Annotated in this window: 743 protein-coding genes, 7 tRNA genes and 7 pseudogenes; 428 read left to right on the top strand and 329 right to left on the bottom strand. The window is 62.0% G+C overall.

What is annotated here, in order from left to right; all coding sequences use genetic code 11:
* The 6 genes from AC1DXU_RS16710 to AC1DXU_RS16685 form a co-directional block, all read left to right on the top strand.
* A partial coding sequence (locus AC1DXU_RS16710) for a corrinoid protein (protein ID WP_477370331.1) occupies window positions 1-568 on the top strand: 568 nt, incomplete at its 5' end.
* A gap of 84 nt (window positions 569-652) precedes the next feature.
* Window positions 653-1,762 carry a mandelate racemase/muconate lactonizing enzyme family protein gene (locus AC1DXU_RS16705; protein ID WP_477370328.1) on the top strand — a complete coding sequence of 370 codons (1,110 nt, stop codon included), beginning with the start codon at window positions 653-655 and terminating at the stop codon, window positions 1,760-1,762.
* 184 nt (window positions 1,763-1,946) lie between these two features.
* Complete coding sequence (locus AC1DXU_RS16700; RefSeq protein ID WP_477370325.1) at window positions 1,947-2,426, top strand: DUF3828 domain-containing protein; 480 nt, start codon at window positions 1,947-1,949, stop codon at window positions 2,424-2,426.
* Window positions 2,427-2,430: 4 nt separating this feature from the next.
* Window positions 2,431-2,988 (top strand): hypothetical protein, encoded by a 558-nt coding sequence (locus AC1DXU_RS16695; RefSeq protein ID WP_477370322.1) that lies wholly within the window; start codon window positions 2,431-2,433, stop codon window positions 2,986-2,988.
* A 7-nt stretch (window positions 2,989-2,995) separates the two neighbouring features.
* Window positions 2,996-4,180 (top strand): mandelate racemase/muconate lactonizing enzyme family protein, encoded by a 1,185-nt coding sequence (locus AC1DXU_RS16690; RefSeq protein ID WP_477370319.1) that lies wholly within the window; start codon window positions 2,996-2,998, stop codon window positions 4,178-4,180.
* A 166-nt stretch (window positions 4,181-4,346) separates the two neighbouring features.
* Complete coding sequence (locus tag AC1DXU_RS16685; protein ID WP_477370316.1) at window positions 4,347-5,084, top strand: alpha/beta hydrolase; 738 nt, start codon at window positions 4,347-4,349, stop codon at window positions 5,082-5,084.
* A gap of 14 nt (window positions 5,085-5,098) precedes the next feature.
* Here AC1DXU_RS16685 and queF read toward each other — a convergent pair whose 3' ends face one another.
* Complete coding sequence (gene queF, locus AC1DXU_RS16680) at window positions 5,099-5,560, bottom strand: preQ(1) synthase (protein ID WP_477370313.1); 462 nt, start codon at window positions 5,558-5,560, stop codon at window positions 5,099-5,101.
* Between the two features lie 137 nt (window positions 5,561-5,697).
* Between queF and AC1DXU_RS16675 the strand changes: the two genes are divergently transcribed.
* Both AC1DXU_RS16675 and AC1DXU_RS16670 read left to right on the top strand, forming a co-directional pair.
* Window positions 5,698-7,743, top strand: a complete 2,046-nt coding sequence (locus AC1DXU_RS16675; RefSeq protein ID WP_477370310.1) for an oxidoreductase — start codon at window positions 5,698-5,700, stop codon at window positions 7,741-7,743.
* A 178-nt stretch (window positions 7,744-7,921) separates the two neighbouring features.
* Window positions 7,922-8,659 carry a hypothetical protein gene (locus AC1DXU_RS16670; protein ID WP_477370307.1) on the top strand — a complete coding sequence of 246 codons (738 nt, stop codon included), beginning with the start codon at window positions 7,922-7,924 and terminating at the stop codon, window positions 8,657-8,659.
* A 187-nt stretch (window positions 8,660-8,846) separates the two neighbouring features.
* Here AC1DXU_RS16670 and AC1DXU_RS16665 read toward each other — a convergent pair whose 3' ends face one another.
* Window positions 8,847-9,254 carry a hypothetical protein gene (locus AC1DXU_RS16665; RefSeq protein ID WP_477320257.1) on the bottom strand — a complete coding sequence of 136 codons (408 nt, stop codon included), beginning with the start codon at window positions 9,252-9,254 and terminating at the stop codon, window positions 8,847-8,849.
* A 116-nt stretch (window positions 9,255-9,370) separates the two neighbouring features.
* Between AC1DXU_RS16665 and AC1DXU_RS16660 the strand changes: the two genes are divergently transcribed.
* Window positions 9,371-9,805 (top strand): MarR family winged helix-turn-helix transcriptional regulator, encoded by a 435-nt coding sequence (locus tag AC1DXU_RS16660; protein WP_477320259.1) that lies wholly within the window; start codon window positions 9,371-9,373, stop codon window positions 9,803-9,805.
* A 155-nt stretch (window positions 9,806-9,960) separates the two neighbouring features.
* On the opposite strand, the gene AC1DXU_RS16655 is transcribed toward AC1DXU_RS16660, so the two are convergent.
* Window positions 9,961-12,036: a putative bifunctional diguanylate cyclase/phosphodiesterase gene (locus tag AC1DXU_RS16655; RefSeq protein ID WP_477320261.1), complete on the bottom strand. Its 2,076-nt coding sequence runs from the start codon at window positions 12,034-12,036 to the stop codon at window positions 9,961-9,963.
* Between the two features lie 311 nt (window positions 12,037-12,347).
* On the opposite strand from AC1DXU_RS16655, the gene AC1DXU_RS16650 reads away from it, so the two are divergent.
* Genes AC1DXU_RS16650 through AC1DXU_RS16640 form a run of 3 tightly spaced genes read left to right on the top strand, consistent with a single transcriptional unit; the run spans window position 12,348 to window position 14,983 of the window.
* On the top strand, window positions 12,348-13,535 hold the full coding sequence (locus AC1DXU_RS16650) for a glycine C-acetyltransferase (protein WP_477370304.1): 1,188 nt from the start codon (window positions 12,348-12,350) through the stop codon (window positions 13,533-13,535).
* Between the two features lie 52 nt (window positions 13,536-13,587).
* Window positions 13,588-14,622 (top strand): L-threonine 3-dehydrogenase, encoded by a 1,035-nt coding sequence (gene tdh / locus AC1DXU_RS16645; protein WP_477320265.1) that lies wholly within the window; start codon window positions 13,588-13,590, stop codon window positions 14,620-14,622.
* A 46-nt stretch (window positions 14,623-14,668) separates the two neighbouring features.
* Window positions 14,669-14,983 (top strand): hypothetical protein, encoded by a 315-nt coding sequence (locus AC1DXU_RS16640; protein WP_477370301.1) that lies wholly within the window; start codon window positions 14,669-14,671, stop codon window positions 14,981-14,983.
* Here the strand turns inward: AC1DXU_RS16640 and AC1DXU_RS16635 are convergent.
* A complete protein-coding gene (locus AC1DXU_RS16635) occupies window positions 14,980-15,447 on the bottom strand; it encodes a MarR family winged helix-turn-helix transcriptional regulator (RefSeq protein WP_477370298.1) in 468 nt (155 codons plus the stop codon). The genes AC1DXU_RS16640 and AC1DXU_RS16635 overlap by 4 nt on opposite strands.
* Before the next feature lie 76 nt (window positions 15,448-15,523).
* Here AC1DXU_RS16635 and hmgA (AC1DXU_RS16630) point away from each other — a divergent pair, with 76 nt between their 5' ends.
* The 5 genes from hmgA (AC1DXU_RS16630) to AC1DXU_RS16610 are packed head-to-tail and all read left to right on the top strand — an operon-like array spanning window position 15,524 to window position 19,580.
* Complete coding sequence (gene hmgA / locus AC1DXU_RS16630; protein WP_477370295.1) at window positions 15,524-16,837, top strand: homogentisate 1,2-dioxygenase; 1,314 nt, start codon at window positions 15,524-15,526, stop codon at window positions 16,835-16,837.
* 11 nt (window positions 16,838-16,848) lie between these two features.
* Window positions 16,849-17,736, top strand: coding sequence for an MBL fold metallo-hydrolase (locus AC1DXU_RS16625; RefSeq protein ID WP_477370396.1), 888 nt, complete (start codon window positions 16,849-16,851; stop codon window positions 17,734-17,736).
* Entirely contained in the window at window positions 17,733-18,746 is a 1,014-nt protein-coding gene (locus AC1DXU_RS16620) for a fumarylacetoacetate hydrolase family protein (protein WP_477370292.1), read from the top strand. The genes AC1DXU_RS16625 and AC1DXU_RS16620 overlap by 4 nt, the downstream gene beginning before the upstream one ends.
* 4 nt (window positions 18,747-18,750) lie before the next feature.
* The gene (locus tag AC1DXU_RS16615; RefSeq protein ID WP_477370289.1) at window positions 18,751-19,047 is read left to right on the top strand and encodes a hypothetical protein; all 297 of its coding nucleotides are present in this window, start codon (window positions 18,751-18,753) and stop codon (window positions 19,045-19,047) included.
* Window positions 19,044-19,580, top strand: coding sequence for a DinB family protein (locus AC1DXU_RS16610; RefSeq protein WP_477370286.1), 537 nt, complete (start codon window positions 19,044-19,046; stop codon window positions 19,578-19,580). The genes AC1DXU_RS16615 and AC1DXU_RS16610 overlap by 4 nt, the downstream gene beginning before the upstream one ends.
* Before the next feature lie 83 nt (window positions 19,581-19,663).
* On the opposite strand, the gene hppD is transcribed toward AC1DXU_RS16610, so the two are convergent.
* Window positions 19,664-20,779 carry a 4-hydroxyphenylpyruvate dioxygenase gene (hppD, locus tag AC1DXU_RS16605; RefSeq protein WP_477370284.1) on the bottom strand — a complete coding sequence of 372 codons (1,116 nt, stop codon included), beginning with the start codon at window positions 20,777-20,779 and terminating at the stop codon, window positions 19,664-19,666.
* A gap of 140 nt (window positions 20,780-20,919) precedes the next feature.
* On the opposite strand from hppD, the gene AC1DXU_RS16600 reads away from it, so the two are divergent.
* A complete protein-coding gene (locus tag AC1DXU_RS16600; protein WP_477242734.1) occupies window positions 20,920-21,387 on the top strand; it encodes an Lrp/AsnC family transcriptional regulator in 468 nt (155 codons plus the stop codon).
* A gap of 236 nt (window positions 21,388-21,623) precedes the next feature.
* Here the strand turns inward: AC1DXU_RS16600 and AC1DXU_RS16595 are convergent, their stop codons facing one another.
* The 4 genes from AC1DXU_RS16595 to aztA all read right to left on the bottom strand — a co-directional run bounded on the left by AC1DXU_RS16595 (window position 21,624) and on the right by aztA (window position 24,777).
* Window positions 21,624-21,962: a protein tyrosine phosphatase family protein gene (locus AC1DXU_RS16595; protein WP_477370281.1), complete on the bottom strand. Its 339-nt coding sequence runs from the start codon at window positions 21,960-21,962 to the stop codon at window positions 21,624-21,626.
* A 146-nt stretch (window positions 21,963-22,108) separates the two neighbouring features.
* Complete coding sequence (gene aztC / locus AC1DXU_RS16590) at window positions 22,109-23,050, bottom strand: zinc ABC transporter substrate-binding protein AztC (RefSeq protein ID WP_477370278.1); 942 nt, start codon at window positions 23,048-23,050, stop codon at window positions 22,109-22,111.
* A 27-nt stretch (window positions 23,051-23,077) separates the two neighbouring features.
* The gene (gene aztB, locus AC1DXU_RS16585; protein WP_477370275.1) at window positions 23,078-23,953 is read right to left on the bottom strand and encodes a zinc ABC transporter permease AztB; all 876 of its coding nucleotides are present in this window, start codon (window positions 23,951-23,953) and stop codon (window positions 23,078-23,080) included.
* A complete protein-coding gene (gene aztA, locus AC1DXU_RS16580) occupies window positions 23,953-24,777 on the bottom strand; it encodes a zinc ABC transporter ATP-binding protein AztA (RefSeq protein ID WP_477370272.1) in 825 nt (274 codons plus the stop codon). The genes aztB and aztA overlap by 1 nt, the downstream gene beginning before the upstream one ends.
* A 228-nt stretch (window positions 24,778-25,005) precedes the next feature.
* Between aztA and AC1DXU_RS16575 the strand changes: the two genes are divergently transcribed.
* A complete protein-coding gene (locus AC1DXU_RS16575; protein WP_112392605.1) occupies window positions 25,006-25,350 on the top strand; it encodes a RidA family protein in 345 nt (114 codons plus the stop codon).
* 193 nt (window positions 25,351-25,543) lie between these two features.
* On the opposite strand, the gene hutC is transcribed toward AC1DXU_RS16575, so the two are convergent.
* Together hutC and AC1DXU_RS16565 are read right to left on the bottom strand one after the other, a co-directional pair.
* The gene (gene hutC / locus AC1DXU_RS16570) at window positions 25,544-26,284 is read right to left on the bottom strand and encodes a histidine utilization repressor (protein WP_477370269.1); all 741 of its coding nucleotides are present in this window, start codon (window positions 26,282-26,284) and stop codon (window positions 25,544-25,546) included.
* Window positions 26,281-27,633, bottom strand: coding sequence for a formimidoylglutamate deiminase (locus AC1DXU_RS16565; protein WP_477370266.1), 1,353 nt, complete (start codon window positions 27,631-27,633; stop codon window positions 26,281-26,283). Before AC1DXU_RS16565 ends, hutC begins: the two co-directional genes overlap by 4 nt.
* 98 nt (window positions 27,634-27,731) lie before the next feature.
* Here AC1DXU_RS16565 and hutI point away from each other — a divergent pair, with 98 nt between their 5' ends.
* From hutI to AC1DXU_RS16520, 9 genes are all read left to right on the top strand, one after another.
* On the top strand, window positions 27,732-28,967 hold the full coding sequence (hutI, locus tag AC1DXU_RS16560; protein ID WP_477370263.1) for an imidazolonepropionase: 1,236 nt from the start codon (window positions 27,732-27,734) through the stop codon (window positions 28,965-28,967).
* Window positions 28,964-30,508: a histidine ammonia-lyase gene (gene hutH / locus AC1DXU_RS16555; protein ID WP_477370260.1), complete on the top strand. Its 1,545-nt coding sequence runs from the start codon at window positions 28,964-28,966 to the stop codon at window positions 30,506-30,508. The genes hutI and hutH overlap by 4 nt, the downstream gene beginning before the upstream one ends.
* Window positions 30,502-31,317: an N-formylglutamate deformylase gene (hutG, locus tag AC1DXU_RS16550; protein WP_477370393.1), complete on the top strand. Its 816-nt coding sequence runs from the start codon at window positions 30,502-30,504 to the stop codon at window positions 31,315-31,317. Before hutH ends, hutG begins: the two co-directional genes overlap by 7 nt.
* Before the next feature lie 24 nt (window positions 31,318-31,341).
* Window positions 31,342-31,719 (top strand): hypothetical protein, encoded by a 378-nt coding sequence (locus tag AC1DXU_RS16545; RefSeq protein WP_477370257.1) that lies wholly within the window; start codon window positions 31,342-31,344, stop codon window positions 31,717-31,719.
* Between the two features lie 4 nt (window positions 31,720-31,723).
* Window positions 31,724-33,394, top strand: coding sequence for a urocanate hydratase (gene hutU / locus AC1DXU_RS16540; protein WP_477320159.1), 1,671 nt, complete (start codon window positions 31,724-31,726; stop codon window positions 33,392-33,394).
* A 12-nt stretch (window positions 33,395-33,406) separates the two neighbouring features.
* A complete protein-coding gene (locus tag AC1DXU_RS16535; protein WP_477370254.1) occupies window positions 33,407-33,994 on the top strand; it encodes a HutD/Ves family protein in 588 nt (195 codons plus the stop codon).
* 267 nt (window positions 33,995-34,261) lie between these two features.
* Window positions 34,262-42,838 carry a glycoside hydrolase family 94 protein gene (locus tag AC1DXU_RS16530; RefSeq protein WP_477370251.1) on the top strand — a complete coding sequence of 2,859 codons (8,577 nt, stop codon included), beginning with the start codon at window positions 34,262-34,264 and terminating at the stop codon, window positions 42,836-42,838.
* Window positions 42,839-43,296: 458 nt separating this feature from the next.
* Entirely contained in the window at window positions 43,297-45,078 is a 1,782-nt protein-coding gene (locus AC1DXU_RS16525) for a glucan ABC transporter ATP-binding protein/ permease (RefSeq protein ID WP_477370248.1), read from the top strand.
* 104 nt (window positions 45,079-45,182) lie between these two features.
* Window positions 45,183-45,938 (top strand): heme ABC transporter permease, encoded by a 756-nt coding sequence (locus tag AC1DXU_RS16520; RefSeq protein ID WP_477370245.1) that lies wholly within the window; start codon window positions 45,183-45,185, stop codon window positions 45,936-45,938.
* Between the two features lie 65 nt (window positions 45,939-46,003).
* Here the strand turns inward: AC1DXU_RS16520 and AC1DXU_RS16515 are convergent, their stop codons facing one another.
* Window positions 46,004-46,294, bottom strand: coding sequence for a hypothetical protein (locus AC1DXU_RS16515; RefSeq protein WP_477370242.1), 291 nt, complete (start codon window positions 46,292-46,294; stop codon window positions 46,004-46,006).
* Between the two features lie 145 nt (window positions 46,295-46,439).
* Window positions 46,440-47,498, bottom strand: a complete 1,059-nt coding sequence (locus tag AC1DXU_RS16510; RefSeq protein WP_477370239.1) for a D-TA family PLP-dependent enzyme — start codon at window positions 47,496-47,498, stop codon at window positions 46,440-46,442.
* A gap of 139 nt (window positions 47,499-47,637) precedes the next feature.
* Here AC1DXU_RS16510 and AC1DXU_RS16505 point away from each other — a divergent pair, with 139 nt between their 5' ends.
* Window positions 47,638-48,324, top strand: a complete 687-nt coding sequence (locus AC1DXU_RS16505) for a D-lyxose/D-mannose family sugar isomerase (protein ID WP_477320237.1) — start codon at window positions 47,638-47,640, stop codon at window positions 48,322-48,324.
* A 21-nt stretch (window positions 48,325-48,345) separates the two neighbouring features.
* Here the strand turns inward: AC1DXU_RS16505 and AC1DXU_RS16500 are convergent, their stop codons facing one another.
* Genes AC1DXU_RS16500 through AC1DXU_RS16470 form a run of 7 tightly spaced genes read right to left on the bottom strand, consistent with a single transcriptional unit; the run spans window position 48,346 to window position 54,592 of the window.
* Complete coding sequence (locus AC1DXU_RS16500; protein ID WP_477370236.1) at window positions 48,346-48,615, bottom strand: hypothetical protein; 270 nt, start codon at window positions 48,613-48,615, stop codon at window positions 48,346-48,348.
* A 23-nt stretch (window positions 48,616-48,638) separates the two neighbouring features.
* Window positions 48,639-49,505 carry an RDD family protein gene (locus tag AC1DXU_RS16495; RefSeq protein ID WP_477370233.1) on the bottom strand — a complete coding sequence of 289 codons (867 nt, stop codon included), beginning with the start codon at window positions 49,503-49,505 and terminating at the stop codon, window positions 48,639-48,641.
* On the bottom strand, window positions 49,492-50,511 hold the full coding sequence (locus AC1DXU_RS16490; RefSeq protein WP_477370230.1) for a stage II sporulation protein M: 1,020 nt from the start codon (window positions 50,509-50,511) through the stop codon (window positions 49,492-49,494). The genes AC1DXU_RS16495 and AC1DXU_RS16490 overlap by 14 nt, the downstream gene beginning before the upstream one ends.
* The gene (locus AC1DXU_RS16485; protein WP_477320175.1) at window positions 50,508-51,818 is read right to left on the bottom strand and encodes a DUF58 domain-containing protein; all 1,311 of its coding nucleotides are present in this window, start codon (window positions 51,816-51,818) and stop codon (window positions 50,508-50,510) included. The genes AC1DXU_RS16490 and AC1DXU_RS16485 overlap by 4 nt, the downstream gene beginning before the upstream one ends.
* Window positions 51,815-52,771 (bottom strand): AAA family ATPase, encoded by a 957-nt coding sequence (locus AC1DXU_RS16480; protein WP_477370228.1) that lies wholly within the window; start codon window positions 52,769-52,771, stop codon window positions 51,815-51,817. The genes AC1DXU_RS16485 and AC1DXU_RS16480 overlap by 4 nt, the downstream gene beginning before the upstream one ends.
* Entirely contained in the window at window positions 52,758-53,963 is a 1,206-nt protein-coding gene (locus AC1DXU_RS16475; protein ID WP_477370226.1) for a DUF4350 domain-containing protein, read from the bottom strand. Before AC1DXU_RS16475 ends, AC1DXU_RS16480 begins: the two co-directional genes overlap by 14 nt.
* Entirely contained in the window at window positions 53,960-54,592 is a 633-nt protein-coding gene (locus AC1DXU_RS16470; RefSeq protein WP_477370223.1) for a DUF4129 domain-containing protein, read from the bottom strand. The genes AC1DXU_RS16475 and AC1DXU_RS16470 overlap by 4 nt, the downstream gene beginning before the upstream one ends.
* A 128-nt stretch (window positions 54,593-54,720) precedes the next feature.
* Here AC1DXU_RS16470 and AC1DXU_RS16465 point away from each other — a divergent pair, with 128 nt between their 5' ends.
* On the top strand, window positions 54,721-55,578 hold the full coding sequence (locus tag AC1DXU_RS16465; RefSeq protein WP_477320183.1) for a hypothetical protein: 858 nt from the start codon (window positions 54,721-54,723) through the stop codon (window positions 55,576-55,578).
* A 106-nt stretch (window positions 55,579-55,684) separates the two neighbouring features.
* Here AC1DXU_RS16465 and AC1DXU_RS16460 read toward each other — a convergent pair whose 3' ends face one another.
* The 6 genes from AC1DXU_RS16460 to AC1DXU_RS16435 all read right to left on the bottom strand — a co-directional run bounded on the left by AC1DXU_RS16460 (window position 55,685) and on the right by AC1DXU_RS16435 (window position 64,005).
* Entirely contained in the window at window positions 55,685-57,370 is a 1,686-nt protein-coding gene (locus AC1DXU_RS16460) for a hypothetical protein (protein ID WP_477370220.1), read from the bottom strand.
* Between the two features lie 134 nt (window positions 57,371-57,504).
* A complete protein-coding gene (locus AC1DXU_RS16455; RefSeq protein WP_477370217.1) occupies window positions 57,505-59,145 on the bottom strand; it encodes an ABC transporter substrate-binding protein in 1,641 nt (546 codons plus the stop codon).
* A gap of 361 nt (window positions 59,146-59,506) precedes the next feature.
* The gene (locus AC1DXU_RS16450; protein WP_477370214.1) at window positions 59,507-60,460 is read right to left on the bottom strand and encodes an alpha/beta hydrolase; all 954 of its coding nucleotides are present in this window, start codon (window positions 60,458-60,460) and stop codon (window positions 59,507-59,509) included.
* A gap of 36 nt (window positions 60,461-60,496) precedes the next feature.
* Complete coding sequence (locus tag AC1DXU_RS16445; protein WP_477370211.1) at window positions 60,497-61,174, bottom strand: isochorismatase family protein; 678 nt, start codon at window positions 61,172-61,174, stop codon at window positions 60,497-60,499.
* 310 nt (window positions 61,175-61,484) lie between these two features.
* The gene (locus AC1DXU_RS16440; RefSeq protein WP_477370208.1) at window positions 61,485-62,789 is read right to left on the bottom strand and encodes a M24 family metallopeptidase; all 1,305 of its coding nucleotides are present in this window, start codon (window positions 62,787-62,789) and stop codon (window positions 61,485-61,487) included.
* Window positions 62,790-63,108: 319 nt separating this feature from the next.
* Complete coding sequence (locus tag AC1DXU_RS16435; RefSeq protein WP_477320239.1) at window positions 63,109-64,005, bottom strand: GlxA family transcriptional regulator; 897 nt, start codon at window positions 64,003-64,005, stop codon at window positions 63,109-63,111.
* A 291-nt stretch (window positions 64,006-64,296) separates the two neighbouring features.
* Between AC1DXU_RS16435 and AC1DXU_RS16430 the strand changes: the two genes are divergently transcribed.
* Entirely contained in the window at window positions 64,297-64,899 is a 603-nt protein-coding gene (locus AC1DXU_RS16430) for a hypothetical protein (protein WP_477370205.1), read from the top strand.
* Between the two features lie 146 nt (window positions 64,900-65,045).
* On the top strand, window positions 65,046-65,543 hold the full coding sequence (locus tag AC1DXU_RS16425; protein WP_477370202.1) for a GAF domain-containing protein: 498 nt from the start codon (window positions 65,046-65,048) through the stop codon (window positions 65,541-65,543).
* A gap of 6 nt (window positions 65,544-65,549) precedes the next feature.
* Here the strand turns inward: AC1DXU_RS16425 and AC1DXU_RS16420 are convergent, their stop codons facing one another.
* Entirely contained in the window at window positions 65,550-66,614 is a 1,065-nt protein-coding gene (locus tag AC1DXU_RS16420) for a YeiH family protein (RefSeq protein ID WP_477370200.1), read from the bottom strand.
* A gap of 331 nt (window positions 66,615-66,945) precedes the next feature.
* Here AC1DXU_RS16420 and AC1DXU_RS16415 point away from each other — a divergent pair, with 331 nt between their 5' ends.
* The 13 genes from AC1DXU_RS16415 (at window position 66,946) to AC1DXU_RS16355 (ending at window position 82,310) form a co-directional block, all read left to right on the top strand.
* Window positions 66,946-67,329 (top strand): ACT domain-containing protein, encoded by a 384-nt coding sequence (locus tag AC1DXU_RS16415; protein WP_477370197.1) that lies wholly within the window; start codon window positions 66,946-66,948, stop codon window positions 67,327-67,329.
* A gap of 122 nt (window positions 67,330-67,451) precedes the next feature.
* Complete coding sequence (locus AC1DXU_RS16410; protein WP_477370194.1) at window positions 67,452-68,885, top strand: aldehyde dehydrogenase family protein; 1,434 nt, start codon at window positions 67,452-67,454, stop codon at window positions 68,883-68,885.
* A gap of 149 nt (window positions 68,886-69,034) precedes the next feature.
* Entirely contained in the window at window positions 69,035-69,358 is a 324-nt protein-coding gene (locus AC1DXU_RS16405) for a hypothetical protein (protein WP_477370191.1), read from the top strand.
* Window positions 69,359-69,472: 114 nt separating this feature from the next.
* Window positions 69,473-70,075: an ANTAR domain-containing response regulator gene (locus tag AC1DXU_RS16400; protein ID WP_477320208.1), complete on the top strand. Its 603-nt coding sequence runs from the start codon at window positions 69,473-69,475 to the stop codon at window positions 70,073-70,075.
* Entirely contained in the window at window positions 70,072-71,310 is a 1,239-nt protein-coding gene (locus AC1DXU_RS16395) for a CmpA/NrtA family ABC transporter substrate-binding protein (RefSeq protein WP_477370188.1), read from the top strand. Before AC1DXU_RS16400 ends, AC1DXU_RS16395 begins: the two co-directional genes overlap by 4 nt.
* 357 nt (window positions 71,311-71,667) lie before the next feature.
* Complete coding sequence (locus AC1DXU_RS16390; protein WP_477370185.1) at window positions 71,668-72,984, top strand: CmpA/NrtA family ABC transporter substrate-binding protein; 1,317 nt, start codon at window positions 71,668-71,670, stop codon at window positions 72,982-72,984.
* 133 nt (window positions 72,985-73,117) lie between these two features.
* Entirely contained in the window at window positions 73,118-74,014 is an 897-nt protein-coding gene (gene ntrB, locus AC1DXU_RS16385; RefSeq protein ID WP_477370182.1) for a nitrate ABC transporter permease, read from the top strand.
* 11 nt (window positions 74,015-74,025) lie between these two features.
* Window positions 74,026-74,823, top strand: a complete 798-nt coding sequence (locus AC1DXU_RS16380) for an ABC transporter ATP-binding protein (protein WP_477370179.1) — start codon at window positions 74,026-74,028, stop codon at window positions 74,821-74,823.
* A 254-nt stretch (window positions 74,824-75,077) separates the two neighbouring features.
* Entirely contained in the window at window positions 75,078-75,413 is a 336-nt protein-coding gene (locus tag AC1DXU_RS16375) for a hypothetical protein (protein ID WP_477370176.1), read from the top strand.
* A gap of 115 nt (window positions 75,414-75,528) precedes the next feature.
* Window positions 75,529-76,770: an MFS transporter gene (locus AC1DXU_RS16370; RefSeq protein ID WP_477370390.1), complete on the top strand. Its 1,242-nt coding sequence runs from the start codon at window positions 75,529-75,531 to the stop codon at window positions 76,768-76,770.
* Between the two features lie 19 nt (window positions 76,771-76,789).
* Window positions 76,790-79,240 (top strand): nitrite reductase large subunit NirB, encoded by a 2,451-nt coding sequence (gene nirB / locus AC1DXU_RS16365; RefSeq protein ID WP_477370173.1) that lies wholly within the window; start codon window positions 76,790-76,792, stop codon window positions 79,238-79,240.
* Window positions 79,241-79,306: 66 nt separating this feature from the next.
* Complete coding sequence (gene nirD / locus AC1DXU_RS16360) at window positions 79,307-79,636, top strand: nitrite reductase small subunit NirD (protein ID WP_477370170.1); 330 nt, start codon at window positions 79,307-79,309, stop codon at window positions 79,634-79,636.
* Between the two features lie 4 nt (window positions 79,637-79,640).
* Window positions 79,641-82,310 (top strand): nitrate reductase, encoded by a 2,670-nt coding sequence (locus AC1DXU_RS16355; RefSeq protein WP_477370167.1) that lies wholly within the window; start codon window positions 79,641-79,643, stop codon window positions 82,308-82,310.
* Window positions 82,311-82,361: 51 nt separating this feature from the next.
* Here AC1DXU_RS16355 and AC1DXU_RS16350 read toward each other — a convergent pair whose 3' ends face one another.
* A complete protein-coding gene (locus tag AC1DXU_RS16350) occupies window positions 82,362-82,667 on the bottom strand; it encodes a hypothetical protein (RefSeq protein ID WP_477370164.1) in 306 nt (101 codons plus the stop codon).
* Window positions 82,668-82,817: 150 nt separating this feature from the next.
* Here AC1DXU_RS16350 and AC1DXU_RS16345 point away from each other — a divergent pair.
* Window positions 82,818-82,955, top strand: a pseudogene (locus AC1DXU_RS16345) ((2Fe-2S)-binding protein); the annotation flags it as partial.
* 107 nt (window positions 82,956-83,062) lie between these two features.
* Here the strand turns inward: AC1DXU_RS16345 and AC1DXU_RS16340 are convergent.
* Entirely contained in the window at window positions 83,063-83,515 is a 453-nt protein-coding gene (locus tag AC1DXU_RS16340) for a cupin domain-containing protein (RefSeq protein WP_477370161.1), read from the bottom strand.
* 269 nt (window positions 83,516-83,784) lie between these two features.
* Here AC1DXU_RS16340 and AC1DXU_RS16335 point away from each other — a divergent pair, with 269 nt between their 5' ends.
* A complete protein-coding gene (locus AC1DXU_RS16335) occupies window positions 83,785-84,051 on the top strand; it encodes a hypothetical protein (RefSeq protein ID WP_477370158.1) in 267 nt (88 codons plus the stop codon).
* A 32-nt stretch (window positions 84,052-84,083) separates the two neighbouring features.
* Here AC1DXU_RS16335 and AC1DXU_RS16330 read toward each other — a convergent pair.
* The 3 genes and pseudogenes from AC1DXU_RS16330 to AC1DXU_RS16320 all read right to left on the bottom strand — a co-directional run bounded on the left by AC1DXU_RS16330 (window position 84,084) and on the right by AC1DXU_RS16320 (window position 86,007).
* Window positions 84,084-84,711: pseudogene (locus AC1DXU_RS16330) on the bottom strand (hypothetical protein).
* 145 nt (window positions 84,712-84,856) lie between these two features.
* Window positions 84,857-84,930: transfer RNA gene (locus AC1DXU_RS16325), tRNA-Gln, on the bottom strand.
* 147 nt (window positions 84,931-85,077) lie between these two features.
* The gene (locus AC1DXU_RS16320) at window positions 85,078-86,007 is read right to left on the bottom strand and encodes a lysylphosphatidylglycerol synthase domain-containing protein (protein WP_477370387.1); all 930 of its coding nucleotides are present in this window, start codon (window positions 86,005-86,007) and stop codon (window positions 85,078-85,080) included.
* Between the two features lie 271 nt (window positions 86,008-86,278).
* Between AC1DXU_RS16320 and AC1DXU_RS16315 the strand changes: the two genes are divergently transcribed.
* Together AC1DXU_RS16315 and AC1DXU_RS16310 are read left to right on the top strand one after the other, a co-directional pair.
* The gene (locus tag AC1DXU_RS16315; protein ID WP_477370155.1) at window positions 86,279-87,628 is read left to right on the top strand and encodes a Ppx/GppA phosphatase family protein; all 1,350 of its coding nucleotides are present in this window, start codon (window positions 86,279-86,281) and stop codon (window positions 87,626-87,628) included.
* A gap of 79 nt (window positions 87,629-87,707) precedes the next feature.
* Window positions 87,708-88,505, top strand: a complete 798-nt coding sequence (locus tag AC1DXU_RS16310) for an RlmE family RNA methyltransferase (protein ID WP_477370152.1) — start codon at window positions 87,708-87,710, stop codon at window positions 88,503-88,505.
* Between the two features lie 10 nt (window positions 88,506-88,515).
* Here AC1DXU_RS16310 and AC1DXU_RS16305 read toward each other — a convergent pair whose 3' ends face one another.
* Entirely contained in the window at window positions 88,516-89,937 is a 1,422-nt protein-coding gene (locus AC1DXU_RS16305; RefSeq protein ID WP_477370149.1) for an MFS transporter, read from the bottom strand.
* Between the two features lie 111 nt (window positions 89,938-90,048).
* Window positions 90,049-90,264, bottom strand: coding sequence for a hypothetical protein (locus tag AC1DXU_RS16300; RefSeq protein WP_477317175.1), 216 nt, complete (start codon window positions 90,262-90,264; stop codon window positions 90,049-90,051).
* Between AC1DXU_RS16300 and guaB the strand changes: the two genes are divergently transcribed.
* From guaB to AC1DXU_RS16285, 3 genes are read left to right on the top strand one after another with little or no spacing between them, the layout of a single operon-like run.
* A complete protein-coding gene (gene guaB, locus AC1DXU_RS16295) occupies window positions 90,251-91,753 on the top strand; it encodes an IMP dehydrogenase (RefSeq protein WP_477317177.1) in 1,503 nt (500 codons plus the stop codon). The genes AC1DXU_RS16300 and guaB overlap by 14 nt on opposite strands.
* Window positions 91,704-92,333 (top strand): hypothetical protein, encoded by a 630-nt coding sequence (locus AC1DXU_RS16290; protein ID WP_477370146.1) that lies wholly within the window; start codon window positions 91,704-91,706, stop codon window positions 92,331-92,333. Before guaB ends, AC1DXU_RS16290 begins: the two co-directional genes overlap by 50 nt.
* Window positions 92,334-92,362: 29 nt before the next feature.
* Window positions 92,363-92,782: an MAPEG family protein gene (locus tag AC1DXU_RS16285; RefSeq protein ID WP_477370143.1), complete on the top strand. Its 420-nt coding sequence runs from the start codon at window positions 92,363-92,365 to the stop codon at window positions 92,780-92,782.
* A 49-nt stretch (window positions 92,783-92,831) separates the two neighbouring features.
* Here AC1DXU_RS16285 and rnd read toward each other — a convergent pair whose 3' ends face one another.
* The 3 genes from rnd to AC1DXU_RS16270 form a co-directional block, all read right to left on the bottom strand.
* Complete coding sequence (gene rnd / locus AC1DXU_RS16280) at window positions 92,832-93,983, bottom strand: ribonuclease D (RefSeq protein WP_477370384.1); 1,152 nt, start codon at window positions 93,981-93,983, stop codon at window positions 92,832-92,834.
* A gap of 75 nt (window positions 93,984-94,058) precedes the next feature.
* Entirely contained in the window at window positions 94,059-95,303 is a 1,245-nt protein-coding gene (locus AC1DXU_RS16275; RefSeq protein WP_477370140.1) for an MFS transporter, read from the bottom strand.
* A gap of 134 nt (window positions 95,304-95,437) precedes the next feature.
* The gene (locus AC1DXU_RS16270) at window positions 95,438-96,694 is read right to left on the bottom strand and encodes an MFS transporter (RefSeq protein ID WP_477370137.1); all 1,257 of its coding nucleotides are present in this window, start codon (window positions 96,692-96,694) and stop codon (window positions 95,438-95,440) included.
* Between the two features lie 74 nt (window positions 96,695-96,768).
* Between AC1DXU_RS16270 and AC1DXU_RS16265 the strand changes: the two genes are divergently transcribed.
* Window positions 96,769-97,527, top strand: a complete 759-nt coding sequence (locus tag AC1DXU_RS16265) for a DeoR/GlpR family DNA-binding transcription regulator (RefSeq protein WP_477370134.1) — start codon at window positions 96,769-96,771, stop codon at window positions 97,525-97,527.
* A 119-nt stretch (window positions 97,528-97,646) separates the two neighbouring features.
* Window positions 97,647-99,437: an aspartate--tRNA ligase gene (aspS, locus tag AC1DXU_RS16260; RefSeq protein WP_477370381.1), complete on the top strand. Its 1,791-nt coding sequence runs from the start codon at window positions 97,647-97,649 to the stop codon at window positions 99,435-99,437.
* 103 nt (window positions 99,438-99,540) lie between these two features.
* Here the strand turns inward: aspS and AC1DXU_RS16255 are convergent, their stop codons facing one another.
* On the bottom strand, window positions 99,541-100,728 hold the full coding sequence (locus tag AC1DXU_RS16255) for a hypothetical protein (protein ID WP_477370130.1): 1,188 nt from the start codon (window positions 100,726-100,728) through the stop codon (window positions 99,541-99,543).
* Window positions 100,729-101,168: 440 nt separating this feature from the next.
* Between AC1DXU_RS16255 and parC the strand changes: the two genes are divergently transcribed.
* Both parC and AC1DXU_RS16245 read left to right on the top strand, forming a co-directional pair.
* Window positions 101,169-103,421, top strand: coding sequence for a DNA topoisomerase IV subunit A (gene parC, locus AC1DXU_RS16250; RefSeq protein WP_477370127.1), 2,253 nt, complete (start codon window positions 101,169-101,171; stop codon window positions 103,419-103,421).
* Window positions 103,422-103,702: 281 nt separating this feature from the next.
* A complete protein-coding gene (locus tag AC1DXU_RS16245) occupies window positions 103,703-104,911 on the top strand; it encodes an AI-2E family transporter (RefSeq protein ID WP_477370124.1) in 1,209 nt (402 codons plus the stop codon).
* Here the strand turns inward: AC1DXU_RS16245 and AC1DXU_RS16240 are convergent.
* The 3 genes from AC1DXU_RS16240 to AC1DXU_RS16230 all read right to left on the bottom strand — a co-directional run bounded on the left by AC1DXU_RS16240 (window position 104,899) and on the right by AC1DXU_RS16230 (window position 107,301).
* Window positions 104,899-105,795: a DMT family transporter gene (locus tag AC1DXU_RS16240; RefSeq protein ID WP_477370121.1), complete on the bottom strand. Its 897-nt coding sequence runs from the start codon at window positions 105,793-105,795 to the stop codon at window positions 104,899-104,901. The genes AC1DXU_RS16245 and AC1DXU_RS16240 overlap by 13 nt on opposite strands.
* 131 nt (window positions 105,796-105,926) lie before the next feature.
* Window positions 105,927-106,691 carry an arginyltransferase gene (locus AC1DXU_RS16235; RefSeq protein ID WP_107647332.1) on the bottom strand — a complete coding sequence of 255 codons (765 nt, stop codon included), beginning with the start codon at window positions 106,689-106,691 and terminating at the stop codon, window positions 105,927-105,929.
* Between the two features lie 139 nt (window positions 106,692-106,830).
* Window positions 106,831-107,301, bottom strand: a complete 471-nt coding sequence (locus AC1DXU_RS16230; RefSeq protein WP_477317197.1) for an RDD family protein — start codon at window positions 107,299-107,301, stop codon at window positions 106,831-106,833.
* Between the two features lie 218 nt (window positions 107,302-107,519).
* Here AC1DXU_RS16230 and sthA point away from each other — a divergent pair, with 218 nt between their 5' ends.
* The 4 genes from sthA (at window position 107,520) to AC1DXU_RS16210 (ending at window position 111,140) form a co-directional block, all read left to right on the top strand.
* Window positions 107,520-108,908 carry a Si-specific NAD(P)(+) transhydrogenase gene (gene sthA / locus AC1DXU_RS16225; protein ID WP_477370119.1) on the top strand — a complete coding sequence of 463 codons (1,389 nt, stop codon included), beginning with the start codon at window positions 107,520-107,522 and terminating at the stop codon, window positions 108,906-108,908.
* A 240-nt stretch (window positions 108,909-109,148) separates the two neighbouring features.
* The gene (locus AC1DXU_RS16220) at window positions 109,149-109,790 is read left to right on the top strand and encodes a DUF47 family protein (protein ID WP_477370378.1); all 642 of its coding nucleotides are present in this window, start codon (window positions 109,149-109,151) and stop codon (window positions 109,788-109,790) included.
* A gap of 3 nt (window positions 109,791-109,793) precedes the next feature.
* On the top strand, window positions 109,794-110,798 hold the full coding sequence (locus AC1DXU_RS16215; RefSeq protein ID WP_477370116.1) for an inorganic phosphate transporter: 1,005 nt from the start codon (window positions 109,794-109,796) through the stop codon (window positions 110,796-110,798).
* 141 nt (window positions 110,799-110,939) lie between these two features.
* A complete protein-coding gene (locus AC1DXU_RS16210) occupies window positions 110,940-111,140 on the top strand; it encodes a hypothetical protein (RefSeq protein ID WP_477370113.1) in 201 nt (66 codons plus the stop codon).
* A gap of 130 nt (window positions 111,141-111,270) precedes the next feature.
* Here the strand turns inward: AC1DXU_RS16210 and AC1DXU_RS16205 are convergent, their stop codons facing one another.
* Window positions 111,271-111,942 (bottom strand): alpha/beta hydrolase, encoded by a 672-nt coding sequence (locus AC1DXU_RS16205; protein WP_477370110.1) that lies wholly within the window; start codon window positions 111,940-111,942, stop codon window positions 111,271-111,273.
* A gap of 202 nt (window positions 111,943-112,144) precedes the next feature.
* On the opposite strand from AC1DXU_RS16205, the gene AC1DXU_RS16200 reads away from it, so the two are divergent.
* Window positions 112,145-113,323: an OpgC family protein gene (locus AC1DXU_RS16200; protein WP_477370107.1), complete on the top strand. Its 1,179-nt coding sequence runs from the start codon at window positions 112,145-112,147 to the stop codon at window positions 113,321-113,323.
* 7 nt (window positions 113,324-113,330) lie between these two features.
* On the opposite strand, the gene AC1DXU_RS16195 is transcribed toward AC1DXU_RS16200, so the two are convergent.
* Complete coding sequence (locus AC1DXU_RS16195) at window positions 113,331-114,410, bottom strand: LacI family DNA-binding transcriptional regulator (RefSeq protein ID WP_477370104.1); 1,080 nt, start codon at window positions 114,408-114,410, stop codon at window positions 113,331-113,333.
* A 164-nt stretch (window positions 114,411-114,574) separates the two neighbouring features.
* Between AC1DXU_RS16195 and AC1DXU_RS16190 the strand changes: the two genes are divergently transcribed.
* Together AC1DXU_RS16190 and AC1DXU_RS16185 are read left to right on the top strand one after the other, a co-directional pair.
* Window positions 114,575-114,718 (top strand): hypothetical protein, encoded by a 144-nt coding sequence (locus tag AC1DXU_RS16190; RefSeq protein ID WP_477370101.1) that lies wholly within the window; start codon window positions 114,575-114,577, stop codon window positions 114,716-114,718.
* Window positions 114,719-114,780: 62 nt separating this feature from the next.
* Window positions 114,781-114,930, top strand: coding sequence for a hypothetical protein (locus tag AC1DXU_RS16185; RefSeq protein ID WP_477370098.1), 150 nt, complete (start codon window positions 114,781-114,783; stop codon window positions 114,928-114,930).
* Between the two features lie 20 nt (window positions 114,931-114,950).
* Here AC1DXU_RS16185 and AC1DXU_RS16180 read toward each other — a convergent pair whose 3' ends face one another.
* The gene (locus AC1DXU_RS16180) at window positions 114,951-115,319 is read right to left on the bottom strand and encodes a DUF423 domain-containing protein (RefSeq protein WP_477370095.1); all 369 of its coding nucleotides are present in this window, start codon (window positions 115,317-115,319) and stop codon (window positions 114,951-114,953) included.
* Between the two features lie 36 nt (window positions 115,320-115,355).
* Entirely contained in the window at window positions 115,356-116,603 is a 1,248-nt protein-coding gene (locus tag AC1DXU_RS16175) for a multidrug efflux MFS transporter (RefSeq protein ID WP_477370092.1), read from the bottom strand.
* Between the two features lie 154 nt (window positions 116,604-116,757).
* Here AC1DXU_RS16175 and AC1DXU_RS16170 point away from each other — a divergent pair, with 154 nt between their 5' ends.
* Both AC1DXU_RS16170 and AC1DXU_RS16165 read left to right on the top strand, forming a co-directional pair.
* The gene (locus AC1DXU_RS16170) at window positions 116,758-117,423 is read left to right on the top strand and encodes a GntR family transcriptional regulator (RefSeq protein ID WP_477370089.1); all 666 of its coding nucleotides are present in this window, start codon (window positions 116,758-116,760) and stop codon (window positions 117,421-117,423) included.
* Window positions 117,424-117,534: 111 nt separating this feature from the next.
* Window positions 117,535-117,768, top strand: a complete 234-nt coding sequence (locus tag AC1DXU_RS16165; RefSeq protein WP_477370086.1) for a DUF982 domain-containing protein — start codon at window positions 117,535-117,537, stop codon at window positions 117,766-117,768.
* Window positions 117,769-117,871: 103 nt separating this feature from the next.
* Here AC1DXU_RS16165 and AC1DXU_RS16160 read toward each other — a convergent pair whose 3' ends face one another.
* Complete coding sequence (locus tag AC1DXU_RS16160; protein WP_477317220.1) at window positions 117,872-118,030, bottom strand: hypothetical protein; 159 nt, start codon at window positions 118,028-118,030, stop codon at window positions 117,872-117,874.
* Window positions 118,031-118,234: 204 nt separating this feature from the next.
* Between AC1DXU_RS16160 and AC1DXU_RS16155 the strand changes: the two genes are divergently transcribed.
* Window positions 118,235-119,203 carry a glycosyl transferase family 90 gene (locus tag AC1DXU_RS16155; protein ID WP_477370083.1) on the top strand — a complete coding sequence of 323 codons (969 nt, stop codon included), beginning with the start codon at window positions 118,235-118,237 and terminating at the stop codon, window positions 119,201-119,203.
* Between the two features lie 21 nt (window positions 119,204-119,224).
* Here the strand turns inward: AC1DXU_RS16155 and AC1DXU_RS16150 are convergent, their stop codons facing one another.
* Window positions 119,225-120,268, bottom strand: a complete 1,044-nt coding sequence (locus AC1DXU_RS16150; protein WP_477370080.1) for an aldo/keto reductase — start codon at window positions 120,266-120,268, stop codon at window positions 119,225-119,227.
* Window positions 120,269-120,481: 213 nt separating this feature from the next.
* Here AC1DXU_RS16150 and ppk2 point away from each other — a divergent pair, with 213 nt between their 5' ends.
* Window positions 120,482-121,402, top strand: coding sequence for a polyphosphate kinase 2 (gene ppk2 / locus AC1DXU_RS16145; RefSeq protein ID WP_477317228.1), 921 nt, complete (start codon window positions 120,482-120,484; stop codon window positions 121,400-121,402).
* A gap of 231 nt (window positions 121,403-121,633) precedes the next feature.
* On the opposite strand, the gene AC1DXU_RS16140 is transcribed toward ppk2, so the two are convergent.
* Together AC1DXU_RS16140 and AC1DXU_RS16135 are read right to left on the bottom strand one after the other, a co-directional pair.
* On the bottom strand, window positions 121,634-122,278 hold the full coding sequence (locus tag AC1DXU_RS16140) for a dihydrofolate reductase family protein (RefSeq protein WP_477317230.1): 645 nt from the start codon (window positions 122,276-122,278) through the stop codon (window positions 121,634-121,636).
* Between the two features lie 118 nt (window positions 122,279-122,396).
* Window positions 122,397-123,092, bottom strand: coding sequence for a winged helix-turn-helix transcriptional regulator (locus AC1DXU_RS16135; RefSeq protein WP_477317232.1), 696 nt, complete (start codon window positions 123,090-123,092; stop codon window positions 122,397-122,399).
* A gap of 175 nt (window positions 123,093-123,267) precedes the next feature.
* On the opposite strand from AC1DXU_RS16135, the gene AC1DXU_RS16130 reads away from it, so the two are divergent.
* Window positions 123,268-123,594 (top strand): DUF1330 domain-containing protein, encoded by a 327-nt coding sequence (locus AC1DXU_RS16130; RefSeq protein ID WP_477242814.1) that lies wholly within the window; start codon window positions 123,268-123,270, stop codon window positions 123,592-123,594.
* A gap of 70 nt (window positions 123,595-123,664) precedes the next feature.
* Here AC1DXU_RS16130 and AC1DXU_RS16125 read toward each other — a convergent pair whose 3' ends face one another.
* The gene (locus AC1DXU_RS16125; RefSeq protein ID WP_477370077.1) at window positions 123,665-124,873 is read right to left on the bottom strand and encodes a polyhydroxyalkanoate depolymerase; all 1,209 of its coding nucleotides are present in this window, start codon (window positions 124,871-124,873) and stop codon (window positions 123,665-123,667) included.
* Between the two features lie 113 nt (window positions 124,874-124,986).
* Between AC1DXU_RS16125 and AC1DXU_RS16120 the strand changes: the two genes are divergently transcribed.
* Window positions 124,987-125,643 (top strand): glutathione S-transferase, encoded by a 657-nt coding sequence (locus tag AC1DXU_RS16120; protein WP_477370074.1) that lies wholly within the window; start codon window positions 124,987-124,989, stop codon window positions 125,641-125,643.
* Window positions 125,644-125,670: 27 nt separating this feature from the next.
* Here AC1DXU_RS16120 and hemB read toward each other — a convergent pair whose 3' ends face one another.
* The 3 genes from hemB to AC1DXU_RS16105 all read right to left on the bottom strand — a co-directional run bounded on the left by hemB (window position 125,671) and on the right by AC1DXU_RS16105 (window position 128,403).
* A complete protein-coding gene (hemB, locus tag AC1DXU_RS16115; protein ID WP_477370071.1) occupies window positions 125,671-126,702 on the bottom strand; it encodes a porphobilinogen synthase in 1,032 nt (343 codons plus the stop codon).
* Between the two features lie 135 nt (window positions 126,703-126,837).
* On the bottom strand, window positions 126,838-127,659 hold the full coding sequence (locus AC1DXU_RS16110; protein ID WP_477370068.1) for a DUF2066 domain-containing protein: 822 nt from the start codon (window positions 127,657-127,659) through the stop codon (window positions 126,838-126,840).
* A gap of 114 nt (window positions 127,660-127,773) precedes the next feature.
* Window positions 127,774-128,403, bottom strand: coding sequence for a pyridoxamine 5'-phosphate oxidase family protein (locus AC1DXU_RS16105; protein WP_477370065.1), 630 nt, complete (start codon window positions 128,401-128,403; stop codon window positions 127,774-127,776).
* 46 nt (window positions 128,404-128,449) lie between these two features.
* Here AC1DXU_RS16105 and AC1DXU_RS16100 point away from each other — a divergent pair, with 46 nt between their 5' ends.
* The 20 genes from AC1DXU_RS16100 (at window position 128,450) to AC1DXU_RS16005 (ending at window position 148,118) form a co-directional block, all read left to right on the top strand.
* Window positions 128,450-129,490: an enoyl-CoA hydratase/isomerase family protein gene (locus AC1DXU_RS16100; RefSeq protein WP_477370062.1), complete on the top strand. Its 1,041-nt coding sequence runs from the start codon at window positions 128,450-128,452 to the stop codon at window positions 129,488-129,490.
* The gene (locus AC1DXU_RS16095) at window positions 129,487-129,909 is read left to right on the top strand and encodes a DUF6163 family protein (protein WP_477317248.1); all 423 of its coding nucleotides are present in this window, start codon (window positions 129,487-129,489) and stop codon (window positions 129,907-129,909) included. Before AC1DXU_RS16100 ends, AC1DXU_RS16095 begins: the two co-directional genes overlap by 4 nt.
* Window positions 129,910-130,115: 206 nt before the next feature.
* The gene (ldtR, locus tag AC1DXU_RS16090) at window positions 130,116-130,631 is read left to right on the top strand and encodes a transcriptional regulator LdtR (protein ID WP_477317250.1); all 516 of its coding nucleotides are present in this window, start codon (window positions 130,116-130,118) and stop codon (window positions 130,629-130,631) included.
* A 205-nt stretch (window positions 130,632-130,836) separates the two neighbouring features.
* Window positions 130,837-131,229, top strand: coding sequence for a hypothetical protein (locus tag AC1DXU_RS16085; protein WP_477370059.1), 393 nt, complete (start codon window positions 130,837-130,839; stop codon window positions 131,227-131,229).
* 299 nt (window positions 131,230-131,528) lie between these two features.
* Window positions 131,529-132,782 (top strand): L,D-transpeptidase family protein, encoded by a 1,254-nt coding sequence (locus tag AC1DXU_RS16080; protein WP_477370056.1) that lies wholly within the window; start codon window positions 131,529-131,531, stop codon window positions 132,780-132,782.
* A gap of 143 nt (window positions 132,783-132,925) precedes the next feature.
* Window positions 132,926-134,566: a Na+/H+ antiporter gene (locus AC1DXU_RS16075; RefSeq protein WP_477370053.1), complete on the top strand. Its 1,641-nt coding sequence runs from the start codon at window positions 132,926-132,928 to the stop codon at window positions 134,564-134,566.
* A 173-nt stretch (window positions 134,567-134,739) separates the two neighbouring features.
* Entirely contained in the window at window positions 134,740-136,053 is a 1,314-nt protein-coding gene (gene glyA, locus AC1DXU_RS16070; RefSeq protein WP_477370051.1) for a serine hydroxymethyltransferase, read from the top strand.
* A gap of 80 nt (window positions 136,054-136,133) precedes the next feature.
* Window positions 136,134-136,718: a hypothetical protein gene (locus AC1DXU_RS16065; protein WP_477370375.1), complete on the top strand. Its 585-nt coding sequence runs from the start codon at window positions 136,134-136,136 to the stop codon at window positions 136,716-136,718.
* Between the two features lie 103 nt (window positions 136,719-136,821).
* Complete coding sequence (gene nrdR, locus AC1DXU_RS16060) at window positions 136,822-137,301, top strand: transcriptional regulator NrdR (protein WP_477370048.1); 480 nt, start codon at window positions 136,822-136,824, stop codon at window positions 137,299-137,301.
* A 2-nt stretch (window positions 137,302-137,303) separates the two neighbouring features.
* Complete coding sequence (gene ribD, locus AC1DXU_RS16055; RefSeq protein WP_477370045.1) at window positions 137,304-138,428, top strand: bifunctional diaminohydroxyphosphoribosylaminopyrimidine deaminase/5-amino-6-(5-phosphoribosylamino)uracil reductase RibD; 1,125 nt, start codon at window positions 137,304-137,306, stop codon at window positions 138,426-138,428.
* 11 nt (window positions 138,429-138,439) lie between these two features.
* Entirely contained in the window at window positions 138,440-139,057 is a 618-nt protein-coding gene (locus AC1DXU_RS16050) for a riboflavin synthase (protein WP_477370041.1), read from the top strand.
* On the top strand, window positions 139,057-139,272 hold the full coding sequence (locus tag AC1DXU_RS16045) for a type II toxin -antitoxin system TacA 1-like antitoxin (RefSeq protein ID WP_477370038.1): 216 nt from the start codon (window positions 139,057-139,059) through the stop codon (window positions 139,270-139,272). The genes AC1DXU_RS16050 and AC1DXU_RS16045 overlap by 1 nt, the downstream gene beginning before the upstream one ends.
* 94 nt (window positions 139,273-139,366) lie before the next feature.
* Window positions 139,367-139,861 carry a 6,7-dimethyl-8-ribityllumazine synthase gene (ribH, locus tag AC1DXU_RS16040; RefSeq protein ID WP_477370035.1) on the top strand — a complete coding sequence of 165 codons (495 nt, stop codon included), beginning with the start codon at window positions 139,367-139,369 and terminating at the stop codon, window positions 139,859-139,861.
* The gene (gene nusB / locus AC1DXU_RS16035; protein WP_477370033.1) at window positions 139,858-140,358 is read left to right on the top strand and encodes a transcription antitermination factor NusB; all 501 of its coding nucleotides are present in this window, start codon (window positions 139,858-139,860) and stop codon (window positions 140,356-140,358) included. The genes ribH and nusB overlap by 4 nt, the downstream gene beginning before the upstream one ends.
* Window positions 140,355-141,566, top strand: coding sequence for an MFS transporter (locus AC1DXU_RS16030; RefSeq protein ID WP_477370030.1), 1,212 nt, complete (start codon window positions 140,355-140,357; stop codon window positions 141,564-141,566). Before nusB ends, AC1DXU_RS16030 begins: the two co-directional genes overlap by 4 nt.
* 157 nt (window positions 141,567-141,723) lie before the next feature.
* Window positions 141,724-142,635, top strand: a complete 912-nt coding sequence (osmF, locus tag AC1DXU_RS16025) for a glycine betaine ABC transporter substrate-binding protein OsmF (protein WP_477370027.1) — start codon at window positions 141,724-141,726, stop codon at window positions 142,633-142,635.
* 258 nt (window positions 142,636-142,893) lie between these two features.
* Window positions 142,894-144,057, top strand: coding sequence for an ABC transporter permease (locus tag AC1DXU_RS16020; protein WP_477370024.1), 1,164 nt, complete (start codon window positions 142,894-142,896; stop codon window positions 144,055-144,057).
* Window positions 144,054-144,992, top strand: coding sequence for an ABC transporter ATP-binding protein (locus AC1DXU_RS16015; protein WP_477370021.1), 939 nt, complete (start codon window positions 144,054-144,056; stop codon window positions 144,990-144,992). The genes AC1DXU_RS16020 and AC1DXU_RS16015 overlap by 4 nt, the downstream gene beginning before the upstream one ends.
* The gene (locus tag AC1DXU_RS16010; protein ID WP_477370017.1) at window positions 144,989-145,738 is read left to right on the top strand and encodes an ABC transporter permease; all 750 of its coding nucleotides are present in this window, start codon (window positions 144,989-144,991) and stop codon (window positions 145,736-145,738) included. Before AC1DXU_RS16015 ends, AC1DXU_RS16010 begins: the two co-directional genes overlap by 4 nt.
* Window positions 145,739-145,976: 238 nt before the next feature.
* Entirely contained in the window at window positions 145,977-148,118 is a 2,142-nt protein-coding gene (locus AC1DXU_RS16005; protein WP_477370014.1) for a sodium-translocating pyrophosphatase, read from the top strand.
* Window positions 148,119-148,356: 238 nt separating this feature from the next.
* Here AC1DXU_RS16005 and AC1DXU_RS16000 read toward each other — a convergent pair whose 3' ends face one another.
* Entirely contained in the window at window positions 148,357-148,872 is a 516-nt protein-coding gene (locus AC1DXU_RS16000) for an outer membrane protein assembly factor BamE (protein ID WP_477370011.1), read from the bottom strand.
* A gap of 115 nt (window positions 148,873-148,987) precedes the next feature.
* Here AC1DXU_RS16000 and AC1DXU_RS15995 point away from each other — a divergent pair, with 115 nt between their 5' ends.
* The 7 genes from AC1DXU_RS15995 to AC1DXU_RS15965 all read left to right on the top strand — a co-directional run bounded on the left by AC1DXU_RS15995 (window position 148,988) and on the right by AC1DXU_RS15965 (window position 153,763).
* Window positions 148,988-149,545, top strand: coding sequence for a ubiquinol-cytochrome C chaperone family protein (locus AC1DXU_RS15995; protein WP_477370008.1), 558 nt, complete (start codon window positions 148,988-148,990; stop codon window positions 149,543-149,545).
* Window positions 149,542-150,090, top strand: a complete 549-nt coding sequence (locus AC1DXU_RS15990; protein ID WP_477370005.1) for a YceD family protein — start codon at window positions 149,542-149,544, stop codon at window positions 150,088-150,090. Before AC1DXU_RS15995 ends, AC1DXU_RS15990 begins: the two co-directional genes overlap by 4 nt.
* Before the next feature lie 121 nt (window positions 150,091-150,211).
* On the top strand, window positions 150,212-151,282 hold the full coding sequence (plsX, locus tag AC1DXU_RS15985) for a phosphate acyltransferase PlsX (protein WP_477317287.1): 1,071 nt from the start codon (window positions 150,212-150,214) through the stop codon (window positions 151,280-151,282).
* A 9-nt stretch (window positions 151,283-151,291) separates the two neighbouring features.
* Window positions 151,292-152,263 carry a beta-ketoacyl-ACP synthase III gene (locus tag AC1DXU_RS15980; protein ID WP_477370003.1) on the top strand — a complete coding sequence of 324 codons (972 nt, stop codon included), beginning with the start codon at window positions 151,292-151,294 and terminating at the stop codon, window positions 152,261-152,263.
* Between the two features lie 102 nt (window positions 152,264-152,365).
* Window positions 152,366-152,689 (top strand): integration host factor subunit alpha, encoded by a 324-nt coding sequence (locus AC1DXU_RS15975; RefSeq protein WP_477242842.1) that lies wholly within the window; start codon window positions 152,366-152,368, stop codon window positions 152,687-152,689.
* A gap of 132 nt (window positions 152,690-152,821) precedes the next feature.
* A complete protein-coding gene (locus tag AC1DXU_RS15970; RefSeq protein WP_477317291.1) occupies window positions 152,822-153,361 on the top strand; it encodes a MerR family transcriptional regulator in 540 nt (179 codons plus the stop codon).
* A gap of 99 nt (window positions 153,362-153,460) precedes the next feature.
* Window positions 153,461-153,763 (top strand): hypothetical protein, encoded by a 303-nt coding sequence (locus tag AC1DXU_RS15965; protein ID WP_477370000.1) that lies wholly within the window; start codon window positions 153,461-153,463, stop codon window positions 153,761-153,763.
* A 75-nt stretch (window positions 153,764-153,838) separates the two neighbouring features.
* Here the strand turns inward: AC1DXU_RS15965 and AC1DXU_RS15960 are convergent, their stop codons facing one another.
* The 4 genes from AC1DXU_RS15960 to AC1DXU_RS15945 all read right to left on the bottom strand — a co-directional run bounded on the left by AC1DXU_RS15960 (window position 153,839) and on the right by AC1DXU_RS15945 (window position 156,448).
* Window positions 153,839-154,117, bottom strand: coding sequence for a hypothetical protein (locus AC1DXU_RS15960; protein WP_477369997.1), 279 nt, complete (start codon window positions 154,115-154,117; stop codon window positions 153,839-153,841).
* Between the two features lie 170 nt (window positions 154,118-154,287).
* On the bottom strand, window positions 154,288-155,286 hold the full coding sequence (locus tag AC1DXU_RS15955) for an ATP-grasp fold amidoligase family protein (protein WP_477369994.1): 999 nt from the start codon (window positions 155,284-155,286) through the stop codon (window positions 154,288-154,290).
* A gap of 193 nt (window positions 155,287-155,479) precedes the next feature.
* On the bottom strand, window positions 155,480-155,689 hold the full coding sequence (locus tag AC1DXU_RS15950) for a hypothetical protein (protein ID WP_477317299.1): 210 nt from the start codon (window positions 155,687-155,689) through the stop codon (window positions 155,480-155,482).
* 144 nt (window positions 155,690-155,833) lie between these two features.
* A complete protein-coding gene (locus tag AC1DXU_RS15945) occupies window positions 155,834-156,448 on the bottom strand; it encodes a hypothetical protein (protein WP_477369991.1) in 615 nt (204 codons plus the stop codon).
* Window positions 156,449-156,735: 287 nt separating this feature from the next.
* On the opposite strand from AC1DXU_RS15945, the gene AC1DXU_RS15940 reads away from it, so the two are divergent.
* The 4 genes from AC1DXU_RS15940 to AC1DXU_RS15925 all read left to right on the top strand — a co-directional run bounded on the left by AC1DXU_RS15940 (window position 156,736) and on the right by AC1DXU_RS15925 (window position 159,469).
* Window positions 156,736-157,017 (top strand): helix-turn-helix domain-containing protein, encoded by a 282-nt coding sequence (locus AC1DXU_RS15940; RefSeq protein ID WP_477369988.1) that lies wholly within the window; start codon window positions 156,736-156,738, stop codon window positions 157,015-157,017.
* Between the two features lie 176 nt (window positions 157,018-157,193).
* On the top strand, window positions 157,194-157,652 hold the full coding sequence (locus AC1DXU_RS15935; RefSeq protein WP_477369985.1) for a YbaK/EbsC family protein: 459 nt from the start codon (window positions 157,194-157,196) through the stop codon (window positions 157,650-157,652).
* A gap of 579 nt (window positions 157,653-158,231) precedes the next feature.
* On the top strand, window positions 158,232-158,435 hold the full coding sequence (locus AC1DXU_RS15930; RefSeq protein ID WP_477369983.1) for a hypothetical protein: 204 nt from the start codon (window positions 158,232-158,234) through the stop codon (window positions 158,433-158,435).
* Between the two features lie 536 nt (window positions 158,436-158,971).
* A complete protein-coding gene (locus AC1DXU_RS15925; protein ID WP_477317309.1) occupies window positions 158,972-159,469 on the top strand; it encodes a hypothetical protein in 498 nt (165 codons plus the stop codon).
* A 598-nt stretch (window positions 159,470-160,067) separates the two neighbouring features.
* Here AC1DXU_RS15925 and AC1DXU_RS15920 read toward each other — a convergent pair.
* From AC1DXU_RS15920 to AC1DXU_RS15900, 5 genes are all read right to left on the bottom strand, one after another.
* A tRNA-Pro gene (locus AC1DXU_RS15920) sits at window positions 160,068-160,144 on the bottom strand.
* A 36-nt stretch (window positions 160,145-160,180) separates the two neighbouring features.
* Complete coding sequence (locus tag AC1DXU_RS15915) at window positions 160,181-161,485, bottom strand: O-antigen ligase family protein (protein ID WP_477369980.1); 1,305 nt, start codon at window positions 161,483-161,485, stop codon at window positions 160,181-160,183.
* A complete protein-coding gene (locus AC1DXU_RS15910) occupies window positions 161,482-163,017 on the bottom strand; it encodes an undecaprenyl-phosphate glucose phosphotransferase (RefSeq protein ID WP_477369977.1) in 1,536 nt (511 codons plus the stop codon). Before AC1DXU_RS15910 ends, AC1DXU_RS15915 begins: the two co-directional genes overlap by 4 nt.
* Before the next feature lie 111 nt (window positions 163,018-163,128).
* Window positions 163,129-164,259, bottom strand: coding sequence for a glycosyltransferase family 4 protein (locus AC1DXU_RS15905; protein WP_477369974.1), 1,131 nt, complete (start codon window positions 164,257-164,259; stop codon window positions 163,129-163,131).
* A 5-nt stretch (window positions 164,260-164,264) separates the two neighbouring features.
* On the bottom strand, window positions 164,265-164,828 hold the full coding sequence (locus AC1DXU_RS15900; RefSeq protein WP_477369971.1) for a polysaccharide biosynthesis/export family protein: 564 nt from the start codon (window positions 164,826-164,828) through the stop codon (window positions 164,265-164,267).
* A gap of 265 nt (window positions 164,829-165,093) precedes the next feature.
* Here AC1DXU_RS15900 and AC1DXU_RS15895 point away from each other — a divergent pair, with 265 nt between their 5' ends.
* A complete protein-coding gene (locus tag AC1DXU_RS15895) occupies window positions 165,094-167,301 on the top strand; it encodes a GumC family protein (RefSeq protein ID WP_477369968.1) in 2,208 nt (735 codons plus the stop codon).
* Here the strand turns inward: AC1DXU_RS15895 and AC1DXU_RS15890 are convergent.
* The gene (locus tag AC1DXU_RS15890) at window positions 167,298-168,527 is read right to left on the bottom strand and encodes a GNAT family N-acetyltransferase (RefSeq protein WP_477369965.1); all 1,230 of its coding nucleotides are present in this window, start codon (window positions 168,525-168,527) and stop codon (window positions 167,298-167,300) included. The genes AC1DXU_RS15895 and AC1DXU_RS15890 overlap by 4 nt on opposite strands.
* 91 nt (window positions 168,528-168,618) lie before the next feature.
* Between AC1DXU_RS15890 and AC1DXU_RS15885 the strand changes: the two genes are divergently transcribed.
* Window positions 168,619-169,677, top strand: coding sequence for a polysaccharide deacetylase family protein (locus AC1DXU_RS15885; protein ID WP_477369962.1), 1,059 nt, complete (start codon window positions 168,619-168,621; stop codon window positions 169,675-169,677).
* A gap of 6 nt (window positions 169,678-169,683) precedes the next feature.
* Here the strand turns inward: AC1DXU_RS15885 and AC1DXU_RS15880 are convergent, their stop codons facing one another.
* Complete coding sequence (locus AC1DXU_RS15880) at window positions 169,684-169,899, bottom strand: DUF2842 domain-containing protein (protein ID WP_477317325.1); 216 nt, start codon at window positions 169,897-169,899, stop codon at window positions 169,684-169,686.
* Between the two features lie 152 nt (window positions 169,900-170,051).
* Between AC1DXU_RS15880 and AC1DXU_RS15875 the strand changes: the two genes are divergently transcribed.
* Complete coding sequence (locus AC1DXU_RS15875) at window positions 170,052-171,143, top strand: COX15/CtaA family protein (RefSeq protein ID WP_477369959.1); 1,092 nt, start codon at window positions 170,052-170,054, stop codon at window positions 171,141-171,143.
* A 36-nt stretch (window positions 171,144-171,179) separates the two neighbouring features.
* Here the strand turns inward: AC1DXU_RS15875 and AC1DXU_RS15870 are convergent, their stop codons facing one another.
* Genes AC1DXU_RS15870 through speB form a run of 3 tightly spaced genes read right to left on the bottom strand, consistent with a single transcriptional unit; the run spans window position 171,180 to window position 173,977 of the window.
* Window positions 171,180-172,022 (bottom strand): aminoglycoside phosphotransferase family protein, encoded by an 843-nt coding sequence (locus AC1DXU_RS15870; RefSeq protein WP_477369956.1) that lies wholly within the window; start codon window positions 172,020-172,022, stop codon window positions 171,180-171,182.
* Window positions 172,019-172,945, bottom strand: coding sequence for an N-acetyl-gamma-glutamyl-phosphate reductase (gene argC, locus AC1DXU_RS15865; protein ID WP_477369953.1), 927 nt, complete (start codon window positions 172,943-172,945; stop codon window positions 172,019-172,021). Before argC ends, AC1DXU_RS15870 begins: the two co-directional genes overlap by 4 nt.
* 30 nt (window positions 172,946-172,975) lie before the next feature.
* Entirely contained in the window at window positions 172,976-173,977 is a 1,002-nt protein-coding gene (speB, locus tag AC1DXU_RS15860; protein ID WP_477369951.1) for an agmatinase, read from the bottom strand.
* 258 nt (window positions 173,978-174,235) lie between these two features.
* On the opposite strand from speB, the gene AC1DXU_RS15855 reads away from it, so the two are divergent.
* Both AC1DXU_RS15855 and AC1DXU_RS15850 read left to right on the top strand, forming a co-directional pair.
* Window positions 174,236-175,456, top strand: coding sequence for an acyltransferase family protein (locus AC1DXU_RS15855; RefSeq protein WP_477369949.1), 1,221 nt, complete (start codon window positions 174,236-174,238; stop codon window positions 175,454-175,456).
* Between the two features lie 90 nt (window positions 175,457-175,546).
* The gene (locus AC1DXU_RS15850) at window positions 175,547-176,596 is read left to right on the top strand and encodes a glycerophosphodiester phosphodiesterase family protein (RefSeq protein ID WP_477369946.1); all 1,050 of its coding nucleotides are present in this window, start codon (window positions 175,547-175,549) and stop codon (window positions 176,594-176,596) included.
* 51 nt (window positions 176,597-176,647) lie between these two features.
* Here AC1DXU_RS15850 and AC1DXU_RS15845 read toward each other — a convergent pair whose 3' ends face one another.
* Window positions 176,648-177,517, bottom strand: coding sequence for an aldo/keto reductase family oxidoreductase (locus tag AC1DXU_RS15845; protein ID WP_477369943.1), 870 nt, complete (start codon window positions 177,515-177,517; stop codon window positions 176,648-176,650).
* A 91-nt stretch (window positions 177,518-177,608) separates the two neighbouring features.
* On the opposite strand from AC1DXU_RS15845, the gene AC1DXU_RS15840 reads away from it, so the two are divergent.
* Window positions 177,609-178,508, top strand: a complete 900-nt coding sequence (locus tag AC1DXU_RS15840; RefSeq protein ID WP_477369941.1) for a LysR family transcriptional regulator — start codon at window positions 177,609-177,611, stop codon at window positions 178,506-178,508.
* Window positions 178,509-178,784: 276 nt separating this feature from the next.
* Here AC1DXU_RS15840 and rpsI read toward each other — a convergent pair whose 3' ends face one another.
* From rpsI to AC1DXU_RS15825, 3 genes are all read right to left on the bottom strand, one after another.
* Window positions 178,785-179,267 carry a 30S ribosomal protein S9 gene (gene rpsI, locus AC1DXU_RS15835; protein ID WP_023810272.1) on the bottom strand — a complete coding sequence of 161 codons (483 nt, stop codon included), beginning with the start codon at window positions 179,265-179,267 and terminating at the stop codon, window positions 178,785-178,787.
* A gap of 1 nt (window position 179,268) precedes the next feature.
* Window positions 179,269-179,733 carry a 50S ribosomal protein L13 gene (rplM, locus tag AC1DXU_RS15830; protein WP_477242871.1) on the bottom strand — a complete coding sequence of 155 codons (465 nt, stop codon included), beginning with the start codon at window positions 179,731-179,733 and terminating at the stop codon, window positions 179,269-179,271.
* Window positions 179,734-179,952: 219 nt separating this feature from the next.
* On the bottom strand, window positions 179,953-180,399 hold the full coding sequence (locus tag AC1DXU_RS15825) for a PaaI family thioesterase (protein ID WP_477369938.1): 447 nt from the start codon (window positions 180,397-180,399) through the stop codon (window positions 179,953-179,955).
* A gap of 144 nt (window positions 180,400-180,543) precedes the next feature.
* Here AC1DXU_RS15825 and AC1DXU_RS15820 point away from each other — a divergent pair, with 144 nt between their 5' ends.
* From AC1DXU_RS15820 to AC1DXU_RS15795, 6 genes are all read left to right on the top strand, one after another.
* Window positions 180,544-181,365: an enoyl-CoA hydratase gene (locus AC1DXU_RS15820; protein WP_477369935.1), complete on the top strand. Its 822-nt coding sequence runs from the start codon at window positions 180,544-180,546 to the stop codon at window positions 181,363-181,365.
* 2 nt (window positions 181,366-181,367) lie between these two features.
* Complete coding sequence (locus tag AC1DXU_RS15815; RefSeq protein ID WP_477369932.1) at window positions 181,368-181,790, top strand: VOC family protein; 423 nt, start codon at window positions 181,368-181,370, stop codon at window positions 181,788-181,790.
* 9 nt (window positions 181,791-181,799) lie between these two features.
* A complete protein-coding gene (locus AC1DXU_RS15810) occupies window positions 181,800-182,582 on the top strand; it encodes an AAA family ATPase (RefSeq protein WP_477369929.1) in 783 nt (260 codons plus the stop codon).
* Window positions 182,579-183,100, top strand: coding sequence for a CoA-binding protein (locus AC1DXU_RS15805; protein ID WP_477369926.1), 522 nt, complete (start codon window positions 182,579-182,581; stop codon window positions 183,098-183,100). Before AC1DXU_RS15810 ends, AC1DXU_RS15805 begins: the two co-directional genes overlap by 4 nt.
* A 170-nt stretch (window positions 183,101-183,270) precedes the next feature.
* Complete coding sequence (locus tag AC1DXU_RS15800) at window positions 183,271-184,551, top strand: O-acetylhomoserine aminocarboxypropyltransferase (protein ID WP_477369923.1); 1,281 nt, start codon at window positions 183,271-183,273, stop codon at window positions 184,549-184,551.
* A gap of 23 nt (window positions 184,552-184,574) precedes the next feature.
* Window positions 184,575-184,925: a cupin domain-containing protein gene (locus AC1DXU_RS15795; protein WP_477317351.1), complete on the top strand. Its 351-nt coding sequence runs from the start codon at window positions 184,575-184,577 to the stop codon at window positions 184,923-184,925.
* Window positions 184,926-184,991: 66 nt separating this feature from the next.
* Here AC1DXU_RS15795 and AC1DXU_RS15790 read toward each other — a convergent pair whose 3' ends face one another.
* Complete coding sequence (locus AC1DXU_RS15790; protein ID WP_477369920.1) at window positions 184,992-185,618, bottom strand: hypothetical protein; 627 nt, start codon at window positions 185,616-185,618, stop codon at window positions 184,992-184,994.
* Window positions 185,619-185,641: 23 nt separating this feature from the next.
* Entirely contained in the window at window positions 185,642-186,892 is a 1,251-nt protein-coding gene (locus AC1DXU_RS15785) for a cytochrome P450 (protein WP_477369918.1), read from the bottom strand.
* Between the two features lie 105 nt (window positions 186,893-186,997).
* On the opposite strand from AC1DXU_RS15785, the gene AC1DXU_RS15780 reads away from it, so the two are divergent.
* Entirely contained in the window at window positions 186,998-188,101 is a 1,104-nt protein-coding gene (locus AC1DXU_RS15780; RefSeq protein WP_477369914.1) for an NAD(P)/FAD-dependent oxidoreductase, read from the top strand.
* A 6-nt stretch (window positions 188,102-188,107) separates the two neighbouring features.
* Here AC1DXU_RS15780 and AC1DXU_RS15775 read toward each other — a convergent pair whose 3' ends face one another.
* Window positions 188,108-188,698, bottom strand: coding sequence for a hypothetical protein (locus AC1DXU_RS15775; protein WP_477369911.1), 591 nt, complete (start codon window positions 188,696-188,698; stop codon window positions 188,108-188,110).
* Window positions 188,699-189,039: 341 nt separating this feature from the next.
* Here AC1DXU_RS15775 and clpP point away from each other — a divergent pair, with 341 nt between their 5' ends.
* The 4 genes from clpP to AC1DXU_RS15755 all read left to right on the top strand — a co-directional run bounded on the left by clpP (window position 189,040) and on the right by AC1DXU_RS15755 (window position 194,381).
* A complete protein-coding gene (clpP, locus tag AC1DXU_RS15770; RefSeq protein WP_477369908.1) occupies window positions 189,040-189,669 on the top strand; it encodes an ATP-dependent Clp endopeptidase proteolytic subunit ClpP in 630 nt (209 codons plus the stop codon).
* 295 nt (window positions 189,670-189,964) lie between these two features.
* Complete coding sequence (clpX, locus tag AC1DXU_RS15765; RefSeq protein ID WP_023759839.1) at window positions 189,965-191,239, top strand: ATP-dependent Clp protease ATP-binding subunit ClpX; 1,275 nt, start codon at window positions 189,965-189,967, stop codon at window positions 191,237-191,239.
* 259 nt (window positions 191,240-191,498) lie between these two features.
* Entirely contained in the window at window positions 191,499-193,910 is a 2,412-nt protein-coding gene (gene lon / locus AC1DXU_RS15760; protein ID WP_477317364.1) for an endopeptidase La, read from the top strand.
* A 198-nt stretch (window positions 193,911-194,108) separates the two neighbouring features.
* The gene (locus AC1DXU_RS15755) at window positions 194,109-194,381 is read left to right on the top strand and encodes an HU family DNA-binding protein (RefSeq protein WP_112392385.1); all 273 of its coding nucleotides are present in this window, start codon (window positions 194,109-194,111) and stop codon (window positions 194,379-194,381) included.
* A gap of 81 nt (window positions 194,382-194,462) precedes the next feature.
* On the opposite strand, the gene AC1DXU_RS15750 is transcribed toward AC1DXU_RS15755, so the two are convergent.
* The gene (locus AC1DXU_RS15750) at window positions 194,463-195,485 is read right to left on the bottom strand and encodes an aldo/keto reductase (protein WP_477369905.1); all 1,023 of its coding nucleotides are present in this window, start codon (window positions 195,483-195,485) and stop codon (window positions 194,463-194,465) included.
* A gap of 184 nt (window positions 195,486-195,669) precedes the next feature.
* Between AC1DXU_RS15750 and AC1DXU_RS15745 the strand changes: the two genes are divergently transcribed.
* Both AC1DXU_RS15745 and AC1DXU_RS15740 read left to right on the top strand, forming a co-directional pair.
* On the top strand, window positions 195,670-196,236 hold the full coding sequence (locus AC1DXU_RS15745) for an SIS domain-containing protein (RefSeq protein WP_477369902.1): 567 nt from the start codon (window positions 195,670-195,672) through the stop codon (window positions 196,234-196,236).
* A gap of 3 nt (window positions 196,237-196,239) precedes the next feature.
* Entirely contained in the window at window positions 196,240-196,983 is a 744-nt protein-coding gene (locus AC1DXU_RS15740) for a creatininase family protein (RefSeq protein WP_477369899.1), read from the top strand.
* Here the strand turns inward: AC1DXU_RS15740 and AC1DXU_RS15735 are convergent.
* The 4 genes from AC1DXU_RS15735 to AC1DXU_RS15720 form a co-directional block, all read right to left on the bottom strand.
* Window positions 196,980-197,294 carry a hypothetical protein gene (locus AC1DXU_RS15735; RefSeq protein WP_477369896.1) on the bottom strand — a complete coding sequence of 105 codons (315 nt, stop codon included), beginning with the start codon at window positions 197,292-197,294 and terminating at the stop codon, window positions 196,980-196,982. The two genes, AC1DXU_RS15740 and AC1DXU_RS15735, sit on opposite strands and share 4 nt — an antisense overlap.
* A gap of 3 nt (window positions 197,295-197,297) precedes the next feature.
* Entirely contained in the window at window positions 197,298-198,215 is a 918-nt protein-coding gene (locus tag AC1DXU_RS15730) for a carbohydrate ABC transporter permease (RefSeq protein WP_477369893.1), read from the bottom strand.
* A gap of 14 nt (window positions 198,216-198,229) precedes the next feature.
* The gene (locus AC1DXU_RS15725; RefSeq protein WP_477369890.1) at window positions 198,230-199,351 is read right to left on the bottom strand and encodes a carbohydrate ABC transporter permease; all 1,122 of its coding nucleotides are present in this window, start codon (window positions 199,349-199,351) and stop codon (window positions 198,230-198,232) included.
* A 94-nt stretch (window positions 199,352-199,445) separates the two neighbouring features.
* Window positions 199,446-201,110: an ABC transporter substrate-binding protein gene (locus AC1DXU_RS15720; protein WP_477369887.1), complete on the bottom strand. Its 1,665-nt coding sequence runs from the start codon at window positions 201,108-201,110 to the stop codon at window positions 199,446-199,448.
* A gap of 290 nt (window positions 201,111-201,400) precedes the next feature.
* Between AC1DXU_RS15720 and AC1DXU_RS15715 the strand changes: the two genes are divergently transcribed.
* Genes AC1DXU_RS15715 through rbsK form a run of 3 tightly spaced genes read left to right on the top strand, consistent with a single transcriptional unit; the run spans window position 201,401 to window position 203,880 of the window.
* Complete coding sequence (locus AC1DXU_RS15715) at window positions 201,401-202,459, top strand: ABC transporter ATP-binding protein (protein WP_477317379.1); 1,059 nt, start codon at window positions 201,401-201,403, stop codon at window positions 202,457-202,459.
* A gap of 34 nt (window positions 202,460-202,493) precedes the next feature.
* Entirely contained in the window at window positions 202,494-202,946 is a 453-nt protein-coding gene (locus tag AC1DXU_RS15710) for an RbsD/FucU family protein (RefSeq protein WP_477317381.1), read from the top strand.
* A gap of 4 nt (window positions 202,947-202,950) precedes the next feature.
* On the top strand, window positions 202,951-203,880 hold the full coding sequence (gene rbsK / locus AC1DXU_RS15705; protein WP_477369884.1) for a ribokinase: 930 nt from the start codon (window positions 202,951-202,953) through the stop codon (window positions 203,878-203,880).
* Window positions 203,881-203,905: 25 nt separating this feature from the next.
* Here rbsK and AC1DXU_RS15700 read toward each other — a convergent pair whose 3' ends face one another.
* From AC1DXU_RS15700 to AC1DXU_RS15685, 4 genes are all read right to left on the bottom strand, one after another.
* Window positions 203,906-204,289 carry a hypothetical protein gene (locus AC1DXU_RS15700; RefSeq protein WP_477369881.1) on the bottom strand — a complete coding sequence of 128 codons (384 nt, stop codon included), beginning with the start codon at window positions 204,287-204,289 and terminating at the stop codon, window positions 203,906-203,908.
* Window positions 204,290-204,479: 190 nt separating this feature from the next.
* On the bottom strand, window positions 204,480-204,767 hold the full coding sequence (locus AC1DXU_RS15695; protein WP_477369878.1) for a hypothetical protein: 288 nt from the start codon (window positions 204,765-204,767) through the stop codon (window positions 204,480-204,482).
* Window positions 204,749-204,816, bottom strand: a tRNA-Asp gene (locus tag AC1DXU_RS15690). Before AC1DXU_RS15690 ends, AC1DXU_RS15695 begins: the two co-directional genes overlap by 19 nt.
* 121 nt (window positions 204,817-204,937) lie before the next feature.
* Window positions 204,938-205,014, bottom strand: a tRNA-Asp gene (locus tag AC1DXU_RS15685).
* Window positions 205,015-205,231: 217 nt separating this feature from the next.
* Here AC1DXU_RS15685 and AC1DXU_RS15680 point away from each other — a divergent pair.
* The 4 genes from AC1DXU_RS15680 to AC1DXU_RS15665 all read left to right on the top strand — a co-directional run bounded on the left by AC1DXU_RS15680 (window position 205,232) and on the right by AC1DXU_RS15665 (window position 207,719).
* A tRNA-Val gene (locus tag AC1DXU_RS15680) sits at window positions 205,232-205,307 on the top strand.
* Window positions 205,308-205,817: 510 nt separating this feature from the next.
* Window positions 205,818-205,982 (top strand): DUF3309 family protein, encoded by a 165-nt coding sequence (locus tag AC1DXU_RS15675; protein WP_477369875.1) that lies wholly within the window; start codon window positions 205,818-205,820, stop codon window positions 205,980-205,982.
* Window positions 205,983-206,072: 90 nt separating this feature from the next.
* Complete coding sequence (locus AC1DXU_RS15670; RefSeq protein WP_477369873.1) at window positions 206,073-207,284, top strand: NAD(P)/FAD-dependent oxidoreductase; 1,212 nt, start codon at window positions 206,073-206,075, stop codon at window positions 207,282-207,284.
* Between the two features lie 159 nt (window positions 207,285-207,443).
* Window positions 207,444-207,719 carry a hypothetical protein gene (locus AC1DXU_RS15665; protein ID WP_477369870.1) on the top strand — a complete coding sequence of 92 codons (276 nt, stop codon included), beginning with the start codon at window positions 207,444-207,446 and terminating at the stop codon, window positions 207,717-207,719.
* A 68-nt stretch (window positions 207,720-207,787) separates the two neighbouring features.
* Here AC1DXU_RS15665 and ligD (AC1DXU_RS15660) read toward each other — a convergent pair whose 3' ends face one another.
* Together ligD (AC1DXU_RS15660) and ku are read right to left on the bottom strand one after the other, a co-directional pair.
* Complete coding sequence (gene ligD / locus AC1DXU_RS15660) at window positions 207,788-210,289, bottom strand: DNA ligase D (RefSeq protein WP_477369867.1); 2,502 nt, start codon at window positions 210,287-210,289, stop codon at window positions 207,788-207,790.
* An 11-nt stretch (window positions 210,290-210,300) separates the two neighbouring features.
* Window positions 210,301-211,173: a non-homologous end joining protein Ku gene (gene ku / locus AC1DXU_RS15655; protein WP_477369864.1), complete on the bottom strand. Its 873-nt coding sequence runs from the start codon at window positions 211,171-211,173 to the stop codon at window positions 210,301-210,303.
* Between the two features lie 405 nt (window positions 211,174-211,578).
* Here ku and AC1DXU_RS15650 point away from each other — a divergent pair, with 405 nt between their 5' ends.
* The gene (locus AC1DXU_RS15650; protein WP_477369861.1) at window positions 211,579-212,979 is read left to right on the top strand and encodes a phospholipase D family protein; all 1,401 of its coding nucleotides are present in this window, start codon (window positions 211,579-211,581) and stop codon (window positions 212,977-212,979) included.
* Window positions 212,980-213,160: 181 nt separating this feature from the next.
* A pseudogene (locus AC1DXU_RS15645) lies at window positions 213,161-213,442 on the top strand (adenylate/guanylate cyclase domain-containing protein); the annotation flags it as partial.
* Between the two features lie 14 nt (window positions 213,443-213,456).
* Here the strand turns inward: AC1DXU_RS15645 and AC1DXU_RS15640 are convergent.
* Window positions 213,457-213,939 carry a pyridoxamine 5'-phosphate oxidase family protein gene (locus AC1DXU_RS15640; protein WP_477369858.1) on the bottom strand — a complete coding sequence of 161 codons (483 nt, stop codon included), beginning with the start codon at window positions 213,937-213,939 and terminating at the stop codon, window positions 213,457-213,459.
* A gap of 226 nt (window positions 213,940-214,165) precedes the next feature.
* Here AC1DXU_RS15640 and AC1DXU_RS15635 point away from each other — a divergent pair, with 226 nt between their 5' ends.
* Window positions 214,166-214,435 carry a hypothetical protein gene (locus AC1DXU_RS15635; protein ID WP_477369855.1) on the top strand — a complete coding sequence of 90 codons (270 nt, stop codon included), beginning with the start codon at window positions 214,166-214,168 and terminating at the stop codon, window positions 214,433-214,435.
* Between the two features lie 308 nt (window positions 214,436-214,743).
* Here the strand turns inward: AC1DXU_RS15635 and katE are convergent, their stop codons facing one another.
* Both katE and AC1DXU_RS15625 read right to left on the bottom strand, forming a co-directional pair.
* Complete coding sequence (gene katE, locus AC1DXU_RS15630) at window positions 214,744-216,858, bottom strand: catalase (protein WP_477369852.1); 2,115 nt, start codon at window positions 216,856-216,858, stop codon at window positions 214,744-214,746.
* Window positions 216,859-217,050: 192 nt separating this feature from the next.
* Window positions 217,051-217,341: a DUF982 domain-containing protein gene (locus tag AC1DXU_RS15625; RefSeq protein ID WP_477315214.1), complete on the bottom strand. Its 291-nt coding sequence runs from the start codon at window positions 217,339-217,341 to the stop codon at window positions 217,051-217,053.
* A 250-nt stretch (window positions 217,342-217,591) separates the two neighbouring features.
* On the opposite strand from AC1DXU_RS15625, the gene AC1DXU_RS15620 reads away from it, so the two are divergent.
* Window positions 217,592-217,837: a CsbD family protein gene (locus AC1DXU_RS15620; protein WP_477369849.1), complete on the top strand. Its 246-nt coding sequence runs from the start codon at window positions 217,592-217,594 to the stop codon at window positions 217,835-217,837.
* 53 nt (window positions 217,838-217,890) lie between these two features.
* On the opposite strand, the gene AC1DXU_RS15615 is transcribed toward AC1DXU_RS15620, so the two are convergent.
* Complete coding sequence (locus AC1DXU_RS15615) at window positions 217,891-218,616, bottom strand: hypothetical protein (RefSeq protein ID WP_477369846.1); 726 nt, start codon at window positions 218,614-218,616, stop codon at window positions 217,891-217,893.
* A 170-nt stretch (window positions 218,617-218,786) separates the two neighbouring features.
* Between AC1DXU_RS15615 and AC1DXU_RS15610 the strand changes: the two genes are divergently transcribed.
* Window positions 218,787-220,772: an ABC transporter ATP-binding protein/permease gene (locus AC1DXU_RS15610; protein WP_477369843.1), complete on the top strand. Its 1,986-nt coding sequence runs from the start codon at window positions 218,787-218,789 to the stop codon at window positions 220,770-220,772.
* A 233-nt stretch (window positions 220,773-221,005) separates the two neighbouring features.
* On the opposite strand, the gene AC1DXU_RS15605 is transcribed toward AC1DXU_RS15610, so the two are convergent.
* The 5 genes from AC1DXU_RS15605 to AC1DXU_RS15585 form a co-directional block, all read right to left on the bottom strand.
* Window positions 221,006-221,359, bottom strand: coding sequence for a hypothetical protein (locus tag AC1DXU_RS15605; RefSeq protein ID WP_477369840.1), 354 nt, complete (start codon window positions 221,357-221,359; stop codon window positions 221,006-221,008).
* 235 nt (window positions 221,360-221,594) lie between these two features.
* Window positions 221,595-223,619, bottom strand: coding sequence for a sensor histidine kinase (locus tag AC1DXU_RS15600; protein ID WP_477369837.1), 2,025 nt, complete (start codon window positions 223,617-223,619; stop codon window positions 221,595-221,597).
* A 28-nt stretch (window positions 223,620-223,647) separates the two neighbouring features.
* Complete coding sequence (locus AC1DXU_RS15595) at window positions 223,648-223,989, bottom strand: response regulator (protein ID WP_477369835.1); 342 nt, start codon at window positions 223,987-223,989, stop codon at window positions 223,648-223,650.
* A gap of 295 nt (window positions 223,990-224,284) precedes the next feature.
* On the bottom strand, window positions 224,285-224,887 hold the full coding sequence (locus AC1DXU_RS15590; protein WP_477369832.1) for a general stress protein: 603 nt from the start codon (window positions 224,885-224,887) through the stop codon (window positions 224,285-224,287).
* Window positions 224,888-224,906: 19 nt separating this feature from the next.
* On the bottom strand, window positions 224,907-225,665 hold the full coding sequence (locus AC1DXU_RS15585; protein ID WP_477369829.1) for a DUF4142 domain-containing protein: 759 nt from the start codon (window positions 225,663-225,665) through the stop codon (window positions 224,907-224,909).
* Window positions 225,666-226,022: 357 nt separating this feature from the next.
* On the opposite strand from AC1DXU_RS15585, the gene AC1DXU_RS15580 reads away from it, so the two are divergent.
* Window positions 226,023-226,316 (top strand): hypothetical protein, encoded by a 294-nt coding sequence (locus tag AC1DXU_RS15580; RefSeq protein ID WP_477369826.1) that lies wholly within the window; start codon window positions 226,023-226,025, stop codon window positions 226,314-226,316.
* A gap of 120 nt (window positions 226,317-226,436) precedes the next feature.
* Here AC1DXU_RS15580 and AC1DXU_RS15575 read toward each other — a convergent pair whose 3' ends face one another.
* The 4 genes from AC1DXU_RS15575 to AC1DXU_RS15560 all read right to left on the bottom strand — a co-directional run bounded on the left by AC1DXU_RS15575 (window position 226,437) and on the right by AC1DXU_RS15560 (window position 227,802).
* The gene (locus AC1DXU_RS15575; RefSeq protein WP_477369823.1) at window positions 226,437-226,841 is read right to left on the bottom strand and encodes a hypothetical protein; all 405 of its coding nucleotides are present in this window, start codon (window positions 226,839-226,841) and stop codon (window positions 226,437-226,439) included.
* Between the two features lie 63 nt (window positions 226,842-226,904).
* Window positions 226,905-227,318, bottom strand: coding sequence for a response regulator (locus AC1DXU_RS15570; protein ID WP_477369820.1), 414 nt, complete (start codon window positions 227,316-227,318; stop codon window positions 226,905-226,907).
* Window positions 227,315-227,515 (bottom strand): hypothetical protein, encoded by a 201-nt coding sequence (locus AC1DXU_RS15565; protein ID WP_477369817.1) that lies wholly within the window; start codon window positions 227,513-227,515, stop codon window positions 227,315-227,317. Before AC1DXU_RS15565 ends, AC1DXU_RS15570 begins: the two co-directional genes overlap by 4 nt.
* Window positions 227,512-227,802: a hypothetical protein gene (locus tag AC1DXU_RS15560; RefSeq protein ID WP_477369814.1), complete on the bottom strand. Its 291-nt coding sequence runs from the start codon at window positions 227,800-227,802 to the stop codon at window positions 227,512-227,514. The genes AC1DXU_RS15565 and AC1DXU_RS15560 overlap by 4 nt, the downstream gene beginning before the upstream one ends.
* A gap of 261 nt (window positions 227,803-228,063) precedes the next feature.
* On the opposite strand from AC1DXU_RS15560, the gene AC1DXU_RS15555 reads away from it, so the two are divergent.
* Window positions 228,064-228,270: a hypothetical protein gene (locus AC1DXU_RS15555; RefSeq protein ID WP_477369811.1), complete on the top strand. Its 207-nt coding sequence runs from the start codon at window positions 228,064-228,066 to the stop codon at window positions 228,268-228,270.
* Between the two features lie 318 nt (window positions 228,271-228,588).
* Here AC1DXU_RS15555 and AC1DXU_RS15550 read toward each other — a convergent pair whose 3' ends face one another.
* On the bottom strand, window positions 228,589-229,110 hold the full coding sequence (locus tag AC1DXU_RS15550; protein WP_477369808.1) for a DUF982 domain-containing protein: 522 nt from the start codon (window positions 229,108-229,110) through the stop codon (window positions 228,589-228,591).
* A 269-nt stretch (window positions 229,111-229,379) separates the two neighbouring features.
* Between AC1DXU_RS15550 and AC1DXU_RS15545 the strand changes: the two genes are divergently transcribed.
* From AC1DXU_RS15545 to AC1DXU_RS15535, 3 genes are all read left to right on the top strand, one after another.
* Window positions 229,380-229,598: a hypothetical protein gene (locus AC1DXU_RS15545; RefSeq protein WP_477315242.1), complete on the top strand. Its 219-nt coding sequence runs from the start codon at window positions 229,380-229,382 to the stop codon at window positions 229,596-229,598.
* 435 nt (window positions 229,599-230,033) lie between these two features.
* Window positions 230,034-230,264, top strand: a complete 231-nt coding sequence (locus tag AC1DXU_RS15540) for a hypothetical protein (protein WP_477369805.1) — start codon at window positions 230,034-230,036, stop codon at window positions 230,262-230,264.
* A gap of 355 nt (window positions 230,265-230,619) precedes the next feature.
* Window positions 230,620-231,705 carry a sensor histidine kinase gene (locus tag AC1DXU_RS15535; RefSeq protein WP_477315246.1) on the top strand — a complete coding sequence of 362 codons (1,086 nt, stop codon included), beginning with the start codon at window positions 230,620-230,622 and terminating at the stop codon, window positions 231,703-231,705.
* A 333-nt stretch (window positions 231,706-232,038) separates the two neighbouring features.
* Here AC1DXU_RS15535 and AC1DXU_RS15530 read toward each other — a convergent pair whose 3' ends face one another.
* From AC1DXU_RS15530 to AC1DXU_RS15520, 3 genes are all read right to left on the bottom strand, one after another.
* On the bottom strand, window positions 232,039-232,680 hold the full coding sequence (locus tag AC1DXU_RS15530; protein WP_477369802.1) for an outer-membrane lipoprotein carrier protein LolA: 642 nt from the start codon (window positions 232,678-232,680) through the stop codon (window positions 232,039-232,041).
* Between the two features lie 54 nt (window positions 232,681-232,734).
* Complete coding sequence (locus tag AC1DXU_RS15525; protein WP_477369799.1) at window positions 232,735-232,998, bottom strand: YMGG-like glycine zipper-containing protein; 264 nt, start codon at window positions 232,996-232,998, stop codon at window positions 232,735-232,737.
* Window positions 232,999-233,371: 373 nt separating this feature from the next.
* Window positions 233,372-233,623 (bottom strand): GlsB/YeaQ/YmgE family stress response membrane protein, encoded by a 252-nt coding sequence (locus AC1DXU_RS15520; RefSeq protein WP_477369796.1) that lies wholly within the window; start codon window positions 233,621-233,623, stop codon window positions 233,372-233,374.
* 253 nt (window positions 233,624-233,876) lie between these two features.
* Between AC1DXU_RS15520 and AC1DXU_RS15515 the strand changes: the two genes are divergently transcribed.
* From AC1DXU_RS15515 to AC1DXU_RS15500, 4 genes are all read left to right on the top strand, one after another.
* A complete protein-coding gene (locus AC1DXU_RS15515) occupies window positions 233,877-234,743 on the top strand; it encodes a PRC-barrel domain-containing protein (protein WP_477369793.1) in 867 nt (288 codons plus the stop codon).
* A gap of 67 nt (window positions 234,744-234,810) precedes the next feature.
* Window positions 234,811-235,011, top strand: a complete 201-nt coding sequence (locus AC1DXU_RS15510) for a hypothetical protein (RefSeq protein ID WP_477369790.1) — start codon at window positions 234,811-234,813, stop codon at window positions 235,009-235,011.
* Window positions 235,012-235,117: 106 nt separating this feature from the next.
* Complete coding sequence (locus AC1DXU_RS15505; protein ID WP_477370372.1) at window positions 235,118-236,152, top strand: YihY/virulence factor BrkB family protein; 1,035 nt, start codon at window positions 235,118-235,120, stop codon at window positions 236,150-236,152.
* 107 nt (window positions 236,153-236,259) lie between these two features.
* Window positions 236,260-236,736: a YciE/YciF ferroxidase family protein gene (locus tag AC1DXU_RS15500; protein ID WP_477369787.1), complete on the top strand. Its 477-nt coding sequence runs from the start codon at window positions 236,260-236,262 to the stop codon at window positions 236,734-236,736.
* Window positions 236,737-236,797: 61 nt separating this feature from the next.
* Here AC1DXU_RS15500 and AC1DXU_RS15495 read toward each other — a convergent pair whose 3' ends face one another.
* The 6 genes from AC1DXU_RS15495 to AC1DXU_RS15470 all read right to left on the bottom strand — a co-directional run bounded on the left by AC1DXU_RS15495 (window position 236,798) and on the right by AC1DXU_RS15470 (window position 241,315).
* Entirely contained in the window at window positions 236,798-237,418 is a 621-nt protein-coding gene (locus AC1DXU_RS15495) for a hypothetical protein (RefSeq protein WP_477369784.1), read from the bottom strand.
* An 834-nt stretch (window positions 237,419-238,252) separates the two neighbouring features.
* Window positions 238,253-238,414 (bottom strand): DUF982 domain-containing protein, encoded by a 162-nt coding sequence (locus tag AC1DXU_RS15490; protein ID WP_477370369.1) that lies wholly within the window; start codon window positions 238,412-238,414, stop codon window positions 238,253-238,255.
* 173 nt (window positions 238,415-238,587) lie between these two features.
* Window positions 238,588-238,890: a DUF982 domain-containing protein gene (locus tag AC1DXU_RS15485; RefSeq protein ID WP_477369781.1), complete on the bottom strand. Its 303-nt coding sequence runs from the start codon at window positions 238,888-238,890 to the stop codon at window positions 238,588-238,590.
* Window positions 238,891-239,025: 135 nt separating this feature from the next.
* Window positions 239,026-239,256 (bottom strand): hypothetical protein, encoded by a 231-nt coding sequence (locus AC1DXU_RS15480; RefSeq protein WP_477369778.1) that lies wholly within the window; start codon window positions 239,254-239,256, stop codon window positions 239,026-239,028.
* Window positions 239,257-239,314: 58 nt separating this feature from the next.
* Window positions 239,315-240,943, bottom strand: a complete 1,629-nt coding sequence (gene groL, locus AC1DXU_RS15475; protein ID WP_477369776.1) for a chaperonin GroEL — start codon at window positions 240,941-240,943, stop codon at window positions 239,315-239,317.
* A 57-nt stretch (window positions 240,944-241,000) separates the two neighbouring features.
* A complete protein-coding gene (locus AC1DXU_RS15470; protein WP_477369773.1) occupies window positions 241,001-241,315 on the bottom strand; it encodes a co-chaperone GroES in 315 nt (104 codons plus the stop codon).
* 336 nt (window positions 241,316-241,651) lie between these two features.
* On the opposite strand from AC1DXU_RS15470, the gene AC1DXU_RS15465 reads away from it, so the two are divergent.
* The 12 genes from AC1DXU_RS15465 (at window position 241,652) to AC1DXU_RS15410 (ending at window position 253,321) form a co-directional block, all read left to right on the top strand.
* Window positions 241,652-241,999 (top strand): hypothetical protein, encoded by a 348-nt coding sequence (locus tag AC1DXU_RS15465; RefSeq protein WP_477369770.1) that lies wholly within the window; start codon window positions 241,652-241,654, stop codon window positions 241,997-241,999.
* Window positions 242,000-242,021: 22 nt separating this feature from the next.
* On the top strand, window positions 242,022-242,291 hold the full coding sequence (locus AC1DXU_RS15460) for an usg protein (protein WP_477369767.1): 270 nt from the start codon (window positions 242,022-242,024) through the stop codon (window positions 242,289-242,291).
* Window positions 242,292-242,534: 243 nt separating this feature from the next.
* Window positions 242,535-242,849, top strand: coding sequence for a DUF982 domain-containing protein (locus tag AC1DXU_RS15455; RefSeq protein ID WP_477369764.1), 315 nt, complete (start codon window positions 242,535-242,537; stop codon window positions 242,847-242,849).
* A 546-nt stretch (window positions 242,850-243,395) separates the two neighbouring features.
* Window positions 243,396-243,863, top strand: coding sequence for an Hsp20 family protein (locus AC1DXU_RS15450; protein WP_477370367.1), 468 nt, complete (start codon window positions 243,396-243,398; stop codon window positions 243,861-243,863).
* A gap of 86 nt (window positions 243,864-243,949) precedes the next feature.
* The gene (locus AC1DXU_RS15445; protein ID WP_477369761.1) at window positions 243,950-244,459 is read left to right on the top strand and encodes an Hsp20/alpha crystallin family protein; all 510 of its coding nucleotides are present in this window, start codon (window positions 243,950-243,952) and stop codon (window positions 244,457-244,459) included.
* A 404-nt stretch (window positions 244,460-244,863) separates the two neighbouring features.
* The gene (locus AC1DXU_RS15440; RefSeq protein WP_477369758.1) at window positions 244,864-245,163 is read left to right on the top strand and encodes a DUF982 domain-containing protein; all 300 of its coding nucleotides are present in this window, start codon (window positions 244,864-244,866) and stop codon (window positions 245,161-245,163) included.
* A gap of 1,469 nt (window positions 245,164-246,632) precedes the next feature.
* Window positions 246,633-246,998, top strand: coding sequence for a low affinity iron permease family protein (locus tag AC1DXU_RS15435; protein WP_477369755.1), 366 nt, complete (start codon window positions 246,633-246,635; stop codon window positions 246,996-246,998).
* A 218-nt stretch (window positions 246,999-247,216) separates the two neighbouring features.
* Complete coding sequence (locus AC1DXU_RS15430; protein WP_477369752.1) at window positions 247,217-248,992, top strand: OmpA family protein; 1,776 nt, start codon at window positions 247,217-247,219, stop codon at window positions 248,990-248,992.
* A 766-nt stretch (window positions 248,993-249,758) separates the two neighbouring features.
* Window positions 249,759-250,067, top strand: a complete 309-nt coding sequence (locus tag AC1DXU_RS15425; RefSeq protein ID WP_477369749.1) for a hypothetical protein — start codon at window positions 249,759-249,761, stop codon at window positions 250,065-250,067.
* Window positions 250,068-250,181: 114 nt separating this feature from the next.
* A complete protein-coding gene (locus tag AC1DXU_RS15420; RefSeq protein ID WP_477369747.1) occupies window positions 250,182-250,490 on the top strand; it encodes a DUF1236 domain-containing protein in 309 nt (102 codons plus the stop codon).
* Between the two features lie 1,732 nt (window positions 250,491-252,222).
* Window positions 252,223-253,098, top strand: a complete 876-nt coding sequence (locus AC1DXU_RS15415; RefSeq protein ID WP_477370364.1) for an ATP-dependent DNA ligase — start codon at window positions 252,223-252,225, stop codon at window positions 253,096-253,098.
* On the top strand, window positions 253,085-253,321 hold the full coding sequence (locus tag AC1DXU_RS15410; RefSeq protein ID WP_477369745.1) for a hypothetical protein: 237 nt from the start codon (window positions 253,085-253,087) through the stop codon (window positions 253,319-253,321). Before AC1DXU_RS15415 ends, AC1DXU_RS15410 begins: the two co-directional genes overlap by 14 nt.
* A gap of 17 nt (window positions 253,322-253,338) precedes the next feature.
* On the opposite strand, the gene AC1DXU_RS15405 is transcribed toward AC1DXU_RS15410, so the two are convergent.
* Both AC1DXU_RS15405 and AC1DXU_RS15400 read right to left on the bottom strand, forming a co-directional pair.
* On the bottom strand, window positions 253,339-253,719 hold the full coding sequence (locus tag AC1DXU_RS15405) for a cupin domain-containing protein (protein WP_477369743.1): 381 nt from the start codon (window positions 253,717-253,719) through the stop codon (window positions 253,339-253,341).
* A 553-nt stretch (window positions 253,720-254,272) separates the two neighbouring features.
* Entirely contained in the window at window positions 254,273-254,491 is a 219-nt protein-coding gene (locus tag AC1DXU_RS15400) for a hypothetical protein (RefSeq protein ID WP_477369741.1), read from the bottom strand.
* 275 nt (window positions 254,492-254,766) lie between these two features.
* On the opposite strand from AC1DXU_RS15400, the gene AC1DXU_RS15395 reads away from it, so the two are divergent.
* Both AC1DXU_RS15395 and AC1DXU_RS15390 read left to right on the top strand, forming a co-directional pair.
* Window positions 254,767-255,171, top strand: a complete 405-nt coding sequence (locus AC1DXU_RS15395; RefSeq protein ID WP_477369739.1) for an MAPEG family protein — start codon at window positions 254,767-254,769, stop codon at window positions 255,169-255,171.
* Between the two features lie 190 nt (window positions 255,172-255,361).
* Complete coding sequence (locus tag AC1DXU_RS15390) at window positions 255,362-255,865, top strand: thermonuclease family protein (RefSeq protein ID WP_477369737.1); 504 nt, start codon at window positions 255,362-255,364, stop codon at window positions 255,863-255,865.
* Between the two features lie 8 nt (window positions 255,866-255,873).
* Here AC1DXU_RS15390 and AC1DXU_RS15385 read toward each other — a convergent pair whose 3' ends face one another.
* The 6 genes from AC1DXU_RS15385 to AC1DXU_RS15360 form a co-directional block, all read right to left on the bottom strand.
* Complete coding sequence (locus tag AC1DXU_RS15385) at window positions 255,874-256,179, bottom strand: HGGxSTG domain-containing protein (protein ID WP_477370361.1); 306 nt, start codon at window positions 256,177-256,179, stop codon at window positions 255,874-255,876.
* 684 nt (window positions 256,180-256,863) lie between these two features.
* The gene (locus tag AC1DXU_RS15380; protein WP_477369735.1) at window positions 256,864-257,262 is read right to left on the bottom strand and encodes a hypothetical protein; all 399 of its coding nucleotides are present in this window, start codon (window positions 257,260-257,262) and stop codon (window positions 256,864-256,866) included.
* Window positions 257,263-257,272: 10 nt separating this feature from the next.
* Window positions 257,273-257,797: a YdaU family protein gene (locus AC1DXU_RS15375; RefSeq protein ID WP_477369733.1), complete on the bottom strand. Its 525-nt coding sequence runs from the start codon at window positions 257,795-257,797 to the stop codon at window positions 257,273-257,275.
* Between the two features lie 569 nt (window positions 257,798-258,366).
* Window positions 258,367-259,044 (bottom strand): hypothetical protein, encoded by a 678-nt coding sequence (locus AC1DXU_RS15370; RefSeq protein WP_477369731.1) that lies wholly within the window; start codon window positions 259,042-259,044, stop codon window positions 258,367-258,369.
* A 73-nt stretch (window positions 259,045-259,117) separates the two neighbouring features.
* Window positions 259,118-260,428 (bottom strand): tyrosine-type recombinase/integrase, encoded by a 1,311-nt coding sequence (locus AC1DXU_RS15365; protein WP_477369729.1) that lies wholly within the window; start codon window positions 260,426-260,428, stop codon window positions 259,118-259,120.
* A gap of 262 nt (window positions 260,429-260,690) precedes the next feature.
* Entirely contained in the window at window positions 260,691-261,476 is a 786-nt protein-coding gene (locus tag AC1DXU_RS15360; protein ID WP_477369727.1) for an SDR family NAD(P)-dependent oxidoreductase, read from the bottom strand.
* Between the two features lie 98 nt (window positions 261,477-261,574).
* On the opposite strand from AC1DXU_RS15360, the gene uxuA reads away from it, so the two are divergent.
* Window positions 261,575-262,759, top strand: coding sequence for a mannonate dehydratase (gene uxuA / locus AC1DXU_RS15355; RefSeq protein ID WP_477369724.1), 1,185 nt, complete (start codon window positions 261,575-261,577; stop codon window positions 262,757-262,759).
* A 4-nt stretch (window positions 262,760-262,763) separates the two neighbouring features.
* Here the strand turns inward: uxuA and AC1DXU_RS15350 are convergent, their stop codons facing one another.
* The 9 genes from AC1DXU_RS15350 to AC1DXU_RS15310 form a co-directional block, all read right to left on the bottom strand.
* On the bottom strand, window positions 262,764-263,519 hold the full coding sequence (locus AC1DXU_RS15350; RefSeq protein WP_477369722.1) for an ABC transporter permease: 756 nt from the start codon (window positions 263,517-263,519) through the stop codon (window positions 262,764-262,766).
* Window positions 263,516-264,289: an ABC transporter ATP-binding protein gene (locus AC1DXU_RS15345; protein WP_477369720.1), complete on the bottom strand. Its 774-nt coding sequence runs from the start codon at window positions 264,287-264,289 to the stop codon at window positions 263,516-263,518. Before AC1DXU_RS15345 ends, AC1DXU_RS15350 begins: the two co-directional genes overlap by 4 nt.
* Window positions 264,289-265,341 (bottom strand): ABC transporter substrate-binding protein, encoded by a 1,053-nt coding sequence (locus AC1DXU_RS15340; protein WP_477369718.1) that lies wholly within the window; start codon window positions 265,339-265,341, stop codon window positions 264,289-264,291. Before AC1DXU_RS15340 ends, AC1DXU_RS15345 begins: the two co-directional genes overlap by 1 nt.
* A 64-nt stretch (window positions 265,342-265,405) precedes the next feature.
* Complete coding sequence (locus tag AC1DXU_RS15335) at window positions 265,406-265,843, bottom strand: VOC family protein (protein ID WP_477369716.1); 438 nt, start codon at window positions 265,841-265,843, stop codon at window positions 265,406-265,408.
* 2 nt (window positions 265,844-265,845) lie between these two features.
* A complete protein-coding gene (locus AC1DXU_RS15330) occupies window positions 265,846-266,589 on the bottom strand; it encodes a FadR/GntR family transcriptional regulator (protein ID WP_477269318.1) in 744 nt (247 codons plus the stop codon).
* On the bottom strand, window positions 266,586-268,022 hold the full coding sequence (locus AC1DXU_RS15325; RefSeq protein ID WP_477369714.1) for an FAD-binding oxidoreductase: 1,437 nt from the start codon (window positions 268,020-268,022) through the stop codon (window positions 266,586-266,588). The genes AC1DXU_RS15330 and AC1DXU_RS15325 overlap by 4 nt, the downstream gene beginning before the upstream one ends.
* A 218-nt stretch (window positions 268,023-268,240) precedes the next feature.
* Window positions 268,241-269,011, bottom strand: coding sequence for an SDR family NAD(P)-dependent oxidoreductase (locus AC1DXU_RS15320; protein ID WP_477369712.1), 771 nt, complete (start codon window positions 269,009-269,011; stop codon window positions 268,241-268,243).
* Between the two features lie 71 nt (window positions 269,012-269,082).
* Window positions 269,083-270,369 (bottom strand): peptidoglycan DD-metalloendopeptidase family protein, encoded by a 1,287-nt coding sequence (locus tag AC1DXU_RS15315; RefSeq protein WP_477317405.1) that lies wholly within the window; start codon window positions 270,367-270,369, stop codon window positions 269,083-269,085.
* A gap of 189 nt (window positions 270,370-270,558) precedes the next feature.
* Entirely contained in the window at window positions 270,559-271,026 is a 468-nt protein-coding gene (locus tag AC1DXU_RS15310; RefSeq protein WP_477317407.1) for a peroxiredoxin, read from the bottom strand.
* Between the two features lie 95 nt (window positions 271,027-271,121).
* Between AC1DXU_RS15310 and AC1DXU_RS15305 the strand changes: the two genes are divergently transcribed.
* Window positions 271,122-274,499 (top strand): hypothetical protein, encoded by a 3,378-nt coding sequence (locus tag AC1DXU_RS15305; RefSeq protein ID WP_477369710.1) that lies wholly within the window; start codon window positions 271,122-271,124, stop codon window positions 274,497-274,499.
* A gap of 19 nt (window positions 274,500-274,518) precedes the next feature.
* On the opposite strand, the gene tyrS is transcribed toward AC1DXU_RS15305, so the two are convergent.
* Window positions 274,519-275,772 carry a tyrosine--tRNA ligase gene (gene tyrS, locus AC1DXU_RS15300; protein WP_477369708.1) on the bottom strand — a complete coding sequence of 418 codons (1,254 nt, stop codon included), beginning with the start codon at window positions 275,770-275,772 and terminating at the stop codon, window positions 274,519-274,521.
* A 265-nt stretch (window positions 275,773-276,037) separates the two neighbouring features.
* Between tyrS and AC1DXU_RS15295 the strand changes: the two genes are divergently transcribed.
* The 4 genes from AC1DXU_RS15295 to AC1DXU_RS15280 are packed head-to-tail and all read left to right on the top strand — an operon-like array spanning window position 276,038 to window position 279,647.
* On the top strand, window positions 276,038-276,772 hold the full coding sequence (locus AC1DXU_RS15295) for a glycosyltransferase family 2 protein (RefSeq protein WP_477369706.1): 735 nt from the start codon (window positions 276,038-276,040) through the stop codon (window positions 276,770-276,772).
* Entirely contained in the window at window positions 276,765-277,100 is a 336-nt protein-coding gene (locus tag AC1DXU_RS15290) for a lipid-A-disaccharide synthase N-terminal domain-containing protein (protein ID WP_477317415.1), read from the top strand. Before AC1DXU_RS15295 ends, AC1DXU_RS15290 begins: the two co-directional genes overlap by 8 nt.
* A gap of 35 nt (window positions 277,101-277,135) precedes the next feature.
* A complete protein-coding gene (locus AC1DXU_RS15285; RefSeq protein WP_477369704.1) occupies window positions 277,136-278,785 on the top strand; it encodes an ArnT family glycosyltransferase in 1,650 nt (549 codons plus the stop codon).
* A 22-nt stretch (window positions 278,786-278,807) separates the two neighbouring features.
* Window positions 278,808-279,647, top strand: coding sequence for a phosphatase PAP2 family protein (locus tag AC1DXU_RS15280; RefSeq protein ID WP_477317419.1), 840 nt, complete (start codon window positions 278,808-278,810; stop codon window positions 279,645-279,647).
* A 3-nt stretch (window positions 279,648-279,650) separates the two neighbouring features.
* Here the strand turns inward: AC1DXU_RS15280 and AC1DXU_RS15275 are convergent, their stop codons facing one another.
* Both AC1DXU_RS15275 and AC1DXU_RS15270 read right to left on the bottom strand, forming a co-directional pair.
* On the bottom strand, window positions 279,651-280,319 hold the full coding sequence (locus AC1DXU_RS15275; RefSeq protein ID WP_477369702.1) for an FMN-binding negative transcriptional regulator: 669 nt from the start codon (window positions 280,317-280,319) through the stop codon (window positions 279,651-279,653).
* An 18-nt stretch (window positions 280,320-280,337) separates the two neighbouring features.
* A complete protein-coding gene (locus tag AC1DXU_RS15270; RefSeq protein ID WP_013532163.1) occupies window positions 280,338-281,012 on the bottom strand; it encodes an alpha/beta hydrolase in 675 nt (224 codons plus the stop codon).
* A 241-nt stretch (window positions 281,013-281,253) separates the two neighbouring features.
* Here AC1DXU_RS15270 and AC1DXU_RS15265 point away from each other — a divergent pair, with 241 nt between their 5' ends.
* From AC1DXU_RS15265 to sufA, 8 genes are all read left to right on the top strand, one after another.
* Window positions 281,254-282,417 (top strand): cysteine desulfurase family protein, encoded by a 1,164-nt coding sequence (locus AC1DXU_RS15265; RefSeq protein ID WP_477369700.1) that lies wholly within the window; start codon window positions 281,254-281,256, stop codon window positions 282,415-282,417.
* Between the two features lie 188 nt (window positions 282,418-282,605).
* Entirely contained in the window at window positions 282,606-284,123 is a 1,518-nt protein-coding gene (sufB, locus tag AC1DXU_RS15260; protein WP_477369698.1) for a Fe-S cluster assembly protein SufB, read from the top strand.
* A gap of 27 nt (window positions 284,124-284,150) precedes the next feature.
* Window positions 284,151-284,906, top strand: coding sequence for a Fe-S cluster assembly ATPase SufC (sufC, locus tag AC1DXU_RS15255; protein WP_477369696.1), 756 nt, complete (start codon window positions 284,151-284,153; stop codon window positions 284,904-284,906).
* 19 nt (window positions 284,907-284,925) lie between these two features.
* A complete protein-coding gene (gene sufD / locus AC1DXU_RS15250) occupies window positions 284,926-286,194 on the top strand; it encodes a Fe-S cluster assembly protein SufD (protein WP_477369694.1) in 1,269 nt (422 codons plus the stop codon).
* Window positions 286,195-286,198: 4 nt separating this feature from the next.
* A complete protein-coding gene (locus AC1DXU_RS15245) occupies window positions 286,199-287,443 on the top strand; it encodes a cysteine desulfurase (RefSeq protein ID WP_477369692.1) in 1,245 nt (414 codons plus the stop codon).
* 5 nt (window positions 287,444-287,448) lie between these two features.
* Entirely contained in the window at window positions 287,449-287,841 is a 393-nt protein-coding gene (locus tag AC1DXU_RS15240; RefSeq protein ID WP_477369690.1) for an SUF system Fe-S cluster assembly protein, read from the top strand.
* Between the two features lie 64 nt (window positions 287,842-287,905).
* Window positions 287,906-288,337 carry a DMP19 family protein gene (locus tag AC1DXU_RS15235; RefSeq protein ID WP_477369688.1) on the top strand — a complete coding sequence of 144 codons (432 nt, stop codon included), beginning with the start codon at window positions 287,906-287,908 and terminating at the stop codon, window positions 288,335-288,337.
* 96 nt (window positions 288,338-288,433) lie between these two features.
* Window positions 288,434-288,814, top strand: coding sequence for a Fe-S cluster assembly scaffold SufA (gene sufA / locus AC1DXU_RS15230; RefSeq protein WP_477317435.1), 381 nt, complete (start codon window positions 288,434-288,436; stop codon window positions 288,812-288,814).
* Window positions 288,815-289,003: 189 nt separating this feature from the next.
* Here the strand turns inward: sufA and AC1DXU_RS15225 are convergent, their stop codons facing one another.
* Window positions 289,004-289,501, bottom strand: a complete 498-nt coding sequence (locus tag AC1DXU_RS15225) for a GFA family protein (protein WP_477369686.1) — start codon at window positions 289,499-289,501, stop codon at window positions 289,004-289,006.
* A gap of 91 nt (window positions 289,502-289,592) precedes the next feature.
* On the opposite strand from AC1DXU_RS15225, the gene AC1DXU_RS15220 reads away from it, so the two are divergent.
* Entirely contained in the window at window positions 289,593-289,916 is a 324-nt protein-coding gene (locus tag AC1DXU_RS15220) for a TfoX/Sxy family protein (RefSeq protein WP_477369684.1), read from the top strand.
* Between the two features lie 4 nt (window positions 289,917-289,920).
* Here AC1DXU_RS15220 and AC1DXU_RS15215 read toward each other — a convergent pair whose 3' ends face one another.
* Both AC1DXU_RS15215 and AC1DXU_RS15210 read right to left on the bottom strand, forming a co-directional pair.
* On the bottom strand, window positions 289,921-290,838 hold the full coding sequence (locus tag AC1DXU_RS15215; RefSeq protein WP_477369682.1) for a pseudouridine-5'-phosphate glycosidase: 918 nt from the start codon (window positions 290,836-290,838) through the stop codon (window positions 289,921-289,923).
* A gap of 70 nt (window positions 290,839-290,908) precedes the next feature.
* The gene (locus tag AC1DXU_RS15210) at window positions 290,909-291,853 is read right to left on the bottom strand and encodes a carbohydrate kinase family protein (RefSeq protein ID WP_477369680.1); all 945 of its coding nucleotides are present in this window, start codon (window positions 291,851-291,853) and stop codon (window positions 290,909-290,911) included.
* 283 nt (window positions 291,854-292,136) lie between these two features.
* Between AC1DXU_RS15210 and recA the strand changes: the two genes are divergently transcribed.
* Window positions 292,137-293,237, top strand: coding sequence for a recombinase RecA (gene recA / locus AC1DXU_RS15205; RefSeq protein ID WP_112561417.1), 1,101 nt, complete (start codon window positions 292,137-292,139; stop codon window positions 293,235-293,237).
* A gap of 382 nt (window positions 293,238-293,619) precedes the next feature.
* Complete coding sequence (gene alaS / locus AC1DXU_RS15200) at window positions 293,620-296,286, top strand: alanine--tRNA ligase (RefSeq protein ID WP_477369678.1); 2,667 nt, start codon at window positions 293,620-293,622, stop codon at window positions 296,284-296,286.
* A gap of 6 nt (window positions 296,287-296,292) precedes the next feature.
* Here the strand turns inward: alaS and AC1DXU_RS15195 are convergent, their stop codons facing one another.
* From AC1DXU_RS15195 to AC1DXU_RS15185, 3 genes are read right to left on the bottom strand one after another with little or no spacing between them, the layout of a single operon-like run.
* The gene (locus AC1DXU_RS15195) at window positions 296,293-296,856 is read right to left on the bottom strand and encodes a demethoxyubiquinone hydroxylase family protein (protein ID WP_477369676.1); all 564 of its coding nucleotides are present in this window, start codon (window positions 296,854-296,856) and stop codon (window positions 296,293-296,295) included.
* Window positions 296,857-296,889: 33 nt separating this feature from the next.
* Window positions 296,890-297,510, bottom strand: coding sequence for a glutathione S-transferase family protein (locus tag AC1DXU_RS15190; RefSeq protein ID WP_477369674.1), 621 nt, complete (start codon window positions 297,508-297,510; stop codon window positions 296,890-296,892).
* A gap of 12 nt (window positions 297,511-297,522) precedes the next feature.
* A complete protein-coding gene (locus AC1DXU_RS15185; RefSeq protein WP_477369672.1) occupies window positions 297,523-298,734 on the bottom strand; it encodes an NADP-dependent isocitrate dehydrogenase in 1,212 nt (403 codons plus the stop codon).
* A gap of 220 nt (window positions 298,735-298,954) precedes the next feature.
* Between AC1DXU_RS15185 and AC1DXU_RS15180 the strand changes: the two genes are divergently transcribed.
* The 3 genes from AC1DXU_RS15180 to murI all read left to right on the top strand — a co-directional run bounded on the left by AC1DXU_RS15180 (window position 298,955) and on the right by murI (window position 301,399).
* Window positions 298,955-299,806: an RNA methyltransferase gene (locus tag AC1DXU_RS15180; RefSeq protein ID WP_477369670.1), complete on the top strand. Its 852-nt coding sequence runs from the start codon at window positions 298,955-298,957 to the stop codon at window positions 299,804-299,806.
* Window positions 299,745-300,497 (top strand): hypothetical protein, encoded by a 753-nt coding sequence (locus AC1DXU_RS15175; protein WP_477369668.1) that lies wholly within the window; start codon window positions 299,745-299,747, stop codon window positions 300,495-300,497. Before AC1DXU_RS15180 ends, AC1DXU_RS15175 begins: the two co-directional genes overlap by 62 nt.
* Before the next feature lie 101 nt (window positions 300,498-300,598).
* Window positions 300,599-301,399: a glutamate racemase gene (murI, locus tag AC1DXU_RS15170; RefSeq protein ID WP_477369666.1), complete on the top strand. Its 801-nt coding sequence runs from the start codon at window positions 300,599-300,601 to the stop codon at window positions 301,397-301,399.
* On the opposite strand, the gene AC1DXU_RS15165 is transcribed toward murI, so the two are convergent.
* Entirely contained in the window at window positions 301,396-302,778 is a 1,383-nt protein-coding gene (locus AC1DXU_RS15165; RefSeq protein WP_477369664.1) for an RNB domain-containing ribonuclease, read from the bottom strand. The genes murI and AC1DXU_RS15165 overlap by 4 nt on opposite strands.
* Before the next feature lie 135 nt (window positions 302,779-302,913).
* On the opposite strand from AC1DXU_RS15165, the gene AC1DXU_RS15160 reads away from it, so the two are divergent.
* The gene (locus AC1DXU_RS15160) at window positions 302,914-303,102 is read left to right on the top strand and encodes a DUF3008 family protein (RefSeq protein WP_477317461.1); all 189 of its coding nucleotides are present in this window, start codon (window positions 302,914-302,916) and stop codon (window positions 303,100-303,102) included.
* Between the two features lie 111 nt (window positions 303,103-303,213).
* Here the strand turns inward: AC1DXU_RS15160 and AC1DXU_RS15155 are convergent, their stop codons facing one another.
* Window positions 303,214-303,423 (bottom strand): hypothetical protein, encoded by a 210-nt coding sequence (locus AC1DXU_RS15155; protein ID WP_477317463.1) that lies wholly within the window; start codon window positions 303,421-303,423, stop codon window positions 303,214-303,216.
* 387 nt (window positions 303,424-303,810) lie between these two features.
* Here AC1DXU_RS15155 and rpsD point away from each other — a divergent pair, with 387 nt between their 5' ends.
* The 3 genes from rpsD to AC1DXU_RS15140 all read left to right on the top strand — a co-directional run bounded on the left by rpsD (window position 303,811) and on the right by AC1DXU_RS15140 (window position 306,242).
* A complete protein-coding gene (gene rpsD, locus AC1DXU_RS15150; RefSeq protein ID WP_006332867.1) occupies window positions 303,811-304,428 on the top strand; it encodes a 30S ribosomal protein S4 in 618 nt (205 codons plus the stop codon).
* 109 nt (window positions 304,429-304,537) lie between these two features.
* A complete protein-coding gene (gene ttcA, locus AC1DXU_RS15145; RefSeq protein ID WP_477369662.1) occupies window positions 304,538-305,425 on the top strand; it encodes a tRNA 2-thiocytidine(32) synthetase TtcA in 888 nt (295 codons plus the stop codon).
* Window positions 305,415-306,242: an inositol monophosphatase family protein gene (locus tag AC1DXU_RS15140; protein WP_477369660.1), complete on the top strand. Its 828-nt coding sequence runs from the start codon at window positions 305,415-305,417 to the stop codon at window positions 306,240-306,242. Before ttcA ends, AC1DXU_RS15140 begins: the two co-directional genes overlap by 11 nt.
* 37 nt (window positions 306,243-306,279) lie before the next feature.
* Here the strand turns inward: AC1DXU_RS15140 and AC1DXU_RS15135 are convergent, their stop codons facing one another.
* A complete protein-coding gene (locus AC1DXU_RS15135; protein WP_477369658.1) occupies window positions 306,280-307,524 on the bottom strand; it encodes a multidrug effflux MFS transporter in 1,245 nt (414 codons plus the stop codon).
* 174 nt (window positions 307,525-307,698) lie between these two features.
* Window positions 307,699-308,034: a Grx4 family monothiol glutaredoxin gene (gene grxD, locus AC1DXU_RS15130; protein WP_477369656.1), complete on the bottom strand. Its 336-nt coding sequence runs from the start codon at window positions 308,032-308,034 to the stop codon at window positions 307,699-307,701.
* 154 nt (window positions 308,035-308,188) lie between these two features.
* Between grxD and AC1DXU_RS15125 the strand changes: the two genes are divergently transcribed.
* Window positions 308,189-308,983, top strand: coding sequence for a phosphodiester glycosidase family protein (locus AC1DXU_RS15125; RefSeq protein ID WP_477369654.1), 795 nt, complete (start codon window positions 308,189-308,191; stop codon window positions 308,981-308,983).
* A gap of 24 nt (window positions 308,984-309,007) precedes the next feature.
* On the opposite strand, the gene AC1DXU_RS15120 is transcribed toward AC1DXU_RS15125, so the two are convergent.
* The 4 genes from AC1DXU_RS15120 to AC1DXU_RS15105 form a co-directional block, all read right to left on the bottom strand.
* On the bottom strand, window positions 309,008-309,241 hold the full coding sequence (locus AC1DXU_RS15120) for a BolA/IbaG family iron-sulfur metabolism protein (RefSeq protein WP_023798252.1): 234 nt from the start codon (window positions 309,239-309,241) through the stop codon (window positions 309,008-309,010).
* A 111-nt stretch (window positions 309,242-309,352) separates the two neighbouring features.
* Window positions 309,353-309,877, bottom strand: coding sequence for a hypothetical protein (locus tag AC1DXU_RS15115; protein WP_477369652.1), 525 nt, complete (start codon window positions 309,875-309,877; stop codon window positions 309,353-309,355).
* Window positions 309,874-312,105, bottom strand: coding sequence for a phosphoribosylformylglycinamidine synthase subunit PurL (gene purL, locus AC1DXU_RS15110; protein WP_477369650.1), 2,232 nt, complete (start codon window positions 312,103-312,105; stop codon window positions 309,874-309,876). The genes AC1DXU_RS15115 and purL overlap by 4 nt, the downstream gene beginning before the upstream one ends.
* Window positions 312,106-312,246: 141 nt before the next feature.
* Window positions 312,247-313,659, bottom strand: a complete 1,413-nt coding sequence (locus AC1DXU_RS15105; RefSeq protein WP_477369648.1) for an aminotransferase-like domain-containing protein — start codon at window positions 313,657-313,659, stop codon at window positions 312,247-312,249.
* A 92-nt stretch (window positions 313,660-313,751) separates the two neighbouring features.
* Between AC1DXU_RS15105 and AC1DXU_RS15100 the strand changes: the two genes are divergently transcribed.
* Window positions 313,752-313,988 carry a DUF1127 domain-containing protein gene (locus tag AC1DXU_RS15100; protein ID WP_477369646.1) on the top strand — a complete coding sequence of 79 codons (237 nt, stop codon included), beginning with the start codon at window positions 313,752-313,754 and terminating at the stop codon, window positions 313,986-313,988.
* Between the two features lie 3 nt (window positions 313,989-313,991).
* Here the strand turns inward: AC1DXU_RS15100 and AC1DXU_RS15095 are convergent, their stop codons facing one another.
* The 6 genes from AC1DXU_RS15095 to purC form a co-directional block, all read right to left on the bottom strand.
* Complete coding sequence (locus tag AC1DXU_RS15095) at window positions 313,992-314,633, bottom strand: Pr6Pr family membrane protein (RefSeq protein WP_477369644.1); 642 nt, start codon at window positions 314,631-314,633, stop codon at window positions 313,992-313,994.
* 4 nt (window positions 314,634-314,637) lie between these two features.
* Window positions 314,638-315,048, bottom strand: a complete 411-nt coding sequence (locus tag AC1DXU_RS15090) for a hypothetical protein (RefSeq protein ID WP_477317483.1) — start codon at window positions 315,046-315,048, stop codon at window positions 314,638-314,640.
* A 2-nt stretch (window positions 315,049-315,050) separates the two neighbouring features.
* A complete protein-coding gene (locus tag AC1DXU_RS15085) occupies window positions 315,051-315,716 on the bottom strand; it encodes a glutathione S-transferase family protein (protein ID WP_477369642.1) in 666 nt (221 codons plus the stop codon).
* Between the two features lie 61 nt (window positions 315,717-315,777).
* Window positions 315,778-316,446: a phosphoribosylformylglycinamidine synthase subunit PurQ gene (gene purQ / locus AC1DXU_RS15080; protein WP_477369640.1), complete on the bottom strand. Its 669-nt coding sequence runs from the start codon at window positions 316,444-316,446 to the stop codon at window positions 315,778-315,780.
* 1 nt (window position 316,447) lies between these two features.
* On the bottom strand, window positions 316,448-316,690 hold the full coding sequence (purS, locus tag AC1DXU_RS15075; RefSeq protein WP_477370359.1) for a phosphoribosylformylglycinamidine synthase subunit PurS: 243 nt from the start codon (window positions 316,688-316,690) through the stop codon (window positions 316,448-316,450).
* A 39-nt stretch (window positions 316,691-316,729) separates the two neighbouring features.
* Window positions 316,730-317,524, bottom strand: coding sequence for a phosphoribosylaminoimidazolesuccinocarboxamide synthase (gene purC, locus AC1DXU_RS15070; protein WP_477317489.1), 795 nt, complete (start codon window positions 317,522-317,524; stop codon window positions 316,730-316,732).
* A 272-nt stretch (window positions 317,525-317,796) separates the two neighbouring features.
* Between purC and AC1DXU_RS15065 the strand changes: the two genes are divergently transcribed.
* Together AC1DXU_RS15065 and AC1DXU_RS15060 are read left to right on the top strand one after the other, a co-directional pair.
* The gene (locus AC1DXU_RS15065) at window positions 317,797-318,117 is read left to right on the top strand and encodes a DUF1476 domain-containing protein (protein ID WP_477369638.1); all 321 of its coding nucleotides are present in this window, start codon (window positions 317,797-317,799) and stop codon (window positions 318,115-318,117) included.
* Between the two features lie 166 nt (window positions 318,118-318,283).
* On the top strand, window positions 318,284-319,057 hold the full coding sequence (locus AC1DXU_RS15060) for an HpcH/HpaI aldolase family protein (protein WP_477369636.1): 774 nt from the start codon (window positions 318,284-318,286) through the stop codon (window positions 319,055-319,057).
* Window positions 319,058-319,083: 26 nt separating this feature from the next.
* On the opposite strand, the gene AC1DXU_RS15055 is transcribed toward AC1DXU_RS15060, so the two are convergent.
* A complete protein-coding gene (locus AC1DXU_RS15055) occupies window positions 319,084-319,638 on the bottom strand; it encodes an RBBP9/YdeN family alpha/beta hydrolase (RefSeq protein ID WP_477369634.1) in 555 nt (184 codons plus the stop codon).
* Between the two features lie 213 nt (window positions 319,639-319,851).
* On the opposite strand from AC1DXU_RS15055, the gene AC1DXU_RS15050 reads away from it, so the two are divergent.
* A complete protein-coding gene (locus tag AC1DXU_RS15050) occupies window positions 319,852-320,664 on the top strand; it encodes a VOC family protein (protein ID WP_477369632.1) in 813 nt (270 codons plus the stop codon).
* A 185-nt stretch (window positions 320,665-320,849) separates the two neighbouring features.
* Here AC1DXU_RS15050 and purB read toward each other — a convergent pair whose 3' ends face one another.
* From purB to AC1DXU_RS15035, 3 genes are read right to left on the bottom strand one after another with little or no spacing between them, the layout of a single operon-like run.
* Window positions 320,850-322,151, bottom strand: coding sequence for an adenylosuccinate lyase (purB, locus tag AC1DXU_RS15045; RefSeq protein WP_477369630.1), 1,302 nt, complete (start codon window positions 322,149-322,151; stop codon window positions 320,850-320,852).
* A 60-nt stretch (window positions 322,152-322,211) separates the two neighbouring features.
* Window positions 322,212-322,724 carry a hypothetical protein gene (locus AC1DXU_RS15040; protein WP_477369628.1) on the bottom strand — a complete coding sequence of 171 codons (513 nt, stop codon included), beginning with the start codon at window positions 322,722-322,724 and terminating at the stop codon, window positions 322,212-322,214.
* On the bottom strand, window positions 322,721-323,446 hold the full coding sequence (locus AC1DXU_RS15035) for a DUF2259 domain-containing protein (RefSeq protein ID WP_477369626.1): 726 nt from the start codon (window positions 323,444-323,446) through the stop codon (window positions 322,721-322,723). Before AC1DXU_RS15035 ends, AC1DXU_RS15040 begins: the two co-directional genes overlap by 4 nt.
* A gap of 132 nt (window positions 323,447-323,578) precedes the next feature.
* Here AC1DXU_RS15035 and AC1DXU_RS15030 point away from each other — a divergent pair, with 132 nt between their 5' ends.
* On the top strand, window positions 323,579-323,833 hold the full coding sequence (locus tag AC1DXU_RS15030) for a DUF2171 domain-containing protein (RefSeq protein WP_477369624.1): 255 nt from the start codon (window positions 323,579-323,581) through the stop codon (window positions 323,831-323,833).
* A 17-nt stretch (window positions 323,834-323,850) separates the two neighbouring features.
* On the opposite strand, the gene AC1DXU_RS15025 is transcribed toward AC1DXU_RS15030, so the two are convergent.
* Both AC1DXU_RS15025 and AC1DXU_RS15020 read right to left on the bottom strand, forming a co-directional pair.
* On the bottom strand, window positions 323,851-324,864 hold the full coding sequence (locus tag AC1DXU_RS15025) for a P1 family peptidase (protein ID WP_477369622.1): 1,014 nt from the start codon (window positions 324,862-324,864) through the stop codon (window positions 323,851-323,853).
* Complete coding sequence (locus AC1DXU_RS15020; RefSeq protein ID WP_477369620.1) at window positions 324,864-325,937, bottom strand: branched-chain amino acid ABC transporter substrate-binding protein; 1,074 nt, start codon at window positions 325,935-325,937, stop codon at window positions 324,864-324,866. Before AC1DXU_RS15020 ends, AC1DXU_RS15025 begins: the two co-directional genes overlap by 1 nt.
* A gap of 181 nt (window positions 325,938-326,118) precedes the next feature.
* On the opposite strand from AC1DXU_RS15020, the gene AC1DXU_RS15015 reads away from it, so the two are divergent.
* From AC1DXU_RS15015 to AC1DXU_RS14980, 8 genes are all read left to right on the top strand, one after another.
* Window positions 326,119-326,613 (top strand): flavin reductase, encoded by a 495-nt coding sequence (locus tag AC1DXU_RS15015; RefSeq protein WP_477317511.1) that lies wholly within the window; start codon window positions 326,119-326,121, stop codon window positions 326,611-326,613.
* Between the two features lie 29 nt (window positions 326,614-326,642).
* Entirely contained in the window at window positions 326,643-327,572 is a 930-nt protein-coding gene (locus AC1DXU_RS15010; protein ID WP_477242965.1) for an AAA family ATPase, read from the top strand.
* A gap of 5 nt (window positions 327,573-327,577) precedes the next feature.
* Complete coding sequence (locus AC1DXU_RS15005) at window positions 327,578-328,822, top strand: vWA domain-containing protein (RefSeq protein WP_477369618.1); 1,245 nt, start codon at window positions 327,578-327,580, stop codon at window positions 328,820-328,822.
* A 105-nt stretch (window positions 328,823-328,927) separates the two neighbouring features.
* Window positions 328,928-329,287, top strand: a complete 360-nt coding sequence (locus AC1DXU_RS15000) for a RidA family protein (RefSeq protein ID WP_477369616.1) — start codon at window positions 328,928-328,930, stop codon at window positions 329,285-329,287.
* Window positions 329,288-329,351: 64 nt separating this feature from the next.
* Window positions 329,352-329,690, top strand: coding sequence for an XdhC family protein (locus tag AC1DXU_RS14995; RefSeq protein WP_477369614.1), 339 nt, complete (start codon window positions 329,352-329,354; stop codon window positions 329,688-329,690).
* Between the two features lie 2 nt (window positions 329,691-329,692).
* A complete protein-coding gene (locus AC1DXU_RS14990; RefSeq protein WP_477369612.1) occupies window positions 329,693-330,397 on the top strand; it encodes an XdhC family protein in 705 nt (234 codons plus the stop codon).
* The gene (locus tag AC1DXU_RS14985; RefSeq protein ID WP_477369610.1) at window positions 330,394-332,004 is read left to right on the top strand and encodes an NTP transferase domain-containing protein; all 1,611 of its coding nucleotides are present in this window, start codon (window positions 330,394-330,396) and stop codon (window positions 332,002-332,004) included. The genes AC1DXU_RS14990 and AC1DXU_RS14985 overlap by 4 nt, the downstream gene beginning before the upstream one ends.
* A gap of 32 nt (window positions 332,005-332,036) precedes the next feature.
* Window positions 332,037-332,930 carry an alpha/beta hydrolase family protein gene (locus tag AC1DXU_RS14980; RefSeq protein ID WP_477369608.1) on the top strand — a complete coding sequence of 298 codons (894 nt, stop codon included), beginning with the start codon at window positions 332,037-332,039 and terminating at the stop codon, window positions 332,928-332,930.
* A 19-nt stretch (window positions 332,931-332,949) separates the two neighbouring features.
* Here AC1DXU_RS14980 and AC1DXU_RS14975 read toward each other — a convergent pair whose 3' ends face one another.
* Window positions 332,950-333,990: a DUF1176 domain-containing protein gene (locus AC1DXU_RS14975; protein ID WP_477369606.1), complete on the bottom strand. Its 1,041-nt coding sequence runs from the start codon at window positions 333,988-333,990 to the stop codon at window positions 332,950-332,952.
* A 124-nt stretch (window positions 333,991-334,114) separates the two neighbouring features.
* Between AC1DXU_RS14975 and AC1DXU_RS14970 the strand changes: the two genes are divergently transcribed.
* On the top strand, window positions 334,115-334,618 hold the full coding sequence (locus tag AC1DXU_RS14970) for a DUF1993 domain-containing protein (protein ID WP_477317525.1): 504 nt from the start codon (window positions 334,115-334,117) through the stop codon (window positions 334,616-334,618).
* A gap of 50 nt (window positions 334,619-334,668) precedes the next feature.
* Here the strand turns inward: AC1DXU_RS14970 and AC1DXU_RS14965 are convergent, their stop codons facing one another.
* A complete protein-coding gene (locus AC1DXU_RS14965; RefSeq protein WP_477370401.1) occupies window positions 334,669-334,926 on the bottom strand; it encodes a hypothetical protein in 258 nt (85 codons plus the stop codon).
* Window positions 334,927-335,234: 308 nt separating this feature from the next.
* Here AC1DXU_RS14965 and AC1DXU_RS14960 point away from each other — a divergent pair, with 308 nt between their 5' ends.
* The 3 genes from AC1DXU_RS14960 to AC1DXU_RS14950 all read left to right on the top strand — a co-directional run bounded on the left by AC1DXU_RS14960 (window position 335,235) and on the right by AC1DXU_RS14950 (window position 338,226).
* A complete protein-coding gene (locus tag AC1DXU_RS14960) occupies window positions 335,235-335,690 on the top strand; it encodes a hypothetical protein (protein WP_477369604.1) in 456 nt (151 codons plus the stop codon).
* A gap of 159 nt (window positions 335,691-335,849) precedes the next feature.
* Window positions 335,850-336,917: an aldo/keto reductase gene (locus tag AC1DXU_RS14955; protein WP_477369602.1), complete on the top strand. Its 1,068-nt coding sequence runs from the start codon at window positions 335,850-335,852 to the stop codon at window positions 336,915-336,917.
* Window positions 336,918-336,960: 43 nt separating this feature from the next.
* A complete protein-coding gene (locus tag AC1DXU_RS14950; protein WP_477369600.1) occupies window positions 336,961-338,226 on the top strand; it encodes a cysteine desulfurase-like protein in 1,266 nt (421 codons plus the stop codon).
* A gap of 10 nt (window positions 338,227-338,236) precedes the next feature.
* Here the strand turns inward: AC1DXU_RS14950 and AC1DXU_RS14945 are convergent, their stop codons facing one another.
* The 6 genes and pseudogenes from AC1DXU_RS14945 to AC1DXU_RS14920 all read right to left on the bottom strand — a co-directional run bounded on the left by AC1DXU_RS14945 (window position 338,237) and on the right by AC1DXU_RS14920 (window position 344,404).
* Window positions 338,237-339,265 carry a histone deacetylase family protein gene (locus AC1DXU_RS14945; RefSeq protein ID WP_477369599.1) on the bottom strand — a complete coding sequence of 343 codons (1,029 nt, stop codon included), beginning with the start codon at window positions 339,263-339,265 and terminating at the stop codon, window positions 338,237-338,239.
* Window positions 339,266-339,289: 24 nt separating this feature from the next.
* Window positions 339,290-339,787 (bottom strand): N-acetyltransferase family protein, encoded by a 498-nt coding sequence (locus AC1DXU_RS14940; protein WP_477369597.1) that lies wholly within the window; start codon window positions 339,785-339,787, stop codon window positions 339,290-339,292.
* Between the two features lie 21 nt (window positions 339,788-339,808).
* Window positions 339,809-340,312: a 2-thiouracil desulfurase family protein gene (locus tag AC1DXU_RS14935; protein WP_477369595.1), complete on the bottom strand. Its 504-nt coding sequence runs from the start codon at window positions 340,310-340,312 to the stop codon at window positions 339,809-339,811.
* A 139-nt stretch (window positions 340,313-340,451) separates the two neighbouring features.
* Complete coding sequence (gene kce / locus AC1DXU_RS14930; protein ID WP_477369593.1) at window positions 340,452-341,381, bottom strand: 3,5-dioxohexanoate:acetyl-CoA acetone transferase; 930 nt, start codon at window positions 341,379-341,381, stop codon at window positions 340,452-340,454.
* A gap of 10 nt (window positions 341,382-341,391) precedes the next feature.
* Window positions 341,392-342,765 (bottom strand): annotated as a pseudogene (locus AC1DXU_RS14925) (aminotransferase family protein).
* Between the two features lies 1 nt (window position 342,766).
* Window positions 342,767-344,404 carry a N,N-dimethylformamidase beta subunit family domain-containing protein gene (locus AC1DXU_RS14920; protein WP_477369591.1) on the bottom strand — a complete coding sequence of 546 codons (1,638 nt, stop codon included), beginning with the start codon at window positions 344,402-344,404 and terminating at the stop codon, window positions 342,767-342,769.
* Window positions 344,405-344,558: 154 nt separating this feature from the next.
* Here AC1DXU_RS14920 and AC1DXU_RS14915 point away from each other — a divergent pair, with 154 nt between their 5' ends.
* The 3 genes from AC1DXU_RS14915 (at window position 344,559) to AC1DXU_RS14905 (ending at window position 346,380) form a co-directional block, all read left to right on the top strand.
* Window positions 344,559-344,807: a ParB N-terminal domain-containing protein gene (locus AC1DXU_RS14915; RefSeq protein ID WP_023669061.1), complete on the top strand. Its 249-nt coding sequence runs from the start codon at window positions 344,559-344,561 to the stop codon at window positions 344,805-344,807.
* A 110-nt stretch (window positions 344,808-344,917) separates the two neighbouring features.
* The gene (locus tag AC1DXU_RS14910; RefSeq protein ID WP_477369589.1) at window positions 344,918-345,403 is read left to right on the top strand and encodes an SRPBCC family protein; all 486 of its coding nucleotides are present in this window, start codon (window positions 344,918-344,920) and stop codon (window positions 345,401-345,403) included.
* 26 nt (window positions 345,404-345,429) lie between these two features.
* The gene (locus tag AC1DXU_RS14905) at window positions 345,430-346,380 is read left to right on the top strand and encodes an alpha/beta fold hydrolase (RefSeq protein ID WP_477369588.1); all 951 of its coding nucleotides are present in this window, start codon (window positions 345,430-345,432) and stop codon (window positions 346,378-346,380) included.
* 53 nt (window positions 346,381-346,433) lie between these two features.
* Here the strand turns inward: AC1DXU_RS14905 and AC1DXU_RS14900 are convergent, their stop codons facing one another.
* Window positions 346,434-347,465, bottom strand: a complete 1,032-nt coding sequence (locus tag AC1DXU_RS14900) for an isopenicillin N synthase family dioxygenase (protein ID WP_477369586.1) — start codon at window positions 347,463-347,465, stop codon at window positions 346,434-346,436.
* Window positions 347,466-347,656: 191 nt separating this feature from the next.
* Here AC1DXU_RS14900 and AC1DXU_RS14895 point away from each other — a divergent pair, with 191 nt between their 5' ends.
* Both AC1DXU_RS14895 and AC1DXU_RS14890 read left to right on the top strand, forming a co-directional pair.
* On the top strand, window positions 347,657-348,055 hold the full coding sequence (locus AC1DXU_RS14895) for a GFA family protein (protein WP_477369584.1): 399 nt from the start codon (window positions 347,657-347,659) through the stop codon (window positions 348,053-348,055).
* Window positions 348,056-348,171: 116 nt separating this feature from the next.
* Window positions 348,172-348,369, top strand: a complete 198-nt coding sequence (locus AC1DXU_RS14890; RefSeq protein WP_477369582.1) for a hypothetical protein — start codon at window positions 348,172-348,174, stop codon at window positions 348,367-348,369.
* A 1-nt stretch (window position 348,370) separates the two neighbouring features.
* Here AC1DXU_RS14890 and AC1DXU_RS14885 read toward each other — a convergent pair whose 3' ends face one another.
* Complete coding sequence (locus tag AC1DXU_RS14885; RefSeq protein ID WP_477369580.1) at window positions 348,371-349,285, bottom strand: hypothetical protein; 915 nt, start codon at window positions 349,283-349,285, stop codon at window positions 348,371-348,373.
* Between the two features lie 307 nt (window positions 349,286-349,592).
* Between AC1DXU_RS14885 and AC1DXU_RS14880 the strand changes: the two genes are divergently transcribed.
* Complete coding sequence (locus tag AC1DXU_RS14880) at window positions 349,593-350,651, top strand: glycoside hydrolase family 25 protein (protein ID WP_477369578.1); 1,059 nt, start codon at window positions 349,593-349,595, stop codon at window positions 350,649-350,651.
* Between the two features lie 165 nt (window positions 350,652-350,816).
* The gene (locus tag AC1DXU_RS14875) at window positions 350,817-351,320 is read left to right on the top strand and encodes a DUF2314 domain-containing protein (RefSeq protein ID WP_477369576.1); all 504 of its coding nucleotides are present in this window, start codon (window positions 350,817-350,819) and stop codon (window positions 351,318-351,320) included.
* A 27-nt stretch (window positions 351,321-351,347) separates the two neighbouring features.
* Here the strand turns inward: AC1DXU_RS14875 and AC1DXU_RS14870 are convergent, their stop codons facing one another.
* On the bottom strand, window positions 351,348-352,262 hold the full coding sequence (locus AC1DXU_RS14870) for a LysR substrate-binding domain-containing protein (protein WP_477369574.1): 915 nt from the start codon (window positions 352,260-352,262) through the stop codon (window positions 351,348-351,350).
* A 105-nt stretch (window positions 352,263-352,367) separates the two neighbouring features.
* Here AC1DXU_RS14870 and AC1DXU_RS14865 point away from each other — a divergent pair, with 105 nt between their 5' ends.
* The 4 genes from AC1DXU_RS14865 to AC1DXU_RS14850 all read left to right on the top strand — a co-directional run bounded on the left by AC1DXU_RS14865 (window position 352,368) and on the right by AC1DXU_RS14850 (window position 354,831).
* Window positions 352,368-352,538, top strand: a complete 171-nt coding sequence (locus AC1DXU_RS14865; RefSeq protein ID WP_477369572.1) for a hypothetical protein — start codon at window positions 352,368-352,370, stop codon at window positions 352,536-352,538.
* 42 nt (window positions 352,539-352,580) lie between these two features.
* Window positions 352,581-353,183, top strand: a complete 603-nt coding sequence (locus tag AC1DXU_RS14860) for a class I SAM-dependent DNA methyltransferase (protein ID WP_477369570.1) — start codon at window positions 352,581-352,583, stop codon at window positions 353,181-353,183.
* Between the two features lie 99 nt (window positions 353,184-353,282).
* A complete protein-coding gene (locus tag AC1DXU_RS14855) occupies window positions 353,283-353,720 on the top strand; it encodes a VOC family protein (RefSeq protein ID WP_477369568.1) in 438 nt (145 codons plus the stop codon).
* Between the two features lie 145 nt (window positions 353,721-353,865).
* Window positions 353,866-354,831, top strand: coding sequence for a DUF3592 domain-containing protein (locus AC1DXU_RS14850; protein WP_477369566.1), 966 nt, complete (start codon window positions 353,866-353,868; stop codon window positions 354,829-354,831).
* A gap of 177 nt (window positions 354,832-355,008) precedes the next feature.
* Here the strand turns inward: AC1DXU_RS14850 and AC1DXU_RS14845 are convergent, their stop codons facing one another.
* The 3 genes from AC1DXU_RS14845 to AC1DXU_RS14835 all read right to left on the bottom strand — a co-directional run bounded on the left by AC1DXU_RS14845 (window position 355,009) and on the right by AC1DXU_RS14835 (window position 360,050).
* Entirely contained in the window at window positions 355,009-355,548 is a 540-nt protein-coding gene (locus AC1DXU_RS14845) for a hypothetical protein (RefSeq protein WP_477369564.1), read from the bottom strand.
* Between the two features lie 204 nt (window positions 355,549-355,752).
* Entirely contained in the window at window positions 355,753-355,953 is a 201-nt protein-coding gene (locus tag AC1DXU_RS14840) for a DUF4062 domain-containing protein (RefSeq protein WP_477369562.1), read from the bottom strand.
* Window positions 355,954-356,231: 278 nt separating this feature from the next.
* Window positions 356,232-360,050 carry a vitamin B12-dependent ribonucleotide reductase gene (locus AC1DXU_RS14835; protein WP_477369560.1) on the bottom strand — a complete coding sequence of 1,273 codons (3,819 nt, stop codon included), beginning with the start codon at window positions 360,048-360,050 and terminating at the stop codon, window positions 356,232-356,234.
* Between the two features lie 734 nt (window positions 360,051-360,784).
* Between AC1DXU_RS14835 and gltX (AC1DXU_RS14830) the strand changes: the two genes are divergently transcribed.
* The gene (gltX, locus tag AC1DXU_RS14830; protein WP_477369558.1) at window positions 360,785-362,158 is read left to right on the top strand and encodes a glutamate--tRNA ligase; all 1,374 of its coding nucleotides are present in this window, start codon (window positions 360,785-360,787) and stop codon (window positions 362,156-362,158) included.
* Here the strand turns inward: gltX (AC1DXU_RS14830) and AC1DXU_RS14825 are convergent.
* A complete protein-coding gene (locus tag AC1DXU_RS14825; protein WP_477369556.1) occupies window positions 362,076-363,296 on the bottom strand; it encodes a DUF2865 domain-containing protein in 1,221 nt (406 codons plus the stop codon). The genes gltX (AC1DXU_RS14830) and AC1DXU_RS14825 overlap by 83 nt on opposite strands.
* Before the next feature lie 166 nt (window positions 363,297-363,462).
* On the opposite strand from AC1DXU_RS14825, the gene AC1DXU_RS14820 reads away from it, so the two are divergent.
* Window positions 363,463-364,080 (top strand): DUF1287 domain-containing protein, encoded by a 618-nt coding sequence (locus tag AC1DXU_RS14820; protein ID WP_477369554.1) that lies wholly within the window; start codon window positions 363,463-363,465, stop codon window positions 364,078-364,080.
* Window positions 364,081-364,086: 6 nt separating this feature from the next.
* Here AC1DXU_RS14820 and AC1DXU_RS14815 read toward each other — a convergent pair whose 3' ends face one another.
* Entirely contained in the window at window positions 364,087-366,411 is a 2,325-nt protein-coding gene (locus AC1DXU_RS14815) for an NADP-dependent malic enzyme (protein ID WP_477369552.1), read from the bottom strand.
* A gap of 173 nt (window positions 366,412-366,584) precedes the next feature.
* Window positions 366,585-367,364 carry an SDR family oxidoreductase gene (locus AC1DXU_RS14810; protein WP_477369550.1) on the bottom strand — a complete coding sequence of 260 codons (780 nt, stop codon included), beginning with the start codon at window positions 367,362-367,364 and terminating at the stop codon, window positions 366,585-366,587.
* A gap of 119 nt (window positions 367,365-367,483) precedes the next feature.
* Between AC1DXU_RS14810 and AC1DXU_RS14805 the strand changes: the two genes are divergently transcribed.
* Window positions 367,484-368,299: a UDP-2,3-diacylglucosamine diphosphatase gene (locus AC1DXU_RS14805; RefSeq protein WP_477369548.1), complete on the top strand. Its 816-nt coding sequence runs from the start codon at window positions 367,484-367,486 to the stop codon at window positions 368,297-368,299.
* A gap of 127 nt (window positions 368,300-368,426) precedes the next feature.
* Window positions 368,427-369,641: an MFS transporter gene (locus AC1DXU_RS14800; protein ID WP_477369546.1), complete on the top strand. Its 1,215-nt coding sequence runs from the start codon at window positions 368,427-368,429 to the stop codon at window positions 369,639-369,641.
* Here AC1DXU_RS14800 and dgcA read toward each other — a convergent pair.
* Window positions 369,612-370,595 carry an N-acetyl-D-Glu racemase DgcA gene (dgcA, locus tag AC1DXU_RS14795; RefSeq protein WP_477369544.1) on the bottom strand — a complete coding sequence of 328 codons (984 nt, stop codon included), beginning with the start codon at window positions 370,593-370,595 and terminating at the stop codon, window positions 369,612-369,614. The two genes, AC1DXU_RS14800 and dgcA, sit on opposite strands and share 30 nt — an antisense overlap.
* A 76-nt stretch (window positions 370,596-370,671) precedes the next feature.
* Between dgcA and AC1DXU_RS14790 the strand changes: the two genes are divergently transcribed.
* The 4 genes from AC1DXU_RS14790 to AC1DXU_RS14775 all read left to right on the top strand — a co-directional run bounded on the left by AC1DXU_RS14790 (window position 370,672) and on the right by AC1DXU_RS14775 (window position 374,758).
* Window positions 370,672-371,859: an MlaE family ABC transporter permease gene (locus AC1DXU_RS14790; protein WP_477369542.1), complete on the top strand. Its 1,188-nt coding sequence runs from the start codon at window positions 370,672-370,674 to the stop codon at window positions 371,857-371,859.
* 1 nt (window position 371,860) lies between these two features.
* A complete protein-coding gene (locus tag AC1DXU_RS14785; protein ID WP_477369540.1) occupies window positions 371,861-372,682 on the top strand; it encodes an ABC transporter ATP-binding protein in 822 nt (273 codons plus the stop codon).
* 14 nt (window positions 372,683-372,696) lie between these two features.
* Window positions 372,697-374,070: an MlaD family protein gene (locus tag AC1DXU_RS14780; protein ID WP_477369538.1), complete on the top strand. Its 1,374-nt coding sequence runs from the start codon at window positions 372,697-372,699 to the stop codon at window positions 374,068-374,070.
* Window positions 374,071-374,149: 79 nt separating this feature from the next.
* Window positions 374,150-374,758, top strand: coding sequence for an ABC-type transport auxiliary lipoprotein family protein (locus AC1DXU_RS14775; protein WP_477369536.1), 609 nt, complete (start codon window positions 374,150-374,152; stop codon window positions 374,756-374,758).
* Between the two features lie 123 nt (window positions 374,759-374,881).
* Here the strand turns inward: AC1DXU_RS14775 and AC1DXU_RS14770 are convergent, their stop codons facing one another.
* Window positions 374,882-380,860 (bottom strand): kinesin, encoded by a 5,979-nt coding sequence (locus AC1DXU_RS14770; RefSeq protein ID WP_477369534.1) that lies wholly within the window; start codon window positions 380,858-380,860, stop codon window positions 374,882-374,884.
* Between the two features lie 331 nt (window positions 380,861-381,191).
* Between AC1DXU_RS14770 and AC1DXU_RS14765 the strand changes: the two genes are divergently transcribed.
* The 3 genes from AC1DXU_RS14765 to AC1DXU_RS14755 all read left to right on the top strand — a co-directional run bounded on the left by AC1DXU_RS14765 (window position 381,192) and on the right by AC1DXU_RS14755 (window position 383,063).
* Window positions 381,192-381,530: an Hpt domain-containing protein gene (locus tag AC1DXU_RS14765; RefSeq protein ID WP_477317749.1), complete on the top strand. Its 339-nt coding sequence runs from the start codon at window positions 381,192-381,194 to the stop codon at window positions 381,528-381,530.
* A 102-nt stretch (window positions 381,531-381,632) separates the two neighbouring features.
* Entirely contained in the window at window positions 381,633-381,953 is a 321-nt protein-coding gene (locus tag AC1DXU_RS14760; RefSeq protein ID WP_477243009.1) for a 2Fe-2S iron-sulfur cluster-binding protein, read from the top strand.
* Between the two features lie 81 nt (window positions 381,954-382,034).
* Window positions 382,035-383,063, top strand: coding sequence for an NAD(P)/FAD-dependent oxidoreductase (locus AC1DXU_RS14755; RefSeq protein ID WP_477369532.1), 1,029 nt, complete (start codon window positions 382,035-382,037; stop codon window positions 383,061-383,063).
* 10 nt (window positions 383,064-383,073) lie between these two features.
* Here the strand turns inward: AC1DXU_RS14755 and AC1DXU_RS14750 are convergent, their stop codons facing one another.
* Together AC1DXU_RS14750 and AC1DXU_RS14745 are read right to left on the bottom strand one after the other, a co-directional pair.
* Window positions 383,074-384,555 (bottom strand): MDR family MFS transporter, encoded by a 1,482-nt coding sequence (locus AC1DXU_RS14750; RefSeq protein WP_477369530.1) that lies wholly within the window; start codon window positions 384,553-384,555, stop codon window positions 383,074-383,076.
* A gap of 235 nt (window positions 384,556-384,790) precedes the next feature.
* Window positions 384,791-385,411, bottom strand: coding sequence for a DUF922 domain-containing Zn-dependent protease (locus AC1DXU_RS14745; RefSeq protein ID WP_477369528.1), 621 nt, complete (start codon window positions 385,409-385,411; stop codon window positions 384,791-384,793).
* An 84-nt stretch (window positions 385,412-385,495) separates the two neighbouring features.
* On the opposite strand from AC1DXU_RS14745, the gene folP reads away from it, so the two are divergent.
* The 3 genes from folP to folK are packed head-to-tail and all read left to right on the top strand — an operon-like array spanning window position 385,496 to window position 387,206.
* On the top strand, window positions 385,496-386,347 hold the full coding sequence (gene folP, locus AC1DXU_RS14740) for a dihydropteroate synthase (protein WP_477369527.1): 852 nt from the start codon (window positions 385,496-385,498) through the stop codon (window positions 386,345-386,347).
* A gap of 3 nt (window positions 386,348-386,350) precedes the next feature.
* Window positions 386,351-386,710 carry a dihydroneopterin aldolase gene (folB, locus tag AC1DXU_RS14735; RefSeq protein ID WP_477243014.1) on the top strand — a complete coding sequence of 120 codons (360 nt, stop codon included), beginning with the start codon at window positions 386,351-386,353 and terminating at the stop codon, window positions 386,708-386,710.
* Entirely contained in the window at window positions 386,694-387,206 is a 513-nt protein-coding gene (folK, locus tag AC1DXU_RS14730; RefSeq protein ID WP_477369525.1) for a 2-amino-4-hydroxy-6-hydroxymethyldihydropteridine diphosphokinase, read from the top strand. Before folB ends, folK begins: the two co-directional genes overlap by 17 nt.
* Before the next feature lie 18 nt (window positions 387,207-387,224).
* Here folK and AC1DXU_RS14725 read toward each other — a convergent pair whose 3' ends face one another.
* Window positions 387,225-387,773 (bottom strand): DUF924 family protein, encoded by a 549-nt coding sequence (locus AC1DXU_RS14725; RefSeq protein WP_477369523.1) that lies wholly within the window; start codon window positions 387,771-387,773, stop codon window positions 387,225-387,227.
* A gap of 4 nt (window positions 387,774-387,777) precedes the next feature.
* Window positions 387,778-389,616 (bottom strand): monovalent cation:proton antiporter-2 (CPA2) family protein, encoded by a 1,839-nt coding sequence (locus tag AC1DXU_RS14720; RefSeq protein WP_477369521.1) that lies wholly within the window; start codon window positions 389,614-389,616, stop codon window positions 387,778-387,780.
* A 161-nt stretch (window positions 389,617-389,777) separates the two neighbouring features.
* Between AC1DXU_RS14720 and AC1DXU_RS14715 the strand changes: the two genes are divergently transcribed.
* The 3 genes from AC1DXU_RS14715 (at window position 389,778) to AC1DXU_RS14705 (ending at window position 392,589) form a co-directional block, all read left to right on the top strand.
* Window positions 389,778-390,767 (top strand): AraC family transcriptional regulator, encoded by a 990-nt coding sequence (locus tag AC1DXU_RS14715; RefSeq protein WP_477369519.1) that lies wholly within the window; start codon window positions 389,778-389,780, stop codon window positions 390,765-390,767.
* A 60-nt stretch (window positions 390,768-390,827) separates the two neighbouring features.
* The gene (locus tag AC1DXU_RS14710) at window positions 390,828-392,036 is read left to right on the top strand and encodes an MFS transporter (RefSeq protein WP_477369517.1); all 1,209 of its coding nucleotides are present in this window, start codon (window positions 390,828-390,830) and stop codon (window positions 392,034-392,036) included.
* A 286-nt stretch (window positions 392,037-392,322) separates the two neighbouring features.
* On the top strand, window positions 392,323-392,589 hold the full coding sequence (locus tag AC1DXU_RS14705; protein WP_477243021.1) for a hypothetical protein: 267 nt from the start codon (window positions 392,323-392,325) through the stop codon (window positions 392,587-392,589).
* A gap of 78 nt (window positions 392,590-392,667) precedes the next feature.
* On the opposite strand, the gene AC1DXU_RS14700 is transcribed toward AC1DXU_RS14705, so the two are convergent.
* The 4 genes from AC1DXU_RS14700 to AC1DXU_RS14685 form a co-directional block, all read right to left on the bottom strand.
* Window positions 392,668-393,222, bottom strand: a complete 555-nt coding sequence (locus AC1DXU_RS14700; RefSeq protein WP_477369515.1) for a hypothetical protein — start codon at window positions 393,220-393,222, stop codon at window positions 392,668-392,670.
* Between the two features lie 77 nt (window positions 393,223-393,299).
* Window positions 393,300-394,394, bottom strand: a complete 1,095-nt coding sequence (locus tag AC1DXU_RS14695) for a YcjF family protein (protein ID WP_477369513.1) — start codon at window positions 394,392-394,394, stop codon at window positions 393,300-393,302.
* Window positions 394,391-395,869, bottom strand: coding sequence for a YcjX family GTP-binding protein (locus AC1DXU_RS14690; protein WP_477369511.1), 1,479 nt, complete (start codon window positions 395,867-395,869; stop codon window positions 394,391-394,393). Before AC1DXU_RS14690 ends, AC1DXU_RS14695 begins: the two co-directional genes overlap by 4 nt.
* 64 nt (window positions 395,870-395,933) lie before the next feature.
* Window positions 395,934-396,437 (bottom strand): SixA phosphatase family protein, encoded by a 504-nt coding sequence (locus AC1DXU_RS14685; RefSeq protein WP_477369509.1) that lies wholly within the window; start codon window positions 396,435-396,437, stop codon window positions 395,934-395,936.
* A gap of 256 nt (window positions 396,438-396,693) precedes the next feature.
* Between AC1DXU_RS14685 and dksA the strand changes: the two genes are divergently transcribed.
* Window positions 396,694-397,110, top strand: a complete 417-nt coding sequence (gene dksA / locus AC1DXU_RS14680; protein WP_006202025.1) for an RNA polymerase-binding protein DksA — start codon at window positions 396,694-396,696, stop codon at window positions 397,108-397,110.
* A 190-nt stretch (window positions 397,111-397,300) separates the two neighbouring features.
* Here the strand turns inward: dksA and AC1DXU_RS14675 are convergent, their stop codons facing one another.
* Window positions 397,301-398,020 carry a hypothetical protein gene (locus AC1DXU_RS14675; RefSeq protein WP_477369507.1) on the bottom strand — a complete coding sequence of 240 codons (720 nt, stop codon included), beginning with the start codon at window positions 398,018-398,020 and terminating at the stop codon, window positions 397,301-397,303.
* 217 nt (window positions 398,021-398,237) lie between these two features.
* On the opposite strand from AC1DXU_RS14675, the gene cckA reads away from it, so the two are divergent.
* Together cckA and AC1DXU_RS14665 are read left to right on the top strand one after the other, a co-directional pair.
* Window positions 398,238-400,811, top strand: a complete 2,574-nt coding sequence (gene cckA / locus AC1DXU_RS14670; protein ID WP_477369505.1) for a cell cycle histidine kinase CckA — start codon at window positions 398,238-398,240, stop codon at window positions 400,809-400,811.
* 213 nt (window positions 400,812-401,024) lie between these two features.
* Window positions 401,025-401,741, top strand: coding sequence for a purine-nucleoside phosphorylase (locus tag AC1DXU_RS14665; protein ID WP_477369503.1), 717 nt, complete (start codon window positions 401,025-401,027; stop codon window positions 401,739-401,741).
* Between the two features lie 46 nt (window positions 401,742-401,787).
* Here the strand turns inward: AC1DXU_RS14665 and AC1DXU_RS14660 are convergent, their stop codons facing one another.
* Both AC1DXU_RS14660 and AC1DXU_RS14655 read right to left on the bottom strand, forming a co-directional pair.
* Complete coding sequence (locus AC1DXU_RS14660; RefSeq protein ID WP_477369501.1) at window positions 401,788-403,701, bottom strand: PhoX family protein; 1,914 nt, start codon at window positions 403,699-403,701, stop codon at window positions 401,788-401,790.
* Between the two features lie 116 nt (window positions 403,702-403,817).
* Window positions 403,818-404,213 carry a hypothetical protein gene (locus tag AC1DXU_RS14655; RefSeq protein ID WP_477369499.1) on the bottom strand — a complete coding sequence of 132 codons (396 nt, stop codon included), beginning with the start codon at window positions 404,211-404,213 and terminating at the stop codon, window positions 403,818-403,820.
* A gap of 318 nt (window positions 404,214-404,531) precedes the next feature.
* Between AC1DXU_RS14655 and urtA the strand changes: the two genes are divergently transcribed.
* The 6 genes from urtA to AC1DXU_RS14625 all read left to right on the top strand — a co-directional run bounded on the left by urtA (window position 404,532) and on the right by AC1DXU_RS14625 (window position 410,743).
* Complete coding sequence (gene urtA / locus AC1DXU_RS14650; RefSeq protein ID WP_477369497.1) at window positions 404,532-405,842, top strand: urea ABC transporter substrate-binding protein; 1,311 nt, start codon at window positions 404,532-404,534, stop codon at window positions 405,840-405,842.
* Window positions 405,843-405,964: 122 nt separating this feature from the next.
* On the top strand, window positions 405,965-407,581 hold the full coding sequence (gene urtB, locus AC1DXU_RS14645) for an urea ABC transporter permease subunit UrtB (RefSeq protein ID WP_477369495.1): 1,617 nt from the start codon (window positions 405,965-405,967) through the stop codon (window positions 407,579-407,581).
* Complete coding sequence (urtC, locus tag AC1DXU_RS14640) at window positions 407,578-408,810, top strand: urea ABC transporter permease subunit UrtC (protein ID WP_477369493.1); 1,233 nt, start codon at window positions 407,578-407,580, stop codon at window positions 408,808-408,810. The genes urtB and urtC overlap by 4 nt, the downstream gene beginning before the upstream one ends.
* Window positions 408,811-408,816: 6 nt before the next feature.
* Window positions 408,817-409,563, top strand: coding sequence for an urea ABC transporter ATP-binding protein UrtD (gene urtD, locus AC1DXU_RS14635; RefSeq protein ID WP_477369491.1), 747 nt, complete (start codon window positions 408,817-408,819; stop codon window positions 409,561-409,563).
* Window positions 409,564-409,633: 70 nt separating this feature from the next.
* On the top strand, window positions 409,634-410,329 hold the full coding sequence (gene urtE / locus AC1DXU_RS14630; protein ID WP_477243034.1) for an urea ABC transporter ATP-binding subunit UrtE: 696 nt from the start codon (window positions 409,634-409,636) through the stop codon (window positions 410,327-410,329).
* A gap of 237 nt (window positions 410,330-410,566) precedes the next feature.
* Window positions 410,567-410,743, top strand: a complete 177-nt coding sequence (locus AC1DXU_RS14625; protein WP_477317640.1) for a hypothetical protein — start codon at window positions 410,567-410,569, stop codon at window positions 410,741-410,743.
* A 23-nt stretch (window positions 410,744-410,766) separates the two neighbouring features.
* On the opposite strand, the gene AC1DXU_RS14620 is transcribed toward AC1DXU_RS14625, so the two are convergent.
* The 9 genes from AC1DXU_RS14620 to AC1DXU_RS14580 all read right to left on the bottom strand — a co-directional run bounded on the left by AC1DXU_RS14620 (window position 410,767) and on the right by AC1DXU_RS14580 (window position 419,333).
* Window positions 410,767-411,918 carry a GGDEF domain-containing protein gene (locus AC1DXU_RS14620; protein ID WP_477369489.1) on the bottom strand — a complete coding sequence of 384 codons (1,152 nt, stop codon included), beginning with the start codon at window positions 411,916-411,918 and terminating at the stop codon, window positions 410,767-410,769.
* Window positions 411,919-412,056: 138 nt separating this feature from the next.
* Window positions 412,057-412,863 carry a DUF72 domain-containing protein gene (locus AC1DXU_RS14615; protein ID WP_477369487.1) on the bottom strand — a complete coding sequence of 269 codons (807 nt, stop codon included), beginning with the start codon at window positions 412,861-412,863 and terminating at the stop codon, window positions 412,057-412,059.
* A 27-nt stretch (window positions 412,864-412,890) separates the two neighbouring features.
* Window positions 412,891-413,349: a GNAT family N-acetyltransferase gene (locus AC1DXU_RS14610; protein ID WP_477369485.1), complete on the bottom strand. Its 459-nt coding sequence runs from the start codon at window positions 413,347-413,349 to the stop codon at window positions 412,891-412,893.
* Between the two features lie 34 nt (window positions 413,350-413,383).
* On the bottom strand, window positions 413,384-416,305 hold the full coding sequence (gene uvrA / locus AC1DXU_RS14605) for an excinuclease ABC subunit UvrA (protein ID WP_477317648.1): 2,922 nt from the start codon (window positions 416,303-416,305) through the stop codon (window positions 413,384-413,386).
* A 797-nt stretch (window positions 416,306-417,102) separates the two neighbouring features.
* Complete coding sequence (locus AC1DXU_RS14600) at window positions 417,103-417,384, bottom strand: hypothetical protein (protein ID WP_477369483.1); 282 nt, start codon at window positions 417,382-417,384, stop codon at window positions 417,103-417,105.
* Between the two features lie 100 nt (window positions 417,385-417,484).
* On the bottom strand, window positions 417,485-418,090 hold the full coding sequence (locus tag AC1DXU_RS14595) for an ATP-dependent Clp protease proteolytic subunit (protein WP_477317652.1): 606 nt from the start codon (window positions 418,088-418,090) through the stop codon (window positions 417,485-417,487).
* A 24-nt stretch (window positions 418,091-418,114) separates the two neighbouring features.
* Entirely contained in the window at window positions 418,115-418,588 is a 474-nt protein-coding gene (locus AC1DXU_RS14590) for an SRPBCC family protein (RefSeq protein WP_477369481.1), read from the bottom strand.
* Entirely contained in the window at window positions 418,585-418,899 is a 315-nt protein-coding gene (locus AC1DXU_RS14585) for an ArsR/SmtB family transcription factor (RefSeq protein ID WP_477317656.1), read from the bottom strand. The genes AC1DXU_RS14590 and AC1DXU_RS14585 overlap by 4 nt, the downstream gene beginning before the upstream one ends.
* A 44-nt stretch (window positions 418,900-418,943) precedes the next feature.
* Window positions 418,944-419,333 (bottom strand): cupin domain-containing protein, encoded by a 390-nt coding sequence (locus AC1DXU_RS14580; RefSeq protein WP_477369479.1) that lies wholly within the window; start codon window positions 419,331-419,333, stop codon window positions 418,944-418,946.
* A gap of 318 nt (window positions 419,334-419,651) precedes the next feature.
* Here AC1DXU_RS14580 and AC1DXU_RS14575 point away from each other — a divergent pair, with 318 nt between their 5' ends.
* The 4 genes from AC1DXU_RS14575 (at window position 419,652) to AC1DXU_RS14560 (ending at window position 421,663) form a co-directional block, all read left to right on the top strand.
* The gene (locus tag AC1DXU_RS14575) at window positions 419,652-419,981 is read left to right on the top strand and encodes a c-type cytochrome (RefSeq protein ID WP_477369477.1); all 330 of its coding nucleotides are present in this window, start codon (window positions 419,652-419,654) and stop codon (window positions 419,979-419,981) included.
* A gap of 283 nt (window positions 419,982-420,264) precedes the next feature.
* On the top strand, window positions 420,265-420,786 hold the full coding sequence (locus tag AC1DXU_RS14570) for a single-stranded DNA-binding protein (RefSeq protein ID WP_477317664.1): 522 nt from the start codon (window positions 420,265-420,267) through the stop codon (window positions 420,784-420,786).
* Window positions 420,787-420,807: 21 nt separating this feature from the next.
* Complete coding sequence (locus AC1DXU_RS14565) at window positions 420,808-421,206, top strand: DUF2306 domain-containing protein (protein WP_477369475.1); 399 nt, start codon at window positions 420,808-420,810, stop codon at window positions 421,204-421,206.
* Window positions 421,207-421,237: 31 nt separating this feature from the next.
* A complete protein-coding gene (locus AC1DXU_RS14560) occupies window positions 421,238-421,663 on the top strand; it encodes an OsmC family protein (RefSeq protein WP_477369473.1) in 426 nt (141 codons plus the stop codon).
* Between the two features lie 17 nt (window positions 421,664-421,680).
* Here the strand turns inward: AC1DXU_RS14560 and AC1DXU_RS14555 are convergent, their stop codons facing one another.
* From AC1DXU_RS14555 to AC1DXU_RS14545, 3 genes are all read right to left on the bottom strand, one after another.
* A complete protein-coding gene (locus AC1DXU_RS14555) occupies window positions 421,681-422,310 on the bottom strand; it encodes a MarC family protein (protein ID WP_477317670.1) in 630 nt (209 codons plus the stop codon).
* Window positions 422,311-422,405: 95 nt separating this feature from the next.
* Window positions 422,406-422,783: a VOC family protein gene (locus AC1DXU_RS14550; protein ID WP_477369471.1), complete on the bottom strand. Its 378-nt coding sequence runs from the start codon at window positions 422,781-422,783 to the stop codon at window positions 422,406-422,408.
* A gap of 38 nt (window positions 422,784-422,821) precedes the next feature.
* Complete coding sequence (locus AC1DXU_RS14545; RefSeq protein ID WP_477369469.1) at window positions 422,822-423,352, bottom strand: hypothetical protein; 531 nt, start codon at window positions 423,350-423,352, stop codon at window positions 422,822-422,824.
* Between the two features lie 87 nt (window positions 423,353-423,439).
* On the opposite strand from AC1DXU_RS14545, the gene AC1DXU_RS14540 reads away from it, so the two are divergent.
* Window positions 423,440-424,288: a helix-turn-helix transcriptional regulator gene (locus AC1DXU_RS14540; RefSeq protein WP_477369467.1), complete on the top strand. Its 849-nt coding sequence runs from the start codon at window positions 423,440-423,442 to the stop codon at window positions 424,286-424,288.
* Between the two features lie 2 nt (window positions 424,289-424,290).
* On the opposite strand, the gene AC1DXU_RS14535 is transcribed toward AC1DXU_RS14540, so the two are convergent.
* The gene (locus AC1DXU_RS14535; RefSeq protein ID WP_477369465.1) at window positions 424,291-424,914 is read right to left on the bottom strand and encodes a ParB-like protein; all 624 of its coding nucleotides are present in this window, start codon (window positions 424,912-424,914) and stop codon (window positions 424,291-424,293) included.
* Window positions 424,911-426,599: a SulP family inorganic anion transporter gene (locus AC1DXU_RS14530; RefSeq protein ID WP_477369463.1), complete on the bottom strand. Its 1,689-nt coding sequence runs from the start codon at window positions 426,597-426,599 to the stop codon at window positions 424,911-424,913. The genes AC1DXU_RS14535 and AC1DXU_RS14530 overlap by 4 nt, the downstream gene beginning before the upstream one ends.
* A gap of 210 nt (window positions 426,600-426,809) precedes the next feature.
* Here AC1DXU_RS14530 and gyrA point away from each other — a divergent pair, with 210 nt between their 5' ends.
* Window positions 426,810-429,608, top strand: a complete 2,799-nt coding sequence (gyrA, locus tag AC1DXU_RS14525) for a DNA gyrase subunit A (RefSeq protein WP_477369461.1) — start codon at window positions 426,810-426,812, stop codon at window positions 429,606-429,608.
* A gap of 63 nt (window positions 429,609-429,671) precedes the next feature.
* Here the strand turns inward: gyrA and AC1DXU_RS14520 are convergent, their stop codons facing one another.
* Window positions 429,672-429,818, bottom strand: a complete 147-nt coding sequence (locus AC1DXU_RS14520; RefSeq protein WP_477369460.1) for a hypothetical protein — start codon at window positions 429,816-429,818, stop codon at window positions 429,672-429,674.
* A gap of 180 nt (window positions 429,819-429,998) precedes the next feature.
* On the opposite strand from AC1DXU_RS14520, the gene coaD reads away from it, so the two are divergent.
* The 7 genes from coaD to tgt all read left to right on the top strand — a co-directional run bounded on the left by coaD (window position 429,999) and on the right by tgt (window position 434,572).
* Window positions 429,999-430,499 (top strand): pantetheine-phosphate adenylyltransferase, encoded by a 501-nt coding sequence (gene coaD / locus AC1DXU_RS14515; RefSeq protein ID WP_477369458.1) that lies wholly within the window; start codon window positions 429,999-430,001, stop codon window positions 430,497-430,499.
* Window positions 430,500-430,608: 109 nt separating this feature from the next.
* Complete coding sequence (locus AC1DXU_RS14510; protein WP_477370357.1) at window positions 430,609-431,103, top strand: peptidylprolyl isomerase; 495 nt, start codon at window positions 430,609-430,611, stop codon at window positions 431,101-431,103.
* Window positions 431,104-431,130: 27 nt separating this feature from the next.
* Entirely contained in the window at window positions 431,131-431,643 is a 513-nt protein-coding gene (locus AC1DXU_RS14505) for a peptidylprolyl isomerase (protein ID WP_477243054.1), read from the top strand.
* A 12-nt stretch (window positions 431,644-431,655) separates the two neighbouring features.
* The gene (locus tag AC1DXU_RS14500) at window positions 431,656-432,105 is read left to right on the top strand and encodes a DMT family transporter (RefSeq protein ID WP_477369456.1); all 450 of its coding nucleotides are present in this window, start codon (window positions 431,656-431,658) and stop codon (window positions 432,103-432,105) included.
* Window positions 432,105-433,190 carry a tRNA preQ1(34) S-adenosylmethionine ribosyltransferase-isomerase QueA gene (gene queA, locus AC1DXU_RS14495; RefSeq protein ID WP_477369454.1) on the top strand — a complete coding sequence of 362 codons (1,086 nt, stop codon included), beginning with the start codon at window positions 432,105-432,107 and terminating at the stop codon, window positions 433,188-433,190. Before AC1DXU_RS14500 ends, queA begins: the two co-directional genes overlap by 1 nt.
* Window positions 433,180-433,449 carry a hypothetical protein gene (locus AC1DXU_RS14490; RefSeq protein ID WP_477369452.1) on the top strand — a complete coding sequence of 90 codons (270 nt, stop codon included), beginning with the start codon at window positions 433,180-433,182 and terminating at the stop codon, window positions 433,447-433,449. Before queA ends, AC1DXU_RS14490 begins: the two co-directional genes overlap by 11 nt.
* Window positions 433,442-434,572 (top strand): tRNA guanosine(34) transglycosylase Tgt, encoded by a 1,131-nt coding sequence (gene tgt / locus AC1DXU_RS14485; protein WP_477369450.1) that lies wholly within the window; start codon window positions 433,442-433,444, stop codon window positions 434,570-434,572. Before AC1DXU_RS14490 ends, tgt begins: the two co-directional genes overlap by 8 nt.
* A gap of 3 nt (window positions 434,573-434,575) precedes the next feature.
* Here the strand turns inward: tgt and AC1DXU_RS14480 are convergent, their stop codons facing one another.
* Entirely contained in the window at window positions 434,576-435,010 is a 435-nt protein-coding gene (locus AC1DXU_RS14480) for a DUF4864 domain-containing protein (protein ID WP_477317696.1), read from the bottom strand.
* Between the two features lie 210 nt (window positions 435,011-435,220).
* Here AC1DXU_RS14480 and AC1DXU_RS14475 point away from each other — a divergent pair, with 210 nt between their 5' ends.
* From AC1DXU_RS14475 to glpK, 17 genes are all read left to right on the top strand, one after another.
* Entirely contained in the window at window positions 435,221-435,832 is a 612-nt protein-coding gene (locus AC1DXU_RS14475; protein ID WP_477369448.1) for a DsbA family protein, read from the top strand.
* Window positions 435,833-435,913: 81 nt separating this feature from the next.
* Window positions 435,914-436,150 carry an Lrp/AsnC ligand binding domain-containing protein gene (locus AC1DXU_RS14470; protein ID WP_477369446.1) on the top strand — a complete coding sequence of 79 codons (237 nt, stop codon included), beginning with the start codon at window positions 435,914-435,916 and terminating at the stop codon, window positions 436,148-436,150.
* A 172-nt stretch (window positions 436,151-436,322) separates the two neighbouring features.
* A complete protein-coding gene (locus tag AC1DXU_RS14465) occupies window positions 436,323-437,735 on the top strand; it encodes a circularly permuted type 2 ATP-grasp protein (protein ID WP_477269558.1) in 1,413 nt (470 codons plus the stop codon).
* 21 nt (window positions 437,736-437,756) lie between these two features.
* Window positions 437,757-438,698: an alpha-E domain-containing protein gene (locus tag AC1DXU_RS14460; protein ID WP_477317700.1), complete on the top strand. Its 942-nt coding sequence runs from the start codon at window positions 437,757-437,759 to the stop codon at window positions 438,696-438,698.
* 1 nt (window position 438,699) lies between these two features.
* On the top strand, window positions 438,700-439,494 hold the full coding sequence (locus AC1DXU_RS14455; protein ID WP_477369444.1) for a transglutaminase family protein: 795 nt from the start codon (window positions 438,700-438,702) through the stop codon (window positions 439,492-439,494).
* Between the two features lie 31 nt (window positions 439,495-439,525).
* Window positions 439,526-440,257: a proteasome-type protease gene (locus AC1DXU_RS14450; RefSeq protein WP_477369442.1), complete on the top strand. Its 732-nt coding sequence runs from the start codon at window positions 439,526-439,528 to the stop codon at window positions 440,255-440,257.
* Window positions 440,258-440,373: 116 nt separating this feature from the next.
* Window positions 440,374-441,786: a pyridoxal phosphate-dependent decarboxylase family protein gene (locus tag AC1DXU_RS14445; protein WP_477369440.1), complete on the top strand. Its 1,413-nt coding sequence runs from the start codon at window positions 440,374-440,376 to the stop codon at window positions 441,784-441,786.
* A 128-nt stretch (window positions 441,787-441,914) separates the two neighbouring features.
* Window positions 441,915-442,682 (top strand): DeoR/GlpR family DNA-binding transcription regulator, encoded by a 768-nt coding sequence (locus AC1DXU_RS14440; RefSeq protein ID WP_477317705.1) that lies wholly within the window; start codon window positions 441,915-441,917, stop codon window positions 442,680-442,682.
* A 128-nt stretch (window positions 442,683-442,810) separates the two neighbouring features.
* The gene (gene glpD / locus AC1DXU_RS14435; protein ID WP_477369438.1) at window positions 442,811-444,337 is read left to right on the top strand and encodes a glycerol-3-phosphate dehydrogenase; all 1,527 of its coding nucleotides are present in this window, start codon (window positions 442,811-442,813) and stop codon (window positions 444,335-444,337) included.
* Between the two features lie 39 nt (window positions 444,338-444,376).
* A complete protein-coding gene (locus tag AC1DXU_RS14430; protein WP_477369436.1) occupies window positions 444,377-445,456 on the top strand; it encodes an ABC transporter ATP-binding protein in 1,080 nt (359 codons plus the stop codon).
* 10 nt (window positions 445,457-445,466) lie between these two features.
* Window positions 445,467-446,534 carry an ABC transporter ATP-binding protein gene (locus AC1DXU_RS14425; protein WP_477369434.1) on the top strand — a complete coding sequence of 356 codons (1,068 nt, stop codon included), beginning with the start codon at window positions 445,467-445,469 and terminating at the stop codon, window positions 446,532-446,534.
* Window positions 446,535-447,401, top strand: coding sequence for a carbohydrate ABC transporter permease (locus AC1DXU_RS14420; protein ID WP_477243070.1), 867 nt, complete (start codon window positions 446,535-446,537; stop codon window positions 447,399-447,401).
* Window position 447,402: 1 nt separating this feature from the next.
* Entirely contained in the window at window positions 447,403-448,326 is a 924-nt protein-coding gene (locus AC1DXU_RS14415) for a carbohydrate ABC transporter permease (RefSeq protein ID WP_477317713.1), read from the top strand.
* A gap of 2 nt (window positions 448,327-448,328) precedes the next feature.
* Window positions 448,329-448,616, top strand: coding sequence for a DUF2160 domain-containing protein (locus AC1DXU_RS14410; protein ID WP_477369432.1), 288 nt, complete (start codon window positions 448,329-448,331; stop codon window positions 448,614-448,616).
* 79 nt (window positions 448,617-448,695) lie between these two features.
* Window positions 448,696-450,423 carry an ABC transporter substrate-binding protein gene (locus AC1DXU_RS14405; protein WP_477369430.1) on the top strand — a complete coding sequence of 576 codons (1,728 nt, stop codon included), beginning with the start codon at window positions 448,696-448,698 and terminating at the stop codon, window positions 450,421-450,423.
* Between the two features lie 59 nt (window positions 450,424-450,482).
* Entirely contained in the window at window positions 450,483-451,007 is a 525-nt protein-coding gene (locus AC1DXU_RS14400; protein ID WP_477369428.1) for a hypothetical protein, read from the top strand.
* An 11-nt stretch (window positions 451,008-451,018) separates the two neighbouring features.
* Window positions 451,019-452,512, top strand: coding sequence for a glycerol kinase GlpK (glpK, locus tag AC1DXU_RS14395; protein ID WP_477369426.1), 1,494 nt, complete (start codon window positions 451,019-451,021; stop codon window positions 452,510-452,512).
* A 57-nt stretch (window positions 452,513-452,569) separates the two neighbouring features.
* Here the strand turns inward: glpK and AC1DXU_RS14390 are convergent, their stop codons facing one another.
* Window positions 452,570-453,031 (bottom strand): BA14K family protein, encoded by a 462-nt coding sequence (locus AC1DXU_RS14390; RefSeq protein ID WP_477369424.1) that lies wholly within the window; start codon window positions 453,029-453,031, stop codon window positions 452,570-452,572.
* Between the two features lie 300 nt (window positions 453,032-453,331).
* Between AC1DXU_RS14390 and AC1DXU_RS14385 the strand changes: the two genes are divergently transcribed.
* Window positions 453,332-453,407, top strand: a tRNA-Lys gene (locus tag AC1DXU_RS14385).
* A gap of 379 nt (window positions 453,408-453,786) precedes the next feature.
* Window positions 453,787-454,164: a DUF2934 domain-containing protein gene (locus tag AC1DXU_RS14380; RefSeq protein WP_477369422.1), complete on the top strand. Its 378-nt coding sequence runs from the start codon at window positions 453,787-453,789 to the stop codon at window positions 454,162-454,164.
* 251 nt (window positions 454,165-454,415) lie between these two features.
* On the opposite strand, the gene AC1DXU_RS14375 is transcribed toward AC1DXU_RS14380, so the two are convergent.
* Together AC1DXU_RS14375 and AC1DXU_RS14370 are read right to left on the bottom strand one after the other, a co-directional pair.
* Window positions 454,416-454,880, bottom strand: a complete 465-nt coding sequence (locus AC1DXU_RS14375; protein WP_477369420.1) for a BA14K family protein — start codon at window positions 454,878-454,880, stop codon at window positions 454,416-454,418.
* A 124-nt stretch (window positions 454,881-455,004) separates the two neighbouring features.
* A complete protein-coding gene (locus AC1DXU_RS14370) occupies window positions 455,005-455,268 on the bottom strand; it encodes a hypothetical protein (RefSeq protein ID WP_477369418.1) in 264 nt (87 codons plus the stop codon).
* Window positions 455,269-456,070: 802 nt separating this feature from the next.
* On the opposite strand from AC1DXU_RS14370, the gene AC1DXU_RS14365 reads away from it, so the two are divergent.
* The 3 genes from AC1DXU_RS14365 (at window position 456,071) to AC1DXU_RS14355 (ending at window position 457,799) form a co-directional block, all read left to right on the top strand.
* Window positions 456,071-456,238, top strand: coding sequence for a hypothetical protein (locus tag AC1DXU_RS14365; RefSeq protein ID WP_477369416.1), 168 nt, complete (start codon window positions 456,071-456,073; stop codon window positions 456,236-456,238).
* Window positions 456,239-456,330: 92 nt separating this feature from the next.
* Entirely contained in the window at window positions 456,331-456,777 is a 447-nt protein-coding gene (locus tag AC1DXU_RS14360; RefSeq protein ID WP_477369414.1) for a Ros/MucR family transcriptional regulator, read from the top strand.
* A gap of 719 nt (window positions 456,778-457,496) precedes the next feature.
* Window positions 457,497-457,799 (top strand): hypothetical protein, encoded by a 303-nt coding sequence (locus AC1DXU_RS14355; RefSeq protein ID WP_477369412.1) that lies wholly within the window; start codon window positions 457,497-457,499, stop codon window positions 457,797-457,799.
* A 12-nt stretch (window positions 457,800-457,811) separates the two neighbouring features.
* Here AC1DXU_RS14355 and AC1DXU_RS14350 read toward each other — a convergent pair whose 3' ends face one another.
* The 4 genes from AC1DXU_RS14350 to AC1DXU_RS14335 form a co-directional block, all read right to left on the bottom strand.
* The gene (locus tag AC1DXU_RS14350; RefSeq protein WP_477369410.1) at window positions 457,812-458,072 is read right to left on the bottom strand and encodes a hypothetical protein; all 261 of its coding nucleotides are present in this window, start codon (window positions 458,070-458,072) and stop codon (window positions 457,812-457,814) included.
* A gap of 166 nt (window positions 458,073-458,238) precedes the next feature.
* A complete protein-coding gene (locus tag AC1DXU_RS14345; protein ID WP_477369408.1) occupies window positions 458,239-458,529 on the bottom strand; it encodes a hypothetical protein in 291 nt (96 codons plus the stop codon).
* Window positions 458,530-459,073: 544 nt separating this feature from the next.
* Window positions 459,074-459,337, bottom strand: coding sequence for a hypothetical protein (locus AC1DXU_RS14340; protein ID WP_477369406.1), 264 nt, complete (start codon window positions 459,335-459,337; stop codon window positions 459,074-459,076).
* A gap of 405 nt (window positions 459,338-459,742) precedes the next feature.
* The gene (locus AC1DXU_RS14335; RefSeq protein WP_477369404.1) at window positions 459,743-460,399 is read right to left on the bottom strand and encodes a LamG-like jellyroll fold domain-containing protein; all 657 of its coding nucleotides are present in this window, start codon (window positions 460,397-460,399) and stop codon (window positions 459,743-459,745) included.
* A gap of 155 nt (window positions 460,400-460,554) precedes the next feature.
* Here AC1DXU_RS14335 and AC1DXU_RS14330 point away from each other — a divergent pair, with 155 nt between their 5' ends.
* The gene (locus tag AC1DXU_RS14330) at window positions 460,555-461,172 is read left to right on the top strand and encodes a hypothetical protein (RefSeq protein ID WP_477369402.1); all 618 of its coding nucleotides are present in this window, start codon (window positions 460,555-460,557) and stop codon (window positions 461,170-461,172) included.
* A 353-nt stretch (window positions 461,173-461,525) separates the two neighbouring features.
* Here AC1DXU_RS14330 and AC1DXU_RS14325 read toward each other — a convergent pair whose 3' ends face one another.
* The 10 genes from AC1DXU_RS14325 to AC1DXU_RS14280 form a co-directional block, all read right to left on the bottom strand.
* Window positions 461,526-461,906, bottom strand: coding sequence for a hypothetical protein (locus tag AC1DXU_RS14325; protein WP_477369400.1), 381 nt, complete (start codon window positions 461,904-461,906; stop codon window positions 461,526-461,528).
* A 301-nt stretch (window positions 461,907-462,207) separates the two neighbouring features.
* Window positions 462,208-462,678 carry an HK97 family phage prohead protease gene (locus AC1DXU_RS14320; protein WP_477369398.1) on the bottom strand — a complete coding sequence of 157 codons (471 nt, stop codon included), beginning with the start codon at window positions 462,676-462,678 and terminating at the stop codon, window positions 462,208-462,210.
* A gap of 198 nt (window positions 462,679-462,876) precedes the next feature.
* A complete protein-coding gene (locus AC1DXU_RS14315) occupies window positions 462,877-463,512 on the bottom strand; it encodes a hypothetical protein (RefSeq protein WP_477369396.1) in 636 nt (211 codons plus the stop codon).
* Between the two features lie 9 nt (window positions 463,513-463,521).
* Window positions 463,522-464,070 (bottom strand): hypothetical protein, encoded by a 549-nt coding sequence (locus tag AC1DXU_RS14310; RefSeq protein WP_477369394.1) that lies wholly within the window; start codon window positions 464,068-464,070, stop codon window positions 463,522-463,524.
* 263 nt (window positions 464,071-464,333) lie between these two features.
* Window positions 464,334-465,314, bottom strand: a complete 981-nt coding sequence (locus AC1DXU_RS14305; RefSeq protein WP_477369392.1) for a hypothetical protein — start codon at window positions 465,312-465,314, stop codon at window positions 464,334-464,336.
* 267 nt (window positions 465,315-465,581) lie between these two features.
* Window positions 465,582-465,761: a hypothetical protein gene (locus tag AC1DXU_RS14300; protein ID WP_477369390.1), complete on the bottom strand. Its 180-nt coding sequence runs from the start codon at window positions 465,759-465,761 to the stop codon at window positions 465,582-465,584.
* Between the two features lie 178 nt (window positions 465,762-465,939).
* Window positions 465,940-466,146, bottom strand: a complete 207-nt coding sequence (locus AC1DXU_RS14295; RefSeq protein ID WP_477369388.1) for a hypothetical protein — start codon at window positions 466,144-466,146, stop codon at window positions 465,940-465,942.
* A 261-nt stretch (window positions 466,147-466,407) separates the two neighbouring features.
* Entirely contained in the window at window positions 466,408-467,871 is a 1,464-nt protein-coding gene (locus AC1DXU_RS14290; protein WP_477369386.1) for a DUF3987 domain-containing protein, read from the bottom strand.
* A 262-nt stretch (window positions 467,872-468,133) separates the two neighbouring features.
* Complete coding sequence (locus tag AC1DXU_RS14285; protein ID WP_477369384.1) at window positions 468,134-468,304, bottom strand: hypothetical protein; 171 nt, start codon at window positions 468,302-468,304, stop codon at window positions 468,134-468,136.
* Between the two features lie 153 nt (window positions 468,305-468,457).
* Window positions 468,458-468,658: a helix-turn-helix domain-containing protein gene (locus AC1DXU_RS14280; RefSeq protein WP_477369382.1), complete on the bottom strand. Its 201-nt coding sequence runs from the start codon at window positions 468,656-468,658 to the stop codon at window positions 468,458-468,460.
* A 198-nt stretch (window positions 468,659-468,856) separates the two neighbouring features.
* Here AC1DXU_RS14280 and AC1DXU_RS14275 point away from each other — a divergent pair, with 198 nt between their 5' ends.
* A complete protein-coding gene (locus AC1DXU_RS14275) occupies window positions 468,857-470,038 on the top strand; it encodes a tyrosine-type recombinase/integrase (RefSeq protein ID WP_477369380.1) in 1,182 nt (393 codons plus the stop codon).
* Window positions 470,039-470,346: 308 nt separating this feature from the next.
* Here the strand turns inward: AC1DXU_RS14275 and AC1DXU_RS14270 are convergent, their stop codons facing one another.
* The gene (locus AC1DXU_RS14270) at window positions 470,347-470,436 is read right to left on the bottom strand and encodes a putative RiPP precursor (protein ID WP_477369378.1); all 90 of its coding nucleotides are present in this window, start codon (window positions 470,434-470,436) and stop codon (window positions 470,347-470,349) included.
* Between the two features lie 210 nt (window positions 470,437-470,646).
* Window positions 470,647-470,910: a hypothetical protein gene (locus tag AC1DXU_RS14265; RefSeq protein WP_477369376.1), complete on the bottom strand. Its 264-nt coding sequence runs from the start codon at window positions 470,908-470,910 to the stop codon at window positions 470,647-470,649.
* A 106-nt stretch (window positions 470,911-471,016) separates the two neighbouring features.
* Here AC1DXU_RS14265 and AC1DXU_RS14260 point away from each other — a divergent pair, with 106 nt between their 5' ends.
* From AC1DXU_RS14260 to AC1DXU_RS14250, 3 genes are all read left to right on the top strand, one after another.
* Window positions 471,017-471,172, top strand: a complete 156-nt coding sequence (locus tag AC1DXU_RS14260; protein WP_477369374.1) for a hypothetical protein — start codon at window positions 471,017-471,019, stop codon at window positions 471,170-471,172.
* Window positions 471,173-471,628: 456 nt separating this feature from the next.
* Entirely contained in the window at window positions 471,629-472,168 is a 540-nt protein-coding gene (locus AC1DXU_RS14255) for a DnaJ domain-containing protein (protein ID WP_477369372.1), read from the top strand.
* Between the two features lie 126 nt (window positions 472,169-472,294).
* Complete coding sequence (locus tag AC1DXU_RS14250; protein ID WP_477369370.1) at window positions 472,295-473,431, top strand: hypothetical protein; 1,137 nt, start codon at window positions 472,295-472,297, stop codon at window positions 473,429-473,431.
* A gap of 81 nt (window positions 473,432-473,512) precedes the next feature.
* Here AC1DXU_RS14250 and AC1DXU_RS14245 read toward each other — a convergent pair whose 3' ends face one another.
* The 3 genes and pseudogenes from AC1DXU_RS14245 to AC1DXU_RS14235 form a co-directional block, all read right to left on the bottom strand.
* Window positions 473,513-473,995: a Stf0 family sulfotransferase gene (locus AC1DXU_RS14245; RefSeq protein ID WP_477369368.1), complete on the bottom strand. Its 483-nt coding sequence runs from the start codon at window positions 473,993-473,995 to the stop codon at window positions 473,513-473,515.
* A 1-nt stretch (window position 473,996) separates the two neighbouring features.
* Window positions 473,997-474,236: pseudogene (locus tag AC1DXU_RS14240) on the bottom strand (Stf0 family sulfotransferase); the annotation flags it as partial.
* A 2-nt stretch (window positions 474,237-474,238) separates the two neighbouring features.
* Entirely contained in the window at window positions 474,239-475,513 is a 1,275-nt protein-coding gene (locus tag AC1DXU_RS14235) for a glycosyltransferase (RefSeq protein ID WP_477369366.1), read from the bottom strand.
* 201 nt (window positions 475,514-475,714) lie between these two features.
* Here AC1DXU_RS14235 and AC1DXU_RS14230 point away from each other — a divergent pair, with 201 nt between their 5' ends.
* The gene (locus AC1DXU_RS14230; protein ID WP_477369364.1) at window positions 475,715-476,476 is read left to right on the top strand and encodes a hypothetical protein; all 762 of its coding nucleotides are present in this window, start codon (window positions 475,715-475,717) and stop codon (window positions 476,474-476,476) included.
* On the opposite strand, the gene dprA is transcribed toward AC1DXU_RS14230, so the two are convergent.
* The 4 genes from dprA to AC1DXU_RS14210 are packed head-to-tail and all read right to left on the bottom strand — an operon-like array spanning window position 476,473 to window position 480,470.
* Window positions 476,473-477,597 (bottom strand): DNA-processing protein DprA, encoded by a 1,125-nt coding sequence (gene dprA / locus AC1DXU_RS14225; RefSeq protein ID WP_477369362.1) that lies wholly within the window; start codon window positions 477,595-477,597, stop codon window positions 476,473-476,475. The two genes, AC1DXU_RS14230 and dprA, sit on opposite strands and share 4 nt — an antisense overlap.
* Window positions 477,594-478,175, bottom strand: a complete 582-nt coding sequence (gene plsY, locus AC1DXU_RS14220; RefSeq protein WP_477369360.1) for a glycerol-3-phosphate 1-O-acyltransferase PlsY — start codon at window positions 478,173-478,175, stop codon at window positions 477,594-477,596. Before plsY ends, dprA begins: the two co-directional genes overlap by 4 nt.
* A 46-nt stretch (window positions 478,176-478,221) precedes the next feature.
* Entirely contained in the window at window positions 478,222-479,508 is a 1,287-nt protein-coding gene (locus tag AC1DXU_RS14215) for a dihydroorotase (RefSeq protein WP_477369358.1), read from the bottom strand.
* A complete protein-coding gene (locus AC1DXU_RS14210) occupies window positions 479,505-480,470 on the bottom strand; it encodes an aspartate carbamoyltransferase catalytic subunit (protein WP_477369356.1) in 966 nt (321 codons plus the stop codon). The genes AC1DXU_RS14215 and AC1DXU_RS14210 overlap by 4 nt, the downstream gene beginning before the upstream one ends.
* Window positions 480,471-480,628: 158 nt before the next feature.
* Between AC1DXU_RS14210 and AC1DXU_RS14205 the strand changes: the two genes are divergently transcribed.
* From AC1DXU_RS14205 to AC1DXU_RS14195, 3 genes are all read left to right on the top strand, one after another.
* Complete coding sequence (locus tag AC1DXU_RS14205; RefSeq protein WP_477369354.1) at window positions 480,629-482,257, top strand: DNA alkylation response protein; 1,629 nt, start codon at window positions 480,629-480,631, stop codon at window positions 482,255-482,257.
* 143 nt (window positions 482,258-482,400) lie between these two features.
* Entirely contained in the window at window positions 482,401-482,961 is a 561-nt protein-coding gene (locus AC1DXU_RS14200; protein ID WP_477369352.1) for a hypothetical protein, read from the top strand.
* The gene (locus AC1DXU_RS14195; protein ID WP_477369350.1) at window positions 482,961-483,302 is read left to right on the top strand and encodes a DUF6105 family protein; all 342 of its coding nucleotides are present in this window, start codon (window positions 482,961-482,963) and stop codon (window positions 483,300-483,302) included. The genes AC1DXU_RS14200 and AC1DXU_RS14195 overlap by 1 nt, the downstream gene beginning before the upstream one ends.
* Here the strand turns inward: AC1DXU_RS14195 and ruvX are convergent.
* Complete coding sequence (gene ruvX / locus AC1DXU_RS14190; RefSeq protein ID WP_477369348.1) at window positions 483,220-483,726, bottom strand: Holliday junction resolvase RuvX; 507 nt, start codon at window positions 483,724-483,726, stop codon at window positions 483,220-483,222. The two genes, AC1DXU_RS14195 and ruvX, sit on opposite strands and share 83 nt — an antisense overlap.
* Before the next feature lie 123 nt (window positions 483,727-483,849).
* Between ruvX and AC1DXU_RS14185 the strand changes: the two genes are divergently transcribed.
* The 8 genes from AC1DXU_RS14185 to AC1DXU_RS14150 all read left to right on the top strand — a co-directional run bounded on the left by AC1DXU_RS14185 (window position 483,850) and on the right by AC1DXU_RS14150 (window position 489,651).
* Window positions 483,850-484,557 (top strand): metal-dependent hydrolase, encoded by a 708-nt coding sequence (locus AC1DXU_RS14185; protein ID WP_477369346.1) that lies wholly within the window; start codon window positions 483,850-483,852, stop codon window positions 484,555-484,557.
* 34 nt (window positions 484,558-484,591) lie between these two features.
* Window positions 484,592-485,008 (top strand): hypothetical protein, encoded by a 417-nt coding sequence (locus AC1DXU_RS14180; protein ID WP_477369344.1) that lies wholly within the window; start codon window positions 484,592-484,594, stop codon window positions 485,006-485,008.
* 56 nt (window positions 485,009-485,064) lie between these two features.
* Complete coding sequence (locus AC1DXU_RS14175; protein WP_477369342.1) at window positions 485,065-485,922, top strand: radical SAM protein; 858 nt, start codon at window positions 485,065-485,067, stop codon at window positions 485,920-485,922.
* Window positions 485,923-485,997: 75 nt separating this feature from the next.
* Window positions 485,998-486,285 carry an Asp-tRNA(Asn)/Glu-tRNA(Gln) amidotransferase subunit GatC gene (gene gatC / locus AC1DXU_RS14170; protein WP_095793007.1) on the top strand — a complete coding sequence of 96 codons (288 nt, stop codon included), beginning with the start codon at window positions 485,998-486,000 and terminating at the stop codon, window positions 486,283-486,285.
* Between the two features lie 7 nt (window positions 486,286-486,292).
* Window positions 486,293-486,748 carry a GNAT family N-acetyltransferase gene (locus AC1DXU_RS14165; RefSeq protein WP_477369340.1) on the top strand — a complete coding sequence of 152 codons (456 nt, stop codon included), beginning with the start codon at window positions 486,293-486,295 and terminating at the stop codon, window positions 486,746-486,748.
* The gene (locus AC1DXU_RS14160; RefSeq protein ID WP_477369338.1) at window positions 486,748-488,313 is read left to right on the top strand and encodes an amidase; all 1,566 of its coding nucleotides are present in this window, start codon (window positions 486,748-486,750) and stop codon (window positions 488,311-488,313) included. The genes AC1DXU_RS14165 and AC1DXU_RS14160 overlap by 1 nt, the downstream gene beginning before the upstream one ends.
* Window position 488,314: 1 nt before the next feature.
* The gene (locus AC1DXU_RS14155) at window positions 488,315-488,854 is read left to right on the top strand and encodes a hypothetical protein (RefSeq protein ID WP_477369336.1); all 540 of its coding nucleotides are present in this window, start codon (window positions 488,315-488,317) and stop codon (window positions 488,852-488,854) included.
* Window positions 488,854-489,651, top strand: a complete 798-nt coding sequence (locus AC1DXU_RS14150; protein WP_477369334.1) for a YdcF family protein — start codon at window positions 488,854-488,856, stop codon at window positions 489,649-489,651. Before AC1DXU_RS14155 ends, AC1DXU_RS14150 begins: the two co-directional genes overlap by 1 nt.
* On the opposite strand, the gene AC1DXU_RS14145 is transcribed toward AC1DXU_RS14150, so the two are convergent.
* Together AC1DXU_RS14145 and AC1DXU_RS14140 are read right to left on the bottom strand one after the other, a co-directional pair.
* Window positions 489,624-490,343 carry a DUF599 domain-containing protein gene (locus tag AC1DXU_RS14145; RefSeq protein WP_477315051.1) on the bottom strand — a complete coding sequence of 240 codons (720 nt, stop codon included), beginning with the start codon at window positions 490,341-490,343 and terminating at the stop codon, window positions 489,624-489,626. The two genes, AC1DXU_RS14150 and AC1DXU_RS14145, sit on opposite strands and share 28 nt — an antisense overlap.
* Before the next feature lie 71 nt (window positions 490,344-490,414).
* A complete protein-coding gene (locus AC1DXU_RS14140) occupies window positions 490,415-491,110 on the bottom strand; it encodes a cysteine hydrolase family protein (protein WP_477370354.1) in 696 nt (231 codons plus the stop codon).
* Between the two features lie 213 nt (window positions 491,111-491,323).
* Between AC1DXU_RS14140 and AC1DXU_RS14135 the strand changes: the two genes are divergently transcribed.
* The 4 genes from AC1DXU_RS14135 (at window position 491,324) to AC1DXU_RS14120 (ending at window position 494,755) form a co-directional block, all read left to right on the top strand.
* The gene (locus AC1DXU_RS14135; RefSeq protein WP_477315049.1) at window positions 491,324-492,727 is read left to right on the top strand and encodes an L-serine ammonia-lyase; all 1,404 of its coding nucleotides are present in this window, start codon (window positions 491,324-491,326) and stop codon (window positions 492,725-492,727) included.
* Window positions 492,728-492,805: 78 nt separating this feature from the next.
* Window positions 492,806-493,243, top strand: a complete 438-nt coding sequence (locus tag AC1DXU_RS14130) for a DUF1489 family protein (RefSeq protein ID WP_477315047.1) — start codon at window positions 492,806-492,808, stop codon at window positions 493,241-493,243.
* Window positions 493,244-493,325: 82 nt separating this feature from the next.
* Window positions 493,326-494,057 (top strand): vWA domain-containing protein, encoded by a 732-nt coding sequence (locus tag AC1DXU_RS14125; protein ID WP_477369332.1) that lies wholly within the window; start codon window positions 493,326-493,328, stop codon window positions 494,055-494,057.
* Window positions 494,057-494,755 carry a DnaJ domain-containing protein gene (locus tag AC1DXU_RS14120; protein WP_477315043.1) on the top strand — a complete coding sequence of 233 codons (699 nt, stop codon included), beginning with the start codon at window positions 494,057-494,059 and terminating at the stop codon, window positions 494,753-494,755. The genes AC1DXU_RS14125 and AC1DXU_RS14120 overlap by 1 nt, the downstream gene beginning before the upstream one ends.
* Before the next feature lie 47 nt (window positions 494,756-494,802).
* On the opposite strand, the gene AC1DXU_RS14115 is transcribed toward AC1DXU_RS14120, so the two are convergent.
* The gene (locus AC1DXU_RS14115) at window positions 494,803-496,251 is read right to left on the bottom strand and encodes a D-alanyl-D-alanine carboxypeptidase (RefSeq protein ID WP_477369330.1); all 1,449 of its coding nucleotides are present in this window, start codon (window positions 496,249-496,251) and stop codon (window positions 494,803-494,805) included.
* On the opposite strand from AC1DXU_RS14115, the gene AC1DXU_RS14110 reads away from it, so the two are divergent.
* The 4 genes from AC1DXU_RS14110 to clpA all read left to right on the top strand — a co-directional run bounded on the left by AC1DXU_RS14110 (window position 496,133) and on the right by clpA (window position 499,948).
* Complete coding sequence (locus AC1DXU_RS14110) at window positions 496,133-496,384, top strand: hypothetical protein (protein WP_477370398.1); 252 nt, start codon at window positions 496,133-496,135, stop codon at window positions 496,382-496,384. The two genes, AC1DXU_RS14115 and AC1DXU_RS14110, sit on opposite strands and share 119 nt — an antisense overlap.
* 150 nt (window positions 496,385-496,534) lie before the next feature.
* On the top strand, window positions 496,535-496,864 hold the full coding sequence (locus AC1DXU_RS14105) for a phasin family protein (RefSeq protein WP_477315039.1): 330 nt from the start codon (window positions 496,535-496,537) through the stop codon (window positions 496,862-496,864).
* Window positions 496,865-497,140: 276 nt separating this feature from the next.
* Window positions 497,141-497,470 (top strand): ATP-dependent Clp protease adapter ClpS, encoded by a 330-nt coding sequence (gene clpS, locus AC1DXU_RS14100; protein ID WP_167364898.1) that lies wholly within the window; start codon window positions 497,141-497,143, stop codon window positions 497,468-497,470.
* A 6-nt stretch (window positions 497,471-497,476) separates the two neighbouring features.
* On the top strand, window positions 497,477-499,948 hold the full coding sequence (gene clpA / locus AC1DXU_RS14095; RefSeq protein ID WP_477315037.1) for an ATP-dependent Clp protease ATP-binding subunit ClpA: 2,472 nt from the start codon (window positions 497,477-497,479) through the stop codon (window positions 499,946-499,948).
* Window positions 499,949-500,033: 85 nt separating this feature from the next.
* Here clpA and AC1DXU_RS14090 read toward each other — a convergent pair whose 3' ends face one another.
* From AC1DXU_RS14090 to AC1DXU_RS14065, 6 genes are all read right to left on the bottom strand, one after another.
* Window positions 500,034-501,131 carry a phosphatase PAP2 family protein gene (locus AC1DXU_RS14090; RefSeq protein ID WP_477369328.1) on the bottom strand — a complete coding sequence of 366 codons (1,098 nt, stop codon included), beginning with the start codon at window positions 501,129-501,131 and terminating at the stop codon, window positions 500,034-500,036.
* A gap of 186 nt (window positions 501,132-501,317) precedes the next feature.
* Window positions 501,318-501,749, bottom strand: coding sequence for an HIT family protein (locus tag AC1DXU_RS14085; protein WP_477369326.1), 432 nt, complete (start codon window positions 501,747-501,749; stop codon window positions 501,318-501,320).
* 63 nt (window positions 501,750-501,812) lie between these two features.
* Window positions 501,813-503,480 (bottom strand): sulfatase-like hydrolase/transferase, encoded by a 1,668-nt coding sequence (locus AC1DXU_RS14080; protein ID WP_477369324.1) that lies wholly within the window; start codon window positions 503,478-503,480, stop codon window positions 501,813-501,815.
* Window positions 503,481-503,640: 160 nt separating this feature from the next.
* On the bottom strand, window positions 503,641-504,855 hold the full coding sequence (locus AC1DXU_RS14075; RefSeq protein WP_477369322.1) for a GNAT family N-acetyltransferase: 1,215 nt from the start codon (window positions 504,853-504,855) through the stop codon (window positions 503,641-503,643).
* Between the two features lie 42 nt (window positions 504,856-504,897).
* Window positions 504,898-505,626, bottom strand: a complete 729-nt coding sequence (locus AC1DXU_RS14070; RefSeq protein ID WP_477369320.1) for a glycerophosphodiester phosphodiesterase — start codon at window positions 505,624-505,626, stop codon at window positions 504,898-504,900.
* 7 nt (window positions 505,627-505,633) lie between these two features.
* Window positions 505,634-506,098, bottom strand: a complete 465-nt coding sequence (locus AC1DXU_RS14065) for a RidA family protein (protein WP_477269637.1) — start codon at window positions 506,096-506,098, stop codon at window positions 505,634-505,636.
* Window positions 506,099-506,236: 138 nt separating this feature from the next.
* Here AC1DXU_RS14065 and AC1DXU_RS14060 point away from each other — a divergent pair, with 138 nt between their 5' ends.
* The 5 genes from AC1DXU_RS14060 (at window position 506,237) to tsf (ending at window position 509,956) form a co-directional block, all read left to right on the top strand.
* A complete protein-coding gene (locus tag AC1DXU_RS14060; RefSeq protein ID WP_477369318.1) occupies window positions 506,237-507,064 on the top strand; it encodes a cell envelope integrity EipB family protein in 828 nt (275 codons plus the stop codon).
* Window positions 507,065-507,079: 15 nt separating this feature from the next.
* Window positions 507,080-507,358, top strand: coding sequence for a DUF4031 domain-containing protein (locus AC1DXU_RS14055; protein ID WP_477369316.1), 279 nt, complete (start codon window positions 507,080-507,082; stop codon window positions 507,356-507,358).
* Complete coding sequence (locus AC1DXU_RS14050) at window positions 507,355-507,966, top strand: LysE family translocator (RefSeq protein WP_477369314.1); 612 nt, start codon at window positions 507,355-507,357, stop codon at window positions 507,964-507,966. The genes AC1DXU_RS14055 and AC1DXU_RS14050 overlap by 4 nt, the downstream gene beginning before the upstream one ends.
* A gap of 178 nt (window positions 507,967-508,144) precedes the next feature.
* Window positions 508,145-508,927 carry a 30S ribosomal protein S2 gene (gene rpsB / locus AC1DXU_RS14045; protein WP_477315018.1) on the top strand — a complete coding sequence of 261 codons (783 nt, stop codon included), beginning with the start codon at window positions 508,145-508,147 and terminating at the stop codon, window positions 508,925-508,927.
* Between the two features lie 108 nt (window positions 508,928-509,035).
* Complete coding sequence (tsf, locus tag AC1DXU_RS14040; RefSeq protein ID WP_477369312.1) at window positions 509,036-509,956, top strand: translation elongation factor Ts; 921 nt, start codon at window positions 509,036-509,038, stop codon at window positions 509,954-509,956.
* A 37-nt stretch (window positions 509,957-509,993) separates the two neighbouring features.
* Here the strand turns inward: tsf and AC1DXU_RS14035 are convergent, their stop codons facing one another.
* Entirely contained in the window at window positions 509,994-510,920 is a 927-nt protein-coding gene (locus tag AC1DXU_RS14035; RefSeq protein ID WP_477369310.1) for a LysR family transcriptional regulator, read from the bottom strand.
* Window positions 510,921-511,035: 115 nt separating this feature from the next.
* Here AC1DXU_RS14035 and AC1DXU_RS14030 point away from each other — a divergent pair, with 115 nt between their 5' ends.
* The 13 genes from AC1DXU_RS14030 to lpxB all read left to right on the top strand — a co-directional run bounded on the left by AC1DXU_RS14030 (window position 511,036) and on the right by lpxB (window position 524,138).
* Entirely contained in the window at window positions 511,036-511,572 is a 537-nt protein-coding gene (locus tag AC1DXU_RS14030) for a nuclear transport factor 2 family protein (protein ID WP_477369308.1), read from the top strand.
* 27 nt (window positions 511,573-511,599) lie between these two features.
* Window positions 511,600-512,709, top strand: coding sequence for an aldo/keto reductase (locus AC1DXU_RS14025; protein WP_477369306.1), 1,110 nt, complete (start codon window positions 511,600-511,602; stop codon window positions 512,707-512,709).
* A 158-nt stretch (window positions 512,710-512,867) separates the two neighbouring features.
* Window positions 512,868-513,590, top strand: coding sequence for a UMP kinase (gene pyrH / locus AC1DXU_RS14020; RefSeq protein WP_477247113.1), 723 nt, complete (start codon window positions 512,868-512,870; stop codon window positions 513,588-513,590).
* Window positions 513,591-513,678: 88 nt separating this feature from the next.
* The gene (frr, locus tag AC1DXU_RS14015; protein WP_477315008.1) at window positions 513,679-514,233 is read left to right on the top strand and encodes a ribosome recycling factor; all 555 of its coding nucleotides are present in this window, start codon (window positions 513,679-513,681) and stop codon (window positions 514,231-514,233) included.
* 33 nt (window positions 514,234-514,266) lie between these two features.
* Window positions 514,267-514,986 carry an isoprenyl transferase gene (locus AC1DXU_RS14010; protein ID WP_477369304.1) on the top strand — a complete coding sequence of 240 codons (720 nt, stop codon included), beginning with the start codon at window positions 514,267-514,269 and terminating at the stop codon, window positions 514,984-514,986.
* An 11-nt stretch (window positions 514,987-514,997) separates the two neighbouring features.
* Window positions 514,998-515,813, top strand: coding sequence for a phosphatidate cytidylyltransferase (locus tag AC1DXU_RS14005; RefSeq protein ID WP_477369302.1), 816 nt, complete (start codon window positions 514,998-515,000; stop codon window positions 515,811-515,813).
* Between the two features lie 102 nt (window positions 515,814-515,915).
* Window positions 515,916-517,058, top strand: a complete 1,143-nt coding sequence (gene rseP, locus AC1DXU_RS14000) for an RIP metalloprotease RseP (protein WP_477315002.1) — start codon at window positions 515,916-515,918, stop codon at window positions 517,056-517,058.
* 217 nt (window positions 517,059-517,275) lie between these two features.
* The gene (bamA, locus tag AC1DXU_RS13995; RefSeq protein WP_477369300.1) at window positions 517,276-519,639 is read left to right on the top strand and encodes an outer membrane protein assembly factor BamA; all 2,364 of its coding nucleotides are present in this window, start codon (window positions 517,276-517,278) and stop codon (window positions 519,637-519,639) included.
* A gap of 76 nt (window positions 519,640-519,715) precedes the next feature.
* Window positions 519,716-520,774 carry a UDP-3-O-(3-hydroxymyristoyl)glucosamine N-acyltransferase gene (lpxD, locus tag AC1DXU_RS13990; RefSeq protein WP_477369298.1) on the top strand — a complete coding sequence of 353 codons (1,059 nt, stop codon included), beginning with the start codon at window positions 519,716-519,718 and terminating at the stop codon, window positions 520,772-520,774.
* Window positions 520,767-521,234, top strand: coding sequence for a 3-hydroxyacyl-ACP dehydratase FabZ (gene fabZ, locus AC1DXU_RS13985; protein ID WP_477369296.1), 468 nt, complete (start codon window positions 520,767-520,769; stop codon window positions 521,232-521,234). The genes lpxD and fabZ overlap by 8 nt, the downstream gene beginning before the upstream one ends.
* Window positions 521,235-521,247: 13 nt before the next feature.
* Window positions 521,248-522,078: an acyl-ACP--UDP-N-acetylglucosamine O-acyltransferase gene (gene lpxA, locus AC1DXU_RS13980; protein WP_477369294.1), complete on the top strand. Its 831-nt coding sequence runs from the start codon at window positions 521,248-521,250 to the stop codon at window positions 522,076-522,078.
* Window positions 522,065-522,967 carry an LpxI family protein gene (locus tag AC1DXU_RS13975; RefSeq protein ID WP_477369292.1) on the top strand — a complete coding sequence of 301 codons (903 nt, stop codon included), beginning with the start codon at window positions 522,065-522,067 and terminating at the stop codon, window positions 522,965-522,967. Before lpxA ends, AC1DXU_RS13975 begins: the two co-directional genes overlap by 14 nt.
* Window positions 522,957-524,138, top strand: coding sequence for a lipid-A-disaccharide synthase (gene lpxB, locus AC1DXU_RS13970; RefSeq protein WP_477369290.1), 1,182 nt, complete (start codon window positions 522,957-522,959; stop codon window positions 524,136-524,138). Before AC1DXU_RS13975 ends, lpxB begins: the two co-directional genes overlap by 11 nt.
* A gap of 44 nt (window positions 524,139-524,182) precedes the next feature.
* Here lpxB and gltA read toward each other — a convergent pair whose 3' ends face one another.
* Both gltA and gltX (AC1DXU_RS13960) read right to left on the bottom strand, forming a co-directional pair.
* The gene (gene gltA / locus AC1DXU_RS13965; RefSeq protein ID WP_477247095.1) at window positions 524,183-525,511 is read right to left on the bottom strand and encodes a citrate synthase; all 1,329 of its coding nucleotides are present in this window, start codon (window positions 525,509-525,511) and stop codon (window positions 524,183-524,185) included.
* Between the two features lie 179 nt (window positions 525,512-525,690).
* Window positions 525,691-527,115 (bottom strand): glutamate--tRNA ligase, encoded by a 1,425-nt coding sequence (gltX, locus tag AC1DXU_RS13960; RefSeq protein WP_477369288.1) that lies wholly within the window; start codon window positions 527,113-527,115, stop codon window positions 525,691-525,693.
* A gap of 101 nt (window positions 527,116-527,216) precedes the next feature.
* Between gltX (AC1DXU_RS13960) and AC1DXU_RS13955 the strand changes: the two genes are divergently transcribed.
* Window positions 527,217-529,676 (top strand): ComEC/Rec2 family competence protein, encoded by a 2,460-nt coding sequence (locus AC1DXU_RS13955; RefSeq protein WP_477369286.1) that lies wholly within the window; start codon window positions 527,217-527,219, stop codon window positions 529,674-529,676.
* On the opposite strand, the gene lexA is transcribed toward AC1DXU_RS13955, so the two are convergent.
* Window positions 529,670-530,407 carry a transcriptional repressor LexA gene (lexA, locus tag AC1DXU_RS13950; protein ID WP_477369284.1) on the bottom strand — a complete coding sequence of 246 codons (738 nt, stop codon included), beginning with the start codon at window positions 530,405-530,407 and terminating at the stop codon, window positions 529,670-529,672. The two genes, AC1DXU_RS13955 and lexA, sit on opposite strands and share 7 nt — an antisense overlap.
* 478 nt (window positions 530,408-530,885) lie before the next feature.
* On the opposite strand from lexA, the gene kynU reads away from it, so the two are divergent.
* Window positions 530,886-532,133 carry a kynureninase gene (gene kynU, locus AC1DXU_RS13945; protein WP_477369282.1) on the top strand — a complete coding sequence of 416 codons (1,248 nt, stop codon included), beginning with the start codon at window positions 530,886-530,888 and terminating at the stop codon, window positions 532,131-532,133.
* Window positions 532,134-532,151: 18 nt separating this feature from the next.
* On the opposite strand, the gene AC1DXU_RS13940 is transcribed toward kynU, so the two are convergent.
* Entirely contained in the window at window positions 532,152-533,777 is a 1,626-nt protein-coding gene (locus AC1DXU_RS13940; RefSeq protein WP_477369280.1) for an AMP-binding protein, read from the bottom strand.
* Between the two features lie 180 nt (window positions 533,778-533,957).
* Between AC1DXU_RS13940 and AC1DXU_RS13935 the strand changes: the two genes are divergently transcribed.
* Window positions 533,958-534,788: an alpha/beta hydrolase gene (locus AC1DXU_RS13935; protein WP_477369278.1), complete on the top strand. Its 831-nt coding sequence runs from the start codon at window positions 533,958-533,960 to the stop codon at window positions 534,786-534,788.
* Window positions 534,789-534,795: 7 nt separating this feature from the next.
* Here the strand turns inward: AC1DXU_RS13935 and AC1DXU_RS13930 are convergent, their stop codons facing one another.
* Genes AC1DXU_RS13930 through AC1DXU_RS13910 form a run of 5 tightly spaced genes read right to left on the bottom strand, consistent with a single transcriptional unit; the run spans window position 534,796 to window position 540,205 of the window.
* Entirely contained in the window at window positions 534,796-536,001 is a 1,206-nt protein-coding gene (locus AC1DXU_RS13930) for a molybdopterin molybdotransferase MoeA (RefSeq protein ID WP_477369276.1), read from the bottom strand.
* Window positions 536,001-536,483 carry a cyclic pyranopterin monophosphate synthase MoaC gene (gene moaC / locus AC1DXU_RS13925; protein WP_477369274.1) on the bottom strand — a complete coding sequence of 161 codons (483 nt, stop codon included), beginning with the start codon at window positions 536,481-536,483 and terminating at the stop codon, window positions 536,001-536,003. Before moaC ends, AC1DXU_RS13930 begins: the two co-directional genes overlap by 1 nt.
* A gap of 2 nt (window positions 536,484-536,485) precedes the next feature.
* On the bottom strand, window positions 536,486-537,298 hold the full coding sequence (trpC, locus tag AC1DXU_RS13920; RefSeq protein ID WP_477369272.1) for an indole-3-glycerol phosphate synthase TrpC: 813 nt from the start codon (window positions 537,296-537,298) through the stop codon (window positions 536,486-536,488).
* A 4-nt stretch (window positions 537,299-537,302) separates the two neighbouring features.
* Complete coding sequence (trpD, locus tag AC1DXU_RS13915) at window positions 537,303-538,313, bottom strand: anthranilate phosphoribosyltransferase (protein ID WP_477369270.1); 1,011 nt, start codon at window positions 538,311-538,313, stop codon at window positions 537,303-537,305.
* On the bottom strand, window positions 538,310-540,205 hold the full coding sequence (locus AC1DXU_RS13910) for a peptidyl-prolyl cis-trans isomerase (RefSeq protein WP_477369268.1): 1,896 nt from the start codon (window positions 540,203-540,205) through the stop codon (window positions 538,310-538,312). The genes trpD and AC1DXU_RS13910 overlap by 4 nt, the downstream gene beginning before the upstream one ends.
* A 154-nt stretch (window positions 540,206-540,359) precedes the next feature.
* Between AC1DXU_RS13910 and tpiA the strand changes: the two genes are divergently transcribed.
* The 5 genes from tpiA to AC1DXU_RS13885 all read left to right on the top strand — a co-directional run bounded on the left by tpiA (window position 540,360) and on the right by AC1DXU_RS13885 (window position 545,433).
* A complete protein-coding gene (gene tpiA / locus AC1DXU_RS13905) occupies window positions 540,360-541,130 on the top strand; it encodes a triose-phosphate isomerase (protein ID WP_477369266.1) in 771 nt (256 codons plus the stop codon).
* A gap of 177 nt (window positions 541,131-541,307) precedes the next feature.
* Window positions 541,308-541,784, top strand: a complete 477-nt coding sequence (gene secG / locus AC1DXU_RS13900) for a preprotein translocase subunit SecG (protein ID WP_477369264.1) — start codon at window positions 541,308-541,310, stop codon at window positions 541,782-541,784.
* Window positions 541,785-541,986: 202 nt separating this feature from the next.
* Window positions 541,987-543,099: a L,D-transpeptidase gene (locus AC1DXU_RS13895; protein ID WP_477369262.1), complete on the top strand. Its 1,113-nt coding sequence runs from the start codon at window positions 541,987-541,989 to the stop codon at window positions 543,097-543,099.
* Window positions 543,100-543,237: 138 nt separating this feature from the next.
* Entirely contained in the window at window positions 543,238-544,875 is a 1,638-nt protein-coding gene (locus AC1DXU_RS13890) for a CTP synthase (protein ID WP_477314960.1), read from the top strand.
* 12 nt (window positions 544,876-544,887) lie between these two features.
* On the top strand, window positions 544,888-545,433 hold the full coding sequence (locus tag AC1DXU_RS13885; protein WP_477369260.1) for a DUF1697 domain-containing protein: 546 nt from the start codon (window positions 544,888-544,890) through the stop codon (window positions 545,431-545,433).
* 198 nt (window positions 545,434-545,631) lie between these two features.
* Here AC1DXU_RS13885 and AC1DXU_RS13880 read toward each other — a convergent pair whose 3' ends face one another.
* Window positions 545,632-547,089 (bottom strand): NCS1 family nucleobase:cation symporter-1, encoded by a 1,458-nt coding sequence (locus tag AC1DXU_RS13880; protein ID WP_477369258.1) that lies wholly within the window; start codon window positions 547,087-547,089, stop codon window positions 545,632-545,634.
* 307 nt (window positions 547,090-547,396) lie between these two features.
* Here AC1DXU_RS13880 and AC1DXU_RS13875 point away from each other — a divergent pair, with 307 nt between their 5' ends.
* The 7 genes from AC1DXU_RS13875 to AC1DXU_RS13845 all read left to right on the top strand — a co-directional run bounded on the left by AC1DXU_RS13875 (window position 547,397) and on the right by AC1DXU_RS13845 (window position 560,338).
* Complete coding sequence (locus AC1DXU_RS13875; RefSeq protein ID WP_477315135.1) at window positions 547,397-547,699, top strand: DUF982 domain-containing protein; 303 nt, start codon at window positions 547,397-547,399, stop codon at window positions 547,697-547,699.
* 176 nt (window positions 547,700-547,875) lie between these two features.
* Window positions 547,876-548,043 (top strand): hypothetical protein, encoded by a 168-nt coding sequence (locus AC1DXU_RS13870; protein ID WP_477369256.1) that lies wholly within the window; start codon window positions 547,876-547,878, stop codon window positions 548,041-548,043.
* Window positions 548,044-548,069: 26 nt separating this feature from the next.
* Window positions 548,070-548,420 (top strand): phage tail sheath C-terminal domain-containing protein, encoded by a 351-nt coding sequence (locus tag AC1DXU_RS13865; RefSeq protein ID WP_477369254.1) that lies wholly within the window; start codon window positions 548,070-548,072, stop codon window positions 548,418-548,420.
* Window positions 548,421-548,799: 379 nt separating this feature from the next.
* Entirely contained in the window at window positions 548,800-555,681 is a 6,882-nt protein-coding gene (locus AC1DXU_RS13860; protein ID WP_477369252.1) for a hypothetical protein, read from the top strand.
* A 337-nt stretch (window positions 555,682-556,018) separates the two neighbouring features.
* The gene (locus AC1DXU_RS13855; RefSeq protein ID WP_477314948.1) at window positions 556,019-558,079 is read left to right on the top strand and encodes an SPFH domain-containing protein; all 2,061 of its coding nucleotides are present in this window, start codon (window positions 556,019-556,021) and stop codon (window positions 558,077-558,079) included.
* A gap of 198 nt (window positions 558,080-558,277) precedes the next feature.
* On the top strand, window positions 558,278-558,649 hold the full coding sequence (locus tag AC1DXU_RS13850; protein WP_477269715.1) for a hypothetical protein: 372 nt from the start codon (window positions 558,278-558,280) through the stop codon (window positions 558,647-558,649).
* A gap of 186 nt (window positions 558,650-558,835) precedes the next feature.
* Complete coding sequence (locus AC1DXU_RS13845; RefSeq protein ID WP_477369250.1) at window positions 558,836-560,338, top strand: winged helix-turn-helix domain-containing tetratricopeptide repeat protein; 1,503 nt, start codon at window positions 558,836-558,838, stop codon at window positions 560,336-560,338.
* Between the two features lie 816 nt (window positions 560,339-561,154).
* On the opposite strand, the gene AC1DXU_RS13840 is transcribed toward AC1DXU_RS13845, so the two are convergent.
* The 5 genes from AC1DXU_RS13840 to AC1DXU_RS13820 all read right to left on the bottom strand — a co-directional run bounded on the left by AC1DXU_RS13840 (window position 561,155) and on the right by AC1DXU_RS13820 (window position 570,578).
* Window positions 561,155-563,110: an acetoacetate--CoA ligase gene (locus AC1DXU_RS13840; RefSeq protein ID WP_477369248.1), complete on the bottom strand. Its 1,956-nt coding sequence runs from the start codon at window positions 563,108-563,110 to the stop codon at window positions 561,155-561,157.
* A gap of 168 nt (window positions 563,111-563,278) precedes the next feature.
* Window positions 563,279-565,336: an oxidoreductase gene (locus AC1DXU_RS13835; protein WP_477369246.1), complete on the bottom strand. Its 2,058-nt coding sequence runs from the start codon at window positions 565,334-565,336 to the stop codon at window positions 563,279-563,281.
* A complete protein-coding gene (locus tag AC1DXU_RS13830) occupies window positions 565,333-566,583 on the bottom strand; it encodes a Tm-1-like ATP-binding domain-containing protein (protein ID WP_126070449.1) in 1,251 nt (416 codons plus the stop codon). Before AC1DXU_RS13830 ends, AC1DXU_RS13835 begins: the two co-directional genes overlap by 4 nt.
* A 36-nt stretch (window positions 566,584-566,619) precedes the next feature.
* On the bottom strand, window positions 566,620-569,094 hold the full coding sequence (locus tag AC1DXU_RS13825; RefSeq protein WP_477369244.1) for an FAD-dependent oxidoreductase: 2,475 nt from the start codon (window positions 569,092-569,094) through the stop codon (window positions 566,620-566,622).
* Window positions 569,094-570,578 (bottom strand): aldehyde dehydrogenase, encoded by a 1,485-nt coding sequence (locus AC1DXU_RS13820; RefSeq protein ID WP_477369242.1) that lies wholly within the window; start codon window positions 570,576-570,578, stop codon window positions 569,094-569,096. The genes AC1DXU_RS13825 and AC1DXU_RS13820 overlap by 1 nt, the downstream gene beginning before the upstream one ends.
* Window positions 570,579-570,853: 275 nt before the next feature.
* Between AC1DXU_RS13820 and AC1DXU_RS13815 the strand changes: the two genes are divergently transcribed.
* From AC1DXU_RS13815 to folD, 7 genes are all read left to right on the top strand, one after another.
* A complete protein-coding gene (locus tag AC1DXU_RS13815; protein WP_477369240.1) occupies window positions 570,854-571,648 on the top strand; it encodes an IclR family transcriptional regulator in 795 nt (264 codons plus the stop codon).
* Window positions 571,641-572,294, top strand: a complete 654-nt coding sequence (locus AC1DXU_RS13810; RefSeq protein ID WP_477369238.1) for an HAD-IA family hydrolase — start codon at window positions 571,641-571,643, stop codon at window positions 572,292-572,294. Before AC1DXU_RS13815 ends, AC1DXU_RS13810 begins: the two co-directional genes overlap by 8 nt.
* 12 nt (window positions 572,295-572,306) lie before the next feature.
* A complete protein-coding gene (locus tag AC1DXU_RS13805; RefSeq protein WP_477369236.1) occupies window positions 572,307-573,662 on the top strand; it encodes an aminotransferase class III-fold pyridoxal phosphate-dependent enzyme in 1,356 nt (451 codons plus the stop codon).
* Window positions 573,663-573,740: 78 nt separating this feature from the next.
* On the top strand, window positions 573,741-574,490 hold the full coding sequence (locus AC1DXU_RS13800) for an electron transfer flavoprotein subunit beta/FixA family protein (RefSeq protein WP_477369234.1): 750 nt from the start codon (window positions 573,741-573,743) through the stop codon (window positions 574,488-574,490).
* A 23-nt stretch (window positions 574,491-574,513) separates the two neighbouring features.
* Window positions 574,514-575,440, top strand: coding sequence for an electron transfer flavoprotein subunit alpha/FixB family protein (locus AC1DXU_RS13795; protein ID WP_477369232.1), 927 nt, complete (start codon window positions 574,514-574,516; stop codon window positions 575,438-575,440).
* Between the two features lie 18 nt (window positions 575,441-575,458).
* Window positions 575,459-576,310, top strand: a complete 852-nt coding sequence (gene purU, locus AC1DXU_RS13790; RefSeq protein ID WP_477369230.1) for a formyltetrahydrofolate deformylase — start codon at window positions 575,459-575,461, stop codon at window positions 576,308-576,310.
* Between the two features lie 10 nt (window positions 576,311-576,320).
* Window positions 576,321-577,202: a bifunctional methylenetetrahydrofolate dehydrogenase/methenyltetrahydrofolate cyclohydrolase FolD gene (folD, locus tag AC1DXU_RS13785; RefSeq protein ID WP_477307813.1), complete on the top strand. Its 882-nt coding sequence runs from the start codon at window positions 576,321-576,323 to the stop codon at window positions 577,200-577,202.
* Window positions 577,203-577,232: 30 nt separating this feature from the next.
* Here folD and AC1DXU_RS13780 read toward each other — a convergent pair whose 3' ends face one another.
* From AC1DXU_RS13780 to AC1DXU_RS13770, 3 genes are read right to left on the bottom strand one after another with little or no spacing between them, the layout of a single operon-like run.
* Window positions 577,233-578,024: an SDR family NAD(P)-dependent oxidoreductase gene (locus AC1DXU_RS13780; RefSeq protein ID WP_477369228.1), complete on the bottom strand. Its 792-nt coding sequence runs from the start codon at window positions 578,022-578,024 to the stop codon at window positions 577,233-577,235.
* A 53-nt stretch (window positions 578,025-578,077) separates the two neighbouring features.
* Entirely contained in the window at window positions 578,078-579,085 is a 1,008-nt protein-coding gene (locus tag AC1DXU_RS13775; RefSeq protein WP_477322511.1) for a phosphotransferase enzyme family protein, read from the bottom strand.
* Window positions 579,086-579,096: 11 nt separating this feature from the next.
* Complete coding sequence (locus tag AC1DXU_RS13770; RefSeq protein WP_477370351.1) at window positions 579,097-580,380, bottom strand: aspartate aminotransferase family protein; 1,284 nt, start codon at window positions 580,378-580,380, stop codon at window positions 579,097-579,099.
* A 212-nt stretch (window positions 580,381-580,592) separates the two neighbouring features.
* Between AC1DXU_RS13770 and AC1DXU_RS13765 the strand changes: the two genes are divergently transcribed.
* The 7 genes from AC1DXU_RS13765 to maiA all read left to right on the top strand — a co-directional run bounded on the left by AC1DXU_RS13765 (window position 580,593) and on the right by maiA (window position 588,110).
* Complete coding sequence (locus AC1DXU_RS13765; RefSeq protein ID WP_126070438.1) at window positions 580,593-582,032, top strand: APC family permease; 1,440 nt, start codon at window positions 580,593-580,595, stop codon at window positions 582,030-582,032.
* A gap of 161 nt (window positions 582,033-582,193) precedes the next feature.
* Complete coding sequence (hmgA, locus tag AC1DXU_RS13760) at window positions 582,194-583,534, top strand: homogentisate 1,2-dioxygenase (RefSeq protein WP_477369226.1); 1,341 nt, start codon at window positions 582,194-582,196, stop codon at window positions 583,532-583,534.
* Window positions 583,535-583,599: 65 nt separating this feature from the next.
* A complete protein-coding gene (locus AC1DXU_RS13755) occupies window positions 583,600-584,616 on the top strand; it encodes a fumarylacetoacetate hydrolase family protein (RefSeq protein ID WP_477369224.1) in 1,017 nt (338 codons plus the stop codon).
* Between the two features lie 59 nt (window positions 584,617-584,675).
* Window positions 584,676-585,626 (top strand): MBL fold metallo-hydrolase, encoded by a 951-nt coding sequence (locus AC1DXU_RS13750; RefSeq protein WP_126070435.1) that lies wholly within the window; start codon window positions 584,676-584,678, stop codon window positions 585,624-585,626.
* Window positions 585,627-585,658: 32 nt separating this feature from the next.
* The gene (locus AC1DXU_RS13745; protein WP_477370348.1) at window positions 585,659-587,278 is read left to right on the top strand and encodes an FAD-dependent oxidoreductase; all 1,620 of its coding nucleotides are present in this window, start codon (window positions 585,659-585,661) and stop codon (window positions 587,276-587,278) included.
* Window positions 587,275-587,478, top strand: coding sequence for a DUF2783 domain-containing protein (locus AC1DXU_RS13740; RefSeq protein WP_126070434.1), 204 nt, complete (start codon window positions 587,275-587,277; stop codon window positions 587,476-587,478). Before AC1DXU_RS13745 ends, AC1DXU_RS13740 begins: the two co-directional genes overlap by 4 nt.
* Complete coding sequence (maiA, locus tag AC1DXU_RS13735) at window positions 587,475-588,110, top strand: maleylacetoacetate isomerase (protein WP_477369222.1); 636 nt, start codon at window positions 587,475-587,477, stop codon at window positions 588,108-588,110. The genes AC1DXU_RS13740 and maiA overlap by 4 nt, the downstream gene beginning before the upstream one ends.
* 349 nt (window positions 588,111-588,459) lie before the next feature.
* Here maiA and AC1DXU_RS13730 read toward each other — a convergent pair whose 3' ends face one another.
* A complete protein-coding gene (locus AC1DXU_RS13730; protein WP_477369220.1) occupies window positions 588,460-588,732 on the bottom strand; it encodes a hypothetical protein in 273 nt (90 codons plus the stop codon).
* On the opposite strand from AC1DXU_RS13730, the gene AC1DXU_RS13725 reads away from it, so the two are divergent.
* From AC1DXU_RS13725 to AC1DXU_RS13705, 5 genes are all read left to right on the top strand, one after another.
* Entirely contained in the window at window positions 588,725-591,172 is a 2,448-nt protein-coding gene (locus AC1DXU_RS13725) for an FAD-dependent oxidoreductase (protein WP_477369218.1), read from the top strand. The genes AC1DXU_RS13730 and AC1DXU_RS13725 overlap by 8 nt on opposite strands.
* A complete protein-coding gene (locus tag AC1DXU_RS13720) occupies window positions 591,169-592,230 on the top strand; it encodes an NAD(P)-dependent oxidoreductase (RefSeq protein ID WP_477369216.1) in 1,062 nt (353 codons plus the stop codon). The genes AC1DXU_RS13725 and AC1DXU_RS13720 overlap by 4 nt, the downstream gene beginning before the upstream one ends.
* A gap of 4 nt (window positions 592,231-592,234) precedes the next feature.
* Window positions 592,235-593,521, top strand: coding sequence for an aminotransferase class III-fold pyridoxal phosphate-dependent enzyme (locus AC1DXU_RS13715; protein WP_477307793.1), 1,287 nt, complete (start codon window positions 592,235-592,237; stop codon window positions 593,519-593,521).
* Window positions 593,521-594,540, top strand: a complete 1,020-nt coding sequence (locus AC1DXU_RS13710) for a phosphotransferase enzyme family protein (RefSeq protein ID WP_477322523.1) — start codon at window positions 593,521-593,523, stop codon at window positions 594,538-594,540. The genes AC1DXU_RS13715 and AC1DXU_RS13710 overlap by 1 nt, the downstream gene beginning before the upstream one ends.
* Window positions 594,541-594,718: 178 nt before the next feature.
* A complete protein-coding gene (locus AC1DXU_RS13705; protein ID WP_477322525.1) occupies window positions 594,719-595,498 on the top strand; it encodes an IclR family transcriptional regulator in 780 nt (259 codons plus the stop codon).
* A gap of 10 nt (window positions 595,499-595,508) precedes the next feature.
* On the opposite strand, the gene AC1DXU_RS13700 is transcribed toward AC1DXU_RS13705, so the two are convergent.
* Window positions 595,509-596,300 carry an SDR family NAD(P)-dependent oxidoreductase gene (locus AC1DXU_RS13700; RefSeq protein WP_477369214.1) on the bottom strand — a complete coding sequence of 264 codons (792 nt, stop codon included), beginning with the start codon at window positions 596,298-596,300 and terminating at the stop codon, window positions 595,509-595,511.
* Window positions 596,301-596,724: 424 nt separating this feature from the next.
* Here AC1DXU_RS13700 and AC1DXU_RS13695 point away from each other — a divergent pair, with 424 nt between their 5' ends.
* Genes AC1DXU_RS13695 through AC1DXU_RS13655 form a run of 9 tightly spaced genes read left to right on the top strand, consistent with a single transcriptional unit; the run spans window position 596,725 to window position 608,792 of the window.
* A complete protein-coding gene (locus AC1DXU_RS13695) occupies window positions 596,725-598,110 on the top strand; it encodes an aminotransferase class III-fold pyridoxal phosphate-dependent enzyme (protein WP_457154909.1) in 1,386 nt (461 codons plus the stop codon).
* Complete coding sequence (locus tag AC1DXU_RS13690; RefSeq protein WP_477369212.1) at window positions 598,110-599,639, top strand: aldehyde dehydrogenase family protein; 1,530 nt, start codon at window positions 598,110-598,112, stop codon at window positions 599,637-599,639. The genes AC1DXU_RS13695 and AC1DXU_RS13690 overlap by 1 nt, the downstream gene beginning before the upstream one ends.
* On the top strand, window positions 599,636-601,321 hold the full coding sequence (locus AC1DXU_RS13685) for a thiamine pyrophosphate-requiring protein (RefSeq protein ID WP_457154291.1): 1,686 nt from the start codon (window positions 599,636-599,638) through the stop codon (window positions 601,319-601,321). Before AC1DXU_RS13690 ends, AC1DXU_RS13685 begins: the two co-directional genes overlap by 4 nt.
* A gap of 43 nt (window positions 601,322-601,364) precedes the next feature.
* Window positions 601,365-602,414 (top strand): ABC transporter substrate-binding protein, encoded by a 1,050-nt coding sequence (locus AC1DXU_RS13680; RefSeq protein WP_126070422.1) that lies wholly within the window; start codon window positions 601,365-601,367, stop codon window positions 602,412-602,414.
* A gap of 60 nt (window positions 602,415-602,474) precedes the next feature.
* Window positions 602,475-603,686 carry an ABC transporter permease gene (locus tag AC1DXU_RS13675; protein ID WP_477322531.1) on the top strand — a complete coding sequence of 404 codons (1,212 nt, stop codon included), beginning with the start codon at window positions 602,475-602,477 and terminating at the stop codon, window positions 603,684-603,686.
* Window positions 603,581-604,516 carry an ABC transporter permease gene (locus AC1DXU_RS13670; RefSeq protein WP_477369210.1) on the top strand — a complete coding sequence of 312 codons (936 nt, stop codon included), beginning with the start codon at window positions 603,581-603,583 and terminating at the stop codon, window positions 604,514-604,516. The genes AC1DXU_RS13675 and AC1DXU_RS13670 overlap by 106 nt, the downstream gene beginning before the upstream one ends.
* A 30-nt stretch (window positions 604,517-604,546) precedes the next feature.
* On the top strand, window positions 604,547-606,211 hold the full coding sequence (locus AC1DXU_RS13665) for an FAD-dependent oxidoreductase (RefSeq protein ID WP_457154753.1): 1,665 nt from the start codon (window positions 604,547-604,549) through the stop codon (window positions 606,209-606,211).
* Window positions 606,208-607,674 carry an NAD-dependent succinate-semialdehyde dehydrogenase gene (locus tag AC1DXU_RS13660; RefSeq protein ID WP_477307776.1) on the top strand — a complete coding sequence of 489 codons (1,467 nt, stop codon included), beginning with the start codon at window positions 606,208-606,210 and terminating at the stop codon, window positions 607,672-607,674. Before AC1DXU_RS13665 ends, AC1DXU_RS13660 begins: the two co-directional genes overlap by 4 nt.
* On the top strand, window positions 607,671-608,792 hold the full coding sequence (locus AC1DXU_RS13655) for an ABC transporter ATP-binding protein (RefSeq protein ID WP_457152784.1): 1,122 nt from the start codon (window positions 607,671-607,673) through the stop codon (window positions 608,790-608,792). Before AC1DXU_RS13660 ends, AC1DXU_RS13655 begins: the two co-directional genes overlap by 4 nt.
* Window positions 608,793-609,458: 666 nt before the next feature.
* Here AC1DXU_RS13655 and hpaH read toward each other — a convergent pair.
* The 5 genes from hpaH to AC1DXU_RS13630 are packed head-to-tail and all read right to left on the bottom strand — an operon-like array spanning window position 609,459 to window position 614,117.
* Window positions 609,459-610,262, bottom strand: a complete 804-nt coding sequence (gene hpaH, locus AC1DXU_RS13650; protein WP_477369208.1) for a 2-oxo-hept-4-ene-1,7-dioate hydratase — start codon at window positions 610,260-610,262, stop codon at window positions 609,459-609,461.
* Window positions 610,259-611,137, bottom strand: a complete 879-nt coding sequence (locus tag AC1DXU_RS13645; protein ID WP_477322537.1) for a fumarylacetoacetate hydrolase family protein — start codon at window positions 611,135-611,137, stop codon at window positions 610,259-610,261. Before AC1DXU_RS13645 ends, hpaH begins: the two co-directional genes overlap by 4 nt.
* Before the next feature lie 34 nt (window positions 611,138-611,171).
* Window positions 611,172-612,152: a 3,4-dihydroxyphenylacetate 2,3-dioxygenase gene (hpaD, locus tag AC1DXU_RS13640; RefSeq protein WP_477369206.1), complete on the bottom strand. Its 981-nt coding sequence runs from the start codon at window positions 612,150-612,152 to the stop codon at window positions 611,172-611,174.
* A 12-nt stretch (window positions 612,153-612,164) separates the two neighbouring features.
* Window positions 612,165-613,679 carry a 5-carboxymethyl-2-hydroxymuconate semialdehyde dehydrogenase gene (gene hpaE / locus AC1DXU_RS13635; protein ID WP_477369204.1) on the bottom strand — a complete coding sequence of 505 codons (1,515 nt, stop codon included), beginning with the start codon at window positions 613,677-613,679 and terminating at the stop codon, window positions 612,165-612,167.
* A gap of 30 nt (window positions 613,680-613,709) precedes the next feature.
* Complete coding sequence (locus AC1DXU_RS13630) at window positions 613,710-614,117, bottom strand: 5-carboxymethyl-2-hydroxymuconate isomerase (RefSeq protein WP_477369202.1); 408 nt, start codon at window positions 614,115-614,117, stop codon at window positions 613,710-613,712.
* 138 nt (window positions 614,118-614,255) lie between these two features.
* Here AC1DXU_RS13630 and hpaR point away from each other — a divergent pair, with 138 nt between their 5' ends.
* From hpaR to AC1DXU_RS13565, 13 genes are all read left to right on the top strand, one after another.
* Window positions 614,256-614,711 (top strand): homoprotocatechuate degradation operon regulator HpaR, encoded by a 456-nt coding sequence (gene hpaR, locus AC1DXU_RS13625; RefSeq protein ID WP_126070414.1) that lies wholly within the window; start codon window positions 614,256-614,258, stop codon window positions 614,709-614,711.
* Window positions 614,712-614,928: 217 nt separating this feature from the next.
* On the top strand, window positions 614,929-615,390 hold the full coding sequence (locus tag AC1DXU_RS13620) for a hypothetical protein (protein ID WP_126070413.1): 462 nt from the start codon (window positions 614,929-614,931) through the stop codon (window positions 615,388-615,390).
* 425 nt (window positions 615,391-615,815) lie between these two features.
* Window positions 615,816-617,759, top strand: a complete 1,944-nt coding sequence (gene ligD, locus AC1DXU_RS13615; RefSeq protein WP_477370344.1) for a DNA ligase D — start codon at window positions 615,816-615,818, stop codon at window positions 617,757-617,759.
* Between the two features lie 162 nt (window positions 617,760-617,921).
* The gene (locus AC1DXU_RS13610; protein ID WP_477369200.1) at window positions 617,922-618,893 is read left to right on the top strand and encodes an ArdC family protein; all 972 of its coding nucleotides are present in this window, start codon (window positions 617,922-617,924) and stop codon (window positions 618,891-618,893) included.
* Window positions 618,890-619,261: a DUF2958 domain-containing protein gene (locus AC1DXU_RS13605; RefSeq protein WP_477369198.1), complete on the top strand. Its 372-nt coding sequence runs from the start codon at window positions 618,890-618,892 to the stop codon at window positions 619,259-619,261. Before AC1DXU_RS13610 ends, AC1DXU_RS13605 begins: the two co-directional genes overlap by 4 nt.
* Window positions 619,262-619,431: 170 nt before the next feature.
* Entirely contained in the window at window positions 619,432-620,979 is a 1,548-nt protein-coding gene (locus AC1DXU_RS13600; protein WP_477369196.1) for a LysR substrate-binding domain-containing protein, read from the top strand.
* Window positions 620,980-621,626: 647 nt separating this feature from the next.
* Window positions 621,627-623,093, top strand: a complete 1,467-nt coding sequence (locus AC1DXU_RS13595; RefSeq protein WP_477369194.1) for an FAD/NAD(P)-binding protein — start codon at window positions 621,627-621,629, stop codon at window positions 623,091-623,093.
* A gap of 99 nt (window positions 623,094-623,192) precedes the next feature.
* A complete protein-coding gene (locus AC1DXU_RS13590) occupies window positions 623,193-624,086 on the top strand; it encodes an FAD binding domain-containing protein (protein ID WP_477369192.1) in 894 nt (297 codons plus the stop codon).
* Window positions 624,079-624,570: a (2Fe-2S)-binding protein gene (locus AC1DXU_RS13585; protein WP_477369190.1), complete on the top strand. Its 492-nt coding sequence runs from the start codon at window positions 624,079-624,081 to the stop codon at window positions 624,568-624,570. Before AC1DXU_RS13590 ends, AC1DXU_RS13585 begins: the two co-directional genes overlap by 8 nt.
* 8 nt (window positions 624,571-624,578) lie before the next feature.
* The gene (locus AC1DXU_RS13580; protein WP_477369188.1) at window positions 624,579-625,121 is read left to right on the top strand and encodes a CoxG family protein; all 543 of its coding nucleotides are present in this window, start codon (window positions 624,579-624,581) and stop codon (window positions 625,119-625,121) included.
* Window positions 625,118-627,562, top strand: a complete 2,445-nt coding sequence (locus AC1DXU_RS13575; RefSeq protein WP_477369186.1) for a xanthine dehydrogenase family protein molybdopterin-binding subunit — start codon at window positions 625,118-625,120, stop codon at window positions 627,560-627,562. The genes AC1DXU_RS13580 and AC1DXU_RS13575 overlap by 4 nt, the downstream gene beginning before the upstream one ends.
* Before the next feature lie 49 nt (window positions 627,563-627,611).
* Window positions 627,612-628,556: a LysR family transcriptional regulator gene (locus AC1DXU_RS13570; protein ID WP_477369184.1), complete on the top strand. Its 945-nt coding sequence runs from the start codon at window positions 627,612-627,614 to the stop codon at window positions 628,554-628,556.
* Between the two features lie 242 nt (window positions 628,557-628,798).
* Entirely contained in the window at window positions 628,799-629,563 is a 765-nt protein-coding gene (locus AC1DXU_RS13565; protein ID WP_477369182.1) for a GntR family transcriptional regulator, read from the top strand.
* Between the two features lie 92 nt (window positions 629,564-629,655).
* Here AC1DXU_RS13565 and AC1DXU_RS13560 read toward each other — a convergent pair whose 3' ends face one another.
* Both AC1DXU_RS13560 and AC1DXU_RS13555 read right to left on the bottom strand, forming a co-directional pair.
* Window positions 629,656-630,606, bottom strand: a complete 951-nt coding sequence (locus tag AC1DXU_RS13560; protein ID WP_477369180.1) for an amidohydrolase family protein — start codon at window positions 630,604-630,606, stop codon at window positions 629,656-629,658.
* 6 nt (window positions 630,607-630,612) lie between these two features.
* Window positions 630,613-632,187, bottom strand: a complete 1,575-nt coding sequence (locus tag AC1DXU_RS13555) for an FAD-dependent monooxygenase (protein WP_477369178.1) — start codon at window positions 632,185-632,187, stop codon at window positions 630,613-630,615.
* Window positions 632,188-632,401: 214 nt separating this feature from the next.
* Between AC1DXU_RS13555 and AC1DXU_RS13550 the strand changes: the two genes are divergently transcribed.
* From AC1DXU_RS13550 to AC1DXU_RS13510, 9 genes are all read left to right on the top strand, one after another.
* Window positions 632,402-634,864, top strand: coding sequence for a xanthine dehydrogenase family protein molybdopterin-binding subunit (locus tag AC1DXU_RS13550; RefSeq protein WP_477369176.1), 2,463 nt, complete (start codon window positions 632,402-632,404; stop codon window positions 634,862-634,864).
* A complete protein-coding gene (locus AC1DXU_RS13545) occupies window positions 634,861-635,544 on the top strand; it encodes a GntR family transcriptional regulator (RefSeq protein ID WP_477369174.1) in 684 nt (227 codons plus the stop codon). The genes AC1DXU_RS13550 and AC1DXU_RS13545 overlap by 4 nt, the downstream gene beginning before the upstream one ends.
* A gap of 402 nt (window positions 635,545-635,946) precedes the next feature.
* Window positions 635,947-637,518: a phytoene desaturase family protein gene (locus AC1DXU_RS13540; protein ID WP_477369172.1), complete on the top strand. Its 1,572-nt coding sequence runs from the start codon at window positions 635,947-635,949 to the stop codon at window positions 637,516-637,518.
* Window positions 637,519-637,716: 198 nt separating this feature from the next.
* Window positions 637,717-639,249 (top strand): ABC transporter substrate-binding protein, encoded by a 1,533-nt coding sequence (locus tag AC1DXU_RS13535; RefSeq protein ID WP_477369170.1) that lies wholly within the window; start codon window positions 637,717-637,719, stop codon window positions 639,247-639,249.
* A 129-nt stretch (window positions 639,250-639,378) separates the two neighbouring features.
* Window positions 639,379-640,386, top strand: coding sequence for an ABC transporter permease (locus AC1DXU_RS13530; RefSeq protein WP_477369168.1), 1,008 nt, complete (start codon window positions 639,379-639,381; stop codon window positions 640,384-640,386).
* Window positions 640,379-641,227, top strand: a complete 849-nt coding sequence (locus AC1DXU_RS13525) for an ABC transporter permease (RefSeq protein WP_477369166.1) — start codon at window positions 640,379-640,381, stop codon at window positions 641,225-641,227. The genes AC1DXU_RS13530 and AC1DXU_RS13525 overlap by 8 nt, the downstream gene beginning before the upstream one ends.
* Entirely contained in the window at window positions 641,224-642,114 is an 891-nt protein-coding gene (locus AC1DXU_RS13520; RefSeq protein ID WP_477369164.1) for an ABC transporter ATP-binding protein, read from the top strand. The genes AC1DXU_RS13525 and AC1DXU_RS13520 overlap by 4 nt, the downstream gene beginning before the upstream one ends.
* Entirely contained in the window at window positions 642,107-642,937 is an 831-nt protein-coding gene (locus AC1DXU_RS13515) for an ATP-binding cassette domain-containing protein (RefSeq protein ID WP_477369162.1), read from the top strand. The genes AC1DXU_RS13520 and AC1DXU_RS13515 overlap by 8 nt, the downstream gene beginning before the upstream one ends.
* Window positions 642,938-643,008: 71 nt before the next feature.
* Entirely contained in the window at window positions 643,009-643,608 is a 600-nt protein-coding gene (locus AC1DXU_RS13510) for a VOC family protein (RefSeq protein ID WP_477369160.1), read from the top strand.
* A 631-nt stretch (window positions 643,609-644,239) separates the two neighbouring features.
* Here AC1DXU_RS13510 and AC1DXU_RS13505 read toward each other — a convergent pair.
* The 4 genes from AC1DXU_RS13505 to AC1DXU_RS13490 all read right to left on the bottom strand — a co-directional run bounded on the left by AC1DXU_RS13505 (window position 644,240) and on the right by AC1DXU_RS13490 (window position 647,174).
* Window positions 644,240-645,118: a LysR substrate-binding domain-containing protein gene (locus AC1DXU_RS13505; protein ID WP_477370341.1), complete on the bottom strand. Its 879-nt coding sequence runs from the start codon at window positions 645,116-645,118 to the stop codon at window positions 644,240-644,242.
* A gap of 130 nt (window positions 645,119-645,248) precedes the next feature.
* Window positions 645,249-645,782, bottom strand: coding sequence for a CoxG family protein (locus AC1DXU_RS13500; RefSeq protein WP_477369158.1), 534 nt, complete (start codon window positions 645,780-645,782; stop codon window positions 645,249-645,251).
* A 2-nt stretch (window positions 645,783-645,784) separates the two neighbouring features.
* A complete protein-coding gene (locus tag AC1DXU_RS13495) occupies window positions 645,785-646,267 on the bottom strand; it encodes a (2Fe-2S)-binding protein (RefSeq protein ID WP_477369156.1) in 483 nt (160 codons plus the stop codon).
* 10 nt (window positions 646,268-646,277) lie between these two features.
* Window positions 646,278-647,174, bottom strand: a complete 897-nt coding sequence (locus tag AC1DXU_RS13490) for an FAD binding domain-containing protein (RefSeq protein ID WP_477369154.1) — start codon at window positions 647,172-647,174, stop codon at window positions 646,278-646,280.
* Between the two features lie 225 nt (window positions 647,175-647,399).
* Here AC1DXU_RS13490 and AC1DXU_RS13485 point away from each other — a divergent pair, with 225 nt between their 5' ends.
* The 6 genes from AC1DXU_RS13485 to AC1DXU_RS13460 are packed head-to-tail and all read left to right on the top strand — an operon-like array spanning window position 647,400 to window position 652,199.
* Window positions 647,400-647,729: a cupin domain-containing protein gene (locus tag AC1DXU_RS13485; protein ID WP_477369152.1), complete on the top strand. Its 330-nt coding sequence runs from the start codon at window positions 647,400-647,402 to the stop codon at window positions 647,727-647,729.
* Window positions 647,730-647,766: 37 nt separating this feature from the next.
* Window positions 647,767-648,189 (top strand): cupin domain-containing protein, encoded by a 423-nt coding sequence (locus tag AC1DXU_RS13480; RefSeq protein ID WP_206532350.1) that lies wholly within the window; start codon window positions 647,767-647,769, stop codon window positions 648,187-648,189.
* The gene (locus AC1DXU_RS13475; protein ID WP_477369150.1) at window positions 648,186-649,241 is read left to right on the top strand and encodes an Ldh family oxidoreductase; all 1,056 of its coding nucleotides are present in this window, start codon (window positions 648,186-648,188) and stop codon (window positions 649,239-649,241) included. Before AC1DXU_RS13480 ends, AC1DXU_RS13475 begins: the two co-directional genes overlap by 4 nt.
* Before the next feature lie 10 nt (window positions 649,242-649,251).
* Window positions 649,252-649,647: a RidA family protein gene (locus AC1DXU_RS13470; protein ID WP_127262684.1), complete on the top strand. Its 396-nt coding sequence runs from the start codon at window positions 649,252-649,254 to the stop codon at window positions 649,645-649,647.
* A gap of 16 nt (window positions 649,648-649,663) precedes the next feature.
* Window positions 649,664-650,563 carry a fumarylacetoacetate hydrolase family protein gene (locus AC1DXU_RS13465; RefSeq protein ID WP_477369148.1) on the top strand — a complete coding sequence of 300 codons (900 nt, stop codon included), beginning with the start codon at window positions 649,664-649,666 and terminating at the stop codon, window positions 650,561-650,563.
* Between the two features lie 55 nt (window positions 650,564-650,618).
* A complete protein-coding gene (locus AC1DXU_RS13460; RefSeq protein ID WP_477369146.1) occupies window positions 650,619-652,199 on the top strand; it encodes a phytoene desaturase family protein in 1,581 nt (526 codons plus the stop codon).
* A gap of 9 nt (window positions 652,200-652,208) precedes the next feature.
* Here the strand turns inward: AC1DXU_RS13460 and AC1DXU_RS13455 are convergent.
* Both AC1DXU_RS13455 and AC1DXU_RS13450 read right to left on the bottom strand, forming a co-directional pair.
* Window positions 652,209-652,456 (bottom strand): annotated as a pseudogene (locus AC1DXU_RS13455) (sugar ABC transporter ATP-binding protein); the annotation flags it as partial.
* A gap of 260 nt (window positions 652,457-652,716) precedes the next feature.
* Entirely contained in the window at window positions 652,717-653,778 is a 1,062-nt protein-coding gene (locus AC1DXU_RS13450; RefSeq protein WP_477369144.1) for a site-specific integrase, read from the bottom strand.
* A 114-nt stretch (window positions 653,779-653,892) separates the two neighbouring features.
* Here AC1DXU_RS13450 and dusA point away from each other — a divergent pair, with 114 nt between their 5' ends.
* The gene (gene dusA, locus AC1DXU_RS13445) at window positions 653,893-654,888 is read left to right on the top strand and encodes a tRNA dihydrouridine(20/20a) synthase DusA (protein ID WP_477369142.1); all 996 of its coding nucleotides are present in this window, start codon (window positions 653,893-653,895) and stop codon (window positions 654,886-654,888) included.
* Between the two features lie 6 nt (window positions 654,889-654,894).
* Here the strand turns inward: dusA and AC1DXU_RS13440 are convergent, their stop codons facing one another.
* Both AC1DXU_RS13440 and AC1DXU_RS13435 read right to left on the bottom strand, forming a co-directional pair.
* A complete protein-coding gene (locus AC1DXU_RS13440) occupies window positions 654,895-655,599 on the bottom strand; it encodes a TIGR02281 family clan AA aspartic protease (RefSeq protein ID WP_477369141.1) in 705 nt (234 codons plus the stop codon).
* A gap of 13 nt (window positions 655,600-655,612) precedes the next feature.
* On the bottom strand, window positions 655,613-655,846 hold the full coding sequence (locus tag AC1DXU_RS13435) for a DUF1289 domain-containing protein (protein WP_477314940.1): 234 nt from the start codon (window positions 655,844-655,846) through the stop codon (window positions 655,613-655,615).
* Between the two features lie 187 nt (window positions 655,847-656,033).
* Here AC1DXU_RS13435 and AC1DXU_RS13430 point away from each other — a divergent pair, with 187 nt between their 5' ends.
* Window positions 656,034-657,032: a nicotinate-nucleotide--dimethylbenzimidazole phosphoribosyltransferase gene (locus tag AC1DXU_RS13430; RefSeq protein ID WP_477370339.1), complete on the top strand. Its 999-nt coding sequence runs from the start codon at window positions 656,034-656,036 to the stop codon at window positions 657,030-657,032.
* A 5-nt stretch (window positions 657,033-657,037) separates the two neighbouring features.
* On the opposite strand, the gene AC1DXU_RS13425 is transcribed toward AC1DXU_RS13430, so the two are convergent.
* Complete coding sequence (locus tag AC1DXU_RS13425; protein WP_477369139.1) at window positions 657,038-658,561, bottom strand: sensor histidine kinase; 1,524 nt, start codon at window positions 658,559-658,561, stop codon at window positions 657,038-657,040.
* A gap of 75 nt (window positions 658,562-658,636) precedes the next feature.
* Here AC1DXU_RS13425 and AC1DXU_RS13420 point away from each other — a divergent pair, with 75 nt between their 5' ends.
* The 4 genes from AC1DXU_RS13420 (at window position 658,637) to AC1DXU_RS13405 (ending at window position 661,146) form a co-directional block, all read left to right on the top strand.
* Entirely contained in the window at window positions 658,637-659,260 is a 624-nt protein-coding gene (locus AC1DXU_RS13420) for a thermonuclease family protein (protein ID WP_477369137.1), read from the top strand.
* 56 nt (window positions 659,261-659,316) lie between these two features.
* Window positions 659,317-659,928: a glutathione S-transferase gene (locus AC1DXU_RS13415; protein ID WP_477369135.1), complete on the top strand. Its 612-nt coding sequence runs from the start codon at window positions 659,317-659,319 to the stop codon at window positions 659,926-659,928.
* A 1-nt stretch (window position 659,929) separates the two neighbouring features.
* Window positions 659,930-660,547: a uracil-DNA glycosylase family protein gene (locus AC1DXU_RS13410; RefSeq protein WP_477369133.1), complete on the top strand. Its 618-nt coding sequence runs from the start codon at window positions 659,930-659,932 to the stop codon at window positions 660,545-660,547.
* Window positions 660,548-660,654: 107 nt separating this feature from the next.
* Window positions 660,655-661,146, top strand: coding sequence for an Lrp/AsnC family transcriptional regulator (locus AC1DXU_RS13405; protein ID WP_477247033.1), 492 nt, complete (start codon window positions 660,655-660,657; stop codon window positions 661,144-661,146).
* A gap of 407 nt (window positions 661,147-661,553) precedes the next feature.
* Here the strand turns inward: AC1DXU_RS13405 and AC1DXU_RS13400 are convergent, their stop codons facing one another.
* From AC1DXU_RS13400 to moaA, 13 genes are all read right to left on the bottom strand, one after another.
* A complete protein-coding gene (locus AC1DXU_RS13400) occupies window positions 661,554-662,126 on the bottom strand; it encodes a DUF3299 domain-containing protein (protein WP_477314928.1) in 573 nt (190 codons plus the stop codon).
* A gap of 46 nt (window positions 662,127-662,172) precedes the next feature.
* Window positions 662,173-662,613 carry an N-acetyltransferase family protein gene (locus AC1DXU_RS13395; RefSeq protein ID WP_477369131.1) on the bottom strand — a complete coding sequence of 147 codons (441 nt, stop codon included), beginning with the start codon at window positions 662,611-662,613 and terminating at the stop codon, window positions 662,173-662,175.
* A 97-nt stretch (window positions 662,614-662,710) separates the two neighbouring features.
* Entirely contained in the window at window positions 662,711-663,412 is a 702-nt protein-coding gene (locus tag AC1DXU_RS13390; RefSeq protein WP_477369129.1) for a DNA alkylation repair protein, read from the bottom strand.
* An 8-nt stretch (window positions 663,413-663,420) separates the two neighbouring features.
* Window positions 663,421-664,290, bottom strand: coding sequence for an NAD(P)-dependent oxidoreductase (locus tag AC1DXU_RS13385; protein ID WP_477369127.1), 870 nt, complete (start codon window positions 664,288-664,290; stop codon window positions 663,421-663,423).
* A 110-nt stretch (window positions 664,291-664,400) separates the two neighbouring features.
* Window positions 664,401-665,219, bottom strand: coding sequence for an ABC transporter permease (locus AC1DXU_RS13380; RefSeq protein WP_477369125.1), 819 nt, complete (start codon window positions 665,217-665,219; stop codon window positions 664,401-664,403).
* Window positions 665,216-665,929 carry an ABC transporter permease gene (locus AC1DXU_RS13375; protein WP_477314918.1) on the bottom strand — a complete coding sequence of 238 codons (714 nt, stop codon included), beginning with the start codon at window positions 665,927-665,929 and terminating at the stop codon, window positions 665,216-665,218. The genes AC1DXU_RS13380 and AC1DXU_RS13375 overlap by 4 nt, the downstream gene beginning before the upstream one ends.
* Window positions 665,930-666,051: 122 nt before the next feature.
* The gene (locus AC1DXU_RS13370) at window positions 666,052-666,834 is read right to left on the bottom strand and encodes an ABC transporter substrate-binding protein (protein ID WP_477314916.1); all 783 of its coding nucleotides are present in this window, start codon (window positions 666,832-666,834) and stop codon (window positions 666,052-666,054) included.
* Window positions 666,835-666,992: 158 nt separating this feature from the next.
* A complete protein-coding gene (mobB, locus tag AC1DXU_RS13365) occupies window positions 666,993-667,502 on the bottom strand; it encodes a molybdopterin-guanine dinucleotide biosynthesis protein B (protein WP_477369123.1) in 510 nt (169 codons plus the stop codon).
* The gene (gene mobA, locus AC1DXU_RS13360) at window positions 667,499-668,131 is read right to left on the bottom strand and encodes a molybdenum cofactor guanylyltransferase MobA (protein ID WP_477369121.1); all 633 of its coding nucleotides are present in this window, start codon (window positions 668,129-668,131) and stop codon (window positions 667,499-667,501) included. Before mobA ends, mobB begins: the two co-directional genes overlap by 4 nt.
* Window positions 668,132-668,189: 58 nt before the next feature.
* Entirely contained in the window at window positions 668,190-669,110 is a 921-nt protein-coding gene (locus tag AC1DXU_RS13355) for a DMT family transporter (RefSeq protein ID WP_477369119.1), read from the bottom strand.
* Between the two features lie 149 nt (window positions 669,111-669,259).
* Window positions 669,260-669,619, bottom strand: a complete 360-nt coding sequence (locus tag AC1DXU_RS13350) for a hypothetical protein (RefSeq protein WP_477369117.1) — start codon at window positions 669,617-669,619, stop codon at window positions 669,260-669,262.
* A gap of 116 nt (window positions 669,620-669,735) precedes the next feature.
* Entirely contained in the window at window positions 669,736-670,209 is a 474-nt protein-coding gene (locus AC1DXU_RS13345; protein WP_477369114.1) for a hypothetical protein, read from the bottom strand.
* 53 nt (window positions 670,210-670,262) lie between these two features.
* A complete protein-coding gene (moaA, locus tag AC1DXU_RS13340; RefSeq protein WP_477369112.1) occupies window positions 670,263-671,258 on the bottom strand; it encodes a GTP 3',8-cyclase MoaA in 996 nt (331 codons plus the stop codon).
* A gap of 198 nt (window positions 671,259-671,456) precedes the next feature.
* Here moaA and AC1DXU_RS13335 point away from each other — a divergent pair, with 198 nt between their 5' ends.
* Window positions 671,457-671,810: a gamma-butyrobetaine hydroxylase family protein gene (locus AC1DXU_RS13335; protein WP_477369110.1), complete on the top strand. Its 354-nt coding sequence runs from the start codon at window positions 671,457-671,459 to the stop codon at window positions 671,808-671,810.
* A gap of 71 nt (window positions 671,811-671,881) precedes the next feature.
* On the top strand, window positions 671,882-672,493 hold the full coding sequence (locus AC1DXU_RS13330; protein ID WP_477369108.1) for a pyridoxamine 5'-phosphate oxidase family protein: 612 nt from the start codon (window positions 671,882-671,884) through the stop codon (window positions 672,491-672,493).
* A gap of 39 nt (window positions 672,494-672,532) precedes the next feature.
* On the opposite strand, the gene AC1DXU_RS13325 is transcribed toward AC1DXU_RS13330, so the two are convergent.
* Both AC1DXU_RS13325 and AC1DXU_RS13320 read right to left on the bottom strand, forming a co-directional pair.
* The gene (locus AC1DXU_RS13325) at window positions 672,533-673,522 is read right to left on the bottom strand and encodes a TolB family protein (protein ID WP_477369106.1); all 990 of its coding nucleotides are present in this window, start codon (window positions 673,520-673,522) and stop codon (window positions 672,533-672,535) included.
* 255 nt (window positions 673,523-673,777) lie between these two features.
* Window positions 673,778-674,230 (bottom strand): MarR family winged helix-turn-helix transcriptional regulator, encoded by a 453-nt coding sequence (locus AC1DXU_RS13320; RefSeq protein ID WP_477369104.1) that lies wholly within the window; start codon window positions 674,228-674,230, stop codon window positions 673,778-673,780.
* A gap of 48 nt (window positions 674,231-674,278) precedes the next feature.
* Here AC1DXU_RS13320 and AC1DXU_RS13315 point away from each other — a divergent pair, with 48 nt between their 5' ends.
* Window positions 674,279-675,190: an alpha/beta hydrolase gene (locus tag AC1DXU_RS13315; protein ID WP_477369102.1), complete on the top strand. Its 912-nt coding sequence runs from the start codon at window positions 674,279-674,281 to the stop codon at window positions 675,188-675,190.
* 6 nt (window positions 675,191-675,196) lie between these two features.
* Here the strand turns inward: AC1DXU_RS13315 and AC1DXU_RS13310 are convergent, their stop codons facing one another.
* Window positions 675,197-675,601 carry a rhodanese-like domain-containing protein gene (locus AC1DXU_RS13310; RefSeq protein WP_477314896.1) on the bottom strand — a complete coding sequence of 135 codons (405 nt, stop codon included), beginning with the start codon at window positions 675,599-675,601 and terminating at the stop codon, window positions 675,197-675,199.
* Between the two features lie 79 nt (window positions 675,602-675,680).
* Here AC1DXU_RS13310 and AC1DXU_RS13305 point away from each other — a divergent pair.
* Both AC1DXU_RS13305 and AC1DXU_RS13300 read left to right on the top strand, forming a co-directional pair.
* A pseudogene (locus AC1DXU_RS13305) lies at window positions 675,681-675,827 on the top strand (SDR family oxidoreductase); the annotation flags it as partial.
* A 224-nt stretch (window positions 675,828-676,051) separates the two neighbouring features.
* Window positions 676,052-677,932, top strand: a complete 1,881-nt coding sequence (locus AC1DXU_RS13300; RefSeq protein ID WP_477369101.1) for a L,D-transpeptidase family protein — start codon at window positions 676,052-676,054, stop codon at window positions 677,930-677,932.
* 76 nt (window positions 677,933-678,008) lie between these two features.
* Here AC1DXU_RS13300 and AC1DXU_RS13295 read toward each other — a convergent pair whose 3' ends face one another.
* The 3 genes from AC1DXU_RS13295 to AC1DXU_RS13285 form a co-directional block, all read right to left on the bottom strand.
* The gene (locus AC1DXU_RS13295) at window positions 678,009-678,455 is read right to left on the bottom strand and encodes a hypothetical protein (protein WP_477370336.1); all 447 of its coding nucleotides are present in this window, start codon (window positions 678,453-678,455) and stop codon (window positions 678,009-678,011) included.
* A gap of 164 nt (window positions 678,456-678,619) precedes the next feature.
* Window positions 678,620-679,363, bottom strand: a complete 744-nt coding sequence (locus AC1DXU_RS13290; RefSeq protein ID WP_477369099.1) for a lysozyme inhibitor LprI family protein — start codon at window positions 679,361-679,363, stop codon at window positions 678,620-678,622.
* A gap of 212 nt (window positions 679,364-679,575) precedes the next feature.
* Entirely contained in the window at window positions 679,576-679,833 is a 258-nt protein-coding gene (locus tag AC1DXU_RS13285; RefSeq protein ID WP_477314890.1) for a PepSY domain-containing protein, read from the bottom strand.
* Window positions 679,834-680,261: 428 nt separating this feature from the next.
* On the opposite strand from AC1DXU_RS13285, the gene AC1DXU_RS13280 reads away from it, so the two are divergent.
* Entirely contained in the window at window positions 680,262-682,034 is a 1,773-nt protein-coding gene (locus AC1DXU_RS13280; RefSeq protein WP_477369097.1) for an adenylate/guanylate cyclase domain-containing protein, read from the top strand.
* Between the two features lie 127 nt (window positions 682,035-682,161).
* Window positions 682,162-686,481 (top strand): cytochrome P450, encoded by a 4,320-nt coding sequence (locus AC1DXU_RS13275; RefSeq protein ID WP_477369095.1) that lies wholly within the window; start codon window positions 682,162-682,164, stop codon window positions 686,479-686,481.
* Window positions 686,482-686,497: 16 nt separating this feature from the next.
* On the opposite strand, the gene AC1DXU_RS13270 is transcribed toward AC1DXU_RS13275, so the two are convergent.
* Together AC1DXU_RS13270 and AC1DXU_RS13265 are read right to left on the bottom strand one after the other, a co-directional pair.
* The gene (locus AC1DXU_RS13270; RefSeq protein WP_477369093.1) at window positions 686,498-687,184 is read right to left on the bottom strand and encodes a Crp/Fnr family transcriptional regulator; all 687 of its coding nucleotides are present in this window, start codon (window positions 687,182-687,184) and stop codon (window positions 686,498-686,500) included.
* 159 nt (window positions 687,185-687,343) lie between these two features.
* Window positions 687,344-687,646, bottom strand: a complete 303-nt coding sequence (locus AC1DXU_RS13265) for a hypothetical protein (protein WP_477369091.1) — start codon at window positions 687,644-687,646, stop codon at window positions 687,344-687,346.
* Between the two features lie 240 nt (window positions 687,647-687,886).
* Between AC1DXU_RS13265 and AC1DXU_RS13260 the strand changes: the two genes are divergently transcribed.
* The 3 genes from AC1DXU_RS13260 (at window position 687,887) to AC1DXU_RS13250 (ending at window position 693,468) form a co-directional block, all read left to right on the top strand.
* Entirely contained in the window at window positions 687,887-691,552 is a 3,666-nt protein-coding gene (locus AC1DXU_RS13260) for a S8 family serine peptidase (RefSeq protein WP_477369089.1), read from the top strand.
* Window positions 691,545-693,068, top strand: coding sequence for an MBL fold metallo-hydrolase (locus AC1DXU_RS13255; protein WP_477369087.1), 1,524 nt, complete (start codon window positions 691,545-691,547; stop codon window positions 693,066-693,068). Before AC1DXU_RS13260 ends, AC1DXU_RS13255 begins: the two co-directional genes overlap by 8 nt.
* Before the next feature lie 127 nt (window positions 693,069-693,195).
* A complete protein-coding gene (locus AC1DXU_RS13250; RefSeq protein ID WP_477369085.1) occupies window positions 693,196-693,468 on the top strand; it encodes a hypothetical protein in 273 nt (90 codons plus the stop codon).
* 162 nt (window positions 693,469-693,630) lie between these two features.
* On the opposite strand, the gene AC1DXU_RS13245 is transcribed toward AC1DXU_RS13250, so the two are convergent.
* From AC1DXU_RS13245 to AC1DXU_RS13235, 3 genes are all read right to left on the bottom strand, one after another.
* Window positions 693,631-694,437, bottom strand: a complete 807-nt coding sequence (locus AC1DXU_RS13245) for a hypothetical protein (protein WP_477369083.1) — start codon at window positions 694,435-694,437, stop codon at window positions 693,631-693,633.
* A 651-nt stretch (window positions 694,438-695,088) separates the two neighbouring features.
* Window positions 695,089-695,163, bottom strand: a tRNA-Val gene (locus AC1DXU_RS13240).
* A 140-nt stretch (window positions 695,164-695,303) separates the two neighbouring features.
* A complete protein-coding gene (locus AC1DXU_RS13235) occupies window positions 695,304-695,990 on the bottom strand; it encodes a phosphoglycolate phosphatase (protein ID WP_477369081.1) in 687 nt (228 codons plus the stop codon).
* Window positions 695,991-696,139: 149 nt separating this feature from the next.
* Here AC1DXU_RS13235 and rpiA point away from each other — a divergent pair, with 149 nt between their 5' ends.
* The 3 genes from rpiA to gor all read left to right on the top strand — a co-directional run bounded on the left by rpiA (window position 696,140) and on the right by gor (window position 698,981).
* The gene (rpiA, locus tag AC1DXU_RS13230; RefSeq protein ID WP_477369079.1) at window positions 696,140-696,871 is read left to right on the top strand and encodes a ribose-5-phosphate isomerase RpiA; all 732 of its coding nucleotides are present in this window, start codon (window positions 696,140-696,142) and stop codon (window positions 696,869-696,871) included.
* Window positions 696,858-697,466: a DUF2059 domain-containing protein gene (locus AC1DXU_RS13225; RefSeq protein ID WP_477369077.1), complete on the top strand. Its 609-nt coding sequence runs from the start codon at window positions 696,858-696,860 to the stop codon at window positions 697,464-697,466. The genes rpiA and AC1DXU_RS13225 overlap by 14 nt, the downstream gene beginning before the upstream one ends.
* A 123-nt stretch (window positions 697,467-697,589) precedes the next feature.
* On the top strand, window positions 697,590-698,981 hold the full coding sequence (gor, locus tag AC1DXU_RS13220; RefSeq protein ID WP_477369075.1) for a glutathione-disulfide reductase: 1,392 nt from the start codon (window positions 697,590-697,592) through the stop codon (window positions 698,979-698,981).
* A 219-nt stretch (window positions 698,982-699,200) separates the two neighbouring features.
* Here the strand turns inward: gor and mgtE are convergent, their stop codons facing one another.
* Both mgtE and AC1DXU_RS13210 read right to left on the bottom strand, forming a co-directional pair.
* Window positions 699,201-700,565, bottom strand: a complete 1,365-nt coding sequence (gene mgtE, locus AC1DXU_RS13215; RefSeq protein WP_477369073.1) for a magnesium transporter — start codon at window positions 700,563-700,565, stop codon at window positions 699,201-699,203.
* Window positions 700,566-700,855: 290 nt separating this feature from the next.
* Window positions 700,856-702,742 carry an ABC transporter ATP-binding protein/permease gene (locus AC1DXU_RS13210; protein WP_477369070.1) on the bottom strand — a complete coding sequence of 629 codons (1,887 nt, stop codon included), beginning with the start codon at window positions 702,740-702,742 and terminating at the stop codon, window positions 700,856-700,858.
* 594 nt (window positions 702,743-703,336) lie between these two features.
* Between AC1DXU_RS13210 and AC1DXU_RS13205 the strand changes: the two genes are divergently transcribed.
* Both AC1DXU_RS13205 and AC1DXU_RS13200 read left to right on the top strand, forming a co-directional pair.
* Window positions 703,337-703,600, top strand: a complete 264-nt coding sequence (locus AC1DXU_RS13205; RefSeq protein WP_477369068.1) for a hypothetical protein — start codon at window positions 703,337-703,339, stop codon at window positions 703,598-703,600.
* Window positions 703,597-703,770: a hypothetical protein gene (locus AC1DXU_RS13200; RefSeq protein ID WP_477369066.1), complete on the top strand. Its 174-nt coding sequence runs from the start codon at window positions 703,597-703,599 to the stop codon at window positions 703,768-703,770. The genes AC1DXU_RS13205 and AC1DXU_RS13200 overlap by 4 nt, the downstream gene beginning before the upstream one ends.
* Before the next feature lie 124 nt (window positions 703,771-703,894).
* Here AC1DXU_RS13200 and AC1DXU_RS13195 read toward each other — a convergent pair whose 3' ends face one another.
* A complete protein-coding gene (locus tag AC1DXU_RS13195) occupies window positions 703,895-704,575 on the bottom strand; it encodes a DsbA family oxidoreductase (protein WP_477369064.1) in 681 nt (226 codons plus the stop codon).
* Between the two features lie 24 nt (window positions 704,576-704,599).
* Entirely contained in the window at window positions 704,600-706,420 is a 1,821-nt protein-coding gene (locus AC1DXU_RS13190; protein WP_477369062.1) for an extracellular solute-binding protein, read from the bottom strand.
* A 244-nt stretch (window positions 706,421-706,664) separates the two neighbouring features.
* On the opposite strand from AC1DXU_RS13190, the gene AC1DXU_RS13185 reads away from it, so the two are divergent.
* The gene (locus tag AC1DXU_RS13185; protein WP_477314848.1) at window positions 706,665-707,291 is read left to right on the top strand and encodes an invasion associated locus B family protein; all 627 of its coding nucleotides are present in this window, start codon (window positions 706,665-706,667) and stop codon (window positions 707,289-707,291) included.
* A 79-nt stretch (window positions 707,292-707,370) separates the two neighbouring features.
* Here the strand turns inward: AC1DXU_RS13185 and hspQ are convergent, their stop codons facing one another.
* Window positions 707,371-707,694, bottom strand: coding sequence for a heat shock protein HspQ (gene hspQ / locus AC1DXU_RS13180; RefSeq protein ID WP_477246952.1), 324 nt, complete (start codon window positions 707,692-707,694; stop codon window positions 707,371-707,373).
* Between the two features lie 221 nt (window positions 707,695-707,915).
* Window positions 707,916-709,127, bottom strand: a complete 1,212-nt coding sequence (locus tag AC1DXU_RS13175) for a UbiH/UbiF family hydroxylase (RefSeq protein ID WP_477370333.1) — start codon at window positions 709,125-709,127, stop codon at window positions 707,916-707,918.
* Window positions 709,128-709,187: 60 nt separating this feature from the next.
* Between AC1DXU_RS13175 and AC1DXU_RS13170 the strand changes: the two genes are divergently transcribed.
* The 8 genes from AC1DXU_RS13170 (at window position 709,188) to AC1DXU_RS13135 (ending at window position 717,452) form a co-directional block, all read left to right on the top strand.
* Complete coding sequence (locus tag AC1DXU_RS13170) at window positions 709,188-710,126, top strand: DUF2182 domain-containing protein (protein ID WP_477369060.1); 939 nt, start codon at window positions 709,188-709,190, stop codon at window positions 710,124-710,126.
* A gap of 14 nt (window positions 710,127-710,140) precedes the next feature.
* The gene (locus tag AC1DXU_RS13165; RefSeq protein WP_477369058.1) at window positions 710,141-710,755 is read left to right on the top strand and encodes a DUF1326 domain-containing protein; all 615 of its coding nucleotides are present in this window, start codon (window positions 710,141-710,143) and stop codon (window positions 710,753-710,755) included.
* Complete coding sequence (gene pcsA, locus AC1DXU_RS13160) at window positions 710,752-711,585, top strand: phosphatidylcholine synthase (RefSeq protein ID WP_477369056.1); 834 nt, start codon at window positions 710,752-710,754, stop codon at window positions 711,583-711,585. The genes AC1DXU_RS13165 and pcsA overlap by 4 nt, the downstream gene beginning before the upstream one ends.
* A gap of 32 nt (window positions 711,586-711,617) precedes the next feature.
* Complete coding sequence (locus tag AC1DXU_RS13155; protein ID WP_477369054.1) at window positions 711,618-712,595, top strand: quinone oxidoreductase family protein; 978 nt, start codon at window positions 711,618-711,620, stop codon at window positions 712,593-712,595.
* Between the two features lie 133 nt (window positions 712,596-712,728).
* The gene (locus tag AC1DXU_RS13150; protein WP_477369052.1) at window positions 712,729-714,306 is read left to right on the top strand and encodes an ABC transporter ATP-binding protein; all 1,578 of its coding nucleotides are present in this window, start codon (window positions 712,729-712,731) and stop codon (window positions 714,304-714,306) included.
* A complete protein-coding gene (locus AC1DXU_RS13145) occupies window positions 714,303-715,415 on the top strand; it encodes an ABC transporter permease (RefSeq protein WP_477369050.1) in 1,113 nt (370 codons plus the stop codon). Before AC1DXU_RS13150 ends, AC1DXU_RS13145 begins: the two co-directional genes overlap by 4 nt.
* Window positions 715,415-716,335, top strand: a complete 921-nt coding sequence (locus AC1DXU_RS13140) for an ABC transporter permease (RefSeq protein WP_477369048.1) — start codon at window positions 715,415-715,417, stop codon at window positions 716,333-716,335. The genes AC1DXU_RS13145 and AC1DXU_RS13140 overlap by 1 nt, the downstream gene beginning before the upstream one ends.
* 49 nt (window positions 716,336-716,384) lie before the next feature.
* Entirely contained in the window at window positions 716,385-717,452 is a 1,068-nt protein-coding gene (locus AC1DXU_RS13135; RefSeq protein ID WP_477314832.1) for a BMP family ABC transporter substrate-binding protein, read from the top strand.
* Window positions 717,453-717,499: 47 nt separating this feature from the next.
* On the opposite strand, the gene AC1DXU_RS13130 is transcribed toward AC1DXU_RS13135, so the two are convergent.
* Entirely contained in the window at window positions 717,500-718,606 is a 1,107-nt protein-coding gene (locus tag AC1DXU_RS13130) for an acyltransferase family protein (protein ID WP_477369046.1), read from the bottom strand.
* A 238-nt stretch (window positions 718,607-718,844) separates the two neighbouring features.
* Here AC1DXU_RS13130 and AC1DXU_RS13125 point away from each other — a divergent pair, with 238 nt between their 5' ends.
* Window positions 718,845-719,288 carry a hypothetical protein gene (locus AC1DXU_RS13125; RefSeq protein ID WP_477369044.1) on the top strand — a complete coding sequence of 148 codons (444 nt, stop codon included), beginning with the start codon at window positions 718,845-718,847 and terminating at the stop codon, window positions 719,286-719,288.
* An 84-nt stretch (window positions 719,289-719,372) separates the two neighbouring features.
* Here the strand turns inward: AC1DXU_RS13125 and rimO are convergent, their stop codons facing one another.
* The 5 genes from rimO to AC1DXU_RS13100 all read right to left on the bottom strand — a co-directional run bounded on the left by rimO (window position 719,373) and on the right by AC1DXU_RS13100 (window position 724,404).
* Complete coding sequence (gene rimO / locus AC1DXU_RS13120; RefSeq protein WP_477369043.1) at window positions 719,373-720,686, bottom strand: 30S ribosomal protein S12 methylthiotransferase RimO; 1,314 nt, start codon at window positions 720,684-720,686, stop codon at window positions 719,373-719,375.
* A gap of 150 nt (window positions 720,687-720,836) precedes the next feature.
* On the bottom strand, window positions 720,837-721,496 hold the full coding sequence (locus tag AC1DXU_RS13115) for a TerC family protein (protein WP_477369041.1): 660 nt from the start codon (window positions 721,494-721,496) through the stop codon (window positions 720,837-720,839).
* Window positions 721,497-721,704: 208 nt separating this feature from the next.
* The gene (locus AC1DXU_RS13110; protein WP_477369039.1) at window positions 721,705-722,112 is read right to left on the bottom strand and encodes a DUF930 domain-containing protein; all 408 of its coding nucleotides are present in this window, start codon (window positions 722,110-722,112) and stop codon (window positions 721,705-721,707) included.
* Window positions 722,113-722,220: 108 nt separating this feature from the next.
* A complete protein-coding gene (locus tag AC1DXU_RS13105) occupies window positions 722,221-722,580 on the bottom strand; it encodes a hypothetical protein (protein ID WP_477369037.1) in 360 nt (119 codons plus the stop codon).
* Window positions 722,581-722,610: 30 nt separating this feature from the next.
* Window positions 722,611-724,404 (bottom strand): Rcat domain-containing protein, encoded by a 1,794-nt coding sequence (locus tag AC1DXU_RS13100; RefSeq protein WP_477369035.1) that lies wholly within the window; start codon window positions 724,402-724,404, stop codon window positions 722,611-722,613.
* A 185-nt stretch (window positions 724,405-724,589) separates the two neighbouring features.
* On the opposite strand from AC1DXU_RS13100, the gene AC1DXU_RS13095 reads away from it, so the two are divergent.
* The 4 genes from AC1DXU_RS13095 (at window position 724,590) to AC1DXU_RS13080 (ending at window position 727,879) form a co-directional block, all read left to right on the top strand.
* Window positions 724,590-725,453, top strand: coding sequence for a bile acid:sodium symporter family protein (locus AC1DXU_RS13095; protein WP_477369033.1), 864 nt, complete (start codon window positions 724,590-724,592; stop codon window positions 725,451-725,453).
* Between the two features lie 345 nt (window positions 725,454-725,798).
* On the top strand, window positions 725,799-727,034 hold the full coding sequence (locus AC1DXU_RS13090; RefSeq protein ID WP_477369031.1) for a pilus assembly protein TadG-related protein: 1,236 nt from the start codon (window positions 725,799-725,801) through the stop codon (window positions 727,032-727,034).
* A 4-nt stretch (window positions 727,035-727,038) separates the two neighbouring features.
* The gene (locus AC1DXU_RS13085; protein WP_477369029.1) at window positions 727,039-727,479 is read left to right on the top strand and encodes a TadE/TadG family type IV pilus assembly protein; all 441 of its coding nucleotides are present in this window, start codon (window positions 727,039-727,041) and stop codon (window positions 727,477-727,479) included.
* Window positions 727,469-727,879, top strand: a complete 411-nt coding sequence (locus AC1DXU_RS13080; RefSeq protein WP_477369027.1) for a TadE/TadG family type IV pilus assembly protein — start codon at window positions 727,469-727,471, stop codon at window positions 727,877-727,879. Before AC1DXU_RS13085 ends, AC1DXU_RS13080 begins: the two co-directional genes overlap by 11 nt.
* Before the next feature lie 65 nt (window positions 727,880-727,944).
* Here the strand turns inward: AC1DXU_RS13080 and AC1DXU_RS13075 are convergent, their stop codons facing one another.
* Window positions 727,945-728,397: a pyridoxamine 5'-phosphate oxidase family protein gene (locus AC1DXU_RS13075; protein ID WP_477369025.1), complete on the bottom strand. Its 453-nt coding sequence runs from the start codon at window positions 728,395-728,397 to the stop codon at window positions 727,945-727,947.
* Window positions 728,398-728,869: 472 nt separating this feature from the next.
* Between AC1DXU_RS13075 and AC1DXU_RS13070 the strand changes: the two genes are divergently transcribed.
* The 4 genes from AC1DXU_RS13070 (at window position 728,870) to AC1DXU_RS13055 (ending at window position 735,075) form a co-directional block, all read left to right on the top strand.
* Window positions 728,870-729,706, top strand: a complete 837-nt coding sequence (locus AC1DXU_RS13070; protein ID WP_477369023.1) for a universal stress protein — start codon at window positions 728,870-728,872, stop codon at window positions 729,704-729,706.
* A gap of 11 nt (window positions 729,707-729,717) precedes the next feature.
* The gene (locus AC1DXU_RS13065) at window positions 729,718-731,319 is read left to right on the top strand and encodes an MBL fold metallo-hydrolase (protein ID WP_477369021.1); all 1,602 of its coding nucleotides are present in this window, start codon (window positions 729,718-729,720) and stop codon (window positions 731,317-731,319) included.
* A 114-nt stretch (window positions 731,320-731,433) separates the two neighbouring features.
* Window positions 731,434-733,857, top strand: a complete 2,424-nt coding sequence (locus AC1DXU_RS13060) for a phosphoketolase family protein (RefSeq protein WP_477314802.1) — start codon at window positions 731,434-731,436, stop codon at window positions 733,855-733,857.
* Between the two features lie 51 nt (window positions 733,858-733,908).
* Entirely contained in the window at window positions 733,909-735,075 is a 1,167-nt protein-coding gene (locus AC1DXU_RS13055; RefSeq protein WP_477369019.1) for an acetate/propionate family kinase, read from the top strand.
* Between the two features lie 379 nt (window positions 735,076-735,454).
* Here the strand turns inward: AC1DXU_RS13055 and AC1DXU_RS13050 are convergent, their stop codons facing one another.
* Window positions 735,455-735,970 (bottom strand): N-acetyltransferase family protein, encoded by a 516-nt coding sequence (locus AC1DXU_RS13050; RefSeq protein ID WP_477369017.1) that lies wholly within the window; start codon window positions 735,968-735,970, stop codon window positions 735,455-735,457.
* A gap of 66 nt (window positions 735,971-736,036) precedes the next feature.
* Complete coding sequence (locus tag AC1DXU_RS13045; RefSeq protein ID WP_477369015.1) at window positions 736,037-736,684, bottom strand: helix-turn-helix domain-containing protein; 648 nt, start codon at window positions 736,682-736,684, stop codon at window positions 736,037-736,039.
* A gap of 215 nt (window positions 736,685-736,899) precedes the next feature.
* Here AC1DXU_RS13045 and AC1DXU_RS13040 point away from each other — a divergent pair, with 215 nt between their 5' ends.
* From AC1DXU_RS13040 to AC1DXU_RS13030, 3 genes are all read left to right on the top strand, one after another.
* Complete coding sequence (locus tag AC1DXU_RS13040) at window positions 736,900-737,151, top strand: hypothetical protein (RefSeq protein ID WP_477369013.1); 252 nt, start codon at window positions 736,900-736,902, stop codon at window positions 737,149-737,151.
* An 87-nt stretch (window positions 737,152-737,238) separates the two neighbouring features.
* A complete protein-coding gene (locus AC1DXU_RS13035) occupies window positions 737,239-737,982 on the top strand; it encodes a metallophosphoesterase family protein (protein WP_477369011.1) in 744 nt (247 codons plus the stop codon).
* A 20-nt stretch (window positions 737,983-738,002) separates the two neighbouring features.
* Entirely contained in the window at window positions 738,003-739,412 is a 1,410-nt protein-coding gene (locus AC1DXU_RS13030) for a protein kinase domain-containing protein (protein WP_477369009.1), read from the top strand.
* Between the two features lie 196 nt (window positions 739,413-739,608).
* Here AC1DXU_RS13030 and AC1DXU_RS13025 read toward each other — a convergent pair whose 3' ends face one another.
* The 4 genes from AC1DXU_RS13025 to AC1DXU_RS13010 form a co-directional block, all read right to left on the bottom strand.
* Window positions 739,609-740,103: a hypothetical protein gene (locus AC1DXU_RS13025; RefSeq protein ID WP_477369007.1), complete on the bottom strand. Its 495-nt coding sequence runs from the start codon at window positions 740,101-740,103 to the stop codon at window positions 739,609-739,611.
* A 20-nt stretch (window positions 740,104-740,123) separates the two neighbouring features.
* Window positions 740,124-740,402 (bottom strand): DUF5676 family membrane protein, encoded by a 279-nt coding sequence (locus AC1DXU_RS13020; RefSeq protein WP_477369005.1) that lies wholly within the window; start codon window positions 740,400-740,402, stop codon window positions 740,124-740,126.
* Window positions 740,403-740,414: 12 nt separating this feature from the next.
* Window positions 740,415-740,846 (bottom strand): CopM family metallochaperone, encoded by a 432-nt coding sequence (gene copM, locus AC1DXU_RS13015; protein WP_477369003.1) that lies wholly within the window; start codon window positions 740,844-740,846, stop codon window positions 740,415-740,417.
* A gap of 348 nt (window positions 740,847-741,194) precedes the next feature.
* Window positions 741,195-741,575 (bottom strand): hypothetical protein, encoded by a 381-nt coding sequence (locus AC1DXU_RS13010; protein ID WP_477369001.1) that lies wholly within the window; start codon window positions 741,573-741,575, stop codon window positions 741,195-741,197.
* Between the two features lie 163 nt (window positions 741,576-741,738).
* Here AC1DXU_RS13010 and AC1DXU_RS13005 point away from each other — a divergent pair, with 163 nt between their 5' ends.
* Both AC1DXU_RS13005 and AC1DXU_RS13000 read left to right on the top strand, forming a co-directional pair.
* Window positions 741,739-742,251: an SRPBCC family protein gene (locus tag AC1DXU_RS13005; protein WP_477368999.1), complete on the top strand. Its 513-nt coding sequence runs from the start codon at window positions 741,739-741,741 to the stop codon at window positions 742,249-742,251.
* A 372-nt stretch (window positions 742,252-742,623) separates the two neighbouring features.
* Window positions 742,624-743,121, top strand: coding sequence for a plastocyanin/azurin family copper-binding protein (locus tag AC1DXU_RS13000; RefSeq protein ID WP_477368997.1), 498 nt, complete (start codon window positions 742,624-742,626; stop codon window positions 743,119-743,121).
* A gap of 69 nt (window positions 743,122-743,190) precedes the next feature.
* Here AC1DXU_RS13000 and AC1DXU_RS12995 read toward each other — a convergent pair whose 3' ends face one another.
* The 6 genes from AC1DXU_RS12995 to AC1DXU_RS12970 form a co-directional block, all read right to left on the bottom strand.
* Window positions 743,191-743,781, bottom strand: coding sequence for an NAD(P)H-dependent oxidoreductase (locus AC1DXU_RS12995; RefSeq protein ID WP_477368995.1), 591 nt, complete (start codon window positions 743,779-743,781; stop codon window positions 743,191-743,193).
* 32 nt (window positions 743,782-743,813) lie between these two features.
* On the bottom strand, window positions 743,814-744,200 hold the full coding sequence (locus AC1DXU_RS12990; RefSeq protein ID WP_477368993.1) for a hypothetical protein: 387 nt from the start codon (window positions 744,198-744,200) through the stop codon (window positions 743,814-743,816).
* An 83-nt stretch (window positions 744,201-744,283) separates the two neighbouring features.
* The gene (locus AC1DXU_RS12985; RefSeq protein WP_477368991.1) at window positions 744,284-745,537 is read right to left on the bottom strand and encodes an MgtC/SapB family protein; all 1,254 of its coding nucleotides are present in this window, start codon (window positions 745,535-745,537) and stop codon (window positions 744,284-744,286) included.
* A gap of 10 nt (window positions 745,538-745,547) precedes the next feature.
* A complete protein-coding gene (gene trxC / locus AC1DXU_RS12980; RefSeq protein ID WP_477368989.1) occupies window positions 745,548-745,997 on the bottom strand; it encodes a thioredoxin TrxC in 450 nt (149 codons plus the stop codon).
* Window positions 745,998-746,024: 27 nt separating this feature from the next.
* Complete coding sequence (locus tag AC1DXU_RS12975; protein WP_477368987.1) at window positions 746,025-747,878, bottom strand: heavy metal translocating P-type ATPase; 1,854 nt, start codon at window positions 747,876-747,878, stop codon at window positions 746,025-746,027.
* Window positions 747,879-747,913: 35 nt separating this feature from the next.
* The gene (locus AC1DXU_RS12970; RefSeq protein WP_477368985.1) at window positions 747,914-748,300 is read right to left on the bottom strand and encodes a DUF302 domain-containing protein; all 387 of its coding nucleotides are present in this window, start codon (window positions 748,298-748,300) and stop codon (window positions 747,914-747,916) included.
* A gap of 153 nt (window positions 748,301-748,453) precedes the next feature.
* Between AC1DXU_RS12970 and AC1DXU_RS12965 the strand changes: the two genes are divergently transcribed.
* On the top strand, window positions 748,454-751,135 hold the full coding sequence (locus AC1DXU_RS12965) for a bifunctional acetate--CoA ligase family protein/GNAT family N-acetyltransferase (protein WP_477368983.1): 2,682 nt from the start codon (window positions 748,454-748,456) through the stop codon (window positions 751,133-751,135).
* A gap of 22 nt (window positions 751,136-751,157) precedes the next feature.
* Here the strand turns inward: AC1DXU_RS12965 and AC1DXU_RS12960 are convergent, their stop codons facing one another.
* Together AC1DXU_RS12960 and AC1DXU_RS12955 are read right to left on the bottom strand one after the other, a co-directional pair.
* Complete coding sequence (locus AC1DXU_RS12960) at window positions 751,158-752,711, bottom strand: bifunctional aminoglycoside phosphotransferase/ATP-binding protein (RefSeq protein WP_477314775.1); 1,554 nt, start codon at window positions 752,709-752,711, stop codon at window positions 751,158-751,160.
* A gap of 48 nt (window positions 752,712-752,759) precedes the next feature.
* A complete protein-coding gene (locus AC1DXU_RS12955; RefSeq protein WP_477314773.1) occupies window positions 752,760-753,158 on the bottom strand; it encodes a c-type cytochrome in 399 nt (132 codons plus the stop codon).
* A 175-nt stretch (window positions 753,159-753,333) separates the two neighbouring features.
* Here AC1DXU_RS12955 and AC1DXU_RS12950 point away from each other — a divergent pair, with 175 nt between their 5' ends.
* Entirely contained in the window at window positions 753,334-754,170 is an 837-nt protein-coding gene (locus tag AC1DXU_RS12950) for a universal stress protein (protein ID WP_477368981.1), read from the top strand.
* Between the two features lie 72 nt (window positions 754,171-754,242).
* Here AC1DXU_RS12950 and AC1DXU_RS12945 read toward each other — a convergent pair whose 3' ends face one another.
* The 4 genes from AC1DXU_RS12945 to AC1DXU_RS12930 all read right to left on the bottom strand — a co-directional run.
* Window positions 754,243-754,689, bottom strand: a complete 447-nt coding sequence (locus AC1DXU_RS12945) for a pyridoxamine 5'-phosphate oxidase family protein (protein ID WP_477314769.1) — start codon at window positions 754,687-754,689, stop codon at window positions 754,243-754,245.
* Between the two features lie 11 nt (window positions 754,690-754,700).
* Window positions 754,701-755,432, bottom strand: coding sequence for a phosphoribosyltransferase (locus tag AC1DXU_RS12940; RefSeq protein ID WP_477368980.1), 732 nt, complete (start codon window positions 755,430-755,432; stop codon window positions 754,701-754,703).
* Window positions 755,433-755,435: 3 nt separating this feature from the next.
* Complete coding sequence (locus AC1DXU_RS12935; RefSeq protein WP_477368978.1) at window positions 755,436-755,870, bottom strand: DUF2267 domain-containing protein; 435 nt, start codon at window positions 755,868-755,870, stop codon at window positions 755,436-755,438.
* A 197-nt stretch (window positions 755,871-756,067) separates the two neighbouring features.
* Window positions 756,068-756,620: aminotransferase class I/II-fold pyridoxal phosphate-dependent enzyme (locus tag AC1DXU_RS12930; protein ID WP_477368976.1), on the bottom strand; the 553-nt coding region annotated here is incomplete at its 5' end.

Genomic DNA, 756,620 nt, shown 5'->3' with positions numbered 1-756,620 from the left:
CGGCTGGGTGCCTTACAAGGTGCTGACCGAGGCGCTGGTCGAAGGCATGCGCATCGTCGGCGAGGATTTTCGAGACGGCATCCTGTTCGTTCCCGAAGTGCTTTTGTCCGCCAACGCGATGAAGGCCGGCATGTTCATCCTGCGGCCGCTGCTCGCCGCCACCGGCGCACCCAAGCAGGGCAAGATGGTGATCGGCACCGTCAAGGGCGACATCCACGACATCGGCAAGAACCTCGTCGGCATGATGATGGAGGGCGCCGGCTTCGACGTCATCGACCTCGGCATCAACAATGCGGTCGAGAAGTATCTCGACGCCATCGAACAGCATCAGCCCGACATCATCGGCATGTCGGCGCTGCTGACCACCACCATGCCCTACATGAAGGTCGTCATCGACACGATGAAGGAAAAGGGCATTCGCGACGACTATGTCGTGCTGGTTGGCGGCGCGCCGCTCAACGAGGAATTCGGCAAGGCCGTCGGCGCCGATGCCTATTGCCGCGATGCGGCCGTGGCGGTCGAAACCGCCAAGGACTTCATGAAGCGCAAGCACAATGTGCGGGTTTGAGCATAGCAGTTCGATCCAACGCCGTCATGCGCGAGGATGGCAAGAAGGCCGGAATCGCTTGGCTCGGAGGGGGCTGAGGTCTGTATGCGTATCGAGTCGATCAAAGTCTATCAGGTGCTTCTGCCTGTCAAAGGCGGTGCCTACAGCATGGCCAGCGATACCGTGCAGGATCTGGACAGCACGCTCGTTGAAGTGACCACCGAGGACGGACTGTCTGGTTGGGGTGAGACTTGCCCGGTCGGCCCTGTCTATCAGCCCCAACATGCTCTGGGTGCGAGGGCGGCAATTGCAGAAATGGCGCCCGGCCTCGTCGGCGAGGACACCACATCCATGCGCCGCCTCGCGAAAAGAATGGACGAGCGGCTGAATGGTCACAACTATGCCAAGGCGGCCTTGGACATAGCTCTCTTCGACCTCGCTGGGCAGCGGCTGGGCGTTCCGGTTTCAACCCTTCTGGGCGGAGCGCTCACCGATCGTGTGCCCTCATACTACTCGACCATTGTCGGAGCACCGGACGAGACGGCGCGTATTGCCGTCGACAAGGTCAAGGCCGGCTACCCTCGGCTTCAGATCAAGATAGGCGGACGGGATCTCGAACGGGACGTCGCCACCGTGCACAAGGTATGGGAAGCGGTTGGCTTCAAGGCCCGGATAGCGGTCGACGCCAATCGCGGCCTCACCACCGTGGCGGCGCTGCACATCGACCGGCTTTGCCAGGCAATCCCGTTCGTGTTTGAACAGCCCTGCAACACCATGGAGGAAGTCGCGAGCCTCAAGGGACGCGTTACCCATCCGGTCTATCTCGATGAGAATACCGAGGATTTGAATGCTGTCCTGCGGGCAGTGTCTTCAGGTATCGCGGACGGATTCGGATTGAAGGTCACCCGGCTTGGCGGCCTCACCAAGATGGCAACGGTCCGTGACCTGTGTGCGATACGATCGCTTCCGCACAGCTGCGACGATACCTGGGGAGGGGACGTCATCGCCGCGGCATGCGTGCACCTCGCCGCGACCGTCGAGCCGAGACGTTTTGAGGGTGCCTGGATCGCGCAGGAGTACATTGAAGGGCATACCGATCCCGTAAATCCCATCGTCATCGAAAACGGGCATATACGCGTCCCGCAGATGCCAGGGCTCGGTGTCAAGCCCGAGCGCTCCCAACTCAAAGCGCCTGTCGCGGCTTTCGGCGGCTGAGGATCCTGTGATGTTCGCGGCGATTGTACCTGGCCAGTATCGTCGGCGATTGCCAACCTCCAGAACGTTTGGCAGGGCATCTGAGGCTGGCTCTCCGGGGCTTCATGAGCCGCAAAAAAGTCGATATGCAAGCTGCGTGGTGTCGACCTTGCCATTTTTGCTGCTGAACGCCCGGAGATCCTCGATGAGACCGATAGTGCTGGCCGCTGTCTTTTCCCTTGCCGTGCCCGCCGTCGCCCTGGCGGGCCCGGCGTCCAACGTCGTGAAATTCTTCTATGTGCCCGAAGTGAAATTCGAGGCCGATGCCAAGTATCGCGACCGCTTCACCGAACCGGTGACGAAACTCTTCGATCTCAACGACCAGGCGCAGATGAACAAGCCTGACGAGGTCGCCTGCATCGATTTCGATCCAGGCCTCGACGCACAGGACTTCGACCAGAAGACCGTGGCGAAGACGCTGAAGCTCGCCGAGGCCGTCAGCGGCGATACCGCCGAAGTCACCGCAACGTTCAGCCTTTTCGCGGAAGGCGACGATTCCAAGCGCGAAATGCTGTGGTCTCTGAAGAAAGTCGACGGCAAGTGGAAGGTCGCCGACATCACCTCGAAGACCAGCAACTGGACGCTGAGCGCGCTGGAATGCATGCCCGACAAGGCACCGGAGTGACGTCATGCTTCGTTGCCGTCTTCTGGTCCTTGCGACTGTGTGCCTGCCGATGGTGAGCGCCGCCGCTGCTCAGGGCCTGCTTGGGGCACCCCCGGCCAACGCGCCAGGCGGTGCGTCGGAACCAGCAACGCCACCGCTCGCAGCCCCTCCAGCCGACAGTGCGCCAGTGCCGATCCAGCCGGGATCGCCGACGGCGGTGGTCAGGCCATTTTACGATCAGGTCGGGCTGGAGATCGATCCGGCACAGCGCAGCCACTTCGTCGACCCGGCGAAGACCGTGCTCGACAAGAGCGACGCGCTGCGCAAATCGGGGCAGGGCGAGTGCCTCGACCCCAACATGGCGCTCGACAATGCGGACTACGACAAGGCCGCGATCGACAAGAGCCTGAGGACGATTGAAGCGGTCAATGGCGACCAGGCCAAGGTAATCGTCGCCTTCGTTGTGTCAGGCAATCCGCATCGGCTGGAATGGAAGTTCAAGAAGGTCGACGGCGACTGGAAGATATCAGACCTTTTGTCGGTGACCGGCGAATGGGCGCTCAGCCAATATCAGTGCGAATAGGGAACCCATGAAGATCACCAACATCCGCGTCACCCATGTCAATGTCCCGCTCGACGCGCCGTTCTGGTGGACGGCCGGCCTCTATGGCGGCGCCTCGAAGTCGATCATCGAGGTCGAGACCGACGAAGGCGTGGTTGGCCTCGGCGAGGCGCCGTGGTGGCACTTCGGCGAGGTGATCAAGGCCGAGATCGCGCCGGCGCTGATTGGTGCCGATCCGCTCGACATCGCCGATTGCGAGGCACGCTGCGTGCCGCCCTGGCAGATCACCGCCAACACTGGCGAGAATGCCGCCTCCGTGGCGTTCGGTTCCGTCGAACTGGCGCTGTGGGACATCAGGGGCAAGGTCTTCGGCATGCCGCTCTACAAGCTGCTTGGCGGCGCGGTACGCAAGGACATTCCGTTCTCGGAATATTTCGCCTTTCGCCCCGAGCAGGACGGGGCCGGCGGCCAGATGACGCCGGAAGCCATCGTCGACTATTGCCTCAAGATGCGCGAGGAGCATGGCTCGACGATCTTCGAGGGCAAGCTGATCATGGGCGATCCCCAGCTCGAAATCAGGGCCGTGCGCATGCTGCGTGAGGCGCTGGGCGAAAAGGCGCAGATCAAGCTCGATTCCAACATGCAATGGTCGCTGACCACGGCGCGCTGGGTGCTGCGTGAAATCGAGCCGTTCAACATCCGCAACTATGAGGATCCGGTCGCCACCTTCGAGGAGATGGCCGCACTTCGCCAGCACTCGCGCATTCCGTTTTCGACGCACACTCCCGATCTCAGGCGGGCCGTTGCGCTGGGTGCGCCGGACTATTTCGTCTGCAATTTCGCCGCCCTCGGCGGCCTGTCCAAAACCCTGAAATTCATCGCCGCCTGCGAGGCGATGGGCAAGGGGTTCTGGTGCTACTCGAACGATCTCGGCATCATGACGTCAGCCTATCTGCATGTCGTGGCGGCGACGCAGTGGATTACCGAGGCATCGCAGTCGCTGTTTGCTTGGCAGATCGGCGACGTCATCAAGGATGGTCCGTTCCGGCAGGCCAACAACACGGTGCGCGTGCCGGACGGCCACGGGCTGGGCGTCGAACTCGACCCCGCGGCGATGAAACGCTGGGCCGCGCATTTCGCCGAGCACGGCCCGATGCACCATTTCAGCGATCCGAACCACCCCGGCCGCTACAAGCGGCTGCCGCTCAACTGATGCAACGCGCCGGGCAGGATATGACCGAGCGATGAGACGAGGTGTTCTGCTCGCGGCGGCCCTGGCGGGAGTTTGCGTCGCCGCTTGCGCTGTCATCTGGGAGGCTGGAAGCCATGCGGTCGCCCGCGGCCCTCGGCAAAGTCTCGTATTGCCTGCCGGGTTGCCCGTGGAGCGCGTTGTCCTCAAGCAGGAGGACGCGCCCAACCTTGCCGGCTGGGTGGCCTATCGAAAGGGCAGTTGCGGCACGATAGTGCTGTTGCACGGGCGCGGCTCCAACAAGGCCGCCATGGTGCCAAGAGCGAAACTGCTTTTTGAAACAGGCTATTCCGTTGTACTGTTCGATCTGTCGGGACATGGCGAGAGCGACGGCGATGTCCGTGGCTTCGGCTATGCCGAACGACGGGACGCCAGCCGTATCCTGACCTTCGCGCGGCAACGCTTCGCCGGCTCCAAGATCGCGGCTGTCGGCTCGTCACTCGGTGCGGCGGCCTTTGTGTTTGCCGCGCAGCAGGAGCGTGCCGACACCTATGTGCTGGAGCAGCTTTACGCGACCTTGCGCGAAACCACGGCGTTGCGGGCGCCGTTGCCGATATTGCGCGAGGCGCAGGCGGCCGTTTTGCTGGCGCAGATGCCGCTGCGCCTTGGCTTTGGTGGGGACAATGTCAGGCCGGTCGACCGCATCGGCGCGATTGATCGGCCGATATTGCTGCTGGACGGCAGTGCGGATCCCTTTGTCGATCGCGGCCAGACCCTGGCGTTGAAGGATGCTGCCGGCGCTGACGCTGAACTGGTCTGGTTCGATGGCGCGCGGCATGTCGATCTCTATCGCTACAACGAGCAGCTTTACCGCGACACGGTGGTGCCTTTCCTGGCGAAAAACCTGTGTCTGACCGAGGCTAAATGAGCCGCACCGCCCAATCAGCCGCGCCCGCGATAAGGCGCGACACCGGTGTCGGGCAGCCAGGCGCCTTCCGGCGGCGCGCCGGTCTGCCAGAACACGTCGATCGGAATGCCGCCGCGCGGATACCAATAGCCGCCTATGCGCAACCACAAGGGCTTGGTAGCTGCCACTATGCGGCGGCCGATCATGACGGTGCATTCTTCATGGAAGGCGCCATGGTTGCGGAATGAGGTCATGAACAGCTTGAGCGACTTCGATTCCACCAGCAGCGTATCGGGTGCGTAGTCGATGACGATATGGGCGAAATCCGGCTGGCCGGTGACCGGGCACAGCGAGGTGAATTCCGGGCAGACGAAGCGCACGATGGCCGGCGGGCCATCGCCACGCGAAAACGGCACGGTCTCCAGGACCGCTGTTTCTGGGCTCTGTGGCGGCTCGACATGGGCGCCGAGCTGGGTGAGGGTTTTGGTATCAATCATCGGCGGGGTTCCTTGGATTTTGCCGCTCATTAGCATCGGACCGAAAAGTGCGCAGCGGTTTTCGGAAAAATCCGATGCGTGAAATAGAAGCGGGAGCAGGACGCTGCTTCCGCACAATTTGAAACGACAGGAAGACGATGGCCAGCAACGATCCGCTTCTCCAGCCCTATCAGCTCAAACATCTGACGCTGAAGAACCGGGTGATGTCGACCAGCCACGAGCCGGCCTATTCCGAGGACGGCATGCCGAAAGAGCGCTACCGACTTTATCACACCGAAAAGGCCAAAGGTGGCATGGCGCTGACCATGACCGCCGGTTCGGCCATCGTCTCGCGCGACAGCCCGGCGGCCTTCGGCAATCTGCATGTCTATGATGACCGCATCGTGCCGTGGCTCGCCGAGCTGGCGGATGCCTGCCACGAGCATGATTGCAAGGTGATGATCCAGATCACCCATCTCGGCCGCCGCACCGGCTGGAACAAAGCCGACTGGCTGCCGGTGCTGTCGGCGTCGCCGGTGCGCGAACCGGCGCATCGCGCCTTCCCGAAGACCATCGAAGACTGGGACATCGAACGCATCGTCGCCGACTACGCTTCGGCTGCCCAGCGCTGCCAGGCGGCCGGCCTCGACGGCATTGAGTTCGAGGCCTACGGCCATCTGATGGACGGCTTCTGGTCGCCGGCCACCAACCAGCGCGACGATGATTTCGGTGGCTCGCTCGACAACCGGCTGCGTTTCACCAACATGGTGCTCGATGCGGTACGGGCGGCGGTCGGCGACAAATTCGTCGTCGGCATCCGCATGGTCGCCGACGAGGATTTTGAGAAGGGCCTGTCGAAAGAGGAAGGCGTAGGCATCGCCAAGCGTCTGGCCGGCTCCGGCAAGGTCGATTTCCTCAACATCATTCGCGGCTCGATCGAGACTGATGCAGCGCTGACCAGGGTTATCCCGGTGACCGGCATGCGCTCCTCGCCGCATCTCGATTTTGCCGGCGAGGTGAGGGCGGCGACGAAGTTCCCGACCTTCCATGCGGCGCGCATTTCCGACGTCGCCACCGCACGCCATGCCATCGCCACCGGCAAGCTTGACATGGTCGGCATGACCCGCGCCCATATCGCCGATCCGCATATCATCAAAAAGGTGATGGAGGGCCGCGAGCACGAGATCCGCCCCTGTGTCGGCGCCACCTATTGCCTCGACCGCATCTATGAGGGCGGCGAGGCGCTGTGCATCCACAATGCTGCGACCGGGCGCGAGGCCGAGATTCCGCACATCATCGCCAAGACCCAAGGACCAAAACGCAAGGTGATCGTTGTCGGTGCCGGTGCCGGCGGGCTGGAGGCGGCGCGTGTCGCGGCAGAGCGCGGGCATCAGGTCACGGTGCTGGAAGCGTCGAGCCAGGCCGGTGGCCAGGTTCGACTGGCGACGCAGAACCCGCGCCGCAAGGAGCTGATCGGCATCATCGACTGGCGGCTGGCGGAGCTCGAGCGGCTCGGCGTCGAGATCCGCTATGACACCTGGGCCGAGAAGGACGAAGTGCTGGCGCTGTCGCCCGACGTGGTGGTGGTTGCCACCGGCGGCTTGCCGCAGAACCCGCCGCTGGCGGCGGGCGACAATCTCGTCACGTCGAGTTGGGACATCATGGCCGGCAGCGTCAAGCCGGCCGAGAACGTGCTGCTCTATGACGACAATGGCGGCCATCAGGGCATGGGCGCGGCCGAACTGATCGCCAACAGCGGCGCCAAGCTGGAACTGGTTTCGCCCGAGCGTTTCTTTGCGCCGGAAATGGGCGGCATGAACCATGTGCCCTATATGCGCGCGTTCCAGGAAAAGGGCGTCACCGTCACCATCAACACGCGGCTGCGTTCGGTGCGGCGCGAGGGCAACCAGCTGGTGGCGGAGCTGGCCTCCGACTTCGCCGATGGCTGGCGCGGCGAGCGGCGGGTCGACCAGGTGGTGGTCGAGCACGGCACGCTGCCGCTCGACGATCTTTATCTGACGCTGAAGCCGCTGTCGAAGAACGCCGGCGCCGTGGACTACGAGCGGCTGGTCAATGGCGGCGACATTTTTCCGGCGCGCAATGCGGAAGGCGGTTTTGTGCTTTTCCGCATCGGCGACGCGGTCGCCTCGCGCAACATCCACGCCGCGATCTATGACGGCATCAGGTTCGGTCTCAGGATCTGAGCGTCCGCTCGCGGGCAACGCCCCGCTTGGACTGGACTTGTCCGGTCATATTGGTAACTTTCCGCGATCCGGCTGATCCAGGCGGGAAGAGCAGACACAATTCTGTACAGGAATCCCGACGCCGATCGCTTCCGCAGCGAGAAGTTGACGGCACGTCAAACGAAGTCGGGGGGCCAATTTGACCAAAGAAGAACTGTTCGTTCCGCGCCAGACCAACACGGCGCTCTATATGCAGCTTTACGAGCTTGGGCACCCGGTCGCCGATATCCTCCGCGTCCAGAACGCTTACCGTGTCGGTTGCGCCATGTTCAACGGCCGCTACCGCAAGACGGCGCGGCCTTTCATCTGCCATGCGGTGGGTGCTGCTTCATCGGTCGCGCATTTCGATAGAAACCTCGATCTTGTCATCGCGGGGATGTTTCACGCCGCCTATGACAGCGCACAATATCCGGACGGCAGATCCAGCCGGCGCAGCGATACGCACCGGAAGTGGCTGCAGCAAAAGCTCGGACCGACAGTGGAAAATCTTGTGGCACGGGTTGACGCAATGAAGTTCGACACCGGAGACCCAGAGCGCCTTGTGACGGAAGGTGTGCCGGCGGGTGACGAGGACATTCTGTTTCTGCGGCTTGCGCACGAGGTCGATGACATGGCGGACGGGGGAATGGCATTTGCTCCCAAATACGGCCAATCGATAGAGGCGCGGATCGAGGCCTGTGCCATACTGGCCAGGCGCTTGGGTCGTGAGAGTCTGGCCACGACGATAGAAACCTATGGCAGCCTTTACCAGACGCAGGCGTGGGCGGCCGCGCTGCAGGACGCCAAGCTGAAAGGTTTTCGAATCGCGCCGAACTTGCGCACATATATCAAGCTGCGCTGGGAACATTGGCGCGGCGGTTCGGTCGAGGTGCTTTAGGGCACGTTGCCAATGCCTCGTGCGACACAACGAATTCGTGTCCTTTGCCGTCCGAATTTGGTGGCGCGCAGCCGAACCGCCGTACGGAGAGCCATCAGGCACGTCGGTCCGGTCTGCGCGCCGCGCACGTCGCCGACGTGTCGCCGGCAGCGTACGACCCTTTGAGCTGCGACTGCGGCAGCGCCGCTCAAAACATTCTGGCCACGGCCATGCAGAGCACGGTGATGGCCAGCAGCCCGGCGGCAATGCGTTCGCCCCTGGCCATTCTCGTGCGCAGCTGCGCTTCGGTCGCCGCATCCGCGCCGGCAAGCTGTCGGCTGGCGGGGCGAACCAGGGCGCTGAGAACGCCGGCGGCCGCAAAGGCGGTGACGATGCCCAGCGCCAGCACCCGCTCCATCGAGCCGAAATAAGCGCCGTGGAAGAAATACCAAAGCAGCGCGCCGGTCAGGAAAACCATGCCGGCCGCGCCCATTTGCGGCTGGATGAAGCGCTCCGCCCTTATGTCGGGGTCGCGGGCCAGCGTGATGGTCGTGCCGGCCCAGAACACGCCGGCCATGACATGAAGACCGAGAACGACGATATAGACATATTGCATGACCGCATTCCTCTTTTACCTGCTGCAGACCACAAAGTTAGATATCTAATGATTAGATGTCAATGTTTGTGACCGGGCCAGTTCCATCCGCATATCCATTGTTCTAGTGTCTGCTCATGACGCCTTTTGACCGCCCGCCAGTCGGCATGAATCTCGGCCGCACCGCCAAGCTTGTCGCCCAGGCCTTCGACGCTGCCTTGGTCGAGGCCGGCGGCACGCTGCCGGTCTGGCTCACTCTGCTTTCGGTCAAGTCGCGGGAACTGGCCAACCAGCGCGAGCTGGCCGGCATGATCGGCATCCAGGGCGCCACACTGACCCACCATCTCAACGCGATGGAGACGCAAGGCCTGCTGCTACGGCGCCGCGATCCTGCGAACCGACGGGTTCATCTGGTCGAACTGACCGCGGCCGGAGAGGCGATGTTCGAGAGGCTGCGGACGGCCGCGCTCGCTTTCGACAAGCGACTGCGGGCGGGATTGCCGGAGGACCGGCTGGCGGAATTCGCCGAGATGCTGGCAGCACTTCGGGCCAACGTCGCGCAGGCGAAATGACCCGCGCTATGCTCCAGGGTGTGTTGAGATTCAGGTCAGGCCGAGCCGAAATGGCCGATGCCGAGAACCGGAGCGGAGCGTACTGCAGTACGTGAGCACCGGAAGCGCAGGTGTCGGCTATTTGCAGGCCGGCCTCACCTGATTATCAATACACCCTAAGCCAGGCTGCCCTGCAGCACCTTCAGCTTGGCCTTTTTTTTCGGGGCGCGGGCCACCAGCCATTCGCGCGCCTTGTCCTGCGGCATCGGGAAGGCGATGGAATAGCCCTGCACCTGGTCGCAGCCGATCGCCATCAGCGAATCGAGCTCGGCTTCGGTTTCCGCACCCTCGGCGACAATCGAGATGCCGAGGCCGCGCGCAAGTTCGGTGATGGCGCGCACGATCTTGGTGTTGTCGCCGTTCTCGTTGATGTTCTGGACGAAGCGGCGGTCGATCTTCAGCCGGTCGATCTCGTTCGGGTTGACGTGGCTGAGCGAGGCGTAGCCGGTGCCGAAATCGTCGAGTTCGAGGTGGACGCCGGCCGCACGGATGTGCCGCAGCTTCGCCGCGATCCCGGTCTTCTCGTCGTCGAGAATGACGGATTCGACGATTTCGAGCGACAGTTTCTGCGGTGCCAGCCCTGCCTTCTCCAGCGTGGCGAACAGGAACCGGTCGAAATCGGGCTCACGCAGTTCGGTGCCGGAGACGTTGACGGCAAGACGCCCGAAAGCAATGCCGGCACGGTCCCATTCGGCTGCCTCGTTGATCGCCTTGGCGATGACGATGCGGCCTATCTCCGGCATGAAGCCGCATTTTTCGGCGACCGGAATGAATTCGCCCGGTGCGATCATGCCGCGTTCGGCATGCTTCCAGCGCACCAGCGCCTCGATGCCGCTGATCGTGCCGTCGGTCAGCGAAACCTGTGGCTGGAAATAGACCTGGAAGGCACTCTCCGAAATGGCGACCTTGATGTCGTGCTCGAGCTGCTTGCGATAGTCGAGCTCGCGCCGCAATTCCTCGGAGAAGAAAGAGAAGCTGCCACCACCGAGCTTCTTGGCCGAATAAAGCGCTAGATCGGCGTGGACGAGCAGATCCTGCGCATTGTCGGCGTCGATCGGATAGACGGCAATGCCGGCGCTGGCGCCCGGAAGGATGGTCGTGCCCTGGAAGGTGATCGGCTCGTTGATCTGTTCCAGGATGCGCCTGGCGACCATGTTGATGTCTTCGGTGCCGCCGGCGCCATTGAGGATCATCACGAACTCGTCGCCGCCGAGACGCGCGCACAGATCCGAAGCCCGACAGGCGTCTCGCATGCGTTGCGCGGTGACGACCAGCACATAGTCGCCGGCTGCGTGGCCGAGCGTGTCGTTGATCTGCTTGAACCGGTCGAGGTCGAGCTGGATCACCGCCAGGCGCTCGCGCCGTCGATGCGCGCCCTTGATCAGTGTCTCGAAATGATCGGTCAGGAAGGTACGGTTGTGCAGGCCGGTCAGCCCGTCATGCACGGCGATGAAGGCCATCGAATTGCGCGCATCGACCAGTTCATGCGTCTTGCGCAAAATAGCTTTCGACATCGGCCGGAAGATGAACAGCGCCACCAGCACGATGACGCCGATGGTGGAGTAGAACAGCGTGCGGTGGAGATCGAGGAGCTTTTCCGACCGCTCGTCGGCATAGGCGCTGATGCGCTGGCCGAGGGCCGCATAGCCGGACAGCGTCGCGTTGGCGACGGAGGCGTCGAGATTGACGCGCTCGCCGCCGCCCTTGTAGCCGCCATTGCTGGCCAAGGTGAGCTGGGATTCAAACGACGAGATCAGCCGTTGGCTATTGGCGATGAGCCCGACCGAGAAATAATCGAGGTGAAACGGCTTGGTGTAGAGCACGTTCTCGATCGATTTTGGATCGGACCGTGCCGGCGACAGCGGATCGGCCCCCGTCTGTTCGAGCAGGAGATCGTAATTCGTCTCGAATTCCACGGTCGCCTGCTTGAGCGCGCTAACCAGCGCCGGCTGCTTGTCGCGTGAGGCGGCGCCTGTTGCGCTGGCAAGGAAGACGATGCGCTGCGACAGCGCTTTCTCGGTGCTGACGATATCGAGCAGCGTATGATTGTGCTGCTGGGCCGCCATCATCTGCTGCAGCAGGATGAAGGAGGCCATCACCATGGCCGCGATGATAATCAGCGCCAGCCAGTAGCCGCTCTTGATCACCATAATCAGCTTGCGCGAAACGCTATGCACTGGCTGCTGCGACATTTCTGGGTGACCCTCCGGTCAACGGATTCCTGCCATAGGTTCCGGGCGAGAAAACCATTGGCGTGAAAGGGTTAACAGGTACGGAAGCCGCCGCGCTGGCCAGCGAAGCTGTCGAGGAAAGCTGCGGAAATGGTTATCATGTGCTTTCACGGCTGCGCTGCATTTGGCCCTATGCTACCCCAGAATGCTGGCCATGTGGTTGCTTCGCGTTGCGGTTGAGCTTTGGCCGTGCCACCGAAGCGGTCGCTTTTGCGATGGATTTTTCGCACCGGCGGGGCGACAGTCCTGCGCACTCTCAAAAGGGCCCGATCATGACCGCTTCATTCCTCTCCCATATCGACAGCGAGCTCGCTGGGCTGAAATCGGCCGGGCTCTACAAATCCGAGCGGGTGATCACCTCGACACAGTCAGCCGAGATCGAGGTCGGCGGCGACAAGGTGCTGAACTTCTGCGCCAACAACTATCTCGGCCTCGCCGACAGCGCCGATTTGCGCAATGCCGCCAAGCAAGCGCTCGACCGCTACGGCTACGGCATGGCGTCGGTGCGCTTCATCTGCGGCACGCAGGAGGAGCACAAGCAGCTCGAATCGACGATTTCTTCGTTCCTCGGCATGGATGACACCATCCTCTACGGCTCCTGCTTCGACGCCAATGGCGGACTGTTCGAAACGCTGCTCGGCGAAGAGGATGCGATCATCTCCGATGCGCTGAATCACGCTTCGATCATCGACGGCGTGCGGCTATCGAAGGCAAAACGCTTTCGCTACGCCAACAACGACATGGCCGATCTGGAAGCGCGGCTGAAGGAGGCGAAGGACTGCCGCTTCCGGTTGATCGCCACCGACGGCGTGTTTTCCATGGACGGCATCATCGCCAATCTGAAGGGCGTGTGCGATCTCGCCGACAAATACGGTGCGATGGTGATGGTCGATGACAGCCACGCTGTCGGCTTCGTCGGCGCAAACGGCCGCGGCTCGGCCGAGCATTGCGGCGTCGAGGGCAGGGTCGACATCATCACCGGCACGCTTGGCAAGGCGCTCGGCGGCGCGTCCGGCGGCTACACATCGGGCAAAAGCCAGGTGGTCGACTGGCTGCGCCAGCGCTCGCGGCCGTATCTGTTCTCCAACACGCTGATGCCGGCGATCGCCGGCGCCTCGATCAAGGTGTTCGAACTGGTCAAGGACGGTGATGGTTTGCGCAAGAAGCTCTACGACAATGCCGCGCGGTTTCGGTCAGAGATGGGGAAGCTCGGCTTTACGCTGGCTGGCGCCGATCATCCGATCATCCCGGTGATGCTGGGTGACGCGACGCTGGCGCAGGAGATGGCGACGCGCATGCTGAAGCGCGGCATCTATGTCATCGGCTTTTCCTTCCCGGTGGTGCCGAAAGGCCAGGCGCGCATCCGCACGCAGATGTCGGCAGCGCACTCCAGCGCCGACATTGACCGCGCGGTCGAGGCGTTTGCCGCCGTCGGCCGCGAACTCGGGGTCATTTCCTGAAAGGCCGAAATCGAAAAGCGATTCCGGATCAAGAGATTCAAGGGACAAAAGCATGTCGAACATGATGAAGGCGCTGGTCAAGGCCAAGGCCGAACCGGGCATCTGGATGGAGGAGGTGCCGGTGCCGGAAATCGGCCCCAACGACGTGCTGATCAAGGTGAAGAAAACCGCGATCTGTGGCACCGACGTCCACATCTACAATTGGGACCAGTGGGCGCAGAAGACGGTGCCGGTGCCGATGGTGACCGGCCATGAATTCGTCGGCACGGTCGCGGATTTCGGCGCGGCGGTGACCGAGTACAAGGTCGGCCAGCGCGTTTCCGGCGAAGGCCACATCGTCTGCGGCCATTGCCGCAACTGCCGCGCTGGGCGAGGGCATCTCTGCCGCAACACGCTCGGCGTCGGCGTCAACCGTCCCGGCGCCTTTGGCGAGTATCTGGCGATCCCGCAGCACAATGTCGTGCCGATCCCCGACAATGTGCCGGACGAGATCGCCGCGATCTTCGATCCCCTGGGCAATGCCGTCCACACGGCATTGTCCTTCGATCTGGTCGGCGAGGACGTACTGGTCACCGGCGCCGGGCCGATCGGCATCATGGGCGCGCTGGTGGCGCAGTGTGTCGGCGCCAGAAAAGTGGTCATCACCGACATCAATCCGGTGCGGCTGGCACTGGCCAAGAAGCTCGGCGTCCAGCATGTCGTCGATGCCTCCAAGGAAAGGCTTAGGGATGTCATGCCGGCGCTCGGCATGACCGAGGGTTTTGACGTCGGCCTGGAAATGTCGGGCGCCGCGCCCGCCTTCCGCGACATGATCGACACCATGAACAATGGCGGCAAGATCGCCATTTTAGGCATCGCGCCGACCGGCTTCGAGATCGACTGGAACAAGGTCATCTTCAAGATGCTGCATCTCAAGGGCATTTACGGGCGCGAGATGTTCGAGACCTGGTACAAGATGATCGCCCTGGTGCAAGGCCCGCTCGACGTGACCGGCCTGATCACGCACCGCATCGGCATCGACGATTTCCAGACCGGCTTCGACGCGATGCGGAGCGGCAGTTCGGGCAAGGTGGTGATGGACTGGTAGGCGCCGAGGCACTGTTGTGAGGCGTCACCAACTACTTGAGCCACTCGTGGTCGCACTGGAACGGCTGGATGGCCGGTCACACGACGACATGAGGGCGATATTCATGGAAGTTGCCCAACGCCGGCCGGATTTGCTGGAACGATCGCTGTTTTCTGAACGCAGTCGCCGAACGACAGAAATCGAGAAGGTGCTGATTAAGACCATCGTTGAAATAGACACGATGGTCAGCAGTGGCACATTGCCGAATGGACTGGCCGCACCATTCTTAAGCCACTTGCGATATAATCATTCGAGCGGTCGTTTGCACATTGGCGTCGGTAGCCGATCCACGTTGCTGTTTTCGGAAGACTCAGGGACCTAACCCTTGTTCAGCACCGATTCCAGCGCGGTCACCCCGCCGGCGATTGCGGCGCGCTCGTTGGTGCTTAGCCTAGCCAGCAATTCCCGCTCGAACGCCTTCGCCAGCGGCACCATCTCGCGATAGGCGGCCAGTCCCGCTTTGGTCAGCGTCAAATGTTCGACGCGGCGGTCGTTCTCATCAGGCCTGCGCGTCAGCCAGCGCCGCCGTTCAAGCTCGGCGACGGCGCGCGAGACCTTGGTCTTGTGCATGGCCGACTGCTCGCCGAGAGCCGTCGCGGTCATGGTGCCGCGCTGGCCGAGTCCGGAAAGGGTGCGCCATTCGGGCCGGGTCAGGCCGTGGCGCTCCTTGTAGACGCGCGAGAATTCGCGGCTGACGGCGTCAGCAAGCCGATAGAGCCTGTAGGGCAGGAAGTTCTCCAGATTGAGAATGTCAGGCTCGTCGGAAGCTTCGCCCATGGTTGCCATTTTTCAAAGTCGCCATTGATGGTTACATTTTCGATGGTTACAAATGAAACCAGTTTGGTCAATCCGGGAGGATACCGTGGCCTTTTCCTACATGCCGGGCTTCGGCAATGACTTCGAAACCGAAACGCTGCCGGGTTCGCTGCCGCAGGGGCGGAACTCGCCGCAACGGCCGGCCTACGGGCTTTATGCCGAACAGCTTTCTGGCTCGCCCTTCACCGCGCCGCGCGGCACCAATGAGCGCTCCTGGCTCTACCGGATCCGGCCGAGCGTAAAACACACCGGCCGTTTCAAGGCTGCCAATTATCCGCTGTGGAAGACCGCCCCCAATGTCGGCGACCACGAACTGGCGCTCGGCCAATACCGCTGGAACCCGGTGCCGATGCCGAGCGAGCCGACCGACTTCATCGCCGGCATGCGCTCGATCACCACCGCTGGTGACGTATTGGGGCAGAGCGGCATGGCGGCCCATGTCTATGTCGCCAACCGCTCGATGGTCGACGATCATTTCTTCAACGCCGATGGCGAGTTGCTGATCGTGCCGCAGGTCGGCGCCTTGCGCTTTGTCACCGAGATGGGCGTCATTGAGCTCAGGCCCGGCGAGATCGCCGTGCTGCCGCGCGGCCTCGTCTTCAAGGTCGAACTGTTCGATGCCGAAGTGCGCGGCTATGTCTGCGAAAACTACGGCGCCAAGCTGACGCTGCCCGACCGTGGTCCGATCGGCGCCAATTGCCTCGCCAATCCACGCGATTTCAAGACCCCTTGCGCCTGGTTCGAGGAAAAGGAAACGTCGTGCCGGCTGATCGTGAAATGGTGCGGCAATTTCCATGTCACCGAGATCGGCCATTCGCCGTTGGACGTGGTGGCCTGGCACGGCAATTACGCGCCCTACAAATATAATCTGGCGACGTTTTCGCCGGTCGGCGCATTGCTGTTCGACCATCCCGATCCGTCGATCTTCACCGTGCTGACTGCGCCGAGCGGCGAGGAGGGCACGGCCAACATCGATTTCGTCATCTTCCCACCGCGTTGGCTGGTGGCCGAGGACACGTTCCGGCCGCCCTGGTACCACCGCAACATCATGAGCGAGTTCATGGGCCTGATCCATGGCCAGTACGATGCCAAGGAGGAGGGCTTCGTGCCTGGCGGCATCAGCCTGCACAATCTGATGCTGGCGCATGGGCCTGATGCCTCAGGCTTCGAAAAAGCCTCGAAAGTCGAGCTGAAACCGGTCAAGCTCGACAACACCATGGCCTTCATGTTCGAGACCCGCTACCCGCAGATGCTGACCCGCTACGGCGCCGAGCTGGAAACCCGCCAGGACAATTACATCGACTGCTGGGCCGATTTGAAGAAGCGTTTCAACGGCACGCCCGAGGGCGACTGGTCTTGAGCGCCCATTTGGTGGGAAACCGGCTGGTGCTTCTCGGCTCCAAGGGCGGCCCGGCGATCCGGCCGGGCGGGCCGTGGCCGAGTTCGTCGCTGCTGGAATTCGGCGGCCGCAGCATCGTCGTCGATTGCGGACTGGGCGTGACGCGCGGGCTGGCCGATACCGGCGTCAGCCTGAAGGCGCTCGACCTGATCTTCATCACCCACCTGCATTCAGACCACGTTCTGGAACTGGGGCCGCTGATCCACACCGCCTGGACGGCGGGGCTGGCGACGCCGGTGACGGTGTTCGGGCCGCCCGGCACCTGGCACTACTGGCAGCGCTTTGCCCAAACGATGGAATTCGACATCGACACCCGCATCGTCGACGAAGGCCGGCCTGACATCAGGGACATGGTTTCGATCGTCGAACTCGGCGAAGGCAAGGTGATCGAGGAGGGTGGGTTGAAGGTTTCGGCGCTGCGCGTCGACCATCCGCCGGTGACCGACTGCTTTGCCTTGCGCTTCGACCATGCGGGCAAAAGCGTCGTCTTCTCCGCCGACACCGCGTTCTTTCCGCCGCTGTCCGATTTCGCTAGGGGCGCCGACATCCTCGTCCACGAGGCCATGCTCGAACAAGGCATCGAGCGCCTGGTCGCCAAGACCGGCAATGGCGCGCGGCTGAAAGAACATCTGCTCGCCAGCCACAGTTTTGCCGCGGAAGCCGGTCGCATCGCCAGCGATGCCGGCGTGAAGAGATTGGTGCTCAATCACCTCATCCCGGCCGACGATGCCGAGATCGGCGAAGCCGACTGGACCACCGCTGTCAGGAAAACATGGGCCGGCGACTTGACGATCGCCCGCGACGGCCTTGTTGTGGAGTTAAGCAGCGCCAAAGCTGCACGAGGAGAGGAAACCGCATGAAGCTTGCCACATTGAAGGACGGGACGCGCGACGGAAAACTCGCCGTCGTCTCGCGCGACCTGACGCGCTTCACCGACGCCTCGTTCCTGGCGCGAACGCTGCAGGCGGCACTCGACGACTGGCGCAGGATTTCGCCGCATCTGGCGACGATCGCGGAGTCGCTGGAAAACAATGCGGTGCCCTCGGCCCGCTTTCACGAGCATGACGCCCATTCCCCACTGCCGCGCGCCTATCAATGGGCCGATGGCTCGGCCTATGTGAACCATGTCGAGCTGGTGCGAAAAGCGCGTGGCGTCGAAATGCCGGCGAGCTTCTGGACCGACCCGTTGATCTACCAGGGCGGTTCCGACTCCTTCATTGCGCCGCGCGATCCCATCCGCATGGCCGACGAGGCCTATGGCATCGACATGGAGGCAGAGGTCGCCGCTATCGTCGATGACGTGCCGATGGGCGCCAGTATCGAACAGGCACGCGCCGCGATCCGGCTGCTGATGTTGGTCAATGACGTCACATTGCGCGCGTTGACCGGGCCGGAACTGGCGAAAGGCTTCGGCTTCTTCCAGTCAAAGCCTTCCTCGGCCTTTTCTCCGGTCGCGGTGACGCCGGATGAACTCGGCGACGCCTGGGATGGCGGCAAGATCAGCCTGCCGCTGCTCGCCGATCTCAACGGCAAGCCGTTCGGTCGCGCCAATGCCGGCGTCGACATGACCTTCGATTTTCCGGTGCTGATCGTGCATGCCGCCCGGACACGACCGCTGGCTGCCGGTACCATCATCGGCTCGGGCACCGTCTCCAACAAGCTCGATGGCGGACCGGGAAAACTGGTCTCGGCAGGCGGCGCCGGCTATTCCTGCATCGCCGAACTGCGCATGATCGAGACCATTGAATCAGGCGAACCCAAAACGCCGTTCCTTCACTTTGGCGATACGGTGCGCATCGAGATGAAGAACAGAAGCGGAAACTCGATCTTCGGCGCCATCGAACAGAAGGTCGAAAAATACGAGGGGTAAGCCAATGACAGGCGAGACGTTCTATCTTCTGTGCGGTGTCTGGGCGCTTGGGATTCTGCTGGTCTTCATCCTGGCGATCCGGCTGAGCTACCGCATCGAGGCGCGCTCGCCTGATCTGACCAACCGAAGCGGCTTCCCGCGCAAGGCGATGATGTTCCACACCATCACCAACACGAATGTGGCACGGGATGAGGAAACACAAGCGCTGCGCCAGCGCATGAACAGGCTCTTGCTGATCGTTCTTGCCGGCTTCGCGGTCATGGCGGCCGGCATTGGCCTCGTCAGACGAATGAATTCGTGACCCTGCTCGATCATCTGCGCCGCATGGCCGGCAACAATCTCTGGTCGAACGACCGGCTTTACCGCGCCGTGCTCCAGCTCAAGCCCGGTGAATTCGAAGCCGAACGCACGAGCTTCTTCCCGTCGATCAAGGCAACGCTCAATCACATCCTGGCGGTCGATCATCTCTATCTGGATTTTCTCGAAGAGGGCGGCATCGGCGCGGCCGCCTATGACGACTACGTGCCATTCGATGAGCGTGAGGCGCTGTTTGCCGCCCAGGTCGCGGCCGACCGGCGCCTGATTGCCTTTTGCGAAAAGCTGTCGGAGGCCGATCTCGACCGCCGCGTCATCACCGACCGCCGCCAGGACGGCATGATCCCCGAAAAGATCGGCGACATCCTCGCCCACGTCTTCCTGCACGACATTCATCATCGCGGCCAGGTGCACGCGATGCTGTCGGGCACCTCGGTCGCGCCGCCGCAGTTGGACGAGTTCCTGCTCGATTATGATTTGAAGGTGAGGCGGGAAGAGGTCGCGCGGCTGGGATTGTGATCGACCAATCCCGATATTGGCGCCGCCCCTCATTGCCCGGCAGGCAGGTGAGGGGCAGCTCGACGTTGGTAATTTGGGCGGTGTTAAGCCGCCTTGCCGTCCACCTTGATCACGCCACGCTTAATCTGGTCCTGCTCGATCGATTCGAACAGCGCGCGGAAATTGCCTTCGCCAAAGCCTTCGTCGCCCTTCCTCTGGATGAACTCGAAGAAGATCGGGCCGATCACGGTTTTGGAAAATATCTGCAGCAGGATCTTGGTCATGCCGCCGTCGACCACGCCTTCGCCGTCGATGAGGATGCCGTGCTTCTTCATCCGCTCGATCGGCTCGTCATGGCCGTTCACCCTGGCATACGACATGTCGTAGTAGGTTTCGGGCGGGCCGGGCATGAACTTCAGCCCGTTGGTCGCCAGCCGGTCGGTGGCGGCGTAGATTTCGTCGGTGCCGACGGCGATGTGCTGGATGCCTTCGCCATTGTACTTCTTCAGATATTCGGCGATCTGGCTGGTCTCGTCCTTGGATTCGTTGAGCGGAATGCGGATCTTGCCGCAAGGCGAGGTGATGGCGCGGCTGACCAGGCCGGTGATCTTGCCGTCAATATCGAAGAAATGAATCTGCTTGAAGCCGAACAGCTCGCGGTAGAACGCCCACCATTTGTCCATCTGGCCGCGGTAGACATTGTGGGTGAGGTGGTCGAGATAATAGAAGCCGACACCTTCCGGCCGCGGGTCGCGCGCGCCGAGCCAGTCGAATTCGGCATCATAGGCCGAACCCTTCTTGCCGTAGCTCTCGACGAAATAGAGCAGCGAGCCGCCGATCCCGACGATAGCCGGCACATCCAGCGCCTTGTCGGCGCCTTCATAGGGCACAGCGCCCTTGGCGACGGCATGGTCGAAGGCATGCTTGGCATCGACCACCCGCCAGGCCATCGAGGCCGCGCAAGGCCCGTGCTTGTCGACGAACTTCATCGCATGCGAGCCCGGCTCGGCATTGACGACATAGTTGATGTCGCCCTGGCGCCAGATGGTGATGGCCTTGCTGCGGTGCTTGGCCACCGCGACATAGCCCATGCGGGTGAACAGGTCGGCGAGCTTATCCGGCTCCGGATGCGCGAACTCGACGAATTCGAAACCGTCGGTACCGGCCGGGTTGGCGGCGCTGATCTTTGCGGGCGGTGCGTCGTGTGGGAAGGGACCCATGGCATTGCTCCAAAAGCTGGCGGTGGCCGCGGTGGACCACGCATGAGCAATCATAGCGCGAAGCGGCTGCACAGTGCTTGCATTCAAGCGCTTGAAATGATCAGATCATGCGTGATTTGTGCACCGATGGATCAAAAACCATGGATGAGACGCGCATCGACCAGTTCGACCGCAAGATAATGGCGCTTCTACAGGGCGACGCGCGGCTGACCAACAACGACCTGTCGGAGCGGGTGAACCTGTCGGCCTCGCAATGCTCACGCCGCCGCCAGCGGCTCGAGGAAGACGGCTACATCAAAGGCTACCGGGCGGTGCTCGACCGCGACAAGCTCGGCTTTTCGCTGGTCAATGTCATCTCGGTGACATTGGCCACCCACAACCGCGACAATGCCAGGCGCTTCGGCGAATTGCTGGCGCGGCTGCCGGAGGTGCAGGAAGCGCACGCGCTGACCGGTGAGATGGACTATATCCTGAAAGTGGTGACGCCCGACCTGAAGTCGCTGTCGGAATTCGTCAACGGCGTGCTCTTGCCGCACGAATCCGTGCAGCATGTGAAGACGGCGATCGTGCTGGAGACGCTCAAGGAAACCGGCGCGCTGCCGATTTAGTTTCAACAGATTTGCAGGATACGCTGGCGGGACAGCACCCCCTCTGGCCCGCCGGCCATCTCCCCCGCAAGGAGGGAGATTGCCAGTTCTGGCCGCACCGCCCGGTCTGCGACGATGGAGATTGGCGAAAGTCGCGACAGCATCCGATCTCCCCCCTTGCGGGGGAGATGTCCGGTAGGACAGAGGGGGTGCGAAGGATCACCAACCTGCGGACTGCCCCAGGTCGGGCAGTGCGCTCACCCCTTCGACTGCTGGATCAACCCGTAAAGATTGGTGCAGCGCGCGCCGGAACGACAATAAGCGAACACCGGCCCATCGAGCTCTTCGAGCGCCTCGGCCTGGTCCTCGACATTCTCGGCGGTGATCTGGCCGCTGATGACGGGGATGAAGCGAAAGGCGAGGCCGGCGGCTTCCACCGCTGCCTTGAGCGTGTCGGCCGAGGGCTGACCAGGCTGCTCGTTGTCGGGCCGGTTGCAGATGACGCTCTTGAAGCCGGCTTCCTTGATGGCGGCGACGTCTTCGGGCTGGATCTGGCCCGAGACAGAATAGTCCTCGCTGATCTCACGATATTCCATGGCGGCATCCTCGCAATCTGGTTTGGCGGGAGTCTTGCCACTCCCTGACGGGATCGGCAACCGCGCAGAAAGAAATCCCACCTTGCAGATAGACATTTCCGCCGGAAAATCCAGCCGGGCTGGCCCGGCTGGATGGCTAGTATCAATCAGCTGCCGAGGATGGCGCCTTTGATCTGGGCGATGTTGTTGTGCATCATGTCGATATAGGTCGCGGCCGGGCCGTCGGGCTGCGACAGCGCATCCGAATACAGCGTGCCGCCGACCTTGATGCCGGTCTCGCTGGCGATCTGCTCGATCAGCCGCGGGTTGGTGATGTTCTCGACGAAGATCGCCGCGGCCTTGTCCTGTTTGACCTGGTTGACCAGCTTGGCGACGTCGGCGGCCGAAGGCTCGGAGTCGGTCGACACGCCTTGCGGGGCAAGGAAGGTCAGGCCGTATGCGTGCTCGAAATAGCCGAAGGCGTCGTGCGAGGTGATGACGACGCGCTTTTCCTCAGGGATCGAGGCGATCGCCGCTTTCACTTCGCCTTCGACCGCATCGAGCTTCTTGGTGTAGGCGGCGGCATTGGTCTGGTAACTGACGCAGCCTGCGGAATCGGCGGCGCAAAAGGCCTCGGCGATGTTCTTCACATAGATCTTCGCATTGGCGATCGACTGGAAGGCATGCGGATCGGTGACCGTCTTGCCACCGCCGGTGCCGGCACCTTCGCCTGCGTCGGCATCGGCGAATTCGGGTTTGAAGTCGATCGGCGTCACGCCCTTGGTCAAGGTGACAATCGAGGCCTTGGTGGCGCTGGCATCGACCAGGCGCTGCAGAAAGCCTTCGAAATGCAGGCCGTTGACCAGCACCAGATCGGCTCCGGCCATCGCCACCGCGTCGGCCGGGCTCGGTTCGTAGACATGGGCGTCGCCATCTGGCCCGACGATGGTGGTGATGTTGACCCGGTCGCCGCCGACATTTTTGGCGAAATCGGCAATGACGGTGAAGCTGGCCACCACTTTGAGCGGTGCCGCAAAGGCTGACGAGGCGCCAAAGGCAGTTAATGTTATAACGCTCATCGCCAAAGCAGCACGGATCGATTTCAGCATGGACAATTCTCCTAAGGGGCGGGGGGATCAGGCCGTTCTGTGACGGTGGTGGACGATGCGGGCGCGCAAAATGCCGCGCGCGCCAAACAGGATCGAGGCGAAATAGACGACGCCGGCGGACAGGATGATCGCCGGGCCGGATGGCAGCGAGGCGTGATAGGACAAAAGCAGCCCGGCAATGCAGGAGGCAAAGCCGATCAGCACCGCCAGCACGCACATCGGCTCGACGCGTGTCGTCCAGAAGCGGGCGGCGGCGGCCGGCAGCATCATCAGCCCGACCGAGAGAAGCGTGCCGAGCGCCTGAAAGCCGCCGACGAGGTTGAGCACGACGAGGCCGAGGAAGATGAAATGCACCGGGCTGCCGAGCCGGCTGACCGAGCGCAGGAACAGCGGGTCGAGGCATTCGGCGACCAGAGCGCGCCAGAAGATGGCGAGGCTGACCAGCGTGAGCAGCACGATGCCGCCGATCAGCGTCAGCGCTTCATTGTTGAGCGCTAGAACGGTGCCGAACAGCACATGCATGAGATCGACGCTGGAGCCGCGGACTGACACCATCAGCACGCCGATGGCCAACGAGATCAGGTAGAAGGCCGCCATCGAGGCGTCTTCGCGCTGGATGGTAAAACGCGAGACCGCACCCGCGCCGAGCGCGACGATGATGCCGGCAATCAGGCCGCCAATGGTCATCGGCAGGATTTCCAGGCCATAGAGCAGAAAGCCGGCGGCAGCACCGGGCAGGATGGCATGGGCCATCGCATCGCCGGACAGGCTCATGCGCCGCAGCATCAGGAACACGCCAACTGGGCAGGCGCCGAGCGACAGCATCAGTGAACCGAACAGCGCCCGCTGCATGAAGCCGAAATCGGCGAAGGGCGCGATGAAAAATCCGTAGAGCATGTCCATCAGGCAGCCCTCGGCCCGGAGCCGTGATGATGGTCATGGTCGTGCCCATGGGCATGATCGTGGCCGCTGTGATCATGCGCGTGGTCATGGCCGTCCGGCTCGCACCACGGCGCGTTTTCCTCCCAGGCTTCATGGAAGCGGCGGGCGCGCAGCAGGTTTTCCGGCCGCAGCGTTTCCCTTGTTTCGCCCCAGGCGATAGGCTGGCGCGCCAAAAGCAGCGTTTCCGGGAAATTCTGCCGCACAAGGTCGAGGTCGTGCACGACGACCATGATGGTGCGTTCCTCGCCATGCCACCGCTTGATCAGGGCGATCAGGTCGCCGACGGTCTTGCTGTCGACGGCGTTGAACGGTTCGTCGAGCAGGATCAGGTCGGCATCCTGCAACAGCACGCGGGCAAACAGCGTACGCTGCAGCTGACCGCCCGACAGCGTGTCGATCGGGCGCTTTTCGAAGCCGCCGAGGCCAACAGCCATCAGCGCCTGGCTGACCGAGTCGCGATCTTCCTTGGTGTAGCGGCCGAGCAGGCCGCGTCGTGGCCACAGGCCCAGCGAAACCAGATCGACGACGCGGGCAGGGAAGGAGCGGTCGAGCTCCGACTGCTGCGGCAGATAGGCGGCGCGGACGCCGGGCGCGCGAACCACGCTGCCCGCCATCGGCTTCAGCACGCCGACAATGCCCTTCATCAGGGTCGACTTTCCCGAGCCATTGGCGCCGACGACAGCCGTCAGCGATCCCTTGCGGATGGTGCCGTCGAGATGATGGATCGCCGGGTGGCTGCCATAGCCAAGCGTCAGGTCGCGGAATGTCAGGCAGTTTGTTGTCATTCGACGATCCGTGGGGGCGATACGGGCGGCTTGGGCAGCGGCCGATTGGATATGTGATGTTATTACATTAGTCAACAAGCCAATCCGGCGGAATTGCGGCGTAGCGGTCAACTTGCCGTGTGGCTCTTTTGAAGACGCGTTGGCTCAAAAGGATTCGCGTGGGCGACCTTGCCCGAAACCGGCGGCGACTCTAAAGAGGCGCAACCGACAAAAGGAAGGAAACATCCCATGAGCATTCGTCGCATCGATGTTGGCCCGCGCATGAGCCAGATCGTCATCCACGGCAACACCGTCTATCTCGCCGGTCAGGTCGGCACGCCCGGCGCAAGCGTTGGCGAGCAGACCAAGTCGATCCTGGCTTCCATCGACGAATTGCTGGCCAAGGCCGGCACCGACAAGACCAAGATCCTGCAGGCGATCATCTGGCTGGCCGACATGGGCACCTTCGCCGAGATGAACAAGGAATGGGACAAGTGGGTGCCGCAGGGCAACACGCCCGCCCGCGCCACCGGCGAAGCCAAGCTCGCCGGCCCGGAATACACCGTCGAGATTATCGTTACGGCGGCGATCTGAGGCGTTGAAACTGCCAATCTCCCCCCTCGTGGGGGAGATGCCTGGCAAGGCAGAGGGGGGCGCTGTCCCGCCAGCCTTGCAGCCAACCGGCGCCATGTCAGAAAATTCCAAGGAAGGCAAAATCAAGAGGCGGCGCTCTACGGCACCCCCTCTGTCCTGCCGGACATCTCCCCCACGAGAGGGGGGAGATCAGTCATCCCTGCGAGGGCGTGAACCTTGCCACCAGCGTGTGGCTCTCGGCAGCGTAGGTGAAGCGGACATGGGTCACCGGGTGCTCGGCGCTCCATGTCCTGCGCTCGACCACCAGGCACGGCGCGCCGGCTTCTATATCCAGTGCCGCCGCAATGTGCCTGTCGGCGGCAATGGCGCGGATGCGGTGTTCGGCGGCGCTCCATGGCACGCGGCCAATCAGCCATGGGCCGGGGGCGGTGGTGAGAAACTCTTCGCCCACTGCTTCAGGCACCGCTGCCAGATTGATCAGCCGCTGTTCGTGGGCGAACGGCCGCTTGCCGGCGAAATGCCGGCATTCCAGCGCCAGCACCGGCCCTGCGGCGCCGAGTTCCAGCAAGCCTCGATCATCGGTGCTGCTGCGCCGTTTCAGCCGCGCCACCCGCTCATAGCGGTAGGGCAGGCCGAGCGCCTCGACTTCGATCCGGATGTCGTGGATTTCCAGCACCGCGGCCTGCGACTGCGGCTGGCGGACAAAACTGCCAGAGCGACGCCGCCGCTCGATCAGCCCGGCCTTGGCCAGTTGCGACAGCGCCTTGTTCACCGTCATGCGTGAGCAATTGTACTCCGCCGTCAGCTCATGCTCGAACGGGATGCGGTGGCCGGGCGCCCAGGCGCCGGACAGGATTTTTTCGCTGATGTCGGACAGGATGCGCTGGTGCAGCGAGCCGCCGCCCTCCGCATCCACTGTCGCGATCATGCTCATGCCGCCAGGTCCGTCATCACCTTGCGAAAACGCGCGGCAACGGCATCGCGCCTTGCATGCCTGCCGCCGCTGACCTGTTTTTTCCCATGCACCCAAACGCAATCGACCTTGCTGCCATTGGCAAAAATCCAGGCGTCGAGCACGGCATCGCCGCTCTTGCCGGTCAGCGAGGGATGGTTGCCATCCAGCGATACAAAATCGGCCGAAGCACTGACAGCGATCTGCGACGGACCGGCGCCCAGCGCCGCACTACCGCCATCGAGTGCCGCATCGAACAGCGCGCGCCCGGTCGAGCCGCCGGCCACCGCCAGCACGTTGCGGGCTCGATGGGCGAGACGCTGCGAATATTCGAGCTGCCGCAATTCGTCGGGCAGGCCGATCAGCACGTTGGAATCGGAGCCGATACCGAAGCGGCCGCCATGCTGCGTGAACAAAGGTGCCGCAAAGGTGCCGTCGCCGAGATTGGCCTCGGTGATCGGGCAGAGGCCGGCGATGGCGCCGCTTTTGGCTATGCCAGTCGTTTCCGCGTCGGTCATATGGGTGGCGTGGATCAGGCACCAGCGCTGGTCGATTTTGGCGTTGGCGAGCAGCCATTCGACCGGTCGTGCGCCGGACCAGGCCAGGCAATCTTCGACTTCCTTGACCTGCTCGGCGACGTGGATATGGATCGGCCCATCGGGCGCCATCGCGGTCACAGCGGCGAGTTCATCCGGCGTTGCGGCGCGCAAACTGTGCGGGGCAACGCCGACGACAGCGTGATTCAACGCGCGAACCGATTCGCGGGCTTTCTCAAGCAGTCGTCCGAAGCGATTCACATCGTTGATGAATCGCCGCTGGCCTTCATTTGGGGCAGCACCGCCAAAGGACGAATGCGCGTAAAACACCGGCAGCAGCGTCAGGCCAACGCCGGTTTCGGATGCGGCAGCGGCAATGCGCTCGGCCATCTCGGCGATGTTGGCGTAGGGTTTTCCATCGCGGTCGTGATGGAGATAGTGAAATTCGCCGACGCGCGAAAAACCGGCCTCCAGCATCTCGACATAGAGTTGGGCGGCAACTGCCTCCACCTGGTCCGGCGTCATCGACAGCGCGAAACGGTACATCACCTCGCGCCAGCTCCAGAAACTGTCAGCGGAAGGGCCGCGCAATTCGGCAAGGCCGGCCATGCCGCGCTGGAAGGCGTGGCTGTGCAGGTTCGGCATGCCGGGGAGAAGAATGGCGTGCCGCTCATCGCCCGCCTGCGGCGAGGAGCCCGGCTCGACCGCGGTGACCCCACCATCGGTGACGACGATCCGCACCTTGTCATGCCAACCGTCAGGCAAGAACGCCTGTTCCGCAAAGATCGCCGTCACTTTTCTCTCCGGTTCTCTGTGTCTCATGCGATGATAGCACTTGCAGTGCGTTTTAATATGTATATACATAATCGTCATCCAATCAAACGGAAAAGATGATGGCTGCAGAAATCAAAGGCCGGGCAGGGGCGGTTTGCATCTGGCGCAATGCGCGCCTGGCAACCATGGCCGAAAATGCTGCCGGCCTCGGCATCGTCGAAAAGGGCGCGATCGCCGCCCGCGACGGCGTGATCGTCTATGCCGGTTCGGAAGCCGACATGCCGGCAGAACTTGGCAAGGGCGCCGCGACAGTCGATTGCGAAGGCCGCTGGATCACGCCTGGCCTCATCGACTGCCACACCCATCTCGTCCATGCCGGCAACCGCGCCAATGAATTCGAGATGCGGTTGGCCGGTGCCACCTATGAAGAGGTCGCCAGGGCCGGCGGCGGTATCGTCTCCTCGGTCAAGGCGCTGCGCGCCGCCAGCGAGGACGAACTGGTCGCCCAGTCGCTGCCGCGCCTCGATGCACTGATGGCCGAAGGCGTCACCACAGTCGAAATAAAGTCGGGTTACGGGCTTGATCTCGACAACGAGACAAAATCGCTGCGTGCCGCGCGGCAGCTGGGCAAAGGGCGCCCGGTAACGATCCGCACGACCTTCCTTGGCGCCCACGCGTTGCCGCCCGAAGCCAAAGGCGACAAGGACGCTTTTATCGATCTGGTCGCAAAGACGATTCTTCCGGCGGTCGCCGCTGATGGTCTGGCCGACGCCGTCGACGGTTTTTGCGAAGGCATCGCCTTTTCGCCGGAGCAGATGGCGCGCGTCTTCGATGCGGCGAAGGCGGCGGGCCTTCCGGTCAAGCTTCATGCCGACCAACTCTCCAACCTGCACGGCGCCGAACTTGCCGCGCGCTATGGTGCGCTGTCGGCCGACCATCTCGAATACACCGACGAGGCGGGAGCGGCGGCGATGGCCAAGGCCGGAACCGTGGCGACGATCCTGCCCGGCGCTTATTACTTCATCCGCGAGACCAAGAAGCCGCCTGTCGGCCTGTTCCGCCAGCACGGCGTTAATATGGCGGTCGCCACCGACAACAATCCCGGCACCTCGCCGCTGACGTCGCTGCTTTTGACCATGAACATGGCGGCGACCTTGTTTGGCCTGACCGTCGACGAATGCCTGGCTGGCGTTACCCGCGAGGCCGCGCGCGCACTCGGCCTGTTGGAGGAAACCGGCACGCTCGAGGCTGGAAAATCCGCCGACCTGGCGATCTGGAACATCGAGCGCCCGGCCGAACTCGTCTACCGCATGGGCTTCAACCCGCTGCATGCCCGCATCTGGAGAGGACAATGACAGAACTGACGCTCAAGCCCGGCAACGCAACGCTGGCCGAATGGCGCGCCATCTATCGTGGTGCCGTACCGAAGCTGGACGACGCGTGCCGTCCCAAGATCAAGGCCAGTGCCGAAGCAGTGGCGCGCATCGTCGCCAAGGGTGAGCCGGTCTATGGCATCAACACCGGCTTCGGCAAATTGGCCAGCGTCCGCATTCCCGCCGCCGACCTCGAAACCCTGCAGCGCAACATCGTGCTGTCGCATGCCGCCGGTGTCGGCGAGCCGATGCCGGTCGCTGTTTGCCGCTTGATGATGGCGCTGAAGCTGGCCAGCCTGGCGCAGGGCGCTTCAGGCGTGCGGCCGCAGACCATCGAACTTCTGGAAGCGATGCTGGCCAACGACGTCATCCCGGTGGTGCCGGCGCAAGGCTCGGTCGGCGCCTCCGGCGACCTCGCGCCGCTGTCGCACATGACGGCGGTGATGATCGGTGTCGGCGAATGCTTTACCCCGCATGGCCGCTTCCCGGCCAAGGTCGCCTTCGTCTCGCACGGGCTCGAGCCGGTGACGCTTGGCGCCAAGGAAGGCCTGGCGCTGCTCAATGGCACGCAGTTTTCGACCGCCTATGCGCTGGCTGCCCTGTTTGAGGCCGAAGTGCTCTACCAGTCAGCATTGGTCGCCGGCGCGCTGTCGACCGATGCCGCGAAAGGCTCGGACGCGCCCTTCGATCCGCGCATCCATCTCTTGAGGAAACACCCCGGCCAGATCGAAACGGCGGCAGCGCTGCGCAATCTCATGGCCGGCAGCGCCATCCGTGAATCGCATCGCGTCGGCGACGAGCGCGTGCAGGATCCTTACTGCTTGCGTTGCCAGCCGCAGGTGATGGGCGCCGCACTCAGCGTGCTGCGCCAGGCCGCCGACACGCTCGGCACCGAGGCCAACGGCGTCACCGACAATCCGCTGATCTTCGCCGAGGACGACACAGCACTTTCCGGGGGCAATTTCCACGCCGAGCCGGTGGCCTTCGCCGCCGACATGATCGCGCTCGCCGTCTGCGAGATCGGCTCGCTGTCGGAGCGCCGCATTGCCATGCTGGTTGATCCGGCGCTCTCAGGTATGCCGGCCTTCCTGACGCCGAAGCCCGGCTTGAATTCCGGCTTCATGATCCCGCAGGTGACGGCGGCGGCCCTCGTCTCCGAGAACAAGCAAAAAGCCTATCCGGCCAGCGTCGATTCCATCCCGACCTCGGCCAACCAGGAGGACCATGTCTCGATGGCCGCGCACGGCGCGCGCCGGCTGATCGGCATGGTCGAAAACGCAACGGCCGTCATCGGCATCGAACTCTTGGCCGCAGCGCAAGGTTGCGATTTCCACGCACCTTTGGCATCGAGTGCAGCCCTTGAGGCGGTGCGCAAGCTGGTGCGGGCGGAAGTGCCGCATCTCGACAATGACCGGCATTTCCATCCCGACATGGAAAAAGCCATCGCCATGGTGCGCAGTGGCGCGGCGGTGAACGCTGCCGGCACGATCGCGCTTCCATCCATTTCGGGAGCGGCATTGTGACCAGCTGGCTCACGGTGACGCGCGGCACGGCGCCCTTGCTGGTGTCGATCCCGCACACCGGCATCGATCTCGCCGGCCTCGAAAACCGGCTGGTGTCGCCGTGGCTCGGTCGTCGCGACTGCGACTGGTGGATCGACAATCTCTATGATTTCGCCAAGGACCTGGGCGCGACGGTGGTGCATACGGCGATCTCGCGCACCGTCATCGACGTCAATCGCGACCCATCCGGCGCTTCGCTCTATCCCGGCCAGGCGACGACTGGGCTTTGCCCGACCGAGACTTTCGACGGCGACCCGCTTTACCGCGAGGGCGAAGAGCCAGGACCGTCGGAGGTCGATGAGCGGCGCCAAAAGTACTTCATGCCCTATCACGCTGCCCTGCAGGCCGAGATCGACCGGCTGCGTAGCCTGCACGAAAAGATCGTCGTCTATGATTGCCACTCGATCCGCTCGGTGCTGCCTCGACTGTTCGAGGGCACGCTGCCGGTGTTCAATCTCGGCACCAATGACGGCAAGAGCGCCGACTCCGTGCTGCAAGCGATGGTCGGCCAGATCATGGCCGAGACCGGCGAGACGTCTGTCGTCAACGGCCGTTTCAAGGGCGGCTGGATCACGCGCCATTTCGGCCAGCCGCAGAACGGCGTCCATGCGCTGCAGATGGAGCTCTCCAACCGCGGCTATATGCGGGAGCCGGAAGGCAAGGGCGCGCCCGACAATTGGCCGGTGCCGTATGACGCCGAGTTTGCAGCACCCATTCGCGGGACGCTGAAGACAATTCTCGAAACCGCGATCGACTGGGCTGGGCGCTGATCAGCGGACTTTGGGAGGGACACAATGACCGGACGTGCCAGGACATTTCTTCTCGCCGTTGGACTGCTCGGTTCGGCTGTGGTCGTTCCGGCGGCGGCCACCGAAGTGGCCATGAAGGGCGCTGACATTCTCGCCACCTTGAAGGGCGCGCACGTCGAAGGCACGGACTGGTCACAGAGTTTCGATGATGGCGGCGCCACGCTCTACGTCAAGGGCAGCAACCAGTCGCCCGGCCGATGGGACGTTCGCGGCGACCAGTACTGTTCGCTGTGGCCGCCCTCCGACGTCTGGGCCTGCTACGCCATGACCATCGATACCTCCAATCCTGCCAATGAGCAGGTCACCTGGATCAGCGCCGACGGCCACCGCAGTGCCGCGCATCTCATTCGAAAGGGAAAGTGACGCCATGAACGATCCTCGCCACAACATCCGTGAAGTCCGCAGCCCTCGCGGCGACAAGCTCAACGCCAAATACTGGACCACAGAAGCGCCGCTGCGCATGCTGATGAACAATCTCGACCCAGAGGTCGCCGAAAACCCCAACGAGCTGGTCGTCTATGGCGGCATCGGCCGTGCCGCGCGCACCTGGAACGATTTCGACAGCATCGTAGCCTCGCTGAAGACCCTCAATGAGGACGAGACGCTGCTGGTGCAGTCCGGCAAGCCGGTTGGCGTGTTCCGTACGCACACCGATGCGCCGCGTGTGCTGATCGCCAACTCCAACATCGTACCCCACTGGGCAACCTGGGATAAATTCAACGAGCTCGATAAGAAGGGCCTGATGATGTACGGCCAGATGACGGCCGGATCCTGGATCTATATCGGCACGCAAGGCATCGTGCAGGGCACTTACGAGACCTTCGTCGAGGCCGGCCGCCAACACTACAACGGCAACCTCAAGGGCAAATGGATCCTGACCGGCGGTCTCGGCGGCATGGGAGGCGCCCAGCCCCTGGCCGCTGTCATGGCCGGCGCTTGCTGCCTCGCCATTGAGTGCAATCCGGACTCGATCGATTTCCGCCTGCGCACCCGCTATGTCGACGAGAAGGCCGAGACGCTGGACGAAGCGATGGAAATGATCGAGCGCTGGACCAAGGCCGGCGAGGCGAAGTCGGTCGGCCTGCTCGGCAATGCGGCCGAGATCGTGCCGGAAATGTTCCGGCGCGGCATCCGCCCCGATATGGTCACCGACCAGACTTCGGCCCACGACCCCATTAACGGTTATCTGCCGAAGGGCTGGACGATGGCTGAATGGCGCGAGAAGCGCGTATCCGATCCAAAGGCGGTCGAAAAGGCGGCGCGTGCCTCGATGCGCGAGCATGTCGAGGCGATGGTCGCATTCTGGAACGCCGGCGTGCCGACGCTCGATTACGGCAACAACATCCGCCAGGTGGCCAAGGACGAGGGTTTCGAAAACGCCTTTGCCTTCCCGGGCTTCGTGCCGGCCTATATCCGGCCGCTGTTCTGCCGCGGCATCGGTCCGTTCCGCTGGGCCGCGCTCTCGGGCGACCCGGAAGACATCTACAAGACCGACGCCAAGGTGCGCGAACTGACGCCGGGCAACACGCATTTGCACAACTGGCTCGACATGGCGCGCGAGCGCATCGCCTTCCAGGGCCTGCCGGCGCGCATCTGCTGGGTCGGTCTCGGCGACCGCCACAGGCTTGGCCTCGCCTTCAACGAGATGGTGGCCAAGGGTGAGCTCAAGGCGCCGGTGGTCATCGGCCGCGATCACCTCGATTCCGGCTCTGTCGCCTCGCCGAACCGCGAGACGGAATCGATGAAGGACGGCTCTGATGCGGTGTCCGACTGGCCGCTGCTCAACGCGCTGCTGAACACGGCGTCGGGCGCCACCTGGGTGTCGCTGCACCATGGCGGCGGCGTCGGCATGGGCTTTTCGCAGCATTCTGGCATGGTCATCGTTGCCGACGGCACGCCGGATGCCGCAAGGCGCCTGGAGCGTGTGCTGTGGAACGACCCTGCGACCGGCGTCATGCGCCACGCCGACGCCGGCTACGACATCGCCATTGCCTGCGCCAAGGAGCACCAGCTCAATCTGCCCGGCATTCTCGGCTGATTGGCAGAAACGATGCGCATCCTTCGTGCCGCCTCCTACCGCGTCATGCCGTGGAAGAATGGGGGCGGCACGACGACCGAGATCATTGTCTCACCTGACGGCGCCGGGCTCGACGATTTCGACTGGCGCGTGTCGATGGCGCGCGTCGCCAGTAGCGGCCCGTTCTCCGGTTTTGCCGGCGTCGACCGCACGCTGGCGGTGCTGGAAGGCGAGGGCATTGTCCTCGATATCGCCGGCCAGCCGGCGGCTGAACTGACCAAAGCGTCCGCCCCGCTTGCCTTTCCGGCCGATGTGCCGACGTCAGCCGCGCTGATCGGAGGTCCGATCACCGATCTCAACGTCATGACCCGCCGCGGGCGGATGACCCACACGGTCGAACGCCTGATGATTTCCGCCGCAACCGGGGTTCTGCCGGCGGCCGGTACGACCCTTGTCCTGTCTCTGGACAGTGACGTAACAGTGGCTGGCGCAGAAGCCGTCCGCATCGGGCCGCTCGACGCGCTGCTGCTCGAGCCCGGCGCCGGGAAATTGCGCCTGGAGCCGGCGGGGGAGACGACCCTGTTCGTCATCCGCATCGAGCGTGTTTCCGGCAACGATTAACGCCTGTTGCCAAACATGATCGCGACGCTGGCAAAATATAGCGTAAGCTGTTGGCCGGATCACGAAAAAGCCTGAATCCTTCCGTCGATCAAACGCGGACGGGAGCGTGGGGCGCTCGTCCTAGAGTTGTCGAGAGATGACGCCCTGTCGTGGTGCGGAGACAAACTTTCGGCCAAGTGTTGCGATGCAACCAATTGCATTTGAAACGGTTTTAGGGACATTGCCGTGGCGGTGACGCCGCACTGCGTCCCTCATGCGGAATTTTCAATGAATATTCAGACGAATCCGGCCCAGATCGAAAAGACGAGCGCCAAGTTCCCGGCCATCACCGAAGAGCCGATCCGCTCCAATTTCCTGCCGGAGGATCGTCTGCGCACGCTGGGCGTCAGCCTTGCCAAGGGCGACCTTACGGATCTGTTCGGCCTGACGCCGTTCGACTTCCAGGCCCGCATCCGCGACAGCGCCAAGAAGATTCTTGAGGTCTACCGCTCGACCAACGCAGCGCAGGCGCGCGGCGAAACCATCACGCCGGCAGCGCAATGGCTGCTCGACAACAATTATCTGGTCGAGGAAACCATTTTCCAGGTCAAGCGCGACCTGCCGCGCCGTTTCTACCGGCAGTTGCCGACCCTGAAACTGTCAGAAACCACTGTCGTGCCGCGCGCGCTGGCGCTGGCCTGGACCTATGTCGCACATTCCGACAGTTCGGTCTCGGCGACAATGTTCAAGTCGATCGTCGAGGGTTTCCAGTCCATCGAGCCGCTGAAGATTGGCGAGCTCTGGGCGCTGCCGTCGCTGCTGCGCTTCGTGCTCATCGAAAACCTTCGCCGCATCGCGGTGCGCGTCAATCGCACCCGGCAGATGCGCCAGATCGCCAATGAGGTCGCCGACCGCGTGCTGGCGACCGATGACAGCGCCGACCGCCAGGCGATCCTTGCGAACTACGGCGCCCATGCGCAGGACACCACTTTCGCCACCCAGTTGCTCTACCGCCTGCGCGACGGATCGCAGAATGCCGGCCGGGCGCTGGAATGGCTGGAAGGGGAACTCGAGAAGACCGGCTCCGACGCCGAGGAAATCATCATCGGCGAGCATCACACGCTGTCCAGCGGCAATGTCACCACCGGCAACATCATCCGCGGCCTACGGCTCATCAACGACGTCGACTGGACGGTGTGGTTCGAAGGCGTCAGCCGTATCGACACGATCTTGCGCGAGCGCACCGATTTCGCCGCGCTCGATTTCTTCTCGCGCGACCAGTACCGGACCTCGATCGAGCAACTGGCGCGCCACTCGGACCTGTCCGAGTTTCGTGTCGCCGAACGGGCGATCGAACTCGCCGGCCATGCTGCGCCAAGCGAGGCAGCCAGCGTTGATGCGGTCCAACCCGATGCCATCGCACAGGCTGACGTCGGCTTCTTCCTCGTCGGCCCGCGCCGGTTGGAGCTGGAAAGGTCGATCGGCTACCGGCCGACCATCAGTGAGAAGATCAAGCGGGCGTTCCGCAAGACCGGCTGGCTCGGCATCGTCGTGCCGGTGTTCGCGCTGACGGCCCTGCTTCTGGTCCTTTCCGGCAATGCGCTGGCCAATCTCGGCCTGTCGGTGCCGTCGATCGTCCTCATGCTGGTGCTGTTTGCCGTGCCGGCGAGCGAAGGCGCGCTCGCCTTCTTCAACACTGTCGTGTCGCTGTTCCTGAAGCCGACGCGGCTCATCGGCTATGACTACAAGCATGGCGTGCCGGCCGAAGCGCGCACGATGGTGGTGGTGCCGTCGCTGATCGGCTCTCGCGACGATGTCGAGGAAAGCATCCGCAACATCGAAGTGCATCATCTCGCCAACACGGCGGACGAAATCCATTTCGCGCTGCTTTCGGACTGGCCGGACTCGAAGACCGAGATCGATGCGGCCGACGTCGAGATCCTGCAATTTGCCCGCGACGAGATTGCCCGGCTGAACGCCCGCTATCCCACAGAGGGCGCGCCGCGCTTCTACGTCCTGCACCGCCGCCGGCTCTACAATGCCGCTCAAGGGTGCTGGATGGGCTGGGAGCGCAAGCGCGGCAAGCTGCACGAACTGGACCTGCTGCTGCGCGGCGACAGCGACACGACATTCCTGCCGCCCGGCGTGCCGTTGCCGGAGAACGTCGTCCACGTCATGACGCTGGACGCCGATACCCGCACCACCCGTGACGCCGTCGCTACGCTGGTCGGCAAGCTTTGCCACCCGCTCAACCGTCCGCATTTCGATGCCGCCAAACGGGTCGTGACCGCCGGCTACACCATCTTGCAGCCGCGCATCACCGCCTCACTGACCAGCGGCGACGACGCCTCGTTCTTCCAGCGTGTCTTCTCGGCCAATCGCGGTCTCGACCCTTACGTCTTTGCGGTGTCGGATCTCTACCAGGACGTCTTCGGCGACGGCTCCTTCACCGGCAAGGGCCTCTATCACATCGACGCCTTCGAGGCGGCGCTGAAAGGCCGCATCGAGGAAAACACCATCCTCAGCCACGATCTGCTCGAAGGCGCGCTGGCGCGCTCGGCGCTGGTTACCGACGTCGAACTGGTCGAGGATTATCCGACCCGCTATTCGGTCGACGCGTCGCGTCACCATCGCTGGGCGCGGGGCGACTGGCAGCTTCTCGGCTTCATCCTCGACCCGCGCTCGGACGTGCCGGCGCTGTCGCGCTGGAAGATGGTCGACAATCTGCGCCGCTCGCTGACGCCGATCTTCTGGGTGATGGCGGCGATCGCCGGCTGGACACTGCTGCCGTTCACGCAGGCCGCGCAATGGCAAGCACTGCTGATCCTCAGCCTGTTCATGGCGCCGACCTTCGACATCGTCAACGCCATCCTGCCCAAGAGCGGCGACCAGACGGCGCGCGGTCACTTCTCCGCTCTGGCGCGCGATGTCGCCTTCGGCACCGCCATGGTGGCGCTGAAGATCGTGCTGATGGCACACAACGCCTGGATGATGGGCGATGCCATCATCCGCACGCTCTACCGCCTGTTCGTCAGCCGTCAGAACTTGCTTGAATGGCGCACGGCGTCGCAGGCGCACAAGAGCGGCGACAACGATATCGGCTCCTACTACGGCATGATGTATGGCGCCGTGATCATCGGCTTCGTCGGGCTCGCCATACCGGTGCTGGCCGATTCCACCGGCGCCTTCGTCGCCTTTTTCTTCGCCCTGTTCTGGATCGGCTCGCCGGCCATTGCCGCCTGGATCAGCCGTTCGGCCGAAACCGAGGACCAGCTGCGCATATCGGCGGCCGACGTCCATACGCTGCGCACCGTTGCGCGGCGCACCTGGCACTATTTCGAAACCTTCGTAACGGCCGAACACCACAATCTGCCGCCCGACAATTTCCAGGAAAGCCCGGCGCCGGTCGTGGCGCCACGCACGTCGCCGACCAACATCGGCGTCTACCTGCTTTCCGTGGTCTCGGCGCGCGATTTCGGCTGGATCAGCCTGTCCGACGCCATCACCCGTATCGATGCGACGATGACGACCATCGAGAGCATGCCGCGCAACCGCGGCCATCTCTTCAACTGGTACGACACGACGACGCTGAAGCCGCTCTATCCGCTCTATATCTCGGCCGTCGACAGCGGCAATCTCGCCGGACATCTGGTGGCGGTGGCCGCCGCTTGCGCCGAATGGGCCGAAGCGCCGTCCGTGCATCTGCAGGGCGATTTCGAGGGCGTCCTCGACACGGTGACGATCCTCGACGAGAGCCTCGAGGAACTGCCCGACGACCGCCGCCAGCTCAGGCCGTTGCGCCAGCGGCTCGCCGACCGCCTCGAGGGCATGCGGCGCGCGGTGATGACGATCAAGGCGCAGCCGGAAATGGCGTCGATCCGCACCATCAACCTGGCGGTGCTGGCCGGCGAGATACGCAAGCTCGCCACCGCCATCCACACCGAGGCCGCATCGCCGCGCAGCGACGTCATCGCCGACTGGGCGGCGAGGCTGGAGGCGACCTGCGAGGCGCACGTCCACGATTCGCACAGCGACGAAAACGCCGTCGAAGCCTTGCGCGCCAAGCTGCTGGCTTTGCGCGAGCGCACGCGCCGCTTCGCCTTCGAGATGGAGTTCGCCTTCCTGATGCGGCAGGAGCGCAAGTTGCTGTCGATCGGCTACCGCGTCGAGGAACACCAGCTCGACGAAAGCTGCTACGACCTGCTCGCCTCCGAGGCACGGCTGACCAGCCTGTTCGCCATCGCCAAGGGCGACCTGCCGACCGAGCATTGGTTCCGGCTTGGCCGGCCGATCGTCGAGATCGGTTTCCAGGGCGCGCTGATGTCCTGGTCCGGCTCGATGTTCGAGTATCTGATGCCGCCGCTGGTGATGAAGGAGCCGCAAGGCTCGATCCTCAACCAGACCAGCAAGCTGATCATCAAGCGCCAGATCCAGTATGCGCGCTCGAAGAACGTGCCGTGGGGCATCTCGGAAGCGGCCTACAACGCCCGCGATCGCGAGCTGACCTACCAGTACACCAATTTCGGCGTTCCCGGCCTCGGGCTGAAACGCGGCCTTGGCCAGAACACGGTGATCGCGCCTTACGCGACTGTGCTGGCGGCGCAGTTTACGCCGCGCGAATCCGTGCAGAACCTGGCCAGGCTGAAGGCGATCGGCGCCCTTGGCCGGCACGGTTATTACGACGCGGTCGATTTCACGCCGCAGCGCGTGCCCGAGGGCACCGACCATGCCGTCGTCTTGAACTACATGGCCCACCACTCCGGCATGTCGATCGCCGCCGTTGCCAACGCCATTTTCGAAGGCCGCCTGCGCGACCGCTTCCACAGCGATCCGGTGATCGAGTCCGCCGAATTGCTGCTGCAGGAGAGGGCGCCACGCGACATCCCGACCGCCACCGTCAGGACCGAGGCCGACGAGCGCTCGAAGGACGAAACCGAGCTCGAAAGCCCGGATTCCCGCATCATCCTCGATCCGGCCAAGGCGCTGCGTTCAACCAGCGTCATGTCCAATGGCCGCTATTCGGTCATGGTCACCGCCACCGGCTCCGGCTACAGCCGCTGGGGCGAACTCGCCGTCACCCGCTGGCAGCCGGACCCGACCGAGGATCGGCTTGGCTCCTATATCTTCTTGCGCGATGCCGGCACCGGCGACTGGTGGTCGGCCACTTCGGAGCCGAAGCAGGCAACCGACGAGAAGGTGCAGACGCTGTTCTCCGACGACAAGGCGAGTTTCGTCAAATCGGTGGGATCGCTGCGTTCCGAAGTCGAATGTATCGTCATTTCGGAAGGCAATGGCGAGGGACGGCGGGTCACGCTCTTCAATGACGGCCCGACCGACCGGCATATCGAGGTGACCTCCTTTGCCGAGCTGGTGCTGGGCTCCGACACGTCGGACAACGCGCATCCGGCCTTTTCGAAGATGTTCATCGAAACCGAGATCGCGGCCAACAACGCGGCGATCTTCGCCACCCGGCGCAAGCGCGACAAGAACGAGCCCGATGTCACCGCGGTGCATTTCGTCACCGATCCGTCCGGGTCGGCGCGCGATGCCGAGGCGGAAACCGACCGCCGCGCCTTCATCGGCCGCGGCCGCACCATCGCCGAGGCGGCAGCCTTCGACCCGGGCGCCAAGCTCGGCGGCCATTCCGGCTTCACGCTGGATCCGGTCGCTTCGCTGCGCCGGCAAGTGCGCGTCCCCGCCAACAAGAAGATCTCGCTGACCTTCTGGACCGTCGTCGGCGCCAACCGTGCCGAGCTCGACGAAGCCGTGGCGCGGCTCGATCATCCCGAAAGCTTCGCCCGCCAGGCGATGCTCGCCTGGACGCGCAGCCAGGTGCAGACACGCCACCTCGGTCTCAGCCTGACCGACGCCGCCAATGTGCAGAAGCTGGCGCGCTACCTGATCTATCCCGATCCGTTCTTGCGCCTTCCCGCTGAATCCATCGCCTCGGGGCTCGGCAAGCAGTCAAGCCTGTGGCCGACCAGCATCTCCGGCGACTTTCCGATCTTCCTGGTCAGGATCGGCGACGTCGCCGATCTGGAGATCGTCGCCCAGGCGCTTCGCTTCCAGGAGTATATGCGCGCCCGCGGCATGATGATCGACTTCGTCGTCGTCAACGAGCAGGCTTCGTCCTACGTTCAGGACCTGCAGCGTGCCGTCGAGACGCTGTGCGAAAACAGCCGCCTTCGCGGCAAGGAACTCGGGCCGCGCCAGCACATCTTCGCCGTGCGCCGCGACCTGATGGACGAGGCGACCTACAAGACCTTGCTCGCCGTCGCCCGCGTCGTGCTGCACACCCGCAACGGCACCATCTTCGACCAGATCGAGCGCGCCGAGGCGGCAGCGCTGCAGGCGCGCGACGCCCTGCAGCCGCCGGCTACGGCAGCCCTTCGCGAACCGTCCTTGCCGGTGCCGAGCGCGACGGCGTTTCATGCTCCGGTCGAAAGCAGCGCCGACGGCAGTGGCCTCAGCCTGTGGAACGGGTTTGGCGGCTTCGAAGGCGACGGACGTCACTATGTCACGCGCCTTGCCGGCCGGCGCACGACGCCGCAGCCATGGATCAACGTCGTTTCCAACGCCTCGTTCGGGTTCCATGTTTCGGCCGAGGGCGCCGCCTTCACCTGGAGCCGCAACAGCCGCGACTATCAATTGACGCCGTGGTCGAACGACCCGGTCTCAAACCGGCCGGGCGAGGGCATCTACATCTACGACCACGCCAGCGGCCGGGCGTTCTCGCCGACGGCCGCCGTGGTGCGCGATCCGGCCATGACCTATGAAACATGGCACGGCCAGGGCTTTTCGACCTTCCGCTCCAGGCGCGGGCCGCTGTCGATGGACCTGACCCATGTCGTGGATCCGCTCGATCCGGTGAAAATCACGCGGTTGCGCATCCAGAATTCCGGTTCGGTGCCGGCGCGGCTGCGCATCTATGCCTATGCGGAATGGGTGCTTGGCGGCCATCGGTCGCGCACGGCGGCGACCATCGTTTCGTCAAGGGATGCCGCCACCGGCGCGCTGCTGGCGCAAAATCCCTATGGACTCGATTTTGCCGAACGGGTGGCTTTCCTGGCCGCCGATGGCGCCGTGCAGTCAGTGACATCCGACCGTGGCGAGTTCATCGGCCGGCAAGGCACCGCCGAACTTCCGCACGCCGTGCTAAGCGGCGCTGCCCTGTCGGGCCGGGTCGAGGCTGGCGACGATCCTTGTGCCGCCATCGCACGTGACGTCGACATCCCCGCTGGCGGCGACGTCACATTGGTTTGGCTGCTCGGCGACGCTGCTTCTCCCGAGGAGGCCAGCGCCCTGGTGCAGACCCATCGCGGCAAGGATTTCGATCAGCGGCTGGCCGACAACGAGCGCGAGTGGCGTGGCTTCCTCGACACCATTCAGGTCGAGACGCCGGACAAGGCGCTCGATGCCATGGTCAACCACTGGCTGCCCTACCAGAGCCTTGCCTGCCGCATCCGCGCCCGCTCCGCCTTCTACCAGGCGAGTGGCGCCTTCGGCTTCCGCGACCAGCTGCAAGACACGCTGGCCCTGCTGGCGCACGATCCGAAACTGGCGCGCGACCAGATCCTCAACGCAGCGCGCCGGCAATTCCCGGAAGGCGATGTGCAGCATTGGTGGCTGCCGCGCACCGACGCGGGCGTCCGCACCATGATCTCGGACGATGTGGTCTGGCTGGCGCACGCCACCGCACGCTATCTGCTGGTGACCGGCGACACCGCGATCCTGAAGGAGCAATTGCCTTTCATCGACGGGCAGGTGCTGGGTGAAGGCGAGCACGATGCGTTCTTCACTCCGGAAATCTCCAAAACCACCGCCACGCTCTATGACCATTGCGCGCGTGCGCTCGACCTTGCCGTCAAGCGCAGCAGCCCTGCCGGGCTGCCGCTGATCCTTGGCGGCGACTGGAACGACGGCATGAACCGCGTCGGCGAACAGGGCAAGGGCGAGAGCGTCTGGCTGGGCTGGTTCTTGCTGAAGACGCTGGGCGACTTTGCCGCTGTCGCCAAGACGCAAGGCGATAGCAAGCGGGGGCAGGCCTGGACCAGGCATGCCGACGTGCTGAAGCGGGCGCTGGAAAGCACCGCCTGGGACGGGCAATGGTATCGCCGCGGCAGCTTCGACGACGGCACGCCGCTGGGGTCGCACGATTCCGACGAGTGCAAGATCGACTCGATCGCCCAGTCGTGGAGCGTGCTTTCGGGCGAGGGCGATCCGGCACGCTCGACCAAAGCCATGCAGCAGGCGACAAAGATGCTCGTCGATGACGAGCTCAAGATCGTCAAGCTGTTCACTCCGCCCTTCTCCAAGACCGAGAAGGACCCGGGCTACATCAAGAGCTATCCGCCGGGTGTCCGCGAGAATGGCGGCCAGTACACCCACGCGGCGACATGGTTCGTCATCGCGCTCGCCGAAATGGGGCGCACCGACGACGCCTATCGCTGTTTCTCGATGCTCAACCCGGTCAACCATGCCCTGGATGAGGGCACGGCCGAGCACTATCGGGTCGAGCCCTATGTCGTCGCCGCCGACATCTATGCCGGCGAAGGCAAGGGCGGCCGTGGCGGCTGGACCTGGTACACCGGCTCTGCCGGCTGGCTGTACCGGGCTGCGGTCGAAAGCATCCTCGGCATCGAACGGCGCGGTCAGAGCATCCAGTTCAGGCCGAAACTGCCGGGGCATTGGGATGGCTATTCGGCGACGCTGAAGATGTTGGGCGCCGAAATCAAGCTTCGCGTCGTCCGCGACAAAAAAGCCAAGGCTATCTCGCTCGAAGTGAACGGGGTGAAGACAAAAACCTCGTCTTTCGAGCCCAAGGCCGGTGACAAGGCCGAGGTGGTCGTCAGGATTCCGGCCTAAAGCGCCGCATTCCAGAGCGCCGCGCGCCCCTTTTTGGGGCGCGCCATAGTATCCATTCGAAATCGGCACCGACTTTTCCCCATCTGACCTTCGTCGGGGAAGCCATGGCGTGTAGTTTCAATGGCTTGAAGTATCCCGGGGCGGTGCGGCATTCATCGCTTTTACTTGGCCCACGACAATCCTCGGCAAGCCGCCCGAGGCCTTCGGGGACCCGCGCAATCGCTTGCTGATTAAAATTGTGGCAGGGCCAGTCCGCTGCCATGATTTTGCCGCAAGGCTGGCATTTCACCTTTTATCTCAAACCGTTAGGTGATCACGCGAGATTTCGCACCGTAGCCATCTTTTGTTCGCGAATTGGGAACGGAAGGGGTAGAGGGGCATTGTTTTGCGACGCGTTAACCGATACGTGTCAAGAAATGGTGCAGTGCACAATGAATGTTTGGGCGGAGTAAGCTGAAGTGTCCCTTCTGCAAATCTACTGGAGAGCGCTGGGTTATCTCGCTGCCGACAGGAAGCGCGTCGCGCTGATCTGCGGTGCGAATGTCGCTCTCGCAGCCATCGCCATCCTTGAGCCGATCATGTTCGGACGGGTGATCGGTGCCATCTCGGAACGCGGCTCCGTCTTCCAGACGCTGGCGATGTGGGCCGGCCTCGGCGCCTTCAACATCGTCGCCTTCGTGCTGGTGGCGCGTGGCGCCGACCGCTTTGCCCACAAGCGCCGCAGCGAGGTGCTTTGCCAGTCGTTCGAGCGCGTGATCACCATGCCGCTTGCCTGGCATCATCAGCGCGGCACCTCCAACGCGCTGCACACGCTGCTGCGCGCGGTCGAGACCCTGTTCAGCCTGTGGCTCGAATTCATGCGCCAGCATCTCTCCACCGCCGTCGCCCTGGTTCTGCTGGTGCCGACCGCGATCAGCATGGATCTGCGCATGTCGCTGGTGCTCTTGGGCCTCGGCGTACTCTATGTCGGCATCGGCCGGCTGGTCATGCGGCGCACCAAGGAAGGCCAGGCGGCCGTCGAGCGGCACTACCATCAGGTGTTCGCGCATGTCACCGATTCCGTCAGCAACGTCGCCGTGCTGCAGAGCTACAACCGCATCGGCCACGAGACCGAAGCGCTGAAGCTTTATGTCAAGAACCTGCTCGATGCCCAGAACCCGGTACTCGACTGGTGGGCGATGGCCAACGCGCTGCATCGCCTGTCGTCGACTATTTCGATGATGATCGTGCTGTTGATCGGCTCCTATCTGGTGATGAATGGCCAGCTACGCATCGGCGACGTCATTGCCTTTACCGGCTTTGCCACGCTGCTGATCGCCCGCCTCGACCAGATGTCGGCTTTTGCCAACCAGATTTCCGAAGCCAGGGCCAAGCTCGAGGAGTTCTATCAGCTTGAGGACTCCGCGGCCGAATCCGCCGAGCCCGATGGCTTGCGCGATCTCGCCAATGTCACCGGTCACGTCCGGTTCGAAGATGTCGGTTTCGAATTCGCCAATTCGGGGCAGGGCGTCGTGGACGTGTCGTTCGAGGTCCAGGCTGGACAGACCGTCGCCATCGTCGGCCCGACCGGCGCCGGCAAGACCACGCTCATCAATCTTTTGCAGCGCGTCTTCACGCCGTCCAGTGGCCGCATCCTGATCGACGGCGTCGACACCCGCACGGTGACCCGCAAGTCGCTGCGCCATTCGATCGCCACCGTGTTCCAGGATGCCGGCCTGCTCAACCGCTCGATCGAGGACAACATCCGCGTCGGCCGCGCCGAAGCCACCTATGACGAGGTTCACGCCGCCGCCAATGCCGCCGCCGCGCAGGATTTCATCCTGTCGAAGAGCGCCGGCTACGACACGGTCGTCGGCGAGCGCGGCGGGCAGCTTTCGGGCGGCGAGCGCCAGCGCATCGCCATTGCCCGCGCCGTGCTCAAGGACGCGCCGATCCTGGTGCTCGACGAAGCCACCAGCGCGCTCGACGTCGAGACCGAAGACCGCGTCAAGGAAGCGATCGACGAACTGCGCCGCGGCCGCACCACCTTCATCATCGCCCACCGCCTGACCACCGTTCGCGACGCCGATCTTGTCGTGTTCATGGACAAGGGCCGGGTGATCGAGATGGGCGGTTTCGCCGAACTGTCGATCCGCAACGGCCGCTTTGCCAGCCTGCTGCGCGCCGGCGGCCTGCTCAACGACGAGGAGGTTCGCCGCCTCAGCCGCACCGTGCAGCAACAGCAGGAACAGGCCGCGTAAGCGGGAGCGCCTCTTCCTTCTCCCCCGGGGGAGAAGGGAACTCCCGCGCCTGCGACACCACCACTCGATTGCCCCTCATGCGCCGCCGGTCTATGTAGAGCCGCATGAGCGACACGACTTCACGCCTTGCAGGCTGGATGGATCTTGCCAACCCGACGCGCTTTGTCGGACTGGCCGACAGGGTCGTGCCATGGCTGGCGTCCATCGCCGCCATTGTGCTTGCCATCGGGCTTTATATGAGCTTCACCGCGCCGGAAGATTTCCAGCAAGGCATCACCGTGCGCATCATGTACATCCACGTGCCTTTCGCCTGGCTCGCCATGATGTGTTACACGGTGATGGCGATCTCGGCTCTCGGCACGCTGGTCTGGCGCCATCCGCTGGCTGACGTCGCGCTGAAATCCGCCGCCCCCATCGGCGCCGTCTTCACCGCCCTGGCGCTGATCACCGGTTCGATCTGGGGCAAGCCGATGTGGGGCACCTGGTGGGTGTGGGACGCCCGCCTGACCTCGGTCTTCATCCTGTTCCTGATGTATCTCGGCATCATTGCGCTGACCCGAGCGCTCGACGACGCCAGCCGCGCCGCCTGGGCCGCCGCCATCATCACTCTGGTCGGCTTCATCAACATCCCGATCATCAAATTCTCGGTCGACTGGTGGAACACGCTGCATCAGCCGGCTTCGGTGTTCCGCCTCGGCGGGCCAACCATCGACCCCAGCCTGCTGTGGCCCTTGCTGGTGATGGCTGTCGGCTTCACCATGCTGTTCTTCGCCCTGCATTTGATGGCGATGCGCACGGAAATCCGCCGTCGCCGCGTCATTGCCATGCGCCGTGTCGCGGCGAGGCAGGCGGAGCGGTAGTCGATTTAAGGCCCGCTGCGTCGGCGCACCGACAAATCAAGCGTCTGCCGTCTCTGAACGGCCTGTCATTTCTGCAGATTGTGAACCTCGAACGAAGTCTCCTGAGGCGGTGAGGTGAACCCACCCTTGATGCCCTTTTTCATTTGAGGCATCAGGACATCGTCCCGGAACTGCTCCCAATTCTTCTTGGATTCGTGAACCGCAACAATTGACCAGCCACCGGTCGACGGACCGGCAACATGGAAGACCTGGCCTTTTGGCAGGCTTTTTCCGTCTGCTGGATGCACCGCGGCGATTGACGCCTCGTATTGCTCCTTCGTGCCGCCAGGAAAATAATGCATGATTGCGTAAGCCATTTTGGTTCCTCCCGAGCAAAGCCGGACTCCATCCAATAGCCAGCTTGCTGAAGCCAGATTGACGTGGGGGATCGCAGGGGACAAGCCGGACCTTAGACAGGGGACGACCAGCGCCAAGCCCCGGACACGGGTCTGAATGTTCGCGTCAGCCGGTCCGCCCCCGCGCTGCTACCGGCAGCGTCTCCAGCACCTGTTCGCCCGCAATCAGATGCACCTGGTCGAACAGATTGGTCACCACGCAGCAATGGTCGGGCACGACGCGCACGCGCTCGCCGATGCGCAGTTTTGCCTCGCCCGAAAGCGTGACGTTGCCATGCTCTTCGCTGAGGCCGGTGACCCTGGCGCCGGGAACGCCCAGCAACTCGCCGAAATCGGCAAGCCCCAGCGTGTCGCTGGTCAGCGCCTTGCTGCCGGCATCGAGGATGGCGCGCGTCGGCGTCGGGTGGCTGACCACCGTCGACAGCACCGTCAGCGCGCAATCGTCAAGACTGCCGACGCCTTTGGCCACCTGATAGCGGTCGAGATAGATGTAGGTGCCGGGGCGGTATTCGGTGACGACGCTGTCCTCGCCGGAGCGCCACATATCCGGCGTGCCGCCGCTGGAGATGCGCTCGCAGGCTAGGCCCGACGCGGCCAGTGCCTGCTTGGCCTGAGCAAGCCAGGCCTCGGCCTCCGCGGCGCGGCCCGCTGCCGGGTAGGTCATCAGCCCGCCGAAGCTAAGCCCCTTGGCCTTGTCGATCTCTCTCGCCAGCGCGACCGCCTCGCTGGCCGACTGGACGCCGCAGCGCCCCATGCCGGTGTCGCATTCCACCAGCACCGGCAGCTTGTGGCCGGCATCGGTGAAGGTAGCAGCCAGCCCCTCGAGCGTCTCCTTGCTGTCGGTCGTCACCGAAAGCGTCACACGACCATGCAGCGCCAGCAAGCGCTCCAGCTTGGCGCGCCCGAGAATGTTGTAGGGCAGAAAAATATCAGCAAGGCCGGCATCGGCCATCACTTCGGCCTCGCCGATCTTCTGGCAAGTGATCCCGACGGCGCCGGCGGCGACCTGCTTCCTGGCCCAGTAAGGCAGCTTGTGCGTCTTGATGTGCGGCCTGAGTTTCAGCCCATGGCGGTCGGCATGGGCCTGCGCCCGCGCGATGTTGGCTTCGGCGCGGCCGGCATCGATCAGGATCGCCGGCGTATCGAGGTCGTCTATGCTGAGCATGAATGTCACCCTGGGAATTTGCCCAGACTTATGGCCTCGATCGCAGCCGATGTCATGGGGCCAGCATGCAGTTTACGTCGACACCGGAACGGTGTTCGGTTATGCGCTACAGGCACCGCCTGAAGAAGGGATCATGATCATGAAACGCTCCACCATCAACGACATCATCCGCGACGCCGACGCCTTCATCCGCTCCTTCGGCTACATCATGCCGCCCTTCGCCTACTGGAGCCCCGAAGAGATGAAGGCGCGCAAGGTGGACTCCGCGGCCGTCTTCAGCTCGCGGCTCGGCTGGGACATTACCGACTACGGCCAGGAGAAGTTCGACGAGCTCGGCCTGTTCCTGTTCACCGTGCGCAACGGCGTCTACGCCGACATGAAGAAGGGCATGGGCATGCTCTATGCCGAAAAGATCATGATCTCACGCAAGGATCAGCTGTCGCCGATGCATCGCCACAACATCAAGGCCGAGGACATCATCAACCGCGGCGGCGGCAAGCTGGTGCTCGAACTGTTCATGCATGATCGCGATGGCGGGATCGATCCGAAGGCCGAGGTCTCGGTGCCGGTCGACGGCACCATCCACAGACTGCCGGCGGGCGGGCTGCTGAAGCTCGATCCGGGCCAGAGCGTCACCTTGATGCCCGGGGTCTGGCATGCCTTCTGGGCAGAGGGCAAGGACGTGCTGATCGGCGAGGTCTCGACCGTCAATGACGATCTCACCGACAATGTCTTCCGCGAGCCGATCGGCCGCTTCTCCAACATCGACGAGGATGTGGCGCCGCTGCACCTGCTGGTGTCGGACTATGAGAAGTGGGTGGGTTAGGAGAGGCGAGCTCGCTGCCTTCTATCGATCGAGGAGCGCGCGTAGCCTGCGCACCTCGGCGATCAGGCGAGGGATATCCTGACGCGCGGCGGCCATGAAATCCTGATCCGCGATAGTCGCGCCGGTCATCTCGATGTCTTCGCCTCGATCCGATCCTTGGCCGGTTTGGATGAAATTCGATCCGCCAAGGAAATCCCGGCCCTCGACCCATGATTTCCACGGACCACCTTGGGCCATCACCACTCGGCCTTCCATCTCTTGAAGTTCAAGCTCGGATAGAGATGTGTTCATGGCGGCTTCGTTACCTGGGGTTGCTACCGCTGGTGCTTGTCGGCCTTGCGGGTGCCAAGCAGCAGCTTTCGTTCGAGATGCGCGCGTAGCTCTGCGTAATATGCCGTTAGGAACGCGCGGGCATCATGCGCTTGCGGCGTCGCCCCGATCTTGCGTCCGATCGTCTCGGCCACCGTCTTCAGTGCGAAATAATCGTCGCGGCGCAGAACCTCCTCCAGCTTATGCAGTTCGGCGATGCCATAGGCGTCGAGCTGGGCCTGGCTGAAGCGGAATGTTCCGGCGCCGGGATCCTTTCTTGTCGACAGGTCCTCGACCAGCGCCACCTTCGGCGCCTCGACCACCCAGGTTCCGGCCAAAAGGTCGCCGATGCGCATGCGGTCGCGGTTGAACAGCGGGAACAGCGCAAACAGCAGCGCCCAGACCAGTCCGAAGATCGTCGACAGCGTGTCGGCCAGCCCCATCTCGCTGCGGCCGAGGATGATCGACAGCGGCAGGAAGATCTCGATCTCGCGCATCAGATTGCGGGCGATGACCTGATCGACCGACAGGCCGGCGCCGCTGCGTGACGCCACCCGGATGCCGACCATCCGTTTGCCGGGCGTGGCCGCGCGCCGGCCGGCTTCGAAGGCGATGAAATAAGCGTTGCGCAGGAAGAAGATCAGGATGATCCAGACGATGAACAGCGGTTGAGCGCCTTCGCCGTTGAGGCCGGCCAGCCCGAACAGCGCGACGATCGAGATCACGATTGCGGTGACGATGATGATCACAAAGTCGAGCAGGAAGGCGGCGCCGCGTGTGCCGGCATCAGCGAGCTTAATCCTGAGATCGACGCCTTCGGGCGTGATCAGCGGCCGTATTGTCGAGACGGCAGCGCGCCTAGCTGTCGCCATGCCGCACCACCCTGAACAAATAGAAATAGCAAAGCCATAGCGTCAGCATGCCGCCGCCAATGGCGTAGCGTGTACCGTCGCTGGTGATCACCTGCCTGCCGATGCCTTCGAGCAGCCCGGCAAACAAAAGCATGATCGTCACCCCGACCATGGTGGTGGCGGCCACGCGCCCGGCATCGGCCGCAGCCGTCATCCGGGTCAGTTCGCCGGGGAAGGCGATGCGCGTGCCGATGCGCATGCCGGCAGCGCCCGCCAGCGCGATCGCGAACATCTCGGTGGTGCCGTGGATAGACAGCCATCCGCCGAGCTCCAGCCCGAGCCCCTTGGCGACATAGATCTGGAACATCGCGCCGAGCAGGCAGCCATTCATCAGGATCAACAGCACGCTCGGCACCGCGAAGGCAAAGCCGAGCGCGAAGGCTAGGATCGCCACCTGGACATTGTGCGTGAACAGATAGGCGGCGAAGCCCGACAGGAAGTTGCTGTCGGCGCCATCGTAGAGCACCTGGCGCAGCACTTCGACTGAGGCGTCCGGGTTGCGCCCGCCGGCAAGACTCGGCGGAATGATGGCATCGAACCAGCCCTTGTCTTTCGTCACCAGCCAGTAGCCGGCGGCGAAGCCGACAAAGGTCAGGACGACCGACAGCATGGTTTCGCGCCACAAATCGCGAATGGCATGCGGCCAGTCATGCAGGAAGAAATCGCCGATGCGCTGCCTGAGGCTCCGACGTGCGCCATAGAGGTAAAAATAGCCGCGCAGGCAAAGCGCCTCGAGATAGCTGACCAGCGCGTTGTCGAGCGAGGTCGCCCGCGCCACCGAAAGCGACGACAGCGCCGAGCGGTAGAGCAGGGGCAGCGACAAAAGCTCGTCTTCCGACAGCGTGCGCGGCGCGCGTTTCTCGACCCGGGCGAGCAGCGCCTCGAATGCTTTCCAGTCGGCCTCGCGCTCCGAACGGAAGCTCGCCAGCGACTGGCGCACGGCATCCTTGCCGACCAGCGCGTTCACAACAGATCCTCCCGCTTGAGCTCGAGATAGCGCTCGACCAGCGCCGGCCCGAGTCTCTGGTGGTCGGCCTCGATGACATGGGCGCCGAGCAGCCGCAGCCGCCCGATGACGACCTGCCTTTCGCGCAGCAATCCGCCGGCGACGACCGAGCGCGCCACGTCCTCCGGAGTGTCCGGCGGCATGTCGGCCAGCGTTTCCAGCTCGACGTCCTTCATCATCATGAACAGCACCAGATGCCGCTCGGTCAGCCGCCCCACGGTGCGCAGCATCAGCTCGGCGCTGATCGGATCGACGAAGTCGGTGAAGATGATCACCAGTGAGCGCCGGTCGAGCCGCGCTGCCAGCGTCGTCAGCGCCAGGGTGAAGTTGGTCTCTTCGGTGGAATAGTCGATCTCCGCCGCCCGCTTCTGGATCATGGCGAAGCTAGCCGAGCCGCGTACCGCGCCGCTGGAAACGCGAGGGCGCGCATCGAAGCCGAACAGGCTGACCATGTCGCCGCCCTTCAGCGCAATGAACGCCGATAGCAAGGCGGCGGTGACGGCGCGGTCGACCTTCGGCACGCCGTCGACGGGCTCGCACATCAACCGGCCGCTATCGATGGCCAGCACGATGTTGTTGTTCTCTTCGATGCGGAACTCGCGCGCCAGAAGCCTGCCGTGGCGGGCGGTGCGCTTCCAGTCGATCATGCGCCGGCCCATGCCGGGCTGGTAGTCCTTCAGCGCCTCGAATTCGCGGCCCTGGCCGGCGCGGCGTTGCGCATGGCCGTCGGGCAGCGCCTGGCGCTGCAAAAGCGTGATCGCCTCATCACGGGCGCTGCTGACGTCGGGCAGCACCGCCACCTTGCTGTCCATCGGCAGCACGACCTGGTTCCAGACCAGCCCGAACGGCCCGCGCCAGCGCACCCACAAGCGGTCGAACCTGGCCATGCCGCGCCGCAGCGCCTGAAATTTGAGGTCGAGCGAGGCGCTGCCGGCCTCAGCTGTCAACGCGCCGCCGGTGCCGCCGAGCGGCGCCAGCCGCTCATCATGGCCGAGACGCGCCTGCACCGCGCGCGGGCGTCCGCCAAGCCTGGCGGTGACATGGACGGTGAACTGGCCGCCGACGCTGACCTGCGGCGGGGCATGGATGCTGGCCTCCAGCGACGAGCGCCCGCGCCCCGCGGCCGCGTCCACCGCCAGGAAGGCGAGCAGCGCGCAGATCCACAGCAGACCGAGATACCACAGCGACGGCAGTGCAAGCGCGATCAGGAAGGCCGGTATTGCACCTGCCGCACCTGCCCAGATTGCCCGGCCGCTCGGATAGATCAACGTGGCGCTTCCGTCTGGTCGACAAGGTCGGTGACGATCTGCTCGACCAGGCGGCCGTCGATCTGCGCCGCCGGCGACAGGATCACCCGATGGCGCAACGCCGGCACCGCAAGCGCCTTAACGTCGTCGGGGATGACATAGGCGCGCCCGTCGAGCGCTGCCCGGGCACGTGCGGCCCTCGCCAGCATGGCGCCGGCACGTGGGCTGGCGCCAACCTCCAGATCGGGGCTGGCGCGCGTCGCCCGCACCAGCCTTGCGATATAGTCGACGACATCGTCGACAAGCGTGACCTCGCCGACCGTCGCCAGCGCCTTTTCCAGCGCCTTGCGGTCGGTTTGGGCGGTGATGCCGTATTGCTTGATATCGTGCGAGGCGGTGCCGCCGCCATGGTGGATGATGATCGCCTTTTCCTCTTCGGGGCCGGGGTAGCTCACCCGGTGCTTGAACAGGAAGCGGTCGAGCTGGGCCTCGGGCAGGGGATAGACGCCCTGGTGTTCGATCGGGTTCTGCGTCGCCACCACCATAAAATTCTGGCCGAGCGAATGGGTGGTGCCGTCAAAGGTGACGGCATGCTCCTGCATCGCCTCCAATAGAGCGGCCTGGGTCTTGGGCGGCGTGCGGTTGATTTCATCGGCGAGCAACAGATCGCAGAAGATCGGGCCGCGCGTCAGCGTGAATTGCCCGGTCTGGAAATTGTAGATGTTGGAGCCGACGATATCGCCAGGCATCAGATCGGGCGTGAACTGGATGCGGCCATAGGCGACGCCCAGCGCCTGGGCGAAGCAGCGCGCCGTCATCGTCTTGGCCGTGCCCGGTGGTCCCTCGAGCAATATATGCCCGCCGGCGAACAAGGCCGTCAGCATCAGATCGACCGTATCGTGTTGCCCGGTGATGGCCTTGGCCACCTCTTCCCTGATCTGTGTCGCCAGGGCCTTTACATCATCGACGTTCACCGAGCCTCCTTGCCGTCCAGTCGTGCAGCTGTTCGGCTGCCTCATGCATTTGTGTCAGGGTCTTTGCCGCGTCGGCGGCCTGCAGGCGGGTCGTGAATCCGCCGGGTTCGCCCTTATCGCGGGAATCGAGCCAGCGGTCGAGCGCTTCGCCCTGCAAACCGTGCGGTGCGCCGAGCAGCGCGCCGGCGCGCACCCGCGCCAGCGCGCCATAGCGATCCCCCAGTTCCTCCAGCCGGCCGGCACGGCGCAGCAGCGTCGCCGTGGTGTCGACCAGTGCCCGCTTGCCGAAGGCGATGGCGCGCTGATCGGCCCGCGGCGGTCCGAACCGGCCAAGGCCATGCAGGAACGCAAGTGCCGCCGCCGCCAGGATCGTCAGCGTCAGCGCCAGGAATGGCGGCTCGACCAGAAGCTTGGCCAGATCGTATTTCCGTCCCATGCCATGCAGCGTCAGGTCAAACATCACCGGACCTTCTTCGGGCTGCAGGAATTCGATCAGCTTGAGCGCCGCCGCCGCCTTATCAGGATCCTTGAGCCCGGCATTGTTGATCAGGTCGGGGTCGGTCAGAACATAGAATCGCTCATCCTCGACTTCGGTCAGCACGGCCTTGCCGTCGCCGGCTGCAATGAGGGGATGTTTGTCGGCAACCCATTGCAGTTGATCGGGAACGCTGACCGTCTGTCCCGCAATGTTGAGCTGCGAGGCAGCGGTTCCACCTTCGCCGACTTTTGCCTTGGCGATGCGGCCGAGCCAGTCGTCCACCATGACATTGGGCAGCCGCAGGATCTTCATCTCCCAGCCTTCGTGGCCGGCCAGCGGCATGGTTGCCCATTTGGGCAGCACGAACAGCGTATCGAGGCCCTTGCGGAGTTTGATGATGTTGGCAAGCGCATCGGGGTCGCTGTCGGGCGAAATGGTGACGATGAGGAGCATCTCGGTGCCGAGATCGCTGTCGGAACGCGCCATATCGGGCGCTTCGCCGGTCAGCTTCAGCCATTCCGCGAGGCCCGCATAGCCGATGCCGCTCTTCGACAGCGGCGTCGCGCCACCGACATTCGGCTGGCGGAAGTCGGGGGCATAGGTGGACAACAGGAAAAACCCTGCCGCGGCGAGCAGGCTGGCAAGGATGCCCCAGAACAGCGTCCTTCGGCTGAACGGTTCCTGTTGGGCGATGTCGTCTGTCGCAGCGCTCACACCCAGGCATCCCTGAAGACGAATCGCTCATAGGCGCCGCGCGCTTCCTGCCAGCCTTCCGGGCCGACCGGCCGGCGCGCGAACAGCGCCGCCTCGACGATGCGCGCGATCTGGGTGAAGGCACTGCGCGCCCGCGCCGGGAGCGAAGCAGCATTGGCGATGTCGCGCGCGGTCAGCGACGGGCGCAGGAAGTCGGGCAGGCGGCCGGCAATGTCGGCGACACTGCGGCGCAGCAGAAGATGCACCGCCTCGTCGTAATTGCCCTGCGCCGCCAGCTCATCGGCTTCCGACAACAGGATCTGCGCCGCAACGGTGTCCGGACGCCAGGTTGCTTCCGCCTCGGCCACACTCTTTTTGCGGCCCCAGGGCAGGCGCCAGGCGACGCCCTTTACTTCAAGGATAATCAGCAGCAGGACGATGGCGGCTGCTATGATCACCGCGCCCCAGAACAGGTAGATCATGTAGGGGCCAAGCTTGCCCAGGAACTCGACCAGCGGTTTCAGCCAGTCGGGTGTCTTGGGCGGGACATAGGCGGGCAGGCCGAACTGGATCGAATCGTCCGACAGCAACTGCTTGTGCAGCTTGGCCAGCCATTCGGCTTGCGCAGCGTCCGGCTGTGCAGCTGTCACCTCTTCGCCCCCCATGCAACCTGCGGTCGACACTGGCAATACGCCAAGACAATTGCAAGCACCTCCAACCGCAAGTATCAATATCCGACAGTTTGGGATTTTGTTCCATAAGCAGGGGGGAATATAGCATGGCGTCGATTGCCGAAGTCCGACCGGAAAAATTCCGCATCGGCAGCGCTTTCAGCAATACGTTTTCGGTTATCGGGCGTAGCTTCGTCCCACTTGCCGCCATCGTCGGCCTTTTTTCGACGCTGCCTGCGCTGCTGTACAACATCTGGAGCTTTGGACGGATTGCCAGGATGGTAGTACCCGGCGAGGGGTTCGAGCAATCGGCGATGGCAGGCTACGGTGCCGTTTCGATGATTGCCGGCCTGGTGCTTCTGATGTTGGCCTTTCTGGCGCAGGCGGCGCTTGTGCGAGCGACAATAGAAGATTTGAACGGCAAGCGCCCATCGATTGGCGATTGCATTCAAATAGCCCTGCGCAGCTTCCTCTCCACGCTCGGAATTGGCCTTGTGATCATCGTGGCAATTTTTCTGGTGGCGATGATTTTAACGATCATCACCATGGCTATCCCCATTGTCGGCGGCGTGATTGCACTTCTGTCGCTGATCCCCATAGCCATGTGGTTGATCAGCATATCGGTGGCCGTGCCCGTCGCCGTTCAGGAAAGGCCTGGCGTCTTCGCCTCGATTTCGCGAAGCAGAGCACTAACGAAGGGAAGCCGCTGGCGGATATTCGCGCTGTTTCTGGTCCTCGGCATTGTTGCGATAGGGCTACAAGTGGTTTTCACCTTGCTGTTTCAGGCTGCAATTGTAAGCGGCGGTATCAGCACCACCGGACTCATTGCCGCCGCCATCGGAAGCAGCTTGCTGTCGACAATCGTTTCGGCAGTGATTTCCGTGGCGATCGCCGTCACCTACGTCGAACTGCGTCAGGTCAAGGAAGGCACCAGCGTCGAAGAACTGGCGGAAGTCTTCTCGTAGGAAAGACGCCGCCGCGCAGAGGATCGGCCTGAGACATCAGGCCGATCCCGGCAGGTCGTAGCCATGGCACCAGGCATCCCCGGCACAGGGCGGACTGCGCACGGCTTCAATGACAGCAGCTATGCTCCGATTGCACGCTCGTCCTGCACAGGCATGATGAGGTGATTGCCACATCAGCCTTGGCCAGCGCCACATCGAGTCTGGCCTGCAGCCCCGGCAGCTCCACGGTCTCGCCGCGCCTTTTCAGGCACTCCACCACCCCATGCAGCGCCCAGACATTGTTAGGGTGCTGGGCGCAGCGCTGCACCTTGCCGCTCAGGCCGAGATCGTCACGGTAGACCTGCTCGGCCTCCTCAGTGTGGCCTTGGTCGAGCAGCAGCGCTGCCAGCGCATGGCGCGGCGGGTGCATCCACGCCCATGGCTCGGTGTAGGACAGGTTGTCGTCAAGCTCGACCGCCTGTCGCAGATGGCGATAGGCCTCATCGTGCCGCCCCTGGTGATAGGCAAGCTCGCCATCGAGCAGAGCAGCACCGACGGCGAGCGAGGCCCGCGTTGGATTGCTGACGAAACGCCGTTCCGGCGGGATGCGCGACAGGTGCTGATGGAACCGCTCGCGCTCCTGTTCACCTTCTGCGAAATTTCGTAGCGTCGTATGCGCAACACCCTTGGCGTAGTGCTGCATGGCAGCCGTCAGCACATAGAGTTGAGGCTCCTCGACCATCGGCTCGTCGATGATTTCCTGCCAGCGGCCGAAGCGCACCTGCACATGCGCGCGCATGGCGTCATAGCCCTCCACGGTCTGCGTCAGCTTCGGCCGGTCGGGGATGCTGACGACATCGCGGGTGACCAGGCTGCGCACCTTGTCGGCGGCCCATAGTGCCGGCTGGTATTGGCCAAGGAACATGCAGGTGAACATCATCAGATGCAGGTCGTGGCAGCAGCCGAGCAAATAGTAGGTCGGCTCATCCGCATAGGCGAGATAGAGGTCGTTGGCGCGCACCGCCTTTTCGCTGGCCAGCTTCGCCTTCTCATAGTCGCCGCACAGCACATAGATGTGGCCCGGCATATGGTTCATGTGCCCGGCATCGGGGCACATTTCACCGAGCAGATCCGCCGAGCGCATGCCGCGTTCCGGCATGGTCGACATTTCCAGCAGATGGATGTGCAGGTGCACGATCGCCGGATGCTGCGCCACGCCGGCCTCGTCGGCGAACCGGATTGAGCGCTCGCAAACCTCAAGCGCCTCGACGACATCGGAATTCGGCGCCGGCTTGCCGGTCTTGAGATCCCACAGACGCCGCACGGTGCGCATCATCAGCGCCTCGACAAACAGCGCCATCACATCGTGGTCGTCGGGAAAGCTTTGGTAGACGCGCCGCATCTCAGCGGCATAGGCATTGTCCCATTGCTCGAATTCCGGTGGCGTCACCGCGTGCGGTTTCTGGAAGCGCGAGGCCAGCGCCTCGATCAACCGCTTCTCCACCGCGCTGGCCGTTGCCGCGTTGGCACGCGCAAGCTGGACATGCTCAAAGCAGCGTTTGGTCGCCGCATGGGCTTCCGCCTCGCCGTGTTCCTTCCAGGTCAGATTGTAGAAAGGGCCGGCGGCATAGGCGATGCCCCAATGCACGAAGGCGCAATCAGGGTCCGTTTCCAGCGCCTTCTCAAAACACTTGATGCCTTCCTCGTGGTTGAAGCCGTAGCACCAGTTCAGCCCGATATCGAACCAGCGCTGCGTCTCGGCCGAGGCGGTGGAGATGGGGCGGCGATAGGTGCCGAGATCGAAATGATCCATGCCTGGTTGGTTCTCGCTCTGAGCCAAAGGTCGGTCAGGCGCAATCTGTGCCAAAATTCACCCACATGGCAAATAGCATTCGGCCGGCGCTGCCTGAGAGTTGCAGCGCCGGCCAGGTCGCCATCCTGGGAGGATCAGGCGTCCAGCCAGACCTTCTCAAAGTGTTGCTCGAGCGACTGGTGCTGCTCGCAGCCATGCACGCCCTTGCGATAGGTGCGGTAGACCGAACGCCAGTAGGGCTGGATGATGATGCCGCTATCGCGCAAATTCTGCTCGATCTTGGCCATGATCTCCTTGCGCGCCTTGGCGTCAGGCATCGCCAGCGCCTTGTCGAGCAGCGTGTCGAACTCGGGATTGGCATAGGCGCTCTCGTTCCACGCGGCACCCGATTTGTAGGCCAGCGCCAGCACCTGGACGCCGAGCGGGCGTCCCAGCCACTCGGTGGTGGAGAAGGGGTATTTGCTCCAGTCGTTCCAGAAGGTGGCGGCCGGCAGCACGGTGCGTTTGATCTTCAGCCCGGCCTCGCGCATCTGCGCGGCGATCGCGTCACCGGTGCTCTTCTGCCATTCGACATCAACGGAGATGAGGTCGAATTCGTGATCGGCCTTGCCGGCCTCGGCAAGCAGTTTCTTCGACTGGTCCATGTCACGCTTGGCCGGGCCGATATCGGCATATTCGGGGTGCATCGGGCCGACATGGTGATTGTCGGCGGGCTTGCCGCGACCACCGAGACCGAGCGCCAGCACGGCGGAATTGTCGACGGCGAGCTGGGCAGCGCGGCGCACCTTGACGTCGTCATAGGGCGCATTGCCGACATTGAAGCGCGCCACGATGGTTGAGCCGGTGGCGATCTCGGAATTTTGCAGGCCCATCTGCTCGGTCTGCGAGACGGCGTCCGAAGCGGTTTCGTGGTCGGTATCGATCTCGCCGGATTCGAAGGCCGACAGCATGGCGTTGGGATCGGAGCCGTAGTCGACCCATTTGATGCCGTCGAGATGGAACTCGCCCTTCCACCATGGCTTGTCCTTGCGCTTCACCTCGGCGCCGGTCTCGGCATCCCACTTTACCAGCTCGCACGGTCCGGTGGTGATCGCCAGCGCCTTCATCGGGTCGCCGTCGCCCTCATAGGAGCGGTGCATGATCAGCGCTGGATAGTCGGCCATGCCGGCGATCAGCGAAATATCGGGCTTCGGCAAATTGAGTTTGATGGTGAAGTCGTCGACCTTCTCGATGCCGCCATCGACCGCTTTCTTGGTGTCGGCATTGACCAGCGCGCCCATGCGCGCGGCGACCGAATTGCCTGCTACCGAGGCGTCGCACCAGCGGGTGAGGTTGTGGACGACGTCATCGGCGTTGAAGGCGTCACCGTTCGACCAGGAAATGCCCTTGCGCACATGCAGCGTCAGGGTCTTGGCGTCGTCGCTCGCCTCCCAGCTTTCGAGCAGCCAGGGTTCAAAAGTGAAGTCGGTGTTCCAGCGCACCAGATATTCGTTGCAATGGCGGGCGACGTTGGACATTTCGACACCGTCGAAGGTGCGCGGATCCTTGAAACCCTTGACGTTCATGGCGACGCGCAAGGTGCCGCCGCGTTTCGGTTCCTCGGCTTGGGCCGGAGAGGGAGCAAGGCCGCCCAGCGCCAGCGCGCCGGCGGCGCTGACTCCGAACGCGGCCATCATGGCGAGATATTCGCGCCGGTTCAGGCCGCCCTTTTTGAAATCGTCGGCGACGGGTTTTGCCTGCGGGTGCAGTTTTCTGTCGGTCAGCATGAACTTCATCGTCGTTCCCTCTTGTTGGGCGCCCCGCCGCAACGCCGATGCGGGGGCGGATGCGTTTCGCCGGGACGCCATTGCCTTGGGGCGATGATAGGGCGGGGTGACGCAGCGGAGTGTTCGGGTTTCCGCAGTTCTTGTGCGCTGTTCCGCAGTTGGGATGACAGCCAATCTCCCCCCATGTGGGGGAGATGTCCGGCAGGACAGAGGGGGGCGCTGTCCCGCCGACCTCTCAGCCAAGTTCAACTGAGCCCTCAAAGGATTTCGGATAGTCAGAGGATCGAAGGCTGCCGATCCTTCGCGCCCCCCTCTGGCCTGCCGGCCATCTCCCCCACATGGGCGGAGATTGGCGCTCCGCCGTTGGCTCTCAATAAGGCCACTCGCCTTTACCCAGCGCCGCAACCGCCGCGATGATGCGCACAAAGGCCTCGGCGGCACGCGGCACGGTCGTGCGGGCGCGCAGAAAGCTGTGCACCAGTCGCGGTTCCTCATGCCACCATGCCTTGCCGCCAGCGGTAACAATCCGGTCGCGATAGGCCTCGCCATCCGAGGACAGCGGATCGCACTCAGCGGTGATGATGACCGTCGGCGGCAGGCCGGAGAAATCGCTGTCGCGCAGTGGCGAGAATGTCGGATCATCCGGCGACTGGGCCGGGCCTGAGCGGATGGTGCGGTAGAATGCGATGTCGCATGTGGCCAGCAGCGGCGCCTCGCTGTGCTCGATGTAGGAGCCGGTGTTCTCGTCGCCGCCAAGGACGGGGTAGATCAGCACCTGACCGGCCACGGGGCGGCGGGCGTGCCCGCGCGTGGCATGAGCGACCGCGGCGGCGAGATTGCCCCCGGCGCTCTCGCCACAAAGCACGATCGGCAGATCGCTCGTTGCCGCGGCCCATTCGAACACGGCCAGTGCATCGTCAAAGGCGGCGGGATGCAGATGCTCGGGCGCCAGCCGGTAGTCGGCGGAATGCACGGCAAAGCCGGTGCCGGCTGAGATTTCGGCGCAGATGTCATCATGGCTATCGAGCCCGCCCAGCACGAAGCCGCCGCCGTGGTAGCAGACCACCATCGCACGCGGCGCCTTGCCGGCAGGCTGGTAGCGCCGGACTGGAATGCTGTGATCGCCGGCGACGATCAGGCCGTCACTGACGGATACTCCTGGCGGAGTGCCCTGGTGGAAGGCCCGGCACATCGCGTCATAGACATCGCGTTGCCTGTCGATAGGCAGTTCGGCAATCTCGGGTGGGTACCAGTCGTTGACCCGATCGATATAGGCCCACAAAGCCGGGTCGAGCCGCCGGGTATACTTCCCGCGCTTCGTCATCTGGTGGATCGTGCCCATCGCAATCCGCTTCCGGCGTCAGAGCTCGTCGTAGAGCCGCGCCGCGTTCTCATAGGTGAAGCGCAAAGGCACCGAGCCCTCGACCTGCCACGTGGTGACCGTGTCGCCTGCCATCAACCTGCAGGCATCAAGCGTATTGGTGACGGCGCCGCCATAGAGCCGGTTGGCGAGGTTGAGGATGGCGGTCTGGTGCATGGCGCTGCTCGCGCTGCCGCAGGCGTCCTTGACCAGCAGCACGCGAAAGCCGGATGCCACCGCATCCCTGACGGTGGCGTCGATGCAGGCCTCGGTCCACACGCCAGCCACGACGAGCCACTCGATGCCGCCGGATTTGAGGTCGCGCGCCGCCGGTCCCGAACGGAAGGCACTGGCCTCCGCCTTGATCAGAAACGCCTCGCCATTGGCGGGCGCCACCTCGTGGCAGATTTCCGTCAGGGGATCGCTCTTGTCGGAAAAGGCTGACTTGCCGTCGGCATCGAGCGGATGGAACGGCCGCGCCTTGGCGGTATCGACGATATAGGCCCAGTGATAGAGTGGCACGAAGTTGCGCCGCGCCGCCGCCTGCAGGCGCTGGACGTTGGCGAGGATGTCGTCAAAACCTTCGACCAGATAGCGCTTGTCCTGCCGATGCTCCTCCTGGAGGTCGATGAACACGGCGGCCACAGTGCCGCGTTTGATGGAGATGGGGTTTTTCATGCTGCGCCTCGGTCGGTGGTCGACACCATCCCGTTCGCCAAGCTGGCGCAAACGGTGGTGAATGGCCGGCGCCTCCACAGCTTCGTCATCCACGGGCGAAGCAGGAGCGAAGCTCCGTCGCGGAGACCCGAGGATCCATGCCGTGACGCTGGCCAGGGAACACAGCGGTGCAGAGTTTGCACCGTTGCGGCGCTCGGGAGTCCCGGCATGGATCCTAGGGTCTGCGCCGCGTCGCTGCGCTCCTTGCTCCGCCCTAGGATGACGACGGGATGGGCGTTCACGATGGTTGCCGAAGGATGCGAAACGACTCTCAAACCTGCTTCTCCAAAAACTCATCCTCATAAGGAAAGCGCGACAAAAGCTCCGTCCCGGTCTCGGTGATCAGTATCTCGTCCTCCAGCTTGACGCCTTCGCGGCCGCCTTTCTCGCCGATATAGCTCTCCACGCTCACGACCATGCCGGGCACGACAAAACCGTCGCGGCCATAGGTCTCGTAATCCATGGCATGTGCGATGAACGGTGTCTCGCCATGCATGCCGACACCGTGCATGACCGAGGTATAGCGCTGGTCGACGAAGCGGTCCGGTATCTTCCAGGCCTTTTCGGCGATCTCGCGAAACGCCATGCCGGGCCTGACGATCGAGATGTTGTGCTGAACCTGGTCGTGCGCCATGCGGTAGAGCGATTTCTGATAGTCGGTCGGCTTGCCAGGCCCGCAGCGAAAGGTGCGGGAGAAATCGGAATAATAGCCGTAGCAGCCGATCGTGTCGGTATCGAGCGCCAAAAGTTCGCCCGGCCGGATCTTGCGGCCGCTCGCCTCGTTGAACCATGGATTGGTGCGCTGGCCCGAGGTGAGCAGCCGCGTCTCGATGAACTCGCCGCCTTGGCGGATCACCTCGCCATACATGATGGCGAACAGCTCGTTTTCGGAGACGCCGGGCTTGATCGCCTCGCGCACGGCGTAAACGGCGGCTTCCGCGCCGGCCATCGACACCTGCAGGCATTTGACCTCCTCAGGCGTCTTGACCGCGCGCACCGCCAGGATCTCGCCCTGGCAATCCCGGACCTCGCAGCCGCGTTTTTCCAGGGCCAGAGCCTGCAGATGGCTGCAGCGGTCGAGGCCGAGCTTCATCGAGCCGCCGCCCTGCTTCTTCAGCAGCTCGGCAATCTCGTCGGCGAAGGGTCCGGCGGTCTCGTCGTCGCGTCCCGATACGGAAGACCAGACGAGCTTGGAAGGCCGCGCCTCGTCGATCGTGTCGAGCACCATCGAGACATGGTAGCTCTGCGGATATTCGAACAGCACGATCGGCCCGACGGTGGGGATAAAGAAATAACGGGTCGAATTGCGCAGGAAATAGCCGAACATGTTGCGCGAGCCGGTGGCGTAGCGCTGGTTGTAAGGGTCGAACAGCACAACGCCGCCATAGCCGGCCTCGCGCATCCAGCCGCGCAGTTTGGCGAGCCGGCCTTTGCGCAACGCATCCGCATCGATGAAGGACGGCTCGGTGTCGGACAGCCACATGCCGCCGGCCGGGTCCGCGGTGGCGGGGTGGCGCATGCGGTCCTTGAAGTCCACATCCTCGGTGCTGTCGGGGTCGAATACGACGATGCTCATGAGTGCCTCCTGAAGCCTCGACCATAGCGGGGCAGGGCGTCAATCTTGTGCGGCATTCCGCAAATGTCGTGCTGGATGCCGCAGGGTGGCTTAGCTAGAAGCGAGCAACGCCGCGATCCTTCACGCCCCCCTCTGTCCTGCCGGACATCTCCCCCACGAGGGGGGAGATTGGCCGTCGTTGCTGCTTCCGCCAACCACCAAAGTTGAAGAGGAGGCGCGGCCAGTGAAACTGCCGATCTCCCCCCAAGTGGGGGAGATGTCCGGCAGGACAGAGGGGGGCGCTGTCCYGCCAACGTTGCGCTGTGATAGCGCTAGACGCCTAATGCCGTCGCATCGCCTTCGGCGCATGCCCATGCTCTTCGCGAAACGCCCGCGCAAAACTCGACATCGAGGCGAAGCCGCAGGCAAGCGCCACGTCGCGCACCATCAGCGTTGAATGCGCCAAAAGGTCGGCGGCGCGCTTCAGCCTGAGCCGCCGGTAATAGCCGTTGGGCGAGATGCTGAGTTCTGAGCGAAAATTGCGCTCCAGCTTGTCGGAGGAGACGCCGAGCCGTTCCGCCAGTTCCGTCATGGCGAGCCGCTCCTCCACCGCGTCCTCCATGATGGCGATGGCCGACAGCACCAGTTCGTTCTGGACGCCGGTGCGCAGCCTGAGCGGCATCAGCTTGCGATCGACGCTGGAGCGCAAAGGGCTGTGCACGAACCATTCGGCGACGCCGGCCGCAAGCTCGGCGCCATAGTCGTTGGTGATGATCTCGAGCATCATGTCGAGGCTGCCGACTCCACCGGCCGAAGTGAAGCGCTTGCGGTCGATGACATAGAGATCGCGCCGCAGCTCAATATCAGGAAACGCCTCGGTGAAGGCGGCCTGGCTGGTCCAGTGCAAGGTGCAGGCATGGCCGTCGAGCAGGCCGGCTCGCGCCAGGAAGAAGGCGGCATCCGCCACCGCGCCGATATGGGCGCCACCCCGCAGGCTCTTGCGGATCCAGTGCATCGCGTCATCAGCCACGACATGGTCGGCATTGCCGCCCGAGCAGACGACGATGCGATCGACCTTCGGCGCATCGCCGGCGAAAAAGCCCGGCTGGATGACGACGCCGTTCGAGGCTTCGACCGGTCCTTCGGCGGCGCCGACGATCACCCAGCGGTAGCAGTCTTTCTTCGCCAGCACGTTGGCCGCGCGCAGCGGCTCGATGACCGAACTGAACGCCATCATCGGAAAGCCGGGAAACACCAGCACGGCGAAGGTGAGGGGCCCTGCGCTTGCCGTCGGCTGCGCGCGGTCGCGTTTTCCGCTGGTGGCATTCACGATGGTGATTTTCCCGGACGCGTCATGGCTGGCTGTCGCAAACTGTAGCGGGCAGTTGGGCGCGCTGGCAACGGAGACGACAAGCGATACCTGCGCCCGCCCGCTCGGCCAGCGAACCAACCGTTCACCAAACGGGATAGGAAAACCTTAAGCGGAAACAGCGAGACTGACAGCGGTCATGGCGATGGAACGCTGGCGGTGGAACTCAACTACGACTTCGAACTGCAATCGATTTTTCCGAAGGCCGTCTGGCTCGTCCCCGAGTGCAAGGATCTGCTGATCCAGGTCGGCATCGCCCACAACATGAAGGGCAATTACGTCGCGGCCTTTGTCGATCCTGCAACTTCCGTTGCGCTGTGGCGAGGGCCGGCCGAACTCAGGTCTACATTGATAAAGTCTGGCTGGAGCACGCTGCCATACGAAGGCGAGGCAGCGCCCGATAAGGCGCAATTCCTGATCCCGCAATTGATGGACATGCATGCCAAGCACAAAAGCGGCGCCTATGACGCACAGGCCGTCAAATATGCCGTTTGGGATATTTACCGCTTCACCAACCAGCTGACCGTGGGGGAGATTCTGGGCGCCGACGGCCAACCGACCTGTTCGCCGCTGACCCAGCAGAGAATGAAGAACGCCCGACCAACCTCCGCCTTCGACGCCAACAAAGCGGTCATGGCAATGGTGTCCGACACGCGAAACCATCCTTCAGCCGACAATGCAGCGCAACCAGCCCCATCAACCAGTGCCGGCTCCGGCCTGCTTGGGCGCGCTGCTCGCATCTTTGGCCGCCGGCCGAACTGAGCGCCGACCCGGTTCAGGGCGAGTGAACGGCTGAGCGCGGCCGCGCTTTCCGCCGGCAGCATCGCGATTGTGTATTTCCCAACCGCTGCATTGGTGGCAGACAGGCAGCCGGCGTTTCGGCACGCCGGCAACGGAGACCAGGCATCATGTTTGCGGCCAAGGCCATCGACAGCACCGACAAGGCAGCGTTCTACCGCGACCTCGCCGCTCAGTTGAAAGCGCTGCTCGACGGCGAACGTGACTCGATCGCCAACGCGGCCAACACGTCAGCGCTGATTTTCCAGATGGTGCCGGATCTCAACTGGGCCGGCTTCTATTTCATGGCATCAGAGGAAGAATTGGTGCTTGGACCCTTCCAGGGCAAGCCGGCTTGCGTGCGCATCGCGGTCGGCCAGGGTGTGTGCGGTACCGCGATCGATCTCGAAATGTCGATGCTGGTCAAGGATGTGCACGACTTTGCCGGCCATATCGCCTGCGACGCCGCCTCGCGCTCGGAGCTGGTCGTGCTGCTCAGGGACAATGACGGCGTCTTCGGCCTGATCGATCTCGACAGCCCGACGCCCGGCCGCTTCGACAAGGAAGACCAGACCGGCATAGAGCAACTGGCGGCGATCTATGTCGCGGCAAGCTCGTTCGAGGATTGAACGGCTTTAAGCGAACTTCACCAGCATCAGGCTGAAGCAGCCGATGAACAGAAACGCCGAGAAGGCGAGCACCAGGGGCCGCAGGCCGCGCGAGCGCAGCTGCGAAATGTCGGCCTGCAGGCCCATGGCGGCCAGTCCCATGGTCAGCATGATGGTGGTGCCGAGCGCCATGGCCGACTTCACTTCGGCCGGCACGGTGACCAGGCTGTTCAGCGCCACGACGGCGATGAAGGCGGCAACGAACCACGGCATCGGCGGTCGGGCAGCCGAGCGATCGTCGCTCGTCTTGCGGCGCGCCATCAGGCCAAGCGCGATGACCATCGGCGCCAGCATGGCAACGCGCGTTAATTTGGCCACCGTGGCGATCTCACCGGATTGGGCGCCGTTCTGGAACCCGGCGCCGATGACCTGCGCCACCTCATGGATCGAGGCGCCAGCCCACAGGCCGAACGCATGCTGGTCGAGACCAAACACCGGCGCCAGCAGCGGGAAGCCAAGCATGGCGACGGTGCCGAACAGGGTGATCGAGGCGACGGCATAGGTGACGTCCTCGTCGCGCGCATCGGTGACGATGTTGGTGGCAACAATGGCCGAAGCGCCGCAGATCGAGGTGCCAGCGGCAATCAGCTGCGCCAGCTTGCGGTCGACGCCGAGCAACCGGCCGAGCATAATGGTGAAGACGAAGGTCGCGCCAAGCGTGGCCGCGACAATGCCGACGCCGCCGGCGCCGATGGAGACGACCTGGCCGAGCGTCAGCTGGAAGCCGAGCAGCACGATGGCAAAGCGCAGCAGGCGCTTCTGCGAGAAGGCGATGCCGGCCTTGGCGTGGGCGGGCGTGCCGAGCACATTGGAATAGATCATACCGGCGACGACGGCGAGGATCATCGGGCTGAACAGCGCGAAGCCGGAGACATTGTGGGCCGAGAAAGCCGCGGCGGTGATCATCGCCACCAGCACGATGCCGGGGATAACGCCATTCCACACCGAATCGAGCCGCTTGCGGCCCGCCACCAGATCGGCAGAAATCGTGCTTTTCGGAATATCGTTCGCAATGTGGGTGGCGGCAGACAATGCAATTCTCCAGTCGACTACGCCGGAGGAATGCCATTCCTAAACCAATCTTCCAACGAATTGTTTTGGTTAGAATGATCGATTTTTACGAACGATCAGGTTAGGGCGCGGGGGCGCAGGCGCAGGGCAAGGGGATCGGCCGGCTGTTGCTGGAGCGCGCCGAGCAGAAGGCACGTGAGGCCGGCCGCCGCGAATTGCGCCTTCGAGGCCAATGTATCGCTCTACAGGCGGCACGGTTACGCGATCGACCGCGAAAGAGCCGTTCATGAACGGCACAACGGTCTATATGAGCAAGAAGCTGGCGTGATCGCCAACAAACAGGGAGGGTCGGATGGCAGTCAGGGTGCGGTTGAAGCCACTCTCGGGGCGGTATGCGGTTTCGCGCCTCGAAGCAAAAGAAAGCATTCCCGGCTGGGCGGACGGGCCGGGCTTCGTCAGCATCACCAGGAACGAGGACGAGCTTTCGATCGTCTGCCTGCAGGAGCGGGTGCCAGACGGGGTGAAGCACGACAGGGACTGGGTGGCCCTGAAACTCCAGGGTCCCTTTGCCTTTGACGAAACAGGCATCGTGCTGTCGGTAATAAAGCCATTGTCGGAAAACGAGCTCGGCATTTTCCTGGTATCCACTTTCGATGGCGACCATCTGCTGGTCAAGGCCACGGATGAAGCCGCGGCAAGGGGGCTTCTGGTGGCGGCCGGGCACATGCTTCTGTAGCCGTCTGGCTCAATTGCCCGCCCTTGCGTTTGACATCGGTCTTGCCGCATCGTTATCTCTGAACCGATACGACGATCCGCCGATCGCTCCCCAAACAGATCAGAAATCTCCCGAGGAGAACCATGTCTCACAATCTGCAGTTCTATATCGATGGCGCCTGGTTGGATCCGGTCGTGCCGAGGGTTCTCGACGTCATCGATCCGTCGAACGAGGACGCCTTCGCGCAGATCTCGATCGGCTCCAAGGCCGATGTCGACAAGGCGGTCGCCGCCGCCAGGCGCGCCTTCAACACGTTCGGCTTCACCGAAGTCGCCGAGCGGCTCGACCTGTTGAACCGCATCATCGAAGTCTACAAGGAGCGTAGCGCCGATCTGGCGGTGGCGGTGTCGCGCGAGATGGGCGCGCCGCGCCAGATGGCGATCGACAGCCAGGTCGGCATCGGCCTCGCGCATCTGACCAAGATGGCCGAGACGCTGAAGACTTTCCAGTTCCGCCACGTCAAGGGCAACCATCTCGTGGTCAAGGAGCCGATCGGCGTCGTTGGCCTGATCACGCCGTGGAACTGGCCGCTGAACCAGATCACCTGCAAGGTCGGTCCCGCGCTTGCGGCCGGCTGCACCATGGTGCTGAAGCCAAGCGAAATCGCCCCGCTCGACGCCATCATTTTTGCCGAAATCCTCGACGAGGCCGGCGTTCCCAAGGGCGTCTTCAACCTCGTCAATGGCGATGGGCCGGGCGTTGGTCAGGCGCTGTCCAGCCATCCCGATGTCGACATGATGTCGTTCACCGGCTCGACCCGCGCCGGCATTCTGGTGGCCAAGGCCGCTGCCGACACGGTCAAGCGCGTGCATCAGGAACTGGGCGGCAAGTCGGCCAACATCCTGTTCCCGGATGTCGACCTCGCCAACGCCGTCAGCAAGGGCGTCGCCGGCTGCTTCAGCAACAGCGGCCAGTCCTGCAACGCGCCGACCCGCATGTTCGTGCCGCGCGACCGCCATGACGAGGCGGCGGGCTACGCCAAAGTGGCGGCGGAAAAGTTCACCGTCGGCCCGGCCGATGCGGCCGGCACGAAGCTCGGGCCCGTGGTCAGCCAGATCCAGTACGACAAGATCCAGGAGCTGATCCAGAGCGGCATCGAGGAGGGTGCTACGCTGGTTGCCGGCGGCCCCGGCCGTCCCGCCGAACTCAACCGCGGCTACTATGTCCGGCCGACCGTGTTCGCCGATGTGACCTCGGACATGCGCATAGCCCGCGAAGAAATCTTTGGGCCGGTGCTGACGATCCTGCCCTATGACAGCGTCGAAGAGGCGATCGGCACCGCCAACGACACCGTCTATGGCTTGGCCTCCTACATCCAGGCCAAGGACATGAACAAGGCCCGCGAAGTCGCCGCCCGCATGCGCACCGGCAACGTCTACATCAACTACCCCACCTGGGACGCCGGCCTGCCGTTCGGCGGCTACAAGCAATCGGGCAACGGCCGCGAATATGCTGAATACGGGCTCGAGGATTTCCTCGAGATCAAGGGCATTGCGGGCTACGAGGCGGCCGAGTAGGGTTGACCCGCTTGAGGCCGGCGATGGGTGCCGGCCTCCGGCAAGGACGGCGGGCCGGCGGACCACTATCGCTGCCAAAAACCCACCTCCTTGTCTCAGCCGCAATGGAGGAGCTAAGGTCCCAGGGAATTTTGCCGGGGGGCAACTGGTTGTCGCAAATCGTTCAATACCAGGTCTTTGTCGATGACCACTTTCATTACCGGGATGAGAGCGAACGCTACCTGGACGCAACATTTCCGACTTACGATGAGGCCGTGGAGCGATGTCGAGCCATAGTCGACGCTGATCTCGAACACGCACTCAAGCCGGGCATGACCGCCGAGAAGCTGTTCGAGCTATACAGCCTGTTTGGCCCGGATCCGTTCGTCTTGGCAGAACCTCGGCAGAAGATCGATCCACCGTTCTCCGCCTGGGAGTATGCGCAGGCGCGAAGCAAAGTCTTGGCGAGCGCCTCAGCCGCCCCGCTGGGCTAGTCCGCCAGCTAGGCTCGGGAGTCGACTGCGCGTGAGGTCCGCCTGTCGCCTAGACTCCGATCCCAACCCTCCATGCCGCATTGCACAATCCGCCGGCTTCGACATATTGGAGCCATGGTCCGCTCCTCACTCGCCGTTCTGGTGATCGACGAAAACCGCATCCGTGCCTCGATCATCGAGGCCGGTTTGCGTGAGGCAGGGCATGAGCGGGTCACCGTCATCCATGATGTGTCGGGCATTGCGCGGCGCATCGCCGAGATCGAGCCCGACGTCATCGTCATCGATCTGGAAAATCCCAACCGTGACATGCTGGAAAACATGTTCCAGCTGTCGCGTGCGGTAAAACGGCCGATCGCCATGTTCGTCGACCGCTCCGACCAGGCTTCTATTGAGGCGGCGGTCGATGCCGGCGTGTCCGCCTATGTCGTCGACGGCCTGCGGCAGGAGCGCGTCAAGCCGATCCTCGACATGGCGGTCAGCCGCTTCAACGCTTTTTCACGCATGGCGCGCGAACTGGAAGAGGTTCGCGGCGAGCTCGAGAGCCGCAAGGTCATCGACCGCGCCAAGGGCATTCTGATGAAGTCGCGCGGCCTCTCCGAGGAGGCCGCCTACACGCTGCTGCGCAAGACGGCGATGAACCAGAACCGCAAGATCAGCGACATCGCCCAGAGCCTGGTGACCGCCGCCGGGCTGCTCGGGCCGTCGGAGGACGAATGAGCGCGACACATCAGATCACCGCCGGTTTCATGCCGCTCTTCGACAGCGCCGTGCTGGTCGCGGCGAGCGAACTGGGGTTTGCCGCGCGCGAAGGCGTTGATCTCACGCTGCACCGCGAGACCTCATGGGCCAACATTCGTGACCGCATCGCCATCGGCCACTTCCATCTCGCCCATATGCTGGGGCCGATGCCGCTCGCCTGCAATCTCGGGCTGACGCCGCTCGCTTCCGAGACCATCGTGCCGTTCTCGCTGGGGTTGGGCGGCAATTGCGTCACCATCTCCAACGCCGTCTGGGAAGGCATGGCGGCGCATGGTGCCGTGGCCGATCTCCAGCCTGCGCGGGCCGGCGCAGCCCTCGGTGCACTCATCCGCGAGCGCGCCGCCGCCGGCCGCGAGCCGCTGCGCTTCGCCGTCGTGCACCCGCATTCCGGGCACAATTACGAACTGCGCTACTGGCTTGCTGCCTGCGGCATCGATCCCGCGCACGAGATCGAGATCGTCATCGTGCCGCCGCCCTTCATGGCTGACGCACTGGCCGCTGGCCGCATCGATGGCTATTGCGTCGGTGAGCCCTGGAACAGCGCTGCGGTCGCCGCCGGCACCGGCCACATCGTCACCGTCAAGGCGCTGCTGTGGAAGAACAGCCCGGAAAAGGTGATCGGCGTGCGCAAGGCGTGGGCCGACGAAAACCCGGAGGCGCTGGCGGCATTGCTGCGCGCGCTGCATCATTCCGCCCGCTGGTGCCAGGATCCGGTCAACCATGGCGAACTGGCCGCGGTGATGGCGCAGCCTGGCTTCCTCGGCCTGCCGCCAGCCGTGCAGATGCCGATCCTGACCGGGCACCTCAGGCTGGGCGAGGGCGCGGAACTTGATATCGCCGACTTCTTCCTGCCCTTCGACAAGGCGGCGAACTTTCCCTGGAAGAGCCATGCGCTATGGTTCTACACGCAGATGGTGCGCTGGGGGCATGTCGCGCACACGCCGGAAAACCTCGCCATTGCCCGCGACTGCTACCGTCCCGACCTCTACCGCTCGGCGCTGAAGCCGCTTGGCGTCGCGCTGCCCGGCGCCAATGCCAAGGTCGAGGGCGCGCTGAAGGCCGCGACCCCGGTCGGTTCGGCAGGGGCAAGCCTCGTGCTCGGTCCCGACGGCTTCTTCGACGGCCAGATCTTCGATCCCGATGAGATCGACGCCTACATTACCGGCCAGAAATTGACCCGCGCTGAGGCCTGATCATTTCCGCGCCATTCTTGTGCATTGCACAAAAATTGTGCGTGCAACTGCGCTAATGAACAATCTTTGGCTCGCTCGCCCAGCGAGCCGGCGCACCGACGATTGTATCATATCATTGATTTAATTGATATTTATCATCCGTCCCGAAACTGGCACGGTTCCTGCTTTGCAATAGGCAGGCCCTTCTCGGGGTCACGCAACAGGCGTCCAATGGCGGGCGCTACAGGCAAAGCTGCCGCTCAGGTCAACACGCGATCCCGGATGGACGGACGCGCGCGGCCTGGCCGGCGGCTTTTTTGTTTTGATCGAAACGCAATCGATGGCGCGGACCCAAGCTGCGCCCAACCGGAGACGACGATGACGAAACGCATCAAGACTGAAGCCCCTCTCGAGGGCATGACTCGCCGCAACTTCCTGATGGCAAGTGCTGCCACCGCGGCAACCCTGGCGGCCGCGCGTGCGCTGCTGCCGTCTGGAGCCTATGCGGCGACCGCCGCTCCGGAAGTCACCGGCGCCAAGCTCGGCTTCATCGCGCTGACCGATGCGGCACCGCTGATGATCGCCAAGGAGAAAGGGTTTTTCGAGAAATTCGGCATGCCCGATGTCGAGGTGCTCAAGCAGGCCTCCTGGGGCGCGACGCGCGACAATCTGATGCTCGGCGGCGAGGCCAACGGCATTGACGGCGCCCATATACTAACGCCGCTGCCTTACCTCATGCACACCGGCAAGGTGACGCAGAACAAGCAGCCGATGCCGATGGCGATCGTGGCGCGGCTCAATTACGACTGCCAGGGCATTTCGGTCGCGCAGGAATATGCCGCCACCGGCGTCGGCCTCGACGCCTCCAAGCTGAAGGATGCCTTCGCCGCCAAGAAGGCCGAGGGCAAGGAGGTCAAGGCCGCCATGACCTTCCCGGGCGGCACGCATGACCTGTGGCTGCGCTACTGGCTGGCCGCCGGCGGCATCGATCCCGACAAGGACGTCTCGACCATCGTTGTGCCGCCGCCGCAGATGGTCGCCAACATGAAGGTCGGCAACATGGACGTCTTCTGCGTCGGCGAGCCGTGGAACGAACAGCTTGTCCACCAGGGCGTCGGCTTCACCGCCGCCACGACTGGTGAGCTTTGGAAGGGTCATCCCGAAAAGGCGCTCGGCCTGCGCGCCGAATTCATCGACAAGAACCCGAACGCCACCAAGGCGATCGTGATGGCCGTCATGGCGGCCCAGCAATGGTGCGAGGCCAAGGAAAACAAGGACGAGATGGCCGCCATCATCGGCAAGCGGCAGTGGATGAACGTGCCTGTCGCCGACATCATCGGCCGCCTCAAGGGCGACATCAACTACGGCAATGGCCGTGTCGCCGCCGGCACCGATCTTTACATGAAGTTCTGGAACGGCGGCGTGTCCTATCCCTTCAAGAGCCACGATACGTGGTTCCTCGCCGAAAACATCCGCTGGGGCAAATTCGCGCCGACCACCGACATCAAGGCGCTGGTCGACCAGGTCAACCGCGAGGATATCTGGCGCGAGGCGGCCAGGGACCTCGGCGTCGCGGCAACCGACATACCGGCCTCGTCGTCGCGCGGTGTCGAGACCTTCTTCGACGGCAAGACTTTCGATCCGGCCAACCCGTCGGCCTATCTCGACAGCCTGAAGATCAAGGCATCGGCCTAGGCCGGCGCAAACGGCGCGAAAGCGCCGTTTGTCGCGCGCAACCGCGCTTGCGCGGTTGTCGCCCAGCGCGATCAAAGCGCAAACGGCGCAAAGCGCCGTTTGTCGCCCAACGACCCAGGAGCCTTTCGAAAACATGTCCATCCAAACCATCGAGGACACCAAGGTGAAGACGTTCCCCGCGCCGGCAAAGCCCGCCGAGGTGATCACCTTCACCGCCAAGGCGAGACGCCGCTTCGACCTGGCGGCGATCGCCGGCAGACTGGCGAGCGCGCTGGTGCCACCGGTCATCGTCATCGCCCTGATGCTGGTCGTCTGGCAGATTGCCTGTTCGTCGCCCACCGCAAGCCTGCCGCCGCCGAGCCAGGTTTGGAACGAGGCCTACGATCTGATCGCGCATCCGTTCTTCAACAACGGTCCGCAGGATATCGGGCTGGCTTGGCGGGTGCTGATCTCGCTGCAGCGCGTCGCCATCGGCTTTGGCCTGGCGGCCATCGTCGGCGTTGCGCTCGGCGCGCTGGTCGGCCAGTCGATCTGGGCGATGCGTGGCCTCGATCCGGTGTTCCAGATCCTGCGCACCGTGCCGCCGCTGGCCTGGCTGCCGCTGTCGCTGGCGGCGTTCCGCGATTCCAGCCCGTCGGCGATCTTCGTTATCTTCATCACCTCGATCTGGCCGATCATCATCAACACTGCCGTCGGCGTGCGCAACATCCCCGAGGACTACCGTAACGTCTCGCGCATCCTGAGGCTCAACCAGCTCGAATTCTTCGTGAAGATCATGGTGCCGGCGGCGGCCCCTTACATCTTCACCGGCTTGCGCATCGGCATCGGCCTGTCCTGGCTCGCCATCGTCGCCGCTGAAATGCTGACCGGCGGCGTCGGCATCGGCTTCTTCATCTGGGACGCCTGGAACTCGTCGCGGCTGCCCGACATCATCGTCGCGCTCGCCTATATCGGCGTCACCGGCTTTTGCCTCGACCGCCTGGTCGCAGGCGTCGGCGCCTTCGTCACCCGCGGCACAACGGCAAAGTGAGGAGAGGGGCGATGACGGCCTATCTGAGACTCGACCATATCGACAAATCCTTTGCCCGTGGCGGCCAGGTCAGCGAGGTGCTGAAAGACATCAGGCTGGCCATCAACAAGGGCGAATTCGTCTCCATCATCGGCCATTCCGGCTGCGGCAAGTCGACCTTGCTCAATTTGATCGCCGGGTTGACCAAGGTCTCCGCTGGCGCCGTGCTGCTCGAAGACAAGGAAGTGGACAGCCCGGGACCAGAACGCGCCGTGGTGTTCCAGAACCACAGCCTTTTGCCGTGGCTCACCGTCTACGAAAACATCAATCTGGCGGTGTCCAAGGTCTTTGGCCGCAGCAAGAGCCGGGCCGAGCGGCATGAATGGATCATGCGCAATCTCGACCTCGTGCAGATGGCGCATGCCAAGGACAAGCGCCCGGCGGAGATATCAGGCGGCATGAAGCAGCGCGTCGGCATTGCCCGGGCGCTGGCCATGGAGCCGAAGATCCTGCTGCTCGACGAACCCTTCGGCGCGCTCGACGCACTGACCCGCGCCCATCTGCAGGACGCGGTGATGGACATCCATTCCAGGCTCGGATCGACGACGATCATGATCACCCACGATGTCGACGAGGCGGTGCTCCTATCCGACCGCATCGTCATGATGACCAACGGTCCGGCGGCGACCATCGGCGAGGTGCTTGCTGTGCCGCTGGCCCGGCCGCGCCGGCGTGTCGAGCTCTCGTCCGACCGCACCTTTCTGCGGTGCCGCGAGGCGGTGCTGAAGTTCCTCTACGAACGCCACCGCTTCGTCGAAGCCGCGGAGTAAGGCCATGACCGAAAAGCGTGCCATCATCGGCAATTGTGATCTGCATCAGCAATGGGCAGTCTACCGCATTGCACAAATATTATGCTGCTGTGCAAGGCATTCTGACTAATCTTTGATCCGCTGCCGGGCGCGGTCAAAAGTTGTTCGGCTGCGATTCGCATTGATTTCATTCGATAATCCAGAGTGAAATCGAACTGGCACGCTTCCTGCTTTTCGGAATACAGGTCCGCAAGGGCCACGTGACACGGCGTCCAATGACGGGCGCCACAGGCAAAGCTGCCGCTCAGGTCAATACGCGATCCCGGATGGACGGGCGCGGGGAGATCTGGCCGGCGGCTTTTTTTGTTTTGACGCAATCGACGGCGCTGATCCCAGGCGGCGCCCAACCGGAGACGACGATGACGAAACGGATCGGAACTGGCGCGTCCCTCGCGGATTTCACGCGCCGTGATTTTCTGGCCAGCAGCGCGCTGACGGCGGCGCTGTTCACCGCGGCACTCCTTTTGTTTCCCGTCGGCGCCAAGACCGAAAGCAAGGACCTGACCGTGGCCGGCCCGGTCTCGTTGCACGCACCGATGCCGCGCCGCTGATCATTCACCCACAAACACCCGCGGTGCCTCCCACGCCGCAAACCGGAGCCAGACATTGACCGCAAATCTCCCAGCCGCGCCCAGCCAGGACAGTGCTCCCCGGCAGGCGCTTGTGATGTCCACCATCGCCTTCACCGTCTGCTTCGCGGTGTGGACGATCTTTTCAATCATCGGCGTGCGCATAAAGCAGGAGCTTGGGCTGAACGAGACGCAGTTCGGCCTGCTGGTCGGCACGCCGATCCTCACCGGTTCGCTCGTGCGCATGGTGCTTGGCGTCTGGACCGACCGCTTTGGTGGGCGACTGGTCTACACCGCGACCATGCTTGCGGCGGCGGTCGCGACCTTCCTGCTGGCTTTTGCGCACACCTACGGACAGATGCTGGTCGCCGCGCTCGGCGTCGGGCTTGCCGGTGGTTCCTTCGCCGTCGGCGTCGCCTATGTCTCGCGCTTCTTCCCCGCCGGCAAGCAGGGCACGGCGCTTGGCATTTTCGGTGTCGGCAATGTCGGCGCCGCGGTCACCAAGTTCCTGGCACCGTTCGTGCTTCTCTCCTGGGGCTGGCAGTCGGTCGCGCTGATCTGGGCGGCAGCGCTCGTCGTCATGGCCGCCATCTTCTGGTTCACGACCGGCGACGATCCGGTCATCCGCGAGCGCCGCGCCGGCAAGGCAGCGCCCGCGAGAAGCTTCTTGCAGGAATTCGCGCCCCTCAAGAACCTGCAGGTCTGGCGCTTCGCCTTCTATTATTTCTTCGCCTTCGGTGCATTCGTGGCGCTGTCGCTGTGGCTGCCGCGCTACCTGATCGGCGTCTACGGCTTCGGGCTCGCGACCGCCGGCATGATCGGCGCGGCCTATTCAATTCCCGCGAGCATCTTTCGCGCCTATGGCGGCGTGCTTTCCGACCGGATCGGCGCCCGCACCGTGCTCTACTCGACCTTCTCTGTCAGTGCCGTTGCGACTCTCGTTCTGTCTCTCCCCTCGGCAGACTACGTCGTGCGCGGCATTAGCGGGCCGATCGCCTTCCATTTCGAGATCGGCCCGCTCGCCTTCATCGCCGTCGCCTGTGTGCTTGGCTTCTTCATGAGCCTTGGCAAGGCCGCCGTCTACAAGTACATCCCGGCCTACTACCCGCTGAGTGTCGGCGCGGTCGGCGGCGTGGTCGGCATGATTGGCGGGCTCGGCGGCTTCATCCTGCCGATCGCCTTCGGCGCCCTCAACGACCTCACCGGCGTCTGGTCGAGCTGCTTCATGCTGCTCTTCGTCATTGTCGTCACCTGCTTTGCCTGGATGCATTTTTCCATCCGGCGGATGGAGCGCACGGCGTCTGCCGAAACCTCAGGCCTTTCCTACGCGGCTGAGTGAGACCGGAGTGAATCAAGACATGACCGAGAAACTCGTCATCATCGGCAACGGCATGGCCCCCGGGCGCATGCTGGAGCATCTCCTGGAAAAGGCGCCTGGGCGCTACCAGGTCACCATCTTCAACGCCGAGCCGCGCGTGAACTACGACCGCATCATGCTGTCGCCGGTTCTGTCGGGCGAAAAGGCCTATGAAGAGATCATCATCCATGGCGACGGCTGGTACATCAAGCACGACATCACCCTCTACAAGGGCCACAAGATCGTCGCCATCGACCGGCAGGCAAAGACCGTCACCTCCGATCATGGCGTGACCGAGCCCTACGACAAGCTGGTCATCGCCACCGGCTCGGTGCCGTTCATCATCCCGGTGCCGGGCCACAATCTGCCCGGCGTGCTGACCTATCGCGATCTGGACGACGTCCGCGCAATGATGCTTGCTGCCCAGTCCAGGGCCAAGGCGGTGGTCATCGGCGGCGGCCTGCTCGGACTGGAGGCCGCGGCTGGCCTCAACGCGCAAGGCATGGACGTGACCGTGCTGCATGTCATGCCGACGCTGATGGAGCGCCAGCTCGATCCCGCCGCCGGCTACCTCCTGCAGCGCGCCGTTGAAGAACGCGGCATCAAGGTCATCACCAAGGCCAACACCCAGGCGATCACGGGCAACGGCAAGGTCGAGCAGGTGGAACTTGCCGACGGAACCATCATCCCGGCGACGCTGGTGGTCATGGCGGTCGGCATCCGGCCGAACGCCGCAATCGCCAAGGAGGCCGGCATTGCTGTCAATCGCGGCATCGTTGTCGATGCCGGCATGCGCAGCAACGATCCTGATATCTTCGCGCTCGGCGAATGCGCCGAGGTCAACGGTATGGTCTACGGCCTTGTCGCGCCGCTCTATGAGATGGCGCGCGTCACTGCCAGCCAACTGGCCGGCGACGAGGCTGCCGCCTTCGTCCATTCCGACACGCCGACCAAGCTCAAGGTCACCGGCATCGAGCTGTTCTCGCTCGGCGATTTCGCCGATGGCGACGACCGCCAGGAAATCGTGCTGCGCGACGCTTCGGCCGGTGTCTACAAGCGGTTGGTGCTGAAGGACGACCGCATCATCGGCACCGTGCTCTACGGCGAGACGGCCGACGGCGCCTGGTTCAACGACCTCAAGAAAAAGCAGACCGACATATCGGAGATGCGCGACACGCTTATCTTCGGCCAGTCATACCAGGGGGGTGCCCCCCTGGACCCTATGGCGGCCGTTGCAGCCTTGCCGGATGATGCGGAAATCTGCGGCTGTAACGGCGTTTGCAAGGGAAAGATCACTGGCACGATTACCGGGAAGGGCCTGACGTCGCTGGACGATGTGCGCGCCCACACCAAGGCGTCCGCCTCCTGCGGCTCCTGCACAGGGCTGGTCGAGAAGCTGATGGTGCTGACCCTCGGCGACACGTACAACCCCGCCGCCGTGCAACCGATGTGCTCTTGCACCACGCTCGGCCATGACGAGGTGCGCCGGCTGATCAAGGCGAAGCACCTGAAGACCATTCCCGCCGTCATGCAGGAGCTGGAATGGAAGACCTCCTGCGGCTGCGCCAAATGCCGGCCGGCGCTCAACTACTACCTCGTCTGCGACTGGCCGAACGACTACGCCGACGACTACCAGTCGCGTTTCATCAACGAGCGCGTCCACGCCAACATCCAGAAGGACGGCACCTATTCGGTGGTGCCCAGGATGTGGGGCGGGGTGACCAATGCCGCGGAACTGCGAGCCATCGCCGATGTCGTCGACAAGTTCGAAATCCCGATGGTCAAGGTCACCGGGGGACAGCGCATCGACATGTTGGGCATCCGCAAGGAAGACCTGCCGGCGGTGTGGGCCGATCTCGGCCAGGCCGGCTTCGTCTCCGGTCATGCCTACGCCAAGGGCCTGCGCACGGTGAAGACCTGCGTCGGCTCGGACTGGTGCCGCTTCGGTACGCAGGATTCGACCGGCTTTGGCGTCCGCATCGAGAAATTCATGTGGGGCTCGTGGACGCCGGCCAAGGTCAAGATGGCGGTGTCGGGCTGCCCGCGAAACTGCGCCGAGGCGACCTGCAAGGATGTCGGCGTCATCTGCGTCGACAGTGGTTACGAGATCCACTTCGCCGGTGCCGCCGGCCTCGACATCAAGGGCACCGAGGTGCTCGGACTGGTGAAGACCGAAGACGAGGCGCTGGAACATATCGTGGCGCTGACGCAGATGTACCGCGAGCAGGGCCGCTATCTCGAGCGCATCTACAAATGGGCCAAGCGCATCGGCATCCCCGAGATCAAGCGCCAGATCATGGACGATGCCGACAAGCGCAAGGCCTACTACGAGCGCTTCGTCTTCAGCCAGAAATTCGCCCAGGTCGATCCGTGGTCGGAACGCGTTTCCGGCAAGGACAAGCACGAATTCCGGCCGATGGCTTCGGTCGGTTTTGCGCAGGCGGCGGAGTAGTCGCGTGTTCCCGAAAAGTGGAAACCGGTTTTCGGCCAAGAACACGCGCAAAGAAGGATGGAGCACATGAACTGGATCGCCATCGGCTCCATCTCGGACATTCCGCGCCGCGGCGCCCGTTGCGTCGCCACGCCCGAAGGAAAAATCGCCGTCTTCCGTACGCAGGACGATCAGGTCTATGCCATTGACGACCATTGCCCACACAGAGGCGGGCCGCTCAGCCAGGGCATCGTCCACGGCACGGCGGTGACCTGTCCCTTGCACAATTGGGTCATCTCACTGGAAACGGGCAAGGCGCTCGGCGCCGACGAGGGCGCGGTGCGCACCATTCCGGTCAGGATCGAAGGCGAGCATCTGTTCATTGCGCTGGAAGCGCTGGCCAGCCGCGCGGCCTGAACTCATGGAAATCGACGCAGCACGCGAGGTGAGGACCACTTGCCCCTATTGCGGGGTGGGCTGCGGCGTGCTGGCGAAGGTCGCCGCGGACGGGCAGGTGTCCGTCCGCGGCGATCCTGACCATCCGGCCAATTTCGGCCGGCTCTGCTCCAAGGGGTCCGCACTTGCCGAGACCATCGACCTCGACGGCCGGCTACTCTATCCCGAAATCCGTGGACGCCGCGCCGGCTGGGACGAGGCGCTCGACCGCGTCGCCTCGACCTTCTCGCAAACCATCGCCGAGCACGGTCCGGATGCGGTCGCCTTCTATGTTTCGGGACAGCTGCTGACCGAGGATTATTACGTCGCCAACAAGCTGATGAAGGGTTTTATCGGCTCGGGCAACATCGACACCAATTCGCGGCTCTGCATGGCCTCTTCGGTTGCCGGCCACCGCCGCGCCTTCGGCTCCGACACCGTGCCGGGAAATTACGAGGATCTGGAGCTTGCTGACCTGATCGTACTGGTCGGCTCCAATCTCGCCTGGTGCCATCCCGTGCTCTACCAGCGCATCGCAGCAGCGCGGGAAAAGCGGCCTGAGATGAAGATCGTGCTGGTCGATCCGCGGCGCACCATGACCGCCGATATCGCCGACATGCATCTGGCGATCGCGCCGGATGGCGACGTCGCTTTGTTCACCGGCCTGCTCGCCTGGCTCGGCCAGCACAACGCGCTCGACCGCGCCTATTTCACGGAGCACACGACCGGCTTCGGGCAAGCGCTTTTTGCCGCATCCGTGCTCGATCTTGCCGGAATCGCCGCCGCCACGGGCCTGAGCGAGGAGGAACTCACCCGCTTCTACAGCCTGTTTGCCGCCACCGCGAAAACCGCCACCGTCTATAGCCAGGGCGTAAACCAATCGTCGTCGGGCACCGACAAGGTCAACGCCATCATCAACTGCCATCTCGCCACCGGGCGCATCGGCAAGCCCGGGGCAGGGCCGTTTTCGGTGACCGGCCAGCCCAATGCCATGGGCGGCCGCGAAGTCGGCGGCATGGCCAATATGCTGGCCGCGCATATGGAGATCGAAAACCCCGACCATCGCGAGCGCGTGCAGCGCTTCTGGAACGCGCCTGCGGTCGCGCAAAAGCCCGGCCTGAAGGCGGTCGACATGTTCCAAGCGGTGGCCGACGGGCGCATCAAGGCGCTGTGGATCATGGCCACCAACCCGGTCGATTCGATGCCGGACGCCGACGCCGTCGAAGCGGCAATCAAGGCCTGCCCCTTCGTCGTGGTGTCGGACGTGCTGGCAAACACCGACACCGTTCGTCATGCCCATATCAGGCTGCCCGCCGCAGCCTGGGGCGAGAAGGATGGCACGGTCACCAATTCCGAGCGCCGCATCTCGCGCCAGCGCGCGTTCCTCGACCTTCCCGGCGAGGCGCGGCCCGACTGGCAGATCATCGCCGAGGTCGGCAAGCGGATGGGCTTTGCCGAGGCGTTTGCGCATGAGACGCCGGCGGAGATTTTTACCGAACACGCCGCGCTGTCGGGTTTCGAGAATGACGGCGCGCGGGATTTCGATATTGGTGCTTATGCCGGTGTCGATAGGGAGGCCTATGCAGCGCTTGAGCCGTTCCAGTGGCCAGCGCCGAGCCAAGGCACCCCCTCCAGCACCCGCTTCTTCGCCAACGGCAATTTTTACACCTCCGACCGCAAGGCGCGTTTCATCGCCGTCCGCCCGACAGTGGAAACCCGCACGGACGAAAAATTCCCGCTGATCCTCAACACCGGCCGGGTCCGCGACCACTGGCACACAATGACGCGCACCGGCAAAAGCCCGCGGCTGTCCCAGCACATCGCCGAGCCCTTCGTCGAAATCCACCCGGTGGACGCGCAGCACTACGGCATCGGCGATGCCGACATCGTGCGCGTCTCCAGCCCGCGCGGCGAGGTGCTGGTCCGCGCGCTGGTCACGTCCCGCCAGCGCCAGGGCAGCCTTTTCGCGCCGATGCACTGGACCGACCAGTTTGCGGCCAAAGGCCGGCTCGACACGTTGACCGCGCCGCTGACCGATCCGATTTCCGGCCAGCCGGCGCTCAAACACGTGGCGGCCGGAGTCGAGAAGTTCGCTGCCAAGGCTTTCGGCTTCGCGGTGATGCAACGACTGCCGGTGGCGGTTGCCGCAAGCTACTGGGCCGTGGCCAAATGCCGGGGCGGCTGGCGCGTCGAGCTGGCCTTTGCCGATGACGACATCGATTGGGCGGCGTTCGCCGGCTCGTTGTTCGGCACGGCGTCGGGTGCCGATATCCTCGCCTATCACGACCGCGACGCCGGCCAGCACCGCATCGCCGCCTTCGACGGCGAACGCCTGTCGGGCGCCTTGTTCGTCGCACCCGGCCCGGTCGCCGTGTCGCGTGGTTGGGCGGCGGAACAGCTTGAGGCGGTCCATGCCGGCCAGCGCGAGCGCTTCCGCATCGTCGCCGGCCGCGCCGGCACCGAGCGGCCGGATGCCGGCGCCATCGTCTGCTCCTGCTTCAGCGTCGGCGCCAACCAGATCGCGGCGGCGGTAAGGACGGGCTGTGCGACCGTCGAGGCCATCGGGAGTGCCCTGAAGGCCGGCACCAATTGCGGCTCCTGCCGCGCCGAAATCCGCGGGATCATCCAGGCCAACCGGGTGCAGGCGGCGGAGTGAGGGCGCAGAGTCCGGGCTGCTAGAGCATGATCCCGAAAACCAGCGACCATCCTACTGCGATCGCCCAGGCCGCCAAACTGTCGAACCCTCGCCCAGCGACCAATTGGCGCTTCGCCGCGCCTCTAATTCGCGGCCTAGCTCAATGATCCCAACCATCGCGCGCGTAAATTCAACCATACTGTTTGCCGTGACAGCTGCCTTGTCGGGACTTTGTCCAATCTGTTCGGCGGCTCCGCAGCATGACAGGCGGATGAGATCGTAGTGCGGATCTCTCTCGTCGTCTGGCAACGCCGCTATTTTCAGGGCGCGACGGTGAATCATCCGCAGCACCTGTGCCAATGTTGTTCCGACACTCATGCGTTTTGCTCCGCATCGGTCGAACGTCCAGGCATTGATAGGCGCTGGAACGTCGATCGGAGGTTGTTTCTCGTCCCCGATGCGGAAAGGCTGCTCCCTACCAGTTAACATATCGTTGATTGCTAATATATGTGCATCACACCAGCTTGGCTTGCCGCAGCGGCGGCGGCGGGCTGCGCGACCGTCAAGGCCATTGGCGAGGCGCTGAAGGCCGGCACCAATTGCGGCTCCTGCCGAGCCGAAATCCGCGGGATCATTCAGGCTAACCGGGAGGAGGCGGCGGAGTAAGTTCCAGAAAAAGAACCCCGGCACCGGGCCGGGGTTAAGATCTGGCTATCCCGGCAGATCAGAACGGCATTCGGCCGCTCGACTGTTCAAAGCCAGACAGCGAACCGTCACTTTTTGCTCGGATCGTCCGCCGGGTTGACGTAGGTGATGGCGAAGGGTCCTTCGCCGTGAACCTGGACGATCGTATCGCTCGTCGTCCACGCGTAGTGGTTCATACCCTGGGGGGCAACGCCGAAGCCGCCGGCAGTCAGTTCGATGCCTTTCGCCTCGTCGAGCTTGTCGCCCATGCCGATATGAAAGTTGCCGGAAATCACCGTCACATATTCCGACGTCGGGTGATTGTGCGCGGGAATCTTGTAGCCTGCGGGCAGCTTCAGCCGCAGCACATAGATGCCGTCCTTCGAAGGATCTCCGGCGATAACAGCCATGTCGGCGCCGGCGGGAAGGACAGCAGGAGCGGGGCCCCATTTGATGTTGTCGGCGTTCATCGGCATGTCGTCGGCAAACAGGGGCGCCGTGCCGAGAAGCAGCAGCGCCAGCGTCGAGGCAAATCTAAGCATGAAAATCTCTCCATATTCCATTAGGCGTGGCACCAAGCATCAAGGCTGAGCCACGAACCGCCGGGGCCTACCAAGGCGGATGCCTGAACACATCCCCCGCGCGGGGGACGTGGTGGCGCCGAGTGCTTCCAACGGAGTGGGGAAGGCGGGGATTAGCGCGGAACGCAAATTAGTGCTGTGCTAAGACCGCGCAGAACCTTTGGAGTGCTGCACCGATGAAGCGGACTATGATAATCTTCAGCGCGGCATTCTTGTGCGGATGCGGACCCATGTGGAACGCCCATATGCGACCACCAGAAGGTTATCGAGACGCGTATTTTATCAAGGGCGAAGGACCTGTGCTTTTCGTCAGGGACTACGGCAGAAATAACTGCATCGGTGAAGTCACTGATACGGCAGCCACGACGATAGAATTTGCGGTCAAGTGCTCGAATGCATTGACAGGCACCGTCTTGCTGAAGCGCATCTCTGGGGGGCGGCGTTTGGAAGGAACGATGAAGCTGAGCAACGGCGAATCCCAGAACATATCGATGTAAGCGGATCGTGCTTCACCGAGCGGGCCGCCTCCCTAGTTGATCGCTTCGGGCGGCGCTCTATTTTTGCCAGCCGGCCAGCTCTGGTAGATCATCAAGCCAGCTTTTCTCCGTCATCAAGGCATCACCGGCCTGCGGCTCGCTGGCGTTGTGAATGAGCCAGTCCATCCACTTCCGATAGGCAATCGGGTCCAGTTGGGGCGGCAGCACCTTGGCCTTGGCGAGCATGCGTTTGCGGAAACTGACTTGCCGGCGCAGTTTGGTCGTCGTGAACTTGATTGCCTTGCCCTGGTATTCAACCGTCCAGCGCCCATCCCCGTGGCTGGTGAGCCTGTCGATAGCGAAACCGGCATCGACCGGCCTGTCCCGCCAGGGAAGCTCGATGGCATTCTTCCTCAGATCGAGTGCCCATCGCCTGTAGTCCGCACCGGTACGCTGGGGCGGGAGCACGCCAGCCTGTTCGAGCATTTTCCGACGGAAAGTCGGCTGCTTCTTGAGCTGGCCGGTCGTCAGTTCGATGCGATGCCCGCGGAATTCGACGTGCCAGCGGATCCTGCCATTGCCGAAATACTTCACCAGCCTGTCGACGACGAACTCGTAATCGGCGAGCATCACGCATCCTTGCCTGATGCTGTCGAGAATGTACTGGCTATCGGTGGGCATGAAACGGCCTCGTGCTGGAATCTGTCACGAGCTTAGCACGCACCAGCGGCCACCGATCTTTTTCGCTCTGGGGGAGCGCGCCGACGCAAGAAACGAAACGGGGTCAAGATTCCCCATTAAATCATTGTTTTTCTGATATAAATTTTGGCTGGGGAACCTGGATTCGAACCAGGACTAACGGAGTCAGAGTCCGTGGGTCTACCGTTAACCTATTCCCCAGCAGGCGCTGTCGCGCTGGTGGGCCGCCGAAGCAGCTGCGCGTGCCTTGTAGCCGCCGCCGGAAAATAGTCAAGCCTGACCTGTGTTTCAATCTCTGTGTTTTGTCGGGGCAATCGCGCCAGGCGCCGCCGGCGTCAGACGCGATCCTCAACTCTCCGCCCGCCCAAATTGCGAGCGTTCGAAGAACAGCACGATGCCCAGCGCGATCAGCAGCGGGATGATCAGGTAGAACAGCCGGAACACCAGCAATGCCGCCAGCACGCCGACCGGATCCATATGAGACAGGCCTGCCAGGAAGACGACCTCGAACACGCCAAGCCCGCCCGGCGCATGCGAGATCTGCGCGATAGAGAACGACACCAGGAAGACGCCGAGCACGACGAAATAGCCGGGATTGCCTGATGGCAGGGCAAAGAAGATGATCGCCGCTGCGGCCAAAAGCTCGATCGGGCCGATCAGCAATTGCCGCGCTACGATCGGCAGCGCCGGGTAGTGCAGCTGAAAACGGCCGATCGTCAGCGGCTTGAGATGCAGCCAGCTGCCGAAGATATAGGCGCCGACCAGGATCAGCATGGCGAGGCCGGCGGCGATCGCCAGCCCATGGTGTGGGGCGCCGGAAAAGCGGTCGATGATCTCAGGCTCCAGCACCAGTACGATGCCGGAGACGAAGATCGTCGACAGCATGAAGGTGATCCAGCAGATCGCCACCAGAATGCCGACATCCTGTCCCGTCAGGCCCCTGGTGCCGTAAGCGCGGTAGCGGATCACCGCGCCTGAAAACACCGAGCCGCCGATATTGTGCGACAGCGCATAGGTGGTGAACGAACAGAAGGTGACGAACAGCCACGAGACCTTTTTGCCGAGGTGCAGAAGCGCGATGTGGTCGTAGCCGGCGAGCGAGGCATAGGCGACCACCGAACTCAAGGCTGCCAGCACCCAGCCACGGGTGGGGATGGCGACGATGCCGGCCCAGACATCGTCGAGCGAGATGCCGCGCAATTCGTGCCAGAGCAGCAGCAGCGAAAAAATCACCGCCGCAATGCCGATGGCCGGCCAGAGATAGCGCCTCCAATTCATGGCCCTCATGGCAGTGTCGTCATGCGTTGCAGCTCGGTTTCGGGTCGGGGCGCAAAGACGTGATCAGTTATTCACCCCTTCACTTGAGAAATGCCTTATTGAAGCCGGCTATTCAACCGGCAACACCTTGCTGCTGCCTGACGCCGGCAAAATTCGCCCCTTGCACTCTTGGTGATCCGGCCCGGCGCTGTTACTCTGGCGGCAACTTAAAACACATGAAAGCGCCTGCTGCGTCCGCCCCCCGGTTCGCGCGGTGCCGGAAGGAACTGAAGTGGAAGACCACGACACCGGCGTTGGCGCGCCGGAAGTGGGCGTGTCCAGGGCTTCGCCGCCGTCAGGCCAGGTAAGCCCATCCGCCGGGCGGCATCACGACCGCCGGGCGGGTCCCCAGTCCGGAGACGGGCAGGCAGGAGACGCCCAACATCAGAAGGGCAAGGCGAGAAAGCGGCGCAAGCGCCGGCGCGGGCGCAAGGTTTTTGCGCGCGACGAGAATCAACCCGCAGGCTTCTCGGCGCCAGCCGCTATTATCGTTCCAGCCATCCAGACGCCCGTGGCGGCCCCATTGCCTGCAACCCCGCCGGCAAGGCAGGAGCAGCGCGACTACCGGCCGCCGATGCAGGAACTGCCGGTGTTTGCCGCGCTCGATCTCGGCACCAACAATTGCCGGCTGCTGGTCGCGGTGCCGACGCGCCATGGCCAGTTCCGCGTCATTGACGCCTTCTCGCGCATCGTCAGGCTGGGCGAGGGGCTCACCGCCAATGGCCGGCTCGGCCAGCCGGCGATGGATCGTGCCGTCGAGGCGCTGAAAATCTGCGGCGACAAATTGCGCAACCGCAAGATCAGGAAGGCCAGGCTGATCGCCACCGAGGCCTGCCGCACCGCCGAAAACGGCGTCGAGTTCCTCGACCGCGTCGAACGCGAGGCCGGGCTGAAGCTTGAGATCATTGATCGCCAGACCGAGGCGCGGCTGGCGGTGTCGGGCTGCGGCTCGCTGGTCGAACGCGACACGCAAGGCGTCGTGCTGTTCGACATTGGCGGCGGCTCGTCGGAAATCGCGCTGATCGATCTCACCGGCCATCGCTCACCGCGGCTTGCCAACCACATCGTGTCGTGGACGTCGCTGCCGGTCGGCGTCGTCTCGCTGGCCGAACGTTTTGGCGGCCGCACAGTAACGCGCGAGATCTTTGCCGCCATGGTCGAGGATGTCGCGGTGCGCCTGCGCGCCTTCGACGGCCGCGATCGGCTGGCGCACGTTCTGTCCAGCCCGAAATTCCATCTGCTCGGCACGTCCGGAACGGTGACGACGCTGGCCGGCGTTCACCTTGACCTCGAACGCTACGATCGTCGCCGCGTCGACGGCCTGTGGATGGACCGTGACAGCGTCGACCGCATGGTCGAAAAACTGGTCGGCTGGGATTTCCAGCAGCGCGTCGCCAACCCGTGCATCGGCGCCGACCGCGCCGATCTGGTGCTGGCCGGCTGCGCCATACTGGAAGCGATCCGCGCGGTGTGGCCGTCCGAGCGGCTGCGTGTCGCTGACCGAGGCTTGCGCGAAGGCATATTGAGCGAATTGATGGCCGACGACGGTGTCTGGCGCAACAGCGGGCGGGGCAGAGCATGATCCCGAAAAGTGAGAAGCGGTTTTCCCGGACAAACGGTTTCGTTTGTCCAGAGATCATGCTCAAAAAAGAAATCAACCAATGACCAAGAAACCGGAAAAACCAGGCTCTGCAAGCATCCGCGTGCTGAAAACGCGGATCAAGAAGAAGAGCGGCCTGAAGGAATCGTCGCGCCGCTGGCTGCAGCGCCACATCAACGATCCCTACGTGCAGCGCTCCAAGGCCGACGGATACCGCTCGCGCGCGGCCTACAAGCTGATCGAGATCGACGACAAGCACCATCTCTTGAAGCCCGGCATGAAGGTCATCGACCTCGGTGCCGCTCCCGGCGGCTGGTGCCAGGTGGCTGCCGCGCGGACAAAATCGACGGCGGAGAACCCGCATGTCGTCGGCATCGACTATCTCGAAATGGCTGCGGTGCCCGGCGCGCCCGTGCTGTTGATGGATTTTCTCGACCCTGAGGCGCCGCAAAAGCTTGCCGAGACGCTGGGCGGCCCACCCGACATCGTGCTCTCCGACATGGCGGCCCCGACCACCGGCCACAAAAGGACCGACCACATCCGCACCATGTATCTGTGCGAAGTGGCCGCCGATTTCGCGCTGGCCGTGCTGAAGCCGGGCGGCCATTTCCTCGCCAAGACCTTTCAGGGCGGCGCCGAAAACGAGCTGCTTTCCCTGCTCAAGCAGAATTTCCGCTCGGTCCATCACGTCAAACCGCCAGCGTCGCGGGATGAGTCGGTGGAGCTGTATTTGTTGGCGAAAGATTTTAAGGGGCGAGAAGCTGGTGCGCCGCCAGGCGGATCGGAACGTCCAGTGGACGTTTCGAAAGCTTCGAGCGCCCGGAGCGATAGCGAAGGGCTGGGAGAGCTCGAAGCCTAAGCCAGCCGCATCAGTTTCCGGGCGGGCTCACCGGCTCCAGTTCCGTGGGCGCCGTCAGTCTGCCATGCCCGGACACGGCGTTGCCCGCGTCGGGTGCCAGCCGCATGAACGACAGCGATGCCGCCGCGGATACCACCGCCACGACGAAGAAGGCGGTGTGGAAGTCGCTCAGCGTCAGCGGCCCGCCATGGACGGTCTGCGACACTTCCAGAATGCCGCCGGCCAGCGCCACGCCGAGCGCGATCGACAGTTGCTGGAAGACGGCGGCGATCGGCGTCGCCTTGCTGGTGTCGGCGGTGGAAATCTCGGCATAGGCGAGCGCGTTGACGCCGGTGAAGAACATCGAGCGGATGAAGCCGCCGGCCAGCAGCATGGCCAGGATCAGCGCATAGGGTGTGTCCGGCGTGAACAGGCCGTTGACGGCGATCGACGCCGCCGCGACCAGCGAACCGACAACAAGCACGCGGCGGAACCCTGCGACCCGGAAGATCAGCGCGGTGACGAATTTCATGCCGATGGCGCCGATCGCCGAGACGAAGGTGATCATGCCCGACTGGAATGGCGTCAGCCCAAAGCCGATCTGGAACATCAGCGGCAACAGGAAGGGCACAGCACCGATACCGATGCGGAACAGCCCGCCGCCGAGCACCGAGGAGCGGAACACCTGGTGGCGGAACAGCTCGAGCGCCAGCAGCGGGTTTTTCGCATGGCGCGCATGCAGCAGGTAAAGGGCGCCGGAGGCCAATCCGACGGCGACGGTGATGAAGCCGGCCATCGGAGGCAAGGCCGGCAAGCTGACCACGGACAGGCCGAACACCACGCCTGAGGCGGCGAGCCCACTCAGTACGAAGCCGATGAAATCGAGCGGCGGCGTCTCGGTCGCTTCGGTTTGCGGCAGGAAGCGGGTGGCCAGCCACATGCCGACCAGCCCGATCGGCACATTGATCAGAAAAATCCAGTGCCAGGTGAAATAGGTGGTGATGAAGCCGCCGATTGGCGGCCCGACCAGCGGCCCGACCAGCGCCGGGACAGTCAGCCACGACATGGCGGCGACCAGCTCGCTTTTCGGTGTCGCGCGCACCAGCACCAGGCGCCCGACCGGGGTCATCATCGCGCCGCCAATGCCTTGCAGGAAGCGCGAGACCACGAAGGCCGGCAGCGAATCGGAAATGGCGCAAGCGACCGAACCGACGATGAACACCGCAATTGCGGCGCGAAACACATTCTTGGCGCCGAAGCGGTCGGCCATCCAGCCGCTGATTGGAATGAAGATCGCCAGCGACACCAGATAGGCGGTCAGCGCCAGCTTGAGCGCGATCGGGCTGGTATGGATGTCGATGGCGATCGCCGGCAGCGACGTCGCGATGACGGTCGAATCCATGTTTTCCATGAATAGGGCGACCGCCAGGATGAGCGGAATGGTGCGGTTCACAAAACGCGTCCGGACTTGATTCTTTGTGTCGTCGAACTTGATTCTTCGTGCCGTCGACTGGGGGCAAGCCGATATGAGGGGCGGTTATCATGGCTTAGCCCAGATGTCGCATTAAATTGCTGTCACGTTTGTGCGACCGGCAACCAGAGGTGGTGCATTTTTCGGCAAAATGTCACCTTTCCGGGAGCGTGCAATCATCGGCTTTTCATCGGCGCCGCGACGTGTTACCAGCCAGCGCCAATCCTGAAAGGGAAGAAACGAGTCGGCGCTGTCCATTGCGGTCCAGCGCTTTTTTGTATTCGAAGGACTGGCCATGGCAAAAATCATCGAAACGTCCACCGGCGCGCTGGCGCTGACCTTTGACGACGTGCTGCTGCAGCCCGGTCATTCCGAGGTCATGCCCGGCGAGACCGATATCCGCACCCGCATTGCCGGCGACATCGACCTCAACGTGCCGATCCTGTCGGCCGCCATGGACACCGTCACCGAGGCGCGGCTGGCCATCGCCATGGCCCAGGCCGGCGGTATCGGCGTCATCCACCGCAATTTCTCGCCGGCCGAACAGGCCGAGCAGGTGCGGCAGGTCAAGAAATTCGAATCCGGCATGGTGGTCAATCCGGTCACCATCGGCCCCGACGCCACGCTTGCCGACGCGCTCGGCCTGATGCGCACCTATTCGATTTCAGGCATTCCGGTGGTTGAGAATGGCGGCACAGGCGGCCAGAAAGTCGGCCGGCTGATCGGCATCCTGACCAACCGCGACGTCCGCTTTGCTTCCGACCCGGCGCAAAAAGTCTACGAGCTGATGACCCGTGAGAATTTGATCACGGTGAAGGAGAATGTCGACCAGGACGAGGCCAAGCGGCTCTTGCACCAGCACCGCATCGAAAAGCTGGTCGTGGTCGACAAATCAGGCAATTGCGTCGGCCTGATCACCGTCAAGGACATCGAGAAGTCGCAGCTCAACCCGCACGCCACCAAGGACGCGCAGGGACGCCTGCGCGCTGCCGCCGCCACCAGCGTCGGCGATGACGGTTTCGAGCGCGCCGAGCGCCTGATCGATGCCGGCGTCGACCTTCTGGTCATCGACACCGCGCATGGCCATTCGCAGCGCGTGCTCGACGCGGTGACGCGGGCGAAAAAACTGTCCAATTCGGTGCGCATCCTGGCCGGCAACGTCGCCACCGCGGAAGGCACGCTGGCGCTGATCGATGCCGGCGCCGACGCCGTCAAGGTCGGCATCGGACCCGGCTCCATCTGCACCACCCGCATCGTCGCCGGTGTCGGCGTGCCGCAGCTGTCGGCGATCATGTCGGCGGTCGAGACCGCGCATCGGTCGGGTGTCTCGGTCATCGCCGATGGCGGCATCAAATATTCCGGCGATCTCGCCAAGGCGCTCGCCGCCGGCGCCAGCGCTGCCATGATCGGCTCGCTGCTGGCCGGAACCGATGAAAGCCCGGGCGAGGTCTACCTGCATCAGGGCCGCTCCTTCAAGGCCTACCGTGGCATGGGCTCGGTCGGGGCCATGGCCCGCGGCTCGGCCGATCGCTACTTTCAGGCCGAGGTGCGCGACACGCTGAAGCTGGTTCCGGAAGGCATTGAAGGGCAGGTTCCCTACAAAGGACCTGTGTCTGGCGTGCTGCACCAGCTTGCAGGCGGCCTGAAAGCCGCTATGGGTTATGTCGGCGGCCGCGACCTTGCAGACTTTCGCGAACGCGCCACCTTTGTGCGCATATCCAATGCCGGACTTCGTGAAAGCCACGCCCATGACGTCACGATTACCCGCGAAAGCCCGAACTATCCCGGCGGAGCCTGATCAGCCGGAAGCGCTTTGGCGCGGCCTGACGGCCACGATCCTGCGGCTGTCGCGCCATGCCGGCGCACTCTGTGTGGTTTCAGCGGCGGTCTTCATCGTCATGACGGTCATGGAGTTCTTCTATTTTCGCCGGTTGAGCGGCGGGCTGTCGTCGCTCGACCTGCGCTTTGGCGGCTTCACCCCGGACGAAGGCATGGCCTGGCTGACGGCGCTCGGCCGGCGCGGCAGCGAGATCATCCTGGTCTGGCACTATCTGACTTTCGACCTTTTGTTCCCGGCGCTGCTGTCGCTGACCATGGTCAGCCTGATCCTGGCCACCGGGCGGCGGCTGAAGAATTTTCGCGCCTTGCCGTCGCAACTGCAATCGCTGGTCGCGCTGGTTCTGGTGCTGCCCTACACGCTTGCCGACTATGCGCAGAACATAGCAGTAGCCAGGCTTTTGTCCGATTTCCTGTCGGCCAATCCGGATTCGCTGTCTTTCGCCTCGTCGCTGATCGTCACCAAATTCGCGCTTCTGGCGGTGCCGATGATCGTCATTGCCGCTTTGACCCTGGCCGGCCAGCGGCGGCGTCAGGCGTGAGCCAGATCTAACAGGGCAGGGAATATTTCATGAACCAGACCGCGATCTTCTGGCCGATGCTGGCGCAGGTTCTGCTGGTCTATCTCGTCTATCTTGTGATGGCCCGGCGGCGCTACGGCGCGGTCAAATCAGGCGAGGCCAAGGTTGGTCAATACAAGGCGCGCACGACCGAGCCGGCGTCCAGCGTCACCGTCGCCAACAACCTCATCAACCAGTTCGAACTGCCGGTGCTTTTCTACGTGCTATGCCTGACGCTGCATGTGACCAATGGCGTCAATTACCTGACGCTGGCGCTGGTGTGGATTTTCGTGATTTCGCGCTATGCCCATGCCTGGGTGCACCTCACCAGCAACAATCTGCGCTTTCGCAGCCGCGCCTTCTATGTGGGCGCGGTGGTTCTGTTGCTGGCATGGATCTGGTTCGCGCTGCACCTGCTCGGAGCGGTTTGAGCCGGCGCCGGCTCCCCTTCTCCCACAGGGGGAGAAGGGGAGGCAGACGCTACAGGTCGAACACCGCAATCTTGCGCTTATCGAACTTGATGGCGATCTCGCCGCGCACCAGCTTCAGTGCGCTCTCGCCGAACACCGCGCGCCGCCAGCCCTGCAGCGCGGGCACGTCGGCAGCCTCGCCCTCGGCGGCGATGCGGTCGATATCGTCGCTGGAGGCCAGCACCTTCGAGGCGACGCCTTCCTTTTCGGCGACGATGCGCAGCAGCACTTTCAGCAGTTCGGCCGCAGCGCTTGAGCCTTCCGGCGGCTGAAAACTCTTGGGCAGCTTCGGCATCTCTTCCCTGGGCAAAGCAAGCGCCGTGGCGGTCACGCCAAGCAGCGCCGTTGCCGTCGACGAGCGTTCCCAGCCTTTCGGCGTGGTGCGCAGCTTGCCAAGTGCGGCCGCATCGCGCGGCGCCTGCTGGGCGATCTCGTAGATGGCGTCGTCCTTGAGCACCCGGCCGCGCGGCACATCGCGCTCGCGCGCCTCGCGCTCGCGCCAGGCGGCTACCGCCTGCACGATCGCCAGCTCCTGCGGCTTGCGCAACCGCATCTTCAGCCGCTTCCAGGCATCCTCGGGATGCGGATCGTAGGTTTCGCGAGAGGTCAGCACCTCCATCTCTTCGTTCAGCCAATGGGCGCGGTTTTCGCGCACCAGTTCGGCGCTGAGGTGCTGGTAGACATCGATCAAATGGGTGACGTCGGCCAGCGCGTAGTCGAGCTGCTTGTCGGACAGCGGCCGGTGGCGCCAGTCGGTGAAACGCGAAGACTTGTCGAGCCTGGCACCGGTGATCCGCTGCACCAGCTGGTCGTAGGAGACGCTGTCGCCGAAGCCGCAGACCATCGCCGCCACCTGGGTGTCGAACACCGGATGCGGAACCAGATCGCCGAGATGGACGATGATTTCAATGTCCTGGCGCGCCGCATGGAAGACTTTGACCACCGCCTCATTGGCCATCAGCTTGAAGAAAGGCTTCAGGTCGATGTCGGGCGACAAGGGATCGATCAGCGCCGTCACGCCCGGCGCCGCCATCTGGATCAGGCACAGGATCGGCCAGAAGGTCGTTTCGCGAATGAACTCGGTGTCGACGGTGACGAAATCCGCCTTTTCGAAGGCGGCGAGAACGGTCTCGAGTTCATTCTGGGTGGTGATGACGTGCATCAAATCGCTTTTGGCAAGGGTACGGTCTCTTTCAATTTCAGCCGCGCGGGCTTTCGTCAAGCCGCAGCCCCTTGATCAGGGGTCCGCGGAGCCGTCGGAATCGCCGCTGCGCCTCGCCAGCCGGGCGAAAACCGTCGATGTGCGCAAAAGCGCGATGAAACGGCTGCGATGGCTTGCCGGCACGCCGGAGCGCACCTGCATACGGTAGAGGATGACGACGACGAAGATCGCGTAGACGGTGGCGCTGAATACAAACAGCGCGCTTGGCCCGAAATACTGCATCGCCGTCGAGGCGGCGAACGGGCCGCCAATAGCGCCGAAGGAATAGAACAGCATCAAGGCCGCGTTGATCAGCACGAACTCGCCCTTGTCGGCGCGGTCGTTGGAATGCGCCGCCGACAGCGAATAGAGCGGCATGGCAAAACAGCCGAAGATGAAGATGATGATGAAGTTCAGCGTCGGGTTGGTGCCCGCCACGAACACCAGTGCCAAAGCCGCAAACATGGCGCAGCAGGTGGTGATCAGCAGCACCCGGCGCCGGTCCCAGCGGTCGGAGAGATAGCCGAGGGGATACTGGATGATGGCGCCGCCGAAAATGCCGACGCTGACGAAGGTGACGACGTCGGCGACCGACATGCCGATCTGTTCGGCATAGACCGGCGACAGCGTCCGAAAAGCGCTGTTGGTGACGCCGACGGCGATGCAGCCAAAGCAGCCGAGCGGCGAAATCCGCCAGACCCGCGCCAGATCGAGCTTGACCTCTTCGGGTGGCGCCGGGTTGGAGCGGTCGCCAAGCGAGACCGGCACCAACGACAGCGTGATCATGATCGACATGATGGCGAAGATGGCAAAACCGCCGGCGCCAAAAATCGGGATCAGGAACTGGGCGCCGGTCACCGACCCGATGTCGACCATGCGGTAGATGGCGAGCACCCGTGCGCGATCCTTGTTGGCCACCCCGGAATTAAGCCACGCCTCCATGATGGTGAACAGGCCGGCGAAGCAGAAGCCGCCGGCAAAGCGCACCGCGCACCACATCACCGGATCGATGACCAGGACCAGCAGCAGCGTACCGGCGGAGGCGATCGCCGCCAGCGCCGCGAAGGCGCGCACATGGCCGACGGCCTTCATGATGCGGGTGACGGCGAGGCAACCGAGCAGAAAACCGGCGAAATAGAAGGTGCCCATCAGGCCGATGGACGAGGCCGGAAACCCTTCCTGCGCGCCGCGCAGCGCGATCAAGGTGCTCTGCAGCCCATTACCGCCAAGCAGGATGCCGGCGGCGAGAAGGAGCGGGATCAGCGGGCGGATCGAGGACATGAAGGACCGCGGTTGGATGGCTATGCTTTTCTGAACCATCGGTGCGGCCATTGCCAGCGGCTTATCCGCCAACAGGGCGTCTTGTTGCGACGCCGTCTGCCTCTACCCTCGAGAGCCGTTCATACCTCGCCGGCCTACGCTGGTATTTTCCGCCGGGCGGGGCCGGACGCCTCGCTCGCTGCGGGCTTGTCGGACGGCGCCCGTCGGCCAAGCGATCCGGCGGTCAGCAGGCTGAGGAGGATGAACGGGATGCCGATGGCAAAGGCCGAGCGGATGCCCCAATGCTCCGAGACGAAGCCGAGCAGCGGCGGACCGAGCAGGAAAGCGACGAAGGAGATTTGCGACAGCGCCGCGACATTGATTGCCGCCGGGCGATCTGTCCTTTGGGCGGCCGCGGAGATCGCCAGCGGGAAGAGCGCGCTGCTGCCGATGCCCAGAAGGGCAAAGCCCAGCATCGACAGGAACGGGGCAGGCGACAGGAAGACCAGCAATACGCCCGCCGCCATGCTCGCCAACAGCACGCGCGCCACGCCGCTTGGCGAGTGACGTTCGACGAAGCTGTCGGCGAAGAAGCGCGTGGTCGCCTGCGAGAATGCAAACAGCGCCACTGTGAAGCCGGCGACGAACGGGCCCGATTCGAAGACGGTGCGCATATAGATCGCCGACCAGTCCATGCTGGCGCCTTCCAGCAGCATCGCCGACAGCGTCACCGCGACGAGGACGAGGATCGGCAATGTCGGGCGCGCCAGCATCGGCGCCTTGTCGCCATTGCAGGCAAAGCGGCTTGGCGCAGGCTGGTAACCACCGAGAAACAGCGCCATCGATATCGCCACCATCGGCACGACCATCGCCAGGTGCAATTGCGGCGACACGCCGAGATGCGCCAGCGCCGCGCCGAACAGGCCGGCGCCGAAGAAGCCTATGCTCCAGAATGAATGCGCCCGGTTCATGATCCGACGCTTCAGCAGGAATTCGGTTCTGTCGGCCTCGACATTGAGCATGATCTCGATGCTGCCGATCATCAGCCCGACCGGGAACAGCATGAGGAACAGGGAGACCGGCCCCGGCGCATGCACCGCGATGGCGTAGGCCACCGTCAGCAGCGGAACCAGACCTAGCAGCGCGCGGCGGAAGCCGATGCGCTCCAGTATCGGCGTCGCCAGCGTCAGCGCGGTCAAAGTGCCGATCGGCGTGCCGATCAGGCTGAGCCCCAGCGTGCCATCCTGGATGTCCATGGCGTGCTTGATGTCGGGCAGCCGCGGAAAAATGTTGCCCATGCCAAACGAATAGATCGCAAACCCGGCATAGACCCGGTGTTGGGGGGCGAGGCTGAGGCCAAAAATCATCGCGATGCTTTCAATGAAGGAGAGGCTGCCGGCTGGCTTGTCCAACCGCAGGCGCGCCTCGCTTCTTGCATAAACATGCAAAACATGCAAGAACGTGTATAAAGAAACAGGATCATGCAATGCTCACCGATGAACGGCATCAGCTTATCCGCGACCGGCTTGCGGCGCAGGGCAGGGTATTGGCCGGCGAGCTAGCAACCCGCTTCGGCGTTTCGGAGGATACGGTCCGCCGCGACCTGAGGGAGCTGGCAAAGGCCGGGCAGTGCCGCCGCGTCTATGGCGGCGCGGTCGCTCCGGCACCCTTCGCCGCGGCGCCTGTCGGCCTGCGCGGTGGCCATGCGGTCGAGGAGAAGATGCGGTTGGCGAGCGCGGCGGTGACGCTGCTCTCCAGCGGGCAGAGCCTGTTCATCGATGGCGGCACCACCAACGCCGCGATCGCCAGGGCCATTCCGCGCGACCTCGAACTGACCATAGCCACCAATTCGCTTGGTGTCGCTTCGGTTCTCTCCGACCATCCCTTGGTTGAACTGATTGTGCTGGGCGGCAGATTCGACCGCGAGCTTGGAACTTGCGTCGGCGGCGATACGTTGGCCGCCATCGCGCAGCTTGGCGCCGACCTGTTTTTCCTCGGCTCCTGCGGTCTCGACGCCGCACGCGGCGTGACGGCTTTCGATTCGGCGGAGGCCGAAGTGAAGCGGGCCATGGCCAGGAACAGCGCCGGCATCGTCATCGCCGTCACCAACGACAAGCTGGCCACCGCCGCACCCTACCGGGTCACTGGGCCCGAAGCGATCCGCCATCTGGTGGTCGAAAAGACCGCGCCGGCCGCGATCCTCGCCGATTTCGAACGGCAGGGCGCCGAAATCCACTTCGCCTGAACAGGCGGCGCCCCAGCCCGCTTGCCTTGACAAAGCTGGCCTCTCATGCGCTTTTCGCGCAAATTTCGAGCCGGGCCGTCGGCCCGCAACCCCAGCATCCGGACTTAATCCCTATGACAATGCATCGTTACCGCAGCCATACCTGTGCCCAATTGCGAAAGAGCGACGTCGGCGCTTCCGTTCGCCTGTCGGGCTGGGTGCATCGCGTGCGCGACCATGGCGGCCTGCTGTTCATCGATCTGCGCGACCATTACGGCCTGACCCAGATCGTCGCCGACCCGGATTCGCCGGCTTTCAAGATCGCCGAGACCGTGCGCGGCGAGTGGGTCATCCGCGTCGACGGCGAGGTCAAGGCGCGTTTGCCCGAGACCACCAATGCCAATTTGCCGACCGGTGAGATCGAGATTTTCGCCCGCGAGATCGAAGTGCTGTCGGCGGCCAAGGAACTGCCGCTGCCGGTGTTCGGCGAACCGGATTATCCGGAAGACATTCGCCTGAAGTATCGCTTCCTCGATCTGCGCCGCGAGACGCTGCACAAGAACATCGTGGCGCGCACCAAGATCATCGCAGAGATGCGCAAGCGCATGGGCGAGGTCGGCTTCACCGAATTCTCGACACCGATCCTGACCGCGTCCTCGCCCGAAGGCGCGCGCGACTTCCTGGTGCCGTCGCGCATCCATCCCGGCACCTTCTACGCGCTGCCGCAGGCGCCGCAGCAGTACAAGCAATTGATCATGGTGTCGGGTTTCGACCGCTACTTCCAGATCGCGCCGTGTTTCCGCGACGAGGACCCGCGCGCCGACCGTCTGCCCGGCGAATTCTACCAGCTCGATCTGGAGATGAGCTTCGTCGAGCAGGACGATGTGCTGTCGACAATGGAACCGGTGATGCGCGGCGTCTTCGAGACCTTCGCCAACGGCAAGCCGGTGACGCAGAACTTCCAGCGCATTCCCTATGACGTGGCGATGCGCAAATACGGTTCCGACAAGCCGGACCTGCGCAACCCGATCGAAATGCAGGCCGTCTCCGATCATTTCCGCGAGTCCGGCTTCAAGGTGTTCGCCAACATCCTGGCCAACGACCCGAAGGCCGAGATCTGGGCCATTCCGGCCAAGACCGGTGGTTCACGCGCCTTCTGCGACCGCATGAATTCGTGGGCGCAAGGCGAGGGCCAGCCGGGTCTTGGCTACATCTTCTGGCGCAAGGAGGGCGAAAAGCTCGAAGGCGCCGGGCCGCTGGCCAAGAACATCGGCGAGGAACGCACCGAAGCGATCCGTCTCCAACTCGGCCTGGCCGACGGCGACGCCGCCTTCTTCGTCGCCGGCGACCCGAAGAAGTTCGTGTCCTTCGCCGGTGCCGCGCGCACGCGCGCCGGCGAGGAACTGAACCTTGTCGACCGCGAGCGTTTTGAACTGTGCTGGATAGTCGAATTCCCGTTCTTCGAATGGAATGAGGACGAGAAGAAGATCGATTTCGCCCACAATCCGTTCTCCATGCCGCAGGGCGGCATCGACGCGCTCAATGGCGACGACCTGCTCGGCATCAAGGCATTCCAGTACGACATGGTCTGCAACGGCTTCGAGATCGCCTCCGGCGGTATTCGCAACCATCTGCCAGAGACCATGGTCAAGGCGTTCGAGACGGTCGGGCTGGACCGCGCAACGGTCGAGGAGCGTTTTGGCGGCCTCTACCGCGCCTTCCAGTACGGCGCGCCGCCGCATGGCGGCATGGCTGCGGGTGTCGACCGCGTCGTCATGCTGCTGGTCGGGGCCAAGAACCTGCGCGAAATCACTATGTTCCCGATGAACCAGCAGGCTTACGATTTGCTGATGAACGCGCCCTCGGAAGCGAGCCCGCAGCAGCTTCGCGACTTGTCGCTGCGCGTCTCGGTGGCAAAGAAAGAGGTTTAAATACCTCGCGCAAGCGATTCTATTGATTCGCAAAAGCAGTATTCGATCCACAAAAAAGCCCGGCATCGCTGCCGGGCTTTTTGTATTTGAAAGCGCGCGTCTATCAGTCTTCGTTCGCCTTGACGTGGACGCCGAGCGTCTTCGGCAGGTCGTACGGGTTGGACATGGCGCCCGCCATGATCAGCGCGAACGGCACCGATGCCGGCGGCTCGGCCGAAATCTCGATGCTCTGCGGATCGTCGAGATATTTGTTCACGGCGGCCGACACCTCAGCCGTCAGCTCGGGATTGTTGAGCTGCGCCATGCCGAAGGGCACGATCGCCTTGGCCTGGTTGGCGATGTCCTTGCCGGACATGCCTTGCTGCTTGCCGAAATAATCCAACAGCTTGCCGGTCAGCGAATCGTCGTCGAAGCGGATCGATGTGCTGTTGAACGAAAGCTGCTGCAACAGGCCGAGCATGGCCATGCCTTGCGCCGAATTGTCGGCGCCTTCGGGCTGTGCCGCCATCTTCTTCTGCATTTCCTGCATCGACTTGACGAAATCGAGCGTGTAGCCGCCGAGATCGAAGGTGAAGCCGAACGTGCCGGCATTGTCGACGGAGATGTCGGATTTCGACAGTTCCATCTTGCCGTCCGCAGGCTGCCAGGTACCGGCCATTTCGATATTGCCTGAAATATTCTGGTAGCCCAGCGCTTCGATCGCTGCCTTGGACTGGGCATCGTCGACGAGGGAGAGGTCGCCGTTGAATTTTTCCGTAGTCATGGAAAATTCCATCGCCTTGCCGTCGGCCGGTGGGGTCATTTCGATGGCGAGCCCGTCCATCGAGAAGGCGGTCTTGTCAGCGACTTTCACCGTCATGTTGGCAAGTTCGGCCGATTTGTACATCATCAGCGAACCCAGCGGGCCGGTGGCGCCGTCGGCCGGAATCGACAGATCATGCACGACGAAGGGGCTGAGATTGAGGGCGACGCCATCTTCGCTGTGCGTGAAAGGCGAGGTGGTAAGGGTGGCGATGTCATAACCGCCATTGGCTTCGGTCACGCCTTCGAGCTTCACGTCGCCGATGGCCAGCGCCTCTTTCTCGGACGCCGGTTTGAAGGCCACGCCTTGCAGCACCAAATTGGAGTCGTCGCCGGTCACGCCGGTCCAGGAGATGTCGACGCCCTGGGCGGCAGCCAACGCTTTCAGCCGGTCGGCGACCGCCGTGTTCTGTGCAAGGGCCGCGTTCAGAGGCAGCGTCAGCAGGAAGGTCGAAAGAGCGAGTTTGTAAAATGAGCGTTGGATTGTCATTGCAAGTCCCCTGAGATGTCCTGGAAAGAATGGTTTCATTCGTTGCGCCGTCACCATTCCGTGACGAACTGGACCGGATAAAGGCATTTGTCCATTAGAATGGCCGAAAATCACGGCGAAACGCAAACCCGATCCTCAGCCTTTGCGTGATGCGGTGAATTTGTCATGAAGATCGGGCTCCGCGTCATCGCATCATGCCTTAGCCAGCGCGTGTAACAGATTGATGTTGGCCGGCGCCCGCACCGCTTCCGATGCTGTTGCACATCGTCGGCAAATTGGAGTGCCTACGCCGGCAAATCAGTGAAATCCATCACACTGGGTGGTCAATGGCGGTGCTGTCGCTGTCGGAATGTGACCTTATGGGCTGTCCATGGTCGCGCCCATGCGGATTCCCACACCGGCGCCTTGCCGCGAATCACCCGCTCGGCTAGTTCCAGCCCATGGGAAAAAGGCTTTTGCCGCCTCAAGATGGCGGCGGCGATCACATTGAACCGGTCGATCTGAAGAAGGCGCTGGAAGAGCGCTATCTCGCCTATGCGCTGTCGACCATCATGCATCGCGCGCTGCCGGATGTCCGTGACGGGCTGAAGCCGGTGCATCGCCGCATCATGCATGCCATGCGGCTGCTGCGGCTCAATCCCGACCAGGGCTTTGCCAAATGCGCCCGCATCGTCGGCGAGGTGATGGGCAAGTTCCACCCGCATGGCGACCAGTCGATCTACGACGCGCTGGTGCGGCTGGCGCAGGATTTTTCGATGCGCTATCCGCTCGTCGACGGGCAGGGCAATTTCGGCAATATCGACGGCGATAACGCCGCCGCCATGCGCTACACCGAAGCGCGCATGACCGATGTGGCGACCGAGCTTTTGTCCGGCATCACCGAGGATGCCGTCGATTTCCGCGCCACCTACAATGAGGAGGACGAGGAGCCGGTCGTCCTGCCGGGCGCCTTCCCGAACCTGCTCGCCAACGGCTCGTCCGGCATTGCCGTTGGCATGGCGACGTCGATCCCCCCGCACAACGCCGCCGAACTCTGCGACGCTGCCTTGCATCTGATCGAGCATCCCGATGCGCCGGTGACCAAGCTGATGGATTTCGTCCAGGGACCGGACTTTCCGACCGGCGGCATCATCGTCGACAGCCGCGCCTCGATCCTCGAAGCCTATGAAACCGGCCGCGGCGGTTTTCGCGTCAGGTCGAAGTGGAGCCAGGAGGACCAGGGCAGGGGCACCTGGAGCATCGTCGTCACCGAAATCCCCTATGGCGTGCAGAAGGCCAGGCTGATCGAGAAGATCGCCGAGCTGTTGATAGCGCGCAAACTGCCGCTGCTCGAAGACATCCGCGACGAGAGTGCTGAAGACATCCGCGTCGTGCTGGTGCCGAAGAGCCGCTCGGTCGATCCCGGCATATTGATGGAATCGCTGTTCAAGCTGACCGAGCTTGAAAGCCGCTTCCCGCTCAACATGAACGTGCTGTCGCGCGGCAAGGTGCCCAACGTCCTGTCGCTGAAGGGCGTGCTCAGGGAATGGCTGGAGCATCGCCGCGAGGTGCTGGTCCGCCGCTCGAAGCATCGCCTCGGCGAGATCGAACGACGCCTGGAAATCCTCGGCGGCTATCTGATCGCCTACCTCAACATCGACGAGGTGATCAGGATCATCCGCGAGGAGGACGAGCCCAAGCAAGTGATGATGGCGCGCTGGTCGCTCACCGACACCCAGGCCGAAGCTATCCTCAACATGCGGCTGCGCGCCTTGCGCAAGCTGGAAGAATTCGAGATCCGCAAGGAATTCGACGGCCTCTCCACCGAGAAGAAGCAGATCGAGGCGCTGCTCGCCTCCGACGCCAAGCAGTGGTCGACGATCAAGTGGGAAGTCACCAGCATCCGCGATAAATTCGGACCGGAGACCGAGCTCGGCAAGCGCCGCACCCAGTTCGCCGATGCGCCCGAACACGACCTGACCGACATTGCGCATGCCATGATCGAGCGCGAGCCGGTCACCGTGGTGGTCTCGGAAAAGGGTTGGCTCCGGGCAATGAAAGGTCACCTGACCGATTATTCCACCTTGGCCTTCAAGGAAGGCGACAGCCTCAAGCTCGCCTTCCATGCCCAGACCACGGACAAGGTGCTGGTGTTTACCACCGGCGGCAAGTTCTACACCATCGGCGCCGACCGGCTGCCGGGCGGTCGCGGCCATGGCGAGCCGATCCGTATCATCGTCGATATGGACAACGACCAGGACATCGTCACCGCCTTTATCCATGATCCGAAGCGCAAATTGCTCCTGGTGTCACACGACGCCAACGGCTTTGTCGTGCCGGAAGAAGAGGTCGTCGCCAACACCCGCAAGGGCAAGCAGGTGATGAACGTCAAGACGCCCGATGAGGCCAAGCGCTGCGTGCCGGTGACCGGCGATCATCTCGCCATCGTCGGCGAGAACCGCAAGATGCTGGTCTTCGCGCTCTCCGAGATTCCGGAAATGGGCCGCGGCAAGGGTGTTCGCCTGCAAAAGTACAAGGATGGCGGCGTGCTCGACCTGAAGACCTTCACGCTGGAGGCCGGCCTGTCCTGGCAGGATTCCGCCGACCGCACCTTCATCAAGTCACGCGACGAACTCGCCGAATGGATCGGCGCCCGCGCGTCGGCGGGGCGGATGGTGCCGAAGGGATTCCCGAGGACGGGGAAATTTGGATGAAGCTGCTGATCTCCCCCCAAGTGGGGGAGATAGCCGGCAGGCCAGAGGGGGGCGCTGCCCTGCCGACGTATCGACCAATCAACCATCGCGCACTTGTCCATTTTTGGGTCGTCGCAGTTCAACCGAAAGTTTGCGATCCTTCGCGCCCCCCTCTGTCCTGCCGGACATCTCCCCCACGAGAGGGGAGATTGGCAGCTTCACCACCACCGTTTGGACTATCGTCACGATTGCGGCACTATAACAGTGCATAAACGCTGGATGGGTCGGGGAGAGATGGGCGTTTGAAGGAAGCAAGAATCCAGAAACCGGAACGCCATCAGCGCCTGTTCGGCCTGTCGACGCCGGTGAGGTCCGCCGTCATTCCGCCGCTGTCGGCGGCGCGCTGGTTGCTGGTGCTGATCGTTGCCGCCGGCGTCTACTTCTTCCATGGCTTCCTGTTCCCGGTATTGGCTGCTCTCGTCATCGCCTTCGCCAGCTGGCCGCTCTACCGGCGGCTGCTCGCCGGCGTCGGCGGCAACCGCACCATCGCCGCCACCTTGGCGATCCTGTTCATCCTCACTTTCTTGGTGGTGCCCATCGCGCTCGCCGGCACCTATGCCATCAACGAGGTGCGCGAATGGGTCGGCTGGGCGATCGAGACCAACCGGCACGGCGCGGTGACGCCGCACTGGATCGCGACGCTGCCGGCGGTGGGTGAGTGGCTGAACGATCAGTGGACGACCAATATCGGTCATCCCGGTGGCATCGGCGAACTGATCCAGCTGGTCAGCGGCGCCAACATCGGCAGCATCTATCGCGGCGTGCTGGCCGCCGGCGGCAGCGCCTTCGGCCTGCTGCTGACGCTGCTGTTCATGATGATCGCGCTGTTCTTCGCCTATCGCGACGGCGAGCATTTCGCCGGCCAGGTCGACCGCCTCGGCGAACGCATCTTGCCGACGCGGTGGGAGCGGATTTCTCGCGTGGTGCCGGCAACGATCTCCTCGACCGTGACCGGCATGACCGTCATCGCCATCGGCGAGGGGCTGGTGCTGGGCATCGCCTATTGGCTGGCCGGCGTGCCGTCGCCGGTGACGCTCGGCGCACTGACCGGCGTCATGGCGCTGATCCCTGGCGGTGCGCCGCTGTCGTTTACCCTGGTGTCGATCTACCTCGCCGCCAGCGGTTCGCCAATGTCCGGGCTGGCGCTGTTCCTATGGGGCGCGGTCGAACTGTTCATCGTCGACAAGACATTGCGTCCGAAGCTGGTCGGCGGGCCGATCAAGCTGCCCTTCCTGCCGACCTTTTTCGGCCTGATCGGCGGCGTCAAGACGATGGGCTTTCTCGGCCTGTTCATCGGCCCGGTGCTGATGGCGCTGCTGGTCGCCATCTGGCGCGAATGGTTGCGCGAGGTGGAATTGGTGGACGAACTTGCCGCCGCGGCGCCCGAGGAACTGGCGGGTGGCCCACCGCAGATCGAAATTGTCGCCGAGAAGAAAACTCAGGCCGGGTGACTGACGGCCAGCGTGGCGCGGCGCTTGCGCCCCTCGTGCAATTGCCACAGCGAATGGGCGACCAGCGTGACGATCAGGATCGCACCGCCGATCAGGCTGTTGCGCGATGGCGTTTCGGCAAAGATCGCCCACACCCAGACCGGCGCCAGCACGGTTTCGAGCAGATAGAACATCGCCACTTCCGGGCCGGAAATGTATTTCGGGCCGTTGGCGAGGCAGAAGAACGAAATCGGCATGATGACGGCGCCGTTGAAGATGATCCACCACGGCGCGTTCACCTGAAAGCCGGTTCTCGAGACCATGAACGCGGCGACCGCACAGGGCAGGATGACGCCGATCAGCGCGGTAAAACCCATGTCCTTGCCGCTGGCGCGTGAGATGGTGATGGCGGCGGCGATCATGAACGCCGCGCACAGCGCCATCAGGTCGCCGAACAGATGCCCGGTGCCGATCGAATCGCCGACGATGATGGCGACGCCGACGATCATCAAAGCGAGTGCGGCGAGCGTGATCGGCCGCGGTCTCTCCTTCAGGAATAGCCATGACAGCAGGGCTGAAAACATGGTGGTGAAGGCCAGGATGAAGACAAGGTTGGCGGTCGAGGTGTTGAAGACGCCGGTGACGAAGCAGATCGAGCCCAGCCCGTAGAGCGCGGCGACAATCAGCCCAGACCAGCCGGGGATGAGCTGCGGCGCGTCCTTGCTCAACGAGCGCCAGACGGCCCAGATCACCAGCGCTGCGAGGAAAGTGGTGCCGGTGCGCAGCAACAGGATCGTCCAGGCGCCGCCGTCGGCGAGCCGGATCAGCGGAATGTCGAAGGTCAGCGCCAGCCCGCCTATGGCGGTGATGAGAAGGCCTTTCTGGTGGTCGTGGTGGGCCGACATGCGGGCAGTTCTCGCAATGAATTTGAGGCGGCCGTAGACTCAGGCCCGGCGCCTGTCTTTCCAGCCGATCGAGCGGAAGACCAGCGGCATCCCCCTTGAAACAGTCTAAGGATGAACAGCGAAAGAAAAAATCAGCGCGAAACCGCTTCGTGGTCGTAGCGCTCCCAGCCTTTCGGGCCGAGATGCTCCTGCGGCATGAAGCGCATCTTATAGTTCATCTTGCGCGAGCCGTTGACCCAGTAGCCGAGATAGACATGGGGCAGGCCCATGGCTCTGGCGCGGGCGATGTGGTCGAGGATCATGAAGGTGCCGAGCGAACGGTCCTCGAAGTCGGGATTGAAGTAGGAATAGACCATCGACAGGCCGTCGGCCATCTTGTCGGTCAGCGCCACGGCGATCAACTCGCCCTGGCCCTTGCCGGTGATGAAGGTGTCGGGGCCGCGTCGGCGATATTCGATGACCTTGGTGTCGACATGGGTGTCCTCGACCATCATGGCGTAGTCGAGCACCGTCATGTCGGACATGCCGCCACGGCGGTGGCGGGCATCGAGATAGGAGCGGAACAGCGAGTACTGCTCGGTCGACGGTTGCGCGTCATGCATGGCGCCGACGAGATCGGAATTGTGCTGGATCACCCGCTTCATGTTGCGGCTGGCGGTGAATTCCTGAGCCAGGATGCGCACTGAGACGCAGGCGCGGCAGGTCTCGCAGGCCGGCCGGTAGGCGATGTTCTGCGAACGCCGGAAGCCGCCTTGCGTCAGAAGGTCGTTCATCTCCGGCGCCTTGTCGCCGACCAGATGCGTGAACACCTTGCGCTCGAACTGGCCCTCAAGATACGGGCACGGCGACGGCGCGGTCAGGAAGAACTGCGGCGACTGGGTCGGATGCTGCGTCATCGAGTCTTGGAAACACTCCTGCGAATCGTCCTACCTTTGGCGCGGACGGCGAAAAATTCAACAGGATTATAGACGCTTGGTTGACCGGACGCCTTCACATTTATGCAAAAGCGGCTCCCGGGACTCGCAAAAAGCCGTTTCAACGGTCGCTGCGGCTGACCACCGTGCCGAGCAGCAGATCGTGCAGCGTGCGCTTGCGATCGGAAAACAGGGTCACCAGAAGCACCAGCGGCGTCAGGATGACGTTGCCGGCCCAAAACAGCACCGAATGCACCACGGCGGTAAGCCCGTCGATGCGGGTGCCGTCAAGGCGGTCAAGCCGGATGCCCATCATCTTCATACCCGTCGTGGCCTGGTCGATGCTGCCCAGCGTGTTCCAGATGTAGAGGATGGCGACAGCCGGCACGAGGACGGAAAACAGCATCCAGCCGAGGCCGAGCGTCAACAGACCGAGCAGGAACACCAGGATCGCGAACGGAATGGTCAGCAGCGCGACGATGCAATAGTCGATGATGAAGGCAAAGATGCGCCGCGAGCGCACACCCTCATAGGCGCGGACATCCTCGAGCCTGCTGGTGATGATTTCGCCGTCAAGTACGCGCGCGTTCATGTCATATCCTCGTAATCGGGGCCGCAATAGGGTGCGGACCTGGCTGGTGATGAAATGGTGAAGGCCTGCCGCATAATCAAGATAGGGCCTTTCATCCGCATCGATGGACGAAGCTGCGCCGGCGCGGTGCGAATCGGTTGAATTCACCGCACGGATGGCGTTAGCTTGCTGCGGCGCAACAAAGGCTGTCAGGCGCCAGGGGCGAGGGACGGGGCAATATGGATTATGACATGCTGGTCATCGGCAGCGGCCCTTCCGGGCGCCGCGCCGCGGTGCAGTCGGCCAAGCTCGGCAAATCGGTGCTGGTGGTCGACAGGGGGCGGCGCCTCGGCGGCGTGTCCGTGCATACCGGCACCATTCCGTCAAAAACGTTGCGCGAGACGGTGCTCAATCTTTCCGGCTGGCGCGAGCGTGGCTTTTACGGACGCGGCTACCGGGTCAAGCAGGACATTTCTGTTGGCGATCTGGTCGAACGCCTGCACAAGACGCTCGACCACGAGGTCGAGGTCCTGCAGCACCAGTTCATGCGCAACACGGTCAAGAGCGCGCGCGCCGCGGTAAAGTTCCTCGGTCCCAACAAGGTCAGCCTGACCACCGACACCGGCGACTACAGCGAAGTCGGTTTCGCGCATGCGCTGATCGCGGTCGGCACAAGGCCACATCGGCCGCGCGACGTTCCCTTCGACAAGACCCGCGTCTTCGACAGCGACGAGATGCTGGAACTCGGCCAGTTGCCGCGCACGCTGACGGTGATCGGCGGCGGTGTCATCGGCGTCGAATATGCGACGATCTTTTCGGCCCTCGACGTACCGGTGACGCTGGTCGAGCCGCGCAACACCATCCTCGATTTCGTCGACCGCGAGATCGTCGACGATTTCATCCACCAGATGCGTGATCGCGGCATGACGATCCGGCTGGGCAGCGCGGTGAAAGAGATCCGCTCCAAGCCGGAGGCGGCCGAAGTGGAACTCGCCGACGGCCGCACCATCCGTTCGGATGTCGTGCTCTACGCCGCCGGTCGCACCGGCAATGTCGGAACCCTGGGCCTCGACGTGGTCGGCATTGACGCCGACTCCAGGGGCCGCATCAAGGTCGACCCGCAGACCTTCCAGACGAGTGCACCCAACATCTATGCCGCCGGCGACGTCATCGGCTTTCCGAGCCTCGCTTCCACCTCGATGGAGCAGGGCAGGGTGGCCGCCTGCCATGCTTTTGGCGTGCCCTTGCCGCCGCCGCCGGAAACCTTTCCCTATGGCATCTACGCCGTGCCGGAAATCTCCACCGTCGGCCAGTCGGAGGAGCAGGTGCGCGAGAGCGGTGCTGCCTATGAGGTCGGCGTGGCGCGCTTCCGCGAGACCTCGCGCGGCCACATCATGGGCGTCAACACCGGCTTCCTGAAGCTGCTGTTCTCGATCGAAACCCGCCGCCTGCTCGGCGCGCACATTGTCGGCGAGGGCGCCACGGAACTCATTCACATCGGCCAGGCGGTGATCAATCTCAGTGGCACCGTCGATTTCTTCGTCAACAACACCTTCAACTATCCCACGCTCGCCGAGGCCTACAAGATCGCCGGGCTCGATGCCTGGAACCGGATGGGGCGAGGGTAGCTGGACGGGTAATCTGCTCAGCCTTCCATCTGGGCGAGCAGCGCCAGCATGACGTCGGCCGAAGGCATCGGCAGCACCGGCTCGATTTCCGCCGGCGGCACGCCCGAGATCTTCATCGCAGATATGCGTCTCAAGCCGCGTCTTCCGCATCCACATCTTTCAGCCGGCTTACTGTTTCCAGTGGCTCGCTGGGGCGCTATGTGAATGGACAGGGTCGTGGAAGCGCGACGGGAGGTCGACATGCTGGGCTGGTTCCGCAAGCTGCTACCGCGCGAAGATCGCTTCTTCGACCTGTTCGAGCGGCATTCCCGCACCGTGGTCGGCGGCGCCGAGGCGCTGGAGCAGCTTTTGCAGGGCAAGGACATCGATCGCTGGTGTCAGAAGATCATCGATCTCGAGGATGAGGCCGATCACATCACCGCCGAAGTCCTGCTGGCAGTGCGGCGCTCCTTCATCACGCCTTTCGATCGCGGCGATATCAAGGATCTGATCCAGTCGATGGATGATGCCATCGACATGATGCATAAGACCGTCAAGACGGTGAAGCTGTTCGAAAAGAAGGAATTCGACCCGCTGATGCAGGAAATGGGCGGCGTCATCGTCGCTGCCGCCAAGCTGGTCGCCGAAGCAATCCCGTTGCTGAGCAAAGTCGGCACGCACTCCGTGCGCCTCAACGCCATCGCGGAAGAGGTCATGCGCGTCGAAAGCCGCGCCGACGATCTGCACGAGCAAGGGCTGAAGGATCTATTCAAGCGACATGGCCGCAGCGACGCGATGGCCTACCTGATCGGCTCGGAGATTTATGGCCAGCTGGAAAAGGTGGTCGACCGCTTCGAGGACGTCGCGAACGAGATCAGCGGCATCGTCATCGAGAATGTTTAGGTGATGGAAGCCACCATTGCCTTTCCCGTGCTGATCGGCCTTGTCGCCGTGGCGCTGTTCTTCGATTTTCTCAACGGCCTGCACGATGCCGCCAATTCCATCGCCACCATCGTCTCCACCCGCGTTCTGAGGCCGCAATATGCGGTTCTGTGGGCGGCTTTCTTCAATTTCATCGCCTTCATGTTCTTCGGCCTCCATGTCGCCGAGACGGTGGGAAAGGGCATCGTCGACGTCAGCATCGTCACGCCGGCGGTGATCTTTTCAGCCCTTGTCGGCGCCATTGTCTGGAACATCGTCACTTGGATTGCCGGCATCCCGTCCAGCAGCTCGCATGCGCTGATCGGCGGGCTGGTCGGCGCCGGCGTTGCCAAGGCGGGCGTCGGCGCCATCGTCTGGACGGGGCTCGGCAAGACGGTCGCCGCGATCGTCCTGTCACCGGCGACCGGATTTGTTCTGGCGCTTGTCCTGATCCTTGTTGTTTCCTGGCTGTTCCTGCGCCAGACGCCGTTCGCCGTCGACAGCACATTCCGCGTCCTGCAGTTCTTTTCCGCTTCGCTCTATTCGCTGGGACACGGCGGCAACGATGCGCAGAAAACCATGGGCATCATCGCTGTGCTGCTCTATTCGCAAGGTATGCTTGGCGAGAAATTCTATGTGCCGCTCTGGGTCGTCCTCACCTGCCAGTCTGCACTGGCGCTGGGCACCTTGTTCGGCGGCTGGCGCATCGTTCACACCATGGGGTCGAAGATCACCCGGCTCAACCCGATGCAGGGCTTCTGCGCCGAGACCGGCGGCGCCATCACCTTGTTCGCCGCCACCTGGCTTGGCGTTCCAGTGTCGACTACGCATACCATCACCGGCGCCATCATCGGCGTCGGCGCGGCCCGCCGCGTCTCGGCCGTGCGCTGGGGCATCGCCGGCAACATCGTCATCGCCTGGATCGTCACTTTGCCGGCGACGGCCGCCATTTCGGCCCTCACCTATTTTGTCACGCGCCTCGGCGGCTGACGCGGAGCGGGCGCGTGCCGTATATCTTGACCAGCATGGCGTAGCCGATCTCGCCGCCGCTTCAAGGTATGCCCTTTGGCGGTAGTGTCTCAGTTTAAGCAGCCTTAGGCATGAGTATTCAGCCAACCCCGGCAATGTGCTATGATTCGCATCATGGGGAAGAAGGCGAAACGGAAAGCAAATCAGGCGATTGAAGCGCCACTAGAAGGCGCACTTGAAGCGGAAGCTGCCTACTATGCCCGCAAGGTCGGCATCACTAGAGACGAAGCCGCCAAGATCATCCGGGAAGCCCACGCACCGAAGCTCACAATCGTCGGCAAGGACGGCGTGAAGGGCAGATAGCCTCTACGCAATCTTCTTCTTGTATGGACCGCGCTTGCCCGGCTTCGGCGCAACCGCGTCCATCTTCTCGCAAAGGTCTTCCATCGACAGAGCGTCTTGGACACGCCGGCGGCCATTGGCAGCGTCATTTTCAGCGTCTTGTGCATTCTCCAGCCGTTTCGCCCGCCAGCCACTGCCGCACAATTGCAGCGTCCGGGTCGCCAAACTCGTGGCCCGAAGCAACAATGCGCGCATCGACCGCGGCGCCGTGCTGACTGAGCAGCGTCACCAGCGCCGGCGCGAAGGGCGCGTAGGTCAGGTCGGCGCTGCCGGCGATGATCAGCACGCGCGCCTTCGACAGATCGGCCGGCGGCACGTTGTCCAACACCGGCATGGCGCGCAACAGCGCTGCCCGTTCGATCATGCCCGGATGCAGCAGCATGACGCTGGAGACCAGATTGGCGCCGTTCGAATAACCCAGAAATGTCGAACGGGAGAGATCGAGGTTTTGGCGCTTGGCGACCTCGGCAATGAAATCAGCAAAGGCGTCCGCCTCGGCGCGGATGCTGTCCTGCTCGAATCGCGTCGGCGTGATGCGGGCAAACCAGCGGAACCCGTCCTCCTGGGGGATGCGGCCACGCACCGCCACCAGCACCGTGCGTGGTGCGATCTGCCTCGCCAGCGGAACCAGGGTGGTCTCGTCGACGCCGGATCCGTGCAGCAGAAAAAGCACATCGCCGGTTGCATCGGCAGGCGTGTAGAGGCGGTAGGGAAAGTTCAGGTCACGCCTCAGAAGTCCGTCTACGGCGGCCTCTTCAGTCACGATCACATCCTTTTGATTTTACGTCGCTATTGTTCATTTGCCGGCTTCAAAACGGAATATTTTCATGCTCCGTGAAAGTTGATTGAACCAGGCTAACTTCAGTCCGTTTCTGCGCCGATACACTCTCTCACGGGAGGAATCGAAGCGGTGCGTCGGGGGTCGCATTGCCCCAATGAACGACCAGCTTTGAGGCCTTTTGTCGATGTCCATGCCAGTTTCGTCCGAACGCGACACGCGTATCGATGTGTTTCGCGCACTCGCGCTGATCACAATATTCATCGACCACGTGCCGGGCACCGCTTTTGAAACCCTGACATACAAGAATTTCGGTTTTTCGGACGCGGCGGAGGCCTTCGTGCTGATCTCCGGCATGTCCGTCGCGCTCGCCTACGGCGGCAGGTTCCAGCCGGGAGGCCGGCTACTCGCGACACTAAAGATGTGGCGGCGGGCGGGTGTGCTCTATGCCGCCCACATCGTCACCACGATGGCGGTGATGGCCATGTTCTGCGCCGCGGCGGTGTTCGCCCAGCGACCGGAGATGCTGAAACTGATCAACATCGAGCCGCTGATGAAAAACACCCCGGAGGTGCTGATCGGCATCGTCACGCTTGGTCATCAGCTCGGCTACAACAACATCCTGCCGGTTTATGCGGCGCTGCTGCTGGTGGCGCCGGCCTTCCTGCTGTTCGTCAGCTACCGGCCACTGCTGGCGCTCGCCGTGTCCGGAGCGCTGTGGCTGGTGGCCGGGATCTACCAGATCGCCCCGCCCAATTATCCCGAGCCGGGCTTCTGGTTTCTCAATCCGCTATCGTGGCAGTTCCTGTTCAATATCGGCCTGGCCGGCGCGCTGCATGTCAGGCGCGGCGGCACCATTCCGGTCAATCGTTGGCTGGTCGGCGCGGCGGCGACCTATGTCGCGGGCGCGCTTGTCTGGGTGCACAGCCCGCTCTGGGGTCACGTGTCGTGGCTGGATCTGCCGGTGGTGCTGACCGGCTTCGACAAGACGTTCCTGTCGCTGCCGCGGCTGCTGCACATCCTGGCGGTCAGCTATTTGATCGTCGCCTTGCCGGCCGTCTCGAACCTGTTCCGCACCTCCCGCGATCATCCGCTGGCGATACTCGGCAAGCGCTCGCTGCCGGTTTTCATCGCCGGCACGGTGCTCGCCATGGCGGCGCAGGTGCTGAAGCTGATCAATCCGGGCGGCCTTGCCTATGACAGTCTGCTGATCGCTGCCGGCATCGCCATGCAGTTCGCGCTCGCCTTCTATCTCGAATGGTTTTCGAGCGTCGGTGCATCCGGCAAGCGGCCGACGCGCAGCGAAGCAGCCTCCGGGCGAGCCTCCTTCAGCGCGCAGCCGGCCGCGGCAGGCGCCAACCGATAGACCGGGCTCAGGCTTTTTTGGGCGGCCCGGCCGAAGCCCGGACGATCAGTTCGACGTCCAGCGTTTCGCGCAGCACCTTGCCGTCGAAATCAAGGATCGCGCGTGCTGCCCGCCGGCCGATCTCGGCAATCGGCTGGGCGACCGTGGTCAGCGCAGGATCGCAAAGAGCTGCGCCAGGCACGCCGTCGAAGCCGACGATGGAGACATCGCCCGGCACCGCTATACCGCGCGCAGCCAACCAGTCGATGGCGATCATGGCCATCCGGTCCGACATCGCCAGGATGGCGGTGGGCTTTTCGCTGCCGGCGAAGATGGTTTCGAGACCCGCTCTCGTGCTGGCTTCGTCGTTTTCGGTCTCGTAGACCGGCACCTTGGCGGTGTCGACGCCGAAGCGGGAGAGCACCTCGAAATAGCCGGCCAGGCGGTCACGCGTGCCGGTGTAGACCGCCGCCGCAACTTGGCCTGGCGAAACAAGGCCGGTGCTGCCGTCGGCGAACTGCAGCGACAGCACAGCAAAGCGGCGATGGCCAAGCTCGGCGAGATGGCGTGCCGCCATGCGGGCGCCGGCGGCATTGTCGACGCCGATCGCCGAAACCGTTTTGTCCTCGAAGCCGAGCTCGAGTGCCACGAAAGGCAGCTTGCGCTCGCGTGTCAGCTCGACAAGGCGCGAGCCGCCCTCGATGCAAAACAGGATGAAGCCGTCGACCAGCGCGCTCTGGATGTTCCAGGCAAGCTTTTCCTCATTGCCGGCCGACACAAGTGCTATGCCGGCGCCGGTGGCGTCGCATGCCGTGGAAATGCTGGCCATGATGGCGCGGGCATAGGGATCGTCGAAGAAATAGGCGAGGGGCTGGCTGGTGGCGACGCCGATCGCGTTGACCTTGCCGGCGCGCAACAGGCGGCCCTTGGGGTCAGGCCCGGCATAGCCCATCGCCTCCGCCGCCGCCTTGACCCGCTCGCGCACTTCCTCGCGCACGATCTCGGGACGGCTGAAGACGTTGGAGGCGGTGCCGTGCGAAACCCCGGCGGCCTTGGCGATGTCTGCCAGTCGGATGGGTCTTGTGGTGCCTTCGCCGCGTAACGCCATTGTTGCTTGCCTCCAGCTCCCATCTAGCACGTTCGCTGAGCGCTTCTAGCACTTTCGTTGGATCGATTCAAATTTTTGCTTGACATCGGCCCGGCAAGATCTATCTTTGAATCGATCCAAGTGTCATGCCAATTGTGGCTGGATCCCGTGAAGAGGAGGGTGCCATGCATCCCGTCAACTATCTGTTCGAAGACATCTACGGCAACGACTGGGGTATCGTCCCGGTGGCCGCAACTGAGAAGCGCCGTGTCAGGACCGGGCCGTGGAAGCGTGATCCGCACCTTCTGGCGGGGCGTAAGCGGAGCTGATCGGCAAGGCATCTTTTTTGCCAGTCGATTGGATCGATTCAATTTTTTGAGGAGGCCAAGCCATGCATCCCGTCAACCAAGTGTTCGAAGACATCTTTCGCCACTATTGGGGAATCCCGCTGGCCACCGAAAGGCCCGAGCGGCAGCGTTTGGCCAAGCCGGTCACGCGCAATTGGAAGCTGCTGGTCGGGCTTGAACGCCGGCAGGACTGAGCCTTGCCGGCTGGCGGGCGTCAGGAACGCTGTCGCACCAGCGCCGAACCGGCAATCACCAGCCAGCCGGCGATGAGCAAGGTGCCGCCGATCGGCGCCGACATCGGAAACAGCCTTGAGCCAAGGAAGTCTCGGGCGAGGAGATCGCCGCAGAACAGCAGCAGCCCGGCGAGAAGGATGAAGCCTCCGCATCGCAGCATCCGGTTTGCGCCCAAAAGGCCGACGGCGAGAAACACCGGCGCGTGCATGATCAGGAAGGATGCTGCCGTGCTTACAAATGCGCCGCCCAGATGCGCCGCCGCGGCGGACAACGCCACGCCCGCCGCGCCGATGAGGCCGCCGGCAAAAACAAGGATACGACCGCTGTTGCCCGCAAGTTGCTCGGCCATATCAATGTCTCCGTGATCTCAATGAAATAGGCTGTGTCAGGATTTGCCTGATACCGCCAGCATGTCACGTTCCCGGCGTGACTGGACCAGCCAGTTATACACCGCGCCGCCCGCCATCAGCACCGATGTGCCGAGAAACACCGCCCGCATGCCGAAATGACCGCCGACGAAGCCGCCAAGCAGCGGGCCGGCGACCTGTCCGACATATTGCGCCGAGATCGACAGGCCAAGCACATTGCCGCCGACGCCGTCGGGAACATTGTGGCGGATGACGCTGGTGATGCAGGGCAACAGACCGCCGAGCGCCAGGCCCATCAGGAAACGCAAGCCCACCAGCTGCCAGCCCTCGGTGACGAAAGCCTGCGGGACGAGCAGCAGCGCCGAGACGGCGAGCGCGCCGACGACAACGTTCCAATGGCCGATGCGGTCGGCGAGCTTGCCGAGCCTAGAGGCCGACAGGATGGCGCCGAGCGCAGCCGCCGACATGACGACGCCGGAGATCAGCGTGACCCGGCTCTGATCCTCGATGAGCTGCTGCACATAGACGGTGATGATCGGCTCGATCGACATGGTGGCGAAACTCAACAGCATGCCGGTCGCCAGCATGGCGACGACGGGGCGCTTGTCGGGAATCTGTGCCCAGCCACCTCTGAGTTTCTCCTTCGTCCTGGCGTCTGTTGCGACAGGGCGAGGGTTCTCCTTGATGAGAAAGGTCGTCGCCAGGAACGCCAGGAAAATCACGCCGCCGGAGATGAGGAAGGTGGTGCGGATGCCGATCAAGGGCGGCAGCACGCCGCCAAGCAGGGGGCCTACCAGCGCGCCGGCGGTGATGCCGGCCGACATCACGCCTAGCGCCCAGCCGGAGCGTTCCTTAGGAGTCTGCATGGCGACAAGGATGGTCGAGCCCGAGGAATAGCCGCCAGCAAAACCGATCAGCAGGCGCAGTAGCACCAATTGCCAGACGGTCTGCACCATGCCGGTCAGCGACATGCAGATGGCCATGCCGAAACTGGCGCGCACCAGCATCAGCTTGCGGCCGTAGCGGTCGCCCAGTCGTCCCCACAGCGGCGCGACCAGCGCCGCGGCAAAGAAGGTCGCGCCATAGGCGATGCCGGACCATTGCACGATCGCCGCATGGCCCTTGGCGCCGAGTTGCTCGACATAGAGCGGCAGGAACGGCAGCAGCAGCGTCATCGCAATAAGCGTGCTGAACGAGCCGGCAACGCAGACGAACAGATTGCGCCGCCAATGGGCGTTGTATGTGCCTGCGCTCACTTGCGGCATGTCATTTGTCCTGTCCCGGCAGCCGATGTTGATGGCTTGCTCAGGATACCATTTTGGGATACCAAGCTGGTATCTGTCATGGACGCAAGTCTGGCTGCTGTCAATGCGGCCTCTTCAAACGGTCGGCCGAGTCACAAAGGGCAACGGAACAAAAATGTCGCAGATGCAGAATGTCGAAAAACAGCTTCGCGAGATGATCCTCGGCCTCGAGATCGGTCCGGGCGAGCGGCTGACGGAGCGCTGGATCGAAAGCCGCTTCGGCGCGTCGCGCACGCCAGTCAGGGCGGCTTTGCTGCGGCTGGAGACGGAAGGGCTGATCTGCCGCGACGGGCGCGGCTGGACGGTGTCGCCGATCAACCTTGCCGAGCTCCAGCAGATCGCGGTCTATCGCGAGGCGGTCGAAGTCGCGGCGCTGCGCCTGACCTGCGCCCTAGAGGACAGGAGCGCCATCGATGTCATCGAAGCGATGCTCGACTCCTGCGATGCCGGCACTCCGCGCGAGGAATGGCATCGCGTCGGCATGGATTTCCACATCGAGCTGGCGCGCCTTTCCGGCAACGAGTTCCTGTTCAGGGCGGTGCGCGATGCGATGACCCGCCTGTCGCGCGCCCGCTGGCTCGAGGTCCGCGACGAGGCAGCCCTTGGCCGTGCGTGGGCCGAGCACCACGCCATTCTGGCCGCAGTGCGGGCTGGCGACGCCGACGGCGCGGCAGGCCGGCTTTCAGCCCACATCGTCGGCAGCCGCGACCGGCTGGTGATGTCGCTGCACAATGACCGGCGCGGCCTGCGCGCCAGGGGATTTGCCGTCGTCGCCGCCTGAGACGCGTCGTCACGAAAAAGGCAGAACGGACAGTGCAATCACTTTCGGCCTCGCTTCGCGAACGCCGATGGCGTAAGAGCGGCCATGGAAAACAACCGATTTGAAACACCCGTGACCGTCAAGTCGGCCACGGAGGGAAGCACTCAGCTCTTGCGTACGGCGCGCGAGGCTTCCGATTATCTGCTCAACAGCTGGCCCGGCAAGCGCAGCATGAAGCACCGCGAAGCGCTGCAGGCCTGTCATGACGCGCTGGCCGGCGACAAGCCGGCGATGAATGCAAGGCGCGCCTTCATCGCCGCCGCGCGCGAAGTCAACGTCTTCATCAGCGACAAGGCGCCGGCCTGAGCACGGGCCAACCTGAGCTCGGCAAGGGCCGGCTCGAGCACGGCGCATCCCTTGGTGTAACCGGGTGACGTAACCCGGTCTGCCCTACGGGTCGGATGCCGTTCTATTCTGCCGTTTCGGTCTCGGTTTCAGCGTTGGTTTCGTTCTCGGGCGTCGAACGATCCTTGGCCGCGACCTTGGCCGCCAGCTTCTCCGCCTTCTTGGCAGCCTTCTGCCGGTCACGCTCCTTGCGTTCCTGTCCGTAGTTCGGTGGTCGTGCCATATCGTATCCTTTCTCTAAGACTTGCCCCTGCCTAGGAGCATTGGGCCGCAAACACAACACCGCAGGGGACGATCGGCATCCATAGATGCTCGGTGGTGAGCTTCCCGGTGGTTCCGGGCTTGCAAGATAGGCGGCACAATGGTGTAGGAAAGACTTGAGGCGCCGAAATGCTGGGGCCGCCAGTCTGTTTTGATCAAGTGACCGATGGCCACAGTCCTACGCAACGCAGTCAAGGTGTTCTACTACGCACGCAACGTCGTGCGCGATTTGGCGCCGCAGGCATTGTTCCGCAGCAGGTTGGCCGGCCGGCTTCGCCAGGCAAGCCTTTCCGACGCGTCGGTTCGCGAACGGCTGGACTACTACAACAAGTTGCAGCACGCCTTCGTGCCGAGCCCGGATGCGGTGCCTGTCCGCCGGATACCGTTCAGGCCGAGCATGTATTATTACGACCTGAAGGAATTCGCCCGCTATTTCGATCCCGGCCTGCTGATCGACCTGGAATTCGGCGACGTCATTGACGTGCCGAAGGTACCTTCGATCGTCAAGGATCGGCCAATCCGGGACGACAACAGCAATGCCGTGCTGATGAAGCTCGACAAGTTCCGCCATTTCAACATGCCCGCCGACACCATGCGTTTTGTCGACAAGCGTCCGGCCGTGGTCTGGCGCGGCGAACTCAACAATCCGATCCGCACGCTGTTCCTGGAGGCCGTGCGCGATCTGCCGTTCTGCGATGTCGGCTCACCCAAGTCGACCGCTGCGGCGTACCGCAAGCCATATCTCAGCATCGAACAGCAGCGGCACTACCGCTACATCGTTTCGCTCGAAGGTAATGATGTGGCGACCAACCTCAAATGGATCATGAGCTCGAATTCGCTCTGCCTGATGCCGCCGCCGACATACGAGACCTGGTTCGCTGAAAAGCAGATAGAAGCTGATATCCACTATGTGCCGCTCGCCCCAGATTTCTCCGATCTTGCCGAAAAAATGCGGTATTTCGAGCAGCATCCGGCGGAGGCCGAACGCATCATTGCAGCCGCCAACGCCTATTGCCGAAAGTTCTGCTACGAGCAGGCCGAGCAGGCGATCTCGCTGCTCGTGCTCTACAAATATTTCGTGCTCAGCGGCCAGGTGGAGCCCGACGCCGAGATCTGGCGCTATATCTCGGGCTAGCGCCGTTGCCCCCTAGACCGCTCAGACACAGCTCCGGTCGATAACAAGATCAGCCGGACCGAAGCGGTCCTTGGCTGTCAGTTGCTGGTGCCAGTAGGGATAGAGCAGTGGCGGCCTGCTGACCGCGTCGAGGCGGCTGCGCTCGTCCTCGGAAAGCACCAGGCTTGCCGCGGCGATGTTGTCCTTGAAGTGGGCTTCGGTCCTGCCGCCAATCACTAGCGAACTGACTGCCGGACGGCCGAGCAGCCAGGCCAGCGCCACCTGCGCGGCAGACACGCCGCGCGCCTTGCCGATCTCGACCAGCACGTCGACGATCCGCCACAGCCGATCCTCGTCGCGGATCGGCGGCTCCGACCAGCCGCTGAGCTGGCGGGCCGTGGGGCTGTCGCGATTGTACTTGCCAGATAACAATCCGCCGGCGAGCGGGCTCCACACCAGCACGCCGAGCCCTTGGTCGACCGAGATCGGCAGCAGTTCGTATTCGGCTTCGCGCGCCTCCAGCGTGTAGTGGATCTGCTGGGTGACGAAACGCGGCTGGTGATTTCTGTCACTGATGCCCAGCGCCTTCATCACCTGCCAGCCGGAATAGTTGGAGCAGCCGACATAGCGGATCTTGCCCTGCGCAACCAAGGTGTCGAGCGCGGCGATGGTTTCCTCGAGCGGCGTCACACCGTCCCATTCGTGCAGGAAATAGATGTCGATGACATCGGTGCGAAGCCGCTTCAGGCTCTTCTCGCACTCGCGGATCAGATGATAGCGCGACAGGCCTTCGTCGTTTGGCCCCTTGCCGATCCGCATGCGCGCCTTAGAGGCGATCAGCACATCGCCCTTGCGCTTGCCGCCGAGCGCCTCGCCGATGATCTCCTCGGAAATGCCGTTCGAATAGACATTGGCGGTGTCGATGAGATTGATGCCGGCATCGATGCAGCTGTCGATAATACGCCTCGCTTCCGAGAGATCGGAATTGCCGACGGCGGCGAACGGCCCGGCGCCGCCGAAGGTCATGGTGCCGAGCGTCAGCGTCGAAACTTTCAGGCCGGAACGGCCAAGCGTGCGGTATTCCATGTCAAATCCTCGCAATTTCGGTGGGGAGGGCAGGGCAGCCCGAGGGGTTCGGCATTTGTAGGACAATTCGAGCGGCTTGTCGCCATGCCACGGCGGCGGATCGACCATGCCTCGCGGATTTGCGGCGTCCGGTGGCTGCAATAAAACCGTCATTGCCGGCCTATATCAAGTCGGCTCAGGGTTTCACTTCAGCCGGCAAGCGGAGCAGCGCAAATGACCGAGTTAAAACAGAATTCTCCGGCCAGGGATTGGCTTGAAGCGGAGCTGGCCGACACGCTCGACGAAGACTACGAGCTGGAAATGTCGGAACCGGCGCTGTCGATGGAGATCGCCAAGATCTACAAGAACGCGCATCCGCCTTCGATCGATCGCATGCAGTATTTTCGCGACCTCATCACCTTGCAGTCCGAGTTGATCAAGCTGCAGTCCTGGGTCGCCTATCACCAGAAGAAGCTGGTGGTCATTTTCGAGGGCCGCGACTCCGCCGGCAAGGGCGGCGTCATCAAGCGCATCACCCAGCGGCTCAATCCGCGCATCTGCCGCGTCGTCGCACTGCCGGCGCCGACCGAGCGCGAGAAGTCGCAATGGTATTTCCAGCGCTACGTGCCGCATCTGCCGGCCGGTGGCGAGATCGTCCTGTTCGACCGCTCCTGGTACAACCGCTCCGGCGTCGAGCGGGTGATGGGCTTTGCCGAACCCGATCAGGTCGAGGAATTCTTCCGCGACGTGCCGGAATTCGAGCGCATGCTGGTCCGCTCCGGCGTCACGGTTGTCAAATACTGGTTCTCCATCACCGACGAGGAGCAGCAGATGCGCTTCCTGATGCGCATCCACGATCCGATGAAGCAGTGGAAGCTGTCGCCGATGGACCTTCAGTCGCGCGTGCGCTGGGAGCAGTACACCAAGGCCAAGGAAGAGACCTTCGCGCGCACCAACATTCCTGAGGCGCCGTGGTACATCGTCGAGGGCAACGACAAGAAACGGGCGCGGCTGAACTGCATCGATCATCTGCTCAAGCAGATGCCCTATGAGGAGGTGCCGCATGAGGAGATCACGCTGCCCGAGCGCGTCTTCAACCCCGAATATGAGCGCCAGACCCTGCCGCGCGAACTTTACGTGCCGGAGAAGTATTGAGCGTCTGCGCTGAAGACATGAGGGGACGGCATTCTTTCGCGCCCCCCTCTGTCCTGCCGGACATCTCCCCCACTTGGGGGGAGATCAGACGACACGTTGGTCTTCGCCAATCACCGACGTTGCAGGAATAGCGCCTTCCACGAAGCTGCCAATCTCCCCCCTCGTGGGGGAGATGTCCGGCAGGACAGAGGGGGGCGCGACGGATCGCTGCTTTCCCGACTGTGATGAGGCCTACCCCCGCTTGATCGTAACATGCGTGGCAAGCGCCGTCGCCACCTGCTCGGTGCACTGATAGCCGAGCTCAAGCATATCCAGGCCGGCAAACAGGTTCTCACCCTTGCCCAGCAGCATCGGCGACACCGCCAGATGCAACTCGTCGATAAGCTTCTCCTGCAGATATTGCCGGATGGTGGAGACGCCGCCGCCGACGCGGACATCCTTGCCACCGGCCGCGGCTTTCGCCTGGTCGAGCGCATCATGGATGCCGCCGGTGACGAAGTGGAAAATGGTGCCGCCTTCCATTTCGATCGGATCACGCTTGTAGTGGGTCAGCACGAAGACCGGCACATGATAGGGCGGATTGGTGCCCCACCAGCCTTTCCAATTGTCGTCCGGCCATTCCCCGCGGATCGGTCCGAACATGTTGCGGCCGAGGATCCAGGCGCCGACATTGTCGAAGCTGCGGACCGTGAAGCGGTCGTCCACATCGGTGGTGCCGCCATCCTTGCCGACCATTTCGTGGAAGGTGCGGGTGCCGATCATCCATTTGTGCAGCTCTTCGCCACCAACGCCGAGCGGGTTTTGCAGGGTCTGGTCAGGACCGGCGCCGAAACCGTCGAGCGACAGGGTGAATGCATTGACGCGCAGCTTGGACATGAAGGGTTCTCCTCGATAACTGGTTGTATTCTGCAATCAGTTAGCCAATCTGCTTGCATTTGGCAAGTAGATTTTCGAAGGGTAGACCAAAGTCTGCGGAATCCGTGAGTTTGACGGCCTAGGCCGCGGCACGCTTCGGCATCACCGCAAAGGGGCTCAGGCCAAGCCAGATCTGCATTTTGGCGGCGATATCGAGGTCGCCGGTCAAGCTGATCTTGTCGCGTTCCTTGTGCACGGTCGTCAGCCCCATCCAGATCGACGTCATGGTGCACAGGTCCGTCGACACGTAGAGATCGACGTCAAATCCCGGATCGTACCAGCACAGATCGACATCGCCCTGCTTCTCGACGATCAGCCACCAGGACCGCTTTGTCGCCGGCAGGTCATGGTACAGGAACTGTATCACGGTGCGTCCGTCCGGCAGCGGACTGGGGTTCAGATTGCGGCGCATGTCCCACATCAGCAGCGATGGATCGAGGTTTTTCAGCGACAGCCTGGCCTCCACCCATTTCTGCCCCCAGAAGCCCATCGCTTCGACCACCGGGCGCAAATCCCTGCCGGCTTCGGTCAGCCGGTATTCGAACACGCCCTTCTCGGATTTGACCTCCGTGCGCTCGACGATGCCGCCGGCTTCGAGGTCCTTCAGCCGTTGCGACAGAAGGGTTGGCGACATTTTCGGCACACCGCGGCGCAGGTCGTTGAAGCGGGTCGATCCCGCCACCAGTTCGCGCAGCAGCACCATGGTCCAGCGAGTGCAGAGCAGTTCGGCGGCCATGGAGAGCGGGCAGAATTGTTTGTATCCGGCCTGTGTCATGTGGTGGTCTCCAACAAAAGATGGCCGACCTTACCCAGAAACCGATCGTCGGGCCAGTACAGAACCTGTACTGGGCCCCCTGGTACAGTTCGGTGACTGGAGGGATGCGCCATCGCCGTGGGAAGCAGCGGTCACGTCACCGGGCAGTCCGGTGCCGATCAATGAGGAGCAGACAATGACCGCTTATGTGATCGCAGACATCAAGGTGAAGGACGACAAATGGGTGCCGGCATATGCCGCTTCGGTGCACGATCTCGTGCACAAGCATGGCGGCAGATATCTGGCGCGCAGCGGCAATGTGAAGACGCTTGAGGGCAAGCCGCTGGACACCAGCCTCATCGCCATCATGGCATTTCCGTCGGCTCAGGCCGCCGAGGCCTTCACCACCGATCCGCAGTACGCTCCGTTCGTGGCGGCGCGTCAGGCCGGCAGCGACAGCCGCTTCCAGATGATCGACAACACCGATCTCGCAGGAACGATTCCCTACCTGCCCAAGGCGTAAGGAACAGCCGGAACCCGGCGTTTCCGGGTTCCGGCCATCTCTTCAGCGTCTCTGTCCCAGTGGGGCAAAACTATTCCATCGACAAGATGAGATTGCGCACGGCCGGATAGATTTCGCGCTCCCAGCGCTTGCCGTTGAAGACGCCGTAGTGGCCGACATTGGCCTGCAGATGATGGCGCTTCAGATGCGGGCGCAGCGACCGGCACAATTCATGCGCGGCCGAGGTCTGGCCAAGCGCGCAGATGTCGTCACGCCCGCCCTCGACGGTCAGCAGCGCCGTGTTGCGGATCGCGCCCGGGTCGACCGGGCTGCCACGGTACGTGAACGTGCCGGTAGCGAGCTCCGCCTTCTGGAACACGCGGTCGATGGTTTCGAGATAGAACTCTTCGGTCAGGTCGAGCACCGCCAGATACTCGTCGTAGAAGGTCTTGATTTTCTCGGCCTCGGCTGTCTCGCCGGCCGACAGATGGTCATGCAGCTTTTGGTGGGCCTTGTTGTGGCGGTCCATGTTCATGGCCATGAACGCGGCAAGCTGGAGAAAGCCCGGATAGACCCGGCGTCCGCCGCCGGCATGCCGCCACGGCACGCGCGAGATGACGGAGCTCTGGAACCAGGCCAGTGACTTGCTGACGGCGAACTCGTTGACCTTGGTCGGGCTTTCGCGCGGATCGATCGGCCCCGCCATCAGCGTCATCGAGCGCGGTGTCGCGGGATGCCTGTCCTCGGACATCACGGCGACGGCGGCGAGCGCCTGGACGCAGGGCTGGCAGACCGCCAGTATGTGCGCGCCCGGGCCGATCGCCTCCAGGAAGCGGATGATGTAGTCGACATAGTCGTCCACGCCGAAACGGCCGGCGGAAAGCGGCACGTCGCGCGCATTGGCCCAGTCGGTGATATAGACCTCGTGGTCGGCCAGCAGCGTTTCCACCGTGCCGCGCAGCAGCGTCGAGAAATGACCCGACAACGGGGCGATCACCATCACCTTGGGCTGGCGCGTATCCATGTCCTTGGCAAAGCGCAGCAGCGTCCCGAACGGCAGCTCGAGCGCCGTCTCGACGGTGACCGGCACGTCGCGCTTGCCGACCTTTACCGATTTGATGTCGAAATCCGGCCGCGCATAGGTGAGCTTGAAGCGGCCGACCATCTCCAGCCCGGCGGCAAGGCGCTGCTTCACGCTGTCGCCTGAAACCATGCTGCTCATCGCCGAGCGCAAGAGATCGGCGAAAAAACGCGACGGGGCGATCAGGTCGTCCTGAAGCTGGTAGGCCTGGTACAGCATCGAGATGCATCCCGTTCCAAAGCGGCCATGTGGCAGTGCAAAAAAATCTAGTGCAAAATTTTGTGCATTGCGAGAGGATTGTTGCCGGCAAAGGGGCTCGGGGGGCCGACGGTATGACCAAGGCGACATTGACGATCTCGTCGAAGAACTATTCTTCCTGGTCCTTGCGTGGCTGGTTGCTCTGCCGCATGGGGGGGCTGGAGTTCGAGGAGAAGCGCATCGACATCGATGACCCTGAGCAGCGGCAGGAATTGCTGCTTTTGTCGCCATCGGTGCTGGTGCCGCGGCTGACCCATGACGGGGTGACGGTGTGGGACACGCTGGCGATCGCCGAATATCTGGCCGAGACTATGCCGGATGCCAGCCTGCTGCCGGCCGACCGCGTGGCGCGCGCCCATTGCCGCGCGGTATCCGGCGAGATGCATTCAGGCTTTCACAATTTGCGCTCGGCGCTGCCGATGAGCCTGAAAGCCAGGCACAAGAGCTTCAAGATCTTTTCCGGCGCGCGCCCGGATGTGGAGCGGATCAAGACGATCTGGTCGGAATGCCTGGCGACCTATGGCGGTCCGTTTCTGTTCGGTGCGTCACCGACAGTGGCCGACGCGATGTATGCGCCGGTCTGCACCCGTTTTCGCACCTATGCGGTTGAACTCGAACCACCGCTCGCAGCGTATTGCGAGACGATCCTGACCTGGCCGTTGCTGGAGGAATGGACGCATGACGCGCTGGCCGAACCCGAGGACATCATCGAACTCGACGTGGAGTTTTAAGGCTGGAGCAGGGCGGCCGCGGCTGCCCTATCCCTTCAGCATCGCCGCCACCTCGGGCGCGAAGTAAGTAAGAATGCCGTCGCAGCCGGCGCGCTTGAAGGCGAGCAGCGATTCCAGCATCGCCTTCTCGCCATCGATCCAGCCATTGGCAGCGGCGGCCTTGATCATCGAATATTCGCCCGACACCTGGTAGGCGAAGGTCGGCATCTGGAACTCGTCCTTCAGCCTGCGGATGATGTCGAGATAGGGCAGGCCGGGCTTGACCATCAGCATGTCGGCGCCCTCGGCGATATCCTGCTCGGCCTCGCGCACCGCTTCGTCGGAGTTGGCGTGGTCGATGTAATAGGTCTTCTTGTCGCCCTTGAGCAGGCCGGCGGTGCCGACCGCCTCGCGATAGGGGCCGTAGAAGGCCGAGGCGAACTTGGTCGCATAGGACATGATCGCCACATCGTGAAAACCATTGGCGTCGAGCGCGTCGCGGATGGCGCCGATGCGGCCGTCCATCATGTCGGAGGGGGCAATGATGTCGGCGCCCGCCGCTGCCTGGATGACGGCTGCCGCCGCTACCTGCTCCACCGTCTCGTCATTGACGATGATGCCGTCGCGCAAAATGCCGTCATGGCCGTGCGAGGTGAACGGATCGAGTGCGGCATCGGTGATGATGCCGATCTCCGGCACGGCGTGTTTGATGGCGCGCGTGGTGCGGTTGATGATGTTTTCCGGGTCGAGAATGTGCGAGCCGGTCTGGTCGCGCAGGCCCAGTTCGACATTGGGGAAGGTGGCGATGGCCGGAATGCCGAGCTTTGCCGCGCGCTCGGCCTCTCTCACGGCAAGGTCGATCGACAGGCGGAAGACGCCAGGCATGGCGGCGATCGGCTCACGGGTGTTCTTGCCGTCAATGACGAAGATCGGCCAGATCAGATCGTCGACCGAAAGCCGGTTCTCCTGAACGAGGCGCCGCGACCAGTCGGCCTTGCGCATGCGGCGCAGCCGGCGGCTGCCGGTGATCTCGTCGACGCTGCGGGCGCCGGCAGCTTTTGCAGGGGTGAATTTGTTCATCGCCAGAACTCCGGATCGGCGGCTTTTACCACGAGCCCTTGCCGCTGACCAATGCGACACGATTGTGCCAGGTTCCCTTCTCCCCGTTCACGGGGAGAAGGTGCCGGCAGGCGGATGAGGGGCGGCGCCGACCTCTCAAGGCTGTCCATTGCCCGACAGCACCTGTGCCGCGCCCCGCATGGCTACACGAAACGCCTCGTCGAAGCTGACGCCGCGCACCTGCCATGTGTAGGTCTTGCCGACCATGGCCAGCCGCCAGTCGGCGATCCAGCCCAGATCCTTGTCGCTCCAGACGATGCTGCCGGCGAGCGCCTGGTCGGCGCCGGCTTTCTTTGCCAACTGGTCCAGCGTCGCCAAATCGGCATGGCGCAGCGTCTCGTCGTCGAGACCGGCACCAGAGAGCAGCGATGCCGAGGGAAATGCGATCCGCATCACCAGCGGGCCGGTGGCATTGGCGAAGGATTCGCGCATGGCTTGGCCATGCGCCTCGTCGGCGGTCAGCGCGAAATGCCTTGTGCCTTGCTCGGCCGTCAGAAACACCGCCAGGCGCGGCCGTTCGCCAAGCCATGGCTTGCTGCCGAGCGCCGCCAGCACCGGATCGATCGCGGCCGGTTTGTAGAGGCAGGTGAGGTCGTGCGGCCGGTCATGGGTGCCTTGCTCGTCATGGACCGGAATGCCTTCCAGCCGGTCATGGTAACGGAAGGTGTCGACGAAACTGCCGGCGTTTTCGCGCAGCGCCGCCATTTCCGGCTTTTTCGGCAGGCGCTGATCCCCGGAAACCCGCACCAGAACCGAGTCCAGGCAGGCCTTGAAGCCGATCTGGCGGTTCACCTCGCCCTGCCCGGTGACGATGGTCTGCGCCTGATAAAGCTCATCGACGGTCGCCGCGACAGCGGGACAAAGGATCGAACCGAGCAGGCCGATCATCATCAGAGCGAGCCGCGAAAATCCAGGCATGGCTTAGCGTCCCCCGAAGCCCGTCATCGCCATGGGTTCGATGCCGCGACGGTCGGCGGCTTTGTAGCATCGCGTGGCGGCGGTGGCCAAGGCGGGAAGCGGAGGCGAATGTGGCTACGGATTCGGCGGCCAGGCCAGATCAGGGCCGGTTTTGAAGAACGACACGTTGTTGGTGAAGATGTTGACCGGGGCAAGCCGGATCATGCGGCCGTCCGGATGGTCGATCTGCGCCACATTGTCGATGAACCACGCGTTCCAGTCTGCTTGCGGGCCGAGATATTTGTCCAGTAGCCGTTTGAAGCGGTCCGGCGCCATCGGTTCGATCGTGGCGACGCCGCGCAGTCCCAGATGCAGCAGGATGCCGGCATTGCTGTCGAAGTGGACGATTTCCACCGCGCAGCGCGGGTCTCTTTCAAGATGCTTGACCGCACTTGCCTCCGATGAGCCGAGCAGCCAGATCGCACCGTCCTCCCAGATAAACCACATCGGTGCGTTGCGTGGCGCGCCGTCCGCGGTGACGGTCGCCAGATTCGCCATCAGCGGGCGACTTAAAACATCGTCCGGGTCGAAACTTCGCGGCATCGGAAAATCACGTCCTGATGCTTCGGTCACCATGCGTTCGCCTTTGAGTTCACTGCTGGATAGATGGAGTGTTTGGCATTCGCTGACAACGTTGCGCCGACGCAGGACATGGCCTCTTTCCACCCCGGATTGGCCACCGGCATTGACGCACCCATGCGCCACGCTTTAGCACTTCAGTCCCGCAGGCGCGGGGAGGGATTCTTTCACGATGGATTTTGGCGGAGGCGACGAGATTCGCTTCGAACGGTTGGGCAGGGCTGGCGTCGTCACGCTGACGCGGCCGCAGGCCCTCAATGCCGTCACCCATCGCATGGTCCAGGCGCTCGACAAGGCGCTGCGCGCCTGGGAGCGCGATGACGGCGTCGATGTCGTCGTTGTCAAGGCCGAGGGCAGGGCATTTTCGGCCGGCGGAGACATCCTCCACATCTACGAGGCCGGCCGGGCAGGAAAGCTGCCGGTAGAGTTTTTCGCCGACGAATACCGCCTGAACGCCCGCATTAAGCGGTTCAAAAAACCCTATGTCGCGCTGATCGACGGCATCGTCATGGGTGGCGGCGTCGGCATCTCGTTCCACGGCTCGCAGCGGGTGATGACCGAGAACGCTCAGTTCGCCATGCCGGAAGTCGGCATCGGCTTTTTCCCCGATGTCGGCGCCAGCCATCTGTTGCCGGATCTTGGCGGCAGCTTTGGCATGTATCTGGCCCTGACCGGAACCCGCATCCGCTATGGCGACGCGTTGTGGTCGGGTCTCGCCACGCACACCATCAAGGCCGAGGACCAGGCCGGCTTTCTCGACCGGCTGGCAGCGACTGGCGATCCGGAATCGGTGCTGCGCGGTTTTTTTGTCTCCGCCCGACGCGAGACCGATAGGCCTACGCTGGCGGCGATCGCCCAGCATTTTGCGCAAGCCTCGCTCCTTGATATCATCGACAGCCTGGAGCGGGCGGCGGGTGACGACGAATTCGCCGCTAAGACGCTGGCAACGATCCGCACTCGCTCGCCGACCAGCCTGCATGTCGCCTGGCGCCAGATCAGCGCCGGCCTGACGCTGTCGATGGACGAATGCATGAAGATGGAATTCCGCATCCTCAACCGCATGCTTGCCGGCCGCGATTTCTATGAAGGCATCCGCGCCGCCATCATCGACAAGGGCTCGAAGCCGCATTGGCAGCCGGCCAGCATCGATGCAGTCGGCACTGCCGACATCGATGCCTATTTCGCCCCGCTCGAACGGGAGCTCGAACTGTGAGCGAGGCCGCGTCGAGACGCATCGTGCTGCAGCCCTCCGGCGTCGAAATCATATTCGCCTGGTTCCAGCGCGTCATTGCCGGCTACTGCCTGCTGTTCGGCATTCTCTACTGGATCCGCCTGATCGGCTTCTATCCAGGCCCGCTGTGGCGCTTCGACCTGATGCCGGTGCACTGGCAGGTGGCGGCCGTCGTGCTCGCCGTGTTCTTTCCCTTTGCCGCCGCCGGCCTGTGGATGCTGGCGTCCTGGGGGCCGGTGATCTGGTTCATCTGCGCGGTCACCGAGACCATCATGTATGCAGGATTCCCCGATCTGTTCGGCCACCGGCCGCTGATCATCCTCTCGCACGTTGCGGTGGCGCTGTTCTATGTCGTCTTCCGCGTAGTGATCTGGATGCGCAAGCGCCCGGCGCGGGCCTAAGCTCTGGTTGGCCCGAAACCATTGGCTAAATCTTTAGGTTAATTATCCTTGCTCGGGTGACCGTTCGTTAAGCCTCTTGCGAAACCTATTACCGGTAAGCTCTTGTTAGCCCTAGCGTTTAAGTCGAATTTTATGAGTATTCGATAGTGTCGCGATCAAGGTGAAAAACAAAAAATCACCAGGGCGACAAACGAGAGGCAAAGACAATGATCAATTCGCGTCCGGCGGCGAAGACCGCCAACGTATCCGACGACCGCCGCGAGGCGATCCGTTCGCTGTACATGGAATCGCTGCAGCTGGTGGAGCGTCTGCACCGCCGTCTGCTTGATGTGATCAAGGACGAATTCGACCGCAACGGCCGCTCCGACATCAATGCCATCCAGGCGCTGCTGCTGTTCAACATCGGCAATTCCGAGCTGACCGCCGGCGAACTGCGCTCGCGTGGCTATTATCTCGGCTCGAACGTCTCCTACAATCTGAAGAAGCTCGTCGATCTCGGCTTCATCAACCACCAGCGCTCGCGCATCGACCGTCGTTCGGTCCGCGTTTCACTGACGCCGAAAGGCAATGAGGTGGCGGAAGTCGTCGCCGGTCTCTATGAGCGCCATGTCGGCTCGATCGAGCAGGTCGGCGGCATCAACAGCGAAGAGTTCCAGCAGATGAACCGCGCTTTGCAGCGGCTCGACCGCTTCTGGAACGACACCATCGCCTATCGGATGTAAGGCGCATCCCTGGCATCAGGATCGGAGCCGCGCCAAAAAGAAGCGCGGCCGGGGAAGAAGGAAATCAAGGACCGGCGCCGGGGGGCACCGGTCCTTTTTCTTTTCGTGGTCTGGAAACCTCGCCCAAAGCTCAGCCGCCTCGTCGGCAGCATCCTTGGCAGTTTTGCGGCAACGGTGCTTAATTGTCTCGGCCTGGAGGGAACGCATGATGGACCTGGGAAAACGCTCGACGATTTGCTCGCTTGCCGCGGCACTTTTGTTGGTCTCGCAAGCAGCGTTCGCTGAGGAGTGGTGGAAGGATTCCTTTGCCGCGCAAGGCAGCGCCCCATGCGACAACAACGACTCGATCGTCACATTCACCGACAAGGCAGTGGAGATGTGGGAAGTCCGCTGCACATTGCACAAAGTTCAGAAGATCAACCGCATGGACGCGATCATTCTGGACATGAGTTGCACGGACGGCGAGGGCAGCCCCGACACGAGACGGGAGCTGCTGCTCAAACTGGAGGATAACAAGGTCCTGCGCTATCCCCAGAATGAGGTGTTGCAGCGATGCTCGGACTTGAAGGCGCCGCCAGGTCAGGACCCGAAGGGTTAGGCTTCGGGCTGAAGGTGCCGAAAAGCACCGGTGATCGCTTTTCGCCGCTCGGGCCAATCCAAATTCGGGCAACAGCCACGTTGCCGCCATATTCCCGGTGAAAGCGAAGATGCGGGTGATGCTGCAGTGAAGGCCAAGATTTCACAAGGCAGAGTGCTCATCCGGAACTGGCATCGCACCCGTGCGTTTCACGCCTAAGTGATGCAAGCCATGGTTGGCTAATTGTTAAGATTGCCAATCTTAAAGTGCGGGCGAGATCGCCCGGTGATCCGATTGCTACAAGAATGTCTGGAACGTCCATGAGAACCAGCCGCCGTTTCTTCCTTTCCGGAGCCTCCGCGCTCGCCGTCGCAATGGTTGCAAACAGCGCCAGCGCGCAGGACGTGATCGGTGATATCCTGAAATCCTCGGCCCGCGGCAATTGGGACGACCAGTTCGATGCCCGCGCCTCGGAGGGCGGCAAGGTTGCCTCGACGCTGCCGATCTTCAGCCTGCAGACTGTTGCCTTCACCGAGCAGGCCGTCGCGCAGTATCAGAACATCGTCGCCCAGGGTGGCTGGGTCGAGGTTCCCGCGACCAAGAAGCTGGAGCTCGGCGTCGATGATCCCGACGTGGTGCCGCTGCGCAAGCGGCTGATGATGTCGGGCGACCTGGCGCAGAGCGCCGGCATTTCGACGTCCTTCGATTCCTATGTCGACGCGGCCGTAAAGCGCTTCCAGGCGCGCCACGGCCTGCCTTCCGACGGCTCGATGGGCAAATACACCTACGCGGCAATGAATGTTTCGGCGCAAATCCGGCTTGGCCAGTTGCAGACCAATCTGCAGCGGCTGCGCGAAAAGGCCGGCACGCTGGGCAGCCGCTATGTGCTGGTCGACATTCCGGGCGCCCAGATCGAGGCGGTCGAGAACGACCGCGTTGTGCTGCGCCATACCGCGATCGTAGGCAAGATCGATCGCCAGACGCCGATCGTCAATTCCAAGATCAACGAGATCATCGTCAACCCCTACTGGAATGCGCCGGTCTCGATCGTGCGCAAGGACATCATTCCGCTGATGCGGAAGAACCCCGACTATCTCAAGGACAGCCATATCCGCCTGTTCGCGCCGGATGGCAGCGAAGTCGATCCGATGACGGTCGACTGGTCGACCGATGATGCAGAAAAGTACCGCTTCCGCCAGGATCCGGGTTCCGGCAACGCCATGGCCTCGGTCAAGATCAACTTCCCGAGCCCGGATGGCGTCTATATGCACGACACGCCGCAGCAGAGCCTGTTCGGCAAGATGATGCGTTTCGATTCCTCGGGCTGCGTGCGCGTGCAGAATGTGCGCGACCTCGTCACCTGGATCCTGCGCGACACTCCAGGCTGGGACCGCCAGCATTTCGAGGCGGCGATCAAGACCGGCGAGAACACACCGGTGCAGGTCACCAATCCGGTGCCGGTGCATTTTCTCTATCTCTCGGCCTGGTCGACAGGGCCAGGTGTCGTGCAGCTGCGCGACGACATCTACGGCCTCGATGGGGCCAGCGAACTGCAGATCACCTCAGCGCTCTAAGCGACTGATATTATTTCTGAAAAGGCCGCCGGTATGGCGGCCTTTTGTTTTTCGAATTCCCGGTCGGCGCGTCTGCTTTTTGCCGACTGGACGGATCGGCCTTCTTTGCGCATGGTCGGCAACAACGCGTCTGGAAACGCAGCATGGAAGTCGCCGTCTTCATCCTTGTCGTGCTCGTCTTCGTCGCCGTGTCCGGCGCGCTGGTGCGGCTGGTGCGGGTGCCGCTGCCGGTGCTGCAGATTGCCATCGGCGCCGCGCTTGCCTGGCCGATGCGCGGCCTGCATGTCGAGATCGACCCCGAACTGTTCCTGCTGGTGTTCATTCCACCGTTGCTGTTCAGCGACGCCGCTACCGCGCCGAAGCGCGAACTGGTGGCTCTGCGCGGGCCGATCCTCGACCTTGCCATCGGGCTGGTGTTCTTCACCATCGTCGGTTTCGGCTACGCCTTGCACTGGCTGGTGCCGAGCATCCCGCTTGTCGTCGCTTTCGCGCTCGCCGCGGTGCTGTCGCCGACCGATGCCGTGGCGGTGTCCTCGATCGTCGACAGGAATGTGGTGCCGGCGCGGCTGATGCACATTCTGGAAGGCGAGTCGCTGCTCAACGACGCGTCGGGCCTGGTCATGTTCCGCTTCGCCGTGGCGGCAGTGCTCACCGGCAGTTTTTCTTTCGCCGCCGCATCGCTGAGCTTCTTCTATGCCGTGGCGGCCGGCATCCTGGTTGGCGTCGCGGCGTTGTTCGTCGCCGCCAAGACGCTTCAGCTCCTGAACCGCATCGGCGGCGTGCCGGCCGAGGCGCAGGTGCTGGTCATGATTCTGATCCCCTTCATCGCCTATCTCGGCGCCGAACGTGCCGGCGCCTCCGGCATTCTGGCGGCTGTCACCGCTGGTCTGCTCACCGGCGGCTCCGGCATTTTCCGTTACCTCGGCGTCTCGGCGCGCATGCAGACGATGTCGCTGTGGACGACACTGTCCTTCGTCTTTAATGGCGCGCTCTTCATCCTGCTCGGCTTGCAGCTGCCTGATATCATCCGAAAAGTGCCGCCCGAACTCTCGACCCGGCATTGGCTGGTCGAGCCTGTCGCCACGGTACTGATCCTGACGCTGTGCCTGATCGCGTTGCGCTTCCTGTGGATCTGGGTCGGCGATATCGCAGCCGGCATCGCGGCGCGCCTGGGCAAGCGCAAGGCCGAGCCGTTCGGGCTGCGCGTGCGGCTGGCCGGTTCCGTGGCCGGCGTGCGTGGCGCCATTACGCTCGCCGGCATCCTGTCGCTGCCGCTCGCCATGCCGGACGGTTCGCCCTTTCCGGCGCGCGACCTGGTGATCTTCCTCGCCGCCGGCGTCATTATCTGCTGGCTTGTCATCGCCAGCCTGGCCTTGCCGAAGATCGCCCGCGGCCTGGTCGAACCGGGCGAGGATCCGGGCGCCGCCGAGGAGCGCCTGGCTCGCGTTGGCGCGGCCAACGCCGCAATCGCCCGCATCGAGAGCGTCGCCAATGACGGAAGCGAAGGGGAGGAGGCCGGCGCCCGCCTTGCTGTGGCTGACAGCATCGTTGCCGGCTACCGCCGCCGCATCGCCGCCTCCGACGAAGCCGATGAAGCCCGAGCCGAGGCTCGCGAAGCCGGGCGGCTGGAGCTGGAGCTCCGGTTCTCAGCCATCGAGGCCGAGCGCACCGCCGTGCGCGCCATGTTGCGCAGCGGCGAAATCAACGACCATACGGCACAGGCGCTGTTTGCCGAGATCACGCTTACCGAAGCTCTGTTGAAGGGCCGGCAGTCCAGGAAATAGCGACTGCCCGGCTTTGCTGGCGCAAACCGGCCAGCAAATTTCGCGCCGCAAACGTGGCGAGGCCAAAACAACTGTGTTAATGGCGCGGCAATGCATGTCGCCCAAAGGTGCGAAGCGGTTTTGGGCCAATGATATGCAGAGGTAAATTGCCCCGAACCGGAGGATTTCAGGCCATGGCAACAGCAGCGGCAGTGTCGAACAAATTCGAATCCTTCTTCGAAACCACGCTGGAAGATGCCGATCCGGAAATTTTCGGCGCCATCCGCAACGAACTCGGCCGCCAGCGCCACGAGATCGAGCTGATCGCCTCGGAAAACATCGTCTCGCGCGCCGTGCTCGAGGCGCAAGGCTCGATCATGACCAACAAATATGCCGAGGGCTATCCGGGCAAGCGCTACTATGGTGGCTGCCAGTTTGTCGACGTCGCCGAGGAACTCGCCATCGAGCGCGCCAAAAAACTCTTCGGCTGCAACTTCGCCAACGTCCAGCCGAATTCCGGCAGCCAGATGAACCAGGCGGTGTTCCTGGCGCTGCTGCAGCCCGGCGACACTTTCATGGGCCTCGACCTCAATTCCGGTGGGCATCTGACTCACGGGTCGCCGGTCAATATGAGCGGCAAATGGTTCAAGGTCGTTTCCTACGGCGTGCGCAAGGAAGATCACCTGCTCGATATGGACGCGATCGAGAAGACCGCGCATGAGACCAAGCCGAAACTGATCCTGGCCGGCGGCACCGCCTATTCGCGCGTCTGGGACTGGAAGCGTTTCCGCGAGATCGCCGATGCGGTCGGCGCCTATCTGATGGTCGACATGGCCCACATTGCCGGCCTGGTCGCCGGCGGCGTGCATCCGTCGCCGCTGCCGCATGCCCATGTCGTGACCACCACGACCCACAAGTCGCTGCGCGGCCCGCGCGGTGGCATGATCCTGTGCAATGACGAGGATATCGCCAAGAAGATGAACTCGGCCGTTTTCCCCGGCCTGCAGGGCGGCCCGCTGATGCATGTCATCGCCGCCAAGGCGGTGGCCTTCGGCGAGGCGCTGAAGCCGAGCTTCAAGCTCTATGCCGAGAGCGTCGCCGCCAACGCCAAGGCACTGGCTTCGAGCCTCCAGGAAACCGGTCTCGACATCGTCTCCGGCGGCACCGACAACCATCTGATGCTGGTCGATTTGCGCCCCAAGAACGCCACCGGCAAGCGCGCCGAGGCAGCCCTTGGCCGCGCCAACATCACCTGCAACAAGAACGGCATTCCCTTCGATCCGGAAAAGCCCTTCGTCACCTCGGGCGTGCGTCTCGGCACGCCGGCCGGTACGACGCGCGGTTTTGGCCAGGCCGAGTTCCGCGAGATCGGCAAGCTGATCGCCGAAGTGCTGGACGGGCTGAAAGTCGCCAATTCCGACGAGGGCAACGCTGCCGTCGAGGCCGCGGTGAAGGCCAAGGTCGTGGCCTTGACGGATCGTTTCCCGCTCTACCCCTATCTCGGTTGACCTGACGCCGGGCGTCATCTCTTATCCTGCACTCTGCGCCGCTCCTTGATCGGGCGGCGCGGCTTACCGGAGACTTGATGATGCGAACTTACCGTCTAGCCATTCTGGCCCTTTCCGGCGCGCTTGCCGCCCTGTCAGGCGCGGTTGCCCAGGAGCAGGCCCAGCCGAGCACGGATGGTCCGGCCACCAACACCTTTGGCAGGTGGACCACCATCATCGATGCGCTCGACACCGGCCAGGATTCGCACAAGACCTGTGCCGCCTCCACGGCCTTTGTCGATGGCAGCGGCAATGCGGGCACGCTGACGCTTTCGATCTCGACCGGTGATGCGCTGCCGCCCGATGCCTACCCGGCCATCGTGATAACCGTCGGCAACAAGGACCTGCCGACCGGCAAGAAGATCGCGGCGACCTTCGGCGACCCCGGCGTCAAGGTCTCCGCGACGGTCTATTCCAATGACGCCGTCAACGGCCGCCCGAGCTGGACGGTCGACAATCAAGCCAAGACCAGCCTCGCTTTGTTGCGCGCCATGCGCAAAGTCGTCTCGCTCGATGTCGTTTTCGGCAAACAGGCTGTCACCAGTATCCCGATGGACGGCTTCACCAAGGCCTATCGCAATCTCGGCACATCCTGCGGCTTCCCGACCAAGGACGTCGCGCCCTGACGCATCTGGCGGCGCTGGCAATCTTCCTCGCGCCTCGCTATCTCTGAGGCGCGGAAGGCTTTAAGCCTTTCGCCCATCAAGAATCTCGAACCGAAGGCTTTCCATGCGCTGTCCCTACTGCCAGTCCGAAGATACGCAGGTGAAGGATTCGCGCCCCGCCGAGGATGGCGCGGCGATCCGCCGGCGGCGCGTCTGCCCCGATTGCGGCGGCCGCTTCACCACTTTCGAGCGCGTCCAGCTGCGCGACCTCGTGGTGGTCAAGAAGTCGGGACGCAAAGTGCCGTTCGACCGCGACAAGTTGCTGCGCTCGGTCGAGATCGCCGTGCGCAAGCGCAATGTCGATCCCGAGCGCATCGACCGCGCCGTGACCGGCATCGTGCGCCAGCTCGAAAGCTCGGGCGAGACCGAAGTCGCCTCGGGTGAGGTCGGCCGGCTGGTCATGGAGGCGCTGAAGTCACTCGACGACGTCGCCTATGTGCGCTTCGCCTCGGTCTACCGCAATTTCCGCGAGGCGAAGGATTTCCATGACGTGCTGGGCGAGCTCAAGGGCGACGAAGCCAAGGGCGACGAGGACGCCGGCTGAGCATGGCAAGGCCTGACAAAGCCGCGCAAGAGGTTCTTGATCGCCGCTTCATGGCGGCAGCACTCCGGCTGTCGCGCAAAAATGCCGGGCGGACCTCGACCAACCCGTCCGTCGGCACTCTGGTCGTACGCGACGATGGCGCCGGGCCGATGATCGTCGGCACCGGCGTCACCGCTGTCGGCGGCCGGCCGCACGCCGAGACCGAGGCGCTGGCCGAGGCCGGTGAACTGGCGCGTGGCGCCACCGCCTATGTCACGCTGGAACCTTGCGCCCATCACGGCCGCACGCCGCCTTGCGCCAACGCGCTGGTCAATGCCGGCGTGGCGCGGGTGGTCGGGGCGGCGAGCGACCCCGATCCGCGCGTCTCCGGCCAGGGTTATGCCATCCTGCGCGCCGCCGGCGTCGAGGTGGTTGAAAAGGTGCTGGCGGTGGAAGCCGCCGAGCAGATGGCCGGCTACCTGATTCGATCACTCAAGAAACGGCCAGAAGTGATTCTGAAGCTTGCGCTTTCCAGCGACGGCAAGATTGGCGTGGCAGGCGAGGGGCAGGTGTCGATCACCGGCGATATCGCCCGGCGCGAAGTCTATCTGATGCGAGCGGAGGCCGACGGCATATTGGTCGGCATCGGCACGGCTCTGGAGGACGATCCGGCGCTGACCGTGCGGTTGCCGGGACTGGAGAACCGCTCGCCGGCGCGCATCGTGCTCGACCGCCAGATCCGGTTGCCGGAAACGTCGAAGCTGGTCTCCGGCATCGACCGGGTTCCGCTCTATGTCGCCGCGTGCCTGGAGGCCGATCCGCAGCGGCGGGCAACACTCGAACGCTCCGGCGTGCGCTTCATCGGCACCGAAACGCATGAGGGCGGCGTCGCGCTGCCGGAACTGCTCGAGGATCTGGCCGCACTCGGTATGGCCAGTGTCCTGGTTGAGGGCGGTGCCAAGGTTGCCAAGGCTTTCCTCGCCGACGGGCTGGTCGACCGCATCATCCTGTTCCAGGGGCCGGAAGCGATCGGCAAGGGCGGCATTGCATCGCCAATCGACGCCAACCATATCCCGGCAGGATTTCGCAAATTGCGCGACATGCAGTTCGGCGAAGACAGCTATGCCGAGTGGATACGAAACTTCTAGGATCAGCATCGATGTTTACCGGAATTGTCACCGATGTCGGCACCGTCGCTGCCGTGAGGCCGCTGCGGGAAGGGGTCGGCTTGCGCATCGACACCGCTTACGACCCGGACACCATCGCTATCGGCGCCTCGATTTCCTGTGGCGGCGTCTGCCTGACGGTGACGGCACTGCCTGAAAGGGGCGCCAATGCGCGCTGGTTCGAGGTCGAGGCCTGGGAAGAGGCGCTCCGGCTGACGACGGCGATGGGCTGGAAATCCGGCACAAGGATCAATCTGGAGCGGGCGCTGAAGATTGGCGACGAGCTCGGCGGCCACATCGTATCGGGGCATGTTGACGGCATGGCCGAGATCGCGGCGCGCAAGGAGGAGGGCGACGCCGTGCGTTTCACCTTGGACGCGCCGCGTGAGCTGGCAAAGTTCATCGCGCCAAAAGGTTCCGTCGCGCTCGACGGCACCTCGCTCACCGTAAACAAGGTCGAAGGCACGCGCTTCGACGTGCTGTTGATCCACCACTCGCTGACCGTGACCACCTGGGGCGAGCGCAACGTCGGCGACCGCGTCAACCTCGAGATCGACACCATGGCCCGCTACGCGGCGCGGCTGGTCGAGGCGGCGAAAGAGGGGCTTTGATGGCCAAGGACAGGGTAGATTCTGGTTGGAAAGGCAAGCTGACTCACGAGCCAGTGGCTGATGGGGACATCGGCTCGACTATTGAGGAGCGCCAGCATATCGATTTGTCGGCCAGCGACGCTCGCGTCTTCGTTGAGGCCTTGACCGCACCGAGCCCGGTGAACGATCGTCTGCGCGATACCGTGCAACGGTATCGTCAAGCCACCGGCGAATGAGCTGAGTTCGGCAGGTCTCCGGCACCTCCAGCAATCTTCCGCTTGCGATCAAACCGGCTTCGGCCTAAGTCACCGGCTACCCCCGGAGACATCTATGGCTGGCACATCCCAACACGGCAAAGCGTTCATCCGTCCAAAACGGAAGGCGCATCTTCTGATCATCGAGGCGCGTTTTCACGACGATCTCGCCGACGCGCTGCTCGACGGCGCGACAAGCGCGCTCAAGGACGCGGGCGCGACCTATGACGTCGTCACTGTTCCCGGTTCGCTCGAAATCCCCGCCGTGATTTCCTTCGCGCTCGACGGCATGGCCGAAGGCGGCACGAACTATGATGGCTTTGTCGCACTCGGCGCCATCATCCGCGGCGATACCTATCATTTCGACATCGTTGCCAATGAATCCAGCCGGGCGCTGATGGATATCTCCGTGCAAGACTCGGTCTGCATAGGCAACGGCATCCTGACCACCGAGAACGACGAACAGGCCTGGACGCGGGCGAAGCGTTCGGAAGGCGACAAGGGCGGCTTTGCCGCACGCGCCGCGCTCACCATGATTGCGCTCAAACAGCAGCTGGGAGCCGGATCGTGAGCGAGCCCGCTGCGCCCGGCCAGCCCGCGGTCCGCCACGCCAACAAGCGTGGCGCCGCCCGTCTTGCCGCCGTTCAGGCGCTCTATCAGATGGACGTTGCCGGCAGCGGTGTGATCGAAATCACAGCCGAGTACGAGGCCTTCCGGCTCGGCAAGGAAGTCGACGGCGCGCTCTACCGCGAGGCCGACGCGCAGTGGTTTCGCGCCATCCTCGCCGGCGTCGTCGAGAACCAGAAAAGCATCGATCCGATCATCCGCCAGGCGCTGACCGAGGACTGGCCGCTGTCCAGGCTCGACTCGACGCTGCGCGCCATCTTGCGCGCCGGGGTCTACGAACTGATGAAGCGCGAGGATGTGCCGGTGGCCGTCATCGTTTCGGAATATGTCGATATCGCCAAGGCGTTTTACGAAGACGACGAGCCGAAGCTGGTCAATGCCGTGCTCGATCGCGTGTCGCGCCGGGTGCGCGGCGAGGGGCGCGGCAAGGACGCGGTATGACTGTCGCCGCCGGGGTCGCAAGGGAAGCGCGCCGCACGGCGATCATTCTCGCCACATCGCAGGCGATCATCGGTTCGGCTGCGCCGATCGCCATTTCGATGGGCGGCTTGGCCGGCCAATATCTGCTTGCCGCCGACAAGTCGCTGGCGACCGCGCCGATCACCGGCTTCAATGTCGGCGTGGCGGTCGGTGCGCTGCCGGCAGCAGCCATCATCCGCCAGCTTGGCCAGCGCGGCGGCTTTATGACCGGCACCATCATCACCGCGCTCGGCGGCCTGATCGCCACGCTGGCGCTGTTTCAGGCCAGCTTCTGGCTGTTCGCGTTCAGTCTGGCCGTGATCGGCGTCGGCGGCGCCTTCGTCCAGCAATTCCGCTTTGCGGCCGCCGACAATGCGCCGCCCGAATTCAAGGCGCGCGCCATCTCCTTCGTCCTGGCCGGCGGCATCATCACCGCCATCCTCGGGCCGCAGATCGTCATCTTCACCCGCGAATTGTTTGCGCCGGTGATGTTTGCCGGCTCGTTCGCCGCCATTCTGCCGCTGGCCGCGGTCGGCGCCATCATCCTGTCGTTCCTGCGCATTCCTGCCAAGGCTGCCGGCAAGACGAAGATCGCCGACAGCGACGCGCGGCCGCTGTCCGAGATCGTCACCCGGCCGCGCTTCGTCGCGGCGCTGTTCTGCGCCGTCGGCAGCTACGCGCTGATGAGCTTCGTCATGACCGGCGCGCCGCTGGCCATGGTCGGCTGCGGCCTGTCGACGGACGACGCCACGCTCGGCATTTCCTGGCATGTCATGGCGATGTTCGCGCCAAGTTTCTTCACTGGCTCGCTGATCCATCGCTTCGGCGCCGAACGGATCGTTGCCAGCGGCCTGATGCTTTTGATCGGCTGCGCTGCGGTGGCTTTGTCGGGCCTGCATCTGTGGCAGTTCTGGACGGCGCTGATCCTGCTCGGCCTCGGCTGGAATTTCGCTTTCATCGGCGCAACCGCCATGGTTGCCGACAGCTACCACCCTTCCGAAAAGAGCAAGGTCCAGGGCTTTCACGACTTCGTCCTGTTCGGCTCCGTCGCCTTCGCGTCGCTGATGTCGGGCATGATCTACAATGCCTGGGGCTGGGAGATGCTGAACTGGATCATCTTCCCGGTGACGGCGCTGTGTTTCGTCGCGCTGGGAACACTGAAGATCACTGGCTTGCGCCAACCCAGCTGACATCACGCTGTCGGGACTGGCCAAGCCGGATACGCCACTTCCGAACAAAATTATTGCGCTGATCGCTGATCTTATGAAACCGTGTGCCCCGACTGGGCGTTGAAGCCATGCTCATATGCGGCCACCGGATTTCGGTTCACAGCAAGGGATTTTCATAATGTTTTCAATCAAGGCTCTCGCCGGCGCAGCCCTTGCGCTCGGCATCACCGCCGCCTCCGCCAGCGCCCAGGTGGTTGTATCCTCGAAGATCGACACCGAGGGCGGCGTGCTCGGCAACATCATCCAGCTGGTGCTGAACGCCAACAACATAAAGACCACAGACCGCATCCAGCTCGGTGGCACGCCGGTGGTGCGCAAGGCGATCACCGCTGGCGAGATCGACATCTATCCGGAATACACCGGCAATGCCGCCTTCTTCTTCGAAAAGGCCGACGATCCGGTCTGGAAGGATGCCGCGAAAGCCTATGACGCCGCGAAGAAGCTCGACTATGACGCCAACAAGATTGTCTGGCTGTCGCCGTCGCCGGCCAACAACACCTGGGCGATCGCGCTGCGCAAGGAGGTTGCAGACGGCAACAAGCTGGCGACGCTGTCCGATTTCGGCAAATACGTCGCGGGCGGCGGCACGGTCGTGCTGGCGGCCTCGGCCGAGTTCGTCAATTCAGCGGCAGCCTTGCCGGCGTTCCAGACCACCTATGGCTTCGCGCTGAAGCCGGAACAGCTGATCACGCTGTCGGGCGGCGACACGGCGGCGACCATTGGCGCGGCGGCAAACCAGACCAATGGCGCCAACGCCGCCATGGTCTACGGCACAGACGGCGGCATCGCGCCGTCCGGTCTGGTCGTGCTCGACGACGACAAGGGCGTGCAGCCGGTCTACCAGCCGGCGCCGATCATCCGCGAGGCGGTGCTGAAGGAGCATCCGGAAATCGAGACGCTGCTGAAGCCGGTCTTCGCCAAGCTCGACCTCGTCACGCTGCAGGAACTCAATGGCCGCGTGCAGGTCGGCGGCGAGCCGGTCAAGGGTGTCGCCGAGGACTTTTTGAAGAAGAACGGGTTTTTGAAGTAGTCAGCTTCAAAAAGTGACGTTGGTGCGAAGCACCCCCCTCTGTCCTGCCGGACATCTCCCCCTCAAGGGGGGAGATTGGCGGTTTCTGCGTCCAGCTTCCTTCTCCAGCTTTGGCGATTGGCGAAAGCGCCCGCGACATCCGATCTCCCCCCTTGAGCGGGAGATGGCCGGCAGGCCAGAGGGGGGCGCCTCGCGCAGAATTCTCAGTACTGCAATTGCATCCCGCTCAGAGCACGCCGCTCTGCATGGGCGTACCGCATGACTCTTCGCTTCGACAAGCTCGGCGTGGTCATCGCCGCGATCGTTGCCTATGCGGCGTTCGTCGCCCCGTTCGCTACCTTTCGCGCCAACCGCATCGTTCCGGGCCAGGCGCGCTCCATCCTCGAAGCGCTGCCGGCAACGACCGGATCGCTGCTGCTGGCGCTCGTCGTCGTCGCTGCGCTCATCGCGCTGTTGAAAACGCCGCTCGTCCTGCGTCTTGTCGCCAGCATGGTGGCACTCGCCGCTCTGACGTTTTTGATCGGCGCCGCCGGCACATTCCTGACGCCGGCCGGCAACACCTTCGCCCGCATCTCGCCGGCCTCGGGCTTCTGGTTGCTGATTTTCGCCTTCACTCTCTTGCTCGCCGATGTGCTGACACGGCTGAGCCTGTCGCCTTGGGGACGGGTCGGTGTGCTCGTCGTCGCGGCTTTGGCCATCGGCCTGCTTCTGGTATCGGGAAGCTGGGACAGTCTCTCGATCCTCAAGGAGTATGCCAATCGCGCCGACAGTTTCTGGGCCGAAGGCTCCAAGCATGTGACGCTGGCGCTGGGTTCGCTGGCGGCTGCGGTGATCGTTGGCCTGCCGCTGGGCATCCTCTGTCACCGCGTCGAACGGTTGCGCGCCGGCGTTCTCAATGTGCTGAACATCATCCAGACGATTCCCTCGATCGCGCTGTTTGGCCTCTTGATCGCGCCGCTCGGCTGGGTCGCCACGCACGTGCCCGGAGCCGCCGCTCTCGGCATTCGCGGTATCGGTACTGCGCCCGCCTTCGTCGCGCTGTTTCTCTACTCGCTGCTGCCGGTGGTGGCCAACACGGTGGTCGGGCTTGCTGGTGTACCCCGCGCGGCCAACGACGCCGCCCGCGGCATGGGCATGACCGACCGCCAACGCCTGTTCGGTGTCGAGTTTCCGCTGGCTTTCCCGGTGATCCTCACCGGCATCCGCATCGTGCTGGTGCAGAACATCGGCCTTGCCACCATTGCGGCGCTGATCGGCGGCGGCGGTTTCGGCGTGTTTGTGTTCCAGGGCGTCGGCCAGACGGCGATGGACCTGGTGCTGCTCGGCGTCGTGCCGACGGTGGCGCTGGCCTTTGCCGCCGCCATCATCCTCGACGCGGTGATCGAAATGACGACGACCAAACGCAGGGTTGAAACGGCATGATCGAGATCGAAGGCATTACCAAGCGCTACGATGCGACGACGGTGGTCGACGACGTGTCGATGGTTATCGAACCGCGCACGGTCTGCGTCATTGTCGGCACCTCCGGCTCCGGCAAGACGACGCTGCTGCGCATGATCAACCGGCTGGTCGAGCCGACCGCGGGCATGATCAAGCTCGATGGCGCCGACAACCGTTCGCTGCCAGGCTATCAGCTGCGCCGCAGCATCGGCTATGCCATCCAGGGCCACGGCCTCTTTCCGCACCATACAGTGGCGCAGAACATCGCCACGGTGCCGGTGCTGCTCGGCTGGGACGCGGACCGCATCAAGGCTCGCGTCGATGAGCTGATGACGCTCTACCAGCTCGATCCCGAAGCCTTCGGGCCACGCTATCCGCACGAACTGTCGGGCGGCCAGCAGCAGCGCGTCGGCGTCGCCCGCGCTCTGGCCGCCGAACCCAACGTGCTATTGATGGACGAACCCTTCGGCGCTCTTGACCCGATCATCCGCACCAAAGCGCAGGAGGATTTGCTGGCGATCCAGAAACGCTTCGGTACCACCATCATTCTCGTCACCCATGACATGGAAGAGGCCGTGCATATGGGCGACAAGATCGCCGTCATGGATGCCGGCAAGCTGGTGCAATATGCCAAACCGGAAGAGATCCTGGCGCGGCCGGCTAGCGCCTTTGTCGAAACCCTGGTCGGCGCCAGCGAAAAACCGTTCCGGCTTTTGTCGCTCGGCCGCGTGCGCGATGCGGTGGAAAAGGGCACCGCCGAGGGCGAAGCTATTCCCGGTGATGCCAGCCAGCGTGATGCGCTGGCAGAACTCCTGTGGTCGGGCCGTCCGGCGCTGCCGGTCAAAGGCGCCGACGGCAAGCCGCTTGGCCGCGTCACGGTGGACGGGCTGGTCAAGCGCGCGGCGAGGCCGGCATGAAAGCCTGGCTTCCGTCACTGCTGAGGCTTGCTTTGGTGGTGCTGCTCGTCGCCTTCGTCACCAATCCCGGCTGGTTCGAGCCGCTGCTGAAGCCGTTGACCGAAAACAACGCGCCGGCGATCTACAATCAGGGCAGCCTGCTGTCGCTGACGCTGCTGCATCTGAGGACCGTGCTGATCGCCACCGTGGCCGCCACCATAGTCGCGGTGGCGCTCGCCATCCTGGTCACCAGGCCGGCCGGCGTCGAGTTCCTGCCGCTGTCGCGCAGCCTGGTCAATATCGGCCAGACTTTTCCGCCGGTGGCGGTGCTGGCGCTGGCAGTGCCGGCCGTCGGTTTCGGCGAGAAGCCGACCTTGATCGCGCTGTTCCTCTATGGCCTGCTGCCGATCTTCGAAAACGCGCTGACTGGCCTGACGACATTGCCCGGGAATGTGGTCGAGGCGGCGCGCGGCGCCGGCATGACCGGCTGGCAGCGGCTGGTCAAGGTCGAACTGCCGCTCAGCGCGCCGATCATTTTGGGCGGGATCAGGCTGTCGGTGGTGATCAGCCTGGCCACCGCCACGATCGGCTCGACCGTGGCGGCGAAGACTTTGGGCGAGGTGATCATCGCCGGCCTGTTGTCGAATAATCTTGCCTTCGTGCTGCAGGGTGGCCTGATCGTCGCGGCGCTAGCGGTGCTTATTTATGACGGGCTGTCGGCGATCGAGCGTTACACAGCGCGCCGGATGGGGCGTGAGGCGGAGTAGTTCCGTACGGCGCCGGAGCCAATTTCAATCGATCTAATAAGACGGCGGCGCCCACAGGCGCGCTGGCTCATACGCCTTTTCGGTGAAAGCCGGGCAAAAACCGAACAATATCTTGACGTTCCGAGCCCTGTTTCGCATACACCGCTGCGAAGGGACGGATTCCGCGTGGCGGACCGCTCCCCGTCTCAACGGCCCAGGGAGGGGTTCTTTTGGGCCACCAATCGAGGAAAATTCGGCAATGACCATAATTTCCGCTGTCATCGCCTGCGGCCTGCTTTCGATCCTTTACGCCATCTGGGCGACGCGTTCGGTCCTCGCGGCCGATCAGGGCAATGCACGCATGCAGGAAATCTCCGCGGCCATCCGCGAAGGCGCGCAGGCCTATCTGGCGCGCCAGTACACCACCATCGCCATGGTTGGCGTGGTCGTGCTCGTTCTCGCCTGGTGGCTGCTTTCGATTACCGCTGCGATCGGCTTCCTGATCGGCGCGGTGCTGTCGGGCGCCGCCGGCTTCATCGGCATGCACGTCTCGGTGCGCGCCAATGTGCGCACCGCGCAGGCGGCGTCGAACAGCCTCGCCGCCGGCCTGGATATCGCCTTCAAATCGGGCGCCATCACCGGCATGCTGGTGGCCGGCCTCGCCCTGCTCGGCGTTTCGATCTACTACCTCATCCTGACCCACTTCATGGGCCTCGAGCCCAACGACCGCATCGTCATCGACGCGCTGGTCTCGCTCGGCTTCGGCGCCTCGCTGATCTCGATCTTCGCCCGTCTCGGCGGCGGCATCTTCACCAAGGGCGCCGATGTCGGCGGCGATCTCGTCGGCAAGGTTGAAGCCGGCATTCCGGAAGACGATCCGCGCAATCCGGCCACCATCGCCGACAATGTCGGTGACAATGTCGGCGACTGCGCCGGCATGGCCGCCGACCTGTTCGAGACCTATGCGGTGACCGTCGTTGCCACCATGGTTCTGGCTGCCATCTTCTTCGGCGGCACCGCGGCTCTGGGCGCGGCGATGCTCTATCCGCTCGCCATCTGCGGCGCCTGCATCCTGACTTCGATCGTTGGCACCTTCTTCGTCAAGCTCGGTTCCAACGGCTCGATCATGGGCGCCCTCTACAAAGGCCTGATCGTCACCGGCCTGCTGTCGATCGTCGGCCTCGGTGTCGCCACCTCGGCAACCGTCGGCTGGGGCGAGGTCGGCACCGTCGCCGGCATGGTCATTATCGGCAAGAACCTGTTCATCTGCGGCCTGATCGGCTTGGTGGTGACCGGTTTGATCGTGGTGATCACCGAATACTACACCGGCACCAACAAACGCCCGGTCAACTCCATCGCCCAGGCTTCGGTGACCGGCCACGGCACCAACGTCATCCAGGGCCTCGCGGTCTCGCTGGAATCGACGGCGCTTCCGGCCATCGTCATCGTCGGCGGCATCATCTCGACCTACCAGCTCGCCGGCCTGTTCGGCACGGCGATCGCGGTCACCACCATGCTCGGCCTCGCCGGCATGATCGTCGCCCTCGACGCCTTCGGCCCGGTCACCGACAATGCCGGCGGCATTGCTGAAATGGCCGGCCTGCCCAAGGAAGTGCGCCACTCCACCGACGCGCTCGACGCGGTCGGCAACACCACCAAGGCGGTGACCAAGGGCTATGCCATCGGTTCGGCCGGTCTCGGCGCGCTGGTGCTGTTTGCCGCCTATTCGAACGACCTCAAGTTCTTTGCCGCCAATGGCGACAAATATCCCTACTTCCAGGGCATGGGCGATGTCTCCTTCGACCTCTCCAACCCTTACGTCGTCGCCGGCCTGATCTTTGGCGGCCTGATCCCGTATCTGTTCGGCGGCATCGCCATGACGGCCGTCGGCCGCGCGGCGGGAGCCATCGTCGAGGAGGTGCGCAAGCAGTTCCGAGAGGATCCGGGCATCATGGCCGGCACCTCCAAGCCGAACTATGCGCGCGCCGTCGACCTGCTGACCAAGGCGGCAATCCGCGAAATGATCATCCCGTCGCTGCTGCCGGTGCTGGCGCCGCTCGTCGTCTATTTCGGCGTGCTGTTGATCTCGGGTTCGAAGGCGTCCGCCTTTGCCGCCCTCGGCGCTTCGTTGCTCGGCGTCATCGTCAACGGCCTGTTCGTCGCCATCTCGATGACTTCGGGCGGCGGCGCCTGGGACAACGCCAAGAAGTCCTTCGAGGACGGTTTTGTCGACAAGGACGGCGTCAAGCACCTGAAGGGCTCCGAGGCGCACAAGGCCTCGGTGACCGGCGATACGGTCGGCGATCCCTACAAGGACACCGCCGGTCCGGCGGTCAACCCGGCGATCAAGATCACCAACATCGTAGCACTTCTGCTGCTGGCCGTGCTCGCGCACGGCTGATCCAGCGCCCAACGCTGAAAGACAAAACCCGCGGGAGCGATCCCGCGGGTTTTTCTTTGCGGATGTCGGGACGTTGATGTCCGCAACGAGCCCCAGGGTCGCATGGAAGCCGTCTAGGGCTCGGAACCCGCGACCATAGCTTGCCGTCCCAAAACAAAAACCCGTGGGATTGCTCCCACGGGTTTTTGGTCGCCTGAGATGGTGCTGCTTTCCCTTGGGGGAAGGCAGAATCGGATGATCAGGGCGTGCCGCCGCCGGGCAGGCCGGGCGCCAGCTTGCTGGCGCCGTTGATGATCTGGCTGAGGAAGTTCTGGTCCTTGCCGCCGGTCGGCGTGGTGCGCGAGATGAAGTCGAATACCTTGCCGTCCTTCAGGCCGTAATTGGCGATCTGGGTGACACGGCTGTCAGGGCCGAAATAGACCGCCAGCACTTTCTGATCGACCAGATGCGGCTTGTCGAAGGCGACGTAACGCTTGCGCGTCTGCGAAATGTAATAAAAGGCCTCATTGTCGAAGGTCGCCGTCGTCGACGGCGTGCCAAGCGCCAGAAGCACTTGTTCGCGGCTGGAACCGACCGGAACCGAGTCGACCGCCTGCTGATCGATGACGTAACCCTGCGTCAGCGTCTCACTCGGATTGAGATCGCCGATCATCTTGGACGAGTTGCAGGCGGAGAGCGCCGAAGCGATCACCAGCAGCGAGATCATGCCAGCAGGCCTGGGCAAAAAAGTCGACTTGAATTTCAGCGCGCGCAACTACAACTCCATAAGCCGGCCGCAACTTGCGCTGGGCCGCAAAACCGGTAAACCAGCTTGCTTGCCGATGCAACAAGGCCCATTCAACATACGGTCCCCAGGAGACCAACCCTCAATGTTCCAGCGCCTTTTTGGCCGCGAACGTCACGCCAACCGCGCTATCACCGAGGCGCTTTACGCACAAATCGTGGCAGCGGCGCGGCAGACTTTGTTTTATTCCGACTGGAATGTGCCGGACACGCCGCTCGGCCGTTTCGAGATGCTGTCGCTGCATATGTTCCTGTTTCAACACCGGCTACGCGGTGAGAGCGGTGTGGCCACGGAGGTTGCGCAGGTGCTGATCGACGAATTTTTCCTGGATGTCGAGCATTCGCTGCGCGAACTCGGCATTGGCGACGTCGGCGTGCCGAAGCGCATGAAGAAACTGGCGAAAATGTTCTTTGGCCGCACCGCCGCCTATGACGGCGCGCTGGAGCGCGACGACCGCGACGCGCTGGCCGCCGCGCTTGCCCGCAATGTCAGGCCCGACGCCGGCGCCTGGCCGCAAGCAGCGCTGCTGGCCGGCTATGTTGTTGATGTCGACCGGCGCCTGGCGGCACAGCCGACCGAATCGATCGTTTCCGGCAAGGTGGTGTTTCCAGTCCCAGGCCAGACTGAAGGAGGAACCCAATGAATCCTGCGGATCTCCCAAGCCCTGTGTCTTTCAAGGCAAATGTCGCCCGCCTGCCGCACAAGGGCCTGATGGTGGTGATCGACGCCGATGCCGCGCAGCGTATCGCTCTGGCCGAAGAGCACGATCTGCTTTCGGTCGAACGCTACCGCGCCGAACTGCTGGTGGCGCCATGGAAGCGCAACGGCGTCAAGGTCAGCGGCCATGTCGTGGCCGACATCACGCAGGCCTGCATCGTTACCCTCGAACCGGTCGCAGCACATATCGACGAGCCGGTCGATGCGCTGTTGCTACCGGAGCAGTCCAAGCTTGGCCGGCAGGGTTTTGACGGCGGCGGCGAAATCCTGCTCGATGCCGAAGGTCCGGACAGCCCGGAGACATTTTCCGGCGACACGATCGATGTCGGGGCGCTCGCCGAGCAGTTCTTCGGACTGGCCATCGACCCGTATCCGCGCAAGCAAGGTGTGTCGCTGGACTCCGTTGGCGATACGGAACCGGAAGAGAGCGATTTCCAGAAAAAGCTGCGATCCTTGTTGGGAAAATCCTAAAAGCCGATCCAATATTAGAAAAGTCGGTTGTGCGGCAGCCCAAAACCGCTATTTTCGCCGAACCTTCGCGACCCCGTATTTCGCGAGGCCGCCGGCCCCAAGCAAGTGAGATAAGCACCGCGTGATCAGGATTTCCATCGATGCCATGGGCGGCGATCACGGACCAGCCGTGGTCATCCCGGCGCTCATGACGGTCGCTACAAGGCGTCCTGACATCCGCTTCATCATCTACGGACGCGAGGACGTGGTCCGCCCCGAACTCGCCAAATTTCCCAAGCTGGCTGATGTCAGCGAGTTCGTCCATTGCGAGATATCCGTCAGGATGGACGACAAGCCGAGCCAGGCGCTGCGCCACGGCCGCTGGAAATCGTCGATGTGGAAAGCAGTCGAGGCGGTCAAATCCGGCACGGCGCAGGCCTGCATCTCCGCTGGCAACACCGGCGCGCTGATGGCGATGTCGAAATTCTGCCTGCGCACCATGGCGACCATCGATCGTCCGGCGATCGCGGCAATCTGGCCGACGATGCGCGGCGAGAGCGTGGTGCTGGACGTCGGCGCCACCATCGGCGCCGATGCCCACCAGCTCATCGATTTCGCCATTCTCGGCACCGGTATGGCGCGTTCGGTTTTCGGCATCGACCGGCCGAAGGTTGGCCTGCTCAATGTCGGCGTCGAGGAGATCAAGGGCCAGGAAGAGGTCAAGGAAGCCGGGCGCATGCTGCGCGAGGCCAATCTGGCCTCGATGAACTATCACGGTTTCGTCGAGGGCGACGACATCGGCAAGGGTACGGTCGACGTGGTCGTCACCGAGGGATTTGCCGGCAATATCGCGCTCAAGACTGCGGAAGGCACGGTGAGGCAGGTCGCCGGCTATTTGCGCGCGGCGATGAGCCGGACGCTGATGGCCAGGATCGGCTATGTCTTCGCCAAGGGCGCTTTCGACCGCTTGCGCGAAAAGCTGGATCCCGGCCGCTCCAATGGCGGCGTGTTCCTCGGGCTGAACGGCATCGTGGTGAAAAGCCATGGCGGCGCCGATTCGAATGGCTTCGCGGCGGCGATCGAGCTTGGCTACGACATGGTGCGCAACAATCTGCTTGACCGCATCGAGGCCGATCTCGATCTGTTCCATGCGCGCAATCCGCATGCCCAGGCAAACAGGAAATCCGACGTCGTTGTCGACGCGAAGGAATAGGAACGAGCTTTGATCAGATCAGTCGTGCGCGGCACCGGTGCCGCGCTACCCCGCCGCATCATGAAGAATGCCGATTTCGAAGGCATGGTCGAGACCTCCGACGAGTGGATTGCCCAGCGCACCGGCATCCGCCAGCGCCATATCGCGGCCGATGACGAGACGACGGCTTCGCTGGGCGAGGCGGCGGCGCGCGCCGCCCTCGACAGCGCCGGCCTGACGCCGGCCGATATCGACCTGATCGTGCTGGCGACGTCGACGCCCAACAACACCTTTCCGGCGACCGCCGTCGAGATCCAGAACCGGCTCGGCATGCATCATGGCTTTGCCTTCGACATGCAGGCGGTTTGCTCGGGATTCGTCTACGCGGTGACCACCGCCGACCTCTATATCCGCGGCGGCCAGGCCAAGCGGGTTCTGGTGATCGGCGCGGAAACCTTCTCGCGCATCCTCGACTGGAGCGATCGCTCGACCTGCGTTCTGTTCGGCGACGGCGCCGGCGCGATCGTCCTGGAAGCCGGCGAGGGGGAGGGCAGCATTGCCGACCGTGGCGTGCTGGCGATGAGCCTGCGTTCCGACGGCGTCCACAAGGAGAAGCTTTTTGTCGATGGCGGACCATCGACAACCGGGACGGTCGGCCATCTCAGGATGGAAGGCCGCGAAGTGTTCAAGCACGCCGTCGGCATGATCACCGACGTCATCGAGGCGACGTTCTCCCAAGCCGGCATCACCGCCGCCGACCTCGACTGGTTCGTGCCGCATCAGGCCAATAAACGGATTATTGACGCTTCGGCCAAAAAGCTCGGGATAGAAGAGCGAAAGGTGGTGGTCACCGTCGATTTGCACGGTAACACCTCGGCTGCTTCCGTGCCGCTGGCTCTCTCAGTGGCGGTCGCCGACGGCCGCATCAAGAAGGGCGATCTGGTGCTGCTCGAGGCGATGGGCGGGGGCTTCACCTGGGGCGCGGTTCTCGTCCGCTGGTAAGTGCCGAACTGACGGGTTCGGTCCTTGACCTTGCCGGATCAATTACTTAGGCTCTGCCTTTGCTTGTATCGATTTATGTTTTTGAGCTGATGGGACGGTCGCATGGGGGGAAAGACACTTACGCGCGCCGACCTTGCCGAAGCTGTTTACCGCAAGGTCGGTTTGTCGCGCACGGAATCGGCTGAGCTTGTCGAAGCGGTTCTGGATGAGATTTGCGAAGCGATCGTTCGCGGCGAGACGGTAAAGTTATCGTCCTTTGCGACGTTCCACGTCCGCTCCAAGAATGAGCGCATCGGGCGCAATCCGAAGACCGGCGAGGAAGTGCCGATCCTGCCGCGCCGGGTGATGACCTTCAAGTCGTCGAACGTGTTGAAGAGTCGCATCTTGCGCTCTCACCAGAACAGCAAGGCCAAGGGCAGCAAATAGCCTCCGCGTCGAAGCTGGTTGAAAACGGTGGTCGGCTTTGACGCCGGGCTTGAATATTGTTTCATAAACCGCTGAAATAAAGCTCGATTCGGCACAATGAGCCGGATCGCCGTCCAGCGTGAGGATTCGCCCATGGACAAGAGCCCCGATGCTTTCCGCACCATCAGTGAGGTCGCCGAGGATCTCGACCTGCCGCAGCACGTGCTGCGCTTCTGGGAAACGCGTTTCAACCAGATCAAGCCGATGAAGCGCGGCGGCGGCCGCCGCTATTACCGGCCGCAGGATGTCGAACTGATCAAGGGCATCCGCCATATGCTCTACGACCAGGGCTATACGATCAAGGGCGTGCAGAAGCTGCTGCGCGAGAACGGCAATCATTTCCTGGTCGCCATCGGCAATGGCGACATGGCGGCGGTGGAAGCGATCTCGCAGCGCCGGCAGGCCGACGCGGTGCCGCTGACGCCCGCGGCCCAGCCGCGCGGCATGGACGACGAACTGGTCGGCCAGCCCAAGGTGAAGCCCAGCCGCCGCTTCTTCGGCCTCGGCAAGACCGACGACGAAGGCCCCGTCCAGCCGGATGCGTCGAAACTGTCGCGCGACAATCGCGCCTTGCTGCAGGAGGCGCTGTTCGACCTTCTGGAGTGCAAGCGCCTGCTCGATCAGGTGCGCTGACCGCAGGTCGATCGCTGCGTCGGCGCCCTGTTCTTCCAAAGCCGGAACCGGCTTTGCAGCCATGCGTTACCTGTCCTTCTGCAATGAAGGAAACACATCATGGCATCGCTTTCGAATCTCACCGACATCGACCTGGACAAGCAGGTCGCTGTCCTTTCCAAGGAACTGGCTGCGCTGCGCAAGGTCGTGGCCAAGCGGGGCGGCGCCTATTACGAAGACGGGCGTGACGCCGCGTCGGACTATTACGCGCAACTCGCCGATCGCATCGGTGACGCCTTGCCTGCGATCAGGAAGCAGGGCAGGGCGATCGAAAGGACGGCGCGCGGTCATCCGGCGACCGCCGCTGCCGTAGGCCTGGTGGTGGTCGGGCTTGTCGCCAGCCTGCTCTTCAGCCGCAGGTAGCGGCGTTCTGTTCCGGACATAAGAAAATGGCGGCCGTCCCGCGGACGACCGCCATTTCCTTGATCGGCGAATGATTTACTTCGCGAGCTTGATCTTGCCCTGCGGCGAAACCTGCGCCGTCTGGCTGCACTTACCATAGACGGTGCCGTTCTTGTCGGTGGCGTCGGTGTAGGTGCCCTTGCACTCGATCTCGAGCACCAGACAATGGCCTGCGCCCTTGCAAACCGCGCCACCGTCGCCGGTGGGATGCGTGCCATTGGCGAAAGCCGAGCCCGGCATGGAGACCGAGCCGATCGCCGAAATGGCGATGGCAGCGGCAAGGGACAGGCGCTTGAAGTTCGAATAGTTGGTCATTTGAGCATTTCCTTCTCTGGATCGTGGATCGCCGTTCTGGCGTCCTTCTGATTGGGATCGCCTTCTTGGCGTCCATGCCGACTTGGTGCGGCCCAGAGGGGAAAGGTTCACGCTACGGTTTCAAATTTTCGAGCCCGCAGGCAGCGAAGCGTTTTCGCCGACGTCGATCTTCAGGCTTCGCAATCCGCCAGTATCGGCTGCAAATGGCCAGGGTCGATCATGCATTTGGCGAGCAGCGCGCTGGCATAGACGCGCGCCAAGCCGGTGTGCTGCCTGCGCAGATAGTGCGATTGATCGAGCCGCCACAGCCGCTCGATTTCGCCGGCGAACGCCGGATTGGTGGTGGTGCCATAGCCAGCGCCGGGATAGACGACGATCTCGCCGGCGTAGAGACGATGATCGGTGACCAGGAAGTCGATGCGGATGTAGTCGAGGTTGCCGGCGAGAGCAGGGGAGATCGATACCGCCTGACGGACATAGTCGAGGAGCCGCGCATTGACGGGCACCGCCTGATCCTCGCGGGGATAGTCCGGATCGCGCCCGGGCAATGGATTGGCGTCCCGATCCAAAAGCAGCGAACGCCCCGCAGCCTTATCCTCGACCCAGGCATGCGTTACCACGCCGCCGCAAACATGCACCTTGATGTCGGTTGCGATCCTCGCGCCGGCGAGCGCCAGCCGCTCTTCCACGAAGACGGTGCGAACAATCGGCCAATAGGCCCATTCGCCATCACGGCGGCCATAGCGTTTTCTCAGCCAGCGCCTCGCTTTGGCGACGATGAAGCCGCGATCGGGGTCGCCGCCGGCAACGAAAATGTTCATCGCGCAGCCGTGGTTTGTCTTGACGACGACATCGCCGGCCAGCAGGTCGAGAGGAATGTCCAGGGGATCGCATCCGGACCAGAGCGTCCGTGGCAAGGCAAGTTCGGGGCAGGTGGCGCGGATATGATCTTTGGCCGCGAGCTTGTCGGTCAGTGTTACGAACAAAGGATTGCGGTCGATGGTTTTTCGCCAGAGCAACAGCTCGTGATAGGTCTCAGGCGCAGCCGGATTGGGCAGATAGCCCAATTTCCAGACGAACCGCACGACAAGGGCCGGGTGGCGAAGCGTCAGCAGCAGGCGCGTGGCAGCCAGAACGAGACGGTGTCTGGCCGAGATGTTGGCCTTCATAGGGATACCTCTCAGGAAAGTCCCTGTCAGGCCGGCAAGCGGGCCGATCGACCCGATATCATCCCCGTAGCATACATCACCCAGGCCGCATCAAGTCCTGCTTTGGCGAGGCGAGCATGGCGCACAAAAAACCAGCAGAAAGGCAGCCTGGGTGGAGGTCCAAAGCCAGCCTTCCTGCTGGACAAGACGGATACTAAATCTTCTTCGCAACCACCTTCTTGTGATGATGATGATGGTGGTGATGATGGCTGTGATGCCAGTGATGCCAGCGGTGATGATGATGGTGGTGGTGGTGATGCTTCTTGTGCAGTGGTGCCGCATCGGCGCTGCTGGCGCCGATGACCGGCAGCGAGACAGCCAGGGCGAAAGCCAGGCCGAGGGCCGACAGGAGAGACTTCTTCATGACTTCGGTTCCTTTTCAGCGCGGACGCTTTTGAGGACTTGAGCGCCGCAATTGGAACTATCCTCCTGGATTTTTTCGACAGTTTTTCCCGACTGTAGAATTTTGTTTCTGGATCGTGTCCGCGGGACTCCGGGGTTCGACACCTCACATCGGCGGCACGATGCCGTTGTTTCCGACGACGACCCTGGCAGAGGTGAGCGTGCCGTCGCTGCCGCGCTCGGCGGTGAGGAACACCGTCGCACCGGGCTTAAGGTCTCCAGGCGCGGCCGGCGCGAACGTGACGATCGGCGTGGTTTGCGGAATGGCGATCTGCTTCTTCTGGCCATTGTCATAGGTAAGCGTCACCATCCGACCGTCGATGTCGGTGACATCGGCGACGGTGCCGTTGGTCATCCGGCTGTTGGGCTGCAGATCCCACGGGCGGTCGCCTTCGCCGGCGCCTTTCAAGGCGGCGGGAAAAACCACGACCTCCAGCGCGCCGCTGCCGCCATCGGCTTTCGAGACCGACGCGATGCCGAGGAAATCGCCCTGCTTGATGTCCTGGGCGGATGCCTTGGCGACGCCGGAGATTCTCCACCCCTGTGCCAGCGTGATCGCGTCCATGTTGCCCTCGCGGGTCTTCACCGTCAGCGTCGATCCGGCAAGACCGACCACCGTGCCGCGCACGCGCATGGTGTCCGCCGCCTGCGCCGCAACAAGGCTGGTGCCGGCGAGGCTTGAAATCGTGCCGAGCACGATCGCGAATGTCTTCAAATTCATGGGTTCGGTCCTTTTGCGAAGGGCTGGCCAGGATGGTTGGCTTGCCAGCCACAGCAGTTCAACGAACGAGAGGCTCAAAACCGTCGAACAATTCGACGCGCGGCCCTTCAAAAGAACTTGATCGGCAGAAGACCGGCCCGTGCGCAAAACGGCCATTCCCATGTTGGTTCACGATGCCGTGACGCCTCCATTGCCCCTTGGCAAATAGTTAATGAGCAGGCATTCTCCCGCCTCTCAGGCAACACCCATGATTTGATCCAAAACTCTTTCAGCCCACGGAGTTGCCAATGCCCCAAAGTGCAAAACGCGAAGCCCTCTCCGAACTGGTAGCGACAGACATTGCGCCCGACCACAGCGCGCTGCGAGCCATACGGGAAAGTCGGGGATACAGCCTTGAAGCGCTGTCCCTGACGTGTGGCCTGTCGACCCACGAGATTGCCAACATCGAGAACGGCAAGGATCATGATCCGTCGAGGCTTCGGCGCATTGCGACCGCGCTTCGACTGCCGGAAAGCGCGCTGATCGATCCAGCAGTGCTGGCGCAACCCTTGGAAAGGCGAGCCGTCTGACAGCAGCGACGGCAAGCGTCTGCAAAACAAGCCCGCCATGGTTTGACCTGGCGGGCTCTTTTGTGTTCGAGCGGCGTATTTCTCGCTTCAGGTGTTGAAAGGCGGAAGGTTGCCGGCGGTTGGTGGGGAAGCTATCCAGTGAGCCCCAGCCATATTTCGAAGGAAACAACGGCGACATGAGTCTTGAATCGGTCCGTGCCTTTCTCGCTGCCCGTGCCCCCGATGTTGAGGTCGTGGTGACGCAGGCCAGTTCGGCAACGGTGGCTCTGGCGGCTGAGGCGCATGGCGTGGAGCCGGCGCAGATCGCCAAGACGATCTGCTTGCGCGTCGGCGATCAAACGATGCTCGTCGTCGCCAGTGGGATTTCACGGCTGGACAACCGCAAATTCAAGGACCGTTTCGGCGGCAAGGCGCGCATGCTGGACGCCGAGCAGGTCTTCGCGGCCACAAGCCATCCTGTCGGAGGCGTCTGCCCGTTTGGTCTGCCGGCGCCGCTTCCAGTCTATTGCGACGTGTCGCTGCGCGACTTCGACGAGGTTGTGCCGGCTGCAGGTGCAACCAACGCCGCCGTGCGGCTCAACCCGCAGCGCATGGCGCAAATCGTCGACGCCGAGTGGGTCGATGTCTGCCAGTAAATGCTATGCGTTGGATGGATGTTTCGTCCGCGCGTTAGAATCCGGTGCATAACATCCACGCGTCATCCATTAGTCCTTGCTGATGTATATCTCCCGGAGCTAGCGTCTTTCGGGGCTTTCAGAAGGCGAAATGCTAAAGCGGATCGTAGCGCCGACCAAAACCAGTTCGCGCCAATTCAACTTTCTTGTTCCTGACGATGTCATCGACGCTGTCGCGCGGTACATCGAATGCTCTGCTCCCGGACGCATCATCTCAACGTTTTCGGCAGTTCAGTCAGTGCGGGATAACGTCTGCGATTGCGAGCTATCGGACGATCAGATCGAGCGCTACGCGGTACTGTTCGCAGCAGACCAGGGCCTTGCGGTGCATTTCGATCGGAGAGGAAGCCAACGGGATCTGTTTTCGAGCCTGGCCAGGAGCCACTGGCGCCTCGTGCCGATCTGGAAAATCAAAAGCGCGGCGGCGTCGACGCACCTGTTTCACAGGTCGCCGTCAGGCGGTTTGAGCGCCTTTCGTTCCGAAAACAACAGGGTGCCTGCGGGTGTCACCTTGATCCCCGCTATTGGGAGATCGCAACGATGCCTGCCCAGGACGACGACTATCGAACCAACAGAGCCGACTATCTGATAGCGGCGGACGGCCGAGCGATCCCGGATGGCGATCGCGATGAGCACCTGGCAAGAAAAAAGAAGTCCCTGTGGCTAAGCGATCTTCGATCCGCCAAATTGGCTGCAAATCCTTCGGACAGCTCGCCCGAGCCGAAATCCAGACCGCGCGTCTAGCGACATGGCGCCAGCCAGTTCCACTCTTTTAATTTCCTTTGTTTGCAACGCGCTCCTTGCATCGCAACGACAAAACCCCGCACGTCGCGGGTTTCAAGGGTCGTGACGGCGGAAGGCTTGGGGAGCGCAGGATCCGGGACTGGAAGCCGACTTTCGAACGCAAAAAGTGATCGCGGAAGCATTTCGCAGCCCGCGCCTCCTACCTCAAACTGATAGGGACCAAGGTCTTAGATCTCCTAGGTGCAAAGTCTGATCGAACCTGTTCGGTTCTGGCAATGTCCATTGCACGTTCCGTAGTTTAGCGACTGCGCATAATGGTCATCGCCTCGGGGACCTCCAATCTACCTCATTGGGCCATCTTGCATTCCGGATTCGGCCTTGCACTCCATCGGCTGCGGCCCGCTTCGGGGAAACGCTCAAAGCCCATGGTTGACCAGAGGAGAGGTGACCAGGATTGTTCAAGAAACAAGTGTGTTTCCGCCGTGAAGAGGCTCGCCACCGGTAGGCGGCGGGCCAAATACGAGAGGAGAACGAACTTGGACACCTTGATAGCGCTTGCCGCTCTGGCCGTATCTCTGGTTGCTCTTGGCATGTCCGTCTACTTTTGGAGGCGCCAGTTTCGCCCGATCGTAACGGCTACGGTCAAAACTCACAGCGCAGGGAACAATGGGATCGCCTACAAGCTCGTGGTGCTGAACTCTGGATCAATTCCCGCGACAAATATCCGCCTGATCGTACACGACCAGGCTGGGCTCAAAGCGGCGCTCGGACTGGGTGCCAATGAGGATGACAAAAGGCGATGGCTGGCGTGCTTCAATCAGTCGACGGAAATTCCGCTCCTCCAAAACGGCGACCAGACGTCATGCTCATTTGGGATGACGCACACAGATCCGCGGCAAAGCTTTTGGAAACCGCAGGCGGTGTTTCCAATCCGCATTGAGTATCAGGACTGGTTCGGCGCCAAGTATGACTCGGACCCGCTTAACATGTTGCAGATCGCCGACTCTGACCGCTTCACCGCTGCTCGCCGGTGAAAAAGGAGCCGCCATCAACCCTCGCCACAGCAAAGGAGATCGGCGACAAGGTCCGGATCGAAGAGATCACCCCAACCTTGAAGCGCTGATCGCTATTCTGGATCGCGGAAAGCGCCCGGCGCCCTCCTTTTGACACTGAACAAACCAGAGGGGCGCCGAGCTTTTTACCGACGACGCTTTGAGGGAAGCGCGCCGAGTGGTAAGTGTACCGTTCTCGCTGGAGTTGTGGGAATACAGCCTTTTGGACGATGGTCCGCAGCGAACGCTGGCGAAGATGGCCGGCGCCGCGAGGGCGCTTGTTGGGGTGCCTTAGGTGGGGGGCGCCGGCCAGGCGGAAAATGGGGTCCGCCGCCAAGATAGGCTAACAGACGGGCCGCAGCTGCATATGGTGTGATCGCGGAAGTCAGGGCCTCGCCGGCAGTGCCAACACCACAACCGCGAGAATAGTCAGCGCAGAAATCGAGCGACGGGCCTGAACCGCCGTCACCACGCCGCCTACGATAGAAACCCGCTTCGGCGGGGTTCTTCATGTACTGGCTACAGGGTGGCTAAATTTTCATAGCCACCTCTGGGGAAATGACTAAGCCTTTGTTCTAAATGGTCGGAGTGGCCGGATTCGAACCGACGACCCCTTGACCCCCAGTCAAGTGCGCTACCGGGCTGCGCTACACTCCGGACCGGTCGCGATGTATCGTGATAAGCCGTGTCGGGTCAACCGAATTCGGCGGTTTTTCTGCCGGATGGAATTGCCACCGATTGTGCAGACAGCGCCGCCGGCCGCAACAGCCGCTGGTGACGGTATTCGAGCGCGATGGCGCCCCAGATCAGGCCGAGCAGCAGATAGACGTGGCGCCAGTGGTCGATGTCGATGAAGGTGCCGAGCCCGATATTGCCGATGAAGGCGACATAGGCGCACAAGAGATAGGGCTGCCATGGCCTGTCGCGCAGCAGGATGCGGAAGCCGGCAGCGATCGTCCACAAGGTCAGCGACAGGAACGAGACGAAGCCGAGCCAGCCATAGTCCATCAGCGTCTTCAGCCAGATGTCGTGCGTGTCTTCGCCAAAGATCGTGCCGAAGACCAGCGGGCCGATGCCGAACGGATGTTCCAGCGCCATCTGGAAGCCGATCGTGTAGCGGGCGAAGCGGCCGAGACGCGCGGTGTCATAGCTCTGTTCCAGCTGGGCGCGGCTGGAAAACATCTCCGAGACGCCCGGCAGCTGGAGGATGACGATCATCGCGATCACCAGCAGCGCAAGTGCGGCGATGGTCATGACGACGACACGCAGCCGGAACCTGCCGCTGTTGCTTTGCAGGAACAGGCAGCCGGTGAGCAGGACCGCCGAGACGGCGAACATGCCCCAGGCGCCGCGCGAGAACGAGAAGAAGATACCGGCGGTGATGATCAGCAGCGGCACCGCCAAGAGCGGCATGCGCGCGATCGATCCGGTCAAAATGAGATAGAGCAGATAGATGCCGGGTAGCACCAGGAACGGCCCGAACACGTTTGGATCCTGGAAGGCGCCCTGGGCGCGGTCATATCTGGTGAAGATATCGGCGCCGGGGAAAGCGTGGAAATAGCCGGCAATACCGAGCAGCGAGGTCACTACCGCGGAGACGACATAGGCAATGAAGATCAGCCGGTAGAGGCCGGGCTGCACCGCGGTCACCGAGGCGAAGAACACGGCGGTAAAGGCGAGGAACAGCGACACCGCGAGATAGAGCGGCGTGTTGGCGAGATCCGACATCTGCGTCATCGCGATCATGCCGCCGATGTTCATCGTTAGCAGCAGCACCAGCAGCGGCACTGCCGCGCGCGAGATGCGCAGGCCGAAAAGCGCCCAGACGCCGATCAGCCCGACCATGTAGAGATCGTAGGGCGCCGGCTCGTCGATGACGAAACCGGACAGAAACACGCCGAGGAAAACCGCGCCCGACGCAATCAGCGCGATCAGCTTGGCGTTGACCGCCGCAGGCGGCAACGTGTTGGCCGGCGACACATGCGTGATGGCGCTCAATACGCGTTTTCCGTGTTGAGCAGCCGCACCGGCGTTAACAGCAGGATGCGCAGATCGAACAGCAGCGACCAGTTCTCGATGTAGTAGAGGTCGTACTCCGTGCGCATGCGGATCTTTTCGTTGGTGTCCATCTCGCCGCGCCAGCCATTGATCTGCGCCCAGCCGGTGACGCCGGGCTTGACCTTGTGGCGGGCGAAGTAGCCGTCGACCACCTCATTGTAGAGAAGGTTGTGCGACTGGGCGGCAATGGCGTGCGGGCGCGGACCGACCAGTGACAGCGATCCCAACAGCGAGTTGAAGAACTGCGGCAGTTCGTCGATCGAGCTTTTGCGGATGAAGCGGCCGACGCGGGTGACGCGTGGATCGTTCTTGGTCACCGTCTGCTTGGCGGTCGGGTCCGAGCGGTCGGTATACATCGAGCGGAATTTGTAGACCTCGATGATCTCGTTGTTGAAGCCATGCCGCTTCTGCCGGAACAGCACCGGTCCCTTGCTGTCGAGCTTGATGGCGATGGCCGTGGCTAGCATGACCGGCGAGAACAGGATTATGCCGATGATCGAGAAGATGATGTCGAAGGCGCGCTTGGCCACCGAATCCCAGTCGTTGATAGGTCTGTCGAAAATGTCGAGCATCGGCACCGAGCCGATATAAGAGTAGGCGCGCGGACGAAACTGCAGCGCATTCGAATGCGCCGACAGCCGGATATCGACCGGCAGCACCCACAGCTTCTTCAACAGCTGCAACACGCGTGATTCGGCGGTCAGCGGCAGCGACACGATCAGCATGTCGATGCGTGCGATGCGGGCGAACTCGATCAGCTCGGAAATGTTGCCGAGCTTGGGATAGCCGGCAACGATGGGCGGTGAGCGCTTGTCGTCGCGGTCGTCGAAGATGCCGCAGATGCGGATGTCGTTGTAGGGCTGCTTTTCGACCGAGCGGATCAGCTGCTCAGCTGCCTTGCCGCCACCGACGATGACGGCGCGGCGCTCCATGCGCCCGTTGCGCGCCCAGCTGCGGATCAGCTTCGACATCACCAGCCTGAGGCCGAAGATCAGCACGAAACCGGCGACGAACCAGGCGCCGAAGAGCAGGCGCGAATAGTCCTCCGACATCTTGAAGGTGAACGCCGTCAGCGCCATCAGCGCATAGGTGCCGGCCCAGACCACCAGGATGCGGCCGAAATTGGCGACCGGCCGCATCAAGGCGACGATCTGGTAGCAGTCGCTGACATCGAGCAGCACCACGGCGAGGAACGAGGCAGCGGCGATAGTCAGCGGATATTGCCAGGCGAGATAGTTGAAGAAGCCGACATAGTGGAAATAGAGCAAGAGTCCGGACGCGAACAGCAGCGCGAATTCGACCAGGCGCAAGACGCCGCTGACCATGATCGGCGACATCGTATCGCGCCGGTACTGCGAAGCGACCTGGCGGGCGACGTCGTTAAGGCTGCCGGGCGCATCACCTTCAGCAGGACTGTCGAATTTGCGCACCGCGTCGGAAGAAAAGCGGCGCGTGGGGTCGATCTCGTTCATGGAACTTCCCGCGGGATTCACTCAACTGCATAGCAAAAGAGAGCTAAGAAAGCCTTGAAGCAACAGGTGGCTTTGGAAAGGGTTTGGCGCCCGAGGGCCGCGAAGCAGAGCTTAGCGCCCGAGGGCGGCGAAGTAGGCTTTTTCGATTTCGGCCGCCATGACGTCGGCGCCGAAGCGCGCCTTGAGGTCGATGGTGCCGGGCATCAGGCTGATGTAGGCGTCGAGGTCGGCCAGCGCCTCGCTCACTCTGTCGCCAAGCTCGCGCGGATCGGGCCGGATCAGGGCAGGTGAGTCGGCGCCGAAGATTTCCGGTATGCCGCCGACGGCGGTGGCGATCATCGGCATGCCGGCGGCCAGCGTCTCCAGCACGATATAGGGCATGGCTTCCGCGCGGGATGGCACGACGACCAAATCGGCCAGCGCAAAGGCATCCCTTGCCGGCATCGGCGGCAGGAAGCGCACATCGCCGTCGAGCCCGAGCCGTTTCACCTGTGCATGATAGCGCGGCAGGTCGTCGCCATCGCCGACCATCACGGCGTTCAAGCGACGGCCAAGCCGGGTTGCGGCCAGCACCAGCGCATCGATGAAAATGTCGGGTCCTTTGAGGTCGCGCATCATGCCGATGTAAAGCAGGTCGGCGGCGTCCGGTGTCGTGCCGACCGGCTCGAACTCGGCGGCGCGCAGGCCGTTATAGACCAGCCTGTTGGGGATCGGCGGCTCGCCGACTTTCCGGCGATAGGTCCGCCTCTCATAGTCGGAGACAAACAGCAGGCAGTCGGTGAAGCGGCCCATGAAGCGTTCGAGGGCGAAGAACAGCTTTCCCGTGGCCGTGGTTTCGTCATAGTGGAGAGAGCCACCATGCGGCGAATAAAGGCGGGCTACGCGAGACCTTGATACCCGCAACAATGAGCCGAACAAACGGGCATAGGCGCCACCCTTGGCGCCGTGCCCGTGAAGCACGTCCGGCCGCAATTCCTTGATGATCCTGTAAGTGCGCCAGGCCGAGGCGAGGTCGCCCGGCCCGACATGGCGCTGCATCGGCGTGCGATGGATGCCGAGCGCCAGGCTGCCTTTCATTTGGTCGAACAGGTGTTCCTCGAAATCGCCGCCCGTCGTCGAATCGCAGACGATACCGACGGAATGACCGGCGGCGACCTGCGCCTCGGTCAGATCGCGCACATGCCGGAAAATCCCTCCGACGGGTGAGCGAAAACAGTGGACGATCCTGAGCGTGTCCGCCACGTGGTCTAGAACAGGCGTTCGCGGACGTAGACGGTGTCGCCGGGCAGCAGCGGGTCGGAGGTGACCACGCGCCCGGTCATCACCTTGCCGTTGATGTCGCGGGTGATGTCGACGCTCTCCTGATTGGCGCGCGGCGAGAAGCCGCCGGCAATGGCGATTGCCTTCTGCACGGTCAGGCCCGGCACGTAGGAATACTGACCCGCGGCACTCACTTCGCCCATGACGAAGATCGGCCGGTAGCGGTCGATCTCGACCGACACATCGGGGTCGCGCAGATAGCCCTGGCGCAATTTGTCGGCGATCTCTTTCTCCAGTTGCACGGCCGTGTGGCCACGTGCAGGCACGGCGCCGACCAGCGGGAAGGAGAGGTAGCCGGACTGGTCGACGCTATAGGTGTTGGTCAAGCCCTCCTGCTCGAACACGGTGACGCGGATACGGTCGCCGGCGCCGAGGCGATAAGGCTGTTCGAGCACTTCGTGGAACGCCGCCGGCGTCGGCCTGTAGCTGGAGCAGCCGGCAAGCATCGACACGGCAAGCAGAGCGCGAAAGAGGGAAGCAGTGCTTTTCATGACCGGACACGAACCTTCATCACTCTGGCCGCCAGGACATCGCGGCAAACCTTAAGGGATCCGGGTTCGTTATCATCCCGTTAGGGTTAATGGCCGGTAAAGGGGTGCGGCCGACGGGGCGGCAATCGATAGAAACCGCCTCGTTTTCCAGTCTTTGTTTGCCGCCTACGAGCCAAACCCCAATAGCTGCTTACAGCGTTCTTAACGGCTGAGTTACCATAGTTGTTTACGGTGCAATCTAGACTCAGTACCGGAGCAGGAATGCATGTCCGTTCAGTCCGCGGCCGCAGATGTCGATGTCGATCTCAGGCAGCTCTTCGCAAGTCTTGCGAGGAACTGGCTGCGCATCTTTGTCGTTGCGCTGGTGGTGACAGGGCTGGCGTTCGCCTTTGCATGGCTTGCCACGCCGCATTACAAGGCGACGACGCAGCTTAAGATCCAGCCGAGCGAATCGACCTATACGCGGCCTGCCGGCACCAATGAAGACGACAAACCTGTGCTCGACCCGGAAGGCGTGGCAACCGAGGTTCAGGTCATTTCCTCGTCCGACATTCTCAATAAGGTGGCTGAGGATCTGAATCTGGGCGATCGGCCCGAGTTCAACGATGCGCTCGACATGTCGCCTGTGAGCCAGCTTCTGGTCATTGCCGGGCTGAAGAGTGATCCGGCAGAAATTCCGCTCAAAGAGCGCGTGCTGAAGAAGATGCGCGACAAGCTCAATGTTTATGGCGTGGAAAAGACGCGTGCCATCGCCGTTGAATTTTCCTCCGAAGATCGCAAGCTTGCCGCCGACATTCCGAACGCCATCGCAGCCGCCTACATCGCCTACCAGGCGAAGGTGAAGACCGCTTCGAATTCCGCCGCCACCGCTTTCCTGGGGCCGCAAATCGATGAGCTGCAGAGACAGGTGAGGGATGCCGAGGCCAAGGTCGCGGCCTTCCGGGGCCAGTCGGACCTCTTGATGGGGGGCAACAATTCGGTGCTGGCGACACAGCAATTGTCCGAACTGTCGAGTGAATTGATGCGCGTGCGCGCCAACCGCGCCTCGGCCGAGGCGACTGCAGAAAGGGTACGCCAGGCCTTGCAGAACGGCAGTTCGCTGGACGCCGTGCCAGAGGTGCTGTCTTCCGAGTTGATCCAGCGGCTGCGTGAGCGCCAGATCGAGCTGAGGACCAACATTGCCGATCTGTCCACCACTCTGCTCGACAACCATCCGCGCATCCGGGCGCTGAAGTCGCAACTTGCCGATCTCGACGGCCAGATCCGCAACGAGACGCAAAAAGTGATGCGCGGATTGCTGGCCCGGGCGCAGACAGCCCAAGCCAGCGAAAGCCAGCTGATATCGGACGTCAATGTGCTGAAGGCCGCATCGATCCGCGCCGGCGAGGAACAGGTCCAGCTGGATGCCCTGCAGCGCGAAGCGAACGCCCGGCGCCAGCAGCTCGAATCCTATATGGCCAGCTTCCGCGAAGTGTCCTCGCGCAAGAACTATCTGCCCGTCGATGCCAGTGTGTTTTCCCCAGCGCAAATCCCGTCCGAACCCTACTTTCCGAAGGTCGTCCCGATCGTCGGCGCGGCCTTTGTCGGTTCGCTGCTGCTGATGGCGATCGTGACGCTGCTCCAGGAATTGTTCTCGGGTCGCGCCATGCGCCCGGCCCCAGGCGCCCCTTTTGAGAACATCGAGCAGGTTGCGATGCCGGCTGCCCGCCGGGAGCCGGCGATTGTCGAGATGGCGGAACAGGACGAGCAACCGGTTTTGGCTGAAACCGCTGCGGAGCCGGCAGCGGCTGTCGCGGCGGAAACGACCGCCGGGAAGGCCGAACCTGTGCGCTCGAGCCTCGGCGAGGTCGACGTCGAGAAGGCAGCCGAAAAGCTGATCGCCAGCGGCGCGGCCCGCGCCATATTCGTGTCGCCCGAGGGCGACGAAGCGGCTGCCTCGGCGGTGCTGGTGGCGCGCGAAGTCTCCGATGCCGGGCTGCGCGTGCTGCTGCTCGATCTCACCGCATCGGGTGCTGCCTCGCGGCCGATGCTCGACAGCGGGCTCTTCCCGGGCATCACCAATCTGCTCGCCTCCGAGGCGCAGTTCAGCGACGTCATCCATCCCGATCTCTATTCGGACTGCCACGTCATTCCCATCGGCACCGCCGACCCGGTTCGCGCCATGCGCGCCGCCGACCGGCTGCCGATCATCATGCAGTCGCTGACCACCGCCTACGATCTGGTCATCGTCGAATGCGGCCCCACCGACGCACAAGGCATTAGCCGCCTGGTGGGCGAGGGCACCGAGGTCTTCCTCTCCATGCTGGAGCCCGCTGACGAGGTGGCGCAGGCCGCGGTCAAGCTGATCGAGAACGGTTATCCCGAACTCACGCTGGTGACGCCGATTGGCCACGAGACGCCGGGGACCCGGGTGCCGGGCGGCGGCGGTCGTCGGCCTGAGGCCGACATGCTGAGGCAGATGGCAATCGGCTAGTTGTCGTCTTCGCTGGCAACAGGCGCAGCCTGTCCGGCCGCCTTGCGGCGCAGCATCTTGGTCAGCCTCCAGATCGTCGGGCTGTTCTTGATGAAGGTTTTCAACCGCGCGCCCTGCTGCAGGACCAGCGCCAGCGCACGGCCTTTCAAGGTCAGGGGGACCAGCACCTCGAAATGCTGGGTCTCGATATCGCACCACAGCCGCTTGTAGGGTTCGTCGCCGACCGAGAAATCATAGGCGCCGAAGCCTGTCTCGCAGGCCTCCTGGATGTTGTCGAAGAACAGGAAGTCGCCGGGGCTGGTGTGACCGAGATCGTCCTCGGCGATCGCCCCGAATTCGCAGATCAGCCGTTTGCCCGAACGGCTCGATCCGGTGACCGCGCGCAGCTTGTCTGCGACTTCGAGCCCATGCAGGACGAAGGCTGGGTCCTTCTCTTGAAGCGCTTCCACGAACAGCGCCCGGAAGAAAGAACGCACTGGCGGATCGCCAAAGACATTGGCGATACCCATCTTGCGGAAGCGGAATTCCTTCATCTCGAAGAAGGCGTCGAGCAGCCGGTTCACCTCGTTCGCCGTGCCGGCCTCGACGCGGCGGTAGCCGCCGACGGCTTCGAACTTGCGCGTCTGCGAACGGTGCTTCTTGCGCTTGCGCTTGCCGCTCGCGCGCGACAGCAAGGCATCGAAACCGCCTGCAAGGTCGACGGCGAGCGACAGATTCGGGCTCGGAAAATGCGGGAAGCTGGCAAGCGGATTGGTAACGCCGTCGAGGTTCGGCAACAGCCGTTCCAGCGCGATCAGGTCGATATCGGGCCGGCTCTTGCCGATTGCCGCCAGCATCGAGCGGATAGCCGAACCGTCCGGCTTGGCCAGCCAGCGCGGATCGGCGGCGGCGAAATTGCCATTGGCGTGGCGGCCGGCCATGAAGCGGGCGACACGAAACGGGCCTGCGCGGGTAACCTCCAGCGCCAGCGCAAAAACCGGCCTGCCTTCGATGCTCAGTATTGCCACGACAGCGTCCGGGCCGGTCTGTGCTGTCCAATTCCGGATCCACGACGCGCTCTGCGCCGGGGCGAACAAGGCCGAACGGTTGAATTCGCTATAGGCCGCAAGGGCTGCGCCGTCGGCGACCGAGACCGACAGGCCGGCCTGGTCGACCGGCACCGCGCGCGGCGAGGCCTCTGCTGCCGCAAGCCGATTGCCGTCAAATGACGCGGTGGCGTCAACCATACCTCAATCCTTAGGGCGTATTCATCGCGATTTGGGGGTTCGCATAGGCGCGTTCCGTGCTTGGATGAGCCTAGGCGTAAAAGGTGAATGAATGATCGACGGAGGCGAGGCAATCCGGAAACTGGCGCTCAATGTCGCCCGCTATACCGGCCTTGCACCGCTGGCCAAGCCATTCGTCGGCGGCATCGGCGCCATCCTCATGCTGCACCGGGTGACCGCGACTCCGGAGAAGCCGAACGGCGTCAACCGGCATCTCAACATCGCGCCCGACTTCCTCGACGCCGTGATCGCCGACATGAAGGCGAGAGGCTACGCGTTCGTCACGCTTGACGAGGCGATCGAGCGCATCAAGGCTGGCGGCAAAGGCGGCCAGTTTGCCACCATCACCGCCGACGACGCCTATCGCGACAACATGACCGAGGCGCTGCCGGTGCTGGAAAAGCATGGCGCGCCGATCACCATCTATGTCGCTCCGGGGCTGATCAACGGCGCCGCCGACCTGTGGTGGGACGTGGTCGAGGACATCGTCAACGCGCGCGATYGCTTGACGCTGCCGACGCCGGCCGGCCCGGTGATCATCGACTGCTCGACCGCGGGCAAGAAGCTCCAGGCCAATGCTAGCCTGCACAACTATCTGACGCTGGAGATCCGCGAGGAGGACCAGCGCGCGGTGTTGCGCGATCTTGCGGGCGCCAACGGCATAGAACTCGACGGGCTGCGCTCAAGCACGCTGATGAACTGGGATGATATCCGCACCATGGCGGCGCATCCGCTGGTGACGATCGGCGCGCATACGGTCAACCACCGCAATCTGAAGCGGCTTTCCGAAGCCGATGCCCGCCATGAGATCGGCGACGTCAGGCGTATTTTGCAGGCGGAACTGGGCGAGGAGCCGCGCCATCTCGCCTATCCCTATGGCTATGCCAGCGCCGTCGGCTGCCGCGAAGTGGGTTTTGCCCGCGATGCCGGCTATGCCTCGGCGGTGACGACCCGGCACGGCGTGCTGCGCGCCGAGCATTCAGGCTTCCTGCAGGCGTTGCCGCGTATTTCGGTCAATGGCCGCTATCAGCGCGTCGCCCATATCCGCACCATGCTGTCGGGTGTAACGACGCCGCTGGCCAACGCCGGCAAAATGGTGGTGACCGTCTAAGCCGCTTCAGCCTTTCGGCCGCGGCTCCAGGATCAGCCATTTGATGATGCCCATTGCCGGCAGTATCCAGAGCAGGCCGCTCAGCAGGAAGAACAGGAAATGCGCCAGCGGTCCCGACTGCGACAGCTGCGCCACCGCCACGATCGACGCGACCAACGCGTAGATGATGACCAGCGCCACCAGCAGAAACGTTCCGATCAGCTTTTTCAGGCGAATGGGCATTGTCCGGCCTCTTGCAAGCGCTTCGAATAAGCCCTGGGACGGTGACACGCAACCCGAGACAGGCGGCGCGACGGCGTGCCGCGCCGTCCGGTCTTGTCAGCCGGGTTGCGATGGTTCACCAATCCGCGACTTCAAACCGTTGGAACAAGCCCATGGCTGCCATACCAGATGCCGCGCCTTACGTGGCCCGTGACCGCGACTTGCACAACCGGGCGCAGGTGCGCGGCTGGCTCTATGTCGTGCTTTTGGTGCTGGTCGCGCTGGTGCTGGTGGGCGGCGCCACCAGGCTCACCGAATCCGGCCTCTCGATCACGGAGTGGCAGCCGATCCACGGCGTCATCCCACCGCTCAACGACGCCGAGTGGCAGGAGGAATTCCAGCGCTATCAGCAGATCCCGCAATATGCCGAGCTCAACAAGGGCATGAGCATCGAGGCGTTCAAGACGATCTTCTGGTGGGAATGGGCACACCGCATCCTGGCGCGCAGCGTCGGCCTGGTCTTTGCCTTGCCGCTGCTGTTCTTCTGGGCGACGCGCCGTATCGAGCGCGGCCTTGGCCCGAAATTGCTAGGCATTCTCTCGCTCGGCGGCCTGCAGGGCGCCATCGGCTGGTGGATGGTGGCGTCCGGGCTGGTCGACCGTGTCTCCGTCAGCCAGTACCGGCTGGCGACGCATTTGACGCTTGCGGCATTGATCTTCACCGCAACCATGGTGGTCGCGCGAGGTCTCGCCCCGCATTCCGAGCCCGCCGCCGACCGGTCGACGCAGCGCCTGGCCGGCTTCCTGGTTCTGCTGGCGCTGATCCAGATCTATCTCGGCGGTCTCGTCGCCGGCCTCGATGCCGGCCTGAGCTACAACACCTGGCCGTTGATGGACGGCAAGGTCATCCCCGCAGATCTGCTGCTGCTCGAACCGGCATGGCGCAACTTTTTCGAGAATCCGAAGACCGTGCAGTTCGTCCACCGGCTCGGCGCCTACACGCTTTTCGCCGTGGCGCTCTGGCACATGATCGCGACGCGCTGGCGTTTGCCTGGGTCGACCCATGCCCGTCGCGCCACCGTGCTGTTCCTGCTGGTGCTGGTGCAAGCCTCGATCGGCATCGGCACGTTGCTGATGCATGTGCCTCTGCACATGGCGCTGACGCATCAGGGCTTTGCGCTGGTCGTGCTCGGCTTTGCCGCCGCACACTGGCGCGGCACCAAGGGCGCCTATCCCTTGCCCAGCCAGATTGCCGTCAGAGGCTGACGCCGGCCATTCGGGCTGGCTGGCGCGCCGGCCGCTTTAGAAGCTGCGCCGCACCTTTCGGATCGCTTCGGCAACCGAGAGCTCGCGGTTCTCGTCGGTCGCGTTGCCGTCCTCATGATGCCAGGCGGCCGACAGGCAGCCATAGCCGATGGCATGGTCGAGTATGGCAGCCGGCGTCTGGCCGAGCGTCACGGCAAAGACGTCCGCCATATGCGCAATCCGCTTCGGGTCCAGGCAGAGATCGTCGCGCTCGAGCGGGTTGTAGAGCATGTTCGCCGCGTCGAAGCCTGGGTCGCCGAGGACGCCTTTGGGGTCTATCGCCAACCAACCGCGCGCACCATGCAGGATGTTGTCGTGATGCAGGTCGCCATGCAGCGGCTTGAGCGAATGCGGAGCATCGAGCAGCCGGTCTGCTATTCCAGCGGCCTCGACATAGAGGGTCGGCGCCCCGGCGTCGCGATCAGTCTTGGCCTTTCTAAACAGGCTGGCAAACCGCGTCCGCAGCGGTTGCAGGTCCGGCGGGGCAGGGTGTTTTGATGGTGAGAACAGCCGCGCCATCACCTCGGCCGCGATTGCTGTGGCGGCGTTGTCGCCTTCTTTGTCGAGCACCTGGGCGAGCAGCGTGTCGCCGGCATATTCCAGCAGCATGCGGTGGCCATCGCGGCCGAGCAATCGGACCGCGCCTACACCGCGCCGCCAGGCGAGAAAATGCTCGCTGCGCAACTCGTCCTCGACATCGTCGAAGGGCTTTAGCGCCTTGACGATCGCCGGCGAGCCGTCTTCGCGCAGCACTTTCCAGATGCGGCTGGAAAAGGTTTCGGTAATGAGTTCGGGCGCGCTGACCTGCCAGCGTTTTGGAAATGCCGGCGCGTTTATCAAAGGCCGAGCATCAGGTCCATATTCTGCACGGCCGCACCCGAGGCGCCCTTGCCGAGATTGTCGTAGACGGCAATCAGCAGCGCCTGCGCCCTCTCGTCATTGGCGAAGACATGGACCTTCATGCGGTTGGTGCCGTTGTAGATCTCGGGATTGATCTCGGCTAGGCGCTCCATATGCGCGTAGGGCGCGACCTCGACGACGCCGCCTTTGATAGCCGCGAAATGGTCGGCGATCGCTGCATGCAGCTCGGCGCCGGTCGGCACATGATCGAGGCCGCCGAGTTGCAGCGGCACCACCGTGATCATGCCTTGCGCGAAATTGCCGACCGCGGGCTGCATGATCGGATCATGCGAGAGTTTCGCATAGGTCCTCAGCTCCGGCACATGCTTGTGCTGCAGGGTCAGCCCGTAGGGCAGGAACTCCGAGGCGTCCTCGCCCTTGGCGACATACTCTTCGATCATCGGCCGGCCGCCGCCCGAATAGCCCGAAATGCCGTTGACGGTGATTGGGAAATCCGGCGGCAAGAGTCCGGCCGCCACCAGCGGGCGCAGCGTTGCGATCGGCCCTTGCGGCCAACAGCCGGGATTGGCGACACGCTTCGCGGTGGCGATCTTCTTCGCCTGGTCCTTGTCCATTTCGGCAAAGCCGTATGCCCAGCCTTCGGCGACGCGATACGCCGTCGAGGCGTCGATCACCTTGGTGGTGTCGTTGGTGATCAGCGAAACACTCTCTTTGGAGGCTGCGTCCGGAAGGCACAGGATTGCGACATCGGCGGCATTGAGAAACTCGGCGCGCGCCGCGGTTTCCTTGCGGCGCTCGGTCGGGATCGAGATGATCTCGAGGTCGCCGCGCTCGGCAAGCAGCGCCCTGATCTGCAGACCGGTGGTGCCGTGCTCGCCGTCGATGAAGATTTTCGGTTTCATTGCCTGTCCAAATTCCCTGCTACTTCAAAACTATATGCCGCTTGCCTGATTTACTGCAGCATGATTGCCGTTGCCCATCTCTCCGAGCCGGGCCTTTCGCTCGGCCAGCAGGCCGAGATACTGCATGGCCACCATCGAACCGGCGATCGCCGTTATATCGGCATGGTCATAGGCCGGTGCAACCTCGACGACGTCGGCACCGACAATGTCGACCTGACCGAGCTGGCGCAATGTCGACAGGATCTTCGCCGACGACGGTCCGCCGGCGACCGGCGTGCCGGTGCCCGGCGCGAAGGCCGGGTCAAGGCAGTCGATGTCGAAGGTGAGATAGGTCTTCTTGCCGCCGGTGCGATCGACAATGGCATAGGCGATGTCGGACGCCCGCATCTCCTCGATTTCATGGCCATAGAGGATCTTGATGCCGAACGTATCGGGCGCGTGCGTGCGGATGCCGATCTGGATCGAACGGTCGGGGTCGATAATGCCTTCGTTGACGGCGCGGCCGACGAACGAACCATGGTCGATGCGCTTGCCGTCGTCCGGCCAGGTGTCCTGGTGGGCGTCGAACTGCACCAGCGCCAGCGGCCCGTGGATGGCGGCATGCGCCTTGAGCAGCGGCCAGGTGACGAAATGGTCGCCGCCGAGCGTCAGCAAGAAAGCGCCGGATTTCAGGATTTTTGCCGCCTCGCGCTCGATGGTCCCTGGCGTCTTCTGGTGATTGCCTGAGTCGAGCAGGCAGTCGCCGTAGTCGACCACCGCAAGCTGTTCGAACAGATCGCGCGAAAACGGATATTGCGGGTCGTTGTCGAGGATGGCGGATGCGCGGCGGATCGCCTGCGGCCCGAAACGCGCGCCCGGTCGGTTGGTGACGGCGGCGTCGAAGGGAATGCCCCACACCACGGCGTCCGCGCCCTTCACGTCCTTCGTGTATTTGCGCCGCATGAACGACAGCGCGCCGGCATAGGTCGGCTCGAAGGCAGCGCCCGTTTTGGAACGGGCGGTGAAGGCGTGGTCGATGTTCTGGTTGGCCATGAAGCGATCTCCTATGCGTCGACGCGGATCTTATTGGACATAATTTTCAGAAATGCGACCCCTTCTACAGCCCATGGCCGCCCGAGCCGGTCACAAATTCTTGCGTGCCAGGCGAACTGCAGTGCTGGCACGCAAATTGCGGTAACAAGCGTGAAGACAGCCGAAAGCAAGCATCCGTCCCGTCGTGGGACGGAATCGGCGGGGAACGGAACAGCTATGGGCGCGCCAGCGTTGCGGACTTCCGCCCGATCACCGGATGTGGCGCGAGCTGCACCAATCCGGTTCGAAGCGCTGGACAGCTGGCGCGGCCTCGCCGCAATCATGGTTGTGCTGTTCCACGCCCAGATCGTCAGCAACATTCGCCTGATCGGCATCGTCCGCTCGGGCGAGGCCTTCGTCGACCTGTTCTTCGTGCTGTCTGGCTTCGTCATCGCCCATGCCTATCTCGACAGGCTTTCCACCCCTCGGGACATGGGCCGGTTTTTTCTCTTGCGGCTGGGCAGGCTTTATCCGCTGCACATGTTCATGCTCGCGCTCTTCCTGCTGTTCGAGATCGGTAAAAGCTTCCTGCCGGGACTGGTCAACGCGTCCGATCCCTCGTTCTCCGGCACCAACGACCTCTCCTATCTCGCCAGCAACGCGCTGCTGCTTCAGGCTTTCTGGCCCGCGGATTCGCTGAGCTGGAACACGCCGTCATGGAGCATTTCGGCCGAATATCTGGCCTATGTCCTGTTTGCGGTCGCGGTCCTGACACAGCGCAAGCGAGTCGTTTTGTGGCTTGTCCTCGCCATGATCGCTGCACCACTCTTGCTTTGGCAGGCCTCGGCGCAAGGCATGGCCTCGGCATCGGGAACCGGCTTCCTGCGCGCCATCTACGGCTTTTCCATCGGCGCGCTTTTGTACGTGCTCTCCTTCCGCCAGATGCTGTTGCAGCATGCCGCGTCTTCAGGCAGCCGGACCGGCTCCTTGCGCTGGACCGCGATCGAGCTGGCGGTGACGGTATTGGCGGTTGTGGTCGCCTGGAAGACGCATGCGACCCCGCTGAGCTACGGCTTGCCCTTTGTTTTCGCCCTGCTCGTTTGGGTTTTCGCCCGGGAGAGGGGGATGGTCAGTCGCCTGCTGCGCCTGCGCCCCTTCCTTTTGGTCGGCACGCTGTCTTATTCGATCTACATGATCCACCTGTTCATCCAGTTGCGGCTGCTGAACGTGGCCCGGCTGGTGGATATCGTTGCCGGAATGTCCTTCATCCGCCAGGTCGGCCACACCGACCGTTATGGCGACGGCATCGATCTCGGCAGCCTGTTTGCCGGCGATCTGCTGGTTGTCGCCATGGTGGCGGTTACCATCGCGGCCAGCTACATCACCTATCGGCTGATCGAGCAGCCCGGCCAGCGCCTCTTCCGTCATCTCGCCGATCGTCTGTTTGGGCCGGTCGGCCATCAGGTCGACAAACGGCCCCTCCAGCCAGCATTGACCTGACCTTCCCCCGCTTTTCGAAGCCGGCTTCGTTCACCCGCCTGTCACGGGCATCGCCTATCCCCGGTTCGATCCGGCAAGGAGCGATTCTCGATGCGGACCATTTGGCTAAGCCTTTTGCTTTCAACCGCGCTGGCGGTCTCCGTCGGCCAGGCCTTGGCGGGCGAAACCCGCGCAAGGCAAATCCTCGACCGCTTCGAGCACGCCAACCAGTGGCGCGACCATGTGTTGGTGGCCGCGCATCGCGCTGGCGGCATGCAGGCAGGCAAGACGCTCTATCCGGAAAATTCGATCGCCGCTGTCGAGGCATCGATCACCATGGGCGCCGAAATCGTCGAGGTCGACATAAGGCGCTCGAAGGACGGCCAGCTCGTCGTCATGCATGACAGCTGGCTCGACCGCACGACGACCTGCAAGGGCGAGGTGGTCCAGCATACGCTGGCCGAGCTCAAAACATGCCGGCTGGTGATTGAAGGCACCGGCGTTGCCACCAATGAGACGGTTTCGACGCTGCGCGACATGCTGATGGCGACCAGGGACAGAATCCTCATCAACCTCGACAACAAGCTCGCTGTCGGCGACCTCTCGGACATGATCACGGTTGCCCGCGACCTCGGCATGGCCGAACAGGTGATCGTCAAGGAGAACCTGTGGAACCAAGAGAGGATCGCCACGGTCAAAGCGGCCATGGATGCGATCGGCGGCGGCTTCCAGTTCATGCCTATCATCGCCGACGATGCCGTTCACGACGCCGCTTTTGCCGAGACCGTCAGCCACGCCTTCCAGTTACACGCCATCGAGCTGATCAACTGGCGCGCCGGCGCGGAAACACTGACCGAGACCGGTGGGCCGCTGTTCAGCCCGCATATGCGGGCGGAGGCTGCGCGGGGCGATTGGCACATCTGGGCCGACACCTACGCCATCGTCAACAAGCCGGGCGGCTTCCTGGCCGGCGGCCGCGGCGACGAACTGGCGGTGCTGGCCAGCCTACCGCGCGAAACCTGGGGCTTCTGGGTCGAGCGCGGCGCCACCATCATCCAGACCGACGAGCCGAAAGCGGCGATCGGCTGGTTGGCGGAGAATGGGTTTCGGGTGCCTTATGCCAGCGAAGTGGAGCCGGCACACACGGCGAGTATCAACTAGAGCGGGTGCTGACGCTGCCAATCTCCCCCACGAGGGGGAGATTGGCTGGTCTCACGCAGCCATCGCCACGCCATCCAGCTCATTGAGCACGTCCGCCGACAGCTCCAGCTCTGCCGCCGCCAGGTTCTCCCGCAAATGCTCGACCGACGAGGTGCCGGGAATCAAAAGGATGTTGGGTGCGCGGCGCAGCAGCCAGGCCAGCGCCACCTGCAACGGCGTGGCGCCGAGGCGCGCGGCGACGCCCGACAAGGTCGACGATTGCAGCGGGCTGAAGCCACCCAGCGGGAAGAACGGCGTGTAGGCGATCCCGTCGCGCCCCAACTGGTCGATCAACGCGTCATCCTGCCTGTGCGCCAGATTGTAGTGGTTCTGCACGCAGACGATCTCGGCGATGCGGCGACCCTCCTCGACCTGCGCGGGGGTGACGTTGCTCAGGCCGATATGGCGCACGAGGCCCTTGCGCTGCAGTTCGGCAAGCGCGGTCAGCTGTGCTTCGATAGAGCCCTCGGTCGGGTCCATCCCGAACATGATGCGCAGGTTGACGACGTCCAGCACCTCAAGTCCGAGATTTCTGAGATTGTCGTGCACGGCCCGCTCAAGGTCCTTGGCCGAATGGGCCGGCAGCCAGGAGGCGTCGCTGCCGCGCCGTGCGCCGATCTTGGTGACGATGACGAGGTCCTTGGGATAGGGTGCCAGCGCTTCGCGGATCAGCAGGTTGGTGACATGCGGACCATAATAGTCTGAGGTGTCGATGTGGTTGACCCCGGACGCCACCGCCTCGCGCAACACGGCAATGGCTGCGTCATGGTCCTTCGGCGGACCGAAAACGTGGGGGCCCGCAAGTTGCATGGCGCCATAGCCGAGCCGCTTCACGGTGTGGCTGCCGAGGGTGAATGTGCCGGATTTTTGGACAGTGGACATGGTCGATCTCCTTTGAGGAGGCGAAGATAGACGCTGCTCAACCTCGGGATAATCAGGTACAATCCACACAGCCTGTGCGGAATCGCGAACAATGATAGACCTTGGTGATCTGAACGCCTTCGTGGCGGTGGCGCGCGCCGGCGGCTTTCGCGATGGCGCCCGAGCCAGTGGCGCCAGCGCCTCCGGCTTGAGTGAGGCGGTACGTCGCCTCGAGGCGAAGCTCGGTGTCAGGCTGTTCAACCGCACGACGCGCAGCGTTGTCCCGACCGAGGCGGGCCTCAGCCTGCTGGGGCGGCTCGGCCCGGCGCTGACGGAGGTGGAGGCGGCCCTCGACGTGGTCAACGGCTTTCGCGACCGGCCGGCTGGCTCGTTGCGTCTCAACGTGCCGGTCAGCGCCGCGCGGCTGATATTGCCCGACATCATTCCGGGCTTCCTCGCCGCTTATCCCGGTATCCGGCTCGAGGTGATCGCCGATGAGAACTTCGTCGACGTTCTGGCGGCCGGCTGCGATGCCGGCATCCGCTACGACGAGCGCCTGGAACAGGACATGATCGCGGTGCCGATCGGACCGCGCGTGCAGCATTTCGCCACTGCCGCCAGCCCTGCCTATCTGGATCTCCATGGGCGGCCCGAGCATCCGAGCGACCTGCTTGGCCATGCTTGCCTGCGCGGCCGCTTTGCCAGCGGTGCAATGCTGCCGTGGGAGTTTGAGCGCGACGGCGAAGTGGTGCGGGTCGACACGACGGGGCCGTTGATCGTGCGGATCGGCGGCGCGAGCGATCTTGCCGTCCATGCGGCGATCGCCGGCAGCGGCATCATCGCTCTTTTCGAGGGTTGGCTTCGCCCTCACTTCGACAGCGGCGCCCTGGAGCCGGTGCTCGAACCCTGGTGGCAGAGCTTTCCCGGACCGTTCCTCTATTATCCCGGCCGGCGTCTGGTGCCGGCGCCGCTGCGCGCCTTCATCGATTACATCAAGGCCGGCAAGTCCTGATCTGCTTGCCAGACATGACCTACGTTGGCGCGCCATCACCCCACCCGGCGCTGCGCGCCGACCTCCCCATCGAGGGGAGGTAGGGCGCCGCGCCCTTCAATCGGGCGATGGCTTTTGCTGGACCACTGTCGATTATCCGGGCGGCAAAACTGCCGCGACCTCCTACCACCCCTCGATGGGGAGGTCGCGCCGAAGGCGCGGGTGGGGTGACTGCCGAGACCTAAAAGAAAAGGCCGCCCGAAGGCGGCCTTTTCGATATCCAAAACCGCGAGGCGCTTAGCGCTTCGAGAACTGGAACGAGCGGCGGGCCTTCGCCTTGCCGTACTTCTTGCGCTCGACGACGCGGCTGTCGCGGGTCAGGAAGCCGCCCTTCTTGAGCACGGCGCGCAGCGTCGGCTCGTAATAGGTCAGCGCCTTGGAGATGCCGTGACGCACGGCGCCCGCCTGGCCGGAGAGGCCGCCGCCGACAACGGTGGCGACGATGTCGTACTGGCCGGCGCGGTTGGAAGCGATGATCGGCTGGTTGAGGATCATCTGCAGAACCGGACGCGCGAAGTAGGTCGCGAATTCCTTGTCGTTGACAATGATCTTGCCCGAACCCGGCTTCACCCAGACGCGGGCGATGGCGTTCTTGCGCTTGCCAGTGGCATAGGCGCGGCCCGACTTGTCGAGCTTCTGGACATGGACGGGTGCTGCCGGCTGGGTGTTGGTGTTGCCGGTGGCGGCGCCCAATTCTGCGAGCGAGGAAAGCTCAGCCATCTTATGCAACCTTCTTGTTCTTGGCGTTCAGCGCGCCGACGTCGAGGGTGACGGGCTGCTGGGCGACATGCGGATGTTCCGTGCCTGCATAGACGCGGAGGTTCTTCATCTGGCGACGGCCGAGCGGGCCGCGCGGGATCATGCGTTCGACGGCCTTCTCGACGACACGCTCGGGGAAACGGCCCTCGAGCAGCTGGCGCGCGGTGCGCTCCTTGATGCCGCCGGGGTGTCCGGTGTGCCAGTAATAGACCTTGTCGGTGAATTTCTTGCCGGTGAACACCACCTTGTCGGCATTGATGACGATGACATTGTCACCATCGTCGACATGCGGGGTGAAGGTGGGCTTGTGCTTGCCGCGAAGATGATTGGCGATGACAGTGGCGAGACGACCAACGACGAGACCCTCGGCGTCGATCAACACCCACTTCTTCACCACATCCGCAGGCTTCTGCGAAAAGGTTGTCATGGATTCTGCTTTCGGTTCGGACCTTCCGGAGAAGGCGTTTCTTGTTGCTTGGATTGGCGACTACCGCCAATAACAAAACGGCGGCCTTTGCGGGCCGCTGCTTCGTGAGGGCTTATAGGCGAGGGCGGAGACCGCGTCAAGGCGCGAGAAAAGCCACGTAGCGCGTAAAACGAAGCAAAAACAATGCCTTGGGTAAAAGGTATTATTTTACCACATCAGCTAGCGCTTCGGTGGGATCGAATAGGTGCCGGTGGCGTGCGCCACCGTCTGTCCTTCCGGCCCGGCGACAATGTCGATGTCGAACACCATCAGGTTCTTGCCGAGCTTTAGGATGCGGCAATGGCCGTCGATCGGCCCGGCCTCGGCCTTGCGGACAAAGTTGATGTTGAGGTTGGTGGTCACCGAAAGCGCATCCGGCCCAGCATGCGAGAGCACGCAGACATAGCCGCCTATGTCGGCCAGCGTGAACAGGGAAGGGCCTGATACGGTGCCGCCGGGACGCAGATGCCGCCCGTCGGCATTGAGCCGCACGGTGCAGCCGCCGGGAAACACCTCCAGCGCCTGATAGAAGGCGAAGTGATCGTTGAGCTGCGGATAGACAGTTGCCATCAGCGCATTGACCTGCGCCGCATTCAGCACCGGCTTGAGATTGCTTTGGGCGGGCATGTCTGTCTCCGTTTGCGCCATGCCTGTATGAACGCAGCGCGGCATTTCTGGCAACACCTCGTCTGTCACCGCGGAGGGTGTTGGACGAAGCGGGACGGCATACTAGATTAATCCGACCCAACTTGAATCGCGGAGAAGCGACCCATGGCCGAAATCGTCGCCATCAAGCCGGCTATTGCCGAAGGTCCTGTGGTCACCAGGCTGGAAAAGGGCGTGCTGCGCCTCACGCTCGCCAATCCGCCGGCCAATGCTCTGTCGTTGGCGGTGATGGCAGCGCTGACGGCGGAGCTTGATCGCGCCAAGGCCGACAAATCCGTGCGCGTCATCATCCTGTCGGCAGCCGGAAAAGTGTTCTGCGCCGGGCATGATCTCAAGGAAATGACGGCGCGCCGCGCCGACGCGGATAAGGGCAAGGCCTTCTTCGAAACGACCTTTTCTGCTTGCGCGGCTCTGATGCAGGCGATCGTGCGCCATCCCCTGCCGGTGATCGCCGAGGTCGACGGCCTGGCCACCGCCGCCGGGCTGCAATTGGTCGCCAGCTGCGATCTGGCGATTGCCTCGCATGAGGCGACCTTCTGCACGCCGGGCGTCAACATCGGCCTGTTCTGCTCGACGCCGATGGTGGCGCTGTCACGCAACGTCTCGCGCAAGCACGCGATGGAGATGCTCTTGACCGGCGAGACGATCGATGCGGCAACGTCCAAGGAGTTCGGCCTGGTCAACCGCGTCGTGCCGCGAGAATACCTGAATCAGATCGTCACCAAATACGCGCAAACCATTGCTTCCAAATCATCTTTGGTGGTCAAGACCGGCAAGGAAGCATTCTATGCCCAGGCCGAAATGGGGCTGGCTGACGCCTATGCCTATACCGGCCGTGTGATGGTCGAGAACATGCTGGCGCGCGATGCCCAAGAAGGCATCGGTGCCTTCATCGGCAAGCGCAAGCCGGAATGGTCTGAGGAATAGCCGTGGAACCGCGCATCTCCATTATCACCGTCGCCACCGACGATCTCGACCGTGCCGTACGCTTCTACGAGGCGATGGGATTGACCCGCCATGCCGGCATCACCGATGGCGTCGCCTTCTTTCAGATGGGCGGCGCCATCCTCGGCCTGTTTCCGCGCCAGAGCGCCGAAGAGGATTCGGGGGTCACCTTCGGCAAGGGGCCGTCGGCGGTTTACCTCGCCTACAACACCCGCTCCGACGCCGAAGTCGATGAGGTGCTTGCGATGGCCGAAAAGGCCGGCGGTCGCATCGTCAAGCCGGCCGGCCGCGCCTTCTGGGGCGGCTGGTACGGCTATTTCGCCGATGCGGACGGGCATGTCTGGGAAGTGGCGCACAATCCGGCTTTTCCGATCGCGGAAGACGGATCCATTTCCCTGCCGGATTGACGCTCGCCAGTGGCCTATCGCAAGCAACTGACACGGCTGAAGGCGCCCTATCTCAAGCGCATCCTGATTGACCCCGCGCGCGTCGAGGATTGGGAAAAATATCCCTGGAACCTGCCGCTCTTCCGCGGCCGTGAATTCGAACTGGAATTCACCACGCCGATCACCATCATTGTCGGTGAAAACGGCACCGGCAAATCGACATTGCTCGAAGCGATCGGTGCGCTGGCCGGCTATGACGAGGCAGGGGGCGGCAAGGGCTACCGGCCGGTCGATCATTCCGCCGCCATCGACAAGAGCGGCGCGGCGCTTGCCAACACGCTGCGCGGTCACTGGCTGCCAAAAGTCACCGCCGGCTGGTTCTTTCGCGCCGAATCCTTTTACTCGGTCGCCCGTTACCTCGATCAGGCGGCGCTTGAAGACCCGTTCAAGCCACCGCCGCCGGATTTCCTGTCGTGGTCACATGGCGAGGGGTTTATCCGCTTCTTCGAGGAGCGCTGCCGCCGGCAAGGCATTTACATCCTCGACGAGCCCGAAAGCGCGCTTTCGCCGACGCGGCAGATCGAACTGCTGAAAATGCTGCGGCGCATGGACCGGTCGGGCACGGCGCAAGTGATCATGGCCACGCATTCGCCGCTGCTGATGGCCTGTCCCGGCGCGCGCCTGTTCCGCATCAGCCGCTTCGGGCTCGATCCGACCGATTTCAGCGATACCGATCATTTTCGCATGATGCGCGACTTCTGCGCGGACCCGCAGTCCTTTATGGAGGAAGCGCTGAGGGAGACCGACGAGTGAATCACGACGCCTACGACAACGCCTATATCGGCGGCATCCTCAATTCGGTGAAGACCGTGGCCATGGTCGGCGCGTCGCCCAATGACGTACGGCCGAGCTACTTCGTGCTGAAGTACCTTTTGGCCAAGGGATTTTCGGTGTTTCCGATCAATCCGGGCCATGCCGGCAAGGAAATCCTCGGCCGCACTGTTTATGCCAGCCTCGCCGACCTGCCGCAGCCCGTCGACATGGTCGACATCTTTCGCGGCTCGGCGGCGGTGCCCGGCATTGTCGACCAGATCCTGCGGCTCGATCCGCTGCCGAAAGTCATCTGGATGCAGCTTGGTGTGCGCCATGACGAGGCGGCCGCGCGCGCCGAAGCCGCCGGCATCAAGGTGGTGATGAACCGCTGTCCCAAAATCGAATATGGCAAGCTGTCCGGCGAGATCGGCTGGACCGGGGTCAACTCCGGCGTGCTGTCGTCGAAGAAGCCGCTAATGCGCCCGGGATTCCAGAGTTTCGGAGTGCGCCAGAAGTGACGCATGTCGCCGAAGCGCCGTAGGCGCAAAATTATTCCGGGAAGAAATGGATTTCCTCGCGCGTTGATCGTAGATCGTCCGCCGAAAGGTATTTTCTTCTTTGCTTTCGCGCCCGGGCTTCGCCAAGAATGCCCGGCGATTTTAGACGTTTTCAGAAAGGGAGGTTTTCGATGACCCGCACGCCCGGTTTCAACACGCTCGCCGTCCATGCCGGCTCCAAGCCGGATCCGGCGACCGGCGCGCGCGCCACGCCGATTTACCAGACGACCTCCTTCGTCTTCGACGATGCCGACCATGCGGCGTCGCTGTTCGGGCTAAAAGCCTTCGGCAACATCTACACCCGCATCATGAACCCGACACAGGCGGTGCTGGAAGAGCGTATCGCGGCCCTTGAAGGCGGGACGGCGGCACTGGCCGTCGCCTCGGGCCATGCCGCGCAGGTTCTGGTGTTCCACAATCTGATGCAGCCCGGTGACAATTTCGTTGCCGCGACAAGGCTTTACGGTGGCTCGATCAACCAGTTCGGCCACGCCTTCAAGAATTTCGGCTGGGAAGTGCGCTGGGCCGACACCAACGACGTCTCCACCTTCGAAAGCCAGATCGACGGCAAGACCAAGGCGATCTTCATCGAGAGCCTGGCCAATCCCGGCGGTGTCTTCGTCGACATTGAGAAGATCGGCGACATCGCCCGCAAGCACGGCCTGCCGCTGATCGTCGACAACACGCTGGCCTCGCCTTATCTGGTGCGGCCGATCGAGCATGGCGCCGACATCGTCGTCCATTCTCTGACCAAGTTCATTGGCGGCCACGGCAATTCGATCGGCGGCGCCATTGTCGACGGCGGCACCTTCGACTGGTCGAAGTCGGGCAAATATCCGATGCTGTCGGAGCCGCGCCCCGAATATGGCGGCATCGTCCTGCACGAGACCTTCGGCAATTTCGCTTTCGCCATTGCCGCTCGTGTGCTCGGCTTGCGTGACATCGGTCCGGCAATTTCGCCCTTCAATGCCTTCCTCATCCTCACCGGTCTCGAGACCTTGCCGCTGCGCATGCAGCGCCACTGCGACAATGCGGTGACCGTCGCCGGCTGGCTGTCCAATCATCCCAAGGTTGCCTGGGTGAACTATCCCGGCCTGCCCAGCGACAAGAACAACGCGCTGCAGAAGAAATACTCGCCGCTTGGCGCGGGTGCGGTGTTCACCTTCGGCCTCAAGGGCGGTTATGCGGCCGGCATCAAGTTCGTCGAGGCGCTGGAATTGTTCTCGCACCTCGCCAATGTCGGCGACACCAAGTCGCTGGTCATCCACCCGGCATCGACCACGCACCGCCAGCTTTCCGACGAGCAGAAGGTCAAGGCCGGCGCTGGGCCGGATACGGTCCGGCTTTCGGTCGGCATCGAGGATGTCAACGACATCGTCGCCGATCTGGAACAGGCCCTCGCCAAGGTTTGATCCCCGGCAAACAAGGAGCGTCCATGACCGCGCCAAATTTCCTCTCCGTCGGCATCGGCAGCGTCGAAGCCGAGCATGGCGCGCCGGCGCCGGATCGCCTGATTGCGGGCGATCCGAAATTCCGCACCTGGAACGTCGAGGAACGTGATGGCGGGCTCTATGCCGGCATCTGGGAAGCGACGCCGGGCAAATGGCGTATCGAATATGACGAGTGGGAGTTCTGCCACATTCTGTCAGGCGTCTCGGTGATATCGGAGACGGGTGGCGAAGCGCGCACCGTCAGGGCCGGCGACAGCTTTGTGCTCAGGCCCGGCTTCAGGGGTAGCTGGGAAGTGCTTGAAACGACCCGTAAGGAGTATGTGATCAAGCTTTGATCACCGTATCACGCTGGCCCTACCGAAGCCGATCGATGTCGGTATCGGAAAATCCGTATCCGCTCATCATCGCCCTGTGCCAGGGACTGCCCAGCAAATGGCCTGAAACCGGTTGACCTGGCACTGGCATTCGCTGGCGACCTGTTCGGCCTCGCCTTCCTCAGGCTGTTCGCTCGATTTGCTCTTCTGGCAGGCGGCGATGAAGGCGGTACCGTCGAGCGACGTGGCGGGGAAGGTCGAGACGTCAGCATAGCGATCGGCGGTCCAGCCAAACAGTTTTTGGTCGAGTTGCAGGTCGATGAAGCCGTTGCGCTTGAAGGCACCGAGCGCGACCCTGTCAGTGGCCGTCAGCCTGGCGCCTGGAATGTCGCCCAGAACCTCGCGGTAGCTGTCGCCTTCGAGCACGAACAAGAACAGCCCGCACTTCACCCCGTCGCAAGCGGGATCCGCGACATAGACATAGAGTTCGGAAAACCCGTCGAGATTGAAATCGACCTCATAGGCCCAGAACTTGTCCGCGGGCACGGCCGCACCCGTCTGGCGTTCGAGCAGTCTGGCAGCCAGTGCCCGGGCTATGGCGTCGCTGTTTTCCTGCGGGATGTTTTCAGGCTGTTGCTGGGCGAATGCGCCGGCGACGCCTGCACACAACAGCGCCAGGGCGAATGCCGTCGCCCGCGTCAAAGACAGTCTCATGTCGCGACCCCCGGCTCGCGACATCAAAAACTGACGGCAAGCCTTTCCAACCCATGGAAATGATAAGTGTCGCGGAAGCGTGGCTGTTCGGCAAGATGCAAGCGCGGTTGCCGGTCGAACAAGGTTTTCAGCGACACCTGCAATTCCAGCCTGGCGAGCGGCGCGCCGATGCAGAAATGGATACCGGCCCCGAACGAGACGTTCTTCTGGTCGGCGCGGCCGGGCCTGAAGGCAGAAGGCTCGGCAAAGGCACCCGGATCATGATTGGCCATGCCGAGCAGCAGCGCGATCTTGTCGCCGGGCTTCAGCACGATGCCGGGTCCGACCTCGATCTCCTCATAGGCATAGCGCAGGAACATGTGCAGCGGCGCGTCGAAGCGCAGGCATTCCTCGACGGTTGCCGCGGTCGCCTCCGGCGAAGTGAAGAAGCGGCGGGGATCGCCGCCTTGCGCCATGATCGAGCGCACGGCATTGCCGGTCTGATGAACGGTCGCCTCATGGCCGGCGTTGAGCAGCAGGATGGCCGAGGACACCAGTTCGTCCTCCGAGAGTTTTTGACCGTCTTCCTGGGCCGAGATCAGCAGGGACAAAAGGTCGTCGCCCGGCTTTTTGCGCCGCTCGGCAACATAGCCACGCAGGAAATCGGAAAAATCGCGTGCGGCGCGATTGGCCGTCTCCTCCGTCTCGCGGGTGCGGCCATGCATGTACATGGCCACCATCTGGTGCGACCAGTCGAGCAGTTGCGGCCCCATCTCGACCGGCACGCCGAGCATTTCGGCGATGATCGTGATCGGCAAGGGTGCGGCGAAGGCAGGCAGCAGGTCGACCTGGTCCGGTCCGAAACGGTCGATCAATTCGTTGGCGAGCGCCTCGACACGCGGCCTCAGCCGCTCGACCTGGCGCGAGACGAAGGCGCGGTTGACCAGCGTTCTCAGCCGCGTGTGCACCGGCGGCTCCAGTTCCAGCATCGAATTGGCCTCGATGCCGTCGAAGGCGGCGAGATGCGTGCGGTCCTGGCCGACGCCGCGGCTGTCGGGAATGCCGGCCGGATTCTGGCGGCCAAAACGGCGGTCGCGCAACAGCCGGTTGACGTCGTCGAAGCCGCCAAAGCACCAGATGCCGTAGTCTTCCCAGAAGAAGGCGTTCGATGCGCCGTGCAAAAAGGCATAGGCCTCGTAAGGGTTCTGGAAAAATTCCGGCTCGTGTGGATCCAGTTGCACATGGCGGCTGGCTGGATCAAAGGCCAGGTAAGGTAGTGGCATCAAATCGGTCATTCCAGATCATTAGCGCGGCTTGCCAGACAGGCGCCAGACCGTATGTTGGCGCCCGACTGCCCAATGCGTTGAGCCAGCCCATGCTGCTGCGGAAAGACGGTTTTGATGAATGTGATCGTGGTCGGCGCGGGTATTGCGGGGCTCTCGACGGCGTGGTCGCTGGTCAAGGCCAGCCACAGCGTTTCCATAGTCGAGCAAGGGCCGATCCCCAATCCGCTGGCCGCGTCCGGCGATCATCACCGCATCATCCGCCGCGCCTACCGCGCCGGAACCGGGTATGGCCGGCTGATCACCGAAGCCTATGCGGCCTGGGACGAGATGTGGGCCGATCTTGGCCAAAGCCATCTCGATCCGCGCGGCTTCCTGTGCATCTCGCGCGAGCCGGGCGACGAGGCCGAGGAGTATCGCGAAGGCCTGGAAGAGGGGAACTATCCTTTCGACCTTTACGAACCGGACGCAGCCGTCGAGCGCTGGCCGTTCCTTGAGGCCGGTTCGTTCCGCTATGCCTATTTTTCGACCGAGGGCGGCGCGCTGCATTGCCGCAAGATCGCGGCAGGGCTGGCAGAATGGCTGCGTGGCAACGGCGCCAATGTCTACGAAAACGCCAAGGTGGTCGCGGTTGACGCGGAGGCCGGCCGCGTCGTGCTCGAGAGCGGCGAGACGATGCAGGCGGACCGCATCGTCGTCACCGCCGGCGCCTGGGTTCTGAAGCTGTTTCCGGAACTGGGCGGCGAACTGACGACGTGGCGTACCGCGCTCGCCTATGTCGAGCCGCCGGCGGACCTGAAGGCCGCCTGGCAGGCGGCCCCGGTGGTTCTCGATATCGGTGGCGCCGTTGACGGCTATGTAATCCCGCCGACCGGCGGCGCCGGCATGAAATTCGGCTCAGGCCTGCACCGGGTGCCGACCAGCGACGCCGACTGGAACCGCCAGCCGGTGCCGGGCGAGGGCGAGGCGATCCGCAACGTCTTTTCACCGCCGATCGCCCGTATCGCCGAATACAGTGTCACCGAGGTCGCCACCTGCGCCTACACCTTCACCGCCGACGAAAAGTTCATGGCGCATGAAAAGGCCAAGTGCCTGATCGTCTCGGCCTGCTCCGGCCATGGCTACAAGTTCGGCGCCGCCGTGGGCAGGCGCGTGGCAGCGGCCGTCGGCGACGGCAATGTTGCCGGTCTCAAGAAATGGTTGCGGGCCGAGGTGGCCTGAGAGGCCCTAACCCTGGCAGTGGTGCGGAATATGCACGCGGCGCCAGCTGGTCGAGCCTTCCTGCACCACCACCCGCCGCGCCACCCTCTGGTATGACGGCGCAACCTCGGTGACGTGCCGCCGCTCCGGTCGCACCAGCACTTCATGGGCAACGCTCTCATATTCGGCTGGCAGGACAACGCGCCGGGTGCGTGCAGGTTCAACCACCACCGTTTCGGCGACACGCGCGTAGCGAGCCTTGCGCCAGACCTTGCACAGCACTTTGCGGCCGTGGATCACGCGCCATTCCCAGGCATAGCCGCCATTGTCGACCTTGACCGTGTTGTAAACGGTGCGGGTGATGGCCGGCACCTCCTCATAGCTGACGCGGGGCGGCGCGATCTGCTCGACGCGCTCGAGCGTGCCATAGATCGGCGGGTCGTAGTCGACCAACTGCCCGCCCGGGCTGACCATTACGTCTTCATAGACGGTATCGTAGACAGCCGGACGGTGGACCGGTTCGTAGCACTCGACGGCGCGGCCGCCGGCCGCCGTGCTGGAGATGGTGCCGAGAACAGCCAGTCCGGCGATACTGAAGGAAGCGGTTTTCCTGAACATCGTACTCCCCCTGTTTGAACTCCAGACGCAAGCTCAACGTTGAATTGTAGGGGAAGCCGGGCCGGCGAAAAGTGGTTTCGCCCGGTTTCGTTAAGCGATGCGGTTAAGGAATTGCTACCTGGCGGTGGTTTCGCCGGCTCGACGAGATGGCAGCGACGATGATAAGGCCATCGGTAGATCCTGCTTGGCAACCTTAATTCGACTTAACCGGATGGCTAGGCCGGTCGGCCTTGCGCAAGGGTGAGCCGACATCCTATTTACATCTCAACGATCCAGAACCGATTCTGCCCGACTTGCTCATCCCCCGGCGCCGGAATCCCACCTTCAAAAAGGGATAGTCCATGAAGAACCCCGTCGAAACCTATATGAACCTCGTTCCGATGGTGGTCGAACAGACCAATCGCGGCGAGCGGGCCTACGACATTTTCTCGCGACTGCTGAAAGAGCGCATCATTTTCATCACCGGCCCGGTCGAAGACGGCATGGCGACGCTGGTTTGTGCACAGCTTTTGTTCCTCGAGGCGGAAAATCCGAAGAAGGAAATCAACCTCTACATCAATTCGCCGGGTGGCGTCGTCACCTCCGGCATGGCGATCTACGACACCATGCAGTTCATCAAGCCGGCAGTGTCGACGCTGTGCATCGGCCAGGCGGCCTCGATGGGCTCGTTGCTTCTCACTGCGGGCGAGAAGGGCATGCGCTTTGCCACGCCGAATGCCCGCATCATGGTTCACCAGCCTTCCGGCGGCTTCCAGGGCCAGGCTTCCGATATCGAGCGCCACGCCCAGGACATCATCAAGCTGAAGCGCCGCCTCAACGAGGTTTATGTCAAGCACACCGGCAAGACCTACGAGGAAATCGAGAAAACCCTCGATCGCGACCACTTCATGACCGCCGACGAAGCCAGGGATTTCGGCCTCATCGACAAGGTGATTTCGTCGCGCGAGCCGGCCGAAGGTGTTGCCGCATAAGTGATCCGTGGCAGTTGGATGGCGGTATCAAGCGCTTTTGGCGCGGCTTGCGGCATTTCGGCCACAATTGGCTGTTCCCTCGACGGGTAGGATTGCCTACGTTAAGGCTATGTTGAGTTTCGACGGCTTAGCTTTGCGTGGGGTCGTTGCGAATCATTGCCACGTTTTCTGATTTGTGTTTCGTACTGAATACGTTGCGGGAGCCGGGACACTGGCGGCGGCGAATTCCCGCGATAGATTGAATATGCGCCCTTTCAGCCAGACCATCGGCGGGCGGCCATGAAAGGACATGAAAATGAGCAAGGTCGGCAACAACAGCGGTGATTCCAAGAACACGCTTTATTGCTCGTTTTGCGGCAAAAGCCAGCACGAAGTGCGCAAGCTGATCGCCGGTCCGACGGTCTTCATCTGCGACGAATGCGTCGAGCTTTGCATGGACATCATCCGCGAGGAGAACAAGACCTCGATGGTGAAGTCGCGCGAGGGCGTGCCGACACCGCAGGAGATCCTCAAGGTCCTCGACGACTATGTCATCGGCCAGCCCTACGCCAAGCGCGTGCTGTCGGTGGCCGTGCACAACCACTACAAGCGCCTCGCGCATGCCGGCAAGAACAACGACGTCGAGCTGGCGAAGTCGAACATCCTGCTGATCGGCCCGACCGGGTGCGGCAAGACGCTGCTTGCCCAGACACTAGCCCGCATCATCGATGTGCCCTTCACCATGGCCGACGCCACGACGCTGACCGAGGCCGGTTATGTCGGCGAGGACGTTGAGAACATCATCCTGAAGCTGCTGCAGTCGGCCGACTACAATGTCGAGCGCGCCCAGCGCGGTATCGTCTACATCGACGAGATAGACAAGATTTCGCGCAAGTCCGACAACCCCTCGATCACCCGCGACGTGTCGGGCGAGGGCGTGCAGCAGGCTTTGCTGAAGATCATGGAAGGCACCGTCGCCTCCGTGCCGCCGCAAGGCGGCAGGAAGCATCCGCAGCAGGAATTCCTGCAGGTCGACACCGCCAACATCCTGTTCATCTGCGGCGGCGCCTTCGCCGGGCTGGACAAGATCATCTCCGATCGCGGCCGAAAGACCTCGATCGGCTTCGGCGCCATCGTCGCTTCGCCGGAGGATCGCCGCACCGGTGACGTGTTCCGCCTGGTCGAACCTGAGGATCTGCTGAAATTCGGTCTCATCCCCGAGTTCGTCGGCCGTCTGCCTGTTCTGGCGACGCTGGAGGATCTCGACGAGCCGGCGCTGATCCAGATCCTGACCGAGCCGAAGAACGCACTGGTCAAGCAGTACCAGCGGCTGTTCGAGATGGAGAACGTCGACCTGACCTTCCACGAGAATGCGCTGTCGGCGATCGCCAAGCGCGCCATCGAGCGCAAGACCGGTGCGCGCGGCCTACGCTCGATCATGGAAGCGATCCTGCTCGACACCATGTTTGAGCTGCCCGCACTCGAAGGCGTTCGCGAAGTGGTTATTTCGGAGGAGGTGGTTACCGGCAGCGCCCGGCCGCTCTACATCTACTCCGAGCAGAAGGAAAAGAAGGGCAACGTCAGCGCCTGACGTGAGCCCGCAGTCGAAGTTTTGAAACGGCGCCGCGAGGCGCCGTTTTGCTGCTGCGGACGTGCCGCGTTGTGACGAACGGATTGTGCAGGCCCTTGATCTTTGCCCCTCGTGCATCCAACTAACAAAAGAAGGCTGTGGGGCCGAGTTCTGTGCTGTAAAACTCCCGTCACAAACGGTGGTAGGCGGAACGACCCTCGGTCGTTAATATGAGATTCGCGGTTGGCCGATTGGTGGCCGCGACATGAAAGGTTGGACAATGGCCAAAGTATCCAAGGCACCCAGCGACGGCGTCTTCGCAGTCCTCCCACTGCGCGACATCGTGGTGTTCCCGCACATGATCGTTCCGCTCTTCGTCGGGCGTGAGAAATCGATCAAGGCGCTGGAAGAGGTGATGGGTCAGGAAAAGCAGATCCTGCTTGCCACCCAGATGAATGCCGCCGATGACGATCCCGAGCCCGGTGCCATTTTTGACATCGGCACGCTCGCCAATGTGCTGCAATTGCTGAAACTGCCGGACGGCACCGTCAAGGTGCTGGTCGAAGGCGCTTCGCGCGCCAAAATCGTCTCGTTCACCGACCGTCCCGACTTCCACGAGGCTCACGCAGCGGCGCTGGTCGAGCCGGAAGAGGAAGAGGTCGAGGTTGAGGCGCTGGCGCGTTCGGTCGTCACCGACTTCGAGAATTACGTCAAGCTGAACAAGAAGATCTCGCCCGAAGTGGTTGGTGCCGCCAGCCAGATCGACGACTATTCCAAGCTCGCCGACACGGTCGCCTCGCATCTTGCCATCAAGATCCCTGAGAAGCAGGAGATGCTGGCCACGCTTTCCGTAAAGGAGCGGCTGGAAAAGGCGATGGGCTTCATGGAAGCCGAAATCTCCGTCCTGCAGGTGGAGAAGCGCATCCGCTCGCGCGTCAAGCGCCAGATGGAGAAGACGCAGCGCGAATACTACCTCAACGAGCAGATGAAGGCGATCCAGAAGGAGCTCGGCGAAGGCGAGGACGGCCGCGACGAGGCCGCCGAGATCGAGGCGCGCATCAAGAAGACCAAGCTCTCCAAGGAGGCCCGCGAAAAGGCGGAAGCCGAACTGAAGAAGCTGCGGACGATGTCGCCGATGTCGGCTGAATCGACCGTCGTGCGCAACTATCTCGATTGGATCCTGTCGATACCGTGGGGCAAGAACTCCAAGGTCAAGCAGGACCTGGCCTTTGCGCAGAACGTGCTCGACACCGACCATTTCGGCCTCGACAAGGTCAAGGACCGCATCGTCGAGTATCTCGCCGTGCAGAGCCGCCAGAAGAAGCTGAAGGGGCCGATCCTGTGCCTCGTCGGACCTCCCGGCGTCGGCAAGACCTCGCTCGGCAAGTCGATCGCCAAGGCGACCGGCCGTGAGTTCATCCGCATGGCGCTGGGCGGCGTGCGCGACGAGGCCGAGATTCGTGGCCATCGGCGCACCTATATCGGCTCGATGCCCGGCAAGGTCATCCAGTCGATGAAGAAGGCAAAGAAGTCCAACCCGCTGTTCCTGCTCGATGAGATCGACAAGATGGGCCAGGATTTCCGCGGCGATCCGTCGTCGGCCTTGCTCGAGGTGCTCGATCCAGAGCAGAACTCGACGTTCATGGACCATTACCTCGAGGTCGAATACGACCTGTCGAGCGTGATGTTCGTGACGACGGCGAACACGCTGAACATCCCTGCGCCCTTGATGGACCGCATGGAGATCATCCGTATCGCCGGCTACACCGAGGACGAGAAGATCGAGATCGCCAAGCGTCACCTGATGCCCAAGGTGATCCGCGATCACGCGCTGCAGCCGAAGGAATTCTCCGTCGGCGAGGACGCGATCCGCGGCATCATCCAGACCTACACCCGTGAAGCGGGCGTCAGAAGCCTGGAGCGCGAGCTGATGAAGCTTGGCCGCAAGGCGGTGACCGAGATCCTGAAGACCAAGAAGAAGACGGTGAGCATCACGGCGGCGAACCTCGCCGATTACCTCGGTGTCCAGCGCTTCCGCTTCGGCCAGGTCGAGGCTGACGATCAGGTCGGTGTCGTCACCGGTCTCGCCTGGACGGAAGTCGGCGGCGAACTGCTGACGGTCGAAGGCGTCATGATGCCCGGCAAGGGCCGCATGACGGTGACCGGCAATCTGCGCGATGTGATGAAGGAATCGATTTCGGCGGCGGCCTCCTATGTCCGCTCGCGCGCCATCGATTTCGGCATCGAGCCGCCGCTGTTCGACAAGCGTGACATTCACGTGCACTTGCCGGAAGGCGCCACGCCGAAGGACGGTCCATCTGCAGGTGCTGCCATGGCGACAGCCATAGTGTCTGTGATGACAGGTATTCCGGTCCGGGCCGATGTGGCGATGACTGGCGAGATAACGCTTCGCGGCCGCATCTTGCCGATCGGTGGCCTGAAGGAGAAGCTGCTCGCCGCACTGCGCGGCGGCATCAAGAAGGTGCTGATCCCGGAAGACAACGCCAAGGATCTGGCGGAGATTCCGGACAACGTGAAGAACGGCATGGAAATCATTCCGGTCTCACGCGTCGGTGAGGTTCTGAGGCACGCGCTGGTGCGTATGCCGGAGCCGATCGAATGGGTCGAGCCGGTGAACGCGCCGGCTGCGACCGACACGGCGGACGATGCCGGAAAGTCGCTTGCACATTAGTTTTTACTAATGGTGCGGTGCACAAAGAGAGAGCCGGGCTTCGCGCCCGGCTTTTTCATGTGAAAAACCCACCTTTTCCGGGCTTTTTCCAACTTTTTTCAAGCTTTTTGACTTGGTTGCTGGAACGCTTCTTTCTAAAGTCCCTTTCCTGCCGGATGAGTCGAAGAGTTCCGGTTTTTCTCATGGAAGGGAATTTTTATGAACAAGAACGAACTGGTTTCCGCTGTCGCTGAATCCGCGAGCATTTCGAAGGGTGACGCACAGTCGGCGGTCGATGCGGTGTTTTCCGTGATCACTGGCGAACTGAAGAAGGGCGGCGATGTACGGCTCGTCGGCTTCGGAAATTTCACCGTCTCCAAGCGCGCGGCGTCGACTGGCCGCAACCCGCAGACTGGCGCGGAAGTGAAGATTCCGGCGCGCACCGTGCCGAAATTCTCGGCCGGCAAGGGCCTCAAGGACGCGGTCAACTAAGACCATTTTTTCTTTTCAGAGAACATGAAAAGCCGGGCTTGCCCCGGCTTTTCTTTTTGTGCGCAGGGAGGGCGCGTCGGCCTACGCCGTCGGCGCGTCCGCCCGCATCAGCCCCTCCTGCTTGAGATCGGCCCACAGGGCCGCAGGCAGCTTTGCATCGAGCAGCGAGCGGTTGCTTTCGACCTCGCTCGGCCGCTGGCCGCCGGGGATCACCGAGACGACGGAGGGGTGCAGCAGCGGGAACTGCAGCGCTGCCTCGATCAGCCGCACGCCATGGCGTTTGCAGACGGCTTCGATGCGGGTGACACGGTCGAGTATGTCCTGCGGCGCTTCCGAATAATTGTAGTAGGCGCCAGGCTTGGGTCCGGTTGCCAGGATGCCGGAATTGTAGGGTCCGCCGAGAACGATGCCGATGCCGCGCTTCTGGCAGAGCGGCAGGAAGGTGGCAAGCGCCTCCTGTTCCAGCAGCGTATAGCGGCCGGCAAGCAGGAAGAGGTCGAAGTCGCCGCGCTGGGCCAGCATCTGGCAGACCTGCCATTCGTTGATGCCGCCGCCGAACGCCTTGATCACGCCCTGGTCGCGCAACGAAAGCAGCCCGTAATAGCCGGAGGCCATGAACTCGTTGATGCGCTGGTCCGAGGCTTCCTTGCTGCCATGGGTGAAGATGTCGACGTCATGCACGAATAGAATGTCGATGCGGTCGACGCCGAGCCGTTCCAGCGAGGCCTCGAACGAGCGCATGACGCCGTCATAGCTGTAGTCGTAGACCTCGCTGCGCGATGGCGTGTCGAAGAACTTGCCGATGCCGGTGCGCTGCTCCGGCGGGCAGGCGCGCATGATGCGGCCGACCTTGCTCGACAGCACATAGTCGTCGCGCTTTTTCGAGCGCAGGAACGGATTGAGGCGCGATTCCGACAGGCCGAGCCCGTAGAGCGGCGCGGTGTCGAAGTAGCGGCAGCCGGTCGTCCATGCGGCCTCCAGCGTCGCATTGGCGTCCTCGTTGGAGACGGCGCGGTAGAGGTTGCCGAGCGGCGCCGTGCCGAAGCCAAGTTCCGTGAACGCGATGCCGCCATTGCCGATGCGGTCGAAATGCCGTGTCTTCATGTCCTGCAGAGATCCTGGATTGATTTGTCTGACATGACACTATCACGCCGGAGGCACAGCAAAAGCCGCCACGGCGGTTGGACAGGCATTTTCGCGGTGATAGCATGAACAAAAACAAGCCTTTCCCCGGAAGAGCGCAACCAGGAATCTCCAGCCACAGCCTTGGCAGACAGATGGGACCCTCATGACGAATACCGGCTCGGATATGTTTGCGAATGCGCTACAAGAGCTCGGCGCCGTGCTGGCGCGGGTCAACGAAGGCCGCATGGACGCCGCCTGCGCCATGCTGGCCGGCGCCAGGCAGATCGTGACCTACGGCTGCGGCCGCGAGGCGTTGCAGGTCAAGGGTTTTGCCATGCGGCTCTATCATCTCGGCCTGCCGGTGTCGGTGGTCGGCGACATGAACACGCCACCGCTAGGCAGCGGCGATGTCTTCCTGGTCAGTTCCGGCCCGGGTGAAACCTCCACCGTGCTGACCTTCATACAGGTCGCGCGCGAAGCCGGCGCGACCGTTCTGTTGCTCACCGCCGAGGCCGGCAGCAGCGCGGCGAGAGGTGCCGACTTCACCTTGCTTATTCCGGCGCAGACCATGGCCCGCGACCAGGGGCCGGAAAAGACGTCTGTCCTGCCGATGGGCTCGGTGTTCGAAGGCGCGCTGTTCCTGCTGTTCGAAGTGATGGTGCTGAAGCTGAAGGCAATCACCGGCGCAACGCCCGAAGCGATGCGGGCCCGCCACACCAATATGGAATAGACCATGCGCTACGAATTGATGCTGCCGCACCAGATCCGCAAGGCGATATCCGAGAACTGGCCGGTGGTGCTGCCGCTCGGCGTGCTCGAATACCATGGCGAGCACATGGCGGTCGGGATGGACACGCTGGCGGTCGTCAAGATGCTGGACCTGTTCGAAAAGGAGGCCGACATCGTTATCCTGCCGCCTTTCTACTATGGCGCGGCGAGCTACGCGGTGGCGCCGCCCGAAGGCAGCGGCTCGGTGCAGATCGGCGGCAATGCGCTGGCGCCGTTCGCCGAGGATCTGTTCTACGGCCTGCTGCGCATCGGCTTTCGCAACATTCACGCCATCATCCACCACCAGACCGAGAATTTCGCAGCCGGCATGCCGACCGATCTCGCCTTCAAGACCGCCGGCCGCCAGGCGATCTTCCGCTTCCTCGAAAAGGAGCGCGGCGAGGGCTGGTGGGGCTCGCAGGCGATGGCCGACTATTATTCCGGGCACGCCGCGGGCGAAAACTTCTTCAACTGGGTGCAGGTGCACCCGCTGATGCCGGCGGTGATGAACGGAAAATACCCGTTCGACCATGCCGGCATCGGCGAGACATCGCTGATGCTGGCACTATGCCCGGAAGCCGTCGATGCCGGCCACTTCGCCGACAACAAAAGTTGGTACACGGCGAGCGCCCCAGAGGCCTCGGCGGAACTGGGGCAAATGGGCGTGGCGATGATCATGGATCACCTGCGCCTGATCTTAAGGCGCTAGCCCGTATTTTTCTGCCGTTCCGCGCTGTATTCAGCGATCGACTTGTTCGGGTCGCTTTTGGTCGCCACGGCCCAGATGAACGTCCCGCCGCCGGCGATTGCCAGGATGGCGAAGAGCGCGATGCCGAGCGGAAACGACTTGGTGTAGAGCACGGTCAGCAGCATGGACAGGCCGCCACCCACCATCGCCACCACAAAGCCGGCGATCACCGCGCGGCCCTGCCAGGCGATCGGCATGACGCCTTTGCCGTAGCGGTCGTAACCCTTGTGGCCAACACGGATGTTGCGCGCGAACCAGTACGGGCCGGCCATTGCCTATTTCACGGCTCCCGCCGTCATGCCCATGATCAGATAGCGCTCCAGCGCGATGCCGATGACGGCAAGCGGCGCGATTGCGGCGGTGGCGAGTGCCGCCATCGACCACCAGTTGATGCCTTGCGAGCCCGTCTGGCTCGCCACCATGACCGGAATGGTCTTGGCATCGGTGGAGGTCAGAAGGGCGGCAAAGAAATACTCGTTCCAGCACAGCACCATCGCCAGGATGAAGGCGGCGACCATGCCCGGCAGTGCGATCGGCATGACGATGCGGAAAAAGGCGCCCCAGATCGATAGGCCGTCAACCAAGGCTGCCTCCTCCAGTTCGACCGGAATGGAGTTGAACTGGTCGCGCATGATCCAGATGACGATCGGCAGCACCATCAGCGTGTAGAGCAGGATCAGCCCGATGCGCGTGTCGAGCAGGCCGACTTCGCGGTAGAGCACGAGGAAGGGCAGAGCGAGCACCACGGGCGGCAGGATCAGCTGCGACAGGAAGAAGAAGGAGATGTCTTCGTTCTTGAACCAGGCGAAGTGATAGCGGTAGCGGGTCAGGCCGTAGGCGGCGAGGCTGCCGATGATGATGGCCAGGCTCGACGCGCCGACCGAGGTGATGACCGAATTCATGAAGCGCTTGAGGAACTCGTCGCGCACCGTCGAGGTCCGGAAGATCGAGTCCGGCGACAGGCCAAGCGAGCGCCAGCCCTTCCAGTCCGGTTGGAAATCGACGAACGGGATGAGATGCCCTTGCGTGACGTCGACGGCGGTCTTGAACGAGGTGGTGATCGTCCAGTAGATCGGGAACAGGCAAATGAAGGCCCAGAAGGCGAGCGCGCCGTAGATGAAGACGCGGTTGGCGATGAAGCTCATCGGCGAGCGGATTTCGGAAGTGGAATAGTCGGTGGTCTGGACGCTCATGGTAGCCGCCGGCCCTAATTGACGTTGCGCACGAAGCGGTTGGCGAATTTCAACAGCCACGTCACGAACACGACGATGATCACGAGATAGGCCATCGCCAGCATGGTGCCGTAGCCGACATTCGAGCGGTCGCGGTACTCGCGGTAGATGAAGCTCGACACGGAATCGGTCGCCCCGCCAGGGCCGCCCGAGGTGACGGTGATGATGATGTCGGCCAGCTTCAGCTTGAAGATGATGCGCAGGATGACCGCCGTCACCGACACCGGCAACATCAGCGGAAACGTCACCTGCCAGAAGGTCTGCCAGGCGGTGGCGCCGTCAACGCGCGCCGCCTCGAGCACCTCGCGCGACATCGCCTGCAGGCCGGCAAGCAGCATGATCATCATGAACGGGATGAAGGTCCAGGCATCAAGCACCATGATCGAGATGCGGGCGGTGATCGGGTCGGAGAAGAAGGCCGGGTTTTCCCAGCCGAGATAGCGCGCCAGCGTCGCAGCCGGCCCGAAGCGGTATTCCATGATCGATTTGCCGACCATCCATGACACTGCCACCGGCGACAGCATCAACGGCATCAGGAAGACGACGCGGAAGAATTTTCGCGCGCGGATCTGGGCGTTGAGCAGCAGGGCCAGGCCGAAGGCGATGACATATTCGACAAGCACCGCCAGCACATAGAGCACCATGTTGAGCAGCGCGTTGCGGTAATAGGGGTCGCCCAGCATCTGCCAGAAATTGTCGAGCCCGTTGAACTTGCGGCCGGCGAAGGAACTGAGATTCCAGTCGGTCACCGCGATGTAGAAGCCAAACAGCGTCGGAAAGATCACCATGGCGATGGTGAACAGCAGCGCCGGCAGCAGGAACAGCGCGCGCTGGCCGTCCTCGCCGCGCGTCAGCACCTGGCCGATGCCGATTGCCGCGCCCCACAGCACATAGGCATAGACGATCGGCCGCCAGGTTTCGAAACCGATGGTGTCGACTTCGGTCTTGTAGAGGATCTGCAACGCGATCGTTGCCAAAAGGCCCAGCGTCGCGACGGCCATCAATGCCCGGCCGAACCGCTTGCGGCCCGGCGCTATCAGATCGGATGGGACGGCGTTTGCCGGCCACGTATTCGTGGGCGATGTCTGTTCAGCCACGCATCTCTTCCGTTCACAACAAGGCTCCGCGACCGGCCCGGCCGGTCAAGAGGGTTCCGGCGGTTTTGCCGCCGGAACCCGTTCACAAAGACGATCAGGCCACGCCGAGCGAGGCCTTGTACAGCTTGATCTGCTTCTCGCGGCCGATCTGGTCGGTAAGCTTCTCCCAGGCGGCGGCGATGGCGTCGGCGCCTTCCTGTGCCTTCATCTTGCCGGCGAAGGTGTTGGCCAAAATGTCCTCGGCGGCGCTGTAGTACTGGAAGATGCCGGGGATGCGTGGCTCGATCGCCGCGTTCGGGTGGTTGTAGCTGTCGGCTTCCGACTTGAGATACGAGGTGATGAAGGCCTCGTCATAGCCGGCGGCCACCCATTCCGGAATGTTGAAATGGGAATTGCGGTAGGGCTGGAAGCCCGACGGATACGCCGCGCACCACAGCGACAGGTCCTTGCCGCCAAGATGGGCAGCAGCCGACCAGGCCGCCTTCTTCTTCTTTTCGTCGCTGTCGACGCGAGCCATGACGTAGACGCCCCAGCCGAGATAGGCGCAGTTCGGCGAGAAGTTCGGGCCGCTGGCCAGCGTGTCCCACTTGCCGGTCTTGGAGTTGTAGACATCGTCCGAGCCGGGCAGGATCGAGAAGCCGACCGTGTCGCCGATGACCGAGGAATCGTTGGTCTTGGCGTTGGAGCCGATGTCGCCCCACCACGGGATCATCGAGCCGGTACCGGCGAGGAACTGGCTGAAGCCTGTGGTGTTCGGATCGGCGTTGATCTGGTCGGCCGGTTCGAAAGGCAGCGCGTCGATCACATCCTGGATGGCACGCACCCAGGCCGGATTGTTGATGCGCGGCTTCATCGTGTCGGCGTCGAACAGCCAGGCCTTGTCGTCGGGATGCTTGGCATAGGCGGTGGCGCGGCTGCCAAGGAAGTAGAAGCCGAAACCGCCCCAGGCCTTGGGCGCGTCGAGATAGCCGTAGACGTCCTGGCCCTTGAACTTCTGGCCCTTGAGGAACTTGGTCACGGCCTGCACCTGCTGCCAGGTGGTCGGCACGCCCCACGGCGTCGTATTGCCGGCGGCTTTCCAGGCGTCGCCGAGATCCTTGTCAGAGAAGACATCGGTGCGATAGTTGAAATTGTGGCAGTCGCCATCCACCGTCACGCGGTATTGCTTGCCATCCCAGGTACCGACAGGCGGCTTGAGATAGCTGACCAGGTCGTCCATATCGATCTGCTTCTTGACCCAGTCCGGCATCTCGGAGGCCAGCCCCTTGCCGCAGACATCGCCTTCGAACGGCGCACCCATTTCGATGACGTCGAAGTCAACGGTGCCGGTGGCGATCGACTGCTGCAGGCGCGCGCCGTAGTCGGCCTGCGCCAGATCGATCCAGGTGAACTTGGCACCCGTGTAGTCTTCCCACGCCTTCAGGAAGCCGCGGTACAGCACATTGTGCAGGTTCTGGTTGTTGAGACCCATGAAGGTGAGTTCGACACCGGCGAACTCGCCTGGCTTGACGCTGGCCTTGGTGGCGCCAAGGCACATCTCACCGACCTTCTGGAAGTCGGCGTCGGTCGGTTGACCCTTGCCGACGCCCGGAACCTGCAGGATCTGCGCGCGCAGATCATCGGCGAAAGCCGGACGCGTCAATGCGCCGAGGCCGGCACCCGATGCCGCCGAGAGCGCGGCCATGCTGGCCGCTCCCTTGAGTATGTCGCGTCGGGTCGCCCCCGCGCGGAGCAATTTTTCGTAAAGACCGACTCTCATCTACCATTCCTCCCAGAACAACAGTCGTGACTTGACCAAACTTGAATTTGATATGCCAATCTCAGACGCCGAAACGTCTGCGGTTCTCCTATATCATATGGGGACTTGGGACCCCACCCTGCGTCGCCAGGAGTTCCGTTGACCGGATAAAGGGCCGGCTGTCGGATTGGCACTCGCACTATTCGCGTAATCGATTACCTTGTCAACAAGGGCGGATTTTTATCTATAAGATACTGGCTTGCCCTAACCGTTGGCAATGGCTAGCTTCACCGAAAACGATAGGGGGAGTGATGGCTCAAGTCGCGATCAGCAATGTGGCCAAGGCGTTCGGAACCGTCAAGGTGCTGCACGGTGTCAGCGTCGATATCGCCGACGGGCAGTTCGTGGTGCTGGTCGGGCCGTCCGGCTGCGGCAAGTCCACGCTGCTGAGGATGGTGGCCGGGCTGGAAACCATATCCGGCGGCACGATCGCCATCGGCGATCGTGTCGTCAACCATTTGCCGCCGGCCAAGCGCGACATCGCCATGGTGTTCCAGAACTATGCGCTCTATCCGCACAAGACGGTCGAGCAGAACATGGCTTTTGCCCTCAAACTGCGCAAAACCGACCCGGCCGTGGTTGCCGAACGGGTCAAGCGTGCCGCCGACATCCTCGACCTCAATCCCTATCTCAAGCGCTATCCGCGCCAGCTCTCGGGCGGCCAGCGCCAGCGCGTCGCGATGGGCCGCGCCATCGTGCGCAACCCGCAAGTGTTCCTGTTCGACGAGCCGCTCTCCAATCTCGACGCCAAGCTGCGCGTGCAGATGCGCACCGAGATCAAGGAATTGCACCAGCGACTGAAGACCACCACCATCTATGTCACCCACGACCAGATCGAGGCCATGACCATGGCCGACAAGATCGTGGTCATGCGCGATGGCCGCATCGAGCAGGTCGGCGCGCCGCTGGAATTGTTTGACCGGCCGGCCAATCTGTTCGTTGCCGGCTTCATCGGCTCGCCGTCGATGAACCTGCTCAAGGGCGTCGTGAAGAAGGGCGACAAGCCCGTCGTGGAGATCGCCGGCACGCAATTCCCGATCGCCGCCAACAGCAAGGTCGAGGACGGGCGCAGCGTCGTCTATGGCGTGCGACCCGAGCATCTCGAAATCCACCCTGACGGTGTTGCCGCCAAGATCTCGGTGGTCGAGCCGACCGGTTCCGAAACGCTGGTCTTCCTGCGCTTCGGCGAGGGCGAGATGGTGGCGCTGTTTCGCGAGCGCCACGATTTCAAGCCGGGCGACACGCTGCATCTGAAGCCGCGGCTTGACCAGGTGCATCTCTTCGACGCAGAGACCGGCAACCGGCTCTGATTTCACACCCCAATATCCGTTCGGGAGGAATTAAATGCTCAAAGGGATCAACCCGTTGCTCAATGCCGATGTGCTGCAGGCGCTGCGGGCGATGGGACACGGCGACGATTTGATCATCGCCGACACCAATTTCCCCGCCGATTCGGTGGCGCGCCAGACCGTGCTCGGCAAGCTGCTGCGCATCGACGCGTCGGCGGCGGATGTGGTCAAGGCGGTGCTGTCGCTCTACCCGCTGGATACGTTCGTCGACGATGCGGCCGCTCGCATGGAGATCGTCGGAAAGCCGGATGAAATTCCGCCCGTCCAAAAGGAAGTGCAAAGAGAGATCGACGCCGCCGAGGGCAAGGCCTGGCCGATGATCTCTGTCGAGCGCTATGCCTTCTATGAGCGCGCCAAGAAAGCCTATTGTGTCATCCAGACCGGCGAGCGCCGCTTCTATGGCTGCTTTGCCTTCCGCAAGGGCGTTGTCCCGCCGGACGCGGAGTAACACCATGGCCGCCGGCAAACCTGTGATCATATTGGGCGTCTTTGTCGCCGATACCGCTTATCGCGCCGATCGCCAGCCACGCATGGGCGAAACGATACTCGGCAACTCCTTCAAGCTCGGTCCTGGCGGCAAGGGGTCGAACCAGGCGGTGGCAGCCGGCAGACTGGGCGCCGACGTTACCTTCCTGACGCGGCTCGGCGTCGATGCCTTCGCCGATATGGCGAGGCAGACCTGGGCGCAGGCCGGTGTGAAGAGCGCCGTCATCGAGACGCCGCAAAGCTACACCGGCGCGGCCTACATTTTCGTCGAGGAGGCGAGCGGCAACAACGCCATCATCGTCAGCCCCGGTGCGGCGATGCTGATTTCACCCGCCGATATCGACGCCCATGCCGGCCTGATCGGCTCGGCCGGTGTCTTCGTCACCCAGCTCGAGCAGCCGATCGAGGCAGCAACGCGGGCGCTGGAGATCGCACGCGGGGCAGGGGTGACCACCATCCTTAACCCGGCGCCGGCGGCGAAGCTGCCGGATCGCATCTACACGCTTTGCGACTATGTCACGCCCAATGAGACCGAGGCCGAGGAGCTGACCGGCATCAAGGTCTCCTCCATTGACGACGCCCGCCGCGCCGCCGACAGCCTGCTCGAAAAGGGCGTCGGCGCCGTCATCGTCACGCTGGGCGAAAAAGGCGCGCTGCTGCACACCAAAGATCGTTCCGACCATGTCGGCGCAGTCAATGCCGGCCCGGTGGTCGAGACGACAGGTGCGGGCGATGCTTTCAATGGTGGCCTGGCCGCGGCGCTGTCGCGAGGCGTGGAACCGTTGCAAGCCATGCGCTTCGCCTGCGCCGTCGCCGGTATTTCGGTGACCCGGCCGGGCACGGCGCCGTCGATGCCGACGCTGGAGGAGGTCGAGGCGCTACTGGCGAAGCTTTGATCTCGACCATGTCCCATATGCGGCCTTACCAGTCTGGATCGTCGTCGAGCCAATAGGCATCAAGGCAGCCGAACTGGCGCGGGATGCCAAGCCGTCGTTTGGCGTCAAATGCCATCTCCGAAAGATGCCACCGCGAGTCGTTCTCAGTCGTATTGGGCACGATTGTGTACCCATCCGCGATCAACTGCAGCCTCATTTCCTCGAGGTGCCTTTTGAAGCCATTCTCGATTCGGCTTTGCTTGTAGCGCCGTCCGTGCGCGCATTCCTGGCTCAGAACGCCAGAATACATCTGGGCGCTGATCATTCTCAGTGCGTCTTCGGAGATTTGCTTAGCGGTGTCGTTGGAAAAGCATCGGCCTGCCGACGCCACCAGCATCGCGGCCAACAAGCCTGCCAGAAACCTCGCCACCTTAGTCCCTTCCGACCAAGGTGGCATATTAGCCACAGGTAATGTTAATCGGCAATCCGGTCTTGCGCCATTGGCACAAGTGTCCGGTAATGGGTCACCTTGTTTGGCACCGCAATTGCAGTGTCAGCAATGCCGGGGGCATCCATCGCCGCCGGGCAATCGGGGGGCAATCTGGGGGCCCCGCCGCTTCTCAAAAATGAAGCGGCGGGCTCTTTGCCGATTTGAAAGCCGCCTGAACCGCCGAAACATTGGGTGCTGGGCCATTATGTATTTTCCGCAATTTCTGGTGGGCATGTTCGCAACGTCGTTCGTCGTTGCGATCTGGGCCGGCATGGAAACTGGCTCCGTCTGGACGGCGCTCGGTTGGGCTGTTCTTGCAATGGCTATTCTTCAGCTTGGATACATCGGCCTCGTCGTCCGCCTGATCTACAGACGGAAAGCGGAAGGCATCGAGGGAAATGGTGCGAGCGGGGTCCAAGCCCGCGACCTCCGGCGTGACAGGCCGGCACTCTGACCGATTGAGCTACAATCCGGCGCTGTCATTGATCGCTGCAAGCGATCGATCTGAACTAACGCATTCAAGAAGGCATTCTTGACATCAACGTCGACATTTCTCCGGCACCAAGGATCGTGACCCTTGAAGAGAAATGGCGCGAGTGACGGGGCTCGAACCCGCGACCTCCGGCGTGACAGGCCGGCACTCTAACCAACTGAGCTACACCCGCGCATTGACGAGCACGTGTCAGCCGTGTTCGTCGTTGGGGCGGTGGATAAGGGGTTCGCCACCGGGTGTCAAGCGCACCTGGACAGCATAACAGCAAACAAGAGAAGGTTTTTTGACAAGCGGGATTTTGGTGTCAAAACCATCCGATGGCGAGGGGGCCGCCTGTTCATTTGGCCTTGCGAAGCCTGTCCCGACCGCTTAAAGGTCCGCGCCGGAGCGGGCGATTAGCTCAGTTGGTAGAGCGCTTCGTTTACACCGAAGATGTCGGCGGTTCGAGCCCGTCATCGCCCACCATATAACTGATTGAATATGTTGCGAAAGGTCTAATTTTCTTTCTGACTCAGATTGAGACGCGCTCTCCCAACAGGTAAATAGCAGGCAAGTCAGCCACGGTCGCACGAGTAGGCTCAGCACAAACTGGGCCGACAGCACGATTTCGAGCGCCTGTCGAAACCTCGTGTCTTTACCCCGATTGAGCCGATTTGCAGATCCCGGACGCCCGCAGATGGGCAGCTAGCACTCGTCCGTTGTGGGTTGCGGGCATCAGCCGAAGGACATGCAGGGCAGGTCGGCGTGTCACCCGATGGTGACCTTCATTGTCCGCGTTGCAAACAGCAGCTTTGCGCCCCATGTCGGACGTAGAGTCAGCCGTTGCCTCTGCCCGAAAGCAGACACCACCGGTCATAGAATCACGCTGTTCACCGGGGTCGGAACAGGAACGCGTCTTGCGAGTTCATATGCTGATTAACAGCGGAAAAATGCGCTGTTGCAACGCGCGATAGCGCCCGCTCGTGGAGGAAAACTATGGGTCTGGGTACCATTCTCATCATCGTTCTGATCATTGCCTTGCTAGGCGGCTTAAGCGGCTTGGGAGGCGGGCCGTTCTACGGGACCGGCTACTATGGCGGTGGTGGCCTCGGTTTGGTGCTGCTGATCGTCATCATTCTCGTTGTTCTCGGGCGCATCTAGCGCCACTTGAAGCCTGTATTCGAACCCGGCGCGGCCCAGGGAGCAGCGGGTTTTTAGTCGGAAGTCGAAACCGCATTCCCAGAGATACCGATGGCCCGCAAGCTTGATCTAAGAACTGGCCGGCCGGTCTGGTTCGCTTATCGCTCGCCTACGGTGCCGGCAACAAAACTCGCGCGCGACGTGAAGACCGACGTGCTGATTGTCGGCCTGGGCATCAGCGGCGCCATGATGGCGGAGGCATTGACGCGCGACGGCCACTCGGTGATCTCGATCGACCGGCGCGGCCCGCTGAAGGGTTCGACCCCGGCAACGACAGCGCTCGTGCAGTTCGAGATCGACCAGCCGCTGACAAAACTTTCGAGCATGATCGGCCAAGCGTCTGCGCAACAGGCGTGGCGCCGCTCGCGGCTTGCCGTGCTCAACCTTCGCGGGCGGATCGCCGAACTAGGCATCGACTGCGGAGCCGCCAGCATCCAGTCGCTCTATCTCGCCGGCAACGCGCTCGGACCCGCGCAATTGCACTATGAAGCGGAGGCCCGCAGGCAGGCGGGCATCGGCGCGACCTACCTGAGCCATGAACCATTGGCAGAAAAATTCGGCATCGACCGCGCCGCCGCCATTCTAAGCCACGACAACCTCGCACTCGATCCGCGCAAGCTCACCGCCGGCCTGCTGCTCAAGGCGCTGGCACGCAAGGCACGGTTTCATGCACCGGTCGAGGCGACAACCATCGAGGATAATCGGGACGAGGTTGTTGTCGGTACCAGCCTCGGCCCGACCATCACGGCCAAGCATGTGGTGCTGGCAACAGGCTTCGAACTAACCGACATCGTGCCGGCGACAGCGCACCGCATCATCTCGACATGGGCAATCGCCACCCATCAGCAGCCGCGCAACATCTGGCCGGGCGCCGCGTTCATCTGGGAAGCATCTGAACCCTATCTCTACATGCGTGCGACGGCGGACGGTCGCGCTATCTGCGGCGGCGAGGACGAGGATTTCATCGACGAGGACCTTCGCGATTCATTGACGGCGGACAAGTCTGCACGCATAGCCGAAAAACTCGGGCGACTGTTTCCGCATCTCGACACCAGGCCCGAATTCGCCTGGGCCGGCTCCTTCGGCACCACGACCACCGGTCTGCCCTATCTCGGCGCGCTCCCCCGGCATCCGCGCATTCATGCGGTGATGGGCTATGGCGGCAATGGCATCACCTTCTCGCAGATCGCCTCCGAGATCGTCTCCTCCGCGATTGGCGGCGCCGATGACATCGATGCAGAGCTGTTCGCATTCGGTCGTTAGGCTGGCAGCCCCACCCATTTCCGCGTCAGCGCTTCCAGAAATCGCGGTGAGAGCGAGGAGCCCGTCTTCAATCTCGAATACGGGTCCAACGACCTTGATTGGCTTCTGGCCGGAGCCGAGGACCGTCCGCGACGCGAGGCTCATGGTCGGGCTCTCGGCGTGGTCGCCAGTCTCCGCGAGGACCTTCGCTTCCTTGAAACCATAGACCAAGCGGCCGATATTAGCCCGATAGAGCGCCCTGAAAGCCAGGCGCAATCGAAGAAGGTGATGAACTCTGTCATCGACAAAGTCGCCGAGCGGTTGGGCAACACACGCGCCGTCTTCGGTAAGTGCTACATTCACCCACAAGTCTTCAACGCCTGGTCCGAAGGGCGTCTGCTGGGCAAATTGACGGATGCGAATAAGCGCAAGCGATCAAATACAAGGCCTCGATGACGAGGAAGCCCTCGTCTTGAGACGGTTGAAGGCTCAGCAGGGCTGATGCAAGGCGCACGAGTCGTTCGCTAGCCCCTCCTGAGCGCCTTACCCACTTTGAAGAAATCCGCCCAGGGATCGGCTTTGGCCAGCTGCTTCAGCGTCGTGGCATCGCCGATCGGAAAGGCGTTCGGCGCCAGCCCGGCTTCGATCTCCTCCCAGGTCACCGGCATCGACACGGTGGCGCCTTTCTTGGCGCGCGACGAATAGGGCGCGACCGTGGTCGAGCCGCGGCCGTTGCGCAGATAGTCGACAAAGATCTTGCCGGTGCGCGCCTTCTTCGACAGCGTCGCGGTATAGCGATCCGGTGCCGCCTGTTCCAAAGCGCGGGCGAAATCATGGGAGAAGGTTTTTGCCTCTTCCCAATCCGCCGACGGTATTAACGGCACGACGACATGGTAGCCCTTGCCGCCCGATGTCTTGACCAGGTTGGGCAAGGACAATTCATCAAGCCTCGCGCGGATGTCGAGTGCGGCTTCACGCACCGCCTTGGCGTCGATACCTTCGTCCGGGTCGAGATCGAAAACGATCTGGTCGGGCTTTTCCAGCTCGTCGATGGTGCAGCCCCAGATGTGGACCTCGACCACGCCGTTCTGAACCAAAGCGGCAAGGCCATCGAAGTCGCGGATGAACAAGATCTCCTCGCCATCCGTCGGGTCCTTCATCCTGGCGATCTTCTCATGCATGCCGGCCGATGCGTGCTTCTGGAAAAAGCGCGGGCCGCCAATACCGTCCGGCGCCCGCACCAGGCTGAGCGGCCGGTTGACGACGAATTGCTGCATGCGCGGCCAGACCAGCGCGTAGTGCTCGAGCAGATCCTGCTTGGAGATCTTTTCCTCGGGCCACAAAAGCTTCTCCGGATGGGAGAGCTTGACGACGGTTTGCGCCGTCCCGGCGGATTTCGTCGAAGCCGGCTTTGCCTTGCTCGCGACCGTCGGAGCATTCGGTTTTTCCTGCACGACTTCCTCCGCCGGCTTGTCTTCGCGCAATCCCTGGAACGATGCGTGGCGTATTATACGGTCGGAGGTCCAGCTGCGAAACTCCACTTCGCCGACCAATTCGGGCTTGACCCAGACCAGTCCCTTGCCCTTCGGCACAGCGGCGGCGAAGGGTGAAGCGTCTGCTTTCAAAGCGTCGAGTTTTTTCTTCAGATCGGTAGCCATCCTGGCCGAAAAGCCGGTGCCGACGCGGCCGGCATAGTGCAGCTTGCCGGCCTCGAAATAGCCGACCAGCAGCGAGCGCAGCCCGCGCCCGGTCTTTTCCGACGGCAGATAGCCGCCGATGACGAATTCCTGGCGCGCCGTGCATTTCGACTTCACCCAGGCCGGACCACGGCCGCTGCGATAAGGCGCATCGGCGCGCTTGGAGACGATGCCTTCCAGCCCCATGCGACAGGCGTGCTGCAGCATGACCTTGCCGGGTTCGGCAAAGTGGTCGCTGAAGCGGACTGCCGAATCGTCCGACGGTTTGCCGAGCAGGTCCTGCAGCGCCTGTTTGCGCTCGACCAGCGGCTCGCTGCGCAGATCTTGCCCGTCGAGACGCATCAGGTCGAAGACATAGTAGATGAAGCGATTGGTCCGGTTCGCCGACAGGTCCTGTTGCAGCAGCGAAAAGGACGAGACGCCATTGTCGGCCAGCACGACGATCTCGCCATCGATGATGGCATCGGTGCATTTCAACCGCCCGAGTTCGGCAACGATCTCGCCCCCGAATTTCTCCGTCCAGTCGAGGCCGGTGCGCGTCAGCAGCCGCACCTCGGTGCCGGCAAGCTGCGCCTGCATGCGGTAGCCGTCGAATTTGACTTCGTGCAGCCAGTCCTTTCCGGCCGGCGCATCCCTTTCCAACGTCGCCAGCGCCGGCTCGATGAAGTCGAGCCGCTTCGCCGCAACAAGCTTCGCCTTGCCGGCGGCTGGCTTGTTGGAATGCCAGACTTTCGACGCCTTGCCCTTGGCGGTCTTGCCTGCGCCGACCTCCTCGATCGTCAGGCCCGACTTCACAGATTGCGGGGCTTCCTCGAGGATGTCTTCGCCGGGGCGGGCGGCGGCATCGTCGGACTTGATCAACAGCCAGTTGTCGCGCTTCTCGCCCGCGCGGGGTTTCAATCTCACGAGATGCCAGAGGCCGTGGAGCTTGTGGCCGTCCAGCTCGAAGCTGATATGGCCTTTCTGCATCGCCTTGGCGGGATCGATCTCAGGCGTCCAGGTGCCCTCGTCCCAGACGATGACCGTGCCGCCGCCATACTCACCCTTGGGGATGGTGCCTTCGAACGGTGCATAGTCGATCGGATGGTCCTCGACATGCACGGCCAGCCGCTTCTCGTGCGGGTCGAGGCTTGGGCCGCGCGTCACCGCCCAGCTCCACAGCACGCCATCATGCTCGAGGCGAAGATCGTAGTGCAGCCTTGTCGCGTCATGCTTGTGGATGACGAAGATGCCGCCGGCCTTGCCCTTGCCGCTGCGCGAGACCTTGCCGGCCGGCTCGGCGGTCTTCTTGAAATCACGCTTGGAATGATACTGTTCGAGGTCGGCCATCTCCCCAATCCTCAGGCCGATTTACGTTTGGCGGGAGCGGCTTTCGGCTTCGCACCTTTCGCCGGCGACTTGGCTTTTGCCGACGAGGAGGCCTTTGATGAACCGCCATCCGAAGACAGGCTCTGCTTCAGCGCGTCGAACAGATTGACGACGTTGGAGGGTTTTGGCGCGGCCTGCGCCGCCGGCGCCTTCTTGCCGGCTTTCTTGGCGCGGATCAGTTCGAGCAGGGCATCCTCGTATTTGTCGTCGAATTTCGACGGATCGAACGTGGCTTTCTTCTTGTCGATGATGAGCTCGGCAAGATCGGTCATCTCCTGATCGGTCTTCACCGCCTTGATGTCGCCGAAGACGGTATCAGGCTGGCGCACGGTGTTGTCGTAGCGCAGCGTGGTCAGCACCATGCCCTTGCCCAGCGGCTCGATCACAACAGGACGTTCGCGGCTGTAAAGAACGATGCGGGCGAGCCCCGCCATTTTCTTGCCCGCCATGGCATCGCGGATGACGGCAAAGGCCTCCTCCGACACCTTGTCGGCCGGCGCCACATAATAGGGCGTATCGAGATAGAACTGCTGGATCGAGGATTTGTCGACGAAGCCGTCGAGGCTCATCGTGTGCGAGGATTCGATCTGCACCGCTTCGATCTCGTCCTCCTCGATGTGGACGAAGTCGCCGTCGCTGACCTCATAGCCCTTGATCTCGTCGCCATCGCCCAGCGGCTTGCCGGTTTGGGCGTCGACATAGATGCGTTTGACCGTATTGCCGGTCTTGCGGTTGAGCACCCGGAACGAGACCTTTTCGGTGTGCGTGACGACATTGGTCAGTTCGATGGCGCAGGTGACCAGCGACAGCTTCAGATAGCCTTTCCAGGCTGGACGAGGTGCCATGACAAACTCCCTGCGTGGTGCGGTTGAACCGAGAACGGGCAAGGTCATTCCCGGTTCCGTTCGTGCAAATAATGGCTGGCATCTTTCCCGCCGGCTTTTTGCAGATTCGCTGCCGGCGTCTTCAGGTCGATCCTGCTTTTCGGCTATTGGGTGCTTGCTCGTCCTTCCCGCGCAGCCTTCCCGGCGTCACATGGCACTCCGAACAACTCGAGATACCAGTGGCAGGTTCTGCATGGTGCTGGATAGTTTGCTTAGCGTTCTTCACATAGCACATGGGATTCCGATTAGGCCGTTGAACCACGAAGGGATTAGACAGCTGCAGATGCAACCAGATGACGGTTGAGAGGTTCTTGCTATGATTTTGAGTAAGGCTCGTGTCGTTCGCCAGCCAAAGGTGGTCACTTAATGGACGTATCCGTTTCGCGAATTGCAGACGACAATATCGCGGCGGGGAGGAGTGGTTTGCTGCTCATCCCTGACAATTATGACGCGTTCGCCGTGCGCGTGCTGGCGGCAAGAAGCTCAGTTCGCACCCTCGACCTAATGTATTACCTTTGGCACGATGACCACACCGGGCGCTTGCTTCTGCAGGAGGTTTTCCGGGCCGCTGAGCGCGGCGTGCGGGTGCGCATGCTCCTTGACGACGTCAACCCGTGCAGAAACGATTCCACCTATTTGGCGTTGAGCAATCATCCCAACATCGAAGTGAAGTTGTTCAATCCGAGTGGCATCAGACAAAGCAGCATCGTGCGGGGTGTGGAAGTTCTCTTGCGACTTTTTGCATTGACGAGGCGAATGCACAACAAGGCGTGGATCGCGGACGAAACGATCGCCATTGTCGGGGGACGCAATATAGGCGACGCCTATTTCGACGCGGCGGAAACCAATTTCCGGGATCTCGACGTTCTGCTCCTCGGTCCTGCGGTGCAGCAAACCGCTCAAATCTTTGAGGCCTTTTGGGTTTGCAACGAAGCAACACCGATTGGTGTACTCGGTTCAGTCGCCGAAACCACGCATGCTAGTCTGTTTGAAAGAAGCGATGCCGACAGCGAGTCAAAGCTCTTGAATGGGATCGGTGACCGCGGGTCCATCGCAGAGTTCATCGCGGCCAAGAACGATGTGCACTGGGTGGAACGAGTGCGGGTGATCTCCGATCCACCAGAGAAAGTGCGCGGTTGGAGGCGTCGTAGCTGGCTCATGAAGGAGCTACGCCCCATCATTCAATCGGCGCGCGAATGTCTGGAAATTGTATCCCCCTACTTCATCCCTGGCAAAAGGGGTTCGGCGATATTGTTGGACCTGATCAGCGAGGGGGTCGACGTTTCCGTTTTGACCAATTCCTTGGCCGCTACAGACGTCGCAGCGGTCCATGGGGCTTATGCAAACTATCGGAAGCGGTTGCTGAGAAATGGCGTCAAACTTTTCGAGCTTCAGCCCTTCAGCCGGCAGCCGGCGATCTCGGTATTTGGTTCCAAGGGCGCCAGTCTGCATACGAAAGCTTTCACAGTGGACGACAAGACCGGTTTCGTCGGTTCCTTCAATTTCGACCCTCGATCAGTGTCTTTGAATTCGGAAATGGGAGTGCTCTTTGAGGATGAGAAACTAGTCGCAGAAGTGCGGCACCGGTTTCAAACGGAAATCGCACCGGAAGCGAGCTATAGGCTCGAATTGAAAAACAATGTTCTGCATTGGCACGGCTGCGACGAAGGCAAGCTTCAGGACTATACCCATGAACCTGAAGCCGGAATTTCTCGCCGGGTCCTGGCGGCATTGGTCCGCCACCTTCCGATCGAGTCCCAGCTGTAGCCAGCAAGATTGCACCACCGATCCCCTCGCCAATCCTGGAAGCTGCGTCGCCTTGCCGCGATTTTGGTCTCCCGCGCTCACCGACTGATGGGCACGTCAAGCCGGCGTCCCCAATGCGCTTTTCCCAAGCTTGTGGTACCATCAGTCGCGCATTGTGATGACTATCCAATTGGGGGCGGTCATGGAGCGAAAGCTCGCTGCCATTCTTGCCGCGGACGTGGTCGGCTACTCCGCTTTGATGGAGCAGGACGAACAGGGCACGTTCGAGCGTCTCAAGGCCGGCCGCAAGGAACTCTTCGAACCCGAAATTGCCTGCCACCATGGCCATACCTTCAAGCTCATGGGCGACGGCCTGCTGGCAGAGTTCTCCAGCGTCGTGGACGCCGTCGAATGCGCCGTGGCGCTGCAAAAAGGCCTCGCGGAGCGCAACGCGGCCGTTCCAAAGGATCAGCGGTTCCAGATACCCCACGTTGAGGACTAGAGGTCGACTTTGGTGACGTGATCCTTGTAGCTTTGCTTGGGGTCGAACCCGAGCAGCATTTTGATGCCGGCCATCACACTCGATCCATCCAGCCAAATCACTGCCTCTTGCGGATCGAACCGCAGCAACGCAAGCTTGGTGTCCTCTTTCCCGCCTTCAAACCAGGCGGCCACAAAGCGGTTCCAAAGGCGGTCGATCGTCGCGCTATCGTTGTGCAGCCGAAGCTCGCCTTGAACCGTCGCGAACAGATTGTGGCCCTTCGAGGTGAAGGTAGCGGTCGCCTTTCTGGCGGCTGTCAGCCCCTGAACAAGTTCAGTATCCTTCGCAGTGAAGAACCATATCGGGCCGTTTTGGTCATCCTCAAGCTGTGCTGTCATCGGACGAGGGATGACCTTCGACCCATCAATGCCAATCATCATTGTCATGTCGGATTTCAGCGACTTCCAGAATTTGGCTTCAAGCTCGGCAGGAGTCGGCATCTGTACTTCCCTTCACGATTGCGAAAAAAGGCAAACGACCGCGGGCGATCTCCGTTCCAACCAGCAAGCAAAGATCCACTGGAGGCGGAAGGCGCGGGCCGGCTGAGTGGACCGCTGGCTTAGGTCGGCCAAGACTGACCTCCTCCTCAGCTGGCTTCGCGTATGGGCTATGGCACGCCACCCTAGACGACCAGCGATGACGGCTTGGGCAGGGCATGGGCCGTTCATGCTGGAGGTCGGGATTTCCTCGACACGCCAGATAGCTCGCTTCTGGAATCTCGCGAAGCCAGCTGCACGGCGCGCGGCGACTAAGGAGACCGTGTTGGCGATATCCGCTTCCACCACTGCCTTGAAAACTTACAACGTCGCTGAAAAGCCGCGCGCTGTGCGCATCGATCCCGCCGCAGAAGCGTGGCCTGGTGAGGCGCGCCCTTCAGCCACTGGCGTCACCAAGGTCATCGAGGATGCCCTTCGCGCCGCAGGCTTGATGCGCTAGCCATCCGCGCGGTCATTGGAACTCGCCGCAACGGCGGGAGTTGTCCCCCAGCAGTGGAGGACAAAAATGGCGAAAGCGCCCAAACGAACGATTTGACCAATACGCAGACGCTGCACGGCAAAGCGTTCCAGGTGAACGAAAACACCGTCGAGGACGGAGAGCCAATCGCGTCAACGTCGCCCAAACGCGTTTGAAGCTGCGTCGTTGCAACAATCTAACAGGGTTGGCTTATTTTGATAAAAGGGGCAGGTCCAATGCGGACCTACCCTTTTTTGCGACTGAATCTGAACTCGCGAGAGCGGCTCGACTTACGACATTTTCACCTTCGGCTCCCGATCCCACAGGCGCAGTGCGCCCAGCTCGCCAAGAAAGCCGGCGACGTCTTTTGGGCCGGTCAATGCGATGACACCCTTGTCGAGACTGTCCGCGATGCCGGCCTTCTCGAAAAGCGCCGTCGCCGCTTCGACGTAACCGATGAATTTGCAATGCGCGAAAGCGTCGGCAACAAAATCACGGGCGGTCGATTCCCTCACCAGACTGGCGACGGCCGCCTGCGAGGGCAGCAGCGCCACCGCGTCGTAGAGGACGGATGGAGCGCCGGCGAGCATCTGGTCCGCTTCGATCAAACTGCCGTCGCTGGCCTTCGCACCGCCAACCTTCGGAGCGATGATCTCGAAACTTGCGCCGGCCTTCGCCAAGGCCGAAGTCAGGGCCTTGAGCAGTACCGCGTCGGAGCCGTCGGTGACGAGGATTCCGAGCTTGCGGCCTTTGAACTGCTGAGGGCCGTTTTCCAGGATGCTGAGTGAGGGCGCGGCGCCAAGATCCTGGCGGGTGGCAACAGCCGCATCGGCCGGTTTCGGCATCACCTTCAATCCGAGATCAGCGGCAACCTTCTTGGCGAGCCCATCATCGATGTTGAGAAGGTGCGACACCATCCGTTCGCGAATGACCGGCGTCTTCACCTTGCTCAGTTCGAAGGTCAAAGCAGCCGCGATATGTCCTTGCTCCGTCGGTGTCTGGCTGGTGTAGAACTGCCGGGCCTGGCTGTAGTGATCGGCAAAGCTCTCGGCGCGAATGCGCTGCTTGGGACCTTCTTCCGTCTCGGCAAACGGCCGGAAACCGCGTTCCGGAGACTCTCTTGGACCTTCGCCGAACGAATTCGGCTGGTAGTTCACGCGTCCGACCGGATTGCGCATGGCCATGTGGCCATCCTGCTGGAAATGATGGAACGGGCACTTTGGCGCGTTGATTGGAATATGCGTGAAATTGGGTCCGCCGAGCCGCTTTATCTGCGTATCGAGGTAGGAAAAATTCCGTCCTTGCAGCAGCGGGTCGTTGGAGAAATCGATGCCGGGCGGAACATTCTGCGTCATGAACGCGACCTGCTCGGTCTCGGCGAAGAAATTGTCGGGCATGCGGTCGAGCACCAGACGACCGACCGGCATCGGCGCCAGGATTTCTTCGGGGATCAGCTTGGTGGCGTCGAGCACGTCGAAATCAAAACTGTCGGCAAACGCCTGGTCGAACAGTTGCAACTGCAGCTCCCACTCCGGAAAATTACCGGCCTGGATCGACTCCCACAGGTCGCGGCGATGGAAATCCGGATCGGCGCCATTGATCTTCACCGCCTCGTTCCAGGCCACCGATTGCATGCCGAGCTTCGGCTTCCAGTGAAACTTGACGAAGGTGGATTCGTCCTTGGCATTGACCATCCTGAAGGTGTGGACACCGAAGCCCTCCATGAAGCGCAAGGAGCGCGGGATGGCCCGATCCGACATGACCCACATGATCATGTGCATGCTTTCAGGCGTCAGCGAAATGAAGTCCCAGAAATTGTCATGCGCCGACTGGGCCTGCGGGAAGCCGCGATCGGGCTCTTCCTTGACCGAATGGACGAGATCCGGAAACTTGATGGCGTCCTGGATGAAGAACACCGGGATGTTGTTGCCGACAATGTCCCAGTTGCCTTCCTGGGTGTAGAGCTTGACGGCGAACCCGCGCACGTCGCGCGCCAGATCGGCCGATCCCTTGCTGCCGGCGACAGTGGAGAAACGCACGAAGGCCGGAGTCTTTTCACCGGCGCGCTGGAAGATATCGGCTCGGGTGTATTTGGCCAGCGATTCATAGGTTTCGAAATAGCCGTGGGCACCGTAGCCGCGCGCATGGACGACGCGCTCCGGGATGCGCTCGTGGTCGAAATGAAAGATCTTCTCGCGGAAATGGAAGTCTTCGAGAACCGTGGGGCCGCGCGCGCCGATCTTCAGCGAATTCTGGTCATCCGACACCGGGCCACCTTGTGCCGTGGTCAGCAACGGCACATCGCCTTCGGCCGTCTGGTGAAGTTCGCCGCCTTCGCCGCGCATCAGCTTCTGATCGTGGATGGCAGCAAGGGTGCCGTTCGGGTTGCGCGACGACTTGGCCATGGCATGTTCCTTGTGAGCGGTGCGGGATTGTACCTCTTCACAATGCTGCGTCCTGCAAGCGGTTCCGCCCGTTTGGCGAATAACTGGGCGATACTGGTGATCTCTTCAGGTCATCTGCAGAGGTCGCTTCGTGTGCCCGTTTCCCGGTAGAAGGCAGATGGCGAACGCCGCTGACGCTCCCACCATCGGCTGTCACCTGGCTACCGGCAACGTCAAATCATCGAGCATACCGAGTGCCGTGCTGGGTTTGGTCGGCTGGAGAAGTCCCTGTTTGGAAGCCGCGTTTCTGAATGCATCGAAGGCCACTGCTGGCTTGCAAATCCCGTCTTTCGCAGCTGCCAGCAGACGAGCGGCTTCGTGATATGTTGCGGCCTCTTTGTTCCGCCATTGGCACGCCAGCGCTTTCTGTGCATCCGGGATGGATGAAACCACCATCGTGGTTCCGTCTACAAAACGGATTTTGAGAGGAAGAAATCTACTCATGACCTGGTTCCCTGGATGCGTCTGGGCGTGGTTTTCATTTGAACGGGCAATAACGCCGAAGGACCAACCTGGTTGCATCGTCGAAACGAAAGCCGACTGGGGAACGAGTCGCGCCAGACGGCCGCCAATCTTGCGAAGCCGTCCACCAGACATGAAGCCGGCTAGACCACTCAGGTTCCGAGGCGCTTCAATCGCTCACACAATCTGAGCTTTGGAGGAACCTCCCCGATTCCGCAGCGTTCTGAATGAGTTGATCACCCCCAAAGGAGCGCGTATCGTCATGGGAAGCACAAGCGACAAAGCGGCCGGCCTTGCAAACCAGGCAGCCGGCAACGTGAAGCAGGGCGTCGGCAAGGCCGTTGGCAATGACAGGCTGAGAGCTGAGGGCGTAGCGCAGGAAGCGAAAGGCAAAGTCCAGAAGGCTGTTGGCGACGCGAAGTCCGCAGTCAAGGACGCTACAACCAAAACAGCGGCAGCGATCAATAAGAAGCTGTGAGTTTCAAGAAGGGTCAGCGCGTCTACGCTGGCCCTTTTTCCGACGAATCCAAGTCAACCCTCCAACTCAGCTGCAACCCTTTCGAGCACCCTCCGCGGTTCGTCGACAATCACGTCACCGTGGCTGACGATGACGCGTGCGAGGCCTGGCTCGTTTGCCCATTTGCGGAAAGCACCGGCGAGCGCTTCCCGGTCCTGCACAAACAGCCATGTAACAACTCGAGGTATCCGCGGCTGATTGACACCGAAGCCTAGCACGCGTGCCATAATGTGAGCGCCAATCCCATGCGGATGACGCACATTGGCGAGTATGTCGTTGATAACGAGGGTCGTGCCACCCTCACGGCGCACAAGCATCGAGGCTTCCTTCTCTGCAACGCCTGGCACTGACTCCATGCGGACGGCGGGATCATTCAAGATATCTCCCGTGCCATCGACCTTGACGACTTTCTCAACGGCGTCCACCGCACCAGGAGCGCAGATAACCTTTGCCTTGGGATAGCGCAGCTTCCAAGGTTTGATGTCGAGCCGGTGAGCAATGCCCGGCACGATAAGGAAGGTGGGGTCGCCAAGGGTTTCGATTTGTCGCATTTCAGGCTCGGCGAGCGGGATGGCGCTCCAGATAGCGGTGCGCCGTCCCCTGAGTCTGACCACCGTCATCCGCCGAGGAAAGTTACCAAACGGCATTTGGATTTCGCCCGCGACAGTTAGCAGGCCGTCGTCGAGTTTCTCCAGCCGACCGTGCGACCCGACCTTCCACTCGTCATTGAATTTTGGCATGCGAACATTCTCGATTGGTTCGCCTTCAACAATAGTTCAGCTCCAATTTCGTTCCGCAATGCTGCCTGTGGTCGAGGCTCGTGCCAAGCACCAGAGGAGCCTTAGGTCTGTGAGAGTGAATCTCGAGCGGACATCATGAAACCTTTTGATTCTAAAGCCGTTATCACCTGATGTCGGGGGCTAAGCTCAAATCGGTCGACGGCGCCAAACGAGGCGGCGCTGAAAAGTCGCGCCAGGAAAAGACATCGACTGTAGAAGCCGCGCCTGAGGTGGACGGCCAGGCCGCACCGCCGCCGGATGCCGTCGAACCCGATCCGCAGCTGACGCCCGAGGAGGCTGAGCAGGCGCGCAAGAAATACCTGCTGACGCGTTTCTGGATCAGCGCACGCGGTTATTGGGGCCGCGGCGCTGACAGGCTCGCCTGGCCGTTCACAGTCGGGGTGTTGGTGCTGATCTGCATCAACATCGGCTTTCAGTATGGGATCAATGTCTGGCACCGCTCGATTTTCGACGCCATTGAGCAGCGCAATGCCCGCACAGTCTATTTCCTGAGCGCCGTATTCGTGCCGCTCGTGCTCGGCAGCGGCAGCCTTGTCGTTGCACAAGTCTACCTGCGCATGACGATCCAGCGCCGCTGGCGTTCCTGGCTGACCACCGCGGTTATCGCGCGCTGGCTGGCAAACGGCCGCTACTACCAGCTGAACCTCGTCGGCGGCGACCACCAGAACCCCGAGGCCCGCATGACCGAGGATCTGCGCATCGCCACCGAGTCGCCCGTCGATTTCATCGCCGGTGTCCTCAACGCATTCCTGGTGGCCTCGACCTTCATCGTGGTGCTGTGGACGATCGGCGGCGCGCTCACCCTGCCGATCGGAGGGTCGAGCGTCACCGTTCCCGGCTTCCTGGTCATCACGGCGATCATCTATGCCGCCATCACTTCCACCTCGATGGTGGTCGTCGGCCGCAATTTCGTCCGCCTTTCCGAGCGGAAGAACCAGGCGGAGGCCGAACTGCGCTACACGCTGACGCGCGTGCGCGAAAACGGCGAGAGCATCGCCTTGCTGGGCGGCGAGGAGGAGGAGCGCAGCGGCATCGACAGGAATTTCGGCCATGTGCTGAGGCAATGGGCGCTGCTGACCGGCCAGCACATGCGCACCGCGCTGGTGTCGCAGGGGTCGAGCCTGTTTGCACCGGTCGTGCCGATCTTGCTTTGCGCGCCAAAATTTCTAGAAGGCTCGATGTCGCTCGGCCAGGTCATGCAGGCAGCGTCTGCCTTTGGCATCGTGCAAGGCGCGTTCGGATGGCTGGTCGACAACTACCCGCGTCTTGCCGACTGGAACGCCTCCGCGCGGCGTATCGCCTCGCTGATGATGTCGCTCGACGGGCTCGAGCGCGCCGAGCAGAGCGATGCGCTCGGACGCATCAATCGAGGCGAAACTGAAGACGGGGCGATGCTCAGCCTGGACAATCTCTCCGTGACGCTCGACGACGGCACCGCCGTGGTCAAGGAAACCGGGGTCGCGATCGACCCAGGCGAGCGCGTGCTCGTGGCCGGCGAATCCGGCTCGGGCAAGTCGACGCTGGTGCGGGCCATCGCGGGCCTGTGGCCATGGGGCGACGGCAGCGTAAACTTCCATGCCGACAGGCGGCTGTTCATGCTGCCGCAGCGCCCATACATTCCCTCAGGCACGCTTCGCCGCGCCGTCGCCTATCCCGCTGCCGCCGACAACTGGTCGATCAAAGAGATGAGGGGTGCCCTCGACAAGGTGGGCCTCGCCTATCTCGCCGCCAAGATCGAGGAAGACGCACCATGGGACCAGACCTTGTCGGGCGGCGAAAAGCAGCGGCTCGCCTTCGCGCGTCTCCTCCTGCACGCCCCCGATATCGTCGTGCTGGATGAAGCAACCTCGGCACTCGACGAGAAGAGCCAGGACGAGATGATGGAGACTGTCATCCGCGAACTGCCTGATGTCACCATCATCAGCGTGGCGCATCGCGCCGAGTTGGAAGCCTTCCACAGCCGCAAGATCACACTGGAGCGGCGCAAGGGCGGCGCCAAGCTTGTCAGCGATATCGAGCTTGTGCCGCTCAAAAGCAAACGGAACCTGCTCACACGCGCCTTGTGGGGCTCTGGTTCTCGGCGTGAGATGAAGTAGGCCGTGATGGCCGGGACAGAAAATTGAAAAGCAAGTCCACGGGAACATGTGCTCTATCCGGAGCAGAATGTTCAACGATCGCTTCGAGAAGCAAGGCAGTCAAGCGCGCCTTCACCTGGGAAGTCCGCACTTAGGGTACAAAAGCGAAAGTTCAATTATGACCCGCTTGACCTCCAGGGCAGGCTTGGACCTTCCGTAAGCCCGGTCGGCCTGCCTGCGCCAACTCACGCCAATCAGCCCTGCATCATGGAGTGCAAGATGGCCTGCATGTGCTCTTCCAGGTCGAGTTCGCCCCGTGCCTCGACAGTCAACAGGTAGTGGGCTTTGGTCCGGCGATCGCCTCTGCTGGTCGCGGGATAGGAGCAGATGGCCAGCAATGCTTGTTCTTCAAATCGGTCTGCTGTCTTGCGGTCGTACCAGCTGCTGCCAGCTCGATGGACCCTATGGAGCTCGGCATAGCCCGTCTCATGGGTTGCGATCAGCGCCTGCAATTGGCGTGAGGTATTTTCTCCCTCAGCAAACGCCGGTTCAGCGACAGACGCAACGGCGGTGAACGCTAGAAATGTACGGCGGGTGACTGCGGCCATGCCTCATATCCTTGCCGGCTGACGACTGCCGGTGCACCATAACACCAGCGCAGTGGCTCGTGGAGGTGGTCTGCGACCCGATCGCATCGTCTGCTGACAAAACCTCGCTGCTCCCCCGGTTGCGCTTGGAGGCCCAAAGGCCGCGGCCAGAAGCGGCACTGAGCCTGCCCTGGGAGCTACGGGAGCACCGCCGGCGCTCGATCCTCCGAGGGGGGGGGACATTTTCGCCCCGAGCTCAGGAAGCAGCGGCTGTCCCTCTGGTTTCTTCAAGGGCAACGTCAAAAGCGCACACCAGCCCGGTCGGGTCGAACGTGATGGTGACGTTGCCTGCAGACTCGGGCCCAAGAAGCCTTTCAAGCATGCGTGTGCCGAACCCTTTCCGCTCAATAGCCGGAACCGGCGGACCGCCCAGCTCGCGCCATTCTATTCGAACACGCCTTTGCCCGGCTTGCCCGCTTACGGTCCAGTATATCGAGACGGTTCCGTCCTTGTCCGAGAGAGCCCCGTATTTGATTGCATTGGTAGTCAGCTCGTGGAAACCCAATGACAGCGACAGCGCCAGCGTGGGGGAAAGCCACACCGAGTCTCCTGAGAGTTGGAACCGGTCTGCATCTGCATGCGGTGAAAGCGCCGCTGTGACGACCTCCCTGAGGTCGGCGCCGCTCCAGTTCTCCTGCGTCAGGATATCGTGCGCCTTGGCGAGCGACACGAGCCTGCTTGCGAGCGCCTGTCCTGCTTCAGGCAAACTCGTCGCATTGCGAAGGGTTTGGCTCGCAATCGACTGGACGACTGCCAAGGTGTTTTTGACTCGGTGGTTGAGCTCATTGACGAGAAGGTTGCGCTGTTCTTCACCGCGCTTGCGCTCACTTATGTCGAGGCTGACCTGCACCGCACCGATAACCTTGCCAGAGGTACCTCGGATTGGCCGCGCACTTGACAGAAGTGTGCGCTGAACGCCATTCGGAAGGATGTAGGCGAATTCCTGGTTGTCAGTCTGTTCCCCGCGCATTGCTCTGCTGAGCGGCCGATCTTCTCGGCTCACGGTGTGCCCATCCTGCAAAGCGATCGTGTCGATGACCAAGTCGGTAGCGCCGAAGGTTTTGCGTGTGTCGGTAGGCAATCCCATGAGCTCGGCCGCAAAACGATTGCGTATTACCTGGCGCGCTTGCGGATCATATGTGAACCAGACTGCCGCTGGGGCTGTCTCCAGAACGGCTTGCAGTTCGAACTCGCGTTCGGCCAGTGCGCGCTCGGCGGCGAGAAGCGCGTCAGCGATCACTGCAAACTCGGAGATCGCGGTAGACATGGCCTTGACCGGTCGGCTGTGCCCCAAGGCATCGGCGCGGTTCGCCAGATCGCGGGCCGCCTTGGCGAACCCCTTGCCGACGACATAGGCGAGTGCGGAAGAGATTAGCATCGCGACAAGGGCGAGGGCGGCAATCGCTGCCAGAGATCGCCAGAAGGGTGCCTGGACGACCGAGAGCGGCACGTTTGCAGTGTAGAACCAGTTGGAGGCACCGGACCGGTAATAGCCGGCGAGCAGCGTTACGCCCTGAAAGTTGCGCGAGGTGAACGTGCCAGAGCGGCCTGCAACCTTCTTCAGATATTCTGGCAAACCCGGCTTGCCTGTCATTTCCTCGTGCAGCGAGGATCGTGCCACATAGGCGCCCTCGCGGTCGCCGACGCCAATCGTCCAGCCTTCAGGCACAGCCGGCATCATGACGTCGCGAATGTCGGCCGTCGGGACCGATATGGCGAGAAGCCAGTCTTCGCCTTTCGGGCCGCGCACGGGAACTGCGACTGCGATCCGATATTCGCCCGAGACGGCATAGACGCCGCTGACGATCGGCAGATTGGATTTGAGCTTGGCTAGATCCGGCGTCGACAGTGGAGAGACGGGCGGCAGCTCCGTTCCATACGGTATCCGGGTGTTGACCAGTTGCTGCCGGCCCAGGTCGCGCAGAAAGATTATGCGATGCGTGCCCTGTACCAAGCGAGCTGCTTCCGCATGCAAGGCCATGAGGTCGCCGCCAGCCATAGAGGAGGATTTGGACAGGCCTTGAACTACTGTAGCGAGGTTGGTGATTTCGCCTTCGACCACCAATGACATTTGACGAGCTACCTGCAGAGCCTCGCTCTCGAACCGTGCCCGTTCGTTGAAAGCATATTGGGCAAGGAGATAGGCAGCAAACAGCCAGACTGGAACGACAACGGCGGTAATCAAGCCCAGCAGATACAATCGAGCTGACAGACGAGGCAACTTCTACCCCCACACTGTTGTGAGCGTTCTACTCGGAGGCAAGGACATGATAAATTGCATCCGCAAGCTGGTGCGACTCGAATGGCTTTTGAAGCGTCACGACTTGCTTGTAACGCTCATCCAGCCCTCGCAGACCATAGCCAGTGGCGAAAAGGAATGGGATGCCTCGGCCCTGGAGCACTTTTGCTACGGGAAAGGATTGTTCATTTGCCAAATTTACGTCCAGGACGGCGAGATCGAAACTCTCGTCTGTTGCCATTTTTAGCGCGCTCTCAAGGCGCATCGCCGGGCCGAGAACCTCAAATCCCAACTCCATCAACATGTCTTCGATGAGCATCGCGACGAGCGCTTCGTCCTCGACAACAAGCACTCTAAGGGGCCTTTCATCTGCCAATTGCGATCGCCCTCAATCCAGTGGTGATCCTAGCGAGCGAAAAGCATGATGAGAATGATGATTGAAATTGGAGTTCCAAGAAGCCAAGCAAGATCCCACGGCCCATTGGGGCCTCCCTGAAGTTGGTCAGCGCACGCCAACAATTCGCAGAAGGATTATTCGTTCCCCTGACGGCGGCTGGCTTTGATGCGATTTGCGCAGCGAAGAGCCTGTTTGCTCAATATCTTAGGGTACAAATGCCCCGCCGCCTTAAGACAGCGGGGCATATGTATCAAAGCCGGCTGGCGGCTCGCGCACGCTCGGTGTCGACCTCGTCTTGGGTGTAGTTGCCCGCGACTGCGTCGAACCCGGTCCATCCTTCAGCCTCGTAGTCCCGGCGGCGGTCGGCCACGTCCACCGAAGTGGATTGTCCAAGAATTCGTTCGGCGTCCAGTACAAGTTCTTCATCGACTCTTGCGGTGACAAGAGTTCCACCGCGACGTACGCCTTCGGCATAGACATGAGCATCCGTTTCAGGAACGCCCGAATCCGTTAGTGCACCGACAATGCCGCCGGCGGCACCACCAACGGCGGCACCAGCCACCGCGCCAGCGGCAGTTGCCGCCAGCCAACCAGCAGCCACGACCGGCCCGAGGCCCGGGATGGCCATAATGCCCAACCCAGTGAGCAACCCCCCGGCACCGCCAACCAGCGCGCCGAGCCCCGCCCCACCAGCGGCGTCCTCAGAAGCCTTGGAAGTGTCACTGTCGTACCAGTCCTTCGAATTGTTGGCGACAATGCTGATGTCGGAATGGGGGATGCCCGTCGCCTCCAGTTCGCTCACCGCATCCTTGGCATCGTCATAGTTGTCGAACAGCCCTGTTAACGTTTTCATATTTGTTATCCTTCTTGTTTCAGTTTGTGCCGGCAACGACGTTGCCCTGGTAATCGAGGGCAACTGCTGCGCTCTTGCCATCCTTGCTGGCCTTGCCGCGCCAGATGCCCTGGTCGTCCTTGGTCAGCGCCGATACGTCGGAATAGCCGGCGTCCTGGATGCGGCTTTTCGCCTGTTCTTCGGTGAAGCTGTTGGCACCGGGGATGGGAGCTGACGGATTGGTTGTCTCGCTGGTCGTGACGGCGGGTGTTGCCGAAGTGGTGTCCGTCGACTTCGTCGTGCCCGTCGAGGTCGCGATCTTCTCGATCATGTCCTTGTGCATCTTGAGGGTCGGCAACGTCTCCTGTGCGAAAGACTTGAGCGTGGCGTTGTCGCCGTCCTTGGCATACGCCTCGAACAAGCTGACCGCGTCAGTATGGGCATTGCGCTGCGCCTCGACATAAGGCTGATCGAGCGGTGCCTCGGCTTGCTGAAGCTTGTCCAATTCGGCCTTGTGCTGAGGATCGAGCTCGCTGGGGACCTTCAGCTTCTGTTCACCGGCAATCGACTCCAGCTTGGCGTTGGCCGCGCCATGATCAACGATCATCTTTTGCGCGAAGTCCTTGACGCTCTGGTCAGAGATTTTGTCTTGAGCGATTTTGCTCGATTCCACCTCGAACATTCCGCCGGCTGCGGCCTTGTTGACGAAGTCCTGCGCATTTTCAGCGGTGAAGGCCGGCGTGGAAAAAGCCAAAGCGGTAACAGCGGCCAAGCAGGCCATTAAATGACGTGTTTTCATGAGTTTGTCCTCGTTGTTGCACGACTGTGCGATGAACGAGTAACCACGCTGCGCAGGCTTTGTTCCGGCGGAAAAGCGATATAGCGGTTTGGCAATGCGGCTGCCTGAGTCGCCAAAGACGACGACGGTTTTTCGCTGGAGGCGCCTGGCGCGGATCGTAAGAATGCCCGCGACCTACCTCCGCGGGCGTCGCCACCAACTGCGCCAAATAGGGTGTTCTGTCCGGCAATGCGGGCAAGATCATGGTAGAGGGGCAACGCTTCGCCAAACTCACCTGGAGCGAACCAGCCAGCCCCAACGTTCAATCCGTCGCCAAAGGGACCGTGGTGTTGAAACGCTCCATTCCACAGGCTTTGAGTGGAACAGGCGATCTCAAATACAGCGACCACGGTGTCGTTTGTGGCGCCGCTGAACGTTGTACACGCAAGTTTGGACGAGCCCGTGTGTGACCGCCATGGCGGCCAAATCGCTCACTTCTTCTTCGCTGCAGCCGCTGGATTATTTCCCGTGGGGGAGGTCGATTTGGCATCCTTTGAGTGTGCGGCTATGGCAGGTCCAGCTCCTGTCGCCTTCCTCATGTCGCCGGTTTTGCTGTCGGCCGCTTTTTTGCCCGCCGACCCTGAAAACAACTTTCCGAAAAAACCCATTTGAACCTCCCGATAACGGTTATCGACCAGTTGTCGACGCCTGTTCTAAATTGCGGGTCAGGGATTTTGTTCCTCAAGCAACCGAATTGTCTGTCGCACAGTTTGTTGGGAACCGAAGGGGACGTCAGCATCGACCGTTGACTTTTTTGGCAGGATTTTTCTCTAGGCCGCCTGGTTTTGCGGCGAAGGTTAAATACAGCCAAGCGTGTCGCTGCTTCGCAGCCCGAACCACCTGCGGCATGCGATAGATCAGTTCGGCGACAATCACGGGCAGCGTCACCCCAAGGCACTGCGCCAGATGAATGTAATCGAAGAAATCGGGAACTTGATGGGCGCCGAAGACTTTTGTCTGTGATGGGAGTGCAGTCCTGATGGCCGAAGAGACGAAGCCGCCCGAAATGACGACCGAGGGCGTTAGGGCGCTGGCGCGGGAGTCAGGGGCTACTGAGGAACAGATTCGCGAAATTGTATCTTTGATCGGGCTCGATCGCGCGTCGATCTTGCGCGAAGCGCGACAGTTGCTGCGCAAACGCTAGGCCAACGTTGGTGAAAGACCCAGCTGAGATCGCCAGAGCCTCATCTCGAGATGGCCTCAGAGGCGATTGAAAACGATCGACTGAACGATTTCCACGATGTCGAGTGCATTGGCAGGTTTGTAGATCACATGTCGCGGCTGCAGGGCTGCGTGATCGCCTTCCAGTGTGTCGCCCGTATAAAGAGCGAAGGGTATGCCGCTTGCGGTCAAAGTCTCCGCAATGCCAACACAGTCCCCGTCCCTCAGTTGCACATCCAGAATAGCAGCTTCCGGGCGATGAGCTGACAACCACGCCGCCGCGTCCGTGCATGAATGCACAAGCGTGACGTCAAAACCTCCCTCTGCCAACGCTGCTTCGAGTTCAATGCCTATGAACACCTCGTCCTCGAGCACAAGGACGACGGGCATTGTCTTCTCGACCTCTTCCGGCTGCTCGACAAAAATGTCGTGCCGCTCTTGGTGCTTGTTCATTTCATCTCGCCTTTTTGGCGCGTCGCAATGGCGATCAGGAATGCTTTTGCCGCCGCATCGCAGGCGATACGCGAGGGGCCGTTGGCACTAAGAATGACGCGGGCTGCCTGCAGGGTTAAGCCATGTTTATGGGCGAATAATTCGGCATCGTATCCAGGGTCTTCGGCAAGGGGGACTTTGCCGCAGCGCGATTTCATAGCTCGTCCTCCGAGTTTTCGTCGAAATCGCCTTCCACTATCTCAATAAGCAGACCCCCGGCGTAAGTGGTTTTATCGGATGGCGTTCGGTCGAATTCAATGGCTGCGGAATGGAGTTCAGCCAAACCAAGCACCAGTCGCTCGGCGTCGTGTGGGCTTAATTTTTCACATTGGTGTCGTCCCAGAATTTCGGCCGCGGTTACCGAAATGTTGACAATCCCGGTCTTGGATATCGATCGGAGGACAGATCTGTTGGCGTCTTCGCAAAGGCTGCTGGAATAACTCACGGTCAACTCCTGTCCTGGAACGGGCTTTCCCCCCTCGGCGCAATGTATGCGCTTGAAGATCGGCAAAAGCAAATCAAATTCACGAATTATGTAATTTTTTCAATTAGTTAGCAGAATGGCTAATATGATCATCTGACTGTGGTTGACCCAATTGAGTTGATGCAGCGCGCCAAGCTATTGCAGTCGAAGACGGAAATAGCTACTTGTTAGCGACTTGCACTACTTACTCATTTTGCTCAGGGCAAAAAGCAGGGGTTGAAAATGGCGGACCTGGAGAGAGAAGAGCGTCTTCAAGTGATGCTGACCGCTGAAGAGTTGGCGGCGTTGGACACTTGGCGGTTCGAAAAGCGAATGCCAAGTCGCGCTGCAGCTGTGAGGGAACTGCTCCGCAGGGGCCTGGCCGCCGACGGCTTTGTGACTGCGGAGCAGGGGAGTCATTCCGCTGAATTTGGAGTGGTTCGAAAGTAACTCTGCATGCCGACACGTCGGGTCGTCGATAAGATTAGCTGACGCTGGCGACCAACTGAAGCAGCGCACCTGACGTCAGCAGCAACGGACCGCACTGTGGTGCGCCGACGGCTGTGAAAAGCGTAGGCGGCTCGGAAATACGAAACATAATCGCGCCGCGACGGAACCTGAGAGAACCAACAAGATCGTTCCTCGCCCGCTTCCCCAGCGCCGGCTTACTCTTGCTTCTCCACATCCAACTCGCCCGCCCACTCGGCGGCCCTTTTCGTTGTTGGCATCGGAAAGCTTGGTGATGTGTCGGATCTTTGCGCCTGCGGCTCAGGCTCGCGACTCTAGAATTCCGGCATGCTCGGCGAGAGCGACAAAAGCCTCCCGCGCCTGGGAAGGCAATGACTTACCGTCGATCGCGGCTTCGACGATCTCTCTCGCTGATTGGTAGAAAGGCCCCCGCTTTGAGTGCGGCCAATCAACGAGCACCTCGCTCGCACCCTGAACGGATTTCACCTCGCGCACAGACGAGCTGCCATAAGGCCGGATTTTTACGCTGCTTTCGAAATGGATGCGCTTCGCTTTGCGGTCATCGTCGTCGTCGCTTTCCACAAATATGCCGGCTTCACGAGCGGCCTCTTCGAATCGAGTGCGGCTGTCGATCGTGGAGCGGCTCCCTTCCAGCACCTTCTCCGTGGTTTCGAATGCGTCACGATGGAGTTCGGTCCGCTGACCTGGCCAGTCAGTGCTGGCAAGCAACGCGGACGCCTGGTGGGCGGATCTTACGGTTAGCGGCTTCGCGCTCTCGGAGAGGCGAACCTTGACCGGCCTGTCAAACTGTTTGTCGTCCATGTAGCCCTCCTGTCCGACTGTGATAACGTTCAAACCGGGACGAGGTTGCAGTTGGCTTTGTGGTCCTTCGCGAGGCCGCGACCATGCCTTGCGAAAATTTAAGCGGCACGGGTCTGGGTGAACGTGAAACTGCATCGCCGCCAGTCTTCCGCGCCGCGAGTCCGACCAGGAGGAATTCAGATCGCGTCCGGGGCCAATGGTGCATGCGCCCGAGGAACCACTGGGGCGAGCGGAAGTTAATCACCAACCTTTGAACCGGAGTGCAAAAAATGGCTGACAGCGAAAACCGCAGGGAAATCGGTGCGACGAAATATCCCGCGAGAACTGGCTCTGATCCCTCCGACCAGTTTTCTCAAGATGCGGCCGGAAACAAAAAACCTAAAGACGGGATCGGATTGACCAGGCGACGGGGCGAAGTGGAAGAAAAGACGCATCAATCCGACGGCCAAAACGTTCCCACGCGGCCGGGTGGCCCAACCGAGGATTGACCAGATGAGCGTGGCAAACCTGCCGCTCGAAGGCCCCTTATGGCGATCGCCTCCGTCGATCGACGACATCGACATTGCCCTGCGGAAGGCTTGAAGCATAGTTGGTTGGGGATGAGCGCATCCGTGAGGACATGGCCCCGTCAAACCGGGATGCAATCTGCTTTCCGATAAGCCTGCTGCAGCTTGCAAACAACGCGCAGTCGGAATCTAACGTGCCGCCATTTTCCGAGTTGGCGAAAATGGTTGGCCTCACCAAAAGCCATATAACGACCAGATGTAGTCAGAGGCGGACTTTTGCGCCGGCCTGCCGGGTTTGACGGCCGGACAGAATGACCCTTCAGAGCCAGGCTGCGCAGCATCGGCCACGCTGGCCCAGCATTCGCGATCAATTATTGCGGATGTCGGAACCTTTGGTTCGCGGGAGGCTTCCATTTGATGTCCCAAACCGTAGAACCACCGATTTTGCCAGAGGGTAGCCCAGACAGGGAAGTCAACTGCGAAGTTGCGCTTGAGGCCGCGTTCAAAGCCTTGGTGGCCGCCTCGGAGGCGCAGGGTTGGACGCATCGTGAAACGATTGCAATTCTCTTGAAAATCGCGACGGAAGATGCCCAGACGCTAGAGGCAGTCGTTGCAACTGAAGCTGCAAAACCGACTCGCAAAGCTTGAGACATCTCCATTCGCCCGTTGCCGTCCCGTCGCCCGATGCAGCAAGCGGAACGAACACGCACACTGGACGTTTTGATGGGTCGCCGAGCTATGCTCAGCGGAATGGGAGAGCGTGATGAACAACATTGTCTGGTTGGTCGGCGCTGTTGTCATTGTCATAGCGGTGCTAAGCTTTTTTTGGGCTTCGATAGCATGAACATTCTGGAAGCCGGGTGGCTGCTGGCGTTGCCTGTTTCGTTCGTGCCTACGGTCTTTCTTGCCGAATTTATTCTCTCTTGCATTAGGTGATGGGCAGCGCGTCGGTGTCGGGGCACGCAGTACAATTATGGCACCCGCGCATAGCTAGGCTGGTCAGATGACATCGGATTCCGAGAAGGCCGAGGCGATCGAGCAATTGCTCGATACGCCTGATCTTGCGACCGCGCTGGAGAGCGAGCAGTTCAAGAAATTCCTTGATCAGGTGCCGATCGCCATTGCTGTTTCCGATCTTGGGGCGATGGAGCGCGTCGTATACGCCAACCCGGAATTCGAGAAATTGTCAGGCCTAAAGGCGGCACGGCTTGCCCGGGAAAACTGGGCAGCACTGCCCGGCATCGGAATTCACCAGCAGGAGGACCGCCCACTTGCCGAGGCGGTGGCGAATGAAACCGATTTCGTCGGCACTTTCCGGCTGGAGCGCGGCGAGGAAAAGCCGGCGATCGTCGACGTTTATTCCAACGTTATCGAGGACGACAACGGCAAGATCTGCTTCCGGCTGGTTGCGCTGGTCGACGTGTCGTCACATGGTGGGGCGGCGGATGCGCGCTCGGGCGAGGAACGCGTCCGTGAGAAAGACACTCTACTGCGCGAACTGCAGCACCGGGTCAAAAACAATTTGCAAATGATCACTGCATTGATCCGTCTGGAAACCCGGAACGCCACCGAACCGGACCAGAAGCGTTTCGAGAGGCTCGCGGGACGTGTTGATGCTCTGGCGATCCTCTACCAGACGCTTTCGGCTGACGAGCAGAAGGATGAGGTCGATCTCGGTGTCTATCTCAGCCAGATCGCGTCAGCGGTGATGAGCTCACATGCGGTCGAAGGTATCCGCCTTGATATGAAGGTGGACACCTATCCGGTCTCGATCAACGTCGCCATGCCGACCGGGCTGGTTGTGAACGAGTTGCTGACAAATGCGCTCAAGCACGCCTTTCAGGGCCGCGAGGGTGGCACGATAACACTGCACAGCATCGTCAATGGCGACGGCTGCCGGGTCACCGTCGCCGATGATGGAGTCGGCTTGCCGGAAGGCGAGACATGGCCAAAACCCGGCAAGCTCGGCGCACTAATAGCGCGCTCGCTGACCGAGAACGCCAAGGCGGAATTCAACGTCACTTCAAGCCCCGGCGAGGGAACAAAGGTCACCATCGTTTTCAGACGATCGGCTGCCGCCGCCAGCTAATAAATCGGTATGGCAAGGGCCTAGGTAGGCGGGCTTTTTTTGTCTGCGGCTGGGAACTTCGCCAACCAAGGTTGTTGAGCTGCAGCAGCGGTTCGTACCGGTTCGGGCTGCTGGCCAAGGCGGCAAATTTGGTCGGCCCGCGTCTTCGCCAAACGGCGCGGGCCAACCCATGATCCGCCCTTTTCTAGAAGCAAGGGCTTGCTAAATACCATGGGGAGATGGGTGTGGTGATGCAGACGAAGGCGACCAACAACAAGCTGACGAACCTCGCGGTCACGTCGATCAACAAGCGAAATTGACTACTCCGCTCTGACCGCAGGGGGTATGTCCAGTTCAACGTGATTTCGTTGTGGTGTTGTATTCACGGTTCGCCGCATAATCGATCTTGAATGTTTCATCGGCAACGCGAACGCCCTGCTTCACGCTTGAGATAGTTATCGTCGTCGTCAGTCCTCTCTCGTCGGTGAGGCTCCATTTGCGCAAATCGAGCGATTTTCGGTCGAACGTCATGGTGATATCTGAATTGCCGAAGGCTGACTTGTCGGCGAGCCTGACAGTTACCTGGTTTCCGTCTTCCTTAATGCTTTTGAAGCGCCTGCCAGAGAAGTCGACTTTGTTGTCGAGGAGCAACTTGAGCGGCGTCTTCGCGAGCGCATAGAGCCGCGATGTCTTGAGCTTCTTGTTGTAAACGACCAACGACTTGCCATCAGCAATTACGCTGACCCCTGAGTGGCCCGCATAGTTGAATCGTATTCTGCCTGGGCGTTGGAAAAAGAACCTGCCGCTTGTCTTTTCCGCCTTCGGCCCCGACTGAACAAAGTCGCCGGACATCGATTTTACTGATGAGAAATGATCGGCGATCTGCTGCGGCTCAACAGGTGCGGCTGAGACCGCATGCGCGAGTTCCATGTTGATAGTGGCAGCGCCGCCCAGGATAAATCCAAAACCAATCAGCGTCTTCGTGATACGGCGCATATAATTATCCTAACCAGAGCAGGCGCGTGATCGCAACCGATCACGCGCCCTATTTCAATAGCCGTCAGGGCAACGTGCAATGTAGACGCGGCCGTGGCGATCGCGATATCGACATTGGCCGGCCTCGCTGGCGTGGCCGATTACCGCGCCGGCGATCGCACCGACCGCGCCGCCAACAACGGCTCCCTGTACGGGATCGTTGGCCACAGCGGCACCAATCGCAGCGCCACCCAGGCCGCCAACTGCAGCGCCTTGCTCGGTACGGGAGCATGCTCCCAGCGGAATGAGCAGGCTCAACAAAAGTAGTGTCTTTTTCATTCGTACTCTCCTGGGCTTTAATTAGCCGGAGATAAAATGCGCCAGTGAGTTTTTCGATCCATCGATGGCAATGGTTGCCAAGTGTGATTGGAACCAGTCGACGTTGGTGAGACCAACAGAGTCCCGCAGGACCGAGTGCTATTCGCCGTTGTGCCGCCGCATGGCGCGCGATTCAAGGCCATGACCATCGCATCGAAGACGGTTCGGGATGGCGCGATGCGAGGTACTGCGCATTAAAGTCGCGCTTGATTGTTCTCGCCCAATCTCTCAGCCTACTCGCGGCATCGCCACTAAATGAGGGCTGGGAAATCCGAGAAGATGCACCTCATGTGAGAGGACCTCCCGAGAGGGAGGTCCTCCAAGAAAAGCTGGCTCAGCGTTTGATCATCCTGGCCACTGCGATCAAGATGCAAGCGCCGATGAAGCCAGCAACCAGGTAACCAAGCCAGCCGGCTAGTGAGACGCCGAGCGCCCCTAGGAGGACGTTGGCAACAACGGCGCCCACGATCCCTAAAATGATGTTCATGAGCACGCCCATATTGCTTTTCATGAACATCTCGGCGAGCCAGCCGGCAAGGCCGCCTATGATGATCGCCGCAATCCAGCCGACGCCAGGATTCTGCATTGTGTTCCCCTTTCCTTGAACCGCAATTGGTTCGGGCCGGAAACGCTTGGTGGGCCGACTAGTTCCGCCCGAAGGGCGATGATTTGGCAGCGCTGCGAGCCGAATGCGAGCCAACTAATTTGGCTCGCACAATGATGGAACTTCGGTCCGTAAGGCTCGTTGTGCAGTCGCAAACAGTGCCGCGTTCAGCCACCGGGTGCAATGGTTAAGCCGAACGCGGCGTGCATCAACATAACGCACAAGGAAACGTATCATGATCCGCAAACTTTTGGCTACCACAGCCGTCGCAACGCTTCTCACCGCCGGAGTCTGGGCCACAGGGGCCTCAGCCGAAGATGCAGCAAAGCCTGCCAGCACAACGCAGACAACTACGGCCGTACCGGCGACAATGGCCGAGGGGAGCCTGGCGACCAAGATCATCGGCGCTGACGTCTACGACAGCGCTGCGGACGATGCCGCCAAGATCGGCGACGTAAAAGACATCGTCCTCTCCAAGGACGGCAAAGCCAAATATATTGTTATCGGCGTCGGCGGCTTTCTGGGCATTGGCGAAAAGAACGTCGCCTATGATTTCAGCAAGGCTGAATGGGTCGAAAAAAAGGGCGAACGCTGGCTAGTCGCCAAGACCACCAAGGAAGACCTTCAGGCGCAGCCCGATTTCGACCTCGAGGTCTATGATCCGGCGACAGCTGCGAACGGTGCCGCTGCCACCACCGCCAACAACGAACCGGCTCCTGCGACCACGACGGACAACACAAAAACGGCTGCCATCGACAAGGCGTCGCTGACCGAGCTGCCGATGGATAAGATCAGCACCAAGGACTTCATCGGCACGACCGTCTACGGCGCCGACGATGCAAAAGTTGGCGAGATCGGCGACGTCGTTCTCAGCGGCGACAAGAAGGTGGATGCCGTAGTCGTCGACGTCGGCGGCTTCCTCGGTATGGGGGAAAAGGAAGTTGCCGTGGGCCTGGAGAAATTGAAGTTCATGTCCGACAAGGACGGAAACCGCTATCTCTACACCAATTTCACCAAAGCCCAGCTGGAAGCGCAGACCGCTTATGACAAGGGCACCTACGCCCAGAACCGCGACAAGCAGCGGATCGTCATCAGCCAGTAACCGAATGGCCCGCGCCGACCCGTCGGTGCGGGCCACACTCCCATGAAAAGATGGCGAAGAGGGCACAATGGTTGACAAAGCAGTGCCAGAAAGCGGTGCAAGATTCGATCTTGGACGGATGACCCGCTTATCCGTGCCGCGGCACGAATTGGATTTCATCGGCAAGCTCGGCCGCATAGATCACCAGGAAGCATTGGCTCTCTTGCAGAAACACAAGGGAGACCGAGAAGCGGTCTTTTCGGAGCTCGTGTCTCGACAGAAGCGGTGAGGCGGAGGCGTTCCCGAAAGGGCATCGCGTCTGTCAAGAACTGAAACACCAGGTTCTCGAACGCGTCGCTCGCAAGCGGAACATCAGCAGGGCTGATGCATTGCTGGTGAACGCCAATGGAATTGCCGACGGTCTCGAAATGCGACGCGCGATCAAGATTGCATGGGATCTGCTGCGAGAAAGCGTACTTGGCTTTGTGAACGACAATGCGCTTAGCCACGGAGCTGCAATGGCTTTTTACGCCACCACATCGCTGGCGCCAATTCTGCTCATCGTAGTCGCAATCGCCGGGCTCGCATTCGGTCATGAAGCCGCGCAATTGGCTTTGTCTGCCCAGATATCAGGACTTATGGGTCCAGAAAGCGCAAGTCTCCTTCAAACCGCGCTAGAGAGCGCGTCCGGTAAGTCATCCGGCACCTGGGCGGCGGTCGTTGGCATCTTTACCTTGCTCCTGACCGCATCCGGGGTCTTTGGCGAAATGCAGCAGTCGTTGAACACAATATGGAAGGTTGAGCCCAGGGGCAGTTCTTTGTCGCGCCTGGTGCGCGCTCGTGCTGCAAGTTTGGGACTGGTCGCCGCACTTGGCTTCATGTTGCTCGTCTCTCTCGTCGCGAGCGCGGCGATTTCGGCACTGGGCAACGTCATCAACGCTCATTTGCCGTTCGGCACAATCGTCCTCAGCGTGATCAATGCGGTGGTTTCGTTTGTCCTGATCTCAGCGATGTTCGCTGCCATCTACAAGATCTTGCCTGATCGATCTCTGGAATGGCGCGATGTCGGGATAGGGGCTGTTGTGACCGCTGCCCTTTTCACGTTCGGGAAATCGCTTATCGGTTGGTATATCGGCTCCAGCGCGATCGCGTCCTCATATGGGGCCGCCGGTGGGCTGCTCGTCATACTGCTTTGGGTTTACTACTCATCGGAAATTTTTCTTCTCGGGGCGGAATTCACTCGCGCCTATTCCGTTCGACACGGCAGCAGGTCCGATCTGGGCGCGCTGGTTCGTAATGATCTGCCTGCAAGACGCGTCGTCGCCTCTCGCACCGAGAAACAGTCCAACGCTGCCGGCGTTGTCGTTCTGTTTGCAGTGGCATGCGCGAGTGCAACGCTGACAACGTTGATGCTGGGTCTTCGTCGCTGACCATGCGGCAGTTAGCGCAATGCCGGCGCAAAACCCAGGCAGAAGCACGGAACCATTCGCTTCGCCCGCTCTTTCTCCCAAAGCCAATTCAGGCAAGGAGCATTGTAATGAAAACGCTGGCCGATATTTTCGAGCATACCCTTCAGGACATGTATTATGCGGAGAACGCGATTACCAAGGCTTTGCCGAAAGTGGCCGCGGCGGTGAAGGACGCCAAGCTAAAGAAGGCGGCCGAAGACCACCTTGAGGAAACGAAGGGGCAGATCAGGAAGTTGGATCAGGTGTTCAAGTCGATAGGCAAGAAGGCGTCTGGTGAGAAGTGCGACGCTATCGAGGGGCTCCTCAAGGAAGCCGACGGACTGATGAAAGAAGCGTCGGGGACGGCTCTCGATTCCGGCTTGCTGGCGGCTTGCCAAGCAGTTGAACACTACGAAATTTCCCGGTACGGCTCGCTGCGGGAATGGGCAAAGGACCTCGGGCACGACGAGGCGCATAAGCTGCTTAGCGAAATCCTCGACCAGGAGAAAGCCACCAACAACAAGCTGAYGAACCTTGCAGTTACGTCGATCAACAGGACAAATTGATAGACCGGGCTTGGCGTTGAGACGGTCAGGGCGCAACGCATAGGGTTGATAACCCCGACGGTTAGCGCAGCAGGCCTTCGTCCTCGAACTCGTCCCATCCCTCCAGTCTTGGCGATGGGGCACCTGCTCGAAAGTTACTCTTGGCGAGGCGGGCTTTCGCGTTGCCCTTTCCCGCGCGCGTCAGCGCCGCCTTGCCGGCGCCGCGCCGCCTGTTTTCGGCAACTTCCCGCGCATCCTCTTCCCGCCAGACGGTAGGCAAGTCGCGATCCAGGACGTCCTCGATGTGGCGGGGATCGAAAACGTGGAAGGTGACTTTCTTTGATCGGCCGTGCATCTTCACGGTACGCGTGCCGATGCTTTGCAGCCTACCGTCCTTGACCCACTTGTGTCGTTCGCGCGACGAGATCGTCAGGACATCTTCGACCTCGCGAGGCAACACGGGCAGCTCGTCGATCCCCTCAAGCGTTTTGGTGATGGCGGCCGAGGCGGTCTCAAACTCGCTCGCCTCGACCTCCGGGATTTGCAATTCAATGCGCCCAGTCTCAGCCTTGACGTGCTTGCGCATCGCCCATGGCAGGCGCGCCCGCACTTCGCGTTCGATCCCCTTGGCGCGCACTGACGACCCGAGCGTCGCGGATGTCCGCAAAGGCCATTCAGCGATCAAGGACAGGGATGTCGTCATGCTTGGCTCGGACGCCGTCCCATTCGCTTTGCGACGGCGGATCGTGCTTATCAACTTGGCTCCAAATTTCTTGAGCGCTGATGAATGAAGATTTCCGGCCATTTTGGACCGACGCGGTTGCGATTTCGTCTTATGCTTGTCCAATGAACAGCTGCAGGCTGGCTCAGTGGGAACTTCAAAGCGCTCGCGAAGTTCCGCGTGCGGATCAGACCGACACGTTCGATCGTGGCCATTGACTACCTTGGGCCGATTGCCGACAGGCCGCTTTAGGCTGGGATCCACGAAGAGCCGACATTCAGATCGTCGTGACCATAGTCGCGACCTGACCTTTTACGTTGAGTCCGAGGCGCCTCTCTGGCGCGTGCGCAAGATGCTGGGTGCTCGTTGCAGACACGAGATTTCAAACTGGCAGCCACGGCAGGTTTGATCTCATCCTATGATGAATTCGCAGGGGAGCGAATATGCGAACAATCAATCTTTGCGCGGCCGTCGCTCTCTGCATCGTGCCATACAGCCAGCTGGCGGTCGAGAGGTTTCCGTCGAACGCGTTTTGTATATATTTCGACCATCGGTATCTCTGCCATACGCAAGGATACCGTGAGGCCGAGGGGAAATCGGGTTCGGCCAAGGCGCTCAAGGGTCCCCCCATTGGCTGCCTAGGGCATCGACCTATGCAGTAAATCTAAGGGAAAATGCACCCGTGTTTACGGACACGGATGATTGGGTCGAGCACCAGAAGATCAATGTCTCCGTGCCGGCGATGACTCTCCATAGCGCGCTGGTATTCCGGTTTCTTACTTGGCGCACACGCATCGTCAATAGTTGGCAAGAGAGCTAGCTCTGGCACTGTCGATGGTTAGACGCGATCACCCCCGCTAAGCGCGCTGCCTTGATGAAGGCTTTGCGCGCAGCCTGTGGAGAGCGGCAGCCATCGAGAGCGTCCCGACACGCACGACTGTCTGCGCGGTAAGCTGGCCCCGGGCACAGTCGGGCCATTGCTCGCTCATGCATTCGATTGTCTCCCACGAACTCAAACGACACGCTCGCCGTTGCGTCTTAAGGCCATTTTGATCAGATCAGGAAAACCGACGTCGTTCATCGTAAAACTCACAATCTTTGCCCCGGAAAATGCGCCGACTGTTTAGACCGGATGACGAACAAATCTCCGTTTAGTTCGAAGCGGACGCACCAAACGGGCCGACGGTCTCCGCCGCGACAACTTCGTCCAGGCGGGGAGCAAGAAGATCATTCCTGTGCGCGAAGGCGAAGAACATGCCGCGAGCGGTCTCTGCCTCTATCTCCCCAGCGAGAGCTGCCCTGCAGGCTTTGAGAGCCATGGCATGGGCCGCATTTCTGTTTGACGGCGGCCACTCGTTGAGGATGGCATAGGCTTCCAAGACGGTGTTGACCTCTCGTGGCAAACCAAGGCCAACGATGATGGTGACCGGATGTTCGAAGACGTTGTGTTCCACGGGCTTCCTCCTTTCTTGTGTGGGTCGGGCAGGCCCGGCAATCTGCAATGTGTCGGCAGCGGGCCAGCACCTCGGGGCGGACGTTGTCGACCGTCTATCAGCCATGCCCTCACATCGCTTATGATGCGCCGGGCATCAGCTGCCTGAAGGTGCGATTTCTGGCCTCGGTTTGTTGTCTGAGAGTTTTCTGGCGGCCAGAAACATTAGCGTATACGCGGCTTTTCGCCGGTCCCAGCCCGCAGCCTCGGTTCTGTCGAGCAAATCTTCCAGCACCACATCGAGCGCAACCTTCAGCTCCGCCTCGTAGTTCAGATCGGTGGCCGCGCGCGAGGGCGGCGGGATCACGTTCAAGTTCATCACGTTCATGGCTCTACCCATTTGTCAGGGTGTCCGCGCCCACCGAGCGCGGACACCGTTGCGTTCATCAGAAGTCCATGCCGCCGCCCGGCATTGCCGGAACTGCGGGTTCCTTCTTCGGCTTCTCTGCAACCATCGCTTCCGTCGTTACCAGCAGGCCGGCAACCGATGCCGCATCCTGGAGCGCGGTCCGCACCACCTTTACCGGATCGATGACGCCCTCGTTGTAGAGGTCGCCGAACGCGTTGGTCTGCGCATTCCAGCCCCAGCCGAATTCCGGCTTCTCGCGTAGTTTGCCGACGATGATTGAGCCTTCCGCGCCGGCGTTCTCGGCGATCTGGCGCACGGGCGCTTCGATCGCGCGGCGTACGATCTCGATACCGTGCTTTTGGTCCTCATTCTCGGCCTGCACGCTGTCCAGTGCCTTGGCCGCACGCAAAAGCGCCACGCCGCCACCCGGCAACACACCTTCCTCTACCGCAGCGCGCGTCGCATGCATGGCATCGTCGACACGGTCCTTGCGTTCCTTGACCTCGACCTCCGTCGAGCCGCCGACCCGGATGACGGCGACGCCGCCGGCCAGCTTGGCCAGCCTCTCCTGCAGCTTCTCGCGATCGTAATCGGAGGTTGTCTCGTCGATTTGCGCCCTGATCTGACTGACGCGCCCCTGGATCTCGCTCTTTGAGCCGGCGCCGTCCACGATGGTGGTGCTCTCCTTCTCGATCACAACCTTCTTGGCGCGGCCCAGCATGTTGAGAGTGACATTCTCTAGCCTGATGCCGAGATCTTCCGAGATCGCGGTGCCCCCGGTGAGGATTGCAATATCCTCCAGCATAGCCTTGCGGCGGTCGCCGAAGCCCGGCGCCTTGACGGCGGCGACTTTGAGGCCCCCGCGCAGCTTGTTGACGACCAGCGTCGCCAACGCTTCGCCCTCGACATCCTCGGCGATGATCAGCAGCGGTTTGGACGACTGCACGACAGCTTCCAGCACCGGAAGCAGCGCCTGCAGATTGGACAGTTTCTTCTCGTGAATCAGAACATAAGGCTCTTCCAGCTCGACGCGCATCTTGTCCTGATTGGTGATGAAATACGGGCTGAGATAGCCGCGGTCGAACTGCATGCCTTCGACGACTTCGAGTTCGGTCTCGGCGGTTTTCGCTTCCTCGACGGTGATGACGCCTTCGTTGCCGACCTTTTCCATCGCCTCGGCGAGGAAGCGACCGATCTCGGCGTCCCCATTGGCCGAAATGGTGCCGACCTGGGCGATCTCGTCATTCCTGGTCACCTTGCGGGCGTTGATCTTCAGCTCGCCGACGATCGCCTCGACCGCCTTGTCGATGCCGCGCTTCAAGTCCATCGGGTTCATGCCCGATGCAACCGCCTTCGCGCCTTCGCGAACGATCGCCTGGGCAAGTACGGTCGCAGTCGTGGTGCCGTCGCCGGCAAGGTCGCTGGTCTTCGAGGCGACCTCGCGCACCATCTGGGCGCCCATGTTCTCGAACTTGTCCTCGAGCTCGATCTCCTTGGCGACGGTCACGCCATCCTTGGTGATGCGCGGCGCGCCGAATGATTTGTCGATCACGACGTTGCGGCCCTTGGGGCCGAGCGTCACCTTCACCGCATTGGCGAGGATGTCGACGCCGCGCAGCATCTTCTCGCGTGCTTCGGTATTAAATTTCACTTCCTTGGCAGCCATTGGATCACTCCTTTATCTAGGCAGCATTCGTTGACTGGTTGGATTTCGAAGAAGCCATCACGCGGCCTTCTTCACTTGGGCGGTCTGCTCGATCACTCCCATCACGTCGCTTTCCTTCATTATCAGCAGGTCCTCGCCGTTGAGCTTGATCTCAGTGCCAGACCATTTGCCGAACAGGATGCGGTCGCCGATTTTGAGGTCGAGCGGCGTGAGCTTGCCGCTCTCGTCACGGGCGCCTGGGCCTACGGCAACCACCTCGCCCTCCTGCGGCTTCTCCTTGGCGGTGTCGGGGATGATGATGCCGCCGGCGGTCTTTTCCTCGGCTTCGATGCGGCGGACCAGGACACGGTCATGCAATGGACGGAACGTCATATCGTTCTCCTTCGGGATAAACAGATCTTTGAGGTTCCTCCACACCGGACCGGCAATATCGGCCAGTGCGGGGCGCTGCGACCCCTTTTCAGGCATCGCGCGAATATCGAGCTAGTTTGGAATTTTCTAGTTTCAAGGGGTCGCTTCAAAAATTTTGGCACTCGGCAGTTCGGAGTGCTAGGGGCATGAATGCATGGAGCTATTTTCGCTAGGGCAAGCGATTCTCAGGTCTTGAAATTCGCTCTGCACTCCACGAATTTTTTGTCGTTGGAGTCCCGACAAGGGGTCCTACAACACAACGATGCCAAGGAGATTGTTAGGAAACGGAGACTGTCGATGGAACGGACCTCGTCAAAAAACATCCCCTCGATCGCCCCTGAACCCTCTGATCCTTCGCTTGACCGCCTGCTGTTCCCGGCGCGGCACTTTAATCACCCCGATGAGGTGGCGGGGGACCGCACGCTCGACATTCAGGAAAAGCGCGCCATTCTTGCCTCATGGGCATCGGATGCTTGCGCCGTCGAGTCCATGCCTGCGCTGCGAAGCCCACCAGGTGCTGCGAGTCCGGTGACATTTGACGCCGTCATGGATGCACTTCGCCGACTGGACGATAGTCGCGCTGAGGTAGGCAATGACCTTGAGGAACGGCGGGACCGAGAACGCCCGCAAAGACTTGATGCCTGAACGCGCGCGATAGGAGAGATGCATGGGCAGCAGGGAATTCCGGCTGCAGATGGAGGGCTATGGTCTCACAACTGCGGAGATCCACTACCATCTTCCCGATCATCCAAGCCTTTTGCAGCTCTACGTTTGGCAGGAATACGATCTCGCACCGGAATTCCCGACCCTCAAAGGCTTTCTGGATTACTGGGAGCGCGAACTCGAAGGCGCGCTGCATTCCGTGCGCGTCGCCCACCACCGCTTGATCCGGCCCGCCGAATGGCATGCGGTAGACGGCATCTTCACAATTCAATAGCCGGCCCAAGATCCGCTCCCCTTGAACTGAAAAGAGGCGTTTCCAATGTTCTTATGTGTCCAGCGCGGCTGCCGGATGTCGAGTTGAGCAGGACGGAAGGATCGCATGGAAACGATCCTCTTTGAGAATCCCGTTTCCGCCATGGTTTGCCGTGGCGTTGGCCAAGCTCGTCGGCATCGTTTGCAGGAGGCCGCGCACGGTGAGGGAGGCTTCAGTTGCCCAATGGTTTGAAGGGAGGTCACTATGGAAAGCGCGACGTTCAAACAGCCGGTTTTCGTGAGAGACGACGGCAGCGGTGTCCAAAAGATCGGCTGTGTCATGGATGCGATAGAGTTTCTGGAAGAATGGCCGGTTGAAAGGCGCGGTCTCCTCCACGCGGCGGCGTCCGATGCATGCTACTCCGCTTACGATGGTCGGAAGTCTGTCGAGGCGGCGAACAAGGCCTTTACAACTTGGGCACGCAGGGTCGGTGTCATTGAGGACGTGCCCGTAGCGCCACAGTGGATGACAGGGCCGAAGATCAGCACAGCAGACCTTCTTATGGAAAGTGACGGCTAAATTCACTGCGGCGGTAATCTACCGCCGCAGCATCAGAGCGGCGCGTCACCGGGGCAACGGGCGCAGGAAGGTCAAACATTTCGGATGGCTTCTTCGGCACACACAACTTACCAAGCGGAGCGCACGAATGAGCGCGTCTGCCTGAATGGAAGCCGTTGACGGCATCCTCACCATTAATAGCCGGCGCCCGGGCCCCTTTTGGCCGGATCCCCCAAGTCGGCTTTCGTCGTCGGGCTCGACTAGGTCGATTAGGTCCCCGCAATTGTTACGTCGTTTATAGGCCCGAGGACCGAGACAACGCCTTGGAGTGTCATGGTTATCCTTTCCCTGCCGTTCGAAGTACCCGCGAGTAGATGGACATTCATTGGAGCGCTTCTCAGCCATTCGAAGGCGATCGCGAAACTGCTTTAGCGGTCGCTCTTGACTCAGCAGAAATCGATCCCCAACTCATCTTCGTCGGTCGCCGCGCAAGGGGCCGATCTGTCAGGGAGCGCCAGGCTTCTTGGCGTTCCCTCGTGCCTATGTTGCTCCAAGGAGGATGTAGTTATGAGAACGAACCTGGACTTTTCCCCCTTCTATCGGTCGAGCATCGGCTTTGACCGCATCTTCAACCTGCTCGAAAACGCCAGCCCCCCACAGAACGCGGACAACTGGCCGCCCTATGACATAGCCAAGCTCGGCGAAGACACCTACCGCATTGTCCTTGCGGTCGCCGGTTTCGGTGAGGACGAGCTTACGATCACACAGGAGCCAAATATGCTCGTGATCGAGGGCGCCAAGACAGAGAACGACGAGGTTATGTACCTCCATCATGGCTTGGCCCTGAGGTCGTTCGCGCGCCGGTTCGAACTGGCTGACCATGTGACCATTGTCGGGGCAAAGCTCGAAAACGGTCTGCTGATCATCGACCTCAAGAAGGAAATTCCCGAGGAGATGAAGCCGCGCCGCATCGCGATTAATGCCGAGACAGACAAGAAGGCGGCCTCCAAGCGCATTGAAAGCGCGGCGGCCTGATCTCTGACGGTCGGCCTGCACCCGCACCCGTCCTATCGTGGATGGGGTCCGGGTGCGTCCCAAAAACACGCAAAGGAGAAGGACAAATGAGCGTACGTGACTTGATTCCCTGGAACCGTGGTGGCAGCCAGGCACCGAGTACTTATCGCGGTGACGACATGGATCCGTTCCTGTCGCTGCACCGCAATGTCAACCGGCTATTCGACGAGGTGTTCCGCGGTTTTGACACCCCTTCGGTATTGAGCCGCATGGCACCTCTCAACGGCACTTGGCCAAGCGTGGAGTTCTCGGAAACCGACAAGGAAATCCGGGTGACGGCCGAAATCCCTGGCCTCGATGAAAACGGCGTCGAGGTCATGTTGGACGATGGTGTTCTAACGCTTCGCGGCGAGAAGAAAGCAGAGACCGAGGACAAGGACCGCCAGTTCAGCGAACGCTATTATGGGAGTTTTGAACGGCGTTTCAGTCTCGGTCGTGAGGTTGAAGCCGACAAGGTGGCGGCGACCTTCAAGAACGGTGTGCTCACCGTGACACTGCCGAAGACCAAAAAGGCGCAGGCAAACGCCAAGCGGATCGCAATCAACGGCAACAAATGACGGTCGAGAAAAGGCCGGGGCTCGAATGAGCCCCGGTCCTCGCAGATAGCGAGGAACATCAAATGACGGAGCTACTCACAGGAGCCAAACAATCGAGCCGCATCACCTCAAGGTCCCGGGAGGGAGAGGAACTCCAACTGTTTGATGGCTGTCTCAACACCCCGGCGCCAGTGGCGCACCAATCGGCACAGATCTTTCGGCCTAGCCGCCCGGTCACGACATCGGTGCGGGTCAAGTGCCGGCCTTGGCGTGTTCGAACGCCGAACCCGGCCCGTCATTGATCATCCGATCCACCTGAGCGGCCTCTACGAAACGTTCGAACGTTTTTCCTTGAACGGCTACCCGTCCGACAGACTCAGACGAAAGAGCCGCGTCATGGGAGCTGCAATCACAGGGAGGTAACAATGACAAGTCTGTCTTTCTTTGCTCCCGTCCAGGTTAAAACCAACGAGGTGATCCACGATATCAACTCGGTGCGGGAGGCGCTCGTATTCTTGAATCAATGGCCAAAGGCCCGTCGGGGACCGGTATACAGCTGCGCAGTGAGAAGCTGCAACGCCGCGATCGCCGGGCAGATGCCAACCGAACAGGCGCGGCAGGCATTTGTCAGCTTTGCCAGGATTGCCGGCGTCTTGGCCAAATCCGATTTCTCGCCATTTGCCGACGTGCAAAAAGCAGCACAAAAGTCGCCGAGGCGCCTTTAATCACTAATGGGAAGACGCCAAGGGCTTTTTAGACGGTCGATCATTTGGTTCAACAGTCGGTCTTCGGTGGACTCGTCCGTTAGGGTCTCGTACCAACTCCATGGGCTGCCAGAACTCGCGGCTATGCTCCGACTATCAAGCAGTTTGCCCCGATCGTTCGCCTGCAAGAAGTGCCTCGAAGTAATCGCCAACGCCCCAGGGGCTTGGCCCTAATTCTGGTTTGCGACGACGTTTCTTCATGCCGATATCTATGCCTCTGGGTTCTTTGATTGCTGCTCCTCATTTTTGCCAAAAACGATGATCTCGCAGCAGGGTTCCCCGCCACCTTGAGCCAATCATTCAACTCTTATTTAAAACGATGCAAAAGTATGAATGGGGATGCCCAGACATGCATTGCCGTTCGCCAAAATAGTCGGGATTAATCCACCTTAACATGCAGATCGTCAGCCTCCGGACAATGCGCTTCCCGAGAACCGCGAGCCCGTGCAGGCCGCACCTTACGCATCGGGCCTAACCAATCTTGGAAGGCGTTTTTGGGCGTTCAATCGTGGATTTCCGGTCCTCTGGCGTCTGGCCGCTTTGGCGCTCACCACGGCCCTTAGCGCAGTCTCCTGCGACGTCAGCTTTCAGGAAATGGCAAGGCCGAACTATACGGCCGAGATGAGGCGCAAAGCTGCCGTTCGCGTCGTGGAAGCCGCCCCGTCGGCTTCGCGTCAAAAGCCGACATTCGACCGGCGGTCTCCTCTTGCTGACATTGTGGCCAATTAGCGGGCGCGCCATGATCGAGGGCGCGGAAAGGCCACTAGGCCAGATCGATGGTGCACAAATTGCGCCAGGACTGCCCTCCAATGAAAATGGCCGAAATTCACCGATGCAAACTGGCCGCTTCAAGGCTCCAATGGAAAAGGCGGACGATCAAACCTGTGCATCGAAGTCTCGGATCAGGCCAAGGCCATCAACCGGTCATAGGACCTAAGTCGTATTCCCCTCAAGACTGAAGCCCCTGGTGGGAACTAACCCGTGGAGCAGTCGTTTCCTCAACACTTTCAATATCAAAAGCAGGAACTCATGGCAGACGGATCTACCGTTGTGAACTCCGGCGGCGGGGAACTGCTGTCGCAGTTGTTCTTGCCATAGTGGCGATGGTGATCCTGCTTCTCTTCACCGGTATGATTCATCTCGGGAGTAGTGGTGGGACCAAAGACATCAACGTCAAGGTGGATGTGCCGAAAGTTGAAGCCCCAGCGCCCGCCGCCCCAGTGGCTGCACCGGCCGCTCCCGCTAGTGGCGGCTGAGCATTGTGCATGGCACCAGCGCGAGAGGTTGAGCGCTGGAGCCGCTTTGTGAATGTCGCGATCAAGGAGCAAGGCTATGGATGAGCGGCACGACAGCCTTATCGGGGCAGGGTGGTTGTCGGCGGTGCCCGCGTCACTTGCGTTGACGCTGCTTTTCGCAGGCTTCTTTCTGTCATGAACCGATTTCTATTTCTCGCCGCTGACTTTCTGTCGCGTCCGCCCGGCTTCTATATGTTGGTCGTGGCAATGGTTCTCTGCACGTTATTGGTGCCGTTCGGTCTTACAAATGCTGTCACCTACGCGCTGTCGGTTGCGGCAATTATCATCACCGGCGTTGTGCTGATTCAGGGCTATCGTGACACGGCCGCCATACATGCAAAGCTGGACGAGCTAATTATTGCGTTGTCAGAAGCGCGGAACGACGTGGTTGGGCTGGAACATGCCGAGCCGCACGTGATCAAAACGAAACTGACCAAGCTTGAACAGGAAGCGGTAGCGGATCTGTCGGTCCAGGCTCCGCAAGAGCAGGCTGACACCTGAGAAATTGAATGAAAGCCCGTCGCCCACCAAGAGGAGACGAGCTTGCGAGGTACCATCGAAAACGTCCGCTTTGCCGGTCAAGGCAGGGAACTCGTCGTCACCCGACAACTGCCTAGCAGCCATAAACCGTCCTTGGCAGCGCTTCATTTCAAGTGGTCTGGAACGAATGCGGCAGCGTTTAGTTTGAATAGCGACGGGACACGCACGGAGAAATTGAAATGACAAGCCGACCAAATATTTTGGCCAGCACCGCTCTCGGTTTGCTGATCGCCTCAACGCCGTTCGGGGCGCCGCTCAGCAGCATAGCGTTTGGTGCTGCACGGTTCATAGCATCTGAACCGCCAATTCTTATCAAGCTAAAGTGCAAGGAGGGCGAGTCTGCCGAAGCCTGCGCACTGAGGCAGCAGGCTCCGGCCGAAACCGCTGCTCCGCTTCCAACGACCGAACCGCAGCCTGCTCAGCCTGAGGCAGCCCCAGCGCCTGAGGCAGCCCCAGCGCCTGAGGCAGGTCCAGTTCCAGAATCTGCTCCCCAGATCGACCCGTCCGCGAAGGAACAGCCTGCCCTGCCGGCCGTGACCACACCACAATCCCAGCCTGCGCCGGCTTCCACCGACCAACAGGCGCCGGCGGTCGACAAATCGGCACCGCCCAAGCAAGTCGAGCCTGCAGGTCAGGCGCCCGCGGTCAACCCGCCTGCCTCGGCCCCTGCCGCGGTCGACGAGCCTGCCCCGGCGGCCGAGCCTGCATCGAAGCAGCCCGTGACTGGAGAGCAACCTTCAACCGATCAGCAACCCTCAACCTCCGAGAAGCCAGCCAGTGGCGAGTCGGCGAAGCCCGCTCAAAACGAAAAGCCAGTCCAGGGCGAGGCGCCAGCAAATTCGAACGCCGCGCCCATCCTCGACAGTGAAAAGGATGCAAAACGTCCGGGCAAGGACGGCAAACCGGCTGCTCAGCAAAGCGATGGCGGTCAGACGTCCGCGCCTGCGGCTGCCCCAGCAGAGGCCGGACCACCGCCTGCTGACGACAAGGCGGCGCAGCAGGAGATCAAGCCGGAGAAGATCGTTCCGGTGACGGACGAAAAGGGGACCCGCCGTGACAAGGCGCCAGAAAGCCAGGCGCCGGATCGCCCAAAAGGCGCTGATGTCCTCACGGAAATTGGCGGCCGGATTATTATCCAGTTCAACAACCAAACGATAGTTGAGAGCAACGAAGCTCCGCGAATGAACCGTGGTGCCAAGGACGTGTACTACGAAGATTTGCCGGGCGGCCGCACCCGCGAGACGATTATTCGCGACAACGGCAACCAAATCGTCACCATCCGCAACCGCTATGGTGACGTCATTCAGCGCTCGCGCATCACGCCGGACGGCCACGAGTATGTGTTGAGCTATGTCGACGAGCGGTATTACCAGGATTTGCACGATTGGCGCGACCCTGGGGATGACCTGCCAGCGATGCGCCTCTCCATCCCGCGCAACCAATATATCCTGGACTCCGAATTGGTCGAAGATCCCGGTGACTACTACACCTTCCTCGAACAACCCCCGGTGGAAAAGGTCCAGCGCCTCTATTCGGTCGACGAGGTCAAGCGCTCCGCGCGTGTGCGCGACATCGCCCGGCGCGTTGATCTCGACACGTTGAATTTCGAGTCCGGATCGGCAACGATCTCGGACAGCGAAGTCAAAAAGCTGCAAGGTGTCGCGGACGCAATGGAGCGGTTGCTGAAGAAGAACCCGGCGGAAACTTTTTTGATCGAGGGCCACACCGATGCGGTTGGTAGCGACAACGCAAACCTGGCCTTGTCCGACCGTCGAGCCGAGGCAGTTGCCGAGGCTCTTACCAACGCCTTTGGCATCGCGCCAGAGAACCTGACGACCCAAGGCTACGGCGAGCGCTATCTTAAGGTGAACACGACAGGGCCGGAACGCCAAAACCGCCGTGTCGCTATTCGCCGCATCACGCCGCTTGTCGCGCCCGTCGCCAGTTCCAACTGAACGGCACGTCTCGCGATTCGGCCAGCTTGCCGATTCGCGAGACGCTTGCCGCGCCGTAGCAGCGCGATGCCAATCGTTCTGCGTCCGACTGCCATCCGCTGGCTTGGGTTGGAGCAAATCCGCGCAACCCATCCGGTCTTCCATCTATTCGATGGGGAAGGAAGGTGCGGGCTAGATGCCTAGTGAAGGCATGATCATCAGAGCCTGAGCAGTAGTACGCGGCAAGATCGTCGACCCTGATACTGTAGAGGCTGGCCCTCAGAGCCAATTGGTCGAGCGCATCTTTGCGAGCGAGGTCTCGGCGAGCCGCGACTTGCTGACACCGCGAACGAGCCAAAATTCGTTCACGGCCGCTGGGTGAGCTTCGCAGAAACTGACGGGCGCAGTCGGCAATGACGTCGGCGTCCCGCCAGGCATATACGGCTGGCGGACAATGGGCTTGGCTCCGCCACCGGACTTAAGTCTTATCAAATAGCGCAAAGGTCCTAGCCGTCACTTGAATTGGAACACGCTAGAGCCAAGGTCGTTGTTTCCCTCGAATAGTTGGGAGAAATCAGATGGATAGAAGTGTGCGTCAAGCGCGCTGGTTGCTCGCTCCGATCTTCGCAACGGCGATGGCCGTTCTTGTAATCGGCATCGCTCTTTCCTGACAACCGCAGATTGGCGCAGTCTCGTCCCGTCCTGCGCCGATAGGGTTCGCCGTCTACAGCGACTGCCGAGCGAACCCTCGTTTTTTCAATTTTCGTAATCATCAAGGAGAGAAGTCATGGCTGACGGTCCAACCGTTATTAACTCAGGCGGCGGCGGAGGCGGCGGCACTGCCATCGCGGTCGTTCTTGCGATTGTCGCAGTAGTAGTGCTGCTGCTGTTCACCGGTGTAATCAACCTCCATAGCGGCGGCAACGGACAGGACATCAACGTCAAGGTGGAAGCGCCAAAGGTCGTGGCGCCGGCAGCGACTGCTCCTGCGAAACCAGCCGAACCTGCACCGGCAGCGCCGGCTCCAGCAGCGACTGCTCCTGCAAAGCCGGCCGAACCTGCCCCAGCCGCGCCCGCGCCCTCCAGCGGCGGTTAAGTAGCGCGCGTTCTACTATAAAAGATAAAGATCTGGAACAATATATATTTGGAAGAGTTGTGTTTTAGCAGTGAAAATGCTGCTCAATTGAACATAGTAAAGGAAGGTTCAGCCATGAAGAAGTATCTTGTCGCTACCGCTGCAGGTTTTGTGATGACCGCGGGAATTGGCGCCGCTTTTGCGGAAGACGTCATCATCCTCAAGCCCGAGCAGCAGACGGTCGTTCGCGAATACGTCCACTCGCACAAGCTTGCTTCCGTGAGCCTGCTCGGGGTCGAGCTTGGCGTCGGCACCGCGCTGCCGGACACCGTCGAACTGCACGCCATCGATGTTCCTGACGTGAAGTACAAGTATACGGTCGTCGGAGACCATGCGGTCTTGGTCGACCCGGACACGCGCAAGGTCGTGCAGATCATCGAATAATCTGCTTCGATCAAGGAAGGCCCGCCGCTGCCGTTGATGGAGCGGCGGGTTTTCCATTTTTGCTCGGACCGCCCCATTCGGAGGCTCCATCCCCGAACCTGCCTCCCGAGTATTCGTTATGCTATGAGCAGTGGGTGGGGCCGCTGTGAGCCCGCGCTTTCCAGTGTCGCAGGCCGAAGCCCGTCGTTAGGGGTGGCGGCGGGCTTTTTCGTTGCGGCTCGGAACCTCACTCATCACGGCCTGTTAATCTGCAGCAGCCGGTTCTTGCCGGTTCTGGCTGCTGACTGAGAGTCCCTCCTCGGTCGGCCCGCGTCCTGCTATCGGGCGCGGGCCACTCCGCAATCCGCCTACGCCATACGGAGTTTTTGAGTTTCGGAACCATTTTAGCGCATGCTAATTGTATCGCCGGGCGTGAGGTTCAATGCATGCGTTTGAGCGAATAGATATTGAGGTCGAAGACGCGCTCGACGCCTCTTGGCGTTTCTTCGCCAGCGGTCGGCCTGATCGGCACCTTGATGCGCTGGACTTTGCCCGCGCCCCTTCTCCCCGAATGCGAGGCTGCGACCGTTTTGTTGAATCCAGAAAGCGGCTAAACGATAAACCGCCTGGCATGTCGGAACATTAGCTGTTTCGACTAGTTTTGGTTCATGCTTCGGACGTTGTCACTGGCATCCGGTGCAAAGGCTGGTGGGAGCCGGCCCGCGTCATTGGTCCCTCCATGACGCGGGCTTTTGCAAGCTCTATCAGCTATATGAGCAACTCCTGAAACAAAATTCGGTCTGAACGTTATGGATTTCGCCAGAGCTCACTCTGGCTGCTTCAGAACCCTCCCGCTGGCTTCGGCAGGCGGGTTTTTTCGTTTCGCTAGGAACTTCGCTCGTTGCGGCATGTTGATCAACGGCGGCTGGTTTTCTTCCGCACCGGCTGCTGACTAAGAGACCCTCATTTCTTGGTCGGCCCGCGTCCGCTGCAAATGGGCGCGGGCCAATCTCTGCGCAACCGCAGGGGGGCGTCACCGGTGCCCAACGGAACATTAGGGCCATCTAATAGTTATAGCTGAGCGGTAAGACTTTATGACATCGGGTGACGGATGAAAATGACAGCAAGGCGGATTGCAATCCAGGAAGGGTATGCAAACAACGAGAGCCCAAAGGCTATCGCCACACGACTTAACTGTAGCGTGGCTTCTGTCAAAGCTACGGCCAGTCAGCTAGGCATCACCCGCAGCCAGAAAGCTGCGTCAGACTTTCGGCGTGGCTTCGCAGTCCCGGCAGAGATGCTGGTGCACTACAAGAAACTGATGGCCAACAGATTCAACTCGAAGGAAAGTGGAGAGCTTCTGGGGCTGGTGTGATGACACTGATGAGCGAACGTTGCGAGAAACGTTCCGTTAACCATTCGGGCTCACCCTCATTAAGCGGCTTCAAGCACCGCGTTACAGGCAACCGACAAAAGGCCCGTCGCTCCCGTACCCCTCGGAGCGGCGGGTTTTTGCAAAGTGGCGCGGCAAGGAATGCAACCAGGAGTGAACGTGAAGAAGACCTACGCACGACCGACGCTCATCAAGGCTGCCAAACTGGCGGCGATTGTGGCCGTTGCGGTTTCTAAAGGCGCATAGCCAGCAGTAGCGCAGATCATTGCTGACGCCCAAAAGCCACGCTAGATGCGGGGTTTTTCTTTTGAGGAACCATTTTAGCGCATGCTAATTGAATCGCCGTGTAGCGGGTGGTTCATGAGTTTGAAGTTTATTGAGCCGTTGATGCCGACCCTGGTGGAGAAGCCTCCCGAGGGCGAAGGCTGGCTGCATGAGGTGAAATTCGACGGGTATCGTTCCCAGATGATTTTAGGGGACGAGGGGACACGGATCTTCACGAGACGTGGGCTGGACTGGACTTCCAAGTATCGCGACCTCGCCGCGGCCGGCGCTGCGCTTGGTGTCGAAAGCGCCATCATTGACGGCGAGATCATCGTTCTCAACGACAATGGCCTGTCGGACTTCGGCGAGTTGCGTAAGGCGATCACGCGCCGGCAGCACGATCTGTATTTCGTCGCCTTCGATCTGCTGCACTTGAATGGCCAAGACTTGCGCGACATGCCGTTGGAGGACCGCCGCGAGATCCTGCCCGAGATGATACCGGACGGCGGCCGCATCCAGTTCAGCCAGGCGCTACCGGGCGACGCCAAAGCGATCTTCCATCTCGTCGATAATGCCGGGCTCGAGGGAATGGTCTCGAAGCGCAAAGACAGCAAATATCGAAGCGGCCCGTCAACCAACTGGCTGAAGGCCAAATGCTATGCGATCGGCGAGTTCGATCTGCTAGGCGTCGAACGCGAGGCCGGTAAGCCAGCCTTCGCTCTCATGGCAGAGCGCGGCACAGGGCGCTATGTCGGCAGCGCTTTCATCACCTTGAACCGGGAATTGCGCGAACGGCTCTGGAAGCGCGTCCAGGACCATGCGGGGACGGCGCCCAAGGGCATGAAGCGGCCGGCCACGCAATGGGTTAAGCCGGGGCTCGTCGCGACTGTGAAGCACTTGCGGGGCGAGGAAGACCTGCGGCATGCCTCGCTGCAGGATTTCAGGGAGGACGACCAAAATGGTGGTGAGTAAAAAGGACCATGAGCGTTTTGCATATGCGTGGATGTACGGCGTCCAAGCCCGTAAGGACGGCAAGGCGCGAGACGTGCCCCAGTACTGGGACGAATATGCGGACGCGTGGCTGAAGGGCTTCGACGGCGAACCGATTGCCGACACGCCCAAGTCTGTCACCGGTCATCTGGAAGCGGAACTTGACGAAGCTGCGGTCAGCAAGCCGCCTCCGGGATTGCGCTAGCGGGATTTGCGTGGGGCTCAACTCGCCGGCAGTCCGATTGCGAGTACGATTGTATCGCCCGCACTGATATTCTTGGTCATATGGCCAGAACCGGTCGCGTCTTCAATGAGGAGCACGCTTCCGACAGGGAACTTCCGTGTTTCGCCATTGGTCGTCGTTATCTGATATTCGCCCTGCACGGTCACGAAAGCCATACGGCGCGGTGCTGGATGAGGGACATCGCCTTTCCATGTTGGCACTGTACCTAGCCAGAAGGCATCCACTGCGGGCGAAAACTTAGCTGTATAGAGCGGTTCGGCGGGCGGCGCTGCAAATCCAACCTCTAGCTCCGCCTGCTGATCATCGAAGCATGAGGCCCCCTCTGAATCAGCAAAGACCCTCGAATATCGCATCCGCATAGGCGTATCTCCCCGCCGAACATTGCGGAATTATAGTGGAAGCCCCAAGCCGACGCGAGGCGGTCTGCGCGCTTTTCATAGGGCTATTGGCAACCGACAAGCGCAAGGATTATATTCCTCCCGTTGCGGCGATCCCCCTCAAACGGAGTTCGCTACCATGGCCAGGACCAAACTTTCCAAGCAACTTTCAGAGACTGAGATCGAACGCTTTCTGGCGGCGGCGGAAGCGCTGCACAAGAGCGTTGTGCAACCGCTGCTCTCGCCTAGCTGCGATCACTTCCGAGCGCTTCAGGAAGCCCATGGGGCCATGCTGAAGACGGTGCGGGATATTACAGGCAAGGATGCGCCGTTCATTCGGTGGAACGGGACAGGGCCAGTGCGGCCTCCTACGGCAGGGTAGCCCGATAGGCTTAATTGCGCGATTGCTAATATGCCTTTAATTTCATCAACGCGGGATGTCCCAAAGTACCCGCAAGTGGCCGGTGCGGTCTGCCCCCACCTAGGAAGCCCAACCCGCATCGGCCATCAAATCGATGGCTGGGTAGCCGCGCGCTTAGATGCCTTGGCGCCAAGCCGCCGCGCGACATGAATCCAAAGCCCTCGTGATCTCTTGCAGGTCATCGATGCCGGATTCAAAAAGGCTCATGATGCGCAGCGCCAAGGCGTCTCTGGCGTCCCTGTCGTTTTGGAGGCCGGCCTTCTGGCAATAGTCATCAAGGATTTTGGTGAGTTCGGCAAGCTGTGCCGAGTTAGCCGTGGTTCTGGTTTTCATCGCGCTTTTCCCTTGTCGGGCGAAAGCGTGATCTACTCTTTCAAGCGCTCGTTGCCGTGCAGATCGAGCGACTAGGGGATTGTACGCCCTCCTAGTGGATTAGCGAGTCAATTAGCAGATCAACCGGCAGGGATCGGCGGCCGGTGTTCTTCACTGTGGTTCCTGACTATGAAGGCATCAATGCGAAGCGCAACCGCGACTAGAAGCCGACACCTTCGCCCTCGTCGGCCCAAGGCAGATCAGCTAAAAGGACGGGAGGCAAACGGGGGGACGCAATGTCTGCGACTGCTTACAGTTTGGTCGGGTTTATCTCATGGGCACTGATCTTGCTGATCGTGATGGAAGTGATCCGCACCTATCTCGTCGTTTCCGGAAGGGTGCCCGCCAATGGGTTTGCGCCTGATAACGGCGGCCTCTCTCCCTTCATGCAGAGATTGGCGCGCGCTCACGCGAACTGCATCGAAGGGCTTCCGATCTTCGGCGGTTTGCTCGGCGTTGCAATAATGACATCGAGAACAGCGCTTACCGACCCTCTAGCTTATACGCTATTGGGGGCGCGCATTGTCCAGTCGGTAATCCATCTCGTTTCGACTAGCCAAATTGCAGTGAGCCTGCGGTTCACGGCATTTGCCATTCAGATGGCAATTGGCGCGTACTGGGTGTGGGCGCTCCTCTCGTAAGCGCAACGATGATGGCGAAAGCGAACGCCAGGCGCCGGAAGGCTAATGCTTGCCGGGTAGGAGCAGCGCTATCACGCCGAGCGCGGCCATCAGGAGGCAAGCGGCCAGGCCGAGCATGTCACACCCTGCCGGTAGCGCCAGACCGCGCCAGCGACATCGAATTGGCCGGCCAGCTTCATAGGCGTATAGTGTGATCGCGGAAAGGGAAAATTATCGAAACGGTCCATCGGCCATGTTCAGGTTGACCCTCGCTCTCGTCTTCGTGCTGACCTGTGGCCCAGTGTCGGCAGTAGAGCATTGGTTTGCTGAAGATGGCGACACGCTGTGGCATGACAAGAAGCAAGTTCAGCTGCTCGGTATCGATGCTCCCGAACTTTTGCAGCCGTGTTTTGATGCTGCTGACAAGATCTGGCCTTGCGGCAGGTATGCGCGTGACCACATTCGCCATCTCATTGCCTCTGGGGATGTATCCTGCACCATCGAAGGCAGGGACCGCTATGACAACGATGTCGGTGTCTGTTTCGTTGGAAGCATTGATCTCGGACGCGACCTGGTGAAGCACGGATTGGCGGTCGCCGACAAACAAGCGCCTCGATACCTTGCCGAAGAGCGCGAAGCCCGCATTGCCAAGCGGAACTTGTGGTCAGGGAACTTTATGGATCCCGGCGAATATAGGCGGGGCGGACGCCCATAGCTGGGCCATCAGTCGATGACTCGCGCGGCCCAGCGTCGCCGTTGCCCCTCGGCTATGCGCTCCCGTCCCTCGAGCGTTTTTGGACCGGTGGACATGCCCCCATGGAGCCGGCACCGATGTTTCCCAGGCACCACCCGCATTTGGCAAGGGCTTTTCGCTCTTGTGCTCGCGCCGCAGGTGGGACGTTGATCTTTGGGGAGCGGATTGCCGCTTCCGAATAGGCCTTTGTCGTTGAGTGCTCGGCATCGTGAACCAAGATGACAATCCGGGTCTTGGCAGAGGTATTTCTTGCTTCCGCTCGGGCAAGCGAACACCTTGTACCTGCACCATAATTCCCACTGTGATTGTTCGACCCGACGGTCTTGAGGGCCAGCGGCAATAAGGGCAGCAAAAGCCTCCGCTCTCTGGCGGTCTTCGAGGACCCGTTGGGCCAAGATTTCTGCATAGAATTTTTTCAACCACCTTCCTCCGCAGAAAATAACTCAACATTCCTCAACATGCGCACTAACACCCCATGACGAGCGACTAAAAGCGAGTGGGTCCAACGCGACTTCGACAAATTGCGACGCTCGTCCGAGCGAGTGCGGTGGCCCGGGAAACGCTGAACGGGGCACTGCCCCGGGGCCTCGAGATGACGATACTTCCACTCCTGGGCAGCCCTCCAGAGGCATTGTGCAGTCTATGCCGCTGGGCTTGGCCGTTTGGTCCGAGCTGCTCAAAGGCGCCTTCTCGTGTACGGCAAGAGATCACGGTCCTCTTGCTGTTAGAAGCGGGCTTGGGCCGGCAACCAAGAGGCAACCCTAGCGGTTGGTCCGGCGAAGGCAGTCCGAATGTCGGCAAATGTTGCTCGATAGATTCCTGCAACCAGTTACCTCGTGGAGTGGGCAAGCTCCCGGGTCTAAAATCACTAGCCTTTTAGCGCAATTCGCTAACAGGAAATGCTGGAGAACAATCGGCTTTCCAAACCATGTTCCCAAGGTTGGAGAGCACTTTCCACGTCAAAAGGGCATTTTGGCAAGGGTATTGAGAGCATCCAAGCCCGTGTAGCGATAGTTGCCCTTACCAAGTGGGGGGATAAGGCCGGCCTTCAGTTTGCGATGAAATGCGGTCACATATGAAGTCGTCTTTGACCACACCACGGCCCGGTGACGCTCTTTATGCTCCCGCCTATCCCTTTGGACCTCAGTCTCGACAGAGAGCTGGGGTGCTGACGGGGCAAATTTTGTGCTCGCGCCTGCGACCTTGCCGGTGTTGAACGCGTCGATCGCGTTGAGAATGTCTCGAACGTCAGAATCCTTCACCCGCGCACAGTAGACTTTCAAGCAGGCGTTGTTCTCTGACCGCGTGGGTCCTGCGAATCCCTGGAACATTTCTTCCAACGCGGCCAATACTATCACTGTGTCGCTCCTATTCACCATGTATCTCCATAGCTATCTTGATGAAAGTGTCAGTGTTGCTCGGCTTCTGCTCAGGTGATCTTCTCAGATTATGAGGATTCTGAAAGGGATAGATTTTATGTTTGGATATGGGATCTGGATTATGGAGGCTTCGATCCTGGTTGTCCCAGGCAGAACCGGTTGCTTCTGCTATGCGGTTGTTAATATTGCGGGGACGGCCTCCTTTTTTGCCATTTTCTGTATTTTTTTTGCTGCGAGCGCTCACATATTCCCATTCGATTTTGAGCCGCTTTTGCGTAAGAAACGTCTCTTCGACCAAGAGGAAAGGGAGCAAGCGCACCTTCATTTTGCGCCACTTTGCGAGCGTGAGATTTACAGTGCGGGCAAGATCTGGATCGTAGTTGGAGACCTTGCCGCCACGTCGCCACATACCTATCAGGAGCAAGACGTATGCGCCTTGCTCCTCGGTCGTCAGGTGCGTTGTGTCCGCCAGGTGAGCGTCGACAAAAAACGGCATATAGGGGGCGGCGCTCATCGCTGCGGGCCTTTCACGATCCATGTAGAGATGGAACAGGTGTCGCAAACCGGTAGCTGGCCTGAGAGCGATTTGACCGAGAGCGAAGCAGATACGGGTCGGTGGGCATTGCGGGGAATGCCGCGTCGCGTTATTGTGATCACGCAATAAACTTTCTTGAAGGCTCACCCCTGGCCGGGGGTGAGCTTTTCTATTTCAGGGCTTGAATTTGCGTGCGCGCATGCATCGCCTAGTCTCCGCGGTTGCGGGGGAACACTGGGGCCTCGGACGTTGAGCGGCGAGGGTCGCTGATGCGGGCTGCCGCCCAGAAATTCAGATCAACTGGGGCATAGATTGGGAAACGGCCCGCCATGCGAAACGTCGGTCCGCCGCCAACACACGCAAGCTTTGCCAGCCAGTTGGTCGAGCACGGAATGCCCCATGTATCGCGGACATGTTGCGCGGCATCCTCGCGACGAAGGTAACGTTTAGCATCAGTCATCAATTCGACTCCTCACCGGAATGATTCCGGTCAAGTCGAGAAATGACGGGCAAAAAAAACGAAAAAAGCCCGCGAGGAAATTCAATCATCATTCCGGGTTGAATTTTTTCAAAGCTTCGTACATCTCATCAAAATTCTTCGGATAGGATTCCACGAGCTCGGGATTCTCGGCGACCCATTTGTCGAAATCCTGCCTAGATTGTCCGAGGAATAGCCATTGAACGGGTGGAGGTTGAGGAAAGTGGTTCCTGCGAGCGGCGGAGCTTTTCTCAATGGGTAAAGACGTCCTGGGTTGCGTGAGTAGGAGGAACCGTTTGACCTCGTGAAACCTGAGTGCCGCAAATCGAGCGCTTAGCTTCTTCGATTTCCATGCGTCATCTTTGGCAAGTCGGGCGCAAACTTTCGGAATAGACTCCTTGCCAGATACGTAGGAAGCAAGGATCTCGCGGTACAGGTCCAGATAGTCCTTGCGAGGTCTACCTGGCCCGCGAGGCTCCTCGTAGAGGATACGAAAACCCTCCACATGAGTGTTGGCAAGCGCTCGCGCAAGAACCTCCCATCTTATTTTTCCGTCGCTGAACGCATCATGGTGCTGTGCCAATAGCTCGAGCTTACGATCTAGAGTCTCCTTGTCCCTGTTTCTCGCTTGTTTGAAACGCTCCGCACCAAGCTTGGTAATTCCGCTGATGTTTGGCGCCGACATAACCATCGGTTTTCCGAGCTCTCCTGGATATGTGTAGACGGCGGCCAGCTCTTGCTTTTCCATTTTGCTCCTAAGAATTGCCAGCTAGATGTCGGGCGGCTAGTCACAACACTCGCTGCTTTACGGGTTGGGTCTATTAACTAGATGTGACGTTTAGATTCTGTCGTATCGCCTCCGATACGTCGTTGGCTGCAGCTATCAACACTGCGTCGATGCGACGAATGTAATGCCGCTCGGTCACACCCTGGCGCGCATGCCCGAGCATGTCGCCGATGGTACCCCCGGAAAAACCCATATCGCCGGCAGTGCTCGCGAAGGTGCTGCGCAAAACTTTCGGTGTCGCCGCAATTTTCGCGCGCATCAACAATTGGTTTAGCGGCTTCTTGAAGCTGGAATTCCGATCCCCGCGCGCAGCAGGGAAAAGCCATTCGTCGGATAGTTTTGGAAGGCCTTCGATCAATTGAGCCGCAGCTTTTCCGATTGGACGCGTACTTCTACCGGTCTTGCTGTCGCCAAGGGCAATCGTTTGAGCTGCAAGATCAATCTCGGCCCATCGCAACGATGCAGCCTCACCAGGACGCAAGCCTGTCATCGCTAGAAGCCTGCAGACAACAATGGCGGTTGGAGAAATGAGGCCCTTGGGCGCCACCGGTCCGCGCCTACCGATACTGTGAGCCGATTTGCGAGCTGCTTCGAATTCAATCCACGCACACTCGGCTTCGCCCAGCACAACGCCTAGGGCTCGGAGCTCCTCGACAGACAGGCGGCGGTTTGTTGGATCACCTTTGATGCGGTCAGTTCCTGCCGAGGGACTTGGTCCCGAGACATGCCCCCTTTTTTCTGCCCATCGCCAAATTCCCCCAAATAATTCTGCAGTGCGTGTTGCGATGCCCGTTCCCCCTGTCACCCGTGCGCGCCCTCTGGGCTTGGTGGACTCAGTCACGGCCGTCTTACCAGACGCAATGCTGTCGATCATTTTCTGCACATCTGCGCGACTTACTCGGTCTGTGCGGACGTCGCCTATCAATGGTTTTATGTGACGCTTTATCATTCCGCGGTCGATCGCGAGAGTGCTCGCCTTTTTTGGCTTCTTAAAGCGAGTGGATACCAGTCCGGCTTCTGCGGCCTCCATGTAAAGATCACAAATTTTCTCAACAGTTGGGATGTCGGATAGGGTACGCTTCTCAGCCGTTGGATCGCGACCCTCTGCCACTTCGGTCAAACGATCGTTCGCAATCTTCCTGGCCATATCGAGCGTGAGCGGTCCGTAACGACCCAGGGTCAACCGGCGGGTCTTGTTGGCAATGCGCACGTCGACAAAAAAGACCTTGCGGCCCGTTGGAAGAACCTTGACGCCAAAGCCGGGAAGCCGACCGCGATCCCACAATATGTATGCCCCGACACCTGGTTTGAGAGCATCGAGCTTTGACTTGCTGAGTTCGGCCACACGTCTCTCCCTTCGCGCTACAGCAGGCAAATAGCAGGCGCGTGTTGGTAAGTCGAGGACCAGAGCGGAAAACTCCAGAAATAGATCATAGAGAAAATGAAAGTGATATCAGTTATTTAGGTCGATAAGGAAATCTAAGCCCAATGGAGGTAACCTCAGAGCCCTTCGTTTACACCGAAGATGTCGGCGGTTCGAGCCCGTCATCGCCCACCATTTACAGGTCCTGTTGGATTGAATGATCGGATCGCTGCGATCCGGCCTCCTACTTGACCCCGAGGCCGGCGGTCAGGCCGCCGTCGATCTTGTAGTCGGCGCCGGTGCAGAAGCCCGCCTTGGACGAACACAGGAAGGCGATCAGCTCCGCCACCTCTTCCGGCTCGCCGATACGGCCAAGCGGATGGGCTTCGCCAAAGCGTTTAAACGCGGCTTGGATGTCAGCGTCGCTCCCGCTGTCGCCGCGCGCCGCTTTTTCCAGGATCGGCGTACGGATCGATCCCGGGCTCACCGAATTCACGCGGATTCCCTGACGCGCATAGTCGAGCGCCAGCGAGCGCGTCAGCGTATGGATCGCTCCCTTTGTCGTCGCATAGGCGGCGACGTTCTGCTGGCAGGCGTGGCCCTGCACCGAAGCCAGGTTGACGATGGCGCCGCCGCCACGCTTGATCATTTCGGGAATGCCGAAATGAGCGGTGAGGTAGATGGAGCCGACATTGACGGACATCGCCCGGTTCCAGGTCTCGAAATCCGTGCTCGTTGCCGTGCCATAAGGGTGCACGGCGGCAGAATTGACGATGACGTCCAGTCCGCCGAAGCGCGCGACGCCGGCAGCGATCGCCCGGGCCACCTGATCGGGCACGGAAACGTCCGCCGTCACCACCAGCGCCTTTGCGCCGGAACCATCCAATTCCCTTTGCATCGCCGCGTTCGCGCTGCCGTCGATGCCGCAGGCGATGATCGCCGCCCCGCCGGCCGCCAGGCGCTTAGCGCTTGCCAGGCCGATACCGGTGGTTCCGGTCACCAGCGCAACCTTGCCGTCGAAATCCTTCATGGCTCAAGCTCCGTCATCGCGTCGTTGGGATTGCCGAAGTTTCGAGTCCGGCTATGGTCCAACAATACGGCTTTGGCTTCGCTGCGGAAGGGACCTTTATGGAACAATGTTGGCGCTGGTACGGGCCGGACGATCCGGTCACGCTCGATCATGTCAGGCAGGCAGCGGCGACAGGTGTCGTGTCGGCCTTGCACAACATCTATGACGGCCGCGCCTGGCCGTTGGCCGACATCCTGGAACGCAAGCGCGTCATCGAGGCGGCGGGGCTGACCTGGTCGGTGGTCGAGAGCATCCCCGTCCACAACTCGATCAAGATCGGCTCGGCGGAGCGGCAGCGCTACGCGGATTTTTACAAAGACACCATTCGCGCCCTGGCCAAGGCCGGCATTTCGACCATCTGCTACAATTTCATGCCCGTGGTCGACTGGACCCGCACCGATCTCATGTATCGGTTGCCGACCACCGGCTACGCCTTGCGCTTCGATGCGATCGACTTCGCCGCCTATGATCTGTTCGTGCTGAAACGCAGCAATGCGGAGGCCAGCTACAGCCCGGCGCGCATCGCGGAGGCGCAAGCGCGGCTGAAGACACTAAGCGACGAGCAGATCGACAGAATAGAGCGCAATCTCATTGCCGGGCTGCCCGCCACCGAGCGCAGCTACAACAGGCAGACGATGCGCGATGCGCTCGCCGACTATGCGGCAATCGGCCCGGTGGAACTGCGCGCCAACCTTGCCTGGTTCCTGAAAGAGATCATTCCGGTCGCGGAAGAAGTCGGCGCGCGCATGTGCATCCATCCCGACGATCCGCCGTTTTCGCTCTACGGATTGCCACGCATCGTCTCGACCGCCGATGATGCGCGCTTCATTGTGAATACGGTCGACAGTCCCGCCAACGGACTGACGCTGTGCACCGGCTCCTACGGCACGCGCGCTGACAATGACATCGTCGCCATGATCGAAGAATTCGGATCGAAAATCCACTTCGCCCATCTGCGCAACGTCACCCGCGAAGACGATGGCTCGTTCTTCGAGGCCGAACACCTGGAGGGCTCTACCGACATGGCGTCGGTGATCCTGGCGCTGATGCGGGAAGAGGGGCGCCGGCGCGAGGAGGGCAGGGCGGACTGGCGCATCCCGATGCGCCCCGACCACGGCCATCTGCTTGCCGACGACATCGGCAAGACCAGGATCAACCCCGGCTATTCACTGATCGGCCGTCTCAAGGGCCTCGCCGAACTGCGCGGCATCATGCGGGCGGTGGACCGCTTCGGGCTGGCTTGATCTGTCAGTATCGTATGACACGGCGCTCGACGAGAACCACGATAGCGAACAGCGCGATCGACAGCGAGGACGACAGCACGATCGCCGCGTAAAGCCGGTCCGACTGGTAGTTGAAGCTCGCCTGGATGATCAGTGCGCCCAAACCCTTGTCCGAGCCGATCCATTCGCCGACGATGGCGCCAATGACGGCGGTGGCCGACGCGATCCGCAGCGAGGAAAACAGCATCGGCAGCGCGCGCGGCAGGCGCAGGCTCCAGAAAATCTCTGAGCGCGTCGCCGACAGCACCCGGAACAGCTCATGCTCATTGTCTGAGGCCGAATCCAGGCCGCGGATCATGTTCACCAGTGTCGGGAAGAAGCAGATCACCGCCGCGATGACGATCTTCGGCGTCATACCGAGCCCGAAAATCAGGGTGATGATCGGCGCCAGCGCCAGGATGGGGATGGTGTTGAAGAACAGCACGATCGGAAAATAGGCGGCCTGCAGGATGCGGCTGTGCACGAACAAGACGGCAAGCAGCACGCCGGCAAGATTGCCGATGATGAAACCGGCCAGCGCCTCGATCAGCGTCGGCTTGAGATTGGCGAGCAGCAGCGTCAGGTTCTTCTGGAATACGCCGAATATGGCCGTCGGCGTCGGCACGATATAGGCGGGTACACCCAACCATGGGAAAAGGACCTGCCAGGCGAAGAGGATCGACGCGGCACCAAACACGGGCAGGGCGATGGCAAGCGTCGGCGATAGAGGAGCCGGCTTCATGACGCTCGCTCCAGCGCGCCGCGCAATTCGGCCATGGCGTTGACGATCGCCGGATCCTCGCGCGCGCAGCGGTTGCCGTCCTGTTTGAACGGCCGCATGTCGAGATCCTTGACCAGGCGCCCTGGATTGGCCGCAAGCACGATGACGCGTTCGCCGAGATAGGCGGCTTCGGCGATCGAGTGGGTGACGAAGAGGATGGTGGTGCCGGTGCGGCGCCACAGGTTCAGAAGCTCGTCATTGAGGCGGTCGCGGGTGATCTCGTCCAGCGCCCCAAATGGTTCGTCCATCAACAGAAGCCTGGGTTGTCCGAGCAGCGCGCGGGCGATGGCCACGCGCTGGCGCTGGCCGCCGGAAAGTTGGTGCGGCAGACGCTCGCCGAAGCCGGCGAGCCCCATCAGGTCGAGCAGGTCGTCGGTGCGATCCTCGATCTTGCGGGTCACGCTGCCTTGTCCGACTTCGAGCGGCAGGCGGATGTTGTCGCGCACCGTGCGCCACGGCAGCAAGGTCGAATCCTGGAAGACGAAACCGACATCCCTGCGCGAGCGCACCGCATGCGGCGTGTCGCCAAGCACGCTGATGGTGCCGCCGAGCGGATCGAGCAGGTCGGCGACGACGCGCAGCAAAGTCGACTTGCCGCAGCCGGACGGCCCGAGGATCGACAGGAAAGATCCGGCCTCAACGGAAAGGTCGAGGCCGGAGAGCACTTTCACCGCCGTCTGCCGGCCGCCATAGCCGACGTCCAGTTCGCGGGCTTCTATTGCGTTCGCCATCAGGCGGCGGGCGCGTCGAGCTTAGGCCGGTCGGCGGCCGACAATTCGAGGATCTTGGTGGTGTAGACGTCCGCTGCGGCAGGCCTTCCGTTCGGGTATTGGCCGACCTTGTCCAGCAACGCCAGCTGGCTTTCGATGGAGGCGGGGTCGAATGTTCCCCAGCCATCTTTGGCGGTCGCGGCGTCGAAAGACAGCTTCAGCACGAGATCGATGGTTTTCTGCTCCCAGCCGAGGTCCATTTCCGGATAGGCCGCGACCATCTTGCTTACCGCTTCCTTGGGGTTTGCATGAACCCAGCCCCAACCCTTGGCCACGGCGCCGATGAATTTGGCCAGCGTCTGCGGATCCTGTTCTATCGCGGTGTCAGTGGCGAAGTAGACATCGGCATAGGAGTCCAGCCCGAGATCGCGCACCAGAAGGTCGACCCGGTCATCTCCGACGACGCTGAGCGCCTGCGTGTTGGTGATCCAGCCGCCGATGGCGTCGACGTCGCCACGTATCAGCGGCGCCTTGTCGAAGCCGACATTGACGACGGTGACATCGGAGGCGCTCAAGCCGTTCTTCGACAGGATTTCGTCGATCACAAAACGAGCCGTCGGCTGGATGCCGATCTTCTTGCCCTTGAGATCGGCCACGCCGCGGATCGGATTCGATCCCTTGGAGGTGAAGGCATAGGGGCCGGTGCGGAAGCCGCAGGCGATGATTTTCACCGGCACGCCGCTGGCGCGCGCGGCATAGAGCTGTGGCGTTTCGGAGAACTGGCCAAGCTGGGCGGAACCTGAAATCACCGGCGGCACGGTCGCGGAATTGGGGCCGCCGGGGCTGAACTCGACTTCGAGCCCGGCCTCCTTGAAATAGCCGTTGGCAACGGCCGCGATGTCGCCGATCTGGCCGTTCGACATCAGCCAGTCATACTGGATGACGACCTTTCCGGCCGCCTTCGCGCCGGGCGTAAGCAAAAGCTGCATGCCCGAGGATGCGGCCGCAAAGCCGATCAGGCCGGTCTTGATGAAGGACCGGCGGTTTGTCTGGTAGCGTTGGTTCCCACTCATTTTTCGCTCCTGTTGGATGTTGCGTTCGCTAGATTCCGCGCCACTCCCGCTGGCTCGGCGTCACCTACGGCCTTTCGTCGTGATAATCGCCGGGGCCGCCGTCGAGCCAGGCGTATAGTTCCCAGAGCGTGTCGTCCGGGTCGGTGAAATAGGCGCAGCGCGCATTCCAGACGTAATCCTGGGGTGGGCTGTAGAAGGGCACACCCTTGGCTGTCAGATCGGCGTAGAGCCGGTCGATCTCGGCGGGCGCGTCGAGCTGGACCGCCACGCAGACCTTGTGCGCATGCCGTGGTGAGCGGACATTCGAGACGCCGGTGTGGCTGTTGATGTGGTCGAGCTCCCAGGCGGCGAGGGTCACGCCCTCACCATGGAAATCGGCAAAACCCTCGGCGCGCCGGCGCAGCCGGAAGCCAAGCTTGTCGACATAGAATTCCACGGTCCGCTCGATGTCCGCGACGAGCAGGCAGACGTCTGTAATCCGATCCAGGCCCCCGATCGCCATGGCTACTTGCCCTCGCCAATGCGTTCAGGGCGCGAGGCTGGCAGTTTGACGCCAACACGGTGCGCGGCGCCGACAATGTGGGCGCGCATTGCCGCTTCGGCCGCCGCCGGATCGCCCGCGACCAGCGCCTCGTAGATGCGCACATGCTCGCCGACATTGACCTCGACGAGGTCGTGCAGCGGGTTGGTAAGACGGGCGTAGTGGATCGAGCGGCGGATCTGCTCGCAGACGAAGGAAATGAAGGTGTGGATGTAGCTGTTGCCGGTGGCCCTCGCGATCTCGCGATGAAACAGGAGATCGGCGTCGATACTTCCTTCCTCCCAGCGCTCCTCGCCGCTCATGCGGTCGAGCGCCGCCTTGATGGCATCGAGATGCTCCTGGTCGCGGCGCTCGGCGGCAAGGGCCGCCGATTCGGCCTCGAGGATGCAGCGCAGCTCGAACAGCCGCTGCATGTTCTGGCCTTCATTGAGCGTCTCACGGTCGATGCGGATCGCTGCGCGCTGTTCGGGCGCCAGCACAAACGAACCGATACCTTGTCGCGCCTCCACCATGCCGTCGGCGCGCAATTGCGCGATCGCCTCGCGCACGACATTGCGGCTGACGCCGAACTTCTCCGAAAGCTGTTGCTCCGTCGGCAGCAGACTGCCCGGATTGAGGTCGCCGGACTCAATCTCGCGGCTGAGGAACGCGGCAACGCGATGTGGCAACGCTTCCACGGTGCCGATGGCGGCCAGTCGTGTCTTCATGAAGAACTCTCCGTCGAGGGCAGAAGGCAACCGGGGTTCATCAGCCCGTTGGGGTCGAGCGCCTGTTTCAGCGCGGCGACGAGCCGTCGGTGTGTTGGTGACAGCCCGGTCCAGAATGCGCGCTGGCGGGTGCGTCCGATGCCATGCTCGGCGCTGATCGAGCCGCCAAGCGCGGTGGTGATGGCGTAGAGCCCGGTTGCAATATCGGCACCTCTGGCACGGGCAGCGGCCTCGGCAAGACCGGGCGGTGGCAGCACGTTGAAATGGATGTTGCCGTCGCCGGCGTGCCCGTAGGCTTGCGCAATCCAGCCGGGGTGGCGCAAGGCGACAAAGCCGCGAGCCCGCTCGACCAGGTCCGGAATGTCCGAGAGGCGCACCGAAAGATCGGTGCGTACATGATAGCCGCGCTTTCCCTGGCCTTCGACCAGCCCTTCGCGAATTGCCCAGAACGACTTTGTCTGCGCGCTGCTTGCCGCGAGGACCGCCTCGGTGACGAGACCTTTTTCCATGGCGCCGCCAAGGAAGTCGACCAGCATGGTGCTGATGTCGATAGGAGCGCTGGTCGACAATTCGATCAGTACATGGACAGGGGCGGTGACCGGTGCAACGAGGTTGGCGTCGATCAGGCGGGCAAGCTCGATACATTCCGAGCCGATGATCTCAAAAGCGGAGATCAGATCGGCACAGCCACGGCGTGCCGCGCGAAAAAGGGCGATGGCCGCTTCGAACGAGGCAACGCCGAGATAGGCGGTCTCGACACGGCTGGGCCTGGGAAACAGCTTGACCTCGACGCCGGTGATGATGCCCAGCGTGCCTTCGCTGCCAATGAAGAGCTGCTTCAGATCATAGCCGCGATTGTCCTTGCGCAGGCCGGAAAAGCCGCTCCACAATTCGCCGTCCGGCAGCACGACCTCGAGACCAAGGATGAGGTCGCGCGCCATGCCATAGCGGAGCACGTTGACGCCACCGGCATTGCTGGCGGCGTTGCCGCCGATCTGGCAACTGCCCTGGGCGCCGAGCGCCAGCGGAAACAGGCAATCTTGCGCCTCGCTGGCATCCTTGATGTGCTGCAGGATGCAGCCGGCGTCGGCCTGCAGGATGAAGTTGTCGGCGTCGACAAGCCGAATGGCGTTCAACCGCTCCAGACTGACGATCACCGCGTCGCCAGTCCCGATGTCGATTGCGCCGGCGACCAGTCCGGTGTTGCCGCCTTGCGGGATGACGCCGAGCCCGAGCGCGCTGCAAAGCCGCACCAGCGCCTGCACCTCGGCGACCGAGCCAGGTTTCAGGACGGCAAACGCTTTGCCGCTGTGATCGCCGGCCCAATCACCGAGATATTTCGCCATGCCGGCGGCGTCAGTGATCACGCCGCTGTTTCCGACCACGCTCTGCAGCGCGTCGAGAACTGGTGAGGCAATGCCGTGCGCTGTCATCCCGGACCAAGCTGGATCAGTAGGAAGGTGTATGGATATACATATCATCCTACAACTAGTTTATGTCAACGGTAATATGCCGCGGGGAGACGGTGCGCAGCGAAGCTGGGAAGGGGATGCATGGCGCCTTTGGCGGCGACGAATCAGTCGGCGCATCTCGGCGCGGTGGCAGTCGCTTGGGCCGCGAGGCGATTGGCGGCAATTTTAGATGTGGATGATCACGGCGGCAGCAGCCGGAAGTCGTTGCCCTCGGGCAGCAACTGTCCGCCGTCGACAACGATCGTCGTGCCGGTGATGTAGCTGGCGTCGTCCGAGGCGAGGAAGAGGAAGGCATTGGCGACGTCGCGCGGGCTGCCCAGCCGGGCGAGCGGGATGGAGTCTTCCATGCTCTTGATGTAGGCGGCGCTGCGATGCAGCTCGATCGCTTCAGTGAGAATGTTGCCCGGCTCGACGCCGTTGACGGTAATGCCGTAGCTGGAGAATTCGAGTGCCGCCGAACGGATGAAGCCGTTGATGCCGGCCTTGCTGGCTGCGTAGTGGCCGTGACCGGGGCTGGTGACATGCGGGCCGGTGATCGATGAGGTGTAGAGCATGCGCCCGTAATGCTGTGCCTTCATCGGCACAAGCGCTGCACGGGTGGCGTTGAAGGTGCCGCGCAGATTGACCGCCATCACCCGATCCCAGTCGTCCGGGCTGGTGTTTTCAATCAGCTGCCAGGGATAGATGCCGGCATTCTGGACGATGATGTCGAGGCGGCCGTGGCGTTTCAATGCCAACGCTACCGCGGCCTCGGCGTCAGTCATCTGCGAGATGTCGGTGCGGATGAAGGCAGCGTTCAGCTCGTCCGCGGTCGCTTGCCCGGCCTCGACCTCGGTGTCAGCGAGCACGAGCCTTGCTCCCTCTTCGGCAAAGCGCAGCGCGATGCCCTTGCCGATGCCGCGGGCGCTGCCGACGATCAGCGCCACCTTGTCTTTGAGCCGGTTGGTCATGCGAGCCTCTGGCTGGCAGCGGAATGCGCGGGTGGTTTGCCGATGAGCAGGCCGACGAAAGGATCGCCGGCTTAGAGGTACTGCGCGACCTTCTTGCCGACCGAGAGGAAGCGCAGCGGGTCGATGGCCTCGCCATTGTGGCGCACCTCATAGTGCAGATGCGGGCCGGTAGAGCGGCCGCTGCTGCCGGTCTTGCCGATGATGGCGCCGGCGTCGAGCTTGTCGCCGACGCTTACGTCGATTTCGCTGAGATGCCCGTAGCGCGTTGAAAAGCCATTGCCATGGTCGACCTCGACCATGCGGCCATAGCCGCCGTTCCAGCCGGCCTTGACGACGACGCCGGGCGCCGTGACCTTGGCAGACATGCCGATCGGCGCCCGGAAATCCATCCCCGAATGCAGCGCCGCGGTACCCAGGATCGGGTCGGTGCGTACGCCGAACGGGCTGGTTACAGAGCGGCCGGGGGCGGGATTTGCAAGCGGCAGCCGTCGCGCCTCGGTTTTCAGATGGTCGAGCGCATCCAGCGCCTCGTCGAGTTCCTTGACCTTGCTGTCGAACATCATCGAGGAGTCGAGCGGGATCAGCGGGCCACCGACATCGCTCTCGTTCTTGCCGAAGTCGTTGTCGACCGGCAGGCCGGCCGCCTGCAGCGCCTGTGTGATCGCATCGGCGCTCTTATAGGCATTGTCGGCAAGCGTGGCGATGCGGGTGAGCTGCTGGCTCTCGATGGTCTTGAGCGATTCGTTGATCGACACGAACAGCTTGTCGGCACGGTCGGCCGCCGTCTCGCTGGGCAGCGGATCGGAGCGGGTCGACCACAGCGAGAACGGCCTGGTGTCGCCGGCGCCGAGACTGGCTACGGAATAGGCCATTGGCTGCGAGATGCTGCCGGTCGCGTCGGCATGGTCGTCAGGCTTTGTGGTAGCATCGGCCGCGGCAGGCGGCGTGCCGACTTCGTTTTCGGCGCGTTCTAGGATCGGGCCGAGGCGGCCATGGCGCTGGCTGAGCTGCGACTGCCGTTCCAGCAATTCGCTCACCTTGGTTTCCATGAGCTGCTGGTCGAGAAGCTGGCGGCTGGTGATCCGGTCGACCTGGGCGCGCAGTGCCGAAATGCGGTCCTCATAGGCCTGCTGCATGCGTGCCTGCCGCGCCGTGGCGGCGCCGATGAGATCGTCGCGCAGCACGAGATAGGACGTCGCCAGCAGATAGCCTATGGCAATCGCCGCCAGCGCCGAGCCGATGAAGGCGGCAAGCCAGGGGCGTATGGTGAAATGCCTTATCTGATTGCCCCGGGCGATGATGACCGTGTGGGGCTCTCTGCGTCTGCCGAATACCGCTGACTGACCGGTTACGTTCACGGGACCAAGCTTTCGTTACGATACCAACGACGAGCCTGATTACACATTATTAGGGTTAACAAAGCTTTGCCGGACCCGAACGGTCGGTAAGGATTGTCCGCACAACGGGCACAAATTCACCAGGCAGATGCCGGGACCGGTGCCGAGGTCAGGCAAACCCTGTCGCTCCAGCGAGCGACGGGCGAGCCGTCAAAGCGCGCGCACCGCCGCCAGTACCTCTTCGGCATGGCCCTTGACGCGGACTTTCCGCCAGATCCTGGCTATTTTCCCGTCCTTGCCGATCAGGAAGGTCGCACGCTCGACGCCCATGTAGTTGCGGCCATACATCGACTTTTCGACCCACAGGTTGTAGGCCTCGATCACTTTTCGCTCCTCGTCGGCGACCAGATCGATGGTGAGATCGTATTTGGTTTTGAACTTGTCGTGCTTCTTCACACTGTCGGGCGACAGGCCGATCACGACGGCGCCGGCCTTTTCGAATTCCGGCTTCAGCTGCGAAAAGCCGATCGCCTCGGTGGTACAACTTGTGGTGTCGTCCTGCGGATAGAAATAGAGCACGACCGGCTTGCCCGAATATGCCGTCAGGCCAAGCGACCCGCCACCGTCGCGCGGAAGGTCGAATTGCGGCGCAAGATCGCCCACGTTGAGGTCAGCCATATCGATGCCCTTGTTTGAGGTTACGCGCCAAGCTGCATCGATATAGTGTCGAACGCGGATTCGTCCACGATCGAGTTCGTACAACGGAAAATTGCGTGGATCAGGAAGAACCGCAGCACGAGAAGATCAAGTTCAGGCGTGATGAGATCACCGACCTGGGCAAGTTCCCGTCTGCGTGCAATGTGCCGCCGCTCGGTCAGGCACGCATCGGTCGCGGCTTTCGCATTCTTGCGCGGCTGGTCGCAGGGTTTTCGGCGCTGGTGCTGTTGGCCGCTGTCGCCGTCTACGTGATCGGCGCGTCCGGCTTCGGCACCGAACGGCTGCGGGCGGAAGCCGAAACAGCCATCGAGAAACTGGCCGGTGTCGACGTCGACGTTGCGGTCGGGCCGGCCCGCCTCACGCTCGACGGATCGAGCTTCATCGCGCTGCAGGTGAGCGACGTCAGCCTGAAGACGGCCGACGGCAAGCCGATGGCCGATGCCGGGCGCGTCCGCTTCGGCATCCGGCTGATCCCTTTGCTTTCGGGCGAAGTGCGGCTCACCAGCGCCAGAATTTCCGACGCCCATATCGTGACCGCGGCGATGCCGGCCGGTGGCGACTGGACGGCCGGGTTGCGCAACCAGGACGGCCTCATCGATCCGGAAAAACTGGCCACCGCGGTCTTCGCCGGCGTCAACCATGGGCTTGATGCCGTGCGCGAGGATTCGATGCGCCAGATCGATCTGCGCAATGTCGAATTTGTGCTGCCCGAAGCAGGCACGGTCAAACTGGTCAGGATCAACACTGCCAGCGTGCTGCAGTCGGGGGCGGGCAGCATGGTATTTTCGGCCGATGCCGATGTCGATGGCCGCGCGCTCACCATCGCCGCCTCGGCCAGTCGCGATATGACGACGCGGCGCGTCACCGCGCTCGACGCCAGCGTTAAAGTCGCCGGCGATGCCACCGCAGCGGCGGCTGGCAAACTGGGCGCGGTTGCGCTGAAGTTGACCGGTTCGGAAGGATCCGGCGAGAACAATTCGCAGCTGACCGCAGCGTTGTCGCTCACCGGCTCGGTGCTCGATCTCGGCACGCGGGGCCTGCTTCCGGCCGATGTCGATGTCGATGCCACGCTTGCCGCCGGCACCAACAAGATCCAGGTCGACAGACTGCTGCTCAAGACCGGCCGCTCGACCTTCGATTTCGCCGGGTCGATCGGGCCCAAGCCGGCAACCGGCGCGGCAGGCGAGGAGCCCTCCTATCGCTACGACCTGACCAGCGACGGGTCGAAGCTGGCACCTTCGGAATCGCCCGAGCCGGCACTCAACTTCTTCGCCCGCATCGCCGGTGTCTACCAGACCAACAGCCACAAACTGGTCGCCGAGCAGATCGGCATCAGATCCGGGCCGACCGGCGAGGCGCTGGGCACCGCTTCGGTCACGTTCGTCGAGGGAAAGGCGCCGGGAATATCGGTTGCCTTCAACGTCCACGACATGCCGGTCTCGCATGTCAAGCAATTGTGGCCCTGGTTTTCCGCTAAGAACGCCCGCCTGTGGGTGCTGCAGAACCTGTTCGGCGGCCGCGTCATCGATGCCAATCTGCAGTTCCAGGTCGTGCCGGGGCGTCTTGGCAACGGCGTGCCGCTTTCCGCCGATGAGGTGTTCGGCCGTTTCCAGATCGAAGGCTCGCGCTTCGACACGGCCGGCCGCATTCCGCCGATACGCGACGCCGTGGGCGTTGTCGGCTTCCACGGCAACGACGTCGATATTTCCCTGACCTCCGGCAGCGTCTATATGCCAAGCGGCCGTACCGTCGCGGCGAGCAACGGCACGCTGACGGTGAAGGCGGCGAACCATCCGCCGGTGATCGGTGCGCTCGACATCGATGTCGCCGGTGAGGCGCCGGCAATCGCCGAGCTCGCCTCCTACGAGCCGATCAACGCCATGCGCCATGTCGGCCTTTTGCCGGAAGACCTGTCCGGCACGATGACCGGCCACGTCAAGGCGGACATTCCGCTGCAATCCGGCGTCGACACCTCGAAACTCGATTGGCTGGTGACGCTGGACTACAAGGACCTGGCGCTGGACAAGCCGTTTGAAGACCAGACGGTAACCGACGCCGACGGTTCGATCAGCGTTGGACCCGATCAGGCGGTAATTTCCGCCAAGGCGTTGCTGAACGGCATTCCGGCTGAACTCGATCTGGTCGAGCCGCTGAGGGACGGTGGACCGCCACGCAGCCGCAAGGTCGCGCTGGTGCTCGACGACAAGATACGCGATGCCGCCATGCCTGGCCTGTCGCCGCTGCTTTCCGGAACCATAAAGGTGGCGATCGACAAGAGCGGCGACGGCGACCAGAACGTCTCGGCCGACCTGACCGATGCCAGGCTGGACATCCCCTGGGCAGGCTGGAGCAAGGGGCCGGGCATTCCCGCCAACGTCTCCTTCGTCATGGCGAAGTCCGGCGGCACCACCACGCTGTCCGATTTCAACCTCGACGGAAAGACCTTCTCCATCGAGGGCGACGTGGTGCTGGTCAACGGCGCCCTGTCGACGGCCCGCTTCAGCAAGGTCACCTTGAACCGGGGCGACGATGTCGCGGTGTCGGTCAAGCGATCCGGCAAGGGCTATGCGGTCGAGGTCAACGGCGACGCACTGGACGCCCGTTCGCTGATCAAGCAGTTCACCTCCGACGTCGACACCGCCACCAAGACCACCGGTTCCAGCGCGATTTCCGTCAGCGCTGATGTCAATTCCCTGACTGGTTTCCACGACGAGGTCCTGTCCAACCTGAAGCTCGACTACAGCGCCGCCGGCTCAAGGGTGAACGGTCTCAAGGTGAGCGCTGTTGCCAGTTCGGGTGCAGCCATAACCATCAGTAACACCACCGGCGACGGCAGGCGCGCGCTCGCCATGAAGTCGGCCGATGCCGGCGCCATCCTGCGCTTCCTAAACATCTACGAACACATGGAAGGCGGATCGATCACGCTGGCATTGGCTGGCGCTGGCGACGGGCCGATGAAGGGCCAGGTCGACTCGAGCAACTTCTTTATCGTCGACGAACCGAAACTCGCCTCGATCGTATCGACCACACCGGCTGGCGACAACCGTAGCCTGAACGAAGCGGTCAAGGGCAAGCTCGACACCTCGCGGGTGCAGTTCGAGCGCGGCTATTCCGAGATCGAAAAGGGCGCCGGCTATCTGAAGCTCGCCAATGGCGTGCTGCGCGGTCCGCGCATCGGCACGACGTTCCAGGGCACGCTCTACGACCAGGACAACAATATGGACATGACCGGCACGTTCATGCCGGCCTATGGCCTCAACCGCATCTTCGGCGAATTGCCGCTGGTCGGTGCGCTGCTCGGCAACGGCCGCGACCGCGGCCTGATCGGCGTCACCTACCGGCTCAAGGGCAATGCCAACAAGCCGGTGCTGGACGTCAATCCGCTGTCGGTGATCGCGCCGGGAATCTTCCGCTCGATCTTCGAGTATCGCTAAGACGACCGATTGGACCCGACTAGACCGGCCGCACCAGAACGTGTTTTTTCTTGCCGAGCGACAGCTTTACGACGTTTTCCGGACTCAGATCCTGAAGTGTTACCACTCGGCGATCGTCGGACACCGGCTGGTCGTTCAGGCGCACCGCGCCGCCCTGTATGTGCCGCCGTGCCTCGCCGTTGGAGCCTGCGAGCCCTGCGGTGACAAACAGCGACAGGATGCCGATGCCGGCTTCAAGTGCTGCCTTGCCCACCTCGACGGTTGGCAGCGTTTCGGCAGTCACGCCTTCCTCGAAGGTCTTGCGCGCCGTTTCGCTGGCCTGCTCCGCCGTCTCGCGGCCGTGCAGCATGGCGGTGATCTCGGTGGCGAGCACCTTCTTGGCGTCGTTGATCTCGGAACCGCCCAACGCTGCCAGGCGCGCGACCTCGTCCAGGGCCAGCGTCGTGTAGAGTTTCAGGAAGCGGCCGACATCGGCGTCCTCGGTGTTGCGCCAGTACTGCCAGAATTCGTAGGGGCTCAGCATCTCGGCATCAAGCCACACCGCGCCCGACGCCGACTTGCCCATCTTGGCGCCCGACGAGGTGGTGAGCAGCGGCGTGGTCAGCGCATAGAGCTGCGCATTTTCCATGCGATGGCCAAGATCGATGCCGTTGACGATGTTGCCCCATTGGTCGGAGCCGCCCATCTGCAGCCGGCAGCCCTGACGCTTGTAGAGCTCGACGAAATCGTAGGCTTGCAGGATCATGTAGTTGAATTCGAGGAACGACAGCGACTGCTCGCGGTCGAGCCTGAGCTTGACCGAATCGAAGGCGAGCATGCGGTTGACCGAAAAATGCCGGCCGACATCGCGCAGGAAGTTGACGTAGTTGATCTCCATCAGCCAGTCGGCATTGTTGACCATGATGGCGTCGTTCGGGCCGCTGCCGAATTTGAGGTAAGGCATGAAATTGCGGCGGATGCCCGCCAGATTGTCCTCGATATCCTCGGGCGTCAAAAGCTTGCGCGCCTCGTCCTTGAAGGACGGATCGCCGATCATCGAGGTGCCGCCGCCCATCAGGGCGATCGGCCGATGGCCGGTCTGCTGCAACCAGTGCAGCATCATGATCTGGATCAGCGACCCGGCGTGCAGGCTCTTGGCGGTTGCGTCGAAGCCGATATAGGCGCTCACCGTCTCCTTGGCGAAAAGCTGGTCGAGGCCGGCATCATCCGACGTCTGATGGATGAAACCGCGCTCGCTCATCGTGCGCAGGAAATCGGATTTGAAGGCGGACATTTTTTCTTCCTGAAAGCGCCCGGCTTGAACGGCCAGGCTTGATATGAACGCGGGCGTTTAGCATCCGCGCGCGTTTAGCAAAAGTGGTTTCCGGTTTTCCGATGCCGGTGGCGACCGCGACCACTGCCGCGCGAGCTTGCTTCATCGTTTCGGCTGGCGTAATGAGGCGCCGCGCCAACGGGTTCTTGCAGCCTTCGATCCGCTGGAACGGCACCGCACGGCATCCCTCAAATGCCATATCCTGTGACAGAGCCCGACGCGACATATGCCGGACGCATTGATATCCATCGTCATTCCATGTCGCAACGAAGCGGCGAACCTGCCGCTGCTGATCGACGAGATCGAAGCCGCCATGACCGGGCGCGATTTCGAAATCATCATCGTCAATGACGGCTCGACCGACGATACCGCTGCCGTACTTGCCGCCGAGGCGGCGAAACGCCCGTTTCCGCTGCGCGAGCTGCGGCACGCGAAATCCGCAGGCCAGAGCCTTTCCGTGCGTTCGGGCGCCTGGGCGGCGCGCGGCGCCATCGTCGCCACCATAGACGGCGATGGCCAGAACGATCCAAAGTACATTCCGGTGCTGATCGATGCCTTGCGGCAGGCCGGCCCCGATTTTGGTGCGGCGCAAGGCCAGCGGCTGAAGCGCCGCGACAGCAAGATCAAGCAGCTGGCATCGCGTTTCGCCAACTGGCTGCGAGGCGCCATCCTGCACGACGAGACCCGCGACACCGGTTGCGGCCTGAAGGCCATCCACACCGACATTCTCAGGAAATTGCCGTTCTTCGACGGCACCCATCGGTTTGTTCCGGCGCTGGTCATCCAGGAAGGGTATCGCGTCGTTCACTGCGACGTCGTCGACCGCTCTCGCCGCCACGGCAAGTCGAATTACGGGATTTTCGATCGCGGCCTGCAAGGCGCGCTCGATCTCGGCGGTGTCTGGTGGCTGCGCCGCCGGCGCCGCAGAATGCCAAAAACAGAGGAAATCAGGCATGGCTAACGTGCTTCAGGAACTGGCGACCTGGCTCCACCAGGTTTTCATCAAACAGTTCGATGCCTGGATTCTGCTTGGCTTCGTCGCCCAGTTCTTCTTCACCATGCGCTTCGTCGTGCAGTGGCTCGCCTCGGAAAAGGCAAAGCGCAGCGTCGTCCCGGTCGCCTTCTGGTTCTTTTCGCTGTTCGGCGGCGGCCTGCTGTTGATCTACGCCATCGTGCGCCAGGATCCGGTGTTCATCGCCGGCCAGGCCATGGGCATGCTGATCTATGTCAGAAATCTCTGGCTGATCGCCAATGAGCGCAAGGCGGCAGCAATGACCAAGGTCGATTGAGTCACATCAAGAGCAATGACCGGAGAGGCTGAGATATGGCGTTGAACAGGAATTATATCCTTCTCTTCCTGTTCAGCCTGGTGATGTCTCTTTCGGGGCTGGTGTCGATGCCGCCGATCGATCGCGACGAGCCGCGTTTCGTCCAGGCCACCAAGCAGATGGTCGAGACCGGCGACTATGTCGACATCCGCTTCCAGGACGCCTCGCGCTACCAGAAGCCGATCGGCATCTACTGGCTGCAATCGGCGGCCGTCGCACTGAGCGGCGAGGGGGCGGCCGCACCGATCTGGGTGTATCGCCTGGTCTCGGCACTGGGCATTGCCATCGCCGTTGTCGGCATCGCCTGGACCGGTGCCAATCTTTTCGGAGCCAATGCCGGCATCGCCGCCGGGCTGATGATGGCGGCGATTTTCGCCACGGCCTTCGAGGGCCGTGACGCCAAGACCGACGCCATGCTGCTGGCCTGCTGCGTTCTGGCGCAAGGCGCGCTGGCGCAGATTTATTTGGGCTCGCGCCGCAACGAAGCCGTCGGCGACCATTTGCCGTGGATTTTCTGGATGGCCCAAGGTGCGGCGATCCTGATCAAGGGGCCGATCGCGCCACTGTTGTCGGCACTGACCATCGTCACACTCGTCGCCTTCGAGCGCGACTGGCGCTGGCTGTCAAAGCTGAAGGCCGCGCGAGGTCTGGCTCTGGTGGTTCTCATCGTGCTGCCCTGGATCGCGCTCATCACCTGGAAAAGCAATGGCGCTTTCCTGCAGCAGGCGGTCGGCAAGGACATGATCGGCAAGGTCGCATCGGGCGAGGAATCGCATGGGCTGCCGCCCGGCTTCTACATGCTGACCTATTCGCTGTTCATGTGGCCCTTCGGCCTGATCGCGGTCGGCGCCGGGCTGCAGGCGCTCAATCGCCTGCGCGACGACCCGCGCCTGCGCTTCTGCCTCGCCTGGTACATTCCGTTCTGGCTGGTGTTCGAGCTGATCCCGACAAAACTGCCGCACTACGTCATGCCGGCCTATCCCGGTATGGCGCTGCTGATCGGCTGGCTTCTGACCTTGCAGCCGCAGGACGCGAACGCCCCGCTCAAACGCTGGCAGAATTGGCTGTGGTGGTCGACCGCCTTCGGCCTTGCCGTGGTCAGCCTCGGTTTGGCGGCGGTCTGCGTCGGTGCGCCGATCTATCTCACACAAACCTTCTCATGGTGGAGCATTCCGGCTGCCGCGGCGGCACTTGCTGCCGGCTACTTCGGCTTTTCGCGGCAATTGCAGGTGCCGCTCAGCCGCATCGGTGTGACAGCGGCTTGCGCCGGCATCACCTATGGACTGTTGTTTGGCGTCATCGCGCCTTCGCTGAAACCGATCTGGCTGAGCCCGGCGATCGAAGCGGCGGTTCGCGCCAACCGTCCCTGCGACACGACGGTGCTCGCCGCGGCGGAGTATCACGAGCCGAGCCTGGTGTTCCTGGTGGGCACGAAGACTGTGCTGACCGACGTCGACGGCGTCGCCAAACATCTGCTTGCCGATCCTGCCTGCGCGCTGGCGCTGGCGCCGATCGGCGACGAGCAGAAGCTGAACGGATTGCTGGCGGGGCAAGGCAAATCGGCGAACCGCGTCGCCCTGATCGACGGCCTCAACTTTTCGTCGGGAGACAAACTGTCGCTCGGCCTCTATCGTGTGGTCCAATGACGGCTGCAGGGTCGAATTCCCAATGCTGGTGAAATCGCGCTCTTCCGTGTCCGCCGCACTGCTTGCGGTGCCCGGACGATCCCTTGGCAATTTTCGCGATACCTTGCAGATCGCCAGAAGGCGCTTTGCCGTTCGTCCGGCCAGGTATCCGAACATCCTCTGGTCGGTCTGGCTCCTGGTCTGGATCTTTCTGACGGCTGCGGCCTTTGTTCGCCTCGACACGCCAGCAGGCGTGCTGCGGGACCAGTGGTCACCCGGCTTCGTTCAGGTCGCAGACTTCTTCACCCAGTTCGGCCTCGGTGGCTGGTATCTCATTCCCGCTGCGCTTTTGCTCGTCGCCGCCAACCTGACCGATTGGCGAAGCCTTTCCCGGCAATGGCTGATGCTTGCCTATAACTGGACCTGCCTGGCCTTTCTGGTGCTGAGCGCGGTCGGCCTGTCCGGCCTGACCGTCAATGCGCTGAAATATGCGATCGGCCGGGCCCGGCCGATGTATTTCCACGATTTCGGGGTGCTGTCGCTGCATCCCTTTGCCTTTGATGCGCGTTTCGCAGGCTTCCCGTCGGGCCATGCCACGACGATGGGCGCCGTGTTCGGGATCGCGCTGCTGTTGTTTCCGAAACGCTGGTACATCGCACTGGCGATCACCGCATGCATCGCGTCGACCAGGGTTTTCGTCGGCGCGCACTATCCGAGCGACACCGTCGCCGGCTTCGGTCTCGGCTGCGCCTTTGCGCTTGGCTCGGCACTGGTTTTTGCCCGGCTGGGGTTCGTCTTCCGCGTGATGCCGTCGGGATTGCCGGTCCGCAAGGACACATTCAGACTGACACGGTTTGGCCAGGCAAAGCGGGCCAACAGCTAGAGGCTAGTTGCCGTCCAATCCGCCGTAGGATCTCACGAGTTTCGCCATGTCGGGCGAATGGGGGTCTTCGCTTTCGAGCCCCTCGGCGACGCCGGCGCGGTCGGCGACCGGTCGGTTCTGGCTGACCTTCCACTTGCCGTGGATCTCGCTGATTTCGATTTCCAGTCCGATGATGCCCTTGATCTGCGACTGGATGAAGGGCGCCGGCGCATCGGTCACCGCCCAGGGCGCGTCGCGCCTACCTTCCTGCGACGCCGTCAGCTCGGCAATCTGCTGCGCCAGCCAGGCCTGGTCGTCGATCACCTTGACGGTGCCGCGCACCTGGACGATCGCATAATTCCAGGTCGGCACCACCTTGCCGGTCTCGCGCTTGGTCTCGTACCAGGACGGCGTCACATAGGCGTCGCTGCCCTGGAACACGACCAGCACCGGCGATGCCGGATTGTCGGCCAGCAGGCGCCATTGTGGATTGGCCCTCGCCAGATGCGCGCGCAGCCGGCCGTTCGGCGGCAGGTCTTCATTAAGCCCAGAGGGGGCATCGAGCAGGAACGGAATGGCGTTGGCGACCGGCCCCTCGGCCCCGTTGGAAATCAACAGCCCCAGCGGATGCGCCCGGATCAGTCCGTGCAGGACTTCCGGCCGCGTTTCCACGAAATGAGGAGGTTGGTACATCGCCGTCCGTTGAACCTTCTATCTCAAACGCTTCGGCCGCGGATCGGACAACTCGCCGGCGAGCCGGCGGTCGAGATAATCCGCACATTCTTCCAGCAGCAGGTCGGCATCATTGGAGAAGAAATGGTTAGCGCCGGGCAAGGTCTTCTGGGTGATGGTGATGCCCTTTTGCGTGTGCAGCTTGTCGACGAGGCCCTGAACGTCTTTTGGCGGCGCCACCTTATCGGCATCGCCATGGATGATAAGGCCGGACGACGGGCAGGGCGCCAGGAACGAAAAGTCATAGGTGTTGGGCTGCGGCGCGATCGAGATGAAGCCTTCGATCTCCGGCCGACGCATCAGAAGCTGCATGCCGATCCACGAACCGAACGAGTAACCGGCGACCCAGCAGCTTTTGGAATCCGGATGCAGCGACTGCACCCAATCGAGTGCGGCGGCCGCATCCGACAGCTCGCCGGTGCCGTGGTCGAATTCGCCCTGGCTGCGGCCGATGCCGCGGAAATTGAAGCGAAGCGTGGTGAAATCCCGCTTCTGGAACATGTAGAAGAGGTCGTAGACGATCTTGTTGTTCATCGTGCCGCCGAACTGGGGGTGCGGATGCAGGACGATGGCAATCGGCGCGCTCTTTTCCTTGGAAGGCTGGTAGCGACCCTCCAGGCGACCGGCCGGACCGGTGAAAATGACCTCAGGCATAATATACTCCACTTGGCATACGAATGCGCGGCGCCCGGAACAACTCTTTCCTCTGGCCTTGACGCAGGGCGAGCGTCTTCTTAGAAGCTAGTTTAGAATTGTTCAAAACTGGGTGGCCAAAACGTAGTGGCTCGGCCGCCCGCGCCGCAAGCCGCGTAAATAGGACGGCTTGCCTTGCAATTTCAAGGAAATAACGCGCTATCCTCGCTGAATGGCTTTTGACGGGACCGATTGAACGAAAATGGCCGCAACACGCGCCTATCTCGACTACAATGCCAGTGCGCCGCTGCTTGCCGCGGCACGCGAGGCTATGGTCGCGGCGCTAGACATTGCCGCCAACCCGTCATCGGTCCATGCCGAGGGCCGCGCGGCGCGCCGCCTGATCGAGAATGCCAGGCGCGAGGTCGCGGCGTTGGTCGGTGCCAAACCCGAGCATGTCGTGTTCACCTCCGGGGCGACGGAAGCCGCCTCGACGCTGCTGACGCCGGACTGGCAGATGGGACGTGGCGCTATCCGCATGAGCCATCTCTATGTCTGCGCGGCCGACCATCCTTGCCTGCTGAATGGCGGGCGCTTCCCGGCAACCGGGGTGACGCGGATCGGCGTCGATGCCAACGGCATCGCTGATCTCGACGCTTTGGCCGCGGCTCTCTCGGCGCATGACAAGGCCGACGGTCTGCCGCTGGTGGCGATCCATGCCGCCAACAACGAGACCGGCGTCATCCAGCCGGTCGGGCGGATCGCTGAAATCGTCAAGGCGGCGGGCGGCATCCTGATCGTCGACGCGGTGCAGGCGGCGGGCCGCATTCCGCTCGATATGTCAGCGGGTTACGCCGATTACCTGATTGTCTCTTCGCACAAGATCGGCGGTCCCAAGGGCGTCGGCGCCATCGTCGCCGACGCGGATCTGATGATGCCAAAGCCGCTGATCAATGGCGGCGGCCAGGAAAAGGGCCATCGCGGCGGCACTGAAAACCTCGCCGGCATCGTCGGTTTTGGCGCGGCGGCGCGTGAGGCGCTTGCCGGATTGCAGAGCATCGATGCGGTCGGCCGCCGCCGCGACGAGGTCGAGACCATCCTGAAAATGCTGGTGCCGGATGCGGAAATCTTCGGAACCGGCGCGCCGAGGCTTGCCAATACGACATTCTTCGCTATTGCGGGCATCAAGGCTGAAACGGCGCAGATCGCCTTCGATCTGGCCGGCGTGGCGCTGTCGGCGGGATCGGCCTGTTCGTCGGGCAAGGTTGGGCCGAGCCATGTGCTGAAGGCGATGGGCTACGGCGACAGCCTTGGCGCTTTGCGCGTGTCCATCGGCCACGCAACCAGCGCCGACGACATTGAGATGTTTCGCACCGCGCTGGCAGCGATCGCCGCGCGCCGGGCGAACCGGGAAGAAGCCGCCTGAGCGTGGCAAAAACGAATTCAGGCCTTTCGGCCTGGTAGAGCCGTGCGTTTCAGGGTGGCCGGGTGAATTTCCGGTCGAAACGCACTATATGGAACTTACGCCGCCTCGGAGCCCCAATGGGTGCTCGTTGCCGGTGCCATAGTTTGAAAACTGTCGGGCCTTGACCCCGGCGTGGATGGAGAACGCTTATGCCTGCTGTGCAGGACACGATCGATCGGGTTCGAAAGATCGACGTCGACCAGTATAAATACGGATTCCAGACCGAAATCGCGATGGACAAGGCCCCCAAGGGCCTGAGCGAAGACATCATTCGTTTCATTTCGGCCAAGAAGGACGAGCCGTCCTGGATGCTGGAATGGCGTCTGGAAGCCTATCGCCGCTGGCTGACGCTGGATGAGCCGACCTGGGCGCGCGTCCACTATCCGAAGATCGATTTCCAGGACATCTATTTCTATGCGGCGCCCAAAAGCACGCCCGGCCCGACCTCGCTCAGCGACGTCGATCCCGAACTGCTGAAGGTCTATGAGAAACTCGGCATTCCGCTGCGGGAACAGGAAATCCTCGCTGGCGTGCAGAAGACCGACGTGTCGGAATTCGAAGAGGCTAGCGACAATGTCTACAAGTCGGGCCGCGTCGCCGTCGACGCGGTGTTCGATTCCGTCTCCGTCGTCACCACCTTCAAGAAGGAATTGGCGCAGGCCGGCGTTATCTTCTGCTCGATCTCGGAAGCCATCCGCGAACACCCGGAGCTGGTGAAGAAATATCTCGGCTCGGTTGTGCCGACCTCCGACAATTACTATGCCACGCTGAACTCCGCCGTGTTCACTGACGGCTCCTTCGTCTTCGTGCCCAAGGGCGTGCGTTGCCCGATGGAACTGTCGACCTATTTCCGCATGAACGAGAAGAACACCGGCCAGTTCGAGCGCACGCTGATCATCGCCGAGGAGGGGGCATACGTCTCCTATCTCGAAGGCTGCACGGCGCCGCAGCGCGACGAGAACCAGCTGCACGCCGCGGTCGTCGAACTGGTGGCGCTCGACGATGCCGAGATTAAGTATTCGACGGTGCAGAACTGGTACCCCGGCGACGCCGACGGCAAGGGCGGCATCTACAATTTCGTCACCAAGCGCGGCGACTGCCGTGGCGACCGTTCGAAGATTTCGTGGACGCAGGTCGAGACCGGCTCTGCCATCACCTGGAAGTATCCGAGCTGCATCCTGCGCGGCGACGATTCCTCCGGCGAGTTCTATTCGATTGCCGTGTCGAACGGCTACCAGCAGGTCGACTCGGGCACCAAGATGATCCATCTCGGCAAGAACACGTCGAGCCGCATCATCTCCAAGGGCATCGCCGCCGGCTTCTCGCAGAACACCTATCGCGGCCAGGTCTCGGCGCACCGCAAGGCGACCAACGCCCGCAACTTCACCAATTGCGACAGTCTGCTGATCGGCGACCAGTGTGGCGCGCACACAGTGCCCTACATGGAAGCCAAGAACTCGACCGCGCAGTTCGAGCATGAGGCGACGACGTCGAAGATTTCCGAGGACCAGAAATTCTATGTCATGCAGCGCGGCATTCCGGAAGAAGAGGCGATCGCGCTGATCGTCAACGGCTTCGTCAAGGATGTCATCCAGCAGCTGCCGATGGAGTTCGCTGTCGAGGCGCAGAAGCTGATCGGTATTAGCCTCGAGGGCTCGGTCGGCTGACCGGAAAGATATTCAGGAAAGAAAAGAATGCTTGAGATCAAGAACCTGCATGCCCGCATCGTCGATGACGGCACGGAAATCATTCGCGGCCTGAACCTGACGGTGAAAGCTGGCGAGGTCGCCGCCATCATGGGCCCGAACGGTTCGGGAAAATCGACGCTGTCCTACATCCTCGCCGGCCGCGAGGACTATGAGGTCACCGAAGGCGATATCCTCTACAACGGCCATTCGATCCTCGAAATGGATCCGGCCGAACGCGCCACCGCCGGCATCTTCCTCGCCTTCCAGTACCCGATGGAGATACCGGGCGTGGCGACCATGGAATTCCTCAAAGTGGCGATGAACGAGCAGCGCAAGGCGCGCGGCGAGGACCCGCTGAAGATCCCGGAATTCTTGAAGCGCGTGAAGGAAGCGGCGGCTTCGCTCAGCATGGACATGGCGATGCTGAAGCGGCCGCTCAATGTCGGCTTCTCCGGCGGCGAGAAGAAGCGCGCCGAGATCCTGCAGATGAAGCTGCTGGAGCCAAAGCTCTGCGTGCTCGACGAGACCGATTCCGGCCTCGACATCGATGCGCTGAAGATCGTCTCGGACGGCGTTAATGCGTTGCGCTCGCCGGACCGCGCCATCGTCGTCATCACCCACTACCAGCGCCTGCTCGAACACATTGTGCCGGACAGCGTGCACGTCCTTTACAAGGGGCAGGTCATCAAGTCGGGAGACAAATCGCTGGCGCTCGACCTCGAAGCCAATGGCTACGCCGGTGTGATCGGCGAAGCCGCGTGAGATGCCAGAGGCGAAGCTGATGAACATGCATTCGACACCCCAGCGCACGCAGGCCGAAACGGCGCTGATCGACGCCTTCGGCGAGCGGCTGTCGCTGCTGCCCGGCGACGGCGCGGTGATGCTGAAGCGCGATGACGCCATCGAGGCGATCAAGCATGGCCTGCCGACGCGGCGCGTGGAATCCTGGCACTACACGGATTTGCGCCGCCTGCTGACGTCGGTGCCGGCTTTCGATCCCGCGGCCAGCGCCAAGGCCATTGCGCCGATCGTCGACGGTTCTGCCGTATTGGCGATCCTCAATGGCGTCTCGGGCACCAAGCTGCCTGTCGTCGACGGCGTCACCGTGCAGCGCCTGTCGGAAAAACTGACCGACGGCAGCGTCGCACCCGGGCTCGATCCCTATGGCAGCGATGACGCCATCGGCGCGCTGAACACCGCCTTTGTCGCTGACGGCTATTTTGTTGACATCGCCGACGGTGCCCAGCTCGACAAGCCGATCGAACTGCAGAATCTGCAGGCCGGCGGCCAGACCCATGTGCGCCTGGCCGTCCGCGTCGGCGCTGGGGCCAAGGCAAGCGTCGTCGAGCGCCAGACCGGCGATGGTGCGGCATTGGTGAGCTCGGTCAGTCAGCTTGTGCTGGGCGAGGGCGCCGACGTCACCTGGCTGATCGTCCAGGAGCAGCCGGAAACGGCCACGCATCTGGCCCAGTTCAAGGCGCATCTCGGCAAGAATTCGAAGCTGACAGTGTTTTTCATGAATGCCGGCGGCAAGCTGGTGCGCCAGGAGATCGTGGTCAAGACGACAGGCGAAGGCGCCGACTTCACCTTGCGTGGCATCAATCTTCTGGCCGGCGACACGCATACCGACGTGACCATGGTGCTCGACCACGCCGTGCCGCACACCACCTCGACGGAAGTGATCCGCAATGTGGTGACCGGCAAGGCGCGCGGCGTGTTCCAGGGCCGCATCAACGTCCACCAATACGCGCAGAAGACCAACGCCAAGATGGCCTGCAACACGCTGCTTCTGTCGGATGATGGCGAGTTCTCGACCAAGCCGGAACTCGAAATCTTCGCCGACGACGTCGTCTGCGGTCATGGCGCGACGGTCACCGAGATCGACCACAACCATCTGTTCTATCTGATGGCGCGCGGCGTCGACGAGAAGTCGGCCCGTGGACTGTTGGTCAAGGCGTTCGTCGCCGAGGTGATCGAGGAACTGAAGGACGAGACCATTGTCGACGCGCTGGAGGCACGGCTCGGCGACTGGTTCCTGGCACACGGGTGAAGCGATGAACGCACCGGGCAAGATTGGAGATTTCTACGACGTCGAGGCGATCCGCCGCGACTTTCCGATCCTGTCGCGGGAAGTCTACGGCAAGCCGCTGGTCTATCTCGACAATGGAGCCTCGGCGCAGAAGCCGCAAGCGGTGCTCGACGCCATTCAGCACGCCTATTCCCAGGAATATGCCAACGTCCATCGCGGCCTGCATTTCCTCTCCAATGCCGCAACCGACGCCTATGAGAAGGCACGTGAGACGGTGCGCCGTTTCCTCAACGCGCCGAGCACCGACAACATCGTCTTCACCTCGAACACGACCGCGGCCATCAACACCGTTGCTTACGGTTATGGCATGCCCAACATCGGCGCGGGCGACGAGATCGTGCTGTCGATCATGGAGCACCATTCCAACATCGTGCCGTGGCATTTCATCCGCGAACGCCAGGGCGCCAAGCTGGTCTGGGTGCCGGTCGATGATCTCGGCGTCTTCCACATCGAGGAATTCGAGAAGCGCCTGACCGACCGCACCAAGCTGGTCGCCATCACCCAGATGTCGAATGCGCTGGGCACGGTGACGCCGATCAAGGAGATCGTTCGCATCGCGCATGCGCGTGGAATTCCCGTACTCGTCGACGGCAGCCAGAGCGCCGTGCATATGCCGATCGACGTGCAGGATCTCGACTGCGATTTCTTCGTCTTCACCGGCCACAAGGTTTACGGCCCCTCGGGCATCGGCGTGCTCTACGGCAAGAAGGATAGTCTCGCCGGCATGCGGCCCTTCATGGGCGGCGGCGAGATGATCGAGGAGGTGACGGAAGATATCGTCACCTACAACGAGCCGCCGCACCGTTTTGAAGCCGGCACGCCGCCGATCGTGCAGGCGATCGGGCTGGGCGCTGCACTCGACTATATGGAAAAGATCGGCCGCGAGCGCATCGCCGCCCACGAGGCCGATCTGAAGGACTATGCGCATGAGCGGCTGCGCGCCATCAACTCGCTGCGCATCTTTGGCGACGCGCCGGGCAAAGGCGCCATCATCTCTTTCGAGCTTCAGGGCATTCACGCCCATGACGTGTCGATGGTGATCGATCGGCAGGGTGTTGCGGTGCGTGCCGGCACCCATTGCGCCCAGCCGCTGTTGAAACGCTTCGGCGTAACCTCCACATGCAGGGCATCGTTCGGCATGTATAATACCAGGGCTGAAGTCGATGCTTTGGCCGAAGCGCTCGAAAAGGCGCGAAAGTTTTTCGGGTGACGATCATGGATGACGCTAGCCACACCACAGAGACTGTGCCGGAAACGGCGATCAACCCGCTGGTTTCCGCCTCGGCCATTCCCGCCGACGAGCTGGCGCGGCTGACCGACGACATCGTCTCGGCGCTGAAGACGGTCTATGACCCGGAAATCCCGGCCGATATCTACGAGCTCGGCCTGATCTACAAGATCGACATCGAGGACAACCGCGCCGTCAAGATCGACATGACGCTGACCGCACCCGGCTGCCCGGTGGCCGGCGAAATGCCCGGCTGGGTGGAAAATGCCGTCGGCGCCGTCGAAGGCGTTTCCGGCGTCGAGGTCAACATGACCTTCGACCCGCCCTGGTCCCCCGACCGCATGTCGGAAGAGGCGCAGGTCGCGGTGGGCTGGTATTGAGGCTCAAATGGAAGATTGGGAGATCGACCTTCCCGAATTCGTGCCGCCCTCGACGATGAAGCTGATGCAGCAATGGGGCGGCGATGGCTTTCTCGACAGCTTGAACAAACCGGCCGCATTTGATGCCTTTTTGGACGAGATTCCGTCAGGCGTCGCCGACGTGCTTTGCGCTGATATTCTGCTTGGTGATGTGCTGAATGGCACCTTTGATCAGTACTTCCACAATTCGTGTGGAATAACGATCGATCGAGCCATTGGCGCGATGCGGCGGCTCGGCCTGTCCGAGCATGCGGCTGCGGCGGAAAGCGCGTTGGCGGTGTTCGGCTCGAACTTTCCACGCGACCGCCTGCAGAGAATGGACAGGATGGATGAATTGCCAGAGACCGCATTCGATCTGGCCACCAACCAGTTCTATGCCGCTGAAGAGCGTCATCCGACGACGATGCATGAGGTTCTGGAGCGCGCGGCCAATCAGTTGCTCGCAACGGTACAGTAACAGGGCCGGGGTTGCGCCGGCCAACAATCTTCACCATTTTAGGTGAGGAATCATTCAGCAGGCCTTGAACCTGCATGGAATGGAAGAGGAAAAAGAATGGGACGCTTCGCTGTCATCACGATGACCGAAAAGGCTGCCGACCGGGTGCGCGAGATCGTTGCCACCCGCGACAACGCGCATGGCATTCGGCTCGGCATCAAGAAGGGCGGCTGTGCCGGCATGGAATATACGGTCGATCTGGTGACCGAGCCCAACACCAAGGACGACCATATCGAGCGCGATGGCGCCCACGTCTATGTCGCGCCGGAGGCAGCACTATTCCTGTTCGGTACGCAGATGGATTTCGAGCAGACGACGCTGCGCACCGGCTTCACCTTCCACAACCCGAACCAGAGCTCGGCCTGCGGCTGCGGCGAATCCGTCGAACTGAAGCCGGCCGACCTGAAGGCTTTGGCCGAGGCACGCGAGTCGGCCTGATCTTCCTTCGCCCCGTTTACGGGGAGAAGGTGGCCTGAAGGGCCGGATGAGGGGCAGCGCCTACCTCTCCAAAGCTAGTGCCGCCCCTCATCTGCCTGCCGGCGTTCGTCATTCGAAAAGCCAAGCAATTGGCTTTTCGTCCGCTGTGCGGACCACTCCTCACCTCCCCGTAGAACGGGGAGAAGCACCCTACTTCACCCACATCCCGGTTCGCCTGTGCCAGTCGGCAATCGATTCCTCGGGGTAGACGTCGAAAACCTTGTCACCCTTGCCAATCACCGGCTCGACCCAGGTCGCCTTGTACTTCAGCATGATGTGCACTTTTTCAGGCGGTTTGGGCAGGTCGCTGTCGATCGCCGACGCAAAGGGATGGACCAGTTCCGGCCAGGTCGGATCGTAGAGCCAGAGTGCCGATCCGCATTTTTTGCAGAAATTCCGCTCGCCTGACGAGACGTCGCGCTGCGGATGCTCGTCGTCCTCGATCTCGGCCCGATAGACTCCGAGACTGCGCTTGCCCTCGATTTTCAGCGTCTCGTAGACGGCGCCAAGATTGATGGCAAAGCCGCCGCCGCCTTGCTGTTTGCGGCAGATAGAGCAGTAGCACAGCATGAAAGGGGCCGGCGTGTGGCTCTCCACCTCGAAGCGCACGGCGTTGCAGCGGCAGGATCCTTTGAGCAGAAGCGGCATGAAAAAACTCCGACGAATTTCGTGTTCAACCTGTCAGCATGGTTTTGGTTGCGGCGATGACAAGGCCAAATCCCGGTGACATGATCGCGGCATGGACAATGAACGCATAGAAGAACTTTTCGAGAGCCTCGGCCCGGTCAGCATCCGAAAACTGTTCGGCGGCAAGGGCATCTATTGCGACGGCGTCATCATCGCCATCGTGGTGCGCGGCGAGCTGAAACTGAAGGCAGACGAGCAAAGCGCGCCCGACTTCGAGGCCGCCGGCTGCCAGCAATGGACCTATACCGGCTCGCGACACGGCAAGCTGGTCTCCATGCCCTATTGGAGCATTCCCGACAGCGCTTTCGACGATCCCGACGAGATGACGGTCTGGGCGCGGCGGGCTTATGAGGCCGGGCGACGGGCGGGGAAGTAATCGCCTAGAGGGCTTTCGCGATCTTGGCCGCCAGCCGCGCATTGTTTTCGACCAGCGCGATGTTGGTCTTCAGGCTCCTGCCGCCGGTGAGCTCGAGGATTTTGCCCAGCAGGAACGGCGTCACCGCCTTGCCGGTTACGTTCAAAGCCTCGGCGGCCTTCTGCGCGGCCTCGATGTAGCCGGCCATTTCGTCGGCCGGGATTTCGTCATCCTGCGGCACCGGATTGGCGATCAGCATGCCGCCGCTCAAGCCCAGCGCGGCCCGAGTCTTGTAGAAATGCGCGATCTCGTCTGCGCCATGCAAGGTCAGCGGCGCGCGGAACGGCGAATGCCGCGACCAGAAGGCCGGCATCGTCTCGGAGCCATGGCCGACCACCGGCACGCCGCGCGTCTCAAGCACTTCCAGCGTCTTTTCGATGTCGAGGATCGCCTTGGCGCCGGCCGAGACAACGATGACTGGCGTGCGCGCCAGCTCATCGAGATCGGCGGAGATGTCGAAGCTCTTTTCGGCGCCCTTGTGCACGCCGCCGATGCCGCCGGTGGCGAACACTTTTATGCCGACCATATGCGCCGCGATCATCGTGGCGGCGACCGTGGTGCCGCCGGTGCGCCCTTGCGCCACGGCGAAGCCGAGGTCGGCGCGCGACAGCTTCATGGCGTCCCCGGTCATGGCGAGAGACTCGCGCTCGCCGTCGGAGAGGCCGATCTTGATGCGGCCGCCAACCACGGCGATCGTCGCCGGCACCGCGCCGCCATCGAAAATGATTTTTTCGACATTGGCCGCCATGGCGCCATTGTCGGGGTAGGGCATGCCGTGGGTGATGATGGTGCTTTCCAGTGCCACCACCGGGCGCCCAGTGGCCAGCGCCTGCGCCACCGGCGGATGGATGTCGATGAAGGGGCGAGCGGTTTCCGGGGTCATGATGGTCTCCGATCCGGAGCGTCGCGCGTCCACCTGGACTGCGCGCTCCAGCAACAACAATTCGCCGGTCTCATGCCATTTCCTGTGCATCCGGCACAAGGGCCAGCGCTTCGGCAAAACTCGCCGCCGTGAAGGCAGGCACTGCGTCGGCGCTTTCGATGGCAAGCGTCGCGGCCGCGACGCCCTCGCGTAGCGCTTCACGCAAGGGCAGGCCGCGCAGCAGGGCGGCGACCGTAGCGCCGGCCAGCGCGTCGCCGGCGCCGGTGACGTCGGCGATTCTTCTCGGGGCAGGGGGCACGATTGTGAAAAGGCCGCTTTCGTCAAAACCCAGCACCGGGCCATCGCCCGCCGTCACCACGCCGTTCTTGAGGCCGACACGCCTCAGGCCGTCGACGAGGTCTTGCTCTTCAGTGTCGACGCTTTCACTGGCCAACGCTATCGCCTCGCGTCGATTCATAAACAACAGCGCCAGCCCGCCGAGTACCGGCGTCAGCCGCACCACCTTGGCCGGCGAGATGGCGATGGCGAACACCGGCTTGCCGTCAGCGAGCCCCACCAGTCGCTCAAGTGCTGTCGACGGAAGATTGGCGTCACATAGGATCGCATCGGCTGAGCCGATTACCTCGCGCACCTTGGAGCGGCGGATCTGCTTGGGGAACGCCAGGTCGTACAGCGCCATGTCGGCAAAGCCGACGATCAGCTCGCCGTCGCGGTCGAGCAAGGCGGTGTAGCTCGGCGTCGTGCGGTCGAGGAACACCGCCGACAGATCGGCAATGCCGGCCTGGGCGATTGCCGAAGACACCGTGTCGGCGGCCGCATCGCCGCCGCGCACCGAAAGCAGCGAAGCCGAGACGCCGCGCCGCACGATGCTGCGCAGCGCGTTGAAGACGCCGCCGCCGACATCCTCGCGCATCGTGCCCGGGTTGGACGCTGCCGGCACATAAGGGCCGGAAACCTGGCCGCGCCGGTCGATATGGGCGCCGCCCACGGCCAATATTTTTGCCGATTTCACCATGCGGGCGATATGACCTTTGTTATTCCAGCCGCACAAGCGCTAGGCTGTGCGACGGAGCTTCGCAGGCAAGCCAGCGATTCGGTGGATCGGAACAACCGGACCGCCTGGCCCAATGCAGGATGCATCTGGAAACGAAACCCTGAGACAAAAATAGAACAAATCCAGATATCGTTTGTTTTTCAGATATTTGACACCCCTTGCCAAACGAGAACAAAAAAGGTACAAACTGAAGCAGGGATCACGGATTGTCCGGCCTTCATTGACGACCAAGGGGTGATGTATCATGGCTCAGAATTCTTTGCGGCTTGTAGAGGACAAAGCGGTGGACAAATCAAAGGCTCTGGATGCGGCGCTGTCGCAAATCGAGCGTGCCTTCGGCAAGGGCTCGATCATGCGGCTCGGCGCCAACGAGCAGGTCGTCGAGATCGAGACTGTGCCGACCGGCTCGCTTGGCCTCGACATTGCGCTTGGCGTCGGTGGCCTGCCGCGCGGCCGCATCGTCGAGATTTACGGGCCGGAAAGCTCGGGCAAGACGACGCTGGCCCTGCACACGGTGGCCGAAGCCCAGAAGAAGGGCGGCATCTGCGCCTTCGTCGATGCCGAGCACGCGCTCGATCCGGTCTATGCCCGCAAGCTGGGCGTCGATCTCGAAAATCTGCTGATCTCACAGCCGGACACCGGCGAGCAGGCGCTGGAGATTTGCGACACGCTGGTGCGCTCCGGCGCCATCGACGTGCTGGTGGTCGATTCGGTGGCGGCGCTGACGCCGCGCGCTGAAATCGAGGGTGAGATGGGCGATTCGCTGCCCGGCCTGCAGGCCCGCCTGATGAGCCAGGCGCTGCGCAAGCTGACCGCTTCGATCTCGCGCTCCAACACCATGGTCATCTTCATCAACCAGATCCGCATGAAGATCGGCGTCATGTTCGGTTCGCCCGAGACTACGACCGGCGGCAACGCGCTGAAATTCTATGCTTCGGTGCGCCTCGACATCCGCCGCATCGGTTCGGTCAAGGACCGCGACGAGGTCGTCGGCAACCAGACCCGCGTCAAGGTGGTCAAGAACAAGCTGGCGCCGCCCTTCAAGGTGGTCGAATTCGACATCATGTATGGCGAAGGCGTGTCGAAGACTGGCGAGCTGGTCGATCTCGGCGTCAAGGCCGGCGTGGTCGAAAAGTCGGGCGCCTGGTTCTCCTACAATTCGCAGCGTCTCGGCCAGGGCCGCGAAAATGCAAAACTGTTCCTGCGCGACAATCCCGACACGGCGCGCGAGATCGAGCTGGCGCTGCGGCAGAATGCCGGACTGATCGCCGAGAAGTTCCTCGAAAATGGTGGTCCTGAGCGTGGCGAAGACGACGGCTTCGAGGAAGAATCCGGCGCCATGTAGGATGCGAGCAATCGCCGCCTGGGTTTTTCTTGAGTTCGCGTATCCCGATTGAGTTTGCGTATCGATGGGTTTCAAACCGCCGGCCTTGAGCCGGCGGTTTTGTGTTTTGGCGGCGCCGCAGGGCTGGGTTCGACTGGCCCGCAAAGCCGCGATTTGGACCAATCCCGTGTTTCTGGACAGGCTGCGGTGCGACCGCTAAAAGGCCAAGTCCGTCTTCCTATGCATGTCGCCCAAAAGTGGGCAGCGGTTTTGGGAAAACGACATGCATAAACACAGACTTAAAGCGCGGCGACTGAATCCGTTTCAACGCGACGCGCTTTAAGAAGCAAAAGTCTATTTACCGCCGGGCTGACCGGCGGCTCTCTCGAAAAAGGCAGCATTCATGAGTGGCGTGAACGAGATCCGGTCGACATTTCTCGACTACTTCCGCAAGGAGGGTCACGAGGTCGTCGCGTCGAGCCCGCTGGTGCCGCGCAACGATCCGACGCTGATGTTCACCAATGCCGGCATGGTGCAGTTCAAGAACGTCTTCACCGGTCTCGAAAAGCGGCCCTATTCGCGCGCCTCGACCGCCCAGAAGAGCGTTCGCGCCGGCGGCAAGCACAACGACCTCGACAATGTCGGCTACACCGCGCGCCACCTGACCTTCTTCGAGATGCTCGGCAATTTCTCCTTTGGCGACTATTTCAAGGAGCGCGCCATCGAGCTTGCCTGGAACTTGATCACCAAGGAATTCGGGCTGGACAAGGACAAGCTGCTGGTCACCGTCTATCATACGGACGACGAGGCGGCCGGCTTCTGGAAGAAGATCGCCGGCTTCTCCGACGACCGCATCATTCGCATCGCAACCTCGGACAATTTCTGGGCGATGGGCGACACCGGACCGTGCGGGCCGTGCTCGGAGATCTTCATCGACCGTGGCGAGCACATCTGGGGCGGCCCTCCCGGCAGCCCGGAAGAGGATGGCGATCGGTTCCTCGAATTCTGGAACCTGGTCTTCATGCAGTATGAGCAGGTGACGAAGCAGGAGCGCATCGACCTGCCGCGCCCGTCGATCGACACCGGCATGGGCCTGGAGCGCATGGCGTCGATCCTGCAAGGGGTGGAAAGCGTTTTTGAGACCGATCTGTTCCGCCATCTGATCGATGCGGCCTCGTCCGCCATCGGCCGTGGTCCCGACAAGGAGACGGTCGCGTCGTTCCGCGTCATTGCCGATCATCTGCGTTCGTCCTCCTTCCTGGTGGCCGATGGCGTGCTGCCGTCGAACGAAGGCCGTGGCTACGTTCTGCGCCGCATCATGCGCCGCGCCATGCGCCATGCGCAGTTGCTCGGTGCCCATGAACCGCTGATGTGGAAGCTGGTGCCGGCGCTGGTGCGCGAGATGGGTCAGGCCTATCCGGAACTGGTGCGCGGCGAACAGTTGATCACCGAAACGCTGAAGCTCGAGGAAACCAGGTTTCGCAAGACGCTGGTGCGCGGCCTCGGCCTGCTTTCGGAGGCGACGGAAACGCTCGGTGCCGGCGACATGCTGGACGGCGAGACCGCTTTCAAGCTCTACGACACCTATGGCTTCCCGCTTGATCTGACGCAGGATGCGCTGCGCCAGCGCAACATCTCGGTCAATCTTGCCGGTTTCACCGCAGCGATGGAGCGGCAGAGGGCCGAGGCACGTAAGCATTGGGCCGGTTCCGGCGACGCGGCCACCGAGACAGTCTGGTTCTCTGTACGCGAACAGACCGGCGCCACCGAGTTCCTCGGCTACGAGACCGAACAGGCGGAAGGGCTCATCCAGGCGCTTGTCAGGGATGGCAAGACCATCGACAGCGCCGGCAAGGGCGAGGCGGTTGCCGTCGTCGTCAACCAGACGCCGTTCTATGCCGAGTCCGGTGGCCAGATGGGCGACACCGGAATTATCTCGGGCGAAGGGTTCTCGATCGAGATCTCCGATACGCAGAAGAAGGCCGATGGGCTGTTCGTCCATCTCGGCAAGGTGGCCAGCGGCACCGTCAAGACGGGCGCGACCGTCGAGCTGAAGGTCGACCATGCGCGCCGCTCCAGGCTGCGCGCCAACCATTCCGCGACGCACCTAATCCACGAGGCGCTGCGCGAGGTGCTGGGCACTCACGTCGCGCAGAAGGGCTCGCTGGTGGCGCCCGAGCGGCTGCGCTTCGACATCTCGCACAACAAGCCGATTTCGCCGGAGGATCTCGAAGAGGTCGAGCGCATGGCCAATGAGATCGTCGTCCAGAACTGCCCGGTGACGACGCGCCTGATGTCGGTCGACGACGCCATCGCCGAAGGCGCCATGGCGCTGTTCGGCGAAAAATACGGTGACGAGGTGCGCGTCGTGTCGATGGGCACCGGCGTGCACGGCGCCAAGGCCAACCGGCCCTATTCGGTCGAGCTTTGCGGCGGCACGCATGTCAGGGCGACCGGCGATATCGGTCTGGTGCGTGTCGTCTCCGACAGCGCGGTCGCCGCCGGCGTGCGCCGCATCGAGGCGCTGACAGGCGAAGCGGCGCGAAAATATCTCGATGAGCAGGATCGCCGGTTGAAGGCGGCGGCCGCGACGCTGAAGATTTCGCCGGCCGACGTACCGGCGCGCGTCGAGGCGCTGCTCGACGAGCGCAAGAAACTCGAGAAGGAACTGACCGAGGCGCGCAAGAAGCTGGCGCTGGGTGGGGGTGCTGCAGCCGGAGCGCCGGTCGAAAACGAGACCGTTGCCGGTGTCGGATTCCTTGGCAAGGCGGTTTCGGGCGTCTCGCCGAAGGATTTGAAGCCGCTGGCCGACGCCGGCAAGACGTCTCTCGGCTCCGGCGTGGTGGTTTTCGTCGGCGCCGGCGAAGACAACAAGGCGAGCGTCGTGGTCGCGGTCACCGATGACCTCCTCGGCCGCTTCAGCGCCGTCGACCTGGTGCGCGTGGCCTCCGCCGCCTTGGGCGGGCAGGGCGGCGGTGGCCGCCCTGATATGGCCCAGGCTGGCGGTCCGGACGCCTCCAAGGCCGCCGATGCGATTGCCGCGGTAAAGGCTGCGCTGGAAGCAGCCTAGCGTCCACTAGGGGCGCTTCGCAGCCTTTAGCGCGCGCGTCATTCTGACGGAGTCGCCCCATGTGGACAGCCAGATCAGGATGTCGGTAGCGATTGAAATCGTCGCCCGTAGAAGGTTCAGCGCTGGGCCGGGCGATTTCAGCTGCTCCTCGGCGTGATGGAGATGGGCGAGTTCTTCCTCGCGGATCGCCAAGATGATGTCGTGCAGCTCACGATCGCGGCCGACGAGGAAAAACAGCTGATCGTCGAGATGGCGATGCACCGCCGCTTCGACCGCCGCGGTGCAGGCCCAGATGCCTTGCGGTCCGAGCAGGGCGGTCACGAAGCCCAGCAGCCAGCCGCCCCAGCCCCAGAACTGCATCACCCGGCACGGTCGCGAATGTCGTGATGGCATGGCTGTACGGAAGGCGGCGCAATGAGTGCGCTCGTGCCCAAGCATCTCCGACAAAGACGGCACGCAATCGGGCCAAAAGCGCTTGGCGACGAGAATCTGAGCCGAATAGATTCGGATCGCGCCGAACTCGCCGGCGTGGTTGACCCTGACTATTCTGGCCACTGTGAGTGCGTCCATGGTGAGTAAGGTCAGCCATGGACGCGCCCACACCTATGTCAGCCGGTTGGCAAAGCCTGGCCGCTTTGCAATGCGTGTCCGCCATGCCTGGATATCGGGGAACTCGGCCAGCAGGTTCTGCCCCTCCGCGACCTTGGCGAAATAGCCGATGATCGGCGCGGCATGCAGGTCGGCCAGCGTCAGCTGGTCTCCCAGCAACCACAGTCCCTGGGGCTTGAGTGACGTCAACACCCGCAGCACTGTTTCGGCCTGCCGCAGCCCGTTGGCGATCAACGCCTCGTCGGGTGGCTCTTTCTCCAGCCGCTCGACGGCGACGTCCCAGACCATCGACCGGTAGCCATAGGCGTCGAGCATGCCGATGATCTGGTTCATCGTTGCGCGGCTACGCGGCTCCTCGGGCTGCAACGCCGGACCGTCAAAAGCCTCGTCGACATAGCGGGCAATCGCGCTCGCCTCGAACAGGCGAAAGCCATCATGCTCGAAGGCCGGGATGCGGCCGAATGGATGATGCTCGACATACCAACCGGGAATGCCCTCCGCGGCAAAGACATCGACCGGCACAAGCTCGTAGTCGATGCCCTTTTCCTCGAGCGCGAGGCGGACGATGCGCACATAGACGCTGTAGTCCGCCCCGTAGACGATGGGCTTGCCCATGTCGCTTGCCCGTCAGGCCATCGCCTTCTGCAGGTTCTCGTCGATCTTGTCGAGGAAACCGGTGGTCGACAGCCAGGGCTGGTCGGGGCCGATCAGCAGCGACAGATCCTTGGTCATGAAGCCGGACTCGACTGTCTGGATGCAGACCTTTTCCAGTGTTTCGGAAAAACGCTTCAGTTCGGCATTGTCGTCGAGCTTGGCGCGGTGGGCGAGGCCACGCGTCCAGGCGAAGATCGAGGCGATCGAATTGGTCGAGGTCTCCTCGCCCTTCTGGTGCTGGCGATAGTGGCGGGTGACGGTGCCGTGCGCGGCTTCGGCTTCCACCGTCTTGCCGTCCGGCGTCATCAGCACTGAGGTCATCAGGCCGAGCGAGCCAAACCCTTGCGCCACCGTGTCGGACTGCACGTCGCCGTCATAGTTCTTGCAGGCCCAGACATAGCCGCCCGACCATTTCAGGCTGGAGGCCACCATGTCGTCGATCAGCCGGTGCTCGTACCACAGTTTCTTCGACTTGAACTCGGCCTCGAACTCGGCCTCGTAGACTTCCTGGAAAATGTCCTTGAAGCGGCCGTCATAGGCTTTGAGGATGGTGTTCTTGGTCGAGAGATAGACCGGGTAGTTGCGCAGCAGGCCGTAGTTCAGCGAGGCGCGCGCGAACTCGCGGATCGATTCATCCAGATTGTACATCGCCATGGCGACGCCGGCGCCTGGTGCGTCATACACATCATGCTCAATCACCTTGCCGTCCTCGCCGACGAACTTGATCGTCAGCTTGCCTTTGCCGGGGAAGCGGAAGTCGGTGGCGCGGTATTGGTCGCCGAAAGCGTGACGGCCGACGATGATCGGCTTGGTCCAGCCGGGCACCAGGCGGGGCACGTTCTTCATGATGATCGGTTCGCGGAAGATGGTGCCGCCGAGGATGTTGCGGATGGTGCCGTTCGGCGACTTCCACATCTTCTTGAGCTTGAATTCCTCGACGCGCTGCTCGTCGGGGGTAATCGTCGCGCATTTCACGCCGACGCCGTACTTGTTGATGGCGTTGGCCGAATCGATGGTCACCTGGTCGTTCGTGGCGTCGCGGTGTTCGATGCCGAGGTCGTAGTATTCAAGCTTGAGGTCGAGATAGGGGTGGATCAGCTTGTCCTTGATGAACTGCCAGATGATGCGGGTCATCTCGTCGCCGTCGAGTTCGACGACCGGGTTCGCCACCTTGATCTTCGCCATGGAAAGAATGCCTCGTTGCTTGGGGATCGGAACGGCCTTGCCCGCATGGCTTTCGACCGGGGATGCGGCCCGTATATCAAAGCATTTTTGACCGCGCAAACGGCGATCCGCCCTGTAGGGCCTGACCGTCACCGCCGATCGTTCCTTGCGAAAGCTTCATTTTCGCGGCCGAATGTGGCAGGGGACGCTGAAATGCCGCAAACCGCAGTTCATTGACACCATGACAGCCGACCAAGAGCCAGACAAAATTCCTGCCGTAGGGCCGGCGATCATCCTGGTCGAGCCGCAGCTCGGCGAGAATATCGGCATGGTCGCGCGCGCAATGGCCAATTTCGGCCTGTCTGAATTGCGCCTGGTCAATCCGCGCGACGGCTGGCCCAGCGTGAAGGCACGCGCCGCCGCGAGCCGCGCCGACCATGTCATCGATGCCGTGACGGTCTTCGACGACCTGGCCTCGGCGATCGCCGACCTCAACTTTGTCGTCGCCACCACGGCCAGGCAGCGCGACGGCTTCAAATCCGTACGCGGCCCGGTGGAGGCGGGCAGGGTACTGCGCGCCCGTCACGGCATGGGGCAGCGCACCGGCATCCTGTTCGGCCGCGAGCGCTTCGGGCTGTACAATGACGAGGTCGGCCTTGCCGACGAGATCGTCACCTTTCCGGTGGATCCTGATTTCTCCTCGCTCAACATAGCCCAAGCGGCTTTGCTGATGTCCTACGAGTGGATGAAGTCCGGCCTCGAAGACGAGACCAAAACCAACTTTGCCGGCCCTGAGATGAAGCCGGCAAGCAAGGAAGAGCTGCACGGCCTGTTCGCCTATCTGGAAGGCGCGCTCGAAGCGCGCGGCTATTTTCGCCCGGCGCCGAAGAAGCCGAAGATGGTCGACAATCTGCGCGCGGTGCTGACGCGCGCCGGCTTTGCCGAGCCGGAGCTCAAGGTGTTGCGCGGCATCATCTCGTCGCTGGACCGGTTTTCACCGGCAATGCCGCGCGGCGACGGTTCTCCGGGAGATGATCCAAGGCGGCTCCCGGCAGCGGCTGCGCGTGCCAGGAAAGCTGCGGACAAAGACTAGGCATTCCCCTGCGTCACCGGTAACCGAATTTTATCCGGTTGGGCTCATTGTCATGAAAACGATGGGCTCTGAGATGTTTGCTTCAAATATCGGCCGTCTGCGCTTCTTCGCTTATTCTGCGGCCCTGCTGGTCGCCGAAATAGTGGCGGTGGTGTTGTCCATTTCGTTGACCATCGGCTTTGACGGACTGGCCAACTCGAAACCTGGCCCGGGCCGCGAAGGGGTGGCGGGAGCGATCCTGGTGGTTTCGCTGGTGGTTGTGCTGTTTCGCGCCAATTTCGCCTGGCGCCGCAGCCGCGACGCGCAAGGATCGAAGTGGATCCTGTGGGGCTATATCGTGTTTTCGGCCCTCTTTGCGTTTCTGCAGGCCGGCACTGTCCTGGTTTATGATTTCGGTGCCGAAGATTTCAACTCCGGTCTGAACCTGCTCGGGCTCTCGATTTTTGGTCTGTGGTGCACAATTCTGATGGCCAAGCCTGCAGGTGTCGACCTCAACGAGCTGGCGTCGGTTTTTGATTTTGACGAACCGGCCGCGCCGCTCGGCAACATGAATTCGAAATTGTATTCCTCGCCGGCCGCCGCCACCGCTTCACAGGTTTCCACCTCCGTAACGCGACCGGCGCCGTCACGACCGACAGGTCCAAACGCTCGTCCTCGGCCCACCGGCTTCGGCAAACGCGGTCTTGTCTGAGCACATTCGCCACTTCAAGGCCATGATCGTTCCAGATAGAAGCGCACAGGCCGCAGCCGGCCTCTTCGCCTGATCCCAGCTCTTCTCGTGATTCAAGCACAATGACCGTTCCATCAGACGCCCGCCCGATCCTGATGTTCGATTCCGGCATCGGTGGCCTCACCGTGCTGCGCGAAGCCCGCGTGCTGATGCCCGACCGCCGCTTCATCTATGTCGCCGACGACGCCGCCTTTCCTTACGGCGCCTGGGAGGAACCGGCGCTCAACGCCCACATCCTCGGCCTGTTCGGCAAGCTGCTGGACAAATTCCAGCCGGAGATCTCGGTCATTCCCTGTAACACCGCCTCGACGCTGGTGATCGATGCGCTGCGCGAGAAATTTCCCGGACATCCCTTTGTCGGCACGGTGCCGGCGATCAAGCCGGCGGCCGAGCGCACGCGCTCGGGTCTGGTTTCCGTGCTGGCGACGCCCGGCACCGTGAAGCGCCAATACACGCGCGATTTGATCGGCAAATGGGCGCAGAAGTGCCATGTGCGGCTGGTCGGTTCAGACCGACTTGCCCCGCTGGCCGAAATCTACATGCGCCAAGGATTTGTCGACGAGGAGATCGTGCGCCAGGAAATCGCGCCGTGCTTTGTCGAAAAGGACGGCGCCCGCACCGACATCGTCGTGCTGGGCTGCACGCACTACCCCTTCCTGGCCAACCGCATGCGCAAGACGGCGCCCTGGCCGGTGGACTGGATCGATCCGGCTGAAGCGATCGCACGACGCGCCATGTCGCTGCTCGCGCCTGTCGACGGCCCGCTGCCGGACGGCGAGCCCGACATCGCGGTTTTCACCTCCGGCAAGGTGGATTTCGCCACCCGCCGGCTGATGCAGGGTTTTGGCCTGAGCGTGTGTTAGGCAGGTGCGAAGACGACGCTGCGTTGATCCGGATCGGCCGAAACGAGCCTTAGCGTAACGCCATCGCCCTGTCCGGACCCGGGGGCCTTTACGTTGGCAACGACAGGCATGTCTGACAGCTGCACGCGCACACGCTGATCGGTGACGTCGGTGACCACGGCCTTGAACGTTTCACCTTCGCGTCCCTTCAGCATGACTGCCTCGGCAAGGTCGATGGCTGCATGGTTGATCTGCGAGGCGCGGGCATCCGCGCGCCCCATAATTTTGGGCAGCCTGGCGAACGCGTCGGTAACGGTCTGCGGTACCGGCTGCCCATTGGCGATGGCCAGGGTGCAGCGCACGACGTAACGGTCGGCCAGCCGCCTCAACGGCGCCGTGGCGTGGGCATAGGTCGCAGCCATCGCCTCGTGCCAGGGCACAACGCCTTCTTCATAGGGTTGGTAGGACGCACCAGAGCCGGCGCGGCGGATTTCCAGCATCAGCGCGGCCTGTTGCTTGTTGGTAGGATCGAGGGTTCGTTGGTAGTCGGGCAGACTGGTCGACGCCGGCCAGGACAGGCCGAGAGCCTGTGCCGCGTTGCGCAATCTTTGCACCTTGGAAGCATCCGGCGGCGCCATCACCCGAAACAACCCGGTCCGGTGTGCCAGCATGGCGTCGGCAATCGCCATGTTGGCGGCCAGCGAAAGTGCTGCATTGTCCTGCTCGGATTGCAGCAGCGGCCTGAAAGCAAGCTGGAACCGGCCATCGGCAAGCTGTTCCACCTCCTGCTCGGGCGGGTCGACGCGGGAAGCGCCACGACGCTCTTCGGCTGCTGCCATGCGCCGCGCAATTTCGGCGAAGCCGGTCGGAACGTCGGAGGCTTGGACGCTGTCATAGGCGAGCTTGGCGCGGCTTTGAATGATTGCCCGCTCTGCGCCGTCCAGCTTTACCGCTCCGTCCTCGGCGATCCAAACCGTGAAGATAACGGCCGGGCGCGGTCCGCTGGGCAATAAGCTCGCCGCACCCTCGGCAATCACCGGGGGATAGAGCCCGGCCTTGCCGTCCGGCAAATACAGGGTCTCGCCCCGCGCCCAGGCTTCGATATCCACCGCGTCGCCGTCCTCGACGAACCAGGCCACGTCGGCGATCGCATAGTGCAGCAGAAGGTCGCTGCCGCTGGCCTCAATCGAAAACGCCTGATCAAGATCTGTGGAAGTCGCCGGATCGAGTGTCACGAAGGGCATCGTCGTGCGGTCGGCATGCTGGTCGGGCACGCGCTTGGCCGCAGACTGTGCCAGGGCCATTACATCAGCGGGAAATCCGACCGGCACATGGAACTCGCTGCGGATTTTCGCGAGGCCGGTAGCGAGTGCTTGCGAGGGATCGGTCAACGATTTCATCACGCCGTCCTACACTGGCGTTCCGGACACGGGAAGGCCGCTCTGCTGGCGGGGTAGACACGAAATCGAACCGCTGGCGCTGGAACCGTCGCCGAAGCGAGACGTTTCTTCTGGTAGCAAGAAGAGGAGCCGATCATGCCAGCCACATCGAAAGCCCAGCAGATGGCCGCCGGCGCGGCATTGTCCGCCAAACGCGGCGAGACAAAAAAGAGCGAACTCCAAGGCGCGTCGAAGGAAATGTACGAGTCCATGAGCGAAAAGCAGCTCGAGGATTTTGCCGAGACCAAGCGCAAGGGCCTGCCCGAGAAGAAGTCGAAGCATTGAAGGAAATCAGACAAAAGAACGCCGCGCCCGCGATGTTCCATCAAAAAGCCCGCGGCTAAACCGCGGGCTTCAATTGATGGGGCTGTCAGCCTTCGGAGGCCGAGGCCGGACTTACCAGCGCCACCAGCAGCGCCGCACCGTGTAGCGGATCACGCGCTTGTGGCCATGCCGCCACACCACCTTCTTCTTGACCACGATGCGGCATACCTCATGATGCCGATGGCCATGCCAATGCCGGGCCATTGCCGGCTCCGGCACCGCAACGGACATCGATGCTGCCAGTACCGCCGCACCTGCCAACGAAAGGAAGAATTTCTTCATCAGAATCGGGCTCCTCTAGCTCCAGTCCCTTCCTGATGCCGTTGGCGCAACAACCTCCCGCCACAGCCGGCACCGTATTCAACACGGAAAATGCTATACGGTCGCGACGCCTGGCGCCATTCACAAGCTTGACACCGGTTAAATGTCCGTTTAACCACCGCGCCAACACCGGGCCGCAATGTCCGGTGGTTTCTTTGTATGCGCAAGACCTCTTGGGAAACCGGTTGGTAGTCTCCCGGTCTTGTTTGAACTGACGTGTCCCGTGGGTTTTCCGCCGCGTTGCGTGGGAAGACCCTGTCAGGCCTCGAAAACGGAGGCCAGAGGAGGGCGCGTTTCCTTCACCCGGACCATGAGGTTCCGGGTGTGTTTGTTTTGAAAGGGAATGCGATGAGCAAGCGCGAATCCGCAAAGTACAAGATCGACCGCCGTCTCGGCGAAAATATCTGGGGCCGCCCGAAGTCCCCGGTTAACAAGCGTGAATACGGCCCCGGCCAGCACGGCCAGCGCCGCAAGGGCAAGCTTTCCGACTTCGGCCTGCAGCTGCGCGCCAAGCAGAAGCTGAAGGGTCACTATGGCGACGTTTCGGAAAAGCAGTTCCGCAAGGTCTATGAAGAGGCCGATCGCCGCAAGGGCGACACCTCGGAGAACCTGATCGGCCTGCTCGAGTCGCGTCTCGACGCGGTCGTCTACCGCGCCAAGTTCGTGCCGACCATTTTCGCCGCCCGTCAGTTCGTCAACCACGGCCACGTCAATGTGAACGGCAAGCGCGTCAACATCGGCTCGTACCGCTGCAAGCCGGGCGACGTCGTCGAAGTGCGCGAGAAGTCGAAGCAGCTGGTCATCGTCCTGGAATCGGTCGGTCTCGCAGAACGCGACGTGCCGGATTACATCGATGCCGATCACAACAAGATGGTCGCCACCTTCGCGCGTATCCCCGGCCTGGCCGACGTTCCCTTCGCCGTGCAGATGGAACCGAACCTGGTCGTCGAATTCTATTCGCGCTGATCGACTCCATTTTACGACACCATCGAAGGCCGCCCGTCGAGGCGGCCTTTTCTTTGTCCGCCACCTCCGCTAATCCGGACGGCAACAGAGACTTCGAGGCCGACGCGCCATGAACATGCTGCCAGACGTCGAATCATTGTCGCCGATCGCCGACATCGAAGGCGGCTTTCATCCGTTGTTTGCCGATGTGCCGTCTTCCGTCGAGTTCAACAAGCTGCGCAAGCGGCTGCTGCGTCTTACCCGTCAGGCAATCGAGGATTTCGCGATGGTGAGGCCCGGCGACCGCTGGCTGGTGGCCTTGTCCGGCGGCAAGGATTCTTACGCCCTACTCGCCGTGCTGCTCGATCTCAAATGGCGCGGTCTGCTGCCGGTCGAATTGCTGGCCTGCAATCTCGACCAGGGCCAGCCGAACTTTCCAAAGCACATCCTGCCCGACTATCTCGACAGATATGGCATTGCCCACCGCATCGAGTACCAGGACACCTATTCGGTGGTCACCGACAAGCTGCCGCAGGGCAGCACCTATTGTTCGCTGTGCTCGCGGCTGAGGCGCGGCCATCTCTACCGTATTGCGCGCGAGGAAGGCTGTTCGGCGCTGGTGCTCGGCCACCATCGCGAGGACATTCTGGAAACCTTCTTCATGAACCTGTTCCATGGCGGCCGGCTTGCCGCCATGCCGCCAAAACTGCTCAACGACGAAGGCGACGTCATGGTGCTCAGGCCGCTCAGCTTTTGCGCTGAGCCCGATCTCGAAAAATTCGCCGGCGCCATGAAGTTTCCGATCATCCCGTGCGACCTCTGCGGCAGCCAGGAGGGCTTGCAGCGCAATGCCATGAAGGCGATGCTCGACGACATGGAAAAGCGCATGCCCGGTCGCAAGGACACGATGATCCGGGCCATGAGCAATGTGCGGCCTTCGCATCTCATGGACCGAAAGCTGTTCGATTTCGCCGCTCTCAACGAAACGCTCACCGCACGGCAAGCCGATGACCTTTGACGACAGCGCCATCGACTGGCTCGCCGATCTTCTCTTGGACGCGGCAAAAGCCGAGATCATGCCGCGCTTTCGCCGGCTGGATGAGGGCGACATCCGCCAGAAGACTTCGGCCGCCGATCTGGTGACCGAGGCCGACGTCAATGCCGAGCGGCTGATCACCGCCAGGCTGCGTCAGCGCTACCCCAAGGCGATGATCGTTGGCGAGGAAGCCTGCTCGGACGATCCGGCGCTGCTGCACGGCCTTGGCGACGCCGAACTCGCCTTCGTCATCGACCCGGTCGACGGCACCTTCAACTTCGCGTCCGGCGTGCCGCTGTTCGGCGTCATGCTGGGCGTCGTGGTCAAGGGCGAGACCGTTGCCGGCATCATTCACGATCCGGTCGGCAAGGATTGGCTGATTGGCGCCAAGGGGGCCGGCAGCCACATCAAGCATGCGCATGGCAGGCTGGAGAAGGTGCGTGTCACCGCACCGGTGCCAATGTCGGAAATGACCGGCGCGGTCTCCTGGCAATATATGCCGGAGCCGGAACGCTCTCGGCTGGCGCGCAACCAGACCAAGACGCTGTCGCAAATCGGCTATCGCTGCGCAGCGCACGAATACCGCCTGCTGGCCAGTGGCCACGCTCATTTCGTCGTCTACAACAAGCTGATGCCGTGGGACCATCTGGCCGGCGTGCTGATCCATGCCGAGGCCGGCGGGTATACCCGGCGCTTCGACGGCAGCGCCTATCTGCCGTCGCATCTCGACGGCGGCATTCTCGTCGCGCCGGACAAGGAAAGCTGGCGCGAAATCCGCCGCGAACTCTGGGCGCAATAGCCGGCTTTCCTCGCTTCACCGCAGCGAGTGAGGCGCATTAGACTGGCTTGTTGTGCGGCTGGAACATCTTGCCGCGCTCGGCAATGAAGATCATCAACAATGCCGCAACCGACACGCTGCAGAAGCCGGCGGCCAGCGGCGTCACCGTGCCATTGAAAGCCTGACCGATCAGCGTGCCGAGAATGCCGCCCAAAAAGGTCTGCATGAAGCCGAGGATCGACGACGCCGTGCCGGCCAGCTGCCCGAGCGGTTCCATGGCGAGGGCGTTGAAATTGGCGCCGAGCGCGCCGAACGGCACCATCGCGCAGGCGAAGAAGGTAACGAACAGCCAGAGCGGCATCTTCATCTCCAGTGAGACGACCAGCCAGGCAAGGCTGATGACCAGAAACAACAGCAGCGCGCCTTGCGAGAGGCGGCGCATGCCGATGCGGCCGACCAGGCGCGAGTTCAAATAGTTGGAGAAGGCGAGCACGCCCGCGACCCCGGCGAAGATGACGGGGAATAGTTCGCCGACATTGAACACGTCGACATAGATCTGCTGCGCCGACGCGATGAAGCCGAACATCGCCCCGAAGACGAAGGTGCTGGCGAAGGCATAGCAGAGCGCGATGCGGTTGGTGAGCACGATGCGGAAACCGCCGATGACGGACGAGACCGTCAGCGGCCGGCGATATTCGGGATGCAGCGTCTCGGGCAGGCGCAGCAGCGACCACGCCGACACGATCAGCGCACCGACCGCCATAGTGACGAAGATCCAGTGCCAGGTGGCAAACAGCATGATGAACTGGCCGATCCCAGGGGCAACGACCGGGATGGCCATGAACACCATGAAGATCAGCGACATCACCTCGGCCATGCGCCGGCCGTCAAAGGTATCGCGCACAATCGACACCGCAATGACGCGCGTCGCGGCGGCGCCAAGGCCCTGCACGGCCCGGCACATGAGAAGCGTTTCAAAGCTTGGTGAAATGGCGGCGGCGGCAGCCGCCGCCACGTAAATGATCAGGCCGGCGACAAGCGGCGCACGGCGGCCAAAACGGTCGGAGATCGGTCCGAAGAAAAGCTGGCCGCCGCCAAAGCCCAGAATGTAGGCGGTGATCACATACTGGCGGTGATTTTCATTTTCGACGCCGAGCGACGCGCCGATCTGCTGCAGCGCCGGCAACATGATGTCGATGGCAAGCGAGTTCAGCGCCATCAGCGCCGCGCACAACGCGATAAATTCCCAGCGCGGAATGGGCAGGTTGAATGCCCGTTGCGGCGCGTCTGTCTGGTTGTCCACGGCAAGTCCGATCTTTCAAACGAATATGCGCCGGAAGGCCGGCGCATGAATTCGTCTTTTGCCCGCTAACGGGGAGCGACAGTCTGCCGAGGTGGGGGCACCCCCGACGTTTTCAGTGCATGTCGCCCAAAAGTGTACAGCGGTTTTGGGACAACGACATGCACAAAACGGAAGTCAGGCGGCGCCTTTGACGCTGACGCCCTTTTCGACGAGGAAAGTCTGCAGTTCGCCCGCCTGGAACATTTCGCGGATGATGTCGCAGCCGCCGACGAACTCACCCTTGACGTAGAGCTGCGGGATCGTCGGCCAGTTGGAATATTCCTTGATGCCCTGGCGGAGTTCGGCAGAGGTCAGCACGTCGACGCCCTTATAGTCGGCGCCGATGTAATCGAGAATCTGCACGACCTGACCGGAAAATCCGCATTGCGGGAAACCGGGCGTGCCCTTCATGAAAAGGACGACGTCGTTGCCCTTCACTTCGTTGTCGATGTAGTTGTTGATACCGCTCATGGACGATCCTTTCACGCCTGTGGGAGTCAGGCTGGAAACATAGCCATCAAATAAACCCATAGGTTGCCCGAAACAAGATGTTTGCCGCGCCGCCATGCAAATGGCGCAAAACATCGCGTGATGTTGGGCCAAACGCATCGGCCCTCAGGACGTGATGAAAAGACGATATTTTGCGGCAATCCCGATAGGTATTCTGGTCGCCGCGCTGGCCTCGATCTGGTGGTTCAGGCAGCCGGAGCGCCCGCCCATCGTCGTCGGCGGCGACCTGCCGGCGCCATGCCGGGATTTCAGTTTCGAAGCGGTTCCCTACATCGTCTGCGAGATTGATCTTCGCAGCCATGACATCGCCGTCGTCCACGCCGGTGCCGACGGCAAACCCTTCGGCTCGCTGGATAAATTCGACAAGGCGATGACAGGCGAGGGCAGGCCGCTGCTGCTCGCCATGAACGCCGGCATGTATCATGAGGATCTGACGCCGGTTGGGCTTCTGGTCGAGGACGGGCGCGAAAAGGCGCCGCTCAACCTTGCCGACGCCGAAGGCAATTTCTTCCTCAAGCCGAACGGCGTGTTCCTGATCGGCAAGGACGGCAAGGCGGCGATCATCGAGACGAATGCATTTGCCGCGGCAAAGCCGGACGTGGCGTACGCCACCCAGTCGGGGCCGATGCTGGTGATCGATGGCCGGCTGCATCCTCGATTCGAGGCGAACGGCAGCTCGCGCTACATCCGCAACGGCGTTGGCGTGCGTGACGATAATATGGTGGTGCTGGCGATCTCGCGTTCGGAGGTCAGCCTGGGCAGCTTCGCGCGCCTGTTCCGCGACGCGCTCAACTGCCCCAACGCGCTGTTTTTCGACGGCGCGGTTTCGGCATTGTCGAATGGCGAGAGGATGATCGTCGGTGGGAATTATCCGGCAGGGCCGATCGTTGCGGTGACGGCAAAGCGATGAAGCTGCTTTAACGCCGGCGCAAGCTCACTCCGGCACGCTGGTCTGCAGCGCGAGTGCGTGCAGCACGCCACCCATATTGCCCTTCAGTGCGTCATAGACCATCTGGTGTTGCTGGACGCGGCTTTTGCCGCGAAAGCTTTCGGCCACCACCTCAGCCGCATAATGGTCGCCGTCGCCGGCCAGGTCGCGAATCGTCACCTTGGCGTCCGGAATGCCTTCCTTGATCAGCCGTTCGATGTCGTGCGCGTCCATTGCCATGGCAAAATCCTGTTTCAAGCGGGGGAGCGGTGCAGCCCGCGTCATAAGAGTCGGGGTGAGCCTAAAGCCTTTCGGGTTCGGATTGAAGCTGTTCCGACCACGATTGGAGGCTCAAGAGACATCTTGGTTTGTTTGGGAAGCATTGTCCTCGGCAACATCCTCGCGTGTCGAGAAGGCGCGGCCAAGGCTGAAGGTCAGCACATAAAGTGGAACGTTGATCATCACGCAGACGATGGGGAGGTAACTTGTCCACTGCCAGAGGGGCGAGAAGAACGCCTGGCCGTAGCCGTCGCAGACGAGCGAGGAACCATACGCCCACAGCACGCCAATGACGACGGTAACGGCAAAGAGCTTGACGCAGGTGACGATGTGCCGGCCCCGCGCCGGCTCCGGTGAAAGCCGGTTCCAAAGGACCAGGCACAGGATCGGCACCGCGTAGATCAGGCTCTGCGCGACCAGCATCGGTAAGGTGCCGTTGGCCGCGGCAAGAAACTCCGCCCGTGTTTCCAGCCGGGGACAAACCTCGCTTCCGGTCGTCGACAACAGGAAAAAGACGAACGGTCCGAGAAACCAGAAGAAAAACAGCGACGGCCAGAAGACGACTGCTAGCAGCGCCCGGAAGGCCAGCTTTGTCAAATGGCCTGATCCATGAAGCGTGGGAACCATCCCTCGTGGGCGGCAGTTAGCTCGCTGATCGGGATCGCCCTGGTATCGCCGAGTTTCAATTCGCGCCCGCCGGTCGAGCCGATCCACGGCGCGAAGATGCCGAGCTTGCTTTGCTGCTCGCGAATGGCATCCCATTCGTCGCTCTGCGGATCGATCGACAGCGTCAGCAAATAACGGCCCTGATCCTCGCCGAACCAGACCGGGATCGGGTCCGTGCCGGCAAGGCCGGGTACGGTGGCGCCGATGCCGGAGGCCATCGCCATCTCAGCCAGCGCCACGGCAATGCCGCCATCGGAGACGTCATGCGCCGATGTGACGATGCCGGAGGCGATCAGCGCGCGCACATGGTCGCCGACGCGCTTTTCATGATCGAGGTCGACCGGCGGCGGCGGGCCATCGGTGCGGCCATGGATATCGCGCAAATAGACCGACTGACCGAGATGCGTGCCCCACATGCGTGGCGCGCCGACCAGCAGGATCATCTGGCCTTGCGCCGCAAAGCCGATCCGCACCATCTTCGACCAGTCGGCAATCAGTCCGACGCCGCCAATGGTCGGCGTTGGCAAGATGCCCTGGCCATTGGTCTCGTTGTAAAGCGAGACATTGCCGGATACGATCGGGAAGCCGAGTGCGCGGCATGCGTCGCCGATGCCTTTCACGGCGCCAACCAGCTGGCCCATGATCTCGGGCCGTTCCGGGTTGCCGAAATTGAGGTTGTCGGTGGCAGCCAGCGGCAGCGCGCCGGTGGCGGTCAGGTTGCGCCAGCATTCGGCAACCGCCTGCTTGCCGCCTTCGTAAGGGTCGGCCTCGCAATAGCGCGGCGTCACGTCGGAGGAGAAGGCCAGCGCCTTGGTCGGATGACCTTCGACGCGGACCACGCCGGCATCGCCACCGGGAAGCTGCAGCGAATTGCCCTGGATCAGCGTGTCGTATTGCTCCCACACCCAGCGGCGCGAGGACTGGTCCGGCCCACCAAGCAGCTTCAGCAGCGCCTCAGCGACATCAGCTTGCGGAACGTCGCTCGCGGCAAGCGGCGCCGGCTTCTTCGGCTCTGTCCAGGGGCGGTCATATTCCGGTGCCTTGTCGCCAAGGTCCTTGATCGGCAGATCGGCGACCTGGTCGCCCTGGTGCAGCACGCGAAAACGCAGATCGTCGGTGGTCCTGCCGACAATGGCGAAGTCGAGGCCCCATTTGTGGAAGATCGCTTCGGCTTCCTTCTCCTTCTCGGGGCGCAGCACCATCAACATGCGCTCCTGGCTTTCCGACAGCATCATCTCATAGGCGCTCATGCGCTCCTCGCGCACCGGCACCTTGTCGAGGTCGAGCTCGATGCCGAGGTCGCCCTTGGCGCCCATTTCGACCGCCGAGCAGGTGAGGCCTGCGGCACCCATATCCTGGATGGCGATGACGGCGCCGGACGCCATCAGTTCGAGGCAGGCCTCGAGCAGGCATTTTTCGGTGAAGGGATCGCCGACCTGGACGGTCGGGCGCTTCTCGTCGATCTTGTCGTCGAATTCGGCCGAAGCCATGGTGGCGCCGCCGACGCCGTCGCGCCCGGTCTTGGCGCCGAGATAGACGACCGGCAGGCCGACGCCCTTGGCTTCCGACAGGAAAATCGCGTCGGTCTTGGCAAGGCCGGCGGCAAATGCGTTGACCAGGATGTTGCCGTTGTAGCGGGCGTCGAAATTGACCTCGCCGCCAACCGTCGGCACGCCAAAGGCATTGCCGTAGCCGCCAACGCCGGACACCACGCCTGAGACCAGATGCCTGGTCTTGGGATGATCCGGCGCGCCGAAGCGCAGCGCGTTCATCGCCGCGATCGGCCGTGCGCCCATGGTGAAGACATCGCGCAATATGCCGCCGACGCCGGTTGCCGCGCCCTGATAAGGCTCGATGTAGGAGGGGTGGTTGTGGCTCTCCATCTTGAAGACGACGCAGTCGCCATCGCCGATATCGACCACGCCGGCATTTTCGCCTGGACCCTGGATGACCTGCGGTCCGGTGGTCGGCAGCGTGCGCAGCCACTTTTTCGAAGACTTGTACGAGCAGTGCTCGTTCCACATCGCCGAGAAGATGCCGAGTTCGGTAAAACTCGGCTCGCGCCCGACCAGGTCGAGGATGCGCTGGTATTCGTCGGGCTTCAGCCCGTGCGCGGCAATGAGTTCCGGGGTGATCGGCACGGAATTGGAAATGGTCATGGGCAGCGATTGGTATCCGTGGGAGAGGGGGATTTCTGAGTCCCCTCTTATCGCAAGCTTTGGCGCGATACACCCCATCGGATGAGGAAAAACGCCGGAAAACGGCAGCGCGTCGCCTGTCAGGCCCGGCGGAAAGCGAACTCAGGAAAAACTGTCGTAGCCGGCGCGGCCTTCGTCAAGCAGCCGCCGGATCGCCTCGACGCCAGCGGCAATGTCTTCGCGCCGCCTTGGCTGCGAAACGCCGAAACGAACGCCGTGGAAAACCTGCTCGGAGCGTCCCGCCTTGAACTCGTCCTCGTCGTCGAGGAGCACGCCATGTTCGAGGCAGGCGCTCCTGAAGGTTCCGGACAGCCAGGGGTCGGGCAGCGTCAGCCAGACGAACGGCACGCTCTCATGCGACTTGAACGCAAAGCCGGCCAGCGTCTCGCGCACGATCGCGATGCGGGCGGCGATTTCGGCGATGCTGCGCTTGCGGATATCGCCGGCTTGGCCCGACAGGACCAGCCGGGCATTCACCTCTGCCAGCAGGAACGGCATGCCGCCGCTCATCATCTTGTGGGCGACGCGGATGCGATGGCGATAGGCGGGCGGGCAGGAGAGCCAGCCGCCGCGAACGCCGGCGGCGACCGATTTCGACAGGCCGCCGGCAACGATGGTGCGCTCTGGCGCATACTCGGCAAGCAATGGCGTCGGATCTGAGGTCAAGCCGCCATAGAGGTCATCCTCGATGAGGATGACATTGTACTCACGCGCCACGCGCGCAATCGCCTCGCGGCGCGCTGCCGAGAGGATCGCTAGCGTCGGGTTCTGCACCGTCGGCATCAGGAAGATCATTTTCGGGTGCTTTTGTGCGCAGACGCGTTCGAAATCTTCGGGATCGAGGCCTTCCTCGTCCGATGCCACCAGCGCCGTGCGCCGGCCGATCAGCCCGGCACTGCGCGAGATCTGCGAATAGGTGAGGTGCTCGAAGGCGACATAATCGCCGGGCGTGGTCAACGCCGCGATCGCCGCCATCACAGCGGCATGGGTGCCCAGCGTGGGAACGATGGTCTCGGCGGCCGGGCGGAACGAATTGCGCGACAGCCAGCGCGCGCCGGCCTCGAACCAGCGCTCCGGAAAATCCCTGGTGTAGCTGGAAATCTCGTGCGGATGATCTTGCACCGTGCGCGACAGCATGTCGGCGACAATGGCGCCCTGACCGATCTCGGGGGCGGCGGTGCTGTCGAAGCGCAGCTTGCCGGGCGGCGCATCGACATAGCGCGTGCCCTGCACGGCGGTCTCGACGAATTCGGGGCTTGCCGCTTCGGATTGCTGCGCCAGCACATAGGTTCCACGGCCGACCTCGCCACTCACCAGTCCACGCTCGCGCAGCAACTGGTAGGCCCTGCCGACGGTGCCGACAGTGGTGCCGATGTCGTAGGCGAGGTCGCGTTGCGGCGGCAGTTTTGCGCCGGCATCGATCACGCCGCGGTCGATATCTGACTCAATGCTGTCAGCAAGACGCTGATAGAGAGGGCCGGTGCCGGCGGTGAGGTCTGGGAGCCAATTTGTCATGGTGACAATTTTCTATATTGCACCGAATTGAGAGTCAATACATATCAGCCGCGTACCAAAAAGGGTACAATTCGGATTTTGGTAGAAAGACAATGGCTACAATCGAGACAATTCCCTATGCGTCGCTCGGGACCCGTCGGTCGGTCCGGCGAACCTATGTCGGCCGCCTTGTGCGCGTGGTCGCATCGTGCGCACGCTGGATTGGCAACCTGCTGGAGCGCCGGCGCAGCCGTCTGGCCTTGCTGGAGATGACCGACGAGCAGCTCAAGGATATCGGTGTCTCGCGTTGCGATGCCCACCGCGAGGGTATCAGGCCGTTCTGGGATTGAGATCTAGCGGACGCTCGATGCCCTGAGGCGCGAGACGCCGCGGTCCAAAACGACCGCGATGATGCACAGCACGAGAAAAAGCCCGGTTATGGCCAGCGCCGCGATGGCGACGCTGGCCGCGCCGTTTTTGGCGACATCGAGGAACGGGTAGGGCACCTCGCCTGCGATCGGCGCTCGCGCCAGTGCATAAACCAAGTAGGCGATCGGATAGAGCATCCACCACGAGATGTCACGCCACCGCGTCGAGCCGTCGGCGCCGGCCACCAGCCACCACAGCACGAACAGCACCGGCGTCACATAGTGCAGCAGCACATCGCAGAGCAGGAACAATCCCTGCGGCTGCCAAAGCTGCGCCAGAACCGTGGCGTAGACGATGAAAACTAGCGCGATGGAAACCGCGACGCCCGCACGCATCCGCGGCCCGGCAAAGGCCGGCAGCCAGGCATAGCCGCTGGGAGAGAGCAAGGAGACATGAACCAGCACCGCGCCGATGTTGGTCAGGATGGTGAAGAAGCTGAACAGGAAGACGATGGAGGCGAGCAGGCTGCGGCCGGCTTCCATTGACGCCGGAATGGTGATGCAGAACTGCAGGACAAGCCCGGCCAGACCGATGACCAGACCCGCGAGCTGCAGGAACCGGCCCATCGCGCTATGCGGCCGCGTTGCAGGCCGGATTGCCGGCCTGCCAGCGGGCGATATCCGAGCCGATGCGGGCGCCGAGCGGGTCGGCCATCAATGGGCCAAATGCGTCGACATGGCTTGAATTGCCTTGCGCTTGGACGACCAGCAGCGGTTTGCCGCCATAATGCTTGGCCGGGACCAGCAGGAAGCGCGGCGTGCCGCTAAACGAATTCAACTCATTGGCCATCTGATACGATTTGAAAGCCGGATCCTTGCTGGCGATCCAGCATTTATGGGCAGCGATCGCCACCTGTTCCATGGCGAGCAGCGAAGCGCTCTTGCCCATGGGTACCGGCGCGCTCTTCGGCGTCGACTGGCAGGAGGCGAGCACAAAGCCGGCGGTGGCGAGCAAAGCGAGGCGGGCGACCAGCAGTCTCATGCTCAGGCCGCACCCATCTCGAGTTCGGAAAGGAAGATTTTCAGCCCGTCCGTCATCTCGCCCCAGACCCGCGACAGCGCCGGGTGCTGCAAGGCGATCTGCTCATAGGCATCGAATTTCGGGTAGGCGTCGAGCAGGTCGTGGTGCCCGGTCGTGACCCGGAAATTGTTGAAGATGAAGCGGGTCGGAGTCAGCCAGGCGTCGGCGAAACTGATGTCGTCGCCGAGCGCAAACGGCCCTTGCGCCATGCGGGCCTCGATCGCCGCCAGTCCGTGATGCAAGCGCGCGAATTGCGAGGCGATTTCCGCTTCGTTGCGCTTCGGCACGAAATAAAGCTCGAACAGCTTCATCATCGGGGCCAGAACGTCGAGGTCGGTGATACGGGCGAACATGCGCACCAGCGCCCGGTCTTTCGAATCCTGGGGCAGCAGCGCCGGCTCCGGAAACCGCTCCTCCAGATATTCGGCGATGACCACCGATTCGACGATGGTTTCGCCGGAGCCGGTGATCAGCACCGGAATCCGGTTGAGTGGCGAGATGGCACGGAACTCTTCCGGGATCGGAAATCCCGACGGCGGGGCGATCACCTTGAGCGGCACGTTCTTGATATAGGCCAGCGCCCGCACGATCGACGAGTAGGGCGACAACGGCCGCGAATAGAGTTTCATGACCGTCTCTCCCTAATGTGTTGGATTTGCCCGCTTTTTGCGGTGCTGGCGTTGAGGAAATTCAAGCGGCGATGCCAAGCGCACCTTCGAACAAGGCCCGGCCGTCGCTGCCGCCATGGGCTGCTTCGATCAGGTTTTCGGGGTGCGGCATCAAGCCGAGCACATTGCCCCGGCTGTTGATGATGCCGGCGATGTCGTTGATCGAGCCGTTGGGATTGGTGCCTTCGGCATAGCGGAACACGACCTGGCCTTCGCCTTCGAGACGGGCGAGCGTCTCGGCGTCGGCAAAGTAATTGCCATCGTGATGCGCCACCGGCGTGCGGATGATCTGACCCGGCTGATAGCGCCGGGTGAACATCGTGTTGGCGTTGGCGATCTGCAGCTTCACCTCACGGCAGACGAATTTCAGCGAGCTGTTGCGCATCAAGGCGCCCGGCAGCAGGCCTGCCTCGACCAGGATCTGGAAGCCGTTGCAGACGCCAATGACCATGACGCCCTTGGCCGCCTTTTCGGCAACCGCCCGCATCACCGGCATGCGCGCGGCAATCGCACCGCAGCGCAGGTAGTCGCCAAAGGAGAAGCCGCCCGGAATGGCGATCAGGTCGACATCAGGGATTTCGGTGTCGGTCTGCCAGACGGTAACCGGTGGCGTCCCGGAAATCTTGGTCAGCGCCGCGATCATGTCGCGGTCGCGGTTGAGGCCAGGCAGAAGGACGACTGCTGATTTCACCTTAGGCGATCTCCACCGCGTAATTCTCAATCACCGTATTCGCCAGCAGCTTGTCGCACATGGCTTTCAGGTCAGCCTCGGCCTTGGCCTTGTCGCTCTCCGAAAGCTCGACGTCGAAAACTTTGCCCTGGCGCACCGTGCCGACGCCATCAAAACCGAGCCCGGACAGAGCGTGTTCGATCGCCTTGCCTTGCGGGTCGAGCACGCCGTTCTTGAGGGTGACGGTAATGCGGGCCTTGATCACGCTGGACATGCTCCTGTTCTGTGTTGAGCGGTAGGATTGTTAGTGCGGCTTGCCTTTGATGCCATCGGTCGAGGCGACTAGCACCGGTCCGGTGGGGCGCGGCGGCTCGTTCTCGTTCATGATGCCCAGGCGGCGGGCAACTTCCTGATAGGCTTCGACCAGCCCGCCCATATCGCGGCGGAAACGGTCCTTGTCGAGCTTGTCCTGCGTCGCCACATCCCACAGGCGGCAGGAGTCCGGCGAAATCTCGTCGGCAACGACGATGCGCATCATGTCGCCCTCGAACAGGCGGCCGCACTCGATCTTGAAGTCGACCAGCTGGATGCCGACACCCATGAACAGGCCGGAGAGGAAGTCGTTGACGCGGATGGCCAGCGCCATGACGTCGTCGATCTCCTGCGGGCTTGCCCAGCCGAAGGCGGTGATGTGCTCTTCCGACACCATCGGATCGTCGAGCGCGTCGGCCTTGTAATAGAATTCGATGATCGAGCGCGGCAAAACGGTGCCTTCCTCGATGCCCAGGCGCTTGGCCAGCGAGCCGGCGGCAACATTGCGCACCACCACTTCGAGCGGGATGATCTCGACTTCCTTGATCAGCTGCTCGCGCATGTTGAGCCGGCGGATGAAGTGGGTCGGAATGCCCATCCGGTTGAGATGGTTGAAGATATGCTCGGAAATGCGGTTGTTGAGCACGCCCTTGCCGTCGATGACTTCATGCTTTTTCTTGTTGAAGGCGGTCGCATCGTCCTTGAAGAACTGGATCAGCGTTCCCGGCTCAGGTCCCTCATAGAGGATCTTGGCCTTGCCTTCATAAATGCGGCGGCGATTTTTCATCTGATTTTTCTCTGGATTTCCGGGCAGGCGGCTAGCGACCAGTTCCTGTCCGTTAGCCTGAAATAGTGCGGCTACGATAGGGTTCAATGCCGGGTCTATCCCAATCACATCGTTTGCTCAATCGGCAAATCCTTCCAATCAACCGCTTTCGGGAATGAAATGCCGCAGCGCAGCAAGCGATGTAGCATATTGACCGACCCGCGGCCTTTTGGTTTGTGCTTCGACAACACATATTCACCATCAAACGAATCGGATTGTACCGGAGGGATGCCATGAGCAGCATGAAAGACCGCGAAGAGGGCTTCGAGCGCAAATTCGCATTCGATGAGGAGCTTCGGTTCAAGGCTGCGGCTCGCCGCAACAAGGCGCTTGGCCTGTGGGCTGCCGAAAAGCTTGGCAAATCCGGCGCCGATGCCGAAGCCTATGCCAAGGAGGTTGTTGTGGCAGACATCGAGGAAGCCGGCGATCACGACGTTTTCCGCAAGATTCGCGCCGATTTCGATGCGGCCGGCGTTGCCCAGTCCGATCATCAGATCCGCCGCACCATGGATGAGCTGATGGCGCAGGCGATCGACCAGATCAAGAACACCTGATCCCGCCGAAGCAGGTTCTGCAAAAGTGTCCTGCGGTTTTGCGACAGAGCCTGCGACAATTAAAGAATGACTGGACCAATCGACCGCCCGGCCCATCCGGGCGGTTTTTCTTTGCCTTTGCCGCTGTTTCAGGCTGAAACTGCGCCAGCCAACAAGGAAATCGCCAATGTCCCTGAAATCACGCCTTGCGGCGGATGAAACGCTGTTCACCGCATGGTCCGGGGTGCCGGATGCCTTGACGGTGGAAATCATCGCCAAGCAGGGGTTCGACGCGGTCACGCTCGACATGCAGCACGGCGGCCATCACGAAGACAGCGTGCTGCGCGGCCTGGTGCCGGTGCTGGCCGCCAACAAGCCGGCGCTGGTGCGCATCCCGGTCGGTCGCTTCGACATGGCCAGCCGCGCGCTGGATTTTGGCGCCGAGGCGGTGATCGCGCCGATGGTCAATTCCGTGGCCGACGCAAAACTGTTTGCCGCCGCCATGAAATACCCGCCGCTGGGCGAGCGCTCCTGGGGCCCGACCTATGCCTTTCCTAGGCATGGCAAGGGCGACCAGGCCGAATGGCTGCGCGATACCAATGCGCGCACCATGGCCTTCGCCATGGTCGAGACGCGCGCCGCACTCGATGCGCTGGACGGCATCCTCGACACGCCGGGCATCGACGGCATCTTCCTCGGACCATCGGATTTCTCGATCGCCTGGTCGAACGGCGCCACCGTCAATTCGACGCTGGAAAGCATGATGGAGACTGTCGCCTCGATTGCCGAGCGGACACGCAAGGCCGGCAAGCATGCGGCGATCTATGTCATCGAGCCGGCGATTGCCGGCCGCGTCGTGGCCATGGGCTATCGGTTGCTGGCCATGGGCTCGGACCACGCGCTGATTGCGCTCGGGGCCAAAACCCTGCTGAAGAGCATGAACGATTCGATCAAGGGCTGAGGCATGGCACCTTGCCCCGGAATGGGTCAGGCCTTGAGATCAGTCAGGAACTTGGCGAAGGTCATCGATCCCTCGGGCCATGGGCCGAAGCCGGAATCCGAGTTGAGGTGGCCGGCCTCGCCGGCATCGATGAACAGCGAACCCCAGGCGCCGGCAATGTCCTCGGCGACGTCGAAGGCGCAAAACGGGTCGTTGCGGCTGGCGATCACCACCGAGGGAAAGCCCAGCGGCTCGCGCGGGTAGGGGCCGAAGGTCATCAGGTGCCTGGGCTTTAGCTTCGGATTGGCGACATCGGGCGGCGCCACGAAGAAGGCGCCGGCAACCGGCCGCTGGAACTGCGGCATGGCCTGGATGGCAGCGGCAACACCGAGCGAATGCGCGACGAGAACGACCGGCCGCTCGGCCTCGTTGACCGCCTTGGCCACGCTCGCCGTCCAGTCATCTCGCACCGGCTTCGACCACTCCGCCTGCTCGACCCGGCGCGCCGTCGACAGTTTTGACTGCCAGCGGGTCTGCCAATGCTCGGGACCGGAATTGGTGTAGCCCGGCACGATGAGAATATCTGCTTCCTTGACTTTCATGGCGCTGAAATAGCGAGCACTGCTGCGTCATGCAACCGCGATGAGCCGCCAAACTGATCAGAATAGTGAACACCATGTTCGCTTCTTGCCATCTTGTGTGAACGATGCCGATCGACGATCTGTCGTCAGGAAGAGAAACACGACGTACAGTGATCGCTGGCGCCGGGCCCTTGGCTTTGGGGCTCGTCGGACGCCGGCCGAATGGAGCATCAGATGAGTGAACTGCCCTTTGCCGCCACGACTCCCGTCAGCGTTGCCCGTGTCGGGTTGAAGGCGCGCGACTCCGAAAATCTCGCCGCTTACTACCGCAAGGTCGTCGGCTTGCAGGAATTGAGCCGCGCCGACGGCGCGATCACGCTCGGCGCCGCCAACCGTCCGCTCCTCGTCATCGAGGCGGATGCAGCGGCAAAGCCCGACGATCCGCGCAGCGCCGGCCTGTTTCACACCGCTTTCCTGTTGCCCAGCCGCGCCGATCTCGGCCGCTGGATCAACCACGCCATATCAGGCAAGATCGCCATCGAGGGCGCCTCCGACCACCTGGTCAGTGAAGCGCTCTATCTGACCGACCCCGAGGGCAACGGCATCGAGATCTATGCCGATCGCCTGCCGAAGGACTGGAAGTGGAACGGCGACAAGATCGCCATGGCGACCGAGCGGCTGAACATCCCGTCCGTCGTCGCCGATGTGCCGGCGGGCGACGCCGGCTGGCAGGGCGCGCCGGAAAACAGCATTGTCGGCCACGTGCATCTGCGCGTCGGCCGGCCGGAAGACGCAGAAGCCTGGTGGAACCAGGAATTCGGCTTCGACACGGTGGCGAAATATGGTGGCCAGGCGGTGTTCCTGTCATCCGGCGGCTATCACCACCACATCGGCGCCAATGCCTGGCAGAGTTCCGGCGCCGGCCGCCGCGATCCGTCTCGCACGGGCTTGGCCTGGGTCGAGATGCGCTCGGACAATGTGACCAGCGCGAGCACACGCGAGGATCCTTGGGGCACGGTGATCAGGACTGTGCCTGGCAAGGCATGATTGGACGGTGGCACAGCTTCTTTCTCCCCGTCACTATACGGGGAGAAATGCCCGGCAGGGCAATGAGGGGCAGCGTAACCCTATGAGATTTTTGGCCGGGTGCGATCATTGCCGAGCTTGGCGCTGCCCCTCATCCGCCTGCCGGCACCTTCTCCCCGTATAGTGACGGGGAGAAGGGAGCTTACCTATCCAAAAACCCGCTTGAAGATCGTGTCGACATGCTTGGTGTGATAGCCAAGGTCGAATTTCTCGCGGATTTCGGCTTCGGGCAAGGCCGCCGTCACTTCCTTGTCGGCCAGAAGTTCCTCAAGAAAATCAGCGCCTTGCTCCCACACTTTCATGGCGTTGCGCTGCACCAGCCGGTAGGAATCCTCGCGCGACAGGCCGGCCTGGGTCAGTGCCAGCATGACGCGCTGCGAATGTACCAGGCCGCGGAACTTGTTCATGTTCTTCAGCATGTTGTCGGGGTAGACGAGCAGTTTGTCGACGACGCTGGTCAGCCGCGACAGCGCGAAATCGAGCGTCACCGTCGCATCCGGTCCGATCATGCGCTCGACCGACGAATGCGAAATGTCGCGCTCGTGCCAGAGCGCCACATTCTCCATCGCCGGCAGCGCGAAGGAGCGCACCATGCGGGCAAGACCGGTGAGGTTTTCAGTCAGCACCGGGTTGCGCTTGTGCGGCATTGCCGACGAACCCTTCTGGCCCGGCGAAAAATACTCTTCCGCCTCGAGCACTTCGGTGCGCTGCAAATGGCGGATTTCGATCGACAGTCGCTCGATCGACGAGGCGATGACGCCGAGCGTGGCGAAGAACATGGCGTGACGGTCGCGAGGGATGACCTGCGTCGACACCGGCTCCGGCTTCAGCCCGAGCTTCTTGGCCACATGTTCTTCGACATAGGGGTCGATATTGGCGAAGGTGCCGACGGCGCCCGAAATGGCGCAGGTGGCGATATCTTCCCGCGCGTGCACCAGCCGCTCGCGGCAACGCGAGAATTCGGCATAGGCCTGCGCCAGCTTGATGCCGAAAGTCGTCGGCTCGGCATGGATGCCGTGGCTGCGGCCGATGGTGACGGTGTCCTTGTGCTCGAAGGCGCGGCGCTTGAGTGCGGCGAGCAGCCCGTCAATGTCGGCGAGCAGGATGTCGCTGGCGCGTGTCAACTGCACCGCAAAGCAGGTGTCGAGAACGTCCGACGAGGTCATGCCCTGGTGTATGAAGCGGGCATCCGGTCCGACGAATTCGCCAAGATGGGTCAGGAAAGCGATGACGTCATGCTTGGTGACGCGTTCGATCTCGTCGATCGCCTCGACGTCGAATTTCGCCGCGCTGCCTTTTTCCCAGATGGTCTTCGCCGCTTCCTTGGGGATGACGCCGAGCTCGGCCAGTGCATCACAGGCATAGGCTTCGATCTCGAACCAGATGCGGAACCGGGTTTCCGGCGACCAGATGGCGACCATTTCCGGTCGGGAATAGCGAGGGATCATCGGTCAGTCCTGACGTGTCGAGAGCTTTTGCCCGCGTCCTAACAGAGGCAGACAAAATGCTCAACGCTGCTGGCGGGCAAACCAGACGCTGGCGGCAGCCAGTGCGATGAAACCGAGCGGAAAATAGAGCCGGATGCCCAGGACGACGAACTGGTAGAGCGCCGTCAACATGGTGAACACGAACTGGAAGGCCCAGGTGAGGGTGAAGGCGGGCGAATGCCATTCCGAATAGTAGGAACGGTATTGTAGCGCAAACAGGCCGCCGGTAACGGCGATCGTCGCCGCGAGAAGGCAGACAAAGGTAGCCGCCAAAGCGACCTCCCAGTGCCGTCCGAGCGAGACCAGCCGCGCCGCGAACAAGCCGATCGGAAAGGCCAGTGCGCCGCCGGCGGCAAACAGCATGGCGACGAAGCGGATTTTTGCCGGGGTTTCCCAATCGTCCAGCCACAGATTGACCAGCGCGCTGGCGCCCATCGCCGCAGCCCACAGCAAGGCGCCGACAAGAGCCGTCCCCAGCGGCGGCAAGGCGCGGCGGAAACGGCTTCGTGAGGTGTGGCGAGGAAGCGGCGTCACAGGCGGCCGGTCACCGCTATCCAGCGAAAGTCCGGTCCCTCGAAGCCGTACTGGCGCACCGTGATCATCACGGCAAAAGCACTGAGGCTATCCATCGAAAACGTCTGCACCGCGCCGATCCGATAGCCATTCGGGCAACCCCGGCTCTTGGGGATCGATTTGTCCTCATGCAGCAGATGCGTCGTGCCACCATCTTCCGCCTCGATGCGCAGCAGGCGAAAACCGTTGATCTCGCCTTGGCTCTCGCAGCCCTGGGTATTGTTCATACCGAGCTCGTCGAGCCGGAACTCGAGCGGCCGGTCGACCGGCGAAAAGATCGGCCGCGGATTGACCACCATGCGGTACGGATCGGCCGAAAGCTCGGTCACCGGGTTGATGCCGGCGGTGATCCCCTTGTTCGCGCTCAGTTCTGCCTGGCTGACGATCGCCTCGCCCTTTTTTCGCGCTTGGAGGCGAGCCGCGTCGAGCGTCGCATTCTCGTCGTCGAGCCGGACCCTGATCGGCGTGCCCGGCAGGAAACTGTCGTTGCTGGTGTCGATGTAGTAGCGATTGGCATAGGGGAAGCCCGACCCGTCCTGGACGCCGTATTCCTCAAAGGCGAAGACGCCGCCATCCTTGGCGAAGCCGATGATTTCCAGCTCGGCGACATCGCCGGCATGGGCGGCAAGCGCGGTTGCAAACTGGGCAAGCAGGGAAACGGCAAACAGGACCAGTATTCGCATCGGGGTTTCCTCCAGCAGCCAAAGTCGACCATCCCCTATCACGACGCGGTCATGAAAGTCGTGCTGTCTGAAGGCCGATGCATCCAATCGCGCCGTCATTAGTTAACGTCGGCAGCTTCAATGGAGACCACCATGACCGACACCAGCAAAATTCGCGAACATATGGAAGTCATCGGCGCCGACGGCGTCCATGTCGGCACGGTCGACAGGATCGAGGGCGAACGAATCAAGCTGACCAAGCTCGACAGCGGGCAGGGCGCGCACAAGGGGCACCACCACTATATCCCGTCAAGCCTGATCGCCGAGGTTGAGGGCAACAACGTCCGCCTGTCGGCAAACTCCGATGTCGCGGTCACTTTCGAGGAAGAAAAATCCGATCCAGTCTGATCCATTTCGCCGCGCAATCAGCGCGACGACCAGACCGGAAACAGGTCGCCATCGGCGGGCGTTGCGGCATGGACGCCACGGCTGATGGCGCGCGCCATGGTGGCGCCGGCAGCGGCGTAGAGGTCGATTGCAGCTTCGGCGGTGAGTTCAATGCCGCTCTTGCCCGTCGCCAGCGCGAACACCAGATCGCCATCGGCCGGCGTGTGGACTGGCCAGATGGCGCGTACGAAACCGTCATGCGCCGATATCGCCAAACGTTTGGCCGCCGCCTTGGTGAGAACGGCGTCGGTGGCGATCACGGCGATGGTGGTGTTGCCGCCGGCCTGTCCCGTGACGTGCTTGTCGCGGTATTTCAGCAGGATTCTTTTCGCATCGTCCGGCATCGGCGACGGGTATCCGAGCCCACCAAATTCATTGCCGATCTCGAACGGTGCCGCCCAGAAATGCCTGGTGCGGGCGACGGTGACCGAGCCGGTCGGGTTGACGGCGGCGAGCGCGCCGATGGTGACACCACTGTCCAACAGCGTCGAGGCCGAGCCAAGTCCGCCCTTGAGGCCAGAACTTAGCGCGCCGGTGCCGGCGCCGGCCGTGCCGAGCGCAAAGTCGATTGCCGCAGCCTGCACCGTTTCGTAGCCGAGATCGCGATAGGGCGGATAGCGGCCCCAATCCTTGTCGCCGCCATTGCCCAAGTCAAACAGGATCGCCGCCGGCACGATCGGCACGCGAAAGCCGCGGACCTCAACGCCGATGCCTTTTTCGCGCAATGCCGCCTGCACGCCCGACGCGGCGTCCAAGCCGAAAGCTGAGCCGCCCGAAAGCACCACGGCATGGATGGCCTCTATGGAATTGTGCGGTTCGAGCAGATCGGTTTCGCGGGTGCCCGGCGCACCGCCCAGTATCTGCACGCCGGCGACCGCCGGTTCATCGCACAAAACAGTGGTTACCCCCGACTTCAGCCTGGCATCGGATGCGTTGCCGACACGCAGGCCGGCGACATCGGTGATGAGATTGCGCGGACCCGTGCGGAACATCAGTTGGTCTCCGCCGGCACGAAATGGGCACCGTCGTAGCGGTAGGCACGGAAGGGATTCTGGCTGAGGTCGCCCTTTTCATCGAAGCGGATCGGCCCGATCGCCGTGGTGAAATCATGCGCGGTGAGCGCCTCGGTGAGCGGCTTGCCGGTGGTTTCCGAAAGGCCGGAGGCGGCCTTGGCGATCTCCACCGCCGCATAGGCCGGCAGCGTGTAGCCATCGGGCGCGATGTTTTGTGCGGCAAACGCTTCCAGCACCTTGGGATCGGCGCCCTCGGCCCATTCGGGCGGCGCGATCATCAGCGTGCCCGCGGCATAAGGCACGTCGCCCGGCGGGGCGCGCATGTTCTCGCCGCCGGCAAAGACGATGCCGGCATCGAGCTGGCTGGCGTCGCGACCCATGATGGCGATGTCGTCGCCGTCGCCGCCGGCGAAGACACGCGTCGCGCCGGCCTTCTTCAGCCGCCCGATCAGGCCGATCTGGTTGTCGAGCTGCGGCCGGAACGTATCGACGAACACCGGCTTCAGCGCCGCCTGCTCCGCCGCCGCGCGAAATGTCTCGGCCATTTCGCGGCCGTAGATGGTGCCGTCATCGACGATGGCGAACAGTTCGTTCTGCCACAGCCGGGTGAGAATGGCGGCAACGGCGTTGCGTTCGTCGTCGCCGCGCGGGCCAAGACGATAGACCGGCCAGCCGGTTTTGGCGCGCCGGTCGGTCAGGCTTTCGGTGCGCACGCCAACGGTGATGACCGGTATGTTGGCGTCTTTCAGGATCGGCAGCGCCGCCTCGATCGCGTCGGTGCAGAGAAAGCCGACGACCACGTTGACTTTCGCCGCAACGAAATCCCGGGCGGCGGCAGCGCCGCCATCGGCCGTGCAGGCATCATCGACAGTCCGGAGCTCGACGCCGTTCGCCGCGGCCGACAGGCCGGCGCCCGTCTCGATTTGCTTGCCCAGCAGCGCCGACGGCCCCGACAAGGGCGCGGCGACGCCGACCAGCAGCGTCTGCGCGCTCGCGCCGCCGGCCACAGACAGCCAGACCAGCGCCGCTATTGTTCTTGTCCAAGGTCGCATTCGAGCGATGGATTCCTCCGTGCCGGCTTTACGCTTCTGGCACTATTTGCCGCCAAGACCTAAAGGCTGCCCGGCCTTGGTGCAACACGCTAATTCCGGGAATGCAGGTCAACCACTTCGCTTGTGGCATATCGTATGCCGCCATATATAACGCTTGGGTTCTGACTGTGGAAAATCATCCGTGCTGAAGAAGAACGACATCGGGCCGCAGGCCTATCGCGACGCGATGGCCCATTTTGCCGGTCACGTCCATGTGGTCACCACCGACGGTCCCGCCGGCAGGCGCGGGGCAACCGTCATCGCCGCCTGTTCGGTATCGGACACGCCGCCGACCATTCTGGTCTGCCTCAATCGCGAAAATCCCAAGAACGAGCCGTTCGTCAAGAACGGCAAATTCGCCCTCAACACGCTGGCTTCGGACCAGGAGCCGCTGTCGATCGGCTTTTCCGGCATCACCGGCCTGCCGGTCGAGGAGCGTTTCGCGCTCGGCGAATGGGACGTGATCTCGACCGGCGCGCCGACGCTGAAGGGCGCGCTTGCCGTGTTCGACTGCGAACTGCTCGACACCAAGGATCTGGCCACCCATCGTGTGCTTTTTGGCAAGGTGACAGGGTTGCGCATGGGCGATAATTTGCGGCCGCTGATCTACCACAACCGCGGCTACCACGTTCTGTGAAACGGACCGGCGGCGACGATGGAGAGAGAATGACCGAGCTGAAGCCGCGCCCCGCACCGCGGACGATCGACGAGACACTCGATCTCCTGACCGGTGCGGACTATGTCGCGGACCGGTCGCTGGCCACCGTGCTGTTTCTGTCGCTGCGCATGAAGCGGCCGCTGTTTCTCGAAGGTGAGGCCGGTGTCGGCAAGACCGAGATCGCCAAGGTGCTGGCGCAGGCGCTCGGCCGCCGGCTGATCCGCCTGCAATGCTATGAAGGCCTTGATGTCTCATCAGCCGTCTACGAGTGGAACTATGCCGCGCAGATGATCGAGATCCGCATGGAGGAGGCGGCCGGCAAGGTCGACCGCTCCGACATGGAGCGCAACGTCTTCTCCGAAAAATACCTGATCCGCCGCCCGGTGCTCGACGCACTGACCGGCAAGGCGGGTGCTGCGCCGGTGTTCCTGATCGACGAGCTTGACCGCACCGATGAGGCGTTCGAGGCGTTCCTGCTCGAAATTCTCTCCGATTTCCAGGTGACGGTGCCGGAACTCGGCACGATCAAGGCGGAAGAGCCGCCGATCGTCATCATCACCACCAACCGCACGCGCGAGATCCACGACGCGCTGAAGCGGCGCTGCCTCTATCACTGGGTCGACTATCCTAATGCCGAGCGCGAGCTGGAGATCGTGCGCCGCAAGGTGCCGCAGGCCAACCAGCGGCTTTCGGCGGAAGTGGTGTCGTTCATCCAGAAACTGCGCCAGATCGAACTGTTCAAGGTTCCGGGCGTCGCCGAGACCATCGACTGGGCCGGCGCGCTGACCGAACTCGACAAGGTGGCGCTCGACCCGGAGACAGTTTCCGACACGATCGGCGTGCTGCTGAAGTACCAGGACGACATCGCCCGGATCGAACAGGGCGAAGGCCGGCGCATCCTCAACGAGGTGAAGGCCGAGCTTGCGGCGGCGGAGTAGGGACGATGCTGCGTCCCGAACCGAAAGAAGCCACCCCCGACGGGCGCATCGCCGACAACATCGTCTACTTCGCCCGCACCTTGCGTAAAGCCGGCATGCGGGTCGGGCCGGCTTCGGTCAAGGACGCCATCGAGGCGGTGCTGGCCGCCGGTATCGGTTCGCGCGACGATTTCTACTGGACGCTGCACGCCGTGCTGGTGTCGCGGCATGAGGATCACGCAACCTTCGACGAAGCCTTCAGGCTGTTCTGGAAATCGCGCGAGTTGATCGAAAAGATGCTGGCGATGTTCTCGCCGGTGGCGCCGGACAACCGCGAAAAGCAAAAACCCCGCGCGGCCGAAAACCGCGTCAGCCAGGCGATGTTCGAAGGTCACCAGAAAAAACAGCCGGTGCAGGAAATCCCCGAGATCGAGGTCGACGCCCGCTTCACCTTCTCCGGCAACGAAGTGCTGCGGGCTAAGGACTTTGCCCAGATGAACGCCGCCGAGATGGCCGATGCCAAGAAGGCGATTGCTGAGTTGCGGCTGCCCTTCGACATGGTCAGGACGCGGCGCTTCAAGGCCGACGCGCATGGCCGCCGCATCGATCCGCGCGCCATGATGCGCTCGGCCGCGCGCACCGGCGGCGAATTGATCCTGCCGAAGTTCCGGTCGCCGCGCGAGGTTCACCCGCCGCTGGTGGTGCTGGCCGATATCTCCGGTTCGATGAGCCAGTACACCCGCATCTTCCTGCATTTCCTGCATGCGCTGACCGAAAAGCGCCGGCGCGTGCATGCCTTCGTCTTCGGCACCAGGCTGACCAATCTGACGCGGCAGATGCGCCACCGCGACCCCGATGCCGCACTTGCCGAGAGTTCGGCGGCGGTCAAGGACTGGTCGGGCGGCACCCGCATCGGCGACACGTTGGCCGAGTTCAATAAGCTATGGTCGCGCCGCGTGCTGGGGCAGGGCGCGGTGGTGCTTTTGATCACCGACGGGCTCGAGCGCGACGATGTCGCCGGCCTGTCGGAAGAGATGGAGCGGCTGCACAAATCCTGCCGGCGGCTGATCTGGCTGAACCCGTTGCTGCGCTTCGACGGTTTTGAAGCCCGCGCCCGGGGCGTCAAGGCGATGCTGCCGCATGTCGACGAGTTCCGCTCGGTGCACAATCTCGACGCGCTCGCCGATCTCTGCGCCTCGTTGGACAAGAAGTCGGCCGCTTCGGTCGATCCGCGTCGATGGTTGAACGCTGGCGCCAGGCACGCCGCATAGCCATATGTTGATCCAGCGGAAAACAGACTCCCGGAAAAAATTGAAATCACCGGACCGGAGACCCGATAAATGACGCTTCAAAGCATCAATCCCAAGGACCTGCCAATGCCGCAGACCTACAGCCAGGTCGTTGTTGCGACAGGCAGCAAGTTGGTGTTCATCTCGGGCCAGGAGCCGGAAGACCTGGATGGTAAGCTTGTTGGCCGAGGTGATCTTGCGACTCAGGCGCGCCAGGTGTTTGCCAATCTCGGCCGGGCCCTTGCCGCCGCCGGTGCGGCGCCTACGCAGGTCACCCGGATCACGATCTATGTCGTCAACTACGATCGCGATGAATGCCTGCCGATTATCGAAAAGGCTCGGGTAGAGCTTTTCGGAGACCACAAACCGGCTGACGTCGTGCTTGGCGTGGCGAGCCTGTCGCCCGGCTATCTGATCGAAGTTGACGCATTCGCGGTGATCGATTGACCATGCATTTGCTTGCGCGACCTGGCGATACCCAGATCATAAACAGACTCTGAGAGAAGCGACGATGGACAACAGCATTTATCTCGATGAGGCCCGCGATCCGCTGATCATCGCGGAAGGCTGGATGAAGGACGGCAAGGATGTCGCCATTGCCACGGTGGTCGAAACCTGGGGCTCGGCACCGCGTCCGGTCGGCAGCCATCTGGTCATCGACGCCGAAGGCAATTTCCACGGCTCGGTCTCAGGCGGCTGCGTCGAGGGTGCCGTAGTGGCCGAGGCGATCGACGTGATCGACTCAGGCAAGGCGAAAATGCTCGAATTCGGCGTCGCCGACGAAACCGCCTGGCAGGTCGGCCTGTCCTGCGGCGGCCGCATCAAGGTCTATGTAGAGCGGCTGGGCTGACAATGGATCCCTATGCGCTGAAAACGCTGAATGCCGAACGCCGCGCTCGCCGTGCGGCGATCCTGGTCACCGATCTCGGCGACGGCCGCGACCGCATCGTGCGCGAGGGCGATCAGGTTGCCGGCGATCTGGGCGCTGCCATCTCCAAGGCGTTTCGCACCGGCAATTCCGGTTCGGTGGAGGCCGAAGGGCGAATCTTCTTTCTCAACGCCCATCTGCCGCGGCCGCGCCTGGTGGTGATCGGCGCCGTCCATATCAGCCAGGCGTTGGCGCCGATGGCGAAGATCGCCGGCTATCCCGTCGAGATCGTCGATCCGCGCACCGCCTTTGCCACGCCCGACCGCTTTCCCGACGTCGCACTGCACGCCGAATGGCCGGAAGACGTGCTGAAGCGCCAGCCGCTCGACAGCTATACGGCGCTGGCCGCCGTCACCCATGACCCGAAGATCGATGATTTCGCGCTGAAGGCAGCGCTCGACGCCAATTGCTTCTATGTCGGGGCGCTGGGCAGCCGCAAGACGCACGCCAAACGCGTCGAGCGCCTGCTGGCCTTGGGCGCAACCGCCGATCAGATCGCCCGCATCCACGCGCCGATCGGCCTCGACATCGGTGCGGCAAGCCCGGCCGAGATCGCGGTGGCAGTGCTGGCGCAGGCGATCCACGCCTTTCGTTCGCGCGGCCTCGAAGCCAAGGGTGCGGCGGCGTGAAATTCGGGCCGATCCCGATCGAGGCAGCTGAAGGCGCTGTGCTGGCGCACGCCACCGCAGCCGGAGAGCGACGTTTCCGCAAAGCGCACAGGCTGAGCGCCGACGATGTGTCGCTGCTGAAGGCCGCCGGCATTTCGGAGGTGGTCGCGGCGGTGCTGGCTGCCGATGATCTCAGCGAGGACGCAGCCGCGGAAAAGATCGCCGCGAGCATGGCCCACAGGAACATCGAGGCGAAGCCGGCTGCGACCGGCCGCGTCAATCTGCATGCTGATGCCGCCGGCATCTTCACCGTCGATGCGGCGATGATCGACGCCATCAATGCCGTCGATCCGACCATCACTATCGCCACGCTGGCGCAGCACGCGCCGGTCGAAAAAGGCCAGATGGTGGCGACGGTGAAGATCATCCCTTTCGCGGTCGCCTCGGCCTTGGTCGATGCCGTGACAACGATCTGTACCGGCGGCGAGATCTTTGCCGTCAACGCCTACCAGCCGGTACGCGTCGGCGTCATCCAGACGGTGCTGCCCGGCATCAAGTCGAGCGTGCTCGACAAGACGCTGCGTGTCACCGAAGCGCGGCTGGCGCGCTCGGGCGGCCGGCTGACGGCGGAGCGCCGTACGCCGCACGAGGTCGCGCTCGTGGCGAAGGCAGCAACAGCGCTGGCGCGCGACAACGATATGGTGGTGATTTTTGGCGCCTCGGCGATGAGCGACTTCGGCGATGTCGTTCCGGCGGCCATCGAGCGCGCAGGCGGCACCGTCATCCGTGCGGGCATGCCAGTCGACCCCGGCAATCTGCTGGTGCTCGGCATGCTCGACGGCAAACGCGTCATCGGCGCGCCGGGTTGCGCCCGCAGTCCCAAGGAGAACGGCTTCGACTGGGTTCTCGACCGGCTGATCGCTGGCCTCGACGTGACCGCCAAGGACATTGCCGGCATGGGCGTCGGCGGGCTGTTGATGGAAATCCCGACACGGCCCCAGCCGCGCGAGCCGCTGCCGGCCAAGGCGCAGCTGGCGGTCGATATCGTGCTTTTGGCTGCCGGCCGCTCCAGCCGCATGGGCGGGCCCAACAAGTTGCTGGCGCTGTTCGACGGCAAGCCGCTGGTGCGCCGCACCGCCGAGCGTGCGCTCGCCTCGAATGCCTCTCAAACAATCATCGTCACCGGCCATCAGCGCGAGCGGGTGCGGGCAGCCTTGTCGGGCCTTGATGTGACCTTTGCCGACAATCCGGATTTTGCCGAAGGCCTGTCCTCGTCGCTGAAGGCCGGTATTTCTAGGGTTGCCGAAGACGCCGCCGGCGCCATGATTGTTCTCGGCGACATGCCGGGCGTCTCGTCAGTCGACCTCGACAGGCTGATCGACGCTTTCCGCAAGGCCGAAGGCCGCTCGGTGGTGCGCGCCTCGCATGATGGCCGCCGCGGCAACCCGGTGCTATTGCCGCGTGCGTTGTTTGGAGGCATCGCCCATCTCGAAGGCGACACCGGCGCGCGGCATCTGGTCGAGGCCGAGGGGCTGGATGTCGTCGATGTCGAGATCGGCGAGGGCGCAGCCGTCGATGTCGACACGCGCGAGGCGCTGGAAGGCGCCGGCGGCGTGCTGCAGGATTGACAAACCGAAGCTGAAAAACGCATGGCTTGGGCATGGCTTTCAGATTCCGCTACGCCCTTTTTGCCTCAGCGCTTGTATTGTTTCCTGGCAGCATCGCTGCTCGCGCCGACACGCTAAAACCCTTCAAGGACGATCTGTTCGCCTATCCGGCCACGCTGTCGTCCGCGGACAACGGCGCCTACACGGTCATCGACTACCAGGAACTGCGCGACATCAACGCCCGTGACGAAGTGCCCGAGCGTCGGGTGCACGCCCAGTACACCGACACCGGCGTGCGCAAGGTGCAGCAGGATCTGCTGCTGAAGACCGATGCCGGCGATGTCAGGCATGTCGCCGTCGGCAAGACCGAGGGTGCCGGCATCATCGTGCTGTACCTGCATGGGCAGGGCGGCAGCCGCAAGCAAGGCGTCGACGACTTCACCTTCGGCGGTAATTTCAACCGCATCAAGAACCTGATGGCCGCCAATGGCGGCCTCTATCTCTCTCCGGATTTCACCGATTTCGGTGACAAGGGCACAGCCCAGGTCGCGGCGCTGATCGACCACTATGCGGAAAAATCGCCGGGCGCGAAGATCTTCGTCGCCTGCGGCTCGATGGGCGGATCGCTGTGCTGGCAACTCGCTGCCCGCAACGACACCGGCCGGCGCATAAGCGGGCTGCTGCTGCTTGGCTCGCTCTGGGATGATAGTTTCCTGGCGAGCCCCGCCTTCAGGCGCCATGTGCCGGTTTTCTTCGGCCAGGGCAGCAAGGACCCGGTATTTCCCGTGGAAAAGCAGGAAGCCTTCTTCCGCTCCATCATCGCCAAATCGAAAGCCTATCCGTATCCGACGCATTTCGTCCGCTTCGAGACGGGCACGCATGGCACGCCGATCCGCATGACCGACTGGCGCGGCACGCTCAACTGGATGCTGTCGAAGGCGCCATGAAACGCCGTGCTAAACCGCGCTAAGGCGCGGTGTTGTAGTCGACGACGGTCTGCGGGTTTTCCTCGCCGTCATAGGACGCATCGACGTCGTACTGGACCAGGGAAAAATCACCGTTGCGGAACAGGTATGTTCCTGAGCTGGAGGCATCACCGACGCCGCGCCATTTGTTGAACGTGGTGAGCGTCTTGGTCTCTTCATTATATTCGGGATTGGTCGCCCAGCCGCTCGTTTGGAAGCCGATGATGCTCATGCCCAGCAGTTTGCCGTCGCTGTCATTGTTCTCGTAGCGGATATCCATCTGAGGCTCGGCGAACTGCAACTGCCTCACCCCCGATACCTCGTCGGTCATGTAGTAGACCGAAGCGGTGTTGTAGGCGGCCGCCTGGCAGTAGAACTCGAAAAGCCGTGTTTCCTTGTCGGGATCGCCGGCAGCCGCGTCTTTGTCCTTGTATTTGATCGAAAAAATGTTGGGCTCTTCGCCGAGAAATTGCTCGTCGCACTGGCTGCCATAGTCGGCGGCGAACAGTTTGTTCACCTGCTCCAGTACGGCGTCTTTCTTGGGCGGCGGCGGTCCGTCGCCGCAGCTTGCCGGCAGCGCTTCCTCGAAATCGGCCTTCGATGGTTTCAGCGCGCCCTTGTCGATGAAGATCGGGCGGAACGGCGGTTCCTGGATCTGGGCGTTGACCTGGCGCAACGTGTAGCAGCCGGCGAAGACTGCTTCATTGCCGTCCTTGTCGGTAGCGCGGATGGCGACCGGAACATTGTAGAAAATGCTGCCGGCCGCGCCATCGTCGGAGACGGCGCCGGTGGCGACATCGACCTTGTCGGTGCCGTCATAGCCCTTGACGAATGTATCGAAATCCTTGGCCGGTTTGGTGTCGCCGTAATAGCCCCAGGCGCGCGCAAATTCGTGCCGGTTGATGGCGTTGTAGAGCGAGCGGACGACAGCGGCGGCGTCCGACCGGTCATCGAGATAGGGCGCGTCGTCGGCGGCGAATGCTGTCTGGCTGATGCTGGCTAGGGAGAAAAGAGCGGTCGCTGCAAAAAGGGCGCTTCTCATCGCGAATCTCCAGTCGATGCGGAAAATCCTAGCACAACGATTGCGGCGACGCGGTGACGCTTGAAAAGTCACCCGCGAAGGCGCTACGTGCCGCCATCGGCGTTCCGCCGCGTGGAGATTTCAAGTGACACTGTCGATGTATGAAGCGTCCGTGCCGGTGTTTTCCGCCAGGCTCAAGGCGCTGTCCAATGTTCTGTCTGCAGCCGAACAGAATGCCGCTGATCGCAAGATCGACCCGCAGGTGTTTCTGACAGCGCGGCTGGCGCCCGACATGTTCGCGCTGGTGAGGCAGGTGCAGATCGCCACCGATCATGCCAAGGGGGCGCCGTCACGGCTTGCCGGCCGCGAGGTGCCGAAATACGAGGACAACGAGGTGAGTTTCGCCGACATCCAGGCGCGCATCGCCAAGACCGTCGACCATCTCGCGACCTTCTCGGCGGCCGACCTCGATGGCTCCGACGAGCGGACAATCGAACTCAGGCTGGCGGGACGTGAAGTCTCGATGCCCGGCCTGCAATATCTGCTGCACGCCGCCATGCCCAACTTCTACTTCCACGTGACCACGGCCTACGACATCCTGCGCCACAACGGCGTGCCGCTGGGCAAGGCAACGTTCCTCGGGCGTTGAAGGTAAAAAGGTTTCCCGGCGCTGCCGGGAAACCTCGCGTCAGGATTTGTTCAGCGTAATGACATTTCGCGGGCGATGCGCGGGAAATCGGCCGGCTTGATGCCGATGTCGGCGCGGTCGGTGCTGCTCATTGCATGCAGCAGTGCCAGTGCCGAGCGATAGCGCAGATGTTCCTGCGGACGCGGACGGGCGAACATTTCAGTGAAGAACCCCATGATCATGGCCCCTTGTTGATCCTCCACATCCAGCAATATAGGCAAATCATGAAGATTGTGCAGTGCAGCATTTGCATGGCAGCCATGCTGCACGAATTTTTTTCGTCACAATCGAACAGGCCGGTGAAACTTCGGGCGCGTGCCGACCGTATGCTTCAACGCTGGCACATGGCCGGCTTTTCCTCGCCACTCCTGGCGAATTTTCCGGGTTGCATGAAAATGCAGCCCGGCTTTTTTGCATAAGAGTTCGGCTGGCCAACGCCGCAAGCCAAAGGCTAAATTGATTAAGATCGGTCGCATTCATTTTTAACGAGCCGGTTCTATGTTGGGCGCCGGTACAGGTGGGCTTACGACAGGGGGAGGCTGAGATCGGCACCGGGAGCAAGCGGGATTTCGCTTCGTTGCTCGACGACCTTTTCGTCGCCCCCGACAAGGGCGAGGAGGCCGGCGGACGGCCGTCGATTCCGTTCGATTATCTCTCGGTGGCGGATGAACTTCATTCCGGCCGCATAAAGGTTGCCGGTGACACATTTGCCGCCGAGTATCGCGAGGGCGCCGACCTGGCGAGCGAGTTCGCCGCATTGCTCGATCAGGCGAAGATCGCGCTTGCCGGCGAAGAGCCCAAGCCAGAGGAAAAACTGCCGCCGATCGATCCTGAATCCATCGCCGTCGAACTTGGCCTCAACCAGCCGAAGGACGTCGCCGATTTCGGCCGCATGCGCCGCAGCTTCGCCTTCGCCAATCATCCAGACCGTGTCGCCCCGCATTTGCGCCAGCGCGCCATGATCCGCATGCAGGTGGCCAACATGCTGATCGACGAAGCCAAGCGGCGCGCTTTGGCCGGCGCCCGGCGCTAAAACTCTCCCACACTTTTTACGAAATCCTGCGGGTTCCGGGCTTGGATAAGGTCCGGGTTTTCCGAGCAAGGATGGTTCAATTCGGCCATCCTTTGCTCTATGCTTGGGCTTCCTCCTCCCGCGCAGCCGCGCCAAAAAATTCCCGCCGGAGAAAATTCCATGCACAAACGCCGTCTCGGTCGGACCGATCTTCTTGTTACCCAGATCTGCCTGGGTTCGATGACCTGGGGCCAGCAGAACACGGAAGCCGAAGGTCATGCCCAGATGGACCTGGCCTTTGCGCGCGGTGTCAATTTCATCGACACCGCCGAGCTTTACCCGATCCCGCCCAAGGCGGAGACGCAAGGCCGTACCGAAAAGATCATTGGCAGCTGGATGAAGGCGAAGGGCAACCGCGATCAGGTCATCCTGGCCTCGAAAGTGGTCGGCCGCACCGCCAACACCTGGTTTCGTGGCGACCGTCCCTCGAAGCTGGTGCGCGCCGACATTTTTGATGCGATCGAAAAATCACTGACCAAGCTCGGCACCGATTATCTCGATCTCTATCAGATCCATTGGCCGGAACGCGACATACCGTGGGGCGCCAATCCGAACCGCATCGGCGCCGTGGCGCCGCGCGCCGATGCCCTCGGCGCGCCTGCCGGCGAGACGCCGATTGCCGAGACGCTTGCCGTGTTCGACGAGTTGGTGAAGGCCGGAAAAATCCGCCATTTCGGCCTCTCGAACGAGAATTCCTGGGGCGCCATGCGCTTCATCGCGGAATCCGACAAGGGTGTCGGACCACGCATCGTCTCGATCCAGAACGCCTATAATTTCGTCAACCGCACTTTTGAGGTGAACCTGGCCGAAGTCTGCGAGCGCGAACAGGTGTCGCTATTGGCCTATTCGCCGCTGGCGCAGGGCTATCTCACCGGCAAATACGACCATGGCGCACGGCCGCAAGGCTCACGCTCGCAACTGTTCAACCGCGGCCAGCGCTATGAGACGCCGAACGCGGCGGAGGCGCAGCTTGAGTATAACGAGCTGGCGCGCTCCTTCGGCCTGAAGCCGGCCCTGTTTGCCAACGCCTACGTGTCCAGTCGGCCCTTTGTCACCTCCAACATCATCGGCGCTACAACCATTGCGCAACTTGAAATGGCGCTGTCGTCGGTCGATGTGGTGTGGACCGAGGAGATGCAGAAGGCGGTCGATTCGATCCACCAGCGCGTCGGCAATCCGTGCCCGTAGACAGGCGATCCGTAGGCCAGTTGAAGTGATTGGGGGGACAAAAATGACATTTCAGATCGACGCCCTGCGGGCAAAATTTCCGGCCCTCGGGCTCACCGACAAGGGTCGCCGCCGCATCTATCTCGACAATCCCGCCGGCACTCAGGTGCCGCAAGCGGTCGCCGATGCGGTGTCGCACTGCCTCTTGACCACCAACGCCAATCTCGGCGGCTTCTTCGAAACCACGGTCGCCGCCCAACAGGTCGTCGACGACGCACACGCGGCGATGGCCGATTTCCTCGGTGCCGCGTCGCCGCAGGAAATCATCATCGGCGCTAACATGACGACGCTGACCTACCACATGTCGCGCACGCTCGGCCGCACGTTCAAGGCAGGCGACGAGATCATCCTCACCCGCATGGACCACGAGGGCAATGTCTCACCCTGGCTGCAGCTGGCCGAAGACCTTGGCCTCGTCGTGTGCTGGCTGCCTTTTGATGAGCAGAGCTGGCAGGTCGAGGAGACGGCGCTCAGCGCATTGCTGACTGACAGGACGCGGCTCGTCGCGCTCAACTACGCCAGCAATCTGACCGGCTCCATCAATCGGGTGAAGGCGCTGACCGGCATCGCCAAACAGGCGGGCGCGCTGGTCTATGTCGACGCCGTGCAGTTTGCGCCGCATGGCCTGGTCGACGTGCAGGACCTCGGCTGCGATTTCCTGATCTGCTCGGCCTATAAATTCTTCGGCCCGCATATGGGCATTCTTTGGGGCAGGCTGGACGTCATCGAGGCGTTGAAGGCGTACAAATGCCGCTGTTCGTCCAACGGTCTGCCGGAGCGGTTCGAGCTCGGCACGCCGCAAATCGAGCTGATGGCCGGCCTCACCGCCGCCGTCGACTATTTCTCGGAGCTGGGCGCTGCGGCTGGCGAGAAAGGGTCGCGAAGGCGCAAGATTGCCAAGGCGTTCGAAGTGGCGATCGCCTACGAGAACCCGCTGGCGCAAAGGCTGATCGACGGGTTGTCGGGCATTTCTGGGCTGACCATTCACGGCATCACCGACCCGGCGCGCCTTGAGCATCGCGTGCCTACGGTTTCCTTCACCGTCGACGGCATCGTGCCGGAAACCATCGTGCGGCAGATGAATTCCGAAAACATCTTCCTGTGGTCCGGCCACAACTACGCCTGGGAGATCGTTCACCAGCTCGGCATTCCCGCCGAGCACGGCGTCGTGCGCATCGGCATCGCCCACTACAACAATGCGGCCGAGATCGACGAGACGCTGGAAAGCGTGCACCGCGTCATCGCCATGCTCAGGCAGCAGCGATCCTGACGCTGCATCCTCAACGGTTCTTGCTGCCGAAGCCGGTGAGGAACGCGGTGAGGTTGTCGCCGAGTTCGTCACAGAGATAACCGCCTTCCTGAACGATGACCGTCGGCAGGCCGAGCCCGGCAATGGCTTCGCCGATGCGCGAAAACCCCGGCGTCGTCACCGAAAGCCCGCCGAACGGATCGCCTTCAAAAGCGTCGAGGCCGAGCGCCACCACAAGCGCGTCGGGTGCAAACGCGCGGATGCGCTGGAATGCCGTCTTCAGCGCTTCGTGGAACTGAGCGTCGCCGGATTTGCGTGGCAATGGCAGGTTGAAATTGTAGCCCAAGCCAGGCCCTTCGCCGCGCTCGTCGGCGTGGCCCCAGAAGAACGGATAGAAGCGCACAGGATCGGCATGCACCGAGACGGTCAGCACGTCCGGCCGGGCATAGAAAATGCCTTGCGTGCCGTTGCCGTGATGCAGGTCGACATCGAGGATCGCCACCCGCGCTGCTTGCTTGCGTAGCACTTGGGCGGCGACTGCCGAATTGTTGATGAAGCAGAAGCCGCCGGCGACATCGGCAAAGGCGTGATGGCCGGGCGGACGGCAGAGAGCATAGGCGGCCGGTGCGCCCGCCATCACGGCTTCGGCAGCTTCGACCGCGCTCCACGCGCTCCACAGCGCGCTGCCCCAGGTCTCGCCGGAGATCGGGCAAGCGGTGTCGGCCATATGGTAGCCAGCCTGGCCGACGGCCGAAGCCGGGTAGGAGCCGTTGCGCGCGATCGGGTGAATGTTGGGGATCACCTCCGCCGAGGCGCCTTCGATGCGCTGCCAGCGCACGAAGATGTGCTCGAGGAAATCCAGATATTCGGGCGTATGCACTGCAGAAACCGGGCCGAGCCCATAATCCCTCGGCCGCTCGATCGAGCAGCCGGCGGCCTTCGCACCGGCAAGCAGCCGCTCGGCGCGTTCCGGCTTTTCCGGATTGGGCTGCGGCGCCCCACTCGAGAGGAAAGCCTTGGGATCGTGGCGTTTCTGTTCCTCGGCATAGAAGGCTTTCATCATGACTCCAAATATATTAGCCGGCTATATATCGTCCGGAGCATCGGCAAAGGCGAAGAAAGCGTCGCCGACGATCTTCTGTGTTTGCTCGTAGTGCGCCCAGCCAATGCCCAGTCTCTCATAAAAGGCCTTGGCGCCGTCATTGTCGGTATCGACCGACAGCCTGAGATAGACGCCACCATCCCTGCGGCAGTCGCGCGCGACGCGGCGCAGCAGTTTTTCGCCGATCTTGCGGCCGCGAAACCGGTCCTCGACATAGAGGTCCTGGATATAGACGCCAGGCCGGCCCATCCAGGTCGAGAAGATCGGGAAATGCAGGCACAGCCCCGCAAACTCGCCGCCGACCTCGGCGATCAGGGTGGAGAAGGCGGGTTTGTCGCCAAAGCCATAGTGGCGGAAATCCTCGGCGGTGGAGGTGATCTGCTGATGCCCGCCGGTATGGGCGCCGAAGCGCAACAGCGCGGCGTAGATGGTATCGACGTCGTCGATGGTGCCGGCGCGGATGGCGGTATCACCTGTCATGCTGATCGTCTCTACCATGGATCAGGCCACGGTTCCGGCTGAGCCGTTCAGGAGATCGTCCAGTTCGCCGATATTGTCTTCCGAAAAGACGCGAATGCCGTTCGCTTCCAGAAGCGCGGTGGTCGTGCCTTGACCGGCTACACGCTTGCCCGAAAAACTGCCGTCGTAGACGAAGCTTGAGCCGCAGGACGGGCTGCCGTCGGTCAAGACCGCATAGCGGCACCCTGTTTCCCGGGCGAGATCAAGCGCAAGCTGCCCGGCTTCGAGATAGAGTGCGGTCACGTCGTTTCCGGTTCGCTCAACCACCTGGCCTTGGCCGTGCAGCACAGCAAGGCCGTCGCCGGCACCGCGAATTTCCACAGGAGGACGCGGCGTCGAGAAACCCGCGGCAATTTCGGGGCAGATCTGCACGATCCGCCCTTCCGCCTGCCACCGCGCCAGAACGGGATGGTCGTTGAGCCGGTAGGAGCCGTTGTAGCGAACCTTGCTGCCGAGCAGGCAGGCTGAGACGAGAACCCTTTCCATATCAGCTCCTCCCCTTGTCACCCGACCTCCACTATGCGCCTAGAGCATGATCCCGAAAAGTGGAACCGGTTTTCGGAAAAGATCATGCTCAAACAAAGAGATAGAGCCCCATCCCGATTCCATCGGGATGGAACAGGCTCTAGAACGCTACCCGGTCGCCACCCTTGAGCGCCAGCATGGCGCGCGCCTCGGCAGGTGTCGCGACCTCCAGGGACAGTCCGTCGAGAATGCCGCGGATGCGGCGCACCTGGTCGGCATTGGATTTTGCCAGCTGGCGGCCGTCGTAGAGACTGTCTTCCAGCCCGACGCGGACATTGCCGCCCATCGCTGCCGCGATCGAGATCAGCGGCATCTGATGGCGGCCGGCGGCGAGCACCGAGAACTGGTAGCTGTCGCCAAAGAGTTTGTCGGCGATGCGCTTCATGTGGATGAGATTGTCGGGATCGGCGCCGATGCCGCCAAGGATGCCGAGCACGAACTGGAGGAACAGCGGCCCCGACACCAGGCCGCGGTCCCGCAGATGCGCCAGCGAATAGAGATGGCCGACATCGTAGCATTCGAACTCGAAGCGCGTGCCGCAGCCCTTGCCGAGCTTTTCGAGCACGCTCTCCATGTCGGCGAAGGTGTTCTTGAAGATCGTGTCGCGCGTCGCTTCCAGAAGCTTCGGCTCCCACTCGTGCTGCCAGTCCCTCGGTTTGTCGAGCATCGGGAACAGCGCGAAATTCATCGAGCCCATGTTGAGCGAGCACATTTCCGGTTCGGCCCTGAGCGGTGCCGCCAGCCGCTGGTCGAGCGTCATCAGCGACGAGCCGCCGGTGGTGATGTTGATCACCGCGTCCGTCGCCTGCTTGATGCGCGGCAGGAATTGCATGAACACGTCGGGGTCGGCGGTCGGCCGGCCATCCCTAGGGTCGCGCGCGTGCAGGTGCAGGATCGAAGCGCCGGCTTCGGCGGCGGCGATCGCTTCCGTCGCGATCTGGTCGGGTGTCACCGGCAGATAGGGCGACATGGATGGCGTGTGCACCGAGCCGGTGACCGCACAGGTGATGATGACTTTCCTCGTCGCCATTTTTTGCCCCTCAGCCTTCGATTGGGAGGTCGAGTTCGCCGGCCAGAACCTGCAGCGAGTCGCCGATGATGGAAATGATCTCGCCGACCTGCTGAGCCGTTACGATCATCGGTGGCGCGACCATGAAATTGTCGCCGTCGACACCACCCTTGACCCTGCGCCCATAGACGATCAGGCCGCGCTCATAGGCCAGGTCAAGCAGGCGCTGCGTCGCTTTCTTGCCCTGATCGATCGGCCGCAGCGTATCGGGATCGGCGACCATCTCGGCGCCGGTGAGCAGGCCTTTGCCACGCACGTCCGCAATGAAGGGGAAGCGTTTCGCCAGCCCCTTCAGCCCGTCCATCAGCACGTCGCCCATGGCGGCAGCATTGGCGATCAGATCGAGCCGGTCCATCTCGCCGAGCACGGCAAGCCCGGCGGCGCAGGCCAGCGGATTGCCGGCATAGGTGTGGCCATGCTGAAAACCGCCGGAAGCGAGCAGCGGCTGCACCAGTCGCATCGGTGCCGCGAGCGCACCGAGCGGTGCATAGCCCGAGCCCAGCCCCTTCGACAGCGCGACGATGTCAGGCTGGCAGTTCCAGTGGTCGCCGCCGAGGAATTTGCCGGTGCGGCCGGCGCCGCTCATCACTTCATCATGGATGAGCAGGATGCCGTAGCGGTCGCAGATTTCGCGGATGCGCGGATAGTAGCTGTCCGGCGCCACCAGGGCAGAAGTCGCAGCGCCGCCGATCGGCTCCATGATGAAGGCGAGCACACTCTCCGGGCCCTCGGCCAGGATCTTGTCCTCCAGCATGTCGGCATAGCGGATGCCGCGCTGTTCCATCGAGAGATTGTCGCGGTCGCGCCAGGCCGTTGGCGCCGGCACGCTCGGCATCACCTGCATCATCGGCGTAAAACTTTCGGCCAGCGCATCGTCGCCGGTGACCGAGAGGGAGCCCAAAGTGCCGCCATGATAGGAGGGAAAGCGCGTGATCACCTTCCAGCGGCTGGCCTGGCCGGTGGCGACCGCCCATTGCCGCGCCAGCTTGATACAGGATTCCGTGGCTTCCGAACCGCCCGAGACGAAGAAGATCCGGTCCATGTCTTCCGGCAGTTTGCCCGCCAGTTCCCGCGCCAGCTCTTCCGCCGGCTCGTTCTCGAAATGCAGCCGGTAGGCGAAGGTGGCGCGGTCCATCTGCCGCTTCATCGCATCGAGCACGTTGCGGTTGGAATGGCCGATATTGGCGACCATCGGCCCGCTCGATCAGTCGATGAAACGGCGGCCGTCCTGCGTCCACATATAGATGCCCTCGGCGCGATCGATCAGCGGCCGGCGCAGGCTGGAGAGGTAGAACAGGTGCGATGGCGCGCGCGCTTCCGATGCAGCGGTGGAGGGCTTCGGCATGTCAGGTCTTTCCGAGATAGCGGTCGAGAACATTTTTCGTCACGCGTTCGACCATCGCATCCTGCCTTAGCAGGCCGGCAACCCATTCGCAGCTTCCGGCGTGGAAAACCTCGCCCTTTCCGCGCGCGAAATTGACGATCATGCCGTTGCCACGTTTGACTTTTTCCAGATTGGCGTCAGTTGCCTCGCCGAACAAAGTCTCGGCGGTGAAGCGGCCGTCTTCGTCGCCGAGGAACTGGTCTTCAAACGGAATGTCTGCGCTTTCCTCGACCTGGCTCGCCATGCCGACGGCCAGCACCTGCAAACCGTCAGGCGCGCCGCTGTCTGGCGTGGGGTAGGGCAGGCCGCCACGTATCTCGAAGTCTAGGCCGTCGACCTCGTAACCATAGACATGGCTGTCGGCGCCGAGCAGGTCGCCATAGTAGATGCCGGTGCCGGCGAAGGCCCAATGCTCCGGACGGTAGACCGGGAAGCCGCGCACGCCGCGCGGCGCGCAGCCGCCCCAGCCGGCATAGACGCCGCGCGTGGCGTTGAGGCCGAAGGTCGCCGCACCCGGCCGGCCGATCTCCGGCGCTTCCCAGGAATTGCTGGCGCGGGTGACGTCGCCGCGATAGGCCGGATCTTCGGCACGCGCCCGGTATTTGTAACAGACCTGCCGGCGGCCTTCGTCCTCCAGCCTGGTCTGCCACATGAAATTGCCGGCAAAGCGCGCCGCGTGGCCGCCCCGTTCGACATAGGCGTCGACGGCGTCGCGCATCTCCCAGGTCCAGTATTCGTCATGGCCGACGAAAACGACACAGTCGTAGCCGTCGAGAATCTCCGGCGAAAAATGCAGATCGTGCTGGCTGGCAAGATCGACGCCATACCCGGTGCGCTCGGCAAAGCGGAAGAAGTGGCTGTCATAGCTCGCCCAGCCGGACGAGGCGTATTTCTTCGAATGGCCCGTGGCGAGCGCCCATTCCATATGGGGATAGCGCGGCACGGTCTTTGGCGGCACCGCGACTTCGAGTGGCACGCGCGGCGCATTTTTTGGCAGCACGACGAAGCCGCGGCACCATGGCCGCTGCGTCGATACCATCGTCGCGTACTGGTCGCGGTTTGGCCCGGTTATGCCTTGGTAGTGGTTGGAGCCGCCCCAGGTATTGTAGGCGAGCCAGGTGCCGGTCGCCGCGATTTGCAGCACGCGGCCGAGCCTTTTGCCGGGCGGCGGGGCAACAATAATGACGTGGTGGCTGTGGATCGACTTGCCATCGCGGCCGTCCGCCGAAAGCCTGACGCGGTAGGCGCCGGACGGCCAGTCGTCGCCGATGCGGAATTCGAACGACGCCTCCCAGCCGCAGCCCTCGACCGAAGACTGGTCCGGCGTTTCCTGCCAGCGCGCCACGATTCCGGCCTGCTCGAAAATCTTGGTTTCGGTTGCGCCGTCGCGGATGATGACGATGCCGAAGCTTGGTGCCGTCGAGCTGACATGCAGCGAAACTGTCTCGCCGGGCCGGTAGGAGAAGCGATCGGAATAGCACCAGATCTCGCCACGCTCGCCATCCATGCCGGGCCATTCGTAATAATGGCCACGCACCGCCTCGCGGCGCTGCTCGGGCGTCAGCCCGAAATCGGGGAACTCGGTCGGCAGCTGCGTCAATGAACACCTGAGATCAGTGGCCGCCATTGAGACCATCGGCCAGCCAAGCGTCAAATGGAAACGATCGGGCCAGCATTCGTCCACAGCGCCCTTGGCCCTGTTGGCCAAACAGACTATCTCAAGGGCAGGCGGCATTTCTGCCGTGGGAGCCAAAATGCTGAGAGTGCAAAAGGTCAAGGTCGACGAAATCTACGTGCCGACCGCGCGCAAGAAGACATTGCACCCCGAGACAGTCCGGCATCTGGCCGAGGACATTCTGGAAAACGGCATGAAGACACCGATCCAGGTCCGCCATGACGGCAAGCGCCACATCCTGGTCGAGGGCCTGCATCGGCTGGAAGCGGCCAAGTGGCTCGGCGAAACCGAGATCGACGCCTATCTCGTGCAAGCCAAGCGCCACTAGGCTTCCGGCCTCGATCTACCGCTCCCGTGATTTTTTCGCCGGCCCCTGTCGGCTCGCGCTCGCTTGGCGCGTCCTTGGGCCATAACCCAGATCAAACCGAGGAGACCATCATGACCACCAAGCTCGACATCGCCCCCGGCAATGACCGCGAACTGGCTCTTGCCCGCATCATCGATGCGCCGCGCGAGAACGTCTACCGTTGCTGGACCGACCCCAAGCTGGTGACGCTATGGTTCGCGCCAAAGCCGTGGACGACGCCGCGCGCCGAAATGGACGTGCGCACCGGTGGCTCCACCCTGGTCGTCATGGCCGGCCCCGACGGCAACGAATTCCCCAACCCCGGCGTCTTTCTCGAAGTCATCCCGGGCAAGAAGATCGTCTTCACCGATGCCTACACCACCGCCTGGGATCCCTCGGAAAAGCCGTTCATGACCGTTGTGCTGACCTTCGAGGATGAGGGCGCCGGCAAGACCCGCTACACGGTGCGGGTCCGGCACTGGAGCGTCGCTGACCGCGAACAGCACGAAAAGATGGGTTTTCACGACGGCTGGGGCCAGTGCGCCGACCAGCTCGAAGACCTCGCCAAGACGCTTTGATGCCAGCAAGACGGGAGGAGATCGATATGTCCAGAACCTTGCTTTTTGCCATTCTTGCCTCGGCCGCAGCGCTTCTTGCCTCGCCGGCCACCACCAATGCAGAGGAACCCACCATGACGACCGAGACCAAAACCCTGCCGAAGCCGGAAAAGGCCGGCCTGCTGCCGATCGACGGCCTCAACTACTATTACGCCGTCTACGGTAAGGGCGAGCCGCTGCTTCTGCTCCACGGCGGTTTGGGCACGATCGATATGTTCGCGCCGATCCTGCCCAGGCTTGCCGAGCATCGCACGGTGATCGCTGTCGACTTGCAGGGCCATGGCCGGACCGCGCTTGGCGAGCGGCCGTTCGGCCTGGAAGCGATCGGCGACGACATGGCCGCAATCGTCAAGGCACTCGGCTATGACAAGGTCGATGTCATGGGGTATTCGCTGGGTGGCGGCGTCGCCTTCCGCATGGCCGTCCAGCATCCCGAAGCGGTGCGCCGACTCGTCCTGGTTTCGACCGGCTATGCAGCCGACGGCTTCTATGCCGAGATGCGCGGCCAGCAGGCGCAAGTCAGCGCCACGGCAGCCGATTTCATGAAGGACACGCCGATGTACAAATCCTACATCGCGGTGGCGCCGCATCCGCAGGATTTTCCAAAACTGCTCGATGCGCTCGGCAACTTCATGCGCCAGGATTACGATTATTCCGCCGACGTCGCCAAGCTGAAGATGCCGGTGATGCTGGTCTATGGCGACAGCGACATGTACCGGCCGGAGCATGAGATCAAGTTTTACCAGATGCTCGGCGGCGGGCTGAAGGATGCCGGCTGGATGCGCGAGAACCTGTCACAGAACCGTTTGGCTATCCTGCCCAACCGCACCCACTACGACGTCTTCTTTGCCCCGGAACTGACCGCCGCAGCGCTGCCTTTCCTTGACGGCGAAACGAAGGTGAAGAGCTGGGACGAGGTCGTCAGCGAAACCGAATAGCCGCCTGACAATGACCCGCCGGCAGTCTCGCGCGAGATGGCCGGCGGTTTTGCTTATGACGCCTTTTTGCCTGCTTCGGCGCGGCGCGGCTGCCTCAGATGCTTGATGCCGCTCATCTCGACGAAATTCGTCGCCGCTTCCCAGAGATAATCGCCATACAGAAACGGCTCGAAGGGCTCCGCGCCGGCCAGCAGCAGCGGTGCGATTTCCGCATCGACGCGCGGCTCGTAGAAGAACGGGATCGAGAACCGCGCCGTTTTCGGCGCAATCACCCGGTGCCGGGTCGCCCTGACGCGGCCGCCGGTCCAGCGCTCGAGCAGTTGGCCGAAATTGACCGCCAGCGTGCCGTCAGCGGGCGGCACGTCGATCCATTCGTCGGCCAGGTTTTTCGCTTGCAGGCCTTCGACGCCGTCCTGCGCCAGCAGCGTGACGAAACCGGAATCGGCATGTTCGCGCCCGATGACGGTGCGCCTCTCGCCCTTGTGGACGACCGAAAACTCCGGCCCGCTGAGATCGACGCCGGCGTCGCGCAAGGGGTAGCGGATCAAGCGCAGGGTCGAGATGCCGCCGTCGAAATCGCCGTCGAAGATCGTCTCCGTCAACCCGAGCCCGCGCGCCACCGAGCGCATCAGCGCGTTGCCCACCGCTTCCATCACGCAGTAGTAGCTCGCGGCCGCCTCGCGCCAGCCCGGCAGCATCTTTTCGTCCGGCAACGGCGTCGGTTCGCAAAGCGGATCATCGGAACTGGCGAACCGCCCATGCGCAAGGTCCGGCCCCATATCGATGCCTTCCTTGTAGGAAACAGCAGTCGGCTGCAGCGGGAACCAGCCGCGATAGACATTCTCTTTCGTCCGGTCGAAATTCCAGCGCAGCAGCTTTTCTTTCTCAGCATCGGGCAGGGCGAAAATGCCAAGCAATTGTGCCCGCTTCACCGGCGTCAGCCAGCCATCGCCGGGGAAATCTTTGATCGCCATGAAGCCGATGCCTGACGCCGCGGCCAATATCCTGGCATCGGTGTCGTCGCGGGCGGGCGAGGGCGGACCGAACAAGGCCGCGATGCCTATGGTTTCGATGTCCTGCGCCATGCTCTCGGCTCCAGCCTGCCACCTGCAAACAGGCGCGACGGCAGGCATTCCTGTCAATCCCATGCCGATGCCGGTCGTTGGGCCAATCGCATTCCCATCACGACAGGTGATACCCCCATCAATGGTTTTCAATTGACCGAGCCATTCCCGCCGTTACCCTCCAGGCTTTCCTCAGGAAACGGAACCGGGCGATGACTGGATATCAGGGCGGGTGCCTGTGCGGCGCGGTGCGCTATCGCGCTGACGCTGCACCGATCAATGAACGCGTTTGCCACTGCCGGCGCTGCCAGAAGGTGATTGGCGCGGCCTTCAATGCGCGCGTGCTGTTTCGCATCGACGACGTGACCGTCGAGGGGGTGGTGGCGACGGTCAACACCTCGCCTGACCTCAAGCGCGGCTTTTGCTCCAGCTGCGGCACGACGATGTTTTCCCGGCGCGAGTCCGCCGGCATCGTCGGCATCACCACCGGCTCGCTCGACGATCCCTCGGTCTTCAAGCCGCAGATGCATATGTGGACAGCTTCGAAGCAGCCATGGGTGCAGCTCGACGACGGCCTGCCGCAATATGAAGGCGCGCCGCCACCGAATTGAATCGCATGACCAAAATTTAATCCAAATAGTCACGACATAGCCGGCAAAGCGTCATTGGCGGGCCATGATTGTCTCCCTATCTATCGGCTGCGGGCCGGCATTCGAGGAGGCGACGGATGAACGACAGCATCAACACCCTGGACGAGCTTTTGAGCGATCCGATGGTCTTGCTGGTGATGGAGCGTGACTGCGTAAAACCCGAACTGGTGCGCATCTTGCTCGAACGCGCACGTCGCCCCGCCGTCTATGGGCCGCTGGTGCCGCCGGCGCATGTTGTCGCCAAGACCTGCCTGCAGCAGTGGTTGGGCAGATAGGTCAGCCCGAGTTTGCCGGCAAATAGCTGTAATGGCTGCGGAAATAGGCCAGCTTGAAACCGAGCCGCGCATAGTTGCGATAGGCCGGACCGTCGCGGTCGGGGTGCGGCGCCTCGATGTCGGCGACAAACAGTTTCGCGCCAGCCGCAAGGCCGTCGCGCACCATCGCTTCGCCGAGCATGGCATCGAGATCGAAGCTTGGCGCCATGATGCCGGGCACCGGCGCGTCGATGCCGCTCCAGGCCGTGCCGTCAGCGCCGATGAACAGCGAACGCACCGCGGCAACCGCGCCATCCCGCTTCAGCATGTAGTGATGCCAGCCCTGTCGGCCGACCAGCGCATTAAGCCATGGTGAGGTCGGCAACCGGTACTGGCTGTCGATGAAGCCTGCCCATTCGCTTGCCGTTGCCCGCGTCACGCGTTCGACCGAAACGCCCTCGATCGGGAACAGCGGTTCAGCCGCCAGCGGTTCTGCCCCGCGAAAAATCCGTTCCCAGCCACTCAGGCGCTGCAGACCGCGCGCCTCGAGCCAACATCTGAGCGCTGAAGGCTCAGCGTTCGGATTGGCATAGAACCACGGCCTCGCAATGCCGGCGGTGCGGTAATGCGCCAAGAGCGCGTCAAGCTGGCTCTCGGTGGCCGGGCCATCGACGCCGAAATTCTTCACGCAGTTGAAATGGATGAACGGGATTGCCGTGCATGTGGTCCAGACCAGATTGCCGTCTTCGGCGATCGCCAGTCCGAGCCGCGCGGCAAAGTCGGCGGGAGCGGCGCGATAGAGATCAAGCCAGGCATTGACCTCGGCGCGTTCGATGGCGCGGCTGAAATCGCGGGAGACGTCTTCCATTGCGATGGCGGGTTGATGCGTTTCGGGCAGGGCAACGGGTTGCAATTCGGACAGAGCGGCGGACGACATGGCTTCCTCCCGGTTCGATACCTTACGATGTAAGGTTAGAGCAGAGTAATATTAACACGGAAGTTGTCAAGCGGGATCGGCAGCATCGGCCTTGCTGCCAATGCCACCCCTGGAGATTTGCCGAGATGCGGGTGCCAAGCTCTCCCTTCTCCTCCTTGTGGGAGAAGGGAGAGCCGCGACGGGTCGCTGGCTTATGGCTAATATTTGATTCAAACTTTGTTGGTAATTTCTCGTTAGTAATCGAGGCCAGTTTTGTCCGGCGGCGATTGTTGGCTTTCGGTCTGTTGTGTTCTGCGTACAGGTCCAGATGCGGTTATCAGGCGTCGTCATTTTCTCGGTCGCGGCTTTGTGCCTTGCCGGCTGCTCGTCGACGGCAGGCGTCGATGCTTTGCAAATGCCGTCCAACGAGACCACCAGTTCGGTCGTGCGGCCGAGCGCGCCGGTCGAGGCGGCCCCGGTGGAGACAGCCATGCTCGCGCCGATGCGGTCCGCCCCGATGGCCGACAATGCGCCACCCTTTTCCATGGTTGAGGAAGAAGAGGCCATGATCGCGCCCTCGCCGGCGCCGCAGGAGAGCGCCGAACCGCAGGCCGAGCCGATTGCGCTGATGTCGCAACCGAAGCGGCTGAGCCGGGCGGCACCGCCGATGCTGGCCGGGCCGATCACGCGCTACGGCTTTCGTGACGCCAAGCCGATGAATTTCGGCAAGGCGTCGCCCCGGCATCTGGCCGTCCACGGCGTCGACATCTCGCGCTGGCAGGGCAACATCAACTGGGAAAAGCTGCGCGGCCAGGGCGCCAACTTCGCCTACATCAAGGCCACCGACGGCGGCGACCATCTCGATCCGATGTTCATGAAGAACTGGCGCAATGCCGATGCCGCCGGGCTGAAGCGCGGCGCCTATCATTTCTTCTACTGGTGCCGCACCGCCGGCGAGCAGGCCGACTGGTTCATTCGCAACGTGCCGAAAATGGACGGCGCGCTGCCGCCGGTGATCGACGTCGAGTGGAACGGCGAATCGAGCTGCAAGCGGCGCCCGTCGCGCGAAAAGGTGCTGGAGAAGATGCAGGTGTTCATGGACAAGCTGGAGCGCCATTACGGCCAGCGGCCCATCATCTACACCAGCCCCGACTTCTACCGCGACAATCTGCAGGGCGCCTTCCCAGACTATCCGTTCTGGCTGCGTGCGGTGGCGCGGCATCCCTCAAAAGTCTATCCCGGCCGCAAATGGCTGTTCTGGCAGTATTCAGGCTCCGGCCTGTCGCACGGGGTAAGCGGCCGCATCGACCTCAACGTCTTCCATGGCGACGAAAATGCCTGGCGGGCATGGGCAGGCGGGCGGCAGATGGTGGCTGACGCCGACTGAACGCCTCGCGATGCAGGCTGGGACAGCCGCGCCTGCGCCGGCGGCCGTTTGGGTCGCCTTGGCTTGAATTTTCAGCGTTTCGCTAACGATCCGCTCACTTTGTCCTTTAGCGCTATCGCAACAGCCTTCCGGTAACGTGTCCGTGATCGGGTTTCGGAGGGGTCAATGCGCAATCCAGTCTTGGCAGTCGCTTTGGTGGCCGGCGTCGGCTACGGGTTTTTCAACTCGCTCGGCCACATGCCGGACGCCGGCACCTCGCTGGCGGAGTCGAAGCAAAACGTCGTTTCCTATTCCACCGAGGACAAGGCGATGCAGGCCGCCAAGAAGAACGGCCGCTCGACGCTGCCGCGCTTCCACCAGCTGATCGCCGCCGGCACGCCCGGCACCTACACGGTGAAATTCCCGCTGACGCAGAACGGCGCCACCGAGCATATCTGGTTGCAGCTGGTCGGCTACAGCGACGGGTCCTATATCGGCCTGCTCGCCGATGTCCCGGTCAACGGCAACAAGTACAAAATGGGCGACCGAATGACCGTGGCCGAGACCGACGTCGAGGACTGGATGGTCAAGGACGGCAAGGTCATCTACGGCGGCTACACCACACGCCAGGCGTTTGCGGATATGCCCAAGGAGCAGGTCGCAAAGTACGGGCTGACCTTCAAGGATTGAGGCGATCCGTCACCGCGCGCTGAAAGCCTACCGCGCCGCGCGCATCTCGCGCTCCCTTATGTCCGCCGTCTGGGCCAGCACCCAGTCGCGGAACACCTTGATCTTTGGTGTATTGCGCCGGCTTTCCAGGTGCACCAGCCAATAGCCGTCGCCGTCGGACCCGACGATGTCAAAGGGCTGTATCAGCTGTCCCTTCGCCAGCAGGGCGCTGTAGAGGTTCTGGGTGAGGATCGCCGCGCCCTGATCGGTGATTGCCGCCATCGCATCATAGGTCTGCCCGCCAAGCGCCGGACGCGCGATGACACGACCGGGATCGAAAGACACGCCGGCGGCTTCAAACCAGATTTTCCACCAGGGATCGTCAGGGCCGCATAGCGGCACCTTGTAGAGATCCTCGGGGTGGCGGATGCCGCCGACGCTCGCAGCCAGTCTTGGACTGAGCATTGGCGTGTAGTCCGCCTTGAACAGATAGTGGGCTGTCAGGCTGGGCCATTTTCCAGTGCCGGTTCGAATGCCGATATCCATGCCTTCGCGCGTGAAATCGACCAGCCGGGACGATGTATCCACCTTCACGGCGAGATCGGGATGCATCAGCTGGAATGTTCCAAGCCACACGGCCAGCCAGTTCGAAGCGAACGTTCCCATCGTCGTGACGGAAAGCACCCCGGTCGCTCCACCCTTGGTGGCGAGCCAGGCATCCGCCAGGGCTGAGAACGCGCCGGTTGCCAGCGGCGCCAGCTGCTGCCCGGCCTCCGTCAAGGCAATCTGCCTTGTTTTTCTTATGAAAAGTGGCGTTCCGGCAAGCTCTTCCAACACCTTGATCTGATAGCTGGCCGCTGACTGGGTCATGCCGAGTTCTTCGGCCGCCTTGGTGAAACTGCCCAGCCGCGCCGCAGCCTCAAACACCCTGATAGCGCCCAGCGGCGGCAGCTCCCAACCCATGACGCATCAATCCTCCTGATGCATGCTACTCGACGTTCGATTGGAAACCAAGGCCGGAAAACGGCATGCTCTGTTCATCAGATCGAACCCCTGGAGGATACAGCAATGACCACCACCACACTGCGCAACACGTTCCGTCTTCCGATCCTCGGCCTCTTCACCGCGCCCTTCAGGCCCCGTAAGCGCGGCCAGATCGACCACCGCGGCTTGTCGCACCATTTCCTGCGCGATATCGGCATACTCGACGGACACGTTCCCAACGGCAGCATCCGCTGAGGCAGGTCTCTTTGATCGACTTAGAATGCAAGGGAGGGAAGCTTGTCATCGGAGGATCTGGCGAAGAGCCGTCAAACGATCAGCGCCTATGAGGACTATGCGGAGCGCTACGATGCAATCGTGCGGCATGTTCCCAACGAGAGAGAGCAGGCATCGCTAAAGCGCCTTGTGGCGATCGCCGGCACATCAGGCCAGATTCTGGAAGTCGGGTCGGGAGCGGGATACGATGCGGACTTTCTGGAGACTTTGGGCGTCAAGGTTCGGCGCACCGACGCAACCAAGCGGTTTCTCGAGCTGCAGGCCGCGCGCGGCAAGCAGGGTGAACTGCTCGATCTCATCACCGACGATCTTGGCGGCCCCTATGACGCAGTCCTGGCCCTGTGTGTCCTGATCCATATTCCGCGCGACCAGACCGACCAGGTGCTTGCCAAGATAGCCGGATCGCTGCGGCCGGGCGGCGCCTTCCTCGTCTCGATGCGCAATGGCGACGGCGAGACATCAGGCGAATATCATACGATCTACTGGCGCAGGGACGACTTCGCGGCCCGCATCGAAGCCGCCGGGCTGGTCCTCATCACGGACGATTTCAATGTGGGACGCGGCAGCGACGAATGGAACACCTTCCTGGCTGTCAAGCCGTCATGACGCTGTGTGGGTTTTGCTTCTGAGAGACCGTTTGAGAACGGGGTGGCGGTTTGAGGCGGTCCATGGTTCAAGCTTCTCAGCAGCTTGGAGATTGGAAGCATGGCGCTCAAGCGGATGGACAACGTAGGCATCGTCGTCGAAGACCTCGCCGCGACGATTGTTTTCTTTCGCGAACTCGGCCTCGAGCTCGAAGGGCAGGGCACGATCGAAGGAGAATGGGCCGGACGTGTCACTGGACTGGGCGATCAGCATGTCGAGATTGCCATGATGCGCACACCGGACGGCCACAGCCGGCTCGAGCTCTCCCGCTTCCTCAGGCCGCCTGTCGTCGCAGATCACCGGAACGCTCCGGTCAACGCCCTGGGCTACCTCCGCGTCATGTTCACCGTGGACGACATCGACGACACCCTTGAAAGGCTCTGCACGCGCGGCGCGCAGCTCGTTGGCGAAGTCGTCGAGTATAAGGACGTGTATCGGCTCTGCTACATCCGTGGACCTGAAGGGCTTCTCATCGGACTCGCCCAGGAACTCGGCTGAGCGCAATACGAGCGCGTCCGCCCGCCTGTTCAAGGTCTCCACGGTCGGCCGCGTTCTCGCCAGGCACGATCAGCTCGCAAATAGACATCGCCGTTGCCTTGATGTCTATTTGCAAGCTCCTGCACCCCTGGGCATCGGAGGCGAGTTGGAGATCAAGTTTCTGCTGGTCGGCTTTGCCTGCGTGGTGGCGGGCGTGTTGTCGCTCATTACCTTCGTGAAATGGCGGGAGGTGCGGGCACTCAGCCATTGGTTGCCGACGCCGGGAAAGATCATCTCGTCGCGCGTCGAGGCACGCAAGGTGAGGGTTTCGGGCGTTGGCGTGGACAGCAATGATGCCACCGAGATCCGAAATTTTCCGGCGATCACCTTCGAATACAAGGTGGGCAAAAAGACATTTCGCGGCTCGCGCTACAGCGTGAAGGAGAATCTGGGGAATTTCGAAGTCGCCGAGACGCTTGCGCAGTTTCCCACCGGCGCCGACGTGACCGTCTTCTACAATCCCGCCGATCCGAGCAAAGCCGTGATCGAGCGCACCCTGCCGGACGGCGCCTTCAAATTCATGGTCAAGCTCTCAGTCGGGCTGGTGATCGGCGCGGTGGTGCTGGTGTTTTCCGTCGGCGGCGTGCTCGATGCGATCGGGCCGCATCTGCCCAAGCCGCAGAACCTCGGTGCAGCAGTGCTGCTGCTGTTCATCGGCCTGTTCATCCTTCTCATGGGCTTCGCCCAGAAAGCGATCGCTCGGCAGGCGGCAAAATGGCCGGTCGTCACTGGGCGCATTGATGCGTCAGGCCTGGAGGCGATCCGGGCCTATGGAATCTATCGACGCTGGCGCACCGTCTTCAGGTCCCGCATCGTCTACAGCTATAGCGTCGCCGGCCAGAACTACAGCGCCGATCGCGTCACCTTCGGCGCCGGCGTGACCGCTTCGCTGCCCGGCCTCGTCAGCGGCCAGGCGCGGCGCTATGTCGAGGGCAGCAAGGTCGACGTGCACTATGACCCCGCCAACCCGGCCTCGGCGGTGCTCGAATGCCGGGTGCGCGGGCTCTGGCTGCTGTGGGTGTGTTCGGTGGCCTTTCTTGGCGCGGCGGCCTGGCTGGTTGGCCTGGTCTGAGGCGTTAGATGCCTTCAGTATCAAGCCCGGCGAAAGAACTGAATGCGCTTGCCAACCGAGATACCCAAACCATCCTGCGGCGAGAGGTTAGGTTGGGCGATCTCGCAGCCACTTACCATCGAGGGCAGTACTTGGGAGGTATTTTTTAGGATGGAGCTGTACGAGATCAACGAAAATCTAATATTCTTTTATGTCAAAACTCAATTCAAGCTTTGCTCTGCGAAATTTAGTCGTAAAGCCAATCTCATAACCATCAATCACTATTAAATTCAGCTGCTMTAAAATAAAGTAGATATCTGTCCACGACTCTCTATTTATTACAATATCCATAGCCGATGAGAAGCCAAATAACTTTTCAGTGACGGTGCTTTCGAAATAAGACTTCTGAATTTGACCGTAAACCTGCGATGTTGGAACTATCTCTATTAGGTCTCCGACGGAAATTAACTTTGACCTTACCGGTTTAACGAAATCCTCATCATCATCCGTCTTGTCGCTGTAAAGTACTTCTATATGTTTTTCATCGTATCGAATTTTGTTCGATGCTTTCTTGGCCTTTAGTGCTTCATTTTCTTTCCTAAGAGCATCAAGCTCCGTAAACATTTCCAATGACGAAACTTGGTCTCCTCGAACCCATCCGGGTGTGGGATAGCGTTTAATTGCATGGGACAGGGACAGAACAACTAAACCAGGAAGTTCATCCTTGTTCTTCCACATTTTTACTATTCGGCCCTCAGCCACCTTGTGTCTGAAGTCTCGTAGTTTTTGTTCGATTTGAGGCTCCTTCTCAGTAAGTGCTGCCGGTATGGAGCCAGGATCCGAGTGGATGAATGCACAGATGGGCTTCCCAGCTTCCAAAGCATAGTCATATTCTTTTTCAGTGTAAGATATTCCTTCCTTCGTAAGAGATCCGTACCGGCCTCAAATTATAAGTACGTAGTAATCGGAAACGTCAATAATTGTCTTGATAAAATCGAGCTGCTCTTCGTCCGCTGCCGGAAATATCTCCATGCCGGCTGGAATGCAATCCATTTCCATTAGGGATTGAATTACCTTTTGCCGTTCTGTCTTAAGATCAACGTATGTTGAGCTCAGGAAGATTTGATACCGTTTCTCGCTCATTGCCGCCCGCCACGCTATACAAGCCTAAAATATACGATACTGAATGGCGGATATCATACGCAAGATTCGCGAATTTGAAATTCGCAGATTTTAATAATTTCTCAGGGTAGAGGTGGCTCGGATTCTCGAGTCTACCCACTCAAGCGCTTTGTAGAATTTTGCTTCGGGATGTCACATCAAGATATCCTTGTGCGTTGTACCCTGTTTGTTCCCTTTGCCATTTCGGCCCGATCTTGCGACCGGGCCGATGATGTTGCGTTTTAACGCTTCAGACTTCCTCAACTGCACCCGCTCGTAGCACCGCACGTATCGCACTTCTCGCAAGTCCCGTTCCGCACCATGGTAAAGTTCTGGCACTCGGAGCAGGAATTGCCGGTGTAGCCTTGCAGCAGCGACTTGGCGCGGCGGTCGGCGGCGAGTTTTTTTGCCTCGGCCGCTTCGTTCGCGGCGGCGTCAGTGAACAGCGCCGCGGTGGCGTCTGAAGCCGGAGAAGCTGCCGCGTCGGCCGCCTCATCGAAGGCGATGTCCTCGGCCAGTTCCTTCGCCCGCTCCTCATAGTCGCGCTTGTAACCGATCGCCTGGTCGGCCTTCAGCGCCGTTGTCGTGGCTGACGACAGCGCCAGCACGTTGGAACCGGAGAAGGCGGCTGTCGGCGCCGAGCGGGCAGGGCTGCCCGCGGGAGCCGAACCGGCAAAGCCCTTCGGGTCGCTGCTGGTCGCCCGCGACACCAGCTTCACCGGCGAGGCGCCACGGGTCAGGCCCTTGGAGACGGCGTCGGTCTTGCCTTCGCTGATGCCGCGACCAAGTGCGGTGTTGGAAAAGTCCGACTGGTCGACATGGGCGAGGTCGTTGCGGCCGAGATAGGAGATGGCGAGTTCGCGGAACACGTAGTCGAGGATCGACGTCGCGCTCTTGATGGCGTCGTTGCCCTGCACCATGCCGGCCGGCTCGAATTTGGTGAAGGTGAAGGCGTGCACATATTCATCGAGCGGCACGCCGTACTGCAGGCCGAGCGAGATGGCGATGGCGAAATTGTTGAGCAGGCCACGCAGCGTGGCCCCCTCCTTGTTCATATCGATGAAGATCTCGCCGAGGCGGCCATCGTCATATTCGCCGGTGCGCAGGAAGATGGTGTTGCCACCGATCTTGGCCTTTTGCGTATAGCCCTTGCGGCGTCCCGGCAGCTTTTCCTGCTCGCGCGACACGCGCTCGATGATGCGCTCGACGATCCGCTCGGTGATCTGCGCCGCGCGCGCCGCCGCCGGGGCCTGGATCAGCTGCTCCGCCGCATCGTCCTCGTCCTCCTCGCCATCGGCGAGCAGCGAGGCGTTCAGCGGCTGCGACAGCTTCGAGCCGTCGCGATAGAGCGCGTTGGCCTTCAGCGCCAGCTTCCACGACAGCATGTAGGCGCCCTTGGCGTCTTCCACCGTCGCATCGTTGGGCATGTTGATGGTCTTGGAGATGGCGCCGGAGATGAAGGGCTGTGCCGCAGCCATCATCTGGATGTGGCTGTTGATCGACAGCGAACGCTTGCCGATCTTGCCGCAGGGGCTGGCGCAGTCGAACACCGCCAGGTGTTCGGCCTTGAGGAAGGGCGCGCCTTCCAAAGTCATCGCACCGCAGACATGGATGTTGGCGGCCTCGATCTCCTTCTTGGAGAAGCCCAGCGCCGGCAGCATCTCGAACGAGAAATCGTTGAGCTGCTCGTCGGTGAAGCCAAACGTCTCCTTCACCCAGTCGGCGCCCAGCGTCCACTGGTTGAAGACGAACTTGATGTCGAAGGCCGACTTCAGCGCCGCATTGAGCGCGGCGATCTTCTCATCGGTGAAGCCTTTGGCCTTGAGCGAGCCGGGGTTGACCGCCGGCGCCTGGTTCATGTTGCCGTGGCCGACAGCGTAAGCCTCGATCTCGGCAAGTTGGGCTTCCGAATAGCCGAGCGTGCGCAGCGCTTCCGGAACGGCGCGGTTGATGATCTTGAAGTAGCCGCCGCCGGCCAGCTTCTTGAACTTCACCAGCGCGAAGTCGGGCTCGATGCCGGTGGTGTCGCAATCCATGACCAAGCCGATCGTGCCTGTCGGCGCAATCACGGTCGCCTGCGCATTGCGGTAGCCATGCTCCTCGCCAAGCTCAATGGCGCGGTCCCAGGCAGCCTTGGCGTGCTCGACAAGCTCCTGCTGCTTGAGGTCGGAAGCGACCAGCGGCACCGGATTGACGGCGAGCTTCTCGTAGCCCTGCTTCTCGCCATAGGCGGCACGGCGATGGTTGCGCATGACGCGCAGCATGTTCTGCGCATTGCGGTCGTAGTCGGCGAAGGCGCCGAGCTCACCGGCCATCTCGGCCGAAGTGGCATAGGCGGTGCCGGTCATGATCGCGGTGAGTGCTGCGCAGATGGCGCGGCCTTCGTCGGAGTCATAGGGAATGCCCGAGGTCATCAGCAGGCCGCCAATGTTGGCGTAGCCGAGGCCGAGCGTGCGGTATTCATAGGACTGCTTGGCGATCTCCTTCGACGGGAACTGCGCCATCATCACCGAGATTTCGAGAACGATGGTCCACAGCCGCACCGTGTGCTCGTAGGCGGCGATGTCGATCGTGCCGTCGGCGTTGCGGTAGGGCAAAAGGTTGATCGAAGCGAGATTGCAGGCCGTGTCGTCGAGGAACATGTATTCCGAGCACGGGTTGGAGGCCCGGATCGCACCGGCCGAAGCGCAGGTGTGCCAGTCGTTCATCGTCGTGTTGAAATGCAGGCCCGGATCGGCGGAGGCCCAGGCGGCGTAGCCGATCTTTTCCCAGAGATCCCGTGCCTTCAGCGTCTTCAGCACCTTGCCATCCTTGCGGGCGGTCAGGTGCCAGTCGGCATCGTTCTCGACGGCGCGCAGGAAATTGTCCTTCAGCGACACCGAATTGTTGGAATTCTGGCCGGAAACGGTGAGGTAGGCATCCGAATCCCAGTCGGTGTCGTAGGTCTTGAACGACATCGAGGTGTAGCCCTGCTTGGCGAACTGGATGACGCGGTAGATGTAGTTCTCCGGCACCGCGTTCTTCTTGGCCGCCTTGATCTCGCGCTTCAGCGCGGTGTTGATCGACGGATCGAAGCAATCGTCGTCATGGCCTTCGCAATTGATGCAGGCCTTCATGATCGCTTCGAGATGCTTCTTGACGATCTTCGAGCCGGTGACCAGCGACGCCACCTTCTGCTCTTCATTGACCTTCCAGTCGATGAATTCCTCGATGTCGGGGTGGTCGGCGTCGACAATGACCATTTTCGCCGCGCGGCGCGTCGTGCCGCCCGACTTGATGGCGCCCGCCGCGCGGTCGCCGATCTTGAGGAAGCTCATCAGGCCGGACGAGCGGCCACCGCCGGACAGCTTTTCGCCTTCGCCGCGCAGCATGGAGAAGTTGGAACCGGTGCCGGAGCCATATTTGAACAGGCGCGCTTCACGCACCCACAGGTCCATGATGCCGCCTTCGTTGACGAGATCGTCCTGCACGCCCTGGATGAAGCAGGCATGCGGCTGCGGATGCTCGTAGGACGACTTCGACTTGGTCAGCTTGCCGGTGAACGGGTCGACATAGAAATGGCCCTGGCTCGGGCCGTCAATGCCATAGGCCCAGTGCAGGCCGGTGTTGAACCATTGCGGCGAGTTCGGCGCGACGCGCTGCGTGGCCAGCATATAGGCGAGCTCGTCGCGGAAGGTGAGCGCATCGTCTTCCGACTTGAAGTAGCCGCCCTTATAGCCCCAATAAGTCCAGGTGCCGGCAAGGCGGTCGAAAACCTGACGGGCGTCGATCTCGGAGCCGTAGCGCTCGGCCTCCGGCAGTTTCGCCAGTTCGGCCTCATCGGCAACGGAGCGCCACAGGAAGGAGGGGACGTCGTTCTCCTCGACCTTCTTCAGCCGTGCGGGAACGCCGGCCTTGCGGAAATACTTCTGCGCCAGGATGTCGGCGGCAACCTGCGAGAACTGAGCCGGCACATCGATATTGTCCAAGCGGAACACCACCGAGCCATCCGGATTCTTGATCTCCGAAAGCGCCTTGCGGAATTCGATCTCCGCGTAAGCCGATTGCCCTTGCTTGGTGAAACGCCGCTCGATGCGCATTTGTCCGATCCCTTTTGTCTATATATAGCGCTTTCCCAAGGGGATTTCTTCCCCCAATAGCGAAACGCGCAGTCCGCCGTTTGCCGGCATTGCAAGCAACGCCGGCACTCTCCTCGTCGCAAGTGCCAGCATGCAGACAGCAATACGCTCTACCAAGCGTTCGCCCGAGCTGCAGACCGACCCTCGCGGGTCCTCAACTGAAAACTTTGATCGATTCCCTCGCTCGAGGGAGGTTCACACTATCTAGCGTCGAGACTGCCTGCAAACACTAAATATAGTGTTAACAGATGATTTTTTCCAGTCCGACAATTGTCCCTTTCGTCACCCAAGCCCCCACGATCCCAACGCTTCCGCCAGCCTCGTAAACAGGCGGAAATCTGGGCAAAAACGCACAAAATCCGGGAAAAATGACCGGGCTAGAAACTCACCGGTCGCGCCCTCAACAAGAGCACATGGCGTATAAAAGGCGACTCGGTTTGCGTCGTCAAGGATTCGTTTGCGTAGCTTTTGTGACCCCAACATCTTGTGTGTCACATATGTGGATAACGGGGATAGATTGACGTTTTGAGAATCCCCGGTTTTGCCGGCGTGCCGTCGCCGATGGGCGGTCTATCCGGGCCACACCGGGCAGCTTTGGCCCACAGCCTTTTCATTTCGGCTGGCATGTTCTATGTCTGGCGCCTCGCGCGGGGGCGAGTCTTGTCAACCATAAAAGCATCCGTTACGCCCCGCTCATGACAGTTACCGTCCGTTTCGCCCCTTCACCGACTGGCCGCATTCATATCGGCAATGCGCGCACCGCTCTGTTCAACTGGCTGTTTGCCATGAACAACAAGGGCCGCTTCATCCAGCGCTTCGATGACACCGATAGTGCCCGCTCAAGGCAGGAATTTGCCGACGCCATTCTCTATGATCTGCACTGGCTGGGGATTTTCCCTGACGCCACCGAATACCAGTCGCGGCGCGTCGAGGTTTACGATGCGGCGGTCGAGCGGCTGAAGGCGGCGCGCGTCCTCTATGCCTGCTATGAGACGCCCGAAGAGCTCGATCTCCGCCGCAAGGTGCGCCGTACGCGCGGCCTGCCGCCGGTGTATGGCCGCGAGGCGCTGACGCTGACGCCAAGCCAGGTCGCCGAATACCGCGCCGATGGCCGCCGGCCGCACTGGCGTTTTCTGCTGCCCAATTTCACCGGGGATCCGCTGCAGCCGGAACGCACCGAAATCCACTGGAACGATCTGGTGCGCGGCGAAGAAACCGTCGACCTTGCCTCGCTTTCCGATCCCGTCCTGCTGCGCGAGGACGGCACCTATCTCTACACGCTGCCATCGGTGGTCGACGACATTGAGATGGGCGTCAGCCATGTCATCCGCGGCGATGATCACGTCACGAACACCGGCGTGCAGATCGCCTTGTTCAAGGCGCTGGGTGCCGAGCCGCCGATCTTCGGCCACCACAATCTGCTGACCACGGCATCGGGCGAGGGGCTGTCGAAGCGCACCGGCGCGCTGTCGATCGAGAGCCTGCGCGAGGATGGCATCGAGCCGATGGCGGTGGCGTCGCTGGCCGTGCTTGTCGGCACCTCGGAAAATGTCGTGGCGATGCATGACATGCGCGAGCTTGCCGAACGCTTCGATCCGGCCGCGACGTCAAAATCCGCCGCCAAATTCGATCCGGACGAGCTTTTCGTGCTCAACCGCGCACTGCTGCACAAAATGCCGTTCTCCGAGGCGCGCGACCGCCTGATTGTGCTCGGCATTTCCGGCGACAAGGCTGAAGCCTTCTGGCTGGCGGTGCGCGGCAATCTCGACACGTTGGCCGACGCAGTAGACTGGTGGCGCATCCTCGACGAGGGGCCGCGGGAGCCGCCGGAGTTTTCCGATGACGATCGCGCGTTTCTGGAGCAGGCGTTCGAATTGCTGCCTGAGGAACCGTGGAACGGCACGGTCTGGAAGGACTGGACCGGCAAAGTCAGGGAAGCGACGGGCCGCAAGGGCAAGGCGCTGTTCATGCCGCTCAGGCTGGCGCTTACGGGACTGCCTTCCGGGCCGGAGCTTGCAGATCTATTGCCGCTCCTGGGTCGGGAAGGAACGCTGGCCCGACGACCCTGACCTTGCGCTGATCCGGCGGCAGGGCCGACACCGGCGACGTCACAGGTTTCGCCGAAAGACGCTTGATCGCGTCGCGGTCGAGCCCGCCTTCCATATTGGCCAGCGTCTCAGGATCGGCGCCCGGATCAGGCTTGGCGACCGGCACCGGAACGAACGGCGTGGTCTCCGTATTGGCCTGCGACGGATCCGGCGGATTGCCGCCAATGATCTCGAAATTCTGCGCCGCATTGCAGCCGCAGGTCGGCGGGCGCGGTATGTTGGTCTGCTTGTATAGATAGGCCCTAGGCAACTCGCTATACGGTCTTCCGGTCACCGACGATGTCATGTTGGCCGAATCGTCATCCATGCCGCGTGAGTAGAAAACCTGCATTTCGGTGCCGGGGCAGGCCGATTCGCAGTTCTTCTGGTCACGTTCGAAGTCGCTCAAAGAGGCTGCGTTCGACATCGGGAAGAAATAGCCGTCGCAGGTGCGTACGCAGCTCGTGTGGAACTCGCCGCCGACGCTCGGGAAATCCGGGACGCCGGGTTGGTTGAGCACCCGGCGGATGTTGCGCTCCTCGCCGGGATCGTCGGGCTGGTCGAGCGTGTCGGCTGAATCGAGTTGGTGGCTGCCGCCACCGAACAGCTGCTCGAACAGATTGCCGTTGCTCCCACCATTTCCGATGCCATTGTCGCGGTTCGCTTCCTGTATGGGTGCGCGCCGCGGGGCGACGGTGTCGTCGCGGCAGTCATTGGCATCGAGCGCGGCCAGGATGCGGCTGCGATCGCGCCGCGAACCGCCGCCGGCGAGCCGTACGCGCTTGGCCTGCAAGGCGTCGAGATTGGCATTCATGCGCTCGATCGTGCTGTTGAGCGCAGCGCACTGGTTGACGTTGCGGCTGAACAGCGAAAAGCCGCAATTGGCATCGCTCGCCCGGCCGCGGACCTTTGCAAGCTGTTCGCGCTGCCGATCGATGGCATCATCGTATCGTCGCAGTATCGCCGTGCCGCCGCCGCCATTTGAAGCGGCCGCAAGCTCGGCTTCCAATTGCCGGCAAACGCGCGAGGCCGCCTGCGGCTCGGTGACAGCGACGACAGACAAAGCCAGCGCGCCGAGCAGCGCAGCAAGGTGTGCCAGCTTCCACCCTCCGCCCGTCATATGCCCAGAACTCCGCTTGCTTGCCCGTCGCGATGCTACCGGATTCGCGGTTAACCGTTCCCTCAATCTACAACCAAAGATGGTTTTAGCCCATTCCAGCGCTGCATGAAAAAGGCGCATTCGCCCGGAAAAACTGGCTGGATCCAGTAGAGGTCGGAGGCTTGGCGTGAGCGCGATTACCCGTCGAACCGCACTGCAGTTCGGTCTCGTGTGCCTGGCGATACCTGCCATGGCGCAGCAGAAGCCCGACGCGCCGGATTGGCGCACCCGACTGGTTGATGCCGCCCGGGAACAGATCGGCGTCACCACCCTCTACGATCCGACCTATGTCCGGCTGGGCTATCCCGGTGGCGATGTCGCGCCGGAGCGGGGCGTCTGCACAGATGTTATCGTTCGCGCCTATCGCCGCGCCTTCGGGCTCGATCTGCAAAGACTGGTGCATGAGGATATGGCGGCCAATTTCGCCGCCTATCCGAAGACTTGGGGCCTGAAAGCGACCGACCGCAACATAGATCATCGCCGGGTTGGGAACCTCGCCGCCTTTTTCAGCCGGCGAGGTGTTTCCCTGGCGGTCAGCCAGAATCCCGCCGACTTCCAGCCGGGCGATCTGGTCACCCAGATGCTGCCAGGCAATCTGCCGCACATCGCCATCGTCTCGTCAGGTCGTTCAACGGACGTGCCGGAAAGGCCGCTGGTCATCCATAATATCGGCGCTGGCGCCCGCGAAGAGGACACCTTGTTCGTCTTCAGACAAACCGGGCGTTACCGCTTCGCGCCTGGCTGAGGAAACTCAGCCCAGATCGACCACCGCTTGCGCCTTATGGGCGGCTTCGACCACCGCCAGCGCCGTCATGTTGACGACGCCGCGCGAGGTCACCGACGGCGTCAGAATGTGGGCCGGCTTGTCGGTGCCGAGCAGGATCGGGCCGACATGCAGCGCGTCCATCATCGTGCGCAATGCGGTGAGCGTGATGTTGGCGGAATCGAGATTGGGGAAGACCAGCAGATTGGCTTCGCCCTTCAGCCGCGAATGCGGATAGACGCGCTGGCGCAAATGTTCCGACAGGGCCGAATCGGCATGCATCTCGCCGTCTGACTGCAGGTCGGGCGCAATCCGCGCCAGAATCGCCGCCGCCTGGCGCATCTTCAAGGCGCTCGGTGAATCGCGCGAGCCGAAATCCGAATGCGACAGCAGGGCCGCCTTGGGCTCGATGCCGAAGCGCTGGATTTCCTCCGCCGCCAGCACCGTCATCTCGGCGATTTCTTCCGCGGTCGGGTCGACGGAGACATGGGTGTCGGTGAGGAAAATGATGCCACGCTGCGAGATCAGCATGGAAAGCGTCGACAGGTCGCGGTCCTTGACGCCCGCGCGTGGGCCTATGACGAGCGTCACATTGCGCAAATGCCGCTCGAAACGCCCTTCGAGGCCGCAGATCATGGCGTCGGCGTCGCCGCGTTTCAGCGCCAGTGCTGCGATCACCGTGTTGTCGGTGCGCACCATGGTGCGCGCAGCTTCCGTCGTCACGCCGCGCCGCCCGGCGAGTTCGATCAAAAGGTCGACATAGTGGCGATAGCGCGGATCGTCTTCCGGGTTGATCAGGCCGAAATCGACGCCCGGCCTGATACGCAGCCCGTAGCGTTTCAGCCTGACTTCGATGACATGCGGGCGGCCGATCAGGATCGGCTCGGCGATACCTTCCTCCAGCACCACCTGGGCGGCGCGCAGCACGCGCTCGTCCTCGCCGTCGGCATAGATGACGCGCTTGGCGCTCGACGCCTTGGCCGACGAGAACACCGGCTTCATCACCAGGCCGGAACGGAAGACGAAGCGGTTCAGCTTGTCGATATAGGCGGCAAAGTCGGTGATCGGCCGTGTGGCGACGCCGGTCTCGCACGCAGCCTTGGCGACCGCAGGCGCAATGCGCAGGATCAGCCTGGGATCGAAGGGCGAGGGGATCAGGAATTCAGGGCCGAAGATCGGCGTCTCGCCGGAATAGGCACGGGCGGCGACGTCCGACGGTTCTTCGCGGGCAAGAGCTGCGATCGCCCGCACCGCCGCCATCTTCATCTCTTCATTGATGGCCTTGGCGCCGCAGTCCAGCGCGCCGCGAAAGATGTAAGGAAAACAAAGGACGTTGTTGACCTGATTGGGAAAATCGGAACGCCCGGTGCAGATCATCGCGTCGGGGCGTGCCGCGCGCGCCGCTTCCGGCATGATCTCGGGATTGGGATTGGCGAGCGCCAGGATCAGCGGTTTTGGCGCCATGTGCTGCAGCAGTTCCGGCTTCAGCACGCCGGCGGCGGAAAGGCCGAGGAACACATCGGCGCCCGGGATGACATCGGCCAGCGTGCGCGCCTCGGTGTCCTTCACATAAGGGTCTTTCCAGCGGTCCATCTCGTCGATGCGGCCCTTGTAGGCGACACCGAAACGGTCGGTGACCCAGATGTTTTCAACCTTGGCACCGAGCGAGACCAGCAGATTGAGGCAGGCAAGTGCGGCGGCCCCGGCGCCTGAGGTGACGATCTTGATATCCGAAATGGCCTTGCCGGCGAATTCCAACCCGTTGAGCACTGCGGCGGCAACGATGATGGCGGTGCCGTGCTGGTCGTCGTGGAAGACGGGAATGCCCATGCGGGCCTTCAACTGCTCCTCAACCTCAAAACATTCGGGTGCCTTGATGTCCTCGAGATTGATGCCGCCAAAGGTCGGCTCCAGCGCCGAGATCGTCTCGACCATGCGCTCGATCCCCGGCGCGTCGATCTCGATGTCGAACACGTCGATGCCGGCGAATTTCTTGAACAGCACCGCCTTGCCTTCCATCACCGGCTTGGAAGCGAGTGGGCCGATATTGCCGAGACCGAGCACCGCCGAACCGTTGGTGACGACGCCGACCAGATTGGCCCGCGCCGTGTAGTCGGCGGCAGTTGCCGGATTGTCGCGGATTTCGAGGCAAGGAGCGGCGACGCCCGGCGAATAGGCAAGCGCCAGGTCGCGCTGGTTGCCGAGCGGCTTGGTCGCCTGTATCTCAAGCTTCCCCGGCGTCGGGTATTTGTGAAAGTAGAGCGCGGCTTCGTCGAGGTCCGACCGTGCCGTCTTCTTGCTTTCGCCTTCCATGCCGGCCTCCCTGCAATCCTGCTTTGAAGCCTTTTAGCATGCGGCAGCGATTTTTCGCGACGCCAAATGACGCATTCGCCGAATAGGCCGGCGAAGCGTCAAAAATCAAGTCATCTCAGAGGCTTGTGCTGAAATCCTGTTGAAGCGATCAGGTCGCGCTCCGCGCCGCGCGATCAGAACGCGCTGACATAGAGGCCACCATCCACCGGTATGTTCTGACCGGTGAGATAGCCGGCATGGACCGAGCACAGGAAGGCGCAGATCTGGCCGAATTCCTCCGGCGTGCCGAGCCGCTTGGCCGGAACGTCGGCGCTGATGCGGATCTTGCGCGCGGCCGCCGCCGCCGGATCTTCCACGGTGCCGGCTTCATGCGGGCCGCGCAGCCGGTCGGTGTCGAGCTTGCCCGGCAGCATGCTGTTGATGGTCACGTTGCGGTCGACCACCGTGCGCGCAACGCCGGCCAGGAACGAGGTCAGTCCGGCGCGTGCGCCGGACGACAGATCAAGGCCGGGGATCGGGACATAGACCGACAGCGAGGTGATGTTGACGATGCGGCCAAAACCGCGCGCCGCCATGCCATCGATCACGGCTTGCACCAGCTCGATCGGGGTCACCATGTTCTGCGTCACGCCTTCGAGGATCTTTGCGCGGTCGAGCTCGCGGAAATCGCGCAATGGCGGACCGCCATTGTTGTTGACCAGGATATCGGGGTCGGGGCAGGCGGCAAGCAGCGCCTTCTGCACCTCCGGCTTCGAAACGTCGCCGACGATTTCCGTCACCTTGACGCCGAATCTTTCGCGCAGTTCTGCGGCGGTCCTGGCCAGCAACTCGGCATTGCGCCCGTTGACGACCAGGTCGCAGCCGGCCTCGGCCAGCGCCATGGCGCAACCGCGCCCCAGGCCTTTGCTCGAAGCGCAGACAATGGCCTTCTTGCCGCGAATGCCGAGATCCATGACGAAATCCTCCAATTGATCGGCGGCAAGCTAGTCCTTTGGCTGGACCAATCGCAACCGTCATACGGTTGTTGCATGAATCGGGGCATAGCCTGCGCGAAAGCAACGGTGACAATCTGATGTCTGGCGAAGAGCCCCGCACTTTCCGCAGCATGTTCATCTCCGATATCCATCTCGGATCGAAGGCGGCCAAGGCCGAGTTCCTGATCGATTTCCTGCGTCACCACGACGCCGATATCATCTATCTCGTCGGCGATATCGTCGACGGCTGGCGCTTGCGCAGAAGCTGGCACTGGCCGCAAAGCCACAATGACGTTGTCCAGAAACTGCTGCGCAAGGCGCGCAAGGGCGCCAGCATCACCTACATCGCCGGCAATCACGACGAGTTCGCCCGCCAGTTCCAGGGCGTGCATTTCGGCGGCATAGTCGTCGCCGATCGCGCCATCCACGAAACCGCCGATGGCAGGCGCCTGCTGGTCATCCATGGCGACCAGTTCGACACCGTCGTCCACAATGCGCGCTGGCTCGCCTATCTCGGCGACTACGCCTATGACGCGGCCATGCTGATCAACCGGGTGGTAACGCGGCTTCGCCAGTTGCTCGGCCTGCCTTACTGGTCGTTTTCGTCCTGGGCCAAGGTCAACGTCAAGAAGGCGGTGAACTTCATCGGCTCGTTCCAGACCATGCTGACCGAGGAAGCGCGCCGCTCGCATGTCGACGGCGTCATTTGCGGCCATATCCATCACGCCGCGATCGAAACCTACGAGGACGTGCAATACATCAACACCGGCGACTGGGTGGAAAGCTGCACGGCCGTGGTCGAGCATTTTGACGGCCACATGGAGATCATCCACTGGGCGCAGGTCCTGCCTGAAGCTCCGGATGAACCATTCATCCCGATGCTCATCGAGGACAGGGTGGTCGAGGCCGCCTGACGCGAAACACGCTGCGGATTGCGCGACCAATCGGTTGGTCCAGCCGGTTTCGTCCCGATTTTCTCCATGTTAAGGGGTCTGTACGTTGCTGGCCGGCCGGTCGAATGCGGCGTAATTGGATCGATTCATGTCCCTGCCGCCGCTCTCGCCCGAACAGCTCGTAAAACCGCGCCATTTCGAACTGCGCATGAGCCTGATCTTCGCGACACTTTTCCTGTCGCCGGGGACGCATCTGCCCTATTTCCCACTTTGGCTGCAGGCGCAGGGTTTTCATGCCCAGCAGATCGCCATCATTCTCGCAGCACCGATGTTTCTGCGCGTGGTGACGACGCCGTTGCTGACAGCGCTCGCCGACAGGGCCAGGGACCGCGCCAATGTCTATGTCGCGCTGGTGCTTGCGTCGCTGGTACTTTCCGCCGGCTATTTCCTGCCCGCCACCTACGCGATGGTGCTCGCCGTGTCGCTGGCGCTGACCATCGTCTGGACGCCGCATTCGCCGATCGCCGATTCGCTGGCGCTGTCGGGCGTGCGCCGCTTCGGCTCGAACTACACCTCGATGCGCAAATGGGGATCGATCTCCTATCTGTGCGCCAACGTTGCCGGCGGCTTCATCCTGGCGGCAACCGGGCCGCAAGCCGTTCCGGTGATCATCTTCTTGGCGTTCAGTGCTCAACTTGGCGCCGGCCTGCTGGCGCCGCGCCTTGGCCGACCCCGCCGCGCGTCGCCGCTTTCGGCCACCGACATCCAGCAATCCGCGCCAAAGCTGCTCAACCCGTATTTCCTGTATTTCTCCATCGGCGTCGGCGTCATCACCGCCAGCCATGCGTTTCTCTACGGCTTCGTGTCGATCTACTGGAAATCGATCGGCATCAGCGATTCGGTCGTTGGACTGCTGTGGGCTTGGGGGGTCGTGTCCGAGGTCTGCATGTTCGTGATCTTCACCCGCGTTTTCGGGTCGTTCTCGGTGGTCTCGATCATGGCCATCGCCGGCATCGGCTCGGTCGTGCGCTGGATCGCCTTTCCGCTGATCTGGCCGCTCGGCCTGGGCATTCCAGGGTTTTTCGGCGTTCAGACCCTGCACGCGGTTTCGGTGGCGATGGTGTTGATCGGCCTGCAGAAGATGATCGGCGAGACGGTCTCCGAAGAGCGCACAGGAGCCGCGCAAGGCATCGCCTATTTCTCCAACGGCTTCTTCATGGCCGTGGCGACGCTGGCGTCGGGGCCGCTCTATGACCGCTTCGGCGTCGACGGTTTCTTTGCCATGATCCCGATCGCCCTGATTGGACTGGCGCTGATCGGCTTTGCCGCGCGCTCAGCCCCACAGCGCCGTATCGGGCGGTGACACCATCGATCCCCGGTAGACGAGGCCGGGAGCGCGGTCGCGGGCAAGCAGCAGCGGCCCGTCGAGATCGACGAACTCGGCATCCTGCGCCAGCAGCACCGCCGGTGCCATCGCCAGCGATGTCCCGACCATGCAGCCGACCATCACACCAAAACCCAGTTCACGGGCGCGGTCGCGCAGCATGAGTGCGGCGGTCAGCCCGCCCGATTTGTCGAGCTTGATGTTGACGGCATCGTAAAGGCCGACAAGCGAGCCAAGGTTTTCTGCCTCAGGCACGCTTTCATCGGCACAGATCGGCACCGGATGCGCGATGTGGCGCAAGATGCCGTCACGGCCGGCCGGCAGCGGCTGTTCGATCAGCGCGATGCCCAGTTCGGCGGCAAAAGCGAGATTTGCGATGATATTGTCGTCGGTCCAGCCCTCATTGGCGTCGAGGATGATGCGGCTGGCCGGTGCTGCGTTCCGGACCGCGCGGATGCGGGCCGTATCGTTGTCGCCGCCGATCTTGACCTTGAGCAGCGGCCGCGCCGCGTTGGCGCGGGCCTGCGCCGCCATCGCTTCTGGTTCACCCAGCGACAGCGTGTAGGCGGTTTCGAGTGCGCGTGGCGCGGCGGTGCAGATTTGCGCGGCCACCGGCTTGCCGCTCATCTTCGCCTCCAGGTCCCATAGCGCGCAGTCTATGGCGTTGCGGGCCGCACCCGCGGGCATCGCGCTCAGCAGGGCGGTGCGGCTGATCCCGTCCGCAATCGGCTTGCGCATGGCCTCGATCGCGTCGTGCACGCCCTCCATGCTTTCGCCATAGCGTTTGTAGGGAACGCATTCGCCTCGTCCGCTATGGGCGCCGTCGCCGATCGTGCAGGTGATGACTTCTGCCTCAGTCTTGGAACCGCGTGAGATGGTGAAGGTCCCGGCGATGGGAAAACGCTCGGCCTCAACCGAAATGACACGCGCCATATTTTTCTGCTCCGGCTGTGCGACAAGCGTCGTCGGCAAATCGACAGGTCAGACCCGTCAGGCTAAACAGGACGCCATGTTGACCATCGGCAAACGCGACGCAAGCGGCACGGCCGCCAAGGAGGCTGACCGCGAGCCGCGTGTTGCGGTTGGCGAAGAGGGCAACATTCTCGGCTGCGCCTTCTCCGGCATCTGGACGACACGCACTGTTGCGCTGGTCGACGCTGAAATGCGCAAAATCGAGAAACGGAACAATTTCAAAATCTTGGCGCTCGATCTTTCCAAGATCGAGAAGATCGATACCGCCGGCGCTTGGCTCATCGACCGCTTGGTCAGCACCTTCGAAAAGAAGGGCGTCGAGGTCAAGATGCAGGGGCAAAGCGAGATCGCCTCGATCCTGCTCGGTGCCGTCGGCGAAGCTGTCCGGCGCGAGCCCGAATCGAGCCGCGTTCGGCCGCCCAACATCGTCATTCGCGGGCTGGAGGCGGTCGGGCGCCGCGTCTATGAGATGCGCGACGATTTCCTCGCCTCGATGAACATCCTCGGCGCCACCATCGGCGGCGCGCAGATGAAGCTCGGCCGCGGCCATGCCATCAACCCGGCTGCGATCTTCAACCAGATCGATCGCATGGGTGTCGGCGCCATTCCGGTGGTTGTGCTGATGTCGGCGATCGTCGGCGCGATCGTTGCCCAGCAAGGCGCCTACCAGCTCAACTATTTCGGCGCCAATATCTTCGTCGTCGACCTGGTCGGCGTGCTGATCCTGCGCGAGCTCGGCGTGCTGATGACCGCCATCATGATCGCCGGCCGCTCCGGCAGCGCCATCACGGCCGAGATCGGCTCGATGAAGATGCGCGAGGAGGTCGACGCGCTGAAGGTCATCGGCCTCAACCCGATCGGCGTGCTGGTCTTTCCGCGTCTGGTGGCGCTGGTGATCGCGCTGCCTTGCCTGACCATCGTCGCCAATTTCGCCGCCCTTGGTGGCGGCATCCTCGCCGCCTGGCTTTATTCAGGCATTGCGCCGTCCGCTTTCATCGACCGTCTGCGCGGCGCGATCGACCTCAGCACCATCTTCGCCGGCCTGATCAAGGCGCCGTTCATGGCCATGATCATCGGGACCATTGCTTCCGTGGAAGGCATGAAAGTCGGCGGTAGTGCCGAATCGCTGGGATTGCACGTCACCGCCTCGGTGGTGAAGTCGATCTTCGTCGTCATCATCCTCGATGGGCTTTTCGCCATCTTCTACGCGGCGATCGAGTTCTGACATGCTGCTGAAAAAGAGGAAAAGGGCGAGTGCAGTGGTGGACGATGCCGGAGAGGGCGACATCGTGCTTTCCGCGCACGACGTCACCGTGGCCTTTGGCGACAAAATCATTCTCGACAAGCTTTCGCTCGATATCAGGCGCGGCGAGATTCTCGGCTTCGTCGGTGCCTCGGGGGCCGGCAAGTCCGTTCTGTTGCGCACCATCCTCGGCCTGACTAGCAAACAGTCGGGAACGATCAAGCTGTTTGGCACCGATGTCGAAAAAATGAGCGACTTGGAGCGCCTGCGCATCGACATGCGCCTTGGCGTGCTTTTCCAGCATGGCGCGCTGTTTTCGGCCCTGACCGTGCAAGAAAACGTGCAGGTGCCCATGCGCGAATATCTCGATTTACCGAAAAAGCTGATGGACGAGCTGGCCTTGCTCAAGATCGAGCTGGTCGGGCTGCCGCCGGATGCGGCGCAGAAATTCCCCTCCGAACTCTCCGGCGGCATGATCAAGCGTGCCGCCCTGGCGCGCGCCCTGGCACTCGATCCGGACATCGTCTTCCTCGACGAGCCGACATCCGGCCTTGACCCGATCAGCGCGTCCGAGTTCGACGAACTGGTGGTCAAGCTGCGCGACACGATGGATTTGACCGTCTACATGGTCACGCACGATCTCGACACGCTGTTCACCGCTTGCGACCACGTGGCGGTGCTCGGCAACAAGAAAGTGCTGGTCGAAGGCACGATAGACGACATGCTGAAAAGCGAGGAACCGTGGGTAAAATCCTATTTCCGCGGAAAACGCGCCCGGCAACTTGATCTTGCGGCGCGCGCATAGCCATAAGTGAAGCAATGGAAACCCGAGCCAACTACGTCATTGTCGGCATCTTCACCCTGGCTGCGATCCTGGCGGCCTTCGCCTTCGTCTATTGGACCGCCCAGATCGGCGATCGGGGCGAGACGGCGGAGTTGCGCGTGCGCATTCAGGGATCGGCTTCCGGCCTCGGCCCCGGCAGTCTGGTGCTGTTCAACGGCGTCAAGGTCGGCGTGGTCAAGCGCGTCTTTTTCGACCGTAACGATCCGAATGCCGCCATCGCCACCACCGAGATCGACAAGACAACGCCGCTTACCAAATCGACGCAGGCCGATATCGGCATCGCCAGCCTTGCGGGCCAGGTCAACATCGAACTGAAGGGCGCCGATCCCAAGGAGCCGAACCTGCTTGAAGAGGCGGAAAAGGAAGGCAGGATCGCCGAGATCGTCGCCAACCCCTCGGCCGTCAACAATCTCCTGCAGACGGCACAGAACATCTTCACCCGTGCCGACAAGGTGCTTTCCGATCTCGAAGGTTTCACCAAGGATGTGCGCGGGCCGCTGACCCAGACCGTCAAGAACGCCCAGACATTCTCGGATGCTTTGGCCAAGAATGCCGACGGCATTGACAAGTTCCTGTCGAGCGTCAGCGCGCTGGCCGACGAACTGAAGGGGGTTTCCGGCAAGCTCGACGGCACGCTGAAGGCCGCCGAAAGCCTGCTCAATGCCGTCGACAAGGACCAGATCAAGAGCATCGTCGCCAATGTGAACACCGTAACCGCCAATCTGAAGGAGACCAGCGGGCAGCTCGACGGCGTGATCAAGAACGTTGATACCGCCGTAGGCTCGGTCAATGATTTCGCCAAACAGACGCAAGGCACGCTGGCCAAGGTTGACGGCGTTCTCGACGGCATCGATCCGGCGCAGGTGCGCACGGCGCTCGCCAACATCCAGAAAGCCAGCGAAAGCGCCGACAAAGCCGCCGCCGACATCGCCAAGGTGACCGGCAAGTTCGCCGACCGTGCCGACGATATCGACGAGACCATCAAGGACGCCAAGCAGCTGGCGCAGCGCCTCAACGATGCCTCGGTGCGCGTCGATGGCATCCTTGCCAGGGTCGACACGCTGTTGGGCTCCGGCCAGGCGGATGGCGTGATGGCTGACGCAAGGGACACGCTGAAGTCGTTCAAGCAGGTCGCCGACACGCTGAACGCCCGCCTCGGCGTCATCACCGACAATCTGGCGCGGTTCTCCGGCCAGGGGCTCTCGAATGTCGAGGCGCTGGTCCAGGACAGCCGTCGTTCGATCAGCCGCATTGAAGAGGCGGTGACCGACCTCAGCCGCAATCCGCAGCGGATCCTGTCCGGTGGCGACGGCGAGGTTCGGCAATATGACGGCAGGGTGCGGCGTTGACTTCGGCTCCCGCCCGCCCCAAGAACATGAGCTGCGAGTGCGGGTTGATCTTACGATCCGGGGACAACGGGGATCGCGCGTGAAGTCGGTGTGGGTGAGAACAGGCGGGTTGACATCGGCTGCGGCATTGCTTGCGCTGACGCTTGCCGGTTGCGCGGCGCTCGGCGGCAAGCCTGCCCCTCTGGACACGTTCGAGCTTTCTGCGCCATCGCTCGATGCGCGTGGCCACAGCCGTCGCCAGATACTCATTGCCCAGCCGTCGGCGCTCAAGGCGCTGGACAGCCAGAACATCGTCATCAAGCCGTCGGACCGCTCGATCCAGTATCTCAAGGGCGCGCAATGGGCCGACCGGCTGCCGCTGATCGTGCAGGCGCGGCTGGCCGAGACCTTTCAGCGCTCGGGCAGCTTTGCCGGCGTCGGCAAGCCCGGCGAGGGGCTGGCCATCGACTATCAGGTGATCGTCGAGATCCGCTCCTTCGAGGTCCGGGTCGACGGCGGCGACCACGCCGAGGTCGACCTGTTCGTGCGCCTGTTGAACGACCGCAACGGCGAGGTCCGCGCCTCGAAGAGTTTTACCGCAAGCGCGCCTGTCTCGGGCAGCGGCAACCCGGCCTATGTCGCCGCGCTCGACAGCGCCTTCGGCGACGCGGCCAAGCAGATCGTCCGCTGGACGGATTCGTTGATCTGAGCAGCCGCAGTTGCCGAGCGCCGCCAGGAAGGCAATTCGCCTCCCGATGTCAGGCCAAGATGGAAATCGGAAATGAAAAAAGGCGGGCCAAGGCCCGCCTTTTTGCTTTCGGCTACCGGCTGATCAATGCAACCGGCCGCTGGCGTGCGCCAGCATGGTGTAGACCTTGCCGGTGTCCGACGTCAGGTAGGTCTGCGCCATGATGTTGTCACGGTCGTTGCGCGACACGTCCTTGAGCAGCTTCTCGAAATCGTCGCAGTAGCGGTCGACGGCAGCGCGGAACTCCGCCTCCGACTGATACTTGCGGCGAATTTCATCAAACGTCTGCTGGCCCTTCAGCGTGTAGAGGCGCCGCGTGAACACGTCACGCTCGCCGCGCCGGTAGCGGTTCCAGAGCTCGATCGAAGCATCGTGATCGATGGCCCGCGCAATATCGACGGACAGCGAGTTGAGCGACTCCATGACATGCAGCGGCGAGCGCTGGGCGGGAGCCGAGCGTGGTGCTTCCGCCGGTGCGGCGGGCCGGGCGTCTTCCTCGCGCGAAGCCCCGGTCAGGAGATCGCGCACCCAGCCGCCTTGCGGCGTACGGGCATTTTGATCGCGCTGGCGCTGGGCCGTCTCGGTCGGGCGCTCGAGGTCGAGCGTGCCGCGCAGTGCGGTGCCGCCCAACGGTGCCTGAGGCGCCGGACGCTCCGCTTGCGGCTGCGGCGGCGCCGGAGGACGGCGCTGCGGCTCGGCGGGGCGTTGAACAGGGGCTTGCGGCGCCGGACGCAGGTTGCGCTGCTCGGAATTGTCGTTTCCGCGGCCCGATTTCGCAACTATATCCGAAAGTTCCTTCAGCGCGTTGATCTGCTCGGCAACGGCGCGACGGATGGCAGAGGTCGATTCCTTGGCCTCTTCCGGCATCTCGATGACGCCCTTCTTGAGTTCGGCGCGGGTAAGGTCGAGCTCGCTCTTGATCGAGCCGGCCGTGCGCCGGATCTCCTCGGTGGCCTGGGCGAAGCGCGTTGTCGCCGAATCGACGACCTCGGAAATGGCGGTCCGAATCTTTTCCGCCGATTCCATGGTTCTGCCTTCGGCGTTCTGCATCGTCTGGCCGACCAGGCTCTCGAACGAACGCATGACCTTTTCGAGATCCTCCGACTTCTTGACCAGGCCGACGGCGAGGTCCTCAAGCGACGACTGCCGCTCGAGCGTATGTTCGAGGTTGCTCTGCGCCGAGCTCAACAGGTCCGAAGCGCTGGACAGCAAGCGGCTGTGCTCGTCGAACTTGGTGGCGATCGAGGCGACCTCGCGCAAGGTCGACGACGACAGTTCGGTAAGCCGTGTCGTGTTCGAATCGACCAGGCGTGCCGAGCTGGCAAAGGTCTGCGCGGCCTTTTCCGTTGTTGCGGCAAAGCTCTGTGTGCTGCCGCTCAGTCGTTCGTCGACCTGACCCAGATTGACCGCGGCCTGCTCGATGAGCTCACCGAGCTGCGAGCTGGAGGTGGACATGCGGCCGATGAGATCGGCGACACTGTCGGAGAGCGACGAGCGCGCGCCTTCGACGGCCGACAAGGTTTCGGCCGTACGGCTGGCGAGCGCGTTGACGAGGGCGGCGTTTTCGCTGCGCAGCCTTTCGGTCGCACGTTCGGTGACCTCTTCCATGCTCTTTTGCAGTTCCGAGCCGCCCTGGGCAAAACGTTCGACCAGCGGCCGCGCCGTTTCGTCGAGGATTTTTGCCATCTCGGCGGAACGCGACGCGAGCATGGTGTTGAGCTCGCGGGTGTTGGCGCCGATGGTCTTGGCGGCATCGTTGGTGCTCTGGCCGATATGCTGGCCGACCGCGGTGAAGGTTTCCGCGATCACATTGGCGCGCGAAACCAGCTGAGCCTCGGCGCCCGAAACCTGCTCGTTGAGCCTCTGGCCCATCGTCTCGGTGGTGTAGGCGAGGCGGTTTTCGACGCTGGCGATCTGCTCCTCGACACGGGCGGCCGCAGCAGCGGCGCTCGAGGCAAGGCGCTCGTCGGCGCCGGCCAGCGCCTGTTCGATCTCGCGGGCGTGGACGGCCAGTTCCTGACCGGTCTGGCGTGCACGGTCGGCAACCCTCTGCTCGGTGCTGGCAAAGGCGCCGACAATGGTCTCGGCGTGCCCACCGATCGCGCTGCTGCTGTCGGCGATGCGCGACACCAGGCGCTGGTCCGCATCGTCGAAGATGCGGGCGATTTCGGATGCACGCGACGACAGCGCTTCCGAACCTTCGGCGATGCGCGAGAGCAGGTGCTGGTCGGCGGCATCGAAGATGCGGCCGAGATCCGACGCGCGTGACGCCAGCGCCTCGGCCGACTCGCCGATGCGCATGCTCAGCCGCTGGTCGGCGCCTTCGAAATTGCGCAGGATGTCACCGGCGCGTGCGGCCAGCGACTGCGCCGTCTCGACGGCACGGGCAACCAGCTTCTGGTCCGCCGCGTCGAAGGTGCCGGCGATTTCGCCGGCGCGGGCGGCCAACTGCTCGGCCGTCGCCTCGGCGCGAGCCAGCAACGTGTTGTGCGTGTCGTCATGCCGGGCAAGCAGCGCGCTCGACGTGTCCTCGGCACGTGCATGCAGACGGCGATCCGCCTCCTCGAAGGTGCGGGCGATGTCCTCGGCCCTGGCCAGCAGGGCCGCCGAAGTCTGCTCGGCGCGTTCGGCGATCTTGCGGTCGGCATCGCTGAAGGCCGCACCCGCCTGCTCGTGCAGAGCGCTGGTGACTTCCATGACCTTCTCGCGCAAGGCGCCGGCGACGAAGACGGCACTTTTCTCAAGCACGCTGCGGACATTGTCGACACCCACCGACAGCGCACGCTCCATGGTTCCGGCGCGCTCCTCGATGATGCCGGTCTGCCGGCTGAATGCCTGCTCGATCTTCTCGACATCCGCGGCGATTGCAGCCGAGATATCGGTGCTCCTGGAAGCAATCTGGTCGATATGCCCGGACAGGGAAAGGTCGACGTCCTTGCGCGTATCGGCGAGTTTGCCGAGGTCTTCTTCCAGGGCACGGGTCAGCATGTTGCGGCCTTCGGCCAGCTTGCCGACATGTCCGGCGATAATGTCGTCGACCTCGCTGCGGCTCGCCGCAAGCTTCTGCATATCGGCCTCGAGCGCGCGCCTGAGGATGTCGCGGCCCTCGGCCAGCTTCTCGACCTGGCCAGCGACCAGCCCGTCAATGCTGGAACGGCTCTCCGCCAGTTTGGCGAGATCGTCCTCGAGCGCCTTTGACAGTGTCGAACGATCCTGGACGAGCCTTTCGCTGTGGCCTTGGAGGAGGCCGTTGACGTTTTCCAGATCGGCTTCCAGCACCCGTGCGAACTCAGAACGGTTTTCGGTCAGCTTCTGCGACTGGTCGGCGATGGTGCCCTTGATCATGTTCAGATCGGCTTCCAGCGCACGCCTGAGAATGTCGCGGCCCTCGGCCAGCTTTTCGACCTGGCCAGCGACCAGCCCGTCGATGCTGGAGCGGCTTTCCGCCAGCTTGGCGAGATCGTCTTCGAGCGCCTTTGACAGGGTCGAGCGATCCTGAGCAAGCCTGTTCATATGGTCGGAGACAATGCTGTTCACGCCCTGCAGGTCGGTTTCCAACGCGCGTGAAAGCTGGCTGCGATCCTCGGCCAGTTTTTCAGACTGGCTGGCGAGGGTGCTCTTGATCGTATTCAGATCGGCTTCGAGCGCGCGCTTGAGGATGTCGCGGCCCTCGGCCAGCTTCTCGACCTGTCCAGCGACCAGCCCGTCGATGCTCGACCGGCCTTCCGCCAGCTTGGCAAGGTCGGCTTCGAGTGTCTGCGACAGCAGGCTGCGGTCGTCGGCGAGCCTGGTCGAATGACCTTCGATCAGATTGCGTATGCCCGACAGATCGCTCTCCAGCGCTCTGCTGAGCTCGGTCCGGTCTTCGGCCAGTTTCGCCGAATGATTCTCGATCACGCCCTTGATGCCGATAATGTCGCTTTCCAGCGCCTTGGTCAGAATGGCGCGGCCTTCGGCGATCTTCTCGACCTGGCTGGCGACCAGACCGTCGACACTGGCGCGGCTGTCGGCCAGCTTGCCGAGATCGGCCTCGAGAGCGCGCGAAAGAATGTTGCGGCCTTCGGCAAGCTTGCCGACATGGCCGGCAACCATTTCGTCAATGATCGTACGGGCTTGCACCAGTTTTCCGGAGTCCTCATTCAAGGCCTGGGACAGCCGGTTGCGGCCGTCTTCGAGCCGCTCGAGATGGCTGCCGAGCGAAGCGTCGATGGCGGCGCGCGACTCGTTGACCTTGCGCAGATCCTCTTCGAGAGCGCGCGAGATCAGGTTGCGGCCTTCGGCCAGCTTCTGAACCTGGTTGGTCACGGCTGCGTCGATCCCGGCGCGGCCTTCGGCGAACTTCGCCAGATCGGCCTCCATTGCCACCGCCATGCGGTCCCGGCTTTCGGAAAGCTTGCGGCTGTGGTTTTCGACCGCCTCCTCGATGCCGACGCGGGCATCGGCAAGCCGCTGGATATCGGTGTCGAAGGAACGCGACACGACATGACGGGCCGCTTCCATGCGGCCGGCGAAATCGCTGGCACGGGCTTCGAGCATCGACGAGGTCGACGAGACGATGTCGGCCATGTCGGCGCCGATCTGGGTCTTGCCCTGATCGATCATCGCCGACAGCGTGTCCTTGCTCTCCGCGAATGTGTGCGCGATCTCACGCGCGCGCTCAACCAAGGTCTCGTTGATCTGGCGTGCGCGGGCTTCGAGAGCGGCATTGAGTTTCTGCGTGCCGGTGTCCAGTGCCTCGGCGCGGGTCTGGAATTCGCTGATCAGCGCCTGGCCGCGCTCGGCCAGCGTCCGTTCGATGCCGTTGAGGCTGGCTTCGAATTCGGAATTGAGCGTGCGCGCGGCACCGCCGAGCAGCGACACCATGCCGGTGGTGCGGTCGTCGAGCAGGTCGGTCAGCGACCGGGTGAGACCGTCGGTCGTGTCCGTCAGCTTGGCAATGCGCGTATCGAGAAGGCTGGCGAAGGCCTCGCCGGAGGTCGACAGCCGGTCGGTGATCGAATCGAGCCGGCCTTCGACGGAATCGAAGATCGACATCGAGCTTTCGTTGATCCTGTCGATCAGCGTGTCGCCGGAATTGGTGATCGTCATCGACAATTTGGTCGATGCGTTGAGGATCGAGTCGCGAATGATGTCGCTGGCAGCTCCGATTTCATCCTTCAGCGTCTCATGGGCGCCGGTGATCGAGGCGCGCACCCGCTCGGCGTGGGTGACAACGGCTTCGCGCTCGCTGCCGAGCCCGTCGACGAGCGAACGGATGCGGGATTCGTTCTCCGAATAGGAGCGTTCGATCTGGTTGACTTCGCTGTGGACCAGGGTTTCGAGCTCGACGGCACGCGCCAGCGTGCGTTCGATGCCTTCACCCATGGCCGCCACCTCGCGGCGAACAGCCTGCCCGACCATCATGACACGATCCTGAGCGAGGTTTTCCGGCTCGGCCAGGCGGAAGGCCACTTCGGTCATCGACTGGGCGGCAATGCGCATTTCCTGCGCGCGCCGGATCATCGCCGCGAATGCCCAGAACAGGATGATGGGGACGATCGCCGCGACCGCCAGCCCGATCAGCTCGGGGCGGGCGAGAAACTGGTCAAGCGTGCGGATTTTCCAGATGCTGGACCCGAACAGAAGATTGGCCAGGCCGCCGGCGCCGGCAATCCAGGCCAGCGAAACGAATGCCACGACCCAGTAGATCGTGTTCGAGGCGCGGCGATTGAGGGTATGCAGAAGCGACTTGTAGTCTTTTTGACGGTCGTCATTGGCTGGTGCGAAACCGGCCGGCTGCGAGCTGTTGCGGGTTTCCACAGGGCGCAATTCGGCCGGCTTGGCCTTGGCGGCAGGTTTTGCGTTCTGGCTCTGAATGGGGGCAGGGGCGGCGGGTTGCGGGCTGCGGCCTTCGCGCGCCAATTCGTCCGCGGCTTGCGATATCTGCGCTTCCAGGTCTTCCATCGACGCGGCGATATCGAGGTCGCCGCCACCGTCTGCGCTTAGATCCAGATCGAGTGCTTTTTCGAGTTCCCTGGCTACGTCGCTGTCAAGCGTTCTGGTCGTCGTTGGTTTCTTCGCCATGCCTTCGCTACCCTGTACTAGCTGCCGCGGGACTTTTTTGGTTTGGCCTGATTCTGGCTTGTCTTATCCCATGCAGGAGGCTGAAAATGGACCCCTCGTATCGTAATGACACACAGGGGTAAAGAAAACCTGCATTCCGCGAGATACGTAAAACTTTAAATATAAGGTTAACAAGAACGTGATTTCGCGGCCTCTACGGCAACAATTTTCCGGGCCATTCATTAACGCGATAGCTACGGAAATCGCCTAGGTTTTCGAGCGATCGATGGTTTGGGCGATCGAGACAAGGAGTTTCAAATTGGTACGCGGCGAAAGCGGCATTGCCTTTTCAATGCCCGGCGGCGATGTGTCGGGAACGGGTCGCTCGCGGCCGGTCGACCTGACCCATCTTGCACGTCAGACGATGGGTGACCGGGGCCTCGAGCAGGAAGTGCTGGCGCTGTTCGTACAGCAGGCGCTTTCCGTCCGCGACAAGATAGTCGACGCCGACGTGCGGGAACGGCTGCTTCTGGCGCATGGGCTGAAGGGCTCGGCGCGAGGGGTCGGAGCCTTCGCCATCGCCGACTGCGCAACCGACATCGAACGTCAGCCCGAAGACGTCAGAACCCTCAAGCGTCTTGGCACTTTGATCGAGGAAGTGCGCGATTTCATCGCCGCCATCAGTCGCTGAAATCGGTTTTCCCTAAAAAACGTCACGCAGCGCCGCTTTCTCGCGACAGTTGACTTGTCTGCCGGAGTGATTATCTCGGCTGGAACTCCCTTCAGGTGACAAATGACCAAGCTGACCTTCATCGCCCATGACGGCACTCATTTCGACGTCGATGCCGAAAACGGCTCGACCGTCATGGAAAACGCAATTCGCCATGCGGTGCCGGGCATCGAGGCCGAATGCGGCGGCGCCTGTGCCTGCGCGACCTGCCATGTCTATGTCGACGAGGCATGGACGGCCGAGGTCGGCGAGCCGGAAGCGATGGAGGAAGACATGCTGGACTTCGCCTACGACGTCCAGCCGAACTCACGGCTGTCGTGCCAGATCAAGGTGCGCGACGCTCTCGACGGCCTGCTTGTACGCGTGCCCGCCCGCCAGGGCTGAGCCGGCTTTTTTTCTGCTGCAGCTTGGCAGCAGGCCCATGGTCATGCAGTGTCGCGCGGTTTCCGCATCGAGGCGCATCGCATGACCGATATTATCAAGACGGACGTACTGATTGTCGGGGCAGGGCCTGTCGGCCTGTTCGCCGTGTTCGAACTCGGCCTCTTCGACATGAAGTGCCATCTGATCGATATTCTCGATCGACCCGGCGGACAATGCGCCGAACTCTATCCGGAAAAGCCGATCTACGACATTCCCGGCTGGCCGCTGATCACGGCGCAGGGCCTGGTTGACAAGCTGCTCGAGCAGATCCACCCGTTCAAGCCGGACTTCACCTACAACCGTATGGTCTCCAGCCTTGAAAAGCTCGAGGACGGCAGCTTTCGTGTCTCCACCGACGAGAACGAGGTGTTTGAGGCCAAGGTGGTGGTGATTGCCGCCGGCGGCGGCTCTTTCCAGCCCAAGCGGCCGCCCATTCCGGGCATCGAACCCTACGAGGGCAAAAGCGTCTTCTATTCGGTGCGCCGCATGGAGGATTTCCGCGGCCATGATCTCGTCATCGTCGGCGGCGGCGATTCAGCGCTCGACTGGACGCTGAACCTGCAACCGGTGGCAAAGAGCGTGACGCTGGTGCACCGTCGCCCGGAATTCCGCGCCGCGCCTGATAGCGTCAACAAGATGTACGCCATGCAGGAGTTGAAGGAACTGGATTTTCAGGTCGGCCAGGTGACCGGGCTGACCGGTGCCGACGGCCAGCTCGCTTCGGCAATCATCAAGGGACCTGACGGCGATGTCGAAGTGCCTTGCACGCGCATGCTGCCGTTCTTCGGCCTGACGATGAAGCTCGGGCCAATCGCCGAATGGGGGCTCAATCTCCACGAGAACCTGATCCCGGTCGATACCGAGAAATTCCAGACCTCGGTGCCCGGCATTTTTGCCGTCGGAGACATCAACTGGTATCCCGGCAAGCTGAAGCTGATCCTGTCGGGCTTCCATGAGGTGGCGCTGATGGCGCAGGCCGCCAAGCGCATCATCAGCCCTGGCGAGCGCATCGTATTCCAGTACACAACGTCGTCGACCAGCCTGCAGAAGAAGCTCGGCGTCCACGATTGAAGGCGGGACCTTATTCCGCCAGGATCGGAGCCGCGGTCTCGTCATTGCCGCGCAGCACTTTTTCCGGCATCAGCGCGAGCATCACCAGCGCCAGGACCAGCGTCGCTGCGGCGGCCAGAAAGATCATCACGAATGGCAGTCCCGATATGACCTGCCCGGCGGCCGGCGTGCCTTCGCCGGCAAGCGGCAGGCCGTAGCCCAGGGCGACGGCGCCGAGCATGGCGACGCCGAGCGCGCTGCCCAGCGAGCGAAGGAACGTCAGCACGCCGGTGGCGACACCGAGATGCATGCGGTCGACGGCGTTCTGAACCGAGACCGTGACCACGGGAAAAGTTGTTCCCGAGCCCAGCCCGATGCAGATGGTCAGCACTTCGACCAGCACGAGCGAGGCATGTTCGGCGACAAGGCTGAGCAAGCCCAGGCACAGTATGGCGAATGTCACTCCCACCATCGCGATCCGCTTGTAGTGGACGAAGCGCGGGATCGTGCGGCCGCTGAATGTCGCACCGGCCACGGTGCCGAGCAGCAGCCCCAGCATGGCGATGCCCGACTGGCTCACCGACAAACCGACAATCGATTGCAGATAGACAGGCAGATAGACCGCAAGGCCGATATTGGCGGCCTGCAGCATGAACATCGAAAGCGTACCGGCCCGAACAATCGGATTGCCAAGCACTTCGAGCGAGATTAGCGGTTCGGCCGCGCGCAGCAGGCGCAGCGCAAAGGCGACCCAGAAAACCGCCGAACAGGCAACGAGCCCAAGGATTTCGCGCGACGCCCAGGGATAGGTGCTGCCGCCCCAGTTCAGCGCCAGCAACAGCAGCGCCGTTGCCACGACCAGAAGCACCGCGCCGAGGCCGTCGATGCTATGATGCTTTGCCGCGATCGGCAGTTTCTTCAACGGCTTGTTGATGATTGCCATCGCCGCAAGGCCGAGCGGAATGTTGATCCAGAAGATCAGCGACCAGTGCAAATGTTCGGCAAAGGTGCCGCCAAGCAGCGGTCCGGCGATGCTGGCGACAGCCCATGTACCGGCGATCCAGGCCGCATAGCGCGCCCGCTCGCGCGGCGGCACGAGGTCGCCGATAACGGTCTGCGCCAGGGCAAACAGCCCGCCGCCGCCGGCGCCCTGGATGGCCCGGCCGATGACCAGGACCAGCATGTTGGGCGCCATGGCGCTGACCAGCGATCCCAGGAGAAAGATCAGGATTGCCGCATAGACCGTCGGCCGCCGCCCGTAGACATCGGAAATCTTGCCGTAGAGCGGCGCCACGGCGGTGGCGGTCAAGAGGTAGCCGGTGACGATCCATGGCAGATATTCGGCATGGCCGAGCGCCCGCCCGATCGTCGGCATGGCCGGCGAGACGATGGTCTGGTCAAGGGCTGCCAAAAGCATCGACAACAGCACGCCAGCGATGATGGCGTTTTTCTCGCTTTCGCTCAGCGGCGTGCCGGCTTCCACCATCGTTTGCTTGTCGACAGCCTGGTCCATGCTGGGTCGTCCATGTGCTTGCGGGCGCTTCCTAAGGCCGCTGGCCGGGCCGATCGGGTGCGTCTGCCGCGTCGATTGATTGCATCTCGTGCTCTGGAGATCGCGCCCTCGCGACCCCGACATATATCGTCCCGTATAGGCCAATTTCGACGGGGGCTCGAAAGTTTTTCGGCGCTGGCTCTACGCTTCGGCGAAATTGGCTTGCCGTCGATGCTACTCTTTTGCTTGGCGAAATTCAGGCCGGTGGCAGCTGGCCACTCTCGATACGCTGGAGGCGGTAGCGCAGCAGTCGCAGGATTCGGCTTTCGAAATTGACGCTTTCGACGCGATCGAACTGCAATTGGGCCTGGTCATGCCTGGCAAGGATAGTGGCAGTGATGTCGGCGGCCTTTGCCTTGGCGGCTTCGCAGCTCTTCTGCGGATAAGCCGCCCGCAACGCATTCTCGAGTTCACGGGCGTGGTTCTTGGCGATTTCGACATGGCGTTCCTCGTGGCGCTTGATGTCGGCCGAGAGCGTGTCCCAGAACAGCCTTACATCCGGATCGGCTTTGCGCGGACGCCGCCACTCGGGAAGGATGACCTTGACCTTGACGGTTACAAAAGCGTCGGCGATCCCGCAGGATTTGGCCGTTTGCGCGTAGCTGATACGGGTGGTGAACGCCATCTGGGTGGCGCCCGGATGCCGCATCCCGGTGCTTTTCACCTGGGGTCCGTGTTTCGACAGCTGGCTCTCAATGTCCTCTAGCGTCCTGCCGCCGATGGCGAAGTAGCTATATGTCTTCACCAGTTGAGCCGCACCCGCCGGCAAGGCGGTCAAAGCGAGCATCAGGGCGCACAGCAGGGGTCGTTTCATCATGTTGCCTCTTCAGCCACCTTGCTTTACGGCCGTTCCCGGCGCAACGGAATTGATCTCGGGCAGATCACACATGGTTGATGGACAATGACGACAAGGCGATGGCAGCTGGCGCACGGGCGCCATCTCGACCTTGGCGGCAAGGCGGTGGTCGTCGGCATCCTCAATGTCACGCCGGACAGTTTTTCCGATGGCGGTCTGTTCGCGACGCCCGATCAGGCGCTGGCCCAGGCGCGTCGCATGCTGGAGGAGGGGGCGTCCGTCATCGACGTCGGCGGCGAATCGACCCGCCCCGGTGCCTCACCGGTAACCGCCGGGGAAGAGCAGGCCCGCATCCTGCCGGTCATCGCGGCGCTCGCCGGACTGGGTGAAGCCCTGATCTCGGTCGACACCTATCGCGAGGCGACGGCGCGGCTTGCCGTCGCCGCCGGCGCGCATATCGTCAACGATGTCTGGGGCTTGCAGCGCGAAGCGGGCATTGCCCGTGTCGCCGCCGAGACCGGCGCCGGGCTGGTCATCATGCACACCGGGCGCAATCGCGAGAAGCTGCCCGACGTGATCGCCGACCAGTTCCTGTTTCTCGGGGAATCATTGGAAATTGCCCGCCACAACGGCGTTGCCGACGAGCATATCGTGCTCGATGCGGGCTTCGGCTTCGCCAAGGAGACGGCAGAGGAAAACCTCGACCTGATGGCGCGGTTTGCCGAACTCAATGCGCTCGGCTTTCCGCTGATGGCGGGAACATCGCGAAAGCGCTTCATCGGCAATGTCACCGGTCGCGACGCCATGGACAGGGCCGCCGGAACAGCCGCCACCAGCGTCATTCTGCGGCTGAAAGGCGCCGATCTGTTTCGCGTCCATGATGTCGCAATCAACGTGGACGCACTGGCCGTCGCCGATGCTATGCTGGCACGCGAAACAGGCCAGGCAGGACGCTGAGCGATGTATGTCATCCGCATGAAGAATTGCGCTTTCTTTGCCCGGCACGGCGTGCTGGACGAGGAGGAAAAGCTCGGCCAGCGCTTCTATGTCGATGCGGCACTGACCGTCGACCCCGGCAGCGCCCTGGTCGATGATTCCATCAACGACACCGTCAACTACGGCATCGCCTTCGCAGTGATCGAAAAGATCATCACCGGGCAGCGGCGCTTTCTGATCGAGGCGCTGGCGCTGGAGGTTGCCCGGGCGCTTACGGCGCGTTTTCCGCAGATCAAAAGGGCCGAGATCACCGTGCGCAAACCGAACGCGCCGGTGCCCGGTGTGCTCGATTACGTCGAGGTGACCGTTGTCTGGCCCGAATAACACCGTCTATCTCAGCCTTGGCGGCAATCTCGGCGATCCCGAGAAGTCGATGGGTTCGGCGCTGCGCATGCTGGATGGCGATCGCGAAGCGCGCGTCGTTGCCGTCTCCTCGCTTTATCGCACGCCACCCTGGGGCAAGCTCGACCAGCCGGATTTCTTGAATGCGGCGGCTGAAATTTCGACGACGCTGGCGCCACGCGCGCTGCTCGATCTCTGTCTCGACGCCGAACGCCGACTGAAGCGGGTGCGCGAGGAACGCTGGGGGCCGCGGCTGATCGATATCGACATCCTGGTGTTCGGCGACCGGATCATCCACGAGACCGGGCTGGAAGTGCCGCATCCCAGGATGCTGGAACGCGCCTTTGTGCTGGCGCCGCTGGCCGAAATTGCACCTGGCCTCGCCGTTGGCGGCCGGAGCGTGTCGGAACGGCTGGGCGCTGTCGACATTTCAGGCATCGAGCGATTGCAGTCAGGCCGGGACTGGTGGCTGGCCTGACGGCCTGGCATCGAACGCTCAGCCGGAAAATCCACCGCCGTCTAAAAACGTCTGTTCGTCCGGTGTCGTCTCGCGGCCCAGCATCCGGTTTCGATGCGGAAAGCGGCCGAAACGCTGGATGATGTCGCGATGCTCGACTGCATATTTCAGGTATTCCGAGGCCCCGGCGGTGGTCAGTTCCACCGATCTGATCTGGTCGGCGAGGAGTTCCGAATGTTCAAAGGGCAGATAGAGGAAGACGCGGACGTCTTCGTCGAGCACAAGGTCATGGCCGGCGGCAATCGCCTTGGCCGCAAAATGCCTGGCCAGCGGGTCGGTGGCACACATGTGGCCGGTACCGCGAAAACAGTTTCTCGGAAACTGGTCGAGCAGGATCATCAGCGCCAGCGAGCCTTCGGCATGGTCGCCCCAGTGGTCGCATTCGCGCCGGGCGGCGGCTAGGTGCAGGTCAAGGAACCGGTTGCGAAAGTCGGCATCGAAGGACTCGTTCTTCTCGAACCACGCATCCTCTCCAGCCTGACGCCAGAATGTGGTGACGGCGAGCGCCCGTTCATCCAGTTCGGTCATTGGCTTACTCCCCCGCAGGCTCGGATTTGTGCAACACGCCGGCCGTCTCTTCGTTGAGCGCCTGGCCAGGGCGGCGTGGCGGGGTAAGCGGCGTCGGTATCGGCGTGTTGATGTTGCCTTTCAGGAAGCGCCGACCGGCGCGGACACCTTCAGCCAGCTGGATCTCGAAACGGGCAGCATCGCGGCGCCGCACATCCTCGATCACCTCGGCAACGTCTTCCGGGTCGACACCCAGCGCTTCCAGGGTGGAACCGCCGAAAATGAGCGCCGATTCGAAGGTTTCGCGCAGCTGGAAGTCGACGCCGGCACGAATGAGCTGCAGCGCGGTTCCGCGATCGAAGGCGCGGGCCAGCACCGTCAGCAGCGGAAATTCCGCTTTGACGAGCTCGGCGATGCGCACGGCGGCATCGGCCTTGTCAACGCAGACCAGCACGGCGCGAGCCCGGCCGGCGCCGGCGGCCCGCAGAATGTCCAGCCGGGTGCCGTCGCCATAGTAGACCTTGAAGCCGAAATCGGCGGCCGCCTGGATCATCTCGACATCATTGTCGATGATCGACACATCGATACCGCGCAGCAGCAGTGGCTGGCTGGCGATCTGGCCGAAGCGACCGAAGCCGATGACCAGAACGCTGCCGGTGAGGCCGTCGGCGATATCGACGCCTTCGAGCGACTGCTCGTCGCGCGGCGTCAAATATTTGAGCGCGATGATCGCCAGCGGCGTCAGCACCATCGAGATGATGACGATCGCCGTCAGCGTCGCATTGGCTCGACTGTCGATGATGCCGACCGCCGCTGCGGCGGAATAAAGAACGAAAGCGAATTCGCCGCCTTGCGCCATGAACACGGCGCGCTCGAGCGCTTCCCGGTGACCGGTCTTGAGCAAGCGGGCGACGATGTAGATGCCAAGCGCCTTCATCACCATGTAGGCAACGACGTAGATGGCGACCAGGCGCCAGTTCTCGACCACCACATGCAGGTCGAGCGACATGCCGACGGCAAGGAAGAACAGCCCGAGCAGGATGCCGCGGAATGGCTCGATGTCGGCCTCCAGCTGGTGGCGAAAAGTCGATTCGGACAAAAGCACGCCGGCGAGGAAGGCGCCCATCGCCATCGACAGGCCGGAAAGCTGCATGGCGAGCGCCGAACCGAGCACGACCAACAGGGCGGCTGCGGTCATCACCTCGCGGGCGCGGGCATCCGCCAGGATACGAAAGAACGGATTGAGCAGATAACGCCCGGCCACCACCAGTCCGACGATCGCGGCAAGGCCGATGCCGACTTCCGTCAGCCGTTGCGTCAGGCTCATATCGGCACCGCCCGGCGCCAGGAAGGCGATCAGCGCCAGCAATGGCACGATCGCCAGATCCTCGAGCAGCAGGACGGAAACGATGCGCTGTCCCTTGGGGGAAGCCATTTCGCCGCGTTCTTCGAGAAGCTGCATGACGATCGCGGTCGACGTCAGCACAAAGCCTGCGCCGGCGACGAAGGACTGCGCGATCGGAAAACCACCGGCAAGTCCGACGCTGGTCAGCAGCAGCGCACACACCCCGACCTGCAGTGCGCCGAGGCCAAAAATTTCCCGGCGCAGACCCCAGAGCCGCGATGGCTGCATCTCCAGCCCGATGATGAACAGGAACATGACCACGCCGAGTTCGGCGACATGGAGAATGGATTCCGATTCGGAAAAGACGCCGATGCCGAACGGGCCGATGACCACGCCGGCCGCGAGATAGCCGAGGATGGAGCCCAGCCCCATGCGTTTGAAGATCGGTACGGCGACGACGCCTGCGGCAAGCAGCGCCACCACCTGAATGAGATCGCTGCCCGATACTTCCGCTGCCATGCCTCTTGTCCCTGTCTCTCGCAGCACTCCTTGCATGCAGTTGGAGCGGGAGGCAAGGGCGAGAAGCCTGCCAGGAAGGGTAGGGTGCGTTTGAAGCGATTCCCCTGGTGGAACAACGGTCATCGCTTGCTTGCCGGACGTTCGGCATCTATATCTGCTAAATGCTTGACCATTCGTCCCGGCCATCTCCGCCGTCACATATCCCGATGGATGCGCTCAGCGAAGTCCTGCAAGACTTTCGATTGAGTGGCGTCAACTATGGCCGCTGCGAGCTCCGGCATCCATGGAGCATAGAATTTCCGCAACAACAGTTGCTTCGGTTTCACTTTGTCGGCCAGGGTCCGTGCTGGATTCACACCGAAGCGCAAGGCTGGCAGGAGTTGCGCGATGGCGATCTGGTGCTGCTGCCGCAAGGCATCGCCCACCGGCTGGCGAGCGCGCCGGACGTTGCAGGCGACTCGCTCGAAGGCTGCCAGGTGACCAAGTTGGGGGGCAATGTCTGCGAGGTGGTAAGGCAGGGAACGGGCGCGCCAAGCACCCTTTTCTGTGGCTCGATGGCCTTGGGCTCCTATGCGCTCAACCCGTTGATCACGTTGATGCCGCCTATCATCAAGGGTTGCGACGTGGCCGGCAATGACCCGGTCGTCGGCCCTTTGCTGGCGGCCATGACGGTGGAGGCTGCACAACCGCAGATGGGCAGCGCCACGATTCTGTCGCGTATGGCGGACTTGCTGACGGCCCGGCTCATCCGCTGTTGGGTCAATTGCAATGGCGCTTTGACCACCGGTTGGCTCGCAGCCATCCGCGACCCCCATATCGGCCGCGCTCTGGCGGCCATGCACCGAGACCCCGGCCATAACTGGACGCTGGGAAGCCTCGCCGGTGTGGCAGGCCAATCGCGCTCGATTTTCGCCGAGCGTTTCAGCGCTGTCTTGGGGGAGGGTGCCGCACACTATCTCGCCCGCCTGCGTATGCAGCTTGCCCGGGAGTTGCTGGGGCAAAACGGCATGTCGGTTGCCGAAGTCGCTACCCGTTTGGGCTATGATTCCGAGGCATCCTTCGCTCGCGCGTTCAAGCGCATCACCAATGTCTCCCCGGGCGTTGTGCGCCGCACAATTCCCGGACGAATAGATATGAATTTCGGATTTTAAGGTACATATCATCCGGGCGGACTCGCCTATTTAAGATCTCCAACCTTTGGAGATCCTCCCGTGACTGACACAACATTACAGCTTGAAGACGCCGCGATTGGCCTTGACGCCGATGCGCCATCCGCATGGAGCGCAGCCACCTGGTTTGCGGTCATTTCATTGGCGGCCACCAGCTTTGCTCTGGTGTCGGCCGAGTTCCTGCCGGCAGGTCTGTTGACCCCAATGGCGCGCGATCTCGGCATCAGCGAGGGAACAGCCGGACAGGTCGTCACCGCCACCGCCTCGGTCGGCGCCGTGACGGCCATGTTGAGCAATGTTCTTATCGGCCGATTGAACCGCAAGACGGTGCTGGTTGGCCTTATGGCCTTGGCGGTCGCTTCCAATATTCTTGCAGCGTTGGCGCCCAATTTCTGGCTGTTGTTGTTAGGCAGGGCCGGGCTGGGCATCGCTCTCAGCGCGTTCTGGGCACTTTCGGTTGCCGTCGTGGCGAGGCTGGTTGGCGCCAATGCGACAGGTCGGGGCATGGCTATCGTTACCCTTGGCGTCTCGCTCGCCACCATTGCAGCACCGTCGATGGGCGCGTTGATCAGCGACTGGCTGGGATGGCGCAGCGCCATGGCCATGACAGCGGGGCTGGCCGTGGTTGCCATGCTGCTGCAGTTTCTCAGCCTGCCGACCTTGCCGGCAACAGCAAGCAATAGTCTTGCAGACGTATTTCGGCTGACGCGCCGGCGTGGCATTCAGCTTGGCATGCTCGCCATTGTTTTGCTGATGACCGGGCACTTTGCTGGTTCTGTTTATGTGCGCCCCTTCCTCGAACACGTGACGCTCCTTGCAACCGGGCCAATCGCCCTGGCCCTGCTCGGATTTGGCATCGCCGCTGTGATCGGCAATATTGCCGGCGGCCGCCTGGCCGACGCCAATATCCGCGTGGCTCTCGCGGTCACCGCCGCTTTGATGGCGTTTGCGGCGCTGGCATTGGTGCTTTGGGGCGTGCACATTGGCGCTGCCTTCGGATTCGTTACGCTTTGGGGCTTCGCCTTTGGCATGGGGCCGGTGGTGCTGCCGACCAATCTGTCCCGCGCGGCACCTGATGCGCTGGAAGCAGCGGGCAGCCTGATGGTCGTCTCTTTCCAAATTGCCATCACCATCGGCGCGGTTGTCGGTGGCTACGTCGTAGACAATTACGGTGCCACGGCGCCCTTGACCCTGACTGCAGTCCTTGCCGCATCGACAGCCGTGCTGGCGCTGCTGCAGCCTCGCGGCTGAACCCTGCTTCAATTGACCTAAAGCGCGTCGCATGAGGCCGTTCAGCGCGACGCGCTTTAGGTTGTTTCTCATATGCATGTCGTTGTCCCAAAACCGCTGCGCACTTTTGGGCGACATGCATTAGGCGGCCTGAATCCGGGGCCGCCCCGATGTTGCAGCGGCGTTACACAAGTTTACGCGCCGGTTGCGTTGCGTGTTGCCACAATCGGGCGCTAAGGACATTCGGCTTCGGCCATTGGAGGACCAGCGACGATCAAGTCGCGGCCTTTCTGAGGAGATGACTGACATGAAGAAGTTTTTGCTTGTTGCCGTTGGCATCGCGGCGCTTGCCGGTTCGGCCTGTTCTAAGGCGCCGGAGTGCACGACGGAAATGCTGACCAAGAAGGCTCAGGATGTGACGACCGCCCTGCAGGAGGCGATCACCAAGGATCCGTCCAAGGCGGCCGATCTCACCGCCAAGGTCCAGGCCGTGACCACCAAATATTCGGGCGCCACCACGGCGGCCGAGGCCTGCAAGGCCTATGACGACGTGCTTGCCGCCATCAAGGGCTGAGCAAAGCGCTGATCTGGTTGCTTTGAAAGGAGGCGGTGGCCATTGGCTGCCGCCTCTTTTTGCGTTCAGGAACGGTTTTCAGTTGGGCGCGATGGAGCCGACTTCGACGGCATCGACCCGCTTCAGGCTCATGCCGATGACCGGCACCAATTGCTGATCGACGCGCACCGCAATCGTCACGGTCATCGAATTGTCGTCAGGGATGCGGGCCTGCATTACCCCGCGCAACTGGTTGCGATTGATGGTGAAGACGACCTTGCGGGCATCGACGACATTGCCGCCGATGATGTCGAGGCCGGTACCGGCAGCGCCACCCATGAAATTGCCCTTGTAGCCGTCGCGCCCCTTGCGTTCGACGGTCGCCGACATTTTCTGCGTGAACATGCCGACCCGGCAGTCGCCGTCAAGCGTCATGCCGGTTGTGCCGTCAGGCGTCGAACCGTCGAAATTGCAGGTGAATTTCGTGCCCTTGTACTTGCCGGCGACAATTTCACCCGGGCCGACCCATTTGCCTTCGACCGTGTGAAAGAACTGCTTGTCGGGCTCTGCCGCAAACGCCTTCCCGGCCAGACCCAGCGGTGCCGCAGCCGCGATCGTCAAGGGCAGGACGGTGGACAGAATTACGCTTTTCATCGACGACACCCGGCAACAAGGAGGCTGTTGTGAAACTGGTTTGACCATGAACAAGATTGGTTAATGCTTGGTGACCGTCACTTGCCGGGAGCCGATGTTTCCTCTTCCTTTTTGGTTGCAAACGATGTCAGCGCCGAGAGGAAATCGCCCATGCCGGGTCGCTTGCCGGCAATGAAGGGCAGGGGCCGCGCCGTTTCCATTGCCGCAATGCCGATGCGTGCCGTCATCATGCCGTTGACGACGCCTTCGCCGAGTTTTGCTGAAAGCCGGGCGGCAAGGCCGTGACCGACGATCTGTTGGACAAAGCTGTCGCCGACGGCGATCGAGCCGGTGACCGCCAGATGGGCGAGAACGCTGCGCGCCAGCCGGAAGAAGCCCAGCGTGCCCGGCCGGCCGCCATAGAGCTCCGACAGGCGGCGAATGAGCCGCCCGGCTTCGAACACGACATAGGCGACATCGACGATTGCGCGCGGGCTGACCGCCGTCACCAGCGATACGCGCTTTGCCGCTTCGAGGATCATCATCTTGGCCCTGATATCGAGCGGCCCGAGGATTTCGGTCTCGGCCAGGCGCACCAGATTGCCGCCATCGATGATCTCGCCGCGCAATTCGGCCAGCGAGCGCCTGCCTGCCGCGGTTTCGGGCTTGGCGGCGACAAAGGCCGAAAGCTCGTCGACGACGCTTCGCGCGGTCTTAGGATCGTCGCGCGCGACAGCATCCAGCGCACGTTTCTGCAGTTTTTCGACCTCGGCGAGACGGGCAATCGCCAAAAACTCGCGGAAAAGGATGATCACAAGCGCCAGCGCTGCGATGGCCGCCATCCCTGCGGCCAGCCAGCCCAGCCATTGGGCACGCTCGAACAGGTCGCGAATCAGCTGGTCGGTCCAGAGGCCGACGGCCAGCGAAACCAGAACGCCGAACGCGCCGAAGAAGATGCTGGCAAGCAGCGACCGCTTGCGCGGCGCGGTGGCGGGCGGCGGTTCGGCGGCAATGATGTCAGGCTCGTCGAAGACGTCGATCTCCGCCGGCACGACAACAGCGACGTCGGTCTTTACCGTGCGCGGCTTTCGCGCCGGCCCTGCCTCGATTTGCGCGCGATGGTTTGCCGCCTCTTGCCTGGTTGCGGGCTCCGGCTCGATGCGGAATGCCGCGGGTTTGCGGGGCGCGGTCATGCCAGATGGTCTCCGATCAGGAACTGCAGGGCACGGTCGAGCCTGATATGCGGCAGCGACAGCGTCACGCCTTCGGCCGTGCGCTCGAGTTTTGGCGGGCGAAAGCGCACGAAGCGGATCGCCGGATCGTCATTGTTCTGCCGATGGTCCGGCTCGGAAATGTCGAAAACGGCGTCAATTTTCTCCGGTAAGTCACCGGGAAATATGGCTGTTTCGGCTTCTCCATCGAACGTTTCGCCATTGATCTTTTCGCCGCTCAATGGGATGCCGATGATGACCGGCAGCGTTTCACGGCCTTGTTTGACCGTGCCTTCGCGGGTCGCCCGCACGGCGGCCAAGGCGACCACATCGACATCGGCGCCGGTGAAGTTCGCCCGCGCCACGGCACGGTCGGTAAGCCGCCGCACGATCGCTTGCAACCGGTCGTGGCTTTCGTGATGCAGATGGTCGGCCTTGGTCGCGGCCACCAATATGCGGTCGATGCGTCGTGAAAACAGGTCGGTGAGAAAGCCGCCCCTGCCGGGGCGAAAACAGGAAAGGATTTCGGTGACGGCGCGTTCCAGGTCGGCCATGGCGCCAGGACCGGCGTTCAGGGCCTGCATGGCATCGATCAGCACGATCTGGCGGTCGAGACGGGTGATGTGTTCGCGGAAGAACGGTTTGACGACATGCGTCTTGTAGGCCTCGTAGCGTCGCTCCATCATCGCCTGTAGCGATCCGGAGCGCGGCCGCCGGTCGCTGCGGATCGGCAACGGCGCAAAAGTCAGCGCCGGCGAGCCCTCCAGGTCGCCGGGCATCAGGAAGCGGCCGGGCGGCAAGGTCGAAAGCGCCCGCTCGTCGAGCTTGCACGCCTTGAGATAGGCGGCAAAGCCCTCGGCCAGGCGACGTGCCGTCATCTCGTCGGCGTCGGCATTGGGATCAATCGTGGCGGCAAGTGCCCGCCATTCCTGCGACAGGTCGGCGCGCACCGGCAGCGCCGCCATCTCGAACGCTTCGCGCGAAAAATCGGCGAAGGATTTGCCGAGCAATGGCAGATCGAGCAGCCATTCGCCCGGATAGTCGACAATATCGATCGACAATTTTCCTCGGGAAAACATACGGTTCCAGCCGGAAGCCGATTCGAATTCGATGGTCAGCCGCAGTTCGGAAATGGCGCGTGTCGAGTCCGGCCAGACGCGGTCGTTGACCAGGGCTGCGATGTGATCCTCGTACTGGAAACGCGGCACGGCATCGTCCGGCTGCTCTTCGAGGAAAGCCCGGGCGATGCGCCCCGACCTTTGCGCCTCGAACAGCGGCAGGCGCCCGCCATGGATCAGATTGTGGACAAAGGCCGAGATGAACACCGTCTTGCCCGCGCGGGAGAGGCCGGTGACCCCCAGCCGCAGAGACGGAGCAAAGAGCCCGGCGGCGCGCCCTGACAGCGTATCCAGGGCAATCCGCGCTTCGTCGGTGAAAGTGGTCAGCGATGATGCCAAATCGGTTCTCTCGGGGCCTCGGTGAGTTCCGATATAGGCTCTGCATCAGGGCTTTGTAATGGTCTCAGAGATCGGCGGGGGTCAGGAAGGCCTCGAGATAGCCTGTGCCTTGCGCGGCTTCGGCGAGATTGCTGTTGAACCGCACGACGGCAAGACCGGAGGTCGGGAAACCGTGGTTGAGCATTCCCCTCGCAGCCTCGTCACCGTCACCCGAAACCGCCATGGCGAGATCTTCCGTCATCGGATTGTGGCCGATGACCAGCAGCGAGCCCGGCCCGCCATTCCTGCGGATGATGCCGAGGTAGCCGGCGGCGTCTTCGCTGTAGAGCGTGTCGAAAAACAGCACCCGGCCGGTATCGGTATGGCCGGCAAGGCCTTCCAGCGTCTGGCGGGCTCGCTTGGCGTTGGAGCAAAGCGTGATGTCGGGAATGTAGTTGCGGGTCCGCATGGCCGCCCCCATCACCTCGGCATCGGCGATGCCGGACGCGTCAAGTGGACGATCGAAGTCGCGCACGCCGGGCAGGGCCCATCCGGCCTTGGCATGCCTCAACAGATAAAGTCTGCTCACCGAACCCTCATTGGCGCCGCAAAGTCTAGCAATGACATTGCAGGATTAGCCATGAGAAAGGCCCGCGCACAATGGCTTGGCGCCCTCAAGCACAACGAATCATGTGGGAATTTGGCCGCACCCTTGTTGCAAAAGCTGTTGCCGGCGCCAGTCCGCCCAACATTAACTTTTGCGTGAGACTGCGGCCGATTGCGCTTGTGCAGGCGTCGGACGGCGAATATATAGGCGCAAAATTTGGGGTTGTTGGGTGAGTCGAATGAACGACATCGTTACCGCCGATTACGTACCCTCCGAAGACGAGCCGTTTATGAATGAGCGGCAGAAATCCTACTTTCGCCTGAAGCTCGTCACTTGGAAGAACGACATATTGCGCGAAGCGCGCGAAACTCTCGAAATCCTGCAGCAGGAAAACGCCAACCATCCCGATCTTGCCGATCGAGCTTCCTCGGAAACCGATCGCGCCATCGAACTTCGCGCCCGCGATCGCCAGCGCAAGCTCATTTCGAAGATCGATTCCGCGCTGCAGCGCATCGACGAAGGCACTTACGGCTATTGCGAGGAAACCGGCGAGCCGATCGCACTGAAGCGGCTCGACGCGCGTCCGATCGCCACCTTGTCGATCGAAGCGCAGGAGCGCCACGAGCGCCGCGAGAAAGTCTATCGCGACGACTGAAGCGTTCAGCTGGAACAAAATTCGTTAGAAATGGCCGGTTTTCCCGGCCATTTTTTGGCTCTCGACTAGAGCAATTCCAGGAAAAGTGTGAGCGGTTTTCCCGGGAAAATCGCGTTGCGATTTCCCTTGGGAATTGCGTAAAAACAAAGACATAGAGTAGTTCGGCGTTTCCGTGAAACGATGAACAGCTCTAGCGTTTCTGACTGGAGAGCTCGCCGAGAAGTTTTGTCATCTCGTCATCAAGCGAGGGCGGCGCCTTCGCGGCCTGCTTGCTCGCCGGCTTGGCGGCGCGCGGATCGTCGAGCGAAACCTCGAGCTCCTTCATCAGCGTATCGTCGATGGAATCACGCTTCGCCGGCGGCGGCGCATGGCGAACGACATTGGCGTTGGCTGAGCCATAGGCAGGCAGCGGGGTGATGTTGGAGGGCTGGTAGCTTTGCACAGCCGGCTTCGGCGCCGGTGTTGCCGGACGTGGTCGAACGGGCGCCGGAGCCGCATTGACCGGCTGCGGTGCTGGCGCCTGCCGCGCAGGCGCAGCAGCGGGTTGCGGCGCGCGCGGCCGCGGTGCCTGTTGCTGGCCGCCATCTCCGGTCAAGGCCGGGCGGCGCGGCGCCGCCAGCCTGATGTCGCGCTCGACGACGACATCGGTCGGGCCGCCGATCAGCAACAGATGCTCGATATCGTCGCGGCGCACCAGCACCAGCCGGCGATGGCTGTCGACGGCGGTGGCATCCATGACGGCCAGCCGCGTCTTGCGATTTCTGCCGCCGGCAACGAATGTTCCAAAAGTCAGATTGCGGACAAGCTTGATGATGACGAGGATGATGACCAGCAAGACAAGTGCTGCAAACGTCCACAGGATTGCCGCGGCATATCCAGGACCGGCCACACTATCGAGCATCTGCAGCATCGGTGCCCCCAAATCGCCTTGTCGAAGTGACGCGACACTAGACCGTTGCGGCGGGCGACCGCAAGTTGCGTTTCACGCGTCGTGAACAGCTTGAAACACTGTCAGCCCAACGGCACCATTTTTAACGGACATTTGCCGTCGGGGCCTTTTCCGGACTAGGAGAATGTGATTCAACCGGGCCAGGTGTCGGACACCGGAATTCACGAGCAGGGGGCACATGGCCAAGGAAACGCGCGGCGATTTCTATCCGGTACCTATCGTCGACCAGAATACAAAGCCGGGTGCGGTTGCCCGGCTCGTCGTCTTCATCGTCGTCCTGACCGGGGCTGCGATCGTTTTCGGGCTTTTCCGCGAGCGTCTTGGCGACCCCTTCCTGCTGGGCATGCTTGGCGTGCTGGCAATGATCGGTGTCGGCTTCCTGTTCGCCACCGCGATCGGTTTCGTGCAGATCGCGCCGCGCTCGACCAGCGACGAACTGTCGAAAGCCTTCGTCGATTCGATGTCGCAAGGCCTGCTCGTCACCGACACCAAGGGCCGTGTCGTCTACGCCAACCGCGCCTATGCCGACATGACGGGGGCAGCCTCCGCGACGGATCTGAAGACGGTCGAAGGGTTGCTTTCCGACATTCCCGAAGCCTCGGTGACCATCTACCGGCTGGCCTCCGGCCTGCGTGACGGGCAGCCCGGCGACGGCGAGTTCCGGCTGGCGCAATCCATTCGCCCTGGTGCCGAACCCGGCGCGCGCTGGTATCGGGCCCGTGCCCGTGCCTTCAGTGTTCCGGGCCAGCGGCTGCCTATGCTCGCCTGGCAGCTTGCCGACATCTCGCAGGAGCGGGCCGAGCAGGAGCGCTTCTTTCTCGACCTGCAAAAGGCCATCGATCATCTCGACCATGCGCCGGCTGGCTTCTTTTCCGCCGACCAGGAGGGCCGCGTCACCTATATCAACGCCACGCTCGCCGAATGGCTGGGCGTGGACCTGGCCAGCTTCACACCTGGCGCCGTCACACTGTCGGAGATCGTTGCCGGCGACGGCATGGCGCTGGTCCGCTCGGTCAAGGCCGATCCCGGCACCACCCGCAATGCGGTCATCGATCTCGATCTGACGACAGCCAAGGGCGAGGCACTGCCGGTGCGCTTCATGCACCGTGTTTCAGCCAGCCGCGAAGGACTGAACGGTCCGACCCGCACCATCGTGCTCAACCGCACGCAAGGCGAGGACGCTTCCGCCGACCTTCGCGCCTCCGAGGTCCGTTTCACCCGCTTCTTCAACTCGACGCCGATGGCCATTGCCGCCGTCGACAAGAGCGGCCGCATCCTGCGCACCAACGCGCCGTTCCTGTCGCTGTTTTCCTCGGTCGTCGACGGCGACGCGGTCGATCGCCGCGTGCGGCTGGATACCGTGATCCATGAGCGCGACCGGCCGGCTTTTGCCGCGGCCTTCGAAAAGGCCCGGCAGCGGCAGGCCGACATCGAGCCGATCGACACGCTGCTGCCCGGCAACGATGACCGTCACATACGCTTCTACGTCAACGCGGTTGCCGACAGCGCCGGTGGCGAAGGGGCCGAAGAATCTGCCATTGTCTATGCCGTCGAGACCACCGAGCAGAAGGCGCTCGAGGGCCAGATGGCGCAAAGCCAGAAAATGCAGGCGGTTGGCCAGCTTGCCGGCGGCATCGCGCACGATTTCAACAATGTGCTGACCGCCATCATCATGGCGTCCGACCTTTTGTTGACCAATCACCGTCCGTCGGACCCGTCCTTCCCTGACATCATGAACATCAAGCAGAACGCCAACCGGGCGGCATCGCTGGTGCGGCAGCTGCTGGCCTTCTCGCGCAAGCAGACGCTGCGGCCGGAGGTGCTCAACCTGACCGACGTGCTCGCCGATCTCAGGATGCTGCTTGCGCGTCTGGTCGGCAACGACATCAAGCTGAAGGTCGATCATGGCCGCGACCTGTGGCCGGTCAAGGTCGATATCGGGCAATTCGAGCAGGTGGTGGTGAACCTCGCCGTCAACGCGCGCGATGCGATGCCGGCAGGCGGCGACCTCACCGTGCGCACCCGCAACGTGACCGAAGCGGAGTGCAAGACCTTTGCCTACCGCGAACTCACCCCGGCCGACTACGTCGTGGTCGAGGTTGAGGATACCGGCTCAGGCATCGCGCCGGACATACTGAAGAAGATATTCGAGCCCTTCTTCACCACCAAGGAGGTCGGCAAGGGCACTGGCCTTGGCCTGTCGATGGTCTACGGCATCATCAAGCAGACCGGCGGCTTCATCTTCTGCGATTCCGAAGTCGGCAAGGGCTCGACGTTCCGCATCTTCCTGCCGCGCCACATTGCCGAAGTGAGAAAGCCCGGTGATCCCGCCGACGCGCCGGCGGCACCCGTAAAAATCGCCGATGCGGCCAAGGATCTGTCGGGATCGGCCACGGTGCTGCTGGTCGAGGACGAGGATGCGGTGCGCATGGGCGGCATGCGGGCGCTGACGTCGCGCGGCTATACCGTGCACGAGGCGTCCTCGGGCGTCGAGGCGCTGGAAGTGTTCGAGGCGCTTGGCGGCAAGGTCGATATCGTCGTCTCCGACGTGGTCATGCCGGAGATGGATGGGCCGACGCTGCTTGGCGAATTGCGGAAGCGCCAGCCGGATATCAAGTTCATCTTCGTGTCCGGCTATGCCGAGGACGCGTTTGCCAGAAACCTGCCCGCGGATGCGCAGTTCGGTTTCCTGCCAAAGCCGTTCTCGCTCAAGCAACTGGCCACCATCGTCAAGGACGTGCTGGAGTCTTAATTTAGAGCGCGCCACGTGAAGCGCGTCGCCCGAATGTGAACGAGCCCACAGACGCCTCTGCCATGCCGTCTACACGTGGCGGCGCCGGAGAACGAGCCGTCCGTTCATAACCAGTCAGATCCGGCGACTGGAGCTTCGCAATCGCCGCTTGCGCATCGACGCCAGCCTGCCATGATTGCGATGAAAAACGCGGCGGGATTTGGGGTAGATGCCGTGACGCCGCACAATGAGGCTGATAAGGGCGATTATGCCGAGACGGTGCTGTTGCCGGGCGACCCGCAACGTGCCGAATGGATGGCTGAGACTTTTCTCGAGGCGCCGCGTTGCGTCAACCGCCGCAGGGGCGCGCTTGGCTTCACCGGCCTGTTTCGCGGCAAGCGCGTCAGCATCCAGGCGACCGGTATCGGCGTCTCGTCTTTCCTGATCTACGTGAATGAACTGCTGGATTTCCATGGCGTCAAAACGCTGATCCGCACCGGAACCTGTGGCGGCCTGACCGCCAATGTGGGGTTGCGCAGCCTTGTGATCTCGCAATCGGTACATGCCGAGAGCGCCGAGAGCGGTCAGGTGTTCGGGCTCTACCAGGCTGCTGCCGGCCCCGATCCGATACTGTCTGCCAGAGCGACGGCGCGGGCCGCCGAACTTGGCATTGATCACCATGCCGGGCTGACGATCTGCAGTGATATATTCTATCACCCCGAGGGACATGCCCGCTTTGCCGAAGCACAGGCCCGCGGCGCGCTCGCCGTGGATATGGAAACCAGCGCGCTCTATCGTATCGCTGCGCATTTCGGCGCCCGCGCCCTGTCGCTGCTGACCGTCGTCGACAATGTCGCGACCGGCGAACAAACCGCCTATTCCGAACGTCAGGCGCTGTTCACCGACATGACCCGGCTGGCGCTCGATATTGCCGCCACCAACGCTGCATAGCGCCCGCAAGAGCCATTCTTGGCTCTCGCACCGATGCTTGGTTCGACTATGCGCCGACTGGCTGTGTGTCCTTGCGGCGGATGGCGACCACTGACGGCCGCGGCGGCTGGCCGTCTTTGAAGTCGGGCCACAGCGTTTCGACCTTGTCGAGCGTCTCGGCGTCTTCGGCCGGATGCTGGACCGACAGGAACAGCGTCGTGCCATCCGGCGTGAAGCACGGGCCGGTCGCTTCAGCGCCATGCGGGCAGGTGAACAGCAGTTTCGGCAGGCCGCGCGCCGCACCTTCCGTGTCGACGCCATAGACGCCGTCCGGCAGGCCGAAATCATTGGCGCCGTCGGTTGCCACCCAGAGCCGGCCGGCCGGGTCGAAGGTGATGTTGTCGGGGCAGACGAACCAGCCATTGTCCGAGGTATCAGGATGGAAGGTCGCGCCGACGGCGGCGTCCTTCGGGTTGCCGCAGAGCACGAACAGGTCCCATTCGTATTTTTCGGCGGTATGGTCGGCGGTGGCGCCACGGCCGCCGGGCGGGATCAGTTCGACGATATGGCCCCAGAGGTTCTCTGGGCGGGTGTTGGCCGGATTGACCTTCGACTGGTCGCGTTTCTTGTTCTTGGTCATCACCGCATAGACGCGGCCGGTCACCGGATTGGTCTCGATGTCCTCGGGACGGTCCATCGGCGTCGCTCCCAGCGCATCGGCGGCAAAGCGGGTTTTCAGCAGCACTTCGGCCTGGTCGGCAAAGCCGTTTTCAGGCGTCAGCTTGCCCTGGCCGTGAACCAGCGGCAGCCAGCTCATCGTGCCATCGGCATCGAAACGCGCAACCGACAGCACGCCGTCGTCGAGCAGATTATTGCCGGAGGCCGGGTTGGCGTTGTCGTAAGCCTTAGCCGAAACGAAGCGGTACATGTATTCGAAATAGTCGTCGTCGCCCATGTAGACGACGACGCGGCCGTCCTTGTTGAGCGCCACGGTGGATGCCTCATGCGACATGCGGCCGAGTGCCGTGCGCTTCACCGGCTTCGAAGTCGGATCGTAGGGGTCGATTTCGACCACCCAGTCGAAGCGGTTGGCCTCATTCGGTTCCTTGTCGAGGTTGAACCGGTCGTGGAAGCGTCCGCGGCCATAGACGTCGGAGCCGTCGAAACCGTAGCGGTCGAGGATGTCGGCAGTCGGCGCCTGCTTCGGATCGCCGCCGAAAATGTCGGAAACGCCTTCTTCGCAGGTCAGCACGGTGCCCCAAGGGGTGACGCCGCCGCTGCAATTGTAGCTGGTGCCGAGGACTTTTGTGCCGGTCGCGTCGGCGGACGTCTTCATCAGGGCATGCCCAGCAACGGGGCCGGAGACGATCATTTCGGTGTTGGCGGTGATGCGGCGGTTGAGCGGGCTGTCCTCGACCAGCGACCACTTGCCGTCCTTCAGCAGCACTTCGACGATCGAATGGCCCATCGCGGCCATGCCGAGGTCGACCTGTTCCCGGGTCATCGTCTTGCCGGCATCGTCCTCTGTCACGCCTGGAAACATCACATTGGGCGAAATGTATTCGTTGTTGACGCACAGCAGCCCGTGGTCGGAATTGACCGAGCCTTTCGGCAGCGGCATGAAGGCGATGTAGTCGCAATTGTAGCCGAAGCGCTTTTCCTGCTCTTCCGCCGCGACCTTGTTGCCGTCGAACTCCGGCAGGCCGGCTGCCAGCGGATCGCCCCAGCGGGCCACGATCGTGGTCTCGTAGCCTTCAGCGGCGGCATGGGTCTTGTCGTAGACGCGCTTAAGTTCGGGAAAGCCGAGCGTCGAGGGTGCGGCGGCCGCATGTGCATCTCCGGCAAACAGCGAACCGACGAAGCTGCCGCTGGCGATCAGCGCGCCGGAGGCGAGGCCACCTTTCAACATCTCGCGGCGCGAGACGCGGGCGGCAATGATTTCGCGAATGACAGGGGAGGATGAAGACGGGGTGTTGGCCATGGTTGTCTGCCTCTCTGGGTGGATGGGTGACGGCGCACCGCTGCCTAGTCTGCTTTGGCAACATCCTCGTGACAGGAGAGAAAGGGCTTCGTACCGAAACAAGCCGCGCCCGTCGCTCAGCGCCTGGTGCAGGTCGAGGCGGTAAAGGCGCCGTCGGGCTGCCGCATGATGATGTCGAACGATGGGCTGGTCTGATCGTCCAGTGTCGCTTGCGTCAACGACAGGCTGTTGCCGCCGGCGGTGTAGCCGCCCAAGGGGCCGAGCCAGGTCACGACGCCGTTTGCATCCATCTGGTAATTGTAGCCTTGCGGGGCGGTCCCGAACGTCACCGGGCCGCTATAGACATTGCCCTTGATGGTGATGTCGCCGAGGCTGAGGAACATGCCAAGCAGATAGACCTCGCAATGATAGGTCCCGTCCGGCAGCTTGCCGTCGGTGAAGTCGGCACGCGCTGCGCCGGTCGCCGCAAGCAGCAGCACGATGCTGAAAACAGAAGAAATCCTGGAGGCCATGACGTCGCTCGTTTGAGGTTCGAACTTGCCCCATTTTCTGGCGATGCCGCAACGGTCATCGTTCAGCCATTCATCGATGCATGGCAGGCCAAAATTTAGGCACTTGAGAGAATTGGGCAAAAATTAGGCAATGGTGCGTAATTTTTTCTCAATCAGATTTTAACCAGCGCCTTTCGCCGCCAAGGTATGTTCGAAAGCTAATATAACAACCACCTGATAATATTGGATATTCCTGGCGTTATCGACGTTGCTCCAGCGGTTGGCACAGCCGTTGCATGGTCTCTTGCGGTACCATCAACCAGCTTGGGAGTCTGTAATATGAGGGGTAATTTCTCGACAATAACAAAGATGTTTTCGGCAAGCGTGGTGGCGGCGGGGCTTTTGATGTCCGTTCCCGCCAAGGCGGCTGAAGACACCATCAAGATCGGTATTCTCCATTCGCTGTCGGGGACCATGGCGATCTCGGAGACGACGTTGAAGGACGCCATGCTGATGCTCATCGACGAGCAGAACGCCAAGGGCGGCCTGCTCGGCAAGAAGCTCGAGGCGGTCGTCGTCGATCCAGCTTCCAACTGGCCGCTATTCGCCGAAAAGGCGCGCGAGTTGATCTCCAAGGACAAGGTGGCCGCCGTGTTCGGCTGCTGGACCTCGGTGTCGCGCAAGTCCGTGCTGCCGGTGTTCTCCGAGCTCGACAACATCCTGTTCTACCCCGTCCAGTATGAGGGCGAGGAAAGCGAGCGCAACGTGTTCTACACCGGTGCGGCGCCGAACCAGCAGGCCATTCCGGCCGTTGACTATCTGATGAGCGAAGACGGCGGTTCGGTGAAGCGCTGGGTGCTGGAAGGCACGGACTACGTCTATCCGCGCACCACCAACAAGATCCTCGAGGCCTATCTGAAGGCCAAGGGCGTTGCCGCCGAAGACATCATGGTCAACTACACGCCGTTCGGCTTCTCCGACTGGCAGACCGAAGTCTCGGCGATCAAGAAATTCGGTTCGGCCGGCAAGAAGACTGCCGTCGTCTCGACCGTCAATGGTGACGCCAACGTGCCGTTCTACAAGGAACTCGGCAACCAGGGCATCAAGGCCGAGGACATCCCGGTCATGGCCTTCTCGGTCGGCGAAGAAGAGCTGGCCGGTCTCGACACCGCGCCACTGGTCGGCCATCTCGCCGCCTGGAACTACTTTGAGAGCGTCGACACGCCCGAAAACAAGAAGTTCATCGCCGACTGGCACAAGTTCATCAAGAACGACAAGCGCACCACCAACGACCCGATGGAAGCCCATTATATCGGCTTCAACATGTGGGTGAAGGCGGTCGAGAAGGCCGGCACCACCGATCCGGACAAGGTCATCGACGCCATGATCGGCGTCTCCGTGCCCAATTTGACCGGTGGCTATTCGACCATGATGCCGAACCATCACATCACCAAGCCGGTGCTGATCGGCGAAATCCAGGCCGACGGCCAGTTCGAGACCGTTTCACAGACGCCTGGCCTCGTCATGGGCGACGAATGGTCCGACTATCTGCCGGATTCCAAGGACCTGATCTCCGATTGGCGCGCGCCTCTGTCCTGCGGCAACTTCAACGTCGCCACCGGCAAGTGCGGCGGCAAGGGTACAAACTGATCCTCCCGGGTCTGAACGGTCGTGGAGTCTTCCACGACCAAGACCGCAGTGCGTCCGGGCGAACTCATGTCCTCCAGTCCGCCCGGACGCAAACTTAACCCGCTGGGAGCCGCCAGAAACCGATGAATTCGATCCGCGCGATAGGTCTGACGCTGCTTTGCCTGCTGGCGACGCTGTCGCCGTCGAACGCCGCGGAAGCCGATCTTCGCGCCATCATCGCCAAATTCGCTACCGCCTCGAATTTCTCGGCCACTGAAGCCGTCGTGCATGAGCTTGCGGCCACCGGCGATCCCTTGGTCGAACGTCCGTTGGCAGCGCTTGGCGACGGCAATCTCTACATCCGCAAGGCCGATTCCCTGGTCTTCGTCGGCAAGGAGGCCGGCGACAGCGTTGAGCTGCTCGACCCGCTGAGCGGCGAAAAGTCCGCTGATGCCGCCAAGGCCGATCTCACCAAGATCAAGGTCAACAACACGCTGCGCCGCGTCATCCGCGATGCGCTGGGCACGCTGACGTTGCGTGCGAAAAATCCGGCCGTGCGCATCGCTGCCGCCGACACCATGTTCAAGACGCCCGATGCCGCCAATATCGAACCGCTCGATGCTGCGATATCAGGCGAAGCCGTGGCCAGCGTCAAAGCGCTGTTCGAACAGGCGCGCGCGGCATCCATTCTCGTTTCCGACCGCCCGGAGGCCGACAAGCTGGCGGCCATCGCCCTGATCGGCGCCCGCGGCGATCGCGACGCGCTGTCTTTGCTAACCTCCGTCGAGGCCAACTCCGAAGGCGCGGTCAAGGAAGCGGCGACGGCTGCGATGGCCAACATCAATTCGACGCTGGCATTCTGGGATGCCGGCCAGAACATCTGGTACGGCATTTCGCTCGGATCGGTGCTGCTGCTCGCCGCTATCGGCCTCGCCATCACCTTCGGCGTCATGGGCGTCATCAACATGGCGCATGGCGAGATGGTCATGCTCGGTGCCTACACCACCTTTGTCGTGCAGGAGGTGATCCGCAATTCCTTCCCCGGCCTGTTCGACTGGTCGCTGGTCATCGCGCTGCCGCTGGCTTTCCTCGTCGCGGCTCTGGTCGGTCTGATCATCGAGCGCGGCGTCATCCGCTTCCTCTACGGCCGGCCGCTGGAAACACTTTTGGCGACATGGGGTGTGTCGCTGATCCTGCAGCAGGCAGTGCGCACCATTTTTGGCCCGACCAACCAGGAGGTCGGCAATCCGTCCTGGATGTCAGGCTCCTTCTCCATCGGCCAGCTGGCCGTGACCTGGAACCGCCTGTGGATCCTGGTCTTCGCGCTCTGCGTCTTCGGCGTGCTGCTTTATGTCATGAAGCGCACGCCCTGGGGTCTGCAGATGCGCGCCGTCACCGCCAACCGCCGCATGGCGGCGTCCATGGGCATCAGGACGCCTTGGGTCGATGCGCTGACTTTTGCATTGGGTTCCGGCATTGCCGGCATTGCCGGCGTCGCCCTCAGCCAGATCGACAATGTCTCGCCCAATCTCGGCCGCGGCTACATCATCGACAGCTTCATGGTCGTCGTCTTCGGCGGCGTCGGCAATCTCTGGGGCACGCTGGTCGGCGCCTTCTCACTCGGCATCGTCAACAAGGTCCTTGAACCCTATGCCGGCGCGGTGCTCGGCAAGATCGTCGTGCTGGTCCTCATCATCCTGTTCATCCAGAAGCGCCCGCGCGGCCTGTTCGCGCTCAAGGGCAGGGCGGTGGAAGTATGATCACAGGACGCTTCTTTGCCGCGGGCGCAGACCGCCGCATCGCCATCACCATCTTCATCCTGCTGGCGGTCGCCATCATCGTGCCGCTGCTCAACCTGGTGGTGTCGCCGGCAAGCGCCTTCTACGTGCCGTCCTACATCGTCGCATTGACCGGCAAGTATCTCTGCTACGCGTTGCTCGCCTTGGCGCTCGATCTCGTCTGGGGTTACTGCGGCATCCTTTCGCTCGGCCACGGCGCTTTCTTCGCGCTCGGCGGCTACGCGATGGGCATGTATCTGATGCGCCAGATCGGCTCACGTGGCGTTTATGGCAATCCGATCCTGCCCGACTTCATGGTGTTCCTGAACTACAAAGCACTGCCGTGGTTTTGGACCGGTTTCGACCACTTCTGGTTTGCCGCCATCATGGTGCTGGCCGTGCCCGGCCTGCTTGCCTTCGTCTTCGGCTGGTTTGCCTTCCGCAGCCGTGTCACCGGCGTCTATTTGTCGATCATCACCCAGGCGATGACCTATGCGCTGCTGCTCGCCTTTTTCCGCAACGATATGGGGTTCGGCGGCAACAACGGCCTGACCGATTTCAAGGATATTCTGGGCTTCAACGTGCAGGCCGACGCGACACGCTCGGCGCTGTTTGCCGCCAGCGCGGTGACGCTGGCGCTGGCCGTCTACGTCACCTGGGCCATCGTCGGGTCCAAATACGGCAAGCTGCTGATGGCGGTGCGTGACGCCGAGAGCCGCACCCGCTTTCTCGGCTGGCGAGCGGAGAACGTGAAACTGTTTGCCTTCACCGTGTCGGCGGTCATGGCCGGCATTGCCGGCGCGCTCTATGTGCCGCAGGTCGGCATCATCAATCCGGGCGAGTTCGAGCCATCCAATTCGATCGAGGTCGTCGTCTGGGCGGCCGTTGGCGGGCGCGGCACCATCGTTGGGCCGATCATCGGCGCGCTGCTGGTCAATGCCGGCAAATCCTGGTTCACCGGCGTGCTGCCAGAATTCTGGCTGTTTGCGCTGGGCGGGCTGTTTGTTGCCGTCACGCTGTTCCTGCCCAAGGGCATCATCGGCATGTGGGACAGTTGGCGCGGCAACGCCAGGGCGCTGCGCGCCGCCTCGATCGCCGAGGAAGCCGGCACCGATGCCGACGTGCCGCCGCCGGCGAAGATCGTTCGCAGTGCGGCGACAAAGCCCGGCGACTGGTCCGCATCCAGCCCCGAACCGCAGCCGGCGGAGTGAGCGACAATGAGCAAGTCGAACACGATCCTCTATCTCGATGGCGTCTCGGTCTCCTTCGACGGTTTTCGCGCCATCAACAATCTGTCGCTGGTGCTCGACAAGGGCGAGATGCGCGCCATCATCGGGCCCAACGGCGCCGGCAAGACGACGATGATGGACATCGTCACCGGCAAGACGCGGCCCGACGAGGGCGAGGTCTTCTTCGACGGCCAGGTCGACCTGACCAAGCATGACGAAGCCGAGATCGCCATGATGGGCATCGGCCGCAAATTCCAGAAGCCGACCGTCTTCGAAAGCCATACGATCGAGGAAAACCTGATGCTGGCGCTGAAAGGCCCGCGCTCGATCTTTCCGGCCCTGTTCCATCGCCGCTCGGCCGCCGAAGCGCGGCAGATCGACGACATCCTCGGCATCACTAGGCTTGGCGACAAGCGCAGTGAATTGGCGGCAAATCTGAGCCACGGCCAAAAGCAATGGCTCGAGATCGGCATGCTTTTGGCGCAGGATCCAAAACTGCTTTTGGTCGACGAGCCGGTCGCCGGCATGACCGACGCCGAGACCGAGGAAACGGCGCGCCTGCTAAAGGACATCGCCCGCGACCATTCAGTCATCGTCGTCGAGCACGACATGCATTTCGTGCGCGAACTCGGCGTCAAGGTCACCTGCCTGCATGAAGGTTCAGTGCTGTCCGAAGGCACGCTCGATTTCGTTTCTGCCGACGAGCGCGTCGTCGAAGTCTATCTCGGGAGATGAGCATGGTCTGGCGGGTTCAATTCCATCGCTTCGATCTGTCGTTTCTCCGGTTCTGGAGAAGGCGCTGACCATGCTCGAAGTCTCCAATGCCACACTGCACTACGGCGCCGCCCAGGCGCTGCGCGGCGTCTCGCTCAAGGCCGGCGCCGGCAAGATCACCTGCGTGCTCGGCCGCAACGGCGTCGGCAAAACCAGCTTGATGAGATCGATCGTCGGCCACCACCGGCTGACGAGCGGAAGCGTTGCCTTCGAGGGGAAGGCGCTCGACCGGAGCGCGGCGTATGACCGCGCCCGGTCGGGCATCGCATTCGTGCCGCAGGGCAGGGAGATCTTTCCGCTGCTCACGGTGCGCGAAAACCTCGAATCCGGCTTTGCGCCGCTGAAGCGCGCCGATCGCAACATTCCGGCGCATGTCTTCGAGCTGTTTCCGGTGCTGAAGCAGATGCTTGGCCGCCGCGGCGGCGATCTGTCCGGCGGCCAGCAGCAGCAGCTGGCGATCGGCCGGGCGCTGGTGATGCGACCGAAGCTCTTGGTGCTGGATGAGCCGACCGAGGGCATCCAGCCGTCGATCATCAAGGACATCGGCCGCGCCATCCGCTATCTGCGCGACCAGGCCGGCATCGCCGTGCTGCTAGTCGAACAGTATCTCGATTTCTGTCGCGAACTCGCCGACGAGGTCAACATCATGGACCGTGGTCTCATCGTCCATACTGGCCCGGCGCAAGATCTTGATCGGGCCGACGTCCGGAAATTTCTCACCGTATAAATCGGTCTTCAGTCATTCTTCGATCCGTTGCTTGAAGCTCTGGCGCGCTGCTAGCTGCATGCTAGTCTTTGCTTGGCCTTGGTGAGTCGGCCGTTCCGTATCAGTCTGGTTTGTCGCAGATCGAGGGGAATGCGCGGGTCAAGCCGGCAAGTTCCACACAAGCAAGCACACCTAGCTTCCCTCCTGCGACCTGTTTTGTGTTCAACGCGTTTGAGCATTCAGGCCAGGAGAAAGCCGATGGAACGTTTCGTCGAAGACTACCAGAAGCGACGGCTCACGGAGCGCGTCGACATCATCACCGCCATTAACATTCTGAAGTCGCAAGGCTACGGCCACGACGAGCTGATCAGCGAGATCACCAAGGTCTTTTACGTCGATCTCGATGCCTACAATGAGATCGTCCTGGCGGCGTGATAGCTGTCACCAGGCGAGCCTGACTAGCCCGCACGCCGGAACGCCGAGGCAAAGACGCGATTGCGGCCACCACGCTTGGCGGCGTAGAGCGCCTTGTCGGCAGCGCTGAGCACCTTGTCGAAGCTCAGGCCTTCAGTGCCGCCGAAGGCGTATCCGGCGCTGACCGTGCATGACAGCGGACGGGTCTCGGTTTCGATCCGGCGCGCGGCGAAGGCAGCGCGCACCCGTTCGGCGGCAAATTCCACCTTCTCGGGCAGGGTTCGCTGCAGAACCAATGCGAACTCCTCCCCGCCGATGCGGGCGGCGGCATCGGCCGGGCGAAGATTGTCGGTCAGGTCCTTCGCGAACAGCTTCAGCACCTCATCGCCAGTGGCGTGGCCGAATTCATCATTGATGGCCTTGAAGCCGTCGAGGTCGAACACCACCACCGCCGTAAAGGCGCCCATCTGTGCGGCGCCATGCAGATCGAACAGAGCGCGGCGATTGAGCAGGCCGGTCAGCGGATCGGTCAGGGCATCGCGGCGGTGATGCTGCGCCAGCCGCCCCTGATTGAGCGCCAGCGAAAGGGCGCCGATGCCGGTCATGCAGGCGATGACGACGACGAGGCTCAAATCTTCGGCCCAGTTGCTCGGCGCATGTCCGAGGACAAGCTTGCCGTCCAGCGCCAGAACGATGGCGCACAACGCGAAGGATATGGCGGTGGCCGAGTAGAGCCCAGCTATGCCGATGATTGGGGCGGGGAACTCGGTTCGTCCCTTCCAGTATTCAAAAGCAGTCGCAAACAGCAGCAGGGCTGCAAAGGAATTCTCGAGCATGAAGCCGAGCCCGTCATATCCCAAGGTGATGGGCGGCAGTGTTGCGGCGAGCGAAATGCCGCCACCGAGAAGGATGCTCGGTAAGGGCGATCGGCCTGTCGTAAACTGGCGGGCAGCGCCAAGCATGGTCGAGAACCCGAGCAGAAGCAGGGTGAAGGTGGCGATGCCGAGCACGCGTCCCGGTGTTTCGATATAGGCCTTGTAGGTGAAGACGTCGGCGACGACCAACAACACGCTGACCGCCCATGTCAGCAGGAACTTCTCCGAGCGCGCGGTCAGCCATATGCCGAACAGCGTCAGGCTCAGGCAGGCGGCGGAAAACCCGACTGCCAGGAGGAGTGAGTTGTAGTCGAGCGACATGCCTCGTCCTTGCCCGCGACGGCCCATCCTCTGCGACTTGGCCGGACTGGATTCATGCAGCAAGGAGGTATCGATAAGGTTACGATGGCGGTGAAGAAGCCGAGATTCCCCCGCGTCAGTCTGTCACCAACTGCATCGTCAGTCAGTCATGCGTTTCATCAGCGCCATGGCGCCGAAGGGCGCCCGCACCTTGCCCTCGGTGATGAAGTAGACGAACACGTCGCGCGGTTTGACCGGCGCTTCGGTCGCGGGATCGGCGCGCCGCAGGTCGGCCGGCACCCTGCCTTCCGCCCAGGTTTTTACCCGCGCCGCCCATTCGTCGAGACCTTTCGGCGTGTAGCAATCGGGATTGTCGTCGCTGCCGGTCTGCAGCCGCGCATAGATGAAATCGCCGGTGACGTCGGCGATGGCAGGATATTTGGCATGATCGGCATAGACGATCGCCACCTTGTATTTGCGCGTAAGCGCGGCGAATTCCGGCACGATGAAGCTGTCGTTGCGCACCTCGACCGCATGGCGCAGCGCAACACCGTCCTGCTTTTCGGGTAATAGCTTCAGGAAGGCTTCGAAATCGTCCGGATCGAACTTTTTCGTCGGTGCGAACTGCCACAGGATCGGCCCGAGCTTTTCGCCAAGTGCGGCCACGCCGGATCCCAGAAAGCGCGTCATCGATTCACCGGCTTCGCCGAGCACGCGGCGGTTGGTGACGAAGCGGTTGCCTTTCAGGGAATAGACGAAACCGTCCGGCGCTTCGCTGGCCCATTTGACGAACGTGGGTTCCTTGAAGCTAGAGTAATAGGTGCCGTTGACCTCGATGCTCGGCACCTGCCGGCTGGCGTAGTTCAGCTGCTTGGCCTTGGACAGCTTGTCGGGATAGAACGACGTATCCCAAGGTTCAAAAGTCCAGCCGCCCATGCCGGCACGGATTTTTCCCTGACTGCTCATTGTCGTCCTCCCAAGTGCTGAAAGAGATCAGGCGTCCAAGGCTTTCGCCATGTCGACCAGCGTCCATCCTGGCCGGTATGGATTGGCCCGGCGACCCGTTTCGTGAAAGCCATAGGCTAGATAGAGCGCGATGTTCCGCTCCATGCGCGAATTGGTGTAGAGCCGCACCTCCGGCAAGCCCCATAGCCGCGTCTGCTCATCGGCGAAGTCGAGCAGCGCCATGCCGAGTTTCCTGCCCTGGAAGGCAGGGGAGACGGCGACGCTGAAGATCATCGCATGATCGGGATGCCGCTCGAGGACGATCAGCCCGGCCAGGTCAGAGCCGCTCGCCAGCAGCCAGACTTCGCCACGCTCGATGCGCGGCGCATAGTCCTCGGTGACCGGCATCGGCGGCGCGCCGAACAGAGCGGTGTAGGGCGCATAGGCGGCTTCTGTCAGCGAGACGACGGCTTGGAGATCACCGGCAAGCGCCTTGCGGAGTGTCATGCAAAAGCTCTCCAGGCGCCAATCGGTTCGGTCATCACTCCGCCGCTTCGCGCTTGCCTCCGGGGCGTCGCTCCAACAGCTCCTTGAGGAACTGGCCGGTGTAGCTGCGCTTTTCGCGCACGATCGCTTCGGGCGTGCCCTGGGCGACCAGTTCGCCGCCGCCGTCGCCGCCCTCGGGGCCGAGGTCGAGCACCCAGTCGGCGGTTTTTATCACCTCGAGATTGTGCTCGATGACCACCACCGTGTTGCCCTGGTCGACCAGCTCATGCAGCACTTCCAAAAGCTTGGCGACGTCATGGAAATGCAGGCCGGTGGTCGGCTCGTCCAGGATGTAGAGCGTCTTGCCGGTCGCCTTGCGCGACAGTTCCTTGGCCAGCTTGATGCGCTGCGCCTCGCCGCCCGAAAGCGTCGTCGCCTGCTGGCCGATATGGATATAGCCGAGGCCGACCTGCTTCAGCGTCTCTAGCTTGTCGCGCACGCCGGGCACCGCGGCGAAGAAATCGACGCCTTCCTCGACCGTCATGTCGAGCACGTCGGCGATCGACTTGCCCTTGAACACGACGTCGAGCGTCTCGCGATTGTAGCGCTTGCCGTGGCAGACGTCGCAGGTGACGTAGACGTCGGGCAAGAAGTGCATCTCGATCTTGATGACGCCGTCACCCTGGCAGGCCTCGCAGCGGCCGCCCTTGACGTTGAACGAGAAGCGCCCGGGCTGGTAGCCGCGCGCCTTGGCCTCCGGCAATCCGGCGAACCAATCGCGGATCGGCGTGAAGGCACCGGTATAGGTCGCGGGGTTGGAGCGCGGCGTTCTTCCGATCGGCGACTGGTCGATATCGATGACCTTGTCGAGGAATTCGAGACCCTCGATGCGGTCATGCTCGGCCGGGTGCTCGCGCGAACCCATGATGCGGCGCGACGCCGCCTTGAACAGCGTCTCGATCAGGAAGGTCGACTTGCCACCACCCGACACGCCGGTGACGGCAGTAAACGTGCCCAACGGGATTTCGGCCGTCACGTTCTTCAGATTGTTGCCGCGCGCGCCGACGATCTTCAGGCGACGGTTCTTCTTCGGCTCGCGCCGCACGCCAGGTGTCGCCACTTCCAGTGCGCCCGACAGATATTTGCCGGTGATCGAATTGGGGTTAGCCATCACCTGCTGCGGCGTTCCCTGGGCGATGATCTCGCCGCCATGGATGCCGGCGGCCGGGCCCATGTCGACGACATAGTCGGCGTGCAGGATGGCATCCTCGTCATGCTCGACGACGATGACCGTGTTGCCGATGTCGCGCAGATGCTTCAGCGTGTCGAGCAGGCGCGCATTGTCGCGCTGGTGCAGGCCGATCGACGGCTCGTCCAGCACGTAGAGCACGCCCGTCAGGCCGGAGCCGATCTGCGAGGCCAGCCGAATGCGCTGGCTTTCGCCGCCCGACAGCGTGCCGGAATTGCGCGACAGCGTCAGATAATCGAGCCCGACATCGTTGAGGAAGCGTAGCCGCTCGCGGATTTCCTTGAGCACCCGCACCGCGATCTCGTTCTGCTGATCGTTGAGATGGGGCGGCAGGTCGGTGAACCAGCGGTCGGCGCTGCGGATCGACAGTTCGGTGACCTCGCCAATATGTTTTCCCGCGATCTTCACCGCCAGCGATTCCGGCTTTAGCCGATAACCCTTGCAGACCGGGCAGGGCGTGGCCGACATGAAGCGCTCGATCTCCTCGCGCATCCAGGCGGATTCGGTCTCTTTCCAGCGCCGCTCGAGATTGGGTATGACGCCCTCAAAGGTCTTGGTCGTCTTGTAGGAGCGCAGGCCGTCATCGTACTGAAAAGTGACCTCGCGCTCGCCGGTGCCGCGCAGGATGGCTTCCTTGGCCTCTTCGCTTATATCCCTAAACTTGTCGCCGAGCTTGAAGCCGTAGGCCTTGCCCAGCGCTTCAAGCGTCTGTGAATAGTAGGGCGAGGTCGACTTCGCCCACGGGCTGACGGCGCCGTCGCGCAGCGAGACGTTTTCGTCGGGCACGATCAGGCTGGCGTCGATGGCGCGCTGGCTGCCGAGACCGTCGCAGGTCGGGCAGGCGCCGAACGGGTTGTTGAAGGAGAACAGCCTGGGCTCGATCTCCGGAATGGTGAAGCCGGACACCGGGCAGGCGAATTTTTCCGAGAACAGGATGCGCTCATGCGTCTCGTTCTTCGACTTGTTGACAGAATCCTCGCCGGTCTGGCTGGCATCGAGCGGCTTGTCGGCGAATTCGGCCACCGCCAGGCCTTCGGCCAGCTTCAGCGCGGTTTCGATGGAATCGGCAAGCCGCGTCGCCAGGTCGCCGCGCACGACGATGCGGTCGACGACGACGTCGAGGTCATGCTTGTACTTTTTATCGAGCGCCGGCACATCTGATATCTCGTAGAAGACGCCGTCGACCTTGACGCGCTGAAAGCCCTTCTTCTGCAGCTCCAGCAGTTCCTTGCGGTACTCGCCTTTGCGGCCGCGCACCATCGGCGCCAGGATGAACAGGCGCGTGCCCTCCTCGACCGCCAGCACGCGGTCGACCATCTGGCTGACCGTCTGGCTCTCGATCGGCAGGCCGGTGGCCGGCGAATAAGGAATGCCGACGCGCGCGAACAGCAGCCGCATGTAGTCGTAGATTTCGGTGACGGTGCCGACCGTGGAGCGCGGGTTCTTCGACGTCGTCTTCTGCTCGATCGAGATGGCCGGCGACAGGCCGTCGATCTGGTCGACGTCAGGCTTTTGCATCATTTCGAGGAATTGCCGGGCGTAGGCCGACAGGCTCTCGACATAGCGGCGCTGGCCCTCGGCATAGATGGTGTCGAAGGCGAGCGACGATTTGCCGGAGCCCGACAGGCCGGTCATGACGATCAGGCTGTCACGCGGCAGGTCGAGATCGACATTCTTCAGATTGTGTTCGCGCGCCCCGCGAATGGAAAGATATTTATGGTCGGCCATTGCCGGTCGCCGCCTCAGATCTGGTGTCAGTGGGATCGGCGGGGTTTTCCCGGCCATCCCCTATGTAGGTATTTTTGCCGCCACGTCGAGAGACGCCACAATTCTCGACAAAAGCGTTTAACCGCCTTTCGCCCGAACGGGCAAGCGGAAAGAACAAAGACCGAACACGCTCCTGACAAAGCCTGTGCGGAACCTGACTTGCACGTAACCTCCCGGCGATCACTTTTTTCGGTAATCGGCTATTGAAGGTTGACGTCTCCGAATCAGGGGAGCAGTGTCCAAAGGTCAACGAAGCCGGCCGTCTTTCGATGGCCTCGCCGCCCCAAGGCGGCCTGCGAGACGCCGCAGGTATTTGCGATTTGTGCTTCGGATTGACGACAATCGCAACGGACACAGGAGCGGAGCATGACGCCACCGGATAGTCCATTGAGGCTCCACCTATGGCTGGAGCCGCGGCAGGCATAAGTGCCAGGGTTGATTCAAAGTCTTAGAGCGTGGGTTGTGCGTGTAAGCGAACACATGTCGTTCTAACACCTTCATTCCACCCGACAAACCGTGACCTGCCGTCCCCCACGAAAATCAGAGACTGCTAGTCGGATCGTCGGCTGAATGCCGCGAAGCATCCGAAATCAAAGTCGGTATAACACTACCGGCAGGTTGGATCTGGAATCCAAAAAAAGCCCCGACCGTTTGCGGAAGCAACGGCGGGGCTGCTTTTATGGGGCGGCAGTGAGTGCTGCACGCTTCCAGTCCTTCACGTGCAATACTTCCAACGACGTCCCTCGGCCGGAGCGATGTCAATGACGCGGGAGCCCGGTTCTCCCGGCGCCGACATCGATGGTGATGCTGCCGGAAATCCTGACATCGGTATCGCCGATTTTGAACGTGCCGTTATCGCCGGCGGGGACCGCGTCGTCGGGCTCGGGCTGCAGTGCTGGCTTGGCGATGCGATAGTCGCTGGTCACGCCGGGCAGGGCGCCTTTCGGCGACGAGGCCGTGCTGTCCCCGGCAAAAGCAGCGCTGGAGGTTGCAGCGGTGATCGCAAAGGCGATGATCAGTCTGTTCAGGCGGAAATGCATCGCAAGACTATAGTGCTGCGATACAGGCGAAACCAGACCGGCGGCGCCAAAATTGCCTTGGGGTCGACCGGTCCAAATTCCGTTCGTCGGTGCCGGCGCTCTATGCCGCCTGTTTGCGCGTATCAAAAACGTGGTCGACGAGGCCCCAGTCCTTGGCTTCCTTCGCGGTCATGAAGAAATCGCGGTCGAGCGTGCGCTCGACCTCTTCATAGGTGCGGCCGCAATGCTGCGCATAGAGCTCCGTCATGTGCCGCTTGGTGCGCAAAATGCCCTCGGCATGGCGCTGGATGTCGGAGGCCTGGCCCTGGAAGCCACCTAGGGGCTGATGCAGCACGATGCTGGCGTTGGGCAGGGCGATGCGCCGTCCCGGCGTTCCCGCCATCAGCAGGAACGAGGCCATCGAAGCGGCAAAGCCCATGCACACCGTCGACACCGGGCAACTGATATATTGCATCGTGTCGTAGATGGCGAAGCCACTGGTCACCACGCCGCCCGGCGAGTTGATGTAGAGCGAGATCTCCTTGTCCGGATTGTCCGATTCCAGTGACAGAAGCTGCGCGCAGACCAGTGCCGACATGCCGTCATTGATCTCGCCATTGACGAAGATGATACGCTCGCGCAGCAGTCGCGAGAAAATGTCGAAGGCACGTTCGCCGCGGCTCGACTGCTCGATCACCATCGGAACCAGATTGGCAAGGCCGCTCATCTCTTTGTCTCCGTTTATTTTTGCTCAAGCCGCGCGCGCCAACAGGCGCGGCGCATTGGCGGCTATGGGCAGTTTTGGCTTGCATGCGCCGAGTGAAAGCCGGCAGCCGGCGCCGGCCATGGCAACCGCGGGCGTTGCCGCCTGGACAAACCCGTCATGCACGATGCGCAGGTGCGTGCCGCCCGAAATGGTGCGGGCAAGCGTGAAGGTGACGATGCTGTCCAGCCGGTCGGCGTCGTTGGTCTGCGACCGCTCGCGCCAGGAGTAGCGCAGCAAACGCCCGGGTTCGGCATCGAGCACTTCGCAGTCGATCGGCGTATCCGGCCCGGCAAAGGCAAAGCGACTGCCGGTTTCCGGCTTGATGTCGTTCGGCATCATCCATGCCGCCAGTAATTCGGGCACCGTCAGCGCCCGCCACACCTTCTCCGGTGCGTCTGGCAGATCGCATTCGAAGGCGAGTGCGTCTTTGGCGGCCGGCGCCTGCTTTTCATCAGTCATTGGTCCATGTCCTTCAAAACGGCCTTCAGCCTTTCGATGCGTTCCGGCCAGAATGCACGGTAGCGTTCAATCCAGCCGAGCAGAGGGCCAAGCCCTTGCGGATCGGCGCGATAATAGGCGTTGCGACCGGCCCGCCGTTCGACCACCAACCCGGCGCCGCGCAGCACCGCCAGATGCTGTGACACCGCCGGCTGCGACACGCTCATGCCGCTGCGCAGTTCCGACACGCTCATCTCGCCAGCGGCGAGCCGCTCGTAGACGGCGCGTCGTGTCGGGTCGGCCAGCGCGCGAAAAATCTCTGCTTCGATCATGGTCAAAGCATAAGTCGATACTTATTGGTTGCGCAAGCGCTGTTTTACAAAATCGTGGGAAGCCAGCGCCTCACCATCTCAGGCGATCCGTCGAATGTCGCCTCGAAGATGGGTGCCGCCAGCACCGCATGGATGTGAAGCATTTCGGAGCCGACATTTCGAAAGCCGTGGTTCTTGTGCGCGGGAATGACGAGTGACTGTCCGGCGATCAGGACGTCATGCTCGTCGTCGATCCACATCTCGGCCTTCCCGGTCATCACGGTAAGCACTTCCTCAACCGGGTGCCAATGCGTCGGGGCACCAACCGCAGGCTCAACCCATTGTTCAAAAATACAAAGTTGGGCTGCACCATTGCCGGCAGAAATGTGCATCCGGGTTTCGACCCCTGCTCGCCACCGCTCACGCGGCTGCTTCTTATGCACTACGATTTTCATTGATCGCCCTTTCGATCCGCGTCTCGAAACATCGAATTGTGCTGGGGAACCACGCTATTGCGCAAGCGTCGGGGCTGTTGTGCTGGGTAAGAGGATTTCGAGGGTGGTCCGATGGACCCGGTGCGCGTCGCGCTGCATGGCGATGACGGCTTTCTGCTCCTGCCGTCCTGGAAGAATTTCTTCGAGCTTCCCACCGGGATAAGAGCCTTGAATTTCCGATCTTCGACCATGGAAGATTCGCTACCCCGTCTCGCCGGGTGTAGGGTGCCTTGTCGTCCGATCTAAAAGATCACTCTTAACACTGAGGGGAGGACTTCGATGATCAAGAAACTTGTCCTTGGCCTGGCTGCCCTCGTGGTCACCTCGTCATTTGCGCAGGCTGCAGGCGACAGCGCCGCCGGCCGGAAAGTCATGGAGCGATGCCAATCGTGCCACGGCAAGGATGGCCTCGGAAGAATGAATTACGTGCCCAATCTCGCCGGGCAGAAGTACGACTATCTCGTCCACGCGCTGACGGTTTACAAGGCCGGAGAGCGCAAGAGTCAAATGATGTCGCTGGTCGTCAAATACCTGAGCGAGGAAGACATTGCCAATGTTGCGGCTTACTATTCCGCGATCAAGATTACCGTCGAAGCTCCGCCGCCTTAAGCCACCTTTTTGTACGGTCCGCGCGGACCCGGCTTAGGCGCTACGGCGTCCATCTTCTCGCAAAGATCGTCCATCGACCAGAGAGTAGCCGACACGCCAGCCGCCATTGAAACTGAGACACTACCTGGTGCTGACATTCCTTGACAACCGGCCTTGATCGACTTAGAACGAAAAGAGAACAAAAACCTTGTGGGTAAAGGCAGCCACAGCAGGCGGGGATTGTCCGTAGCCTGTAAGGTGCGGCGACAAAAAATCTGGTTTCGGATGAGCGCGGAGAAATATCATGGCGGGTAGCGTCAACAAGGTCATTCTGGTGGGCAACCTAGGGGCAGACCCTGAAATCCGCCGTTTGAATTCGGGCGAACCGGTCGTCAACATCCGCATCGCCACCTCGGAAAGCTGGCGCGACAAGAATTCCGGCGAGCGCAAGGAGAAGACCGAGTGGCACAACGTCGTCATCTTCAACGACCAGCTCGCCAAGGTGGCTGAGCAGTATCTGAAGAAGGGCATGAAGGTCTATGTCGAGGGCCAGCTGCAGACGCGCAAATGGCAGGACCAGACAGGCAACGACAAGTACACGACCGAAGTCGTGCTGCAGAAATTCCGTGGCGAGCTGCAGATGCTCGATGCACGCGGGCAAGGCGAGGGCGGTCAGGTCGGCGGTTACTCAGGCGGTGGCGCTGCCCGCGGTTCCGATTTCGGCCAGTCCGGCCCGGGCGAGAGCTTCAGCCGCGGTGGCGGCGGCGCCAAGAGCGGTGGTGGCGGCGGTTCGTCACGCGAACTGGACGACGAAATCCCGTTCTGAGACTGATCGGGAGAGGTCGCCATGTCGCTGGGACCGCTGCTTGCCGCGCGCCCTCCAATCCCTTGGCATGCCTTTGCCGCCTTTGCCGCATTGGTGACGGGCGCCACGCAATTGGCGCTGCCAAAGGGCACGCCGCGTCATCGTGTCGTCGGCTATGTCTGGGCGGCGCTGATGCTGGTCATCGCCGCCTCCAGCTTCTGGATACAAGAGATACGTCTCGTCGGCCCGTTCAGCCCGATCCATCTGCTGTCGATCCTGGTGCTGGTCACGGTGCCGCTGGCGGTGTGGTACGCGCACACCCACAAAGTCACCGCGCATCGCGGCGTCATGATCAAGCTCTATGTTTTCGCGCTGATCGGCGCCGGCGTGTTCACGCTGCTGCCGGGGCGGATCATGCACGCTGTCGTGTTCGGCCAGTGATCGGCGTCACGCACTAGCAAGGAAGAGTCCAGTGAAAGCACGGGTCAAATGGGTCGAGGAGCGCACTTTCGTCGGCGAGTCCGGCAGCGGCCACAAGGTAGTGCTGGGAACCGCGGCCGGACCGGAAGGCAAGACACCGGGACCAAGCCCGATGGAACTGGTGCTGATCGGCACCGGCGGCTGCTCGGCCTATGATGTCGTCCACATCCTCGAAAAAGGTCGCGAGGCGATCGAGGACTGCGTCGTCGAACTCGACGCCGACCGGGCGGAAACCGACCCAAAAGTGTTCACCCGCATCCACATGCATTTCGTCGTCAAGGGCCGGGCGCTCTCGCACGACAAGGTGAAGCGGGCGATCAACCTGTCAGTCGAAAAATACTGCTCTGCCTCGGCGATGCTGGCCAAGACGGCAGTGATCACCCACGACTTCGAAGTCGTTGATACGGCGGTGAAGTAGGCAGTAGGCACTGCCGTTCACCCCGCCATCAGCGCCTTGATGCCGTCGGCGACGAACTGCACGGCAAGTGCTGCCAGGATGACGCCGAGCAGCCGCGTCAGGATCGAGCGGCCGGTATGACCGAGGATTCGGTCGATGCGCTCCGACAGCACGAACACCAGATAGGTGATGGCCAGGCAGACGAAGATGATGCCGACCAATGCCGCTTGTGCTGCAAAACCCTGAAACGAGCCGGAGAGCAGGACCGTCGCCGAAATGGCGCCCGGCCCGGCGATCAGCGGGATCGCCAGCGGGAAGGCGGCGATGTTGTGGATCATGTCCTTGGTGATGGCGACGTCGCCGATCTTCTCCTTGCGGTCCTGCCGGCGCTCGAACACCATTTCGAAGGCGATGAAGAACAGCAGGAAACCGCCGGCGACGCGGAAGGCCGGTAGCGTGATGCCGAACACCGACAGGATCGATGCGCCAGCGACGGCAAACAGCGCCATCACCAGGAATCCCATGATCGAGGCGCGGATAGAAACCTGCTGGCGTTCCTCGCGGTTCATGCCGCGCGTCACCGCCAGGAAAAGCGGCGCCAGGCCGGGCGGGTCGATGGTCACCAGAATGGTGACGAAGGCATTGAACAGGCTGTCGAAGCTCGGCATCTCTGACCCCTCCCGCCGGGCCATGCCCGGGCCTTTGCATTGGTAGAGCAAAGCGGGGTCAGAGGAAACCGTCTCAACCGCGGGAATTCGGCCGACTAGCCAGCCGCGCCGCAATAGGCCTCGATGCGGTAACCGTCGGGGTCGACGACAAAGGCGGCGTAGTAGTTGTCGCCATAGGAGGCGCGCAGGCCGGGTGCGCCATTGTCGCTGCCGCCTTCACGCAAGGCGCCGGCATGGAAGGCGTCGACGCTGCCACGCGTCGGCGCGGCGAAGCAGAAATGCAGGCCGGACTCCGTGTCGGCCGCAACCGGGCGCGGGGCTTCGTTCACCCAGAGTGCCACCGCCTCAGTGCCGTAGCCCAATGAGCCCGGCGACTGGCTGAGACAGCTATAGCCAAGCGGGTTTAGCGCGGCGTCGTAAAAGCGCTTCGAGGTGTTGGCGTCGCGGACACCGATCGAGACATGGTCGAGCATCGTTTTCTCCGTTGTTACAATTGGTTGGGTTGTCAGGCTCAGGCTGCGCGGCGAGCCAGAAACTCGACTTCCAGCCGCCATGTCGCGCCGTCGTCATGCGAACGTTCGCCCAGCCAGCAGAAGGAATTCTCGGTAATCCGGGAAAAACTCCAGCGCACCGACGAGCCGGTGCCGTCTGCGCCTTGCTGGACGATGGTGTCGCCCTCGGCACGGCCAAGCTGGCGGCTGTAATACTGGTTGCGCGGATCGCTCCAGAAAATGTGCCAGGCATCGTTGCCGGGGTCATAGACGCGCAGCGTTGTGCCGTAGAAAGTCCATTTGCCGAGCGATGGCGAGGGGCCGGCATCCCGCGCCGGCAGGATCCACACATCCTGGATCGCCCGGCCCTCGAGAACCCAGCCGAAATGCACCTCGCCGCGCCCGCTGAGCACCGTCCCGTCCTCGAGGTGGCGCGTGGCGTCGAATGTCCAGGCGCCGACGAACCGGCCGTAAAGGTTCAGCTTTTCAACCAGGTCGGGATTGGGCCCATCATTGTGCAAAGCTTCGGCAAAGGAGGTTGAACCTGTCATGGTTGCTGCCTTCGTGCTGTCAGGAGACTGCAGGCTTTAGGCCCGGGCAGGGTTCTGGGCTTGGGAAAAATTGCTATAGTTCGGGCCATGACAGCGAGCACGCAAACCCTGGCATCGGGACGGGGCTGGCACGTCGCGGATGTGGTCTGCACCGCCAGCGCCGCCGATAGGCCGTTCGAGGAAGAACACCAGAATTTCTGCGTCGCCGCGGTGACCAGCGGCACTTTCCGCTACCGCACACACCAGGGCACAGCGATGTTGGCGCCGGGCGCTCTTCTGCTCGGCAACCCCGGTTCCTGCTACGAATGCGGCCACGAGCATGGTGCCGGCGACCGCTGCCTCTCCTTCCATTTTTCTCCAGCCTATATGGAGCGGATCGCCACAGACGTGCCGGGCGCGAAAAAGCTGGCCTTCGAGCTGCCGCGGCTGCCGCCCCTGCCGGCGTTGGCATCTCTGCTGGCCGAAGCGGAAGCCGCGCGCGAAACGGCCGACATCGGTGCTTTCGAGGAACTTGGCCTGCGCATTGCCGGCGCCGCTGTGGCTGTCGCCAGTGACGCCACGCCAGGCGTCCGCCCGCCAAGCCGCCGCGACCAGAAGCGGGTTGCCGAGGCAGTGCGGCAGATCGAACTCAATGCGGACCGGCCGGTCTCGCTCGCTGAGCTTGCCGGCTCGACGGCGACCAGCCCCTATCATTTCCTGCGCACCTTCAGGCAGGTCGCGGGCATGACGCCTTATCAATTCCTGCTGAGAACCCGACTGCACCGCGCGGCAGTGCGGTTGCGCATGTCGCAGGATGCCATATCCGCGATCGCCTTCGATGCCGGGTTCAACGATCTCTCGACCTTCAACCGCCGCTTCCGCATGGTGATGGGTGCGACGCCCGGCGCCTATCGGGCATGCCGCGTTTCATCGCCGAACGCGGCTGCGGCCTTGTAAAGTCAGTCCTCGGTCGGTCCGCACCAACCCGGCAGGTAGTCAGCATCCTTGCTCCTGGCCAAGGCAAGCGCATCCTTCATCGCCTTGTCGAAGTTCTTCGCAATGGCATGGCGGTCGATGCGCCGACGCAGGAAATCCGCCCAGATGAATTCGCTGAACGGCGTCGTGTCCTTGGCAAAGCCGCCCATCCGACGCAGTTCGCCCGCTACGCTGCGGTAAGGATCATCGATCAGCTCGCCGATTGTCTTGGGAATTGCCGAGTAGTCACGGCGCCGGCCGTTCTCATCGAACGGGTGCATCCAGCCGCGATTGTCGAGCACGAAAAGAAACGCTTCCTTGTCGAGCGCGGACAGGTCGCTGATCACGGTCACAAGCACGTCCTTGACGCCTTCCTCGAGCAGCGCGCGGGCGAGGTGATGGTGATCGGTGACGTAGTTACGATTTTTGGGACCCAAAACCACCGGAACCATGTGTTTGCCGAGAAAAGCGCCGGTCTTCTGCTTGGCGTCCTGCGCCCGGATCATCTGGCGCTTCAACGTAACTTCCCTCATGCCGACTGTTATCTGCGTCGGCCGAAGGTCCTCGACAGGGACCGGCGTGACAATGGGTTCTCGGGGGTCAATCATGGCACTCCATCCTGTTCTTTCTGCTGCTTTTTCCCCGGACCAAGTGATTTGATGGCGGCGTCGACGCTGTGAAAGATCCGCTGCGGGCCGACCAGGTCGGCAATGCCAAACCGCGCCAGAGCCGACTGGGCGCGCAGCGATTCCAGGCGCGCTATGGCAAAGATCGCGCCCGTCTTGCGGCAATGGGCGATGGTTTCGATCAGGGCCTGGGCGGCGGTGTAGTCGATTTCGACGATGTTGCTGGCTTCCAGCACGACCAGCTTCACGCTTTCGCCTCTGGCGTCGATCATCTCGCCAAGGCCGCGTTTGAAAAGGTCGGCGTTGACGAAGGACAGCGGCGCCTGAAACGCCGCGACGAGCACGCCGGGCAATTGCTCGCCTGCGTCCGGCTTGGCCGGCGGCCACCAGACCGAAGTGCCGGGAACCTGTTCCAGCTCGATCGGTTGTGTCCGTGTCGCGCTCCAGATGCCATGCAGCAGCGACAGGCCGATGCCGGTCGCGACGCCGGTCTGGATCGGCAGCACGACGATGGCCGCCACGGTGATGAGGATCAGCGCGAATTCAATCGGTGCCTGCCGGTAGACATTGGCGAACACTTTCCAGCGCAAAATGTGCTGGGCAACGAACATCAGAACGCCGGCAAGGGCTGCCTGCGGGACATCGGCGAGCAGGCCGCCGCCGAAAGCCCCGAGCGCCAGCACGATGGCCGCGGCAATCAGGCCTGAAAACTGCGAACGTCCGCCCGACTGGGCGACGATTGCGGTGCGCGGCGGGCTGGCATTGACCGCGAAGGCGCCGAACAGGCCACACAGAATGCTGCCGGCGCCGACGCCGACAAAGTCGCGGTTGATGTCGGGGGCATCGCCGACGAAGGAGCGGCTGGTCGCCGCCGTCTGCACCATGACGACGATGGCGATCAGCAGCGCCAACGGCAGCAGCGCCTGCGCATCGTCAAGGCCGACCAGCGGCATGCTGGCCCGCGGCAGTCCGTTCGGCAAGGCGCCGAGCACCTCGACGCCTTGGTCTTTGAGGCTGAAGGCCGCAACCGCCAGTGTGGCCAGCACCATGCCGATCAGGGCGCCGGGGATGCGCGCGCTGATGCGTTCGGCGCCGAACACGATGGCGAACACGCCAAGGCCAAGCGCCAAGCTCCACGGGTTGGTGAGGTGGAGATTGGCGGCGATTTCAGCGACCCGGCGCAGCGTTTCACCGTTTTCGGGCGGCAGGCCGAGCAATCCCGGCAGTTGCGAAACGATGATATGGACCGAAATGCCGGCCAGAAACCCTGTCGTCACCGGCACCGAGAGCAGGTCGGCGATCCAGCCAAGCCGGAAGATGCCGCTCAAACCCACCAGCAGCCCGACCATCAGCGCCAGCATCGCCGCCAGCGCCAGATAGTGCGCCGAGCCGGCAACGGCGATGAGGGCGAGACCGCCGGCAAACAGCGGCGTGATGGTCGAATCCGCGCCGGACGACAGATGGCGATTGGCGCCAAGCAGGGCAAAGGCCAGCGATCCCGCGACAAAGGCGAAAAAGCCGATCTCGGGGGCAAAGCCGCCAAGGCGGGCTGTCGCCATCTGTTCGGGGATGGCGATCGCCGCCAGCGTGAGCCCGGCGGCCAGATCGCCATTGAGATCTCTCAGCCGCCAACCGCTCAGCGCTCGCAAAGGCAGCCACCAATTCATCGTGCTTACGGCTCGGGCTTGAGAAAACAGTCCATCGCAGGCTTTTGCCCTGGCGGCGGCGAAATGCGCTTTGGCCATATCGTCGCAATCAGCGGTATCCTTTTGAAATTACCACCAAAATTGACACTGGAAAAGTGCTGTAGACGTTGGAGTTTCGATCCTGCTTCCTATATAAGCGGCAAGTGATTCCTGATTAGATTGTGACGCGATTTGACCGACCAGAAGACACCGCGCGGCGCCGACGGCGGCCCCACCGGCATCGAGCCGATATCCATCATCGAGGAGATGCAGCGCTCCTATCTCGATTACGCCATGAGCGTGATCGTCAGTCGTGCGTTGCCGGACGTGCGCGACGGCCTGAAGCCGGTGCATCGCCGCATTCTCTACGCTGCCCATGAGAGCGGCTACCACTGGAACCGCAAATATGTGAAGTCGGCCCGCCCGGTCGCCGACGTGATGGGTAAATACCATCCGCATGGCGACGCCTCCATCTATGACGCCTTGGTGCGCATGGCGCAGGACTGGTCGCTGCGCGTGCCGCTGATCGACGGGCAGGGCAATTTCGGCTCCATCGACGGCGATCCGCCGGCGGCGATGCGTTACACCGAATCGCGGCTGACCAAGGTCGCGCACGAGTTGCTGGAGGACATCGACAAGGAAACCGTCGATTTCCAGGACACGTATGATGCCTCCGACACCGAACCGAAGGTGCTGCCGGCTCGCTTCCCCAACCTTCTGGTCAACGGTTCCGGCGGCATTGCCGTCGGCATGGCCACCAACATTCCGCCGCACAATCTCGCCGAAGTCTGCAACGGCGCCATCGCCATCATCGACAATCCGGCGATCGACCTGCCGGCGCTGATGGAGATCATTCCGGGCCCCGATTTCCCCACCGGCGGCATCGTGCTCGGCCGTTCCGGTATCTACAGCGCCTATTCGACCGGCCGCGGTTCGATCGTCATGCGTGGCAAGGTCAACGTCGAACAGCGCGGCAACGACCGTGAATCGATCATCATCACCGAGGTTCCCTACCAGGTGAACAAGTCGTCGATGATCGAGAAGATGGCCGAGCTGGTGCGCGACAAGCGCATCGAGGGCATTTCCGACATCCGCGACGAAAGCGACCGCCAGGGCTACCGCGTCGTCATCGAACTGAAGCGCGACGCCGTCGCCGACGTCATTCTCAACCAGCTCTATCGCTTCACGCCGCTGCAGACCTCGTTCGGTGCCAACATGGTGGCGCTGAATGGCGGCAAGCCGGAAGTCATGACGCTGACCGACATGCTGAAGGCGTTCGTCGGCTTCCGCGAAGAGGTGATCAGCCGGCGCACGAAGTTCCTTTTGCGCAAGGCGCGCGACCGCGCCCATGTGCTGGTCGGCCTGGCGATTGCCGTCGCCAACATCGACGAAGTGATCAAGCTGATCCGCACCGCGCCCGATCCGCAGACAGCGCGCGAGCAGTTGATGGAGCGGCGCTGGCCCTCCGGCGACGTCGAATCGCTGATCCTGTTGATCGACGATCCGCGCCACCGCATCAACGAGGACGGCACCTACAATCTGTCCGAGGAGCAGGCGCGCGCCATCCTCGAACTGCGCCTGCAGCGCCTGACCGCGCTCGGCCGTGACGAGATCGCCGACGAGCTGAACACGATCGGCGCGGAAATCATTGATTACCTTGATATTTTGTCGTCCCGCGCGCGCATCCAGCAGATCGTCAAGGACGAGCTGACTGCGGTTCGAGACGAGTTCGGCACGCCACGCCGCACCGAGCTCACCGATGGCGGCGCCGACATGGAAGACGAGGACCTGATCCAGCGCGAGGACATGGTCGTCACCGTCAGCCATTCCGGTTACATCAAGCGCGTGCCGCTATCGCTCTACCGGGCGCAGCGCCGCGGCGGCAAGGGCCGCTCCGGCATGTCGACCAAGGAAGAGGATTTCGTCACCCGGCTGTTCGTCGCCAACACGCACACGCCGGTGCTGTTCTTCTCCTCGCGCGGCATCGTCTACAAGGAGAAGGTCTGGCGGCTGCCGATCGGCAACCCGCAGTCACGCGGCAAGGCGCTGATCAACATGCTGCCGCTGGAGCAGGGCGAGCGTATCACCACCATCATGCCGCTGCCCGAGGACGAGACCAGCTGGGGCGAACTCGACGTGATGTTCGCCACCACGCGCGGCACCGTGCGCCGCAACAAGCTGTCCGACTTCGTCCAGGTCAACCGCAACGGCAAGATCGCCATGAAGCTGGAGGAGGAAGGCGACGAGATCCTCGGCGTCGAGACCTGCACCGACAATGACGACGTGCTTCTGACCGCAAGCTCGGGCCAGTGCATCCGCTTCTCCGTCGGCGACGTGCGCGTCTTCCAGAGCCGCAATTCCGTTGGCGTGCGCGGCATAACCATGGCCGAGACCGACCGCATCATCTCGATGTCGGTGATCGAGCATGTCGATGCACCTCCGGCCGAGCGTGCCGCCTATCTCAAGCGGGTGGTGGCTGAACGCCGCCTCGCCGCCGGCATCGCGGCCGGTGAGGAGGAGGAAATCGCGCTGACCAATGAGGAGGTCGGCGAAGAGACCGAGCTTTCCGACGAGCGCTATGAGTTCCTCAAGTTGCACGAGCAGTTCGTGCTGACGGTGACGGAATATGGCTACGGCAAACGCTCTTCGTCCTACGATTTCCGCCTGACCGGGCGTGGCGGCAAGGGCATCCGTGCCACCGACGTGTCGAAAACAGCCGAGATCGGCCGGCTGGTGGCGACCTTCCCGGTCGGCAATGACGACCAGATCATGCTGGTTTCGGATGGCGGCACCGTCATTCGTGTGCCGGTCAACGGTATCCGGTTCGCCAGCCGCGCCACCAAGGGCGTCACCATTTTCAATACAGCCGAGGGCGAGAAGGTCGTTTCGGTGGAGCGGATTTCGGAACCGCAATCGGATGAGGAAGAGGGCGACGTTGAGGCTGGCCCGGATGTGGCTGCTGGCGACGCTGCTCCAGACAACGCCGAATAGGTTTGACAAGGCAACGCCGGCCCAATGGGCTGGCACGATCAACAAAGCGGCGATAATCGAAAATCAGTAGTGGCGATAGGGCTTGCGGACGCCGAAGCCTTCGAAGCGCTTGGTCTTGACGCGGACGCGCTCGGCTTCCTGATGCAGCCCGAAGGCGGTGGCGATCAGCATTATAACGGTCATTGCGGTGGCGAGCATGTAGATCAGCATGTGCGTGTTCTCCTGCTTCAACAACGATTTTGGTCCGGTTTGGTTTCACCGTCTGTGAAACCACTTACATGGCTGCCGTTGAATTCTTCGTGAGCGGCCCGTTCATCTGTCGTTCATGGCGGCCAAAAGGTTCACCTGCGCATTTGCCTTTGCCCGAGAGGCTCGCTAGAAGCACCTGCCATGACCGAACGCATCGCTCTATATGCCGGCTCCTTCGATCCGCTAACCAACGGCCATCTCGACGTGCTCAAGGCGTCGCTGGCCGTGGCCGACATCGTCTATGCGGCGATCGGCATCCATCCCGGCAAGAAGCCGTTGTTTTCCTTCGAGGAACGGGTGAAGCTGATCGAGATCGCGACCAAGGCGGAATTCGGCAGCGACAGCGCCCGCATCAAGGTCGTCGCCTTCGACGGGCTGGTCATCGACGCCGCCAGGAGAGAGAGCGCCTCGATCATGATCCGCGGCCTGCGCGACGGTACCGACCTCGACTACGAAATGCAGATGGCCGGCATGAACGAGACCATGGCGCCGGAATTGCAGACGGTTTTCCTGCCCGCCAGTCCCTCGGTGCGAACCATTACCGCCACACTTGTCCGCCAGATAGCCTCGATGGGAGGCGACATCCGCCCCTTCGTGCCGGCGGCCGTGGCCGGTGCGCTCACCGCCAAATTCGCGAAATAAGATCCCGGAGATAGATATGCAGCTGAAAAAGCTCGCCTCGTTCCTTATTGTGCTTGCCGGTCTTGTGACGGCATCCGTTTCGGCGTTCGCCGCCGATCCTGAAAACACCATGATCATCACGCTGAAGGACGGCGATGTGGTTGTTGCACTGCGGCCCGACCTCGCACCCAAGCATGTCGAGCAGATCAAGAAGCTGGTGCGGCAGGGCGCCTACGACAATGTTGCCTTCCATCGCGTCATCGACGGTTTCATGGCGCAGACCGGCGACGTGAAGTTCGGCAACATGAAGAAGGGCTTCAATCCCAACCTCGTCGGCACCGGCGGTTCCGATCTTACGAACCTGCCGGCCGAGTTTTCGCAGACCGAACACTACAAGCGCGGCGTGGTCGGCATGGCCCGCTCGCAGGATCCGGATTCCGCCAATTCGCAGTTTTTCATCATGTTCGCGCCGGCGCCGCCGCTCGATGGCCAGTACACCATTGTCGGCAACGTCGTCAGCGGCATGCCGCTGGTCGATCACATCAAGAAGGGTGACGAAGCGGACAACGGGACGGTCGCCAACCCGGACCGGATGATCAAAGTGCGCATCGCCGCCGACAAATAGATCACTATTATCAAAAGGATATCTGACATGGCTGAGATCAAGGACCGCGAAAACGCGCTCATCCTGGAAACGACCAAGGGCAAGGTCGTCATCGAACTTTTCCCCGATTTGGCTCCCGGCCACGTCGCCCGCATCAAGGAACTGGCGCGCGAAGGCGCCTATGACGGCGTGGTCTTCCACCGCGTCATCGAAGGTTTCATGGCGCAGACCGGCGACGTGAAGTTCGGCAATTCCTCGAAGCCGTCGTTCGCGCCTTCCCGCGCGGGCATGGGCGGTTCCGACAAGCCCGACCTGAAGGCAGAGTTCTCCAACGCCAACCATGGCCGCGGCACCTGCTCGATGGCGCGCTCGCAGAACCCGAACTCCGCCAATTCGCAGTTCTTCATCTGCTTCGACGATGCCGCCTTCCTCAACCGCCAATACACGGTGTGGGGCCAGGTCATCGAAGGCATGGACAATGTCGACAAGATCAAGCGCGGCGAGCCGGTGCAGGATCCCGACAAGATCGTGTCGCTGAAGGTCGCGGCCGACGTCAAGTAAGGCGAAACGACGATGATGGGCGCAGTCTGGTCGCTGCTCGGCATCCTGTCCGGCGCCTTCATCGCCATTCAGGCGCCGATCAACTCGCAGCTGGCGCGCGGCCTGGGGCTCCCGGTCGCCGCCGCGGCGTTTTCTTTCCTGTCGGGCGCGGTCGTGCTCGGCATCATCTCCTTTGCGGTGGTGAAGCTGCAAGGCATCTCGCTTGACTGGAAGGCGCCGGCGCCCTGGCTGTTCGTCGCTGGCGGCATGCTCGGCGGCTTCTACGTCACGCTGTCCACAATCCTGACGCCGCGCATTGGTGCTGCGGCGCTGATGGCGTTCCTGGTCGCCGGCCAGCTCTTGGCCGGCATGCTCATCGACCGTGTCGGCTTCCTTGGCGTGGCGGTACGCGAGATTTCGCTCGGCCGCGTCACTGGCGCGGTGCTGCTCTTGGCCGGAGCGCTGCTCGTCCGGCTCTACTGATGCGCGTCGATCTCTTCGACTTCGACTTGCCCGAGGAGCGCATTGCGCTGCGCCCGGCGGAGCCGCGCGACAGCGCCAAGATGCTGGTGGTCCGCCCGGGTGATGGGCTTGAGGACCGTGCGGTGGGCGACTTGCCGTCTCTGCTCAGGGCCGGCGACGTCCTGGTCTTCAACAACACCAAGGTCATCCCGGCGCAACTGAAAGGCATCAGGCGGCGCGGCGAAGCGTCGGCGCAGGTCGAAGCGACACTGCATATGCGCATGGCGCCGGACCGCTGGTTGGCCTTCATGCGGCCGGGCAAGCGCGTTGCCGCTGGCGACCGCATCCATTTCGGCCATGACGGCAATTCCTGCTTTCTCGGCCAGCTCGATGCCACGGTGCTCGAGAAGGGCGAGGGCGGCGAGGCGCTGCTCGGATTCGACCTCTCCGGCGCCTTTCTCGACGAGGCTTTGCATGCAGTCGGCCACATTCCATTGCCGCCTTACATCGCCTCAAAACGCGACGACGACGAGCGCGACCGCAGCGACTACCAGACCATCTATGCCCGTGAAGAGGGCGCCGTTGCCGCCCCCACCGCCGGTCTGCATTTCACGCCGGAGCTGTTTGCCGCCCTCGATGCGAAGGGAGTCGACCGCCGCTTCGTCACCTTGCATGTCGGCGCCGGCACCTTCCTGCCGGTGAAGGTCGATGACACCGCCGACCACAAGATGCATGCCGAGACCGGGTCGGTCAGCCGCGAGACGGCCGAGGCGCTGAACGCGGCGAAGGCAAGGGGCGGGCGCATCATCGCCGTTGGCACGACCTCGCTGCGGCTCCTGGAAAGTGCGGCGCGCGCCGACGGCACACTCACCGCCTGGTCCGGCCCGACCGACATTTTCATCACGCCGGGCTATCGTTTCAAAACCGCCGACATGCTGATGACCAATTTCCATCTGCCGCGCTCGACGCTGTTCATGCTGGTTTCGGCCTTTTGCGGCCTGGAAACGATGCGCGCGGCCTATGCGCATGCCATCGACAACAGTTACAGATTCTACTCCTACGGCGACGCCAGTCTTCTGGTCAGGGAGGTGAACGATGGACGATGATCTCGAAAATCTGGATCGCGAGGCCTTGATCGCGGAGGTGAAGAGACTGCGCGTCGGCATTCGCGGCCACCGCGACACCTCAGGCCACGATCTTTGCTGGCATCATCCCGACCTTTGGAACCTGTTGCCGGAAAAGACCGAGCCGGCGATCGCCGTGCCGCCCTGGGAAAAGTTTATGCGCGGCTGCATCCGCTACCGGCAGTCGTTCGACGAGCAGGCGCCGGGCGCGCCGGTATTCGACAAGGAATTCAATGGCTGAGGCATTTACCTTCAAGGTTCTGGCGACCGACGGCAAGGCGCGGCGCGGCGCGATCACCATGCCGCGCGGCGAAATCCGCACGCCGGCCTTCATGCCGGTCGGCACCGGCGGCACCGTCAAAACTATGTATATGGACCAGGTGCGCGGCGTCGGCGCCGACATCATCCTGGGCAACACCTACCATCTGATGCTGCGGCCCGGCGCCGAGCGCGTCGCGCGGCTCGGCGGCCTGCATGAGTTCGCGCGCTGGCCGCATCCGATCCTGACCGACAGCGGCGGTTTTCAGGTGATGTCGCTGTCGAAATTACGGAAACTCACCGAAAAGGGCGTCACCTTCCGCTCGCATATAGACGGCGCCGCCTACGAAATGTCGCCGGAGCGCTCGATCGAGATCCAGGGGCTGCTCGATTCCGACATCCAGATGCAGCTCGACGAATGCACGGCGTTGCCGGCCGAGCGCAAGGAAATCGAGCGCGCCATGGAATTGTCGCTGCGCTGGGCAGAGCGCTGCAAGACCGCCTTCGGCGACCAGGCTGGGAAGGCGATGTTCGGCATCGTACAGGGCGGCGACGTACCGGAGCTCCGCATCCGTTCGGCGCAGGCACTGAAGGCGATGGAGCTGAAGGGCTATGCGGTTGGCGGGCTCGCCGTCGGCGAGCCGCAAGCTGTCATGCTGGATATGCTTGATATCACCTGCCCGGAACTGCCTGACAACAAGCCGCGCTATCTGATGGGCGTCGGCACGCCGGACGACATCGTCAAATCGGTGGCGCGCGGCATCGACATGTTCGACTGCGTGATGCCGACCCGCGCCGGCCGTCACGGCCTTGCCTACACCAGGCGCGGCAAGGTCAATCTGCGCAACGCCCGCCATGCCGACGATCCGCGCCCGCTGGACGAGGAAAGCGACTGCCCGGCCGCACGCGATTACTCACGCGCCTATTTGCACCATCTGGTGCGCTCGCAAGAGGCGCTGGGGGCGATGCTGCTGACCTGGAACAATCTGTCCTACTATCAAAAGCTGATGCAGGACATTCGCGCCTCGATTGAAGCCGGCACCTTCGAGGCGCGCACGGTGGAAATCGCCGAGGGCTGGGCGAGGGGCGATATTCCGGTCGTTTAGCGCTCAGGTGCTCAACGAGGTCGACGCGCGCAGGCTGCAGCCAGTGATCTGAAAACTGCCGTCGGGCTGTTGCTCGAGCGTGTAGACCGCCTCATAGTCCTTGCCGTCCGGACCGACGATCAGCACCTGTTGGACAACAGAGGTCGGGCCGGTCTGCTGCACCTTGCCGAAGGAATAGGTTTGCGGCTTGCGCACCGGCGGATAGCCGTTGGTCACCATGCTCATGAACGTGTCGACGGTCGGAAAGATGCGTTTCACATTCGGTGCGGCAAAGCTGTAGGCCGCAGCCCCGTCATTGGCGATGAAGGCTTTCAGCTGGCCATCGATGGCCGTCTGCGCTGCCTTGATTTCGGCATCGCCGGCAAAAGCCCCGGACACCAGAAGAGACGACAGGAAAAGCAATGGAATGACTGCGAATGCGAGTAACGCGCGGCGCATGGCCTGCCTCCGTTGTCCCCCGAAGGAATCGCTGCAAGAAAATCGCTGTCCGAGGGCACATCATACCATACGCTTGGCAGGGCCTCACGGTTTCAGCGACCCAAACATTCGCCGCGCAGATGCCACAGAATTATGCTTAACCCGCCTTTAAGGCGAGGCGCGCATCGTAAAGTCGGGTGGGGACCTGTTCGCGCAACCAAGGGACGAACAATGTTTGGACAGCCGATCGACCGGCGCCTTTTGCTGAAGGGCGCCGCAAGCCTCGCTGTTTTGGCCCCGTTGCCGGCCTGGGCAAGTGCGGCGCCGACTGTCACCGAAGTTGCGTTCGATCCGGTCATTCCAGCACTTGGCAATCCCGATGGCGATGTCACCATCGCCGAATTCGTCGATTATCAGTGCCCGATCTGCAAACTCGTCTTTGTCGAACTGAAGAAACTGATGGCCGAAGATAGCGGCATCAGGCTGGTGATGAAGGATTGGCCGATCTTCGGCGATACCTCGCGCGACGCGGCGCGCATGGCGCTGTTGAGCGGTGACCACTATGCCGCGGCGGTGGACGCGCTGATGACCAATGAACGTGGCCTTTTCGAGCGCCGCACCAATGACATACTGGTTTCCGTCGGCGTCGATGTCGCGATGCTCCGCGCTGGTTTCGCGGCCCGCGAACCTGACATCGACGCGGCTCTCTCCCGCACCGATGCCCAGGCGAGCGCCTTCAAGCTGCAAGGCACTCCGGCGCTGGTCATCGGTGGCAGGTTGTTCCGGCGCGGCATGCCGGTGGCTGAAATGAAACAAGCCGTTGCCAGGGCGCGGGCCGCCTGAGCTCGATCCTGATGCTTGAAAGCCGGGCAGCAGTCTGCCACAAGGGCCGCTTGTGCGTGGAAGCTTGAGCAGGGCCGGTCAATGAAGGCGTTTTTTGTGCAGATAAAGTGCGATCTGGGCAAAGCCTATGACGTTGCCAGCGCTTTGGCCGACGCCGAGATCGCTTCTGAAATCTACTCGACCGCCGGCAATTACGATCTGCTCGCCAAATTCTACGTCGACGACGAAGAAGACATCGGCCACTTCGTCAACGAGAAGGTGCAGGTTCTGCCCGGCATCAAGGACACGTTTACCGTCGTCACCTTCCGGGCGTTCTAGCCGCCATTCGGCACTTGCCCGGGCACGAGGCAAAGCCTGACTACAGGCATATTGCGGCTGCCTTAATTTTAGGCAGTTGTGACATACTGGTCGCCGGCATTCTCCAAATTACCGATTGCGCTTGATTTTCTGCGGCGACGCCAGTGAAATGGCGTCACAGGGGAGTACGCGATTGGCAGCGTTCGATGAAATGCTTCCGGAAGTTTCCGGATTGAGAAAACCGTATACGGCTTATGACCGCTGGCTGAAGGAGCAGGATCCGGCCAGGCTTACCGAAAAGATGCAGGATGCCGAGCGCGTCTTCCGCAAGACCGGCATTACCTTTGCCGTCTATGGCGAGCAGGAAGCCTCCGAGCGGCTGATTCCCTTCGACATCGTTCCCCGCATCATCTCCGGCAATGAGTGGCGACGGCTGACGCAAGGCATCGAGCAGCGCGTGCAGGCGCTGAACGCCTTCCTCGACGACATCTACCATCGCCAGGAAATCCTGCGCGCCGGCCGCGTGCCGAAGGAACTGATCGCCAAGAACGAGGCGTTTCTGCCCGAGATGATTGGCGTGCGGCCTCCGGCCGGCGTCTACACCCATATCATCGGCGTCGACATCGTCCGCATCTCGGAGAACGAATTCTACGTGCTGGAGGACAATGCGCGCACGCCGTCCGGCGTCTCCTACATGCTGGAGAACCGCGAGACGATGATGCAGCTCTTCCCCGAGCTGTTCCAGCAGATCAAAGTGCGGCCGGTGGAGAACTATCCGCAGTTGCTGCGCCAGTCGCTGGCGGCGGTGCGGCCGCAAAGCACCAAGGGCACGCCGACCATTGCCGTGCTGACCCCGGGCAGCTTCAACTCCGCCTATTTCGAACACGCCTTCCTTGCCGACCAGATGGGTGTGCAGCTTGTCGAAGGGCAGGATCTGCGCGTCGTCGACGGCCATGTCGCCATGCGCACGACCGAAGGCTACAAGCAGATCGACGTGCTTTACCGCCGCGTCGACGATTCGTTCCTCGATCCGCTGACCTTCCGCCCGGACTCAGCCCTTGGCGTGCCGGGCATCATGGATGTCTACCGCGCCGGCAACATCACCATCGCCAACGCGCCGGGTACCGGCATTGCCGACGACAAGGCGATCTACTCCTACATGCCCGAGATCGTCGAATTCTACACCGGCCGCAAGGCGATCCTCGGCAACATCCCGACCTGGCGCTGCTCGGAACCGGACAGCCTGAAATACGTGCTCGAACACATTGACGAGCTGGTCATCAAGGAAGTCCACGGCTCCGGCGGCTACGGCATGCTGGTCGGGCCGGCGGCGACCAAGAAGGAATGCGAGGATTTTGCCAAGAAACTCGCGGCAAAACCGTCCAACTACATCGCCCAGCCGACGCTGGCCCTGTCGACCTGCCCGATCTTGACCGACAAGGGGCTGGCGCCGCGGCATGTCGATCTGAGGCCTTATGTGCTGGTTTCCGACCGCATCCAGATCGTGCCCGGCGGATTGACCCGCGTTGCGCTGAAGGAAGGCTCGCTCGTCGTCAATTCCTCGCAAGGCGGCGGGACCAAAGACACCTGGGTGCTCGATGACTGATTTTCACCTGAAGGATTTTTGATGCTTTTAGGCCGTACCGCAAACGGGCTCTATTGGATGAACCGCTACATCGAGCGGGCCGAGAATATGGCGCGGCTCGTCGATGCCGGCTTGCGCATGGCGCTGACCCGCACGCAGAGCGCTTCGGAAGAGTGGAATTCGGTTTTGCTCAGCGCGGGCTCTGATGTCGCCTTCACTCAGAAGTATCAGGACTATACCGCGGCCAACGTCGCCGACTTTTTGCTGCGCGACACCTCGAACCCGTCGAGCACGATGTCGGCGATCGAGACGGCCCGCAACAATGCCCGCATGGTGCGCACCGCGCTGACGCGCGAAACCTGGGAAAGCATCAACGAAGCCTGGATGTCGCTGAAGCGGATGCTGGCCAAGCCGATTGATGAGCGCGACCTGCCCACCGTACTCGACGCCATCAAGCGCGAGACGGCGCTGATCCGCGGCTCTTTCTACGGCACCATGCTGCGCAACGAGATCTTCGATTTCTCGCAGCTCGGCACCTATGTCGAGCGCGCCGACAACACGGCACGCATCCTCGACGTTAAATACTATGTGTTGCTGCCGTCGATTTCCTGGGTCGGGTCGACGCTCGACAACTATCAATGGGAATCGATCCTGCGCTCGGTGTCGGCGCACCGCTCCTACCGCTGGGTCTACGAGGCGGACTACAAGCCGACAAACATCGCCGACTATCTGATCCTCAATGTGCGCATGCCGCGCTCGCTGATGTTCTGCTATCGTTTTCTGGCCGAGCATCTGAAATTCCTCGGCGACGACTATGGCGAACGCCATGCCTGCCATGCGACGGCGGAGAAAACCCAGGCCATGCTGAAGGCAGGGTCGATCAAGGACATATTCGACACCGGCCTGCACGAATTCCTGGCCAGGTTCATTCAAGAAAACACCAGGCTCGGCGACGAGATCGCACAGGATTACCGGTTCAACTGATATGCGTTTGAAAATCACCCACCGGACCGAATACCGCTACGATGCGCCGGTGCAATATCTGCTGCAGCGGCTGCGGCTGTTGCCGGTCAGCGGCTCGACGCAGACCGTTTTGTCTTGGGGGCTGAAGACCGAAGGCGCGCGCGAAGAGGTGCGCTTCGTCGACCATTTCGGCAACGACACAAGGCTGTTGAGCGTCGAAGGCGAGCGCGATTTCATCACCGTCGAAGCGTCAGGCGAAGTGGTGACGCGCGACACGGCAGGCGTCTCCGGGCCGCATCAGGGTTTTACGCCACTCTGGCTGTATGGCCATGAAACGCCGTTGACGGTGATCGGCAGCGGCATTCGCGACCTTGCAGCTTCCGTCGGCAAGGGCACCGATATTGAAAGGCTGCACCGGCTGATGGCCATCATCTCCGAGCGCGTCGCCTATACGCCGGGAACCACCAATGCGGCGACGCCGGCTGAGGAGGCCCTGGCGCTGAAGACCGGCGTTTGCCAGGACCACAGTCATATCTTTGCCGCCGCGGCGCGCGCCATGGGTTTCCCGGCCCGCTACATCAGCGGCTATCTGATGATGGATGCGACAATCGAACAGGCGGCCAGCCATGCCTGGAGCGAGGCGCATGTTTCCGGCCTCGGCTGGGTCGCCTTCGATGTCGCCAATGGCATCTCGCCCGACGAACGCTATGTAAAGGTGGCAACGGGCCGCGATTACCGAGATGCCACGCCGGTATCGGGAATTCGACTGGGACAGGCGGAAGAACAGCTTGCGGTCACGGTCACGGTAGAGCAGTAGTTCCGGCAAGATTGCTGCCAAAAGAGATTCCATGACCTATTGTGTCGGCCTGAAGATCGATCGCGGGCTCGTGTTCATGTCGGACACGCGCACCAATGCCGGCATGGATTCGATCTCCACCTTCAAGAAGATGCATATCTGGGAGGAACCGGGCGAGCGCGTCATCGTGCTGATGTCGGCCGGCAATCTGGCAACGACGCAAGCCGTGGTCAGCCTGCTCGACGAGCGTACCAAGGCAGTGGCGGATCGCCACGCCACGCTCTTGGAGACACCCTCCATGTACCAGACGGTGCGGCTGGTCGGCGACACCGTCAAGGAAGTCATCGCCAGTTCGTCGCCGGCCGGCGAGAAGGCGGATTCCTACTTCAATGCCTCGTTCATCCTTGGCGGCCAGATCAAGGGCAGCGCGCCGCGCCTGTTCATGATCTACCCCGAAGGCAATTTCATCGAATCGACCGACGACACGCCGTTCTTCCAGATCGGCGAGACCAAATACGGCAAGCCGATCATCATCCGCGCCTATGAAAAGACGATGAGCCTGGCAGAGACGGTGAAGCTGCTGCTGGTGTCGTTCGACTCGACGCTGAAGTCGAACCTGTCTGTCGGCCTGCCGCTCGATCTTTTGTTCTACGAGAAGGACGCCTTCAGGGTCAGCCTGAAGAAGCGCATCGGCCAGGACGACCAGTACTACCGCACCATCTCGGATGGCTGGTCGAGCGCGCTGAAGGCGGCCTTTGCCAGCCTGCCCGATTTTCCGGGATAGGCGGCGTTCGTCTTCGCGCTGTTGCGAAGATGTAATTCACATGTTAAGCAAATGGAATTGAGCGCGCTTTCCACGGCGAATGCCGGCGCTTGACCGATTCCCGGAAAGGAGATGCCATGAACAATGATGATTTCCGGCAATGGTCGAGGCGCGCCGCCGATTGGGGCGCCGACTATCGCGATACGCTGCGCGAACGGCCCGTGCGGCCCCTGCTTGTGCCGGGCGACATTTTCAGAAGCATCGAGGCGTCGCCGCCTGAAGCGGCGGAGCCGATGGAGGCGATCTTCGCCGACTTCGAGCAAAAAATCCTGCCCGGCATGACGCACTGGCAGCATCCGCGCTTCTTCGCCTATTTCCCGGCCAATGCGGCACCTGTCTCGGTGGTGGCCGAATATCTGGTCTCGGCCATGGCCGCGCAATGCATGCTGTGGCAGACCTCGCCGGCGGCGACCGAGCTCGAGACGCGCACCGTCGACTGGATGCGCCAGGCGCTCGGCCTGCCCGACGGGTTCTCCGGCGTCATCCAGGATTCGGCGTCGTCGGCGACGCTGGCCGCCGTGCTCACCATGCGCGAGCGCGCACTCGACTGGCAGGGCAACAAAAGAGGCTTGAATGGGCAGGCGAGGCTGCGCATCTATTCCTCCGACCAGGTTCACACTTCGATTGATCGGGCGATCTGGGTCTCCGGCATCGGCGAGGACAATCTTGTCCGCATTCCGGTTGCCGGCCGCTTCCGCGCCATGGACACCGCAGCACTCGAGGCGGCAATCGTCGCCGACCGGGAGGCCGGCATGCTGCCGGCCGGCATCATCGCCTGCGTCGGTGGCACCAGCACAGGCGGCACTGACGATATTGCCGCTGTCGCAGCGGTGGCGAAGCGGCACGGGCTCTATCTGCATGTCGATGCCGCCTGGGCCGGATCGGCGATGATCTGTCCGGAATACCGGCATTTCTGGACCGGCGTCGACGAGGCCGATTCGATCGTCTTCAATCCACACAAATGGCTCGGCGCGCAGTTCGACTGCTCGATCCAGTTCCTGCGCGATCCCGAAAGTCACGTCAGGACCCTGGCCATCAAGCCGGACTATCTGAAAACCCACGGCCATGACGGCATCATCAACTATTCCGAATGGACGGTGCCGCTCGGCCGGCGCTTCCGCGCCCTGAAACTGTGGTTCCTGCTGCGCGCCCATGGGCTGGAAGGCCTGCGCCGGATGATCCGCAACCATGTCGCCTGGAGCGAAGGCCTTGCCGCGCGGCTGGCAAAGGAGGCGGATTTCGAGATCGTATCCGAACCAATGCTGTCGCTGTTCTCGTTCCGGCACAGGGCGGCCGCGGGCGTCGATGCTGACGAACACAACCTTCGCTTGGTCAACGCGATCAACGACGACGGCCGCATCTATCTGACGCAGACAAGGGTGCACGGGCAGGTGGCGATCCGCTTTCAGGTCGGGCAATTCGAGACGACCGCCGCGGATGTCGATGCGGCTTTCAATGTCGTCACCGAAATTGCCCGCGGCCTGGCCTGATCCAGCCCGTTTTGAGTTGCGCCGGGGTTTGCCTTTGCAATCATGTGATTTTCATTAGCCGGCTTATGCCTTTTCATCGCTTTCGTTTTAAGCTATAGACAAGAAAAACGAAAACGGGAGGCCACTCAATGTATCTGTCGCCACGGCACGCCGAAATCATCCAGATGGCCAAGGACCATGGCCGCGTGCTGGTTGACGATCTGGCCACGCATTTCAACGTGACGCCGCAGACCATCCGCAAGGATCTCAACGATCTGTGCGACCAGCGGCTGCTTTCACGCATCCATGGCGGGGCGCTGTTCCCGTCCGGCATCGAGAACATGGAGTATGAGGCGCGGCGCAAGATCGCCGCCGAGGAGAAGGAAGCGATCGGCCGTGCGGCGGCCAGGCTGATCCCCGACAACGCCTCTTTGTTCATCAACATCGGCACCACGACCGAATCGGTCAGCAAGGCGCTGCTTGATCATAACGGTCTGATGGTCATCACCAATAACATCAATGTTGCCAACAGGATGCGCATATATCCTTCGATCGAGGTGGTGATCGCCGGCGGTGTCGTTCGCGGCTCCGACGGCGGCGTTGTCGGCGAGGCGGCCGTCGATTTCATCAGGCAGTTCAAGGTCGACTACGCGGTCATCGGCGCCTCGGCCATCGATCATGACGGTGCGCTGCTCGACTTCGATTTTCGCGAGGTCAAGGTCGCGCAAGCCATCATCGCCAATGCCAGGCATGTCATCCTGGTTTCCGACCAGACCAAATTCGAGCGCACGGCGCCGGTTCGCATCGGCCATCTGTCGCAGGTCAACACCTTCATCACCGACCGTTGCGACATCCCGTCGGTGCGCAAGATCTGCGAGGAAGCCGAGGTTCAGTTGATCGAGACATCGCTCGGATAGAGGCTCCCGAGAACGCCGATCACGGGTCCGTGACATTTCGTTTGACATTCGTTCCTATTTCGAAATAATCCCGATACGGTTTCGTAAAAACCTAAAAATGCTGCAATGCGAAATCGCGGGAGGATTTTGTGGACGCATCCCCGATCCATGACATTTTCGTCATCGGTGGCGGTATCAACGGCTGCGGCATTGCCCGCGATGCCGTCGGACGCGGCTTTTCGGTCTTCCTTGCCGAGATGAACGATCTGGCCAGCGGAACCTCTTCCGGCTCGACCAAACTGATCCACGGCGGCCTGCGCTATCTCGAGTTCTATGAGTTCCGTCTGGTGCGCGAAGCGCTGATGGAACGCGAGGTTCTGTGGCGCAACGCGCCGCACATCATCTGGCCGATGCGCTTCGTCCTGCCTTACGCCAAGGGCCTGCGCCCGGCGTGGCTGATCCGGCTCGGCCTTTTCCTCTACGACCACATCGGTGGCCGCAAATTGCTGCCGGCGACCAGGACCCTGGACATGGCCAGGGATCCGGCTGGCAAGCCGTTGAAGCCATTGTTCACAAAAGCTTTTGAATATTCGGATGGCTGGGTCAACGACGCGCGCCTGGTGGCGTTGAACGCCCGCGACGCCGCCGATCGTGGCGCAACAATCCGAACTCGAACGAAAGTCGTTGGCGCGCGCCGTGAGGGTGACCTGTGGGCGATCAGGCTGGAGAACGTCCAGACCGGCGAGGCCGAAGAGGTCAAGGCCCGGCTGCTGGTCAACGCCGCCGGTCCGTGGGTCGATCACGTCCTGTCCGCCACCGTCGGCCTGAACGATGTGCACAATGTCCGCCTCGTCCAGGGCAGCCATATCGTCATTGCCAAGAAATTCGACGATCCGCGCGCTTATTTCTTCCAGAACAAGGATGGCCGCATCATTTTCGCCATTCCTTACGAGGAGGAGTTCACCCTGATCGGCACCACCGACCAGGACTATCCCGGCGACCCGCATGACGTGAAAATCAGCGACACCGAGATCGACTATTTGTGCGCTGCGGCGAGCGAGTATTTCGCGCAGCCCGTCAAGCGTTCGGACATCGTCTGGACCTACTCGGCCGTGCGCCCGCTCTATGATGACGGCGCCTCGAAGGCGCAGGAAGCGACCCGCGACTATGTGCTGAAGGCCGATGGCGGCGAGGGCGCTGCCCCGATCGTCAACGCCTTCGGCGGCAAGATCACCACCTATCGCCGGTTGTCGGAATCGATGCTGGAAAAGATCGAGGGTTTCCTCGGCAAGCGCGGCAAGCCTTGGACTGCCAACGCATCGCTGCCGGGCGGCGATTTTCCGGCCACCGGTTTCGACGCCGAAGTGGCAAAACTGAAAACTGCTTATCCGTTCCTCGACGCGCGGCTCGCCCGCCGGCTGACCCGGCTCTACGGCACCCGCGCCAGGATGCTGCTGGGGCTCGCCAAGTCGAATGCCGATCTTGGCCGCAACTTCGGCGCCGATCTCTATGAGGCCGAGGTGCGCTATCTCGTTCAAAACGAATGGGCTGTCACCGCCGAAGATGTATTGTGGCGCCGGACCAAGCGCGGCCTGCATCTCAGCCGCGAGCAGGCGGCGGCACTTGACGAATTCATGCATGGAATAAGCCGGCGTCATGTCGCCGCTGCCGAATAAGGGGGAACGACTGATGCAGAAAGCCTGGGAGGAGGCATCATGCTGGAACTGAGAAACGTGACGAAGACGGTCGGCGCGTCGGAGCATATCCGCGATGTGTCGCTGACGCTTCAGCACGGCTCGCTCAACGTTCTGCTCGGACCGACGCTTTCCGGCAAGACCAGCCTGATGCGGCTGATGGCCGGCCTCGACGTACCGACCTCCGGCTCGATCTGGTTCGATGGCCAGGATGTCACCGGCGTGCCGGTGCAAAAGCGCAAGATCGCCATGGTCTACCAGCAGTTCATCAACTATCCGGCGATGACGGTCTACGAGAACATCGCCTCGCCGCTGCGCGTGGCCGGCACCGATCAGGCAAAGATCGACAAGGAAGTCCGCAATGCCGCTAACTTGCTCAAGCTGACGCCCTATCTCGACCGCACGCCGCTCAGCCTCTCAGGCGGCCAGCAGCAGCGCACCGCGCTCGCCCGCGCCATCGTCAAGAACGCCAGCCTGGTGCTGCTCGACGAGCCGCTCGCCAATCTCGACTACAAGCTGCGCGAGGAACTGCGCGCCGAACTGCCGAAGATTTTCGCCGCCGCCGGCACCATCTTTGTTTACGCCACCACCGAGCCGCACGAAGCCTTGCTGCTCGGCGGCAACACGGCGACGCTTTCGCAAGGCAAGATCACCCAGTTCGGCCCGACCATCGAAGTGTTCCGCAAGCCGGCCGATCTGGTGACGGCCAGGACCTTTTCCGATCCGCCGCTCAACACCATCGTGCTGGCCAAGAAGGGCCGCGATTTCCTGCTCGAGGGTGGCGTCAACCTGCCGGTGCCGGTCGAACTCGCCGGCATTGCCGATGCCGTCTACACGATCGGCTTTCAGCCACATCATTTGTCGCTCGAACGGCCCAATGCGGCTGCCGTGCCGGTGCGGGCGAAGGTCACCATCACCGAGATCACCGGGTCGGAGAGCTTCATCCATCTCGACTTCGCCGATGCGCGCTGGGTCATGCTGACCCATGGTATCAGGCATTTCGAGCCCGACGAGGTGGTCGAGGTATTCATCGATCCGCGCCACATCATGGTTTTCGACGAGCACGGCCGCGCCGTGACCGCGTCGAAGCTGGCGGCTTAGGAGCAAAGAGATGGCGCGCATCGACGTCAACCACATCCGCCACTCCTACCTGCCCAACCCGCAGAAGGATGCCGATTTTGCGCTGAAGGAAGTGCACCACACCTTCGAGGATGGCGGCGCCTATGCGCTGCTCGGCCCCTCGGGCTGCGGCAAGACCACGCTGCTCAACATCATTTCGGGATTGCTGCATCCCTCGCACGGCCAGCTGCTGTTCAACGGCAAGGACGTGACCAACCTGTCGACGCAGGAACGCAACATCGCGCAGGTGTTCCAGTTCCCGGTCATCTACGACACCATGACCGTCTACGACAATCTGGCCTTCCCGCTGCGCAACCGCGGCGTGCCGGAAGCCGATGTCGACCGCAAGGTGCGCGAGACGCTGGAGATGATCGATCTCGCCTCCTGGGCGAAGAAGAAGGCGCGCGGGCTGACCGCCGACCAGAAGCAGAAAATCTCGCTTGGCCGCGGGCTGGTGCGCGCGGATGTCAACGCCATCCTGTTCGACGAGCCGCTGACCGTTATCGACCCGCACATGAAATGGGTGCTGCGCTCGCAGCTGAAGCAGCTGCACCGCCGCTTCGGCTACACCATGGTCTATGTCACGCACGACCAGACCGAAGCGCTGACCTTCGCCGACCGCGTCGTCGTCATGTATGATGGCGAGATCGTGCAGATCGGCACGCCGGCTGAACTGTTCGAACGTCCTCGCCACACCTTCGTCGGCTATTTCATCGGTTCGCCCGGCATGAACGTCATGCCGGTGGCCATCGACGGCAAGACGGCGAAACTCGGCTCGCAGCGCATCGACCTGCCGGGCGCGCCAAAGGCCGGCAGCGGCGCCATCGAGCTCGGCATCCGTCCTGAATATGTGCGGCTGGGCAGCCAGGGCATGGCTGTCTCGATCAGCAAGGTCGAGGATCTCGGCCGCCACAAGGTGGTTCGCGCCAACCTGGAAGGCCGCGAGATCGCGGCCGTCATCGGCGAGGACGAGAACGTGCCGGCCGATCCAAAGGTGCGCTTCGACCCGGCCGGCATCAACATCTATGCCGATTCCTGGCGCGTCGAGATGGGGGCATAGATGGACAAGACCTGGAACAACAAGGCCTGGTTCCTGGTGCTGCCGGTGCTGGTGCTTGTGGCGTTCTCGGCGGTCATTCCACTGATGACGGTCGTCAACTATTCGGTGCAGGACACATTCGGCAACAACGTCTTTTTCTGGGCGGGCACGGAGTGGTTCGAGGAACTGCTCTCGTCCAGCCGCTTCTGGGAAGCGATGGTCCGCAACCTGATCTTCTCCTTCATCATCCTGGCCATCGAAGTGCCGCTCGGCATCTTCATCGCGCTCAACATGCCGAAGAAGGGCTGGGGCGTGCCGGTCTGCCTGGTGCTGATGGCGCTGCCGCTGCTGATTCCGTGGAATGTCGTCGGCACCATCTGGCAGGTGTTCGGGCGCAACGACATCGGCCTGCTCGGCTACTACGTCAACGCGCTCGGCATCGACTACAACTATGTGCAGGATCCGTTCGACGCCTGGGTCACCGTCATCGTCATGGATGTCTGGCACTGGACCAGCCTCGTCGTGCTGCTCTGCTACGCCGGCCTGGTCTCCATTCCGGATGCCTTCTACCAGGCGGCCAAGATCGACGGCGCCTCGCGCTGGGCGGTGTTCCGCTACATCCAGCTGCCGAAGATGAACCGCGTGCTTTTGATCGCCGTGCTGCTGCGCTTCATGGACAGTTTCATGATCTACACGGAGCCCTTCGTGGTCACCGGCGGCGGCCCGGGCAACTCGACGACGTTCCTGTCGATCGACCTCGTCAAGACAGCGCTCGGCCAGTTCGATCTCGGTCCGGCGGCTGCCATGTCGCTGGTCTACTTCCTCATCGTCCTTCTGCTGTCATGGGTGTTCTACACCGTGATGACCAACTACGACGCGGAGCGCTGAGATGAGCGGCGCCAACGAAAGAACCACGAGGCAGGACAGAGTGAGCGAAACGACGGCTTCGGAAGCACTGGCCAGCGCCATGTCGCAGGACCAGATCGCGCGGCTGATGCGCCGGCGCGGTGAGGAATCGCGCTGGTGGTGGATCGTGCCGACGGTCTACATCATCGTGCTGTTGCTGCCGATCTACTGGCTCATCAACATGAGCTTCAAGACCAATGCCGAGATCGTCTCGTCGCTGACGCTCTATCCGCACGCGCCTACGATCGCCAACTACGTCACCATCTTCACCGACGCGTCCTGGTATTCGGGCTACATCAACTCGATCACCTATGTGGTGATGAACATGGTGATTTCGGTCTCCGTGGCGCTGCCGGCGGCCTATGCCTTCTCGCGCTATCGCTTCCTCGGCGACAAACATCTGTTCTTCTGGCTGTTGACCAACCGCATGGCGCCGCCGGCGGTGTTTGCGCTGCCGTTCTTCCAGCTCTATTCGGCCTTCGGCCTGATCGACACGCACATTGCGGTGGCACTGGCGCATTGCCTGTTCAACGTGCCGCTGGCGGTGTGGATACTGGAAGGCTTCATGTCGGGCGTTCCGAAGGAAATCGACGAGACCGCCTATATCGACGGCTATTCGTTCCCACGCTTCTTCGTCAGGATCTTCATGCCGCTGATTGCCAGCGGCATCGGCGTCGCCTGCTTTTTCTGCTTCATGTTCTCGTGGGTGGAACTGCTGATCGCTCGCACGCTGACGACGACAGATGCCAAGCCGATCGCCGCCACCATGACCCGTACGGTTTCGGCCGCCGGCATGGATTGGGGCCTTCTCGCCGCCGCCGGCGTGCTGACGCTGATCCCTGGCGCGCTCGTCATCTGGTTTGTCCGCAATTATATCGCCAAGGGCTTTGCCCTGGGGAGGGTGTGACCATGAACCTCGACCTCTCCTGGATGGCATGGACGTGGCCGACGGCGGCGTTCTTTGGCACCATCTTTCTGCTGCTGTGCGGCATGGCGGCCTGGGAATATGCCTCGCCGGGCGGCAATCCGCGCGTCGGCGTGCTGCGTTTCGAGACGACGCGCGGCGACCGTCTTTTCCTTTCGCTGCTTGGCAGCGCCTTTATCCATCTCGCTTGGTTGGGTCTTGTCGGATCCAACCTGTGGTGGGCTCTCGCTCTCTCCGTGGTCTACGCCATTGGCGTGTTCCGCTACGTATAGAGGGGGAAACTGTTGGAGCGGCCGCGTGCCGGCGACCGCTCCAGATCGCACTTGAAACCTGTAAAGTGGAGGAAACGAAATGCGACGGCAATTTTTAACATCAACGACTGCCCTTGTCCTGTTGCTCGGGGTAGGCAATGCCTACGCCGGAATGGACGAGGCCAAAGCGTTCCTGGACAAGGAGATCGGCCCGCTGTCGACGCTCGACCGCGCCGGCCAGGAAGCCGAAATGCAATGGTTCATCGATGCCGCGAAACCCTTCGCCGGCATGGACATCAAGGTCGTCTCCGAAACCATCGCCACCCACCAGTATGAATCGCAGGTGCTGGCGCCGGCCTTTACCGCCATCACCGGCATCAAGGTCACGCATGACGTCATCCAGGAAGGCGACGTCGTCGAGAAGATCCAGACCCAGATGCAGACCGGCCAGAACCTCTATGACGGCTGGGTCAACGATTCCGACCTGATCGGCACGCACTGGCGCTACCAGCAGGTGCGCAACCTGACCGACTGGATGGCGGGCGACGGCAAGGATGTCACCAACCCAAACCTCGACCTCAAGGACTTCATCGGCACCTCCTTCACCACGGCGCCGGACAAGAAGCTCTACCAGCTTCCCGACCAGCAGTTCGCCAACCTCTATTGGTTCCGCTACGACTGGTTCAACGACGAGAAGAACAAGGCCGACTTCAAGGCCAAGTACGGCTACGACCTCGGCGTGCCGGTCAACTGGTCTGCCTATGAGGACATCGCCGAGTTCTTCACCGGCCGCGAGATCGACGGCAAGAAGGTCTACGGCCACATGGACTACGGCAAGAAGGACCCGTCGCTCGGCTGGCGGTTCACCGATGCCTGGCTGTCGATGGCCGGCAACGGCGACAAGGGCATCCCGAACGGTCTGCCGGTCGACGAATGGGGCATCAAGGTCGACGAGAACTCGCGTCCTGTCGGCTCCTGCACGGCGCGCGGCGGCGACACCAACGGCCCGGCTGCCGTCTACTCGATCCAGAAGTATCTCGACTGGCTGAAGGCCTACGCTCCGGCCGAGGCACAGGGCATGACCTTCTCCGAATCCGGCCCGGTGCCGGCGCAAGGTGCGGTTGCTCAGCAGATCTTCTGGTACACCGCCTTCACCGCCTCGATGGTCGACGCCGGCGCCAAGGCTGTGATGAACGACGACGGCACGCCGAAGTGGCGCATGGCGCCGTCGCCGCACGGCGTCTACTGGAAGGACGGCATGAAGCTCGGCTACCAGGACGTGGGTTCCTGGACGCTGATGAAGTCGACGCCGACCGACCGCGCCAAGGCCGCCTGGCTTTACGCGCAGTTCGTGACGTCGAAGACCGTCGACGTGAAGAAGAGCCATGTCGGCCTGACCTTCATCCGCGAGAGCACGATCCACGACAAGAGCTTCACCGAGCGCGCTCCGAAACTCGGCGGCCTGATCGAGTTCTACCGCTCGCCGGCCCGTGTCCAGTGGTCGCCGACCGGCACCAACGTGCCTGACTATCCGAAGCTGGCACAGCTTTGGTGGCAGGCGATCGGCGATGCATCGTCGGGCGCCAAGACGGCGCAGGAGGCGATGGACTCGCTCTGCGGCGAACAGGAAAAGGTCATGAGCCGTATCGAAAAGTCGGGCGTCCAGGGCGATATCGGCCCGAAGATGGCCGAAGAGCATGATCTTGCTTTCTGGAACGCCGACGCGGTCGCCAAGGGCAATCTCGCTCCTCAGCTGAAGATCGAGAACGAGAAGGAAAAGCCGATCACCATCAACTACGACGAACTGGTGAAGAGCTGGCAGAAGTAAAATTCTGCAACTACTGTTTGCCGGGGCACCGTGCCCCGGCAAACGTTTCGGAGCGGCCGGTGATTTTCTCGCTTTTTCGGCGTGCTGAGCGCTGGGTTCCAGCCACAATAGGAGAGAACGGCGAGCCGCTGTTCACAGCGGATATCGCTCTCGAACTGATCGGGCTGCACCTGTCAGAATATGGGCAAGAAAGCGAAGCCACGACAGAATTTGCCTCGGATCGATTGAAGCAAGTGCTGCAGAATCCCGACTTGCGGCTGGCCTATGAACTCGTTCCAGAGATCATTGCGGAACATGCTTTGAGAAAGCTCTCCGCTCCCAGGAACTTTGAGTACGTGCTGAGCGACCGGCATGGCCGGTCCTATAGTTTTGAAGTAGCCAAGCATCCGGTTGTTCGACCGGTATATGACAGTCTCGCACGTGAGCAGCTGCCTGTGTCCGCCGTTCAAACTGTCGCAAAAGCATCCAGCTATGCGGCTGCAGTTTCCAAAGCGTTGGATGCGGGTGAGAAGCTGGCAGACCTGTCTATTAGCGTTGCTCCGTTTGGGCTCAACCTTCATCAAGGCCGACTTGAGATTAAATAGGATCGCCGAACTTGACCAAATACATCCTAGCCATCGACCAGGGCACGACATCGAGCCGAGCGATCCTGTTCGACGACACGATGAAGGTTGTGGGCAGCGGGCAGAAGGAATTCACCCAGCACTATCCGGCCTCGGGCTGGGTCGAGCATGACCCCGAAGAGATCTGGTCGAGCGTCGTAACGACGGTGAAGGCGGCGCTGAAGAATGCCGGCGGTGACGCCTCCGATGTGGCCGCGATCGGCATCACCAACCAGCGCGAGACCGTCGTCATCTGGGACAAGGCCACCGGCAAGCCGATCCACAATGCGATCGTCTGGCAGGACCGGCGCACCGCGCCGCTGTGCCAGAAGTTGAAGAAGCAAGGGCTCGAGAAGAAATTCACCAAAAAGACCGGCCTGCTGCTCGATCCCTATTTCTCCGGCACCAAGATCGCCTGGGTGCTGGACAAGGTGAAGGGCGCCAGGAAACGCGCCGAGAAGGGCGAGTTGCTCGCCGGCACCATCGACAGTTTTCTGATCTGGCGCCTGACTGGCGGCAAGGTTCACGCCACCGACGCCACCAACGCCTCGCGCACCCTGGTCTACAACATCGAGAAAAATGTCTGGGACGAGGAGTTGCTGGGCATCCTCAACATACCGGAAAAAATGCTGCCTGAGGTGAAGGACTGCGCCGACGACTATGGCGTGACGGAGAAAAGCCTTTTCGGCGCCGAGATCAGGATTTTGGGCGTCGCCGGTGACCAGCATGCGGCGACCATCGGCCAGGCCTGCTTCGAGCCAGGCATGATGAAATCCACCTATGGCACCGGCTGTTTTGCCCTGCTCAACACCGGCAGCGATCTGGTGCGTTCGAAGAACCGGCTTTTGACGACCATCGCCTACCGGCTGAACGGCAAGACCACCTATGCGCTGGAAGGCTCGATCTTCATCGCCGGTGCCGCGGTGCAGTGGCTGCGCGACGGCATCAAGGTGATCGGCAAGGCCGAGCAAAGCGGCGTGCTGGCGGCGACCGCCGACCCGACGCAAAACGTCTATCTGGTGCCGGCCTTCGTCGGGCTTGGCGCGCCGCACTGGGACGCCGAGGCGCGCGGCGCCATTTTTGGGCTAACCCGCAATTCCGGCCCGGCCGAATTTGCCCGCGCCGCATTGGAATCAGTCGCCTACCAGACGCGCGACCTGCTCGACGCCATGCGCAAGGACTGGAAGGGCGCTTCGGCAAAAACCGTGCTCAGGGTCGATGGCGGCATGGTTGCCTCCGACTGGACCATGCAAAGGCTGGCCGACATCCTCGATGCGCCGGTCGACCGGCCGACCATTTTGGAGACGACGGCGCTGGGCGCCGCATGGCTGGCTGGCTCAAAGGCCGGCGTATGGCCGAAGGCAAAGGAGTTCGCGAGGAGCTGGGCGCTCGAGCGGCGGTTCAAGCCGGATATGGAGGCCGCGGTTCGGTCCGCCAAGCTCGCAGGCTGGCGTGACGCGGTGCGCAGAACGCTGAGCACACACTGAAAACCCGCGCCGTCGCCGGCGCGGGCTTCATCAACGTCTGCTCAACTCTGCCCAGACTCAGTAAGGCGAATTGCACTCCTGCCGAGGACCGTAGTTCGGCTGAAAAGTGTTGTCCGACGCGCGGTAGGACCGGTAGCGGTCATAGCACCACTGCACATGCGAATCGCCATGATAGACACGGTTCTGGTTGTTGTTGATGATCGCGCCGGTAATCAACGCGCCGGCAATGAAGGCGCCAGCCGGGAACCAGAAATCGCCGTGGCGGCGATAGCCGCGATGATATTCACGAGAGCCGCGATGGCCGTTCCAGTAGATGTCGCTGTTGTTGCGTGAGAAATTGCGGTTGCCGTTGAAGTTGCGATGCTTCATCCACGGCTTGTAGTCGACCGCCTGCACATCCGACGACGCCGAAGGCGCCTGCGGCGTGAACATCTGGGTGGCGCCGGCAGGCATCACAGCCGATGCCGCGAACGAAACTGACAATGTGGCCGCCAGCAAGCCCGAGAGGGTCTTGTTCATGATCGTCTCCTTGAAAGGGTGGTTGACGTCCCTTGTGAGGAGGAAACGGCCCGGCGATGCGATGGTTCCGCGCAAACGGTAAGTTACTGATTTGTAATGTTTCTCCAGCCCAATTTCTGACGGAGAGCCATTCTTCGATTGCTGTAAACTGGTCGTCTGGCCCCTGCGCCGAGGCGGATCGCAAGATCTCGGACGACAGCAAAAAAGCCTGGCTTGCAAGCCATCTTTTTCCGGTTGACCGGTCGCAGCACTCTCCCTATGTTCCGCGCAATTTCGAGGGCAGCTTTTTCGAGCCCGCGGGAGCGCGTAGCTCAGCCGGTAGAGCAACTGACTTTTAATCAGTAGGTCATGGGTTCGAATCCCATCGCGCTCACCAATGATTTCAAGCACTTAGCGGAAAATACGACAACATTTTGTGCGCCAATGTCGTTTACCAGAATTACCAACATTTCTGGGCTTTTCCTAGCGTTTCCGGGGATTAACCGGGATTCGTTGGCGCACAAATGGCGCACGAGAGAGCAGGGGAGCAGACAAAAAATCCGCCGACGGGAGATTCGCGAAAGCTGTGGAACTTACCGACTGCGAGACGCTTAATGCTGGGTGACGGCGGACATTCTGCGCTTCCCTCATAGCAAGCGAATGATGAAGCTCCCCCGTTTCTTGCCGCCGTCACACCTCAACCATCCCAATCACCAGTCGTATGGATCATTCCGCCCTTCTCCGCGTTGAACAAAACCATCACGGGAGGTTTCATCATGGGCGACGATCGGCACCAAAGAATTCAGCAGCGAGCATATGAAATTTGGGATCGCGAAGGCCGTAGGCATGGCGACCCAGAGAAGCATTGGCACCAGGCCGAGGCAGAAATCGAGATCGAGGAACGGTTGGAAACCGAACAGGCATTTACGGATCCTAGCGCGATTGGAGCGACAGTGCTGTCGGCCAAGACGAGAAAGCCGCGGCGGGTCGAGACCGCAAGTTCCGACGTCTTGACCGTGGAGGCTCTGGCAATGCGCACCGGCATTACGGGCGACCAAGCCCAAGACCTAATCGATAGGTTGGGCAATGACCGTGATGCTATCGAGGAAGCAGCCCGGAGCTTGGCGACCGGCCAGACGAACTTCAGCAAATAGGAAAAGCCCGCTCGAAGCGGGCTTTTGTCGTTTTTGCGGTGGCTAGTGCAAATATCCCACAAGCCACAGAATGATAATTATTGGTATCGGGATTCCGAGGAGCCAGAGTAGTCCGCCTTTTAGCATGATTTCCTCCCTTAGTTGATGGGAAGGGAAACGCACTTCGATGGGCTTAGTTCCCGCGCATGCTTTGCGCAGTGGTACTCATGAAAAACCCCGCCGAAGCGGGGTTCTTCTATTGGTCAAAAACCTCAGTAGGGCGAGTTGCACTGCCGACGGGGGCCATAGTTCGGCTGGTACGTATTGTCAGACGCGCGGTAGGATCTGTAGCGGTCGTAGCACCACTGCACATGTGCGTCGCCACCTCGGTAGACACGATGCTGATTGTTTGCGATAGCGCCCGTGATCAGTGCGCCGGCGATAAAGGCACCAGCTGGGAACCAGAAATCGCCGTGGCGGCGATAGCCGTGGCGGTAGTGGCGAGAGCCACGATGGCCGTTCCAGTAAACGTCGCTGTTGCTCCGCGAGAAATTGCGGTCGCCGTTGAAGTTGCGATGCCTCATCCACGGCCTGTAGTAGTCGACCGCCTGCACGTCCGTCGACGCCGAAGGCGCCTGCGGCGTAAACATCTGAGCGGCACCTGCAGGCATAGCTGCCGTCGCCGCGAACGAAACTGACAATGTGGCCGCCAGCAAGCCCGAGAGGGTCTTGTTCATGATCTTCTATCTTTCCGTTGCCTTGTCCCTTGTGGAATTTCAACGGTTTAAGAGCGAACTGGTTCCTTCTCATAACAGAAGCCCGCCTCGCGGCGGGCTTCTGTCGTTTGCGATGGTGTCGGGGTTACTCACCTACTGTTGTGACAACCCCCAGTTCGATAAGATCGACCAACTCTCGAAACTGTTTGCCCGCCTCATCCATAACGCTGAGCAGCGAATTCCAATCTTCAACTGTCATCGTAAGAGTTGCTTGCGTCTTGTTGCTCGTCTCACTTTGGTCCGCTTCGATTCCCGATCGAACATGATCCGCCATGGCTGTAAGGGCATCCGACGCATCTCCGTAGGTGACCACCATGGCCGTCAGAACGTTTTCCTTCTCTACGGTCATCGCTACTGCCTTTCGGAGTGTGCCGCGTCGTCCCGCCGATCGCCAGGACACAGCCCTGTCTCATGTAGAAGGCACTTAAGGCATGGCGGGCTGCCCGGTACGACGTCGACCAGGCTGTCGGCTAGTATCATGCGGTCGCGGCATGGATCCACATCCATAAACGACCGCAGGCCATAGACTTCCCTGCCCATCGACGTTCGCACCCGCCCCATAACTAGCGACGGTAGTATCTGGTCTTTGTGTGAAATGCATTGGCCTAGTTTGAACTGCCAGGTTTCTGCAGAAGGCGGCGGTTCGGCGACAATGTCGATAAGAGCGTTCATTTCAGTTCTCCAGTTTGGCCTCTCCAGGCCCATACGCCGGAATATCCCGGCTGCCGGGGGTAGAGAGGCGACTGGAGATCGCTGGCAGGCTTTTGGGCGCCTGGCCTTGGACATGGCCTGCCACCCCGGCCAAGAGGAAATCTTGGTCCGCCGCTGCTTCGACCTTTTTGTAGATAACCCCTTACCCTTGCCTAACAGCATAGGCCGAGAATCGGGCGGTTTGCAACAACCTTCAAATATTTATTTTTGGTGCGATAATGCAGCTAGGCGTCCTCACATTTTTTGTCAAGCAAACTAGGCGTTTTCGCATTTTTCGAACAAGCAGAATGTGTTTACGCAATTTCGCGCCAAGGCGATAACGCCTTAGGTGTCAAGATATAGTAGGCGAAAACGCCTAGAAGTATTTTGCTGAATCCGTATGGACTCCACAGTTGTTTTGTGGAATCCATACGTATCTGAGCGATACAGGGGATACGTCCGTGAAACACGACCGTACTTTCGATGAACTTTCAAAAGCACTGGCGCTGCCCCGCCGCACAGATTGGCGCGGGGCAGTCGGCGCCATTGCTATCGATCTGGCGGGCAAAATGGCTGCCGGGTTGGCAATTGGAATTGGCATCGCTGTCGGTCGCGCGCTGGCGGGCTGAGCACACCTCGACGGCGGGCCAGGCGTGCGGTTGCGCACTTAAGAATGCTCTAATAAATAGGTTGTTTGTCAGCTAACAAGGGGGACCGACAAATGACCGACGAAACCGACATCAACGCAGCGGAACTAGCGGAACTCACTGCCGAAGTTGTTTCTGCGTATGTGAGCAAAAACCCACTGCCAGCCGCCAGTCTGCCGGACCTTATCGCATCGGTACACAAGTCATTGTCCGGCCTGAGGCAGCCCATAGCGGCGTCTGCCGAGCCCCAGCCCGCCGTCAATCCGAAGAAGTCGGTGTTTCCGGACTACATTGTCTGCCTAGAGGATGGAAAAAAATTCAAGTCGCTGAAGCGACACCTCAACACGGATTTTGGACTCACCCCTGACGAATACCGGGCGAAATGGGGCTTGCCGCGCGACTATCCCATGGTAGCGCCGAACTATGCCGCAACTCGGTCGGCTCTGGCCAAGGCTAGTGGGCTTGGCCGCAAGGATGCTCCGGTCAACAAGGCGCCAGCCAAACGGAAGGCGAAAGCTTAGGCCCATCCAGCCCCCGTCGCCGCGGCGGACCTTTCCGCTTTGGCCGGCGCCCTATTTGCTGTCTCGCTAGCGCCTATGCGCCGGCCAACCTTTTTAGGACTCGCGAATATATCTGCGCGGCGTACAATCCCAAGTTCGTCCGTACCGAATAGCGGCATTGCGGACGTCGGGAGATTTAGTGCTTGCAGCTATCGAAGCGGGAGGCTGCGATGTCAGGCGATAGGGTCTCGGCATTTGATTGTGAAATCCTAAGGGGTGCGTTCCATAAGGCGGTTATCGAAGAGTGCATCCCCGAAGAACGATGGCGGGAATACGCCACGCAATTGATCCGGGAATTTACCGGTCTAAAGGCGGTGGATTCCGAAATGCTGGATTGGATCATTCGCGCTGACTCTACCCAGCCGTAGGGCGGCGCAAGGCGAAGTCATCAGGCGAATAGAAGAGGCCCGCACCACCTGCGAGACGTAGCACGGGCCGACCAAGAACACCCCCTTGGCCAGCAGCCGGAATGTTTCAAGGGCTGGCTGCTGCAGAGTTAACATGTCCGGTCGAGCGAAGTTCCGGGCGCGAACGAAAAAGCCCGCCGGCCGAAGCCAGTGGGAGTTGGACAAGCCAGAGTGGGGTCTTCTGGCAGACTAAAAACGATCCGACCCGGTTTTTGTTTCAGCCGTATATTAGCACCCCTTGACTAAGCAGCGGGACGCGCCAGAATCCTCGGCATGGCACGGGAAATCAATATCGGCGACAGGGTTGCGATCACCGCCACGGTGGGCAAGCGCATTGATGATCGCGTCACCCTACACATCCTCACTGCCAACAATCCCTATTCGATCATAGATCCCAAGGCGAAGCCTGGCGACAGGATGAGGTTCGTGGGCGATGTCGTCTTTGTCGATGAGGAGACGGACCGCGTCACCGTGCAGGTGCTCGGTCGCGTCACGGTAGAGGCTAGCACGGTCGAACTGGTGAAGAAGTATCAGCGGCCGAAAGGCACAAAGCCGCTTATCAAAGAGCCGAACTAACTAGCCCGTCAGCTACCGCCCGTCATTGGCCTTCCCGTAGGCGTTGGGGCTGCTGTCAGGCGTGTAGATCAGCCCGACTTTCTTGCCGCCGCATTTGGCGCATTTCAGGTTGGGAATGAGGTCGTCGGCCATTGCCGGCGTGTCAGGGCCGAAGCGGTCGCGGAGCTTCACTAGGTCGAGTTGTTGGCTATGATGACAGGGCGCCGTCTGGCAGTGAGCAGTGACTGCCATCTTGCCGTCGATCAAACTTTGGAAAGTCCAGCCCTTTGCCATCCGAGTTCCTAGCCTGACCCCTGCATGATGGCTTCGAAAATCTGGCCAATTTCTTCATCGCTGCCGCAGATCAAACACCGGTGCCGATTGAGGTTCCAGGCAAATTGAAAAAACCCGCCACCTCACGGTGGCGAGCTTTCTCACTTACAACCACGAGATGGCGAAATTAGTTCGCGCCGCCGAGCTGCTTAGTCATCTTGCAGAAATTGTCGTGTTCCTTGGCGATCGCCTCATCGCCGCATTCTTTCATGATCCCGGCGCGGTCTTCTTCCTTCATGGCCATCCAGGCGGCCTTGAATTCAGCTTCCGACTTCATGGTCTTCATGCCGGCATCGGTGAAGAACGGCGACATCTTAGCCGGATCGTCAAGTGCCGAGGTGGTGCCGCCGGCCGAAAGCGCCGCACCAGTGGTCATAGCAAGCGCCATCGCGGCCATGCAAATCATCTTCATGTTCATAGCAAATTCCTCCTGTTAAGTGAGATCGCCCAAGGATCGATCACCCAGAAAAACGAAGCGAATGGTAAGAATGTTCCACGGGTTTGGCGAAATGGAAAAACCCGCCAGGAGGTCGAGGGGGACCACTGGCGGGTTTCGTCCTGCATACTTGCTAGAGGACACAGGTCGACCAAGCTTTGGAGCCTTGGTCAGCAGCCGGAACTGGCAGAACCAGCCGCCTCAAATCAACAGGCTATGATGGGCGAAGTTCCGAGTGGAAACGAAAAAGCCCGCGGCTAGCCGTCGCCCAAAGCGGGAAGATGACTCTGCAATCCTTCTTGTCGTCGCAGCATTCATAGCCGGTGACCGGATCATGGTAGCCGGTATACCAGTTGTGAGCGACGGCAAGCGCGATCAAAACGAGCCTCATATGGCAGAAATTTTGCGCCTCCAGTCGAATATTAGCAAGCGCTTGACTAAGCCCTCAGCCGATCCGGCCAGCGCGCGTTCTTGCCGGCCGCTGTCCTACACCGAAGCGCTCCCTGCTTGTCCCCTGACAGGGCACCTATTGGCGGCCGGGGGATGAAACATCACCATCTCGACGGAGTGGTTTAATAGGGCTGACGGGCTCCTGTTTTGCGTCAGTGACTTTCGTCGAGCGCTTATAGAAAAGGCCGAATGCCAGGAGGAAATATCCAACCTGCAAAATAATCAACGTGAGGATGGTCCAGGCGAGCGCCTTCCAGGAGGAACCCGTTGCTATGTAAGTCCAGATCGCCACGATGAACGACGTGGTGAACATCCCCACCAGAAACTGCGGAAAATACATTGCTCCAACCCCCTTGCCGTTCCCCAACGGCTCCCCAGCCTGCTGAATCTCACTATTTTAGCATTTTAGCAAACACGCAATCTGGGTTGAGCAAGACAGAAGCGAGGAGCGGAAAGCCCGCCGCTTCATTTGCGAAACGACGCGACTTACCCCAGCCCACATCTCCGTCAGTGCAATTGCGGTGCCAAGCCTATTGGCCCATTACGGGACGATTCAATTACCGGTCTCCGTAACCTGACAGACCTGTCCCGCGCTATGAAATCGGTCAGTTCGCCGCCTTACGGATCAGGTCGCACGCAGCATCCAAGACGCTGCAGCCTCGACCGGACCTGCCGGTCGCGTCACGATCGACAACTAGGATCTCGGAAAGGCCGCAGTCGGTGGCGTGTCGATCGCCGGCTAATGCTAGCACGCCGGATAGACAACCCTGCCATGGTCGCTGACTGTCGTTCCGGTCGGGCCGGTCATAGTGGCGCCAAACCTGTCCCGCGCCGGTCGCACCAAGGGGGCATGGAACACCAGCGCGTTCTTAGCGATCACGGCCGGTGAGAAGTCCTTGGTGAGCGCATTGACCTCGGCCGCGTCTAGCTGTCGGCTCCACACTGCAACCTCTTTCTCGTCGCCGACGTAGCTTGCCCAGAAACTTGGCTGTGAGCCGAGCGCAAGTGGCGGGCTGCCGGAACCGATAGTCCAAGCAACTGCCGAGTTGGCCGATCCCTCAAGGCTTCCATCGACATAGAACGAATTGGCCCCGCCATTGTTGGTGTTGTAGTTCAGGGCGATGGTGTGCCACGCGCCATCGTTTACGGTGATCGAGCCCGGAAAGAATATGCCTACCGCCGACGCGTCGACGCCATATCCTATCACAGTAAGCTTGTTCGCGGTGTTATTGAGCACGAAGCCGAAGCCGAAGCGCGCACTCGAATTCCAAAGCGACAGCGGCACCGCATTGGCCGTCGTCTGCGTCGTTTTCATCCGGAACGAGCAGCACCCTACCTGTGGCCAGCTTAGGCCGGCGCCATAGCTGATTAGGTCCGTGCCGCCTGCGAAGTTGATTGCCATCCTTATGACCTCGCTGATTCTCTTGTGAGTTCGTCAGACATTTCACGCGCACGGCTAGGCGTTCGCGCCGTGGCGCGTTGGGTGGGGTTGGGCATGGAGGGGTTCCTAATGTGAAAAGGCCGCCTCGGCGGGCGGCCGTTGAGGAGATGGATTGTGTGGACGTCGGTAGTGCTGTACCGGCAGAGCTTTGCAGGATTGATTTGAATCGAATGGCTAAAGGGTACTTAGTCGCCGTTCCATGGCCGAATTTCGTGGTCGGTGAGACCACATACGATTTTTCACATCTAAACGAATATACTTTTGTGGCCGCCGACTCTGACGGCAACAACCGGAGAATAGTGGTTAGCTATGAGGATCATTGTTTCACAAGGAAGCCAACGGGCACCAACGACCCCGCGCCTGTGTTCCCAAACTGCTCCCGGAATGATGGTCGATTTTGCACCGAACGATTTGAACTCTCAAAGGAGATTCGAGCGCGTCTCGATGAAGCCTTAAAGGGCAAAGTGTGGAATAGCACGAGCGATCACTACGCGGTCATCGTAATCGATATGGGCGAAGAAAAGATCGAATACGGGATAGTTTTTTCCCTCGACAAGGTGAAAGGCATCGCTGGAGTCGATCTTCATATGCGAATCAGGACAGCGCACCCGCGCACGGACGAACCTTTAGGGACATTCGGCCACATACGTTTCGCGCATCTGATCAAGCTACGAATGCAGAACCAGAGACCAACTAAACTCTTTGGCAAACACCGGAAAAAGCCTCAGAAATAGAAACAGGCCCTTTCGGGCCTGTTCGGTGCACTGCACCTCGGGGCGAACCTCTTCACTCTTTCGAGCTATCCTCCCGTCCGGGACGGACTTGGCTTTCACCAAGTGGGGCTGGCTGTGCTCACGCCCAATATCCAGCGATCTAGTCGCATACATATGGCTACGTATGCATGACACGTCAACTCAAAAACGCGCCACAGAGTTCCATTAGGAATGAAATTGCTTAACAGAACCCCCCAAAGGGGCATATCGTACACGGCATATGCGAAGCATATGCCGTGCTCATGATAGAATGCAATACCCTATTTGGCAATTTATTAGAAAAATCGTCCAAAGTCAAAGCGGGACGTAGCCCACTACCGAAAGTACTTCTCGGCCGGATCATCGTCGCCCGCAGGCGGCTCCCAGCCAATTTTCGGAAACGACTCAGGCGTTGCTCCGAGCTTGCCGAGGCATTGATTGAGCAGAGTCATGCCAGACAGGCCCAAAGCGTCTCTCGTCATCTTTCCGGCGAGTATCGCAGTGAGACCCACGATGCCTCTATGGCAGCGCCGCAGCCAAGGAAGATTCGGAACCAGTTCCTTCCATGCCGCTTTCGCATCGGCCGGCAGCCATTCATAGGGCTCGCCTACGGCCCGATCGTCCGCTGGCTCATAGCGTGCCGCATACCGGCCAGGGTTCTTTCCGAGCGTGCCGGTAAGCCGCAATTGCTCAAGGCTTTTTCTAGGTTTGGGCATTTTGGGGTCATATCCTGATTGGTTGCTGCGTGCGCGTTTGATTGGCGAGCGGTCAGTGCTATGCCGATCGGCGCGATGCGAAGACCCCCGGTGTGTGGGGGTATGACGCGACCATGCCGCATCGTTCGGCTCTACCGTCTGGGCAATCGCGCGCGTCATGCCGCAGGTTTTGAGATTATTTTGAGCTGCCGTCTCGCGCGCTTGCGCGCGCGCGTGAGGAAAATTTGTAATTGCGATAGCAACAGGGGATGCAGCCGGTCATGCTGGCGAGGGCTGTGGATCGCCATCCACCCCCATTGGATCACGCCGCCTGCTTCATGCGTGACAGGATGCCGATAGTCGTTTGATGCGCGCCGCGGTCAACGATCGAAACCTCGACAAGCCGAGCTGCGCTCACGATGCGGAGTGGTCTGTCGCCCGTTCGGTCCCATCGCTCCTCACTTGCCTTGAAGCTGATAGACCAGGCCCGCAGCGGACCATGCCTAGCGGCAAGCAGTAGGTCATCTCCGTCTCGTATCGAGTCCGTGTCGACTTCAACCCAGAGGCCGGTGTCTGTGGCCGAGAGACGAAACGATGCACCGAGCGGCGCAAGTGGCCGTGTACGATCGTGGTTTTTACACAGCGGCAAGTCGGCTGGCCAAGTCAGCGAGCCTTGACAAAACACCTCATCGAAGTCGGGACGCACCGCCGACGGCACGCCCCACTGCAGTGCGTATCCGCATACGGTCCGACTACCTGGTAAGGGTGGCCTGCCGGACTCATTGAACCACACGCTTTGCCGCTTCCGCTGCCAGCCGTGAGCGGGTCTTGGCTGCGGGTGATAATTTGTTGCGTCGGGCCTTTAGTAGCTTCGCAACAGCAGTCGGATCCGCGGGCAGCATCTCCGTCTTGCCGTTCACCTTCGTAGCTCGTAGTTCCTTGTCGCTCGTGGTCTCGCGTCCACGGACTGCCTTTTCGATCGTTAACCTGGTCATTGTGTGAGCTCCACCGGGATGATTGCTTTGTCGATTAGGCCATCAGCAGCGGCGCCCTTCAGCCACATGCCAACCTTGTTCGATCGGTCATAGGCAGCGCCAAGCATCCTCGCCGGAGCTGGCGGCAATAGGCCGGTCCAGACTACGTCGGCCTGGTCGAGTGCCGAAGTGATCTCGTGCAAGGAAGCATTCGCTTCGTGCGCGCCTATCAGGGCGTCGGCGAGCTTACTGACGCGCGCTAGGTATTCGGCCTTAACTCCCTCGCAGATTACCCGCGATGCCGCGTGGCGAGCGCCCTGTAGGCGAGCGGTGGCGATATCGAGAGCGGCCCGTGTATCGCGACGCAGGCCGTTGATCTCGGTCAGCCGAGTGCGAATGCCTTCCGACAGTGGATCGGGTGTTTGGTCGGCTGCGTCCCCCAAAAGGTCAGCGACGCGCGCATTGATGGCTTGGTGCGGCTTGGCGGCACGAGAGCCTAGCCGGGTCAGTAACTCGGATTCTTCGTTATCGAGCTTGCTAAGAGCGGCGCGCAAGTTCGCGCACAACTCAGCAAACTTGTCGTAGTCGGGTGTCGCGTCGCGAAGATTGAACCGCATCGGTGGAGCGGTTTTTGTGGCCTGCTTTTTGAACATTGGTTTCCCTTAGAATTTAACGGCGCGTTCGAGGCGCCGGTATCGGTCGATAGTTCGGCGCCGACCGATCTTTGGCGGCTCCGTTGTCGCAATTGCTTGCGCGAGTTCGGTGAAGGTTGAGGCGCCAAGGATTGAGACGCGCTCGAAAGCCGGCCGCGGTTGGTGGCCGTAGGTGTTAAACGACGCAACCTGCATCCCATTGTCGGCTCCGCGGTATGTCAGCACGGCTGACACCGAGAAATTGTCGATGCGAAGTTCGAAAAAATCGTGCGGTGTCTCGATGAAACCGGCGAGCGTTTCGACCAGCGTCTTACCGCCAGTTGTCGGGCGAAGGCCGGCATACTCGGCAATTAGAGCGGCGCTGGAGTGCGGTGGCTGACCAGACAGGATCGATAGCAAGAGCAGAGCGACATGCCTGCTGTCAGTCTGCTCTGGCTTGCCAGGAGTTGCAGGAATCATACCCTCCGCACGCAATCGGTCTGCGTGCCATCGGGCTGTTCCGTCAGATAGACGTAGAATGGCGTCGATGATTTCGACCGCCTGCTTTGCGGTGACCATTCGGTGATCCTTTCAAAAATTCGGGAAGGTATAGGCATGAATAAAAGCACCAAGGGTGCTTGATTGAGCCGCAGCGGGACGACCACCGCCGCGGCATTGGGAGCAGGCTCGAAAGCCACTTCGTCCCAATCTGAAAACTTGCCCGTCGCCAAGGTTGCGGCAGTAGCGACGGGAGATCGCGCACACCGATCGTGCGCGGCGTACGCAATTGGGGAAATGATCCCTTCAAGTATATCCGCGCCAGAGCACGCGAAACGGTCGTGTCAGGCGGCCTCGGCCCAAATTTCTTCAACTCTCTTGAGCGTCGCTATCGTTGCGCGTCGGCCATTGTGAGCGGTCGGCCTCTTTCCTGCCGCGCTGGCAATTTCCTGAAACGTGTCAGCATTGAGGATCACGCCAAGGAGGCTAGCAGTTTCGGTGGGAAGCCTGGCCGCCAGGTCGGCAAAAGAGTCTGCCCGATCCATCTCAGCCAGCGTAGGGTGAGCGGCTGTTGAGGCAGTCGTCTCGCGTGGCAATTCGGCGTCGTCCGACCCGCGAGCGTCGCCAATGGTGTACGAGGGGTAGATCTTTTTCCCATCCTTGCCGTACGCAACTATCGCTCCGCGATGCGCAGTTAAGCCAAAGAACTTGCCGCGGCTGCTCCGCCCGCCGATCTCTATGATCTCGTCTGTTCCGTCCTTGGCGCAATGGTATCGCACGCCACCATTGAACCGGTCGACGCGACCCTTGCTGTCGATGACAACACGGCTGCGCATCCCGTCGGCGAAGGCGTTAAGGAGATGGCTTATCTGGCCGTTGCCTGGCTCTATGTCGTGTCGATACTCAACGCCGAAGCCGGTTTCGTCCGCTGCATTATCGTTGTCGCCAGCTAGGGGTGCGTCGATCTGGTCGACGTCGGCCGGTCTCGCAAGTTCACGTAAACGGCACAGTGTCCGATAGGCAGCGGGGGCGTCATCGCGGAGTGCGTTCGGCACTCGGTCGGGGGTGCTATTGCCGGTCGGTATGTTCGGTACTGGTCGCGTGTTGTCGTTGGCTTGCTGACGCCGTTGGGGTGCTGGTGGAAGGTTTAGCGGTTTCACCTGGCGTTGCTGGTCAACCGCTCCTTGTGGTCGACTGCAGCCGGTCAACTTTTCGTACGTTGTCCATGTGAGGCGGCGGCCTCGTCCAGTTTTGCTGGCGCTTGGCTCGGAGTACGGCTTGGCTACGCGTGCCGGTCGGTCAACGATTTCAATCCAGGTTTTCATGGGTGGTCATCCCATTAGAGGAACCGGCCAGGCCGGGCAGTCCGTTTCCGCAATGCGCGGTCGGGTTGTATTTTGATGGTGCATCGCAACAAATATGTTGCATTGCACGCGATCTTCCGTAAGATGATGCTAATACAAGTTGCGCCTAGCTTTTTCTTGGGGGCGGGTAGAAAGCGGGGCGGGGTTGTCACGGCTCTCCTTTAGGGAGAGCCGTGGTCACCTGATGTAATCCAGCGGCCCAAAACGGGCCGGCAATGCCCCTATACTTCACTTCTTCTCCTTCAAATCCTCTGCTTCGTCCTTGATCTTCGCCCAGTCGGCGCCGTGCTTGCGGAGCAGGCCGCGAGCCTGGTTTGGCGACAAGTCCGTAATTTCGGTAAGGTGCTCAACTTCAAGTTCTGCACCCTTCTTAACCCGGCTCGTATCGGTCGATTTCTTTTTGGCCATCTCTGCCTCCTCCTCTCTCGCGAAGGAACGAGCACGGAACGGCGTTGTTCCGTTCATTGTCGTTTGCCGGACGAAGGTCTGGCCGAAGCTTCCATAGTGCCTCCCACGATATCCGGCGAACTTGCACGGTTTCGCCATTGGTCTCGACGGTTCTCGCTGCAGCCACAGGCGCCTCCCATCATTCGTCTACCCGCCGCACTGTCGGAAAAGAGCTCGTGTACATCTGGCCGTCCTCGCCTTCAGTGATCACTACAAATCGGCCCTGGTCATACGATCCATCGTGAGCCACACCGACGACCTGGCATGGATACCAACTCGTGCCGCCGCCCATTTTCTTGATTGGGTACTCGGCCTCGAATTCGGTGACCGGAATTACATTGCTCATTGTCGAATTCTTTCATGGGTCTTCTCCTCTGGTTGAAGCCCTCCGTTGTAACGTTGTCAGAATGCTTTTTCACCCGCGCCTAGAATGGTCTATTGGCCATCAAAACCGGATTCAGAAGCATGTTGACAACGTAACAACGGAAGGAAAATATATATATAATCTATTGATATTTAAGGGCTATTCCCGTTGTCATCGCCTAACAACGAATGACAACCGTAACAACGAAAACGCCAATCTCGTTGTTACGTTTTCGCGCCGTTGTCATGACGCAACAACGGAATTTAGCTTGAACCTCGAGCCCTTCCCTGGTCGCGGTCGGCTGGCGGTATCGGTGATTTCGCCGGCCTCGATTAGCCACTGTATCGCGCCCTCAAGTTCCCGCAGGTCGGCGCTTTTCACGCCCCGTCGCTGCATCAGGTGAGCGTAGGGCAGCGTCCCCTTGGGTGCGGATCGCAAGGCCTCAACAATGTTCTTGCGCAAAGCCTCAGCAGGTGAGTCGGACAAGTGTCTGGCGACCCCCTCTGCAATCAGGTCGATGGACTGGTGGACTATTGCCCAAGCCCATTCGATATCAGCCACACTGATCTGCGGGGCTGATGGCTTTCGAGATATGGCACGGATGGTTGCCAAGCGAACCGTGTTCTCCGCGGCGCGCCCTTGGATGTTGCGGCGCGCCTCACTCCAATCGGCGTGATGCTGCCAAAGGAATACTTCGGCCCACCGTGCATAAGCGTCACCTTCCTCGCCTCCTTCAAAAGGAATGGTGGCCTTGGAAAGGTTGCCGCCTTCGCCCATGGGAAACGCTGTGATTGCGGCTCGCAGTGCCTCAACCAAGGCCGCGGGTGGTTTTGCGTCCCTGTGGAGTCGTGGTGGCTTAGGCGGCCCGCCTGGAGCCATTGCGGTAATGAACAGGAACCTGTTCAGGAATCCGTCCGCGATAGATGCTTCCGACAGGCCTGCGTATAGCGTGTCGACCGTCGTCATTCCGAGAACGGTAAGCGCCGGCCCTTTGATGGGTCCATCGTCCTTCTTCGTTTCCGAGGATGCATATATTCGACCATCAAACGACGAATTCGCCTGGTCGTAAACTGCGAGAAGGAACTTCCGGATGCTCGCCGCGACGCTGTTTCGGTTCTTCGCATTGACGTCCTGTAGCGTGATACCAAACTCGTCCATGACGATCACTGTAGACGTGTTTTTGCGCAGCATTCTCTCTATGGCAGCGTAGCTGGTCGGATCGCCATTGGTCACAGCACTTGCACCGCCGACCTTATCCGCTAAGGACCGAATGGCCTTAGGCGGATGGCCCTTTCCGCCAGCGGTGGCGAGCAAGGTAGTCACGTAGAGGTTGATACCAGCACCGGTCGGGCCGAGGCATTTCTTTCCAAACAGACCGGCAAGCAATGCCACCGCAGAGACCAGCGAAAGCTCTGGCGCAGGGATAATGGCCGTCGAGGTAATCCACCTAGATATGCCGGCCAGCAGACCACCGGCGGTATCTGGTGAGAATGGATCCGGATGCATAGGCGGTGGGTCGATGAAGACGCGGTTATCGTTCGCTGCGTCCGGGATGTCACGATCTTCAGGGATTGTTGGCCGCATACGCGGACGGGCGCCCATCCGCCGATAGATGATCAAGGAAGCAATGTCAGCATCCTCATCAGGTCCGGCAACTTGGCGAACAAACGGGTCTTCGCCGCTATGCTCGGCGAAGTAGACGATCATTTCTGTTTCTTCGCTGCAGCCATCGATGTCATTCACAAGGACACACAGGCGCCGAGCATCTTCCATCGATGTTGAGCGTTCTGGTATTGTGAGACTGTCGCGGCGGACTTCCCGCCAGATAGGCTTGCCGTGAGGGGGCCCAGGCGGTGCTGCGCGGATGAATCCGCCAACATGGTCAGCCAGGCCATCGCAAACAGCATAAAGCCACTCATAATCGCCGTTAGCGTACGCAGACTGAACGGTCTGGTGCTGGTCGCTTGTCTCAGACTGCGTTGCGGTCATTCGGCGAAAGCCCCTTAATGGCCGCTTCGGCGGCGTTGGCAATTTCCTGAACAAGAGTCGCGCCGAACGTCACGACGCGAACGCCGCCAGAGTTCGGCGCGTAGACAGCTCGATGGCCATCCGGCCTCTTTACGAGCCGCAGGTTGAACATGCGGAGCTCCTCGGATAGCTCCAGGTCGAAGCGCGCGACTGTGCTGCCGGCGCCTGGTGGTTCCGGTCGAATTGATAAAATGTGCAATTGGTGGTTCCCATTTAGGAGTGCCGCGGTTGGATCCACGGTAGGTTTTTTAGTGTGGCAGGGCGGTTAGGCGGCCTTCGCTTCCTGTTCAGTCAGCCAACGCAGCAGTGACGACCGCCGCGCCGACACCGTGCCGCCAAGCTTGAAGGTCGGCAGCATCCCGCCGTAGATCAAGCGGTATGCCTGTCGCCGCGTAATGCCCAACGTGGCCGCTATCGCGTTGGCACCCATCAGCAAGTCTCCCGAATTGTCGTTGTCGTGTTCCATCCCATCTCCCTGTGTGTTCGGAGCCGGCCTATTGCCTGTCTCACACACTAAATAGGCGGACAGCGTACATGTCATTTTGCTTATGGGTATCTATGCCATTGTTTCCAAAGGAAAACAAAATTCCCTGCCATTGCCTTGCTTTACCGTATGCGCCACCATATGTTATGCGCCATTGATATCAGTAGATCGGATGCAGTCATGGCGACAATCACTAGACGGCACTGGAAAACAGGCAAGGGCGAACAGCGGGAAGCCTGGCTGCTGGCATACACCGACAAGAAGGGTGTTCGACACAAGGAACAGTTTGCCAAGAAGCGCGATGCCGACGTGAAGCGCATCGAGGTCGAAGGACAGATTGGAAAAGGGACGTTCCGGGCCGAGGCCGCAACGAAGACGGTAAAGGACGCGATCGACGCCTATTTGAAGATTCTCGAAAAGCGGCACGGCAAGGGCGAGCAGGTGACCACGATGTATCTGCGAAACACAACTGGCCAGCTTCGCACTCATGTCGAACCGGAGCTTGGTGCCAACAAGCTGTCTGAACTAACCACCCGCGACATCGAGGATCTCGTGGACAAACTGAAGGATGCCGAGGTTGGCATTCCAACCATTAGGCGCGTAGTCGGCGCCCTAGCACGCACGCTGCAGCATGCCCATGATTGGGTGGCCACTAACGTAGCAAAGGGTGTGCGCATCACAGCGAAGCGCGGGCAGGGGGGCGAGAAGGTTGTGCCGCCTTCGAAGGCCGCGCTGGCAGCCATACTAAAGGCTGCTAAGGAGTACGTACCGGAGCCGCCACGCGGTCACAGCATCGAAGCCGACGCCAAGTTCAAGAAAAGCCGCGCCGACAACGATCTCCCATTGCGCGTCAAGTTCGCTGCCGCCACAGGCTTGCGGGCTTCGGAGCAATGGGCATTGCGTTGGCGGCATATCGCGGACGGAAAGGTTACGGTGGAGACTCGTGTCGACGCATTCGGTGAGTTTGACACGACAAAGAGTGATGCGGGCGTGCGTACCGTACCTATGAGCAAGGCGCTTGCAGATGAACTAACCGCAAGGCGAAAAGCATCTAAGCACAGCGGCGATGAGGACTTCGTGTTTCCCGATGCGTTCGGCGGATTCACGCGCCACACGAATTTCACTAAACGGCAATGGAAACCAATTCTAGAGAAGGCCGAGGTCAAAGACTTTGGATGGCATGCGCTGCGCCACTTCGCGGTAAGCACGTGGATAGAAGCGGGCCTTCAGCCTAAGACAATCCAAACCTTGGCAGGGCACGCCACCTTTGCAATAACGATGAACCGATATGGCCACATGTTTCCGAGTGACGATCACGCCGAGGCAATGGACAAGATAGCGGCTTCGCTTTACGCGAATTAACAGCCATTACCGCAGGTTCCTTGGCGCATAAATGGCGCATATTGCGGGAAAAGCCTTATTTTCTGCGGATTGTCTAAGGCCTTTTAATCAGTAGGTCATGGGTTCGAATCCCATCGCGCTCACCAAAAATTCCAGGCACAAATAACGCGCCCTGAAATAGTTCCCCAAAAGAAAAACCCCGCATCTAGCGGGGTTTTTGGTCGTTAGATTCTGCGCTGGCTATGCGCCCTTGGAAACCGCAACCGCCACTATCGCTGCCAGTTTGGCAGCCTTGATGAGCGTCGGCCGTGCGTAGGTCTTCTTCATGTTCAATTCCCAACCGCTGAACCTGGAGCATTTGCCGCAACGGCAGACAGCCGCTCTTTCTTGACCAAGGTCGGCTTTTCGTACTTTTTCATCGTTGTCTCCCGCGAAAATTGCTCGTGACAGTTGTCTGTCATCCTAGCGCCCTGTCAATCAGGCCAAGCATTATTACCGGCCCCTGTTGCAATCCTGCCGCGCATTCGGGCCGCTCCAGACTCTCTCGCGCAACGCATCGACGACGATGTCGAGGGACATACCATCAAAGACTGACCCGCGCGGGCACTAAGGCCGACAAGCCAAGAGTCTTAGCCCGCGCTTATCAAGTACATCAACACGCCTAAAACGGCAGCCAATGAGGCGCCACCTATGAACATTGAGCGACGCCGAAGTTTGACGCGAGGGATCGGCCTCTTCCCCGTGGCAGACTTCATGAAGGCAAACTTCGCGGCCTCGGCAGCCGCGGTGGCCTTGGCAGCATCAAAGGCGGTATAGAGGCGCTGGCCATCGTCTCCGAACCGGTCGCTGTTCGGGTAGGTTTTGTTGGACCGCTTGGGCTTTTGCATCATCATGCCCATCTCCCTCCGGGTATATTAGCAATCCCTTGCATTTAGAAAAGAGCAGGATCATGCTTTGGCTTGAGGAGGCCACCTGGGTATCGGTGGAAAGGGGAACGTCATGGAATCTGTTTGCTACGCCCAAAGCTCGATCTGCTTGTTGTCGCTCTTCGCCAACACCACCATGGCGCTTGTCGTCCTGGCGCCTTTTGCAGCCACTCGCCTGCTGGTCTTGAGGATGCGCAAGCACGCTGCCTGGAACCTTCAGCCCGCCTAATTCCTCTGAGGGAGGATTCCGGCGCGACCCGTTCTGCTGATCCTTGCCGCGGTTGCCGTGTTCTTCGCACTGGGCCTTGTGGCAAATGATGGCCGCTATTCGCATCAGGTTGCTCGCAGCCTCCAACAGGCCGCCGCCGCGACCGGACCTGCCGGTCGCGTCACGATCGACAACTAGGTGCAGGAATGATCTTTCCTAGGATGATCTCGGGAAGGCCGCAGCCGGCGGCGTAAACCCGGCATCAACGAACGAGATGGCCGCCAGCACTCCGGTTGCGCGGGCGCCCGCCCAATGCTCTTGCAAGTTGCTGCCGCAGTGCAGCGACTGTCAGCTAGCCGGTGCGGCCCCATGGGCTTGACCGCGACGTCGGCCGTAGGCCTCACGACCATGGACGTCCATTGCACGTTCCTTTTCCAGCGAATTCGCATATACAATTGCGCTGAGGGGGAGCCGATTATGTTCGTTGACTACTACGAGCTTTTAGAAGTCAGCCGAAACGCCAACTCGGAAACAATAGAGCGCGTGTTTCGCTATTTTGCCATGCGCTATCATCCCGACAACCAGAATACCGGGGACGAAGCGCGCTTCAGCGAAATCGTTGAGGCACATGATACGCTCAAAGATCCCGTCAAGCGCGCGCAATATGACATTCACTACAATGAGCAGCTGAACATACATCGCGAGCTGACCCAGGAAGCCACCGACACTAAAGGCCTAGAACGAGATAGCGTCATCCAGGCCAAAGTTCTCACGTTGCTTTATGTAAAACGTCGAAAGGATGTCAACGATCCGGGCATTGGCGACGTGGAAATCGAGCGATTGTCAGGCTGCCCTCGTGAACATCTGGAGTTTCATATCTGGTATATGAAAGCAAAAGGTTGGATTTCGAGGATCGAAAACGGAACCATTGCGATCACTGTTGAGGGCATAGATCGCGCGAACTCAGAACATCGGCGGGATGTCACGGTTACGAGGCTGCTGGACCATCCTCACTAGTGAAGGGCTGACCGCCTGGCTTGCCCACGCGTCTGAAGGCCCGCATTGGGTGCACAGCGGCAGCCCTTATCTTGTCCCCGGACTGGTCGCTGGCTAAACTCAACCTTCCCAGGGGAGGGTTCGAACATGGCACTTCAGCTTTCGGCGGATGCTCCTAAGGCGGCGGCACCCGACAAATATCTTTTCAGTCCGGTCGCTGATTTTCTCATGCTGGGCGGCAGCGCGTTTCTCATTCTGCCGGTTCTGTTTCTTGTGCCGCTTGAATACGAAGGCGCCTTGGCCGCAACGATGGTGTTTGTGGCCTATCTCGTGAACTACCCGCACTTCGCCCACTCCTACCAGCTTTTCTACCGCAATTTCGGGCGCAAGGTGAGCGGCAACGGCTACGACAAGAGCCTGCAGCTCCGCTACATCTTCGCGGGCATTGTCGTTCCCTTGGTCATGGCCGGGTTCTTTGCCTACGGCGCGGCTGCGGCGGACACGCGGCTGCTCGGATATGCGGCCAACGCGATGTTCTTTTTTGTCGGCTGGCACTACGTCAAGCAGGGCTACGGCATGCTGATGGTGGATGCCGTCCTGAAGCGCAAATTCTTCGACGATCGCGACAAGAAGGTGCTGCTCTTCAACAGCTATGCCGTATGGATTTTCGCTTGGCTGCAGACGAACACGGCCGTCACCCAGGGAAAATACTACGACCTGGATTACTACACATTCGCTGCTCCCGCATGGATCACCAACATTGCCCTGCTGGCGGCCATCGCATCCACGGCGGTTACGGTTCTGATGTTGATCAATCGCTGGCGGAAAAATGGCGGCAAGCTGCCGTACAACGGCGTCGTAGCCTATGTCGCGTCGCTCTACCTCTGGATCCTGATTGTGAGAATAAACCCGCTCTGGCTGCTCGTGGTGCCCGCGCTCCACTCGCTGCAGTACCTGGCGGTGGTCTGGCGCTACCAGACCAATGTCGAGCGCGATGGTGTGGACGCTGTCGGCGATCCCCCGCTGAAAATCCTGTCCTTTCTTGGCCCTCTCTACAGGTTTCGGGTCCTGGGATTCATCGTCGCGGGCGCTGCCCTTGGCTATCTCGGTTTCTGGCTGATTCCGCTCACGCTTACCAATCTGGTCCCCTACGACAAGCAAGTGCTCGGCTCGTCGCTGTTCTTCTTCATCGTGCTGATATTCATCAATGTGCACCACTACTTCCTCGACAACGTCATGTGGCGTCGCGGCAACCCGGAGGTGTCGAAGTATCTGTTCCGCTAGGGCGGCAAAGCGAGGTTCAAGCCACAGGCCGTTCCGCCATTACACCGCACGGGAAATCCTAGGCGAGTTTGCTGTCGACGACTACACAATGTCCAGGATGTTGGGATCGCCACGCATTTGCCTGGAGCGATCGGCCCATTCGAGGCTGAGTGAATCCCCTTGTTTCTCAACCGTGATCTTGCTGGAATCGAGATTGGGGGGCGGGTTCAGGCCCATCAGGTCGGCGATCTGATGAACGGCGCGGCAAGGATCCGCGATCAGCGTTTCATATTCGAGCCGCAGGGGGTCGATGCCGGTCCGTGCGAAGAACATTTCCCAGCGTGCCCGTTCGCGGACAAGGGCGTCGAGTTGGATTTGGATCAGGTCGGCGTCGAACATCGCCGCTTGATTCACCGGTTGGCTTGAGCGGTATTGCCCGGTCTGGAGAGCCCTTGCCCAGGAAATCGCCTGACCGAGAAGGTCGCGTCTCGAAAGCAGCACAAATCGCAAATTGGGAAGCACGTCGAGCCAGCCTATGCCTCCGGAAATCCAGTCGTGCTGATGCGCAAAGATTTTTGAGGCCATAGATACCGTTGGCCGATGCCCCCATCGTCAGGATCTTGCTGACCTGCCCGGCAACATCTTTGGGGTAATCCGGGTCATCGAAATATCGGCGCCCACCCCAGTTGAAATACTCCAACGGGTGCCCGAGCACACCTGTGGCGCTCAGATGCTGACACAGGAAATTGCTGCCTGATCGTGGCGAGGTACAGATGGTATAGCCGCGAAGGTCGCTGCCGTTGAAGCCGTCGTCGAGCCCGATCAACGTCAAGCTCTCCTGCGAGTCCGAAGAAGGAGTTTTCGGATGAACAGCGGGATCAGGTTGTTATAGAGCCGTTTTATCTCGGTCGCAAAATTTGAAAGGGTTGAGAGTTCCTCGCGGCTTTGAGCAATTTGGGGCATGATCGCACTGACCTGTTCACCAAGGCTTGCCAATGTGGCGACACTGCTCTCCAAAGTTTTGGTGTTTGATTGCAGCAGTGCCAGAAGCATCGCCGGTTCCGGCGGATCTGGCCATCTATGCAATTCCTTTACGATGTGAAACCATCTTCGGCGTGACAGCGAAACAGCGATCTCTTCGATCCAGGTGGCTGTGGCGAGCGCTCGCACGTCGGGGTCCAACGCCTGGTTGGTTCGCATGGCCTGCTCGTAGATTCGAAGATGTTCCTCGATAAAATATGCGTCGCCCGCCACTTCGCGAAAATAGGCAGAAACCATTGCGGCGTCGCCCGCATCGAATTTCGAAATCGCGTCCATCAGATTTTCGACGGTGGTAGGCTTGGTCAAGAGGCCGACGCCGAGATTAAATCGACGCCAGGCCTGCATGTTTTCACTGTCGAGCAACCCCGCGAAGCCGCGTGCGTCGCCGACGACAACGGCGCACCCCACCGCTGCGGCCTCGATGGCCATCCGAGCGGTGGCAAATACGATATCGTAGCCAAGCAAATCCTGTTCAAGCTGGTCTGAAAACCGGCCGGTAGCCGGCCCCAGCTCATCCAATTGGATGTCGCTTCTAGCGCAGGCTTCACGAACCGCCGCCTGGTGCTCGAAGTTCTTGGTCAGCAGCAGCCCTCTTGTGGGCCTCGAGGGCAGTGGTGGGCGCTGTTGGAAGCGATTGAGATCAACCGCGTTGTAAACCAGGCTCATTTGATCGGCTGGTATACCCCTCGACAGGCATTTGAACCTGCACGCTTCGTCGACGGCGATCCAATGACGTATCTGAGGGTGAAGCATTGGGACTTCGACTTCAAAGAAAGCGCTGTGGCAGGAAAACACAGCCGGCACGTCGGGAAATCTGGCAAGCGCAGTCAGGCAAGGCGTCAAATGCTGACCATGGATCACATCGGGCTTTTCAACGATCTCGGCAATCCGGTCGACCACGTGGTGCCCGCGCTGGCGCATCCTGTCCGCCATATCGCCCAGCGTCGGAGCCAGCAGCATGGTTTGATGGCCGGCGCTGCGGAGGCCATCGGCAAGCAACTCGACAACTGCTTCCGACCCGCTGTTGCGTGACAGGGAGAGGTTGGTGATAAGAATCCGCAAAAGGCGATTCCTTGCTTGTGCACAATGTCTGCGATGAGCGACAGGGAGGCACGGGTTTAGCCAGCCTCTTAGTTTGAAGCCGCTGGCTAGACAAGCTTCGTACAGGGCGACCTCCGCGATCATGCATCGCAGAATTTGCGCCGGGACCGTTCCCGGGCTATTGGGCCCGATCGCAATGCAGGATCGGGATGGGAGTCATAGTTGCCGGAGAAGTTGGAAAACGTCCTGATTCTCGCGCATCCCGGGCATGAGCTCAGGATTCACCATTGGCTCGAGCTGACAAAGCCAAGGGTCTATCTGTTGACTGATGGTTCGGGCGGTCGTCAAACGGCAAGAACCCGGTATTCACGCGATGTGGTGGAAGCTGCAGGCGCGACGCCTGGCGCGATCTTTGGCGATATTCCGGATGCGGCCTGGTACGAGGCGCTGCTGGCTGGAGACGGCAGCTTCTTTGTCGATGTGCTGACGACGATAAGCGCCGATCTGGCAAGCGCGAAAAACGTTCAAATCGTATCTGACGCGGTCGACGGCTACAATCCGATGCATGACTTGGCCTATGCTTACGGACAGGCGCTCACCAAGCTGTTGAAACGAATGACGAAGGTACGCGGGCAACTGTGCTCCGCCGCGGTTCCAAACGTGGCGGGAGGCCTTGAACTGGAAATTCAGCTCGATCAGGCAGCGCGCGAGAGAAAAATGGCCGCGGTCCAGGCCTATACGCCTCTCGCCGATGAAGCGCGGCGCATACTTGAGCGGGATCCGCAGTGTTTTGACAGGGAAAATCTCATTTCCCAGAATTTTGACTGGAATGGGCCTTGGGCGCCGGAATGGGAACTCATCGGCAAGCAGCGTGTGGCCGCCGGGCTTTACGACAACTGCATATCCTACAAGGACAATGTTCAACCAGTTGCACTACAGCTGCAATCTGAAAGCCACCGCGTTCCTGCATTCGCAGGAAACTAGACCAGCGAAACATTGCCGCCGGCGTGGCGTTCCAGCCGGCCGGCAAGGTCGAGCTCCAGAAGCACCATGGACACCTGGGCGGCATGCAGGCCGGTATGGCGGATGATCTCATCCACCGCCACCGGCGTCGGTCCGAGCACTTCGAGCACACCGAACCGCTCGTCTTCGCCCGGCGGTGGCGTTGCTGAAAGGTCTGGAGACTCTTCCAGCAGCGGCGCCCTTGGCACCCGCAAACCGGCCAGCGGCGCAATCGCGCCGGAAACGTCGGATGCCTCAGTGACCAGTGTGGCGCCGTCCTTGAGCAGGCCATTGGTGCCGGCGCAGCGTGGATCGAGCGGCGAGCCGGGAACGGCGAAGACCAGCCGGCCCATCTCGCCGGCCAGTCTGGCGCTGATCAACGATCCCGAGCGCTGTGCCGCCTCGACCACGACCAGCCCCAGTGCCATGCCGGCAACCAGCCGGTTGCGCCGCGGAAAATCCTGCGCCCGCGGCTGCCAGCCGAACGGCATTTCCGAAACGATGGCGCCGCCGCGCTCGGCAATCTCATGGCACAGTCCGATGTTCTCGGGCGGGTAGGGCAGGTCGAGGCCGCCGGCCAGCACACCGATCGTGCCGGTAGAAAGGCTGCCTTGGTGCGCTGCCGTGTCGATGCCGCGGGCGAGGCCGGAGACGATGCTGTAGCCGTCGCGGCCGAGATCTGTCGCCAGCATTCGCGCCATCTTGATGCCGGCCAGCGAGGCATTGCGGGCGCCGACAATGGCGATCGCCGGCAGCCGGAACACCGCGCCTTCGCCCTTGACCGCCAGCAGCGGCGGCGGATTGTCCATGTTTTTCAAGAGTGGCGGATAGTCGGCCTCGCCGATACCGACAAAGCGGGCGCCAGCCTGGCCGGCAGCTTCCAGCTCCGCCTCGGTCTCCTCAACAGAGGGAATGCGGACGATCTTCTTGGCGCCGCCCGAAATCATCAGCTCGGGCAGCATTTCCAATGCCGCCTCGGCCGAGCCAAAACGGTTGATCAGGCCGCGAAAGGAGGCGGGGCCGACATTTTGCGTGCGGATCAGCCGCAGCCAGCTCAGCCGCTGCCGGTCGCTGAGGCGCGGCCCGGCGGCAGGCTTGCTCAACCCTTGGCTCCGATCTTGCCTTCAGTGCCGGCAAGAAGGCGCGAAATGTTGGCGCGATGTTTGAAGATGACGATCAGGCTCATCACCACGAACAGGCCGGCTGTCTCTGGCGTGCTCCAGAAGTAAAGCGCGATCGGTACGACGACCGCCGCCGTCAGTGCTGCCAGCGACGAGTAGCGGAAGAGAAAGGCCATCGCCAGCCAGACGGCGATAAAGACCAGCGCCACATGCCAGCCGAGCGCGATCAGCACGCCGAGATAGGTGGCCACGCCCTTGCCGCCCTTGAAACCAAGCCAGACCGGAAACAGATGGCCAAGGAAAGCGCCGAGGCCTGCCCATAGTCCAAGGTCGTGTCCAAAATGGCGCGCGATCATCACCGCTACGGTGCCTTTCAACGCGTCAAGCAGCAGCGTCGCGGCGGCCAGCCCCTTGTTGCCGGTTCTCAGCACATTGGTGGCGCCGATATTGCCGGAACCGATCTTGCGCACATCGCCAAGGCCGGCCGCGCGGGTGATCAAAAGGCCGAACGGAATCGAGCCAAGGAGATAGCCGAACACCAGCGCCAGGACGTAACTCATTGTTTCCCCCCGTATTTCGTAGGTCGTGCGGGTCGGTGAAGACGACCTAGACCGAGAACACTGTGCGGCCCGCCACCAGCGTTTGCAAGACCTTGCCCTGCAGGCGCGCGCCTTCGAAACAGGTGTTTTTCGAGCGCGAGCGAATGCCGCTTTCGCTGACGATCCATGGCTCGTCGAGATCGACAAGCGCCAGATCGGCGACGGCCCCGGGCTTCAGCGTGCCGCCCGGCAGGCCGAACAGTTTTGCCGGCGCGGTGGACAGGGTCTCGATCAGCCTGAGCAGTGATACGTCGTCATTGTGATAGAGCCGCAGTGCGGCGCCCAGCAGTGTTTCCAGTCCGATGGCGCCGGCCGCCGCATCGGCAAAGGGCAGGCGCTTGGTGTCGACATCCTGCGGATCATGCGAGGAGACGATGACGTCGATCGTGCCGTCCTTGACCGCTTCGATCATCGCCAGCCGGTCCTCTTCGGCACGCAGCGGTGGCGTCAGCCGGAAGAAGGTGCGGTATTCCCCGACATCGTTCTCGTTGAGCGACAGATTGTGGATGGCCACGCCTGATGTGACATTGGCGCCGTCGGCCTTCGCCCGCGTCACCGCTTCCGCAGCCATCGCCGTCGAAATCTTGGCCGCGTGGTAGGCGCCACGCGTCAGCCGCGCCAGCGCCAGGTCGCGCTCCAAGGGGATCGATTCCGCCTCGCGCGGGATGCCGGCAAGGCCGAGCCAGCTGGCATAGAGGCCTTCATTCATGACGCCGGCCGAGGCGAGGTCGGCGTCCTGCGTCTCATGCGCGATGACGCCGCCGAAATCGCGGGCGTAGGTCAGGGCCCGGCGCATCACCAGCGCGCTGGCAATGGTGTGGCGGCCGTCGGTGAAGGCCACCGCGCCGGCCTCGCGCAGCAGGCCGAACTCGGTCATCTCGCGCCCGGCGAGACCCTTGGTGATCGCCGCCGCCGGAAAGATGTTGACGATGGCCGTGTCCTTGGCGGTGCGCAGCACGAACTCGACCAATGCGACATTGTCGATCACCGGGTCGGTGTCGGGCATCATGACGATCGAGGTAACGCCGCCGGCAGCCGCCGCCACGCTGGCCGAAGCGATGGTCTCGCGGTGCTCGCCGCCCGGTTCGCCGATGAAGACGCGAGCGTCGATCAGGCCCGGAATAATCGCCTTGCCGGAACAGTCGATGACGGTTGCGCCCTGCGGAGCGCCTTGGTTCAACGCCGCTTTGCTGGCGGCAACGATTTTTTTTCCGTCGACAATGACCGTGCCGGTCTCGTCAATGCCGCGCGACGGGTCGATGATGCGGGCGCGGCTGAAGACGGTTATGCTCATGCGCCGCGGCCCTCATGGTTGCGGCGCGGGTCGAGCAGCGCTTCCATCACCGCCATGCGCACGGCAACGCCCATCTCCACCTGTTCCTGGATGACGCTCTGCGGCCCGTCGGCGATTTCCGAGGCGATCTCGACGCCGCGGTTCATCGGGCCGGGATGCATGACCAGCGCGCCGTCCTTGGCTGCTTTCAATTTTTCGGCGTCGAGGCCGAAATAGCGGAAATATTCGCGCACAGATGGCACGAAGGCACCTTCCATGCGCTCGCGCTGCAGGCGCAACATCATCACCACGTCGGCGCCCTTCAGGCCCTCGGCCATCGAGCGAGAGACGATGACCCCCATTTTCTCGATGCCGGTGGGCAAAAGCGTCGAAGGGGCGACGACGCGCACCTGGGCGCCGAGCGCGTTGAGCAGCATGATGTTGGAGCGCGCCACGCGCGAATGCAGGATGTCGCCGCAGATCGCCACGATCAGCTTCGACAGCGGCCCTTTGGCGCGGCGGATGGTCAGCGCGTCGAGCAGTGCCTGTGTCGGGTGTTCATGGGCGCCGTCGCCGGCATTGACCACCGAACAGCCGACTTTCTGCGCCAACAGGGCGGCAGCACCGGCCGACTGGTGGCGGATGATTAATATGTCGGGGCGCATGGCGTTCAGCGTCATCGCCGTATCGATCAGCGTCTCGCCCTTCTTCACGGAAGAGCTCGCCACCGACATGTTCATGACATCGGCGCCCAGCCGCTTTCCCGCCAGCTCGAACGATGACTGCGTGCGGGTCGACGCCTCATAGAACAGGTTGATCTGCGTGCGCCCGCGCAGCGTCGAGGTCTTTTTCTCCGACTGCCGCGAGATCGCAACCGCCCGATCCGCGCGGTCGAGCAACAGCTCGATGTCGGCGGGGGAAAGATCGCGGATGCCCAGAAGATGGCGGTGGGGATAGAGTGGCAGGGACGAAGCGTCGGTCATCTCAAGGCGCTGCTATAGGGTGGAGATTTCCTGGCTGCAAGCGCCAGCTTTGGATTGCGGCCATTCTCCCCGGTATTTTCGTCGCGCGCGCCGCCTGGCTTGGGCTATATCTAGCCGATGGCTCCGGATTCGTGGCCTGCTAATGACAAGGACAGTGCGTGACCGACGAAGTGACGAACCAGCCGCCGCCGCTGGCAGGCGGCAACGCCTGGCGCGGCGATCCGTTGCTGATCCAGCTCGCCGAGCGCTTTTCCGATCCGGTGCGCAAGGATCTCGACGGCCTCGGCCGTTTCGTATTGACGCATGAGGCGCAGGAACTCGCCCGCCTCGCCAACACCGAGACGCCGAAGCTCAGGACCCATGACCGCCAGGGCCGGCGCATCGATCAGGTCGAGTTCCATCCCGCCTATCATGCGCTGATGCGCCGCTCGGTCGCCAACGGCCTGCATTCCTCGATCTGGGAAAATGGCGAGGCCGAGATCGGCCGGCGCCATCAGGTGCGCGCCGCCCGTTTCTATCTGACCGCCGGGCTCGAGACCGGACACCTGTGCCCGATCACCATGACCAGCGCTTCGCTCGCCGCACTGATGGCCAGCCCAAAGCTGTTTCGCGAATGGGCGCCTCGGGTGACGACGCGCAAATACGACCAGAGCCAGAAGCCGCCGGTCGACAAGACCGGGCTGACGCTCGGCATGGGCATGACCGAGAAGCAGGGCGGCACCGATGTGCGCGCCAACGTCACCAGGGCCGAGCGCGCCGGCAGCGGCTTTTATCGCCTGACCGGCCACAAATGGTTCATGTCGGCGCCGATGTCGGATGCGTTTCTCGTGCTCGGGCAAGCGCCGGAGGGGCTTTCGTGTTTTCTCGTCCCCCGCATACTCGGTGACGGATCGGGCAACGGTTTTCGCTTGCAGCGGCTGAAGGACAAGCTCGGCAACCGCTCCAACGCCTCGTCGGAAGTGGAATTCGTCAACGCCATCGGCGAGATGGTCGGCGAGCCTGGGGCGGGTGTGAAGACGATCATGGACATGGTGACGCTGACCCGCCTCGACTGCGCCGTCGCCTCGTCGGCGATCATGCGGGCTGGCCTCGCCGAGGCTGTCCATCACACCCGTTACCGCCAGGTGTTCGGCTCGCCGCTGATCGAGCAGCCGCTGATGCAGCGCGTGCTGGCCGACATGGCGCTCGACGTCGCCGCCGCCACCGCGCTGTCGTTCCGGCTGGCGCGCTCCTTCGACGAGGCGGCCAGCGATCGCGGCGAGGCGGCGTTTGCCCGCGCCATGACGCCGGTGGTGAAATACTGGGTCTGCAAGATCGCGCCGCCGATGCTCTACGAGGCGATGGAGTGCCTCGGCGGCAATGGCTATGTCGAGGAGGCGCCGCTCGCCCGCTACTATCGCGAAGCCCCGGTCAACGCCATCTGGGAAGGCTCCGGCAATGTCATGGCGCTTGACGTGCTGCGTGTGCTTGGCCGCGCGCCCGGCCTGTTCGAGGACGTTCTGGCAGGCATCGACCGCGATCTCGGCGCCGGCGGACGCGGCACCATCAGCGTGCTTAAGGCGGCAATGCAGGTCGCGGCGACCGACGAGGGCTCTGCCCGCCTGCTTACCGAGCAACTGGCGCTGTCGGCGGCCGCGGCGGAGCTTCGCAGGCTGGGGGCAGGGCGGATCGCCGATGCTTTCGTCGAAACGCGGCTCGCCGGCCAATGGCGCAACACCTACGGCATGCTCGATTCGCGCCACGACGCGCGCATGATCATCGATACGCTCTACCCGCCGACCAACTGAAATCAGGACCTCAAGGTCGCGCGCGGGGATTTTTCGTCCGAAAAGCTCGTGCGCCTGTGGATGGCCGTTAACCTTAACAAATGGTTTCCGTTGCAGCGGTGGGCGGCAAAGCCCACTGTCCTTGCTATCAAAGCAGGGACTCCATGCGGCACATTCTGACCTCCTTTCTGGCTTTGCACTGGGCGACCGTTTTCGCTCTGCTGGCGTTCATCTGCATCGATGGAAACCGTGGCGTTGCGGCAGCTCTCGGCGTATTGGGCGTCGCCGTCCAGAACACACGTTTTGCCGATCTCGAAAACGCTGCCGTCGTGGCGCCGCTTGCCGTTGCGCTGCTGGTCGTGGCGGTGCTGTTCTGCTGGGCCTTTGTCGAGACCTTGGTTAACGTCGCGACCAATCCGGATGCCGCCGACAGCGTCGTGCGCATCGCCTTCATTTCCGCCTCTGGCGTTTTGTCGCTGATCCTGATCGGCGGCGCCGCGCAAGGCATCAATGGGCTGTTCATGGTTGTCGCCGTGCAACTGGCAGCCCTTCTGGCGTCTTACGTCGCCATGCTTGCCGAGCGGCGCTCGGCATTTGCCACAGCTGTGGCAGTCGACGGTGAGATCCGTGCCGCGGCATATGTCATGGCGAAAGGCGCGGCGCACAGCTCGTTGCTCTCACGCATTTCCAGTCGATCGGACACCAACTCAAGGGATGGCCGCTGATGCGCACTTTGTTCGCGCTCTGGGCGGCCCCCATGGCCTTGTTTTGGGGCTGGTTCTTCCTCTCGCTCAACGACATCAATTTCGGCTATGTCATGCTCAGCCGGCGACTGCATGACTTCGTTTTCCAGCTCTACGGTCAGATGCTCGGCATCGATCCGGCAATCATTCCCGGCATGGTCGCCAGGGCCTGCGTCTTCGACGGGTTCTTGCTGATGGCGCTGTGGGCGTTCCGCCGCCGGCACAAGATCGCGGCCTGGATCAGGAACCAGTGGATGGATCCGGTTGCGTCCGAGCGCTTGCCGCGAGCGACTGGAGACGGTCCAGGACTCCCTGCAGAATAAAGGCGGCTGCCGCCGAATCGATCTTGCCGGCGCGCTTCTTGCGCGAGAAATCCATCTCGATCAGCGTCCGCTCGGCCGCGACCGTCGACAGCCGCTCGTCCCACAGCACGAAGGGCAGCTCGGTCATGCCTGCCATGTTGCGCACGAAGGCACGCGATTTCTGCGCCCGCGGCCCTTCCGACCCATCCATGTTGACCGGCAGGCCGAGCACGATGGCGCCGACATTGTCCTTCTGCAGCAGGGCAAGCAGCGCCGCTGCATCGAGCGAGAATTTTTTGCGCATGATGACCGGGCGTGGGTGGGCGAAGGAAAAGCCGCGGTCGGAAACCGCGACGCCGATCGTCTTGTCACCAAGATCCAATCCTGCCAGCGTCTTGCCGCCGGCGAGCCGTGCTGGCAATTCCTCGATGCTGATGATGCCCAATGGTTTTCCTTCGCCCTTCACCACCACGTGTTTTGTCAAACGCGCAACGGACACAGTAACCCTTTGATCTCACGGCCGTCGGCGTTCTATCCTCTGGCACGACAAAAATCGAGGAATGCATTGATGAAATTGACCTGGTACGGACATTCGGCCTTTCGCGTCGAGACCGAAGGCGCGACCATCCTTATCGACCCCTATCTGGTCGGCAATCCGTCATGGACAGGCGGCTGGGAAGGTCCGGCGGAAGGCGTCACGCATGTGCTGTTGACCCACGGCCACAACGATCACGTCAGCGGCGCGGTGGAGGTGCTGAAGAAGAGCGGCGCCCAATTGGTCGCCAATTACGAGATCTGCATGTACCTGGTCGGCAAGGGCGTCGGCGGCAACAAGATCAATCCCGGCAACATCGGCGGCACCGTCGATTGCGGCGCCTTCACCACGACCTTCGTCCAGGCGCTGCATTCCTCGTCGTTTGGCATCGAAGGTGGCCAGAACGTCTATCTCGGCAATCCGGGCGGGCTTGTCCTGCATTTCCCCGAGGACAAGACGCTCTACCACATGGGCGACACCGACATTTTCTCCGACATGGCGCTGATCAACGAACTGCACGAGCCGAAGATCGGCATCGTCCCGATAGGCGACCGCTTCACCATGGGCGGTGCCGTGGCAGCCCTTGCCTGCCGGCGTTTCTTCCGCTTCGATACGGTGGTACCTTGCCACTTCGGCACGTTCCCGATGATCGACCAGACGGCCGAAAAATTCGTGGCCGGGTTGGAAGGATCAGGTGTCGAGGTCGCCTTGCCGAAAATAGGCCAGACCATCACTTTGTAGAGACACCAGCTTCTCGGAAAAATGGAATAAAACCATGGCCTTGAGACAATCTCTTTGCATCTCGATGTTGGTTGCTGCCTCTCCCGCTCTCGCTGCGGAGGACTTCATCGAGGGCGTCTATCTGCAATCCAAGGAGCTTTGCGCGCAGGCCAGGAAGGATACTTTGCAGACGGTGATCGATGCCGGCAACGTCGTGCTGTCGGCCAGAGGCCTGGAAAGCGTCGAATACAATTGCGAGTTCCTCCAGATTGCCAAGGCGAAAAGTGCCCCGAGCTGGGCGGTGACCGCCATCTGCCAGGAGCCGGACAATGTCTTTCCCGATGTTTTGTCGGTTACCCAAATGAACGCGACCCAGATCGACCTGGTTTCTGTTCGCCCGGTCGACGACGAAGGCGAGCAGACCGGCAATGGCGGCAGCTATTTTCTCTGCGACGGTGTGGCTTTGCCATAGGATGAGTGTTCTGGGAGAGGACGATAGCGTGCGTGACGGGGTGACAGCGTGACCCGATGGCCATCCTGAAACGCGCTCTGTCGCTTCTCGGTCTGGAGCGACCCGTCTTCCGGACGCTGGAACTGCACGTTGCGCATGGTTGCAACCTGACATGCGAGAGCTGCTCGCATTATTCCAACCATGCCCATGCCGGCACGGTCTCCCTGGAAGAGGCCGATCGCTGGATGGGTTTTTGGAGCAAACGCGTATCGGTGGGGCTGTTCAAGCTGCTGGGCGGCGAGCCGACGATCCATCCGGAACTACCGCGTTTTGTTGGCCTGGTGCGGCGCCACTGGCCGCGGGCGCGCATCGAAATCATCAGCAACGGTTTCTTTCTGCACCGCCATCCGACATTGCCGGCCATCCTCGCCGCCGATCCCCGGGCGCATCTGGTCATCTCCATCCATCATGATTCGCCGGAATACAGCGAGAGACTGAAACCGATCTTCGCCTTGCTGGAGACATGGCGGCGAGACCATGGCGTAGCCGCCATAATCAACCCGTCGAGCAAGAACTGGACCCGGCGCTATGAAGGCTTTGGCGACACCATGCTGCCCTTTGACGATGGCGACGTTCGCGCCAGCTGGGAGGTCTGTCCGGCTCGCCACTGCAAACAGCTTTACGACGGCGGCATCTGGAAATGTGCGCCGCTGGCCTATCTGCCGATGCAGAAGGCGAAATATAGCCTTTCCGAGAAATGGGATCCCTATCTTGCCTACAAACCGCTTGCGCCCGGCTGCTCGCGCGCGGCGTTGAAGGCCTTCGCCGCGCTGGAAGACGAGGCGGCCTGTGGCATGTGTTCGGCCGAAAAGCGCCTGTTTGAGTTACCCATCCCGCTGCGCATGCCGAAGAACCGAGTGGGCATCGCGAGCTGAACCCCGGCACGATGCAGTTGCGCGGCACGCGCCGCGCCGCTATAGCGCGAGCTGGTTTTCCCAAAGGCGACAAATATGTCCGTTGATCTTCAGACAGTGAAGCGCGTTGCGCGTCTCGCCCGCATTGCGGTGAGCGAGGAGGATGCCGAGCGCATGACCGGCGAGCTGAACGCCATCCTCGGCTTCGTCGAGCAGTTGAACGAGGTCGATGTTTCCGGCGTCGAGCCGATGACCTCGGTGACGCCGATGGAGATGAAGAAGCGTCAGGACGTCGTCACCGATGGCAGCAAGGCGGCCGATATCGTCGCCAATGCGCCGGCCACCGAAGAGAATTTCTTCCTGGTACCAAAGGTCGTGGAGTAAGCGGCCAATGGCAATCGAGATCGCCATTGAGACGCCGCTGCAGGACGATGTGCGCGGGCTGGTCGAGGAGCTCAACGCCACGCTGCTCGAACTGACGCCGCCCGAGCACTGCTATCACCTGACCGTCGAACAGATGGCTGGCGAGGACACCACCGTCTTCATAGCCCGCGACGATGGCCTGGCCATAGGCTGCGGCGCGCTGAAGCGCCACGACGCCACCGTCGGCGAGGTCAAGCGCATGTACACGCGGCCTTCGCATCGCGGCCGCAAGGTCGGCGCCAGGATCGTCGAGCGGGTCGAAGCGCTGGCCCGCGACGAAGGGCTGAAGCGTTTGGTGCTGGAAACCGGCGACCGCCATCCGGCGGCGTGGACCGTCTACGAACGTGCCGGGTTTTCGCGCTGCGGCCCGGTGCTGGATTATCCCGATTCCGAATGGTCGGTATTTTACGAAAAGAGCCTTTGATGAGCGACCTGACCCAGCTGACGATTTCGCAGGCGCGCGCCAAGCTGCGCGCCAAGGAGATCACCGCCGCCGAGATCACCGAGGCTTATCTCTCGGCGATCGAGCGCGCCAACCCGTCGCTCAATGCGTATATCGTTGTCACCGGCGACAAGGCGCGCGACATGGCCCAGGCCTCCGACGCCAGACTGGCGAAGGGAGAGGGCGGTTCGCTCGAAGGCATCCCGCTCGGCATCAAGGATCTGTTCGGCACCGAGGGCGTCCATACCCAGGCCTGCAGCCATGTGCTGGACGGCTTCAAGCCGCGCTACGAATCGACCGTGACCGCCAATCTGTGGGCCGATGGCGCAGTCATGCTGGGCAAGCTCAACATGGACGAGTTCGCCATGGGCTCGTCCAACGAAACCTCCTATTACGGCCCGGTCGTCAACCCGTGGCGGCGTTCACGCCTCGACACGGTGGTGATGCCGACCACGCATCAAGGCGACGGCGGCTTTGTTTCCGCCGGCGGCACCAGGACCTCCCGCACGCTCGACAACGCCCAACTGGTACCCGGCGGCTCGTCGGGCGGCTCGGCTTCGGCCGTCTCGGCATTCCTCTGCGCCGGCGCCACGGCAACCGATACCGGCGGCTCGATCCGCCAGCCAGCCGCCTTCACCGGCACGGTCGGCATCAAGCCGACCTATGGCCGCTGCTCGCGCTGGGGCATCGTCGCTTTCGCTTCCTCGCTCGACCAGGCCGGGCCGATCGCTCGCGATGTGCGTGATGCCGCGATCCTGTTGAAGTCGATGGCTTCGGTCGATCCCAAGGACACCACTTCGGTCGACCGGCCGGTACCGGACTATGAGGCAGCGATCGGCAAACCGATGAAGGGCATGAAGGTCGGCATTCCCAGGGAATACCGCGTCGATGGCATGCCGGAAGAGATCGAGGCGCTGTGGCAGAAGGGCATTGCCTGGCTGAAGGACGCCGGCGCCGAGATCGTCGACATTTCGCTGCCGCACACCAAATACGCTCTGCCGGCCTACTACATCGTCGCGCCTGCCGAAGCCTCGTCCAACCTCGCCCGCTACGACGGCGTCCGCTATGGCCTGCGTGTGCCGGGCAAGGACATTGTTGACATGTATGAAAAGACCCGCGCCGCCGGTTTCGGCCGCGAGGTCAAGCGCCGCATCATGATCGGCACCTATGTGCTGTCGGCCGGCTATTACGACGCCTACTATCTGCAGGCGCAGAAGGTGCGCAACCTGATCAAGCGCGATTTTGAAAACGTCTTTGCCGCCGGCGTCGATGTCATCCTGACCCCGGCAACGCCCTCGGCCGCATTCGGCATCGCCGATGAGGACATGGCCGCCGATCCGGTGAAAATGTACCTCAACGACATTTTCACGGTGACCGTGAACATGGCCGGCCTGCCGGGCATCGCTGTGCCCGCCGGGCTCGACGCCAAGGGCCTGCCGCTCGGCCTGCAGCTGATCGGCCGGCCCTTCGACGAGGAGACGCTGTTCCAGACCGCTGCCGTCATCGAGCAGGTGGCGGGAACCTTCCAGCCGGAGAAGTGGTGGTAGCATGCCGCCCCCGTCTCGCATTTCCATCGTCGAGACGGGAAACGAACTGCTGATCACAAACCCGCCGCGCACTTCGGATTTCAGGACAGGCTTTGTCCTGATTGGGGCCGCGATCGTTGCCTATACCGGCTACATGGGACTGAGAGACACGTCGCCCGCGACGGTCAGCAGCGGCACTGTCGGCCTGCTGTCGTTCGTCGCGGTGATTGCCCTCTTCACCTATTTCCTCGGCAAGGATTTCATCTGGCTGGTCTTCGGCAAGGAAACCCTGCGGCTAACCAACGCCGTAGCCGTGCGCGACATCAGGGGTTCTTTGCAAAATCGTTCGTCATTGCCTTTGAAAGGGCACCTTGCGGTCGAAATCCTCGACCATACCTATCCGACTGACGAAGCGGGGCTGGCGGAAGTCATCAGATTGACCAACGCGAACGGCACCATTGTTTTCGGCCGGGAGTTGAGCCGTACCGAGGCGGAGGACGTGGCGAATGCAGTCGAGGACTTCATCGGCCGTCAAAAATTCATGCTGGCGATAGGCAGGTAATGTTCTTCTATCTCTCCAAGATCTTCTGGTTCTTCGTCCAGCCGCTCAACCTGTCGATTTTCCTGCTGCTGGCTGGCCTCCTTGCCGCACTGATTGGCCGGCGGCGGCTCGCGGCGACAGGCGGCGTGCTCGCCTTCCTGATCCTGGCGCTTTCGGCCTGGACCTCGCTTGGCGCCATGATGCTCAATCCGCTGGAGGAGCGTTTTGCCCGCCCGCCGCTGCCGCAAAAGGTCGACGGCATCGTCGTGCTCGGCGGCGGTTTTGAGGGTGCGATCAATCTGGTGCGCGGCGGCTATGAATTGAACTCCGGCGGCGACCGCATGGTCGAGACGGCCGTGCTGGCGCGGCGCTTTCCCGAGGCGAAGGTGGTTGTCTCGGGCGGCACCGGCGAACTGTTCCTCGAAGGCGAGGGCGATGCCACCACTGCCCCGCGCCTGCTGACCGCGCTTGGCGTGACAGCCGATCGCCTGATCCTCGAGAACAAATCCCGCAACACCTACGAGAATGCTGTTTTCACCAAGGGACTGGTGACGCCGAAGCCCGGCGAGACATGGCTGCTGGTCACCTCGGCCTTCCACATGCCACGCGCCAAGGCGCTGTTCGACAAATCAGGCTTTGCGACAGTTCCCTGGCCGGTCGACTATCGCACCTCGGGCAAGGAAGGCGTCGGCCTGTTCCGCGACAATCCCGCCGATTCGCTGGAGGTCACCACCATGGCCATCCGTGAGTGGATCGGCCTCTTCGCCTATTGGCTGTCGGGCCGCATCGATCAGCCTTTTCCAGGGCCTGGCGGCTGACCGATCACCGCTTGCCGCGCCGCCGAGAAGAATTGACGGCGCACCAGCACCGCCAGCAGCAGCAGCGTCGACAGCACGAACACCATCGGGTCGACGAACCAGCCGAGATAGGCGATCGAGAAGAACACGCCGCGCAGGCCGGAATTGAAGTGCTTGCCGGCCAGCATGTTCATGCGCGCCGCGCGCCACACCGCCGTTTGCGTCACCGGATTTCGCGCCGCTTCGCCATGCGGGATAGGCACCGCTCCGATCAGGATCGAGCAGTAGTTGAATAGGCGATACGCCCAGCCGAACTTGAAGAACGAAAAGGCCAGGATCAGCACCAGCCCGAAGACTTTCATCTGAAAGGCCGCGCGCGATGACGTCGCGCCGAGCGGCAGGTCGCTCAGCACCGACAGAACCTGGTCGGAGGCGCCAAGCAGCGCAAAACAGCCGCCAAGCGCGATCAGCGAGCTGGAGGCGAAGAAGGCGGTGCCTTGCTGCAGGCCGCTCATGATGGCGGTGTCGACGATACGGATCTCGCGCTCGGCCATGGTCCGCATCCAGGTCTCGCGCTGTGCGTTCATCGCTGTCGTCAGCGATACGCGGCTGACCAGCTTTCCGTCGGAGGCGAGTGTATGCAGCACCCACACGACAAGAAAGAAAGCCAGCGCCGCCAGATCGGCGGCCGAAAGGTGGAAGGAATCGGCCATGCGTTGCTTTTACCACAAGCAGATCAGCTTGCCGTGACACCCTGGCTGCGGATCGACGGATATCGATCGGCCTAGGTCGGCAAAGGTGCGGCAGCTTCGATGCGCAAAGCGTCGACCACCATGTCAGTCTTCGTAACCCATCCGAACGCATGTTCGAAGTTCCACAGCGTCGACTGGCGGTTGAAGTCCGGGCCTGAATGGTTCATCGCGTCTTCGACCAGTATCGGCCAGAACTCCAGGAAATAGGCGTCGCGAGCGGTTGCGTCGACGCAGACATTGGTGGCAACCCCAGTGAAAAGGAGATGGCGAATCTTCCTGGCCCGCAAACAGGCTTCCAGGCCGGTGTTGCTAAAGCCGCTGTAGCGCGATTTGCGAATGACTTGATCGCCCGGCTCAGGCTTCAGCGCATCGACGATCTGCCAGTCCCAGCTGTCGTCGATCAACAGCTTGCCGCGAAGCTCGGGACGCTCGCGCATCAGGACCATACCCAGTTCCTTGTGATAATTCGGGGACGAGGGATCTCCCGCATCACTGAGGTCGGGTTTGTATGACATCTGCAGATAGATCACGGTCAAGCCGGCGCCGCGAGCAGCCTTAAGAAGGCGCTGGTTGGCGGCAATGGCTGGCGCGGCACCGGATATGTCGAAGCCCGCCAGATCGAACATGCCTCCTGCCGTGGCAAAGGCGTTCTGCATGTCTACCACGACGATCGCTGTCTGGGCGGGCACGATGCTCACCGGTCCAGGCTTGGCATTCAACGTAAGCATGGCTTTCTCCCCGGCGAATGAGAGGCAAGGCCCGCCGCAACTGCAGGCGGGCACGCACGGCGCAGGATAGCCACGTCGTCCTGGTCTAGCAATCAATGTCGCTGCCGAAGCAAACAAGGTCGGCTGGTGCTGCGCCGCGCTCTGCAAAAGAGCGGAAACATCTTGGGAATTCCTATATGGAGTCCTTGATCCCACTCCCGGAGACAGCGCAGCGTGTTCCTTTCGGTTTTCGACCTGTTCAAGATCGGCATCGGACCGTCGAGTTCGCACACGATGGGTCCGATGACGGCGGCGGCCCGGTTTCTCGATGAGATCCTGGGCGACGACTGGCCACGACCGGCCGGCGTCAAGGTCGATCGCATCGGCGCCAGCCTGCACGGCTCGCTCGCCTACACCGGGATCGGCCATGGCTCGGACCGCGCCGTCGTGCTCGGTCTGGCCGGCCTGACGCCGCAAACGGTCGACCCCGACCAGGCCGACGGCATCGCCACCCGCATCGCCGCCGAGAAGCGAATTTCGCCGACAGGGCATCCATCCTATCGCTTCGATCCGGCAACGGATCTGGTGCTCGACAGGAAAACGCCGCTCACCGGCCACGCCAACGGCATGGCATTTTACGCCTACGACGCCAGCGACCGCCTGCTGCTCAAGCGCATCTATTATTCGATCGGCGGCGGTTTCGTCGTTTCCGAAGAAGAACTGCAGCGGATGAAGGTGAAAGGCTCGGTGACGACCGAGGGCAAGAAAGTGCCTTATCCCTTCAAGAACGCCGTCGAGATGTTGAAGATGGCGGCAAAGAGCGGGCTTTCCATTGCCGAGATGAAGCGCGTCAACGAGGAGACGCAGATGTCGCGCGAGGCGCTCGACGCCGGGCTCGACGGCATCTGGAGCGCCATGAAGGGCTGTATCGACCGCGGCCTGTCGCAGGACGGCATCATGCCGGGCGGCCTGAAAGTGCGTCGCCGCGCCCGCATGCTACACGACAAGCTGCAGGAGCAGTGGCAGCAGAACAAACCCAATCCGTTGCTCGCCAATGACTGGCTGTCGATCTACGCCATGGCGGTCAATGAAGAGAACGCCGCCGGCGGCCGCGTCGTCACCGCGCCGACCAATGGTGCGGCCGGCACACTGCCGGCCGTGCTGCGCTACTGGCTGCATTTCCACCCCGAGGCCGACCAGCCCAGCATCCGCGATTTCCTGCTGACCGCGGCGGCCGTCGGCGGCATCATCAAGACCAATGCCTCGATCTCCGGCGCTGAGGTCGGTTGCCAGGGCGAGGTCGGTTCGGCCTCGGCGATGGCGGCCGCGGGACTGTGCGCCGTCATGGGTGGCACCCCTGAGCAGGTCGAGAACGCCGCCGAGATCGCGCTCGAGCATCACCTTGGCATGACCTGCGATCCGGTCGGCGGGCTGGTGCAGGTGCCGTGCATCGAGCGCAACGCGCTTGGGGCCGTCAAGGCGGTGACCGCCGCCTCGCTGGCCATCAAGGGCGACGGCGTCCATTTCGTGCCACTCGACGCGGCGATCGAGACCATGCGCCAGACCGGCCTCGACATGAACGAGAAGTACAAGGAAACCAGCCTTGGTGGGCTGGCTGTCAATGTCGTCGAATGTTGAACGCTCAACGTCGCTGGCACTGTGGAGAAGTCAGGCAGGGCCGTTGACGCCTCCGTGCGTCGGACTAAACCTTAGGCCATGTCTCTCAATCTCCTAAAACTCTGCGTCGGCTGCGACAGCGTCGAGGATCTCGAAGAGTGGATTGCCTTCCGCCTCGACGAGCGGCGCCGCGCCGGCGAGCCGGTCGAACACTGGCACACGACCCGCATGGTGCCGACACGCGGCGCCGAGGTTACCGACGGCGGCTCGCTCTACTGGGTGATCAAGGGCAACGTCCAGTGCCGTCAGTTGATCACCGAAATCCGTCCCTTTACCGACGACGAAGGCATCGGCCGCTGCCATCTGATGCTCGACCCGGAGGTCGTGCGTACCGACTGGCAGCCGCGCCGCGCCTTCCAGGGCTGGCGTTATCTCAAACCCACCGATGCGCCGCTCGATCTTGGCAAGGGCAAGGCCGGGCTGATCGAGATGCCGCCAAAACTGCGGCGCGAGCTTGCCGATCTCGGCCTGCTCTGATCCCACGTAACACCGGCTCTGGCCCGCAAGGTTGCCGTAAGCAGGGCTTGCAAGCGGCGCGGCAACGCCACATCTTGGCTGTATGAGCGACAAGAAGCAGCCCGTGCCCGCAAGGGCCAACCCTGCGCCGGTCAAGCCTCAATCCAACGCCGGCGAGATCGACGCCTTTCTTCGTCAGGCACGGATGCTGGCCGCATCCGCGACGGGTTCGGGCCGGTTGATCCTTTCCCTCGACGCGACGATGAGCCGCCAGCCGACCTGGGATCTCGCTTGTGAACTGCAGGGTCAGATGTTCGACGCCGTCGGCAAGGCTGGAAGCCTCAGCGTCCAGCTGGTCTATTTTCGCGGTCTGGGCGAGTGCCGTTCGTCGGCTTTTGTGACCGACACCAATGCCTTGAAGCAGCTGATGACGCGGATCGAATGCCGCAGCGGCCATACCCAGATCGGCAAGGTGCTGGCGCATGCGCTGAAACAGACGGCCACGGACAAGGTCAACGCGTTGGTCTATATCGGCGACGCGATGGAGGAGAATATCGACGACCTCGCCGAAAAGGCCGGCGGTCTCGGCCTGCATGGCGTTCCCGTCTTCGTCTTTCAGGAGGGTCATGATTCCGGCGCAGAAAAGGCGTTCAAGGAGATCGCGCGGCTGTCCAAAGGGGCTTGGTTCCGATTTGATCGGCGGGCTGCCGCGACCCTGGCGGGACTGCTTTCGGCGGTTGCGGTGTTCGCGACCGGCGGGCTGAAGGCGCTCGAAGCCAGGGGCAGGCCGGAAGACCGGCTGATGATCGAGCATCTCAGGGGCGGCAGGAATTGATGGGCGCAATTATCTCACTTGTTGCATTGCTGTTGGTGCTTCTGGGGGCGGTGACAATCTTCCTGCGCGCCGACCCGCAAAAGCTGGCAAGCGGCATGCGCACGCTTGGGCCGGTTCTTCTGGCGCTGGTCGGTGTCGCCGTGCTTGTGGTCGGCCGCGAAGCCATCGCCGGTGTCATCCTGGCCGCGGCCTTTGCCTGGTATGGTTCGGTGCGGATGAAACGGCAGACGGCAAAGCTGGCGCCGGGCAAGCGCTCGACGGTGCGCACCGCGGCGCTGGAAATGGAGCTTGATCACGATACTGGCGGTCTGGAGGGCCTTGTGCTGGCCGGCCGCCATGAGGGCAAGATGCTCGGCGCGATGGGTCTGGCCGAACTGCAGCAGCTCTACCGCGAGCTCCCCGGTGACCCGGAGAGCCGTCAGCTGCTAGAGACGTATCTTGACGGCAGATTTCCCATCTGGCGCAAAGACGCTGAGACGAACGGTGGCGAAGGGCTGGGTGTTGCGCCAGGTTCGGGCGCCATGACTAAGGAGGAGGCCTACAAGGTCCTTGGTCTTGAAGCGGGGGCCGCCGCGGCGGATGTCCGCAAGGCGCACCGCCGCCTGATGCAGCGCCTGCACCCCGATATCGGTGGCACGTCTTTCCTGGCGGCGCGAATCAACGAAGCCAAGGACGTCTTGCTCTCCAATCACAACTAGTCTCCTTCGACGCAAAAATTTTTCCGGGAGATATCTTCCACGCCGCCCTATTGCTGGACGGCGTAGCAGGCGATTTTCTTCTTCTTCAAAGCGGTGCAGGCATTCCAGGCGGCGTCCTTCGAACGGAAACCGCCGAAGCGAGCGCGGTAATAGGTCTCGCCGTCCTTGTCGAAAGCGACGGTGAAACCCGAGGCGGACGCCAGGATCTTCGGCGCCTGCTTGGCCGTCTTGTCGAGGAAGGCCTGCGCTTCGGACTGTTTGGGCGAAGACGCCACCTGCACCGCCCAGCCGGACGGCACGGACGCGGTGTTGACCGGGTCGACCGCCGGAGTGGGCTCGGCATAGGCCGCCACCACTTGCGCCGTTTCAACCTGGGGCGCCTTCACGATGACGGTCTTGACCTTCCTGGTCTTGATGACAGGCGTGGTCTCCTCGACCGCAGCGTCGCTGTCGTCCTCGGCAACCGTCGCGTCGTCGGCAACCGTAGCCTCGGCAACCGTTGGGGTCGGATCGTCGTTGGACGCCACGGCATCGTCTTCAACCACCGGCTTGTCGTCGGGCGTCGGCGCGTCGTGCTTGGGCAGGAAGACCTTGGCCAGCGCCTTGATCGGATTGTCGCCGCCCGCCTTGGCAATCAGCGTGCCACCGCCGCGGGTCGATGTCCTCGGCATGTAGGCGTTGATCAGCCCGGCCATCTGGTTGTCGCGGCTGCGGCCCGAAGTGCCGCCCATGACGACGGCAACGAGACGGCGGTTGCCATCGGAAACCGACGAGACGAGGTTGAAGCCGGAGGCGCGGGTGTAGCCGGTCTTGATGCCGTCGACGCCCTTGATGCGGCCGAGCAGCCGGTTATGGCCGTTGATGCGCTGGCGTCCGTAGAGGAAGGAACGCTGCGAGAAATAGCCGTAATACTGCGGAAAATGCTCGCGCAGCGCGATGCCGAGCATCGCCATGTCATGGGCGGTGGTGAACTGGCCGGGGTCGGGCAGGCCGTTGGCGTTGCGGAAAACGGTCCCGTTCATGCCAAGCTGCCGCGCCTTGGCAGTCATCATCCTGGCGAAGCTGGCTTCGTTGCCGCCGAGCATTTCGCCCAGCGCTGTCGCTGAATCATTGGCCGACTTGGTCACCATCGACAGGATCGCCGTCTCGACGCTGACCGAGCCACCCGCTTTGACGCCGAGCTTGGTCGGCGGCTCCGCGGCGGCATTGGCCGAAAACGGCACCGGCGTGTTCTTGCTGATCCTGCCCTTCGCCAGCGCCTCGAAGGTGAGGTAAAGCGTCATCATCTTGGTGAGTGAGGCGGGGTAGCGCCGGCCGTTGGCGTCGGACGAATAAAGCACTTTGCCGGTTTTCGCGTCGATGACGATGACCGCCGACTTGGCTGCCATCGACGATGCGACATCCGCGACAACGAATGACATCGCCAAAGCGGCGATGATGATCGTTTTGAGAGAGAATGCGGATTTGGAAACGAAGCCCGACAACGCCTTACGCACTGATACTTCCCTTGAATTTTCGTTGCGTTGGAGGCGGCAAAGGGTCCTGCCTCACTTCCTGCCAAACTACCGTGGCCAGCGTTACCAATCCGTTTATGGTAACCGCCGCGTTCACCATTTTCTTCGGGCTTGAACCTCTCTTTATTTGAATTTTAGCCATTGCCGGCGCAGCCGAGGTCCCGCAGCCAGGGAAATGTTGACTTTTTGTGCAACGCACAATATGTTGACGTGCATTGCACAAAAGCGCTCAGGCAAGGGCGCCTCAACTCAAGGGAAGCGTGAAATGACCCAGACCTATGAGGACTTCAGCAAATACGGCAAAGACTTTGCCGACACCGGATTGAAGAGCTTCGCCTCGCTCTCGAAGGGCGCCCAGGCGATTGCCGCCGAAGCAGGCGAATACACCAAGAAGAGTTTCGAAGCCGGCAGCGCCGCGGTCGAGAAGATCATTTCGGCCAAGTCGTTCGAAAAGGCGATCGAAATCCAGTCCGACTACGCCAAGCAGTCCTACGAGAGCTTCGTCGCCGAGGCCACCAAGTTTGGCGATCTCTACGCCGAACTCGCCAAGGAAGCCTACAAGCCGTTCGAATCGATCGTCGCCAAGGCGAAGTAAATTTCGCCGGACAGTGCGAAAACGGCCTTTCGGGCCTGTGAATCAGACCCGGTCGCGAACACGCGGCCGGGTTTTTTCATGCCGGGTTCAAATTGCGGGCTCTGGACCGTCACGATTTTGAAAATCAGCCAAGTTTGGCCACCTAGCCATATTGTCAGCTAACCTAAAGGGCTTAAAATCGTCCATCGAACACCTACATGTCGAACTCGCATGGGGATTCGAAAGAGGCAGGAATACGTGACTTCAGGTTTGACTGCCACGAGACGAGTGGTGCGGATGCAAAATGGCGACGGCGACGGCAATGAGGCCGGTCGCGGTACGGCCGTCATCACGCGCACCAAAACCAAGACCAAAAAGCCCAGCCTTTATCGGGTCCTCATCCTCAACGACGACTACACGCCCATGGAGTTCGTGGTTCACGTGCTGGAGCGTTTTTTCCAGAAGGACCGCGAAGCCGCCACACGCATCATGCTTCATGTTCACAATCATGGGGTGGGCGAGTGCGGGGTCTATACATTCGAGGTGGCCGAGACCAAAGTGTCCCAGGTCATGGATTTCGCCCGACAGAATCAGCATCCGCTGCAATGCGTGATGGAGAAGAAGTGAGGTAACATGCCGGCTTTCTCCCAAGGCCTGGAAAAGGCGCTCCACCAGGCGCTGACGCTCGCCAATGAGCGGCACCATGAATACGCAACCTTAGAACATCTGCTGCTCGCGCTCATCGACGACACCGAGGCGGCCGCCGTCATGCGCGCTTGCAATGTCGATCTCGACGAACTGAAGCACACGGTTCTCACCTATATCGATACCGAACTCGACAACCTCGTCACCGGCTATGACGAGGACTCCAAGCCGACGGCCGGTTTCCAGCGCGTCATCCAGCGCGCCGTGATCCACGTGCAGTCGTCCGGCCGCGAGGAGGTGTCCGGCGCCAACGTGCTCGTTGCCATCTTCGCCGAGCGCGAGAGCCATGCCGCCTATTTCCTGCAGGAACAGCAGATGACCCGCTACGACGCGGTCAACTACATCTCGCATGGCATCGCCAAGCGCCCCGGCGCGTCGGAAACGCGCTCGCCGCGCGGCGCCGACGATGAGCAGGGCAACGGCCAGAACGGCTCCGAGCCGCAAGAGGAAGGCGGCAAGAAGAAGCAGCAGCAGGACGCGCTGACCGCCTATTGCGTCAACCTCAACAACAAGGCCAAAGCCGGCAAGATCGATCCGCTGATCGGCCGCGAGTCCGAGATCAACCGCACCATCCAGGTGCTGTGCCGCCGCTCCAAGAACAACCCGCTCTATGTCGGTGATCCTGGCGTCGGCAAGACGGCGATCGCCGAAGGCCTCGCCAAGCGCATCGTCGAGGGCGACGTTCCCGAGGTGTTGCACAACGCCACCATCTTCGCGCTCGACATGGGCACGCTTTTGGCTGGCACACGCTACCGCGGCGATTTCGAAGAGCGGCTGAAGCAGGTCGTCAAGGAGCTCGAGGATTATCCGGGCGCGGTACTGTTCATCGACGAGATCCACACCGTGATCGGGGCAGGGGCGACATCGGGCGGCGCCATGGACGCGTCGAACCTGTTGAAGCCGGCACTGTCGTCAGGCGCCATCCGCTGCATCGGTTCGACCACCTACAAGGAATTCCGCCAGTTCTTCGAAAAAGACCGCGCTTTGGTGCGGCGTTTCCAGAAGATCGACGTCAACGAGCCGACCATCGAGGACGCCATCGAGATCATGAAGGGCCTCAAGCCCTATTATGAGGAATTCCACAAGGTGAAGTTCACCAACGAGGCGATCAAGGCCTCGGTGGAGCTGTCGGCGCGCTACATCAACGACCGCAAGCTGCCGGACAAGGCGATCGACGTGATCGACGAGACCGGCGCCTCGCAGATGCTGGTGCCGGAGGCCAAGCGCAAGAAGACCATCGGCATCAAGGAGATCGAAGCGACGATCGCCACCATGGCCCGCATCCCGCCGAAGACGGTTTCGGCCGACGACGAGAAGGTGCTGCAGGGCCTCGATATCGAGCTCAAGCGCGTCGTCTACGGCCAGGATACCGCCATCAGTGCGCTGACCTCGGCGATCAAGCTGGCACGTGCCGGCCTGCGTGAACCGGAAAAGCCGATCGGCTCCTATTTGTTCTCGGGGCCAACCGGCGTCGGCAAGACCGAAGTGGCCAAGCAGCTTGCCGCCTCGCTCGGCGTCGAGCTGATCCGCTTCGACATGTCGGAATACATGGAACGCCACACCGTCTCGCGGCTGATCGGCGCGCCTCCCGGCTATGTCGGCTTCGACCAGGGCGGCCTGTTGACCGACGGCGTCGACCAGCATCCGCACTGCGTGCTGTTGCTGGACGAAGTCGAGAAGGCACATCCGGACCTGTTCAACATCCTGTTGCAGGTCATGGATCACGGCAAGCTGACCGATCACAACGGCAAGCAGATCGACTTCCGCAATGTCATCCTGATCATGACCACCAATGCGGGCGCATCCGATGCGCAGCGCGCGGCGATCGGTTTCGGTTCGACCAAGCGCGAAGGCGACGATGTCGAGGCAATCAACCGGCTGTTCACGCCGGAGTTCCGCAACCGTCTCGATGCGATCATCCCGTTCGGCTCGCTGCCGGTGCCGGTGATCCATCAGGTGGTGCAGAAGTTCGTCATGCAGCTCGAGGCCCAGCTTTCCGAGCGTGGCGTCACCTTCGATCTGTCGCCGGACGCGATCGCCTGGCTGGCCGACAAGGGCTATGACGAACGCATGGGCGCGCGGCCGCTTGGCCGTGTCATCCAGGAGCACATCAAGAAGCCGCTCGCCGACGAGGTTCTGTTCGGCAAGCTGAAGAAGGGCGGCACGGTGCGCGTCACCGTCGAGAAGAAGGAGACCGGCGAAACCGGCCTGAAGCTCGAATCGCTCGCCGACGAAGCGCCGGTCAAGCCGAAGAAGGAAGAGCCGGAAGACGCGCCGAAGCCAGCCAAGACCGTGGCGAAAAAGCCGGCGGTAAAGAAGCTGATCGCGCAGAAGCCGGAGCCCAAGGGCAAGGATGGCGGCAAGCGCAGCCTGGTGCCGCAACTGCCGCGCAAGAATTGATCAGTTCGCCAGTCGAAAAAGGCCCCGGAACCGGGGCCTTTTTTTATGGGGTTTGCGGTTCTTGGATGGGAACGGTCGCCCTCAACTAGGCAGCGCACCCATCCGGCGCGAAGCGGGTCAGGAAGTATCCGCACGCCTTCCAGATCGCTAGTGACACCAAGGCGCCCGCGTAACCGTCCAGGGCATAGTGCCAGCCAAGGACGACCGAGCTGATCATGATGATGCCGGCGAACGCCCACATCACAATACCGGCCAGTCGGGAACGGCGCGTAGCGTAGAGAGCAAAAAGCACTGCCATCGCCACGTGCATGGATGGAAAGGCGGATATGCCGATACTGCCCTTGGTCGCGCCGGTGTAGCCGCTCCACAAAAGGTCTTGCGTGCTGAGCGCCCAGATCGGATAGACGCGATCGGCGGCAGCCAGCGCTTGCATAAGCGGATGAAAGTCGGTTCCCAACCCCAGCCGCTCATAATAGCACGGCCCTGCCGATGACAGGCCCATCGCCAGCAGGAAGCCACCCAAAATCCATGCCAGCATGAAGCTCATCAGGAATTGATGCCGCAGCCGTGTGTCTTCGCGCGTGATGCAGGCGGTGAAGACGGTGGCAATGAGCACGACAAACCAGAAATTATACGCGATGTTGAGCATCCTCACCGCGATTGGCGACTGGACGATAAACCAAAGCCATTCATCGGGCGCGCGACCGAAGTGGAGTACTCGATCGGCGTGAGCCAGCGTCTGGTCCCACGCGAAAGGCGAAAGGATCGCAATCGCCCCCTTGAGCACGCCGACGGCGGATATGAAGACAATGGCCGCAGCCAGGCCATTCAGGCTGTTGGCTGTGCGCTCGGCGTCGCCGAAGAAGCTGCCCATTGAACGCAGAAAGGTGCCGAGTGGCTCACGATCACGCTTGACCACCGCAAGGTGAAAGAAGCTGCCGACGGCGAAGACACAGCCGCACATCCAGAAAGCGATGACAAGATAGTACGCGTATTCCTTCAGGGCGCCGAAATCCGGCATGTTTCCGGTCTGCATACCGACCGCGGTTGCCAGAAGCAGGGCGGCGATGGCCATCGCGTGCAGCAGCCGGTGCCGCTTGTAAGCATCCGTCAGAGCGCGCAGAAAAGCGCGTCCATAAGCTGCCCTCGCCAGGGGTCTCGAGACCGCAACCGAACTGTCCATGATTTCGAAGACCCAAAAGCCCGTCGCCTCCTGGCATCCTACAACCAGAGGGTTTGATATTTCCCTAAGCAGATAGTTCGAATTCACGCCTGTCGTGCGCCAAGCTCAAGCCGGTGTCCGGCAAGACCGAGTCTGTCCTCGGCGGGAAGCGATTGCTGCCGGAGCGCGCCGTGGCGCGATCAGCCTTCAATCATCCAGCCTCGCGCGGATCTTTTCGGCATTTGCGGCCAGCACCTCCGGCTTCTCCATCTCGCCGGTATGCGGCTTCAACGGGATGCCCTCGAAGCGTGGAATGACGTGGACGTGCAGATGGTAGACGGTCTGTCCCGAAGCCGGCTCGTTGAACTGCAGGATGGTGACGCCGTCGGCGCCAAAAGCCTTTTTGACCGCCAGCGCCACCTTCCGCACGATGACAAAGAGCGGGCCGAGCGTTGCCGGATCGGCATCCAGCAGGTTGCGCGACGGCGCCTTCGGCACCACCAGCGTATGGCCCGGCCCCTGCGGCATCACGTCCATGAAGGCCACAACCGCATCATCTTCGTAGATGCGGTGCGAAGGAATTTCGCCGCGCAGGATTTTCGCGAAGATGTTGTTGGGATCGTAGACGCTTTCGGCCATGGCGATGCTCCGGATTTGTCTCGCCGTCCCGTTTAGCGAAGCCGCTGGCGGGCGGCAAGACGCTCAGGCGAGATCGACCATGCCGGCTTCAACCAGCGCGCGATGGAACCGTCTCTTGCGCAGCGACTCGTTTGCGAAATAAGGAGCGGCGCAGTCCGTCAACAAGGCCGTCCTGGTTGCGAATACCGGGTCGAGGGGGAGTCGCGCGGCGGCCACGGTCAATGTCGACAGGAATGCCGCGTCGAGCACGGCTGGGGCGCAAAGATCGTCGGGCAATGCGCTGTTGATGGCCTCGATCGCATAGAACGTCTTGTGCAAGGCCGGGTCGGGAGGCAACAGGCCGGTGAGAGTCGCCGTGAATGACGGCTGGTGATCGCCATAACGCACGATGATGGCCGGCTGGCCATTCAACACGGTTTCGAGTTGCTTGCGAAACGCTGCATAGGCTTCGACGCTTTCAGCCAGCCGCACGGCATACTCGCCATATCTTGCGTCGCCGGTTGTGGCGATGGCTTCGCGCCGGATTTCGGCTTGGCGGTCGGCGGGAAAGATGCGGCGGCGATGATCGCCATGGTTCATCAATGTCATTATCGAGAGGAAACAAGGCGCTCCGCCCGCCACGCGGCTAGCAATCCGGCCAAGCGCATGGCTGTAGAGCTGCTCGTCATGACGTTCGCGCCGCCAGCGCTCCCTATCGAAGGGAGGCGGCAAGGTCGCGGCGTAGCAGACCTCTTCAAACCCGATTGATTTGTAGAAACGATCGCAATTGACGAAGTTGGGCCGGTCGCAGCTCACATGGGAGACGTGGTATCCGATGCCTGAAAGCACCGAAGGCAGAGCGTGACGCAGGCGTCCGTCCAGCAGGTGGAAGACGAAACGGCTGTCACTGCCAAAGGAAAGCGAGGACAGGCCGGTTAGCACCGAAAATTCGGTCTGCAGCGTGCTGCCGCCAAAGACGTCGACATGCAAAGCCCCCGACAGACCGTGCGGAGGCGAAAAGAAATGCTCGAATGCCCGGTTGATCGGCAGGCCATGGTGTCTTGGATCAAATGTCGATTCATGCAGGATCATGAAGATGTGCGGGCGGATCTCATCAGCCGCCCGCCTAGCTGGTTCCGGCGGCAGAAGCGGCAAGGCATCGGCAGCGATATCGACGAAGTTTGGCCGTCGCGATGGTCCCGCGCCGAGCCATGATGCCGCGAAAGCGGAAAGATGGGCGCGGTCTCTGGTGAGCAGATCGAAGCGGAAGCGAGCCACTCCACCGCTGATCCGGAACACTGCCAAATAGATCAGGGCCGCCACGGCGAACTCGGCAAGACGCGACGTCAGCGGCGTCGCCGGCTCGACCAGCGTCATGTCGACGGCAATGGCGAGCGTCACGATTGCGGCCGCGCCGAAGAGAGCAGGCACCGCCATTCGGGCATGGTCGACAAAGACGCTGCGCAAGCTGCTTGCGGCGAGGTGATAGAAGTCGCCAGCCAGGAGATTGAAGCCGAGATGGCGATATTTCAGTTTGGAGGCGATGCCTATGATCGCTGCCAGCACCAGCGTCATCCAGAGCGCGACGGTCGTTCCTGAAAACAGCAGGTGCAGGAAGCCAAAGAGAAGGAGGAATGTGGAAAAGCCAAGAGGCCAGGTCCCAGGCTTGCCTTCCAGCCAAACGACCAACGGCAGCGCGGCCACAAACCCCGCCACGCCGAGCCATTGCCCCACGGATGCCAAACCCTGCATGCCAACCCCAGGGTGTTTTCGCACCCATGCCCTCGGCGTTGCTTAGCGGATTCCGCCGACCCGGTAAACAGCGGGCGCAGGCAGGCTTCGCCAGCAATACCTCTGGTTTGTCGCGCCCGGCGACTTGTCGCAAGCAATGGTACAGTCTCGCGGAACCCGCCTAGTCCGCCAGATCCTTGCGGAACGGGGTGTGCTCTTCCAGATATTCGCTCATCCGCTCGACTTCGCGCCGTTCACGCTTGAGATAGTCGGCGACGGCCTTGCGCAAGCCGGGATGCGCCAAATAGTGCGCCGAGTGCATTGTCACCGGCCGATAGCCGCGCGCCAGCTTGTGCTCGCCCTGCGCACCGGCCTCGACCACTTTCAGCTTGCGCTCGATGGCGAAGTCGATCGCCTGATGGTAGCAGACCTCGAAATGCAGGAAGGGGTGGTCCTCGATGCAGCCCCAGTTGCGCCCATAGAGCGCGTCCGAGCCGATGAAGTTGATGGCGCCGGCAATGTAGCGTCCGTTGCGTTTGGCCATCACCAGCAGGATGTCTTCAGCCATGCGTTCGCCGATCAGCGAGAAGAATTCGCGGGTGAGATAGGGCCGCCCCCATTTGCGGCTGCCGGTGTCCATGTAGAAGGCAAAGAAATCGTCCCAGGCCTTTTCGGTCAGGTCCTTGCCGGTCAGCCAGTCGATCGAGATGCCGTCGGCCAGCGCCTCGCGCCGCTCTTTCTTCATCGCCTTGCGCTTGCGCGAAGCCAGCGTGGCGAGAAAGTCGTCATAGGTCGAAAAGCCTTCGTTGAAGAAGTGGAACTGCTGGTCGGTACGGTGCAGGAATCCTGCCCCCTCCAGGGCTTCGACATCGCCCTCCGGCGCGAAGGTGACATGGGCGGAAGACACGCCGAGCTTTTCCGTCACCGCCTTCAGGCCGGTCGCCAGGCCGGCTTTGACGGTGCGGCTGTCCTCGCCCGTGCTGACCAGCAGGCGCGGGCCGGTAACCGGCGTGAACGGCACGGCGCATTGCAGCTTTGGATAATAGCGCCCGCCGGCGCGCTCGAATGCATCCGACCAGCCATGGTCGAACACATATTCGCCCTGGCTGTGCGATTTCAGATAGCAGGGCACCGCGCCGAGCAGCTTGCCGTGCGCCGTCTCCAGCCTGAGGTGATGGCCTTGCCAGCCGGTGCGCCGCACGGCGCAGCCGGAATCTTCAAGCGCACTCAGAAAAGCGAATGAAACGAGAGGGTTGTAGCCGTTTTCTGTGTCACCGCGGGTGGTCCCGCCAAAACCATTCCATTCGTCGCAGGTAAAGGCGCCGATGCCCGCGGCGACGCGGATCGAATACTCTGCATCCACCGCTTGCCCGTCGCCTTCATCACCTTGATCCATGAGGCTTATTTAAGCTCCGCGCGGGTCCGTACAAGCCCGGCTTCAGGCAACTTTGACGTGATCGGGCTCGAAGCCCTCGAACGTCATCTGGTCGGCATATTTGAAGGTCAGGTCCACCGCCGGCTGGTCGTGCACGGTCCAGGTGATCACCGGCATCTTGAGCTTTTCGCGCACGAAGGAGACGAACTGGTTCGGCAAGTCGCCCGCCGCATAGGAGGTGAAGGCAATCTCGTTCGCCAGCATGGCGAAATGCGCCTCGATCAGCTTGACGTCCTTGCCATAGGCGGTCAGTCCGCCGGGGATGCCAGGCGCGTATTTGGGAAAATCGCGGATCAGCCAATGGTCGAACGACATGATCGCCGCCTTGCCCTTGTAGCGCTTGAGCAGCTTGCCGACGCTTGCCACCAGGCCTTCGTCGTGTCCGGGAACCCCCTTAAGCTCGACCACCATCGGCACCCGGCCGTCGACCAGATCGAGCGCCTCCTGCAGCGTCGGCAAATGATCTGATGTGCCGCCGACCTTGAGCGCCGTCATCTCCGCTGCCGTGCGCTGCCAGACGAAGCCGTCCTTGCCGGTCAGCCGCTGCAGATCGCCATCGTGGATGATGACCGGAATGCCGTCCGACGACAGGTGCACGTCGCACTCGATCGCGTAGCCGCGTTCGGCGGCCGCGGCAAAGGCCGAAAGCGTGTTCTCCCAGCGCGTCTTGTTCATGTCGTGAAAGCCGCGATGGGCGACGGGGCGGGCGGTGAGCCAGGAAAGGTCGGTCATGTCAGGCTCATTCGACTTCGAAGATCGCTTCGATTTCCACTGCGGCATTAAGCGGCAGCGAGGCGGTACCGACGGCGGAGCGGGCATGCTTGCCGCGATCGCCGAGTGCGGCGACGAGAAAATCGGAGGCGCCGTTGGCAACCAGATGCTGCTCGACGAAATCGGTCGCCGAGGCGACGAAGACGGTGATCTTCACCAGGCGGCGGATTTTTTCGAGATCGCCAAGGGCCGCCTTGGCTTGCGCCAATATATTGATTGCGCAGTATTTTGCCGCTTCCTTGCCGCCCGCCGTGTCGACGTCGCGGCCGAGCAGGCCGCTCGCCTGCAGCTTGCCGTCCTTCAGCGGCAACTGTCCGGCGGTGAACAGCAGATTGCCGGTCCGGCAATAGGGCACATAGTTGGCGGCGGGCGCGGCGGCGACCGGAAGCGTCACGCCGAGATCGCTTAGCCGCTTTTCGATTGTTTCACTCATGGTATTTCCCTATTGCTTGATGACGCCGCGCTGGCCGGGCCGAAATTGCTATTTTTGCCTCGCTTCCGCCACGACTTTTTTTAAGCTGGACCATCTTTCCCTGCGGCCTGCCATCAGCCGCGATGATCGGAGCACCTCATGCGCGCAACGCGCCTCGCATTCCATGCCGTTCTGCTGCCGGCGCTTTTCTCGATGGCTCCCGCCTTCGCCGTGCCGGCGCTGCAGGCGCATCGCGCCGTCTATGATCTGACCCTCGACAAGGCATCCGATCGCTCCGGCATTACTGGCATTTCCGGCCGCATGGTCTATGAGTTCAACGGCTCGCCTTGCGAAGGCTATACGGTGAAATTCCGCTTCGTCACCCAGATCGCCACCAGTGACAACACAAGGCTGACCGACCAGCAGACGACCACGTTCGAGGACGCCGAAGGCAAGACCTTCTCGTTCGTGACAAAGTCCTTCGTCGACCAGAACCTCGACAAGGAGGTCAAGGGCATCGCCACGAAAGAGACCAAGGGGCTCAAGGTCGATATCGACAAGCCTGAGAAGAGCAGCCTTGAACTGGCGGCCACCCAGTTTCCGACCCAGCATCTGGTCGAATTGATCGGCAAGGCCGAAAAGGGCGAAAGCTTCTACGAAACCAACCTGTTCGACGGCTCGGAAGACGCCAACAAGGTGATGACCACCACCGTCGTCGTCGGCAAGAAGACGGATGCCGACAAGGCGGATCCTGAAGCGCCGGCGCTGGCCAAGCTCGCCACCGACAAATACTGGCCGGTCGACATCGCCTATTTCGACGAAACCGACAAGTCAGGCGAAGAGGTGCCGGAATACCGGATCAGCTTCAAGCTGCACGAGAACGGCATCACGCGCGACCTCGTCATGGACTATGGCGACTTCTCGATGACCGGCAAGCTGGTCAACCTGTCGCTGTTCGATCAGTCGAAGCCCTGTCCGGCGAAATAGCGCCGCCAAGCCGTCATGGCGGTCTATGTCGACGCGGCGATCTGGAAATGGGTCGGGCATCGCTGGTGCCATCTGATGGCCGACGACACCGACGAACTGCATCGTTTCGCGGCGCAGCTTGGCATCAAGCGGTCGTCCTATCAGGGTCCGCCGAAGACATCGGCGCCGCACTATGACATAACCGGCTTTGAACGCGACCGTGCGGTACGCCTCGGCGCGGTTCAATGCAGCCGCGAGGAGATTGTCGCGATCTTCCGCCGCGTGCGGGTGCCGAAAGGAAAGATACGATCATGACATTGACGGCTTTTGTGGCCTATTGCGTCGCGATCACGCTCGCCGCCGCCACGCCCGGCCCGGCGATGTTTGCCGTCATCACCAACGGCGTCTCGCGCGGCTTTGTCAGAGCTTTCATGGCCGGCCTCGGCGTCGCCGCCGGCGACGCGGTGCTGGTCACCTTGGCCCTGCTGGGCCTGGTGGCGCTGGCGCAGACCTTCGAATGGGTGTTTCTCGCCCTGAAATATGCAGGTGCCGCCTATCTGGTTTTTCTCGGTATCAGGATGTGGCGGTCGGCCGCTGCGCAATCGGATGGATCGCCGGCAGAACAGGCAAGGCTGTCGCGATCGTTTTTCCTCGGCGCCTCCATCGCCCTGGGCAACCCCAAGGCGATCCTGTTCCACGCCTCCATCATGCCGCTGATTCTCGATCTCCACACCATGACCTTCACCGATGGGCTGCTCGTGGTCGCGGTGGTGATCAGCGTCAACATTGTCACCATGGGCGCCTATGCGGCCCTTGCAGGCAGAGCCTCGGGCTGGTTCAGGACGCCGCGGCGCATGCGGTTGATGAACAGGTTTGCCGGCGGCGCCATGATCGGCACTGGTGCACTGATCGCCGCACGCTGAATGCTGAGGCGCCACAGCGCTTGCCTTTATCGCGCATCCCCTCTATATGCGCGCTCATTCCACACACGGACTTTGGTGTCTGCCCGGGAGAAATCCGGCTGAAACCTCCGGTGGCGTTCGAGGACAAAGTCCAAAAATGCCTGTGTCCGTGGAGGCTAACCGGAAAGGATACTCGAGAATGGCACTGCCTGATTTCAGCATGCGCCAGCTTTTGGAAGCTGGCATTCACTTCGGCCACCAGACCCACCGCTGGAACCCGAAGATGGCGCCTTACATCTACGGCGCCCGTAACAACATCCACATCATCGACCTCTCGCAGACGGTGCCTTTGCTGCACCAGGCGCTGAAGCAGGTTTCCGACACCGTCGCCAAGGGCGGCCGCGTGCTGTTCGTCGGCACCAAGCGCCAGGCGTCCGACATCGTTGCCGATGCCGCACAGCGTTCGGCCCAGTATTATGTCAACTCCCGCTGGCTCGGCGGCATGATGACCAACTGGAAGACAATCTCGAATTCGATCTCACGCCTGCGCAAGCTCGATGAGATGCTGGCCGGCGAGGCCCAGGGCCTCACCAAGAAGGAGCGCCTCAACCTCGATCGCGAGCGCGAGAAGCTCAACAAGGCGCTCGGCGGCATCAAGGACATGGGCTCGACGCCCGACCTGATGTTCGTCATCGATACCAACAAGGAAGCGATTGCCATCCTCGAGGCCAAGCGCCTCGGCATTCCGGTCGTCGCCATCATCGATTCCAACTGCGATCCGGACAAGATCGACTTCCCGATCCCGGGCAATGACGACGCGGCTCGCGCCATCCAGCTCTATTGCGACCTGATCGCCAAGGCGGCGCTGGACGGCATCGCCCGTCAGCAGGGCGCGCTCGGTGTGGACATCGGCGCCTCGGTCGAAGCTCCGGTCGAGCCGGCGCTCGATCCGGCCCCGGCGTCGGAAGCCCCCGAAGCTTGATAATCGAAGGCCGGTTCCGGCCTTCATCTTTCTAATATTTTGGCACGCTAAACGGACGCATCACCGAATACCGGTGGTGCGTCGGTGCATTTAAACAAAGAGGCGACAATGAGCATTTCGGCTGCACAGGTCAAAGAACTCCGCGACTTGACCGGCGCGGGCATGATGGACTGCAAGGCGGCGTTGACCGAGACCAACGGCAACATGGAAGAGGCCGTCGACTGGCTGCGCAAGAAGGGCATTTCCAAGGCCGACAAGAAGGCTGGCCGCACCGCTGCCGAAGGCCTGATCGGCGTCGACAACGGCGTGCGTGAAGCCGCTGTCGTCGAGGTCAATTCCGAGACCGACTTCGTTGCCCGCAACGCGGCTTTCCAGGAAATCGTCGCCAACGTCGCCAAGGTGGCGCTCGCATATGGCGCGACGGAGGCTGTCGCTGCCGCGAAGTATCCGGGTTCCGACAAGTCGGTTGCCGACACCATCAAGGATGCCGTCGGTACCATTGGCGAGAACATGGGCTTCCGCCGCTCGGCCAAGCTGACCGTTCCGCACGGCGCAGTCGCTACCTACGTCCACAACGCTGTTGCCGACGGTCTTGGCAAGCTCGGCGTTCTGGTCGCGATCGAAACCACTGGCAACGCACAGGCAGCGAACGCCTTTGGGCGCCAGGTCGCCATGCACGTCGCCGCCACCAACCCGCTGGCGCTGACCGCAGAGCAGATCGATCCGGCAGCCATCGAGCGCGAGAAGGCGATCTTCTCCGACCAGGCGCGCCAGTCCGGCAAGCCGGAAGCGATCATCGAGAAGATGGTCGAGGGCCGTATGCGCAAGTTCTACGAAGAGGTTGTGCTCTTGAAGCAGGCTTTCGTGCTCAATCCCGACATCACCGTCGAGAAGGCGCTGAAGGATGCCGAGAAGGACATCGGCGCTCCCGCCAAGATTACCGCCTATCTGCGCTTCGCGCTCGGCGAGGGCATCGAGAAGGAAGAGACCGATTTCGCGGCGGAAGTCGCGGCTGCGGTGAAGAAATAATCCTTAGGAAATAGTCCCCGAAAGGGGGCTTCTCAGCTCAGGCAACTCGGCCGGATGTCCGCAAGGATGTTCGGCCGATTTCTTGCGCGGTATCGATGAAGGCCCGCAGCTTCGGCGCCATCGCCGCCCGGCGCGGGAAGTAGAGGAACAGGCCGGGCTCCTCGATCGCCGTTTGCGGCAGAATCTGAACGAGGCGACCGGCGGCCAAATCGGCGCGCGCCAGCGGTTCGAACAGATAGGCAAGCCCGATCCCGGCGAGCGCCAGATCGATGGCGGCGAGCGAATCCGTGACGATGACCGTGCCGCCGGTCTCCACGACGACATCCTTGCCATCCACGGCCAGATCCCAGTGATAGAGCCCGCCGCTGCGCACAAGCCGGTAGCCGATGCAATTGTGGTTCGCGAGATCAGCCACATCGCGCGGACGGCCACGCCGTCCGATATAGGCGGGAGAGGCGACGATGATGGCCTTGAACGGTGGCGTAAGCCGGACCGTCACCATGTCCTGCGCGATCATCTCGCCAAGCCGGATACCGGCATCGAAGCCTTCGCCCACGATATCGACGAGGCCTTGGTCGGCGAACAGCTCGACCGTTATGTCGGGATAGCGCTCCGCCATCGCCGCGACCACCGGCGTCACCGCCAACGGGATCGCGATGTTGGAGGCGTTGATCCTAAGCAACCCGGCGGGCCGGCCCGTGATGCCGCGGATACGGTCCATCCGCTCGGCTATATCCTGAAGGGCAGGGGCCGCCGTCTCCACCAGCGCCTTGCCGGCTTCGGTCAATGAGACGCTGCGCGTCGTGCGCGCGAACAGAGGCTGGCCGATCCGCTCCTCGACAAGGCGCACCGCATGGCTGACCGCCGAAGGGCTCATGCCGAGTTCGGCCGCGGCAAGCGCAAAGCCGCCGCGCCGGGCAACGGCGACGATGACAGGCAGATGGTTGAGCAGGTCTCGATCCATTCATGAGCAGCATCGCATAGTCCTTGCGAACAATGCAATATTATCGATGCCAGCGGGTTGCTCCACAGTGTCGCCAACACGTCGGCAGCGGGCCGATGCGCAAAGGAGAAGAGAGATGACTGCGTTGAAGGACGTTACCTTCGCGGCGAGCCTTGCGCTGGCGCCGTTCGATGCCGGCGGGGCCGAACCGTCTAAGGAAATGGCGCTCGCCGACGAGCGTGCCGTCATCCGCATCGCCGATGCTATCGATCGCGCCGTCGATGCCCAGGATTGGCGGCTCGCCCGCAGCTTTTTCGCCGACCGCGTCACCGTCGACTTCAGCAGCCTGAGCGGACAGCCTGCTGCCACCATCGCCTCGGACGACCTGATCGGAACCTGGGCAGCGAATCTCAGAGGCAGCAAGACCAGCCTGCATCTGCGCACCAACCATCAGGTCGTCATTGACGCCGAAGCTGCGACCGTCTTCACCAACGCCTATGCCTGGAACCGGATGGAAGGCAATGGCGACCCGCTCTGGGAAGTCTGGGGCACCTACGAACACCATCTGGCCCGTTCCGGCGCAGGCTGGAAGGTGGATGGCTTCACCTTCCGAATGACGCACGAGCGTGGCAACTCGTGGGTGAAGACGACCCCCGGACAGGATCGGCGCTGAACATCGGATCAGGATCGGAACGACATCATGAGCATGACCTATTACACCCTTGGCAATAGCGGCCTCAGGGTCAGCCGGCTGGCGCTGGGCGCGATGACCTTCGGCACCGAATGGGGCTGGGGGGCGGACCGAGAAACCGCTCGTGCCATGTTCGATGCCTATGTCGAGACCGGCGGCAATTTCTTCGACACCGCGGACCTCTACACCGACGGCACCAGTGAAACCTGGCTGGGGGAATTCATCGCCGAACGCGGTCTGCGCGACAGCGCGGTCATCGCCACCAAGTTCACCTTCAACACCGAGCCCGGCAACCCAAATGGCGGCGGCAACGGCCGCAAGAACATCTTGCGCGCCGTGGACGCCTCACTGAAGCGGCTGGGCACCGATTATATCGACCTCTATCTCCTGCATGTCTGGGACAGGCTGACGCCGGCCGAAGAGGTCATGCGCACGCTGGACGACCTCGTCCGCATCGGCAAGGTGCGCCATATCGGCCTGTCCGACGTGCCGGCCTGGTATGCCGGCCGGGCGCAGGCGATCGCCGAACTGCGCGGCTATGAACCGATCTCGGCCCTGCAGCTCGAATACTCCCTCGCCGAGCGCACCATCGAGCATGAATTCGTGCCCTTCGGCACCCGCCATGGCGCCAGCATCATGGTGTGGAGCCCGCTGGCCAGCGGCCTGCTCAGCGGCAAATACCGACCGACGCAGGTCGGAAACGTTGGCCGGCTCGATGGTTTTCGCAACACCACCCATCCGGGGTTCCAGAAATTCAGCGAGCGCAACTGGGCGATCGTGGCCGAACTCGAAAAAGTCGCCGCCGAGCTCGGCCGCAGTATGCCCCAGGTCGCGCTCAACTGGGTGGCGACGCAGCCGGGCATCGCCTCCGTCATCCTCGGAGCCACGAAGCTTGCTCAGTTGCAGGACAATCTCGCGGCGCTGGACTTCTCGCTTCCCCCTGACCTTCGCGATCGGCTGGATGCGGTCAGCCGCGGTCCGGCGCCATTCCCACATTCATATTTCGGTTCCGAGATACAGGCCAGGGTTACCGGCGGCACCGTGACCGGCGACAAGCCTTCCAACTATGCACCACCGGTGGTTGTCGAAGGTGAGGCGGTCAGCATCAGCAGCAACTGATCGGCTGCAAGCCAAACGGCTGGGAATTTGCGACAGGGCGCGGCGTGACATCGCCGCGCCCTTCGTGTATCGGGTCAACGCATCGTGACAGCACCGCCGGGCGAAGCGGGGTCGGTTTTGCCTCCCGAATTCCCGCGCCGAGATTTTCGAGGAACCAGATGACGGCCAAGCCTCTCTTTCGACGTGTCTTGCTGAAAGCATCAGGCGAAGCGTTGATGGGGGAACAGCATTTCGGCATCGACGTGTCGGTGGTCGATCGCATCGCCGCCGACATCGCCGAGGCCCGCGCTTTGGGCATCGAGGTCGGCGTCGTCATAGGCGGCGGCAACATCTTTCGCGGCGTGGCCGTAGCCTCCAAGGGTGGCGACCGCGTCACCGGCGACCACATGGGCATGCTCGCCACCGTCATCAACTCGCTGGCGCTGCGCACGTCGCTGAACAAGATCGGCGTCGACGCCGTGGTGCTGTCGGCAATCGCCATGCCCGAGCTTTGCGAGAGCTTTTCGCAACGCCAGGCGACCGCTTATATGAACCAGGGCAAGGTCGTCATTTTCGCCGGCGGCACCGGCAATCCGTTCTTCACCACCGATTCGGCCGCAGCCCTTCGCGCCGCGGAAATCGGCGCCGACGCACTGTTCAAGGGCACCCAGGTCGACGGTGTCTATTCGGCCGATCCCAAGAAGGATCCGCACGCGACGCGCTTCGAGCGCATCAGCCATGCCGAAGTGATCAACAAAGGCCTTTCCATCATGGATACCGCCGCGATTGCACTTGCGCGCGAAAACAACATTCCGATAATCGTCTATTCGATCCACGAAAAGGGTGGTTTTGGCGACATCCTGAGGGGCGGCGGCCGTTGTACGGTCGTTGCCGACGATTGATCCGGAGCACAATCCCGAAAACCGGGGTTTTCGGAGTGAGGCTCGAACACAAGTAGTGAACCCGGGCAAACGGGTCGAGGAGACAATGATGAGTGGTGAGTTCGACGATCTCAAGCGGCGCATGGATGGCGCGATCGCCGCATTCAGGCACGACCTGGCTTCGCTGCGCACCGGCCGCGCCTCTGGCAACCTGCTCGACGCCATCCAGGTCCAGGCTTACGGCACCACCATGCCGATCAATCAGGTGGCGAATGTGTCGGTGCCGGAGCCGCGCATGATCTCGGTTTCGGTCTGGGACAAGTCGATGGTCGGCGCCGTCGACCGTGCCATCCGCGAATCCAATCTCGGCTTCAACCCGATCGTCGACGGCACCAATCTCAGGATTCCACTGCCAGAGCTCAACGAGCAGCGCCGCAAGGAGCTGGTCAAGATCTCGCATGGTTATGCCGAGAATGCCCGCGTCGCCGTGCGCCACGTGCGCCGCGACGGCATGGATTTCCTGAAGAAGGCGGAAAAGGACGGCGACATCAGCGAGGACGATCATCGCAAGCGCTCCGATCAGGTCCAGAAGCTGACCGATGAGACGATCAGCACCATCGACCACCTGCTTTCCGATAAGGAAGCTGAAATCATGCAGGTTTAGGGTCTGGCCATCGGCTGGCCCGAAAGCGAGAACATGGCAACGCCCGCGCATGTCGCGATCATCATGGATGGAAACGGACGCTGGGCCAAGGCGCGCGGCATGCCGCGGCTCGCCGGTCATCGCGCCGGTGTCGAGGCGCTGCGCAAGACCGTACGCGCAGCACCCGGTCTCGGCATCTCCTTCCTGACCGTCTATGCCTTCTCGTCGGAAAACTGGTCGCGGCCGAAAGCCGAAGTCAGCGACCTGATGGGTCTGTTGAAGCTGTTCATCCGCCGCGACCTTGCCGAGCTGCACCAGAGCGGCGTGCGGGTGAGGATCATCGGTGACAGGGCAGGGCTGCAGCCCGACATCAGGGGCCTGCTCGAAGAGGCCGAATCGCTGACCGCTGGCAACGAGTCGCTGACCCTGGTCATCGCTTTCAACTATGGCGGACGCGACGAGATCGTGCGCGCGGCGCGCAAGCTCGCCGAGGCTGTGGCGCGCGGCGAGCTCGCCAGCGAGGCGATATCAGCCGAATCCTTTGCCGCCTCTCTCGACACGCAAGGCATTCCCGATCCGGAGCTGGTCATACGCACCAGCGGCGAGCTTCGGCTGTCGAACTTCCTTTTGTGGCAGGCAGCCTACAGCGAACTTGTCTTCCTGCCTTGCTACTGGCCTGACTTCAGTCGTGAGCATCTGGCCGATGCATTGCGCGATTTCGCCGGCCGCGAGCGCCGTTTTGGCGGACTTGCCGCCCAAGACGTCGCTTCGTGACCGGCGCCGGCATGAGCAATCTCCAGCTTCGCGTCGTCTCGGCAGTCGTTTTGGCCGTTATCGCCCTTGGCCTGACCTGGCTCGGCGGTTTGTCGTTCCGTTTGCTTTGCGCCGCCATGACGGCGGTGATCTTCTATGAGTGGACGCGCATGTCGCGCCCGGCCGCCGTTGCCGGCCTCGGCTTTCTGCCGGAAGCGCTGCTTCTGGTCTTCGTTGGCGCCTTGATCGCCAGCCTGCCGGCGTCCTTGCTGCTGCCTCTTATCGCAGCCCTGGTTGTCGTCACGTCTGTCGCCGCACGGATTCGCGGAACAACCCAATGGGATGCGTCCGGCCTTGCCTACGCCGCGGTTTCCGGTCTTTCGCTGGCGCTGTTGCGCGACGGCGACCATTCCGGCCTGGTGGCGATCCTGTTTCTGTTCGCGGTGGTATGGGCGACCGACATTTTTGCCTATTTCGTCGGCCGCACTGTCGGCGGCCCGAAGCTGGCACCGTCGATTTCACCCGGCAAGACGCAGAGCGGTGCGCTCGGCGGCGCTGTCGGCGGCGTGGTTGCGGGGGTGCTTTTGGCTGCTGCGGCCGGTGCCGGCAATCTTGGTGTCCTTGGCCTGGTTGCATTGGTGCTGTCGATCGTCGCCCAGGCCGGCGACCTTTTCGAATCATGGGTCAAGCGCCGCCACGGGCGCAAGGATTCCAGCGCGCTGATACCGGGCCATGGCGGCGTCATGGACAGGGTCGACGGGCTTGTCGCGGCTGCCTTCGCCCTGTACGTCATCGGCTGGATTTCGGCGACCGCCGATCATCCGGCGCAGGGGTTGTTTCCGGCTTGAGCAGCATTTTCAGGGCGAAGAATGGCGCGCGCCACGGATTCGCCCGGATTGATGTCACAGTCGCGGCGCGAGCTGCGCTGCGGATGAATTTGAGGGCATGAATTGAACGAGATTCTTCACGCGGTTTTCAGCACGCAGGGCTTTGTCCTCGGCACGTTGGTGCCTTTCCTGTTCGTGCTGACCGTGGTCGTGTTCGTCCACGAAATGGGCCACTACCTCGTCGGCCGCTGGTGCGGCATCGGCGTAAAAGCCTTTTCGATCGGCTTTGGCCCCGAACTTTTCGGCTTCAACGACAGCCACGGCACGCGCTGGAAACTCTGCGCCATACCGCTCGGCGGCTATGTCAAATTTGTCGGCGACATGAACGCCACGTCGAGCCAGCCCAGCGCGGAAGATCTGGAAACGCTGACCGATGCGGAACGCAAGATTGCTTTCCACACCCAGCCGATCTGGAAGCGCGCGGCCACCGTGGTGGCCGGGCCACTGTTCAATTTCCTGCTGACGATCGCCGTCTTCGCAGTGTTGTTTTCCGCCTACGGCCGCCCTGTGATGGAGCCGATGGTGGCGCAAGTCACTGCCGGCAGTCCGGCGGAGAGGGCCGGCATTCTGCCTGGCGACCGATTCGTTGCTGTCGACGGCAGCAAGGTCGAGAGCTTCGCCGACGTCCAGCGCCTGGTTTCAGGCCGCGCCGGCGATGCCATCACCTTCATCATGCTGCGAGACGGCAAGGAGGTCACCGTTACGGCGACGCCGGAACCGATGGAGCAGCAGGACGCGCTGGGCAACAAGGTCAAGGTGGCCGTCATTGGCGTCGTCAACAACAAGGAACTCGGCCAACCCAGGCTGATCACCTACAGCCCTGTCGGAGCGGTAGGCGCCGCGGTCGAGGAGACGGGGCACGTCATTCAGCGCACCGGCCAGTTCCTGCAGCGATTCGTCGTCGGCCGCGAAGACAAATGCCAGCTGGGCGGCCCGATTAAGATCGCGAAGATGTCGGGGCAGGCGGCAAAACTGGGCTTCCTGTGGCTGGTGCAACTCGTTGCCGGGCTGTCGGTCGGGATAGGGTTTCTCAACCTTCTGCCGATTCCCCCCCTCGACGGCGGCCATCTCTTGTTCTACGGCGTGGAGGCTGTCATCCGGCGGCCGGTGTCGGAACGGATGATGGAAATGGTCTACAGGGCCGGCCTGCTTCTGGTGCTCGGCTTCACGGTGTTCGTTTTCTGGAACGATCTGTTTGGGTGCTGAAATCATGAAGGAATTTGACTTCGGCACGACCAACGTTGAGACGCCGTTTACCATGCAGGGGGGTATGAGTGACGCGAAAGCCACGCACCAGGGTTAAGTAATTACAAATTAACCAGAAGCCTTGCGTGTAGGGAAAATCCGGTTAATACGGTAGGAGAAATTACCGCACGTCCGGTTTTCTCGCCGTGGGGACTTCGAGAAAAGGTACAAAAGCCCGATGAAGGCAGCATCCAAGTTTCTGAGCGCCGCGTCCGCGGTGGCTTTGTCCGCCGCTCTGGTTGTGCCAGGCGCGCTCGCAGTGCAGTTCGTTGCCACATCTGCGGCTGAGGCTGCTGTTGTCAGCAGAGTGGAAGTCAGCGGCAACCAGCGTGTCGACGCCGACACCATCCGCAACTACGTCACCATCAAGCCCGGCAAGGCCTTTTCCAGCGCCGATATCGATGAAGCGGTCAAGGCTCTGTTCGGCACCGGACTGTTCTCGGACGTCCAGATCAATCAGGTCGGTTCGACGCTGGTCATCAAGGTTTCCGAATACCAGGTCGTCAACCAGGTACTGTTCCAGGGCAACAAGAAGCTCAAGGACAACGCCCTGGCGGTCGCGGTCCAGCTGAAGCCGCGCGGCACCTTCTCGCAAGCTGCGCTCGATGCCGACGTCGAGGCAGTTAAGGCTGCCTACAAGCGAATCGGCCGCGACGACGCCGCTGTCACCACGCAGATCATGGATCTCGGCGACAACCGCGTGAACGTGGTCTTCAACATCAATGAAGGCGGCCGCACCCAGATCGCTTCGATCAATTTCGTCGGCAACAGCGCCTATTCGAGCCGCCGTCTGTCCGATGTCATCGCCACCAAGCGCTCGACTTTCCTGTCGTTCGTGCTGCGTGACGACGTCTATGACGAGGACAAGCTGCGCGCCGACCAGGAATTGCTGCGTCGCTTCTACTACAATCACGGCTATGCCGATTTCCAGGTTGTTTCCGCCGTCGGCGAACTCGACGACACGACAAACAAGTACACGGTGACCATCACCGTGCAGGAAGGCGACCGCTACAATTTCGGTGACGTCAGCGTCGAGAGCACGATCCCCGAGGTCGACTCGAAGTCGCTGGAGTCGGTGGTTCAGACCCACAAGGGCGACGTCTACAACGCCAAGGATGTCGAGGACTCGATCATTGCGCTGACCGAGAAGGTCGCGGGTTCCGGTTATGCCTTTGCCCAGGTGACGCCGCGTGGCGATCGCAACTTCGAAAACCACACCATTTCGGTCGTCTACACGGTCGACCAGGGCACCAAGGCCTATATCGAGCGCATCGAGATCCGCGGCAACGATCGCACGCGTGACTATGTCATCCGTCGCGAATTCGACGTCAGTGAAGGCGACGCCTTCAACCAGGTTCTCATCCAGCGCGCGAAGAAGCGGCTGGAAAACCTCAATTACTTTGACAAAGTCGACATCTCGACGGTGCCCGGCTCCGAACCTGACCAGGTTGTGCTGGTGGTCGACGTGGTCGAGAAGTCGACCGGCGAGTTCTCGATCGGTGCCGGCTATTCGACCGGTGGCGACACGGCAGGCCCATCGGTCGAAGGATCGATCACCGAGCGCAACTTCCTCGGCCGCGGCCAGTTCATCAAGCTCTCGGCTGGTGGCGGCAAGAATTCGCGTGACTACAGCCTCTCCTTCACCGAGCCCTATTTCCTCGGACGGCGCATTGCCGCCGGCTTCGACATCTTCCAGCAGACCCGGAACTACGACCACTATGATAGCGAGACGTTGGGAGCGACGGTTCGCTTCGGCCTGCCGATCACCGACAGCATCTCGACCCAGCTGGCGTATAACATCTCGCAAGAAAAATACGCGATCGCAGACAATTGCTTGACCAGTGGGATTTACGATCCCAGCAAATGCACCATCTCCACCGCGATCCTGGACGGTGTGGCTCAAAGCCCATGGATCAAATCGTCGGTCAGTCTGGGTCTGCTCTACAACACTATCGACGACATGAAGAATCCGCATGAAGGCATCTATGCCAATGTCACCACGGAAGTGGCCGGCCTTGGTGGTGACGCGAAATTCGTCAAGGTCACCGGTCGCACCAGTGTCTACCAGACCCTTTCGGAGCAACTGGATCTGGTGGGGCTTGTCTCAGGCGGTGCCGGCTATGTCTATGGCTACGGCGATGGCAATTTGCGCGTCTTCGATCATTTCCAGAGCAGCGACCGCATGATCCGCGGCTTTGCCTATGGCGGTATCGGCCCGGTGGCCCTGGGTACCAGCGGCGACCATCTCGGCGGCACCACCTATTTCAATGCCTCGGCCGAAGCCCAGTTTCCGCTGCCTGTGATCCCGGAAAGCTTCGGCCTGCGCGGCGCGGTCTTTGCTGATGCGGCGACGCTCTATGACAACAAGGTTACCGGTGTCGACCCAGCGTCAACCGGCATGAAGCTGCGCGCTTCGGTCGGTGTCGGTCTGATGTGGGCGTCGCCCTTTGGCCCGATTCGCATTGACTACGCGATCCCGGTCAAGAAGCAAGCGACCGACGACGTGCAGGAATTCAACTTCGGCATATCGACCCGCTTCTGATTCGCGGGTAACGATGCTTCCGGGCCGTTGGGGCCCGGAAGAGAGTGATCCGACCTAGCTGGATATTGCTTTTGGAATGACCGATCCGGTGTTCTTCGCGCCCTCACGCCGATACACGGCTGGCGAAGTCGCGAATCTGACCGGCGCGATGCTTGTCGATTCCGACCAATCCCAAATATCGATCTCGGCCTTGGCGCCGGCGAACGAGGGCGGCGAGGATGCGCTCGTCTTCGTCGACGGCAAGCGCAATTTTGCGCTGATGCAGTCCCTGAAGGCTGCTGCGGTTCTCTGTCCCGCCGAATTTGCCGCCAAGGCGCCGGCGGGCGTTGCGGTTCTGGTCCATCCGCGTCCGCAACAGGCTTTCGCAATGGTCGGACGCCTGCTTTTCCCGGCGGCCGCCACGCCGGGGCCGATGACCAGCGAAACCGGTGTCTCGCCGCATGCCCATGTCGACCCGACGGCCCATGTCGAGGCCGGTGCGATCATCGAGGCTGGTGCCGTCATCGGACCTCGCGCTTCCATCGGCAGCGGAACCGTCGTTGCTCCCCATGCGGTGATCGGTCCTTCCTGCCAGATCGGCCGCGACGGCTACATCGGTCCGGGCACCAGCATTCAGTATGCGCTGATCGGCAACCGCGTCATCATCCATGGCGGCGCCCGCGTCGGACAGGATGGCTTTGGTTTCGTGGGTGGCGCCAAGGGGCCGGAGCGTGTCCCGCAGATCGGCCGTGTCATCATCCAGGACGATGTTGAGATCGGCTCGAACACAACGGTCGATCGCGGCGCCATGTCCGACACCATCATCGGCCAGGGCACCAAGATCGACAATCTGGTGCAGATCGCCCATAACGTTCGCATCGGCCGCAATTGCATTATAGCCGGGCTTTCGGGTATTTCCGGTTCCGTAACTGTAGGCGACAACGTCACTATGGGTGGCGGTGTCGGTCTTGCGGATCATTTGACCATAGGGGCAGGGGCCAAGCTTGCTGCGAGAAGTGGATTTATGAGCAACGTGCCTGCCGGCGAGATCTGGGGGGGCTATCCGGCCCAGCCGATGGCGGAAGCCATGCGCGAGATTGCCATGCTGCGCAAGCTGGCCAGGACGCGCAAGCAGGGCGACGGGGGGAATGGCTGAGATGACGGCGGCGACGACGCTGGAGGCGGTCGACATATTGGGGCTGATGAAGCTGCTGCCGCATCGCTATCCCTTTCTGATGATCGATCGCATCATCGACATCGATGGCGATGACTCCGCCGTAGGCATCAAGAACGTCACCATAAACGAGCCGCATTTCCAAGGTCATTTCCCGGACCAACCGGTGATGCCGGGTGTGCTGATCGTCGAGGCAATGGCGCAAACTGCCGGCGCCATCTGCATCCGCAGCCTCGCCGCCGAAAAACCATCCCTGGTCTATTTCCTGACCATCGACAATGCCAAATTCCGCAAGCCGGTCGTCCCCGGCGACCAGTTGAAAATCTATGTCAAGAAAATCAAGAAACGTGGCAATCTGCTCAAATTCGCCTGCGAAGCTCTGGTCGACGGCGCCAAGGCCGCTGAAGCCGAGATTTCGGCGATGATGGTCACCGGCGGCTGACGATCGAATGCTCATGAAAATCCAGACATCAATCCATCCTTCGGCGGTCATCGAGGAAGGCGCTCAAATCGGCGAAGGCGCCCGCATCGGGCCTTTCTGTCACATCAGTGCCGACGCCGTGATCGGCGATCGCGTTGAACTGGTCAGCCACGTCTCTGTGATGGGCGCGACCACCATCGGCGCCTCGACCAAGGTCTATCCGATGGCGGTGCTGGGCGGACCACCGCAGAACACCAAGCACAAGGGCGGCCGCACCACCCTGATTGTCGGCGAGAACTGCACGATCCGCGAAGGCGTCACCATGCATCTTGGCACCGATTCCAGCCGTGGCGAGACGGCGGTCGGCGCCAACGGCAATTTCCTTGCCTACGCCCACATTGCCCATGATTGCGTCGTCGGCAAGAACGCCACCTTCGCCAATGGCGCGACCTTGGGCGGCCATTGCGAGGTGGGCGACAATGTCTATATCGGCGGCCTTACCGCCGTGCACCAGTTTGTCCGCGTCGGCGACAATGCCTTTCTCGGCGGTTGCTCGGCAGTCGTTGGCGATGTCATCCCCTTTGCCATCGCCGTCGGCAATCGCGCCAGCCTGCGCGGCCTCAACATCATCGGCCTGAAGCGCGCCGGCCTGCCGCGCTCGGAAATCCATGTGCTGCGCAAGGCTTACCGGACGATCTTCGATCGCTCCCGTACCGTCGGCGAGAACATCGAATTCGCCAAGGCCGAGTTCGCCGCGTCGCCGACCGCCATGAAAATCATCGATTTCATCGCCAGTCGCGGCAAGCGGCACTACGCCGTCCCGTCGCTCAAGGGTGGCGACGGCGATACCGATGACGAAGACTGAGGTCAGCGGAACGAAGCTAGATCTCGCGCCAGGCTCCAGGGTCGGCATTATTGCCGGCGGCGGTAGCCTGCCGGTCGAAGTGGCCGTCGGCCTGGCGGAGCGGGGATATCCGCCTGTCATCATCCTGATGGAAGGCGAAGTCGACCGTATACCGGACCTCGCCGGGTACGAGCAGGAAACCCTTGCGCTGGAAGACATCGGCTCCCTTGTGCCGTTGCTGAAGCGACGCCGAATTACCCATCTGGTGCTCGCTGGAGAGATCAGGCGTCGGCCAAGGTTGACCAATCTGCGCCCAAGTCTCAGCCTGATTGCCGTCATTCCCGTGGTAATCAGGGCACTGGCCCGCGGTGACGACGGCCTGTTGAAGGTTGTGGCGCGAGGTCTGCAGGCGCGAGGCATCAAGCTTGTCGGCGCTCACGAGGTCGTCCCCGAATTGGCCGCGGCCGAGGGCTCGCTGACCAAGGCTGAGCCGCGAAAATCCGACTGGCGCGACATCGAGGCTGCCCGCGCGGCGGCAAAAGCCATCGGCGCCCTGGACATCGGCCAGGCCGCCGTCGCGATCGGTGGCCGGGTGATTGCCCTGGAAGGCATCGAGGGCACCAACGGGCTGCTTGAGCGGACGGCGCAATTGCGTGGTCATGGCAGGCTCGCCGGCAAGACCCGCGGTGTCCTGGTCAAATGCGCCAAGCCCGGTCAGGAACTGCGTGCGGACTTGCCATCCATCGGCCCGCAGACCGTCGCCGCAGCGCATGCCGCCGGGCTTGCCGGCATCGCCATCGAGGCCGGACGCTCGCTTGTCCTGGAAGGCCCTGCCACCATTGCCAGCGCCAATCAGTTGGGCCTTTTCATCGTCGGTCTGCCCGCGGCGGAGCTGGCACATGGCCATTGAGAAACCGCTGAAGATTGCCATCGTTGCCGGCGAAGAATCCGGCGACCTGCTTGGCGCCGACATCGTACAAGCACTCAAGCGCGCGACCGGCCGCGAAGTCCAATTGGTCGGCATTGGCGGCCGCCATTTGCAGGCGCACGGGCTTAACTCCCTGTTCGACGGCAGCGAAATTGCGCTGATGGGGTTCAGCGCGATCCTGCGTGATCTGCCGCGGCTGATCCGGCGGATCGGCCAGACGGCAAACGCGATCGCGACGGAAAGACCCGACTGTCTCATCACCATCGACAGCCCGGATTTCTCGCTGCGGGTGGCAAAGAAGGTGCGCGCCGCCAATCCGGCAATCCCGATCGTCCACTATGTCTGCCCGAGCGTCTGGGCGTGGCGGCCGGGCAGGGCGGTGGCGATGAAGCCCTATGTCGACCACATCCTTTGCATCCTGCCATTCGAGGTGAAGGCGCTCTCCCGCCTTGGCGGCCCGCCCGGCACCTATGTCGGGCATCGCCTCGCCCATGATGCGGGCCTGGCAGGTGCTGCCAGGGCCCAAGGCCTGCCACGCGACCTGTCCAATGACCGTGTCAAGACGCTGCTCGTGCTGCCCGGTTCGCGCCGCGGCGAAGTGCGCCGGCTGATCGAACCATTTGGCAAGACAGTGTCGGCACTGCGCGCGCGCGGGCATCGCTTGCGCCTGCTGTTGCCAACGGTGCCGCATGTCGCCGATCTGGTCAGGGCCTCGGTGGCGCGCTGGGACGAGACGCCTGAGATCATCCTCGATCCCGAACGCAAATGGCAGGCTTTCGGCAAGGCCGATGCGGCGCTGATCGCTTCGGGAACGGTGTCGCTGGAGCTTGCACTGTCCGGCGTTCCGATGGTGTCGTGCTACAAGCTTGACCCCATCGCGCGCCTGATCGCGCAGCATGTCATTACCGTCTGGTCGGCGCTGTTGCCCAATTTGATCGCGGACCGCGCGCTGATTTCGGAGTTCTATGACCAGTATGTCAGGCCGGACAATTTGGCTCACCAACTGGAAGCCCTGTTTGCCGAGACCGGCATGCGGGCCTGGCAAAAGGACGGTTTCGCGGAAATCGCCCGGCGCATGACGACCGACAAGCCGTCTGGCGACATCGCCGCTGATGTCGTGCTTCGCCATATCAAATCTGGTCACCACAAATAAAAAGCGCCTTTGCGGCGCTTTTTAGCGGTTCGGTTCGGGCCTGCTCAGCGCTTGGCGATCGGCACGTAGTCGCGTTCCGGCGCACCGGTATAGAGCTGGCGCGGGCGGCCGATCTTCTGGTGCGGATCCTCGATCATTTCCTTCCACTGCGCGATCCAGCCGACGGTGCGAGCGACGGCGAACAGCACGGTGAACATGGTGGTGGGGAAGCCCAGCGCCTTCAAGGTAATGCCCGAGTAGAAGTCGACGTTCGGATAGAGCTTCTTCTCGATGAAGTAGGAATCGGTCAGCGCGATCTTTTCCAGCTCCATGGCGATGTCGAGCAGCGGATCGTCCTTGATGCCGAGTTCGCCCAGCACCTCATGCGCGGTCTTTTGCATGATTTTGGCGCGCGGGTCGTAGTTCTTGTAGACGCGGTGGCCAAAGCCCATCAGCCGGAACGGATCGTTCTTGTCCTTGGCGCGGGCGATGAATTCCGGGATGTGATCGACATGGCCGATTTCGCCCAGCATGTTCAGTGCCGCCTCGTTGGCGCCGCCATGCGCGGGACCCCACAGGCAAGCGATGCCGGCGGCAATGCAGGCGAACGGGTTGGCGCCCGACGAGCCGGCAAGACGAACGGTCGAGGTCGAGGCGTTCTGCTCGTGATCGGCGTGCAGGATGAAGATACGCTCCATCGCGCGCGCCAGCACCGGGTTGATCTTGTATTCCTCGCACGGCACCGCAAAGCACATATGCAGGAAGTTGGCGGCGAAGTTCAGCTCGTTCTTCGGGTAAATGAAGGGCTGGCCGATATGGTATTTGTAGGCCATCGCCGCAATCGTCGGCATCTTGGCGATCAGCCGCATCGAGGCGACCATGCGCTGGTACGGGTCCGAGATGTCGGTGGAGTCGTGATAGAAGGCCGACAGCGCGCCGACCACGCCGCACATCACCGCCATCGGGTGCGCGTCGCGGCGGAAGCCGGTGAAGAAGCGCGACATCTGCTCATGCACCATGGTGTGGCGCGTCACCCGGTAGTCGAAGTCGTCCTTCTGCGCCTTGGTCGGCAGTTCGCCGTAAAGCAGGAGGTAGCAGACCTCGAGGAAGTCGCCATGCTCGGCCAGCTGGTCGATCGGGTAGCCGCGATGCAGCAGGATACCGGCGTCGCCGTCGATGAAGGTGATTTCGGACTCGCAGCTTGCCGTCGAGGTGAAGCCGGGGTCATAGGTGAAGGCGCCAGTGGTGCTGTACAGCGAGCCGATGTCGATAACATCTGGCCCGACCGAGCCGCTTCGCACCTTGAATTCGTGCGTTTTGCCGCCGAGTTCCAGCGTTGCCGTCGACGTGTGCGGTTTGCCGCCAAATTCCAGTTTTGTCGCAGCTTCGGTCATTGCAAGCTCCTTTTGTTTCGTCATGCCGGCAAAGGCAAATATCTGCAACGCAACACGTCGAAGGCATCGGACTGCGCGCTGGCGCCCGCAGGGGGATTTCCGTGCCAGATTGGGCCAAGACCTAATGTTGCACTGCGAAACGTACCTTTCAATGCCAATCTTCTTGGGCCAGATCTCTCCTAATCGATTTGATCGGCGATGCGCGCCAGGCTTTCCTCGCGGCCAAGCACGGCAAGCACGTCGAAAACGCCGGGCGACGTGCTCTTGCCGGTCAGGGCTGCCCGCAGCGGCTGGGCCACAGCGCCGAGCTTGTGGCCACCGGCCAGCGCGTAGTCGCGGATAGCGGCTTCCGCATGGGCGGCCGTCCAGTCGCCTGAAACCGCCTGCAGCGCTGCGTGAGCGCCGCGCAGGACTGCGCGCGCTTCGGCATTGAGCACCAGCGATGCCTTCTCGTCGACCGGCAACGGCCGCTCGACGAACAGGAAAGCGGCGCCGTCGACCAGCTCCACCAGCGTCTTGGCACGCTCCTTCAGGCCGGGCAGGGCGGCAAGCAACTGCGTCTTGCGCTTGTCGTCGAGACGCGCAGCCAGCGCCGGCCCGCCTTCGAGATAGGGCAGAGTGGCGATGAAGATGTCGAAGAGCGCCTTGTCGTCCATCTTGCGCATATGCGCGCCGTTGATCGACTCGAGCTTGGCGAAGTCGAAACGGGCCGCACCCTTGTTGACGTCGCCAATGTCGAACCAGGCAACCATATCCTTGATCGACATGATCTCGTCGTCGCCATGGCTCCAGCCGAGCCGCGCCAGGTAATTGAGCAATGCCTCGGGCAGGTAGCCCATGGCGCGATAGGCCTCGACGCCGAGCGCGCCGTGTCGCTTCGACAGTTTGGCGCCATCGGCACCATGGATCAGCGGGATGTGCGACATCGACGGCACGTCCCAGCCCATGGCGTTGTAGATCACCGTCTGGCGGGCGGCGTTGGTCAGGTGATCGTCGCCACGGATGATGTGGGTGACGCCCATGTCGTGATCGTCGACGACGACGGCATGCATATAGGTCGGGTTGCCGTCCGAGCGCAGGATGATGAAGTCGTCGAGATCCTTGTTGGGAAAGCGCACCTCGCCCTGCACGCGGTCGTGCACCACGGTCTCGCCCTCGGTCGGCGCCTTGATGCGGATGGCGCCCTTGACGCCCACAGGCGCCGCGGAGGGGTCGCGATCGCGCCACTGGCCGTTGTAGCGCGGCGGCAGGCCCTTGGCTCTAGCTGACTCGCGCATCGCCTCCAGCTCGGCCGGCGTCTCGTAGCTGTAATAGGCCTTGCCCATGCGCACCAGCTCCTCGGCCACTTCGCGGTGGCGCGGCGCGCGCTCGAACTGCGATATGGCCTCGCCGTCCCAGGAAAGCCCGAGCCAGGTCAGCCCATCCAGAATGGCCTGGGTAGCCGCCTCGTTGAAGCGCTCGCGATCGGTGTCCTCGATGCGCAGCACCATCGTGCCGCCGGTGTGCTTGGCGTAGAGCCAATTGAACAGCGCCGTGCGCGCGCCACCGATGTGCAGGTAGCCGGTGGGCGAGGGGGCAAAACGGGTGACGACCTTGTCGGACATGGAACTCTCGGGGAACGTGGGAAGCGGGTGTGGTTTCGCGGACTTTCGCGCGTTGCGCGTTCATGTAGCATAGGAGGTCTAGGGCGCAAGGGGCAGACCCGATGGCAGGACGTGGCCGGGGCGCGGACGACAGCGAGGACGCGACCGCAAGCGTCAGCGAACGATCGCTGTTTGCCGATGGTCCCTATGCCGAGCCGCTGCCCGTCTCGCTGCCTGAGCTGCGACCTAGCATCCTGCCCGTGCCGCCGGATCAAGCCACGCCGATACCGGTCGCTACGCCCGGATCGGTCACCCGTCTGCGCAAACTCGTCCGCCGTTCGTCATGGCCGGCAATCCGCCGAAGCGTCGCTTCGGCCGCCGGCACGGAACTCGACCGCGGCGTTGCCTTCCTGCTGGTGCCGGTTTTCCTGGCCGCAGGGGTGATCTTCTACTTCTCGTTGGCCAATGAGCCGGGGTTTGCGCAGCCCATTGCCGTCGTGGTGCTGATGGCATTGTGTGCCGTTGTCTCACGGTCGTGGCCGAGGACGCATCTGTGTTTCATCGTGGTGATGCTGTGCGCGCTCGGCGTGCTTGCCGCCAAGGTCGAAACCTGGCGCGCGGGAACGCAGATGCTCGGTTCGGAAATCCAGACGCAACTGACCGGACGTGTCGTTGGCCTCGATGAGATGTCGAATGGCCGCGTCAGGCTGACAATCGACGTGATCTCGACCGCCCGGCCAAAGCTGCGCTATGCGCCCGAGCGCGTCAGGCTTTCGGCACGGGAAATTCCCGCCGGGATGACCGCCGGCACGATAGCGACCGGCTATGTCCGGCTGTTGCCGCCAACCGGCCCGGTGCGACCGGACAGCTATGACTTCTCCTTCGACAGCTATTTCACCGGCATCGGCGCCAGCGGCTTCTTCCTCGGCAATCCGAAAATCGCAGCCTCCGAAGACCCGCCGCCGCTGGCAGCGCGGCTGTCTTCCGCGATCGAAAACGCGCGTGAGAGCATCGCAGATCATATCCGCGGCCAAATCGGCGGCGCCGAAGGCGAGATTGCCGCGGCACTGATTGTCGGCGTGCGCGCCGGCATCCCGGAAGAGATCAACGAGGCGATGCGGCGCACCGGCATCTACCACATCATCTCCATCTCCGGCTTGCACATGGCGCTGGTCGCCGGCACCATCATGGCGCTGCTGCGCGGCGCCTTCGCCCTGTTCCCGGATTTTTCCTCACGCCGGCCGGTGAAGAAATATGCCGCGGCTGCCGCGCTCATGTCCATCGCCGCTTATCTCATCATTTCAGGCGTCGTGGTCGCCGCCGAGCGCAGCTTCATCATGCTAGCGGTGATGCTCATCGCCGTGCTGTTCGACCGGGCCGCACTCACCATGCGCAATCTGGCGATCTCGGCCATTGCCGTCATCCTGGTGTCGCCGCACGAGGTGGTCGGCCCGAGTTTCCAGATGTCCTTCGCCGCCACCGCGGCCCTGGTCGGCGCCTATGCAGGCTGGTCCGACTACCGCGCGGGTAAGGCGACGTCGCCACCGCCGCGCCGCTCACCGCTTGCCTTCCTCAGCCGGAAATTCCTGTTGGCGACGGGCGGTCTGGCCATGACCTCGATTATCGCCGGCAGCGCCACAGCGCTGTTCGCCATCTGGCATTTCCAGCGTGTGTCGCCGCTCAGCCTGTTTGCCAATCTGGCCATCATGCCGATCGTCTCGCTGGTTGTCATGCCTTTCGCGGTTCTTAGTGCGTTGGCGATGCCGTTCGGCGCCGACGGGCCGTTCCTCTATGTCATGGGCAAGGGGCTGACAGCGATGATTGCCTTGTCGGCATGGATCTCGGAGCGCTCGCCAGTCGATGCGGTCGGGTTGATTTCGCTCAAGTCGGTGTTGTTGACAACCATCGCGCTGATCATCGCCACCATGGCAACGACATGGCTCAGGCTGGCTGCACTTCCTTTCGCGATCGCCGGACTGTTGACGATTTCCGACACACGCACGCCCGATGTGCTGATCTCGGAGGATGCCCATCTGGTCGCGCTGCCGATCGGCGGCGGCGAACTGGCCCTCAACCGGGTGCGCTCGAACGAATTCACAACCGACAACTGGAAGCGCGCCTTGAAGTCCGAAACCATCGTCGAGCCCGAGATATTCGACAACAGCGGCGAACAATTCGACATCGCCGACCCAGCCGAATTGCCGCCGGGGTCGCCGTTCTATTGCAAGGCCGGGCTGTGCCTTGCGCGGCATCCCTCAGGCGCCATCGTCGCCTATGTCGAAGACCGCAAGGCGGCGTGGAAAGCCTGTTCTTTCGCGACCCTGATCATCATCGACGACGCCACCGCCTATGACCCTTGCCGCAATCCGCTGGTCCTTGTCGTCAACAAACGGCAGCTTGCCCGTCTGGGCAGCGCCGCGATCTTCTTCGACCCGCAATCGGCAACCAGGCCGCCGGAGATCGACTTTGCCGTCGACAAGCCATACCGCCCCTGGCATGTCCAACGAAAGTTCTCGCGCGAGGCGAGGGGCATGCCGCCCTACAAGAAGCCCGACAGATCAGCCGCCGAGCCGGCTCAGTAGCGCCGTATCAGCCCGACCAGCTTGCCTTGCACCTTGACCCGGTCCGGACCGAAAATGCGTGTTTCATAGGCCGGGTTGGCGGCTTCGAGCGCGATCGAAGCGCCCTTGCGGCGGAACCGCTTCAGTGTCGCTTCCTCGTCATCGACCAACGCCACGATGATCTCGCCCGGGCTGGCGGTATTGGCATTGCGGATGATGACCGTGTCGCCGTCGAAAATGCCAGCCTCGATCATCGAATCGCCCTTGACCTCCAGCGCGTAGTGCTCGCCGCCCATGATCATGTCCGGCGGCACCGAGATCGAATGCGTCTGGTGCTGGATGGCGTCGATCGGCACACCGGCGGCGATGCGTCCCATCACCGGGATCGACACGGCGGCAACCACATCGTCGTCATTGCCGGCCGAAGGCATACGGGACGGTCCTGGCTTGATTTGCCGCCCGAGGCTGCCCTGACCAAGACTGCCCTGGATGACGCTCGGCGAGAATTTGCGCGCTGCGTTGAGACCGGGCGCGATCGAGTCCGGCAGGCGCAGCACTTCCAGCGCACGGGCACGATTGGGTAGCCGGCGAATGAAGCCGCGTTCTTCCAGCGCCGTGATCAGCCGGTGGATGCCGGATTTGGATGCGAGGTCGAGCGCTTCCTTCATCTCGTCGAACGAGGGCGGAATGCCGCTCTCCTTCAGCCGCTCATGGATGAACATCAGAAGTTCATGTTGCTTGCGCGTCAGCATGGCGGCCCCCAGGGATTTCGAACCAGAATCGGAAAAACAAACCCAGAACAAACACTATCTGTTCCAGTTGTGTTCCGCAACCGTTTAAAGTTTAATGAATGTGTTAGGGCTCTGGAAATGATACCGCCGCGCCAGCGGCGCAGCCCCGCTTTCACCGGATCGCGCCTCATCGCCTTGATTCTGCTTTCGTTTGCCGCCTCTGGGTTACCACAAGGCGGCATTGGAATCGGCCGTCAGCCGGCAAAGAGGACACGGAACTGAAGCCATATCGACGGGGCGGTTTGGTTAGTGAACCGTGAACGAAACGAAGTCAAAACGCCAACCTTGGGTTGGCTTGGCTCCTGGTTTTCAGCGCCTGGTCGGACAGCTTGTCATCGGTGGAACCTTGCCGCGCGATGCCAGGTGGTGGAAAAGCGCTCGTGACCGATGGATGCCGTCGTTCCGGCGTTGCGTCGAATCTTGGGGGAGCAGACAAACCATGACAGGAATTCCCGACCTCGCGGCCATCGAGGCGATGGATGCCGCGGATCCGTTGCGCGCCATGCGCGACCGCTTTGTGCTGCCGCAAGGGGTGATCTATCTCGACGGCAATTCTCTGGGGGCTGCCTCGCATGCCGCTTTCGAGGAATTGCGCAAGGCAGCGACCGAGGAATGGGCGCACGACCTGATCCGCGCCTGGAACACGGCCGGCTGGTTCGATATGCCGCTCGAACTCGGCGACCAGCTCGGGCGCCTGATCGGCGCCGCGGCCGGCCAGACGGTGGTCTGCGACACGACGTCGGTCAACATCTACAAGCTGCTGCACGCCGCGATGGCGATGCGGCCGGAGCGGCCGGTCATCGTGGCCGAGGGCGACAGTTTTCCGACTGACCTCTACATGGCTGAAGGCGTGCTCTCGACAAGAAAAAACACTCAGTTGCGCCTCGCCGGCGTCGACGCGCCTGATATCGAAGAGCTGATCGACCAACGCACCGCCGTGGTGCTGGTCAATCACGTCAACTACAAGTCCGGCGAGCTGCGCGACATGCTGGCACTGACGCGCAAGGCCCAGGACGCTGGGGCGCTGATCGTCTGGGATCTTTGCCACACCGCCGGCGCGATGCCGGTCGAGCTCGACAGATCGAACGCCGATTTCGCCGTCGGCTGCACCTACAAATATTTGAATGGCGGCCCGGGCGCCCCTGCCTTCATCTATGCGGCCGAGCGCCACCTTGCCGACATCCAGCAGCCGCTCACCGGCTGGTGGGGGCATGCCCGGCCCTTCGCCTTCGAGCCAGGCTATGCCGTGGGCATCGGCATCCGCCGCTTTCTGTGCGGCACGCAGCCGGTGCTGTCGATGCGCACGCTGAAGGGGGCGCTCGACATCTGGAGGGATGTCGACATGGCGGCGGTGCGCAGCAAGAGCATTGCGCTGGCCGACCTGTTCATCGAACTCGTCGAGGCCAAGTGCGGCGCTTACGGGCTGACGCTCGAAAGCACCCGCGACGGCGCCAAACGCGGCAGCCAGATTTCATTCATGCACGAGCATGGCTACCAGATCATGCGGGCGCTGATCGAACGGGGCGTGATCGGCGATTTCCGCGCGCCGTCGACCATGCGCTTCGGCTTCACCCCGCTCTATGTCGGCTACGCCGATGTCTGGCACGCGGTCGAAGTGCTCGAGGACATCTTGCGCAGCGGCGCCTGGAAGGATGCGCGCTTCGCCGTCAAGACGGCCGTCACTTGATCGGAAGCGCCGGTCTCGTCAAACGGTTTTCGGCGCGCGCAGCCGAAAACGCTGGATCTTGCCGGTCTGCGTCTTGGGCAGCGCGTCGACGAACTTGACCGACCGCGGGTATTTGTAGGGAGCGATTGTCGCCTTGACGTGGTCCTGCAGGCGTTTGACGGTTTCCTGGTTTGCCGCGACGCCTTGCACCAGCACGATATGGGCTTCGACGATCTGGCCGCGTTCGCTGTCCTCGGCGCCGATCACCGCGCATTCGGCGACGTCGGCATGCGAAAGCAGCGCCGCCTCGACCTCCGGCCCGGCAATGTTGTAGCCGGCGCTGACGATCATGTCGTCAGAGCGGGCGGCAAAGTGGAAGAAGCCGTCTTCGTCCTGCAGAAAAGTGTCGCCGGTGAGGTTCCAGCCGTCGCGGACATACTCCTTCTGCCTGACATCGGCCATGTAGCGGCAGCCTGTTGGGCCGCGCACCGCGAGCCTGCCCGTCGTGCCGCGCGGCACCTCGCGCATCTGGTCGTCGACGATGCGCGCTTCGTAGCCGCCCACCGGTTTGCCGGTCGACGCCGGCTTCATGTCATCAAAACGGTTGGAGATAAAAATGTGCAGCATTTCGGTGGCGCCGATGCCGTCGAGGATCGGCTTGCCAGTCTTTTTCGTCCATTCCTCGAAGACCGGCGCCGGCAATGTTTCGCCGGCCGAAACGGCAACGCGCAGCGATGACAGGTCGGCGCCTTCGTCCATCGCCTTCAGCATCGCCCGATAGGCGGTCGGCGCGGTGAACGAGATGGTCGCCCTGTAGGTCTCGATGATGTTGACCATGTTGGGCGGCGTCGCCTGTTCCAGCAAGGTCGCCGCGGCACCGAAGCGCAGTGGGAAGATGGCAAGACCACCGAGACCGAAGGTGAAGGCGAGCGGTGGTGAGCCGACAAAGATGTCGTCCGGCGTCACCTCCAGAATTTCGCGCGCATAGGCGTCGGCGATGATCAGCAGGTCGCGGTGAAAATGCATCGTCGCCTTCGGCACGCCGGTGGTGCCGGAAGTGAAGCCGAGCAGGGCGACGTCGTCGCGGCCGGTTTTCACCGCCGAAAAAACGACCGGCTTGTCGAGCGCCGCGCGATCGAGTTCGGCGTCATGATTGGCGGTGCCGTCGAAGCCCACGACCTGTTTGAGGAACTGGCTGTCGTTGGCGCAAGCCGCCATCTCGTCCATCAGCCTGACATCGCACAGCGCCAGCGTGATTTCCGCCTTGTCGACGATCTTGGCCAGTTCGCCGGCGCGCAGCATCGGCATGGTGTTGACGACGACCGCACCCGCCTTGGTGGCGGCCAGCCAGCAGGCGACCATGGCCGGATTGTTGGCCGAGCGGATCAACACCCGGTTGCCAGATCTGACGCCGAAATTCTCGACCAGCGCATGCGCCAGCCGGTTCGTCCAGTCGGACAGTTCCTTGTAGGTGCGGCGGCGGCCATTGCCGATCAGCGCCGTATGGTCGCCAAAGCCTTTTTCGACCAGCCTGTCGGTCAGTTCGACCCCGGCATTGAGGAAATCGGGATAGGCAAAGCCGTCGAGCAGGAAGTCAGGCCATTGGTCCTGCGGCGGAAGATTGTCGCGCGTGAAGGTGTCGGTATGGCCTGTCGGTCCAAGCATTTCGCGGCTCTGTCCCTACCTGCTTTGTGACCATGGCATGCGTTGCCTGGACAGGTGACAACATCGCATCTGGCGAAAATTGTTTCAAGCCTAAAGGTTTTCACCTCGAAGCATTGACGGCACCGCCCGCCATGCTCATTGCTACGCTGCAAAAGCCACATCGCCAGCGGGAGGCGCCGGGTGCTCGAACATCACATTGCCGACTGGGACAACGCCTATGCCAACGGCGTCAACATCGCCGGCAGCGATCGATGGCCGACGGCGTGGGATGAGCCAGCCCAGGCTTTTCGCGATGCTCTGTCGGCCAAGGGCAGGGCACAGCTCGACATTGTCTATGGCGATTACCCCCGCAACCGGCTCGATCTTTTCCTGCCGGCCGCCAAGGCCAAGGGGCTCGTTGTGTTCATCCATGGCGGCTACTGGATGGAGTCCGACAAGAGGACCTGGTCGCACCTCGCCGCTGGGCCGATCGTCCACGGCTATGCGGTGGCGATGCCGTCCTACACGCTCTGTCCGAGCATACGCATCGCCGGCATCGTCAGGGAAGTCGGCGCGGCTATCGGCAAGGCGGCGGCGATGGTCGAGGGGCCACTGATGTTGACCGGGCATTCCGCCGGCGGACATCTGGCCAGCCGGATGGTGACGGCAACGACGCCTCTGGCGCCCGAAGTGGCCGGGCGCATCCGCCATGTCGTGTCGATCTCGGGTGTGCACGATCTGCGGCCGATCATGCGCGCCGGCTTGAACGAGACGCTGGCGATCGATGAGCACGAGGCGCTGACGGAAAGCCCGGCGCTCTTGCTGCCGATGGACAAGGCCCGCCTGACCTGCTGGGTCGGCGGTGGCGAGCGCGCCGAGTTCCTGCGCCAGAGCGCGCTGCTGGCCAACATCTGGACAGGCCTCGGCGCCACGACCAGCTCGGTGGTTGAACCCGACCGGCACCATTTCAACGTCATCGACGGTTTGGCCGACCCGGGCCATCCGCTGACCAGGACCCTGATCGCCGAGTAGAGAAAGTTCAGCGTAGCATCAGCACGCTGCAGGCAGCACCCACAGCCGCGGCAGGGGCGAACGGTTCTCGCACGATCAGCCCGTTGGCGTCGGCCAGCATTCGCAGCATCGAGGAATCCTGGATGCCGAACGGCGTCGCCACCAGCGCACCGGCGTCTTCCCTGATGACGGCCCGCACATAGTCCTGCCGGAGATCGTTGGCCGGCATCGCGGCGCCAAGCTTTGCCTCGCGTATGTCCTGCCGGTGGCTGCGGCCGCCGAGCCGAGCCAAAAGCGGCTTCAGGAACAGCTGCGAGCAGACCAGGCTCGCCACCGGATTGCCGGGCAGGCCGATGCACCTGATATCGCCCAGCCGCCCTGACATCAGCGGCTTGCCCGGTCGCATGGCGATCTTCCAGAAATCCAGCGACATGCCTTCGCCGGTCAGCACGTCATGGACTAGGTCGTGGTCGCCGACCGAGGCGCCGCCCAGCGTGACGATGACGTCCGCGCCGGCCGCGACCGCCTTTTTCACCAGCGCCGCGATGGCTTCCTTACGGTCAGCCGCAATGCCGAGATCGAGCGCGCGGGCGCCAACCGACTGGGCGGCGGCGGCGACACCGTAGGCGTTGGACGAGATGATCTGGTCGGGGCCGAGTTCGCTGCCTGGCGGCAAGAGTTCGTCGCCGGTGGCGATGATGGCAACCAGCGGCCGCTTGACCACGCTGACGCGTGGATGGTTGGCCGATGCCGCCAGCGAGAGCGCCGCGGGATCGAGCAGGCGGCCTTTTTCCAGCAGTATGTCGCCCTTGGAAAAATCGAGGCCGAGCCGGCGGATGTTGCGCTCCGCCGCCGTCGGCTCGGTCACCTCGATGCTGCCGTCACCGAGATCCCGGACATTTTCCTGGATGACGATGGTGTCGGCGCCTTCAGGCAACGGCGCGCCGGTGAAGATGCGCACTGCTTGCTTCGGCCCGACAATGCCGTCAAAGCCGCGTCCGGCCGGCGCCACGCCGATCACCGAAAGCCGCGCCGGGACGGAACCGACATCCACAGCCCGCGCGGCATAGCCATCCATGGCGGAAGCGTTGAAGGGGGGCTGGGTGCGCAGTGCGACGACCGGCTCCGCCAGCACCCGGTCGGCGGCGTCCAGCAGCGCGACGCTTTCACTGCCTGAGGGCTGAGCACCTTCCAGCAGGCGCTCCAGCGCCTCTGCAACCGGAACCAGTGCCATTATTGACCCGCCTTGTAGTCGCCGGACTTGCCGCCGGTCTTTTCAACCAGCCTGATGCCGGAGATCACCATGGCGCGGTCGACCGCCTTGGCCATGTCGTAAATGGTCAGGCACGCGACCGAGGCGGCAGTCAGCGCTTCCATCTCGACACCGGTCTTGCCGGTGACGCGGGCGAGTGCCGTGACCCTGAGGCCGGGCAGCGCTGCATCGGGCTCGATATCGACGGAGACCTTGGTCAACAGCAGCGGATGGCAAAGCGGGATCAGCTCATGCGCCTTCTTCGCCGCCATGATGCCGGCGATGCGCGCTGTGCCGAGCACATCGCCCTTCTTGGCGTTTCCCGCCAGGATCATCGTCAGCGTTTCGGGCTGCATCGAAACAAAGCCTTCGGCGATCGCCGTACGCGTCGTCTCCGCCTTGTCGCCGACATCGACCATATTGGCTTCGCCCTGCGCGCCAAGATGGGTGAGGGCGGCTATCATCGTCAGATGGCCTCGGCGGGCGCCTTGCCCGTCAACAACAGGCGTGTTGCGGCCGCCACGTCCTGTTGCCGCATCAGGCTTTCGCCGACGAGGAAGGTGCTGATGCCGGTCTTTTGCATCCTGAGGCAATCGTCATGGGTGAAAATGCCGCTCTCGCTGACCAGCAGGTGGCCTCCGGGCACCATCGGTGCCAACCGTTCCGAGGTTTCAAGGCTGGTTTCGAACGTTCTCAGATTGCGGTTGTTGATGCCGATCAGCTGCGACGACAGGTTTAGCGCGCGCTCCGTCTCGGTCTCGTCATGCACTTCGACCAGCGCATCCATGCCGAGTTCGAATGCCGTCGCTTCCAGTTCGCTCGCCAAGGCATCATCGACACTGGCCATGATGATCAAGATGGCGTCCGCTCCCCAGGCGCGGGCTTCGAACACCTGATAGGGATCGAACAAAAAGTCCTTGCGCAGCGCGGGCAGGGACACCGCCTGGCGGGCATTGGTGAGAAATTCCGGCGCGCCCTGGAAGGACGGGGCATCGGTCAGCACCGAAAGACAGGCGGCGCCGCCTTTCTCATAGGCTCGCGCCAGTGCCGGTGGGTCGAAGTCGGCACGGATCAGGCCCTTGGACGGGCTTGCCTTCTTGATTTCGGCAATCAGGGCGAAGCCGCCCGATCTGTGCTTGGCCTCGAGCGCTGCGAGAAAGCCGCGCGGCGCGTCGGCATCCTTTGCCCGTGCCTTGATCTCGGCAAGCGGCACCCGCTGCTTGGCCGCCGCGATCTCGTCGCGCTTGTAGGCTTCGATCTTGCGCAGGATGTCGGCCATCGCACTATCCGTTCGAAGTTTCGACCAGCCTGTCGAGCACTTGCAGCGCCCGGCCGCTGTCGATGGCTTGCGCAGCTGCCGCCATGCCGTCGGACAGCGTCGTTGCCCTGCCCGCCACCACCAGTCCGGCGCCGGCATTCATCAGCACCGTGTCGCGGTAGGCACCGGCGGCACCGCCCAGCATATCGCGCATCGCCTTGGCGTTGTAGGCGGCGTCGCCGCCGCGCAACTCGTCCTTGGTATGGCGCTTCAGCCCGACCGCTTCAGGGGTCAGCGTGAAGTGGCGGATCTCGCCGCCGACGAGTTCAGCTACCTGCGTCTCGCCGGTGGTGGTGATTTCGTCATAGCCGTCGCCATGGACGACCCAGGCGTGGTCGGTGCCCAGTGCCTTCAATGTTTCGGCCACCGGCATGATCCATTCCGGCAGGAACACGCCGACCATCTGCCTGCTGACGCTGGCCGGGTTGGAGAGCGGTCCGAGCAGGTTGAAGATGGTGCGGGTGCCGAGCTCGACGCGGGTCGGGCCGACATGCTTCATCGCCGGGTGATGTGCCGGCGCGAACATGAAGCCGACGCCAGCGTCATGGATGCAGCGGCCGATGGTTTCCGGCGGGATGTCTATCTTGACGCCGAGCGCGATCAGCACGTCGGCGGCCCCGGTCAGCGACGACAGCCCGCGATTGCCGTGCTTGGCGACCGGCACGCCTGCGCCGGCGATGACGAAGGCGGATGCCGTCGAGATGTTCACCGAGTGCGAATTGTCGCCGCCAGTGCCGACGATGTCGATGGCGCCTTCGGGGGCGACGACGCGCAGCATCTTGGCGCGCATGGTGGCGACGGCGCCGGAAATCTCGCTCACCGTCTCGCCGCGCACGCGCAGCGCCATCAGGAAGCCGCCGATCTGGCCGGGGGTCGCGTCGCCCGACATGATGATGTCGAAGGCTTCACGCGCTTCCTCGAAGGAGAGCGCGGCCCCGGTGGCGACCTTGGCGATGTGGGTCTTCAGCGCGCTCATCTGTTCAGGGCTTGGGCAACGGCGGCCTGATCGATGCGAACGTCGTACTGCGTCTGCAGCTGCGCTACCAACTGGTCGAGCAGATCGTCGGACATGCCGGAGGTGAAGGATTTCTGCGCATCGGCCGGCACCGAGCTGGCATCGGCTCCGGCGGGCTCGAACACTTCCGCGACCTTGAACAGGATCTGTCCGTCGCCGGTGGGCGAGGGGATCAGTCCGGTCCCGCCTTCGCCGACGCCGAACATCGCGGCCGCCCCTTCTTTGCCGAAATCGACGTCGTCGGCCTCGCGCTTGACGCCACGCTTGGTCTGCTTCTCGAGCTTGAGCTCACCGGCGATCACGTCGAGCGTGGTGCCGGCCTTGAGACGCTTTTCGAGCTCGTCGGCCTTTGCAATCAGCCGCTTGGCCGTTTCCGCTGCCGTCCAGTCGGCCACCACCTTCTGGCGAACTTCATCCAGCGTGCGGTCGCGTGCCGGCGTGATCGACTCGACCTCGTAGAAGACGAAGCCATTGTCGGTCGTGGTCAGCGCCTCATTCTCGGTCTTGGGTTCGGCAGCGAACACCGCCTTGATCAGGTCCGGCGACACCGGCAGGTCCTTGATGATCGTCCCGTCCGGCGATTGGCCGGTGCGATCGATCGCCTCGATGGTTACGTCCTTCAGCTTCAGCTTGGCGGCCGTCTCGGCCAGCGTGCTGCCGGAGGCGCGGGTGTCTTCATAATTGTCGTGCACGTCTAGCAGGATGCGGCTTGCCTCGCCCAGCGCCAGATCCTTGCGGATCTCGTCGGACACCTCGGCCAGCGGCTTCACCACTTCGGGCTTGATCTCGGTGACGCGCAGCAGCACCGGACCAAAGGCGCCCTGCACGACCGGGCTGACTTCGTTGACGGCGAGCGCGAAGGCGGCATCGGCCACCGCCTTGTCGGCGATCTTGTCCCTGGCCAGCGTGCCAAGCAGCGTATCGGCTGGCGTCTTGCCCTCGGCGGTGACGATCTTGTCGAAAGTGGCGCCGGTCTTCAGCGAATCAAGCGCTGCCTTCGCCGCATCCGGCGTCTTGAACACCAGCTGTTCGATGGTGCGCAGCTCCGGCGTCGTGTAGCGGCCCTTGTTCTTGTTGTAGTCGTCACTGACCTGTTGGTCGGTCACCGCGCTGACATCCATGATGTCTTGCGGCTCGAGCCGGACATAGGAGAATTTGCGGTATTCGGGCGCCGCATAGGTTTTCTTGTTGGCATCGAAATAGGTCAGGAGCGCGCTGTCGGCGGGTGCCTCGATCGGCTCGACCAGTTTTTTCGGCAAGGAGAGGTAATCGACGGTGCGGTCCTCGCCGCGGTAGAGCGCGACCGCCTTGAAGAAAGTGTCCGGAGCCTTGAGGCCATCCGAGACCGCCTCGACGATCTGTTGGCGCACCGCCACCTGGGCGCGATTCCTAAGATAGTCTTCCGGCCGCATGCCGACCTGTTGCAGCATATATTCGAATGTCTTGCGGTCGAACTGACCGCTGGGACCCTTGAAGGCCGGATCTTCGCGGGTGAGTTCGGCCAGCCGGTCCTTGGACAGGCCGAGCCCGAGCGTGCGCGCCTGTTCGTCGAGGACGGCGCCCGACACGAGCTGCGCCAGCACCTGGTTGTCGATGCCGAGCGCGGTTGCCTGCTCGCGCGAAATGCGCTGGCCGAACTGCTGCGACATCACGCTGATCTGGCGATCGTAGGCCAGCCGATATTCAGTGATCGAAACGGTCGTGCCGCCGGCGGTGATGACCGAATGATGGCCTGCCAGCACACCACCCACCATCTTGGTGGTGGCGCCCCAGGCCAGAAAGCTCAACACCAGCAGGGACAGCAGTGCTTTCGCGACCCAGGTGCCCGCCGCGTTTCTCAAAATACCAAGCATGGTTACTTCCGATTTTTGCGCATTTTCGCGTGCGCCGAGTCTGAAACAAGCGCAATAGCGCCCTTCCGGCCCACTGTCGATTGCTTTGTGGCTTGATTTTGGTAGTGAGGGCGACAGCTTGATAGAGCCCAATGTCGCCCGGAGAAACAACCCCATGACGCCTGGAATTCGCCCGCTCGTTGCCGGCAACTGGAAAATGAACGGCACCAGCGCCTCGCTCAACGAACTCAGGATGATCGGCAACGGCTTCATGAGCGGGCTCGACGCCGAGACCGAAGCGCTGGTCTGCGTGCCCGCGACCTTGCTGGCGCACGCCGCGGAAATTCTCTCGCGCACCCCGGTCAGGGCCGGCGGCGAGGATTGCCACGCCAAGGAAAGCGGCGCCTACACTGGCTGCATTTCGGCCGAGATGCTAAAGGACGCCGGCGCCAGCCACGTCATCGTCGGCCATTCCGAGTGCCGTGAGCAAAGCAACGAAGACGACGCGACGGTCCAGGCCAAGGCGTCCGCTGCATGGCGGGCCGGCCTCATAGCCATCGTCTGCATTGGCGAGACCAGGCAGGAGCGTGAAGTGGGCGCCACGCTCGACGTGCTGTCGCGCCAGGTCGCCGGTTCGGTGCCGCCGAATGCCACGGCGGCCAACACCGTCATCGCCTATGAGCCGGTGTGGGCGATCGGCACCGGGTTGACGCCGACCGCCGACGACGTCGCCGAAGCGCACGCGCATATTCGCGAAAAACTGACGGAATTGCTCGGCACGGCCGCGGCAGCCAAGATGCGCATCCTTTATGGCGGCTCGGTCAAGCCGTCCAATGCGGTCGAACTGCTTGGCGTGAAGAATGTCGACGGCGCACTGGTTGGCGGCGCCAGCCTGAAAGCGGCGGACTTTCTTGGCATCGCCGAAGCCTATCTAAATATTGGGTAGTCTTGAGCCCGTTCGGGCGGTTGGGCAGGCCTGCGCCGGGGCCGAAATCGTTGCAAAGGGCGCATTGCTTCCCATATTCCGGCCACGGGCTTGGAAATGCCATCAAAGCATTGTATTGAGCCGCCTCCAAATCACCGGCCGTAATCGCGGCCGCGCAAGGCCTTGCCAGGATAATTTATGGAAACCGTACTGATCGTCGTTCACCTCATGGTCGTCCTCGCTCTTGTCGGCGTGGTGCTGCTGCAGCGCTCCGAAGGCGGCGGCCTCGGCATTGGCGGCGGCTCCGGCTTCATGACCGCTCGCGGCGCGGCCAACGCGCTGACGCGGGCAACGGCGATCCTGGCGGCGGCTTTCTTCGTGACGTCGCTGACCTTGTCCATCGTCGCCCGCTATGGCGAAAAGCCGATCGACATCCTCGATCGCGTCCCCGGCACTTCGGGCGGCGTGCTCAACCAGCTGCCCGGCACCACACCGCCGGCGCCGCCCTCCGGCAACAAGGCGCCCACGCCGCCATCGGGCAATGATGCAGCGGCGACGCCTCCGGCGGCAGCACCCGCGACGGCTCCCGCTACGCCGCCCGCCACCGATTCGGCGACACCTCCGACGGCGAATGGCGTCACCTTGCCGGTCACGCCGCAGGTCCCGAACCAGTAGTCGGCAAGCGTCTTGTGCCGCGATCTGTGGTTGTTTGAACACAGTCGCGGCAAATGCCGCACGATCACCGGCATTCGACCGTGCGCCACGCTTGAGGGCGCTCCTTCAGTTCGATTATAGATTGCGCGCGGCACTTTCGGCGTCCTTGGGGGACGCCGGGCGACGCCGTGGGCAACAAGCATTGAACGATCGGATCTTCGCCATGCAGCTTCGCAGCTTCATTTTCGCCGGCCTTTGTGCCGTGCTCGGCCTGAGCGCACCCGCCTATGCGGCCATGCCAACGGGCAATTCGGCCCACAAGGCCGCAGTAACAACCGACATTGTCAACGTCGCCGCCAAGAGCGATGCGGCGCAGCTGAAGCTTCTCAAGAAGAAGAAAAATCCGACGTCGGACGACCTTGCTCAGATCAGCAAGCTTGAAGCCAAGATCGTCGCCGACAAGGAAGCCGCCCGCGTCAAGGCGCTCGAGGCCCGCAAGCTGGCAATGCGCGATGCTGCCAAAGCCAAAGCCGACGCCGAACGCCAGGCCTTCCTGGCCAAGAAAGGTCAGTCCGCAACGCAGGTGGCTGACGCAAAGCCGGCCACGAAGAAGACCAAGATCGTCGAGCCGGTTGACCCGATCGAGCCGATCCAGTCGGCCGACCCGATCCCAGCCGAGGCGATGAATGTCGCGCTGACCGGCAACAATGGCGAATTGCGCAGCGAGCCGATCGGGCAGAAGCCGCAGACCGGCGGGCTTTTCGCCGGCCTGTTCGGCGGCACGTCCTCTTCCTCGATGTCTTTGCTGCCCGAGACTCGTGCTCTCGACCAGGCTCTCGCCAAGCGTGACGCCAAGAAGCAGTTCAAGGTGAAGCCTGAGTTCGTGCCTCAGGAAGTCGAATTCACCGGTTATAGCGCCGGCACCATCGTCATCGACACCAGCGCCCGCCGCCTCTACCTCGTCGAATCGGCCTTCACTGCACGCCGCTACGCCATCGCCGTCGGCCGCGAAGGCCTGCAGTTCAAGGGCACGGTTGCCGTCGGCGACAAGCAGGAATGGCCGCGCTGGATCCCGACGCTCGACATGCAGAAGCGCGAGCCGAAGCACTACGGCCAGTACAAGGACGGCATGCCCGGCGGCGGTCAAAATCCGCTCGGCGCCCGCGCCATCTACCTTTACGACGGCAAGAAAGACACCCATCTGCGCATTCACGGCACCATTGCGCCGCAGTCGATCGGAACCAGCGCCTCCAATGGCTGCTTCCGCATGATCAACGAGCACGTCATGGATCTCTACAGCCGGGTGAAAGTGGGCACCAAGGTCGTCATCATCTGACGCCTCCATCCAGTCTGCCGAAAGGGCCGGCATAGCCGGCCCTTTTGTTTTGGCTTGCACACGATCAAAGCGCCTTCTTGGGAAAAAGCCTTCGCGGCGGTTTTTTCTCTGGCGGAATCAATTCGGCCGCGTTAAGCGATGACTCCCATGGCGCGATATGTATTCATCACAGGCGGCGTGGTTTCCTCACTTGGAAAAGGCATCGCTGCAGCGGCCCTTGGGGCTCTCTTGCAGGCGCGAGGTTATCGCGCACGCATCAAAAAGCTCGATCCCTATCTCAATGTCGATCCCGGCACGATGTCGCCATACCAGCATGGCGAAGTCTTCGTCACCGATGACGGCGCCGAGACCGATCTTGACCTCGGCCACTACGAACGCTTCACCGGCCGCTCTGCCAACCAGCAGGACAACATCACCACCGGCCGCATCTACAAGAACATCATCGAGCGCGAGCGCCGCGGCGACTATCTCGGCGCCACAGTGCAGGTCATCCCGCACGTCACCGACGAGATCAAGAATTTCGTCCTCAACGGCAATGACGACTATGATTTCGTGCTTTGCGAAATCGGCGGCACCGTCGGCGACATCGAGGCGATGCCGTTCCTGGAGGCGATCCGTCAGCTCGGCAACGACCTGCCGCGCAACAACGCCGTCTATGTGCATCTGACGCTGATGCCCTACATCCCGACCGCCGGCGAATTGAAGACCAAGCCGACCCAGCATTCGGTCAAGGAATTGCGCGGCATCGGCATCGCACCCGACATCCTGCTGGTCCGCGCCGATCGCGACATTCCCAAGGAAGAGCGCAGAAAGCTGTCGCTGTTCTGCAATGTCAGGGAAAGCGCGGTCATCCAGGCGCTCGATGTGCCGCACATCTACGACGTGCCGATGGCCTATCACAAGGAAGGGCTGGATTCGGAAGTGCTGGCCGCCTTCGGCATCGACCCGGCGCCGAAGCCGCGCATGGAGCCCTGGCAGAAGGTCTCCAACCGCATCCACAATCCGGAAGGCGAAGTCACCATCGCAGTCGTCGGCAAATACACCGGCCTCAAGGATGCCTACAAATCGCTGATCGAGGCGCTGTCGCATGGCGGCATGGCCAATCGCGTCAAGGTCAAGCTCGACTGGATCGAGAGCGAGATTTTCGAGAAGGAAGACCCGACGCCGTGGCTGGAAAAGGTGCATGGCATCCTCGTCCCCGGCGGCTTTGGCGAGCGTGGCTCGGAAGGCAAGATCCTGGCGGCAAAGTTCGCACGTGAGCGAAAAGTGCCGTATTTCGGCATCTGCTTCGGCATGCAGATGGCCTGCATCGAGGCGGCGCGTTCGCTGGCTGGCGTCGAGCATGCCTCATCGACCGAGTTCGGCCCGACCAAGGAACCGGTCGTCGGCCTGATGACCGAATGGCTGAAGGGCAACATGCTGGAGAAGCGCCGGGAAACCGGCGACCTCGGCGGCACGATGCGGCTCGGCGCCTATCAGGCCGAGCTCACCAAGGGCTCGAAGATCGCCGAAATCTACGGCGACACGCAGATTTCCGAGCGCCACCGCCACCGCTACGAGGTCAATGTCGACTACAAGGAGCGGCTCGAGGATTGCGGCCTGGTGTTTGCCGGCATGTCGCCCGACGGCGTGCTGCCGGAAACGGTCGAATACCCTGACCATCCCTGGTTCATCGGCGTCCAGTACCATCCGGAGTTGAAGAGCCGGCCACTCGAGCCGCATCCGCTGTTTGCCAGCTTCATCGAGGCGGCGGTGGAGCAATCGCGGCTGGTGTAGGCGCTGGCGCCGATGCAGACCTATGTCGCGCTGCTTTACAGCATTGTCCTGGGGCAGGGGCGTCGCCTCGTCATGGTCGATCTCAAGGCGATGGCTGAAGACCTCGGGTTGAAGAACCCGCGCACGCTGGTGGCAACCGGCAATCTGGTCTTCGAGACGCGAGCAACAGACGTCGCCACGCTGGAACAGCGGTTGGAAACGGCCTTCGAAAAGACCTTCGGCCGCCATGTCGACATCATCGTGCGCACCGCCGAGAACTGGCTGGCGCTCGCGGCCGGCAATCCGTTTCCCGAGGAATCGGCCGAAACCGGGGATCAGGTGGCGGTGCGGGTGATGCGAAAGCCTGCGCCCATGGATGGCGTGGCAGCCCTGCAATCCTACGCCGCCGAAGACGAGAAGGTGCTTTCGGTGGGCGGCGACATCTGGGTCGTCTTTTCACGCGACAGGCCAACGTCGCGCCTGCTCGCGGCAATGAACCACAAGCGTCTCGGCATCGGCACCGCGCGCAACTGGAACACGGTGCGCAAATTGGCCGAGATGGTCGAGCAGAAACCTTGACCTTCTCCCCTTGTGGGAGAAGGTGGATCGGCGCGCAGCGCCGAGACGGATGAGGGGTGTTGGAAGAAACGCGGCGTTGAAAAATCAAGCGCTTTCAAGCACCTAGTTCGTCAAGGCCGCAATCCGTCCAGCACCCCTCATCCGACCTCGCTTCGCGAGGCCACCTTCTCCCACAAAGGGGAGAAGGGTAGTCGGCGATCAGGCCTTTGCCGTCTTGGCGCCCGCACCCAGCGCCATGCTGCGCAGCACGTAGTAGATGGCACCGGCGATCGCCACGCCGAAGAACCAGCCATAGACGCCCCACCACGATGGCAGCACGCTGGTGAAGTTGGGCAGGATCGAGGAGAAGATGGCGCCGATGCCGGCGGCGATGAAGGCATTGACGTGCCAGCCGCCCTGGAAGCGGAATTCGCCGTCTTCCCTGTAGAGCGCCTCGACGTCGACCTCGCCCTTCCGGATCAGATAGTAGTCGACCATCATCACCCCGAAGATCGGTCCCATCGTCGCGCCAATGACGTTGACGAAGGAGGCCGCGCTGCCTTCCCAGGGCGCGAAGGGATAGAGCACCAGCGCGATCACGGCCGCGATATAGCCGCCCTTCTTGAAGTCGATCTGCCTGGGAAAGACGTTGGAGAAGTCGAAGGCCGGCGAGACGAAGTTCGCCACCACGTTGATGCCGAGCGTTGCCACGGCGAAGGTCAGCGCCGCCAGCGCCGCCAGGAACCAGCTGTCGAATTTCGCCGAGATCTGGTCGGGGTGCAGCAGCACTTCGCCGTAGACGTCGAAGGCGGCAATGGTGGTGACGCCGGCGACCAGCGAGAACAGGATCAGGTTGATCGGCAGGCCCCAGATGTTGCCCTTGCGCAGCGCCGCCTTATCAGGCGCATAGCGGGCGAAATCACAGAAATTGAGATAAAGCGCCGAGAAATAGGTCACCCAGATCGCCGCTACCGCAAACAGCGATGTCCACGACCCCGGCGTGCCGGGCACACCCGCATCCTTGGTCTTGTCGAGCAGCACATCCATCGGGATGTCGCTGGTGAAGGCAAATCTCCCTGACTTGACGCAGAGATAGATCGCCAGGATCAGCATCATCACCCACACCGCCGGGCCGGCCCAGTCCTGGAAGCGGCGTACCGTTTCCATGCCGTTCTGGATGATCAGCAGTTGCAGCGCCCAGATGACCACGAAGCAGATCACCTCCAGGCCGGTATGGCCGAGGAAATGCGTGCTCGCGTTGAAGTCGGCGAACCATTGCGAGCGGATCAAAAGCGCCACGATCGCGCCGGATGCCGCGGCCGTCTGCGCGCCGTACCAGAAGCAGGCGACGATGGCGCGCACCAGCGCCGGAATGTTGGCGCCCCAGATGCCGAAGGAGGCGCGGGCAAGCACGGGGTAGGGCACGCCGGTCTTCACGCCGGCATAGCCGACCATGTTCATCAGCGCATAGATGATCAGCGAACCGATGCCGATGGCGATGATGAAGTTGACGAAGCCGCCGCAGAACAGGAACAGGCTGGCGGCGAGATAGTAGCCCCACAGGCTGTGGACGTCCGACGTCCAGACGTTGAAGATTGAAAACGGTCCCCAGTTTCGAACCGTCGCCGGCGCGAGATCCTCATTGTACAGGTCAGGCGATGCGCCTTGTATGGTCACTGTGAAGTCCTCCCCTTTTTGCCAAACGCACCACCATGCGTTGGCCGCGCAGGTTAGGCCTGACGCAGGGGAACCGGCAAGCAATCCATTTGCCGGCTTTGGCCTTAAAGATATTCAATGCAAATCGCGCTTATCAAGACAGGCCAAACGTTGGTCACCTAATCTCATTGGCTTTGCCGGCGATTCGAATGCCACCTACTTTGCCCCCAACATTTTTTAGCGGTCGGCTCTTTTTTCTGGAACCAAATGCCCATCCGGGAGTTTAATGGGGTTCGATCGAGCGGAGGCGATCGACCGGGAGGAAATTATGGATCGCTTGCATTTCTTTTCGCCGGTGCGGATTTTACGCGGGCACGGACATCCAGTGGAAGAAGTCGATAGCGTTGCCGAAGCGATGGTGTTCCTGCAGAAATGGCCAGCCGGGCGTCGCGGACCAGTCTACCAATGCGCGCTGAATTGCTGCTCGGCTGCCCTTTCGGGCCGGATGTCTGCCGAAGAAGCAAGGAAGGCTTTTACGGGCTTTGCCCGCATAACCCGTCTGCTTGACGACGACATGGCACTGCCGATGGGCGGCGGAAACATGGACGGCGTATACGCGCTGAGGCGATAGGGTTATTTTTTGTGATTTCGACGCCGCGCCCTGGCGGGCGCCGGCGCAGCTTTGTTTGAGCGCATCAATTCAAGGCTGCGGCCTGTTCGATTGCATGTCACCTCATATACTGTGACAGCGCGCCGGATCTGGCGACGCTTGGCGTAGCGACATCGCCACCGGCCGGAGAACTGACAATGCCCAAATGGCTTAGAACGGTTTTGGGAACGGCCGGCGCCATCGCCATTGCCATCGTCTGGGCGGTTGTCGCCACTTTGATGGGCGCTCCCTCCATTTTGATCACCGTCGGAGCCGTCGCCATAGGCGCGGGCATCTATACCTATCTCAACAGGAATTCAGACTGAGCCACCATCGAGCAGGATCTTGTGCGATGCAGCCCAGGAAATACGTCAACATCAAACCCTTGCTCACCTTTCTTGAGCGGTCGATCTACGCGGATACGCAATGGGTTGTGTTTGAGCCGAACGATGAAGCGCTCTGGGAGCGGGTGAGGGATACGATCCGCCAGTTCCTACGAACACAATGGCGGGCAGGCAAGCTCAAGGGGCTGGCCGAAGAAGAGGCCTTCACCATCATCTGCGACCGTTCGACGATGACGCAAGACGACATTCTCAACGGCCGACTCATCTGCGAGATCGGCGTCGCTCCGCTTCGTCCGGCCGAGTTCGTCATCATCCGACTGTTCCACAACACCGCCAAGGCTGATGCGGACAAGGACTAGCCAGTCGCTTGGGGAATTTCGATGAATTGGCGGCGGTTCACCTTCGCGTGAGAAGCAAGATACACCCAGAAAAAGTCTTGATAAGAAAACCGTGGGCAGCCCTCCTGGTCGAGGCAAGCGAGCGCGCCTCCACCCGCGGGGAATGCGGGGCGAGACAGGGCATTTCCTTCGTTGGTGCCGGTAATATCGGCAAAATGTCACTTTTTGGCAAAAGTACCCCAGTAGTGTCGTAGTACAATCGGGCACTCGCCGGATTTCTTCACGCTACAATCCTCGTCGAGTCCACTTCAGCGGTGCCATTGACAGAAACTTGACTATGGGTCACCCAGAGTCGGTGATGGGGACGGGTCGAACGCGGATGACCCGGGGGGCGGCGATAATGGCGAAGATCAGGTCGGCCAAGGGGTCGAAGTTCGGCCGTGCACGCGCAGTGCGCGCCGATCATTTCGGTCCGGGTGCGGTCGCGGCCGTCGCAGCGTCGTTCCTGTTGTTTGCCCCGAATCCGGCGCTGGCCGCCGTCGTCGTGGGCAGCCAGATACACAACCCCGACACCAACGCACTGGAAACGGTGGTCAAGGACCTCGGTTCGGGTTGGGCGCTCACCGCGGTCACCGTCGGTTCGGTCGTCCACTACAATGCGATCCTGGTCGACGCGCCGGCCGCAGTTGGCAGCACCTATGTCTCCGGGGGCATCACCTACAAGGTCATCAGCTACACGCTGGACCCTGACACCAATCTGATCGTCGACATCAAAGTCGAAAACCAGACCGACAGCAATCATCCACAGACGGTCATCGACGCCTACAAGCCCGATATCTTCGATAATAGCGGCACGGGCGGGTCAGGCCCCGGCAGCGGCACTTCGACCACCGGAAATGGCAGCGTCTTCATCGATCGGAAGACCGGCACGAACGGCGCCGGCGGCAGCAGTGGCTATGGCGTCCATATCGATCTCGGCCTACTTGGCTCCGTCGACATCGGCTATCCAGGCTCCAATGGCGATCCCGGCGGAACCGGCCCGACCGTCAGCCACACGCTGGTCGCCGGGACCGACGGCCCCTACCACTCGAGCGCGGCGGAGCCCAACAAGCCCGGCATCACCGTCGTCTCCATCGGCGGCAATGGCGGCAGCGGCGGCAATTCCTATGGCGGCATCGGCCCCTATGACGGCGGCGGCGCCGGTGCCGGCGGCACTGTCACGCTGATCACCTCGGTCACCATCACCACCGATGGCGCCGGCTCGCACGGCATCTTTGCGCTCAGCAAGGGCGGCCAGGGCGGCATGGGCGGCGACAGCTATATCTTCGGCTCGGGCGGCGGCGGCGGTCCGGCGACAACCGGCGGCACCGTTTCGGTCACCAATAGCGGCGCCATCACAACGACCGGCGCCAAGGCCATGGGCATACTTGCCCAATCGATCGGCGGCGGCGGCGGTTCGGCCGGCGACAGTTTTGGCGTTGTCGGCGTCCCGGGATCGGCGACGGGGGGCGGCAATGGCGGGCTGGTGACGGTCATCAATAGCGGCGCCATCGAGACCAGCGGCAAGGAATCGCACGGCATCTGGGCGCAGTCAGTCGGCGGCAGCGGCGGCAATGCGGGCGATGCCGGGGGCATCGTCGCGCTCGGCGGCAAGCTTGGCGGCGGCGGTGGGACCGGGACCACGGTTACGGTCAACAACAATGCCGGCGGCAACATCACCACCCATGGCATCGGCGCCTACGGCATCCTCGCTCAGTCGATCGGCGGCGGCGGCGGCGCGGCGGGCGACGTCGGCGGGCTCGTTGCCATCGGCGGCTCGGGCAGCGCCGGCGGTGCGGCCGGCAACGTCATCGTCACCAATGCCGCCACCATCATCACTTATGGCGGCATCAATCCCGACGCGAACGACACCGGCGCGGATGCGATCGTCGCGCAGTCAATCGGCGGCGGCGGCGGCAATGGCTCCAGCGGTGGCGGCCTGGTCGCGATCGGTGGCGAGGGCGCCTCGGGCGGCAAGGGCGGCACGGTCTCAGTCACCAATAACGGCACGCTGATCACCATCGGCGAGCGGGCGCGGGGCATCTTCGCCCAGTCGATCGGTGGTGGCGGCGGCAATGGCGGCGACAGCGGCGGCCTCGTCGCGATCGGCGGCAAGGGCAGCGTCACCAGCAATGGCGACACCGTCACGGTCAACAATACCGGCACGATCACCACGACGGGCACCGCGATCCAGGCGGAGTCGATCGGCGGCGGTGGCGGCGATGGCGGCTCCAGCGTCGGGCTCTTCACCATCGGCGGCAATGGCGGCGGCGGCGGCGATGCGGCCAAGGTCACCGTCAACTCTTCGGGAAAGTTGACCGTAACAGGCACGAATTCGATCGGCATCCTCGCCCAGTCGATCGGCGGCGGCGGCGGCAATGGCGGCGGCTCCTATACGGTCGGAACCGGGGTCGCGATCTCCATCGGTGGCGATGGCGGCAAGGGCGGCGCGGCCGGTGAGGTCGAGGTCAACCATGTTGCGACGGCCGGTGACCTCAGCGGACTCATCGCTTCCGACATCGAGACCTTCGGCAACAAGGGCTATGGCATCCTCGCCCAGTCGATCGGCGGCGGCGGCGGCAAAGGTGGCCTTGCGGTGTCGGTTGCGGTCGGCGTCAACAGTCCGGCCAATCTCAGCATCGCGCTGGGCGGCAATGGCGGCGCCGGCAATGTCGGCGACGACGTGCTCGTCAACTACAAGGGTGACATCACCACCCACGGTATCGGCGCCACCGGCATCTTCGCTCAGAGCATCGGCGGTGGCGGCGGTGATGGCGGCGGCGCGGTTTCGGTCAGCGGTGGCGGCGCGGTCAATCTCAGCTTCAGCATGGGCGGCAAGGGCGGCACCGCGGGCGATTCCCAGACGGTGACCGTCAACACCCAGGGCAAGATCGAGACTTGGGGCCTGCAGTCGCACGGTATCCTCGCCCAGAGCATTGGCGGTGGCGGCGGCAATGGCGGCTTCGCCGGCACCGGCGCGGTCGGCGCGATTTCGCTCGGCGTCAGCCTTGGCGGCGGGGCGGGCATTGGCGGCAAGTCGCAGGCGGTGACCGTCAACAACCACGCGACCATCATCACCCATTCGGACGGCTCGATCGGCATCAACGCACAGTCGATCGGCGGTGGCGGCGGCAATGGCGGCTTTGCCATCGCCGGCACGATCGGTGTCGGCGCGCTCTCGGCGGCGATCGGTGGCGCGGGCGCCGGCGGCAGCACCGGCTCGACCGTCACTGTGGACAATCAGGGCGACATCACCACCTGGGGCATCAAGTCTTTCGGCATCTTCGCGCAATCGGTCGGCGGTGGCGGCGGCAATGGCGGGTCGGCGGTCGCTTTCTCGGCGACGGCTTCGCCCGATCCCGCGGAAATCCCGACGGTCGCGATTTCGGTCGCTGTCGGCGGTGGTGGCGGCGATGGCAGCTATGCCGACACCGTCCACGTCACCAATGGCGGTAACATCATCACCCATGGCGCGGACGCCCATGGCATCTGGGCGCAGAGCGTTGGCGGCGGCGGTGGTGCCGGCGGCTACGCCGCGGCGGGGTCCATCGCGATCGGTCCCGGCGGCACGGTGACCGTCGCGGTCGGTGGCACAGGCGGCAAGGGCGGGACGGGCGGCGCCGTCATCGTCGACGCGGGCAAGGACAGCCTCGGCAACGTCATCGCCGGTTCCAAGATCACCATCTACGGTCTTGGCGCGACGGGCGTGCGGGCGCAGAGCATTGGCGGCGGCGGCGGCGATGGCGGCTTTGCCGTCGGCGTCAATGTCGGCATCAACAACAGCGAAGCGCTGAACATGAACATCGGCGTGACTGTTGGCGGCAGCGGTGGCGCTGCCGGCAACGGCGGTGCCGCCACGGTCAACAACTGGGCCGCAATCCAGACCTTTGCCGACAACGCCGCAGGCGTCTTCGCGCAGAGCGCGGGCGGCGGCGGCGGCGACGGCGGCAATGCCATCACGGGCGTCGCCAGCTGGGCAAATGCGACCAGTTCGAGCGCGCAGAGCGTCAACGTCTCGGTTGCAATCGGTGGCAAGGGCGGAGCGGCGGGCGACGGCAGCGACGTCACCGTCCACAATCACGGCAACATCCAGACCGGTCTTATCCCCACCATCGATCCGAATGCGCCGCTGCCGCTTGGTGGTGAGGCCATCGTCACCGGCAACAGCTCCTATGGCATCTTCGCCCAGTCGATCGGCGGCGGCGGCGGTATTGGCGGCCGCGCCAACTCGATCAACGTGCTGGTCGGCAAGGGCGACGCGCCGCCGGACGCCCAGGTGAACGTGAAGATGTCGGTCGCCGTCGGCGGCAATGGCGGCGGCGCCGGCAATGGCGGCCATGTCGTCGTTACCAACGACGGCTCGATCATCACCAATGGTTCGCTGGCGGATGGCATCTACGCCCAGTCGGTGGGCGGCGGCGGCGGCGCCGGCGGCAACGGCCTGCTCGGCACCGGTGAGCTGATCCCGGTCCCGGCAGCGCTGATCGCAAACGTGCTGTTCGGCAAGACCAAGATGTACAGCGATCTCGGTGTCGCCGTCGGCGGCAATGGCGGCAGCACCGGCATTGGCGGCCTCGTCGAGGTCACCAACACTGGCAACATCACCACGAAGGGCAGCAATTCCAACGGCATCTTCGCCCAGTCGATCGGCGGTGGCGGCGGCGTCGGCGGCAAGGCCAATATCGGCGCCACCGGCACTGTCGGCGTCGGCGGCAAAGGGACCAGCGGCGGCGACGGCGGCATCGTCCATGTCATCAACAACGGCAATGGCAAGATCGAGACCTTCGGCGCCGCCTCCAACGGCATCTTCGCGCAGTCGGTTGGCGGCGGCGGCGGCGTGGCGGGCAATGTCGACCGCGTGCTCGAGCAGGCGATGGGGCCGATCCCGGCGCTCAATCTCGGCATCGGCCTGGCCTTCGGCCAGGGCGGCGGCAATGGCGGCTCGGGCAAGAACGTCACTGTCGAGGGCAACGGCGCGATCATCACCCATGGCTCGTCTTCGGCCGGCATCTTCGCCCAGTCGATCGGCGGCGGCGGCGGCATCCTCGGCACGCTCGGCAACGAAATACCGGTGCTAGGGACGATCACCAACTGGGCCGTCGGCAGCAATGGTGACGCCGGCGACTCAGGCATCGTCCATGTCAACTATGCCGGTACCGTCGATACCTATGGCAGCGGCTCCATCGGCATCTTCGCGCAGAGCAATGGCGGCAAGAAAGATGCGACGCAGAACTATCTCGGCAAGGCCGGCAACGTCACCGTCGATCTTGCGGGCTCGGTCGTCACCCATGCGGCCGGCACCAGCGCCATCGTCGCGCAGAGCAAGGCTGTGGAGGGCAATGGCGACGTTGCCATCAACCTCACCAGCACGACGGGCCTGGTGAAGGGTGGCGCCAGCGACGCAAATCATATCGGCGTCGGCGTCTGGGTGCTTGACGGCAACAACAACACCATCGGCAACAAGGGCACGATCACCACTGCGAGCGGCACGGCTGGCGGCTGGGCGATCCTTTCCGGCGCCGGCAAGGAGACCGTCACCAATTACGGCACGGTCACCGGCTCCTTCGATCTCGGCGGCGGCGTCAACAGCTTCACCAGCATGGCCGGCGCTATCTTCAATGCAGGCGCCGACGCCAAGCTGGGCTTGGGTTATCTCTTTGCCGATAGCGGCTATTTCTCGCCGGGCGGCGACAACAATGTGATGACGACAAACCTCGTCGGCAATTGGAACCAGTCCTCGACCGGCGCTTACAAGCTTGACGTCGACCTCGACCCGGAAGCCGACCTCATCAACGTCACGGGCACGGCAGTCCTTGCTGGCGCTGTCGATCTCAACATCATGGACGCGACCGCGGCGAAGCCGGGGAGCCAAACGTTCCACATCCTGCATGCCGATGGCGGAGTCTCGCACACCGGACTGGAACTCAGTTCGGTGGCAAGCGCGGTCGCCCAATATCAGCTGCAATATCAAGACCCTAACGATGTCTATCTCGGCGTCGACATCACCTTCGCCCCGACAGGTCTGACCGGGAACCAGCTCCCGGTTGCGAACGTTGTCAACGCCATCCAGCGCGACCAGAGTTCGCCGAATTTCAAGAAGATCGCCGAGGCGCTGTTCTACATCCCGACGGTCGAGCAGCTCGGCGCCGTCTACGATTCGATCTCGGGCGAGGGGGTTTCCGGGTTCGAGCAACCGCAATTCGGCGCTTATGACAGCTTCTTTGCCTCGATGGGCCGCCAGGCCGATTTCTGGCGCACCGGCCTCGGCACCGACCCGACGGATCACACAGTCACGCCACAGGGGTATGACGAGCCGACGAAACCCAAGAAAGATCCGTTCAAGGCGATGCAGCCCGACCAGCGGCGCTGGAGCTATTGGGCGACCGCCGGCGGCAATGGCGGCGAGATCGGCGGCGACACAGCCGTGGGCAGTGCCGGCACCGCCTACAGGGGCGGCAGCCTCGCAGCGGGCATGGAGTCCGCCGGCGATCCCGACATGCTGATGGGCTTCGCGCTGGGTGGCTCGGCGGGTTCATTTGCCGTCGACGACCGCCAGACGTCGGGCAATATCGTCGGCGCCCAGGCCGGCGCTTATGTCGCGCGCAAATGGGACCAGTTCTATATCGACGGCTCGCTTGCCTTCGGCCTCTACAACAACAACATACACCGCGCCGCGGCGGTGCCGGGCTCGAACGCGCCAATTGATCCGGTGGCAGGCATTACGGCTGAAAACTGGCGCAGCAATTTCCTGAGCGCCGGCTTTGGCACCAACATCGAGGCCGGCTGGCGCCAGCAGGTTGGCGAGGGGGCCATCACGCCTTTCGCCGGGCTGCAGTTCGCTTTCCTGTCGATGGACTCTTTCGATGAAACGTCGCTCGGCGGCGGCGGTTTGGGCCTAAACTTCGACAAACGCATCATCACCTCGCTGCCGGTGTCGCTCGGCCTGCAGCTCGACACCACAATCAACCTCGGCGACAGCGGCAACTCGCTGCAAGCCTGGGGTCGCGCAGCCTGGGTGCACGAATTCCAGCCCGACCGCTCGGTCAAGCCGAGCTTCCAGGCGGCGCCCGGCTATCCGTTCGTGATCGAAGGCGCCGCTGCCGCTGAAGACGCCGTCGCCGTCAATGCCGGCCTGAAGGTGAACTGGAGCAACAAGACCTCGATGTTCGCCGCCTTCGACGGCAAGTTCGGCGAGCGCATGCAGACCTATGGCGGCAATGTCGGGTTCAAGGTGGACTGGTAGGGATTGGACCGACTGGCCAGGTTCCGATCAGAAATAGCGGTGGAAATACTTTTACGATTTCCGCGCGGATTATCTTTAAACCTGTTGGCGCGATACCTACGTCATTACTTGTAGTGTCTATCAAGGCAACACAGATGTGAGATAAGTCACGGCCACGCCGCCCCCACCGGGGACTCGGGACGCGCGGTCATTTTCCCATACAATGAGCAGCCCAAACGTTCGGCACGCCGTTGAGTGCGTCGAGCGCATCGGCGCGCGATCTCCCCGCCTCATCAATCAACACCAACCGGGTAGCCCTCGGGTGAACGAACCCGCGCGCCCCTACAGGAGAGAAGAGATGGACGCCCTACAATATCTCGGCCCGATCGAATGGACGGCGATCGAGGTCGCCGTAACAGTCATCGTGCTGGCAATTCTGCTCCGGTGGAGCGGCGTGGTCCGCTACATCCCCAACGACAGGCTCGGCATCCTGGAAAAACTATGGAGTTTTCGCGGCTCCATCAGCAATGGCTTCATTGCACTCAACCGTGAGGCAGGCTACCAGCCGGAAGTCGTGCGCGGTGGCCTGCATTTCTTTATGCCGTTCCAATATTCGATGCATCGCGCCAATCTTGTCACCATCCCGCAGGGGCAGATCGGCTATGTCTTTGCCCGTGATGGCAAGCCGCTGCCTCCGACGCAGACACTTGCTTCTAACACCGAAGCCGATGATTTCCAGGATGTGCGCGGCTTTCTGGAAAAAGGCGGGCAGAAAGGACCGCAACGCAAGATCTTGCGTGAAGGCACCTATGCCATCAATCTCGCACAATTCATCGTGCTGACTGCCCAGTCGATCTATTCCGTCAATCTGGGTTCGTCGGAACAAAGCCTTTTTTCCAATATGTCCAGCATGATCGCGGAGCGGGGCGGCTTTGAGCCGGTCGTCATCCATAATGCCGATGACATGATCGGTATCGTCACCATCCATGACGGTCCGGCCCTGCCGGACGGCGAGATCATCGCACCGACCGTCGCCAACGATCCGAACGACCCGAACTTCCACAACAATTTTCAGGACCCGGAGAAGTTTCTAAATGCCGGTGGCTACCGTGGCCGGCAGTTGCAGGTGCTGGCCGACGGCAGCTACTTCCTCAATCGCATTTTCGCGACCGTCGAACTGGTCGAGAAGACCATCATCGACGTTGGCACGGTGGGTGTCGTCGTCTCCTATAACGGCCGCCACGGCACGGATATATCCGGGCAGGCATATCGTCACGGCGAGCTGGTCGAAATCGGCGCACGCGGCGTCTGGTCGACGCCGCTACTGCCAGGCAAGTATGCGTTCAACACCTTTGCTGGCAAAATCATCATCGTGCCGACCACCAACTTTGTGCTCAAATGGACGAAGGAGCAGTTTGGCGAACACAGGCTGGACGAGAACCTGTCTGAAGTGTCGTTGATCACCAAGGATGCGTTCGAGCCTGTGCTGCCGCTCTCCGTCGTCGTGCATATCGACTATATGAAGGCGCCGCTCGTGGTGCAGCGTTTCGGCGACATCAAGCGCCTGGTCGAACAAACGCTCGATCCGATGGTTTCTGCCTACTTCAAGAATATCGCCCAGACAAAGACGCTGATCCAGCTTTTGCAGGAGCGCAGCGATATCCAGCGCAAATCGGGCGAGGAGATGCGCGAAAAATTCAACACCTACAGCCTCGAGCTGCAGGAAGTGCTGATTGGCACGCCCCGCGCTGCCGATGGCCAGAACAGCATAGAGCAGATCCTGATCCAGCTGCGCGATCGCCAGATCGCAGTCGAAAAGGTCGAGACTTATAAATTGCAGGAGAAGGCGGCCATCCAGGAACGCACGTTGCGTGAGAAGGAGGCGCTCGCCGAACAGCAAGCCAAGATCACGACGTCGGCACTTACCATCGAGATCAGTGAGAACGAGGGCAAGGCGCAACTCGCCCGCACCCGCCAGGAGGCGGAAACCATTCAGGTCAACGCCAAGGCAGAGGCCGAGAAGGTGCGCCTCGGCGGCCAGGGCGAGGCCGACATGATCAAGGCTATCGCGCTTGCCGATGCCGAACGCATCAAGGCGACCGGTTTTGCGGAAGCCGAGAAGGTGCGCGCCATCGGCCTGGCGGAGGCCGAGGCCACCGAGAAGAAGGTCGCGGCTTTCGGCGGCCCGGACTATCAGCTCAACGCGCAGGTTCTCATGCGCTTCGCCGAGGCGATCGAGAATGGCAGGCTACCGATCGTGCCGCAGATCCAGATCGGCGCCACCGGTGGCGAGAAGGGAGCTGCCAACGGCCTTGTCGAAATGATGCTTTCGATGCTCGTTGCCGACCGGGTTGGACCGCAAATCGTACCGGATGAGATCCCGGCACCCGTTGAGGAGGAATCCGTTGCGGAGGATTGATTGAAAATGGGCCGGTTGTACCGGCCCATTTCTTTTCCATTTTCGTTCACACTAAGGACCGGCCCACGTCGCCCTCACGCTATTTGCCGACGGCGTTGATGCCCGCTGCTGCAGATTGGCGAACTTCTGAATCTTAGGCTAGGCTATAATAGAGGGCGACTAGTAGGGTCGAGTAGACTGCAAGAAGAGGGGAAGCGCTTGGGTCGCATTTTAGTAACGGTCATCGCAGCAATCTGCTTCACGATTTCGGCTGCTTCGGCCGGGCAGGAAGAGAAAAACATCGATTACTTGGCGCGTATGGCGGATGGCAAATTGCATCGGGCTGCAGCGATTTCAGGCAACATCTATGGCGTGTTGAAAAGGTGCCCGGCGCTGAGCCCAAGCCCAAGTGGAAAAGCCATGATGGCTGTCTCCATCCTTTTGTATCACGGGCTAGACAAACACCTGGCACCTAATCCAGCTAAATTCGAAAGGGCTATCCGCGTGTTTGAAGACGCTTACCGCAAGGCTGCTTTGGGTAAGGTTGATTGCAGGGCCGAGAAGGCCAAGGACCGAGATAGTTACCGGTAGATGTGTCATCGATCCAACACCATGGGGAGCCGTTGCCATAGGCGCGGGCATCTACACCTATCTCAACCGGAATTCAGACTGAGCCACCCGGTGCCCTGGGGTTGATGTATAGCCTCGAAAGCGACCCTGGGATTTAAGCGGTGCCGAAACTGTTCCGAAAACTTCCGAAACGTCTAGTATGCCCACATGCAGGGGACTCGCATCGCTTTTGGTCCGTTCGTGCTCGATGCCGACATCGGGACGCTCCTTAAAGAGCAGATCCCGATCGCTGTTGGGCATCGTGGGCTGACGCTGCTTGCTGCGCTTACGGCACGGCCCGGTGAGATCCTGACCAAGGCCGAGCTGATGGAGGCTGCCTGGCCGGGCACCGCCGTTGAGGAAGGCAACCTTACCGTCCAGATCGCGACACTAAGAAAGGCACTTGGTCTGGCTGACAACGGCGGCGAGTGGATCGCCACGGTGCCTCGCGTCGGCTACCGCTTCACGGGGACTGTCGAGCCGGTGGCGAGCGCATTGCGCAGACCGATACCACCGTCCGGCAAGCCGTCGATTGCGGTGCTGCCTTTTGCCAACTTGAGCGGCGATCAGGACCAGCAGTATCTCAGCGACGGCATAACCGAGGACATAATTACGGAGCTGGCCAGGTTCCGCTCCCTCCTCGTCATCGCGCGCAATTCAGCTTTTCAATTTCGCCATCCGGCATCGGACATTGCCGAAGTCCATCGCAAACTCGGAGTTCGCTACCTCGTCGAAGGCAGCATACGAAAGCTCGGTGATCGCATTCGGATCACCACACAGTTGATTGACGCCGCCACCGGTACCCACCTGTGGGCGCAACGGTACGACCGGGCCCTTGACGACATCTTCGCATTGCAAGACGAGGTTGCGGCTCTTATCGCCTCGATGGTCGAAGGCCAGGCGGAGGCCGATTCGGCGAGCCGGACCAGGCGCAAGCCTCCGGCCGATTGGGATGCATACGACTACTACCTGCAGGGGCGCGCGCACTTCTACCGTTATGAACTGGACAAGTCCGAGCCCCTGTTCGTCCGGTGTGTCGATCTCGATACGACGTTCGCTCAAGGCCACGCCTTCCTCGCGCAGGCTCTCGTCGGCAGATTTTGGTACGACCACGATCCGCGGACGCTACAGAAGGCCTGGGACTCGGCGCGGACGGCGCTCGTTCTCGACAGGAGCGATGGCGTCTGTCACCAGAGCATGGGGCTGGTGCTTACGCATATGCGCCAGCACAGCGATGCGGGCGTGCATTTTGAGCAAGCGCGCTCGTTGAACCCGCTGGACGTGAACATAGCGGGGGATTACGCAAGCTGGCTCAACTACGGCGGACGGGCCGAGACGGCGCTGGACGTGCTCGAAACCGCGCTCCTGCGCGACCCGTTACCTCCGATATGGTTCTGGGAGGTGAAGGGCAGCTCCCTCTTCCTGCTTGGAAGGTACTCGGAAGCCGTCGGTTTGTATCAGAAGGCCGGCGACCAATTCTTCATTCATGCCTTCCTCGCAGCGTCCTACGCACATTTGGGCGAGACGGAGAAAGCGCGCGCTGAGGTCGAGGAAGCACTGAAGAGGAAACACGACCTGACTGTCCGGCTGATGTCAGGTCTCCCCTTCGCCGACCAAGTAGCCCTTGAGCTTTTCACGTCAGGCTTCAGAAAGGCCGGCTTTCCCGCGTGAAGGCAGGGTCCAAGGCCAGCTGTGGCTAGGAAAATCGCGCGAAATCACCTAAGTCAGCGAAAAGCCGCAAGGATCGAGGCCGCGCGAGTTCCCGGAAATGCAAGACAAGACAAGCGATTACAAAAGTTTCCGGCTTTCCGTTGCCCCAATGATGGATGGGGACGATAGGTAAATAAAATCAAATGGTTATAGAGGTTCATGTGCAAAAAATGCACACGAAAGTTCTGCTTCTCTTCTATTTTCGTTCCCACGACGAAGCCGCCGACAGCCCTATTTGGACGCTCTTTTGCCGACGATATTGACCGTTCCATTGCGGACGTTCGCTGCGATATCCGTGCCCTTTGTTGTCCGATACGGCGTCCAAGTTGCCTGGGGTTCCTGGAAGCTTTTCGAACTTGCTGTCTTGCGCCTCCAGTCGAAATGCGCGCTTCTGAAGGAGGTTAGGGTCCCTGGATCGCTGTGATGCAACCTTGATTCAACCACTGTGGGGTTCGAGTCGGTATTGCGCTACCGTCTTTCCCCCCGCGCATCGAACTGCCAGTTTAAGCTTCGCTTACGGCTGAGCGAAGAGAGCCTCCACTCACCGCGCCCGCTGAGGGCTCAATCCTCTGCAATCGGCTCATCCCTTGACCCACGACCGACGCGCCATTCGTGAGAAAGATTATGTCCGACTGCTGGCCGCCATGGCTCATGTCGCTCTCCTCCGTCACGCCTCTCTATCTCCCGATGTCCACGAGATCCCCTGGCGCCACACCATGTGTCGGCGCTCACGTTTGCGCCCGATGATCCATGCTGGGAGGTTGTTTGCCGAGTCGATCAACCTAACTGCGGCAGGTTCCTGAACAACTCCAGCGCTTCTGGATTGGCGAGCGCTTCCTTGTTCTTGATGGCGCGGCCGTGCACGACGTCGCGCACCGCGAGTTCGGTGATCTTGCCCGATTTGGTGCGTGGAATGTCTGACACGGCGACGATCTTTGCCGGCACGTGGCGGGGGCTCGCCCCGGTGCGTATTTTCGACCGGATGCGCTTTTCCAGATCGGCATCCAGCTGCACGCCGGCGGCCAACCGCACGAACAGCACGACCCGGACGTCATTGTCGAAATCCTGGCCGATGCACAGCGCTTCCAGAATCTCGGGCATCTGTTCGACCTGGTTGTAGATCTCCGCCGTACCGATGCGCACGCCGCCCGGGTTGAGCGTCGCGTCGGAGCGGCCATGAATGATCAGGCCGCCATGGGCGGTCCATTCGGCGAAGTCGCCATGGCACCAGACATTGTCGAAGCGCTCGAAATAGGCCGCCTTGTATTTCTTGCCCTCGGGATCGTTCCAGAAGCCGATCGGCATCGCCGGAAACGCGTTTGCGCAGACCAGTTCGCCCTTCTCTTGTCTGACCGGTCTGCCGTCATCGTCCCAGACATCGACAGCAAGGCCAAGGCCAGGCCCCTGGATCTCGCCGGTCCACACCGGTTCAATCGGCACGCCGAGCACGAAGCAGGAGACGATGTCGGTGCCCCCGGAGACCGAGGCCAGATGCACGTCCTGCTTGATGCCGTCATAGACGAAGCGGAAGTCCTCGGGCGACAGCGGCGAGCCGGTGGAGGAAATCGCCCGCACACTCGAAAGATCATGCGTGCGGATCGGCTTGAGACCAGCTTTGCGCACGGAATCGATGAATTTGGCCGAAGTGCCGAAGAACGTCATCTTCTCGGCATCGGCGAAACTGAACAGCACATTGCCGTCGGGGTAGAAGGGCGAGCCGTCATAGAGCAGCAGCGTCGCTCCGGATGCCAGGCCCGAGACCAGCCAGTTCCACATCATCCAGCCGCAAGTGGTGAAGTAGAAGAAGCGATCGCCATCGAGCAACCCGGCATGCAGCCGGTGTTCCTTGACATGCTGGATCAGCGTGCCGCCGGCCGAATGGACGATGCATTTGGGAATGCCGGTCGTGCCTGACGAGAACAGGATGTAGAGCGGATGCGCGAACGGCAATTGTTCGAAGGTGACGGGCTTTGCGGCGAAGGGAGACAAGGCCTCCTCGAGTGCATCCGCCTTGTCGATCGTCGCGGCGACATCGGCAGAGGTGCCGAGATAGTCGACGATCAGGATCTTGCGCACGGTGGCAAGTTTCGTCGCGACCGCAGCGATCTTGTCGGCGACTTCGATGGCCTTGCCATTGTACCAGTAGCCATCCGGCGCAATGAAGACGACCGGTTCGATCTGGCCAAAACGGTCGAGAACGCCCTGCTCGCCGAAATCGGGAGAGCAGGACGACCAGACGGCGCCGATCGAGGCTGTCGCCAGCATGGCAGCGACGGCTTCCGGCATGTTGGGTATCATCGCGGCGATGCGGTCGCCCTTTTTGACGCCGAGCGACAGGAAAAGCTGCTGCAGGCGCGACGTCAGCGCATGCAATTCGTTCCAGGACAGCCGGCGCTCGACCTTGTCCTCGCCATGAAAGACGATTGCGTCACCAGAACCGGTCTTCTTCAGCAGGTTCTCGGCGAAGTTCAGCGATGCGTCGGGAAAGAAGGCGGCGCCCGGCATCCGATCGCCGTCGATAAGGATCCGCTCGCCTTTGTCACCGACAAGGTCGCAGAAATCCCAGACGAGGCTCCAGAATGCCTCGCGGTTGTCGATTGACCAGGCACGGAGTTCCGCATAGCTGGAGAATGATGCGTCCGCCTGCGCCGCCGCGGCCTTCAGAAAAGCCGTCATCGGCGCGGCGTCAATCCGGTCCTGCGTCGGGGTCCACAAGGGTGTGTCTGCGGCCATTAAATGTTCCTCCCAAAACTGTCGCGATCAGGGCAGCCGGCTCATGTCGACTGCGCGCGAGATCTCATAGTCGGTGCTCCCGCTGGCGGGCCCGCGTCGGACTTGAGACGAGAGAGTTGCGCCCAGCCAGGCCGACGCCTCCTGGTTTTGCTCACTGGAGGCTCCGATTCAGATCAACAAGGTCGGGACCTCGCGCTTGAAGATGCGGTCTGCCGGCTCGGTTCCCAAATACTCCCTGGCAGCCTTGTGTCCGGAAAACACCGCCGCCTGGATGATCCCCGGCGCGACCGCGTCGCCGATTGTTGTGTGCGGAACACCGGCCTCGCAAAGCCAGGAGGACAGATCGTCTTGTGGAAGTCTTGATGTAACACTCAGCAAGGCCGCTGCAGGGATAGCCGGCAACGGTTCGTAAGTGTCCGACCGATTGATATGCAGCGAACCGTCCTTCCACTCCACGGCCGTCGTGTTCGGATACATCTTGACGCCGGCCGCCATCAGGGCGCTGAGCACACGAGGCTGTTCCAGCGTGTAGCCCATCCAGCCCGCAATCGCGGGCTGAGGACAGACGAGGTGAACCTCGTGGCCTTTTGCCGCGAGATGTTCTGCAAGGACATTAGCCATGTAGTAGTGATCGTCGTCATAGATCACGATCGGACCGGACAGGCTGTCGCCGTCCAGGATGCTGTCGGGCGTGAAAGCGCAACCGGAAAAACCTGGGATCGGCGTGTACCGGGTGCGGCCAAGTCCGTCATCCCTCCAGCGCGATCCAGTGGCCACGAATATGTGGTCGGCGCCAAACTCGCAGGCGATCTCGGGTGTGATTTCGCTGCCCAGGAAAAGCTCGACATTCGGCATCTGCTGCATCTGGTAGAGACGGTAGTCGCGGACCCGGCTCCAGGCTGACAAGCCCTTCAGCCTGCTTTCCTTGGTGACGCGTCCACCCATCTCTTCCGACTTTTCGGCGATTGTCACCTGGTGGCCCGCCCGCGCCAGGGTGAGGGCGCAGTCCAGCCCGGCAGGTCCGCCGCCGACGACAAGGAGGTTCTTGTTGGTCTGGGCTTTGGGAACGCGTTCAGGATGCCAGCCGCGCCGCCATTCTTCACTCATCGTCGGGTTTTGTGTACAGCGCAGCGGGATTGAGTACGCGTCGGAGGCCACGCAGATGTTGCAGCCTATGCACTCCCTGATCTCGTCCACCCGTCCTTCGCGGATTTTTTGGGGCAGGAACGGGTCGGCGATAGACGGCCGCGCGCCACCTATCAGATCGAGGACGCCACGGCGGATCTGGCTCACCATTGCGTCGGGGGATGTGAAGCGGCCGACCCCGACGACCGGCTTTGTCGTCACTGTTTTCACGAAGCTTGTAAATTCTTCCTGCGCGCCCTCGGGGTCAAAGCGGGAGGTTCCGGAGTCGCGGCTCCAACCCGAGACATTGACGTCCCAAAGATCCGGGATTTCCGCCAGCAACTCGACGACATCGCGTCCTTCGCCGGTACTCGATATAGCTTTGGGCCCGGTGAGTTCATGCACCGCAAAACGAATGGCCACGGCTATATCGTCGCCCGCCTCTTCCTTGGCCTCCTCCAAGACCTCGCGTAGCAGCCGAACCCGGTTGGCGAAGCTGCCGCCATATTCATCCGTTCGGTGATTATAGGCGGGGGTCAGGAAGTGCCAAAGGATGGACGCGTCGTGAGCGGCGTAGACATAGACGATGTCGTAGTTCGCCTGTTTCGCCCGTCGAACCGCAGCGCGATAGTTCTCGCGTAGCAACTTGATGTCGCTTTTGTCCATGGCTTTGCTTTGGACCGGGACCTCAGGCTTGAGAACGGGAAGACTGGATGGGCCGAGAACCGGATAGCCATTTGCCAGGCCGCGCGAACGCATGCCGCTGTGGCCGATCTCGATGGCCGAAAGCGCGCCATGCTCGCGGATCTTCTCGGTCAGCCGTGCATGGCTCCTGACGTCCACCTCATCCCAAAATTTCTCGATCGGCAGGTTGGAGATATCGGATGACGGATCGATCTCGGAAAGCTGCATACAGACGGTGCCCCAACCGCCTTCCGCCTTCATCGCCCTCATGCCGATGGAGCCGTTGGGCATGAGGGGAGAGTGGCCCGTCGCGTGCGGCACAGCGAAGAACCGATTTGGCGCCACCTTCGGCCCGATCTTGACGGGTTCAAACAGAACCGCATAGCGAGCGTCGATCGGGGTGGCGTGTATCGTCATTGCAGTGCCTTCTTGACGATGCCTCGATCGACCCAATCGTCGAATATTCCAAGCACCGTTTCAGCAAACAGCGCGTCGTTTATGTGCGCGTCGATCTCGGTCAATTCCACAGGATGCCGTATCGCTGAGCGCATTTCATCGAGGAACGCTGCTAGTCCTGCCGGGTCATGGGCAGGTTGCCCCTCCCGGTCCCATTCCTCGATACCTTGAATAGGCAGGATCACATGCACTGGAGCCAAGGCTTTGGCTAACCGATGGCCGATCTCGCGGGCAGTCTCGCGCCGCTCTTGCGCGTTCAACGCGGCGGAGGAGATCAAACGATTGTGCGCGTGGCAGGGTCTGCCGGCAAAGCGGGCGGGGATATCTTGCCAACTGGGAAAGTCTATCAAGTCGACGCAGCCGGGAGCGACGAGTTGTGGGACCTTGTTCTGTCCGGCTGACACAAGTCGGTCCTTGCCACCGTTGACGATAGAGCCAACCAAAAGGTTCCCGAGCTCGGGAAGCGCGAAATCCATGACGGCGCAGAAATATCCTTGCGCGGCCAGATTTTCAAAAGCCATTCCGCCCATGCCAGTCGCATGAAACACCGCAAGTTCGAACCCCCGCTCTTCCAAGGGGCCCTTGAGTAGTCTCATGTAGGAAAGACACGAGCTGCCAAGGCTCATCATGCCAATGATGGGACGATCCCGTTTCGGCGTTTCGACCGATTGCGCGGACCCCAAAACCGCGCCCGCGGCCTGGCTTAAAGACGACTTGCATATGGAGTTCAATCCGAAGAGGCCTCCCGCCCACAGGATCATCTGGATGTCGGGCGCTAATCTGTCCGCGGGGACGAGGGGGGAATACGCGACTGTGGAAATCACATATTTCGGAACGCCGAGTGGCAAGGCACGAGCGCAGTCGAGAGCCAGGTCTGTGCCCATGGTGCCGCCCATGGCAATCATGCCGTCGATCTTGCCTTCCGCGTGCAGCCTCGCTGTCAGGATTGACGCGCCGCGCGCCATGATCTGCATCGCGGTGTTCTCGTCGCCGGACGCGATCGCCGTCTGGATCGACGACCCGCCAGCCTCGGCGACATCGTGCTTGCTGATGTCGGTCGGCCGCATGGGACCACCGAGAACGCTTACGTCCATCGTAAGCGCTCGGCCGCCCTGTGCGACAATCCTGTCAGCGAGATAGATCAGTTCGTCCGACTTCGTATCGAATGTACCGATAACAAGGATCGTCTTCGTTTCTTTCGTTGTCATGGTTCCCACTCATTTTTTGTTTTTGGTTAGTCGGTCTCAGCCACGCATCCGCTCTCCCTGCGGGTCGTAGAAGGGCTGAAGCTGGACCTGGATCGGATAGCGTTTGCCGGCGATCTGGACCTCGAAATCACCCTCTTCGAGCCATGCCTTCGAGACGCCTTCCTCACGATGCAGGCTTGCAAGCCCCAGCATTTTGCCAACGCGGTAGCCCCATCCTCCGGAGGTGACGTGACCCACAAGGTCATCGCCTTTCCAGATCGGCTCGTTGTGCGCGAGATATGGCCCTGTCCTTCCGAGGCCGTTGACGGAGACCGATACCGTCCTGAAGCGCGTGGCTGCACCGCCTGCCTTCTGCCTTGCGAGAGGGTCTTTGCCGATGAACTCGCTCTTGTTGAGATCAACAGCAAATCCTAGGCCGGTTTCGTAAGGTGTGTCCTCCTCGGTGATGTCATGCCCGAAGTGCCTGAAGGCCTTTTCAAGGCGGCAACTTCCCATGGCAAACATTCCCATATGCCGCAGGCCGAGTGGCGTTCCGACCGCCAGGATGTTCTCGTAGACACCGTGCGTGAACTCCGTCGAAATCAGCAGCTCGTAGCCAAGTTCGCCTACGAACGATCTTCTGATGGCCCAGACCCGTGCATGGGCAAGGTCGATTTCCCGCGCGGCGCCGAACGGAAATTTCTCGTTGCTGAGGTCGTCTGTCGTCAGGGCGGAAAGTATCTCGCGAGACTTCGGCCCATGGATCGTCAGCAGCGCGTAGGACGACGTGGCGTCGAAGATTTCGAACCGCCACTCCGGGTCCGCATGCATTTCAAGCCAGGCGCGGTCGCGAACCTGGCTGGGGTGTCCCGTAACCACGAGGAATTTCTGTGGGCCGATCCGCGTGACCGTCACGTCGGCCTCGATGCCGCCGCGTTGATTGAGGAATTGGGTGTAGACGGAGGTTCCGACCGCCACGTCCATCTGGGCACCGCAGACCCTGTTCAACATTTCGACGGCATCCGGTCCCTGCACCAGGAGTTTGGCGTACATGGACTGGTCAAGGAGCACCGCCGCATCCCGGGCGGCGGCACATTCGTCGGCCACCAGGGAAGACCAGTATTGCTCGCCGACCGAAGGTTTGTCCTGCCATCCCAAGCCGGACGGGTCGTAGTACATTGGAATTTCCCAGCCGATGCGCTCGGCGAAAACAGCGTTTTGCGATTTCAGCCTGTCGTGCAGTGGTACCCGACGTACCCCGCGTGCCGTTTCGATCTGGCGGCCCGCCCAGTGGATGCCGTAATGGAATCCGACGGACTCACCGACCCTGTCGGCATTGTAAGTCGAGTTGGATTGAAAGGGATGGGCGCGAGAAGCCAGCATGGAGTTCATGCTGCGGCTCGGATATCCGTCGATCAGCCACTCCGCCATCGTCAAGCCGACGCCGCCGGAGTTCAGGATGCCGTTGGAATTCATGCCGGCGGCAATGAACAGGCCTGGCATTTCCGGCGCGGGGCCGAGGTAGGGCCGACCGTCCGGTGTGAAACTCTCGGGGCCGTTGAAAAACGTCTTGATCCCCATCTCGGCAAGCGCTGGCATGCGGGCGAAGATCGTCTCAAGCATCGGTTCGGTATGTTCCATGTCGAATGGAAGTTCGTCGAACTCGAAACCGTCTGGAATGCCCTCTGTGCCCCAAGCCTTGCCCAAGGCTTCGAAACCACCGATCAACAGCTTGCCCGCGTCCTCCTTCCAGTAGGTCCGTTCTTCGCCGACGACAAGGCAGGGCAGGGTGCGCGGGAGGCCGGCAATCGCTTCGGTGACGATGTAGAAATGCTCCGCCGCATGAAGGGGCACAGTCACCCCATGTGCCTTGGCAAAGCGGCTTGTCCACATCCCGCCGGCGAGAATGACTTTTTCGGTGGCGATCACACCCTGATCGGTTTCGACACCAATCACCCGGCCGTTCTTCGTCAGAATTCTTGTGGCCGAAGTGTTCTCAAAAATCAGCGCCCCGTTGTTGCGAGCGCCGCGGGCCATCGCCTGGGTGACGTCCAGGGGATTGACCTGACCGTTGGAGGGAACGAAGAAGCCGCCTTGGACGCCCCCATAGTCCACCAGGGGCCAGATTTCTTTCAGCTCCGGGATCGAGAGTATGTGGCTTTCGATTTCCATTCGTCCGGCATGGTCATGGTTGCGCAGCAACTGGTCCATCCGGATATCCGACAATGCGAGATGCAGCGTGCCGTTCTGCTTGTAGCCCGTTGCCTGTCCCGTCTCACTTTCGAGTTCCATAAAGAGCCGTGCGGTGTATTTCGAGAGCGCTGTCTGCGAGCCAGACTCGCGCAACTGCCCGACGATGCCTGCCGCATGCCATGTCGTCCCACTTGCAAGCTGTTTACGCTCCAAGAGCACCGCACCCGCCATTCCGCGTTTCGCAAGATGGTAGAGGGACGATATGCCGATGATGCCGCCGCCGATGACGACTGCAGGAGCCCGTTCTGGGAGCGCCCTTGGGGATCTGTTTTCGGTCATCAGAGTTGAATCCACGCTGTCTTGAGATTGAGGAATTTATCGAGGGCATGCGGCGACTTGTCGTGACCGTTGCCAGATTGTCCGACGCCACCGAGCGGCACGGTGATGTCCGGCCCTCCATATGTGTTGACGTGGACGACGCCGGCCCTGATCGCCCTTACCATGCGATGGGCGCGCGAGAGGTTGGACGTCCAGACGCCGGATGCCAGCCCGTAAATCGTCGAGTTTGCGATCCGAACCGCGGCGGCCTCATCGTCAAAGGGCGTGATCGCAAGCACCGGGCCGAACACTTCTTCCTGGGCAAGGACTGCGTCTGAAGCGACTTGGTCAAACACTGTCGGCGCCATGAAGAAGCCGCCCGTTTCCTCGCGGATTCGGGTCCCGCCGGTCAGTAGCGAGGCGCCTTCGGCCTTGGCCCTTGTCACAAATTCGAGGTTCTTGGAGAGTTGGTCACCACTTACAATCGCTCCCGCCTCGGTATTTAGATCGAGAGGATCGCCCAACCGCATTTTCGAGGCGAACTCGGCCACTTTGCGAGCGAAATCACTGTGGATGGCGCGCTCCACAAGCAGGCGGGAACCGGCTACACAAACCTGACCGGAATTACGGAATATGCCATAGGCCGCGACCTTGGCTGCCTGATCGAGATCCGGTGCGTCCGCGAACACCACGTTCGGCGACTTACCTCCGAGTTCGAGATAGACGCGCTTGAGATTAGATCGGGCGGAATATTCGAGAAGCCTCCGCCCTACGGGACCAGAGCCCGTGAAAGCCAGCACATCGACGTCATTGTGGAGTCCGAGTGCGGCGCCGACGACGGAACCCTGCCCGGTGACCACATTGAAGACGCCGGGCGGCAGGCCAGCCTCCGAACAGATCTCCGCCAAACGCAGCAAGGTAAGTGATGCGACCTCAGCCGGCTTTACGACAACCGAATTTCCGGCCGCCAGCGCGGGAGCGATTTTCCATGCTCCGATCATCATCGGGAAATTCCACGGAACAATCACGCCAACAACGCCGACCGGCTCATGATGAACCAGGCCGAGAACCGAAGCGGCCGTCGGGGCGATTTCGCCGTAGACCTTGTCGATCAACTCGCCGTAGTAGCGGAACGTGTTTGCTGCGCTTCCAGGCTCCGCCTTTATCGCCATTGAGATTTCGGTGCCGTTGTCGCGGACTCCGAGCACGGCCAGTTCGAGCGCATTCTTTTCGATCAGTTCGGCGATGCGGTGCATCACCTTCTTGCGTTCGGCCGGCGCAGCCCTCGACCATAATCCACGGTCGAAACTCGTCCTGGCACTCGCCACCGCCATGTCGACGTCATTTTCGTCGGCTTCAGCGAGGCGCGTAAGGATTGACCCATCAAGCGGCGATATCACCTCGCGCGTCCCGCCTTTCAGGGCTTTGCGCGCTTTTCCGTCGATGAAAAGCCCTTGCTCCGGAACTGAAAGCCCCCGAAGCTGGTCGATCTGGATTTGATCCATTGGTTGTCCTTACGGTCGGTTCCGAGTCGTTCTCAGTCACGCTAAATCGGAATGGTGTCGCGGGCTGCCTTCAGCGGTCAGATAGACCGAGCCAGCGGGACGGGCGTTTTGTGGCAATTTCATTCGGATTTCCCATTATGGCTTGACCGTCGTTTCGCGGTTCATTATTATCACCATCAGTTTAAAAAGCTTGCATTAGGTTTGAAGTTCTGTCAAGTAGCACTCATCGCGGAGAGGAAATCGTGTCGAAATCCGGACCTGGGGAAACAGTTCCAATGATGAAAAGCGTCGATAGGGCGCTTTATCTACTTTCATATTTTACCGTGCAGGACCCGGAATGGGGCCTGAGCGACCTCGCCCGAAAGTCCAAAATCGACAAAGCAACGACTCTTCGGATCCTCGTTGCGCTTATTCGCAACGGCTTTGTGGAACAGCATGCGGAAACCAAGAAATACCGCCTGGGGATTGCCGTACTCAGGCTGGCTCGGGTTAGAGAAGCTAGTTTCCCGCTCCTGTCATTCATCAATCCCGTGCTCGACAGGCTTGCCGAGGAGATGGAAGAAACCGCGCACGCCACACTGGCCGCAGAGACCGCAATGATCACGGTTGCGGTGACGGAGCCGAAGAGATCGACCCGTGTCTGGGTGAACCCGTCGCAATTGCTGCCTTTTCATGCGACCGCATCTGGTCTGGCGTTTCTGGCGTTCGCCGCGCCTGAGGTCCGCGACGGGGTTTTTGCCGAGGGAGAATTGGTCAGGTACACGAAAAATACCGTGGTCGACGAAGAGGAACTGCGGACGCAATTGGACCAAATCAGGAATCGCGGCTTCGCCTTTGCGCCTGGGTCTTTTGAAGTGGAATCGAGCGGTGTCGCCGCGCCGATCTTTTCCAGCAGTGGCGACGCTTTTGGATCGGTGGCGATCGCCGGTGTCGCATCTCGAATGACGAAGGACAGGCAGTTGAAAGCCGCACGGCTCTTAGTCGGGGCTTCGGTGGAAATATCTCGCGCAATCGGCGCTGAACCTCATGCGAGCATCCTGCGTGCAACGAAGGATCTTCTTGATGCCTGAACGCCGTAGCGCGCTTGTCCTCGATTTCGGCGGTGTGATCTCGAAAACGGTTTTTGAAACCCAGCGCCAAAACGAGGCCGCCTTGGGATTGCCTGCAGGAACCCTTGGCTGGATGGGCCCCTTCGACACCGATGGCGACGCGTTGTGGCGACAGATGCAGTCCGGGGTAATCACCGAACGGGACTACTGGTACACGCGGGCACGCGAGACCGGCAAGCTCCTCGGCGAGACCTGGGATGAACTCCCCGTGTTCCTCCAGCGCATCCGGGGTGATGATCCGCAGCTGATGATCAGACCAGAGGCGTTGCGCGCGATTGAGGTTGCCAAGGACGCGGGTAAGAAGCTTGCCATCCTGTCGAATGAGCTCGATCTGTTCTATGGCGCGGGATTTCGGTCCAAGCTTCCATTCCTTCAGATGTTCGACCTGATCGTCGACGCGACGTACACAAAAATCCTGAAACCCGACCCGCGCGCATACGGGTTCGTCTTCGACGGGCTTGGCCTTGCCCCTTCGGATTGCGTGTTCGTGGACGACCAGGCCAAGAACATCAAAGGAGCGTCGGACGTCGGGATGCACATCGTGCACTTCGATGTTACCCGGCCAGGCGAAAGCTATGCCCAGGCAATCAAGATGCTGGGAATTTGAGAGGAACAGAGGGTGCGAGAGACGAATTTCCTTGTTGAGAACAACGCCCGCCACATGTGGCATCCCATGGCGCATCCCGCCGAGATGCAAGCGAACCCGCCGCACATCATCAATGCGGCCGAGGGGGTTGAGGTCACCGATATCCACGGCAGGAAGCTGCTCGATGCCGTCGGCGGCCTTTGGAATGTCAACCTCGGCTATTCTTGCGAGCCGGTGAAAAAGGCGATCCGCGATCAACTGGACCAGCTTCCCTATTATTCCGCGTTCCGCGGCACATCGCCGTCGCCGGCGATCGAGCTCTCATACGAGCTGGCGGAATGGTTCAAGGAAGACGGCCTCGTTCGTGCGTTCTTCACGTCGGGCGGTTCGGATTCGGTCGAGACCGCTTTGCGTCTGGCGCGTCAGTATCACAAGATCAATGGCCAACCCGAGCGCACCAAGTTTGTTGCCCTCAAGAAGGGCTACCATGGCACGCATTTCGGTGGCGCATCGGTCAATGGCAATGCCAACTTCCGCCGCAACTACGAGCCGTTGCTACCTGGGGTTTTTCATCTCGCCGCACCTTATGCCTACCGCAATCCCTTCGGCACCTCTGATCCGGCGGAGATTGCCCAGGCGATCGCTCGCCAGTTCGAGGATGAGATCGCCTTCCAGGGGGCCGATACGATCGCTGCCATGATCATGGAACCCGTGCTGGGGTCGGGTGGCGTTATCGTGCCGCATGAAACCTTCATGCCATTGATGCGTGCCATTTGCGACAAGCACGGCATTTTGCTGATCGCCGACGAGGTGATCACAGCGTTTGGACGCACGGGCGCCTGGACCGGCTCGCGTGGCTGGGGTGTCAAACCGGACTTCATGTGCACGGCCAAGGCAATCAGCAACGGATACTTTCCGTTCGGCGCGGTGATGATCTGCCAAAAGGTGGCAACGGTATTTGAGGCCTCCAAGGGCGCCATTGGCTCGATCGGCCACGGCTACACCTATTCAGGTCACCCAGTTGGAGCCGCCGCAGCGCTCGCGACGCTCGCCGAAACAAAACGTCTCAACGTCGCCGCGAATGCAAAGGCCCGGGGAGCGGAGTTGCTTGTGGGCCTTGAAGGCCTCAAGGAGAAGCATGAGCTGGTAGGGGACGTGCGGGGTCTCGGTCTGATGTGCGCGCTTGAACTGGTGTCGGACCGCAAGACGCAATCGGCCGCGGCCAAAGACGTCGTGCAGAAGGTTTTCGACACCGCATACGAAGAAAGCGTCATGGTCCGCACTTCCGGTGCCAACGTCATCATCTCACCCCCGCTCGTCATCACGGCGGCAGATGTGAAGCGGATCGTCGCCGCACTCGATGTGGGCCTCGCGCAAGCCGGGCGATGATTGATTGAGATGGAATATTGCCTGGGCCATGTGGTCCCGGAATAGGGAAACTCACCCCGAAAATAAGGGCACAATCAAGTGAAAATCCTTGTACCCGTGAAGCGAGTTGTGGATGCGAACGTCAAGGTTCGCGTCAAGGCTGATGGTTCGGCGGTGGAACTCGCCAACGTCAAGATGGCGATGAACCCGTTTGACGAGATCGCGGTCGAAGAAGCGCTCCGGCTGAAGGAAGCCGGCAAGGCCGACGAGATCATCGTCGTCTCGATCGGACCGCAGCAGGCGCAGGAAACCTTGCGCACCGCGCTCGCCATGGGCGCCGACCGCGCCATCCTGGTCAAGACCGACGAACAGACCGAGCCGCTCGGCGTCGCCAAGGTGTTGAAGGGCGTCGTCGACGCTGAACAGCCCGGCCTCGTCATCCTCGGCAAGCAGGCGATCGACGACGACTCGAACCAGACAGGCCAGATGCTGGCAGCCCTTCTGGGCTGGGCACAGGGCACCTTCGCTTCCAAGGTTGTCATCGACGGCGACAAGGCCAAGGTGACGCGCGAAGTCGACGGCGGCCTGCAGACGGTGGAGCTGAAGATGCCGGCGATCGTCACCGCCGACCTTCGCCTCAACCAACCGCGCTATGCCTCCTTGCCCAACATCATGAAGGCCAAGAAGAAGCAGCTCGACGAAAAGAGCCCGGCCGACTACGGCGCCGACGTCAAGCCGCGCCTGAAAGTGCTCAAGACCGAGGAGCCCAGCGGCCGCAAAGCGGGCGTCAAGGTCAAGAGTGTCGCCGAGCTGATCGACAAGCTCAAGAACGAAGCCGGCGTTTTGTAAGCGATCGGGAAAGGACCAGAAAAATGACCATTCTCCTCATCGCAGAACACGATAACGCAACCCTTTCCGACCAGACCGCGAAGGCACTGTCGGCGGCCCTGCAGATCGGCTCGGACGTGCATGTGCTGGTCGCCGGCAAGGGCGCCAAGCCAGCTGCCGAAGCCGCCGCCAAGCTGAAGGGCGTCAGCAAGGTGCTGCTGGCCGAGGCCGATGAACTGGCCGAGCGCCTCGCCGAACCGACGGCGGCACTCGTTGTCTCGCTGGCCGGCGCCTACGACACCATCATTGCGCCGGCGACCTCGTCGGGCAAGAACGTCGCGCCGCGCGTCGCCGCCCTGCTCGATGTCGCGCAGGTCTCCGAAATCATCGAAGTGGTCTCGCCCGACACCTTCAAGCGTCCGATCTATGCCGGCAATGCCATCCAGACGGTGCAGTCAACCGACGCCAAGAAAGTGATCACCGTGCGCACCGCATCATATTCGAGCGCCTCCCAAGGCAATGCGGCTGCCGTCGAGCTTGTCTCGCCGGCAGCCGACCCGAGGCTCTCCATTTTCATTGAGAACAAGCTTTCCGACACCGACCGTCCGGAACTGACCTCGGCCAAGATCATCATCTCGGGCGGCCGTGCGCTGGGTTCGGCGGAAAAATTCAAGGAGGTCATCCTGCCGGTCGCCGACAAGCTCGGTGCGGCTGTTGGCGCTTCGCGCGCCGCGGTCGATGCCGGCTATGCGCCGAACGACTGGCAGGTCGGCCAGACCGGCAAGGTGGTGGCTCCCGATCTCTACATCGCGGTGGGCATCTCCGGCGCCATCCAGCACCTTGCCGGCATGAAGGATTCCAAGGTCATCGTCGCCATCAACAAGGACGAGGAGGCGCCGATCTTCCAGGTTGCCGACTACGGCCTCGTCGCCGACCTTTTTGATGTCCTTCCCGAACTTGCCAAAATTTGACACGAGGGGAATGAAAACGTGACGCAATCCTACACGATTACCCTGTCCTGCGACGACCAACCCGGCATCGTCGCGGCGGTCGCGACGGAACTTTCCGCCCTGGGCGCCAATATCACCGAGAGCAACCAGTTCTGGGACCGCCTTTCCAACCGCTTCTTCATGCGCATCGCCGTCGAATTCAGGCAGCCCACAACCAAGGAACAGGTCGAACACGCTGTGAAGCCCGTGTTGGACCGCTTCGGCATGAAGGCCGATGTCGTCGACGCCGGCCGCAAGCTGAAGATCATCATCATGGTTTCCAGATTCGACCATGCAATGTTGCATCTGCTCTACCAAATCCGTGTGGGATGGCTGCAGGTCGAGGTTGTAGCTGTCGTGTCGAACCACGAGGACAGCCGCCGAACCGCAGAGATAGAGGGTATTCCCTATCACGTCCTCAACGTCACCAAGGACAACAAGGCGGAACAGGAGAAGGTGCTGCTCGATCTCGTCCGGACGACGGAGGCAGATCTTGTGGTGCTAGCCCGATACATGCAGGTGCTCTCGGACAACCTCTCCACCCGGCTGTTCGGAAAAGTCATCAACATCCATCACTCGTTCCTTCCGTCGTTCAAGGGAGCAAAGCCTTATCATCAGGCCTTCGAACGCGGCGTGAAGCTGATTGGCGCAACAGCCCACTATGTGACGCCTGATCTCGACGAAGGGCCGATCATCGAGCAGGAAACGGAGCGTGTGACGCATACGATGACCGCCGACGATTTCGTCGCCACGGGCCGGGATATCGAAAGCAGGGTGCTGGCTAGGGCGGTGAAGATGCACCTGGAGCGCCGGGTAATGCTCAATGGCCACAAGACAATCGTTTTCGCGTGACCAGGGCCAGATGAGAGAACCAGTCATCATCTCTGGAGCAATCGTGGCGGCTTCAATACTCGAACGAGTAAAACTCGAAACTGAGGCCTTGAAGAGTTCCGGCATCAATCCTGGTCTTGCCGTGGTTATCGTCGGAAGTGATCCAGCCAGCCAGGTTTACGTCTCCTCGAAGGGGCGGAAGGCCGAAGAGTGCGGCTTCCTCTCACGAAAGTATGAATTGCCCGAAATCACGTCCGAGAAAGAACTTCTTGGCCTGGTGCACACATTGAACGAAGACCCGAAAATTCATGGACTCCTTCTGCAGTTGCCTTTGCCAAAACATCTGGATGCAGGAAAGATTATTCAGGCGATATCGCCTGACAAGGACGTTGATGGGTTCCATTATGTCAATGTGGGTATGCTGGGAACTGGCGAACTCGAGGGCGCGCTCGTCCCGTGTACGCCAGCAGGGGCGATGCTGCTGATTGAGTCGGTCCGGGGCAAGGACCTGTCAGGTTTGACGGCGGTGGTCATCGGGCGGTCCAACATCGTCGGCAAACCGATGGCCAATCTGCTGCTCGCGTCGAACGCGACCGTAACGATCGCGCACAGCCGAACAGCGGAAATCGAACAGATCTGCCGAGGGGCCGACATCCTGGTCGCCGCTGTCGGCAAGCCGGACTTCGTGAAGGGAGACTGGATCAAACCGGGTGCCACGGTTATCGACGTCGGTATTAACCGACTACCCGCAGCCGATGGCACCGGAAAGGGACGTTTAGTCGGCGACGTTGATTTCGAGGACGCTTGTCGAATTGCCGGGGCAATCACTCCCGTGCCCGGCGGCGTCGGGCCGATGACGATCGCGATGCTCATGGCCAACACCCTTAAGGCCGCCCAGCGCAGCGCTCGGTGAAGAAGACTCTAGCAGCGACCAATCATTGCCTCAGCCTTGGTCGAATTCCACGAGTCCTTGATTGACCACGCTGCTGCCTCCGTCGACGTTGATCAGGGCGCCGTTGACATACGAGGCTTCGGGCGAGAGTAGGAACGCGGCGACATTTGCAATCTCGCTCGCGTCAGCTGCCCGCCGTTGCGGCACGAGCCGCGTGACACGGCGATATCCCGGCTCTGGGTCCCCGCCTTCGGTCAGCATGCCCATTTCCATATCGGCCATCTCCGTTCGCACCCAGCCCGGGGCAATCACGTTGGCGCGAAGACCATGGCGAGCGTATTCAAGGGCTATCGTCTGGGTTAGGAGCGTCACACCGGCTTTCGACGCACTGTAGGCGGCCAGCCCGGCACCGGCCGTTGCGCCCGCAACGGACGAGATGGTGACGATCGCTCCTTTTGTCCGCAGCAGATGCGGAATTGCAGCTTTCGCCATTACAAACGGCGCGGTCAGATTGACGTCGATTTGGGTTTGCCAGTCGACAATGGACATCTCCGAAACGGATGCGGCGATGACAGTGCCTGCGTTCAGGACCAGCGAATCCAGGCGACCGAAATGGGCAACGACCTTTTCAACTAAGGCTGCCGCGTCAGCGGGCACGTTTATATCAGCCGCAATCGCCAGTCCGCCCGTCTGGTTGGCGACGGTTTGCAGGATTGCCTCTCTTCGCCCGCAGATTGCGACGAAATGCGTGGACGCCAATTTCAATGCGATGGCCGCACCGATCCCTGTGCCTCCGCCTGTTATCAGGGCTACAGGCCTGCTTTCGTCGACTGCCGAAGGCATCTCCGATTACCCTTTCCTAAGCCACCAAATTGCAGAAGGAACCGCGTTCAAGATCACCAGCCTGTGCCAAGATAGTCGTCCGCAAGACCGTATGAATCGTCGAGGTAGCGTGACAAGCGTGCGCCATTGTCGGCCAATTCCGGGCGTTCTCCGATCCATCCAATGTACGTAAGACTACGCAGAAGCAGGAAGAGCGGCAGCAGCGATTCGGAACGTTCAGACAGTTCCCTGCTTTGCCTATAGCCATCGAGAACCGCCTTCTTGATTGCCGGGTAGTGGGGCTCCTTGCGGTTGCGCAATAGCGTCGTTGCGATATCGAAGACACGCCACCCGTAACCGGAGTCATCGAAATCTATGAATTGGACGGAGCTTGGCGTCACCAGGACGTTCTCCCTGACGAGGTCTGCATGGATCAGGCCGAAATCAAGGTTCTGGACGCGCTCGAGTTTGGACGACAAGATACCGCGAAGCCTACCGAGTTTGTTTTGGTCTGCCACCGACAGAGCGTCGAAATCCCAGAAACGTCCCCATAGAGGGGTCTCCCCGAGCAAACCGTCCTTGTCCCAGGATGGACGGTCGAAAGCATCGCCACATACCCAGGCGTCGCTGATGTTGTGGAGATCGGCCATCTTGTTGCCGAGGGCGCTGAACAGGCGAACGAGATCTTGCGGTTCGTGCTCAAGCATCACGCCCGATTGGCCCAGCGGCGCTCCGGAGAGCCAAGACACGATGTCGGCGTTCTGTTCGGGAAAGTCCACGCTCGACGGCAGCGCTATATAGTCGCCGCCGTTGAGAGTGGGGAGGGGCGTCGGGACCTCGATTCCGCCTTGCCTCAGCACCTTCATCCACTGCAGCTCCGAACCAAGGGCCGCGGCGCTGTGGTATCCAGGACGGTGGAGCCTCAGGACCGCGGGGCGCCCGTCCGAAAGTGCAATCCTGAAGACTGCATTCTCACGGTACTTCAGAAGCTCCGGCTGCTGGGGCGAGAGTCCCCAGTGAGCGAGTGCTTCCTTGGCTCTGAGTGAAAGACGTGCAGATAGCGCCTCGGAAATGTCTCCCACGACAAATCTCCCTAGAGCGCTGTCAGCACGTCATCGAGGGTGCCGATCAACAGGTCGGCATTTTCCGTAGTGAAGGGCATCGGCGGGCGGATTTTCGTCGCGCACTGGTGGATGCCGAGCTTGCCCATCAAAACCCCGCGCTTGCGCATTTCGTTGATGAGCCGCGTTGCGAGTTCAGGCGCGGGCGTCTTCTCCGCCCTGTCGAGCACAAGTTCCGCCCCGAAAAACAGTCCGCTGCCACGCACGTCGCCGATGACGGAATGCTTTTGCGCCAACCGCACGAGGCCGTCCTTGGCATATTTGCCGACGTTTTTTGCGTTTTCGACCAGTTTCTCGTCTTCCAGCACCTCGAGTACGGCCATGCCCGCAGCACAGGAAACCGGATTGCCGCCAAAGGTGTTGAAATATCGAAACGCCTTGCGGAATGCGTTCAGGGTCTCCGATCCCGCCACGACGCCAGCAATGGGATGTCCGTTTCCCATCGGCTTGCCCAGCGTGACGACATCGGGAACGATGCCGGCGTGCTGATGTCCCCACATGTTGTCGCCAGTCCTGCCAAACCCAGGTTGGACTTCGTCGGCAATTAGAAGACCGCCAGCCTTTCGCACCGCTTCGGCCGCTCCCGTCAAGAATCCCTTGGGCAAATCGGGGAAGCCCTCGTTCGCGAAGAACGGGTCGACGATCAAAGCCGAGAACCCGTGTCCGCTCTCGTCAAGCGAACGGATCGCCTTCTCTACCTCAGCGGTGAAAGCAGCAGCAAACGGTTCGCCCGCAACCCCACCCAGTGGCCGGTAACTGTCGGGTGCCGATACATGACGGACATGGCCGCCATAGCCTCCGACAGGTGGCATACGTGTCGACAGCTGGGAAACGGCGGTCGTGTTTCCGTGGTAGGTGAAGTCTGTTGCGATCACCCCCGTCTTTCCTGTGACGGCTTGTGCCATCCGAAGAGCGATGTCGTTCGCCTCGCTACCGGTACAGGTCAGGATTGCGGCATCCAGCGAATCGTCGAAGTAACCCAAAAGTCGTTCTACGTAGTTCAGGATGCCTTCGTGGAGATACCGGGTGTGTGTGTTCAGCGTTGAAGCTTGTCGGCAGATCGCATCCACTACATACGGGTGGCAATGGCCGACATGGGGCACGTTGTTGTAGCAGTCTAGATAACGCTTGCCGTCCGCGTCCCACAGCCAGACACCCTCTCCGCGGACGAGATGCACAGGATTCTCGTAGAAGATCGAGGTGTTCTTTCCGAGCAATTTCTCGCGCCTGGCGAGCAGAGCCTGCGTGTCGTCCATCATCCAGCCTGTTGTGGTTTGTTCGACCATCGGTTCATTATTATATCCATCAGATAGATTATCGGTCCGAGGCTTGATCGATGTCAAGTATGCCGTCGCAAAATAGCGTCGCTGCAGGCCGGTTGACATTTCCAAAAAAAATCACATGATAAAGAACCATCGGTGATAATAATGAACCAATGACGCCGATGAACTCTAGAAGGGGAAGTTGGATGTCAAAGGAACAAACCTCGGCTGATCGTGGGCTGCGGGCAGGGACACTGGGAGCAGCGGCCATCACGTTGATGGTGGTGTCTGCCGTGGCCCCGCTCACCAATATGGCGGGCGTCTTGCCCGTCGCCATTCTCTTCGGCAACGGCACGGCGATCGTCCCGGCCTTCATGCTGATGATGATACTGGTACTGATTTTCTCGGTGGGCTACGTGACGATGGCCCGCCATGTGCACAATGCGGCTTCGTTCTACACCCTGATTACAAGAGGACTAGGAAAGACCGCCGGCGGAGCGGCCGCCATTGTGGCGCTTCTCGGCTACAATTGCATGCAGATCGGCATGTCGGGGATGTTCGGCCCTGTCTGCACCGATCTGGTCAAGACATTCACCGGTGTCACGGTGCCGTGGTGGGCATTCAGTCTTTGCGCGTCGGCTCTGATCGGGATCCTTGCCTATCGACGCATAGACCTTTCCGCGAAGGTGCTCGGTATTCTCGTCATCGCCGAATTCGCGGTGGTTTTGATCCTTGACCTGATGATCGTCTACAAAGGCGTTCCTGGTGGGTTCAATCTCGCCCCGCTTTCGCTGTCGGGTATGCCAAGCACGTCCGCACTGGGTGTCACATTCGTGTTTGCCTTCGGCTGCTACATCGGCATTGAAGCCACAACCCTCTACAGTGATGAGGCGAAAGATCCGAAGCGGACCATTCCGCTCGCCACATACGCGGCAGTCCTCCTGATCGGCGTTTTCTATTCCATCTCGACCATCTGGATCGTCGAGGCTGCGGGCACGTCAACGATTGTCACCCAGCTGCAGAACATCGGCGACCCGATCCAGTTCGTGTTCAACATCGCAAATCAATATGTCGGCAACTGGCTGGCTGTGTTGATGCGCGTGTTGTTCGTGACCAGTGTTTTCGCTTGCCTGCTGGCCTTCCACAATCATGTCGCCCGGTATTTCTACTTCCTCGGCAAAGAAGGTCTTGTGCCGGCCTGGCTCGGCCGCACTCATGACACCTATCAGAGTCCTCATCGCGCCACGATCGTGCAGACGGTTATCGCACTCGCGGTGATCTCGGTCTTCGCCATCGCAGGCCTCGATCCGCTACTTACCCTGTTCGCATGGATCGCGAACGTGGCCGTCATATGCATCATCCTTCTGATGCTCGCGGTCTGCCTCGCGGTCATAGCATTCTTCAACAAGAACCCGGAACTGGAACCGAACCAGCCGATCAAGACGAAGATCATGCCTGCTCTTGCTGCTGTAGGCTTTGCTGCCGTGGCATACTTCGGCATTAGCGGTTTCGACATCCTCACGGGCACTCCGGGCCCGTTGGCTGTCGCGCTGCCGTCCACGATCCTGGTGGCTGCCGTCATCGGGGCGGTGAGGGCAATGATGCGGCCTGGAGCCGTCGCTCGGTTAAACGCCGACAGAGTGTAACAACTTCAAGACAAGACGAGAGGGCTCGCCTAATCGGCTGGCCCTTTCGACCTCAATCGCGCCGCCTGCCAGCCCAGGTGCGACCGAGCCCTGATTGGTTCCAAACGTGACGGTTGGCAACGCTACCAGATTAGAATTTTCGCGGAACGGAGGTTTCGAAAATGGCCCAGGCACCGATACACCGCGCAAACACTCCAAAATACATGCCGGGCTTCGGTAACGACTTCGAGACGGAGTCTCTTCCGGGCGCGCTGCCGCAGGGCCAGAATAGTCCGCAGAAGTGCAACTTCGGACTCTATGCCGAGCAGTTGTCAGGCTCGCCCTTTACCGCACCCCGTGGCACGAATGAGCGATCCTGGCTCTACCGCATCCGCCCCAGCGTGCGGCACACGCGCCGGTTTTCCAACGCCAGCTACCCGTTCTGGAAATCGGCGCCGTGCCTCGATGATCATTCCCTGCCGCTCGGCCAATTGCGCTGGGACCCGATCCCGGCCCCAACGGAAAAACTCAACTTTCTTGCCGGCATTCGCACCATGACGACGGCCGGCGACGTGATGACCCAGGTCGGCATGGCGGCGCATGCCTATGTTTTCAATGACGACATGGTCGACGATTACTTTTTCAATGCCGACGCCGAACTGTTGGTTGTGCCGCAACTCGGCGCCATCCGGGTTTTCACCGAAATGGGCATCATTGATGTTGAGCCTTCCGAGATCTGCCTGATCCCGCGAGGCATGATGTTCAAGGTCTCACGGCTCGGCGAGGGATCCGATTGGCGCGGCTATATCTGCGAAAACTACGGTGCCAAGTTCACCCTGCCGGATCGCGGCCCTATCGGCGCAAATTGCCTCGCAAACCCGCGCGACTTCAAGACGCCGGTCGCTGCCTATGAGGACAAGGAAACGCCATGCCGCGTGAATGTGAAATGGTGCGGCAAATTCTATGTCAGCGAAATCGGGCATTCGCCGCTCGACGTTGTTGCCTGGCATGGTAACTACGCGCCGTTCAAATACGACCTGCGCACCTTCTCGCCGGTCGGCGCGATCCTGTTCGACCATCCCGATCCATCGATCTTCACGGTGCTCACGGCGCCAACCGAGGAATCGGGAACCGCGAATGTCGATTTCGTCATCTTCCCGCCTCGCTGGTTGGTGGCCGAGCACACGTTCCGCCCACCTTGGTACCATCGCAATATCATGAGCGAATTCATGGGCCTCATCGAGGGCCAATACGACGCCAAGGAAGAAGGCTTCGTACCGGGCGCCATGAGTCTGCACAATATGATGCTGCCGCATGGCCCGGATGCCATGGGCTTCGAGAAGGCATCCAGCGTGGAACTGAAGCCGGTGAAGCTAGACCACACCTTGGCCTTCATGTTCGAGACCCGGTATCCGCAGCAGCTGACGCGCTACGCCGCCGAGCTCGAGACCTTGCAGGAGGGCTACCTGGAATGCTGGGATCACCTGGACCGGAAATTTGACGGAACCCCAGGCGTCAAATGATGCCTCAACTACGCATCAATTCATGAATCCTGATGCCACGTGGTGAAGAAGGACGGTTTGGCGGCATGAAACTCGCAACGATCAAAGACACAACCAGGGACGGAAGGCTTGTCGTCGTCTCAAGGGATCTAAGCCGCTGTTGCGAGGTCGGTCATATCGCGCGCACTGTTCAGGCAGCCCTCGATGACTGGCGAAATGCTGCTCCCCGACTTCGAGAGATCGCCGAGGGCCTCGAGGCAGGTTCGCAACCCTCTACGCCTTTTTATGAAGGTGACGTCTGCTCGCCACTTCCGCGTGCTTACCAATGGGCTGACGGCTCGGCTTACGTCAATCACGTCGAGTTGGTGCGAAAGGCCCGCAACGCCGAGATGCCGGAGAGCTTCTGGAGCGATCCTCTGATGTATCAGGGTGGCTCTGACAGCTTTCTTGGCCCTCGCGATCCCATCGTCATGGGCGACGAAGCTTACGGGATCGACATGGAAGGTGAGGTGGCCGTGATTGTGGATGACGTCCCAATGGGCGTGTCCGTCGATCAGGCCGGTGAAGCCATCCGCCTTGTAATGCTGGTCAATGACGTCTCTTTGCGTGGTCTCATTCCCGCGGAGTTGGCCAAGGGCTTCGGCTTTTTCCACTCAAAACCCTCGTCCGCTTTCTCGCCAGTGGCCGTGACGCTCGACGAACTCGGGAGCGCCTGGAGGGATGGGAAACTACACCTCCCCTTGCTTGTTGCCTTGAATGGCGAACCGTTCGGCAAAGCCAACGCGGGCATCGACATGACCTTCGACTTTCCTCAACTGATCGCCCATGCCGCCAAGACCCGGCCGCTCGCCGCAGGAACGATCATCGGCTCGGGGACCGTGTCCAACAAGCTGGACGGCGGCCCCGGCAAGCCTGTGTCCGAGGGCGGCATGGGGTATTCCTGCATCGCAGAGATCCGCACTATCGAGACTATTCAGAGTGGCGCCCCGAAAACCCCCTTCATGAAGTTTGGCGACACGGTGCGTATCGAGATGAAGGACATGGCAGGACAGTCGATCTTCGGTGCGATCGAGCAGAGCGTTCAGAAACGTGTTCAAACCTGAGGCGAGGTTACCGCCTTCCTCCACCAGCTCTCTACGAGCAAAAACAAGGAATTTTGACTATGGCAAAAGCATTTGCTTCGCAGGGCGATCTTGCGGAAAAGAAGATTTCCTTCACCGAAGTCGGTAAGGACCTCTGGGCGTTTACGGCCGAGGGCGATCCGAACACCGGTGTGATTATCGGCGACGACGCCGTGATGATCGTCGATGCGCAGGCCACCCCACGGCTCGCCGGCAAGGTTGTCGAGAATATCCGCCGCGTCACCGACAAGCCGATCAAATATGTCGTGCTCTCGCACTATCACGCTGTCCGGGTTCTTGGTGCCTCCGCCTACAATGCGGAGCAGATATTCATGTCGGAAAAGGCGCGCGGCATGGTCGCCGAGCGCGGCAAGGAAGATTGGGATTCGGAGTTCCAGCGCTTCCCGCGCCTATTCCAGGGACACGAAAGCATTCCGGGCCTGACCTGGCCAACCATGACCTTCAAGGAGCGCATGACGGTCTATATGGGCAAGCGCCGGGTCGACCTGATGCATCTTGGTCGCGCTCACACCGCGGGTGACATCGTAGCCTATGTCCCCGACCAGAACGTCATGTTCACCGGTGACATCATCGAATATCACTCTGCTTGCTACTGCGGCGATGGTCACTTCAGCGACTGGCCGGCAACGATCGAGGCGATCCGTGCATTTGACGTCGACGCGATCGCGCCGGGGCGCGGCGACGCGCTGACCAGCAAGGAGCTGGTGAAAAAGGCTCTCGACAACACTGTCGACTTCGTGCGCTCGACCTATCGACCGATCGCCCGCGTTGCCCAGGGCGGCGGCACGCTGAAGGAAGCGTGGGACGCCTGCCGAGCCGAGTGCGACCCGAAATTTGCCGCCTACGCGATCTACGAACACTGCCTGCCATTCAACGTCGCACGCGCCTACGACGAAGCGCTCGGCATCGACACTCCACGGATCTGGACCGCCGAACGCGACCGCCAGATGTGGGACGCCCTGCAGCGATAAATGCTGTCGAAGGGTTCGATTGGGAGGCACACATCACCAAGATCTTCGAAACACCGCTCTATCCCTACCGGCGATCGTCTGACCAGGACGCCGAGAGACCCGTTCGCCGCCCTGTCGCCATCGTCGGGGCGGGGCCTGTGGGCCTTGCTTTGGCGATCGACCTGGCCAGTCAGGGCATTGCCGTCGTTGTACTCGACGACAATGACAAGGTGAGCTTCGGTTCGCGCGCCATCTGCTTTGCCAAGCGCTCGCTGGAAATCCTGGATCGGCTCGGCTGTGCGGCTCCGATGGTGGAGAAGGGTGTGCAGTGGAGCGTAGGCAAGGTGTATTTCGACGAACGACAGGTCTTCGAATTCAACCTGTTGCCCGAGGGTGGTCACAAACAGCCGGCTTTCATCAATCTCCAACAATACTACCTCGAGCAGTATCTGGTTGACCGTGCCTGCACGCTGGAGGCGGAAGGGCGACCGATCGAGCTGCGCGGCAAGAATCGCGTGACAGGCGTCAATGATACCGGAAACGGTGTCCGTGTCTCCGTCGATACGCCGGATGGCCCGTATGATCTGATCGCCGACTGGTTGATCGCCTGCGATGGCGCAGGTTCCCCCGTGCGCAAGGCACTCGGCCTCGATTTCATCGGCAGGATCTTCGAGGACAACTTCCTGATCGCCGACATCGTTATGGAAGACAGTCCTGCTTTTCCGGTTGAGCGCCGCTTCTGGTTTGATCCGCCCTTCAACCGCGGCCAGTCCGCGCTTTTGCACAAGCAGCCTGACAATGTCTGGCGGGTCGACCTGCAGCTTGGCTGGAACATCGACAAGCAAGCGGAATCGACGCCGGCAAAGGTGGTCCCGCGGTTAAAGGCGTTTCTCGGCGAGCACGCGCAGTTCGAACTCGACTGGGTCTCGATCTACACGTTCCAATGCCGGCGCATGGAAAAATTCCGCCATGGTCCGGTGATCTTTGCCGGCGACAGCGCGCATCAGGTCTCGCCCTTCGGCGCCCGCGGCGCCAATTCGGGCCTGCAAGACACTGACAATCTTGCCTGGAAGCTCAAGCTGGTGATCGACGGCAAAGCGCCTGCGAGCCTGCTGGACAGCTATGACGCCGAGCGGGTGCAGGCAGCTGATGAAAATATCCTCAATTCGTCGCGCTCGACAGACTTCATCACGCCGAAGTCCGAGACCAGCCGCCTCTTCCGCGACGCCGTGCTCGATCTTTCAGAGCACCTTCCAGCCACGCGCCCCATGGTCAACTCAGGCCGCCTTTCGGTTCCATCGACCTATGACGGCTCTCCGCTGAACGGGCCCGATTGTGACGGTTTGCCGATGCAAACCCGGCCAGGTTCGCCGGCTGTGGATGCGCCTGTGGGCGGAGGCTGGCTACTCGACCGCCTTGGTGGCGGCTTCCAGCTTCTTACCATCAATGCCGGAGCGCCTGAGATGCTGGACATCGACGGCATTCCGATCGAACGCGTCGTCGTGGCCGCGACCGGCGACGACACCGAGGCTTTTCGCGCACGTTGGCTCGGGACCGCCACGAGCGCCGTTTACCTGCTTCGTCCAGATCAGCACGTCGCTGCCCGCTGGCACGCATTCGACGAGATGGCGGTTCGGAGTGCGTTGCTGAAAGCCATCGGGAGATTGCGATGACGGCACTGACAACCATGCCCAACATAGCTCGACCCGACGATTTCTATGCGGAACTGCTCGACGCTCATGAGGGGTTGAGCAAGGCTGAAAGCGATGCTTTGAACGCCCGTCTTATTCTGCTGCTCGCCAACCATATCGGTAACCGAATGGTGCTGAGTGAAGCGCTCAAAACTGCGTTACACTGCGGCAAACCGACGTGAGCGACATCGTTCTCTACGACTACTGGCGCTCGTCTGCGAGCTACCGTGTGCGCATCGCGCTTAACAGCATCGGCCTCGCTTATCGAGCAGTCCCCGTAAACCTCCTGGACAAGACCCATAAATCGCGGGACCATCTGGCACGCAATCCGCAAGGTCTCGTACCCGTGCTCGACATCGACGGCGTAATGCTGACCCAGTCGCTGTCGATCATCGAATATCTCTGCGAAACCCGCGAGGCCACGTTGCTGCCGAAAGATGCGCCCGGCCGCCAGCGCGTTAGGGCTCTCTCCCACGCGATCGCCATGGATATTCATCCTGTGTGTAACATGGGCGTCAGCGCCCATGTCGTGGAACTCACTGGAGGCGGCGAAGCAGTCCGCACTGCTTGGATGCGTAAGTTCATCGGGGAGGGGCTTCGCGCGTTTGAAACCCTGCTCACGCATCCGTCAACTGGCAGATTCTGTCATGGAGACAGCCCGACTATGGCAGATTTCTGCCTTGTGCCGCAGGTCTACAATGCTGAGCGATGGGGTGTCGATCTCAAGGACATGCCCCGCATTCGGGCCATCGATTCCACTTGTGCGGAACTGCCAGCCTTTCGCGCGGCCCATCCGGAAGCGGTAAAGACATGATTGCGAAAGTTCGCCCCGTGCACCTAGGGCGACCACTTGAACGCCAGCTCACGAGATAAAAAGCAGCCCGATAGCCTTCCCATGAAGGCCGGTGCCGCGTCGGTCGCGGGCGCGCTGTCACAGGGCCAGAACTGAGCCTCACCAAAAACTTCTCCGGACCGGTGCGTCCGATTTGGCCTGCTTCGCCGGTTTCGGCGTCGGCAATCCTGCGCTTTGCAATTCTTCGCGTAAACACCGAACTGACATCGCATTGCTGGTCTGACTTCGCTTGCGCCGAGTTCTATCGGACGTCACCGCCGGCCGCAGGCTGACGAGCCTGATAACCGAGGCCGTGCAGAGGCGCTCTGGGTCAACGGCTTTGCACGACGGTCCAGCCTTCAATCGGCTCCTTCACTGCTGGACGGGCATTGACACTCGCGTTTGCGCCGGAAATAGTAGTGAAACGGCGTTGCGATATAATCAACGATTCACGATCGTATCGAACAAGCGTCGCGTATGGACCGATAGGCGGCAAGACAAGCGCGGAGGGCTGATGCCTGAAGGCGATCACTTTTCCATCTTGTTCGAGCTTATCCAGATCGGCTTGGAAGCCGCTTTTTGAGGGGAGAAAGTCAGTGTCCAAGCAAATTCCCGCACGCGCCGATGTCGTAATTGTCGGGGGTGGAATCGTCGGAACCTCGATTGCCTACCATCTGCCGAAGTTCGGAAAACGTGACGTCGTCTTGCTGGAGCGCAAGAAACTGACATCCGGAACGACGTGGCACGCGGCCGGCATTGTCGGTCGACTGAGGCCGTCGCGATCAATGGCTGATTTAGCGAAATATTCGATAGATCTTCTGCGCCGCCTCGAAGAAGAAACCGGGCAGTCCACAGGATTCAAGCAGAATGGCGGCTTTATGATCGCCCTCGACGAAAATCGGCTGGAACTCCTGAGGCGCTCCTCTTCCTATGCCCAATATATTGGCGTTCTGGCCCCCATGGTGACGCCAGAAGAACTTCAAGAGGCGTGGCCGCTTCTGAACATTGATGGCATCCTAGGGGCGCTTCATATTCCCGAAAATGGTCAGGTCAATCCTGTGGACTATACCATGGCCCTGGCCAAGGGCGCTCGCCAAGGTGGCGTCAGCATCTTCGAGGATACAAATGTCACTGGACTCCTCAAACGCGGCGATAGGATCGTCGGCGTCGAGACTGAAGACGGGCAGATCGAGGCGAACACGGTTGTTCTGGCCTGCGGCATGTGGACTAGGGAACTGGCGCGCAAGGTCGGCGTGGCTGTGCCGCTTCACGCGGCCGAACACTTCTATATGGTTACGGAACCGATCGCCCAGCTCGACTCAAAAACGCCCGTTCTCGTGATTTCGGAAGAACGATCTTACTACAAGGAGGACGCAGGCAAGTTGCTTGTCGGAATTTTCGAGGAGCGTGGCAAGGCATGGGCCACGCACGGCATTCCGGAGGAATTCGAGTTCGATAGTCTGCCGGGGAACTACGAGCACTACGAAAACGAACTTGCCATGGCAACAAAGCGCGTGCCGCGTCTAGAAAGCGCTGGTGTGCAGACCCTTTTCGTCGGGCCGGAGAGTTTTACCGCAGACGGCCGCTATCTCATAGGGCCGGCCCCCGAGGTCAGCGGATTATTTGTATCAGCTGGCTTCAATTCCAGCGGCATTATGTCATCAGGCGGCATGGGCAAAGTCGTGGCGGAATGGGTTGCCTCAGGCAACAGCCCGGTCGATATGCATGCGTTCGCCCTTACCCGCACAATGCCATTCCAAGCCAATCGCCACTTTATGGCCGAACGAGTGACCGAGTCGATTGGCATCTGGTCAAACATGCCTTGGCCCGGCAAGCAAATGAAGAGCGCTCGCGATGTGCGTCGGATGCCATTGCACCATGAACTGAAAGCGGCTGGTGCGCACTTTGGTGAGCGCGTCGGCTGGGAAATTCCGCTTTGGTACGCACCCAAGGATTCCAGCGAGTTCCGATACAGATTGGGGCGGCAGGATTGGTATCCGTTTGCGCGCGAAGAAAGCCTGGCTGTCCGCGACAATGTCGCGCTGATTGACCAATCGGCCTATGCCAAATTCGTCATCTCCGGTCCGGATGCACTCCGCGATCTCAACAGGCTCTGCGCAAACGAAATCGACGCACCGGTCGGAAAAGTGGTTTACACAGCTTGGTTGAACGAGAAGGGTGGGTTCGAGGCGGATCTCACGGTCACAAGATTGGCCGAGGATCGCTTCCTGGTCATTTCTGGTTTCGCCGATCAGAGGATCGATCTCGCGTGGTTGGATGCTAATTTGCCGAAAGGCGCGGCGACTGCCGTTCAGGATGTCACGAATTCTTTTGGTCTCTTGGCTATAATGGGCCCCAAGAGCCGGCAGTTGCTACAGAGTCTGAGCGATTCTGACCTTTCGAACGATGCCCTCAATTTTGGGTATTCCGACGAAATCAACCTGGGACATGTAACAGTTCGCGCTTCTCGCGTGACCTTTGTAGGCGAACTCGGGTATGAAATCCTGGTGCCTACCGAGATGTGTGGCTATCTCCACGACCTGATCGTTGGAGCAGGTGCCGGCTTCGGATTGCGCTATGCTGGACTCTACGCGGTAGCGGCGTGTCGCCTGGAGCGCGGATATCGCCTGATGGGCTTGGACATCACTGCCGACGAAACACCGGTTGAGGCCGGTCTCGGCTTCGCGGTGGGCTGGCACAAGGTGGGCGACTTTATCGGCCGGGAAAGGGTCGAGGCGCAGCGGGGACGCCCCCCAGAATCTCGGCTCGTTCAGTTCGCCTTGGAAGGCGACGACGCACCGATCTTGATCGGCAACGAGATCATCTGGCGCAACGGCGATCGCGTGGGCACCATCACCTCTGGTGGCTGGGGCTTTCGCATCGACCGATCGCTCGGCATGGGTTACGTATTCGCCCCCGGCGGTGCTTCTGCTGATTGGCTGAAACAGGGAAGCTTCGAGATCGAGGTGGCAGGTGCGAAGTTTCCTGCCGTGGCTCAATTGGCTCCATTCTACGATCCGACTGGCGAACGGACACGTATGTGAACCCCCAGATGCCACGTTCGAGTAAGATAGAACCGTCGCGATTTGTGGTCGCAGTGCCGGAGAGCGCGATTCTGCACGATGCACTCGATCATGCTCGATCGATGGTGAAATCCGCTGGCCACGAAGTGGTTTCACCACGATCGCCGCCGGAAGAGTGGGGAGACCTCACCGCCCGCATCGACATTCTGGTGCTGACGCCGCGCGGTCGTTTCCCGGTCGCCTTGATGAAGAAGGCAGCGAGGTTAAGAAGCATTGTTTTTCCGACGATCGGCGTCGATCCACTCGACGTCAAGGCGGCAACGCTCGCCGGCATAGCGGTCGGCCATGGAGCACCGGCTGAGAGTGTCTACAGCATGGCGGAAGCAACGGTGATGCTCATTGCGAGCTTGATGCACCGTGTTGCAGAAAAGCAAACGGTGTTGATGAATGGAAGTTGGCGCGAGCCGTTGGTGCTTGGCCGTATGCTACGAGGAAAGACAGTAGGGCTGGTCGGATTTGGCCGCATCGGTCGAGCGGTGGCTGAACTTTTGGCGCCGTGGCAGGTGAGAATCCTTGTCGCCGACCCCGCAGTGACGGATGCAGACCTGGACGCGACCGCAGTGCCTCTAACAAATCTCCTTTGTGAGAGCGATGTCGTATCGCTCCACATGACGTTGACCGGTGCCAGTCGTAGCTTGATTGGGAGAGATGAACTTGCTCTGATGAAACCAGGCGCCGTGATCGTCAACACGTCACGAGGCGCGTTGATCGACGAAGATGCGCTGGCAGACGCGCTACAGGCAGGTCGCCTCGGCGGGGCGGCAGTTGACGTCTTCGCAATCGAACCCCTGCCAGCCGAAAGCCGGCTGCGTCATTGTGCCAACGCAATCCTCACGCCGCATAATGCGGGTCACACCGTTGAACTGATGCGCGCACTTACGGAGTCCTTGATCGACAATCTGCACGAATTGCTGGCCGGTAACCCTCCGCGCCATTTGTACAATCAAGAAGTCGCTGCCAATTGGCAAGGGCGCTTCGGCTCGGCAGCGCCCAAACTGCATACAACCGTTGACAGATAAGAACATGGCCCAGCAATCCGATCTGGTGGCGCGGCGCGCCAAACTTTTGGGGGCCAAGTCTCAGCTCTTTTACGCCAATCCGATCCACCTCGTGCGTGGGGAGGGTGTTTGGCTTTTCGACTCGGACGGCAGGCGCTATCTTGACGCTTATAACAATGTGGCCCATGTCGGCCATTGTCATCCGCATGTCGTAGAGGCGATGCATCGACAGGCGTCGCTGCTCAACACCCACACTCGCTATCTACACACGACCATTCTCGACTATGTCGAACGTTTGACAGCGACGTTCGCTCCGCCGATTTCGACAGCGGTTCTTGCGTGTACCGGCAGCGAGGCGAATGATATCGCGCTACGAATGGCGCAAGCTGTTACCGGGCGCCTGGGCGTTATCGCTACGGACGCGACGTATCATGGAAACACCGCCGCGGTCTCACAGCTAAGCACGCGCATGCCGCCGATCGGCGGCCATGCTCAACATATTCGGCTCGTACCGGCACCGGATAGCCTTAGGCCAGGGGATGGGCAGGAAGGTGAGCGGTTCGCTGCCGACGTCCGCGAAGCTATCGCGTCGCTGCAGGCCGCCGGAATAGGCATGTCGGCCTTGATCGTGTGTCCGATGCTGGCCAATGAGGGATTTCCAAGTTTGGTCAACGGCTTCTTCGATGGCGCCATCGAAGCCGTGCGCTTGGCTGGTGGATTGGTGATCGCCGACGAGGTGCAACCTGGATTTGGTCGCACAGGCACGCATTTCTGGGGCCACCAGCGCGTCGGCTTCCTGCCTGATATCGTAACCATGGGCAAGCCGATGGGTAATGGCCACCCCGTTGCCGGCGTTGCGACATCAGAAGCGATTTTGGCATCGTTTCGCGAGGCCTTCCGCTACTTCAACACTTTCGGCGGCAATCCAGTGTCGTGTGCGGCAGCCAACGCGGTGCTGGACGTGCTAGAGGGCGAGAACCTCATCGACAACGCACAGCGAGTAGGTGAAGCGTCGCTGGCACTGATGCGCCCCTTGACCGAGAGTCATAAGTGCGTCGGTGATATCCGAGGTACGGGGCTGTTTTTCGGGCTGGAGTTGGTCCGTAACCGCGCTATCCGCGACCCAGCGCCTGACTTGGCGACCGCCGTCGTCGATGAAATGCGCGAACGTGGAGTTCTGATAGGCAAGACCGGCATTCACGGCAACGTTCTAAAAATAAGACCACCAATGCCTTTTGGCATTGAGAATGCGACATTCCTCGTTGGTATCCTTGATGAGGTTCTTGCCGACCTTGCCTGCGAGGCGCTCTGATGACCGGGCATCAGAACAACGCCGATGAAGCCGTCGCGATGAAGGATCTGGCTCGTCAGGCGCTGATAGCCTGGGGGGTCGAAGACTGCGATCCAGTATTGCTCAAATACCGGGAGAACGTGGTTTTTCGTGTCGTCATGCCAAGTGGCCTGCCTGCGGCATTGCGTATCCACCGGTTTGGCTACCATTCCGACGCCGCGTTGCGATCGGAGTTGCAGTGGATGAACTACCTGCAAGCCAGTGGCATCCCGACGCCCCGGCCGATTGCAGCTTTGTCGGGTGAGTTGTTCGTGCATGCTCGGACGGAGGCTTCCTCTCAGTCGCGACAAGTTGACTGCATGTCCTGGGTGGAGGGGCGGCCGCTTGGCCAGAGTGGCGTCCCGCTAAACATGTCAGGTGACGAAGCGAAGCGTTCTTTCTCAGCCTTGGGACGCACGATCGCGCGGATGCACAATCTGACTGAGGCGTGGCCTCTTCCCCGTGATTTTGAAAGGCACGCATGGGACTTCGGAGCTTTCTTCTCCGAAAATCCATTGTGGGGGCCTTTTACCAACTCGCCTCTGCTCGATCATGCCTTGCGTGACCTCGTATGGAAATCTCGCGAAAAGGCGATGGGTGCTTTAGTGGGTTTCGAAAAAAGCGCCAGGACTTTCGGATTGATACATGCAGACCTTGTGCGCGAGAATATTTTGATGAGCGAGGACCACTCGGCCCAAGTCATCGATTTCGATGATTGCGGCTTCGGGTGGCGTATGTACGACGTTGCGGTGAGCCTCTATCAGAATCGAGAGGATCCGCTCTTTGACGTCATCGAATCCGCATTGCTGGAGGGGTATGCCTCGGAAAGGACGTTGACAGCGCGTGACATCAAGGCATTGCCATTGTTCACCGCCTTACGCGCTTTTGCAATGATAGGGTGGATGCAAAGTCGAGCCGACAGCGATGCGGCGCGTGAGACCGGAGCCAGAATGTCAAAGAAAGCGGCCGAAACGGCAACTTGGTATTTGGATCATGAATAGAAACGACAGGTTGGTTCGCATCGCGGTCATATTGGTTTGTGCGGCTCCGTCCGCACCGTGCCTTTTTCAAAGCCTGCTATTTCCAACCGCGCGCTCCTGGTCCCATCGCACCATTGCAGCTACTTGACCGAGAGGTTGCGAGGGGACTAGTCACGAGGAGCATTTAAGTCAGGGCGCTATGAAAACGGCAAAGCTTACGATCCGATTGCTTCGAGAATTTAGTGTTCAGCATCCCGAACTCGGGGTCAGCGAACTCGCTCGCCGGCTGGTGCTCGACAAGGCGACAATACATCGACTCCTGCGATCGCTGTGGGAAGAAGGCATTATTGAGCAGAATTTGGCGACCAAGAGGTACCGCCTAGGGTTGGCGATTTTGGATTTGGCGGCTTCGCGTCTTCAGGCGCTTGGCTTTGTTGAGCTCGCCGCAGGCGAGATGCGCAGCCTTCGCGAAGAGGTTGGTGAAAGCGTTGGCCTACATGTACGAGATGGCCGCGATATGGTTTGCGTACACTATAACGAAGCGTCACACCCGCTGACTGTTCGTTTCACTTTGGGTGAGCGATCACCGGTCCACGTCACGGCTACAGGGCTCATCAGTCTCGCGGAGATGTCGGCGCAAGATTCGGCGAGCGTGGTCGAGGAGGCAGCCCGCGCATATCCGGCATTTCCCGCGCCAGACATCAACGATTTTTCGGAGAAGCTGGCCAAGGTACGGCAAGAGCAGCTGTCAGTTGCCGACCAAAGTTACCAGAAAGGCGTGCGGGGAATTGCGGTTCCTATTCGCGATGGGGATGGTTCGCTGGTTGCCACGCTTAGCATACTTGCACCGGCCAGCCGGCTCTCGACAGTGGAACTGCTCAAGCACCGATCAGTGTTAACTGAAACGGCCCGGAGAATTGGTCGTAAAATTCCAGTCGGAATGGAGGTGTTGGCGGCGAACGCGGTGCAGACGTCCTAGTTAAGGCTTTCTAGACAGCGCTTCTACCGCCTTCGCAAGGTAAAATAGCGCCCGTCGTCCAGCGCGATTCATCCGACAACAGGAATAGCGCTGCGCGAGCCATGTCCTGAGGGTGCGCGACATAATTCATCGGGAATGCCTCTGCGAGTTGCTCGCGATCCTCTTCAGATGGCTTCCAAGCATCGAACATTTCCGACCGCGTCGGGCCAGGTGCGATGGCGTTGACGCGAATTCCATCACGGGCATAGTCAAGCGCGGCGCAACGCGTTAGCGCGGTCAAGCCCCACTTGCTGGTAGCGTAGATGCTGTTGCCGGCGGCGCTGATCATGCCAGCAATGGACGAGGCATTGACGATCGACCCACCTCCCGATTGAAGCATAGCTGCGGCCTCGTGTTTCAAGCAAAGGAACACGCCACGCAGGTTGGTTTGCATGACCCGATCGAATTCCTCCACTTGTGCCATGTGAATTGGCATCCGCGCGCCGCTCACTCCTGCACAGTTGAAAGCGCCATCCAGACGACCGAAACGTTCTGATGCGAAACGTACGGCGTTCTCCACGGACACTTCATTACATACGTCACAGGCGACCGCGGCAGCCTGCAATCCCTCGGCACGCAATTTGGACATAGCGTCTTCAACACGTTCGGTACGTCGGGCCGCTGCTACGACTTTGGCGCCTTCCCGAGCGAAGAGCTCAGCCGCTGCTGCGCCAATGCCGCTCGAAGCGCCCGTTATGAAAATGACCTTGTCTTGCAGTCGCGTGTAGCAAGTCTCAAGTGGCGGTGGATTGAGATATCCCAAAGAGTTCCTCCGATTTTAGTTCTGTCGCTCGAACCACCCGAACCAGCTTTGCTGGTGCGGCACTCCTGGCGTTGATTTCGCGAGAGAATGCTCGCGGCCGCCGATGCGTTGGCGCACTGCGCCGGTGATGGTGTGAACTCCTGTTGATACAGCGTTGACTTATTATCAATGACGTCTCGCGCGCAGAATGTAAATCATGCAATTGTTTAGGGAAAACTTCAGGCGTTCAGCCGGCATGAACGCCGTTCGCATGACGGTTTGGGATTTCGCCAGATAACAGCGCAGCCCCTAAGCCGAGCCCGTGGCAACGCGCCCGACAAAGTGGGTTCGATCCCCCGCCAGCTTTGTTGACATGAACTGCTTTTGACCATAGCGTATCGATATCGACACCAGTGTTGATTTATTTGAAACGAGACATGATGCGATGAGCCCGGAATTCAAAAACTATGCTGCCTTCATCAAGGCCAACAACGCGCGGCACATCCTGCATCCGATGATTTCGCCTCAGGAGACGGCCAGGTCGGCGCCGTTGATCATCAGCAAGGGCAAGGGCGTGTTCGTCGAGGACATCGACGGACGGTCCTATCTCGATGCGGTCGGCGGTCTCTGGAACGTCAACATCGGCCATGGGCGTGAGGAAGTGAAACACGCAATCGTCGAGCAACTCGACCGCATCGCCTACTACACAACCTTCGGCAAGACCTCGAACCCGCCGCAGATCGAACTGTCGACGCGTCTGAGTGAAATGCTCGCGGCCGAGCAGATGGCCAAGGTGTTATTTTCATCCGGCGGCTCGGACGCAGTCGAGACCGCGCTCAAGCTCGCGCGCCAATATCACAAGCTGACCGGGCAGCCGGAACGCACCAAATTCTTCTCGTTGAAATACGGCTATCACGGCGTCCATTTCGGCGGATTGTCGGCCGGCGGCAATCCGCCGTTCCGGCAGGCTTTCGAGCCGCTGATGCCAGGTTTCTTTCAGGTCGACAGTCCATTCCTGTACCGCAACCAGTGGACGACCGACCCGCAGGAACTGGGACGGATCTGTGCAGAGCAGCTGGAGCGTGAAATCGTCTATCAGGGCGCCCATACCGTGGCGGCCGTGATCGCCGAACCGATCCAAGGTGCTGGGGGCGTAATTGTCCCCCCAGAGAACTACTGGCCGTTGCTGCGCGAGATCTGCGATCGTCATGGTGTGCTTTTGATCGCCGACGAGATCGTCACTGGCTTCGGTCGCACCGGCGAGATGTTCGGATGTCGGCTCTGGGGCGTAAAGCCCGACATCATGTGTTTCGCCAAGGGCATCACGGCAGGCTACATTCCCCTGGGCGCAACAATGGTCAGCGCCAAAGTCGCGGCGGCATGGGATAACCCGGCCAATCCCGCACCGATCATGCATGGCTATACCTATTCTGGCCACGCGCTGGCCTGTGCGACGGCGACCGCGGTGCTGGACATCGTGGTGCGTGAAAAGCTTTCTGAAAACGCAGCCGCGCGGGGAGTTGAGCTCATGGACGGGCTCAACGCCGTTGCAGAGCAGTCGACGATCATCGGTGATGTGCGCGGCCGCGGGTTGATGGTGGGCGTGGAACTGGTGCGCGACAAGGATACCAAGAAGTCTTTCGGGCCTGCTGATCCAGAGATGAGGGTTTTTGCCGAGACCTGCCTCACCAAGGGCGTCATCGTTCGGGTCATGGCCAGCAAGGTTATACTGTCGCCGCCACTGACGATCAACGCCGAGCAGGTCACGACTATCGTCGAGACGATCGGTCAGGCAGTTGCCGCCGTAGAGCGGGTCCAGAAAGCCGCTTGATGAACACGAACCCCGATTTTCAACAACGCATCAATGCGGAAGCCGCCAAGTCCCTTTCGCCGGCCATGTCATTCGTGGACGGAAAGTCCTGTGAGGCCATTAGCGGCCAGCGCATGGACAGCATTTCGCCAATCGACGGGCTGAGACTTACCGATTTTCCCGAAGGCGACGCGGCCGATATCGATGTCGCGGTTGAGTCGGCGCGGCGGGCCTTCGCGGGCCGGCGCTGGGTCGGGCTCGGTCGGCGCGAACGCAAGAAAATCCTCCTGGGGTTCGCCGATCTGATCGCCCAGCATCAGTTCGAACTGGGTGTTCTGCAATCCAGAGACATGGGCATGCCGGTCGGGATGGCCATCAATATGGATGCCGGCGAAGCTGCCGGCACCATCCGCTGGTATGCCGAGGCGCTCGACAAGCTCAGCGATGAGATGCTGCCGATCTCGGATCGCGAGACCGGGCTCGTCGCCAAGATCGCGCTCGGAGTCGTCGGCGTCATCGTTCCATGGAACTTCCCATTGATGATCGCAGCCTGGAAGTTGGGTCCGGCGCTGGCCAGTGGCAATTCCGTAGTCCTGAAACCAGCCGAAGACGCCTCGCTGGCGATCATCCGGCTCGCTGAACTTGCCAGTGAAGCAGGGGTACCGGACGGCGTTTTCAATGTCGTGACCGGGCGCGGCGACAAAGCAGGTCGCGCGCTTGCACTCCATCCCGACGTCGACGCGATCGCTTTCACCGGGTCGGGCCGGGTGGGCGGACGGATTCTACGCTACGCAGGCGAAAGCAATCTCAAGCGGGTCAGTCTCGAATGTGGCGGCAAGACCGCCAACATCGTGCTGGCCGACGCACCGGATCTGGAAGAGGCCGCCCAGACCGCCGCTCGCGCTATCTTTCGCAACCAGGGACAAATCTGCAATGCACCGTCCCGCCTCCTGGTTGATGCCGCCATTCACGATGACTTCGTCAAGCGCATCACGGAAATCGCCGCAACGCTGAAGACCGGGTCCCCGCTTCATCTAGGCAATGATCTCGGCCCGGTGGTCAACGCTCGGCAGCTCGATGGCATTACCCGGGCAATCGCTGTTGCCGAGGGACAGGAGGGCGTGAGCCTGATGCTTGATGGACGCAAGGCGCAACGGCCTTCCGAGGGCTGCTTTATTGGACCGACGATCGCCGTCGGTGTCGAACCCGCCTCGAAGCTGGCGCAGGAGGAAGTGTTCGGGCCGGTGCTCGCCGTAATGTCTTTCACGTCGCTCGATGAAGCCATCGCGATCGCCAATGGCACACGCTACGGCCTTGGTGCCGCTGTCTGGACACGTGACATAGACAAGGCACTCCACGCCAGCGAGCGCCTGCATGCCGGCAGCGTCTTCGTCAACGCCGCCGGAGGCGTGAACATCGAAATGCCGTTCGGTGGCTTCAAGGAGTCCGGCTTCGGTCGCGATCGCTCGCTGCACGCCTTCGACAAGTTCACGGATATCAAGGCGACGCTCATTCGCCGTTCTGCCCGCGCTGTCGGAGCCGTCGTATGATCGTCGCCACGCAACCGGTGAAAGCGACGACTGCAGCCACGGCCTTTCTCGAAGCATTGAAGCGGCGTGGAGTCGACTACCTGTTCGGCAATGCAGGAACGGATTTTGCCGCGATCATCGAGGCCTATGCGACGCATCCCCAGCCATCCGCCCTTCCTCGACCGATCACCGTGCCGCACGAAAATCTTGCGGTGGCCATGGCGCACGGCGCCTATCTTGCCACCGGCAATCCGCAAGCGGTCATGGTGCACGTCAATGTCGGGACGGCTAACGCAATCTGCGGGCTCATCAACGCCTCTCGCGAACAGGTGCCGCTCATCCTTTGTGCCGGCCGCAACCCGATCACCGAAACGGGTTCCCTGGCATCGCGCAACGCTTTCATCCACTGGGCTCAGGAGATGTTCGACCAGGGCGCCATGGTTCGCGAGGTCGTCAAATGGGACTATGAGCTACGTCGGGCAGATCAAACCGACCTTGTCGTCGACCGGGCGATAAGCATTGCCACGGCCCATCCACGTGGTCCGGTCTATCTCACCTTGCCGCGCGAGACCTTTGGCGAACCCGTGTCTGTTGAACCGGGACGGACTTCACCACAGGTGGCGCCGCCCGCTCCTGACGAGAACGCCATCAACATTGCTGCAAAATGGCTGGCTGAAGCGAGGCGTCCACTCATCGTAACCGGCGCGCTTGGTCGTGAGGCGCGCGAACGCCAAGCATTGGCGGCCTTTGCCGGAGCCCACTCGATTGCGGTGGCGGCGCACCGCCCGCGCTTCATGCCGCTTGATATTGATAATGCAAGCTTCGTTGGTTTCGAACCCGGGCCCTTGGTTGAGGAGGCCGACCTCATCATCGTTGCGTCCTGCGACGTGCCGTGGATTCCTCTGCATCACAGTCCTGGTGCCAGGACGCGCGTGATCCACCTGGCCTTCGATCCGAACTTCTCGCGGTACCCCGTGCGTGGATTTCAGGCCGACCTGGCGATCGATGGCGATGTCGCTACAGCCATGCGTTTGATCCAGGCCGCAAGCCACGCCGAAGCAGATGTGGTCGAGGAAAGGATTGCCTGGCTCGATACCAAGCGGACTGCGTTCAGGACCCTGAGAGAACGAGCCGTAGCCGACGTCGAACTGCCAAGCTATGCTCAAGTGGCACGTTGCCTGGCCGACGTGTCGGGGGAAGGCGACACCATTCTCGCCGAGACGGCATTCCCGACTGAGCTTCTCGCACTCGATGGCGGTGGGGGCTATTTTGGCGCGCCAAGCTCCGGCGGTCTTGGCTGGGCACTCGGCGCGGCTCTGGGAATAAAACTGACCGCGCCGGAAAGACGCGTCATCAGCCTGGTTGGCGACGGCGCCTACATGTTCGGCAACCCGACCCCTGCCCATTTCGTTTCCCGGGCAAATCAATTGCCGACGCTGACCATCATAATGAACAACAGCATGTGGGCAGCAGTTCGGCGCGCCACGCTGTCCGTCTACCCGGACAGCGAAACCAGATCGAACAGAAATGCGGTCTTCACGTATCTCGAGCCAAGTCCCGAATATGAAAAGATCGTCGAAGCATCCGGCGGCTACGGCGAGCGGGTCGAGCAGGCGAAAGACCTGCCGGCAGCGCTTCGCCGTGCCCTGCATGCCGTAGAGCAGGAGGGACGTCAGGCCGTCCTCAACGTGTTGGTTGCCTGAACATAAAACCGGGGAATACTCAACAAAACGGAGGACTAAAAAAATGTTCAAATCTCACATCAAGGCACTGTGTCTCGGCGCCGCTCTGGTCACAGCCACCGCCCTAAGTGTCAGTGCTCAAGAAAAGCAGATCACCGTCGCCAACTTCGGCGGTCTCGTTCAGGACATGGTCCGGGAGCTCTATTTCAGCCCCTTCGCGGCCACTGGCGTGAAGCTGGTGGAAGACAGCCGTGACTATGGCATCGGCGTCATCCGCACCCGCATCGAAGGGGGCAACAACACGTGGGACGTTGTTGCCGCGGAAGATGTCGAGGTGATCCAGGGATGCCAGGAAGGGCTCTTCGAAAAAATCGACTACAGCAAGATCAAGGAAGCCGCCAAGCTGATCCCGGATGCCAAGCTCGATTGCGGCCTTGGTGAGGTCCTCTACAACATGTCGATCGCCTACGATCCCGCCAAGACCTCAGAAGCACCTCAAAATTGGGCCGACTTCTGGAACGTCAAAAAATGGCCTGGCAAGAGATCTCTCTATCGCGACCCACGCGATACGCTGGAGGCAGCGCTGCTTGCCGATGGAGTTGCGCCGGCCGACGTCTACAAGACGCTCGCCACGCCGGAAGGCCAAGATCGCGCCTTCGCCAAGGTCAAGGAACTGATGCCCAACATCATCTGGTGGACCAATCCGGGACAGTCGCGGCAGTTTCTGGCAAGCGGCGAGGCGGTGTTCATTGCCACCTACGACAGCGGTATCAACGCCACCAATCTCGGCGAAGGGCTTAAGAACAAGGTCGTCAACAACAATTCGATCCGCCACATCGACTACTGGGCGATCCCGAAGGGGGCGAAGAATCTCGATACGGCCTATAGCTTCCTGAATTTCGCGACCGAAGCGGAGAGACAGGCGCAACTGGCATCCAAGATGGGGATCTCGGTTCCGAACACCGATGCTCTGCCCTTGGTCAAGCCGGAAGTGCTGCCGTTGTTGTCGGCCAATCCTGACAACATCAAGACGGCGATCCAGTCCAATGCAAGCTTCTGGCTGGACAATTACGATGCGCTGAACCAGCGCATGACGACCCTCATCGGCCAATGATAGAATGACACAGTATGGGCGCCTCCACAGGGTGCCCATACTGTGTGCATGTTCGGTTTCATGTTTACCAACCTCGCAAAGATAGCGGCCCCTCTCAGGCGGCTCGGGAACGCGCAGGCCCTTATCCTGGTCGCGCCGCTGTTCCTTTTCCTGCTCGTCACGTTCTTCGTGCCGATAGCGGCGACGCTGTGGCAGAGCGTTTCGGATCCGCTGGCCCGGCAGGCACTTCCGCGCACGATTGCCGCTCTTGGCGAGTTCGACGGAAGTTCGCTGCCGGACAGCCCAGCATTCGCCGGCTTGCAGCACGACCTAAAAACCACCGCTCCGGAAACACTGGCCAAGGCAGCCGTCCGCATCAATTCGGATCTGCCGGGTTTCCGGTCACTTCTGTTCAAGACGGTCACCGCCGTGTCGGCCGAGCCCGCTACGCTGACGGGGCCGGACTTCGTCGCCATCGACGCGCGATGGGGCCAGATCGCGACGTGGGCGGCAATCAAGCGCGCCGGCGGTCCGCTGACGGACGCCAACCTACTTGCCGCGCTCGACTTGAAGCGCACCGATCAGGGCGCTATCGCCAAGGTGGCGCCTGACAAGGCGCTTTTCGTCGGCATGCTTGTCCGTACGGTGGTCATGGCCGCCTGGGTGACACTCATCTGCCTGATCGTCGGCTTCCCGCTCGCCTATTTCATAGCCAGCTCACCGCCACGGCGGGCCGGATTTCTGATGATCTTTATTCTCCTGCCGCTGTGGACATCCATACTCGTGCGAACCCTGTCCTGGACCGTCCTCCTGCAACGCGAGGGCATCGTCAACGCCGTGCTTGCGGGGCTCGGTGCAGGTGGCGCGCCGTTCGACCTCATGTTTAACCGTATGGCAGTCTATGTCGGAATGACGCACATTCTGCTGCCGTTCATGGTCCTTGCCATCTTCAGCGTCATGAAAGCGTTCCCCGACGGCTATCTGAGGGCGGCATCCTCGCTGGGTGCCAAGCCGTTCACGGTGTTTCGCCGCGTCTACCTGCCCCTGGTTATGCCTGGCGTGGTGTCCGGCTGCCTTCTCGTCTTCATCCAGGCTCTCGGCGCCTATATTACGCCGGTGCTGCTCGGCAATCCGAACGACCAGACGATCGCGCCGATCATCGCCTTTTACGTGACGAAGAGTTCCAATTGGGGGCTGGCTGCAGCTCTCTCGCTGATACTCCTTGTAGCAATCGTGCTGCTGTCCAGCGTCTATCGCTCGATTGCTGGCGGCAAAACAGTCGGGGTGGTCTGACCATGGCACACGGCATCCGGGCCACGCCACTGCAGATTGCCTGCCGATGGGGAGTTCCTGTCGTAGCCACGCTCGCCTGCATATTTCTTGTCGCCCCGATCCTGATTTTCCTGCCGCTGTCCTTCAACTCCGGCAGCTTCTTTCGCTTCCCCCTCGATGGGTTGAGCTTGCGCTGGTATCAGGATCTGTTCACCTCACCCTTCTGGATCCGCTCTCTTTTGAACTCATTGCTGGTCGGCGCGTGTGCGACGGCGCTTGCCATGGCTCTGGGCGTGCCAGCGGCCTTCGGCCTGTGGAAAGCGACGTTCCGCGGCAAGAGCCTGCTGGTCGGACTGCTGATCTCGCCCATGATGGTGCCCGTCATCATCACCGGCGTTTCTGTCTACTACGCGTCGGCACCGTTCCTGCTCAACAACACCTATATCGGCCTCATTCTGGCGCATACGGCGATCGCGGTGCCCTTCGTCATCGTGACGGTCTCGGCCAGTCTTTCTGGATTCAATCCGGATTATCTGCGTGCCGGTGCCAGCCTCGGCGCGCCGCCCCTGCTCATCTTCCGCAGGATCACCTTGCCACTCATTCTTCCGGGCGTGGTCAGCGGCGCACTGTTTGCATTTTCCGCTTCGTTCGATGACGTCGTCATCGCGCTGTTCATGGCCGGACCCGAACAGCGCACCCTGCCGCGCCAGATGCTCACCGCCAGTGTCGACGGCTTTCGCCTTACGATCACGGCGGCTGCCTCGCTGATGATCCTGATTTCGGTCGCTTTAATGGCTGTGATCCTGATGCTGCAGCGTCGCAGCCGGCGTCTGGCGGCGACGATCGCCTGATCACTTCAATCCCATAGGTATTCATTCGCAATGACACGAACGATAGAAACACAGGTGCTTGTCGTCGGCGGCGGCCCGGTCGGCCTCACCCTCGGCATGGATCTCGCGTCGCGCGGCGTGGAGACGCTGGTGGTGGAAATGCGGCATGAGGGGGAGCCGCCGAGTGTCAAATGCAATCACATAGCAGCTCGTTCGATGGAGATTTTCCGCCGCTTGGGCGTTGCCGGAAAGCTGCGGCAAACCGGCTTGCCGGCCGACTATTCCAACGACATTTCCTACCGAGTGAGCTTCACCGGCAAGGAATTGTCGCGCATCGAAATTCCGTGCCGGAAGGACCGCTATACGGCGACCGGCGGCCCTGACACATGGTGGCCGACGCCGGAGCCGCCGCACCGGATCAACCAAATCTATATCGAACCGGTGCTGTTCGCCCATGCCGCGGCGATGCCGAATCTCTCCTTGCTCAACCGTGTCCAGATCAATGATTTCACCCAGGATGACGATGGCGTTCAGGCAACGGGGCGGCTGCTCGATACGGGCGAGACCATCTCCATTCGCGCTCGCTATATGGTTGGCTGCGATGGCTCGCGTTCCGGCGTGCGTAAGGCGATTGGCGCCAAGCTTTCCGGTACGGCGGTCGTGCAGCGCGTCCAGTCCACTTATATCAGAGCGCCGTCGCTGCTGTCGCTCAGCAACCTGAAGCCCGCTTGGGCGACATTCTCCCTCAACCCGCAGCGTTCCGGCAATGTCTATGCGATCGACGGCAAGGAGAAGTGGCTGGTTCACAACTATCTCAGGCCGGGCGAGGAAGACTTTGAAGCCATCGACCGCGACTGGGCGTTGCGAACCATCCTCGGCGTCGGTCCTGATTTCGCGTACGAAATTCTTAGCAAGGAAGACTGGATCGGTCGGCGCCTGGTAGCCGACAAGTTCCGCGACAGGCGCGTCTTCATCTGCGGCGACGCGGCCCATCTATGGGTGCCGATGGCCGGGTACGGCATGAATGCCGGCATCGCCGACGCTGCAAACCTCGCCTGGCTGCTCGCCGCTCACCTGAACGGCTGGGCGCCGGCATCCATTGTCGACGCCCATGAGAAAGAGCGGCTGCCCATCACCGAGCAGGTGTCGCATTTTGCGATGAACCATGCGCTGGCGTTGTCGAAGCAACGCGGCGACGTTCCTGACAACATCGATGATGACGACGCCGAGGGCCAGCGAGCAAGAGCCGCGCTTGGCAAACTCGCCTATGACCTCAACGTTCAGCAATATTGCTGCGGCGGGCTGAACTTTGGCTATTTTTATGACCAATCCCCCATCATCGCCTATGACGGAGAAAAACCACCTGCCTACGGCATGGCCGACTTCACACCGTCCACGGTTCCGGGCTGCCGGACCCCTCACGTCTGGCTCGACGATGGCCGCTCGCTCTACGACGCGATGGGTCCCGATTACACGCTGCTTCGCTTTGATCCTTCGATTGACGTGACCACATTCTTGGCCGCAGCGAACGCGATCGCTGTTCCTGTCCGGTTGCTCGATGTCACGGCGGAGGACGCTGCTGGCGTCTACGACAAGGCCTTGGTCCTCTCGCGGCCCGACCAGCATGTCGCCTGGCGGGGTGATACCGCACCGACTGATCCGCTCGGTCTTATCCAGCTTATTTGCGGAATGGCCATACAGCACGAGGCAGCATGACCAACAACCCTCAGAGGACCGTTTCAGCGGTTCAATCCTATCCCGATCTGCGCTTGCTGATCGGCGGCGAATGGCATGAGCGAGGCGATCGTGAGTCAATACCGGTCTTCAATCCCGCGACCGAGGCCGTTCTTGGCAACCTGCCCGTGGCAACTCAGGCCGACATGGATGCCGCTCTAGCGGCGGCGGCAACCGGCTTCGAGCTATGGCGGAGACGTTCGCCCCTTGACCGTTCCGATATCATCCGCCGCGCGGCCGCAATCGTTCGGGAAAGGGGTGAGAGCATCGCGCGTCTGATCACGCTCGAAGAAGGCAAACCTCTGGCCGAGGCCCGTATCGAGGCGGAAGCCGCTGCGCAGACTCTGGAATGGTTTGCCGAGGAGGGGCGCCGGGCTTACGGCAGGATCATACCCTCGCGCATCGAAGGGATGCAGCAATTCGTGGTCAAGGAACCAGTCGGCCCGGTGCTGGCGATCGCGCCCTGGAATTTTCCAGCCGTCAATCCGGCCAGAAAGCTGGGCGCGGCATTGGCCGCGGGTTGCTCGTGCATTCTCAAACCACCCGAAGAAGCGCCAGCCAGTGCCATGTCGATCGTCCAGGCGCTGGACGATGCAGGGATTCCCAAGGGCGTGATATCCATGCTGTTCGGTATACCTGCCGAGATTTCATCGTATCTGATCGCCTCCCCGATCATACGCAAGGTATCGTTCACCGGTTCGGTGCCAGTCGGAAAACATCTGATGGCGCTCTGCGCCGCAGGCATGAAGCGGACAACGATGGAACTCGGCGGCCACGGTTCGGTCATTGTCGACCGTGATGTCGACATCGATGCCGTCGTGCGGCTTTCAGCGATGGCGAAATATCGCAATGCCGGCCAAGTGTGCGTGTCGCCGACCCGCTTTTATGTCCACAAGGCGATCTATGTTGAGTTTGTCGAACGCTTCGCTGCCATTGCGGATGGCGTTGTGGTCGGCGATGGCTTCCTGGAAGATACGGCCATGGGACCTCTTGCCCATTCGAGACGCGGGTCTGCGCTGGATGAACTCGTGGCCGATGCCGAAAAGCACGGGGCTAACCTGCGTGCCGGCGGCCATCGGCGTAACAGCCCCGGTTACTTCTTTTCACCGACGGTGTTGTGCGATGTATCAGAACATGCGCGTGTCATGAATGAGGAACCGTTTGGCCCCGTGGCTCTGATCAATCCGATCGACTCGATCGAAAGTGGAATCAAGCAGGCCAATCGGCTTCCCTACGGTCTGGCCAGCTATGGTTTCGGCGCGACCGCAGACGCGGCGAAGGCATTTTCCAGCGGGCTCGAAACGGGGATGGTCGGGATCAACAGCTTTACCATTTCCTTTCCCGAGACGCCGTTTCTGGGCATTAAGGACAGCGGACACGGGGCCGAAAACGGTGTCGAAGGCCTTGAGACCTGTCTCGTCAGCAAATTCGTGAGCCAGATATGATGAGCGACTTGTCGGCAAATCCCGCGCGAGCCCATGACGAGACCGCACTGGTCCGGTTCATCAATGTACAGAAATCGTATGGAGGCCTTGGCCTCGTCGTCAAAAACCTCAACCTCGACGTACTCAGGGGCGAATTCCTCACCTTGCTCGGCCCGTCGGGCTCCGGCAAGACGACCACTCTGATGATGCTTGCTGGCTTTCAGGATGCCACCTCAGGCGAAATCCTGCTGGACGGACGGCCAGTGACCCAGACGCCGCCGCATGAGCGCGGCATCGGCATGGTGTTCCAGAGCTATGCACTGTTCCCGCACATGACCGTGGCACAGAATCTCGCCTTTCCCCTTGAGGTGCGCCGCGTCGCCAAGGCCGACATCGCCAACCGGGTCAAACGCGCGCTCGAGATGGTAGAGCTGCCCAATTTCGCAGGGCGACGCCCCTCGCAGCTTTCCGGCGGCCAGCAGCAGCGCGTCGCGCTGGCGCGGGCACTCATCTTCGAGCCGACAGTGGTTCTGATGGATGAACCGCTGGGCGCGTTGGACAAGCATTTGCGAGAGCAGATGCAATACGAAATCAAGGCGCTGCATGATCGTCTCGGCATCACAATGATCTACGTGACCCACGACCAATCCGAAGCCCTGACCATGTCGGACCGGATAGCCGTGTTCAACGATGGCATCATCCAGCAGCTTTCGACACCGCAGGACCTCTATGAACGTCCCGCCAACGCGTTCGTCGCCCGGTTCATTGGTGAGAACAATACGCTGATAGGGAAGGTCGCCAAGTCCGGCAAGGACGGACTGTACGATGTTGCCTTGTCAGGCGGTGGCGTTGTGCGTGCAGTCGCCGATGAGTCTCTCGCGCCAGGCGATAGCGTGATAATTTCGGTCCGCCCGGAACGCTGTCTATTGGGCCATGACTTTCCAGACCCGATGAACCAATTCGATGGCAAGGTGCTCGATACGATTTATCACGGCGACCATATTCGGGTGAAAGTTCACGCGGCGGGCTCGGAGAACTTCATCATTAAGACAGTCAACGCAAGATCCGACCTGCCACTGCGGCCTGGCGTTGATGTGAAGATAGGCTGGGACCCAAAAGACTGCCGCGCCTTTCGGTGAGGTCTCTGTCAGCAAGCCACCGTCGTTCTTCGCTTCGACTAACAGCAATGTCTCCCCAGCATTTAATCAAAGCACGGGTAGAGGCACGCGTATCGGATGCAAGGCGTGCGCCCAGGAAGTCCGCACTTTGTCCGGGCTTCAATTTCTCTCGCTCGTTAACGATCGGCCATATTCAAGTCCAGGTGCTGGGACTCCGAACGATCTCCGTCCGTTCATGCGGCGATTGGCGGCAAATACGCGTCATTCGGAGCCATTCTGCCTGACGTGGACCATTCCACCGATGGTGGTTTCCACTCGACCCAGCGTCCCGTCAAGGATCTAGGCTCGCTACAGGTGAGAGCAGTGCCCCTATGCAGCCGATTCACCTCTATCGGTCCGGCGGGACTCGGTGCTGTCGCCCAGATGCGACGAAGGATGACCGCGAGCTTTCGGGCGAGTGCGATCTTGGCTTTTTTCGGAGCCTGCCGATTGGCGGCCTCACGGCCCAGACGCGCGGACCATTGACCATACGGCTCATATGTCGTTTGCCACTTCTTAAGGTGAGGGCGGTCCGCACCATCTCGGCTTTGGCCTTGCTAATGCGGCCGGTGCGGACGAGTTCGACCGACTGAAGCTTGCTCATAGGCTGAAGTGACGAGGCACAGCGAGTCTGTTTCAAGCGCCGCTCTAGCGGGCGAACGCGATGCGGATTGTTCCATGAGGGCCGAAATCGGCAACGATGCTGTCGCCGTGGCGCGCCTCCACCGGGCGCACGAACGAGCCTGACAGCACAACCTGTCCGGCGGCGATCTGCATGCCGTATCGATGCAGCCGGTTGGCCAGCCAGACGATGCCCTTGGCCGGATGGTCGAGCACGCCGGCGCCAAGGCCGGTTTCCTCGACCTCGCCATTGCGAGACAGGATGGCGCCGATCCAGCGCAGGTCGGCCTCGCGCGGCCCAGACGCGCGACCACCGATGACGATGCCGGCATTCGCGGCATTGTCGGAGATGGTGTCGAAGAAGGTCCTGATCTTGCCGGTCTCTTTGTTGACGCGCTCGATGCGGGTGTCGAGGATTTCAAGGGCAGGGGTGATGTAGTCGGTGGCGTCGAGCACGTCGTCGATCGATACGTCCGGCCCCGACAGCGGCGCCTTCATGACGAAGGCGATCTCGGCCTCGATGCGAGGTTGGATGAAGCGGTCGGCGGGAACGGTGCCGCCATCCTCGAAGAACATGTCGTCGAACAGAATGCCGGAATCGGGAATGTCGATGGCAAGCGCCGACTGCATGGCCTTGGAAGTCAGGCCGATCTTCCAGCCCTTGATCGTCAGGCCCGACGCGACCTTGCGCTTCACCAGTGCTGCCTGCACCAGGTAGGCGTCGTCCATCGTCGCATCGGGAAAATCGAGGCTGAGCAGCCTGATCTGCCGGCGGTTGCGTTCGGCTTCGAACAGCCGCGCTGCGGCGTCCTCGACTTGCTCGGGGGTCATTGCGCTGTCCCCTCGTCGACGACGCCGTTGCGCAGCAGGCCAATGCCGTCGGCCTCGATCTCGATGACATCGCCCGGCTTCAGCCAGATCGGCGGGTCGAAACGGGCGCCGGCGCCGGTCGGCGTGCCGGTGACGATGACGTCGCCGGGCACCAGCGTGGTGAAGGTCGAGACATAGTTGATGATCTTGCGGAAGGAAAAGATCATGCGGCTGGTGCGGTCCTGTTGCCGCAGCTCGCCATTGACGCGGGTGGTCAGCGCGATGTCGGCGATCTGCGCCTCGCTGGTGTAGGGCACCAGCCATGGGCCGATGGCGCCGGTGCGGTCGAAATTCTTGCCCTGGGTGACGTTGAACTTGGCGTGGCGGACCCAGTCGCGGATGGTGCCTTCGTTGCAGAGCGAAAGGGCTGCGATGTGGTCGAGCGCATCCTTCTCGGCGATCCGCCGGCCGGCCTTGCCGATGACGATGACGATCTCACCCTCATAGTCGAGCTGCGGCGATTCCGGCGGCCGTACCAACGGCGCGCCATGGCCGACGAAGGAGCGCGGGAAGCGGATGAACAGCGACGGGTTGGAGGGGGCTGCCTGGCCGTCCTTGTACTCTTCGTTGCGGTCGGGAAAATTGACACCGACGCAGATGATCTTTTCCGGGGAGGGGACCGGAATGTCGTAGGCGATGTCGTCGAGGGAAAAATCGGCGGCAAAGGCATCCGCCTCTTCCGCCAGATGTTGCAAGGCGCCGGCCTCTATCACTTCGCGCAAAGTCGGCCACTGGCTATGGCGCGCCGACAGGTCGACGACGCCCTTGCCGGTGATCGCGCCGTAGCGCTTCTTGCCGCCGATGGTGAAGGTGGCGAGCCGTGCCTGTGCCGTCATGCTGATTTCCCTATCACGCCTGTTCCAGCCATCGTCATGGCGCGATGATCGGCGAGGCAGAGAGATCGGGCTGGCGCGGCTCGACACCGGCAAAGAAGCTGCCTTCCTCGAACCAGCTTTTTGGCGCCGGCGCGCCCCACAGCGTCTGGCGCTGCGGATCCTTGAGGTCCCACTTGATCGGCTCCAGATCGGGATCGACCGTCTGGTAGTCCGAACAATAGATCTCGATGCGGTGGTTGTCCGGATCGCGGATATAGAGGAAGAAGGCGTTGGATATGCCGTGCCGTCCGGGTCCGCGCTCGATGTTTACGAGGTAGCCGGTCGTCGCCATCAGGTCGAGCAGATCGATGATGTTGAGCGGGGTCGGCACCCAGAAGGCGACGTGGTGCAGGCGCGGTCCGACACCGTTGGTGAAGGCGATGTCGTGGACGCCGCCCTTGCGGTGCGTCCACGCCGCCCAGAGCTTTCCACTGCTGGCATCCTCGGTGTACTCGGTGACACGAAAGCCGAGCTCGTTGTAGAACGCCACCGATTCATCGACGTTGGGCGAGAAGCAGTTGAAGTGGTCGATGCGCAACGGCTTGACGCCCTTGTAGAGCGCGTATTTCTGGTGAATCGGCGGCAGCCGCTCCATCTTCGAGTAGAACTCCAGCGGAATGCCGTGCGGGTCGCGGGTGCGGAAGGTCCGTGACTGGTACGGCCGCTCGACCCATTCCACCGGCAGGCCTTTGCCTCTGAAGAAGTGCTCGGCCTTGTCGAGATCCTCGTCGGAGAACAGCTTGAAGCCGAGGTCGCGGGCTTCCGGCTTGGGAGCCTTCCGCAGCACGATGCAATGGTGGCCGCGCTCTTCCAGCGCGCGCAGATAGATCGCGTCCTTGTTCTCGTCGGTCACCTGCAGGCCGAGCGTGTCGACATAGAAGGCGCGTGATTTTGCGAGGTCGGTCACCGCCAGTTCGACATGGCTCAGCCGCACGATGTTGAAGGCCGGGTAGAGGTTGGGTGTGGGTAAGGGCATGTTGATCTCCGGTCAGCCGCCGAGCTTCTGGATCGAGTGCGGCGCCGTGGCGAACGCGATGTTCTTGGTTTCCATGTAGAAATCGAACGACCAGTCGCCGCCGTCGCGGCCAATGCCCGAACTTTTGACGCCACCGAACGGCGTTGGCAGATGGCGCACATTTTCCGAGTTGACCCAGATCATGCCGGCATCGAGCGCATCGGTGAAGCGGAAGGCGCGGGTGACGTCCGAAGTCCAGAGATAGCCGGTCAGGCCGTACTGGGTGTCGTTGGCCAGCGCCAGCGCCTCGGCCTCGTCCTTGAACGGGATGGCGGTTAGCACCGGTCCAAAAATTTCCTCCTGGGCGATGCGCATGCGGTTGTTGGCGCCGGTAAACAGCGTCGGGCTGACATAGCAGCCGCCGCCCGGACCTGCGAATTTGCCGCCGCCGGCAGCGACCGTGGCGCCTTCCGACTTGCCGATCTCGATGTAGGAGAGAACCTTCTCCTCATGCACCGGATGGATCAGCGGACCGACCACGGTTTCGGGGTCAAGCGGGTGGCCTATCTTGATGCGCTTTGCCTTCTCCGCCACCAGCGCGGTGAACTTGTCGTAGACCGAGGCCTCGACCAGCAGGCGCGAGGACGAGGTGCAGCGCTCGCCGTTGAGCGAATAGATCATGAAGACGGCAGCGTCTGCGGCGCGCTCCAGATCGGCGTCGGCGAAGACGATGACCGGGTTCTTGCCGCCGAGCTCGAAATGCACGCGCTTCAGCGTGTCGGCGCCTTGCTTCATGATCATCGAGCCGGTGCGGCTTTCGCCGACGAAACCGACCGCCTTGATATCGGGGTGCTCGGTCAGCGCCTTGCCGGCATCCTCGCCAAAACCGTTGACGAGGTTCCAGACGCCCTTGGGCAGGCCGGCCGCCTCGGCGATCTCGACCAGCAGCCGCGCCGTCAGCGGCGACAGCTCCGCCGGCTTGTGGACGATGGTGCAACCGGCGGCGAGCGCCGGCGCGATCTTCCAGGTCGACAGCATGAAGGGCGTGTTCCACGGCGTGATGACGCCGACCGGGCCGATCGGTACACGAGTGGTCATGTTGACCTGGTTCGGCGCGCGGATCGTGCGGCCATCGCGGGCTTCCGGTGCACGGTCGGCGTAGAAGCGGAAATTCTCGGCGCCGCGCAATGCTGCCTTGGCCATGAACTTCAGCGATTGGCCGGTGTCCATGCATTCGACGAAGGCAATTTCCTCGGCCCGCGCCACGATCGCGTCGGCTATTTTGTGCAGCAGCTTCTTGCGGGCGTCGCCGGCAAGCGCCGCCCAGTCGCGAAAGGCCGCCTTCGCCGCCTTGGCGGCGCGGTCGATGTCGTCAGCCTTGCCGCGCGCCACCTTGGCGATGGGCTTCAGGTCGATCGGCGAGATCGTCTCATAGGTCGAGCCGTCGGCGGCCGGCACAGCCTCGCCGCCGATCTGGTTGAGCACACCGCCTTTCCGGAAGCGCTCGAGATAGGCCTCTGCCTTCTTGAGATTGTCGTCTAGAGCCATGAGGTCTTTCCTGTCACTTGCCACGCCCTGTCACTTGCCTCGCAGGCGCGAGTGGATGGCATTCTTCTTCCAGCTCAGTTCGGCGTCGATCTCGCGGATCTCCAGCGACAGCGCGAAATGCGGCGTCGTGAACAATGAAGCGAGATGCTCGGACACTGCCGCGAAGATCGCTTCGCCGGTGCGTTTCTTCTCTTCGTCAGTGCGGCCCTTGCCGATGCGGAAGTTCAGGTCGATGAAACCGTTCTCGGGCAGACGGTCGGCGATGGCATAAGCATCAGCGCGAAAGGCGCGCACCCTGACCGCGCCCGGCTCGAACAGACCGGTTTCGAGGATTGTCCGCGAGACCAAAGCGCAGAGCTCCGTCATGTCGACCCTGGCGTCGAGATTCGCCGAATAGTCGATCACCATGTGCGGCAAGCTGTCGCTCCAGTCGGACATATACGCTGTCTTTAATTAACGTGCGTATTACATTTTGTTGAGGTATTGTCAATTGCTTTGCAGTTGGGTCAACATCCTTTCCCGTGCGCTCGACATCCTAACTTGGCTGTGAGTTCGCGGGTGATTGCCAATGGGCTCATGCGCGCCTTCGTGGAGTCTTCCTTGCGAATAACGGAAACCAAACGCTCCCTGCCAATGGCCCTGCTTCGTGCCCGTGAAGTGATCATGGCGCACTTTCGACCGATGCTTGCCCGACACGACATCACCGAGCAGCAATGGCGCGTGCTGCGGGTGCTTGCCGAAACCGGGCCGCTCGAAGCAACCGAACTCGCCAATCGAGCCTCGATCTTGCCGCCTAGCTTGACCCGCATCATCAAGGCGATGGAGGAGCGGCAGTTCATCACCCGCAACAGGGTAAAGGATGATGGGCGCCGGGCACTGATCGCCATCAGTCCGGCCGGGCTGGCACTGATCGAGGACCTGTCGCCTGAGCGTGCCGCGATCTATGAGGCGATCGAGCAACGCTACGGTGCCCAGCAGCAGGACCGGCTGCTTGATCTGCTAGAAAGCCTGATCCAATCGGAATCCTCTTAACCACCGAAGCTACCAGTGCAGTCGGCAGCAAGCAGTTGCGACCGACATAGAGCAATGCCGCCTCTGCCTCCTATGGCCATTTCCGCCAATAGTGAACAAAAAGAGAACAAAGAGTCAAGCCTGCCCTTGACGGGGGAGGAATATGTTCCTTATTTCAGCGTGATCTGAAGCAGAAAAGGACCATGGCTCGGCGTCAATCGCGCTGGCCGGCGAAGCTATGGCAAAAACAGCGGAAGACAATTTTCGGATCGAGGTATGGGATCGAGAGGAGCAGGCCCTATCCGAAACCATTTCGCGTTCCCCCGATTCAACGGTGAGTCAGGCAGCCTGGCAAGCTGCCATCCGGCGCCGGCCAGGCATGTTGCTGATCCACTACAACAGTCGGCATGTGATGGAGAAAATCCTGACACCAGGCGAGGTCAAGATCCCACCGCAGGCCATCATTGATGGCAGCGTTCATGCGGGCCTCGATGTGGCGCTCGGCGATCTTCGCGAATGGCATGTGTTGCGGGCCTGGTGCAGATCCTGTTCGCACCATGCGACGGTAAAGCCTGCCGGGCTCATCGAACGCTATGGAAAAGGCGCTCTGTTCAGTTCGGTCGAGCGAGCGCTCTTCTGCACGAGTTGTGACAGGGGAGGGCCTGTCAGGCTGGAAATTCACAAGCTGCCACGCAATTGAGGGGCGAATGGATGCAAGACCTCATCGAATTCGTCCAGGCCCACTCGGCACTGGTTGGACAATCCTATCGCATCGTCGCCGATCAGCGGCCGGACTGTCGAGAACCGGGAATGCGAGCGATCTCCGTCGGTCGGCTTCGACGCAAAACATGCGGGCCACCGCGGATGGGGACAGTCGGTCCCGCATCCCGTCCTGCGGCCGGCGCTATGCTGACGCTCCTACGGCTGTCCCGTTCACCGCCCGCGGCGGGGGCGAATTTCCCCCGTCCTACGCGCGACAATGATCCGCGGTTGCGGACGCGCGCAGGACTGCGGTTTATACGCCGTTCTTCCTTAGAGCGCCGACGGTCGCCGGTGCGGAGATGCTTGGACATGGAACCGAATCCCAGGCAGAGTATTGAATCGGACTGTGTATCCGAGTTCCGCATGTCGGCTGTAGATGGCACCCTCGGCATCAGCAAAAGGCGCACACGGCGCCGAGACTCGGAATCTATCCCTAGATATCCGCTGCCGGGATTTCGGTCCTTCCAGCTCTGCACATTGACAGACCACATACCGTTCGGCGGGGATTGGCTCTTCGAGATGAAGTTCGACGGCTATCGTGCCCAAGTCGCCATCTCCGGCTCGAACGTCGTCGTCTATACCCGCAATGGCCACGACTGGACCCGACAGTTCAAGGTCATCCTGCCGCCGCTTCGGAGACTGACCAAGGGCGCGGTGCTGATCGACGGTGAGATCGTCGCCATCGACAGCCAGGGCCGCACGAACTTCTCCATGCTGAAAACCGGCATTGCCGCGGGTATGCCGCTCAAATTCTATGCCTTTGATCTGCTTGAATTCGATGGCGAAGATCTGTCGAACCAGCCGCTCCTTGAGCGCAAGGAGCGACTTGAGTCCCTGCTAGGCTCGCGCCGCCCTGAAGACAGCCTGCAATTCTCCAGCCACATCCTCGACCAGGGCAAAAGGGTGTTTGACGCCATGTGCGCGGGCGGCCACGAAGGCGTTATCGCCAAGCGCGCCGACAGCTCCTACGTCGGCGACCGCACCGGGAGTTGGCTCAAGATCAAGTGCACGAAGCGACAGGAATTCGTTGTCGGCGGCTATCGCCCAAGTGACACAGGACATGGCATGGCCTCGCTGATCCTCGGCACTTACGACAATGGCAAGCTCATCTATCGCGGTCGCGTCGGCACTGGGTTCACCGCAGCGATGCGCAAGGACATCCTGGCGAAGCTCGAGAAACGCCGTATTGAGAAACCGGCTTTCGCTTCTGTTCCGAGAGACATTGCCCGTCGTGCCCGGTGGGTGAAGCCCGAGCTTGTCGCCGAAGTCACCTATGCCGAAGTCACACCGGACGGCAGCTTGCGACATCCAAGCTTTCAGGGCATGCGCGAAGATAAGCGAGCCGACCAGGTAGTGATGGAAATGCCGAAGGCGCCGGCAACTCTTGGCTCCCCCAATCTCGATCCGGGAATCGGCAAGGAGATCGCCGTTGCTGTCGGCGTCAAGCTGACGCATCCGGACAAGGTCATGTATCCCGGGACCAAGGTGACCAAGGCCACGCTTGCCGCCTACTACGCCGTGGTCGCCGAGAAGATGCTGCCGCACATACAGGATCGGCCGCTGTCGCTGGTGCGCGATACCGACGGCGACCTGCAACAGACCTTTTTTCAGAAACACAGACTGCCAGGCATGCCCAAGGCCATCCATGACGGCCAGTTGGAGAAGATGTCCGGGAAGGAAAGCCGGATCTTGTGGATCGATGACCTGGCTGGGCTGATCGCAGGCGTCCAGATGAACGTGCTCGAATTCCACATCTGGGGAAGCCTGCGCCAGCAGCCGGATCTGCCACACCGCATGATCTTCGACATCGACCCCGACGAGGGCTTGGGCTTCACTGCCGTCAAGCAGGCAGCCCTCGACGTTCGGGGCATCCTGGAAGCGCTTGGACTGCAGTCGTGGCCGTTGCTGTCCGGCGGCAAGGGCGTTCATGTGGTCGTGCCGCTCGTCCCGGAGGCAGACTGGGACGAGGTCAAGAGCTTCTGCCAAGACTTCGCCGAACTGCTGGCCCGTACAGATCCGTCGCGCTTCGTCGCCAACATGAGCAAGGCCAAGCGCAAGGGCCGGATGTTTCTCGATTACCTACGCAACGGCCAGGGATCCACTGCAATCTGTCCCTGGTCCACTCGGGCACGCGAGGGGGCGGGGTGTGCGGTGCCCGTCAGCTGGGAGGAGTTGCCCTCCTGCGAAAGCGCCAACGGTTTCGATGTTTTCGCCGCCGCCGCGCGGGCTCAGCTGCCGGAAGCCTGGGAAGGCTATTTCGACGTCGAACAAACGCTTACCGAGCGCATCCGCCACGCAGTCCGGTAGGAATAAGCATTTGGCGCGGACCGCCTTTGCCCAAAATTCGAGAGCGTCCCCCTTCTGCGGGAGGCCCCCGCAACGCCGTCTAGAGTGAGAGTACGGACCAGTTTGCCGTGACGGGTTGAGAGCTGGAGGAGAGGCCTCCGGCGCCCGTCGCGGAGAACCGCGATGTCCAGACATTACGCTCGCGCCGGCGCTGACCGGTCAAGCCTCTATGACGATATCACCAGCAAGATCATCGCCGAACTGGAAGCAGGGCGCTTTCCCTGGGTGCAGCCCTGGGGCACGGCGGCGGCGCAAGCGCCCCTTGCTATGCCGGCCAATGCCGCGACAGGCCGCGCCTATTCCGGGATCAACGTGCTGATCCTGTGGGGTGCGGTCGTCGAGCATGGCTTTCCCATCCAGGGCTGGCTGACTTTCCGCCAGGCGCTATTGCTGGGCGGCCATGTCCGCAAGGGCGAACACGGCACCACCGTCGTCTATGCTGACCGCTTCATCCCTGACGACGCGAAGAATCGCGCGCGGGAAACCGGCGAGGCGGCACAGGCCATACCGTTCCTGAAACGCTTCATTGTGTTCAACGTAGCGCAATGCGAAAATCTGCCCGACGATCTGGCCGCGGCTCCGCCTGCACCGGAACCCGGACTGATCGAGCCTACAGTCGAGGCGCTGATCAAGGCGACAGGTATCGATTTTCGCATCGGTGGCAGCAGTGCCTATTATGTGCCGGCGCAGGACTACGTGCGGGTGCCGCCCCCGCAGGCCTATTTCGAGACCATCGACTGGCACCGCACCGCCCTGCATGAGCTTGGGCATGCGACCGGCCATGCCTCCCGCGTCGGCCGCGACCTCGGAGGCGCCTTCGGCACCAAGAGATATGCTTTCGAGGAACTGGTCGCCGAGATGAACGCAGCCTTCTGCTGCGCCTCGCTTGGCATCGTGCCAACCGCGCGCCACGCCGATTACCTGGCCTCCTGGCTCGAGCTCCTGCGCGAAGACAACCGCGCAATCGTTCGTGCCGCCTCCCAGGCCAGCAAGGCGGCCGACTGGCTGCTTGCCTTCCTGCCGCAACCTGACGGTGCGGCTAGGGCAGGCCCGGCCGACGTCGATGAGGCCGAGATCGACAGGAGGGCGGCATGATCCTCCTCACCGACGAACTGCGCGAGCGCCTGCTCGCCAATGGCCGCGAGCGCAACGCCGATCACGCACCAGTCGTGAAGTTCTTCAATCCGCTCGGCGAAGGAACCTGGCTCGCGACGGAGCTGGGTGCCGATGGCGACGCCATGTTCGGTCTTGCCGATCTCGGCTATCCCGAGTTGGGCAGTTTCTCACTCCTCGAGATGACGTCGGTCCGGCTGCCCTTCGGCATGGGCATCGAGCGCGACATTCTCTTTGCCACCGACCTGCCGATTTCGGCCTGGGCACAAGCCGCCCGCCGGGCCGGAAGCATTCGCAATGCCGAACGCGTCCTCTACCTGGCCGCCCAGTCTGGGCGGGAGGGCGCGTGAGATCTCAGCTTGAAATCCGCAAGGCCGCAGATGCGTAAAGCGTGTCTGCGGCCTTGTGTCCCTTCAGATCGGAGTGCAGCGCAGTCCTCAGAGTAAGAGGGCTGCGCCTTCCTTTGTGACGGGTTTGGAGGTCGAGAGAGTCTCGGCCGCCCGTCGCGGAGATAGTCCACATGGTTACGTCCAAGCAGAAGATCACCCTCAACGCCTCGCGTGATATCCCCTTCAACAAGCTGATGCTGAGCCAGTCCAATGTCCGGCGCATCAAGCGCGGGGAAACGATTGAGGACCTTGCCGCCTCGATCGCACGGCGTGGCCTGCTCCAGAGCCTCAACGTCCGGCCAGTGTTGGATGGCGAGGGCAACGAGACCGGCATGTTTGAGGTGCCGGCGGGCGGGCGCCGCTATCGCGCGCTGGAACTGCTGGTCAAGCAGAAGCGCATGATCAAGACCGAGCCAGTTCCCTGCGTCGTCACCAACGCCGACAGTGAGGTCCCGATCGAGGAGGATTCACTTGCCGAGAATTTTCAGCGCGAAGATTTACATCCGTTGGACATGTTTCGCGCCTTCCAGACCCTGCACGACCAAGGCGCCAGCCACGAGGAGATTGCGGCACGCTTCTTCGTGTCCGCTACCTTTGTCCAGCAGCGCCTGCGACTCGCAAAAGTTTCGCCCAAGCTGCACGAGGTCTACGAGCAGGAGGGCATGCAGCTCGAGCAGCTCATGGCCTTTACCGTGACCGACGACCACGCCCGCCAGGAGCAGGTCTGGGAGGCGCTCGAAAACTCCTGGTCGAGGGAACCGCAGCAGATCCGGCGCCTTTTGAGTCAACTGAAGGTCTTCCGGGAAGTTTTGCGGGCCGGTTCGACAAGGCGGGCGGCGGCAGCGCTCGGGATAAGCCAGCCGGCCGTCAGTCAACATGTCAAGCAACTCGAGACCACGCTCGGCATCACACTCTTCAAGAGATCAGCCAACCGAATCGTCCCCTTGCAGGAAGCCTGGGAACTCCTGCGAAACGTGGAACTTGCCCTGACGTCCCTGGATCGGCTGGAAGCGTCGATCTTTGCGATGAAGAACGACGAAAAGCAGCGGATTGCGATTGCCGCGCCTTCTGTTTTCGGTTTCGTGACCTTGCCCAAGGCCGTAGCGATGATCCACTCAAAGACCGCCTCGAATGTCCGGTCACTTTCGGGAAGCTACGAGCAGATCGGCGAGCACATCCTGGCAGGGCGTGCCGAACTCGGAATCTCGAGGCTGCCCCTGGATCCAGGTCTGTTTGAGTGGGCGCCGCTTGGGTCGGCACGAAACGTATGCATCTTTCACCCCGACCACCGTTTTTCAAAACAGACCTGTATCGAGGCTCACGACCTGGCAGGCGAAACGATCGTCGATATCGATCCCCAGTTCGCCGCCCACCAAATGAACTTCAATGCGTTGCGCTTCGCCGGCGTTGAGCCGGACATACTGGTGGAGTTTGATTGCAACGGTCACGAAGCCGGATACGTTTCGGCTGGCCTCGGCATTTCGATAACCAATGAGATCATTGCGCGCGAATACGCGGCGTTTCACTTGGGAATAAGGCCAGTGGAGCCGTCCGCGCTCTATCACTACGTGGCGATTTGGCAGAAGGGCAGGACCTTTTCCAACGCATTGAGTGTATCGCTCGAGGCGATAATCGCTGCGTTTTCCACGGAGCCGGCTGCGAGAGGTGATCCTCCCTGAAGCTGCGGTGTCCTCGATGGAAGCAGCCCTTGCACAAGTCGAACAACGACCAGCCCGCGCCTGCTGCCAGAACGCGGACGTTAGAGCAAAATAGCCTCGAAGTCAGGTGGTCTTGATGCCGATCTTGCGGAGCTCGCTGCAGGCGACGGCTCAGGCGGCCCTCGATTTCCGTCAATTTGCAGCATGCATATCACGACTGGCAGCCCGGCAGCCGCTTGGTGTTGTCGCGCTCGACAATCATGTTGCAAATCGCTCATCATCGCGCACATTTTAGTTTCCAGATGCGAGATTAAGCGATCAGACGCGTTCGCTGAGGACATAAGCCGCATATGAGCACGGTGTAAATTTCTGCCGCGGTAGCGGTGGGTTAGCGCCGATCGGGTCGTTGATCTGGAGGAGAAAGGGGGCGGACGATACTTTGGTCATCAAGCCCCAAGACGCAACAAGTCGTGCGCGCGATGCTATCGCCGATCGTATGGTGGCCACGTTAATTTCGCTTTCTGAAGAGTGATCGCGGCGCGCTGAGGCCACCGCGGGTCACCTGGAGAGCCGATGAGACAGCCATCCATATATGATCTCGACACGATAGTGCTGACGCTCTTTTCGGCAGATGGCGCGAGGCGCAGCTTGGTCTGGGGGCGCAGAACATGAGTCTGGCGGAGCTCGAAAGCCTGGTCAAGCGTCAGAGCGCCTTCATAGACTTCCCGAACCGGCCGTGGATGCCCGAGACGACTTCGCCGAGGGGGCATGTCTATGATGTCGTGATCGTCGGGGCCGGGCAGAGCGGGCTTGCGGCCGCCTATGGGCTCATGCGCGAACAGGTGACGAACATCATCGTGCTTGATGCGGCTCGCGAGGGGGAGGAGGGTCCGTGGACGACGTTCGCGCGGATGATCACCCTGCGAACCCCGAAGATGCTTAGTGGGCTGGACTTCGGCAACCCGTCGCTGTCGCCGCGCGCCTGGTTCGAAGCACAGTGGGGCAGGTCAGCCTGGGACGAGCTGACAAAGATTCCGCGCGGTATGTGGCAGGATTATCTGATCTGGTACCGGCGCGTGCTGGGCATACCGGTGCGCAACGAAAGTCGCATAATCGACATCGTGCCCGCGCCTGGGGCAGGGCTCTCTCTGCGGGCCGCGGACGGGAACGAATACCTGGCGCGCAAGCTCATCCTTTGTACAGGCCTCGACGGCAGCGGCCGATGGGAAGTTCCATCGGTGGTGAGCGAAACGCTGCCGCGCGATCGCTACGCTCACACCGCTGACACAATCGATTTCGGCGCTCTTGCAAGGCGCAGAGTCGGGGTCCTGGGAAACGGGGCGTCGGCATTCGACAATGCGGCGATGGCGCTTGAGCAGGGGGCTGCACAGGTATCGCTATGCCTTCGCAAGGAAACCTTTCCACGCGTCAATGTCCATAAATGGATGGAGACCCCTGGGTTTCTAGGCCATTTCGCGTCGCTTCCCGACCTGGCCCGCTGGCGCTTCCTGCGTCAGGTCACTTCGGTCAGCCAGCCGCCGCCACAGGACACGTTCTGGCGCTGCAAGCGCCATGCGAACTTCTCGCTTCACACCGGCGCAGCCTGGACCGCTGTAGCTATGGATGGTGATGAGATCGTCGTCGACACGCCCAAAGGGCGGATGGGTTTCGATTTTCTGATCGTTGGCACCGGAATATCCCATGCGTTGCATCTACGTCCTGAGCTTGCCGGCATTGCCAACGACATCGCCACCTGGAACGACGTCTTCACGCCGCCGGCGGATGAGGCGGACACCTATCTGGGCCGGGCGCCTTATCTGGGCGCGGGCTTTGAGTTTCAGGAGCGCGAGCCCGGGGCGGCACCTTATCTGCGTCGCGTTCATAATTTCAGCTATGGCGCGACCCTCAGCATGGGGTTGTCGGCGGCCTCCATCAGCGGCATGCGCTACGGCATCCCGCGTTTGGTGCGGGGCGTCGTCGGAGGTTTGTTCAGGGAAGACCAGGACAGGCATTTCGCGTCCCTACTCGCTTACAGCGACGAGGAGATCTCCACGCTGGAATTGCCAGACGACCCATCGCTAATTCCCGGTCCGCCGATAGCGACCACGCGGGACAGAATCGAGGTGTCGGTTTGATCTTGATGGCGACGACTGCGGATATGACACCTTCGCCTTGTCCGGTTCCAGCGCTCCACGCGCTCCAGCGTTCCAGAGGCTCTCTTCGAAAGGAAATCCATGTACCCCGCGCCATTCAATTTCATCAGGGTGGGGAGCTTCTCGGAAGCTTCCGCGGTTCTGGCGGCCGACCCGAACGCCAAGGCGATTGCCGGTGGGCAAACCCTGATTCCAATGATGAAGCTGCGTCTGCTGAAGCCGGCCCTGCTCGTTGACCTGCGCGGAATTTCCGGCGCGCGCGACATCGCACTCGGCGATGACGCCGTCGAGATCGGTGCCCTGGCGACCCATGTGGACATTGCAGGCTCGGACGTTGCTGAACTCTTCAGCATTCTGCGCGACTGCGGACAGGGCATCGCCGACACCCAGGTTCGCAACATGGGCACGATCGGCGGATCACTGGCCGAGGCGGATCCGTGCAGCTGCTGGCCGGCGCTTCTGGTTGCGCTCGATGCACAGGTTTTGTGCGAGGGCCCCGATGGTCGGCGCGTCCAAGGCGTGCGCGAACTGCTGGAGGACGCTTACACACCGGCCTTGGAGCCCGGCGAACTGATCACGCGCGTCGCCATAGCCCGCCAGGCTCTGGAGGGCTACGGCACATTCGTCGCCTTCAAGCGTTGCGCGCCGGCCTATCCGACGGCGAGCTGTGCCATGCAGATCGCCTATGACGGCGATCGGATCGCCAGCCTGCGCATGGGCTTCGGTTGCCTCGGCCTGACCGCGCTCGCCTTCGACGAGGGAAACGACCTTGCGGCCGGCAGACAGGTCACCGAGAACCTGGTCGAAGAGGTAGGCGAAGCCGCATCGATCTTCGTCGAGCCCTTCGCCGACGCAAAGGGTACGGAGGAATACAAGCGGGAACTCGCGAGCGGCCTGGTCAAACGCGCATTTGGCATCATCGAGGCACGCCGTCTCGGGCGCCCGGCAGTGGAGACGCATCAATATTATGGCTGAGTACCCGACCATGCGCGTGGCCCTGAAGCTGAACGGCCACCAACTGCAATTTGAGGTCGAGCCGCGGACCCTCCTGGTGGAGCTAATCCGCGAGAACGCCGGCCTGACCGGCACGCATGTGGGCTGCGATACCAGCTATTGCGGCGCCTGTACGGTGGTCGTCGAGGGCCGCTCGGCCAAGTCCTGCACGGTGCTCGCGCTGCAGGCCGATGGCGCCGAAGTCACCACCGTTGAGGGGCTGGAAACGCCTGAAGGCCTGCATGTCCTGCAGCAATCCTTTGCGGAAAATCATGCGTTGCAATGCGGCTTCTGCACGCCCGGCTTCCTGATGTCGGCGCTGGCGCTGCTCAGCGTCAATGCAGATCCCGACGAGGCCGCCATCCGTAAAGCCTTTAGCGGCAATACCTGCCGCTGCACCGGCTATCTCCCGATTATCACGGCGGTTAAGGCCGCCGCCGTCAAGCTCAAGGGAACCGCACAATGAAAGTAGACATGGACGGCAATTTCGAGGTGACTGCGTCGCCAGCGGAAACCTTCGTCTTCATCACCGAGCCGCGGACTTTTGCTCCGATCCTCCCCTATTTCAAGGAACTGCATTCGGTCGAAGGCGACGGTTTCGGCGTGCTCCTCGAAGTGGGTGTCCCACAGATCCGGGGGCAAGCCGATGTCGCGGCGCGCCGTATCGCGTCAGTGCCGAACGAACGCGTAGTCTACACAATCAATGGCCGCCATGCGCTGGGCATGATTGACGCGCGCATGACCTTCGTCATCGAACCCGTCGACGCCGGCTCGCGGGTGAATTGGACCAGCGAAGGCACCGTCAGCGGCACGCTCGCATCCCTGGCACAGGGCATTTTGCTGCCGCTGGCGCGACGTCAGGTCAAATCACTGGTCGTCGCGGTGCAAAAAGAGCTCGGCGCCGTGCAGCCCCAACCGGCTGCCTCTGCTGGCCTGATGAAGCGCTCGGTCTCCTCGATGAAGGGGCTGTTCGGCGCCGCAAGGGCGAAAAGCCCGAACGAGGATCTGCCATCATGAGCAACGACAAACCCATCGTGCGGCGCGAGGACGGCCGCCTGATCCGCGGGCGTGGCCGCTTCGTCGACGACGAAGGATCACGCGCACTTCATTGCAAGCTGGTGCGCTCTCCCTATGCGCACGCCCGCATATTGGGCGTGGACACCAGCCGCGCCGAGTCGCTGCCGGGGGTGGTCTGCGTCCTAACGGGCGCGGAAGTACGCGAGCTAACCAACCGCTTCCCACAGATGGCACCGGAGCCGACCAGCCGCATCAGCGACTATTGCATGGCAACCGAACGGGTGCGCTTTCAAGGGGAACCCGTCGCAGCTGTTGTGGCGACAAGCGCCGCCATCGCCAGCGACGGCGTTGAACTCGTGCGCGTCGACTACGACCCCTTGCCGGTCGTCGTCGATGCAGTTGTCTCGCTGGGGGTGGATGCGCCAATCCTGCACGATGAATCGGGGACCAATCAAACCTGGGGCTCGCTGTTCGACTGGGGCGACGTGGAGGGCGCCTTTGACAGCGCCGATGTCGTCGTCGAGATCGACCGGCTGAAGTTCCACCGTTTCTCGAGCACGCCGCTTGAGGGATTTGCCGGCCTCGTCACTTGGGAGCCGACCGGGCGGGTGGACATGCTGTGCAACCTGATCCAGCCGGGGGTGGCGATGAAGTTTATCGCGCCAGCGCTGCGGATCTCGCCCGAGCAACTGCGCATCCGCACACAAGATATCGGCGGCGGCTTCGGCATCAAGCAGAACCTCTACCCTTATCTGATGATTGCGGCGCTGTGCTCGCGCAAGGTGGGTTATCGCCCAGTGAAGTGGATCGAGGAGCGACGCGAGCACCTGCAGGGCAGCGCACATGGAAACGAGCGGACCTTCCTGGACATCCGTGTCGCGCTCAGGGCCGATGGCGAGATCACCGCCGTGGACGCGCGGCATGTCGACGACTGCGGCGCCTATCCGCGCTATGAGCCTCTCGGCGCTGTCATCTGGAGCCAGGTCGCCCCGGCCTCCTACCGATTGCAGAACCTGCGAATCGATTTCCGCCAGGCAATGACCAACAAATGCCCCGTGGGACCCAACCGCGGCTTTTCGCGAATGCAGAATGTCTGGTTCCTCGAGCGGGTGATCGACATCTGCGCCCATGAGATGGGCATCGCACCCGATGTCATGCGCAAGCGCAACTATGTCCCCGAAATGCCGTGGACCACGCCAAACGGCTGCGTCTACGATTCCGGGGACTACGGCGCCATGCTGGATATGGCGAAGGATCTGATCGGCTGGGACGATTGGATCGCCAAGCGCGACGCCTGGCGCGCCGAGGGACGGATCGTCGGCATCGGGATCGGCACCGCGCTGGATTCCGGCACCAACAATTTCGGTCAGTCGCGCATCGTCAATCCGAACTCTCCTCTCTCCGGTAATTCGGAGGTGGCCAATGTGCGCCTGGGCGTGGATGGGACAGTCACCGTATCCGTCGGTTCGGTGCCGCAGGGGCAGAGCCACGAAACGATCGCCGCGCAGGTTGTCGGTCAGGAGTTGGGCATATCCTCCGATCTGGTTCTGGTCGCCATCGGCTTCGATTCAGAGCGCATGTCGCACAACAACCATTCGGGCACCTATGCCTCGCAATTCGCCGTGACCAGCCTCGGCGCCATCCATGGTGCCGTGGAGAAGTTGAGGCAGGAACTGCTGCGAGTCGGCAGCTATTTCCTGGGCCAGTCTGCCGAAACGCTGAGGGTAGGGACCTTCGATGGCGTCGCCTCGGTGGCCGCGCCCGATGGGCGGTCGGTTTCGCTGGCGCGGATCTCGAACCTCGTTAACGCCCAGAGCGCCGAGCTCCCACCTGAGCTTATGGATGTCTCGCTGAATTGCCGCCATGTCTATCGCGCACCGTTCCAGGTGCCGGACATCGAGAAGAAGTTCGGTAACCTGACCCTCACCTATGCTGCGCAGGTGCATGTCGCTGTGATCGAACTGGATCCGCTGACCTATAACATTCATGTCCACGACTATTCGATCGTTGACGACTGCGGCAAGGTCATCAACCATCAGATCGTCAAGGGCCAGGTGATCGGCGCGGCCGCTCATGGCTTTGGCGCCGCGCTGATGGAGTGCCTGAAATATGACGAGGCCGGCAACCTTCTGACCACCACCTTCAGCGACTACTGCCCCCTGACGATCATGAACATGCCCAACCTGCACTACGGCAACCGTGAATCGCCGTCGCCCTTCACCTATAACGGCGCCAAAGGCATGGGCGAAGGCGGTGGCGGTCCGATCTTCGCGATCTCGTCTGCTCTGCAGGATGCCGTGGCGACCACCGGGATGCGGCTCGATCAGTCGCATTACTCGCCCAGCGATATCCACGCGTTGCTGTCAGGCATTGCCGAAAGACGCGGTGCCAAGGTGTCAATGACGGTGCGAACGCCATCGCGCGAGCCGTTGCCGGCGTGAAGAAGGGCGACTACGTTGGCCGATGTGCGGCCGTGCGAACGGAACCTAGATGACGCCATCGGGCACCTACCGCGACTTTCCGGCCGAAAGGCTGAGATATCTCTACGAATCCGTGCGCTTGGGCACGATGCGGGCGGCAAGCGATTTCCTCGATATGGCACCGTCCTCCATCAGCCGGCAGATCACCGCGCTGGAGAAGGAAATCGGCATCGAACTGATCGAGAAGAACAGGCATCGCGTGCTCCTGACCCCAGCCGGCGAGCGCCTGATCGAATATTACCGCGACCGCCTCGCCCAGCAGGAAGCCTTGGTCACAGATCTGGACGACCTCAAGGGACTGCGCACCGGTTATTTGAGGATTGCCGTAGGCACCGGGCTGATGCGTGTCGTTATCGCGCGGGCGGTGGCTGAGTACACGGCAAGGCTGCCCGGCGTTCGCATTGATGTCGTCTCGGCCCCCTCGCGCGCCGTCATATCGATGGTCCGCGACGACATGGCGCATTTCGGCGTGGTCATGGATGCACCGACCGATCCGCGCGTCTGGTCGCGGTCGAGTTTCCCCGAGCCAAACTATCTTATTGTCGCGCCGCATCATTCGCTGGCGTCGGCGTCCGAAGTCGACATTCGCGATCTCGTCAATCAGCCTCTGATCCTGCCTGAAGGCGGGTTCCGCATTCGCGATGTGCTGTCCGAATTCGAGGCTAATTATGGCTTGTTTCTGGATACGCGGATCACCGCATCATCCGTCCAGTTCATAGCAGATGTGACCTCGGCGGGCACGGTCGCAACCATCATGCCGCTTGGCTGCGTTTCCGACTATGTGGAGGCGGGCCGACTGCTTGCGCTGCCGATATCGAATCCGGAATTGAACACTGGACGAGTGAACATCGTCACACGCGTCGGCCGCCGCCTATCATCGGCCGCCGTCGTATTGCTGGATCTGCTGGAACGGCAGATGAAGAGCGGCAGCCGACCGGCACGGCCCACCGCCTAGGCTGCGAGCCGTACAGTCACAAATACCAGGCAGGCGAATCGCACAGGATGTTGCTCCACGCGACGCTGCCTTTGGGCAGAAGTGAGGCTGTCTTCGAGGCTGCTTTCGTCGGCAGATGGTGCAATCATGGGTAAGATCGGACGCCGCCGCTGCCTGCTCGCGTTTTGGCCAACTGTGATGCTAAAGCGGCCTAAGCGATCGCAGGTGAGTGCCATTCGATTGCGTTCATGGAGAGCCGCAGGATGCCGCCAAAAGCAGGATCGAGTGATGTCTCCCTTGCATTCCAGGCCTACGAGAGCCTGCGCAAGGATATCGTCACCTCCCAGTTTGAGCCCAACGCTCGATTGCGTCTGGATGAATTGCGTCTTCGCTACGGCGTGGGGGCCAGTCCGCTGCGGGAGGCTCTGATGCGTCTGGAGTCTGAAGGGCTCGTCCTCCTGGAGCCCAACAAGGGTTTCCGAGTCGTGCCTATCTCCAAGGATCATCTGATGGACGTGATGCACGTTCGAACCGAGATCGAGGTCCTCTGTTTAGGATGGTCAATCGACCAGGGCGGCGTGGTGTGGGAGTCCTCACTCGTTGGCGCCTTGCATCGGCTCAAGCGCTTCTCGAAGACGGCGGTCCCTTCGGCAAGTTCGTCCGACGACTGGCGCACTGCGCACCGGGCCTTCCATTCCGCACTGATCTCGGCCTGCGGCTCGGAACTTCTAAAATCGTTTCATTCAGGACTGTTCGACCAGGTCGAGCGCTATATTGCCATTTCGGTTGGTATCACCGACCAGCCGCGCGACGACATCTCCGAGCATGAGGGTTTGGTGCAGGCCGCGCTCGACCGGCAGACCGAGGAAGCGGTCGTGTTGCTGCGCCAGCATCACATGCGCACGCTCGACAAGCTTGTGACCCAGCTGTTCGGATCAGAAGAAGGCGCGGCCCGCAAGGGCGCCCGCGGTAAGCCGACGGTCAAAAGCGCCGGCAGGGGTCGGTCCACTACGCTGGATCTCACGTAGTAGTCTCTAGCCCGCTGTGTCTGGTGCAGGCATCTTTCGGCAAAGCATGACTTTGACATGGCTCGGGGTGGCCGTGGGAGGTCTCGCTTGCGCTAGCGAAAAGCGTCGAGCAATCTCTGGGTGTTCGCGCCGAAGATATCGGCGGGATCGCTGCCAGCAAGTTGCGTGTCCGGTTCGAGCAGGCCCATCGGAAAGGGCCAGTCTGAACCGAAGACAATGTTGCCGCCCCCAAACGCGTCTCTGGCTGCTGCCAGCGTGGCGTTGGAGTGGGTAGCGCAATCGGCATGGAAGCGCTTCAACTGAGCACTCGGCGGGGCGATGCTCGTATTGACGCCAGGCCGGTCGGTGCGGAAGCCTTGTTCCCATCGTCCCGCAAGCGCGGGCACCGTGCCGCCGCCGTGCGAGAGAAGCACAGTCATGCCGGAAAAACGGACGAGCACGTCGGCAAAGATCAGGTGGGCAACCGCGATGCCGGTTTCCTGAGGATTACCGAGCAGATTTGTGAGGTAGAAGGGTTCCAGCCGCTGGTCGCGGCTTTCGCCTGGATGCAGGAAGAGCAGCGCGCCACCACCGGACAGAACGCCCCACAAGCCGTCATAGTCGGCATGAGAGAGGAAGACGTCCGGCCCGCCGGTCGAAGCGGTGAAGAGCTTGTTGCCAGCCGCCAACCTCTCGGCTGCGATGCGCTCGGCCTCGCGCGGTTGCTCGATCGGCAGGAAGCAGACCGATGACAGCCGGTCCCGCATGGGTTCGACGATCTCGTCAAGGCCTGCCGTCAGAGCGCGCGCCCATTCGCCGGCCACTCCAGCGTCGAGATGGGGCCTGAACAACGGCGGCGGCGGCGAGACCCAGGCGTGGCCGATGGAGAACCGGTCCATCCAGTCGATGAGCGCCGAGGGCCGGAAAAGCTGCTTCATGCCGATCGTCTTGCCGTCGACCAGAAGCTTTTCGGTCGCCGCATCCCATTCGATGCCTCGCACGCCCGAGAGATGGCGCGATTGCACCGGTACGAGATGGGTATGCGTGTCCAGTACGATAGCCATGCTGTCCTAGTCCTTCTGTAGCGGGCGGGGCATGGCCTTCGCAGCTTCGTCGCGAAAGGTTCCCTCGCTGCAGATCAGGACGATATGGTCGTCCGGTCGGATCAGCACTACGGTCCCGTCTCCAACCCCCAGCCGCGTGCGGAATGCGTCGCCAATATCAAGCACCATGCGGGCGCGCAGAGGATCCGACGCCGGGATGTCCCAACGCGAAACCGCGAAATGGCGAAGGCGCTCACCGTCATCGGCGGGCATGTCCAGCCGGCGGCGGGCATCGCAGAAATGGAGCGCGAGGAAGTTCCCATCGATCAGATCATGAGCCCGCATCGGTTGGCCGTCCGGACCCTGCAGGCGGAAGTCGGGGAGCCGCTCGCCGACGCATGCGGGGGCAAGCTCGGTGCAGGCCATCGACCATGATCCGGTGCCGTTGACGTCGAGACGCATGCCGAGCATTGAACGCGTATATACATTGGCCCAGTCCGAGCCGGACATCACTTCAGTGGCATCGCCCCTGGCATCCATAAGATGCCGCGCGGCTTCCGCCATTTCGCCGGCGCCCTTGACGGCGATAGTCTTCTGCTCCTGCTCGTAGCCGTCGAGCAGCGACTCGGACGCAAGACCCTTGTGGACCCAGGCGAGGCGCCAAGGCAGGTTGTGCGCGTCGGTGGCGCCAGTGTTCAGGCCGAGTGCCCACATCGGCGTCAGCAGGTGGGCGGCATCACCCATCAGGAAGACTCGACCGTCACGCCAGCTCGTCGCGACCCGATGATGCACACGGTAATTCGCGCTTTCCAGAATGACCGCTCTGTCGACATTGCCGATGAACTGGACGACGCGGGCCTTCAGGTCTTCGGGCGTTGGCTGGGGCGCGTCCTGTGCCGCCGGAAAGATGAAGCGCCAACCATGTGGCTGGCGCACAAGGATCATCCACTCCTTCGGATCGGAGAAATAGGTGAGATAGGGGTAGTCTCGTGGATTGGCGACATCGAGGTCGAGGTCGAGGTCGATGAGCGTATATCGCAGATCGAGGGACGACCCTTCTACCTCTACGCCCATTTGTGCCCGTGCCGTGCTGCGCCCTCCGTCGCAGGCCAGGAGATAAGCGCCTCTGACCTCAACCAAACCCGCCTCGGTTTGGAAGGTCGCAACCACGCCGTCAGCATCCTGCCGATACTCGATCAGCTTGTGGTCGTATGAGATAACCTGCGGGCTCGCCCGCTCGGTCAGCGTCTTAGTCAGCAGCGGTTCCAACTGGTGCTGTGGCAGGTTTGCGAAGAATGGAAAGCGGGTTTCGGCATCGACTAGTCCCGTTCGCAGGGACAAGGTCAACTCGCCGGTGCTGCGCTTGAGCTCGCCTATCTCCTCGACGCGGATGGCTGCGCCGACGATATTGTTCACGGCCCCATAGCGCCGCATGATTTCGAGTGTCCGAGGCAGGATCGTTCCAGCCTTCGTCATGGTCGAGGGACCTGCGCTAGCTTCGAACACGCGCACGGGAACGCCGTAATGGCGCAGCCCAAGCGCCGTCAGCAGCCCGACCGGCCCGCCCCCGACAACGATGACAGGTAATTCTGACTCGGTCATGCCGATACTCCAGCTCGCACTTTCGCGCACAGGACCACTTCCTCATTTTAACGTCAATATGAAAAATCATCGATGATTTGCAAAATTGGAGATAACACCACAGATCGTGGTTGACGTGCATAATTTGCTATGACACGCTCATATCGTCGACCTTGGCCTCGATCCCCCAAATGGCTTCGGCATGGTCCGAATTCGCAAGGCAATGGTGTAGTTGATGAATAGTTTTGAGCGGCGCGAAGATGCACGGCTGGTCAGGGGCACAGGACGCTTCGTTGACGATGACCATTCGGTAAGTCATCTGCACCTTGTTTTTGTAAGATCACCTTACGCGCACGCGAATATTATTTCGATTGACCTTTCGGCTGCACTAGCAATGGAAGGTGTCGTTACCGCCTTCACGGGTGAAGACGTCAAGGCGCTGACGGTTCCGTATCAGGAATTCTCGCAAGGTCCGCTTGGGCCGATCATCGACTATGGCATTGCTGTCGAAACGGTGAAATTCCAAGGCGAGCCCGTGGTTTGCATCGTCGCGCGCTCACCCGAAATCGGGGTCGATGCAGGCGAGTTGGTGCATATCGAATACGAGCCGCTGCCAGTCGTCATCGATGTGGAAGATGCGATCACTGACAATGTGGTGATACATAAGGAGTCCGGTACGAATCTGGTCTGGGGCGGGAAATTCGACTGGGGTGACGTCGATGGAGCGTTCGCTTCAGCGGCCCACGTCGTCGAGATTGACAAGCTCTATTTCCATCGTTTCTCGAGCACGCCGCTCGAATGCTGCGGCGTTATCGCGCGATGGGATCGGGATGACGGAGTCGATTTTCTGACCGGTCTGATGCAGCCCGGTATCACACAGCAATACATTGCGCCTGTCCTCGGGCTGCCTCCGGAGAAGATCCGCATCAGGACACGCGATATCGGCGGGGCTTTCGGTGTCCGCCAGGGCATCTTCACTTACATGACCCTGGCGGCGATCGCCTCGCGCAAGGTTGGCGGTCGGTCGGTGAAGTGGGCGGAGACACGCAGCGAGCATCTCGTCAGCAGCTCACATGGCAGCGACCGTACTTTTCTGAACACACGCGTTGCGCTCGACGAAAACGGCGTCATCCTTGCTATCGACTCGAAGCATATAGACGACGGTGGTGCCTATCCGCGCTACGAGCCGTTGGGCGGCGTGATCTGGTCCCAGGTCGCGCCAGGCAATTATCGACTCCAGAACCTTCGTATCGACTTCAGCCAGGTGTCCACCAACAAGTGTCCCACCGGCTCCAATCGCGGTTACTCGCGTATGCAGCACATCTGGTTCCTTGAGCGCGTGGTGGACATCTGCGGTCATCAGCTGGGCATCCCTGCCGACGAGATTCGTCGGCGCAATTACGTTCCTGAAATGCCTTGGACGACGCCCAACGGCTGTGTCTACGACAGCGGCGACTATGCGAAAATGCTGGATTCCGCCAAGGCGCTTGTCGGATGGGACGAGTGGCATGCGAAGCAGAAGACGATGCGCGCCGAGGGTAAGCTGATCGGCATCGGCATCGGGACGACGCTCGATTCCGGCACCAACAATTTCGGCCAGTCCAAGATCATCACGCCCTATTCTCCCTTCTCCGGCAATTCGGAAGGAGCGGGGGTCCGTATTGACGGCGGGGGTATGGTGAACGTGGCGATGGGGTCGGTGCCGCAAGGCCAGAGCCACGAAACGGTGGCGGCCCAGGTGGTCGCTGCCGAACTGGGCATCCCGCTCGAATTCGTTCATGTCGAAAGCGGATTTGACACGCAGCGCGACGTTCACACGCCTTTTTCGGGCACCTATGCGAGCCAGTTCGTGGTCAGCTCGCTGTCGGCTGTTCATGGCGCGGTGGACAAGCTGAGGGCCGAATTGGTCGAGCTGGCTTCGATCGTAACGGGCAATGATGCCGCCGGACTCAAGGTCGGGACCGTCGACGGCCAGCCGGTGGTGATGACCGAAGACGGGTCGACCGCGCTCACCTTTAGGCAATTGTGGGCGCGCCTCTACCTGGAAGGCGGTACGCTGCCGAAGGAGGCGGGGCACCTCACGCTCGCCTGCAAGCACGTCTACCGTCCGCCCTTCGAGATTCCGGACCTGGATCGAAAATACGGCAACCTGACGCTGACCTATGCCGCGCAACTGCATGTCGTGGTCGTCGAGATCGATGAATTGACGTCGGCCGTGCGCATCCTGGACTATGCGGCGATGGACGATTGCGGACGAGTGATAAACCATACGATCGTGAGGGGGCAGGTCAATGGCGCCATCGCCCACGGCATTGGCGCGGCGCTGATGGAAAGCTTGCGCTACGACGAAAACGGCAATCTGCTTACGGCCACTTTCAGCGATTACACGCCTATCACCATCATGAACATGCCGCGGGTCAAGCTGGGCAACATGGAGTCGCCTTCGCCCTTCACGTACAACGGCGCCAAGGGCATGGGTGAGGGGGGCGGCTGTGCGCTGCATGCGCTGTCGTCCGCCCTTCAGGATGCCCTTGCGGGCAACGGAATTATCGTCCAGCGCTCGCATTATTCGCCGAGCGAACTTTACGACCTCATCGCGTCCCACATTGGGAGCGCTGTTGTGCGCAAGCATACGGCTGCCGTCGGCAGCGCATCCTCGGACCGCGCGGTTGAACAGCACGAAAACCAGCTACAATGAAGTCGGTACCGATGGCGTCTAGGGACGATCCTGGCTCGGACCAACTGGTCAATCTGCTGCGCGGCAACATCTTGCGCTGTGTGTTGAAGCCCGGGTCGCGGCTGGTGCTCGATGAACTAAAGGCACGCTTTGGCTTCGGAGCGAGCCCGCTTCGGGAAGCCCTTATGCAACTCGTTGCCGACGGTTTGGTGGTGTTCGAAGCCAACCGGGGATTTCGCGTGGCGTCCCTTTCAAAGGGCCATTTTGACGATGTCGCGCGCGTCCGCACGGCGCTCGACGTGACCGCAGTAACTTGGGCGCTCAAACACGGCTCGATCGAATGGGAGGTCAAGCTGGTGGGCGCGTTTCACCGCCTCGCCAGTCTGCGTAAGTCCTCCGATACGACAATGGAAGGTGAGTGGAGCGCGGCACACCGGTCATTCCACAGCGCGCTCGTTTCCGGATGCGAATCGCCAACGTTGCTGCAGCTTACGGCTTCCGTGTTCGACCATATCGAACGCTACATCGCGCTTTCGGTAACCCTCGAGGGAACGATCCGCGACGGCATGATGGAGCATGAAGCCATCATGAAGGCAGCCTTGGACCGAGACCTCACGAAAACGCTGGATCTTCTTCATGCCCACAATAGGCGCACCGAAGACACGGTAAACGCATATCTCCTCGAAAACGGTGGAGAATGATCGTGGCGCAAACGGACAAGGTGGCGATGAACTTTGGGGCAGCGCCGGCTCGCGCATCAGTCGCGCCTCGGAGTTCGTGATGCCACCGACCGGAATCACCGGCTAATACCGGACGGTCCGATATCGAGGGAAGAGCAGTGAAGGTCGCCGGAATCTGCCGATGGCCGTATGCGTTTCTGCGGGCCTTGTCGTTGTGATCACCGACTGGACCGCTGGCACCACATTCGCGTGTGCCTGGCGACTGCGCATCTCGGCTGTCCTCAACATGACCTTCCAAAGATTTTTGCGTCGATGGACGCCTTTGCGGCAGGTGTTTCGATCAACGCGTGAAACTCGGGATCGAGCCAAAGTTGGCCGTGATCGCGGTATGGGCAATGTGAGTTTGCCGTAAGGAGGACAGGAATGACAAGTTTTGACGCAATCCTCATAGGCGGCGGCCACAACGCGTTGGCCTGTGCCGCGCATCTCGCGCAACGCGGCTGGAAGGTTGGGGTGTTCGAGCGCAACGCGGTCTGCGGCGGCGCGGTGCGCACCGAGGAACTCACCCTTCCGGGCTATCGGCACGATCTCGGCGCGATGAACCTGAATCTTTTCGCCGGTTCTGCCTTCTACCGCGCCTATCAGGAGAAGCTCGTTGCGGCAGGTCTTGCCTTCGCGCCGGCATCGGATTGTTTCGCCAGTGTCTTCCCGAACGACAAATGGTTCGGCGTCAGCGCCGACCTAAACCGCAATCTGTCACGGCTCGCAAATCTCTCGCGCCGCGATGCCGAACAATGGCGCCGGCTCGCCGAGCGGTTCCCGAAAGACTCTGGGCCGCTCCTGCGTCTGCTTGGATCGCCAATGACGGTCCGGGGGCTGATGGCAACGGCGTGGGCAATTTGGCGCGCCAAAGGGGGGCGAGGTTCGTTCGAGATGTTGCGCTTCCTGCTCTCGTCCTCTCGCGAGTGGCTGGATCAAACCTTCGAAAGCCCGGAAGTGCGGGCAACCATGGCCGCCTGGGGCATGCATCTGGATTTTGCTCCAGACATTCCGGGCGGAGCGATTTTCCCTTATCTGGAATCCATGGCCAGCCAGGCTTTTGGATTGGTGCTGGGCAAAGGCGGCGCCGACACCATGATCAAAGCGATGGAAACGCTGATCATCTCGGCGGGAGGCGTCATCCGTACCAATGCCGATGTCGCGACGATCAGCGTCAGCGGCAACCGTGCGACCGGCGTTGTGCTTGCGTCTGGCGAGCAGGTGACGGCCTCCAAAGTCGTGATCGCCGGCGTCACGCCTTCCGCGCTGCTTGGATTGCTCGGCGGCAGTTCGGGCGATGCCGGCTTCGACCAGGCCATGGGTAAGTTCAGACATGCGCCAGGCACCCTGATGGTCCATCTCGCGACGAAGGACCTCCCGAATTGGCGCGCCAGCGAGGAGCTTCGCCGTTTTGCCTACGTGCACATCGCACCCTCGCTTGACCAAATGGCGCGAGTCTACCAGCAGGCGGTCGCCGGCATCATGCCTGCGGAGCCGGTGCTCGTGGTCGGTCAGACGACCGCGATCGACCCCGGCCGAGCTCCCGAAGGCAGTCACATCCTTTGGATCCAGGTGCGCATGCTTCCGAAGATCATCGAAGGCGACGAGGCCGGCGCCATCGATTCACGCGACTGGCGTCTGGCCAAGGAGGCCTACGCGGACCGCGTCGTTGCCATCATTGAAAAGCATGCACCTGGGTTCAGGGAAAGCATAGTGGCGCGCGCGGTTTTTTCGCCGCTCGACCTGCAGGCAATGAACGTCAACCTGGTTGGAGGCGACGGACTGGGCGGCAGCCATCATCTGGCGCAGAACTTCCTTTTTCGTCCGGCGGTGGGCCGCGCCAACGGCAGCACCCCCGTCCGCAATCTTCATCTGGTCGGCGCGTCCGTCTGGCCGGGTGCAGGCGTCGGCGCCGGATCCGGGTTTCTGCTGGCCCAGAACCTCGCCGGAAAGTGAGCGGAAGCACTCCCAACGAGGCCAATGGTTGTTGCATTCAACGCAAAGACCAAGTTTTCCAGCCGCATTGTCCGACCCCTTGGAACAACTAAGATTGCCGAAAAAGCAGCGTGTGGCATGGCTTTGGCCAAGGTCTCATCAGACAGGGCGCGATATCGGAAGGCTGCTTCGGTACGCAACAGCGACAGGGGAACCAAGATGCTAATCAGCAGACGAAAAGTGCTCGGCTACGGCGCGGGCGCGCTCGGTGCGGCAACGCTGGGTATGCCGAACATTGTTCGAGCCCAGTCAAGCGACCTCAAGATCGCCTATAACGTGAACCTTCCCTCCTGGGATCCGACAGCAGGTCCGTCTTCTGTCAACCCGACCATCCAGGGCCTCTATCAGTCTGTGTTCGACCAGATCATCCTGCAGAAGCCCGACCTGTCGCTTGACAAGGGGCTGATCACGCAATGGGGCTGGAGCGATGACCGCAAGAAGGTCATGATGACCATCCGCGATGGAGTGACGTGGCACGACGGGTCGCCGTTTACCGCCGAAGACCTTGCGTGGTCGCTCGACCGCGCGGGTAAGCCCGAGACGGGCAACCCGATTCAGTCGATCTGGAAGACGGCCACCAACTTCAAGACCGACGGCAACAAGGTCACTGGCGACGTGGTGACGTTTGACCCAACCTACTTCAAATGGATGTCGTTCCTCACCGGCTATGTGCTGCCGAAGGCTTACTATCAGAAGGTAGGACCGGAAGGCTTCGAGGCAAAGCCGATCGGAACCGGACCCTATATGGTCGACAAGTTCGAACGCAACGCTTTCATGCGGCTGAAGGCAAACCCTAATTACTGGGGCGGCAAGCCGGCTTTCCAGGATGTCACAATTCGGTTCGTGACCGACACGGCAAGCCGGGTAGCTGAGATCGAATCCGGATCGTCTCAGGTGACCCTCGAAGTTCCCTATGAGGAGTATGACCGGCTGATGGCCGCCGGCAATCTTGCCGGCTCGTGTACAAATGTCTCCGACATCGGGATGGTTTTCTTCCACGACATGGACGTGATGCTGGACGCCAATGTACGCAAGGCCGCCGTTATGGCGATCGACAAAAAGCTGTTGGTGGACCGGCTGCTGCGCGGCTACGGACGGCCGATTGATACACTACAGACGCCGGAATACGTGGGCTTCGATCCGTCCATCAAGGTAGAGCACAACCCGCAAAAGGCGAAGGAGCTGCTCGCCTCTTCAGGCTATTCCCCTGAAAAGCCGGCAAAATTCGCCATTCAGACGACCAAGGGCTTCAAGCCGAAAGACTATGAGATGATCCAGGCGATCGTCGGCATGTGGCGCAACGTCGGCATCGAGGCGACGATTGAAGTCTACGAAGTCGCCAAGCATTTCGAACTGCGCGAGGCGCACAAGCTGGCGCCAGCCGCCTTCTACAACTGGGGTAATTCGATGGGCGATCCGTCTAGCTCGACTGGCTTTGCCATGTTCGGTCCGAGCCCGGGCTCGTCATGGAAAACGGCAGATCTCGATGCGAAGATCGGGCCGCTCTGGGGTGAGATGGACGAGGCCAAACGCATCGCCGGCTGGAAAGCGGTCGACAAATACATCGCCGAACAGGCCTATGTGCTGCCGCTTGTTCAATACGCCCAGCCGATCCTGCATTCGAAAAAGGTGAATGTCGTACCGCATGTTTCCGGCGCGCTCCTCCCGGCGCTCATGACGCCGGCGACTTAGGCCGCCGGTGTCATGAGCTTTGCGTGTCGGCTGGCTTGAAGCCCCTCCCTGATGGGGGGGCAACCTGCTCGGCTATGCATGGCGCTTCTGAAGCAGCCATATCCCTATTACCTCTCTGGACTGTCCAACATGATCCTGAACCGACTGGTTCTTCGGCTGCTAACGATCGCAGCCACACTTTTGGGCGTCGCCGTCGTGGTCTTCGTCATTATCCGCGTCGCGCCCGGCGACCCGATCTCGATGATGCTTCCGCCCGGTGCGACCGATGCCGACATTGCCCGGCTGCGCGCGCTCTACGGGCTCGATAAGACCATTGTGCAACAGTTCTTCATCTGGCTGTCCGGCGTTTTGCACGGCAACTTCGGCACATCGATCTCCTTGCGCCAGGATGTCATGACGCTGGTGCTCTCCAGGCTCCCGGCGACGCTTGAACTGTCGACGTTTGCACTACTGATCGCGCTGCTGATCGGCGTGCCTCTCGCTGTTCTTGGCACGCGCGAGCAGGGCACCGCTGCGGAGGGGGCGATCGATGTTGCCAACGGCGCGGTGATGTCCATACCCGATTTCTTGTGGGGACTGGTGCTGATCCTGCTGTTCGGCGTTCTGGCCCCGATCTTCTACATATCCGGTCGGGTCTCGCCGGATCTCAATCTGCAGTTTTCGACGCAGTTCTATCTGCTCGAGAGCATCGTGCGGCTGCGCTTCGACGTGACGCGGGATCTGATGGGCCACATGGTCCTGCCGGCACTGGCGCTGGCGCTGCCGCTGGCGGCAGTCATTTCGCGGCTGCTGAAGATGTCGCTCAAGGAGGTGATCACGCTCGACTACGTGACGCTCGCCCGGGTGAAGGGATTTTCGGAAACGCAGGTCATCCTGCGCGAGGCGCTGAAGAACGCCGCGCTGCCGACGCTGACGCTGGTTGGCGTGCAGTTCACCTTCCTCATCGGCGGCACGGTCATCGTCGAAAGGTTGTTTTCTTATGAGGGCCTCGGCAACATGGCGATCGATGCCGTCATCAACCGCGACCTGCCGCTGATCCAGGGCATCGTGCTGATCTTCGCGCTGCTGTTCGTGCTGATCAACCTTGCCGTTGACATGATGTATGCGATGCTCAATCCGAGGCTGCGCCATGGATGATAGCCGCATCTCAAGACACGGCTCGGGCGCGAAGCTGTGGCTGGCCGGCTGCTGGCTGCTGCTGGCGCTGCTGGCCGCGATCTTCGCACCGCTGGTCGCGCCGCAGGACCCGCTGGCGCAGGATCTGATGCTCCAGCGTCTGCCGCCATTCTGGATGAGCGGCACTGAGCCCGGCTATTGGCTGGGCACCGACAGCCTCGGCCGCGATCTGCTTTCCCGGCTGATCTTTGGCGGCCGCATCGCTTTCATCGTCGCTTTCGCGGCTGCCATCGCCGCATGCCTGGTCGGCTCGACGCTCGGGTTGGTCGCCGGTTATTTCGGCGGCTGGGCCGACCGCATCATCTCGCGCATCGTCGATGTCTGGATGGCGTTTCCGCCGGTGCTGTTCGCCATCCTGCTGGTCGCCGTGCTCGGCACCGGCCTGAGCTCCGTCATCCTCGCCATCGCCATCATCGACTGGACGCGTTTCTGCCGGGTGATCCGCGCCGAGACCATGGGCCAGTCGCGCATGGACTATGTCGAGAATGCCCGCATCGCCGGCTACGGCCGCATCGGTATCATGCTGCGCGAAGTGCTGCCCAATGTGGTGCCGTCGATCGTGGCGCTGCTGTCGCTGGAAATGGGCATCGCCGTCATCGTCGAAGCCATCCTGTCCTTCGTCAATCTGTCGATCTCGACCGACGATCCGACCTGGGGCAGCATCATCGCCGAGGGCCGGCTGTCGATCCATCAGGCCTGGTGGGTGCTGGTATTTCCGCTGATCACGCTGATTCTGACCGTGCTGTCATTCAGCCAGTTCGGCGAAGCCCTGAAGGCACGTTTCGATCCGGTGTTGCGATGAGTTTAGCCGTCAAACCCTGCCTCGATATCCGAGACTTGAGCGCCGTGCTGCCGAACGGGCAGCGCGTGTTACGCTCGGTCTCTCTCTCCGTCCAGCCCGGCGAGGTCCGCGCGCTGGTCGGAGAGAGCGGCGCCGGCAAGACGATGATCGGCAAGGGGGTGCTTGGCGTGCTGCCGCCGAGCGTGCGCATCGTCGAAGGCGACATGCTGCTCGAGGGCGAGGACCTCGGCCGGCTACAGCCCAAGGCGCGACGCACGCTGATCGGCGCACGCACCGCATTGATCCCACAGGATCCGCTGACGGCGCTCAATCCGTCGCGGCGCATCGGCCCGCAGATGACCGACCGGCTGGTGCGCATTCTGGGCTGGAACGGGCAAAAGGCCGATACCCGCATTCGCCAATTGCTCGACGAGGTACAGATTCGCGACCCGGACCGTGTGCTGAAAAGCTATCCGCACGAGCTCTCCGGCGGCATGCGGCAGCGCGTGCTGATCGCCGCCGCTTTCGCCGCCGAGCCCCGGCTGATCGTCGCCGACGAGCCGACGACGGCGCTCGACGTCACCGTGCAGAAACAGATTCTGCGGCTGATCGCCGAGTTGCAGCGCGAGCACGGCACGGCGATCCTGTTTGTTACCCACGATCTCGGCGTCGTGGCCAAGATCAGCCAGAAGGTGTCGGTGCTCTACGCCGGCAAGGTGGTGGAGGAGGCCGACACTACCGCCCTGTTCGCAGCACCGCAGCATCCATACACGCGAGCGCTGATGGCCGCCACGCCGCGCTACACCGATCCTTACGCTTCGCTGAAGCCCGTGGACGAGGCGGTACTGGCCGGGCTTGCTGCCGAGATCAGTGCTGCAGACCAGGCCTGGAGGCGCCCGCATGGCTGAGCCGCTGTTTTCCGTACGTGGGCTGAAGGTTGCGCTGCCCGACATGACGCGCAAACCACTGTTTGGCCGGGCGCCGTTGGCGGAGATCCTGAAGGGGCTGGATTTCGACCTGCCGAGGGGCTCGGTGACCGGCATCGTCGGTGAATCCGGCTCCGGCAAGTCCACACTTGGCCGCGCTTTGGTGCGGTTGCTGGAGCCGAGCGCCGGCAGCGTCACTTTCGATGGCCGTGATATCACGCATCTGCCGGAAGCGGAACTGCGGCCGTTGCGCCGCAATCTGCAAATGATCTTCCAGGATCCGATGTCGTCGCTCAACCCGCGCCGCACCATTGCCAGCATCATCGCCGCCCCGCTCAAGCAGAACGGGCTTGGCGACAGGCTCAAGGAGCGCGTCGCCGAAGCGCTGCACAGGGTCGGCTTGCCGCAAAGCTTTGCCAGCCGCTATCGCCACGAACTGTCGGGCGGTCAGCGCCAGCGCGTCGGCATTGCCCGCGCCCTGGCGCTGTCGCCGAAATTCGTGCTGGCCGACGAGATCGTCTCCGGCCTCGACGTCTCGACCCAAGCGCAGATCCTGACGCTCTTGGAAAAGCTCGCGGCCGAGATGGGTCTGACCGTCGCCTTCATCAGCCATGATCTGTCGGTGATCCGGCGGCTGTGCAAGCAAGTGATCGTCATGCGCGAGGGCGTGATCGTCGAGGCCAGCGCGACGGACGCCTTGTTCGACAAGCCGCAGCAGGCCTACACGCGCGACCTGCTTGCCGCCATTCCGCTGCCCGAGATTGACCCGGACTGGCTGCGGCCGCCGGCGGAAGCCCAGGCATGAATCCGACCGCACGCCGAACAGCGGGCTTCGGACGTGCGCCATGACAATCGAGCCTGATAACGGAGGGTGACATGAAAATCGCAATCGCCAGCACGATATTTGCCATCGGCCTGACTGGCTCGATGGCAGCGGCTTCGGCGGATTCAATGCCCGGCATGCGGGGACACGATCACACTGGCATCACGGTTCCCGACATGAAGCAGGCCGTCGACTTCTTCACAGAGGTGGTCGGCTGCAAGAAGGCGATGTCGTTCGGCCCGTTTTCCGATGATAAGGGCACTTTCATGCAGGATCTGGCCGGCGTTGACCCGAAAGCGGTTATCGCACAGATCACGCAACTGCGCTGCGGCTACGGATCCAACATCGAGCTGTTCAAATACACGGCCCCCGACCAGAAGGACCTTCATGCCAAGAACAGCGACATAGGCGGCTTCCACATCGCTTTCTATGTCGACGATGTCGCGGCAGTGAAAGCCTATCTACAGGCTAAGGGCGTAGCGACGCGTCTCGGGCCGCTGCCGGTCAAGGACGGCCCCGCGGCAGGGCAGACCATTATCTATTTCCAGGCGCCTTGGGGACTGCAATTGGAAGCGATCAGCTATCCAAAGGGCATGGCTTACGAGAAGGGTGCGGAGACCGTGCTATGGAGCCCGAAGAACCCTGCTGAATGAGCCAGTCTTGCGGGTGACGGCTGACGGACATGGTTGCCGGAGAACCGAATGACGTGCGATTGAAGAATGTCGACAGCCAATGGATTATCCAAGTCGTAGAAAATGGAAAAGTAACTAGGCATCCTTTCAAAACTCAGGCCGCTGCCGAGAGCTATGCTGAGCTCCAGCGTATCAAGCTCGGCCTGCCTGGAAAGCCACCTATCTGGGAAGATGCTCGATGAGCTCTGAAGAAGACTTCGCTAATCATAGGGCAGAAGCGGCACCAAATTGAACCTTGGGGTGACACCGCCGGCGGCGCTGGAGGGAGGCGCACTTTCGATCCAAGCAGGTCATCATGGGACATGACCGTCGACGGCTACTCCGAACGCGCCGCCTTCGACGAAATGCGCAGGCAATGAACTCGGCTTGTCGGGCTGCATCGACCGAAGTGATCAGCGGGGTTGGCGGTGGGCTGTGGCTGGGCCGACGCACGCCGCCTTCTTCCACGAAGGTGATGAAATCCGTTACCGATCAAGGAAAGCCAGGCGTTCCGCGCCTGCGGCCTCAACTCGCCAGGGCAGGCCGTGACGGTGCGTATCCAAGACTGCATCAGCGAGCTGGGCAGCCCTGGGAGAAGAATGTGGATCGCATGTCAGGGGGCGGACGCGTTGCGTAGCAGGTGTTCGAGCGTATCGATCAGGGCGAGCGCGCTCGCCGGCAGACGGCGACCGCTTCGTTTGATGATCTGCACACGGCTCGCCTGCAGCAGGGGGTCATCGATGGGTACGGCGACGAGGTCGCCTTTGGTCAGATGCTCCGGCACCGACGTTACCGACAGGACAGTAGCGCCGAGATTGGCAACCACGCAGTCGAGGATCGTCTGGATCGAATTGCTTGTCATCATAACGGGTATCCGGCGCCCCGTCTGTTCCTGAATTTCGGCCAGTTGTTGACGAACGCCGAACCCGATGTCGGGAAGGATAATCCTGTGGCCGGTGAGCTCATCCAACGAAATGCTGGGGCGCCCCGCGAGCGCGTGTTCAGGCCGGCAGATCAGGCAGGTAGGCTGTGAGAAAGAGCTAATGACCCGCACCCTCGGGTCGCCGGTCGGCCCCATGACGACACCGAAATAACATTCATCCTCAGCCACCAGCGGGATGATTTCCCGCGAAGACAGGCTGCGAACCGAAATCGAAATCTGAGAATAACGTTTTGAAAAACTTGCCAGCGCCTCGGCGAAGATCGTCCGCAACAATCCAGTCCCGATCGCCACGTCGAGATGGCCGCTGCGCAGGCCCTTCAGGTCGTCAAGTTCCGTGAGCAGGGTCTCTCGCTGTGAAGCTCGATCGCGGTAGTATTCCAGAACACGCGCCCCGGCCGCCGTGAGGCGCACGACGTGACGCCCTCGCTCGATAAGTTCGATCCCGAGCTCTTCCTCCAGGCTGGCTATGTGCCGACTGATTGAGGAAGGGGCAATGTCCAACGATTCGCTGGCCGCGCGCATCGTGCCGAGCCTGTAGGCTCGATACAGATAATCGATGCGTTCATCCTTGAACTCCCGCGATGTCTTGCTCTCAAGGGAGATATCGGACTTTGCGCCTGTGCTCTTCGTCGGCTTCAGTGTTTTCTCCTAACGCTGCAATTCAGCTGGCGTGCCCTTGTTACTTAGCAGTTTTGCCGCCGAAGAAATCCTTGAATGACGCCGCGCCCCTCGCAACCAAGCCAGGCTGGACAGCGACCGCGCCTCCCGGAGATCCGCCGAGTGCGTTTTGGGCAGCCTGCGCAAGCGATTTGATTTGCCGATTCGCCAAGGGGATGAGGATGCCCTGCGCCAACGACGCGAGTTTGCCGCTAACGATCGCTTCGACCCCCCAATTGACGCGGCTGCCGACTTCGAGCGGCTCGATCTCAAATGTCATCTTGGCGTCCATCACGCCCAATGCATGACGGCCACTCAATTGATACTTGACGAATTTCGGGCGCTCGGCGCTAACACGCTTGGTGTGGACATCTGATTTTCCGCGGATTTGTGGCACACCGACTTCCAGGGTCACTGTGAATTCGGTTTCGGACGTCTTGGTGAGCCCCTTGAAGTAGGGAAGGATCGGCGCGAACTTGTCCGGGTCGATTATGAAATCATAGACTGCTTCGGGCTCGGCTGCGGCCTCGAATTGCCCATCGAGATTGACGTTCATTATTAGTTCTTTCCCATCTGGGATGCAGCAAGTACTGCATCGACTATTGGCGTGTAGCCCGTGCAACGGCACGTGTTGCCGGCGAGACCCTTGCGAACGGCCGCTTCATCAGGGCTGGGATTCTCGGCAAGCAGCGAGGTGGCTGAGATCAGGAAGCCGGGCGTACAAAAGCCGCATTGCAGCGCGTGATTTTCGGAAAAGCACTTCTGGAGGATGCTGAGCGTGCCGTCCTTGGCGGCCAGTCCCTCCACCGTGCGAACCGTCTTGCCGTCGGCCTGGACAGCCAACAACGTGCAAGATTTGGCCGCACGCCCGTCCAGGAGAACCGTGCAAGCGCCGCAATAGCTGGTGTCGCAGCCAATATGGGTGCCGGTCAGTTCAAGGGAATGCCGGAGGAATTCGACCAACAGCATCCGGGGCTCGACTTGCGCTTCGATGGCCTTGCCATTGACGGTGAGCCGGATTGTCTTCTTGTGCGCGTTCATGGCGTGCGGACTATCCATAGTAGTGGTGGGTATCCCTGACCTCGATGCCGGCTCGCCGGCGTGCGATGACGTCGAATGCGCGAATGACGAGACCGCGTGCCAGATTGCGCTTATAGGCTCCCGAACCCTTGTTGTCGGAAAGCGGCTCAACGAATTGTGATGCCGCGTCGCCGATCCGCTTCGCAAGTGCCTCGTCGAACACCTTGCCGATGGCGAATTCGTTGGCCGCGTCGAACGGCAGGGCGGTGAGACCCATGCAGCCGAATCCGATTCTCAGCGAACGGACAATGTCACCATCCATATTGACCTGGAGGGCGCAGCTGGCGGTCGGATAGGCCGGCGCCGAGCGCTTGAAGGCAACGAAGGTTCCGAACCCGTCGAGCGATTCACGCGGAATAGCGATACGCGTGATGATCTCGCCCATGGCGAGCGCGGGCGTATAGGCGTCCGCCAGCAGAGTGCGGATCGGCTGCACGCGGGTGCCCTCGGAGCCCTCGCAGAGTGCGACGGCATCGAGGGTCGTCAGCAGGGCCGGCCAGCAGGCGCAGGGATCCGCCTCGGCGATGCTCCCGCCGATTGTGCCCATGTTGCGGACCTGGACGTCCGCGATGCCCAGTGCGCAGTCCTGAATGATGGGAAAGGTCTTGGCCGCCTCTGACTTGCCGGCCACCCCATGCCGCGTGAGCGCGCCGATCTCGATCAGGTCGTCGCCGAGCGTCACCTCGTCTGCGCCTTGGATACCGGTGAGATCGATAAGGAGTTTCGGCGCGAGAAGCCGGAGCTTCATCATCGGAATCAGAGTCTGGCCACCGGCCATCAACTTGGCGTCGGACCCTCCGTCTATCAGCGCAGCGGAGGCTTCCGAGAAGCTTGCCACTTTGATGTAGTCGAAACGGCTTGGATACATGCGCGACCTCTGTCACCTGTTTGGCGGCGATTTAGCCATCGAACAGCCCGGGTATCAATGCAGCCACGTGTCTTGTTGGTTGCGCCGGCCGCAATGCGAATGAATGCGAATTGCGCAACAAATTGTCCGGACGCCGGCATCGAATGCCCGGTCTGGCCTGTCGTATATCCAATCCAGGACACGACGATGCCGTGGCCAACTTATGACAACGCTGGGACTTTTGTAATGACGCTAGCGCCGGATGGCCTCGATCTCGGCCCGATCGGGGATGAGATCATTTTTGAAAACAGCCAGGTCCGGGTATGGAGCCTGGAGCTGGCTCCGGGCCAACTTCAGCGCTGGCACGAACATCACCACACCTACCTCGTCATCCCGATCACGGCAGGCGAGAACGTGATGGAGTTCGTCAGCGGCCGCGTCGTGAACACACATGAGCAGCCGGGCCAGGCGCTTTACCGGCAGCCGGGCGAGCCGCACCAACTGCGCAATACGAGCACCTTCCACTATCGAAATGTCCTGGTCGAACTCCTCGATCAGCCGAAGGCCGCCGTCTAGGTGATCCCGCAAAACAAACGAAAAACGGAAACAGCAAATGGCGAGTTCTGACGCAACCATTCCAGGCATGCCAAACGGCATGCCTTCACTCGAAGAACTGCTTGTGAACACCAACGAGATGGAATGGCGGGCGAAATCGTTGCCCGGCGTTTTTGAAAAGATGCTCTGGCGCGATGAAGCAACCGGCGCCTCGGTTGCCCTCATCAAATTCGCCAAAGGCGCCAGCATTCCTTCGCCGCACATGCACGCTTCGAACCAGATGATGTTCTGCCTGTCTGGGCATTACGAATACACGTCGACCGGCGTGACGCTGAGGGCGGGCTCCTTCTACCTCAACCCCAAGGGCAATGTGCACGGCCCGACGCTCGCTCATGAAGAGACGGTCGTCGTGGAGATCTATGACGGCCCTCATTATCCGAAGATGCCGGACTGGTACACGGACGAGCAGGACGCACGATGACCAAGCACCGGGTGCCTGTCGCCGATCTCGTCGCGTTCGCAGCGTCGCTGTTCGCCACGAAGGGCGTGCGGCCCGACGATGCCCGCTACGTATCGCAATGCCTTGTGTTGGCGGATCAGGAGGGTGTGCCGTCCCATGGCGTCATGCTCGTGCCGATGTATCTGTCGCGGCTAGAGGGGGGCTCGGTCGATGCCAGGTCACAAGGCCAGGTGGTCTCACGCAAAGGCGGCGTTGCCGTCGTCGATGCGGAAAACGGGCTGGGGCAGTTGACCTCGCGAACGGCTATCGCTCTGGCGCTGGAAGGCGCCCGCGGGCATGGCCTCGGTGCGGTCGCGGTCAGGCGCGGCTTCCACTTCGGCACGGCCGGGCATTGGGCGAGCGAACTTGCTCGGGCAGGCTGCATCGGCATCGTCCTTTCCAACACGCGTCCGCTAATGCCGGGTGTTGGCGGCACCGAGCCACTCGTGGGTAACAACCCGCTGGCAATCGCGGTCCCTGCTCCAGATGAGCCGGTCGTCCTCGATATGGCGTTGAGTGCTGCTGCGATGGGCAAAATCAGAATCGCCGCCGCTGCCGGCCGCGCCATTCCCGGGGATTGGGCAACCGACAAGAACGGCGTTCCCACCACCGATCCCGCCGCCGCCATCGAGGGAATGCTGCTGCCCGCAGCCGGTCCGAAAGGCTTTGGGCTGGCGGTGATGATTGATCTGCTTGCTGGCGGCCTTTCGTCCGGCGGCGTGGGCTCCGCGATCAAGCCTTTGTATGGCGATCCAGGCCAACCATATGACTGCGCGCATTTCTTCCTTGCAATCCAGGTCGATGCGTTCCGGTCGCAAGCGTCTTTCGAGGGACTGGTCAGCGAGGTGGTGCAGCGCATCCGGACCTCGCGCCCGGTTGACCCTGCTTCTCCTGTCATGGCGCCGGGCGATCCCGCCAGCAATGCGCGGCAGCTTGCCGAAAAGGACTGTCCGGTTGATCCGGCGACGCTGCGCAACCTTGAACAGGCGGCTCAGCGAGCCAACGTGCCATTTCCGTTTTCCATTCCAACCTAGCGAGGCCGACATGCCCAAGAAATCCATCACATCCAGCAAGCTGGCAGTTCCGAACGGCCATTTTTCGCAGGCCAGCATCGCGGAAGCCAAGGGCAAGCTGCTGTTCATCTCCGGCATGACTGCTCGCAAGGCAGACGGCACAATCGCAGGCATCGGCGACGTTTCGATCCAGACGCGCCAGGTTCTCGATAACGTCAAGGCGGCCGTGGAAGAGGCCGGCGGCACGCTGGAGGACATCTGCCGGGTAGACGTCTATGTCCGCAACATCGAGCATTTTGACGCTATCCATAAGGTACGCCGCGAATATTTTCCGAACGAGGCCCCTGCGTCGACAATGGTTGAGGTCAGCAAGATGGTGAAGCCCGAATATCTGATCGAGATCAGCGCCATCGCTGTACTTTACTAATCGGAGTTGATCCTCAATGCGGTTTGCTTCCATTCGGCACAATGATCGCGTCCTGCCGGCACTGATCGATCACTGCAAGGCTGTGCTTCTGGAGGATGTCGCTCCGGACGTCGTTGGCATCATTGAAATGGGCGCGCAAGGGCTGGCGGCCGCGAAGGCGGCGCTGGCCGATGCGTCACGCGCGCGCGTTGATGACTTTACCTTCGCTGCGCCGATTACGCGCTTCCGCCGTGACGTGTTGTGCTGCGGCTGGAACTACTGGGACCATTTCGAGGAAAGCAAGGGCAAACGCGAAGGCCAGGACGTCGACCGCCCCAAGGCGCCGACCTTCTTCACGAAGAGCCCTTCGACAGTCATCGGCCCCCGCGACCCAATCGCCTATGACCCAGGGATCTCCGCCAAATGGGATTATGAAGCCGAAATCGCTATTGTCATAGGCAAGGGCGGGCGCAGTATTCCACGCGCACAGGCGCTCGACCACATCTTCGGCATTACCTTGGCCAACGACGTCAGCCAGCGTGACTTGCAGCGCCGCCATGGCGGACAGTGGTTTAAAGGCAAAAGCATTGACGGCACGATGCCGCTCGGGCCGACCATCGTCACGCTGGACGAAATTCGCTTCGAGGACCTCTGGATCGAATGCCATCTCAACGGCCAACGCGTTCAACATGCGTCGACCAAGCAAATGGCTTTCCCTATAGACGAACTGATCGCCGAACTCTCGTTCGGCATGACGTTGTATCCCGGCGATGTGCTGCTCACGGGTACGCCGGCCGGCATCGGAAATGCTCGTGAGCCGCCGGTCTTCATGGGCGAGGGGGACCGCGTTGTAGTATCGGCGGACGGCATCGGAACATTGGACAACACACTCGTCCACTTGGACCTTCGCGGACAAAGTGACGTGTCGCTCGCCTGATACGCGCTTTTCGCAGTGGCGGCAGGTTGAGCGGCATCATTGGGAGCGTTCGACCATGAACACCAGCTTTGATTACATCGTCGTGGGTAGCGGTATCAACGCGCTCGTCTGTGCTGCCATGCTGGGCGGCAAAGGACAGCGCGTGCTGGTACTAGAACGCAATGACCGCATCGGCGGCTGCATGCGAAGCGACGAGATCACCGCGCCGGGCTTCGTCCACGATGTGATGGCAACGACCTTCATCCTGTTTGTTACTGGACCCGCCTATTCTGTGCTAGGACCGGACCTTGAGCGCCTCGGCGTCGAATTCTGCAACACCGATGTGCCGCATGCGGTGGTTCTACCCGACGGCCGACATCTGGTCATCCGGCGCAATCGGGATGACAATGTCCAGGCGCTGGACACGCTCGCTTCGGGCGATGGCGCCAATTATCGTCAGGACATGGAAGGAATCGAGAAAGATGCGGCTTTGCTGTTCGGCCTGCTGGGCGGGCGCCTGTGGAGCTTCGCGACACTCAAGCTGCTGCTGACGGAAGCCTGGCGGCGCGGGCCACTCGGACTCAAAGCCGTGATTGGCAATGCGCTGACGCCGGCCCGTTCCTGGCTCGAGTCGAGCTACCGCTCCGATGTCGCCAGGGCTCTGTGGGCCCCTTGGTCGCTTCATGCAGGCCTTGGTCCCGAGGATGCTTTTTCTGGCCAGATAGGCAAAGTGATCGGATTCTCGCTGGAGGCTGGCGGCTCGCCGATAGTCAAGGGCGGGGCGGGCAAGCTGCTCTCCGCCTTCTCGAAGTTGATCGCGGAGCGCAACGGAACGATCAGGACGCAGGCCGACGTGGTGAGCGTGATAAGGATGGGAGGTCGCACCACGGGAGTTCGCGTTGCCTCGGGCGCGGAGTTTTCCGCCGCGAAAGGCGTCATCTGCTCGATGACGCCGACCCAGCTGTATGAAAGGCTGCTTGGCGGCGCCCAAGTCATGAACGAGCCGGACGCGGTCGCGAACTATCGCCACGGCAAGGGCAACTTCCAGATGCACTATGCACTCGACCGGATGCCGGCCTGGAAGAACCCCGAACTGGCCAAGGCTGCGGTGGTGCATCTCACCGCCGGCATCGACGGGGTTTCCAAGGCTTGCAACGAAGCTTTGCGCGGCATGCTCCCGGAACTGCCGACGATCTGCGTTCAGCAACCGCATGCGCTTGACCCGTCGCGCTGTCCCCCAGGCAAGGCCATCTTGTGGCTGCAAATGCCGGAGGCGCCCCGCTTCGTCAAGGGCGATGCGGCCGGCCTGCTAGGTCCGCCGGAAGACCGACGGTGGACCGAGAGCCTGCGCGAGGCATATGCCGATCGGGTGGAGGCTATGCTTGCGGCGCATATCGACGGATTCCAGGAATCCGTAATCGCACGTCGAGCCTATTCGCCTGCAGATCTCGAGGCCATGAATATCAATCTGGTTGGCGGCGATCCCTACGGCGGCTCCTCCACCATCGACCAAGCGTTTCTGTGGCGGCCGTTCAAGCACAGCGTCAACCACAAGACCGATGTCGAAGGTCTCTATCTGATCGGAGCCTCGACTCATCCAGGATCCGGGCTGGGCGGGGGGTCCGGCTTCCTGCTCGCGCAGCATCTGACGGGATGACGCTCACGACTAGCCGCCAGGCATGGCCTGCCTTGAGACTGCTAGCGCCTGGTCGGCGGTCAGAGCATTGTCGGCTGTTCCGGCGATCAGCAGCTCCAGGATCTCTTGCTCGGTCGTATGGCGGATGTAGCGGTCCCGACGTTTTCTCCGCGCTTGAGCGCCATGACCCGATCACCGACCTCGAAGATGTCGGTCAGCCGATGCGAGATGGTGACCTGGGCCACGCCTTGGGCCTTGAGTTCCAGCATGGTCTTGAGCGGCTAGTCGGCTGCTGCTTGGACGCGTAACGGCGCCTGGGTCGATACCGACAACGGCCCCGGCTTCTGCTTCACCGACTTCTTCAACACCTCTTGAAGGTCGATGGCAAGTGGACAGTGGCCAGTGAAATGTTTTTAACGGACCATGTGTCGGTTTTCGGAGCCGCAAGCAAAAAAACCCAGCTAGATCAACGACCTGCTGGGTTATTAGATACATTCGAGTCGGTTTGTTCTATCGTCAAGCCATATGACACTCACATCTATGCTGCGCGCGCTGCCAACAGCGCGTGGAGAGCCTCCGGCTTCAGATGGGTGTAGCGCTTCAACATTTTCCAGTCCTTGTGCCCAGTTACCAGCGCAACTTGTTCGATTGTGAATCCGGCCTCGAAAAGTCGGCTTGTCCCTTCGTGCCGCAAGTCATGAAAATGAAGGTCGTGGATGCCCAGGGCAGCGCACCCTAAACGGAAGGCGGTGCCGACTGACCTATGATTGAATGGGAATATTCGATCATCGTCATTGCTTCGCTTGGCCAGTCGCTCCTCGACAATGGCCCATGCGTCGTACCCAGTTGCCGCGAACAAGGGTATGCGTTGATTGTTCCCGTTCTTGTTTCGCGGGTCTTTCCGGTCACGGATGAGAAGCATCCGCGTGCGAGATTCCAAATCGGACCAACGCGCCTTGCAGATTTCCTCCTGGCGCATCGCGGTTGCGATGGCGAAACGTATTATCTGACCAACCGGCGCTATTTGACGAGGATTTGCATCGAAGTGGGCGATGAGCCTGTCGAGTTCATCCTGAGTTGGCCTCCTGTCGCGCTGATTGCCCTTACCAACGAGGCCAAGCCTCTTCAGGGCAATACGCGCGAGATCAACCGGTTCGACCTTGACGGGCAGGCCGTGCACCGCAGCGGCATGAGCCAAAATGAGTCTTACAAAGCCGATGTCGATGCCGAGTGTCATCGGTCCGGCACCTTGGGCGGCCCGGTCGCGCCCAAAACGAATGAGCCGTTCGCGATCGAGAGCCGCGAGGTTGCACTTCCCCAGGTGTCTTTGGAGCATATCGAGAGCTGCGGCCTTGGAGCGGCGAGGGGACTTGCCTACATCGCACATGTCGTCGATATGAAGGTCGATGAGTTCACCGAAAGTTTTCAGGCGGGCTATACGGGACTTGGTCGGCGTCTCACCACGATCGACTTGGCGCTCGGCGTCGGTTGCCCAGCGCCGTGCGTCGTCTCGGCGCAGGAAGGTCTCGCTGACGTAGCGACCCTTGCGACGGACTTGGACACGCCAGGAACCGGACGAGAGTTTTGTGTAGGTGGCCATTCTTTCGTGTGCGCTCTGTGTGCACTGAGAGATCGAAACGTGGCGAAAAGGGTCGTATTCTGGCGTACTTCGTGTGCACTCGGCAGGTTCTAACGATTTGATGTTAAAGAAAAAATGCTGAAAAATCAAGAGCATAGATTGGCTATTGCACCCATGATGGACTGGACCGACCGGCATTGCCGGTTCTTTCATCGCCAGCTGACGCGCCGGGCGCTGCTCTACACCGAAATGGTGGTGGCGGACGCCGTCATCCATGGTGCGCGCGAGCGGCTGCTGGGCTTCGATGCCACCGAGCGTCCTGTCGCCTTGCAACTCGGCGGTTCCGATCCGCAAAAACTTGTCGAGGCGGCGCGCATCGGCGAGGCTTTTGGCTATGACGAGATCAACCTCAATGTCGGCTGCCCGTCCGACCGCGTCCAGTCGGGCACGTTCGGCGCCTGCCTGATGAAGGTGCCGGTTGTCGTTGCCGATTGCGTTGGCGCGATGAAGGCCGCGGTGAACACTCCGGTCACCGTCAAATGCCGCATCGGCGTCGATGAGCAGGATCCTGAAACCGCGCTCGACGCGCTGGCGGACGGTGTCTTCGCCGCCGGCGCGGACGCGCTTTGGGTGCATGCCCGCAAGGCGTGGCTGGAAGGCTTGAGCCCGAAGGAAAATCGCGACATCCCGCCGCTCGACTATGACAGGGTCTATCGCCTGAAGGCCAAAAAGCCGAACCAGTTCATCGGCATCAATGGCGGTATTCAATCGCTAGAAGAAGCCCTTCGCCACCTCGACCATGTCGATGGCGCCATGCTTGGCCGCGCCGCCTATCATACGCCCGGCATCCTGGCCGGTGTCGACGCCGCGGTTTATGGCGGCGAAGCCGGCGCCTTCGATTTTGCCGCGCTGATCGATGCGATGGCCGACTATGCGGCGCACCATATCGAGCAGGGTGGCCGGCTCGGTCATGTCACTCGGCACATGGTCGGCCTGTTCCATGGCCTGCCTGGTGCGCGCCGCTACCGACAGATCCTGTCGATCGACGCAACGAAACCTGGCGCGGGACCGGATGTGCTGAAGGCGGCCTTCGCCGCGGTTGATTTCGGCCGCATCGAACAGGCAGCCTGACGAAAGTCAGTCGCGCAAAATCATCCGGTCGCCGCGCACGTCGAAGCCAGACAGCGAGCCGATGAAGTTCATGCCGAGCAGGCTCTGGCCGAGCGCGCCGGGGGCGGCGACCATGACCGCCATGTCCTTGCGCACGATGTCGCCGATCGCCACCGTGTCAGTCCTGACGGAGGCGGCGCGCGCCATGCCATTGGCGGTCGAAACCGGTATGGTGAAGCTCAGCCTGTCCAGATCGAAACCGGCGGCGCGGGCATCCTCGGCGGTCAGCACGATGCTGGTCGCGCCGGTGTCGACCACGGTGCGGATTGCCGTGCCGTTGACCATGATGCGCGCCTCGAAATGGCCGCTGTCGGCCTTGTCGAGCGTCACTGTCGCGTGGCCGTCCTCGACGCCCAATGCCAGCGGGCTGCCGGGCACAAGGCCGGCCGTCACCCGGCTGGCGAAATCCTGCAATTCGTAGCGATACTGGTAGCCGGCAACCAGCGCCAGCACGATGACGCCCCAGGCGCCGAGATTGCGCGCCATGGCCCCGAGCGGCCTTCCGGATCGAATGAGGCCGGCGCTGATCAACGCGCCGAAGGCGCCAAGCCAGATCAGCCGGCTGAAATCGTTGTTTTCGATGCCAAAGGTGCTGCCGGCGGAATTGTTGAGCATGAGCAGGACCAGCCCGACGCCGATCGCTATCATCACGATCCAGAACAGCCGGTTCATGCGCGTTGCCGGATCATGAGAGGACGTCGCGCTCGCGCGCCATGCGGCCCCTGCGCGTTTCCCGGCGCGGTCGCCGCTCGACCGTTTCCAGCCTGGCGGGCAGTTCGGCCATCACGGTTCGGCGGCTTTCCGGCGTCATATCGATCCAGGCGCCGATTTCCTCGCGCGTACGACCGCAGCCGAAGCAGAAGCCGGTTTTCATGTCGATCGAGCAGACGAGGATGCACGGGGATTCGATGGCCGTCATGACTTTCTCTTGGGGGGTCCGTCTGGAATCCCTCGTTCCATCTCCACATGGTGCAACGGCAAAGCCAATGCAAGCCCTTCGGAATGCGCCGCCGGCAACCGCTTTCGCGCCAATGTCAGGGGAGGTTGTGCCGGCCGGGCAAGGCGGCTATGCCGCTGATCAATCCCAGGGGATGATCAGGACCGACATGACCAGCGCGCTGCCCTTCGACGATTTTCGCAATCTGCTGGCGAACCTGCCGTCGGCCGATACGGTCGCGCAGAACAGGGTGCGCACCCTGTTTGTCAAAGCCGACAAACCCAAAAATTCGCTCGGCCGCATCGAAGACATCGCCGCGTGGCTCGCCACCTGGAGCGGGCGCGCACCGCCGGCGGTGACAAGGCCGCTGGTGGCGGTCTTCGCCGGCAATCACGGCGTCACCCGGCACGGCATTTCGCCACGGCCGGTAGCGGCGACCGCCAATGCGGTCGAGCTTTGCGCGGCAGGCGGCGCTGCCGTCAACCAGATCTGCATCGCCAACGATCTTGGCCTAAAAGTCTTCGATCTCGCGCTGCACATTTCGACCGCCGACATCACCGAGGACGCAGCGCTCGACGAGCGCGGCTGCGCCGCCACCATGGCCTTCGGCATGGAAGCCATAGCCGGCGGCACCGATCTGCTTTGCCTTGGCGATCTCGGCGTCGGCAACTCGACTGTCGCTGCCGTTCTGTGTGCCGCGCTGTTTGGCGGCAGCGGCGCCGACTGGGTCGGGCCTGGTTCGGGCGCCGACGCGGCGATGCAGGCGCGCAAGGCCGCGATGGTCGACGCGGCACTTGCCTTTCACGGCGCCAGCCTCAGGGACCCGTTTGAAGCCTTGCGCCGGGTCGGCGGTCGCGAATTCGCGGCGATCGCCGGAGCCATTCTGGCCGCCCGGATGCAGAAGATCCCGGTGCTGATCGACGGCTTTGCGGCGACCGCCGCGGCCGCCGTGCTGCATGCCACCAACCCGGCTGCTCTCGACCATTGCCTGCTTGCAGGCCTGTCGCCGGAGCCCGGGCATAAGCGGGCGGCCGAACGGCTCGGCCTGCGCCCGCTGCTTGATCTCGGCATGAGCCATGGCGAAGGGGTGGGGGCGGCTCTTGCCGCGGGCCTGGTGAAAGCCGCCGCGCTCACCAGCTCGGGGATGGCAGCGGCCGTCAAAGCCTAGTGCAATCAGCGACGTCGCGCGGCGACCGCCTGGGTCGGCAGCGCCGGCAATTTCTCCATCACCCGGCTCGGCGGGAAAATGGCGATCGCCTCGGTGCCTTCGCGCAGTCTGGAATGGAGCTCGAATTCGCCGCCATGCATGGCCAGCAGGCCCTGCACGATCGGCAGCCCCAGCCCGGTGCCCTGTTCGGCACTCTTGATGGCGATCGAGCCCTGGCCGAAGGCGGAAAGCACGACCGGAATCTCGTCTTCCGGTATGCCTGGCCCATTGTCCTTGATCGAGATGTACTGTCCGCCACCGGCAGTCCAGCCGACGCGCACGCGGATTTCGCCGGCGGTTGCCGTGAATTTGATGGCGTTGGACAAAAGGTTGAGCGTGATCTGCCGCAGCGCGCGTTCGTCGGCGAACAGACGCGGCAGGGTGCTTTCGAAATCCTGGACGATGCGGATGTCCTTGTTGCGCGCCTTCAGCTCCATCATGTGGCAGCAATCCTCGACGATGGCGAGCAGCATCACCGGCTCCTCGTTGAGCTGGTAGCGCCCGGCTTCGATGCGCGACAAATCGAGGATCTCGTTGATCAGGTCGAGCAGATGCTGGCCGGACTCGTGCACGTCATGGGCGTAGTCGCGATAGGTCGGGTTGCTCATCGGTCCGAGCACCTCGTTGGCCATCACCTCGGAAAAGCCGAGAATGGCGTTGAGCGGCGTCCTGAGTTCGTGGCTCATCGAGGCCAGAAAACGCGACTTTGCCAGATTGGCGTCTTCAGCCCGCCGCCGTGCTTCGTCCGACATCGATTTCGCCGTCTCCACCTCGGCGATCAGCGCGTCCTTTTCGGAGCGGAACGACAAAAGCATCAGCGACGAGCGGTTGAGGTGGCTGGCGACATAGTCGAAGAACGGCAGGGCGGCGACGAGCAGCCCGACCATGATCGCCTCGACCGGCATCCACTGCTTGGCTCCGGAATAGGCATAGACCGCCACCGGAATGGCAAAGGTCGCCAGCAGCGCGCCGCGCAGCGACGACGCCATGATGGCGGTTGCCGCCATGGCAAGCAGCAGCACCACCGCCTTGACCACCTGGAACTGGTCGACCTGGCATGCGTCGCAGCCGAGCCAGGCGAACCAGGCCCAACCGAGGCCGCACAGCGAATGGCCGATGAGCAAATCCCTTCGCGTTTGCAATGGGTTGAGCTCGGAAGCTTCAGTGCGTTCGATGCGCCGCGCCATGAACACGACGACGGTGTAGCAGATGAGCGTGAACAGTGCCCAGACGCCGATCTGCTTGCTGTCCATGCCGGCAAACAGCCCAGCCGCCGCGATCGCCAGCACAAGCAAAGGGATGGCAATTGCGCCGCCCACCATGGCGCGCGCGTGCAGCTTCAGCAGTTCGCGGTCGAAATCGGGATTGCCGGCCTGCTGCGAGAGACGGTCGCGCGTCTTGCGCACCGCGCGCGCCACATCGCTGTTGCGATGGGGTTTCCTGCGGTCCACAATGAATTTATCCGCTGTGTTCGAGCGTAGCAAAGGCATGGAAATTTCAATTCATACGCGCAGCGATTTCAAATTCTTAAGCTACGTTCGAATGATTAAGAGACTGTTTGCCATATGAGCCGTTCGTGGTCGCAAAGGCCTCGCCGGCGATACAATCCGCCGCCGCCGCGCAGCCTGTGGCGCAGACTGGTGGATTACGGGTTGACGATCATCCTTCTCGGCCTGCTGATCCTGCTTGCGGCGCGTCTTGACCGGGTCGAGACGCGCAAGGCGCAAGGTGCGGCAATCGTCAACGACGGCGATTCGATCACGCTCGGCTCCGAGCGCATCCGCATGCGTGGCATCGACGCCCCGGAATATCAGCAGATCTGCCGCAAGGACGGCGCTGACTATCCCTGCGGCAAGCTCGCGCGCCAGTCGCTGGTGCGGCTGATATCAGGCAAACCCGTCTCCTGCAGCGGCTGGCAACGCGACCGCTATGGCCGGCTGCTTGGCGACTGCAAGGCCGACGGCAAGGATCTCAACCGCGCCCAGGTCGAGGCGGGATGGGCGGTCGCCTATGGCGATTTCGAGACCGAGGAAGCCGGTGCCCGCGCCGGCAAGGCCGGCATCTGGGCAGGCACCTTCGACGAGCCGCAGGACTGGCGCCAAACCCACCATGACGGGCCGGTCGAAAGAAAGCATGGCACGCTGGCTTCGATCGGCGATGCGCTGCGCGAGATTTTTCGCTTCTGGTGATACTCAACGCATCGCTGAGCGCCCTATAGTCGCGGAAGAGATCGAGGAGGATGGGAATGAAGCTGTTCGACGGTGGCCGCGCGCCCAATCCGAGGCGGGTCAGGGTTTTCCTCGCCGAAAAGGGGCTGGAGGTTCCGCTGGTGCCTGTCGACATGGGTGCGATGGGACACAGGCAGGAGCCGGTCAGTTCGCGCAATCCGCTGCGGCGCCTGCCGGTGCTCGAACTCGACGACGGCACCATCATCACCGAATCCGTCGCCATCTGCCGCTATTTCGAAGAGTTGCATCCCCAGCCCGCTCTGTTCGGGGAGGGCGCGCTCGGCAAGGCGCAGGTCGAGATGTGGCAAAGGCGTATGGAGTTCAATCTGCTGAGCTGCGTCGCGCAGGCCTTTCGCCACATCCATCCGGCGATGAAGGAATGGGAAATCCCGCAAATCCCCGAATGGGGTGAGGCCAACAAGCCAAAGGCGCTCGAATTCCTGAAGCTCCTCGACGCCGAGCTGGCAAACCGCGAGTTCGCCGCCGGCGACTTCTATTCGATCGCCGACATCACCGGGCTGATCGCCATCGATTTCATGAAGCCGGCGCGCATCAAGGTGCCTGAGGAGTGTACCAACGTGCTGCGTTGGCACGGCGCGATCTCCAGCCGGCCGAGCGCTGCTGCCTGAGATGGAGGCCAAACTCGAACGCCTGACTGCAAAGGTCCGCGCCTGCCGCATCTGCGTCGACAGTCCGGTTGGCCGGCCGCTGCCGCACGAGCCGCGTCCCGTGCTGCTGCCGTCATCCAGCGCCCGCATCCTCATCGCCGGCCAGGCGCCGGGCACCAAGGTGCACATCTCGGGCATGCCGTTCACCGACGCCTCTGGCGACCGCTTGCGCAGCTGGCTCGGCGTCAGCGCGGAAGAATTCTACGACACGGAAAATTTCGCCATCGTGCCGATGGGGTTCTGCTTTCCCGGCCAGGACGCCAAGGGCGCCGACCTGCCGCCGCGCCGCGAATGTGCACCGGCCTGGCGCGCGCCGCTGATGGCGCTGATGCCGTGCATCGATCTCGTGCTGACGATCGGCCTCTATGCGCAATCCTGGCATATGGGCACTGCGCGCCGGTCCTCGCTGACCGAGACGGTGCAGGATTGGCGCGCCGTCTGGGATGCGCCGAGCAGCCCGAAAGTGCTGCCGCTGCCGCATCCGTCCTGGCGCAACAGCGGCTGGCTGAAGAAGAATCCGTGGTTTGAAATGGATTTGCTGCCGTTTCTGAGATCGGAAATCCGCTATCGCATCGGTTGACCACTCAGCAAGAAATCACTCGCTTTTGTGCCATCCGGCAGAATTTATTTCTTGTGAATGGCCGGGATAAGGCGGAATATAGCCAAACTATTCCTCAGGAGCACCTAATGGACCGCCTTGACAGAAAAATTCTCCGCCTCCTGCAGGAGGACGCGACGCTCGCGGTCGCCGATGTCGCCAAGAAAGTCGGTCTGTCGACCACGCCCTGCTGGCGGCGCATCCAGAAGCTCGAGGAAGAGGGCGTCATCAAGCGGCGCGTCGCCATTCTCGACCATGAAAAGGTCAATGTGCGCGTCACCGTCTTCGTGTCGATTCGCACCAATTCGCATAGCCATGAATGGCTGCGCCGCTTTTCCGAGGTCGTCCAGGAATTTCCCGAAGTGGTCGAATTCTACCGCATGAGCGGCGACGTCGACTATCTCTTGCGCGTGGTCGTCCCCGACATCGCCGCCTACGATGCCTTCTACAAGCGGCTGATCGCCAAGATCGAAATCCGCGACGTGTCGTCGTCCTTCGCCATGGAGCAGATCAAGTACACGACCGAAATGCCGCTGGACTACATGGTTCTGGACAAGGAATCGGGCGCCAACGCGGCTTGAGGCCCGTCGCCCTTCGTTCAGGCCCCGTCACAAGGGCGACCAGTGCTAGGCTAGTTGGTAAGGCTATTCCTGTCGGAGCGTAGTCTCCTGTAGAGGTTTAGTAATACGCTAATCGCAATATTAATTGCAAAGTAAACTATGCTCGCATAGATAAAATGCCTTAGTGAGAGGCCGGCAAAAACATAGACGAATAGAAAATAAAACAAAGCACAGCGCCCAAACCATACGAAAATGTTGGGGCTGTATATTTTGTTGAGGGTCTGAAGCATGCAGCTATGGTTGGCTTGTCGGTCAAGGTCGACCGCTGATGAGTGTGGCCAAATGTATCCTTGTCTATTCGTATTTGCAACGTAGCCGACGTCGCTCCGGATGAAGGGGAGCGCCAGTTGGACCGCAAAATTCCCCGCTTAGTTCTTCTTTTTGTTGAGGAAACTCCAGGGCGAATTCACCGGCAGGGTGATCGTGTCCGGCACCGTGTCGACGCTCGTCACCTCGGCCTTGCGCACGGTGTAGCCCGACTGGATGACGCTGGCGCCGTCGAGGATGAACAGCTGGCTTTTTTCCAGGCCCGGCTGCAGCGCACCGGTGACGGAAACCGGCTGGTAGGCCTCCGACATCCTGTAGGGGCGGGCAGGCGTGACCAGCACGATCTGGTTGGGCGGCGGTGTCGGCATGTGGCTGCACGCACCCGTCCACGGCACCAGCAGGAACTGATAGACAAGGTCGCCATCGCGGTCGACCGGCAGTGCATAGCCGGCCAACTCAACGGTCTTGTTCTGCAGATTGAGCGACAGCGTCTCGCCATGGTCGGGCATTTTGGCCGCGATCATCGGCAGGCCGACGCTTTCGGCGGCGACCTGGCTTGCCGGGCGCAGATCCTTCCAGAAGATGTGCGCGGTCTCGGCCGAGGCGTTGGCAGCCGCAATAGACACAAACAAAACGACCACGAGCGCCGTGGTCGATTTGAGACGGTTGATCATTGGCCGCTCCCTTTGCCGTGGAGTAAAGCCGTCGCCGCCAAGGGCGTCAACGCTCGAGCCGCATCACATGTCGGCGAGCACCGGCCATGCCGGTCTCGTGAAAGCCACGCGCCAGGAACATGTCGCTAAAGCCCATGAAACGGTAGCTCGGCGACGCTTGCTCGACCGGGTAGGCCTCGATCGTCCTGGCGCCCTTGGCGAAAGCATGATCGATGGCCGCATCGAGCAGTCCAGCCGCCAGTCCGCCGCCGCGCAAGGCTCGGGGCACATAGAAGCAGACGATCGACCAGACGCCAGTCTCGGCATCGTCCTGTTGCGGCGACAGCTTGCGATAGGTCTCGCGCGGCGCGACCGAGCACCAGCCGACGGTCTGGCCTTCCAGCTCGGCGACAATGCCGACGGGCGTGCCGGCCTCGACCAGCGCCATCATCATGCGTTTCTTTTCATCGTTCTGGATGTGCTCGCGGCTGGAGTGGCGCCAGGCCATGCACCAGCAATACTTAGGTCCACCCGGGGCTTCGAACAGGCTTTCGAAATCGGCGCGCGTTTCCCGTGTTACCTCGGCAAAACGGACTTTTGCCAGATCAGCCTTTTTTGGCGATCCGCTCGAGCGTCTTGGCATTGGTCAGTTCCCGCACGGCGTCCTTGCCGATCCAGCGCGCCGTCTTGTCGCTCGACTGCGCCAGCCGCTCTGCGACGGCAAGCGCAGCGCCATGCATTTCCATCGATCGCTTGCCGAGCGAACGAAGCGCCCAGTTCACGGCCTTCTTCACGAAATTGCGGCCGTCGGTGGCATGCGCTTCAATGACCGGGAGGAAGCCGAGAAAGGTCGCTATTGGCTCTTTCTTCCGGTGAACGACCGACCAGGCCATCATGGCAAAGGCCGTGCGCCGAACGAACTCCCGCTCGTCCGCCGCGAATTCGTCGATCAGTTCCTTCCAACACTCCGCGTCGACAAAGAGATCGGAGACGCCATCGACGATATCCCAGGAATCGAACGACGCCGCCCATTGCCGCGCGTCGGCGGCAGTGAACAGCTTCGGGTCGGCGGTGACGGAAGCGATGAACTGCGCCTCCATGATCCCGGTCTGCCAAAGCGCGAAGGCACGTTCGTGGTTGCGCTTGATCTTCTTGGCAATCTGCCGCTGCATGCCATGCGAAATGCCGAGCGCACGTTCGATCTTGATGCCGTAGCGCAGCATGCCCTGGCGATTGTCCTCCGAACCAATCGAGCGCAGATGCGCGACGATCTCATCGGCACTGGATTGGGGCGAAAGCTCGGCCACGGCGAACCTTATTTTTCCAGACGGGCCAGCAGCGAAGAGGTATCCCAGCGCTTGCCGCCCATCGCCTGCACATCCTTGTAGAACTGGTCGACAAGTGCGGTCACCGGCAGCTTGGCGCCGTTGCGGTCGGCCTCGGTGAGGCAGATGCCGAGGTCCTTGCGCATCCAGTCGACGGCGAAGCCGAAATCATATTTGCCGGCATTCATCGTCTTGTGCCGGTTCTCCATCTGCCACGAGCCGGCGGCACCCTTGGAAATCACCTCGATGACCTTTTCGATGTCGAGCCCGGCCTTCTTGCCGAAATGGATGCCTTCGGCCAGTCCCTGGACGAGGCCGGCGATGGTGATCTGGTTGATCATCTTGGTGAGCTGGCCCGAACCGGCCGGCCCCATCAGCCCGACCATGCGGGCGAAGGCATCGATGACCGGCCTGGCCGTGTCGAAGGCCTCTTGGTCGCCACCGACCATCACCGTCAGCACGCCGTTTTCGGCACCGGCCTGGCCACCGGAGACCGGCGCGTCGAGGAACGAAAAGCCGCGCACGTCGGCCTTCTCCGCCAGTTCGCGCGCGACTTCGGCCGACGCCGTGGTGTTGTCGATATAGATCGCGCCCTTCTTCATCGAGCTGAAGGCGCCTTGCGGCCCTGTCGTCACCGAGCGCAGATCGTCGTCATTGCCGACGCAGGAGAAGACGAAATCCTTGCCGTCGGCGGCTTCGGCCGGGGTCGTGGCAAGGCTGCCGCCATGTTGGCCAACCCATTGCTCGGCCTTTGCCGTCGTGCGGTTGTAGACGGTGACGTCGTGGCCGCCCTTGTTCTTAAGATGCCCGGCCATCGGATAACCCATGACGCCAAGACCGAGAAATGCCACCGATGCCATAGTTCTACCTTCCGACGGGAATTTGATCGCCCGAACGTCTAGGCCATGCGGCGAATTCGTCAAGCCGCCGCGGCATCAGGATTGCGTGGTGCAGCCGCAGGACAAACCGCTCAGCGCTTCAGATGTATGGTGATCCGCCGCTCGATCCATTCGATCGCGTGCCGCAATATCTCGACCATGACGAGATAAACGAGGGCAACCCAGATATAGGCCTGGATGTCGAAGGTGCGCGCATAGGTCAGCTTGGCCATGCCCATCAGATCGTAGACGGTGATGATGGCGACGATGGCGGACGCTTTGACCATCAGGATGAGCTCGTTGCCGTACGGCCTGAGCGCGACGATCAGCGCCTGGGGCAGGATGACCTTGCGCAGCGTCTGCAACTTGTGCAGGCCAAGCGAAGCGGCACCTTCCCATTGGCCTTTTGGCACGCTTTCAATCGCGCCGCGCAGGATCTCGGCCTGATAGGCGGCGGTGTTGAGCGCGAAAGCAAAGACGCCGCAGTTGAACGCTTCGCGGAAGAAGCCCCAGAGCCCGACCATTTCGAGCTGTGGCTTGAACGAGCCTACGCCGTAGTAGACCAGAAAGGTCTGGACCAGCAGCGGCGTGCCGCGGAAGAAATAGACATAACCGTAGGCCAGGCTGGAGAGAATCCGGTTACTCGACATGCGCGCATAGGCGACCGGCAGGGACAGGATGGCACCCGACACCATCGATATGGCTACCAGGGCCAGAGTGACACCGAGGCCTTGCACGTAGCTCGGCGCATATTTCGCGAAAAGCTCGCCATTCCAGGCCAGGACCAGGTAGGCGACGATGCCGACGCCGAAAGCGATCCACATGCAAACCAGCGCATAGCCGGCAATGCGCGTACGCGGCCAGCCGCGTGTACGCGGAGGGGGCCGTTCGACGATGGCCACGGAACTCATCGCTGTGCCTCCCGCTTGCCCAAAGACCGCAATATGGCATTGGTGCCGAACGACGACACGATGGCCAGTCCAAGGAACACCAGCGAGGCCACGCCGTAAAACAGGAATGTGTGCTTGGTGACCTTCGCGGCCACATTGGCGGCACGAAGCGTCTCGGCCAGGCCGACCACCGACACCAGAGACGTATCCTTGAGCAGGCTGAGCCAGCAATTTTCGAGGCCCGGAAACGCGATGCGGAGCAATTGCGGCAAGATCACTTTGCGCATTGTTTGCCAGTTCGACAGGCCGATGGCGTAGCCGCCTTCATATTGGCCCTTCGGGATGGCGCGGAACGCCGAGAGGAAAACCTCGCTGGCATAGGACGAGAAGATGAGGGCAAGCACGATCATGCCGGCAACGAAGCCGTTAACGTCGACCGTTGAGCCGGGGTAAATCAGCCTGATCAGATATTGCAGGATCAGCGGCGCGCCGAAGAAGAACAGGAACAGCGTCACCAGCTCCGGCAAGCCGCGGAAGATCGTCGTGTAGATGTTGGCGGCCAGGCGCAGCGACGGTTCTTCGGACTGTTTGGCAAACGCCACGAAGAAGCCGATCGTCAGACCGATGGGAAGCGTGGCCAGCGCCAGAAGAACGGTGACAATGGCACCATAGGCGATGTCGTCAAGCCAGCCATCGGGTCCCCAACTGAGAAGCGTCCATACGCTCTGCATCCGCTCGCCTGTTCTCCCGCATCTGCGCTTTTGAGAGCCACGCCGCGCCACCCCTCGTGCCCGGCGTGTCCTTGCAAGAACGGCGGGGTTATCCCGCCGTTCTCTTGATCAGAAAGCCGCGATCAAGAATCGCCGCCATAGACGTCGAACTTGAAGTACTTGTCGTTGATTTCCTTGTACTTTCCGTTGGCGCGGATGGCGTCGATGGCGGCGTTGAACTGGTTGACCAAATCGGTCTCGCCCTTGCGCACCGCGATGCCGGCACCCGGACCGTGGATCTTGACGTCAGGTTTGATCGCACCGACCAGCTTGCAGCAGGCGCCGTCCGGCGAGTCCAGCCATTGCTGCAAAACGACGATGTCGTCATTGGCAGCATCGAGGCGGCCATTGGCCAGGTCGAGCTGGTATTCCTGCGCTGTCGGATAGGGCTTGATCGTGCTGTCAGTGTAGGTCGCGGTCGCATAGTTGAAGTGCGTGGTCGAAGCCTGCACGCCGACAGTCTTGCCAGCCAGGTCTTCCTTGGTCACGCCCTTGATGTCGCTGTCCTTGGGCGCGACGATCGCCGGCGGCGTGTTGTAGTATTTGTGGGTGAAGTCGACCTTCTCCGCACGTTCCGCGGTGATCGACATCGAAGCGATGATGGCGTCGAACTTGCCGGCCTGCAGCGCCGGGATGATGCCGTCCCAATCCTGCGCGACGAAGGTGCACTTGACCTTCATCTCGTCGCAAAGCGCCTTGGCGATGTCGATGTCGAAGCCAACGAGCTGGCCGTCGGCGGTCAGGTTGTTGAATGGGGGGTAGGCGCCTTCGGTGCCGATCCGCAGGGTCTTCTCCTGGGCCTGGGCTACGCCGAGCGTCAGCAGCGCAGCCGATGCGGCGAGCGCGATACGCAGTGCAATACGCATGATAGTCCTCTCTTTATGGTCCCGGCCGTGGTTCCGTACGGCTCTGTGGGGCGGTGCTTTTGACCGCCCGCTGATCGGGATACTCCCACTCTTTCCGGGAAAAAAGCAACTGTAAAACCACCGCGATCGGCAAAGCTATTCTGCCGCTGCGTCACGGCTCAAGTAACGAGACCAGTCGTACGCTCGATGAAGTCGGCTATCGATTTCGTATCGTCGAGATCGAACACCGGCAGGCTTTCGCCGGGAACCGCAAAGTCGGCGGCGATGGCGACGATATGCGGGTCGCTTGCCGACAGCGGCGCCCGATCGCTGGCCTCCAGCCGTCGCGTTTCGATCTTGCTGTGCGCTTCGCGCTTGTAGCCTTCGACCAGCACGATGTCGCACAGTGCCAACCGCGACAGGATCGCCTCCAGCGTCGGCTCGTCCTCGCCGCGCAGTTCGTGCATCAGCGCCCAGCGCTTGCCGGAGACGATCGCGACTTCCGTGGCGCCTGCCTGCCGATGGCGAAAGCTGTCGGCGCCGGGCTTGTCGATGTCGAAATCATGATGCGCGTGCTTGACCGTCGACACCTTCCAACCGCGCCGCACAAGCTCGGCGACCAGTTTTTCCGTCAGTGTCGTCTTGCCGGAATTCTTCCAGCCGGTAATGCCAAAAACGCGTCTGTTCATGGGCTTATGCTTTGCAGCAGCCATTCGGCTTCGGCAAGGTCGTCCGGCGTGTTGATGTTGAAGAACGGGTCGATCTCATGCCCGCCGGCTGCAAACATCGGAAACTCCACCTCGACAAAATCATGCCGGTCGATGAAGGCGGAAACCCGCCGGTTGTTCTCGTCGACCAGGAAGCGCCGCAAGGCAGCGCCTAGGCTTAGCGGCCAGAGCGCGAAGGTCGGATGCTGCTTGCCGCCTGAACGGGCGACGGCAATCGAACCCGGACGCTCTTCAGCTGCAGCCATCAGCCGTTCGACCAGATTGTTTGGCAGGAAAGGCGTGTCGCCGGCGGCCGTCACCAGTGACTGGCAGGCCCTATTCGCGGCGGCCCATTCGAGCCCGGTCAATATCCCGGCAAGCGGTCCGGCAAAGCCTGTCACCGTGTCGGCGAGCACCGGAAATGCGACTTGAGCAAACCGCGACGGGTCGCCATTGGCGCTGAGGGCCAAAGGCCCGACCTGCAGCGCAAAACGCGCAACGACGTGGTCCAGCACGCTGCCGCCGCCAAGGGCTAGCAGGCTCTTGTCGCCGCCACCCATGCGCCTGGACTGGCCGCCGGCCAGAATGATCCCTGCAATGTCTTGGCTCATCGGCCTGTACGCCAGCCCCAAAATCAGAACGCTTTCAAACCGCCCTCGACGGTTGGCCTTATATGCCGTCCGGCGCCATATCCGGTCCAGCGCTTTCAGCGGCGGTCTTTTGCCGGCCGACGACGCGCTCGCGGTAGAGCGCGTAAAGGCCGGAGCCAATGATGATCGTGGCGCCGAGGATCATCGGCAGGTCGGGGAGGTCGCCAAAGATGAACAGCCCTAGCAGGATCGACCACAGCAGGGCGGTGTAGCGGAACGGTGCGATGAAGGAGATATCGCCCACCCGCATCGCCATGATGATGAACTGGTAGCCGATCAGCACCAGCACCGCCGCCAGTGCCAGCAGCGCCGTGCTTTTTGCCGTCATCGGTGTCCAGCCACCCATCGGTGACAGCAATGCCGCGCCCAGCACCGTCATGGCAAGCGCGGTGGCGGTCGACACCAGCAATGTCGGAATGGCTTGCGGTATTCGCTTGGTGGCGAGGTCGCGCACCGCACAGCAGGCGACACTGGTCAGCGCCAGCAGCGAATAGACGCTGAACCCCTCAAACCCAGGCCGCACGATGATCAGCACGCCGGCAAAACCAACAGCGATGGCCAGCCAGCGGCGCCAGCCGACACCTTCGTTGAACACCAGTGCCGCGCCCATCGTCACCGCCAGCGGCAACGCCTGCAGCACGGCCGAGACATTGGCGATCGGCAAATGGGCAAGGGCGACGAGGAAGGCCACGGTGGCGCCGGCCTCGCCGATGACGCGGATCGCCACCATCGGCTGCAGCATCGAGCCCGGCCGGGCCAGCGCCCCGCGCTGCCAGGCGAGCAGGCCGACGAACAGCGACGCAAAGGCGCCGCGGATAAGCATGACCTGCGCCATGTTCATCGATTCCGACGAGAATTTGGTGATGGCGTCGTTGAGGGTGAAGCCAACCATCGCCACGATCATGAACAGCGCGCCGCGAAGGTTTGGGGAAAGAGGCAAGGGCGTTACCGGTTTTGGGTTGGATCAAGCCTGTAACAGCCGGTTTCCAAACAGCAACGCCAAAGGACTGGGCCACAGCTTTTCGGTGTGGCCCGCGCTATTCGCCGGACAGGCCGTGAGATGACGACCGCGGGCTGGAGTGGCAGCGTTTATTTCTTCGGTGTCAGCACTTCGGTGCCGTTGCCGTCCTTGCCGGCGATCGTCCACAGGCCGTGCAGCGAACCGTCTTCCTGCACCTTGTAGACGACGAGGCCGATTTCCTTGCCCATCACATAGCCGGCGGAAAAGGCGTCATCATTGCGCATGCAGATGCCGTCCGAGGACGATCCGCCAGTCTCCCAATGAATCGTGCAGGTCGTCTCGCTGGTCAGCGTGATCGTGGCTTCGCCGCCATAGGCCGATCCGTCGAAATTGGTGCCGGCGACAGTGTAGGTGCCGCCGATCGACTGGGCTGCCGCCGGGACAGTCGCGAGACCGAGCAATGCGAGAGAAAGAATGAGTTTGCGCATGGTATTCCCCCTGTGAGCGACGATTCCGCCGCGCGGAAAGCTAGGCCGGAACATGCTGGCGGTAAATCAGGCAACGCCTGCGGACGAGACTTTTTCTGGGGTGTTACCGAAAATGCTCATGGCCCTTTGAGGCTGCCGGCGATCGGCCCGACCAGAGGGTCATATTTCGATTTCAAGGCAGGCGGGTAGTCGATCCAGACAGTGCGGATGATGCCATCCTTGCCGAACAGGCGGCGCTCGTAAAAGATGTTTTTGTCCTTGAAGCCCGACAGCACCGCCCAGTCCTTGCCGGTCTTGCTGTAGGTGATCGTGTAGCCCGGCTCCTTGCTGGCTTTCTCGGCTGCGACAAAGCCTTTCGGGGTGTCATCGTCAGCGTTGTAAATGCCCGAGCAGGTCAGGCTGGCGCCGTCGGCGCTGAGCCATACCTGTCCGTCGCCATTCTCCGGTTCGGGCTGGCGATCGGTGAAGACCTCGTCGGGAAAGGTGCAGACGGTGCCAAAGCGCTCGTTGACATAGGTGAATGGCGCGGCAACAGCCGTGGTCGTTGCGATCACGGCAGCTAACGCCAGGGTCGGGAAAAGACGTTTCATGCCATGCCTCCAGCCAATGACAGAGGCGATCTTGCACGAGATCGGCGAGAAAATCAGCCGCCGGTAACGCTCATATGCCTGGACACCGAGGGGCGGCTGGTGCGGCGGTCGATGATGAAATCATGGCCTTTCGGCTTGCGGCCGATGGCTTCGTCTATGGCGTCAGCGACGAGTTCGTTGCCTTCGGAGGCACGCAGCGGTGCGCGCAAATCGGCGGCGTCCTCCTGGCCGAGGCACATATAGAGCGTGCCGGTGCAGGTCAGGCGGACGCGGTTGCAGCTTTCGCAGAAATTATGCGTCATCGGCGTGATGAAGCCGAGCCGCCCGCCGGTCTCGGCCACCTGGACATAGCGGGCCGGGCCGCCGGTCTTGTAGGGGATGTCGGTCAGCGTGAACTGGCGCTCCAGCGAGGCGCGCAGCAGCGACAGCGGCAGATACTGGTCGGTGCGGTCGGCGTCGATCTCGCCCATCGGCATGGTTTCGATGACCGTCAGATCCATGCCGCGGCCATGCGCCCAGCGCATCATCTCGGGCAATTCGGCGTCGTTGAAGTCCTTCAGCGCCACTGCGTTGAGCTTGATCTGCAGCCCCGCCGCCTGCGCCGCATCGATGCCTTCCATGACCTTGCCGAGATGGCCCCAACGGGTGATCTTGTGGAACTTGTCGGCGTCGAGCGTGTCCAGCGAGACGTTGATGCGCTTGACCCCGCAATCGGCGAGCTCTGCGGCAAAGCGCGAAAGCTGCGAACCATTGGTGGTCAGCGTCAGTTCTTCCAGCGCGCCGCTCTTCAGATGCCGCGAAATCTGACGCACCAGATGCATGATGTTCTTGCGCACCAGCGGCTCGCCGCCGGTTAGGCGCAGCTTGCGCACGCCCTTTTCGATGAAGACGGTACAGAGCCGGTCGAGTTCCTCCAGCGACAGCAGGTCCTTCTTGGGCAGGAAGGCCATATCCTCGGCCATGCAATAGGTGCAGCGGAAATCGCAGCGGTCGGTGACCGACACGCGCAAGTAGCTGATTGTGCGACCAAATGGGTCGATCATGTTCATGCTATGCGTTTCCCGTGGCCGCGAACGGCATCGTTATATACCGCTATGTGATACGATCCGGCTTCGCATTCAAGATAGCGGCTCTCGATCTTTGGTAACATTCCCTGGCCGACATGGCATGTCGGTTGCCCCTAAAGCGCCTTTTCCCGCCGCGCGAAGCAGCGTAGGGAAGGGCGGATCGATGCGGGGTCTACCATCATGACGGCACCAAAGGAACTCAGGGTCTCGAAGGACAGAAAACTGCTTTCCGTCACCTTTCCTGATCACCGGCCGTTCGAACTGCCGGCAGAGCTGCTGCGCGTTGCCTCGCCCTCGGCCGAAGTGCAGGGCCATTCGCCCGAACAGCGCGTGACCGTTCCCGGCAAACGCAACGTTGCCATCCTGAAGATCGAGCCGGTCGGCAACTACGCCGTGCGCATCACCTTCGACGATTTCCACGACACCGGCATCTTCACCTGGAACTACCTGCATACGCTGGGTCACGAGAAGGAGGCACGCTGGAATGCCTATCTCGCAGAGCTGCAGGAAAAGGGCTTGAGCCGCGACCGCTAGTTTCTCACCCCGCCGCTGTCGTCAAAACGTCACGGACAGGGAGTAGCGGCGGATATTCGGAGACGAAAAAGATGTCCGCCATCACCACGGTCGAACAGCTCGAAGCCCTCTATGGCCTGCCCGGCGAAGCGTCGGTGGTCAAGGAACTCGACCACGTCATTCCCGAATATGCCGCCTTCATCGAGGCCTCGCCCTTTGTCGCGCTCGCAACCAGCGGGCCGGAGGGGCTGGACTGTTCGCCGCGTGGCGATCTCGCCGGCTTCGTGCGCATCCATGATCCGAAGACGCTGATGATGCCGGACCGGCGCGGCAACAACCGTGCCGATTCGCTAAAAAACATCATCAGGGATTCACGTGTCGGCCTGCTGTTCCTGGTGCCGGGCTCCGGCACCACTCTGCGCGTCAACGGCCGCGCCCATATCACCACCGACGCGGCGCTGTGCGCGTCGTTCACCGTCGAAGGCAAGGCGGCGCGCTCGGTCACCGTCGTCGATGTCGATACGGTCTATTTCCAGTGCGCCCGCGCCATCGTCCGCTCGGAACTGTGGAACCCGGCAAAGCATGTCGATCCGAAATCGCTGCCGACGCCAGGACAAATCCTGGAAGTCACCAGCCGCAAGAACATCGACGGCGAGGCCTATGATAAGGAATGGCCGGAGCGGGCGAAGAAGACGATGTGGTGAGCGGGTCGCTCTTCTGGGAATGGGAACTTTGCCGCGGCGCTATTGCCCCAACTTGACGAACAGAACCGTCCCTATTTTCTTTCCCAACTGCGCGACGATCATGGTGTCGTTCGAGGCCCAGGTGAACGGCTGCTGGCCGCAACAGACGGTTGGGAAGAATCCTCCGCCGATGAGCAACCGGTCCGGCTTGCCGGGCGCCTCGGCGAGAAACAGGCCCCCCGGCATAGCGGCGTTGGTTCTGTCATAGGTGATATAGGCCAGCGCCGACCCTTTCGGCGACCATCCCACCCCTACGACGTTCTGGACACGATCGACCGGCAAGATCTCGCCACTGGCAAGATCGATGATCTTTGCATCGACGCCGCTGGCGCTTCGCCCGAGCAGCAGGAGGAATTTCCCGTCGGCCGAAAAAGCCAGCCCGGCCGGCTGGCCGGTGTCACGCATCGCGGCGATGCGCTTCGGCGTTGCTTCGCCGAGGGTCAGCAGATAGATGCCGGCTCTATCGGCATCGTCCTTATCCGCCACGCTATAGGCGGCTTGCTTGCCATCCGCCGAGACCGTCATCGCCCAAACCCGAAAGCCAGGTTTGGAGGCAATTTCGAACGCAAGGTGAGGGTCGCCGCCACTGGCTTCGATCGTCATCAGGCTCGTCGAACCACCTTGCTTGATCCCTCCCTCGGGGATCGCGTAGCGGACGAAGGCGATTGTGTCGCTGTCGATCCAATGGGTCAGCACATCCAGGTTCGCCGGCCCTTGGCCTTTGAGAAAGCCGCCCTCGAAATTGTCCTCGGTCAGGTTCTTGACGGCAAATGTCGCCGGATCGAAAAGCCGGATGTCCGTATCGCGGAAGGCCTGCAATCCGTAAAAATATGTCGGCATCAGCAACTGGCTGCCCGCAGGTGACCAGAACATATCAGCCGCTTCGCCCGGGCGGTTTTCAGGTGTGGATTGCGCGCAGGCGATTTTTGCCCAGGATCCGATCTGGGACGGCGCCAGCAGACAGAACTCGTCGCCGTTGAGATGCAGCACCCGGCTGCCATCCGGCGACAGCAGTGCCGCCTTCTGGCTCGCACTGGTCCACATATTCTCGATCACCTTGGCGTCGAGGACGCGATATCCAGCGTAGTCCTGTGCGGTCGCACGACCGCTTAAAGCCGCAGACATGCCAAGCACAAGCATGGAAAAATTGCGCAGTGTCGGCGTCATGTCGATCAGCCCTCAGACGAAACGCAAGAATCCCCTAAAGTTTTGATTTTTTCAACAGCCCGCCGAACAGTAGAGCGGTCACGCTTCCTTCAGCACGTCGGCAATCCTGCGCATCTGCTCGCCGATCATGTCGCATTGCTCCGGCGTCGACTGGCTCATCGCCTTCTCGATCAACGCCATGTGGACCTTCAGCGCCTGCATCAGGAGTTCCGTGCCGGCTTCGGTCAAGGTCAGCCGCAGCACGCGCTTGTCCTTCTCGTCGCCTTCGCGGCGCAGCAGGCCGCGGCTCTCAAGCTGCGGCAGCAACATGGTGATGTTGGAGCGCCCGACCAGCAGGCGGCGGGCGAGATCGTGCTGCGACATGCCGGGGTGGCGATACAGGTTCATCAGCACGTCGAGTTGCGCCGGCTTCAGGTCAAGCGGCGCCAGTCTTACCGCCAGCGCCCGTTCCACCGCATGGCAGGCGCGCGCCACCGCGACCCAGTTGCGAAAACGCGGGTTGTCCCAGGGCAGGTCTTGCTTAATGTTCATGTTTGAACTATTATGTTCATGCTTGAACGGAATGGATGGATCGCCACTATGGCATCATTTGGACTGAAGGTCATCCGGGGCGTGTTCGCTGCCACTGAGCATGTCGCTCCACGCCTGAGCGGCCGTGCTGCGTTCGAATTGTTCTGCCGTACACCAAATGTGAAGGCGCTCAGCGACGGCGAGCGGCGCGCTGTCGCGCGCGCCGCCGATTTCATGGCCGAGGCGCGCCATCACCGGCTGAAGACCAAAACCGGCTGCGTCATGGTGCACGAATTCCGGCCCGAGCCGGGCAGGGCGGTTGCCGGCACGGTGCTCGTCATCCATGGCTGGCGCTCACGCACCGAATACATGCGCACCCTTATCGAAGGCTATCGCGGCGCCGGCTACAAGGTCGTCTCGCTCGACCTGCCGGGTCACGGCCAGTCGCAGGGCCGCCGGTTGAACATGGTCAATGCCGTCGACGCCGTGCGAATCGCCGGCGAATGGTTCGGCCCGTTCGCAGCAGCGGTCGGCCATTCCTTCGGCGGTGCCGTCGCCGCCAATGCCGTCGCCGGTTCGGTCCGCAACATCGCGCCGCTGGCCGCCGAACGGCTGGTGCTTATCGCGGCGCCGAGTTCCTTGCCGGCGATCTTCGCCGACTTCAGCAGCATGCTCAATGTCGGCCCGCGCTCGCAAATCGCGATGGCCGATCGGGTCGAAAAACTAGCTGGCCGACCTCTGCACGAATTCACCGGCGACCGCCAGCTTGCCCAAAGGCCGGTGCCGACGCTGGTCATCCATGCGCCGGACGACCGCGAAGTCTCCGCCGATCACGCGACGCGCTATGCCGGCGCCGGCAACCATGTGCGGCTTCATTGGGCCGGAGGACTCGGCCATCGCCGCATCCTCGCCGACAAGGGCGTGGTCGAGCGCGCCGTCGGCTTCATTGCCGATCACAGGGAATCGGCGCAGCTGCACTGAGCCGGGCTACACGGTCTGTTTTTTCTTCTCGCCGGGCTCGACCGGCAGCCCGGCGGCTTTCCAGGCGGTATAGCCGCCGAGAATATGCTTCACCGGTGAAAGCCCCATATCCTGCGCGGTCTTGGTGGCAAGCGCCGAGCGCCAGCCGCCGGCGCAGAAGAAGACGAAGCTCTTTCCCGAGGCGAAGAACGGCTTGTGATAGGGGCTTTCCGGGTCGATCCAGAATTCCAGCATGCCGCGGGTGACATGTTTGGCGCCAGGGATCTTGCCGTCCCGCTCCACTTCGCGGGGATCGCGCAGGTCGACGAAGATAGTCTCTTCGTCGTCGAGCAGATCAGCAGCTTCCTCAGGCGAAACCACTTCGATCTCGGCATTGGCCTCGTCGAGCAGCTCGCGATATCCCTTTTTCACCGGCTTATCCTCCCGACCGCGTATTTCCAAACCTTCAGGATTTCCAGCACAACGGTCGGCCTTTGTCACGCCGCCATCGCATGCCGAACACCAGCGACAGAAGATGGCGACGCCTCGCTTCGGCAAGGCTGAAGAGATCGCCGGCATGGTTGCCTGGCTTGCCGGCCCCGAAGGGCGATTCGTGGCCGGCTCGGCGCTGACCATTGACGGCGGCGCCAACGCCTGACGGTTGCATCCGCGCGCTGCGATTCCCCGCGACCGAAGCGCGAACAAAATCGCTTCGGCCGTCACGATGTTGTGAAACCGTTCTGCAACAGACCCGCCGAAATTTATGGAAGCTTAACGAAATCAGTATGAATCGGTATAGTTGCGCCTTACATCCGCCATGCGGTGGGCGAGACAATCTAGCGGCGCGGAACGGGGGCCGGTTGCGACCGGAGCGGGTGATCCATGAAACTCCTTGGAAGAAGAGCAACCTTGGTGCCGCTAGCAGCGGTTGCGGCGACGCTGGCCTTCGGCGCGCCGCAGGCAGGCGCACAGGGGCTGTTCGAGATGCTTTTCGGCGGCGGCATCAAGCACCAGCCGCAAGGCGAATTCCCGCCGCCGCCAAAGCGCAAACCCCCGGCAACTGGCGGTGGCGGCGGCACCAGGATCAGCAGCCCGTCCTATTACACTTACAAGGCAGACCGGCTGGTGCGCGTCGACTTCGCCTCGCTGGTTGCAGCGCAGCCCCAGGTGGCGACAGCCGAGGACGCCGCCTTTGTGCCATCGGCGACAAGCACCGCCTTCCGCGAAGCGGTTGCCGGGCTGAGCGATTATGAGCTCTATGCCGAACCCGACATCGGCAAGGCGCTGATCGCCTATTATTCAGCCAACCCGGATTTCATCTGGGTGACCGGAACGACCGTTAACAGCCGCGCCCAGGATGCCGTGCGCGTACTCGGCGAGGCGGCGAGCTACGGCCTCACACCTGCCGACTACACGGTCGAAGTGCCGGCTACCAGCGCGTCGGCCGGCGATGCCAATGCCCAGCTGAAGGAACTCGTCCGCTTCGAGATGGCGCTGTCGGCGCGCGTCCTGCGCTACGCCCATGATGCCCAGAGCGGCCGTGTCGATCCCAATCGCATGACCGGCTACTACGAATTTCCGCCCAAGCCGGTCGACATGGAAGCCGTGCTGAAGACGTTGGCACACACCCAGGAGGTGCGCACCTATCTCGAATCGCGCCATCCGCAGAACCCGGAATACCAGGCGCTGCGCGTCGAACTGGAATCGTTGCAGGCCAGCGCCGAAAACGAGATCGTGGTCGACCCCAAGCTGTTGCTGAAGCCGGGCGAGACCAGTCCCGAACTGCCGAAGCTGCTGACGCTCATCGCGCGCAATCTCGATGACGAGATGGGCGGCGCCTACGGCGAGATCCTGGCCCGGCTAGGCACCAGCGAGATCTATGTTCCCGAACTGGTGCCGGTCATCAAGGCCGTGCAGGTGAAGGCCGGCATGAAGGGCGACGGGGTCATCGGCCCGCGCACGGTCGCGTCGCTGGCCGGAACATCCAAGGCCGACAGGCTGCAGAAAGTGCAGGTCGCGCTGGAAGAGTTGCGCTGGATGCCATCCGATCTCGGCAGCCCGCGTGTCTTCATCAACCAGCCTGCCTTCACCGCAACCTATATCGACAATGGCGAGGAAAAGCTAAAGACCCGCGTCGTCATCGGCAGGACCACCAACCAGACCGCCTTCTTTTACAAGGAGATCAAGCAGGTCGATTTCCATCCCTATTGGGGCGTGCCGCAATCGATCATCGTCAACGAGATGCTGCCGCGTCTGCGCAACGACCCTGGTTATCTCGACCGTGCCGGCTACGAAGTCACCGATTCGCGCGGCAAGCGGGTTCCCTCGTCCTCGGTCAATTGGGGCGCCTACGGCGCCAACATTCCCTATAGCGTGCGCCAGCAGCCGAGCGAAGCCAATGCGCTCGGGGAACTGAAGATCCTGTTCCCCAACAAGCACGCCATCTACATGCACGACACGCCGCAAAAATCGTTCTTCGAGCGTGACATGCGGGCGCTGAGCCATGGCTGTATTCGCCTGCAGGATCCGCGCGGCATGGCGGCGGCGGTGCTTGGCGTCTCGGTCGACGAGATTGCAGAGAAACTGAAGCACGGCCACGCGACCGAAGACGTGACGCGCAAGATTCCCGTCTACATCGCCTACTTCACCGCCTGGCCGAACCTGTCCGGCAATGTCGAATATTTCAACGACGTCTACGATCGCGATACGCGGCTGATGCAGGCGCTGGACGCAACCGAGGCGGTGCGCTCGCCGACGAGCTGAAGCCTTCGGTTCGCAGAAGATCGCGGTCGGACAAAGAAGACAGAGCCCATCCTGATTCTATCGGGATGGGCAAAGTTCAGGTTTGATCGAAGCGCTGATAGAGCGGGCGACGAAAACCGGCTTCGCGCCCGGCGATCAGCCAGTAGACCAGGCCTGCGACAAGGCCGGCTGCGGCGATGATGCCGACATCGGCCCAGCGCTCCGTATCCTCCGGCGCGCCTGGCCAGATCAGGAAGAAGCCCGCGGACGCCGACGTGGCGCCGAACAGCATGTGCAGCAGGAAATTGCGCAGCGAAAAGAATTCGGCGATCAGCGCAAAGACCAGCGTTTGCAGCCCTGTCAGGATGAGCGTCAGAAAGTACACGAACATGCCGAGCGGCGGCACGACCAGCACCGCGATGGGCGTGAGGCCCATGGCATCGAAATAGCCCGGCGCATTGGGCAGAGAACTAAGCGCGCCGTAGATCGCCACCACCGCGACCAGACCCACCAACACCGCAACCAGATAGCCGGCGAGCATCATCAGGATGCGTTTCAAGACGTGCTTTACTGTCGCCACGCGCGCCCCCGTGCGATGCAATCGTGGCGCGCAGTCAGCCACCAAAGACAATTGGGTGCAAGAGGGAGCCGCAAAGAGCGGCCTAGCCTCGAGGCCGTGTCGCTTTCGATGCCGTCGGTCTCAGGCGCTCAGGCGCCGCCGCACAGATGCTCCGAGTCCGGCAGCACCCACCAGGCACTTTCAAAATTCAGATCGACGCCATAATAGACCCTGCCGCGCAAATCGCCTTCGGGGCAATCCCTGGGGATCGACATCAGGCACAGCACCGCGGGGTCACCGACCGTGGAAGCGGCCAGCCCGGGATCGCGCTCATAGGAAACCGCCGAGCCGCCATTGACGAAGGTCGCCGCGGCACCGCCGTCAGCCGAGGCGGTGGCCAGCGGATCGTCGCCAAGCCGTGTCGTGAGCGTGGCGATATGGGTCACCGCGCATTGGCCGATCGCGACGGGCAGGGGCTGGTTGGCGCCTTTGGGTTCGTGTGCCCCGGTGTCCAGTGCCTTCTTGCCGATCAGTCCCTCATTGTAGGCTTCTACCCAATGCGGCGAGAAGCCGAATGTCTGCAGTGCATTGTTCTGCGCGCTTACGATGCAGGCAATTTCGCCCTTGCAGGCGTCGCGGTCGGCGACCAGCGCGCGGGCGATCTTGCGCTTGTCGCCACCAAAGGCCGGCTCGAAATCCTTGAAGGCCTTGGCTATCAGCGTGTCGATTGCCGACAGTTGCGGGTCTGCACAGATCGCCTTTTCGGTTGGCGAACTCGCCCTTCCACAATCGAAGGACGGCCCCTCGGCGCGTGCCGGACCAAGAACGGCAAGGCCGCCGGCCATGATCAGAGCCGGCAACAGCCGGTTGGCAATTCGGCCGCAAAAATGCATGACCGGCCCCCATTTGTTCGATGGCGGGCACTCTAGAGCATGATCCCGAAAAGTGGAATCCGGTTTTCTCGGACAAAAACGGGAACCGTTTTGTCCAGAGATCATGCTCAAACAAAGAGATAGAGCCCCATCCCGATTCTATCGGGATGGGACAGGCTCTAGGGAAAAAGCGCGCCGAACGGAATGTCCGCAATAGCGGTCCAGCAGCGACGCTATTTCGGCTCCGAGGTCACTGGATCGTAGGTGATTTCGACCTTTGCCTTGTCGGCCGTGTAGTAGGTGACGGTGTAGCCGTCGCTGTCCCAATCGACCTCTTTCACATAGCGAAAGCCGTCGCGCTGCTCGACCTTGGCGATGATTTCCGAGAGCTTTTTTGCATTCGGCGGCGGCAACGGTTTTTCGTCGGCCGCGAAGGTCGATCCGCTGACGAGAAGACCTGCCAGACTGATCGCCAGAACAACAATGCGCATGACTGCCCTCATTTCATGTTGGCGTGAATTGCGTAGGAGAACTCGCTTCCATCCCGGTTTGTTCCGTCGCGCCCCGAGCCGGTTTCGCCTCCTGATTGAGCTGGCGATTCAAGTCCATCTAAAAGTAGGTCCACCATGTCCATGAGCATCAGCTAATATTTTCAAAAGTCATTTGGTTTCAAGGCGTAGGACGAACATGTTACGCTGAACGCCAGGTAACGATCAGCTAACCATTGACGCTGCGTGAACCGCGGTCCATTAGCTGATCGTGGTAGAGCTTTCACCAAGACCCTGTTAGACTTCCTGATGGGACAGGGCGGCATCGGCGCGCCGCACCTGCCAGTATTCTTTCAGCAAAGCGGCGGAAAATGTTCAGGAGCGGGTAGTCGCCTGTGCTGGAGCAGAGCCAGAAGGACCGAGGCGTGAAAATGGCTGAACGGAATTATACCCGTCAGCTGGCGACGATTATTTCTATCGATGCCGTCGGATTTTCGCGGTTGATGGGTATCGACGACGAATCCGCCGTCGCCGCCTTCGAGGAGCGACGCGATATTATCGCCGACAGCTGTGGCATATTTGGCGGCCGCACGTTCGGCGATGCCGGCGACAGCATCATGGCCGAATTCGGCAATCCGATCGAGGCGTTGCGCGCGGCCTTCGATTTCCAGGGGCGGATCGTCACGCTCAATGCATCGGTTGCCGAAGACATGCGCATGCCCTTTCGTGCCGGCATCAACACCGGCGACGTCATCGTACGCGAAGGCCGGCTCTACGGCGACGATGTGAACATAGCCGCCAGAATCCAGGAATTCGCACCGCGCGACGGCCTCGCCGTTTCAGAGACGACATGGCACCATGTGAAAGACAAGACGGCAGCCGAGTTCACCGATCTTGGCGAATTCATGCTGAAGAACATCGCGCTGCCGGTGCGCGTTCTGATCGCAGGTCGCAACGACAACGGATCCTCGCCGGCGGCATCGTTTGCGGCCATTCCTCAGGTTAATGCACAGCAGAAGCAGTCGCCCAAAGGTCCGCCGGCGATCGCCGTCCTGCCATTCCAGAGTGATGGCGACGAGCGCGACGTCGGCTATATGGCGGACGGCATCGCCGAGGACATCATCTACGGTCTTTCCAACACCAGATGGCTCTCGGTCATCGCCAAGGGCTCCAGCTTCCAGTTCCGCGACGATACTCTGGGGACGCGGGTGATCGGCAACGCGCTTGGTGCGCGCTATATCGTCAGCGGCACGTTGATGCGCAACGGCGGACAGATACGCCTGCACTCCTCGCTGGCCGATGCGTCAAACGGGCGACTGGTCTGGTCGCAGCGCTTCGATCGCGATCTGGTCGACATATTCGAGCTGCGCGACCAGATCGGCGCGGAGATCGTCTCGATCCTCGACAAGGAGGTCGACCGGGCGGAGCAGGCGCGAACGTTCCAGGTGCCGTGGGAAAGCCTCGAAACCTGGCAGCTGGTGCGGCGAGGGCGCTGGCACATGAACCTGCGCACCCGCGGCGACACCGAAACCGCGCTGGAATTCTTCGAGAAAGCCTATCAGGAGGACGCCAATTCGAGCGCCGTGCTGAACGAACTGGCATGGTGGTATTTCTGGCGGGGGTGGCTGCGTTCCGGCGATGGCGACGATTTGAACAAGGTCGAGCAGTTCGCCCGCAAGGCGCTGCTGATGGACAGTCTCGATGCGCGTCCGCATGCCCATCTTGGCGCCGTCGCGATCATGCGGGGAAAACCTGCAGCCGCGGTCGACCATCTCGCGGAAGCGATCCACATCAATCCGAGCTTTGCCTTTGCGCGTTCGGGCATGGGCAGTGCCCATCTGCTGCTCGGCAATGCCGCCGCCGCCATACCGTTCTTTCTTGATGCCGAGCGACTGAGCCCCTTCGATCTCTACCGGTTCCACAATCTGGGGGAATTGACGGCGGCTTACAGTTTCGTCGAGGATTGGCCATCTGCGATCGCCACCGCCGACCGTTCGCTCAACCTGTCACCCGGCTACTTCTACGCCCGGTTCCTGAAGATCGGCGCACTGATGCGAAGCGGTCGGCCGGACCAGGCGCGGCACGAAATGGCCATTTTCGCTACGAGGCACCCCGATTTTTCCGAGCAGAGGGTTCGCTGGATACCGTTCGCGGACAAGGCTGCAAACGAATTCCTGATCGCCAATTTCGAAGGCGCCAAATGAGCTGCTGTCATTGGCTGGCCGAACGCCGACAACTGTGAAAAAATTCACATACGCAGAACCGATGCAACCATAGGCCTTTGAGAGCCGGCATCGCAATGACGTGGACAGCCGGGGGGCTTGAACGCGCATGACCAAACTCAAATATTTCGACGGCATTCGCGAGGCCCAGAAAAACCAGCGCCCGCTGTCGGAGATGCCGCCATTCGATCTCGGTCGGCTCCGCAAAACGGGCCTGGTGGCGCGCATCGCCGAATTTATCGTCGAAGATCATCCGCGGGTGTGGTTGGCCTTCTTGCGGCGCTTCCGCCCGACCCTCACCTTGTTTGGGGTTCTGCTCGTCACCAAGAGCGCCGATGTCCGCGACATACTGGAGCGCGGCGACGAATTCCAGACCCCGTACGGCCCGGAAATGACCGAGTTCGCGCGGGGGTCCAATTTCATTCTCGGCATGCAGGACGGCGCCGACTACCGCCGCATGAAATCGTCGGTGCTGAGCGCTTTTCCGCCAGCCGAGGTCGAAGCCGCCGTCACGCCGATCGCCGCGCGGCATTCGCAGGAGATCATGACCCGCGCCAGGCCCGGCTTCGACGCGATCTCCGGATTGATGAAGCTCGTTCCGGTGCACATCTGCCGCGACTATTTCGGCCTCGAGATCGACAACGAATCCGAATTTGCCGACTGGGCTATCGCCTTAAGCGCGTTGTTCTTTTCCGATCCGACGGCGGACCCCACCACACGCCAGCTGGCGGTGGTCGCCGGCTATCGGCTGATCAAGGTTATCGACCGCTCCATCGATGCGATCAAGGACAAGGGGGCGAACAGCGAGCAGCCGCTGCCGAGGCTGGTCGCCCTGATGGATCAAGGACGTCTGTCGAAGGCCGACCTTCATTCGATCATGCTCGGCATGATCGCCGGCTTCGTCCCGACCAATGTGCTGGCCGCCGGCAATTGCCTTGACGTGATCCTGTCGCGGCCAGATGCACGGCAGGCCATCGACACGGCGCTCGCCGAAAACGACATCGGCAAGCTCGATCGGGCCGTTCTCGAAGCCATGCGCTTCAAGCCGATCTGGATCGGCCCGTGGCGTTACACCGCGCGCGACGCAATCATCGGCAAGGGCACGCGCCGCGAGCGTCTGGTGAAGGCGGGCACTGTGGTGATGCCGGCAACGCTGTCGGCAATGTTCGACGCGGACGCCGTAGAGAACCCGAACGAGTTCGACACGTCGCGCCCGCCCCGCGACTACATGGTCTTCGGCCACGGCATTCATCAATGCATCGGCGCCGAGATCGCCAGGATCCAGATCGGCGAGAGCCTGCGCGCTCTGTTCCAGAAGCAGGATCTGCGCCGCATGCCGGGCAAGGCCGGGCGCATGACGCGCATCGGTGCTTACCCCGAAACGCTGAAGGTCGATTTCGAACCGGCCGCGCTTTGCAAGACGGTCGACCAGTCAATGGTGACAGTGGTCTGTCCAGTCACCCTGGGCACCTCGCTGGACACCATCCGCACCAAGGTGGCAGAACTCGGCAACCCCGCCGGCGACGAGATCCGCGACGCGCTTAACAGTGCCGGCACCATTCATTTCTCCAGCCTCGCTGTTGTCGGCACCGGCGAGACGGACGATGCGTCTGGTCTTGAAAGAGGCTCGCTTGTTCTCGAAATCTCCGGCGACGGCAGCGCTGATCAGGTGATCGATGCTGTTACGCAGGCGATCGGACACAGGCTGCGGCCGATCTTCACGGCCTGCGGCTTGCCGGAAGGCGGAGCGTTGAACGACTTCCTGCGCAAGCACAATGTCGACATCTCGCCCTCTTTCGGCAGCAATGCTGGGCTGGTGTTTTCGGGGACTCCGGGGCACTCGGTCCAGCGCATCAAGGCCGAGCAGGAGCTTTTCGAAGCCGTGCGCGACATTGTGGAGCGGCCACGCAAGGGCACCGGTAACGCTCCCGCCGTGCTTGCCGAAGCTCGCCAACATGTCCAGTCATTGGGAACGTTCGCCTGGGCTTTCGAGCCGGCTGAAAGCCAGCTGGAAAAGCAGGCGGGCCATTGGGGCCGTGCCTTGATGGCGACCCTGCTGGTGCCGCCGGTCCTGGCGACAGTGGCGATCATCTGGGCTGCCTGCTGGTACATGACCTACAGTGTGGTGTTCGGCAGATCCATCGACATCAGTTCCCCGGAAATCTCCTTCACCGCCATAGCCGTAGCAGTCACATCGCTTCTGTTGTCGGGGCTTGGCGTGTTGGTAGCGGCAGCGCTGCTGGTGTTTTTGTGCTTGCTGGCGCTGCGGCGCCGCGAGGACAGGGATCGGCCGGAAAGCACATCGATCGGCATCTCCGCATTGAATGCAATACTCGCCAAGGAGGATCACGCGGCGCAGAACCATCTGACCGCGATTTCGACGATGAAGGTCGGCATCTTGCGGCGGCTGGCGCTGAGGTTTGCCTTCTACCTGATCTCGATAGCGGCGCAGAAGGTGTTCAAGCCGGGCTTTCTCAACACCATCAACACCATCCATTTCGCCCGCTGGATCCTGCTGCCGGGCTCCAACAGACTGATCTTTTTCTCCAATTACGGCGGCAGCTGGGAAAGCTATCTCGAGGACTTCATCGCCAAGGCATCCGCCGGCCTGACCGGCGTGTGGAGCAACACCGTGGGCTATCCACGCACCCAATGGCTCTTCCTCGACGGCGCGCGCGACGGCGATCGCTTCAAGCGCTGGGCGCGGCGCCAGCAGGTGCCGACCCTGTTCTGGTACTCCGCCTATCCCGATCTCAACACCACGCGCATCCGGATCAACTCCCGGATCAGGCGCGGCATTGCTTCCGCCGTCGGCAACGAGGCGCGCGACTGGCTGAGCCTGTTCGGTTCGCTGCAGCGTCCGGCGAGCGAAACAACCACCGTTCAAAAGACCACCTCGCTGCTGACCAACATCAGCTCGGCCTTTCCGGCACCTCTCGAGCAGCAACTGGAAACCGGCGAGATCCAGTCCATCTTCTTCGGCCCGTTCGGTCCACTTGGCTATTCGCATATGCTTGCGATCCAGGTGCCGGACAAACTGCCGGCAGCCAAACGCAGGGCCTGGCTCGATTTCGTTGTCGACCAGACGAGTTTCGGCGAAGGCAAGCCTGCCGGGCGAGCCATGACAGTAGCCTTTGGTCCCGGTGGCCTGCGGCAGCTTGGGCTCGAAGAAGGGGTGGAGGACGATCCATTAGAAACATTCCCGATTGCCTTTCGCCATGGCATGGGCAATCCCGAGCGCAAGCGCATCCTGGACGACCGAGGCGACGCAGCGGACGAATGGGAGTGGGGGTCGCTGAAGAAGCCAGTGGACCTGGTCATCGTCTGCTATGCGGAAGAGCCGGGAAAGTTGCAGACCGAGATCGCCGCCGTGAAACGAAAGACGAACGCTGCCGGCATGAAGGTCGTCGCTGAACTGCCGCTCGCCGTAAATCGCGGTCCGACCAACACGAAGACGAAATCGTCGAATGCGGCAACGGGTGACGACAGGTCGGAACGCGGGCCAGCCTATGAGCATTTCGGCTTCGCCGACGGGATTTCCCAGCCGATTGTCCGCGGCACCACCCGCGCCAGCAGGGGTGCCGCGCCCATGCATCTGGTCGCGCCCGGCGAGTTCCTGTTCGGCTATCGTGACGAGCATGGGTTCTATCCGGCGTCGCCCTCGGTAAGCGCATCACGCGATCGGACAGCAATCCTTTCGCAGGTGCGCCGCAGCCGGCTTGTTCCAGGCCTGCCGCCACCGCCGCGCGATTTCGGCCGCAACGGCTCGTTCCTCGTCATTCGCCAGTTCGAGCAGCATGTCGACGTCTTCAACGACTATTGCAAAAAGGCCGCGGCGTCGGCGGCGAGCCAAACCGGCAACCCGGCCATCACCCAAGATTGGGTTGCCGCCAAGATGCTCGGCCGTTGGCAGAACGGCAGTTCGCTGGTGCGCAACCCCGATCATCCGGGACGCGTCATCGACAACAACTTCGCCAGTGGCGCCGAGGATCCGCAAGGGCATCGCTGCCCGCTCGGGTCCCACATACGCCGTTCCAACCCGCGCGATTCGCTGGGCGAAGACCGCGACACCCAGATCAATATCGGCAAGCGCCACCGTATCCTGCGTGTCGGCCGCACCTATGAGAAGCAGGACGGCAAGAATGGAAAGGTCGAAAAGGGACTGCTCTTCATGTGCCTTAACGCCGACATCGAGCGCCAGTACGAGTTCATCCAGCAGACCTGGGTTTCGTCGAGCTCGTTCCAGGGCCTCGTCGGGGAAAAGGACCCGACGATCGGTTCGCGCGACGGCGATGGCACGTTCACCATTCCGTCCTGGGAAAAGGTCACGACGCTCCGTGACATGCCGCAATTCGTCACCACCAAGGGCGGCGGCTATTTCTTCATGCCGAGCCGGTCCGCGTTGCGCTATCTGATTTCGCGGCTGTGATTCGCGACAGAAATCGTCAGTCGTCGTCCTGAGACGCGGCGATGTGGCGAAGAACGCCGGCGTCGGTTATGCGCAGGCCGCCACGCTTGATGGCGATGATCGACCGGTTGCGCCAGTCGTTGAGCGTCTTGTTGACCGACTCGCGCGTGGCGCCGAGGAATTCCCCCAGCTCGGACTGCGAGATCGGTATCCACCCGGCGCTGTCCGCCATCACTTCGGCCAGGAAGACCAGCCGCTTGGCGAGCCTCGCCTCGATGCCGAAGAAAGCCTGGTCGCCGAGCTCCCCGCTGACCCAGCGCAGCCTTGCGCACAACAATTCGATCATGGCGCGCGCCAGGGATGGGTTTTTCTCAATACGATCAAAGAGTTGCGTTCGGCTTAGCGAGACCAGCTCACAGCCTGTGAGGCAGATGGCGGTGGCGGTGCGCGGACGCCCGTCGAGCGCGCCGATCTCGCCGACAAGACTGCGCGACAGTTCGATATTGGCCACCAGCTTCTGGCCACCCGGTGAATAGATCGAGATTTCCACCGTGCCGCTCATCACGCCGTAGATGCGGTCGCCGGCATCCTCCTGGACAAAGAGGTGCTGGCCGACGGCATAGCGTTCGACCTTGCAGCCGTTGAAGAGCAGATCGAACTGGCGCGGATCGATCCGCGCGAGGCGCGGCAGATCGCTTCTGTCGTTCGCGCTGGCGGTCGGCATGATGAAATTCCGTCTGTCGTGGCTGTAATAGTTGTACGACAACGGCGCGACCGATCAAAGCAAATGTGGCAGAAGGCCGTCTGCACGCCCGGCCGGGAGGCGCCTGGAGGCGTGCAGACGGCAACTGTGAAAATGACTAGGTGATCGAAAATCCTGCATTTAGTGGTTATTACCCAGCATCCACAGGGTGACGCGTTTGACGCCCTGCTTGGCTGGGATGTCCACACCGACGGCCTTGTTCAGGCTGGCAAGGTCGTCGCAAGCGATCTGGACGACGATCTCGTCAGGGCGAAAACTGTGGGACAATCCCAGGCATTGGCCATAACCCCAATTGGTGGCCAAGACGTCGCCTGCCGCGCCGGATTCAGTTTCGATGAGCACATAGGCATCGGTGGTCGCCATCGCCGGAGCGGTGAACGCCGTTGCCGCGATAAATGTGCCAAAGGCAAACAGGATCCGCATCTGTCCTCTCCCGGCTGAAAAATATTGTCATAAATCGCGGCGGGACCGGTCGCGTTGGCGATGCCCGTTTCCGTTGGAGCCATAGGGGCGCGCAAATCGCTTCCCGGTCTGTGAAGGGGATCACAGAGATGACGCGCAAAGGGCGCGATAGTCTTATCTTGCTTGTCGCTCGGCATTGCTTCAGTCTGAAAGCAGTACCGCAGTTTTCTACTTTGACAGCTCGGGAAAGTGGGGCGTGCCATGGCGCTTGTGACAGGGCTCCTGATCAAGGTTCGCGGCGACGGTACCGGCTTTACCGCAGGCAGCCGGTCGCTTGGCCTCGGCGCGGTCGAGGTCGAGACGATCCTGAGCGTGCCGCCCGGCACCGCCGGCAGCGATTTCGGCGCCGGCGCCGATCGCGGTGCGACCTGGCTCAGACTTGCCGCACAACACGCGCAAAACCCCTGGGATGATGCCCACGATCTCGTCGCCCGCGGCGAGGCTTTCGGAGCAGCCGGCGGACCCGAGGTTCTGGCCGTGGAGCCCGACCTCGTCCAACAATGGGATTACAAGGATGCCAACGGCGACCGTGGCATGGCGGCGAGCGCCAGTCCGGCCTGTACCTTCGATGACCAGAACCCAAGCGGCGGGCAGGCCACCGTGGCCGCCGGCGTCGCCTGGAATGCGGGCGCGGCCTTCAGCCAGTTCGCGGCCGCCCGCACCAAGGTCGGCGCCAAGCAGGCCAACATCACCATCGCCCATCTCGACACCGGCTTCGATCCGGCGCATCGCACCTTGCCGGCCGGGCTGGCCACGGCGCTGCAGCGCAATTTCGTCAATGATGGCACCGGGCCGAACAACGCCACCGATCACGCCCCGGCGGGGACGCTGACCAGCAATCGCGGCCACGGCACCGGCACACTCAGCCTGCTCGCCGGCAACAGGCTCGACGGAACATCTCCGCATTGGCCGGGCTTCACCGATTTCGTCGGCGGCGCCCCGCAAGCCAAGATCATCCCAGTGCGCATCGCCGACTGGGTGGTGCGGCTCACCACCGGCACCATGGTGCAAGGCATCGACTATGCCCGCTCGAAAGGCGCGCAGGTGCTGTCGATGAGCATGGGCGGTCTCACCTCGCAAGCCCTGGTCGACGCCGTCAATCTTGCCTACGACAACGGCGTCGTGATGGTCACCGCGGCCGGCAACAACTTTACCATCACACCGAGCAGCATCGTGTTTCCAGCCCGCTACAACCGAGTGCTGGCGGCTTGCGGGGTCATGGGCGATGGCCGCGCGTATTCAGGCCTCAGCTTCGGCACCATGCAAGGCAATTACGGGCCGCAATCGAAGATGGCGACGGCGCTCGGCGCCTATACGCCGAATGTGCCGTGGGCGGAGATCGACTGCGCCAAGATCGTCGACATGGACGGCTCCGGCACCTCCGCGGCAACCCCGCAGATCGCCGCTGCCGCCGCACTGTGGCTGGCCGAGCATTGGGATGTGGTGAAGAACTATTCACAACCGTGGATGCGCATCGAGGCTGTTCGCTTCGCGCTGTTTTCCGCGGCCGCCAAATCGACGGCCCAAATGGGAGCTGCCCAGACTTTGCAGAAGATCGGCCAAGGCGTCGTGCGGGCTGATGCCGCGCTCGCGGTGATGCCGCGAGCCGAAAACCAGCTACAGAAACTGCCACCGGCCAAGTATTCCTGGGGCTGGCTTGATTTGATCATCGGTGGCGGCAATTCCGTGGCGCCTTTGTCGCTCGCGGAGCAACAGCGCCGAAAGATGTTTGCGCTGGAACTGACGCAGATGGCGCAGACCGTCGCTTCGGTCGATCAGGCGATCGCCGACCCGGATGACCATCCAGCCGGTATCTCGGCCGCCGCACGCAACCGCTACCTCGAGGCCGCTCTCGATGAGGGCAAGCCGTCGAAGCCGCTGCGCGCTTTTCTCGAAAGCACGCTGGGCAGGCCGGGTGCCAAGCCGGTTGCCGCCAAAGCGACGAAGCCGGCGCCGCCGATCAAGCGCAAGCCACGACCGTTGCCGCCACCAAAGCGCCGGCTGCGCATCTATGCGCTCGATCCGTCAGTGGCCAAGCGGCTCGATTCCGTTTCCATCTATCAGGCAACCCTGTCCGTCCCGTGGGACGACAAGCCATCGACCGCCAATGCCTTGCTGCCCGGTCCGGTCGGCGAATATCTCGAGATCGTCGATGTCGATCCGGCGTCCAACCGCGTCTACGATCCGGTCGACCTCAACGACAAGATGCTGCTCGCCCAGGACGGCTTGCCGCCATCGGAAGGCAATCCGCAGTTTCATCAGCAGATGGTCTATGCCGTCGCCATGACCACCATCGGGCACTTCGAGCGTGCACTGGGCCGTCGGGCGCTGTGGGCCCCGCACTATGCCGCCGGGCGCACCGGCGACATGACGATGAAGGCCAACGAAGTGCGGCGGCTGCGTATCTATCCGCACGCGCTGCGGGCCGAAAATGCCTATTACAGCCCCGACAAGAAGGCCCTGCTGTTCGGCTATTTCCCCGCCGAGGGCGCGGCAGGCGACGTCACCACGCCGGGCACGACGGTGTTTTCCTGCCTGTCGAGCGACATCGTCGCTCACGAAATGTCGCATGCGCTGCTCGACGGACTGCACCGGCGCTTCCAGGAAGCGTCCAACCCGGACGTACCGGCTTTCCACGAGGCCTTTGCCGATATCGTCGCCCTGTTCCAGCATTTCACCCTCAAGGAGCTGGTCTCCTTCGAGATCGCCAAGGCGAGGGGCGATGTCTCGGCGGCGACGCTTTTGTCCGGCATCGCCAAACAATTCGGTGAGGGCAGCGGCCGCGCCGGGCCGTTGCGCGACTATGGCGGCGCCGGCATGGCCGATCTCGACTACGACAAGACGTTTGAGCCGCACGACCGCGGCTCCATACTGGTGTTCGCCGTCTATCAGGCGTTTCTGGCGATCGCCGGCCGCCGCACCGACGATTTGATACAGCTGGCCACCGGCGGAACCGGCGTGCTGCCCGCCGGCACGCTGCACCCCGTCCTGGTCGAGCGCCTCACCGACGAGACCGCCAAGACCGCGCAGCAGATGCTGACCATGTGCATTCGCGCACTCGATTATTGCCCGACCGTCGACATCACCTTTGGCGAGTATCTGCGCGCCCTGATCACGGCCGACATCGACGCCTTCCCCGACGACCCGCTCCACTATCGCCTGGCCTTCATGGAATCCTTCCGCAAATGGAAGCTGTTGCCGCGCGACGTGCGCACCATATCGGAAGAGACGCTTGCCTGGAGCGCCCCCGACGATCCTTCGCCGGCCTGGCTGACCGGCTTGTTGCGCGACATCGATCTGAGTTGGAACCAGAAGCTCGACCGCTCCGAGATTTTTGCGCTCAACGAGAAGAACCGCTACACGCTCTGGAAAGCGATGCGGCAGGCCTTTGTCGCCAACCCCGATCTTCCCAAACAGTTCGGCCTGCTGCCGGATCTGCCGCGCTACGACGAACATGGCGCGCTGATGCACAAGGCGCGCAAGGGTGAGACAACGTTCGAAATTTTCGGGGTGCGACCGACCCGTCGCGTCGAGCCCGACGGATCTTTCCGCACCGAGGTGATCGCCGTCATCCAGCAGCGCGTTCCGGTAGGGCTTGACGGCACGCCGGTGTTGAATGGCGTGAAGAAAGGCGACGACTTTTTCTGGTTCCGCGGCGGCGCCACCGTCATCATCGACCCGCGCCAGGGCCAGGAAGAAATCCGTTATTCGATCATCAAGAACACCGGCAGCACCGAGCGGCAGAAGCGCCAGTCGCAGAACGCGACCGCGAATTTCCTGTCGCCGCTGCGGACGCTCTATTTTGGCCGCGAGGTTTCGGAACCCTTCGCCATGCTGCATGCCAGCCATGGAGACGACGATGTCTAGAAAACCGTCAACCCGCAGAGCACCCCGGCCTGCCGCTCCTGCGGCGGCCAACAAGCCGGCCGTCACCGTGCGCCATTATTGCCAGGGCATCGGCGACTGCCATCTGTTGAGCTTTCCCAAGCCGGACGGCTCGCTGTTTCGAATGCTCATCGATTGCGGCATTCACGTCTCGATCAAGGGCGGCCCGGCGCTCATCGGCGACATCGTCGCTGACATCAAGGCCGAGACCGGCGGCAAGATCGACGTTCTCGTCATCACCCATGAGCATTGGGACCATGTTTCGGGCTTCCTGACCTCCGACGAATTGTTCGCGGGTTTTTCCGTTGGCGAAGTGTGGATGGCCTGGACCGAAAACCCTGGCGATGCCGAGGCGATCGAGCTCGACAAATTCAAGACCCAGGCTTTGACGGCGCTGCAGGGCGCCAGCCAGAGGCTCGAGGCCGAGCAGGGCTTGACCCCGTTCATGGCCGGCGTTCGCGACGGGCTGCAATCCGTCCTCGGCTTCCAGTTCGGCGCCAAGGGCGAAAGGGTGCGCGCCTCGCGCGATGCCGCCGCAAAGCTTTCGGCAAAGCAGCCCCCTGTCTATTTCGAACCGGGCGGGCCATTGCCTTCCATTGCGGCGCTGCCCAATCTGCGCATCTACGTGCTTGGCCCGCCGCGCGACAAGGCGGCGCTGCGCCTGGAGGACAAGGCGAGCGAAATGTTCCCGCTCAGCCTTGGCGGCCCGTTCGCGCGGGCGCTCAACGCCGGCGTGGCGGTGAACGAAAACAGCGACGGAACTTACATCGACGAGCTCAGCCCCTTCGAGCGCAGCGTCGGCAGCGAACTGTCGGCGGCGCTGAGCGCCGGCGCGGCAGCCGATGCGCCAGGCGACACGGGCGCCTTTGTCTGGAACCATTATTCCGGCCCGCTTGCCATCGCCCGGCCCGATGACGACCCCGACCAGTCCTGGCGCCGCATCGATGCCGATTGGCTGGGCATTTCCGCCGACCTCGCCATGCAGCTCGACCGTGGCGTCAACAACACCAGCCTGGTGCTGGCGTTCGAATTCATCGACACCGGCAGGGTTTTTCTGTTCCCCGGCGATGCCCAGATCGGCAACTGGTTGAGCTGGAAGGATCTGAAGTGGCCGCAGGGGCAGGCGACCGTCACCGCGGCCGACCTGATGGCGCGCACCGTCTATCTGAAGGTCGCCCATCACGGCAGCCAGAACGCGACGCCGCCAAAGCAAGGTCTCGACCTCATGACCAGCGCCGATCTGTCGGCCTTCATTCCGACCAACAAGATCGACGCTGTCAACGTGCACTGGGGCGCAATGCCCTACGATGCCATCGTGACCGCACTTGACGCCAAGACCAGCGGCCGTGTCATCCGCGCCGACGACGCCTGGCTGGCCAACAAGAACGGCAAGCCGGCCTTTGCCGCGCCCTCCGGCTCGATCCTTGCGGTGCGCAATGCCCCGCGCGATCCCGCTCGCGGCCCGGGTGGGCTTTGGGTGGAACTCGATCTGGCGTGAAAGGCGCTAAAGCCGGATCGCTGCCGAGCTCGGCGCTAGCCCCGTTGCCGGCGCGCGGCCGCGCGCCAAAAAATGTCATGATGGGCGGCGACAATAGCGCGGCAAATCACTCAAGGGGGCCTTCTTTATGCGCGCGCGTCATGCCGTCATGCTTGCACTTTCCATGCTGTCGATTCCGGCCCTTTCCCTGCCCGTGCAGAAAGCCAGAGCGCTGGAGCCTGAAAAATACACGGTCTATTGCGCCGACGATCGCATCGAGGTTTCGTTCTGGGATCTCGAGCAGATGAAGGTGCGCAACGGCTCCAATGTCTGCCAGTTCCAGAGCTATACGAGCTACTCGAGTGCCCTGAATTTCGCCCAGAAGAATTTTGGCGGGGAAGGGGCGAATTGTAGTTGCTGAAGCGTTTTGGGTTGGAGTGCCAGCCGAGCAAAGCTAGTGGTGGAGCGCGGCTAGAGGTCATATGGATAAAATGCATCCTCGATAAGAGGCAATCAGGGTACGGAAGCCCCTAGCGGTCTTCCCAGCGCTGTTATGATCGCGGGCGCGACAATGACCTATCTGTCAAAAGCCACTTCTCGCCGCGTTCAAGGTCCGTATCAGATCGTCGGCCTTGATATCCGACAGCGCCCGCCTCGCGGCATCCTTATCGCCCGGTCCTGGAAGCTTTCCGTGTGCGGCGCCTTCTACGAAAGCAATCGACAGTTTGTTCGTATAAACCCTGCCAATTTTCCCAAATCCTCCTGGACCAGTACCCTCTTTCATTGTCCACGTAGGCCCGACTCCATTTAGGTTTTCAGTCAGGGTAAACGTAATCGTCTTTCCAAATTGTCCCGCCGCGCCTGCCTTGGTTTTGTCGACATTGTGCAGAGGCATGTTTGCCGACACCACGGATTGCAGGTCGAGATCTCCCGCGAGATTGCTCGTCGCTGAAGGGCAATCCAAGTATGCCTCTTTATCCTTCAACGCCTTCACAGTTTCGGCTACAGAGAAAAACATGGTAGCACTCATGTTATCGTCTCGGCTTCCAGATAACTCCGCGCCTATACCAAATTTGAAGATGCGCCCTGCTGCAAGAGCATGCGTAAATCCGAATGTCGGAGTAGCTCCTATAGACTGCGTTACGCCAAGATTTAATGAGGCCGCAATCTCGTAGTTGCCAAATATGAACTTGTCCCTATGGTTGTAAACATTACCGTCCTTGCTTTGAGACTTGTCCCGCAACATGTCGGCGATTTCACATTGAATGCGGGTAGCGATGTCCGTGATGTCGGGCTCGTCATTAGTGTATTTTACGTCGTAGTGCGGGCTTCCGCATCCCTGTAGAATAGCGGCTGCAAAAATGGTGCAATAGCGTACGGATAACCTCATGACTTCCCTCCAAGTAATGAGTGAGAAACAGTTCTGGCTGCTAGATGAATGACAGCCTTTCGCACATGGCTTAGCAGGGATTTGGATCCCAATCGGCAGTTCCACGTTTGCCTAGCTTGGTCTGCATCTTATCGCACTGCTTCTTGTCTGATTTAATACGAGAATCTGGCTCACCTGGGACTACGACCAAGCAACATCCCTGAGGACCCGCAGGAACCGCAAGAGCTATCGTTTTGAAAGAGATAGATTCCGTTTTTCCGAAAACGTCCTCTATAAGTTCGTGAAATTTGTTTTTACTGATCGACCGTCGACGCGCCATTGATTCCTCCCAATCATCCAGCTCATTTCCTTTGTTCCCCGCTATTTTCAGATGAACAGCAAGTCATATTATTAGCAAGACTTGCAGAGGCTCGTAACGGAGAATTGAATAAAAATGATTGGACTGCTTGAAAGAGCGCTGGGGGCATCCACGGCAAGGTAGCTCATGAGATCATGACCTACGGCCTGAAAAAACACTCTGACCTACGACCCGTTGCGAAGTTCTTCCAGTCGAGATTCTGCACCAGGGCGAGGGTCAAAAGCGATTACGCGCTAGTTGGTGATTTTGAGTATTTCGTGGAGGCCGATTCATCCAACATTTGAATAGTTGGATGGTGGGCGATGCAGGGATTGAACCTGCGACCCCACCCGTGTGAAGGGTGTGCTCTCCCGCTGAGCTAATCGCCCGCTCGTTGCCCGAAGGCCAAGCGAGCCGCGATATAAGGGAGGCAGGGTTGCGAAGTCAAGGCGGTGTCCGGCGTTCGGACAACGATTGGATTTGCCGTCCTTTCGACCCCGTTTGCGACGTGACGCTGACCCTTGCCCGATCAGCGTCCCGCCGCGGCCTTGATCAGCCGTTCCGCCAGATCGAGCGTCAACGCGTCGAAATGCGAGATCACCGCCGACGGCTCGAATTCACTGACATGGCGGTCGGTGTAGCCGAAATCGACGGCGACCACCGGAATGCCGGCGGCCTTGGCGGTATCGATGTCGGTCTGCGAATCACCGACCATCAGCGCACGATCGGGGTCGCCGCCAGCCAGCGCGATGGTTTGCGTGAGATGGCGTGGGTCGGGTTTGCGGAAGGCGAATGTGTCTTGGCCGGCGATTGCCGCGAAATGCCTGGTCAGGCCGAGCGCCTCGATCAGCGCCACGGAATTGGCCTCGTATTTGTTGGTGCAGATGGCCAGGAGATAGCCGGCCTTCTCGAATCGGTTGATGGCCTCGACGACGCCGGGGTAGGGGCGCGACTTGCCCGGGATGTTGTCGGTGTAGTGGTCAAGAAACAGTTTTAGCAGCCGGTCGTGCTCCTCGACCGCAAGCGACTTCTGCTGCGCGGTATGCGCGCGCTCGATCATCACCCGGCCGCCCTGGCCGACAAAGCGCTTGAAGCCGGCTTCGTCGACGGCTGCGAGTTCGCTGGCGGCAAGGCTGTGGTTGAGGCTGTCGAGCAGGTCCGGCGCGGTGTCGACCAGCGTCCCGTCGAGGTCGAACACGATGATCGGTCGGGTCATGGCCTGTCCTGTTGCGAAATGCGTTGCCGGCAGGCGATAGCGGCTACGGCTCCTTCAGGCAAGCAGGCTTGCTTGCTCCACAGGCAAAGCCTTTGACCACACGGGCAAAAATGCTACGAGCGCGCAAACAAGCGAAAACCGGGGCAGGCATGGATGCGAGGCAACTGAAGGTCGAGGCTGCGCGGGCAGCCCTTGCCCATGTCACCGATGGCATGCGGCTCGGCATCGGCACGGGCACCACGGCTGAGGAATTCGTGCGGCTGCTGGCCGAGAAAGTTGCGACAGGGTTGACCGTTGTCGGCGTGCCGACTTCCGAGCGCACCGCCATCCTGTGCCGCGAGCTTGGCGTGCCGCTGTCGACGCTGGAGGAAACGCCGGAACTCGACCTCACCATCGACGGCGCCGACGAGGTCGACCCGGCGCTGACCCTGGTCAAGGGCGGTGGCGGCGCGCTGCTGCGCGAAAAGATCGTCGCGGCGGCATCCCAGCGCATGATCGTCATTGCCGACCGCTCAAAGATGGTCGAGACGCTCGGCCGTTTTCCGCTGCCGATCGAAGTCAATCAATTTGGCCTGCGCGCCACTGAAATCGCGGTCGGTGCGGCGGCGCAAAGCCTCGGTCTTTCCGGCCCGGTTACATTGAGGATGACGGGGAGCCAGCCTTTTGTTACAGACGGCGGCCATTTTATCCTCGATGCATCTTTTGGCCGCATTCCGGATACAAGAGCGCTTTCGAATGCTCTCCATGCCATTCCTGGTGTGGTCGAGCACGGTCTTTTCATCGGGCTGGCGTCAGCGGCCATCATCGCCGGCGGCGACGGCATCCAAACCGTCCTAGCCGCCCGAAAACCAGGGAGTTCTACCGATCATGATGTTGCATAACCGGGTTCGCAGCCTTTCCGCCATTCTGGTGGCCTCGGCTGTCTTTGCGTTTTCGTCGCCGGCGTTCTCGCAGGACGTCACCGAAGCGCATCTGAAGGCCGCGCGCGCCGCAGTGGCTGCGATCCACGCAACGGACCCGTTCGACAACATCCTGCCGCAGGGCGCTGCCGCGCTCGAGCAGCAGCTGATTCAGAAGAACCCCGACATGGAAGAGCTGATCAGCAAGACGGTCGCCGAGAAGGCCTTGGCGCTGGCCTCGCGCCGCACCGATCTCGAAAAGGAAGCAGCCCTCGCCTATGCCAAGGTGTTTTCCGAAAAGGAACTCACCGACATCGCCGCCTTCTACAATTCCGATGCCGGCAAGAAGCTGCTCGACAATGGCCCGGTCGTGACGCGTGAACTGGTGAAGGCCGCCGACATCTGGCAGAACGGCGTCGGCCGCGATCTCGCCCAGCAGGTTGGTGAAGCGCTGGCCGCGGCCGCGAAAGCCAAGGCGCCGGCAGCACCGGCGCCGGCTGACGCCACTGCGCCTGCCGATGGCGCCGCCCCCGCCGACGGTGCGGCTCCTGCCGATGGCGCAGCGCCAGCCAACTGATCCCTTTTTTCCAAGCGGCGTTCTCGTCGCTGGACCAAGAAAGCCCGGCTTTGTCCGGGCTTTTCTTTTGCCAGTTTGCAGCCTACCTGTGGCGCAAGTTCATCGCGCTTCGGGAGCCTCGTCATGGCCGGTTACGACTACGATCTTTTCGTCATCGGCGGCGGTTCCGGCGGGGTGAGGGCGGCCCGTGTCGCGGCAGCCCTCGGCAAGCGTGTCGGCATCGCCGAGGAATTCCGCTATGGCGGCACCTGCGTCATCCGCGGCTGCGTGCCGAAAAAGCTCTACGTCTATGCTTCGCAGTTCCCCGAACATTTCGCCGACGCTGCCGGCTATGGCTGGACGGTGCCCGAGGCGAGCTTCGACTGGCAGACGCTGGTCGCCAACAAGGATCGTGAGATCAGCCGGCTGGAGGCGATCTACGAGAAGAACGTCAAGGGCGCCGGCGGCGAGACGTTCCATTCGCGCGCCATGCTGGTAGACAAGCATGTGGTGCATCTGCTGGGTGAGGACCGCACTGTCACCGCCGACCAGATCCTCATCGCCACCGGCGGCCGTCCGGCGCCGCATCCGGCGCTGCCCGGTCATGAACACTGCATCTTTTCCAACGAGGCCTTTGATCTCAAGCAGCTGCCAAAGGCGATCATGATCGAGGGCGGCGGCTATATCGCCGTCGAATTCGCCAACATCTTTCATGGGCTGGGCGTCGACACCACGCTGGTCTATCGCGGCAAGGAGATCCTCTCGCGCTTCGACATGGACCTGCGGCGCATGCTGCACGAGACGATGGAAAAGAAGGGGATCAAGATCCTCTGCCACGCCGTGTCCGAATGGATCCGCAAGCGGCCGGACGGCCGGCTCGATGCGCTGGTCACCGGCGGCAAGATATTGACGGTCGACCAGGTCATGCTCGCCATCGGCCGCATTCCCAACACCGAGAACATGGGCCTGGAAGGTGTCGGCGTCGAACTCGGCCAGACCGGCGCCATCAAGGTCGACAAATACTCGCGCACCAACGTAGACAACATCTGGGCGATCGGCGACGTCACCAACCGCGTGCAATTGACGCCGGTGGCGATCCACGAGGCGATGTGTTTCATCGAAACCGCCTTCAAGGGCAATCCGACTGCGCCCGATCACGACACCATCGCCACCGCGGTCTTCTCCCAGCCGGAGATCGGCACCGTCGGCCTGTCGGAGGACGAGGCCGTCAAGCGCTTTGCCGACATCGAAATCTACCGCGCCACCTTCCGGCCGATGCGCCACACGCTGTCGGGGCGCGACGAAAAGATGCTGATGAAGCTGGTGGTCGACGGCGCCTCGAAAAAGGTGCTCGGCGCCCATATCCTCGGGCCGGATGCCGGCGAGATGGCGCAGCTTCTCGCCATCCCGCTGAAGGCCGGGCTGACCAAGGACGATTTCGACCGTACCATGGCCGTGCATCCGACGGCAGCGGAGGAACTCGTCACCATGTACAAGCCGACCTACCGGGTGAAGGACGGCGTGCGGGTCGATTGATTTAGAACGCTGAGGGGTGTGTTGAGATTCAAGTCAGGCCGAGCCGAGAATGGTGGCTTTCGAGAACCGGAGCGGAGCGTACTAAAGTACGTGAGCACCGGCCTACGCCGGCCGTAGCCTTAGTTACCGCCGCACTTGTGAGTGCTTCGGCCGGCGAAGGCCGGAAGCGCAGAAAACCGCCATTCGTAGCTCTGCATCACCTGAATATCAGCACACACCCTACAGCAGCGTGCCGCGCAGGATCACCATCGCCACCGAGAAATAGATCACCAGGCCGGTGACATCGACCAGCGTGGCCACGAACGGGGCCGATGCGCTGGCCGGGTCGAAGCCGATGCGTTTCAGCGCGAACGGCAGCATCGACCCCGACAGCGAGCCGAAGGTGACGATGCCAACCAGTGCCGCGCCGACCGTGGTGGCGATCAGCGGCCAGTGCGGGCCGTAGTCGTAGAAGCCCATATATTGCCACAGCGAGATGCGGCAGATGCCGACCACGCCAAGCATCGCCCCCAGCACGAGGCCGGTGGGCAGCTCGCGCAAGGCGACCCGCCACCAGTCGCCAAGACCGATCTCGCGCAGCGCCAGCGCCCGGATGACCAGCGAGGTCGCCTGCGAACCGGAATTGCCGCCGGAGCTCATGATCAGCGGGATGAACAGGGTCAGCACGATCGCCTTTTGCAGCTCGCCCTCATAGCTTTGCATCGCATTGGCGGTCAGCATCTCTGAGATGAACAGCGCGCACAGCCAGCCGCCACGTTTCTGGATCATGGCCAGAAAGCTCATCTTCATGTAGGGCTCGTCCAGAGCTTCCATGCCGCCGAAACGATGCACGTCCTCGGTCGTCTGCTCGACCATCGTATCGATGATGTCGTCGACGGTGACGATGCCGAGGATCTTGCCGTGGTCGACGACCGGAACGGCGAGCAGATCGTATTTCGAGATCAGCTGCGCCACGTTTTCGCGGTCGGTCAGCGGCGAGACCGTGACCGGCGCGCGATCCAGCGCGACATCCATCACCAGATCGTCCGGCTCGCCGGTGATCAGCCGGCGCAGGCCGGTCGAGCGCACCAGGACATGCGTCTGCGGATCGACAATGTAGATGGCGTAGATGGTTTCGCGCGTCCGCTCTACCTTGCGGATGTAGTCCAGCGTCCGGCCCACGGTCCAGTCCGCGGGCACGCTGACGAACTCCGTCGTCATCAGCGACGCAGCACTGCCTTCGGGATAGCCCAGAATGGCCAGAAGCGTCGCCCGCAGCGGCGGCGCAAGCCCGCCGAGCAGCTCGGAGCGGGCCGGCTCCTCCAGCTCGCGCAGCAGGTCGGCGGCGCGGTCGACCGACATGGCGGCTAGCAGCTTGCCCGCCTTGGCGCGGGGTAGCGCCTCGACAAGCTCGGGCGCAGCGTCGAGCTCCGGCTGGTCGAAGATTTCGACCAGCCGCTCGAACGGCACTTCACACAGCAACTCTATCGCTGTTTCGTGAGGTTCCCGGTTCAGGGCCTCGACGACGTCGGCGACGTGATCGTTTGCAAGGATACGGGCGATCGCGACGGCATCGTCGCCCGCGACGGGGGAAAATTCGTTCATGGTTCACTCCTTGCCATCCGGCAGGACGTGAACCGGTCAGGTCACGTCTGGGCGGACGGCTGTTGCGTTCGACTGTGACTGTCGCCAGGCATGGCGCGGTGACCTTTCTGCTCGCGGGTTCAGGTTGGAATTCTGCGAGCCGGCGCAACATAGGAGCGCTTCTTGCCGAGTCAATCGCGATAGCGGCCGAAAACGTCGGCGGAGAGGCCAATCGCGAGACTGTGATCGCTGTCGGTGGGTGGCAGCCGCTCAAAGGCAGCCTACGGCAGCCAAAGCCCTTGGCGTCGCTGCTATTTCTGCTTCAGCCGGCGCGAGAATCGCAGCCACTTGTCCTCGGCCGGCCTTGGCTGCGCGAGAATGGTGGTGAGTTCGCGAGGCAGGTTCGGCACCAGCGGCTTCTTGGTGGCGACGCCATCGGCGATCGAAACCACGCTGTGGTAGAACTCGGCGCCCGAAAGCGATCTTGGCGGCACGGCTTCGTGCATGATGCTGATCACCGTGACATCGGGGCAATTGTCCTTGATCGCCTGGTGGAAAGCGATCTTGCCTTCGGGATCGAGCGCGCCGGTCGCCTCGTCGAGGAACAGCAGGCCCGGTTGCTGCAGCACGATGCGGGCGACAACCAGCTTCTGCTTCTGGCCACCCGAAAGAACCTGGTCCCAGTTCTTCCCCTCACGGCTTTCGTCGGCCATATGTTCGATGAAATCGCCAAGGCCGGCCCTGTGCAAGGCGGACGCAACCTGCGCGTCGGTGTGGTGGTGCTCGGAGCCGGGCAGGCAGACCAGCTGTTTTAGCGAGACCTGCTGCAGCTTGACCTCCTGAGCGGCAAAGAAACTGCGCACACCGTCCGGGAAGACGATGGTGCCACGGCCATAGGGCCACAGGCCGTTGATCGCCTTGATCAGCGAGGTCTTGCCACAACCTGACTCACCCTTCAGGAACGTCCACTCGCCACGCCGGAAGCGTAAATTCGCGGCACTCAGGAACGGTGTTGCGTCTTCGCCCTGATGCGCCAGTTCCAGCTTCTGGATGGTCAGGCCGAAAACCGGGTTCTGGCGGTCGTAGCGGAAATCGGAGCGACCGGTCTGGCTGTAGAATTCCTGCGGCCGCTGGACGTTTTCGATGGCGTTGGCGAGCTCGGTGACGCGCTGGCTGTTGGCCCGCAACGTGGCGATGGCCGGCATGACATGGATGAACCACGAACATTGACTGATCAGCGAATTGACCATCTCGGAGCCGGTTATGTAGCCCTTGAGGTCGAAGCCGTTGTGGATGAAAGGCACAAGGCCGGGCCCGTAGGCGACAATGCGGGCGCCGATGAAATTGTAAATCAGCTCGAACGAATTGTAGCCGGTGTTGACGATGTTCAGCCGCGCCCAGGTGCGGTCGATATCGACATAAAGCTGGCTGTGCATGGTTTTCTGCACATTCTCGCCGTGCGAGGCGGCGACGTGGAAACTGCGGCGCAGGAACGTGATCAGCTCGCTGCGATAGCTGCCTTCGGACTGCTGCATCTTGACGTTGAGCCGTTCCAGCAACCTGCCCAGTTTGACCGCGATCCAGGTGTTCAGCGGCACATAGGTGGCGACCGCCACGAAGGCCAGGACCGCGCTGCCATAGCTGCCGAGGAACTCAAGTCCTTTTACTTCGACAGAGTTTGTCAGCAGCGCTCCACCGACAAAGTAGAGCGAGGTGGCGACGCCCAGGACACCCATGGCAAGGCCGATGGCGCCGCCGGTCATGTCCTTGATCGATTCCTGGACGCGCTGGTCGATGTTGTCGGGAGCGGCGTTGCCGGACGAACCGTGCTGGGCATGGAAATGCGTGTGATTGGTATCGAGCAGCGCTTCGTTGAACCGGCTGTCCAGCCAGCCGCGCCATTTGCGATGCAGCGTCGCCGAGACGAGGCTGCGGATGCCGGTAAAGCCCGCATCCTTGAGCACGACCAGCAGCACGAGGATGCCGGCATTGGTCAGCAGTGATTCAAGCGGAGCGGTGTTTGCGGCATCGTGGAAAAAGGCGATCGAGTTGACCAGCTCTCCCGACGCTTCGGCGAACCAGACCCCGGATTTGCTTGACAGCGCCGTGAGCAGCGCAATCACCAGCGTCAGTGTCCAGGCTTCCTTCCAGCGGTCCGAGAACCAGTAGGCCCGCATCAGCCCCCAGAAGCTGCGCATCGAGGAAACCGGCGTCAGGGACGACGGCCTTGCGGCATCGCCAGGTGTTTTTTCAGGTACTGACTCTTGCGATGGTCTGCCGACCCGAATCACGATCCCGCCCAAACCTTTTTTCTTTTGTTACGGATAGTAACACCAATTGATCATTTTCTATTAATTTTCTCCCGGCGACTGTGAACAGGCGCACGCAACGTTGCCGTAGGGCAACAGGTCGGGCTGCGGAGCCTGCACGCGGAAAGGGAATATTGCTATCTATTACAATGGGTTGAGCGGCGATGAGGCGATCGTTTTTACCTTCCCTTGGGGAAGCTCTTCACACGGTTTTGTGAACCTTTCCGCCTTGCCGGTCGGCCAATTCTCCTCCGAAGGGCTGAGTGGCAAGCCCCCAAATTGGCTGTCTCCAACCACATCAGGAGTACCGTCGTGATCGCTGGCCGGCAGCCCTATCTGCCTCGATTCGTTTCGGACGAAGGGTTCCGGGCGTCTGGGGCGATCCGCCAGATCGCACTTTCCCAGATGCACGCCAAACCGCGTTTGACAACGCAGCCATCCGGATCGAACCTGATGCGGCGCATTCGGATTGAGGGGGCTTCCATGTCTACACGGACGTTTTCAGTCGCGACGCTTGCGGCCTTGGCCTGGCTGCCTTTGGCGCATGCCGCCGAACAGACCATTCCGGCGAGCGCTGACGGGCAGGTCGAGTTCAACGCTCCGTCAGGAAATATCGGCTGCATCTACACGCCGAAGGGCGGCACCAGCACCTATGAGCCGAAGGATGGCGGTCCGGAACTGAGTTGCTCCCGCGTCGAGCCGAGCTACATCACTGTCATCCTCGGGCCAAAGGGCCGGCGACATTGATCAAGAACCCCGGCGAGCAAGGCTGCTGCAGCGATGTCGCCAAGCTGGCCTATGGAAACAGCTGGAGCAAAGCGCCGTTCAAGTGCGAGTCGTCAACCAGGGGCTTGACCTGCACCGGCTCCAACGGCCATGGCTTCTTCGTCAGCAAGGCGAAGGTGACGGTGAACTAGTCTAAGCATGATCCCGAAAAGAGGAATCCGGTTTTCTCGGACAAACGAGAACCGTTTTGTCGAGAGATCATGCTCAAACAAAGAGATAGAACCCCGTCCCGATTCCATCGGGATGGAAAAGGCTCTAGCCGGCCTTTTCCAACTCGCCCTTCGCCTTTGCCGCCGCAACCTGGCGAATGGCGTCGGCGAGCGTATCGGCGTCCTGCGCACCCATTACCGCATATTTGCCTTCTAGCAGGAAGCACGGCACGCCCGTAATGCCCATGCGCGAAGCGGTGGCGATTTCGGTGCGCACCGCCTCGACATCGGCATCGGTCGGCAACAGCGTCTCCACCACGGCGGCATCCATGCCGGCCTCGCGGGCGGCCTCGATCAGCACGGCATGATCGCCGATGTTGACGCCTTCCTCGAAATTGAGCTGGAACAGCCGCCGTACCAGCCGGTTCTGCACGGCCTCGCCGGCCGCACCCGCCCAGCGGATGACGCGATGCGCGTCCAGCGTGTTGGGCGCGACCTTGATGGCATCGAATGCGAAGTTGATCCCTTCTGCCTCGCCCAGCGGCTCGATGCGGGCATGGATTTCGCGGATGCGCTGCTCGCTGCCGAACTTGCCCAGCATGTATTCACGACGGTCCTTGCCTTGCGGCGGAATGGTCGGGTCGAGCTGAAACGGCCGCCAGCGTATATGCACGTCGACATCGCCGGCGGCGGCAATCGCCTTGTCGAGCCGCTTCTGGCCGATGAAGCACCATGGGCAGACGACATCGGACACCACATCGACGGTGATCGAGTTCAGTTCGCTCATTCCTTGATCTCCTGTCGCGAAAGTTCAATTCGCCTTGCGCCACCAGCTTGGCAGTTCATAGCCGGCCAGGGGCGTCTTTTGCGGATGTTCCAGATAGTTCCAGTAGGCAATCCATTGCTGCGTGTTGTGCTGCATCGGCACCACATAGTTGCCCGAGATCAGCAGCCTGTCGAGGACACGGACAGCCGCTACATAGTCTTCGCGGCTGCGGGCATTGAGCATTGCGTCCAGCGCAGCGTCGACCGCCGGGTCGGCAACGCCGGCAAGGTTGAAGGACCCTTCCGCCTTGGCAGACGCGGATCCCCAGCGCCCAAGCTGCTCGATGCCTGGCGAAAGCGAGTTGTTGAAACCGCCCGAGCCGATGAGAACGTCGAAATCAAAACGCTGCTTGCGCGACTGGATCTGGTCGCCCTCGAGGCTGCGGATACTGACCTCGATGCCGATTTTCTCCAGCGTACGCTGATAGATGGCGGCAAGGCGTTCCTCGTCCTGCGAGGACGTCAGGATCTCGAAAGCGAAAGGCTTTCCCTCGGGATCGAGCATCACGCCGTCCTGCACGGTGTAGCCCACGCTTTTCAACAGGTCGAAGGCGGCCCTTAGCACCTTGCGGTCCTGGCCCGAGCCGTCAGTGACCGGTGGCCGGTACGTGCCGTCGATGACATCGGCCGGCACGCGGCCCGGGTAGGGCGCCAGCAGGGCCTTTTCCCTGTCGTCAGCCGGATGGCCGAGCGCGGAAAGTTCCGAGTTCTGCCAAAAACTCATGGTGCGCGTGTATTTGCCGCCGAACAGGTTCTTGTTGGCCCACTCGAAGTCATAGAGCATGCCGAGCGCGCGCCGCACGGTGGGGTTGGAAAACTTCTGCAGCCTGGTGTTGAACAGGAACCCGGTGACCACAGGCGGGATGCCGGTGTCGAAGGTCTCGGCGACCACATCGCCCTTGTGGAAGGCGGGGAAGTCGAGGTCGCGCTCGCGCTTGACCGGATCGCTCTCGTCGTCGATGGCGCAGATGCCCTTCTTGAACGCTTCGAGCTTGGCGTTGGCGTTGAGGAAATATTCGATGGTGATCTGGTCGTAATTGTCGAAGCCGCGCTTGGAAGGGATGTCCTTGCCCCAATAATCCGGGTTGCGCTTGAACACGATGCGCTGTCCCGGCTGCACTTGCGCCACCGTGTAAGGCCCGCTGCCGATCAAGGGTTTCAGCGTTGTCTTGTCGAAGGTTTCCTTGTCGAAAGCGTGCTTGGGCAGAATCGGTGTCAGCGCGATGATCAATGGAGTTTCGCGATTTGCCTTTTCATTGAAAGTGAAGCGCACGCTGTGGTCGCCGGTTTTTTCGAGCTTGGCGATCAGGCTCATGCGCTGGCTGTAAGGCGGCCGGCCCTTGTCGGTGTAGACGTCATAGGTGAACAGCACGTCTTCCGGCGTCACCGGCTGGCCGTCGGACCATTTGGCCTTGGGATCGAGGTGGAATTCGATGCTCTTGCGCTCGGGATCCATGTCGGCGGTGTCGGCGAGCAGGCCGTAGAGGCTGAAGGGCTCATCGTCGTTGCGCTTCATCAATGGCTCGAAGACGAGATTGCCGTAGTTCTGGTCCATCATGCCGCGTGCCGTGGTGCGCAGGCTTTTCACGATGAACGGGTTGAGATTGTCGAAACTGCCGACGACGCAATAGGTGATGCTGCCGCCCTTCGGCGCGTCGGGATTGACGTAATTGAAATGTGTATAGTCGGCGGACAGCGCCGGCTCGCCATGCATGGCGATCGCGTGCTTCGGTTCTGATGCGGCCGGCTGGAGCGAAAGGTTGAGAAACGAGAGGGCGGCGATCAGCCAAACAAGAACGCGGTCCATGACCGTCTCCTTACTGGGCGGCTTGATGATTCGCAGTGCACCCTAGAGCAAAGGATGGCCAAGTTGAACCATTCCGCCGGCCAATCGCACCGCCAAGAATTGCAGGCGCCGGGCTGGATTCGGCCGCACATGCGGTGTAACACGCCGTCCGAAGTCATCCTGTTGCCTCAATTCGGCAACAGGTAGCTGGACCACACGGCGCCAAGCAGCCGGTCCTGGGATCATTTGAGAGGAAGTGCACGACATGACGAGCCTGAACAGCAACGCGTACCGCCTTACGGTCATGGCCGCAGGCGTGGTCGGCTTTCTGGGCGCCGAACTTCCCGCCGCTTCCGCACAGCAACAGCAGGTTCCGCAGGGTTGGTTCAAGGCCTGCACCAAGCAGGAAGATGTCGACATCTGCAATGTCCAGAACATCACCACGGCCGGCAACGGCCAGCTCGTCACCGGCGTCAGCCTGATCGAGTTGAAGGGCAAGGTGAACCGCAAGGTGTTCCAGGTAACGGTTCCGTCCGGTCGTCTCGTGCCTCCCGGCATCGGCCTGCAGATCGACGCCAACAAACCGGTGAAGCTCGACTACGTGGTCTGCTTCCCCGATCGTTGCGTCGCTGAAGTGCCGTTGACCGACCAGCTGGTCGCGTCCTTCAAGAAGGGACAGGCGATCACGCTGACCTCGATCAATTTCCAGAGCCAGCCGAACCCGATCAAGGTTGCCCTGACCGGCTTCAGCGGCGCCTTCGACGGCCCGCCGCTGCAGCAGTCCGACATTGAGGACCGGCAGAAGAAGCTGCAGGACTTCGTTGCCAAGAACAACCAGGATTTTGCCAAGAAGCTCAAGGACGAACAGGAAAAGGCGAAAGCCGCCAACTGATCGACCGACAGTCCAGGATTTAGAAAAAGCGGGGTCATGCCCCGCTTTTTTCGTTCCTGCCCATCAATGTCTGGCCATATCAATGCTTGGATTGGCGTTTCGGCTCGTAGCGACCGTCCGGCCGCTTGTCGAACATCTCGCCGATCTGCGGATGCCGGACCGGTTCGCCCGATTGGTCCTCGAGCAGGTTCTGCTCGGACACATAGGCGATGTATTCCGTTTCCGAATTCTCAGCGAGCAAATGGTAGAAGGGCTGGTCCTTGCGTGGCCGCACGTCCGCCGGGATCGCCTCGTACCATTCGTCGGTGTTGGCGAATTGCGGATCGACATCGAAGATCACGCCGCGGAACGGAAACAGCCGGTGGCGAACCACCTGTCCGATCGAGAATTTGGCTGTCTTCATCTTACTCACCACTTAAGTCCTAGAGCGCCGCGCGTCCTTTGGAAGGGTCCAAGACGCTCTAAGGCTTTGAATCTACGCAACACGCTGCGAAAAATCGAGCCCGACTTTAGGGCTGATTGCCAGTTCTATTTGGCGTAGACACCACATCAATTCAATCCAGAAGCGCTTGACGCCTCGTCAAGCTACGCGCCGAACGGATCGAAGGTTTTGGCGCAGGCCTGCTACCGCCGCACCGGCCTTCGCAAGCCACCGGCGAGGGCAGCAAAGCCGCTGCCGGGCCGCAGCCCCTCGCGCATGAAGAAGGCGCGCAGCGGCGCGAAACTGCCGAGCACGCCGAGGCCGGCGCTGCGCGCCATCTGAGCCGGCAGCATGTCCGACAACAGCGACATGTTGAGCAGATTGACCGCGCCGCTGCGCGCCAGAATGTCGGGCCGGCGCCTGATATCATAGGCCGCGAGGGCCTTTGCAGCACCAGGGTCATCGCGGTTTTCGCAAGCGATTCCAATCAGATCGTCGATGTCCCTGATGCCGAGATTGAGCCCTTGGGCGCCGATCGGCGGAAACACATGCGCCGCCTCGCCGACCAGCGCCACCCGGTTCCGCGCGAAGCGTCCGGGCGACGCCGCCGAAAGCGGGTAGATCTGCCGGCCGGGCTCGACCGTCACCCGGCCGAGCAACGATTGCATCTGCTGTTCGACCCGCTGCGAAAGCGTGGCATCGTCGAGGGCTGCGAGCTCCTTCGCCGTCTCCGGCCTCACCACCCAGACCAGGCTGGAGCGGTTGCCAGGCAGCGGAACCTGCGTGAACGGGCCGGTTTCTGTGTGGAATTCGGTCGAGGTGAAAGCGTGCTCGCTACGGTGGCCGAAATTCAGCACCAGCGCCGCCTGCGGGTAGGAGCGCACGGATGCGTGAATGCCCGCTGCCTCGCGTGCCGGCGACAGGCGCCCATCGGCAGCGACCGCCAGCGACGCCGCGACCTCGCTGCCGTCGGCGAGGGCGGCATGGGCGCTGTCGGCATCGAGACGCCACGTCTGCACCATTGATTTTCGCCATTCGATGCCGGCATGGGCGGCAACCGCCTTGGCAAGCGCCGGATTGAGAGCGCTGTTGGGCAGATTGAGCCCAAATTGCTCCTCGCCGATTTCCGTGGCGCGAAAGGTGACCACCGGGCTGCGGATCAGCCGGCTGGTCGCATCGATGATGCGCATTACTTTCAACGGCGCAGCCTTGGGCCTGATGTCGGCAAGGACGCCCAACCGCTCGAGGATTTTCAGGGCCGGGTTCATCAAAGCGGTGGTGCGGCCATCGGCGCCGCCCGCCTCAGGTCCGACGAGTGTGACGGGAAAGCCAGCCTCGGCAAAACCGAGCGCCGCAATCAACCCTGCCGGGCCGCTGCCGGCGACCAGTATCCGTGCTGTTTCCTGATGGTCCAAATTCGGTTTCCGCATCACGATGCAGGCCCGTTCGGCCTGCTGATGGATATAGGTCAGATCATGCAGCTTGATCAACGCGGCGATTCGGCTCATTCGATTGCCATGACCGGCCAAGATCATGATTTCAGTCATCTCGACCGTGCCGGTCGCGCCACGGCGGGCGTTGCGCGCAATCCGCGGCTGACGGTCAACATCATCGTCGGCTCGAGCATCCTGCTGGCCTGGCTGCTGCTCGGCAGCATGGCCATCCGCGGCGCTGAAAGCCGGGTGCCAGGCGCCGGTGCACCCGGCGATTCGATGCTGAGATACCTGCCGCATTTGCCGCTGCCCGATTTCCTCGATCGCTTTTTCGCCCTTTGCCTCACGCCTGCGCCGCCCGGCGGAACCGTCGCCACAGAGGCGCTGGCGCTCGTCGCCATGTGGTTCCTGATGGCCGTCGCGACCATGCTGCCGTCAGCGGCGCCGATGATCCGCACCTACTGCGAGATCGCCGACACGGCGCGGATCAAGGGCGAACCGGTGGTCCATCCGCTGGTTCTGGTCGCCGGCTACCTCGGCACATGGTTGGTCGCCGCGGCAGGCTTCGCGGCCCTGACGCTTGCCGTCCATGCCTTCGCTACGTCAGGGCAATTGCTGGGTCCGGTGGTTGGGCTTGCGGGCGCAACCGCGCTGCTGGTTGCCGGCCTTTACCAGTTCAGCGGCCTCAAGGAGGCCTGTCTGACAAAATGCAAAAACCCGTTCTCGATCCTGTTTGCGAACTGGAGCGCCAGGCCTGTGCGCATTTTCCAGCTCGGCCTGCAGCAAGGCGTGTGGTGCCTTGGCTGCTGCTGGGCGCTGATGCTGGTGATGTTCGCCGTCGGCACGATGAACGTGTTCTGGATGGCCCTCATCGGCCTGTTCACCCTGATCGAAAAACAAACGACAGGCAGGCTTCCAACCCGGCTGGCCGGTGCGATACTGCTTGTCTGGGCCGCCGCCCTGCTAGTAGTCTCGGCGTAGGGGGAGAGAATTCGATGGCAGATCACGGCTGGGCAATGAAGGGAGAGCTCGTACTCTCCTGCAATTGCACGGTTTTTTGCCCTTGCGTGCTGTCTCTCGGCAATCATCCGCCAACCGAGGGTTATTGCCAGACCTGGGCGGGATTCCGCATCGACGCCGGCCATTTCGGCGAGGTTGACCTGTCCGGCCTCAATCTGGGGCTGATCATGGAAATCCCCGGCTATATGAGCCGCGGCAACTGGACCGCCGGGCTGTTCATCGACCAGCGCGCCTCGGTCTATGCGGTCAAGGCGCTCACGAAGATTTTCACCGGCAAGGCCGGTGGAACCACGTCGCTGCTTTCCATCCTTGTCGGAAAATTCCTGGGTGTCGAACAAGTGCCGATCACCTATGAGACGCGTGACAAGACGCGTATCTTCCAGATACCGAAGATCATCGACGGGGCGGTGACGCCGATTCCCGGCAAGGATCGCGACAAGGATACGGTGATCACCAACTCGGAATACTGGATCGCACCGGAAATCATCGTGGCCAGGTCCGACAAGAGCAAGCTGCGGGCTTTCGGCCGCAACTGGAATTTTGCCGGCCGTTCGGCCGAAATCTGCAAGCTGGACTGGCGGGGCCCGTGAGCAAGAACACAACGGCAAGGAAAACGGCCAAGAAAATCGCCGACCGGATTCCAAGGCCGAAAAAGAAAGTCACCTGGCCGCAGGCGCGTGCGTTTTCGGTCCATCTTTTGACTGCATCGGGTTCGTTCCTGGCGTTCCTGTCGCTAGTCGCGGCAAGCGAGCAGCGCTGGACGGCGATGTTCTGGTGGCTCGGCCTGGCACTGTTCGTTGATGGCATCGACGGACCGATCGCCAGGAAGCTCGAGGTCAAGGAAATCCTGCCGACCTGGTCGGGCGAAATGCTCGACAACATCATCGACTATGTCACCTATGTGCTGATCCCGGCCTTCGCGCTTTACCAGCGCGGCTTCATGGGCGAGCGGCTGTCGTTCCTGTCAGCGGCCATCATCGTCGTGTCGAGCGCGATCTACTACGCCGACACCGGCATGAAGACCAAGGAGAATTTCTTCAAGGGTTTTCCGGTGGTCTGGAACATGGTGGTGTTCACACTGTTCGTCATCGAGCCTGGACAATGGGTTTCCTTCGCCATCGTCGTGGCGGCGGGCATTCTGACCTTCGTGCCGATCAATTTCATCCATCCGGTACGTGTCGTGCGGCTGCGGCCGCTCAATCTCAGCATGACGCTGCTGTGGTGCGCTTTCGGCGCGCTCGCTTTGGCGCAGGCCGCCCTTGCGGCCTTCTACGACCAGATCGGCGTGCTGGGTGAGCAGGTCAGTGTCTTCACCAAGGTCGGCATCACCTTCACCGGGCTTTACCTCGCTTGCATCGGCGGTATCATGCAGTTCTTCCCGGCGCTTGGCGCCAGGAACGATGATCCCGACAAAGCCTGATCCCAAGGCCTGATCCCAAGAAAGCCTGCTCAATGTCCAAAGCGATCCGTATCCACGCCCATGGCGGCCCGGAGGTTCTGACCTATGAAGACGCCGATCCCGGACAACCCGGCGCCGGGCAAATCCTCGTCAGGCACACGGCGATTGGCCTCAATTTCATCGATGTCTATCATCGTTCAGGCCTCTATCCGCCGCCCGGCGGCTTCCCGCTGATCCCGGGTGGCGAGGCTGCCGGCGTGGTTGTGGGGGTCGGCGCGGATGTCGACTGGCTGAGACCGGGCGATCGCATCGCCTATGCCGTCAACGTCGGCGCCTATGCCGAACAGCGCGTGATCGCCGCCGACCGCGTGGTGAAGGTGCCGGACGGCATCAGCGACGAACAGGCAGCAGGCATGATGCTCAAGGGCATGACGGCGGAATATCTGCTGCGCCGCACCTTCAAGGTGAAGGCGGGCGACACGATCCTGTTTCATGCTGCCGCCGGCGGGGTCGGCCTGATCCTCGGCCAATGGGCCAAGCATCTTGGCGCGACCGTTATCGGCACCGCCAGCAGCACCGACAAGATCGAACTCGCCAAGGCGCACGGCTTCGACCATGTCATCAACTATCGCGAGCAGGATTTCGTCGCCGGGATCGCCGCCATCACCGGCGGCAAGAAATGCGATGTCGTCTATGATTCCGTCGGCAACGACACGTTTCCCGCCTCGCTCGATTGCCTGAAACCGCTCGGCATGTTCGTCAGCTTCGGCCAGTCGTCTGGACCGATACCGCCGTTCCCGATGTCGCTGCTGGCGCAAAAGGGCTCACTGTTCGTGACCCGGCCGACGCTGTTCGTCTACAACGCCACCCGCGAAGCCCTCGAAGCCTCCGCCAAGGCTTTGTTCGACATCGTGCTCAGCGGCGCCGTCAAGATCAAGATCAACCAGCGCTACGCACTCAGCGATGCCGGCAAGGCGCATGCCGACCTCGAGGGTCGCCGGACGACCGGGACGACTATTCTCATCCCTTAGTCCCGTCTGCCTTGCTATCCCTTGAGTTTCCGCTGAAATTCTTGAAGCTCTTTCAAGTCGCGTGCCGCTTTCCCAGCGGAGCCGGCCGCGCCTACCATGCTTGCGGGAACACAGAACATATCTGGCAAACCAGATGGGAGGCACTGTGAGTGCAAATCAAGACGACGCGACCTTGCTTGAGGTTCGCGGCCTCACCAAGATATTCGGCACGCTGACAGCGTGCGACCATGTCGATCTCAACATGGCCAGGGGTGAAATCCACGCGCTGCTCGGCGAAAACGGCGCCGGCAAGTCGACGTTGGTCAAGATGCTGTTCGGATCGCTCGAGCCCAATTCGGGCGAGATTTTCTGGAACGGGCAGGCGGTCAGGATTTCCAGCCCGGGCTTTGCAAAAAAACTCGGCATCGGCATGGTTTTCCAGCATTTTTCGCTGTTCGAGGCGCTGACGGCGGCCGAGAACATCGCGCTGTCGCTGGATGACGGCTCGCCAATCAGCACCATCGCCGCCAAGGCGAGGGCGCTCTCCTTCAGCTACGGTCTGCCGCTCGATCCGGAATCTCTTGTCGGCGACCTGTCGGTCGGCGAGCGCCAGCGTATCGAGATCATCCGCTGCCTGCTGCAAACGCCGCAGCTCATCATCCTCGACGAGCCGACATCGGTGCTGACCCCACAGGAAGCCGACAAACTGTTCGAGACGCTCGAGCGTTTGCGCTCGGAAGGAAAGTCCATCCTCTACATTTCGCACCGGCTGGAAGAGGTCAAGCGCATCTGCGACCGCGCCACCGTGCTGCGTCATGGCAAGGTGGTCGGCCATTGCAACCCGCGCGAGGAAACCGCCTCGTCGCTGGCCCGCATGATGGTCGGCAACGAGGTGCAGGCCGTGGTGCGGGCGCCGGCCGAGGGCATCGAGACAGCCCAGTCGCTGCTTGAGATCCGGGCGCTGAGCCGCAAGCCGGCGACGCCGTTCTCGATCCCACTGAAAAACATCAATCTCAACGTGCGTGCCGGCGAGGTGATCGGCATTGCCGGTGTGGCCGGCAACGGCCAGGGCGAGTTCTTCGAATCCGTCTCCGGCGAAGTGCTGCAGCAGGACACCGCCTCCGTGCGCATCCGCGGCAAGGACGCCGGTGGCCTCTCCATCACCGGCCGTCGGCTGATTGGTGCTGCCTTCGTCCCGGAAGAGCGGCTGGGCCACGGTGCCGCGCCGCGCATGAAGCTTTCGGAAAACCTGCTTCTGTCGCGCCACGCCACCGACGGCAAGGTTTTCGTCGGCGCCGGCGGCGTGGTCAAAAGCGCTGCGATCTACAGCGCCGCCCAGCGCATCATCGAGGCCATGGACGTGCGCAAGAGCGCGCCGGACCCCGAAGCAGCGGCTCTTTCGGGCGGCAATCTGCAGAAGTTCATCGTCGGCCGTGAGCTCGACCGCAAGCCGAGCGTCATGGTCGTCAACCAGCCGACATGGGGTGTGGACGCCGGTGCTGCCGCCCACATCCGCCAGGCATTGATCGAACTGGCGCGCAGCGGCTCGGCGGTTCTGGTCATCAGCCAGGACCTCGACGAGCTGTTCGAGATCTCGGATGCCATCGCGGTCATGCACAATGGCGAATTGTCCAAGCCCTTGCCGATCGCCGAGGCCACTTTCGAAAAGATCGGACTGCTGATGGGCGGCGCCGAGCCCGGCCACGCCGAACATGTTCTGGAGATCGCATGATGCGCCTCGAACTCGTCAAACGCCCGCAACGCTCGATGCTGTTTTCGGCGCTGTCGCCCTTCATTGCCTTCGTGTTGACGATGATCGCCGGCGCGGTTCTATTCGCGCTGCTTGGCGTCAACCCGTTGACTGCGTTTAAGATTTACTTCATCGAGCCGATCAGCCAGGTCTGGCAGCTGCATGAGCTGGCGATCAAGGCAGCACCGCTGATCCTGATCGCGGTCGGCCTGTCGGTCTGCTACAAGGCCAACATCTGGAACATCGGCGCCGAAGGCCAGTTCATCCTCGGCGGTATTTTCGGCTCGATCATTCCGGTGCTGTTTCCGCAGTTTGAAGGCCCCCTGGTGCTGCCGATGATGCTTTTGTTCGGCATGGTCGGCGGCGCCGCCTATGCGGCTATCCCGGCCTTGCTCAAAACACGCTTCGGCACCAACGAGATCCTGACCAGCCTGATGCTGGTCTATGTCGCCCAGCTGTTCCTCGACTGGCTGGTGCGCGGTCCGTGGCGCGATCCGCAGGGCCATGGCTTTCCGCAAACCATCCAGTTCAACGACTCCGCCGTGTTGCCGGAATTGATGCCGGATGCCGGCCGGGCAAACTGGGGCTTCGTCTTTGCGCTGGTTGCGGCGCTGCTGATCTGGATCCTGATGAGCCGCCTGCTGAAAGGCTTCGAGGTCCGCGTGCTGGGTTCGAGCCCGCGGGCAGGGCGTTTTGCCGGCTTCGGCCTCAACCGCATGGTGTTCTTCGCCTTCCTGCTGTCTGGCGCGCTGGCCGGTCTTGCCGGCATCTCGGAAGTCTCCGGCGCCATCGGTCAATTGCAGCCGGTGATCTCACCCGGCTACGGCTTCACCGCCATCATCGTGGCGTTCCTTGGCCGGCTCAATCCGCTGGGCATCGTCGCCGCTGGCCTTGTGCTGGCGCTGACCTATCTCGGCGGCGAGGCGGTGCAAAGCGCGCTCGGCATCTCCGACAAGGTGGCGCGGGTGTTCCAGGGCATGCTTTTGTTCTTCGTGCTCGGCTGCGACACGTTCATTCACTACCGCATTCGCCTGATCGGACTTACCGCGCCCAAACTTGAAGCCGCACCCAAGCTGGAGGAGGCCCGCTGATGGACATCGTCGTCAACATCCTTTTGACCGTCGCCACGGCGGCGACGCCGCTGCTCATCGCGGCGATCGGCGAACTGGTGGTCGAACGCTCTGGCGTGCTCAATCTCGGCGTCGAAGGCATGATGATCATGGGTGCGGTCGGCGGCTTCGGCGCCGGCTATCTCACCGGCTCGCCCTGGATCGGCCTTTTGGCGGCGATCGCCATGGGGGCGGCATTCTCGTTGCTGTTTGCCGTCATGACATTGTCGCTGGCCACCAACCAGGTGGCGACCGGTCTGTCGCTGACGCTGCTCGGTCTCGGCCTGTCCGGCATGATGGGAACCAGTTTCGTCGGCCAGCCCGGCGTCAGGCTGCCCAACCTCGACATTCCCGGCCTGACCTCGATCCCTGTCGTCGGCAGGCTTTTGTTCGGCCAGGACCCGATCTTCTACATCTCGATCGCGCTGACCGCGGCTGTCATGTGGTTCCTGTTCAAGACCCGCACCGGGTTGACGCTGCGCTCGATCGGCGACAGCCACACCTCGGCGCACGCGCTTGGCATCAAGGTCATCCGCTATCGCTATCTCGCGGTGATCTTCGGCGGCGCCTGTGCCGGCCTCGCCGGCGGCCACCTGTCGCTGGTCTACACGCCGCAGTGGGTTGAAAACATGAGCGCCGGCCGCGGCTGGATCGCGCTGGCCCTGGTCGTGTTCGCCTCGTGGCGCCCATGGCGCGTGCTGGCCGGCGCCTATATCTTCGGCGCGGTCTGGATCGGCCAGCTTCATGCACAGGCATTTGGCATTCCGGTCCCTTCGCAGCTGCTTTCTTCGCTGCCCTATCTGGCAACCATCGTGGTTCTCGTTCTAATCTCGCGCAACAAGCGTCTGACGATGATGAACACGCCGGCTTCCTTGGGGCAGCCATTCGTTCCGGATCGTTGACAATAAAAACAAACGGGAAGCTCCAAGGCTAACACAGAGAGGTAACACAATGAAAAAACTGCTTATTGCCCTGATGACCACGACGGCCGCCGTCTCGCTGGCGGCGTCGGCGCAAGCCGCCGACAAGCTCAAGGCCTGCTGGGTCTACACCGGCCCGATCGGCGATTTCGGCTATTCCTACCAGCACGACCAGGGCCGTCTCGCAGTGGAGAAGGCGCTCGGCGACAAGGTCGAGACCGCCTATCTCGAGAACGTCTCCGAAGGCCCCGATGCCGACCGTGCGTTCGAGCGCCTGGCGCGCGAAGGCTGCAAGATCATCTTCGGCACGTCCTTCGGCTTCATGGATCCGGAAGTGAAGGCCGCCAAGAAGTTTCCCAAGGTGATGTTCGAGCATGCAACCGGCTACAAGACCGGCGACAATCTCGGCATCTACAATGCGCGTTTCTATGAAGGCCGCTATGTGCTTGGCCAGATCGCCGCCAAGGAATCGAAGGCTGGCGTTGCCGGCTACATCGTTTCCTTCCCGATCCCCGAAGTGGTGATGGGCATCAATTCCTTCATGCTCGGCGCGCAGTCGATCAACCCGAACTTCAAGGCCAAGATCGTCTGGGTGAATTCCTGGTTCGATCCGGGCAAGGAAGCCGACGCCGCCAAGGCGCTGTTTGACCAGGGTGCCGACGTCATCGTTCAGCACACCGATTCGACCGCTGCCCTTCAGGTGGCGGAAGAGCGCAAGCTGCACGGCTTCGGCCAGTCCTCCGACATGATCAAGTTCGCGCCGAACGCCGCATTGACCTCGCTCACCGACGAATGGGGCCCGTACTATGTCAGCCGTGTCCAGGCCGCGCTCGACGGCACCTGGAAGCCCGACAATGTCTGGCTCGGCATCAAGGACGGCGCGGTCAAGCTCGCTCCGTTCACCAACATGCCCGACGACGTGAAGGCGATGGCCGAGGCAACTTCGAAGAAGATCGCCGACGGCTGGAACCCCTTCACCGGGCCGGTCGCCAAGCAGGACGGCACGCCGTGGCTCAAGGACGGCGAAGTCGCCGACGACGGCACGCTGCTCGGCATGAACTTCTATGTGAAGGGTGTCGACGACAAGCTGCCGCAGTAAGCCGGCAACACATCGAACGGGGGAAGGGCGCCGCGAGGCGCCCTTTTTCATTCGGCGGGTTGCGCGCCGATAGAGGCCGGACGAAATCGCACCAGCGCGGTATCGACCACGCGGCCGAGCCAGATCTTGACCATGCGTTGGGCCGCTCGTTCGAAATAGTGCCAGATCGCCCACGAAACCAGGAGCATGAGAGCAACGCAGCCCAAGGCGGCAGCCCATTTACCGACCACAGGTGCCGCAGCATTGATCGCGAGATAGCCGATATTCTGGTGCAGGAGGTAGAGCGGGTAGGTCAAGCCGCCCAGCGCCAGCGTCACTGCGGACGGCCTGACACGGTTGCGCAACAGAACGCCGCCGATCAACGCCGCATGCATGACGATATTGGCGGCCACGAGATGGGTCTGCGAAACGGCAATGCCATATTCATTGAGCATCCAGTGCTGCGTCACCGAGAGCGTGCAGCAGGACAGCAGGAAGGCGGCCGCCAGCAGCAGCAAGGCGTTGGCCGAGCGGCCATGGGCATGGATATGGTGGACCAGCAGGCCTGCCGCGAAGAACGGGCCGAACTCGGTGATGAACCGCAGCCGGATGGCGCGACCGTCGACGAAGAACTCGTTCAGCGCCGCGATCGCCAGCCAGATGAGGACCAACTCCAGCTTCCATTTCTGGAAGACCCCTGACAACAAAGCGAGCGTCACCCAGCCGTAGAACACCAGCTCAAGCAGGATCGACCAGTAGACGCCGTCCATGAAGGGTTGGCCAAGCGCCGGCGCAAACATCGACAGATTGGCGCCATACTGGCGCAAGGAGGCTGAAAACAGCGGCGCGCCGACCGTGACGACAATCACAAAGGTGATGGTCATGCACAGCAGGTAGCCGGGATAGAGGCGGGCGAAACGCGCGATTGCAAACTGTTGCCAGCCGCGCGCTTCCGCCGACCAGGCAATGACGAAGCCGCTGATCAGAAAGAACAGATTGACGCCGAGATAGCCGTAGATGGCGACCGGCGCCGCGCTCGGATAGCCCTCGGCGAGAACGCCACCGGCGGCCGCACCGCGAAAGAAATAGTGGAACGCCACCACAGCCAGTGCCGCCCCCAGCCTCAGCAGGTCCAGCGTCGCGATGTAATCCTGGCGGGCAGGTCTGGGGTCCATCCAAATTCTCTGCGTTTACGATACGGAAACCATAAAGCAGGCCGCGGCCAAACAGGGTAAACGGACGCAACTATCGCGAAATTTGGTAAATAGCGGCCGGAACATTGCGCACGGGGCACAATGTCTGTGACACGGCTCCGTGACACCCTTCACAGACGCCAATGGGTTCTACTTCCATGTTCATCTTGCGGACCGGACGAAATCGGCCGGCGTGACAAGCGTCAGCAGGAGAAGTCTTATGCAATTGAACAAAAAACTTTTGGCCATCATCGGTAAACGTATTCCAGCCATTTACGACGTTATCCCGCACGGACCCCAGTGGCGACTTGCGCAAATCGCACTCAATCCTCAGCCGCTCCCGCCTCACGAACTTGGCGCCGCGATCGCCGACGAATTCGTGCGCTACGCATGGGTCGCCGAGCGCGGCGGCCACGACATGAAAGGGGTGTTGAGCGAGCTCGACGATTGGTGCCCGACGCGACCGAAGCTGCCGAAGCTCCCCCCGTGGTGGCCGCCCATTCCGGAGCCCGAGCCGCATCCCGAATGGTTCGTGGATTATCATCTGGGATTTGCGGCACGGCTGTCGGTGGTCGCGGCTGGCTCAGCAGGCACACGATTGGACAAGACCCTCAATCAGGTCATCGATCGGTCCCTGTCTGCTATCGAGCAAGTGAAGCTCTGACGAAACGCTGCCAGAAATAAGGGCGCCATAGAGGCGCCCTTTTTGGCAACTGGCGGTCCCGCCGGGACGTCGAGACCGATGTACCTAGACTGCTGAACCGTAGAGATCGTAGGCGTCGGCACGGTCGATCTTGACAGTGACGATGTCGCCCTGGCGCAGCGGACGGCGCGACTGGATATGCACCGAACCGTCGATTTCGGGCGCATCGTATTTGGTGCGGCCTTTGGCCGACGTGCCATGCGCCTCGTCGATCAGCACCGGCAGGCGCTTGCCGACCTTCTTGGCCAGCTGCGTCGCCGAAATCTTCTGCTGGCGCTGCATGAAGCGGTGCCAGCGCGCTTCCTTGATTTCCTGCGGCACCTGTTCGAGGCCGAGATCGTTGGAGCGGGCGCCCCGGACTGGCTCATATTTGAAACAGCCGGCGCGGTCGATTTTTGCTTCGTCCAGCCAGTCGAGCAGCATTTCGAAATCCTGGTCCGTCTCGCCGGGGAAACCGACGATGAAGGTCGAGCGTATCGCCAGATCAGGGCAGATTTCGCGCCAGCCGCGAATGCGCTCCAGCGTCTTTTCGCCGTGCGCGGGACGGCGCATGTTCTTCAGCACTTGCGGCGAGGCGTGCTGGAACGGGATGTCGAGATAGGGAAGGATTTTGCCCTCGGCCATCAGCGGGATGACATCGGCGACATGCGGGTAGGGGTAGACATAGTGCATGCGCACCCAGATGCCGAGCTTGCCCAGTTCCTCCGACAGATCTAGGAATTTTGCCCGCACTTCGCGGTCGCCGAACATCGAGGTCTGGTACTTGATGTCGATGCCGTAGGCGCTGGTGTCCTGCGAGATGACCAGGATCTCCTTGACGCCGGCCTTGGCCAGTTTTTCCGCTTCGCGCAACACGTCCGCCGCCGGCCGCGAGACGAGATCGCCGCGCAGCGCCGGGATGATGCAGAAGGTGCAGCGGTTGTTGCAGCCTTCCGAAATCTTCAGATAGGCGTAGTGGCGCGGCGTCAGCTTGACGCCTTGCGGCGGCAACAGGTCGATATAGGGATCGTGGCTCGGCGGCGCCGCCTCATGCACAGCCGCCATCACGCTCTCATAGGCTTGCGGGCCGGTGATGGCGAGAACGTTGGGATGCCGTTCGCGGATCACGTCGGGTTCGGCGCCGAGACAACCGGTGACAATGACCCTGCCGTTTTCCGAAAGTGCAGAACCGATGGCGTTGAGCGACTCGTCACGAGCCGAATCGAGGAAGCCGCAAGTGTTGACGACGACCAGGTCGGCGCCGTCATGCTTGCGCGCGATCTCGTAACCTTCGGCGCGCAGGCGCGTGATGATGCGCTCCGAATCCACGAGGGCCTTCGGGCATCCAAGGCTGACGAAACTGACGCGAGGGGCAGACATAAGGGTTTTCCGGATTTTCAGGATTGGCGGCGCAGTACCACACTTATTGTGGCATTGGTATGGGCAGGGCAGCGGCTGCGGCGAAACGCACGGCAGCTGCGGGCAAAGGCAAATCTGCGCCAATCGCCGAAATTGCAGAGAGAGCCGGTGTCAGCCCACCGCGGCGTTCACATGCGGCAACACTTCCACCACGCCGCGATAGACCATGTCGACCGCGACATAGAGGATGATCGCCAGGCCGATATAGGCGATCCAGCGGTGGCGATGCAGCAGCTTGGCGATGAAGCTGGCGGCCAGGCCCATCAAGGCAATCGACAGCACCAGGCCGATGACCAGCACCGGAAAATGATCGCGCGCCGCGCCCGCGACCGCCAGCACATTGTCGAGCGACATCGACACATCGGCGACGACGATCTGTAGCGCCGCCTGGCCAAGCGTCTTGCGCGGCGCTTTGCCGGCCACCGTTCTGTCGTTGTTGAGGTCGGAATCGGACAGCGCCTCGGTCGCCTCCAGCTCATCGGCATGAGACGTGCGCAGCTCGCGATACATCTTCCAGCACACCCACAAAAGCAGGATGCCGCCGGCCAGCAGCAGGCCGACGACCGCCAGCAGCTTGACGGTGATTGCGGCAAAGCCGATGCGCAGCACCGTTGCCGCCAGCACGCCGACGAGAATCGCCTTCTTGCGCTGTTCGGCCGGCAGGCCGGCCGCTGCCAGGCCGATGACGATGGCATTGTCGCCAGCGAGCACAAGGTCGATGGCAATGACCTGGAGCAGGGCGGTCAGGCTGGCAGCGCTGAAAATGTCCATCGACTGGAAGTCCCTTGCTCGTTGGCCGAGTGTGCGTCGTCGGATATCCCGACGCCCTAACGTGGATGCTTCCCGCGCGTCAAGACACCGCCGGGAACAACATCAGCGCATCGGACTTTTGCGGCGGGAAAGCATAGGGTTTACGACGGTCGGCGACAGCGGGTGAAATACCGCACCATCCCGGTAAATCCAGTCGCAGGGATGAATTCTAGTCGTAGAGGTTATATTTCGCCCAGTCGGTTTCCGGAATCTCGTCGCCGATCCGGTAACGGAGCTGCAGCACTTCCATATGGTCCGGCGCCGTCTCGCATTTGAATTTCAGCCGGTACCACTGCCCCTTGCTGCGAAAGGCAGCGCCTGGGCTCTTGATTGCGTCGGCGCCCATTTCAGGCGTCGAAAAGGCGTAGGCGACGACGCGATCGGCTTTGAATTTGCTGTCGTCATGCGTGATCCGATCCAGCACTTCGGCGTCACATCGCTGTTCGAGCCGGGTTTGCGGATCGAGTTTCAGCAGGCCGGCGCGGAGCGCGGCGTCCATCGCGTTGGCTGGCCAAGCCAGCGTCAGCGACGCCAAAGACATAAGGCAGAGCTTTTTCATGGGCGCGAGAAGCAGCATATTTTGTCGGAGAAATCAACTATTGCCGCCCCTCGACACGTCCGATCCGGTCAAACCATCGTGTTCCCTAAGTCATCGAGGCGGGCAGGGACCAAGCTCTCGATCAGATCAAGAAACGGGCACACCAGCACGCGACTTCAACCGGCTGTAGAGCCGGGCAAGCCGCAGGCGGGCAACGGTCAACCCGGCCGCTTTGCCGATGAGCGCGGCGGCGGCGAGGTAGAGCAGGATGCACCACCAGGCGAGGGCGCCGTCGAAGCCCCTGAGCAGCCCGAGCAATACGGATGCGACCAGGACGGCCATGACGGTGACCGAGCCCTGTTCGCATCCGCAGGCGAAGTATGCGCGGTTCAACGCGCGCTCTGTGCCTTCATCGGCGAGTGGCCCAGCCAGCCGGATGCGCCGGATTGCCGGCTTGCCGCTGCGCAGCTGCTCCAGGCTGGCGAGGCTGTCTACGGTGAACTCCATGGTGGTCTTCTCTCCAAAGCGCGACCCACATCAGGGAAAGATCTTGTCGAGCGCTTCGGGCGTGGTGGTGATCCACTGCCACACCGCCTCGGCGTCGGCACGGGTGAAGTTGGCCTCGCCGCTGCCAAAACCGTAATTGCCGATCGTCTCACCCCAGTTGGTGCCCAGCGCCGGCTTCCACATGATCTCGGCCGGGCTGGTGTGCCCGTCATGGTTCAGTCCGACATAGTGCCCGATCTCGTGGATCGCGACATACTGAAAGACGACTTCCGGGAAGCGGTCGCGGAAGGTGGTGCCGGTCGGGCTGCCGTCGCCCAGGGCCGGTCGGAACCATGAAGTCAGGCCGTGCAGACTAGTGCTGACGTAACCGAAATGGGCAATCACCGGCACCACGCGCAGGTCCTCGTCACGGTCGGGGCGGCCCATCAGCCGCAACAGGTCCTGCTGCACGGCATCGTCGTTTTCGTCACTGGCGAGCGGGACGAAGCGGGACTCGGTCACCGCGACCTCGCCGATCGACGGCCAGGTGAAGTTGATGCCGACCTGAAAACCCTTGCGCTGGGCAAGCTCCAGCCGGTTGCGGAATGCGTCGCGCTTGATCGGATACGCGGTGAAGGAGGGCACGGCGCCGGCGCCGAGTTCGATGAAATCGTCGAGGTCGGTCTTCGTCACCGTCGTCCGGGTGCCGGTGTAGACGACTTCGCCCTCGAATTGTTCCCAGGCCGCCTTGCCCTGGCAGTCGGTGAAGCGTCCGGCGACGGCGTAAAGATTGAGCGCGCCGGAACGGTGCAATTCGCGCAGGAACTCGCTGGAGTGGATCGCCATACGGCGAGGGGCCAATTCCATGGGCACGCCGATGGGCGCGCCGCCCAGGCGTGCTCTTTCCTTCGAGCGCGCCAGCCGGTCCGGATCCTTGGCAAGTGCCGCCGACAAGGCGTCGTCGATGATGGTCTCGAGGCCGCGTTTGTCGATCAACTCGCGCGGGCAAACATAAAACACCATGCCGAGCAGGCGCGTGACGCTGGTGATCACCCGCAGCACATTGAAGATGCCGAGCCCTTTCTGGATGCGGCACCAGTCCAGGCTGAGGATGCCGATAGCCAGATCGCGGATGCCTTCGACGGTATCGCGCACCCAGTCGACCACATCGGCCGCCCAGTCCAGCAGGCCTTCGAGGGCACCGAAGATCGCCCCGAAAAAGGCGCAGGCGCCGTCGCCGAAGATGCAGAAGGTGCGGCCCAGCGAGCCCAGGAGGTCGCCGACCTCGTGCAGGATTTCGGCCACGTCGTCGAGCAGCGACACGACCAGCTCGAACACATCGTCGACCGCGTCGACGACGTCGTTGACCAGGTCCCAAAGGGCCGAGAACGCCTTCACCGGATCCTCGAACAGGCAGACGAAGAAGGTGACGAGCCGGGTGATCACCTTCAGCACCAGTTCGACGACGATGCCGACAACCGTGGTGACGATCTTGCAGACCAGGTGCGTGACCCATTTGCCGATGGTGACGACGACCCAGGTGACGACGCGGACCACGACGGTGACCAGCCAGCAGAACCACTTGTTGCAGCAGGCGCACCACCAGTTGCAGTCCTGCTCGCGGCAGCGCTTCTCCTGCTTGCTGACCCAATTCTCAATCGGCTGCTGCACCTGCTCCTCGACCCAGGTGGTCACATTCTCGCAGGCTTCGCGCGCCTGGGTGATGAACCGCTCCACGGGCGTGAGCACATTCTCGGTGATCCATGTCGACACTTCACGGCAGGCCATGACGCTGTCCTCCTTGGCCAGGCCAACCGCTGAAGTCCGATCAGCCTCGGCCTTCATCTGTGACATCCAGGCGATCACGCGTCTGTGAGTTGTTTCTCAATTAGGCATCAGCAGAACCGCGCCGGATTGCCCGAGGACGGGTGCCGGTGCGGCGGGCCGGAATGTCGAATAATTCCGTATTCATAGTTTTGCGCTAATAGATGCGTTCGCGGACCTTGGCTGGTCAGCAGGGGAACATCAGCATGCAGCACAGCGCCACCTTCAACATCTTTCTGCCGGTGGCGCTCGTCATCATCATGCTCGGACTTGGCCTGTCGCTAAAACTCCAGGATTTTTCGCAAGTCCTTTTACGGCCGAAAACCTTGCTAGTCGCCCTTGTCGTGCAGATCCTGGTGCTGCCGGTCGTCTGCTTTGGCATCGTCTCGGTTTCAGCGCTGCCACCGGCCATCTCGGTCGGCATGATGCTGCTCGCGGCCAGCCCTGGCGGGCCGACGGCCGTCCTCTATACCCATCTTGCCAAGGGCGACACGGCGCTCAGCCTGACGCTGACCGCGATCACCTCGCTGGTGGCGCTGGTTTCGGTGCCGCTGATCACCAATTTTTCGCTGCAGCATTTTTATGGCGCCGGACAGATCCTGCCGTTGCCGATCGACAAGTTCCTGCAGTTCTTTGCCATTGTCTTGGTTCCCGCTGCGATCGGAATCGCGGTTCAGCACCGCTATCCAACCCTGGCGGACCGCCTGGAGCGCCCGGTCAAGCTTTTGGCGACGCTTTTCCTGGCGGCAGTCGTCATTTTTGCGGCCGTCAGCCAGTGGGACGTGATCGTCACCTGGGGTCCGGTGGTCGGCCTCGCCGCGCTCGCCTTCAATCTGGCGAGCATGGCGATCGGCTACCTCATACCGCTTCAGCTTCGCCTCGAAAGACGGCAGGCGGTCGCCGTTGCCATGGCGACCGGCATACACAACGCCGCCTTCGTCATCACGCTCGCCCTCAGCGAATTCCTGCTCAACAATGCCGAGATGGGCGTGCCGCCGGCCATCTACGCCCTGATTGCCTACATCACCGCCGCGGCTTTTGTGTTCATGCTGAACAGATCGGCCAGATAGCCCAAGTCTTTGCAGACTGTTTGCCGCGGCGGCGTGGACACGCGATCCTCGTGCGAATGATGATCCAGAAGGCGCTGGAGGGCGCATTGCGCTCTGGAGCAAAACCGCTTGATCAATCTAGAGATTGGGGCAACCGGCACCTGCGATTGAGGTAGGCCAGCCGCGAATCTCCGGGCGGGCCTTCCTCCATAGTTCCTTGATTTCAGCTCGCACCAGGCGATCGGCACAGGGATCTTGCTGTTGTATCGGCGCAAAAGAGGAAATTGCCGGTTACTTCCGTCATTGCAAAGAATCGAAATGGAATTTTTAGCCATTCATTCACGTATGCATGCTCTCTAATAAGCTATGTCATTCAGCGCCTTCACCCGGATCCGGTTTGGCCTGGGCCGCCTAACACGGGCCACGAACGCGAATGTTGCCATCATCTTTGCGTTCACCTTGCCGGTTGTGGTCGGCGCCGCGGGCTTTGGGGTCGAGACCTCCTATTGGTATTACAGCAGCCTCAAACTGCAGGCAGTCGCAGATGCCGCAGCTTATGCTGGCGCCCTGGAAAAGATTTCCGGCTCCAATAAGCCCACGATCGTCTCCGCCGCGACGCTTTCGGCAACGTCCAACGGTTTTGCAACGCCACCAGGGACAATCAGCGTTTTCACACCGCCGTCATCCGGCCCAAACGTTGCAAACAAGGCGGTTGAGGTCATCGTTCACCAGAACCTGGATCGATATTTCACCGCGATATTCAACCAGGGGCCTGTTCCCGAACAGGCCAGAGCGGTGGCTCTCATTACGGATGCTTCAAAAGCCTGCGTACTGGCGCTCAATCCCTCCGCGTCGAAGGCGGCGCTCTTTTCCGGCAGCACAAATGTCAAACTGACAGGCTGTTCCGTCATGTCGGATTCGATAGCCGCGGACGCCATCAAGCTGCAAGGATCGGCAGCTCTGCAGGCGGATTGCCTGATATCGGCAGGCGGCGTCTCTCTGAGCAACCCCGTAACGACCGTCTGCGCCGCGCCGATGACCCAGGCGTTGCCCGCCGCCGATCCTTTCGTCAATTTGCCGACGCCAGCAGCCTCGAACCCCTGTCAGAACACCAAGCCGACGACCCTGCAGCCCGGAACCTACTGCGCCGGACTGAGCTTGAGCGGCAATGTGACACTCAAACCCGGTGTTTACGTCATTCAAGCCGGCGATTTCAAAGTGAACGCGAATGCCCATATTACCGGCAGCGGCGTCACCATCTATCTCTCGGGAAGCTCGCGTGTCAGCATGAACGGCAACGCTTCAATCAAACTCAGCGCACCGACCTCCGGCACCTATTCCGGAGTGCTGCTTTATGGAGACAGGACCAACCTCGGCGGGCAGAACACGATGAATGGAACCGCAGATTCCTTGCTGACCGGCGCTCTCTATTTTCCAACGCAGCAGGTCAATTATCTCGGCAATTTTTCAGGCACGGGTGGTTGCACGCAGGTCGTCGCCGACACGATACAGTGGTCCGGCAGCAGCACCATCAATCAGAACTGCACCGGCCTCGGAATGAAGGACATTCCGGCGACGCAGTCCGTGCGGCTTGTCGAGTAGCATGATGGGCCGTCTTGCCGCCCAGATTTTGCGGAACAAGTCCGGTGTTGCCGCCGTGGAATTGGCGATGGTGCTGCCCATCCTGTGTGTGGTTCTGCTCGGTATCATCGACGGGTGGTCTTTCGTCACGAGTTCATTGTCGATGCGCGCCGGCGTCAAGACGGCGGCAAATCTCCTGATGGCCGGTGCGGCCAACGATCCGGCTACACAAGCGATTGCCCTTTCGAGCTGGGAAAGACATCCCGAAGACGCACAAGTCACGATGGCGCGGCAATATATGTGCGGCAGTACGGTGGTGGATGCGTCAAGCCTCTGCGCCGGGCCGAAAGTGCCGATGATCCTCGTCCAGATAGAAGCGACAGCCACCTGGGCACCACCTTTCGCCTTTGGCGGTTTCATGGATCCCCGCACGATCAGCCATCAAGAGGTGATCCGTGTCCGCTAGACAGACCGCACGTGGATTGCGTCGAGACCGATCCGGCGGAGCGGCGCTGGAGTTTGCGCTGATCGCACCCATTCTGGTGATGCTTTTGTTCGGGATTTTTGCTTTTGGGTGGTCCTTGAATGCGGAGTCCAGCGTTCGCTACACGCTGGAGACGTCCGCACGTGCGCTGCAGATGAAGAATTCGCTTACACAGAGCCAAATTCAAGCTATCGCCACGCAAAAACTGCTGACGTTAGGATTGAAGGATGTCGTGGTCACAGTCGCAATTGATCCCGCCAGCGGAGGTTTCCGCATGGCTCATCTTACCGCCGACTACGCCTATGTGATCGCGTTCCCGTATTTCGATCAATACCCCATTAATTACTCAACAACCGTCACCGTCCCGCTGGTCGCCAGCTAAAGGCACCGCCGGCTTTCGTTGAGTTGGCGGCCGCATAACCCAAAGCTGTCTGGGGTGAAGCGCACTCAGCAGGTGACGAGATCGGTGTGGCCAAAACCCTTGGAGTAGTCGAGCACGGAGATGACAGTAGGCATAACGCGAAATATGCGCACCTGCTCCGGAGTCGGCATCGGACCTGGCAGCGCGACTTGCTCCGGATACTTCAACGGCAGCATCCGCAGGACCTTTCCCGCTTCGGCCCGGTCTGCCACCGCCTGCGCGCGCGCCGCCATGGAAAGCCCGGTGATTTCCATAACCTGTGGCGTGTCGTGATCGATGGTCAAGGACACGCGATCGTCTCGGGCCAAATTCGCGGCCTTCTGACTTTCCAGACCGCAAAGGAAGTAAAGGGTAAGGCCTTCGTTCACATAGCCGACGGTCGTCGCCTGCGGCCAGCCGTCCGGCCTCAGCGTTGCAATTGTCATGATGCGGTGTTGATCCAGCAGCGTCAGGATCTTGTTTCTGACCTCTTCGTTCATCGGTTGTCTCCAAAGTCGATGCCGACCGTGACGCGATAGTAGGAGACTGTCGATCTCCTGACATTGACGCACATCAACGAAGATGGCTCGCAAACGCTTCTCGGCCGCAACGGCTGGTTGCTGCTATGTTCGCGCGATGGGGCCATCGGTTGTCACGAACGTCAGCAAACGGACAGCGACATGGATCGATTGAAACACGGCCAAGGGATCAGTAGCCGACATTGCTCGACTTCGGCCTTTGACTAGGCAGGCGGTATCACGATCACGCCAAGTGCGCTCGTCGCCGGTAGTGCTGAAAGTCCGCATTTGGCGGCGCCAATCGGTTTTGGCGAGCGTACCTGCGCAAACCTTATGCCGCCCCACCGATCGCAGCATTTGCGGTGGATCAATGCTCGCGCCGTCGATTGCCTCCAAAGTGTCGAAGCGCTGGCATGACGGTGGCGCGACCTTGTCGCAACGGAGGCGGAATCTGATGAAGCTCATGGCATCGCTCTGCATGGCCACATACCCGGATGCGAACACAGCAAAGATCGCATCGAATGCAGTCGCACTCGCCAGGAATATCGACGCGACGCTGCATGCCGTTGCCATCAATGTCGACATTCCCGACGTTTCGAACGCGCTCTCAAATTACTTGCTGGACCTTCCCTACAAGATACAAGAGGTCGAGGCGACCAGTCGTAAGCATGGCAAAGAACTGCTCGGGACAATTACCCAAGAGGCCGCGCACGAGGGTGTGACCATCACCACGCAGGAGTTGACCGCACCACCAGCCTTGATGGGCGATGTCGCCGCGAAGCATTCCCGCTATTTCGATCTCTGTCTGGTCGGCTGGGCGCCAACCAACCAGACGGCGCGGATGCTAGCCGAGGCGATACTGTTCGGCTCGGGTCGACCGACCTTGCTTCTTCCCGACTCCACGGACGTTGGGGTGCTTGGACATGTCGTCATCGCCTGGAACGGCAGCCGAGTGGCCGCACGGGCCGTTGCCGACGCGCGGGCCTTTCTTGACCGTGCGTCCATGGTCACCGTTGTGACCGTCACCGACGAAAAGCCGCTTCCGGGACAGGGCATCGGCGAACGCCTTGCGCTGGGCTTGAGGACGCGTGGGCTGGTGGCCAAGGCTGCCTCTATCCGGGCAGGGGACAGTTCGATCGGAACAGCTCTTCAGGAGCATGCTCTCAAGATCGGCGGCGACCTGCTTGTCATGGGCGGATACGGTCACTCCCGCGTCAGGGACTTCGTGCTTGGCGGTGCCACCGAAGGCATTCTCGCGGATCTGCGCCTGCCTGTTCTCTTGTCGCATTAGGTCGGCCCGAGATGAGAGGCGATACGGATCCTATCGTGCGTTTTCACGGCGCAGCCCATGGCGTCACCGGCTCATGTTATGAGATCGAGACGCCGCATTCGCGCATCCTCATCGACTGCGGCCTGTTCCAGGGGTCGAAGTCGGAACGGGAATTGAACTACGGTGCGTTCCCGTTTCCCCCGGACGCGATTGACGCTGTCATCCTGACGCACGCGCATATCGATCACAGCGGCCTTTTGCCGAAACTGGTCAAACACGGCTTTTCTGGTCCCATCCATACGACCCGCGCGACCATCGATCTCTGCTCGGTCATGCTGCCCGACGCGGCGCATATCCAGGAAATGGAGGTCGAGCAACTGAACCGTCGTAACGCGCAGCGCGGGCGCCCGCCCGTCGAGCCGATCTACAGTCAGCAGGATGCGGCCGCGTGCATGACCTTGTTCCGCGCCCTTGAATATGGCGAATGGACCACGGTCGCCGAAGGCCTTCGCGCTCGCTTCTGGAACGCTGGCCACCTGCTTGGTTCGGCGTCGGTGGAGCTCGAGATCGACCGACACGATGCGCCGCTGCGCATCATATTCTCGGGCGACATCGGCCCAGGCCACAAGCTTCTTCAAACCGATCCCGAGGGACCCGCTGGTGTTGACTATCTGATCTGCGAATCGACCTATGGCGACCGCGACCGGCCGGACATTTCGCCCGAACAGCGGCGATCCCAACTCGGCGACATCGTGCGTGACGCCGCCGAGGCGGGCGGCCCCCTCATCATTCCGTCCTTTGCTGTCGAGAGGACGCAAGAACTACTGGTCGATCTGTATTTGCTCATGAAATCGGGGGAGGTGCCGTCTGCCCCGGTCTTCGTCGACTCGCCGCTGGCAACACGCGCCAGTGCGATTTTCGAGCGCCATGCCAACGAGATCGAACAGGGTGACGTACTGCGCCTGGCCCTCAACTCGAAGGAGCTGCGCTTCACCGAGACGGTGGAACAGAGCAAGGCGATCAACCGCCTAACCGGCTTCTTCGTGGTGATCGCCGCCAGCGGCATGTGCGATGCGGGGCGTATCCGCCATCATCTCAAGGCCAATCTCTGGCGCAGGAACGCCACGGTGATGATGGCCGGATATCAGGCCCAAGGGTCGCTCGGAAGGATCCTGCTCGACGGCGCGCAGCGTGTGCGCATCCAGGGCGAGGAAGTCGAGGTCAAGGCACGTATCAGCCTGTTCGACCTCTATTCCGGCCACGCCGACGCCAGCGAACTGGTCGCCTGGCTCAAGGCCCGAACTCCGGTGAGGCAGCAGGTGTTCCTGACGCATGGAGAGGAGGCTGGACTCGGCGGTCTGCGTGGAAGGCTTGCAGGACTGATACCCGACGACAAGATCATCATTCCCAGGCTGGACGATGCTTTCCAATTGACCCCCGGTCGCAGTTTGCCGGTCGAGGTCAACGAGCCCCGCCGTCTGAGGCCGGAAAAGATTGCCCGCCTCGACTGGCACAATGACCTTTCAAAGCTTCTCCTCGACGTAAACGAGGCGGTCAGCGCCGCGGCCGACGAACGGAGTCGAGCAGCGGTGATCAGGCGCATGCGCAGGGCGCTCGAGGACACGGACGCATAGAGACCGCGAAGCGATGGCGCGCGAGCGCGTTGGTGTCCATTCGCTGCAGATCGACGAACACATGCCCATGTCGCAATCTGCGACCGGGCGCCAACAGGGCAATGGGAGCCAGACATGACCGAGCATACGACAATACCAGCTTCCAGTGGCCGGCTGTCAGATCGCGAATTGCACGATATCGACGCCTATTGGCGCGCCGCCAACTATTTGACGATTGGCCAGATCTACCTGCTCGACAATCCACTGCTGCGCGAACCGTTGCGGCTGGAGCACGTCAAGCCGCGCCTGCTTGGCCATTGGGGAACGTCGCCGGGACTGAGCTTCATCTATGCGCACCTCAATCGCGCGATCCGGCTCAGGGACGCAAATGTGATCTATGTCTGCGGTCCCGGCCATGGCGGCCCGGCAATGGTGGCCAATACCTATCTGGAGGGCACCTACAGCGAGCTCAATCCCGACATTGCGATGGACGAGCAGGGGATGCGCAAGCTGTTCCGGCAGTTTTCGTTTCCCGGCGGTATCCCGAGCCATGCAGCACCGGATGTGCCCGGCTCGATCCATGAGGGCGGGGAGTTGGGCTATTCGCTTGCGCATGCCTATGGCGCGGCCTTTGACAATCCGGATCTTGTGGTCGCCTGTGTCGTCGGTGACGGCGAGGCTGAAACGGGACCACTGGCGGCCGCGTGGCATTCCAACAAATTCCTCAACCCCGCGCGCGACGGGGTAGTGCTGCCGATCCTGCATCTGAACGGCTACAAGATCGCCAATCCAACCATTCTGGCGCGCATTCCCGAAGACGAATTGCGCGCGCTGTTTACCGGCTACGGCTACGAGCCGCTGTTCGTGGAAGGCGACGAGCCGGCCCTGATGCATGAGCGGATGGCGGGCGTACTCGACGATGCGTTTGATCGGATCCATTCTATCCAGCATGCCGCACGCAACGGACCTGTGGCGGCCGCGTCGCGACCAAAATGGCCGATGATCGTGCTGAGGAGTCCCAAGGGGTGGACGGGACCGAAAGAGGTCGACGGTCTGAAGACCGAGGGCTTCTGGCGCTCGCATCAGGTTCCCCTATCAGGCCTTGCCGAAAACCCAGCCCATCTCAAGCTGCTCGAGGAATGGCTGAAAAGCTACCGGCCCGAGGAGCTGTTCGACGCCGCAGGCGCTCCTGTCGCCTCGATCCGCGCTACGGCACCCCAGGCGACGAAACGTATGAGCGCCAACCCGCATGCCAATGGCGGCTTGCTGCGCAGGTCTCTCGAACTGCCCGGGTTGCATGATCACGCAATTGCGCTCGAGCACCCCGGCGACGCAAAGGCGGAGTCGACGCGGGTCATGGGCAGTTTCCTGCGGGATGTCATGCAGTTGAACGAGGCATCGAAGAACTTTCGCATCGTCGGCCCCGACGAGACTGCCTCGAACCGCCTTCAGGACGTGTTTGAAGTGACCGAGCGTGGCTGGATGGAAAAGATCCTGCCCGAAGACGTTCATCTTGGGCGCGATGGCCGGGTTCTCGAAATCCTCTCCGAGCACACCTGCCAGGGCTGGCTGGAAGGCTATTTGCTCACCGGGCGCCATGGTCTGTTTTCCTGCTACGAGGCGTTTATCCATATCGTCGATTCCATGTTCAATCAGCACGCGAAATGGCTGGATGCCTGCCGCGATATCCCGTGGCGGCGGCCGATCGCATCGCTGAATTATCTGTTGTCCAGCCATGTCTGGCATCAGGAACACAACGGCTTCAGCCATCAGGACCCTGGCTTCATCGACGTCGCCCTCAACAAGAAGGCCGACATTGTGCGGGTCTACCTGCCACCGGACGCCAACACGTTGCTGTGCGTGACCGACCATGTGCTGCAGACCTGGAACCGCATCAACATAATCGTCGCCGGCAAGCCGCCATCATGGCAGTGGCTGTCGATGGACAGGGCAATCGTTCACTGCAGGGCAGGGATCGGCATCTGGGACTGGGCGTCAACGGACGATGGGGCTGAGCCCGACGTCGTGATGGCTTGCGCTGGCGACGTCCCGACCCTCGAAACGCTGGCGGCAGTGCAGATCCTGAGGCAACAGGTTCCCGATCTCAGGATCAGGGTGGTCAATGTCGTCGACCTGATGACTCTTCAGCCAAAGGAAAATCATCCGCACGGTCTTTCGGATCGCGATTTCGATGCGCTGTTCACCACCGACAAGCCGGTCATCTTTGCCTATCACGGCTATCCCTGGACCATTCATCGCCTGACTTATCGCCGCACCAACCACGACAATATCCATGTGCGCGGCTACAACGAGGAAGGGACGACGACGACACCTTTCGATATGACTGTTCTGAACGGCCTTGACCGCTTCCATCTCATCAAAAGCGTCCTTGACTGGGTTCCGCAACTGAAAAGCGTCCGGGTCGCCTTGAAGCAGGCGATGGAAAGCAAGCTGCTTGAACATCGAGCCTATATTCGCGCCCATGGTCAGGATATGCCGGAGATCCTTGGCTGGAAGTGGGGACAGGATCCTGATGCGGCGCCGAAGCGTCCAGATTGAGCTGATGCCCGTCCACAAGCACATCGGGCGAGAAACATACTGGATGGCTTCATGACCGATGCGATCCTTGTCCTGAACGGTGGTTCTTCCAGCCTGAAGTTCGCCGTCTTCGAAGGGCGTGACGAACTTCCGCTACTGCTGCGCGGCAACGTCTCTTCTCTCGGCCATCAACCGCGGCTGCGAGTCGAGGCCCCGGCCGGCAGGTCCAGGATCGACAGAAGCCTCGGCGACGCACCGATCGATATCGCCAAGGCGTTCGCAGCAGTTGCATCCGTGCTAGCCGAAAGCGGATTGCTGCGTCGCATCGACAGGGTAGGGCACAGGATCGTTCACGGCGGGCGTGACTTCACCGAAGCGACGCGGCTCGACAAACGCACGCTCAAAGCACTGCGCCTGCTCGAGCCGATGGCGCCTATCCATCAACGGATCAATCTCGAGATTGTCGCGATGGCCACGGACCTCTTGCCGCAGGCCCTCCAGATCGGGTGCTTCGACACGGCGTTTCATTCGACCCGGCCGGAGCTTGCCAAAATCTACGGGCTGCCGCGCGCGATGACCGAGGCGGGCATCGTTTCCTACGGGTTTCATGGGCTGTCCTATAGCCATATCGCTTCGAAGCTGCGAGACCGATACGGCGTGGGCGCCGGCGGCCGGACGATCGTCGCCCATCTCGGCAGCGGCGCCAGCCTGTGCGCAATGAGATCAGGGGCAAGTGTCGCCACCACCATGGGGTTTTCGACACTCGATGGTCTCGTTATGAGCACCCGCTGTGGCGCAATCGATCCCGGGGTCATTCTCTATCTTCTGCAGAATCAGAAGCTGTCGCCTAAAGAACTCACTATGCTGCTTTACGAGAGCTCCGGCCTGCTGGGCGTGTCCGGTGTTTCCGGAGATATGCAGACGCTGCTTGGGTCGAACGACCCGGCGGCGGCACAAGCCGTTGACCTCTTCATTTATCGCGTCGGGCGCGAAATAGGCTCTCTGGTAGCCGCGCTCGGAGGGCTCGACACGCTGGTGTTTACCGCCGGAATCGGCGAGCACGCAGCTCAGATTCGGCAGAGGATATGTGTCGAGGCTGGATGGCTTGGCGTCATGGTCGATGATGATCACAATCTGCGTGGCGACGATGTGGTGAGTGCCCCGAATTCGCGGGTCGATGTCCTTGTCATCCCCGCGAATGAAGAAAGCGCGGTGGCTAAGGAGATGCTCATCTTCTGAACCAGATGCGGTTGATCTAGCACTTCGGCCGCTTCATCATGGCGGCCAATCCGCCGATGAACGCCCGCGTGCCGGCGCCAGTTCGAAGCAATGCTCCGATAATCAATCACAAAACCAGCGCTTCGGCCTGTTGACCTGGATCAAGGCAACGAAACTCGACCCGGCTTAGCTTTCTCGTAAATGGAGAAGCTCGCAATGCCTATCGAATCGACCGTAATCATAACCTGTGTAGTCCTCGCATTTGTGTTCTTTTCGGCCGTATTGGCATTTGGACAGATCACTTATAACCGCCCCGCCACGCCAGCCGCTCGCCGGCGAAAGTAAGTTGTGGGGAGGGTGACAAGCAGCACGGTTGGTCGGGCTGCTCGGACCGCGGCAGCTAGGCGGCTGATCGCGCCCCCAGTTCCCGCCGAACCAGGACAAGCGTCGCATCGTCGGGATCGGTCGTGACGGTGAAACCCATATCGCGCTCGACCTCGATCGCAGCGCGGTTTTCACGGCTCTCGATCGATTCGATGGCCTCGAGGCCGAGTTCCTCGGCATATTTGGCGATATAGGCGAGCAGCTCCCAGCCAACGCCCAGATGCTTGCGATCTGCGCGAATGCAAATCGCAACCTCGCCGGTTCGGTCGGCTCGATCGCTTGCCAGCGTCGCTACCGCGATCAGCATCCCCTCGATCGAGAATGCGAGGAAATTATGGATATGGGGGTCGTCTGAGCGTGTCATCGCCACCAGCCGTTCGTGCGAGACGTTCTTCACAGCGCCGAGAAAGCGGAAGCGCAGGTCGTCCGGGGTCACATGGGTGAAGAACTCGGCCAGCGTCGGCTCATCCTGAGCGCGCGCGCGACGCACTTCGAAGCGAAATCCGGTGTGGGTGATAAGTGTGTTGTCCATTGTAGTCTGGTCCTTGAAACCGAGCCGGTGTTGTGGCGTGGTGATGTCTCTTCCGCAGGCGAAGCCCTATTCGCCCATGGTCTGCAACACGTCCTGCTTGAGGATTTCGATGTTGCGCAGGTTAAGCAGGCGGATCACGCCCTTGTCCTTCAGCCGGGTGAAAACCCGCGATACGGTCTCGATGGTGAGGCCGAGATAGTCGCCGATGTCCATGCGTGACATCGGCAGCTCGACCTGCCGCAATCCGCCTTGCCGCTCGGCCATGTCGACCAAGAAGGCGGCGACGCGTTCAATGGCATTCTGGCGGCCGAGAACCAGCAGATGTTCCTGCGCGCGGGTCAAACCCTTCAGCGCCAAGGGCAATAGTTGGCGGGACATGTCCGCCCCGGCGGCGAGCCGAAAGACGCGGACAGCTGTGGCATTGATTGCCTCTGCGAAGAAATGATGCGTTGCGTCTGCCTCGAGCCCGAATGTCTCTCCGGCAAGGTGAAAGGCGCTGATCTGCCGGCGACCGTCGGCAAGCAGACGGTAGATGCGCACGGCACCGAATTCGACCTGATAGAAGGCTCCAGCCTTCTCGCCCTGGGCATAGATTTCAGCGCCGGCGGGAAAAAAGCTTAGCGGCTGCAACGGTGCCGGGTCGAATGCGTTCGGCAGGGTTGGTTGCACAGAAAGCGACGGCAGTGAAATTTTGGAACTCGTGTAGGCGTGCATGGCTGTTTTCCCGGTTGATCCGTGACAAAGCAATCGCGCGAATCCGGGGGTTGCGAAATTCGGTTATATCCCTACGGGAAACTACCTAGTCGTGCGGATTGTTGATCTACATCAAGTGCCCAGGCGCGCGGGTCGCCTAAGTCCTTCTTCGCTTTGGGCGATGGCAATCGGGAGTCGTTTCGAATTCTAGCATCGGAACGGCTGGTGGGCAGCGAATGTACCTTCCGCAATTCCTGGTGGGAATGTCTGTCACCTCGACTATCGTCGCGGTCTGGACCTACGCAGAAACGGGCTCGGTCTGGACAGCACTGGGCTGGGCGATTATCGACTTGGTCGTTCTGCAGGTCGGATACTTCGTCTTTGTCATACGCCTGGTTTCCAAAGGCGCGAACGCAGACGCTGAAACAGACTCTGCGTCACTCAGCCATGTTGTTGCACCGCCCCAAAAAGACGGCACGTTGCATTAGCCGTCCCCTATGATCGCGACGCAGCCATATCAAATCAATCACGTCACGCGCCTTGCCATGTTTTGCCAATCTCTGGGACAAGGTTGAATGCGCATCGCGATCCTGTCTGACATCCATGCCAATCGCGAGGCGTTCGACGCGGTCCTGGAAGCTGTTCACGAACGCGGTAGTCCAGACGAATTGGTATTGCTCGGCGATCTGGTCGGCTACGGTCCTGATCCCATCTATGTGATCGAGAAGGCCGCCCAACTGATGGCTGACGGCGCGCTTTGCATCATGGGCAACCACGACGAAGCGGTAGCGTTGAACCTGAGTAACATGACTGAGAATGCGCGGTTCGCCGTCCAGTGGACTCGCAAACGCATCGCCCCGGCGCATCTCGATTTCTTGGCGCGACTACAGCTTTCGCTGCAATCCGAAGACCGCCTGTATGTGCACGCAAGTGCGGAACGACCGGGAAAGTGGCCCTATATCCGCGACGTGGATTCAGCGGAACGCTGCCTCTCGGCAAGCGATGCGCGCTTCGTTTTCTGCGGCCACACCCACATTCCCGCCATCTACTACGCGCTGCCCGGTCGCCGGCCGATGCATTTTCAGCCGCATGACAATGTGGCCGCACCCCTGTCGGAGATGAGGCGGCACCTGGTGATTGCCGGCGCTGTCGGCCAACCGCGCGATGGCAACCCGGCGGCGTGCTTTGTTCTTGTCGACACGCAGCGGCACGAGGTCACGATGGTTCGTGTTCCCTATGATCAAGAAGAAACAGCCCGCAAGATCCACGCCGCCGGCCTGCCTGGATGGCTTGGCATGCGGCTGAAGATCGGCCGCTAGGCTTCAAGGAGACGTACTTGATGCAAAGGTTTGACGCAGGGGCAGTCATCGATGATTTCGAGCTGGTCGAAAAGCTCCCCTCCGGCGGCATGGCCTCGCTTTGGCGGGCGACCAACCCGCGCTACGATTTTCCGCTTGTGCTGAAGATCCCTTTTCTCGATCCGGGCGCGGATGTTTCCGTCATCCTCGGTTTCGAGGTGGAGGAGCTGATCCTGAAACGCCTGTCGGGACCGCATGTGCCGCGTTTCGCTGCATCCGGGAGCCTGGCGCAGGTTCCCTACATAGCCATGGAGTTCGTGGTCGGAAAGGGCCTTGCAGATATCGTCGGTAACGCGCCTCTGCCAGCGGACGAGGTAGCAAGGATCGGCATCGAGATAGCGACGGCGCTCGCCGCCCTGCACCGGCAGAAGGTCGTACATCTCGATCTCAAGCCGGAGAATGTCATTCTCGCCAAACGCGGTGCGGTGCTCCTCGACTTCGGGCTCGCCCGACATGCAGAGCTCCCTGATCTTCTCGGCGCGGAAAGCTCAGTGCCGATGGGCACCGCCGCCTATATTTCACCCGAACAGGTGCTCGGGGAGCGATCTGCTCCCGCAAGTGACCTGTTCGCGCTGGGTTGCATCCTCTATCAGCTGGCCACGGGTGAGGAGCCGTTCGGGCGGCCGGCGACTTTGGCGGGAATGAAGCGCAGGTTCTATCATGCGCCCAGGTTGCCACGGGATATCAACGACGCCATTCCGCGGTGGCTGGAAGCCATCATTCTGAAATGTATGGAAGTGGACAGGTCTCAACGATACGTCGAGGCGGCACACATCCTGTCCGATCTGAGGAGTCCCGACCAGGTGGTCGTTGCCAAGCTTAAGCCTAAGAACGAGGGTGTGTGGGCTGCGATCACCAGCCTGTTTCGCAAGACGGATGACAGAACGCGTGTCGGCAGGCCGACCTCGTCGAGGGCACAGGCCGGACCGTCGATTGTTCTTGCCGCAGTCGATCTGGCCAATGGCAGCGATGCGCTGGCGGGCGAGGTTCTCAACGAAACCGCCCGTGTGCTGGCCTCGCGGGAGGATTCGTGGCTGGCCTGCGTGACGGTCCTGAAGACTGAAATCATCGGCGACACGCCGGCGACCGACGAATCCGGGCGCTCGGTCTATTTGAAGCGGCTCGTCGCTCTCAAGGATTGGGCCCATCCACTGCATCTGCCGGAAGACCGCGTCAGCTATCATGTGCTTGAAGCTGTCAGCCCCGCCGATGCGATCCTCACCTACGCCGAGCACAATGACGTCGGGCACATCGTGGTTGGAGCCCGGGCGTCCTCGGCAATTCGCCGCCACCTCGGCAGCGTCTCGACCAAGGTCGTGGCACAGGCCCTTTGCTCGGTTTCAGTGGTCCGATTGAAGGCAGTCGAAGAACAGCAGCGGCGGCCGCTTTGATGCGCTTCAGGATTTAGGGGCGGGCGTCTTTACAAGGATCAATAATGCACCAGGGTGACGGCAAAGCCGATCAGACCGACGGTCTGCACCCGATCGAATCGGACCACTTGCCCACAGAGAAACGCAACGGCCACTGGCGCGGTGACGTAGGTTTAGGCTCAGCCGCGTGACCCGATCATGCTGTACGCGTTCGATTTCATGGATTGGGTTCCTTCGATTTGTCGCCTGGCTGAGATTGTCCTTGCTCAAGCACCGGGTTGTAGCTTTCGAAGCCGTACATGATGAGACTGAGAGCCCAGACCAGCGCGCAGGCAAACAAGGGCCACTTGAAATCGGAGTCGATCATGAAGTTCACCGCCGACATCAATCCTATGGCCGGTGCCCCTCCAACCAGAGCACCGGCCACCGCGATCGGTTGACGCGCGCGGAACGCGGTGAGTGCCAGCGCAATCAGGAGAACGCCGGTGGCGAGGGCGTAGCCGCCGAGCACCCGGAAAACCTGCGTCAGCCACATGGCAAGACGCGGACCGATGACTTCCAACTCGGCAGCCGAGAGGCGCATATAGCGGATGTCCTCGGGCAGCAGTGGCGGTCGGAGAAGGATGAAATACAGCCCGATTCCGACGATTATCATTCCTGTCAGAGCAAGAATTGCAGACGACATCGACCAGGGATTGGTTGCAGCTTTCATGAGCAGAACCTCGATTTGCCTTAGCGGCGACCGGCTACGACGACATTGTAGATCGAGGCGTAAACGACACCCGCCAACAGCCCGACGATGCCAAGGCCAACGACGCCGTAGAGAACGCGGCCAAGGCTCATTGGCACTGTGGATCTGACCGCATTGAGGTCAAGTCCGTGCATGAAAGCGCCGAAGAAATCGAGTGTTGCGTTCGGCCAGATGGCGAAGGCCAGAGCACAGAGCATGCTGGTCAGGGCCAGCGTCACGCCTAGCGCAATGCCGACGGACGGAATGCTGAGTTTGTTCACGGCTTCCTCCTGTCATTTCACGTGCTGCTTGAGCCATTCCTGCATTGCAGCAATTTCGGCCTGTTGAGCAGTGATGATCTGATTGGCCCACGCCTTGACCTGATCATCCTGGCCGAATTGCAGGACCGCACGGGCCATGTCGATCGCCCCCTGATGGTGCGGAATCATCGCCTGGACAAAAGCGACATCAGGATCGCCGGCCTGGATGCCCCGCATCATCGGCCCGTCCATTCGCTTCATGGCCTCCATATACTTCCTGGAGGCCTCGGGCATGTTGGCAGCGTCCATCGGCATGCCGTTCGTCATACCGCCCTGACCGTCCTGCATCATGCCGCCTTGCCCGCCCTGCATCATGCCGTCCTGACCGCCGTGCATTCCGCCGCCCTGCATCATCTGCTGCATCATCGGCATCATTTGCTGCATCATGGGCAGCATCTTTTGCATCGTGGACATCATCGCCGTGCATTGCTCGGGCGACCCGCCCGGCATCGCCTCCTCGGCCGGTGCCGTTGTCGTGGTTTGAGGCGCGTCGACCGCCGGGTGGTGCGGATCTCACTGAGCAAAAGCCGCGCCCGACAGGGTTGCGAATGCGGCAAGCGTGATCAATCGAAGGTGGGTTTTCATGACTGTTTCCTTGTCGTTGGTGTGAACCGACGGGCGAACTCTGAAATGGGTGCGCAAGGCAACCCAGATCGCTGCTGCCGATTATGGTCTCGCGGATCGTTAGCACGTTGTGGGGCCTTGACGTGCGCTGCTGGATTCAGCAGTCGCAAGGACCGCCACGGCGCGACATCAGGCGAAGATCTTGGGAGGTTGCAGGAGGGCCTTGGGGTCGATACCCGTTGCCAGGAACGCCTTGCCCACTACGAAGCTGACGGCATCCGGGGCGTCGTGAAGAACACCGCATTCGTCGGTGGAAATGCCGACGGCACAGCAGCCAGGGCCGCCCGAGTGTATGCAATCCGGGCAACTATCACATGAGGCGCGATGGTTGTCCGGGTCCATAAGCGCGATGTGACCTGACACCTTGTTGGGTGTACTCGTCGAGAGCGTCGCGACCTCGGCTGTACCGCCGGCTTCGGAAGCCTGGCCGGCAAGACCAGCAATGGCGCCGCCGACGATCAGGAGGATCACGGACAGCAGTAACCGAAGCTGAGCCAACGCGATTTTCATGCATTTAATGTAGCCCAACTGGGCATCGCCACTTTGACACAAATCAACGCCGCGGCTCCGAGAGAGCGCCTAATCTGCAGGTCTTCATCCGACACGGGATCGGAATGTTTTCTTAGGTCTGTCCTGAAACCAGGGATGAACCGGAGGTGAGACAATGCCAGCAATGTCACGTTCCATCGAGACTACCGTCAGGATAGAATCCGCAGTCGAGACCGTGTTCGCCTATCTCGACGACCACAGGCATCTGGGGGCTCACATGAGCGCCTCGTCATGGATGATGCTCGGTTCGAAAATGGACTACGAGTTCGACGCGGGCGAAGCCCGCTTAGTCGGCTCCAAGTTCGGATTCCATGGAAAGATACTTGGAATTGCGCTGTCTGCGGAACAGGTGGTTACAAACCGGATGCCACCCAGACTGAAGGTCTGGGAGACCATCGGAGCGCCAAATCTCTGGGTAATCGGCCGCTATCGCATGGGTTTCGAAATAGTGCCCGAGGCGAGAGGGTGCCGGCTTCGAGTCTTCATTGAATACGACCTGCCGGAAGCGGCACCGTCCCGTTGGCTTGGCCTGATCTTTGCGAGTGCATACGCGCGCTGGTGTACTGGCCGGATGGCGAAAGACGCGGCCCGCTATTTCGAGACGGCGGGGGCGCAGGCAGTCCCTTCGACAGGCTGAGCGAGGCGAGCGTCGGCTTCGAACCGTGTGCCTCGCTCCCCTCTGACAATTTCGACGGCATCATCGAGCTTGCCGATCGCTGCAGGTTTGCCCGTCGCAGCGAACCCCATAGCGGCGCTCACCTTCGGCCCCATGGAGCCGGCCGCAAGATCCCGCCCGGATATCTCTACCGTTGCAACCCGCCGGAGCGCGCGGGCGGTGGCGGTGCCGTAGTCGGCATAGACCGCATCGACTGGCTGACATCAGCATCGGCGCCGCTGATGGGGTGGCCCCGGTCGGTTTGATCTGGCGCAACGACGGCGGGGTGACGCCGCGAGCAGGATGACGGTTGGGACGTAGAGCACTTCGGCTGCCGTTCTGAAGGAGATTGCCATGAAAACCATGTTGAGGAGAGCAGCGCTCGGGTTTGCCGCGGCGATGCTCATGGCCGGCAGTGCCGGCGTCGTCCAAGCTGCTTCGCTTGTCCAGATCTCGCTGTGGGACAAGGGCGCGAGCACGGAGATGCCGATGGGGCTCGCCTATGCAGTGCCCGGACTCGATCTCGCCAAGGTGACCATGGGCATCAAGGCTTTGCCCGGTACCGTGAAGGCCGGGGAGGTCACTTTCAATGTGAAAAATGACTCCAAGGACACGGTCCACGAAATGATCGTGATGTTCCTTGCCGATCCCGGCAAGCCGCTTCCTTACCTTGATGCCGAGAACCGGGTCGACGAAGACAAGGCTGGTGACAAGGGCGAGGTTTCGGAACTCGATCCTGGCAAATCAGGCACGTTGACCGTCGATCTGAAGGCCGGAAAATACCTGCTCATCTGCAACGTGCCAGGTCACTATGGTGCCGGCATGTGGGCCGAATTCACCGTCGAGCCATAAAGCCGGGGTCGTTTGTCTTGCCGGTGGCGCACCGCATCAAGTTTCTGACTGCTAGCTCGGATCGCAGCGCTAAAGCGCTCGCTCGCCGAGCTTGCGCATTTGCTGGATCCACTTCGCGCGGGTGGCATCGCTGGCGCCAGCGACCACGCCGAACAAGGTCTCGCGCACCGGACTGATGCCGACAAAATGCAGGATGCTTCGCTTCATGCCGGCGATGCCGTGTCCGAGGAACCATAGCCGGTAGACAACGGAAGGCATGCCCATCGTCACCACGACGCGCGCAGAGCGGCCGCGAAGCAGTGTCCTGGTGAAGCCGCCGCCCTTGTCCGGGTAGGCAAAGGCCGTTCCCGGCCGCATCACCTGTTCCAGAAATGCCTTGAGCATGGCCGGCATCGTCCCGAGCCAGAGTGGAAAAACAAAGACGATGTGCTCGGCCCAGACGATCGCGTCGGCTGCATCCTTCAGCTCGTCGGGAACCGCACCATGTTCGAACTCCTGCATCGTCCGCAGCATCGGAAAATCAAGCGCCGCCAAATCGACCCGGCGCACGGCGTGCCCCGCCTTTTGCGCGCCCTCGCCATAGGCGTTGGCAAGGCCACGGCAGAGCCGGTCCGGGGACGGGTCGGGATGGCCGACCACGATGAGAATGCGTCGCGACATGGTCGACTCCCAGTGAGCCTGGCGTTGCCGCGTCAGGGCCGCTCGACCCTTGCCACCCGGTAGGTGTGCATGGCGCCGTTGCGCTCTATCGACACGTACTCACCGGTCACGAACCGTTCGTCGCCGAGATGGAAGCCGACCTCGTCGTCGCGATCGCCCTCGGCATAGTCGAAATACCACTGTCCGCCCGGTTTGCGCCTCAGCCGGCCGATCAGATCCTCCTCGCCGGTGCGAAAGCGACGAACACGGCAAGAGGCCTTGTGCGATTTCCATTCTTCCGCATCGATCTTTCCTTCGCCGGTCAACGGCGCCAGCAGGTCGTAGCCCTCTTCGCGGTCGCCATCTGGGTGGCCTTTTTCACGCGCGAGCAGCAGCCGGACATTGCGGAATTTCGGGGTGAGGTCCTTCAGATTGGTCATGGCAAACTCCTTTCACGGAGTTTTATAGAGCGGCGCGGTCCCGGCCCTTGATCCGCATCAAGGAAGGCTCGAGAACAGCGCCTCTATCCAGGACCGAGCAACAGGAGGGCGCAGATGCCGATGGTCGCTGCGATCAGGGTTGCGACGGCTAGTGGCAGCCAGAATCTAACCGGACCGGCAAATACTGCGAGCGACAGGCGGCCGATGGCGTTTGCTGCCAGCGCCGCGAGTACGGCCTGTCCCACGGTCTCGACGGACACGGAATGCTTGACCAGGCGCAGCGCGCCAAGCACCGAGACATCGACATCGAATGTGCCTGCCAGCGCCGAACTCGCCAGTAGACCGCGCCGGCCGAATTGAGTGGCCAGCCCGGCACTTGCGGTTGATACGATCGCAAAGAGCAAGGCGAAGAGCAGCAACGGGCCAAGTTCGAATGGATTGCGCGCGATCGTGCCGCCTTCACCGTTCCCGCCGTCGCGAGTCAGGAGCAATGCGCCGCAGACAGCCAAGGCAAGCGCCGCGGCAATCGCCGGAATTGCGACCGAGGCGAACACGCTTGGTTCGACGATCAGAACCACGGCGCAGACGCGCAGCACCGAAACCATCGCAGCCAGAGATGCCGCCCCAACGAGCGGCAGCGGATTGCTTGCCGACGCCGCATTGCGGGCAAGCGCCAAAGTCACCGCGGTCGAAGAGACGATCGCACCGGCGAGCGAACTGACCAGCAGACCACGCGTATTGCCTAGAATTCGAACAGCCACATAGCCGGCGAACGAAATCGAAGCCATCAGCACCGTCAGGAACCAAACTTCCCAAGGATTGAAACCGCCCCACGGGTCCATCGTCCGGTTTGGCAACAGGGGCAGAACGATCGCCGTCATCACCGCCAGGATCAGCGCTGAACGCAGTTCAACCCAGGTCAATCGCTTCAAAAGGCCATGCAGGACCTCTCGGCTGGCCAGGACCGTCGCCAGTGCCGCCCCACCGGCAGCAGCCGCGCGATAATCGCCGGCGACGGAAAGCGCCCCAAGCGCGAAAACGCCAAGGCCGGCGATCACGCTCGTGACGCTGAAATCCTCATCATGGACGGCCTCGCGCGCCTTGAACCAGGCGAAGATTGCCGCAAAGGCGATGAAGCCGCCGACCAGTACGGATACCGCGCCGAGCGCGTTGGCAAGTGCGGCGAGCACGCCGCCGAGCAGGCCGGAGATGCCGAATGTCCGGATGCCGGCCGTGCGACTGCGATCCGGTGCATCGCGCTCTTGCCAACCACGCTCCAAGCCGACGAGCAGGCCTATCGCGAGGGCAAATCCGAGCCGGGCGATGAGCGAATCCATTGGGTGTCTCTCAGGCGGCGACCGTCGGCAGGCGATCTCGAACCCACCTGACGATCTGGCTCGCCGTCATGGCACCTGATGTGCGCGCGATTTGGCGCCCGCCATGAAAGAGGATCATGGTCGGGATGCCGCGAATGCTGAGCCTGGCCGCGACGGCCTGCTCATTGTCGGAATTGAGTTTGATCAGGCGAACATGCGGCTCCAATTCACTTGCTGCCGCTTCGTAAGCCGGCGCCATCAACTTGCAGGGACCGCACCAGGGGGCCCAGATGTCGACGACAACGGGCAGGCTGCTGCGCGCGATCTGACTATCGAAGATCGCGGCATCGACATCTTCGGGATGCCCCGAAAACAGCCGGTTCCCGCACTTTCCACATTTCGCCTCCATGGCGTTGCGGACCGGCGGCAAGCGGTTGACCCCACCGCATTTGCTGCAAACCACCAGATTCTGCTGTGCCATGGCCATTCACCGATCAGCTGTCGTCTACTATGCGCGCCATAGATGTCCATCGCCAAGGGTGCGCAACGCGTTCAGGATAACTGCCACGTCAATCCCTTCCTGAAGCAGCGCTCCCGCAACCGGCGTGATCTGCCCCATGGCCGCCGCGATCATGGCCAGCCCCGACAGCGCCAGCCCGGCGATGATGCTTTGCAAGGCGATCGATCGGGTTCGCCGTGCAATCCGAACTGCATCGACAACGGGCTGCAGCCTGTCGGTCAGCACGATGACGTCGGCCGCCTCGGAAGAGGCAGTCGCACCACGTGCACCCATGGCGACACCGACCGTTGCGACCGCCAGCGCGGGCGCATCGTTGATGCCGTCGCCGACCATCATCGTCGGTGCCAAGACTTTCTCGGCTTCGACCGTCGCAACTTTTTCGGCAGGGGTCGCATCGGCAACTATGGCGTCGAGGTCGAGCAAGGCGGAAATGCGCTTGGCTGCCACGCCATCGTCTCCTGTCAGCATAACCATGCGCGCAATGCCGGCCGAGCGCAGCTTGCCGAGTGCATCGTGTGCATCAACACGCAGGGCGTCGCCAAACGTGAAAACACCGGCAAGCCGTCCGCCGCTTGCTAGGAAAACCCTGAGTACCGGCTCGTCCCGGTATTTTTCTTCGCCGCTTTTTGCCCAGCCGGGCAGCGGTTTGTTGGCGAGTACGAGGGCCCGCGATCCCGCCGCGATCGACATCTTGTCGACCCGGCCCTTCAGGCCCGCACCGCGATGCTCCCGGACATCGCGCGGATGCGAAAGCATCAGCTGTCTGTCACGCGCCGCCCGGATGATCGAGTCGGCGAGCACATGGTGCGAGGCCTGTTCGAGGGATGCCAACAGCTGCAGCGAATGGTTCGCGTCACCGCCGGGTGCTGTCTCGATTTCGATGAGTTCGGCGCCGCCTATGGTCAAGGTCCCCGTCTTGTCGAAGATCGCGGTTCGGACCTGCGCAAGCGCCTCCAGAGCCGCGCTGCCTTTCATCAGGATGCCGGCACGCGCGGCGCGAGATACGCCACCGATAAAGGCAACGGGTGCCGCGAGGATGAGCGGACAAGGTGTCGCGACGACCAGAACGGCAAGAGCCCGGATCGGATCGTTGGAGATGTACCAAGCGGCACCGGAGACCAACAAAGTGGCTGGCAGCAGGAACAGCGCAAAGCGGTCGGCCATGCGGATGAACGGGGATTTCGCGGTTTGCGCAGCAGCAACCATGCGAACGATCGCAGCATAAGTGCTTTGTTCAGCCAGGGCCGAAGCCCGCATGCTGAAGGACTCACCAGCGTTGAGGGTGCCGCTGCGCAGCAGATCGCCTGCTGTCCGCCGTTCCGGCAGCGGCTCACCGGTCACCGCCGACTCGTCGAGCGAGGCCGAAGCATCGAGCAGGATGCCGTCGACGGGAAGCAGTTCGCCGGCACGCACCAGGAGGTTGTCGCCGGCGGCCACTTCTTCGACGGGGATCCTTTCTGTTCCATGTGTCGACTTGCGGTGTGCGACACGCGGTGACCGGTCGGTTAAAGCCTTGAGGTTCCGTTCCGCGCGGCCGCGGGCGAAATCTTCAAGCACCGTGCCGCCGGCATACATGATCGCCACCACCACTGCCGCCAGGGATTGGCCGAGCAGCAGCGCGGCGGACATCGACACCAGCGCAATCGCATCGACACCGAAACGGCCGATCCAGAAATCGCGCAGAATGGAGATGGCGAGAGCCGCCACCACGGGCAATGTCGCCACCGTCCAGATCGTGTCGGCTTTAAGGGGGCCGAGCCCGGCTCGCCAGGCTCCGATTCCAACGGCGAGACCCAGGATGGCAATGACCAGCAAGGCGCGTCGTAGAGCAGACTCGTTCATCCGATGTCCCTCAACCCTTGATGGCCCCCTTGGCGCTAGAGTTCGCGGACCATCTCCTCGAGCAGGCGACGCACATCGTTCGCGACCTGCGCAAGCTCGCGATTGCCGATAGCTCCCATTGAAGCGACCGGATCCACCGCTGCGACCTCTACCTTTCCTGGTCCGACCTCCGTGACGATGACGTTGCAGGGCAGCATGGTTCCGATCTTGTCTTCGGCCTGAAGCGCCCGCCATGCGAAATGTGGATTGCACGCGCCCAGGATCACATAGGGCCTGAAATCTGCGCCAAGCTTGGCCTTCATGGTCTTCTGGACATCGATCGATGTCAGAACGCCAAACCCCTTGCTTGCGAGTTTGTCGGTCACGTGGTCGATTGCCGCTGTGAACGGCATGGCGACGATCTTGCTGAAATAGTAGCTCATCTAACTCTCCAATCGTTGATCGCAACAGCTCGTCGCCACTTTGCGAACGACCTCGCGCAAGAGCTAATCGCGATCACCGGAGGAGGCTTTGATCCAACGCAATGAACGGGCAAGATCGATTGGTGACTATCGCCGCGAACGGGAGATATAGCGGTGACGATCCGAAATCTCGAACATGCGTTTGCCCCGAAGTCGGTTGCAGTGTTTGGGGCATCGGTGCGCGACGGCTCTGTCGGGCGTGTGGTCTTCGACAACATCGTCAATGGCGGCTTCGCGGGCGAGATCTGGCCGGTCAATCCGAAGCACTCGAAAGTGGCCGGGCTGCGTTGCTATGCGAAGGCGGCAGACCTGCCAGGTATTCCCGACCTCGGTGTCATCGTGACGCCGCCGGAGACGGTTCCCGGCATCGTGCGCGACCTCGCAGACAAGGGCACGCGGGCGGCGGTCGTCATCACCGCCGGGCTCACGCGCGAGAACGGCCTGCGCCAGGCCATGCTCGACGCTGCCAAGCCCGCCCTGTTCCGCATCATCGGACCGAACACGGTCGGGCTGATGATCCCGCCGCTACGGCTCAATGCCGGATTTGCGCATATGGCCGCCAAGGCGGGCAACATCGCGCTGCTGTCGCAATCCGGCGCCATTGCCACGTCGCTCATCGACTGGGCAGCAGACAACAATGTCGGCTTCTCGCAGATTGTCTCCCTTGGCGACATGGCTGATGTCGACGTGGGAGATTGTCTCGGCATGCTGGCGGGCGACATCCACACGCGCGCCATCGTGATGTATCTCGAGACAATTCCCAATCCGCGCAAGTTCATCTCGGCCGCCCGTGCTGCGGCGCGGATCAAGCCGGTGATCGCGATAAAATCGGGTCGGCACGAGCAATCGGCCAAAGCGGCTGCGACCCACACCGGAGCGCTGTCGGGGGCCGATCGTGTCGTCGATGCGGCATTGCTGCGCGCTGGCATCTTGCGTGTCAAAGGCCTGACCGAGCTTTTTGATGCCGCTGAAACGATCGCCCGCTTCGCTCCTCTCGAACAGGCCCGTGTCGGCATTGTCACCAATGGCGGCGGGGCAGGGGTATTGGCCATCGATCAGCTCATCGACTGCAAAGGGGAACTGGCCGCGCTTTCAGCGGCCACCATCGAACGCCTGAACGCCGTGCTGCCGCGAACATGGTCGCACGCCAATCCGATCGACATCATTGGCGACGCCCCGCCTGAGCGTTACAGGGCCGCCGTCGAAGCCGCGGCGTCCGATCCCGGAACGGACGTCGTCCTGGTGATGAATTGTCCAACGGGGCTGGGCTCGCCGCTTGCCGCGGCAACCGCGGTTGCGGAACTCGCAACGGAAGGGATGATCGCCGGCAAACCGGTTCTGACCTGCTGGCTCGGAGAACACACGGCGCACGCCGGGCGACAAATCCTTCAAGATGCCGGCATTGCCAGTTTTGAAACCCCGGCTGACGCTGCCACCGCCGTCTCTTACCTCAGCGAATGGTCGCGTGCCCAGCGGGCATTGCTGCGCACACCGTCGAGACACAGCGAGGACGTCACGAGCGATCGGGAAGCCGTTCTGGCCATATTCAGGCAGGCAGCGAAGGAGGGGCGGCGAATGCTGACCGAACCGGAAGCCAAGGCAGCAATTTCCGCCTATGGCATCCCGGTGCCCGAGACGGTCGTCGCCAGATCTCCCGCTGAAGCGGAAGTGGCGGCCGGCCGGCTCCTCAACGCGTCTGAACATATCGTCGTCAAGCTGCTGTCCAAGGCGATCTCGCACAAATCGGACATTGGCGGGGTGGTGCTCAACATTGCCGATGCCGCTGCCGCCGGAACTGCAGCACGCGCAATCGAGGCGCGGGTGCGCAAGTACGCACCGCAAGCCGATATTGAAGGCTACGCCGTTCAGCCGATGGTGGTGCGAACACAGGCGCAGGAGCTCATCCTCGGCATGAGCCATGATCCGATCTTCGGGCCCGCCATACTGTTTGGAGCTGGCGGTGTCGCGGTCGAAGTGATGGATGACATAGCGATTGCCTTGCCGCCGCTCGACGACGTTCTTGCCGGTGACCTGATCGACCAAGCGCGGATCGGCCGCCTGCTTGCCGGATTCCGCGATCGCAAGCCGGCCGATCGGCAATCGATCATTGCTGCACTCAACGGCCTGTCGCAGATGATCGTCGACATTCCGTGCCTCGTTTCTGTAGACATCAATCCGCTGCTGGCCAACGCCGAGGGCGTGATTGCGCTCGACGCACGCATCGAGATCGCGCCGGAACGCGTGGAAGAGGCGGGGCCGAACCCCGCACTTGCCATCAGGCCTTATCCGTCGGGTTGGGAGAAGGAGTTTTTGGGAGGCGGCACGCACTATCACATCCGGCCGATCAAGCCTGCCGACATCGCGCTCTATCCCGAATTCCTTGCCAGAATTTCGCCTGACGATCTGCGCCTGCGTTTTCTGTCGCCACGAAAAAGCTTCTCCGACCAGATGCTGAAGCGGCTCACCCAACTCGACTATGACCGCAACATGGCCTTCGTCGCTCTGGAGACAAACACTGGCGCTTTGGCGGGCATCAGCCGACTTTCATGCGATCCGGACCGCTCCGTTGCCGAATACGCCCTGCTGGTGCGCACGGATCTGCAGGGGCACGGTCTGGGCTGGGAATTGCTCAGGCAGATCGTCGATTATGCAAGGGCCGATGGGATCGGTCGGATTGAAGGCATCGTGCTCAGCGAGAACACGAGGATGGTGGCCATGTGCCGCGAATTCGGCTTCTCGATCGCCTATCTTCCCAACGAACCCGGCCTTGTCGAAGCCAGGCTCCAACTGCACTAAGGTCGATCACTTGCCGCAGCCTTCACGAGGCCGTGCGCAGGGTTTCGGATGCATCCGTCTCGGAAAACCTCCTCAGCTCTGCGACGATGTCGACAAGCTTCCGATCGGCATTGATCTTGCGCCAGCTGGATTGGGTGACGTTTCGCTGCAACTGTCGCGAAAGGACATCTATGGTGGCGTCAGAAGGGCCTCCCTTGCGCTCGCTGACACGTTGCCAGAGAACAAGCGGATCCGCTTCCAGCCAGAACCCGGTGACAGCCACGCCCCTAACGCTTGCCGCCTTCTCTATACGGTCGCGATCGGCAGGCCTGTCAAACACGGCATCGGCGACAACCGAACCGCCCTCCGCAAGGACCAGGCCGGCGCGCCATGCCATTTCGCGGTAGACGCGGTCCGATACGTCCGGCCGATAAGCCTTGTCCGGCAGCCGCGTTTCAGCCGGCACACCGTGCATGGCCTTGCGGATACGGTCACTTTCGACAATGCGGGCGCCTGGCGGCGCACCGACCTGGGAAGCTAGCGCCTCTGCAACTGTCGTCTTGCCCGAGCCACTCAGGCCGCCGATGGCAATGAGCCGCGGCGATGTTTCCTGGAGCAATCCTTGGGCAAGGTCGAAATAGGATCTGGCCTCGGCAGTCAACTTCAGTGAATCGGCGCTGCCCTCCTCGACCTGCGTTGCGGTGACATGGGCGCGCACGGCGGCCCGCACCGCCATGAAAAAGGGCAGCAGGATGAACCCATCCTCATCGTCGGCTTCGTCGAGATAGCGATTCATCACAAGATTGGCGAGCTGCGGAAAACCGCGATGCCAGAGGTCCATCAACAGGAAAGCGAGATCGTAGAGAACGTCGATGCTGGCGATCTGGTCGTTGAATTCGATGCAATCGAAGAGGCGGGGCTCGCCGTCGAAAAGGCAGATGTTGCGCAGGTGCAGATCGCCGTGGCACCGGCGAACCTTGCCAGCGGCTTCTCGGCGGTCGAGCAATTCGGAATGCCGGGCGAGGGCGGTGCGGAAGGCCTGGGCAAAGCGTTCGATCTGCGGTTTTGTGAAAACATGGCTGGTGGCAAAGCCGGCCTCGTTGATGTCGAGCACGCCGGCCAGATTGGACGAGCCACTGCCATTGTGGATTGTCGGCGCGGCACGGTGGTAGCCGACGATCATGCGCGCAACCGCGGTCATCAGCGCCGGCGTCAATTCTCCCGCGGTTGCCATACGATCGAGAAGCTTCGACTGGTCGAAGCGGACCATCTCGATCGCCGCGTCGACCGTTTGGCCCGCACCGTCGAAAGCCAACTTGCCGTCGGCTTCGCGCGTAATACGGCGCACACCCAGATAGAGGCCTGGTGCGGTCTTCGAGTTGAGTTCCACCTCCTTCTCGCAAGCGGCCAGCCTGAGGGCCGGCGCCGAGAAATCGACATAGGGCAGCTTGACCGCACGTTTCATCTTGTAGGCGCGTTCGCCAGTCAGAAAAATACGCGAGATATGGGTTTCGATCGCTTCGACCGGTCCGCCCCCGCCATATGAGGCAGGATCAAGCAGAAACGCGGTAGTGGCTTGCTGGTCTTCGATGATCATGTTTGCCTCGATCGTGCGTCCACCACATATGCATTCCGCCTTCGGATGCTATTGCTGCAGCGTCTGGACATACCCTGCCAGCTCATGGATCCGTTCCGTGGTGACGATTTCGCCGGCTTTCGGGCCGTATTTCTTGGCGTCGCCGGGAAGGAATTGGCGGCCCCAGACCGGCATGTCGCGATCGCCATGCTCCGGCACCATGGTGCGGCCATCGATCGTCGCGAAAACGCGCCAGTAGGGGAACGCGCCGCCATTGTCTCTCGAAAGACGGGTGAGGTCGGCCGGCCGCTTCAACAATTCGTCGCCGAGTGGTCCATCGCCCTTGCCTTCAGCACCGTGGCAGACGGCGCAAGAGTTCATGTATTCCACCTTGCCGTTGCCGAGTTCCTGGGCGCCGGCCGCATTGAAGGCCAAGCCTGCCAGGGCCGCCGCGATCAGAAACTTCATCTGCGTTTCCCAGATTGATCGGCGCTACCCTACAACCCTTATTGGCCAGCACGTTGATGCGGATCAAACGCCCGCCGCGGCCAAGGTGTTTGATTCAGCGCAATGAACGCACCGGCCTCTCTCGCTTAGGCTTCAGCAACGATTGAAAAATCATTCGAAATGAGGAGTTGTTGCCGTGACTTTCAAGACACTGCTTACGGTTACCGGACCAAACCAGGGCGAGGGCGATCTGAAGCTCGCCGCCGGCCTGTGCGAACAGGTCGGCGCCCACCTCTCCGTGCTCGTTCTCGAGCTGGCTGCACCGCCCTCGGGCGGTGCGTATGCGGCTGTCGTCTCCCCAGCCTGGCTCGAGGAGCGTCAGGCCGAGGTCAAGAGGCTCAAGAAGCGGATCTCGGCAGTCGGCGCCTTTCTTGCGAAGAGCCCGGTATCGGCTGATCTGAGCGACGACTATCCCGATACGGCTTGGGCGGACGAGGTCGTCGGAAGGCGTGCCCGCTATGCCGATCTGACCATTCTTGGCCCAGATCTGCTCTCAAGCCCGACGCTGAGGGATAAAGTCATCCAGGGCGCGCTGTTCTCATCTGGAAAGCCCATCCTGCTTGTTCCCGAGGGAGCGCGGCCAACGCTGAAGCCGAAACGCGTTCTGATCGCTTGGGATGCCCGGCTTGAGTCGTCGCGCGCCGTTCGCGAGTCGCTCGACATGCTGAAAAGCGCCGTAGAGGTTCGCCTCGTTATGGTCGACCCAATCGAGGACGAGTTCCATCACGGCGCGGAACCCGGGGCGGATGCCGCAACCTATCTCGCTCGGCACGGCGTCAAGGTTACGGTCGAGCGACTGCCGAGCGCGAACCATTCGGTTGCCGAGGTGCTTCGCCAGCACGCCGGCGACGTCGCAGCCGATCTGATGGTCATGGGTGCCTACGGTCATTCCCGGCTGCGCGAGCGGATTTTCGGTGGCGTCACCAGGTCAATGCTTGAGGGGCAATCGCTGCCGGTCTTGATGGCGCGATAGCAATTCAACAGGAGGGAAAGGAGGGCCGGTGCAGATAGCGCCGGCTCATTCCATTTCTCGCTGGCGGGACGACTACTCGCTCGCTTCTCGTCCAGACACCTGCTCAATCAGGATCCGGAAGAAGACGTGCGGTTCAGTGTCGGCTGTGGGAGCAACGACGGGCTTGAGTGCACCAGGTTCCCACCAGTCGGGGCGCTTGCTCAACACCTCCCAGGCATGATCCCGCTGAAGCTTGTAGCCGACCCGGTCAGGCAATTCTTCGTATCGGCCATCGACAACGACACTTCTCCATCCTCGCCCTTCGCCATGCTCGTCAACCTGGACGGATACCAGCGGATTGGCCCGCATCCACTCGATCTTCTTTCCCGGCATTGAGAACGCATAGAGATGAGCATCCGAATGGGCGTAATAGAAGGGCACGACGTAGGGTTGCCCGTCCTTTGCGCATGCCAAGTGGCCAACGCGATTGGCCATCAGGATTTTCGTGCATTCCAAGGCAGAAAGCGCGCGGACCAGCATGACGTGATCTCCTATTCCTCAGTATTCCGTGGCACTGATTTCGTGGCGGCTTTCGCACCGGAGCCGGCTGTGTGTTGCCCACTTCGGTGTTGCCCGACCGTTTGCGACCGACCAGCCTCGCCCATCGCAGCGACGACATCGCTGTCCGAGAGCTGAGGAAATCGCAAGTAGTGGTAGCTCAGGGCACGGAACTGTCCCGGCTGACTGAGGCAAACCACACGATCGGCTTCCCGTGCCAGTTCATCGACCGTCTCTTGCGGGGAAACAGGAACTGCCACGATGATTTCCCTTGGTGACCGGCGCTTGAGGGCGCGGATTGCGATTTTCATGGTCGTACCGGTTGCAGCGCCGTCATCGACGATGATCGCGGTCTTTCCCGCGATCGAGATCGGTTTGGTTTTGCCTCGATAGGCAGCGCGCCGGCGTTCGAGTTCTGGGCGCTCCTTTGCAATCAAGACACGTAGCTCGCCTTCGTCGAGCGCATAGGTCTCGACGATCTCCCGGTTCAAAACGACCTCCCCAGGGTCGCCATCGACGATTGCGGCCACAGCCAGTTCGGGATTGCCTGGCGCGCCGACCTTGCGGACGATAAGCAGGTCAAGAGGAGCATTGAGAGCTCTGGCCACCTCCACCGCGACAGGCACGCCGCCACGTGGCAATGCCAGGACAACAGGCTGATGCAGGTGAAGCTTGCTCAGCTCCAGGCCAAGCCTCACGCCAGCGTCTTCCCGGTCTCGGAACATGGGTCAGTCCACCGGCCACAATTTTCTGAGCGACTTCTTCATCGAGTTTCTGACTTGCACGATCTCGCCATGCGAAATGTGACGGTCCAGAAGCTTGAACACGGCGCCAATCGCGACATCGAAATCGACCTCCTCATCGTAGCCGAAACTGTCTCTGACGCTGAGAACAAAGTCGCGCTTCGTGCGCTCATGCGCGGGCGCAGATGGAGTCCAGCCTTCGAAGTAGATGCCACGGACCAGAACAGGCAGTTGGGCCGAGAGATCGGCCATTTCCGCTTGCGACAGCCAGTCCCGCACAGTGTGAAGGACGGATCTCAGTAGGCGGCACGCGCTCGGCTCGCTCCAGCAAAGATCCCTGGCAAGCTCGTTGACCCATTGCTGCGCCTGTTGGGCAGCATGCGTGAAATCGGCAAAGGACGTGTGAGAGCTGTGACCCATGGCGATGCTCCTCGAAGATTTGAACTCCATTGTAGGGCGTCGAAAAGCTTCGAGCATTGAGCCCGATCAAAACGTTCAAAAATGCGTAGGTCCGATTGTGCTTTCACCGCCCCTCGAATGAGCGAGAGGAGCCGCACACCGCCTGGCAAAGTGGATGAAGACTGTTTGAGCAGGCGGCGGCGCCTGGCCGCCCGGCTTCAACCGCCAGACTTCGCCACCAGCAGCGGAATGATGCGGTCGCTCTTGGCCACCGAAGGACGGCCTGCCGAACCGTAGGGGATGCCGAGCGCGTCCCAGGTCTCGACCAGCGCGTCCTGCAGCGAGGCGATCAGCGCATCGGTGTGGAACGGCGTCGGCGTGATGCGCAGCCGCTCGGTGCCGCGCGGCACCGTCGGGTAGTTGATCGGCTGGATGTAGATGCCGTGCACGCCGAGCAGGCGGTCGCTGGCCATCTTGCAGAGCTCGGGATCGCCGACCAGCAGCGGCACGATGTGGGTGGGCGACTCCAGCACCGGCAGGCCGGCGGCGGCCAGAACCTGCTTGGTCCGCGTCGCCTGGCGCAGTTGCGCGTCGCGCTCAGCCTGCGAGCGCTTCAGGTGGCGGATCGAGGTGGTGGCGGCAGCGGCGACGGCCGGCGGCAGCGCCGTGGTGAAGATGAAGCCCGGCGCATAGGAGCGCACGGCGTCGATCACCGCACTTGTACCGGTGATGTAGCCGCCGAGCGTGCCGAACGCCTTGGCCAGCGTGCCT

The organism is Mesorhizobium sp. P3_A10 (assembly GCF_056403175.1).
Note: the sequence above shows the minus strand (reverse complement) of the source record. Positions and strands in the feature narration are given on the sequence as shown.

Bases quoted from the DNA above. Each gene is read 5' to 3' on its own strand.
- hpaH (WP_477369208.1), bottom strand. From the start codon at position 610,262: ATGACCCCCGAGCAAGTCGAGGACGCCGCAGCGCGGCTGTTCGAAGCC.
- AC1DXU_RS16075 (WP_477370053.1), top strand. From the start codon at position 132,926: ATGGAAGTCGCCGTCTTCATCCTTGTCGTGCTCGTCTTCGTCGCCGTG.
- AC1DXU_RS13630 (WP_477369202.1), bottom strand. From the start codon at position 614,117: ATGTCCGACTGGAGCGACAGCTTGCCGCACATGGTGATCGACTATTCG.
- AC1DXU_RS13830 (WP_126070449.1), bottom strand. From the start codon at position 566,583: ATGACAACGAAAGAAACGAAGACGATCCTTGTTATCGGTACATTCGAT.
- AC1DXU_RS15490 (WP_477370369.1), bottom strand. From the start codon at position 238,414: ATGGCCCGACTGTGCCCGGGGCCAGCTTACCGCGCAGACAGTCGTGCG.
- AC1DXU_RS14255 (WP_477369372.1), top strand. From the start codon at position 471,629: ATGTTCGTTGACTACTACGAGCTTTTAGAAGTCAGCCGAAACGCCAAC.
- AC1DXU_RS15750 (WP_477369905.1), bottom strand. From the start codon at position 195,485: ATGAAGACACGGCATTTCGACCGCATCGGCAATGGCGGCATCGCGTTC.
- AC1DXU_RS15900 (WP_477369971.1), bottom strand. From the start codon at position 164,828: ATGAAAAGCACTGCTTCCCTCTTTCGCGCTCTGCTTGCCGTGTCGATG.
- rnd (WP_477370384.1), bottom strand. From the start codon at position 93,983: ATGCACGTCATCACCACCCAGAATGAACTCGAGACCGTTCTCGCCGCC.
- AC1DXU_RS15465 (WP_477369770.1), top strand. From the start codon at position 241,652: ATGGAACGGACCTCGTCAAAAAACATCCCCTCGATCGCCCCTGAACCC.
- moaA (WP_477369112.1), bottom strand. From the start codon at position 671,258: ATGAACATGATCGACCCATTTGGTCGCACAATCAGCTACTTGCGCGTG.
- AC1DXU_RS13770 (WP_477370351.1), bottom strand. From the start codon at position 580,380: ATGGACGACACGCAGGCTCTGCTCGCCAGGCGCGAGAAATTGCTCGGA.
- trxC (WP_477368989.1), bottom strand. From the start codon at position 745,997: ATGGCACAGCAGAATCTGGTGGTTTGCAGCAAATGCGGTGGGGTCAAC.
- dusA (WP_477369142.1), top strand. From the start codon at position 653,893: ATGCTGAAAAATCAAGAGCATAGATTGGCTATTGCACCCATGATGGAC.
- AC1DXU_RS15570 (WP_477369820.1), bottom strand. From the start codon at position 227,318: ATGAACAAGCACCAAGAGCGGCACGACATTTTTGTCGAGCAGCCGGAA.
- AC1DXU_RS13530 (WP_477369168.1), top strand. From the start codon at position 639,379: ATGATCCTGAACCGACTGGTTCTTCGGCTGCTAACGATCGCAGCCACA.
- AC1DXU_RS12995 (WP_477368995.1), bottom strand. From the start codon at position 743,781: ATGTCGCGACGCATTCTCATCGTGGTCGGCCATCCCGACCCGTCCCCG.
- gltA (WP_477247095.1), bottom strand. From the start codon at position 525,511: ATGACCGAAGCTGCGACAAAACTGGAATTTGGCGGCAAACCGCACACG.
- AC1DXU_RS14440 (WP_477317705.1), top strand. From the start codon at position 441,915: ATGTATCTGTCGCCACGGCACGCCGAAATCATCCAGATGGCCAAGGAC.
- AC1DXU_RS16650 (WP_477370304.1), top strand. From the start codon at position 12,348: ATGACCGCTTCATTCCTCTCCCATATCGACAGCGAGCTCGCTGGGCTG.
- mobA (WP_477369121.1), bottom strand. From the start codon at position 668,131: ATGAGCCAAGACATTGCAGGGATCATTCTGGCCGGCGGCCAGTCCAGG.
- AC1DXU_RS14455 (WP_477369444.1), top strand. From the start codon at position 438,700: ATGCGTTTGAAAATCACCCACCGGACCGAATACCGCTACGATGCGCCG.
- rpsI (WP_023810272.1), bottom strand. From the start codon at position 179,267: ATGGCTGAGCTTTCCTCGCTCGCAGAATTGGGCGCCGCCACCGGCAAC.
- AC1DXU_RS13515 (WP_477369162.1), top strand. From the start codon at position 642,107: ATGGCTGAGCCGCTGTTTTCCGTACGTGGGCTGAAGGTTGCGCTGCCC.
- sufA (WP_477317435.1), top strand. From the start codon at position 288,434: ATGGGACGCTTCGCTGTCATCACGATGACCGAAAAGGCTGCCGACCGG.
- AC1DXU_RS13870 (WP_477369256.1), top strand. From the start codon at position 547,876: ATGCCCAAATGGCTTAGAACGGTTTTGGGAACGGCCGGCGCCATCGCC.
- gatC (WP_095793007.1), top strand. From the start codon at position 485,998: ATGTCCGTTGATCTTCAGACAGTGAAGCGCGTTGCGCGTCTCGCCCGC.
- AC1DXU_RS13610 (WP_477369200.1), top strand. From the start codon at position 617,922: ATGTCCAGACATTACGCTCGCGCCGGCGCTGACCGGTCAAGCCTCTAT.
- AC1DXU_RS14130 (WP_477315047.1), top strand. From the start codon at position 492,806: ATGTCTCTCAATCTCCTAAAACTCTGCGTCGGCTGCGACAGCGTCGAG.
- parC (WP_477370127.1), top strand. From the start codon at position 101,169: ATGGGAAAAAGGCTTTTGCCGCCTCAAGATGGCGGCGGCGATCACATT.
- argC (WP_477369953.1), bottom strand. From the start codon at position 172,945: ATGAAACCGAAAATCTTCATCGACGGCGAGCACGGCACCACCGGTCTG.
- AC1DXU_RS16500 (WP_477370236.1), bottom strand. From the start codon at position 48,615: ATGAACACATCTCTATCCGAGCTTGAACTTCAAGAGATGGAAGGCCGA.
- AC1DXU_RS15895 (WP_477369968.1), top strand. From the start codon at position 165,094: ATGTCCGTTCAGTCCGCGGCCGCAGATGTCGATGTCGATCTCAGGCAG.
- AC1DXU_RS13155 (WP_477369054.1), top strand. From the start codon at position 711,618: ATGTCCAAAGCGATCCGTATCCACGCCCATGGCGGCCCGGAGGTTCTG.
- recA (WP_112561417.1), top strand. From the start codon at position 292,137: ATGGCTCAGAATTCTTTGCGGCTTGTAGAGGACAAAGCGGTGGACAAA.
- AC1DXU_RS13075 (WP_477369025.1), bottom strand. From the start codon at position 728,397: ATGAACGAAGAGGTCAGAAACAAGATCCTGACGCTGCTGGATCAACAC.
- rpsB (WP_477315018.1), top strand. From the start codon at position 508,145: ATGGCACTGCCTGATTTCAGCATGCGCCAGCTTTTGGAAGCTGGCATT.
- folB (WP_477243014.1), top strand. From the start codon at position 386,351: ATGTATGTCATCCGCATGAAGAATTGCGCTTTCTTTGCCCGGCACGGC.
- AC1DXU_RS14610 (WP_477369485.1), bottom strand. From the start codon at position 413,349: ATGACACTCCGCAAGGCGCTTGCCGGTGATCTCCAAGCCGTCGTCTCG.
- AC1DXU_RS13065 (WP_477369021.1), top strand. From the start codon at position 729,718: ATGAGAGGCGATACGGATCCTATCGTGCGTTTTCACGGCGCAGCCCAT.
- AC1DXU_RS15540 (WP_477369805.1), top strand. From the start codon at position 230,034: ATGTCCCAAACCGTAGAACCACCGATTTTGCCAGAGGGTAGCCCAGAC.
- AC1DXU_RS13275 (WP_477369095.1), top strand. From the start codon at position 682,162: ATGACCAAACTCAAATATTTCGACGGCATTCGCGAGGCCCAGAAAAAC.
- AC1DXU_RS13605 (WP_477369198.1), top strand. From the start codon at position 618,890: ATGATCCTCCTCACCGACGAACTGCGCGAGCGCCTGCTCGCCAATGGC.
- AC1DXU_RS13580 (WP_477369188.1), top strand. From the start codon at position 624,579: ATGGACGGCAATTTCGAGGTGACTGCGTCGCCAGCGGAAACCTTCGTC.
- AC1DXU_RS13485 (WP_477369152.1), top strand. From the start codon at position 647,400: ATGACGCTAGCGCCGGATGGCCTCGATCTCGGCCCGATCGGGGATGAG.
- AC1DXU_RS14660 (WP_477369501.1), bottom strand. From the start codon at position 403,701: ATGGCCAACACCCCGTCTTCATCCTCCCCTGTCATTCGCGAAATCATT.
- AC1DXU_RS14300 (WP_477369390.1), bottom strand. From the start codon at position 465,761: ATGGCCAAAAAGAAATCGACCGATACGAGCCGGGTTAAGAAGGGTGCA.
- AC1DXU_RS13335 (WP_477369110.1), top strand. From the start codon at position 671,457: ATGACGGCACCAAAGGAACTCAGGGTCTCGAAGGACAGAAAACTGCTT.
- AC1DXU_RS15480 (WP_477369778.1), bottom strand. From the start codon at position 239,256: ATGAACGTGATGAACTTGAACGTGATCCCGCCGCCCTCGCGCGCGGCC.
- secG (WP_477369264.1), top strand. From the start codon at position 541,308: ATGGAAACCGTACTGATCGTCGTTCACCTCATGGTCGTCCTCGCTCTT.
- AC1DXU_RS15345 (WP_477369720.1), bottom strand. From the start codon at position 264,289: ATGGCGAACGCAATAGAAGCCCGCGAACTGGACGTCGGCTATGGCGGC.
- AC1DXU_RS14050 (WP_477369314.1), top strand. From the start codon at position 507,355: ATGACATTGACGGCTTTTGTGGCCTATTGCGTCGCGATCACGCTCGCC.
- AC1DXU_RS15395 (WP_477369739.1), top strand. From the start codon at position 254,767: ATGTCTGCGACTGCTTACAGTTTGGTCGGGTTTATCTCATGGGCACTG.
- AC1DXU_RS13560 (WP_477369180.1), bottom strand. From the start codon at position 630,606: ATGGCTATCGTACTGGACACGCATACCCATCTCGTACCGGTGCAATCG.
- AC1DXU_RS14940 (WP_477369597.1), bottom strand. From the start codon at position 339,787: ATGACAGGTGATACCGCCATCCGCGCCGGCACCATCGACGACGTCGAT.
- AC1DXU_RS15795 (WP_477317351.1), top strand. From the start codon at position 184,575: ATGACCGCGCCAAATTTCCTCTCCGTCGGCATCGGCAGCGTCGAAGCC.
- AC1DXU_RS13895 (WP_477369262.1), top strand. From the start codon at position 541,987: ATGCAGCTTCGCAGCTTCATTTTCGCCGGCCTTTGTGCCGTGCTCGGC.
- dksA (WP_006202025.1), top strand. From the start codon at position 396,694: ATGAACGACATCGTTACCGCCGATTACGTACCCTCCGAAGACGAGCCG.
- AC1DXU_RS13840 (WP_477369248.1), bottom strand. From the start codon at position 563,110: ATGGCCGCAGACACACCCTTGTGGACCCCGACGCAGGACCGGATTGAC.
- AC1DXU_RS16160 (WP_477317220.1), bottom strand. From the start codon at position 118,030: ATGGCACGACCACCGAACTACGGACAGGAACGCAAGGAGCGTGACCGG.
- AC1DXU_RS13430 (WP_477370339.1), top strand. From the start codon at position 656,034: ATGACCAGCGCGCTGCCCTTCGACGATTTTCGCAATCTGCTGGCGAAC.
- AC1DXU_RS16380 (WP_477370179.1), top strand. From the start codon at position 74,026: ATGACGGCCTATCTGAGACTCGACCATATCGACAAATCCTTTGCCCGT.
- AC1DXU_RS15555 (WP_477369811.1), top strand. From the start codon at position 228,064: ATGGCGGACCTGGAGAGAGAAGAGCGTCTTCAAGTGATGCTGACCGCT.
- AC1DXU_RS16180 (WP_477370095.1), bottom strand. From the start codon at position 115,319: ATGGCCGAGCAACTTGCGGGCAACAGCGGTCGTATCCTTGTTTTTGCC.
- AC1DXU_RS14590 (WP_477369481.1), bottom strand. From the start codon at position 418,588: ATGACTGATGAAAAGCAGGCGCCGGCCGCCAAAGACGCACTCGCCTTC.
- AC1DXU_RS13845 (WP_477369250.1), top strand. From the start codon at position 558,836: ATGCAGGGGACTCGCATCGCTTTTGGTCCGTTCGTGCTCGATGCCGAC.
- lpxA (WP_477369294.1), top strand. From the start codon at position 521,248: ATGAAAATCCAGACATCAATCCATCCTTCGGCGGTCATCGAGGAAGGC.
- AC1DXU_RS13405 (WP_477247033.1), top strand. From the start codon at position 660,655: ATGGACCGCCTTGACAGAAAAATTCTCCGCCTCCTGCAGGAGGACGCG.
- AC1DXU_RS14360 (WP_477369414.1), top strand. From the start codon at position 456,331: ATGACCGACGAAACCGACATCAACGCAGCGGAACTAGCGGAACTCACT.
- AC1DXU_RS13450 (WP_477369144.1), bottom strand. From the start codon at position 653,778: ATGGCCACCTACACAAAACTCTCGTCCGGTTCCTGGCGTGTCCAAGTC.
- katE (WP_477369852.1), bottom strand. From the start codon at position 216,858: ATGGCCAAGTCGTCGCGCAACCCGAACGGCACCCTTGCTGCCATCCAC.
- AC1DXU_RS16285 (WP_477370143.1), top strand. From the start codon at position 92,363: ATGAACCAGACCGCGATCTTCTGGCCGATGCTGGCGCAGGTTCTGCTG.
- AC1DXU_RS12935 (WP_477368978.1), bottom strand. From the start codon at position 755,870: ATGGGTCACAGCTCTCACACGTCCTTTGCCGATTTCACGCATGCTGCC.
- AC1DXU_RS15005 (WP_477369618.1), top strand. From the start codon at position 327,578: ATGCTGCGTCCCGAACCGAAAGAAGCCACCCCCGACGGGCGCATCGCC.
- AC1DXU_RS16230 (WP_477317197.1), bottom strand. From the start codon at position 107,301: ATGAACGCGCGCGTACTTGACGGCGAAATCATCACCAGCAGGCTCGAG.
- AC1DXU_RS13885 (WP_477369260.1), top strand. From the start codon at position 544,888: ATGCAGACCTATGTCGCGCTGCTTTACAGCATTGTCCTGGGGCAGGGG.
- AC1DXU_RS16290 (WP_477370146.1), top strand. From the start codon at position 91,704: ATGACGTCACGATTACCCGCGAAAGCCCGAACTATCCCGGCGGAGCCT.
- AC1DXU_RS14760 (WP_477243009.1), top strand. From the start codon at position 381,633: ATGACCAAGCTGACCTTCATCGCCCATGACGGCACTCATTTCGACGTC.
- AC1DXU_RS14600 (WP_477369483.1), bottom strand. From the start codon at position 417,384: ATGCATTTCCGCCTGAACAGACTGATCATCGCCTTTGCGATCACCGCT.
- AC1DXU_RS15825 (WP_477369938.1), bottom strand. From the start codon at position 180,399: ATGCCCGCCCAAAGCAATCTCAAGCCGGTGCTGAATGCGGCGCAGGTC.
- AC1DXU_RS13190 (WP_477369062.1), bottom strand. From the start codon at position 706,420: ATGGACCGCGTTCTTGTTTGGCTGATCGCCGCCCTCTCGTTTCTCAAC.
- AC1DXU_RS15325 (WP_477369714.1), bottom strand. From the start codon at position 268,022: ATGACAGCGCACGGCATTGCCTCACCAGTTCTCGACGCGCTGCAGAGC.
- AC1DXU_RS15425 (WP_477369749.1), top strand. From the start codon at position 249,759: ATGGCTGACGGTCCAACCGTTATTAACTCAGGCGGCGGCGGAGGCGGC.
- AC1DXU_RS15615 (WP_477369846.1), bottom strand. From the start codon at position 218,616: ATGCCAAAATTCAATGACGAGTGGAAGGTCGGGTCGCACGGTCGGCTG.
- AC1DXU_RS15285 (WP_477369704.1), top strand. From the start codon at position 277,136: ATGGCGTTGAACAGGAATTATATCCTTCTCTTCCTGTTCAGCCTGGTG.
- AC1DXU_RS15510 (WP_477369790.1), top strand. From the start codon at position 234,811: ATGGTTGACAAAGCAGTGCCAGAAAGCGGTGCAAGATTCGATCTTGGA.
- AC1DXU_RS15675 (WP_477369875.1), top strand. From the start codon at position 205,818: ATGGGTCTGGGTACCATTCTCATCATCGTTCTGATCATTGCCTTGCTA.
- lpxB (WP_477369290.1), top strand. From the start codon at position 522,957: ATGGCCATTGAGAAACCGCTGAAGATTGCCATCGTTGCCGGCGAAGAA.
- AC1DXU_RS14355 (WP_477369412.1), top strand. From the start codon at position 457,497: ATGGCACGGGAAATCAATATCGGCGACAGGGTTGCGATCACCGCCACG.
- AC1DXU_RS13475 (WP_477369150.1), top strand. From the start codon at position 648,186: ATGACCAAGCACCGGGTGCCTGTCGCCGATCTCGTCGCGTTCGCAGCG.
- AC1DXU_RS14540 (WP_477369467.1), top strand. From the start codon at position 423,440: ATGACAGCGAGCACGCAAACCCTGGCATCGGGACGGGGCTGGCACGTC.
- AC1DXU_RS16575 (WP_112392605.1), top strand. From the start codon at position 25,006: ATGAGCATTCGTCGCATCGATGTTGGCCCGCGCATGAGCCAGATCGTC.
- AC1DXU_RS13575 (WP_477369186.1), top strand. From the start codon at position 625,118: ATGAGCAACGACAAACCCATCGTGCGGCGCGAGGACGGCCGCCTGATC.
- AC1DXU_RS15030 (WP_477369624.1), top strand. From the start codon at position 323,579: ATGACCGACACCAGCAAAATTCGCGAACATATGGAAGTCATCGGCGCC.
- AC1DXU_RS16135 (WP_477317232.1), bottom strand. From the start codon at position 123,092: ATGACACAGGCCGGATACAAACAATTCTGCCCGCTCTCCATGGCCGCC.
- AC1DXU_RS14790 (WP_477369542.1), top strand. From the start codon at position 370,672: ATGTTGACCATCGGCAAACGCGACGCAAGCGGCACGGCCGCCAAGGAG.
- AC1DXU_RS16450 (WP_477370214.1), bottom strand. From the start codon at position 60,460: ATGACGAAGCGCGGGAAGTATACCCGGCGGCTCGACCCGGCTTTGTGG.
- AC1DXU_RS13400 (WP_477314928.1), bottom strand. From the start codon at position 662,126: ATGATCAACCGTCTCAAATCGACCACGGCGCTCGTGGTCGTTTTGTTT.
- aztA (WP_477370272.1), bottom strand. From the start codon at position 24,777: ATGACAACAAACTGCCTGACATTCCGCGACCTGACGCTTGGCTATGGC.
- AC1DXU_RS13045 (WP_477369015.1), bottom strand. From the start codon at position 736,684: ATGCACGCCTACACGAGTTCCAAAATTTCACTGCCGTCGCTTTCTGTG.
- speB (WP_477369951.1), bottom strand. From the start codon at position 173,977: ATGGCCAACCAGAACATCGACCACGCCTTCACCGCCCGTTCCAAAACG.
- AC1DXU_RS14915 (WP_023669061.1), top strand. From the start codon at position 344,559: ATGCTGAGAGTGCAAAAGGTCAAGGTCGACGAAATCTACGTGCCGACC.
- AC1DXU_RS15090 (WP_477317483.1), bottom strand. From the start codon at position 315,048: ATGAGACTGCTGGTCGCCCGCCTCGCTTTGCTCGCCACCGCCGGCTTT.
- AC1DXU_RS14975 (WP_477369606.1), bottom strand. From the start codon at position 333,990: ATGAGAAGCGCCCTTTTTGCAGCGACCGCTCTTTTCTCCCTAGCCAGC.
- glyA (WP_477370051.1), top strand. From the start codon at position 134,740: ATGGCAACAGCAGCGGCAGTGTCGAACAAATTCGAATCCTTCTTCGAA.
- AC1DXU_RS15730 (WP_477369893.1), bottom strand. From the start codon at position 198,215: ATGAGCGTCCAGACCACCGACTATTCCACTTCCGAAATCCGCTCGCCG.
- AC1DXU_RS14290 (WP_477369386.1), bottom strand. From the start codon at position 467,871: ATGATCGTCTACTTCGCCGAGCATAGCGGCGAAGACCCGTTTGTTCGC.
- AC1DXU_RS14570 (WP_477317664.1), top strand. From the start codon at position 420,265: ATGGCGGGTAGCGTCAACAAGGTCATTCTGGTGGGCAACCTAGGGGCA.
- nrdR (WP_477370048.1), top strand. From the start codon at position 136,822: ATGCGCTGTCCCTACTGCCAGTCCGAAGATACGCAGGTGAAGGATTCG.
- AC1DXU_RS15610 (WP_477369843.1), top strand. From the start codon at position 218,787: ATGTCGGGGGCTAAGCTCAAATCGGTCGACGGCGCCAAACGAGGCGGC.
- AC1DXU_RS14615 (WP_477369487.1), bottom strand. From the start codon at position 412,863: ATGAGCAGTCAGGGAAAAATCCGTGCCGGCATGGGCGGCTGGACTTTT.
- hutH (WP_477370260.1), top strand. From the start codon at position 28,964: ATGACAGAACTGACGCTCAAGCCCGGCAACGCAACGCTGGCCGAATGG.
- AC1DXU_RS15845 (WP_477369943.1), bottom strand. From the start codon at position 177,517: ATGTCCACTGTCCAAAAATCCGGCACATTCACCCTCGGCAGCCACACC.
- AC1DXU_RS15440 (WP_477369758.1), top strand. From the start codon at position 244,864: ATGACAAGTCTGTCTTTCTTTGCTCCCGTCCAGGTTAAAACCAACGAG.
- AC1DXU_RS13470 (WP_127262684.1), top strand. From the start codon at position 649,252: ATGCCCAAGAAATCCATCACATCCAGCAAGCTGGCAGTTCCGAACGGC.
- AC1DXU_RS13235 (WP_477369081.1), bottom strand. From the start codon at position 695,990: ATGACCCGACCGATCATCGTGTTCGACCTCGACGGGACGCTGGTCGAC.
- AC1DXU_RS13255 (WP_477369087.1), top strand. From the start codon at position 691,545: ATGTCTAGAAAACCGTCAACCCGCAGAGCACCCCGGCCTGCCGCTCCT.
- AC1DXU_RS16175 (WP_477370092.1), bottom strand. From the start codon at position 116,603: ATGCCGCAAGTGAGCGCAGGCACATACAACGCCCATTGGCGGCGCAAT.
- AC1DXU_RS15970 (WP_477317291.1), top strand. From the start codon at position 152,822: ATGGACAAGAGCCCCGATGCTTTCCGCACCATCAGTGAGGTCGCCGAG.
- hpaR (WP_126070414.1), top strand. From the start codon at position 614,256: ATGCGCGCCTTCGTGGAGTCTTCCTTGCGAATAACGGAAACCAAACGC.
- AC1DXU_RS13780 (WP_477369228.1), bottom strand. From the start codon at position 578,024: ATGCCTTCGGCAGTCGACGAAAGCAGGCCTGTAGCCCTGATAACAGGC.
- mgtE (WP_477369073.1), bottom strand. From the start codon at position 700,565: ATGAACGAATTTTCCCCCGTCGCGGGCGACGATGCCGTCGCGATCGCC.
- AC1DXU_RS14060 (WP_477369318.1), top strand. From the start codon at position 506,237: ATGCGCGCAACGCGCCTCGCATTCCATGCCGTTCTGCTGCCGGCGCTT.
- AC1DXU_RS16190 (WP_477370101.1), top strand. From the start codon at position 114,575: ATGCATCCCGTCAACTATCTGTTCGAAGACATCTACGGCAACGACTGG.
- purL (WP_477369650.1), bottom strand. From the start codon at position 312,105: ATGACCATTTCCAATTCCGTGCCGATCACCCCGGAACTCATTGCCGCG.
- AC1DXU_RS16440 (WP_477370208.1), bottom strand. From the start codon at position 62,789: ATGAGCATCGTCGTATTCGACCCCGACAGCACCGAGGATGTGGACTTC.
- AC1DXU_RS13135 (WP_477314832.1), top strand. From the start codon at position 716,385: ATGAAAAAACTGCTTATTGCCCTGATGACCACGACGGCCGCCGTCTCG.
- purB (WP_477369630.1), bottom strand. From the start codon at position 322,151: ATGATCCCTCGCTATTCCCGACCGGAAATGGTCGCCATCTGGTCGCCG.
- AC1DXU_RS15350 (WP_477369722.1), bottom strand. From the start codon at position 263,519: ATGAAGCCGGCTCCTCTATCGCCGACGCTTGCCATCGCCCTGCCCGTG.
- AC1DXU_RS13025 (WP_477369007.1), bottom strand. From the start codon at position 740,103: ATGAAAGCTGCAACCAATCCCTGGTCGATGTCGTCTGCAATTCTTGCT.
- AC1DXU_RS15265 (WP_477369700.1), top strand. From the start codon at position 281,254: ATGGCCGCAACACGCGCCTATCTCGACTACAATGCCAGTGCGCCGCTG.
- AC1DXU_RS13140 (WP_477369048.1), top strand. From the start codon at position 715,415: ATGGACATCGTCGTCAACATCCTTTTGACCGTCGCCACGGCGGCGACG.
- AC1DXU_RS13685 (WP_457154291.1), top strand. From the start codon at position 599,636: ATGATCGTCGCCACGCAACCGGTGAAAGCGACGACTGCAGCCACGGCC.
- AC1DXU_RS15455 (WP_477369764.1), top strand. From the start codon at position 242,535: ATGGAAAGCGCGACGTTCAAACAGCCGGTTTTCGTGAGAGACGACGGC.
- AC1DXU_RS16655 (WP_477320261.1), bottom strand. From the start codon at position 12,036: ATGTCGCAGCAGCCAGTGCATAGCGTTTCGCGCAAGCTGATTATGGTG.
- AC1DXU_RS15050 (WP_477369632.1), top strand. From the start codon at position 319,852: ATGAGTGAACTGCCCTTTGCCGCCACGACTCCCGTCAGCGTTGCCCGT.
- AC1DXU_RS13225 (WP_477369077.1), top strand. From the start codon at position 696,858: ATGATGTTGCATAACCGGGTTCGCAGCCTTTCCGCCATTCTGGTGGCC.
- AC1DXU_RS15790 (WP_477369920.1), bottom strand. From the start codon at position 185,618: ATGAGACTGTCTTTGACGCGGGCGACGGCATTCGCCCTGGCGCTGTTG.
- AC1DXU_RS15635 (WP_477369855.1), top strand. From the start codon at position 214,166: ATGCTGGAGGTCGGGATTTCCTCGACACGCCAGATAGCTCGCTTCTGG.
- AC1DXU_RS13815 (WP_477369240.1), top strand. From the start codon at position 570,854: ATGATGAAAAGCGTCGATAGGGCGCTTTATCTACTTTCATATTTTACC.
- AC1DXU_RS15375 (WP_477369733.1), bottom strand. From the start codon at position 257,797: ATGAGCGCCGCCCCCTATATGCCGTTTTTTGTCGACGCTCACCTGGCG.
- copM (WP_477369003.1), bottom strand. From the start codon at position 740,846: ATGCAAAAGATGCTGCCCATGATGCAGCAAATGATGCCGATGATGCAG.
- AC1DXU_RS14875 (WP_477369576.1), top strand. From the start codon at position 350,817: ATGCGCAATCCAGTCTTGGCAGTCGCTTTGGTGGCCGGCGTCGGCTAC.
- AC1DXU_RS14810 (WP_477369550.1), bottom strand. From the start codon at position 367,364: ATGGATCTCGGCATTCGCGGCAAGAAGGCCATTGTCTGCGCTTCGAGC.
- AC1DXU_RS14405 (WP_477369430.1), top strand. From the start codon at position 448,696: ATGCGACGGCAATTTTTAACATCAACGACTGCCCTTGTCCTGTTGCTC.
- AC1DXU_RS14815 (WP_477369552.1), bottom strand. From the start codon at position 366,411: ATGGAAGGCGAAAGCAAGAAGACGGCACGGTCGGACCTCGACGAAGCC.
- AC1DXU_RS15095 (WP_477369644.1), bottom strand. From the start codon at position 314,633: ATGGGCCGGTTCCTGCAGCTCGCGGGTCTGGTCATCGGTCTGGCCGGG.
- AC1DXU_RS15165 (WP_477369664.1), bottom strand. From the start codon at position 302,778: ATGAAATCGTTGACCGATCCCTCGCAAGCACTCGCTACCGGCCTCGCG.
- AC1DXU_RS16080 (WP_477370056.1), top strand. From the start codon at position 131,529: ATGAGAACCAGCCGCCGTTTCTTCCTTTCCGGAGCCTCCGCGCTCGCC.
- AC1DXU_RS14310 (WP_477369394.1), bottom strand. From the start codon at position 464,070: ATGGTCACCGCAAAGCAGGCGGTCGAAATCATCGACGCCATTCTACGT.
- AC1DXU_RS14430 (WP_477369436.1), top strand. From the start codon at position 444,377: ATGCTGGAACTGAGAAACGTGACGAAGACGGTCGGCGCGTCGGAGCAT.
- AC1DXU_RS16390 (WP_477370185.1), top strand. From the start codon at position 71,668: ATGACGAAACGCATCAAGACTGAAGCCCCTCTCGAGGGCATGACTCGC.
- AC1DXU_RS13750 (WP_126070435.1), top strand. From the start codon at position 584,676: ATGGCAAAAGCATTTGCTTCGCAGGGCGATCTTGCGGAAAAGAAGATT.
- AC1DXU_RS15775 (WP_477369911.1), bottom strand. From the start codon at position 188,698: ATGTTCAGGAAAACCGCTTCCTTCAGTATCGCCGGACTGGCTGTTCTC.
- AC1DXU_RS14265 (WP_477369376.1), bottom strand. From the start codon at position 470,910: ATGATGATGCAAAAGCCCAAGCGGTCCAACAAAACCTACCCGAACAGC.
- AC1DXU_RS16150 (WP_477370080.1), bottom strand. From the start codon at position 120,268: ATGGAATACCGCACGCTTGGCCGTTCCGGCCTGAAAGTTTCGACGCTG.
- AC1DXU_RS14755 (WP_477369532.1), top strand. From the start codon at position 382,035: ATGACCGATATTATCAAGACGGACGTACTGATTGTCGGGGCAGGGCCT.
- queF (WP_477370313.1), bottom strand. From the start codon at position 5,560: ATGATTGATACCAAAACCCTCACCCAGCTCGGCGCCCATGTCGAGCCG.
- AC1DXU_RS15735 (WP_477369896.1), bottom strand. From the start codon at position 197,294: ATGGCCGGCCCGTACTGGTTCGCGCGCAACATCCGTGTTGGCCACAAG.
- AC1DXU_RS14520 (WP_477369460.1), bottom strand. From the start codon at position 429,818: ATGCTGATCTACATGCTCGCCACCGCAATGACCGTTATAATGCTGATC.
- AC1DXU_RS14275 (WP_477369380.1), top strand. From the start codon at position 468,857: ATGGCGACAATCACTAGACGGCACTGGAAAACAGGCAAGGGCGAACAG.
- ku (WP_477369864.1), bottom strand. From the start codon at position 211,173: ATGGCACCTCGTCCAGCCTGGAAAGGCTATCTGAAGCTGTCGCTGGTC.
- AC1DXU_RS15650 (WP_477369861.1), top strand. From the start codon at position 211,579: ATGGACGTATCCGTTTCGCGAATTGCAGACGACAATATCGCGGCGGGG.
- AC1DXU_RS14655 (WP_477369499.1), bottom strand. From the start codon at position 404,213: ATGGCCTCCAGGATTTCTTCTGTTTTCAGCATCGTGCTGCTGCTTGCG.
- AC1DXU_RS14725 (WP_477369523.1), bottom strand. From the start codon at position 387,773: ATGACCGAACTGGATGAACGGGCGCTCGCCGTCACCACATTCTGGCGT.
- AC1DXU_RS13910 (WP_477369268.1), bottom strand. From the start codon at position 540,205: ATGCTTGGTATTTTGAGAAACGCGGCGGGCACCTGGGTCGCGAAAGCA.
- AC1DXU_RS14705 (WP_477243021.1), top strand. From the start codon at position 392,323: ATGAAGAAGTTTTTGCTTGTTGCCGTTGGCATCGCGGCGCTTGCCGGT.
- AC1DXU_RS15185 (WP_477369672.1), bottom strand. From the start codon at position 298,734: ATGGCGAAGATCAAGGTGGCGAACCCGGTCGTCGAACTCGACGGCGAC.
- AC1DXU_RS15415 (WP_477370364.1), top strand. From the start codon at position 252,223: ATGAGTTTGAAGTTTATTGAGCCGTTGATGCCGACCCTGGTGGAGAAG.
- AC1DXU_RS14370 (WP_477369418.1), bottom strand. From the start codon at position 455,268: ATGACCGTAGAGAAGGAAAACGTTCTGACGGCCATGGTGGTCACCTAC.
- AC1DXU_RS15745 (WP_477369902.1), top strand. From the start codon at position 195,670: ATGACGAATACCGGCTCGGATATGTTTGCGAATGCGCTACAAGAGCTC.
- sthA (WP_477370119.1), top strand. From the start codon at position 107,520: ATGGATTATGACATGCTGGTCATCGGCAGCGGCCCTTCCGGGCGCCGC.
- AC1DXU_RS13480 (WP_206532350.1), top strand. From the start codon at position 647,767: ATGGCGAGTTCTGACGCAACCATTCCAGGCATGCCAAACGGCATGCCT.
- AC1DXU_RS15955 (WP_477369994.1), bottom strand. From the start codon at position 155,286: ATGAAGGCCAACATCTCGGCCAGACACCGTCTCGTTCTGGCTGCCACG.
- AC1DXU_RS14595 (WP_477317652.1), bottom strand. From the start codon at position 418,090: ATGAGCGGCCTTGCCAATCTGGTTCCGATGGTGATCGAGCAGTCGAGC.
- AC1DXU_RS13425 (WP_477369139.1), bottom strand. From the start codon at position 658,561: ATGCCTTTGCTACGCTCGAACACAGCGGATAAATTCATTGTGGACCGC.
- AC1DXU_RS14880 (WP_477369578.1), top strand. From the start codon at position 349,593: ATGCGGTTATCAGGCGTCGTCATTTTCTCGGTCGCGGCTTTGTGCCTT.
- AC1DXU_RS14785 (WP_477369540.1), top strand. From the start codon at position 371,861: ATGCTGCTGAAAAAGAGGAAAAGGGCGAGTGCAGTGGTGGACGATGCC.
- AC1DXU_RS15275 (WP_477369702.1), bottom strand. From the start codon at position 280,319: ATGTACCAACCTCCTCATTTCGTGGAAACGCGGCCGGAAGTCCTGCAC.
- grxD (WP_477369656.1), bottom strand. From the start codon at position 308,034: ATGAGCGGTATCAACAACTACATCGACAACGAAGTGAAGGGCAACGAC.
- AC1DXU_RS15495 (WP_477369784.1), bottom strand. From the start codon at position 237,418: ATGACGACATCCCTGTCCTTGATCGCTGAATGGCCTTTGCGGACATCC.
- AC1DXU_RS14505 (WP_477243054.1), top strand. From the start codon at position 431,131: ATGGCTGAGATCAAGGACCGCGAAAACGCGCTCATCCTGGAAACGACC.
- AC1DXU_RS15100 (WP_477369646.1), top strand. From the start codon at position 313,752: ATGGCTACAATCGAGACAATTCCCTATGCGTCGCTCGGGACCCGTCGG.
- AC1DXU_RS14885 (WP_477369580.1), bottom strand. From the start codon at position 349,285: ATGTCGTCCGCCGCTCTGTCCGAATTGCAACCCGTTGCCCTGCCCGAA.
- AC1DXU_RS16310 (WP_477370152.1), top strand. From the start codon at position 87,708: ATGACCAAGAAACCGGAAAAACCAGGCTCTGCAAGCATCCGCGTGCTG.
- AC1DXU_RS15890 (WP_477369965.1), bottom strand. From the start codon at position 168,527: ATGGTTGACGCCACCGCGTCATTTGACGGCAATCGGCTTGCGGCAGCA.
- AC1DXU_RS15565 (WP_477369817.1), bottom strand. From the start codon at position 227,515: ATGAAATCGCGCTGCGGCAAAGTCCCCCTTGCCGAAGACCCTGGATAC.
- AC1DXU_RS15785 (WP_477369918.1), bottom strand. From the start codon at position 186,892: ATGACCGATTTGATGCCACTACCTTACCTGGCCTTTGATCCAGCCAGC.
- AC1DXU_RS13130 (WP_477369046.1), bottom strand. From the start codon at position 718,606: ATGGACCCCAGACCTGCCCGCCAGGATTACATCGCGACGCTGGACCTG.
- AC1DXU_RS15710 (WP_477317381.1), top strand. From the start codon at position 202,494: ATGCTCAAAGGGATCAACCCGTTGCTCAATGCCGATGTGCTGCAGGCG.
- mobB (WP_477369123.1), bottom strand. From the start codon at position 667,502: ATGAACAGACGCGTTTTTGGCATTACCGGCTGGAAGAATTCCGGCAAG.
- AC1DXU_RS14420 (WP_477243070.1), top strand. From the start codon at position 446,535: ATGGACAAGACCTGGAACAACAAGGCCTGGTTCCTGGTGCTGCCGGTG.
- AC1DXU_RS13245 (WP_477369083.1), bottom strand. From the start codon at position 694,437: ATGAGGTTATCCGTACGCTATTGCACCATTTTTGCAGCCGCTATTCTA.
- AC1DXU_RS16120 (WP_477370074.1), top strand. From the start codon at position 124,987: ATGACCAAGGCGACATTGACGATCTCGTCGAAGAACTATTCTTCCTGG.
- AC1DXU_RS13040 (WP_477369013.1), top strand. From the start codon at position 736,900: ATGTACCTTCCGCAATTCCTGGTGGGAATGTCTGTCACCTCGACTATC.
- AC1DXU_RS14990 (WP_477369612.1), top strand. From the start codon at position 329,693: ATGGATCCCTATGCGCTGAAAACGCTGAATGCCGAACGCCGCGCTCGC.
- AC1DXU_RS14470 (WP_477369446.1), top strand. From the start codon at position 435,914: ATGAAGGCGTTTTTTGTGCAGATAAAGTGCGATCTGGGCAAAGCCTAT.
- AC1DXU_RS15240 (WP_477369690.1), top strand. From the start codon at position 287,449: ATGGATGACGCTAGCCACACCACAGAGACTGTGCCGGAAACGGCGATC.
- folP (WP_477369527.1), top strand. From the start codon at position 385,496: ATGACGACAAGGCGATGGCAGCTGGCGCACGGGCGCCATCTCGACCTT.
- AC1DXU_RS13940 (WP_477369280.1), bottom strand. From the start codon at position 533,777: ATGCTTGGACCGACAGGCCATACCGACACCTTCACGCGCGACAATCTT.
- AC1DXU_RS14910 (WP_477369589.1), top strand. From the start codon at position 344,918: ATGACCACCAAGCTCGACATCGCCCCCGGCAATGACCGCGAACTGGCT.
- AC1DXU_RS15340 (WP_477369718.1), bottom strand. From the start codon at position 265,341: ATGAGTGGGAACCAACGCTACCAGACAAACCGCCGGTCCTTCATCAAG.
- AC1DXU_RS15965 (WP_477370000.1), top strand. From the start codon at position 153,461: ATGGCATCGCTTTCGAATCTCACCGACATCGACCTGGACAAGCAGGTC.
- aztC (WP_477370278.1), bottom strand. From the start codon at position 23,050: ATGCTGAAATCGATCCGTGCTGCTTTGGCGATGAGCGTTATAACATTA.
- AC1DXU_RS16370 (WP_477370390.1), top strand. From the start codon at position 75,529: ATGTCCACCATCGCCTTCACCGTCTGCTTCGCGGTGTGGACGATCTTT.
- AC1DXU_RS14895 (WP_477369584.1), top strand. From the start codon at position 347,657: ATGACTGGATATCAGGGCGGGTGCCTGTGCGGCGCGGTGCGCTATCGC.
- AC1DXU_RS14545 (WP_477369469.1), bottom strand. From the start codon at position 423,352: ATGACAGGTTCAACCTCCTTTGCCGAAGCTTTGCACAATGATGGGCCC.
- AC1DXU_RS14325 (WP_477369400.1), bottom strand. From the start codon at position 461,906: ATGCCCAAACCTAGAAAAAGCCTTGAGCAATTGCGGCTTACCGGCACG.
- AC1DXU_RS14005 (WP_477369302.1), top strand. From the start codon at position 514,998: ATGAGCAATCTCCAGCTTCGCGTCGTCTCGGCAGTCGTTTTGGCCGTT.
- AC1DXU_RS15435 (WP_477369755.1), top strand. From the start codon at position 246,633: ATGAACCGATTTCTATTTCTCGCCGCTGACTTTCTGTCGCGTCCGCCC.
- AC1DXU_RS13820 (WP_477369242.1), bottom strand. From the start codon at position 570,578: ATGGATCAAATCCAGATCGACCAGCTTCGGGGGCTTTCAGTTCCGGAG.
- AC1DXU_RS16065 (WP_477370375.1), top strand. From the start codon at position 136,134: ATGCGAACTTACCGTCTAGCCATTCTGGCCCTTTCCGGCGCGCTTGCC.
- AC1DXU_RS13525 (WP_477369166.1), top strand. From the start codon at position 640,379: ATGGATGATAGCCGCATCTCAAGACACGGCTCGGGCGCGAAGCTGTGG.
- AC1DXU_RS14260 (WP_477369374.1), top strand. From the start codon at position 471,017: ATGGAATCTGTTTGCTACGCCCAAAGCTCGATCTGCTTGTTGTCGCTC.
- AC1DXU_RS14295 (WP_477369388.1), bottom strand. From the start codon at position 466,146: ATGAGCAATGTAATTCCGGTCACCGAATTCGAGGCCGAGTACCCAATC.
- AC1DXU_RS14535 (WP_477369465.1), bottom strand. From the start codon at position 424,914: ATGATTGACCCCCGAGAACCCATTGTCACGCCGGTCCCTGTCGAGGAC.
- AC1DXU_RS16240 (WP_477370121.1), bottom strand. From the start codon at position 105,795: ATGTCGGCCCACCACGACCACCAGAAAGGCCTTCTCATCACCGCCATA.
- AC1DXU_RS15590 (WP_477369832.1), bottom strand. From the start codon at position 224,887: ATGAAAACGTTAACAGGGCTGTTCGACAACTATGACGATGCCAAGGAT.
- AC1DXU_RS16425 (WP_477370202.1), top strand. From the start codon at position 65,046: ATGTTTGCGGCCAAGGCCATCGACAGCACCGACAAGGCAGCGTTCTAC.
- nirB (WP_477370173.1), top strand. From the start codon at position 76,790: ATGACCGAGAAACTCGTCATCATCGGCAACGGCATGGCCCCCGGGCGC.
- AC1DXU_RS13210 (WP_477369070.1), bottom strand. From the start codon at position 702,742: ATGCGCAGCTTCTGGGGGCTGATGCGGGCCTACTGGTTCTCGGACCGC.
- AC1DXU_RS16690 (WP_477370319.1), top strand. From the start codon at position 2,996: ATGAAGATCACCAACATCCGCGTCACCCATGTCAATGTCCCGCTCGAC.
- rpsD (WP_006332867.1), top strand. From the start codon at position 303,811: ATGAGCAAGCGCGAATCCGCAAAGTACAAGATCGACCGCCGTCTCGGC.
- AC1DXU_RS14285 (WP_477369384.1), bottom strand. From the start codon at position 468,304: ATGTTCAACCTGCGGCTCGTAAAGAGGCCGGATGGCCATCGAGCTGTC.
- trpD (WP_477369270.1), bottom strand. From the start codon at position 538,313: ATGAGCGCGCTGAAGACCCACATCGCCAAGGTCGCCACCGGGGCCGCG.
- AC1DXU_RS16300 (WP_477317175.1), bottom strand. From the start codon at position 90,264: ATGATTTTTGCCATGGCCAGTCCTTCGAATACAAAAAAGCGCTGGACC.
- AC1DXU_RS14335 (WP_477369404.1), bottom strand. From the start codon at position 460,399: ATGGCAATCAACTTCGCAGGCGGCACGGACCTAATCAGCTATGGCGCC.
- AC1DXU_RS14210 (WP_477369356.1), bottom strand. From the start codon at position 480,470: ATGACCGACGCTTCGTCCCTGCCACTCTATCCCCACCGCCATCTTCTG.
- AC1DXU_RS14980 (WP_477369608.1), top strand. From the start codon at position 332,037: ATGGCTTTCAGATTCCGCTACGCCCTTTTTGCCTCAGCGCTTGTATTG.
- AC1DXU_RS15280 (WP_477317419.1), top strand. From the start codon at position 278,808: ATGCTGGTGAAATCGCGCTCTTCCGTGTCCGCCGCACTGCTTGCGGTG.
- AC1DXU_RS16505 (WP_477320237.1), top strand. From the start codon at position 47,638: ATGAAACGCTCCACCATCAACGACATCATCCGCGACGCCGACGCCTTC.
- AC1DXU_RS16110 (WP_477370068.1), bottom strand. From the start codon at position 127,659: ATGCCTGGATTTTCGCGGCTCGCTCTGATGATGATCGGCCTGCTCGGT.
- AC1DXU_RS15330 (WP_477269318.1), bottom strand. From the start codon at position 266,589: ATGAAGACACGACTGGCCGCCATCGGCACCGTGGAAGCGTTGCCACAT.
- AC1DXU_RS16220 (WP_477370378.1), top strand. From the start codon at position 109,149: ATGCTGGGCTGGTTCCGCAAGCTGCTACCGCGCGAAGATCGCTTCTTC.
- AC1DXU_RS16375 (WP_477370176.1), top strand. From the start codon at position 75,078: ATGACGGGCGCCACAGGCAAAGCTGCCGCTCAGGTCAATACGCGATCC.
- AC1DXU_RS15320 (WP_477369712.1), bottom strand. From the start codon at position 269,011: ATGACCAACCGGCTCAAAGACAAGGTGGCGCTGATCGTCGGCAGCGCC.
- AC1DXU_RS14835 (WP_477369560.1), bottom strand. From the start codon at position 360,050: ATGCGCATCGAGCGGCGTTTCACCAAGCAAGGGCAATCGGCTTACGCG.
- AC1DXU_RS13495 (WP_477369156.1), bottom strand. From the start codon at position 646,267: ATGAACGCGCACAAGAAGACAATCCGGCTCACCGTCAATGGCAAGGCC.
- tgt (WP_477369450.1), top strand. From the start codon at position 433,442: ATGGCTGAGGCATTTACCTTCAAGGTTCTGGCGACCGACGGCAAGGCG.
- AC1DXU_RS13690 (WP_477369212.1), top strand. From the start codon at position 598,110: ATGAACACGAACCCCGATTTTCAACAACGCATCAATGCGGAAGCCGCC.
- AC1DXU_RS16350 (WP_477370164.1), bottom strand. From the start codon at position 82,667: ATGAGTGTCGGAACAACATTGGCACAGGTGCTGCGGATGATTCACCGT.
- frr (WP_477315008.1), top strand. From the start codon at position 513,679: ATGAGTGGTGAGTTCGACGATCTCAAGCGGCGCATGGATGGCGCGATC.
- AC1DXU_RS16320 (WP_477370387.1), bottom strand. From the start codon at position 86,007: ATGAATTGGAGGCGCTATCTCTGGCCGGCCATCGGCATTGCGGCGGTG.
- AC1DXU_RS16015 (WP_477370021.1), top strand. From the start codon at position 144,054: ATGATCGAGATCGAAGGCATTACCAAGCGCTACGATGCGACGACGGTG.
- AC1DXU_RS13695 (WP_457154909.1), top strand. From the start codon at position 596,725: ATGAGCCCGGAATTCAAAAACTATGCTGCCTTCATCAAGGCCAACAAC.
- ldtR (WP_477317250.1), top strand. From the start codon at position 130,116: ATGATCAATTCGCGTCCGGCGGCGAAGACCGCCAACGTATCCGACGAC.
- tpiA (WP_477369266.1), top strand. From the start codon at position 540,360: ATGACGCCTGGAATTCGCCCGCTCGTTGCCGGCAACTGGAAAATGAAC.
- AC1DXU_RS16595 (WP_477370281.1), bottom strand. From the start codon at position 21,962: ATGGAATATCGTGAGATCAGCGAGGACTATTCTGTCTCGGGCCAGATC.
- AC1DXU_RS16615 (WP_477370289.1), top strand. From the start codon at position 18,751: ATGACAGGCGAGACGTTCTATCTTCTGTGCGGTGTCTGGGCGCTTGGG.
- AC1DXU_RS15065 (WP_477369638.1), top strand. From the start codon at position 317,797: ATGAGCAGCATGAAAGACCGCGAAGAGGGCTTCGAGCGCAAATTCGCA.
- AC1DXU_RS16445 (WP_477370211.1), bottom strand. From the start codon at position 61,174: ATGAAAAACCCCATCTCCATCAAACGCGGCACTGTGGCCGCCGTGTTC.
- AC1DXU_RS16195 (WP_477370104.1), bottom strand. From the start codon at position 114,410: ATGGCGTTACGCGGCGAAGGCACCACAAGACCCATCCGACTGGCAGAC.
- AC1DXU_RS14800 (WP_477369546.1), top strand. From the start codon at position 368,427: ATGTCCCTGCCGCCGCTCTCGCCCGAACAGCTCGTAAAACCGCGCCAT.
- AC1DXU_RS13545 (WP_477369174.1), top strand. From the start codon at position 634,861: ATGAAGTCGGTACCGATGGCGTCTAGGGACGATCCTGGCTCGGACCAA.
- AC1DXU_RS14200 (WP_477369352.1), top strand. From the start codon at position 482,401: ATGCGGCACATTCTGACCTCCTTTCTGGCTTTGCACTGGGCGACCGTT.
- AC1DXU_RS15270 (WP_013532163.1), bottom strand. From the start codon at position 281,012: ATGCCTGAGGTCATTTTCACCGGTCCGGCCGGTCGCCTGGAGGGTCGC.
- AC1DXU_RS16050 (WP_477370041.1), top strand. From the start codon at position 138,440: ATGTTTACCGGAATTGTCACCGATGTCGGCACCGTCGCTGCCGTGAGG.
- AC1DXU_RS12945 (WP_477314769.1), bottom strand. From the start codon at position 754,689: ATGCTGGTCCGCGCGCTTTCTGCCTTGGAATGCACGAAAATCCTGATG.
- AC1DXU_RS15020 (WP_477369620.1), bottom strand. From the start codon at position 325,937: ATGCGACCTTGGACAAGAACAATAGCGGCGCTGGTCTGGCTGTCTGTG.
- AC1DXU_RS14025 (WP_477369306.1), top strand. From the start codon at position 511,600: ATGAGCATGACCTATTACACCCTTGGCAATAGCGGCCTCAGGGTCAGC.
- AC1DXU_RS13195 (WP_477369064.1), bottom strand. From the start codon at position 704,575: ATGAGCGAACTGAACTCGATCACCGTCGATGTGGTGTCCGATGTCGTC.
- AC1DXU_RS16355 (WP_477370167.1), top strand. From the start codon at position 79,641: ATGGAAATCGACGCAGCACGCGAGGTGAGGACCACTTGCCCCTATTGC.
- AC1DXU_RS13345 (WP_477369114.1), bottom strand. From the start codon at position 670,209: ATGAAACGTCTTTTCCCGACCCTGGCGTTAGCTGCCGTGATCGCAACG.
- AC1DXU_RS13570 (WP_477369184.1), top strand. From the start codon at position 627,612: ATGACGCCATCGGGCACCTACCGCGACTTTCCGGCCGAAAGGCTGAGA.
- AC1DXU_RS13555 (WP_477369178.1), bottom strand. From the start codon at position 632,187: ATGACCGAGTCAGAATTACCTGTCATCGTTGTCGGGGGCGGGCCGGTC.
- AC1DXU_RS16620 (WP_477370292.1), top strand. From the start codon at position 17,733: ATGAAGCTTGCCACATTGAAGGACGGGACGCGCGACGGAAAACTCGCC.
- AC1DXU_RS15820 (WP_477369935.1), top strand. From the start codon at position 180,544: ATGGCCGAAATCGTCGCCATCAAGCCGGCTATTGCCGAAGGTCCTGTG.
- aztB (WP_477370275.1), bottom strand. From the start codon at position 23,953: ATGGACATGCTCTACGGATTTTTCATCGCGCCCTTCGCCGATTTCGGC.
- AC1DXU_RS15585 (WP_477369829.1), bottom strand. From the start codon at position 225,665: ATGAAAACACGTCATTTAATGGCCTGCTTGGCCGCTGTTACCGCTTTG.
- AC1DXU_RS16665 (WP_477320257.1), bottom strand. From the start codon at position 9,254: ATGCAATATGTCTATATCGTCGTTCTCGGTCTTCATGTCATGGCCGGC.
- AC1DXU_RS13715 (WP_477307793.1), top strand. From the start codon at position 592,235: ATGGCCCAGCAATCCGATCTGGTGGCGCGGCGCGCCAAACTTTTGGGG.
- AC1DXU_RS15880 (WP_477317325.1), bottom strand. From the start codon at position 169,899: ATGCCCATTCGCCTGAAAAAGCTGATCGGAACGTTTCTGCTGGTGGCG.
- AC1DXU_RS14620 (WP_477369489.1), bottom strand. From the start codon at position 411,918: ATGTCGCTCGACTACAACTCACTCCTCCTGGCAGTCGGGTTTTCCGCC.
- AC1DXU_RS15740 (WP_477369899.1), top strand. From the start codon at position 196,240: ATGCGCTACGAATTGATGCTGCCGCACCAGATCCGCAAGGCGATATCC.
- AC1DXU_RS13050 (WP_477369017.1), bottom strand. From the start codon at position 735,970: ATGGACAACACACTTATCACCCACACCGGATTTCGCTTCGAAGTGCGT.
- AC1DXU_RS16185 (WP_477370098.1), top strand. From the start codon at position 114,781: ATGCATCCCGTCAACCAAGTGTTCGAAGACATCTTTCGCCACTATTGG.
- AC1DXU_RS13035 (WP_477369011.1), top strand. From the start codon at position 737,239: ATGCGCATCGCGATCCTGTCTGACATCCATGCCAATCGCGAGGCGTTC.
- AC1DXU_RS15935 (WP_477369985.1), top strand. From the start codon at position 157,194: ATGAGTCTTGAATCGGTCCGTGCCTTTCTCGCTGCCCGTGCCCCCGAT.
- AC1DXU_RS15755 (WP_112392385.1), top strand. From the start codon at position 194,109: ATGAACAAGAACGAACTGGTTTCCGCTGTCGCTGAATCCGCGAGCATT.
- AC1DXU_RS13550 (WP_477369176.1), top strand. From the start codon at position 632,402: ATGAATAGTTTTGAGCGGCGCGAAGATGCACGGCTGGTCAGGGGCACA.
- AC1DXU_RS16410 (WP_477370194.1), top strand. From the start codon at position 67,452: ATGTCTCACAATCTGCAGTTCTATATCGATGGCGCCTGGTTGGATCCG.
- AC1DXU_RS13090 (WP_477369031.1), top strand. From the start codon at position 725,799: ATGTCATTCAGCGCCTTCACCCGGATCCGGTTTGGCCTGGGCCGCCTA.
- AC1DXU_RS14155 (WP_477369336.1), top strand. From the start codon at position 488,315: ATGCCGCCCCCGTCTCGCATTTCCATCGTCGAGACGGGAAACGAACTG.
- AC1DXU_RS16530 (WP_477370251.1), top strand. From the start codon at position 34,262: ATGAATATTCAGACGAATCCGGCCCAGATCGAAAAGACGAGCGCCAAG.
- hemB (WP_477370071.1), bottom strand. From the start codon at position 126,702: ATGAACAAATTCACCCCTGCAAAAGCTGCCGGCGCCCGCAGCGTCGAC.
- AC1DXU_RS15545 (WP_477315242.1), top strand. From the start codon at position 229,380: ATGGCTGACAGCGAAAACCGCAGGGAAATCGGTGCGACGAAATATCCC.
- AC1DXU_RS16235 (WP_107647332.1), bottom strand. From the start codon at position 106,691: ATGACGCAGCATCCGACCCAGTCGCCGCAGTTCTTCCTGACCGCGCCG.
- AC1DXU_RS13105 (WP_477369037.1), bottom strand. From the start codon at position 722,580: ATGGAGTTCACCGTAGACAGCCTCGCCAGCCTGGAGCAGCTGCGCAGC.
- AC1DXU_RS14180 (WP_477369344.1), top strand. From the start codon at position 484,592: ATGGCCTTGAGACAATCTCTTTGCATCTCGATGTTGGTTGCTGCCTCT.
- AC1DXU_RS14065 (WP_477269637.1), bottom strand. From the start codon at position 506,098: ATGAGTGAAACAATCGAAAAGCGGCTAAGCGATCTCGGCGTGACGCTT.
- AC1DXU_RS12970 (WP_477368985.1), bottom strand. From the start codon at position 748,300: ATGAGCTACTATTTCAGCAAGATCGTCGCCATGCCGTTCACAGCGGCA.
- AC1DXU_RS13410 (WP_477369133.1), top strand. From the start codon at position 659,930: ATGGAGGCCAAACTCGAACGCCTGACTGCAAAGGTCCGCGCCTGCCGC.
- AC1DXU_RS13205 (WP_477369068.1), top strand. From the start codon at position 703,337: ATGTCTACACGGACGTTTTCAGTCGCGACGCTTGCGGCCTTGGCCTGG.
- coaD (WP_477369458.1), top strand. From the start codon at position 429,999: ATGACCGAACGCATCGCTCTATATGCCGGCTCCTTCGATCCGCTAACC.
- AC1DXU_RS13385 (WP_477369127.1), bottom strand. From the start codon at position 664,290: ATGGCATCGGTGGCATTTCTCGGTCTTGGCGTCATGGGTTATCCGATG.
- AC1DXU_RS13295 (WP_477370336.1), bottom strand. From the start codon at position 678,455: ATGATGCTCGCCGGCTATCTGGTTGCGGTGTTGGTGGGTCTGGTCGCG.
- AC1DXU_RS14080 (WP_477369324.1), bottom strand. From the start codon at position 503,480: ATGCAGGGTTTGGCATCCGTGGGGCAATGGCTCGGCGTGGCGGGGTTT.
- AC1DXU_RS16660 (WP_477320259.1), top strand. From the start codon at position 9,371: ATGACGCCTTTTGACCGCCCGCCAGTCGGCATGAATCTCGGCCGCACC.
- AC1DXU_RS14350 (WP_477369410.1), bottom strand. From the start codon at position 458,072: ATGGCAAAGGGCTGGACTTTCCAAAGTTTGATCGACGGCAAGATGGCA.
- AC1DXU_RS14140 (WP_477370354.1), bottom strand. From the start codon at position 491,110: ATGCTTACGTTGAATGCCAAGCCTGGACCGGTGAGCATCGTGCCCGCC.
- ppk2 (WP_477317228.1), top strand. From the start codon at position 120,482: ATGACCGAGTTAAAACAGAATTCTCCGGCCAGGGATTGGCTTGAAGCG.
- AC1DXU_RS15125 (WP_477369654.1), top strand. From the start codon at position 308,189: ATGAAAAGACGATATTTTGCGGCAATCCCGATAGGTATTCTGGTCGCC.
- AC1DXU_RS13460 (WP_477369146.1), top strand. From the start codon at position 650,619: ATGAACACCAGCTTTGATTACATCGTCGTGGGTAGCGGTATCAACGCG.
- AC1DXU_RS14565 (WP_477369475.1), top strand. From the start codon at position 420,808: ATGTCGCTGGGACCGCTGCTTGCCGCGCGCCCTCCAATCCCTTGGCAT.
- AC1DXU_RS16695 (WP_477370322.1), top strand. From the start codon at position 2,431: ATGCTTCGTTGCCGTCTTCTGGTCCTTGCGACTGTGTGCCTGCCGATG.
- kce (WP_477369593.1), bottom strand. From the start codon at position 341,381: ATGGCGACGAGGAAAGTCATCATCACCTGTGCGGTCACCGGCTCGGTG.
- AC1DXU_RS15195 (WP_477369676.1), bottom strand. From the start codon at position 296,856: ATGGACGCACTCACAGTGGCCAGAATAGTCAGGGTCAACCACGCCGGC.
- AC1DXU_RS14890 (WP_477369582.1), top strand. From the start codon at position 348,172: ATGAACGACAGCATCAACACCCTGGACGAGCTTTTGAGCGATCCGATG.
- AC1DXU_RS14575 (WP_477369477.1), top strand. From the start codon at position 419,652: ATGATCAAGAAACTTGTCCTTGGCCTGGCTGCCCTCGTGGTCACCTCG.
- AC1DXU_RS14340 (WP_477369406.1), bottom strand. From the start codon at position 459,337: ATGTATTTTCCGCAGTTTCTGGTGGGGATGTTCACCACGTCGTTCATC.
- AC1DXU_RS15990 (WP_477370005.1), top strand. From the start codon at position 149,542: ATGAATCCTGCGGATCTCCCAAGCCCTGTGTCTTTCAAGGCAAATGTC.
- ligD (WP_477369867.1), bottom strand. From the start codon at position 210,289: ATGGCCGACCTCGAACAGTATCATTCCAAGCGTGATTTCAAGAAGACC.
- AC1DXU_RS14475 (WP_477369448.1), top strand. From the start codon at position 435,221: ATGTTTGGACAGCCGATCGACCGGCGCCTTTTGCTGAAGGGCGCCGCA.
- AC1DXU_RS13320 (WP_477369104.1), bottom strand. From the start codon at position 674,230: ATGAACATTAAGCAAGACCTGCCCTGGGACAACCCGCGTTTTCGCAAC.
- AC1DXU_RS14070 (WP_477369320.1), bottom strand. From the start codon at position 505,626: ATGACCGACCTTTCCTGGCTCACCGCCCGCCCCGTCGCCCATCGCGGC.
- AC1DXU_RS14770 (WP_477369534.1), bottom strand. From the start codon at position 380,860: ATGGCGAAGAAACCAACGACGACCAGAACGCTTGACAGCGACGTAGCC.
- lon (WP_477317364.1), top strand. From the start codon at position 191,499: ATGGCCAAAGTATCCAAGGCACCCAGCGACGGCGTCTTCGCAGTCCTC.
- AC1DXU_RS16005 (WP_477370014.1), top strand. From the start codon at position 145,977: ATGACCATAATTTCCGCTGTCATCGCCTGCGGCCTGCTTTCGATCCTT.
- AC1DXU_RS14215 (WP_477369358.1), bottom strand. From the start codon at position 479,508: ATGAGCATAACCGTCTTCAGCCGCGCCCGCATCATCGACCCGTCGCGC.
- AC1DXU_RS15400 (WP_477369741.1), bottom strand. From the start codon at position 254,491: ATGAAAACCAGAACCACGGCTAACTCGGCACAGCTTGCCGAACTCACC.
- AC1DXU_RS16140 (WP_477317230.1), bottom strand. From the start codon at position 122,278: ATGTCCAAGCTGCGCGTCAATGCATTCACCCTGTCGCTCGACGGTTTC.
- AC1DXU_RS14870 (WP_477369574.1), bottom strand. From the start codon at position 352,262: ATGGGTTGGGAGCTGCCGCCGCTGGGCGCTATCAGGGTGTTTGAGGCT.
- AC1DXU_RS15530 (WP_477369802.1), bottom strand. From the start codon at position 232,680: ATGCGCCGTATCACGAAGACGCTGATTGGTTTTGGATTTATCCTGGGC.
- AC1DXU_RS16535 (WP_477370254.1), top strand. From the start codon at position 33,407: ATGCGCATCCTTCGTGCCGCCTCCTACCGCGTCATGCCGTGGAAGAAT.
- AC1DXU_RS15035 (WP_477369626.1), bottom strand. From the start codon at position 323,446: ATGCGAATACTGGTCCTGTTTGCCGTTTCCCTGCTTGCCCAGTTTGCA.
- AC1DXU_RS15140 (WP_477369660.1), top strand. From the start codon at position 305,415: ATGACCTTTGACGACAGCGCCATCGACTGGCTCGCCGATCTTCTCTTG.
- AC1DXU_RS14715 (WP_477369519.1), top strand. From the start codon at position 389,778: ATGCTTGACCATTCGTCCCGGCCATCTCCGCCGTCACATATCCCGATG.
- clpP (WP_477369908.1), top strand. From the start codon at position 189,040: ATGAAGAACCCCGTCGAAACCTATATGAACCTCGTTCCGATGGTGGTC.
- AC1DXU_RS14375 (WP_477369420.1), bottom strand. From the start codon at position 454,880: ATGAACAAGACCCTCTCGGGCTTGCTGGCGGCCACATTGTCAGTTTCG.
- folD (WP_477307813.1), top strand. From the start codon at position 576,321: ATGAGAGAACCAGTCATCATCTCTGGAGCAATCGTGGCGGCTTCAATA.
- AC1DXU_RS13590 (WP_477369192.1), top strand. From the start codon at position 623,193: ATGTACCCCGCGCCATTCAATTTCATCAGGGTGGGGAGCTTCTCGGAA.
- AC1DXU_RS13185 (WP_477314848.1), top strand. From the start codon at position 706,665: ATGACGAGCCTGAACAGCAACGCGTACCGCCTTACGGTCATGGCCGCA.
- AC1DXU_RS16335 (WP_477370158.1), top strand. From the start codon at position 83,785: ATGTGGAACGCCCATATGCGACCACCAGAAGGTTATCGAGACGCGTAT.
- AC1DXU_RS13100 (WP_477369035.1), bottom strand. From the start codon at position 724,404: ATGAAGGCCGAGGCTGATCGGACTTCAGCGGTTGGCCTGGCCAAGGAG.
- AC1DXU_RS13565 (WP_477369182.1), top strand. From the start codon at position 628,799: ATGCCGCCAAAAGCAGGATCGAGTGATGTCTCCCTTGCATTCCAGGCC.
- AC1DXU_RS16100 (WP_477370062.1), top strand. From the start codon at position 128,450: ATGGATTTTGGCGGAGGCGACGAGATTCGCTTCGAACGGTTGGGCAGG.
- gor (WP_477369075.1), top strand. From the start codon at position 697,590: ATGGCCGGTTACGACTACGATCTTTTCGTCATCGGCGGCGGTTCCGGC.
- AC1DXU_RS13060 (WP_477314802.1), top strand. From the start codon at position 731,434: ATGACCGAGCATACGACAATACCAGCTTCCAGTGGCCGGCTGTCAGAT.
- cckA (WP_477369505.1), top strand. From the start codon at position 398,238: ATGGCCAAGGAAACGCGCGGCGATTTCTATCCGGTACCTATCGTCGAC.
- AC1DXU_RS16510 (WP_477370239.1), bottom strand. From the start codon at position 47,498: ATGCTCAGCATAGACGACCTCGATACGCCGGCGATCCTGATCGATGCC.
- AC1DXU_RS14390 (WP_477369424.1), bottom strand. From the start codon at position 453,031: ATGAACAAGACCCTCTCGGGCTTGCTGGCGGCCACATTGTCAGTTTCG.
- AC1DXU_RS14675 (WP_477369507.1), bottom strand. From the start codon at position 398,020: ATGCTGCAGATGCTCGATAGTGTGGCCGGTCCTGGATATGCCGCGGCA.
- AC1DXU_RS13860 (WP_477369252.1), top strand. From the start codon at position 548,800: ATGGCGAAGATCAGGTCGGCCAAGGGGTCGAAGTTCGGCCGTGCACGC.
- AC1DXU_RS15120 (WP_023798252.1), bottom strand. From the start codon at position 309,241: ATGGCAATGGACGCGCACGACATCGAACGGCTGATCAAGGAAGGCATT.
- AC1DXU_RS16465 (WP_477320183.1), top strand. From the start codon at position 54,721: ATGGCGTCGATTGCCGAAGTCCGACCGGAAAAATTCCGCATCGGCAGC.
- AC1DXU_RS16200 (WP_477370107.1), top strand. From the start codon at position 112,145: ATGTCCATGCCAGTTTCGTCCGAACGCGACACGCGTATCGATGTGTTT.
- AC1DXU_RS13540 (WP_477369172.1), top strand. From the start codon at position 635,947: ATGACAAGTTTTGACGCAATCCTCATAGGCGGCGGCCACAACGCGTTG.
- AC1DXU_RS16275 (WP_477370140.1), bottom strand. From the start codon at position 95,303: ATGTCCTCGATCCGCCCGCTGATCCCGCTCCTTCTCGCCGCCGGCATC.
- AC1DXU_RS15550 (WP_477369808.1), bottom strand. From the start codon at position 229,110: ATGGACGACAAACAGTTTGACAGGCCGGTCAAGGTTCGCCTCTCCGAG.
- AC1DXU_RS13070 (WP_477369023.1), top strand. From the start codon at position 728,870: ATGAAGCTCATGGCATCGCTCTGCATGGCCACATACCCGGATGCGAAC.
- AC1DXU_RS14530 (WP_477369463.1), bottom strand. From the start codon at position 426,599: ATGAATTGGTGGCTGCCTTTGCGAGCGCTGAGCGGTTGGCGGCTGAGA.
- AC1DXU_RS16265 (WP_477370134.1), top strand. From the start codon at position 96,769: ATGCTCACCGATGAACGGCATCAGCTTATCCGCGACCGGCTTGCGGCG.
- AC1DXU_RS15670 (WP_477369873.1), top strand. From the start codon at position 206,073: ATGGCCCGCAAGCTTGATCTAAGAACTGGCCGGCCGGTCTGGTTCGCT.
- AC1DXU_RS15085 (WP_477369642.1), bottom strand. From the start codon at position 315,716: ATGAAACTCTATTCGCGGCCGTTGTCGCCCTACTCGTCGATCGTGCGG.
- AC1DXU_RS14510 (WP_477370357.1), top strand. From the start codon at position 430,609: ATGATCATCACGCTGAAGGACGGCGATGTGGTTGTTGCACTGCGGCCC.
- AC1DXU_RS15945 (WP_477369991.1), bottom strand. From the start codon at position 156,448: ATGAATTTGAAGACATTCGCGATCGTGCTCGGCACGATTTCAAGCCTC.
- AC1DXU_RS13810 (WP_477369238.1), top strand. From the start codon at position 571,641: ATGCCTGAACGCCGTAGCGCGCTTGTCCTCGATTTCGGCGGTGTGATC.
- AC1DXU_RS14250 (WP_477369370.1), top strand. From the start codon at position 472,295: ATGGCACTTCAGCTTTCGGCGGATGCTCCTAAGGCGGCGGCACCCGAC.
- AC1DXU_RS15155 (WP_477317463.1), bottom strand. From the start codon at position 303,423: ATGAAGAAATTCTTCCTTTCGTTGGCAGGTGCGGCGGTACTGGCAGCA.
- AC1DXU_RS14855 (WP_477369568.1), top strand. From the start codon at position 353,283: ATGGCGCTCAAGCGGATGGACAACGTAGGCATCGTCGTCGAAGACCTC.
- AC1DXU_RS13435 (WP_477314940.1), bottom strand. From the start codon at position 655,846: ATGACGGCCATCGAATCCCCGTGCATCCTCGTCTGCTCGATCGACATG.
- AC1DXU_RS13010 (WP_477369001.1), bottom strand. From the start codon at position 741,575: ATGAAAATCGCGTTGGCTCAGCTTCGGTTACTGCTGTCCGTGATCCTC.
- rimO (WP_477369043.1), bottom strand. From the start codon at position 720,686: ATGTCTGCCCCTCGCGTCAGTTTCGTCAGCCTTGGATGCCCGAAGGCC.
- kynU (WP_477369282.1), top strand. From the start codon at position 530,886: ATGACAGGAATTCCCGACCTCGCGGCCATCGAGGCGATGGATGCCGCG.
- AC1DXU_RS13600 (WP_477369196.1), top strand. From the start codon at position 619,432: ATGGTTACGTCCAAGCAGAAGATCACCCTCAACGCCTCGCGTGATATC.
- AC1DXU_RS15370 (WP_477369731.1), bottom strand. From the start codon at position 259,044: ATGGAAAAGCAAGAGCTGGCCGCCGTCTACACATATCCAGGAGAGCTC.
- AC1DXU_RS13825 (WP_477369244.1), bottom strand. From the start codon at position 569,094: ATGACCGAAAACAGATCCCCAAGGGCGCTCCCAGAACGGGCTCCTGCA.
- AC1DXU_RS15000 (WP_477369616.1), top strand. From the start codon at position 328,928: ATGCCGCAGACCTACAGCCAGGTCGTTGTTGCGACAGGCAGCAAGTTG.
- AC1DXU_RS14305 (WP_477369392.1), bottom strand. From the start codon at position 465,314: ATGAAAACCTGGATTGAAATCGTTGACCGACCGGCACGCGTAGCCAAG.
- tdh (WP_477320265.1), top strand. From the start codon at position 13,588: ATGTCGAACATGATGAAGGCGCTGGTCAAGGCCAAGGCCGAACCGGGC.
- moaC (WP_477369274.1), bottom strand. From the start codon at position 536,483: ATGATAGCCGCCCTCACCCATCTTGGCGCGCAGGGCGAAGCCAATATG.
- AC1DXU_RS15410 (WP_477369745.1), top strand. From the start codon at position 253,085: ATGGTGGTGAGTAAAAAGGACCATGAGCGTTTTGCATATGCGTGGATG.
- AC1DXU_RS16085 (WP_477370059.1), top strand. From the start codon at position 130,837: ATGATGGACCTGGGAAAACGCTCGACGATTTGCTCGCTTGCCGCGGCA.
- AC1DXU_RS15235 (WP_477369688.1), top strand. From the start codon at position 287,906: ATGCAGCAATGGGGCGGCGATGGCTTTCTCGACAGCTTGAACAAACCG.
- AC1DXU_RS12940 (WP_477368980.1), bottom strand. From the start codon at position 755,432: ATGTTCCGAGACCGGGAAGACGCTGGCGTGAGGCTTGGCCTGGAGCTG.
- AC1DXU_RS13250 (WP_477369085.1), top strand. From the start codon at position 693,196: ATGCGCGCGCGTCATGCCGTCATGCTTGCACTTTCCATGCTGTCGATT.
- AC1DXU_RS14550 (WP_477369471.1), bottom strand. From the start codon at position 422,783: ATGCTCGACCATGTCTCGATCGGTGTCCGCGACGCCAACACCTCGAAG.
- AC1DXU_RS15535 (WP_477315246.1), top strand. From the start codon at position 230,620: ATGACATCGGATTCCGAGAAGGCCGAGGCGATCGAGCAATTGCTCGAT.
- AC1DXU_RS15295 (WP_477369706.1), top strand. From the start codon at position 276,038: ATGCCGGACGCATTGATATCCATCGTCATTCCATGTCGCAACGAAGCG.
- AC1DXU_RS13095 (WP_477369033.1), top strand. From the start codon at position 724,590: ATGCAGCACAGCGCCACCTTCAACATCTTTCTGCCGGTGGCGCTCGTC.
- osmF (WP_477370027.1), top strand. From the start codon at position 141,724: ATGTTTTCAATCAAGGCTCTCGCCGGCGCAGCCCTTGCGCTCGGCATC.
- AC1DXU_RS13350 (WP_477369117.1), bottom strand. From the start codon at position 669,619: ATGCGCAAACTCATTCTTTCTCTCGCATTGCTCGGTCTCGCGACTGTC.
- AC1DXU_RS16130 (WP_477242814.1), top strand. From the start codon at position 123,268: ATGACCGCTTATGTGATCGCAGACATCAAGGTGAAGGACGACAAATGG.
- AC1DXU_RS13680 (WP_126070422.1), top strand. From the start codon at position 601,365: ATGTTCAAATCTCACATCAAGGCACTGTGTCTCGGCGCCGCTCTGGTC.
- AC1DXU_RS14410 (WP_477369432.1), top strand. From the start codon at position 448,329: ATGAACCTCGACCTCTCCTGGATGGCATGGACGTGGCCGACGGCGGCG.
- AC1DXU_RS14055 (WP_477369316.1), top strand. From the start codon at position 507,080: ATGGCGGTCTATGTCGACGCGGCGATCTGGAAATGGGTCGGGCATCGC.
- AC1DXU_RS16635 (WP_477370298.1), bottom strand. From the start codon at position 15,447: ATGGCAACCATGGGCGAAGCTTCCGACGAGCCTGACATTCTCAATCTG.
- AC1DXU_RS14125 (WP_477369332.1), top strand. From the start codon at position 493,326: ATGAGCGACAAGAAGCAGCCCGTGCCCGCAAGGGCCAACCCTGCGCCG.
- AC1DXU_RS15310 (WP_477317407.1), bottom strand. From the start codon at position 271,026: ATGGCTGACCTCAACGTGGGCGATCTTGCGCCGCAATTCGACCTTCCG.
- AC1DXU_RS15360 (WP_477369727.1), bottom strand. From the start codon at position 261,476: ATGAAGGATTTCGACGGCAAGGTTGCGCTGGTGACCGGAACCACCGGT.
- AC1DXU_RS14280 (WP_477369382.1), bottom strand. From the start codon at position 468,658: ATGGAACACGACAACGACAATTCGGGAGACTTGCTGATGGGTGCCAAC.
- AC1DXU_RS15875 (WP_477369959.1), top strand. From the start codon at position 170,052: ATGGCTGCCATACCAGATGCCGCGCCTTACGTGGCCCGTGACCGCGAC.
- AC1DXU_RS13675 (WP_477322531.1), top strand. From the start codon at position 602,475: ATGTTTACCAACCTCGCAAAGATAGCGGCCCCTCTCAGGCGGCTCGGG.
- AC1DXU_RS15245 (WP_477369692.1), top strand. From the start codon at position 286,199: ATGAACGCACCGGGCAAGATTGGAGATTTCTACGACGTCGAGGCGATC.
- AC1DXU_RS14195 (WP_477369350.1), top strand. From the start codon at position 482,961: ATGCGCACTTTGTTCGCGCTCTGGGCGGCCCCCATGGCCTTGTTTTGG.
- AC1DXU_RS15525 (WP_477369799.1), bottom strand. From the start codon at position 232,998: ATGAAAAAGACACTACTTTTGTTGAGCCTGCTCATTCCGCTGGGAGCA.
- alaS (WP_477369678.1), top strand. From the start codon at position 293,620: ATGAGTGGCGTGAACGAGATCCGGTCGACATTTCTCGACTACTTCCGC.
- AC1DXU_RS15180 (WP_477369670.1), top strand. From the start codon at position 298,955: ATGACAGCCGACCAAGAGCCAGACAAAATTCCTGCCGTAGGGCCGGCG.
- AC1DXU_RS15910 (WP_477369977.1), bottom strand. From the start codon at position 163,017: ATGAACGAGATCGACCCCACGCGCCGCTTTTCTTCCGACGCGGTGCGC.
- gltX (WP_477369558.1), top strand. From the start codon at position 360,785: ATGACAGTTACCGTCCGTTTCGCCCCTTCACCGACTGGCCGCATTCAT.
- AC1DXU_RS12975 (WP_477368987.1), bottom strand. From the start codon at position 747,878: ATGAACGAGTCTGCTCTACGACGCGCCTTGCTGGTCATTGCCATCCTG.
- AC1DXU_RS14105 (WP_477315039.1), top strand. From the start codon at position 496,535: ATGACCCAGACCTATGAGGACTTCAGCAAATACGGCAAAGACTTTGCC.
- AC1DXU_RS16600 (WP_477242734.1), top strand. From the start codon at position 20,920: ATGGATGAGACGCGCATCGACCAGTTCGACCGCAAGATAATGGCGCTT.
- bamA (WP_477369300.1), top strand. From the start codon at position 517,276: ATGAAGGCAGCATCCAAGTTTCTGAGCGCCGCGTCCGCGGTGGCTTTG.
- ribH (WP_477370035.1), top strand. From the start codon at position 139,367: ATGGCTGGCACATCCCAACACGGCAAAGCGTTCATCCGTCCAAAACGG.
- dgcA (WP_477369544.1), bottom strand. From the start codon at position 370,595: ATGGCGCGTGTCATTTCGGTTGAGGCCGAGCGTTTTCCCATCGCCGGG.
- AC1DXU_RS15060 (WP_477369636.1), top strand. From the start codon at position 318,284: ATGTCCCTGAAATCACGCCTTGCGGCGGATGAAACGCTGTTCACCGCA.
- sufC (WP_477369696.1), top strand. From the start codon at position 284,151: ATGCTTGAGATCAAGAACCTGCATGCCCGCATCGTCGATGACGGCACG.
- AC1DXU_RS14415 (WP_477317713.1), top strand. From the start codon at position 447,403: ATGAGCGGCGCCAACGAAAGAACCACGAGGCAGGACAGAGTGAGCGAA.
- AC1DXU_RS16415 (WP_477370197.1), top strand. From the start codon at position 66,946: ATGGCAGTCAGGGTGCGGTTGAAGCCACTCTCGGGGCGGTATGCGGTT.
- AC1DXU_RS16515 (WP_477370242.1), bottom strand. From the start codon at position 46,294: ATGGCTTACGCAATCATGCATTATTTTCCTGGCGGCACGAAGGAGCAA.
- AC1DXU_RS15460 (WP_477369767.1), top strand. From the start codon at position 242,022: ATGGGCAGCAGGGAATTCCGGCTGCAGATGGAGGGCTATGGTCTCACA.
- AC1DXU_RS13655 (WP_457152784.1), top strand. From the start codon at position 607,671: ATGATGAGCGACTTGTCGGCAAATCCCGCGCGAGCCCATGACGAGACC.
- AC1DXU_RS13645 (WP_477322537.1), bottom strand. From the start codon at position 611,137: ATGACGGCACAGGCACGGCTCGCCACCTTCACCATCGGCGGCAAGAAG.
- lpxD (WP_477369298.1), top strand. From the start codon at position 519,716: ATGACCGATCCGGTGTTCTTCGCGCCCTCACGCCGATACACGGCTGGC.
- urtE (WP_477243034.1), top strand. From the start codon at position 409,634: ATGCTCGAAGTCTCCAATGCCACACTGCACTACGGCGCCGCCCAGGCG.
- AC1DXU_RS13265 (WP_477369091.1), bottom strand. From the start codon at position 687,646: ATGCGGATCCTGTTTGCCTTTGGCACATTTATCGCGGCAACGGCGTTC.
- AC1DXU_RS13005 (WP_477368999.1), top strand. From the start codon at position 741,739: ATGTCACGTTCCATCGAGACTACCGTCAGGATAGAATCCGCAGTCGAG.
- hutU (WP_477320159.1), top strand. From the start codon at position 31,724: ATGAACGATCCTCGCCACAACATCCGTGAAGTCCGCAGCCCTCGCGGC.
- AC1DXU_RS13150 (WP_477369052.1), top strand. From the start codon at position 712,729: ATGGGAGGCACTGTGAGTGCAAATCAAGACGACGCGACCTTGCTTGAG.
- AC1DXU_RS13595 (WP_477369194.1), top strand. From the start codon at position 621,627: ATGAGTCTGGCGGAGCTCGAAAGCCTGGTCAAGCGTCAGAGCGCCTTC.
- AC1DXU_RS14245 (WP_477369368.1), bottom strand. From the start codon at position 473,995: ATGGCCTCAAAAATCTTTGCGCATCAGCACGACTGGATTTCCGGAGGC.
- AC1DXU_RS13395 (WP_477369131.1), bottom strand. From the start codon at position 662,613: ATGGCCTGGCGCCACTCCAGCCGCGAGCACATCCAGAACGATGAAAAG.
- AC1DXU_RS14905 (WP_477369588.1), top strand. From the start codon at position 345,430: ATGTCCAGAACCTTGCTTTTTGCCATTCTTGCCTCGGCCGCAGCGCTT.
- AC1DXU_RS14150 (WP_477369334.1), top strand. From the start codon at position 488,854: ATGTTCTTCTATCTCTCCAAGATCTTCTGGTTCTTCGTCCAGCCGCTC.
- ttcA (WP_477369662.1), top strand. From the start codon at position 304,538: ATGAACATGCTGCCAGACGTCGAATCATTGTCGCCGATCGCCGACATC.
- hpaD (WP_477369206.1), bottom strand. From the start codon at position 612,152: ATGCCCTTACCCACACCCAACCTCTACCCGGCCTTCAACATCGTGCGG.
- AC1DXU_RS14805 (WP_477369548.1), top strand. From the start codon at position 367,484: ATGTCTGGCGAAGAGCCCCGCACTTTCCGCAGCATGTTCATCTCCGAT.
- AC1DXU_RS13500 (WP_477369158.1), bottom strand. From the start codon at position 645,782: ATGAACGTCAATCTCGATGGGCAATTCGAGGCCGCAGCCGAGCCCGAA.
- AC1DXU_RS15625 (WP_477315214.1), bottom strand. From the start codon at position 217,341: ATGAGTAGATTTCTTCCTCTCAAAATCCGTTTTGTAGACGGAACCACG.
- hpaE (WP_477369204.1), bottom strand. From the start codon at position 613,679: ATGGCTCTAGACGACAATCTCAAGAAGGCAGAGGCCTATCTCGAGCGC.
- AC1DXU_RS14460 (WP_477317700.1), top strand. From the start codon at position 437,757: ATGCTTTTAGGCCGTACCGCAAACGGGCTCTATTGGATGAACCGCTAC.
- ribD (WP_477370045.1), top strand. From the start codon at position 137,304: ATGGCAAGGCCTGACAAAGCCGCGCAAGAGGTTCTTGATCGCCGCTTC.
- AC1DXU_RS15515 (WP_477369793.1), top strand. From the start codon at position 233,877: ATGATCCGCAAACTTTTGGCTACCACAGCCGTCGCAACGCTTCTCACC.
- AC1DXU_RS13875 (WP_477315135.1), top strand. From the start codon at position 547,397: ATGGATCGCTTGCATTTCTTTTCGCCGGTGCGGATTTTACGCGGGCAC.
- AC1DXU_RS16545 (WP_477370257.1), top strand. From the start codon at position 31,342: ATGACCGGACGTGCCAGGACATTTCTTCTCGCCGTTGGACTGCTCGGT.
- AC1DXU_RS13620 (WP_126070413.1), top strand. From the start codon at position 614,929: ATGGCAAAAACAGCGGAAGACAATTTTCGGATCGAGGTATGGGATCGA.
- AC1DXU_RS14955 (WP_477369602.1), top strand. From the start codon at position 335,850: ATGCACAAACGCCGTCTCGGTCGGACCGATCTTCTTGTTACCCAGATC.
- AC1DXU_RS16125 (WP_477370077.1), bottom strand. From the start codon at position 124,873: ATGCTGTACCAGGCCTACCAGCTTCAGGACGACCTGATCGCCCCGTCG.
- urtD (WP_477369491.1), top strand. From the start codon at position 408,817: ATGAGCAAGTCGAACACGATCCTCTATCTCGATGGCGTCTCGGTCTCC.
- AC1DXU_RS14995 (WP_477369614.1), top strand. From the start codon at position 329,352: ATGGACAACAGCATTTATCTCGATGAGGCCCGCGATCCGCTGATCATC.
- AC1DXU_RS13795 (WP_477369232.1), top strand. From the start codon at position 574,514: ATGACCATTCTCCTCATCGCAGAACACGATAACGCAACCCTTTCCGAC.
- ligD (WP_477370344.1), top strand. From the start codon at position 615,816: ATGTCGGCTGTAGATGGCACCCTCGGCATCAGCAAAAGGCGCACACGG.
- AC1DXU_RS14720 (WP_477369521.1), bottom strand. From the start codon at position 389,616: ATGGCAGCGGAAGTATCGGGCAGCGATCTCATTCAGGTGGTGGCGCTG.
- AC1DXU_RS14445 (WP_477369440.1), top strand. From the start codon at position 440,374: ATGAACAATGATGATTTCCGGCAATGGTCGAGGCGCGCCGCCGATTGG.
- AC1DXU_RS13660 (WP_477307776.1), top strand. From the start codon at position 606,208: ATGACCAACAACCCTCAGAGGACCGTTTCAGCGGTTCAATCCTATCCC.
- guaB (WP_477317177.1), top strand. From the start codon at position 90,251: ATGGCAAAAATCATCGAAACGTCCACCGGCGCGCTGGCGCTGACCTTT.
- AC1DXU_RS15290 (WP_477317415.1), top strand. From the start codon at position 276,765: ATGGCTAACGTGCTTCAGGAACTGGCGACCTGGCTCCACCAGGTTTTC.
- AC1DXU_RS14945 (WP_477369599.1), bottom strand. From the start codon at position 339,265: ATGAAAGCCTTCTATGCCGAGGAACAGAAACGCCACGATCCCAAGGCT.
- AC1DXU_RS14490 (WP_477369452.1), top strand. From the start codon at position 433,180: ATGGACGATGATCTCGAAAATCTGGATCGCGAGGCCTTGATCGCGGAG.
- AC1DXU_RS13110 (WP_477369039.1), bottom strand. From the start codon at position 722,112: ATGCTGCTTCTCGCGCCCATGAAAAAGCTCTGCCTTATGTCTTTGGCG.
- AC1DXU_RS14585 (WP_477317656.1), bottom strand. From the start codon at position 418,899: ATGATCGAAGCAGAGATTTTTCGCGCGCTGGCCGACCCGACACGACGC.
- AC1DXU_RS16010 (WP_477370017.1), top strand. From the start codon at position 144,989: ATGAAAGCCTGGCTTCCGTCACTGCTGAGGCTTGCTTTGGTGGTGCTG.
- AC1DXU_RS15055 (WP_477369634.1), bottom strand. From the start codon at position 319,638: ATGAAAGTCAAGGAAGCAGATATTCTCATCGTGCCGGGCTACACCAAT.
- AC1DXU_RS16460 (WP_477370220.1), bottom strand. From the start codon at position 57,370: ATGGATCATTTCGATCTCGGCACCTATCGCCGCCCCATCTCCACCGCC.
- AC1DXU_RS13125 (WP_477369044.1), top strand. From the start codon at position 718,845: ATGCAATTGAACAAAAAACTTTTGGCCATCATCGGTAAACGTATTCCA.
- AC1DXU_RS15450 (WP_477370367.1), top strand. From the start codon at position 243,396: ATGAGAACGAACCTGGACTTTTCCCCCTTCTATCGGTCGAGCATCGGC.
- hutI (WP_477370263.1), top strand. From the start codon at position 27,732: ATGGCTGCAGAAATCAAAGGCCGGGCAGGGGCGGTTTGCATCTGGCGC.
- AC1DXU_RS16395 (WP_477370188.1), top strand. From the start codon at position 70,072: ATGAGCGCGACACATCAGATCACCGCCGGTTTCATGCCGCTCTTCGAC.
- AC1DXU_RS13465 (WP_477369148.1), top strand. From the start codon at position 649,664: ATGCGGTTTGCTTCCATTCGGCACAATGATCGCGTCCTGCCGGCACTG.
- AC1DXU_RS13170 (WP_477369060.1), top strand. From the start codon at position 709,188: ATGCAGCTTGATCAACGCGGCGATTCGGCTCATTCGATTGCCATGACC.
- AC1DXU_RS13165 (WP_477369058.1), top strand. From the start codon at position 710,141: ATGGCAGATCACGGCTGGGCAATGAAGGGAGAGCTCGTACTCTCCTGC.
- AC1DXU_RS14185 (WP_477369346.1), top strand. From the start codon at position 483,850: ATGAAATTGACCTGGTACGGACATTCGGCCTTTCGCGTCGAGACCGAA.
- ntrB (WP_477370182.1), top strand. From the start codon at position 73,118: ATGTCCATCCAAACCATCGAGGACACCAAGGTGAAGACGTTCCCCGCG.
- AC1DXU_RS15640 (WP_477369858.1), bottom strand. From the start codon at position 213,939: ATGCCGACTCCTGCCGAGCTTGAAGCCAAATTCTGGAAGTCGCTGAAA.
- AC1DXU_RS13030 (WP_477369009.1), top strand. From the start codon at position 738,003: ATGCAAAGGTTTGACGCAGGGGCAGTCATCGATGATTTCGAGCTGGTC.
- clpS (WP_167364898.1), top strand. From the start codon at position 497,141: ATGCAAAATGGCGACGGCGACGGCAATGAGGCCGGTCGCGGTACGGCC.
- AC1DXU_RS14145 (WP_477315051.1), bottom strand. From the start codon at position 490,343: ATGGCCGATTCCTTCCACCTTTCGGCCGCCGATCTGGCGGCGCTGGCT.
- nirD (WP_477370170.1), top strand. From the start codon at position 79,307: ATGAACTGGATCGCCATCGGCTCCATCTCGGACATTCCGCGCCGCGGC.
- AC1DXU_RS14480 (WP_477317696.1), bottom strand. From the start codon at position 435,010: ATGCGCCGCGCGTTACTCGCATTCGCAGTCATTCCATTGCTTTTCCTG.
- AC1DXU_RS15850 (WP_477369946.1), top strand. From the start codon at position 175,547: ATGCGGACCATTTGGCTAAGCCTTTTGCTTTCAACCGCGCTGGCGGTC.
- AC1DXU_RS13285 (WP_477314890.1), bottom strand. From the start codon at position 679,833: ATGCGCATTGTTGTTCTGGCGATCAGTCTGGCAGGTCTTCTCGTCAGC.
- AC1DXU_RS15720 (WP_477369887.1), bottom strand. From the start codon at position 201,110: ATGAGAGTCGGTCTTTACGAAAAATTGCTCCGCGCGGGGGCGACCCGA.
- AC1DXU_RS13710 (WP_477322523.1), top strand. From the start codon at position 593,521: ATGACCGGGCATCAGAACAACGCCGATGAAGCCGTCGCGATGAAGGAT.
- AC1DXU_RS15715 (WP_477317379.1), top strand. From the start codon at position 201,401: ATGGCTCAAGTCGCGATCAGCAATGTGGCCAAGGCGTTCGGAACCGTC.
- clpA (WP_477315037.1), top strand. From the start codon at position 497,477: ATGCCGGCTTTCTCCCAAGGCCTGGAAAAGGCGCTCCACCAGGCGCTG.
- AC1DXU_RS12990 (WP_477368993.1), bottom strand. From the start codon at position 744,200: ATGACCAATCTGAAGGACCTCACCCCGAAATTCCGCAATGTCCGGCTG.
- AC1DXU_RS16030 (WP_477370030.1), top strand. From the start codon at position 140,355: ATGACTGTCGCCGCCGGGGTCGCAAGGGAAGCGCGCCGCACGGCGATC.
- AC1DXU_RS13890 (WP_477314960.1), top strand. From the start codon at position 543,238: ATGACTCCCATGGCGCGATATGTATTCATCACAGGCGGCGTGGTTTCC.
- AC1DXU_RS13835 (WP_477369246.1), bottom strand. From the start codon at position 565,336: ATGACGATACACGCCACCCCGATCGACGCTCGCTATGCGGTTCTGTTT.
- AC1DXU_RS15010 (WP_477242965.1), top strand. From the start codon at position 326,643: ATGACCGAGCTGAAGCCGCGCCCCGCACCGCGGACGATCGACGAGACA.
- AC1DXU_RS13370 (WP_477314916.1), bottom strand. From the start codon at position 666,834: ATGCGTATTGCACTGCGTATCGCGCTCGCCGCATCGGCTGCGCTGCTG.
- AC1DXU_RS14500 (WP_477369456.1), top strand. From the start codon at position 431,656: ATGATGGGCGCAGTCTGGTCGCTGCTCGGCATCCTGTCCGGCGCCTTC.
- urtC (WP_477369493.1), top strand. From the start codon at position 407,578: ATGATCACAGGACGCTTCTTTGCCGCGGGCGCAGACCGCCGCATCGCC.
- AC1DXU_RS15420 (WP_477369747.1), top strand. From the start codon at position 250,182: ATGAAGAAGTATCTTGTCGCTACCGCTGCAGGTTTTGTGATGACCGCG.
- AC1DXU_RS13375 (WP_477314918.1), bottom strand. From the start codon at position 665,929: ATGCAGAGCGTATGGACGCTTCTCAGTTGGGGACCCGATGGCTGGCTT.
- AC1DXU_RS15975 (WP_477242842.1), top strand. From the start codon at position 152,366: ATGGGGGGAAAGACACTTACGCGCGCCGACCTTGCCGAAGCTGTTTAC.
- AC1DXU_RS15470 (WP_477369773.1), bottom strand. From the start codon at position 241,315: ATGACGTTCCGTCCATTGCATGACCGTGTCCTGGTCCGCCGCATCGAA.
- AC1DXU_RS14865 (WP_477369572.1), top strand. From the start codon at position 352,368: ATGACCACCACCACACTGCGCAACACGTTCCGTCTTCCGATCCTCGGC.
- uxuA (WP_477369724.1), top strand. From the start codon at position 261,575: ATGGAACAATGTTGGCGCTGGTACGGGCCGGACGATCCGGTCACGCTC.
- AC1DXU_RS13055 (WP_477369019.1), top strand. From the start codon at position 733,909: ATGACCGATGCGATCCTTGTCCTGAACGGTGGTTCTTCCAGCCTGAAG.
- AC1DXU_RS16435 (WP_477320239.1), bottom strand. From the start codon at position 64,005: ATGATGGCGTTCAGTTCGGTCATCGAGCCGCTGCGCGCGGCCAACGTG.
- AC1DXU_RS14270 (WP_477369378.1), bottom strand. From the start codon at position 470,436: ATGAAAAAGTACGAAAAGCCGACCTTGGTCAAGAAAGAGCGGCTGTCT.
- AC1DXU_RS14160 (WP_477369338.1), top strand. From the start codon at position 486,748: ATGAGCGACCTGACCCAGCTGACGATTTCGCAGGCGCGCGCCAAGCTG.
- AC1DXU_RS14580 (WP_477369479.1), bottom strand. From the start codon at position 419,333: ATGAAAATCGTAGTGCATAAGAAGCAGCCGCGTGAGCGGTGGCGAGCA.
- AC1DXU_RS14555 (WP_477317670.1), bottom strand. From the start codon at position 422,310: ATGCCGAGCTTCGACAGCCTGTTCAATGCCTTCGTCACCATTCTGGTG.
- AC1DXU_RS16020 (WP_477370024.1), top strand. From the start codon at position 142,894: ATGACTCTTCGCTTCGACAAGCTCGGCGTGGTCATCGCCGCGATCGTT.
- AC1DXU_RS13740 (WP_126070434.1), top strand. From the start codon at position 587,275: ATGACGGCACTGACAACCATGCCCAACATAGCTCGACCCGACGATTTC.
- AC1DXU_RS15445 (WP_477369761.1), top strand. From the start codon at position 243,950: ATGAGCGTACGTGACTTGATTCCCTGGAACCGTGGTGGCAGCCAGGCA.
- AC1DXU_RS16455 (WP_477370217.1), bottom strand. From the start codon at position 59,145: ATGAAGTTCATGCTGACCGACAGAAAACTGCACCCGCAGGCAAAACCC.
- queA (WP_477369454.1), top strand. From the start codon at position 432,105: ATGCGCGTCGATCTCTTCGACTTCGACTTGCCCGAGGAGCGCATTGCG.
- AC1DXU_RS13270 (WP_477369093.1), bottom strand. From the start codon at position 687,184: ATGCCGACCGCCAGCGCGAACGACAGAAGCGATCTGCCGCGCCTCGCG.
- AC1DXU_RS16170 (WP_477370089.1), top strand. From the start codon at position 116,758: ATGTCGCAGATGCAGAATGTCGAAAAACAGCTTCGCGAGATGATCCTC.
- AC1DXU_RS14090 (WP_477369328.1), bottom strand. From the start codon at position 501,131: ATGGACAGTTCGGTTGCGGTCTCGAGACCCCTGGCGAGGGCAGCTTAT.
- AC1DXU_RS14425 (WP_477369434.1), top strand. From the start codon at position 445,467: ATGGCGCGCATCGACGTCAACCACATCCGCCACTCCTACCTGCCCAAC.
- sufB (WP_477369698.1), top strand. From the start codon at position 282,606: ATGCCTGCTGTGCAGGACACGATCGATCGGGTTCGAAAGATCGACGTC.
- AC1DXU_RS14075 (WP_477369322.1), bottom strand. From the start codon at position 504,855: ATGGATCAAGGTGATGAAGGCGACGGGCAAGCGGTGGATGCAGAGTAT.
- AC1DXU_RS13490 (WP_477369154.1), bottom strand. From the start codon at position 647,174: ATGTATCCAAGCCGTTTCGACTACATCAAAGTGGCAAGCTTCTCGGAA.
- hutC (WP_477370269.1), bottom strand. From the start codon at position 26,284: ATGAGCATGATCGCGACAGTGGATGCGGAGGGCGGCGGCTCGCTGCAC.
- uvrA (WP_477317648.1), bottom strand. From the start codon at position 416,305: ATGGCCGACCATAAATATCTTTCCATTCGCGGGGCGCGCGAACACAAT.
- AC1DXU_RS13260 (WP_477369089.1), top strand. From the start codon at position 687,887: ATGGCGCTTGTGACAGGGCTCCTGATCAAGGTTCGCGGCGACGGTACC.
- hppD (WP_477370284.1), bottom strand. From the start codon at position 20,779: ATGGGTCCCTTCCCACACGACGCACCGCCCGCAAAGATCAGCGCCGCC.
- AC1DXU_RS14315 (WP_477369396.1), bottom strand. From the start codon at position 463,512: ATGTTCAAAAAGCAGGCCACAAAAACCGCTCCACCGATGCGGTTCAAT.
- AC1DXU_RS16045 (WP_477370038.1), top strand. From the start codon at position 139,057: ATGGCCAAGGACAGGGTAGATTCTGGTTGGAAAGGCAAGCTGACTCAC.
- rpiA (WP_477369079.1), top strand. From the start codon at position 696,140: ATGGATGCGAGGCAACTGAAGGTCGAGGCTGCGCGGGCAGCCCTTGCC.
- tyrS (WP_477369708.1), bottom strand. From the start codon at position 275,772: ATGTCCGCCTTCAAATCCGATTTCCTGCGCACGATGAGCGAGCGCGGT.
- AC1DXU_RS15520 (WP_477369796.1), bottom strand. From the start codon at position 233,623: ATGCAGAATCCTGGCGTCGGCTGGATTGCGGCGATCATCATAGGCGGC.
- AC1DXU_RS13290 (WP_477369099.1), bottom strand. From the start codon at position 679,363: ATGCATTTTTGCGGCCGAATTGCCAACCGGCTGTTGCCGGCTCTGATC.
- AC1DXU_RS14695 (WP_477369513.1), bottom strand. From the start codon at position 394,394: ATGACCGCGCCCCGCAAACCCGCGGCATTCCGCATCGAGCCGGAGCCC.
- AC1DXU_RS15190 (WP_477369674.1), bottom strand. From the start codon at position 297,510: ATGGGCAAGCCCATCGTCTACGGGGCGGACTACAGCGTCTATGTGCGC.
- AC1DXU_RS14380 (WP_477369422.1), top strand. From the start codon at position 453,787: ATGGGCGACGATCGGCACCAAAGAATTCAGCAGCGAGCATATGAAATT.
- AC1DXU_RS16340 (WP_477370161.1), bottom strand. From the start codon at position 83,515: ATGCTTAGATTTGCCTCGACGCTGGCGCTGCTGCTTCTCGGCACGGCG.
- AC1DXU_RS13415 (WP_477369135.1), top strand. From the start codon at position 659,317: ATGAAGCTGTTCGACGGTGGCCGCGCGCCCAATCCGAGGCGGGTCAGG.
- plsY (WP_477369360.1), bottom strand. From the start codon at position 478,175: ATGAGTTACGTCCTGGCGCTGGTGTTCGGCTATCTCCTTGGCTCGATT.
- AC1DXU_RS14700 (WP_477369515.1), bottom strand. From the start codon at position 393,222: ATGAAAAGCGTAATTCTGTCCACCGTCCTGCCCTTGACGATCGCGGCT.
- murI (WP_477369666.1), top strand. From the start codon at position 300,599: ATGACCGTTCCATCAGACGCCCGCCCGATCCTGATGTTCGATTCCGGC.
- AC1DXU_RS15175 (WP_477369668.1), top strand. From the start codon at position 299,745: ATGATCCAAGGCGGCTCCCGGCAGCGGCTGCGCGTGCCAGGAAAGCTG.
- AC1DXU_RS14750 (WP_477369530.1), bottom strand. From the start codon at position 384,555: ATGGACCAGGCTGTCGACAAGCAAACGATGGTGGAAGCCGGCACGCCG.
- AC1DXU_RS13330 (WP_477369108.1), top strand. From the start codon at position 671,882: ATGTCCGCCATCACCACGGTCGAACAGCTCGAAGCCCTCTATGGCCTG.
- AC1DXU_RS16155 (WP_477370083.1), top strand. From the start codon at position 118,235: ATGGCCACAGTCCTACGCAACGCAGTCAAGGTGTTCTACTACGCACGC.
- aspS (WP_477370381.1), top strand. From the start codon at position 97,647: ATGCATCGTTACCGCAGCCATACCTGTGCCCAATTGCGAAAGAGCGAC.
- AC1DXU_RS13300 (WP_477369101.1), top strand. From the start codon at position 676,052: ATGAAACTCCTTGGAAGAAGAGCAACCTTGGTGCCGCTAGCAGCGGTT.
- hmgA (WP_477369226.1), top strand. From the start codon at position 582,194: ATGGCCCAGGCACCGATACACCGCGCAAACACTCCAAAATACATGCCG.
- AC1DXU_RS15220 (WP_477369684.1), top strand. From the start codon at position 289,593: ATGGACAATGAACGCATAGAAGAACTTTTCGAGAGCCTCGGCCCGGTC.
- tsf (WP_477369312.1), top strand. From the start codon at position 509,036: ATGAGCATTTCGGCTGCACAGGTCAAAGAACTCCGCGACTTGACCGGC.
- AC1DXU_RS15430 (WP_477369752.1), top strand. From the start codon at position 247,217: ATGACAAGCCGACCAAATATTTTGGCCAGCACCGCTCTCGGTTTGCTG.
- AC1DXU_RS16675 (WP_477370310.1), top strand. From the start codon at position 5,698: ATGGCCAGCAACGATCCGCTTCTCCAGCCCTATCAGCTCAAACATCTG.
- AC1DXU_RS13665 (WP_457154753.1), top strand. From the start codon at position 604,547: ATGACACGAACGATAGAAACACAGGTGCTTGTCGTCGGCGGCGGCCCG.
- AC1DXU_RS16705 (WP_477370328.1), top strand. From the start codon at position 653: ATGCGTATCGAGTCGATCAAAGTCTATCAGGTGCTTCTGCCTGTCAAA.
- AC1DXU_RS14345 (WP_477369408.1), bottom strand. From the start codon at position 458,529: ATGAACATGAAGATGATTTGCATGGCCGCGATGGCGCTTGCTATGACC.
- AC1DXU_RS13855 (WP_477314948.1), top strand. From the start codon at position 556,019: ATGGACGCCCTACAATATCTCGGCCCGATCGAATGGACGGCGATCGAG.
- AC1DXU_RS14765 (WP_477317749.1), top strand. From the start codon at position 381,192: ATGCCCGGCGGCGATGTGTCGGGAACGGGTCGCTCGCGGCCGGTCGAC.
- AC1DXU_RS15995 (WP_477370008.1), top strand. From the start codon at position 148,988: ATGTTCCAGCGCCTTTTTGGCCGCGAACGTCACGCCAACCGCGCTATC.
- AC1DXU_RS14035 (WP_477369310.1), bottom strand. From the start codon at position 510,920: ATGGATCGAGACCTGCTCAACCATCTGCCTGTCATCGTCGCCGTTGCC.
- hspQ (WP_477246952.1), bottom strand. From the start codon at position 707,694: ATGAAGACAGCCAAATTCTCGATCGGACAGGTGGTTCGCCACCGGCTG.
- AC1DXU_RS14085 (WP_477369326.1), bottom strand. From the start codon at position 501,749: ATGGCCGAAAGCGTCTACGATCCCAACAACATCTTCGCGAAAATCCTG.
- AC1DXU_RS14165 (WP_477369340.1), top strand. From the start codon at position 486,293: ATGGCAATCGAGATCGCCATTGAGACGCCGCTGCAGGACGATGTGCGC.
- AC1DXU_RS16495 (WP_477370233.1), bottom strand. From the start codon at position 49,505: ATGGCGACAGCTAGGCGCGCTGCCGTCTCGACAATACGGCCGCTGATC.
- sufD (WP_477369694.1), top strand. From the start codon at position 284,926: ATGAACATGCATTCGACACCCCAGCGCACGCAGGCCGAAACGGCGCTG.
- AC1DXU_RS14010 (WP_477369304.1), top strand. From the start codon at position 514,267: ATGGCAACGCCCGCGCATGTCGCGATCATCATGGATGGAAACGGACGC.
- AC1DXU_RS15160 (WP_477317461.1), top strand. From the start codon at position 302,914: ATGCCAGCCACATCGAAAGCCCAGCAGATGGCCGCCGGCGCGGCATTG.
- AC1DXU_RS13535 (WP_477369170.1), top strand. From the start codon at position 637,717: ATGCTAATCAGCAGACGAAAAGTGCTCGGCTACGGCGCGGGCGCGCTC.
- rplM (WP_477242871.1), bottom strand. From the start codon at position 179,733: ATGACAACCTTTTCGCAGAAGCCTGCGGATGTGGTGAAGAAGTGGGTG.
- AC1DXU_RS13085 (WP_477369029.1), top strand. From the start codon at position 727,039: ATGGGCCGTCTTGCCGCCCAGATTTTGCGGAACAAGTCCGGTGTTGCC.
- purC (WP_477317489.1), bottom strand. From the start codon at position 317,524: ATGAAAAATCGCCGCCGCATTTATGAAGGCAAGGCCAAGATCCTCTAT.
- AC1DXU_RS13765 (WP_126070438.1), top strand. From the start codon at position 580,593: ATGTCAAAGGAACAAACCTCGGCTGATCGTGGGCTGCGGGCAGGGACA.
- AC1DXU_RS15210 (WP_477369680.1), bottom strand. From the start codon at position 291,853: ATGGTGAAATCGGCAAAAATATTGGCCGTGGGCGGCGCCCATATCGAC.
- AC1DXU_RS13755 (WP_477369224.1), top strand. From the start codon at position 583,600: ATGAAACTCGCAACGATCAAAGACACAACCAGGGACGGAAGGCTTGTC.
- AC1DXU_RS14450 (WP_477369442.1), top strand. From the start codon at position 439,526: ATGACCTATTGTGTCGGCCTGAAGATCGATCGCGGGCTCGTGTTCATG.
- AC1DXU_RS16400 (WP_477320208.1), top strand. From the start codon at position 69,473: ATGGTCCGCTCCTCACTCGCCGTTCTGGTGATCGACGAAAACCGCATC.
- AC1DXU_RS13145 (WP_477369050.1), top strand. From the start codon at position 714,303: ATGATGCGCCTCGAACTCGTCAAACGCCCGCAACGCTCGATGCTGTTT.
- AC1DXU_RS15225 (WP_477369686.1), bottom strand. From the start codon at position 289,501: ATGCCGCTTCTGCTCAAAGGATCCTGCCGCTGCAACGCCGTGCGCTTC.
- AC1DXU_RS15405 (WP_477369743.1), bottom strand. From the start codon at position 253,719: ATGCGGATGCGATATTCGAGGGTCTTTGCTGATTCAGAGGGGGCCTCA.
- AC1DXU_RS15940 (WP_477369988.1), top strand. From the start codon at position 156,736: ATGCCCCAAAGTGCAAAACGCGAAGCCCTCTCCGAACTGGTAGCGACA.
- AC1DXU_RS13280 (WP_477369097.1), top strand. From the start codon at position 680,262: ATGGCTGAACGGAATTATACCCGTCAGCTGGCGACGATTATTTCTATC.
- AC1DXU_RS13510 (WP_477369160.1), top strand. From the start codon at position 643,009: ATGAAAATCGCAATCGCCAGCACGATATTTGCCATCGGCCTGACTGGC.
- AC1DXU_RS15215 (WP_477369682.1), bottom strand. From the start codon at position 290,838: ATGACCCCGGAAACCGCTCGCCCCTTCATCGACATCCATCCGCCGGTG.
- AC1DXU_RS16700 (WP_477370325.1), top strand. From the start codon at position 1,947: ATGAGACCGATAGTGCTGGCCGCTGTCTTTTCCCTTGCCGTGCCCGCC.
- AC1DXU_RS16520 (WP_477370245.1), top strand. From the start codon at position 45,183: ATGAGCGACACGACTTCACGCCTTGCAGGCTGGATGGATCTTGCCAAC.
- clpX (WP_023759839.1), top strand. From the start codon at position 189,965: ATGAGCAAGGTCGGCAACAACAGCGGTGATTCCAAGAACACGCTTTAT.
- AC1DXU_RS13420 (WP_477369137.1), top strand. From the start codon at position 658,637: ATGAGCCGTTCGTGGTCGCAAAGGCCTCGCCGGCGATACAATCCGCCG.
- AC1DXU_RS14840 (WP_477369562.1), bottom strand. From the start codon at position 355,953: ATGAGCGAGAAACGGTATCAAATCTTCCTGAGCTCAACATACGTTGAT.
- AC1DXU_RS14120 (WP_477315043.1), top strand. From the start codon at position 494,057: ATGGGCGCAATTATCTCACTTGTTGCATTGCTGTTGGTGCTTCTGGGG.
- AC1DXU_RS13380 (WP_477369125.1), bottom strand. From the start codon at position 665,219: ATGAGTTCCGTGGCCATCGTCGAACGGCCCCCTCCGCGTACACGCGGC.
- AC1DXU_RS15335 (WP_477369716.1), bottom strand. From the start codon at position 265,843: ATGGCGATCGGGGGCCTGGATCGGATTACAGACGTCTGCCTGCTCGTC.
- AC1DXU_RS14780 (WP_477369538.1), top strand. From the start codon at position 372,697: ATGGAAACCCGAGCCAACTACGTCATTGTCGGCATCTTCACCCTGGCT.
- groL (WP_477369776.1), bottom strand. From the start codon at position 240,943: ATGGCTGCCAAGGAAGTGAAATTTAATACCGAAGCACGCGAGAAGATG.
- AC1DXU_RS13930 (WP_477369276.1), bottom strand. From the start codon at position 536,001: ATGGCACTGGTTCCGGTTGCAGAGGCGCTGGAGCGCCTGCTGGAAGGT.
- AC1DXU_RS13955 (WP_477369286.1), top strand. From the start codon at position 527,217: ATGGCAGGACGTGGCCGGGGCGCGGACGACAGCGAGGACGCGACCGCA.
- lexA (WP_477369284.1), bottom strand. From the start codon at position 530,407: ATGCTGACGCGCAAGCAACATGAACTTCTGATGTTCATCCATGAGCGG.
- AC1DXU_RS16255 (WP_477370130.1), bottom strand. From the start codon at position 100,728: ATGACAATCCAACGCTCATTTTACAAACTCGCTCTTTCGACCTTCCTG.
- AC1DXU_RS14900 (WP_477369586.1), bottom strand. From the start codon at position 347,465: ATGGCGCAGGACATCGAAACCATAGGCATCGCGGCCTTGTTCGGTCCG.
- AC1DXU_RS13585 (WP_477369190.1), top strand. From the start codon at position 624,079: ATGGCTGAGTACCCGACCATGCGCGTGGCCCTGAAGCTGAACGGCCAC.
- AC1DXU_RS14625 (WP_477317640.1), top strand. From the start codon at position 410,567: ATGGAACGTTTCGTCGAAGACTACCAGAAGCGACGGCTCACGGAGCGC.
- rbsK (WP_477369884.1), top strand. From the start codon at position 202,951: ATGGCCGCCGGCAAACCTGTGATCATATTGGGCGTCTTTGTCGCCGAT.
- AC1DXU_RS12955 (WP_477314773.1), bottom strand. From the start codon at position 753,158: ATGAAGTTTCTGATCGCGGCGGCCCTGGCAGGCTTGGCCTTCAATGCG.
- pyrH (WP_477247113.1), top strand. From the start codon at position 512,868: ATGACGGCCAAGCCTCTCTTTCGACGTGTCTTGCTGAAAGCATCAGGC.
- AC1DXU_RS16210 (WP_477370113.1), top strand. From the start codon at position 110,940: ATGATTCGCATCATGGGGAAGAAGGCGAAACGGAAAGCAAATCAGGCG.
- AC1DXU_RS14745 (WP_477369528.1), bottom strand. From the start codon at position 385,411: ATGATGAAACGACCCCTGCTGTGCGCCCTGATGCTCGCTTTGACCGCC.
- AC1DXU_RS13315 (WP_477369102.1), top strand. From the start codon at position 674,279: ATGGCATCATTTGGACTGAAGGTCATCCGGGGCGTGTTCGCTGCCACT.
- AC1DXU_RS12985 (WP_477368991.1), bottom strand. From the start codon at position 745,537: ATGGATTCGCTCATCGCCCGGCTCGGATTTGCCCTCGCGATAGGCCTG.
- urtA (WP_477369497.1), top strand. From the start codon at position 404,532: ATGAGGGGTAATTTCTCGACAATAACAAAGATGTTTTCGGCAAGCGTG.
- AC1DXU_RS14935 (WP_477369595.1), bottom strand. From the start codon at position 340,312: ATGGAAAGGGTTCTCGTCTCAGCCTGCCTGCTCGGCAGCAAGGTTCGC.
- AC1DXU_RS15930 (WP_477369983.1), top strand. From the start codon at position 158,232: ATGCCTGCCCAGGACGACGACTATCGAACCAACAGAGCCGACTATCTG.
- AC1DXU_RS15605 (WP_477369840.1), bottom strand. From the start codon at position 221,359: ATGGCCGCAGTCACCCGCCGTACATTTCTAGCGTTCACCGCCGTTGCG.
- AC1DXU_RS15960 (WP_477369997.1), bottom strand. From the start codon at position 154,117: ATGACCAACTATTCGAACTTCAAGCGCCTGTCCCTTGCCGCTGCCATC.
- AC1DXU_RS13975 (WP_477369292.1), top strand. From the start codon at position 522,065: ATGACGAAGACTGAGGTCAGCGGAACGAAGCTAGATCTCGCGCCAGGC.
- AC1DXU_RS15025 (WP_477369622.1), bottom strand. From the start codon at position 324,864: ATGTTCCGCACGGGTCCGCGCAATCTCATCACCGATGTCGCCGGCCTG.
- AC1DXU_RS14825 (WP_477369556.1), bottom strand. From the start codon at position 363,296: ATGACGGGCGGAGGGTGGAAGCTGGCACACCTTGCTGCGCTGCTCGGC.
- AC1DXU_RS15780 (WP_477369914.1), top strand. From the start codon at position 186,998: ATGAATGTGATCGTGGTCGGCGCGGGTATTGCGGGGCTCTCGACGGCG.
- AC1DXU_RS16215 (WP_477370116.1), top strand. From the start codon at position 109,794: ATGGAAGCCACCATTGCCTTTCCCGTGCTGATCGGCCTTGTCGCCGTG.
- AC1DXU_RS13440 (WP_477369141.1), bottom strand. From the start codon at position 655,599: ATGAACCGGCTGTTCTGGATCGTGATGATAGCGATCGGCGTCGGGCTG.
- AC1DXU_RS13865 (WP_477369254.1), top strand. From the start codon at position 548,070: ATGCAGCCCAGGAAATACGTCAACATCAAACCCTTGCTCACCTTTCTT.
- AC1DXU_RS13705 (WP_477322525.1), top strand. From the start codon at position 594,719: ATGAAAACGGCAAAGCTTACGATCCGATTGCTTCGAGAATTTAGTGTT.
- trpC (WP_477369272.1), bottom strand. From the start codon at position 537,298: ATGGCCGACATCCTGCGCAAGATCGAAGCCTACAAGCGCGACGAGATC.
- AC1DXU_RS15800 (WP_477369923.1), top strand. From the start codon at position 183,271: ATGACCCGCACGCCCGGTTTCAACACGCTCGCCGTCCATGCCGGCTCC.
- AC1DXU_RS15105 (WP_477369648.1), bottom strand. From the start codon at position 313,659: ATGACAAATTGGCTCCCAGACCTCACCGCCGGCACCGGCCCTCTCTAT.
- AC1DXU_RS13000 (WP_477368997.1), top strand. From the start codon at position 742,624: ATGAAAACCATGTTGAGGAGAGCAGCGCTCGGGTTTGCCGCGGCGATG.
- fabZ (WP_477369296.1), top strand. From the start codon at position 520,767: ATGGCTGAGATGACGGCGGCGACGACGCTGGAGGCGGTCGACATATTG.
- AC1DXU_RS12960 (WP_477314775.1), bottom strand. From the start codon at position 752,711: ATGATCATCGAAGACCAGCAAGCCACTACCGCGTTTCTGCTTGATCCT.
- AC1DXU_RS14175 (WP_477369342.1), top strand. From the start codon at position 485,065: ATGGCCATCCTGAAACGCGCTCTGTCGCTTCTCGGTCTGGAGCGACCC.
- AC1DXU_RS14030 (WP_477369308.1), top strand. From the start codon at position 511,036: ATGACTGCGTTGAAGGACGTTACCTTCGCGGCGAGCCTTGCGCTGGCG.
- urtB (WP_477369495.1), top strand. From the start codon at position 405,965: ATGAATTCGATCCGCGCGATAGGTCTGACGCTGCTTTGCCTGCTGGCG.
- AC1DXU_RS13520 (WP_477369164.1), top strand. From the start codon at position 641,224: ATGAGTTTAGCCGTCAAACCCTGCCTCGATATCCGAGACTTGAGCGCC.
- AC1DXU_RS15950 (WP_477317299.1), bottom strand. From the start codon at position 155,689: ATGAAGAAGTCTCTCCTGTCGGCCCTCGGCCTGGCTTTCGCCCTGGCT.
- AC1DXU_RS15840 (WP_477369941.1), top strand. From the start codon at position 177,609: ATGATAGACCTTGGTGATCTGAACGCCTTCGTGGCGGTGGCGCGCGCC.
- AC1DXU_RS14950 (WP_477369600.1), top strand. From the start codon at position 336,961: ATGACATTTCAGATCGACGCCCTGCGGGCAAAATTTCCGGCCCTCGGG.
- AC1DXU_RS13115 (WP_477369041.1), bottom strand. From the start codon at position 721,496: ATGGACATTTTCAGCGCTGCCAGCCTGACCGCCCTGCTCCAGGTCATT.
- gltX (WP_477369288.1), bottom strand. From the start codon at position 527,115: ATGTCCGACAAGGTCGTCACCCGTTTTGCCCCCTCGCCCACCGGCTAC.